The 922,746-nt window shown below is 61.8% G+C and carries 775 protein-coding genes, 78 pseudogenes and 1 riboswitch (1 of these 854 running past the window's edge); of the genes and pseudogenes, 403 read left to right on the plus strand and 450 right to left on the minus strand.

Features of this window, described 5'->3' with window-relative positions; translation table 11 throughout:
* Positions 1–66: 66 nt before the first annotated feature.
* Genes OKW35_RS13375 through OKW35_RS13400 form a run of 6 tightly spaced genes read right to left on the minus strand, consistent with a single transcriptional unit; the run spans position 67 to position 5,751 of the window.
* The gene (locus OKW35_RS13375; RefSeq protein ID WP_429332706.1) at positions 67–912 is read right to left on the minus strand and encodes an urea carboxylase-associated family protein; all 846 of its coding nucleotides are present in this window, start codon (positions 910–912) and stop codon (positions 67–69) included.
* The gene (locus OKW35_RS13380; protein WP_260321461.1) at positions 906–1,034 is read right to left on the minus strand and encodes a hypothetical protein; all 129 of its coding nucleotides are present in this window, start codon (positions 1,032–1,034) and stop codon (positions 906–908) included. Before OKW35_RS13380 ends, OKW35_RS13375 begins: the two co-directional genes overlap by 7 nt.
* A gap of 58 nt (positions 1,035–1,092) precedes the next feature.
* Positions 1,093–1,824, minus strand: coding sequence for an ABC transporter ATP-binding protein (locus OKW35_RS13385; protein ID WP_090810981.1), 732 nt, complete (start codon positions 1,822–1,824; stop codon positions 1,093–1,095).
* Positions 1,812–3,620 carry an ABC transporter permease subunit gene (locus OKW35_RS13390; protein WP_184068507.1) on the minus strand — a complete coding sequence of 603 codons (1,809 nt, stop codon included), beginning with the start codon at positions 3,618–3,620 and terminating at the stop codon, positions 1,812–1,814. The genes OKW35_RS13385 and OKW35_RS13390 overlap by 13 nt, the downstream gene beginning before the upstream one ends.
* Before the next feature lie 3 nt (positions 3,621–3,623).
* Entirely contained in the window at positions 3,624–4,523 is a 900-nt protein-coding gene (locus OKW35_RS13395) for a branched-chain amino acid ABC transporter permease (protein ID WP_018422469.1), read from the minus strand.
* Positions 4,524–4,548: 25 nt separating this feature from the next.
* Positions 4,549–5,751, minus strand: a complete 1,203-nt coding sequence (locus OKW35_RS13400; RefSeq protein ID WP_090810985.1) for a branched-chain amino acid ABC transporter substrate-binding protein — start codon at positions 5,749–5,751, stop codon at positions 4,549–4,551.
* Positions 5,752–6,061: 310 nt separating this feature from the next.
* On the opposite strand from OKW35_RS13400, the gene OKW35_RS13405 reads away from it, so the two are divergent.
* Positions 6,062–6,838, plus strand: coding sequence for a maleate cis-trans isomerase family protein (locus OKW35_RS13405; protein WP_429552270.1), 777 nt, complete (start codon positions 6,062–6,064; stop codon positions 6,836–6,838).
* 158 nt (positions 6,839–6,996) lie between these two features.
* Here the strand turns inward: OKW35_RS13405 and OKW35_RS13410 are convergent, their stop codons facing one another.
* The 7 genes from OKW35_RS13410 to OKW35_RS13440 all read right to left on the minus strand — a co-directional run bounded on the left by OKW35_RS13410 (position 6,997) and on the right by OKW35_RS13440 (position 14,375).
* The gene (locus OKW35_RS13410) at positions 6,997–7,446 is read right to left on the minus strand and encodes an SET domain-containing protein (protein ID WP_090811862.1); all 450 of its coding nucleotides are present in this window, start codon (positions 7,444–7,446) and stop codon (positions 6,997–6,999) included.
* 232 nt (positions 7,447–7,678) lie between these two features.
* Complete coding sequence (locus OKW35_RS13415; RefSeq protein WP_090810989.1) at positions 7,679–8,506, minus strand: ABC transporter permease; 828 nt, start codon at positions 8,504–8,506, stop codon at positions 7,679–7,681.
* Positions 8,507–8,572: 66 nt separating this feature from the next.
* A complete protein-coding gene (locus OKW35_RS13420) occupies positions 8,573–9,829 on the minus strand; it encodes an ABC transporter permease (protein WP_429552271.1) in 1,257 nt (418 codons plus the stop codon).
* A gap of 39 nt (positions 9,830–9,868) precedes the next feature.
* Positions 9,869–10,924 (minus strand): ABC transporter substrate-binding protein, encoded by a 1,056-nt coding sequence (locus OKW35_RS13425; RefSeq protein WP_429552272.1) that lies wholly within the window; start codon positions 10,922–10,924, stop codon positions 9,869–9,871.
* A 2-nt stretch (positions 10,925–10,926) separates the two neighbouring features.
* The gene (locus tag OKW35_RS13430; protein WP_429552273.1) at positions 10,927–12,132 is read right to left on the minus strand and encodes an ABC transporter ATP-binding protein; all 1,206 of its coding nucleotides are present in this window, start codon (positions 12,130–12,132) and stop codon (positions 10,927–10,929) included.
* A 43-nt stretch (positions 12,133–12,175) separates the two neighbouring features.
* Complete coding sequence (locus OKW35_RS13435; protein ID WP_429552274.1) at positions 12,176–13,327, minus strand: SRPBCC family protein; 1,152 nt, start codon at positions 13,325–13,327, stop codon at positions 12,176–12,178.
* Positions 13,328–13,451: 124 nt separating this feature from the next.
* Positions 13,452–14,375 carry a LysR family transcriptional regulator gene (locus OKW35_RS13440; RefSeq protein ID WP_429354369.1) on the minus strand — a complete coding sequence of 308 codons (924 nt, stop codon included), beginning with the start codon at positions 14,373–14,375 and terminating at the stop codon, positions 13,452–13,454.
* A gap of 178 nt (positions 14,376–14,553) precedes the next feature.
* Here OKW35_RS13440 and OKW35_RS13445 point away from each other — a divergent pair, with 178 nt between their 5' ends.
* From OKW35_RS13445 to OKW35_RS13460, 4 genes and pseudogenes are all read left to right on the plus strand, one after another.
* Entirely contained in the window at positions 14,554–15,912 is a 1,359-nt protein-coding gene (locus OKW35_RS13445) for a flavin-containing monooxygenase (RefSeq protein ID WP_429552275.1), read from the plus strand.
* Positions 15,912–16,343, plus strand: a complete 432-nt coding sequence (locus OKW35_RS13450) for a RidA family protein (RefSeq protein ID WP_184068482.1) — start codon at positions 15,912–15,914, stop codon at positions 16,341–16,343. Before OKW35_RS13445 ends, OKW35_RS13450 begins: the two co-directional genes overlap by 1 nt.
* A 10-nt stretch (positions 16,344–16,353) precedes the next feature.
* Positions 16,354–17,031 (plus strand): DUF1028 domain-containing protein, encoded by a 678-nt coding sequence (locus OKW35_RS13455; protein WP_429488429.1) that lies wholly within the window; start codon positions 16,354–16,356, stop codon positions 17,029–17,031.
* Positions 17,024–17,251: pseudogene (locus OKW35_RS13460) on the plus strand (acetylornithine deacetylase); the annotation flags it as partial. The gene OKW35_RS13455 and the pseudogene OKW35_RS13460, both read left to right, overlap by 8 nt.
* 83 nt (positions 17,252–17,334) lie before the next feature.
* On the opposite strand, the gene OKW35_RS13465 reads toward OKW35_RS13460, so the two are convergent.
* The gene (locus OKW35_RS13465; RefSeq protein WP_429552276.1) at positions 17,335–18,669 is read right to left on the minus strand and encodes an NRAMP family divalent metal transporter; all 1,335 of its coding nucleotides are present in this window, start codon (positions 18,667–18,669) and stop codon (positions 17,335–17,337) included.
* Positions 18,670–19,256: 587 nt separating this feature from the next.
* Between OKW35_RS13465 and OKW35_RS13470 the strand changes: the two genes are divergently transcribed.
* Positions 19,257–19,481 carry a hypothetical protein gene (locus tag OKW35_RS13470; protein WP_429552277.1) on the plus strand — a complete coding sequence of 75 codons (225 nt, stop codon included), beginning with the start codon at positions 19,257–19,259 and terminating at the stop codon, positions 19,479–19,481.
* A gap of 83 nt (positions 19,482–19,564) precedes the next feature.
* Here OKW35_RS13470 and OKW35_RS13475 read toward each other — a convergent pair whose 3' ends face one another.
* From OKW35_RS13475 to OKW35_RS13490, 4 genes are read right to left on the minus strand one after another with little or no spacing between them, the layout of a single operon-like run.
* The gene (locus tag OKW35_RS13475; protein ID WP_184044777.1) at positions 19,565–20,551 is read right to left on the minus strand and encodes an ABC transporter permease; all 987 of its coding nucleotides are present in this window, start codon (positions 20,549–20,551) and stop codon (positions 19,565–19,567) included.
* A complete protein-coding gene (locus OKW35_RS13480) occupies positions 20,548–21,528 on the minus strand; it encodes an ABC transporter permease (protein ID WP_184044775.1) in 981 nt (326 codons plus the stop codon). The genes OKW35_RS13475 and OKW35_RS13480 overlap by 4 nt, the downstream gene beginning before the upstream one ends.
* Positions 21,525–23,075 (minus strand): sugar ABC transporter ATP-binding protein, encoded by a 1,551-nt coding sequence (locus tag OKW35_RS13485; protein WP_429552278.1) that lies wholly within the window; start codon positions 23,073–23,075, stop codon positions 21,525–21,527. The genes OKW35_RS13480 and OKW35_RS13485 overlap by 4 nt, the downstream gene beginning before the upstream one ends.
* A 35-nt stretch (positions 23,076–23,110) precedes the next feature.
* Positions 23,111–24,238, minus strand: a complete 1,128-nt coding sequence (locus OKW35_RS13490; RefSeq protein ID WP_184024175.1) for a sugar ABC transporter substrate-binding protein — start codon at positions 24,236–24,238, stop codon at positions 23,111–23,113.
* 414 nt (positions 24,239–24,652) lie between these two features.
* Here OKW35_RS13490 and OKW35_RS13495 point away from each other — a divergent pair, with 414 nt between their 5' ends.
* Complete coding sequence (locus OKW35_RS13495) at positions 24,653–25,381, plus strand: FadR/GntR family transcriptional regulator (protein ID WP_184068465.1); 729 nt, start codon at positions 24,653–24,655, stop codon at positions 25,379–25,381.
* 71 nt (positions 25,382–25,452) lie between these two features.
* On the opposite strand, the gene OKW35_RS13500 is transcribed toward OKW35_RS13495, so the two are convergent.
* On the minus strand, positions 25,453–27,195 hold the full coding sequence (locus OKW35_RS13500) for an alpha/beta-hydrolase family protein (protein WP_429552279.1): 1,743 nt from the start codon (positions 27,193–27,195) through the stop codon (positions 25,453–25,455).
* Positions 27,196–27,774: 579 nt separating this feature from the next.
* On the minus strand, positions 27,775–28,242 hold the full coding sequence (locus OKW35_RS13505) for a hypothetical protein (protein WP_429401773.1): 468 nt from the start codon (positions 28,240–28,242) through the stop codon (positions 27,775–27,777).
* On the opposite strand from OKW35_RS13505, the gene OKW35_RS13510 reads away from it, so the two are divergent.
* The gene (locus tag OKW35_RS13510; RefSeq protein WP_429401771.1) at positions 28,241–28,570 is read left to right on the plus strand and encodes a hypothetical protein; all 330 of its coding nucleotides are present in this window, start codon (positions 28,241–28,243) and stop codon (positions 28,568–28,570) included. The two genes, OKW35_RS13505 and OKW35_RS13510, sit on opposite strands and share 2 nt — an antisense overlap.
* 67 nt (positions 28,571–28,637) lie before the next feature.
* Here OKW35_RS13510 and OKW35_RS13515 read toward each other — a convergent pair whose 3' ends face one another.
* Positions 28,638–29,408 (minus strand): DUF3047 domain-containing protein, encoded by a 771-nt coding sequence (locus tag OKW35_RS13515; RefSeq protein ID WP_429552280.1) that lies wholly within the window; start codon positions 29,406–29,408, stop codon positions 28,638–28,640.
* Between the two features lie 404 nt (positions 29,409–29,812).
* Between OKW35_RS13515 and OKW35_RS13520 the strand changes: the two genes are divergently transcribed.
* The 4 genes from OKW35_RS13520 (at position 29,813) to OKW35_RS13535 (ending at position 33,220) form a co-directional block, all read left to right on the plus strand.
* Complete coding sequence (locus OKW35_RS13520) at positions 29,813–30,355, plus strand: phasin family protein (protein WP_429401767.1); 543 nt, start codon at positions 29,813–29,815, stop codon at positions 30,353–30,355.
* A gap of 108 nt (positions 30,356–30,463) precedes the next feature.
* Positions 30,464–30,661: a hypothetical protein gene (locus OKW35_RS13525; RefSeq protein ID WP_184068456.1), complete on the plus strand. Its 198-nt coding sequence runs from the start codon at positions 30,464–30,466 to the stop codon at positions 30,659–30,661.
* 335 nt (positions 30,662–30,996) lie between these two features.
* On the plus strand, positions 30,997–32,022 hold the full coding sequence (locus OKW35_RS13530) for a lysylphosphatidylglycerol synthase domain-containing protein (protein WP_429552281.1): 1,026 nt from the start codon (positions 30,997–30,999) through the stop codon (positions 32,020–32,022).
* Positions 31,997–33,220: a polysaccharide pyruvyl transferase family protein gene (locus tag OKW35_RS13535; RefSeq protein ID WP_429552282.1), complete on the plus strand. Its 1,224-nt coding sequence runs from the start codon at positions 31,997–31,999 to the stop codon at positions 33,218–33,220. The genes OKW35_RS13530 and OKW35_RS13535 overlap by 26 nt, the downstream gene beginning before the upstream one ends.
* A 71-nt stretch (positions 33,221–33,291) precedes the next feature.
* Here OKW35_RS13535 and OKW35_RS13540 read toward each other — a convergent pair whose 3' ends face one another.
* Complete coding sequence (locus OKW35_RS13540; protein WP_184068447.1) at positions 33,292–34,008, minus strand: transposase; 717 nt, start codon at positions 34,006–34,008, stop codon at positions 33,292–33,294.
* A gap of 237 nt (positions 34,009–34,245) precedes the next feature.
* Positions 34,246–34,410 carry a hypothetical protein gene (locus OKW35_RS13545; RefSeq protein WP_167368794.1) on the minus strand — a complete coding sequence of 55 codons (165 nt, stop codon included), beginning with the start codon at positions 34,408–34,410 and terminating at the stop codon, positions 34,246–34,248.
* Between the two features lie 488 nt (positions 34,411–34,898).
* On the opposite strand from OKW35_RS13545, the gene OKW35_RS13550 reads away from it, so the two are divergent.
* Positions 34,899–35,942 (plus strand): AraC family transcriptional regulator, encoded by a 1,044-nt coding sequence (locus OKW35_RS13550; protein ID WP_429552283.1) that lies wholly within the window; start codon positions 34,899–34,901, stop codon positions 35,940–35,942.
* Between the two features lie 228 nt (positions 35,943–36,170).
* Positions 36,171–37,103, plus strand: coding sequence for a hypothetical protein (locus tag OKW35_RS13555; RefSeq protein ID WP_429552284.1), 933 nt, complete (start codon positions 36,171–36,173; stop codon positions 37,101–37,103).
* Between the two features lie 62 nt (positions 37,104–37,165).
* Here OKW35_RS13555 and OKW35_RS13560 read toward each other — a convergent pair whose 3' ends face one another.
* Positions 37,166–37,750: a glutathione binding-like protein gene (locus OKW35_RS13560; RefSeq protein ID WP_090811025.1), complete on the minus strand. Its 585-nt coding sequence runs from the start codon at positions 37,748–37,750 to the stop codon at positions 37,166–37,168.
* A gap of 294 nt (positions 37,751–38,044) precedes the next feature.
* Here OKW35_RS13560 and OKW35_RS13565 point away from each other — a divergent pair, with 294 nt between their 5' ends.
* Entirely contained in the window at positions 38,045–40,798 is a 2,754-nt protein-coding gene (locus OKW35_RS13565; RefSeq protein WP_429552285.1) for a UPF0182 family protein, read from the plus strand.
* Between the two features lie 12 nt (positions 40,799–40,810).
* Here the strand turns inward: OKW35_RS13565 and OKW35_RS13570 are convergent, their stop codons facing one another.
* Together OKW35_RS13570 and OKW35_RS13575 are read right to left on the minus strand one after the other, a co-directional pair.
* Positions 40,811–41,272 carry a hypothetical protein gene (locus OKW35_RS13570; RefSeq protein WP_429552286.1) on the minus strand — a complete coding sequence of 154 codons (462 nt, stop codon included), beginning with the start codon at positions 41,270–41,272 and terminating at the stop codon, positions 40,811–40,813.
* Positions 41,273–41,455: 183 nt separating this feature from the next.
* Positions 41,456–41,878: an ACT domain-containing protein gene (locus OKW35_RS13575; RefSeq protein WP_429552287.1), complete on the minus strand. Its 423-nt coding sequence runs from the start codon at positions 41,876–41,878 to the stop codon at positions 41,456–41,458.
* A gap of 163 nt (positions 41,879–42,041) precedes the next feature.
* Between OKW35_RS13575 and OKW35_RS13580 the strand changes: the two genes are divergently transcribed.
* From OKW35_RS13580 to OKW35_RS13590, 3 genes are all read left to right on the plus strand, one after another.
* Positions 42,042–42,251, plus strand: a complete 210-nt coding sequence (locus OKW35_RS13580) for a hypothetical protein (RefSeq protein ID WP_084754273.1) — start codon at positions 42,042–42,044, stop codon at positions 42,249–42,251.
* Positions 42,252–42,492: 241 nt separating this feature from the next.
* Positions 42,493–43,398 (plus strand): S1C family serine protease, encoded by a 906-nt coding sequence (locus tag OKW35_RS13585; RefSeq protein ID WP_184039521.1) that lies wholly within the window; start codon positions 42,493–42,495, stop codon positions 43,396–43,398.
* Positions 43,399–43,416: 18 nt separating this feature from the next.
* Positions 43,417–44,085: a DNA-binding response regulator gene (locus OKW35_RS13590; RefSeq protein WP_429552288.1), complete on the plus strand. Its 669-nt coding sequence runs from the start codon at positions 43,417–43,419 to the stop codon at positions 44,083–44,085.
* Positions 44,086–44,355: 270 nt separating this feature from the next.
* On the opposite strand, the gene OKW35_RS13595 is transcribed toward OKW35_RS13590, so the two are convergent.
* On the minus strand, positions 44,356–45,228 hold the full coding sequence (locus tag OKW35_RS13595; RefSeq protein WP_187613438.1) for a LysR family transcriptional regulator: 873 nt from the start codon (positions 45,226–45,228) through the stop codon (positions 44,356–44,358).
* Positions 45,229–45,340: 112 nt separating this feature from the next.
* On the opposite strand from OKW35_RS13595, the gene OKW35_RS13600 reads away from it, so the two are divergent.
* Positions 45,341–46,738, plus strand: coding sequence for an MFS transporter (locus OKW35_RS13600; protein WP_429552289.1), 1,398 nt, complete (start codon positions 45,341–45,343; stop codon positions 46,736–46,738).
* A gap of 199 nt (positions 46,739–46,937) precedes the next feature.
* Here the strand turns inward: OKW35_RS13600 and OKW35_RS13605 are convergent, their stop codons facing one another.
* The 3 genes from OKW35_RS13605 to OKW35_RS13615 form a co-directional block, all read right to left on the minus strand.
* Positions 46,938–47,615, minus strand: a complete 678-nt coding sequence (locus OKW35_RS13605) for a carbonic anhydrase (RefSeq protein ID WP_184068978.1) — start codon at positions 47,613–47,615, stop codon at positions 46,938–46,940.
* 10 nt (positions 47,616–47,625) lie between these two features.
* Positions 47,626–48,948 carry a DUF2254 domain-containing protein gene (locus tag OKW35_RS13610; protein ID WP_429402507.1) on the minus strand — a complete coding sequence of 441 codons (1,323 nt, stop codon included), beginning with the start codon at positions 48,946–48,948 and terminating at the stop codon, positions 47,626–47,628.
* A 170-nt stretch (positions 48,949–49,118) separates the two neighbouring features.
* Positions 49,119–51,884 carry an MGH1-like glycoside hydrolase domain-containing protein gene (locus OKW35_RS13615; protein ID WP_429552290.1) on the minus strand — a complete coding sequence of 922 codons (2,766 nt, stop codon included), beginning with the start codon at positions 51,882–51,884 and terminating at the stop codon, positions 49,119–49,121.
* Positions 51,885–52,090: 206 nt separating this feature from the next.
* On the opposite strand from OKW35_RS13615, the gene OKW35_RS13620 reads away from it, so the two are divergent.
* Positions 52,091–53,812: a dihydroxy-acid dehydratase gene (locus OKW35_RS13620; protein ID WP_429552291.1), complete on the plus strand. Its 1,722-nt coding sequence runs from the start codon at positions 52,091–52,093 to the stop codon at positions 53,810–53,812.
* 874 nt (positions 53,813–54,686) lie between these two features.
* Positions 54,687–56,254 (plus strand): IS3 family transposase gene (locus OKW35_RS13625; RefSeq protein ID WP_429552292.1). Its coding sequence is split into 2 segments (ribosomal slippage): positions 54,687–55,125 and positions 55,125–56,254, totalling 1,569 coding nucleotides; the frame shifts between segments, so codons are not numbered across the junction.
* Between the two features lie 438 nt (positions 56,255–56,692).
* Here OKW35_RS13625 and OKW35_RS13630 read toward each other — a convergent pair.
* Positions 56,693–57,616, minus strand: a complete 924-nt coding sequence (locus tag OKW35_RS13630) for a LysR family transcriptional regulator (RefSeq protein WP_429552293.1) — start codon at positions 57,614–57,616, stop codon at positions 56,693–56,695.
* Positions 57,617–57,731: 115 nt separating this feature from the next.
* Here OKW35_RS13630 and OKW35_RS13635 point away from each other — a divergent pair, with 115 nt between their 5' ends.
* Positions 57,732–58,610: an NmrA family NAD(P)-binding protein gene (locus tag OKW35_RS13635; RefSeq protein WP_429552294.1), complete on the plus strand. Its 879-nt coding sequence runs from the start codon at positions 57,732–57,734 to the stop codon at positions 58,608–58,610.
* Positions 58,611–58,819: 209 nt separating this feature from the next.
* Here OKW35_RS13635 and OKW35_RS13640 read toward each other — a convergent pair whose 3' ends face one another.
* The 3 genes from OKW35_RS13640 to OKW35_RS13650 all read right to left on the minus strand — a co-directional run bounded on the left by OKW35_RS13640 (position 58,820) and on the right by OKW35_RS13650 (position 62,546).
* Positions 58,820–59,623 carry a hypothetical protein gene (locus tag OKW35_RS13640; RefSeq protein ID WP_429552295.1) on the minus strand — a complete coding sequence of 268 codons (804 nt, stop codon included), beginning with the start codon at positions 59,621–59,623 and terminating at the stop codon, positions 58,820–58,822.
* 564 nt (positions 59,624–60,187) lie between these two features.
* Positions 60,188–61,495, minus strand: coding sequence for an MFS transporter (locus tag OKW35_RS13645; protein ID WP_090811874.1), 1,308 nt, complete (start codon positions 61,493–61,495; stop codon positions 60,188–60,190).
* A gap of 307 nt (positions 61,496–61,802) precedes the next feature.
* On the minus strand, positions 61,803–62,546 hold the full coding sequence (locus tag OKW35_RS13650) for a GntR family transcriptional regulator (protein WP_184068273.1): 744 nt from the start codon (positions 62,544–62,546) through the stop codon (positions 61,803–61,805).
* 143 nt (positions 62,547–62,689) lie between these two features.
* Between OKW35_RS13650 and OKW35_RS13655 the strand changes: the two genes are divergently transcribed.
* The 6 genes and pseudogenes from OKW35_RS13655 to OKW35_RS13680 form a co-directional block, all read left to right on the plus strand.
* On the plus strand, positions 62,690–63,994 hold the full coding sequence (locus OKW35_RS13655; protein WP_184068270.1) for an MFS transporter: 1,305 nt from the start codon (positions 62,690–62,692) through the stop codon (positions 63,992–63,994).
* Positions 63,991–64,878 (plus strand): amidohydrolase family protein, encoded by an 888-nt coding sequence (locus OKW35_RS13660; RefSeq protein WP_184068267.1) that lies wholly within the window; start codon positions 63,991–63,993, stop codon positions 64,876–64,878. Before OKW35_RS13655 ends, OKW35_RS13660 begins: the two co-directional genes overlap by 4 nt.
* A 7-nt stretch (positions 64,879–64,885) precedes the next feature.
* On the plus strand, positions 64,886–66,172 hold the full coding sequence (locus OKW35_RS13665; RefSeq protein ID WP_090811071.1) for an ATP citrate lyase citrate-binding domain-containing protein: 1,287 nt from the start codon (positions 64,886–64,888) through the stop codon (positions 66,170–66,172).
* Positions 66,173–66,199: 27 nt separating this feature from the next.
* Entirely contained in the window at positions 66,200–68,899 is a 2,700-nt protein-coding gene (locus OKW35_RS13670) for a CoA-binding protein (protein WP_429552296.1), read from the plus strand.
* 670 nt (positions 68,900–69,569) lie between these two features.
* Positions 69,570–72,002: a WD40 repeat domain-containing protein gene (locus OKW35_RS13675; protein ID WP_429552297.1), complete on the plus strand. Its 2,433-nt coding sequence runs from the start codon at positions 69,570–69,572 to the stop codon at positions 72,000–72,002.
* A 205-nt stretch (positions 72,003–72,207) separates the two neighbouring features.
* Positions 72,208–72,390: pseudogene (locus OKW35_RS13680) on the plus strand (NUDIX hydrolase); the annotation flags it as partial.
* Positions 72,391–72,465: 75 nt separating this feature from the next.
* On the opposite strand, the gene OKW35_RS13685 reads toward OKW35_RS13680, so the two are convergent.
* The 3 genes from OKW35_RS13685 to OKW35_RS13695 are packed head-to-tail and all read right to left on the minus strand — an operon-like array spanning position 72,466 to position 73,262.
* Entirely contained in the window at positions 72,466–72,741 is a 276-nt protein-coding gene (locus OKW35_RS13685; protein ID WP_429552298.1) for a hypothetical protein, read from the minus strand.
* Positions 72,742–72,780: 39 nt separating this feature from the next.
* The gene (locus tag OKW35_RS13690) at positions 72,781–72,990 is read right to left on the minus strand and encodes a hypothetical protein (RefSeq protein WP_090811076.1); all 210 of its coding nucleotides are present in this window, start codon (positions 72,988–72,990) and stop codon (positions 72,781–72,783) included.
* A gap of 26 nt (positions 72,991–73,016) precedes the next feature.
* Entirely contained in the window at positions 73,017–73,262 is a 246-nt protein-coding gene (locus OKW35_RS13695) for a hypothetical protein (protein ID WP_026226136.1), read from the minus strand.
* Positions 73,263–73,572: 310 nt separating this feature from the next.
* On the opposite strand from OKW35_RS13695, the gene OKW35_RS13700 reads away from it, so the two are divergent.
* From OKW35_RS13700 to OKW35_RS13710, 3 genes are all read left to right on the plus strand, one after another.
* Entirely contained in the window at positions 73,573–73,890 is a 318-nt protein-coding gene (locus OKW35_RS13700; RefSeq protein WP_184068255.1) for a hypothetical protein, read from the plus strand.
* A 255-nt stretch (positions 73,891–74,145) separates the two neighbouring features.
* On the plus strand, positions 74,146–75,771 hold the full coding sequence (locus OKW35_RS13705; RefSeq protein ID WP_429552299.1) for a response regulator: 1,626 nt from the start codon (positions 74,146–74,148) through the stop codon (positions 75,769–75,771).
* Positions 75,768–76,400, plus strand: a complete 633-nt coding sequence (locus tag OKW35_RS13710) for a response regulator (RefSeq protein ID WP_090811083.1) — start codon at positions 75,768–75,770, stop codon at positions 76,398–76,400. Before OKW35_RS13705 ends, OKW35_RS13710 begins: the two co-directional genes overlap by 4 nt.
* 39 nt (positions 76,401–76,439) lie before the next feature.
* On the opposite strand, the gene OKW35_RS13715 is transcribed toward OKW35_RS13710, so the two are convergent.
* The 9 genes from OKW35_RS13715 to OKW35_RS13755 all read right to left on the minus strand — a co-directional run bounded on the left by OKW35_RS13715 (position 76,440) and on the right by OKW35_RS13755 (position 88,063).
* Positions 76,440–79,271 carry an ATP-binding protein gene (locus OKW35_RS13715; protein ID WP_429552300.1) on the minus strand — a complete coding sequence of 944 codons (2,832 nt, stop codon included), beginning with the start codon at positions 79,269–79,271 and terminating at the stop codon, positions 76,440–76,442.
* A complete protein-coding gene (locus tag OKW35_RS13720) occupies positions 79,268–80,401 on the minus strand; it encodes a substrate-binding domain-containing protein (protein WP_429552301.1) in 1,134 nt (377 codons plus the stop codon). The genes OKW35_RS13715 and OKW35_RS13720 overlap by 4 nt, the downstream gene beginning before the upstream one ends.
* Positions 80,402–80,786: 385 nt before the next feature.
* Positions 80,787–82,115, minus strand: a complete 1,329-nt coding sequence (locus OKW35_RS13725; RefSeq protein WP_184068244.1) for an NAD(P)/FAD-dependent oxidoreductase — start codon at positions 82,113–82,115, stop codon at positions 80,787–80,789.
* Positions 82,116–82,167: 52 nt separating this feature from the next.
* A complete protein-coding gene (locus OKW35_RS13730) occupies positions 82,168–82,512 on the minus strand; it encodes a cupin domain-containing protein (protein ID WP_187613530.1) in 345 nt (114 codons plus the stop codon).
* Positions 82,509–83,501 carry a M14 family metallopeptidase gene (locus OKW35_RS13735; RefSeq protein WP_429402493.1) on the minus strand — a complete coding sequence of 331 codons (993 nt, stop codon included), beginning with the start codon at positions 83,499–83,501 and terminating at the stop codon, positions 82,509–82,511. The genes OKW35_RS13730 and OKW35_RS13735 overlap by 4 nt, the downstream gene beginning before the upstream one ends.
* Positions 83,502–83,503: 2 nt before the next feature.
* Complete coding sequence (locus OKW35_RS13740; RefSeq protein ID WP_429552302.1) at positions 83,504–84,982, minus strand: NAD-dependent succinate-semialdehyde dehydrogenase; 1,479 nt, start codon at positions 84,980–84,982, stop codon at positions 83,504–83,506.
* An 83-nt stretch (positions 84,983–85,065) separates the two neighbouring features.
* Positions 85,066–86,154 carry a tartrate dehydrogenase gene (locus tag OKW35_RS13745; RefSeq protein ID WP_429552303.1) on the minus strand — a complete coding sequence of 363 codons (1,089 nt, stop codon included), beginning with the start codon at positions 86,152–86,154 and terminating at the stop codon, positions 85,066–85,068.
* A 94-nt stretch (positions 86,155–86,248) separates the two neighbouring features.
* Positions 86,249–87,172 (minus strand): 2-hydroxyacid dehydrogenase, encoded by a 924-nt coding sequence (locus OKW35_RS13750; RefSeq protein WP_429552304.1) that lies wholly within the window; start codon positions 87,170–87,172, stop codon positions 86,249–86,251.
* Positions 87,173–87,178: 6 nt separating this feature from the next.
* Positions 87,179–88,063: a GNAT family N-acetyltransferase gene (locus tag OKW35_RS13755; protein WP_429552305.1), complete on the minus strand. Its 885-nt coding sequence runs from the start codon at positions 88,061–88,063 to the stop codon at positions 87,179–87,181.
* Positions 88,064–88,380: 317 nt separating this feature from the next.
* Here OKW35_RS13755 and OKW35_RS13760 point away from each other — a divergent pair, with 317 nt between their 5' ends.
* From OKW35_RS13760 to OKW35_RS13810, 11 genes are all read left to right on the plus strand, one after another.
* Positions 88,381–88,995, plus strand: a complete 615-nt coding sequence (locus OKW35_RS13760) for a cupin domain-containing protein (RefSeq protein WP_090811100.1) — start codon at positions 88,381–88,383, stop codon at positions 88,993–88,995.
* 464 nt (positions 88,996–89,459) lie between these two features.
* Positions 89,460–90,953, plus strand: a complete 1,494-nt coding sequence (locus OKW35_RS13765) for an aldehyde dehydrogenase family protein (protein ID WP_429552306.1) — start codon at positions 89,460–89,462, stop codon at positions 90,951–90,953.
* 106 nt (positions 90,954–91,059) lie between these two features.
* Complete coding sequence (locus tag OKW35_RS13770) at positions 91,060–91,728, plus strand: haloacid dehalogenase type II (RefSeq protein WP_090811879.1); 669 nt, start codon at positions 91,060–91,062, stop codon at positions 91,726–91,728.
* A gap of 81 nt (positions 91,729–91,809) precedes the next feature.
* Complete coding sequence (locus OKW35_RS13775) at positions 91,810–93,087, plus strand: NAD(P)/FAD-dependent oxidoreductase (protein WP_429552307.1); 1,278 nt, start codon at positions 91,810–91,812, stop codon at positions 93,085–93,087.
* A 77-nt stretch (positions 93,088–93,164) separates the two neighbouring features.
* Entirely contained in the window at positions 93,165–93,968 is an 804-nt protein-coding gene (locus tag OKW35_RS13780; RefSeq protein WP_429552308.1) for an ABC transporter substrate-binding protein, read from the plus strand.
* 114 nt (positions 93,969–94,082) lie between these two features.
* Positions 94,083–94,739 (plus strand): amino acid ABC transporter permease, encoded by a 657-nt coding sequence (locus OKW35_RS13785; RefSeq protein ID WP_018422365.1) that lies wholly within the window; start codon positions 94,083–94,085, stop codon positions 94,737–94,739.
* 18 nt (positions 94,740–94,757) lie between these two features.
* On the plus strand, positions 94,758–95,534 hold the full coding sequence (locus OKW35_RS13790) for an amino acid ABC transporter ATP-binding protein (RefSeq protein WP_184005824.1): 777 nt from the start codon (positions 94,758–94,760) through the stop codon (positions 95,532–95,534).
* A complete protein-coding gene (locus tag OKW35_RS13795) occupies positions 95,531–95,842 on the plus strand; it encodes a (2Fe-2S)-binding protein (RefSeq protein WP_184044624.1) in 312 nt (103 codons plus the stop codon). The genes OKW35_RS13790 and OKW35_RS13795 overlap by 4 nt, the downstream gene beginning before the upstream one ends.
* A complete protein-coding gene (locus OKW35_RS13800; protein ID WP_429402486.1) occupies positions 95,821–97,197 on the plus strand; it encodes an FAD-dependent oxidoreductase in 1,377 nt (458 codons plus the stop codon). Before OKW35_RS13795 ends, OKW35_RS13800 begins: the two co-directional genes overlap by 22 nt.
* Positions 97,194–98,366 carry an NAD(P)/FAD-dependent oxidoreductase gene (locus tag OKW35_RS13805; protein WP_187619284.1) on the plus strand — a complete coding sequence of 391 codons (1,173 nt, stop codon included), beginning with the start codon at positions 97,194–97,196 and terminating at the stop codon, positions 98,364–98,366. The genes OKW35_RS13800 and OKW35_RS13805 overlap by 4 nt, the downstream gene beginning before the upstream one ends.
* A gap of 11 nt (positions 98,367–98,377) precedes the next feature.
* Positions 98,378–98,779: a helix-turn-helix domain-containing protein gene (locus OKW35_RS13810; protein ID WP_429552309.1), complete on the plus strand. Its 402-nt coding sequence runs from the start codon at positions 98,378–98,380 to the stop codon at positions 98,777–98,779.
* Between the two features lie 92 nt (positions 98,780–98,871).
* Here the strand turns inward: OKW35_RS13810 and OKW35_RS13815 are convergent, their stop codons facing one another.
* The 3 genes from OKW35_RS13815 to OKW35_RS13825 all read right to left on the minus strand — a co-directional run bounded on the left by OKW35_RS13815 (position 98,872) and on the right by OKW35_RS13825 (position 102,015).
* A complete protein-coding gene (locus tag OKW35_RS13815; RefSeq protein WP_090811115.1) occupies positions 98,872–99,375 on the minus strand; it encodes an Lrp/AsnC family transcriptional regulator in 504 nt (167 codons plus the stop codon).
* A gap of 88 nt (positions 99,376–99,463) precedes the next feature.
* Positions 99,464–100,864: an aspartate aminotransferase family protein gene (locus tag OKW35_RS13820; protein WP_429552310.1), complete on the minus strand. Its 1,401-nt coding sequence runs from the start codon at positions 100,862–100,864 to the stop codon at positions 99,464–99,466.
* Between the two features lie 260 nt (positions 100,865–101,124).
* The gene (locus OKW35_RS13825; RefSeq protein ID WP_184068204.1) at positions 101,125–102,015 is read right to left on the minus strand and encodes a GNAT family N-acetyltransferase; all 891 of its coding nucleotides are present in this window, start codon (positions 102,013–102,015) and stop codon (positions 101,125–101,127) included.
* A gap of 314 nt (positions 102,016–102,329) precedes the next feature.
* Between OKW35_RS13825 and OKW35_RS13830 the strand changes: the two genes are divergently transcribed.
* The 6 genes from OKW35_RS13830 (at position 102,330) to OKW35_RS13855 (ending at position 108,847) form a co-directional block, all read left to right on the plus strand.
* Complete coding sequence (locus OKW35_RS13830; protein ID WP_429552311.1) at positions 102,330–103,910, plus strand: ABC transporter substrate-binding protein; 1,581 nt, start codon at positions 102,330–102,332, stop codon at positions 103,908–103,910.
* Positions 103,911–104,042: 132 nt separating this feature from the next.
* Positions 104,043–104,996 (plus strand): ABC transporter permease, encoded by a 954-nt coding sequence (locus tag OKW35_RS13835; RefSeq protein WP_026226132.1) that lies wholly within the window; start codon positions 104,043–104,045, stop codon positions 104,994–104,996.
* Entirely contained in the window at positions 104,993–105,985 is a 993-nt protein-coding gene (locus tag OKW35_RS13840) for an ABC transporter permease (protein WP_429552312.1), read from the plus strand. The genes OKW35_RS13835 and OKW35_RS13840 overlap by 4 nt, the downstream gene beginning before the upstream one ends.
* Positions 105,985–107,940 (plus strand): ABC transporter ATP-binding protein, encoded by a 1,956-nt coding sequence (locus tag OKW35_RS13845; protein ID WP_429552313.1) that lies wholly within the window; start codon positions 105,985–105,987, stop codon positions 107,938–107,940. The genes OKW35_RS13840 and OKW35_RS13845 overlap by 1 nt, the downstream gene beginning before the upstream one ends.
* 80 nt (positions 107,941–108,020) lie before the next feature.
* Complete coding sequence (locus tag OKW35_RS13850; RefSeq protein ID WP_409259726.1) at positions 108,021–108,356, plus strand: helix-turn-helix domain-containing protein; 336 nt, start codon at positions 108,021–108,023, stop codon at positions 108,354–108,356.
* A gap of 137 nt (positions 108,357–108,493) precedes the next feature.
* Complete coding sequence (locus OKW35_RS13855) at positions 108,494–108,847, plus strand: DUF1428 domain-containing protein (RefSeq protein ID WP_184033060.1); 354 nt, start codon at positions 108,494–108,496, stop codon at positions 108,845–108,847.
* Positions 108,848–108,930: 83 nt separating this feature from the next.
* Here OKW35_RS13855 and OKW35_RS13860 read toward each other — a convergent pair whose 3' ends face one another.
* The 3 genes from OKW35_RS13860 to OKW35_RS13870 all read right to left on the minus strand — a co-directional run bounded on the left by OKW35_RS13860 (position 108,931) and on the right by OKW35_RS13870 (position 114,871).
* Positions 108,931–112,563, minus strand: coding sequence for a hydantoinase B/oxoprolinase family protein (locus tag OKW35_RS13860; protein WP_429552314.1), 3,633 nt, complete (start codon positions 112,561–112,563; stop codon positions 108,931–108,933).
* Positions 112,564–112,613: 50 nt separating this feature from the next.
* On the minus strand, positions 112,614–113,921 hold the full coding sequence (locus tag OKW35_RS13865; RefSeq protein ID WP_429552315.1) for an MFS transporter: 1,308 nt from the start codon (positions 113,919–113,921) through the stop codon (positions 112,614–112,616).
* Between the two features lie 149 nt (positions 113,922–114,070).
* On the minus strand, positions 114,071–114,871 hold the full coding sequence (locus OKW35_RS13870) for a putative hydro-lyase (RefSeq protein WP_260321448.1): 801 nt from the start codon (positions 114,869–114,871) through the stop codon (positions 114,071–114,073).
* Between the two features lie 189 nt (positions 114,872–115,060).
* Here OKW35_RS13870 and OKW35_RS13875 point away from each other — a divergent pair, with 189 nt between their 5' ends.
* Positions 115,061–115,993: a LysR family transcriptional regulator gene (locus OKW35_RS13875; RefSeq protein ID WP_429552316.1), complete on the plus strand. Its 933-nt coding sequence runs from the start codon at positions 115,061–115,063 to the stop codon at positions 115,991–115,993.
* Between the two features lie 180 nt (positions 115,994–116,173).
* Here the strand turns inward: OKW35_RS13875 and OKW35_RS13880 are convergent, their stop codons facing one another.
* Together OKW35_RS13880 and OKW35_RS13885 are read right to left on the minus strand one after the other, a co-directional pair.
* Positions 116,174–117,031 carry an MBL fold metallo-hydrolase gene (locus OKW35_RS13880; RefSeq protein WP_429552317.1) on the minus strand — a complete coding sequence of 286 codons (858 nt, stop codon included), beginning with the start codon at positions 117,029–117,031 and terminating at the stop codon, positions 116,174–116,176.
* 199 nt (positions 117,032–117,230) lie between these two features.
* Complete coding sequence (locus tag OKW35_RS13885) at positions 117,231–118,205, minus strand: LysR family transcriptional regulator (protein ID WP_429552318.1); 975 nt, start codon at positions 118,203–118,205, stop codon at positions 117,231–117,233.
* Positions 118,206–118,320: 115 nt separating this feature from the next.
* On the opposite strand from OKW35_RS13885, the gene OKW35_RS13890 reads away from it, so the two are divergent.
* Both OKW35_RS13890 and OKW35_RS13895 read left to right on the plus strand, forming a co-directional pair.
* Positions 118,321–119,178 (plus strand): oxidoreductase, encoded by an 858-nt coding sequence (locus OKW35_RS13890; protein WP_429552319.1) that lies wholly within the window; start codon positions 118,321–118,323, stop codon positions 119,176–119,178.
* A gap of 91 nt (positions 119,179–119,269) precedes the next feature.
* Complete coding sequence (locus OKW35_RS13895) at positions 119,270–119,533, plus strand: DUF1348 family protein (protein ID WP_429552320.1); 264 nt, start codon at positions 119,270–119,272, stop codon at positions 119,531–119,533.
* Positions 119,534–119,800: 267 nt separating this feature from the next.
* Here OKW35_RS13895 and OKW35_RS13900 read toward each other — a convergent pair whose 3' ends face one another.
* The 7 genes and pseudogenes from OKW35_RS13900 to OKW35_RS13930 form a co-directional block, all read right to left on the minus strand.
* The gene (locus tag OKW35_RS13900; RefSeq protein ID WP_429354424.1) at positions 119,801–119,941 is read right to left on the minus strand and encodes a hypothetical protein; all 141 of its coding nucleotides are present in this window, start codon (positions 119,939–119,941) and stop codon (positions 119,801–119,803) included.
* A gap of 130 nt (positions 119,942–120,071) precedes the next feature.
* A complete protein-coding gene (locus OKW35_RS13905; protein WP_429355232.1) occupies positions 120,072–120,338 on the minus strand; it encodes a hypothetical protein in 267 nt (88 codons plus the stop codon).
* A gap of 13 nt (positions 120,339–120,351) precedes the next feature.
* Positions 120,352–120,618 carry a hypothetical protein gene (locus OKW35_RS13910; RefSeq protein WP_184071891.1) on the minus strand — a complete coding sequence of 89 codons (267 nt, stop codon included), beginning with the start codon at positions 120,616–120,618 and terminating at the stop codon, positions 120,352–120,354.
* A pseudogene (locus tag OKW35_RS13915) lies at positions 120,599–121,116 on the minus strand (DUF2778 domain-containing protein). The gene OKW35_RS13910 and the pseudogene OKW35_RS13915 overlap by 20 nt, the downstream one beginning before the upstream one ends.
* Positions 121,117–121,128: 12 nt before the next feature.
* Positions 121,129–121,614 carry an Hcp family type VI secretion system effector gene (locus tag OKW35_RS13920; RefSeq protein ID WP_429402474.1) on the minus strand — a complete coding sequence of 162 codons (486 nt, stop codon included), beginning with the start codon at positions 121,612–121,614 and terminating at the stop codon, positions 121,129–121,131.
* A 149-nt stretch (positions 121,615–121,763) separates the two neighbouring features.
* Positions 121,764–122,015 (minus strand): helix-turn-helix transcriptional regulator, encoded by a 252-nt coding sequence (locus OKW35_RS13925; protein ID WP_429552321.1) that lies wholly within the window; start codon positions 122,013–122,015, stop codon positions 121,764–121,766.
* Positions 122,008–122,331: pseudogene (locus tag OKW35_RS13930) on the minus strand (hypothetical protein); the annotation flags it as partial. The gene OKW35_RS13925 and the pseudogene OKW35_RS13930, both read right to left, overlap by 8 nt.
* Positions 122,332–122,770: 439 nt before the next feature.
* On the opposite strand from OKW35_RS13930, the gene OKW35_RS13935 reads away from it, so the two are divergent.
* Entirely contained in the window at positions 122,771–123,688 is a 918-nt protein-coding gene (locus OKW35_RS13935) for a mechanosensitive ion channel family protein (RefSeq protein ID WP_429552322.1), read from the plus strand.
* An 83-nt stretch (positions 123,689–123,771) separates the two neighbouring features.
* On the opposite strand, the gene OKW35_RS13940 is transcribed toward OKW35_RS13935, so the two are convergent.
* From OKW35_RS13940 to OKW35_RS13950, 3 genes are all read right to left on the minus strand, one after another.
* Positions 123,772–125,721 (minus strand): M48 family metallopeptidase, encoded by a 1,950-nt coding sequence (locus OKW35_RS13940; protein WP_429552323.1) that lies wholly within the window; start codon positions 125,719–125,721, stop codon positions 123,772–123,774.
* 52 nt (positions 125,722–125,773) lie between these two features.
* Positions 125,774–126,373 carry a LemA family protein gene (locus tag OKW35_RS13945; RefSeq protein WP_184044562.1) on the minus strand — a complete coding sequence of 200 codons (600 nt, stop codon included), beginning with the start codon at positions 126,371–126,373 and terminating at the stop codon, positions 125,774–125,776.
* Between the two features lie 541 nt (positions 126,374–126,914).
* A complete protein-coding gene (locus tag OKW35_RS13950) occupies positions 126,915–127,241 on the minus strand; it encodes a LysR substrate-binding domain-containing protein (protein ID WP_429355234.1) in 327 nt (108 codons plus the stop codon).
* A gap of 155 nt (positions 127,242–127,396) precedes the next feature.
* On the opposite strand from OKW35_RS13950, the gene OKW35_RS13955 reads away from it, so the two are divergent.
* The 6 genes and pseudogenes from OKW35_RS13955 to OKW35_RS13980 form a co-directional block, all read left to right on the plus strand.
* Positions 127,397–128,257: a transporter substrate-binding domain-containing protein gene (locus OKW35_RS13955; protein ID WP_429552324.1), complete on the plus strand. Its 861-nt coding sequence runs from the start codon at positions 127,397–127,399 to the stop codon at positions 128,255–128,257.
* A 94-nt stretch (positions 128,258–128,351) separates the two neighbouring features.
* Entirely contained in the window at positions 128,352–129,074 is a 723-nt protein-coding gene (locus OKW35_RS13960) for an ABC transporter permease (protein WP_018422333.1), read from the plus strand.
* 18 nt (positions 129,075–129,092) lie between these two features.
* Entirely contained in the window at positions 129,093–129,839 is a 747-nt protein-coding gene (locus OKW35_RS13965) for an ABC transporter permease (protein ID WP_184012210.1), read from the plus strand.
* A 25-nt stretch (positions 129,840–129,864) separates the two neighbouring features.
* Positions 129,865–130,659, plus strand: coding sequence for an ABC transporter ATP-binding protein (locus OKW35_RS13970; RefSeq protein WP_184058645.1), 795 nt, complete (start codon positions 129,865–129,867; stop codon positions 130,657–130,659).
* A 19-nt stretch (positions 130,660–130,678) separates the two neighbouring features.
* Complete coding sequence (locus tag OKW35_RS13975; protein WP_429552325.1) at positions 130,679–132,289, plus strand: HAL/PAL/TAL family ammonia-lyase; 1,611 nt, start codon at positions 130,679–130,681, stop codon at positions 132,287–132,289.
* Between the two features lie 53 nt (positions 132,290–132,342).
* Positions 132,343–132,576, plus strand: a pseudogene (locus tag OKW35_RS13980) (GntR family transcriptional regulator); the annotation flags it as partial.
* Here OKW35_RS13980 and OKW35_RS13985 read toward each other — a convergent pair.
* Positions 132,569–132,712 (minus strand): annotated as a pseudogene (locus tag OKW35_RS13985) (IS6 family transposase); the annotation flags it as partial. The pseudogenes OKW35_RS13980 and OKW35_RS13985 overlap by 8 nt on opposite strands.
* A gap of 154 nt (positions 132,713–132,866) precedes the next feature.
* Between OKW35_RS13985 and OKW35_RS13990 the strand changes: the two are divergent.
* On the plus strand, positions 132,867–133,934 hold the full coding sequence (locus OKW35_RS13990; RefSeq protein ID WP_429552326.1) for a purine-nucleoside phosphorylase: 1,068 nt from the start codon (positions 132,867–132,869) through the stop codon (positions 133,932–133,934).
* Between the two features lie 149 nt (positions 133,935–134,083).
* On the opposite strand, the gene OKW35_RS13995 is transcribed toward OKW35_RS13990, so the two are convergent.
* The 4 genes from OKW35_RS13995 to OKW35_RS14010 form a co-directional block, all read right to left on the minus strand.
* Positions 134,084–134,620: a nucleoside deaminase gene (locus OKW35_RS13995; protein WP_429552327.1), complete on the minus strand. Its 537-nt coding sequence runs from the start codon at positions 134,618–134,620 to the stop codon at positions 134,084–134,086.
* A 26-nt stretch (positions 134,621–134,646) separates the two neighbouring features.
* Positions 134,647–135,759 carry a BMP family ABC transporter substrate-binding protein gene (locus OKW35_RS14000; RefSeq protein WP_184033114.1) on the minus strand — a complete coding sequence of 371 codons (1,113 nt, stop codon included), beginning with the start codon at positions 135,757–135,759 and terminating at the stop codon, positions 134,647–134,649.
* Positions 135,760–135,991: 232 nt separating this feature from the next.
* On the minus strand, positions 135,992–136,999 hold the full coding sequence (locus tag OKW35_RS14005; protein WP_429552328.1) for an ATP-binding protein: 1,008 nt from the start codon (positions 136,997–136,999) through the stop codon (positions 135,992–135,994).
* 63 nt (positions 137,000–137,062) lie between these two features.
* The gene (locus tag OKW35_RS14010) at positions 137,063–137,431 is read right to left on the minus strand and encodes a winged helix-turn-helix domain-containing protein (protein WP_429552329.1); all 369 of its coding nucleotides are present in this window, start codon (positions 137,429–137,431) and stop codon (positions 137,063–137,065) included.
* Between the two features lie 327 nt (positions 137,432–137,758).
* Here OKW35_RS14010 and OKW35_RS14015 point away from each other — a divergent pair, with 327 nt between their 5' ends.
* Positions 137,759–138,688: a LysR substrate-binding domain-containing protein gene (locus OKW35_RS14015; RefSeq protein WP_429552330.1), complete on the plus strand. Its 930-nt coding sequence runs from the start codon at positions 137,759–137,761 to the stop codon at positions 138,686–138,688.
* 388 nt (positions 138,689–139,076) lie between these two features.
* Here OKW35_RS14015 and OKW35_RS14020 read toward each other — a convergent pair.
* A pseudogene (locus OKW35_RS14020) lies at positions 139,077–139,661 on the minus strand (MBL fold metallo-hydrolase); the annotation flags it as partial.
* On the opposite strand from OKW35_RS14020, the pseudogene OKW35_RS14025 reads away from it, so the two are divergent.
* A pseudogene (locus OKW35_RS14025) lies at positions 139,630–139,989 on the plus strand (hypothetical protein); the annotation flags it as partial. The pseudogenes OKW35_RS14020 and OKW35_RS14025 sit on opposite strands and share 32 nt — an antisense overlap.
* A gap of 182 nt (positions 139,990–140,171) precedes the next feature.
* Positions 140,172–142,169 carry a PhoX family protein gene (locus tag OKW35_RS14030; protein WP_429552331.1) on the plus strand — a complete coding sequence of 666 codons (1,998 nt, stop codon included), beginning with the start codon at positions 140,172–140,174 and terminating at the stop codon, positions 142,167–142,169.
* A 223-nt stretch (positions 142,170–142,392) separates the two neighbouring features.
* Here OKW35_RS14030 and OKW35_RS14035 read toward each other — a convergent pair.
* Positions 142,393–142,812 (minus strand): annotated as a pseudogene (locus tag OKW35_RS14035) (tyrosine-type recombinase/integrase); the annotation flags it as partial.
* On the opposite strand from OKW35_RS14035, the gene OKW35_RS14040 reads away from it, so the two are divergent.
* The 5 genes from OKW35_RS14040 to OKW35_RS14060 all read left to right on the plus strand — a co-directional run bounded on the left by OKW35_RS14040 (position 142,697) and on the right by OKW35_RS14060 (position 146,410).
* Positions 142,697–143,830, plus strand: a complete 1,134-nt coding sequence (locus OKW35_RS14040) for a DNA-binding protein (protein WP_409259256.1) — start codon at positions 142,697–142,699, stop codon at positions 143,828–143,830. The pseudogene OKW35_RS14035 and the gene OKW35_RS14040 sit on opposite strands and share 116 nt — an antisense overlap.
* A 24-nt stretch (positions 143,831–143,854) precedes the next feature.
* The gene (locus OKW35_RS14045) at positions 143,855–144,067 is read left to right on the plus strand and encodes a hypothetical protein (protein ID WP_429552332.1); all 213 of its coding nucleotides are present in this window, start codon (positions 143,855–143,857) and stop codon (positions 144,065–144,067) included.
* 5 nt (positions 144,068–144,072) lie between these two features.
* Complete coding sequence (locus OKW35_RS14050; RefSeq protein ID WP_184056614.1) at positions 144,073–144,984, plus strand: hypothetical protein; 912 nt, start codon at positions 144,073–144,075, stop codon at positions 144,982–144,984.
* Positions 144,985–145,238: 254 nt separating this feature from the next.
* Complete coding sequence (locus tag OKW35_RS14055) at positions 145,239–145,601, plus strand: DUF1016 N-terminal domain-containing protein (RefSeq protein WP_429552333.1); 363 nt, start codon at positions 145,239–145,241, stop codon at positions 145,599–145,601.
* A gap of 206 nt (positions 145,602–145,807) precedes the next feature.
* Positions 145,808–146,410, plus strand: coding sequence for an SCO family protein (locus tag OKW35_RS14060; RefSeq protein WP_090811184.1), 603 nt, complete (start codon positions 145,808–145,810; stop codon positions 146,408–146,410).
* 332 nt (positions 146,411–146,742) lie between these two features.
* Here OKW35_RS14060 and OKW35_RS14065 read toward each other — a convergent pair.
* A pseudogene (locus tag OKW35_RS14065) lies at positions 146,743–147,285 on the minus strand (cation diffusion facilitator family transporter); the annotation flags it as partial.
* An 8-nt stretch (positions 147,286–147,293) separates the two neighbouring features.
* Positions 147,294–147,569 (minus strand): metal/formaldehyde-sensitive transcriptional repressor, encoded by a 276-nt coding sequence (locus OKW35_RS14070; RefSeq protein WP_429552334.1) that lies wholly within the window; start codon positions 147,567–147,569, stop codon positions 147,294–147,296.
* Positions 147,570–148,231: 662 nt separating this feature from the next.
* On the opposite strand from OKW35_RS14070, the gene OKW35_RS14075 reads away from it, so the two are divergent.
* Positions 148,232–148,567 carry an ArsR/SmtB family transcription factor gene (locus OKW35_RS14075; RefSeq protein ID WP_429552335.1) on the plus strand — a complete coding sequence of 112 codons (336 nt, stop codon included), beginning with the start codon at positions 148,232–148,234 and terminating at the stop codon, positions 148,565–148,567.
* Positions 148,568–148,799: 232 nt separating this feature from the next.
* Here OKW35_RS14075 and OKW35_RS14080 read toward each other — a convergent pair whose 3' ends face one another.
* The 3 genes from OKW35_RS14080 to OKW35_RS14090 all read right to left on the minus strand — a co-directional run bounded on the left by OKW35_RS14080 (position 148,800) and on the right by OKW35_RS14090 (position 151,553).
* Positions 148,800–149,138, minus strand: a complete 339-nt coding sequence (locus tag OKW35_RS14080) for a hypothetical protein (RefSeq protein ID WP_429552336.1) — start codon at positions 149,136–149,138, stop codon at positions 148,800–148,802.
* Positions 149,139–149,251: 113 nt separating this feature from the next.
* Complete coding sequence (zigA, locus tag OKW35_RS14085; RefSeq protein WP_090811193.1) at positions 149,252–150,442, minus strand: zinc metallochaperone GTPase ZigA; 1,191 nt, start codon at positions 150,440–150,442, stop codon at positions 149,252–149,254.
* A gap of 103 nt (positions 150,443–150,545) precedes the next feature.
* The gene (locus OKW35_RS14090; protein ID WP_429552337.1) at positions 150,546–151,553 is read right to left on the minus strand and encodes a CobW family GTP-binding protein; all 1,008 of its coding nucleotides are present in this window, start codon (positions 151,551–151,553) and stop codon (positions 150,546–150,548) included.
* Between the two features lie 227 nt (positions 151,554–151,780).
* Between OKW35_RS14090 and OKW35_RS14095 the strand changes: the two genes are divergently transcribed.
* From OKW35_RS14095 to OKW35_RS14110, 4 genes are read left to right on the plus strand one after another with little or no spacing between them, the layout of a single operon-like run.
* Positions 151,781–152,797, plus strand: a complete 1,017-nt coding sequence (locus OKW35_RS14095; RefSeq protein ID WP_429552338.1) for a metal ABC transporter solute-binding protein, Zn/Mn family — start codon at positions 151,781–151,783, stop codon at positions 152,795–152,797.
* A 5-nt stretch (positions 152,798–152,802) separates the two neighbouring features.
* Positions 152,803–153,624 carry a metal ABC transporter ATP-binding protein gene (locus OKW35_RS14100; RefSeq protein ID WP_429552780.1) on the plus strand — a complete coding sequence of 274 codons (822 nt, stop codon included), beginning with the start codon at positions 152,803–152,805 and terminating at the stop codon, positions 153,622–153,624.
* 6 nt (positions 153,625–153,630) lie between these two features.
* The gene (locus OKW35_RS14105; protein WP_429552339.1) at positions 153,631–154,542 is read left to right on the plus strand and encodes a metal ABC transporter permease; all 912 of its coding nucleotides are present in this window, start codon (positions 153,631–153,633) and stop codon (positions 154,540–154,542) included.
* Between the two features lie 2 nt (positions 154,543–154,544).
* Positions 154,545–155,417: a metal ABC transporter permease gene (locus tag OKW35_RS14110; RefSeq protein WP_429552340.1), complete on the plus strand. Its 873-nt coding sequence runs from the start codon at positions 154,545–154,547 to the stop codon at positions 155,415–155,417.
* A gap of 44 nt (positions 155,418–155,461) precedes the next feature.
* Here OKW35_RS14110 and OKW35_RS14115 read toward each other — a convergent pair.
* Positions 155,462–155,629 (minus strand): annotated as a pseudogene (locus OKW35_RS14115) (cation transporter); the annotation flags it as partial.
* A 50-nt stretch (positions 155,630–155,679) separates the two neighbouring features.
* Here OKW35_RS14115 and OKW35_RS14120 point away from each other — a divergent pair.
* Positions 155,680–155,952: a MerR family DNA-binding protein gene (locus OKW35_RS14120; protein WP_429552341.1), complete on the plus strand. Its 273-nt coding sequence runs from the start codon at positions 155,680–155,682 to the stop codon at positions 155,950–155,952.
* Between the two features lie 191 nt (positions 155,953–156,143).
* On the opposite strand, the gene OKW35_RS14125 is transcribed toward OKW35_RS14120, so the two are convergent.
* A protein-coding gene (locus OKW35_RS14125; protein WP_429552342.1) for an IS3 family transposase occupies positions 156,144–157,366 on the minus strand; the annotation gives its coding sequence in 2 pieces (ribosomal slippage) (positions 156,144–157,033 and positions 157,033–157,366; 1,224 coding nt in all).
* 109 nt (positions 157,367–157,475) lie between these two features.
* Entirely contained in the window at positions 157,476–158,132 is a 657-nt protein-coding gene (locus tag OKW35_RS14130; protein ID WP_429552343.1) for a tyrosine-type recombinase/integrase, read from the minus strand.
* Between the two features lie 401 nt (positions 158,133–158,533).
* On the opposite strand from OKW35_RS14130, the gene OKW35_RS14135 reads away from it, so the two are divergent.
* The gene (locus OKW35_RS14135; RefSeq protein WP_429552344.1) at positions 158,534–160,333 is read left to right on the plus strand and encodes an FAD/NAD(P)-binding protein; all 1,800 of its coding nucleotides are present in this window, start codon (positions 158,534–158,536) and stop codon (positions 160,331–160,333) included.
* A gap of 24 nt (positions 160,334–160,357) precedes the next feature.
* Here the strand turns inward: OKW35_RS14135 and OKW35_RS14140 are convergent, their stop codons facing one another.
* Entirely contained in the window at positions 160,358–160,834 is a 477-nt protein-coding gene (locus OKW35_RS14140) for a hypothetical protein (RefSeq protein WP_429552345.1), read from the minus strand.
* 184 nt (positions 160,835–161,018) lie between these two features.
* Here OKW35_RS14140 and OKW35_RS14145 point away from each other — a divergent pair, with 184 nt between their 5' ends.
* From OKW35_RS14145 to OKW35_RS14155, 3 genes are all read left to right on the plus strand, one after another.
* Complete coding sequence (locus OKW35_RS14145; RefSeq protein ID WP_429552346.1) at positions 161,019–161,825, plus strand: alpha/beta fold hydrolase; 807 nt, start codon at positions 161,019–161,021, stop codon at positions 161,823–161,825.
* Between the two features lie 25 nt (positions 161,826–161,850).
* Positions 161,851–163,179, plus strand: coding sequence for a hypothetical protein (locus tag OKW35_RS14150; protein WP_429552347.1), 1,329 nt, complete (start codon positions 161,851–161,853; stop codon positions 163,177–163,179).
* A gap of 512 nt (positions 163,180–163,691) precedes the next feature.
* On the plus strand, positions 163,692–164,552 hold the full coding sequence (locus OKW35_RS14155; protein WP_429552348.1) for a LysR substrate-binding domain-containing protein: 861 nt from the start codon (positions 163,692–163,694) through the stop codon (positions 164,550–164,552).
* Between the two features lie 47 nt (positions 164,553–164,599).
* On the opposite strand, the gene OKW35_RS14160 is transcribed toward OKW35_RS14155, so the two are convergent.
* Positions 164,600–165,508 carry a LysR family transcriptional regulator gene (locus OKW35_RS14160; protein ID WP_429552349.1) on the minus strand — a complete coding sequence of 303 codons (909 nt, stop codon included), beginning with the start codon at positions 165,506–165,508 and terminating at the stop codon, positions 164,600–164,602.
* A 390-nt stretch (positions 165,509–165,898) separates the two neighbouring features.
* Here OKW35_RS14160 and OKW35_RS14165 point away from each other — a divergent pair, with 390 nt between their 5' ends.
* The 8 genes from OKW35_RS14165 to purU all read left to right on the plus strand — a co-directional run bounded on the left by OKW35_RS14165 (position 165,899) and on the right by purU (position 177,490).
* Positions 165,899–167,764, plus strand: coding sequence for an FAD/NAD(P)-binding protein (locus OKW35_RS14165; RefSeq protein WP_429552350.1), 1,866 nt, complete (start codon positions 165,899–165,901; stop codon positions 167,762–167,764).
* Between the two features lie 13 nt (positions 167,765–167,777).
* Positions 167,778–168,584, plus strand: coding sequence for an alpha/beta fold hydrolase (locus OKW35_RS14170; protein ID WP_429552351.1), 807 nt, complete (start codon positions 167,778–167,780; stop codon positions 168,582–168,584).
* A 25-nt stretch (positions 168,585–168,609) separates the two neighbouring features.
* Positions 168,610–169,938 carry a hypothetical protein gene (locus OKW35_RS14175; RefSeq protein ID WP_429552352.1) on the plus strand — a complete coding sequence of 443 codons (1,329 nt, stop codon included), beginning with the start codon at positions 168,610–168,612 and terminating at the stop codon, positions 169,936–169,938.
* A gap of 44 nt (positions 169,939–169,982) precedes the next feature.
* Positions 169,983–171,419 carry a PLP-dependent aminotransferase family protein gene (locus tag OKW35_RS14180; protein WP_429552353.1) on the plus strand — a complete coding sequence of 479 codons (1,437 nt, stop codon included), beginning with the start codon at positions 169,983–169,985 and terminating at the stop codon, positions 171,417–171,419.
* 244 nt (positions 171,420–171,663) lie between these two features.
* Complete coding sequence (locus tag OKW35_RS14185) at positions 171,664–173,577, plus strand: NAD(P)/FAD-dependent oxidoreductase (RefSeq protein WP_429552354.1); 1,914 nt, start codon at positions 171,664–171,666, stop codon at positions 173,575–173,577.
* Positions 173,578–173,671: 94 nt separating this feature from the next.
* Positions 173,672–175,396, plus strand: a complete 1,725-nt coding sequence (ggt, locus tag OKW35_RS14190; RefSeq protein ID WP_429552355.1) for a gamma-glutamyltransferase — start codon at positions 173,672–173,674, stop codon at positions 175,394–175,396.
* A 24-nt stretch (positions 175,397–175,420) separates the two neighbouring features.
* On the plus strand, positions 175,421–176,536 hold the full coding sequence (locus OKW35_RS14195; protein ID WP_429552356.1) for a PLP-dependent aminotransferase family protein: 1,116 nt from the start codon (positions 175,421–175,423) through the stop codon (positions 176,534–176,536).
* Positions 176,537–176,599: 63 nt separating this feature from the next.
* Complete coding sequence (purU, locus tag OKW35_RS14200) at positions 176,600–177,490, plus strand: formyltetrahydrofolate deformylase (RefSeq protein ID WP_429552357.1); 891 nt, start codon at positions 176,600–176,602, stop codon at positions 177,488–177,490.
* Positions 177,491–177,622: 132 nt separating this feature from the next.
* Here the strand turns inward: purU and OKW35_RS14205 are convergent, their stop codons facing one another.
* Positions 177,623–178,699 carry an NAD(P)H-dependent flavin oxidoreductase gene (locus OKW35_RS14205; RefSeq protein WP_429552358.1) on the minus strand — a complete coding sequence of 359 codons (1,077 nt, stop codon included), beginning with the start codon at positions 178,697–178,699 and terminating at the stop codon, positions 177,623–177,625.
* 1,039 nt (positions 178,700–179,738) lie between these two features.
* Between OKW35_RS14205 and OKW35_RS14210 the strand changes: the two are divergent.
* The 4 genes and pseudogenes from OKW35_RS14210 to OKW35_RS14225 form a co-directional block, all read left to right on the plus strand.
* Positions 179,739–179,996: pseudogene (locus OKW35_RS14210) on the plus strand (transposase); the annotation flags it as partial.
* A 232-nt stretch (positions 179,997–180,228) separates the two neighbouring features.
* Positions 180,229–181,587, plus strand: a complete 1,359-nt coding sequence (locus OKW35_RS14215; RefSeq protein WP_429552359.1) for an IS110 family transposase — start codon at positions 180,229–180,231, stop codon at positions 181,585–181,587.
* A 24-nt stretch (positions 181,588–181,611) separates the two neighbouring features.
* A pseudogene (locus OKW35_RS14220) lies at positions 181,612–182,529 on the plus strand (IS3 family transposase); the annotation flags it as partial.
* Positions 182,530–182,768: 239 nt separating this feature from the next.
* The gene (locus tag OKW35_RS14225) at positions 182,769–183,002 is read left to right on the plus strand and encodes a hypothetical protein (protein WP_429552360.1); all 234 of its coding nucleotides are present in this window, start codon (positions 182,769–182,771) and stop codon (positions 183,000–183,002) included.
* 529 nt (positions 183,003–183,531) lie between these two features.
* Here OKW35_RS14225 and OKW35_RS14230 read toward each other — a convergent pair.
* Positions 183,532–183,825, minus strand: a complete 294-nt coding sequence (locus OKW35_RS14230; protein WP_429552361.1) for a hypothetical protein — start codon at positions 183,823–183,825, stop codon at positions 183,532–183,534.
* Positions 183,826–183,872: 47 nt separating this feature from the next.
* Between OKW35_RS14230 and OKW35_RS14235 the strand changes: the two genes are divergently transcribed.
* A complete protein-coding gene (locus OKW35_RS14235) occupies positions 183,873–184,958 on the plus strand; it encodes an IS630 family transposase (protein ID WP_429550962.1) in 1,086 nt (361 codons plus the stop codon).
* Positions 184,959–185,137: 179 nt separating this feature from the next.
* Here the strand turns inward: OKW35_RS14235 and OKW35_RS14240 are convergent, their stop codons facing one another.
* The 6 genes from OKW35_RS14240 to OKW35_RS14265 form a co-directional block, all read right to left on the minus strand.
* On the minus strand, positions 185,138–186,274 hold the full coding sequence (locus tag OKW35_RS14240; RefSeq protein ID WP_429552362.1) for a hypothetical protein: 1,137 nt from the start codon (positions 186,272–186,274) through the stop codon (positions 185,138–185,140).
* Positions 186,275–186,292: 18 nt separating this feature from the next.
* On the minus strand, positions 186,293–188,971 hold the full coding sequence (locus OKW35_RS14245) for a DEAD/DEAH box helicase (RefSeq protein ID WP_429552363.1): 2,679 nt from the start codon (positions 188,969–188,971) through the stop codon (positions 186,293–186,295).
* Between the two features lie 20 nt (positions 188,972–188,991).
* Positions 188,992–190,713, minus strand: coding sequence for a phage integrase family protein (locus OKW35_RS14250; protein WP_429552364.1), 1,722 nt, complete (start codon positions 190,711–190,713; stop codon positions 188,992–188,994).
* Between the two features lie 50 nt (positions 190,714–190,763).
* Positions 190,764–190,964 carry a hypothetical protein gene (locus tag OKW35_RS14255; protein ID WP_429552365.1) on the minus strand — a complete coding sequence of 67 codons (201 nt, stop codon included), beginning with the start codon at positions 190,962–190,964 and terminating at the stop codon, positions 190,764–190,766.
* 90 nt (positions 190,965–191,054) lie between these two features.
* A complete protein-coding gene (locus tag OKW35_RS14260) occupies positions 191,055–191,360 on the minus strand; it encodes a hypothetical protein (protein ID WP_429552366.1) in 306 nt (101 codons plus the stop codon).
* Positions 191,361–191,382: 22 nt separating this feature from the next.
* Positions 191,383–192,516, minus strand: coding sequence for a hypothetical protein (locus OKW35_RS14265; RefSeq protein WP_429552367.1), 1,134 nt, complete (start codon positions 192,514–192,516; stop codon positions 191,383–191,385).
* A 318-nt stretch (positions 192,517–192,834) separates the two neighbouring features.
* Between OKW35_RS14265 and OKW35_RS14270 the strand changes: the two genes are divergently transcribed.
* Positions 192,835–195,513, plus strand: coding sequence for a LuxR C-terminal-related transcriptional regulator (locus OKW35_RS14270; protein WP_429552368.1), 2,679 nt, complete (start codon positions 192,835–192,837; stop codon positions 195,511–195,513).
* A 55-nt stretch (positions 195,514–195,568) separates the two neighbouring features.
* Here OKW35_RS14270 and OKW35_RS14275 read toward each other — a convergent pair.
* Positions 195,569–195,667: pseudogene (locus OKW35_RS14275) on the minus strand (transposase); the annotation flags it as partial.
* 51 nt (positions 195,668–195,718) lie between these two features.
* On the minus strand, positions 195,719–196,189 hold the full coding sequence (locus tag OKW35_RS14280) for a YbhB/YbcL family Raf kinase inhibitor-like protein (RefSeq protein ID WP_429354451.1): 471 nt from the start codon (positions 196,187–196,189) through the stop codon (positions 195,719–195,721).
* A gap of 538 nt (positions 196,190–196,727) precedes the next feature.
* Here OKW35_RS14280 and OKW35_RS14285 point away from each other — a divergent pair.
* On the plus strand, positions 196,728–196,922 hold the full coding sequence (locus OKW35_RS14285; RefSeq protein ID WP_184054110.1) for a hypothetical protein: 195 nt from the start codon (positions 196,728–196,730) through the stop codon (positions 196,920–196,922).
* 241 nt (positions 196,923–197,163) lie between these two features.
* Here OKW35_RS14285 and OKW35_RS14290 read toward each other — a convergent pair whose 3' ends face one another.
* From OKW35_RS14290 to OKW35_RS14335, 10 genes are all read right to left on the minus strand, one after another.
* Positions 197,164–197,901, minus strand: a complete 738-nt coding sequence (locus tag OKW35_RS14290) for a GntR family transcriptional regulator (RefSeq protein WP_260335150.1) — start codon at positions 197,899–197,901, stop codon at positions 197,164–197,166.
* An 84-nt stretch (positions 197,902–197,985) separates the two neighbouring features.
* Complete coding sequence (hpxZ, locus tag OKW35_RS14295; RefSeq protein WP_429552781.1) at positions 197,986–198,384, minus strand: oxalurate catabolism protein HpxZ; 399 nt, start codon at positions 198,382–198,384, stop codon at positions 197,986–197,988.
* 5 nt (positions 198,385–198,389) lie between these two features.
* On the minus strand, positions 198,390–199,052 hold the full coding sequence (locus tag OKW35_RS14300) for a cysteine hydrolase family protein (RefSeq protein ID WP_429552369.1): 663 nt from the start codon (positions 199,050–199,052) through the stop codon (positions 198,390–198,392).
* Between the two features lie 43 nt (positions 199,053–199,095).
* Entirely contained in the window at positions 199,096–200,709 is a 1,614-nt protein-coding gene (locus tag OKW35_RS14305; protein WP_429552370.1) for an ABC transporter ATP-binding protein, read from the minus strand.
* 2 nt (positions 200,710–200,711) lie between these two features.
* Positions 200,712–201,404 (minus strand): biuret amidohydrolase, encoded by a 693-nt coding sequence (gene biuH, locus OKW35_RS14310; RefSeq protein ID WP_090811211.1) that lies wholly within the window; start codon positions 201,402–201,404, stop codon positions 200,712–200,714.
* Positions 201,405–201,482: 78 nt separating this feature from the next.
* Complete coding sequence (locus OKW35_RS14315) at positions 201,483–202,409, minus strand: ABC transporter permease (protein ID WP_429552371.1); 927 nt, start codon at positions 202,407–202,409, stop codon at positions 201,483–201,485.
* Positions 202,402–203,556, minus strand: coding sequence for an ABC transporter permease (locus OKW35_RS14320; protein WP_429552372.1), 1,155 nt, complete (start codon positions 203,554–203,556; stop codon positions 202,402–202,404). The genes OKW35_RS14315 and OKW35_RS14320 overlap by 8 nt, the downstream gene beginning before the upstream one ends.
* A gap of 30 nt (positions 203,557–203,586) precedes the next feature.
* The gene (locus OKW35_RS14325; protein ID WP_184058694.1) at positions 203,587–204,684 is read right to left on the minus strand and encodes a BMP family ABC transporter substrate-binding protein; all 1,098 of its coding nucleotides are present in this window, start codon (positions 204,682–204,684) and stop codon (positions 203,587–203,589) included.
* 32 nt (positions 204,685–204,716) lie between these two features.
* Positions 204,717–206,567: an allophanate hydrolase gene (gene atzF / locus OKW35_RS14330; RefSeq protein WP_429552373.1), complete on the minus strand. Its 1,851-nt coding sequence runs from the start codon at positions 206,565–206,567 to the stop codon at positions 204,717–204,719.
* 955 nt (positions 206,568–207,522) lie between these two features.
* Positions 207,523–208,242 (minus strand): TetR/AcrR family transcriptional regulator, encoded by a 720-nt coding sequence (locus tag OKW35_RS14335; RefSeq protein ID WP_090811902.1) that lies wholly within the window; start codon positions 208,240–208,242, stop codon positions 207,523–207,525.
* 345 nt (positions 208,243–208,587) lie between these two features.
* Here OKW35_RS14335 and OKW35_RS14340 point away from each other — a divergent pair, with 345 nt between their 5' ends.
* From OKW35_RS14340 to hydA, 5 genes and pseudogenes are all read left to right on the plus strand, one after another.
* The gene (locus tag OKW35_RS14340; RefSeq protein WP_090811222.1) at positions 208,588–209,853 is read left to right on the plus strand and encodes a Zn-dependent hydrolase; all 1,266 of its coding nucleotides are present in this window, start codon (positions 208,588–208,590) and stop codon (positions 209,851–209,853) included.
* Between the two features lie 127 nt (positions 209,854–209,980).
* Positions 209,981–211,375 carry an NAD(P)-dependent oxidoreductase gene (locus OKW35_RS14345; RefSeq protein ID WP_429552374.1) on the plus strand — a complete coding sequence of 465 codons (1,395 nt, stop codon included), beginning with the start codon at positions 209,981–209,983 and terminating at the stop codon, positions 211,373–211,375.
* A 39-nt stretch (positions 211,376–211,414) separates the two neighbouring features.
* Positions 211,415–212,695 (plus strand): NAD-dependent dihydropyrimidine dehydrogenase subunit PreA, encoded by a 1,281-nt coding sequence (gene preA / locus OKW35_RS14350; protein WP_187613982.1) that lies wholly within the window; start codon positions 211,415–211,417, stop codon positions 212,693–212,695.
* Between the two features lie 53 nt (positions 212,696–212,748).
* Positions 212,749–214,252: pseudogene (locus tag OKW35_RS14355) on the plus strand (NCS1 family nucleobase:cation symporter-1).
* 42 nt (positions 214,253–214,294) lie between these two features.
* Positions 214,295–215,752 (plus strand): dihydropyrimidinase, encoded by a 1,458-nt coding sequence (gene hydA / locus OKW35_RS14360; RefSeq protein ID WP_429359920.1) that lies wholly within the window; start codon positions 214,295–214,297, stop codon positions 215,750–215,752.
* Between the two features lie 227 nt (positions 215,753–215,979).
* Here the strand turns inward: hydA and OKW35_RS14365 are convergent, their stop codons facing one another.
* From OKW35_RS14365 to OKW35_RS14385, 5 genes are all read right to left on the minus strand, one after another.
* Complete coding sequence (locus tag OKW35_RS14365; protein WP_184071838.1) at positions 215,980–216,930, minus strand: oxidoreductase; 951 nt, start codon at positions 216,928–216,930, stop codon at positions 215,980–215,982.
* 177 nt (positions 216,931–217,107) lie between these two features.
* Positions 217,108–217,446, minus strand: a complete 339-nt coding sequence (locus OKW35_RS14370) for a type II toxin-antitoxin system RelE/ParE family toxin (protein WP_429552375.1) — start codon at positions 217,444–217,446, stop codon at positions 217,108–217,110.
* Positions 217,446–217,730, minus strand: coding sequence for a type II toxin-antitoxin system Phd/YefM family antitoxin (locus OKW35_RS14375; protein ID WP_429402426.1), 285 nt, complete (start codon positions 217,728–217,730; stop codon positions 217,446–217,448). Before OKW35_RS14375 ends, OKW35_RS14370 begins: the two co-directional genes overlap by 1 nt.
* 219 nt (positions 217,731–217,949) lie before the next feature.
* Entirely contained in the window at positions 217,950–218,477 is a 528-nt protein-coding gene (locus OKW35_RS14380; RefSeq protein WP_429551210.1) for a hypothetical protein, read from the minus strand.
* Between the two features lie 179 nt (positions 218,478–218,656).
* Positions 218,657–218,953, minus strand: coding sequence for a hypothetical protein (locus OKW35_RS14385; RefSeq protein ID WP_429354593.1), 297 nt, complete (start codon positions 218,951–218,953; stop codon positions 218,657–218,659).
* Between the two features lie 337 nt (positions 218,954–219,290).
* Here OKW35_RS14385 and OKW35_RS14390 point away from each other — a divergent pair, with 337 nt between their 5' ends.
* The gene (locus tag OKW35_RS14390; RefSeq protein ID WP_090812573.1) at positions 219,291–219,584 is read left to right on the plus strand and encodes a toxin-antitoxin system TumE family protein; all 294 of its coding nucleotides are present in this window, start codon (positions 219,291–219,293) and stop codon (positions 219,582–219,584) included.
* The gene (locus tag OKW35_RS14395; RefSeq protein WP_165576812.1) at positions 219,581–219,925 is read left to right on the plus strand and encodes a helix-turn-helix domain-containing protein; all 345 of its coding nucleotides are present in this window, start codon (positions 219,581–219,583) and stop codon (positions 219,923–219,925) included. The genes OKW35_RS14390 and OKW35_RS14395 overlap by 4 nt, the downstream gene beginning before the upstream one ends.
* A gap of 27 nt (positions 219,926–219,952) precedes the next feature.
* Here OKW35_RS14395 and OKW35_RS14400 read toward each other — a convergent pair whose 3' ends face one another.
* Positions 219,953–220,540, minus strand: a complete 588-nt coding sequence (locus OKW35_RS14400) for a DUF7713 domain-containing protein (RefSeq protein WP_429354594.1) — start codon at positions 220,538–220,540, stop codon at positions 219,953–219,955.
* 550 nt (positions 220,541–221,090) lie between these two features.
* Between OKW35_RS14400 and OKW35_RS14405 the strand changes: the two genes are divergently transcribed.
* The gene (locus tag OKW35_RS14405; protein WP_429552376.1) at positions 221,091–221,525 is read left to right on the plus strand and encodes a hypothetical protein; all 435 of its coding nucleotides are present in this window, start codon (positions 221,091–221,093) and stop codon (positions 221,523–221,525) included.
* An 809-nt stretch (positions 221,526–222,334) separates the two neighbouring features.
* Here the strand turns inward: OKW35_RS14405 and OKW35_RS14410 are convergent.
* Positions 222,335–223,192: a hypothetical protein gene (locus tag OKW35_RS14410; protein WP_429552377.1), complete on the minus strand. Its 858-nt coding sequence runs from the start codon at positions 223,190–223,192 to the stop codon at positions 222,335–222,337.
* Positions 223,193–223,320: 128 nt separating this feature from the next.
* Positions 223,321–223,629 (minus strand): hypothetical protein, encoded by a 309-nt coding sequence (locus tag OKW35_RS14415; protein ID WP_429552378.1) that lies wholly within the window; start codon positions 223,627–223,629, stop codon positions 223,321–223,323.
* A 76-nt stretch (positions 223,630–223,705) separates the two neighbouring features.
* Here OKW35_RS14415 and OKW35_RS14420 point away from each other — a divergent pair, with 76 nt between their 5' ends.
* The 8 genes from OKW35_RS14420 (at position 223,706) to OKW35_RS14455 (ending at position 230,547) form a co-directional block, all read left to right on the plus strand.
* Positions 223,706–224,074, plus strand: a complete 369-nt coding sequence (locus OKW35_RS14420) for a DUF2946 domain-containing protein (RefSeq protein ID WP_429552379.1) — start codon at positions 223,706–223,708, stop codon at positions 224,072–224,074.
* Positions 224,075–224,165: 91 nt separating this feature from the next.
* The gene (locus tag OKW35_RS14425; protein ID WP_429552380.1) at positions 224,166–226,349 is read left to right on the plus strand and encodes a TonB-dependent receptor; all 2,184 of its coding nucleotides are present in this window, start codon (positions 224,166–224,168) and stop codon (positions 226,347–226,349) included.
* A gap of 25 nt (positions 226,350–226,374) precedes the next feature.
* Positions 226,375–227,613, plus strand: a complete 1,239-nt coding sequence (locus OKW35_RS14430) for a sialidase family protein (RefSeq protein WP_429353497.1) — start codon at positions 226,375–226,377, stop codon at positions 227,611–227,613.
* The gene (locus OKW35_RS14435) at positions 227,610–228,083 is read left to right on the plus strand and encodes a TlpA family protein disulfide reductase (RefSeq protein ID WP_429552381.1); all 474 of its coding nucleotides are present in this window, start codon (positions 227,610–227,612) and stop codon (positions 228,081–228,083) included. The genes OKW35_RS14430 and OKW35_RS14435 overlap by 4 nt, the downstream gene beginning before the upstream one ends.
* Before the next feature lie 29 nt (positions 228,084–228,112).
* The gene (locus OKW35_RS14440; RefSeq protein ID WP_429552782.1) at positions 228,113–228,841 is read left to right on the plus strand and encodes a TonB family protein; all 729 of its coding nucleotides are present in this window, start codon (positions 228,113–228,115) and stop codon (positions 228,839–228,841) included.
* Between the two features lie 31 nt (positions 228,842–228,872).
* The gene (locus tag OKW35_RS14445) at positions 228,873–229,592 is read left to right on the plus strand and encodes a MotA/TolQ/ExbB proton channel family protein (RefSeq protein WP_429552382.1); all 720 of its coding nucleotides are present in this window, start codon (positions 228,873–228,875) and stop codon (positions 229,590–229,592) included.
* 21 nt (positions 229,593–229,613) lie between these two features.
* Positions 229,614–230,033 carry an ExbD/TolR family protein gene (locus OKW35_RS14450; RefSeq protein ID WP_429552383.1) on the plus strand — a complete coding sequence of 140 codons (420 nt, stop codon included), beginning with the start codon at positions 229,614–229,616 and terminating at the stop codon, positions 230,031–230,033.
* Positions 230,034–230,151: 118 nt separating this feature from the next.
* Positions 230,152–230,547, plus strand: a complete 396-nt coding sequence (locus OKW35_RS14455; protein WP_429552384.1) for a copper chaperone PCu(A)C — start codon at positions 230,152–230,154, stop codon at positions 230,545–230,547.
* Positions 230,548–230,786: 239 nt separating this feature from the next.
* Here the strand turns inward: OKW35_RS14455 and OKW35_RS14460 are convergent.
* The 6 genes and pseudogenes from OKW35_RS14460 to OKW35_RS14485 all read right to left on the minus strand — a co-directional run.
* Positions 230,787–231,831 (minus strand): annotated as a pseudogene (locus OKW35_RS14460) (transposase); the annotation flags it as partial.
* 56 nt (positions 231,832–231,887) lie between these two features.
* Positions 231,888–232,620 (minus strand): annotated as a pseudogene (locus OKW35_RS14465) (IS6 family transposase).
* Positions 232,621–232,761: 141 nt separating this feature from the next.
* On the minus strand, positions 232,762–233,820 hold the full coding sequence (locus OKW35_RS14470; RefSeq protein WP_429552783.1) for a FecCD family ABC transporter permease: 1,059 nt from the start codon (positions 233,818–233,820) through the stop codon (positions 232,762–232,764).
* Complete coding sequence (locus OKW35_RS14475) at positions 233,817–234,824, minus strand: ABC transporter substrate-binding protein (RefSeq protein WP_429552385.1); 1,008 nt, start codon at positions 234,822–234,824, stop codon at positions 233,817–233,819. Before OKW35_RS14475 ends, OKW35_RS14470 begins: the two co-directional genes overlap by 4 nt.
* Positions 234,821–235,630, minus strand: coding sequence for an ABC transporter ATP-binding protein (locus OKW35_RS14480; RefSeq protein ID WP_429552386.1), 810 nt, complete (start codon positions 235,628–235,630; stop codon positions 234,821–234,823). Before OKW35_RS14480 ends, OKW35_RS14475 begins: the two co-directional genes overlap by 4 nt.
* A gap of 20 nt (positions 235,631–235,650) precedes the next feature.
* Positions 235,651–237,797 (minus strand): annotated as a pseudogene (locus tag OKW35_RS14485) (TonB-dependent receptor).
* A gap of 313 nt (positions 237,798–238,110) precedes the next feature.
* A riboswitch (adenosylcobalamin (AdoCbl) riboswitch) is annotated at positions 238,111–238,255 on the minus strand.
* A gap of 218 nt (positions 238,256–238,473) precedes the next feature.
* Here OKW35_RS14485 and OKW35_RS14490 point away from each other — a divergent pair.
* The 5 genes from OKW35_RS14490 to OKW35_RS14510 all read left to right on the plus strand — a co-directional run bounded on the left by OKW35_RS14490 (position 238,474) and on the right by OKW35_RS14510 (position 241,183).
* Complete coding sequence (locus OKW35_RS14490) at positions 238,474–238,974, plus strand: SET domain-containing protein (RefSeq protein WP_429552387.1); 501 nt, start codon at positions 238,474–238,476, stop codon at positions 238,972–238,974.
* The gene (locus OKW35_RS14495; RefSeq protein ID WP_429552388.1) at positions 238,971–239,873 is read left to right on the plus strand and encodes a PIG-L deacetylase family protein; all 903 of its coding nucleotides are present in this window, start codon (positions 238,971–238,973) and stop codon (positions 239,871–239,873) included. Before OKW35_RS14490 ends, OKW35_RS14495 begins: the two co-directional genes overlap by 4 nt.
* 41 nt (positions 239,874–239,914) lie before the next feature.
* Positions 239,915–240,442, plus strand: a complete 528-nt coding sequence (locus OKW35_RS14500; RefSeq protein WP_429353485.1) for a Fur family transcriptional regulator — start codon at positions 239,915–239,917, stop codon at positions 240,440–240,442.
* Between the two features lie 118 nt (positions 240,443–240,560).
* The gene (locus tag OKW35_RS14505) at positions 240,561–240,785 is read left to right on the plus strand and encodes a hypothetical protein (protein ID WP_429552389.1); all 225 of its coding nucleotides are present in this window, start codon (positions 240,561–240,563) and stop codon (positions 240,783–240,785) included.
* A gap of 62 nt (positions 240,786–240,847) precedes the next feature.
* Positions 240,848–241,183 carry a phosphoribosyl-AMP cyclohydrolase gene (locus tag OKW35_RS14510; protein WP_429552390.1) on the plus strand — a complete coding sequence of 112 codons (336 nt, stop codon included), beginning with the start codon at positions 240,848–240,850 and terminating at the stop codon, positions 241,181–241,183.
* A gap of 174 nt (positions 241,184–241,357) precedes the next feature.
* Here OKW35_RS14510 and OKW35_RS14515 read toward each other — a convergent pair.
* The 14 genes and pseudogenes from OKW35_RS14515 to OKW35_RS14580 all read right to left on the minus strand — a co-directional run.
* Positions 241,358–242,692 (minus strand): annotated as a pseudogene (locus tag OKW35_RS14515) (dihydroorotase); the annotation flags it as partial.
* Positions 242,686–243,258 (minus strand): 6-pyruvoyl trahydropterin synthase family protein, encoded by a 573-nt coding sequence (locus tag OKW35_RS14520; RefSeq protein ID WP_093633851.1) that lies wholly within the window; start codon positions 243,256–243,258, stop codon positions 242,686–242,688. The gene OKW35_RS14520 and the pseudogene OKW35_RS14515, both read right to left, overlap by 7 nt.
* Positions 243,259–243,274: 16 nt before the next feature.
* Positions 243,275–243,835, minus strand: a complete 561-nt coding sequence (locus OKW35_RS14525; protein ID WP_429552391.1) for a carbonate dehydratase — start codon at positions 243,833–243,835, stop codon at positions 243,275–243,277.
* Positions 243,832–245,244 (minus strand): cysteine--tRNA ligase, encoded by a 1,413-nt coding sequence (gene cysS / locus OKW35_RS14530; protein WP_429552392.1) that lies wholly within the window; start codon positions 245,242–245,244, stop codon positions 243,832–243,834. Before cysS ends, OKW35_RS14525 begins: the two co-directional genes overlap by 4 nt.
* On the minus strand, positions 245,241–246,461 hold the full coding sequence (locus tag OKW35_RS14535; RefSeq protein ID WP_429552393.1) for a CobW family GTP-binding protein: 1,221 nt from the start codon (positions 246,459–246,461) through the stop codon (positions 245,241–245,243). The genes cysS and OKW35_RS14535 overlap by 4 nt, the downstream gene beginning before the upstream one ends.
* Before the next feature lie 134 nt (positions 246,462–246,595).
* Positions 246,596–247,816, minus strand: coding sequence for a zinc metallochaperone GTPase ZigA (zigA, locus tag OKW35_RS14540; protein ID WP_429552394.1), 1,221 nt, complete (start codon positions 247,814–247,816; stop codon positions 246,596–246,598).
* Positions 247,817–247,847: 31 nt separating this feature from the next.
* A pseudogene (locus OKW35_RS14545) lies at positions 247,848–247,928 on the minus strand (hypothetical protein); the annotation flags it as partial.
* 73 nt (positions 247,929–248,001) lie between these two features.
* Positions 248,002–248,325, minus strand: a pseudogene (locus OKW35_RS14550) (DUF1826 domain-containing protein); the annotation flags it as partial.
* Positions 248,238–248,510 carry a hypothetical protein gene (locus OKW35_RS14555; RefSeq protein ID WP_429552808.1) on the minus strand — a complete coding sequence of 91 codons (273 nt, stop codon included), beginning with the start codon at positions 248,508–248,510 and terminating at the stop codon, positions 248,238–248,240. The gene OKW35_RS14555 and the pseudogene OKW35_RS14550, both read right to left, overlap by 88 nt.
* A 248-nt stretch (positions 248,511–248,758) precedes the next feature.
* The gene (locus tag OKW35_RS14560) at positions 248,759–249,208 is read right to left on the minus strand and encodes a transcriptional repressor (protein WP_429552784.1); all 450 of its coding nucleotides are present in this window, start codon (positions 249,206–249,208) and stop codon (positions 248,759–248,761) included.
* A gap of 58 nt (positions 249,209–249,266) precedes the next feature.
* Positions 249,267–250,088 carry a metal ABC transporter permease gene (locus OKW35_RS14565; protein WP_429552785.1) on the minus strand — a complete coding sequence of 274 codons (822 nt, stop codon included), beginning with the start codon at positions 250,086–250,088 and terminating at the stop codon, positions 249,267–249,269.
* Positions 250,089–250,090: 2 nt separating this feature from the next.
* Positions 250,091–250,981 carry a metal ABC transporter permease gene (locus tag OKW35_RS14570; RefSeq protein WP_429552395.1) on the minus strand — a complete coding sequence of 297 codons (891 nt, stop codon included), beginning with the start codon at positions 250,979–250,981 and terminating at the stop codon, positions 250,091–250,093.
* Between the two features lie 7 nt (positions 250,982–250,988).
* A complete protein-coding gene (locus OKW35_RS14575; protein WP_429552396.1) occupies positions 250,989–251,810 on the minus strand; it encodes a metal ABC transporter ATP-binding protein in 822 nt (273 codons plus the stop codon).
* Between the two features lie 5 nt (positions 251,811–251,815).
* Positions 251,816–252,805 carry a metal ABC transporter solute-binding protein, Zn/Mn family gene (locus OKW35_RS14580; protein ID WP_429552397.1) on the minus strand — a complete coding sequence of 330 codons (990 nt, stop codon included), beginning with the start codon at positions 252,803–252,805 and terminating at the stop codon, positions 251,816–251,818.
* Positions 252,806–253,068: 263 nt separating this feature from the next.
* Between OKW35_RS14580 and OKW35_RS14585 the strand changes: the two genes are divergently transcribed.
* Genes OKW35_RS14585 through OKW35_RS14595 form a run of 3 tightly spaced genes read left to right on the plus strand, consistent with a single transcriptional unit; the run spans position 253,069 to position 256,243 of the window.
* On the plus strand, positions 253,069–253,344 hold the full coding sequence (locus OKW35_RS14585; RefSeq protein ID WP_429552398.1) for a metal/formaldehyde-sensitive transcriptional repressor: 276 nt from the start codon (positions 253,069–253,071) through the stop codon (positions 253,342–253,344).
* Between the two features lie 11 nt (positions 253,345–253,355).
* A complete protein-coding gene (locus tag OKW35_RS14590; RefSeq protein ID WP_429552399.1) occupies positions 253,356–255,347 on the plus strand; it encodes a heavy metal translocating P-type ATPase in 1,992 nt (663 codons plus the stop codon).
* A 14-nt stretch (positions 255,348–255,361) separates the two neighbouring features.
* A complete protein-coding gene (locus tag OKW35_RS14595) occupies positions 255,362–256,243 on the plus strand; it encodes an alpha/beta fold hydrolase (RefSeq protein WP_429552400.1) in 882 nt (293 codons plus the stop codon).
* Between the two features lie 51 nt (positions 256,244–256,294).
* On the opposite strand, the gene OKW35_RS14600 is transcribed toward OKW35_RS14595, so the two are convergent.
* Together OKW35_RS14600 and OKW35_RS14605 are read right to left on the minus strand one after the other, a co-directional pair.
* Positions 256,295–257,320: a WD40 repeat domain-containing protein gene (locus OKW35_RS14600; protein WP_429552401.1), complete on the minus strand. Its 1,026-nt coding sequence runs from the start codon at positions 257,318–257,320 to the stop codon at positions 256,295–256,297.
* The gene (locus tag OKW35_RS14605) at positions 257,317–258,666 is read right to left on the minus strand and encodes a CobW family GTP-binding protein (RefSeq protein WP_429552402.1); all 1,350 of its coding nucleotides are present in this window, start codon (positions 258,664–258,666) and stop codon (positions 257,317–257,319) included. The genes OKW35_RS14600 and OKW35_RS14605 overlap by 4 nt, the downstream gene beginning before the upstream one ends.
* Before the next feature lie 576 nt (positions 258,667–259,242).
* Between OKW35_RS14605 and OKW35_RS14610 the strand changes: the two genes are divergently transcribed.
* Positions 259,243–259,512, plus strand: a complete 270-nt coding sequence (locus OKW35_RS14610; RefSeq protein ID WP_429552403.1) for an ArsR/SmtB family transcription factor — start codon at positions 259,243–259,245, stop codon at positions 259,510–259,512.
* A gap of 14 nt (positions 259,513–259,526) precedes the next feature.
* Entirely contained in the window at positions 259,527–259,883 is a 357-nt protein-coding gene (locus tag OKW35_RS14615; protein ID WP_429552404.1) for a hypothetical protein, read from the plus strand.
* A 296-nt stretch (positions 259,884–260,179) separates the two neighbouring features.
* Here the strand turns inward: OKW35_RS14615 and OKW35_RS14620 are convergent.
* A pseudogene (locus OKW35_RS14620) lies at positions 260,180–261,381 on the minus strand (IS110 family transposase).
* A 282-nt stretch (positions 261,382–261,663) separates the two neighbouring features.
* Here OKW35_RS14620 and OKW35_RS14625 point away from each other — a divergent pair.
* Both OKW35_RS14625 and OKW35_RS14630 read left to right on the plus strand, forming a co-directional pair.
* A pseudogene (locus OKW35_RS14625) lies at positions 261,664–261,884 on the plus strand (tyrosine-type recombinase/integrase); the annotation flags it as partial.
* Between the two features lie 59 nt (positions 261,885–261,943).
* Positions 261,944–262,135, plus strand: coding sequence for a hypothetical protein (locus tag OKW35_RS14630; protein ID WP_429552405.1), 192 nt, complete (start codon positions 261,944–261,946; stop codon positions 262,133–262,135).
* A 964-nt stretch (positions 262,136–263,099) separates the two neighbouring features.
* Here OKW35_RS14630 and OKW35_RS14635 read toward each other — a convergent pair.
* Positions 263,100–263,336 (minus strand): hypothetical protein, encoded by a 237-nt coding sequence (locus OKW35_RS14635; RefSeq protein ID WP_429552406.1) that lies wholly within the window; start codon positions 263,334–263,336, stop codon positions 263,100–263,102.
* Between the two features lie 235 nt (positions 263,337–263,571).
* Here OKW35_RS14635 and OKW35_RS14640 point away from each other — a divergent pair, with 235 nt between their 5' ends.
* The 9 genes from OKW35_RS14640 to OKW35_RS14680 all read left to right on the plus strand — a co-directional run bounded on the left by OKW35_RS14640 (position 263,572) and on the right by OKW35_RS14680 (position 273,296).
* A complete protein-coding gene (locus OKW35_RS14640) occupies positions 263,572–264,915 on the plus strand; it encodes a flavin reductase (RefSeq protein ID WP_429552407.1) in 1,344 nt (447 codons plus the stop codon).
* A gap of 34 nt (positions 264,916–264,949) precedes the next feature.
* Positions 264,950–265,936 (plus strand): peptidyl-alpha-hydroxyglycine alpha-amidating lyase family protein, encoded by a 987-nt coding sequence (locus OKW35_RS14645; protein ID WP_429552408.1) that lies wholly within the window; start codon positions 264,950–264,952, stop codon positions 265,934–265,936.
* A gap of 9 nt (positions 265,937–265,945) precedes the next feature.
* On the plus strand, positions 265,946–267,241 hold the full coding sequence (locus OKW35_RS14650) for an NtaA/DmoA family FMN-dependent monooxygenase (RefSeq protein ID WP_429552409.1): 1,296 nt from the start codon (positions 265,946–265,948) through the stop codon (positions 267,239–267,241).
* A gap of 36 nt (positions 267,242–267,277) precedes the next feature.
* The gene (locus tag OKW35_RS14655) at positions 267,278–268,159 is read left to right on the plus strand and encodes an amidohydrolase family protein (protein ID WP_429552410.1); all 882 of its coding nucleotides are present in this window, start codon (positions 267,278–267,280) and stop codon (positions 268,157–268,159) included.
* 43 nt (positions 268,160–268,202) lie between these two features.
* The gene (locus OKW35_RS14660; RefSeq protein WP_429552411.1) at positions 268,203–268,385 is read left to right on the plus strand and encodes a hypothetical protein; all 183 of its coding nucleotides are present in this window, start codon (positions 268,203–268,205) and stop codon (positions 268,383–268,385) included.
* 50 nt (positions 268,386–268,435) lie between these two features.
* Positions 268,436–269,809, plus strand: a complete 1,374-nt coding sequence (locus tag OKW35_RS14665) for an MFS transporter (protein WP_429552412.1) — start codon at positions 268,436–268,438, stop codon at positions 269,807–269,809.
* Positions 269,810–270,141: 332 nt separating this feature from the next.
* Positions 270,142–270,816 (plus strand): RraA family protein, encoded by a 675-nt coding sequence (locus tag OKW35_RS14670; protein WP_429552413.1) that lies wholly within the window; start codon positions 270,142–270,144, stop codon positions 270,814–270,816.
* A 102-nt stretch (positions 270,817–270,918) separates the two neighbouring features.
* Positions 270,919–271,719, plus strand: a complete 801-nt coding sequence (locus OKW35_RS14675; RefSeq protein WP_429552414.1) for an SDR family NAD(P)-dependent oxidoreductase — start codon at positions 270,919–270,921, stop codon at positions 271,717–271,719.
* A 92-nt stretch (positions 271,720–271,811) separates the two neighbouring features.
* Positions 271,812–273,296: an FAD-binding oxidoreductase gene (locus OKW35_RS14680; RefSeq protein ID WP_429552415.1), complete on the plus strand. Its 1,485-nt coding sequence runs from the start codon at positions 271,812–271,814 to the stop codon at positions 273,294–273,296.
* A 593-nt stretch (positions 273,297–273,889) separates the two neighbouring features.
* Here OKW35_RS14680 and OKW35_RS14685 read toward each other — a convergent pair.
* Together OKW35_RS14685 and OKW35_RS14690 are read right to left on the minus strand one after the other, a co-directional pair.
* A complete protein-coding gene (locus tag OKW35_RS14685; RefSeq protein ID WP_429552416.1) occupies positions 273,890–274,921 on the minus strand; it encodes an ABC transporter substrate-binding protein in 1,032 nt (343 codons plus the stop codon).
* A 219-nt stretch (positions 274,922–275,140) separates the two neighbouring features.
* Complete coding sequence (locus tag OKW35_RS14690; RefSeq protein WP_429552417.1) at positions 275,141–276,748, minus strand: GMC family oxidoreductase; 1,608 nt, start codon at positions 276,746–276,748, stop codon at positions 275,141–275,143.
* Between the two features lie 761 nt (positions 276,749–277,509).
* Here OKW35_RS14690 and OKW35_RS14695 point away from each other — a divergent pair.
* The 3 genes from OKW35_RS14695 to OKW35_RS14705 all read left to right on the plus strand — a co-directional run bounded on the left by OKW35_RS14695 (position 277,510) and on the right by OKW35_RS14705 (position 281,116).
* Positions 277,510–278,586, plus strand: a complete 1,077-nt coding sequence (locus OKW35_RS14695) for an aldo/keto reductase (protein WP_429552418.1) — start codon at positions 277,510–277,512, stop codon at positions 278,584–278,586.
* Positions 278,587–278,751: 165 nt separating this feature from the next.
* The gene (locus OKW35_RS14700; protein WP_429552419.1) at positions 278,752–280,047 is read left to right on the plus strand and encodes an alpha-hydroxy acid oxidase; all 1,296 of its coding nucleotides are present in this window, start codon (positions 278,752–278,754) and stop codon (positions 280,045–280,047) included.
* A gap of 274 nt (positions 280,048–280,321) precedes the next feature.
* The gene (locus tag OKW35_RS14705; RefSeq protein ID WP_429552420.1) at positions 280,322–281,116 is read left to right on the plus strand and encodes an NAD-dependent epimerase/dehydratase family protein; all 795 of its coding nucleotides are present in this window, start codon (positions 280,322–280,324) and stop codon (positions 281,114–281,116) included.
* A 185-nt stretch (positions 281,117–281,301) separates the two neighbouring features.
* Here the strand turns inward: OKW35_RS14705 and OKW35_RS14710 are convergent, their stop codons facing one another.
* Complete coding sequence (locus tag OKW35_RS14710) at positions 281,302–281,763, minus strand: hypothetical protein (RefSeq protein ID WP_429552421.1); 462 nt, start codon at positions 281,761–281,763, stop codon at positions 281,302–281,304.
* Between the two features lie 128 nt (positions 281,764–281,891).
* On the opposite strand from OKW35_RS14710, the gene OKW35_RS14715 reads away from it, so the two are divergent.
* From OKW35_RS14715 to tnpC (OKW35_RS14725), 3 genes are read left to right on the plus strand one after another with little or no spacing between them, the layout of a single operon-like run.
* A complete protein-coding gene (locus OKW35_RS14715) occupies positions 281,892–282,503 on the plus strand; it encodes a transposase (protein ID WP_429551974.1) in 612 nt (203 codons plus the stop codon).
* On the plus strand, positions 282,479–282,835 hold the full coding sequence (tnpB, locus tag OKW35_RS14720) for an IS66 family insertion sequence element accessory protein TnpB (RefSeq protein ID WP_090812353.1): 357 nt from the start codon (positions 282,479–282,481) through the stop codon (positions 282,833–282,835). Before OKW35_RS14715 ends, tnpB (OKW35_RS14720) begins: the two co-directional genes overlap by 25 nt.
* Before the next feature lie 30 nt (positions 282,836–282,865).
* Complete coding sequence (gene tnpC, locus OKW35_RS14725; protein ID WP_429488555.1) at positions 282,866–284,446, plus strand: IS66 family transposase; 1,581 nt, start codon at positions 282,866–282,868, stop codon at positions 284,444–284,446.
* Here tnpC (OKW35_RS14725) and OKW35_RS14730 read toward each other — a convergent pair.
* From OKW35_RS14730 to OKW35_RS14760, 7 genes are all read right to left on the minus strand, one after another.
* On the minus strand, positions 284,401–285,210 hold the full coding sequence (locus OKW35_RS14730) for an MFS transporter (RefSeq protein WP_429552422.1): 810 nt from the start codon (positions 285,208–285,210) through the stop codon (positions 284,401–284,403). The two genes, tnpC (OKW35_RS14725) and OKW35_RS14730, sit on opposite strands and share 46 nt — an antisense overlap.
* 206 nt (positions 285,211–285,416) lie before the next feature.
* Positions 285,417–286,304 carry an amidohydrolase family protein gene (locus OKW35_RS14735; RefSeq protein WP_429552423.1) on the minus strand — a complete coding sequence of 296 codons (888 nt, stop codon included), beginning with the start codon at positions 286,302–286,304 and terminating at the stop codon, positions 285,417–285,419.
* A gap of 78 nt (positions 286,305–286,382) precedes the next feature.
* Positions 286,383–287,507: a porin gene (locus OKW35_RS14740; protein ID WP_429552424.1), complete on the minus strand. Its 1,125-nt coding sequence runs from the start codon at positions 287,505–287,507 to the stop codon at positions 286,383–286,385.
* A 126-nt stretch (positions 287,508–287,633) separates the two neighbouring features.
* The gene (locus tag OKW35_RS14745) at positions 287,634–288,653 is read right to left on the minus strand and encodes an ABC transporter substrate-binding protein (RefSeq protein ID WP_429552425.1); all 1,020 of its coding nucleotides are present in this window, start codon (positions 288,651–288,653) and stop codon (positions 287,634–287,636) included.
* A 108-nt stretch (positions 288,654–288,761) separates the two neighbouring features.
* Positions 288,762–289,856: an ABC transporter ATP-binding protein gene (locus OKW35_RS14750; RefSeq protein ID WP_429552426.1), complete on the minus strand. Its 1,095-nt coding sequence runs from the start codon at positions 289,854–289,856 to the stop codon at positions 288,762–288,764.
* 14 nt (positions 289,857–289,870) lie between these two features.
* Positions 289,871–291,502, minus strand: coding sequence for an ABC transporter permease (locus tag OKW35_RS14755; RefSeq protein ID WP_429552427.1), 1,632 nt, complete (start codon positions 291,500–291,502; stop codon positions 289,871–289,873).
* An 813-nt stretch (positions 291,503–292,315) separates the two neighbouring features.
* Entirely contained in the window at positions 292,316–293,290 is a 975-nt protein-coding gene (locus OKW35_RS14760; RefSeq protein WP_429552428.1) for a LysR family transcriptional regulator, read from the minus strand.
* A gap of 885 nt (positions 293,291–294,175) precedes the next feature.
* Here OKW35_RS14760 and OKW35_RS14765 point away from each other — a divergent pair.
* The 5 genes and pseudogenes from OKW35_RS14765 (at position 294,176) to OKW35_RS14785 (ending at position 299,394) form a co-directional block, all read left to right on the plus strand.
* Positions 294,176–294,982 carry an HpcH/HpaI aldolase family protein gene (locus OKW35_RS14765; protein WP_429552429.1) on the plus strand — a complete coding sequence of 269 codons (807 nt, stop codon included), beginning with the start codon at positions 294,176–294,178 and terminating at the stop codon, positions 294,980–294,982.
* A 249-nt stretch (positions 294,983–295,231) separates the two neighbouring features.
* Positions 295,232–295,984 (plus strand): electron transfer flavoprotein subunit beta/FixA family protein, encoded by a 753-nt coding sequence (locus tag OKW35_RS14770; protein ID WP_429552430.1) that lies wholly within the window; start codon positions 295,232–295,234, stop codon positions 295,982–295,984.
* A 23-nt stretch (positions 295,985–296,007) separates the two neighbouring features.
* Positions 296,008–296,943 (plus strand): electron transfer flavoprotein subunit alpha/FixB family protein, encoded by a 936-nt coding sequence (locus OKW35_RS14775; RefSeq protein WP_429552431.1) that lies wholly within the window; start codon positions 296,008–296,010, stop codon positions 296,941–296,943.
* A 95-nt stretch (positions 296,944–297,038) separates the two neighbouring features.
* Positions 297,039–298,119, plus strand: a pseudogene (hppD, locus tag OKW35_RS14780) (4-hydroxyphenylpyruvate dioxygenase).
* A gap of 291 nt (positions 298,120–298,410) precedes the next feature.
* Positions 298,411–299,394 carry a D-2-hydroxyacid dehydrogenase gene (locus OKW35_RS14785; RefSeq protein ID WP_429552432.1) on the plus strand — a complete coding sequence of 328 codons (984 nt, stop codon included), beginning with the start codon at positions 298,411–298,413 and terminating at the stop codon, positions 299,392–299,394.
* 91 nt (positions 299,395–299,485) lie between these two features.
* Here the strand turns inward: OKW35_RS14785 and OKW35_RS14790 are convergent.
* A pseudogene (locus OKW35_RS14790) lies at positions 299,486–299,661 on the minus strand (IS5/IS1182 family transposase); the annotation flags it as partial.
* A pseudogene (locus OKW35_RS14795) lies at positions 299,651–300,822 on the minus strand (IS3 family transposase); the annotation flags it as partial. The pseudogenes OKW35_RS14790 and OKW35_RS14795, both read right to left, overlap by 11 nt.
* Positions 300,823–300,960: 138 nt before the next feature.
* Here OKW35_RS14795 and OKW35_RS14800 point away from each other — a divergent pair.
* Entirely contained in the window at positions 300,961–302,226 is a 1,266-nt protein-coding gene (locus OKW35_RS14800; RefSeq protein WP_090812446.1) for an IS256 family transposase, read from the plus strand.
* Positions 302,227–302,343: 117 nt separating this feature from the next.
* Here the strand turns inward: OKW35_RS14800 and OKW35_RS14805 are convergent.
* Positions 302,344–302,631: pseudogene (locus OKW35_RS14805) on the minus strand (IS3 family transposase); the annotation flags it as partial.
* Positions 302,632–303,069: 438 nt separating this feature from the next.
* Here OKW35_RS14805 and OKW35_RS14810 point away from each other — a divergent pair.
* Both OKW35_RS14810 and OKW35_RS14815 read left to right on the plus strand, forming a co-directional pair.
* Positions 303,070–304,365, plus strand: a complete 1,296-nt coding sequence (locus OKW35_RS14810; RefSeq protein WP_429552433.1) for an MFS transporter — start codon at positions 303,070–303,072, stop codon at positions 304,363–304,365.
* Positions 304,366–304,386: 21 nt separating this feature from the next.
* The gene (locus OKW35_RS14815; protein WP_429552434.1) at positions 304,387–305,340 is read left to right on the plus strand and encodes a LysR substrate-binding domain-containing protein; all 954 of its coding nucleotides are present in this window, start codon (positions 304,387–304,389) and stop codon (positions 305,338–305,340) included.
* Between the two features lie 153 nt (positions 305,341–305,493).
* On the opposite strand, the gene OKW35_RS14820 is transcribed toward OKW35_RS14815, so the two are convergent.
* Positions 305,494–307,061, minus strand: a protein-coding gene (locus OKW35_RS14820) for an IS3 family transposase (protein WP_429552435.1) whose coding sequence is annotated in 2 segments (ribosomal slippage) — positions 305,494–306,623 and positions 306,623–307,061 — 1,569 coding nt in all. Because the reading frame shifts where the segments join, the coding sequence is not laid out codon by codon here.
* A gap of 400 nt (positions 307,062–307,461) precedes the next feature.
* Here OKW35_RS14820 and OKW35_RS14825 point away from each other — a divergent pair.
* From OKW35_RS14825 to OKW35_RS14840, 4 genes are all read left to right on the plus strand, one after another.
* Entirely contained in the window at positions 307,462–308,562 is a 1,101-nt protein-coding gene (locus OKW35_RS14825) for a porin (protein WP_429552436.1), read from the plus strand.
* A 244-nt stretch (positions 308,563–308,806) separates the two neighbouring features.
* Positions 308,807–309,988, plus strand: a complete 1,182-nt coding sequence (locus OKW35_RS14830; RefSeq protein WP_429552437.1) for a lactonase family protein — start codon at positions 308,807–308,809, stop codon at positions 309,986–309,988.
* Entirely contained in the window at positions 309,958–310,509 is a 552-nt protein-coding gene (locus OKW35_RS14835; RefSeq protein WP_429552438.1) for a hypothetical protein, read from the plus strand. The genes OKW35_RS14830 and OKW35_RS14835 overlap by 31 nt, the downstream gene beginning before the upstream one ends.
* A 149-nt stretch (positions 310,510–310,658) precedes the next feature.
* The gene (locus OKW35_RS14840; protein WP_429552439.1) at positions 310,659–311,939 is read left to right on the plus strand and encodes an MFS transporter; all 1,281 of its coding nucleotides are present in this window, start codon (positions 310,659–310,661) and stop codon (positions 311,937–311,939) included.
* Between the two features lie 576 nt (positions 311,940–312,515).
* Here OKW35_RS14840 and OKW35_RS14845 read toward each other — a convergent pair.
* Complete coding sequence (locus tag OKW35_RS14845; RefSeq protein ID WP_429552440.1) at positions 312,516–313,994, minus strand: hypothetical protein; 1,479 nt, start codon at positions 313,992–313,994, stop codon at positions 312,516–312,518.
* Positions 313,995–314,336: 342 nt separating this feature from the next.
* On the opposite strand from OKW35_RS14845, the gene OKW35_RS14850 reads away from it, so the two are divergent.
* The gene (locus OKW35_RS14850; RefSeq protein WP_429552441.1) at positions 314,337–314,675 is read left to right on the plus strand and encodes a LysR substrate-binding domain-containing protein; all 339 of its coding nucleotides are present in this window, start codon (positions 314,337–314,339) and stop codon (positions 314,673–314,675) included.
* A gap of 61 nt (positions 314,676–314,736) precedes the next feature.
* Here OKW35_RS14850 and OKW35_RS14855 read toward each other — a convergent pair whose 3' ends face one another.
* The 8 genes from OKW35_RS14855 to OKW35_RS14890 form a co-directional block, all read right to left on the minus strand.
* Positions 314,737–315,825 carry an ABC transporter ATP-binding protein gene (locus tag OKW35_RS14855; RefSeq protein ID WP_429552786.1) on the minus strand — a complete coding sequence of 363 codons (1,089 nt, stop codon included), beginning with the start codon at positions 315,823–315,825 and terminating at the stop codon, positions 314,737–314,739.
* Between the two features lie 44 nt (positions 315,826–315,869).
* Positions 315,870–316,634, minus strand: a complete 765-nt coding sequence (locus tag OKW35_RS14860) for an SDR family NAD(P)-dependent oxidoreductase (RefSeq protein WP_429552787.1) — start codon at positions 316,632–316,634, stop codon at positions 315,870–315,872.
* A gap of 22 nt (positions 316,635–316,656) precedes the next feature.
* Positions 316,657–317,448, minus strand: a complete 792-nt coding sequence (locus tag OKW35_RS14865; protein ID WP_429552442.1) for an alpha/beta fold hydrolase — start codon at positions 317,446–317,448, stop codon at positions 316,657–316,659.
* The gene (locus OKW35_RS14870) at positions 317,448–318,794 is read right to left on the minus strand and encodes an extracellular solute-binding protein (protein ID WP_429552443.1); all 1,347 of its coding nucleotides are present in this window, start codon (positions 318,792–318,794) and stop codon (positions 317,448–317,450) included. Before OKW35_RS14870 ends, OKW35_RS14865 begins: the two co-directional genes overlap by 1 nt.
* A gap of 48 nt (positions 318,795–318,842) precedes the next feature.
* A complete protein-coding gene (locus OKW35_RS14875) occupies positions 318,843–319,742 on the minus strand; it encodes a carbohydrate ABC transporter permease (RefSeq protein ID WP_429552444.1) in 900 nt (299 codons plus the stop codon).
* Positions 319,739–320,407 (minus strand): carbohydrate ABC transporter permease, encoded by a 669-nt coding sequence (locus OKW35_RS14880; RefSeq protein ID WP_429552445.1) that lies wholly within the window; start codon positions 320,405–320,407, stop codon positions 319,739–319,741. Before OKW35_RS14880 ends, OKW35_RS14875 begins: the two co-directional genes overlap by 4 nt.
* Positions 320,408–320,674: 267 nt before the next feature.
* The gene (locus OKW35_RS14885; protein ID WP_429552446.1) at positions 320,675–322,138 is read right to left on the minus strand and encodes an N-acyl-D-amino-acid deacylase family protein; all 1,464 of its coding nucleotides are present in this window, start codon (positions 322,136–322,138) and stop codon (positions 320,675–320,677) included.
* 392 nt (positions 322,139–322,530) lie between these two features.
* Positions 322,531–323,472 carry an SIS domain-containing protein gene (locus OKW35_RS14890; RefSeq protein WP_429552447.1) on the minus strand — a complete coding sequence of 314 codons (942 nt, stop codon included), beginning with the start codon at positions 323,470–323,472 and terminating at the stop codon, positions 322,531–322,533.
* A 1,075-nt stretch (positions 323,473–324,547) separates the two neighbouring features.
* On the opposite strand from OKW35_RS14890, the gene ltrA (OKW35_RS14895) reads away from it, so the two are divergent.
* The 8 genes from ltrA (OKW35_RS14895) to OKW35_RS14930 all read left to right on the plus strand — a co-directional run bounded on the left by ltrA (OKW35_RS14895) (position 324,548) and on the right by OKW35_RS14930 (position 332,792).
* Positions 324,548–326,251 carry a group II intron reverse transcriptase/maturase gene (ltrA, locus tag OKW35_RS14895; RefSeq protein ID WP_429552448.1) on the plus strand — a complete coding sequence of 568 codons (1,704 nt, stop codon included), beginning with the start codon at positions 324,548–324,550 and terminating at the stop codon, positions 326,249–326,251.
* Between the two features lie 135 nt (positions 326,252–326,386).
* On the plus strand, positions 326,387–328,084 hold the full coding sequence (locus OKW35_RS14900) for a phage integrase family protein (RefSeq protein ID WP_429552788.1): 1,698 nt from the start codon (positions 326,387–326,389) through the stop codon (positions 328,082–328,084).
* A 172-nt stretch (positions 328,085–328,256) separates the two neighbouring features.
* Entirely contained in the window at positions 328,257–328,526 is a 270-nt protein-coding gene (locus tag OKW35_RS14905; RefSeq protein WP_090812210.1) for a DUF1488 family protein, read from the plus strand.
* Between the two features lie 968 nt (positions 328,527–329,494).
* Positions 329,495–330,460, plus strand: a complete 966-nt coding sequence (locus tag OKW35_RS14910; protein WP_221307816.1) for an AraC family transcriptional regulator — start codon at positions 329,495–329,497, stop codon at positions 330,458–330,460.
* A 188-nt stretch (positions 330,461–330,648) separates the two neighbouring features.
* Complete coding sequence (locus OKW35_RS14915) at positions 330,649–331,185, plus strand: carboxymuconolactone decarboxylase family protein (RefSeq protein WP_429355224.1); 537 nt, start codon at positions 330,649–330,651, stop codon at positions 331,183–331,185.
* A 49-nt stretch (positions 331,186–331,234) separates the two neighbouring features.
* On the plus strand, positions 331,235–332,059 hold the full coding sequence (locus tag OKW35_RS14920; RefSeq protein ID WP_429355223.1) for an isocitrate lyase/PEP mutase family protein: 825 nt from the start codon (positions 331,235–331,237) through the stop codon (positions 332,057–332,059).
* A 42-nt stretch (positions 332,060–332,101) separates the two neighbouring features.
* On the plus strand, positions 332,102–332,494 hold the full coding sequence (locus OKW35_RS14925) for a RidA family protein (protein WP_429355222.1): 393 nt from the start codon (positions 332,102–332,104) through the stop codon (positions 332,492–332,494).
* Between the two features lie 115 nt (positions 332,495–332,609).
* A complete protein-coding gene (locus OKW35_RS14930; protein WP_184070394.1) occupies positions 332,610–332,792 on the plus strand; it encodes a hypothetical protein in 183 nt (60 codons plus the stop codon).
* Positions 332,793–333,493: 701 nt separating this feature from the next.
* On the opposite strand, the gene OKW35_RS14935 is transcribed toward OKW35_RS14930, so the two are convergent.
* The gene (locus OKW35_RS14935; RefSeq protein ID WP_090812208.1) at positions 333,494–336,673 is read right to left on the minus strand and encodes a bifunctional diguanylate cyclase/phosphodiesterase; all 3,180 of its coding nucleotides are present in this window, start codon (positions 336,671–336,673) and stop codon (positions 333,494–333,496) included.
* Between the two features lie 788 nt (positions 336,674–337,461).
* On the opposite strand from OKW35_RS14935, the gene OKW35_RS14940 reads away from it, so the two are divergent.
* Positions 337,462–338,733, plus strand: coding sequence for an IS110 family transposase (locus OKW35_RS14940; RefSeq protein WP_429488491.1), 1,272 nt, complete (start codon positions 337,462–337,464; stop codon positions 338,731–338,733).
* Positions 338,734–338,969: 236 nt separating this feature from the next.
* Here OKW35_RS14940 and OKW35_RS14945 read toward each other — a convergent pair whose 3' ends face one another.
* Complete coding sequence (locus OKW35_RS14945; RefSeq protein ID WP_187630461.1) at positions 338,970–340,538, minus strand: tetratricopeptide repeat protein; 1,569 nt, start codon at positions 340,536–340,538, stop codon at positions 338,970–338,972.
* An 845-nt stretch (positions 340,539–341,383) separates the two neighbouring features.
* Between OKW35_RS14945 and OKW35_RS14950 the strand changes: the two genes are divergently transcribed.
* Complete coding sequence (locus tag OKW35_RS14950; protein WP_090812594.1) at positions 341,384–346,807, plus strand: AAA family ATPase; 5,424 nt, start codon at positions 341,384–341,386, stop codon at positions 346,805–346,807.
* A gap of 324 nt (positions 346,808–347,131) precedes the next feature.
* On the opposite strand, the gene OKW35_RS14955 is transcribed toward OKW35_RS14950, so the two are convergent.
* Positions 347,132–348,952, minus strand: coding sequence for an ABC transporter transmembrane domain-containing protein (locus OKW35_RS14955; RefSeq protein WP_429552449.1), 1,821 nt, complete (start codon positions 348,950–348,952; stop codon positions 347,132–347,134).
* Between the two features lie 134 nt (positions 348,953–349,086).
* Here OKW35_RS14955 and OKW35_RS14960 point away from each other — a divergent pair, with 134 nt between their 5' ends.
* Positions 349,087–349,278 carry a hypothetical protein gene (locus OKW35_RS14960; RefSeq protein ID WP_090812205.1) on the plus strand — a complete coding sequence of 64 codons (192 nt, stop codon included), beginning with the start codon at positions 349,087–349,089 and terminating at the stop codon, positions 349,276–349,278.
* A 214-nt stretch (positions 349,279–349,492) separates the two neighbouring features.
* On the opposite strand, the gene OKW35_RS14965 is transcribed toward OKW35_RS14960, so the two are convergent.
* The 3 genes from OKW35_RS14965 to OKW35_RS14975 all read right to left on the minus strand — a co-directional run bounded on the left by OKW35_RS14965 (position 349,493) and on the right by OKW35_RS14975 (position 352,171).
* Complete coding sequence (locus OKW35_RS14965; protein WP_429355218.1) at positions 349,493–350,929, minus strand: IS1182 family transposase; 1,437 nt, start codon at positions 350,927–350,929, stop codon at positions 349,493–349,495.
* Positions 350,930–351,175: 246 nt separating this feature from the next.
* Positions 351,176–351,574, minus strand: coding sequence for a GFA family protein (locus OKW35_RS14970; protein ID WP_429552450.1), 399 nt, complete (start codon positions 351,572–351,574; stop codon positions 351,176–351,178).
* A gap of 222 nt (positions 351,575–351,796) precedes the next feature.
* The gene (locus OKW35_RS14975) at positions 351,797–352,171 is read right to left on the minus strand and encodes a hypothetical protein (RefSeq protein WP_090812592.1); all 375 of its coding nucleotides are present in this window, start codon (positions 352,169–352,171) and stop codon (positions 351,797–351,799) included.
* Positions 352,172–352,494: 323 nt separating this feature from the next.
* Between OKW35_RS14975 and OKW35_RS14980 the strand changes: the two genes are divergently transcribed.
* Positions 352,495–354,114, plus strand: coding sequence for a methyl-accepting chemotaxis protein (locus OKW35_RS14980; RefSeq protein WP_429355217.1), 1,620 nt, complete (start codon positions 352,495–352,497; stop codon positions 354,112–354,114).
* Between the two features lie 147 nt (positions 354,115–354,261).
* Here OKW35_RS14980 and OKW35_RS14985 read toward each other — a convergent pair whose 3' ends face one another.
* Together OKW35_RS14985 and OKW35_RS14990 are read right to left on the minus strand one after the other, a co-directional pair.
* Entirely contained in the window at positions 354,262–354,546 is a 285-nt protein-coding gene (locus OKW35_RS14985; RefSeq protein WP_429552451.1) for a hypothetical protein, read from the minus strand.
* 115 nt (positions 354,547–354,661) lie between these two features.
* Positions 354,662–355,426, minus strand: a complete 765-nt coding sequence (locus tag OKW35_RS14990) for an SDR family NAD(P)-dependent oxidoreductase (RefSeq protein ID WP_090812201.1) — start codon at positions 355,424–355,426, stop codon at positions 354,662–354,664.
* A gap of 152 nt (positions 355,427–355,578) precedes the next feature.
* Here OKW35_RS14990 and OKW35_RS14995 point away from each other — a divergent pair, with 152 nt between their 5' ends.
* The 4 genes from OKW35_RS14995 (at position 355,579) to OKW35_RS15010 (ending at position 358,418) form a co-directional block, all read left to right on the plus strand.
* A complete protein-coding gene (locus OKW35_RS14995) occupies positions 355,579–356,496 on the plus strand; it encodes a LysR family transcriptional regulator (RefSeq protein ID WP_429552452.1) in 918 nt (305 codons plus the stop codon).
* A 381-nt stretch (positions 356,497–356,877) separates the two neighbouring features.
* Positions 356,878–357,903, plus strand: coding sequence for an IS630 family transposase (locus tag OKW35_RS15000; protein WP_429355214.1), 1,026 nt, complete (start codon positions 356,878–356,880; stop codon positions 357,901–357,903).
* Between the two features lie 37 nt (positions 357,904–357,940).
* A complete protein-coding gene (locus tag OKW35_RS15005) occupies positions 357,941–358,273 on the plus strand; it encodes a GGDEF domain-containing protein (protein WP_429355213.1) in 333 nt (110 codons plus the stop codon).
* A 4-nt stretch (positions 358,274–358,277) separates the two neighbouring features.
* The gene (locus OKW35_RS15010; protein WP_143037333.1) at positions 358,278–358,418 is read left to right on the plus strand and encodes a diguanylate cyclase; all 141 of its coding nucleotides are present in this window, start codon (positions 358,278–358,280) and stop codon (positions 358,416–358,418) included.
* 173 nt (positions 358,419–358,591) lie between these two features.
* Here the strand turns inward: OKW35_RS15010 and OKW35_RS15015 are convergent, their stop codons facing one another.
* Positions 358,592–361,126 carry a mechanosensitive ion channel family protein gene (locus tag OKW35_RS15015; protein ID WP_429552453.1) on the minus strand — a complete coding sequence of 845 codons (2,535 nt, stop codon included), beginning with the start codon at positions 361,124–361,126 and terminating at the stop codon, positions 358,592–358,594.
* A 300-nt stretch (positions 361,127–361,426) separates the two neighbouring features.
* Positions 361,427–361,912: pseudogene (locus tag OKW35_RS15020) on the minus strand (BamA/TamA family outer membrane protein); the annotation flags it as partial.
* A 35-nt stretch (positions 361,913–361,947) separates the two neighbouring features.
* On the opposite strand from OKW35_RS15020, the gene OKW35_RS15025 reads away from it, so the two are divergent.
* Positions 361,948–362,928 (plus strand): tyrosine-type recombinase/integrase, encoded by a 981-nt coding sequence (locus OKW35_RS15025; protein WP_429332935.1) that lies wholly within the window; start codon positions 361,948–361,950, stop codon positions 362,926–362,928.
* Positions 362,929–362,936: 8 nt separating this feature from the next.
* Positions 362,937–363,131 (plus strand): annotated as a pseudogene (locus tag OKW35_RS15030) (transposase zinc-binding domain-containing protein); the annotation flags it as partial.
* An 81-nt stretch (positions 363,132–363,212) separates the two neighbouring features.
* On the opposite strand, the gene OKW35_RS15035 reads toward OKW35_RS15030, so the two are convergent.
* The 3 genes from OKW35_RS15035 to OKW35_RS15045 are packed head-to-tail and all read right to left on the minus strand — an operon-like array spanning position 363,213 to position 366,351.
* A complete protein-coding gene (locus tag OKW35_RS15035; RefSeq protein ID WP_429355211.1) occupies positions 363,213–364,202 on the minus strand; it encodes a tyrosine-type recombinase/integrase in 990 nt (329 codons plus the stop codon).
* The gene (locus OKW35_RS15040) at positions 364,199–365,107 is read right to left on the minus strand and encodes a tyrosine-type recombinase/integrase (protein ID WP_429355210.1); all 909 of its coding nucleotides are present in this window, start codon (positions 365,105–365,107) and stop codon (positions 364,199–364,201) included. The genes OKW35_RS15035 and OKW35_RS15040 overlap by 4 nt, the downstream gene beginning before the upstream one ends.
* The gene (locus OKW35_RS15045) at positions 365,104–366,351 is read right to left on the minus strand and encodes a site-specific integrase (RefSeq protein ID WP_429551165.1); all 1,248 of its coding nucleotides are present in this window, start codon (positions 366,349–366,351) and stop codon (positions 365,104–365,106) included. Before OKW35_RS15045 ends, OKW35_RS15040 begins: the two co-directional genes overlap by 4 nt.
* A gap of 181 nt (positions 366,352–366,532) precedes the next feature.
* Between OKW35_RS15045 and OKW35_RS15050 the strand changes: the two are divergent.
* The 3 genes and pseudogenes from OKW35_RS15050 to OKW35_RS15060 form a co-directional block, all read left to right on the plus strand.
* Positions 366,533–366,889, plus strand: a pseudogene (locus OKW35_RS15050) (IS91 family transposase); the annotation flags it as partial.
* A gap of 127 nt (positions 366,890–367,016) precedes the next feature.
* The gene (locus OKW35_RS15055; protein ID WP_090812607.1) at positions 367,017–368,147 is read left to right on the plus strand and encodes an IS110 family transposase; all 1,131 of its coding nucleotides are present in this window, start codon (positions 367,017–367,019) and stop codon (positions 368,145–368,147) included.
* Positions 368,148–368,434: 287 nt separating this feature from the next.
* Positions 368,435–369,100, plus strand: a pseudogene (locus tag OKW35_RS15060) (IS91 family transposase); the annotation flags it as partial.
* 330 nt (positions 369,101–369,430) lie between these two features.
* On the opposite strand, the gene OKW35_RS15065 reads toward OKW35_RS15060, so the two are convergent.
* The 3 genes and pseudogenes from OKW35_RS15065 to OKW35_RS15075 form a co-directional block, all read right to left on the minus strand.
* Complete coding sequence (locus OKW35_RS15065; protein ID WP_429355208.1) at positions 369,431–370,078, minus strand: hypothetical protein; 648 nt, start codon at positions 370,076–370,078, stop codon at positions 369,431–369,433.
* Positions 370,079–370,316: 238 nt separating this feature from the next.
* Positions 370,317–370,609, minus strand: a pseudogene (locus OKW35_RS15070) (OB-fold nucleic acid binding domain-containing protein); the annotation flags it as partial.
* Between the two features lie 378 nt (positions 370,610–370,987).
* On the minus strand, positions 370,988–371,209 hold the full coding sequence (locus OKW35_RS15075) for a hypothetical protein (RefSeq protein WP_429355207.1): 222 nt from the start codon (positions 371,207–371,209) through the stop codon (positions 370,988–370,990).
* A 381-nt stretch (positions 371,210–371,590) separates the two neighbouring features.
* Here OKW35_RS15075 and OKW35_RS15080 point away from each other — a divergent pair, with 381 nt between their 5' ends.
* Positions 371,591–371,863 (plus strand): hypothetical protein, encoded by a 273-nt coding sequence (locus OKW35_RS15080; protein WP_090812195.1) that lies wholly within the window; start codon positions 371,591–371,593, stop codon positions 371,861–371,863.
* A 79-nt stretch (positions 371,864–371,942) separates the two neighbouring features.
* Here OKW35_RS15080 and OKW35_RS15085 read toward each other — a convergent pair whose 3' ends face one another.
* Together OKW35_RS15085 and OKW35_RS15090 are read right to left on the minus strand one after the other, a co-directional pair.
* Entirely contained in the window at positions 371,943–372,656 is a 714-nt protein-coding gene (locus OKW35_RS15085) for an IS6 family transposase (protein ID WP_429355206.1), read from the minus strand.
* Between the two features lie 304 nt (positions 372,657–372,960).
* Positions 372,961–373,257, minus strand: coding sequence for a hypothetical protein (locus OKW35_RS15090; protein WP_429552454.1), 297 nt, complete (start codon positions 373,255–373,257; stop codon positions 372,961–372,963).
* Here OKW35_RS15090 and OKW35_RS15095 point away from each other — a divergent pair.
* Together OKW35_RS15095 and OKW35_RS15100 are read left to right on the plus strand one after the other, a co-directional pair.
* Positions 373,247–373,549 (plus strand): dihydrofolate reductase family protein, encoded by a 303-nt coding sequence (locus tag OKW35_RS15095; RefSeq protein WP_208524332.1) that lies wholly within the window; start codon positions 373,247–373,249, stop codon positions 373,547–373,549. The genes OKW35_RS15090 and OKW35_RS15095 overlap by 11 nt on opposite strands.
* Positions 373,550–373,647: 98 nt before the next feature.
* Positions 373,648–374,085 (plus strand): VOC family protein, encoded by a 438-nt coding sequence (locus OKW35_RS15100; protein WP_176078972.1) that lies wholly within the window; start codon positions 373,648–373,650, stop codon positions 374,083–374,085.
* 414 nt (positions 374,086–374,499) lie between these two features.
* On the opposite strand, the gene OKW35_RS15105 is transcribed toward OKW35_RS15100, so the two are convergent.
* Positions 374,500–375,476 (minus strand): IS5 family transposase gene (locus OKW35_RS15105; RefSeq protein WP_429552455.1). Its coding sequence is split into 2 segments (ribosomal slippage): positions 374,500–374,960 and positions 374,960–375,476, totalling 978 coding nucleotides; the frame shifts between segments, so codons are not numbered across the junction.
* Between the two features lie 324 nt (positions 375,477–375,800).
* Here OKW35_RS15105 and OKW35_RS15110 point away from each other — a divergent pair.
* Positions 375,801–376,793 (plus strand): IS5 family transposase, encoded by a 993-nt coding sequence (locus OKW35_RS15110; protein ID WP_090812378.1) that lies wholly within the window; start codon positions 375,801–375,803, stop codon positions 376,791–376,793.
* A gap of 217 nt (positions 376,794–377,010) precedes the next feature.
* On the opposite strand, the gene OKW35_RS15115 is transcribed toward OKW35_RS15110, so the two are convergent.
* A complete protein-coding gene (locus tag OKW35_RS15115; RefSeq protein WP_429552456.1) occupies positions 377,011–377,436 on the minus strand; it encodes a hypothetical protein in 426 nt (141 codons plus the stop codon).
* Positions 377,437–378,138: 702 nt separating this feature from the next.
* Between OKW35_RS15115 and OKW35_RS15120 the strand changes: the two genes are divergently transcribed.
* Positions 378,139–379,227, plus strand: coding sequence for a mandelate racemase/muconate lactonizing enzyme family protein (locus tag OKW35_RS15120; protein ID WP_429552789.1), 1,089 nt, complete (start codon positions 378,139–378,141; stop codon positions 379,225–379,227).
* Positions 379,228–379,280: 53 nt separating this feature from the next.
* Positions 379,281–380,570 (plus strand): MFS transporter, encoded by a 1,290-nt coding sequence (locus OKW35_RS15125; RefSeq protein ID WP_429552457.1) that lies wholly within the window; start codon positions 379,281–379,283, stop codon positions 380,568–380,570.
* A gap of 1,050 nt (positions 380,571–381,620) precedes the next feature.
* On the opposite strand, the gene OKW35_RS15130 is transcribed toward OKW35_RS15125, so the two are convergent.
* From OKW35_RS15130 to OKW35_RS15165, 8 genes are all read right to left on the minus strand, one after another.
* Positions 381,621–381,962: a hypothetical protein gene (locus tag OKW35_RS15130; protein WP_429354944.1), complete on the minus strand. Its 342-nt coding sequence runs from the start codon at positions 381,960–381,962 to the stop codon at positions 381,621–381,623.
* Between the two features lie 584 nt (positions 381,963–382,546).
* Entirely contained in the window at positions 382,547–382,960 is a 414-nt protein-coding gene (locus OKW35_RS15135) for a hypothetical protein (protein WP_090812188.1), read from the minus strand.
* A gap of 225 nt (positions 382,961–383,185) precedes the next feature.
* Positions 383,186–383,581 (minus strand): hypothetical protein, encoded by a 396-nt coding sequence (locus tag OKW35_RS15140; RefSeq protein WP_090812187.1) that lies wholly within the window; start codon positions 383,579–383,581, stop codon positions 383,186–383,188.
* A gap of 27 nt (positions 383,582–383,608) precedes the next feature.
* Positions 383,609–384,187 carry a hypothetical protein gene (locus OKW35_RS15145; RefSeq protein ID WP_090812186.1) on the minus strand — a complete coding sequence of 193 codons (579 nt, stop codon included), beginning with the start codon at positions 384,185–384,187 and terminating at the stop codon, positions 383,609–383,611.
* The gene (locus OKW35_RS15150; RefSeq protein WP_090812185.1) at positions 384,160–384,951 is read right to left on the minus strand and encodes an amino acid ABC transporter ATP-binding protein; all 792 of its coding nucleotides are present in this window, start codon (positions 384,949–384,951) and stop codon (positions 384,160–384,162) included. Before OKW35_RS15150 ends, OKW35_RS15145 begins: the two co-directional genes overlap by 28 nt.
* The gene (locus tag OKW35_RS15155; RefSeq protein WP_090812184.1) at positions 384,948–385,883 is read right to left on the minus strand and encodes a dihydrodipicolinate synthase family protein; all 936 of its coding nucleotides are present in this window, start codon (positions 385,881–385,883) and stop codon (positions 384,948–384,950) included. Before OKW35_RS15155 ends, OKW35_RS15150 begins: the two co-directional genes overlap by 4 nt.
* A 24-nt stretch (positions 385,884–385,907) precedes the next feature.
* Positions 385,908–386,585: an amino acid ABC transporter permease gene (locus OKW35_RS15160; protein WP_090812183.1), complete on the minus strand. Its 678-nt coding sequence runs from the start codon at positions 386,583–386,585 to the stop codon at positions 385,908–385,910.
* Between the two features lie 16 nt (positions 386,586–386,601).
* On the minus strand, positions 386,602–387,450 hold the full coding sequence (locus OKW35_RS15165; protein WP_429552458.1) for an ABC transporter substrate-binding protein: 849 nt from the start codon (positions 387,448–387,450) through the stop codon (positions 386,602–386,604).
* 266 nt (positions 387,451–387,716) lie between these two features.
* Between OKW35_RS15165 and OKW35_RS15170 the strand changes: the two genes are divergently transcribed.
* The 6 genes from OKW35_RS15170 (at position 387,717) to OKW35_RS15195 (ending at position 392,522) form a co-directional block, all read left to right on the plus strand.
* Positions 387,717–388,724 (plus strand): LysR family transcriptional regulator, encoded by a 1,008-nt coding sequence (locus OKW35_RS15170; RefSeq protein WP_429552459.1) that lies wholly within the window; start codon positions 387,717–387,719, stop codon positions 388,722–388,724.
* Positions 388,725–388,907: 183 nt separating this feature from the next.
* Positions 388,908–390,122 carry a CaiB/BaiF CoA transferase family protein gene (locus OKW35_RS15175; RefSeq protein WP_429552460.1) on the plus strand — a complete coding sequence of 405 codons (1,215 nt, stop codon included), beginning with the start codon at positions 388,908–388,910 and terminating at the stop codon, positions 390,120–390,122.
* 13 nt (positions 390,123–390,135) lie between these two features.
* Positions 390,136–391,299, plus strand: coding sequence for an acyl-CoA dehydrogenase family protein (locus tag OKW35_RS15180; protein WP_090812179.1), 1,164 nt, complete (start codon positions 390,136–390,138; stop codon positions 391,297–391,299).
* Positions 391,300–391,321: 22 nt separating this feature from the next.
* Entirely contained in the window at positions 391,322–391,741 is a 420-nt protein-coding gene (locus OKW35_RS15185; RefSeq protein ID WP_090812178.1) for a MaoC/PaaZ C-terminal domain-containing protein, read from the plus strand.
* 12 nt (positions 391,742–391,753) lie between these two features.
* Complete coding sequence (locus OKW35_RS15190; protein WP_090812177.1) at positions 391,754–392,191, plus strand: MaoC family dehydratase; 438 nt, start codon at positions 391,754–391,756, stop codon at positions 392,189–392,191.
* 10 nt (positions 392,192–392,201) lie between these two features.
* On the plus strand, positions 392,202–392,522 hold the full coding sequence (locus OKW35_RS15195; RefSeq protein WP_090812590.1) for a DUF4286 family protein: 321 nt from the start codon (positions 392,202–392,204) through the stop codon (positions 392,520–392,522).
* Positions 392,523–392,570: 48 nt separating this feature from the next.
* On the opposite strand, the gene OKW35_RS15200 is transcribed toward OKW35_RS15195, so the two are convergent.
* The 4 genes from OKW35_RS15200 to OKW35_RS15215 all read right to left on the minus strand — a co-directional run bounded on the left by OKW35_RS15200 (position 392,571) and on the right by OKW35_RS15215 (position 396,690).
* Positions 392,571–393,416: an ABC transporter substrate-binding protein gene (locus OKW35_RS15200; RefSeq protein WP_429354949.1), complete on the minus strand. Its 846-nt coding sequence runs from the start codon at positions 393,414–393,416 to the stop codon at positions 392,571–392,573.
* Between the two features lie 90 nt (positions 393,417–393,506).
* Positions 393,507–393,959 carry a MaoC family dehydratase gene (locus tag OKW35_RS15205; RefSeq protein WP_429354950.1) on the minus strand — a complete coding sequence of 151 codons (453 nt, stop codon included), beginning with the start codon at positions 393,957–393,959 and terminating at the stop codon, positions 393,507–393,509.
* On the minus strand, positions 393,956–395,530 hold the full coding sequence (locus OKW35_RS15210; protein ID WP_429354951.1) for an acyl CoA:acetate/3-ketoacid CoA transferase: 1,575 nt from the start codon (positions 395,528–395,530) through the stop codon (positions 393,956–393,958). Before OKW35_RS15210 ends, OKW35_RS15205 begins: the two co-directional genes overlap by 4 nt.
* Positions 395,531–395,538: 8 nt before the next feature.
* Positions 395,539–396,690 (minus strand): acyl-CoA dehydrogenase family protein, encoded by a 1,152-nt coding sequence (locus OKW35_RS15215; RefSeq protein WP_090812173.1) that lies wholly within the window; start codon positions 396,688–396,690, stop codon positions 395,539–395,541.
* A 994-nt stretch (positions 396,691–397,684) separates the two neighbouring features.
* Here OKW35_RS15215 and OKW35_RS15220 point away from each other — a divergent pair.
* The 3 genes and pseudogenes from OKW35_RS15220 (at position 397,685) to OKW35_RS15230 (ending at position 401,878) form a co-directional block, all read left to right on the plus strand.
* Positions 397,685–399,487: a cytochrome P450 gene (locus OKW35_RS15220; protein ID WP_429552461.1), complete on the plus strand. Its 1,803-nt coding sequence runs from the start codon at positions 397,685–397,687 to the stop codon at positions 399,485–399,487.
* Between the two features lie 40 nt (positions 399,488–399,527).
* A pseudogene (locus OKW35_RS15225) lies at positions 399,528–400,495 on the plus strand (pyridoxal-phosphate dependent enzyme).
* A 1,080-nt stretch (positions 400,496–401,575) separates the two neighbouring features.
* A complete protein-coding gene (locus OKW35_RS15230) occupies positions 401,576–401,878 on the plus strand; it encodes a hypothetical protein (RefSeq protein WP_429552462.1) in 303 nt (100 codons plus the stop codon).
* A 1,888-nt stretch (positions 401,879–403,766) separates the two neighbouring features.
* On the opposite strand, the gene OKW35_RS15235 is transcribed toward OKW35_RS15230, so the two are convergent.
* The 4 genes from OKW35_RS15235 to OKW35_RS15250 form a co-directional block, all read right to left on the minus strand.
* Positions 403,767–404,516: a response regulator transcription factor gene (locus tag OKW35_RS15235; RefSeq protein ID WP_184061688.1), complete on the minus strand. Its 750-nt coding sequence runs from the start codon at positions 404,514–404,516 to the stop codon at positions 403,767–403,769.
* Positions 404,517–404,821: 305 nt separating this feature from the next.
* Complete coding sequence (locus OKW35_RS15240) at positions 404,822–406,684, minus strand: hybrid sensor histidine kinase/response regulator (RefSeq protein ID WP_429552463.1); 1,863 nt, start codon at positions 406,682–406,684, stop codon at positions 404,822–404,824.
* 1,541 nt (positions 406,685–408,225) lie between these two features.
* The gene (locus OKW35_RS15245) at positions 408,226–408,504 is read right to left on the minus strand and encodes a hypothetical protein (RefSeq protein ID WP_429354953.1); all 279 of its coding nucleotides are present in this window, start codon (positions 408,502–408,504) and stop codon (positions 408,226–408,228) included.
* A 58-nt stretch (positions 408,505–408,562) separates the two neighbouring features.
* Positions 408,563–408,910 (minus strand): hypothetical protein, encoded by a 348-nt coding sequence (locus OKW35_RS15250; protein ID WP_090812171.1) that lies wholly within the window; start codon positions 408,908–408,910, stop codon positions 408,563–408,565.
* A 353-nt stretch (positions 408,911–409,263) separates the two neighbouring features.
* Between OKW35_RS15250 and OKW35_RS15255 the strand changes: the two genes are divergently transcribed.
* Entirely contained in the window at positions 409,264–409,713 is a 450-nt protein-coding gene (locus OKW35_RS15255) for a hypothetical protein (RefSeq protein WP_429552464.1), read from the plus strand.
* A gap of 465 nt (positions 409,714–410,178) precedes the next feature.
* On the opposite strand, the gene OKW35_RS15260 is transcribed toward OKW35_RS15255, so the two are convergent.
* Both OKW35_RS15260 and OKW35_RS15265 read right to left on the minus strand, forming a co-directional pair.
* Positions 410,179–410,448, minus strand: a complete 270-nt coding sequence (locus tag OKW35_RS15260) for a hypothetical protein (protein WP_429354955.1) — start codon at positions 410,446–410,448, stop codon at positions 410,179–410,181.
* A 160-nt stretch (positions 410,449–410,608) separates the two neighbouring features.
* Positions 410,609–410,800, minus strand: coding sequence for a hypothetical protein (locus OKW35_RS15265; RefSeq protein WP_143037330.1), 192 nt, complete (start codon positions 410,798–410,800; stop codon positions 410,609–410,611).
* Between the two features lie 54 nt (positions 410,801–410,854).
* On the opposite strand from OKW35_RS15265, the gene OKW35_RS15270 reads away from it, so the two are divergent.
* Positions 410,855–412,234: a hypothetical protein gene (locus OKW35_RS15270; RefSeq protein ID WP_429552465.1), complete on the plus strand. Its 1,380-nt coding sequence runs from the start codon at positions 410,855–410,857 to the stop codon at positions 412,232–412,234.
* Between the two features lie 297 nt (positions 412,235–412,531).
* Here the strand turns inward: OKW35_RS15270 and OKW35_RS15275 are convergent, their stop codons facing one another.
* A complete protein-coding gene (locus OKW35_RS15275) occupies positions 412,532–412,927 on the minus strand; it encodes a hypothetical protein (protein WP_429354957.1) in 396 nt (131 codons plus the stop codon).
* Positions 412,928–413,304: 377 nt separating this feature from the next.
* Here OKW35_RS15275 and OKW35_RS15280 point away from each other — a divergent pair, with 377 nt between their 5' ends.
* From OKW35_RS15280 to OKW35_RS15290, 3 genes are all read left to right on the plus strand, one after another.
* A complete protein-coding gene (locus OKW35_RS15280) occupies positions 413,305–413,676 on the plus strand; it encodes a helix-turn-helix domain-containing protein (protein WP_429354958.1) in 372 nt (123 codons plus the stop codon).
* A 76-nt stretch (positions 413,677–413,752) separates the two neighbouring features.
* The gene (locus tag OKW35_RS15285) at positions 413,753–413,995 is read left to right on the plus strand and encodes a DUF6429 family protein (RefSeq protein WP_429354959.1); all 243 of its coding nucleotides are present in this window, start codon (positions 413,753–413,755) and stop codon (positions 413,993–413,995) included.
* A gap of 526 nt (positions 413,996–414,521) precedes the next feature.
* Positions 414,522–414,740 carry a hypothetical protein gene (locus OKW35_RS15290; RefSeq protein ID WP_429552466.1) on the plus strand — a complete coding sequence of 73 codons (219 nt, stop codon included), beginning with the start codon at positions 414,522–414,524 and terminating at the stop codon, positions 414,738–414,740.
* A gap of 218 nt (positions 414,741–414,958) precedes the next feature.
* On the opposite strand, the gene OKW35_RS15295 is transcribed toward OKW35_RS15290, so the two are convergent.
* On the minus strand, positions 414,959–416,059 hold the full coding sequence (locus OKW35_RS15295; protein ID WP_429552790.1) for an IS5 family transposase: 1,101 nt from the start codon (positions 416,057–416,059) through the stop codon (positions 414,959–414,961).
* A gap of 134 nt (positions 416,060–416,193) precedes the next feature.
* Here OKW35_RS15295 and OKW35_RS15300 point away from each other — a divergent pair, with 134 nt between their 5' ends.
* From OKW35_RS15300 to OKW35_RS15330, 7 genes and pseudogenes are all read left to right on the plus strand, one after another.
* Complete coding sequence (locus OKW35_RS15300; RefSeq protein ID WP_429552467.1) at positions 416,194–416,781, plus strand: ketopantoate reductase family protein; 588 nt, start codon at positions 416,194–416,196, stop codon at positions 416,779–416,781.
* Between the two features lie 70 nt (positions 416,782–416,851).
* Positions 416,852–418,117, plus strand: coding sequence for an IS256 family transposase (locus OKW35_RS15305; protein WP_090812446.1), 1,266 nt, complete (start codon positions 416,852–416,854; stop codon positions 418,115–418,117).
* Between the two features lie 62 nt (positions 418,118–418,179).
* Positions 418,180–418,707 carry an NAD/NADP octopine/nopaline dehydrogenase family protein gene (locus OKW35_RS15310; RefSeq protein ID WP_429552791.1) on the plus strand — a complete coding sequence of 176 codons (528 nt, stop codon included), beginning with the start codon at positions 418,180–418,182 and terminating at the stop codon, positions 418,705–418,707.
* Between the two features lie 114 nt (positions 418,708–418,821).
* The gene (locus OKW35_RS15315) at positions 418,822–419,211 is read left to right on the plus strand and encodes a transporter substrate-binding domain-containing protein (RefSeq protein ID WP_429354962.1); all 390 of its coding nucleotides are present in this window, start codon (positions 418,822–418,824) and stop codon (positions 419,209–419,211) included.
* On the plus strand, positions 419,174–419,485 hold the full coding sequence (locus OKW35_RS15320) for a transporter substrate-binding domain-containing protein (RefSeq protein WP_429552468.1): 312 nt from the start codon (positions 419,174–419,176) through the stop codon (positions 419,483–419,485). Before OKW35_RS15315 ends, OKW35_RS15320 begins: the two co-directional genes overlap by 38 nt.
* A gap of 96 nt (positions 419,486–419,581) precedes the next feature.
* Positions 419,582–420,733 carry a porin gene (locus tag OKW35_RS15325; RefSeq protein ID WP_429552469.1) on the plus strand — a complete coding sequence of 384 codons (1,152 nt, stop codon included), beginning with the start codon at positions 419,582–419,584 and terminating at the stop codon, positions 420,731–420,733.
* Positions 420,734–421,234: 501 nt separating this feature from the next.
* Positions 421,235–421,695, plus strand: a pseudogene (locus OKW35_RS15330) (transposase); the annotation flags it as partial.
* 347 nt (positions 421,696–422,042) lie between these two features.
* Here OKW35_RS15330 and OKW35_RS15335 read toward each other — a convergent pair.
* Positions 422,043–422,499 (minus strand): annotated as a pseudogene (locus OKW35_RS15335) (IS66 family transposase); the annotation flags it as partial.
* Positions 422,500–423,017: 518 nt separating this feature from the next.
* On the opposite strand from OKW35_RS15335, the gene ltrA (OKW35_RS15340) reads away from it, so the two are divergent.
* Positions 423,018–424,328, plus strand: coding sequence for a group II intron reverse transcriptase/maturase (gene ltrA / locus OKW35_RS15340; RefSeq protein ID WP_429552470.1), 1,311 nt, complete (start codon positions 423,018–423,020; stop codon positions 424,326–424,328).
* Between the two features lie 252 nt (positions 424,329–424,580).
* A pseudogene (locus OKW35_RS15345) lies at positions 424,581–424,790 on the plus strand (helix-turn-helix domain-containing protein); the annotation flags it as partial.
* A 340-nt stretch (positions 424,791–425,130) separates the two neighbouring features.
* Here OKW35_RS15345 and OKW35_RS15350 read toward each other — a convergent pair.
* Together OKW35_RS15350 and OKW35_RS15355 are read right to left on the minus strand one after the other, a co-directional pair.
* Positions 425,131–425,448: a CcdB family protein gene (locus OKW35_RS15350; RefSeq protein ID WP_429354965.1), complete on the minus strand. Its 318-nt coding sequence runs from the start codon at positions 425,446–425,448 to the stop codon at positions 425,131–425,133.
* Complete coding sequence (locus OKW35_RS15355) at positions 425,448–425,870, minus strand: type II toxin-antitoxin system CcdA family antitoxin (RefSeq protein ID WP_429488103.1); 423 nt, start codon at positions 425,868–425,870, stop codon at positions 425,448–425,450. The genes OKW35_RS15350 and OKW35_RS15355 overlap by 1 nt, the downstream gene beginning before the upstream one ends.
* 742 nt (positions 425,871–426,612) lie before the next feature.
* On the opposite strand from OKW35_RS15355, the gene OKW35_RS15360 reads away from it, so the two are divergent.
* The 4 genes from OKW35_RS15360 to OKW35_RS15375 all read left to right on the plus strand — a co-directional run bounded on the left by OKW35_RS15360 (position 426,613) and on the right by OKW35_RS15375 (position 430,806).
* Positions 426,613–427,086: a TOTE conflict system archaeo-eukaryotic primase domain-containing protein gene (locus OKW35_RS15360; RefSeq protein ID WP_429552471.1), complete on the plus strand. Its 474-nt coding sequence runs from the start codon at positions 426,613–426,615 to the stop codon at positions 427,084–427,086.
* Positions 427,070–427,870: a hypothetical protein gene (locus OKW35_RS15365; RefSeq protein WP_429552472.1), complete on the plus strand. Its 801-nt coding sequence runs from the start codon at positions 427,070–427,072 to the stop codon at positions 427,868–427,870. Before OKW35_RS15360 ends, OKW35_RS15365 begins: the two co-directional genes overlap by 17 nt.
* A 63-nt stretch (positions 427,871–427,933) precedes the next feature.
* Positions 427,934–429,108, plus strand: a protein-coding gene (locus tag OKW35_RS15370) for an IS3 family transposase (RefSeq protein ID WP_429550849.1) whose coding sequence is annotated in 2 segments (ribosomal slippage) — positions 427,934–428,189 and positions 428,189–429,108 — 1,176 coding nt in all. Because the reading frame shifts where the segments join, the coding sequence is not laid out codon by codon here.
* Positions 429,109–429,279: 171 nt separating this feature from the next.
* Positions 429,280–430,806, plus strand: a complete 1,527-nt coding sequence (locus OKW35_RS15375; protein ID WP_429552473.1) for a glycoside hydrolase family 15 protein — start codon at positions 429,280–429,282, stop codon at positions 430,804–430,806.
* Here OKW35_RS15375 and OKW35_RS15380 read toward each other — a convergent pair.
* The 6 genes and pseudogenes from OKW35_RS15380 to OKW35_RS15405 form a co-directional block, all read right to left on the minus strand.
* The gene (locus OKW35_RS15380) at positions 430,803–431,051 is read right to left on the minus strand and encodes a hypothetical protein (protein ID WP_429552474.1); all 249 of its coding nucleotides are present in this window, start codon (positions 431,049–431,051) and stop codon (positions 430,803–430,805) included. The genes OKW35_RS15375 and OKW35_RS15380 overlap by 4 nt on opposite strands.
* A 270-nt stretch (positions 431,052–431,321) precedes the next feature.
* Positions 431,322–432,125 carry a transglutaminase-like domain-containing protein gene (locus OKW35_RS15385; RefSeq protein ID WP_090811454.1) on the minus strand — a complete coding sequence of 268 codons (804 nt, stop codon included), beginning with the start codon at positions 432,123–432,125 and terminating at the stop codon, positions 431,322–431,324.
* 310 nt (positions 432,126–432,435) lie between these two features.
* A complete protein-coding gene (locus tag OKW35_RS15390; protein ID WP_429552475.1) occupies positions 432,436–432,672 on the minus strand; it encodes a hypothetical protein in 237 nt (78 codons plus the stop codon).
* Between the two features lie 469 nt (positions 432,673–433,141).
* Positions 433,142–433,324 (minus strand): annotated as a pseudogene (locus tag OKW35_RS15395) (LysR family transcriptional regulator); the annotation flags it as partial.
* Between the two features lie 94 nt (positions 433,325–433,418).
* The gene (locus OKW35_RS15400; RefSeq protein ID WP_429552476.1) at positions 433,419–436,445 is read right to left on the minus strand and encodes an ankyrin repeat domain-containing protein; all 3,027 of its coding nucleotides are present in this window, start codon (positions 436,443–436,445) and stop codon (positions 433,419–433,421) included.
* A gap of 427 nt (positions 436,446–436,872) precedes the next feature.
* A complete protein-coding gene (locus OKW35_RS15405; protein ID WP_184058721.1) occupies positions 436,873–437,646 on the minus strand; it encodes a helix-turn-helix transcriptional regulator in 774 nt (257 codons plus the stop codon).
* 116 nt (positions 437,647–437,762) lie between these two features.
* Between OKW35_RS15405 and OKW35_RS15410 the strand changes: the two genes are divergently transcribed.
* Positions 437,763–438,842: an alcohol dehydrogenase catalytic domain-containing protein gene (locus OKW35_RS15410; RefSeq protein ID WP_429552477.1), complete on the plus strand. Its 1,080-nt coding sequence runs from the start codon at positions 437,763–437,765 to the stop codon at positions 438,840–438,842.
* 231 nt (positions 438,843–439,073) lie between these two features.
* Here OKW35_RS15410 and OKW35_RS15415 read toward each other — a convergent pair.
* Positions 439,074–439,199 (minus strand): annotated as a pseudogene (locus tag OKW35_RS15415) (IS30 family transposase); the annotation flags it as partial.
* 75 nt (positions 439,200–439,274) lie between these two features.
* On the opposite strand from OKW35_RS15415, the gene OKW35_RS15420 reads away from it, so the two are divergent.
* From OKW35_RS15420 to OKW35_RS15445, 6 genes and pseudogenes are all read left to right on the plus strand, one after another.
* Complete coding sequence (locus tag OKW35_RS15420) at positions 439,275–439,493, plus strand: hypothetical protein (RefSeq protein WP_090811471.1); 219 nt, start codon at positions 439,275–439,277, stop codon at positions 439,491–439,493.
* A gap of 196 nt (positions 439,494–439,689) precedes the next feature.
* Complete coding sequence (locus OKW35_RS15425; RefSeq protein ID WP_184058723.1) at positions 439,690–439,998, plus strand: hypothetical protein; 309 nt, start codon at positions 439,690–439,692, stop codon at positions 439,996–439,998.
* A 753-nt stretch (positions 439,999–440,751) separates the two neighbouring features.
* The gene (locus OKW35_RS15430; RefSeq protein WP_429552478.1) at positions 440,752–441,549 is read left to right on the plus strand and encodes an alpha/beta hydrolase; all 798 of its coding nucleotides are present in this window, start codon (positions 440,752–440,754) and stop codon (positions 441,547–441,549) included.
* A gap of 3 nt (positions 441,550–441,552) precedes the next feature.
* Complete coding sequence (locus OKW35_RS15435; RefSeq protein WP_184058727.1) at positions 441,553–441,894, plus strand: hypothetical protein; 342 nt, start codon at positions 441,553–441,555, stop codon at positions 441,892–441,894.
* A gap of 163 nt (positions 441,895–442,057) precedes the next feature.
* Positions 442,058–442,172: pseudogene (locus OKW35_RS15440) on the plus strand (DDE-type integrase/transposase/recombinase); the annotation flags it as partial.
* 323 nt (positions 442,173–442,495) lie between these two features.
* Positions 442,496–443,004 (plus strand): annotated as a pseudogene (locus OKW35_RS15445) (IS66 family transposase); the annotation flags it as partial.
* Between the two features lie 100 nt (positions 443,005–443,104).
* On the opposite strand, the gene nirD reads toward OKW35_RS15445, so the two are convergent.
* The 9 genes and pseudogenes from nirD to OKW35_RS15490 all read right to left on the minus strand — a co-directional run.
* Positions 443,105–443,425 carry a nitrite reductase small subunit NirD gene (gene nirD, locus OKW35_RS15450; protein ID WP_090811477.1) on the minus strand — a complete coding sequence of 107 codons (321 nt, stop codon included), beginning with the start codon at positions 443,423–443,425 and terminating at the stop codon, positions 443,105–443,107.
* A 1-nt stretch (position 443,426) separates the two neighbouring features.
* Positions 443,427–443,795: an SUF system Fe-S cluster assembly protein gene (locus OKW35_RS15455; protein WP_090811480.1), complete on the minus strand. Its 369-nt coding sequence runs from the start codon at positions 443,793–443,795 to the stop codon at positions 443,427–443,429.
* Between the two features lie 8 nt (positions 443,796–443,803).
* Positions 443,804–444,259, minus strand: a complete 456-nt coding sequence (gene sufU, locus OKW35_RS15460) for a Fe-S cluster assembly sulfur transfer protein SufU (protein WP_184058729.1) — start codon at positions 444,257–444,259, stop codon at positions 443,804–443,806.
* Complete coding sequence (locus OKW35_RS15465) at positions 444,256–445,509, minus strand: cysteine desulfurase (RefSeq protein WP_316251658.1); 1,254 nt, start codon at positions 445,507–445,509, stop codon at positions 444,256–444,258. Before OKW35_RS15465 ends, sufU begins: the two co-directional genes overlap by 4 nt.
* Positions 445,506–446,828 (minus strand): Fe-S cluster assembly protein SufD, encoded by a 1,323-nt coding sequence (gene sufD, locus OKW35_RS15470; RefSeq protein ID WP_429552479.1) that lies wholly within the window; start codon positions 446,826–446,828, stop codon positions 445,506–445,508. Before sufD ends, OKW35_RS15465 begins: the two co-directional genes overlap by 4 nt.
* Complete coding sequence (sufC, locus tag OKW35_RS15475) at positions 446,825–447,616, minus strand: Fe-S cluster assembly ATPase SufC (protein ID WP_429552480.1); 792 nt, start codon at positions 447,614–447,616, stop codon at positions 446,825–446,827. Before sufC ends, sufD begins: the two co-directional genes overlap by 4 nt.
* Positions 447,617–447,645: 29 nt before the next feature.
* The gene (sufB, locus tag OKW35_RS15480) at positions 447,646–449,094 is read right to left on the minus strand and encodes a Fe-S cluster assembly protein SufB (protein WP_184058734.1); all 1,449 of its coding nucleotides are present in this window, start codon (positions 449,092–449,094) and stop codon (positions 447,646–447,648) included.
* On the minus strand, positions 449,066–449,551 hold the full coding sequence (locus OKW35_RS15485; RefSeq protein WP_429552481.1) for an SUF system Fe-S cluster assembly regulator: 486 nt from the start codon (positions 449,549–449,551) through the stop codon (positions 449,066–449,068). Before OKW35_RS15485 ends, sufB begins: the two co-directional genes overlap by 29 nt.
* A gap of 940 nt (positions 449,552–450,491) precedes the next feature.
* Positions 450,492–450,913, minus strand: a pseudogene (locus tag OKW35_RS15490) (AraC family transcriptional regulator); the annotation flags it as partial.
* Positions 450,914–451,282: 369 nt separating this feature from the next.
* Between OKW35_RS15490 and OKW35_RS15495 the strand changes: the two are divergent.
* Positions 451,283–452,425, plus strand: coding sequence for a porin (locus OKW35_RS15495; RefSeq protein WP_184058736.1), 1,143 nt, complete (start codon positions 451,283–451,285; stop codon positions 452,423–452,425).
* Positions 452,426–452,437: 12 nt separating this feature from the next.
* On the plus strand, positions 452,438–454,165 hold the full coding sequence (locus tag OKW35_RS15500; RefSeq protein WP_429552482.1) for a tannase/feruloyl esterase family alpha/beta hydrolase: 1,728 nt from the start codon (positions 452,438–452,440) through the stop codon (positions 454,163–454,165).
* Positions 454,166–454,366: 201 nt separating this feature from the next.
* On the opposite strand, the pseudogene OKW35_RS15505 reads toward OKW35_RS15500, so the two are convergent.
* Positions 454,367–454,474 (minus strand): annotated as a pseudogene (locus OKW35_RS15505) (hypothetical protein); the annotation flags it as partial.
* Here OKW35_RS15505 and OKW35_RS15510 point away from each other — a divergent pair.
* The 5 genes and pseudogenes from OKW35_RS15510 to OKW35_RS15530 all read left to right on the plus strand — a co-directional run.
* Positions 454,448–454,900 (plus strand): annotated as a pseudogene (locus OKW35_RS15510) (TSUP family transporter); the annotation flags it as partial. The pseudogenes OKW35_RS15505 and OKW35_RS15510 overlap by 27 nt on opposite strands.
* A 44-nt stretch (positions 454,901–454,944) precedes the next feature.
* Complete coding sequence (locus OKW35_RS15515) at positions 454,945–455,376, plus strand: YeeE/YedE family protein (protein WP_184058740.1); 432 nt, start codon at positions 454,945–454,947, stop codon at positions 455,374–455,376.
* A 1-nt stretch (position 455,377) separates the two neighbouring features.
* Positions 455,378–455,815 (plus strand): YeeE/YedE family protein, encoded by a 438-nt coding sequence (locus OKW35_RS15520; protein ID WP_184058742.1) that lies wholly within the window; start codon positions 455,378–455,380, stop codon positions 455,813–455,815.
* 63 nt (positions 455,816–455,878) lie between these two features.
* Positions 455,879–456,409: a cytochrome b gene (locus tag OKW35_RS15525; protein ID WP_429552483.1), complete on the plus strand. Its 531-nt coding sequence runs from the start codon at positions 455,879–455,881 to the stop codon at positions 456,407–456,409.
* Positions 456,410–456,510: 101 nt separating this feature from the next.
* Positions 456,511–456,705 (plus strand): hypothetical protein, encoded by a 195-nt coding sequence (locus OKW35_RS15530; RefSeq protein ID WP_260321064.1) that lies wholly within the window; start codon positions 456,511–456,513, stop codon positions 456,703–456,705.
* 140 nt (positions 456,706–456,845) lie between these two features.
* Here the strand turns inward: OKW35_RS15530 and OKW35_RS15535 are convergent, their stop codons facing one another.
* Complete coding sequence (locus OKW35_RS15535) at positions 456,846–457,415, minus strand: cytochrome b (protein WP_311734856.1); 570 nt, start codon at positions 457,413–457,415, stop codon at positions 456,846–456,848.
* Positions 457,416–457,951: 536 nt separating this feature from the next.
* On the opposite strand from OKW35_RS15535, the pseudogene OKW35_RS15540 reads away from it, so the two are divergent.
* Positions 457,952–459,201 (plus strand): annotated as a pseudogene (locus OKW35_RS15540) (putative bifunctional diguanylate cyclase/phosphodiesterase).
* A gap of 78 nt (positions 459,202–459,279) precedes the next feature.
* Here OKW35_RS15540 and OKW35_RS15545 read toward each other — a convergent pair.
* Positions 459,280–461,313, minus strand: coding sequence for a glycoside hydrolase family 28 protein (locus tag OKW35_RS15545; protein ID WP_429552484.1), 2,034 nt, complete (start codon positions 461,311–461,313; stop codon positions 459,280–459,282).
* Positions 461,314–461,728: 415 nt separating this feature from the next.
* On the opposite strand from OKW35_RS15545, the gene OKW35_RS15550 reads away from it, so the two are divergent.
* Positions 461,729–463,450 carry a ShlB/FhaC/HecB family hemolysin secretion/activation protein gene (locus tag OKW35_RS15550; RefSeq protein ID WP_429552792.1) on the plus strand — a complete coding sequence of 574 codons (1,722 nt, stop codon included), beginning with the start codon at positions 461,729–461,731 and terminating at the stop codon, positions 463,448–463,450.
* A 61-nt stretch (positions 463,451–463,511) separates the two neighbouring features.
* On the opposite strand, the gene OKW35_RS15555 is transcribed toward OKW35_RS15550, so the two are convergent.
* Both OKW35_RS15555 and OKW35_RS15560 read right to left on the minus strand, forming a co-directional pair.
* A complete protein-coding gene (locus OKW35_RS15555) occupies positions 463,512–464,189 on the minus strand; it encodes a phosphoribosyltransferase (RefSeq protein ID WP_429552793.1) in 678 nt (225 codons plus the stop codon).
* Between the two features lie 231 nt (positions 464,190–464,420).
* Positions 464,421–465,371: an acetyltransferase gene (locus tag OKW35_RS15560; protein ID WP_429552485.1), complete on the minus strand. Its 951-nt coding sequence runs from the start codon at positions 465,369–465,371 to the stop codon at positions 464,421–464,423.
* 174 nt (positions 465,372–465,545) lie between these two features.
* Between OKW35_RS15560 and OKW35_RS15565 the strand changes: the two genes are divergently transcribed.
* Both OKW35_RS15565 and OKW35_RS15570 read left to right on the plus strand, forming a co-directional pair.
* The gene (locus OKW35_RS15565) at positions 465,546–465,854 is read left to right on the plus strand and encodes a hypothetical protein (protein ID WP_429552486.1); all 309 of its coding nucleotides are present in this window, start codon (positions 465,546–465,548) and stop codon (positions 465,852–465,854) included.
* Positions 465,851–467,512: an AAA family ATPase gene (locus OKW35_RS15570; protein ID WP_429552487.1), complete on the plus strand. Its 1,662-nt coding sequence runs from the start codon at positions 465,851–465,853 to the stop codon at positions 467,510–467,512. The genes OKW35_RS15565 and OKW35_RS15570 overlap by 4 nt, the downstream gene beginning before the upstream one ends.
* A gap of 111 nt (positions 467,513–467,623) precedes the next feature.
* Here OKW35_RS15570 and OKW35_RS15575 read toward each other — a convergent pair whose 3' ends face one another.
* The 4 genes from OKW35_RS15575 to OKW35_RS15590 form a co-directional block, all read right to left on the minus strand.
* Positions 467,624–467,866: a hypothetical protein gene (locus OKW35_RS15575; protein WP_184058754.1), complete on the minus strand. Its 243-nt coding sequence runs from the start codon at positions 467,864–467,866 to the stop codon at positions 467,624–467,626.
* 248 nt (positions 467,867–468,114) lie between these two features.
* Positions 468,115–468,996: a F0F1 ATP synthase subunit gamma gene (locus tag OKW35_RS15580; RefSeq protein ID WP_429552488.1), complete on the minus strand. Its 882-nt coding sequence runs from the start codon at positions 468,994–468,996 to the stop codon at positions 468,115–468,117.
* Positions 468,977–469,267, minus strand: coding sequence for a hypothetical protein (locus OKW35_RS15585; protein ID WP_429552489.1), 291 nt, complete (start codon positions 469,265–469,267; stop codon positions 468,977–468,979). Before OKW35_RS15585 ends, OKW35_RS15580 begins: the two co-directional genes overlap by 20 nt.
* 171 nt (positions 469,268–469,438) lie before the next feature.
* A complete protein-coding gene (locus OKW35_RS15590; protein ID WP_429552490.1) occupies positions 469,439–469,966 on the minus strand; it encodes a flavodoxin family protein in 528 nt (175 codons plus the stop codon).
* A 368-nt stretch (positions 469,967–470,334) separates the two neighbouring features.
* Here OKW35_RS15590 and OKW35_RS15595 point away from each other — a divergent pair.
* Together OKW35_RS15595 and OKW35_RS15600 are read left to right on the plus strand one after the other, a co-directional pair.
* A pseudogene (locus tag OKW35_RS15595) lies at positions 470,335–470,589 on the plus strand (universal stress protein); the annotation flags it as partial.
* Positions 470,586–471,413 (plus strand): universal stress protein, encoded by an 828-nt coding sequence (locus tag OKW35_RS15600; protein ID WP_429552491.1) that lies wholly within the window; start codon positions 470,586–470,588, stop codon positions 471,411–471,413. The pseudogene OKW35_RS15595 and the gene OKW35_RS15600, both read left to right, overlap by 4 nt.
* A 112-nt stretch (positions 471,414–471,525) precedes the next feature.
* Here OKW35_RS15600 and OKW35_RS15605 read toward each other — a convergent pair whose 3' ends face one another.
* Positions 471,526–471,753 carry a hypothetical protein gene (locus OKW35_RS15605; RefSeq protein WP_429552492.1) on the minus strand — a complete coding sequence of 76 codons (228 nt, stop codon included), beginning with the start codon at positions 471,751–471,753 and terminating at the stop codon, positions 471,526–471,528.
* Between the two features lie 99 nt (positions 471,754–471,852).
* Here OKW35_RS15605 and OKW35_RS15610 point away from each other — a divergent pair, with 99 nt between their 5' ends.
* Together OKW35_RS15610 and OKW35_RS15615 are read left to right on the plus strand one after the other, a co-directional pair.
* Complete coding sequence (locus OKW35_RS15610; protein ID WP_090811511.1) at positions 471,853–472,500, plus strand: response regulator; 648 nt, start codon at positions 471,853–471,855, stop codon at positions 472,498–472,500.
* A gap of 142 nt (positions 472,501–472,642) precedes the next feature.
* Positions 472,643–473,674 (plus strand): Acg family FMN-binding oxidoreductase, encoded by a 1,032-nt coding sequence (locus OKW35_RS15615; protein WP_429402403.1) that lies wholly within the window; start codon positions 472,643–472,645, stop codon positions 473,672–473,674.
* 250 nt (positions 473,675–473,924) lie between these two features.
* Here the strand turns inward: OKW35_RS15615 and OKW35_RS15620 are convergent, their stop codons facing one another.
* On the minus strand, positions 473,925–474,914 hold the full coding sequence (locus OKW35_RS15620) for a zinc-dependent alcohol dehydrogenase family protein (RefSeq protein WP_429552493.1): 990 nt from the start codon (positions 474,912–474,914) through the stop codon (positions 473,925–473,927).
* Between the two features lie 151 nt (positions 474,915–475,065).
* On the minus strand, positions 475,066–477,099 hold the full coding sequence (locus OKW35_RS15625; RefSeq protein WP_429552494.1) for an ATP-binding protein: 2,034 nt from the start codon (positions 477,097–477,099) through the stop codon (positions 475,066–475,068).
* A gap of 259 nt (positions 477,100–477,358) precedes the next feature.
* On the opposite strand from OKW35_RS15625, the gene OKW35_RS15630 reads away from it, so the two are divergent.
* Positions 477,359–478,477 carry a patatin-like phospholipase family protein gene (locus OKW35_RS15630; RefSeq protein ID WP_184058783.1) on the plus strand — a complete coding sequence of 373 codons (1,119 nt, stop codon included), beginning with the start codon at positions 477,359–477,361 and terminating at the stop codon, positions 478,475–478,477.
* Between the two features lie 142 nt (positions 478,478–478,619).
* Here the strand turns inward: OKW35_RS15630 and OKW35_RS15635 are convergent, their stop codons facing one another.
* The 3 genes from OKW35_RS15635 to hppD (OKW35_RS15645) form a co-directional block, all read right to left on the minus strand.
* Positions 478,620–479,825 (minus strand): amino acid aminotransferase, encoded by a 1,206-nt coding sequence (locus OKW35_RS15635; RefSeq protein WP_429552495.1) that lies wholly within the window; start codon positions 479,823–479,825, stop codon positions 478,620–478,622.
* Positions 479,826–479,869: 44 nt separating this feature from the next.
* A complete protein-coding gene (locus OKW35_RS15640) occupies positions 479,870–481,252 on the minus strand; it encodes an amino acid permease (RefSeq protein WP_429552496.1) in 1,383 nt (460 codons plus the stop codon).
* A gap of 94 nt (positions 481,253–481,346) precedes the next feature.
* The gene (gene hppD, locus OKW35_RS15645; RefSeq protein ID WP_184011854.1) at positions 481,347–482,420 is read right to left on the minus strand and encodes a 4-hydroxyphenylpyruvate dioxygenase; all 1,074 of its coding nucleotides are present in this window, start codon (positions 482,418–482,420) and stop codon (positions 481,347–481,349) included.
* 242 nt (positions 482,421–482,662) lie between these two features.
* Between hppD (OKW35_RS15645) and OKW35_RS15650 the strand changes: the two genes are divergently transcribed.
* Complete coding sequence (locus OKW35_RS15650; protein WP_090811524.1) at positions 482,663–483,136, plus strand: Lrp/AsnC family transcriptional regulator; 474 nt, start codon at positions 482,663–482,665, stop codon at positions 483,134–483,136.
* Positions 483,137–483,262: 126 nt separating this feature from the next.
* On the opposite strand, the gene OKW35_RS15655 is transcribed toward OKW35_RS15650, so the two are convergent.
* From OKW35_RS15655 to OKW35_RS15675, 5 genes are all read right to left on the minus strand, one after another.
* Positions 483,263–483,460, minus strand: a complete 198-nt coding sequence (locus OKW35_RS15655) for a hypothetical protein (RefSeq protein ID WP_429290725.1) — start codon at positions 483,458–483,460, stop codon at positions 483,263–483,265.
* A gap of 136 nt (positions 483,461–483,596) precedes the next feature.
* On the minus strand, positions 483,597–484,349 hold the full coding sequence (locus OKW35_RS15660) for a dTMP kinase (RefSeq protein ID WP_429552497.1): 753 nt from the start codon (positions 484,347–484,349) through the stop codon (positions 483,597–483,599).
* Positions 484,350–484,358: 9 nt separating this feature from the next.
* A complete protein-coding gene (locus OKW35_RS15665) occupies positions 484,359–485,786 on the minus strand; it encodes a tryptophanase (RefSeq protein ID WP_429552498.1) in 1,428 nt (475 codons plus the stop codon).
* 68 nt (positions 485,787–485,854) lie between these two features.
* The gene (locus OKW35_RS15670; RefSeq protein WP_429552499.1) at positions 485,855–487,387 is read right to left on the minus strand and encodes a B12-binding domain-containing radical SAM protein; all 1,533 of its coding nucleotides are present in this window, start codon (positions 487,385–487,387) and stop codon (positions 485,855–485,857) included.
* Between the two features lie 49 nt (positions 487,388–487,436).
* Positions 487,437–488,546, minus strand: coding sequence for a hypothetical protein (locus OKW35_RS15675; protein WP_429552500.1), 1,110 nt, complete (start codon positions 488,544–488,546; stop codon positions 487,437–487,439).
* Positions 488,547–489,137: 591 nt separating this feature from the next.
* On the opposite strand from OKW35_RS15675, the gene OKW35_RS15680 reads away from it, so the two are divergent.
* From OKW35_RS15680 to OKW35_RS15730, 11 genes are read left to right on the plus strand one after another with little or no spacing between them, the layout of a single operon-like run.
* Positions 489,138–489,908, plus strand: coding sequence for a Coq4 family protein (locus tag OKW35_RS15680; protein WP_429552501.1), 771 nt, complete (start codon positions 489,138–489,140; stop codon positions 489,906–489,908).
* 17 nt (positions 489,909–489,925) lie between these two features.
* On the plus strand, positions 489,926–490,255 hold the full coding sequence (locus OKW35_RS15685; protein WP_429552502.1) for an acyl carrier protein: 330 nt from the start codon (positions 489,926–489,928) through the stop codon (positions 490,253–490,255).
* Positions 490,252–491,157: a hypothetical protein gene (locus OKW35_RS15690; RefSeq protein ID WP_429552503.1), complete on the plus strand. Its 906-nt coding sequence runs from the start codon at positions 490,252–490,254 to the stop codon at positions 491,155–491,157. Before OKW35_RS15685 ends, OKW35_RS15690 begins: the two co-directional genes overlap by 4 nt.
* 26 nt (positions 491,158–491,183) lie before the next feature.
* Complete coding sequence (locus OKW35_RS15695; RefSeq protein ID WP_187615755.1) at positions 491,184–492,266, plus strand: SDR family oxidoreductase; 1,083 nt, start codon at positions 491,184–491,186, stop codon at positions 492,264–492,266.
* An 18-nt stretch (positions 492,267–492,284) separates the two neighbouring features.
* A complete protein-coding gene (locus OKW35_RS15700; RefSeq protein ID WP_429552504.1) occupies positions 492,285–493,946 on the plus strand; it encodes a nucleotidyltransferase domain-containing protein in 1,662 nt (553 codons plus the stop codon).
* 15 nt (positions 493,947–493,961) lie between these two features.
* On the plus strand, positions 493,962–496,706 hold the full coding sequence (locus OKW35_RS15705) for a phosphoenolpyruvate synthase (protein WP_429552505.1): 2,745 nt from the start codon (positions 493,962–493,964) through the stop codon (positions 496,704–496,706).
* Positions 496,707–496,757: 51 nt separating this feature from the next.
* Positions 496,758–497,747, plus strand: coding sequence for a fatty acid desaturase (locus OKW35_RS15710; RefSeq protein ID WP_429552506.1), 990 nt, complete (start codon positions 496,758–496,760; stop codon positions 497,745–497,747).
* Between the two features lie 32 nt (positions 497,748–497,779).
* The gene (locus OKW35_RS15715) at positions 497,780–499,450 is read left to right on the plus strand and encodes a fatty acyl-AMP ligase (protein WP_429402391.1); all 1,671 of its coding nucleotides are present in this window, start codon (positions 497,780–497,782) and stop codon (positions 499,448–499,450) included.
* 2 nt (positions 499,451–499,452) lie between these two features.
* A complete protein-coding gene (locus OKW35_RS15720) occupies positions 499,453–500,556 on the plus strand; it encodes an efflux RND transporter periplasmic adaptor subunit (protein WP_429552794.1) in 1,104 nt (367 codons plus the stop codon).
* Positions 500,553–503,804 carry an efflux RND transporter permease subunit gene (locus OKW35_RS15725; protein WP_429552507.1) on the plus strand — a complete coding sequence of 1,084 codons (3,252 nt, stop codon included), beginning with the start codon at positions 500,553–500,555 and terminating at the stop codon, positions 503,802–503,804. The genes OKW35_RS15720 and OKW35_RS15725 overlap by 4 nt, the downstream gene beginning before the upstream one ends.
* A 2-nt stretch (positions 503,805–503,806) precedes the next feature.
* Positions 503,807–505,366 carry an efflux transporter outer membrane subunit gene (locus OKW35_RS15730; RefSeq protein WP_429552508.1) on the plus strand — a complete coding sequence of 520 codons (1,560 nt, stop codon included), beginning with the start codon at positions 503,807–503,809 and terminating at the stop codon, positions 505,364–505,366.
* 34 nt (positions 505,367–505,400) lie between these two features.
* On the opposite strand, the gene OKW35_RS15735 is transcribed toward OKW35_RS15730, so the two are convergent.
* Positions 505,401–506,189 carry a class I SAM-dependent methyltransferase gene (locus OKW35_RS15735; protein WP_429552509.1) on the minus strand — a complete coding sequence of 263 codons (789 nt, stop codon included), beginning with the start codon at positions 506,187–506,189 and terminating at the stop codon, positions 505,401–505,403.
* 285 nt (positions 506,190–506,474) lie between these two features.
* On the opposite strand from OKW35_RS15735, the gene OKW35_RS15740 reads away from it, so the two are divergent.
* Positions 506,475–506,777: a hypothetical protein gene (locus OKW35_RS15740; protein WP_429355009.1), complete on the plus strand. Its 303-nt coding sequence runs from the start codon at positions 506,475–506,477 to the stop codon at positions 506,775–506,777.
* 20 nt (positions 506,778–506,797) lie between these two features.
* Here the strand turns inward: OKW35_RS15740 and OKW35_RS15745 are convergent, their stop codons facing one another.
* On the minus strand, positions 506,798–510,091 hold the full coding sequence (locus tag OKW35_RS15745; RefSeq protein ID WP_429552510.1) for an adenylate/guanylate cyclase domain-containing protein: 3,294 nt from the start codon (positions 510,089–510,091) through the stop codon (positions 506,798–506,800).
* 250 nt (positions 510,092–510,341) lie between these two features.
* Between OKW35_RS15745 and OKW35_RS15750 the strand changes: the two genes are divergently transcribed.
* On the plus strand, positions 510,342–512,570 hold the full coding sequence (locus OKW35_RS15750; protein WP_429552511.1) for an SLC26A/SulP transporter family protein: 2,229 nt from the start codon (positions 510,342–510,344) through the stop codon (positions 512,568–512,570).
* Between the two features lie 20 nt (positions 512,571–512,590).
* Here the strand turns inward: OKW35_RS15750 and OKW35_RS15755 are convergent, their stop codons facing one another.
* The 5 genes from OKW35_RS15755 to OKW35_RS15775 form a co-directional block, all read right to left on the minus strand.
* Positions 512,591–513,712 (minus strand): asparaginase, encoded by a 1,122-nt coding sequence (locus OKW35_RS15755; RefSeq protein WP_184058814.1) that lies wholly within the window; start codon positions 513,710–513,712, stop codon positions 512,591–512,593.
* A gap of 73 nt (positions 513,713–513,785) precedes the next feature.
* On the minus strand, positions 513,786–515,204 hold the full coding sequence (gene aspA, locus OKW35_RS15760; RefSeq protein WP_429552512.1) for an aspartate ammonia-lyase: 1,419 nt from the start codon (positions 515,202–515,204) through the stop codon (positions 513,786–513,788).
* Positions 515,205–515,298: 94 nt separating this feature from the next.
* Complete coding sequence (locus OKW35_RS15765; protein WP_429552513.1) at positions 515,299–516,765, minus strand: aspartate/glutamate racemase family protein; 1,467 nt, start codon at positions 516,763–516,765, stop codon at positions 515,299–515,301.
* The gene (locus OKW35_RS15770) at positions 516,762–518,057 is read right to left on the minus strand and encodes a dicarboxylate/amino acid:cation symporter (protein WP_090811568.1); all 1,296 of its coding nucleotides are present in this window, start codon (positions 518,055–518,057) and stop codon (positions 516,762–516,764) included. The genes OKW35_RS15765 and OKW35_RS15770 overlap by 4 nt, the downstream gene beginning before the upstream one ends.
* A gap of 122 nt (positions 518,058–518,179) precedes the next feature.
* Entirely contained in the window at positions 518,180–519,094 is a 915-nt protein-coding gene (locus tag OKW35_RS15775) for a LysR substrate-binding domain-containing protein (RefSeq protein ID WP_429552514.1), read from the minus strand.
* Between the two features lie 160 nt (positions 519,095–519,254).
* Between OKW35_RS15775 and OKW35_RS15780 the strand changes: the two are divergent.
* Positions 519,255–519,577, plus strand: a pseudogene (locus tag OKW35_RS15780) (transposase); the annotation flags it as partial.
* Between the two features lie 67 nt (positions 519,578–519,644).
* Here OKW35_RS15780 and OKW35_RS15785 read toward each other — a convergent pair.
* From OKW35_RS15785 to OKW35_RS15840, 12 genes are read right to left on the minus strand one after another with little or no spacing between them, the layout of a single operon-like run.
* Positions 519,645–520,349 (minus strand): maleate cis-trans isomerase family protein, encoded by a 705-nt coding sequence (locus OKW35_RS15785; RefSeq protein ID WP_184058822.1) that lies wholly within the window; start codon positions 520,347–520,349, stop codon positions 519,645–519,647.
* Between the two features lie 21 nt (positions 520,350–520,370).
* Entirely contained in the window at positions 520,371–521,072 is a 702-nt protein-coding gene (locus OKW35_RS15790) for a hypothetical protein (RefSeq protein WP_429552515.1), read from the minus strand.
* Positions 521,073–521,104: 32 nt separating this feature from the next.
* Complete coding sequence (locus OKW35_RS15795; protein WP_429402380.1) at positions 521,105–522,181, minus strand: asparaginase; 1,077 nt, start codon at positions 522,179–522,181, stop codon at positions 521,105–521,107.
* Between the two features lie 4 nt (positions 522,182–522,185).
* Positions 522,186–522,611, minus strand: a complete 426-nt coding sequence (locus OKW35_RS15800) for a non-heme iron oxygenase ferredoxin subunit (RefSeq protein WP_429552516.1) — start codon at positions 522,609–522,611, stop codon at positions 522,186–522,188.
* Positions 522,608–523,546: a dihydroorotate dehydrogenase gene (locus OKW35_RS15805; RefSeq protein ID WP_018422043.1), complete on the minus strand. Its 939-nt coding sequence runs from the start codon at positions 523,544–523,546 to the stop codon at positions 522,608–522,610. The genes OKW35_RS15800 and OKW35_RS15805 overlap by 4 nt, the downstream gene beginning before the upstream one ends.
* Positions 523,540–524,409 carry a dihydroorotate dehydrogenase electron transfer subunit gene (locus tag OKW35_RS15810; protein ID WP_429402377.1) on the minus strand — a complete coding sequence of 290 codons (870 nt, stop codon included), beginning with the start codon at positions 524,407–524,409 and terminating at the stop codon, positions 523,540–523,542. Before OKW35_RS15810 ends, OKW35_RS15805 begins: the two co-directional genes overlap by 7 nt.
* On the minus strand, positions 524,406–525,050 hold the full coding sequence (locus tag OKW35_RS15815) for a nuclear transport factor 2 family protein (RefSeq protein WP_429552517.1): 645 nt from the start codon (positions 525,048–525,050) through the stop codon (positions 524,406–524,408). The genes OKW35_RS15810 and OKW35_RS15815 overlap by 4 nt, the downstream gene beginning before the upstream one ends.
* Positions 525,047–526,378: an NAD(P)/FAD-dependent oxidoreductase gene (locus OKW35_RS15820; RefSeq protein WP_429552518.1), complete on the minus strand. Its 1,332-nt coding sequence runs from the start codon at positions 526,376–526,378 to the stop codon at positions 525,047–525,049. The genes OKW35_RS15815 and OKW35_RS15820 overlap by 4 nt, the downstream gene beginning before the upstream one ends.
* 9 nt (positions 526,379–526,387) lie before the next feature.
* Complete coding sequence (locus tag OKW35_RS15825) at positions 526,388–526,738, minus strand: cupin domain-containing protein (protein WP_187611878.1); 351 nt, start codon at positions 526,736–526,738, stop codon at positions 526,388–526,390.
* Between the two features lie 12 nt (positions 526,739–526,750).
* Entirely contained in the window at positions 526,751–527,155 is a 405-nt protein-coding gene (locus tag OKW35_RS15830) for a cupin domain-containing protein (RefSeq protein ID WP_018422048.1), read from the minus strand.
* 52 nt (positions 527,156–527,207) lie between these two features.
* Positions 527,208–527,615, minus strand: coding sequence for a hypothetical protein (locus OKW35_RS15835; RefSeq protein ID WP_184058835.1), 408 nt, complete (start codon positions 527,613–527,615; stop codon positions 527,208–527,210).
* A 13-nt stretch (positions 527,616–527,628) separates the two neighbouring features.
* Complete coding sequence (locus OKW35_RS15840; RefSeq protein WP_429552519.1) at positions 527,629–528,942, minus strand: aromatic ring-hydroxylating oxygenase subunit alpha; 1,314 nt, start codon at positions 528,940–528,942, stop codon at positions 527,629–527,631.
* A 313-nt stretch (positions 528,943–529,255) separates the two neighbouring features.
* Between OKW35_RS15840 and OKW35_RS15845 the strand changes: the two genes are divergently transcribed.
* The 3 genes from OKW35_RS15845 to OKW35_RS15855 all read left to right on the plus strand — a co-directional run bounded on the left by OKW35_RS15845 (position 529,256) and on the right by OKW35_RS15855 (position 532,602).
* Positions 529,256–529,849: a TetR/AcrR family transcriptional regulator gene (locus tag OKW35_RS15845; protein WP_018422052.1), complete on the plus strand. Its 594-nt coding sequence runs from the start codon at positions 529,256–529,258 to the stop codon at positions 529,847–529,849.
* Positions 529,850–530,101: 252 nt separating this feature from the next.
* A complete protein-coding gene (locus OKW35_RS15850) occupies positions 530,102–531,409 on the plus strand; it encodes an MFS transporter (protein WP_187611877.1) in 1,308 nt (435 codons plus the stop codon).
* A gap of 149 nt (positions 531,410–531,558) precedes the next feature.
* On the plus strand, positions 531,559–532,602 hold the full coding sequence (locus tag OKW35_RS15855; protein WP_429552520.1) for a porin: 1,044 nt from the start codon (positions 531,559–531,561) through the stop codon (positions 532,600–532,602).
* 157 nt (positions 532,603–532,759) lie between these two features.
* On the opposite strand, the gene OKW35_RS15860 is transcribed toward OKW35_RS15855, so the two are convergent.
* The 6 genes from OKW35_RS15860 to OKW35_RS15885 all read right to left on the minus strand — a co-directional run bounded on the left by OKW35_RS15860 (position 532,760) and on the right by OKW35_RS15885 (position 539,701).
* Entirely contained in the window at positions 532,760–534,163 is a 1,404-nt protein-coding gene (locus tag OKW35_RS15860; RefSeq protein ID WP_429552521.1) for a DNA-binding protein, read from the minus strand.
* Positions 534,164–534,351: 188 nt separating this feature from the next.
* Positions 534,352–535,320 (minus strand): lipoyl synthase, encoded by a 969-nt coding sequence (gene lipA / locus OKW35_RS15865; protein ID WP_429552522.1) that lies wholly within the window; start codon positions 535,318–535,320, stop codon positions 534,352–534,354.
* Between the two features lie 5 nt (positions 535,321–535,325).
* Complete coding sequence (locus tag OKW35_RS15870) at positions 535,326–536,435, minus strand: acetoin dehydrogenase dihydrolipoyllysine-residue acetyltransferase subunit (RefSeq protein WP_429552523.1); 1,110 nt, start codon at positions 536,433–536,435, stop codon at positions 535,326–535,328.
* A 3-nt stretch (positions 536,436–536,438) separates the two neighbouring features.
* Entirely contained in the window at positions 536,439–537,443 is a 1,005-nt protein-coding gene (locus OKW35_RS15875; protein ID WP_184058847.1) for an alpha-ketoacid dehydrogenase subunit beta, read from the minus strand.
* Between the two features lie 136 nt (positions 537,444–537,579).
* Positions 537,580–538,563, minus strand: a complete 984-nt coding sequence (locus OKW35_RS15880) for a thiamine pyrophosphate-dependent dehydrogenase E1 component subunit alpha (RefSeq protein ID WP_184058848.1) — start codon at positions 538,561–538,563, stop codon at positions 537,580–537,582.
* A gap of 82 nt (positions 538,564–538,645) precedes the next feature.
* On the minus strand, positions 538,646–539,701 hold the full coding sequence (locus OKW35_RS15885; RefSeq protein WP_429552524.1) for an ATP-NAD kinase family protein: 1,056 nt from the start codon (positions 539,699–539,701) through the stop codon (positions 538,646–538,648).
* Between the two features lie 439 nt (positions 539,702–540,140).
* On the opposite strand from OKW35_RS15885, the gene OKW35_RS15890 reads away from it, so the two are divergent.
* Complete coding sequence (locus OKW35_RS15890) at positions 540,141–542,081, plus strand: sigma-54-dependent Fis family transcriptional regulator (RefSeq protein WP_187611871.1); 1,941 nt, start codon at positions 540,141–540,143, stop codon at positions 542,079–542,081.
* Positions 542,082–542,408: 327 nt separating this feature from the next.
* Positions 542,409–544,199 (plus strand): hypothetical protein, encoded by a 1,791-nt coding sequence (locus OKW35_RS15895; protein WP_429552525.1) that lies wholly within the window; start codon positions 542,409–542,411, stop codon positions 544,197–544,199.
* 217 nt (positions 544,200–544,416) lie between these two features.
* Here OKW35_RS15895 and OKW35_RS15900 read toward each other — a convergent pair whose 3' ends face one another.
* From OKW35_RS15900 to OKW35_RS15935, 8 genes are all read right to left on the minus strand, one after another.
* On the minus strand, positions 544,417–545,583 hold the full coding sequence (locus tag OKW35_RS15900; RefSeq protein ID WP_184058858.1) for a porin: 1,167 nt from the start codon (positions 545,581–545,583) through the stop codon (positions 544,417–544,419).
* A 135-nt stretch (positions 545,584–545,718) separates the two neighbouring features.
* Entirely contained in the window at positions 545,719–546,090 is a 372-nt protein-coding gene (locus OKW35_RS15905) for a hypothetical protein (RefSeq protein ID WP_260321070.1), read from the minus strand.
* 51 nt (positions 546,091–546,141) lie between these two features.
* Entirely contained in the window at positions 546,142–547,536 is a 1,395-nt protein-coding gene (locus OKW35_RS15910) for an ammonium transporter (RefSeq protein ID WP_429402368.1), read from the minus strand.
* A gap of 28 nt (positions 547,537–547,564) precedes the next feature.
* Positions 547,565–547,903 carry a P-II family nitrogen regulator gene (locus tag OKW35_RS15915; RefSeq protein ID WP_429552526.1) on the minus strand — a complete coding sequence of 113 codons (339 nt, stop codon included), beginning with the start codon at positions 547,901–547,903 and terminating at the stop codon, positions 547,565–547,567.
* A gap of 692 nt (positions 547,904–548,595) precedes the next feature.
* Entirely contained in the window at positions 548,596–548,856 is a 261-nt protein-coding gene (locus tag OKW35_RS15920) for a hypothetical protein (RefSeq protein ID WP_187613074.1), read from the minus strand.
* Positions 548,857–549,216, minus strand: a complete 360-nt coding sequence (locus OKW35_RS15925; RefSeq protein WP_429552527.1) for a hypothetical protein — start codon at positions 549,214–549,216, stop codon at positions 548,857–548,859. It lies immediately after the preceding gene.
* A gap of 149 nt (positions 549,217–549,365) precedes the next feature.
* Entirely contained in the window at positions 549,366–550,493 is a 1,128-nt protein-coding gene (locus tag OKW35_RS15930; RefSeq protein WP_429552528.1) for an alanine--glyoxylate aminotransferase family protein, read from the minus strand.
* Between the two features lie 146 nt (positions 550,494–550,639).
* Positions 550,640–551,149, minus strand: a complete 510-nt coding sequence (locus tag OKW35_RS15935; protein ID WP_429552529.1) for a DUF1269 domain-containing protein — start codon at positions 551,147–551,149, stop codon at positions 550,640–550,642.
* A gap of 264 nt (positions 551,150–551,413) precedes the next feature.
* Between OKW35_RS15935 and OKW35_RS15940 the strand changes: the two genes are divergently transcribed.
* The 6 genes from OKW35_RS15940 (at position 551,414) to OKW35_RS15965 (ending at position 558,896) form a co-directional block, all read left to right on the plus strand.
* Positions 551,414–552,076 (plus strand): dihydrofolate reductase family protein, encoded by a 663-nt coding sequence (locus OKW35_RS15940; RefSeq protein WP_429552530.1) that lies wholly within the window; start codon positions 551,414–551,416, stop codon positions 552,074–552,076.
* 62 nt (positions 552,077–552,138) lie between these two features.
* Entirely contained in the window at positions 552,139–553,086 is a 948-nt protein-coding gene (locus OKW35_RS15945) for a pseudouridine-5'-phosphate glycosidase (RefSeq protein ID WP_429552795.1), read from the plus strand.
* Positions 553,087–553,389: 303 nt separating this feature from the next.
* Complete coding sequence (locus OKW35_RS15950; RefSeq protein WP_429552531.1) at positions 553,390–556,695, plus strand: adenylate/guanylate cyclase domain-containing protein; 3,306 nt, start codon at positions 553,390–553,392, stop codon at positions 556,693–556,695.
* Between the two features lie 118 nt (positions 556,696–556,813).
* Positions 556,814–558,259, plus strand: coding sequence for a DUF5939 domain-containing protein (locus OKW35_RS15955; RefSeq protein WP_429552532.1), 1,446 nt, complete (start codon positions 556,814–556,816; stop codon positions 558,257–558,259).
* Between the two features lie 75 nt (positions 558,260–558,334).
* Complete coding sequence (locus tag OKW35_RS15960) at positions 558,335–558,664, plus strand: hypothetical protein (protein WP_429552533.1); 330 nt, start codon at positions 558,335–558,337, stop codon at positions 558,662–558,664.
* 31 nt (positions 558,665–558,695) lie between these two features.
* Positions 558,696–558,896, plus strand: coding sequence for a BON domain-containing protein (locus tag OKW35_RS15965; protein WP_311540538.1), 201 nt, complete (start codon positions 558,696–558,698; stop codon positions 558,894–558,896).
* A 105-nt stretch (positions 558,897–559,001) separates the two neighbouring features.
* Here the strand turns inward: OKW35_RS15965 and OKW35_RS15970 are convergent.
* A pseudogene (locus tag OKW35_RS15970) lies at positions 559,002–559,433 on the minus strand (glycine cleavage T C-terminal barrel domain-containing protein); the annotation flags it as partial.
* 8 nt (positions 559,434–559,441) lie between these two features.
* Positions 559,442–560,356, minus strand: coding sequence for an AraC family transcriptional regulator (locus OKW35_RS15975; protein ID WP_184010480.1), 915 nt, complete (start codon positions 560,354–560,356; stop codon positions 559,442–559,444).
* Between the two features lie 99 nt (positions 560,357–560,455).
* Between OKW35_RS15975 and OKW35_RS15980 the strand changes: the two genes are divergently transcribed.
* On the plus strand, positions 560,456–561,205 hold the full coding sequence (locus OKW35_RS15980) for an SDR family oxidoreductase (protein ID WP_429552534.1): 750 nt from the start codon (positions 560,456–560,458) through the stop codon (positions 561,203–561,205).
* A 36-nt stretch (positions 561,206–561,241) separates the two neighbouring features.
* On the opposite strand, the gene OKW35_RS15985 is transcribed toward OKW35_RS15980, so the two are convergent.
* On the minus strand, positions 561,242–561,982 hold the full coding sequence (locus OKW35_RS15985) for an SDR family NAD(P)-dependent oxidoreductase (RefSeq protein WP_429552535.1): 741 nt from the start codon (positions 561,980–561,982) through the stop codon (positions 561,242–561,244).
* 121 nt (positions 561,983–562,103) lie between these two features.
* Here OKW35_RS15985 and OKW35_RS15990 point away from each other — a divergent pair, with 121 nt between their 5' ends.
* Positions 562,104–562,994 (plus strand): LysR family transcriptional regulator, encoded by an 891-nt coding sequence (locus OKW35_RS15990; RefSeq protein ID WP_187613060.1) that lies wholly within the window; start codon positions 562,104–562,106, stop codon positions 562,992–562,994.
* 87 nt (positions 562,995–563,081) lie between these two features.
* Here OKW35_RS15990 and OKW35_RS15995 read toward each other — a convergent pair whose 3' ends face one another.
* A complete protein-coding gene (locus OKW35_RS15995; protein ID WP_429552536.1) occupies positions 563,082–563,972 on the minus strand; it encodes a LysR substrate-binding domain-containing protein in 891 nt (296 codons plus the stop codon).
* Positions 563,973–564,072: 100 nt separating this feature from the next.
* On the opposite strand from OKW35_RS15995, the gene OKW35_RS16000 reads away from it, so the two are divergent.
* The gene (locus tag OKW35_RS16000; protein ID WP_184058905.1) at positions 564,073–564,663 is read left to right on the plus strand and encodes a LysE family translocator; all 591 of its coding nucleotides are present in this window, start codon (positions 564,073–564,075) and stop codon (positions 564,661–564,663) included.
* Positions 564,664–564,665: 2 nt separating this feature from the next.
* A pseudogene (locus OKW35_RS16005) lies at positions 564,666–564,827 on the plus strand (cupin domain-containing protein); the annotation flags it as partial.
* 144 nt (positions 564,828–564,971) lie between these two features.
* On the opposite strand, the gene OKW35_RS16010 reads toward OKW35_RS16005, so the two are convergent.
* A complete protein-coding gene (locus OKW35_RS16010; protein ID WP_429552537.1) occupies positions 564,972–566,321 on the minus strand; it encodes an NAD(P)/FAD-dependent oxidoreductase in 1,350 nt (449 codons plus the stop codon).
* 580 nt (positions 566,322–566,901) lie between these two features.
* The gene (locus OKW35_RS16015) at positions 566,902–567,372 is read right to left on the minus strand and encodes a ribonuclease (RefSeq protein WP_429552538.1); all 471 of its coding nucleotides are present in this window, start codon (positions 567,370–567,372) and stop codon (positions 566,902–566,904) included.
* A gap of 160 nt (positions 567,373–567,532) precedes the next feature.
* On the opposite strand from OKW35_RS16015, the gene OKW35_RS16020 reads away from it, so the two are divergent.
* Positions 567,533–567,952 (plus strand): DUF1810 domain-containing protein, encoded by a 420-nt coding sequence (locus OKW35_RS16020; RefSeq protein WP_090811630.1) that lies wholly within the window; start codon positions 567,533–567,535, stop codon positions 567,950–567,952.
* 73 nt (positions 567,953–568,025) lie between these two features.
* Here OKW35_RS16020 and OKW35_RS16025 read toward each other — a convergent pair whose 3' ends face one another.
* Positions 568,026–569,012, minus strand: coding sequence for a virginiamycin B lyase family protein (locus tag OKW35_RS16025; RefSeq protein WP_429552796.1), 987 nt, complete (start codon positions 569,010–569,012; stop codon positions 568,026–568,028).
* A gap of 238 nt (positions 569,013–569,250) precedes the next feature.
* Between OKW35_RS16025 and OKW35_RS16030 the strand changes: the two genes are divergently transcribed.
* The 4 genes and pseudogenes from OKW35_RS16030 to OKW35_RS16045 form a co-directional block, all read left to right on the plus strand.
* Entirely contained in the window at positions 569,251–569,457 is a 207-nt protein-coding gene (locus OKW35_RS16030) for a hypothetical protein (RefSeq protein WP_429552539.1), read from the plus strand.
* A 9-nt stretch (positions 569,458–569,466) separates the two neighbouring features.
* Positions 569,467–570,198 (plus strand): annotated as a pseudogene (locus OKW35_RS16035) (IS6 family transposase).
* Positions 570,199–570,929: 731 nt separating this feature from the next.
* Positions 570,930–572,489 carry a hypothetical protein gene (locus OKW35_RS16040; RefSeq protein WP_429402351.1) on the plus strand — a complete coding sequence of 520 codons (1,560 nt, stop codon included), beginning with the start codon at positions 570,930–570,932 and terminating at the stop codon, positions 572,487–572,489.
* Positions 572,490–572,910: 421 nt separating this feature from the next.
* Positions 572,911–573,223, plus strand: a pseudogene (locus OKW35_RS16045) (transposase); the annotation flags it as partial.
* 289 nt (positions 573,224–573,512) lie between these two features.
* Here OKW35_RS16045 and OKW35_RS16050 read toward each other — a convergent pair.
* Positions 573,513–575,171, minus strand: a complete 1,659-nt coding sequence (locus OKW35_RS16050) for a hypothetical protein (RefSeq protein WP_429402350.1) — start codon at positions 575,169–575,171, stop codon at positions 573,513–573,515.
* 200 nt (positions 575,172–575,371) lie between these two features.
* Entirely contained in the window at positions 575,372–575,794 is a 423-nt protein-coding gene (locus tag OKW35_RS16055; RefSeq protein WP_429402349.1) for a hypothetical protein, read from the minus strand.
* Between OKW35_RS16055 and OKW35_RS16060 the strand changes: the two are divergent.
* Positions 575,702–576,376: pseudogene (locus OKW35_RS16060) on the plus strand (IS6 family transposase); the annotation flags it as partial. The gene OKW35_RS16055 and the pseudogene OKW35_RS16060 sit on opposite strands and share 93 nt — an antisense overlap.
* 304 nt (positions 576,377–576,680) lie before the next feature.
* Entirely contained in the window at positions 576,681–577,466 is a 786-nt protein-coding gene (locus OKW35_RS16065) for an FkbM family methyltransferase (RefSeq protein ID WP_429402348.1), read from the plus strand.
* An 84-nt stretch (positions 577,467–577,550) separates the two neighbouring features.
* Here the strand turns inward: OKW35_RS16065 and OKW35_RS16070 are convergent, their stop codons facing one another.
* A complete protein-coding gene (locus OKW35_RS16070; RefSeq protein WP_429552540.1) occupies positions 577,551–578,669 on the minus strand; it encodes a glycosyltransferase in 1,119 nt (372 codons plus the stop codon).
* A gap of 427 nt (positions 578,670–579,096) precedes the next feature.
* Between OKW35_RS16070 and OKW35_RS16075 the strand changes: the two are divergent.
* From OKW35_RS16075 to OKW35_RS16085, 3 genes and pseudogenes are all read left to right on the plus strand, one after another.
* Positions 579,097–579,827, plus strand: a pseudogene (locus tag OKW35_RS16075) (IS6 family transposase).
* Positions 579,828–580,001: 174 nt separating this feature from the next.
* Positions 580,002–581,687, plus strand: coding sequence for an FAD-dependent oxidoreductase (locus tag OKW35_RS16080; RefSeq protein ID WP_187618597.1), 1,686 nt, complete (start codon positions 580,002–580,004; stop codon positions 581,685–581,687).
* Between the two features lie 5 nt (positions 581,688–581,692).
* Positions 581,693–581,884, plus strand: a complete 192-nt coding sequence (locus OKW35_RS16085) for a DUF2783 domain-containing protein (RefSeq protein ID WP_013094246.1) — start codon at positions 581,693–581,695, stop codon at positions 581,882–581,884.
* Between the two features lie 10 nt (positions 581,885–581,894).
* Here the strand turns inward: OKW35_RS16085 and OKW35_RS16090 are convergent, their stop codons facing one another.
* Both OKW35_RS16090 and OKW35_RS16095 read right to left on the minus strand, forming a co-directional pair.
* The gene (locus OKW35_RS16090) at positions 581,895–582,749 is read right to left on the minus strand and encodes an IclR family transcriptional regulator (protein ID WP_429552541.1); all 855 of its coding nucleotides are present in this window, start codon (positions 582,747–582,749) and stop codon (positions 581,895–581,897) included.
* Positions 582,750–582,810: 61 nt separating this feature from the next.
* A pseudogene (locus OKW35_RS16095) lies at positions 582,811–583,558 on the minus strand (IclR family transcriptional regulator); the annotation flags it as partial.
* 205 nt (positions 583,559–583,763) lie between these two features.
* Between OKW35_RS16095 and OKW35_RS16100 the strand changes: the two are divergent.
* Both OKW35_RS16100 and OKW35_RS16105 read left to right on the plus strand, forming a co-directional pair.
* Positions 583,764–584,723 (plus strand): MBL fold metallo-hydrolase, encoded by a 960-nt coding sequence (locus OKW35_RS16100; RefSeq protein WP_429402345.1) that lies wholly within the window; start codon positions 583,764–583,766, stop codon positions 584,721–584,723.
* 124 nt (positions 584,724–584,847) lie between these two features.
* Positions 584,848–586,161, plus strand: coding sequence for an MFS transporter (locus OKW35_RS16105; protein WP_429552542.1), 1,314 nt, complete (start codon positions 584,848–584,850; stop codon positions 586,159–586,161).
* Between the two features lie 100 nt (positions 586,162–586,261).
* On the opposite strand, the gene OKW35_RS16110 is transcribed toward OKW35_RS16105, so the two are convergent.
* The gene (locus OKW35_RS16110; protein WP_429552543.1) at positions 586,262–586,672 is read right to left on the minus strand and encodes a hypothetical protein; all 411 of its coding nucleotides are present in this window, start codon (positions 586,670–586,672) and stop codon (positions 586,262–586,264) included.
* Positions 586,659–586,982: a glycoside hydrolase family protein gene (locus OKW35_RS16115; RefSeq protein ID WP_429552544.1), complete on the minus strand. Its 324-nt coding sequence runs from the start codon at positions 586,980–586,982 to the stop codon at positions 586,659–586,661. The genes OKW35_RS16110 and OKW35_RS16115 overlap by 14 nt, the downstream gene beginning before the upstream one ends.
* A gap of 394 nt (positions 586,983–587,376) precedes the next feature.
* Between OKW35_RS16115 and OKW35_RS16120 the strand changes: the two genes are divergently transcribed.
* Entirely contained in the window at positions 587,377–587,562 is a 186-nt protein-coding gene (locus OKW35_RS16120; protein ID WP_429552545.1) for a hypothetical protein, read from the plus strand.
* Between the two features lie 137 nt (positions 587,563–587,699).
* Here the strand turns inward: OKW35_RS16120 and OKW35_RS16125 are convergent, their stop codons facing one another.
* Both OKW35_RS16125 and OKW35_RS16130 read right to left on the minus strand, forming a co-directional pair.
* Positions 587,700–588,164: a DUF2846 domain-containing protein gene (locus tag OKW35_RS16125; RefSeq protein WP_429402340.1), complete on the minus strand. Its 465-nt coding sequence runs from the start codon at positions 588,162–588,164 to the stop codon at positions 587,700–587,702.
* A gap of 307 nt (positions 588,165–588,471) precedes the next feature.
* Positions 588,472–590,748, minus strand: coding sequence for a LysM peptidoglycan-binding domain-containing protein (locus OKW35_RS16130; RefSeq protein ID WP_429552546.1), 2,277 nt, complete (start codon positions 590,746–590,748; stop codon positions 588,472–588,474).
* A gap of 308 nt (positions 590,749–591,056) precedes the next feature.
* Here OKW35_RS16130 and OKW35_RS16135 point away from each other — a divergent pair.
* A pseudogene (locus OKW35_RS16135) lies at positions 591,057–591,704 on the plus strand (IS30 family transposase); the annotation flags it as partial.
* A gap of 57 nt (positions 591,705–591,761) precedes the next feature.
* Here OKW35_RS16135 and OKW35_RS16140 read toward each other — a convergent pair.
* Complete coding sequence (locus tag OKW35_RS16140; RefSeq protein ID WP_429354294.1) at positions 591,762–592,493, minus strand: IS6 family transposase; 732 nt, start codon at positions 592,491–592,493, stop codon at positions 591,762–591,764.
* A gap of 34 nt (positions 592,494–592,527) precedes the next feature.
* Here OKW35_RS16140 and OKW35_RS16145 point away from each other — a divergent pair.
* The 4 genes and pseudogenes from OKW35_RS16145 to OKW35_RS16160 form a co-directional block, all read left to right on the plus strand.
* Positions 592,528–593,490 (plus strand): annotated as a pseudogene (locus tag OKW35_RS16145) (enolase C-terminal domain-like protein); the annotation flags it as partial.
* Between the two features lie 71 nt (positions 593,491–593,561).
* On the plus strand, positions 593,562–594,890 hold the full coding sequence (locus OKW35_RS16150) for an MFS transporter (protein WP_429552547.1): 1,329 nt from the start codon (positions 593,562–593,564) through the stop codon (positions 594,888–594,890).
* A 52-nt stretch (positions 594,891–594,942) separates the two neighbouring features.
* Positions 594,943–596,232, plus strand: coding sequence for an MFS transporter (locus OKW35_RS16155; RefSeq protein ID WP_429552548.1), 1,290 nt, complete (start codon positions 594,943–594,945; stop codon positions 596,230–596,232).
* A gap of 228 nt (positions 596,233–596,460) precedes the next feature.
* Positions 596,461–597,195 carry an ABC transporter substrate-binding protein gene (locus tag OKW35_RS16160; protein WP_429552549.1) on the plus strand — a complete coding sequence of 245 codons (735 nt, stop codon included), beginning with the start codon at positions 596,461–596,463 and terminating at the stop codon, positions 597,193–597,195.
* 106 nt (positions 597,196–597,301) lie between these two features.
* On the opposite strand, the gene OKW35_RS16165 is transcribed toward OKW35_RS16160, so the two are convergent.
* From OKW35_RS16165 to OKW35_RS16175, 3 genes are all read right to left on the minus strand, one after another.
* Positions 597,302–597,718: an organic hydroperoxide resistance protein gene (locus OKW35_RS16165; RefSeq protein ID WP_184059065.1), complete on the minus strand. Its 417-nt coding sequence runs from the start codon at positions 597,716–597,718 to the stop codon at positions 597,302–597,304.
* Positions 597,719–597,951: 233 nt separating this feature from the next.
* Positions 597,952–599,256: a cation:proton antiporter gene (locus tag OKW35_RS16170; protein ID WP_429360377.1), complete on the minus strand. Its 1,305-nt coding sequence runs from the start codon at positions 599,254–599,256 to the stop codon at positions 597,952–597,954.
* Positions 599,257–599,586: 330 nt separating this feature from the next.
* The gene (locus OKW35_RS16175; protein WP_429552550.1) at positions 599,587–601,608 is read right to left on the minus strand and encodes a protein-L-isoaspartate(D-aspartate) O-methyltransferase; all 2,022 of its coding nucleotides are present in this window, start codon (positions 601,606–601,608) and stop codon (positions 599,587–599,589) included.
* 230 nt (positions 601,609–601,838) lie between these two features.
* Here OKW35_RS16175 and OKW35_RS16180 point away from each other — a divergent pair, with 230 nt between their 5' ends.
* Entirely contained in the window at positions 601,839–602,363 is a 525-nt protein-coding gene (locus OKW35_RS16180; protein ID WP_429552551.1) for a CinA family protein, read from the plus strand.
* 84 nt (positions 602,364–602,447) lie between these two features.
* On the opposite strand, the gene OKW35_RS16185 is transcribed toward OKW35_RS16180, so the two are convergent.
* From OKW35_RS16185 to OKW35_RS16195, 3 genes are all read right to left on the minus strand, one after another.
* Entirely contained in the window at positions 602,448–602,726 is a 279-nt protein-coding gene (locus OKW35_RS16185) for a DUF2934 domain-containing protein (protein ID WP_184059073.1), read from the minus strand.
* A 299-nt stretch (positions 602,727–603,025) separates the two neighbouring features.
* Positions 603,026–603,298 (minus strand): DUF6723 family protein, encoded by a 273-nt coding sequence (locus tag OKW35_RS16190; protein WP_184059249.1) that lies wholly within the window; start codon positions 603,296–603,298, stop codon positions 603,026–603,028.
* 168 nt (positions 603,299–603,466) lie between these two features.
* The gene (locus OKW35_RS16195; RefSeq protein ID WP_429552552.1) at positions 603,467–604,027 is read right to left on the minus strand and encodes a hemerythrin domain-containing protein; all 561 of its coding nucleotides are present in this window, start codon (positions 604,025–604,027) and stop codon (positions 603,467–603,469) included.
* A gap of 142 nt (positions 604,028–604,169) precedes the next feature.
* Here OKW35_RS16195 and OKW35_RS16200 point away from each other — a divergent pair, with 142 nt between their 5' ends.
* From OKW35_RS16200 to OKW35_RS16210, 3 genes are all read left to right on the plus strand, one after another.
* On the plus strand, positions 604,170–605,249 hold the full coding sequence (locus OKW35_RS16200; RefSeq protein ID WP_429552553.1) for a glycosyltransferase family 4 protein: 1,080 nt from the start codon (positions 604,170–604,172) through the stop codon (positions 605,247–605,249).
* Positions 605,250–605,602: 353 nt separating this feature from the next.
* A complete protein-coding gene (locus OKW35_RS16205) occupies positions 605,603–606,592 on the plus strand; it encodes a chemotaxis protein CheB (protein WP_429552554.1) in 990 nt (329 codons plus the stop codon).
* Between the two features lie 104 nt (positions 606,593–606,696).
* Entirely contained in the window at positions 606,697–610,779 is a 4,083-nt protein-coding gene (locus OKW35_RS16210; protein ID WP_429552555.1) for a CheR family methyltransferase, read from the plus strand.
* A 56-nt stretch (positions 610,780–610,835) separates the two neighbouring features.
* Here the strand turns inward: OKW35_RS16210 and OKW35_RS16215 are convergent.
* Positions 610,836–611,231 (minus strand): annotated as a pseudogene (locus tag OKW35_RS16215) (phophatidylserine decarboxylase associated domain-containing protein); the annotation flags it as partial.
* Positions 611,232–611,334: 103 nt separating this feature from the next.
* Here OKW35_RS16215 and OKW35_RS16220 point away from each other — a divergent pair.
* Entirely contained in the window at positions 611,335–612,042 is a 708-nt protein-coding gene (locus tag OKW35_RS16220; RefSeq protein ID WP_429552797.1) for a PIG-L deacetylase family protein, read from the plus strand.
* Between the two features lie 55 nt (positions 612,043–612,097).
* Positions 612,098–613,030 (plus strand): glycosyltransferase family 2 protein, encoded by a 933-nt coding sequence (locus OKW35_RS16225; protein WP_429552556.1) that lies wholly within the window; start codon positions 612,098–612,100, stop codon positions 613,028–613,030.
* A gap of 31 nt (positions 613,031–613,061) precedes the next feature.
* Here the strand turns inward: OKW35_RS16225 and OKW35_RS16230 are convergent, their stop codons facing one another.
* Complete coding sequence (locus tag OKW35_RS16230) at positions 613,062–615,755, minus strand: ATP-binding cassette domain-containing protein (protein ID WP_429552557.1); 2,694 nt, start codon at positions 615,753–615,755, stop codon at positions 613,062–613,064.
* 378 nt (positions 615,756–616,133) lie between these two features.
* Here OKW35_RS16230 and OKW35_RS16235 point away from each other — a divergent pair, with 378 nt between their 5' ends.
* From OKW35_RS16235 to OKW35_RS16270, 8 genes are all read left to right on the plus strand, one after another.
* A complete protein-coding gene (locus OKW35_RS16235) occupies positions 616,134–617,441 on the plus strand; it encodes a glycosyltransferase family 4 protein (RefSeq protein WP_429552558.1) in 1,308 nt (435 codons plus the stop codon).
* 124 nt (positions 617,442–617,565) lie between these two features.
* Positions 617,566–618,168, plus strand: coding sequence for a D-glycero-alpha-D-manno-heptose-1,7-bisphosphate 7-phosphatase (locus OKW35_RS16240; RefSeq protein WP_429552559.1), 603 nt, complete (start codon positions 617,566–617,568; stop codon positions 618,166–618,168).
* Positions 618,165–619,406: a lipopolysaccharide heptosyltransferase II gene (waaF, locus tag OKW35_RS16245; protein ID WP_429552560.1), complete on the plus strand. Its 1,242-nt coding sequence runs from the start codon at positions 618,165–618,167 to the stop codon at positions 619,404–619,406. Before OKW35_RS16240 ends, waaF begins: the two co-directional genes overlap by 4 nt.
* A 22-nt stretch (positions 619,407–619,428) precedes the next feature.
* Positions 619,429–621,174: a carbamoyltransferase family protein gene (locus tag OKW35_RS16250; RefSeq protein ID WP_429552561.1), complete on the plus strand. Its 1,746-nt coding sequence runs from the start codon at positions 619,429–619,431 to the stop codon at positions 621,172–621,174.
* Positions 621,171–622,259: a glycosyltransferase gene (locus OKW35_RS16255; protein WP_429552562.1), complete on the plus strand. Its 1,089-nt coding sequence runs from the start codon at positions 621,171–621,173 to the stop codon at positions 622,257–622,259. The genes OKW35_RS16250 and OKW35_RS16255 overlap by 4 nt, the downstream gene beginning before the upstream one ends.
* A complete protein-coding gene (locus tag OKW35_RS16260) occupies positions 622,256–623,395 on the plus strand; it encodes a glycosyltransferase family 9 protein (protein WP_429552563.1) in 1,140 nt (379 codons plus the stop codon). The genes OKW35_RS16255 and OKW35_RS16260 overlap by 4 nt, the downstream gene beginning before the upstream one ends.
* Positions 623,385–624,341 carry a glycosyltransferase family 4 protein gene (locus OKW35_RS16265; protein WP_429552564.1) on the plus strand — a complete coding sequence of 319 codons (957 nt, stop codon included), beginning with the start codon at positions 623,385–623,387 and terminating at the stop codon, positions 624,339–624,341. The genes OKW35_RS16260 and OKW35_RS16265 overlap by 11 nt, the downstream gene beginning before the upstream one ends.
* Positions 624,342–624,392: 51 nt before the next feature.
* Positions 624,393–625,409, plus strand: a complete 1,017-nt coding sequence (locus OKW35_RS16270) for a UDP-glucuronic acid decarboxylase family protein (RefSeq protein WP_429552565.1) — start codon at positions 624,393–624,395, stop codon at positions 625,407–625,409.
* A gap of 1,019 nt (positions 625,410–626,428) precedes the next feature.
* Here the strand turns inward: OKW35_RS16270 and OKW35_RS16275 are convergent.
* The 5 genes from OKW35_RS16275 to OKW35_RS16295 form a co-directional block, all read right to left on the minus strand.
* Positions 626,429–626,686, minus strand: a complete 258-nt coding sequence (locus tag OKW35_RS16275; protein WP_429332528.1) for a hypothetical protein — start codon at positions 626,684–626,686, stop codon at positions 626,429–626,431.
* 261 nt (positions 626,687–626,947) lie between these two features.
* Positions 626,948–627,559, minus strand: coding sequence for a helix-turn-helix domain-containing protein (locus OKW35_RS16280; protein WP_187613648.1), 612 nt, complete (start codon positions 627,557–627,559; stop codon positions 626,948–626,950).
* Between the two features lie 71 nt (positions 627,560–627,630).
* Complete coding sequence (locus tag OKW35_RS16285) at positions 627,631–627,753, minus strand: hypothetical protein (protein ID WP_429552566.1); 123 nt, start codon at positions 627,751–627,753, stop codon at positions 627,631–627,633.
* A 949-nt stretch (positions 627,754–628,702) separates the two neighbouring features.
* Positions 628,703–629,263 (minus strand): YMGG-like glycine zipper-containing protein, encoded by a 561-nt coding sequence (locus OKW35_RS16290; RefSeq protein WP_260321080.1) that lies wholly within the window; start codon positions 629,261–629,263, stop codon positions 628,703–628,705.
* Between the two features lie 636 nt (positions 629,264–629,899).
* Entirely contained in the window at positions 629,900–630,214 is a 315-nt protein-coding gene (locus OKW35_RS16295) for a DUF4148 domain-containing protein (protein WP_143037312.1), read from the minus strand.
* Between the two features lie 487 nt (positions 630,215–630,701).
* On the opposite strand from OKW35_RS16295, the gene OKW35_RS16300 reads away from it, so the two are divergent.
* Positions 630,702–631,079 (plus strand): hypothetical protein, encoded by a 378-nt coding sequence (locus OKW35_RS16300; protein WP_221309069.1) that lies wholly within the window; start codon positions 630,702–630,704, stop codon positions 631,077–631,079.
* Positions 631,080–631,146: 67 nt separating this feature from the next.
* On the opposite strand, the gene OKW35_RS16305 is transcribed toward OKW35_RS16300, so the two are convergent.
* Positions 631,147–633,699, minus strand: a complete 2,553-nt coding sequence (locus OKW35_RS16305) for a DUF3772 domain-containing protein (RefSeq protein WP_429552567.1) — start codon at positions 633,697–633,699, stop codon at positions 631,147–631,149.
* A gap of 390 nt (positions 633,700–634,089) precedes the next feature.
* On the opposite strand from OKW35_RS16305, the gene OKW35_RS16310 reads away from it, so the two are divergent.
* Positions 634,090–634,839 carry a hypothetical protein gene (locus tag OKW35_RS16310; RefSeq protein ID WP_429552568.1) on the plus strand — a complete coding sequence of 250 codons (750 nt, stop codon included), beginning with the start codon at positions 634,090–634,092 and terminating at the stop codon, positions 634,837–634,839.
* A gap of 276 nt (positions 634,840–635,115) precedes the next feature.
* Here OKW35_RS16310 and OKW35_RS16315 read toward each other — a convergent pair whose 3' ends face one another.
* Positions 635,116–637,467 (minus strand): DUF3141 domain-containing protein, encoded by a 2,352-nt coding sequence (locus tag OKW35_RS16315; RefSeq protein WP_429354767.1) that lies wholly within the window; start codon positions 637,465–637,467, stop codon positions 635,116–635,118.
* Between the two features lie 95 nt (positions 637,468–637,562).
* Between OKW35_RS16315 and OKW35_RS16320 the strand changes: the two genes are divergently transcribed.
* Positions 637,563–637,820 carry a hypothetical protein gene (locus tag OKW35_RS16320; RefSeq protein ID WP_429552569.1) on the plus strand — a complete coding sequence of 86 codons (258 nt, stop codon included), beginning with the start codon at positions 637,563–637,565 and terminating at the stop codon, positions 637,818–637,820.
* On the opposite strand, the gene OKW35_RS16325 is transcribed toward OKW35_RS16320, so the two are convergent.
* The 11 genes from OKW35_RS16325 to OKW35_RS16375 form a co-directional block, all read right to left on the minus strand.
* The gene (locus OKW35_RS16325) at positions 637,762–638,679 is read right to left on the minus strand and encodes a LysR family transcriptional regulator (protein WP_187613643.1); all 918 of its coding nucleotides are present in this window, start codon (positions 638,677–638,679) and stop codon (positions 637,762–637,764) included. The genes OKW35_RS16320 and OKW35_RS16325 overlap by 59 nt on opposite strands.
* A gap of 229 nt (positions 638,680–638,908) precedes the next feature.
* Complete coding sequence (locus OKW35_RS16330; RefSeq protein ID WP_429552570.1) at positions 638,909–639,358, minus strand: DUF3331 domain-containing protein; 450 nt, start codon at positions 639,356–639,358, stop codon at positions 638,909–638,911.
* A 165-nt stretch (positions 639,359–639,523) separates the two neighbouring features.
* Positions 639,524–640,411 (minus strand): MinD/ParA family protein, encoded by an 888-nt coding sequence (locus OKW35_RS16335; protein WP_429552571.1) that lies wholly within the window; start codon positions 640,409–640,411, stop codon positions 639,524–639,526.
* Between the two features lie 468 nt (positions 640,412–640,879).
* The gene (locus tag OKW35_RS16340; RefSeq protein ID WP_429552572.1) at positions 640,880–641,545 is read right to left on the minus strand and encodes a TetR/AcrR family transcriptional regulator; all 666 of its coding nucleotides are present in this window, start codon (positions 641,543–641,545) and stop codon (positions 640,880–640,882) included.
* A 254-nt stretch (positions 641,546–641,799) separates the two neighbouring features.
* Positions 641,800–642,663 (minus strand): 4Fe-4S dicluster domain-containing protein, encoded by an 864-nt coding sequence (locus tag OKW35_RS16345; protein WP_429354772.1) that lies wholly within the window; start codon positions 642,661–642,663, stop codon positions 641,800–641,802.
* A gap of 10 nt (positions 642,664–642,673) precedes the next feature.
* Positions 642,674–645,652, minus strand: a complete 2,979-nt coding sequence (locus OKW35_RS16350) for a molybdopterin-dependent oxidoreductase (RefSeq protein WP_429552573.1) — start codon at positions 645,650–645,652, stop codon at positions 642,674–642,676.
* Between the two features lie 145 nt (positions 645,653–645,797).
* The gene (locus tag OKW35_RS16355; protein ID WP_429402178.1) at positions 645,798–646,520 is read right to left on the minus strand and encodes an OmpW/AlkL family protein; all 723 of its coding nucleotides are present in this window, start codon (positions 646,518–646,520) and stop codon (positions 645,798–645,800) included.
* A gap of 388 nt (positions 646,521–646,908) precedes the next feature.
* Positions 646,909–648,885: an acyl-CoA synthetase gene (locus OKW35_RS16360; RefSeq protein WP_429552574.1), complete on the minus strand. Its 1,977-nt coding sequence runs from the start codon at positions 648,883–648,885 to the stop codon at positions 646,909–646,911.
* Complete coding sequence (locus tag OKW35_RS16365; RefSeq protein ID WP_090811777.1) at positions 648,882–649,838, minus strand: fumarylacetoacetate hydrolase family protein; 957 nt, start codon at positions 649,836–649,838, stop codon at positions 648,882–648,884. Before OKW35_RS16365 ends, OKW35_RS16360 begins: the two co-directional genes overlap by 4 nt.
* 36 nt (positions 649,839–649,874) lie before the next feature.
* Positions 649,875–650,945 (minus strand): VOC family protein, encoded by a 1,071-nt coding sequence (locus OKW35_RS16370; RefSeq protein WP_429552575.1) that lies wholly within the window; start codon positions 650,943–650,945, stop codon positions 649,875–649,877.
* Positions 650,946–651,002: 57 nt separating this feature from the next.
* Positions 651,003–651,743, minus strand: coding sequence for an FAD-dependent monooxygenase (locus OKW35_RS16375; protein ID WP_429402172.1), 741 nt, complete (start codon positions 651,741–651,743; stop codon positions 651,003–651,005).
* A 142-nt stretch (positions 651,744–651,885) separates the two neighbouring features.
* Between OKW35_RS16375 and OKW35_RS16380 the strand changes: the two genes are divergently transcribed.
* On the plus strand, positions 651,886–652,629 hold the full coding sequence (locus OKW35_RS16380; RefSeq protein WP_184059133.1) for a TetR/AcrR family transcriptional regulator: 744 nt from the start codon (positions 651,886–651,888) through the stop codon (positions 652,627–652,629).
* Between the two features lie 275 nt (positions 652,630–652,904).
* Here OKW35_RS16380 and OKW35_RS16385 read toward each other — a convergent pair whose 3' ends face one another.
* From OKW35_RS16385 to OKW35_RS16410, 6 genes are all read right to left on the minus strand, one after another.
* A complete protein-coding gene (locus OKW35_RS16385; protein WP_429552576.1) occupies positions 652,905–653,594 on the minus strand; it encodes a PqiC family protein in 690 nt (229 codons plus the stop codon).
* Entirely contained in the window at positions 653,591–655,186 is a 1,596-nt protein-coding gene (locus OKW35_RS16390; protein ID WP_184059137.1) for an intermembrane transport protein PqiB, read from the minus strand. The genes OKW35_RS16385 and OKW35_RS16390 overlap by 4 nt, the downstream gene beginning before the upstream one ends.
* A gap of 67 nt (positions 655,187–655,253) precedes the next feature.
* Complete coding sequence (locus OKW35_RS16395) at positions 655,254–656,594, minus strand: paraquat-inducible protein A (protein ID WP_429552577.1); 1,341 nt, start codon at positions 656,592–656,594, stop codon at positions 655,254–655,256.
* Between the two features lie 182 nt (positions 656,595–656,776).
* Positions 656,777–658,240, minus strand: coding sequence for an efflux transporter outer membrane subunit (locus OKW35_RS16400; protein WP_429552798.1), 1,464 nt, complete (start codon positions 658,238–658,240; stop codon positions 656,777–656,779).
* 2 nt (positions 658,241–658,242) lie between these two features.
* Complete coding sequence (locus OKW35_RS16405) at positions 658,243–661,416, minus strand: efflux RND transporter permease subunit (protein WP_429552578.1); 3,174 nt, start codon at positions 661,414–661,416, stop codon at positions 658,243–658,245.
* A complete protein-coding gene (locus OKW35_RS16410) occupies positions 661,413–662,501 on the minus strand; it encodes an efflux RND transporter periplasmic adaptor subunit (protein ID WP_429552579.1) in 1,089 nt (362 codons plus the stop codon). The genes OKW35_RS16405 and OKW35_RS16410 overlap by 4 nt, the downstream gene beginning before the upstream one ends.
* 503 nt (positions 662,502–663,004) lie before the next feature.
* Between OKW35_RS16410 and OKW35_RS16415 the strand changes: the two genes are divergently transcribed.
* A complete protein-coding gene (locus tag OKW35_RS16415) occupies positions 663,005–663,760 on the plus strand; it encodes a TetR/AcrR family transcriptional regulator (protein ID WP_429552580.1) in 756 nt (251 codons plus the stop codon).
* 118 nt (positions 663,761–663,878) lie between these two features.
* On the opposite strand, the gene OKW35_RS16420 is transcribed toward OKW35_RS16415, so the two are convergent.
* The 3 genes from OKW35_RS16420 to OKW35_RS16430 form a co-directional block, all read right to left on the minus strand.
* The gene (locus tag OKW35_RS16420; RefSeq protein WP_429552581.1) at positions 663,879–664,934 is read right to left on the minus strand and encodes an AI-2E family transporter; all 1,056 of its coding nucleotides are present in this window, start codon (positions 664,932–664,934) and stop codon (positions 663,879–663,881) included.
* 117 nt (positions 664,935–665,051) lie between these two features.
* Positions 665,052–665,363, minus strand: a complete 312-nt coding sequence (locus tag OKW35_RS16425) for a hypothetical protein (protein WP_429552582.1) — start codon at positions 665,361–665,363, stop codon at positions 665,052–665,054.
* Positions 665,364–665,628: 265 nt separating this feature from the next.
* Entirely contained in the window at positions 665,629–665,811 is a 183-nt protein-coding gene (locus OKW35_RS16430) for a hypothetical protein (RefSeq protein ID WP_090811799.1), read from the minus strand.
* Between the two features lie 927 nt (positions 665,812–666,738).
* On the opposite strand from OKW35_RS16430, the gene OKW35_RS16435 reads away from it, so the two are divergent.
* Positions 666,739–666,969 carry a hypothetical protein gene (locus tag OKW35_RS16435; protein WP_429552583.1) on the plus strand — a complete coding sequence of 77 codons (231 nt, stop codon included), beginning with the start codon at positions 666,739–666,741 and terminating at the stop codon, positions 666,967–666,969.
* Between the two features lie 690 nt (positions 666,970–667,659).
* Here the strand turns inward: OKW35_RS16435 and OKW35_RS16440 are convergent.
* Positions 667,660–669,951 carry an FdhF/YdeP family oxidoreductase gene (locus OKW35_RS16440; RefSeq protein WP_429552584.1) on the minus strand — a complete coding sequence of 764 codons (2,292 nt, stop codon included), beginning with the start codon at positions 669,949–669,951 and terminating at the stop codon, positions 667,660–667,662.
* Positions 669,952–670,088: 137 nt separating this feature from the next.
* Between OKW35_RS16440 and OKW35_RS16445 the strand changes: the two genes are divergently transcribed.
* Together OKW35_RS16445 and OKW35_RS16450 are read left to right on the plus strand one after the other, a co-directional pair.
* Positions 670,089–670,259, plus strand: a complete 171-nt coding sequence (locus OKW35_RS16445) for a hypothetical protein (RefSeq protein WP_409259280.1) — start codon at positions 670,089–670,091, stop codon at positions 670,257–670,259.
* A 146-nt stretch (positions 670,260–670,405) separates the two neighbouring features.
* Positions 670,406–670,921 (plus strand): hypothetical protein, encoded by a 516-nt coding sequence (locus tag OKW35_RS16450; protein WP_429552585.1) that lies wholly within the window; start codon positions 670,406–670,408, stop codon positions 670,919–670,921.
* 199 nt (positions 670,922–671,120) lie between these two features.
* Here OKW35_RS16450 and OKW35_RS16455 read toward each other — a convergent pair whose 3' ends face one another.
* Positions 671,121–671,984 (minus strand): MBL fold metallo-hydrolase, encoded by an 864-nt coding sequence (locus OKW35_RS16455; RefSeq protein ID WP_090811807.1) that lies wholly within the window; start codon positions 671,982–671,984, stop codon positions 671,121–671,123.
* 77 nt (positions 671,985–672,061) lie between these two features.
* On the minus strand, positions 672,062–672,769 hold the full coding sequence (locus tag OKW35_RS16460; RefSeq protein ID WP_429552586.1) for a globin domain-containing protein: 708 nt from the start codon (positions 672,767–672,769) through the stop codon (positions 672,062–672,064).
* Positions 672,770–673,649: 880 nt separating this feature from the next.
* Here OKW35_RS16460 and OKW35_RS16465 point away from each other — a divergent pair.
* The 3 genes from OKW35_RS16465 (at position 673,650) to OKW35_RS16475 (ending at position 674,979) form a co-directional block, all read left to right on the plus strand.
* A complete protein-coding gene (locus OKW35_RS16465) occupies positions 673,650–673,901 on the plus strand; it encodes a hypothetical protein (RefSeq protein ID WP_090810553.1) in 252 nt (83 codons plus the stop codon).
* A 64-nt stretch (positions 673,902–673,965) separates the two neighbouring features.
* The gene (locus OKW35_RS16470) at positions 673,966–674,313 is read left to right on the plus strand and encodes a hypothetical protein (RefSeq protein WP_429402156.1); all 348 of its coding nucleotides are present in this window, start codon (positions 673,966–673,968) and stop codon (positions 674,311–674,313) included.
* Between the two features lie 66 nt (positions 674,314–674,379).
* Positions 674,380–674,979, plus strand: coding sequence for a hemerythrin domain-containing protein (locus OKW35_RS16475; RefSeq protein WP_429552587.1), 600 nt, complete (start codon positions 674,380–674,382; stop codon positions 674,977–674,979).
* Positions 674,980–675,021: 42 nt separating this feature from the next.
* Here OKW35_RS16475 and OKW35_RS16480 read toward each other — a convergent pair whose 3' ends face one another.
* Both OKW35_RS16480 and OKW35_RS16485 read right to left on the minus strand, forming a co-directional pair.
* Entirely contained in the window at positions 675,022–675,363 is a 342-nt protein-coding gene (locus OKW35_RS16480; RefSeq protein WP_244144713.1) for a hypothetical protein, read from the minus strand.
* A gap of 244 nt (positions 675,364–675,607) precedes the next feature.
* Complete coding sequence (locus tag OKW35_RS16485) at positions 675,608–676,594, minus strand: hypothetical protein (RefSeq protein WP_184059269.1); 987 nt, start codon at positions 676,592–676,594, stop codon at positions 675,608–675,610.
* A gap of 348 nt (positions 676,595–676,942) precedes the next feature.
* Between OKW35_RS16485 and OKW35_RS16490 the strand changes: the two genes are divergently transcribed.
* The 4 genes and pseudogenes from OKW35_RS16490 to OKW35_RS16505 form a co-directional block, all read left to right on the plus strand.
* On the plus strand, positions 676,943–677,347 hold the full coding sequence (locus tag OKW35_RS16490; RefSeq protein ID WP_184059155.1) for a DUF427 domain-containing protein: 405 nt from the start codon (positions 676,943–676,945) through the stop codon (positions 677,345–677,347).
* A gap of 17 nt (positions 677,348–677,364) precedes the next feature.
* Positions 677,365–677,982, plus strand: a complete 618-nt coding sequence (locus tag OKW35_RS16495; protein ID WP_429402153.1) for a hypothetical protein — start codon at positions 677,365–677,367, stop codon at positions 677,980–677,982.
* Positions 677,979–679,643 carry an alkaline phosphatase family protein gene (locus OKW35_RS16500; protein WP_429552588.1) on the plus strand — a complete coding sequence of 555 codons (1,665 nt, stop codon included), beginning with the start codon at positions 677,979–677,981 and terminating at the stop codon, positions 679,641–679,643. The genes OKW35_RS16495 and OKW35_RS16500 overlap by 4 nt, the downstream gene beginning before the upstream one ends.
* 185 nt (positions 679,644–679,828) lie before the next feature.
* A pseudogene (locus tag OKW35_RS16505) lies at positions 679,829–679,996 on the plus strand (MAPEG family protein); the annotation flags it as partial.
* Between the two features lie 111 nt (positions 679,997–680,107).
* Here the strand turns inward: OKW35_RS16505 and OKW35_RS16510 are convergent.
* Entirely contained in the window at positions 680,108–682,756 is a 2,649-nt protein-coding gene (locus OKW35_RS16510) for a glycosyl hydrolase family 28 protein (protein ID WP_429552589.1), read from the minus strand.
* Positions 682,757–683,274: 518 nt separating this feature from the next.
* Here OKW35_RS16510 and OKW35_RS16515 point away from each other — a divergent pair.
* On the plus strand, positions 683,275–683,682 hold the full coding sequence (locus OKW35_RS16515; protein ID WP_429487780.1) for a LysE family translocator: 408 nt from the start codon (positions 683,275–683,277) through the stop codon (positions 683,680–683,682).
* Positions 683,683–683,721: 39 nt separating this feature from the next.
* Here the strand turns inward: OKW35_RS16515 and OKW35_RS16520 are convergent, their stop codons facing one another.
* A complete protein-coding gene (locus tag OKW35_RS16520; RefSeq protein WP_184023491.1) occupies positions 683,722–684,141 on the minus strand; it encodes a PPC domain-containing DNA-binding protein in 420 nt (139 codons plus the stop codon).
* A 156-nt stretch (positions 684,142–684,297) separates the two neighbouring features.
* On the opposite strand from OKW35_RS16520, the gene OKW35_RS16525 reads away from it, so the two are divergent.
* The 5 genes from OKW35_RS16525 (at position 684,298) to OKW35_RS16545 (ending at position 686,667) form a co-directional block, all read left to right on the plus strand.
* Entirely contained in the window at positions 684,298–684,750 is a 453-nt protein-coding gene (locus OKW35_RS16525; protein WP_090810567.1) for a MarR family winged helix-turn-helix transcriptional regulator, read from the plus strand.
* Positions 684,751–684,837: 87 nt separating this feature from the next.
* Complete coding sequence (locus OKW35_RS16530) at positions 684,838–685,167, plus strand: hypothetical protein (RefSeq protein WP_429354796.1); 330 nt, start codon at positions 684,838–684,840, stop codon at positions 685,165–685,167.
* Between the two features lie 122 nt (positions 685,168–685,289).
* The gene (locus OKW35_RS16535) at positions 685,290–685,625 is read left to right on the plus strand and encodes an ArsR/SmtB family transcription factor (protein WP_018422741.1); all 336 of its coding nucleotides are present in this window, start codon (positions 685,290–685,292) and stop codon (positions 685,623–685,625) included.
* Positions 685,618–686,097: an SRPBCC family protein gene (locus OKW35_RS16540; RefSeq protein WP_090810571.1), complete on the plus strand. Its 480-nt coding sequence runs from the start codon at positions 685,618–685,620 to the stop codon at positions 686,095–686,097. The genes OKW35_RS16535 and OKW35_RS16540 overlap by 8 nt, the downstream gene beginning before the upstream one ends.
* 141 nt (positions 686,098–686,238) lie before the next feature.
* Positions 686,239–686,667: a VOC family protein gene (locus tag OKW35_RS16545; RefSeq protein ID WP_429402144.1), complete on the plus strand. Its 429-nt coding sequence runs from the start codon at positions 686,239–686,241 to the stop codon at positions 686,665–686,667.
* 205 nt (positions 686,668–686,872) lie between these two features.
* Here the strand turns inward: OKW35_RS16545 and OKW35_RS16550 are convergent, their stop codons facing one another.
* The 3 genes from OKW35_RS16550 to OKW35_RS16560 form a co-directional block, all read right to left on the minus strand.
* Positions 686,873–687,157: a hypothetical protein gene (locus OKW35_RS16550; RefSeq protein ID WP_184059165.1), complete on the minus strand. Its 285-nt coding sequence runs from the start codon at positions 687,155–687,157 to the stop codon at positions 686,873–686,875.
* A gap of 236 nt (positions 687,158–687,393) precedes the next feature.
* Positions 687,394–687,720: a DUF190 domain-containing protein gene (locus tag OKW35_RS16555; RefSeq protein ID WP_090811812.1), complete on the minus strand. Its 327-nt coding sequence runs from the start codon at positions 687,718–687,720 to the stop codon at positions 687,394–687,396.
* Between the two features lie 253 nt (positions 687,721–687,973).
* Complete coding sequence (locus tag OKW35_RS16560) at positions 687,974–688,756, minus strand: ABC transporter substrate-binding protein (RefSeq protein ID WP_184059167.1); 783 nt, start codon at positions 688,754–688,756, stop codon at positions 687,974–687,976.
* Positions 688,757–689,191: 435 nt separating this feature from the next.
* Between OKW35_RS16560 and OKW35_RS16565 the strand changes: the two genes are divergently transcribed.
* From OKW35_RS16565 to OKW35_RS16595, 7 genes are read left to right on the plus strand one after another with little or no spacing between them, the layout of a single operon-like run.
* On the plus strand, positions 689,192–689,719 hold the full coding sequence (locus OKW35_RS16565; RefSeq protein ID WP_429354799.1) for a Na+/H+ antiporter subunit E: 528 nt from the start codon (positions 689,192–689,194) through the stop codon (positions 689,717–689,719).
* Positions 689,712–689,972, plus strand: coding sequence for a monovalent cation/H+ antiporter complex subunit F (locus OKW35_RS16570; RefSeq protein ID WP_018422733.1), 261 nt, complete (start codon positions 689,712–689,714; stop codon positions 689,970–689,972). The genes OKW35_RS16565 and OKW35_RS16570 overlap by 8 nt, the downstream gene beginning before the upstream one ends.
* Positions 689,973–689,975: 3 nt before the next feature.
* Positions 689,976–690,218: a hydrogenase subunit MbhD domain-containing protein gene (locus OKW35_RS16575; protein ID WP_018422732.1), complete on the plus strand. Its 243-nt coding sequence runs from the start codon at positions 689,976–689,978 to the stop codon at positions 690,216–690,218.
* A 3-nt stretch (positions 690,219–690,221) separates the two neighbouring features.
* Positions 690,222–690,566: a monovalent cation/H(+) antiporter subunit G gene (mnhG, locus tag OKW35_RS16580; RefSeq protein WP_429354800.1), complete on the plus strand. Its 345-nt coding sequence runs from the start codon at positions 690,222–690,224 to the stop codon at positions 690,564–690,566.
* Positions 690,563–691,267: a Na(+)/H(+) antiporter subunit B gene (locus tag OKW35_RS16585; RefSeq protein WP_184059171.1), complete on the plus strand. Its 705-nt coding sequence runs from the start codon at positions 690,563–690,565 to the stop codon at positions 691,265–691,267. Before mnhG ends, OKW35_RS16585 begins: the two co-directional genes overlap by 4 nt.
* A gap of 16 nt (positions 691,268–691,283) precedes the next feature.
* Positions 691,284–691,658, plus strand: a complete 375-nt coding sequence (locus tag OKW35_RS16590; protein ID WP_184023510.1) for a sodium:proton antiporter — start codon at positions 691,284–691,286, stop codon at positions 691,656–691,658.
* Positions 691,652–694,747, plus strand: coding sequence for a complex I subunit 5 family protein (locus OKW35_RS16595; RefSeq protein ID WP_429552590.1), 3,096 nt, complete (start codon positions 691,652–691,654; stop codon positions 694,745–694,747). Before OKW35_RS16590 ends, OKW35_RS16595 begins: the two co-directional genes overlap by 7 nt.
* 89 nt (positions 694,748–694,836) lie before the next feature.
* On the opposite strand, the gene OKW35_RS16600 is transcribed toward OKW35_RS16595, so the two are convergent.
* The 5 genes and pseudogenes from OKW35_RS16600 to OKW35_RS16620 all read right to left on the minus strand — a co-directional run bounded on the left by OKW35_RS16600 (position 694,837) and on the right by OKW35_RS16620 (position 702,096).
* Positions 694,837–695,508 (minus strand): hypothetical protein, encoded by a 672-nt coding sequence (locus OKW35_RS16600; RefSeq protein WP_184059175.1) that lies wholly within the window; start codon positions 695,506–695,508, stop codon positions 694,837–694,839.
* Between the two features lie 27 nt (positions 695,509–695,535).
* Positions 695,536–697,026, minus strand: coding sequence for a cytochrome-c peroxidase (locus tag OKW35_RS16605; RefSeq protein ID WP_429552591.1), 1,491 nt, complete (start codon positions 697,024–697,026; stop codon positions 695,536–695,538).
* A gap of 123 nt (positions 697,027–697,149) precedes the next feature.
* Entirely contained in the window at positions 697,150–699,543 is a 2,394-nt protein-coding gene (locus tag OKW35_RS16610; RefSeq protein ID WP_429552592.1) for an alkaline phosphatase family protein, read from the minus strand.
* A 632-nt stretch (positions 699,544–700,175) separates the two neighbouring features.
* Positions 700,176–700,850, minus strand: a complete 675-nt coding sequence (locus OKW35_RS16615; protein ID WP_429552593.1) for a glutamine cyclotransferase — start codon at positions 700,848–700,850, stop codon at positions 700,176–700,178.
* 14 nt (positions 700,851–700,864) lie between these two features.
* A pseudogene (locus OKW35_RS16620) lies at positions 700,865–702,096 on the minus strand (helix-turn-helix domain-containing protein).
* A gap of 167 nt (positions 702,097–702,263) precedes the next feature.
* Here OKW35_RS16620 and OKW35_RS16625 point away from each other — a divergent pair.
* From OKW35_RS16625 to OKW35_RS16635, 3 genes are all read left to right on the plus strand, one after another.
* The gene (locus OKW35_RS16625; protein WP_429552594.1) at positions 702,264–703,028 is read left to right on the plus strand and encodes a DUF899 domain-containing protein; all 765 of its coding nucleotides are present in this window, start codon (positions 702,264–702,266) and stop codon (positions 703,026–703,028) included.
* Positions 703,025–703,822, plus strand: coding sequence for a DUF2182 domain-containing protein (locus OKW35_RS16630; RefSeq protein ID WP_429552595.1), 798 nt, complete (start codon positions 703,025–703,027; stop codon positions 703,820–703,822). The genes OKW35_RS16625 and OKW35_RS16630 overlap by 4 nt, the downstream gene beginning before the upstream one ends.
* A 198-nt stretch (positions 703,823–704,020) precedes the next feature.
* On the plus strand, positions 704,021–704,287 hold the full coding sequence (locus OKW35_RS16635) for a DUF4148 domain-containing protein (protein ID WP_090810603.1): 267 nt from the start codon (positions 704,021–704,023) through the stop codon (positions 704,285–704,287).
* Positions 704,288–704,440: 153 nt separating this feature from the next.
* Here OKW35_RS16635 and OKW35_RS16640 read toward each other — a convergent pair whose 3' ends face one another.
* The 13 genes and pseudogenes from OKW35_RS16640 to OKW35_RS16700 form a co-directional block, all read right to left on the minus strand.
* On the minus strand, positions 704,441–705,883 hold the full coding sequence (locus OKW35_RS16640) for an aldehyde dehydrogenase family protein (protein ID WP_429552596.1): 1,443 nt from the start codon (positions 705,881–705,883) through the stop codon (positions 704,441–704,443).
* Between the two features lie 39 nt (positions 705,884–705,922).
* Complete coding sequence (locus tag OKW35_RS16645; RefSeq protein ID WP_429552597.1) at positions 705,923–707,110, minus strand: fumarylacetoacetate hydrolase family protein; 1,188 nt, start codon at positions 707,108–707,110, stop codon at positions 705,923–705,925.
* Positions 707,111–707,194: 84 nt separating this feature from the next.
* Positions 707,195–708,979 carry an IlvD/Edd family dehydratase gene (locus OKW35_RS16650; protein ID WP_184023534.1) on the minus strand — a complete coding sequence of 595 codons (1,785 nt, stop codon included), beginning with the start codon at positions 708,977–708,979 and terminating at the stop codon, positions 707,195–707,197.
* A 32-nt stretch (positions 708,980–709,011) separates the two neighbouring features.
* Positions 709,012–710,418 carry an MFS transporter gene (locus tag OKW35_RS16655; RefSeq protein WP_184059190.1) on the minus strand — a complete coding sequence of 469 codons (1,407 nt, stop codon included), beginning with the start codon at positions 710,416–710,418 and terminating at the stop codon, positions 709,012–709,014.
* Positions 710,419–710,599: 181 nt separating this feature from the next.
* A complete protein-coding gene (locus OKW35_RS16660) occupies positions 710,600–711,595 on the minus strand; it encodes a LacI family DNA-binding transcriptional regulator (RefSeq protein ID WP_429402118.1) in 996 nt (331 codons plus the stop codon).
* A 156-nt stretch (positions 711,596–711,751) separates the two neighbouring features.
* Positions 711,752–712,636, minus strand: coding sequence for an SMP-30/gluconolactonase/LRE family protein (locus OKW35_RS16665; protein ID WP_429552598.1), 885 nt, complete (start codon positions 712,634–712,636; stop codon positions 711,752–711,754).
* Positions 712,633–713,268 (minus strand): annotated as a pseudogene (locus OKW35_RS16670) (SDR family NAD(P)-dependent oxidoreductase); the annotation flags it as partial. The gene OKW35_RS16665 and the pseudogene OKW35_RS16670, both read right to left, overlap by 4 nt.
* Positions 713,269–713,323: 55 nt before the next feature.
* Positions 713,324–713,728, minus strand: a pseudogene (locus tag OKW35_RS16675) (SDR family NAD(P)-dependent oxidoreductase); the annotation flags it as partial.
* A 65-nt stretch (positions 713,729–713,793) separates the two neighbouring features.
* On the minus strand, positions 713,794–716,199 hold the full coding sequence (locus OKW35_RS16680) for a glycoside hydrolase family 3 N-terminal domain-containing protein (protein WP_429552599.1): 2,406 nt from the start codon (positions 716,197–716,199) through the stop codon (positions 713,794–713,796).
* Between the two features lie 253 nt (positions 716,200–716,452).
* On the minus strand, positions 716,453–717,583 hold the full coding sequence (locus tag OKW35_RS16685; protein WP_184005355.1) for an ABC transporter ATP-binding protein: 1,131 nt from the start codon (positions 717,581–717,583) through the stop codon (positions 716,453–716,455).
* A 69-nt stretch (positions 717,584–717,652) separates the two neighbouring features.
* Positions 717,653–718,483, minus strand: coding sequence for a carbohydrate ABC transporter permease (locus OKW35_RS16690; protein WP_429552600.1), 831 nt, complete (start codon positions 718,481–718,483; stop codon positions 717,653–717,655).
* Between the two features lie 3 nt (positions 718,484–718,486).
* Entirely contained in the window at positions 718,487–719,404 is a 918-nt protein-coding gene (locus OKW35_RS16695) for a carbohydrate ABC transporter permease (protein WP_239499173.1), read from the minus strand.
* A 60-nt stretch (positions 719,405–719,464) separates the two neighbouring features.
* A complete protein-coding gene (locus OKW35_RS16700; RefSeq protein WP_429552601.1) occupies positions 719,465–720,760 on the minus strand; it encodes an extracellular solute-binding protein in 1,296 nt (431 codons plus the stop codon).
* A 272-nt stretch (positions 720,761–721,032) separates the two neighbouring features.
* Between OKW35_RS16700 and OKW35_RS16705 the strand changes: the two genes are divergently transcribed.
* Positions 721,033–722,082 carry a LacI family DNA-binding transcriptional regulator gene (locus OKW35_RS16705; RefSeq protein WP_026226194.1) on the plus strand — a complete coding sequence of 350 codons (1,050 nt, stop codon included), beginning with the start codon at positions 721,033–721,035 and terminating at the stop codon, positions 722,080–722,082.
* Here OKW35_RS16705 and OKW35_RS16710 read toward each other — a convergent pair.
* The 9 genes from OKW35_RS16710 to OKW35_RS16750 form a co-directional block, all read right to left on the minus strand.
* On the minus strand, positions 722,061–722,450 hold the full coding sequence (locus OKW35_RS16710; RefSeq protein ID WP_018422706.1) for a type II toxin-antitoxin system VapC family toxin: 390 nt from the start codon (positions 722,448–722,450) through the stop codon (positions 722,061–722,063). The two genes, OKW35_RS16705 and OKW35_RS16710, sit on opposite strands and share 22 nt — an antisense overlap.
* Positions 722,450–722,779 (minus strand): type II toxin-antitoxin system Phd/YefM family antitoxin, encoded by a 330-nt coding sequence (locus OKW35_RS16715; RefSeq protein WP_409259442.1) that lies wholly within the window; start codon positions 722,777–722,779, stop codon positions 722,450–722,452. Before OKW35_RS16715 ends, OKW35_RS16710 begins: the two co-directional genes overlap by 1 nt.
* A gap of 584 nt (positions 722,780–723,363) precedes the next feature.
* Complete coding sequence (locus tag OKW35_RS16720; protein WP_429552602.1) at positions 723,364–724,494, minus strand: ABC transporter ATP-binding protein; 1,131 nt, start codon at positions 724,492–724,494, stop codon at positions 723,364–723,366.
* A 112-nt stretch (positions 724,495–724,606) separates the two neighbouring features.
* A complete protein-coding gene (locus OKW35_RS16725) occupies positions 724,607–725,944 on the minus strand; it encodes a GH1 family beta-glucosidase (protein WP_429552603.1) in 1,338 nt (445 codons plus the stop codon).
* 59 nt (positions 725,945–726,003) lie between these two features.
* The gene (locus tag OKW35_RS16730) at positions 726,004–726,834 is read right to left on the minus strand and encodes a carbohydrate ABC transporter permease (protein WP_429402100.1); all 831 of its coding nucleotides are present in this window, start codon (positions 726,832–726,834) and stop codon (positions 726,004–726,006) included.
* Positions 726,831–727,865 carry a carbohydrate ABC transporter permease gene (locus OKW35_RS16735; RefSeq protein WP_429552604.1) on the minus strand — a complete coding sequence of 345 codons (1,035 nt, stop codon included), beginning with the start codon at positions 727,863–727,865 and terminating at the stop codon, positions 726,831–726,833. Before OKW35_RS16735 ends, OKW35_RS16730 begins: the two co-directional genes overlap by 4 nt.
* Positions 727,866–727,994: 129 nt before the next feature.
* Entirely contained in the window at positions 727,995–729,242 is a 1,248-nt protein-coding gene (locus OKW35_RS16740; protein ID WP_184068263.1) for an ABC transporter substrate-binding protein, read from the minus strand.
* A 189-nt stretch (positions 729,243–729,431) separates the two neighbouring features.
* Positions 729,432–730,523: a LacI family DNA-binding transcriptional regulator gene (locus OKW35_RS16745; protein WP_429552605.1), complete on the minus strand. Its 1,092-nt coding sequence runs from the start codon at positions 730,521–730,523 to the stop codon at positions 729,432–729,434.
* Between the two features lie 199 nt (positions 730,524–730,722).
* Positions 730,723–731,877, minus strand: a complete 1,155-nt coding sequence (locus OKW35_RS16750) for a porin (protein ID WP_429552606.1) — start codon at positions 731,875–731,877, stop codon at positions 730,723–730,725.
* A 282-nt stretch (positions 731,878–732,159) separates the two neighbouring features.
* On the opposite strand from OKW35_RS16750, the gene OKW35_RS16755 reads away from it, so the two are divergent.
* From OKW35_RS16755 to OKW35_RS16765, 3 genes are all read left to right on the plus strand, one after another.
* Positions 732,160–732,294 (plus strand): hypothetical protein, encoded by a 135-nt coding sequence (locus tag OKW35_RS16755; protein WP_429552607.1) that lies wholly within the window; start codon positions 732,160–732,162, stop codon positions 732,292–732,294.
* 429 nt (positions 732,295–732,723) lie between these two features.
* On the plus strand, positions 732,724–733,032 hold the full coding sequence (locus OKW35_RS16760) for a BON domain-containing protein (protein WP_429402091.1): 309 nt from the start codon (positions 732,724–732,726) through the stop codon (positions 733,030–733,032).
* A 365-nt stretch (positions 733,033–733,397) separates the two neighbouring features.
* The gene (locus OKW35_RS16765) at positions 733,398–734,558 is read left to right on the plus strand and encodes an endo-1,4-beta-xylanase (RefSeq protein ID WP_429552608.1); all 1,161 of its coding nucleotides are present in this window, start codon (positions 733,398–733,400) and stop codon (positions 734,556–734,558) included.
* Positions 734,559–734,671: 113 nt separating this feature from the next.
* On the opposite strand, the gene OKW35_RS16770 is transcribed toward OKW35_RS16765, so the two are convergent.
* The 3 genes from OKW35_RS16770 to OKW35_RS16780 all read right to left on the minus strand — a co-directional run bounded on the left by OKW35_RS16770 (position 734,672) and on the right by OKW35_RS16780 (position 737,312).
* Complete coding sequence (locus OKW35_RS16770) at positions 734,672–736,237, minus strand: alpha/beta hydrolase (protein WP_429552609.1); 1,566 nt, start codon at positions 736,235–736,237, stop codon at positions 734,672–734,674.
* Positions 736,238–736,704: 467 nt separating this feature from the next.
* Complete coding sequence (locus OKW35_RS16775; protein ID WP_018422694.1) at positions 736,705–736,923, minus strand: YMGG-like glycine zipper-containing protein; 219 nt, start codon at positions 736,921–736,923, stop codon at positions 736,705–736,707.
* An 11-nt stretch (positions 736,924–736,934) separates the two neighbouring features.
* The gene (locus tag OKW35_RS16780) at positions 736,935–737,312 is read right to left on the minus strand and encodes a hypothetical protein (protein ID WP_429487728.1); all 378 of its coding nucleotides are present in this window, start codon (positions 737,310–737,312) and stop codon (positions 736,935–736,937) included.
* An 898-nt stretch (positions 737,313–738,210) separates the two neighbouring features.
* On the opposite strand from OKW35_RS16780, the gene OKW35_RS16785 reads away from it, so the two are divergent.
* Positions 738,211–738,654, plus strand: coding sequence for a helix-turn-helix domain-containing protein (locus OKW35_RS16785; protein WP_429402084.1), 444 nt, complete (start codon positions 738,211–738,213; stop codon positions 738,652–738,654).
* A gap of 2 nt (positions 738,655–738,656) precedes the next feature.
* Positions 738,657–739,982, plus strand: coding sequence for a type II toxin-antitoxin system HipA family toxin (locus tag OKW35_RS16790; RefSeq protein ID WP_429552610.1), 1,326 nt, complete (start codon positions 738,657–738,659; stop codon positions 739,980–739,982).
* A 264-nt stretch (positions 739,983–740,246) separates the two neighbouring features.
* Here OKW35_RS16790 and OKW35_RS16795 read toward each other — a convergent pair whose 3' ends face one another.
* Positions 740,247–740,441 (minus strand): transposase, encoded by a 195-nt coding sequence (locus OKW35_RS16795; protein WP_429355256.1) that lies wholly within the window; start codon positions 740,439–740,441, stop codon positions 740,247–740,249.
* A 108-nt stretch (positions 740,442–740,549) separates the two neighbouring features.
* The gene (locus OKW35_RS16800; protein WP_429552611.1) at positions 740,550–740,819 is read right to left on the minus strand and encodes a hypothetical protein; all 270 of its coding nucleotides are present in this window, start codon (positions 740,817–740,819) and stop codon (positions 740,550–740,552) included.
* A 524-nt stretch (positions 740,820–741,343) separates the two neighbouring features.
* Between OKW35_RS16800 and OKW35_RS16805 the strand changes: the two genes are divergently transcribed.
* The 7 genes from OKW35_RS16805 (at position 741,344) to OKW35_RS16835 (ending at position 749,945) form a co-directional block, all read left to right on the plus strand.
* Positions 741,344–741,802 carry a YybH family protein gene (locus tag OKW35_RS16805; protein WP_429401110.1) on the plus strand — a complete coding sequence of 153 codons (459 nt, stop codon included), beginning with the start codon at positions 741,344–741,346 and terminating at the stop codon, positions 741,800–741,802.
* A 1,162-nt stretch (positions 741,803–742,964) separates the two neighbouring features.
* Complete coding sequence (locus tag OKW35_RS16810) at positions 742,965–745,184, plus strand: bifunctional diguanylate cyclase/phosphodiesterase (protein WP_429552799.1); 2,220 nt, start codon at positions 742,965–742,967, stop codon at positions 745,182–745,184.
* A gap of 41 nt (positions 745,185–745,225) precedes the next feature.
* Positions 745,226–745,384, plus strand: coding sequence for a hypothetical protein (locus OKW35_RS16815; protein WP_429552612.1), 159 nt, complete (start codon positions 745,226–745,228; stop codon positions 745,382–745,384).
* Between the two features lie 366 nt (positions 745,385–745,750).
* Entirely contained in the window at positions 745,751–746,833 is a 1,083-nt protein-coding gene (locus tag OKW35_RS16820; protein ID WP_429552613.1) for a porin, read from the plus strand.
* 14 nt (positions 746,834–746,847) lie between these two features.
* On the plus strand, positions 746,848–748,035 hold the full coding sequence (locus tag OKW35_RS16825; RefSeq protein ID WP_429552614.1) for an amidohydrolase: 1,188 nt from the start codon (positions 746,848–746,850) through the stop codon (positions 748,033–748,035).
* A 2-nt stretch (positions 748,036–748,037) separates the two neighbouring features.
* Complete coding sequence (locus OKW35_RS16830) at positions 748,038–749,354, plus strand: MFS transporter (RefSeq protein ID WP_429552615.1); 1,317 nt, start codon at positions 748,038–748,040, stop codon at positions 749,352–749,354.
* Between the two features lie 45 nt (positions 749,355–749,399).
* Positions 749,400–749,945, plus strand: a complete 546-nt coding sequence (locus OKW35_RS16835; RefSeq protein ID WP_429552616.1) for a MarR family winged helix-turn-helix transcriptional regulator — start codon at positions 749,400–749,402, stop codon at positions 749,943–749,945.
* A 94-nt stretch (positions 749,946–750,039) separates the two neighbouring features.
* On the opposite strand, the gene tnpC (OKW35_RS16840) is transcribed toward OKW35_RS16835, so the two are convergent.
* The 5 genes and pseudogenes from tnpC (OKW35_RS16840) to OKW35_RS16860 all read right to left on the minus strand — a co-directional run.
* Positions 750,040–751,620, minus strand: coding sequence for an IS66 family transposase (gene tnpC, locus OKW35_RS16840; protein WP_429552617.1), 1,581 nt, complete (start codon positions 751,618–751,620; stop codon positions 750,040–750,042).
* A 30-nt stretch (positions 751,621–751,650) separates the two neighbouring features.
* Entirely contained in the window at positions 751,651–752,007 is a 357-nt protein-coding gene (gene tnpB, locus OKW35_RS16845) for an IS66 family insertion sequence element accessory protein TnpB (protein WP_167368694.1), read from the minus strand.
* A complete protein-coding gene (locus OKW35_RS16850) occupies positions 751,983–752,516 on the minus strand; it encodes a transposase (protein WP_429551151.1) in 534 nt (177 codons plus the stop codon). Before OKW35_RS16850 ends, tnpB (OKW35_RS16845) begins: the two co-directional genes overlap by 25 nt.
* A gap of 41 nt (positions 752,517–752,557) precedes the next feature.
* A complete protein-coding gene (locus tag OKW35_RS16855; RefSeq protein WP_429552618.1) occupies positions 752,558–752,695 on the minus strand; it encodes a hypothetical protein in 138 nt (45 codons plus the stop codon).
* Positions 752,692–753,001, minus strand: a pseudogene (locus tag OKW35_RS16860) (ATP-binding protein); the annotation flags it as partial. The pseudogene OKW35_RS16860 and the gene OKW35_RS16855, both read right to left, overlap by 4 nt.
* A 236-nt stretch (positions 753,002–753,237) precedes the next feature.
* Between OKW35_RS16860 and OKW35_RS16865 the strand changes: the two are divergent.
* The 3 genes from OKW35_RS16865 to OKW35_RS16875 are packed head-to-tail and all read left to right on the plus strand — an operon-like array spanning position 753,238 to position 756,405.
* Positions 753,238–754,479: a tyrosine-type recombinase/integrase gene (locus OKW35_RS16865; RefSeq protein WP_429552619.1), complete on the plus strand. Its 1,242-nt coding sequence runs from the start codon at positions 753,238–753,240 to the stop codon at positions 754,477–754,479.
* Positions 754,476–755,417: a tyrosine-type recombinase/integrase gene (locus tag OKW35_RS16870; RefSeq protein ID WP_429552620.1), complete on the plus strand. Its 942-nt coding sequence runs from the start codon at positions 754,476–754,478 to the stop codon at positions 755,415–755,417. Before OKW35_RS16865 ends, OKW35_RS16870 begins: the two co-directional genes overlap by 4 nt.
* Positions 755,410–756,405 carry a tyrosine-type recombinase/integrase gene (locus OKW35_RS16875; protein WP_429552621.1) on the plus strand — a complete coding sequence of 332 codons (996 nt, stop codon included), beginning with the start codon at positions 755,410–755,412 and terminating at the stop codon, positions 756,403–756,405. The genes OKW35_RS16870 and OKW35_RS16875 overlap by 8 nt, the downstream gene beginning before the upstream one ends.
* On the opposite strand, the gene istA (OKW35_RS16880) is transcribed toward OKW35_RS16875, so the two are convergent.
* Positions 756,290–757,180, minus strand: a complete 891-nt coding sequence (gene istA, locus OKW35_RS16880) for an IS21 family transposase (protein ID WP_429552622.1) — start codon at positions 757,178–757,180, stop codon at positions 756,290–756,292. The genes OKW35_RS16875 and istA (OKW35_RS16880) overlap by 116 nt on opposite strands.
* Before the next feature lie 212 nt (positions 757,181–757,392).
* Here istA (OKW35_RS16880) and OKW35_RS16885 point away from each other — a divergent pair, with 212 nt between their 5' ends.
* The 8 genes and pseudogenes from OKW35_RS16885 (at position 757,393) to OKW35_RS16920 (ending at position 762,322) form a co-directional block, all read left to right on the plus strand.
* Positions 757,393–757,662 (plus strand): hypothetical protein, encoded by a 270-nt coding sequence (locus OKW35_RS16885; RefSeq protein ID WP_065851693.1) that lies wholly within the window; start codon positions 757,393–757,395, stop codon positions 757,660–757,662.
* A 315-nt stretch (positions 757,663–757,977) separates the two neighbouring features.
* A pseudogene (locus OKW35_RS16890) lies at positions 757,978–758,493 on the plus strand (IS91 family transposase); the annotation flags it as partial.
* Between the two features lie 339 nt (positions 758,494–758,832).
* Positions 758,833–758,946 (plus strand): annotated as a pseudogene (locus OKW35_RS16895) (integrase); the annotation flags it as partial.
* Positions 758,912–759,409, plus strand: coding sequence for a GNAT family N-acetyltransferase (locus tag OKW35_RS16900; protein ID WP_429552623.1), 498 nt, complete (start codon positions 758,912–758,914; stop codon positions 759,407–759,409). The pseudogene OKW35_RS16895 and the gene OKW35_RS16900, both read left to right, overlap by 35 nt.
* 407 nt (positions 759,410–759,816) lie before the next feature.
* Positions 759,817–759,942: pseudogene (locus OKW35_RS16905) on the plus strand (phosphopantetheine-binding protein); the annotation flags it as partial.
* Between the two features lie 725 nt (positions 759,943–760,667).
* On the plus strand, positions 760,668–760,937 hold the full coding sequence (locus OKW35_RS16910) for a hypothetical protein (protein WP_429552624.1): 270 nt from the start codon (positions 760,668–760,670) through the stop codon (positions 760,935–760,937).
* A gap of 32 nt (positions 760,938–760,969) precedes the next feature.
* The gene (locus OKW35_RS16915; protein ID WP_429552625.1) at positions 760,970–761,443 is read left to right on the plus strand and encodes an N-acetyltransferase family protein; all 474 of its coding nucleotides are present in this window, start codon (positions 760,970–760,972) and stop codon (positions 761,441–761,443) included.
* Positions 761,440–762,322, plus strand: a pseudogene (locus tag OKW35_RS16920) (site-specific integrase). Before OKW35_RS16915 ends, OKW35_RS16920 begins: the two are co-directional and overlap by 4 nt.
* Positions 762,323–762,915: 593 nt before the next feature.
* On the opposite strand, the gene OKW35_RS16925 reads toward OKW35_RS16920, so the two are convergent.
* Positions 762,916–763,608: a CBS domain-containing protein gene (locus tag OKW35_RS16925; protein WP_429552626.1), complete on the minus strand. Its 693-nt coding sequence runs from the start codon at positions 763,606–763,608 to the stop codon at positions 762,916–762,918.
* A 574-nt stretch (positions 763,609–764,182) separates the two neighbouring features.
* Here OKW35_RS16925 and galU point away from each other — a divergent pair.
* A complete protein-coding gene (gene galU / locus OKW35_RS16930) occupies positions 764,183–765,070 on the plus strand; it encodes a UTP--glucose-1-phosphate uridylyltransferase GalU (RefSeq protein WP_429354901.1) in 888 nt (295 codons plus the stop codon).
* A 239-nt stretch (positions 765,071–765,309) separates the two neighbouring features.
* Positions 765,310–766,884: a diguanylate cyclase gene (locus tag OKW35_RS16935; protein ID WP_429354902.1), complete on the plus strand. Its 1,575-nt coding sequence runs from the start codon at positions 765,310–765,312 to the stop codon at positions 766,882–766,884.
* A gap of 295 nt (positions 766,885–767,179) precedes the next feature.
* Here OKW35_RS16935 and OKW35_RS16940 read toward each other — a convergent pair.
* Positions 767,180–767,641, minus strand: a pseudogene (locus tag OKW35_RS16940) (IS6 family transposase); the annotation flags it as partial.
* Between the two features lie 82 nt (positions 767,642–767,723).
* Positions 767,724–768,749, minus strand: a complete 1,026-nt coding sequence (gene ltrA, locus OKW35_RS16945) for a group II intron reverse transcriptase/maturase (RefSeq protein ID WP_429552627.1) — start codon at positions 768,747–768,749, stop codon at positions 767,724–767,726.
* Between the two features lie 2 nt (positions 768,750–768,751).
* On the opposite strand from ltrA (OKW35_RS16945), the gene OKW35_RS16950 reads away from it, so the two are divergent.
* The 3 genes from OKW35_RS16950 (at position 768,752) to OKW35_RS16960 (ending at position 771,642) form a co-directional block, all read left to right on the plus strand.
* Positions 768,752–769,048, plus strand: a complete 297-nt coding sequence (locus tag OKW35_RS16950; protein ID WP_429551032.1) for a Y4bD/Y4pK family protein — start codon at positions 768,752–768,754, stop codon at positions 769,046–769,048.
* 52 nt (positions 769,049–769,100) lie between these two features.
* On the plus strand, positions 769,101–769,433 hold the full coding sequence (locus OKW35_RS16955; protein ID WP_429551033.1) for a DUF6788 family protein: 333 nt from the start codon (positions 769,101–769,103) through the stop codon (positions 769,431–769,433).
* Between the two features lie 136 nt (positions 769,434–769,569).
* Positions 769,570–771,642 carry a recombinase family protein gene (locus tag OKW35_RS16960; RefSeq protein ID WP_429551034.1) on the plus strand — a complete coding sequence of 691 codons (2,073 nt, stop codon included), beginning with the start codon at positions 769,570–769,572 and terminating at the stop codon, positions 771,640–771,642.
* Positions 771,643–771,650: 8 nt separating this feature from the next.
* Here the strand turns inward: OKW35_RS16960 and OKW35_RS16965 are convergent, their stop codons facing one another.
* On the minus strand, positions 771,651–771,908 hold the full coding sequence (locus tag OKW35_RS16965; RefSeq protein ID WP_429552628.1) for a hypothetical protein: 258 nt from the start codon (positions 771,906–771,908) through the stop codon (positions 771,651–771,653).
* Between the two features lie 530 nt (positions 771,909–772,438).
* Positions 772,439–772,693 (minus strand): annotated as a pseudogene (locus OKW35_RS16970) (IS6 family transposase); the annotation flags it as partial.
* Between the two features lie 9 nt (positions 772,694–772,702).
* Between OKW35_RS16970 and OKW35_RS16975 the strand changes: the two are divergent.
* Positions 772,703–772,969, plus strand: a complete 267-nt coding sequence (locus OKW35_RS16975; protein WP_429354903.1) for an ISAzo13-like element transposase-related protein — start codon at positions 772,703–772,705, stop codon at positions 772,967–772,969.
* 37 nt (positions 772,970–773,006) lie between these two features.
* On the opposite strand, the gene OKW35_RS16980 is transcribed toward OKW35_RS16975, so the two are convergent.
* The 5 genes from OKW35_RS16980 to OKW35_RS17000 form a co-directional block, all read right to left on the minus strand.
* A complete protein-coding gene (locus OKW35_RS16980) occupies positions 773,007–774,215 on the minus strand; it encodes a CaiB/BaiF CoA transferase family protein (RefSeq protein WP_429552800.1) in 1,209 nt (402 codons plus the stop codon).
* Between the two features lie 108 nt (positions 774,216–774,323).
* The gene (locus tag OKW35_RS16985; protein ID WP_429552629.1) at positions 774,324–775,457 is read right to left on the minus strand and encodes an acyl-CoA dehydrogenase family protein; all 1,134 of its coding nucleotides are present in this window, start codon (positions 775,455–775,457) and stop codon (positions 774,324–774,326) included.
* A gap of 10 nt (positions 775,458–775,467) precedes the next feature.
* Positions 775,468–776,676: an acyl-CoA dehydrogenase family protein gene (locus OKW35_RS16990; protein WP_429552630.1), complete on the minus strand. Its 1,209-nt coding sequence runs from the start codon at positions 776,674–776,676 to the stop codon at positions 775,468–775,470.
* 12 nt (positions 776,677–776,688) lie between these two features.
* Entirely contained in the window at positions 776,689–777,870 is a 1,182-nt protein-coding gene (locus OKW35_RS16995; protein ID WP_429355259.1) for an acetyl-CoA C-acyltransferase, read from the minus strand.
* Between the two features lie 42 nt (positions 777,871–777,912).
* Positions 777,913–780,033, minus strand: coding sequence for a 3-hydroxyacyl-CoA dehydrogenase NAD-binding domain-containing protein (locus OKW35_RS17000; protein WP_429552631.1), 2,121 nt, complete (start codon positions 780,031–780,033; stop codon positions 777,913–777,915).
* 749 nt (positions 780,034–780,782) lie between these two features.
* Between OKW35_RS17000 and OKW35_RS17005 the strand changes: the two genes are divergently transcribed.
* The 14 genes and pseudogenes from OKW35_RS17005 to OKW35_RS17070 all read left to right on the plus strand — a co-directional run bounded on the left by OKW35_RS17005 (position 780,783) and on the right by OKW35_RS17070 (position 794,724).
* Positions 780,783–781,115 carry an acyl-CoA dehydrogenase N-terminal domain-containing protein gene (locus OKW35_RS17005; RefSeq protein WP_429552632.1) on the plus strand — a complete coding sequence of 111 codons (333 nt, stop codon included), beginning with the start codon at positions 780,783–780,785 and terminating at the stop codon, positions 781,113–781,115.
* Positions 781,115–781,708: pseudogene (locus OKW35_RS17010) on the plus strand (acyl-CoA dehydrogenase C-terminal domain-containing protein); the annotation flags it as partial. The gene OKW35_RS17005 and the pseudogene OKW35_RS17010, both read left to right, overlap by 1 nt.
* A gap of 16 nt (positions 781,709–781,724) precedes the next feature.
* Entirely contained in the window at positions 781,725–783,422 is a 1,698-nt protein-coding gene (locus OKW35_RS17015; RefSeq protein WP_429354909.1) for an electron transfer flavoprotein-ubiquinone oxidoreductase, read from the plus strand.
* Positions 783,423–783,600: 178 nt separating this feature from the next.
* A complete protein-coding gene (locus OKW35_RS17020) occupies positions 783,601–784,512 on the plus strand; it encodes a LysR family transcriptional regulator (RefSeq protein WP_429552633.1) in 912 nt (303 codons plus the stop codon).
* Between the two features lie 312 nt (positions 784,513–784,824).
* Positions 784,825–786,472, plus strand: a pseudogene (locus tag OKW35_RS17025) (fatty acid--CoA ligase).
* A 22-nt stretch (positions 786,473–786,494) separates the two neighbouring features.
* A complete protein-coding gene (locus OKW35_RS17030; RefSeq protein ID WP_429552634.1) occupies positions 786,495–786,959 on the plus strand; it encodes a MaoC family dehydratase in 465 nt (154 codons plus the stop codon).
* Positions 786,960–787,001: 42 nt separating this feature from the next.
* Positions 787,002–788,708: an alpha/beta fold hydrolase gene (locus tag OKW35_RS17035; protein ID WP_429552635.1), complete on the plus strand. Its 1,707-nt coding sequence runs from the start codon at positions 787,002–787,004 to the stop codon at positions 788,706–788,708.
* A gap of 62 nt (positions 788,709–788,770) precedes the next feature.
* A complete protein-coding gene (locus OKW35_RS17040) occupies positions 788,771–789,193 on the plus strand; it encodes a phasin family protein (protein WP_429552636.1) in 423 nt (140 codons plus the stop codon).
* Between the two features lie 58 nt (positions 789,194–789,251).
* The gene (gene phaZ / locus OKW35_RS17045) at positions 789,252–790,094 is read left to right on the plus strand and encodes a poly(3-hydroxyalkanoate) depolymerase (protein ID WP_429552637.1); all 843 of its coding nucleotides are present in this window, start codon (positions 789,252–789,254) and stop codon (positions 790,092–790,094) included.
* A gap of 83 nt (positions 790,095–790,177) precedes the next feature.
* Positions 790,178–791,380, plus strand: a complete 1,203-nt coding sequence (locus tag OKW35_RS17050) for a DUF445 domain-containing protein (protein WP_429552801.1) — start codon at positions 790,178–790,180, stop codon at positions 791,378–791,380.
* Between the two features lie 876 nt (positions 791,381–792,256).
* Positions 792,257–792,973 (plus strand): AraC family transcriptional regulator, encoded by a 717-nt coding sequence (locus OKW35_RS17055; protein WP_429552638.1) that lies wholly within the window; start codon positions 792,257–792,259, stop codon positions 792,971–792,973.
* Positions 792,936–793,307, plus strand: a complete 372-nt coding sequence (locus OKW35_RS17060) for a helix-turn-helix transcriptional regulator (protein WP_429552639.1) — start codon at positions 792,936–792,938, stop codon at positions 793,305–793,307. The genes OKW35_RS17055 and OKW35_RS17060 overlap by 38 nt, the downstream gene beginning before the upstream one ends.
* Positions 793,308–793,342: 35 nt before the next feature.
* Positions 793,343–794,420, plus strand: a pseudogene (locus tag OKW35_RS17065) (IS630 family transposase).
* Positions 794,421–794,433: 13 nt separating this feature from the next.
* Positions 794,434–794,724 carry a hypothetical protein gene (locus OKW35_RS17070; RefSeq protein WP_429354917.1) on the plus strand — a complete coding sequence of 97 codons (291 nt, stop codon included), beginning with the start codon at positions 794,434–794,436 and terminating at the stop codon, positions 794,722–794,724.
* Between the two features lie 115 nt (positions 794,725–794,839).
* Here OKW35_RS17070 and OKW35_RS17075 read toward each other — a convergent pair whose 3' ends face one another.
* The 6 genes from OKW35_RS17075 to OKW35_RS17100 form a co-directional block, all read right to left on the minus strand.
* The gene (locus tag OKW35_RS17075) at positions 794,840–796,072 is read right to left on the minus strand and encodes a porin (protein ID WP_429552640.1); all 1,233 of its coding nucleotides are present in this window, start codon (positions 796,070–796,072) and stop codon (positions 794,840–794,842) included.
* A gap of 284 nt (positions 796,073–796,356) precedes the next feature.
* Positions 796,357–797,691, minus strand: coding sequence for an MFS transporter (locus OKW35_RS17080; RefSeq protein ID WP_429354919.1), 1,335 nt, complete (start codon positions 797,689–797,691; stop codon positions 796,357–796,359).
* Between the two features lie 109 nt (positions 797,692–797,800).
* Entirely contained in the window at positions 797,801–798,571 is a 771-nt protein-coding gene (locus OKW35_RS17085) for a carboxymuconolactone decarboxylase family protein (RefSeq protein ID WP_429354920.1), read from the minus strand.
* A gap of 31 nt (positions 798,572–798,602) precedes the next feature.
* Positions 798,603–799,424 carry an SDR family NAD(P)-dependent oxidoreductase gene (locus tag OKW35_RS17090; protein WP_429354921.1) on the minus strand — a complete coding sequence of 274 codons (822 nt, stop codon included), beginning with the start codon at positions 799,422–799,424 and terminating at the stop codon, positions 798,603–798,605.
* A 38-nt stretch (positions 799,425–799,462) separates the two neighbouring features.
* Positions 799,463–800,518: a 3-keto-5-aminohexanoate cleavage protein gene (locus tag OKW35_RS17095; RefSeq protein WP_429354922.1), complete on the minus strand. Its 1,056-nt coding sequence runs from the start codon at positions 800,516–800,518 to the stop codon at positions 799,463–799,465.
* 129 nt (positions 800,519–800,647) lie between these two features.
* Positions 800,648–801,067, minus strand: coding sequence for a hypothetical protein (locus OKW35_RS17100; RefSeq protein WP_429552641.1), 420 nt, complete (start codon positions 801,065–801,067; stop codon positions 800,648–800,650).
* 81 nt (positions 801,068–801,148) lie between these two features.
* Between OKW35_RS17100 and OKW35_RS17105 the strand changes: the two are divergent.
* The 5 genes and pseudogenes from OKW35_RS17105 to OKW35_RS17125 all read left to right on the plus strand — a co-directional run.
* Positions 801,149–801,319 (plus strand): annotated as a pseudogene (locus tag OKW35_RS17105) (IS110 family transposase); the annotation flags it as partial.
* A 157-nt stretch (positions 801,320–801,476) separates the two neighbouring features.
* On the plus strand, positions 801,477–802,736 hold the full coding sequence (locus OKW35_RS17110; RefSeq protein WP_429552642.1) for a site-specific integrase: 1,260 nt from the start codon (positions 801,477–801,479) through the stop codon (positions 802,734–802,736).
* Positions 802,733–803,683: a tyrosine-type recombinase/integrase gene (locus tag OKW35_RS17115; protein WP_429552643.1), complete on the plus strand. Its 951-nt coding sequence runs from the start codon at positions 802,733–802,735 to the stop codon at positions 803,681–803,683. The genes OKW35_RS17110 and OKW35_RS17115 overlap by 4 nt, the downstream gene beginning before the upstream one ends.
* On the plus strand, positions 803,676–804,683 hold the full coding sequence (locus tag OKW35_RS17120; RefSeq protein WP_429552644.1) for a tyrosine-type recombinase/integrase: 1,008 nt from the start codon (positions 803,676–803,678) through the stop codon (positions 804,681–804,683). The genes OKW35_RS17115 and OKW35_RS17120 overlap by 8 nt, the downstream gene beginning before the upstream one ends.
* Positions 804,684–804,873: 190 nt before the next feature.
* Positions 804,874–805,722, plus strand: a pseudogene (locus OKW35_RS17125) (IS110 family transposase); the annotation flags it as partial.
* Between the two features lie 397 nt (positions 805,723–806,119).
* On the opposite strand, the gene OKW35_RS17130 reads toward OKW35_RS17125, so the two are convergent.
* Complete coding sequence (locus OKW35_RS17130) at positions 806,120–806,848, minus strand: transposase (RefSeq protein ID WP_429552645.1); 729 nt, start codon at positions 806,846–806,848, stop codon at positions 806,120–806,122.
* A gap of 563 nt (positions 806,849–807,411) precedes the next feature.
* On the opposite strand from OKW35_RS17130, the gene OKW35_RS17135 reads away from it, so the two are divergent.
* Both OKW35_RS17135 and OKW35_RS17140 read left to right on the plus strand, forming a co-directional pair.
* Positions 807,412–808,290 carry a tyrosine-type recombinase/integrase gene (locus tag OKW35_RS17135; protein ID WP_429552646.1) on the plus strand — a complete coding sequence of 293 codons (879 nt, stop codon included), beginning with the start codon at positions 807,412–807,414 and terminating at the stop codon, positions 808,288–808,290.
* 8 nt (positions 808,291–808,298) lie between these two features.
* Positions 808,299–809,504, plus strand: a complete 1,206-nt coding sequence (locus OKW35_RS17140; protein ID WP_429452279.1) for an IS91 family transposase — start codon at positions 808,299–808,301, stop codon at positions 809,502–809,504.
* Positions 809,505–810,255: 751 nt separating this feature from the next.
* Here the strand turns inward: OKW35_RS17140 and OKW35_RS17145 are convergent.
* From OKW35_RS17145 to OKW35_RS17245, 21 genes are all read right to left on the minus strand, one after another.
* Positions 810,256–811,449 (minus strand): conjugal transfer protein TraB, encoded by a 1,194-nt coding sequence (locus tag OKW35_RS17145; RefSeq protein WP_429354924.1) that lies wholly within the window; start codon positions 811,447–811,449, stop codon positions 810,256–810,258.
* A 327-nt stretch (positions 811,450–811,776) separates the two neighbouring features.
* On the minus strand, positions 811,777–812,037 hold the full coding sequence (locus OKW35_RS17150) for a hypothetical protein (RefSeq protein ID WP_429354925.1): 261 nt from the start codon (positions 812,035–812,037) through the stop codon (positions 811,777–811,779).
* A 158-nt stretch (positions 812,038–812,195) separates the two neighbouring features.
* Complete coding sequence (locus OKW35_RS17155) at positions 812,196–812,693, minus strand: single-stranded DNA-binding protein (RefSeq protein WP_429552647.1); 498 nt, start codon at positions 812,691–812,693, stop codon at positions 812,196–812,198.
* A 180-nt stretch (positions 812,694–812,873) separates the two neighbouring features.
* Complete coding sequence (locus OKW35_RS17160) at positions 812,874–813,347, minus strand: hypothetical protein (protein ID WP_429354927.1); 474 nt, start codon at positions 813,345–813,347, stop codon at positions 812,874–812,876.
* 364 nt (positions 813,348–813,711) lie between these two features.
* Positions 813,712–814,140: a Rha family transcriptional regulator gene (locus tag OKW35_RS17165; protein ID WP_429552648.1), complete on the minus strand. Its 429-nt coding sequence runs from the start codon at positions 814,138–814,140 to the stop codon at positions 813,712–813,714.
* A gap of 255 nt (positions 814,141–814,395) precedes the next feature.
* Positions 814,396–815,283 carry a PFL_4669 family integrating conjugative element protein gene (locus OKW35_RS17170; protein WP_429552649.1) on the minus strand — a complete coding sequence of 296 codons (888 nt, stop codon included), beginning with the start codon at positions 815,281–815,283 and terminating at the stop codon, positions 814,396–814,398.
* Positions 815,284–815,616: 333 nt separating this feature from the next.
* The gene (locus OKW35_RS17175) at positions 815,617–817,680 is read right to left on the minus strand and encodes a hypothetical protein (protein WP_429552650.1); all 2,064 of its coding nucleotides are present in this window, start codon (positions 817,678–817,680) and stop codon (positions 815,617–815,619) included.
* Between the two features lie 31 nt (positions 817,681–817,711).
* Positions 817,712–818,146 carry a hypothetical protein gene (locus OKW35_RS17180; protein WP_429354932.1) on the minus strand — a complete coding sequence of 145 codons (435 nt, stop codon included), beginning with the start codon at positions 818,144–818,146 and terminating at the stop codon, positions 817,712–817,714.
* Positions 818,143–818,406, minus strand: coding sequence for a hypothetical protein (locus OKW35_RS17185; protein WP_429354933.1), 264 nt, complete (start codon positions 818,404–818,406; stop codon positions 818,143–818,145). The genes OKW35_RS17180 and OKW35_RS17185 overlap by 4 nt, the downstream gene beginning before the upstream one ends.
* A 29-nt stretch (positions 818,407–818,435) precedes the next feature.
* On the minus strand, positions 818,436–819,089 hold the full coding sequence (locus OKW35_RS17190) for a hypothetical protein (protein ID WP_429552651.1): 654 nt from the start codon (positions 819,087–819,089) through the stop codon (positions 818,436–818,438).
* The gene (locus OKW35_RS17195) at positions 819,090–820,892 is read right to left on the minus strand and encodes a chromosome partitioning protein ParB (RefSeq protein WP_429552652.1); all 1,803 of its coding nucleotides are present in this window, start codon (positions 820,890–820,892) and stop codon (positions 819,090–819,092) included.
* Positions 820,889–821,767 carry a ParA family protein gene (locus tag OKW35_RS17200; protein WP_429552653.1) on the minus strand — a complete coding sequence of 293 codons (879 nt, stop codon included), beginning with the start codon at positions 821,765–821,767 and terminating at the stop codon, positions 820,889–820,891. The genes OKW35_RS17195 and OKW35_RS17200 overlap by 4 nt, the downstream gene beginning before the upstream one ends.
* 169 nt (positions 821,768–821,936) lie before the next feature.
* Positions 821,937–822,293, minus strand: coding sequence for a hypothetical protein (locus OKW35_RS17205; RefSeq protein WP_429354937.1), 357 nt, complete (start codon positions 822,291–822,293; stop codon positions 821,937–821,939).
* Between the two features lie 294 nt (positions 822,294–822,587).
* Positions 822,588–822,854, minus strand: coding sequence for a hypothetical protein (locus tag OKW35_RS17210; protein WP_429354938.1), 267 nt, complete (start codon positions 822,852–822,854; stop codon positions 822,588–822,590).
* Between the two features lie 11 nt (positions 822,855–822,865).
* Positions 822,866–823,909, minus strand: a complete 1,044-nt coding sequence (gene dctP / locus OKW35_RS17215; protein ID WP_429552654.1) for a TRAP transporter substrate-binding protein DctP — start codon at positions 823,907–823,909, stop codon at positions 822,866–822,868.
* Between the two features lie 398 nt (positions 823,910–824,307).
* Complete coding sequence (locus OKW35_RS17220) at positions 824,308–825,381, minus strand: autoinducer binding domain-containing protein (RefSeq protein WP_429552655.1); 1,074 nt, start codon at positions 825,379–825,381, stop codon at positions 824,308–824,310.
* 6 nt (positions 825,382–825,387) lie between these two features.
* Positions 825,388–827,688 carry a putative bifunctional diguanylate cyclase/phosphodiesterase gene (locus OKW35_RS17225; protein ID WP_429552656.1) on the minus strand — a complete coding sequence of 767 codons (2,301 nt, stop codon included), beginning with the start codon at positions 827,686–827,688 and terminating at the stop codon, positions 825,388–825,390.
* 92 nt (positions 827,689–827,780) lie between these two features.
* Entirely contained in the window at positions 827,781–828,515 is a 735-nt protein-coding gene (locus OKW35_RS17230; protein WP_429552657.1) for a DUF4400 domain-containing protein, read from the minus strand.
* Positions 828,515–830,308, minus strand: coding sequence for a type IV conjugative transfer system coupling protein TraD (gene traD / locus OKW35_RS17235; RefSeq protein WP_429552658.1), 1,794 nt, complete (start codon positions 830,306–830,308; stop codon positions 828,515–828,517). Before traD ends, OKW35_RS17230 begins: the two co-directional genes overlap by 1 nt.
* Positions 830,309–830,714: 406 nt before the next feature.
* Entirely contained in the window at positions 830,715–832,721 is a 2,007-nt protein-coding gene (gene mobH / locus OKW35_RS17240; RefSeq protein WP_429552659.1) for a MobH family relaxase, read from the minus strand.
* A 122-nt stretch (positions 832,722–832,843) separates the two neighbouring features.
* On the minus strand, positions 832,844–833,305 hold the full coding sequence (locus OKW35_RS17245; protein WP_429552660.1) for a hypothetical protein: 462 nt from the start codon (positions 833,303–833,305) through the stop codon (positions 832,844–832,846).
* A 659-nt stretch (positions 833,306–833,964) separates the two neighbouring features.
* On the opposite strand from OKW35_RS17245, the gene OKW35_RS17250 reads away from it, so the two are divergent.
* The 9 genes from OKW35_RS17250 to OKW35_RS17290 all read left to right on the plus strand — a co-directional run bounded on the left by OKW35_RS17250 (position 833,965) and on the right by OKW35_RS17290 (position 841,427).
* On the plus strand, positions 833,965–834,501 hold the full coding sequence (locus tag OKW35_RS17250) for a lytic transglycosylase domain-containing protein (protein ID WP_429552661.1): 537 nt from the start codon (positions 833,965–833,967) through the stop codon (positions 834,499–834,501).
* Positions 834,498–835,553, plus strand: coding sequence for a CpaF family protein (locus tag OKW35_RS17255; protein WP_429552662.1), 1,056 nt, complete (start codon positions 834,498–834,500; stop codon positions 835,551–835,553). Before OKW35_RS17250 ends, OKW35_RS17255 begins: the two co-directional genes overlap by 4 nt.
* Complete coding sequence (locus OKW35_RS17260; protein ID WP_429552663.1) at positions 835,546–835,974, plus strand: hypothetical protein; 429 nt, start codon at positions 835,546–835,548, stop codon at positions 835,972–835,974. Before OKW35_RS17255 ends, OKW35_RS17260 begins: the two co-directional genes overlap by 8 nt.
* A 13-nt stretch (positions 835,975–835,987) precedes the next feature.
* On the plus strand, positions 835,988–836,344 hold the full coding sequence (locus OKW35_RS17265) for a VirB3 family type IV secretion system protein (protein ID WP_429552664.1): 357 nt from the start codon (positions 835,988–835,990) through the stop codon (positions 836,342–836,344).
* Complete coding sequence (locus OKW35_RS17270; RefSeq protein WP_429552665.1) at positions 836,338–837,318, plus strand: hypothetical protein; 981 nt, start codon at positions 836,338–836,340, stop codon at positions 837,316–837,318. Before OKW35_RS17265 ends, OKW35_RS17270 begins: the two co-directional genes overlap by 7 nt.
* Before the next feature lie 46 nt (positions 837,319–837,364).
* Complete coding sequence (locus tag OKW35_RS17275) at positions 837,365–839,041, plus strand: VirB4 family type IV secretion system protein (RefSeq protein WP_429552666.1); 1,677 nt, start codon at positions 837,365–837,367, stop codon at positions 839,039–839,041.
* Positions 839,042–839,246: 205 nt separating this feature from the next.
* Positions 839,247–839,831 carry a conjugal transfer protein TrbJ gene (locus OKW35_RS17280; protein WP_429552667.1) on the plus strand — a complete coding sequence of 195 codons (585 nt, stop codon included), beginning with the start codon at positions 839,247–839,249 and terminating at the stop codon, positions 839,829–839,831.
* Between the two features lie 28 nt (positions 839,832–839,859).
* Positions 839,860–840,096: a hypothetical protein gene (locus tag OKW35_RS17285; RefSeq protein ID WP_429552668.1), complete on the plus strand. Its 237-nt coding sequence runs from the start codon at positions 839,860–839,862 to the stop codon at positions 840,094–840,096.
* Between the two features lie 302 nt (positions 840,097–840,398).
* Positions 840,399–841,427, plus strand: a complete 1,029-nt coding sequence (locus OKW35_RS17290) for a type IV secretion system protein (RefSeq protein ID WP_429552669.1) — start codon at positions 840,399–840,401, stop codon at positions 841,425–841,427.
* Position 841,428: 1 nt separating this feature from the next.
* Here the strand turns inward: OKW35_RS17290 and OKW35_RS17295 are convergent, their stop codons facing one another.
* Complete coding sequence (locus OKW35_RS17295; protein ID WP_429552670.1) at positions 841,429–841,659, minus strand: hypothetical protein; 231 nt, start codon at positions 841,657–841,659, stop codon at positions 841,429–841,431.
* 71 nt (positions 841,660–841,730) lie between these two features.
* Between OKW35_RS17295 and OKW35_RS17300 the strand changes: the two genes are divergently transcribed.
* The 3 genes from OKW35_RS17300 to OKW35_RS17310 are packed head-to-tail and all read left to right on the plus strand — an operon-like array spanning position 841,731 to position 844,881.
* Positions 841,731–842,480 (plus strand): VirB8/TrbF family protein, encoded by a 750-nt coding sequence (locus OKW35_RS17300; RefSeq protein ID WP_429552671.1) that lies wholly within the window; start codon positions 841,731–841,733, stop codon positions 842,478–842,480.
* Positions 842,477–843,478, plus strand: a complete 1,002-nt coding sequence (locus tag OKW35_RS17305) for a TrbG/VirB9 family P-type conjugative transfer protein (RefSeq protein ID WP_429552672.1) — start codon at positions 842,477–842,479, stop codon at positions 843,476–843,478. The genes OKW35_RS17300 and OKW35_RS17305 overlap by 4 nt, the downstream gene beginning before the upstream one ends.
* Positions 843,479–843,486: 8 nt before the next feature.
* Positions 843,487–844,881, plus strand: coding sequence for a TrbI/VirB10 family protein (locus OKW35_RS17310; RefSeq protein WP_429552802.1), 1,395 nt, complete (start codon positions 843,487–843,489; stop codon positions 844,879–844,881).
* Positions 844,882–845,364: 483 nt separating this feature from the next.
* Here OKW35_RS17310 and OKW35_RS17315 read toward each other — a convergent pair whose 3' ends face one another.
* The 13 genes from OKW35_RS17315 to OKW35_RS17375 form a co-directional block, all read right to left on the minus strand.
* Positions 845,365–845,850, minus strand: a complete 486-nt coding sequence (locus OKW35_RS17315) for a hypothetical protein (protein ID WP_429552673.1) — start codon at positions 845,848–845,850, stop codon at positions 845,365–845,367.
* Positions 845,851–846,634: 784 nt separating this feature from the next.
* The gene (locus tag OKW35_RS17320; protein ID WP_090812121.1) at positions 846,635–847,882 is read right to left on the minus strand and encodes an enolase C-terminal domain-like protein; all 1,248 of its coding nucleotides are present in this window, start codon (positions 847,880–847,882) and stop codon (positions 846,635–846,637) included.
* 45 nt (positions 847,883–847,927) lie between these two features.
* Complete coding sequence (locus tag OKW35_RS17325) at positions 847,928–849,217, minus strand: MFS transporter (protein ID WP_090812120.1); 1,290 nt, start codon at positions 849,215–849,217, stop codon at positions 847,928–847,930.
* A 98-nt stretch (positions 849,218–849,315) separates the two neighbouring features.
* Positions 849,316–850,083, minus strand: a complete 768-nt coding sequence (locus OKW35_RS17330; RefSeq protein ID WP_090812119.1) for an SDR family oxidoreductase — start codon at positions 850,081–850,083, stop codon at positions 849,316–849,318.
* 91 nt (positions 850,084–850,174) lie between these two features.
* A complete protein-coding gene (locus OKW35_RS17335) occupies positions 850,175–850,894 on the minus strand; it encodes a FadR/GntR family transcriptional regulator (RefSeq protein WP_429552674.1) in 720 nt (239 codons plus the stop codon).
* A 391-nt stretch (positions 850,895–851,285) separates the two neighbouring features.
* Positions 851,286–851,867 (minus strand): group II intron maturase-specific domain-containing protein, encoded by a 582-nt coding sequence (locus OKW35_RS17340; protein ID WP_429552675.1) that lies wholly within the window; start codon positions 851,865–851,867, stop codon positions 851,286–851,288.
* 106 nt (positions 851,868–851,973) lie between these two features.
* Positions 851,974–853,554, minus strand: a complete 1,581-nt coding sequence (locus OKW35_RS17345) for an aldehyde dehydrogenase (NADP(+)) (protein ID WP_429552803.1) — start codon at positions 853,552–853,554, stop codon at positions 851,974–851,976.
* Positions 853,554–854,552: an amidohydrolase family protein gene (locus OKW35_RS17350; RefSeq protein WP_429552676.1), complete on the minus strand. Its 999-nt coding sequence runs from the start codon at positions 854,550–854,552 to the stop codon at positions 853,554–853,556. The genes OKW35_RS17345 and OKW35_RS17350 overlap by 1 nt, the downstream gene beginning before the upstream one ends.
* On the minus strand, positions 854,530–855,477 hold the full coding sequence (locus OKW35_RS17355; RefSeq protein ID WP_429552677.1) for a YncE family protein: 948 nt from the start codon (positions 855,475–855,477) through the stop codon (positions 854,530–854,532). The genes OKW35_RS17350 and OKW35_RS17355 overlap by 23 nt, the downstream gene beginning before the upstream one ends.
* A 93-nt stretch (positions 855,478–855,570) precedes the next feature.
* Positions 855,571–856,863 (minus strand): MFS transporter, encoded by a 1,293-nt coding sequence (locus OKW35_RS17360; protein WP_090812115.1) that lies wholly within the window; start codon positions 856,861–856,863, stop codon positions 855,571–855,573.
* A gap of 193 nt (positions 856,864–857,056) precedes the next feature.
* Positions 857,057–857,974, minus strand: coding sequence for a dihydrodipicolinate synthase family protein (locus OKW35_RS17365; RefSeq protein WP_090812114.1), 918 nt, complete (start codon positions 857,972–857,974; stop codon positions 857,057–857,059).
* Between the two features lie 2 nt (positions 857,975–857,976).
* Positions 857,977–859,149 carry an L-rhamnonate dehydratase gene (locus OKW35_RS17370; RefSeq protein WP_090812113.1) on the minus strand — a complete coding sequence of 391 codons (1,173 nt, stop codon included), beginning with the start codon at positions 859,147–859,149 and terminating at the stop codon, positions 857,977–857,979.
* Between the two features lie 66 nt (positions 859,150–859,215).
* Positions 859,216–860,262 (minus strand): 4-hydroxythreonine-4-phosphate dehydrogenase PdxA, encoded by a 1,047-nt coding sequence (locus OKW35_RS17375; protein WP_090812112.1) that lies wholly within the window; start codon positions 860,260–860,262, stop codon positions 859,216–859,218.
* Between the two features lie 171 nt (positions 860,263–860,433).
* On the opposite strand from OKW35_RS17375, the gene OKW35_RS17380 reads away from it, so the two are divergent.
* A complete protein-coding gene (locus tag OKW35_RS17380) occupies positions 860,434–861,411 on the plus strand; it encodes a LysR family transcriptional regulator (RefSeq protein ID WP_090812111.1) in 978 nt (325 codons plus the stop codon).
* On the opposite strand, the gene OKW35_RS17385 is transcribed toward OKW35_RS17380, so the two are convergent.
* On the minus strand, positions 861,378–861,680 hold the full coding sequence (locus tag OKW35_RS17385; RefSeq protein ID WP_429552678.1) for a hypothetical protein: 303 nt from the start codon (positions 861,678–861,680) through the stop codon (positions 861,378–861,380). The two genes, OKW35_RS17380 and OKW35_RS17385, sit on opposite strands and share 34 nt — an antisense overlap.
* A gap of 277 nt (positions 861,681–861,957) precedes the next feature.
* Between OKW35_RS17385 and OKW35_RS17390 the strand changes: the two genes are divergently transcribed.
* The 3 genes from OKW35_RS17390 (at position 861,958) to OKW35_RS17400 (ending at position 866,303) form a co-directional block, all read left to right on the plus strand.
* Complete coding sequence (locus OKW35_RS17390) at positions 861,958–863,127, plus strand: aldose epimerase family protein (protein ID WP_429401022.1); 1,170 nt, start codon at positions 861,958–861,960, stop codon at positions 863,125–863,127.
* Positions 863,124–863,885: a transporter substrate-binding domain-containing protein gene (locus OKW35_RS17395; RefSeq protein WP_090812108.1), complete on the plus strand. Its 762-nt coding sequence runs from the start codon at positions 863,124–863,126 to the stop codon at positions 863,883–863,885. The genes OKW35_RS17390 and OKW35_RS17395 overlap by 4 nt, the downstream gene beginning before the upstream one ends.
* Before the next feature lie 850 nt (positions 863,886–864,735).
* Positions 864,736–866,303, plus strand: a protein-coding gene (locus OKW35_RS17400) for an IS3 family transposase (protein WP_429552679.1) whose coding sequence is annotated in 2 segments (ribosomal slippage) — positions 864,736–865,174 and positions 865,174–866,303 — 1,569 coding nt in all. Because the reading frame shifts where the segments join, the coding sequence is not laid out codon by codon here.
* A 237-nt stretch (positions 866,304–866,540) separates the two neighbouring features.
* Here OKW35_RS17400 and OKW35_RS17405 read toward each other — a convergent pair.
* Positions 866,541–868,487, minus strand: coding sequence for an SIR2 family protein (locus OKW35_RS17405; protein WP_429552680.1), 1,947 nt, complete (start codon positions 868,485–868,487; stop codon positions 866,541–866,543).
* A 1,013-nt stretch (positions 868,488–869,500) separates the two neighbouring features.
* Here OKW35_RS17405 and OKW35_RS17410 point away from each other — a divergent pair.
* A complete protein-coding gene (locus OKW35_RS17410; protein ID WP_429552681.1) occupies positions 869,501–870,685 on the plus strand; it encodes a PIN-like domain-containing protein in 1,185 nt (394 codons plus the stop codon).
* Between the two features lie 389 nt (positions 870,686–871,074).
* Here OKW35_RS17410 and OKW35_RS17415 read toward each other — a convergent pair whose 3' ends face one another.
* From OKW35_RS17415 to OKW35_RS17430, 4 genes are all read right to left on the minus strand, one after another.
* The gene (locus tag OKW35_RS17415; RefSeq protein ID WP_429445220.1) at positions 871,075–871,209 is read right to left on the minus strand and encodes a hypothetical protein; all 135 of its coding nucleotides are present in this window, start codon (positions 871,207–871,209) and stop codon (positions 871,075–871,077) included.
* Positions 871,210–872,651: 1,442 nt separating this feature from the next.
* Complete coding sequence (locus tag OKW35_RS17420; RefSeq protein WP_429552682.1) at positions 872,652–872,852, minus strand: hypothetical protein; 201 nt, start codon at positions 872,850–872,852, stop codon at positions 872,652–872,654.
* A gap of 80 nt (positions 872,853–872,932) precedes the next feature.
* Positions 872,933–875,419 (minus strand): hypothetical protein, encoded by a 2,487-nt coding sequence (locus OKW35_RS17425; RefSeq protein WP_429552683.1) that lies wholly within the window; start codon positions 875,417–875,419, stop codon positions 872,933–872,935.
* 660 nt (positions 875,420–876,079) lie between these two features.
* The gene (locus OKW35_RS17430) at positions 876,080–876,694 is read right to left on the minus strand and encodes a tyrosine-type recombinase/integrase (protein WP_429552684.1); all 615 of its coding nucleotides are present in this window, start codon (positions 876,692–876,694) and stop codon (positions 876,080–876,082) included.
* Between the two features lie 54 nt (positions 876,695–876,748).
* Here OKW35_RS17430 and OKW35_RS17435 point away from each other — a divergent pair.
* The 6 genes and pseudogenes from OKW35_RS17435 to OKW35_RS17460 all read left to right on the plus strand — a co-directional run.
* A protein-coding gene (locus tag OKW35_RS17435; protein ID WP_429552685.1) for an IS3 family transposase occupies positions 876,749–878,316 on the plus strand; the annotation gives its coding sequence in 2 pieces (ribosomal slippage) (positions 876,749–877,187 and positions 877,187–878,316; 1,569 coding nt in all).
* A gap of 957 nt (positions 878,317–879,273) precedes the next feature.
* Positions 879,274–879,471, plus strand: a complete 198-nt coding sequence (locus OKW35_RS17440; protein WP_090812124.1) for a hypothetical protein — start codon at positions 879,274–879,276, stop codon at positions 879,469–879,471.
* 257 nt (positions 879,472–879,728) lie between these two features.
* Positions 879,729–880,295, plus strand: a complete 567-nt coding sequence (gene phaP / locus OKW35_RS17445; protein ID WP_429552686.1) for a TIGR01841 family phasin — start codon at positions 879,729–879,731, stop codon at positions 880,293–880,295.
* 154 nt (positions 880,296–880,449) lie between these two features.
* Positions 880,450–881,195, plus strand: a pseudogene (gene phbB, locus OKW35_RS17450) (acetoacetyl-CoA reductase).
* A 149-nt stretch (positions 881,196–881,344) separates the two neighbouring features.
* A complete protein-coding gene (locus OKW35_RS17455) occupies positions 881,345–881,497 on the plus strand; it encodes a hypothetical protein (RefSeq protein ID WP_167368824.1) in 153 nt (50 codons plus the stop codon).
* Between the two features lie 666 nt (positions 881,498–882,163).
* Positions 882,164–882,282: pseudogene (locus OKW35_RS17460) on the plus strand (VOC family protein); the annotation flags it as partial.
* 201 nt (positions 882,283–882,483) lie between these two features.
* Here OKW35_RS17460 and OKW35_RS17465 read toward each other — a convergent pair.
* The 15 genes and pseudogenes from OKW35_RS17465 to OKW35_RS17535 form a co-directional block, all read right to left on the minus strand.
* Positions 882,484–882,920, minus strand: a pseudogene (locus tag OKW35_RS17465) (IS6 family transposase); the annotation flags it as partial.
* A gap of 81 nt (positions 882,921–883,001) precedes the next feature.
* Positions 883,002–883,382 carry a BON domain-containing protein gene (locus OKW35_RS17470; RefSeq protein ID WP_429552687.1) on the minus strand — a complete coding sequence of 127 codons (381 nt, stop codon included), beginning with the start codon at positions 883,380–883,382 and terminating at the stop codon, positions 883,002–883,004.
* A gap of 30 nt (positions 883,383–883,412) precedes the next feature.
* Positions 883,413–884,546, minus strand: coding sequence for a porin (locus OKW35_RS17475; RefSeq protein ID WP_429552688.1), 1,134 nt, complete (start codon positions 884,544–884,546; stop codon positions 883,413–883,415).
* 201 nt (positions 884,547–884,747) lie between these two features.
* A complete protein-coding gene (locus OKW35_RS17480) occupies positions 884,748–885,239 on the minus strand; it encodes a YbhB/YbcL family Raf kinase inhibitor-like protein (protein WP_429552689.1) in 492 nt (163 codons plus the stop codon).
* Between the two features lie 178 nt (positions 885,240–885,417).
* On the minus strand, positions 885,418–885,702 hold the full coding sequence (locus tag OKW35_RS17485; RefSeq protein ID WP_429552690.1) for an SDR family oxidoreductase: 285 nt from the start codon (positions 885,700–885,702) through the stop codon (positions 885,418–885,420).
* 140 nt (positions 885,703–885,842) lie between these two features.
* Positions 885,843–887,003, minus strand: coding sequence for an acyl-CoA dehydrogenase family protein (locus OKW35_RS17490; protein ID WP_429552691.1), 1,161 nt, complete (start codon positions 887,001–887,003; stop codon positions 885,843–885,845).
* Complete coding sequence (locus OKW35_RS17495; RefSeq protein WP_429552692.1) at positions 887,000–888,808, minus strand: acyclic terpene utilization AtuA family protein; 1,809 nt, start codon at positions 888,806–888,808, stop codon at positions 887,000–887,002. Before OKW35_RS17495 ends, OKW35_RS17490 begins: the two co-directional genes overlap by 4 nt.
* Positions 888,793–889,557: an enoyl-CoA hydratase-related protein gene (locus OKW35_RS17500; RefSeq protein WP_429552693.1), complete on the minus strand. Its 765-nt coding sequence runs from the start codon at positions 889,555–889,557 to the stop codon at positions 888,793–888,795. The genes OKW35_RS17495 and OKW35_RS17500 overlap by 16 nt, the downstream gene beginning before the upstream one ends.
* Positions 889,554–890,801: a CaiB/BaiF CoA transferase family protein gene (locus OKW35_RS17505; RefSeq protein ID WP_429552694.1), complete on the minus strand. Its 1,248-nt coding sequence runs from the start codon at positions 890,799–890,801 to the stop codon at positions 889,554–889,556. Before OKW35_RS17505 ends, OKW35_RS17500 begins: the two co-directional genes overlap by 4 nt.
* A 24-nt stretch (positions 890,802–890,825) precedes the next feature.
* On the minus strand, positions 890,826–891,374 hold the full coding sequence (locus OKW35_RS17510; RefSeq protein ID WP_429552695.1) for a 2,4'-dihydroxyacetophenone dioxygenase family protein: 549 nt from the start codon (positions 891,372–891,374) through the stop codon (positions 890,826–890,828).
* A complete protein-coding gene (locus OKW35_RS17515; protein WP_429552696.1) occupies positions 891,371–892,141 on the minus strand; it encodes a cupin domain-containing protein in 771 nt (256 codons plus the stop codon). Before OKW35_RS17515 ends, OKW35_RS17510 begins: the two co-directional genes overlap by 4 nt.
* A complete protein-coding gene (locus OKW35_RS17520; RefSeq protein WP_429552697.1) occupies positions 892,138–892,404 on the minus strand; it encodes a hypothetical protein in 267 nt (88 codons plus the stop codon). Before OKW35_RS17520 ends, OKW35_RS17515 begins: the two co-directional genes overlap by 4 nt.
* A 98-nt stretch (positions 892,405–892,502) precedes the next feature.
* The gene (locus OKW35_RS17525; protein WP_429552698.1) at positions 892,503–893,315 is read right to left on the minus strand and encodes a GntR family transcriptional regulator; all 813 of its coding nucleotides are present in this window, start codon (positions 893,313–893,315) and stop codon (positions 892,503–892,505) included.
* 628 nt (positions 893,316–893,943) lie between these two features.
* On the minus strand, positions 893,944–894,522 hold the full coding sequence (locus OKW35_RS17530; protein ID WP_429552699.1) for a hypothetical protein: 579 nt from the start codon (positions 894,520–894,522) through the stop codon (positions 893,944–893,946).
* Positions 894,523–894,557: 35 nt separating this feature from the next.
* On the minus strand, positions 894,558–894,890 hold the full coding sequence (locus tag OKW35_RS17535) for a hypothetical protein (RefSeq protein WP_429552700.1): 333 nt from the start codon (positions 894,888–894,890) through the stop codon (positions 894,558–894,560).
* Between the two features lie 654 nt (positions 894,891–895,544).
* Between OKW35_RS17535 and OKW35_RS17540 the strand changes: the two genes are divergently transcribed.
* Both OKW35_RS17540 and OKW35_RS17545 read left to right on the plus strand, forming a co-directional pair.
* Positions 895,545–897,998 (plus strand): SIR2 family NAD-dependent protein deacylase, encoded by a 2,454-nt coding sequence (locus OKW35_RS17540; protein ID WP_429552701.1) that lies wholly within the window; start codon positions 895,545–895,547, stop codon positions 897,996–897,998.
* A gap of 321 nt (positions 897,999–898,319) precedes the next feature.
* Positions 898,320–899,686 (plus strand): annotated as a pseudogene (locus tag OKW35_RS17545) (IS1182 family transposase); the annotation flags it as partial.
* A 54-nt stretch (positions 899,687–899,740) separates the two neighbouring features.
* Here OKW35_RS17545 and OKW35_RS17550 read toward each other — a convergent pair.
* Positions 899,741–900,439, minus strand: coding sequence for an IS6 family transposase (locus OKW35_RS17550; protein ID WP_429552064.1), 699 nt, complete (start codon positions 900,437–900,439; stop codon positions 899,741–899,743).
* Positions 900,440–900,500: 61 nt separating this feature from the next.
* Between OKW35_RS17550 and OKW35_RS17555 the strand changes: the two are divergent.
* A pseudogene (locus OKW35_RS17555) lies at positions 900,501–901,442 on the plus strand (amidohydrolase); the annotation flags it as partial.
* A gap of 54 nt (positions 901,443–901,496) precedes the next feature.
* Here the strand turns inward: OKW35_RS17555 and OKW35_RS17560 are convergent.
* Both OKW35_RS17560 and OKW35_RS17565 read right to left on the minus strand, forming a co-directional pair.
* Positions 901,497–901,714: pseudogene (locus tag OKW35_RS17560) on the minus strand (hypothetical protein); the annotation flags it as partial.
* Between the two features lie 1,060 nt (positions 901,715–902,774).
* Complete coding sequence (locus OKW35_RS17565) at positions 902,775–903,761, minus strand: response regulator transcription factor (RefSeq protein ID WP_429552702.1); 987 nt, start codon at positions 903,759–903,761, stop codon at positions 902,775–902,777.
* 384 nt (positions 903,762–904,145) lie between these two features.
* On the opposite strand from OKW35_RS17565, the gene OKW35_RS17570 reads away from it, so the two are divergent.
* Complete coding sequence (locus OKW35_RS17570; RefSeq protein ID WP_429552703.1) at positions 904,146–904,559, plus strand: GIY-YIG nuclease family protein; 414 nt, start codon at positions 904,146–904,148, stop codon at positions 904,557–904,559.
* 420 nt (positions 904,560–904,979) lie between these two features.
* On the opposite strand, the gene OKW35_RS17575 is transcribed toward OKW35_RS17570, so the two are convergent.
* Positions 904,980–906,410, minus strand: coding sequence for an IS1182 family transposase (locus OKW35_RS17575; protein ID WP_429552804.1), 1,431 nt, complete (start codon positions 906,408–906,410; stop codon positions 904,980–904,982).
* A gap of 210 nt (positions 906,411–906,620) precedes the next feature.
* Here OKW35_RS17575 and OKW35_RS17580 point away from each other — a divergent pair, with 210 nt between their 5' ends.
* Both OKW35_RS17580 and OKW35_RS17585 read left to right on the plus strand, forming a co-directional pair.
* Positions 906,621–908,492: a caspase family protein gene (locus tag OKW35_RS17580; RefSeq protein ID WP_429552704.1), complete on the plus strand. Its 1,872-nt coding sequence runs from the start codon at positions 906,621–906,623 to the stop codon at positions 908,490–908,492.
* Entirely contained in the window at positions 908,489–909,376 is an 888-nt protein-coding gene (locus OKW35_RS17585; protein ID WP_429552705.1) for a hypothetical protein, read from the plus strand. Before OKW35_RS17580 ends, OKW35_RS17585 begins: the two co-directional genes overlap by 4 nt.
* Positions 909,377–909,980: 604 nt before the next feature.
* Here OKW35_RS17585 and OKW35_RS17590 read toward each other — a convergent pair.
* Positions 909,981–911,003 (minus strand): hypothetical protein, encoded by a 1,023-nt coding sequence (locus tag OKW35_RS17590; RefSeq protein ID WP_429552706.1) that lies wholly within the window; start codon positions 911,001–911,003, stop codon positions 909,981–909,983.
* Between the two features lie 362 nt (positions 911,004–911,365).
* Here OKW35_RS17590 and OKW35_RS17595 point away from each other — a divergent pair, with 362 nt between their 5' ends.
* On the plus strand, positions 911,366–912,796 hold the full coding sequence (locus OKW35_RS17595; protein WP_429552804.1) for an IS1182 family transposase: 1,431 nt from the start codon (positions 911,366–911,368) through the stop codon (positions 912,794–912,796).
* Positions 912,797–913,256: 460 nt separating this feature from the next.
* Positions 913,257–915,605 carry a hybrid sensor histidine kinase/response regulator gene (locus OKW35_RS17600; protein WP_090812589.1) on the plus strand — a complete coding sequence of 783 codons (2,349 nt, stop codon included), beginning with the start codon at positions 913,257–913,259 and terminating at the stop codon, positions 915,603–915,605.
* Positions 915,606–916,308: 703 nt separating this feature from the next.
* Here the strand turns inward: OKW35_RS17600 and OKW35_RS17605 are convergent.
* From OKW35_RS17605 to istA (OKW35_RS17615), 3 genes are read right to left on the minus strand one after another with little or no spacing between them, the layout of a single operon-like run.
* Complete coding sequence (locus OKW35_RS17605) at positions 916,309–916,926, minus strand: hypothetical protein (RefSeq protein WP_429552707.1); 618 nt, start codon at positions 916,924–916,926, stop codon at positions 916,309–916,311.
* Between the two features lie 60 nt (positions 916,927–916,986).
* Entirely contained in the window at positions 916,987–917,808 is an 822-nt protein-coding gene (istB, locus tag OKW35_RS17610) for an IS21-like element helper ATPase IstB (RefSeq protein WP_429552708.1), read from the minus strand.
* The gene (gene istA / locus OKW35_RS17615) at positions 917,805–919,304 is read right to left on the minus strand and encodes an IS21 family transposase (protein ID WP_429552709.1); all 1,500 of its coding nucleotides are present in this window, start codon (positions 919,302–919,304) and stop codon (positions 917,805–917,807) included. The genes istB and istA (OKW35_RS17615) overlap by 4 nt, the downstream gene beginning before the upstream one ends.
* Positions 919,305–919,530: 226 nt before the next feature.
* Between istA (OKW35_RS17615) and OKW35_RS17620 the strand changes: the two genes are divergently transcribed.
* Positions 919,531–919,686 (plus strand): hypothetical protein, encoded by a 156-nt coding sequence (locus OKW35_RS17620; RefSeq protein WP_429552710.1) that lies wholly within the window; start codon positions 919,531–919,533, stop codon positions 919,684–919,686.
* 809 nt (positions 919,687–920,495) lie between these two features.
* Here the strand turns inward: OKW35_RS17620 and OKW35_RS17625 are convergent.
* The gene (locus OKW35_RS17625; protein WP_429355126.1) at positions 920,496–921,041 is read right to left on the minus strand and encodes a hypothetical protein; all 546 of its coding nucleotides are present in this window, start codon (positions 921,039–921,041) and stop codon (positions 920,496–920,498) included.
* Between the two features lie 219 nt (positions 921,042–921,260).
* Between OKW35_RS17625 and OKW35_RS17630 the strand changes: the two genes are divergently transcribed.
* Together OKW35_RS17630 and OKW35_RS17635 are read left to right on the plus strand one after the other, a co-directional pair.
* Positions 921,261–921,974: a DUF3577 domain-containing protein gene (locus OKW35_RS17630; protein WP_429552711.1), complete on the plus strand. Its 714-nt coding sequence runs from the start codon at positions 921,261–921,263 to the stop codon at positions 921,972–921,974.
* A gap of 729 nt (positions 921,975–922,703) precedes the next feature.
* A protein-coding gene (locus tag OKW35_RS17635; protein ID WP_429552712.1) for a hypothetical protein crosses the window boundary here: on the plus strand, positions 922,704–922,746 show its 5' portion. Its footprint extends 557 nt past the window's final position; only the first 43 of its 600 coding nucleotides appear in the window; the start codon lies at positions 922,704–922,706; the stop codon falls past the right edge of the window.

Consider the following 922,746-nt stretch of genomic DNA (forward strand, 5'->3'; position numbering starts at 1 on the left):
GCGCGGTCTCGCTCCGGCTTTTGTGCTGCGCCACCATCGATTCCTGCTGGACAGGAGGCACCAGTCTCACTTCCATTGCGGCTGATTCAGCACCATTCCGTGCTGCCCTTTGTAGGCAGCCACAGCCGGCGGCGTCCACCCATCCAGCATCCGTGGCGCGAGTTGCCAGACCTCGACGCCAAGCGGCCGGCACACTTCCAGCGGATCGCGCGCGTCGGGTCCCCACATCGGCACTGACAGATCGCCGCCCGGACAGGTCGACAGCGCGCACAGCAGGTCGATCTCCGCGAAGAATTCGAGGTAATCGCCTTTCTTTGCCGGACACGCCTTCATGAAGTATTTGTCTTCGAGATTCAGGCCGGTGCACTGGAACACGTTGAGCACGTCGTGGACGTCGTACTCAGTCAATCCATACGGGGCGATGGCGCGCGTCAGGTTGGAGTGGCAGTGAAAATGAAAATCCTCGCCGGTCAGCATGCGGTTGACGTAGGGGTCGCAGCGCGTGCCGAGCAGATCGTGGACACGGCCGCCGTGCTCGTCGACGCCGTAGCCTGCGAGACTGTCATCCGTGATGGTCACCATCGGACGCAGGAATGGCAGCGTCGACCACAGACGGTCGAACGTGCTCACGTGCGCCTGCTGCAACTGGCGCGTGCGCGATGCCCACATGCGCTCGCGCGGGTTGTGCCGGTTCCACATGTTCAGGTCGGCAACCTGCGGGCCTTCGATCGTGACAATGCGAAACACGTGGCCGGCCGGCACGGTCCACGCTTGCCCCGAGCGGATCGGCACGACGATCGATTCGACCAGCGTGCGGGTGTCGTGCTGTGAGGCGATGCGCTGATAGAACGTCTTGTCGACGTCGAGCGCTGAGCCTTTGGTGGACTGATAGGCAGCAGGATAATTCAGCATGATGCATTCTCCGTCGAACTCAGGCCGGCGCCGTGCCGCGACGAGGCGGCGTCGTCATCGCTCGGGCGACGCAGCACTGCAACGACCTTTTCCTTATCTTTTTCCTTATCTATCTCTGACATGTTTTGCCTCCTTTACGTCTGACCCGTTTCAGCCAAGGTCGATTGCCCAGTTGGCGGGTTACTCTGCCGAGCTGGCACTGCCGCCCAGATAGGCAGCGCGGACCCGGCTATCCTGAGCCAGCTCGCGGGCGGACCCCGCGAGCGCAATGTGCCCGCTTTCCAGCACGTAAGCCCGATGAGCGATCCGCAGCGCCTGGCGGGCGTTCTGCTCGACGAGGAGAATCGAGGTGCCTTCGCGGCAGATGTCGGCGATCATGCCGAAGATCGCGCGGACCAGCTTCGGCGCGAGTCCCATCGACGGTTCGTCCAGCACCACGATACGCGGGCGCAGCATCAGGGCTCGGGCAATCGCCAGCATCTGCTGTTCGCCGCCGCTGAGCGTGCCAGCCAGCTGGCTGCGTCGCTCGCCGAGCCGGGGGAAAGTCGCATAGAGCTGATCCCTTCGCTGTTGCAATGCCGCACTGTCGCGCCGGATCAGATAGCCGCCGAGATGCAGATTTTCCTCCACCGTCAGCGCCCCGAAAATGCGCCGCCCCTCTGGCACATGACCGAGACCCAGCGCCACGATCTGGTGTGCGCGCAAGCCCGTCAGGCGCTGGCCAGCCATCGCAATGTCGCCCGCGCGCGGCCGGATCAATCCGGAAATCGCCCGCAGCGTGGTCGTTTTTCCCGCGCCGTTGCTGCCGAGCAACGCGACGATCTCGCCCTCCGCGACGTCCAGCGAGATGCCGTGCAGCACCTCGACAGTCCCATAGCTCACGCGCAGATCGCGGATTTCTAGGAGTCCCACAGCGATTTCTCCCCGGCAGTATCGTCGCTCGCCTCGTCCTTTCCGGCTGTGCCGAGATAGGCATCGATCACCCGCGGGTCCGCCTGGATCGCGGCGGGCTGGCCCTCGGCGATGATGACGCCGTGGTCCATCACGATGATCCGGTCCGACACGCCCATCACCAGCATCATGTCGTGCTCGATCAGCAGCACCGTCACGCCATGGTCCCGGATCCGCCGGATCAGTTCCATCAGCGCGCGTTTCTCGGTCGGGTTCATGCCTGCAGCCGGCTCATCGAGCAGCAGCAGGCGAGGGCTGCTGGCGAGCGCACGGGCGATCTCCAGCCTGCGTTGGTCGCCGTAGGGCAGATCGGCGGCGCGCTCGCCCGCCCTGCCGGCAAGACCGACGAAGGCAAGCCAGCGCAGGCCCTCGGTGGAATGGTCCGCCGCCTCGGCGCGCGCGGACGGCAACGCTAGAAGCTCGGCTGCGAGCGGTGTCCGAAGCCGATGGTCCATGCCAGTCAGGACGTTTTCGAAGGCCGTCATGTGGCCGAACAGGCGGATGCCCTGGAAGGTGCGCGCCATGCCTTGATGGACGATGCGATGAGGCGCGCCGCCGGCAAGCCGTTCCCCGCACCAGACGATCTGGCCGCCAGTCGGGCGGATGACGCCAGTCAGGCAGTTGAACACGGTGGTCTTGCCGGCGCCGTTCGGACCGATCAGGCTCACGATCTCGCCGCTTCGCACCATGAAGCTGACACCGCCGACCGCCAGCACGCCACCGAAGCGGCGCTGCATGTCGCGCACCTCCAGCAGAACCTCATCGGTGACGGCGTGATCGGGCACAGCGACGCGATCGGCGTCAGCGCCCTTGCGCGCCGGCGCGACGCGGCGCAACGGCGCTGGCCACAATCCCTGTGGCCTTAACAGCATCAGGATCACGAGCCCGATCGCGAAAGCGAAGATGCGCCAGAGGTTGAGAAAACGCAGAATCTCCGGCAGGCCGGCGACGATGATGGCGCCGAGGAGCACACCGGGAATGCTGCCCCGGCCGCCGAGCACGACGACAATCAGGATCGTGACGGACTGCAGATAGGTGAAGCCGGTCGGATCGATGGTGCCGAAGCGGGCGGCGAACAGGCTGCCGCCCAGCCCGCCGATCAGCGCGCCCATCACATAGGCGAGCAGCTTGACGCGCAGCGTCGGCACGCCGACGGCCTCGGCAGCTGCCTCGTCCTCGCGGATGCTGGTCCATGCGCGGCCCAGCCGCGACTGGCCGAGCCGGATGGCGAACACGAGCACCAGCACGAGGAACGCCATGCCCAGTTCGTAGAGCGCTAGCGGCGAACTGATCTCGAAACCGAACAGGCTCGGACTCGCGATGCCGAAGATGCCGTTCGGGCCGCCCGTGATGTCGAGGTTGGTGGCGACGATACGCGTGATTTCGCCGAACCCCAGCGTGACGATCGCCAGATAGTCGCTGCGCAGGCGCAGGGTGGGATAGCCGATGACGATGCCCGATACCCCGGCGAACGCCAGACTGAACGGCAGCGTCTCCCAGAACGAGAAGTGCAGCAGGGTTTCCAGCAATGCCGTCGTGTATGCGCCGATCGCGAAGAAGGCCGCGTAGCCCAGATCGAGCAACCCGGCATAACCGACTACGATGTTCAGCCCAAGACCCAGGATCGAATAGGTGACGATGGTCAGGCCGACATCGACGACATAGTTGCTGACGACAGCGGGCAGCGCCACGGCGGCGGCCAGCAGCGCACCGCCGAGAGGCTTGGCCCAACGCGCGGAAGCCTGACTGGCGCTCATGGACTACATTCTCTCGACAACGCGTTCGCCGAACAGCCCGGTCGGCTTGATCACGAGCACGGCGATCAGCACGCCGAAGACGAACACGTCGGTCCATTGCGAAGAGACATAGCCCGCGCCGAAGGCTTCGAGCAGGCCGATCAGGATGCCGCCCGCCATCGCGCCCGGGATGTTGCCGATGCCGCCGAGCACGGCGGCGGTGAACGCGCGCAGGCCTAGCACGAAGCCCATGAAGAAATTGATCTGCGTGTAGTAAAGACCTTCCATGACGCCCGCCACGGCGGCCAGCACCGAGCCGAGCAGAAAGGTGAGCTGGATCAGGCGTTCGACGTCGATGCCCATCAGACGCGCGGCGTCCTGATCGATTGCCAGCGCGCGCATCGCGGTGCCGAGGAAAGTGTGGTGAACGAAGAAATACAGTGCCAGCATCAGGGCCAGGCTCGTCACGATGATGCCGATCTGCGCGAAGGTGATCTGCACGCCGTGGAGTTCGAAGCCGGCCTGGCTCAGCACGTGCGGATAGGTGCGAAAGCCCGCGCCGTAGATCAGCAGCACCCCATTTTGCAGCGCCAGCGAGACGCCTAGCGCCGTGATCAGAATCGACAGCCGTGGCGCGCGCAGCAACGGCTGATACGCGAGCCGCTCGATCAGGAGGCCCAGCGCGCCGGTGACCGTCATCGCGGCGACGAGGGCGATCAGGAGCGCCAGCGCGAGCGGCAGATGCGCGGACGCAAGAACCATCAGACCGGTCCAGCCGATGAACGCGCCGACCATGAACAGATCGCCATGAGCGAAGTTGATCAGCCGGATGATGCCGTAGACCATCGTGTAGCCGAGGGCGACGAGGGCATAGAACGAGCCGGTCGTCAGCCCTTCGATGACGAACTGGAAGAAGTCGCTCATGACGGGGCGGCGCGCGCAATGACGCCTACTTCATCGCCACCCAATGCCCGTTCGCTTCCTGCCGCTGGTAGGGCTCGAACTTGTCGTTGTGCACGATGATGGTGATGTACACCGCTTTACTGCGGTCCCCCTTCGCATTGAAGGAGATCGTTCCGGTCGCGCCCGGGTAGTTCGAGATCTTGTGCAGAGCCGCGGTGATCGCGGCAGGCTGGGCCGATTTTGCGTCCGCGATGGCTTTGGCCGTGACTCCGACAGCGTCGTATTCATAGACCGAGTACGGTCCCGGCGCTTGCCCGTAAGCCTTCATATAGTCGTCGACGTACGCGTGCGCGCCGCTCAGGAACTGCGCGAGCGGTGCCGTCGTGATGATCATGCCGTCGGCGGCGGGACCGGCCGTCTTCATCAGGGTGGGGTCATTGGTGGCGTCGCCGCCCATGAAGGTCATTTTCAGACCCAGTTGCCGCGCCTCCTTGACCAGCAGGCCGGCTTCGGAGAAATAGCCTGTGTAGTAGATCACGTCAGGCTTCAGTGAGGAGACCCGCGTGAGCGTCGGTGAATAGTCCATCTGTCCGGGGGTGATCGAATTGGCGTACACGACATCGACACCGTCCTTCTTCAGGGCTTGCACGGTGTTCTGGGCGAGGCCTTTGGAATAGGTCGTGTTGTCGTCGATCACCGCCACGCGCTTCGCGTGCAGAACGTCTTTCATGAAGCTTGCCGCGAATGGGCCCTGCTGGTCGTCACGGCCGATCGTGCGGAACACGTTGTCGTACCCCATCTCGGTCAGTTGCGGATTCGTCGACGCATCCAGCACGTAGGGAATCCCGGCGCGATGAAAAGTTGTCGATTCCGGCAGCGCCGCGCTTGAGCAATATCCGCCCGCTACCGCGACAACGCCCGCATCGACGAGTTTCTGCGCCGCCTGCACCGCGGTCTGCGCATCACAGGCGTCGTCCTCGGGCACCAGCTCGATCTGCTTGCCGAGCACGCCGCCGGCCGCGTTGATTCTGGCGGCGGCGAGCTTCGCGCCATTGACAATATCCGTGCCGGCATTGGCACTGCTGCCCGACAGCGGAACGGGCACGCCGATCTTGATGGTGGCGCCCTGGCTTAGCGCCGAACCGGGAGCCATGCCGACAAGCAGGGCCACGGCGGCCGCCATGCCCGCAAAGGCCGTTTGCCGCGAGCCCCGCTTTGCACCGGACCAGCCAATCGTCTGAGCAAACATGTTAGAGACTCCTTATTGTGAGAGGGATCGGACGATCCGCCACACGGGTATACCGGTGACATCGGAAAGCGGACGGAAATGGGGCAATTGCGTGTGATTCATACCCACCAGGTCAACGGCGTGACTGCTGGTTTCACCGGAGCGCTGACACTAAAGCGCTTCTTTCATGATAGAAGCCGGTGTGCGTTGGACGGTATAGGGTATTTGCGTATAAACCATTACACAAAGGCGCCGGCAATCCCCTACCTTTAAGAGGCAGTGACGACAGAGACTCGCGAGCCCGAACGCGACATGACAGGACGACTCCGAAATGAGTGCGATTGCACCGCATGACGACGTGTACACGAAGCTCGATTTCACGCTGGACGACGGCGTCTGCCGTCGTGCCGCGATTGGGCTCGTGGTGCTCGCCACCGATCATACGATCGAGCATGAGTGGCGGGGCTTGCTGACGCAGGACGGCGTGGCGTTCTACGAAAGCCGTGTGTATAACTCGGCGGACATCACGCCCGAACGGCTAGCGGAAATGGAGGACCGTATTGCACCGGCGGTCGCGCTGATCCGTCCGGCCGAGCGTATCGATGTGGTGGCGTTTGGCTGCACGTCCGCGTCGATGGTGATTGGGGAGGAACAGGTGTTCGCGCGGATTCGCGAAGCGCGTGCGGACGCCGCGTGCACTACGCCGATCACCGCGGCGCTGGCGGCGCTTCGCGCACTTGGCGTCCAACGTACGGCCCTGCTTACTCCCTATGTGCGTTCGATCAACGAATACATGCGCGACTATATCGAGTCGCGCGGTCACGGCATTACGCGCGTGGCGTCGTTCGAGCATGCGAACGATAACGAAGTGGCGCGGATCGATGCGGCGTCATTGCGAACTGGTGTTGAGCGACTTGCGCGCAATCGTGACGTGGAGGCGATTTTCGTATCGTGCACGAGCTTGCGCATCGCCGGGTTGATTCCGGAGCTAGAGGCGGCGATCGGCAAGCCGGTGATATCGAGCAACTACGCGATGGCGTGGCACGCGTTGCGGCTCGCCGGCGTGGGAGATTGCGAGCCTCAGCTTGGGCGGCTGTTTGCGCTGTGACGTTGTACCTTGAAACGCGACGCAGCGCGACGGGGCGACCATGCGGCGATCGACGCCGAGGCCATGTTCCAGACATCGACGCGCACCACGGACGCGGCAGGCGCGTCGGATGAACCGCCGCAGGAATCGCTCATCGAAGCGTCTGCGCGGCGGCAGGACTACGACGACTGTCCGTCATTTCCCAGCATGGTTCGACGACATGCCGGCGCGCCGCAATGACACGCGTACTGGGCGCGAATGTCGTCGGTGACCGCGCCGTCCACTGACAGACCGTAATTGATGAAAAGCTCCTCCCCGGGTGCGATCGTGGCGAGCGCATGAATGAACACCCGGTCGCCCGTCTCGATGGCCTCGCAGTTGGGGGCGCACGCATGGTTCAGAAAGCGGGCGCTGTTGCCGCCGCGGCTGCCGTCGATCACTCGTCCGCTGGACAGCCCAAACACGAACGTGTGGCCCGCGTCGGCTCGCTGACGGGCGGCGGCGCGCCGCCAGCTGGTCACTTCCCCCTTGTACTCGATCACCCGTTCGCCCGGGGCGATCGGCTGCAGGGCAAACAGTCCCATGCCATGCACTGGTGAGCGTCGTGCGGTGATGCGTCGCAATCGCATGTTGTCGTTTCCTTCGCGACCCTCGGTCGTTGCATGTGGTTGAGCGGCGATGCGAAGCATATCGCCACACAGTCAGGCGCTCAATATTTTTCTTTTTAAAAGCGCAACTAACAGCCAAGGACGGACCGCGCCAAGGGTTCCGGCTTTGCCGCAACGAGGCTGGCAACGGTCGACGGTTACAGGGAGGTCGTCAAGTCGCATGTCCACGCATCACGCTGGCACAACAGTCGGCTCAGCCAAACGAGCGGCTGGCCGCCGCTGCGCGCTTGCGCAACCAGTTCATGCAGGCGAACAAGGCGATGGCGAACGCCATCAGCAATGTGGCCACGGCAAGGATCGACGGGTCGATCTGGTCACGGATGCCACTCCACATCTGCCGCGGCACGGTGCGCTGCTCGGGGCCGCCAATGAACAGAATGACGATCACTTCGTCGAACGACGTCGCGAATGCGAACACACTGCCCGTTGCGACGGCGGGCGTGATCAGCGGGAGCGTGACGCGACGAAACGCGACCCACGGCTGCGCGCCCAGCCCCGACGCAGCGCGAAGCAGGCTTTGATCGAACGACAGCAGCGAAGCCGTCACGGTGATCACCACGAAGGGCGTACCGAGCGCGGCATGCGCAAGCACGACGCCGAGATACGAATTGACCAGGCCGAGCGGCGAAAAGACCAGATAAAACCCTGCCGCGACGACAACGATAGGCACGATCATCGGCGACACGATGATCGGCATGATGATCGAGCGGTAAGGAAACTGCGTGCGGCTCAAGCCGAGCGCGGCGAGTGTGCCGAGCACCGTTGCGATCAGCGTCGACGCCGCGCCGATGCCGATGCTGTTCGCCAACGCGCGTTGCCAGTCCGGCGAACTCAGCGCCTGCGCGTACCAGCGCAGCGAGAAGCCCTGCATCGGGTACGAGAAGAATGAGCCGGAGTTGAACGACAGCGGCACGATCGCGAGGATCGGCGCGACGAGGAAAAAGAAAATGAGCGCGCAATGCACGCGTAGTCCCGCGCCCGCGATGCGTTCCGAGAGTAGCCGGGTTCGTCCGTCTTTCATCTGAGTCTGCCTGTTGATCAACCATACGAAGGAGCGACAACCCATTAGCGTCGGTTGCGCGGCGCGTTAGCCGAAGCGCAAGCGGTCGATACCGACCAGCCGGTTGAAAATGAAATAGAACACCGCCGTGAATGCGATCAGATAACACGACAACGCACCCGCGAGTCCCCAGTTGAGCTGATCGTTGGTCTGCGACGCGATCAGTTGGCTGATCATTTCGTCGCCGGCGCCGCCTAGCAGGGCGGGGGTGATGTAATAGCCGAGCGCGAGCACGAACACGAGAAAACATCCCGCGCCGACACCCGGCAGCGTTTGCGGAACATACACTCGCACGAAGGCCACAGCCGGATGCGCGCCGAGGGATTTCGCCGCGCGCATGTACACGGGCGGGACACCTTTCATCACCGAAAAGATCGCGAGGATCATGTATGGCAGCAGGATGTGCGTCATGCCGATCAACACACCCGTGCGATTGAAAATCAGCGGTAACGGATGATTGATGAGCCCAAAGCGGAGCAACGCGCCGTTGACTACACCACCTGGTTGCAGCAGCACATACCACGCGGTGGTCCGCACCAGCAGCGAGGTCCAGAACGGTACGATCACGAAGAGGATCAGCCGGTTGCTCTGGTCCTCCGGCAATGTCGCGAGCAGATACGCCACGGGATAACCCAGCACCAGGCACAGCAGCGTGACCGTCGCACTGATCGTGACCGTGCGTCCGAAGGCCGCGCGGAAGATGGCGCTGTCCGCCGCGACGGACGTCACCGAGCCATCGGGCGCGACTTGCGCGTCGACGGCGTTCAGCAAATAGTCGGGCGTGGGCGAGATCGACGCACGCTTGAGGAGCCGCCAGGTTTCCGGTGTGTTCCAGCGTTCATCCAGATCGATCAGGGCGGGCTTCCATTGCGCGGGCGTTTGCGAACGTGTGGCACGCGCCGTCTTGAACAGCAGGCTGCGGAACTCTGGTTGAGAGAAGTTCATGCGTCGCGCGATATTGCCGAGCTGGCCGGATTCGCTGGCGTCCTTCAGGTCGTGCGCGAGTGCGGCAAAGGCCGGTTCGCCGGGTACGCCCGCACCGTCCCATCCGGCCAGCGCCGTGCTCAATTGCGGCATGCCGGTGCGCACTTCAGGGTTTCGCACGCTGCGCGCGAGCAGGCTCGCGATCGGCGCGACGAACGTCACCAGCAGAAAGATGAGCAACGGCAAAGCCAGCAGCAACGCGCGCATCGCGGCCTTGCGGCGCGCGGCGCGAAACGACTCGCGGTTCGCGGCCTGCGGGCCGCGGCCAAAAGGGGCGCTGGATGGCAGCTGCGTGTTCATCGTGCTCGATCTCCCGGGTGACGTTCGTTCGATCTGGCGCTACTGCGCCAGCCAGTTCTGGAACCGCTTGTTGATCGCATCCGCGTTGTCGGCCCAGAACGTCGCGTTGATTTGCAGCGGGCGTTTGAAGTTCTCCGGCGCTGTCGGCAGATCGTTCAGACGCGCCTTGTCGATCAGCGGAATGGCGTCCTTGCGCGGCGGCGCGTACGCGATGTACTTCGACAGGTCCGCATAGGCCTGCGGTGTCGAGGATGCGACGATGAACTTCCGCGCCGCGTCGGCATGCTTCGCGCCGTTGACCACGGCCCACCATTCGTAGTCGTATACCTGTGCATCCCAGACGATCTTGAAGGGCTTCTTGTCCTTGTGCACGGCGTCGTCGATGCGGCCGTTGTACGCCTGCGTCATCACGACCGCGCCGTCGGCGAGCAGTTGCGGCGCCTGCGCACCCGCCTCCCACCAGACGATGCTCGGCTTGATGGTGTCGAGCTTCTTGAACGCGCGATCGACGCCAGCCGGCGTGGAGAGGGTCTTGTACACGTCCTTGGGTGCAACGCCATCGGCGATTAAGGCCCATTCCATCGCGACCTTCGGCGACTTGCGCATGCCGCGCTTGCCCGGGTACTTGTTGAGGTCGAAGAAGTCGTTGATGGTAGTAGGCGCAGATTTCAGCTTGCTGGTGTCATACGCATAGACGGTGGACCATACCATCGCCGCGACGGCGCAATCACTGATCGAGCCCGGCAGGAAGTCACTGGTGTTGCCGAGCAACTTCTTGTCGAACTTGGCGATGAGGCCTTCGTCGCACGCGGTGATTGCGTCGTTGGTTTCGAGGTCGATCAGATCCCAGGTCGGGTTCTTCGACTGTTCCATCGCTTGCAGTTTGGCGAGGCCGCCATCGTAGGACTCGGTGGAGAACTGGTCGCCGGTTTTCGCAGTGAACGGTTCGAACCATGCCTTTTTCGCGGCAGCTTCATACGCACCGCCAAAGGTGACGACGGAAATCGTATCGGCCGCGTGAACCGTGGCCGTGGCAAACACCCCGAGCGCGCACGCCGCGAATGTGGTCCGGAATAACGAGAGTGTGGTCTTCATTTCTAGTTGGCTCCTGCGATAAGTGGCGAGGCGGACGAGGGAACGGCAACAGTGGAATAGTCGGCGCCGCCGGACGCGGCGGCGGATTGCGGCGCGGCCGCCATTGCTGGCAGCACCTTGCAGTCGTCGCGTCGCCAGGTCACGGCGGTCTGACGGCCGAGCGCGGGCAGGTCATGGTGCTGTGTGTTCGGCAGCTTGACGACCATGCTTTCGCCATGACCGAGCTTCAGATGCACGCGATGATGATCGCCGCAGTAGACGAGTTCCTCGACGAGCGCGTGCACGACGTTCATGTTCTGCCGGGTCGCTTCCTGCACGGCGTCCGGCGTCGCCGCGATGTGCGCGCGCTCGGGACGCAGCGCCAGCACCGCCGTGTCGCCCGACGCGAGCCCCGCGCCTGGGCGTCCGCGCACAGTGCTGCCGTCGGCCAGCTGCATCGCAGCCCATTCCCCGCCGTCGGAATCGACGCGACCGGTCAGTCCATTGTTCTCGCCGACGAAATTGGCAACGAACGCATTCGCTGCGTTTTCGTAGAGTTCGGTCGGTGCGGCGGCCTGCTGGATGCGTCCATCGGAAAACACGGCGACGCGGTCCGACATCGTCAACGCTTCGTTCTGGTCGTGGGTCACGTAGACGATCGTCAGCGACAGTTCGCGATGCAGCCGCATGATTTCGTATTGCATGGTTTCACGCAGGCGCTTGTCGAGCGCGCCAAGCGGCTCGTCCATCAGCACCACGCTCGGCTCGAAAACCAGCGCGCGGGCAAGCGCAACGCGCTGCTGCTGACCACCCGACAGTTGCGACGGACGCCGCCCCGCCAGATGCGATAACTCCACCATGTCCAGCACGCGCGTCACGCGCGTTTTCTGTTCGCTACGGCTTATCTTGCGCACCGACAGCGGAAACGCGACGTTCTCGGCAATCGTCATGTGCGGGAACAGCGCATAGTTCTGAAACACCATGCCGATATCGCGCCGATGCGGCGGCTTGTCGTCCAGACGCTTGCCGCCGAGGCGGATCTCGCCGCGCGTCGGCGCTTCGAATCCCGCGAGCATCATCAGTGTCGTGGTCTTGCCGGAACCGGACGGACCGAGCAGCGAAACGAATTCACCGTGCGCGACATCGAGATCGAGTCCCTCGACGACGCTATGCACGCCGTCGTATGACTTGCTGACGCCGTCGAACGAAATAAATGGTTGGCTTGACATGAGTAACTCGGCAGAGTGTTGGCGGTCCACGTGGGGCGGCGAATCACTTCGCGCCCAGGCGTCCCGCCAGATAGCGGGCGAAGTCGTAATTCGGCCGTTCCAGAGGGCTCAGATGGCCAGGCTTCGCGAGTGGCGCGTGCACGCCGCGAAACACGGCCTCGACGCCGCGCCGGTCCTCGGCGTTGACTTCGTCGAGCAGCGTCTTCAGCGTAGCCATGTAATCGGCGGCCCGCGGATCGTCGACGAAATCCGGTGCGAGGCCGCCGCCGAAGCGGATATGCACGCGGCCGACGCCCCGCGGCTGCAGGATCAGATACCAGAAGTAGCCGGGCGTCAGCGTGATCAGGTGTGTCGGGTAGATCGCCAGCAGCGCGGTGGTACGGCGCCAGTGTCCTTGCAGACGTGTATTGCTGGGATGCGCGTTGCCGATCGGCAGCGACGCTTCCTTGGTGATCCAGTGATAGTTGAACGCGGGCAAGCCCGGCGGACATTCCATTTCTTCGAGCTTCGAGTGCGGCCCGACCGTTGCGCGATGCAGCATCGGCAAGTGGTAGCTCTCCATGAAATTTTCCGCGAGGATCTTCCAGTTGGTGTCCCACACGTGCTCTTCGTGGAAGGTCTCGACGTAGTTGCTCATGCCGTACGGCTCGATCAGCTTCGTCAGCCCGGACAAATGTGATTCCACCGAAGGCGCGTGCGCGTTGAGCGTTACGTAGATCCAGCCTTGCCACGTCTCGCAGCGCACGGCAGGCAGCTTGTATTGTTCCTTGCAAAAGCCCGGCTGCCGATCCATCAACGGCGCGCCCGCGAGCGAACCATCGAGCGTGTAGTTCCATGCGTGATAGGGGCACACGATCCGGCGCACGTTGCCGCGCCCTTCAAGCAATACCGACATCCGGTGCAGGCAAACATTCGAGAATGCGCGCAACGCACCGCTCGCATCGCGCAGCACGAACACCGGCTGGTCGTCGATTTGCGCGGTCAGATAGTCGCCGCTCTGTGCGAGCGCGCTCGCGCGGCCCACGCACAACCACTCCTTGCGAAACACGTCGCGCCGTTCGAGCGCGAGAAACGCCTCCGACGTGTAGACGGCCGGCGGCATTGCGTGTGCATCCCCGAACGGACGCTCGCAGTTCTCGCGCAGGGCGCGAACGATGTCGAGCTCAGCGTCCGTCGACTGAAGAATGGCTGACATAGGGGGCCCCCCATCAGTGTGTGCATCCGATGAGCACCAATCTAACAATCCAAATTGCTAGGTAAAATATTGTTTTTGCATGCAGTGCATAGCTCAAGCCTATGCCGAGAGGCTTTCCGGGCCGCTAACCGATGTGGAGGCGCCGAATATACGTTTCACAGAATGCCGAGAAGCGCTTCACAACCTCGCGCGGCTTGACGGCGCCCGATAGTGCGATGCCAAGCGTCGTCGCATTGACGCTTTCCTTGAAATGTTTAATCACGAAGTCTTCGCCGTCCACTGTTCGGGTCGACTTCAGCGGGAAGTTGAGTATGCTGTAACCCAAGCCGTTGGCAACCATGCCACGCACCACTTCAGGCTGTGACGACCGGAAAGCCGCGGTAGGGCGGCTGCCGACTGCGTCGAACAGCGCGGAGAAGTACTCGCGGCTATGCGGAAGGTCCAGCATCACATAGGGCTCGGGCAGCAGATCGGCCAGCGACACTTTGCGGGCCCGTGCAAGCCTGTGTGTTTTAGGCAGGATGACATACGGTGGCAGCGAAAGCAGCGGGGTAAACGCGATTCCATCGGCGATATCGAGGCTGTAGGTCAGCGCGATATCGAGCGAACCGTCGCGCAGGCCGCTCAAAAGCGTGTCCTGATGCGCTTCCGTCGTACGGAAGGTGATCGCCGGATAGTCCCGCACGAAGCGGCTGATGATGCCTGGCATCAGCGGCGGGGCCAGCGACACCATACAGCCCAGCGAGATGGAGCCCGACATGCCGCCGTCGATTTCCTTCGCGGTCAGCTGCAATTCTTCGGCGTTCTGAAGCAGATTGCGAGCGTGGCCGAGCAGATCGCGGCCCGGTTGCGTGAGCGACAGCCCGCTGGCGTGATGGCGGATGAACAGTTGGACGCCGAACGATTCCTCCAGATCCGCGAGCGACGTCGAGATAGACGGCTGCGAAATGTGCAGGCGCTTTGCCGCGGCGGTGAACGAAAGCGTCTCGGCCGTGACGACAAAATACCTGAGCTGACGCAACGAGTAGCGTATCGAGTTGCCGTCCATCAGTTGCTCCGTGTTCGGTCGAACCGATTGTCGCTTGCCAATTGTCGATTGCATAGCGAAAAACGATGCAAAGCATTTTTAAAATATAGTTTTTGTTGCCCGCCGCGCGGCGTACATTCTGTCCGACCGAAGAGAGAGAGTGACCTGAATCCAGAGCGCTTTTCAGAAGGAGAAGGCCATGTCGGCTGAAAAATTGTCGATCGACACGCTGGTCATAGGCGCGGGTCAGGCTGGCGTGGCAATGAGCGAACACCTGAGCAAACTCGGCGTACCCCATCTCGTGCTGGAGCGCGACCGCATTGCCGAACGCTGGCGTACCTGCCGCTGGGATTCACTGGTCGCCAATGGTCCCGCCTGGCACGACCGCTTCCCTAATATGGAGTTCGAAGGACTCGATCCTGATGGGTTCGCCGCCAAGGATCAGGTCGCCGATTACTTCGAGGCCTATGCGCGCAAGTTCGATGCGCCGATCCGCACGGGCGTCGAAGTCACGAGCGTCGAGCGTCTGAAGGGCCAGGCAGGATTTACGGTCGCAACGTCCGATGGCACGATCGAAGCCCGTCGTGTGGTCGTTGCGACGGGGCCGTTCCAGCGGCCCGTCATTCCCCCCATCGCGCCACAGGACGTCGAGCTCACGCAGCTTCATTCGGCCCACTATCGGAACCCGGCGCAGCTGCCCGAAGGGGCGGTGCTCGTGGTTGGCGCGGGTTCGTCCGGCGTGCAGATCGCGGACGAACTGCAACGCGCGGGCCGCAAGGTTTATCTGTCCGTCGGTGCGCATGACCGTCCGCCGCGCGCCTATCGCGGTCGCGATTTCTGCTGGTGGCTGGGTGTACTCGGCGAATGGGACAAGGAAGTCGCCGTGCCGGGACGCGAGCATGTGACCATTGCCGTCAGCGGCGCGTACGGCGGCCAGACCATCGATTTTCGCAGGCTCGCTCATCAGGGCATGACGCTGGTCGGCACGACGAAATCGTTCGCGAATGGCGTTGCGACCTTCGAACAGGACCTCGCCGCCAATCTGAAGCGTGGCGACGAAAACCTGATGTCGCTACTGGACGCGGCCGACGACTACGTCGAGCGCAACGGCGTGGACCTGCCGCAAGACCCCGACGCACGCCTGATTCCACCCGACCCGGAGTGCGTGACGCATCCGCTCCCGGAACTGGATCTTAAGAAGGCGGGTGTGAGCACGATCATTTGGGCCACCGGCTATGCCGTCGATTTCAGCTGGCTGCACGTGAACGCATTCGACGATAAGGGCAAGCCGCAGCATCAGCGCGGTGTATCGAAGGAACCGGGCGTGTATTTCCTCGGCTTGCCGTGGTTGTCGCGGCGCGCGTCGTCGTTTATCTGGGGCGTCTGGCACGACGCAAAGCACATCGCCGATCACATCGTCACGCAGCGCAAATACCTCGCGTATCGCGACGCGTCGCAGCGTCGGCAGGACGCGCGCGGCGTGCACGGCGCGAATCCAACCGATACCGCGTGCGACGAATCGCACGCGCCGAACACCAAAGAAGTGGGAGTGAACTGATGCCTACGCATACCCGCATCCGTATGTTCAATACGAAGGATACGTACCCGAACCAGTCGCTCGATAACGATCTTTGCCAGGCGGTTCGCGCGGGCAATACGGTCTACGTGCGCGGCCAGGTCGGTACGGATTTCGACGGCAACCTGGTCGGTCTCGGCGATCCGGGCGCGCAGGCCGAGCAGGCGATGAAGAACGTCAAGCAACTTCTCGAGGAAGCCGGCAGCGACCTGTCGCATATCGTCAAGACGACGACTTACATCACTGATCCTCGTTATCGCGAGCCGGTGTACCAGGAAGTCGGCAAGTGGCTGAAGGGCGTGTATCCGATTTCGACGGGGCTGTGCGTCAGCGCGCTCGGCCAGCCGCAATGGCTGATGGAAATCGACGTGATCGCCGTGATTCCGGACAACTGGAAACCATCTCAGGCGTGAGGAGCTACCCATGACATTCTCGATCGTCGGACGTTGTGGCAAGACCGGTCAGCTCGGTATCGCGATCAGTTCGTCGAGCATTGCGGTGGGTGCGAGGTGTCCGTGGGCGCGCGCGGGCGTCGGTGCGGTGGCGACGCAGAACGTGACGCTGCCCGCGCTCGGGCCGCAGATTCTCGATCTGCTGGAAAGTGGGCGTATCGCGGCGGATACGGCGCTCGAACGGGCGCTAGGCGCGAGCGAATGGAGCGAATACCGGCAGGTGACGGTGGTCGACAGTGAGGGGCGGACCGCGATGTTCACCGGCAAGGAAGCACTCGGCGTGCATCACGCCGTCGCGGGAAATCAGTGTGTGGCAGCGGGCAATCTGCTCGCCGGCAAGCCGGTGATCGACGCGATGGTGAAAGCGTTCGAGAGCGCACAAGGCGCGCTCGCCGATCGCCTGCTGCACGCGATGCATGCGGCCGTCGAAGCTGGCGGAGAAGCAGGGCCCGTGCATTCGGCGGCTCTGAAGATCGTCGATACACACGTCTGGCCGAGCGTCGATCTGCGTGTCGATTGGGCCGACGACGATCCGATCGGCAAACTTGCCGCGCTTTGGCAAGCGTATCGGCCGCAGATGCGGGACTACATCGCACGCGCGTTGAATCCAACCGCGGCGCCGAGCTACGGAGTGCCCGGCGATGAGTGAGTTGTCGAGCCGTGCGCTGCTCGAACGGCTGATCGGTTTTGCGACTGTCAGCCGCGACTCCAATCTGGAACTGATCGGCTTCGTGCAGCAATACCTCGCGGATCCAGGTGTGGACAGCGAGCTGTTCCATAACGCCGAGCGTACCAAGGCCAACCTGTTCGCCACGATCGGTCCGCGAGAGCGTGGTGGCATCGTGCTGTCCGGGCATACCGATGGTGTGACGCGATGTTCGCTCGCCTCGCTGAACATCTCAAAAGCGTGAGGTAGCCTGCACGTCTGCGGTGCAAATCGGGCGTGAGGGGTTCACCAGGACACGCGCTCCGCCACTTCGAGCACGAAGTGCGCGACCACGACCACACCGGTGATCAGGGTCGCGAGCCAGCAGAGCGCGCGTAACGACCAGTGCGCGACGATTTCGCCGACCGCTTCTCGTTTCGCACTCAGCAGCACCAGAAGCACCAGCACGGGCGTAATCGTCATACCGTTGACGATGGCGCTCCAGTACAGCGCCTTGACAGGGTCGACGTGCCATAGGCCGAGCGCAACGCCAAGCAGCGTCCCGAGCCCCGCGAGCGCAACGAGCAGAACAGCAATGCGCCGATCACGCCGTTGGCCGTGGGGCCAGTCGAACGAACTCGCGACCGCTTGCGCAGCGGAACCCCCAAGCGAAGGCAGGGCGAGCAGCGCTGAGCCTATCAGTGCAAGCCCAAGCAGTGTGCCGGCGTAGCCATCCACTAGCGGTTCGAGCACCCTGGAAAGCTCCATGGGCTCGCCGGGCCGCGTCTGTGCACCATGCAGCGTCGCCGCAGCCGCAATCATGATGCACAATGCGGCCACGCTCGATAGCGCGGTGCGCGTCAAGGTCTGCATGCGCGCCCGGCGAAGCTGCTCTGACGAACGTCGATCGCCTCGCGCCGCGTGCTGTTCGTGCTGTCGATGTTCTTCCTGTGCTTCCTGCTCGGCCTGCGAAAAAAGCAGATAGGGACTCATCGTCGTACCGAGTACGGCCATCAGCATCGTGACGAAATCTTCTTTCCACTCGACGTGCGGCAGGAGCGAGCGCAGCACGACCGTGTGCCACGGCACATCGACGATCAGCAGCACGCCGGCATACGCGAGCATCGGCAGCATCAACCATTTGAGCACCTGCGCATAGCGCGCATAGGGAATGAACCACTGCAACGCAATCGAGGTGCAACCGCATGCGAGGGCAAGCAACCAAAGCGGCCCATGAGTGAAGCGTTGCACGACCGCGGCCATCGCCATCACATTGACGGCGATATTCAGCGTATTGGCAATCACGAACCGCGCCACCGCCAAATAGAAGAACACCGGCGAATAGTGCGCGCGCATGTTCGCGGTCAGGCCATGTCCAGTGACGGCGGCGACACGCGTCGAGACCAGCTGCAACGCGACCATCGACGGATACGACAGCACGCAGGTCCACAGCAGGTCGTAGCCGTACCACGCGCCCGCGAGTGAATATGTGGCGATACCGCTGGGATCGTTATCGCAGCCGAGACTTGCCAGCCCCGGCCCGAGATCGGCGGCCCACGAGCGGGCGGGCTGCGACGAGGCAGCGTGCGTACTACCTTGTGCGGCGCGGGGCGCGGTGCCCCTGTCGGGGGAAGAGTGCATTCGCCTGACCGTCGGGAAACCAGGGATGCTGTAGCGCTCGCACGAAACGTTCCTTCGTCGACTCGTTTCGCGGCTTACATATACAGCGGATGTGACGCTATCGGGGGCGACTATCAGGACTCCCTCAGGCTGACGATACAATGTCACATCTTCAACCCGCGCCGACCAGCGCGAAACGCTCGTCGACCGCGGCGAGCGAACGACCAGTCTCCGCGATAGCTCCCCGCAAGTGAGGTCTCAATGCCCAGGCGTCTTTTCCGCGCTGCGGCAATCGAAACGGATTCAAAGCGGTGAATGACACACTCGGCCATACTGCACCGCAGCTGACTCGCTGCGTTTGCCTGAATTCCCGACCTGCTTCGGCAGGGATGCTGGATGTGCCGGACAAAGTGACAGTTGCGACGAGCCGCTGAAGAAAATCGCTGGAAAGGAGAAATCTTGAAAAAGACAGGATTCACGGTTCTGATCATGACGCCTTGCACGGGCGCGCACGCATCGGACTACGCTGAGGTCTGGAATCCACCAGAGGCACGCGCGAACACGCTTCGAGTGACGACTCGCGCCGCATCCATCAGGGTCGTGCGCTAATGGAAACGATCGACTACAACGGGTACACGTTGTGGGGGCATGCCATCCTTCAGCAGGAAGGCGAAGGCATCCTGCAACCGGAGCGCTATGCGGCGAGCGGAACCATTACGCGAGGCGGAAAGCTGATCGAAGCATCAGGCATTCTGGGACTATTCGATAGCGAGGAGGAAGCCCACCATGCAGGCCTGGATTGGGCGCGCGCGTGGGTGGATGCTCATGGATGAGCTTGCGCTTGGCAGGGTAGTCGAGAGGCTCGGAGCCGTTGCCGTTGGTGGGCCGGGAGGACGCGCCAGCGGATCGACTCAAACTACGCTTCCCGCTTGCTGCGCCCATACAGCAGCAACATTGCCGCTATCACCGCGCCATAGATGATCTGACGTCCCGCCTCGGGCATCTGCGCGACTGAAAGGATCGACTGCAGCAGCGTGATGAGGATCGCGCCAGCCACGGTGCCGAGGTATGAACCTCGTCCACCCAGAATCGATGTGCCGCCGAGCACGACTGCCGCGATCGCCGGCAACAGGTAGGCATCGCCCATCGACTGCGCTGCCTTCGACGCATAACCGGCGAGCAATACGCCGCCGAACGCCGCGAAGGCGCTGCACACAGCGAATGCGGCCACGGTCACGAGCCGCGTATTGATGCCGGACAGATACGCCGCGCGTTCGGTATTGCCGATCGCGTACAGCGTGCGGCCGAAGGTCGTACGCGACAACAGGAACACCGTGGCGCCGCCGATCACGAGCCATAGCGCGACGGCATTCGGCACGCCCGGTACGAGCCAGCCCGCCGCGAGCCATCGCATCACCTGTGGCGCGGAATCCTGCGGCGACGATCCGCCGGTATAGACGATCATGATGCCCTGTGCGACCGCATTGGTCGCGAGCGTTGCGATCATCGACGGAATGCGCAGCAGCGCAACGAGGATGCCGTTGACGACGCCGATCAGCACGCCGCAACCAATCCCGACCGGTATCGCGAGGATCCGTCCGAGTTCGCCGTGCCCCGCTACCGCGCACGCCATCATTGCGCCGACGGTGATGGTCCACGGCAGCGACAGGTCGATGTGGCCGAGCAGGATCACCATCATCAGGCCGGTCGCGATGATGCCGAGGAACGCGCCGACCTTCAGTTGCAGCAGGATGTACTCCGGCGACGTGAAGTTGCGCGAATACATCCCGCCGACGAGCAGCAGCGCGACGATGCACGCGAACGCGATCACGATCGGTTTGTCGATTCTGCGCGTGAGCCTCGACACGAACGTGGTCCGGCCGGTCGCTGAAACGTGGCTCATTGAAACCACTCCAGACGATTGCGTACCCTGAACAGCCCGCATGCGCCGATCGCGACAGCGAGCAGAAGAATCACACCCTGGAATAGCGGCTGCCACAGCGCATCGACGTTGAACACGAACAGCAGGTCACCGATCGAGCGGAACGCGAATGCGCCGAAGATCGCGCCAATCGCGCTGCCCTTGCCGCCCAGCAGCGACACGCCGCCTATCACCACCGCGGCGATCGAAAACAGCGTGTACGAGTTGGCGCTGCCGAGGCTCGCTTCGCCGGTGTCGGTGAAGAACGTCAGGAATAGGCCGCCGATCGCAGTGAGCAGGCCGGCCAGCGTATAGCTGGCGAACTTCGCGCGGCGGATCGGCATGCCGGACAGAAAAGCCGCGGGTTCGGACGAGCCGGTCGCGTACGCCGCGCGCCCGACCGCCGAGCGTTTGAAAGGAATCCAGACGATCAGCGTCGCCGCGAGCAGAATCAGCAAGCTCGCCGGCAGGACGCCGGCGACCTTGCCGGTCAGTGCGTCGGCGAGGTCCTCGTTGATCGAGCCGCCGGGCACGGGGCGCAGCAGCAGCGCCAGGCCGTAGTAGACGGCGCCCGTCGCGATCGTCGTCACGATCGGCTGCAGCCGGCCGAAAATGATGATCACGGCATTCAGCGCGCCGCACAGCGCGCCCGCCGCGAGCACGCCGGCGATGCCGAGCGCGCTGTGCAGCGTGCCGCCCGTGACGATCCACGAGCCGATGCAATTCGTCAGCACCAGTGTCATGCCGATCGACAGGTCGATGCCGGCCGTCAGCACGACGAGCGCTTGGCCCATCGAGACGAGCGCGAGCAGCACCGCCTTGTTCGCTGCCGTCTGAAACACGTTGGCCGACAACGCCGACGGATAGTTGACCAGGTAGATCGCGAACATCAGCACGAACAGGCCGAACGCGAATACGGCCCCGCGATTTTCCGCATACCAGTAACGCAGCCCGCTCATAGCGCGACTCCCGTGGAAGGCGAAATCTGTCCGACGGGCAGGTCCAGTGCGCTGGCAATCAGGTTCTGCTCGGTGATCGCCGAGCCGACGAGTTCCTTCTTGATCCTGCCTTCGTACAGCACGAGCACGCGGTCACAGCAGCCGATCAGCTCGTCGTAGTCGGTCGAATAGAACAAGATCGAGGCGCCTTCGTCGGCGAGGCGCCTGAGCAGCTGATAGAGCTCCTGCTTGGTGCCGACGTCGATACCGCGCGTCGGGTCGCTGAGCAGCAGGATCCTCGGCTGCCGGATCAGCCACTTCGCGATGACCACCTTCTGCTGGTTGCCGCCCGACAGCGAGCTCACGGGCGCGTCGACGCTGAACGACTTGATCGCAAGCAGCTCCATCATCCGGTCGACGAGCGACTGCTGGCGGTCGCGATCGATTACGCCGGCGGTGGACATGCGATCGAGCGCGGCAAACGACAGGTTCTCGCGTACCGACATCGGCAGCATCAGGCCTTCGGTCTTGCGGTCCTCCGGTATCAGCGCCATACCGATGCCGTTGGCGCGCGCGGCCAACGGACTGCCGATCGACACGGCTTTGCCGTCGATCTCGATCCTGCCGGCGCACCCGCGCAACACGCCGAACAGCGCCAGCAGCAGTTCGCGCTGGCCTTGTCCGTCGAGGCCGCCCAGTCCGAGGATTTCGCCGGGCTGCAATGAAAAGCTGATGCCTTGCAGCGTGTCGTTCCACGCGAGATCACGGCAGGCGAGAACCGGAGCGGCACTGCGGTCGCCGGCGGGTTTGGCCGGAAACGCATGCTGGTACTTGCGGCCGATCATCATTTCGACGACCTCGTTGTCGGAGCGCGTGCCCGCCTCGAAGCTCATCACATGACGACCGTTCCGGTAGACCGTGCATTCGTCCGCGAGCGCCTTCACCTCGTGCATCCGGTGCGAGATGAACAGCAGCGCGAGCCCCTCTTCGCGCAGGCGCTTGAGCACCTCGATCACGCGCGCGACGTCGGCCGCGGTCAGCGCCGAGGTGGCTTCGTCGAGGATCAGAATGCGCGGCGCGTGTGCCAGCCCCTTCGCGAGCTCGACCATCTGCTGGCGCGACAGCGGCAGGTCACGGACCTTCGCAAGCGGATTGATGTCGGCGGCGCCCGCCCGGGCGAGCGCCTCCTCGGCCTCGCGGCGCTGGGCCCGGCGGTCGATCATGCCGAAACGTCGCGGCGGGTGCGAAGCGAAGATGTTGTCCGCCACGCTCAAGTCGGGGATCAGCGACAGCTCCTGATAGACGCAGACGATGCCGGCCGCGTTCGCCTCGGCCGGCGACGCGAAGGAGACCTGCCGGCCATCGAAGTGCATCGTGCCCTCGTCCGGCTGTACGACGCCGGACATCACCTTCAGCAACGTGGACTTGCCCGCGCCGTTCTCGCCGAGGATCGCGTGAATGCGGCCCCTGCGCACCGTGAGCTCAGCGTGATCCAGCGCGACGGCGCCGCCGTAGCTTTTCGACACGCCAGACATCTGAAAGAACGGCTGCTCTGCATCCTGCAGCATGCTTCGTCTCCGGTCACATCCCGGCCATCATCCGATCACTGGTTGCCCTGGCTCTGCTTCATGATTTCCTGCGCAGAGAAATTGATGCCGCAAGTCGGAAACGAGTTGCCGACGAAAAAGTTGTCGGAGTCGTTCGGGAAATAGTTGACTCCCGCCTTCAGCTTCGAATCGTCGGTGACGTCGAGCGGCAGCTTGATCGAGACCGGGATCGTCTGGCCGTCCAGCGCGGCGAGCGCCGTCTTGATCGCCACGGCCACCTGCGCGGGACCGGTGCCTGCCGACGTACACTTCAGGCCCTGGCTCCCATACTGCGCGCAGAACTTGCGAAAGCCGTTCTCCGTCTCGCCGCCGAAAGGCACGAACGGATGTTTCGCATCGATCATCGCGCGCACGACTCCCGTGTCGCCGCCTTGCGCCGAAATTCCATCGAAATGGCCCTGCACGGCAATCGCGTCGGCGGTGGCCTTTTGCGCGACCCCGTCGTCCCACTTGCCGTAGACCTGGACGACGTTCCACTTCTTGCCGGTGTCGTCCAAGGTTTTCAGGAAACCATTGTGCCGGTCCGTGTCGACCGACGTGCCCGCCACCCCGCGAACCTCGAGCACCTTGCCTCCGTTCGACAGGTGGCTCGCGAGCCACTTGGCCCACAGCACGCCGAGCCCGTACTGGTCGACGTTGACGTTGATCGCGTCTTCGCTGTCGAGGATGTTGTCGAACGCGATCAGCACGACGCCGGCCTTCTTCGCGCGGCGGATCGCGGGGCCGAATGAGGCGGGATTTTGCGCGTCCACGATGACCGCGTCATAGCCGGCATCGATGAAGTTGTTGACGGCCGAGATTTGCGCCGGCACGTCCTCGCCGGTCGAGACGACCTTGAATTCCTTGAGCTTGGCGGCGACGGCCGGCTGCGCCGTATAGGCCTTGGCCGTCTTGATCATCTGGATACGCCAGGTGTTCGCGATATAGCCGTTCACGAGTGCGATCCGGTAGGGCCCGTTCTTCTTCGGATACTTGATGAACTTCGTGTCGCTCTTCCAGGGGACCATGCAGGTTGGATCGCTGGACGGTCCTGAAACGAACGATGCCTGCGCGAAAGCCGCGCTTGCACACAGCGTGAATGCCGCGGTCGCCGCCGCTCGAAGCACCTGGATTCCTGAAAGCATGTCGTCTCCTTTTTGTTGGATTGAACTTGCCGATTGCCGGCGAACATGGCGGCCATGGATCGCCGCCGAATTCTGTGCGTGAAGCAGGGAATCTTGCGGAATGTGCTGCAGCGGGGCTGACTCGGACTCGCCGAAGCAGCGCGACGACCTCTTCAACGGCGCCGCCTCGAAGCAAAACGAAGGGCCGGCGCGAACGCAGTCACGTCTGACAGTACTGGCATACCAATCCGCGCGCGATAGTGGTTTACCACGGCGTCGCGGGAAGATTCGAGTAGTCTGAAACTCCTGCTGTACCGGTTCGATGGGCGGCAAACGCGGGGTCAGGCCGATGCAGGCTGACGCCGGCAATTGGTGTACCATTTTGGCGAACTCGAGCCAATCCTTGGGCGGCTTCGAAGCTTTCGGGAATCCTGAATGGCCGATCTTTCGCACACGCCAACCGGCCGCGCCGCCGATGAGGACGCGACCGACCGTTCCTATGTCGGGCTCGCGAAGCAGATCTACGATCTGATCGTCGCCGGCGACGTCGGGCCGCGTGCGCGCCTGCCTTCCGAGCGCACGCTGGCCGAGCGTTTTGGCGTGAGCCGCACGCAGGTGAGGGAAGCGATCATCGCGCTGGAAGTGCAGGGCGTGGTCGAGGTCCGTGTCGGCTCGGGTATCTATGTGGCAGAAGCGCCGCAGGCGCGCTCCGCCATGTTTAAACTGCCGCGCGGACTGGGCCCGATCGAGACGCTGCGCGCGCGGGCGGTCATCGAAAGCGGGATCGCGGCCTTAGCCGCTACCGAGCGCAAAGATTCAGACCTCGACCGGCTCTTCGCCGCGTTGCGCGCGATGCGCGAAAACATGGACGACAAGGCTGCGAACGAGGCCGCCGACCGTGATTTCCATCTGGCGATCGCGCGGGCGACGGGAAACGAAATGCTCCGGCTCGTGGTGACAGCGATGTGGGACAACTCCCGTGCCGACCCGTTGTGGAAAAAGATCGAGGAGCACTTTCATACGCCCGCATTGCGGGCGGCGTCACAGGATGACCATCAGCGCATCTTTGCGGCCATCATGGCGCGAGATGCGACCGCCGCGCGCACGGCGATGCAGGCGCATCTGGCGCGCGTGGTCGGCGAGTTCACACGAGCCTGGCGTTAGCCAGACCATGTTCTGCGGTGCGCGCCGCAAGCTGCAACGGCACTGCCCCAATCCGTTCGCCTTCCGCTCGGTCACGGCTCTGATTCATCGCCGGCAATCTGGTCGAGGAACCGGGCCAGTCGTTCGGTATCGGCGTGCGTCCAGCCCTCGGGAGGCACCACGCTGGCCCAACCGTTGACGTAGTCCTCCGACGAGTAGTTGTGACCAAAACCCGCCGGCACGCCGAGTTGGTGAATCAGATCGCCCACCGCCTGCACGCCCGAGACGATGGGAAACCAATGCATGGCGTCAGGCACGTCGAAGCCACGTGGCCGAGCCAGCCATTCGGGCGGCCACCAGAACGCGTTGGCACTCCAGAACACGGCCGGATCGGCCGGATGCTGAAGGTACACGATTCGCGGGGCCGGCCAGTCGGTGTCCAATGCCACCTGATGCGGATCGCGGTTCAAGAACCGTACCGAACGCCCCTCATCGAAGATCGGCTGCCAGAAGGGCGACCCGCTATCGCGCTCACGAGTGAGTTGCGAATGGATTGGGTTGCTTTGTTTGGCGCCGACGATCAGCACGCCATCCGTTCGGGCCATCATGTTGGCCACCGAGGCAGAGGCGTCTTTCCCGACGAAAGGCGCTTCCACCCCCGCGGCGCCAAGACTCTTGCCGAACAGAACGAGCTTTGGCCGTCGTTTCGGCGGGAGCATCGACCATCGGGCGCGAACCGCGTTGAAGAGCGTGATACCCGCCTCGTTCGCGAGACCCGCATCCATGAAAATGGCGAGTCGGCTAGGCAGGAAAGAGTATTGGATCGCCACGATCGCTGTGTCGCCACGGTGCAGTTGCTCCAGCGAAGCCGCGGCTTTGGGGACTATCCAGCCCGTGCCGGTGGGTATCCACACGACCAGCACTTTCCGCTCGAACCCGCCCGCGCGCTCGAGCTCGCGGACCGCAATCTGCGCACGCTGCTCGAGGGAGTCCGCGGAACGCACTCCCACGTAGACCCTCACCGGATCGACCAGTCTCGCATCAGTCCCGTGGAACTTCGCGAGCTCTTGCTTGTTTGTCGCTGTCGCCACGAAGCCGCGCCCCATGCGGCCCAAGGTGTCCCATGCGACGAACGACGTGCTGCTGCCCGACACCGCCGGCGACGTCGGGGCCACGATTCCTTCAGCGGTGTCTTCGTTCGCCCGCCCGTGGACGAAGTTGGCGGCCGTGTTGAGGGCGGGAAGCGCCACTCCGCGAGCGAGCGCCATGCCAATCACGATGACGAGCAGCGCTGTTGCCGGCACCGAAACGATCGGGGGCACGTGGCCCTGGATGACCTGCTTGACTGCGGCGATACCGCGCGCCGTCAATCGCCCGATGACTACCAGCAACACCGCGCTCAACGGCGATAGGACGATCACCAGCACGGCGTCGAACCAGGCGATCGGCGCCATCCCCATGAAACTACGCTGCTCGTTCTGCCAGCCGAGCCATAGCTTCGAGCCAACGAATAGTGCAATGAGCCACGCCGCTGCCAGAGCGATCCAGCTGCGTCGTCGGATCTCGCTGCCGGGCACGCGCCCCCATCGCTCCAGCAGCCGATGCGCGCCGCGGCCGACCAATGTGCCTATCCCATAGCCGATGGCCAGACAGAACGCGCCGACCACGGTTTGCGTTCCCCACGACCGCGGAATCAGTGTCGGCGTCAGTGACTGCCACCAGAACACGAGCGCGAGCAGCGAGCCGCTGAGCGTCGGCGTCCAGGACGTGCTTCGAAGCCCGGCGGCTACCGGCTCATGGGAGTCCCGCATGCGCGCTCGCTCGGATTGGCACAACTCGCACCTCGTTTCCGCGGGTCACCCGCAAGGGAGTTGATGACGCGACCAGCCTTGATTCAGACTCCGCCAGGAGGGCAGTAATGGAAGATGCCGCCGCATGATCAGCCACGACGATGTTTTCCTGATTACCGCGCGCAGCGCGACACATGGGGGCAGCGGGACGGACGGGGCTGCTCCGATCTCGTGCGATGTTTCTCCTGCGTCGAAAAAACGTCAACGATAAACCGGCCATGCGTCGCATTGTATTTACCTTTCTGTCCCCCGAACAACATCGTCGCTCTGCGCGCATCGTGTTCAAACATCGATGAACCGGCCTGTCGGTGGCAAGCGGTTCGAAACCCGCTGGTTGAATTGACCGTCGCAAACCAAGCCGAATATCTGGAGCATTGCCGACGCTGCGCAGTTGACCGGCAAGGCAAACAGGCCAGATAGCGAGATGGTGTTGCGATTGTCGCAAGACTTCAAGGAAGACCCGGTAGCGCCGGTCGCTTCTGTCTGCCGCACGAAGCTCAAGGGATCATAGGCAAACGCGGCGACGCGCCATACCGCTCCGAAAGGGCGCGCCGGCGCGAGCCATTAAACCTGCTGGCGCGTTGCGGGCCGAGCGACCGCGTCGCGGAACCTGCGCCTTTGAGAAGGCGTCGACAACATCGAATCGACAAAGGTGTGCGCCCGATTTTCTCCATACTTGAACGCTTCATGCTCGGTCAGAAAATCGAACTGTTCCGGAAAACTCAGCAGTTCCTGTTCCGGATTGCCGGGCAACGTCACGGTCCATGACACGCGATAACGGCGATATTTGCCACCGAGCCAATGCGTCTTCGATAGCGTAACGTTCACCTCGATATTGCAGCCGCGATACGGCGCATATTCCTGAATGGACATCGCTTTTCTCCCACAACTGAACGCTTGCCACGTACGTCTGCGTTGCCGGCGGTTGCGCGCGGCCTCCAGATCGGCGGGATAGTCGATCTCGTCCGCGACCGGGACATAGACGCTCGCCCCGCTGGTCGCGCCTTCGGCCGCGAAAAACGCGCAGCCCATGGGTGTCTCCGTTATGCATTCCGTGTTGGCGATGCACATCGAGCAACGCGCGTTCCCGCGCGGCAACCATCGTCTCGGCCCGCAGCGCGGCTGCGCTCGTGGCCATTCCCCCGATCTTCGTGACGCGGCGCTCGCGCACCGGCTGAACATCAAGGCGATTCAGGTGGTGGAACGGGACTTCCAGGTCGCCAAACGCCGCAAGGCGCGAAACGAGTTCGTCGATACGTGGTCCGTCGACGCGTTCGTGGAAGAGGGCATGCAGCCGGCGGAACCACGATGGGGTACGCATGAACGGCATTGGCCTGCGGACGCGCATCGGCACGGGTAAAGCGCGCGGGACGCTCAGCCGGCCACGCCGCGCCGACGGGCTCGATCAACTCGATGGCACCCGGTGATCAAGGCCCGGGAAGGAACTGGACGTCTCCGTACCAGGCGCGTGTCGTGGCACCGGTATTGTCGGTATCGGTCAGCAGCCCGTAGCCTGTGATTCGTCCTGGCGGTTCGTGAAAGACCCGCTCATAGTCTTGCACGATATTGCGGCGCAGGCTTTGCCACTGACCCGCATCGCCAGGCAGACCGGAGACCACAATCATCTGTACGCGGTTCGTGTGAGGGTTGGCAATGACGGTACCCGGCGCGGCGGTGGTCGACCACACGTACATCAACGTGGCATAGGGCAGATCTTCGCCACTCAGTTCCTTGGCCAGCCCCATCTTCGCCCGGTCGAAAAGCGACAGCTTGCTCTTGTCTCCGGCAAACATGAACACCAGCCGCGCTGGCGCGTCTTCCTTCGACGCCACGCGGTTATCGGCGCCTTCGATCGGTCTATCCGCTTTCCAGCGCCATGCCACGACGGGAGTGCGAGCGAGGTCGATATCACCGTCGTGCATCAGCGCGGAAGCAGAGCGGTTCGCGTCCGCCTGCAGCACAGTGGTGTGGTCGTCGTGAACGAGCGTGTATTGCGTGATGGGCTTGCCGCGCACGACCGGCAGGTTTTTCCAGCCCGCGGGCAGCGATGCGCCGGGCTCGATCAAGGAAAAGGCGACACCGGGCTTTTCGTCCTGGGCAAGGATGGGTGGCGACAACAAAAGAAGCGCGACGCATGCGGCGATCCAGGCTGACGGGGCTGTTCGTTTTTGCGCTCGACGGCGCGAGGGAAGATGCACGGCAGGTCGCATTCGTATGTTGGATAGCGTCCATTGTAATGGGCTCCTCGGGCGACGTTTCAGCGGAGCTTTCACGCCGGCGGTTGAGGTTCTGTTTGCTGCGTCGTAGCGGCTGCATGACGAGGCTCGCAACGCGCCGCGCGGTATTCCCGTCGCATCGTGCGGCGCGCGAGGGGTTTGCTATCAATGACCGTGATCGCCGCCACTCATCACAGGCGTCAATTTCCCACATATTGGGGAAACTCCCTGGCTCGTAAAAATCGTAACTCGACTTAACAAAGTTAGAATGGCTGCTCTAAGACGGCTTCAGACCGTGTGCCTGGCCAACGGCCCGGTATGGGAACGACCTTCACGAATCGCAGTGGCAGCGATCGCCGTGTCCGCGAGAACCTGAGAGATATTCCGTGAGCAGCCCAAAACAGATGCCATTTACCCTATCCGTTCCGACCGACGTGTCGCAACTGCCCAACCAGTTCCTCGCCGGTTATTGCGCGCTGATACGGCTGAACGTGGATACATACAGGTCCGCGGTCACGGGTGCCGCGCTGCACTGGGAAAGCGTATTGCGCGCCCAGACACCTGAACAGTTCCTCAGACGTCAAGCGGATGTGATGCCTTGGCTCACCCTGCAGTTCGCCGGATACACCCGCGGCTGGATGGATATCGCGTCTGAAACAATCAGACCGTGCCACGCCGGCGGCGATCACGACGACGAGCGTGAGCTCCACGAGGACACCAGGCCCGCTGGCCCGCCGGCCTGCGCAACGGGCGTCGACGCGATGATGCGCGCGGCCGTGCCGCCGGAAGTGCAGCCGGACCGCGTGTCCGTCGCCGAGGCACAGGTCGGGGAAATGGTCCGCGCCTTTCTCGATCGCGTCGAAAAGGCGACGCCTGACACGGCGGAACGACGAGGTCCGCCTCGCACACGTCGCTCGTCAACCCGATAGGCGACGAGCTTCCACCAATCCTGCCGGGTCCGGTATTCGCGTGCTGCCGATGCAGCCGTGGCCGGATCTGGTCACCCGTTCCTTCGCTCCCGCCGTGAGGTAAACGACATGTTGAGCCCGCACGAAGTGGCCACGTTGCTGCTGTTGAAGGATGCGCCTGAACGAATTGATTCGGATCGGGCAGAGCTTGGCGCGCTCCGCGAACTGCAGTTGATTGCGAATGAGCCAACTGGGCCGGGCTTCCGGTTACCTCGCGTGACGCCGCGCGGCGACGCCGTGCTGCGAGCATTCGCACGGGTCCGCTGACCGGTGCGCAGACAACGTATCTGACGACCTACATACGTTGGGTGGCCGCCTGCGCCGCCGCTCGGCAATCGTGTGTACGAACAGCTTCGCCAGTGACTGTCGCTGAGCACCGCAGCGCGCAGCGGGGACTTCGTCACGGTCGCTAATCACACCACCATTCTCCCCGCGCGGGGAACGAGTTATGCGACAGCCCGAATAGGGGCCCGAGGTGCGATCTGCCAGATTCTCGGTGAAAAGTTATCGGGAGAGTCGCAGCTGCGCCTCGATGTCCGAAGTGGATGCAAAAGTCTATTGCTGCCGCTTCAAAGCGACTGACACTACGCTCGCGCCAGCTTATGAAATATCTCGCCCGGGCTGCCGCACTTGCTGGCCTGGCCATCGCGGTCTGGCTCGTCTGGCACGCCGACGCGCAGAAGGTGCTCGGTTTGATGCGCGCGGCCGGCGCCGGGCTCGCGCTTGCAGGGATGGTCCACATTCTGCCGATGCTCGCCAACGCAAGGAATTGGCAAATGCTGATGCGCGGCGCGGCACGCCCGAAGCTGTTCGCCGTACTGCGTCTCGTCTGGATTCGGGAGTCCGTGAACGGCATGTTGCCCGTTGCCCGTGTGGGCGGTGAAGTCGTGACGTTTCGCATGATGCGCAAATGGGGCATGGAGCCTGCCCCAGCCATGGCGAGCCTCGTCGTCGACCTCCAGCTCACGCTCATCAGCGAAATGCTGTTCGCCATCGCGGCCATCGGCTATCTGATCGCCCATGCCGGCTCCAGGGCGTTGCACCTCGCAGCCAGGCTCGGAGGCGGCATCGCCATTCTGGCGGTTCTGCTCCTGGCGTTTTCGTTCGTGCAGCGAGCGAGTCCGTTCGCGCGGCTCACGAAACTTTTCAATCGCATCACGAGCGGCAAGTTCCGCTCGCTCGTCGGCGAGTCGGTGCGCATCGATCAATCGATCAGTGAGCTCTGGCATCAGCCCGGCGTCATCATCCGTTACCTGCTCATCTGGCAATCACTCCAATGCATCGCGACGGCGCTCGAGCTATGGCTCGCGCTCTATTTTCTGTCGGCAAAAGCAGGTTTCCTGCAGGCAGTCGTACTCGAGTCGCTCATCCAGGCGCTCAGTAGCGTCGCGTTCTTTGTGCCTGGCGCACTCGGCGTTCAGGAAGGTGGATTTCTGCTGATCGGCACGGTGCTTGGTTTCCATCCGCAGCTTTGCCTCGCGCTCGCGGGTGCGCGCCGTATTCGTGACATCATCGTCTTCCTGCCTGGACTCATCGCCTGGCAGGTGGAGGAGTGGCGCGACAAGCGGCGACTTCGTACCGAGGGAGGTCGGGGCCCGAATCATGATGCGAGACACAGGAAAACATGATGCGGTCGTGGTGTTCGGCGCCTTCGATCGCCACAACCTGGGTGACCTGCTGTTCCCTCACGTCGTCGCAAAACTGCTTGCGTGCGACGACGTGATCTTCGCCGGGCTCGCGGAGCGTGACCTGCGCGTCCACGGCGGCCACGCTGTTCAGGCGCTCGCGCAACTGGCCGCAGAACGCGGCAAGGACCGTGTGCATATCGTGCACGCGGGCGGCGAGATCCTGACTTGCGGCGACTGGGAGGCGGCGGTGATGCTGCTGCCGTGGGACCAGGCACAGAAGGTCATCGCGCGACTGGAAACGCACAACGACGAGCGACGCGCGTGGGCACGTGCGCTGACGGGTCTCGATGCGCTTGCCCCCTACATGGCGTCTCGCGAGATGTTTCCCTGTGCGTCGAGCGTCACTTATCAAGCGGCCGGCGGCGTCGATGTGGAGCGACTCGATCCCGGGATGCGAGCAGAAGTCCTGTCGAAGCTCGCGCAAGCCGACGACGTCAGCGTGCGTGACATCCACACCCAGAACGGGCTCGCCGCAGCAGGCATTCTCGCGCGGCTCGTGCCGGATCCGGCGGTGATGGTGACGGAGTTGTTCGGCGCGAACATTCGCGCGTGCAAGGAACGAAGCGGCGTGGCGGATTTGCCAAGGGCGTTTCCCGAGGGGTATGTCGCCGTGCAGTTCAGTGCGGATTTCGGCGACGACGGAACGCTCGATGTGCTTGCGCGCGAGCTCGATCGCGTGTCGAACGAGAGCGGGCTTGGTATTGTGTTCTTTCGAGCGGGTGCGGCGCCCTGGCATGACGATATGGCCTGCTACGAGCGGATTGCGGCACGGATGAAGGTCTCACGTACGCAACTCTTCCGTTCGCTGGAAATATGGGACATCTGCGCACTGATCGCAGACGCCACGGCCTACGCGGGAAGCAGCCTGCACGGACGGATCGTCGCGCTGGCGTTCGGCTTGCCGCGGGTGAACTTCTTCCATCCGGCGCGCGCGAACGACACGACCAAACAGTCCGCGTTTGCCGCGACGTGGGAGCCAGCGTGCATGCCGGGCAGCGTCGGGATCGAGGCACTTTCGCAAGCAATGCTCCATGCCCTGACGATCGACCGGACGTTGCTGCGGCGCACGGCCACACACCTCACCGCTCGCTATCGCGAGGGATTCGCGCAGACGCGAGCGGCAATGTCTTGTGCGTGAAATGCAGGGCCTCGCGCGACGGGCGGTGTCGGCGCGGTCGTGTAATCTCGCGAAGCTCGATCGTTCTTTGCTTAGCCCACGTGTACGAGCGAGCGTGTGGTGCGAACCGTGGACGGCCGGTCGCGCAGCAGCAGTGGCATCAAGCGCCGATTGGCTGTCTGCGCCGCCCATTCGCAATACGCGGGGCTGCCGAGCACCCAGCCGTTGAGCGTCGACTGCATCAGGTTATTGATCTCGCGTTCGTCAACAGGCTGTGCGCCCAGATCGCGATAAGCCTGGTGGCGCTCGAACGGCGTATTGCCGAGCGCCCGGTACAGTGGATGGTCCTTGATGAACCTATCGACACGCAGCCCGATGTGGTGCGCGCAGCTCGACCACGGGTAGTTTCCCGGCTCGGCCGCCAGGCCATTGCGCACCGGCGCCTGATCGATGACCTGGCTCGCGAGCAGGAAATACCGGTCGGGCTCAATCACTGTCGACCGGTACTCGCCACGCCATACCGCACCGCGGCGTCCATGGCGGCGGTTGAAGGTCTCGGCATAGCGACGGCCAACCGCCTGCATTGCCATGGCGACGCTCGACTCGTACGAAGGCGTGACGAGGAACTGTACCGCATCAGGCATGAGCACCCACGCATGGACCGCCAGATCGGCGACGCGCGCTGCGTCTGCCACGCAGGCGAGGAAGTACAGGTAGTCTCCTTCGTCCATGAAAGCGGGCCCCGCGAGTCCCTGCAAGATAACGTGCTGCGGTTGATCGGGGACGTAGTGCCGTGCAAGCCGTGCCATGCTGAATTAACCGGAGATCCGATGTGAGAAAGCGGTCCGACAGATATCGGACGCGGGACCGTGTGTAACGTGCTAGAGGAAATTCTAGCGATCATGTTCGTGCATCTGCATCACGAACAGGCCTTTTTTATGGCCTCTGTTCGTTGATTTGCCGATCGCAACCAGTGTCTCTTATGCCAATGCTGAATTGCAGCGCCGCGCTCGGACGTTGATCGACGAACGCTTCGCATCGCAGCTCTATCCCTTGTCGAACAGACTTGAAACCCGCGAGATCGTTTTCGCGGTCAGAACCAGCAATGCACCAGCGATGCTGTAATCGACGTGATGCATAACGTCGGCCAGATAGAAAACGGATAGCGCAATGATCGGGTGGTACATCGCACGGCTTATCAGGCGTTTCATCGGTGTCTCACGCTACTGTGTTTGCGCGAAGCGGTCAGTTGCTGTGCTTGAACCGATTCGTGCAAGTTGGGTGACGCGCCAGGTTTCCAGAGTCCGAGGAAGGCTTGTTGGCGAAGTACGGATGACGCCGATCCGTGATGTTCCTTCCTGTCATGAACTCTGCCCGCGGCAAGCCATTGCCGTCCTGCCCGTGCGTCGATCTTTCTTGTCCGATCGTCCACTTCTTGCCGATGCATCGCGTGCGCAGTGCGGGCGTCCACAAAGATCGTCCTGTCATCCTGGCGAAGCGCACGTTCCGCGGTGCGCTTTTTGCCAGGCGCGAGTCTTCAACGGACCCGCAAAGCGCTTCATAAGCCTCGCGAAAAACACCAGTAAGGGAATTGTCATCAAGTGAGGTTGCGGGTATAACATGGAGCCCTTGGCCATCCTGACGAATGAACGGCGGCCAGGTTTCTCGCCCGGGAAATCGCATTTCACGCGAGCTATCCATGGATGCAGTCTCTGAGGTTCTGCGCGCTGTTCGTCTGAGCGGCGCCGTGTTTCTGAACGGGACACTCACCGCGCCGTGGTGTCTGATCGGTCGCACCGATGCATCGCTCTGCGGCGCTTACTTGCCGCCTTCGGAGCGCGTCGTTTCTTATCATCTGATCATAGAGGGGAGTTGCTGGGCGACGCTGGCCGACGATCCCGGTTCGGCGATTCACGTCCATGCCGGCGAACTGATCGTGGTGCCTCAGGGTGAAACGCACATCATCGGCAGCGCGATCGATATCTCCCCTGTGCCGTCGGACTCGCTACTGGCCGGGCAGATGGCGACAGCACCCGGTGAAGTGATGACGCTGTCCTATGGCGGCGGGGGCGCTGTGACGCGCATCGTGTGCGGCTTTCTGGCCTGCGACGATACTTTGAGCAATCCGCTGCTCTCATCGCTGCCGCGACTGTTCAAGATCGACATGCGCCAGGATCCGCGTGCGGCATGGCTCGAGTCGTCTCTCAAACTTGCTGCCGCAGAAGCGGCCGACTCGCGCGCGGGCGGCATGATCGTGCTTGCCAGGCTATCGGAACTGCTGTTTGTCGAAGCAATCCGTAGCTGTATTGAAGCGCTACCTGATAACCAGACCGGGTGGCTCGCCGGCGTGCGTGACCGCTACGTTGGACGCGCGCTCTCGCTGCTTCACGCGCAGGCGGCGCATGCGTGGACCGTCGAGGAACTTGCGCGCAAAGTGGGCCTGTCGCGTTCCGCGTTGGCGCAACGCTTTACCGATCTTCTGGGGCAGCCGCCCATGCAATACCTCGCGAGATGGCGCATGCAGATTGCGGCGCACGAACTTCTGATCGGTAGCAAGCCGCTCAACGCCGTTGCGGAACAGATTGGCTATGAGTCGGAAGCCGCATTCAGTCGCGCGTTCAGACGCGAATTCGGCATGCCGCCGGCCGGCTGGCGCAAGAGCAAAGGAAACACGAACGGCGTGGCCACATCAGCGCAGCACGCGCAACCTACGCGTGGCGTTGCCGCACTGCGGGATCAGTGACGCCTGCGTCGACGCGCCGTGCTGTCTCTACCCACTCAATTGTCGACCTGTGCGACCAACGTGACGAAACGGCGTTTCAGTCATATCGTCCGGCGACTCGATCATAGAACTTCAAGACTCCCAATCGTAAATTGAGCGTGCCGGAAAGCCAGATCATCCGACTGGCTCTGCCCGGTGAATCGACACTCAACGCCAGACCGCATCGCGGTCCATATTGGGAGAACTTCAATGAACGCAATTTTGCGGCTGTCCGATCGCGATCGCTACGCCCGATGCATTCGCGCTTCGAAGATGGTCAGTTGGGACATCGACCGTGACGTGATTGGAGGCCGTACCTTCGACATGTCCCAGAAGTATTTGCCGGACGGGCTGTCGCTGGTGCCGGATTTCATCATGCTCTCGGAGGCTGAGAAGCGGTTCGTCAGCCAGATTCAGGGGCGCACATACGCGAACGTGTTCGGGCTCGTCGAGCGCTTCATTAACGCCAAGGTGCTGGAAGTGAGCCGGGACTACTGGCTCGGCGATCAGGTGGCACTCGAAGCGCTCGTGCGTTTCAGCGACGAAGAGCTTAAACACCAGGCGCTGTTTCGCCGCATCGAAAAAATGATCGGCGAAACGCTGCCAGTGGGTTATCGCTTCGACGTCGATCCCGATGCGCTTGCCGCCGTGGTCCTCGGCAAGAGCACGTGGGCGGTGCTGGCCATGACGCTGCATATTGAACTGTTCTCGCAAATTCACTACCGCCAGAGCATTCATCCTGACGATCAGTTATCCGAGCTGTTCAAGGATGTATTTCTGTACCACTGGAAGGAAGAAAGTCAGCACGCCATTCTCGATGAGCTGGAATGGAAGCGGCACGACGCTACGCTGACAGATGCGGCGCGCGACAACGCGGTCAACGAGTTCATCGACCTGATGATTGCGATCGATGGCATTTTGCGCGGGCAGGCGACAGCGGACTCGCGGTATTTCATCGCGAACTGCGGGCGTGCCGTCGTCGAGGCAGAAGCCATGTCGATCGAAGCGAATTTCCATCATGCCTACCGGTGGCAGTACCTCCATTCCGGTATGCATCACCCCCATTTCGCGGAAGTGCTCGATCGGCTCGTCTCCGAAGAGCAGGGGATGCGTATCCGGGCCGCACTCGCCACACTGCATTGAGCGAGCCCGAACGCACACGAATCATCCAGCTAAAGGTGCGCGCGGCGAGGATCTGCGTTTCATCAGTCGAGTCCCTCGTGCTTCATGGCAAGCTGGACGGCCGGACGCGCGCGCATCAGTTCGGCAAAGTTTCGCAATTTCTCCGGCACTTCGATGCCTACCTTTTTGGCCCAGAGCAGCATCGTGAACAGATAGGCGTCCGCCACACTCGCTTCGCTGCCGAACAGGTATTCGCCCTTGAACATGGTGGCGATCAACTGGAAGCGTTGACCGAGCTTCTCGCGCGCTGCCGTTGCTTCAGCATCCGAAGTGGGCTTGAAAACACGGCTGAACTGCTTGTGGATTTCCGTCGAAATGAACGCGAGCATCTCGAGCAGGCGCAGGCTGCCGGGTTCGCTATTCGGCGCAAGGGCAGGCTTGCGCTGTGCGACCCACGAAAGAATCGCGATATTCTCGGTAAGCCGTTGACCATCATCCATTTCGAGGGTTGGGACGTAACTCTTTGGATTGATCCGATTGAACTGCTCCCCAGTCTCGGTCTCCTTGGACTTCAGGTCGACGCGAATCCTTTCGAAAGTGAGATCGGCCTCATGCATTGCGATATGGTCGGCGAGGCTGCAGGCACCAGGCGAATAGTAGAGCTTCATGATAGGGTCCATTTTCGTGAGATGAAGTGAACCGTTTCAACGCAGCAAAGGGCGTGCCGCCGCCGTCGACACCTGCAACGAGAGTTCGACGTCGAGCGCCGATTGCGATGGATGAACTTTGGCATAATTGCCGCATCGCTGCGCCGGGCACTGTCCGTTTTGACTCGCGCCACGTCCACAAGGGTCTTTCGTCATGGTTCGTGGAGCGGCTTCAGATAGCTTGAATTAATGTAGCCATCCGAACCCGGATCGCAATCGCAGCAGGGCAGGGCGACGGCCAGCACAGGAGAGACCATGCGGTCGGAAGTGAAGTCCGGCGTGCGCCTGAGACGTTATGCAATCACGGTGACGGCCGTCATCGTTGGCCTGCTTGTCGTCGGACGCATCACCGGCATCCTGGTCAACTGGCTGTGGTTCTCTTCGATCGGCTATGGTGGCGTTTTCTGGACCATCCTCTGCGCGAGAGCGCTGCTGTTTGCCGCGGTGTTCGCAGTCTCGGCGTGCGCGATATGGCTGTCTGGGATTTTGGCGCATCGTTACGCGAGGCGCATCGATATCTTGCGAGCGCAAACAGCTGATCCATCGGGTCCGACGGAAGTTGCCGTTGAATTGTCTGAACTGATCGCGCCGCACATTCCCTGGCGCTCCAGTATTGCCTGCGCCGCGGTCGTCCTGGGGTTGGTTATTGCCGCTAGCGAAGTCTCGAGCTGGGACCTCGCGCTTCGCTTCATTTATCAGGTCCCTGCTGGCGAACGCGATCCGATCTTTGACAGGGATATCGGCTTTTATCTGTTCTCGCTCCCCGCGTATGTCGCACTCAAGAACTGGCTGCTGCAGCTAATCTTCTGGAGCGCGATCGTGGCAGGTGTTGTCTACGGGTTGCGCGGTGACATCGCGCTGGAGCGGCCACCACGCACGCTCTCGGCCGCCCCCCTCACTCATGGTTCGGCACTGCTCGGTTTGTTCTTTGCGGTGAAGGCCTGGTCGTGGTGGCTCGACCGCTTTCTGCTGCTCTATGGCGACAACGGCGTCGTGGTCGGCGCCAGCTATACCGATGTCCACGTCGAGTTGCCGGTCCTGTGGATGCTTGTCGGCCTTGCCGCGGCCTCATCCGTTGCCCTTTGCATCAACATGCGCCGGCGGAGCCATCTGCAACCCGTCGTTCTCGCGCTGCTCGTATTCGGCAGTTCGTTTGTATTCGCTGTGATCTATCCATCGCTGTTTCAGCGCTTCTATGTCAAACCGAGCGAGCTGAAACTGGAAACACCCTATATCGAGCACGCTATCGCGCTAACGCGACAGGCTTACGGCCTCGCCAAGATCGAGGTTAAACCGTTTGAGGCCGAGCAGGGACTGACTCTCGACTCGCTGCAGGCCAATCGGGCGACCATCGACAACATCCGGCTATGGGATGTGCAACCGCTGATGGATACCTATGCACAGTTGCAGGAGATCAGGACTTATTACAAATTTATTTCGGTGGACATCGACCGCTATCAGCTTGACGCCGGATACAGACAGGTAATGCTGTCGGCGCGTGAACTGGAACCGGCGATGCTTCCGACCAACGCCCAAACCTGGGTGAACCTGCACCTTATCTTTACTCACGGCATCGGCGTCGTGATGTCGCCAGTCACCGAGAAATCCACCGAAGGCTTACCGTTTTTCTATCTGCACGATATTCCGCCAGTCTCCAGCGGGGGCCCGGCCATTCGCGAACCACGTCTTTATTTCAGCGAAGGCCGCCAGGACTACGTCATCGTGAACGGCAACGTAGCGGAGTTCGACTTTCCCCAACGGCCGACTAATGCCTACACGACGTATAGCGGGCGCGATGGCGTCAGCATGGGCAGTGTGGCACGCCGCAGTCTGTTCGCCTGGCAGCTCGACGATCCGAACATCCTGCTGAGCGGCTATATCACAGACAAGAGCCGGATCCTGCTTCATCGCAACATTCAGGACCGCGTGCGTACGATCGCGCCATTCCTGACTCTCGATCATGACCCCTATGTCGTCGCAAGCAATGGGCGCCTGTTCTGGATCCAGGACGCCTACACCGTCAGCCGGTGGTTTCCTTACTCCCGGCCGGGTTTCGGCGACGGCGCCAATTACATCCGAAACGCCGTCAAGGTCGTGGTCGATGCATATAACGGCACGGTCGATTTCTACGTCAGCGATCCCGCCGATCCGCTCCTGCGCACATACGAGGGCATCTTCCCGGGTTTGTTCAAGCCTTTGGACGTGATGCCACCGGAACTGCGAAAGCATATCCGCTATCCCGAAGATCTGTTCCTGATCCAGGCGCAGCTCTACCGCGCCTATCATATGGATGCGCCGGAGATCTTCTACAACCGCGAGGATCTGTGGCAGTTTCCCCAGGAGCTGGTCGGAATGGATGGCGGAAGCACCGCCAGCACGATGCCGCCGTATTACACGATCATGCGACTCCCCGGCGACGCACGCGCCGAGTTCATCCTCATGCTGCCGATGGTGCCGAGCCAGCGCGAGAACATGATTGCCTGGCTGGCGGCGCGTTGCGATGCGCCCGGGTACGGCAAGCTCATCGTGTACACCTTTCCCAAGGACAAGCTGATCTATGGGCCGTTTCAGATCGAAGCGCGGATTCAGCAGAATACCGAGATCTCGCAGCAGATATCGCTGTGGAACCAGATGGGCTCACGCGTCATTCGCGGTCATCTCGTGGTCGTGCCGATCGAGAACTCGATCCTCTACGTTTCGCCGCTCTATTTGCGCGCGGCGTCCGGTCAGTTGCCGGAGTTGAAGCGGGTGATTGCCGCGTATGGGGACCGTGTGGTGATGGAGAACACTCTGGATGAGGCGCTGGCGGCGCTTTTCAGTGAGACCGCACAAGCGGCATCGCCAGCCCGAGGCACAGTGGACGCTCGCGCGAGAGAGGCACTTGTTCACTATGACCGCGCCATCGAGAGACTGAAGGCGGGAGACTGGAGCGGCTTCGGCGCGGAACTGGATGCCCTCCGGCCGTTGCTCGAGGCACTCGGCGCTGGCCGTTCCGATGACCGGAAGTGACCAACGGGACGATCAATGCGGCTCGCCGAGGCAAGCGTCGGCAACATCGACGATCGGCTCGCTGTCGGCGTGAGCTTGAGGAAACCGATCAACGCACTTGATCTGAACGTAGGTCCACCACGTTCCCGGTGGATCGTGACCCAGCCACAACACAGTGGCTGCGACCTTGGTTCGCAGTCCCCATTGGCGCCAGTCAGCACCCGTTGGCGAAAAGTTTCCGTGAATGTCCTTGTATAGGTTACGGTCCAACCCGTATCGCTTCAGATAGGGCGGGTTGATGCGCTCCTCGGACGTAGCCGGCTCGCCACGTGCGATGCCCGCTTGCGCCAGGGCCGCGTCCCGGCGGAAATCGCTCACGGCACGGCCGACCACCGACAGCTCGAACAGCAATGCCCCGCCAACTGCCATGCAAGTCGCGACAATGCAAAGCGAGAGCGCCCAAAGCACCCGCCTTCGGGTCGTCGGTGTCTTCATCACTGTCGACCTCCTACCGGCATCGGGATTCGCCGCCATGCCCGGCGCTTCGTTCGCCATTCAAATGGCCGCTCGGCTTTGTCGCAACGGATTTGAGATGGTCGACGGCAGTCGTGTCAGACAGAGTGGCCCCCTTGCCTCGTCAGCAAGAGCCAAGCCGGTTTGCAGTCCGGTACGGGTACTTCAGGCCCTTTGTAGAAGGTCAATCGCCTTTTCGGCATCGTCCAACGAGTCGACCGCGAGATACGCAATGAACTGCGTGCCAAGTACAGCGGCCGAGACGCCGCGAAGGTTGATCCCCCCATCCGCCAACGTCTGGGTCAATTGCGCGATGATGCCCATCTGGTCCAGACCCATTACACGGACGGAGTGAAGGCTCGGGCTGACGCTGAACCCCGCCTGTGTGGCGGCACGGATCGCACTTTCTCCCTCTAGCGGAGCGACAAACACGACTCCCTTACCCGCTGCCTCTGGCGTTCGACGTGCCACGACGAACTGCAAGTCGACACCAGCATCCCGCAAGACGCTTAAGACCTTCGCAAGGCCTCCCGGTTTATCGTCGATGGTAGCTGCCCAAACCTCGACCCGTTCCACGCTCAGTTCCATGGCCGTCCCTCCCGGCTCGAACCTCATTAGAAAAATCTACTTCACGAACGGCACGCGGGCAAGGACTGTCGGAGTACGCGCCGGTCGGCGAGCCGCGTCCAACTTGCTGCTACCGAGCATCTGTATCAAGATCAAGTCGCCTCATCACAAACAGGCGACTCTCATGACAGACGATCCCGATGGCGATCCTGCTACCGATCCCGACAAACTGAAAGGCCCAGGCGGCATGAGTTTGAGGCAGATCCACGAACAGGTTCAGAAGTCCGTCCAGCGCGACTGCGAAGCGCAGACTGCGCGCCACGCGCCCGCTCCACCGCAAAGCCGCTGGCAGCGGTGGGTTCGCTATGTATGGGGCCGTAGCGGGCGGCGCTAACCGCAGTGTGATCAGGGACGTGCTGGTCGCAGACCAGACTCGTTGCATCGTGAAGTCCGCGCTGCATCCACCCGGCTACCCATTTGGGTGGTGTGCGCCCCCCGTCGCTCTGTCATTGTGAACCCGTCGTCATAACGCTAGCTGGACAGGCGAGCAAACGTCGACGCGAAGCACTGGCAGGTCGCACGCAATTGACAGGGGGCTTGAAATGGAAACCACATCCTCGAGCGGAAATCCTTTAATGGATCTCTCGGACAATCTGGCAGACATCGTCGCGCGAGTCGGGCGGAGTGTCGTCGCAGTACACGGCCGACATCGCATGCCGTCGAGTGGCGTAATCTGGCGACGTGGCGTCGTCGTGACGGCTGCACACACGCTCAGGCGTGAGGACGGCATCGAAGTCACATTGACTGACGGCCGTACGGTCGCCGCAGTCCTCGCGGGCCTGGATCTGGGGTCCGACGTCGGCGTGCTGAAACTGGACGGCGTGGATCTCGACCCGATCGGTTCCGGCGACGCCCACTCACTGAAGCCGGGTCATCTTGCGCTCGCCGTCGCACGTGCGGACGATTCCGGCGTCAGCGCTGATTTTGGCGTGATCGGCAGCATAGGTGGTCCTTGGCGCACGTGGAAAGGCGGACAACTCGATGCGTTCGTGCGACTGGACGGCGGTCTGCGCCCGGGTTTCTCCGGGGCGGCCCTCGCGGACATGCGCGGGCAGGTCATCGGCATCTGCACCTCGGCACTGATGCGCGGCGCCGGCATCGTGATTCCGGGGATGACCGTGGAGCGCGTCACCGATGAACTGTTGGCTAAAGGGCGTGTCTCGCGGGGCTACCTTGGTGTCGGCACGCAGCGGGTCGGCCTGCTGGACGCCTGGGTCAATAAAATGAACCTGTCGTTCAGCAGTGGATTGCTGATCAATTCGCTTGCGCCGGGCGGCCCTGCGGAGCAGGCGGGCGTGCTGATAGGCGATGTACTGATCGAACTGGACGGCAAGCCTTGCCGCGACATGGGTGACGTGAGTGCGGCGCTGGGCTCCGCAAGCATTGGGCAGCAGTTGCACATCGCCTTGATCCGAGGCGGCGAACGCCACGCGTGTTCGGTAACGGTGGGCGAACGGCCCCAACGGAATTCGTGCAGGTGACGTCCGGGAAGCGACCAAATGTCGGATGGACAGACGATACGGAGGGCGCCTTTACGGGTCGTCGTGATTGCGGCATCGTGGCAAGAGCGCGCAAGCCTGCAAGCGCTTGTCGAGGCGAACCCGGCACTTGAGTTCCTGGGTAGCGCGCCCGACGCCGAAAAGCTCGTCGATTGCCTCGCCGGATCGGTGCCGGATGTGGTCGTCACCGACATCGCGCCGGAGGCGAGCGATGCGCTCAAGACGCTACTCGAACTCTCGCCCGGGTCACCGTCGCTCGTCCTGTTGAGCGACGACCCGGACAGCGACTGGATCTTCGATGCGTTGCCCGCCGATGCGGTGGCTATCCTGCCGCGCAACGCGATGCCAGCTGAAATCGTCGTGTCCATCGAAGCCGTCGCCGCAGGCCTTTGCGTGCTGACGCCCGACATCCTCGCAAGGCTGCTGGCCGAAACAAGACCGTCGCGCCAGAAGGGAGCCGGCGAACCGTTCGAAGCCTTGACGTTACGAGAGATCGAAGTGCTGGCGATGCTCGCCGACGGACTCGGCAACAAGGAGATCGCGCGGCACCTCGACATCTCGGACAACACGGTGAAATCCCACCTCTCGTCAATCTTCGGCAAACTCGGTGCGACCAACCGCACCGAAGCGGTGATGCTCGGCATGCGGCACGGATTCATCATGGTGTAGACAAGCTCGCGTTTCTCTACCCACGACACTAGACGACGTCCCCGCCGCTTTCCACGACGACCTCACTGTTATATCCGGGAAAGAATTCCTCGAGCACCGCGCTGCCGCGGGCAAGAAGCCCATGAGTGTGACGACCCTGCGGGACGCCTTTGCACCAGGTGTCCGCTGTCGGAAACGCATCGCGTTCGAGCACGGTCACGGTGGCATGGGCTATCTGCCGTGCCAGCCGTACTATTTCGATCGTAGGCGGCGGCCCTTGGCATCCGCCGTCTAACCGCTTATCGTAAAGGCGGAATGTTCCGCCACGATTTTCAGCAGAAAGTCCATCACTGCCCGTACTTGCGGCGAACGCCGCAAATCCCGATGCACAGCCATCCAGATATCACGCGAAAACCGTTCGCCGTCGTATGCGACGCGTTGTAGATTCGCATCGGTATCTGCCAGGAAGCACGGGAGGCCAGCCACGCCGGCGCCTGCTCGGGTCGCTGCAAGGTGGCCCGTGATATCGCTGATTTCGCAAGCAATAGGTCGCCCTCTTGCAACGCTCATCAACCACTTCTGCTGCGGCATGTCCGCGAATCCGGCATCGTAGACGATGAACTCCCATGCAGATGGATTGTGCAGGTGCGGATAGTCCCTGCTCGCGTATAGGTCGAACGGCATACGCCCTAGCTTGCGTACGACGCTGGTCGCTTCCTCCGGACGAACCAGCCTTAAGGCGATATCCGCCTCCCTTCGGCTAAGGGAAACCTGTCGTGCCTGGCCAGAAACAGACAACTGGACGCCGGGATTTGCAAGCCGGAATTCCGCCAGATGCTTCACCAGAAAACTGGCCACTAGTACCGGCGGTGCGCTCAGCGTGACTTTGCCGCTCAGCGGGGATAGGCTGGCATCAAGGAACCGTTCAATCGCGTACGCGTTCTCTTCCATTCCCTGCGCGAGTTCGAACACGCGCTGCCCAGCGAGAGTGAGTTTGCAGGCCCTGGGGAGCCGTTCGACAAGGCGCGTCTTGACCTCGTCCTCGAGTGCGCTCAAGCGTCGGCTCACCGTCGCGTGATCAACCTTCAGATCGCGCGCGGCCCCTGACAACGTACCGATGCGGGCGACAGCCAGGAAATGACGAATATTTTCCCAATCGAACATCTGTGCAATTTCTCAAGGATAGTGTGCGGTTTTGGGGAATATTCGCACAAAGGCGACATGCCTACCATGAGACTCGTTCAGTCGATAAGGGTCATTCCAGATGAGCATGTCTATGAGCCGCGATCAACGCGGCACTCTCGCCGCCGCAGGGCTGGGCTTTGTCGTTGTTTTGCTTGATGTCAGCGTTGTCAATGTCGCTCTTGACGCCTTGCGAGCCCGTTTCACCACGGACGTGACCGGCCTGCAATGGGTTGTCAACGCGTACACGCTGGCATTCGCGTCGCTGCTTCTCACCACGGGCGCCTTAGGTGATCGCTTCGGCGCAAAGCGAATCTTCACTGCGGGATTCGCCGTCTTTACTGTGGCATCGATTGCATGTGGGATCGCGTACTCGTTGCCGATTCTTGTGGCTGCACGCGTCGTACAGGGCATGGGCGCCGCGCTGTTGGTGCCCAATTCGCTGGCCATGCTGCGCCAGGCGTTCCCTGATACGGAGCAGAGAAGCCGAGCGGTGGGCTGGTGGGGTGCTGCAGGCGGAATTGCACTTGCAGCAGGACCTGTGCTAGGTGGGCTGCTGGTGACTCACGTGGGCTGGCGCAGCATTTTTCTGATTAACCTGCCGATCGGAATTGCAGGCGTGAGCCTTACTCTCCGTCATGCGGCGACAGCCGCACGGGCGCATAGCCGAGGCATTGACCTTGCCGGCCAGGTGGCGGCCATTCTGGCGCTCGTCGCTCTGACCGTGTGCCTCACGGAAGCGGCCCGGTTTGGATGGCATCATCCGTTGGTCTATGGTGCGCTACTGTTCTCAATTGTTGCCACCTTGGCGTTTCTGTGGCTTGAGTCACGCCGTACGGAACCCATGCTCCCATTGGCTCTTTTTCGAACGACTACGTTCTCTGCGGCCTCGGCCGCCGGCGTCATCGTGAACTTTGCCTACTACGGTTTGATCTTTGTTTTTAGTCTCTTCTTTCAGATAGAGCAGCAGTTATCAGCTCAGTGGACCGGCCTCGCGTTTTTGCCCATGACCGTCGTTCTGATGGCAGTGAATATCCTGGCGGGTCGGCTGCTCAACCGCGTCGGCGCAAAGAAACTCATGATTGCCGGCATGCTGATTGCCGCGTCGGGTTATCTGCTGCTGTTGCCGGTTCGCATAGACGGCTCGTACTGGATGCTGGTCGTGCCAATGCTCATAGCCGCAAGCGGCATTGCCTTAATGGTGCCGACCATGACAAACGTCACGCTGTCATCCGTGGATGCTTCCCGCTCGGGTATCGCGTCAGGAGTGCTCAACTCGGCGAGGCAGGTAGGCGGCATGCTCGGGGTGGCGGTGTTCGGGTTTTTCGTACGCGATACCCGTCCTGATGCATTTATGCAAGGTATGCATCTTTCCATCATGACCGCTGCGGTGCTCCTGCTGTGCGGCAGCGTGATGTGCCTGTACGGAATCAGAACGCCACGGCCCGTGCACATTGAGAACACTTCCAGGATTCTGGCCTCTGACAGATAAGACCCGATTCTTCAGGTGTGCAGTCGCGCGTTAACCGCAATGGCTCATGTATGCCTGTAAGCAGACACGCTGGATCTTAGCTGAATGCCCGTTGACGGCCGGAGCGAACATTGAAACAGAACTTGCCGTCTGCATCGCGACGCAGGGATTGCATTGGTCGCTAGCGACATGCCGGTCCCGTCGCGGGCTTCGCAACCCGTCACCTCGCCCGTGCGGCAAGGCGCGCAATCATCCGATCAGCCATTGTGCGATCGATGACTGCGAATGAGCGGCTCGTGCGCTCATAGGCATACATGGCGCCCGTCGCGATGTCGAACCACCAGCCGCTCAATACGAGCGCCCCGGCAGTGACTTGCTGGCGGACGATCGGGTAGGTCATCAGGTGCTCGAGTTGCACGAGTACGTTGAGTTGCGACAATTGATCGTGCGCTTTCAAACTGTCGTCGAGCGGACCTTCCTGTTCGAGGCGAAACGCTGCGTTGTTGGCGTGGCATAGCCATTTATCGAGGTTTGGCGATTTCATCTTGGCGTTCCTGGAGAACACGGCCTTCATCGCGCCGCACTCCGAATGTCCACACACGACAATATTCGCGACTTTCAACACCAGCACGGCATATTCGATCGCGCTTGCCTCGGAAAGATCTCCGGTAGAGACGCCCTCCGCAGTCGCCGGTGGTATCAGATTGCCCACGTTGCGCATCGTAAAGAGATCGCCGGGATGGGTCGATGCAAGCAGATCCGGCACGACCCGGCTGTCCGAGCACGTTATGAAAAGCGCATCAGGTGTCTGCGCGAGCGCGAGTTTGCTGAACTGCTGCGCGTATTGCGGCAGCATTTTCTCCCGGAATTCAACGATGCCCATGATGAGTTTTCGCATGGTTTGCCTCTCAAAGGACGGGTTGCCTTGCTGTCGAGCTTTCCGAGCCTCCAAGCCCTTGCGAGTCGGGGATACGGGCCAGCGCCAGGTCCTCCGGAAATGGATGCTTCGAGCCGATCGCACGGTCCAGCAGGGTCAGCTCGACACGCAAGGCGTCGTGACGATGCTCCGGCAAGCACTGAAGGAGATTCTCTATCGCCGCGCGCTGACGCCGCGCGATCTGAAGGCTGCCCGCGCCGTACTGACGTATCTCGCGGAAACTGATATGCACGAAATCTTCCCAGTTCGGCGTTCGATAGATAACGCGCACAAGTCCGGACTTATCCGTCATCTCTTCGGAGTACAAAGACCGTTTTCCGACGACACGCAATAGCCGCTGCAACTGATCGATGGCCAACACGGCCGTTGTTGGATCGTTGATCGCAGCCGACAACGCTTTCAGCGCAATATCAACAAGGATGCGAAACGCGAACATAGGATCCTGTTCCATCGTGCGTTCAGTCCCGAAAGCAACGAGTGTACGCAGCCGGTTTTCATCGATTGCGTCAGAGTCTCCGTACAAATAAAACAAGGGTTCGTCCACCGCGACAAAGTCGCCGACTTGCGGCACGAATTCGATAACCGAGTTAGTGCGCCTCGCCTTGGCGACAAGTCTTTCGAGATTCACGGCCAGAACGATGCCGGATGTACCGCTATGGCGAACAATGCGGCCAGGGACGCCTCGCTCGTGGTCAAGTCTCTGCGGGGTGATTCGGCCCGTCGCTGGGTCGGGATAGACGCTTTCGATGACCGCGATCCCGTGCTCCCCAACCCGAGCCACGAGGCTTACTGGACGCAGGCATTTCGCCGCATAATCAATCAGGAAAAGGAATGCGACGACAGAAGCGAATCCGAATAGCGCTGCAATGAATACCTGAAGCTGGTGCACCTCGCTGTCACCCATCCAGCCCAGGGTTCTGTTGGCGAACAGAAGCGTGAATACGAACAATCCCGAGATGCTGCGGATCACGTTATCGCGCAGCAAGGTCGTCGCGATGATCCGCGGGGTATATTGACCGCCAGCGACCTGGATTGCGACGAGCAGCGAACCGAAGGTAAACACCAGAAACGCCAGGTCTGCGGAAACGATGTCGCCGACAAGTGACCGCGCTCCAGTCATGGACAGCGCAAAAAGGCCTGTTTTCGGATCGAGGATGTCGTGTCCGATCAGCCACCTTCCCAGCATTTCAGTGAGCGGCTTTACCACGGCATAGATCGCCACCGCGACGAGCGGTACCGTCCACAGGGAAGATCTGAGGTAACTCTTCAAGCTGTACCAGCGGTTCCAGTCCATGTTTGCGCTCTTCCTACGATTCATGCGGCAGCGGAGGCCGAAACGTTCGCGGTTCGCCTTTGACGATGCACGTGACCTTCAGGTCGGTCAATCAGACTTTGGTCCGATAGGTCGAGGACATAGAGTTTCGGGAATCGCGTCTCGACCGATTGCGGATTTTCGATGCCCGTCTATCGCGCCATCGCGGGCAGCGCGTCTTCGGCGACGGGGGCGCCTGCCGGCGCGTTTTCGGCAGTGACATCGGCCGCCACGTGGGCCAGCTTCATCAGACGCGGCTGAAGCAGCAGCGCGACGAGACCGCTCCAGCCGGTCTGGTGCGAAGCGCCGACGCCACGTCCGCTGTCGCCGTGAAAGTACTCGTGGAACAGCACGAGATCAGACGAGCGCGGGTCGGCCTGCAACTGCGGATAAGCCGCCATCACGGGCCGCACGCCGTGCTCGTCCTTGAGAAAGAGGGTAGTGACACGCCGCGCGAGACCGTCGGCGATCTCGCTGAGCGAGCACCGGTTGCCCGATCCAGTTGGATATTCGATGCGGAACTCGTCGCCGTAGTAGCGATGGAATTCATACAGCGATTCGATCAGCAGATAGTTGACGGGCATCCACACAGGCCCGCGCCAGTTCGAATTGCCGCCGAATACGCGCGAATCCGATTCGGCCGGCTGATACGCGATGCAGACATGCGCGCCGCCATGATCGAACTCGTACGGTGTATCGCGATGCACGCGTGACAGCGCGCGCACGCCGTGATCGGACAGAAATTCGTCTTCGTCGAGCGCGCGGCGCAGCAGTGCCGTCATCCGGTATCCGCGCAGTAGCGAGAGCAGCGTGGTGTTGCCTTTGCCGGGTTCGGTCCAACGCGATACGAGTTTGGCCAGATTGGGCCGGTGATCGAGAAACCACGCGAGCCGTTCTCGCAGGCCGGGCAGGTGGCCGTATATGCGTTCTTCGAGCACATGCACGGCGAACAACGGAATCAGGCCGACGATCGAGCGAACGCGCATCGGCACACGGGTTCCGTCTGGAAGATGCAGTACGTCATAAAAGAATTCGTCGTGACCGTCCCATAGCCCCGTTCTGCAACCTTCGCTGCAACCGACGGCTTCTGCGATATACAGGAAATGCTCGAAAAACTTCACCGCGATTTCGACGTACGCGTTGTTCGTCATCGCGAGTTCGAGTCCGATCTGCATCAGGTCGAGCGCATACGAGGCCATCCAGGCGGTGCCGTCCGCCTGGTCGATGCGGCCGCCCGTCGGCAGCGGGGAAGAGCGGTCGAAGATGCCGACGTTGTCTAGCCCGAGAAAGCCGCCCTGGAAGATGTTGCGGTCCTCTGCATCCTTGCGGTTGACCCACCACGAAAAGTTTAGCAGCAACTTGTGGAACATCACCTCGAGAAACTTGTGGTCACCGACGCCCGTGACTTCACGATCGAGTTCGTACACGCGCCACGTCGCCCATGCATGAACGGGCGGATTCGCGTCGCCGAATGCCCATTCGTAGGCGGGCAACTGCCCGTTCGGATGCATGTACCGTTCCTTCACGAGCAACAGCAGCTGTTTCTTCGCGAAGTCGGGGTCCACCATCGCGAACGCGGCCGCATGAAACGCGAGATCCCAGGACGCGTACCACGGGTACTCCCACTTGTCCGGCATCGAAACGACGTCGCCGTTGCACATATGCCGCCAGTCGGCATTGCGCCCGTGCCGGCGTCCTTTCGGCGGCTTCGGCTGACCGGGGTCGCCGTCGTGCCAGCGCGTCACGTCGAACTGGTAATACTGCTTCGTCCATAACATGCCGGCGAGCGCCTGGCGTTGCACGAGCCGCGCGTCGGCGTCGCTGATGTCGTGCTGGAGCGCGGCGTAGAACTCATCGGCCTCCGCGATCCGGCGCGCGAACAGCGCTTCGAAGTCGAGCGGCACGTCGTCGCGCGTGATGCCCGGTAGTGCCGCCGGACGCCAGCGCAGATACAGCACCGCGCGCTCGTGCGGCGCGAGCGACAGGGCCACATGCGCGGCGGCGCGGGTGCCTGCGTCGCGGCGTACTGCGTGCTCCTCGCCATCGACGAGGTAATCGTTGAAGCCATCCTTGAACGGGCCTGCGCCGGCGATGCCGAAAAGGCGGCGGACGTTGGTTTCGTTTTCGCAGAACAGCCATTCGATCGGCTGCGGCGCCGAGGCCGTGACGATCATCGTGCCCAGCGCGGGATTGTGCGCGATCACGCGCGCGCCCTCGGCGGACTCCGGCTCGAGCGTGAGCGACGGCTTGCCGGGCTTGCCTGACCACGCCCAGCGGTTGCGCGCCCAAAAGAGCGGCAGCAGATGGAGTGGCGCGTGCTGATCCGCGCGATTTTCGACGGTTACGCGCATCACGATGTCGTCGGGTGTGTGCTTCGCGTATTCGATCCAGACGTCGAAATAGCGATCGTTGTCGAACACGCCCGTATCGAGGATTTCGTATTCAGGCTGATCGGCGCCGCGCCGGCCGTTTTCCTCGATCAGGTCCTGATACGGGTACGCATCATGGGGGTATTTGTACAGCATCTTCATGTACGAGTGCGTCGGCGTGCCATCGACGTAGAAGTAAAGCTCCTTCACGTCCTCGCCGTGATTGCCTTGCGCATTGGTCAAGCCAAACAGCCGCTCCTTCAGGATGGGGTCGCGCCCGTTCCAGAGCGCGAGCGACACGCACCAGTCGAGTGGGTCGTTGCCGAATCCGGCAATGCCGTCCTCGCCCCAGCGGTACATGCGGCTGCGCGCATGCTCGTGGGGGAAATACTCCCATGCGGTTCCGTAGTCGCTGTAGTCTTCGCGAACGGTGCCCCACTGCCGGTCGCTCAGATAAGGCCCCCAGCGGCGCCAGCAGTCGAAGTCCTGGCCATGCAGACGGAACCCTTCCTTCGAATGGAGCAGATCGTTTGCGCGTAGCGATGACATGTGACCTCCCAAACCGGGATCGACCCGTCGAACACGTTCAGTGCGTGAGTCCCCGCCCATCCCGTCACGCGTGCGGCGCCGGGCGGTATCTGGATGATAGGCGTCGTTTAGACTTATCGAGGTCGGAGGCCGCCTCGCTCCTAGTTTCATCTGACGTTTTCTTTCGCTATATTCGCGCTGCATCGCCCGATCGTAAGGAACTGGACATGAATCAAAAACCGCGTGGCCTCGACAATGGCCTGACGAACTACGGTGATCCCGACTTCGCGCGCTATCTGCGCCGGTCGTTTGCCAAATCGATGGGCTACACCGGCGAATCGCTCGACAAGCCGATCGTCGGGATCTGCACCTCGGAGAGCGGTTTCAATAACTGCCATCGCCACTTTCCCGAAATGATCAAGGCGGTCGAACGCGGCGTGCTCGCGGCGGGCGCATTGCCGGTCGTATTTCCGGTGATGTCGCTTGGCGAGGTCTTCCTTTCGCCGACTTCGCTGGTCTATCGCAATCTGATGGCGATGGCCGTCGAGGAAATGATTCGTGCCCAGCCGATGGATGCGGTGGTGATGCTCGGCGGATGCGACAAAACCGTACCGGCGATGTTGATGGGCGCGATCTCCGCGGAGCGGCCCGCCGCAATGGTGGTGGCCGGTCCGATGATGACCGGGCGACATCGCGGCGAGCGGCTTGGCGCGTGCACGGACTGCCGGCGCTTCTGGTCGAATTTCCGCGCGGGGAAAGTCTCGGCGCAGGAGATCAGGCAAGTGGAGGGGCGTCTGGCGGTCACGGCGGGAACGTGTGCGGTCATGGGCACGGCGTCGACCATGGCGCTGATCGCGGAAACGCTGGGCATGATGCTGCCCGGTTCGGCGGCGATTCCGGCCGTGCACGCGGATCGTCTGCGCAATTGCGAAGAAACCGGAGCGCTGGTTGCGCGCATGGCCCTCAATGGCGGACCGAAACCGGCCGAGATCGTGACGCCCGCGTCGGTGCGCAATGCCTTGCGCGTGCTGCTCGCGGTCTCCGGTTCGACCAACGCCGTGATTCATCTGGCGGCGATTGCTGGTCGTATCGGACTGAAGATCGATTACGACGAGTTCAACCGGCTGTCTGATGAAACGCCCGTACTCGTGGATCTCAAGCCGGTAGGCAACGGTTACATGGAGGATTTCCATGCAGCCGGCGGGCTGGAGGGCGTTCTGCGCGGACTGATGCCCCGACTCGATCTGACTTGTTGCGATATCGCCGGGCAGAGTCTCGAGGAGCGTTTGAACAAGCCGCTTGCCGATCCGATCGATACGGCCGTGATCCGCTCGACGGAGAAACCGGTCAGTCCCGATGGCGGGCTGATTGTTCTAAACGGGAGTCTGGCGCCCGGCGGTGCGGTTCTGAAGCGCGCCGCCGCTACTCCCGAACTGCTCGAACACGAAGGGCGTGCCGTGGTATTTACCTCGCTCGAAGATCTGGCCGCGCGCATCGACGACCCGGGTCTGGACGTTCGCGCGGACGACATTCTCGTATTGCAGAACGCGGGGCCGCGCAGTGCTTCAGGCATGCCCGAGGCCGGCTATCTGCCGATCCCGCAGAAACTTGCACGGGCGGGGGTGAAGGACATGGTGAGGATTTCAGATGCGCGCATGTCGGGCACGGCGTACGGGACCATCGTGCTTCACGTGACGCCAGAAGCGGCGCTCGGTGGCCCGCTGGCGCTGGTGCGCAATGGTGATCGGATCCGGCTCTCGGCGCGGGACAAGCGGATCGATCTACTGGTCGACGAGGTCGAACTGGCGCGTCGTGCCGCTGAGATTCGTCCGGCGGAAGGGATGTATGCGCGCGGTTACCAGCGGCTCTATCACGATCACGTGCTCTCTGCCGCGGCAGGGTGCGACTTTGATTTTCTCACCGCGTTTCCTTCCGAAGAGCTTAAGTAGCGGGTGCTTTTTCTACTCCCTGACCGAAGCGCCCGCGCGACTCGATCTGTTCTGCGCCTGATCAAGCGCAATCGACGAAGAGTTCGTCCCTCGCCGGAGGTGTCGTCGAAGATTGCGGATTGCCTGGGCCACAGTGTTTCGAGGCGACCCAGCAGATCACCGGGGAAAAGAAGCGAAATGTAGGGGGTATCGGGTCCCGCTGGGTTGCGGACTACGAGCCGGTTCAACCGACCATCCGCCGCAGCCTGTTCGATGGCGGCGCCATCGTCGGGTGTCGACCCCGAGCGGTCTGTCGTTCCGTCGCTGCAACCGTCCGCTAAGGAACCTCAAACGAATGTTCTTGGCCAGTGACTGGCCTTTCCGCTAGGCCGCTCCCGTTCAACTGATAGTCATCCGAACCCGGCCCCATGTTCCATGACTACATATTCGTGACCATGGGCTGTCGTTCGAATTCAACAAACCAGCCATTCATACAGTTCACCTTTCTGCGACATCCTGCAAGAGAGCGGCGACTCTTGGGATTGCCCGAGCTAAACTTGGTGCTCGATCAACGGCCCGACCGATGTTCCAATGGTTTTTCACGAAGTCCGTCATGTGAACGTTGTAGCCTAGGCCAACGGGTGATGTAGCCCCTTTCCCGGGCAGCATCTCGTCACGCAACTCTCGCCGTTTGCTCTTCTTGATGAGGGCGAGTAGCGTTTGTTTTGGGTCGGACTCCGCCTCTGGGTTCCCCGGAAACAAGTCTTTGCTAACGACAGCAAATTTTGAGAACCCAATATGGTCCGCAAGGACCCATGCCTCTGCTTCCCCCCCGCGTCACAATGGTTGTCGCCTGGATAAAATTGGAATCTGGGGGCGATAAAGAGAGAACAAGTTGGCGCGTTACGGAAAGACATTCAAGGACAGGGCAGTGGCGCGGTTGCTGCCGCCGGAGAGCGCATCAGTGGAAGAGGTTGCGCGAGAGATCGGTGTGGGCGCGCAGACGCTGGAGCGCTGGCGCAGTGATGCGCTGTCCATGCCCGCTCGCGAGCGGGCATGGACAGCGGCCGCGCGTTTCGAAGCGGTGTTGAGCACGGCAGCGATGGACGAGACGGCCCGCAATGCGTGGTGCCGCGAGCATGGCGTGTATCCGCAGGAACTGGCGCAGTGGCGGCAAGCGGCCACGCAGGCGCTGGCCGAGCCCGAAGAGGCCCGTGCGAGTCCACAGCAGACGAAGCAGGACCAGCGTCGCATCAAGGAACTGGAACGCGAACTGCGGCGCAAGGAGAAAGCACTGGCCGAGGCAGCCGCATTGCTGGTTCTTTCAAAAAAACTCGGGGCGATCTTCAACACGGACAAGGGCGAGGACGAATGATCGGCCTCGAAGATCGCCAGCTCCTGGCCCGGGAAATCGATTCGGCAAGACTGGCTGGCGCACGGTTGCGCCTGGCCTGCGAGGTGGCCGGAATCGACGTGCGTACCCTGCAGCGCTGGAGGGCCAATCAAGGGCTCGTCACTGGCGACGCCAGGCCCGGCGCGATGCGCCTGCTGCCCGCGCACACCTTGAGCCCGGAGGAGCGGGAAAACGTGCTGCGCGTAGCCAGCGAGCCGCGCTTTGCCGACATGCCACCGGCGCGCATCGTGCCGATGCTGGCTGACGAAGGCGTGTATATCGCCAGCGAATCGACCTTTGCACGCGTGCTGCGCGAGCATGGGCAGATGAGGCGCCGTGGCCGTGCCAGAACTCCTTCGAGCGGCCGGCCGCCGACCACGCACGTTGCAACCGCGCCGCGCCAGGTGTGGTGCTGGGACATGACCTATTTGCCGGCAACGGTCACAGGGCGATGGTTCCACCTGTACCTGATTCTGGACCTGTACAGCCGCAAGATTGTCGGCTGGGAGGTGCACGACAGCGACGCGGCCGAACACGCTGCTCATCTCGTACGTCGTACGGCGCTCTCCGAAGGCATTGCCGCCCTTGAGGCCCGGCCGGTGCTGCACGGCGATAACGGGGCGACGCTGAAGGCCACTACCGTGCTGGCGATGCTGCACTGGCTGGGCATCAAGCCGTCGTACTCGCGTCCCCGGCTCAGCGACGACAACGCCTATGCCGAGGCGCTGTTCCGAACCGCGAAGTACCGGCCGGAGTTTCCGGTCACAGGCTTCGAGGACCTGAACGCTGCTCGCACCTGGGCTGCCGGCTTCGTGCAGTGGTACAACTTCGAGCATCGTCATAGTGGCATCCGCTACGTGACGCCTGCGCAGCGTCACGCCGGTGACGATCGTGCGCTTCTCGCCGCTCGGCATGCACTGTACGAGAGGGCCCGCGAGCGCAATCCGGCCCGCTGGTCGCGCCACACGCGCAACTGGACACCGGTTGGTGCCGTGACGCTTAACCCCGAACGCGACTCAGTCGTCGAGATGGCGTCGATCAGCGCAAATAAACAGCCTCTGGCTGCATGAGTGAGGCGACAACTTGCTTGACGCGCGCCGCGGCGCATAGGGCGATCTGAGAGGCCGACTTTTCGGGTGCCGGTCCGGTTGCGCAGGAAAGGGAGTTTTTCAACACATTACGAGTGGATCTGTCATACGCTGGGCGCATCCATCGACAGCATGTCGACTTTGCTGACGTTCAGTGAACGACAGTGGTGATGCGCTATGGGTTGGCCATGCGATACCAAACAATTTCATCACCTCCCGGGCTGAGAAATCGATGCAGGCGTAGGGCGCCAGAGTCAGTGCAACCGTGCACGCCGAAATTAAGACTTACCTCCAGTCGCGCCAGACTTGTAGCGTTTCGCCGGACGCAATTGGCTGTAGCCGACCCGTTAGAGACACTCAATGTCGCCGAAAGCAGCCGCTCGACGGCTCGACCACGTCGCCGCGCTACCACAGAGAAAGCTAGCGGCGCGGAGAATCATTGGAGCTGCTAGCGCCACCCGATTTGCGCTCCCGACCCGGCAACTCCTGCAGCATAGTCATGAACGCTCGCACCTTCGCGCTCAGAAGCCGGCGCGAATTGTAAAGGGCCCAGATTTCCACGGGCGAGCCCGCCTTTCCCCAACAGGCGAGTCTTCCTGTCGACACATCATGCTCAACCAGCAATCTGGGCAAGAGCGCCGCGCCTACGCCCTCGAGCACCGCGTCACGCACCATCAGCAACGATGACAGCCGCAACACCGGCATCGGCCTGATCGCTATCGCACCACCGTCTTCCGTTCGCATGTGCCATAACGCGCCTGATGGTGCCGCGGCCGACATAACGGCCGGCACCTCCAACGCGGTTGCATCGGGTGCCGGTCTCGAAGGTATCGACATGCCCGGCGCCGCGACCACGAGGCGCTCGTCACCGAGGATGCGCCGTCCCACGAGCTGCTCGCCATGCGCCGGGTCGATACGGATAACGAGGTCGTAGCCGTCCTCCACCGGATCCACGATGCGGTCTTCTGCAATGACCTCAAGTTCGACCTGCGGATAGGCGAGCGCAAAGCGCGCAGCGATCCGGCACAGCACGACATGCGCGAAAACGACAGGCGCGCTGATGCGCAGCCGCCCGCGCGCCACCGGGGCGCGTGAGGCGAGCGCTTCACCCGCCTCCTGAATCTCAGCCATGAGCCCCCGCGTGCGTTCATGGAGTGCAACGCCCTCTTCTGTCAGACGCAGCCTGCGTGAGCCTCGCTCGATCAGCCTGACGCCGAGGCTTTCCTCGAGCTCGGCCACGCGCCGCGAGAGGGTGGCCTTGGGGCGGTCGAGCGCCCGGCTGGCGGGCCCAAAGCCACCGTGCAGTGCAACTGCATTGAAATCGCCGAGCGACGTCAAATCCATGATCGTTCCGTTTACGAGACGAAGTGTATGAATTCTGGCACTTTCGACTATTGAGCGAAACGACTATTGTTTGTCTCACGGGCGGACCCAGCCCATCCACTTCAAGGAGATACCTATGGCAGTCCTCGTTACAGGCAGCACGGGCGTGATCGGTAAGCAGGTTATCGAGCATCTGGGCGGCAGCGGTGCCGAGGTACGCGCGCTGACCCGCACACCGGAGAAAGCGCGATTTTCTGGTGGCGTCACCGCAGTGAAGGGCGACCTGTCCGACATCGACGCGGTGCGGCAGGCGATGATCGGCGTCAGCACGTTGTTCCTGCTTGCGCCCAACGTCGCGGACGAGCTGACTCAGGCGGTACAGACCCTGAGCGTCGCACGGGAAGCGGGTGTGAAAGGCGTGGTTTATCTGTCGGTGTTCAAGGGCGCCGAATACGTCGACGTGCCGCACTTCACCGCCAAACATACGGTCGAGCGCATGATCGAACACCTCGACCTGCCGGTGACGGTGCTGCGCCCCGCGTATTTCATCCAGAACGACGTCCGGCAGAAAGACCCGCTGCTTTCGCACGGCGTCTACGGCATGCCAATTGGCGCGAAAGGCATTTCCATGGTCGACGTCCGTGATATCGGCGAGGCTGCCGCGCGCGAACTGCTGCGCCGCGAGCGTGGCTCAAACCCGCTGCCGCGCGAGACGTACGAACTCGTCGGTCCTGACGTGATCAATGCGCAGACCGTGGTTTCGACCTGGGCCGAGGCGCTGGGACGTCCCGTCCGCTACGGTGGCGACGATCTCAACGTCCTTGAGCAGCGCCTCAAGTCGGTTGCTCCTGCCTGGCTCGCATACGACATGCGACTCATGATGGGCCGGTATCAGCAGGACGGCGCGGTCGCGTCCAGCGCGGACGTCGAGCGTCTGGCGACGCTGCTGGGACGGCAACCGAGATCCTATCGGGACTTTGCCGTCGCCATGGCTGCGGCGTGGGCTAAGGACTGACCTGCCAGGATACGCGATCGCGACTTTCAGAGGCTGGCACGCGCGACGGGGGGCTTGACGGGGCCGACCCCTGCTCTCGGGTGTATTCCGCTGCTTATGAAGGCCGCGCGGATATCGACCCAGCGTGACACTCGTGGCTTCAGGGAGCGGACGTCCGTAAATCGTCTCCAGAAGCACGAACGATTCAACGCGTTTCCCGCCGACTTCAGTCAGGGCCTCGCATCCTCTGGCTTGGGGCTCCTGGCATCAGCAAAGCGGCTTTGTACCGCGACGAGTTGGTCGTCAGTGGTCGCCACCAGCCACAACCGTGCGTGCTCCGCGATTTGGCGGTTGTGGTCCTTCAATGGGCCCATTGCCGCGGCGGACTTCCAGACCACGGGGCCAATTCGGCTGCTCCTGCCCGACGGCGCACCCACCAGCAGGCAGTATGGCCCAAGAGGAAGCGAGACAAACGGAAGGGCCGGACTAGCGCGCACGCGCCAGTCGATGAACGGCGCCTCGCTGATGAGCAGGGGCGTGGGCAAGCCGTAAAGCACACTGAAATCGTACAGCGCCAATTGCTCGCGCATGCCCGCGTAGATACGTCGGATATCGTCGACAACCGCAGCGCGGATTTCATCCTCGAACATGGGTTCTTGCGCATAGCGTGCGGCGGCCTGCTGGGCGCTCAACTGATATGCGCTGAACAGGCCGAGTTCCATGCAGTCCTGCACTGCGCGCTGGACCTCCACGATAGTGCCTGCCTCCTCGGGCCTGCCTAACTGCGCTGCCCTCAAAAACCGGGCGAGCCCCGCCTCCTGGATCGCAGGACCTTCCACAGGCGCATCGTCGTCAGCATCCTTGTCGAGCGGCACGTAAATGTATTCTTCGGCCGCGAAGCGCGACTTCTTGCCTTCGTCAAACTTGATTTCGCCATCGGTGCAGTCCAGATATCGGGTACCGATTCGGCCATGCTCCCAAACCCAATTCTTCAGGAGCGGACGTAGCGGATGCAGTCTGTCTTGATTAGCCATCGAAGCCTCCAGGTGCCCCAGTATAGATCCACATGACCGCTTGCTACGTTGGGGAGGGACATGGCATCAAATCTAACCAGTGGATCGGCCTTTTCAAATCAGGCTTTGGGTCTCGCTGGCTAGGCACAGACTGGCCAGATCGGGCCGCCCTCGAAATACTTGACGGGGACGGACTCAGGGCTTGTGACAGCCGCTCAGCGACCTCGCAGAGCCGTTCGCGACCGTCTCAAATTGGCCGAACCTTGCCAATCGTTGTGTGATCGACAAGTGTCGGGTCATGACCGGCAGCACGCGACCCTGAAGAGACATCCGGCTTTCTCGTCAGCGGCCATTCGCCGCGTACAACCGATGGGGTTGCACGCAAATAACCCGTCTTATTTGATGCGCAAAGGGCTATGAGCGGTCGATTCGAGCCTTGCTCCGGAACGGCACTCCCAAGCCGGGCCGGATGGCTTCAAACCATCGCGAAGTTGAACCGCGCTCAGTCTGCAATCAATCGAACATGCGGCTCAAATGAGGGTACATTGCGTCTGTGCAAATAGCTTGGGGGTGTCATGGCCCGCATCAAAGCGGAACCGTTGATGACGCAAGCGCCGCCTTGCGATGCCCACCGACTGTCCACGCAATGATGGTACCGATTGCGAGAGCTAACAGGCATGCAGTCGGAACGAGCATGGGTGCAACATGACTGTTGGTTACCTTGCCAACGTACGGCATGAGGTTCTGTCCGAAGAACCCTCCAAGGTTTCCAATGCAGTTGATGGCAGCGACACTTGCGGCGGCTCGAGCGCCAGAAAAGAAGCGTGGGGGAAGCGACCAGAAGCAAGGGTATAGCAGTGGAATACAGGCGCCGCCCAGACACAGAGCAATGAAGCGCAACGACACTGTCGGCAACACGAGGCTCGATGCAAAGCATACGACGCCGATGCCGGCGACTATGGCCATTGCTTTTAACACCACCTGTTCACGTTTGAGCTTCCCGGGAAGCCAAAGCAGGAGAAGAGCCGCGAGTGCCCACGGAATCATGTTAAGCAGGCCATTGACGCTCGACGAAACGCCCCAGCTCTTAACCAACGTGGGCAGCCAGTACGTAACGCCGTAGAGCGACGTCGACATCAGCATGTAGGTTGCTGCGAACATGAGAACCTTCGGGTCAAGCAATGCCGCCCATGGCCGGGACTCCTTTGCTTCCGGGGACGCTTCGCGCACAAGCGCTGCGACCACAATGTCCTTCTCATCCTGAGAAAGGAAGTTCGCTTCCTCGACGGAGCTCGGTAGATATTTAAGCGCTACGAAGGCAATCAGTATTGCCGGAAGACCGGTGGCAAGGAAGACCCATTGCCAACCCGCCAGTCCCAGTGTTCCGCCCAAGGAAAGGAGCAGCCCTCCGACCAGCGCGCCAAGCATGTTTGCCAGCGAACTGCCGAGGGTAAAAAGGCCAAGCACACGTGTCCGGTAGCTTTGAGGAAACCACTGCGTCAGGTAGTAAATGACGCCTGGATAAAACCCGGCTTCAGCAACACCCAGCGCAAACCGAAACGAGTAAAAAGCTGGCAGGGACCTGGTGAACGCCATTAGCACTGTAACGACGCCCCACGTAATCATGATGCGAGCGAGCCACGTCCGGGCCCCAAACCGATGTAGCGCCAGTGTGCTGGGCACCTCGAACAGCAGGTAGCCAATGAAAAACAGCGATGCTCCAAGGCCATACGCGGCTTCCGTCATGCCGAGTGCCTGAACCATTTCCAGTTTCGCGAAGCCGACGTTCTGCCGGTCGATGAATGCGATGAGAAACATGACAATCAGCAGCGGCATCAGCCGCCATGCCATTTTCTTCATTACCTGCTGCTCACGTGTTACGGACGTAGACATGTTCGCTCCAAGTTCCATGCCCGCTGCCGCTCGACTGGCGTTTCGAAAACGGTCAGTCAGACGAAAACAAGCAGATTGATATAGTCATGTATATGTTTGTATGTTTGAGGTCGGGCTGCAATGAGGTATAACCCGGACGAGCGCACGCAAGCGAGCTGCGGCCGCAACTGGCGACCAGTGATGTATTCGGCGAACGAGGTGTAGAGCCTGAAAGTCGCAGGAAAAATGCGACCTGCCGGGTGACAGAAAGTCAGTTCGCGTTGTCGGTCCCTATGACAGCACCAAACGCGGCGAGGAAGTCGCGTTGTCAGCGAATATCGACCTGATACTGGAACGCTGCAGCAGCACCACGCGTGGTGCGCCATTCAATAGGCGTCCCGGCGAAATCGGATGCCACACGGTGCACAAGGATTACCGGGCTGCCAACGTCGATATGCAGGAGCGCCGCATCAGCGTCCGTCGCCTGTTCGACGTTCAGAATCTCGGTTGCGGATGCGACGATTTGGCGGCAAAGCCGCTCGTAAAGCGGATAAAGCAAATCCTCGAAGCCACCAAGGGGCAGAGTCGCCAGCGCTTCGAAACGGCTTCGAGGTAGCCATATTTCTTCCGACAAAACGGGTTGTCCGTCAATCAATCGTACCCGCGAGAGATGAACAGCCTTCTCCGTCGCCTTCATCTGCAAGGTTGAGCGAATCGTCTCGTTTGGCTTGACGACCTCGCGGCTGAGCACCTTCGCCGTCGGTCGGACCGGCTTCCCGTCAGCTGACTTGAATCGGAAGAAGCGGAACAACGACGAATCAAAGCGCGGGCGCCGGACAAAGGTCCCCTTTCCCTGGGTGCGGGTGAGCACCCCGTCGGCCACCAGCAAATCAATGGCTTTCCGAAGTGTGCCGGTCGACACGTTATAAAACAGGCTGAGCTCCGCCTCTGTGTCGATTGCCTTTTCTGGCGCCCACTCGCCCTCCGCGATGCGGCGCACCAGGTCATCGCGTAGCTGCTGGTATCGCGGCAAACGACTGTCTGGCCTGGCCGAGAACGACTGCATATCCATGATTCATATAGTTGTTCACAGGAATAGTCACTGTACAACATCTGCCGGAACAAGGGTAAATCCCCAATGACTTCTTCGTCGAAGCGCCTAAACTAAACATATAGTCATATACATGAATATATGAATTTACCCTGGAGACGGCGATGTTCACCTGGTACAAGCAAGGCACACCTCTCGAACGAAACACCTTCTGGGGATGTTTCGCGGGTTGGGGCCTCGATGCCCTTGATGTGCAGATGTTTACCCTGGCAATCCCCGCAATCATCGCAGCGTACGGCATCGACCACACGCAGGCGGGCGCGATCAGCGGCGTGACACTGGTGTCATCGGCGATGGGCGGCTGGCTGGCGGGCGCCTTGTCCGACAGGATTGGTCGGGTGCGGACGCTGCAGATTACGATTCTCTGGTTTGCAGGATTCACTTTCCTTTGTGCCTTCGCCCAGAGTTTTCCTCAACTACTGGTCCTGAAGGCCCTGCAAGGGTTCGGGTTCGGCGGAGAGTGGGCTGCAGGCGCCGTGTTGATGGCTGAGACCATCCGGACGGAACACCGCGGCAAGGCCATGGGCGCGGTACAGAGCGCCTGGGCTGTCGGCTGGGCCGGCGCAGTGCTGTTGTATGCCGCAGCTTTTTCGTGGTTGCCGTCAGACACGGCGTGGCGTGTCATGTTCGGTGCTGGCCTGCTGCCCGCGCTTCTCGTCCTTTACGTCCGCCGCAATCTCCGCGAACCTGTGCGCGTTGAGCCGTCTCGCGCTGAACCAGTGGTTTCTGTGTGGGGGCAAATCGCGCAAGTATTCCAGCCGCGCGTCATCAAGACCACCGTTATCGGGGCGATTCTGGGCACAGGCGCACACGGCGGGTACTACGCCATCATGACCTGGCTGCCGACCTTCCTCTCCAAGGAAAGACATCTGTCGGTCCTCAACACCGGTGGGTATCTTGCGGTTGTTATCGTGGCTTTCTGGTGCGGCTGTATGGCGAGCGCTTACCTGCTCGACCGTATCGGACGGCGTCGCAACATCGCATTCTTTGCATTTTCTTGCATCGTCACCGTGCTCGCCTACGTGATGCTTCCATTGAGCAACACGCAGATGCTTGTTCTGGGCTTCCCGCTAGGCTTTTTCGCCGCCGGCATCCCGGCCAGCCTGGGCGCACTTTTCAACGAACTCTATCCTGCGGACATGCGCGGGACAGGCGTCGGCTTTTGCTACAACTTCGGTCGCATCGCCTCGGCGGGTTTCCCGGTGCTGGTCGGGTACATGAGTCATTCGATGTCGCTGGGAGCAGCGATTGGTATCGATGCCGCAATTGCGTACGGGCTGGCGATGGTTGCCGTGTTGTTGCTTCCCGAAACGCGCGGCAAGCGCTTGCGGCCGTCCGGCGTCGAGCAGGCTTCACAACTGGTCGCCGACGCCGAATTAGCGCTTGACCATCACCGGAGCCAGCGATGACTCAGGCCCCATCCATCGCGCGGCCACGGCTGCCGCGCGTTGACACGCACGCGCACGTGTTTGCCAGGACTCTGCCGCTGGCGGACGGACGGCGCTACGCACCCGACTATGACGCAACGCTGGACGCCTACCGGAAGCTTCTGGACGAGAACGATATTGGCAATGCCGTCCTTGTCCAGCCCAGCTTTCTCGGCACCGATAACAGCCATCTTTTACAGGCGCTGACCAGCGACATTAGCCGGCTGCGAGGTGTAGCAGTCGTGTCCCCCGAAATTTCAGAAGACGACCTGCAGCGACTGAACTGTCAGGGTGTGACGGGCGTGCGTCTCAACCTTGTCGGACAGACGCTCCCCAAGCTGGGCTCGGCGCCATATGTAACGCTTTGGCGGCAGTTATCAAAACTAGGCTGGCATGTTGAGTTGCACAGGGAGGCGTCGGACCTGGCGCCGCTCGTCAACACTTTGCTGGATGTGGGCTTGCCAGTCGTCGTTGACCATTTTGGCCGCCCTGACCCGGACAGCGGCACACGCGACCCGGGCTTCAACGACCTGTTGGAGTTTGGCCCATCTGGCCGCGTGTGGGTCAAGATTTCGGGCGCCTATCGGTGCTCGGAGCCGGACTCGAGTTTCATGCGCGATGCCACGGACCAACTCATAGACGCATTTGGCGCCGAACGTCTGATGTGGGGTAGCGACTGGCCACATACGCAGTTTGAACATGCGACGGCCTACAGCCAGACGCTTACCGCGTTGCTGGACTTACATCTTGCGCCCGCGATTGTCGAGGCAATCCTGTGCTCAACCCCGCACTCGTTTTACGGGTTCGACAAAGACCCCGTGAGGGATATTGTCCCGACGACACCGACTTCCCAACTCACTTCCTGAGGTCATCATGCAAGTCACCGGTATGTTGCACGGCGCCAGATTGCTGCAGTTCGTGGGCTTTCCGACGCCCGAGATTCTGGGTCCGGACGCTAGCGAAGAACAGATTCGAGCGATGCTGAAAAAGCACGGCATGATTTTCATCAAGCCGGTTTTCAAGGGCGGTGTTGGCAAGAAGGGCAAGGCCGGTCTGATTGGCCGCGCGACTGACCTGACGACCGCCTTGAAGGAGAAGGAGCGTCTTTACTTCGTCGAACATCACGTTGCCAATACTGTGTCGAAAGCCAATGGTGTGACCTTTGAGGCGGGTGTGCCGGCCGAGTACGAGGTCTATTTCTCGATTACCGACTCGACACACTTCCGCGCACCGACGATGACGCTCACACATCACGGTGGCGTCGACATCGAGGAACTGGACAAGTCGCAAGTCGTGCAGATTCCGTTTGACCCGCTCACCGGGCTCAAGGCGTTCGTCGTGGCGAACGCGCTTTCGACGCTGGGCGCACCCAAACAGATTATCTCGCCGCTTGTACAGCACCTCCCCAAGTTATGGGAGCTCTACCACGGGTTCGGAATGACGACCCTCGAACTGAATCCAATCCGGATGCGCGAGGATAGCAAGGGACGGCTGACACCCGTCGCCTGTGACTTCAAATGCGGCTTCGACCGTGATGACCCGCGCTGGCAGCGCCTTGACCTGCCCGCGCATCTCTTCGCAGTCGACTATTCAGACTTCGAACAGGAAATCAACCAGCTTCGCACGTATCAGGGGCAGAGCGACGTCTACGTCATTAACGCGAAGGGCAGCATTCTCGCTCCGACGTTCGGTGGCGGCGCGAACTCCCTTGTCACGCAAATGCTCGGAGACGACGCCATCATCTCGTCAGACTTCGGCGGCAACCCACCCTACGAAAAAATGAAGGAAGTTGCCCGCATCTGCTTCAAGCACTGGATTGAGCAGAGCAATGTGCTGTTCATCATTGGTGGAAAGTCGAACAACACGGATATTTTCGAAACATTTCGCGCAATGGCCGACGCGTTACGCGAGCACTTCAGTCAGCACGGCCCGACGCCGCTCTATGTGGTGGTCGGCCGTGGCGGTCCGAATCTGGTTCGCGGAATGGGAGCATTGCGCGACACGCTCGATTCGCTGGGATTGCCGTACACCTTCTTCGGCTTTGACTCGGACATGAGCGAGGTGGTCCTGTACGCGAAGCAGGTTGACCAATGGATGAAAGCAGGCGGCCGTGAGCAGATTGCCGCGAAGCTGGGAATTGCGGTCAAACAGGCTGCCTGAGCATCTCATCGACTGAGGAGAATCATTATGTACAAGCAGGGAATTGGCGATTTTAAATACTTCGTAGGAATTAGTTCGTTATCCCAAGTTGCCACAAAGGACGACCGCGTTTGCGTGCTCAACATTCTGGGCGGCGAGTCGAGCGATGTCACGCCCGTCGGTCATGCCTATTCCGGTGGCAACGTGGTGTTTGGTACGGCTCCGGGAAAGCGCGGACAGGTACTGGAAACGGCACTTGGAAGCGTGCCGGTCTACAACAATGTCCTTGAAGGCCTGAACGATGGTCACCGGTTCAACTGCGGCGTCATCTATCTGCCGCCTTCCGCTGCACGGGACGGCGTGGCTGAGCTAATCCGTGTCAATCCGGAACTGAAGAAGATTTTCATCGTTACCGAAAAGCTGGCCGTCAGTGACTCGCGCGAAATCCGCGCGATGGGTCAGTCCAACGGGGTCGACATTTTTGGCGGCAACAGCCTCGGCGTGGCTGACGCCTGGAACCAGGTGCGTATCGGGGGAGCGCTGGGCGGCGACCACCCTGAAGAGGCATTGCGGCGTGGCTCGATTGCCTTGTTTTCCAACTCGGGCAACTTCACGACTACCATCGCAACCTACCTGCGGATGGCCGGATGGGGCACGACTACAGCCATCTCAAGTGGCAAAGACGTCTACATTCAATTCGCGGCGCCCGAGTTCGCTGCGGCCTTGGCAAACGACGCGCGAAGCAAGGCGGCCGTTCTTTATGTCGAACCGGGCGGCTACTACGAGCTCGACGCCAACTTTACGAAGCCGGTGGTTGCGTGCGTCGTGGGTCGCTGGAAGTCAAAGCTGACCCGTGCTGTCGGACACGCGGGTGCTATGTCCGGAGGCGCGGACGACGCCGCATCGAAAGAACAATGGTTTCTCGATAAATTCGGGGTGTCAAGTGTGTTCACGCCGGACAATCCGGCCGTGTCGGCAAAGGGTGCGCTTGTCACGAACATCGCGCACATACCCGCAGCACTCACGGCTGTGATGCGTGAAAACGCCTGCAGGCCAGATTTCGAGCCGGAAGGTAACCTCGCATTAAAACCGTGGTTTAGCAGTCACCGCGGATTGAGCCTGCCGCAGGCGCTGGATTTGCCTGTCGTGCAGGCCACGGCCCCATACGATGCCCAGATTGCCGCGCTCGACAAACAGGTTGGAGCTGTACCACCGCGACAGTCGATGAAGGATGCTTCTGGCGCGTCGCAGATGGACCCAAAGTCGCAGGTGACCAGTCTCTACGGCGTTTCGATGCTTGATGCGGCGCAGTACCCCCTTGAGACAAACGTAAGCCTCGCGCTGCTCCACGAACCCGGCGGGATGAACGACCGCGCGCTAATCAATGTCGCTGTGAGTGCGTTCCTGAACCTGTATGGACATCCCGCACTTGGGGCTGCCCAGGCGGCACGGGATGCCGGTAATGCACCAAACACTGTCCTTGCAGCGGCGGCGAGTATCATCGGGCCCCGAGGGCAAGCCGGGCCTCGCCAGGCGGTCCGCGCTCTAATCGACGCCTTTGCCCCGGTGAAGCTCGAGAACGCGATGGATGAGAGTTTCGACTTTTCGCGCGCCGAAGTCACCGACCTCAACCTGTTCGTCGGCAGTGAACCGGATTTTCGGGCCCGCGCAATCCTGGCGGGACTCAAAGCTCGCGACGTGAAGTCGACATTCGTGCAATATGTTGAAAGCCTGCCCGGCGAGCCGACTACCGATGGCGTATTGGCAGCCATTTGCGCGACGCTCGCATGGGGACCGCTCATGCGCAAACGCATTTCACGCCTTTCGGCTGAGAGCCTTCCGTGGTGGATACAACTTTTCGGCTCCCTGATAGGCGCTTCAGTGCCCTCGGACCAGCATGGTCCGGACAGCTTCTGCGGCGTCGAAACGAAGACAGTCCTGGAGGAGCGTTCGCTTGGTGAAACCGCCTTCGGCGCGTTGTTTGGATTGTGGCCAGGCACGAGCGACTTGTTTTCCTTCCAATTGCTGGTCGGTCTGCTGCTGTCAAATGGACCCGGAACGATTTCCGCGCAGGGTGCAAAAGGTGCGGTCTCTGCCGATGGTCCCGAAGACCCCGAGCGCGTCCAACTCAACAAGGCGTTAATCGGCTTCCTTACGCACAGTGGTTACACACACGGTGGCAATGGATTTGAGGGAATTGCGTTTCTGCTGGACCAGTTCGCGCATAGCGGACTGACTGACCCGGGCAATCCTGCGCACGGGCTGGATTTGAAAGCACTAGCGATGACGTACGTCGAAAGTTACGCCAAATACAAATCGAGCAAGAAAACGAGCGGCAGCCTGGACATCCAGAAAATCCCTGGCGTGAATCATCCGGTGTTTAAAGATAAACCCGTCAATCACGACCCGCGTGAAATGTTCGTGCGGCGATTGTTCGCCGAGCGCGACGAATACAACATCTTCCACGACTTTTACCGGACGTTGGTCCAAAGCCTGTTCGACGCGGGGGTTTCGCGAAACGTTTACTGCGTCAACATCGATGCGGTGATTGCCGCGTTACTGCTCAAGATGCTCTGGCAGCCGTATCGTGACGGAACGTATTCGCGCAACGCTTTGGAGACGGCCGCCTTTACCATCTTTCTTTACCCTCGCATGCTCGGTTGCGCGGCTGAAATCGATGACCATATGAACCGCGGAAGGAACATGGATACACGTACACCAGCGTCGGAGTGTCGTTTCGTTGCGTAGCGGAATGACCCGGAAGCGCACGAAGTCTTTCCGCGCTGCCGGGTTCATGCCCACAACTATCAGTTGTCTCCGCACGGGATTGGGGGTGCGAGTCGTGCACGCTTTTCCGAACAACCCGAGCCTATGTGGCGATTATTCGTTGGCCTTGCTCAACTACGACGCGTTTCGCTTCGCGAGGCTTCTCCTCTTTGGGTTGCGGTGATCATAGACGTTCGCTGTCTCGGAAGTGTGCTTTACCCGGACCTGAAACATGCGCGATACCGAACATATGGTTTAACGCGATCATTTAGCAATTTCATCAGTGACGTCTCCTGCAAGGCGGAACGAGCGCCCAAGGAAGACCCTGGATTACGAAACACCGGCTGAACGATTTCATCGAACTATTGCATCGACCGGTTGAATCCGCCCCTGTCAGCGGACACTGGTGCGCACTGATGTGCTGTTTCCTGGAATCGAGTGCGTGGTGTGGCGTGAGACGATGCGACCGGGAGCCCCCAGACGTCTGGGCGACGGTGTGGGGCGAGCGATTTCTTTGCGAATTGGACATGTGCGAATTGCTTTCGGCTGGGCGCGGACGACCTTTCCTATCGATGGACTTGCTGCGGGCGCGAGGAGATTGCACGCGCGGAGCGCGAGTCGCCGTTGCAACAAATCGTTGAGGGTCAAGCCCATGTCAACGAAGAGCGAGCACGGACAGGGCGCGCAGCGACGCATCCAGGTACTGATTGGCGCAATCGTATTCATTCTAATTGTGACTGCCGGGTGGATCATTCACCAGACTCGGACGGTCGCACGCCAGACTTCCCTGGCGTTGGCGTCGGCCGCGACAACGGCGAACGACGCCGGAAATTATGACCGCGCAATGCGCTTCGCGATGCTGGCGTTGGGCAACGGTTGGCTCTCGCCGGGATCGGCAGAAGCAGAGCTTGAGCTTATGCGTGGCGCGCAAGCATCAGTGCAGATTGCGTTGCTCGGTGGCCATCAGAATGCGGTTGATTCCGCCGTCTTCAGCCCGGACGGTAAGCGGGTGGTGACCGCGTCCTGGGATGGGACAGCGCGGGTGTGGGACCTGGCCACGGGTAAACAGATTGTGCAGCTCAGTGGCCATCAGAATCTGGTCTATTCTGCCGCCTTCAGCCCGGACGGCCAGCGGGTGGTGACTGCGTCCGCAGACAGGACCGCGCGGGTATGGGACGCGGCTACGGGCAACCAGATTGCGCAGCTCAGCGGGCATCAGGATCTGGTTTATTCCGCCGCCTTCAGCCCGCACGGCCGGCGCTTGGTGACTGCGTCCGCAGACAGGACCGCGCGGGTGTGGGACGCGGCTACGGGCAAACAGATCGCGCAGCTCAGTGGGCATCAGAAACCGGTTTTCTCCGCCGCCTTCAGCCCGGACGGCCGGCGCGTGGTGACCGCGTCCGCGGACAGGACCGCGCGGGTGTGGAATGCGGCGACCGGCCACGTGATCGCACAGCTCACCGGGCATCGGGAACCGGTAAGCTCCGCGGTCTTCAGCCCGGACGGCCGGCGCGTGGTGACAGCGTCCGATGACAAGACGGCGCGGGTGTGGGATGCGGCGACCGGCCAGGTGATCGCGCAGCTCATAGGGCATCGGGGACCGGTTTTCTCCGCCGCCTTCAGCCCGGACGGCCAGCGCGTGGCGACAGCGTCCGATGACAACACCGCGCGGGTGTGGAACGCGGCGACCGGCCAGGCGATCGTGCAGCTCACTGGGCATCGCGGACCGGTGAGCGCCGCCGCCTTCAGCCCGGACAGCCAGCGCGTGGTGACCGTGTCCGATGACAAGACCGCGCGGGTGTGGGATGCGGCGACCGGCCAGGTGATCGTGCAGTTCACCGGACACGAGGGGCCGGTGAATTCCGCCGCCTTCAGCCCGGACGGTGAGCGGGTGGTGACCGCGTCCCGTGATAGGACCGCGCGCGCATGGGACGCGGCGATGGGCATCTTGCTGCTCAGAGGGCATCAAGGGTCAGTTATTTCCGCCGCCTTCAGCCCGGACGGCCAGCGGGTGGTGACCGCGTCCCGTGATCGGACCGCGCGGGTGTGGGACGCGGCCACCGGCAAACAGATCGCGCAGCTCAGCGGGCACCAGGATCTGGTTTATTCCGCCGCCTTCAGCCCGGACGGTCGGCGCGCGGTGACCGCGTCCGCGGATGGGACCGCGCGGGTGTGGGACGCGGCCACCGGCAAACAGATCTTGCTCCTCAGCGGTCATCAGGGCCCGGTTGATTCCGTCGCCTTCAGCCCGGACGGTCGGCGCGCAGTGACCGCGTCCGCGGATGGGACCGCGCGGGTGTGGGACGCAGCCACCGGCAAACAGATCTTGTTCCTCAGCGGGCATCAGGGCCCGGTTGATTCCGTCGCCTACAGCCCGGACGGCCAGCGGGTGGTGACCGCGTCCAGGGACAGGACCGCGCGGGTGTGGGACGCGAGCACGGGCAAACAGATCGCGCAGCTCAGCGGGCACCAGGATCTGGTTTATTGCGCCGCCTTCAGCCCGGACGGTCGGCGCGCGGTGACCGCGTCCGCGGACAGGACCGCGCGGGTGTGGGACGCGGCCACCGGCAAACAGATCGCCCAGCTCGGTGGGCATCAGGGACCGGTTTTCTCTGCCGCCTTCAGCCCGGACGGCCAGCGCGTGGTGACCGCGTCCGCGGACGGGACCGCGCGGGTGTGGGACGCAGCGACCGGCGAGGTGATCGCGAAGCTCACCGGACATCAGGGACCGGTTTTCTCCGCCGCCTTCAGCCCGGACGGCCAGCGCGTGGTGACCGCGTCCGCGGACGGGACCGCGCGGGTGTGGGACGCGGCGACCGGCGAGGTGATCGCGAAGCTCACCGGACATCAGGGACCGGTAAGCTCCGCCACCTTCAGCCCGGACGGCCAGCGGGTGGTAACTGCGTCCGCGGATCAGACCGCGCGGGTGTGGCCTATCCGATGGCTCATGCAGAAGCGAGGTCAGAGCCTGGCTAAAGCCGTGTGTAGGGAAAGGCTCGTGGGAGCAAACCTGCTCACAACCGATGATGAAGCTGCTCTTTCTCTCGTACGCGGGCGCCGGGGCGAAAACGTATGTGGATCGTAACTCGCCGACCGGTCGGAGCGAGCAGCAACGATACGTTTGGCCAGCGCGACCAATTGCTTTCCAATCTTCCTGACTAGCTTCACATCGAAGTCCGCGGACGTGAGCAGGTCCATCGCCTACTCGTAGGTCCGCTCATGTTTTCCTCTGCACCGAGAGTCGCTCATCCGGCGTTCATTGCGTTGCATCGACCGGTTGAATCCGCCCAATCTACGTCGGTCAGTCGCTGTTGCTGCTGAAGTCGTCGTACCGCGCCGAATGGGGGTTTCCGGGCCTGCGGCTCGATAATCGCGAGATCGTCGCCGCGCATCTGGCGTCGCCGGAGCAATTGCCTGGCTTCGCCGTGACAGGCGCGGTCGCTGCGTATCTCGGCAGGGATGTCCGCGGCTAGTCGAGCCGTTTTTCTTGCATGGCCGTTCGAGTCCGCGTGACGCTGCGCGAGGCGCGGGCCTTCCAGGCATCGGGGTTACAGCCCCACGGTTTTTAACGCTTCCTGATTCGCCAGCATGGCATCGATAAGAGCGCGAGCCTTGCGGTCGACGCACGTGAGAGCAACACTTTCCGACTCGTAGGTAACGGCATCGGCTAAGTTACCGGTGACGTGCTGTTTTCGTGTCCTTCTACGCAATGACCACGTGACGCGATATGTCAGCGCGATTCCAACGGACAAACGGGCCGTCCGCGGCTCCATGTGCGCTTCGATGACGAATCCGCGATAACGCCCGACGATGTGATGTTTCATTGATTGACTTCACCGTCTTTCGCCTTCATCGCTCGCCTCTCAATGCACGACGCCAAAGAACAAGATTGCGCCTTCGGCCGGCGTCAGGCCCGCCTTGAAGTAGCCTTCGAGCCGGTCGGCTGTCGCTTCATCGAGCGTGAAGGGCGGATGGACGTAGCCTACGGCGAATGCATGGTCGTACCAGTCGTTGAGCCAAGCGCGCAGCTCTATCACGTCCTGCGGCAGTGTGTTCGAAGCATCGTCGTGCATGTGCGTTTCCCCGGCTGGCTGAACGATCAGGCCGCCATGCGGCCTATCCCCATTTCCGGACGGCGCTGGCCCGGCGGAAACACGTGCCATGCGCCGTCGGCATGGCGAAAGAAGAAGAGTGAAAACGCCCCGGTCGGCAGATCGATTTGAATGCACACCCGGCATGTTCCACCCGAGCGCGAGCGGTTCAGCAGACGCACGCGCGCCCCTCGGCCCCCCGTCGGGCCAACGAGTTTTTCGACCTGAGAACGCAGCGATCTGTTGCCCGCCATGATTTTCCCCGCGATGCACGATGATTCGATGCTATGGCGATCGGTGCGTGCGTCCAATCGGCGCCGGCCGGAATGTCGTTTCAGGAATCGCTGGTTTCAGCCGTCAGGACTTCCTGAACCGGAACAGCATATAGAACGGCATTTAAGGGTCCTTGCCCATCTGCGGGGGCTTTCGCCATGAATGACACTAAGGATTTCCTGACACGCGAATCAGGAAGTCACACCCTGATTTTCCAGCTTGCGCTGAATGCGACACACATTCTGCTCGTAGATGATGAGCCATCGAAATGCAATGTCGAATTGATGCAACATGATCGGCTATCTATCGGAACGGGAAAACGTCATCGAGCAAATCGACGCGATATGTCTGCGACTGTTCGACACCTGGTGCGAGACGCGCAGCGTGACATCGCTTGCGTATTTGATGCACTGCTGGCCGTTGATAGACAGCACGACCAACGCGCTCAGGCGCCTGGGCGAAGCCATGCGCGAGTTGCGGCGCAATCACGCGGAGCAGATCGACGAGTATGATTTTCGCGCGCTGTGCGAGGTGGCCGACCTCATCGACGAACTGACCTTGCCGCGCACGGTCCGACTGACCGCGGTGGCGGGCGAGGTGTCGCACTAGCGAACGGCAACGCCGGCCAGGCGCGCAACTGCTTACAGGCACGCATGCGGCGGCTGTGAGGCCACGGGGCGCGCCGTTTCATCGGACGTTTGAAACCCGGAGCGGGCGTGATGGACCAGGCGCCGGCATCGAGTGCAGAATAGGACAACTACAACGGCGGCACTCGCGGGGATATATGGCGCTCGACATTTTCGACGCATGGTGGAGCGGGCTCCTGCAACCCGCTGAGCGGTATCTCGAAGGGAACACCGCATCATGAGCCATCTCGCCGCTCCGGTCGCGTTTACGGGCACGATTCTGATCGTCGACGATACGCCGGGGAATCTCGGCGTGGTTGTCGACAGTCTCGAGGCGCGCGGCATTCGCGTGCTGGTGGCGCTCGACGGTATCGAAGCGTTGGAGCGCGCAGCCTTCTCGCAGCCCGATGTGATCCTGCTCGACGTGAAGATGCCGGGCATCGACGGCTTCGAGACCTGTCGGCGCCTCAAGCGCGATGAGCGCACGCGCGATATCGCCGTCATATTCATGACCTCGCTGATGGACAACGAGGACCGCGTCGAAGGCTTTCTGGTGGGCGGTGTCGATTATGTGACCAAGCCATTGCGCGTCGATGAGATGGTCGCGCGCGTTGGCGTGCACCTCGAGCTGCGGGTGATGCACAAGCAGGTTCTCGCGCAGAACCGGCAACTGCTGGCGGAAGTCGCCGTGCGCAAGGAAACGGAGGCCGCGCTATCGCAAGCGCGCGACGATCTGGAGCGACGTGTCGCATTGCGCACCGAAGAGCTGGCGCGCGCCAACGCCAACTTGCGGGCGCAGATCGACGAGCGGCGGCGCGCGGACGCGCGCCTGCAGGCAAGCGAGGCTCGCTTTCGCGCGATTGTCGAAACGAGTCCCGTGCCGCTATGCATCACCTCGATGCCGGATGGGCACATCCTGTACACGAACCCGCCGCTGCGCGAACTCTTCGGCATGGACGAAGGCTTGTCCGCCAATATCGCGGATTTCTACGCCGAGCGGGGCGAGCGCGAGCGTCTGATCGAACATCTGCGGACCAAGGGTGGCTTGCGCAACACGGAGATACAGTTCCGGCGCCAGGACGGTACCCGGTTCTGGGCGATGGCGACGGCGCGCGCCGCAACTTACGACGATTCTCCCGCGATCTATGTGGGCCTGAATGACATTACGGGGCGCAAGCAGATGGAACAGGAACTCGTCGAATCGCGCGAGCAGCAGCGCGAACTGTCCGCGTACATGGAGGCGATTCGCGAGGAGGAGAGAAAGCGCATTGCGATGGAAATTCACGACGAGCTGGGGCAATTGCTGACCGCGCTCAAGATGGACGTGTCTCTGCTCAAAATGCGCATCGCGCACGACGCGGAAGCGACAAAAAAAGCCGACGATATGCGCCAACTGGTCGAAGGCACGATCTCGATGGTGCGTAATGTCGCGAGCCACCTGCGGCCCGCGGCGCTTAACTTCGGCATCGTGTCTGCGCTCGAATGGCTTGTCGACGAGTTCAACCGCCGCAATGCGATCGCGTGTGAATTGCGCATCGAAGGCGGCGAGCCCGCGCTGTCCGACGCCCATGCGACGGCCCTGTTCCGCATTGCACAGGCTTCGCTGACGAACGTCGCGCGTCATGCCGCCGCCACACGTGTCGAGGTGACGCTTGTTTCGACGGCTGCACAGCTCTTGCTGCAGGTGCGTGACGACGGATGCGGCTTCGATCAGCAAGTGGTGAGTCGCAACTATTCATATGGCCTGCTCGGCATGAACGAGCGCGCGCGGCTGATCGGCGGATCGCTTTCGATCGACAGCTCGCCGGGCGCGGGCACCATGGTTTCGATTCATATTCCGCTCGATGGCGGAGTTCGAACATGATCAGGATACTCATTGCGGACGATCATGCGATAGTCCGTGGCGGACTCAGACAGATCATCGCGACCACGAGCGATATCGTCGTTGCGGCGGAAGCGGCGCAAGGAGCGGAAGTGATCGACAAGCTGCGCTCGTGCGCGCTCGATCTTCTATTGCTCGACATGACGATGCCCGGCATCAGCGGCGTCGCTCTGATCCGCAGGGTACGGGCGGAACATCCTTCGTTGCCGGTGCTGGTGCTGAGCATTCACGACGAGGCTCAGGTCGCGTCGCGCGCGCTGCGCGCGGGAGCAACGGGATATCTGACCAAGGACAGTGACCCGGAGGTGCTGCTCGCGGCAATCCGCAAGCTCGCGGACGGCGGCCGTTTCATCGATCCGAAGCTCGTCGATGCGATGGTGTTCGATACACAGCGCGGCGACGTCCCGCCACATGAAGTCCTGTCGGACCGCGAATTCCAGGTCCTGCAGATGCTCGCGGCAGGCAGGAGCATCAATGAAATTGCCCAGGCATGTGCCCTCAGCGCGAAAACGATCAGCACACACAAGATGCGGTTGATGCAGAAACTCGGGCTTTCCAACAACGCTGAGGTGATCCGGTACGCGATCCGGCACGGAATGATCGTCGAGTAGAAAACGAAGGATGATGCGGTTCGCGTTCTGAGGCGCGAATCACCGCAGTAGTCTCTTTTCCAGATATTGCTCGACGAAGCTGAGGATCGCCTTGGACCGGTAAGCCTTCGCCAACCGGCAAAGGTGGTCTGCGAAGGGTCGATAGCGCTCGTCGAGCTCGCTCAAGTGTTGGGCGTGTTGCACGATGGCACGCATGTCGCCGAGTCGCGCCAGGTAGTGCAGCGTTTCGATCTCCCCCTGCGGCGGTGCCATCAAGGGCGCGGTAAAAGGAGCGGCAGCGGGTACAGCCGTGTGGTCCGCGCCAGTGACTTGCGCCTTGCTCGCTTCGTCGATCCACTCGACATTCATGAGCGACGCGACATGGGACAATAGCCGGCCGAAATCGATCGGTTTGGCAAGAAAAGCGTTTGCGCCGGCCGCGAGACTGTGCGCCGCATCGGTCCCCGAGGCGCTTGCGGAGACTGCGACGATGGGCAGATCCCGGAACTCGGGCATCTGGCGCAGGCGACGCGTGGCTTCGAGCCCGTCCATCCCGGGCATGACCACATCCATCAGGACAAGCGCAGGATGCAGGGTGCGGGTTTTCTCCAGAGCTTCGGATCCGTTGCCAGCCTCCGCCATGTCGAATCCGAGCGGACCCAGCATATCGACCATCACGGCACGGTTCTCCGCCACGTCATCTGCGACCAGGATAGCCTTGCGCGGCCCCTTGTAACCGCTCACGATCCGTCCGGACGCGGCGACAGCCGCCGGGGGCGCCACCACCTGGACATCCAGCTCGATCGAGAAGACGCTGCCAATATCGCGGCGACTCTCGATATGGATGTCGCCGCCCATCAGGCGTACGAGTTGCCGGCTGATGGCGAGCCCGAGCCCCGTGCCGCCAAAGCGGTGCCGGTCGTCGCTCACTTGCTCGAAAGGCCTGAAGATTTCCTCCAGGCGCCCTTCATCTATCCCAATGCCGGTGTCCTGCACTTTGAAACATAGTCGCGCGGGCGGCATAAAAGCGACGCTCAGATGCACGCTCCCCTGCTCGGTAAATCTGATCGCATTGGAAAGCAGGTTGAGCAGCGCCTGACGCAGCCGTATTTCGTCCACCCGGACAGCCGCGGGCAGATCGGGCGGCATGTCGCAATCGAAGGCGAGTCCCTTTTCCGTTGCCTTGACCCGCATCGTCTCGGCAACAAAACAGACGAACTGTTCGAGCGGAACGTCGGAAAGATTGAGTTCCATTCGTCCAGCTTCGATCTTGGCTATATCCAGGATGTCGTCGATGAGCGTCAGCAGGTGTTCGCCGCTGCGCTGGATGACCGCGAGTCCGTCGATCTGGCGTTGATCGAGTGTCGTGTCGCGTGTGAGGATCTGCGCGTAACCAAGAATCGCGTTCAGCGGCGTACGCAGTTCGTGGCTCATGTGCGCGAGAAAGTCACTTTTTGCCTGGTTGGCCGTATCTGCATGTTCCTTGGCCACGGCGAGTTCCGCTGTCCGTTCGCGGATCATGTCTTCGAGGTGCTCGCGGTAGCGCCGCAATTCCGCTTCGGCATGCTTGTGCTCCGTGATGTCGCGTGAGATGCCGAGCAGGAACTGCGGCACGCCGCGCACATCGGCGATCGGGATCTTCATCGTGTGCACCAGGCGCACGCCATGTCGCGTATGAACCGGCTCTTCCGGTATGTCGATCATGTGTCGCGACTCCAGCACGGCCCGGTCCTTGAGCGCGAAGAATTCAGCCTCCTCGGTGGGAAACAGGTCGTGGACGGACCGGCCGAGGATCTCCTCGCGCCGGTAACCGAGAAGTTGCTCTGTCGCCTTGTTGCAGCGCACGAAGCGCAAGGTCGCGGCCTCCCTGACGAAGATCATGTCCGGGATGTTTTCGACGATGCTGTTAAGAAAGTTCTCGCTTTCCCGGACGGCGTCTTCGGCGTGCTGACGTTCGGCGATCTCGGCCGCCTGACCCGCAAGCGCCGTACTGAGTTCGGCCGTGCGCTGTGCGACGCGCGCCTCGAGTCCGGCGTTGAGCTCCTTCAACGCATCCTCGGCCTGGCGGCGCCGGCGCCGGTCTTCAAGGAACTGCTCGACTGCGCGCGCCATATCGGCAATCTCGTCGCCGCCGTGCACAGGGACTACGGCTTGCGTGCTCCCGGCATCGCCGTGCCGCAGAAAGTGACTGACGCGGCGCAGGCGCGCCACGACATGGCGCCCGAGGAATTCGCGGGCGATTAGCCAGGTGAGCAGCAGGCTCACCGCGACTCCACCTGCCACCCATTTGCGTGTGCGATCTGCGCGAACGGCCAGATCCTGGACTGCTTCGCGGTAGTCGCGCGTCAAATAATCGGACTGCCGTTGCGCCGCGACGGCCAGAGCCTCGGCCGCGCCGCGCAGATCCTTGTCGAGGCTGGTCAGCGACACGCCCGGCCGTTGCCCATCCGCCGGCGCACCCCGAGTGCCGAGCGCGGTCTCGCGCACCTGCGCCTCGATGTTGACGATGTTGCGAAAGCGTTGGCTCGACCGATAAAGCGTCAGCGCGTCGACCTCTGGGTCGTCGCTTGCGGCCGCGGAGGCCAGGCGGTCAACCAGGCGGTCGAAGGATGCCAGCTGTTCGAGCACATGCCGATGGGTCTCGCGCACGGCATCGATCGTATCGTCGCGAGACAACTGCAATGCGAGGCGTTCAATGGTCAGCGTGTGCTGTACCAGATCCTGCGCATCCGCGAGGCGCGTGAGCCGCTCTTCGGCCAGCTGGCGGATCGAGTGGGCCGAACCGGTCAACGAGTAAATCGTCGTGGCTCCGACGACGACCACCAGCGCGGCCAGGCACGAAACAACGAGCGCAAATTGAGCGGTGAGCGATTGTGGGAAAGGCAGTTTCACGGTCGTTGCCAGATCTGACGATAAATGTCGCGATAGCCGTTGTCAGGGTCGTAGAGTAGACGATCGCCGCCGTCCGCGGCGACGTTGTCCGCCGTCACCAGATGCACCGGCGTCACGTAACCCGTGACGCCGACGCCCGCGAAGAGTCGGTTCATTTCGTCGACCAGTTGCCAGCCGTGCAGATTCAGGGGTTCGGCCACGGTGCCGGTCTGGAACGTGCCGGTGCGGATGCGCAGGAAGGCGGACTCGCTGCCGTCGCCAGCCGACAGCATGATCATTGCAGCGTTCGGCATTCCCGCCTGAGTCAACACCGGGGCGGCGTAGTCGAAGTAGATGTCGTTGATCGCCAGCGCACAGTTCCAGCGCGGGCCGTAACGCGCGAGCAGGGCGCGTGTCGTCCCCGGCACCAGTTCCCGGCTGCGCGAAATCGCCACGTCGCGCACTTCAAGCAGGGTACAGCCACTGCACGCGCGAACGACGGCAGCCATTTCATCCGCCTTGCCTTGCGCAATTCGGAAATTGGAATCGGTGAAGATGACGACACCCGCATGCCCGCCGGACTGCACGATGGCCGCCAGCGCGGTCACGCGCGCGACCTCGAGCGGATCCGTCGCCACGTTCATCGCCACGGGCGTGCCGGGCACCGGTCCGGCCCGGGCCGCGACATGCCAGCCGACGATCGGGATGTTGTTCTCGGCAAACGGCCGCAGTGCGGGGAGCAGCGCGCGTGCGTCGCCGCCGGCGAGGATCAGACCGTCGGGGTGGCTTGCCAGCGCATTCGCGAGCATCTTCAGACGCAGGTCGGCCGCACCCGCGGAATCGAAGATCCTCACGCGCCAGCCGATCACCTTGGCCGCCTCCAGTACACCATCGACCACACCGAGGATGCCGCCGTTGCGCAAATCCTCGGTGACGACCGCGATGTGTTTTCCAGATTGCGCGGGTGGCCCCTTGCGTGGCCCGTTCCAGGGTGCAGCGGGTCGCGAAGCGGCGTCGACCACTCGCCTGGCCAAGGCCAGGAAGTCCGCCGCGGCGACCGGGGCTCCGGGCGCAGGGCCAGGCAATAAATCCTGCGCGGCGGCGGCCGGCAGCACACACGCGCAAGCCAACGCCAGAAGGAAGCCCTTCATGCTGTTCCCCCCATGGGCTCCGTCGAGGTCGATTGGGGTTGCCCAAAGCCGCTCGCGGATGACCTTTTTAGCAGGATATTACAAGCCGATTCCCGCGTGTCATCGGTCATGCGCTGGCGCAGATTGGATCAAGCGTGGTCGGCACTCAACTGCAATGGTCTGATGGTCAGTGTTCGCCACGATTGCGCAATCAATCGTTCATCGATCGCAAGCCATGGAGTTTCTCGACTGCAAGCAGGTACGACAGCATGACGACTGGCAGTGTCGTTTGGCACGGAAGCCGCTTCGCCGTATCCGGGGTTGAGGAATGGCGGTGAAACGGTCGAAACTGCATCTTCCCGCGATCGGGCTGGGAACATGAGATTTCGCGGGGCGACGTCGGGTGTTACATCATCTCGGGTTTCGCCAGCCGGGTGCCATCGCTAAAGCGCGTCAATCGATATGGCTGTGTCTCGATCCCAGTCGCGTCGTCTGTCACGATGCGGCTAACCAGCATGCCGGCTCCCGGTCCCAGCCCGAATCCATGACCGCTGAACCCCGAAGCGATCACAAGGCCCGGCTTGCTCTCCACGTGTGACATCACCGGCACCAGATCGGGCATCGTGTCGATCGCGCCTGCCCACGCATGAGCGATACGCAATCCCGACAGTTCGGGAAAGACCGTCGCAACGTTTTGCAGTGCACGCGTCGGCCACTCGGCATCGGGCACGGGATTGAGAACCCGCGTCACCTCGAACGGAGAGATGTCGTCGTGGCCCCAGTCCGCACTTCCTTCGGGGCCGCCGAAGAAAGGTTGCGCGATCCGGAATTTGAGCTTCTTGTTGAGTTTGCTGCGGAACATCTGGCGAAACTTGACCGCGTGCCGCAGGTTCTGTGGCGCGATCTCCATGCGTCCATAGCCCGGCACCGCGATCGTGTAGCCGCCGTCCAGCCGCCGCCGCATCGCGAAGTTCGGGCCGGAGAAGCACCCGTCTATCACGGCCGGCGCTTCCGCCGTGCGCAACGCGGTGCCGATCACATTGACCGCCGGCAGATCGATCCCATGGTGCCGGCAGAACAGGGCGCTCCACGCGCCGCCGGCCAGCACGACGCTGCTCGCGCCAATCCGGCCGCGCTCGGTCCATACGCCGGAGATTCGACCCGCGCTGCTATCGAGTCCGCGAACCGCACAGGTCTGATGCACGCGCGCGCCGAGTCGTTGCGCGCCTCTTGCGATGGCGGGCGCTGCTCGCGACGGCTCCGCGCGTCCATCGGAATGCGACCACACGCCGCCCGCCCACTTCGCCCGACTATGCGGAACGCGCGCGGCCAGTTCTCGAGCCGACAGCAGCTGACTGTCGAAGCCGAGCGCGCGCGCCTTGCCGAGCCATGTTTCCCACTGGGCGACATCGGCAGACTGCTCGCTTGCGTACAGAATGCCGCTGCGCCGAAAACCGATGTCCTCGCCGAGTTCGTCGCTCAACTCGCCCCAACGCTTCAGGCTCTGCATCGCGAGCGGCAACTCGTAAAGGTCGCGGTTCTGCTGACGCACCCAACCCCAGTTGCGCCCCGACTGCTCCGCGCCAATGATGCCTTTTTCGAGCAGCACGACCGATACGCCGCGCCGTGCCAGCTCGTAAGCGGTGCTGACGCCGATAATGCCGCCGCCGATCACGGCTACGTCGCAGCGATCGGGGAACCCCTCGCTATTCGGGACTTCGTCGATTCTTAGCATGTTTGAGCAACCATGATTGACATGAGCAGCCGGGTACCGGGTGCGTACGCTGTCAGAAGATCACATAGATCTTCCGCAGCGTTTCATCGATGTTCCAGAGTCCTTCCGTGTTGGCTTGGAAAAATAGCGTGTCGCCGGCGGCGAAGCGGACCGTGTCTTCTCCGTCGGGCGTGAAGCTGCCGCTGCCCTTGATGAAATGCATCACCTCCGCCTGCTTGACGGAGCGCCGATAGGTGCCGGGCGAGCACTCGAACACGCCGGTATCGATTGCTTCGTGACCGGGAATGACGTACTGGCGTCCCGATACACGCGACGGTTCGGTACCGGGCAGGCCCGCGGTTCCCCAATCCTCCAGTGCGGAGACTTCCGCGGCTTGCCTGATCTGCTGAACTTTCATTGCGCTGTTTCCTGTTGTCGTGAGCGGAGGTCGATACGTCGTTCGATCCGGCCTAGCCGGACCACGGTGACGCCGGCGCGCAACTGGCGCAGTGAGGGCATCACCAGCATGCAGTCATCGTACGGAGTCGAGACTGGCTGACCGTCGGACCATGCGATCACGGTGCCGGCCTTGTCGAACGTCTCGAGGCCGGTGTAAGGACCCGCGAAACGGAAATCCATGCTCCTGGCGACGACCGGTTCGGTCACGCGCACGATGCGCATTTCGTCGGGCAATGGCGCGATCCAGCCGGGCGGCAGGTCGGCTGCGTCGACGATGCCCGACAGCAACAGAAAGCGCGCGGTGCAGTCGCGCGCAACCGTCACCGCGCTGGCTTCCCAGTGCTGGCCGCATTCGATCAACAGGGCATTCTTCGGACTCGTGTCGTCGCCGAAGCCCTCGTAGTCGCGCATCCGGCGGCCTTCGGGATGGCCTTCGTCCTGAATCACGGTGGCGGGCGTGCCGAGCCGCTCGGCCAGTTCGGCTCCCTTGCGCAGCGGCCCCGCGACGATCAGCGGCGCGCTTTTTTCATGCATCGAATGCAGGTCGAGCAGCAGATCCACTGTGTCGATCACCGGCCGCATCGCGCGCGCACGATCGAGTTCCGACGAGCGGGTCGCCAGATCGTCGAGCTTCGCGGCGGTCCAGACACGGTTGAAGTCCTGATCGACGAAACGCGCTTTGTCTGGTGTCGCGGGATCGAACCGCGCATACGCGGCGACGTTCGCGAACGACAGCGTGAGCTTGCCGCGGCGCGGGCGCAGGCCGCTGCGCAACAACGCGTCGACGGTGATCGCGCCGCACACTTCGTTGCCATGCGTGAGCGCATTGATCATCACGTGCGGCCCGGCTTGGCCGGAGTCGAACGAGTGCACGTATGCAATGCCGGTATTGCCGTCGGCGTGCGCCGAGAGGTCCGGAAATTCGACTTCGATCGGATAGGCTTCCATGTTTACTCCAGACCTCCCTGACACAGATACTTGATCGACAGATAGTCATCGAGACCATACTTCGATCCTTCGCGACCGTAGCCGGATTCCTTCACACCGCCGAACGGCGCCGATTCTGAAGCGAGCGCGCCTTCGTTGATACCGACGATGCCAGCTTCCAGCGCGCGCGAGACACGCTCGATACGGCGCATGTTCTCGCTGTAGAAGTACGAGGCGAGCCCGAACGGCGTGTCGTTGGCGGCCTGCACCGCTTCCTGCTCGCTGTCGAATGGGAACAGCGGCACGACCGGGCCGAAGGTTTCCTCGCCGCACAGCACCATCGACGACGTGGCGTTACCCAGCACCGTGGGCGCGTAGTAGTGCGGTCCCAGCTCGGTGAGCCGTCGTCCGCCCGTCAGCACGAGTGCGCCGTTCTCGAGCGCGTCCTCGACATGACGAGCGATCTTGTCCACAGCGCGCTCATTGATCATGGGCCCGATCTGCGAGGCGGGGTCGCTGGCGGGTCCGACCCGCAGTTCGGCCACCTTCGCGCACAGCAGCGCGGAGAAACGTTCGTATACGCCGCGCTGCACGAAGACGCGGTTCGGACACACGCAGGTCTGCCCGCCATTGCGGAATTTCGCGGCCAGCAGGCCATTGACCGCGGCATCGAGGTCGGCGTCGTCGAATACGATGAACGGCGCATTGCCGCCGAGCTCCAGCGAGAGCTTCTTCAGCGTGCCCGCCGATTCGCGCGCGAGATGCTTGCCGACGGGCGTCGATCCGGTGAACGTGATCTTGCGGACACGGCTGTCGGCGAGCCAGTCGCCGACCGTCTCGGCCGCCGCCGCACGCGAAGCCGAGATCAGGTTGAGCACGCCGTTCGGCACGCCCGCCTCGTGCGCCAGCATCACCAGTGCGATCGCCGTAAGCGGCGTGTCTTCCGCGGGTTTCGCGACCACCGTGCAGCCCGCCGCGAGCGCGGGTGCGATCTTGCGCGCGATCATCGCAAGCGGAAAATTCCAGGGCGTGATGGCCGCGACGACCCCAATCGGTTCCTTGACCGCGCTCATCCGTTTGCCGCGCTGCTGCTGCGGAATCAGGTCGCCGTAGATGCGGGTGGCTTCGTCGGCGAACCACGCGACGTACGACGCGCCATAGTTCACCTCGGCGCGTCCTTCGGCGAGCGGCTTGCCTTGTTCGAGTGAGATCAACGCACCGAGTGCGTCGCGATTCGCGACGATCAACGCGTGCCAGCGGTGCAGTACCGCCGCGCGTTCGCTGGCCAGCCTCGCGCGCCACGCGGGCAGCGCTTTAGCGGCGGCGTCCGTGGCCGCTCGCGCGTCGCTGGGGCCGCTGTCGGCAACTTCCGCGATCAGCTTGCCGGTTGCCGGATCGGTGACCGCGAAACGCCGACCGCTCGCGGCGGCGACCCACTCGCCGTTGATGAAGTTCTCCGTGCGGATCAGCGCGCGGGCCTGTTGTTCGAGATTCGTGCTCATATGAGGTCTCCGTGCCGGTTGGCATGCGATGGCAGAGCGCCCGACGCGCGCCGGGCAGTCAGTGCTGCCTGCTCTGTGAGTGATCAGGACGGGTTGGCGACCCGAGCCGCGATCGCCGCGCCGACCTCCGTGGTCGATGCGCTGCCGCCCAGGTCGCCCGTGCGCGGGCCTTCCTTCAGCACCCGCGTGATCGCGGCGACGATGCTGTCGTGCGCATCGCGCTCGACACCCGCGCCGTGGCCGAGAAAGTCGAGCATCATCGCGGCCGACCAGATCATCGCGACCGGATTGGCAATGCCCTTGCCGGCGATGTCGGGCGCCGAGCCATGCACCGGCTCGAACAGCGACGGAAAGCGCCGATCGGGATTCAGGTTGCCCGACGGCGCGATGCCGATCGTCCCCGTGCACGCCGGCCCGAGATCGGAAAGGATGTCGCCGAACAGGTTCGATGCGACCACCACGTCGAAGCGATCCGGGTTCAGCACGAAGCGCGCGCACAGGATGTCGATGTGATGACGGTCCATCTTCACATCCGGGTAGCGGGCGGCCATTTCATCGGCGCGGGCGTCCCACCACGGCATGCTGATCGCGATACCGTTGCTCTTCGTTGCAACCGTGAGTTTTTTCGCTCGACGCCGTGCAAGGTCGAACGCGAACTTCATCACGCGCTCGGTGCCGTGGCGCGTGAAGATCGACTGCTGCATCACGACTTCGCGCTCGGTGCCCTCGAACATCGTGCCGCCCACCGACGAATACTCGCCTTCGGTGTTTTCGCGCACGATCATGAAGTCGATATCGCCCGGCTTGCGGTTGGCGAGCGGACAGGGCACGCCTTCGAACAGCCGCGCGGGGCGCAGGTTCACGTACTGGTCGAATTCGCGGCGGAACTTCAGGAGCGAACCCCACAGCGAAATATGGTCGGGCACCTTGTCGGGCCAGCCGACCGCGCCGAACAGAATCGCATCGCAGTCCTGCAGTTGCGCCTTCCAGTTGTCGGGCATCATCTGGCCGTGTTGCGCGTAGTAGTCGCACGACGCCCATTCGATATGGCGGTAGTCGATGCCGATGTCGAAGCGTTTGCATGCGGCGTCCAGCACGCGCAGGCCTTCGGGCATCACTTCGGTGCCGATGCCGTCGCCGGGAATCACGGCAATGCGGTATTTGCGGGTCATACGTCTCTCTCCTTGCCGTGATCGCGCGCCGTCTGCCGACGCCGCGCGGATGGCGAAATGGGGTTGCGTTCGGGGGCCGGGCCGCGCATGGGTATCAGTAGCCGCGTGTCCGGTCGATCAAGCCGTTCATCCGCTCGCCGCTGCGATAGCGGCGCAGGTTTTCCAGTATCGCATCGACGGCCGATTCGGGCCGCGTCGCGCTCGCGATATGCGGCGTGATGCGCACGCGCGGTTGCGCCCACAGCGGATGGTCGGCGGGCAACGGCTCCGGGTCGGTGACATCGAGCACCGCGCTGTGAATCTGCCCGCGTTGCAGCGCGTCGAGCAGATCGGCGCTGACGAGTTGCGGTCCGCGGCCGACGTGAACCAGCGACGCGCCTCGCGGCAGCATGTCGAATACCCGCCGGCAGAGCAGGCCGCGCGTGGCGTCCGTGAGCGGCAGCAAACAGATCAGGATGTCGGCACGGGCAAGCAACTCATCGAGCCCGGCCTCGCCCGCATAGCAGTCGATCCCTTCGAGCTCATGCTTCGAGCGGCTCCAGCCCGCGCAGGCGAAGCCGAACAGCCGCAAACGTTCCAGTACCGCGCGGCCAAGCATGCCGAGGCCGAGCACGCCGATCCGACGCGACGCGGCGGCGCGCAACGGCATCGGCTGCCAGACGCGCGCCCGCTGCTGCAACCCGTAATCGAACAGATCGCGGTGAATCGCCAGCACCGCCTCGGTGACATATTCGACCATGCCTTCGACGATGCCCGGCTCGAGCATCCGCACCACCGGCAGATGCGCCGGAATCTGCGACAGATCCAGTTGATCGACTCCCGCGCCGACCGAAAACACCACTTCGAGATTCGGCAGCGTGAGCGCGAGGTCTCCCGGTTGCCACGCGACCAGATAGCGCACGGCCGTAGGATCGCCGATGTCCGGCCACACCTGGAACGGCACGTCGGGCGCTAGCTGCGCGAAGCGCTCGGCCCATAGCGCTCCACGCACCGGATCGGCCTTGTAGAGGACGGTCATTGGCGGTTACGCCATCGCCTGATTGATGATGCCGAACGCGCGCCAGCCCGGGTCCGGGGCCACCTCGCACAAGTCGGCGGGCGCGTTGCGCACCATCTTTTCGACCGAGTCGACGCGCGGCATGCCGACATGGGTCAACCAGTCGTTGATGCCGGCGTCGTCCGGCACGTCGATCCGCACGAAGTCGCCGGCGTGCTGCGCGAGCCAGTACGAAATCAGTGCGCGGGCACGCAGATCGTCGGACCCATGCTGCGCGACCACCGGTCCAACCGAGTAGCCGCGTCCGAACGGACGGAACAGCGAGAAACCGACCACTTCGCCGTCACGTTCGAGAACCACGGCTTGCGCGAACCCGAGCAGCGCCGGTATCGTCGCGCTGCGGTCGAAGCCGCTCGCGCGCGACGCGAGTTCGATCAGCTTCGGCGTGTCGTCCGGCCTCGCGGCACGCAACTGTTCGCCGGGCGGCGGCGCGACAGCGGCCACGCTGCCGAGCGTGCCCTGATGCTGGGTGAGTCCGCCGCAGCTGACGAAGCCGAGCTTTTCATAAAGCGGCTTGCCCGCGACCGTTGCGTGCAGGAAGGTCACGCGGTTGCCAAGTTCTTCGAGCACCAGTTCCATCAGCTTGCGGCCAATGCCACGGCCCTGTTCGTCCGGCGAGACGATCACGAGGCCGAGCGTGCCGCGGTCCGCGCCGAATTTCCAGCAGAGCGCGGTGCCGATCACGGCGCCATTGTCTTCGGCGACGAAGCCGGTGCCGGCGTCGTACATGAAGCGCCAGTCATCGGCGCGGTGCGGCCAGCGCACCGCAACCGAGAGGCCGTGCGCGGCGGCGATGTCATCGGAAGTGAAGCGGCGATAGGTCAGTGATTTCTTCACGGTTGATTCGGACACTGCAAACTCCTGCTGGCGGCATGAACAGCCTAGACTGTGGCATTCCCGGTGCCTGCTTCATAGGACGATCTTTTTGTTATTCGGGCCGGTGTGTGCTCGGGTCTGCTTCACGGCGGCAGCGACGCGCAACGCAATTGCACAGGTATTTTTGGCGTTCACCCCGCGGGTGCTATATTCAATATAATGCTGAAAATTGAACGGGCGTTCATTGTAACGAGGCGGCTGGCGTCTCGTCGGATGCGACCGTGCGCGCCCAGCACAACAACCGCACCGGCGGCACATGGGCAGCCGGCCGCAGCGTCATCAACGGGAGACACATGCAGCGAACCGAGCTCAGCAAGAAGCGCACGGCCGACCCCGGTCCCGGCGACGTCGGCGCTCGTCTGCGCGCGCTGCGCGTCGCGCAGGGTTTGTCGATCAACGAACTGGCGATGCGCGCGGGCGTGTCGGTCGGCACCGTCAGTCAGGTCGAGCGCAACAAGGCCAATCCGTCGGTGCGTATTCTCGAGCGCCTGCGCCTGGCGTTGGAGGTTCCGCTGACCGCGCTGCTCGAAGAAGACGACGCGGTCTCGGACCCGATCACCGGCGATTTCGTGCGCAAGGCGGCCGAGCGGCCGCTGTTCGAAGTCGGCAAGAACGGCATGCAGAAAGAATTGCTGTCGCCGCATGGCGATCACGATTTGCAGATGATGATCATCATGCTGCCGGCCGGCTCCGGTTCCGAAGAGGTGCTGGTGGGCATCGGCGAGAAGGCGGGCCTGGTGCTGGAAGGCACGGTCGTGCTGAATGTCGGAGACCGGCGCTCCGAACTGCGCGCGGGAGACAGCTTCCAGTTCAAGAGCACGGTGCCGCATAGCGTGCGTAACGAAAGCAGGAAGACTGCCCGTTTGCTGTGGATCATGAACACGCAGCCGCCCGTCATTCATCTTTGATCTGTTTGTTGTACCGGAGCCGCATGTCGTGTGGCAAGCGGCGCTGTCTTCCCTCTCTTTTCCCCGCTCGCTCTGACGCGTCGCGTCCGGTTCGCACGGACGGCGGCTGACGTCAACGCCTTTCTCTCATTCACTTTTCGGTTTTGCATTGCACGACGGAACGGGCGTGTCGCGTCGCCTCGCCTCGCTCGTGCGCGCCCCAGCCGTGTGGGCTTGCGGCCCGTGCCCACCAGTGCGGCGGTGTGCTCTCCGAGGCAGGCAATGTATTGCAGCGCACAACGAACTTTTCACACAGTTTATTTTTGACCACTAGTATTTCATTTCGTGTTCATTAAAATGAACTTCATCCGATGTTCGTTCATTCGGCGGTCGCGATGGCGAACAGCAGTGCCGAGTGGTGCCGCAGTCATCAGTGCGTATGCGCACGCGGCACCACACACTTGAACCTACTGATCAGGCCGGACATGTCCACTCCGTCACTCGATTTCGATCCTTCAGCCGTGCCGTTGCCGCAGGGGCATTTCATTGGCGGTGCGTACTATTCGGCGGGCGAAGCGCAGATCGCCGTTCACCGGCCATCGGACGGCGCGCTGCTTGGCCATGTGCCGGACGCGTCGGACGCCACCGTCGATCACGCAGTCAGCAATGCGCTAGCGGCATGGAAGACGAGCGGCTGGGGCACCCGCTCTCCGCGCGAGCGCGCGAAGGTGCTGAGCCGCTGGGCCGATCTGATCGATCGCGATGCGGTGAGCCTCGCCCAACTCGAAACGGTCAGCTCGACGCGTCCGGTGACGGAAAGCTATACATCAGATGTGCCGTTCACCGCGGAGGCGATCCGCTTCTTCGCGGAGCTGGCCGACAAGCTCGGTGGCGATATCGCGGCCACGCGCCGCGACAGTCTCGGTTTTGTTGCATCGGAGCCGTACGGTGTGATCGGTGCGATTACACCGTGGAATTTTCCGCTGTCGATGTGTTCATGGAAGTGCGGTCCCGCGCTCGCGGCGGGCAACGCGGTCGTGATGAAACCGTCGGAAATGACGCCGTTCTCGACGCTGCGTCTCGCGGAACTTGCCATCGAAGCCGGCATTCCGCCCGGCATCTTCAACGTGGTGAATGGCCGTGGAGCGACGGCGGGCGCCGCGCTGACGCGTCACCCAGGCATCTCGAAGATGAGCTTCACCGGTTCGACACGCACGGGCGCCGCGATCATGAGCGACGCCGCGATGCACGGCACCAAGCCCGTCACGCTGGAACTCGGCGGCAAGAGCCCGCAACTGGTGTTCGAACATGTGCGGGACCTCGAGCATACGGCGCGCTGCGTCGCCCGCGGCTTTACGGCCAACGGCGGCCAGGCCTGCGTGGCCGGCACGCGGCTGATCGTGCACGAGCGCATTGCCGAGCCGCTGATCGCCGCCATTCAACGGCAACTGCAGCCGATCGAGCCCGGCCCGCTGTGGGACAGCCGCACCGCTTATTCGCCGATCATCAATGCCGCCCAGGCGCGACGCATCGAAGCGCTGATCGGGCAGAGCCGCGAGAGCGGCGCGGAAGTGATCTTCGGCGGCGGTTTTTTCGAAGGCACCGACGCAGGCTATTTCCACCGCCCGACGCTGCTCGCCAATGTGACTTCAGAGACGCCCGCCGTGCGCGAGGAACTATTCGGCCCGGTGCTGACGGTACAGACATTCGCCGACGAGGAAGAGGGCATCGCGCTCGCCGCGCATCCGATCTACGGTCTCGCGGCGGGGGTCCATAGCAGCGACATCGGTCAGGCGCTGCGGGCGATGCGCCGCATCGCCGCGGGCACCATCTGGATCAACCGTTACGGCCGCAGCGGCGACATGATCATTCCGACGGGCGGCTTCGGCCAGTCCGGTATCGGCAAGGATCTCGGCCGCGAAGCGATGGTGGCGAGCATGCGGCACAAGAGTGTGCTGATCGATTTCGAAACGCTGTGAAGCACGGCTTTACACCTGATATACGCAAGCATCAACCGCACTGATTCAACCCGAAACTGAACCCCGAGCCTGCAACCAGGTTCGCCACGACGACAGGATGTTGACCATGATCGATTTCGAGCCGAAGTACATCACTTTCGACTGCTATGGCACGCTGACCAACTTCCAGATGGGCCAGACCGCGCGCGAGCTTTACGGCGACAAGCTGGACAAGGCGAAGATGGATGAGTTTGTCGAGTTCTTCCGTGGCTACCGCCTCGACGAAGTGCTGGGCGCATGGAAGCCCTATCGCGACGTGGTCGTGAACTCGGTGCGCCGCACCTGCGAACGCACCGGCGTGCCGTTCGACGAAGCGACCGCACTGAAGATCTACGAGGCCGTGCCGAGCTGGGGCCCGCACGCGGACGTGCCGGAAGGGCTGTCGCGACTGGCCTCGAAGTACAAGCTCGTGATCCTGTCGAATGCGTCGAACGACCAGATCCACAGCAACGTCGACAAGCTCGGCGCGCCGTTCCACAAGGTCTACACCGCCCAGCAGGCACAGGCGTACAAGCCGCTGCAGAAAGCCTTCGAGTACATGTTCTCGCAACTGGACTGCAATCCGGAAGACGTGCTGCATGTGTCGTCGAGCTTCCGCTATGACCTGATGACCGCGTACGACATGGGCATCAAACACAAGGCGTTCGTCAACCGCGGTCACGAGCCGCTGAACCCGTATTACGGCGTCAACGAAGTGTCGGGCATTCCGCAACTGGCATCGCTGCTCGGCCTCTGATTCGCACGTCCGGCCTTCTCACGACATCGCTTCCCGCGCGCCGCTGAAAGCGGCGCAACCAACCGACAGGAACGCATCACGATGAAGCTCGACTCCTACTGGCTCGACACTGCGCCACGCTTTACCAGCGGCGCCCAGGGTCCGCTACCGCAGCGGGTGGACGTTGCGGTGGTCGGCGGCGGCTTCACCGGGCTGTCGGCTGCGTTGGAGCTGGCCAAACGTGGCATGTCGGTGATCGTGTTCGAGGCGGGCCGACTCGCGGCGCAGGCATCGGGCCGGAACGGCGGCCACTGCAATACGGGCGTCGCGCAGGACTACGCGGCGTTGTCCGCGCGCATCGGCAGCGAACGCGCGTCGGAGTTCTACCGTGCGTATGCCGGCGCCGTCGAAACGGTGAAAACGATCATCGGGGAGGAGCAGATCGATTGTGATCTGCGCCACTCCGGGAAGATCAAACTCGCCGCTAAACCGCAGCATTTCGCGTCGCTCGCGAAGTCGTACGAGGTGTTGCGGCGCGAAGTCGATTCCGATGTCGAACTCGTGCCGCCCGAGCAGATTCGCAACGAGGTCGGGTCGGACAGCTTTTTCGGCGGCCTCGTGCAACGCAACGGCATGCAGATGCACATGGGCAAATTCGGCGTGGGTCTCGGCACGGCAGCGGCACGGCGTGGGGCGCAGATCTACGAGAACACGCCGGTGACGAACCTCAAGCCGCTCGGCGGCAACGCGTTCGACGTGCAGTGTCCGCTCGGGACGGTACGCGCCGAGCGCGTGCTGATTGCCACCGGCGCGTCGCAGGTCGGTCCGCTGCAATGGTTCCGGCGCCGCATCGCGCCCGTCGGCAGCTTCATCGTCGCAACCGAGCCGCTTGGCAAGGCGCGCCTCGATGCGGTGTTGCCGACGCGCCGCTCGTATGTGACGACGCTGAACATCGGCAACTATTTTCGTGCCACGCCGGACGAGCGTCTGCTGTTCGGCGGCCGCGCGCGCTTCGCGATGTCGAATCCGCGTTCGGACGAGAAAAGCGGGCGGATTCTGCGTGATGGGCTCGCGGGCTATTTCCCGCAACTGGCCGACGTGCGCATCGATTATTGCTGGGGCGGCCTCGTCGACATGACGGCCGACCGGCTGCCGCGCGCGGGCCAGCATGAAGGACTGTTCTATTCAATGGGCTACAGCGGCCACGGTGTGCAGATGTCCGTGCACATGGGTCGTCTGATGGCCGACGTGATGTTCGGCGCCGCCTCGCGCAATCCGTGGCGAACGCTCGAATGGCCCGCGATTCCAGGACATTTTGGACGCGCGTGGTTTCTGCCGCTCGTCGGCGCGTATTACAGGTTGCAGGATGTACTGCATTGAATGGATCGACTGATCGCTACCGTTAGATGGTCGGGCAGCGCGTAGATTGAAAATCACTATTCCCAGAGGAAATCCCCATGTTGCGTTTCATGTTCCAGCCTGCAGCCGCCGTCCGCTTCAACACTGTGCAGCGCTTTGCCGCCGGCGCGGGCTTCGCGATGACGATGATGTTCGGCGCCGCCCACGCTGCCGAAACGGCGACGCTCACCGCCGGCTCGCCGCCGTCGAGCGCGCCGACCACGTTCATGAACGTGAAGACGCAGCAGATCGAAGGCCTGATGCCGGATGTCGTCAAGGAGATCGGCAAGCGCGAAAACTTTAACGTGTCGTACGACGCGGTGCCGTTCTCGGCGCTGATCCAGTCGGTGGTATCGGGCAAGATCGACATCATCGTTGCCGGCATGACGCCGACGCCGAAGCGCGCCGAAGTGGTCGATTTCTCGCAGCCGGTGACGGCGTTTGGCGAAGGCATCATCGTGAAGGACACGAACAAGGCGGTCTATCACTCGGTGCAGGACCTGAAGGGCATGACGATCGGGGCGCCGACCGGTACCGACTACGGCGATCAGTTGAAGAAACTCGGCATCTTCACCGAAGTGAAGATGTATGACAGCCCCGCCGACATGACGCGCGATGTCGCGCTAGGCCGCATCGTCGCGGGCTTCAACGACTATCCGATCCTGAAGGCCCAGGAAGCAGCGGGCGCGATGGCGGGGACGCGGGTCGACGACGCGTATGTGCCGATGGAAAAGTTCGACATCGCGATCGCGGTGAAGAAGGGCAACAGCGCGCTGATGGCGAAGATCAACGACGCGCTGACGAAGATGAAGGCCGACGGCACGCTCGACGCGATCCTCAAAAAGTGGCACCTCGTGAGCTGATTGGCTTCGCGTGAAAGGAGCCGTGCCCGCGGCGACGCGGGACTCGTCCTGCCAGGTCCGTCGCGCAGCGGCGCGGCGGACTGAACGAATACGAAGAGCAATGGAAGGCACGACATGCACTGGCAAGATATAGCCGACTTTGTACCGATTTTGCTGCAAGGCGCGGTGATGAGCATCGTCATCACGCTGGGTTGTCTGGTGTTGAGCACCGTGCTCGGCCTGACCTGGGCATTGCTGAAGATGTCGCGCTATCCCCTCGTCGTACGCGGTGTGAGCACGATGATCAACGTCGTGCGCGGCCTGCCGATGATCGTGCTGCTGTTCTACATCTACTTCGTGCTGCCGGAAATCCACATCCAGGTGTCGGCGCTGCAAGCCAGCATCATTGGGCTTGGTTTCGGTTACTCGACTTACGTCGCGGAAATTTTCCGGGCGGGTATCGAGGCAGTCGATCCGGGCCAGTACGAAGCCGCGCAGTCGATCGGCATGGGCCGCGTGAAGACGATGATACGGGTGATCCTGCCGCAGGCGATCAAGGTCGCGCTGCCGCCGTACAGCAACACGCTCGTGATGATGCTGAAGGATTCATCGCTCGCGTCGACCATCACGGTCGCCGAAATGACGCGCGAAGGCCAACTGATCGCGTCGTCGACGTTTCAGAATCTGACGGTATATACGCTCGTCGCGCTCGGCTATCTCGCGATGAGCTTGCCGCTGATGAGCATGACCCGCACGCTTGAACGACGTTTCGGTCGGCACAGGGCGAGATAAGTGCGAAGTGAGGATGCGATGATCGAAATCACGAATGTGCACAAGAGCTTTGGCACCGTACCCGTTCTCAAGGGCATTTCGCTCAACGTCCGCCAGGGCGAAGTGGTCTGCCTGATCGGTGCGTCGGGCTCGGGAAAGTCAACCCTGCTGCGCTGCATTAACGCGCTGGAGTCATACGACGAAGGCGAAATTCGTCTGCTCGGCGAGCGCGTCGAACAGCGCGCGCGTAACATCAACCAGTTGCGCACCCAGGTCGGCATGGTGTTTCAGCGCTTCAACCTGTTCCCGCACCGTACGGCGCTCGAGAACGTGATGGAAGGGCCGGTGCACGTCAAGCGCCTCGCGCGCGCGGACGCGCAACGCGAAGCGTCTGAACTGCTCGACAAGGTAGGGCTCGGCCACAAGCTGCACGCCTATCCTCATCAGCTTTCGGGCGGGCAGCAGCAACGGGTGGCGATTGCGCGCTCGCTCGCGATGAAGCCGAAGGCGATCCTGTTCGACGAGCCGACCTCGGCGCTCGATCCAGAACTGGTCGGCGAAGTGCTCGGCGTGATGCGCACCCTTGCACGGGAAGGCATGACGATGCTGGTGGTCACCCACGAAATGGGCTTTGCGCGTGAGGTGGCAGACCGGGTGTGTTTTCTGCACGCGGGACTCATCATCGAGGAGGGCACGGCGCAGCAGGTGCTGGGCTCGCCGCGCGAGGCGCGCACCCGCGAGTTCCTGCGCCACGTGCTGACCAATCGCAGCGACGCTCATGTCGCGCCCGACGGTATGGCAGGAGCCGCGGCATGAACGGCAGATTCGTACGCGTAGGCGAGACGGTTCGCGCCAAAGTCGAACTGACGATCAACGGCGCGCCGGTCGAAGCGCTGGCCGGCGACACGCTGCTCACTGCGATGCTGTGCTCGGTGCGGCATGTGCGGCAGTCCGAGTTCGGCGCGGAACAACGCGCGGGTTTTTGCCTGATGGGCGCGTGTCAGGACTGCTGGGTATGGACCGCGGACGGCGAGCGGCTGCGCGCCTGCACCACGGTGGTCGAAGCAGGCATGCGCGTCGTCACGACGCAACCGGAGGCGCAATGGCCGAACCTCGCATCGTAATCGTCGGCGCAGGGCCTGCAGGGGTGCGCTGCGCGCAAACGCTGCTGGCGGCCGGCATCCGCCCGATCGTCGTCGACGAAGGCAGGCGCGATGGCGGCCAGATCTACCGGCGTCAGCCCGATGGCTTCACGCGGCCGTATTCGAAGCTGTACGGCACGGAAGCCGCGCGCGCGGAGAACCTCCATCAAACGTTCGAGCGACTGCGCCCGCAGATCGATTACCGTCCGCAGACGCTGGCGTGGAACGTCGCGCAAGGCAAGCTGCATATCGTGCATGAAGGACACGCGAGCGTGTTGCGCTACGACGCGCTGATCCTGTGCCCCGGCGCGACCGACCGGTTGATGCCGGTCAAAGGCTGGCAGTTCGCCGGTACCTACAGCCTCGGTGCCGCGCAGATCGCGCTGAAGTCGCAGGCCTGCGCGATTGGCCGTCAGGTCGTTTTCATGGGTACCGGCCCATTGCTGTATCTGGTCGCGAACCAGTATGTGCAGGCGGGCGCCAGGGTAGCGGCAGTACTCGACACGTCGAAGACCGGTGCGCGCTTGCGCGCGCTGCCCAAATTGCTGGCGCGCGTCGACGTATTGCGCAAGGGCCGCGCGCTCGTGAGCGCGTTGAAGCGCTCAGGCGTGCGGGTGGAAAACGGCATCGAGCCGCTCGAAATTCTCGGCACTCCGGACGACGGCGTGCTAGGCGTACGCTTTCGCGATGCGCGCGGCAACGTCGCGCAGGTCGAATGCGACGCGGTCGGTCTCGGCTATCACCTGCGGCCGGAAACCCAGCTTGCCGATCTCGCGCGCTGTGCGTTCCGGTTCGACGCGATCACGCGGCAATGGGTGCCGCAACTCGACGAACTCGGTCGCAGTAGCGAAAAGGGCGTCTATATCGCGGGCGATGGCGCGCGCGTGCTCGGCGCGGACGGCGCCGAGGTCGCCGGACGGCTCGCGGCCCACGCTGCGCTGAGCGATCTCGGGCGGCCCGTTGCGGCGACCACGCTCGACGCGTTGACGCGCGAACAGCGCAAAATGGATCGCTTCCGGCTGGGTCTGGCAGAGGCGTTTGCGTGGCCTGCCGCGCAGGCGGCGCGTCTGTCCGACGATACGATCGTTTGCCGGTGCGAAGGCATCACCGCGGGCGAACTGCGCCGCGTGGTGCGCGATGAAGGCGCGCAGGAAGCGAACCGTGCCAAGGCCTTTAGCCGTGTCGGTATGGGGCGCTGTCAGGGACGTTACTGCGGCCATGCGGGTGCGGAGGTGATCGCGGCGGCGGCGAACGTGCCGCTCGAGCAGGTTGGCAGACTTCGTGGACAGGCGCCGGTAAAGCCGCTGGCCATCGCGACCGTGGAGGATACCGAGTGAACCGTGCACAAGCCGATGTTCTGATCGTGGGCGGCGGGTTCATGGGTGCGTCCGCCGCATTTTTTCTGAGGCAGCGGGGCCGCTCGGTGATCCTGCTCGAGCGCCAGCTCGTCGGGCAGCAGGCGAGCGGCACCAACTTCGGTAACGTGCGCCGTCAAGGGCGCTTTCTGCCGCAGTTGCCGCTGGCGAACCGTTCGCGCGAAATCTGGGGGCGTCTGCCGGAATTGATCCAGCACGACGCCGAGTTTCTGATGTCGGGCCATGTCCGCGTCTGTTATCGCGAAGAGCAGGCCGACCAGTTCGAAACCTATGCGAAGGAGGCCGCGCACTACGGTCTCAAGCTCGACCTGTTGCGCGGCGACGCGCTGCGCGCGCGGTTTCCGTTTCTCGGTGCGGAGGTGCTGGCGGGCTCCTATTCGCAGATGGACGGGCACGCGAATCCGCGCCTCGCGGCGCCCGCGTTCGCCCGCGCCGCGGCTCGGCTCGGTGCGCAGATCGTCGAAAACTGCGATGTCGTGACGGTGGAAAAAGAGGGCGCCGAGTTTCGCGCCACGAGCGCCGACGGCCGCACGTTCCATGCGCCCGTGCTGCTGATCACGGCGGGTGCGTGGGGCAACCTGCTGTCGGAGCAATTTGGCGAAGCGGTGCCGATCGCCGTCAACGGTCCACAGATGGCCGTTACCGAACCCGTGCCGTATGCGATCCAGCCGGTGGTCGGCGTGTCGTCGCCGCAGATCGAAGAGGTGGTGTATTTCCGACAGGTCGCGCGCGGCAATATCGTGATCGGCGGCTGCGCGCGTGCGCCTGCGTATCTCGACGAACGCCGCGCGAAGGTTCTCCCGTCAAGCACGTTGCTGCAGTTCAGACAGCTGCAGCGGGTCGCGCCGATGCTGCGCAAGCTGAGCATCATCCGGGTGTGGAGCGGCGTGGAGGGCTATATGCCCGATGACAAACCGATCATGGGTGCAAGCGGGACGACCAGCGGACTGTTCTATGCGTTCGGTTTTTGTGGCCACGGTTTTCAGCTTGGTCCGGGCGTAGGCGACACGATGGCCGAACTGATCGACACCGGCGCCACCAGCACGCCGCTCGAGCCGTTCGACATCCGCCGCTTCGCGGCCAGTCGGGAGACGGCACCGACAGTGCCGCCCACCTCGCGCGTTGCGTGAGCGGAGCGTCGATGCTGAGCCTGAGCCCAACCTCATCATCATCCGCGCCTGAGCTTGCGGGCGCGAGCCGTCATCCGACGCGCGCGCCGAATCGCGTGAGCCGCGCCGTGCAGCGTGCGCTCGACTTCATCGATGCCTGTTTCGCCGAGCCAATCAGCCTGTCCGAACTGGCGGCCGTCGCGCAGTTGAGCATTTCGAGGTTTGCGGTGCGCTTCAGCGCGGAGATTGGCGTGTCGCCGCAGCAATATGTGCGGCTAGTGCGCGTACGGCATGCGCAGTGCCTGTTGCGACGAGGCGTGCCGCCGTCGATCGTCGCGACCGAGGTGGGCTTCTTCGATCAAAGCCATCTATGCCGGCACTTCAAACGTGTGCTTGGCAGAACGCCGGGGGAATGGCTGAGCGCGAATGGTTGACTGCAAGTCGACAGGCCACCGGCGTCGCGCCGGTGGCCTCGAACGCATTCGACCCGATCGGGCCGGCGCGCGCAGCCGAAACCATCACCGCTTCATTGATGCTGCTGCGAGAAGAGCGTTTCCAGCGGGTATTCGGATTTCACGAATGGCGTCTTGATGATGACGTAGCTGAAATACTTCTCGATGCCGATGTCGCGCTCCAGCAGCCCTTCGATCACGCTCTGATAATGATTGACGCTGCGCGTGACGAACTTCAGCAGGTAATCGTAGCCGCCGCTCGCCAGATGGCATTCAATGATCTCGTCCACAGGACGGATCGCCGCCTCGAACTTGGCGAAGTCTTCGCGACGATGGTCGGCGAGCGTGACCTCGGTGAACACGATCTGCACGTCACCGAGTTTCTGCAGTTGGATATGTGCGCCGTAGCCGACGATATAGCCGGCTTTTTCAAGCCTTTTCACGCGAATCAGACAGGGGCTCGGCGAGAGCCCCACGGCGTCCGCAAGCTCGACGTTCGTGATACGGCCTTTCTTCTGGAGTTGCGAAAGAATACGCAGGTCGATCCGGTCCAGCTTCGTGTCGCCGCTTGTCGTCATGTATCGGTCTGCCCGTCGAAGGTTCTGCTTTTCGCTTCGTTGCGCTTCGCCTTGGTCAAGCAACGCGCAGGCCGATGTTATCACGCGCTCAGGCGGCCGCGCGGCTCGCGCCGCGCAATGCGGCACGCACCTCCGCCTGCTCGAGCACGTCGTCGAGCGTGCGCCGCAGACGGCCGAACAGTTGTTCGAACTCGGCCTCGCCGAAGCACAGCGCGGGCGCGAAACCGAGAATGCTGTCGCCGAATGCGCGGAACACGAGGCGGTTGCGGTAGGCTGCGGCCGTGATCCGGTCCGGCAGCTTCAGCGACGGATCGAAGCGTGCCCGCGAGTTCTTGTCCGCGACCAGTTCCAGCGCGCCGAGCAGCCCGCGATGACGCGAGTCGCCCACCAGCGGATGAGCGAGTAGCGCGTCGAGCCCGGCGGCAAAGCGCGGTGCCTGCGCGATGCCGTTCGCGAGCAGACCGCCCTCCTGATAGAGCCGCAGTACTTCGAGCCCGATGGCGGCGCTTACCGGATGCGCGGAGTAGGTCTGACCGTGACCGACGACCGCGGTATCGCGGGCATCGCCTGCAATGCCCTGGTAGATTTCGTCGGACATCAGCACCGCGCCCATCGGCGCATAACCGGAGGTCAGCCCCTTCGCCACCGTCATCAGATCCGGCTCGACCTGTTCGGCCTCGCACGCGAAGAGCGGGCCGGTACGACCGAAGCCCGTGATGACCTCGTCGGCGACGAACAGGATGTCGAGGCGGCGGCACGCGTCGCGCATCGCCTTTAACCAGCCGACCGGCGGCACGATCACGCCGCCCGAACCCTGGATCGGCTCGCAGAAGAACGCGGCGACGTTCTCCGCCCCGAGTGACGCGACTTTCGCTTCGAGCGCGGCGACGGATGCGGCGATCAGCGTTTGCGCGTCACCGCCTTGCGGCTGACGGTACGCATACGGCGACGGCAGATGGTGCTGGTGCGGCAGCGGCAGGTCGAAGTTGCGGTGGAACGCGGGTAGCCCAGTGAGCCCCGCGCCGACCGACGACGATCCGTGATAGCCACGTTCGAGCGCGATCATCTGCTTTTTCGCCGGACGCCCCGTTGCATTGAAGTAATGCGTGATGAAGCGTATCGCGGAGTCGATCGCATCGGAGCCGCCGAGCGTGAAATAGACGTGCTGCAGCGAAGCGGGCGCAAGCGACACCAGTTTTTCGGCCAGTTCGATCGCGGGTTCCGACGAGAAGTGGAAGTAGGTGGTCGCGTAGGGCAGCTTCGTCATCTGGCGCGTCGCCGCTTCGACGATGCTCTGCTGGCCGTAACCCACGTTCACGCACCACAGGCCCGCAAATGCGTCGAGCAGTTCGTTGCCGTCGATATCGCGCAGATACGCGCCCTGGCCGGATTCGAGTACGGTGGTGCCGCGCGCTTCGTGCGCGCGATAGTTGATGACCGGGTGAATCAGGTGCTTGCGGTCGGCGTCGATCAGCGATGAGTTTGACATGATGGTGGTTCCCCGCACGTGGCGATCAGGTAAGAGTCACCCCTCGATAGTAGCGACAGCCGTATGCGTGCCGTTCAGCCAAAAAAAAGCCTAAAGAGCGTCGACGCAGCGTTTTTCACCCCGCAGACAGCATTTTCTGCTGGGCGTGCTTAATAGCAGGGCGAACCCCAACGCTGCCGTGCATGAGCGACCGTGTTTGCGTGTGGAAGAGAGAGGCGCCGCGGTGCAGCGGGTTCCGGTTCAGCGTGGCTTCACCTGGCTCAGGTGAGCGACTGCGCGATCACCGCATACTGATGCAGCCCCGGGTCGGCGCGGCTCGACTCGCCATCGGCTGGCGCGGATGCAAGCCGGCGCATCTTCACGACCGTCTCCGAGCGTGCGAGACCGAGGCCGGTTAGCCACTCGCGCAGGCCGTGCCCGTGCGGCACGTCGATGCGCAACAGCGCGCCTTCGTTCAGCGCGAGCCAATGGCTGATCAGCGCCTTGGCCCGCACGGCGTCGGGAAACGCGCTGGCGACGACGGGGCCGATCACGAAGCCGCGTCCGAAGCGGCGGAACAGCGAGAAGCCGAGTAGTTCACCGTCGCGATCGAGCGCGATACCGTCGGCCAGATCGAGCAGCGGCGGCAGTACGTGGCTGCGATCGAGGCCGCTAGCGCGTGATTCGAGCGCGACGAGTTGCTGCGTGTCGCTCGCCCCGAGCGGGCGCAGCCGCTCGTTGGCGGGCAGTGCAACGAGCGGCGGCCGGAACGCCGCACCCTGCATCTGGTCGAGCGCGCCGCAGCGCTCGAAGCCGAGCGCGTCGCACAACGGCAGGCCAGCCTCGGTCGCATAGAGCGTGATGTCACGCTTGCCAAGCTCGTCGAGCGCGTGCGCGAGCAACGTGCGGCCGATACCCACGCCGCGATGCTCCGGCGCGACGATCAGCATGCCCAGCGTCGCCTGATCCGCGCCGAACTTCCAGCACACCACGGTGCCGACCAGCGCGCCCGCCGTCTCGGCGACGAAGCCGATCCCGGTGCGCGCCGAGAACCGCCAATCTTCACGGCGATGCGGCCAGCCGATCGCGGCGGACAGGCGTTGAGCGGCAGGGATGTCGTCGGCTGTCAGGCGTCTGTAGGTGAAACGTGCGTGAGGCGTTGGATCGGACACGGGGCGCTCCGTGAATAGTCGGCCGTGCCGCGACTGTTGCACGTTGCCCGGTGATTGACTAGTACGAACTTCTCATCGTGGGGGGCGTCCTGTCCAGAACATCAGGGTCAACGCCAGGAGCGGCAAATCATGCTGTTTTGACCACTCAAAACCATGTTTTCGAATGGTCGAATCCACCGATACGCGATCAACGCCATTTTTTGCAGTGCTTAAATCGATTCATGCAATGCCACCGCGCCGCGACCAGCACGCGGAGCGCCGTCGAACACCAATGCTGGATACCCCGCGTTCAATCCCGAGTGAGGAGCAGTTGCATGTACGACGACCCAATCAAAACGGGCGGCTTCAGCCGCCGTGACATGATGCGTTTGCTGGCCGCCGGCGGCATCCTTGCCACCGGCGCGGGAGGTCTGCTGGCGGGGGCTCGCCCGGCATTCGCGGCACCCACGCCGAAGAAAGGCGGCAAGATCCGGGTGGCCTACGACGCATCCTCGACCGCGGATACGCTCGACCCGGCCAAGGGTTCGGCAGGCTCCGATTACATCCGCTTCTTCATGTTCTATAGCAGCCTGACGCAGCTCGATTCGTCGCTGACGCCGAGGATGAATCTCGCCGAATCGATCGACACCAGCGACGCGAAAGTGTGGGTGATCAAACTGCGCAAAGGCGTCACGTTCCACGACGGCAAGCCACTCGCGCCCGCCGATGTCGTCTACTCGCTGATGCGTCACAAGAATCCGGCAACGGCGTCGAAGGTGAAGACGCTGGCCGATCAGTTCGTGGAGGCGAAGCAGACCGGTCCCAACGAAGTCACGCTGACGCTCGCGTCCGCCAACGCGGACCTGCCGGTGATTCTCGCCACGCCGCAATTCGTGATCATCAAGGACGGCACGGCGGACTTCACGACGGCCGTCGGCACCGGCCCGTACAAGCTGAAGACGTTCAAGCCCGGCGTTTCGACCGTCGGCATCCGTAACGACAGTTTCTGGAAGACCGGCGGCGGCCCTTACCTCGACCAGATCGAGCTGATCGGTATCGGCGATAACTCGGCACGGGTGAATGCGCTGCTGTCCGGCGATGTTCACCTGATCAATTCCGTCGATCCGCGCGCGACGCAGCGCATTGCCGCGACGCCGGGCTACGAGGTGCGCGAGACCAAGTCGGGCCTCTATACCGATCTGATCATGCGCCGCGACAACCCGCTGACGGGCAACCCCGATTTCGTGCAGGGCATGAAGTATCTGTTCGACCGTGAGCAGATCCGCTCGGCGGTGTTTCGCGGTTATGCGGTGATCGGCAACGATCAACCGATTCCGCCCGGACACCGCTACTTCAATGCGTCGCTGCCGCAGCGCCCGCACGATCCGGACAAGGCGAAGTTCCACTTCCAGAAAGCCGGAGCAATCGGTACGGCGCTGCCGCCGATCTATGCGACGACCGACGCGAACGGCTCGATCGAGATGGGTGTGCTGCTGCAGCAGTCCGCCGCGAAGATCGGCGTGAACCTGGAGATCAACCGCGTGCCGGCGGATGGTTACTGGTCGACGCACTGGATGAAGCATCCGCTCGGGTTCGGCAACGTCAATCCGCGCTCGAGCGCCGATGTGCTGTTCACGCAGTTCTTCAAGTCGGACGCCCCGTGGAACGAGTCGGGCTGGAACAACCCGAAGTTCGACCAGTTGCTGGCCGCGGCCCGCTCGGAAACCGACGATGCGAAACGCAAGCAGATGTACGGCGACATGCAGGTGCTGGTATCGGAGCAGGGCGGCATTGGCATCCCGACCTTCCTGAGCCTGCTCGATGCGAACGACAAGCACTTGCAAGGGCTCCAGCCCGTGCCTACCGGCGCGATGATGGGCTTCAACTTCGCCGAGTACGTGTGGTGGAACGCCTGACCCGCTGAAGCGCCCGGACGCGGCGGGTGGCCCCCGCCGCGCCGCTCGCGGCAGGCAGCCGCGGCGCACCCGAGCGGCACGGCTCATGTATGACTCGCCGTGTCGCGCAGCCTAACCGAGGAGCTCATGCCCATGAACGGGAATATCGCCCAGTTGATCGGCCGGCGCGTCGCCGTCACTGCGCTGACGCTGCTGATTGTCTCGATCATCATCTTCGTGATCACCAACCTGTTGCCGGGCGATGCCGCGCAGGCCGCACTCGGCCAGTCGGCGACGGCGGATACGGTCGCGGCGCTGCGGCTGCAGTTCGGCCTCGACCAGCCGGCATACCTGCGGTACTTCCATTGGCTCGTCGGTCTGCTGCACGCGAACTTTGGCGTGTCGCTGTCGAGCAATCTGCCGGTGTCCGAGATGATCGAAGGGCGCCTGCCGAAGTCGCTGACCCTCGCGGCGATCACCACCGGGGTGTCGGTGCCGATCGCGGTGTCGGCGGGCATTCTCGCGGCAGTCAAGCGCGACTCGCTGATCGATCGGATCGTGAGCCTCGGTACGCTGTCGCTGGTCGCCACGCCCGAGTTCCTGATCGCGACGCTGGCGGTGCTGGTGCTGGCCGTCAAGCTGCACTGGCTGTCGGCGCTGTCGTACAGCGGTGAGATCGAGAGCCTGCACGACTTTCTGCGCGCGTATGCGATGCCGGTCGTCACGCTGTGCGCGGTCGTGATCGCGCAGATGGCCCGCATGACACGCGCCGCGGTGATCGAGCAACTCAGTTCTTCGTATGTGGAAATGGCGATGCTCAAGGGCGCGAGCCCCGCCCGCGTGGTACTGCGCCACGCACTGCCGAATGCGATCGGCCCGATCGCCAATGCAATCGCGCTGAGCCTGTCTTATCTGCTTGGCGGCGTGATCGTCGTCGAGACCATCTTCAACTACCCGGGCCTCGCCAGCCTGATGGTCGACGCGGTCAGCAACCGCGACTTCCCGCTCGTACAGGCCTGCACGCTGCTGTTCTGCCTCGGCTATCTGCTGCTCGTGCTGCTAGCCGACCTGTGCGCCATCATCTCGAACCCGAGGCTGCGGACATGACGATTCTTCGACCTTCTTCCGATGCGACTCACCGGCTCGGCGCGCTCGAACCGGTGCAACGCAGCAGCATGATGCCGGAGGGCGCCGATCCCGCGCGGTCCTGGGGCGGCGGCGGAGGCCCGGCGCCTCGACCGGTGCGCCGCCGCAGCCTCGCGCAACGCATGAACCTGTCGACCGGCGGCTGGATCGGCCTGGCGATGGTCGGTTGCGCGTTGTTCGTCGCGGCGTTCGCACCGTGGCTCGCGCCGCATTCGATCGGCGCGATCCTCACGCCTGACGTATTCGCGGGCTTCAGCGCGAAGCTGCCGTTCGGCTCCGACTACCTGGGTCGCGACATGTTGACCCGCATCATCTACGGGATGCGCCTGACGGTCGTGCTCGCGCTGGCGGCGGCGCTGCTCGCGGCGCTCACGGGGACCATGCTGGGACTGCTGGCGGCCGTGGCCGGCCGCCGGATCGACGAAACCATGAGCCGGCTGCTCGATGCGGTGACGTCGATCCCGTCGAAGATGTTCGCGCTGATGATCGTCGCCGCGTTCGGCTCGTCACTGCCGTTGCTGATCGTGACCGCGGCGATCAGCTACATGCCGGGCTCGTACCGGATCGCCCGCTCGCTGGCGGTCAATATCGGCACGCTCGAATACGTGCAGGTCGCGCGGGCGCGCGGCGAAAGCGCGCTCTACATCGCGTGCTTCGAGATGCTGCCGAACATGATTCATCCGATCCTCGCCGACACCGGACTGCGCTTCACTTTCGTCGTGCTGCTATTGAGCAGCCTGAGCTTTCTCGGTCTCGGCGTGCAGCCGCCGTATGCCGATCTCGGTTCGCTGGTACGCGAGAACATCGCCGGCCTCGGTGAAGGCGTGCCGGTCGTGATCCTGCCCGCGATCGCAATCGCGATCCTCACGGTCGGCGTGAACCTGCTGATCGACGGACTGCCGCATCATGGCCGCCGCAAGGGCATGCCTGATGCCGATGGAGGCCACTGATGAAGGCACCCTTTTTCAGACGTGCTCACGCGGCCTTTGAGGCCATCTCGAGGACCGCGCCGCTACCCCCGTCGAATCTGGTCGAGGTACGGGGGCTGCGCGTGGTGGGAAGCCGGCCCGGCGAGCCGGATACGACGATCGTGCATGACATCGACTTCGAGATTGCGCGCGGCGAGGTGCTCGCATTGATCGGCGAGTCGGGCTCGGGCAAGACCACGATCGCACTGTCGCTGATGGGCCATGCACGCAGCGGCTGCCGCATCGCGGGCGGCGCGATCCGGGTGGGCGACACCGACGTGCTCGGGCTCTCGCCGAAAGCGCTCGCGGGATTGCGTGGCCGCAAGGTTGCCTACATCGCGCAAAGCGCGGCCGCTGCGTTCAACCCGGCGCGCCCGCTCATGGACCAGGTGATCGAAAGCGCGCTGATTCACGGCACGCTCAGCAAGCGCGCCGCGCGGGCCAAAGCGGTCGAACTGTTCCGCGCGCTCGCGCTGCCGGAGCCGGAGACGATCGGCCGGCGCTACCCGCACCAGGTGTCGGGCGGCCAGTTGCAGCGGCTGATGGCGGCGATGGCGCTGATCACCGACCCCGAACTCGTGATCCTCGATGAACCGACCACGGCGCTCGACGTCACCACGCAGATCGACGTGCTGCAAGCGTTTCGCAGCGTGATCCGCCAATGCGGAATGACGGCCGTCTACGTATCGCACGATCTGGCGGTGGTCGCGCAGATGGCGGATCGCATCGTCGTGCTAAGCAATGGTGAAATCCGCGAAACGGGCCGCACTGAACAGATTCTGCATGCGCCGGCGCACCCGTACACGCAAAGCCTGATTGCTGCCGTGACGCCCGTCGCCCCGGCTGCCTGCACCTCGGCGGCTCCCGACGCAGCCCAGCCGAACACGCCGCTGCTCGAACTGCGCGGTCTGACGGCCGGCTACGGCCGCACCGACGCGAAGGGCTGGCCGCACAAGGTCATTCTGCGCGACGTGGACCTCGTGATCGATCGTGGTCAGACGGTAGGCGTGATCGGCGAATCCGGTTCGGGCAAGACGACGCTCGCGAAGGTGATCGCCGGGCTCGTGCCGATGGCGCGCGGCAATCTGCTGCTCGACGGTGAGCCGCTCGCCGCCAACCTCAGCCGCCGCAGCCGCGAACAGTTTCGCTGTATCCAGATCGTGTTCCAGAACGCCGACACCGCGCTGAATCCGACGCACACCGTCGAGCGCACGCTGGCGCGTCCGCTGAAGTTCTATCACGGCATGAAGGGCGAGGCCGCGCGGCGCCGCGTCGCCGAACTGCTCGGCCTGGTGCGCCTGCCTGCCGAGCTGGCGCAGCGGCGCACCGGAGAGCTGTCGGGCGGGCAGAAACAGCGCGTGAATCTCGCGCGGGCGCTGGCCGCCGAACCCAAGTTGATCCTGTGCGACGAAGTCACGTCCGCGCTCGATACGGTGGTCGGCGCTGCCATTCTCGAGCTGCTGCGCGATCTGCAAAAGAAGCTCGGCGTGTCATATCTGTTTATCACGCATGACATCGCCAAGGTGCGTGCGATCAGCGACGACATCGTCGTGCTGTACGCGGGGCACCGCGTCGAGACGGGCAACCGCGACGCGTTGTCGGCGCCGCCGTATCATCCGTATTCGCATCTGCTCGTGTCGTCGGCGCCGGAGCTTCGCGCCGGCTGGCTCGAAGAAGCGGGCGAGCGTTGTCATCAGACGTTGCCGCCGATCGGTGAGTCGACTCATGAGCCGGAGCTTTGCACATTTCTCGCGCGATGCCCGATGCGCATCGACGGTGTCTGCAATCGCACGTCGCCGAGCGTGCGCACGCTCGCGAGCGGCGCGCAGGTGCTGTGCCATCGCAGCGAAGCGGAACTGGAGCGGTACCAGAGCGGGCCGCCCGACGGTGCTGCTACGGCGAGCGTGCTCGCGCAGTCCGGCACGGTGCGGGTCTGATGCCGCTACGAAAACGTAGCGCGAGGGGATAGAACATGACCGGAGTCTTCTACGACTGCGCAGGCGACAGGACCGTGGCGATGTCGCGCGCGATCAGGCGGGCCGTGGCTTTTATCGAGAGTTCGTTCGCGCAGCCCGTCAGCCTCGCGACGCTCGCCGGCACCGCCGGGTTGAGTGTTTCGCGCTTCGCCACCCTGTTTCGCAAAGAGGTGGGTATTTCGCCTCATCGCTATGTGTGTCTGGTGCGAATCCAGCACGCTAAACGGCTATTGCGTGACGGCGTCCCGCCCTGTGAGGTCGCTGCCGAAGTCGGATTTTTCGATCAAAGTCACCTTGGCCGACACTTTCGGCGCGCGGTCGGCGTGACGCCGGGGCATTTCGTTGCTTCGCCAGAATCGGGCAGCGCATTCAGATAGAGCCGCAGGCTATCAGAGCAAAGGGACGCGACTATTGTCGATTTGTTGACTCCCCGCTCGTCGTGCGTATGGGCGGCCGTGTTGCGATGCGCTGCCAACCGGCACCTACTGTGCGTGTGCAAACAAGGAGATTGCAAATGAATTACATCGATGGATTTGTTGTCCCCGTACCTACGGCCAACCGCGAAATTTACAGGCAGTTCGCCGAAAGAGCGGCGGCCGTCTTCAAGGAGTACGGCGCGTTGAAGGTGGTCGAGTGCTGGGGAGATGACGTGCCAGAGGGCAAGGTGACGTCGTTCCCAATGGCGATCAAGCGCAAGGATGATGAGACGGTGGTGTTCTCCTGGGTTGTCTGGCCGTCGCGTCAGTCGCGAGACGAAGGGATGAAAGCGGTGATGGCCGACCAACGGCTGCAACCGGGAAAAGATCCAATGCCTTTTGACGGTCAGCGGCTAATCTATGGCGGTTTCGAAGTGATCGTCGACGCGTGATGGCGTAAAAATATGGCGCCGGTTCGAGTGAGACGCGAGCCGACGCCGCTGTCTGGCATTGAACATCCGCAGTCCATGAAGCATTACGCTTCCCCGAAACCCCCGCCACCCGGCGTTTCCACCACGAACACGTCGCCCGCGGCCATCTCGACGCTGGCGATATGGTCCAATGCGACGATCTCGCCGTCCGCGCGCTCGACGCGATTGCTGCCTCGCCTTCCCGCGCGTCCACCTGCCGCGCCGAAAGGCGCGTGAATGCGGTTGTTCGAGAGAATCGACGCGGTCATCGGCGCGAGAAAGCGGATGCGCCGGATCGCGCCGTTACCGCCGCGCCAGCGTCCCGCGCCGCCCGACTCCGCGCGGATCAGGTGCGACTCGAGCCGCACGGGATAGCGCCATTCGAGCACTTCGGGATCGGTCAGGCGCGAGTTGGTCATGTGCGTCTGTACCGCGTCGACGCCGCAGAAGCCATCGCCCGCGCCGCTGCCGCCTGCGATCGTCTCGTAGTACTGGTAGCGCGCGTCGCCGAACGTGAAGTTGTTCATCGTGCCCTGACTGGACGCGACGATGCCCAGCGCACCATAGAGCGCATTCGTAATCGCGGACGATGTCTCCACGTTGCCCGAGACCACCGCTGCCGGATAAACCGGATTGAGCATCGAGCGGTCCGGGACGATCACCGAGAGGGGCTTCAGGCAACCCGCGTTGAGCGGGATGTCGTCGCCGACGAGCGTGCGGAACACGTACAGCACGGCTGCCATGCAGACCGCCTTCGGCGCGTTGAAGTTGTTCGGCAGTTGCACGGACGTTCCGCTGAAGTCCACGGTCGCACTGCGCGTCGCAGCATCGACGCGAATCGCGACGTCGATCACCGCGCCGTTATCGAGTTCGTAACGGTACGCGCCGTCCTTGAGGGCGCCGATCACGCGGCGCACCGCTTCTTCGGCATTGTCCTGCACGTGCTGCATGAAGGCGAGCACCACGTCGCGGCCGAATTGCGCGACCATGCGGCGCAGCTCGTCCACGCCCTTCTGGTTCGCTGCGATCTGCGCGCGCAGATCGGCCATGTTCTGTGCGACGTTGCGTGCCGGATAGCGGCCCGATGCGAGCAGCGCGCGTGTTTCGGCGTCGCGCAGCACGCCCGCTGAAACAAGCTGCCAGTTATCGACCAATACGCCTTCTTCTTCGATATGCGACGAAGCGGCCGGCATCGAACCGGGTGTGATTCCGCCGATATCCGCATGGTGGCCGCGCGAGCCGACGTAGAAGAGCGGCTCGGCCGAACCGTCCGCGAACACGGGCGTGATGACGGTCACGTCGGGCAAATGTGTGCCGCCGTGATACGGGTCGTTGAGCATGAACACATCGCCGTCGCGCATCGCGCCGCGATTTCGCTCGATGACGGTCTTGATGCTCTCGCCCATCGATCCCAGATGCACGGGCATGTGCGGCGCGTTCGCAATCAGATTGCCCGCAGCATCGAAGATCGCGCACGAGAAGTCGAGGCGCTCCTTGATGTTCACCGAATACGCCGTGTTTTGCAGACGCAATCCCATCTGCTCGGCAATCGACATGAACAGATTGTTGAATATTTCGAGGCGCACGGGGTCGGCCTCGGTGCCGATCGAGCGGCGCGTGGGCAGCGGTTGCACGCGGGTCATCACCACGTTGCCTTGAACGGTCAGCACCGCCTGCCATCCCGGCTCGACCACGGTTGTGCCGTTCTTTTCGGCGATGATCGCCGGGCCGTCGAGCGTGTCGCCTGCGCACAGCGTTTCGCGCTGGTAGAGCGATGCGTCGTGCCAGCTACCGCTCGAATACATGCGCACAACCGACTGCGCATGGGGCGCGTCGCCTGCCGCGCGCTGCGGCAGGCTGCCGGCATCGACTGGCGCGTCGGCATGGCCGATCGCTTCGACGCAAGCGAGTTCCGCGATGAGCGGCGTATCTGCCATCAGGAACGCATAGCGTTGACGATACGCGGCTTCGAAAGCGGCGCACATCGCATCGACGCTGCCCGCTGGCACTGCGAGCGATGAATCGGTGCTCTGATAGCGCAGATGGACACGTCGCTCAGTCGTGATACGCGCGGCGTCCACGCCCTGTTCGAGCAGTGCGCCGGTTGCATCGGCCGCGAGCGCATCGAGCGCGGCTTCCAGCGTCGCAAGCGATGAGTCGTCGAGCGAGATTTCGAGCGCTCGCTCGCGCATCGCCGTCTGATCCGCGAGGCCCATGCCGTAAGCGGAGAGCACACCGGCAAGCGGATGCGCGAACACCCGCGTCATGCCGAGCGCGTCGGCCACACCGCACGCATGCTGGCCGCCCGCGCCGCCGAAAGTCGTCAGCACATACTGCGAGACGTCGTGGCCGCGTTGCACTGAAATTTTCTTGATCGCGTTAGCCATGCTGCCAATGGCGATCTCCAGGAAACCTTCGGCGAGCTCTTCCGGTGTGCGACGCTGACCCGTAGCCGCGAAGATTTCATCGGCGAGTGCCCGAAAGCGTTCAGCGACGACCTCGCGATCGAGCGACTCGTTCGCGTTCGGACCGAAGACGCGCGGGAAATAGTCGGGCTGAATCTTGCCGAGCATCACGTTGCAGTCGGTGACCGCGAGCGGGCCGCCGCGCCGGTACGCCGCCGGACCCGGATTGGCGCCCGCCGAGTCGGGGCCGACACGCAGCCGGGCGCCGTCGAAGCCGAGCACCGAGCCGCCACCTGCCGCCACGGTATGGATGCTCATCATCGGCGCGCGCATCCGCACGCCTGCCACCTGCGTTTCGAATACGCGCTCGAACTCGCCGTTGAAGTGCGAGACGTCCGTCGACGTGCCGCCCATGTCGAAGCCGATCACGCGCTCGAAGCCCGCTGCCTGTGCCGCGCGCACCATGCCGACGATACCGCCCGCCGGGCCGGAGAGAATCGCATCTTTGCCCTGAAATACATCGGCGCGTGTCAGTCCGCCGCTGCTTTGCATGAACTGCAGGTTCACGCCCGGCATTTCGCTGGCGACCTGATCCACATATCGGCGCAGGATGGGCGACAGATAGGCATCCACCACGGTCGTATCGCCGCGCGAGACCATCTTCATCAGCGGCGAGACTTCGTGGGACACCGAGATCTGCGTGAAGCCGATTCGGCGCGCCAGATCCGCAAGCTCGCTTTCATGCGACGTGTGGCGATAACCGTGGATCAGCACGATTGCGAGTGCGCGGATGCCCCTGTGGTAGACCTCGCGCAGTGCGCGCTCCGCTGCCGCGTGATCGAGCGTCGCGACCACTTCGCCTTGCGCGCTCACGCGTTCGTCGATTTCCACCACGCTCTCATAGAGCGCTTCCGGCAACGCGATGTCGAGATCGAACAGGCGGGGGCGGTTCTGATACGCGATCCGCAACACATCGCGCAAGCCTCGCGTGGTGACGAGCGCTACCGGCTCGCCCTTGCGTTCGAGCAGCGCGTTGGTCGCGACCGTCGTGCCCATTTTGACCATCTCGACGTCGCGCGACGTAATGGGTTCTCCGGCTCGCAGGCCAAGCACATGGCGAATCCCGGCGACAGCCGCATCGCGATACTGCTCCGGGTGTTCGGAAAGCAGCTTGTGCGTGGTGAGCGTGCCATCCGGGCGGCGCGCGACGATATCGGTGAACGTGCCGCCGCGGTCGATCCAGAACTGCCAGCGGGACGGCGTGCAATCATCGGAGGCGTGATCGTGCTTCATGGTGTCGTGGTCGTGATGCGAAAGTGGTAGTGGTGTGCGCAAGGTGAAAATCAGGCCGATTCGAGTTCGCGACCGCGCGTCTCGGGCAGCGTAAGCGCGGCGATGATCAGAACGCCATACGCGGCCACGGCGAAAATCCCGATGCTCGTGCCCAGGCCGAAGCGGCTCGACAGCACGCCGATCAGCACCGGAAACAGCGCCCCGATCGCGCGGCCGACGTTGTAGCAAAACCCCTGGCCCGAGCCGCGCACACGGGTCGGAAACAGTTCGGTGAGAAACGCGCCCATGCCGGAAAAAATGCCCGACGCGAAAAAGCCGAGCGGAAAGCCGAGCCACAGCATCGATGCATTCGTGAGCGGCAACGAGGTATACGCGAAGGCAATCGCCATCGAGCCCAGCGCGAACAAAATGAAGTTCGGCTTGCGGCCGATGCGGTCCGTGAGCCACGCGCTGCACAGATAGCCCGCGTACGAGCCCGCGATGATCGTCGCCAGATAGCCGCCCGTGCCCATCACCGTGAGATGACGTTCGGTCTTGAGGAAAGTCGGCAGCCACGTCGTGATCGCGTAGTAGCCGCCCTGTGCGCCCGTCGTAAGCAGTGCGGCGCGCAATGTCGTCGAAAGCAGCTTGGGAGAGAAGATCTCAGTGAAGCGCGGCGTGTCCTGAGTGTCGTACTGCTGAACCCTGGCCTGTTCGAATACTTCAGGTTCCTTCACATAGCGGCGGATCGCGAGCACGAGCAGGGCAGGCACGAGTCCGATCAGGAACAATGCGCGCCACGCGATTTCAGGCGCCATCACGGAGAACAGCACCGCGTAGAGCAGGGCCGCCATGCCCCAGCCGAGCGCCCAGCCCGACTGCACGAGACCGACCGCCTTGCCGCGGTCGCGCGCGCGGATCACCTCGCCGATCAGCACCGCGCCCGCCGTCCACTCGCCGCCGAAGCCGAAGCCCATCAACGCGCGAGCCGCGAGCAACTGGCCGTAGTTCTGCGCGAGGCCGCATAGGCCGGTGAACACGGCGAACCACAAGACGGTGAGCTGCAACGTGCGCACACGGCCGATGCGATCGGAAAGAATGCCGGCAATCCAGCCGCCGAGCGCAGAGGACAGCAGCGTCAACGTGCCGATGAAGCCGGCGTCCGCGAGCGAGATGCCCCAGGTAGCGACGAGCGTCGGGATGACGAAGGAAAGCATCTGCGTGTCCATGCCGTCGAGCATGTAGCCGACCTTGCAACTCCAGAACGCGCGACGCGCGTGCGGACCGGCTTCGGCATACCAGGAAAGCTGCGGGCTTCCCGTTCCTGACTTCATGTCGGCGGCATCGTCGACGCTCGCCGTGAGTGTCTTGCTGTCCATCTGCTGCTCCTATGGATAGACGCATGGGAAACGATCGAAGCCACGCACCAACGTAGGGATGCGTCATTCCCTCCGGGCCGCGCGGCCCGATGGCTTCAAGGTGCTGTGAATCGCTTGTTGCACGACGGCGCGGCGCGCCGCCGGGACGGTCAGAAAATAGCCAGCGACGCGTTAGTGATATCCGTCATCAGCATGTGGCCCGGCGCGTGCGCAACCGCGAGCGGCAGCTTTGCGGCCATCAGTGCCGTTTGCGGCGTCACGCCGCAAGCCCAGTAGACAGGCAGTTCGCCCGCGCGGATCGTCACCGGGTCGCCGAACTCGGGGCGCGCGAGATCGACGATGCCGAGTTCCGCTGGATCGCCAATATGTACGGGCGCGCCATGCACGCCCGGAAAGCGGCTCGTGATCTGCACGGCACGGATCGCGTCGGCGCCGCGCAGCGGCCGCATCGACACGACGAGTTCGCCGCCGAACACGCCCGCTCGCTGGTTGGCGATGCTGGTGCGGTACATCGGCACGTTGCGGCCTTCTTCGACGTGGCGCAGGCCGATGCCTTCCTTCGCGAGCATGTGCTCGAACGAGAACGAACAGCCAATTGCAAATACGACGAAATCGTCCTGCCAGAGCGCTTCGATCGATTCGACGCGCTCGCTCAGGTTGCCGTCGCGATATACGTTGTACGCGGGCACGTCGGTGCGGATGTCGATGTCGCGCCCGAGCATCGGCACGCGGAACTCGCCAGGCTCGCCCACGCCGAGCAGCGGACATGGCTTCGGATTCGCATGGCAAAAGCGCAGGAAATCGTGCGCGTGCGCAGCGGGCAGGATCGCGAGATTGGCTTGCGCGTAGTCGCCGCAATGGCCGGCCGTCGGGCCACGGAAGTCGCGGTGACGGACGGCCTGGCGGAATTCGGATGGAGTCATGGTGTTAGCGTGCTCTGGCGGTTGCATCGGATTGTCTGCGGTGGGCGATGCGCCTTGCCTACCGTCAGGCGAAGCATAGAAAAGAAGAAAATTTGACGCCAGCTAGTTTTCTTTGCGCCAGGTGAATAGAATTTCTTAACGGAATCGCGGGTTTTCCCGAGTCACGTTGAGATTTTTGGAGCGGTTTGCTTCCATTGCACTGCCCACCTTTGACTGATGAATACGCGCTTCCTCGAAACCTTCGTCACGCTTGCCAAGCTGCGCAGTTTCCGCACTACGGCGACCGCGCTTCACGCCACGCCGGCGGCGATCTCGCAGCGCCTGAAGGCACTGGAAGACGAATTGCATACCGTGCTCGTCGATCGCGAGAGCCGGGAATTTCGGCTCACGCCGAACGGCGAATATCTGCTCGGCTACGCGAAGGCCGTGGTCGAGGCGACGCGCCAGTTGCAGGCCGCCGCGTCAAATGAAGGCGCGATGCGCGGCAAGTTGCGACTCGGCGTGATCGAGACGGTCGTGCATAGCTGGCTTGCCGACTATCTGCGGCGGCTCTCGAAGGACTATCCGCAGCTCGAAGTGGAGCTTGCGGTGGACGTGAGCGTGGTGCTGCAGCGGCGTCTGATGGCGGGCGAACTCGATCTCATCGTTCGCGTGGAAGGCAGCGACGAGGAATCGATCGTCTGCGATGCGCTCGCGAACTATCCGGTGCACTGGATCGCGCGCGCGGGGCTGCTACCGCCTTCGCGCAGCGGACTCGCGAAACGCGTGCTGCGTCATCCGATCCTCACATTCGGGCGCGGGACGGCGCCTCATCGCGCGCTGGAGGACATCGTCAGCAAGCTCGCACTCGCCAACGGCGTGCCGCTCGCGGATACGCGCATTACGGGTTCGCCATCGATTTCGGTGATCGTGCAACTCGTGCGCGATGGCTTCGGCGTGGCGGCAATTCCGCGTCTGTTCGTCGATGATCTGATCGCGCGAGGCGAGGTGGTCGAACTGCCGCTGCAGCCCTCGCCGCCGTCCATCGTGGTGTCGATGTCCCGACGCGCGGATGCGCCGCTTTTCGTGCATGGCGCAGCGAACGCGGCACGTGCGGCGTGTCATGAATACTGCGAGCAGGGAGACCGACGCCTGATCGAGCGGCTATAGAGCCCGGCTCTTGCGGACTCTGGAGGCGGCAAGCGACCCAGGAAGAGTCATTCGACCCCGCGCTCCAGATCGTTGACGACTTCGTCGATCCTGGTCGAGGCGATTGTTTGGCACGTGCGGTTCGAGTTCAAGCGTTTCCACAGGGGCAAGGACGACGCGTTTTAGCGAAAAACAGCGAATTCAGTCCTTTCGCATGCGTGCAACCAATGCGAGCAAGCGGGCATTCATTTCCGCAGCCTGCAAATGCGCGTGCCAACCGTGACCAGGAAGCAGCCATTCGAAGCGATACGCGGCCAACTTGCCGAGCGATTCGGTGAGCGCTGTCCACGAGTACCAGCACGCGTCCCTGAACGCGACGAGGTCCTGCTGGCGTGGGCTCCAGGCAAGCGAATCCCCCGAGAACAGCACGCGATCATCGAGCTGGTACACGACGCTACCCCGAGTGTGCCCGGGTACAGGGATCGCGCGCACGCCGGCCGCAATGTTCAGTGCTGAACCGTCGTCGAGCAGATCCGTCGCGTATGGGGCGGCCGACACGTCCTCGCGGTGAATCCAGACGCGCGCGCCGAATTGACGCGCGTATTTGTCCGCGTCTGCGACGTCGTCACGATGCGACAGCAGAATGTGCGCAATACCGCCAGCGCCGTCAAACCATTTCACGAGTTCCGCCGCATAGCGCGGAGAGTCGATGAGCAGATTGCCTTCCGGACGCGCGGCAAAATAAGAATGTGCGCCAAACGACGACCGTGAGTTGAATCCACAGCGCCACACATCCGAGGTGATCTGCTGCGGAAAGATCGCTGCGTTAGGACGAGGCTGTTTCGTTTCGCTGCGTACCGACGCCGTAGGGCAGACGAGCACCGCACGCCAGGCATCAAGCTGCTCTTCCGGTGTGGCCGGCTGCCGAACGAAGACACTCTTGTCGTTGCGCTCGACAATCAGCCCAGGCGCGACGTGACGAGATGCACCGCAATTGATGCATGCAGTGTCGATGTACCACTCTCCTGAAGCAGAGTCGGTATTACGTATGGGCTTCATTTGATGCTCCCGGGCTGACGTGCGCATCCGCCGGCTCGACGCTCGCTGGCGTCTCGCGGTCGTTGGAGGGATTGTTACACGATCATTGACGTACAGGCGCAAACGGCTCGTTCGCCACGCCCTTGTCCCGCTACGAAGCCTTGTTTGCGTTTGGCGCGTGATTTACCACGGCTGGCTACGCTTGCCGCAACAGACACCCCTACGCGGCACTTCGTCTGCTCCTGGCGCGGCCGCTTCTGCTCGTCGAAGTAACCAACTCCTCTGCTGTGAGGAAAAATTGACTGTTGTCCGCGAGGCGCGCAACGATGAAGTCGATGAAGGTTCTCACGCGCAGCGGTTGTTCCGTCCGACGACGGTAGTAGACGTAAATCGACTCGCGCTGGGTCAAATGCTGAGTGAGCAAAGGCACGAGCCGTCCAGCCCGGATGTGTGAGACGGCCGAGAAGCTTCCAGGCTGCCCAATTGCCACGCCGGCCAGTACCGCTTCGGTTTCAGCGTCGATATCGTTCGAACAGACCGAAGCAGCCATCTCCCGATACACAATCTCCCCGCCCACCATAAATTCCCACGGCGCCTGCTTGCCGGTGTTCGCACGCCGGTATCCAGAACAACGATGCGCATCGAGCTCGTCCACGGTTTTCGGCGTGCCGTACCGTTCGAGATAGGCTGGCGACGCGCATACGATCAACTGAATCGGTAGCAGTCGCCTGGCAATCGCCCCCTCGGAAGGCGGGGACCCGCCGCGGAAGCCGACGTCGGCGCGATCGCTGACGAGGTCCGTGAAATGATCGTCGAAGCGAATATCGATCTGCACGTCAGGGTATAGCGCCGCAAACTCAAGGATCGATGGCCACAGTGCCGTTCGCCCGAGCGCCGTCGGAGCGCTTAGCCGTAGGGGCCCCGCAACTTCTTCCCCTGAACGGCGAGCATCGTCAATCGCGGACGACAACATAGCGAGCGCTGGCTCGACACCTTGCAATAGTCTTTGCCCCTCTTCGGTCAGACTCAACTTTCGCGTTGTCCGATGAAACAGCCGGACGCCAAGCGACTTTTCGAGCTGCATGACCGCGTGGCTCGCGGCCTGCGGCGAGATGCCCAGGTCCGCAGCTGCCCGACGGAAGCTGCCGAGCGTTGCTGCGCGGACGAACACCGAAATCGCCCGGACCTCATTCATGGCTGAGTCCATTCGCAAATATTGGTTGATTATGAGTCTAGCATTCGATGCCTAGTAGCTGTTAATCGCGCGCCCTATGCTTCTCTTCACGTTCACCACGAAACGGGAGCAAATCATGAGCAACGCTACGAAGCACGAGTTCAAGCGCGTCTGGTTCGTTACGGGCGCCTCACGCGGGTTAGGCGCACTGATCGCACAAGCGGCCCTGGCGGACGGAAATGCAGTGGTTGCGGCGGGACGCAACGTTCGGGCGATCATTGAGCGTCTCGGCGAATCATCTGCGCTGTTGCCGGTCGCGCTCGACGTAACTGACGAGGAGCAGGCCAAAAGAGCCGCGCAGGCAGCTTTGGCAAAGTTTGGCAGGATCGACGCGTTGGTCAACAACGCCGGCTTCGGACTGCTCGCAGCCGTAGAGGAATCGGCCGACGCAGACGTGCGTCGCATATACGACACCAACGTTTTTGGACTGCTCAATGTCACGCGTGCGGTGCTGCCAGTGATGCGGGGACAGCGCTCGGGCCATGTGATCAACGTGTCCTCGATCGGCGGCTATCGCTCGGCGGCGGGATTCGGGGTGTATTGCTCGACGAAATTCGCCGTCGAAGGCATTACGGAAGCGCTCCACGCGGAGTTGAAGCCACTCGGCATTCACGCGACCGTCGTTGAGCCCGGCTATTTCCGTACCGATTTCCTCGATGCGTCGTCGCTCGTCGTCGGCAAGGAGGTCATCGACGACTACGACGAGACGTCGGGCAACGTGCGTCGATTCGCTGAAGGAATGAATCACAATCAGCCGGGCGACCCGCAGAAGCTTGCGAAGGCCCTCGTCACGCTTGTCGATGTACCGAGACCGCCACTGCGTCTGCCGCTCGGAACCGACACGCTGAAGGCGATAGCCGAAAAGAACGCCTATGTGGCTACGGAAACTGAAACATGGAAGGCACTGTCGGCGTCAACCGATTTCTCAGACTGAGTTCTCTCGAGATGACGACCGTGTAGCGCGGTTGCGCTGCTGAGTAGTGCCCATTTTTGTCTCAATCCCGCCTGGATAAGGGGAGTTTGTGATGTCCATAAACGCTGAAGTGCGCCCGCACATCCCACCGTTCACCCTTGAATCGGCAATCGAGAAGGTTCGACTTGCGGAAGACGCTGGTAATTGGTTTCGCTCCTACGGAAACGAGAACTGGGAGTTTGGACCTGATGGTCTGATGCACCACCTGTATGCCTGTATCAACGACATGCCGATCAAGGCAAGCGATCGCAAGTTCCATTCGCCGCTGGGTCGCCGCCCCGACGATCACCCAGGTCTGAGCGAGCTGGGTCTTTGAAAAATTGCGCTGAGCACCGTCGTTGGTCGATACGATGAGCGAGATCAGGACGAGTTCCACCAGAATCGCGGATATCACCGGGATCATCGAAGGGATCGCCTTCCAGACCAAATTCGCGCGCGCCGTGCAAAGCCTTGTCCCGCCTGGCTCTGAGCAAACGCGCACTTTCTGACCCACCAGTTAACCCCCGCAACGCGATCATCACGCGCCGGACTGGACGGGACCGCGCAGGAATGAATTCTGCCTGATCGCTGCTCATCGACCCTGTTAGTTTTTGCGTTGATAGCGCCGCCATAGCCTCATGATTGCGATATAAGCCACTACAGCGACGACCAACCAAACCGTCAGCATCACCGGGACATAAACATCATCGGCTTCACGCAGGCCAAGGCCGTTGGCGATGCTCAACCACCTAAGCGCCTCACTCTCTGGCATCGGCCCATTCCGGCCAATGTAGCGCGCGGATAGAAGGAATAGGCCGATAAAGAGCGCGACCTTGAAAAGCCTACGGACAAGTGCGGCCGTCACTCGCTATTTCTCAATGTGGCTTTTTGCCGCGATAGCGCCGCCATAGCCTCATGATCACCACATAGGCAAGCGTCGCCACGATTAGATCAATAGTCACCCAGACCACGAAATACAAATCTTCGGGATCGCGGATGCCACGCCAGCGCGAAGCACGCCACCATACCACCGACTGGCTTTCAGGCATTGGCCGGGGGTACGTGTGGACATGCGGCACGGAAAGGCAGAACAGGCCGATGAACAGCGCGACCTCGAACAGCCTACGGACAAGTGCGGACATCATTCGCTATTTCTCAACGTTGCCTTTTGCCGCGACAGTGCCGCCATAGCCTCATGATCACCACATAGGCAAGCGTCGCCACAAGCAGATCAGCCAGCAGCATGACCGGGATGTATAAATCATCCGGGTCGCGAATGCCAAGCCGATTTGCAGCGTGTAACCACGCAAGCGCCTGCCTTTCCGGCATCGGTATAGGGTATGTGTGGACGTAGGGCACGGAAAGGCAGAACAGGCCGACAAATAGCGCCACCTTGAACAGCCTACGGACAAGTGTTGCCATACGTGATGACCTCAATTGTTCCGTAGGCGCGAAGCCCCGAATTGCCGGCAGGAATGGTCATGGTGTGCAGCAGCGCGTTACGGATTCTCAGAAAATCCGTGCGGCTCGGAAGCGTAATACAGCCGAGTGAAATACCTTCGCCGCCTGCCGGATGCAACCGGAATTGTCCGCGCTTGGCACCATCAATCCATGTCACGTCGTCAATGAGTCCATCATCCCGATACAGTGCGAACCATTCGCGATGAGGTACCGCACTCCCAATCGCTGAATTAACTGTGTCCTTTATCGAAGCCCAAGCTTGAGACCCGATACCGCCAGTGGGCCGGTCTACGATCCAGTATTTTCCGGCAGGGATCGGACCGTTACTTGGCACAGCCGTGCAGCCACCGCGATTGCGGTATTGATCGTTTCCAGAATACGCGTCGAACGTGCCGACACCGAAAATTGTGAGCGGTGAAAACTGCTCGTTGTTCACCAAAACTTACCCTGATAGGCCATTGTCACGCCCCCTTATCCGCGCTCATTCCACGAATCGGTGTATTTGATATTGCCATCAAGGTAATGCCACGTGATGCGGTCGTACATCATGGAGACCGCTTCAACGTGATTGAGTGCGGTTGCCTGCGCCAGCCTGGTATTAGCCATGCCGGGGTTGATGCCACACACTTTCACACCTTCGATCGTGATCACGAAATAGACTTCCTCTTTGCCTGCATCGTTGATGCGATACCACATGATCTCGGCGGACTGCAGCGTTTGCCCCTTCGCCACGGCCTTGTAAAGATAAGGCGTCGCCGCATCGAACTCCTTTTCGAACGCAATCGGCGAGTGCGCACGCGCGCCGGTGATTTTGCCGTTGGCCGCATCGACCGGCAAATTCACGCCGTGGCTGAAGCCGATAATTTCGATACTTCCCTCGCGATCCTGAACGGTTGACGAGCCTTTGATGTCTGCGCCGCCATCATCTTTCAGCCACATATGGGCAGGAATCGGCATCTTGAATTTTTCCTTGAATGGTCAAATGAGCGCTGCATGGTTACGACCTCATTTTTAATAAGGTATGCGCTACGAACGGACAATTTTTTACCCGGCTACGCAAACATTTGCAACGGGGATGCTATGCACTATCAATACCTTGACGTGATTTAACAAACATCGGAAGTGTGACTGCGATCTGATCGAGCGCAGCGCGCAGGCAAAAAAAGACCCGCGCGATGCGGGTCGGGTGGATGTCCTGCGATCCATTGATTGACCCCGCTTTCACGCCAGCGCACCGCCGCCACGCCGACCTTGATGGGTTTGGGGAACTTGCCTTGCGCGATCTTCAGATAGATCGTCGATCCGGTCAGGCCAATACGCTGCTCGACCTCGGCGCGGCGTAGCAGGCGCTCATTCATGCGCTGCGTGACCTCTTATCGCCGCGAGCCACCGGAAGGCTTGCCAGACCACGGCGATGCCCGCGCCACGAAAGAGTATGGCCTGGCCGAGCTCGACGAAATGCGTGGTGGGCGCGGCGAGCATGACGTTCTGCACGAACTGCGGCATGCTGCGCGCGAGCATGGCCATGAAAATGCCCATCGAAGTGGTGGCGAACAGGTGCAGCGCCGCGCAAGCGAGAAAGAGCGCGACCGATCCTTCAATCGGTACGTGCAGCGCGCCGCGCACGATGTAGGTGAGCGAGAGCGCCGCCGCGGCGACGGCGGCTCGTCCGACATGCGCGTGGCCGCGACGCAGCCGACTTATCGGAAGCATGCGAGTGAAAACCAATGCGCTCAATGAGTTGAGCGAGTCATAAGCCTGTTGTCCACAGGCTTGTGCCCAGCTTCTGTGGGTATCTTGAGTGGTTATCGAATCGCCTGCAGAGAAGGTCGAACGGGGCGTGAGGACATCGTTTCCGTCTCCTCAAAGTCACGCCGGCGGGGCCGTTCACGGAACTCGGGGCAGGCAGCCGCTAGCTCGGGCGGCTGCCGTTACGACAGAAGCGATCTGGATAACAGGCTCAGAAAAAACACGCAGCTTTAACCGCTGATAATGCCCAAAACGGAAGTTATCTGGTTAAATTCCCGGAAGCCAGTCGAGTTCGTCCACATATACCGTCGATGCTCGCGCGCGGCAATCTACCCGCTGTCCAATATAGGGATCGTCAAGACACATGGAGAATCTTCTCGTCGAAATCAGTCCGGGCAGATGGGCCTTCCTGCTGGATATGCTCACCGCGTTCTCGATTCATCTGGGCGCCGCTGCGGGCATACTGGTGATCGGATGGTGGGTCGCGCGCCGCGCTTCGATGTCGCTGAGCCGGCTCCTTGCGCGTCAGTCACGCATGGACGCCACGCTGCGACCGATCCTCTGCGACATCGGCCTGTGGGGCATTCGCATTGTCGCGATCGTCGGTGCGCTGTCGCAGTTAGGCATCCAGACGGCCAGCATCATTGCCGTGCTTGGCGCAGCCGGTCTTGCGGTCGGTCTCGCGCTGCAAGGCACGATGCAGAACATCGCGGCCGGCATCATGCTGCTAGTGTTGCGGCCGTTCAAGGTCGGCGAGTATATCGAGGGCGGAGCCGGCAGTGTCGCGGGCACGGTCGACGAAGTCAATCTGTTCACGACGCGTCTCACCAAACCCGACGGCATCTGCGAATACGTCCCGAACAGCGCGTTGTGGAGCAATTCGATCCGCAACTTCAGCCGTAATCCGATGCGCCGGCTCGATCTCGAAGTGGAGATCTCGATCGGTGACGATGTGGATCGCGCGATTGAGGCGCTGCGCACGCTCGCCGCTGCCGACCCGCGTGCGCTCCACGATCCCGCGCCGCAGGTGATGGTCATCCGCTTCGACGACAGCACCGCGGTGCTGAATATCCGCGTCTGGTCGAACACGGACATGTTCTGGACCATGCGCTGGGAACTCGCGCGCCGGGTGCGTCAAACACTGACCGACGCGCAATGTTCGCTGCCGTTGCGCACCCGTGAATTGCACATCGTGCCGAGCGCGACGGCCGCGTCGGTCACCGACGCAGCCGCCGGTCAGGCAGGGTCATCCGCGATCAGAAAACCGGAGCAGGGGGTGTAGCCCCCGGTTCTTCGATCCCGCGGCATAGCGATCGCAGTTGTTCTGCGTTCCTTGCCGCGACAAAGCCCTGCATGCAATGTCGTTCATCGTCTTTCCGATTCGCTCGCGACGAGCGGCGGTAGCGGGCAGTCGAGCGTGTCGCAAACGGCGCGGAGCAGCTCCGCTCCACGGACGGTGACCTGCTGGTTCGCCACGATGCAGCCCGCGCAGGCGGCGACAATCCGCTGCTTGATGGCCGGGATGGATTGATCGAGCGTTTGCAGGGCCGCGTCGAACCCGGCGAGGGTGCATTTCTCGCGGGGCGGCAAGCGGTGGGTGTGGTCGCCGCCAATGTAGCCGCGCATGCCGGTATCGAAAGCCCGGGCGGCCTGGTCGGGTTCCGGCTGGCCTTCCCAGGCCAACAGCGCTAACACCGTCGCCACCGGCTGCGCCAGTTTTTGCGGCGAACTGTGCATTGGACGCGTCTGACGCTGCGGCAGGAACTGGGCGTCGAGATGGCGATGCAGCACACAGCGGAGCGTGTACTCGAACAGGCTCAGCCGCTGGTCGGCGATCACTAGCATCTCGACCTGGGCGCGGAAAGCCCGGTGCTGGCGCGGCGACATCTGCCGCAGGGCTGGCAAGGTCAGGTCCAGCAGCGGCAACCGATGCGTGTCCGGCAGTACCTGGACAGGGACAACCAGCCGCAAGGCTTCCGCGAAGTCCTGGGGCTCAGCGTCGGCTTTCAGCTGGGTCAGCTGGAGTTCCCGCAGGTCCGCCCGCGGGTCCATGAGAAGAGCATAGACCAGGGCGCGAGCACTGAACGGCTCCTGTGCGGCGACCCGGAGCACCTCGGGCATGCTGTCGTGCAGCTCGTGGGCGTAGTCAATCACTTGTGGATCAATGTGGCCGACGCGGGACGCCGCATCGGCGGCGAAGCCCAATACCGGCACCGGCACCTGCGGCGGCCCCGGTAACGTGGGAACCCCGGCGAACGGCGGGACGCGGCTGGGGCGGGTGCCCTCGAGTTGTTCCCGATCGACATCGACCGGTCGCACTTCCGGGAACTGGCCGTCGAACTGGGGATGGAGCCGGCGGATGCGCTCGACGAGGGGCGGGTGGGTGGCCAGCAGTCCGGCGAGCCCCTCGCCGGCGAAAGCGTTGGCGAAAAACATGTGACCAGCCTCGGCGGCCCGGGGGGTGTCGATGCGCGACCCCTCGGCCAGCCCGCCGATCTTCTTGAGCGCCCCGCCAATCCCGTCGGGGTTGCGCGTGAATTGGACGGCGCTAGCGTCGGCCAGGTACTCGCGCTGCCGGGACACCGCTGCCATGATCAGCCGACCGAAGAACGCTCCCACCAGTCCCAGCACAAACACGCCCAGTCCTAGTAGCACCATGCCGCCGCGGGAATCCTGTCTTCCCGACGAGCGTGCGCGGGAAGCGAACATGAGGCTGCGGCCGATGATCGACAACGCCATGATCCCAAAGATCAGGCCGATCAGCCGGATGTTGAGCCGCATGTCGCCGTTGAGGATATGGCTGAACTCGTGCGCCACCACGCCCTGCAGCTCGTCACGGGTCAAGTAGTCGAGGCAGCCCTGGGAGACGGCGACCACAGCATCGCCCGGGGCGTAGCCGGCCGCGAAGGCATTGATGCCGGTCTCCGGCAGAACATATACGGGGGGCACCGGCACTCCCGCAGCGAGGGCCATCTCCTCGACGACGTTGAGCAGCCGCTTCTGCCGCGCGTCGGTGGTCGTGCCGGGCACCTCCTTACCGCCCAACATCAAGGCGACGGCCTGCCCGCCAGAAGCGAGCTGGGTCACCTTGAGCGCGCTGGCACCACCGACCAGGATGCCCACCGCCGGCGCCGCGAGCAGGAGCATGTCAGGTTGCCACCAGGACACTGGCTCGTGAGCGCCATACATGCTGAGCGCCACCAACAGACCGTACACGAGGGCGATCAGAATCAGGATCGCGAGGACGAAATAGACCACCAGCTGGAAGGTCTTGCGCCGTGCCGAATCCTGCTGCTGAAAGAAATTGGTGGCCATGGTCGGCGCGGTTTTGAGAGCGTGAAGCGCACGGAGCCGTGGCGGTTCCGTGTTACCCGAACGACACCTTGGGCGCTGCGCGCTCGGCCTCTGTGGTTTCGAGCAGTGACGCTTCCTTGAAACCAAACATGCCGGCCACCATGACGGCTGGGAAGACCTCGCGCTGGTTGTTGTAGTCGGTGGCGGCGTCGTTGAAGGCTTGCCTCGCGAAGCCGATCTTGTTCTCGGTCGAGCTCAGTTCCTCCTGCAGGGCGAGCATGTTCTGGTTGGCCTTGAGGTCCGGGTACGCTTCGGATAGCGCAAAGAGCCGGCCCAGAATGCCGCCGAGCTGGGCCTCGGCCTCGTTAAACCCCCTGATGGCCGCCGGGTCGCTGGGGTTGGCGGCGACTTTCTGCTCGGCTGCCATCGCGCTGTTGCGGGCCTTGATGACGGCGTCGAGCGTCTCCCTTTCGTGACCCATGTAGCCCTTGACCGCTTCGACTAAGTTCGGAATCAGCTCGTAGCGGCGTTTGAGCTGCACGTCGATTTGGGCGAAGGCGTTCGCGAAGCGGTTCCGGGCGACCACTAGCCCGTTGTAGATGCCCATGAGCCGGAGCGCGAGCAGTAGCCCGACGCCCAGCAGCACGAGCAGGGTGACGACGACGGGACTCATTGGCCGTGACCTCCGACGAGAGGACTGCTGGTTTGGACCATCGCGCGACTATGGAAACAGGATAAGTGAAATGACATTTAATTCAATCAATTCGTGAAACTGTTATAAGACAAAGGGTACGTATTAAGCGTGCTCCATCAATTGCCGGGTACTGGAGTAAAGAGGGCGCAGTCCGCGTGTGTGCGACGTTTTTTCGAAGACGCTTTTCCACGATGGCGATCTGTGCGGAGAGCGTCGTAATGACCGCGACGTTCGCGCGGACCTCGGGTGCAACGTCGTCGGCGAGATGCAGCTGGTCGACAGGACGCGATCGACGAGCGGCAACTCGTGCTGCCGTTTAAAACCGCCGTTGGAAGTGGTGACGCGTATTACCTCACCAGACCGGAAGATTCCGACCAAGCGGCGCAGGTGCCGGAACTCCGCACCTGCCTGGAAAGCAGGCTGCCAAAACTCACCTGGCCGGGTATCCAGTTCAAGACACTGAGCTAGCGCCTGAGCCTTCGGTCGACTCATTGAGACGATCAGGAAAGGGCGAACTTCGTTACGCAGAGCGGGAGCCTCCCGAGGGGTAGCTCGCCAGCAATGCAGAGCAGCGCTCGCGCAGGAAGGCATTCAACGCGCTGATCGTCGGTGTCAGTTGCGCACGGTGAGCACAAATCAAGTGCAGCGGCGAAGGCTCGCAATACGCCGGCGGAAACAACTCCACCAGTCGACCTGCCTTCAGATCGTCGATGAGGTCCAGTCGCGACTTGTAGACAAGGCCTTCCCCGGCTATCGCCCAGCGACGAACTGCATCGGCATCGTCGCTGATGCGATTACCCGTGACTGCCACTGTGCGTTCGCCGCCAGGCGGGGTAAAGCGCCAGATCCGAGACCCTGACCTGGTGGATACCCTGAATCGGCGACATTTTCAGAAATTGCGCTTGCGCCAAAATTCGACTTCCCGCATCTTGTCTAGACAAGACGAAACCGCGATTGGCGCGCTACCGTAATGAAGTTTTCGGCAATCCAAGGAGTGTGGACATGCAGGCGAAGTGCAGATGGTTGGTCAAGAGTTTGATCGGTGTCGCGTTTGGAGCGGCGGCGCTTGCGGGCAACACCGCCGAGGCGAAGGACTGGACGACAGTGACGATCGCCCTCGAAGGCGGCTACGCGCCCTGGAACATGACGCTGCCCGGCGGCAAGCTGGGCGGCTTCGAACCCGAACTCGCCGCTAACCTGTGCGCGCGGGCGCAACTCAAGTGCAATCTCGTGGCGCAGGACTGGGACGGCATGATTCCCGGCTTGCAAGCCGGAAAGTTCGATGTTCTGATGGATGCGATCTCGATCACGCCAGAGCGCGAGAAGATCATTGCCTTCTCGAAGCCGTATGCGTCCACGCCGGCGACCTTCGCGGTCACCGACACGAAGATCCTGCCGAAGGCAACCGACACCCCGGCGCCGCTGAAGCTCGACACCGACGCCAAGTCGAACGCGCCCGCCGTCCAGGCGCTGCGCACGGCGCTCAAGGGCAAGACCATCGGCATTCAGTCGGGCACGGTCTATACGCGCTTCATCAACGAGAACTTCAAGGATGTCGCGTCGATCCGCGTCTACAAGACCTCGCCGGAACGCGATCTCGATCTGTCCAATGGCCGCATCGACGCGTCGTTCGACGATGTGACGTACTACGCCGCAAATGCCGACAAGAAGGAAGCGGTGCCGACGGTGACGGCCGGCCCGAAGATCGGCGGCCTGATCTGGGGGCCGGGCGAAGGCCTCGCGTTCCGCAAGCAGGACGCGGACCTGAAGGCGAAGTTCGACGCGGCGATAACGTCGGCGATTACCGACGGGACCGTGAAGAAGCTTTCGGAGAAGTGGTTCAAGACCGATGTGACGCCCTGAGCGTCGCTCACAACGTGACCGCGCGCTTCGGCCTGATCCGGCTCGAAAGGCTGATGCCGCGCGGCTTGTTTCGCAGGCTTGGTGAGGTGGCTTGATGGCTCTTTTCGAAATGCTCGGCTTCGGGACCGATGGCTGGGGCGGCCTGCTCCTGCTCGGTGCGTTCATGACGGTGGTGCTGACGCTTGCGGCGCTCGCGATCGGCGCGGTATTCGGCGCGCTCGTCGCAGCGGCAAAGCTCTCGCGTTTTCGCACGGCGCGCGTGATCGGCGACTTCTACACGACCGTCTTCCGCGGCGTGCCGGAACTGCTTGTCATCTATCTGTTCTACTTTGGCGGCTCGACGCTGGTGTCCTCGATCGGGCAGTGGTTCGGTGCCGACGGCTTCATCGGCGTGCCGCCGTTCGTGATTGGCGCGTTCGCGGTGGGCATGATTTCCGGCGCGTATCAGACGGAGGTCTATCGCGCCGCCGTGCTAGCTGTCTCGCGCGGCGAACTCGAAGCTGCGCGCGCGATCGGCATGCCGACGCTCACTATGGCGCGCCGCATCCTGATTCCCCAGGTGCTGCGATTCGCACTGCCGGGTATCGGCAATGTGTGGCAGTTGAGCCTCAAGGACTCGGCGCTGATCTCGGTCACCGGTCTCGTCGAATTGCTGCGTGCCAGCCAGGTCGCGGCGGGATCGACACACCAGTACTTCCTGTTCTTCGTCGTTGGCGGAGCGCTCTATCTCGCGATGACGGGCGTTTCGAACCGTGTGTTCGGCCGGGCGGAGACGATCGTCGGCCGCTCCTTCAAGCGCAACTTCGCGCGCAACTGACGCAAGGGCGGCCTCATCATGCATATCGATTTCGATTTTCTTCTCGACACGACGCGCCAGCTCGTTGCCGCCGTGCCGACCACGCTGAGCCTCTTTTTCACCTCGCTCGTGCTCGGCGGCCTGCTTTCGCTCGTGATCGTCACGATGCGCGTCTCGCCGCACTGGCTGCCTAACCGCTTCGCGCGCGCCTATATTCTCGTGTTCCGCGGCTCGCCGCTGCTGATCCAGATGTTTCTCGTCTACTACGGGCTCGGACAGTTCGGCGTGATCCGCGAAAGCTTCCTGTGGCCCGTGCTGCGCGAGCCCTACGTGTGCGCCGTGCTCTCGCTCGCGCTGTGCACGGCGGGCTACACCGCCGAGATCATCCGCGGCGGCCTGATGGCCGTGCCGGTCGGGCAGATCGAGGCAGGTCATGCAATCGGCCTGTCGGGCTTCGCGCTGCTGCGCCGCGTGATCGGCCCCATCGCGTTGCGGCAGTGCCTGCCCGCCTATTCGACTGAAGCCGTGCTGCTCGTCAAGTCGACGGCGCTCGCAAGCCTTGTCACCGTCTGGGAAGTGACAGGTGTCGCGCAACAGATCATTCAGCAGACCTATCGCACGACGGAGGTGTTCACGTGCGCTGCGCTGATCTATCTATGCCTGAATTTCCTCGTGGTGCGCCTCATCGGCCTCGTCGAGCGGCGCCTCTCGCGCCATCTGCGCGCCGCGCCCACCGTCGTGCGCCGCCCCGCCACGCAACTCGAAACCCGCCGCGTCGCGTCTTGATCGGCCCATCTTTCCGGAGAATCGTATGAACGCAGTCGCACCGGTCGCCGCCCTGTCCGTGAGGAACATCCACAAGTCGTTCGGCGATCATCACGTGCTCAAGGGCATTTCGCTCGACGCCCACGAAGGCGACGTGATTTCGATCCTGGGTGCGAGCGGCTCGGGCAAGAGCACGTTCCTGCGCTGCCTGAACCTACTTGAGATGCCCGACGACGGCACCGTCGCGCTTGCCGGCGAAGCGCTGAAGATGAAGCGCCGCCGTGACGGCAAGCTGCAACCGGGCGACCGCCGCCAGGTGGACCGCGTGCGCTCGCAACTCGGCATGGTGTTCCAGAACTTCAACCTGTGGTCGCACATGACGGTGCTGCAGAACCTGATCGAAGGCCCGATGCGCGTGCAAAAGCGCAGCCGCGCCGAAGCGGTCGAGGAAGCCGAGGCGCTGCTCGCGAAGGTCGGCCTCGCCGACAAGCGCGGCCACTATCCCGCACATCTCTCGGGCGGCCAGCAGCAGCGCGTGGCAATCGCGCGCGCACTCGCGATGCATCCGAAGGTGATGCTGTTCGACGAGCCAACTTCGGCGCTCGATCCCGAACTCGTGGGCGAAGTGCTGCGCGTCATGCGCACGCTTGCCGACGAGGGCCGCACGATGCTCGTCGTCACGCACGAGATGGGCTTCGCGAAACACGTTTCCAATCGCGTGATGTTCCTGGATCAGGGCCAGGTCGATTCGGACGGCACGCCCGCGGAGGTATTCGGCGAACTGAAGTCGGAGCGCTTCCGCCAGTTCGTGTCGAGCCATCAGGACCGCAACGCACATTGATCCATCGTCGGGGTTCATCATGACCGTCATCCGTACCGGAAACCCGCTGGACTGGCGCGAAGTCTGCGCCGTCGCGGCAGGCGCACCGCTCGAGCTTTCCGCGCAAGCGCGCGAGCGCATTGGCGCCGCGCGCGCGCTCGTTGAGCAGATCATCGCGCGCGGCATGCGCGCCTACGGCGTGAACACCGGGGTCGGCGCGTTGTGCGACGTGGTGGTGTCGCCGGCCGAACAGCACACGCTTTCGCACAACATTTTGATGAGCCACGCGGTGGGCGTCGGCGCGTCGCTCGGCGCGCAGGAGACGCGCGCGATCATGGCCGCAGCCATCAACAATTACGCGCACGGGCATTCGGGCGTGCGCGTCGAACTCGTCGAGCGGCTCGTCGCGCTGCTCCAGGCCGATTGCCTGCCCGAAGTGCCCGCGCTCGGTTCGGTCGGCTATCTGAGCCACATGGCGCATATCGCACTCGTGTGCGTCGGCGCGGGGCACGTGAACTGGCGTGGTGAGCGCATCAGCGGCGCCGAGGCGCTGCGCCGGCTGGGGCTCGAACCCTTGTCGCTCGAAGCGAAAGAAGGCTTGAGCCTCGTGAACGGCACGCCGTGCGTGACCGGGCTCGCGGCGCTCGCGCTGCAACGCGCGCACCGGCTGCTCGACTGGGCCGACGCCGTGGCGGCGATGAGCTTCGAGAATCTCGGCGGCCAGATGGTGGCGTTCGACGCGGGCTCGCTCGCGTATCGCGTCTCACCGGGCCTTGCGCAGGTCGGCGCGCGCATGCGCGCGGCGCTGCTGGGCAGCGGTCTGCTGGCGGCGGCACTCGGACGGCGTACGCAGGATCCGCTCAGCATGCGCACGATTCCGCATGTGCACGGTGCGGCGCGCGATGTGCTGGCTGCGACGGCCGAAGTCGTGAACCGCGAACTCGCCTCGACGACTGACAATCCGATCATCGCCGGCACGCCCGAGGAGCCGCGCGTGTTCTCGCAGGCGCACGCCGTCGGCGCGTCGATCGCGCTCGCCATGGACAGCCTCGCGGTTGCGGTCGCGCAGGTGGCCGCGATGGCGGAGCGGCGTCTCGATCGTCTCGTCAATCCGCTCGTGAGCGGGTTGCCCGCGTTTCTCGCGCAAGCGAGCGGCACGCGCTCGGGCTTCATGATCGCGCAATACACGGCGGCGGCGCTGGTCGCGCAGAACCGCCGCGAGGCCGCGCCCGCGAGCCTCGACGGCGGTGTGACGTCCGGCTTGCAGGAAGATCACCTTTGCCACGCCACGCCGGCCGCGCTCAAGGCGCTGGCCGTCATCGACAACAGCGGCCGCATATTTGGCATTGAACTGCTTGCCGCGGTTCAGGCATACGACCTGCAGCCTATCGCGGCCGAGCGCGCGCCGTATACGCAGGCGTTGTATAGCCAGGTTCGCGCTGTCTTGCCGACCTACCGTGACGACCGTCCGCTTGCGGACGACATGACACGCGCATTCCACATGATCATGGATGATGGTCCGCCGCCGTTGCCCGGCCCGCTGACGGTCCGGCCCTCACGGGATTTCTGCATTCCGGCACCAACGGACTGCGTGGCGGGCAGCGCGGCGGCCTCGGCGAACGATGCTTTGCCCGGGGCGGTGGGTACTTGAGGCTGGCGTCGCGCGGCGCCGCGCAAATCGTTCACGGTGCAACCAGGACAGTCATGACTGAGGCGGCGCAGGCGGGTGGAGAGGCGAAGCGGTTGAAGCTGCAGCGCAAGCTTGCGCCAGCATACGAACAGATCAAGCGCTATGTAATCGAGCGCATAGCCGATGGCACCTGGAAGCCTGGAGACGCAATCCCTTCGGAAACCGAGTTGGTCAAGGAGTCCGGAGTCGCACGCATGACCGTTTCGCGCGTGTTGCGCGAGTTGAGCGCACGACGTGTGCTCACGCGGCGGTATCTTTGAGGCCGAGCTTCGCCAGGTTGAATTGGCCTTTGCGAATGCGATGCGTCAACTCAATGCCTGCCAGAGTGATCGCGGCGTTCCTGAAACGGTTGAAGCCGAGCATGACATTCGTCCGCCTGGCAATACAGATTTTTCTCTGCTTATACTCACTGTCACCTGAACGGCTCACGCCCAGGTCCCACGCTGCACGCCGACAAAAAACCACGACGTCAGTCGACACCACGGCACGCGACTCACTTTTCGCAACCGCAGTTCTTACATATCAGGTGGGACCTCTTATGCTAAATCGTGCTTTTGGTGCAGCGATTTCATCGTTGCTCGTGGCAGGCGCCGCAGTTGCACCGGCCATCTCGCATGCCGACGACAGCTTCGCGCAGGACGACGGCGCGTCGCATGGCCGGCCGGTCAAGGTGATGATCATTTCGATGTTCGGTCCGGAAGGCCAGGTGTGGCTCGATCATCTCGGCCCGTGGCAGGACATCACCGTCGCGGGCCTGTCTCCTGACTACCCTGCCGTACACTGCAATCGCCAGGAGGTCTGCGTGATGACGACGGGCATGGGGCACGCGAATGCCGCCGCGTCGATCATGGCGCTGACGTTCTCGCCGCGTTTCGACTTGCGTCATACGTACTTCATGGTGGCGGGCATCGCTGGTATTGATCCGCTTCAGGGCACCGTCGGTTCCGCTGCGTGGGCGAACTGGCTCGTCGACTTCGGGATTCAATGGGAAATCGACGGACGCGAAATTCCGCCGGGCTGGAATACCGGCTATCTCGGCATCAACACGACGGGCCCGACGCAGAAGCCGCCGCTCGACTATCGCACCGAAGTGTTCCAGCTCAATCCGGCGCTTTCGAACGCGGCATTCGCGCTGTCGCGCAACGTGACGCTGACCGACGACGCACAGGCGCAGGCTGCCCGCGCCAAATACAACTATGCGCCCGCGAACCGTCCGCCGACCGTGATCCAGTGCGACACGCTGGCGGGCGATACCTGGTGGTCGGGCACCGATCTCGGCGAGCGTGCGCGGCAATGGACGAAGATCCTGACCGACGGCAAGGGCACCTATTGCACGACCCAGCAGGAAGACAACGCCACTTTCGAGGCGCTGACGCGCGCGGCGACCGTGCATCGCGTTGACCTGAACCGTGTCGCGGTGCTGCGCGCTGGTTCGGACTTCGACCGGCCGTACGCGGGCCAGTCGAGCGCGGACAATCTGCTCAACTACTCGTCGCAGGGGGGCTTCACGATCGCGATCGACAATCTGTTCCTGACGGGCAATCCGCTCGTGCAGGACATCGTCACGCATTGGGGCGAGTGGCGCGACGGCGTACCGCAGCGGTAGCGCGTTTGCGGCGTGGTGGAGGGTACCGCGTGCCGGTCTGCACAGCGCTCGTGTCCACCGTTGTCGTCAGTTGCCGCGGCGGCCGCTGCGCGGGCGGTGGCGGCTCCGCGCGCGGCATGATGCGAACATAAGGCCGCGATGCGCCATGCTCATCGGCGTCCCCAGAACCTGCGCTGCACCTGCATCACTTCTTCCTCGACCTCGGCCACGGGCCCAACCAGTTCAATGCGCTTCTGGCAATGGTCGAAGACATACCGCGACGACACACTCATCGTGGGATTCTCTGCATGATTGCCCGTGGCTTGCAGCAGGCGCTCTTCCGTCATTGCAAAAACCACCCGCCCAATGTTGGCCCAATATGCCGTGCCTGCGCACATGCAACATGGCTCAACCGTCGTATAGAGCGTGCAACCCCACAAGAATTGCGGCGTAAAGTTGAGCGCGGCGATACGCGCGAGCACCGCTTCCGCATGATTGACGGAATCGACATTGCCCTGTTCTATTAGAACCGACTCCTGATCGGGCCCGACGAGTATGGCGCCAAACGGGTGACGGCCCAACAGCATCGCACGTTCTGCGATAACGCTTGCATGACGCAGATGGCGGACGATCTGCTCGCGTGTCGGCGCGAGCTCCTGCTCAGGGAACGCCGACGCGTTCTGTTTCGGGGAAATGACAAGGCTCAAAGTGTGTCTCCTCCACGTTGGCTGAGTTACTTCGGCAACGTGCCCTCGACCCCCTGCACGAACCAGTTGAGCCGCAGCAACTCGGCGTCGGGCAGCGACGTGCCGGCTGCCACCTTGATCGCGCCATTCTGATCCCTGATCGGTCCGGAGAACGGATCGAATCTGCCCGCGATAATGTCGTCGCGCTTTTGCGCCAGCGCCTTTTGCGCGGCAGGCGATACGGCTGCAGTGTTGATGTCAGCGAGGTCGATTGCTTTTTCCTTGAGACCCCACCACGTCGGCGCGTTGGTCCACGTGCCGGATTGCACCTGTTCGATCAGGTGAGAGTAGTAGACGCCCCAGTAGCTCACGCATGCGCCCAGTTGGGCATTCGGGCCGAACTTCTTCATGTCCGAGTCCCAACCGAACGCGTGCACATTTTTCTGCTCGGCAGTCTGCATTGTCGCCGTCGAATCGGTGTTCTGGATCAGCACGTCGGCTCCCTGGCCAATCAGCGTTTCGGCCGCCTGTTTCTCCTTGCCTGGATCGAACCAGCTATTGATCCATATGACCTTTACCTTCGCATTCGGATTGATCGAACGCGCACCCATTGTGAAAGCGTTAATGTTGCGCACCACTTCCGGGACCGGCACCGAGGCGACGAAGCCGAGCGTATTCGTCTTCGTCGTATAGCCGGCGACGAGCCCAGCCAGATAGGCGCTCTGGTACGTGCGCACGTCATAGGTCGCAAAGTTCGTGGCCTTCTTGTATCCGGTCGCATGCTCGAAGACGACGTCGGGATAATCCTTTGCAGTCTTCAGTTCGAAGTCCTGGAATCCGAAGCTCGAGCCCACGATAATCTTGTTGCCCTTGTTCGCGAGGTCGCGAAACACGCGCTCCGAGTCAGCGGATTCGGGTACGTTCTCGACGCGCGTGACCTTGATCTTGTCACCGAACCTCGCTTCGATCGCCTTCACGCCCTGTTCGTGTGCGTAGGTCCAGCCAGCGTCACCGGGGTTGCCGAGGTAGACGAACGCGACGCCCATCGGCACTGCGGCGGTGGCAGTGGGGCTCAACGCGACATAGATGCCAAGCGCGGCTAAAAGCGTAACCGCAGGGCGCAGTGAGCGCACCACCGCGCGAGCGAAGTTTGTTCTCATGGAGTCTCCGAAGATGGGGAACGGGAAGGAGACGACGCCAGTCGTCCAGCCGACTGGCTGCGTCGCGTCAGCGATGATGGTGGTGAGTCAATATCAAGGCCGAAATATTGATTCGTTATGTGTCGTATAACGGAATGGATATGAAGCCATTGGGAAATTGGCCTGCGGATCGCGGAGTTCGAATAGGAGACCGCGATCGTCGTGTGGGCCAGCGACAGGCCGCGCTCGGACATCATTGTCGGATGATGAGATCGGGGGGCAACACCTTAACCGATTCACCTTCACTATTTGCACCAGAACCGTCGCCTGTATCGCCAGCAAGAGCCAGCACTTCCCTCCACGATTGTGCCGACTTTGACACGGGCCCATGAGCATAGATCAATGCCGAGGCGAGAGTGGCACGTACGCGCATTTCGGTGTCCGAGTCCACCGAGGCATGGGGCAGTTCTTCAAGCGCATCGATGGCCTGCTCGGCACGCGTGCAGCATTCGTGAATCAGGCCCGCATCGAGCAGCGCCTCTGTGAAACCTGCCGCGAGCTCGACTCCAATCCGCGTATCGCCATGCTGCGAGAACGCCCAATAGCCGCCCGTCAGCAAACTGAAACGGTCGTGCAGATAGCGATGAACACCCCCAATGCCGAGGCCAGCGACGCGCGTCGCTGCCAGCTCGATCGCCAAAGGAATGCCGTCCAGCCGGCGGCAGATCTCGCCGATGAGATGAATTTCCTCGCAGCCGGCGTATGCATACCGTTGGATTGAATTGACGCGCAGCAAAAACAACTTTACCGCTGAAAACTGGACGATCTCCGCATGGGTTGAATGCGAAGGCGGCACGTCGAATGGCTCGACCCGGTACACCGTCTCTTGCATCAGGCGAAGCGGTTCACGACTCGTTACCATCACACGCAGAATTTCGCTTGCCGCTACGAGTGCGTCGACGATCCGCGCGACGGCGTCGATCACATGCTCGGCGTTATCCAGCACGAGGAGCAGACGTTTGCCGGAAACCGCCGCAGCCAGTTGCGCAACGTCGACTGCAGCATCGAGCGTGGACAGCCCGCATGCTTCGGCGACCTCGCATAGGACCGCATCTTCGGTTGTTGCCGTGGCAAGTTCGACAAAACACACAGCGCGGGAAGAATCGTTCGATGCCTGCCGTGCTACCTCTATAGCCAGGCTCGTCTTCCCTATACCGCCGGCTCCAGTGAGCGTCAATACCTGCGTAGTCTGGAGCAACATGCTGATCTGCCGAACGGCTGCGTCGCGGCCTGTGAGCCGGGTTTCGCGTAGCGGCAGGCTACGTCAGAAGGCTCGGGACTCGACCGCAGGAGCCCGGCTCTCAACGGGTCGTTGTCGCAACTGATACCCGCGACCAGGGATCGTGACAATCAGGTTGCGATCCTCACCAAGTATTTTGCGTAACGCGGACAGATGGACCTGGATATTGTTTTCTTCGACGACGGTTTTCGGCCAGACACTATCCAACAATTCGTCTTTCGTAACGAGTCGTCCAGCGGCCGACACGAGCACGGCAAGAATATCGAAGGCGCGAGATCCGACAGGTACGAGCGTGCCGCTTTGGTGCAGCGTCCGCATCTCCAAATCGATCTGAAACCGGCCCAGGTCGATCATGCTGGTGCCGTAATTCGCGGGTCGCTCGGTAACCGTCATGTTTGTGCTCGCATTGATCGAGGTGAGTTGCGCGCCGGCTTTATGCCGATGTCAGTCGCATTCCGGCTAAGCAGAGTTAGTTGCCCGCCTGGTCTGCGCAAGCCTGAACGTCGCGGTGTATGTCTCCAGAAATAGCCTGTTTGATTGATTAAATCTCCGTGACATTGGAGAAAGTTTTGTCTCACCAGACTCGACAGCGCGCCTGCGCCCTCCGGCGGCTGTATTCCCTCGCGAAGGAATTGAGGATTCTGACGGACCGAGTCTGCCAGCTTTACTTTTGTTCACAAACCGGTCTATAAACAAAATTCTTTTGAAAAGAAATCAAGAATGAATATCACCCTCGACGAATTGGCGACTTTCATGGCCGTGGTCGATACCGGCTCGATGACGGCAGTTGCCCAACATCTCGACCTGACAGTGTCGGCGGCCAGCCGGACGCTGGGGCGCCTCGAGGAAAAGCTGAAAACGACCTTGATGCGCCGGACCACGCGCAGGATGGAGCTGACCGAGGAAGGGCGCGCGTTCCTTCAACGCGCGCGCGCCATCATCGATTCCGTGGAAAGCGCGGAGGAACAGATGGTCGCGCGGCGGGAAAACCCATCGGGGCTCCTGGGGATCAATGCAGCGTCGCCTTTCATGCTGCACGTGATCGCACCGCTTGTGCAAGGCTACCGCGTGCGCTATCCGCACGTTCACCTGGAGCTGAACACGAACGACGGCATCATCGATCTACTCGAGAGCCGCACCGATGTCGCTATTCGAATTGGCCGGCTCAAGGATTCGACGCTGCATAGCCGGCTTGTTGGCAGTAGCCGCATGCGTGTTCTTGCGAGTCCCGACTATCTTGAGGCGCACGGACATCCGCGCGAGGTCGCTGACCTTGGCAAGCACGTACTGCTGGGCTTTACACAACCGGAGTCGCTCAATGTCTGGCCGTTGCTCGGTGCCGACGGTGAGCCGTACCGTATCGAGCCGGTGGCAAGTTCATCGAGCGGCGAGACGCTTCGTCAACTGGCGCTCGAAGGCGTGGGCGTTGTCTGCCTGTCGGATTTCATGACCGACCGGGACCGCGAAACAGGGCGTCTCGTGCAGATCCTCGCCCGTCAGACCAAGGACGTCCGTCAGCCAATCCATGCTGTCTATTACCGCAATACAGCCGTTTCTTCGCGAATAGCGTCGTTCATCGATTATCTGATGGGCGAGATTGGAGGCAACGGGGCGACTCAGCATCAGACTGCGTGGGCGCGTCAAGCTTAGCCCGGATCGACTACAGCCCGTGCCTGGCTATTTGCGAGGTTTAACGTTTCCAGTCGCTTGAACGTCCGTTATGGAGAAATCCAACTGTCCCTCGTGGGTCGGGATGGGCCGATCAGCGTCGGGCAGAGGTCGGCCAGGAGCCGCCGTTCACATGCGTTGTCGGTCGGACGTTCACGCGTCGGCTGCGCCCCCGTAACCGGCCATCCGATTGGCAAAGACAAGCACCCCTTCCATCCGCCGAAGCGGCTGCTCCGTTAGTGCTGCAGTGAGAACGTTCCTTAAAAAGCACGAAGCGGCCAATGCCGTTGTCACGGCATCGTAGTGTTCGTCGTTGGTCCAGTGCAGAGTGCCGGACCGGTATCAGTCATGGTTGCTTCTGTTCGCGGCCTCATGCTTCGGTCTCGTAAAGCAGACCGTAGCTTCCGCTCGTTCGCTTTGTTCGCGCGAAGCCGAGTTCCCCCAAATGCATACCGGCGATCAAAAGTCCCTCCGAGCTGACCAGGTCCAGAAGCCGTGAACGTGTGGTGGCTGCCAGGGAAGGGTCTTCATCGAATGCAATCGATACGTCTGGCCGTTTAATCTGGATGTGAGGAAAATGAACAATATCTCCCCAAACAAGCAGGCCCTGATCATGGGATTCGAGAAGATATCCGGAGTGTCCATCTGTGTGTCCCGGTAGCGGCATCGCTCTGATACCGGGCAGCACTTCGCCCTCGTCGAAAGTACGGAGCTTGTCGCGGTAGCCATCGAACACTTGACGGGCTATCAGGAAATTACCGCGGGCACGCTCGCTGGCACGGCTTAGATTTCCGTCATCCTGCCAAAATTCGACCTCTCGCTGATGAGCAACAAGTTCCGCATTCGGAAAGGTAACTTGTCCGGCTGTGTCCACTAGTCCTCCGACACGGTCGGGATGGGCGTGTGTGAGCAGGATTGTGTCGATCTCCGATGGTTCGACGCCAGCAAGCGATAAGATGGGCCGCAACAAGAAGGATCCGAAACCCCTCGACACGTCGGCGTTCAACACGCTGGTGAAGACCGCCTCAGAAGTCCTGCGCCGCCATGAGCAGCAACTGCGTGCGCAACTCCATAAAGAAGTGCGGGTGGCGAGCGCGGACGGTAACGACGAGCTCGACATCACGCTGGACATCGTTGCGGACGACATCGAACCGTACGCGCTGCTGACCGCGCTCGACACCTTCGGCGAGCAGTTGGCGCAAGTGCAGGTCGCGCCCAGCTTCAAGCTCAGCGAGGCGAGCGCCGTGGCCTGGGTCGAAAACGAATTTCGCCGCCCGGGCTAGAGGCGGGGCAGGCCGGCTGACCAGGGTGATTCAAAAATTACTAAAGCCTGTCAATATACTTTCATATTCACTTCATAGAATCCTCGCGTCATAGCGGCGCGAGCGTGAACCATGTGGTTTCGGGCTGACTGCGTGCCGGCTGTGCATTCACCCACGCTACCCGAACCCTGGATCACGACAACATGGCAGAGCCGTTCGACATTTCCCGCCGCAAGGCCCTGAAACTACTTGCCGGTGCGCCGATGCTGCCGCTAGGCGGCATCGCCACGGCGTCGATGCTGACCGCTTGCGGCGGCGATCTGGCGACTCCGTCGGCCAATTCCGCCACGCCTACTACGCCTGCCACCCCGGTCGCGAACTTCACTTCGGCGTCTTTCACCAGCATGCCGGCGCCGTCGCTCGCCAATCCGTCGCTGATGGCAACCACCACGGTCGGCTCAGGCCTGACGGTTTCGTATTCCGACGGCTCCCAAAAGACTTACAAACTCGCGTACCGGCCGTTCTTCATGACCGGCGATCTGGTCCCGGACGGCAACGGCGGCACCGTGCTGGCAGGCGGGTACTTCGACATCAACAACCAGCCGATCGACGACGATTCGGTGCCCGCGCAACGGCGCCAGTTCTTTTCGGACTCGCCGGACGGTACGTCGCTGCTGAAGATCGATGGCGCGAAGGTCGCCGGCGTAAAGGGCAACACGGTGTTCGCTGTGGTCCAGTTCGAATACACGACGCGCTCGCAGTCCGGCAGTGACATGTATGGCCGCCTCCCGTCGCCGATCGCGGTGCTGACGCTTGATCAGGATCCGGCCACCGGCAAGTTGACGCTCGTCAAGTATCACAACGTCGACACGTCGCCCGCGAATGGACTGTGGATCACTTGCGGCGCGAGCCTGTCGCCGTGGAACACGCATCTGTCGAGCGAGGAATACGAGCCGGATGCGTTCACGGCCAGCTCGAGCAATCTGGCGCAGTACAAGGCGTTCAACGATAACCTGTACGGCAACACGAACATTGCTTTCAACCCGTATCTCTATGGTCATCTGCCGGAAATCACGGTCAAGGCGGATGGCACCGGCTCGGTCAGAAAGCACTATTGCCTCGGGCGCATTTCGCACGAACTGGTGCAGGTGATGCCGGACAACCGCACGGTCCTGATGGGCGACGACGCGACCAACAGCGGCCTCTTCATGTTCGTGGCGGACAACGAGAAGGACCTGTCGGCCGGCACGTTGTATGTGGCGAAAGTGGGCGCGGGCTTCTCGGTCGATCCGGCCGCGGCGGGCGCGGACCTGACGTGGATCAGGCTGGGTCACGCGACGAGCGCGGAAGTCGAGGCCATGGCGAAGTCGAATCGGCCGCAGGACGTCATCGACGTCAAGTGGACCGATCCTGCCGACGCTAACTACCGGAAGATCTTCGCCGGTGGCACCGCGCAGTGGGTCAGGATCATGCCGGGCAAGGAGAAGGTTGCGGCTTTCCTCGAAACCCATCGCTACGCTTACCTGGCGGGCGGCAGCATGGGCTTCACGAAGATGGAAGGGACGACGGTCAACATCAAGGACAAGATCGCGTACTCCGCTTTGCAGAACATCGTCGACTCGATGGTGAAGGGCAACGCGAAGGGCTGGAACGCGGAGAGCAACATTTCCGTCGACGCCGCGATCAACGCCGGCGGCGTGCTTCAGCACAAGCTCGCGGGCGGCCAGAAGGATAACCAGGGTGCCGCGATCAACAGCGAGTGGGTGCCGGTGCACACCAGCGCGCTGCTGGTCGGCAGGGACATCGCCGCCGACGCGCTCGGCAACAAGGCCGACCCGGAGTTGGTCGCCAACCCGGACAACCTGAAATTCTCGGAGAAGCTGCGCACGCTCTTTATCGGCGAGGACAGCGGCTACCACGTGAACAATTTCCTGTGGGCGTACAACGTCGACACGAAGCAGCTCACGCGTCTGCTGTCGACACCCGCCGGCGCCGAATCGACCGGTCTGCATGCGGTCGACGAACTCAACGGCTGGACCTACATCATGAGCAACTTCCAGCATGCCGGCGACTGGGGCAGCCAGCATACGCAGGCGCTCAGGGACACGCTCGATCCGCTTGTGCGCGTGAATTACAGGGATCGCTTCGGCGCGTCGGTCGGCTATCTGACAGCAGACCCGACATCGATCAAGCTGGTGTGACGGCAAGGCTCGCAGAGATCCTCGCAAGTCTCATTGTGGGGAAATTGATGGCGCGTTGATCCGATACGAAAAGCACGGTTCGCGAGCGGTTCATCGCCCCCTCTCTGGAGGGGGTTTTTTATTGGAGCCGGGAGGCAAAGTTGTGTGTTCGCAAGACACTCTTCGAACTGTGACATAGCCCTGCATTCAGGCAACTGCGTGGTGATAGTCAGCGACTACGGGGCGGATTGCCAGCCAGATAGCCGGCTTCGACGAGCCACGCGAACAGCGCGTTGATGATCACCATCGCCTGGTACTGGCTACTCGGCCGGAGCGTCCTGTAGAACGGCCGCCAGCGCGGATCATGGCGCGGGTATTTGCGCCCGCCGTCGGCGACCCAGCGCGCGTGCGGCAACGGGTCTTTCAGGAATTGCCGGAAGAGTTGCAGGTCTTCGTGCGTGAGCCACGACAGCGGCTTGCCCAGTTGCACGATCGCCCATAGCAGCAGCCGTTCGGCTTCCTTGCGGTAATTCTCGAAGGTGGTCTTTTTGTCGGCGACCCGCGCGAGCCATGCGCGGACCGCATTCAGGTCGTCGTGGGCGGCGATCTGTGAATGCCCGCGCGCCCGGTTGCTGCCATCGCGGCCGTCGAGATCGGCGGACAGTTCAAGCGCATCGAGGGGCGTCCTGCCCGACGAAACCCGCCTCTCGGCTGAAATCGACCGCCTGAAAGGCGAATTCCCGAAGACCCGCGAGCTGTACCGCGAAGTCTGCGCGCTACTGTTCTTCCGCTTCGGGATCACGCCGACCGCGAACCGGCTTTACCAGCTGGTCAAGCGCGGCAGCATGAGCACGCCGACCCAGGTGCTCGGTGAATTCTGGGCCGAACTGCGCGAAAAGAGCCGGGTGCGCATCGAACACCCCGACCTGCCCGCCGATCTGGGGCCGGCTGCCGGCGAACTGGTCGCGGCGCTCTGGACCCGCGCAACCGCCTCTGCCGAAGCCGCGCTCGACGCGCTGCGCGACGAGGTCGAGGCGCAACGGTCGGTCGTTGCTGCCCGCGACGAACTGGGTCGCGTCGAGACCGCGCTCGAACAGCGCACGGCGACGCTCCTTGCCGCGCAGGTCGAGGTGCGCGAACTGGAAAAGGCGCAGACCGAGGGCCACGCGGCGCGGCAGGCGTGCGAGGCCGAGGTCGTCCGGCTCAAGGCCGAGGCGCTCGTGCGCGACCGTGAACTGGACAAGGTGCGCGAAGGTTTCTCGCGGGATCTCGAGAAGCTGCGCGAGAGCGCGGAACGCGCCGAAGAGCGCCTGCGAGCATCGGAAAAGCGCGCGCTGCTGGAGATCGACCGCGAGCGGGGTGCGGCCGCGAAGCTGCGGAAGGACCTCGATGCCGCGGTGAAGCGGGCCGACAGTCGCGGGGCGGACCATCACCGGGCGGTCGAGGCGCTGCAGGCGCAGCTCGGGGACGTGCGTCACCAGGCGGGCGTGCTGCAGGGACGGCTCGATGCCGTGCTGGCCACGAACGTCACGCTGCAGCAACAGCTGGCGGCACTGCGGCAGGCGGATACACGCGACGCCCGTCCAGCCCGTGCGAAGTCCGCCTCCACCCGGCGCGCCCGGTGGCGACACGCCCTTCACGCGCGCCGCGCGTCACGCCCGCGCCAGCCAGCAAGACCGTAGTGCACCGCAAGAGGGGAAAGAGGGATGGAAAATAGAACCCGCCCGCGCAAGAGACGGAAGGCCCCGGTCTGTCCGCCGATCGGCGCGCTGTTGCGCCATGGCGAGCGGACCGTGCGCGTGATCGCCGAAGCGAGCGGCCAGCGCGCGATCATCGAGTCGGTGCACGAAGACGGAAGCACCTTCCGCAGCACGATGAAGTGGGCTAATCTGGCCGCTCTTCACGATCAGCTCTTCTGAGCGGGATGAACATGCAGCAGCCCACCATTCAGCAGCTCGACATTTTCGCCGACAGCCGTGATGTCATGTTGCGTAACGACGTGCTGGAGCCGCTGCAGCGGCGCGATGCGGTGGCGGCGCGAACGGCACTGGAGCTGCTCGCCGGCGAATATCCGGACGATGGCGCGCTCCCAGCGATGAGCGTGCTGGTTCGTGAGCTGGAACGCGGATCGCCCACGCCCTTTTCAGATCACGAGACGCTGGCCAGCGCACGCCGGCATCTCGAGGACGAGGTCGTACCTGCCGCCCGGCGGGTGCTGCCCGCGCAGAATGTTCAGTCGTGGCTCACGCCGTGCTGGCGAGCGCTTGCTCAGCGGGCTGAATCGCTACCGTTTCGTACCGCCGACGCAGACAGTCACGCCGTGCCGCTGTGGCTTTTGGCGGGCGACGGGGCGGCTGCGATTGAAGCAGTCGAAGCCATCGAGTCCTGGTCGCGCATCCCGGCACCGCTTGCGTGGATGACCGAGGCACGCTACCGGGCGGCCGGCCTGGATGCGGCGTGGCCGCTGCTCGCGCAACTGGCGTGGCTGGCGCCGGCGAGGTTCGTGGCGTTGTTGCCCACCTTGGGTGATGCTTCGCTGGACGCGCTGCGCCGGCGCTTCGATGCCGAATTCCCTGGCACCGGCGAGGTCGACGACTATTCCTGGTTCCCGGCATGGCTACTGTTGGTGAAGCCGGCGCTCGCCGGCAGGTTAGGTGAGGTGCGCGTGCAGCGTGACCAGGCGGCATCGCGCGCGACGGCCCTGCTCGGAGAGATCCGGCGCCGGGAGCACGAAGGCGACCAGCATGAACTCATCGGGCTGCGCCAGGAGCTCAGCCGGCTGCATGCGGGCCTGTTCGACACCTACATGGCGACACGGAAAGTGCAGCACCGTTGATCGGTGAGCGAGGCCGCGAATGGTCACATCGGGCAGTCGTCCTGCAATCATTCGCGAGATGCGACCCGGGGGCGGACGGTTCGCCCGGGCGAGGAGACGGCCGCGAGGCCGAACAGGTATCCGTAATTGTCTCCGCACTGCGGAGACAATTCGGACGCTCGCCGGCGCAAGCCCCGGTGACGGGTTTGAAGACAGATTGGGCCGTCCGCGGGCAGTTTTAACGCGGCGGTAGCCGCACACCTGAGCATGAAAGTATGAACGACCTTACGCCTTCCTCCTTGCTTGACGAAGTCCGACAGCTGATCGATTCGGCGCGCGAACGGGCCGCCGTTGCGATCAATGCAGAACTGACACTGCTGTACTGGCAGGTGGGGCATCGTATTGAGGCAGAGGTATTGCGGGGCGCCCGCGCGGAGTACGGGCAACAGGTGATCGGATCGTTGGCGCGTCAGCTTACCGCCGAATACGGGCGCGGCTGGAGCGACAAGCAGTTGCGCCACTGCATGCGTCTTGCGGAGGTTTTTGCCGACGAAGCGATTGTCTCCGCAGTGCGGAGAGAATTGAGCTGGACGCACCTGAAGACGCTGATCTACATCGACGACCCGGTGAAGCCTTAAGCATTCCCTCTTCGCTTCCCGCCTTACGCGCGACATTTCGGCGCTCTCGGGTGACGCGGCCTGTGGCGCAACGGCCCTCGAATGGAGACTTGTCGTTGAGAGTTGTAAAGCGGATGAGGCACTACGCGGGCAGACGAATGAAAGCTCTCCGCAATAGACTGTACTTCCCAATCCTGATCTTTGCGACGGCAATGCCGCACCAATCCATGCCCCCATTCTTTGATCGCTGTGTGCGTCTCGTTGTCGGCGCAACGCTCTCTGTTTCACTTGCCGCCTGCCACCATGAAGAGCCGTGGAAGCTCACGGATGTCCAGGGGCATTTGCCCGATCTGGATTTCGCGCTGACCTCCGACGCCGGCAAGCAGATTAGCCAGGCGAACCTGGCAGGTGATGTCACACTCGTCTACTTCGGCTACACGCATTGCCCGGACGTATGCCCGGAGACGCTGGCCAAACTGGCCCAAGTGACGCATCAACTGGGCGGCGCCGCACAGCATGTGAAGGTCCTGTTCGTGAGTGTCGACCCGGCGCGGGACACGCCCGCAGTGATGCATGCGTATGTCGATGCGTTTGACGCAAAGCACGACGTCGGCCTGACCGGTTCCGACAGCGCGATCAAGGCGCTCGCGCAACGCTATCGCGTCGCGTACCAGGCTGACAAGCCCCGCGCGAACGGTGGATACGAGGTAACCCATAGCTCGGCGATCTACATATTCGATGCGAAAGGGCACGCGCGCCTGATCGGTGCGGACGACGATCCGGTCGACGCATTTGTGCACGATCTGCGTCAATTGGCCGACGAGACCTGACGACAGGCGCCCGCGACGGTGCTGAAGAGGCCGCGAACGAGCCCGCGCACCCACGGTGTTTTCAACAGATAGAGTCGGACGTACGTCGGAGATTCCGGCCAGATTCGCCCGGAGGAGCGCTTGTTGTCGCCGCCCGAAGTTCCACGCATACCACCGCGTTCAGCTGGTCAATAACCGGCTACGACCAGAATCCCTATGCACGCTCAACGCAAGGTTTCCTGGCATACAAGTGTGTGGCGCCGGTAGCATCGTGGATCACGCCACCGCTTGAGCAGGCTGGACCTCGACCGTGACATGGGACAACCCCTTAAAGCGCTGGAGCACCGCATGATGCCATCTTCGAAGATGGAAACGGCAAACACACCGGACCGAGCGAAGATCTTCTGCGCCTCGTCTTCGTAACCATGCCCGTGATGGTCGCCGAGCAGCTACCCGCTCGCCAGGTTGACCGACAGGCCTACCACCGGGATGAGAATCGCTTCGCCGAAATGAATCGATACTGGCGACAGAAAGCGCGACACGGCCTCGTACCCAATCAGCACTGCGATCATGGCAAGTACGATGGCACTCGTGAAGCCCACGGGATCGCCAAGCTTGCCAGTACCGAAAACGAAGCGGGGGTCGGCAGCATGCTTACGCGCGTATGTGTACGCGAGGGCTGCAATCAGCATTGCTCCAGCGTGCGTCGACAGGTGCAGACCGTCTGCAACAAGCGCCAGTGAGCCAAACACATTGCCGCCGATGATTTCAATCAGCGTCATCGCGCTGCACAGCGCAACGACCGCCGAGGTCCTGCGCTCGTTCTGCTCGTGAGCCGCGCCCAGAAAGAGGTGGTCGTGTCCTGCGCCGAACGCCGAGTCTTTGAAATCACTCATGTGCTGCTCTACTTGAAATAGCTGTGAACGACTTCGATGAGCTGGTCAGTCGCGCTGCCGGCCGGCTCTTTGTGGATTTCGGCATCGACGAGATGCGTGCGGATATGCTCCTCGAGCACTACCGCCAGCAGGCCATTCATCGCGCCGCGACAACTGGTTATCTGCTGCAGGACGTCGATGCATCCACGCTCTGCCTCAAGCGCCCGCTCGATGGCTTCCACTTGCCCCTTGATGCGGCGGACCCGGTTGAGAAGCTTCTGTTTCTCACGAATGGTGTGGCTCATGAATGACCTCCGATATACCGCAGGAGCGTATATGCCAGATAGGGTGGAGGGATATGCTAATTCTCCCCCGGTGAACGAAGGCGAATTGAAAGAATTTGACTGCATTAGACCCGGCTTCGCCTTTCGGGCAGCGGCCTTTATGGATGGACTTTGTTTGCGCGAGGACGGCACGTGCAAGCGAATCCACGATACGCGATAGGGCGTCACCGTCCCACCGGGACGCGCCAGGCGCGCGATCATTGCGATTGGCTCGTGCCGCTTTGGCGTCCGGTCACCAGGAAGAAGCAGGCATACGTTTTCCTGACGTGATCGGCTGCTTCTGGCCGGACACAGCATCGTGTGATAAGAATATGCGCCGCGTGCTTCAGATGCTGCGAGCGACGCTACGCGAACCCGTCGCGGTCGTTCGACCTGGCTCCGATCGAAAGGGCTACCTTGAAGGTGCAGCCGCCATCGCTCGGTTGCGGATAGCTAATCGCCCAATTCGACCCTTCGTACATAGCCTTTTCGTCGCGCCTGGGTGCCGTCCACGTTAATGTGTCGAGAACTATTGGTCGACTTCGATATCCCGCTGGCCCCTGGCAGGAGACGGGCAACCGTGGTATTTCCGTGCATGCGGCGGTGCGTCATCTATTGGCGACGCGACTCTTTGGAATGCAAAAATGCAGGCATCCGAGTTGACCGACGACCAGGTCGCGGAACCGGTAGAGATGTTCCGGCAGATCGGCGATCCGACCCGCCTGAAAATAATTGCAGCATGCCTTCGCGTGCCGATGTGCGTTTCCTACATCGCGGCAAGATATGGCCTGGCGCAAACGCTCGTCAGCCATCACCTGCGGCTTTTGCGAGCAGCCCGGGTGCTGCGCGCCGATCGGTGCGGAAAACAGATTTTCTGTGTAGCAACTGACGAGCACGTAAAGCTTGTCATCAGCGACATGGCTGAACACGAGTGTGAGCATCCGCCGTCCGAATTTGATGAGTCACCGAAGGAGGAATGACGCGTTTTGCGGCTGACCTGCAAGGCAAGCCCCGATGTTTTCCGGCTATCGAACCCACCGCGCCGGTTAATTAAAGCACAGACGCGTTTACTTCATCGGGGGGTATGGCATCATCTAGACGGAAACAAAGGGCGTTGACTTCGGCGTGCGTAAGGAGGATCGCTTAACATCTGCCCGGATTAACCCTTGCCCATTGGGGGCACGCCGCGAAGCCCACGTCATGCGTTCACTATCACGTGAGTCGAGGAGCACTGCTATGAGCACCTGCAACGAACCGCATCATGCCCATCATGACCATCAGCATGGTCCGAACTGCGGACACACTGCGATCAGGCATGGCGATCACACTGACTATCTGCACGATGGTCACCTGCACCATCCCCATGGCGATCACGTGGACGAACACCGGCTGGAGGTGAGCGCAAAAAATCCGGATCAATGTACTTCCAACTGCGGCGGTCATGAGTCGGGACATGTCCACGGGCCGGCATGCGGCCACGAAGCGGTACCGCATGGCGATCACGTCGACTACCTGGTCAACGGCCACCTGCACCATCCGCACGGCGATCATTGCGACGACCACGGCCCGGTTGAGCTCGCCTGAGTGCCCGGCGCCAGGCAGGCGAAGTACCTCAATACGATTGAGTATGCCTGGTGCCAGGTTACTGCCTGGGTGGACACACCTTACTGCGTCCACTCAGGGAACGGGTCGGTAAATTTGTGCCACTCGACTTCATCACGGGCCAGTTCGTCCTCGCTTAGTAGGCAGGCATCAAAGGACGCGCGCAAGGCTGCCTCGTCCATTCCGGTGCCGATCAGGACCAGCTCCTGTTGACGATCCCCGAAACGCTCATGCCAGCGGCTTCGGATGATAGCCTGTGCTTCGGGCTCCTGCGGCCAGGCGTGCCTGGGCACGGCCGCCCACCAGGTCCCGGCGCGTCCGTGACGCGAGACCGCGCCGGCTTGCGACCATTCGCCGACCGCATGGTTGCGTGAGGCCAGCCAGAAGTACCCCTTCGAGCGCACGACGCCCGGCCACTCGCTCTGAATCCAGTCGAAGAAACGCTGCGGATGAAACGGACGGCGCGCGCGGTAGACGAAGCTGGTGATGCCATATTGTTCGCTTTCGGGAATGTGTTCGCCGCGCATCTCCTTGAGCCACCCAGGCGCTTGCGCAGCGGCTTCGAAGTCGAACAGGCCGGTATCGAGGACCTGCCCGATCGGCACCTGGCCAAAGCGGCTTTCGACGATCTTCGCGCGGGCGTTCAGCACCCGCAGCACGCCTTTGAGCAACTCCAACTCGCTTGCGCTCACAAGGTCCGTCTTGTTCAGCACGATCACGTCGCAGAACTCGATCTGCTCGGTCAGCAGATCGACCACGGTGCGGCGGTCTTCCCCGCCCATCGTTTCGCCGCGATCCGCCAGGAAGTCGTGGGAACCGTAGTCGCGCACAAAGTTATAGGCGTCGACGACCGTCACCATCGTGTCCAGGCGAGAGATATCCGAGAGGCTGTGACCTTGTTCGTCGCGAAACGTGAAGGTTTCCGCCACCGGCAAGGGCTCGGATATGCCCGTGGATTCGATCAGCAGATAGTCGAAGCGCTTCTCCCGCGCGAGCCGCTGGATCTCGATCAGCAGGTCCTCGCGCAATGTGCAGCAAATGCAACCGTTGCTCATTTCGACGAGCTTTTCGTCGATGTGCGAGAGCTGGCTGCCGCCGTCACGAATCAGCTGAGCGTCGATGTTGACTTCCGACATATCGTTCACGATTACGGCCACCCGCTTGCCTTCGCGGTTATTCAGGACGTGGTTCAGGAGCGAGGTCTTGCCTGCGCCGAGAAAGCCGGACAGTACGGTGACGGGGAGCTTGTGCATGGGAAAAGTGGAGCCTCAAACGTGGTGAAGAAGATCGCATGAATCGACACGGCCAGCCTGCTGGCCGAGGCGGGTGCGCGGCAAGCAGGCGCGATCCTTCGTGTCAGTTCTGCAGGACTTCGCCAACCATACAGTTGTCGAGGCCCGCCTTGAAAAGATCATGTGGCAACTGTTTGCCGATGAAAACAATCCGGGTTTCGCGCGTTTCATTCGCGCCCCAGGACTTACCGATATCCGCGCCAAAAATCATATGTACGCCCTGGAACACTGCGCGACGGTCGACACCCGCCAGGTTCAGCACACCCTTGTAGCGCAGCATCGCGGCACCATGGATCGCCACCGTGGCGCTGAAGAACGCCTCGAGCTTGTCCCGATCCAGAGGCGCAGTAGTGCGGTAGACGAAGGACGTCACGTCGTCGTCATGCTCGTGCGAAACGTCTTCAAGGAAATCGGGCTCGATGTCGACAATGGCATCCAGACTGAAGCTGCGGATGTCGAGCAGTTGCTTCAGGTCCGTCTCGCCAAAATGTGCCGGCCTGATCGTCGCGCGCGGGTTCATCTGCCGCAACCGGCGCATCAGTTGCTGCGCCTGCTCTTCGCCAACGAGGTCCACCTTGGATACGAGGATACGGTCCGCGAATCCGACCTGCTCCTGCGCTTCGTGATGTTCGTCGAGCTGCTCGCCGCCATGCCGTGCGTCGACCACCGTCACGATGGCGTCGAGCAGGTATTTCTCCTGCACGACATCGTCAACAAAGAACGTTTGCGCGACGGGCGCCGGATCGGCAAGTCCCGTTGTCTCGATGATGACCCGCTCGAACGCGAGTTCTCCTGTCTCCCGTCGCGCGGCGAGCGTCGAAAGAATGCGCACCAGGTCGCCACGCACCGTACAACAGATACAGCCATTGTTCATTTCGACAATCTGCTCGTTACCGTCCTGCACCAGCAATTCGTTGTCGATGCCCGCTTCGCCGAACTCGTTTTCGATGACCGCAACGCGTCCGCCGTGATGCTCGGTCAGGATGCGGTTGAGCAAGGTCGTTTTTCCGGCGCCGAGGAAGCCGGTCAGGATGGTCGTCGGGATACGCTGGAAGCCGGTTGCATCTTGCATTGCATTCTCCTGTGAGCGGCACGCGCTCAAGCATGTTCGCCCGTCGAGGTGCCCGGGCGCTGAACAAATGGTTACGGTCGAGATGCCCCCATGCGGTGACAGCCCGCTTCGCTGATGCCACGGTCCGGGACGGCCAGTCTGTCTGCCGGGAACGCTGGACACCACATATGTTATGTTATAACGTACCTAATCCTATCGGATTGTTATTTTTCGTGCCAGGAACGCCAATGAAAAAAATCGCCGCCAGGCTTTGCAACTCCGTTCAGCACCGCGCATCCTGGAGTTCAGGACAGCCAGACCGGTTTGTTTGGCGCGCCGCACTAAAGCCCATCGGTAGCCTTTCGGCTGCATTGGTACTGCTTGCCGTGCATCAGGGAAGCGCCATGGCGGCATCAGCAGCGGCTGGCGTAATCAACGCCATCGGTGTCGAAAACGAGTACGCCGACGTCATCGCCCAGATCGGCGGCAAGTACGTTCAGGTGAGCGCGATCGAAACGGATCCCAATACGGATCCACACACGTTCGAGGTCAACCCGAAGGTGGCAGCGCAGCTTGCTTCCGCCGATCTGATCGTCAAGAACGGCGTGGGATACGACGCCTGGGCCGACAAGATCATCGCAGCCGCGCCCAACAACAAACGCAAGGTCATTGACGCCCAACACCTGCTCGGCCTGCCCGACAGCACGCCGAACCCGCATCTCTGGTACGACCCGAAAACCATGCCGGCGGTTGCGAAGGCAGTGGCAGCGGACCTTTCCGCATTGAACCCTGCGCAGGCAGCCTACTTTCAAGCCAACGTGAAGAAGTTCGACGCATCACTCAAGCCCTGGCTGGCTGCAATTGCATCGTTCAAGGCGCACTACGCGAAAACGCCTGTCGCGGTGACGGAGCCGGTCGCCAACTACATGCTCGAAGCGGTCCGCACCGATATCGCCACACCCTTCAGCCTGCAGGCGGCGATCATGAACGGCACCGATCCCTCTCCGCAGGACGTGACGAAACAGAACAGCCTGTTCACGGACCACAAGGTCAAGGTGTTCGTCTACAACCAGCAGGTCACGGATGCGCTCACACAGTCGTTCCTCAATCTGGCCAGGAAAAATGGTATTCCGGTGGTCGGCGTCTACGAGACCATGCCAACCCCCGGCTTTACTTACCAGTCGTGGATGCTGGCGGAAGTCAATGCGCTGGAAAAGGCAGTGACTTCCAAAGTGTCCACTGAAACCTTGCAGGCTGTGCAGTGAGCGGCATGTGCCCTGGCAACGAGGTCCTTGCGGTCGACCGGGTGAGCGTTTCTTTCCCGGGGCACAGCGTGCTACATGAGGTGAGTTTCAGTCTGGAAGCGGGAGAGTTCTGCGGCCTTATCGGTTCGAACGGTTCGGGCAAGACCACGCTGCTGCGTACGATCCTCGGCTTCCAGGTAGCGAGTGCAGGTAGCATCAGGATCAATGGTGCGCGCAGCCTGACCTCGGTGGGTTACGTCCCGCAGAAGATCGCGCTCGACCCCTACCTCCCGATGCGTGCGCGGGATCTGGTGTCGCTCGGCCTCGAGGGCCACAGGCTCGGCTTGCCGTTACCGTCGAAACAACGCCGCGAGGCGGTCGACGGGATGCTCAAAGCCGTGGATGCAGAGCCTTTCGCGGACCAGCGCATCGGGGAACTGTCCGGAGGCCAGCAGCAGCGGGTACTGATCGCACACGCTCTGGTTCGCCGTCCGCGGCTGCTGTTGCTGGACGAACCTCTGGCCAACCTCGACATGCGCAGCGTCGCCGAAATTGTCGCGCTGTTGCGCCGCCTGAGCGTCGAGCACGGGCTTGCGGTCCTGCTTTCGGCGCATGACATGAATCCCTTGCTGCCGGTGATGGACCGGATCGTCTACCTCGCCAATGGCCGCGCAGCGAGCGGGGCGACGGACGAAGTGGTGCGTACCGAGGTCCTGAGCAGACTGTACGGCTATCACATCGATGTCGTCCGCGTGCACGGCCGCGTGCTGGTGATTGCCGCCGGCACCGAGGCCGAAATGCTTGCCGCCGTTCGGCGAGACCCCGCCCACATTGTGCAGGTTCCCTGATTCAAGATGGATTCCCTGCTCACCCTCATCTTTGAACCGGGCTTCTTTAGCAGCGAACCGGTGCATACCGCGATGGTAGTCGGCGGCGGCGCCGCAGTCGTGTCCGGCGTAATTGGCGTATTCACCGTCATGAGGAGCCAGTCCTTCGCCGGCCACGCGCTGGCCGATGTGAGCAGCGCGGGCGGTGCTGCGTCGTTCCTGCTCGGCATCAACCCGTTGCTGGGATTTCTCGTCATGGCGGTCATGGCAGCGGGCGGCATCGAACTGGTGCGGGTGCGCCGCGCCCGTGAGCGCGATCTTGTGACCGGCGTCGTGCTGGGCGCGGGGCTTGGCCTTGCCGCGCTGTTTCTTTACCTCGACGTGACATCGAAAAGCACGACTGGAGCGGCGATCACCGTCATGTTCGGATCAATGTTCGCCATTCCGGCATCGATCATTCCGCTCGCACTGGCGGTGGGCACGGGGGCGTTGATTGCCGCGGGCGTGCTTTATCGTCCCTTGCTGCTCAGCTCCGTTGACCCAGAGCTGGCTGCGGTCATGGGCGTGCGGGTACGGACGGTCGGACTCCTGCACCTGCTGGTATTGGCGCTGGCCGTTTCCCTATCAGCTATTACGGTCGGCGCCATCCTGTCGACCGCACTCCTGATAGGTCCGGCGGCGATCGCCTTGAGGGTGGCAAAGCGGCCAGGCTGGGCCACGGGTCTGTCCGCGTTAATCGGCCTGGGCACGACCTGGGGTGGCATCCTCCTCGCGTACGACAGCTACTACTGGACCCCCGGGCACGGCTGGCCAGTGAGCTTCTTCGTGGTGACGCTTATCTTCGCCCTGTATGTCATCACAGGTCGCGCCGGACCTGCACGGAAGCCCCCAACGGGCGCGCGGATCGCCCTGAACGCCCGTGAACCGGGTGAGGCCTGACCATGTTCTCCAGCTTCATGACCAACACGTGGATCGTGGCGAGCATCGTGGCAGCGGTCGCCGGATTCATCGGTTTCTTCGTGGTGATTCGAGGCGCCTCGTTCGCCGCGCACGCCTTGCCGCTCGGCACCTTTCCGGGTGCTGCAGCGGCAAGCCTGCTCGGTATCAATCCGCTCTTCGGCCTGATCGTCTTCGCTGGTCTCGGCGTGATCGGAATCAGTTGGCTGAGCCGGCGCGGAAGACACGAAGTCGCAACCGCCCTGTGCCTCGTCACGCTGCTAGGCTTCGGGGCGCTGTTCCTGAGCATGACGAGCGAGTATTCACAAGCGGTCTATGCCCTTCTCTTCGGCGAAGTACTGGGCGTGAGCAACACCGATCTCGCGCCGGTTGCCGCGATCAGCGGGTTCTCGATTGCGGTTGGGGTTGTGCTCTTCCGGCCACTCCTGCTCAGTTCGGTATCGCCCGATCTGGCGAAGGCGAGAGGCGTATCGAGCCGCGCGATGGAACTTGCGTTCATGAGCATCCTGGCGCTTGCGACGGCAATGGCGCTCCCGGTAGTGGGCGCGCTGCTAGTGTTCAGCCTGATGATTGGACCCGCGGCTGCGGCCCGCTCGCTGACTGACCGGCCGATTCTTGCGATATGCGTGTCGGTTGGAATTTCGCTCGTCACGGTGTGGACATCGATCGCCCTCTCCTATGTCTCCAACTGGCCAGTCGGTTTCTTCGTTGGCATGCTTGGGGCCGCCTGTTACGGAGTGGGGCAGGTGTGGACCCGGGCACGAGCCTTCGCGCGCCACCACGACGAACGGCCGGCCTCGGAGGCACCAATCGGCTCACTGACGGGACCGCCAACCGGCGTGAAGCCGAGCGCATGAGACTTGGCCTCAATCGCGGCAAGCGACGTGCGGTCCTCGTCGAATGTGAGGGTCAGGCTTTCCTGGCCGTAGCTAACGTTGATGTCGGACACGACTGGCAGCCGCTTCATCGCGTTCTCGATCTTCAATGCACAAGACGCGCAGTCCGTGCCCCCGATGCGCAGTTTCAGCGGCAGAGAAGAGTTCACCGTTTCGACCTCGACACGTTTCATCACGGTGACTACGATAGACGCTGTAGCTACTACAAAGGTCAAGTAGATGGATGAATCCGCCACGCTTTCGATCGGCCAGCTCGCCCGCGCGAGACCTCGGTTTTTCGCTTGACCAGGTGCGCGAACTGCTCGAACTTGCCGACGACCGCACGCAGCCGTGCGGCGCGATCGACGCAATTGCGTCCGCGCGCCGCGCCGAAATTGAACGGAAGATTCTCGACCTGCAGGCGCTGAAAGCGGAACTCGACAGCCTGATTGATCAGTGCAGCTGCAGCACGATAGCGGAGTGCCGGATCGTCGAGTCGCTGTCGCCCGCCGGGTGATTCAACCCAGATCCTTCGCGCAGCGACGATGTATCCACAACCCGACTGCCAAACGATTGCTGTTTGAAGCTCCGCAAATGACCGCGTACACGATTTCCTCGCAACGCTGGCCGATTGCGATGGGAAGCTACCGAGAGGAGCGGGTCCGACAACGTGGACTTGCCCCTGCATGAGCGGACATGCGGTCACGCTTAGGTTGGTGAATTTGCTCGCTGGCGAAACTCGCGTGGTGAGCGGTATTTCAGGGCGCTGTGCGGATGCAACTCGTTGTAATGGTCAAACGCGATGGCCAGATTCTGCAACGCCGTTCCCGCGTCCGGCTTCGGCATCCACGAGACGTAGTCTCTCTTTATCGTTTTGACGAAGCTTTCGGCCATCCCGTTGCTCTGCGGACTTCTGACCGGCGTCGTGATGGCTTTCAGGCCCACGTTTTTTGAGAACGCCAGCGTCTCCCCGGCAATGTAGCAGGAACCGTTGTCGCTGAGCCACTCGATTTCGCTGTCGGTTTTCAGCGCACCATCGAAACGGCTTTCTACAGCCTGAAGCATGACATCACGCACCATGTCTCCGGTATAGCCTCCAGTGGTCGCAGCCCAGCTCATAACCTCCCGGTCGCAACAGTCCAGCGCAAAGATGACGCGCAGCGGCGAGCCGTCACCACAACGGAATTCGAAGCCGTCCGAGCACCAGCGCGCATTGCTCCGGTCCACCGCGACCCTGCCATCGTGCCGGCGCGTGGATTCGGGATGTCGAGCGCGGCGCTCGAGCAGCAGGCCGTGGGTATGCATGACCCGATAAACCCGTTTTGCATTAACGCGAGGCTGCCCCTGTGCGTCCCGGTTTCGCCGTAGGAGGGCCCAGGCGCGCCGGTAGCCGTAAGTGGGCAAATCAGCAATCAGCCCCTGGAGCTCCGCAACGAGCGGCATGTCGTCACGGGCCGGCGTCTTGCGCTTGTCGACCCATTCAGCGTCGCGCTTTGATTTCACCGCGAGATTAGAGCGCGACACACCCAGGACTTCACAGACCGTCTTCATCGGTCGTCCCCCGGCAGCAATGGTGAGCGCGCAATCAATTTTTTTGCCCGGCCGTACGCCACTGCTTCGCGGAGGATTTCCACTTCCATCGTCTTCTTGCCCAGCAGTCGCTGGAGTTCACGAATCTGCTTCATCGCTTCGGCCAGGTCGGATGCCGGCACCACCTGCTCGCCGGCACTGACTGCTGACAGGCTTCCGTCCTGATAGAGCTTGCGCCAGCCGAACACCTGGTTTGCATTCACCTGATGACGACGCGCAACTCCGGAAACGGTTGCTCCGGGCTCGAAGGTCTCGCGCACTATCACGAGCTTCTCTTCAACAGAGCGCCGGCGGCGCTGCTCAGGCTGGGTCAGAACCTCGACGGGTTCCACATTAGACATAGGCTTAAACATGGGCGGAAGACTACCTCATAATTTAAGCGTTGCCACATGTCCGGTTTTTGCGGGGGCCGGCCCACAATACTCGACGATGTGATACAGGTTAGCGGTCTCACAGAAAGGTAGGGAAAGGCGCATTCAATGTGAGGAACACTTCTCGACGATCCGATTGAGGACGACCCGATCTCAGATAGTCAATCAGCGCTTCGCCAACTTCTTCCGTTAATGGCAAACAAAGAGGTGCAAGCGTCTTCGACTGCTTAACCTCTATCGTAGCCGTGTCCCACTTCAGATCGTCGATAGATAGTGTCCGAATGTCACTCACTCGCAATCCGAGGCGACAGGCCAGCAGAAGGATCGCGTAATCGCGTTTGCCTTTAGGCGAGGTGCGATCAACGACTTCGAGCAGCCTGACCAGGAGTTCCGGGTCCCAGACCGATGGAACAGACGAATCGCGGGGAACATGGACCGCCGGCAATACATGGCTGAGATCCCGCTGCAGAATTCCTCGCAGCAGAAGAAACTGCGGAAAACCACGCACATCGGAAACGATTCGCGAAACTGACTTCGCAGCCTGGCGATGTTGCGAGGTCACGAATGCGCAGAGATCGGCCGGCTGTATCTGATCAAAAGACGTGATGTTCCTTGAACCGAGGAAGTCCGCAAATATCACGATCTCCCGCATCCGCACGCGAATGCTCGATGGGCGAAGATGACGGCGATCCCGACAGTACCGATGGCCATGATATAGCGAATTCGCATTCTTCATCTTCCGATTTTACGCGACCACCTCGGCAACGTGACAATGTCTTCGACAACGCAGTGCGCGAACGCTTTAGCGTACGCAGTTTTCCGATTTTTGAGACAACCCCATGTAGCCGCGCTGCCTTCAAATTGACAAAGCCGTAGTTTTCACTACGAAGAACCTCTTGCAGCATCCTAAATACCACGTTGTATATCTCAAAACAACTGTCTATCCAGATAGGTTTTTGAGATGCAAATCGATAGTCAAATCGATAGTTCATTTATATCGATGTGCTCGCTTTTTTGAAGGCGTGATTGTGGCAGTAAATCTCAAGCTGGCATCGAAATGTTGCGCACACCTCGAAACAGATCGAAGATTTGGAAAAGCAGGCGAAGTTTCGCAGTCCATTAAAATTTTAGAAAATAATGAAAAAGTCTGTTGTAGTTATCGGAGTAGGGCCTCGCGGGCTTGGAGTCCTTGAACGACTCCACGCCCATTGCATTTCTGGCTCGCTACCGGAGGAATTATCAATTCATCTAATCGATGCTGTAGGCGAAGGACAGGGGGTTCACGAGACAGCCCAACCCGACTATCTCTTGGTCAATACGGTCGCCGGGCAAATCACGGTTTTCGCCGATCCGACGGTTGCGGACGCGGGCCCAGTGGTGTTCGGCCCAAGTCTTGCGCAGTGGGCAAACGTTGATTCCAATATTTATCTTCCACGCGCGACGTTGGGGAAATATCTGCGTTTCGCTTATCGATATTTCGTCGATCTCCTGTCTGCATCCATACCTCTCCACGAACACAAGACCAGTGCTAGCCGTGTGAGCCGGAACGACGATGGGTCGTATTGTGTCAGCTTGGACAATGGTGAGAAAATCCATGCAGACTTTCTGTTCCTATGCACCGGTCACGGAAGTAATCGGCTAAATGAGGAGGAGGAGGAAATCCAGCGTTGGGTTTCATCGATGGCGTATAAGAACCCTTCCGCACGGTACATTCCTCGTTGCTATCCGCTGTCCATATTGGATGGGATTCCATCGGATGTCCGCGTGGGCATCCGCGGAATCGGTCTTAGTGCCAATGACGTTGTTGCAGCACTTACTGCAGGTCGTGGCGGGATATTCTTCCGAACTAAACACGGAGAGCTGCGCTACGCCGTTAGCGGACGAGAACCGTCGCTCTACATTTTTTCGCGCCAGTCAATTCCGTTTTCAGCTCGCGCGATCAATCAAAAGGGTGTAGCTGGACAGCACAAAGCCGCTTTCCTTACACGCGACGCAATTGACCTCGCACGCGCTAGGCGCGGACGGTACCAGCTCAATTTCCGCCAAGATCTGCTGCCTCTCCTAATCAGTGAAATGTGCCTTGCAATGCGTCGGGCGCAGTCTATCAATACAGCGTCACTGTTCATAGATGGGCCTACCACCGAAGAGAAAGAACTCGTCTACCGCTTGCTTTGTCCGAACGACGACCGGCAGTTTTCCGATATCGCTACATATCAAACATATATCGTCGGGCTGATGCAGGCCGATTTACAGCAGGCAAATCGCGGAAACGTCGACGACCCAATAAAAGCCGCCACCGACGTTATCCGGGATGTACGCGATAATCTCCGATATGCCATCGAGCAGCGAGGATTGACCGCTGAATCTCACCGTGAATTCTTTGAGCAATTCGTGCCGGCGATGAATCGGATTGCTGTTGGCCCCCCGAAGGAACGAGTCGAAGAGTGGCTCGCATTGATCGATGCCGGTGTCCTAAAGCTCGCGGGCGGGCCAGGTGCAACCATGGAGCGTTCAGATAGCGACGGCTGCTTTCTAGTGAAGACTCAATTTGCTGCACAGGTTCACGTTGCGAAAGTAGATGTAGTCGTGGATGCTCGCATCGAGCCGATTTCCCTTGCATACGATAACTCCCCCTTACTTCTCGCTTTGCAAGATGATGGCTTGGTCCGACCATTTTTTAATGGAGAATTTGGGGCCGGTGGTATTGACGTCGACTCGAACAACCATCCTCGAAATGCAGAAGGCGTATTGGCACCCAACATGTGGGCGCTCGGCAATCTCGCTGAGGGAGCGAACTTCTATACATATATTTTGCCGCGCCCGATGGTCAGTTCGCGCTTCATTCATGACGCCGGTCGTGCGGTCCTAGAGATGTTGGCTGCAATGCGCAAACCCGAACCCGCACGTGAATTCGAGCTTTCAAACGACACTTCATGAATTCAATCGATTTGCCGGTAGAGGTTAGACCGATAGGTGCTCGGCGTAAACGATTGATTCTGGTGGGTCAAACGGGCACAGCAGCGGCACTGCCTGCTTGAACCGCGGCGAGTAGGCGCTCTCGGGCGCCATAGGTGGCTCAGAGTCCGGTGGGTGGAGTTGGGGAGGCTTGGGAATTTCAAACGAAGTGCCAAAGGGAGTAGCGAGTTGTCCTCGATGGAGCGATGCATGCGGTGTTGCCCCCTTGAGCGCGAGGTGCTGCTGGTTCGGTTCAGTGCACGAGAGGAATAGCTCGGTGCGTTTCGGGTAACGAAGGCGACTCTCGCGGTTGCGCGTCGGTTCAGGGCTATTCTCGGTCTCGTTGTTGACGCGGATGGTCATTTTGACAAAAACGAGCTTTACGTTCGCCAGTTCAAGGATCCCCACTTTCCCGGCCGGATAGTTGCGGAACCGATCGGCAATAACGTTGCGCAGCGCTGGGCACGAACGAAGGAGAGCCATCAAGATGGCACTGTCGAACTAGCAATCGGATCGTCTCGTAGCCACGACCGGCCCCGTTCATTGTTCCAATTCGTGCGGCTTGCAAAAATGCGGTACGCACCGTTGTCGCGATGGTAGACGACCTCTTGGGACGAGGGGAACTGGCCGCCCGTTGAATCGTGCGGCTGTAAAAAAGGATATTGAGATGAATCGACGCAATTTCAACAAAACCGCGTTGGGGATTGCCGTAGGCGCGTTTGCGGCAAAACAGGCATCTGCACAGGACAAGCCAACGACATCCAAATCCAAGACTTTCGTCCTCGTGCACGGCGCATGGTACGGCGGCTGGTGTTGGAAAAGGGTCGCGACCGATCTGCGCGCGGCAGGGCACTATGTGTCCACGCCGACCTGCCCTGGCGTGGGCGAAGCCAAGCATCTGCTATCGAAGGACATCGACCTCACGACACACATCACGGGCATCACCAACCACATCCAGTTTGAAGGACTGAGCGATGTGATTCTGGTAGGCAGCGGCTTTTCCGGCTTGATCATTAGTGGTGTGGCCGATCGCATTCCACATACGCTCAACAAGCTTGTCTATCTGGACGGGCTTGTCGTTCCAAATGGCACCTCCGCGTTCGATGCACAACCCGCGGAGATCACGAAGAAGCGGCTGGAGCAAGTCGAAAGAAAAGGTATGGGCATTGCGATTCCGCCACCGCCACTCAGTAGCTATGAATTCGCTACCGACGAACAAAGGGCTTGGGTTGGCCCTCGGCTGACACCGCATCCGGTTGGCCCGTACATGGAGAAGTTCGTTATCAACAATCCGCTCGGCAACGGCGTGCCGCGCATTTACGTTGATTGCGTTGCCACCTCATTCGCTCCGCTCGCAAAGCTCAAGAAGGACATCCGGACCCAGCCCGGCTGGACGTGGAAGGAATTGAACGCGCGGCATGAAGTGATGGTGACGGAGCCGCACCTTCTCAACGAATTCCTGCAATCGATCTAATTTGGCCGGGCGATAGGAGACAAGTATGTTGAATGGATGGCAGAAGATCGGTGCGCTCATGCTCAGTTCGATACTGCTGCTTGCCGTAACGTCCTATTCGGCAGCGATGCCGAAGCCAGCTTCGATGCTAGGCGTAGTCGGGTGTATTCTCATCGCAATCCTGTGCCTGTCGAAAGAGAGCCGCAAGAAGCAAACGCTATGGTATGCAGTGGGGATATTCGCGATCTGCATTCCGTTTCTCGCCAATTCAGTCGATGCGCCGCAACTCCTTGGCGCAATGGGGCGCTTCGTGCCCGTGATGTGCCTGCTCATCGGCATCTCCTTCTTTCGACACAGTCTGACACGTTCGGGGCTTTCCGCTGTGGTCAGCAGCCAGTTGATTAAACAGGCGGGTGACCCCTTGAATTCGATTCGGATTTCGCTTGCGACGATGGCCCTGACGCTATTCGCGAGCTTGGGCGCGATCTCAATGATGGGTGCTGTTTGCGGTCCGCAAGTGAAAAATCGACTCGGGATTTCTCGTATCGCCATGCGCTCGCTCTGCGCGTCGATGTTCATCCTGCCGACCACCATAGCCTCTGCTTCGATCGCTGCAGCGATTCCCCACCTTGATAGCGGTGCGGTGCTCCTGTTCGGCATGCCGCTCACGCTTTTCGTCGCAGCGGGAGCGATGATGCCACAACTCGAAATCGAAGAGACAGGACGAAAATTGCTCGCGCTCAATAAATCCATGCCGATAATTTTCGCTGGCGTGGTCGCAGCGTCCGGTGGCATTTTCTATGCGGTGACCCATAAATTAACGTTCGCCTTCGCGTTCGCCATGGTGTTTGGGTACTGTGTCGAATTGCTTGCATTTTCGAAAAGTAACACCTCGCAAGCAATCCTGAAAGAAGGATCTAAAAGTCTCGACGGGATTGCGCCCGAGTTACTTCTGCTAGCGGCTTCCAGCCTGCTGATCTTTACTATCCAACATTTCGATCTCGGTACCTATCTGCCCGAGGTAATCAAGGCATGGCTGCACAATCCTTACATTGTCGGAGTTTTGCTAGTGTTTGTGTTGCCCGCAGTGACTATCGCAGGTGTTCACCCGATGATCCTGTTCGGAATTTTCTTTCCTATAACAGATGCTGGCGTACTAGGGCCGACCTATATCCAGTATCTGGCATGGACGTCGATGTTCGTAATGGCCAATCTTCTTTCGCCAGTGTCCATTTGTGCGATCCTCGCGGCGACAAGTTTGCAAACATCAAGCCGCGAGACTAGCTACGTTTCGAACTGGAAGTTCTGCGTGCTTAGCATGGTGATCGCCTACGTTTATTTGCTTTCGCTACAGAGCATTCGCTTGCATGGCTAGAGGAACGGAAGCCGACGCAGCTCGTAACTTTTCTCCGGGAAGAGTCGTGTTTCAACCACATTATCTTTCGGCGTAGTTCAAAAGCCATGTTGTTGCATTACACACACTGTCTAACTCTTCTTGAATTTCGAGGATGACTTAGTATAGAGAGGAAATTTTAGGTCTCCGACCTCAGGCGATCAACTTTAACGAGGCCGCAGCTGACCGAGTCTGGGTCGCGTCAGCACGTACGGATGATCTTCTCCCGTCATCGCTTCGCTCGGACTTTTGCCACGCCACTTGCGCACCGGCTGTGCAAGGTCCACAGCAGTCTAGTGCGAGCGTGCTTCGAGGCACGGCAGGCTGAACAGTAAGCTCTGCCCCTACAGCGCCGAGGGAGGGCTTCACGTGCTTGGCGATGTCGCGATGAAAATTGGGCGCTACTATCTCGCGCCGCGCTATTCGCCACATCGTGCGCAACGGAAGTTCGCACTTCCCCAAAAATCACGAAACATTTCCTACACTGAGCAGAGATGGATTTGCAGTCACTTAAAATATTCAAGGCGGTAGCTGAGGAAGGCGGCATCGCTCGCGCTGCCAAAGTGCTGAATTGTGTGCAATCCAATGTTTCAACAAGGCTTAAGCAGCTCGAAAGCCGCTTGGGTATCCAACTGTTTTATCGCCTGAGCGGCCGACTTGTCATTTCGAATGAAGGATCGCTGCTACTCGGATATGCAGATCGCATGCTTCAGTTAGCCGAAGAAGTGCAATCCATTCTCAAGAGCAGGGGAGAGCTCGCCGGCAAGCTTCGGATCGGGGCGACAGAGATCATCGCTGCTGCCCGTCTGCCGCCCATCCTCGCCGATTTTCACAGGCGCTATCCGAAGGTGGACATGACGATCGAGACGAGTCCCATCGAGCACGTGATTCGCGCTGTCATCGGCCATCGTCTAGATATCGCGTTGGTTCCGGCGCCGGTCGCCTCGGACGACCTGGATCAGGACGACGCTTTCGAAGAAGAACTGGTACTGGTCACGGATCACAGCCGCAGCGACATCACCTCGGTCGAGGATGTCAGCGGATCGACTTATCTGGCGCTTAGCGCCGGATGCTCGTACCGCGCGCGGTACGAGCGCTGGCTTGGCGACGCGGGCTTCATGCCCGGCAATGTGGTGGAACTGGGTACTAGCGAGCTGATCATCGCCTGCGCCAGCGCGGGAATGGGAATCTCGTTGATGCCGAAATCGTTGGTTGAGCGTTGGGAACTCTCCGGTGCCATAAAGTCCCACGCTATTGAGTCCGACGTGACGAGAGTCCGCACCCTGTTTGTCTGGCCTAAGGATATCGCCCAGCATGCTGCGCGAGACGCCTTTGTTCAGTCCATCCGGGACTAAGGCGTTCGAATGCACTAGGGCCAACCTCGAAGTTGCGCTTCCGATGTCTAGCAGGCGGTGATGAACGAATCCGCCTGCGGACTTTTGAATCCCCGAAGGGAGAGAAGCCTTCTTGTGACCGCCAGTTGTGACGCATGGTGAGGATTACCTCTGTGCCAGATCATCACCGTTTTTGTGTGCGAGAGCTTTTCTGGCAGCGGATGGCATCGTACTTGGTTCGCGAATCCCCACTTTTCTACGAGCGTGTGCGGCATGATCGCAATGCCCAACCCGGCGCTGACGCAGCTCATTACGGCTTGCGCCGTATCGAGCTCGAGTGAGCGCGATACGGATAAGTGGGCTTCCTCCATCCAGCGCAGCATTCGCTCCCGGTATGTGCGGTCGTTGCGCAAGCCGATCACCGTCATGTTGCGCATGTCACGCGCGGAGCGAACGTCCAAGACAGTCATGTCGGTAAGCAAGACAAGCTCGTCGTCGGAAAATTCCGTTTGCAGAAGCTCGGCATGGCGGATGGGGCCCACGACGATACCCAAATCAAGCTTTTGGGCGATCACATCCCGCACAATGCAGTCCGTCGTGGCCGCCACGACGCGCAGTTGAACATCCCGATGGTCACGATGGAAATCCGCTAGCGCGTGAGAAAGCGGGCCCGCAGCCGTTGGTGAATTGACACCGATACGGAGTTCTCCGTGCATCGTTCCGGATCCCCTGACGGCCTGCTTCGCCTCATTTGCCAATTCCAGCAGGCGTTCGGCGTAGCTATGCAACATGACGCCGCGCGGCGTCACGGTCAAACGGTTGCCGACGCGCTCGAACAGGCGCGTATCCAGCGTGTCTTCCAACTGCCTGATCCGTGTAGAGACATTCGACTGAACGCAGTGTAAGCGCTCTGCGGCGCGCGAGACGCCGCCCTCGTCGACCACTGCCTTGAATATTTGTAGCACTCGAAGATCCATCTCCCCTGCCTTCGTATTCTGTAACGCGTTTTACCAAAAAGCCAGAATTTCATTTGATGAACATCACTGCCTTGAACCGGAAGTTTCTTTTGTTTGACAAGAACAATCAATTCATTCTTAAAAAAAGAAATGGTAATCAAAAAATTTAATTATTAGTTTTCGAAAAGGTGGTTAAGATTTATCCCGCGACGCAATTTTATATGTGCGCTGTAAATGCGAGGTATTTTTAATCAAATTAAGATAGGTTATTAAAATCGGTCCTCGCATAACAATCCTTATTTGGATATGCCATCCGCCAGAGATCGGGTGGAAGGTGTGCGCATCAGAGTGTCTTCTTTTGAGATTCTATTTACTTAATCGTCTCCAGCCATAAACCTAAGGAATGTATATATGAATAACGTTAGTGTCGTCATCGTCGGTATGGGGCAGCGCGGGCTGACTCTGCTCGAAAGATTGCACGCGGTGCTCTCCGAGCGGGACATAAAGGTCGGCATCGACCTGCACCTGATCGATCCGTCGACCCCCGGACAAGGTATTCACGAATGGACCCAGCCTGAGCATCTGCTGGTGAACACCATCGCCGCGCAGGTCACGTTGTACTGCGACGAATCGGTGATGGATTCAGGTCCGATCCTCCCGGGACCTTCGTTGTTGGAATGGGTGCTGGAACAGGGATACAAGAAGCTCGACGGCCGCTATGTCATCTCTGACGTGGGCGAGCCCATCGACGAGAACACCTATCTGCCGCGCGCCGTGATGGGCAAGTACCTGACGTGGGTCTACGACAAGCTGATCGAGGGCTTGCCGGATTATGTCACCGTCTTCAATCACCGCAGGGATGCGGTGAACATCGTCCCGCTTGACAACGACCGGATCGAAGTCCAACTGGACGGTGGCTTCCGAATCGGTGCGGACTATGTATTCATGACGATGGGGCATAGCCTCGGCGGTAAGGACAGATTCGACAGAGAAATGGACGAACTGGTCAACAAGGGTAAAACCGGCAATAGTCACTTGGCGTATTTCCGGATGCCCTATCCAATCACGTCGCTTAATTCGATTAGTTCGCATGCGAAGGTCGCAATTTGCGGAACGGGACTAACCGCGACGGACGCTATTTCGGCATTGACGCTCGGCGTTGGCGGAAAATTCGAAAAAATATCGTCCGCTCGCTATCAATACATTCCCTGCGGACGCGAACCTAAAATCACAGTGTTTTCTCGTCAGGGCTTACCTGCCGGCGGCCGCGCGATAAATCAGAAAGGCACCTACGGTCAATATAAGGCGAAATTTTTCACGCGAGACTTCGTGGATATGCGTCGCCAAAACAGTCTGCGCGAGCGCGGCAGCGAACAGCTCGATTTCGATCGAGATTTATGGCCGACACTTAAAAAGGAAATGGCTTATGTATATTCGAGTTCGCTGAAAGGAGAGTTTGGCGATCCGGCCATATATCAGGTCGAACCGGAAATCGCCGCCGCGATCGATACGCTGATGGTGCCGATGGCCAATATCACCTTTACCGATCAGAAGGACTACCGCGAATACGTGCGTCAGCACCTAGAGGACGACATCGCGGACTGCTTCGGCGGCAATGTCAACAACCCGCGCAAGGCGGCGGCCGACATTCTGCGCGACATCCGCGACAACATTCGGCACGCGGTCGACTACGGCCGTCTCACGCCGGAGTCACATCGCCGCTTCCTGTCGTACTGGTGTTCCATCAGCAATCGAGTCGCGAGCGGCCCGCCCAAGGAGCGGAACATGGAAATGGCGGCGTTGGTCGACGCCGGAGTGGTGTCCTTCTTCAGTCCGAAGCCGGATATCGGCTATGACAAAGCGCGCTGCCGCTTCACGCTGTCGACCGACCGATTCGCCGAACCAGTTACCGAAGAATTTGACGTGCTGATTCGCGCCAAGGTAGATCTGTTCGAGCCTGAATTGAGTCCAGCTCCACTGATCAGAAATATGCTTGCGGCCGGCGTGATCAGGTCGTTCAGAAACGGCGACTTCAAGCCGAGCGGAATCGATGTGGACGGCGCGGTGAACGTGATCGACCTCAACGGCAAGGTGATCCGGAATCTGTGGGCGTTAGGGTACGTCGTGGAGGGCGCGCATTTCTATACGTACGTGCTGCCTCGACCGTACTCCAATTCTCGCGGCTTGCAAGACGCGGGGGGGGCGATCGTGACGATGGTACGCGACATCGCACAGCGCAGCGAAGTAGGCCAGCTGCTTGATTGCGCCGCGGTTTAACGGGGAGATGAGAATGGATCGACGCAATTTCAGCAAGGGCGCACTTGGCCTCGCCATGGGTGCGCTCTCGGTGACAAAGGGCCGTGCGCAAAACCAACCGACGAAAGCGAAGCAGAAGACCTTCGTGCTCGTTCACGGAGCATGGTATGGCGGCTGGTGCTGGAAAAAAGTTGCCAAACAGCTTCGCGAAGCGGGGCACTACGTGTCCACGCCGACCTGTCCGGGACTGGGCGAGTCGAAGCATCTGCTATCGAAGAACATTGATCTCACGACACATATCACGAGCATCACCAATCACATCCACTACGAAGGCCTGACCGATGTGATCCTTGTTGGCAGCGGCTTCTCCGGTCTGATCATCAGTGGCGTAGCAGACCGGATTCCCCGTTCGCTCGCAAAGCTCGTCTACCTGGACGCGCTCGTGGTGCCAAATGGCATGTCCGCGTTTGACGCGCAACCTGCAGAAATCACGAAGCAGCGGCTCGAACAGGCTGCTCGGGAAGGAAACGGTATTGCAATTCCCCCGCCCCCCCTCAGTAGTTACGACCTCGTGACCGACGAAGACAAGGCGTGGGTCGGTGCACTGTTGACACCGCATCCGGTGGGACCTTACGAGGAGAAGTTCAGGCTCGAGCATCCGCTCGGCAACGGTGTGCCGCGCATTTACGTCGATTGCGTTGCCACCGCTTACCCGCCGCTCGCGGAGCTCAAGAAAGACATCAGGACCCAACCCGGCTGGACCTGGATGGAATTGAATGTACGGCATGACGTGATGGTGACGGAGCCACACGTTCTCAACACTTTCCTGCAATCCATCTGATGCACCCACATGGGGAGAAACGATTATGTTGAAAGGATGGCAGAAGATCAGTGTGCTCATGTTCAGTTCGATGTTGCTGATCGCGGCGACGTCGTTGCCTGCCGCGATGCCAAAGCCGGCGTCCGTGCTGAGCGTGATCGTGTGCATTCCAGCGGTGATCCTGTGTCTGTCGAAGGAGAGCCGCAAGAAGCAGACGCTGCGGTACGCAGGAGGAATCTTTGCGATCTGCATCCCGCTTCTGGGCACGTCGGTCGACGCGCTGCAGTTGCTCGGCGCGATGGGGCGCTTTCTGACCGTTATGTGCCTGCTGGTCGGCGTCTCGCTATTCCGGCACAGCCTGACACGGTCCGGGCTTTCCGCAGTCGTGAGCAACCAGTTGATCAAGCAGCCGGGCGACCCGTTGAATACGATTCGCGTGTCGCTCGCAACGATGGCGCTCACGCTGTTTACGAGCCTCGGCGCAATTTCAATGATGGGCGCCGTGTGCGGGCCGCAGGTGAAGAACCGCCTGGGCATTTCCCGGGTCACGATGCGCTCGCTGTGCGCGTCGATGTTCATCCTACCCACCACGGTAGCCTCCGCGTCTATTGCGGCTGCGATTCCGCATCTGGACAGCGGCGCGGTTCTTCTACTCGGCATGCCGCTCGCGCTGTTCGTCGTAGTAGGCGCGATGACTCCCCGGCTCGATATCGAGGAAGGCAGCCGCAAGGGGCTCGGCGTCAACAAGGTCAAGCCGATCGTCCTTGCGGTGCTGGTCGCGCTGTCGGGCGGGATCTTCTATGCGGCGACTTCCGCCCTGACGCTCGCCTTCGCGTTCGCAATGGTCTTGGGTTATGGCCTTGAACTGGTGGCGCTGTCGGACGGCAAAGCGTCGCAGGCTATCGTCAAGGAACTGCCGACAAGCATTGACGGGATCATGCCGGAATTGCTGCTGCTGGCCGCGTCGAGCCTGTTGATATTCACGATCCAGCATTTCGACCTCGCCACGTACCTACCGGACGTGATCCGCTTGGCGCTGCGCAATCCGTATGCCGTTGGCGTTCTGCTGGTGTTCGTGCTCCCCGCAGTGACCGTACTCGGCGTTCATCCGATGATTTTGTTCGGTCTCTTCTTTCCGCTGGTGGATGCTGTCGTGCTGGGACCGACGTATGTCCAGTATCTCGCGTGGACGACCATGTTCGTGATGGCCAATCTGCTCTCGCCGGTTTCCATCTGCGCGATTCTGGCCGCGACGAGCCTGCAGGTATCGAGTCGGGAGACAAGCTATGTGTCGAACTGGAAGTTCTGTGCGCTGGGCATGGTGATCGCCTATGTCTACCTGCTCACGCTGCTCAGCTTACATTCGTCCCACTAACGCGGCCGGCACCGGCGTATCCTTCCTTTTCCCCGAGAAGAGTGATGTTTGAAATCGACCCTCTGTTACCGGTAGCGCTGACCGAGCAAATCGTTCGACGCGTCGGTACGCTCGTCCAACAAGGAAAGTTGCACGCCGGCTCTAGGCTGCCGTCGATTCGGCAACTGGCGAAGAAGCTGGGCGTGAGCCCTAACACGGTCGTGACCGCGTACGATCAGTTGATCGCCCTCGGCGCCATCGTCGCGCATGCGTCCAGCGGATTCTTCGTGGCCGAATCGAACGGTGGCGCGCCGCTGGCAGTCGCGCGCCGGGCAACTGCCAGCGGCCCGATCGACGCCGCGTGGCTGGCACGCAGCAATCTGGAGATCGATTCGGGCTGGATTGCGGCAGGCGGCGAAGCGCTGCGCGGCAGCTGGCTGGAGGATGTAGGCACGACCTGCCTGGCGAGGAAGACCGTGCGCAGCTTCGGCGACGGCATGCACGTGCCGCACAGCGCGCAAGGCGCGTCGGCGCTGCGCGAAGTGCTGGCGCTGCATCTAAGGTTCGACGGCATCTTCGTTGATCCCAACTGTCTGATCACGACGGACTGCGCGGTACAGGCGGTCGATCTCATCTGCCGCGTGATGCTGCAACCAGGCGATCTGGCACTGATTGAAGAGCCGACTACGCCGCTATTGGTCAGCCGCCTGCGTCATCACGGCGTGCGGCTCGCCTCGGTAGGCCGGGGTCCGGACGGAATCGATCTCGACAGGCTGGAATCGATCTGCAGGCGCGAGCCGCCCGCGTTGGTCTTCACGCAATCGGCCGTACACAATCCGACCGGCTTGAGCAGCAGCATCGTGAATCTGCATCGGCTGCTGAGCCTCGCGGAGCAATATGGATTCACGATCGCGGAAGACGACGTGTACGGAAACCTATCGAAAAGGCCGGCCGCGCGCCTTGCGCAACTCTCCGACATGAGCCATGTTATCTACTACAGTTCGTTTGCAAAAGTGATGGGGCCACTCGTCCGACTGGGATTCGTCGCGCTCAGACCGGCGCTGATAGACGCGTTCATTCACGCGAAACTACATCTCGTGTCGGAGTATTCCATTTTGACGGAGCGCGTGGCGTTCGGCATGCTGCAGTCTGGCAAATATCGGAAGCATCTCGAGCAGCTGCGGCGCCACCTAGGTTTCGCGCGCGCCGGCGCGTTGTCCAGTCTGAGCGCGGCTGGCGTGCGTTTCGATCATGGTGGTGACGGACTTTTCCTGTGGGGAGAGCTCCCACCTTGCATCGACACGGAGTCGCTCGCCCGGAGAGCGTTCGCCGAGCACATCCTGCTCGCACCTGGAAGCCTGTTTCAGGCACGTGACGCCTGCGGCGGGGCCACGTCCTCGCGCATGCGATTCAATGCGGCCGCAAGCGGGGATCCGAGACTCGCAAGTTTTCTCCATCGATCTCTCGCGGTTAGCGAGCCGTCATACAACGCGTGCGCCTGATGCGGCGTTGACATCTGGCCCGCTTGTATCAGACGACATAATCCAATATTACTAAAGAGTCGCAAATAATGGTACGTATTGAAACTAACGACCACACAGTTTGCCGTGGCGAATGAAATCTGTACCTTTGCAGTGGCGTGTAATTTTCATAAATTGACCGGACTGCTCGTCATGAAAATCATCGCTTGCGTCAAAGCAGACCTACACATTACTGCTTTTCATAAAAGAAAGACGCGAAATATCGATGAAAAATGTGACTGACGCAGCACTCATCACTCACCTATCGGACATCGCCATGAAGATACTGCTGCTTGATTTGCTTGACCGGTCCCTTCAGGATGCACTGCTTGCGGACAATGTGATTTATCGACCGGATTTGCTGCACAAGAGTCACGACATATTCACTCGGACGATCGTGGAGAATAACATCGACGCACTCGTCTCCCGTAGTCCGATCCCCGCGAACGTGATCGCCAATTGGGCGGCAGCTCGTACTCTGGCTGCTTTTGTTGTCCGCGTGGTGATTCCGGATCCGAATGCTTTGGATCTGCTGGACTATACGCCCGACGGAAAGATTCAGAACGGCAACAGCATCGCGTTGCAGGCATTCGGCAAATCGCTGGAGGACGCCTATGTCAACGCGTTCGACCAGTTGGAAGCCCACTCGATCAAAAGCGCGCTGCACGAGCGGCGTGCGCAGGACGACGAGGCCTGTTCATCGGCTAGCGAGATGCAGAACGAGAAGGTACTAATGGTCGGTGCGGGCCTAGTCAATCTTGTGACGGCTTATCGGCTGCAGCAGGCTGGATACGCGATTCATTTCGTCGATGCGCGGCCCGAGCCGGCGAAGTCTTCGCCATGGGCGGCTTTCGGCTGCAGCCATGGCGGCGATGACGCCCGGATGTTCACATTGTCCGAGATGGACAATTACAACGACCGGCAAGTGTCGCTAACCATGAACAATCTATTCCGGCGCAGCGTGACGGAGCTGGGCTGGAATGTGCATTGGAAGCAGACACTGTCGGAGCGCGAACTCGACTGGGTCCGGGAATTCGAGGGCATTCCGGTCTGGTTGGCCAATAAATACAACGAGGATATTTTCTCGTTCACCCGCGCGAGCTTGGCGAAGTGGACCGAATGGATCGAGCACGATCCGGAATTGTTCACCGCATCATTGCTGCGCGAGGGCATCTTGCGCCTCTACTCCGATGAAACGCAATTCGTCAACGCCGTCAGGCGGCAGAATCGCATCGGCGCGACCCGCAATGTGCTGACGCCCGCAGAAGTGGCGCATGACCATCCTGCACTGGCGGAGGCGGTGCGAGGCGGCCACATTGCCGGCGCGGTCTATGTTGAGGGCTTCACGATCAATTCGCACAAGTTTGTCCGGCAACTGCTGCAACGGCTCAGCGCAGGCGGCGCTGAGTTCAGCTGGGGAGAAAGCGCGAAACAGATCATCTTTGATGAAAGACGGCGCGTCACGGGCATCCAGTTCAGCGACGAAGTAATCGAGGCCGATCACTACGTGCTCTCACCTGGTGCATATGGCAACGACCTGCTGGACGGAACCGAGTCGAAGGGAAAGATTCACGGAGTACTCGGCGCGTGGCTGCGCATTCCCAATCTCGAGCCGGAACTCCGGCATTCGCTGAAGCTCGCCCGCAAAGGCCACATCACCGAGGACGCGAACATTACCGTCGCTACCGACGAGGTGGGTAAGCCAATCCTGATCATTGGGTCGGGCTACGGTCATACCGGCATAGATCCGCGCAATATCGACCAAGCCCAGTTGCAGCAGATCTACTTGGGCCTTGTCGACACGGCGGCGAAGTATTTCCCGACGTCTTATGCCGCGGCGCTCGCCGCCGGCAATATGGCGGGTAGCTTTAAATATTGCGTCAGGCCCTGGACTTCGTCGGGTCTCGGCATCTTCGAGATGTTGCCGGCTAGTGATGGCGGGCGTTGCGTGATCACGGGCGGCCATAACACGGGCGGCTTCGCGCAATCGCCCGAGATCGCACAGGCCGTGTTCGACGCTATCGAGTACCGAGAGCATCCCATGCATTTCGCCTACCACCCCAATCGCCCGAGTACATTCCTTTCGGCTACCGTGGCGCAGTCCCGCAACACCGAAACGGCTGAGGTCGCGCTGGGCTAGCACCCCGTCGCGACACAGCACGCCGCGCGGGCCATGTTGCGCGTTCAGTGCCGCCGGCTCGTCTCGATATCCATTCACTTTCAAATATCAAACAATGAATATCTCCAACAATACACCGGTTGAAAGCGCAAGTACGCCTGTAATTCTAGAGCACGACGCAGCCAAGGAGACGTGGCATTTCATTGAACGGGCCAAGCGCGAGACAGGCTACGGCGGGAAGCCCAAACTCAAGGCTGGCGCCGTTGCCGCGCCCGACCGCTACAGCGCGGATGCAGCGGAAGCTGTGCTGAAGGAGGGCGGCAATGCGATCGACGCCGCGATCGCCGTGGCTTTCGTGCTGGCGGTCACCTACCCCGAGGCCGGCAACATCGGCGGCGGCGGTTTCATGAACATTCACTTCGACGGCCAGCCGTACTTTCTCGACTATCGCGAATGCGCGTCCGCGCAGGCGACGCGCGACATGTATCTGGACGACGCAGGTGAAGTGGTGCCCGGAAAGAGCGTGATGGGCCATCATTCGGTCGCCATTCCAGGAACGGTGAGAGGGCTCTGGGACGCGCATCAGCGCTTTGGGACGATGCCGTGGCGACGGCTTCTGGAGCCGGCGATCCGCTATGCGAAGCAGGGCTTCGTCGTGCATCGCCAGCTCATCGAACGGCGGAACGTAATGCTGGCCGATTTCCAGGGCAAGACGAATTTTGCGCGGTTCTTCGGCGCGATGGCGCAAGACACGGTATTCCGTCAGCCGGATCTCGGCAATACGCTGGCGCGCATCGCGAAATACGGCATGAGTGAATTCTATCTGGGCGCGACGGCGGAATTGCTCGTCAGGCAATTGACGACACACGACGTGCCGGTCACCCGCGACGATCTGCGGAACTACTCCACCGTGTGGCGCAAACCGCTCGTTGACAGCTGGAATGGCTACCAGTTAGTGACCGCACCGCCGCCCAGTTCTGGCGGCATTGGACTGATCCAGCTATTGAAGATGAAGGAGGTGTTGAAGGGCGCGTTCGTGGGCGTCGCGCACAACTCGACGCAGTACGTACACCTTCTTTCGGAGATCGCGAAGCGGGTGTTCGCGGATCGCGCCGAATACTTGGGCGATCCCGATTTCCAGACGATGCCGGTGGATCGCCTGCTCCATCCCGCCTACCTCCATTCCCGCGCGATGGAGATCGACCTCGCCGTGCCGTCGAAGATCAGCGCAGTCAAGCCGGGTCTGCAGGAAAGCGACGAGACCACGCACTTTTCGATCGTCGATAAGGCCGGCAACGCGGTGTCGAACACTTATACGTTGAACTCAAAGTTCGGTAGCGGGGTGGTTGTCGAAGGCGCTGGCTTCCTGCTCAACAACGACATGGACGATTTTTCGTGCAAACCCGGCGTAGCCAATCGTTTCGGCTTGGTGGGCACAGAAATCAATGCGATTGCGCCGAACAAACGCATGCTGTCGTCGATGACGCCGACGATCCTCACCAAAGATGGGCAGGTGTCGCTTGTGATCGGCACGCCGGGTGGGTCACGCATTTTCGGGTCCATCTTTCAGGTGATTAACAACGTGCACGACTTCGGCATGTCGCTCTCTCAGGCGGTGGCGGAGATGCGTGTGCATCATCAGCTTTTGCCGGTCAACACGGTCTATTGGGAGCCGTATGCCCCGATCGAAGGCCCGCTGGCGGAAGAACTGATCGCACGGGGCTACAACCTGCAATCGCGCTTCACCAACGGTGACATCCAGGTGATCCGTGTCAACGACGACGTTCCGGAAGCGGCGGCGGATCCGCGCGCGCGCGGCACCGTCCGTCTGATTAACTAACCGGCAACGTCGGAGGTTCCGAATATGAAAGTAATCGATTTGTCCAGAGGCATGCCTGATCCGCAATCGTTTCCTATCGACAAGCTGCAGGCACTGACAGTCAGTGCCCTCGCGAGAGATGCAAACCGGATGCTGCAGTACGGTCCAGCGTTCGGCTATACGCCGTTGCGTGAGTTCATCGCGTCATGGTTCGACTGTGCTGCGTCGAACGTGCTGGTCGGTAACGGTTCGCTCGAAATTTTCGGCTTCCTCTGCGAGGTTTATCTGAAGCCGGGCGATGTGGTGTTCGTCGAGCGGCCGACTTACGACCGTGCCCTCACGATGCTGAGGCAGCATGGAGTGACGATCGTCGGCATCGACGTCCATGGGGGCGGCATCTGTCTCGACGTTTTTGAGCGGGAATTGCAGCGGCACAAGCCGAAGCTGGTGTATCTGATTCCCGATTTTCAGAATCCTACGGGGGTGTGCATGGCGCTCGACGCGAGGCGAACGATGATCCGCCTTGCGCGCCAGCATCACTTCCTGATCGTCGAGGATGGGCCTTACGGATTCCTCCGCTATACCGGAAATCCGATCCCGTCGATTCACAGCATGGCGCGGGATATCGTGCTGCACCTCAGTTCGTTTACGAAACTCATCAGTCCGGGCGTCAGAGCCGGCTTTCTGGTCGCGCCCGCGGACGTGGTCCAGCGGGTGGCGAGGGTGGCTGAGCGTCACTACATTACACCCGGCGTGTTTGCGCAAGGCGTGGTGGCGGCCTGGTGCGAGGACGGGCAGTTGCCCTTGCAACTCGACCGGCTGCGGCGGCTTTACGGGCCGCGTCTCGACGTCTGCGTGCGGGCGATTGAGCGCTATCTGCCCGGACGGCTCTTCGTGCGTCCTGAGGGTGGCTTCTTCGCGTCGGTGCAGTTGGGTGCGCATATCGACGAAAGCTCGCTGCTAGCGGCCGCCGGGGAAGCTGGGCTGGCGCTGTCGTCGGGCAACGCGTTCTTCAATGCCCATCCCGGCTATCAGTTCCTACGCCTGCCGTTTTGCGCGCTGACCGAGGCGGAAATTGTCGACGGCATCCAGCGTCTGGGCGACGTCGTGAGTCACCTCAACATGTCGGCGCGGCTAAAAAAGACGCGCGTCGTAATCTGATAGCGGAGGCGTATTGTGTTGACACGAATCGAAGACGATACGCCTTCCTGCGGAGGTGAGGCGGTGCTGCGGCAGGAGCCGCCAGTCGCGCGTGCGCAGTTCGTGCTGGTGATGAAGTGTCCTGCGGACAGAGGGATGACCCATCGCCTAAGCGGCCTGCTGAGCGACCTACGCTGCGATATTCTGGATTCCTCGCAGTTCTCCGATCCTGAGTCGCAGGTTGTCTTCCTGCGCATTCTCTTCTCGGTGGAGGATCAGGCGATCACCGAAGGAGTGCTGCGCCGGGATATCGGCTTGCTTTACCCGTCGCCCGGGGTAGACTGGCAACTTTTCGATAGGCGTAAGCGTATTCGGGTCTTGCTGATGGTCTCGAAGGCTGGCCATTGCCTGAACGACCTGCTGTTCCGCTACGCGAGCGGCACGTTGCCTGTCGAGATCTGCGGCGTGGTGTCGAATCACCGCGACCTAGCGCCGCTGGTGGACAACTACAATCTGCCGTTTCATCATTTCCCGCTGCCTTCGCAGGCGGCGGTTGCAGTCAAAGCGGCGCAGGAGCAGCGCGTGCTCGATCTTGTGGAAGCATACGACATCGATCTGGTGGTTCTCGCGCGCTACATGCAGATCCTGTCGGCTGCCACGTGCGACTCGCTGAGCGGGCGCGTAATCAACATTCACCACTCGTTCCTGCCGAGCTTCAAGGGCTCGAAACCATATGAGCAGGCGCATGAGCGAGGCGTCAAGCTGATTGGCGCCACCGCGCATTTCGTGACCGGGTATCTTGATGAAGGGCCGATCATCGAACAGGACGTGGAGCGGATCGACCATGCAATGTCGCCGGATGCGCTGGCAGCGATCGGCCGGGACGCCGAGTGTGTCGTGCTGGCGCGTGCGGTGAAGTGGTTCGCGGAACGCCGGGTCTTGCTGAACGGCAACAAGACGGTGGTATTCAAGTAACGGCCGGGCAGCTTCGAAGCAGGCGGTCCCGACGGCAGGGACCGCCTGCTGTGCGCACGCCTGGAATAGGCGCATTGCGGGAGGAGGCCGACCGCCACGCATGCATCCTTTATCGCACGCGTTCGCGAACCATCAACGCAGCAGGACAGCCGTTTCTTCGGCCAGCAGCCGGACGAGCGCGGCGGCCCGAATACCCTCGTCACGCAGGCGGCTCAGGCCTGCCGCTTGCCCTGCCCATAGTGAAATGAAGTCGGGGCGATTTGCGGCGCCGGCGGCTTTGCGAATTTCCGTCGTCAACGCATTTTGAACGGGATAGGCGGGGAATTGCTGCTCGCACCCAGACATACGTCGCATGTACTCGTTGACGATACCGCGTGCGGGGCGGCCCGTGAAGGCGCGGCTAGTACGCGTCGACGTATCGGCTGCTTGCCGAATCTTTTCCTTCCACGCCGGATGAATCGGTGACTCGACGCAGGAGAGGAACGCCGTGCCCAATTGTGCGGCTTGGGCGCCCAACATCAAGGCGGCGGCTATGCCGCGGCCGTCCATGATACCGCCCGCTGCGATAACCGGCAGCGAGACTGCATCCACGATCTGCGGAACGAGTGCGAGCGTCCCGATCATGCTGTCGTCGGGATGCCCAAGGAAGGTGCCACGATGGCCGCCCGCTTCGGCGCCTTGGGCGCAAATAATGTCTGCGCCGTTGGCTTCCCATACGCGTGCTTCGGCAACGCTCGTCGCCGTGCCGATAACGAGGCTCCCGGCCTGATGCAGACGTTTGACCGATGGCGCGTCGAGCAGGCCGAACGTGAAGCTGGCGACCGGCACCTTGAGTTCGACGACCGCGTCGAGCTGTTGACGAAAATCTTCGCAATATTGAGCGAGTGGCTGGGCGTCCGCGAGGCCGAGCTCCGCACGCACAGGATGCAGCAGCGCGATCGAGCGTTCTAGTTCATCTCTGGTCGGGGCGGGCGTGTCGAGCACGAACAGATTTATGTTGAACGGCTTTGACGTCTGCGCGCGGATCGAGGCGACCTGTGCATGGATCGCAACAGGGGGAAGCCCAGCTGCGGCAAGCGACCCGAGGCCGCCAGCGTTCGATACTGCCGCGACCATGTCGGGGGTCGAAGCGCCATTCATCGGACCTTGAACGATGGGCAGCGAGATGCCTATGTGGCTAGTCAGGGGAGTGGAAAACGAGTGGGGCATGAAGTATTTCCGCAAGTGAGAGGAACAGCCGGAATGAAGGTAAGGGGAGGGTATGACGACGTGGGCGTCATGTGTTGGGTATCCGCACCTGATGAAGGGTGGAGGCGAGGCGCCTCGCTTGAACGGTCATTGTCACATGACGGAGCGACTGGTAGGCTGCCGAAATACTGTTCTCCGGGGGCTACCCCTAGCGCAAGTCGCGCGAGCGGTCCGTAAGGCTTCCTAAGCGGTCGGCAATTTCCCCCCTTGCCGGAAGTATTTCAGAAACCTGCTAGATGTCTTCCATGTGAAGTTGCGACGGGCGCTGACTAGACCAATAAAGGATGAGGAGGAAGTTGTAGAAGAGACTGAATGAAACACCCCCAATGCCAAGGGTGATGAGAATCCCATCAAGCATAGAACCATTCCCCGTGTGATTTTGTTAAAGCACTTTCGGAAGGCAAATAGCATCCAAATTATATGCATGTTGGGCGCGTGACGATAATGAATAAATAAGAATCAAACTTCTCAAAACAAGAATGTGTTGGTGAGGATCATCCTACGATGGTCTGCTGCAAAACGACTGGACAGTCCCTGGTCAAGCTCTCCGGCTGGTTCACAACGCGCACCAATTCATGCTCTCGGGCGAAGCGATGCGAAACCGCCGAAAGGGTTTATCCACCGAAGTCGGAAGGATCCCAATCTTGACGGCACGCCGAACTCGCGGAGCACACCAATCGGCTCGCCGCTAAGTTGCTCGAGCAAATGCATCAGCGCTGAAGCGCGTCGCTGGCGCAGTTGCCCGGCCTGTTGCAGGCGGCCAATGTACCCTAAGTCTCACGCGGAACGATGCGAGGGATCTTTGAGCCCATGGCACAAGGGATTGAAGATCTTCTTGCCCAGGTCAAGCACCCGCAGACCTGACACATCGTCGTCAGAGCCCTGCCTGGCATGCGTTTCGGGATGACTTTACGTTTATGAGCGGCGGGCGCTTTTTGAGCTTGCCCCCGAAAAACGTATCCCTTGCTGAGTATTAGACTGCTGCAAGGAGAAACGAACGATGAGCGAATTGAAGCGTGCGCGGTACACCCTGGAATTCAAGCTGGAGGCGGTACGGCTGGTGAAGTCGGGCCAGAGCCTGGCGGCGGTGTCGGCTATTCTGGGGGTGTCGAGCCAGACGATTTCGAACTGGGTACAGGCGGACCGCAAAGGGACGCTTGCCGGTCCAGGTACGAAGCCGGTGACCGAGGAACAGATGGAACTGGCCCGCCTGCGTGCGGAGAATGCGCGGCTGAAGATGGAGCGCGACATTCTAAAAAACATCCGAAGGGCCATGCCCTCCCCAAGGAGCAGAAACTCCGGGCAAGTCCTACACTGGCCACGCTGAAGGGAGCGGCCGTCCGCTTACTGGTGACTGATCCCGTTAAAAAACATGGTCCAGGGACCGATGCGGACCCGGCATTGGTGACACCGTGAGGTGATCCCGTTCAGGAAAGTGATAGATACCGCAGTCCCGCCCTTTGGCACTTCCATGACCAGGAGGGTCAGACATGGCACAGCCCAAACCGAGGCGAACCGTCGCTCGCCGCACCGATATGTCCGTTGTCAATCCGCACGCCGCAGGCATCGATGTCGGCGCACAGTTTCACGTTGTCGCGGTCGGACCCGAATGCGCCGAGGAACCGGTGCGTTCGTTCCGCAGCTTCACCGCCGATCTTCACGAACTTGCCAGGTGGCTCAGGCAGGTCAAGGTCACGACTGTCGTGATGGAGTCGACCGGGATTTACTGGCTTCCCGTGTTCGAAATCCTCGAGTCTTATGGTTTCGAGGTGTTGCTGGTCAACGCCCGGGAGGCAAAGAGCGTGCCGGGACGCAAGAGCGATGTGAACGATGCCCAGTGGCTGCAGAAGCTGCACCGGTACGGACTGCTGCGCGCCAGCTTCCGCCCCCGACAGGAGGTGGCCACGCTACGATCCTATCTGCGGCAGCGGGAGCGCCTGCTGGAATATGCGGCGTCCCATATCCAGCATATGCAGAAGGCAATGATGCAGATGAATGTACAGTTGCATCACGTCGTTGAGGACATCACAGGCGTCACCGGCATGAAGATCATCCGGGCGATCGTCGCGGGTGAGCGCGATACCGATGTCCTCGCACAGCATCGCGACAGGCGCTGCAAAGCCTCCATCGAGACAATCCGTGAAGCGCTGGGCGGTCATTACCAGCCCGAACACGTGTTCGAGCTCACCCAGGCCGTGGCCCTGTACGACTTCTACCAGACCCAGGTGACGCAATGCGATCAGCGGATCGAAATCGCGCTCAAGCAGTTGCAGGCTGGCATCGAACCCGTCGCCGCGCCACTGCCGGCAGCGCGACATCGAGGCAAGCAGTCAAACGACTTCTCATTCGACGTGCGTGCTGCGCTGTACGGGATGCTCGGTGTCGACCTGACGCAGATTCACGGCCTGGGACCCTACGTGGCGCTCAAGCTCATTGCCGAATGCGGCAACGACATGTCCCGCTGGCCGAGCGTGAAGCACTTCACGTCATGGCTGTGCCTCGCACCTGGCAACAAGATCTCGGGCGGCAAGATCCTGTCTTCGAAAACGCGCCGCTCCTCCAGCAAGGCCGCTGCCGCGTTGCGGCTCGCCGCCGTCACGGTCGGTAGGACCGACACCGCTCTGGGCGGCTTCTACCGACGGCTGTCAGCCCGCATCGGCAAGGCGAAGGCCGTCACTGCCACCGCACGCAAGATCGCGGCGCTCTTCTACAACACACTGCGCTACGGCATGGAATATGTCGATCCAGGCGCAGCCTATTATGAGGAACGTTATCGGCAGCGGGTCCTGAACAACCTGACGCGCCGGGCCGAGTCCCTGGGCTATGTCCTTCGGGCCAAAGCGACCTGACTCAGGGGAGTTTCTCAGGAAAGCGGCGGCGTACTTTGCGAAAGAGTCGACGTGAAGTACGCCTTTATCGAACGGGAGCGAAAACGCTGGCCGGTGTCGATGCTGTGCGAGTTGCTGGATGTCAGCCCGAGTGGGTATCACCAGCGGCGTCAGCGGTCTGCCGCGGGCCGGGAGAGGCACCGTCCGGTACGAATCGGCAATGACGCTTTGCTGGCCAACATACGTGCGATTCACGCACAGGTGAAAGGCGAGTATGGCTGGCCGCGCATGACCAAAGAACTGGTTGCACGCGGCGTCCGCGTGGGCAAGGAGCGAGTTCGCATGCTGATGGTGCGACATTGCATCCGCGCGCGGCACAAGCGCAAGTTCATCGCGACGACGAATTCGAACCACGACCTGCCGGTCGCGCCAAACCTGCTGAAGCGCGACTTCACGGCGAGCGCACCGAATCAGGTCTGGACGAGTGACATCACCTATGTCGCGACGGCGCAGGGATGGCTGTATCTGGCGGTCATCATTGACCTGTTCAGCCGGCAGGTAGTGGGCTGGTCGATGCAGCCGCACATGAAAGCCGAACTGGTCACGGATGCGTTGCGTATGGCGTGGTTCCGTCGGCACCCGCCGCCCGGCCTGACCATGCATAGCGACAGGGGCAGTCAGTATTGCAGCGGACTCTTCCAGGACGCGCTCAAGGCGTACGGTATGCGTTCGTCAATGAGCCGGCGTGGCGATTGTTGGGATAATGCGCCGACCGAAAGTCTGTGGGGTTCGCTGAAGGTCGCACGACTGCACGGTCGGCACTTCGCGACGCGGCGTGCCGCGATGGATGAAATCATTGATTGGCTGGGTTTCTACAATGCCCATCGGCTACACTCGACGCTCGGCTACGTTAGGCCCATGGCGTTCGAAAAGAACTGGCTCGCTGCCCAGCGAGCCGCCTAAATCCCCTTGGCTATGGGATACGTCAAACAGGGGCAAGGTCATTTAGCCTATTTCCGCCGGTCACCACACCATCCCGCGACGAACTGGCGAAGGGAAATCCGGGAAGCTCGCCGGATTCGATCCAGCCTGAGCTACCGTTGGATTTCGACGACGGGTGACGTCGCGTCGCCGTGATAAAGTGCCCTCGATCAGTCGCTCCGCCACGGGAGGCAGGGTTAATGAATCACGACCATCGGCAAATGGCAGCATCCTCGAGACTTTCGATGCTGCTCGATGAACTCGAACAAGCACTGCCCGCACTGGCCGGCGCAACATCGGCGGGACCAGCATTCCTTTCGGAACTCGACGGCCGACTGAACGGCTTGCGCTCGCTGCTCGCCAATCCGTCGCACCGCGGGCGTCCGCGTCATGCGCGATCGCCGGCGAGGCGGTCAGCCCAGAGGGACGGCACGCTGCTCGCATCACTGTTCTGACGCCTCGTGCACTGAAGCACCTGGGCGAGAAAAGCCGTGACGCCAGCCCGCCAATAATCGGGTCATTCGTCATCGGACGCGGGTTCGCCCACACCGCTCAAGCCCATTTCGAGGGTCTTGCGCGCCATATCCGACCGAGGCCCGCCATATCGCAGAGTATCGCCCACGCGATATAGGGTACGGGCGTTTCTCCGCTCATCCAGCGTCTGACCTGGCGGCCGCCATGCTCACTCAGCCCAAGTATCCTGGCAAGAGCCCGACCCGACGGGCCGATGCGTCGCACCACCTCCTGAACTTCAGTGCCCCGAGGCCGCTCCCAGCCCTCTTCCGCCGGCAAGAGACACTCGGCCCGAATGTGTCAAACGAACTATCGTTGATACGAATTTCTACAAAAGTTGGTGCTTTTTCAGTTCTGTGACGAATTCCGGGCTGAAGAGCCTTGTGTAGCAAGGGTTTCCGGCTGATTGACGTAAAGATGGTACGCCGTGTAGCGAGAGACTTTGGCCTGTCTCACCCGACGCGTCGCGTCTCAATCAAGAACCTCGAGCCCGTTTTCAGCGCCCCATTGCCTCAGTGCCTTTTCGACAGAGTCGGCTTCAAACGCATACCAGCGTTCCAGAGCACCTTCGCGCGCGAGTAAATCCTTGAAGCGCGCGTATCCCCCTCGCGGCTGGAAAAACCCTTCAATCTGGTCATAACGCGCAGGCAGCTGCTGTGCGGCAAAGCGCAGGGCGAGACTGCTTCCGAGATCAAGTTCGTTCTTGTGCGGTATCGCGAGGTAGCGATCCGAGTCTTCTAGTGTAGTGCGTCGTAAATAATGCAACTTAATCGCGATTTGCGAGTCTCCTTCTAGGTGATGAGGGAGAACCCATGAGAATCGCGGCAAAAGTTGAGCTGAGCGAAGGCCAGCGCAAACAATTGGAAACGTGGGCGGCTGGGCGGAGGGTTCCGGTACGACTGGCCGAGCGTGCCAAGATGATATTGCTCGCGGCACTGGGCCACACAGACAAAGAGATCGGTGTGCAGTTGGGTATCTGGCGAGGCACGGTGGCGCGCTGGCGAGCGCGCTTCATCGCGGACGGTGTGGCGGGGATCGAGCGGGACGAGACGCGACCCGGGCGCAAGCCGAAGATCTCTGCGCGCAAGGTCAAGGCCATCGTGGCGATGACCACGCAGCAGCGTCCCGATAACGCGACGCATTGGAGTACGCGCAGCATGGCGGCAGTGGCCGGCGTCAGCGAGGCGAGCGTGAGGCGCATCTGGCAGGCGCATGGACTCAAGCCGCATCGGATAGAAACCTTCAAAGTCTCGAACGACAAGCACTTTGCCGAGAAGCTGGAGGACATCGTCGGCCTTTATCTCGATCCACCTGAGCACGCACTGGTGTTCAGTTGTGACGAGAAGTCCCAGATCCAGGCTCTGGACCGGACCCAGCCTGGCTTGCCGATGAAGCGAGGTCGAGGTCAGACGATGACGCACGATTACAAGCGCAATGGTGTGACGACGTTGTTCGCCGCGATGAACACGCTCGATGGCAGCATCATTGGTCAGTGCCAGACGAAGCATCGTCATCAAGAATGGCTGGGCTTCCTGCGCAAGATCGATCGCAGCACCCCCAAGGGTAGGGAACTACATTTGATTGCCGACAACTACGCCACTCATAAGCATCCCGAGGTGAAGGCGTGGCTGGCCAAGCACCCACGATTTCACATGCATTTCACGCCCACCAGCGCTTCCTGGCTCAATATGGTCGAACGCTTCTTTCGTGATCTGTCCGAGAACCAGCTACGGCGGTCAGCCTTTCGCTCGGTACCCGAGTTGGTCAGCACGATCGAGCAGTACATTGAAAAGCACAATGGTGATCCAAAACCCTTCATCTGGACCGCTAAAGCTTCCGACATTCTGGCGAAAGTAACGCGTGCCCGCACCAAGCTGAATAAGATGCAATCCGTTTGACGCAGACCACTAGATCCTCGGGAATCTCCTCCTCGATCGTGTCGATGGCATCGGAAATCCAGTAGATTTTTCCCGTATCGAGCGAGATATACGCCTGGTGTTCCATCGGCGCTGCATAGCTGACGAAGTCGAAGGCCGAGGAAAGATCATCGAATTTGACGGCGACCATGACGTTGACCTCATCGGGATGTTTTTGCTTTCTGTGGGGATCGTGGTGTCGCCGGCGAACGTGTGGGTGGTTTTTGCGTGGCGGTTGAACGGGGCGCCTTTGGAGCCCCCGCGCGAAGCTTGCCAGCAGGTTTTGCGGCAACGACGGGTTTGACTACCGCTTTAGGCGCCGCCGTTTTGCCTTTCGAGGTCGATTTCGCGCTCGCTGAACGGGTCGCCTCTGGTGCGTCCGCACGCGCCTTGCCAGCAGGTTTTGCGGCAACGACGGATTTGACCACCGTTTTGGGTGCCGCCGTTTTGCCTTTCGAGGTCGATTTCGCACTCGCTGCCGGTTTAGCTGGGATCGATGGCGTGGGAACCCGGCTCGATTGCGAAGCGGATTGCCTGCCTGCCCGTTTGCGCGCCGCAGGCGGTGTGGCGAGCGGCTCGCTGCCGGTGTCGATCTCGATACCGAATACGTCGCCCAGGGCCGCGTTGTCGAGGACCTTGCCCGACACGGGCGCGGGTCCCGCTGCGGACAATCCGGCACCCGTGCTGCTGACGAGATCGGCGGCGTCCACACCCCGCAGCGTGAAGAGCAGTTCGGGCTGCTGGTCGAACCGGGCGCCGATACCGTACAGCACCGCGGCCACATGCTTGCACATCGACGCCCAGTCCAGGCAGCTGCAACCGAACCGGATATCCTTCGGCGAGGGAAAGAGCCCCGTGCCCGGCTTGCAGATCCGTTCCATGACGGCGCCCGATAGCTTGCCCTGCAGCAGCTCGACCATGGAATCGATCGATGACGCGCAGTCGGCGACCAACGTGCGCCAGTGTTGATTAGCAGACGCACTGACGTCGATCTTGACCGTGTAGAGGCTCGATCCCATGACCTGTGCGTGTATTTTGCCCGCCGTGATCTGCAGATCGATCACCGAACCGTTACGGACGTAGGTGCGCCCGCGCGGCAGGCGATTACCGTAGTCGCTGTAGCGCTCCAGATTATCGCACCACGCCTTGCCCCAGAAGGTTTTCGCGATGGCGCCGCGATACGGCGCGATCGGCGACAGCATCCTGCCGGTCTTGATTGCTTTCGCGACCTGCTGTTCGGCTTTTCTCCGGCGTTCAGCCACCGGGACATAAGGTTTCCATCCACCGTAGTAACCCATCACATTCCCTTTGCGTAGTCAGGTTCCCTGCGCACGATGTATATCGAGCCTGACGAGATCGAGCAACTCCCGATCGGTCATTTCAGTCAGCAGCAGCTCCGCTCCGCCTTCGAGCACATCCTTCACCAGTTGCTGCTTCGTTTCGATTAGCTGGTCGATCCGATCCTCGACTGTGCCCCGGCAGACGAACTTGTGCACCAGCACGTTCCTGCGCTGGCCGATGCGAAAGGCCCGGTCCGTCGCCTGATTCTCCACGGCCGGATTCCACCAGCGATCGAAATGAATCACGTGGGAGGCAGCAGTGAGATTCAACCCCGATCCCCCTGCCTTGAGCGACAGCACGAAGAAGGGGGTCAATTCGTCCTCCTGAAAAAGCCTGACCAGCTCGCGCCGCTTTCCGACCGGGGTGCCGCCATGCAGGATCAATCCCTCGCGGCCAAACAGTGATCCCAGAAACGCCGCCAGGGGCTCGGTGGTTTCGCGAAACTGCGTGAATACGAGTACCTTTTCCTGCTTCGCGGCAATCACGTCGACCAGTTCCCGCAGACGCGCAAATTTGCCGCTGGCCTCAGGCTTCCATGCCGCGTCGCCGAGCCACTGGGACGGATGGTTGCATATCTGCTTCAAACGCATTAAGTAGCTCAGCACGATGCCCTTGCGCTCGATGCCTTCTGCACCGTCGAGCGCGGCGGCTAGGTCCTGGACCGCGCGCTCGTACAGTGCGGCCTGGACGGGACTCAGGTGACACCAAGCCTTGAGCTGAGTCTTTTCCGGGAGATCGGCAATGACATTCCTGTCCGTCTTCAGGCGGCGCAGAATGTACGGTCGCACGAGCGAGCGAAGCGGACCGAAGTGCCCGGCTTTCGCGAGACGCCTGCTGAATCCGGCGAAATCCTTCGCCGAGCCCAGCAGGCCCGGATGCGTGAAATCGAAGATGGACCACAGGTCCGCCAGGCCGTTTTCCACGGGGGTACCTGTCAGGGCGATGCGCGACTGCGCCTGAAGCTTCTTGACCTGCCGGGTCTGCCTGGCTCCGGGGTTCTTGATTGCCTGCGCTTCGTCGACGATCGCCAGGCGCCAGCGGATCGTCTCCAGCGCGGGTTGGCGAAGCAGCGCGCCAAAACTGGTGATGACGAGGTCGGTCTGGGCGAGCCGCACCTCATCGAGGCCGCGCAGGGTCTCGGCCGACGTGACGGAGGGGTGGGCAACCAGGACGCGCAGACCGGGCGCAAAGCGTTCGGCTTCCGAGGCCCAGTTGGCCAGCAAGGAGGCCGGCGCAACGAGGAGGCTGGGACGTGGATCACGCTGTTCGCGCTTCAGGATGAGGAGCAGCGCGAGGATCTGGATCGTTTTGCCGAGCCCCATGTCGTCGGCCAGACACGCGCCCAGTTCGAGCCGGCTGAGCAGGTAGAGCCACTGCACGCCCGCGTGCTGGTACGGTCGAAGCTGCGCATGCAACCCGGGGCCCGGCTCGACGCGCGCCAGGCCTTGCGGTTGACGCAGGTTCTGAAGGGTATCGGCCAGCCACGGACCGGCCACGACCTGCGCCCAGTTGTGTTCTTCAGGCACTTCGGCATCATTGCCCGGCACGCCTGCCAGCAGGCGTAGCGCGTCGTTGAGTGGGAGCCCCGATTGCGCGGCCTGCCCGAGATCTTCGAAGCGTTGCAGAAGACGGCCGAGCTTCCGGGTATCCACCTCGATCCAGCGCCCGCGGATCCACTGCAGGCCGTCGGCGCCCTTGAGCAGCTTTCGGACTTCGGCGGGGCTTAATGGTTCGCCCTCGAGCGAGACTGCCAGGTTGAAATCGAGCAAGGCATCCTTGCCGACGAGCGACGGCGGTTTCGTGCCCACACTGGCCGTGACGCTCGGCCGCGCGGGACGACCCGTCGTCCACGTACCGGGCAGCCGGACGATGATGCCGGCGGCCTCGAGTGCCGGCAGATCCTGGAGCAGGTGCCAGGCCTCGGTGGGCGTCCAGCGCAGCGGATGGTAGATCTCGCGCGACTCAAGCATGGAGTGCACCCAGTCGCAACACTCGGCCGCCCGCTGAACGGGGAGCAGCAGCGAAAGAAGCTGCGCCTTGTTGCGCGTGCCGGAAAATTCCTCGAGCGAGCGCGACAGGGGCTGATGCTGGGTCTTGCCATGCGCAGAGACGCGCGCCGTATAAGTGGCCAGAAAAGCGAAGGGGGCCTCAGGGTCTTTCCGGTTCTCGGCAAGATTGAAGTGGACCCGGCCCACCAGATTCCAGGTGGGGTGACGCGACCTGAGAAATGCCTGAAGCGAGCCGCCCGTGCTGGCCAGCTCCTGGCGCAGGGCGCTGCCGATCTCGCCCCACAGTGTCGCGAGCACTTGCGGCGTGAGATATTCGACGCCCGTCATGGGTGGGGCATCGTCGATCAGCCTCCCGATGTCCCGGGCGTCCGGTTCGGCGACTGCGATGTCCCCGTCTGTGGCCGTCGTGCATAACGCGGTGACGTAACGCATGGCGAAGTCGCGCCACCAGCCCCAGGCGGGGGGCAGTGCCCGTCCGATTACCGTGCTGCCGAGATAGAGCAGGCCGTGGCCTGCGCCGGCCTGGAAAGCGCGGTCGAGCGCGATGTCTTCCGGCACAGGGGGAGCATCGGTTTTCGGCACCGCAAGAAGATGACCCGTCGGCGTGATGTTGGGCGCAAGATGATCCGTATTGATCGAAGGCATGATGGTCGAAGGCGCTGATTTCACTGCAAGTCAGACGGTGTACGCTGTTTCCTGATGCGACGTCCAAAGGCCTCAGCGAACTGCCGGGCGCGCTTGAGGTCGTCTCCGCGCAGGTACATCGAGGTCGTTGAGATGGACGAGTGGCGCAGGTTGTCGCGTACGCTCGTCAGTTCCGCGCCGCGCGCGAGTGCATGATTGGCGTGGGAGTGCCGCATCCAGTGCGGGCTCGCGCGGCACAGTTTTTCCGCCAGCAGCGGATGATCACCCTCCAGCACGCCAGCGGCTTCCACGAAGAACCGGCGCATGACGCGCCACAGGTGCGCGCCCGTAATACCCGCGCCCTCATTCTCGCCGAGGCTGGCGAGGATTGGCGTCGCCGGGCTCCAGCGCTCCCGTGAGACCGGCAGCCGTCGTTCAAGCAGATATTGATCAAGCGCATCGGTTGCCAGCGGCGGTAACGCCACCCTGCCGGGTTTGCTGCCTTTGCCAATGAGGTGAAGCCACGACTCGCCGTGCCCGTCAGCACGGATGTCGCGCAGCACGGCCCCCACGAGTTCGCTCGCGCGCAGGCCCGTCGCGTAGCCGAAGTCGAGCAGGAAGCGCAGCCGCTGTGCGGCCGGTGCGGACCAGCCGTACGACCACTCGAGACCGTCCGCAAAGGCCCGCAGCAGCAGCCACTCGCCCTCGGTGAAGCCGCGCGTCGTGTCGAGTTCGGGGCGCAGCGCCGCGCCGCGAACCTTGACGCCGGCAAAGGGGTTGGCCAGCACGTAGCGCTGCTCGATGAGCCATCGATACAGCGCCGAGAGGACCGTCAATGCGTAGGCAGTCGAGCGCGCCGACAGGCCGCCTGTGAAGGGGCGCCATTCGACAGAATCACGCGGTCGCGGGGGACCGACCCAGCGTTCACGGGGCGAGGGACTGCGTACAAACGTCCGGTATGCAATCGCGTCGTCGGTTGTCAGCGACGAGAACGCGCGTCCTCGCTCGACGATGGCCCAGAGGATCAGCCGCTCGGCTTCCTTGCGGTAGGCGCGCTGCGTCGTGACTGTTTCGTGCAGCGCGAGCCACGCCTGCACGGCCTCGTAGTCGTTCGTGGCATTGAGCGTGCAGGTCTCGCGCGGGGCGCGCAACGTACCCTGCGAACCGTCGACTTCATGCGGCAGCCGTAGCTGCTCCCACGGCACGATACCGGCCGGCTGCGTGAGCGTGATCAAGGCACGGGCACTCTTGGTCAAGGCAGGGTGCGCGGCGAAGAACGCTTCGATGGCGTGCGCGCCGGTCGCCCCGAGCCCCTTGATCCGGGTCCACCACTGGCGCCGGCGCGGAATGCGTACCGTCAGATCCGTGAGCGTACGAATGCCGTGCGCATGCAGCGCCCGCACTGTGCGCGGCGCGAACCACAGCGCGACGTCGTCGGTCACTTGCGGTTGTGGTACGGGCAACGATCCAAGCGTCCTGATCGTGCGCTCGACCGTGCCCGCCCGTGCGTGCCGTTGCGTGGGTGTATGTTCGAAGACTGCCGCCAGATCGGGCCGATGCCGGCTATGCGCAAAGGCGATCAGTTGCCTGCGGATGTCTCCGATGAGACCCCGCGAGGAAACGCCTGCCGCCCTGCGCCCGCCCAGGTAGCGGGCCACGGCTGCGCGCGAGGACAGGCCCGCATACCAGCCGCGCAGGGCGGCAAGCGAGTCGGCATTGGGGAAACCCTGCCCAGCGGGCTCCTGGGTCTGACGCGTTTCCATGGTGCCAACTTTTCATAAAAGAAGTGAGTGACGCGATAATATAAATTATCTCACTGCTTCGAATTTTTAAAATTTTTCTCGAGCGCAAAAGACTGTGTGCCGCCTTGAAAAGGCGGGTGCAGGCGTGCCAGTTCAGCGGGCCGCACGAGTAGGGCGTGAAACAGATATTTTTCTCTGGCACGCATGAACCGCACAATGCGCGCCCATGCGCAGGCTGACCTCGCCAGATCTTGCGCCAGCCACGCGAACATCTGCTCCCGCCAGCGATCAGGAGGAAACTCAGCGGGACGGTGTGGTGCGTGGGCAAGCCATCCGGTCAGGCCCACGGCTGGCATGCAAGGCTAGTGTTCTGCCGCGCATGTGCGCGAGAAACCGTACCAGCTGATTGACCAGCCGAGAGCAGTCGCCTGATCGGCACTCATGTCCTGGGTGTGGGCGACAATCGCATCGCAGCGATTTGGCACGAACAGATACATCGGAGCAATTCGACGGAGATCACCAAAGAGGTCGCACCCGACATGCTTCAGAACCTGTTCGTATTCCAGAAAATCGTCGTCGAAATGCGGCCAGTCGTCACGAGCCGAGGCAATGACGCCAGTTTCCCAATCTTCGTCTGGTGACGGAACAATTCGGCCTTGATTCACCATGGCGAGCTTAACGCTACACCGGTCAGTGAGCTCCGCAAGTGAAGGTGGCGGTACTTCGTAAAGCCGGTTCAACAGCTGGATGCAGCGGGCCCAGCATAGCATCCGGATTTCGATGTCTGCGGCACATTGAGGCGCGAATCTTCCCGTGACCGGGGCGCGCGGCGGAAACCGGCATGGCGGCGACCGCCATCATCGCATCGGCGACATGGATCTGCCAGCGTTTGAAGATTCGGGCCAGCCGGCCATTGGCGGGTACGCAGCGGCCGGCGGAACGATTGAGTCCTGGCACCCATGGCGTGCCGCAGTAGGCGCACGCCAACGGATGCTTTGCCAGATTGCTGTTGAGCGTATACGGTATAGCCGCAGCGCATTTGTGGCAACCACCGCGCAAGCGAGATCCATGTACTGGGCATCGTTCGATAAATCGCCACTGAAACCACGCCGCGTGAAACCCCCGTTCAAGGCACTTGGGGCAATAACGCAATTCGATGGCCGCCCATGCCAGAGCGGGATGGCCAGAGGGCAGACAGAATCCGTCGAGCGCTGCCGCCTCCGCAATCTCAAGCAGGCTGCAGAGTCGGGAGGACACGAAACGGTCAGCGCGCCGAAGGTCCACGCCTGCACAACAGGTTTCATCGGCGCGTACGGCAACGAGGCTTGCCAGCGCGTGCAGCGACAGCCGGTTGAGCGCCGAGAATTTCGACAGTCGCATCCACATGGATTCGCCGTCGCTGCTCCATTCGGGACGGGTTGTGTAGCGTGCCGGGACGATGCGCGTTGGCAACACCAGCGGCTGCCAGGAGTGATCGCTCCAGTCAGGCGGTATGGCAGCGGTAATATTCATGACGGGGCGCGATGCCTGGCGCGGCGTGATGGTGGACCACATGGGTCGACTTGCTTTCTGCCCCAGCACATAACGACTTCGTTCGACCATCTCGTTCCAGAAGAGGGCGTCGAACTTCAAGGTTTCACTGTCTGGGGCTGAACCGAACAGCAGTGCGGCTTCGACCGCGGCAGTGAAGTATTTCATGCCGATCTCCACCGGCCCATCCAGATTCGCCTTGATGTGTGCGTCTTCGAATGCATCCCACAACCGGGCCGCGGATTCCGCGAGACGCAGCCCCGCCGCATACGCCTTTGGCACGAAGAATCGCACGTACGACTCGACAACATGCCTCTTGTGGCATGGCTCGAATGCATCACTAGCGGCAATCCAAGCATTTGGAGCGCGGACCGTCGGTGCGGCGGGGTCGCGGGTCTGATGTCCGTCTGCTGAGTGACCTGGACGGAGCGGCGTGCAATGGGTCGCAGCAATAGCGCTGGCATAATTTCGCGCTATTATTTCTGGATTGGGGGCCAGTAGAGGACAAACATGCATGCGTCTTCAGACAGTACCGATCGCCCATGGAGCGTGTCGCTGATTCAGACCAAGATGCTCCCGCCCCGTCTTCCGTCTGGCTGCGTGCAACGATCCGTGTTGCTTAAGTGGTTGCGTAAGCAGCCGGTTCGCAGCATCACCGTCGTGACCGCCCCGGCGGGGTTCGGCAAGACGACATTGCTTGCTGGTTGGTGTGAAGCGCTGTCGCAGCGAAAGCATGTTGTTGCATGGCTCAGCCTCGACGCAGAAGACGATGATCCGCAGCAGTTGTGCGCTTACCTGGTGGCCGCATTCGCCAGGGCCTCGGCGGAAATTGCCTCGCAAGCGCAACAGATCCTTAATAACGATCCGCTGACTCCTATCAGAACGGTCATTTCACTTCTCCTGAACGGGATCGCTGCATCCGGCAGGCGCGTTTTCCTCGTGCTGGATGACGCCGACCGTCTGACTGCGAAACCAGTTCTTGCGATTACTTCCCGTCTGCTTCGCTATGCCCCCGAGAACATGCATATCCTGCTCGGGGTGCGAGGTGAACCGGCCTTGATAGTTGGTCAGTTTCGAGCTCCAGAGGAACTAGTTCGTATTGATGTCGACGATCTCCGTTTTTCGATCGCCGATGCGCAGGCATTTTTTGACCGGACAGGCACCGTGCCGCTTGACCGGACCAGTGTTGAGTTGCTGAACGAGGCAACGGAGGGGTGGGTCGCTGGCTTGCAACTTGCTGCTCTTGCGCTACGCGATGTGGGCGATGCGGCCAAGGTCGCCGGTGCGCTGGTCGGAGTCAGCTCCGGAATCGATTCGTACCTGAACGATACCGTGCTCGCACATCTGCCGCTCCATATGCTGAAGTTTCTGCTGTATACGTCGATTCTTGAACGACTCGCCCCTGAGTTGTGCGATGCCATCATGGGCAAGGGAAGTGGAAGCGGGGGCGAGCTCGACTGGCTCGAGCGGCACAGCGTGTTCATCCGGCCGCTGGATGAAACACGGCACTGGTACCGCTATCATGCGCTCCTGTCCGACGCACTTCGTCGGCGCCTTCTTCGCCAGATGCCGCAACACGTCCCGTTGCTGCACCGTCGTGCGTCCCAATGGTTTGCAGGAGCACGTCTTTGGCCCGAGGCAGTCAGACATGCCTTGGCTGCAGGCGAACTCGAGCAGGCGGCACAGTGGGTTGAAAACTGTGCGACGGAGATGCTCGAGCGCGGTGAGTTGAACACGTTGCTAGGATGGATCGGAAAACTGCCACCGGATGTCATCCAGAAACGGCTTCGTTTGCGCCTGACGAAAGCATGGGCGCTCGTGTTCTCGATTCAGCCGGACGCCGCCTCAAGGGAGGTTGCTGCTGTTAACAACGAATTCTTTCGCGGGCGTCGCAAGGATACCAGCATGGTAGAGGAAGCGGCATTGGCGGAGATCAACGCGGTCAGCGCACTGATCGCCACCATGGTGGAGGAAAGCGAGCGGGCGCTCGAACTAGGGCGTGCTGCTCAAGCCTCAATGGCGCCTACAGCGCCGTGGGTGCAGCGCTGTGCGCAATTCGCGCAGCTCTTCGGCTTGATGCACAGGGGTAGGTTCGACCAGATACGTGAAATACGCGACGCCGTCGGCGAGCGAGTTGAACAGGGTCAGGAGCCCGACTACTCGGATATGTTTCGACGCTCGTCGTTCGGTGTTGCTGCATTTATGCATGGCGAGCTGTCTGAATCAAGGCGAATTTTTGAGGCGATGTTCCACCGCATCGAAAAAGCATGGGGCCACTCGTCATCCTGCGCAACCTGGGCGGCCAGTTGCCTTGCTGCGATCTACTATGAGTGCAACGAACTGCCTGAAGCGCGGAGGATGATCGCGGGCCGCACGACCGCTGCACTGGAAACCTCGCCGCTAACTGGTTTGATGCGCCATATACTGTCTGCAGCACGCTTGCTGTGGCGCGACGGGGAGATGGGTTCGGCGCTGGCTATTCTCGAAGACGGTCGACAGGCCGCCGTAACCCGACACTGGCTACGTCTGAAGTTGGCGCTGGATGCCGAAACGGTAAGATTGCTCCTTGTAGAAGGCAACGTTGCTCAAGCGAGACAGATCGCCGACGAGCTGAGCAAGAGCGTGCCAATGATGTGCGAAGGGCGGACTGGGTGCGCGGTAGACACCTGGACGAGCTATTGTCTCCTGCAGGCTCGCGTACTGATCGCCGGGAATCGTGCAGATGAAGCCGTCACGCTTCTCACACCTTTGCTCGATACTCTGGCTGCTACGGGCAGGCGCTATTCGGAGGCTGTGGTTTCCTTGCTGTTCTCATGCGCGCTCGCGCAATGTGGAGCGTCCGAAAAGGCGCTTGGTGCGCTCGAACGAGCGCTACGGCTCGGAAGGCAGAGCGGCATGATTAACAGCTTCGTTGATGAGGGGCCACCCGTGCGCGCGTTGCTACAGCAATTTCGCTTGGCTTCAGCGAATGTTTCCACGGCAGAAACGGCGTATGTCGACAGGCTGCTTACAGCTTTTGATGCCTTCGGCAACTCACCGGCTGTGTCGCCCGCGCATGTTGAGGCCGTGCCGCTGTCACCGGATGCTCTTAGTGCGAGGGAGTTTGAGGTACTCGAGTGCGTTGCCCGCGGTCTTTCGAACAAGGAAATCGGCCGGTCGTTGAAACTGGCACCCGAGACGGTCAAGTGGCATTTGAAAAATATCTTCGAAAAGCTCGACGTAAATTCGCGAATTGACGCCGTACAGAGAGTTTTTGGACTTGGGGTCGGAGAGGGCCGCGCGGCCATGTAGTGACGAGCCATATGCAATAGCCCTCACCAGATTCGGCGCGGACATCCCCAGATCGCCTGGACTTTTTTCTCAGAATCACAAGCGCAGCCGCTTCCGCCAGCGCCTTCTCCTTGCGCTGCAATTCCTTCTCAAGCTGCTGGATGCGCTTCTTGTCATCGACGCGGAATCGACAATCCCGGACAAGTAGCGTCCAGGGGTCTGCGTGTTACTTCTTGAATGTGCCGAGCAGTTCGGTGTGCTCCACGACATGGCCTTGCATCGCCTTTTCCAACGCCGCCTTTGTGGGCTTGTGAAGATCGGGCAGCACGGTGTCGAGCGCGTAGAGCTTATGGAAATACCGATGACGGCCAGTGGGCGGGCATGGGCCGCCATACGTGGTGCGATGGAAGTCGTTGGTGCCTTCAAGTGTGCCTGCCGGAAGCGCGCCCGCAGTGACGCCCTCCTGAACACCAGGAGCCGTCGTCGGGATGTTGTAAAGCACCCAGTGGACCCATGTCATCCGTGGCGCGGCCGGGTCGGGCGCGTCGGGGTCGTCGACGATCAGCACGAGGCTTTTCGCGTTGGCGGGTACCCCGGACCACGAGAGCGGCGGGGAGACGTCCGCGCCCGTGCAGGTGTAGCGCCGAGGAATCTCGCTTCCTTCGTGGAAAGCTTGTGAGGTGAGGGTGAAGGCCATGGTGCGCTCCTCGGCGTCAGCCCGCGCCGCCAGCTAGTGCTTGCGATGCATCCAGCTCATATGATGTGTATCGAGCCACTGACTCAGGCTCTCTCCCGGGTGATCGTGCCTGTAGCGCCTGGACAAGGCCGATGCAACGACAACGAGAACCACAAGGCCAACCCAAAAACTGATCATTGATTGAGCCATGGCAGCCTCCTTGGGGAATGCGACTATCCCTAAATTGTAGTCATTGGCGGCCGAACTGGCTCAACTCGAGAAGGCGGCTTACAGCCCGAACGGCTACGTCGACGATCCTCCCAATCTCCAGCGTGCCGAAACCCGTTTTTGCGTGATCGCCACCGCATCTGTTGCAGTGCGGCACTTCCCAATCGACCCAATATGCGGGACGACCCTGGATTGCCCCGCCGCTGCGCTGCCCCTACCATCAACTCCCCGCGCCATTGCAGCGAGCGCGCCATCGGCAGGCGACGTCAAAAGCGAGCGCCTCAGCCAACACAATCCATACAGCACCTACTCAAGCTATCAGGAGGCAAGCATGCTCAGCGCCCATGAATTTGCGACATTGATGCTGGTCAGGGACTCGGCTGACCACATTGCCGAGCGGGAAGAACTCGATACGCTGCTTGAACGTCAGCTCGTCACCATGGAGAGGCTTGCCGGCGGGGCAGTGCGACCTCGCGTGACGCAGGACGGCGATTCGCTCCTTCGTAACCTCGCGCGCATACACTGAGAAGTCGAAACCTGCCGCGTGTCGGCTGGGACTCGAGCGAGCAGCTAGCCTCAACCGGCGAACCGCGAAGTACCGACGAGCCCTCGGATCTTCGACTTCCTCGTAGTCGCCGGGGTGGAATGCCAAATTCTGCATGGAAAGTACGATTACCCCTTGAAGGGCGTCTCGAAGACATGAAGGCTGAAGGCTGTGTCCGGAGACCGCGCCAGATAGTTGCACCAAAGCCCCGGAAAGGCACTCTCTAGCTGACGAAGGGCAGCTTCTCGTCGCGCGCAGTCGCGAGCATCGACAGCGTGATCTTTCGCACCTCGAGCTTGCTTTGCGTAATGTGAGCGCGCAGCAGGATGGCAGCCTCGCCAAACTTGCCGCGATCGATGAGATGGAGCATCGCCGAATGCTCGTCGTACGTCGCGCTCGTGCGATGCGCCTTGAGAAAATCGAGCCGCCGCACGATGCGGATGCGCTCGGTCACTTCGTTGTGCACGCGCAGCATCTCATTGTTGCCGGCAGCACTCACGAGGCCGCGGTGAAAGCCCTCGTCGAGCACGAACATCGTGGCCGGACGGCTTTCGCGTTCCCGTTCGTCAATGCACCATACGGCTCGCAACGCATCCATCGCATCGTGTGGCGCTCCCGAGAGCCGCTCGAGCGCCGCCAGTTCGAGAACGATGCGCAGGTCATACAACTGGTCGAGTTGATTGAAGTCGATATCGCAGACTTTCCAGCCGCGCCGGAACCCCACCTCAAGATAGCCTTCGCGCGCGAGACGGAACAGCGCATCGCGCATCGGCGTGCGCGACACGCCGTGGTGTTGGGCAATGTCGTTTTCGGAAAAGCGGTCGCCGGGAAACAGTCGAAAACTGAAGATGTCCTGCTTGATGAGCTGATACACCTGCTCGGCAAGGGGGTTTGCGCTATAGGTCACCTTCGTGCCAGATGCTGCGGGGGCTTCGGCGGCGGCTTCGGTCAAGTCGTCCATGAGTCAGGTATCGATAACGTCGAGAGTGGTGCGGCGCGTCGGTGCAATGGTGGGCGACGGGGGCCGGCTCCCTATTATCCGCCCTTAAACGGGCTCGATGAGGCTCACGTGCGCCGCCACGATCGTCCAGCCGCCGAACATATCGTTCGCCTCCTGCAGCCGCGCCCAGGTCTGCATCTGGCGGCCCGTCAAAGGCGTGGTGTCGCTCGTGAACTCAGTGCTCACCGTCGCGTAGTCGCCGCCAAACGTCGTCACCACGGTGCGGTGCAACCGCCGCGAGCGGGGCACCGGCACGCAGGTTTCCCGCCAGCGGAGGATCGCGTCGCCACCATGCTGGATTTCGGCGATGCCATAGCGCACCGTTTCGGGTGCGTCCCAGAACAGGGCGTTCATCGTCTCGACGTCGTTGTCGACGAGCGCTCGCTCGTAAGCCTCGAAAGCTGCCGCGACCTGCGCGACGATCTCGGGCCGGTTCACTTCCATCGTCATCAGTCTGCCCCCAGCAGGGCGTCGAGCGAAGCGGTCCAGCCGACGATGCCGCCCTGCGAATGAATCATTGCAATCGTCGCTTCGCGAAACGCCGGTATGTAGCTTGCCGTCGCGTCCTCGACCAGCAGACACTCGTAGCCCCGATCGTTGGCCTCGCGCATCGAAGTCTGCACGCAGACCTCGGTCGTCACGCCCGCGAACACGAGATGCGTGATGCCTCGTATCGAGAGTTCCTCGCCGAGCTGCGTTGCGTAGAAAGCGCCTTTGCCGGGCTTGTCGATGACGAGTTCTCCGTCGATCGGCGCGAGCGTGTCGATGATCGCGTTGCCGGGCTCGCCGCGCACGAGGATGCGGCCCATCGGTCCTGCGTCGCCAATGCGCGCATCTGGCATGCCGCGCATGCGTTTGGCCGGGGGGCAGTCGGAGAGGTCGGGTGTATGCGATTCGCGGGTGTGCACGACCTGCCATCCCGCCGAGCGCGCATGCGCGAGCAGCCGCGCGACGGTCGGCACGATGCCTGAAAGCAGCGATACGTCGTTGCCGAGCGCCTCGCCAAAGCCACCCGGCTCGATGAAGTCGCGCTGCATGTCGATCACGATGAGCGCCGTATGACGCGCGTCGAACGTGAACGGCGCGGGCTTTGCGCTGGCGATGGTTGTCATCGCGACATTTCTCCGTTTGGGTTGTGTATCGTTCGCGCGCCGCTCAGGCGCTTGCGTGCAGCTCGGCCGGCTCAGCCGTCTGCGGCCTGCCTTCGTCGCCATGGCCCGCCATGTAACGCCCAAGCACCACTCGATCCGCCTCGTTTGCTGCAGTCTCGTAGACGAGACGTCCCTCGGCCATCACCACGATCCGGTCGGCAAGCTCCAGCAGTTCGTCGAGATCTTCGCTGACGAGCAGCACGGCCGCACCGGCATCGCGCGCCGCGAGAATGCGGGCGTGGATGTCCGCGACGGAGGCAAAGTCGAGTCCGAACACAGGATTCGCGACGATCAGCACGTTCACTGCGTGCCCAAGCTCGCGAGCCAGCACGGCGCGCTGTACGTTGCCGCCCGACAGCGAGCCGATGGCGCGCTCGGGCAGCGCAGGCCGCACGTCGAATTCGGCGATCAGCCGCTCGGCGCGCGAGCGCATGGCGCGACGATCGAGCCACCATCCGCCGCGCCGCAGCGGCGCGCGGTCGAAATCCCGCAGCGCCATATTCTCGGCCACGCTCATGCCTGCCACGCAAGCATTGCGCAGCGGCTCCTCGGGAAGGGCGAACACGCGCATGCGTGTCATCTCTTCGCGCGTCGCGGCATAGGGCGAACCTTCCACGGCCATCGCGCCCGACTGGGCCTTGCGCTGCCCGACGAGCGCTTCGATCAGTTCCTTCTGACCGTTGCCGGAGACGCCCGCAAGCCCGAGGATCTCGCCCGCGCGCACGCTCAGCGACGCCTCGCGCACGGCAGCGTGCCCACGCTCGTCGACGACCGAAAGGCTCGATAGCGAGAGCCGCACCGGAGCGTCGGGCGAGTTCGGCCGGCGCGCAGGCCGGAACTCATCGGTGTCTTCAGCGGCGCCCTCACGCGTTTGCGCGCTTGCGTCGCTGCCCATCATCCAGGCGGCCAGCCGGTCGCGGTCGGTGTCGGCCACCGCGCAGGTGCCGACGAAGCGGCCCTTGCGCAATACCGTGACGTTGTCCGAATAGGCCATTACCTCGCGGAACTTGTGAGTGATCATCAGCACCGTGAGGTCACCGCGCGAGGCAAGCGTGCGCATGAGGCCGAGCACTTCGTCGGCTTCCTGCGGGGTGAGCACGGAGGTGGGCTCGTCGAGAATCAGGAAGCGCTGCTCCAGATACAACTGCTTGAGAATTTCCAGCTTCTGCTTTTCTCCCGCCGCGAGTGACGAGACCGGCGCATCGAGTTCGAGGCGAAACGGCATGCGGCGCATGAAGGCGTCGAGCGCGTTGCGCTCGGCCGCCCAGTCGATCTTCCATGACAGGTTGCCGCGCGCAAGGAGCAGGTTCTCCTCGACGCTGAGCCCCGCCGCGAGTGTGAAATGCTGATAGACCATGCCGATGCCGAGCGCTTGCGCATCGCGCGGGGATGCGATGCGCACCTCGCTTCCATCGGCCACAATCGTGCCGTGATCGAGCGGGCCGTAGCCCACGAGCCCCTTCACGAGCGTGCTCTTGCCTGCTCCATTTTCGCCGAGCAGCGCGTGAACCGTCCCGGGCGCAACCCTGATCGAAACGTCATCGAGTGCGCGGAACGTCCCGAAACTCTTGCTCGCGCCGATCACCTCGACGCCGAGCGCGCGTGTCGCGGTGATCATGGTCACTGCTCCAGGGCAGCGACGAGCGCCGCCGAACTGGACACCGTGCCGAACACGCCGCCCTGCATCAGGACCATGTTCAGCGCAGCGTCATGGTTGCCCTTATCGGTCGCGCCGCAGCAGTCCGCGAGCAACGTGCATTCGAAGCCGCGGTCGTTTGCTTCGCGCATCGTCGTGTGGACGCAGACATCCGTCGTGATGCCCGTGAGCACGAGATTCGCAATGCCGCGCGTGCGCAGGATCAGTTCGAGGTCCGTCGCGCAGAATGAGCCTTTGCCAGGCTTGTCGATGATGATTTCGCCCGGCAGCGGGGCGAGTTCGTCGATGATTTCCCAGCCCGGCTCGCCGCGCACGAGTATCCGGCCGCATGGCCCCATGTCACCGATGCCGAGACCGTTCGTGCCCGCCTGGCGGCTGCGCCAGCGCTTGTTCGCCGGCAGATCGGACAGATCCGGCCGATGCCCTTCACGGGTGTGGATGATCGTGAAGCCGAGTTCGCGCATCGGCCCCAAAACGCGCTTGATCGGCTCGATCGGGGCGCGCGTGAGCGAGAGGTCGTAGCCCATTTTGTCGACGTAGCCGCCGTAACCGCAGAAGTCGGTCTGCATGTCGATGATGACGAGCGCCGTGTTGTCGGGGCGCAGATTCCCGTCGTAGGGCCAGGAATAGGGACGGGCTTCGATGGTACGGGTCATGTTGATCTCCGGTCGCGCGCTACGCGAGCGCGGGCGATTCTGGATTCGGTCGGTCGGTCGGTCGGAAGCTGTCCGCGCTCAGCGCGTCAGGCTCAGCTCGCCGGGTGCGCCCGCCAGCGTGCGGTCCGGCCTGCAGTTGATGATCATGAGCGCGAGCGTCAGCACGTAAGGGGCGGCGTTGAAGAGGTAATAGCCGCTGGTCACGCCGATTGCCTGCAGGGCGGGGCCAAGCGCTCCGGCAGCGCCAAACAGCAGCGCGGCCCAAAGACAGCGCAGCGGCTGCCAGCGTGCGAAGATCACGAGGGCGACGGCCATCAGGCCTTGCCCGCTCGACAGTCCCTCGTTCCAGCTGCCGGGATAGACGAGCGAGAGATAGGCACCGCCCACGCCCGCGAAGAAACCACCCACCGCCGTCGCGATGACGCGTATCCGCGTAACGGGATAGCCCAATGCACGCGCGCTCTCGGCGTTCTCGCCGACGAGCCGCAGCGTCATGCCCCAGCGCATCGAGCGCAGTCCCCACTGCAAAGCGACGGCAAGCACGACGCCAATCACGAAGAGCAGATTGATATGCAACGCGTTGTGCACTTGCTGCGAGGCGGCCCACGCGCCGAGATCGATCGACGGGAGCATCGCTGCCTGCGGCTCGATGAACGGCTTGCCGAGATAGAACGCCAGGCCGGTGCCGAACAGCATGAGCGCGATGCCGAACGCGATATCGGAAACACGCGGCAGCGAGCAGACCAGCCCATGCAGGCAGCCGAGCACCAGACCGGCCGCCGCCGCCGCGAGCACGCCGATCCACGGCGAACCCGAGAGATACGAGCCCGCATAGCCGCACATCGCGCCGGAGACCAGGATGCCTTCGAGACCGAGATTCACGCGGCCGCCTTTCTCGGTGAGGCACTCGCCGAGGCTCACGAACAGATAGGGCGTACTCACGCGAATGGCCCCCGCAAAGAGCGAAATCAGCAGTACCGCAGCGGGCGAATGAAGGTCAGGCATGGCGGGTACGCTCCAGTGAAGCAGACGAGGTGTCGAGCGCGACGACCTGAAGTTTCACGCGCCAGGCGGCAAGACGGGGAGCAAGTGCCTCCCAGGCCAACAGGTTCGCGAAAAGCAGCCCTTGCAGCACGAGCGTGGCGGCGTCGGGCAACTCGAGGTGACGTTGCAGCAGACTGCCGCTCGCCTCGATGCCGCCGACCATCAGCGCGCACACGATCACGGCGAACGGATTCTGGCGTGCCGCGAACGCGACAAGGATGCCCGCATAGCCGTAGCCCGAGAGCAGCGACGCATTCGCGCTGCCTTGCACGGCCGCAACTTCGAACATTCCGGCAAGTCCCGCCGATGCGCCGCCTAGCGCGCAGGCGGTGAGCGCGAGCCCGCCCACGGGCAGGCCAACGAGGCGCGCCGTGTGCACGTTGCCACCCGTTACGCGCATGGCGAAGCCGAGCGTGCTTTGGCGCACGAGCACCCAGGCAGCGAGACACGCGAGCACGCCCCAGAAGAGGCCCCAGTGCACGTCGAGTCCCGGCAGCGAGCCGATGGTCATGGCGTCGGGGAGGGGCAGCGTCGACGGTTTGTTGAGACTGGCGGGATCGCGCAGCGGCCCTTCGACGAGAAACTTGAAAACGGCGATGGCGATATACGACATCAGCAGGCTGCTGATGGTCTCGTTGACACCACGCCATTGACGCATCGCGCCCACTGCGCTGATCCACAGGCCCCCCGCGAGCATGCCTGCAATCGCCATCAGCGGCGTCGCGACGATCCACGGCGTAGCCTGCGGCAGGCACTGCGGCACGACGGCGGCCGCGAGCCCGCCCAGCGCGAGCGCGCCTTCGCCGCCAATCACGATCAGGCCGACCTGGGCAGGCAGCGCGACGCACAGAGCCGTAAGCATGAGCGGTGCGGCGCGCAGCAAGGTGTTCTGCCATGCGAACGACGAGCCGAACGCACCTTCACCAATGAGACCAAGGGCCTGGATGGCCGGCTGTCCCTGCACGAGCAGGAAGATGCCGAAGATCGCCAGAGTTGCCACGATTGCACATACTGTCGGCAACGCAGGCAACAGCGCAAGCAGCAGGCGCGCGAGACTTGCAGGCAGCCTTCGCGACGGCCCGTGAGCGGGAGAAAGGGATGCGGGCATCAGGACTCCTGGCGAGGACGCTTACGGCCGTCAGATCTGGCCAACCACACCGGCAACCAGATAATTCATGCTTTCGAGCGCGAGATCGGTCTGTGCGTAGCTCGTGCCGGCCGCAATGGCGCTGCCGCCCTTGTTGTCCTTCATCGGTCCCTTGAAGATGACGTAGTCGCCCGCGACCATCTTCGCCTTCACGGTGTCGGCTTGCGTGCGGGCATCGGGTGTCACCTTCGCGCCATACGGAGACATCTTCACGAAGCCTTCGCGCAGACCGCCGCGAAGAATGTTCGGCTGCGGCTTGCCCGTCTGCGCGTTTGTGACGAGCAGCTTGTAGGGCGTCGCCCAGTCCCATTCGGCGCCCGTCAGATAGCCCTTCGGCGCCAGCGCCGCCTGGCTTGCGTGGTAACCGCAGCTCATCGCGCCGCGTTTCTCGGCTGTCTCGATTACGACCTTGGGTCCGTCCACGTGACACGTGAGCACGTCGCAGCCCTGATCGACGAGGCTGTTGGCGGCCTCCGCCTCCTTCACCGGCATCGACCAGTCGCCCGTGAAAATCACGTGCGTGGCGATCGACGGATCCACCGACTGCGCGCCCAGCGTGAATGAGTTGATGTTGCGCAGCACCTGCGGAATAGGCTTGGCCGCGACGAAGCCGAGCTTCTTCGTCTTGCTCGCATGGCCCGCCACGACGCCGTTCAGATACTGGCATTCGTCGATATAGCCGAAGTAGCTGGAGATGTTGGCCGGATTGCCGCTCTTCCAGAGACCGCCGCAGTGGGCGAAGCGAACCTTCGGATATTTGGCTGCCATTTTCAGCACATGGGGATCGAAGTAGCCGAACGAGGTCGCGAAAATGAGCGTCGCACCGTCCTGCTCGATCATCGCCTCCATGGTCTTTTGGGCGGCGACGGTCTCGGGCACGTTTTCTTCCTCGACGACCTTCACGTTCGGCAGCTTCTTGATGACAGCCGCAGCTTGCGCTTGTGCCTGGTTGTAGCCGTAATCGCCGCGCGAACCGACGTAGATGACGCCGACCGTAAGCGGCTCGGCACCGAAAGCGAGGTCGAATGGGAGCGTGCTGCCAAGGGCGAGGGCGCCAGCGCCCTTGAGAAAATCGCGACGGTTTGTCATGGTTGGACTCCTCGTGAGTTCAATGCATATATTCAGAATTGCCGATCGGATTGGGCTTGCGTTCCGGCCGCCGTTGCGAGCCATGCACGCCAGCCGCCGAATGCAGTGATGTCGTGTGCGCCGCTGCCTGGTGCGACCGCCGAGGGCTCGCTGATAAAGCCCTTGACGATGAGTCCATCGGCTGTCTGCACGCTGCCGATGCCGAGCGGCGCCGGCACGTGGGCAACGAATGCGCCGAAGCTGCGCAGCGGCACTTCCCAGAGCTCGATTTCGATGGGCTGGCCGGCCTCGTGCGGCGTACGCACCAGAGCGGGCTTGGCCGGCTTCGTACCGGCGAGCGCGTAAAGGCGGTAGTGCGAAGACGTGGTGGTGGTCTCGACGAAACGCGCACCAGCCTCGAGCAGTTGCCAGCAGAGGGGCTGCCCGCGCAGATGAGCGCCGACCACGGCGAGTGTCACCGTCGGCTCTTCGAAGGGCAGCGGTCGCGCGGCAATCCTGGCAGCGTCGTCGGGTGTAGCGTTCGCGATGAAGAGCGCCTGGATGCGTGCGCCGAGCACTGCCAGGCGCTGGTCGGCGCCCGCTGGCGCGATCAGCGTCACGCCGGCTGGCAGGCCGTCCGCGCGGCGAACGCCCGGCACCGCCAGAGCGCACAGATCGAGCAGATTCACGAAGTTGGTATAGACGCCAAGCTGGCTGTTCGCCCCGATCGGGTCCGCACGTACTTCGTCGAAGGTTGGATGCGTGGGCGTGGTCGGCACGATGAGGACGTCGATCGCCTCGAACAGCGTTTCCACTTCGCGGCGCAGTGCGGCGAGTGCATACTGCCCGTCGAACGCATCGACAGCGCTGTAGCCGTCCGCTTTGGCAATCACCTCGGCGACAACCGGATCGATGTCGGCGCGATTCGTCTCGAAGAAGGAACCGAGCGCGGCACGGCGCTCCGCTACCCACGGGCCGTCGTAAAGCAGCGCGGCAGTTCGCTGCATGGGTTCGAACGGCACGCTTGTTGGCGAAAGCGCAAGGCGCGAAGCGATCGTGTCGAGCGTGGCGGCAAAGGCCTGATGCGCCTGAGCGTCATCCTGGAAGGTCAACTGATCCGGCACGGCGAGGCGCAGTGGTGCATGGGGCAGTCCGAGTGCCGGCACTCGGCGCGCATAGCTGTCGTCTCCATCGTACTTCGCCATCTGCAGCAGGACCTCCCAGGCGTCGCCCACGTCATGCGCGAAGATCGACACGCAGTCCAGGCTCCGGCACGCCGGTACCACGCCGCGCTTGCTTACGATGCCAGGCGTTGGCTTGACACCCACGAGGTCGTTGAAGCCTGCCGGAACACGCCCCGAGCCAGCGGTATCCGTGCCGAGTGAGAACGCAACCAGCCCAGCCGCAACAACGACTGCCGAGCCGGAGCTTGATCCGCCGGAGATGTGCGCATCGGATTCGAACTGTCGCACGCCGCCATAGGGCGAGCGTGTGCCGACCAGGCCTGTGGCGAACTGGTCGAGATTCGTCTTGCCGATGAGGATGGCGCCGGCGTCGAGCAGACGATCGACGGCGAATGCCGAGGCTGCGGGCGTGTACGCGAAGGCGTCGCAGGCTGCGGTGGTTGGCATGCCGGCGACGTCGATGTTGTCCTTCACCGCGAACGGTACGCCGAACAGCGGCATCCGCTCAAAGATCGCGGCGCCCAGGCGCGCGCGCGCTTCTTCGAGCGCGGCAGCCCGGCTGCCGAGATCGGCGGCACTCACGCGCGATATCCAGACTTCGGGGCGACAGGAGGCTTCGATCCGGGCGAACACCGTGTCGACGATGTCGCGAGGCGTCGTGCTTTTGGTGGCGTAGGATTCGAGCAGCGCTCGAACCTTGAAGAAGGCGTCGGGAAGCATGAGTTCAATCTTGAATACAAGTTTGAGCTCATGCTTGCAGCAACTGTGCCAGGCAGGGGAGGTTGGCAGGAAGTCCTTGCTCGGCAACGATTTTTACATTGGCGTAGACGCTGGTACTTGTCTACCCGTGATCCAGTGTGGGTCGCGATTGGTTTGGGTTGGTGCACGTGTCCCGCTCATCGTGCACCAACCAGAGGGAAGGGCGCGAGCGGTGGTTCGCTCGGCTATCGCCCCATCGTTGGCACCCACCGGATCCTGACGCTCGCAGGACTGAGCGAGCGGTAGTTAAGGCACTCCTGGCCGAAGCGAGGAAGCCTGGCGAAGAGCATTACCACCGGCTCGGAGAGGAACTGGACGAGCATGACGGCCCGCCGCCCCGCGAAGTTCACAAGTGGGTGTGTTTGGGCGGGCGATACGAAATCCATCTCGAAATAAGACCCGCATATGCCCAGCCCGTGCCACCATCTTCGTGCTCCGGGTTTGGGACACAAGGCAAGACCGCTGATCAACGGGCGTGACCAGCCGGTCACTTTCCAAAGCTGCACGATCGGGGCACAAAAAAGAAAACGCCCGTGTTATTCACACGGGCGTTTCCGTGGCCCCGCTACCGCGCCCCAATGAACGATTTCTCGTCCGCTTCTGCATCAGGGGCCGGCTTCCGCGCGGCTCTCTTCAAGTATAGGGCGCTTGGCGGGATATCCAAGTCGGCGAGACCAGCTTTTTGCACGGAACGTGCGCGGATGATTCAGACGTTTGAATACTCGCGCCGCCTCTGGACTCAACGCCGTCATTGAGCTTTCAGCCGTTCATGCGTTCGGTACATGAAAGCGACAACCTTACTGCAAAGCCGGCTGGGTATTGCCGCTTGTTGGACATGTTAGCGCTTACATTAACGCGGAAAACAGCGACCGCGGCAACGAGACAATGACGTCATCAGGGAAACTCCCTAAACGATTCATCGGACCGGCGATCGCGCTCCGCTCGCCCGCAGGATCATGCTCACCACTTCTTCCGTCGTAGCCTCGAAGCGCTTCGTCGAGAGCGCGCGTTTGCCCGAGAGCGCGCATATTTGAGCCTCGAAATCGGCGTAGTGCTGCGTGGTCGCCCAGATCATGAAGAGGAGCGTCCGAGGGTCGACGGGCGCGAGCAACCCTTTGGCTATCCATCGCTCGATCAGCTTCACGCGTGTGTCCATCCACGGCTTCACGCGTTCGAGCAGGATCTCTTGCATGTGCAGCGCCCCGCTGATTATTTCGTTGGCCCACACCTTCGATCCAAGTGGGCGGCGCCGTGACAGGGCCATCTTGGCGCGCACGTAGCCGCCAATCGCCTCGACCGGATCGTCGCTTGCATCGAACAGGTTGGCGGCGGCGTTCCATTCCTCGAACACATCGTCGAGTACGCGCCAGTACAGCGCCAGCTTGGTCGGGAAGTAATAGTGCAGATTCGCCTTCGGTAAACCCGCGCGCTCGGCGATCAGCGCCGTGCTCGCGCCTTCGAAGCCGCGTTCGGCGAACACGGCTTCGGCACAGGCGAGAAGATGGGATTCATTCGACGCACGAATGGAGGCTTTGCGCCGCTGTGGCTTGTGCGATGTGTCGGCGGCTCGTTGCGCCTGCACGGTGCCGCGCGTCGCGAGGGGCGCGGCTCGCGTGGTGGGTTCGTCGTCGCGCATGTTCGGTCCATTCGGAAGAGAAAAGGAGCGCGGCGGCCGCGCGCATGCCGGAATCATTGTAGCCACGATGCAAGTGCGCCGCGAATTCACCGACATCAGGAGAAACGCGCAGCACGGACGCCTGGTTTTTTTCACGCACTGCAGCATCAATGGCACGCTTCTCGCTCGTAACTCCGCATTGAATTCGCGAAGTTTCTCGTCTAAAACCTGTCCAATCGGACAGGATTCGAAGGGCTGGGTTTCAGGGGCAGCGCAGTGCCATCGAGACGTGCACCGTCGTGATCCTTCGCGCCCCAACACGGTGGCATGCATGCACGTTTGACAAGCACGGACAGGAGAACACGCATGAACGCAGTAAGCGAAGCCGCGCTGACGACCGCGATCCACGTGAACGGTCAGCGATTGTGGGACAGCCTGATGGAGATGGCCAGGATTGGCGCCACGCCCAAAGGCGGCGTGTGCCGTCTGGCGCTGACCGACCTCGACAAGCAGGGCCGCGATCTCATCGTGCAATGGGCGAAAGAGGCGCGCTGCACGATCAGTGTCGATCAGATGGGCAATGTGTTTATGCGCCGCGCGGGGCGCAACAACGACCTGCCGCCCGTGATGACCGGCTCGCACGCCGACTCGCAGCCAACGGGTGGGCGCTTCGACGGTATCTATGGGGTGCTCGGCGGCCTCGAAGTGATTCGCTCGCTCAACGATTACGGCATCGAAACCGAGCGCCCTATTGAAACGGTGATCTGGACCAACGAAGAAGGCTCGCGCTTCGCGCCGGCGATGGTCGCCTCGGGCGTATTTGCGGGTGTGTTTGCGCTCGAGTACGGACTGTCGCGCAAGGACGTCGACGGCAAGACCATTGGCGAGGAATTGCAGCGCATCGGCTACGCGGGCGCGTTGCCGTGCGGCGGCCGCAAGATTCACGCGGCGTTCGAACTGCACATCGAACAGGGGCCGATACTCGAGGCCGAAAACAGGACGATCGGCGTGGTCACCGACGCGCAAGGTCAGCGCTGGTACGAAGTCGTGCTCACGGGCCAGGAGGCGCACGCGGGGCCTACGCCCATGCCGCGCCGCCGCGACGCGTTGCTGGGCGCCTCGCGCGTCGTGCAGCTCGTCAACGAAATCGGCCTGCGTCATGCGCCGCTCGCGTGCGCGACGGTCGGCATGATGCAGGTGCATCCGAATTCGCGCAACGTGATTCCGGGCCGCGTGTTCTTCACCATCGATTTTCGCCATCCGCAGGACGAGGTGCTGGCGCAGATGAACGCCGAGCTGCGCGAAGGCATCGCGAAGATAGCGGAACAGGGCAAGCTCGAAGCCGACGTCGAGCAGATTTTCTACTACGCGCCCGTGCCGTTCGACGAGGCGTGCGTGAAGTCCGTGCGCGCGGCGGCCGAGCGCTTCGGCTATTCGAATCGCGACATCGTTTCGGGCGCAGGTCACGACGCGTGCTATCTCGCGACGGTCGCGCCGACCTCGATGGTGTTCGTACCGTGCATCGACGGCATCAGCCACAACGAAGTCGAGGACGCCACCATCGAATGGATCGAAGCCGGCGCGAACGTGTTGCTGCACGCCATGCTCGAACGCGCGAGCGAGCCCGGCTGACGCAATTTCGATCGAACGCAAGCGGTCCCAGCGCCGCGCTGTCTTTCCAACGATTCCCCACGTACCGGCCGCGCACGTCACGCACGCGGCCGGCGGACCCGTGTCTTGCCGCGCAAGGAGCATCCGGATGTCCCAGACCACCTCGAATGCCGCCAACGGCATCGCGCCAGGCCGTCTCAGTGCCGAGCAACTGGGCTGCAATTTCGCCGACGTCGCGCCGCCGCTTTCCGCGAATGCGGCCGTGATCGCCGCCGACCGCTGTCATTACTGTTACGACGCGCCTTGCGTGAACGCGTGCCCCACGGGCATCGACATTCCCGGGTTCATCCGCAAGATCGGCAACGGCAATCTCAAGGGCGCGGCGCGCGATATCCTCAGCGCGAATCCGCTGGGCGGCATGTGCGCACGCGTGTGCCCGACCGAGATTCTCTGCGAAGGCGCCTGCGTGAGAAATCATCAGGATGGCGAGCCCGTTCAGATCGGCGCGCTGCAACGTCATGCCACCGACTTCCAGATGGCCCGCGAAGCCGCCGGTGCCCCTGCGCTCTTCAAGCGCGCCAGCGAGACAGGCCGCCATGTTGCCGTGGTCGGCGCGGGTCCCGCGGGTCTCGCCTGCGCGCACACGCTCGCGCTTGCCGGGCATCGCGTGAGCGTCTTCGACGCGCGCGAACAGCCGGGCGGCCTGAACGAGTACGGCATAGCGGCGTACAAGACCGTCGACGACTACGCGCAGCGCGAAGTGCGGTGGCTTCTTTCCGTTGGCGGGATAGAACTACGCCAAGGCCAGCGACTGGGGCATGACGTGACGCTTGCGGAGTTACGCGCGGCGTATGACGCGGTGTTCATCGGCGTGGGCCTTGGCGGCACGCATACGCTCTCCATCGAAGGCGAACTGCTCGACGGCGTGCTCGATGCCGTGAATTTCATCGCGCGCGTGCGCGAGGCCGACGATCTAGCCAGCGTGCCCGTCGGTCGCAAGGTGGTGGTGCTCGGAGGCGGCAATACGGCAATCGACGCCGCCGTGCAAAGCCGCAAGCTGGGCGCGGAGCAAGTGACGCTCGCCTATCGTCGCGGCGCGGCGCAGATGAGCGCCACCTGGGCCGAACTGGAATTCGCGCGTAGCCAGGGTGTGACGTTGGCCGAGTGGATGAAGCCGCTGCGGATCGTCGGCGACACGCAGGTGCGGGCCGTGGAATTCGAGCGCACCGGGCTCGATATGAGCGGCGCATTGCGCGGCACTGGGGAGATCGTGCGCGTGGAGGCCGATATGGTGCTGAAGGCAATCGGCCAGACGCTGTTACCCGAAGGCCTCGACGGGTTGCAACTCACCGAGGAAGGCGGGCGCGTCGCGGTGGATGCGAACGGCGCCACGTCCCTTGCGGGCGTTTTCGCAGGCGGCGACTGTGCCGGCCACGGCGCCACCGATCTGACCGTCCAGGCCGTGCAGGACGGCAAGCTTGCCGCGCATGCGATCGACCGCTTCCTTGCGAGTCAGTCCGCCAGGGCCGCCCGAGCCGCGTGATAGCTACACCGAATCCAGATAAAACGAAGGAGTCGCATCATGGCCGACTTGCGCTGCACGATTGCCGGCATTCAATCGCCTAATCCGTTCTGGCTCGCTTCCGCGCCGCCCACCGACAAGGCCTACAACGTCAATCGCGCCTTCGAGGCGGGTTGGGGCGGCGTGGTCTGGAAGACGCTCGGGCTCGACCCGCACGTGGTGAACGTAAGCTCGCGCTATGGCGCCACCACCTGGCGCGGCCAGCGCATGGCGGGCCTGAACAACATCGAGCTCATCACCGACCGGCCGCTCGACGTGAACCTAAAGGAAATCGCGCAGGTGAAGCGGGACTGGCCCGACCGGGCGCTCATCGTCTCGCTGATGGTCCCTTGCAACGAGCACGACTGGAAGTGGATTCTGCCTCAGGTGGAAGACACTGGCGCGGACGCTGTGGAGCTGAACTTCGGCTGTCCGCACGGCATGAGCGAGCGCGGCATGGGCGCGGCGGTGGGTCAGGTGCCCGAGTACATCGAAATGGTCACCCGCTGGGTGAAGGAAGGCACGCGCTTGCCTTGCCTCGTGAAACTCACACCGAACGTCACCGACATTCGTCACGGCGCGCGCGCGGCGATGAAGGGTGGTGCGGACGGCGTCTCGCTGATCAACACCATCAATTCGATCGTCGGTGTCGATCTCGACGTGATGGCGCCGCTGCCCACCGTGGACGGCAAGGGCACGCATGGCGGCTATTGCGGTCCTGCCGCGAAGCCCATTGCACTGCACATGGTCGCGGAGATTGCGCGCGACCCGCAAACGCAAGGCTTACCCATCTCTGGCATCGGGGGCATTTCCGACTGGCGCGACGCCGCGGAATTCATCGTGCTGGGAGCGGGCAGCGTGCAAGTGTGCACCGCGGCGATGCACTACGGTTTCCGGATCGTCAGCGACATGATCGACGGCCTTTCCAACTGGATGGACGACAAAGGGTACGCCAGCCTCGACGCGATTCGCGGCCGCGCCGTGCCGAACGTCACCGACTGGCAATACCTGAACCTCAACTACGACATCAAGGCGCGTATCGATCAGGACCGCTGCATCGAGTGCGGGCTCTGCCATATCGCCTGCGAAGACACCTCGCATCAGGCGATCACCGCCACGCGCGACGGCAAGCGCCACTTCGAGGTGGTCGATGCGAACTGCGTCGGGTGCAATCTATGCATGCATGTTTGCCCGGTCGATCAATGCATCACGATGGAGCGTGTCGATTCGGGCGAGCGCTACGAGAACTGGACCACGCACCCGAACAACCCGGCGCGTGTCGCCGACCCGAAAGCCGCCTGACATTTCGAAGCCGGATCGAGCCGGACCCACGACAAGCACGGAGAACCCACCTCATGAGCCAGCCCTTTGCAGTCGACGCCAATGCGCGCCGCGCCGAAAGCGAGCTATACAACGATGATCTCGCGCCCACCGGCGTTGCGCAGCGCACATGGCGCTGGTATCACTTCGCGGCACTATGGGTAGGCATGGTGATGAACATTGCCTCCTACATGCTCGCCGCCGGCCTTACCGAGCAGGGCATGGCGCCATGGCAGGCCGTGCTAACCGTGCTGCTCGGCAATCTGATCGTGCTCATGCCGATGCTGCTGATCGGTCATGCGGGTACGAAGTACGGCATTCCTTATGCGGTGCTCGTGCGAGCGTCGTTCGGCACCCAGGGCGCGAAGCTGCCAGCCATGCTGCGCGCCATCGTGGCGTGCGGCTGGTACGGCATTCAATCATGGCTTGGCGGCAGCGCCATCTACACGCTCGTCAACATCCTCACGCACAACGCGCTGGTGGGCGACGCACTGCCGTGGCTCGGCATTTCGATCGGACAGGCTAGCTGCTTCCTCGTCTTCTGGGTGTTCCAGCTGTACTTCATCCTGCACGGCACCGATTCGATCCGCTGGCTCGAAAGCTGGTCCGCGCCCATCAAGGTGGTGATGTGCGCAGTGCTCGTGTGGTGGGCATGTTCGAAGGCAGGCGGCGTGGGCTCGATGCTGTCTCAACCGTCGCAGTTCGCTGCCGGCGGTAAGAAGGCGGGCCTCTTCTGGGCGACGTTCTGGCCGAGCCTCACGGCCATGGTGGGTTTTCTGGGCCACGCTCGCGCTCAACATTCCCGACTTCACGCGTTTCGCAAAAACGCAAAAAGACCAGTTCGTGGGCCAGGCCATCGGCCTGCCCATTCCGATGGCGTTGCTCTCGGTGGTCTCCGTGGTCGTGACCTCGGCAACGGTTGTGATTTACGGAAGGGCGATCTGGGACCCGATCGACCTCACGAGTCGCATGGAGGGCGTCGGTGTGGGCATCGCGCTCATCATCCTCACACTGGACACGATGTGCTGCAATCTCGCCGCGAATCTCGTCGGGCCAGCTTACGACTTCTCGAGCCTCTGGCCCAAGGGCATCTCGTACAAGACGGGCGGTCTCATCACCGCGGGTATCGCCATCGTGATGATGCCGTGGAAGATCCTTGCCACCACCCAGGGCTACATCTTCACGTGGCTCGTCGGTTATTCGGCGCTGCTTGGGCCGGTGGCCGGCATCCTGATGGTCGACTACTTTCTCGTTCGCAGCACACGCCTCGACACGGCCCAGCTGTTCGAGGAAAACGGCGAATACGCCTACTCGAACGGCTGGAATCCGGCTGCCGTGATCGCGCTGATCGCAGGCGTGCTGCCGAACCTGCCGGGCTTTCTCAATGTCGCGTTCCCGAATGCGTTTGCCGCCGTGCCCGATGTGTTCAAAAGCATTTACACCTATGCGTGGTTCGTGGGGCTCGCCATTGCGGCGCTCGTCTATGGCGTGATGATGAAGCTCGGCAAGAGCCGGCGCCCACGTGTTGCGAGCGCGTGAGCGTTTCAAGCGTGAATGTTCAACTGAAGGAGACTTGGCATCATGGCGATCCTGATTCGAGGCGGCACCGTCGTCAATGCAGACAAGAGCTGGCGTGCGGACGTGCTCTGCGAACACGGCGTGATCCAGAGCGTTGGCGAGAACCTCGACGCGCCTGCGGGCGCGACCGTGGTCGACGCCGGCGGCCAATATGTGATGCCTGGCGGCATCGATCCGCACACGCATATGGAGCTGCCCTTCATGGGCACGACCGCCAGCGACGACTTCTACACGGGCACGGCGGCGGGGCTTGCGGGCGGCACGACATCGATCATCGACTTCGTCATCCCCAACCCGAAGCAACCGCTGATGGACGCCTTTCGCGAGTGGCGCGGCTGGGCAGAGAAAGCCGCTTCCGACTATGGCTTTCACGTGGCGGTGACGTGGTGGGATGAAAGCGTGTATCGGGACATGGGACTCCTCGTGAACGAGCATGGCGTATCGAGCTTCAAGCACTTCATGGCCTACAAGAACGCCATCATGGCCGACGACGAGATTCTCGTGAACAGCTTTGCGCGCTCACTCGAACTGGGCGCGCTGCCTACCGTGCATGCGGAAAACGGCGAGCTCGTATTCCAGTTGCAACGCCAGTTGCTTGCGCGCGGTTTCACGGGGCCCGAGGCGCATCCGCTTTCACGGCCACCCGAAGTCGAAGGCGAGGCAGCGAATCGCGCCATCCGCATCGCGCAGGTGCTCGGCGTGCCGGTGTACATCGTGCATGTCTCGGCGAAAGACGCGCTCGAGGCGATCGCGCGCGCACGCGGCGAAGGGCAGCGCGTATTCGGCGAAGTGCTCGCGGGGCATCTCGTGATCGATGAGTCGGTCTATCGCGACCCGGACTGGACGCGCGCCGCCGCCCACGTGATGAGTCCGCCGTTCCGTACCCAGGAGCATCGCGACGCGCTCTGGCGCGGGCTTCAGGGCGGCCTGCTGCACACCACCGCAACCGACCACTGCGTGTTCTGCGCTTCGCAGAAAGCCATGGGCCGCCATGATTTCACGAGAATTCCGAATGGTTGCGGCGGCGTGGAAGATCGCATGGCGGTGTTGTGGGATCAAGGTGTGAACACCGGCCGGCTCACGCCGAACGAATTTGTGCGCGTCACCTCCACCAATGCGGCGCAAATCTTCAACCTGTACCCGCGCAAGGGCACGGTGGCCGTGGGTGCCGACGCCGATCTCGTCGTCTGGGATCCCGAGGCCACGCGCGCGATATCGGTCAAGACGCATCATCAGAACGTGGACTTCAACGTGTTCGAAGGGATGACGGTTCGCGGCGTGCCGACACACACCGTCTCACAAGGCGAACTCGTGTGGGCGGACGGCGACCTGCGCGCGCGGCGCGGAGCCGGGCGTTATCTGAAGCGGCCCGCGAATCCCGGCTATCTGCAGGCCTCGCGCCTCGCGAAGAGCCTGAAGCAGACGCAGCCGGTGCATCGCGAAGGTGACGCACCACAATAAACACGGCAACGCGTGGAGGCATTGCAGGGGATATCGGGGGCTCGACGCGACAGGATTCGCGTTGCGCCCCGGTAGTTCGAGTGCAAACCGGTCGGCGCTTTTTATCTGCGTCGGAGTTCGCCATTGAGCGATCAGATACAAGAACAGCGCGAGCCGGGGTGCGGTCATGGTTGAATGAGTAATCCGTATCTCGCGGTTAGTGTTTCCCGCGTTCCGCGATCCATGCGCTATCCGGTCGCTGTTCCAGTCAGCGATTCACAGGCCTGCCAGAGGCGTCTTGCATCGGTTCCGTTTCTTGCCTGACTGGCGACGTTCGCTGGTCCCACGTCTCGCCCACGTGTTTCGAACAATCCGAGCGGACCATAATAGCCGCCGTCGACGACATCGGCCGCGGTTGCGGCATAGAGCGTGGAAAGCGCGCCGGTCTGGTCACTGTTGAACAAGATATCGATTAGTCCGCCTAGCGCAGAGCGGACGATCGGGCTTGCGGCAAAATGGTCGGCACGGAACAGATTCGTATTGGCGACGCCGGGATGCGCGGCAACGGACATCACGCGCGATCGTGCGGCGCGCAACCGGCGATCGAGTTCGAACGCGAACATGAGGTTGGCGAGCTTCGACTGTCGATAGGCGGTCATCGGACGGTAACGACGGGTTGCCTGAAGGTCGTCGAAGTCGAGCCGCCCGGTCTTGTGTGCGATAGAGGCAACCGTGACCACGCGCGGCCGCTCGGCAGACGCTCCTGCCGCCATCTCGAGCGCAGGCAACAGCAGGCGCGTCAGGGCGAAATGCCCGAGTACATTGGTGCCGAACTGCAATTCGAAGCCGTCGACCGTTTCGAGGCGTCGGCGGGGCGCCATGACGCCCGCATTGTTGATGAGGATGTCGAGCGGCCGGCATTGCGCGAGTTCGCGATCGCAAAAGGCGCGCACCGAAGCAAGGCTTGCGAGATCCAGTCGTTCAAGCCGCAATCGGGCGGCGGGCAGTTCCCTCTGCAGACGGGACAGGGCATCGGCGCCGCGCTGTTCGTCACGGCAGGCGAGTACGACTTCCGCGCCTGTGCGAGCCAGTATTGCAGCGACGTGATAGCCGATGCCGCTGTTAGCCCCCGTGATGATGACGCGTCTGCCGTGCTGAGGCGTGATGTCGTCGATGCTCCATTGTTTGTTCTGGTTCATTGGCGATTGTCGAGGGAAGGCCGTTAGCGGGAGAGAATGCTGATTAGCATACCCGTTGCACGCGCGCCGCATGTGCTGGACATTTTCGGGTTTCGCACGGGTCCGGCGGCTTCCTGAGTCGGGCGCGCAGCGCGCGCATGCAATGCGTGTGAAACGCAAGGCGGCCGTCCTGACCCGTTACATCAGCCGAAGCACGATTCTCTGAAGGAGGGAGGGCAGGTCGCGTCGAGCGTCGACCATGAGATGAACGAAAACGGTCTCGTCGCGGACCTGATAAATGATCCGGTTCTTGCCGGAAAGGCCTTGCCGGAAACCGTCCACGAAGAAGCCCTCAAGCTCGGCAGGCGCATGACCGTTAGCGGGGAACTGGCCAATGTGCGTGATCGTCTCCTGCAGTTGCGTCGATGTCTGACGCCACATTTCCCATCCGAATGTACGGACAACATAGCTTCTGAGTTCGTCAATGCCGATCCGCGCCGTCGGGAGGATGCGGTATTTCAGCAGCGGTGCCGCCATCAGCGGAGCTTTTCCTGACGATCGAGCTCGTTGAGTTCCGCAAAGAACTCGTCGCCATCGACGTGATCCCCGCGCTCGATGTGCTTCTGGCCGATAGCCAGGATTTTCAGGAGCGCGAGGGTCTGCTGCGTCGATTCGTAGCTTCGCACATCCTGGACGACGAGCTTCGCTTCACCGTTCTGCGTGATGATGAGCGGCTCTCCCGAATCAGTCAGGTCCTTGACGATTCGCGCCGCTTCGCTTTTGAGGTAGCTGATTGGCTTCACATGATCGGCGAGATGCATCAAGCGCTCCGGTGAGGTTCACATAGGAACAAATTTAAACCATTAACGGTCCGGCGGCGATCTGCGGTGCGTCCATGTGCAGTTGCATTTGACATAATATAAATTATCGATTTTTATGTATGTAGTTTATTCATAAATTTGGGCGGATGCCCGATCAGCCACGTCTGTAGTTTCATCCGTTGGCCCGCTCAGACGGCATAGTCGATCTCGCTACGCCTTTTACAATTTCCTGGCTCGATTGCGGATGGCAGCCGGCGTGGACAGGGTGAGCGCGCGAAACCCGCTTTCCTCCAGCTCCGCCCATTCGTTCGTGAACGGTAGATAGAGCCTAATGATCCAGGAGCGACCATCACTTCGTCCATCTCGACGCGCGGCGTACGGATGCAGGATCTCGCCATCGGCTCGCACGCGGTCGAACTGCAATAAACGCTTGTGCGGGTACGGACCACTGTCGAGCTTCTCGTCCATCATCCGGCATAGCGCCGCATGAGAAAAGCCGGGATGGCCTGGCAGGCGCGCCTCATCGATGCTCGCGCGAATCTTTTCGGCTTCGCTTCGATGCGCGTCTTCCAGTTCGGCCTCGTCGAGAACTACTTCATTGACCATGTACGGCGGACCTTCGTACCAGACTGGATCATCCTCGACGAGCCGGATGGCGGTCACTGTACGCGTACCGGTGTCTGTGCAGCGCCACCAAAACGGGCCGCACGTGAATTCGAGACCAATGTGAAATTCAGAAGGCTTCATGGACATGCTCAGTCCTTCGGACAGTTCCGGTTCAAGTCAAGAGCATCGAATCTGGAATCTGCTCTCGTCGAAGAGATGAACGAGACCACACTTGCAGAGATCGTCCGCATCCGGACGATCAGCCGTTTCCCGGCCAGACGCAGCCGGGCCCTTCGTACTCTGAGATCATTCAGCTCAGTTTAGCCTTTGCCGACGGTTGACCGGCACGGCGTCGTGGTGCACACAAAGTCGTAGCCGGACGGCAACGGCCGTAGTGCGAGGAACGCGGGCGCGGTCGCCGCTGCCGCATGCGCGCCGTGCACATGGGATCGACGTTCGCGAGACTCGCCTTTACACAATGGCGATAGTTTTCTTTCCATAGCAGCCAGTTGCAAAATCAGAACCATCGGACCCTCATTCGATCGCGATGTCACGTCGATCGTCCACTTCAGCACATACCGCCGCTGCGGCACGATGATGGATGGATTGGCCAGCAATCACACTTCGCAAGTATCTCTGATTTTATGCGCGTCCTATCCTGGATGGGAGCCGCGCGGAAGCCGGCCGCGAAGGAGTACGGACGGGAAGACCGTTGATTGGGGGCGCGGTAGCGGGGCCACGGAAACGCCTGCATGAACAACGTGGGCGTTTTCTTTTGGCGGGTTTACATCGAGCGTCACATTAACCTTGAAGCCACAATCCTGCGCCGGACGTTCTCGCGGACTTCTTCAGTCAATCCGCTGTGGCGACCGCTGCATCGATTTCGGAACCCCGAAGAGCCGCGCCCTGTTATGGCGCTTGACGCCATAATCGTCGTATGGCATCCTGCGCCATATGAAGAAGAAAGCCACACTCCTGTTCGAGGATCGAACCATCTACCCGGATGGAGCCATTCTCGAAATGCGCATCTGGCGATTACCCGAGAGCGACGGCGAACGACCGCACGGCCTCAAGTACAGCCTGTTTTATGGTCGTGCAGGTCAGCGAATCATCGGCTACGACAACGAACGGGGCAAAGGCGATCACCGGCACTACCGCGACCGGGAAGAGCCGTACGCATTCTCGACGCCCGAGCAGATGGTGGCTGATTTTCTGGATGATGTAGAACGTGAGCGAGGTGAATCATGAACAAACTTAATGTGCATGTTGGTGGCGCGCGGGATATGGGTCGTCGGTTCGCGGCGGCATTCAACCGTGCGCAGGCAGGCGAGCATGTCGAAGAGCGGCACGTGACGTTTCTGTCGCTCGAGGAGATGCTGGCTGCGCTGTCGCCGAAGCGCCTTGAGATGCTTCGTCACCTACATCGCGAAGGCGCAGAAAGCGTGAAGGCGTTGGCAACTGCGCTGGATCGGGACTACAAGCGTGTCTACGAGGACGTGGTGATCCTGGAGAACGCTGGCCTTATCGTGCGCGAAGAAGGTCGTCTGACTGCGCCGTGGGACGCGGTAACCGCCGAGGTTTCCTTGTGACCGAATCGTGGACGGCCATACGTGAGGTCATGCCTCATCGCTCGGATCCACCAGTTCAATCCGGAACTGCCACCCTTCGAACGCCATTAACATCGCCCCAAAATCGGACCAGTCGACCCGCCTGCCATCAATGACCACACATGGCAGCCGGTAGTTCTCGTTGCCGTCCCACTCGATTCGTCCACGAACCGTCGTTTCGGCTACCACGAGATGGCCTGCATCCTCGACCAGGTGTTTGACTGCCAGGGCACGCTTCATCTTCTGGAGCAGGTCGCCCAACAGCTCAAACGGGTCCGACCGCGGATCACCGAGAAGCTGGAAACGGAAGCCTGCGCGGTCCTCGTCACCCGAAGCGAGCTCGAACGCCTCCAGTGAAAGCTGGTCACCGAACAGCAGGCTACGGAAATGGAACTCGTGTACGACGCCATCAGCATCGGGCAGACGCACGGACGTGAACTCCGGATGTTCGAAGGCTTGAACGTCCGCCAGATACGCCATCTCAGTGTTAAAACAGCGGCTACAGAGCAACCGGAAGCCGCCATCCGGCGAAGCAACGCTGACAACGTCGTGCGGTGGGGTGACTGTTCCGCACCGGACACAGGTGTTACCGGTCATCAACGCTCCTCTTCGGCTCCTGATGGATTCGACGGTAATTTTCGCACCTTTCCCGGCACGGTGTTGTTCGCCGACGGGCGCCCTCTCCTGCCGTCTGGTGCTCAAGCAATCAGGTCAGTATCCCGCGGTTTTTGGGCGCGACGACGGCTCGTTCGTGGTGTCGTTCCGAGATATCCCAGAGGCGATCACCAAAGGCGCACGCTTGAGGAAGCGCGCGTCATGGCTGCAGACGCGCTGTTGATGTATTTGGAGAACAAGCAGACCGTTCCCACTCCATCGGAACCGAAGGTAGGAGAAGAAATGACCACCCGACCCGTCAGCGCGTTACCAAAGGTGCTGCTGCCCAACGAGATGATCGCGCAAGAGGTGACGCAGTCGGAGCTGGCGCGACGACTCAACACCCGACCGCAGGACGTCAATCGGATCGTCGACTTGGCCCACACGCCGAAGTTCGACATCGTCGCGGCAGCACTCAGGGCGCCTCAGTTGCGCGACACGCCAGACCCTTGCCCCTCGCCGCGCTGTTCAGCAGGCAGCAGACAATCGTCTCGTGCTGAATGCACTGCAAGCCGCGCTGCGCACGCTCCAGCAACATGCGGCATTACCTGCCACGCAGAGGGCGAGGTGTTTCCTCGAGCCGGAAATTCACCTGGTGTCGTCTGCCGTCGAGCTGGTGACGAGCGACGTCGTTTCCGTCCCACCGCCGCCCGGGCTTGAAAAGACCATCGACCTCGAAGAGGACGGGCAGCCGAGCGACGAAGCTAGGGTTCTGCACGCATTGCATGTCGCCCGGTACGTGCTCTCGATACACAGCGATTTGGGAGGCGTGTTCGACTACGAAGAGCACATTCTCAATTTAAAGCTGCAGACCGATCTGCTGACGGACGCCATGAAGATGATGGGCATAGAAATGTCGAAGCCACTGCACGCGCCGAAACCGCGAGGCGCCCCCCCCCCCCCCGAGGACTACTATGACGACGCGTGAAAGCTTCTAAGAGCACCTTGCCCAGGATGGGCCCCTCCTGAAGATCCTGGCCATCGCGACCTGAGGTTCTTGTTCCCAACGTACGAACCCAGTTGACGTGTCCGCCAGTCATCGTTGGTTAGTCATACATTAAGGATTACTACATATATTCGCTAATTTCTTTTATGTCAAATTGGATGGCGAAGCATGCGCCATGCGATGCGAACAATCAAGACAGATTTTTTCGCGACAGCGCCCAAACGGTAGCAGCCTCACAAGTCCAAAACTCGCGATTTGAAACGCCTGCTACGAGCAGGCGTTTTTAAGTATTGGTTTGCGTCACGAAAGGCCGCAACTTTAGCTAGCCGCACGAACAATCGTGCCGCCAAGCGATGGCCGCAAAAAGCAGTTTTGCAACGAGGGGGGCTGCGTTTCGCCGTAGCGCCTAGTTTGGTACCCGTGCCGATACCCGCTACTCAGTCAGACGGGCCGCGCTGAGCCGCGCGACAACCGCCACACTCCGCAGATACGCCGATGTCATCCGCAGCCCCGATACGGTCTGACACTCCTGACACTAGACGCCGGGCCGTGGTACAAGCGCGCAAAATCAAAAAGGGCTCGCGCATGTACACCGTACGGCAGTGGCTTTACCTGACCACTATTGAACTACACGCCTGGATCGTCTACCTACGCCGGAAACGCATCCGCGTCGCCCGGCGTGACAGTCAGGTATCGTTTGTTCGATGCTGCGCGTTTGTGACCTTTGCAGGTCTCGCCCGATTTTCGACCAAAATCCTCGTAGTAGCGTTTGACGCGCTGCACATCACACATTAGATTTTCTGGACCTGAAGCACCAGCACGATCTCAGAGCGGGACCTCGACCTGTTGTGCCCATCCAGAAACCACGGCAGAAAGCGCTGCCCATCATTGGCCGTCGAGGTCTGATCTTGAATCAGCCCACCGAGCACGATGACCTCGCCGTCTTTCATGTCGGCCACCGTCCGAAGCGACCATATGGCCAGGTTCACGGCCGGAACGCTCAGCTTGAACGCATTCGCATCCGAATCCGTCGAACCGGAGCCAACGCCGACGGTCCCGCCGAATGCCTTCACCGCGATAGAAAACCCGGAGTTGGCCGAATCGGTACCGTCCACCTCATACGCCCGCCCGCGTACTACCCCCTCCCCCGTCGCCGTATACAGTTCCGCCAGAACCTTGCGAGCACGCTGCAACTCGTCAGCGGAGTCGGACAGCACTAGCTGATCCGTGGACTGATCGATCTGCCCGGCCGCCGACGCGGCAGGAACCGGAACAGAGACCTTCTCACCGACCGGCGCAGCCAACGGCTTGTCCGAGGTCATGCGAGCCGACAGCAGCGCCTGCAACAGCCGCGCAAGGTAATCGGCACGCCGATGCCTGTGCATGTACACCAGCGTCCGCACGTTGCGCTTCTCCGGTGCGTCCTTCGCCTTGCTCACGAACGACACACCATCACGCACATCGACGCGACACCCGAGCGACGCAAGGAACTGCGCCGCGAACTGCCGTATGTCGCCCTGATCGCGGTCAAACCGGAACGACACCGGGCGGTCATCCGTCAACACAGCCGGGTCCACGACATACGGAGCATCAAGCAGTTCGGCGTAGATCAAGTCAATCACCTGCGCGACCGGCACGAAACGCAACACGGATGGTAAGTGGCTCAAATTCGGCCTACCACAGTCATCTGAGTGCGCCGCCGATAGATAACCGCTTCATGAATTAATGGGGACGCTCGAGTGACACAGCGCGGGATTTGCTTACTGCGTCAACGTCATCAAAAAAAGTCTTCCGCCATCGGGGTGGGCACCATCGCCTTGATTTCGCGAAATACGGCTTTGGCTACCTCGCTGGTCGATCGGGATCCCTCGTCCTCATTGACGCCGCCCCCTGACGAACTTGAAGTTTGCGTGAATGGTGGAACAGTACCGAACAAAGACCTGGTTGCAAACTCGCTCACGATTCCGTTCATCGCCTCGTTCTCGTCGGTGAGCTGCGGAGCGCACGCACCAACAATATGCTCGGTTTCCGCCGCCAAATCGTTCAGGCTGGCAATTAGGTGTTCTGGTTGCGCGAGGCGCTTCACTCTATCCCGGACGGCCCCGCTGCACACGAAACCTAAAGATGCTAAAGTCGCACCGCAAAAAATTTATGTAAACCGGATGAATTCGCACGCACACCGTCGACTGACTGCCTGGCTCGGCATGATCGCCATATGGCTGATCGTGCTGGTGCCTGTCGCCAGCCAGTTGCTCGTTGCGGCCAGAAACGCTGAACCCGTCGCCGCAATGTGTACGGTGAGTACGCCGTCCGCCGAAACGCGGCCCGCTCATGGCAATGGAATGATCGCCTGCGGCTATTGCGATCTGTTGGCGGATCACGCCGCCTTGCCGACCATTGACCCGCCGCTGCCGGTTCTCGTCATGCTCGTGACGCTGGTTGCGCTGCCCGTTCTATCCACCCGCTTCACGCCTCCCGGCGGTTTTCCGTCCGGAAGACCACGCGCACCACCCGTCTTTTCCCGATCGTAATTCCCGGCCCACGCGACGCCCGACCGGCACGTCGTGGGCGCATCGAGCCACCATGCGGCGCGACCAGTCACGACTCGAGAAAACACAACAAATGAAGCGCCCTCTGCTCGCCACTTCGGTGGCGTTGATGTTGCCTGCCCAGCTGGCTTTCGCCGACAGTTCGGGCACACCCGTCGAACTGCCGCAGATCGTCGTCAGCGCCAGCCGCGACGAGGCAACCCTCGCGGAAATGCCCCAGAGCACGACCATCATCACCCGGCAGCAAATCGACAACAGCCCCGCGCAATCGCTTGACCAGTTGCTGCGCAACGTCCCCGGCGTCAACCTCAGTAGCGTCCCCACGGCCTCCAAAGATCCAACCGGGCAGTCGCTCGGCATGCGAGGACTCGGCAACTCGACCGTGCTCGTCCTGCTGGACGGCGTGCCGATCATGGACCCGTTCTATGGAACCGTGCAGTGGTTCAAGGTGCCGCTCGACAATATCGAACGCATCGAGATCGTGCGCGGCGGCTCGGTCGTGTGGGGCAATATGGCCGTCGGCGGCGTGATCAATATCATTACCCCGAAACCGACGGACAACCGCACGACGGTGTCGGCAAGTTACGGCAGTTTCGGCACGAAGAACGTATCGCTGAACCAGAACCTCAAGGTCAACGACGCACTGGCTTTCCACTTTTTCGTCAGCCAGTCCGACTCGCCGGGCTATCAGCTGACACCGTCGTCGTACCTCTGGCGCTATCCGGACAAGGGGCCGATCTGGACCCGCCAGACTAATGCCCAGTTGACGGCTTATCTGCATCCTTCGGCTGACCTGCAGGGTTACCTGCGTTTCGGCTACCACGTCAACAACGAAGAGATCTCGTATCAGTACGGCCAGAACAAGCAGACCAGCCCGGATTTCGCGGCAAGCCTCACCAAGACGCTCGACAAGCAAAGCTCGCTGACCGCGACCGCCTGGGCCCAGGAAGTGTCGTTTGACAAGCACAACGGAGCGACCTGTTACTGGAAAACCACGGGCGGCTGCCTGTCGTTGTCCTCCACGCTTACTGGCTTGCCGGCCTCGGCGGCGGACGACCCCATCGACCAGTACTACACCCAGTACGGTGACCAGAGCTACCACGAGAGCGGGTTTTCGACGACGTATTCGAGAACGATCGGCAAGATATGGCGGGATGTCCAGGTCGGGGTCGATTATCGGCGCCTGAGCGCGTCCGACAGCGAGTCGATCTACAACGCACCTACCGTTTATGGCCTGCCGACAGGGTCATTGGCGGCGTCAGTGTCCGGCAGTGGCGTGCAGAACTACGGCGGCCTGTTCCTGCAAACCCGGATCGCCCCGATTGACTCGCTCCTCATCACACTCGCCGGGCGGCTGGATCATTTCTCCAGCAGTATCACGTCCACGGAGGGTGACAATCCGCAACTCGGCGGCGGCACCACGGAAACGCGCTTCGATCCGAGTATTTCGGCACGCTACTTCGTCACCGACGACCTGTCGCTGCGCGCATCGGTGAACCAGACGTTTCGCGGCCCCGGTCTGAACAACACCTTGCGCTCCTACGGCAGCGCAGCGTCGACGCCGTCGATCGCAGATCCTTCGCTCGTTCCGCAGGACATGCTGGAGCGGGAGATCGGCCTCGACTACGAGCGCGGCGGCCTGGATCTGAGCGCGACCTACTTCCTCTACTCGATCCGCAACACGATCCTGTCGACGACCAGCCCCGCATCGGGCGCGCCGTCCGCTTACCAGCAGCAGTTGTGCGAAGACTTCCTCGCGGGCTCATCGAGCACATCCTGCAACTTCTACAGCAATGCGGGCAACGAGCGATCCCAGGGCGTTGAGCTGATCGGTTCGTACAAGGTCTCGCCTTGGCTGAGCTTCAACGGATCGTTCACGTTTACCGACGCCGTCCTCACCAGCACGTCGACGAACACGCCGACTGGCGTCCAGATTGCCGGAATTCCGAAACTGGTCGGCAACTTCGGCGTCACCTGGAGTCCGCTCCGCAACCTCACCCTCCAGGCTCAGGCGCATTACATCGGGCGGATGAACTACTACAGTTCGGTGACGGCCGGCACGCATTCGCAAGGCTCGAACACGGTCTTCGACATCGGCTGCCGCTATCAGATCACGCCTGCCATCGATCTGACGCTGGCCGTAAACAATCTGTTCAATCGCACCTATACGGACAGCACCTGGACGTATAACCAGCCGTACACGCAGACGCTGTCGCCTCCCCGTATGGCCTTCGTCGGCATGCGGGCCGCGTTCTGACCACACGCATAGCACGGAGAACACGATGTTTCTGCCACCAATCTTCCGGACCTTCATCGCGACGGCTGTCGCGCTCACGCTCGCACTGCTGCTGGCGAGCCGCGCCGACGCGCAGACGATGCCCGGCATGTCCATGATGCATCACATGGCGGCCCGCCCCTGCGAGTCGGCGCAGCCGCTCGGGTGTGCCGATGCGGCGACCCCGGCGTTGGCACCGGACGGCACGGTGCTGCTGACCTGGACGCAGAACCAGCAGGTCTGGTTCGCCCGCTCGAAAGATCTTGGGCAGAGCTGGACACTGCCCCTCCGAGTCGGCGATGTCAGCTCGGGCTTCGACGGCGGCGGCGACGCGCGGCCGCAACTGGTCGCCGACGCGGCGGGGCACGTGCTGATCGCGTACGACACCTTCAAGGACCAGCATTGGAACGCGCAGATCTGGCTCGCCTCATCGTCCGACGGCGGCGCGCATTTCGACGCGCCACGCGCGTTCGAGCCGGCGGCCGTGAGCCAGCGGATGCCGGTGCTCGATGTGGCGGCATCCGGCAAGATCCTGATGGTCTGGCAGGACAAGCGGCTGAGCGGGCCGCAAAAGCTTCCTGGCGCTTCCATCGCGTACGCGTGGTCCGACGACGGCGGCAGAACGTTTTCGCAGTCGGCCCTCGCGGCGGATGTCAGCTGCGAGTGCTGCCGCATCGGCGTGACGAACGGTCCCGACGGGGCGCCAATTCTGGCGTTCCGGACCATATTCCCCGGCGAGGTGCGCGACCATGTGGTCCTTCGTTTCCTGCCTTCTGGACTCCCAGGCAAGCCGCAGCGGGTATCGGTCGATGACTGGGTGACCGACGCTTGTCCGCATCAGGGACCGTCGATCGCGGTCTCGGGAAACGGGACGATACACGTCGTCTGGTACACCCAGGGCAAGGCGCGCCAGGGCTTGTTCTACGCAAGGTCGAACGGCGACGGATCGGCCTTCGGCGATCCGCAGCGTCTCGGCAAGCCGGACGACGTCACCTCGCGCCCGCTCGTGTTCGCGCACGGCGATCAGGTATGGCGAGTCTGGAAGGCATTCGATGGCCACGCTTCGCAGGTGCTGATCCAGCATTCGCGCAACAATGGCCGCGACTGGAGCGCGCCGTCCGTCATCGACAGCGCCGTGGGCCGCTCGGACCATCCGCTGCTGATCGGCAACAAGGATCATGTCTTCCTGTCGTGGCTCAGCAACGAGCACGGCTATCAACTCATCGAACTGAAGGACCTGCAATGAAGCGCCGTCAAGTCCTGCTCGCGCTGTTGTGCCTGTCGATCTGCAAATTCGCGGGAGCCACTGAGCTGCAGTGGTATGACGCGGACAGCTGGAACGCGCTGAAGCATGCGCATGCGTCGCGCCCCTGGATCGTCCATCTGTGGGGAATGAGCTGCGATCCGTGCCGCAAGGAAATGCCGGCCTGGGGCCGATTCGTGCATGACCATCCGGGAACCCAGGTCACGTTCATCGAAGTCGAGCAGGCCGCGCCGCCCGAGGTAGAGTCGGCGCTCGCTCAGGCCGGGCTCGCCGGCAGCGATCAGTGGCTAAGCGCGGACGGTTTCGACGCCGCCCAACGCTATGCGATCGATCGTCACTGGGGCGGGGAAATCCCATTTACAATGCTCGTTTCGCCGGCTGGCAAGTTGCAGACCATCACGGGAGCGGTGGACTTTCGCCGGCTTGCCGCCTGGGCTGGAACACGAAAGTGAACTCCGCATCGCAAGACGCGCTTCCTTCAATGGCGCCCAGCGCGCGTTATCGCGTGGCCTGTGCAACGGTCATTGTCGCGGCGCTGCATCTGGCGCTTGCGGCGTTCTTTCTGACGAAGCGCGAGCGAATCCCTGTCGTCGCACCGCAATCCCATGTGATCACCGCTGAGCTGCTGCAGTCGGCACCGGTTGCCCCCGCCACGCCGATTCAGTCGATGCCCGCCGTTGCGCCGAAGCCAGTGCCAGTCGTCACGCGTGTGAAACCGGAGAAACGAAGCGAACCGAAACCGGGTCCCGCCCCGGCCCCTGTATCGGCCACGCCGGTTCCACCGCACCAGCAGGTGCAAATTCAGACACCCGCCGCTTCGCCACTGTCGCCGGTGGCATCGGCGACAGCATCGGCGACAGCATCGGCGCCGTCGGTGGCGCCGGCATCCGCGACGCCGTCGACAGGCAAACCCGTGATGGCGCTGAGCACCCCCAGGAATGTGTCGCACCTCGACTGCCGGATCGTCGCCCCCGACTACCCGACCCGCTCGAAGCGACTCGGTGAAACCGGCACAGCATACGTTCGTTTCGTGGTCGGCCTCACCGGGCAGATCGAAGACATTGAACTGAAGAAGAGCAGTGGCTTCGACCGCCTCGACGCCGCCGCGCTCGATGCGATGCGCGCGAGCGCGTGCAAACCCTACCTGGAGAACGGCGTGCCTGTGCGCGCGGCCTATACCCAGCCCTTCGATTTCGCTTTAGGTGATTGAAGCCAACAGACCGTTGGCAAAAGGAGTTGCAATGCAAAGCTATGGAATTGCCCATGTGTGGGCACAAGGCGATCTCGTGACGCGCGCCATCGCGCTCGCGCTCCTGATCATGTCGATCCTTTCATGGAGCGTGATCGCCGTAAAAACATGGAATGTCGTCGCCCTGAAGCGACTGACAAGGAGCGCCGAACAATCGTTCTGGTATTCGGGCGACTTCGACGAAGGTATCGGGAAACTTGACGGCGACACGCGCGGCGACAATCCGTTCCTCACGCTGGCGCGCTCGGGCCAGGAAGCTGCGAGACATCATCGCCAGACGCAGCAGCAGTTGCGCGACCGCATGGACGTCTCGGACTGGATAACGCGCTGTCTCAAGGACAGCATGGACGATTCGGTTGCGAAAATGCAGAGCGGTCTCGCCGTCCTCGCCTCGATCGGCAGCACTGCCCAGTTCGTTGGCCTGTTCGGCACGGTATGGGGCATCTATCACGCGCTTCTGACCATCGGCGAGACAGGCCAGACCTCCATTGGCGCGGTCGCCGGACCGGTCGGAGAAGCGCTGATCATGACGGCATTCGGACTTTTCGTCGCCATTCCAGCGGTACTCGGCTATAACGCGCTCACGCGCGCAAACCGGAGCATCGTGACCCGGTTGAACCGGTTTGCGCATAGTCTGCATGCATTCTTCGTGACAGGCGAACGACTATCGCCGGCAAAGGGCGGCTTGCGTGTGGCCGCGCAGGGACAATGACAACGTAGACAGAGGTTTGCAATGGCAACGAATCCCTTTACCAACGATGAAGACGATGGCTTGATGAGTGAAATCAACATGACGCCGCTAGTCGACGTCATGCTGGTTCTGCTGATCGTGTTCATGGTGACGATACCCGTGATTCGTCATGCCGTGAGAATCGATCTGCCTCGTGCGGGCAGTCAGACGGAAGACACGAAACCCGCCCACGTTGATGTCTCGATCGAGGCGGACGGCACGGTGTTGTGGAACGGTACGCGCGTCGACGAAAACGCATTGCGTGGGAAGATCGCGATGGCTGCGCAGGCTCAGCCGCAGCCGGAACTGCATCTGCGCGCGGATCGCCGGGTCGCGTATGAAAAGGTCGCCCAGCTCATGTCGGCGGCCCAGCTTGGTGGGCTCACGAAGATCGGCTTCGTGACTGTTCCGGCGACACCATGAAATCTCGCGTGCGTCGGCGACAATGGATGTTGCCCTGATTCCCTCTCAAGTCCCAAACAGGAGATAAACCATGCACCGCATTCTTCGCCCGATCGCGATTGCCCTGCCTCTTTCCGCGATGTCGCTCGCCGCAGCGGCTGCACCCGACGCCATGATGGTCTCGGATTGCTGGATTCGCTCGATGCCCGGCGATGTGCCGTCGGGTTGCTATTTCAAGCTGATGAACATGAGCGACAAGCCTGTCGAACTCACGGGCGTCTCCACGGACGCCTTTGGAAAGTCGATGCTGCATGAGACGCAGACCAGCGGAAGCACATCGAAGATGATCATGGTGAATAAGGTCACTGTACCCGCCAACGGGACGCTTGCATTCGCGCCGGGCGGCTATCACGTCATGTTCGAAAAGGCCAGGAAGCCACTTGCGGTCGGCTCGACAATTCCCGTGACATTTGCGTTCAACAACGGCGAGAAAATTCAGGCGCAGAGCGCTGTGAAAAACGCGGCAGGACAATGAGCACATCAGCAGCCTGGTGGCGAGTTGGCCGCCAGACGTGGGCGCCAGGCGCAAACCCATGCCGGTTTTAGCGCTGGCACTCGATCTCAGTTCTGGCCTGGATTGGGCGGCCGGTTATCCTCAGACTGTGTTGAAAAAGTCCTGTTTTGGTCGGAGACGCCGCAGTTGGCGGCATGTTTTCGAGTGGTGGCGATCGGCGAAGCGGCAAACTTGAACGAGGCAACGGTCCCCGTTGCTCGTCATGCAACTGCCTGGTTCATCTGCTTGCTTCCTGGCATGAACCGCTTGGCCATTCTTCGCAGGTTTTTGCGCAGTCGCTGCCATCAGGAATTCGTCGTGGGCGCCACGTGGACCCCGCAGTCGCAGACGGTCCAGCTTCAAAATGCGTTTAAGATGGGCAAAGAGCATTCCCACCTTCTTTCGCTCACGGCAAGATCGCTTGTATTCAGGCGTCTTCGCAATACGCCTCGCTTCGTCACGCGCAGCTCCATGGATGCTGCGGACGATCTTGCGGAATGGTGTATCCGGACAGCAGCTATCCTTCATCGAACAGCTTTCGCAGTCGAACTGGCTTGCCCGATAGATGATCGTGTCAGCCTTCGTGACGCGTGAGCGCGGATTTCTGGACTTGCACCGATCACTGCGTAGTGCGTGACCGGTGGGACAGCGATATTCATTGGCCAGTTCATCCCATTGGAACTCGCTGCTGGACAATGTATTGTCCTTGCGCGTCGTTTTGTCCCAGACGGGAACATGTGCTGCAATTTCCTTCTCGTCGATCATCCAGGCAAGCATAGCTGCCGAGCCATACGCGGTGTCGCCTGCAAGACGTCGAGGTTTGAGATCATGCCGCCGCTCAACGCGGTCAATCATCGTCCTGGTTGATTCCACTTCGTGCGAGCGGTTCGCGGGCGTCGCCTCGACGTCAACGATGATTCCTGCCTGCAGGTCAATCAGATAATTGGTCGAGTAGGCGAAGAACGCTGGACTACCCTTGGCGGCTGTCCAGCTCGCAGCAGGATCAGTCAGGGATATCTTCTTTGGAGGTGTCGATGTCTCTGCCTCCTCGACCGCGTCTGTGCCGGCCGGATTCGCTTCCTCCAATGCTTTTAGATATTCCCGTACTGCACGGCTTTGGCCCTTGACGCAACCCCAGTTGATGGACTCAGTACCTGGGACACCGCGTGCAGGGCTTGCATCGGCCCTGATGATGCTTGCGTCAATCGCGAAACCTTCGCCCTTTGCGAGACCTTCGGACATGCAGCGACCCAGCACCGACTCGAACGGCGTTGTCACATTAAAGTGTTCGCGTCGCAGTAGTGCGATGAACGGAGCTTTTCTCAAAAAGCGGACGGATTTTGGCTAAGCTCGGTGAAACGATGCCGTGCGGCAAAGCGATCGCCGAGTTGTTTGCGGTGGAGCGAGGCACGTAGTAGGTGTCGCTTCAGTGCGAAGTGCTGCCGGATCGGTCCAAAATTCGACAGGAATGCTTGCGTGCGTTCAGGATCGCGGAAACCACGCATGCGGCGCTCGCGTTCTCGCGTGGGTTGATGACTATTTTCGGCCAGGGTGTTCACTCGGGCGCTGGCTTTGACGAAAACGTGCTTCACGTTTGCCAGTTCAGGGATCTCGGCCTTCGCCGCCGGATAGCTGCGCAACTGGTCAGTGACAATCTTGCGCGGCACCTCAGGACAAGCCGCCGGGACACATTTGAAGAATCGTTTCGCCGCAGCTTTGTCGCGCCGCTTCTGCGGCAGGATATCAAGTTCGGCGCCATGCTGATCGACTGCCCGCCAAAGTAGATAAGGCTCACCGCGTAGCGTCACAAACACCTCATCCAGATGTCACGGTGCCGGGCTTGCGACGAGCAGCCTTGACGCGATGCGAGAAGCCAGCGCTGAATTTGTCGCACCAGCGCCGCACTGTTTCATAGCTGACGATTACGCCGCGCTCGAACAGCAACTCTTCAATGTCGCGCAGGCTCAATTGAAACCGAAAATACCAGCGAACGGCGCAACTGATAACGGCGCCCGGGAATCGATGGCGATGGTACAGCGACATGATTGTCTTCATCGCATCACTCTACCAGCCCGACCAGTTACCGTGACAACGCCCCCCGCAGACGTCTTCAGGGCGGGGCTGGACGGTTGCCTGTAGGCTGGCCGGCTGCGAGGTAACCAGCGGTTCCACACTGGCGACATCGGCGAACGGGAGCTACGCCCGTTCGCCCCGTATCAGCCACACAAGGCACGCACCGCCAAAGAGCGAAGTAACGACGCCGATGGGCAGATCGTCGGGCGCGGCGAGCATGCGCGCGGCCACGTCCGACCAGACCAGCAGCACCGCGCCGAAGAGCGCCGACGCGGGCAACAGCCGAGCGTGGCCGGCACCGAGCAGCCGTCGGCACACATGCGGCGCAACCAGCCCGACGAATCCAATTGCACCGCTCACCGCGACCATCGCGGCCGTGACGAGTGAACTCACGACGAACACTTCGCGACGCACCCGCGCGACATCCACGCCGAGCGTTGCGGCGGCGACATCGCCACTCATCAGCGCGTCGAGCTCACGCCGGCGTGCGGCCAGCAGCACCATGCCGCCGCCGGCGAACGCGGCTGGCGCGCCCAGCAGGTCCCATCGCGCCAGTCCAAGACCACCCAGCATCCAGAACAGTATCGACGACGCGGCGCGCTGGTCGCCGAGATAGAGCAGCAGGTTCGCCAGCGCCATCATCACGAACGAGACGGAGATACCCGACAACAGCAGGCGTTGCGAATCGAGCCGGCCGGCGCGCGCACCCAGCGCGACGGCGAGCGCCATCGCCGCGAGCGCGCCGGCGAACGCGGTGGCCGGCAGCGTCAGCGGGCCGAACACGGCGCCGAGCCACAGCGTTGCGGTCACCGCGCCGAGCGTCGCGCCCGAACTCACGCCGAGCAGATGCGGATCGGCCAGCCGGTTAGCCGTGGCAGCCTGCAGTGCCACGCCGACCACCGCAAGCGCCGCGCCGACGACCACACCGAGCAATACGCGCGGCAGTCGGATCATCCAGACGATCGCATCCTGCGCGTCAGCCGTCACGGCTCCGGCTACATCGCCCGACAGATGATGGAGGAGAATGCGGACGGTCATGCCCGGCGAAACCGGCACCGGTCCGAGCCCTGTTGCGACCATGATCGACCCGGCGAGCACCAGACCCAGCAAGGTGAAGGGAATGAGCGCGCCACGACGTGTTCGCAACGCCGGCCTGCCGCTCGCTAGCGTATCCATGCTCAGCGCGCCTCCCCGGTAACGGCACCGGCCAGTGCGCCGAACAGCTCCGGATGCAGCCCCCGCGCGAGGGTCTCGACGGCCCCGGCGTTACGCACGCCCGGCGTCGCCGCATCGTAAGGCACGACGATGAAACGGCGTGAGCGCACTGCGTCGACTTTTGCGAGCACCGGATTGCCGGTGAGAAAGCGGATTTTCTGTGTGGCGGTCACGGCGCCATAGTCGACGATGACGATGGCCTGCGGATTGCGTGCGACGACGCTCTCCCAGTTGACCTGCGTCCAGCTCTGCTGAACGTCGTCCATCACATTGCGACCGCCTGCCGCGTCGATCAGGGCGGTCGGCATCGCCAGCGCCCCGGCCGTAAACGGCTTGTCCTCGCCGCTGTCGTAGACGAACACGCGCGGGCGCACCGGGTCCGGTCCCAAGGCACGCGACACCGTCGCGATACGCGCCTGCATCGACGCGACAACGCTCGCCGCACGCGCGTCTACATTGAAGATCGCGCCGAGGTTGCGCAGGTCGCGATAAACGTCGTCGAGCGACGCCGCCGGCATCGGCATGACGTGCGCGCAGGACTCCGTGAGCTCGTAAGACGCGATGCCGAAGCGTCCAAGCGCCTCAGGCGTGACGGGACCGCCGACGCGCATGCCATAGTTCCAGCCGGCCAGATAGAAATCCGCACCGGCGCCGACGAGCGTCTCGATGGACGGATAGCGGCGCGCCAGTTCCGGGATCCCCGCAAGGCGTACGCGCAGAGACGGATCGTCCGTCTTCCAGCCGCCGATTCCCGTGAACCCCGCCATCCGTGTCCTGAGCCCCAGTGCAAGCATCATCTCCGTCAGGTTCGAATCGTTGCTGACCGCCCTGGCCGGCGCACGCGCGAACGTCACATCGCGGTTGCAGCTGCGCACGGTAACCGGATAATGGCCAGCCTGTGCATACGATGCGGCTGCGCAGAGAATGGTGGCCGCCGTTGCGCGCCAGAGGGAAGGTTTCATTTTCGTCATGTCCCGGACTCCGGTCCTGTAATCAGCGTGATGCGCGGACGTCCCGTCACCGGGTGCCGGTCGACAAGCGCATCGACGCCATACACCGTCTTCAGCAAGGGCTCGGTTAGTACCGCCTGCGGCGTGCCGCACGCGACGATCTCACCCGAGGCAATCACGTACAGCCGGTCGCAGAACGCAGCGGCGAGATTCAGGTCATGAATCGTGGCCAGCGTGGTGATCCGCTGCCGCCGCACGAGGCCGAGCAGTTCGATCTGATGCCGCGGATCGAGATGATTGGTCGGCTCGTCGAGCATCAGCACACGCGGCTGCTGCACCAGTGCACGGGCCAGCAGCGCGCGTTGCCGTTCGCCGCCCGACAGCGAAGCGAACGGCCGCTGCCGGTGCGCATCGAGTTCGACATCGTGCAGCGCGGCGTCGACGAGCGCGGTGTCCACGGCGGTGTCGCGGTCGAGCAGCCCCTTGTGCGGCGTACGGCCCATCGCGACGACCTCTTCCACCGTCAGGCCGAAGTCGTCGGGCGGGTCCTGCTGTACCACCGCGATGCGTTGCGCCGCCCAGCGCCCGGACTTGACCCAGACGTCGTCGCCGTCCAGCCTGACGGCGCCGCTGTGCGGCCTTGCGTAACGGAACGCACACCGCAGCAGGCTCGTCTTGCCGCTGCCGTTGGGTCCGATCAGGCCGACGAATTCGCCCGGCTGCACTTCGAGCACGATCCGCCGCAGCAGGCTCTCGCCGTCGTCCGGGCGTCTCGCATCCCGCGACGGCGGCGACCAGCCTAGTCCTTCGATATGCAGTGAGGTCATGGCTTTGCCGATCAATGAGGCTAGAAAGTCATCGTCGCGGTGACCCACCCCGAGCGCGGCGCGCCGAGCAGCCATTCGGTGCCGTCGTTCTGCGTGGAGACCGCATAGGTCCGGTTGGTCAGGTTGCGCAGATAGAGCGCGAGCGTCAGGTTGCGCGTTGCGCGCCACGATGCGGACGCATCGACCAGTGTGTACGACGGAATCGACACGCTGTTCGCGTTGTCGCCGAAGCGCCGTCCGACATACTGCACCCCGGCTCCCGCGCGCCAGCCAGGCGCGAACGCCCAGTCGAGCCACACGTTCGCGGTCTGCTCGGGGATGTTGTAGGGCACGTTGCCCGCGCGCGACACGCTCTGACCATCGACCGCCTCGTCGAAATCGTCGTACCGCGCGCGCAGCAGCGCCGCATTCGCCTCGACCGACCAGCCGCCGCCCAGCCGCAGCGCGCCCGACCATTCGACGCCGCGCGACGACTGCCGGCCGACCTGCTCGCTCAGATCCGGGTTCAGCGGATCGGTGCTCACGAGGTTACGTTTCACGATCTGGTACACCGCGAAGGTCCAGGAGCCGCGGCCGCCGAGCACTTCCTGCTTGACACCCGCCTCCCACTGCTGACCGGTCGACAGCGTGAACTGACTGTTCGATTGCGACAGCGTGATCAGCGAACTGACACCGTCGGTGCCGGTGGTGTACTGTCCATACACGGACAGCGTCGGCGTAAGCGCGAACACAAGGCCCGTGCGCCATCCGGTATGGGCGAACGTCCTGTCGAACGACGCCGCCGCAGTCGTGGCAGTCGCGAACGTGTCGCGATGGAAGTCGATATGGTCGTAACGCAGGCCACTCACCCACGCGAGCCGGTCGGTCAGCTCGAACCGGTCCTCTGCAAAAAGGGACGCCTGATGCGTGACGGTGCGAAACGCGGGCACGGTCGAATCGGGACTGTCGAACACGCCCGGATCGAAACCGGATGCCGGCACGATCGACGAGCCGCCGTATGGTGAATTGCTTGTATCGACAAACGAGATCACATTGAAGTCCGCGCCGACGACCAGCCGGTTCTGATGGCCCCATGCATGCCCGTCGATCGTCGTGTCGAGCTGGTCACCGATCTGCCGCTGATGATGGAGGATCTCGATGTAATCGCTGCGCAACACATCGCCATCCGGTTGCAGGGCGTAGCTCTCGCTATCGTGCCAATGGCGGTTTGTCAGCAAATAATAGAGCTGGTTGCGCACCGTGATGCCAGGCATGGCGTGCCACTTCGCGTTCAGCCGCGTCCACTGGTCGTAATAGGAGATCGCGGAATCGGCGACGTTGTAGTTCTGGTACCGGAACGCCGGATTGAGCGCACCGTCGAGCACCGGAATCCCGAAATAGCGTGCCGGCTTCTGGCGCCCGTAGTCGTAGTCGAGTGTGAATGACAAGGTCGGATCGACGTCGAGGCGCAATGCGCCACCGAGCGCCGTGGTATGCGAATCGCCGCGCGGTACCCAGCCGTTCGAGCGGTCATCGCTCACGTAAAAGCGGTATGACAGCATGGGCCCGAGCGCGCCCGTCGTATCGAGCGCCACGCGCTTCTCGCCATAGGCGCCCGCGCCGAGCTGGACCGTGGTCGCGTAGTCGCGCTGCGGCGCCTTTGGCACGACGTTGATCACGCCGCCGATGCCACCCTCGCCATAGAGCACCGACGCCGGACCGCGCAGCACCTCAATCCGGTCGACCGACCACGTATCGAACGGAAAGGTCACCGTGCCTGCGCCAGGATACATGCGCGTGCCGTCATAGAGCGTCGTGATCGACTCCGGCCCGCTGAAGCCGCGCACCGACACCGAAGTGCCGCCATTGCCGGGTGCCGCGCGTCGGTGGCAAAGCCGGCCGCACGCGTAATGGCCTCGTTGACCGTGGTGTCGCCGCGCACCTGAATCTGCTCACCGGTGAGCGTCTCGACGCTCGCCGGCGTATCGAGGCTCGACAGTCCAAGCCGGCTGCCGGTACGGATCGGCGTGCTCAGGTCCGGTGTATCCGTATGGCCCGATGCCTGGACCTTAACAGCCGGCAGCGTCTGTGCCGGCTCCTGCGCAGATTGCCTGCTCTCTGCCGCCGGGCCGCTGCCGTCATCAGCAAACGCGGATGACGCGCCGATCAGCCACGCGCAGCCGAGCATCCCCGCTGTGAGCTGACGTCTGCGGCGTCGCTGCGCTCGCGACGGCGAAAGGATCGAGGTTTTCTTCATTGTCCTGCTCTCTTTTCTTTTTTCTCTGGCGCTACCGTATCCGGTGCGCCTGTTTTTTATGCGCTCGACACACGTGCCGATCCACCGTGTCATCGACGCAGTGAAACACCCGCACGATTGCCGGAAACACGAACCAGGCATGCCGTGCTGACCGGCGACACTTACCGGGTCAACACAGACGACCGGAGAAAAAGAGGAAGCAACGGGCAGCCGATGCCCGGTGGACACTGAGGATGCAGGTCATGACGGTTCTCCTGGGGTTTCGCGCCCCATGACAGGTGAAGGAAGACAAGGCCCAGGTCTGACTCCCGGTTTCAGGAAACCGGTCACAGTGGCGCGACCGCGCTGGATTTGCACCAGCTTCCGGGCTTTGCGTGCGCAATTCTAATCGATCGCACACTCAATTCCCCCGCGCCCCGGCCTGGCTACCGCATGCCTGCACGTGCAGGCTGCCCGCTTTATGTCGGGGTCATCGCGCCAGCGGTCGGATCGCCCGCGATTCCGGCAGAACGATACCTAACCCGCATCGTAAACGCAACATAGTTGCGATAATTAGAAAAGGGAACGCTATACTTGAGTCTGCTTCACCGCATACATTCCTGCATTCATGCCCCGCCTGATCCAGATCCGACGCAGTCCCATCCATGGCAAGGGTGTCTTTGCCCTTGCCGACATTCCGCGCGGCTTGCGCATCATCGAATACAGGGGGGCGCGCATTACCCACGCGGCAGCACGACGCCAGCATCCCGTCAACGCCGAAGACCCGTTCCACACCTTTCTGTTTGCGCTGAGTGACGGACGCTACTGCATTGATGCGGGCACCGGCGGGAACGCCGCCCGCTGGATCAATCATCGTTGCGCACCGAACTGCGAGGCGGTTGAAGACTACGACCGCCAGGGGATCCTGCGCGTGTACCTCCATGCGAAACGCCTGATCCGCGCAGGCGAGGAACTGAGCTTCGACTACAGCCTTCAGTTCGATCATCCCGCCACTGAGGAAGACCGTCGCAACTACCTGTGCCGCTGCCGCTCATGGAACTGCCGCCGTACGATGCTGGCGACGGTTGAGGTGGACGGCATCGCCACGCCCCGGAAACTTTGTCGATGAACAGGAGCGCAAACCGGGACCCTACACGACGGCAGGTCATCACGTCGTACGTCGATACGTTCGCCGCACTGCTGCGCGAGCCGATAACACTTCCGGACATCTCACAGAGCACAGCGACGCCGAGGAGCGTGGACCGCACGCGGCCGCTTGCGCTGATTGTTTCGCCCCACCCCGATGATGAATGCCTGACCGGCGGACTTGCGCTCAGACTGCAGCAGGAAGCAGGCTTTGAGGTACTGAACATCGCCGCTACACTAGGCAGTAATCCGGGCCGCCGCAGTGAACGATGGAACGAGCTGTGCCATGCCTGTACCCGGCTTGATTTTGCGCTGCTCGATCCAGCCTTCGACGGTCGCCAGCCGGTCACGCCGGCGCGACGCCGCGCCGACCCGGCAGGCTGGGCCCGTGACGTCGATCGCCTCGCCGCGCTGTTCGACGACTACCGGCCCCGCGTGGTCTTCTGCCCGCATGAGCGCGATGGCTCTGCGACGCACATCGGTGTCCACCGGCTCGTGCATGACGCCCTTCAGCACCATGCCCACGCCGTCTGGCTTGCGCAGACAGAATTCTGGGGTACCCTGGAGCAGCCCAACACACTCGTCGAACTCGACAGCTCAAGCGTCGTGACCATCATCGAGGCGCTGACCTTCCACCGTGGTGAAATTGCCCGCAACCCCTATCACCTGCGCCTGATGTCATGGCTCGCGGACAGCGTGCGACGCGGTGGCGAGGCTGTGTTCGGTGCCGGAATGCAACCGCCGTCCTTCGCCTTCGGCGCGTTGTACCGGCTCGAGCGCTGGGCGGGCGGCCGGCAGACGGCAGTCGGGCGTCCGATGGCCATCGCTGCGGAGGATGGCCTGCAACCGCTGTTCGACCAGGGCATGCCGCCAGGTCCATGACGACGACCATACGACACGCGTGGCCTTGCCCGCGCGGGACGATGTATCATTCCATTATTGGACAGTTGCATCCACGGTCATCCATGCCTACCCGCCACTCTCCGCGCAAACATCCACCACACGCTCCTACCGACTGGCCATCGCGCCTGCGCGAGGCGGGGCTGCGCTCCACTGCGCTTACCGTTGCCGTGCTCGAACGCCTGGAGGGCGCCGATCAGCCCCGTTCGCATGAAGAACTCGCCCGCGATCTGGGCGCCGCTACAGGTGCGGGAAAAGTGGATCGCGTGACCCTCTACCGGATCCTCGACCGGCTGACTGCCGTTGGCCTGCTCACCCGAATCCAGGGATCTGACCGCGCCTGGCGCCATGCAATCGCAAAGCACGAGACCTCCACTGGTTATTTCGAGTGCGATCATTGCCACAACATTTCTGCGCTTCCGGAAGATCCGGAACTGGCCGGTGTGCTCGCCCGGATCGAGCGCAAGCTTAGCCGCCGCGGCGTTCATAGCACGAACTCTGCCGTCACGATTCACGGTACCTGCCACGACTGCTCGACCCACGGCGTGTGAGCACGCAGGATCATTGCACCTGATTTGGCGGGTCCGAAAGCAGGTTGTTAACGCCACTTTGTTGCATTAATAACCAACCCTGTTACCATGGGATTTTCTGCTGGCGTCCGCCGTACCCATGACTTCGCCGATTCCCCAGAGCTTCGATGACTGGCAGCACTGCATTGAGCACGAGTGCGGCATCACGCTGACACCGGCGTTCATCCAGGCACGGCTGGCCGTACTCGGCGACCCCGACAATGCCGGGACGCAGCGGTTTTCGCGGCTCTACGGCGAAGTGCACCTGCAACGGGTACTGGACTGGTTTGCTGCCGCGCTGGAAAACACGCCACTTCGGGCATGACGCATCGGGTGTGAACCAGGGTCCCTCGCCTGCTGACCGCCCCCCAGGAGAATCTTCCCATCATGACTGCCTCGCTCCAATTCGCTCCTCGCACAACCGTCGCCGAAGTCGAGGAAGGTCGCTCGTTCTCGCCCAGATTTGGCCCTGATGGACTGATTCCCTGCGTCGTCAGTGATGCGGGCCGGGACGACGTCCTGATGGTCGGCTACATGAACCGGGAAGCCCTTGCGCGGACGATCGAGACCGGTATCGCCCACTACTGGAGCCGCAGCCGCCAGACGCTCTGGTCCAAGGGTGCGACGAGCGGACCGACCCAGCGCGTAGTCGAGATGCGCATCGACGACGACCAGGACGCGCTGTGGATCCGCGTCGAGGTGGCGGGCAGCGGCGCGAGTTGACACGTCGGTTATCGCAGCTGTTTTTACCGCGCGGTCGACCTGCCCAAGCAACCTTGCGGTTCACGGCAGGTGCGAAGACGTTTGACCCCGTCGCCGTGTACGGCGACGCGCCCAATCCCACGCAGCTCTGATAGCTTCCGGGCGTCGTGCCGGCGTGATCGCCATCGCCCTGTCGAAGCGGACCGGCTGTCCCACCGGGCATCCCTGCACGGCGTCATCGCGCATCACCACATGGCCACGAATGATTGTGGCGACCGGCCACCCCGTCACCCGCATGCCATCGTAGGGCGTCCAGCCACAGACGCTTGCAATCCGGCGGTTCGTGATTTCGCGCCTTGCCTTGAGATCGACGAGCGTCAGGTCGGCGTCGTAGCCCACGGTGATGCATCCCTTTTCCGCTATCCCGAACACCCGCGCCGGACCCGCGCTCGTTAGTTCCACCAGACGCTGCAGCGACAGCCGTCCCTCGCTGACGTGATCGAGCATGACCGGCAATAACGTCTGCACGCCCGGCATGCCGCTGGGTGACTGCGGGTACGGGCGGCCCTTCTCTTCCAGCGTATGCGGAGCGTGATCACTGCCCCAGCGTGTCCACGCGCCCCTCCCGAAGCGCGCGCCACAGCGCCTCCAGGTGCCGGGCCTCACGGACCGGCGGGTTCATCTGCGCAAGCGTGCCCAACCGCTCATAACATTCGGGCGCACACAGGGTCAGGTGGTGCGGCAGTACCTCGACTGTCACCCGGCTGCGGTGCGACGCCAGCAACGCGATTTCTTCCGCCGTCGAAACGTGCAGGATATGCAGCGGCCGTCCTGTTTTGCGCGCCATGCCGACGATCCTGCGCGTCGCATTGAGCGCGCTATCCACGTCACGCCAGCGTGGATGGTCGCGCACGTCGCCCGATGCTTCTGCGATTGACCGGCGCTCGCGCAGTCTCGCCTCGTCCTCCGCATGCACGGCCACCCGCCGCCGGCCGTGCTCGAGGATGCGCCGTAGTACAACGTCGTCATCCGCGAGCAGATCGCCGAACGAGCTGCCCATAAAAACCTTGATGCCGGCGCAGCCCGGCAACGCTTCCAGGTAGCCCAGCTCACCAGCGTTGACGGACGAGCCACCGATGTAGAACGCGATATCACACCACGCGCGTCCTGACGCTGCCGCGAGCTTCCTTCGAGGTCGTCGCGGCGCAGCGTCAACGGACTGGTGTTGGGCATCTCGAAAACGGCCGTCACGCCACCGAGCACCGCGCCTCGCGTGCCCGCTTCGAGATTCTCCTTGTGCTCGAGGCCCGGTTCGCGGAAATGGACCTGTGAGTCGATCACGCCAGGCAGCACGTGCAGGCCGTGTGCATCCACGACCTGGTCAGCGCTTCAGCCGCCCGCGTCGATCGAAACGATCCGGCCGTCAACGCAGGCAATGTCCGCCTGCTCACTTCCTTCCAATCTGACCACGGTACCGCCGCGCACGAGCAGGTCGGCATGACGGCTGGCGGCGCCCTTCGACGTCAGCATGCCGGTGCGCACGCCACAGCGCTGGTCAGTTCATCCAGGATACCGGTCGTCGCCTCCCGGCGCACGGCATCCGAGAATCCGATCAGGGCGGGACTGACCAGCCCCATGCGCGGATTGTAGGCATCGCGCCGGAAGCACTGTGCGTAGCCGGTCGCCGTCTCATGCACGATCACCGACTGGACCCTGACATCCGCCTCGCCGTTACGCATCGGCATCGCACGCATCACCACATCGACCAGCACGAAGAACACGCGCGAGAGCTGCTCCGCGCTGGGCGACACCGGCAGGGCAATCCAGCGCTGCGAATGGCTGCGGCACATCTCCATGTACGCCGGGTCGTCGCAGTTCCAGAACACGAGCGTATGGTCGAACGCGTCCACGATCTCCCGGACCTCCCCCTTGAGGAGGCCGAAGTCATAAACCATCTGGCCGTGATCGAGCGCATCGGCCTCGAGAATGATCTCCACGCGATAGGAATGGCCGTGGATCGACCATGCACAACGATGCGATGACGCATGCCGCACGACATGCGCACCTTCAAACGAAAACAGCTTGCGGATCAACATCAGTCACCCCCTACGGTCACAATTCGTTCGCGATGCGGCGGTATCCCTGAACGAGCCTCACATTGGTCTGGGCGACGTCCTCGGAGAACTCCGACGCACTGGCGGTCACCTTCGGGATCGTCGACAGGTCCGTGCCCGGCCCGATGCGCTGCGTCGACGGCACGTAAAAGCCTGCGGGCAGATCGCATCCGTCCACCACCGCGTTGTGACGGACCACACAGCGCTCGCCGACCGTGCAGTTGAAGAGCACGCTGTTGAAGCCGATGAACACGCGATCGCCGACCTCGCACGGACCATGCACGATGGCGCGGTGCGCGATCGACGTATGGCGGCCGATCGCGACCGCAGCGCCCGACTTCGAATGGATCACAACGCCATCCTGGATGTTCGAATGCGCGCCGATATGGATCGGCTCGATGCCGCCCTGCGCATCCGTCTCGTCGGCACGGATCACCGCGTACGGGCCGATGAATACATTCTCGCCGACGATGACCCGTCCACACAGGATGGCGGTCGGATCAACAAACGCGCTTTCGTGGACCACAGGCAGGTCCCCACGTGGATTTTTGCGGATCATGCCAGGACTCCGTGACTTCGATGCCAGACTGTCCCTTCCAGCGTGTCCTCGATCTGGATACCGGCGCGCAGCAGTTCGTCACGCAGCGCATCGGCCTCCCCAAACGCCTGCTGCCAGCGTGCCTCGCCGCGGCGGGCCACGATTGATTCCACCCACGCGTCGTCCGTGACGGATGTCGCGTCGATACGGCCGCGCAGTGCGACCAGTGCCTGAGCAGGATCCTGCTGCAACAGGCCGAGCAGTTGTGCGGACGCCAGCAGGCGCGCCTTCGCCCATTGCTGCGACGGTCCCTGGGAAGCCTGCTCAAGATCCTCCAGCAGCCGATACAGACGGGCGAGCGCGCGCGGTACGTTCAGGTCGTTCGAGAGGGCCGCCTCCACCTCGTTGTCGGGTCGGGTCCCCAGATGCGGAAGTCCCGACACGGCTTCGAGCGCCATATAGGCCCGCTGCAGTGTCCGGCATGCCACCTGTAGCCGCTGCACGCTCCAGTCGAGCGGATGACGGTAGTGGGTCGAAAGCAGCGCCAGCCTGACCGCCTCGCCGGGCGCGTGCGCGAGCAGATCGCGCACCAGCAGCACGTTGCCGAGCGACTTCGACATCTTCTGCCCGTCCACGGTGACGAAGCTGTTATGTACCCACATCCGGCAGTACGGCTCACCATCGTGCGCGCAGACGCCCTGCGCGATCTCGTTCTCGTGATGCAGGAAGATCAGGTCCTGGCCGCCACCGTGGACGTCGATGGTACGTCCCAGATGTCGCCCGATCATCGCTGAACATTCGATGTGCCATCCCGGGCGGCCGCGCCCCCATGGGCTGTCCCAGCCAGAGATGTCGTCGGTCGAAGGTTTCCAGAGCACGAAGTCGAGCGGATCGCGCTTGTATGGCGCCACTTCCACCCGCGCCCCGGCAATCATGTCCTGGGTGCGGCGCCCCGACAGCCGGCCGTATGCCGGAAAGGATGGCACGTGGAACAGTACGTGTCCTTGCGCAACATACGCGTGATTCCGCTCGATCAGGGCACCGATGAGTTCGACGATGTCCGGGATATGCTCCGTCACCCGCGGTTCGATATCCGGTGGAAGGACGCCGAGCGACTGCATGTCCTGGTGGTATGCGTCGATATACCGCGACGTGACGTCACCGATCGGCACGCCCTCGCGGCGCGCCATTTCATTGATCCGGTCGTCGACATCGGTGAGGTTGCGCGCATAGAGCACGATCCGGTAACGTCGGCGCAGCAGACGGACGAGCACGTCAAACACGACGGCTGGCCGTGCGTTGCCGATGTGCGCGTAGTTGTACACGGTGGGACCGCACACGTACAGCGTGACCGCATCCGGCACGCCCGTCTGCAGCGGCTCCCTGCGGCGGGTCAGCGTGTTGTAGAGCGCAATGGGAGGCATCGTCATCCGGAATGCGCCTCCTGCGCACGGATCGCGCGCACGTCGCTGAACAGCCGGAAAGTGGATTCGACCGTTTCACGTTCGACCCCGCGGGTAATGAACACAATCCGCGAGCGGCGATCGTCACCCGGCCATGCATCGAGCGGCACTGGCGGATGGAACACGTGCTGCACGCCGTGAATGACGATCGGCCTGTCCTCGCCTTCCACGTTCAGGATACCCTTGATGCGCAACATCGACGGGCCCATCAGCGACAGCAGCACGTCGAGCCAGTCGGTCAGCACCTGTTCCGGAATGGGGTCGTCGACCGTGAAGCAGAACGCGCGGATCTGGTCGTCGTGACGGTTGACGTCGTGCAAATGGTCACGATGGTCGTCGTGGCCGTGATGCGCCTGCGCCTCTCCATGGTCATGCTCCTCACCGGCATGACCATCATGCGCATGATGATGAACGTGTCCTTGCGCGTCGCCATGCCGATGCGCATGCTGTTCGTCATGGTCATGATCGTCGCCGTGACCCGCTTCTCCATGATGATGGCCGTGGTCGTCGGAACGATACTGCTCCTCGGCGAGCCAACGTTCGACGTCCGCGATCTTGCCGTCCGCCCTGAACAGGCCCAGCTCCAGTATCCGGCTCGCTGCCAGTTCGCCGTGACTGACGCGGATGACGCCAGCGGCCGGATTGATTGCATGCAGCCGGCCGGCGAGCCGTTCCAGCGCATCCACGTCCGCAAGATCCGTCTTCGTCACCAGCAGCCTGTCTGCCATCGCCGCCTGCTTGACCGCCTCGACGTGCGCGTCGAGTGTTGCTTCGCCGTTGCGGGCATCGATCGTCGCGACCAGTCCATCCAGCCGGTAGCGGTCCTTCAAGTCGCGGTGCGTCGCAAGCGTATGCACGATCGGCGCAGGATCGGCCAGTCCTGTCGTCTCGATCAAGACCCTGTTGAACTGCCGTTGGCCTTCGCGCGCGAACCGCCAGTGAATGTCCTTGAGCGTGCGGACCAGATCGCCGCGGATCGTGCAGCACAGGCAACCGCTGCTCATCTCCACCACGATATCCTCGCGGCTGTGGGCGACCAGCATGTGGTCGAGCCCGATTTCGCCGAACTCGTTGATGAGCACCAGCGCATCCGCCAATTCCGGCTGCTGCACCAGCCGGTTCAGTACCGTCGTCTTGCCGCTGCCGAGAAAACCCGTCAGCAGGGTTACCGGAATCAGGTCCATTGCGCCCTCACCGTGTCGTTTGTCCAGCTTTCCGAAAGCCAGCGGTGGTGCCGGCTTACCGGCACGGGACCCGCGCCCGCGTCGTGGCGGGCGTTGCCCGCCACGCTGCGAACGGTGTGTCGCCGCGCGCGGGCTCATGCCGCGCCTTCTTCCTCGGGCACCCGGCCGCCCCACGCCGGGAACGGATCGTCATACTGCGTCCACGCCTGCGGGCCTTCCGCCATTTCCGCATCGGCGAGCAGGCAGACATCCAGGCGTTGGCGCAGTGCCGGCTCGTCCATGTCGACACCGATCAGCACCAGTTCCTGGCGTGCATCGCCGACATTCGGCTCCCAGCTACGGTTGATGAATTCGAGCGATTCCGGATCGGTCGGCCAGTGCGACTTCGGCACTGCAGCCCACCAGAGGCCCGCCATGCCGTGGCGACACACGGCGCCCGCCTGCGACCACGAACCGGCGTGGCTCGGACGGCTCGCGAGCCAGAAGAACCCCTTCGAGCGCACGATGCCCGGCCATTCGCTGTTCACGAGATCCCAGAAACGCTTCGGATGCATCGGGCGGCGCGCGCGCCACACGAAGCTGCGGATGCCATACTCCTCGGTTTCGGGCGTGTGTTCGCCGCGCAGTTCCTGCAACCAGCCCGGCGCCTTCGAGGCCTCCTCGAAATCGAAGAGCTTCGTGTCCAGTACACGATCGAGCGGCACGCGACCGAATTCGGAGATTTCGGTCCGGGCCCGGGGATTCAGGCTGTGCAGGATCGCCATCAGGCGCTCGCGGTCCGCTTTGTCGATCAAATCGACCTTGTTAAGCACGATGACGTCGCAGAACTCGATCTGCTCGATCAGCAGGTCGACCACCGTGCGGTTGTCTTCATCGCCAAGCGATTCGCCGCGCGACTGCAGGCTGTCCTGCGAGCTGTAATCGCGCAGGAAGTTGAACGCATCGACGACCGTCACCATCGTGTCGAGCCGTGCGACGTCGGCGAGGCTTTGACCGCTTTCGTCCGCGAACGTGAACGTTTCCGCGACGGGCAGCGGCTCGGAGATGCCGGTCGATTCGATCACGAGCTGATCGAAGCGGCCCGCCTTCGCCAGGCGGTTGACCTCCAGCAGCAGGTCCTCCCGCAGCGTGCAGCAGATGCAACCGTTGCTCATTTCGACGAGCTTCTCGTCGGTGCGGGAGAGCTGCGCGCCACCGTCGCGCACCAGCGCCGCGTCGATGTTCACCTCGCTCATGTCGTTGACGATGACGGCCACGCGCCGCCCCTCGCGGTTGTTCAGGATGTGGTTCAGCAGTGTGGTCTTGCCCGCGCCGAGAAAGCCTGAAAGGACCGTGACCGGCAGTCGTGCATCCATGGAATGACTCCTTGTGTGTATCGGGGGATATTCAGGGGAGATCGATGGCGACCATCACGCGCACGCCCGTGCCGGGCGACATTGCCGGCGAGCGATGAATCGCCCCCTGCGGGCCAGAACCTGGCCAGCGTCCTGCCCTTCAGTAGTGCAATGGCCCGCGTGGGAATACATTGGAGCCCCGCTTCGTCGCGAATGAGGCCGGACGATTCATCCGGGAGGCCGCCGCTACCCGGCCCGACCCGGGTGCGATCGGCGTACCGGACGTCGAGATACTGCGTGCCAGGTCCACGGTAGGTGCAAAGCAGGCGCGCCTGAACGTTGTCCACATGAAACCGCGGACACATTCTCCGTGTCATGACATCGACACGAATCCTGGCGAACCGGGTGTCCATCACCTTGCAGAAGACCCCTGCGAGCAGATTCAGGTCGGAAACGAATCTTTCGCGGCCAGGCAACGGCGGCAACGCGGCGCGAATCTGGCCGTCAGTTGCTCCCCCTGCGCTGTCCATTGGGAACCCGTAATTCCGGACGCGGCGATCGCCTCAACATATCTGAGGGGCGCGGACTCGTCGGAGCGCAGTACAAACGCGAGGGCCTGGCCGGGATCCCGGATCGTGGAGAGTTCACGGACAAGCGTGCGCACCATCGCCGCGGGTTCCACAGCCGGATTTTCCGCTGTCGTCGATTTGTTCATGTCGATCGGGCCGCCTCGATTATCGCAACATAGTTGCAATATACCAGTTAAAGCAACCTTGTTGCATCAGACCGACAGTCGGCGAGCGACTCCTCGCCGATAGCACCTGTCACCCTGCGCGACGCGGCGCGGTCACCCCGCAGAGGGCACGGATGCTGGACGTACAACAGGACCTCGCAGAGCGTCGATCCTGCGGGGCTGCACCGCCATTCCTTGCGAAGACGGGGGCGGTGCAATCCGCAGACACGCTAAGAAGGACAGGTGCCGCAGACGACCCGTAACTCGACACACTCGCCATCCAGCCTGAAGCCAGCCGCCGTGATCCGCGACTCCAGTTGCGCGCTCATGCCCGCTTCCTGGACTTCCAACACCCTGCCGCAACGCGTGCAGACGGCCAGCGCATAACGTCCCTCGTGCGAGACATGACGACAGGCGACATATCCGTTCACACTATCGAGCCGGTGGGCGAGTCCCTGCCCGATCAGGAAATCCAGCGTCCGATAGACCGTTGTCGGAGTAGGACTGCGGCGAACCTCCCGCATCCGCTCCAGCAGTTCATAGGCCGTGAAGAACCGGTCCTGCTGCAGAAGCAGCCTCAGCACGAGGGCACGCACGGGCGTGAACCGCACGCCCCGCGTTTCGCAGAACGAGCGGGCCCGTGCAAGCCGCACTTCGATCTCGGCCGCATCCGCCTGCATCACGCTCACGATCGACCTCTCCTGAAACGCACGCTGCTGCATCCCGGCCTTTGCCACGTCAGTTACGGACAACGGCCACCGTATGCGACCGCTGTCGGGCGCGCATACGCGTCCACAAGCGTCCGAAGCCATACCACGCGGCGCCGAGCCCGCCGACGAAGAAGCCCACCGGCCAGTCCGATATCCAGGACAGCGCGATCGCCGTCCACACGGTAACGACAGAGAGGCATACCGAGAGCAGTATCGCGGGCACGGGCCGGTCACTGAGCAGACGGGCAGCAGAAGCCGGTCCGATCATCAGGCTGAACACCAGCAGCGCGCCCACGACGGGAAGCGCCATGGCGGTCGCAAGCGCGAGGATGGCGAGGAAGCCGAGTTCCATCCGGCCGCACGCAACACCTCTTGCCGTCGCAAGGTCGGATGAGAGCGAACTGAGCAGCAGTGGACGGAAATTCAATGAGATAAGTGCGACGACGACGATGCTGATCACCGCGACCGGCACGATATCGGCGCTGCTGACGCCCAGCACTTCGCCGAAGAGTAGCGCATAGACCGCCTGCGAGTACTCGGTCGTCATGCTCAGGAAAAGGGCCCCCAGACCGAGCAGCATCACGAGACTGAGGGCCGTCGCGACTTCGCGGCGGCCCTGTCGCCCGAGCCAGCTGACACCAAGCACGCCGATGCCGGCGAACACGATCAGGCCAACAAGCGGATCAACCCCGACCAGACCCGCTGCGGCCGCGCCCGGGAAGGCGCCCAGCGGCAGCGCATGCGCGGCGAACGAGGCGCCCCGGATCACGACGAAGAAGCCAACGACTCCCGCGACGACCGCGACCAGGCTGGCGACGATCCATGTGTTGACCATGAAACTGGAGAACATGCTCACACGCTCTCCCCGACCGCGCGCGAACTGCCTGCACGCGCCGGCTTGCGCCCCACACTGCCAGCCGCGACGTACAGCACGAAAATGAGCGTAACCACGAAGAAACTGACCGGCCACCCGTGTCCGGGTGTCCAGTAATAGCTCGCGTAAGCCAGGGCAACGCTGAGCCACGTAACACCGGTACCGGTCAATGCAGCCACGGCGAGCGCGCGGGCCGGGCGGGCCGTCACCCGTAACGCAATGGCGGGCGGTCCGACCAGCAATGCGGTCGAAAGGATCGCGCCCACGGTCATCGCCGACAACGACACGGCCATCGCAAGCGTCAGCAGATACGCAAGCCCCGTCAGCCGGACCCGAACGCCGCGCACAGCGGCCAGCTCCGGATCGAGCGACACAAGAAGCAGCGGCCGGTAAAGCACGGCGACGATCGTCAATGCGGCCGCCCCGACCGCCAGCGCGGGCAGGATGATCGATGGCGAAATCGCGAACATCGAGCCGAACATCACCGTCACCGCTGCACCGGTCGTGCTATGCGAGCTCACATCGAGATAGAGAAACAGCGCCGCGGAGCCCAGCCCCGCCCCCATCACCACGCCGGTGACGAGATCGCGCTCGCGCGCACGATGAACCTTCACCAGTTCCATGGCACCCGCAGCGATTGCAGCCATGACCAGAAAGCCGGTCAGCGGATTGATGCCGAGCAGGAACGACGCGGCTCCGCCCGCGCTGCTCACGTCGGCCAGTGCGTGGCCGGCGAAGGACTGCCCCCGCATGACGATGAACACGCCGGTCACGGCCGACACCAGCGCCGCGCCACCGCCCACGATGAGCGCGGTGCGCACGGGTTCACTGGCGAAGAATCCGGCCACGGCAACGGCGGTTATGGACATGGTCTGCTCAGGGTATCTGCGCCACGTGAGCGGGGTCCCGCCCGATCGCCGTGCGGATTTCGTCCTGGCTGCCGGCGGCGACAACCAGTATCCGGCCGTGAACACGGACAACATCGATGTGGTAGCCGTACAAGCGGCTCAATACCTCCGAGCGCACCACCTCGTCCGTCGATCCGCTGGCTGCGTGCCCATTCGCCAGGTACACGATCCGGTCCATGACCGGCAGCAGCGGATTCATGTCATGAGCCGAAAGCAGGACCGCAATGCGATGCTCGACGCACAGCCGGCGCAACAGCGCGACGATGCCGGCCGCGCTGCGCATGTCGAGGTTCGCGAGCGGTTCGTCCAGCAGCAGCAGTTGCGGATCGCGCACGAGCGCATGGGCGATCAATACCCGCTGCTGCTGGCCGCCGGACAGCTCGCCAACGCGCTGGTCGGCAAAGCCTTCTGCTTCGACCGCCTTCAGCACCCTGTCCACCGTGTGCCGCTGTCTTCCGGAAAAGAGCGGCAGGCCCAGCCGGTGGCCGTCCAGTCCGAGCGACACCACGTCCCGCGCGCGCAGGGGCAGGTACGGGTCGAGCAGAATCTTCTGGGGCACGTAGCCCACGAGGGCCTTCTTTCCTGCGCCGCTGATGCGGATACTGCCGGCGACAGTCGTCTGGAATCCGAGGATCGTCCGTAGAAGCGTCGTCTTGCCCGAGCCGTTCGAGCCGATCAGCCCGTAGAACTCACCGGCCCGCACACCGAAGCTCACGCCGTCGAGAACCGGGCGACCGGAGAACGATACGCACACGCCGTCAACGACCAGGACTTGCTCGCCCTCGCCCATGCCGCCTACTTCCCGGCCCGCAGGACTTCAGTCGAAACCCCGCCGGTCACCGCGCTGTCCAGCGCCTTCACTTCGGCAAGCATCCATGACTGGTACGTGAATCCCGGCGTCGGCATGGTCTCGTAGACACCCACGACGGGGATACCATTCTTCTTCGCGAGCGCGAGGAAGGACTGGGTCAGGGCGTCCGTGACCTGCTGGTTGTAGACGAACACTTTCACCCGGTGATCCGCAAACAGGCTGTTCTGTTTCGTCACGTCCTGCGGCGAAGGGTCGGTGCCATTCATGATGGCTGCCTGCAGGCTGTACGGCGTGGCAATGTCGGTGCCGGCGGCTTCCAGCATGTAGTCAGCCACCGGCTCGGTCACGGCAACCGGCGTGCCGTAATGATGGGCCCTGAACGACGCGATCGCGGCGAGCCATGGCTTGAGCGACGCATCGAACTTCGTCGCATTGGCCTGAAAGTAGGCGGCATGGGCCGGGTCCAGGGCGGAGAGATTGGCCGCCACCGCCTTCGCCACAGCAGGCATCGTCTTCGGGTCGTACCAGAGATGCGGATTCGGGGTGTTGTCGGGTAGCCCCAGCAGATGCTGGACGTCAATGACCTTGCGCGCGGCGTTTGGTGCGGCCGCAATGATCTTGTCCGCCCACGTGTCGTAGCCGATGCCGTTCTTGACCACGAGGTCGGCGCCGGCAAGCTCGCTTGCCACCTTTGGATTCACCTCGAAGGTGTGCGGATCGGTATTGGGATCGGTTTGGATCGCGCCGACCTGCACATACTGTCCGCCAATCTGCGAGATGACGTCCGCGTACTCGTTCTGGACACCGATGGCATGGATCACGCCCGGCGACGCGGCCATCGCACTGCCCGCTGTCGTTGCCAGCGCCAGCATTGCGAGAAGGGAGCGACAGGGGTGCTTTGCACGGTTCCTCGCGACGAACGCTCCGGAACCAGAATGCAACCGGGCGGGAGTAACGACATCGTTTTTGTTCATGTGGATTCCCAGGTCAAGGACGACATAAGCTCGGCCGTACAAGATACGATATAACATTACATAAATAGCGTCCAGCAAATTTCATCGGCGCACCCGGGGCAAAGCAGGCGCCGGAACCGTCCGGCAAAAACTTGGCCCCTCCCCCTCGCCCGCTGCTGACAAACGCCTGACGACCCACGCTACAACGATGCTTTCGACAGATCCATCACCTGTCATTTAATATAGGGGGATATACTATTCCCATATCAACGACGGAGATAAATATGGCACACACGATCCGTGAGAAAACCAAGCTCCTGAACCGTGTCCGTCGCATTCGAGGACAGATGGAAGCCGTCGAGCGCGCGCTCGAAGAAGAACAAGGCTGTGCCGCCGTGCTTCAGCTCATCGCGGGCGCTCGTGGGGCGATGAACGGACTGATGGCCGAGATCATCGAAGACCACATCCACATGCATGTCGCTGCCGACAAACTCTCTGCGCAACAGCGCCAGGAAGGCGCCAGCGAGCTGATCGACGTTGTTCGCGCGTACCTCAAGTAACGGCATCGACCATGACGGATGACAGCACTACCCGCGCGGACGACCTGGCAGACGAGGCACAACTGCGCACGACCGTCCCTGCAGCGGAAGCGCATCGCCATGAACACCATCGCGACCACGATCCTGAGCACCATGATGGACATCACCACCACGACCACGCTTTCGACTGGGTCGAGGGCGTTCGCATCGCCGTGGTGGCCGTCGCTGCCGTTGCCGTCTGGTTCCGGCTCTGGGAGCCATTCGCCAGGGTCAGCGTGATCGGCATCGCCGGACTGCTGACCGGCGGCTGGCCGATCTTCAGGGAAGCCTTCGGGAATCTGGCTGCGCGCCGCATGACGATGGAGCTGTCCATGTCCATTGCGATCGTGGCGGCCGCTGCCATCTCCGAGTTCTTCACGGCGCTGGTCATCACGTTGTTCGTGCTGGTTGCCGAAGTGCTCGAAGGCATGACCGTGTCGCGCGGACGGCGGGCGATCCGCGATCTGCTCGACTTCCTGCCTCATGCCGTTTCCGTGCGCCGCACCGGTACCGTGTCGGAGGTCGACACCGACGCGCTCTCGGTCGGAGACGCGGTGCTGGTCAATCCGGGTGGCCGTATCCCCGTAGACGGTTCCGTGCTCGCAGGCCACTCCTTCGTGGATCAGTCGCGCATCACGGGCGAATCGCTGCCCGTGGAAAAAACTGCCGGGTCGGCCGTCTTCGCAGGGTCCATCAACCAGTCGGGTGCCCTCGAAATCCGCGCCGAGCGCATCGGCCGCGATACCAGCTTCGGCAAGATCATCGAGGCCGTCGAACGGGCCGAGCGTTCCCGTGCGCCGGTTCAGCGCCTGGCTGACCGGCTGGCCGGTTACCTCGTCTATTTCGCCCTGGCTGCGGCAGTCCTGACCTACCTCATCACGCGCGACATCCGGGCGACCATTTCGGTCGTGATCGTCGCCGGCGCATGCGGTATCGCGGCAGGCACGCCCCTCGCCATCCTCGGGGCCATCGGCCGTGCCGCGCGTGCCGGGGCCATTATCAAGGGGGGCCTATTTCTGGAGCAGCTCGGCAAGGTCGATACCGTCGTGCTGGACAAGACCGGCACATTGACGCTGGGTCAACCCCAAGTGTGTGCGGTTCACCCTGTTGCCGGCGTCGAAGCGACGACACTGCTTTACCTCGCGGCCTCAGCCGAGCTGCGCAGCGAACATCCATTGGGAAAAACCATCGTCGCCTACGCCCGTTCCCAGGGCGCCACGCCCCGGGAGCCTGAGCACTTCGGCTACACGCCCGGTCGCGGTATCGAGGCCGTCATCGCCGGCGATCGCGTCGTGGTCGGCAACCTGGCGCTGATGCGCGAAACCGGCATTGCCATTCCGGAGAACCGTGCCACGCATCCGGAAGCATCGGAGGTCTATGTTGCCCAGGGCAACGAACTGCTTGGTTCGATCGTGATTGCCGATACGGTGCGTGCCGAAGCCCGACAAGCCATCGCGGACATTCAGGCAATGGGTATTCGCACCATGCTGCTGACCGGTGATGGTGAGCCCGTCGCCGAGGCGATTGCCAGAGAGTTGGGCATCCGGGAGGTTGCAGGGGATCTCATGCCAGAAGACAAGCAGGCGCGTGTCAAGGTACTGGTCAGCCAGGGGCTCACCGTTGCCATGATCGGTGATGGCGTAAACGATGCGCCCGCACTTATCGAAGCGAGCGTCGGTGTGGCGATGGGATCGGGAACCGACGTGGCGCGCGAAAGCGCCGACGTCGTCCTGCTTGGTAATGACCTGGCGAAATTTGCCCAGACACTGTCCATCGCACGCCGCACGCGCCGCATCATCTGGGCCAATTTCGCCGGCACCATCGGGGTCGACCTGCTGGGTATCGTCCTGGCGGCAGCAGGGCTACTGCACCCGCTCGTTGCGGCGTTCATCCATGTGATCTCGGAGCTGGCCTTCATGCTCAACTCGGCGCGTCTGCTGCCTTCGCGGGCGAGTGAACAGGCGTCCAGTACGCCGACACCTTGAGCGACATAAGCCGCATGACCAGCAGAATCCTGCGCTACCGGCACGAAGGCACCGAAGTCGCGCTCGGCCTGGACGAAGCGGGTCACGGCCGCCCGGTCGTTCTGCTGCCCGCCCTGAGTTCGATTTCCACGCGCGCCGAGATGCGTCCGCTTTTCCGCACGCTGGCATCCCTTGCGCACGTCACGACTGTCGACTGGCCAGGATTCGGCGATTTACCCAGGCCACGTATCGACTGGTCGCCGACGATCCTTTCGGCATTCCTCGACTGGTTTCTGCGCGAAATCGTGCCTGGCCCGCACATCGTGGTTGCCGCTGGCCATGCGGCTACCTACGCGCTCCATCATGCCGCGCATCACCCCGGGACGATCGAACGCCTGGTACTGATTGCGCCGACCTGGCGCGGGCCGTTTCCGACCATGATGGGCGGAGTGCGGCCCTGGTTCGGTCGCGTCCGCGCCGCGGTCGACAATGCGATGGCCGGCCCGTTGCTCTACCACTTGAACGTCAGTGCGCCAGTCGTGCGCAGGATGGCGCGCGAGCACGTCTACAGCGATCCCCGCTGGCTTACCGGAGATTGCCTGCAGGAAAAGCTCGCGGTTACCCGCGCGGCCGGGGCCCGGCACGCGTCGGTACGCTTTGTCACTGGTGCGCTCGACCGCGTGGAAAGCCGAGCCTGTTTTCTCGACCTCGCCCGCCGTGCGAACGTACCGATCCTGGTTGTCTATGGCGACCAGACGCCGCCAAAATCGCGCGGCGAAATGGAGGCACTGGCCGCATTGCCGGATGTCGAGGCGGCGCGGCTTGCGCAGGGGAAGCTGGCCGTTCATGAGGAATACGCGCAGGACGTCGGTACGACGATCGCAACGTTCCTGGACGGGGGCATGCCGAAGGCGTGACTGAAAAGACCGGGCAGAACGAGGCTCTGCCGATCCGCCGCTACGGTTGCTTCATTCCGTCGTCGGTGCCACGCACACGCGTACACCGCCCTCTGCATCCCCCAGCGCCAGCAACGCATCGCCCGGCTGCCAGGCCAAAGCGCTGATCGCCGGTTCGCCGGTCAGGCCGCCCAGCTGCGCGCGCGCCCTTGCATCGTAGACGAAGACCCGGCCGTCCTCGCCGCCGCTGGCGACACGCCCGTCGCCGTGGCTGAAGGCGATGGCACTGACCGGTGCGCGATGGACGGCCTGATAGTCGGGTTCCGTGTTCTGCGGACCAGCACCGGCGCAGTCCCAGATGATCAGGGCTTCACCACCGCCGGTTGCGAAGTAGCGGCTGTCCACGCTCCACGCCGTATGGAGAACCTTGGTCGGATAGCCGCTCATCTGGAAGTCGTCGCCTGTGTTCGCATACCAGAGATGGATGGCGCCTTCCTGGCAGCCCGCCGTGATGATCCGTTCATCCGGACTCACCGCCAGATTCAGCAATGACGCCTTCCACGGATAACGCCGCACCGGCTCGTCGCGGCCGGGTTGCCAGCGGGCAACCACACCGTAACAGGCGGTCAGCAACTGCCCGTCGGCGAGCCACTGAAGCCCCGTCAGCGTGCTGTCGGCTGCCCCGAACGACTGCTGCAGCCGTCCCTGTTCATCCCACAGCTTCAACTCCCGACCCGCGATGCTGGCCAGTGCGCCGCCGGCCGACCATGCCAACGCCGCAACCCAGCCGCGGCCCGCTGGCTGCCGTTGCAGTTCCCTGCCATCGGCCGACCACAGGCACAGGCGGTTATCCTGCCCGCCGCTGGCCAGCGTCTTGCCATCCGGCGACCATGCCAGTGCGGTGGTCCCAAGACCGTGGACGTCGCGTCGCCAGTGCTGTCGTGCGTCGCTGGCGTCATGGACCGCGACAGCGCCATCGGCGGTTGCCACGGCCAGTAGCCGGCCATCGGGCGACCAGCACAGCTGGTTCACATAGTCGCCCGCAGTGGCCGTCCACACAGTGGCAAGGGCCGGAAGCTCGCGCAGCGGACGGTTCATGCGAGACATCCTTGCAGGCCTTTGGTGAGCGCCTGCCGGTCGAGATTGCGGCCGATGAAAACAATTTCGCTTTGCCGGGCTTCGCCCGGCTTCCACGGCCGGTCGGCGTTGACGTCGATCAGCATGTGGACGCCCTGAAACACCACCCGGCGCGGCTCACCGGCGAGGTGAAGGATACCCTTGGAGCGAAAGATGTCCTGCCCTCGCTCAGCCAGCAGAGGCTGCAGCCAGTTCTGGAACTTGCGCTCGGACAACGCGCCGGTCAACGTGATGCCCACCGACGTGATCTCCTCGTCGTGGGTGTGTGCGGCACTGAACGCGCGCGCAGCCAGCGGCTCCAGCGTTACCCCATCGCGGCTCAGTTGCAGGTCGAATTCCTCCGGGCCGTGTTCCGTGACCAGGGCGTAATCGCCCTCGGCCGGGATCAGCAGGCTAACCGTGGCCTTGCCCGACTCGGGCACGCGCAGGGCCACCGCCTGAGGACCGGGCGTCAGTTTGCTGCTGGCCCGGCCACGCTTGCGGTCTCGCGCGAAGGCTTTGTCCGCATGCCCGATCAAGCGCTCGAAGGCTGCATCGTCACTGCCTTGAACCTGAGTCAACAAAGCCCCGATCTCCGGGTCCGGTCCGTTGCCATAACGAAGCTCCACGATACCGGGCTTGAGGTGGTAGACACCCGCCCACTCGAACGGGTACTCGGGTTCGAGGAATTGCGGCCGCTCCTGCAGCACGCGCTGGAGGTCGAAGCCGCCGACGTCGAGCACAGTCGGAATATCGATTTCGGCGTTGACCGTGCGATGGATGCGTGCCAGTGCGTTCATGCTGCGCAGGCGGTGTTCGAGTTCATCGAGTTGCGCCTGCTCGACGAGATCACACTTGTTGAGCAAGACCACGTCGGCAAAGGCGATCTGCTCGCGCACCTCGTTGCTGTCCTCCAGGTGTTGCCAGACATGCTTGGCATCCACCACAGTGACGATGCCGTCGAGGCGCAGGGAGGACTGCACTTCGTCGTCGACGAAGAAGGTCTGTGACACGGGACCGGGATCGGCCATGCCGGTGGTTTCCACGAGGATATGATCGAACTTGTCGCGCCGGCGCATCAGGTTGCCCAGGATGCGGATCAGGTCGCCGCGCACCGTGCAGCAGATACAGCCGTTGTTCATCTCGAACACTTCTTCGTCGGCATTGATGACAAGCGCATTGTCGATGCCGATCTCGCCGAACTCGTTTTCAATGACGGCCACACGCATGCCGTGCTGCCGGCTCAGGATGTGGTTGAGCAAGGTGGTCTTGCCCGAGCCGAGGAAGCCGGTCAGGACAGTGACGGGAATGCGGGTGTCGGTACTCATGGAAGGACCTCCGAAAAAGATACGGCCGGCTCTGGCACCGACGCCGGGGCAAGGAATGTTCTGTTTCGATTCGCCTGCGCCGCTACCCGAAACGTGACCCTGCGTTTACTGCGAACGAGGCGGCACCGCTGGCAGGGCGTCTCGATCGGGCTGGCCCTGAGCACTGGACCGGGCGATCGACGTACGCCGAATTTGAAACGTTATATTATTACACCAAGAGTGAGGAGAACACCGCAAAGCCATATCGCTCGGCAGGATTACGTCCCCCACCGAGCCGTTCTTGAGGCAGGAGCTGGCGCGACGCGGCAACAACGGGTCAGCGGCCGCCGGTGTGCCGTTAACCGACGCATCACGATTGCGCTAGTGGTCGAACGGAACCTGTTTTTGCGGGGCCAGGACGTCCACGTCAGTGGCGCTGCGCCGCAGATTTCACAAGGGCGTTGACCAGTGAGGAACAAGCCCCTATCATTCAATCAAACAATAGAATGACAGATGATGAAACCGGCCTGCACTCACGCTCCGCTAAACCTGCCCGCCGTAACCGTGTCCGCCTCCCAGCTGGAGGCAGCAGGAGAAATGTTCCATGCCCTGCGCGACCCGGGACGGCTACGGCTGCTGATCCTGCTATCGCAAGGCGAACGCTGCGTGACCGAACTGGTGGACGCCGAGCAGGCGAAGCTCGGTAGCATCTCGGCCCGGCTGAAGGTCCTGCATGGGGCGCGGCTGGTCAAGCGTCGGCGTGCGGCGAAACATGTCTTCTATGCCATCTCGGACGACCATGTCCTGACGCTGCTCAACAGCGTCCTGGCGCATGCGGCCGAACCGATCCAGCCCGCCTCATCCTGACGGAGAAAAGCACCATGAGCACCTGCAACGAACCTCACCACGCCCATCACGATCACCAGCACGGTCCCGCCTGCGGCCACACGGCAATCCGCCATGATGGCCATATCGACTATCTGCATGACGGCCACCTGCATCATCCGCATGCCGACCACGTGGATGAACATCGGTTGGAAGTCAACGCCACCAACCCCGATCGCTGCACGCCCGATCACCAATGCGGCGGGCACGAGCCCGGGCACGTGCATGGCCCGGGTTGCGGACATGAAGCCGTCCCGCACGGGGATCACGTGGACTATCTCGTCAACGGTCACCTGCATCATCCGCATGGTGGTCACTGCGACGACCACGGGCCTGTAGAAACGGTCCAATAAGTCCCCGGAGCCACGCCAAGGAAACGGCTCGGCCTGACCGCTTCAGGCTGGGCCTGACCGCTTCAGGCTGGGCCTGACCGCTTCAGGCTGGGCCTGATCGCTTTATAGTCTTGCCTAGCGGCGATCTGAGTCTATGCACGTTGCATCCATAAGAAAAAAGTCTCTGCTCGCCAGATACAAGTTGCCCAGTAGATCCGACAAGTCACGAAGTCTCTGCGCCACCAAATGATGAACCTCATCCTCGCGCTGCCACACGCATAGACACCCACTAGAGGGGGGTGCCCCTATGTGTTTCGTCAAGCATTAGGGGCGGATTTGGGTTGGTAAAGAGTGCCGTCGCGCAGCATGGCAAACAGTACGTCGCAGCGTCGTCTGGCAAGAGCGATGAGCGCCTGATTGTGGCGCTTGCCCTGCTGGACCTTGCGGGCGTAGTAGTCCCTCGAAACCGGGTCCCGCAAGGCGGCAAAGGCGGAGAGGAAGAGTGCTCTCTTGAGTACCTTGTTGCCGCGTCTGGAGGGGTGTTCGCCACGGATAGACGAGCCTGAGCGTCGGGTGACCGGGGCGAGGCCGGCGTAGGCGGCGAGATGCGCAGCGGAAGCGAAGGCTTTGTGGGCGACTTCAGTGAGGAGTCTGGCGGCGGTCCTGACGCCGACTCCCGGCATGCTGGTCAGGACCGGCCAAAGAGGGTGTGCGTGCACTAGGTGTTCAACTTCGCTGGCAACCTCGTCGCGTTGCGCAAGGATGCGAGCTGCTGGGCAAGACGCGGCATGACGATGGTTGCTGCCTGAGTACCGGGTACGACCACAGCCTGTTCGCTGAGCGCCCGAACGATTTCGGCAGCAAGGTTTTTGCCCATGCGAGGCGCAAGTTTCGTGAGGCGGTTGGCGAGTGATTTCTCGCTTGTCGCGGCGAGCTCGGCGGGTGACGGGTATCGCTCAAGCAGATCGAGCACGGCCGGATGGTCGAGGCGCGGTCCCAGAACCCGTTCCAGCGCGGGATGGATCTGGGTGAGCAGGCCGCGAATGCGGTTGCTGGTCTGTGTGATCTGCGCGGCGAGATCGTCATCGAAACCGCATAGCATGGTGAGTTCGGCAAGTTGCTCATCAGCCACTCGAAGCGAGCGCAGCGTATGCGGCATCGAGCGCGCGGCTTCTGCAATGATGGCGGCATCACGGGCATCTGTCTTGGCTTCGCCTGCGTGCAGATCGGCGATGCGGCGCATGGCCAGACCCGGCAGATAGGCGACCAGGACTCCTTCATCACGGGCGACTGCCACGGGCAGCGCGCCAATCGTGGCGGGCTGGTCGACGACGAACAGGAGTTGGCCGTGCGTCTTGAGTTCGGTGATCAGGGCACGCAGTTTGGCCTCATCGTTGGGCAGCGCTTTGTTGTACAGGCGTTTTCCGGTCCGATCGAGAGCGACCGCGTGATGGTGGCCTTTGCCGACATCGACGCCGACGAATACGTCGACTGAGCTATGTTGTTGGTTTTCTTGCATCGAAGGCTTTGCAGGTTGAACGGTTTGGCCTGCAACATCGGTGGCAAGTCTCGGCATCCACGTTACGGACGGCCTCAAGATATCCTGGCCGAGCCCCTATTAGCGATCACCAGCCACCCACCAGGCCCGGTGACAACACCCCCCGGATCATGACTGCGACTGGGGGCGAGAATCATGCCGGGCCTGGCTGGCCAAATCCTCAATTATCGAGGAGTGAAGATAGTAACGGGGCGAACAAGGTAAGCGCTTATGCGCTGCAGCGCATAAGCGCTTACCTTGCCGCTACCCCGTCACCACACGCTCGAGACGTACCTGCACGCGTATCTGAAGCACCTGAGCGGCACCGGCATCGGCGCCGATCCAAAGGGACCCTGTTCCGCACGATCGCGCGTGGCACCGGGCAACTGAGCGTCACGCCGCTGCCGCAGGCCAACGCGTACGCGATGGTGCAGCGCCGTGCCACCGCAGCCGGCATTGATACGCTGATCGGCAATCACACGCTGTGAACGGCAGGTAGCGCCCCATCCATTTGGCGAGTCCATCTGTTAGATTCGGACTACTTATGATTGTTGTTCATTTGATTTATGTAAAGTCAGTAACCGAGAAGCGCCTTCAGCACGCAGCCAACCCGCGCCCCCATACACGCATCACCAATGAATTAGCACGGCTGTTCGCACTTATTCCGATGACCGCGTCGCGCATTCGAACAGATCAAAATCTGGGCGCGCGCCCTGCCGTTTTAACAAAATCTTGAGTTCATGGCTATAGCGCAATTCGCATGCCGACCCACCTGACGAGCCATTGGCATCGGCAGGTACGGTCGATTCCCACGTCATTCGTAAGCGACCAAGCGCATATGTGATCCAACCCGGATCGCGACCATTCGCCTGCAGGCATCGCTCCAGAGCTTGAAAGGTTCACGACGATAGTTATGCGAGGTGAAAAGTGCTGCAGATCTCGGCAATCGTCTGTGCCGCTCTGATCGCAGGCCAAAGCACGAGCGAATGATGATCCCGCAACGTTTGGGTGTATCACGTGCATCATCAGGGAATCATACTGACCCGAGGTCGAATTGGACCACCCCCGCTCATTGTCGAGGCATAGGTGATGATTGGCTTGCATTCGACCGCAAGTACAAGGTTCACAATCCGTTGCGGGAGGTTGATACCAGACACCACTTGCGCGTCGGAGGACGCCTCGCCGAGATCGAAGTCGCTCGCGTGACTGCTTTATAGCCGCACTTCCTTCCTGACCAGGCCGGCAACCGAATCGATAAGATCCTGGTGCGATGCCCCGAAGTTATTCCCTCCGTTGAACCACCAACCGACTTGCCACCCGTCAAAAGGGCGGTGAGGTCGCGGGGATCCAGAACGTCGGATTTAGGCTTCACGATCACTCACTATTTGCTGGATATTTTCGCCTACTCGCCACCGATATCGATCGGAAGAGCGCGACTTCGTACCCCATATAATACGATATGCTATCCTAATTAATGTGTTTGAAAATATCGATTTTTGTCAAATCACGGGATCAAGCGTGCGGGAGACCCCCATCTGCGCCAAGCAGAAGTAGCCACGCTAGGCACTCCCAATCGCGATCTCCATCAGCGACAATCAACTCATCGGCACCGTGGCGACGTCAATTCTCTGTGTCCGGTCCTAATATGAAATTTCGGGTGCGCTTGCGCAGAACAGTACCTGTCGGAACGCGCAGCGGGGTCACGAAATACCCATCGTTGGTCGTTTAACGTTTGGCGGAAACACACCCCACGTTCCGTCATCGTGAAGGAAGAAATACATAAAAAACGCGCCGGGTGGCCTTGATGCTTCAATGCAGACGTATCGCCGGTGACTTGTGCGCATCCGGCCGAAACCCGCCACGCGCATCGGCGCGGCCGGAGCCGAGCCCAGCCATTTATCGACCAACGCGCGCAAAGACCTATCCATCGTACCCATGATGCCTCCTTCTGCGCCGTCTCTCTTTGGGACCTCTACCCGTCGCCGAGGTCTGTCTATTGCAATAAACGGTGCTTGTTCGAAGTCTACTAAAAGCAAACCAGATGGAAATGGGCATTGTTTCGATAGGAAGTATCGATGGGGTCGATAGATGGCCGATTGTTCACCGCATCCGATGGTCCGTAGCATCTGGGGCAGGGTTACCTACTTATTGATTTGATAAGTGCCAACGGGATTGGCCAATTTCAAAAAATCGATGTCCGTTGCCCGCCGGCCGGGCGACCCTCTCGAGTTTCCACTACTAAAATTACTGACGTCAAAAATACGCTCGCGAATTAGCGACCCTTATCGAACACGTTTTTACCAGGTTGGCACCTTCTCGCCGCGCAATGACAGCGCCGCAGTTGCGCCTGTCTGTGCGAGATCTCCGCAGCTTCTACGCCGCCGTGCGGCCTCAAACGACCCCTGCGCCACCTATCGTTCCATCTGGAAACCAGCTAGAACGCATCGAAATATTGCCGATATCCATCGCGATAGCTTTGATAACGTATACCCATCGCAGCGAACAAACAGCAGCATAGGCGCGACGCCGAACGCAAAGTCTGCAATGGAGACGATCAAGATGGATGCTCAAATTACCACTCCCGAGTCGGGACTGCCGGCCGATGACCTGCGCGCATACCGGCGCTGCTTGGGTCAATTCGCAACTGGAATTACGGTCGTAACCGCTGAAACATCTACCGGCCGCGTGGGCAACACCGCAAACTCCTTTTCTTCTATTTCCCTCGATCCGCCATTAATTTCGTGGGCCCTCGCTAAATCGTCACGCAGTTTCTCCGCGTTCAAAATGGCTGAGCACTTTGCCGTCAACGTGCTCGGGGGCCACCAGATACCCATATCACAAAGGTTCTCCAGTACAGAGGACGACAAATTTAAATCCGTATCGTGGTCTGCTGGTAGAAACGGCGCACCAGTCATTGATACAGCGATTGCCGTGCTCGAATGTCGAACCGAAAACGTGTACGAGTGCGGCGATCACATACTTATCGTGGGCCAGGTGACTCGTTTCACACGGGGCGACGGAAAGCCACTTCTTTACGTGCAAGGTTACTACGGGTTGCCAGAGCAACACCCTGACTTGAAACCGGCACGGGATGCCAACGCTGCCGTTGAAACCGGCGTATCGGAATCTCATTCCCTGGCGACTTTGCTGTTTAAGGCACACCACTTGTTATCTGCAAGATTCGAAGAACATCGCCAAGCGGAAGGAATCTCCGTTTCGCATGCTCGAGTTCTGGTGAGCTTGCGCGGACGGGACATCAAGTCCGCTGAAACGATTATCCGGGAGATGTACCTGCCGCGGCCAGACGCAATGGATGCAATTTCCGACCTACTCGACCGCGGCTACGTAGAGCGCGTCGCAACCAATGAGCTGCGGCTTACTGACAAGGGCCAAAAACTGCAAGAAACTTTGCAATCTCGGCTGCGAGAATTCGAGGCCGTTCAAACAAAGGGTATCCCCGACGACGAGCTCCACTGCGCTCGCCAGGTGCTCACCAAGTTGCTCGCCGCCAAGTAGTCGGATGCACAGGCAAATAGTAGGGAGACGATAAGTGTTTGCATATGAGCATGACCAAGAGTGGGCCAAGTTGCCAAAACATGTCGCTTTAGGTGAGGTCGGCGGCGTTGCGGTCGACAACGAAGACCGGGTTTATGTCTTTAATCGCGGAGAGCACCCCATCATCGTTTTTGATCGAAGTGGAGAATTTCGGATGAGCTGGGGCCACGGGGTTTTTAAAAGGCCTCACGGGATCCATATTGGACCTGACAACTCCGTTTACTGTACCGACGAAGGCGATCACACGGTTCGCAAGTTCAGCCCAGACGGAAGATTACTGCTTGAAATTGGGACACCACACCGCCCGTCGACGTTTATGAGCGGTCTGGCCTTTAATCGCTGCACTCACACCGCCCTGTCTCCCGAAGGGAACATCTATGTGTCGGACGGTTACGGCAACGCCCGGATCCATATCTACTCACCCGACGGAAAACCACTCAAATCCTGGGGCGGACCCGGCACCGATCCCGGCCAATTCAACGTTCCACACAACATATGCGCCGATCCCGACGGTTGGGTTTACGTTGCCGACCGTGAGAATCATCGGATTCAGGTCTTTGATCGTCACGGGAAATACGAAACTCAATGGAACAACCTGCACCGTCCCTGCGCGCTCTGCATGGACCGAAACTCAACGCCCACTTTTTTCATCGGTGAGGCAGCCACATCCCTTGCAGTTAATCGCGAATACCCGAACCTCGGGCCGCGAATCAGCATCATGAATCGTGCGGGGCAACTGGTGGGTCGATATGGCGACGACAGGCCGGGATTTGGCCCCAACCAGTTCATAGCGCCGCATGGTATGGCAGTCGATTCGGCCGGCGACCTGTATGTCGGTGAGGTCTCTCACACTGCATGGCTACAAATGTTTCCCGGCAAAGAGATGCCGGCCGATATCAGGACATTTAGAAAATTAGTAAGGGTCCCAGTAGACAACGATCTACAGACATCTGCCTCCCCAGCGCGAACGGTCTCTAATTGAGGTGAAAATATGATGCACTTTTTAAGCTTTCTCACGCACAGCCCGATCAATCATGCGAATCTGAGTTGGGCGGACGAGCGGGACCAACGACTCGATGGGATGGCCGGTTTCAAGTACTGGCAGGATCTTGCGCGAACTCTCGAACGTGGCTGCTTCGACGGCGTATTTTTCGCCGACACGATGGGCGGGTTTGACCAGTACAAACAGCGCACGGACGAGGCAGTCAAATACGGTGTCTGGTGGCCGATTCATGACCCGGCGCCCGTCCTCGCAGCCATGGGCGCCGCTACGAGCAGGTTGGGACTGGGGTTCACGCTTTCGACATCGGCTATTCATCCGTATCAGGCGGTTCGAACGATCTCTACGCTCGATTACCTAACTGGCGGGCGCGTAGCATGGAACGTGGTGACCGGTGCCTCGCGTGGTGAATACCGCGCCCTCGGTGTCGAACAAGTCGAGCATGACGAACGTTACGATCGAGCCGACGAGTTTATGGATATGTGCAACGCGTTCTGGGCTGGCGTCGACCCGTCTGCGATCCTCATGGACAAACAGAATCTGGTACTTGCCGATCCCAGCAAAGTTCGCCGAGTTGAGCGTGCGGGGAAATACTATAAGACGAGCGCCGTGCCGCCGACGTTTCCGTCACCTCAGGGCCGACCGGTGATCTTTCAAGCTGGCAGCTCCGGCCGCGGCCAGGCATTTGCAATGAAGCATGCAGATGTGATCTTTGCGGTACAGCCACATAAGCAGGGCGCAAAGAAGCTAATCGACGATCTGTCAGTCGCAGCACGGGAGGCAGGAAGAAAAGACAGCAAGGTACTGTTTGGTGCTCAGGTCATTCTGGGCGGTACCGAAGAAGAAGCGATGAGAAACAGAAAAGAACTCGTCGAGCGCATTCCCCTTGATGCAGCGTTGAGCCGGGTTTCAGGGGTAATGGGCGTCGACTTCAGCACGCTAGACCTGGATAAGCCGCTTGAACAGATGGAAACGCAGGCGGCACGGGGATTGATGGCTGCAGCATTGGCGACTGGCAGCAGCAACAAGATCACCGTAAGAGAGGCCGCTGTGCTTTGGGGCGCATCAGCTGGAAATCCCCAGTTCGTCGGGACGCCTGAGCAGGTCGCCGACCAACTTGAGGCTTACTGGCGCGAGACGGGGTGCCACGGGTTTAATATCACGCCGACGATCACGCCTGCTGGGATCGACGACTTCGTAGACAACGTCATCCCGATCCTTCAGCAACGTGGCGTATTTCGCAAGGAATATGAAGGCAATACTTTCCGTGAGAACCTGCTTTCCTGACAAAAGCAGCCGTCGTCAGGCCTTGGAGCTCGAAAATTGTCGCTAGCAGACATCGCCCAGTGGCGCCCCGGTCCGATCGACCGGCCTCAAGCCACGCCGCCGTCAGGCACCACCGATTGCCACGCCCACATCTTCGGACCAGCGATCGAGTACCCGTACGCGCTCGAGCGGCGGTTCACGCCGCACGACGCATCGTGCGACGACTACCGCTCTGTTTGCAACACACTGGGCATTGGCCGCGCCGTGCTCGTCCAACCCAGCGTATATGGTTTCGACAATCGACGGCTGATCGATGCGTCAGTCAAGCTTCAAATGCCAACTCGACTGGTGGTCATGGTTCCTCCCGACGTCAGCGAGACTGAGCTAGACGAACTGGATGGAAAAGGTGCTCGTGGTGTACGAGTGATCGGTACACTTCCGATTGGGGCACCACTCTCCTCTCTCGCACAGCTGGCGGAAAAGCTTCATGATCGCAACTGGCATATCCAGTTGCTGCTCAACCCCGAACTCCTCGTTGGGATGGAGCAGATATTGCGCGAAATTCCGTGCAGATTCGTCATCGATCATATGGCTCACATTTCAGCCGACCTCGGTGTTGATCAGCCCGCGTTCCAGGCACTTCTGCGGCTTCTGGAGACCGGTCGGTTCTGGGTTAAGCTTTCTGCCCCATATCACCTTTCTAACCTTGGGCCCGTCTACCCCGATGTCATTCCGTTCGCACACCTGCTCGTGCACAGCCACATTGAGCGTCTTGTCTGGGGCAGTGATTGGCCCTGCGTGAATCACAAGAACGCATTTCCCGAGCCGGCCGATCTTATCGATTCCGCCCTCTCCTGGCTACCCGACGACAATCTGCGACAGCGCGTCCTCGTGCAGAACCCTGAGGTTCTCTACGGGTTCCACGCGCTAGCTGGCTGAAAAGTCGACAATCGGTAAATTTTGCTCAACCAAGGAGTCAACAATGGATACCGCAGACATAGAAGTCGTCCTCCTTGACGCAGTGACGCTTCCATCTCGAATCGACTTCGATATGGGCAGATCGATTGTCTACCATTCATTCGAAACTACGGATTCATCTGGCGTCGAGCAGCGCATCCGCAAGCAATCTGCGTTAGCGCTAACCAGCCGTTTGGTAGCAACATGAGGGTAACAAACTGGGCAATGATCTGACCAAGAAAAAATTTGGAGGATGACTTGACAACCTACAGTGCTGCTCGGCGCCCGGCCACTGGAACATCCAGTGTAGACGACGAAGGAACTGCGGCAGCTGCAATGCAGAAATCCTTCTGGCGACTGCTACCGGTGATCTTGCTGTGCTACATGACGATGAACATTGACCGTATCAATGTTAGTTTTGCTGCGCTCGAGATGAACCGGGAGCTTGGTTTCTCCCCCAACGTATTTGCGTTCGGTGCCGGGCTGTTTTTCATAGGCTACGCGGTTTGCGAGATACCTAGCAACATGATGCTGAGGCGAATCGGCGCACGCATCTGGATTTCCCGGATCATGGTTACCTGGGGTCTTTTGTCGGCCGCGTCGGCGGCTGTATCCAATCCCACGCAATTTTATCTCGCGCGCGTTTGCCTTGGCGTTGCGGAGGCGGGATTTGTCCCTGGCATGATTCTGTACTTCACGTATTGGTTCCCCGCCAAGATGCGAGCTCGCGTAGTCGCATGCATGGTCATCGGATCGCCCATTGGATCGATGATTGCTGCCCCGCTCTCCGCATGGCTTCTCGGCCTGAATGGGCTGGGCTTGTCAGGATGGCAGTGGATGTTCATTCTGGAAGCGGCGCCCGCCGTTCTTCTTGGTTTCATCGTTCTGCTACTGCTCCCCAGCAGTCCCTTGGCTGCCGGTTGGCTGTCTGACAACGAAAGGCGATGTTTGACCCAACTGCTCGAACAAGAGAGAGCGCTCCTCGGGACCGCTGTGAAACACACCTTTCTGGAAGGTATCCTAGATCCGAAGGTCATTATTTTTGTTCTCGCCAACCTGTTTTGGAGTTGTGGGTTATATGGCTCGCTTATCTGGTTGCCGCTGATCTTAAAATCCTTCGGCTTTTCCAATATCCAAGTTGGCTGGCTCGCTTCGGTCCCGCCTGCAGTTTCCATTCTTGCCATGCTCGCATGGTCATGGAATTCGGACAGGACAGGCGAGCGGGTCTGGCACCTCGTTGCCGGGGCGCTCATTGGCGGCGTCGCATTTTCTCTGAGCGCCTATTTCACGACGCGGCCCATGATCTCCTTGCTGGCGATTCTTGTCGCAACCATTGGACTTTACGGATGGGCGGCGGTCTTCTGGTCACTTCCTCAAACGTTTCTTTCCGGATCTGCCGCCGCGAGCGGTTTTGCGCTAATTTCTTCTGTTGGTAGCTTAGGTGGATTTTTCGGACCGAATCTTGTGGCAGGCCTTAAGGTGCTACTTGGAAGTTTCCAGTATTCGCTGTTCGCGCTCTCTTGCTGTCTGGTAGCCGCAGCATTGACGGTGACGTATTTCGGAATACGCTATCGAGATGAAATTCGCAAACTTCGCTTGACGCACTCCCAACGGCCGACGCCCGCTTCGTAAGCCATAAAACCGCCCCTCACACGCCTACGAGCGGCCGACAAAGCGCTGCCGTGCGGGGCCTGGTGTTTCGGCTCGAGCAAGCATCTATGGGACATCACGCGAAGTGGAGCGACGGTTCACCGACGACTGACTCCATCACCCTGGGTCGTGTCTCCCCTTGAAGCCATGCGCGATAGTCACTCGAGTTGCGAAACGCGGACACTACAGTACATCAATCTGTTTACCAGATAGCAGCCAGCAGAATTTTGCCGAGTCGGTAGTGACTGTTGACGCCCATAATATAGGGGAATGCCGATTCCAGTTTGCCAAGGTAACTTATCAAGGACGAGCTCATGTTAGGTTTTCGCATCTTATCCAGGACGCAAGCCGTTAGCCTCGATCTTGCGGCACAGTTCATCAAATTACCGGTGGCGAATGTTAGCGACTGCATGTCGAGAATGACGGCTGCGGGTCCTGCCGTTCGGCCAATGCATGACGGTTCAAAAATGGCGGGGCCCGCAATAACCGTCAAGACACGCCCTGGCGACAATCTGATGTTGCATAAGGCGATTGAGGTGGCCTCCCCGGGTGACGTGATCGTGGTCGATGCTGGCGGAGACTGTACGAACGCGCTGATAGGCGAAATCATGATCAGTTATTCAATGCGCCGAGGTATTGCCGGCATTGTGATCAATGGTGCGGTACGCGACTTACGCTTTATCAAATGGAATAACTTCCCGGTGTACGCAGCGGGTGTAACGCATCGCGGGCCGTATAAAGATGGACCGGGAGAGATCAATGTGCCCGTTTCAATCCATGGGATGGTTGTCGAACCCGGAGATCTTGTCCTTGGCGATGACGACGGGCTGCTTTGCGTTCCATTTAGCGAAGCTGAAGCCGTGCTCAAGGCCGCCAAAGACGTCAGTGCAAAGGAACGGATGATTATGTCTGCCATCGCAGACGGCACACACGACGGGGAATGGCTGAACCAGGCGCTTTCGCGTGCGGGATACGTGTCGGACACTTAAGGGCATATGCGTTCTTGATACCTAGTCCGACGTAGTGCTGGACTGACCGAAAACAAGAGCGTCGCCACTCAATTCAATTGTGCTTGTAAGGGAGATGAGACCGTGAACAACAAATTTACACTTGCGGGGAAGGCCATTCTGGTGACTGGCGGTGGGAGCGGTATTGGCGCAGGAGTTGCGTTGGAGACGGCCCGCGCGGGCGCCAACGTCATGATCACGGGCCGCAACGCGAGCCGGTTATCGGAAACCGTCGCGAACGCTGAGCGTGAAGGACTAGCTATCTTCGCGACCGCTGGCGATATCACAAGTCGTGACGACATCGAGCGTGTAATTGATTCCACGATCGAAAAGTTCGGCGCTCTTCATGGATTGGTCAATAATGCAGGAGGTGCTTCCCAGGAGCAAGCCGCCCCACTGCTTGAAATGAGCGAAAGCCTCTGGGACGAAGTCATTGACCTAAACCTAAAAGCAACATTCGTTTGCGCCCAAGCGGCTGCCCGCAAAATGAAAGAAGGCGGCTCGATTATCAACATCTCCTCATGGTTGACCGCGACACCCTGCCCGCTCATGGGTCATTACACCGCTGCGAAAGCCGGAGTCAACAGTCTCACCGCGAGTATGGCCATAGAATGGGGGTTTCTCGGCATTCGCGTAAATGCGATCTCGCCGGGCGTGATTGATACACCCGAAAAGCGCAATAGCCGCTCCGACGATTGGCGGAGCCGCCAAGCAGCAAATTCTCCTTTATGTCGACTTGGCACGCCCGACGACATTGGCGCCGCATGCGTATTCCTCGCAAGCGACGCCGCGTCTTGGATCACCGGGACAGTCATGCCTGTCACGGGCTCCAACTACATCCCGTTCGGACAAACCGAGTACTTCGCAGCGCATCCTAAGAAATAGTTATTTCGGCATCAAGGGTTGGTAGAAGAAAAATCAGACCACTGGCCCTTCCGAGCGTCTCTGACGCGGACCAATGAACTGATGGAGACGCCATGTTGAAGGCCGATAGCACTGTTACCGCAAATATGAACGAAGACTCTTTCTCCTCATTGCCGGACTCTGAAAAAGACGCGTGGCTTCGTGAGCGTATCCTGGAAATCGTCGGCCCCTTGGGCATGATCACAGAGGAACAGGACGTGGCGCCCTACGTGCAGGACGCTCGAGGTCGATACCGCGGCGAAACAAGTCTGGTCGTTCGACCGTCGTCTACACAGCAAGTCGCAGACGTTGTAAAGCTCTGCGCGCAGACCGGCACGCCCGTTATTCCACAAGGAGGCAACACGGGACTCGTTGGTGGCGGAATTCCCCTGTGCGGCAAGCAAAACGTATTGCTAAGCCTGCAGCGCATGGACCGCGTGCTCGATATTGATCCAGTGGGCCACACAATCACCGTCGAGGCGGGGTGCATTCTCGCGAATGTACAGGAGGCCGCGCGCACTGTCGGACGCTTGTTTCCGTTGAGTCTCGCGTCGGAGGGCAGTTGCCGGATTGGCGGGAATCTCTCCACAAATGCCGGCGGCATCGCGGTCCTCCACTACGGCAATACAAGGGATCTTGCACTCGGGCTTGAGGTTGTTCTCCCCGATGGGCGCGTTTGGAACGGTCTACGTGGTCTTCGAAAAGACAACAGCGGCTACGACTTGAAACAGCTTTTCATCGGCGGTGAAGGCACGCTTGGTATCATCACTGCGGCAACATTAAAGGTTTTTCCGCTGCCTGTGCAAATCGAAACTGCCTTTCTCGGCGTACGCGATATTGATCACGTCATGCAGCTGTACTCTCAAGCGCGCAGTGCGTCAGGCGACAGGCTTACTGCTTTTGAACTCATCCCCCGTGCCGGAATGGAGTTCGGGCTTAAACACGTCCCGGGGATCACCGATCCGTTCGATCGCACTTATCCTTTTTACGTGTTGATGGATATCTCGTCCAGTGAGGCGGGGAACAATCTTCGAACGTTAAGCGAGCAAGTTCTGACCGCAATCCTCGAAGAGAATCTAGCGGAAGACGTCGTGTTGGCCGAGAGCATTGCTCAAGCAAAGAACCTTTGGGCCATTCGCGAAGGCGTGGTTGAAGGCCACAAGTTTGAAGGAGCTGTAGTGACACACGACGTATCGGTCCCCATTGCGCGCATCGCCGAATTCGTGCGGACCGCCACCGCTGCAGCTGAGGCGATGCATCCGGGAATTCGCGTAATCGCATTCGGCCACGTTGGCGACGGCAACATTCATTTCAATTTTCATCAGCCAGTTGGGGAAGATCCCGGCACGTTCATCGCACGCGCACCGGAGTTCAACGAAACCGTTTATGACATTGCCGTTGGCCTCGGTGGATCGATAAGCGCTGAACATGGGATCGGTTATGTCAAGAAGTCTCATCTTAAAAAGTATCGCACCGACATTGAAATCGAACTCATGAGACGGATCAAGCGCGCGATCGACGAAAAGAACATCATGAACCCCGGCAAGATATTTGACTGACATTCTGGCAGCGAACTTCCTTATCGTATTGCGTCTTTTTTGCCAAGGTCGCCAGCTCGCTGCCATTCGATGCCTGGTGTCCCCTTCGATCAAAGAACAGCACGCCGTCGCGTCTGCAAATCCTGATTTCTCATGCGGGCGGGCGCGTGCCGCCACCCGGAAAATTTGCAACCGCATATGGTTCTCGAACGCATAGAGTCGCAACCTCTGTCAAACGCGTAGGGTTTGCAACACGCCCCATCGCGGCGACATTCACCTTCGGATCGGCGGGTAGTGCCCAGCGATGACGAATTGGCTCGTAAGGGATGCGGGCTTGCGCGGATACCGGATTCAATCTGGGGAAGAGCGATAGGCGACTTCTCTCTCTCTTGTGAGACCATCGCCTGTCCGCCCACACATCGTCCATTCCGGCGCGCGCTGTGTACGTGTCGCAGCGCGAGGACGGAAGACAGGCCGCCAAAAGCTAAGCAGAACATCTGCTGTTCCGTTTTGCTAATGGCGAGCCATGCAACTCCTACCGGAAAGGAGTTTCAAAGGATGGGAGTTCACGCCGAACTCTATTTCAATCGGCGCACGAACGTTTACCCAAAGAGTCATTTCTTATAGATCGTTTTTGCTGCTTCGATCGCCGAACCTATCACGGCGGGGTCAGGACTTTGCTCTCCAAGATTCTTTACTTCGATAAAATGCCGCACTGACGGGTCCACTTTCTCAACAACGCCATTCACCACGGGCGACATTCCTTCGGCTGCACACGCCAATTGAGATTTGGTATCTAGAAGGTGATTTATGAACAGCCTCGCCGCGTTCGGGTGGGGCGCATTCTTTAAAACGGCTGCCTTTGCATAGTAAAATGGTGCGCCTTCTTGCGGCACTACCCAGCGTACTGGCAACCCCTTCGCCGCAAATGCATCTGCTGCGTCCTGGTTAATGTAAATCAAACGTTCACCAGTCGCGACACTACGCTGTACGACGCCTAGGTCACGCGCCATCAAGGGATTGTTATTCGCAATACCTTGATGAAACGTATCACCAAAAGCCTTTCGCGTGACATCAAACCAGATGTTACCGTTACTCATTACATCCAGCTGATCGGACACCAGCTTTCCCTTCCATTTTGGATCTGTAAGATTTTTCCAGCTTTTAACGTCTTCGTCTTTTACTAACCTACCATTGACCAGCACACCCACGTAGTTTGCAAATACCGGGACGGCATACTGCTCGGCACTCACGCCCTGTCGCAAATTGGCAAGGTTCGGTAGCTTACCCAGGGGCTCGAGAGCCCCCGCCTTACTCTGAATAAAGATAGGTGGAGGTCCGTTCCATTCAACATCGGCAACAAACCGGCTGGTTGACTGTTCGACGCGGATACGCTCGAGCAACTCTCCACCACGTGCTTTAAGCGACTGGACATCGATACCGTATTTATTTCTGAAATCGTTGATGATGGCGTCGACGCACTTATTTGCGACCGCCCCTGTGTAGAACACGACGGTTTTCTCATTCTTAGCCGCCGTAACTACGTCCGTCCAGCTTTTTTCCTGTGCACTCGCTTGATAGCTTAAGGGGGAAAGGATCGATGCTGAAAGGATGATCGCGGCCGTATCTCTCCTGACGATTTTCACTGTTCGGTCTCCTCGAACGATTTGACTATAGGGTATCTTACAAGTGCGGAATACGTGAACGGGTAGGCATATAGTGATCCGTTACGCCGCATGCACAACAACATCGCAATCCTCTACACAGTCGTCTATGACCGAATCTATCCATAGAGATTTCCGCATTTGTCATCTACAAGTCCTTGACCTTATGTGCGTGATCTGTGCTCTACGGATTCGTCGTTATCAAGTCCTCCGTGCAGACGTTGTAATGAGATCTGCCGCCCGGTCACCGATCATGATCGCCGTTGCATTGATGTTTCCGCTGATCTGGGTTGGGAAAACCGAGGCGTCCGCTACCCAGAGTGCTTCACAACCCCTCACTGCAAGGGACGGAGTGACCACTGCTTCTGCATCGATCCCCATGCGGCAGGTTCCTGCGGGGTGGAAGAACGGGTGGCTCTCCCGGCGCACAAATTCTGCGTCCGCGTCATATCCACGCGGTTCCGGAATATTCAGGGTGCGCACAATATTCGAAGCGAGTGGTTGGGTGCCCAAGATCCGCCTAACCCAGTTCATCCCCGCGACGAGTCGACGAATATCGGACTCTGCGCCCAAAAGGTTTGGATGAATCGCCAACGGGGTTCCTGCATTAGCGGAACGAAGTTCGAGGTGCCCGCGACTTTCCGGATAGCTCAGGTTAAGAGCCATTGTGATCAGATTCCTGTTTTCCAGTTTCAGACTCTTTGTAGAGCCTCCCTTTGGGAAGGTCCGGGCGTAGCAGTTGAATTGCAGCTGCAAATCAGGCCGCGTCAAATCTTCCTGTGACCTGAAGAACGCGAGCGCCTGGGACGACGGAACGCTCACCGGACCGTTACCGTGTAACACCCATCGCATGAGGTGAAACGGCGCGCGCCACGCTTGCGCTTCCCGGTTCATCGTCGGCACCGTAACCTCGATCGGAAAGTGCATGCCCGGATGCTCCATCAAATTACGACCGACCGCTTTCCGGGCAACGACAACCGGAATTCCACATCTCTGAAGATCGTCTTCGGGCCCGATTCCCGAACGCATCAGGATGTGCGGGGAACCCAAGGCACCAGCACATAAAACAACCCCGCGGCGCGCTCGTACCCGAATGTCTTGCTCACGTCTGCGGCCGGCTACCCCGGTTGCCTTCCGACCATCAAACTCCACGCGTTGGACCTGAACAGCGTCCAACACCGTCAGATTGGTTCGTTTCAGATTGGGTTCAATATAGGCAGCGTAGGCACTTTGCCGCCGGCCGGCCCGGATACTACCCTGCACATAGCCCACACCGGCGGGCTCTCGGCCGTTGAGGTCATCTGAAAACGGGATTCCAGCTGCTTGTGCGGTTGCAATGAACTTCGGGGTGAGCGGGTGGACGTATCGCAACCTGGAGACTGTCTGCGGGCCGGCAAGCCCACGAAATTCGTTTTCCTCTACGACGCTATCCTCCATCCGACGAAAGTACGGAAGCACATCTGACCATTTCCATCCCGACGCCCCCCGTTCGGCCCACAGATCGTAGTCTTCAGGAAAGCCGCGAACGAAGATCATTCCGTTGATCGCCGACGAACCGCCCAGAGTCTTGCCGCGGGGCCACAACTCACGTACGCCCTCGCGACTCGGGTCGGGTTCTGATTCGAAATTCCAATCAAATGACCGGTTTCCAATGGTCTTAAGCACCGCAGCGGGCAGCTTGCTGATATCGATGTACTTTCGCTCACCAGCGTCAAGCAGAGCGACCGTCACACCGCGGTCCTCGCTGAGCCTTGAAGCCACGGCCGAGCCGGCGCTTCCTGCTCCGACCACCACGTAATCGAATTCCATGTTGTCATATCCTCGATGCGCTGGCACCCTCGGAACGGGTGCTTCCCTATGGGGTTCGACGGTAAGGCGCAAGCGCGCGGTGGATGCGGACTCTAACCGTCACGCGAGCTAGCTCCCCCGAACTTGCATTACGTGGCCTAAGCTCACACCTTGAAGAATTAAAAGTTGACGCATTACTCGCGCATAACCATGTCGGCCGGCAACCACACCGCCGGATTATTCGTCGCCGCACGCACGAATCGACACGGCGAAGTCAGACCATGCGGAACGCGGATTAACACGTCGGTTCGAATCGATCGACCTACCCGCGATCGATACGCGGCATAGGAATGTGAACACCAGAACGGGCGGGAATGCGCGCGAGAATTCCATCGTCTCACTCAACCTTGTCTTGCCACGACACCGTGGGCGCCATTAGCCGAATACGAGCTCGCCTCCATCTATCTCCTCATTCCATGTTGCATTTTGCGGTAGTTGATTCCGAGCAACATAGGGAGCAAGCTTACTAGATGAATTGCTGATAGAAATCCGCCATCTTTCGATAGTTCACATCGACAAAACCGATACGTGGTGCGGATGGTTAATGAAATCCGGGGGTTTTCCCTGGTTTTTGCGGCATTCGTCCTGATTAATATCGCCAACCCTGCCCAGTCAGCTACGATCGAGTCCCGGCAAGTCAGGGAAAGTCCTAAGCAATTGAGCTTTCGTAGACAACACAATGCGATTTACCGGAATGACATGTGACAGTCGACAGGATTAGGATGCTCCATAGCGGCTATGGTTTCCATTTTCGTCCAACCGGATGTTTTTCTACAGGCCTTCATCTTACTATGCAATCCTATTTTAATTTAGGGGCCAGTGGCCTCAAGGTTTCGCGACTCTGGCTCGGCACTATGATGTTCGGCGACCAGACCGGCGAAGCGGAGGCGACGGACATCGTCGCAATGACGCGAGATGCCGGCATTAATGCAATCGACACTGCGGATAACTATGCCAATGGAGAATCAGAACGGTACGTCGGAAGACTAATCGCTCCCGACAGGGACCGATGGGTTCTCGCCACAAAGTTGGCAAATCCAGGAAGCCCTTCGCCGAATGACCGTGGGCTTTCCCGACGCTGGATATTGAAGGCCATAGACGCAAGTTTGGGGCGACTACGGAGCGATTGGATTGATGTCTGCTACATGCACAGAGACGACGAGGAAACGCCCCTTGAGGAGACGTTGTCGACCTTCGCCCGGCTCATCGAACTAGGAAAGATCAGATACTACGGAATATCAAACTTCAGAGCATGGCGGGTGGCGCGTATTGTCGAGACTGCACGGCGTATGGGACTTCCTCTGCCTATCGTCTGCCAGCCTGCGTACAACGCGGTTACGCGTGGCCCCGAAGCCGAACTGCTTCCTTGTTGCGCCAGTTATGGCGTTGGCGTGGTTACCTATAGCCCGCTCGCGCGAGGGGTGCTGACAGGTAAGTACGATCCGAATGTCAGCCCCAGCCCAGAATCGCGAGCCGGAAGAGGGAACAAGCGAATTTTCGAAACGGATTTCCGTCCGGAATCTCTAGCCGTAGCCGACGCGATAAAACGGCGGGCGCTGGAGCGGGAACTAAGCGCAACGCAGTTTGCCATCGCCTGGGTATTAAATAATAAGCTCGTGAATGGCGTTGTCGGCGGCCCGCGAACAACCGCACAATGGCAGGAATATCTATCAGCGATGCACACACGCATCGACGCGGACGATGAATCCTTCATCGATGCTCTAGTACCGTCAGGGTATGCCGCGGCATACGGTTATAACGATCCGTTGTTCCCCTTATCCGGACGGGTTCAACGGTGAATGCCACACCTCGCCTGGCGCACCGCGTCACACGACGCATACCGCCCACATCCATCCATCTTCTGACGCGATAGAAACTATCAGTATTTTGCCAATTCAAATATCAACGCAAACCAGATACCTTGTTGTCAGTAGTTGGCTCTGCGCCTGAAAGAGGACGACCCCTTGCGTACATCTCAAGCAAACAGTATCAGCGATCTGAAAAAAATCGCCCGTGACTATCTTCCCCGTATTGCATTTGATTTCATAGAGGGAGGGGTGGAGGACGAAATATGTCTGCGTCGCAACCACGATGCTTTCGACCGATATCAACTGCTTCCGCAGTGCCTGATAGATGTATCGCAGCGCGATCAATCGACTGACATTTTCGGACGCACATATAGCTGCCCGTTCGGAATCGCCCCTACAGGAGGGGCCGGAATGTGGCGTAAGGGCGCCGACCTGATGCTCGCGCAGGCGGCTGCGAAAGCAAACGTTCCGTTCATTCTTTCGTGCGCGAGTATCAGCTCTGTGGAGTCAATTGTCGACATTGCGGGAAAGAACGTCTGGTTCCAGAGCTACGCAACCCACGACACCAACATCAGCGAAGCATTGATCCGGCGAGCTCAAATGAGCGAGGTTGAAACGCTTGTAGTGACTGTAGACGTACCGGTCACCGGTAAGCGTGAAAGAAATCTCCGCAACGGCTTTAGCCGGCCTTTAAAGCTACGGCCATCGATAGTACTAGACGGGATTCTTCACCCTCGTTGGCTTGCGCGATACCTCGCAGCGGGGGCGACGATGCCAAATATGGAAAACTGGACCTCGTTCGTTCCACCGAACGCTACTGCCGACGAAATTCTCGCTTTTTATGGCTCACAGACACCATCTGCAACCCAAACATGGGCCAAGATTGCCCAGATCCGGGCTCGGTGGAACGGGCGGCTCGTGTTGAAAGGCATCCTCAATCCGATGGACGCCGTAAAGGCTTTCGAGGTGGGTGCCGATGGGATCATTGTGTCCAATCACGGCGGCCGCCAACTCGACCTCGCTCCCTCTCCTGTCGATGTACTTCCGCTTATCCGAGCAATGCTTGGTAACGAAAAGACCGTTATGCTTGATAGCGGGATACAACGCGGCACAAACATTCTAAAGGCGCTTGCACTTGGAGCCGACTTCACTTTTGTCGGCAGAGCTACGCTCTATGGCGTGATCGCGGGCGGGCGGGAAGGCGCCGCACGGGCCTTAGATATTTTAAAGCGAGAGGTTGACATTAATATGGGTCTGTTAGGGCGCACGTCGACGCTTGACGTCGGGCAGGATATCCTCATGCGGAGGAATGATTACGCGCCAGACCCGGCGACCGCTATCACTGCAAACATGCCGTCCGGAGATCGACCGGCCGAATCGCGAACCGCCAAGGAATTCGACAGCGCGGCCCTGCGCAGCCTCGGCATTTCTAACGGCGCAATCAGCACTTAAATCGCAGATCCGTTTGGAGCACGCGACGCATCAACCGTTGTACGGCGATGCGACTTACCGACAGTTCAGGAAGCCGCCTTCCTTTTCTGGAGCAAGCAGATCCGGAGGCTTCGGAAGCTTTCATTTGACAGCGCGGAGTCGATGCCGGTGGTCGCGGTCGGACAACGTGGACCCGGTCTAGAAACAATTTTTTGATTTTCCTGAGCGCAGCGAGGCAGCAACCCTTAGTTCGTTCGGCTGCCGGGATCAAGTCAAACGACTAACAGGAGGAAATGTGAGCGAGAAACAGCTTAAGGCGCTTGTCACTGGCGCATCTGGGAAACTTGGCCGGGAACTGGTAGCGGCGTTGGCAAAACATGGCTGGGCGCTACGGCTCACCGACATCCGGCAATTTCCTGACGCGTTGCCAAACGACGCATTATTTCGGCAGGTAGCATTGGAAGATGGTGCCGCGATCATGGAGATGGCCGATGGAGCTGACATCATCGTGCACTTTGGTGGCCAAGCGTCGAACCGTCCATTCCCGGAGATTATTGGACCGAACATCCAGGGTGTATTCAACATTTTCGAGGCCGCACGGAAGAATGGGTGTCGTGTTATCTATGCCTCATCTAGTCACTGTTTCGGGTTTTACCGCCAAGACGAAAAGATCAACTACGACGCCCCTTACAGGCCGGATTCACACTACGGGCTGTCAAAAGCTTACGGGGAACTCATGGCAAGACTGTACTGGGACAAATTTGGTGTCGAAACGGTCGTAGTGAGGGTGGGATCCGCAGAACCTTCCGAACCGCTCGATGAGCGAATGCTTGCAACATGGCTTTCGAGAAAGGACCTACACGACCTGGTTATTCGTGCGGGTGAAGCGAGCGACGTCGGATGGGCAGTCGTTTGGGCGACTTCGTCGAATAAACTCTCCTTTTGGGGGAAGGATATGCGCGATGCTGTTCAATGGACACCGACTGACAGCGCTGACAATTATATCGACCAATTGACCGGTGTCAAACCGTCCAACGAAAAGGAAGGCACATATCAAGGAGCAGGCTTTTGCGCTGACCCGAATGGATAGACGTGGCACGATAGTCGGATTCGAAGCGCCGGGCAGCGCCAAACTCGAGGATGGCGCTGCCGAATTTCTCGATGATTTAACTCGGAAATCCGCCTCCCTCATCCCTGCGGCGGGCCAGCGAACGTGCCGCTTCTTCTACGCGTCAGGGAAGCCGCGAATTCTGCGCAACGACGTTTTTCGTGTGTCTAGCCCGTTCTGCGGCCAAAGTCGCTTCTCATGGCTAGACGAAATGCCACCTGCGCGAAAGCGCTCGTGACCGTCACGATAATGCCGGCAGAAAGCGCAGGATCCGCGAAGGTGCCAACCAGCCATATACATGCCGCACCAACCGCCATCTGAATGAAACCTGCTAGTCCGGCAGCTGACCCAGTTATCGACGTGTCCACACTGATTGCCCGAGTCAGCGCGATCGGACTCGCCATTCCTGCGCCCAGCGCGTACAGAAACTCCAAACCAGCGACTGATGCGACATTTTCTTTTCCCAGAAACGCGACAAGAAGAAATGAGGTGGCGGACGTCAGTGCCAAAGAGTTTGCGGCAAATAATAGGCGCCCCACCGCCCAGAACCCTGCAAGTCGACTTGTTATGGCGCTGCCAAGGGAAATACCGAGCGCGAGGAAACCCAGCAGCAATCCGACGTCGTGCATGCTCCTGTGCAACCTGTCGAAAATGAAGGGCGCGGTAGAAATAAACGTAAGCGATCCATTTTCGGCGTCTAGCCGCTGGGGACAGGAGCGAGGAGCATAGGTGTCCACCTATTCGGAGGTGGACACCTATGGCTGACAAAGATCCAGAGTTAAGAGTAGTTCGACGCAGCAGCGACGGTCGCCGTCGTTACGACGATAAAGGCAAGCGTGCGCTCGTTGAGGAAGCGCTGCGTTCTGGTGTGTCGGTTGCCCGCCTGGCGCAGGAGCACGGGATCAACGCCAACCTGCTACGCAAGTGGATCACGAAGTACCTGCTGGAGCGCGAGAAAGGCATCTCGCCGGCATCGCAGGATGATGCTACCGGCGAACAGGAACGTCCGCATGCCCCGGAGGAAATCGTACTGGAGGGCACGCTCGCGGTGATTGATGGCGCGCCCATTGACATCCCAGGTTCGCGCAAACGCTCCCCACCTGTCGCCTCGCCCACGGCATTCGTGCCTGTCGTTGCAGCACCACCAGCACGGCCAACCGCACCGCCGTCGCCGTCGCCGTCGCCGTCGCCGTCGCCGTCGCCGTCGCCGTCACCGTCACCGTCACCATCGCCATCGCTGACGCTCGCACTGCATGTGCGACTGTCCAACGGCGTCGAGTTTGATCTCGGCGAGGCGAGCATCGACGAACTGACCACCGTGGTCCAGATGCTGGGGAGGATGCCGTGTTCCGGTTCGACGAAGGCCTGAAGGTCTACCTGCATCGGGAACCCGTCGACTTCCGGTATGGCATGAACAGCCTGTCGATTCTCGTGGAGCAGGCCATGCATTTGAACCCGATGGATTCCTCGCTCTATGTGTTTACCAACCGGAGATGCGATCGCATCAAGATCCTGGGCTGGCAAGGCAACGGTTTCTGGCTCATGCTCAAGAGACTCGAGGCAAACGATCGCTTCGTGTGGCCTGACAGCGCGAACCGGGTCGCGACACTGAGCGTCGAGCAGCTGCACTGGCTTATCGAGGGCATCGACATTGCCGCAGTCCAGCGACATCCCAGTCGAGATTACGCACGCGTGAGCTGAACACGTCACCGGCTTGCCGGTCTAAGCGGTATGCCGATCAACGTGATCATCGACGCCGACGAACTCAAGGCACTGCTCGCGATGCGAGAGGCCTATGGTTCGCTTCAGCGCGATCATGAGGAGGTTCGCAGCGCACTGCGCCTCGTGACAGCTGAGCGCGATCTCGCCGAGGAACGACTGCGCGCTTACCGTCGCGAACTGTTTGGCGCGAAAAGCGAAGCGCGCGCCTCGGACCAGTTCGGCCTGTTCAACGAAGCCGAAGCGCTCGGCGCGAACGCCACTCCCGCGCAGGAAGATACCCCCGGAACCGAGGTCGCGGCCCACAAGCGCAAGAAGCGCGGCCACCGCAAGCCTCTCGATCCCAATCTGCCGCGTGATGTCGTGCGACACGAACTCCCTGAGGCAGAGCGCTTCTGCGATCACGACGGACACGCGCTCGTCGAGATCGGCGTCGAGATCAGTGAGCAGCTCAATGTCATTCCCGAGCAGTTGCGAGTCACCCAGCATCAGCGTATCAAGTACGCCTGCCCATGTTGCGATCTCGGCATCAAGGTTACGCCGGCACCGCCCCGTATCATCCCGCGTGGGCTGCTGAGTGAATCGGCGCTCGCGTGGATCGCCACCGGCAAGTACCAGTTCGGCATGCCGCTCTATCGCCTGGCCGGTCTGCTGCGTCGCTTCGGCGGCGACATCTCGTCGAACACGATTGCCGCGAGCATGGTCCGCGTCGGTCTTGCGACGCAACCCGTCATCAACCTGATGCGCGATGCGCTGCTCGATGCCGAACTGATCTACGGCGACGAGACGACGTTCCAGGTCCTGAAGGAGCAAGGGCGAAAGCCGCAAACGAAAAGCTATCTGTGGGCGCAGATGACCGGTTCGGGCATCCCCATCCGTTGCTTCACCTATACGCCTGGTCGTGGCGCCAGGCTGGCTGACAGGCTGTTTGCCGGTGTCCGTAAAGGTGCCGCCCTGATGACCGATGGATACGAACCCTACAACGGCATCGCTGAACAGTACCAGCTCGTGCACCTCGGATGCTGGACGCACGCAAGACGGTACTTTGTGAAGGCGGAAGACAATGTCCCCAAAGCAGCGCGCCCGCCCGATCTGCTCGCGACACGCTTCATCAGCCTGATCGGAAAACTGTTCGCGGCCGAAGCGCGAAGCCAGACGTGGACGGCTGGGCGACGACAGCGATTGCGGCGACGATACAGCGCGTGCGTACTCGATGTTATCGAAAAGCTGATGCTTGAGCACTCGCCTGGCGTCGTCCCCAACAGTCTGCTCGGCAAGGCGCTGACCTATCTGCACGGGCAGTGGCCGAAGCTGATCCGTTACGTTGAAGACGGCAACTGGCCCATATCGAACAACCCTTGCGAAAATTCCATTCGCCCGTTCTGCCTGGGACGCCGCGGCTGGTTGTTTGCTGACACCGTCGATGGCGCAAACGCGAGCGCCAATCTCTACTCACTGGTCGAAACCTGCAAGGCGAACAGCATTGATCCGTATCGCTATCTCACCTGGCTGTTACAGCGTCTCCCGCTGGCACAGACCGTCGACGACTACGACGCGCTCTTGCCCTGGAAGATGCCCATCGATCTCCGCTGACTGAGCCCTGTACCACATCTCATGAGAACCGCGCCCTTACTCTGAGGGGTGTCGTCAATGGATCGCGTACAAATAAACGCATATGTGGAGCTGGTCGCACATCCCCCGCCAACTGCATATCCGAGGAAAGCCGGCGATCGCAGCAAGCGAGCGTAGTCTCTCTTCAGAACGCCGCGATTCATGACATAGGTGGGCCTCGCAGTTTCCGGCAAGAGGAATCTCACCAAAACAATATTGACGAAGCCTAAAATTCCCAGTCCAACGAAAATCATTCGCCACCCGAGCGTCGTTGCAAGCAACCCGCCCAAAGAAGGAGCGAGGCCTGGCCCGGCCACGGCGATAAGGTTGAGCAGGGCGAGCCTGCGAACGGCGATATCGCCTGCAGCTGTGTCGCGCACGATCACCCGCCCCAGCACCATGCCCGCGCATCCTCCTAGCGCCTGGACCAATCGTGTGGCGATAAGCACCTCAGATCGAGTTGATAACGCAGCCGCGATTCCGGCCGCAGCATACATAGTCAATCCGATGATAAGCATCGGGCGTCGTCCAAATGAATCCGACAACGGTCCATAGATCAGTTGCCCAACAGCGAGGCCAAAAACGTAAAGACTAATCGTGAGCTGCATTGCGCCCATACTCGCGCCCAGCTCGCGCCCCGCCTCCGATAACGCCGGCACAAACATGTGCATTGCCATCGTTCCGCTCAGAACAAGCATCACGAGCAACCACAGCGGCGGCGACCTGTCTTTCACTAAAAGAGCCAAAGGGATTGCCTTCAGGATAGGTTTCAGAGTGCAGTTCTGCAGACGGACCGGATCGTACTACGCCCCGTTACAGTCCGATGCCACTGGACATCTCGCATAACCGGTACCACGCAACTCGAACGTATCCGGCAGAGAACGACTGACGCCGTCCTCTTCATTTCTTGGTTCAGAAAAAGTGGCTACCCAACGCAGATCAAAAAAAGGAGCTACCGATCCTCGAACCGGAACAAGCGCGCCGGATTGCTCACGAGGATGAGTTCTCTATCCGATGCCACCGGCGCGATCTCTTCGAGAGCTTCAACCAGGCCAGCGTCGTCTGGGATGTGGTCATTGCCCAGGTGTGGCCAATCTGAACCCCAAATGCAACGGTCCGCGAACTGGTCTGTCAGCGTACGCGCAATCACAATCCCGTCCCGGTAGTCACCGCCCGCGGTGATGCGATCTATTCCACTTACCTTGACGTAGAACAGATCATTCTTAAGGAGCGCTCGAAGGGTTCGCATGTCTTCGTGATCCGGTCCGGACACAGCGGGAACGCGTCCCATATGATCTATTACTACCGTAACCGCGCTTTTCTTCAGAACCGGCCCCAGCTGTGAAAGAAGGCAACTGTCCACTTGAACCTGGAGATGCATCCCGTGCTTCGCGAGCCGCGCACTGAGCGCAACTACATCAGCTACTGGGGCCGCAATTTGCTTTGTCGAGAATGTGAAACGTACAGCGCGAAAACCGGCAAGCGCCAGGCGTTCCAGTTCCGTCTCGCTTACCTCAGGCTTTACCAGAGCGACCCCAAGATAATTCCCGTTAGCAGAGCGGATAGCATCCTCGACGGCACTATTATCGAAGCCGTGAATCCCCGACTGCACTATCACACAACGGTCAAATCCAAGAGCACGATGAAGCGCAAATAGGGTATCCTTCGGAGCGTCGGTTGGGGTAAACGGACGCTCATCAACAAACGGGTAACGGCTTTGCGGCCCTATGACGTGAACATGCGTATCGCAAGCGCCCGATGGCAACCGCATCCGCGGACTTCGTGGATGCGGATCATAACAGTGCGCCGGGATCTCGGACGCAGGGGATGGAACATTCATGTTGGCATTCTCCGATGACGACAAAACCTCGGGACGGTTCAACCGGTCGAACTGACCGGTTCGCTCCCCGGCCAGCTATTAAAACCTGTGACGCATGCCGACTCGCAGCAGGAACTGCCGATTTGTCGTGGATTGACCGGTGAACACCTGATAGATGTCCGCTTTGGCACCATTCGCCGCCTGCTGGAATACTCCTAGCACATAAACATCTGTACGCTTGGACAGGAAGTAGTCTGCGACAGCGTTGACCTGATGATATTCCGGACGATCGCCAGTGCTGTGAACGTGCCCGTTCGTGAAGTTGTAACCAAGCCCCGCAATAATTGTAGGTGTAAAGAAATATTGCCCCCAGACCTCGTAACTGTTAAACCATACCGTATTCCCACTCACGCCGTTCGCGTCGTCATAACGTGCGTTTGTGAATGCTCCCCCGACCTCTGCGGATTGAAAATGATACACCGCACTGGCACCGACGGTTTGCATATTGGACGGGTTACCGACGTATCCAAAGATCCCGGTAGTAGAGGCATGCAAGTTTGCCGTATTCGGCTGGAAATTCCCGTCAGGAAACTGCGTCGCCGGATTACGGGCGTAGAAATACGCGGCAGCTAACGAGAGTGCGCCGCCTGAGTAGCTGGCACCACCAGAAACAGTACTGTTTTGACGGAACTGCCCAGCAACACCCCCGAACGCATACATGCCCTCTACAACGAAACCGTTCCATTTCGGTGAAACATATTTCACTGCATTGCTTACGCGGAACGCATCATCCGAGTTGTCGATGTCATTTACGTGTGAAAACAACGCGCCGTAATGTTGATTGAAGGTGAGCGGCCCAACCAAATCGACTAAGGGATCGTACTGCCGCCCAAAAGTAAGTGAGCCAAAGGTCTCGTTTGTAAGGCCCACATATGCCTGCCGCCCGAAGAGCAAGCCGCCTTGACCGGATTTCCCGGTGAACGGACTAAACCCGCTCTCCAGCTGGAAGATGGCACTGGTCCCGCCGCCGAGATCTTCCTTGCCCTTAATCCCCCAGCGAGATCCCGATACCGCGCTCTGAAATTGATACAACTGCTTTCCGCCATCGTTGTTCACGAAATTCAATCCCGCATCGATTATTCCGTACAGCGTGACGCTACCTTGCGCATATACGTGCCCCGCGAAGCAACCAGCAATCGCCAGCCCAACAACCGACTTTTTCATTTCTGATCTCCAAGCTAATTATGCTTCTCAAGAACCCGGTACGCGACAAGCGGACCATTTCTTTATGCTTCGTAGTACTATTTAGACGATACGACGGAAAATGAACACTAAAAATCTCACCCACTGCTAACGTGTTAAGTATATCTGCCGAGCGACATCGACAGCCTTACTTGCGACTGCCGGGTCAGGACTCTGTTCACCCATCTTTTTGACGTCAACATAGGGTCGCATAGACGGATCAACCTTCTCCAGTACTCCTTTCACAACCGGCCCCATCGCCTCATTTGCACATAGCAATTGCGAATCAGTGCCCAGCAGAAAGTTTACAAACACTCGTGCCGCATTTGGATGTGGTGCATTCTTCAGAATAGCCAGTTTTGCAGTGTATGCGGGCGCCCCTTCCTCCGGCACCATCCACCGCACAGGCAGGCCCTTAGCGACAAGACCGTTGAACGACTCGATGCCAACGTACGCAAGGTATTCCCCACTTGCAACACGACGCTCCATCGCTCCCCAATCGCGGGTTATCAGCGGTTTATTCTTTGCGAATGCTTCCTGGAAGCCTTGACCGAACTTTTGATAGGTGACGTCGAACCACATGTTTCCTACTCCCAAGACATCCATCTGATCAACCGCGATCTTGCCTCGCCACTTCTCATCAGTCAGGTCTTTCCAGCTCTTAACGTCGCCTGGCTTGACGAGTCGATCATTGATAATCATCCCAATGGAGCTACGGGTAACGGGAACCGCATATTTTTCTGCGTGGTAGTCTGGTAAAAGATTTGAGACGTTCGGCAGCGGGCCGAGCGGTTCTAGTGCTCCTTTTTCACCCTGCAAGAAAATCACCGGCGGACCATTCCATTCGACATCGCCAATGAAGCGGTTGGACGCCTGCTCCACTCGAATTCGCTCCAACAACTCGCCTCCGCGTGCGCGGAACGTCTGGACTGTGATTCCGTATTCCTTTCCAAAACGGTCAATGTTGCGGTCCAGACATTTGCTGGACAGCAAGCCAGTATAGAAAACCAGCGTCTTCTCCTTCTTTGCTGCCGCGACAACGGAATCCCACTGTGCATCCTGGGCACAAACTGTCCCTGCGAGACACCCGATGATGGCCGCCATCGTCAGTTTTCGTACGCACTTCATGTAGTTCTCCTTACATATCTCTTGTCACATCTTTCTCGATGCGATACTGAGTCACTCACAGGAACCTGAGCCTTTCACCTGATTTCACGGAATGTGCGCGCTGACTTCTTACGCCTTAACGATCCATGCGACTTCAGGTTTCACATACAGATTTATCTCAGATCCTATGGTCGGATTAGCCAGGGATGAAGTCTCAACGCGAATCCGCTGCTCGCCATTCACGACCGATAGTGATCGCGTCGGCCCACGGAATACCGACTCCTTAACCGTACCTGACCACCGAATTGATTCCCCACTCGTTGGGAGCGAATGGAGGCTCATATCCTCGGACCGGATCATCACGGTAACCTGCGCATCAACTGAAACGTCAGTGGCTGCAGTGCAAGCGCCCTCCCAGCCGGACCCTCTCACCTGTACGGTGAATAGCCCGTCTTGTCTTCGCGAACACGCCAGCGCGGTGGCTTCCAGCATGTTGGGCGAACCGAAGAACGCCGCAACCTGTTTGCTAGTCGGACGATGATATATATCGGTTGGTGGACTTATCTGCAGGATTTTTCCCGAACTCATTACCGCAACACGGTCAGATAGCGACATCGCTTCTGACTGGTCGTGTGTGACGTATAAGGTTGTGATTTTCAATCGCTGTTGTAACTCTCGAAAATCGTCACCCATTTGCATTCTCAGCCGGGTGTCGAGGTTACTCATCGGCTCGTCCAGAAGCAGCACCTGGGGCTCGAAAACCAAAGCGCGCGCGATTGCAATACGCTGCTGCTGTCCTCCAGACAACGCCGGTGCGGGCCGATCGGAAAATCTCTCCATCTCTACGATTCGAAGTGCCTTAGCAACCTTTTCGCGAACCTCGGGAGTTGGCCGTCTGCGGATCTTTAACGGATATGCCACGTTATCGAACACAGTCATATGAGGCCATATCGCGTATGACTGGAAGACCATCCCAATCGAGCGCTTTTCCGGAGGCACGAAAATCTTCCGATCCGCATCGCTCGCGACCATTTTACCGATGCGGATTACGCCTCCACTATTACGCTCAAGGCCAGCTACCATACGCAGGGTCGTGGTTTTCCCACAGCCCGATGGCCCAAGTAAGGTCACGAACTCGCCGGGTTCAACCCGAAGAGTCACATTATCGACGACGGTATTGTTGCCGAAGGTACGGCTAACGTTTTCAAGGGTGATATTTGACATGTCGTTCTAACCAGTCAGACTTTCGATCGGCCGCCGATTTGCGGCAATAGCAAGCGAAATACGATAACAAGCACGATCATCAACAAGCCTATGACGCACACTTCCTCCGCGTTTCCGCTAAGCCAAAGTTTCAACAGCATTACCGACATCACCTCGTTGCCCACGGAGTACAGGAGAATGGAGGCACTCAGCTCCCGCATGATGCCGAAAAACACGAGAACCCAACCAACCACGAAAGACGGCCACGCCAACGCGATCATGATACGTACGAGCGTCTGGGCCCATGTTGCGCCATGCACACGGGAACACTCCTCGAGATCCACGGACAACTGCCGGTAAGCCTCTGTCATACGACGCACTGCAACGGGTGTTCCCAACGACAGGTAGGCAAGGAAAAGAGCCCAGATCGTTCCGTAAATCGGAATCCAAGCCGGCAACATTGCAAAGGCCCACAGGAAGCCCGCACCGAGCACGATACCCGGCAACATCCATGGTATCCATGCAATGACGTCAACTACCTGACGACCCGGCCAACGGGTCCGAACTGTTATATATCCGATAACCGATCCAAGGAACATCGTTGCCGTGGCGCCGCCAAGTCCCAGATACATCGTGTTCCGGAATGACCGCCAAAAGTCTGCGTTGTCGAAGACACTGCGATAGTGATCGAGAGTCAGGGAATCGAGGCTATAGAATCCCAGGAACTGAAAAAACGATCCGATAAACAATTGTCCGATTGGAAGGACCACGGCAACCAGGAAGTATATTGCGCAGATCGCGAACGTCAGCCACTTCCAACGTCCCAAACTAATGGTCGCCGGTCGGAACCCTTTGCCAGTCACGGTTTGAAAGTTCTTGCCACGCAGTACCTTCCATTGCAGCAGCACTACGCACATCATCAATGCAAGCATGACGAAGCCAATCGCTGACGCGTACTGGTAGTCTGGAGGAGTCCGACCAGTGATCGAGTCGTAAATCTCGGTCGTAATGACCTTAACGCCAGCGGGCGTACCGAAAAATACCGGGGACTCGAAAGCCTCGATACCGCGTATGAAGGCAAGGATGGCAGAGCTGGTTATCACTGGCAGCAGCACACCCAAAGTAATCCGCCAGAAGGTGCTTCGATGACCGCCTCCGCACATGCGACTCGCCTCCTCCAGAGACGGATCCATGACGCGAAACGCATCAACGAGAAATAGAAACAGAAAGGCGGTCGAGTATTGCATCAGGTGCCAAACGACACCGCCGTATGAGTAGACGTTGACAAGTGGACTCGACGAGCCCGTCAGCCATCGCCAAGCCTCGTTGATTAGACCCGTCTGCGGATTGCCAAGCATGCCCCACGCCATGGCGGTCAGGATCGGAGGCAGGAAGAACGGGAGAGTAATCAACACTTCCAGCGTTCGGCCCCCAGGGGTATCGGTCCTTGCAATGATCCATGCAAGGAGAATCGCCATGAAGACTGACGGCAACGTTTGGGCTACTGCAATGCCAACGCTATTCGCAAGTATTAGCAGATTGGATTGCTTCAACGCAGCCGCATAACCATCAAGGTTAAAGCTGCCGGCCATACCCGGAGGTGTTGAATGCAGGCTCCCGTAGAGGAGCATAATCATCGGGTAGACGGTAATAAAGGCGAGAAGCACTACGATTAGTCCAACACTCAGGGACTGGACCGACGTCGCACGTCGCAGTGTAAGCCGCACGTGTGCCGACCAACCTGGCGATGTCATTGCGTCATGCTCGCCTTGTGGCACGAGATGTCCGTCAGCGAGATGGGGTTCGCTATCCTGCAATGGCTGCATGGATACTGTCTCCGTACGGGTCAAGTAAGCGCCCGAGTCGTTCTAAGGAATGTGTCGAATCTCGACGCTTCCCAGCTTACTAAAGGTCCCGTCGATGGCTATGCGCATAATTTCGATGAGATTCATCTGCGAAGTCGATAGGTCGCCAAACAGAGGGCAAAATTAGGCATTTACCCTGCCCTTCTGCGCCGATAAAACGCTCGGACTCGTCCCAAACTTTGTAGTCTGCCGAATCAGCATCAGGGAAAATACGTAGGCAAATAAGCGGCACCAGCAGCGCTTGCGGTATCCAGTTTGCGAATGGTAGGGAAAGCGGAACGACTGATTGCCCTTTGACGCGGGAGGACTCGCTCGTTGATTCGAGAGTGCGCTTCGGGTGGCCGCACGATGACCAACGCTCGCCAATAGCGTGGCAAGACGGTCAGAGGGCGGCCTGCGAGACCGTACGAACGATTCGCACCGGGGGGGCGTCTGTTTTGCGCATGCGCACAGGCAAGCTCCCGCTAGCTGTAGTAGCTTCCGATCTGCGAGACCCGTTCAATGGTCCGCGCGCGGTGCCGGCCCATCGATTGGAAAACGAAGACGTGTCACAGACGTTTTGGCCATATACAAGGGTGCCGGCTCGCTCGACTGGCATCGCGCGCGCAATATCATTCATCCCGCAGATCCGCGGGGCGCCATGCCGACCGGGATGGCCGTGCCTAGCTCATCTATTGCCTTGGCCGGATGTCTCGCGAGTCGCGCCCGCAAGTCGTCGATAAGCCATCGCGCGACACGTCCCAATCGATAATTTCGCCGATGAATTACATGCAGACCAATGCTTAGATGACCTCCAGCGAGCCGCTGTAGCGCTATGCGTTTGAGCTGGCCTGACTCGAGATATTCCTCGACAAAATGAAGCGGCACATGGCACCAACCAAAGCCGCCAAGGAGATAATCGAGGCGTGTGCGCTGGTCTGCGAATTGCCAGTAGCGCGATCCTAGCGGCGCACCGGGTGCAACCGTCTGCATGCGCTGCTCTGGGTCTGTCAACACCAGTTGCAAGTGTTGATTGAGCTGCGCATTTGAGATGGCGCCCTCGACTGCCGCCAGGGGGTGTGTGGCGGCAACGACGGGAACAATTGGTATTGCCGCTAGAAATTCACTTTCGAATTCGCCGCGACCTACGTTATAAGGCGGGTAAATACCTATCTGCGCAACACCAGCTTCAAGGCGCTTTTCGGGCGATCCGAGGGCTTCGGCGTAAATAGTGACGCGCACGGATGGGAATTCCTCGCCCAACCCGCGCAAGGTCTCCATCAGGAACTTGCTCGGAAACATCTGCTCGACCGCGAGCGCGATTTCAGGTTCGATGTCTGATGCGAAAACGGCGGCTCGTGCACGCAGGGCTTCGGCGCCCTCGAGCACTATTCTGGCGTCGTCTATCAGCGCGCGACCTGCGTCTGACAAAACAGGAAACTTTCCGGAACGGTCGAAAAGTTGGACCTGCAGTTCGTCCTCCAACGTCTGTACGGATTGGCTGACGGCAGATTGCGCGCGAAGCAGTTTCCTCCCGGCGCCCGAGAAACTACCCTCTTCCGCTGAGGCAACGAGCGCCCGAAGCTGATCGAGCGTCAGGCGGTCAAGCATCGTTCCATCTCCATTTCAGTGAGTTATTCATTCTCCCACTGATAAGGCCGATTGAGGAATGACTGGCAAACCCTTACGGAGTTGCGCGCGAAGCGCTCTCATCTGAACGTAGGCGTAGGCAGAAAGTATCTGTTTTACCGATAGAAAGGTACCGAAGCCTTTGTCGAGCCGTTGAGAAGCCGCTCGCTTCGCAGGCAGTGGGCGCGGGTCTGTCCGGGTCTGCTGACCGCGAGGTGCCGATGAGTTCGCCGAGGGTTGGAGTGAAAGGCGCGTCCAAAAGGCCGACCGCTGCTAACGGAATTTCGGCTCGCCGAGCAGCCAATCGAGCACTTGAATCGCCGAAGACTTTCCTCGACACGATCCCCTACGAGGGGGCAGGTCAAGAACACGCCCCTCTCAAGGTCGCAAATGAATCCGCCGGATCGAAAGTCGTTGACCCATCGGTTCTGACGATAGGACATATCGAAATTTGGCCAATTCCCATCGAGCGCTGAAAGAGATACCTTGTAATCAGTAGTTCACCTGCTGTGGGACGCGGTTGGCTTACCCGACGATCGGTATCAAGACGCCATGTGTGTCAGACGCCCTCAGCGCGGGAGCATCGGCAGAAAAGTTTCAGGAGAAGCGACATTTCGCGGCCCCTCGCGGCTGAAAAACATTCATCCCATGATCCGAGCGCAAGGTTTTACCGAGCTCCTGGATCAGCGGATTCTCATGAATTTGGATCAATGCTTAGGCCGCGTTTTCGCAGCATTAGGTATGGCTATGCGGCCATGATCTTCTTACCTCGTACGCATCCGTTCCGACTCGCCCTCCCGGCTTCGGCCGGCCGCCGTGTCAATCTTGGTGACACTCGAGGCAACGTTACTGCACAGGAGTATTGCCATGGATAACGAAGTTAAGAATCGGCTGCAGCGGGGAGAGTACTGCCTTAATGGATGGCTGGCTATCCCTTCCGGATTCTCAGCCGAAGTGATGGCGCAATGCGGCTGGCATAGCATCACCGTCGATATGCAACACGGCGTCCAGGACTATCAGTCGCTGGTTGCGTGCTTTCAGGCCATTGGCGCACACCCGGTGACTCCTATGGTGCGCGTCCCATGGAATGAGCCGGGCATTATCGGGAAGGTGCTTGACGCAGGCGCATGGGGTGTGATCTGCCCAATGATCAACACCGAAAATAATGCGAAAGCCCTCGCTGCCGCGTGCCTGTATCCGCCCATGGGCAAGCGAAGTAACGGCCCGATCCGAGCGGCGGCATACGGGGTTGCCAGCAGATATCAAACCATCGCGAACGATCAATTGCTGGTGCTTCCAATGATCGAGACCCGTGAGGCGGTCGACAACATTGAGGCCATTCTCGATACGCCAGGAATCGGAGGTATTTATGTTGGTCCAGGTGACCTTGCGTTTTCACTGGGCAAACTACCGGCACTAGATCGCGAGGAGGATGAGTTCCTTTCAATCTACGAGAATCTTGTGAGTCAGACGAGAAAGCGTGGAAAGTTTGCTGGAATCCACACTGGTTCCGCTCAGTACTCAGCCCGCATGATTGAAATGGGATTCCAGTTCATCAGCATCGCGAATGATAGTGGGTTGATGGCGCAAGCTGCGCGTGAGGTCGTTTCCGGCACGCACGATACGGTAGCTGGCCTGAAGGCCCGGCGAGCCGGCGAAACCCCGTCGCTATGAAAATCTTAAGGTCGGGAGTAGACGACATGCGCATGCATGGGAAGTCGGTCAGGCACGGCTCGTCGACCGACGCTCCGCGTGTTGAGGATAGACAGTTTGGACCCTTCGATAAGGATCGCGAAGCGGCAGGCGTCCCGCGGATTTGAGCAAATTCTCGCATCGGCAGCGGTGCGCTCGTATGCCGGACGTCGCATCGCTGAAGTTAATATGTGTGCGACTTCGAGCGTCTCCCGCAATGAGTGGAGTGACATGTCAAAGATACTTGTGGCCGTGAAGAGAGTGGTTGATTACAACGTGACGGTCCGCGTGAAGTCGGACAACACGGATGTCGACATTGCGAATGTGAAGATGTCGATGAACCCGTTCGACGAGATTTCGGTTGAAGAAGCCGTGCGCCTGAAGGAAGCAGGCGTGGCGACGGAAGTGATCGCGGTGTCGGCGGGTGTCACGCAATGTCAGGAAACGCTGCGCACGGCGCTAGCGATCGGCGCGGATCGCGCCATCCTGATCGAGTCTTCTGAGGACTTGCAGCCGCTGGCGGTCGCGAAGCTGCTGAAGGCGCTGGTCGACAAGGAACAGCCTCAGCTGGTGATCCTCGGCAAGCAGGCCATCGACGACGATTCGAACCAGACCGGCCAGATGCTGGCTGCTTTGACGGGTCTGCCGCAGGCGACGTTTGCGTCGAAGATTGTTATTGCCGACGGCCGTGCGACGGTGTCGCGTGAAGTGGATGGCGGGGCTGAAACGCTGTCGCTCAACCTACCCGCGGTCATCACGACCGATCTGCGCCTGAACGAGCCGCGCTATGTGACGCTGCCCAACATCATGAAGGCGAAGAAGAAGCCGCTTGAAATCGTGAAGCCTGAAGACCTGGGCGTCGATGTCACGCCGCGTCTGAAGACGCTGAAAGTAAGTGAGCCGCCCAGGCGCAGCGCAGGCGTGAAGGTCGCCGACGTGAAGACGCTGGTCGAGAAGCTCAAGACCGAAGCCAAGGTGATCTAAGGACAACGCAGGAGACGGACGAAATGACGATTCTGGTAATTGCCGAACACGACAATGCATCGCTGAAGGCGGAGACGCTGAACACCGTGGCTGCCGCGCAGAAGATCGGTGGCGATATTCATGTGCTGATCGCCGGTCACAACGCGCAGGCTGCAGCGGAAGCGGCGGCCAAGGTTGCGGGCGTTTCGAAGGTTCTGTTGGCCGATGCGCCGCAACTTGAAGCGGGTCTCGCGGAAAACGTCGAAGCGACGGTGCTGAACATCGCCAAGGACTACTCGCACATCCTGGCGCCGGCGACGGCCTACGGCAAGAACATCGCCCCGCGCGTCGCGGCGAAGCTGGACGTTGCGCAGATCAGCGACATCACGGCAGCCGATTCCGCCGACACGTTTGAGCGCCCGATCTACGCGGGCAACGCGATCGCGATCGTGCTGTCGGCTGATCCGATCAAGGTGGTCACGGTGCGCTCGACGGGTTTCGACCCGGTCGCGGCAGAAGGCGGTAGCGCATCGGTCGAAAAGATCGAAGCAGCGGCAGATCAAGGCATCTCGCAGTTCGTGAGCCGTGAAGTGACGAAGCTGGACCGTCCGGAACTGACGTCGGCATCGATCATCGTGTCGGGTGGCCGCGGTCTGGGCAGCGGCGAGAACTACACGAAGATGCTGGAGCCGCTTGCCGACAAGCTCAACGCAGCGATGGGCGCGTCGCGCGCCGCCGTCGACGCCGGCTACGTGCCGAACGACTATCAGGTCGGTCAGACGGGCAAGATCGTCGCGCCGCAACTGTATGTGGCTGTCGGCATCTCGGGCGCGATCCAGCATCTGGCCGGGATGAAGGACTCGAAGGTCATCGTTGCAATCAACAAAGACCCGGAAGCGCCGATTTTCAGCGTCGCGGATTACGGTCTGGTCGGCGATCTGTTCGAATTGGTCCCCAGTCTCGTTGACGCGCTTGAATAGGATACGCGGGGAAATGCTGGAGCACGGCGGCGGCGACTGCCGGCTTCGTGGATTCTTCGCGTAACGTCGTTTTCCTCAACTGATTGAGATATTCCATGAGCGATCTTTTTGAAAACCCGATGGGGCTAATGGGCTTTGAGTTTGTAGAATTCGCGTCGCCCGAACCTGGAGTATTGGAGCCGCTATTTGAAGCAATGGGATTTACGCTGTTCGCGAAACATCGCTCTAAGGACGTTGTGCTGTACCGGCAGGGTGAGATCAACTTCATTATCAACCGCGAACCCAACAGTCACGCCGCATATTTTGCTGCAGAGCATGGACCCAGTGCGTGTGGATTGGCGTTTCGCGTCAAGGATTCGCACGCCGCATATGCCCGCGCGCTTTCGCTTGGGGCCGAGCCGATCGAGATTGCGACCGGCCCCATGGAGCTCAAATTGCCGGCCATCAAGGGGATTGCGGGCGCACCGATCTACCTTATTGATCGGTTCGAAAGCGGCAAGGCAATTTACGATATTGATTTTGAGCTCGTCGATGGCGTGGACGAACATCCCACGGGACTTGGGCTTCGTTTGGTGGATCATCTTACGCATAACGTCTACCGCGGGAGAATGGCGCACTGGGCGGCCTTTTACGAAAAATTGTTTAATTTCCGCGAAATTCGCTACTTTGACATTTCGGGCGAATACACCGGCCTCACATCGCGCGCGATGACGGCACCGGATGGAAAGATCCGAATTCCTCTTAACGAAGAATCGGCGAAGGGCGGTGGCCAGATCGAAGAGTTCCTGATGGCATTTAACGGCGAGGGGATTCAGCATATCGCGCTGCTGGCCGACGACCTGTTGTCAGTTATCGATCGCCTTAAAGCATCCGGCGTCTCGCTTATGGACGCGCCAAACAAGTTCTACTACGAGGCGCTCGACGATCGAATTCCCGATCACGGTGAACCGGTCACGGAACTTCGGGCGCGCGGGATTCTGTTGGATGGCAAGGTCGAAAATGGCCACCCCGCGTCTTCTGTTGCAGATTTTCTCCAAGCCGGTTCTTGGCCCCGTCTTCTTCGAATTCATCCAGCGTAAAGGGGACGATGGTTTCGGCGAGGGTAACTTTAAGGCGCTGTTCAAGTCTATTGAAACCGATCAGGTCAGGCGCGGCGTCATCAAGGTGGAAAGCTGAGGGTGAAAATTGATCGCGCCGTCGCGGACGATCGTCGAGGATTCGGCGTATGTTGCGCGGTCCAAACACGGCGAAACCAGTTCGAGAAAAGCGAACGCGGAACACGACAATTACGTGTACTTTCACAGCAACGCTGCCTACAAGTGGCGTGAGAGATGTCGAAGGTTGTGAGCCCCTAACTGTGTACCGTGTTCGGGGGCATAGGCGAGCTTTGGGGCAATCGCGATGCCGATACCCGCTCGTTGGTGCATCTGATCCTTAGTCAATGACGACAACATCAAGGAATTGCCAATGTCGAACCCGACATCCCCATTAAAGATTGTGTTCCTCGATCGCGCGACCATTCCGCCATCCATCAGGCTGAAAGAGCTTCCGTTTGCGCACGAACTACAGCTGTTCGACCGGACATCGGGCGATGAGATCGGTCAAAGAATTCGTGATGCCGATATCGTGATAACGAACAAGGTGAAACTGAGCGCGGCCGACCTTTCCGCAGCCGAAAAGCTCAAGCTTGTGGCGATTGCGGCCACTGGGTCAGACAATGTCGATTTGCAGACATGTACCGATCGCAATATTGCCGTGTGCAACGTTCGAAACTACGCGACACATACCGTCCCTGAACATACCTTCGCCTTGATTTTTGCGCTACGCCGCAGCCTCGTGGCCTATCGCGACGCAGTGCGTGTCGGTCGCTGGGCCAAATCCGGACAGTTCTGTTTTTTTGATTTTCCGATCCGCAATCTCGCCGCGTCGACCATCGGTATCGTAGGCGATGGTGCACTCGGTCTTGCTACAGCGAGTATCGCCCGTGCATTGGGCCTACGCGTTCTGTTTTCTGCATACAAGGGTCGAACTGACATGGGGCCCCTCTACACACCTTTTGAGCAGGTGCTGCAGGATTCCGACATCATCACGCTGCATTGCCCACTTATCGACTCGACCCGCGATCTGATCGCGGATGAGGAGTTCGCGCAGATGAAACGCAGACCCATTCTTATCAATACTGCGCGCGGCGGACTTGTCAACGAGCCATCATTGGTCCGCGCCTTGTTGTCGAACCAGATTTCGGGGGCCGGTTTCGACGTCGTCACTGAAGAACCACTGCCTGAAGACCACCCCTTTACGGCAGTTCTCGATCGTCCCAACTTCATCTTGACCCCTCACGTTGCGTGGGCAAGTGAGGAGGCCATTCAGACGCTCGCGGACCAGTTGATCGACAACATCGCTGAATTTATCAAGGGTAACCCTCGAAACATGATCAACAAAACGCCCTAGTTCTCCCCGGCTATCTAACAATCCGCCCGACGAACGTTTTCCAAGGCGTGCGAGTGCGTCTTGGACCATGGCCTTTTCAACGCGATCAACCTTGCAGCATCGTTGCAATCGGAACGGCGGCCGACCGGTGTCGCCCATGGGATAGTGCCGCTCAATCAGCGCAATCAGCTTCAATCAGGGCACAACACGTCGCATCTCATTGAGAAATTCCCGTTTGCGCGTGCGCTTGGGGGTGCGGCTAAAATCTTGGACTGGTTTATGCCGCAATTCCGAGACTTTGCCGGTATTCGAGGGGGCTGAGAGAGCTGAGCGAGACCTTGATCCGCGTTGCGTTGTACCAGCGGATGTAAGAGTCGAGGACCTCAATGAAGTGTTCAACGGTCGTCGCCCGCCAGTCACGAGGATAAAACAGCTCCGTCTTGAGCCGCCCGAAGAAGCCTTCGCAGGCTGCATTGTCAGGCGAGCATCCTTTGCGTGACATAGAGCGCGTGAGCCTGGCATCGTGCATCCTGGATAGCCATCCCGGCCAACGATAGTGCGCACCGCGGTCGGAGTGGACCACAGGCCGCTCATCACAATCAGCCACCGACTCGATGGCTGAATCCAGCATGATATTGACGAGTTCAGCATCTGGCCGCGTGCCGATTGACCAGCTCACGACGAGACCGTCGAAGCAGTCGATCACCGGCGACAGATATACCTTGCCAGCCGGGATCTGGAATTCGGTAATGTCGGTCAGCCATTTCTGATTCGGGGCGGCTGCACGGAAATCACGATTGATGAGATTCTCCGGCGCGGGACTTATTTCTCCACGATAGGTGCCGTAGCGACGTCGTCTGGCCGTGGCAGCGGTCAGACCTTCCTGTCGCATCAAACGTCGCACCACCTTCTCCGAGATGAAGACCTGTTGCCTGATCAATGCCGCGCGGATTCGACGGCAGCCGTAGCAGCGGTGATTGCGCTCGAAGATGTCTGCCATGACGCGACGCGCAGCCGCATACCTGTCAGCGACAAGCAGACGTGCACGGTGATAGAAGTAGGAGCTGCGCGCAAGCCCCAGGACGGCTAGCAATTCCGGCAACGCATAGGTTTGCTTCAGGGCATCAACCAGCATCGTCTTCTCCTGGTTGCTCAGGAGTTGCGGGTCGATGCCCATTCCTTTTTTTACCAGTTCGTTCGCCTTCTTGAGGATGTCGCGCTCGAGCTCCAACTTCCGTATGTCGCGTCGAAGCGATTCGACCTGCTGCTCCAGCTCCGCACGCTCATGGTCTGGTGCTGGCTTCTTCTTGCGCTTCATGGATGCAGGACCTCCCGGCCGAGTAGCTGGTTCTTCCAGTTGTATAGCATCGGCCTGCTCACGCCAGCTTTCTGGGCAACTACGCGTGCGCTTTCCTCTCTGGTGCAGAGTTCGATGACCGCCGCCTGCTTGGCCTCCCGCGATCTCGCAAGAGCTAAAGTCGAATCTGGTGTACGGGGGAGTTGAGGCGGGAAGTTGAAGGCGGTGGAGGTTTCAGCTGAGAATCTGATTGTCGAAGTCGGAAACCAGCAAACAACAAACCATCCACCATGAGCAAGGATACGGAAAAAGCAGTTGTCGGTCTATTGGGCGCCGGCCTGGGGCTGGACGATTTGGTTCGTCAAGGGGCACGGCAAGTGATTCAACAAGCGATTGAAGCGGAGCTGGCAGAGCTGATGGAGCGGTTCGCGAACGTCAAGACCATGCATGGACAGCGCGCGGTGGTCCGCAACGGCTACTTGCCGGAACGCGATGTGTTGACGGCGGCCGGGCCGATTCAGGTGAAGGTACCGAAGGTGCGTGATCGATCAGGATTCGGCGTGAAGTTCAACTCGACGATCGTGCCGCCGTACGTGAGGAAGTCGCCCCGCGTAAGCGCAGCCCTGCCGTGGCTGTATCTGAAGGGTATTTCGACGGGCGACATGGGCGAAGCGTTAAAGGTGCTCGTGGGCGATGACGCCAAGGGCTTGTCGGCCAACGTGGTGAGTCGGCTGAAGGCGCAATGGGCTGAAGATCATGCGGCCTGGAGCAAGCGGGACTTGTCGGAATCACACTATGTGTACTGGTGGGTGGACGGCATTCACACCGGGCTGCGCAGCGAGAACTCGGACGGTCAATGCTTGCTCGTGATCATCGGCGTGAGGCCGGATGGGAGCAAAGAGCGCGTGGCGATCGGCGATGGGTATCGCGAGACGAAAGCATCGTGGCTGGAACTGTTGCTCGACCTGAAAAAGCGCGGTCTGAAGGCGGGTCCACGGCTGGCGGTCGGCGACGGCGCGATGGGCTTCTGGGCGGCGCTGGAGGAAGTGTTTCCGACAACGCGTGGTCAGCGCTGTTGGTTTCACAAGATGGGCAACGTGCTCAACGCGCTGCCCAAGTCGCAGCAGGCGCGCGCGAAGGCCGACATGCAATCGATCTGGATGGCCGCGACGCGTGCCGAAGCCCATGCCGCGTTCGATCGTTTCGTGTCGATCTATGCGGCCAAATATCCGAAGGCGGCGGAGACGCTGAAGAAGGACCGAGAGAGCTTGCTGGCCTTCTACGAGTTCCCCGCCGAACATTGGCAGCATCTGCGTACCACCAACGCGATTGAATCGACGTTCGCGACGGTGCGCCACCGTACGACACGTACGCGTAACTGCGTGTCGCGACCTACCTTCCTCGGCCTGGCATTCAAGCTGATTGAGGAAGCCGAGAAAACTTGGCGCCGTATCAACGGCCCGGAAAAGATCAAGCTGTTGCTCGAGGGTGTGGCCTTCAAGGACGGCGAACCGGTGCAAGACGATCGACCGGTTCAGCAGAAACTCGCCGCTTGAAATCGACCGCCATCAAAATGTTCATACACCACTCTTGACGTTAGCTCATCTCGCAACGCTGCCAGCCACTCTACCAACAATACGCTTTCCGATCTGGGGGCACAGTTCTTCGATCTAGGCGGCAAGCGTCCCACGACTCGGATAGCCCAGAGCTCTCAGGGTTGCGGCAGCACATCGGTCATGGTTCAGATAGTGATCGACGGCAGCCTGCTTCTGTTCGGCCGAATACCTCTGCGCGGCACGAACATAGCCGATCCGCAAATCATGACACTGTTCGTATTCGCGATGCCAGCCTTTCAGAGAATTCTTGGTCGGGTAACCCAGCTGTCTGATAGTCGCCCTGATGCGTTTTCCCAACTTCAGATAAAGCCGAACCGCTTGAATGCGGTCTTCGTACGAGTACATGGACTACCTCCGGTAGTCCATGATTTTGTCCGCACCCCCCTTGTAACACTGTCATTTTTCTTACATCAAGAAGCGCTCGCACGTCACTTTGCGGGACGCGTCCCGCGTCGCGACTGCCAAGTTTTTCGCCTACTCACAATTGTCGTCAACTTCAGAATAATGACGTCCCGCGAACTGGTAAATTGGGGTCACCTGGTCAAATGACCACCCACGGCTAAGTGCTTTCCCTCATTTGAGCCCCCGAGGCCCGGTTGTGTGTCGCCTGCGTCCTCTTGGGGATAGACATCTGCTGCGGGACAACCGCACCTATCGGTGTGCGCGATGGATCGTATCGAAATTTCGCCACTTCCCATAATAGAAGTAAGGGGCTACCTTGGCTGAAAAATGTTCGCTCGTGGAGGCGCATCCACGACGACCTAATACCTTCCGGAGACGTTGATGACCATTGAATCCCGCACGATTCGAAAACTGATGTGGTGGGTAGTCCCAATCCTGGCGCTGGGTTCGGTGTTACAGGCGTTCAGTCAGATGAATGTGGCCTATGCCGGTCTCGAAATGACTCGCGAACTCAAGTTTACCGGCGCCCAGTTCGGATTTGGCTCCGGAATTTTCTTCCTAACCTATATGTTGATGGGTGCCCCGTCCAACCTGGCCCTCGTTAAGCTGGGTGCCCGTTTTTGGATCGCGCTGACGATGTTCATTTGGGGCGTCCTTGGCGCATCACTTGCCCTCGTGAAAACGCCCGGCACCTTCTACGTCATCCGCTTGGCCATGGGTGCCGCAGAAGCCGGATTCGCGCCGACCGTCGTCTTCATCGCAGGGACATGGTTTCCGGAGAAGTATCGCGGCCGTGTACTCAGCCTACTGCTTGTGACTCACCCACTTGCGGCATTGATCGCGGCGCAGATTTCGGCGTTTCTTTTACACATGCATGGACTCCTCGGCCTAACAGGTTGGCAGAACATATTCGTGTTTGAAGCACTGCCCTCGTGCCTTCTTGCCATGGTTGTTCTCTTCGCCCTCCCTGCGCGAGTGGAAGAGAGCCGCTGGCTCAGTCCAGAGGAGCAGCGTTGGATTAGGCGCCAGTTGGATGAGGAGAACAATCAGCGTCAGCCGCGCATTCAAACTCAAAGGCGATCGTGGATGAGCCCGCGCATCGCACTCTTTACGGCTGTCTATTTTGGCGTGTCGTGCCTCCCATTTGGGCTCATCTTCTTCCTACCTAAAATTATTCAAGGCTTTGGTCTTAGCGGAACCGTCGCCGCAATGTTGGCAGGTGTACCTTTCGCAGTCGGAGCAATTTTCATGCTGCTGTGGGGATATAGCTCCGATAAGTCAGGTGAGCGCCTTTTCCACGCCGTCACGGCGGTGTTCGTCGCTCTCATTGGCTGCGCTTGCTACCTCACCAGTCATCACCCTGTCGCAGGCTTGCTCGGTCTTAGTTTGACTTTTGGTGGCGTCTACGCCTTCTCACCGGTCTTCTGGGCTATTCCTACACAGATGCTGTCTGGAACGGAAGCAGCGGCAGGGCTGGGCATAATCAATGGAGTCGGCTCCATCTCTGGAATTCTTGCACCCACTCTAATGGGTACAGTCAAAGATTGGACGGGGTCCTACACCGTTGGTCTCTTAATTATCATGTCGGTCGCATTTCTGAGTTCCATTCTCCTGCTCTTCTGCGGCAAGTTTCGCTCCCGTGAGGATCAGATGGCTCGCCCGACAGCGCTCCAATGACTAACTACCGGCGTGACTACAATGAAGCTTCGCCAGATGCAATGCTTTATAACCACGGTGGACTGCGACTTCAATGTGGCGCGCGCGGCAGCTACACTCCATGCCACTCCTCCGGCAATAAGCAAACAATTGCGGCTTTTTGAAGCAGAACTGGGATTTGCCCTCTTCTTGAGAGCCGGTGCGAAGTTCGTTGGTCTCACACGAAGTGGAGAGAAGGTTCTTCGGTGGTCTCGGACCGCATTGAATGCAGCCAAAAATATTCGAAAAATCTCGGAGGACGCTCGTACTGAAGGACGAGGCAAGGTCGTAATCGCCACGACCTACACTCATGCGCGATACGTACTTTTGGAAGCTATCGCCGAGTTTAGAAAGCGTTTCCCGCTGGCCCAATTTAATCTTCTTCAGGGAACTGTTTCCTCGGTCAGAAAGTCCGTACTCGCTGGGAAAGCAGATTTCGGAATCTCCCTGGAATCGTCGGTTCCGTGCGACGTCGACATCGTTTCCCAACCGTTTCTCGAACTTAGTCAAGTTGTGGTGGCGAAGCCGGGACACGCCATCCTTACTGCGGACTGCGTCACGCTAGAAGAACTGGCTAAGTATCCGATCATTGCGAATGCCGCGAGTATGGAGGAAGTTGATCGAAAGTTCCGTGACGCAGGCCTATCCGTCGACTATGTTCTCGAGGCTCGTGACGCAGAGGTCATGAAGAGCTATGCATCTGCGGGACTGGGCGTAGCTATCATTCCCGCCATTGCCTATTCCGAAACGACCGACACCTTGCTACGCGCGCGCGACTTACGGCAACTGTTCAGCCCTCTAGTAAGCAGCCTTTTACTCAGGCGGGAATCGTACCTTACGAGATCTGCTCTCGACTTTCTGGAGTTGATTTCGCCACGCTTCAACTATGACACAATCCGTAGTCTATTGGATGAGCGCTCATCTGCTAACGATTGTCATTCGCTTCAATCTGCCTAGCCGCCATTAGTCACTTGAGCCTTCAAGGCGTGGGAAAATCCGTTTTCCGCGCAAAATTTCACACGACCTGGTCGCGGCCGGGTCTTATCGAACCCCATTGAGTAAGAATGTCCGCCGATAATCCGGCGCGCGTCAAGCAAGTTGTCGCCTCACTCATGCAGCCAGAGGCTGTTTATTTGCGCTGATCGACGCCATCTCGACGACTGAGTCGCGTTCGGGGTTAAGCGTCACGGCACCAACCGGTGTCCAGTTGCGCGTGTGGCGCGACCAGCGGGCCGGATTGCGCTCGCGGGCCCTCTCGTACAGTGCATGCCGAGCGGCGAGAAGCGCACGATCGTCACCGGCGTGACGCTGCGCAGGCGTCACGTAGCGGATGCCACTATGACGATGCTCGAAGTTGTACCACTGCACGAAGCCGGCAGCCCAGGTGCGAGCAGCGTTCAGGTCCTCGAAGCCTGTGACCGGAAACTCCGGCCGGTACTTCGCGGTTCGGAACAGCGCCTCGGCATAGGCGTTGTCGTCGCTGACCCGGGGGCGCGAGTACGACGGCTTGATGCCCAGCCAGTGCAGCATCGCCAGCACGGTCGTGGCCTTCAGCGTCGCCCCGTTATCGCCGTGCAGCACCGGCCGGGCCTCAAGGGCGGCAATGCCTTCGGAGAGCGCCGTACGACGTACGAGATGAGCAGCGTGTTCGGCCGCGTCGCTGTCGTGCACCTCCCAGCCGACAATCTTGCGGCTGTACAGGTCCAGAATCAGGTACAGGTGGAACCATCGCCCTGTGACCGTTGCCGGCAAATAGGTCATGTCCCAGCACCACACCTGGCGCGGCGCGGTTGCAACGTGCGTGGTCGGCGGCCGGCCGCTCGAAGGAGTTCTGGCACGGCCACGGCGCCTCATCTGCCCATGCTCGCGCAGCACGCGTGCAAAGGTCGATTCGCTGGCGATATACACGCCTTCGTCAGCCAGCATCGGCACGATGCGCGCCGGTGGCATGTCGGCAAAGCGCGGCTCGCTGGCTACGCGCAGCACGTTTTCCCGCTCCTGCGGGCTCAGGGTGTGCGCGGGCAGCAGGCGCATCGCGCCGGGCCTGGCGTCGCCAGTGACGAGCCCTTGATTGGCCCTCCAGCGCTGCAGGGTACGCACGTCGATTCCGGCCACCTCGCAGGCCAGGCGCAACCGTGCGCCAGCCAGTCTTGCCGAATCGATTTCCCGGGCCAGGAACTGGCGATCTTCGAGGCCGATCATTCGTCCTCGCCCTTGTCCGTGTTGAAGATCGCCCCGAGTTTTTTTGAAAGAACCAGCAATGCGGCTGCCTCGGCCAGTGCTTTCTCCTTGCGCCGCAGTTCGCGTTCCAGTTCCTTGATGCGACGCTGGTCCTGCTTCGTCTGCTGTGGACTCGCACGGGCCCCTTCGGGCTCGGCCAGCGCCTGCGTGGCCGCTTGCCGCCACTGCGCCAGAACCTGCGGATACACGCCATGCTCGCGGCACCACGCATTGCGGGCCGTCTCGTCCATCGCTGCCGTGCTCAACACCGCTTCGAAACGCGCGGCCGCTGTCCAGGCCCGCTCGCGAGCGGGCCTGGACAGCGCATCACTGCGCCAGCGCTCCAGCGTCTGCGCGCCCACACCGATCTCTCGCGCAACCTCTTCCACTGATGCGCTCTCCGGCGGCAGCAACCGCGCCACTGCCCTGTCCTTGAATGTCTTTCCGTAACGCGCCAACTTGTTCTCTCTTTATCGCCCCCAGATTCCAATTTTATCCAGGCGACAACCATTGTGACGCGGGGGGAATCCGAGGTGGGATTATGGCGCGCTTCGCTTTTTTGCCCACCGATTCAACTGAAGGCGGAGCCGCCTGGTTTGGATGAACCACTTCCCGAGAAATCCGCCAAGCGAACGTTTTTCCTGTTCTATTTGGTTTCGAGTCGAAAACAAACAGTAGCTGTACATCGAATAAATTCATTGCAATACTGGCCTTCAATACCGGGCAACCGTCCACCTTCGCACCACCACCAACCTTCACTTTAATAGTTGTACATACCAAATACATATGACACGAGACATTCATACTTCCCGGCGACGCCCTTGCCGACGAAAGTTCCGACACCTCGCGACTGCTTCAGTGACGCTGCTTGTGCTTGCAAGCACGCCCGCCAAAGCTGAATCATACGTCCTTCTCTACGGAATGCTCGACGCCGGGCTAGCGTATATTGACAATGGCGGTGGTGCGCATTCATTTTCACAGACCTCGGGGTTGGACGGACCGAACTTCTTCGGCTTTAAAGGAAGGGAAGACCTTGGTGGCGGCCTTGCAGCGATCTTCGACCTGCAGTCGAGCTTTGCTATTAACACAGGTGCCGCCTCCTCTTACTCTGGGAACTACTCGAGCGCTACTCCAGCGGCTCCTAATGGATTACCTGGCACCGGCTTCGATCGACGAGCAATCGTTGGGCTTAATAGCAACACATTTGGAACGTTGGTCGTCGGACGCGACTTCTCACCCTCCTACTATGCGTGGGTGAAAGCTGATATCTTTCAATTGCAATCGCTCGGTAACGCCAACACAGTGATTGGTCTTGGCGGCGTTGAGCATTTCGGTCGGGTCAGTAACGCTGTTTTTTACATCAGCCCAAATCTGTACGGATTAACCGTACACTTGACCTACAGTCTCGGAGACCAAAGTCCGGGAGGCATAGGCAACCCTCCGACGAATGCGGGGCGTCTGTTCGGGGTAAGCGGCGTCTTTGAAAAGCAAAACCTGACGCTCGCCGCGTCATATCAGCGAGCGACGTTCGCCAATATCGCGGGCTCCCCACCTGCATTTACCGGTTCAACCTCTGATCGCTGGGACTATCTGTTTGGCGGAAGATACAAGTTTGGCATCTTTGAAGCGTCTGGAGGATATTGGAAAGAAGGCACGCCTGTAAGCGCCTGGGACGCCTGGCTGGGTGCTGGTGTACAGATTGGAATAGACACCTTGCAAGTTCAGGTGCAGCGCCTCGCTCAAGACAATCCAACGGGCGAAGTGGGGCGAGGGACGGTGTTTGGCATCTCGTACAAACATCCACTTTCAAAGAGCACATTCGTGTATGCTGACTACGGTCGTGTCTGGAACAACTCTACCGGTAACTTCTCTCTCTTCGGCGGTGCAATTGCCATTGCACCTTCGACCGTCGGCGCAGATCCGAATGCGTTCGGGATCGGGATTCGTCACTTTTTCTAGCACGACGTTCCAATGCCCTTTTCATCAGTGACTAGCCGAGCTGCACCGACTCCGATTACCAATCATCGCATTGGGTAGCTCTATCAGGTGCCTCGAATGGACGCGAACCGATATTTTTCCGTCGATACGCAAAGGAATATAGAAAGTCTTCTAGAGGTACACGTTGATGAACACTCAGTCTTCTCATGAACGCATCCGGTAACCAAGTCGCGAGGAAGTTTGAATATTTACAAAACAGGTCAATATGGCTCAATATTTATACGTCGGTGGTTGGAACTACGTCGCCGCGAGAGGAACGCTCGGATTCTCTCGCGGCATATATGCGTGGCGAGTCGAGGGCGATGCCCGGTCTTTTACTCCATTGGGCTTGGTCGCAGAGACGGTATGTTCAGCGACTGATTTGGCCACAACGCCCGACGGGCGATACCTATATGCGACTGAGTTCAACGGCGGCATAAGTACCCGGAGCTGGCCCTTCCCTGGGGCACCGCGAGCGGGCCTCACGTCCTATTCAATTTGCCCTGAGACGGGCGCGCTGAAAAAGCTCAACAGCGTAGATTCCCTCGGCGATATGCCCACGGAAATAGGCACCGATGCTACAGGTAACACTCTCGCGCTCGTCAATTTTTACGAGGGAAATGTCGTCACATATCGAATCCGAGAAGACGGGGCGATTGGCGATGTTATTAGTAACATCAAGCATGGCGTTCCGGAATCAGATTTTGGCTCGTCAAAGTCACGTGCACATGGCCTCGCGTTTTCTGCCGACAACAAAAGCCTTTACGTGGCAGACCGTGGCTTAAATAGGATATATGTCTATGACTTCGATCCGTCGACGTCTCGCATTATCCCTGCTGCAACCCCTTTTCTGCAATTTGAGGGAGACCATGGACCCCGACATCTAACCGCACATCCGTTCAACGATTGTGTGTACGTGGTCTCAGAAGAAAGCGGGCTGGTTCACGTATTAACTCGAGCTGTTTCAGGGTCACTTCATCTCCAACAGTCCATTTCGTTGCTTCCCAGTGACTCAACGATCAAAATCGGCGCCGCACATCTTCACGTGAGCCCCGATGGACTATTTTTGTATGCAAACCATCGCACGTCCGAAAGCGTCGCGGCGTTTTCGATTGACCAACAGGACGGCCACTTGACATTTCTGGGGTCCTCCGAGACTAGCGCTCGTTCCGTTCTCGAAAACGACTACGTCATTGACTGGAATGACAAGACATTGTGGCAAAAGGTCCAAACGGGTGCGCGCGTCTTTGCTATGAATGACGATGCTTCCTGGTTGGCCTTTCCAAATATGGGAGAAGACGCGGTGCTCGTCTTAGCGAGAGATCGTTCGAGCGGCATCCTTTCTTCGACGGATAACGTTCTCCCGACTCCTCAACCATGCTCAATCTTGATCGTGAGGCCAAAATGACACCGCAGTGCGCAAAACAACCCGAAACTGCGACAGCTTACCTCGCAATCAAGAATGAAGCTTCAATATCGGCGGAAGAGCAAGCTGTATTGTCCGCATTTTCAGAACCCGCAGTCTTGCCGGGTGGTCCACTTTGGGTCACCCTGCTCTCGGACCGGACTATTGAAGCGCTATGGCGCGAAGATCCGGCTCGTCAGGCGCTTCAAATTGAAGCTGCGCTAACGGGCACCTGTTTCTACATGATGGGGCTAGCGACGCGCACACTCACGATTGATCCCCACGCCGCGATTGTTCAAGACGGCCATCGTTACACCGGCCGCATCGTGAACATAGCGTATCTGAACGGGCAGCAAGTTCCAAAAGGCAATACGATGCTCGGCCTGCTTGAGTTTACCGAGCGCGTCGACATCGCTCGTCCCTTCGAGATCGAATTCAGCACAGTCACGATCAAATTTTCGATCAACCCTCGCACCGCTGAGCAGTGGGGAAACGTCTCACATCCAGGCGGCAGAGGATTCTAAACCTTGATAAGTCGCAGGCGTTTGACGGAGACGCCCCGTCGCCGTGGATCGCAGTATTCGATCTTCAAACAAGGATCGAATACTGCCTCCGTCACCATCGCTTATCGCGAAGCAGATAAATCTGCAATAACAGAGATTTGGAGACAGTGATGCACATCAATCGGTGGTCCGACAAGCGGTGGTGGATTCTCACCCCACTCTTTTTCTTTACTTACAGCCTTGCTTTCCTCGATCGGGCAAACTACGGCTTCGCGGCCGCGGCCGGAATTAACGTCGATCTGGGCATTACACAGGCCACTTCATCACTCATCGGATCACTATTTTTTCTAGGTTACTTCATCTTTCAGATCCCTATCGGCGTCTCTATCCAACGATACAGCGTCAGGAGAGTCTTATCTGTATGTCTTGTGGCGTGGGGAGTGCTGGCCGCGCTAACCGGTGCTGTATCGAACGTCACGACTCTGATGCTGATCCGATTCTCACTTGGAGTCGTTGAATGTGCGGTTATGCCGTCAATTCTCATTCTGGTATCGAATTGGTTCACCAAGCGCGAGCGGTCCCGTGTCAACGCTGCATTATTTCTCGGCAACCCGGTAACCGTGCTGTGGATGTCGATCGGTTCGGGCTATCTCGTCCAAGCATATGGATGGCGCATTATGTTCGTGGCGCAAGGTCTTCCTGCCGTACTTTGGGGCGTGGTTTGGTTTCTTGTTGTTCGCGATCGTCCGGAGCAAGTCAGCTGGTTGAGCGAGAAGGAAAAGGCGACCCTTCAAACCACTCTCGCTGAAGAGCAAAAGCTGTTGAATCCGATAAAGAACTATCGGGAAGCGTACAGAACATCCGCGGTTTGGATACTTGGCGGCATGATGTTTTTTATGTCCATCGGCTTCACGGGGTTTCTGATCTGGCTACCGTCCATACTTCGATCGGCGTCTTCGTTGAGCATGGTCAGTACGGGCTGGCTGGCTTCGGTTCCCTACTTCTGTGCAGTGTTCGTCATGTTGCCAACAGCATGGCTCTCTGATCGCCTGCAAAACCGAAAGATATTCATCACGACATCCCTGTCGCTCGCATCAGCGACCTTCTTTGGACTTTGGCTACTTGGCTCTTCGCACTTCTGGAGTTCGTTCCTCTTACTTACAATTGCAGGGGTATCAATGTACGTTCCAGGCGGCCCTTACTTCGCCCTCATCCCGGAAATTTTGCCGAAGAACGTCATCGGCGGTGCCGTTGCACTCATAAACAGCCTTAGCGCTTTGGGCGCTTTTTGTGGTAGCTATCTTGTGGGGCTACTGACCGGTCCAACGGGCTCCCCTCACGCATCTTACCTGTTGATGGGCGTCTCCCTCTTCATTGCGGTGCTGTTCGCTGCGGCTATTCGACAACGCACACAACGCGCCTCAATTGACTTTGCACATGTGAGATCGTGAATTCTCGTGAACGCTATGGTCTCAGCATATCCCGCCCGGCGTTCGCCGTTGATCGTACCTCACTGGCGTGACAAGTTCCGGCTCACGGCCAGCAACTAGCGCGGCGGGGTCGGAAAGGGCAGCACTCACTGGCACACCGACATGTGCGGGATGACGTGATCCACTCGATGCCCCACGGTCAGCAACGCGACTCGAGCCGCCCGGGCCTTGTGGCCCCGGGGACTCGACAAGATCGTCCAGGCTGCGCGTACAGAGGAGGCCGACCCGCAGCCTTCAGCAGGCTGGAGGGATCGATGAAGACCTCGGGTCCAGTCTCCGGTCGTCTTGAGCTTGCCGGTCCACTTGCCCGACTTCACCGTGGGCTCGCACTTGGGCGTGGCCGCGAACGTCTGCTTCACGCCGCCGACGTCGTCGCCGGTGGCGACATAGGAAACGCCGCCGACCGGGCGTGGTTCGAAAAGCGCCGATTTTGGGTAACACGGACGAGCTGAGCCGCACCGCTCGTGGAGGGCGGTGTTTTGATTTTTGATTAGTATCCCGATGGATTTGGAGGTCTTGGGTATCGACCTCCCGCGCTCAGGCTTGCCGCGGTTGAAGTGGTCCGAGTCCCAGCATCGTGAGCCAGTGCGGGTGGTCCCGCCCCGTCATCAACTCACACGGACTTTTGCCTTGACGCTCGGCCCGGCGGCTGCGCACGAAGCGCCGATGATTCAGGAAGAAGCGCAGCAGGTCGAGGTAAGGGGCGCCCAGATGGCGACGCAGCGTGAAAAAGTTGCGCAAGCGCGAGTTCAGATTTTCGACGAGCGCACTGCTGCGCGGCGTGTGGGCCATGGCCTCGGACACCGCGGCGAACACGGCGTGGAACTGGCCGCCCAGTCTGGCGCGTAGCCGGCCCCATCCCTGCCAGTACGCGGGTGAGGTGCGCGGCTTGCGATGCAGCACACACGCGGCGCGCACGAGCTCATCCGAGACGTTGGCGCGCTGCGCGATCGCGGCGAGCTTCTCATCGAGCACGCCGGCGAACGCGAGCAGGTCATCGCGCTGGTTCTGCAGCGCGATGCGCACCGGGCGGATGCGGCGCGCATCCAGCGCTTCGCGCACGCCCAATTCCTCGACGATGAAGTCGAACAGCGCTTGCCGCGTGGCGAGTTGCGGACCCGCCAGCGACACGATGTCATGACTGAGCCACTGGGTCAGCGTGCGGATGTCGCAGGCTAGCTGATGCGCCTGCGCCTCTGTCCGACGTGCCCGCCTCAGCTGGGCAGCGAAGCCGCCGGCGCGCCCCCGCGAGCGCGGCTGGTTGAGCCTGGCTTGCAGCTTCTCGCGCCGCGACCGGGCGCCCCTGGCGAGGTTGCCCAGCGTGTTGGCCAGTCCTTCGCACTGGCGCTGGATGTGGAACACATCGCCATGGCACGGCGTGTCGCCCCAGGCGGCCTTCTGCCCGGCGCGCAGGCCCTGGCCGGCATCGGCAATCGTGTAGTCGGGCGCCAGTCCCTGCTGCGCCGCGTCCAGCAGGTGCACGCCCCAGGCGTCGCCGTCGCGATGGGCCTCGGCCGCCAGCAAGTAGCAGTAGGTCGACTCGGCATCGACGCCGGCCAGCACCGGCCGCGAGCCCTGGAAGATCTCGTCGTGCAAGCCCACGCGAATGCCGGACAGGTCTTGCTCGCGGTTGAGCGCGGCCGCTTGCTGCGCGGCCCATTGCTGCACGTCGTGAACGTTGCCCACACTGGTGGACACGCCCAGCAAGTCGCGCATGAACTCCACCACGCCGCGATACGAGCTGCGGCAGATCAGCGTCAGCGCGACCATCACCTGGCGTAGCCACCTCTGGCTGACCGGCAACTCGAACAGCACTTCATCCTCCGGTACCGCTGACGCAAACGCGTCCGCCAGCGCGACGCCGGCCTTGCGCGTTTGCGCGTAGACGAATTTGCGGCTCACGCCGTGCCGCGCGGCCAGCGCGCTGATCGTCTCGGATCCCGCCAATGCCCGAACCGCCAGGTCCTGACGCTCATGTTCAGGCAGCTTCGCTGCCGCGCTAGCGGATCGATTCATGCACGCACCACGACTGAAAAAAATGGGCGGCCATTATCGACCATCGCGGCCTCATCAGGCACCTCGCGTGTAACCCACGATTGAACCTCGCCGTGAACGGCATACCGGCCTGACGAAGAACCTGAGTGCCAAACAGGCTTTTCGAAGCCGACCCACTGTTAAGGATCGTCAGGTGCGAATCTCATCGTGGCGCGGGGAGCAATCCCCACAACGACGCCGAATAGATTTATGCAAGCCAACTCGCCATCGAAGATCAAGGTTGCAAAAATGGGGTGGACCATAGGCACATCACGATGCCGTTACGGGTGGGGGCGTCCATCCCATTAGTTGGAGCTTGCGTCGGTGCCGATCATCACCGTCTCACAACCGTCATCGAACCATTCGCTGGTGATGAACTGGTTCCGCAGTGCCGGTTGCAATCCAGACAACATCAGCTCATGCAATTCCGTGTCGATGATGTCGCGGCTGGTCGCGGCCGGACATGCGGCGGCCGTGTTGTCGCCCGCGATCATGCGAGCGGAGATCGATTCCCGGCTGATTCACGTGCTGAACACTGAACGGCCAATCACTCAGCAAGGGTTCTTTGTCGCCTATCAGGAAGAGTGTCTTAGCGGCGCGGATACCATCGTGGAGCTGGCAAAAGAGGTGCTCACGCGCACTCGCGTGCTGATTCCGGGGTAGTCGGCGGGAGGGCGCGGACTATATGCGCCGTACAGAGCAAGACCGGTGTACGGCGTGTTCATCAGGAAAGGGAGCGGTCAAGTCCGGTCAGACGTCGGCCGGTTTCGGCGTCGAACAGGTGTATGGCGTCCGGTAGCGGAGCGATGCACAGACGCTCTCCCGGTCGCGCGAGAACGCGTTCGCGAAACTCGCAGACGAGCTCGTCGCTGCCGTAACGGACATTGACCTGAGTGGCCGATCCGGTCGTCTCGACGACTACGACTTCGGTCTGCGTGCCATCCGCCGTCGTGACGAAATGCTCGGGACGAATTCCGAGAATCACCGGTCTTGAACGGTCTGCCGTGAGTTGGCGGCCGAGGCGAACCGTCATGCCACTATCGGAACGGAACACGGTTTCCTTGTCGCCATCGACAAGCGCGCCTCGCAGGAAATTCATGGCCGGCGAGCCGATGAAACCTGCGACAAACACGTTGCGCGGCTGATCGTAGACTTCGAGCGGCGCACCCACCTGTTCCACGACACCGTCGCGCATCACCACGATCCTGTCGGCCAGCGTCATCGCCTCGACCTGATCGTGAGTGACGTAGACGGTCGTCGTCCGCAGGCGGTGATGGAGCTGCTTGATCTCGGTGCGCATGGCGACGCGCAGTTTGGCATCGAGGTTCGACAGCGGCTCGTCGAACAGAAAAACTTGCGGATCGCGCACGATCGCCCGTCCCATCGCGACGCGCTGGCGTTGCCCGCCGGAGAGCTGGCGAGGATAGCGCTCAAGAAGCGGATCGAGTGCGAGAATCTCAGCCGCACGCCTGACGCGCTGCTCGATTTCAGCCTTCGGGACGTTGCTGATCTTGAGCGAGAACCCCATGTTCTGCCCAACCGTCATGTGCGGGTAAAGCGCGTAGTTCTGAAACACCATCGCCATGTCGCGGTTTTTGGGCGACACGTCGTTCACTACCTGCCCCGCCACGCGGATCTGTCCCGACGTGATGTCCTCGAGGCCCGCGATCATCCGCAGCAGCGTCGACTTGCCGCAGCCGGAAGGACCCACGAGCACCGCAAATTCTCCATCAGGGATATCCACGCTGATATCTTGAATGACGGAGTGAGAGCCATAGGACTTTTTAACGTTGTGGATGCTGAGGTTTGCCAAAGCGATGCTCCGGGAATGAGTAGTTGAATGGCGGGACGCTCGCGTCAAGGCATCAGCAGACCGCCGTTGACCTCGACGACCTGGCCGGTCACGTAGCCGCTCAACTGATCCGAGCACAGGTAAAGGAAGGTTCCGACGCAGTCCTGCGGATCGCCTATACGACCCATCGGGATCTGCGTTGCGGTGGCCTTCAGTTGTTCTGGTGAGGTGACGCGCTCTTGCAAGTCGGTCATGATCACCCCCGGCGAGACGACATTCACCCTGATGCCTTCGGGTGCGACTTCCTTTGCGATCGAACGTGAAAATGTCGACATGAACGCCTTCGCGCCGGCATAGACCGCCGAGCCTGCGCCACCGCCGGTCCGTGCCGCGACGGAACTGACGTTGATGATGTTGCCGCCGCTCTTCTGACTGCGAAACTGGCGCACGGCCGCGCGGCATGCGGCGAACACAGGCCGCACGTTGATCGCCAGATGGCGCTCGAAGAGCTCGTCGGGAAACTCTGCAATGCCGACGCGCGAGATCTGGTCGCCGGCATTGTTGATCAGCACGTCCAGCCGCCCGAAGGTCTCGACCGTTTCCCGGATCAGCCGCTCGGCGGTGTCGGGCTGCGCGATGTCGCCCTCTACGATGCGGACAATGCCGCCATGCTGCTCGATGTCGGCGGCCACGGCCTCGGCTTGCGCGCGGCCGCTGCGGTAATGAACCATCACTTTCGCACCACGGGCGCCGAGGCCACGTGCCACCGCCGCGCCAATCCCCCGGCTCGCACCGGTCACAAGGCAGACCTTGCCCGCGATTTCATTCAGAATCATCTACGTTCTCCGTGGTTCAGGATGGGGTCCGGCCGGCGACCGGTTGATCGACGCGTTCAGCGAGCAGGAAAGGCAGCGCAACGTCATGAAATTGGTCCGGCTGCTCGAGTTGCGGCGTGTGGCCTGCGTGCTCGATGACGGCCAACGCGGCGCCTGCAATCCTTGCCTGCATCTCTGCGCCATGCTCGGGCGTGCGCGCGCGGTCGTGCCGACCCTGGATGATCAGCGTCGGAGCCCGGATGGCGGCGAGCTGGTCGAGCGTGTTATTCAATGCATTGGAGCGTGCTGCATCGATGGCGGCGGCTTGCGTCGCGCTCAGCGCGATGCTGCGGAACCTCGCCAGATCAGGAGCCGATGGAGGGCGAAGAAAGAACCCGTTCACGACGGGCTCGATCGCGGCTTCGTCCCAGGGTGCGGCCGCCATGGCATCGGCCTTCGCGAGCGCCGCGGCGGGGTCCCCGGCCATCGCGCCAGTCGCGACGAGCAGCAGGCGCGCGACGCGTTCCGGGTAGCGCAAGACGAACTGCTGCGCGACGACGCCGCCCATGGACCCGCCGATCAACGTGATGCGGGACAGGCCGCGTGCATCGAGCAGACGCGCGACCGAGTCCGCCAGCGCAGCCATCGTGTACGGACCGCGTTCGCCGGCCGATGCGCCGAAGCCCGGCAGATCGGGCGCGAGACACGCAATGCCGGCAGCGGCGAGCCGATCGGCAGTCGGCTCCCAGTAGGCCGACGACTGACAGAACCCATGCAGGAAAACCGCCGGGGGACAGTCCCCGTCGCGCTCAAGCGTGAAAATGCTCATTAACTCGCCTCCTTCTTCAGTTGTTGCGCTTTTTGCGCCGACGCGGTCAATGCCGCGATCGACGTGATCTGCCGCATTAACACAGCCTGAATCTGCTGCTGCGTAAAGCGGTCCCATTCGCTGTACCAGGTCGTGCCGATGTTCTCGCGAGTACGCGCATTCGCCATTTGCTGCTGAATGATCGCCGGCTCGTAGCCCAACTGTTTCTGCGAGGCCATGATCTGTGGATCACTATCGAGCGGCTTGAACGGATACCCTACCCCGTACTTGAGATACCACGTCTCGGCGGATGAGTACTGGCCCTTGGCATCCTTGCCGCCAAGGAAATACATCAGGCGCCAGGCCGCGTCGCGCGCTTTGGTTTGGGAACTCATGCCATACAGGCGTGCCCATCCCATCGGTCCCTTGCCGACATCCTTCACGCCTGGAAAGCGCGTCATGCGAATGTTGCCGGCGCGCTTGCTGTACTGCGGATTGTTGGAGCGAGGAAAGACGTTGCCGACATTGGACGTGAAAATGCCCTGGCCGCCCAGGTAGGCGTCGCGCACCTGGGTGTCGTCGAGTTCGAGGCCACGCGGGTCCAGGATCTGCCAGCTATGCATCGCGTCGACCATCCACTGCAGCACCGTCAGCGCCGTCTTGTCTTCATTGGGAAACACGGGGTCCATCGCGGGATTGAACAGATGGCCGCCGGAGGCGAGCACCATGGACCAGAATTCGCTCAGCCCGTCCACGTTCGTTTTGTAGCCCTTCAGGATCGGGTACTGGGCGATGCCTGCTTTCTTGACTTCCAGGGCCGCGTTCTTGAGCTGGTCGAGCGTTACCGGCGCCGCTTTGACGCCGGCCTTGTCGAGCGCGGTACGGTCGTAGATGTAGACGTAGATGTCGCCGTAGTAGGGTGTGCCGTATTGCTTGCCCTTGTAGAAGAGCGCCTGACGGTCGAAAGGAAAGATGTCACGGTTCAATTCGTCGAGCTGCGGCAAGCCGTCGATCGGCTGCAGCCAGCCCGCGTCAACCCACGCGCCCAGGTCCGTGTCACGTACATAGAACGTGTCCGGCTGGGAGCCGGCATTGAACAGGGCGATCATCTTCTCGCTATACAACTGCATGTCGAGCGGCGAGTAGTTCACCTTGATGTCGGGATTTTCGGCCATGAACTGCCGCAATCGCTGTTCGACCACCTGCGGCTCGAAGGCCCAGCCCGCGAAGCGCACCGACACTTCAGCCGCGCGCGCTGGGGACATCAGCCCGAGGCCGCCGAGCGCCGCGCCGGTGCCAGCGAGCGCGGACATCGTGAGAAAGCGACGGCGGGACAACGCATGATAGGAATCTTCACTGGACGACATCGTGGTCCTCCTTGAGGCCATGAGATTGCATTGAATGGATCGCCATAATCAGTCCTTCACGGCACCGCTTGTCAGTCCCTGGACGATCAGGCGCTGGAACAGGAACGCCAGCAACAGCGGCGGGATGATGGCCAGTACGCCGCCCGTCGCCATCAGCGTGCGCTGGGTCGTCACGTCGGTGGCAAAGCCCGCGACGACCACCGGCAATGTCTTCGACGCTGTCGTGCTAGTCAGGATCACGGCGAACAGGTAGTCGTTCCACGCGGTCATGAAGGCAAACATCGCCGAAGAGACGAGGCCGGGCATGGCGACGGGCAGCAGGACCTTGACGAGCATCTGAAACCAGCTGCATCCGTCCATCAGCGCGGCTTCTTCGAGCGAGCGCGGGATAGTCTGAAAGTAGTTCTTCAGCAGCCAGATCGTGAATGGCAGCGTGAAGGTCACATACGTGATGATCAGCGCGGACCGGTGGTCCAGCATGCCGAGATTCTTGAGCGTCAGATACAGCGGCACGATCAGCGCGATACCCGGGACCATGCGCGAGCCGAGATAAACACCGAGAAGCGCGCCCTGCCCGCGAAAACGCAGACGAGCGAGGCTATAGCCGGCGAGCGTGCCGAGCACCAGGTTGACCGCGGCCGTGCCGAGCGCGGCGATCAGCGAGTTCAGCATGCCCGGAAGCATTTCTTCGGCAGCACGGCCGCCAACGATCGCGCTCGTTCCTGTGGGATGAAAGAACATCTCATAGTGCTCGAGCGTGGGATGCCGGGGAATCCACTGCGTCGGCACAGTCAGCGCGTCACGCTCGTGCATGAAACTCGTCAGCAGCAGCCAGCAGAACGGCGCGAGGATATAGATCGCGACGGCGATACCCGCCACGATCAGGAACACCTTGCGCCGCGATTGGCGGCCGGCGGGTGTGAACAACGGGTTTAGAAGAGTGCTCATGCTTCAAAGTCCCCACGTCCGTACAGCACTCGGAAATAGGCCAGGGCGAGCCCCAGCGTAATCAGGCTTACCAGCCAGGCGTAGGCGTTCCCGTGGCCGAAATCGAGGTTATCGAACGTGGTGAGGTAGGTCTGCCACGTGAGCGTGGTGGTGGCCGTGCCGGGGCCGCCCGCTGTCAGTACATAAATGACGTCGAACGCCCTGAGCGCGGACATCGTCTGCAGGATCAATACGACGAGCAGCGACTGCGAAAGCCAGGGCAAGGTGATGTACCGGAACAGTTGGAACCTGCTGGCGCCGTCCATGCCCGCCGCCTCGTAAAGCTCCGCGGGAACGCGCTGCAGCGCGGAGAGCAACAGGATCACCGCGAGCGGCAACAGGCTCCAGACTTCCGAGAACACGAGCGCGAGCAAAGCCGAGGTGGGCGTCGACAGCCAGCCGCGATACTGGTCGATCAAGCCGAGGCTGACCAGCAGGCCATTGAGCGCGCCCACCTTGGCGTCATAGATCCATTGCCACATCAGGCCGTTCACTACGGGCGGAATGGCCCACGGTAGCAGGACAAGCGTGCGCACCAGCGCGCGGCCGGGAAACTCGCGGTTGAGCAGAAGCGCAATCAGGATGCCGAACACCACCACCAGCAGAACCACCAGCACCGTGTACACGACGGTGATCCGCAGGGCAGTCCAGAACTCGGGTGACTGAAGTATGTCGCTGTAGTTCGACAGACCGACGAACTTGAAAGCGTGCGGACGCTGGAGGTTGTACCGGTGCAGGCTGATCCACGCCGAGTAGGCGATCGGGAACGCGGAAAGCAGGACGATCGCGAGGAGCGCTGGTGTATTGAGCAGCCAGGCGAACGCGCGGCGATCGTAACCGATACGTTTGCTGCGAAGGCAGCTGGTTGGCGGACGATAACGATAGTGACTGTCTCATGTGCGGGCCCCGAGACGCAGGAACCGGCCGGCCCGAATGCCGGTAGGACCTTGTGCGTGGTAGGTCATCGAGCCGCTCACCATGACGCTGTCGATGCCCGCAGCCGGCGTGGTCGGCTGCGCGTAGGTAGCGCGGTCAATCACGAAATCCGGATCGAACACGACCAGATCCGCGTGCTTGCCAACCGCGATCTCGCCGCGATCGAGCAGATTGAAACGGCGTGCGGACAGGCCGGTCATGCGATGCACGGCGTCCTCCAGCGGGAACAAACCCAGTTCGCGGGAGTAATGGCCTAACACGCGCGGAAAGGTCCCCCACAGGCGGGGATGCGGATGACGGTCGTGCGGCAGGCCATCTGAGCCTATCATCGTCGCCTCGTGTTGCAGCACACGGCGCACGTCGTCCTCACGCATCTGGAAGTAACTCGCGCCGCCCGGCTGCAGGCGCTCGCAGGCTTCTTTCTGGCTGCATTGCCACTCCTGCGCGATGTCGGCCAGTGAGCGCCCGCTCATTGCGGGGTAAGGCTCGGACCACGTCACCATGATTTCGATGATGTCGTCCACCAGGTCCGGGCGCAAAATGGTCGAACCGGCGACGTAAGGGTACGCATCGAGGCCGATCGGCTGCGTGCGCCGCGCGGCGTCGATGTGTGCGAGTGTTTCGACTGACCGTCCCCAGTTGGTCGGCCCCGCGCACTTGTGATGTGAGATCACCACGGGCAGAGCGGCATCTCGCGCGGCCGTGAACGCTTCGTCCAGTGACGCGATCACGTCCTCGGCTTCGTTGCGGATATGCGCGGTATAAATGCCGCCGGCTTCGGCGGCGATACGCGCCAGCAACGTGACCTCGGCAACGTCTGCTGCCGCGTTGGTGTCGTAGAAGAGACCCGTGCTGAGACCCGTCGCGCCCGCGGCCATCGCTTCGCGCATCAGGTCCGCCATCCTGGTCTGTTCCGCGGGCGTCGCGGCGCGGTAAGGATCGTCCATAGTCGCGACGCGCAATGTCGAGTGACCGACGAGCGCCGCGACGTTGACCGCCGGACGTGCGGCATCGACGGCTTGCGCGTAGGCCTTCATCGTTGGAAAGACGTGCTTGTCGGAACCGCCCAGCAAGGTCAGCGGCGGCGGCACGTTCGCGTGCACCAGCGGCGCGAGACTGATCCCGCAATTGCCCACCACGACGGTGGTCACGCCCTGGCTTATCTTGGACAGCATCTGCGGCGCCGACAGGACGCTTTCGTCGTCGTGGGTGTGCACATCAATAAAGCCGGGCGCGACGACGCGCCCGGACGCGTCGATGCACGTCGCCCCGCGCAGCCCGAGATCCGCGCCGATTTCACTGATGCGGCCGTTTTCGACGCGCACGTCGGCGCGAAACCGGGACGCTCCGCTACCGTCGATCACGAAGCCGCCCTGAAACAGCCAATGCGTGGAGCTGTGCGCTTCCGGTGTTCCGTTCATAGGTCCAATTTCGTCAAGGCAAATGATGCTGTGGATGAGATGTAAGTAAATTTCACTTTCAAGGCCCGGTATCGTCCGCTATGCGCTGCCAAAAGAGAACCACATCTGCTAGGCCGGCTACCCAGCATTTCAACAGAACCCGCATATACTCACTGCAATTTAGCTGTTTACAGCGCTAAATTAATTTGTATTCCTATTGAAATAGAGTGGACCCGTATCAGTCCGCCGTCACCCGTTCCGAATGGCGATTCGGCTTGTGTGTAACTAAATTTCAGAACCAAGCGTAAAGCTTTGATCCTTTGATGTCAAAAAGGAAAAAAATAAACTTTTGGGGGCGCTGGCCGATCCCGGCCGAGGGACCCGCGCGGAGCCGTTCCGCCAGGTAGACGTACTTATGTGCCGCCGAGCGCGTCGCGCTCCGCTTCCGACCAGGCGCGCTGCAACGCCGGGTGGACGTCGCTATCGACCCCCCTCTCGCGCAGCACGGACCGGACTCGCTTGAGCCGCTCGAGCGCCGATGGGCCGAGTCGCAAGCCCACCCCGACCATCAGAACCTCGATGAGTATCTGGCCGGCAAGGTATGCCTCCGTGCCCACACGCGCAGCGGCGTCCTCTGGCACGATCATGCCGATCGGAATCGTGCACTGCTTCGCCAGCGGTGTATCGGGCCGCGTAATGCCGATTACCGTCGCGCCCTGCTCGCGCGCGAGCGCCACGGCTTCCAGCAAGGTCGACATGCGTCCGACGTGTGAAATCGCGAGCACGACGTCGCGAGGCGACAGCGCTGCTGCCGAGATAACCTGCATGTGCGGATCGAAATAGGCGTTCGATGTGAGACCGAGGCGCGCGAAGCGCGACTGGGCGTCGTTGGCGAGAAAAGTCGACACGCTGCCCACGCTATAACAGTCGATCCGGTTGGCCGCGGCAAGCTTCTCGATGGCGTGACCGATCGTGTCGGCATCGAGCTGCCTCTCAAGATCGGTCAGCACGGCGGCGGCTCCGTACAGGATTTTGTGGACGATGCTTGCTACGTCATCTTTGGCGTTGACCGCTCGATGAAGGTACGGCGTGCCTACCGCCAGGCTCTGCGCAAGTTGCAGCTTGAAGTCGCTCAACCCTTCGAACCCCACGGCGCGGCAGAATCGAACGACGGTTGGTGCGCTGACCCCGGCGCGGTGCGCAATCTCCGCGACATTGGCTCGCACCGACCACTCCGGCTCGGCGAGTATCGCGTTTCCCACCTGTCGCTGCGCGTCGGGCAGGGAGTCTGAAATCGCCCGGATTCGCGCCAGAGTGTCGGTCGTGGAGCGAGGTACTACCTGTAGGTTATCCATGCTTCAGTTCGCTGATTTTGCGCGCACGTGTGATGCCTCGCACGCAGTTTTCCGGGCAACGTTTTTGCAAGAACCAGTGTAAACATATTTCACGCGCACCAGAAAAAATACTTTGGCGCCGGCTTTACAAGCGGTTCCGGTTGAGAGTTGCAACGTTCGGAGAAACTAGATTACACGTTATCGTGTAACGAACTTACGGGGCCGCTCGCTACCAGCGTTCTGGCAATTGGCTTTGTGGCGAATTCGAGGCGCCCCCTGCCGCCGAACAAGGCATGGTTAGTGCGCTTGCGTGGTCAAGCAGGGACGGGTGAAAGTCGGAACTGTCAGTCTGTGAATGACCGCCGTGCTTTGTGACCTGAGCTGCTCGCCGTCGCCGGAAGCGCCCGTTCGCCATCTCGGACAACCGGCGTCGCCGTTGAAGACGGTCGCAGGACGTAGCCATTAAGATAAGTTTTCTTATGTGCGACGTGAGGTCGCTTCGTTCGTTGTTTTACCGTCGATGTCTGGCGGGAGGAAACCGGGCGTTCCGTCGCCCGTAGTCTATTGGTGCATGCGGGGCTGGTAACGGCGCCGTGTGAAGCCACCGAGACAATGTAGCCCGGCGCAAGCTAAGCCGTGGTCGTGAGACGACGGTGCCCCTGCGAGTGTCAATGCGGAGGGGGCGCTAGACTGGATGGCATGGTTAAAGTATTTGAACTGCTGATAAACATCGTTAACTTAGACGGGCCAAAGACACTGATAGGCCCCACCCAAAACGGGAACGTAGCAGGTCTGCCCTTTATAAGATGGGGCAGCGCGGACATGGTGCTACCGGTGGAGAAGCAGAGCCTAAACCATTCCTGCGAACGATGCGGAACACGGAAACCCCGTATCTCTGCCCAGTCGGGCAAGCCGACCGTGAGGAAAGCTGTTGGAGGTGCGGGAACAGGAGTGCGGAGAAAGCGAACGCCGTCCTGTAATCAGACGGATAGGGATTGCGCCGCAAGGCAACATCATCCTACGCGAAAGCGGGCAGACTTCCGCATGGTCTTTCGTCACGAAAGAGTCTGACGAACCTTCAAAGGAGGAGAAGCAAATGACAGTGCAGCAAGCCGGCACCGGTGCGTCCTCCGATCGCGCAATGCATTGGAACGATGTCGATTGGGCCCGATGCTATCGTGAGATTCGAAGGCTGCAGGCTCGCATCGTGAAGGCGACACAGGACGGCAAGTACGGCACGGTGAAGGCTTTGCAGTGGTTGCTGACCCACTCGTTCAGCGGCAAGGCACTCGCCGTCAGACGGGTGACTGAGAATCAGGGTAGACGGACTCCCGGCGTAGACGGCCTCACATGGTCTACGCCGAGGTCCCGACTCCAGGCAGTGAAGTCTCTAAAGCGGCGGGGCTACCGCCCTCTGCCGCTGAGACGAATATATATCCCGAAAGCCGACGGGAAACGGCTGAGACCTCTTGGAATTCCCTGCATGGTCGACAGAGCGCAACAGGCGCTTCATCTGCTTGCACTCGAACCTGTTGCAGAAACCATGGCGGATCCGAACTCTTATGGGTTCAGAGCCGCCCGCTCCACGGCCGACGCGATAGAACAGTGCTTTATCTCACTGGCCAGCAGCAATCGCGCGCAGTGGATTCTGGAGGCCGACATCCGGAGCTGCTTTGATGAAATTTCGCATGATTGGTTGGTCGCCCACATCCCAACGGACAAAGCGATACTGCGAAAGTGGTTGAAGGCTGGCTACCTTCACAACAGTGTCTTTCACTCGACGGAAGCGGGTACGCCTCAGGGCGGTATTATCTCGCCCACGTTGATGAACATGACTCTCGATGGGTTAGAACGAACACTTCTTGCGAAGTTCTGCAGAGGCGGCCGGAATCCGTCGAAGGTTAACGTCGTTCGATATGCAGATGACTTTGTTATCACTGGCGCGACGCGAGAAGTGCTGGAGGATGAAGTCATGCCGCTGGTCGTGCAGTTTCTTGCACAGCGGGGATTATCGCTGTCACGGGAGAAGACCCGGATCACGCATATCAACGATGGGTTCGATTTCCTGGGCATGAACGTTCGCAAGTACGACGGCAAGTTGTTGATCAAGCCGGCCAAAACGAGCGTTCAGCGCTTCATGCGGAAGCTTCGGGACGTCGTGAAAGGCAATGCAACGCTAAGACACGATCGTCTGATCCGCCTGCTCAACCCAAAGATTCGCGGTTGGGCGGATTATTATCGGCATGTCGTGGCGAAGCGCACCTTTAACAAGGTTGCTCATGCGATTTGGCAATGTCTATGGCGTTGGGCGAAGCGCCGACACCCGCAGAAGAACTCGCACTGGGTACGTCGGAAGTACTTTCGAACCGTTGGCGCCCGCCAATGGGTCTTTGGTACGGCGACGGACAAAGTGCTCAGCAATGGAAAGCGTGAACTTCTGACGCTGTACGACATTGTCGGCACGCCGATCCGGCGGCACCGCAAGATCAAGGGTGCCGCAAACCCGTTCGACCCGCAGTGGGAAAGTTATTTCGAAGAGCGGTTGGGCTTCGCGATGATGGACTCGCTCAAGGGCCGGATGCGGCTGATCCGGTTGTGGCTCGATCAGCAGAGGTCCTGTCCGGTCTGTCGTCAAATGATCACGAAATCCAGTGGCTGGCGGCTGTACCACCTGGAGCGAAAGATCGATGGCGGTAAGGACACGATCAGCAACCTGACGATGCTTCACCCGGATTGCCATCGGGCCGCGCGTGCCCTCGGACTCTCAGTAGTGAAACCGGCCTCGGCAATGGGGCTTTGAAAGGCTTGAGCCGTGTGCTGGGAAACTCGCATGCACGGTTCTTAGGGGGCAGCGGTGCAGTAATGCACCGCTGCTACCCGACCTAAAGGCACCTGTTTTCAGGCTAAACTCCGGGGTATGAAAAGGCGCCTCACCCTGCCCTCCGCGCCCGCTGCTGACGCTGAATCTTCCGGATCCGGTTTTCCCGATGCCGACGAGCTTGCCGTGCTGCGCGCGTGGTACGCCGGCGTGTCCGTGCGGCAGGCCGTGGCGCGTTACCTGCCCGCCGCACTCGGTGACGGGAAATCGGCGCGCGGCGTCCTCGGGCGCATCCGCGGCAAGCTGCTGGACGTTGCGCGCGCGGCCCATCGCGACGATCTCGTCGCACTCCTCACTCATCCTGTAGCGGGACGCGAGCAGCAAGCGAAAGGCGTGGCGCAGGCAATCGATGCGCTGCGCACGGCGCGCTCTCCGGAACCGCAGATCGCCGACGACATCGCGCAGTGGTTTTCCCCGCGCGCGGTGCGCGTACTGCACGCGTACGGCATCACGACGCTCGCCGATCTCACCGTGCGCATTCCGCGCCGGCGCCAGTGGTGGAAGGCCGTGCCGGGGCTCGGCACGGCGAGCGCCCGTTCGATCGAGGCGTTCTTCGCCGCCTGGCCCGCGCTCACGGACAGGGCGCGTGGGCTGGTGGTCGCGAGCCAGCGCGGCGACATCGTGCCGTGGGAAACCCTCAAATTGCCGCACGAGGTCGACGGCTCCGCCGGCACGTTCCGCGCACCGCCCGCCACCTGCACGCTCGACGCGTCCAACGACTACGAGGCCGTGCAAACGTGGCTGTCCCTGCACGAGTCGCCCGCCACGCAGCGGACCTACCGCAAGGAAGCCGAGCGGCTGATCCTCTGGGCCATCGTCGAACGCGACCGCGCGCTGTCGTCGCTCACGACCGAAGATGCGATCGCGTACCGGACGTTCCTGCGCCATCCGGCGCCGCGGGGACGCTGGATCGGCCCGGTGCGCCCCCGCACGTCACCGGACTGGCGGCCGTTTAACGGCACCCTCTCGGCGCGCTCGGTCGCGCACGCGCTGTCGATTCTCAGCGCCCTGTTCCGCTGGCTGGTCGAACAGCGCTACGTGCTGGCCAATCCGTTTGCCGGCATCAAGGTGCGCGGCGGCAGGACGGCATCGGCGCTCGACGCGTCGCGCGCCTTTACCGACGGCGAATGGGCACTGCTTCGTACGATGGCCGAGGGGCTGGAATGGTCTCACGGCTGGACGGTTCCGGCCGCGCAGCGCTTGCGGTTCCTGCTCGATTTCGGCTTAGCGACGGGTTTGCGCGCGAGTGAGCTGGTCGGCGCGACGCTCGGCCACGTCGAGACGGACGCACGCGGCGAGCACTGGCTGCGCGTCACCGGCAAAGGCGGCAAGATCGCACGGGTGGCGCTGCCGCCGCTCGCGTGGGACGCCCTCGCCCGCTATCTGGCCGGGCGCCAGTTGCCGACTACTACGGCGCGCTGGCGGCCGGACACACCGATCATCGGCAGCCTGGAAGCAGACAGTGACACGGCCATCAGCAGTGTGCGGCTGTGGAGCGTGCTTGAGCGCTTTCTCGTCCTTGCCGCCAGTGCCATCGAAACCGATCACCCACCGCTCGCGGAGAAGCTGCGCCGCGCGAGCCCCCACTGGTTGCGGCACACCCACGCTACCCACGCGCTCGGCCACGGCGCCGAACTCACCACGGTGCGCGACAACCTGCGGCACGCTTCCGTCTCCACGACCTCGATTTACCTGCACAGCGACGAAGTGAAGCGCGCGCGGCAGATCGGCGAGGCTTTTACAACCCGGAACTGAGAGTACCACCTCGCTTCGCGAACGCGCCTGCCAGGAGCCGCCCGTTATGCCCGCCTGCGCGCGTCACGATGCCCCGCAGCCTGTACCCTGATGCCGGCGGCAATCGCCAACCTCATCAGACCGATACGCATACCGCTTTACCCGCATAAACGACAACGCCCTGAAACCCGTCATGGAAAAACCTGAATTCGAGCCGCAGATTCTGGCAAGCCGCCAAGGCGTGTCATTCCGCCTCGTCAGAGGGCAAACCCTCGTCGAATGCGTCATCACGACCGCAGCGCTCGAGGCTCATTTCTGGCTTGAAGACCGGGCCGACGACCTGCGGATCCTCAGGACCTTCCGCGACGGATATAGCCGCATCCGCGCGATCGCTGAACGCAAGCTGCTCGCGCACCCGGGCGCACGCGTCGAACTGACACCTGACGATTTCGGGCGCCACTGATCAAAGCGAGCACGGCAGGTGACGCCACATCGTTGTCCGCCAGGAAATCACGGGTTGCTCAACCCGCATGCCCTTTTCGGACGGACCAGGGTCGTGGCCCGCTATCCCATCCTGCTGCCAGACGGGGTGGCGGCGAAGCCAGGCCGGAGGGCGCCAGCGCTTGACAGTTAGTTGCGTCACGAGCATCGGACGTGAGTACGCGCGGGCTGCTGCGCCGTCTCTGGCGCGTAGCCGAAACGGAAAAGCCGACGGACGTTGCGACTGGGCCTTGTACTGAGCCATTCGCCTGCGACGATAGGCTGCCGGGAAAAGGTCCCTTGCGGGGCCTATGAGCCTGGGAGCGACGCGCGGCGATGCGTCGCGTTCGCATGGCGTCGACTGGAGATCTGCGTCTGCCCGTCAGCAGTCTGAGGCGGAGCACACTCCGGTTTTTCTGAAGGACGGTCATCGAGGCCGTGACGGTTTTGCGCGTGAGACCGACGCGCAGACGAACCACCTATTCCTCCCTGAACGATAGCTCTATGCCAATCCCGCTCTCTGCCGACGATCGCGTTTCTCGCGATTCGGAGGGCGGGTGACGGAGCAGTCCGGTCCGTGGCGCCAGCTTCCCGAGTGCGGCATTTCGGCCATTGCCGACGTTGGAGAGGACTGGATTCTACGTCGGCAGTGGACGGATTGCCGACGGTGGCGGTATCGAGGGGCCGGGCGGCAGCTTCCTGCATCAGCGAACTCACACTCCCGACCCACTGCGGCCGGTCGCCCGTGCTTCAACCGTACGGCCGTTGTCTGTGCAAAAGCGACGGAGAGTGATGAGTATGTGCTGCTACAGCTAGTTCTCTCCGTCTTCCCTAGGGAGGTCGCCGACACGCGACCTGGCCTGCCGTGGCAAGTCCGCAGCCCGCTGCAGTCGTGCGACAATCCGTCATCGCGTTCCAGCTTGGCCGGCATTGCCGCGTTCTTTCGAACGAATGTCCATCTCAACGCCCTTGTCGTCGTTTGCGCGCATCTCCGCAGCACACCTCGATGAACTCATCGCGCTGCTCGAGATCCGCGTCCTAGGCCTGTCCGAGTGTCTCGTCAGCGAGGGGTTCGTGCTCGAACTCGACGGCAACGACGCGCCCGGCATCCACTACATTCTTTCCGGCAGCGGGCTTCTACACATCGGAGGCGCCGATTCGGTACCCCTTACACCGCACACGCTGCTGATCGTCCCACCGCGACATCCGCTGAAGCTCGAGGTGCCCGCAAACCAGGCGGGCATCGCACCGGTCGTCGTATCCGGCCGCGAGCATAAGCGTGTCGTCGATTCCATCAACCGGTTCCGCGCCGGATCGACTGAGCCCATGACCGTGATGATCTGCGGTTACTTCACCGCAGCTTTCGGCGCCTCGATTAATCTCTTCGAAATGCTCTCGATGCCGATCGTCGAGCAATTCGATCCGTCCGACCGGCTCGACGTCTATCTGCGCACTGCCTTCGAGGAGCTGATGGCACAGGAAATCGGCGCCGGTGCGATGTCGGGCGCGCTGCTCAAGCAGGTGATCGTTGCGCTCGTGCGCCGCTCGCTTAAAACCAGCGCGCTGTGGATGGAACGTTTCGCATTGCTCGGTGATCCCCAGATCGCGCGCGCGTTCGCCGACATGACCGCGAGGCCTTCCGCGCCGCACACCGTCGAAAGTCTTGCCCAGATCGCCTGTCTGAGCCGCTCCGCGTTCATGGCGCGCTTCTCGGCGGCCTTCGGCCAGGCGCCGATGCAGGTGCTTCGCGACATCCGAATGCGCCAGGCCGCCGCCCAGTTGCGCGCCGGGGATCTCGCGCTCGACCAGGTGGCGCACAACGCCGGCTACGCGAGCCGCGGAGCTTTCATACGCGCCTTCCGCGAAATTTATGGCGCGGCGCCCGCCGAGTATCGAGCAACACCATCCTCATCCTGATCCGCACCGCGCGGATTGACTCGCCCGCTCGACGCCCGAAGCGCCGAGTGGCGACCCACGAGCCGGACTTTTGCGCACATTTGCCGGATCCTGTGCGCGGTGATCGCTCCTAGACTGCTTCTCAATGCAGGAACACCTGTTCCCGCAGCCATCATCCGCAGTTCGAACCGAACCCAAGGAGCAGTACTATGAGCCGCATCGCTATTCCGCAGAATATTCCCGCCGAGTCCAAGGCCGTCGTCGACGCCGTGTCGCGGCAACTCAAGCTCACGCCCAACCTGTTCCGCATCATGGCACAAAGCCCCCAGGCGCTGAACGGGTGGGCCGGCCTGCAGGGCGCTCTCTCCAAAACACTCGACATCAAGACGCGCGACGGCATTGCACTGGCCGTGTCGCAGGTCAACGGCTGCCAGTACTGCCTCAGCGCCCACACCTACGCAGCCACCGAGTTTGCCGGCCTTTCCAGCGATGAGATTCGCCGCAACAGACTCGGGGACTCGGACGTGCCCCGCGTGGCGGCCGCGGTAGCGTTCGCGCGCAAGCTGATGCAAACGCGCGGCAAAGTAGCGACGGGGGACCTCGACGTGATGCGAGCCGCCGGGTACAGCGATGCCAATATCGTCGAGATCATCGCGCTGAGTGCGCAGTTCATGCTGACGAATTTCGTCAATAATGTGTTCGACACGGAGATCGACTTCCCGGTGGTCGAAACGGAAATCGCCTGAACGCGTTCGGAAGCCCGCAAGGGCTTCCCCCTCTTCCGGGAGTTCTGCCATGCCACGCACCACTGCCGAAAAGCGCGCCACATTCCGGGCGCTACACGAATCCGGTTGTTTCACGCTGCCGAACCCTTGGGACGCCGGCAGCGCACGTTATCTCACGAGCCTCGGCTTCCAGGCTATCGCGACCACGAGTTCCGGCTATGCGTGGTCGACCGGCCGCGCCGACAACCAGGCGAGCCGCGACGACATCCTCGCGCACTTGCGCGCGATGGTCGAGGCCACCGATCTGCCGGTCAATGCAGATTTCGAAAGCGGCTTTGCCGACGATGCGGCCGGCGTTGCCGAGAGCGTGAAACTCGCGGTCGCCACCGGCGTGGCTGGCCTGTCGATCGAAGATGCGACCGGCGATGCCGCCGCGCCTCTGTTGCCGATAGAGATCGCCGTGGCGCGGCTCGCAGCGGCGCGGCAAGCGATCGACGATAGCGGTGGCGATACGCTGCTGATCGGCCGCGCGGAGAATTTTTTCGTTGGTGTGCCCGACCTGAACGACACGCTCGAGCGTCTGAAGGCTTACGCAGCGGCCGGCGCGGACTGCCTGTACGCGCCGGGTATCCGGACGCGCGAAGAGATCGAGGCCGTCGTCGCGGCGGTCTCGCCCAAACCGGTGAACGTACTGATTGGCGCGAACCCGGTCCTGACATTGCCAGAACTGGCAGCGCTGGGCGTGCGGCGCGTCAGCGTGGGCGGCGCACTCGCGCGGAGCGCCTGGGGCGGCCTCATGCGCTCCGCCCAGGCGCTTTCGGACGGACGCTTCGACGGCTTCGCAGATGCCCCACCGGCTTCGGATCTCAATGCACTGTTCGCTGGCGACGCTTGACGCGCGCCATTAACATCGATCCCGTCACTCAAGGAGAAACACATGGCTCGCGAAATCATCCGTGTCGAACCATTGTCCAACTGGCTCGAGCGTTGGAAGGCACCCACCTCCGTTGCCACGCGTCACGGCGACACGCTTTACGTGTCGGGCTTGCCGCCATTCGATCCGCAGACCGGCGAAGTGCTGGATGCGCCGATCGAACAGCAAACTCGACGCGTGCTGGAGCAACTGAAGCTCTGCGTCGAGACCGGCGGATCGTCGCTCGACCAGGTGCTCAAGTGCAACGTCTACTGCACATCCGTCGAGATGTTCCCGATCGTCAATGAAATCTATGCACGATTCTTTGGCCCCCGGCCACCGGCACGGATCTTCGTGAACGTGCCCGCATGGCCCGGACGTTTCGATATCGAGATAGATTGCATTGCAGCGGTTTGAGCCGTGTTGCGCACGACCATGGCACGCTCGACCGACGCACAGATCGAAGCGGCACTCACCGATAACACACGGCCTCACCGCGATCGCGCCCGCGACGGGCGAGATCGCGTCGCCGATGTGCTTCGCTTCATCGACATCGGGCCAGGCGATCTTTCTGCCGTATCGCGGATATTTCACTCGCTTGTTCGCGTCACTGGCCGGAGACCACGGACGCGTATTCGCCGCGATTCCCGCCGAGCTGACAAAGATCGAGCGCATCGAGGCGGGACAGTCGGAGGTCGAACAGTTCGCGCGGTAGCGGCACAATGCCGTGCTGCTGACAGGGATTGCCGAAAAAGCGGGCGCCCGACGGAACAGATCTACGCGTTTTGCATCGCGCGGAACTACCACGATCTCCACACGCCAAAGATGGTCCCCGTCGACGTTCATGCATTCAACGACGCCGTTTTTCGCGTGTTGATGCCGGGCGGCCATTACGTAATCGTCGATCATCGGGCGCAGCCGGGTTCGAATACGCGGGTGAGCACGACGTGCTGCATAGTCACCGCGATCCGCGGACGTCTCCTGCATCTTCGCGCGTGGAATCCGATACGACACCGATGGGTTTATCGTGAAATTCGGAGGCCTGCTGAGCTTACGTGTCGTGTTCGTCAATGACCGTTATCTGAATGGAACCGCCGTCTGAATGTCTTCGCGACGCTTAGGAAGAAGGTCTCTTCCTGGCCGACTGTACGCGTTCACCCGTCAGCACCATAAGCCGACGTTCAGAAGCATTCGCTGCGCCTAAGGCAGTTTAGCGGCGTCGCAGCCTTGTGAGTGCAACCGGCCACAGAAGGACGGTCGACGGTATCCAATGAATGACGGTTCATCCGTTAATTTCCGCCGTTGGTCGAGGTTTTTCGGAGGTCGCTTGAGGGTCCGAGTGCAGCCAGTTGTGATCATGCTCGGCCGCTCCAGCCCCGGAGAATACTATCGCGCGAAAGAAAGCTACTGCGGCGCTCAAGCCACCTTGCGTACGCTACTCCAGGACCGCAATTCGGTAGGCGACAATGCTTTCGAGAAGAGGAAACCTTGCAGTTCGTCGCAACCAATGTTTCGCAGGATCTGAGCCTGATGCTCGCTCTCGACTCCTTCGGCGACCACTCGGAGGCCCAGTTCGTGGCCGAGCTCGATGATTGCCCGAATAATTGCGAGGTCGGCCGGCGCATCGAGCATGTCTTGCACGAACGCGCGGTCGATCTTGAGGCGATCAAGCGGAAATCGGTTCAGATAGCTGAGGCTTGAGTAACCGATACCGAAATCGTCGAGGGATAGCTTTACTCCAAGCTTGCGGATCGCCTGGATCGTGGTGAGATAGTTCTCCGCGTTGTCCATCAACACCGTCTCAGTGATCTCGAGTTCGAGCCGATCGGGAGCCACGCCGTACCGCTCGAGACTGTCTGCGAGCGAGCTTATCAAGTCTGGATCGCGCAGCTGGATCGCAGACACGTTGATCGAGACGCGCAAATGCATCAGCCCGCCAGCGTCCCACGCGGCGACCTGTCGGCATGCTTCGTCGATTACCCAGGCACCGATCGGAATGATGAGTCGTGTGTCTTCGGCGACCGGAATAAACTGCGCAGGCGACACCGTGCCGATCTGCGGGCTGTTCCAGCGCAAGAGCCCCTCAACGGCAACCGGTTCGCCCGTGCGGGCATCGACACACGGCTGGTACGCAAGCCGGAACTCCTGCCTGGTGATCGCCGTGCGCAGGCACGCTTCGAGCGTCAACCGGTAGCGCGCGCGTTCGGCCATATCAGGTGCGAAGAACTTGACGAGGTTACGTCCCGCGGCCTTCGCCTGGTACATCGCGGCGTCGGCGTTCTGCATCAGGGTATCGATGTCCTCGCCATCGTCCGGGAAAAGTGCCACGCCGACACTGCATGACACCGGCAATGCGGCGCCGCCTAGTTCATGCGGCTGACGAACGAGCGGCAACAGACGATCCTCGATCGCACGGGTAACATCCGCCACATTGCTGACACCGTTGAGGATTACCGTGAACTCGTCGCCACCGAGGCGGCTGACGGTGTCATTGCTGCGCACGGCTTGCAGAAGGCGCCGCGCGACCGAGCGCAACAGGTTGTCGCCGATGTGATGGCCAAGCGAATCATTGATGTTCTTGAACCGGTCCAGATCAATGAAGAGCACGCCGACGCGTTGGCCGGAGTGGCGCGCATTGCCGAGTGCGACGCCAAGGCGCTTGATGAACAGCTCGCGGTTCGGCAGTTCCGTTAGCACGTCATGTTCGGCGAGAAACTGAATGCGCGCCTCGCTCTTCTTGCGGTCCGTGATGTCGATCAACGTGCAGATATAGTGCGACAGGTTCGCCCGCCGGTCGCGCACCGCGCTCACCATTAGCCATGCCGGATAGTCGTTGCCGGCCCGCCTTCGCACCTGCGCTTCGCCATGCCACGCGCTGAGGCGATCGACAGAATCGATAACGGCCGGAAAAATGTCATCTTGCTCCTGCGTTCCAAAGAGGAAAGCAGGCTTCTTGCCCGCCACGTCGTCAGCGCAATATCCAGTCGCTCGATAGAACGATGCATTGGCAGTGACGAGCCGTCGTTGCTCATCCAGAATCAGAATCGCCTCGGATGATGCCTCGAACACCTTGCCCCACAATTCGAGGCGTTGCTCCATCAGCTTGATCTGGTTGATTGGAGTGAATGCAGTCAATACTGCGTCGCGCCCCTGGAAGTCGAGGCGTCGCGCCGACAGCATGGCCCACGTAGGTTCGCTGCCGGCCTTCCAGCGCACCTCGAATTCGTCTACGGCATCTCGGTCCGAGAGTTGCTGGAAAAACCGCGCGCGTACCTCCGAGTCGAGACCGAAGCCCCAGGGGTCTACCGTGCAGCCGTTGAGCCAGGCAAGCGCTGGCCGGTTTGCGTGCAGGATCTCATGCCCCGGGATTGACGTGACGACCATCGGCACTGGAGTCGCCTCTACAAGAGCGTATTGCGCGGCCGACGCACGCGCTGTCGCGGCAAGCTCCTTCTGCACGACGCGCTCGCGGTCAAGCTGCGCGAGCATGTCGTTGAAGCCGCTCACGAGCTGGCCGATCTCGTCCTGACTATGCCACCTGGCGCGCAGCGAGTGGTCTCCTGTGCGGCGCACGGTATCCATCACGCGCGCCAGCTGGCGCAAGGGGCGGGAAATCTGCTGCGCGACGAAGTACACCATGCTCAGGATCGCGCATAGCAGAAAGAATGCCGTTCCAAGGTGCAGCCACATTCGCTCAAAGAGGCCGCGCACGCGCTTATGCAGAAGACTTTCGAGTTGGCTGCCGGTGTTACTCCACGCGTCGCTTACGCTCGTTACCAGGCGCTGCTGTGCGGAATCGAGCCGGTTCAGCGCGGCCGCATCCGCGCCAGCGTCAACTGCGGCTCCAGCCATGCGGCGATACGTTTCGACGGCGGCGAGCATGCGTTCGACCGACGGTCCAATCGTGCCGGTCAGTGTGCCGTTCGCGGCCGAAGCTTCCGCATAGTCCGAGCGCAGCCCCTGCAATACTGCGTCAAGCTGTCCCTCCAGCACGAGGTAGCGGGTACGCATCTCATCGTGGCTCATCGATGCGGCGTGAGGGTTCGCGCCGGCATCGTGCAGATGGCGGCCGATCCGGTTGACGTCGCCGAGCAGCTCCGGGTAGCGCAGAATCGACAGTGACATTGAATAGTAGCTGTCCAGGTCCGGATCCAGAATCAGGTTCGACTGGTTACCGACCCGTGTCACCAGTGCGCGCGTCGCGTCGAGGCCGAGGTCCACCGTCGATGCGCTCGCATGCGGCGCCGAACTTGCTTCGAGTGCATCGCGGACCCGTTCGTTAATAACTGCGCTTTGCATGTTCGCGCCAAAGCGGCGCTCTGCGTCGTCGAGTCTGCTAGCAGTGCTCTTCAATTGGACCGCAGTCTGCGGCTGCCCAGCCCCCGCGAGTGCGAAGTCGATAAGCGCGTCATGCACGGCCGCGACGTAGGCATTCCCGATCAGCTCCTTGTCGGAGAAGTCAATTGCGATGTACTTTTCGCGGATCAAGATGCCGCTGATGTAAAGGACTGCGCTCAAGTCGAGCAGATAAATCAGCAGCAGCTTTCGGCCGACGCGGAGACGTCCGAGAAACCGGAAGAACAGGTTGCGTTTCATGGGCGTGGTCGCTCTATCGCAAAGTTTTCGTCCCACGTGCGGCAAGCCAGGCGTTTCACTGAGTTTCTCCGTGCAGGGAACGTCGGACCTCTGGTTCAGGTCCCACGGCGGGAAGAGCCCCTGATCAAGCTATCGACCGGTTGAAGAACTTCTTTAGTCTTTGCTTAAAACGCCCCATAACGGTGCTAGAAAAGCGACAACACGGTGCGAACATTTCGAAGGAGGGTGCCTTTTTGGGCAGTCGTACAATGGTGCCAGGACTTTGTCATGGCGAGCGCCTTTGGCAGGCCAGCAGTCAATATGCGAATTTTTTCGCTTCCGCGGCCAAGGGGGCGACCATTCGGACGTTGAATCCGCCTCTGCTTCCGGACGTTCGATTGTGAAAGACGGACGGTCCTTCATCGGCCAATGCCGTCATTCGAGGATCGGTGCTGGTCAGACGGGTATGGGGCGCTTTCCTGTCATTCACAGGTCGGTGGTCGCGAATGACTCGTCCCACGGAAAGCGAACGAGTACTTGCGACCCTGTATAGATAGTCCGTTCCGCTTTCACTGATACTGGTAGCACTGGCAGCTTGCTGCCAGTGCAAGCGGAACATGCACCCGCGGGCTACGAATATCTCGACCCAAACGCCTGGACGTTTGCGGCTTTAGCTTCGAGTCCGCGGGTGCGCTTGCGCTCGTCAACGAATACTCAGGGTTCGCCGTCGCACCGGCTCACTATATTGGCTTCGCTGAACGCAAGCATGCATGTCCCTGCCAGACAATCTATCACTTGCAGAGGTTCACATGTCGCCTCTATCGGATCAGCAGTTTGCAGCGTATGTTGGCATCGACTGGGCGGATGCGAAACACGATATCTGCCTGCAGGCTGCCGACGACACCAGGCGAGAGTTCAGTTGTGTTCCTCATCAGGTCGCATGCATTGATGAGTGGGCAAAGGGATTACATCAGCGCTTTGATGGGATGATCGCGGTTGCCCTCGAGCTGGCAAGGGGACCAATAGTTTCCGCGCTTCAGAAGTATGATTTCCTGGTCCTCTTTCCGATTAATCCATCGACGCTCGCAAAATACCGCGAGGCGTTCAAACCGAGTCGGGCCAAAGACGATCCCACCGATGCCGAACTGGCACTCGATCTGCTGCTTCGCCATCCCGAACGGTTCGCTCCACTGAGACCGCAAGGTGCGGGCATGCGTTGTCTGACGAGCTTGATCGAGCAGCGCCGTGAAATGGTCGGCGACAAGACGCGATTCACTAACCGCTTATGCAATACGCTCAAGCAGTATTATCCGCAGGCACTGGAATGGTTCGCGCACATCGACACGGTACTGTTCTGCGACTTCATTACGCGCTGGCCGACGCTTTCATCCGTCAAACGCGCCCACCGCAGTACCCTTGAGGCGTTCTTCCACGCGCACAACTGCCGCCGCCCCAGGCTGATCGAGACGCGTCTGGAGTCCATCCGCTCGGCCACCCCTCTGACTGAGGATCCCGGCATCCTCTCACCCTGCCGGCTGCACGCGTTGGCGCTGGTGGCACAACTGCGAACGGCTCTCGCTGGGATCGATGTGTTCGACAGGGAGATTGCGATGGTCGCGCGAACGCTACCTGACTTCGCCCTGTTTGAATGCCTGCCGGGAGCGGGCCCACATCTGACACCGCGGCTGCTTGCCGCATTCGGCGAGCAGCGTGAACGCTTCAGGCACGCTGCTGAACTGCAGAAGTATTCCGGCATTGCGCCGGTCACTGAGCGCAGTGGCAAGAAATGCTGGGTGCACTGGCGCTGGCAATGTCCGACGTTCCTGCGCCAGACATTCGTGGAATGGGCCGGCCAGACAATTAACAAGTCATTCTGGGCGGGCGCTTACTACCGGCAACAGCGAGCGAAGGGCAGTTCGTATCAGGCCGCCGTCAGAGCTTTGGCGTTCAAGTGGATACGGATCCTCTACCGCTGCTGGCAAACTCGGACACTGTACGACGAGAGCGTCTATCTGAATGCATTGAGGAAGCGCGGCTCGCCTCTCCTTGGAAGCCTCGCACTTCCCCCTCGAAATACTTGACGGACGGACTCAGGGCGTGAAGCCGCCTGTCGAGTCACCATAGCGAATGTCCGTAAGAGAGCTGCGATCGGACACTCGACACGACGGACAATCTTTCCCGGTGTCTTCACCCGGCCATTCGACGCGCTTTGCTCGCTCAAAGCGGGTAATCGACCCGACGGAGATGACACGATCACATTTGCGGCTCAAACCCCCGCGAGCACATGAGCGGGCACTCGCTGTACGTAGGGCGTCGCTCAGGCACCCCGCAATGCGTCCAGCTCTGCGCGAAGCGCAGCCACTACGCCAGTCCAATCACCTCGCGTCGTTTGTCGAAACAAGTGCGCCTGTGCGTACCATGGACTATCGCTTCTGTCGAGTTGCCATCTCCAGTCCGGCATGAACGGCAAAGCAATCCATACGGGCTTGCCGAGCGCCCCCGACAGATGCGCTACAGCCGTGTCGACGCTGATGACGAGGTCGAGGCGAGCGATCAGCGCAGCCGTCTCAGCGAACGTAGTGAGCCGCGTGGAAACATCACGCAGCACCGCGCGCTGCTCAAGCTGCGCGAGGCACGTACGATCACTGTCGCGTACATCCTGTTGCAGCGCGAAGAAGTCCGCGTCGGCATCTAACAACGGCTTCAGTTGCTTGAGCGACATAGACCGGTTGCAGTCATTTACATGCGTCAGGCTTCCCGACCATACGATCCCAACTCTCGGCCGTCGAGCAGAGCCTGCAAAAAGATCGTCCCATTGACGTACAAGCGCGTCGTCTGCGTGAATATATGGACCGGTCACCGCGAGATCGGGTGCACGAACCTTGAGCGCAAACGGTAGACTCAGGGTCGGAACGTGATAATCGAAATGCGGCACCTGTCCTGTCTCGCCGATGACTTCGGCCGCACCCTGATAATTCTTGAGAAGCGGCAGCAGTGCATCCTGAACACGCAACACGACCCGAGCTCCAACTGCACTGAGTCGATCCACGAAACGCACGAATTGCAGCGTGTCGCCGAACCCCTGCTCGTGATGAACGAGTATTGTCTTGTCACGTATCGGTTGGGTGCCGGTCCATAGGGTGTTCTGCGGAAATCCGTGGCTATCGGTGCCATCGCGCCAACGCCATTCATATTCGCGCCAGCCGTGTTCGAATTCGCCGAGCAGCAAATTCGTCTGAGCCCGATTGGTGCGGGCGCCGACGTCGTTCGGATCGAGCGAAAGCGCCTTCTTGAATTGAAGCAACGCCTCATCAAAGCGTCGCAGATCTCGCAACGCGACACCGAGATTGACGTATGCGCGCACGAAACGCGGCTTGAGCGCGATCGCCTGCCGGTAGGCATCCAGTTCGTCCTCATAGCGCTCCAACTTGCCGAGCAGCGCGCCCCGGTTGTAATGCGCTTCGGCTGAATGTGCCTGGATTTTGCACAGATGCACCAGGATTTCGAGTGCACGCTGCGGTTCGCCAAGCTGTATCAGCGACATTGCGACGCCATGCAATGAAGCGGCATGGTTTGGAAACTGGGCCAGGCAGCGCTCGAACAGCGCTATCGCATCATCGTGACGTTGCGCCAACTGACACACCTGCGCGGCGAAATTCAGGTGTTCCGCCGACATGGACATGTGCGCCGATGCCTGTATCAGATACGCCGCTGCACGTGCATGATCGCCCTGTTTGGCCGCGATGTAACCGAGGCCCGCAAGAGCTTCACCGTGGTCGGGGACGCTTGCCAGAATACCGCTCAGCAGACGCGTTGCATCGTCGAATTGACCGGCCATGAGGTTCTTTTGCGCGGCAGCGAGAGCGTGTTCAGTGTCGTGATTCATGGCGATGTAGGGCGGCGCAGAATGCGATCTGTCGACGGGTGGGGAAACGCCTCATTGTACGGCGTCGCGTAACGCGGGCCTCCAGATCGAAGCAATGGCAGCCGTCGGTTCTCTGCGTATGGAAATAGCGACGATTCCGGCGACGCGGAGCCCTGCAATCCTCCTTTCCGATTGCTACGCAAGACAGGTCAACCCTAGTGGCTGTCGTATGTTGAATGGGGAACGGACGGTCGCAGGTTGGGTTCCGGCGGCTGCTTTTGGCCGGGTGCCGACCCATGCAATTTGCATATGCAGGTTCAACCTCGCCAGCCAACGATCGACAGCACACGACCCATTTCTGCCGTCGGACACCTGGTCAAGCTAACGGCAGCTTCGCGAGCACAACGGTCATCCGTGCCGCGACTCCCGGTACGCTCTCGGGCCTTGCTTACGGTCGCGGATCGTTGGCCGAGGTCGGCCAAGACCGTGCCGCGGAAGTTCGCTCCAAACAGGCGCCCGTGTCTGTGACCCTCCGCCTTTTCATCAGGCTTCATGCGCGTATCCTTTCGGCGAAGCCACGTCGATGGCGCCTGGTCATCCCATTTGGACGGTACAGTCCGAGTAGCGTGTGCAGGGCTTCACCGCCGGCATTCCGACCGAATCCCAATGGCGCCGCGGTCGTCGAGGTGTATCCTGACGAGACAGCTTTCTGCTGTACGCGTTGCTGGCCGTGGCGATGCCGTCTTTTCAGCGCACCCGGCGCAGTTGGGGCAGACGAATGATGGCGTCCCCTTCTTAACCGCATGACCGGCAGGAGCCTGACGGCAGCGTGCGGCAGATGAACCCTACCTATGGTTGCGGCGCCGATGGGTAACAGCCTCCAGATCTTGTGGGACGATGGCGAGTGCGTCTTCTGTCGAGGGCGGCGCCAGGGCGATGGCGGCGACGACAACGTACTGATCGCGCGGCCCGCTGCCGAACATCCGCCACCCGCCAGCCTCGCTCGCCTCGCGCACGAATTCGGACTGAAGGACGACCTCGACGGCGCGTGGGCGGTGCGGCCGCGGGACCTGGTGCGCGAAGGCGGCCGGACTCTGCTGGTGCTCGACGATCCGGGCGGTGAGCCGCTCGCGCGGCTGCTTGGCGCGCCCATGGAGGTGGGCAGTGTCTTGCGCCTTGCCGTCGGCATCGCCGCGGCGCTGGGCAAACTCCACCAGCGCGGCCTCGTCCATAAGAACCTCAAGCCCGCCAATATCCTCGTGAACTGCGCGGATGGACAGGCGCGGTTCACCGGCTTTGGCATCGCCTCGCGGCTGCCGCGCGAGCGACAGGCGCTCGCGCCGCCCGAAACCATCGCAGGCACCCTCGCCTACATGGCACCCGAGCAGACCGGACGGATGAACCGCTCAGTCGACTCCCGCAGCGACCTCTATTCGTTCGGCGTCACGCTCTATCAGATGCTCACCGGCACGCTGCCGTTTACGGCCGCAGACCCCATGGAATGGGTGCACTGCCATATCGCCCGAAAGCCGGTGCCGCCACGCGAGCGCCTGGAGACGGTCCCTGCTCCGGTCTCCCAGATCGTCATGAAGTTGCTCGCCAAGACCGCCGAAGAGCGCTATCAGACTGCCTCCGGTGTTGAGCGCGACCTGCAGCGCTGCCTGGCCGGGTGGGAGCGTAAGCACCTCATCGATGCGTTCCCACTGGGCGAACACGACACGCCCGACCGGCTGCTGATCCCCGAGAAACTGTACGGGCGGCAGCGCGAGGTCGATACCCTGGTCGCCGCGTTCGACCGCGTGGTCAGGAGCGGCACGCCAGAACTGGTGCTGGTCTCCGGGTATTCGGGCATCGGCAAATCCTCGGTCGTCAACGAACTGCACAAGGTGCTGGTGCCATCGCGGGGGTTATTCGCCTCGGGCAAGTTCGACCAGTACAAGCGCGACATTCCCTATTCGACGCTGGTGCAGGCTTTTCAAGGCCTGGTGCAGCCGCTTCTCGGCAAGCGCGAGACCGAGCTGGCGAGCTGGCGCGGCGCATTGCTGGAGGCGCTGGGCCCGAATGCACGGCTCATGACCGACCTCATCCCCGAACTGAAGCTCATCATCGGGGACCCGCCGCCGGTCCTGGAACTTGAGCCGCAGCAGGCGCAAAGCCGTTTCCAGCTCGTGTTCCGGCGCTTCATCGGCGTCTTTGCCCGGCCGGTGCATCCGCTGGCACTGTTTCTCGACGATCTGCAGTGGCTCGACGCGGCGACGCTCGACCTGCTGGAGGATCTCCTGACCCGGTCGGATCTGCAACACCTGATGCTGATCGGCGCCTATCGCGACAACGAGGTCGATGCCGCGCATCCGCTGATGCGCAAAATTGAAGCGATTAAGGACGCCGGCGCGAAGATCGAGGGCATCAGGCTTGCGCCGCTCGCCCGTGAGCACATAGAGCTGTTGATTGCGGAGGCCCTTCACGGCGAGCCGGGACGCGCCGCCCGCCTGGCGCAGCTCGTGCAGGAGAAGACCGCCGGCAACCCGTTCTTCGTGATTCAGTTTCTGCACGCGCTAGCCGAAGAGGATTTACTCGCTTTCGATCATGACGCTGGGTGCTGGTCCTGGGATCTCGATCGCATCCATGCGAAGGGTTACACCGACAATGTGGTCGATCTGATGGTCGGCAAGCTGACCCGCCTGCCGGCTGAAACGCAGCAGGCGTTACAGCAGCTCGCCTGCCTGGGGAACGTCGCGGAGATCGCATCGCTGTCGATCGTTCTCGGCATCTCAGAGGCGCATGTCCACGCGGCGCTGTGGGAGGCGATGCGTCAGGAACTTCTTGAGCGGGCGGAGGGCTCGTACAAATTCATCCACGACCGGGTGCAGGAGGCCGCCTATTCGCTGATCCCGCAAGCACTGCGCGCCGAGGTCCATCTGCGGATTGGACGGCTGCTCGCCGCGCAGACGCCCCCCGGGAAACGGGACGAGGCGATCTTCGAGATCGTGGGTCAGCTAAATCGGGGCGCCGAGCTGATTACCGCACAAGAGGAACGGGAGCAACTGGCCGGGCTCAACCTGATCGCGGGCCAGCGCGCCAAGGGGTCGACAGCCTACGCCTCGGCGCTCACCTATCTCATCATCGGTGCGGAACTATTGAACGACGATTGCTGGGAGCGCAGGCATGAGTTGATCTTTGCGCTGGAGCTGAACCGGGACGAATGCGAGTTTTTGACCAGCCAGTTATCGGTTGCAGAGGAGCGGTTAGCTGGGCTGTCAAAGCGCGCCACGACCACGGTCGAACAAGCTACCGTCGCGTGCCTGCAAATGGATGTCTACACGACGCTCGATCAAAGCGCGCGCGCGGTCGCTGTGTGTCTCGACTACCTCCGCCATGTCGGTATCGAGTGGTCGCCCCATCCGCAAGATGACGAGGTGCGACGCGAATATGAGCGCATCTGGTCACGGCTTGGGAGCCGGACAATCGAGGAACTTATCGGTGGGCCCCTGATGGAGAACCCGGCTTCCCTCGCGACCGTCGATGTTCTGACTAAACTCTGGACGCCGGCCTTGTTTACGGATGAGAACCTGGCTTGCCTGACGATCTGCAAGGCCGTCAGTCTCAGCCTTGAGCGGGGCCATTGCGATGCTTCATGCGTCCCGTATGCCCTGCTCGCGAGGATCGCCGGACCGCGTTTCGGCGACTACGAGGCTGGATTTCGATTCGGCCAGCTCGGCTACGAACTCGTCGAACGACACGGGCGCTTCGAGGCGAGGACATATCTTGCCTTCTCGATTTTCGTGGTGCGCTGGAAGAAACACGTGCGAGCCTGCCCTGACCTGCTGCGCCGCGCGTTCGAAGCGGCGAACCGGATCGGGGACCTCACGTACGGGGCCTACGCGTGCAACAACCTCAACTCGGACCTGCTCTTCGCCGGCGAGCCGCTGCCAGAAGTGCAAGGCGAAGCCGAACATGGCCTTGCTTTCGCCGGGAAGGCGCGGTTCGGCCTTGTCATTGACATCATCACTGCGCAACTCGCGCTGATCCGGATGCTCCGCGGCCTGACGCTGAAATTCGGTTGCTTTGACGACGGACAGCTCAATGAGCTTCGCACCGAAGACCATTTGTCCAGCAACCCGGCCCTGGCGATCGCTGCATGTTGGTACTGGATCCGGAAATTGCAGGCACGCTGTATCGCTGGCGACTATGCGGCGGCTTTGGACGCCGCATCGAAGGCGCAACGGTTGCTCTGGACCTCAGTTTCTTTCAGTGAGGAAGCCGAATATCACTTTTACGGCGCGCTGACGCATGCCGCCTCGTGCGACTGTGAACCGGCGGGTGAGCGGCCGCAGCACCTGGAGGCGCTGCGTGCGCATCACAGGCAACTGCAGGTCTGGGCGAAGAATTGCCCGGAGAACTTTGAGAACCGTGCTGCGCTGGTCGGTGCTGAAATCGCTCGCCTGGAGGGCCGCGGGCTCGATGCCGAGCTGCTCTACGAGAAGGCCATCCGCTCGGCCCAGGCAAACGGCTTTGTTCACAATGAGGCACTCGCCAATGAACTCGCGTCCCGCTTTTATGCGGCGCGGGGTCTTGAGAAGATTGCCCGCCTGTATCGGCAGGACGCCCGCTACGGCTACCAGCGATGGGGCGCCGAAGGGAAGGTGCGGCAACTCGACGAGAAGTATCCGCACCTTGGGACGGAAGCGTCCGCGCCCAGCGGGACGGGCACGATCGGGACACCGGTCGACCGCCTCGACCTCGCGACCGTGATCAAGGTGTCGCAGGCCGTCTCGGGTGAGATCGTTCTTGAAAAGCTGATCGATACGCTCATGCGCACGGCGATTGAACAGGCCGGCGCCGAGCGCGGCCTGTTGATTCTGCCACGCTGCGGTGAGCAGCACATTGCCGCAGAAGCCACGACCCGCGTCGACTCGACTCATGTGGAACTGTGCGACGTACCAGTGAGCACCGCAGTGTTGCCGGAGTCGGTCCTCTATCACGTCCTGCGCACCCGGGAGAGCCTCGTTCTTGACGATGCCGCGCTCGAGCCATCGTTTGCCGGGGACCCCTACATCGGTCAGCGGAGGGCTCGTTCCGTTCTCTGCCTGCCCCTGATGAATCAGGCCAGGCTCATAGGCGCGCTTTACCTCGAAAACAATCTGACCACGCGGGTGTTCGCGCCGGCCCGGATTACGGTGCTCCGGCTCCTCGCTTCTCAGGCGGCGACTTCGCTTGAGAATACCCGCTTGTACCGCGACCTCGAACAACGCGAAGCCAAAATCCGGCGCCTTGTAGAGGCCAACATCATCGGGATCATGATCTACGATCTCGATGGCAAAATCATCGAGGCCAACGACGCGTTTCTGCGCATCGTGGGTTACGACCGCGAGGACCTCATGGCGGGCCGGCTACGCTGGATGGACCTCACGCCACCGGAATGGCTAGCCCGTGACCTGAGTCAATGGATACCACAACAGAAAGTGACTGGGCGCCTGGAACCGTTCGAAAAGGAGTACGTCCGGAAAGACGGCAGTCGCGTGCCCGTGCTGATCGGCGTCGCCACGTTCGAGGAGGGCGGAAACGAGGGTGTCGCTTTCGTGCTCGATCTGACGGACCGCAAGGAAGCGGAGCACCGCTTGCACGAGTCCTACGAGATGCTGCGGGAACTCACTTCCCATCGAGAGACGGCTCGGGAGGAAGAGCGCAAGCACATTGCGCGGGAAATGCACGACGAACTGGGACAACACCTCACCGCGCTTCGTATGGGAGCATCGGTACTAGCTATGCAGCTTGGCGACGGTCACTCTGAGCTCGTCGAACAGGCCCGGGCATTGACCGCCCTGGTAGACACCACCATGCAGGTGGTCCGGGGCGTCATCGCGTCGCTACGCCCTGCAGCACTAGACGCGGGCATTGTGGCTGCGCTCGAGTGGCTCGCTGCCGAATTCAACCGCAATCCGTGCACGGTGTGTCGCCTCCGCTTGCAGGACGAGACTCTCGTGCTGGGCGAGGACCGCGCTATCGTGCTGTTTCGCGTCGCCCAGGAGGCGCTGACCAACGTTGCCCGTCACGCTGCGGCCATGCAGGTGACCATCACGCTCGAGCGAACGCCCGATGCCTGTCTGCTGGAAGTACGGGATGACGGAAAAGGATTCGATCCTCTGGCGACCAGAAAAAGATCGTTCGGGCTGGCGGGGATGAAGGAGCGCGTGCTGATGCTGGGTGGTCAAATCGATCTTGTCAGTTCACCGGGAAACGGCACCACGATCAAGGTATGTCTTCCCGTTCATAAGGGTGTGCCAACGTAGCCGCCCAGAACGAAAAGGCTCCCGAGGGGGCTACAAAAAAGCGCCCACGGGGTGTGCGGTTATGAAATGAACCGTTGCGACCAATCCGGCTCCTGGGTTTGGGTTACCTCGTTGATACCGCACCACGCAATGAATCTTGCCGCGAGATACGCGACGGACATGCTCTGCATATGAAGGTCCGGTGTCGAGGCCGAGCCGACGTTTGAACGTCCGTATGAGAGCTCGAGCGAGCGGCCGCAGTTGGCCGCTTATTGCGTTACGCTACCGCGTCATGTCGATCCGTTGGGAGCCCTGCGGTTGCCCGTGCCGACCTGGATCGTGTCTTCACGCCGAGTCGACGCGATCGCACTCAGCGTCGCGCTGTCCCGTATGCGCAACCTGCTCGCCAAACTGCAGGGCGGCAAGCTGGGCATAAAGCGGCGAACTCAAAAGCAAGTCGGCGTGGCGGCCCTGCGCGACGATGCGGCCTTGCTCCAGCACGACGATGCTATCCGCTTGCTGTACGGTCGCGAGGCGGTGCGCGATGACCAGCGTGGTGCGGTTCTGCGCGGCATTGTCCAGCGCCTTTTGGACGAGGCGTTCGCTGGCAGCGTCGAGTGCGCTGGTGGCCTCGTCCAGCAGCAGGATGGGCGGATTCTTCAGGATCGCGCGGGCGATCGCAATGCGTTGGCGCTGTCCGCCAGACAGCCGTACTCCGCGCTCGCCTAGAAACGTGTCGTAGCCTTGCGGCAGTGCTTCGATAAAGCCGGCCGCAGCGGCCATTTCGGCAGCCCGCTGCACTTGCGGGAGTGTGGCCTCGGGCGCGCCGTAGCGGATGTTGTCGAGCACGCTGCCCGAAAAGATCACCGATTCCTGCAGCACTGCCCCGATTCCCCTGCGCAACTCGAGGAGCGGCACCTGTCGCGTCGGGACACCGTTGATCAGAATGCTGCCGGCCTGCGGGTCGTAAAAGCGCAGCAGCAGTTGGAACAGCGTGGTTTTGCCGGCGCCGGACGGTCCAACCAGCGCGACATGTTCGCCCGCGCGGACGTCGAGCGAGAGCCCGGCGAGTGCAGCGATGCCGGGGCGGGACGGATACGAAAAGCTAACATTGTCGAAGCGGATGCCGTCCCCGCGCGCCGGCAGCGTGACCGTGGCCTCGGCCTGCGCCACCGGCGAGCGTGCCGCCAGCAGTTGCAATAAACGTTCGGTAGCGCCGGCAGCCCGCTGCAGATCGCCCCACACTTCGGCGACAGCGCCCACGGCCCCGGCGGTGAACACCGCATAGAGGATGAACTGGGACAACTGGCCAGCCGTCATCCGCCCGGCTAGCACAGCCTGCGCCCCAAGCCAGAGGACGAACACGACGGCGGCGAATACCAGCACGATAACCACGGCGGTCAACCAGGCACGCGCCCGAATGCGCTTGAGCGCGGTCTCAAAGGCCACCTCCACCGCGCCGGCAAACCGCCGCGCCTCAAAGGACTCCTGCGTGTACGACTGGACGGTCGGCATGGCATTGAGGACCTCGCCCGCCAGCGCGCTCGCGTTCGCTACCTTGTCCTGGCTGGCGCGCGAGAGGCGGCGCACGCGCCGACCGAAGACAACGATGGGAGCGACCACCACCGCCAGCGTGGCGATGATGTAGCCTGACAGCACAGGGCTGGTCACTGCCAGCATCGCCACGCCACCGGTAAGCAGGAAGAAGTTGCGTAACCCCAGCGACAGGCTGGTGCCCACCACCGTCTGAATCAAGGTGGTGTCGGTGGTGAGCCGCGACAGCACCTCTCCGGTCTGCGTGGTTTCGAAGAACTGCGGGCTCATCTCCAGCACGTGGTCGTAGACCGCACTTCGCAAATCGGCCGTGACCCGCTCGCCCAGCCACGACACGAGGTAGAAGCGCAGTGCCGTGGCGCCGGCCAGTACCAGCGAAACGGCGAATAACGCGAGGAAATAGCGATCGATATGCGTACGGTCACCCGCAGCAAAGCCACGGTCAATCAGGTATTTGAACGCCACCGGCAACGCCAGTGTGGCGCCCGCCGACGTCACCAGCGCCAGGAACGCGAGCGCCCAGCGCCCGGCATACGGGCGCATGAAGGGAAACAGGGCAAACAGGGGGCCTATAGTCCGCGAAGGCGGCGAAGGCGGGACAGCGTCTGGCATGAGGATTCCCGAGCGGGTAGAAGTTCATCTCGATTGTGCCAGTCCTACAGATTCGAAGGCAGCGGTCGCGTGCTTGCCGCGACTCCCCATATGTATCAAGATCAAATCGATCTTCTCAGGAATGAGCCATTGCCATGACAGACAAATCCGATTCGGACGAACTGAAAGGACCCGGTGGCTTGACGTTGCGCCAGATCCACGAACAGGTACAGAAGAGCGTCGAGCGCGACCGCGAAGAGCAGGTAAAGCGTAATACTACCGCTGCGCAACAGGGTCGATGGCAACGTTGGGTACGCTACGTGTGGGCCCGCAGTGGCCGTCGCTAAGATGGCTTGATACGAAATGCGCCGGTCGCGATTGCCGAGTCGGGAGCAAACGTTAATCGCCGAGCCGGGCCGGTCATAGCGTGTCTGCGAGCGGCACGACCCGACCGAGGCTGTGTGAAAACGTTCCGCGGGTAGCAGCGAGAAGTTGGGGTAAAACGCGATCGAAGGAAAGAACTTCGCAGCTTTTCAATTGGTAGCGCGGCGATGGGCGTTCTCACGCCCTCATCGCCTCCATCAATGCCTTCGTACCCAGGATATTCATCGCTCGCTTGAGGTTGTAGGCTAATACGTGAAGGCTCATCTCGGTTCGAACACGTGACAGCGTCTTTGTCAGAAAGTGCACAGAGCCCATCCAGAACTTGAGCGTTCCGAACGGATGCTCGACCGTCTGTCGTCTCAGCCTCGCGGCGTCCGGCGTCTGATCGAGTCGGCGCTGCATTTCTTCAAGTACGTTCTCATGTTCCCACCGCGTGACTCTTCGGTACGGACTCGGCGTGCACTGCGGTTTCAGTTGGCATTTCGGACACGCTGACGGCCAGTATTTATGGATCGTCAGGCCGGCCTCAACGGTCGTGAAGCGCCAAATGGCCCGCTCTCCCGCCGGGCAACGATACGCGTCGTCGGATTCGATATAGACGAAGTCCCGTTTATCAAAGCGACCCTCGGCCTTGCTGTTTGAGGTCAGCGGCTTCGGGACCAGCGTCTTGATTCCGTCCTGCTCGCATCGCAGAATTTCCTCACTCTTGTAGTAACCACGATCAGCAAATGCGGTTAGCTGATTTTCACCAATCGCATCTCGCGCCAGTTTGGCCATCGCGGCTAGCTGGGAACGGTCGTGGCCGACATTGACGACCTCATGCGCAACGATCATGTGGTTCTTGAGATCTACAGCGGTCTGCACGTTATAGCCGACCATTCCTGTGCCACGACCGCTGGTTGCCATTGAGCGCGCATCCGGATCAGTTAGCGAGATCTGGCCGTCTGGAGCTGCACGCATGCGCGTTTCGATCTCGCCGCGTTTCTGCATCTGCGCCTTGATCTTAAATATCTTTTCTTTCAGGTGCGGGACGCGTCCCTCCGGTAGGCTCGCTGGCTCACGATCGGCCCGATCCAGTTTATCCATGTAACGGCCGATACTTTGCTCGAGTTGTTCCATGCGAGCCTTGAGCTTGTGGTCCGTGAAGTTCTTGTCGCGGTTGTTGACCGCTTTGAACTTGCTTCCATCGATGGCAACGGTGGCATCTGAGAACAGCTTCAGTTGCCGGCAAAGCATCACAAACTCCCGGCAGACTTTGCGGATCGCGTTGCCGTTGTCTTTGCGGAAGTCAGCGATGGTTTTGAAGTCCGGCGTCAACTGGCCCGTCAGCCAGATCAGTTCAAGATTGCGCTGTGTTTCGCGCTCAAGACGACGACTCGATTGAAGCCGGTTCAGGTACCCATAGATGTACAGCTTAAGCAAGGTCGATGGGTGATATGCAGGTCGACCGGTTAAAGCTGGTGCAGCACGTTCGAAGCCAAGACTCACCAGATCAAGCTCGTCGACAAAGACGTCAATCACGCGGACAGGGTTCTCGGCGTCGACGTAATCGTCGAGAGACTCAGGCAGCAACGCGACTTGCTCTCGCGCCGCGCTTTCGATGTATCGCTTCATGGGCCACCATTGGAAAACGTGTTGACTAACCATAGGCGATCAACGTGTTTCCACACAGCCTCGACCCAGAGCTGACGTTACCCATTGCCGAAAGCGGCCGTTCAACGTTCGAGGATAAAAGCCACGAAGAACCGTCTTCCTGCGAGCCTTGTGTGTCTGAGCATGAGCCAACCACTAGGTGGCGGCCCGGGCCGCGCGCAACTCGTTTCGGTAACCATCACAAAGGTGCAGCCCTGCCATTTGAATTCAGCCCTTGGAGTAGCTGCCCTCGTGTTTCGGCAGGGCGTCAGGTACATGAACCCACGGTAACTTGCTCGATGTCCAAGTGTGATGCTCAGGAGGAACCAGGTCCGGCACGTCGAGACTGCATGTCGTAATGTCAATCTCGTCGGGGAAATCGTCGTGTTGATAGGTCAATTGCGTGTCACAGTCCGGGCAGAAAGTTCGCAAAACCGCTTTACTGCATGCGAAGCTCCTTGGTTCGCCATGGACGAACCGAAACTCGGATCGCTTGACGCTAAACCAGGCGACGAACGGGGCCGCAGATGCGCGGCGACAGTCTGCGCAGTGACAAACTGTGGAGTTGAAGGGTGTATCCAACACTTCATAACGGACTTCTCCGCAAAAACAGCGACCTTTGAGCATTGCTCCCTCCGTGGCGTGACAGTCGCCCGCAGCGCAACGATCGTATGCGCCCGCCCAATTGTAGAGGTCCGGGCTGAAGATCTCGCAGGGTCGATAGCGCAGGTGGCGCTCGAACTAGGGGATAGCGCCTCGGTCGGCTGTTTCCTTTCCGAGTGTAACGGCGACTGACCGCTTTCGGCTACCAGTTCGAATGGCCGTTCCTGGCCGAGCGGTGACGACTAACTAACCAATAACGCGGCCATCTGCGCCGTAGACTTCACACTCGTCGCCTTGTACCTTTGCTTCGAGCTTCCGTGCTAACTGCCACATCTTGCCGAGAATCGCGACGTCAGGATTCTTGACTACTACATTGCCTTGCCGGAAATCAAACCATGCCATGTTCCCACTTACAGCGGTTCCGGCATGGGCTGTCCAGACGGCCAATCCCTCGCTATCTATCCGCAGGACGTTGGCGTCGCCAACGATCGCACTCGCATAACCGTCGAGACGCATATCTGGGTCGGACTGAACGAGTGCCTTCCACTCGTCGATACCAATTTTGAGTCCGCTTTCGTCAAACCAATTTTCCTTGCGGGTGATGTGGACGTCGTATCCCATATCTATGTCCCCGAACTCGCAGTTAGTCTGCAAAGCAGCATCGTCAGCGATCTGGCAGCCTCGGTCGAGTGCCCGCTTCTGGCCGGCTGGTGCCTGATGACGCTCCGTGGGAGCCGACGCACAAGGGCCCTCCGATACGCCTTGGCAAGGTGGTAACCGAGGGTTTCACGGGATGAAACTTTCGCTCGTATCCGCCGATAACTCGAGCAGGAACCACCGGATGGCCGCCGGACAGTCCGCCGGCGCCACACGGCGCGCCCATACACATGCCACTTCGCACGGCAGCCCTGCGCGGTTTCCATTCATTTGCACGAGGACTCAGGATGCACAAGCTCAGTTTTACGCAGAAGCTTTGGCTGCCGTTGATCATCAGCCTCGTCGCGTTGCTCGCTGTCTCCGTATCGGCGGCGTGGCAGTCGCGCGAGACGCGCATCGAAGAACGTAAGCACGACCTCACGAACATCGCGCACGTCGGACTCAGCATCGTGACGGAGTATGCGGCGCTGGCGCAAAGCGGCGCGTTGCCGGAGGCGGATGCCCGCAAGGAGGCACTCGAACGCCTGCGCGGCGTCCGCTACGGCGAAGACGGCTACTTCCTCGTGATCAATTCGAAGCCGCAGATGGTAATGCATCCGATCAAGCCGGCACTCGAAAGCAAGGATCTCGCGGGCAGCGCCGATGCCGACGGCCGTCACCATTACGTGACGTTCGCGTCGACCGCACAGGCGCCGGACGGCGGCTTCGTCGACTACGTGTTCCCGCATTCAGGCGCGGCGTCGACACAGGCGGTCGGCAAGATCGGCTACGTGGTGCGCTATGCGCCGTGGGATTGGATCATCGCAACCGGCGCCTATGTTGACGACATCGACGCTGCGTTCATGGCGTCGTTGTGGCTGATCGGCGCGATCTTCGTGGCCGTGTCCGCGGTCCTCGTGACGCTCGTCGCGGTGACGAACCGCAGCATCGCGCGCATGGTCGGCGGCGATCCGGCCTACGCGGCGAACGTGGCGGACGCGATCGCATCGGGCGACCTGACAGTGGCGATCCGCACGCGCAACGGCGACACGTCGAGCCTCCTACACGTAATGCAGCGGATGCGCGACGCGTTGACGGATACCATCTGCCAGATCAAGCATGCGTCCGACAACGTCGCGTGCGGCGCGAACGAGATCGCGAACGGCAACGCGGACCTGTCGTCGCGCACCGAGAGCCAGGCGGCGTCGTTGCAGGAAACGGCGTCGAGCATGGAGCAGATGACGGCGATGGTCCGCCAGACTGCAGACAACGCGCGCACTGCCAGCGAGCTTGCGGCCGGCGCCGCGAAAATCGCGAACCGCGGCGGCGACATGGTCACGCAGGCCGTCGCGGCGATGAAGGGGGTCTCGAACGAATCGGGTCGCATGGTCGAGATCATCGCGACGATCGAGGGCATCGCATTCCAGACCAACATCCTCGCGCTGAATGCTGCGGTTGAGGCAGCACGCGCGGGCGAGCAAGGCCGCGGCTTCGCAGTCGTCGCGAGCGAGGTGCGCAGCCTCGCGCAGCGTAGCGCGACCGCGGCGAAGGAAATTCGCGAGCTGATCAGTCATGCGGTGGGCAGCGTCGGCAGTGGTGCAACGCTGGTCGAAAACACCGGCTCGACGATTGACGAAGCGCGCGACGCGATCATGCGTGTGACCGGTGTCGTGCAGGAAATCGCTGCGGCCGCGGCGGAACAGAGCGCCGGCATCGACCAAGTGAATCTCGCGGTCACGCAGATGGACAGCATGACGCAGCAGAACGCGGCGCTCGTCGAGCAGGCGGCGGCCGCGGCACAGTCGCTGAAGGAGCAGGCGATGAGTCTGCAACGCGCGGCCGCGGCGTTTCAGGTGGGCGACGCTGACGCTAACGGCGGTGCACAGCTCGCGCCGGCTTCGGCGCAGCACCGCGCAGTGTTCGCGTAAGGACGCGCACCGCAATCTCGCGGCGAACCTCGCGTTTCATGGCACGTCTGCGCGTTTTTTTGGACCGTCACCTTGCGACCCGGTTCAGCCATTCGATCCAGCAGTACGGAAGTCGGCTTCCCTTTTCAAAGCGGTCATGCAAGCCCGTCAGCGCTTCCGCAAAAGTTCGACCAACAGGACATCGGTGTCATCCCGTGCGCGTATCGAGACGGATGGCTCGCCGCTGACGGCCACTCCATCTTCCACGTCGATCCGGCCGTGATCGGTGACGAGATAGGCCTTATGCCGCGACAGCAACCTTTGATGCACGGTGACGCCGTCCCGCAGCGCCGCGATGCAAACACGCGCGTCGGCGTTGAGCGGTAAGCGCCCGCCGACGCAGCCAGATCTGATACAGCTGCAACGGCGCGCTTTCCTCATTGCGCTCGGCATGATTTACGGATGCGCCAGCACTCATCGCCTGAACCATGATGTTGCTTCCGTTCCAACGCGTGGATGCGGTCATCGAAGACCGCGTCCACGCGCCTGACGCGCGCTCAATGCACGTTCAAATCTGCTGCTGGCCACCGTCGACGAACAGTTCGACGCCGTTCACGAAACTCGCGTCGTCCGATGCGAGGAACAACGCTGCACTCGCGATTTCTTCAGGCTCACCGAGGCGCGCCATTGGAATCTGGGCAGCAAGGTAATCGGCGAGGCCTTGCCGTTGCGACGCGTCCGGGCCTGCCAGGTCGAGCAGGCCTGGCGTGCGCGTCGCGCCAGGGCTGATGGTGTTGACGCGGATGCGGCGGTCCTTCAGGTCCAGAATCCAGCTGCGTGCAAAGGAGCGTACTGCCGCCTTCGAAGCCGAATACACGCTGAATGCGGCCGTGCCCGCGCTACCTGCCGTCGAGCCGGTGAGAATCACCGATGCGCCTTCAGCGAGCAGCGGCAGCGCCTTTTGCACGGTGAACAGCACACCCTTCACGTTGCGGCTGAATGTGTCGTCGTAGTGTTCTTCCGTGATGTTGCCGAGTGCCAGCATCGAACCGCCGCCGGCGTTCGCGAACAGCACGTCCAGACGGCCCTGCTCCTCCTTGATCTGCGCATACAGCGCATCGAGTTCGCCGAGCTTAGTCGAGTCGACGCGTACGGCCGTCGCATTGTGGCCTGCTGCGCGAATCCCCTTCACGGCGGCGTCGAGTTCGGCCTGACGGCGGCCGGTGATGTACACATGCGCGCCTTCGGCGGCGAAGCGTTGCGCGGTCGCAAGACCAATGCCGCTGGTTGCGCCGGTGACGAGTGCGATCTTGTTGTCGAGTTTGCGTGCCATGGTGTTGCTCCTTCGATCAGTAGTTGGATGACATGGTTGGGTCGCGGCGTTTCGTGTTGCGTGCTGCGATGTAAGGAGAATATCGACGCGCTTATCTTTTCGAAATAGAATGAATCGCAAACCAACGTTGCAAAATTGAAAAGATGGCAGATATGGCCAGGCTGCCCGATTTCGAAGGACTAGCGATGTTTGCCAAGGTGGCGGAGGAAGGATCGTTCGCGGCCGCGGCGCGCGCGATGGGGGTGTCGGTGGCGACGGTGTCGCGGGGCGTTGCCCGCCTGGAAGACCGGCTGGGCGCGCGGCTTTTCAACCGCACCTCGCGCCAGCTGTCTCTCACGGAGTTCGGCCAGACGATCTGCGAGAAAGCCGGCGAGATCTATCGTCAGGCTGAGGAAGCGGAGAGCGCCGCTCGCGAAATGTCAGTGCAGCCGCGCGGGCTGGTGCGCCTCGCCGTGCCGATGTCGTTTGGCCTGCGCTGGGTCGCGCCGCTGCTGCCGGGCTTCTTTCGCGCGTATTCCGAGGTGTCGATCGATCTGCATCTGTCGGATGCCTCGGTCGATCTGGTCGCCAATGGCTTCGACGCGGCGCTTCGCATCGCGGCGCTGCCGGATTCGTCGCTGGTGGCGCGGCGGCTATGCGCGGTGACGCAATACGTGGTTGCGTCGCCGGACTATCTGAAGCGCGAGGGGCGGCCCACGCATCCACGCGAACTTATGGACCGGCCGTGTCTGTCATACGCGTATCGCGCGCGCAGCGATGTGTGGCGCTTCACGAACGACGCCGGTGACGAAGAGTCGGTCATGCCGACCGGTCCGCTGCGCGTGACCAACTCCGATGCGCTGTTGCCCACATTACTCGACGGCCTCGCAATCGCCGAATTGCCCGAGTTCATCGCCGGCGAATATCTCGCCGATGGCCGCCTCGAAGCGATTCTCACCGACTGGTCACTCACGAAGGGCGGCCTCTATTTCGTCACGCCGTCTGCGCGAGCGCGGCCCGCGAAAGTAAGCGCGCTGTCCGATTACTTCGCGCAACACCTCTCCGATCCCTCGTGGCGATGGCCACGGTAATGCGCGAGCGCCGTCGACGCCGGCTGTCCGAGTGAATGACTGTCATCGCAATTATGCAATGATAGATATCAGATACTTGCTCCGGGATGGAAGGCCGCGCGAAGGGACTCGAAGCGATAGGAGGCGCCATCGCCTTCTCTCGCGAAGGCCGCTTTGCGGATCGAAGCGGCCTGCCGAAATCTCGCGTCGATTGATCACTTATGGCCGGGTCCCGCCTCATCGATTGGCAGAATTGCTTTGGTCTTGCACAACTACGACCGGCAGCACGCGACCGATGCGTCCAACGCTTTCTCGCTGAATGCACTTACTAACCGGTGCATAAATAAGCGAACATAAATCGACGCCATGGTCTAAGCTTTAAAGGGCTTAGGGAGAGGCGAGATGCGCGAGGACGACGGCCGGCAGCTTTCACATGCAACGCTTGAAGAGATCCGTATCCGGGCGGTCAAGCGCGTCGAAGCTGGCGAGTCGCCGGAGGACGTGATCCGCACGCTCGGATTCTCGAGGGCGCGTATTTACGAGTGGCTGGCGGCATGGCGTGAAGGGGGGATCGAGGCGTTGCGAGCCAAGGCAATCCCTGGTCGACCGATGAAGCTGTCGTCCGAGGCTATCCGCTTCGTCTATCAGACGGTCACAACGAAGAACCCCATCCAGATGAAGTTCGAGTTTGCATTGTGGACGCGAGACATGGTGCGGGAGTTGATTCGCGAACATTTCAACGTCAGGCTCTCCGAGGTGTCGGTCGGTCGACTGCTGCGCAAGCTCGGGCTTTCACCCCAGCGTCCGCTTGCGCGTGCGTACCAACGCGACCCTGAACTGGTCGAGTCGTGGATGCGCGACGAATACCCGGCCATTGCCGGGCAGGCCAAACGCTGCGGGGCACAGATCTTCTTCGTCGACGAATCGACGGTGCGATCGGACTATCACAGCGGCACGACCTGGGCACCGGTCGGTCAAACCCCGGTAGTCGAAGTCACTGGCGCGCGCTTCAAGATGAACCTGATCTCCGCGATCAGCCCGCGTGGCCAACTTCGATTCATGTGTTTCGAAGGCAGCTTCAAGATCTCCGTGTACGTCGACTTCGTCAAACGGCTGATGCTCACCGCCGATGCGCCTGTCTTCCTGATTGCCGATGGTCATCCGGTACATCGTTGCAAAGCGATCCGGCAGCTTGCCGCGGAATCGAATGGGCGCCTTTGTCTGTTCTTCCTTCCTGCTTACTTGCCAGACCTGAACCCGGACGAGCTGGTATGGGGTTATCTCAAACATCACAGGATCGGCAAGCTTGCCATCAAAGGTCCCGGGCATCTCAAGCAGCGAGTTCGAGCGGTTCTGCGCTCGTTGCAGAAGATTCCAGCCTTGGTCCGATCCATGTTTCAACATCCGTCAGTCCGCTACGCGGCTTGACCCATGTCCGGTTACTTTGTTTCGGCTTAGTAACAGCATGGTTGGCGTCCTGTATGAAGACGCCCGCAATGACAAGCTCACCGGACTCATGCGCCGCGCCGCCTTTGAATCCGAGTACGGCCGCTTCCAGGATGGGTGGCTCAACAGACTGCTGGTCATCGATTGCGACAGGTTCAAAAGCGTGAACGGCACGCTCGGGCACTGCACCGCGGAGCTTGTCCTTCAACGGGTTGCCGCCGCGATCAGAGGCAGCGTCCGTGGATGGGATCTTGCGTGCCGGTGGGGCGGTGACGAATTCGTTGTGCTTCTCCCCCATACGAAACCGGAGGACGGAATGCGCGTTTGCGGAGCGCATACGCACCGCCGCTGAGACGATGGAACGGCATGGAGTCACGCTGTCAACGGGCGTGGCCACCAATACCAAGGCAGAGCCGCTGGCATCGGTCATCGAGCGCGCCGACGCGGCGATCGACGACGCAAAGCAAGCGGGCAGAAATACGGTCGTGTTCGCCTAATCCGGATTGCCGTATGCCCAGGCCCCCGGCGCCGCAGATCGCGCAATTGCCGCTCGATGCGCACCGCCAGCTTGTCCGGCTGGGCACCGATAAAAGCGGTAGCGACCCAGCCGCCTGCCGTTCGCTCAGGCTTGCGGAAATTCGCGCAAAAGAAGTCCTGACGACTGAAGCGATCAGAGACGGTCAGTATCGGTTCCGGGGGAGTTGGGCGAGGATTTTGAGCCTTTCTGATCCTCAGTTGGCCGCCTCGCGGGCGGCTCTTTGAGCACGCCCAGTTCCAATGGCGTGGTGGTGGCAGCCGGCCTGCGTCGGGGCTCACTGTTCCCATCGATCGCCTGTTCGCGCTCGTCCTCGCCACCATCGTCAGGCTGCGACCGTGCGTTGGGTCCGCTCGGCGGGGTGTGAAGCCGCATGTGCGGTACCGGCATCTCAATGCCCGCCTCGTCCATCTTGCGCTTAAGCCGTGCGTTAAACGCCCGCGCCACGCTCCACTGTTGCAGCGGCCGCGTCTTGATCTGCCCTTTCACCACCATCCAGTTCGATTCAAAGCGGTCGAGCCCCCACACTTCAACAGGCGCGAGTATTTCGTTGCGCAGACGATAATCTGCCTGCAGATCGGCGCCCACTTGCACAATCATGCGCGACACTTCGTCGAGATCAACGGTGAACGGCACCCGCACCTCGAATACCGCATTGGCGAAATCGCGCGACAGGTTCTTCACGATCTTGATCTGCGAGAAGGGGATAGTGTGAACCGCGCCTTGTCCGTCACGTAAGCGAACCGTGCGGATCGTCAGGTCCATGACGATGCCGGAATGACTGCCGTCAATCTCAATCCAGTCGCCGGCCGAGATCGTCTCCTCGACAATGATGAAGAGCCCCGTGATCAGGTCGGTGACAAGCGCCTTCGCACCGAAGCCGACCGCAAGACCGATTACGCCCGCACCGGCCAGGAGAGGCGTCAGATTGACGCCTAGCGTGGCGGCCGCGACGATCGCGGCGAGGGTCGCCACCGTCGTGAAAACCGCGTTGCGCACGAGCGGCAACATCGTGCGTGCGCGCACACCGGGATCGAGTGCCTTGCTACGCGAACTGCTCGGGCCCAGCGCGTTGAGAATCGCGGTATCGCACAGTATCCATATGAACCAGGCGCCGAAGACCGTCGCGATGACTGTTACGAGCGCATGCTTGAAACTGGGTGTCATCGCACTGTGCTTGATCATTCGAGCGATCGGGCCGCTCCACAGGTCCAGTTCGAATTTAATGAACGCGAGCCACATCAGGAGAGTGAGCAGCGTGATCGCGAAGCGCAACAGTCGCATCAGGTGCGGCGCGCGGCGGTGTGCGCGCGTGTCCCTTCTACGCGTCACGTGCATGAGCAGCGCTGACACGAACAGCGTGAGCACGAGTAACAGCGCACTGAGCAGCGACGGCTGTAATACGTTCTCTTCCGAACCGCGCGCATCGATGATCGCCACGACCGAGGCGATCGCGATTAAAAGGATCGGGATGTGCCATAGCGATGCGAGGATATCGAGCGCTTCCGTTGCGAGTTTGTGATCACGCCTTCGTTTATACGGGCGATTGCGTATCAGATGCGTGACGGGCCGCCGGTAAGCGAGTGCGAAATAACCGATCAGGACCGCCGCCGCCACGTTTGCCGATGCGGACACGAGCCCGGCGAGATTCACGCCGAGCAGGCCTGTGACGACCGGATTGGCCGTCGCGTCACCGAGCGCACCACACGCACCGATCGCGAAAAGCGGCCAACGACTTTGCGCGAGCAGTTGGTGAACGGCGACACGCCGGTGTGCCGTGTTAAACGCCGAGAAGACGATTAGGCAGATCGCCGAGAAAAGCAAGCCCGCGACTATGGCATAGACGATCACAAGCCCCAGCGTGCTGCCGAGCGCGTCGGGCATTCCCCGCATGAACAGCGCCACCGTCACGAATGCAATGACCCATGGCGCCGTACGCCAAAATGCGAAGCTCAATAGTTCGAACGACGTTGGATTCGGTTCGAGCGCGGCCTTCCAGCCATATCGTGCACTGACGCGCCGGCGCAGATAGACCAACAGGCCAGCGCACGCGCCCCAGCCCGCAAGCGTCGCGATCAGGCCAAGCAGGACCTGGCCGAACGGCTCCCGGCTCCCGCCACCAAGAATGGTCCACAACTCGTTAGCCGCTGCGCTCGAACGGGCCGCCCAGTAGTGCAAGGGGGTGCGGCCCTCACTCAGATCCGTCTCGACAGACGCAATGCTTGACGCAATCGTGCCGAGCAGGTCGCTGTTGCCCTGTCCGGACGACACCGGCGCCGTAGGTACCGTGGGTGATGCACTTTGGGTACCTGCACGCAGTCCCTTCAACTGGGCGACCAATTCTTTGCGTTTCGGATCGCTCTCGAGCGTGCCGATCAGGCTGTCCAGCGAACGCGCAAGTTCGGCCTGACTTGCGGGCGTTGGTGCCGATGCAGCCTGCGCCGCCGAGGCTGGCGGCGCGGGACCTCCCGTCGCACTGTTGATTAGGTTTTGCAGCCCGGCGGGCAAGGCGGCGGTCGCCGGATTGAAGGCCACCGTCGCCAGAACGAGGAAGCAGGTCGCGGCCAGCCGAAAGCAGGCGCACTCTATGGCGCGCCACACGCCGGGGCGAGCCCGCCGTCTGACGAAGACCATGGCATGGCTGAATTCTCCCCGCATGCATGCGTGCATGGAGCCCCCTTCCGAAAGGTCACCCCTGTGAGAGCTGGGTCGTCCGGCTAACGCTTTGCGAAAGGCCCTGAGGCGCCCGAACTGTACATTGTGCGGATAACGGGTAAAAGCTTACATCACCACGAAGCCCCGCCCCTTCCATGCCCCTTCGGCCCTCTCAAATGAAGGACGCAGCGCGTAGGCGGCGAAAGTCTCACCGCGCCACCGACGAGCGGTGGCGAGCCGAGCCCCTGCCGGTCCGCTTGCGGCTTGTGTGCAGGCGCAGACTCGCGCTCCTTTCGAACGTGAGTGTCACGCATATCAACGCCACGCGCTGCCAACCTGAATATAAAACGCGTTCTGGTCCTTGCTATGGGCGACGTCGATCCCGATCGAGACGCCCAGCTTGCGTGCGATCAGGTAACGGAAACCCGCCCCGACACTTTGGACGTTCTGCGCCTGAGAAAAGCTCTGCAACCGTCCATAGGCCTTACCCACGCCACTGAAGCCCAGCAGCGACCACCTGGGCGTCACGTCCCAGCGCAGCTCCGCTTCAGCCGCAAGCGCATTGCGGTCCTGGTATCGACCCTTCTGGACGCCACGCAGATCAACATACGGTTGCGCATAGAACGGGATATCACCGGTCGAAAACTTTGTGTCCAGCCGTAGCCCAAGGATTAACGTATGCGTGAGTGGAATCCACGTGAAGCCCCGCGCAGCGTACACGTTGTAATTCTCGGTGCCCCCGAACCCTGGGCGCGCGAATTGTGTCTCGAACTCGGCAAAACTGCCCGAGGCCGGATAAAAATGTTGAACTAAACCGCTGACGCGGTAGCAGGTGGTTGGCCAACGGAGTCGGCTTCGGCATCGTTGACGGCGAGCATTTCTTCGAATGCGACGATGGCAGTGCAGTTTCTGCCCTGTCCATTTCGAAGGAGTCCGCCATGACGGCATTACGTCGACGCATGATCGAGGATATGCGCGTGCGCAACCTCGCGGCCAATACCCAGCGCGCCTACCTGCAGCAGGTCCGCGGCTTCGCCCAATACTTCGGACGTTCGCCTGCGCTGCTGGGCCCGGAGGAGATTCGCGCTTACCAGGTGCACCTCGCTGAATTCCAGCAGCGTTCCCGGAGCACGCTGGTGGTGGCCACGGCGGCGCTGCGCTTCCTGTACACCATCACGCTCAAACGCGACTGGCCGATCGACGAGATCCCCATGTCGAAGGTACCGCGCAGACTTCCGGTGATTCTTAGCCCCGACGAGGTGACGCGGTTTCTCGAATCGATCAGAAGCGTCAAGCATCGCAGCCTGCTAATGGTGGCGTACGCGGCTGGCCTGCGCATCTCGGAAGCAACCCGCCTGAAGGTCAGCGACATCGACAGCCAACGCATGGTACTGCGTGTCGAACAGGGCAAGGGCGACACCGACCGCTACGTCATGCTTTCGCCGCGACTGCTGGAGATCCTGCGCAGCTACTGGCGTATCGGCCGGCCACAGTACTGGCTGTTCCCCGGGCGGTTTCCTGACCAGCCCATCGATCCAGCAACGATACGCCTGGCGTGCCAGCAAGCGCGTCGCCGTGCCGGCATCAGCAAATCCATCACTCCGCACTCCTTGCGTCACGCGTTTGCGACGCACCTGCTCGAATCAGGTACCGATGTGCGGACCATCCAGTTACTGCTCGGCCATCGCAGCCTCGCCACCACGTCGCGCTATCTGAAGGTCGCAACCAGCACCGTCTGCGCGACGACCAGTCCGTTCGACCGACTGCCTCAACAATCTCCTACATCGATCTGCTCCGCGCCGCCGTCCGTAAGCTGAGCGCGATCATGCGCGCCGCGCTGGAGTTGGCGGACGTTCTGCGTCGCCACGGGCCAACGTATCGGGAAGTCCATGTCGACTCGCTCAGCCGGGAGCAGCGTCGCGTCATGAGCGCGATCGAGCAGTGTCGTACCGCAGCGCTCGGTGGCCACGTCGAACAGTGCGACACATGCGGACATCAGCGCATCGCCTATAACTCCTGCGTTATGGGAAGTTCTGTCTAACGGGGAGAGGATGGCCCGGAGCTAGCGCGAAGCGGACTCACCACCCCCATTGACTCTCCATTAAAGCTTGGCCCTGAGCATCGCGATTACCTTATCGGATGGCCGAAACGAACCCCTGCGCAGATGCGGTGGGACGATCGCGTTGAGGGCTTCGAGCTTCTCAGTTGGATCAGCGCGAGTGTAGATTTCAGTGGTCGCCAGATCGCTATGCCCGAGCCATAAGGACACTTTCCGAATATCCTGAGTGCTTCGTAGTACTATCATTGCGCAGGTGTGCCTCAACACGTGTGGTGATACCTGCTTCTTCGATAGCGAGGGACACGTATGACGAGCTGTCTCAGCGTGGTATCTAAGGATATACGCGAAACCCCAGCGACTCATTGCTTCACCGCGAGCATTGACGAACAATTCCGGTACTGCAGCAGTTCCCCGTACCGCCATCCAGGCACGCAACGCGTTAGTGGTCGTTTTCCACAGGGGCAACGCGCGCTCCCGCCGACCCTTGCCGTGAACACGAATGCTCATCGACGGGAACACAACATCGGCGACTTGCAAACCCGTCAGTTCCGATACACGCAGTCCGGCGCAGATGGCCAGATGCAGCATCGCCCGGTCCCGGATCCCCTCGCGCGTTGATGGATCGGGCGCATCGAGCAGGGCCTGAACCTCTTCCTCGACCAGATAAGGCACTAACCGGGAATCAGTTTTCTTGTAGGGAATGCCCAGGATTCGTCGCGCCTGCTCGAGTATCGCGGGCTCGCGATACTCAAGGAAGTGGAAGAATGACCTGATTGCAGCCAGCCGGACATTGCGAGTCCCAGGCGAGTTCTGGCGCGTATCTTCCAGATATTCCAGGAAGTCGCTGATCAGTCTCGCATCGAGCTGCTCCAGCGCTAGCGACGACGGCGTCATCCTGAGTCGCCCGGCGGCGAACTCGAACAGGAGCTGAAAGGTGCAAGCATAGGAGTCGCAGGTGTGTTGGCTGGCGCCTCTCTCATGAGCAAGGTTTTGACGAAGAAATGCCACAATGTGCGGTGCGATCGGGATCATTTCTGTTCTCCAGTGAGAAACCCCTCTGCGGCGACAGCAATGTCATGCAGAAGCTCGGGAGTGGCCTCCAGATACCAATAGGTGGCGTTGATGTTGACGTGACCCATGTAGGTCGCAAGGGCCAACATGTGCCGCCCAACGCGGTCCCGGCCTTCCGGGCTCACCTCCAGTGCCCTGACGGCGAACGTGTGCCTGAGCTCATGCAGGCGGGGACGGTGGCCGTTGTGGGTGGTGCCGATGCCGGCAATCTTCAACAGCTTCTGGAACGTCCAGTAAGCGACCGTATATCTGAGTGGTCGACCATCGTCATCAACGAACACATGGTCGTCACCCGGACGGGCCTGCAGCCGCAGGGTCAAGTACCCCTGCAAACCCTCCGCCGCCGTCTCGTGAAGTGGAACCAGACGGGTCTTCTGGAATTTACTCTTTCGAATGAGTAATCCTTCGGGTGTAATGTCGGCACGCCGCAGGTTCAGGGCCTCAGAGATCCGCATGCCCGTGACTGACAGCAGGGCGATTAATGTCGCATACGTTTGTGGTTGCAACATATCGCGAGGACCCGATTGCAAGGCTGCGTTGACCAGGCGCTTGATGTCGGCGCGCGAGTAGATGAACGGGACGCGGCGTGTCTTTCGGTAGCCAAAGTACCGGGCGGGCGGCAGCTCATGGCTTTGATCTTCGGTACGCAGATACCGGGCGAACCGACACACGGTCTTTAGCCTCGCGTCACGCTGGGCCACCGACGCAGCCTCAGCGGCCCAGTTGATTGCGGTTTGCGCGCGAACGTGCGTTTCACCGCGCTTGACGGCAAAGCACGCGAAGCTGTGCAACAGATAGTCTGCGTTCAGTAGTTTGAAGCCGGCCGCACGCCGCGCGGCAAGATAGGACTCCACGGCCGGCATCATTTCGTCACCTCCGGCCATGGCTGCGCGACTTGCCTGAGCAGCGCGACGTCGACCTTGGCGTAATAGGCCGTGGTGTCGATGCCGCGATGCCTCAGGACCTGGCCAATCTGGTCGAGGGGAAGCCCATGACGTAACATCTCGGTCGCCGCTGTGTGGCGCAGCAGATGGGCGCCTTTGGCGGGCGAACTCACCCCGGCACGTTTTAGTGCGCGCTTCACTACCGACGATATGCAATCGCCTGAGATAAACGGCTTGAAAGGGGCGATGTTTCGAACAAAGACGTGGTCGCTGCAGGCAACTCGAGGTCGCGACTCGATGTACCGCAGAAGTGCCTCACCGGCATCCTGCGGCAGCGGCAGACGAACTTCATAGCGCCCCTTTCCCGAGACGCGCGGTGTCCCGGTTTCCCACTCGATATCGCTCATGCGAAGGTTCGCCAGGTCACCAGCGCGAACCCCGAGTCGCACCAGCAACAGGACAATCGCGCGATCGCGAAGGCGCCCGTGTAAATTGCCATCGCATGCGGCAATCAGACGGTCAACTTCGTCAGCGCTCAGACACCGTGGCAGTGTCGCCAGGCGCCAGTGCGCCAACGCCGGAACCGCTTGATCGAGTCCGGCGCGACATAAACCCTCAACACCGAGATAACGCAGGAAGGCCCGCGCGCTGGTGACCAGCTTTTCTGCGGTACCGATGCCACAGTTGCAGGCACTGTTCAACAGGAACGTGCGCATGTGCTTTGCGTCCCACTGGGTCGCGTCGCTACCAAGCACCTCCACCATCACTGCGGCATCGCGACAGTAGAGCCGAATGGTCGACGCTTTCGCGCCTCGGTGCGTGTGCAACCATCGCCGGAAACCGCTCACGATTGCCGGCTCTCGAATCTCGGCAATCGAGGGCTTGTTGTCCTGGCAGACGCCGATCTCAATCAGGTATTCGCGAAAGCGCTTGGCACCGAAATACAGATGGTGGTTGGCTTTACCTCCTTTTGCTTCCGGACAGGTGCAGGTAGGCAGATGACGATAGAAGATTTCTGGAGTCTGTGGATCCGCATCGGCCAGGGTGCCGCCGTGCGCCAGCATGAAGCGGCCCAGATGGTCGGCGGCTCGCAGATAACGTACGGCGCTGGCCGCGGAGTATCCGTCCCGTTCGAGCGCATCAGCAAAGTCATCAATGAAGGCTCCGCTGGGCCCCGAGCGCAGGCGTTTCAGGGTTTTGGGTGCTACCAGGTAGGTGTCTAGCATCACGTCCTCCTATGAGGGTTGCCGGGGAAGGCCAGACGACCATAGCAAAGGAGAACCGAGATTTTATGGGGAGTTGACCGACGACCAACCAGACACCAAACCGACGCGGCCAGCCGCATTCGTGTCGAATCTGATCTGCAACTCCCCGTTAGACAGAACTTCCCATAAGGCACGTAACGGAGTGCACTCCGTTACCTGCGGTAACCGGCACTGTCCGAAGTGCCAGTCGCTCGCCCGCGCGCAATGGCTCGAGGACCGCCAGGCCGACCTGCTGCCCGTACCGTACTTCCATGTTGTCTTCACCATCCCCGAGGAGATCGCGTCGGTCGCCTTCCAGAACAAGCGCGTGGTCTACGACATCCTGTTTCAGGCCACGGCCGAAACGCTACAGACGATCGCTTCCGATCCACGCCATCTCGGCGCGACCATCGGCTTCATCGCGATCCTGCACACGTGGGGGCAGAATCTTGTGCATCATCCCCACCTGCACTGCGTCGTCCCGGGCGGTGGCCTCGCACCCGACGGCAGCCGCTGGGTAGGCAGTATGACTTCCTGCGGGACAGAGGCTGGCCTGCCGCAATGGAATCAAACGCGGGTTAGCATTGCTGTCAGAGCCGCACGGTGCGGACGTGCCGCACCGGGCGATTTCCGACGCGGAGGCCAGCATGGAGCACGATAGCACTCTTTACGTGGGTCTTGATGTTCATAAGGATTCGATCACGGTCGCCTATGCCATTGGTTCGGGCGAGGTTGAACTGCTCGGCAAGATCGGTACTACGCAGGCCGACGTGGAACGGTTGTGCAAGAGACTGCAATCTAAAGCGCGATGCGTCAGCATCGTCTACGAAGCCGGTCCGTGCGGATATGGGCTTTACCGGCAGCTTGTCCAGAAAGAATTCCAGTGCATGGTCTGCGCGCCCTCGCTGATTCCCCGCAAGCCAGGTGAGCACATCAAGACTGACAGACGTGATGCCGTCAAGCTCGTCCGATCGCTGCGTGCCGGCGACCTGTCGGCCGTATACGTCCCCAGCATCGACGATGAAGCATTCCGGGATCTGGCCCGCGCATGGGTGATTGCCAAGGACGACCTCAAGCGTGCACGGCAACGGGTAAAAGCCTTTCTGCTGTCGCACGGCGTGCGCTACACCGGCTCTGCCGACTGGGGGCCGGCGCACCGACGCTGGCTGAGCGCATACAGCTTCGACAGTGCGTGGCAGCAGTTTGCGTTTGAAGAGCTACGTCGCGCGATCGAAGACCGGCTCGCCCAATGTGACCGGCTGGAGTCCGCGCTGCGTGAGGCAGTCGTCAACTGGCGCTTCTATCCCGCCGTCCTGGGCCTGCAGGCAATGCGCGGTGTCCAGTTCACCACGGCAGTGGGCATGCTCGCCGAGCTGGGCGATCTCTCACGCTTCGTGCACCCACGCCAGTTGATGGCGTGGCTCGGGGTGACGCCGTCCGAGCACTCATCGGGCGGCAAGCGTCGTCAGGGCAGCATCACTAAAAGCGGCAACAGTTATGCAAGAAAGCTGCTAGTTGAAGCTGCATGGAGCTATCGCCACCCTGCGCGTGTGAGCCCCGATATTCAGCGTCGTCACGAAGGTCTGCCTAAACCGATTGTAGATCGAGCCTGGGACGCACAGGTGCGCTTGTGCCGACGCTATCGCAAACTCGTCGCGCGCGGCAAGCAGAAGAATATCGCCGTAGTCGCAGTTGCCCGTGAACTCAGCGGATTCATCTGGGACATCTGCCGGCTCTCCTTGTCGCTGGCCATACCGCGCGAGACACAGATGCCATGATGTACAGCAATGCCCTGCGTCTGCATCCACCGTAACGACACGTGCAGGAGTTTCCTGAAGGCGGCGTAGCCCGGCACACGAGTAACCCGCGACCAGGGTAGGCAACGGATCTCATCCGAATTGCGGTGGTAGGTAGCGGAAGGCTCATTGGGCGGACATCTGTAATGCGGTAGCCAATCCGCGGATATCAGCTTGATCCACCGTCGAGATTTACTGCTACGTCGCCCTCAGGAAATTCAAACATCGAAAACACAGAACCGATCATATTGACACGAGAAGTCATATCAGCCTGCAAGCCTGGTTTCTTCCTGCCCGTGCGGGTGCTTTCGCGTCTGTTCCGGCGACTGTTCCTCGAACGGTTGCAGCACGCCTTCGACGTGGGCGAACTGCGGTTCTTCTCCTCGCTGGCGCACCTGGCCGAACGACGCGAATTTGCCCGCTACCTGGCCGGTTCGCGGCACACCGAGTGGGTGGTCTATGCAAAGGAGCCGTTCGGCGGCCCGCAGCAGGTCCTCGACTACCTCGGCCGCTACACACACCGCGTCGCGATCTCCAACAACCGCCTCGTCGGCCTGAGCGCCGACCACGTCACGTTCCGCTGGAAGGACTATCGTCATCCGGGCCGGCCGCGCGTGATGCACCTGGACGCCCACGAATTCATCCGGCGCTTCCTGCTGCATGTGTTGCCGCGTGGGCTACAACGCATCCGCCACTACGGGTTGCTCAGCAATCGCCTGCGTGAGCCCCGGCTGACCGTATGCCGTCATCTGCTCAACGTCGAACCCACCGCCATGGCCTGCAGCGTTCCCGAACCTGACTATCGCGACCGCTACGCGAAACTCACAGGCCGCTCGCTCCGCGACTGTCCGGTGTGCTCGCGCGGGCGCATGCTGTGCATCGACCGGCTGTTACCCTGTGCGCCGCCGCGAGCACCACCGGCGAATTCCCGATGAATCTCGACCCCTTCTCCTGCAACACCGGTTCCAGCGCGTCCCGCAGGCACCGTTGGACACGCTTGGCCAGACGGCGCCGACCGTCCACGCACGCACCCCGCGTCGATTGTTCATCGTCTGCGTTGCGCGGACATTCCTTGCTCAACCCGGACCGCCAACCGTTCATCCCGGACGCTGCGAATACTGTCGTCGTGAACATCGCAAGCGCGCTTCGATTCAATGCCCATAGCCCAACCGTCTGCGGAGCGGTTTAGCTCAAAGAATTTTTAGCGAAGCACAGACGGCCCGCACGTTGTGCCAACGCGCGCCTCGTGCGCCGTCTGCGCTTCGCTAAAAATCCTCTGCCTTATCGCGCGAATCGTAGTCCACGATAAGGCTTCCGGCGCCGATTCGCTGGTCCTTCTGGAAATGGCCCAGTTCACCGGGAACGCTCCCGCCCGTGAAGGTGGAGGAAGAATCGAAGAAAACGTAACGTACGCCCCCATACCAGCGGGTGTTGCCCATGCGCACAAGAAACTGCTGGAGCAACGCGTTGCCCTGCAGCGTATAGGCCCTCGGCTGGCTCGAGAGGCCGAAGTAGTCCAGGTGCGCATCGACTTTTGCCAGCGCACCGAGGTAGCGGTACCGGTCATCGTCCCAGGTGTGAAAGTGGGCGGCCGCCGCTGCCCACGTTCCGTTTGCCGTATACAGACCGCCCAGCGCGGTGACGTTCGGAGGAACGCGGTCGGGATGATCGGCCGTTGTATCCGTGGCGGCGTCGGCAATCGGCCCTGAAAAGAAGAGCAGTCCGAGTCCAAGACCATAACCGACGGCCGGCTCAGTGATCACGATCGGCACTGGTAACGCGCCTTTGTGTTTGAGAAGGAAGTCGCTCATGTCCAGTTGGCCATCTTCTGGATCGAAAAAGCTGAGCGGCTGCTCATCGGCGTGCACGTCAACGGCCACGGCCGTGCTTGCCACAACAATAGCAGCGGTCAAACGGGCTAGCTTCGACGCAGGATCACGATGCAATGCCGGGCCTTAACAAATGTTCGTAATCTCGTAAGCGTTGGCTTTAAGGCCACAAACACGACGTTCGATGCCAGGATGCGTGGCGAGATACCGTGGCTAACGGGACGGGTGTCGGAATCTATAGGCTACCGAATGCACGAGGACAACTCAAGGACGCGGCGGCGGAGTCGCGGGATCGTGCCACGCTTCGAGCATGATCGTCCCTTTAGTGAGAGTCGCGGCTCGCCGTGGGCAACTTACCGAGCAGATACGAAGCGTCGATGAGTTTCTGAGCCACGAGATGGCGAACTCACCCTCGCGATGCCAGACGCCGTACGCAGCAAGCAGTGGTTCGCCGCGTACCTCGCGTCGCTGCGCCTCGAGCACGGATGGCCAGACGATCACGCTCACATGGCCGGTTTCATCCTCCAGCGTCATGAACATCACGCCATTGACCGTGCCCGGCCGCTGACGCACGCAGACAAGGCCACACGCGCGCGCGAACTGGTTGTTGCGGTACCGCTTCGATGAACCGCCCATGCCCAATCTCCACGTGCGTTGCTGGGCGAGTGGCTGGTTGCTCGCCGGAACAGACGTCTGAATGTCCGAACCGCGGCGGGTGCGAATGACGGCTCATGGCCGGTCACTGCCTCATGCAATCTGCAGCGATCGGAAGGCTGCGATCGGCAGCAAGCGACCCCAGTCGGCCATAGCAGCTCGCACGCTGGTCGTCGTCCGTTACCGGATGGGGAGCGGCCACGCATACGGGCGAGCCGAACATCGTATTCAACGAGCGGCAGGGCCCGGTCACTTCAAGGGTGAGGGGAAGCATTCCTGAATTCCATCCGTGGAGCGGCGGGCGGGCGTCCGGCCGCCAGGCTCGACAACTTACGGAGTTCAGTCGTCCTGCTGTTCAGCCATTTCTGCCGCCACATGAAGTCCATTGTCCATGGCGGCCTCTTCTGTCGCGTAAGCGATCCCCGGTTCGTGCCGCACCTCTTTGATCGCGTCTCCAGTATGGTCAATATGGACGATCTCAAATGTGTACCCTCCTTCAGCCAGTCGGATCGGTTCAATACGGTAGGTGTGTTTGCCCTTGCTAATCGTTCTTGTCGGCACCGATTTTCTCCTTTGCGTCATCTTTCACCGCCACCGATATTCCACGCCTGTTGCTTCTGAACTGTCGCTAATGGCAGGTTAGCCCGCTGCCAGTCCGCCGGCTGACAAGTCACGGCTCAATCTGCCGAAACCAAGCGTTTGCACAGTCGCGCAAGGACCATGCCGCGAGAGTGGCTGCGCATCGCCTTTGACGTGAGCGTTGTCCGCCGCTCGCTGCGCATATGGTTTCAATGGGGCTGGGCTCCAGCGCGGTGGGAATACGGAGTTTCGGGGCCGCTATCGGACTTTGGTCTCATTGGTCTCACCCGCCTGGCCGAGTAGGGTGAAAACTCCGTCGGCGTTTGGACGGCGACATATCCGCAATATCCCCGGGAGTTCATCATGAAATTTCTTGTGGTTACCGCTTCGGCCATTTTCGTTGCAGTGCTTTCAAACACGTCCGTTTGGGCTCAAGACAATTCCGCAACCGGTGCGCCGGCGGCTGCAGAGCATCCCGACGAAATCGTGAGGATGCACCAACAGGTGGCCGCAGCCAATCGTGTCTATAACAAGCACGTAGCCGCTGCACAAAAAGTTTTCGATGAGAAAAAGGCAGCAGCCAAAAAAGAGCGTGATGCTGCCATAGCGGCAGCACATCAGGGTGTGGGCCAATAGGACGGCTTTGTCAACTCGACGAGCACAGGCTATGTTTTTGGCTAAACGTAGGTATCCTGATCAGATAGCATGCTCGATTTCAGCATCCACGGTCCAACCATGCCAGACGGCGAGGCGTTTCTTGAGTATGGCGCGATGACATCGCTGCGTTCATCTGATGTCTGGGCAAGGCGAAGTGCTGCCGGATCGGGCCAAAGCATGAGAGAAATGCCTGGGTGCGACGTGCATCGCGAAAGCCGCACATGTGCCGTTCGCGCCTGCGGGTCGGCTGATGGCTGTTCTCGGCGCGATTGTTCACGCGTGCAGCCGCTTTGACGAATACGTGCTTCACCTGAGCGAGTTCGGGAATATCAGCCTTTGCTGCCGGGTAACTGCGCAACTGGTCCGTAACAATCCTGCGCGGCACCGGGTTCGAACGCAGCACCCGCAGGAAAAAGCGCTTTGCCGCAGCCTTGTCGCGCCGCTTTTGCACCAGCACATCCAGTTCGGCGCCATGTTCGTCGACCGCACGCCACAACAGATACGGCTCCCCCTGCAGCGTCACGAACATTTCGTCGAGGTGCCATGTACTGCCCGGCTTGCGCCGCACCGCCCTGGCGCGCCGAGAAAATCCAGCGCCGAATTTGTCGCACCAGCAACGGATCGTTTCGTATGTGACTACGACACCACGCTCGAGCAACAACTCCTCGATGTCGCGCAGGCTCAGGCTGAACCGGAAATACCAGCGAACAGCACAGCTGATGACGACAGCGGGGAACCGATGACCGTGATAAAGCGATTTCGTCTTTTTCATTGCTTCATTTTACCGCGGCAGGTCCTCTAACCTGACAGCGCCCAACCAGCCATTGGCCCGCGCGGACGAGTCGCTCGATAGCGGCCGTTGACGGACGCTTTCTTGGTGGCATCGTCCCATGACGGTCACTCCTGTTGGTGGGAAAAGCACCAAGGTAGCTAAATTCGTGCGTCCGCTGCGTCCGGCTGTACTCCTTCGTGATAGCCAGACCGGGCGCGGCGAAGTTGGTCAGGAATCAGGGGCTTACGCTACCCATGGTGGCACGTGGCGCAAGATGTATAACCGGACCCACGGGTCCGTATATTCAATAGTTAGACCGCTTCAGGAGCACGTAATGCGACCCCTTCGGTATTCCATCAACGTCACATTGGACGGTTGCTGCGATCATCGTGAAGTGATCGCGGACGAAGACTTGCATCATCACGCGGCCGAGAACCTCGCGCAGGCCGATGCCCTCCTCTTTGGCCGGTTGACCCACGAAATGATGGAGGCGGCGTGGCGGCCACCGGCGCAGACGGGAGTGATGCCTGATTGGATGGCCGATTGGATGAAGCTTCGCCCGGACGATCGACGCGGCAAAGAAGTACGTCGTGTCAAGCACCCTGGAGCGGGTCGATTGGAACGCAGAACTCGTGCGCGGGGATCTGGGCAAGGCAGTCCAGCAACTCAAGCGGGAGTCGGGCAAGGGGCTGTTCGTGGGAGGCGTGAAGCTTCCGCTGGCGTTGGCGGAGCTGGGATTGATCGATGAGTACGAGTTCGTAGTGCAACCCAGGCTAGTAGGCCACGGGCCGACGTTGTTTGCGGGGCTATCGAAGCGTGTCGACTTGAAGCTCGTAAGCCGACTGGAGTTCGACTCTGGGGTGGTGGCAATTCGGTATGAGCCAAGAAGGTAGCCATTGGCACATTCGCAAAAGCGGGCTAACAATTAATTAACGCCGAACCCACTTCGCGGGTCGGCTTAATTCAGGCATTAGGCGCCAAAGGAGACATCGTGGCAGTCAAGCGGATGGACAACGTCGGCATCGTGGTGAACGACCTCGATGCCGCCATTGAGTTCTTTATCGAACTTGGCCTTACCCTCGAAGGCCGCATGCCCATTGAAGGCGAATGGGCCGGCCGCGTCACCGGAGTGCATGGTCAGCGCGTTGAAGTCGCAATGATGCGCACCCCCGACGGCCACAGCCGCCTCGAGCTCTCGCGCTTCGACTCACCTGCCATTTCGTCCGATCACCGCAGAGCTCCAGTTAACTCGTTGGGATACCTCCGCGTCATGTTCACCGTCGAGGACATCGACGACACCCTCGCCCGGCTCAGAAAGCTCGGTGCGTCGGTGGTCGATGAAGTTGTCAATTACGAAAACATCTACCGTCTCTGCTACATTCGTGATGCCGAAGGAATTCTCATCGGGCTTGCCCAAGAACTCCGGTAGCCGACTACCTGATGAGCATGGTCACATTGGCGCCTAATAATTCATTCATTCAAGCGGACGTGCCTTCGGCACGCCGCTTAATTCAGGCGTTGGTGGCCAGCCTACCTGATAGCGGACGCTCGCCACTGGCCGGTTTGGGTCGCGCAGAGACGTTCGAGACGCCCAGCGTAGCGCGCTTAGCGTACGAAAAGTCCGTTTAGGTGATGAACCGCTGCCCCGCGATCGAAATCCCCCGCCTGGGGTTGCCGCCGATCCAGGTTGCGGGCGGGTGAGCTTAGGGCTTAGCTGAACAAGCCACTAAGTCGGCGACGGGTCAGCGACTTGAACGTCGCCAAGTGATGAGGCCGAGCCGAAGCCATTGCTTTTCGGCCCTCGCAGGCCTGTTTGGCGGGCACTTTGCCCGCCTTTCGCCCACTATGGGCGTACCGGTGCCATCAGTTTCTTTCGTGAGAGGTAGACGTTCGCCAGCGCGAGCGCGACGAACGCCCGGTTGGCGTTCTTTGCGAGCCCGCGATAGCGCACCTTCGTAAATCCCCACAGTCGCTTCACCACCGCGAAGACATGTTCCACCCGGGCGCGAATCTTCGACTTGTTGCGGTTCTTGCTACGCTGCACCTCGCCAACTTCGCCGCCCGCACGGCGCGTGCGCTGATTGGTAAAGTCGCGCGCCCTGGACGCCTTGCTGCGGATCAGTTCCTTCTGGCTCGCATAGGCGCTATCGCCGTAGACGCGCCGCTCGTTCCCGTGCAGCAATTGCGGTAGCGGGTGTTTGTCATGCACGTTGGCCGGCGTGAGCACCGCGCTGTGCGCCAGGCCGCTCTGGCTGTCCACACCGATGTGCAGCTCGGCACCGAAGTACCATTGCTTGCCCTTGCGGTCTGATGCATCTCGGGGTCGCGCGCCTTCTGCTCGTTCTTCGTCGAGCTCGGCGCGCCGATGATCGTCGCGTCCACGATGGTGCCGCTTTTGAGCTTCATGCCGCTGGCCTGCAGCACCCGACCGACTTCGGCAAACAATTGCTCGCCCAGTTTGTGCGTCTCCAGCAGGCGCCGGAATTTGAGCAGCGTCGTCGCGTCCGGTACGGCTTCACAACCCAGGTCAATTCCGGCAAAGCGACGCAGGTTCGCGCTGTCGTAGAGCGCCTCTTCGCAAGCAAAGTCGGCCAGATTGAACCAGTGCTGCACGAAATGAATCCTCAGCATGCGCTCCAGACCAATTGGCGGGCGGCCATTGCCGCGCTTCGGATAATGCGGCTCGATCACCGCGCACAACTGCGGCCATGGCACGATCGCATTCATCGTGTCGAGAAACTCGTCGCGCCGCGTGCGTTTGCGGTGCGTCTCGAAACCCGCACCTTGATCGGCTGCCATCGCCAGCGTCTGCTGCTTCATCCTGTTTCGCCTTCTTCGTTCAATCCGAGCTCTATAATGCTTGAGGTGCCGGATCGGTGGACTTAATCAGCGCTGCCTTAGGCTCAGAATGATCCACCGAGGGCGCCCGCCGCCGGGCGACCCGGCAACCGTCAGGGAGGTAAGTCATGCGTGTTATGGTGAAGTTCTCGTTTTCCGCTGATGCCGGCAACTCCGCCATCCGCGCCGGCAAATTAGAAAAAGTCTTCCAACAGCTAAGGAAGCGCTGATTTATTCAGCTCGGTGGTCATCGTTGGCGTAGCTGAGGACGTTATAGAAGGCAACTCACGGAACAGACTCACACTGATGAAGAGGCAGATCGGCTTCGCCGAAGCGGAAATTGCAGGCAAGAAGCGAGTGACGAGGCGCCAACGCTTCCTCGCCGAGATGGAGAAGGTCGTTCCGTGGCAGCGCTTGCTGTCGGCAATCGAGCCGCACTATCCGAAGGGCACGCGAGGCCGCCCGCCGATTGGCCTGGAGCGAATGCTGCGAATCTACTTCCTGCAACAGTGGTACGGGCTGTCGGACGAAGGACTGGAAGACGCGCTGTATGACAGCATCGCGCTGCGAGCCTTCGCCGGCATCGATCTGGCAGTTGAGAACGTGCCTGATGCGACCACGCTGTTGAAATTCCGGCGCCTGCTGATCGAACACGAACTGACACGGAAGTTGTTCGACGAGATTGGCATCTCGCTGTGCGAGCGTGGGCTGATGATGAAGGAAGGCACGCTGGTTGACGCAACGATCATTGAAGCGCCGCCGTCGACCAAGAACGCCGGGAAGAGTCGTGACCCGGAAATGCATCAGACGAAGAAGGGAAACGAATGGCACTTTGGAATGAAAGCCCACATTGGCGTCGATGCCGATTCGGGCCTGATCCACAGTGTGGTTGGCACATCGGCCAACGTGTCGGATGTATCGCAAGCGCATGCCCTGCTGCACGGACATGAAGAGCAGGCGTTCGCCGACGCGGGCTACATTGGCGTAGACAAGCGCGAGGAAATGGCGGGCAAGACCGTGAAGTGGCACGTCGCTGCCAAGCGGGGAAAGATCAAGGCGATGCAGGACGGGGCGCTGAAGAACCTGGTGATCGCGGTCGAGCGAACCAAGGCGCAGATCCGGTCGCGGGTTGAGCATCCATTCCATATCGTCAAGAACCTGTTTCACCATCGCAAGACGCGATACAAGGGCTTGGCCAAGAACACCGCGCAACTGTTCAGCCTGTTCGCTCTTGCGAATCTGGTGATTGCGCGAAATCTGTCGCGATCGGTCCATGGGAGCAATCCGTCATGCGTATAAAAAATGCGAGCAGGGAGCCTCGTTTGCGCGTCCAATTCACCGAGTTGAGCATCGATTCGCTTCGTCATCCGGAAAATTCGACGGCATCTCGTCTGCAACTTGGGCAGTTGGTCCATTGATCAGCGCTTCCCTAACCGAGGATCTGAAGCCCGAAGCCGCTTATTTCCACGCCGAGAATGGCGACCGGGGCGGCTTCTTCATCGTGAACATGGCGGAATCATCGCAGATTGCCGATACCGCCGAGCGGCTCTTCTTTGGTTTGAACGCCAAGATCGAACTCGTGCCGGTCATGAATGCCGATGACCTGCGCAAAGGTCTGGCGGGCGTGCAGGAAACGATCCGCCGCTACGGCTGAGTCCCCCTGGACGATGACCTCGCCCTTGCCGGCCGCCGCGTCGTAGTCGCGCTCGAGCCATAAGCGGGCATAGCACCGGAAAGGAGCCAGCTTCTGATGGTCGCCGCGCAAGATCGAGTCGGCCTCGACGATCTCGGGCACGACGTCGGGTCGTAGTTGAGGTTCATGGCGAAGACGCACGGCCTCCTTGGCGCGTTCTAGGCGCTTCTCGAGCTGGCCGAGGATCTGCCGGCCGCGCTCCACCATCCCCCGCACCATGGCGATGCCGTCATAGCCCGATGCCGTCATAGCCGCGCCGATCGGCAAAGGCGGCCGTTTCGTAATCGGGGTACCGTCAAGATTCGGACGTTTGCGTACGTCAACGGCGAAACTGTCAGATTTGGTCCTGAGACTTTGCAGCGAGGGTGTCAATTTACGTTGGAAATACCCTTAATCTGACGCGTTCCCCGCCGGACTCTGACGTCCGGCTGAAGTACGCTTCAACTGGACGACACGCAGGCTTATGAGTCAGCAGTCGGCCAGAAAGGCACGTTGGCCATTCGCTCGCGCAGGACATTCAGACGGCATGACTGCCTCGTCAGGAGACGTTGGCTCGCAAGGTGCCGAATGGCTAAGTGATTCCTGATGACCCATTCGCCGTACGTCAACGTCTGTGACAAAAAGTGTCCCTGTCGCAAGGCCGCAGCGACGGGTTTGAACTGGCAAATGCCCGCGCCCGTTTTCACCGCCTTGAAAGTAACTGTCATACGACGTGCTACTTTCACAGTGCCTCCTACTAATCCCGTGATGCCTCGGTGCCTCACATCGCAGGCGCTTTGGCGCGTAATGTAAGGGAAACTCCGGAGGTGGCAAGCGGCGCAATGTCATATGATAACTGACGTTGCCATCGGCGGTTTGCATTGGAAGCGGGCAACGAACATTAGAGGCGACGACATGCGAATCAGCCGTATCGAAGTCATCAGAGTGGCCATGCCGTTCAGCGCGGGACGCATGGCATCCCCACAGAGGGCCGATGGACCTGCCGATGCGTACAACGCCGCGTCGCGGACGTTACAGAAAATGGAGACGCTGCTCGTCAAAGTCATTGCCGATGACGGCTCGGTAGGTTGGGGCGAGGCGTTTGGACATCTCTGCAATCCTGCGACTTTTGCCGCGCTAGCAGGGCCGGTCGCCCGCTTCTTCATCGGGGCGGAGATCGGCGGGAATCCCGATAGTTTCGCGGGACGCGTCGAAGCGGCGCATCAGGCGTTTCACGCTTTTGGGCGCACCGGACCAATGCTCTACGCGCTATCTGCGATCGACATTGCGATGTGGGATCTTTGCGCCCAGGCGGCAGGAAAGCCGTTGCACCGGTTGCTTGGCGCTATGCGCGATACAGTCGATGTTTATGCAAGCCTTGTTTGCTACGACAACGATCCCGAGGAAGTGGCGTTGCAGGTGCGGCGCGCACATCAGGCGGGCTTCAGGGCGATGAAGCTGCACGAGACGCAGCGCGCCGCAATCGAGGCCGCTCGCGGCGCATTGCCCGACGAAGTCGCTTTGATGGTAGACGTCAATTGTCCTTGGTCGGTGGAAGAGGCGAAGAAGCGGGTGAGCGCGCTGAAGGCAACTGGGCTCGGCTGGATTGAAGAGCCGGTGTGGCCACCTGATGATGCCGCTGGGCTTGCCCAGGTACGTAGCGCCGGTGTTCCGATCGCCGCGGGCGAGAACGCCTCCGGCGTGGCGGGCTTTCGGCAGTATTTCGAGCACCGCGCGATCGACATCGCGCAGCCGAGCGTCGCCAAGATCGGCGGCATCAGCGGAATGCGCGATGTCATTCGGCTCGCGGCCGACAACGGAGTCCGCGTCATACCGCATTGTTTCTACTATGGAGCCGGCCTGCTCGCGACGGCGCACATTGTCGCGACTCTGCCCGGGGATGTCGCGCTCGAAGTCCCGTGGCTTCAGTGGTCCACCCGCCTTTATCCGCAACACGACTTCGGACCATCTTTCACGCTGCCGGCTGTGCCTGGCTTGGGCTTCCAGCCGGACACGGACGTCCTGAACCGACATGCCGTCGATACGGCCACGGTCGCGTAACCGTATGCGTCGCGGACTTTCTGAATAGACAACGAGCTGTAGCCGGAGGAAATATGCGTTTTCAGTACCGCTGGGCAGTTGCTGCTTTATTGTTTTTCGCGGGCATGTTGAACTATCTCGATCGAGCAGCGCTGTCGATCGTCGCGCCGCTCGTCAAGGCAGAGCTGCATATCAACGATGCACAGCTGGGCATCCTGTTCAGCAGCTTCTTTATCGGCTACTGCGTGTTCTGTTTCGTCGGCGGATGGGCGGCGGACAAGTACGGGCCGCGCAAGGTCTTCGCGCTGGCGGCGGGTTTCTGGTCGGTCTTTTGCGGCGCGACGGCTTTCGTCGGCAGCTTCGCGAGCTTGATGGTAGCGCGCGTCGCATTCGGCGTGGCCGAAGGACCGATGGGCACCACCACGAACAAATCGATATCGAACTGGTTTCCGCGTAGTGAGGCGGGGAGGGCCGTCGGATTGACAAACGCGGGGCAGCCGCTCGGCGCCGCGATCGCCGCGCCCATCGTCGGTCTTGTCGCTCTCCGGTTTGGCTGGCGAATCTCCTTCATTGCCATTGCCATCATGGGTTTTGCGTGGATCGCGGTGTGGTGGCGTTGCTTCCGCGATCATCCGAAGGACCACCCGGCGGTCTCGCGCCAGGAAGTGGCGCATATTCTCGCCGATCGACAGGCGAGCGTGCAGGTCGACGGTGAGACCGCTGCATCGAACGCGGGAGGCGTCATGCACTACCTGGTATCGCTGCCGGTGCTTGGCGTGGCCGTCGCGTTCTTCGCCTTCAACTACGTACTGTACTTCTTCCTCTCGTGGCTGCCGAGTTACTTTACGGACTATCAGCATCTCGACATTAAGCACATGAGCATCGTCGGCATTCTGCCCTGGCTAGCCGCTACCGCAGGCTTCGTGCTGGGCGGGATGCTCTCTGACGGTCTTTACAAAAAAACCGGCGACGTGCTGTTTGCTCGGAAGACCGTCATCATGCTGGGTCTTGGCGTTGCGGCGCTCAGCGTGCTGCTCGTCTCGCGAGTGAGTTCGCTCGTGCCCGCTGTGACCCTCATCGCGATTGCGAGCCTCTTCGTTTTCATGACGCCGCAGGCGTGCTGGTCGCTACTTCAGGATATCGTGCCGAGCGAGCGTATCGGTGCGACCGGCGGCTTTGTTCACTTACTGGCGAACTTGGCCGGCGTGCTGTCGCCCAGCATCACCGGTTTCCTGATTCAGTATGGCGCAGGCTACTCGTCAGCGTTCGTGCTCGCGAGTGCACTCGGTTGCGTCGGAATGATCGTGCTGTGGCTCTGCGTACGGCAGACGCAAGTCGCACGCTTGCGCGGCGCACCGGTCTAGACGTAGCTCGCCGCACGTCTAACCGCGGTGCACGTGGCCGCAACAATAAATCGCCGAGGGAGCCGCCGGCATCAGCTGCAATCCCCGGCGTGCCGGATGCAGATGCCTGTCGCGTACAGACGCCCAGTCAGTCATACCGCTCTTAACCAATACAAGAACAGATCCACTTGGGCATTCGCCGTCAGTTCGTCACCAGGGCGCTTGTCGGCACCCGCTGTCGGAACGTTAGCTTCGTCCGCTGCAACATCTGCTGCGCCTACGAGCAGACCAATTCCGTCCGTGGATCTTGACATTCGATCGACTGCTTAACCCTTGATGAACGGACATTCGGGTAGAGAGACGGTGGACGTCGTCAGGGTCGGGAGTGTGAGTTCGCGATGCCGGAATCTGCAGCCCAGCTGCTCGACGCCGCGACCGTCGGCAATCCTTCACATTGCCGACGTAGAACCCAGCCCGCCCGAATGGCGGCAAAGGCCGAACTGCTGTCTCTGAGGCGCCGTCATGAACGATCGGACCATCTTGTTATCTGCGCTTGAACTCCCAACTGCGCGACCGGCGGCAATGCGGTCAAGAAGACCCATTCAGCGATAGCGATAACTTGTTCAACCGAAGGCAGCCAGCCGCCCCGGTGTGTCTACGGTGAGTTCGGGATGCGGCGCGACATGCGCCGAGCCATGATCGGCAGTCTGAGCGACGCGCAGACCCGCATCGGGAGTCGCTCTCGTGGAAACCACAGAGGTTCATCCTGTCGACAGATATCGGCGCTTCGAGTCCGGGCACGACAGCCTTCAGGGCTTGATTGAGCCATCCGGTGCGGACGGCGGATCGACACGCAGCCATGGCCCCGGCGTATTGCGGGCGCACTGCTGGCAAACGTCAACGCTCATATGGGCGCTGTCGCCGAAAATCGAGCCAAAGCCGCCACGCCAGTCGAGCGACACGTTTTGTACCACTTCCACTGGTCGTCATCGGCGTCATGCGCCGGCCGCAGCGGTCGCATGTGCAGGCCGCGACCTACCGCACTGTCCTGCCCCGGTATTTGCGCATGACCTACCCTTTTCCCCAGTCCGAGTTTTCCCAGTCCGGCGGCACGAGACCAAGCTGCTTCGCAGTGTCGACCGGCAGGCGCAACAGCACCGTGCCCGGGCCGCGCTCCATGTTCCCGAGCATCGTGACTTCAGCGGCTACACCGTCGAGCTCGAGATACACGACGTCGTCCGGCTCAAGAATCTCGGTGTAGAGATCCCAGCCGGGCTGATCACCCTCTTTCGCCTGATACCTGATGTGGTTCCTGGTACTCGTGAATCCCTGTCCCTTTTGCGAGCGTTTCGCCGATGCCCTGATTGTCGGCGGCCAATCGCTGCAGATACTGGATGCAGTCCGCGGCGTCACTGACAGCCGCCTCTCATTTCACTGTTCATCATGCGATCCCGGTTGGCCAGACAGGTTCGCGAGGTGCTCCGGCCTTATTCCTTCTTCCCGATGGAGCAGCCGATCTGAATGCGGCCATGACAGACTCGAGTCGATAACCGCAATATGCTCCAGGGAGCGCCATTGTCGCAATCTCCGATGCCCGGCGTATAGGGTGTCTGGCGAGAAGCAGGTTGGCCGAGCGGCCGTGCTGCTTGACGCTTATAAAATTTACAGCGCATTCCAGAACGCCACCATCACTCATCACTGACCGTGCACCGCACTCGGGTTCCGGAGAGCCTTTCACTATGGGACAATCGATCCCGTTGCTGCAATGGCGGTACAGGAATGGGAGCGAGAGAACGGTGCGTGAGGAACTGTCAGGCATCCTGCGGGCAAAATACCCGCTCATCTTCGACGTCAACCCGACAGTCGCTGATGATCTGGATACCGTCCCAACGGTTTTCTCCCTGTCGGGTTTCGAGTGCGGCGACGGCTGGTTCGATCTGATCGACATGTTGTGCGAGGCTGCAACTTGCTACAAAGCACGGCGCACCGCTCTGGCATCAGCGCTGGCCGTTGAGAAAGTCGAACCAGTCGTGCGCGAAAGCACAGCCGTGGTCAGGAATGCCCGAACCGGCCAGTTTCCTGTCGAAGTACGTTCTGGCCGGCTCCGGAATCTCATCCAGACGCACGTAACGGTAGCCTGCGCCATTCACGTGAACCGTCACCTGCGGTGACGCGGGTCGCGGCGGTAATGCTTCGCGTCCCGGGTTCAGCGCAGCGGCAACACAGCGCGCAACGAGATCCCATACGCTGCCCGCCCATCTCGGATAGCCGCGCACCGTGGCCCGCTCGCCGACCTGCCGGAGCACCGCATCGTCCAGGGCCACCCTGTAGTCCGCGAGTGCGCCGCCACTCACGCGCGCGATGTTCGCCGTCGCGATGACCCGCTGCACGTTCGGCGAGCCAGCTTTCAAGCAGTTCGCTTACGCGAAGAGCGCGCTGGACGGTCGACCCTTATCGCATCAAACGGAACGGAATTTCTGTCATCGGCAACGCGGCGGCGGCAGATTGGTCCATGTGATGTCGCAGTAGTCGCCGAAGGTTTTGCAGCTGATGCAGAACGGCGCAGAGCTAGCCGGCGCTGACCAGCCTGCGTTCGTTCACGAAGTGCAAGTGGTACGCTTTCTTCGGCCGGGCGATCAGCTGTCGGCGGACAATTTGCCGCCGTGCGCAACTTCATCGGCGCTGCGCTCGAAGAAGTACACGGCCACGCGCTTCAGAGGTACATCGAAGTAAGCTGCGAGTAGCGGCGTCAAGGCCGCCGCGAGCGCGCGTCGCAGCTCGACCGATCGCGCATACGCATGCACCTTGACGAACACCCGTTGAGCCCGACCATCGCCAGGAGGCAGATCCGTGGCGAGAGCACCATCGTGCGCATAGGCGTCGTCATCCAACCGTAAGAAAAACAGCGTGATTGCGGTGCTATCTACGTCGAAGATCAATGAGACGCACCGCGTCACCTCGCTGACGAAGGCGCTCAGTCGCGCATCGTTCGATGCACGCTCGCGGCGCGCGAAAATTTCCAGATAAGGCATGGCGGGTTCGATACCGATTCAGGGATGTCACCGCGAGCGAGAAGGCCGCGGCGTAACGATGAGCGCATCGACGCAAAAGCCGAAGCGCGCGTGAAAGAACGCACGCAAACGCGCGGCCGAACCGAAGCCCGCGTGATTCATCGACGCAAGCGCGGACATGCGTCCCGCCGCGATCTCGACGAACGCGCGCATCAGACGCTGCGTGCGCACGATCTCCGTCAGCGCGCTGCCTTCGCGAAACAGCTTCACGCTCAGTTCGTGCGGATCGATGTCCAGCGCCCGCGCTGCCTGCACGCGATTCCATTCCGCATCCGGCCGCCCGAACACTTCGAGCGCGAGCAGTTGCGCGATGCTCGCGGCGGTGGCATCGGCGGGAAGTATGCGGCACAGCGCCTGACGCGCGCCGGTGCGCTGCTGCATCAGATAGTCGAAGCGGCGCAGCGCGGGCACGTAGCGCATGCCGCGGATCGGCATCGGCACCGGCGCTTCGCCGGGACGGCACGCGAGCGCATGCATGCGGTCGATGACGTGCGCCTCGATGGCGAACGGAAACTGCAAGCCGCGCACGCATCGGCCGATCAGCACGCCTTCGCCGATTCGGCCCATTCCGGCGATCGGGCCACTTGCTGAAGAAAACTCTGCGCGCGAGCACATTGCGGACGATGAAAGAACGTCTCCGGCGGCGCGATCTCCGCAATTTGCCCGCGATCCATGAACACGATGCGATCCGCCACCGTGCGCGCGAAGGCCATCTCGTGCGTCACGCAGATCATCGTCATGCCGTCCTGCGCAAGGCTCACCATCACGTCGAGGACTTCCTTGATCATCTCGGGATCGAGCGCGGAGGTCGGCTCGTCGAACAGCATCAGGCGCGGCTTCATGCACAGCGCCCGCGCAATGGCCACGCGCTGCTGCTGGCCGCCCGACAATTGCGCCGGATACTTATGCGCGTGCTCGGGAATCTTCACACGCCCCAGATAGTGCATCGCGAGTTCGGTAGCATCGTGCTTCGAGAGCTTGCGCAGCCACATCGGCGCGAGAATCAGGTTGTCGAGCACCGACATGTGCGGAAACAGGTTGAACTGCTGAAACACCATGCCGACTTCGCGCCGAATCGCAGCGAGGTTGCGCGTATCGGACGTGAGTTCGATGCCATCGACGATCAAGGTGCCTTCCTGATGCTTCTCCAGCTGGTTGATGCAGCGGATAAGCGTCGATTTGCCCGACCCGGAAGGCCCGCAAATCACAATGCGCTCGCCGCGTGCCACTTGCAGGTTGATGTCGTTCAACGCGTGATACGTGCCGTAGTACGTGTGCACGCCGCGGAATTCGACCATGTGGTCGTTGAGTTGAATGACGGCATCGCTCATGGCGTTGCTCCTTTGATCAGGCCCGATTGCACCAGCGCGTTTCGAATGACGTCGCGCATCTCCGCCGAGACGGGCAGAAACGGCTCGCGCGCGCGTTCGCATTCGATGACGTTCATCATCGCCAGTGCGACCTTGATGCGCGCATACATTTCGTTGCGCGGCGCGGCATAGATTGCGCGCACGAGTGGCAGCATGCGCTCGCCGGCGCGGCGCATCGCGGCGAGGTCTTCGGCTTCGCCCGCGCGCCACAACGCGACGAGGTCCTGCGGAACGAGACTCGCGAGTCCGGACAGAATGCCGTCGCTGCCCACCGCAATCTGCGCGAGAAACCAGTCGAAATTCGATGCGAGTATCTTCAGGTCGGCACGCACCGCCTTCACCGCCGCGCGAGTTTCTTCGTAGGCGCGCATCGAATCGCTGCCTTCCTTGATCGCGACGACGAACGGCAGACGCGCCAGCTCGACGAGCGTCGCGGTCGAATAGCCGTAGCCCGACGCCAGCGGATACTGAAAGATCGCAAGCGGCAGCCCCGATGCCTCGCCAATTGCGCGAACGTACGCGACGACCATTGCCGTGCTCGCGTTCACGAACGTCGCGGGCGGGAAAACGGTCAGCATGCTCGCGCCGGCATTGCGGGCGGCGAGCGCTTCGTCGATCGCCTCGCGCGTCGAAGTCGCGATGATGCCCGCGACCAGCGGACGCCCATCGCCGAGCATTTCGCGTGTGAAGCGCAGCACGTCGATGCGCTCCTTGCGGTCGAGCGCGCCGCCTTCGCCCGCGTGACCGTTCACGAACACCGCGGAAATGCCGTCGGCGAGGCCGCAGTAGCGCAGCACGCGCTCATAGCTCTTCCAGTCGATCGACTGGTCCTCGTGGAACGGCAGCACGGTTGCGACCACCACGTCGCCGGGAGAATGCATCGTCTTCGTCATCTGTGGGTCCTCATGCGTGCGGTGTCATCGGCTGGTCTCATGGCCAGCGCCGAAATGCTTTTCGAGGCCGCGCTGAATCAAACCCCAGCCGGTCGTCATCAGCAGATAGAAGATCGCCGCCGCGCCGAACACTTCGAGCACTTCGAATTTCTCCTGCATCAGCATCTGGCTGCGGCGCATGAGTTCTTCCATCGAAATGACAGAGGTGATCGATGTCGATTTCAGCAACCCGTTCACCGAATTGCCGAACGACGGGATCATCAGGCGGAACGCCTGCGGCAGCGTGACTTTCCACATCACGAGCCAGCGCGGCAGTCCGAGCGCCTGCGCCGCTTCGTACTGGCCGCGCGCAACGCCCATGAAACCGCTGCGGATAATCTCGGCGAGATAGGCCGCTTCATTAAGAATCAGCGCCAGCAGCGACGACTCGATCACCGACAGTCGCACGCCCAACTGCGGCAAACCCGTATAGATGATCACGAGCTGAATCAGCAACGGCGTGCCGCGAAACACCCAGATATAGAAGCGCGCAATGCCGATCAAAGGCTTGCTCGCCGACATGCGCAGCATCGCGATCAGCATGCCGAGCACCATGCCGCCGATCACCGTCGCCACCGTCAGCCCGAGCGTGACGAACACGCCGCGCAGAAGGAAGCCGTTGACGAGATAGCCGAAGAAGTCGTGTACGTTGAACAGGTTCATCGCTCAGTCAGCCCGCTCATGCCGGTCCGGTTCCGCGCACCGTGATGTGCGCATCGGGCAGCCTGGTCATGCCGTAGCTGTCGAGCAGACGGGCGTAGCTGCCGTCGGCGCGCATGTCGTCGAGCGCATGTGCGACGGCTTCGGCCACCGCGCGCTGGCGGAACGCGAGCGTGGTCTGCGCATCCCCGAGGCCGGGCAGCGCCATGCGGGCCTGCTTGCGCTTGACGATGGCGCCCGCCGCGTAGCTCGGCAGCGCGGCGGCATCGAACTGACCGGCGCGCAATGCCGCGATCACTTCGCTCGCCGTCGCGAACGCGCGAATGGTGATGGGCTTGCCGCCTTCCTTCTCGCTTTCCTTCGACCGCTCGCGCAGCCAGCGCTCCTGATACGAATCCGCCTCGACGCCGATCGCGAGTCCGCGCAGGTCCTTCGCATCCTTGAGCGTAAGCTTGCTGTCCGGATTCGCGACGATATCGATGGTCGAAAGCGCATACGGCACCGTGTACATCGTGCGCGAACGCTCTTCGGTCCAGAACATGCCCGTGTTGATGCCATCGAAGCGGCCTGCCTTGAGCGCGGGAATCATCGCAGGGAAATCCATGCGCATGAAGTCGACCTGCACGCACAGACGCCTGGCGAGCTCACGGCCAAGTTCGATGTTCATGCCTTTCAGCTCGCCGTCGCCATCGACGAATTGCAAGGGCGGCAGCGTCGGGTTCGTCGAGAGCAGTATGTGTCCCGGGTTCACCAGCGTCCCCGAGGGAATCGTGGAAGTGCATGCATGGGCGGATCCGGTCGCGGCGAACCACGCCGCGCAGAGGGTCGTGACGGCGGCGAGCACCTTCGCCGGGCGGCTTGTAAACATGGAACCTCCGAAATGACGGAACGACGATGAACACGGCGTAAGCAGCACGATGCGGCTCCCGGTAACGAGACATTACGGTGGCCGCAATGGGACGCGCCAGTGAAAAAAAATGGCCAACTATAACGGCGCGTTATACGGCGAAGGCTCCGCGACGGCCGCTTGCGGCGTCGCAGAAACGTTTTTTTTACGCGCGTGCGCGCATTAATATGGCGACTTAAGATGGAGACGTCGCCCGGCGGACTCACACGATCGGGACGATCGGAACGATGGCGAACATACGAGACGAGACGAGACGAAACGGGACGATCATGAACAGGGGCGGCACCGCGCGGGTCTTGATCAACCTGCGTCAGCTTGAAGTCTTGCGCGCCGTGATGCGCTACCGGACCACGACGGGCGCCGCCGACGAGCTGGGCATGTCGCAGCCCGCCGTCAGCAACGCCATCCGCTTGGCCGAAGCCAAGCTGGGCTTCGCGCTGTTCGATCGCATCAGCAACCGGCTCATTCCCACGTCCGAAGCGAAGATGCTGTTCGACGACGCCGAACCGCTCTTCCTCGTGCATCAGGCCATTCAGCAGAAAGCGTGGGATTTGCGTACTGGCCGCGCGGGCGTGATCCGCATTTTCGCCACGGCGGAACTGTCCGAATGGCTCGTGCCCAAAGTGCTCGCGCGCTTTTGCGCCGATCATCCGCGCGTGAAGATTCACCTCGAAACCATGCGCATGGACGCGCTGCTCGAAAGCCTCGACTCCGGCATGGCCGATGTCGGCCTCTCGATGATGCCGCCCACACGCCCGAGCCTCGTCAGCGAGTTGTTGGCCGAATTCTCGGTGATGTGCGCCGCGCCGCCCGGCGATGCCATCGACATGCTCGATGTCGTCGCGCCATCCGACCTCAAGGGCCGGCGGGTGATCGGCCCGCCCGCGCGGAGTCCGCTCGGGCTGATCGTCGAGCGCGCCTTCGAGGCGGCGGGCGACTACTTCGTGCCCGAGATCGAAGTGCGCTTTGCCAACATCGCGTGCAGGCTCGTCAGCGAAGGGCTGGGCGTTGCCGTCGTCGATGAACTGTCGGCGCTCGCGCAGCCGCCCGGCAGCGTCGTCGTGCGTCCGCTGAAGACGAGCATGCCCGTCACGCTTTGCGCGCTGACGCCGAAGGACCGCCCGCGTCAGCGTCTCACGCAGAGCTTCGTCGATCATGCGCGCGAGGCCGTCAAGGCGCAACGCGCGGCCGCCGCGTTCACCGCGGTGCGTCAAGGGACGCGCGAAGCGTCTTAGCGGCCACGCGAAGCATCGTAGATCAAGACAATGAGACCGGCTTATAGTCGGTCGCATCCATTTAATAGCGCCGCGCGCGCAGCGAACGTTTCTCGATTGTTATTCTGAATGTGACCTCGATCGTTGCATCGGATGCCTGCTCAAAGGACTCCGATGCAACGGTTCATTTCCTTCGGAATAGCCATGCTCAAACTTCTCGACGGCGTTCGCGTCATCAGCTTCAATCACTTTCATGCGGGACCGATGGCCGCGCAGATGCTTGCCGATCTCGGAGCGGACGTCATCGCCGTGGAGCCGATCGATGGCGCGTTTCATCGCAATTGGGCGGTCGCGAATCGCTTCGTCGGCGGACAAAGCGTCAATCACCTGACGACGGGACGCAACAAGCGCAGCCTGTCCATCGACATGAAAAGCGAAGCGGGACGCGCGCTTGCGCGTCAACTCGTCGCGCGCGCCGATGTGGTAATGGAGAACTTCCGCCCCGGCGCGATGGCGCGGCTCGGTCTGGGCTACGAGCAAGTGCGCGACGCGAATCCGCGCGTGATCTATGCGAGCGCGAGCGGCTACGGCGGCTCGGGTCCGTATGCCGCACGCCCTGGGCAGGATCTGCTGCTACAGGCGCTGTCGGGACTGGCTGCGCGGACTGGCCGCGCCGATGGTCCACCCACGCCGGTCGGCCCGGTCATCGTCGATCAACACGCGGCCACGATCTATGTGATGAGCATCCTCGCCGCGCTGTTCAACCGCGAACGCACGGGCGATGGGCGTCTCGTCGAAGTGAGTCTGTTGCAGGCGGCGATCGATCTGCAAACGGAATCGCTGACCGCGTGGCTCAACGGCGCGCGCAGCGATTCGCCGCGCGGCGCGGAAGGACTCGCGAGCTGGTTCAGCCAGGGCGCGTACGGCATCCACGCGACCGCCGACGGTCACATGGCCATTTCGATGGCAACGCCCGACGCGCTCAAACGCGTACTCGACGATCCCGCGCTGGATGCGTTCACGAACGACATGGGCTTCTCGCATCGAGAGGAGATCACGCGTGCGGTTGCGCGCCGCATCGCGCAGAAGACGACTGCCGAATGGCTCGACATCCTGCGCGACAGCGACGTGTGGCACGCGCCCGTTCAGGACTATGACGACCTTCAGGCCGATCCGCAGCTTCAACATCTCGGCACGTTCCAGAACGCCGAGAGCGGGACGGGCGAAGCGGTCACGTTCGTCATGCATCCCGCGCGTTACGACGGACAGGCGCCGGGCGTCGCGCGCGTGCCGCAGGCACTAGGCGCGCAGACCGACGAAATCCTCGACGAACTCGGCTATACGCGCGAACAGATCGACTCCTTCAAGGCGAAAGGCGTCGTGCGTTCCGTCGACACGCCCTCTTCAACCGCTCACTAAAAGCACGCACGTCATGATCGATTTCTCCATTCCCTCCGAAACGCAGTTACTCGTCGATACGGTGCGCAAGTTCGTGACCAACGAAGTGCAGCCGCTCGAAGCCGAAACCGAGGCGACCGGGATCGTGCCCCCCGAGAAGCTGCGCATCGTGCGCCACAAGGCGCAGACACTCGGCCTCTTCGCGATGAACATGCCCGACGAAGTCGGCGGCGGCGGTCTGTCGAACGTCGATATGTGCCTGGTCGAGGAAGAGTTGGGCAGGACGTCGGACGCGTTGATCCGCCGCATCTTCGGACAGGTGTATCCGATGCTGATGGCCTGCCAGGGCGATCAGCGCGACAAGTATCTGCTGCCCACGGTGCGCGGCGAAAAGATCTGCGCGATGGCGATCACCGAGCCCGGCGCGGGATCGGACGCGGCGGCGATTTCCACCACCGCACGGCTCGACGGCGACGAGTGGGTGATCGACGGGCGCAAGCATTTCATCAGCGACGGCGATATCGCCGATTACGTGATCGTGATGGCCGTCACCGACAAGGAGAAACGCGCGCGCGGCGGCATCACGCTGCTTCTCGTGGACAAGGGCACGCCGGGCTTCGAAGTCACCGGCAAGCAGCCGATGATGGGGCATCGCGGCTATGGTCACGCCGAACTCGTGTTCGAGAACTGCCGCATTCCGCGCGCGAACGTGCTGGGCGAAATCGGCGGCGGGTTCAAGCTCATCATGGAGAGCGTGTCGTCGATCCGTCTCGCGCATATCGGCGCGCGCGCGTGCGGCATGGCGCAGCGCGTGCTCGAACTCATGCGCAATCACGCTGCGGAGCGGAGGCAGTTTGGTCAGCCCATCGGCGACTTCCAGATGGTGCAGCAGATGATCGCCGACAGCGCAACTGAAATCTTCGCGACCCGCATGATGGTGATGAACACCGCGTGGGAACTCGATCAGGGCCACGACGTGCGCGACAAGCTTTCGATGGTCAAGCTCTATGCATCGGAGATGATCGGACGGGTTGCGGATCGCGGCATTCAGGTATTCGGCGGCATGGGCTACACGAAGGAAATGCCGCTCGAACGCATCTATCGCGACAGCCGTGTCACGCGCATCTACGACGGCACGTCGGAGATTCATCGCATGCTCATCGCGCGCAGCGTCATCAAGCGCGGCCTCACGCTTTAAGCCCTTATTTTAGGACCTTTTCATGCAGACCGAGACCATTCCCGAACGCGGCGCCAGCCTATCGTTTCGCAAGACCATGACCGTCGCGGAGCAGGCGATGTTTACCGGCATCAGCGGCAATCTCGCGCCGCTTCATGTCGATGCCGCCGCCGCGCGCGCGGCAGGCTTTCCCAACATGCTGAGCTTCGAACTGGCCGTGCTGTCACTCGCGACCTCGGCATTGAACCGGCTGGCGGGACCGGCGTGGCGCATCGGCGCGCTCGACATGCGCTTCGATGCACCCGTTGCGGTCGGCAGCACGATCGAGGCGTCCGCGACCGTCACCGAAGCCGATCCGCAGGCGATCCGCTTCGACGTGACCTGCACGCTCGACGGCGGCGCACGCGCCATTCGCGGCCACGCGACCATGGTGCCGCTGGTGGCATCGGCTGCATTGGTCTGAGCGGAGCGCGCCATGTACGACATCAAGCCATTCGATTCGCTTTCCGTCGGCGACGAAGTGAGCATCTGCAAGACCATCACCGAAGCCGATGGCGCCATGTACATCGCCGCGACGGGCGACTTCGGGCCGGTTCACGTCGACGAAGGTTATGCGGGCAAGACGCGCTTCGGCCAGCGGCTCGCGCCGGGCATTCTGGTGGCGGGCATCTGCACGAGCGTGCTGACGGCGGAACTGGTCGGCACGCTGGGCGTGTCGATCGAAGACCGCTTCTGGTTCACGGGTCCGGTCTTTTACGGCGATACGCTGCGCTTTCGCATCTGGATCGATGCAATGCAGCCCGACACGCGCACCGCCGTCTGGAAAGCGAGCGCCACAAACGAAGAAGGCAACGAAGTGCTGAAGGCCGAAGCGACGCTGAAATTTCCGCGCCCGAAACCCGTCGCCGCTTGAGATGAACTCGATGAAATTTTCCGCCGACCGTTTGCCCGTGAATTCAAGCGGGCCGTTCATTCATATCGTGCGCATCGATGTGGCGCCCGAGCACGACGAAGCGTTCAACCGCTGGTACGTCGACGTGCATCTTCCGGCGATTCTCGGCTGTCCCGGCTGGCTGACGGGCGCGCGCTACATCGCCATCGACGATGGTCCGCGTTATGCCGCCGTCTATACGATCGCGGGCGACTGGGCGTACGAAACGCCCGAGTTTCTCGCGGTGAAGGGCTTCATGGAGTTCGAAGCGCACGTGAGCAATTTCATGCGCCTGCGTCTCGCGCCGATCTAAAGCAGAAAGGGCCGTTCGCTTTCGAGAACGGCCCTGACTCATGCAGCTTTATTGCGGACCCGGCCCGCGAATCCCGAAGCTCGCGGCCTTCAAGGGCGTCATGTGAAACTTGCTGAAGAGCTTGTCGTAGGTGCCATCGCTTTTGAGTTCCGCAAGCGCCCGCGCGACGGCTTCGGCGGTCGCCTTGTCGCGCATCGCGAACGTGATGTCGGTGCCTTCGAGTCCATGGGTCCAGATTTTCACAATACCGCGATCCGCGAGCGATGTCGCCGTCTCGTCGATATTGATGCCCGCTTCGAGCTGACGCGCGCGCAGTGCCGCCGATGTATCGGTGACGGTCATGAAGGTGCGGAAATCGATGCTCTTCTTGCCGTCCGCGACGAGCTTCGCGTTGACCTCGCGCGCCTTGCGCTCCTGATACGTCGACAATTCCACGCCCACAGAATGTCCCGACAGGTCCGCGAAACTCTTTGGCTGGAACGTGCTGCCGGGCAGCGTGTAGATGCTTAGCGCCTGTTGTCCGTATGGCACCATGTACAGCATCTTGGAACGCTCTTCGGTCCAGAACAGACCGGTGTTAATCGCATCGAACTGGCCGGTGCGCAGGCCGGGAATCATCGGCGGCATGTCCATGCGCACGAACACCGGTTCGAGACAGAGCTTCTCCGCAATCGCGCGGCCGAGTTCGACGTTCAGGCCCTGAAGCTGGCCTTTGTCGTCGACGTATTGCTGCGGCGGCAAGGTCGGATTGATCGCCATCTGAAACTTGCCCGAGGCGACGAGATGCGACGCCGCGAGCTTCGGCGTGCAGGCGGCCGATGCCGCGTTCGCCGTGTTCATCGAACACGAAAGCACGCCTAGCATGGCCGTGCCTAGTAAGAGTTGCCTGATCATTTTTCGTATCCCTGTTTGCGATCGTTTGAATGCGTCATTCCGCGCGTGTCTTCGTGTCGCGCGCGGGAGAAGGCGTCGGGGCGCGCGTGCTTACGCATCGCGCGAGAGAACCAGCGCGGCGTGCCGTGCATCGATCACGACTTCATCGCACTGATTGAGGAGCCGCACGGCTTCGGTCAGCACGCCGCGCCCCGGCTTCGAACTGAGCCGCTTGTCGATGACGTTGAAGCTCACGCGCACCGTGTCGCCCGCGAGTACCGGTTGCCTGAAGCGCACCGCGTCCCAGCCGAGCGACGCGATCGACGTGTTCTCGTAGAGCTTCATCGATGTCTTGAGCCCTTCCATCAACGCAAGGCCATAAAGCCCGTGCGCGATCAGCCCGGAGAAGCCGCGGCTTTTCGCATACTCTGCGTCCGTGTGCAGCGGGTGAAAATCCTCGGTCAGCGCGCAGAACGCCGCGATATCGTCGGGCGTGATGGTGCGCGCGGGGCTGGTCATCACTTCGTCAATCACGACGTCTTCGAAATAGAGATCGGTTTTCATCGTGGCGATGCCTCGCGTGCGATCAGCGTGTCGCGCAGATTCATCGGGCCGGGACGGAAGATGCGTGCGTCCATCCGTTTGAGGTCTTCGCTCACGCGCACATCGAACGCGATGCGATCGAGCACGTCTTCCTTCAGCCGCGCACCCGGCGCGATTTCCTTCAGCACGAGTCCGTCCGCTTCGAGATCGAAGACCGCGCGGTCCGTCACGAACTTGACGTGCTGGCCGCGTTCGCGCGCGAGTTCGCCGGAGAAGCTGACCTGATCGACGCGCGGCAAGAACTTGTCGAAGGCGCCGTCGCGGCGAATTTGCAGCTCGCCATCGCTCACGCCGATATCAAGCTCGCCGCCCGTCAGGGAGCCGTTGAACACAAGCCGCTTGCTGTTCTGCGTGATGTCGATGAAACCGCCCGAGCCGTCCGCGCGCTCGCCGAAGCGTGTGACGTTGACATTGCCGCGCGCATCGACCTGTGCAAACGACAGGAACGCGCACGTGAGGCCGCCGCCATCGTAGAAATCGAACTGATAGGCCTGGTCAAGGATCATGCGCGGATTCACCGCCGTGCCGAACTCACGCGTATGGCCCGGCACTCCGCCGACGACACCCGATTCGACCGTCAGCGTCATCATGTCGGAGATGCCTTCTTCGGCGGCGACGTTGGGGATCATCGCGGAGACGCCGACGCCGAGATTCACGACATCGTTCAGCCGCAGCTCGAAGGCGGCACGCCGCGCGATCACGCGTCGCGCGGTTAGTGCATCAGGCACGATGCGCGATGCCGGCAGACGCGTCTCACCACTTCGCGCGGGGTCGTAACGCGTCGTGTAGGTCTGCAGCTGCTCCGGCTCGACGACGAAGTAATCAATCAGGAAGCCGGGGATCTTGATCATGTGCGGATTGACGCTGCCGCGCTGCACGATGCGCTTCACCTGACAGATGACGATGCCGCCCGCGTTATGCACCGCCTGCGCGATCGACAGGTCTTCGCGCGTCGTGGCTTCGTGCTCCATGCTGACGTAGCCGTCTTCATCCGCAGAGGTGCCGCGAATGATCGCGACATTCGGCACGCCCGGCGCGCGATAGAACAGATACTCGCCGCCCGCGACATGCAGCAGGTCGACGAGCGGTTCCGTCGTGCAATCATTCATGCGTCCACCGTCCTGGCGCGGATCGACATACGTACGCAGGCCGACGTGCGACACGAGACCCGGCTGACGGCCCGCCATCGCGCGGCACATCTGCGCCATCACGCCTTGCGGAAAGTTGTACGCCTCGATGCGGTTCGCGCGGATCAGCCGCATGAACGGCATCTGCATGCCATAGTTGCCGCCGATCACGCGCCTGACCAGCTCCGGATACGCCAGCCGGCACAAGCCTTTCTCGTGCACCGCGCCGACGCCCGTCACATGAAAGAGCGTGAGATCGCGCGGACCGTCGCCCGACAGATGACGCGCCTCGATCGCTTCGAAGATCGCTTCGGGCACGCCCGATCCGCCGTTGCCGCCCGTCATCAGCATGTCGCCGTCGCGGATCAGCGCGGCGGCTTCCTTTGCCGTTATGCACTTGATCATAATGCGCCTTATGTCCGTTCTTTCTCGATCTGCCGCGCGATGATGAGGCGCTGGATCTGATTCGTGCCTTCGAAAATCTGCGCGAGGCGCACGTCGCGGAACAGACGCTCGACGCGATATTCGCGCGAGTAGCCGTTGCCGCCGTGGATTTGCAGCGCGTTGGAGACGTGGCGCATGGCCATGTCGGTGGTGAAGAGCTTCGCGTGCGCCGCTTCCTTCGCGATGGCCAAGCCCGCGTCATGCACGCGCGCCGCGTGATGGATCAGGAGACGCGACGCCGCAATATCCGTAGACATATCGGCGAGCATGAACTGGATCGCCTGAAACGATGCGATCGGGCTGCCGAACTGACGCCGCGTCGATGCGTACGCCTGCGCGTCTTCGAACGCGGCCTGCGCCATGCCGAGCGCCATCGCGGACATCAGTAGGCGGCTGAAGTTGAAGTTCGCCATCGCCATTTTGAACGCGCGATGTTCTACGCCGACGAGCGCATCGGCTGCGAGCTTCACGTTATCGAACGCGATCTGGCAGTCTTCCAGACCGTGCATGCCGAGCAGTTCCTCAGACTTACCGCGCCTGATGCCGGGCAGGTTCATATCGACGAGAAAGCAACTGATCGCATGATGCCCGTCCTGGCCTTTTTCGATCGGCGTGCGCGCGAACACCAGGACGAAATCCGCGGCGCCGCCGAGCGTGACCCACGCCTTGACCCCGTTGAGCACGTAGCCGTCCGCCGTGCGACGCGCGGTCGTCTTGAGACTGGCGACATCGGAACCGTGGTCGGGTTCCGACACGGCGGTCGCCGCGACGATGCTGCCGTCAAGCAATCCCGCGATGCGTTCCTTCTGAGCCTCGCTGCCGTGCTGATACAGGAAGAGCGCCGCTTCCACGGGAATGGCGAACGCGTTGCCGATGCTGCCGGAGCAGCGCGCCAGCTCTTCCATTGCGATGCAGACGGACACGGTATCGAGACCCGCGCCGCCGCCCGCTTCGGGCAGGCTGATGCCGAACAGGCCGAGTTCGGCCATTTGCCGATACAAGGTGCGATCGAAGCGGTCTTCTCGATCGATCGCGGCGGCGCGTTTCAGCACTTCGCGCTCGGCGAAACGGCGCGTGGTATCGCGCAGCGAAGTCTGCTCTTCGGAAAGAAATAGTTGCATGGGTCCCGTCGTTGCTTTGCGACCTCGTCGTGATGACGAGCATTCGATAGCAGTATGGGTGGAGCAAAAAACGACGGTTATCGCAAACGTGACGTTGAGTATTCACTGCTCTTATAGACTTGAAATAATGCGAATCCGAACTTGTTTCGTCTCCTGGCGCCTCCGTTGCAATCCGTCGCGCCGTGGGACTGCCAAGGGCCGCTGCTAGCGGTAACGCCGTCGTCTGAACGACACTTCTCAGTGACCGCGAACGGCTGGAATTGGCCGACTGTACTCGCTCGCCGACGTCTCCGTAAGTCACCGTTCAAACCCATCGGTCAACGCCAGCGTCAGCTTTGTGATGTCATTGTCGAACGGGTCAAACCGGCCAGTTTGAGACGTTCAAACAAGCGTTTTGACCGTCCGCTTTACGTTCTGAACCGGTCCGTCAACCGTGTCGCTGCGAAGCGCGCGACCCGTAGAGTCATGCAGAGCAAACTCCCGACACGATGCAGCTCTGACCCGCGCCTTTGCCTTTCCTTGCCCACATTCTATTTCTACGCCGCCTGATGAGTCGCTAGCGCGGCCAAATGAGAACGCAACACCGCCACATCTATCATCTGACCATAGTGTCCAGTAGCATTGCCATCAGACCGGACGTCTCGATCGATACGAACGAGGCCTCTGAAAAAGGGGCTTGTCGGCCACGCTATAGCATCTATCATTCTTGATTAGATCTCGTCGCGCAGTGACACACCACGCGGAACGTACGGCGTCCACGCTGCGAGGCGCTACGCAGGGTCGGACCTACTGTTCGTACGCACCCGGGTGACGGTTGCGTCTTTCCCTGCCATCCCCCATTGGTATGTTCGCGCCAACTCCCTTCCACGATAGATCGCTCTCAGTTAACAAGCGGATGCTGCACGCAATTGTGTCTGGCCGTACTGCAGTTCCTGAACGGACTTTTTTTGGCCTAACGTCTGTAGTTCGAGGCGCTCGCGCGAAGGAGCGGGCAATGGATATAAGCACTGATATAGGTGAACCGCGTCACCAGGAAAGAATTGTCGCGGCGCAGAAGCCTGAACTTGTCGAGGATAGCGTCACCGCGGCACAAGTTGAAGGCGTCGAACTCGTCGTGATTAAGCATTCGGATGCGATTACGATTTTCGAAGGCCGGTGTCCACACCAAGGCACGCTGCTGTCGGAAGGCTCGGTAAAGGACGGCGTTCTGACCTGTCGAGGACATGGCTGGCAGTTTGAATGTGCATCGGGTTGCGCCCTCAGCCACGTGGGTGTCCGTCTGAAGCAGTTTAGCGCGCTGGTCGATGGCGCTCACGTGCTCGTTTATAGGGATGAGGTGCAGAAGTGGAAAGCATTGCACGTAAATGCTGGTCAACCATCGTCGCCGGCCTCTCCGCGCCCAGTCCGCTCGCTAGCACAACTTCCAGGCCCCAAGGGGCTCCCCATTTTGGGTAACTTACTCCAGTTACATCCCACGAGGCTGCATCTCACCTTGGAGGAGTGGTGCCGCGACTTTGGGCCCATCTATACGTACAGGCTGATGCATCGACCGTTCGTCGCTATTGCGGATCCTAACCTGATCAATCAGATCCTGCGCGATCGGCCGAGAACCTATCGTCGCTGGGATGCAATTGAAGACGTCTCCAGGGAGCTTGGGATGAACGGCGTGTTCTCCGCTGAAGGAGAGGCATGGAGAAGGCAACGCCAGTTGGTCGCGCAAGCGTTGGACCCAGCGCATTTGCGAACGTTTTTCCCGACGCTGTGCAAAGTGACCGAGCGCCTGAGGCGCCGCCTGGACAAAGCGGCTCGCGAACAGCGATCTGTTGATATTCAGAAGGACCTGATGCGCTATACGGTAGACGTGACGACGAACCTCACGCTTGGGTACGACATGAACACCCTTGAGTGCGAGGGTGACGTCATCCAGCAACATCTCGAGCGGATATTTCCGATGCTCAATCATCGGATCAACACCCCGTTTCCCTATTGGCACTACCTCAAACTGCCCGACGACAGAGCGCTAGATCGTGCTGTAAAGGCGCTTCGCGAGATCGTCAGTGAATTTATCAGCGACAGTCGCGCACGCCTTGCGCAGTCACAGGATCTTGCGTCACATCCGACCAACTTCTTGGAGGCATTGGTAGTTGCTCAAGAAGACGGCTTGGCTTCATTAACAGATGACGAGGTGTTTGCGAATGTATTTACGATACTTTTGGCCGGCGAGGATACCACGGCAAACACGATCGCCTGGATGACCTATTTCATGTGTCGTCACCCCGACGTTCAGCGCAGGATGCAAGAGGAAGTCGACTCCGTCGTTGGACAGGCGGTCATACTTGAAGACCTTGGCGATACTGATCGGCTTGCGTTTCTCGATGCTGTGGCCAACGAGACCATGCGACTCAAACCGGTCGCACCCGTTCTAGGCCTCGAAGCCAATCGCGACGTCCTGATAGGTGACGTTGACATCCCGAAGGGAACCGTCATCGCGCTGCTAACACGTTACCAGGGCTTAGAGGACAGAAGTGCTTCAGAGGCTGACGCATTCGCCCCCGACCGCTGGCTCTCTGGCGCCGATGCCGCCAGCCGTCATCGCGCTGGTTTCGTGCCCTTTGGGTCCGGGCCCCGCCTTTGCCCGGGGCGGAGTCTCGCCTTGCTCGAAATACGATCCGCGATCGCAATGATGTGCCGCAACTTCCGCTTGTCAGCATCCGAAGGTATGGCTCCGGTGGAAGAGGTGTTTGCATTCTCGATGATGCCCCGCAATTTGCGTATCGATTTCAGCGTACGCCACTGATCATTGCCGCACTGACCAATAATGAAAGGAGGAACGAAAAATGGAGCTTCCCGACATCTTGCACAATCGTCGGGCACCCATAGCCCACTGCGGAACCGAAGCGGATTTTCTGTCAGGTGTAACTCGCGAGGATATCCAGCAAACATCGCGCGCGCTCGGGAAGAACATCGTCCGCACGCCCCTACTTCCGCATGCGGCCCCGGGTAACGATCGCTCAATATTTCTCAAGCCAGAGAATTTGCAGCCGCGCGGATCGTTCAAGGTACGTTGTTCACTCAATGCGGTTTCCAACCTTACGCCCACTCAGTTATCGAAGGGGGTGTACACGGCAAGCACTGGGAATTTCGCACTGGGCTTGACGCAGGCGGCGCGTGCACGCCAGGCAGACGTGAGGGTCTATGTCACGAAAACCGCCTCGCAATGCAAAATTGCGGCGCTTCGCGAGTTGGGTGCGAAAGTCGTCGCAATCAGTTTCGAAAAATGTGGGCCATCCTCTGCGGTGAAAAGCCGGTGGAGGAAAACGGAACGTTCCTTCATCCGTGCTCGGGTCGCGATGTCATCGTTGGCAACGCAACCATCGGGCAGGAAATTCTTGAAGATCTACCAGACGTGGATGCAATTTTGGTGCCTTTCGGCGGCGGAGGACTGGTCTTGGGCATCGCGCTGGCGTGCGCGCGTTGGAGCTCTCTCGCGGATGTGTACGCATGCGAGACCGAAGCTGCGACGCCGCTGCGTTCCGCTTTGGCAGCAGGCGGCCCTGTCACGGTGCCTGTCGACGCCAATTCCTTCGTCACGAGCATTGGGGTTTCGACTGTACTGGAATCAAATTGGCCACTCCTCAACGCGATGGTGGACGGCGTCGCTGTATCGACGCTCGACGCAACTGCCGATTGCATTCGTCAGTTAGCAAAACACAATCATCTCGTGGTGGAGGGCGCGGGTGCAGCGGCGCTTGCGGCCGCCTACCATCCATTCTTTGCTGGCAGACGCGTCGCCGTGGTCCTTTGAGGGGGCGGCATTGATATTGACGTTTTCGCTTCAATCCTGGCTGCAGACCGGTCTGTCTAGTGAACTTCGTCAGGACTGGGCGTCTTTGCGACCGATCGGTGAGGCGATTGTCGGCCCGTTACGACGCCTGCGGAGTGGGCCGCGCTTCGATGGCTCGGATGAGGACGGCCCCTGAATAATCTTGGTTGTCAGCATACGTTGCTTCACTTTCTCACCATCCGCAATGGTCTGGTGTCGCCCGACAAGCGGACTGTCGTGAATGTTCTCCGACTGCCTCCAATGGGTCGGTACGCGTCAGCTGGTTGAGGCGCGCGTCGGCGAGCAGCGCATGAACGCCGACAATCGCGGGAGGAGGGTCTCTTGTCGGCATGCGGAGAAAATCGGTTCCCCGGTTTTCCCTTCGATGTCCGTGGGCTTGGTCCATCTGAGCAAACAACGTGAAGCTTCCGCCGACGTATTCCCGCCGACGTTAAATCGGTGCTCGCCGCCACGGGTTCTTCGAAAAGAGTTCGCAGCCAGACTCAACAGAGAGTAGACGGGCCTGGAACATGGCTAAGGATTGCACGTTCAGCGTCCCCATACTCCTCGTTAAATGTCGGGTACTGCCGCTCAGTGCGTATCCTGCCTCACATACCGTAGATTGTCGCGCACACGTCTGGTCAAAAGGGAGGTTAGGTAAATAGGTACGACTGTGCGGATTTGAGGTGAACCGCACCGGGTGAGGCGCAGTTGGGGAGCCGTTGCGGTCCGGACAATGTCGAAAAAGACATATTGTGTTTGTGTGCGCTGCAGCAGTCTCATTTTTGATTCAACATTGTGAACCGGTATGCGGGTAAGTCCTTGAATGTTGATCAGAAAGCGTTCTTCAACTGGGTGCGACCCGGCATGAAAATGATATTTGCTGCTCTGCACAAATGCGCCATACTATGCACCAACGGAACAGATACGCAGCACGCATGCGCTCGGGCGGCAGCACGGTGGAGACCTCTGCGGCCGCTTCCGATCGTCAATGGCGAGCTATGCAGGCGGTATGCGCGAAGAAGCTTCGAACCATTTTCGTCGATCAACCGGGAGGTGGACATGCTGACTTTGGCCGAATTGCAAAGCACGCTGCAAATCGAGTACGAACTGCAGCTCGAAGCGATGGACGAGCAGACATTGCGTGGGCTGCTCGCGGATCCGATTGCACTCAACGCGCTGGTGCCGGCTTTTATGGGCTTTGCGGAGGGGCGCCGGATAGCGGAAGCAACACTTGTACAACTGCTCGCTCGCGAGCCGTCGAACGCCGAACGGGGCATTCCGCATGAGGCCGCGCCCCTTTGGGCGCAGTGGCTCAAACCATTCTGGATGCTGCCGCTCTTCGGTGCACGCAAGGGCGAGTAAAGGCGCTCGGCCGACCTGATCAACGCCGAATGGAATTGCGCTGGACCAAGCATACCGATATCGCGACCGCCCAAGCGGCAGAGGCCGGCCAGGAAGCGTCATTCGCCCGTCGCGTCGCTCGGACGTTCAGACGTCGGGTCCGCCCAGTAAACAGTCATTCGACTGGCGAAGGCGAATGTTGCTTCGTCGGCCATAGCCGACGTGGGACCGGGGTTCGGTTCTGCGTCAGCTAGGGGCATTGCCGTCAGCGGCGGCGTTGAGCAGTCCGACGGCAGCTTCCGCGACCGGTGCCCTCGCACTTTCGACCCATTCGGCATCTCTTTTATCAATCGTATCGGTCGTCCCGGTCGTTTCAGAGAGCGAGTTGGCTTATCGCGACACAGCCGCCAAGTTAACTACCCTGATAGATATCGCACGACAGGCCGACCACGCACGGTTGACCGTCTCGGGCTTTGCCGTAACCATCTCGTCCGCCAGGTTGGGCTCCATGGTCCCACGGACTGTCGCCGTCCGTCGGCATCGCCCGCTGCGATGAATTTATTGCTTGCTGGCTGGAGGAGTGGCTAGTGGCGTCTAACGGTTGCATTTCCTGAGAGTAGGCAGCGCCGGCCGCGGTGAGCAGGAATAGCACGATGGTTACAGCCGAGGGTTTCACTTTCATTTCTTCACCTTTCGTCATCAATGGATTGCGTTAGCGACGCCGAACTCGCGGCCGGGGAAGGAATTCCAGAAATGCGCGGCCCAGACGTCGTCTTAAGTGAGCGTTCCCGCGAAGGTTGAATTGACGCGAAGAAGAGTTGGCCGTGGCCCGCACCACGCTGACGTCCTGCCAGCTGCAACTGGCGCGGCGATTTCGAACTCAAGCTTCGCGACCGCCCAAATGCTCGTTATGACGCCCCTTCCACTTGCTCCTGAAGCGCCGTCGGGCCTCTCGCGTGTCGTGGCGCCTCCCCTCTCAGGAGGCGCCACCTGAAAGAGTGACAGCGAACTCGGTAAGCCGGACCACTTTCCAGTCATGGCTCGCGCGCCGTCAGATCGGTGTTAGCTCCCTCCAAAAAAAACGTTGCATTGTGGATCCATCCGGCACGGTCTGGCATGTTTTGCACCGGCTTGTACCCGTGTGTCGGGCGTACCGCCGTATGCTTCCATCCCCGCACTCGGGTCAGCGGCTTGTGTTGCGGCGCTTTCTTGCGGGGCGGGTTGAGACGCTTCCGGTGTGCCTTGCGAATGGGCAACACCGGCCACGGCAAACAGCACGACGGCGGATGCGACTATCAGTGGTGATTTCATGCTGGTTCCTTTGTGTACGTTGAATTTTCCATTCATGCGATTCGTTATTTGCGTGCCCCGAGCTCGAAGTCCACGCGCATCGAGCGTGTCGCGCACGAGCCGCAACACCGGTGGTGATTGATTGATAAGGTTTCGTGAGAGGGCTCGTTGGAGTTAAAGCAATCAGCCTGTTCACTTCATGTCGACCTGCAGCAGTCGTCGCACGAGCCAAGGCCGGTTCAGCTCTTCACGACGACCAACCGCTCTGGGTACACTCGCCGAATGCACCCTCTGCGCTGCTGTCATACTCATTCTTGGTCAGGCGAAACGCCGTCGCAACGCACATGCGTAGGCGGTCGACAGCAATCGTCGGCGGAAGATGTATGCACTGTTATCGTCCGATCCCGGTGACATGTCGGATACTCGCCTCCCGACGCAGCTCGTTCCTGAAGTGGTCAGGCGCTGGGCGAGCGCGCGTCACCTGGCTGATACATTTGTGGCTGTTAGTAGGGATAGCGACTTGTTATTTTGCTTTTTTTTCGCGCTGCGGCCACGCACGAGGCGTTGTGCATCGTGCTGTTAAGCAAGTCTTCCACTCCAGAAAGCACGCTGCCTGAAGTCAGTCGGTTGATTGTCCCCCAGCAGCCGGTAGTCTTCGGTCAAGCGCCGGATCCGTGACCGGCGGGACGCCGAGCTTGATCCCGCTATTCGCCAGCATGACGATGAGTTCCGTACGGCGCCGGAGATTGAAATGCGCAAGCAGATGACTGATGTATTTCCGTACCGTAATGTCCTCGAGGCCCATTCTCAGGGCAATGGCCTTGGACGGAAGTCCGCGCACCAGCCACGCCAACGTTTCGAACTCTCTCGGTGTGAGTCCCAGCTCGGATGCATTGCTCGTTTCCGATTTAACGCGCGGCTCACGATCCTCAGGTCCATTTGCCGGAGTCTCATCAGTGTCCATCTCACGACTGAGGCTGGCGATGCTGGAGGCTGGTAGGAATACGCCCCCCGCAAGCACCGCGCTTATCGCCGCACGAAGCGCTTCAGGCGGCGACGATTTGGGCACGTATCCCATGGCGCGAAGTTGGATGCATCGACTGATGGTTTCCACTCGCTCATCGGCCGATATCACGATCACCGGTAAGGACGGTCGCGATTCCTTCAATTCGGCAAGCGCGTTGCAACCGTTGCCATCGGGCAGGTCGAGATCGAGAAAAACGATGTTCAGGAGGTCACAAAGCGCATGATTCAAACCCTGCGACAACGTGCTCGCGTGCAGCAACTCGATGTTCGGAAAGAGTTCCGTCAGTAGAAGCGCCAATCCGGCTCTGAACAGCTCATGGTCGTCGACGATCAGTACGCGCATTCCATCGTCTCCCGGAATCGTATTCGAGCCAGGCTGCGATTACACACATCGGAGGAGGGTTCAATCGACAGTGATCGTCCGATGTCCCAGGTCAGATAGTACACACTAGCGGTGGATCTACATGGCGCCGCCTGAAAAGTGGCGGTTTTCATCCACCATTAGACGAATCGAGCGTATCAAGGGGACCACCGGGCCTTGCATGGGCCAATACATCAGTCATCTGTTCGCATACTTCAAGTTGCGGCGCCGCGCAGCACTCACCGTGATGCTGGCAGAGAAGGGCGTTACGCTCGGGACGCTTTCAGTCACTGATCGTTCGCGAGATCGAGATTCACCTTCCGTCGAGCGGTCACGAACCGGCTGATCTCGGCCAGCAGGTCTTTCGGGGCGGAGGACTTGCGCAATAGCACGAACGGTTCGGGAAAGTCGCGAAGGATGTGATCGGACAGCAGCTCGCCGGTGATAAATGCGACGGGAATCACGCCGGCCCACGCGAAATGACGCCTGAGCCGATCAGCAACCTCCTTGCCGGTTACTCCCTCGCGCAGACGAATATCGGCGACGATGAGATCGGGAATGCGGCTGTCATCGGCAAGGACGGCTTCGAATCCAGCCATCGACTCGGCGGCGTGCACGAGCGCGCCCGCGCTCGAGAAAAGACGCCTCAGGCCTTCGAGCACGGTAGGTTCATCGTCGCACAGGAGCATGAACGTGCCAGCGAGATCGGGCATGCAGACGTCGCCATCCTGAGCATTTTCGCCGACTGTCGGGGCGGATGCCGAAACCGTCGCGTAAAGCGAAAATCGGGATCCGCGCCCTTCCACGGACGCGAGACTCATGCCATGTCCCGGCAGGATATGGATCGCACGCTGCACGATCGACAGCCCCAGTCCCAGTCCTTTCGAACGGTCGCGCCCCGGATTGTTGATCTGATAGTACTCGGAGAAGATCGCGTCGCGATGTGCGGGCGCAATGCCGATGCCGGTATCCCATACATCGATGCGCAGCCGTTCATTCAGTTGCACCCAGCCAAGCACAACGCCACCCGATGATGTGTTCTTGATCGCGTTCGATACGAGATTCGATACAGCCCGCTTGAAGAGCGACCGGTCGGTCGCGATAGACGGGGGGTAGCCTCGCCGTCCCGCGATCCTTAGATCGATGCCACGCAATCGGGCCGTCTCCCGGTACTGCTCGAAGACCTCGGTCAATAGGCCGTGGGTGTCGACCGGTACGACATGGGGAACATATGAGCCCAGCTCGCTGTAGTCCTGAATGTCCTTGAACATGTCGAGGATGTCGGACGCGGTCTCCTCGACGACATCGAGCTCGCGATCCACGGCGTATCCGTCCCTGATCCTCGTCCGGGCGCTTCGGATGAAAAGGTTGATTGCGGCCAGAGGCTGCTGGATGTCGTGATACGCCGATGAAAAGAATCGCTCTTTCTCCATGACGAGCTCTTGCATGCGTCGGTTCTGCTCGTTGACCACGCGCGAAGCCGCTTCGACGCGCGCCTTGGCCGCGCGCAAGGTGCGCCGGTACATGAATTCGCGCCTCGCGGCACGTTCCAGCGGGATACTGACGAGCAAACCGACGATATACATCATCGGCACCATCGTGGCGTGCGCGATCACCGACTCCATGCGCGCGCCGACGCTCTGGCCATCGGGCTTGAGATAGAGCATCACCAGATAACTGACGACGCATAGGCCGACCAGCCACGCCGCCGTAATCACTCGAAGCCGGAAGGCCATGAATATCATGAAAAGGGCAAACGTGAGGATCGGATAGGCCTCCCGCCAGGCCAGGTCGCCCGGATAGATCTGTACCATTCTCAGGACCGCGAACCAGCAACTGAGCGTCCAGACACTGAGCAGCCCGACGCTCCAGCGCTCGTCGAGTGCGTGTCGGCTCCACAACAGAACGGGCACCGTCATGCCGATCGTCCCGGCGATTCTCAGGACACAGAGTTCTTTGTGGTGCAAGTGGGCGGGATCGAGTATGTCTAATCGCCCGAGGTCGTGGACGGAAAACACGACCCACAGCACGGTGAAGATTGTGATGGCGAGCCTGCGCTGTCCGAAGAAGCGCCGCGCATAGTCCATCCGGAACGCGCGTTCCTGAGCCGCCGATCTGAACCTGCGCACCGTGAGGCCTGACGATCTCATGACGACGCTCGATCAGGAAATTCGCCGTCCGCGGATAGGGCAGCGTGCAATTCAAACAGAATAGCAGGCCGCCATCCAGAGTCATACACACAAATGTAGCGGTCTCGATGCGCCTGCCCGCCCAGGAACGCCTACGTTTCCAGACTCGGTTCCGGGCCGGCAAACGAGAAATGCGCTTTCTTCGTAACTGTCATCGCCTCGGTACGGCCTCTTCTTCCGGACTTTCATTCGCATTATTTTTGTTCTTGAGGCGGTTCGGGCGTTTGCCTCGCCTCATCGCAACCGGACGTTACGGCAACGCTCGTTAAAGGAGATTCTCGTGAAAACAGGGGCTCAATACCACCACCGTCAGCAATCTGCCACGTTGCTGACGTAGAGCCCAACGGTCCCAGTGGCAGCAATGCCGATCGACCTGCCGTGCGACCCGCGAGATTGAGCGGCCGTTGCACCTCGCAAACGGCCATTGGGGGCGTGTCGAGCCGACAGGCAGTTGTGGGTCGCAAGTACGCATTCGGTTGCAGTGGCAGCAGACGCTGGCCGCCGCCGAAGTGCGAACGTCGGCAAAGCGACTCGTAGCTGCCTGACAGATGCGATACCTGAATGTCGGGAATGGCCGACAACACGACGTCGGTGTCCTCGGCACCGACGCCTTATCATAGCGACTCGACAGCGCGCGGAAACGGGACACTCATCCTCAGCCTCGCGCCATGCGGCTACATCGTCGGGATGCAGTTCGCCAACGTTTGCCTTGCCGCAGAGCTGAGACCACGCGCGACAGACCCTCGGCATCCAACACCGGCAGCACGCTGGAGTGCGCTTCTAACGGACGTGTCCACTTACCGGCCGAACTGGTCCCCCAGGTAGATGCGAGCTGGCCTATCCGTTGCGAAGCCGATGTCATCACCTGGCCAGGTGTCATAAGCTGCACACCGCACAGAATGGGATAGAAACGTCGTCCGCTGCAATCAATGCGATCAACACGGCTAATGAAAAGCGCGGTGCGCTCTCGTGGGTATCGAATGAACCGTAGCTTCCGCTGCGCGAGGTAGTGAGGCGCCAACGCGTTGGATGCCACTCGCCGGATCGAAATTTGCCAGCGACTCCGTAGCATCATCTGCAGTGCTGACTTAACATCTGGTTGATGGTCGCTCCTCGATTACTTGTTGTTCGACCGACTAGCCGGGAGGTGGCGCGCACTTCGAGAGATCTGAGAGACCAGAACCGTTGTCAATCGGCGTGCGCACCCCTGTTGCCGGGGACCGTCCGTGAGAGGACGTGCACACGCTGCTGACAAAGAGTTACGGCCATCCGGCGGTCTTCCGTCACCGGCTTTGCCACCCTTACCCGGGTGCGTTTGTTTGCGTAACCGATGAAGCATGGAAAGGTCCGCTACCGTGCACCAACGAGGTTGCTCGGTTTCGTGGCTGGGCGAATAGTCGACGCATTCCCCGCGGCAATATCGAAGCCGCGGGGCCGCGCTCTTCTCCTCGCTACCCCGATCACGCCTGTTGTTTCGTGACGTGTGAAAGAATACGCCCATGCTAGAACCCGCTTTTACGCAAACAGACGGGCAAAAGAGCCTCTTTTCGTGAAGACAGGATGAAGCTTGAAACAGGGGTCATCCGCATGGGGAGTGTGGAGCCAGGGTGATCCTCCCGACTAGCGTCGAATCCCGGCAACCAATTGTCTTCCGACAAGTTGCGGACGGCGTCCCCAGTCTGATCGTCGACGTGCCTCGCCGCCAGCGGCACGCGACCGTGCGCGGCATCGCGCAGAAGCCCGCCGTAGATTTTTTGCGTCGTGGCCTCGATCGTGCTCATGAACTCGCGCACCTGCGTGGCACCCCATTCGATGAAGGTCGTCGAGTTCGGCGCCCTTTCAGAACAGCGACGTCTGACGCGGATCGCGCGCGGGCGGTCGCGAGGCGGTGGCCGCGTTGCGATTGCGTGCGGATGCGCGCCGCTGTGCGACGCGGCGTAAATGCGCGATCAGGGACACGGTCTGCGCGCCCGCCATAAGTGTGAGCGCAAAGTGTCCGATGTCTCCCGGCGCGCTCGGGCGATAGGCGCGCAGCGACGGCCGCAGCGCAAGGCGCCGGGCGCGGGCGATCAACTGGCTGCGGCTCATCCAGCAATCCGCGACGAACTGGCGGACGATGGCGGGCAGTGACTCGGGGGCGACGTCGCCGGGCAACGCCAGGGCAACGAGTTCAAATGCATCAGCCATCGTGGGACAGTCTCCTTCTCCAACGTCGTGCGAAGCAGGCTGGCAAACAGACTTGCCTATGGGCTCGCGAACCCGTCTCTGCCATCCGGTTCGGATCTTGCCACAAGTCGCGATATGAATACCGTCGCCATCCATGCCTGGTAATCCACTACGGTCTGCGCCACCGCCTTGATGTTGCAGGAGGCACCAGTGCCTGCCAACGCTTCGTAACTCTGTGCACGACTCACCGCCCCGCTGGATCACAGCACAAAGATTGAAGCTTTGCTCAGAATCGTCATCTGACTGAGACGGGGAAACGGTGGCAACCCTCCATCTGGCGAACGCATGCAAACGGGACGCACGAACTCAGAAAGTTGCATTCCACGAAAGGTGAGCTAGAATCAGGTGCATTCCTCACCAACGTGTTGCTCACCATGCAAATGCAAAGCTGGGTAGGAACGATCGAGCGTGAATGGCATCAGTTGCGCCTCGCTGACCCTACTCTGGATGTCGAGAAGTTTTCCCGTCACGTCATTGCGGCAAACAAGACCGGGTTTCTGTCGCCCGAGTCGCTCGCCGCGATCGCCAATGCTCTTCTCACCAGCACGCTCAGTCGTGCGCCGCATCTCGGCCGCTGGTTGCTTGAGTGCATTGGTGCTAACCGGCATCCCGCCTGGCGGATGGCAATGGCCATTTCTCTCGTCACACCAACCGGAGGCGAGGCGGACCTTGAGAGAGGTAATGCGATCTTCGAAGACGTGATGAAGGATGAGACCCGCGGACGGCCATCTTCGCGGCATGGCCGCTGCAGCGCTGGCCGATAGCGCACGCCTTGGGCGGGGCATGCCGGTCGATACGAGCCGCGCGCTCACGCTCTACGAGCAGGCCATCACGCTGGGCCACAAGGCCTCAGGATACAATCTCGGGCTTTACTGGGAGGGCGCCGTGGGGTGCCGAAGAGAAGAGCGTTACCCAGGACCGCACGAAGGCTATACAGAGCTATCGGCGCGGCGGGGGTGACATGCGTTGCCAACGCCGTCTGGCAGCGCTACGGTGAAGGTGCCCTACCGCCCGCCGGACGACTCGGAGGACGAGGTTAAGAGGTGAAGCCGCGTTGAGCTGGCCGCAGATACGCCGGCAGGCAAAGTGGTGCCGCGTGTGTCAGTCCCCGGATCGAAGCGGTCAGATCCATACGTAGTCAGCACCTCACGTTCTGTCGGGCGCATTCGTGATGACGCAGGCAGCGTCACTAAGTGTCACTATCGCGACCTCTTCCCTTGGGACTTGCGTCAGGCATTGGCGACATCCGCCACTCGATGGACGCTGTCATCAATGGCTAGCGCCGACATTGCAGCACAGAAACTCTCCGTTCTTCGTGATACGAGGACCCGCATTGTCTGAATGCAGGTCCTCGCGAAATGCAAAGCGAGAAAATAACCGCGCCGACCGGCGAGCAGGCTTTCCCGATTGATCGATTGATCGATACCGGCGATGCGAATCGGCAAGGTGGTGTATGCGCTGCCCCGGTGCTTCGGAGATCGGCAGATCTCGTGCATCACTGATGGCACGTTCGCGAGAAATGCCTGGCAAACCGAATCATTCTGGCCAGCAGATGTTCGGCCGGACTTTCGAGGGGCAGACTGACCAGCCCCGGTTCGCTAACCACCGACGCATCAACCGCCGGCCGCGCTTTGCGTTGAACGAGAGAGAGCCGGCGCATCAGTCTTCCATCGCCTGCCTGATATCTGACGATTTCGTGTGACCGGCAAAAGGCTGACTGTGCATTGCTTCGCAGGCCAGCATCACCGGATCGCGACCGGAGAGCGCGGACGTTAACCAGTACCACACTATGGCCGGATTCCCCCCGTCTGTTTTCGCGCTATCGCGTCGTTCGGCATCCAATGCCAGCATCACGTCATCTATAATCGCACTCAGCACACCAGTGATCGCATGGAGCCCTACTATATGAGTCAAACCCGCGGACGATATGCGGGATCTCGGGACAGCGGCCAGCGCCAACCTCGTCACGTCAAACAGTCCCAGCCGAACCGGCCGAAACCGCCGTACGTCAATGCACCTCCCCGGGACTCTGCCCACACTGCCTCCATTTTCAAGACACGATCGTTCCAGTTTCTGGTGGATACGGTAGGCGCGGAGAATATCGCGCTGGGACTGGGATCGAACATGGCGCGAGTGGCCGAGCTGACGAAGGGTGAAAGGTTCACGCCCGAGACCGCCTTTCACATGGAAACCACGCTTGGATTGCCTCACGGTTTCTTTGACCAGCCCAATCCTGCGCTTGCGCCCGAAACCATCGCCCGCCTGAAATCACCGCTCGATTTCGTCCGGACCGACGACGAACCCGAGGCAGTGTCGCAAACACCCATGCCGCCTTCCGCCGTTCACGGCGGCCAGCAACCATATCCTGAAGACAGTTTGTCGGGGAAAGCGCAGATGCCGAAAAAAGCAACGGGCGACTCGCCCAGGGCCGTCAGAAACAGTCGAAGCCAGATGGCCGAATCGCCTGCCCCACGTGCGCCGCGAAAAGGTTTACCTTCGAAACCCAGGACATCTGTCGGGGGAAACCAACAGCGACCACTGGCGTTAGACGACAGCGGTGACGTAGAGAAAATTCGACGCGCGAACCTCCTTGTTTTGACGGCTCGTAACGGATCGAAAGCAAGACTCGGTGTGGTCATGAAGATGAGCGGATCCAACATGGCCCACCGGCTGTATGGCAAAAAACGGCTCGACAGTGTTGAAGCAAACCGTTTCACCGAACGACTTGGTTTGCCAGCTGGCTGGCTGGACACGCCGCGTTCGGAAGCCGACATCCCGCAGTCGGTGTCGCGTTTGCTCACGCCCGCCGCGCGCGGCCGTGCATCCGTTGAACAGAAGGAGCCACTCGCGGCCGCAACGGAAGATCGCGCATCGGCGAACCCCGCCGATGCGACGGCGAACGCGAGGCGCTCGCGGGCGGACGTTCGGACCGGGGCGAAAGACCGCGCGTCCGGTTCTGCCGATGCCTCAGAGAAAGCGACGATCGTCGTCAGCCAGCCGCATCATGTCGCTGATGCTCCTGACGAGCCTGCCGGTCGCAAATCTGGCGAAAGTGATGGTGAACCGGCGGCAGCCACGGCGGCAACCGCTGAGTCGCTCGCGGCCCCCGCAACACCTCCGCAATTGCGCGAGTCGCTATCCCCGTCCGTGACGAGCCTGGACCATCTTCACGGCATTGCACCGATCGCGGAGGCATTGCTCAAGACGCTGGCAGGCAAGGCACGCACGGGCCGATTGGACGAACTCAAAGCGCTGGAGCTTTTGCAGCAGGCAGTGCTGTTATGAGGCGGTAGTAGCGTGCCATGAGCTGATCTGCAATGACGCAGGAAGCACATCGGCCGAGCCCGGCAACGGTGCGGGCGAATGATCGCCCCGGTTCCTGAGCTACGGTGCACCGTAGCTCAATGGTCGAAAAATTGCCGTAGCTTGTCGACCGGACCCTGTTTTCTATCTGCAGGGTCCGCACGCCAGGTCGGAACTTTGTGCCCTCTCCTCGACCGCACTCCGGGATGAAGACGACCATTAACGATCAGTTATCCTGAATTTATACCTACAATCTTTTGGTGCCGCCGCCAAAGGCTATTATGAGGTTGGATCTACGTCTGGAACAGGCGAACTAGTAGTGCCGGCGAGGAATTGCCTGAGGCGGCGCTCTGCGCTGATTATTTTGTGCAGGGAAACGGTGGCGAGCTGCGCATCGTGCAAAGCCAGCAGGCCCTCAAAAACGGGAACAGCATCTTCAGGGAGCACCCACTCGTTTGCCGCATGGGCCAGTTCCAGTGCGGCCTCCACGGCATGTTCCGCGGTCTTGAAACGCCGGACCGGTTCGTTTCCGTAACCGTCCTGCTGGAGAAACCATGCGAGGTACACGGTTCGCATTAGCTCATTGAACAGGTGGCCGTTGACATGACCGTCGCGGCAGGCAACAAGCGCAAGATGGGAGACCAACGATTGCTCCCGAACCGACGCCTGGTCCATCGGCAATAACATCGCTTTTGTGAGGTGTTTTCGTGGGCGCGAAACCCCTGCTCCGCCTCGCCTTGAACTCATGTCGTCTGGAAACGTATGTGTGACAGTGCGACTGTTCTAACGAGGTCTTCTCCGCGATCGGCGATTCTGGCGTCGCGAACCCCTCACCTTCCGTCGTCTATGCGCGATACTCCGTGCTACCGGAGCAGATCTCATCCGGGCGACGACGCTGGCGTAATGTGGTGATTTACAAATTCATTGAATTATTTTCGCCGCGTACTAACGTGCTATGTGTGGCACGGATACGGGGAGGCGGCGATGAGCGGCCGGCCCAGAAGCGGAACTCGTGCTGAGCAAATCGGAATTCGAGCAACAAGGCGCTGATGATGCGGCGCAGGACAGCACACGCGTTGGGGTTGCGCGCGTGCATTGTGCTGGCCTGTGCTGAAGGGGTGGACAACAGCACGGTCGCGGCGAAACCGCAACTTGCCCAGAAAACCGTCTCTAGATGGCGTGCGCGATTTGTCGCTGACCGTGTGGACGGACTGCTTCACGCGTCCAGCCCCGGTGCACCCAGGACAATGGAAACACGGGTGTCGACGGGGTTATTGCGGTGGCTCAACGAGGTCGAACGCTGGTTCGCTACGCTTACCGAAAGGTACCTTCGTCGCGCCACGCATGGTTCGACGCGCCAGCTCCAAGATGCAATCCGCCACTACCTTGACGTCTACAACGCTCACCCCCAACCGTTCATCTGAGCAAGTCGGCCGACGAGATCCTGGGTAGTCCCGAGCGGTTTCGTGTGCGGGTTCAGAAGGCCGCGGGATGTATGTCATGAACATCGATACCGACGCAATCGACGAAGTCGCCTTGGCACTTCTATACCTGACGCTGCACGATCAGTGCCGCGCCTGGAAGGGCTTCGACTGGGACGTGCTGAATCGCCTTTACGAAAAGGGCCTCATCTGCGACCCGGTCAACAAGACGAAGTCAGTGGTCTTTACCGAGGAAGGGTTATGTGAGTCCGAGCGCCTGTTCCGGCAGCATTTCGTTATCCCGGAGCGCCCGAACGGCTAATGTAACGAACTTCAAACTAATGACAGTGGCGACTGAACGGGAATTGCGACGCAGGAGCGCAGCCGTGTAATCCAGCCGTGAGAAAATTGGCGGACATCGGAACGGGTTCCCCGTGGGCCTGCGTGGGCGAGCACGCACTACGTGTCCAATGGCAGCGTCTTAGAATCGGAGAAGGAATGACCACGGTAGTAATCAGGTACGGCATGGTCCTTCTGGCAATCGCTTTTCCCGCGTTTGCCGGCGCCCGGTACATTGAAGTTTGGAATCCGCCTGAGCCACAAGGCGATACGCGGCGGGTCCAACCGGTCCGCAAGGCGCCGAAGCATCGGGGCGCGAGCATGCGCACCGGACGTAGCCAGCTGCAGCACCGCATCGTTGCGGCAGCGCCCGGCCCAAAGGCATCTGTCGCCGCGGTCGGGCACCGTACGGGGGAGCCACGCTATGACCACATTCCGCGTCAGGTTACGCCTGAGGGTAACGTACTTCGCGTGGATGGGCGTCGCGCATACGTCGAGATCGAACGCTGATGCAAAGCGAACAACATCAGGGATACATGCTATGGGGTCGTGCCATTCTGCAGCAGAAGGAAATCCTGCACCCCGAACGCTACGCCGCAAGCGCCGCCATCACGAAAGACAACAAGGTCCTTGAAGCGTCCGGTGTACTCGGCGAATTCGACACAGAGGAAGAGGCGGAACTGGCGGGTATTCAATGGGCACGCGCGTGGGTGGATAGTGTCGATTGAATCGAAGCCGTCCCGATCGGTCGGGGTCTGAGAGCGGTTTGGAGTCGCGGTCTTTGGCGGATCGGTCCTAGCAGGCTGTTGAAATATCCGTCGTTGATGCACTCAGGTGCATTGCGACGGATGCTGAGTTCGCACTTCTGAAACGCGGAACGCGTTTCCGGGCGTTCGAGGCTGCTAACGGTTTCACCATATCGATGTTATCCACTGCATCCCGGCCCTCAACGGGCAAGTGTGCGCATACGCGTCAGGTTGTAGCCGACCTGCGTCAGCACGAAGAGCTGGTCCACGCGTTCAAGTCCTCGATACATCGCCTGTCGAATTCGTCCGACTGTCTTGCCCCATCCGAACACCTGCTCAATCCGCTTACGTTTTTGCTGGCTGACCGCGTAACCCGGCCAACGCGTGGTTCGCTCGTCAATCGCTGAGCCTCCTGGACGCCCATCGTTTTGCGCGACATGAGGCGTGACGCGATTTGCTCGACAGGTGGCAACAAAGCCGGCCGTGTCGTAGTTCTTGTCTGCCCCGACCGTAATGCCGCCCGGGGCCACCTTCGCGGCGTCAGCAAGCATTTGCGCGGCGCAGTCGCGCTCGGCGGTGCCCGTCGCCAGCGTCACCTGCGTGTTGACTACCAGGCCGTGCCGATTGTCAGTCAGTACATGGCCCATGTAGCAAAGCATCGCACCGGTTCCTTTGCTCTTGCGAAACAGGCGCGCCTGCTCGTCGGTCGTGGACTGATGCGTCGCGTTACTGCGCTTCTGACCGTGCCAGTTGTCATCGGGCGCCGGCGGTTCGTCGGGCGGCGTATCGTCTTCGTCCGGACTTGCCTTCGGCACAAAGCTCTTGTGTCCCGCCCATGCCTGAATCAGCGTGCCGTCAACGCTAAAGTGCTCACCCGACAGATGCCCACGCTCGCGCGCAGTCTCAACCGTCTCGTTGAAGAGCAATACCAGCACATCGTGTTCAAGCAGTCGGTCGCGGTTCTTGCTGAATGTCGAGTGGTCCCACACCGTCCCATCCATCGACAAGCCGACGAACCAGCGAAAGAGCATGTTGTAGGAAATCTGTTCCATCAACATGCGCTCGCTGCGAATCGAGTACAGCACCTGAAGCAGTAACGCTCGCACCAGCTTCTCCGGTGCAATGCTCGGCCGCCCACCTTTCGCATCAGCCTCGTACATCCGGGCAAACACGTCGTCCATGCGTTTGAGCGCATCGTTGAGCCACGTGCGAATCGGACGCAACGGATGGTCTTTCGGCACAAAATCATCCAGCTTCAACACCGTGAACATCGACTCCGTAAAACCATCGGCACCGCGCATCCGTTTCATCCCGCTCACATTCACGACATTACCTTCAACGTTTGCCCCTTGGTCCCGGATGACGGAGAAACGAGGTATTTCAACAGCCTGCTAGGTCGTGCAGGGCCAGTAAACTATTCCAAGGTAGAAGGTACATGCAAGTGACAATCGTGGGAGCCGGCGCAATCGCTTTGGGTTATGCGGCGTATCTCATACAGAATGGACATAAACCGAAAGTTTGGTCTCCATCGGGAGCCCGGACTGCAGACTTCGTTGCTGGACTCCCCCTTCACGTGAAGGGAGCGGTCGAGGGGCAGTTCTACTTGGAAGTCTGCGGGAAAGCGGAAGATGTTGGCGACGCCGATGTCATTATTTTGGCATTGCCGGCCTACGGATACCGATTCGTCCTCGACAGCATCATCCCTTATATCCGCGCACACCATAGCGTAATCATCAGCGCTCATCTTTCATTCGCGGCTCTCTACATTTCCCAGCGCCTTGCGGCGCGGGGGCTCGTCATCCCCATAGCAGCTTGGAGCACCACGGTGCTAACGTGCAAGACTCAGTCTGCGAGAGCTATCACGGTAGGCACGATCCGCGCCAAGGTCGACATGGCCGCATTTCCAACCCGCCACATCCACCGGATTCATACCACTTGCGTTTCACTCTTCGGAGACCGGTTCGCACTGAAGGACGAGCTAAAGTCGAATCTGGTGTACGGGGGAGTTGAGGCGGGAAGTTGAAGGCGGTGGAGGTTTCAGCTGAGAATCTGATTGTCGAAGTCGGAAACCAGCAAACAACAAACCATCCACCATGAGCAAGGATACGGAAAAAGCAGTTGTCGGTCTATTGGGCGCCGGCCTGGGGCTGGACGATTTGGTTCGTCAAGGGGCACGGCAAGTGATTCAACAAGCGATTGAAGCGGAGCTGGCAGAGCTGATGGAGCGGTTCGCGAACGTCAAGACCATGCATGGACAGCGCGCGGTGGTCCGCAACGGCTACTTGCCGGAACGCGATGTGTTGACGGCGGCCGGGCCGATTCAGGTGAAGGTACCGAAGGTGCGTGATCGATCAGGATTCGGCGTGAAGTTCAACTCGACGATCGTGCCGCCGTACGTGAGGAAGTCGCCCCGCGTAAGCGCAGCCCTGCCGTGGCTGTATCTGAAGGGTATTTCGACGGGCGACATGGGCGAAGCGTTAAAGGTGCTCGTGGGCGATGACGCCAAGGGCTTGTCGGCCAACGTGGTGAGTCGGCTGAAGGCGCAATGGGCTGAAGATCATGCGGCCTGGAGCAAGCGGGACTTGTCGGAATCACACTATGTGTACTGGTGGGTGGACGGCATTCACACCGGGCTGCGCAGCGAGAACTCGGACGGTCAATGCTTGCTCGTGATCATCGGCGTGAGGCCGGATGGGAGCAAAGAGCGCGTGGCGATCGGCGATGGGTATCGCGAGACGAAAGCATCGTGGCTGGAACTGTTGCTCGACCTGAAAAAGCGCGGTCTGAAGGCGGGTCCACGGCTGGCGGTCGGCGACGGCGCGATGGGCTTCTGGGCGGCGCTGGAGGAAGTGTTTCCGACAACGCGTGGTCAGCGCTGTTGGTTTCACAAGATGGGCAACGTGCTCAACGCGCTGCCCAAGTCGCAGCAGGCGCGCGCGAAGGCCGACATGCAATCGATCTGGATGGCCGCGACGCGTGCCGAAGCCCATGCCGCGTTCGATCGTTTCGTGTCGATCTATGCGGCCAAATATCCGAAGGCGGCGGAGACGCTGAAGAAGGACCGAGAGAGCTTGCTGGCCTTCTACGAGTTCCCCGCCGAACATTGGCAGCATCTGCGTACCACCAACGCGATTGAATCGACGTTCGCGACGGTGCGCCACCGTACGACACGTACGCGTAACTGCGTGTCGCGACCTACCTTCCTCGGCCTGGCATTCAAGCTGATTGAGGAAGCCGAGAAAACTTGGCGCCGTATCAACGGCCCGGAAAAGATCAAGCTGTTGCTCGAGGGTGTGGCCTTCAAGGACGGCGAACCGGTGCAAGACGATCGACCGGTTCAGCAGAAACTCGCCGCTTGAAATCGACCGCCATCAAAATGTTCATACACCACTCTTGACGTTAGCTCCTGAAGGACGACCTGCTGACGCTGACGCTCAGCAACGTTAATCCGCAAGATCACATGGGTATTGCGCTAGCCAACTTGACCCGTATTGAGAAGGGCGAAAGCTGGAGCCAAAACTCCAATCTGACACCAACAGTCGGGAGGCTCCTTGAGGCTCTAGACCAAGAGAGACTTACCATTGCAGCAGCATTCGGAAAGTCAGTGAGAACGACCTTTGATCATTGCAGGCTGTCTTTTGGCGTGGTTGGTGACTCACTTTCGGCAATATCGGAGCAACTGGTCCGGCAAGGGAGTGATCCGCTCGGCCCGAGAGACATCGCCACACGCTACGTGCTCGAAGACGTGCCGTTCGGATTGGTACCGACGCTTCGACTCGCCGAACTGGCTGGGGTGAGAGCACCCTTGCACGAGGGCGGCGTGGTAATTCTCGGCGCTTGTTACGGTCGGGACTTTGTGGCGGACGACGACATTCTTCCCGAGATTGGACCGCTTCAAATCGACACCCTCAAGAGGCTTGTAGTCGACGGCTATGCCGTTCCAACCTAGATGCCATTACATCCGGCGATGCGCTCGATGGGCGTCCGAGTCCGACGCCACCGACGCAATAAAAGCAGAAGTACTATGCCGCAAATCCAGACCTGGAGTTTATGAGAAACCAAAATGAAGATTAAAACGCTACTGGTCGCCTTGTGGGCAACGTCCATTCCATTTGCGGCATTCGCGTACGATGGAAAGGAACTTAAGTTCGGAGTCGACAGCGCTTACCCGCCATTTGAGTCGAAAACCCCGAGTGGCGAGCTCGTTGGATTTGACATCGATCTGGGTAATGCAATTTTCGCGAAGGCAGTCGGTTTCAGCCACAAGATATACGCCAACTTCGAAGCGCTGGTTGTAAGGGGCGGCTCGGCTCTGGTGGCAATGCCCGAATCGCTCAACGAAAAGCATATCGGAGTCTTGCAGGGAAGCACACAGGAAACCTATGCACGGAAGCATTGGACGAATGGAGTTGACATTGCGCCCTACCCTTCGCAAGCCCCAGGTGTGGAATGACCTCGCGGGTGGGCGGCTCGATGCGGCACTGGTTTCGGGGCCGACGGCTGAGTCGGGATTCCTGAATACTGCGCAGGGTCGTGATTTCGGTTTCGCGCGAGGTCCGGCCATCCACGACGCCGCCATCTTCGGTCCCGGCGTCAGCATCGGTGTGAGAAAGGGTGACAGAGCCCTGCTCGAAGCAATCAACGGTGCGATCGACAGTCTCCGCAAGGACGGGACGTATGACCGAATTGCAAAGAAGTACTTCACGTTCGACATTTACGGCGGTTAATCGACGTCAACTGCCCAGCAAAACAGACCGCGTGCCCGACCCAGGGTTGCGCATAAAAAAGCATCGAGACACACAATATAAGGTTTGGAGACCTCAATGAAAATGAAACTTCTTGCAGCTTTCGTGATGTCAGCCGCCGCAGCTCCCGCAATGGCCCAAAGTACGGTGACACTCTACGGTCTGATCGATGAAGGGATCAACTATACGAATAACGTCGGTGGCAACAAGCTGTTCGAGCTCCAGAGCGGTACGGTCCAAGGGAGTCGTTGGGGCTTGAAGGGAGCGGAGGATCTCGGCGGCGGTCTCAAGGCAGTTTTCCAGCTGGAGAGCGGCTTTAATGTCAATAATGGCAAGCTCGGTCAGGGCGGCCTGATGTTTGGGCGACAGGCGTGGGTCGGCGTCGCATCCAACCAATACGGAACGGTTACTCTCGGTCGACAGTACGACTCCGTCGTCAACTATCTGGCTCAAACGACGGCGAATGGCACATGGGGCGGGGGCATGTTCTCCCATCCGTACGACAACGACAACACGGACAACACCTTCCGTGTCAACAATACTGTCAAGTACACAAGCCCCGAGATTGCTGGCTTTAAATTTGGCGGCACGTACAGCTTTAGCAACGACACCAACTTCGCCAACAATCGCGCGTACAGCATGGGCGTCCAATACGTCATAGGCGGCTTGCTGCTGGAAGCCGCCTATCTGCAGGCGAACAAGCAGTCGTCCACCGCCGGTGGTGCAATCGGGAACAATCCCGCTGCGGATGAAAATTTTCTGGGGAACAAACTGCGCATCTTCGGCGCGGGGGCAACCTACACGTTTGGTTCGGCCAACGTGGGCATCTCGTATTCGAATACCTTCGTCGCCAATCCGGTGTCTTCGGGATACGTCGGCAAGATTACGCCAGCCTCGGGCACGCTTTCCAACCTGCGTTACCAGAATTTCGAAATCAACGGCAAGTACCAGTTCACGCCAGCCTTCTTCGTCGGGGCGATGTATACGTACACCCTGAGCGGTTTCAACGCCACCACTGGAAAGTTAAAGCCGAATTACGAAACTGCGGGGCTGATGGCTGATTACTCACTGTCAAAGCGCACGGACGTCTATGTACAGAGTGCGTATCAGCACGTCGGTGGTGACCGTACTGGCAGCGCCCTCGACTTCGCCTTTGTGCCGGTGGCCGATGACGTATCGTCGAATCGCAATCAGGTGGTTGCACGCGTCGGCCTGCGTCATAAATTCTAAACCGGGCCAGATATCGCTCGATTGACGTTCGTCCACGTTCCGAGCGAACCTGTTGGGCGGCGCCTTAGTTCCTACAGAAGCGGAGAGCGTCCTCACAAGCGCACCCACATGCCGGCCCTCCGCGGTGATCTCCTGCGAGTGATGTTTGCACTTGCACATGTAGGCGCGCGCTCGTCGCATCAGCGCGTTGATGTGGGGCGCCAGAAAGAGGGTGATGTCCTTCGAATATTTCTGCAGGCCCCCAAGGTGCAGGCGCTGTTCGACGCGTCGCCCTACGGCGCCGGCTGCAAGGGCGCCCTCAGCGTCGGTCTGGGGACGATCACGCAGTATCTTCAGCTTGCCACAGCGGCAGGACTGGGCTGGGCGTCGGTCGAACATCTGGAAGAAGACGAGCTTGAGCGGCGCGTCCTGTCGCTCGCGTCGTCACCTTTGCGGTACTCGACTGCGAAAGTCATATCAGTATCTGGTCGTGGTCATGCGCAGATTGCTCTGTCACAAAGGATCATTTGCTACATGGGCCATGTACTGACTGACAACCGGCACGGCCTGGTAGTCAACGCGCAGGTGACGCTGGTGACGGGCACCGCCGAGCGCGACTGCGCCGCGCAAATGCTTGCTGACGCCGCGAAGGTGGCCCCGGGCGGCATTACGGTCGGGGCAGATAAGAACTACGACACGGCCGGCTTTGTCGCCACCTGTCGAGCAAATCGCGTCACGCCTCATGTGGCGCAAAACGATGGGCGTCCAGGAGGCTCAGCGATTGACGAGCGAACCACCCGCGTTGGTCGGGTTACGCGGTCAGCCAGCAAAAACGTAAGCGGATTGAGCAGGTGTTCGGATGGGGCAAGACAGTCGGACGAATTCGACAGGCGATGTATCGAGGACTTGAACGCGTGGACCAGCTCTTCGTGCTGACGCAGGTCGGCTACAACTTGACGCGTATGCGCACACTTGCCCGTTGAGGGCCCGGATGCAATGGATAACATCGATATGGTGAAACCGTTAGCAGCCTCGAACGCCCGGAAACGTGTTCCGCGTTTCAGAAGTGCGAACTCAGCGTCCGTCGCAATGCACCTGAGTGCATCAACGACGGATATTTCAACAGCCTGCTAGAGAATGCCAAGTACTACGGATAGTCGGTGCGAGATGATCAGCACGTCATCGCTCTGCAGCGATATCAACATCAAGACCTACCCGATGTAAACGGTATGGGATTCCGACCAAAATCGAAACAGGAGAGCAAGTGAAAAAACTGCTGATCGTGTCGATCGCGGTCGTGCTGATAGGCGATCTCTGCATCAGCGGTATCGCGATTCAACGAGTACTGGATCGCTTTGGTGGTGTCCGATTTCGCTGAGAGTGTGAGAAGCGTCGCCTCGAACCCACCGCTTCATTTCATCAAGCAGCGCAACGGCGTGTGCCTGGCGGATGCGCCGTCGCTCTTCTGGCGGCTTGCCTCGAATGTGCTCTTCGATGCGATAGAGTGCGCCAATACGCTTTAGTGCTTCGCCGGTGATCGACGATGGCCGGACAGCGTGCAGATCGTGCAGCTTTCGACGTGCGTGCGCCATGCATGCTGCCTCCTGAATCTGACCGCCCACGTACAGCTCCGCGTATCCCGCGAACGCGTCTGCCTGTAGCACGCCCTTGAAGTTGGCAAGATGCCGCTGCGGATGTTCGCCGCGACGATCCGGTGTATAGGCAAACCAGACCGCCGGAGCTTCGACGGAACCACTGGGCCGATCATCGCGCACATACACCCAGAGCCAGTAATGTCCGATTCTGGCGTGCGCCGTGCAAAGGCGGCGCTTTCCCAGTGGGTGCAAGCCCCACCCGGCAACCGCTCCAGCCGGAAGCAACCGGAGCAGCTATGGAGGTAACGAAGTGGCTGAAGCCTTCGGTGTAGCGTGTCACGAAATACGGTGACAGCGCGAGTGTGCAGGCCGTAACACGTGTGAACGCCGAGCAAGCCTCGAAAAGGTCGATGCGCAGGCCGACCCGACTGCCATTACGGGGAAGGCTGATACGGCTGGGCGAAATGAGCAGGCAGGACGCCCAGCCGCTGCGCCGGGGTAGTGGCGACAGCATGCACACAAGGGAAGCGCACGCAACACGGGAAGCCCCTTGGCGTGGTCAGGGATGACCAACCGGACGCCCGTGAGGGACAGGCCGGACGCCTTGGGGTGACGGAGAGGCCCGTAGTACCGTTGAAGCCGGGTAATGCCGGTGGAGGAAAGGGGCCTCAGTTCAAGACAAACGCAACACGTAGTGAGGGACCTGGAGATTGGGCAACCTATCAACTCCGATCAGTGTTCAGAAGCTGCAGATGGCGTTACACGCGAAAGCGAAGGCCGAAGCCGGGTACCGCTTCTATGCTCTGTACGACAAGATCCATCGTGAGGATGTGCTGGCGCATGCGTACGCCCAGTGCCGCTCGAACAAGGGCGCGCCGGGTGTCGATCGGCAAGACTTCGCGCAGGTCGAGGCGTATGGGGTGTCGAAGTGGCTCGGCGAACTGGCGCTGGCGCTCAGGCAGGAGACTTACCGGCCGGACCCTATCAGACGAGTGTTTATCCCGAAGGCCAATGGCAAGCTGAGGCCACTGGGCATCTCGACCTTGCGAGATCGGGTGTGCATGACAGCAGCGATGCTGGTGCTCGAACCGATCTTCGAAGCCGATCTTCCACCCGAGCAGTACGCCTACCGGCCGGGCCGCAATGCCCAGCAAGCGGTAGTCGAGGTGGAAGAACTGCTGTTTCGCGGGCACACGGACGTCGTGGACGCCGACCTCGCGGACTACTTCGGAAGTATTCCCCACGCCGACTTGATGTTGTCGCTCGCGCGACGCATCGTGGATCGGCGCGTGCTGCATCTGATCAAGATGTGGTTGGAGTGCTCCGTTGAAGAAACCGATAACCGAGGCCGAAAGACACGTACGACCGAGGCCAAGGACAGTAGGCGTGGCATTCCGCAAGGCTCACCCATCTCACCCTTACTGGCGAATATTTACATGCGCCGGTTTGTGCTGGCGTGGAAGAAGCTCGGGCTTGAGCGAAGTCTCGGCAGTCGAATCGTGACCTACGCGGACGATCTGGTGATCCTGTGCAGGCGAGGCAAAGCTGAAGAAGCGTTGTCGCGACTACGCGAGATCATGAGCAAGCTGAAGCTGACGGTCAACGAGGAGAAGACACAAATCTGTGCGGTTCCGGAAGGGGAATTCGACTTCCTGGGTTACACGTTTGGGCGGATGTACTCCGCAACGACTGGCAAGGCCCGTATGGGCATGCGCCCGTCGAAGAAGAGCATCCGACGCATGGTCGAGAAGATCCATGCGTTGACCGCCATCTCCATGACGTGGCTCGATACCACGGAGTTGGTAGGCAAGTTGAATCGCACGCTACGCGGCTGGGCTAACTACTTCAAGGTAGGGACGTTCCGACGCGCGTACCGGGCGCTCGACAGCTATACCGCTGCGCGGTTGCGCCGGTGGTTACGGAACAAGCATAAGGTTAGGCGTCGCAGGGGCGGGAGCTATCCACTCCAGCACCTCTACGGGCACTTCGGTCTCGTACGCCTGACGGGTCCTTGGCTGTAACTTGCCGTGTACGAAGGCGTGATGTCTTGTCCGAGAGCCGGATGCGGGAGATCTGCATGTCCGGTTCGATGAGCGGGGTGTGAAAAACGGAACCATGGTCAGGTTATTGGGGCACCGCCAGACGAAAGAGGCGGCAACAGACAAACCCAGCCTAAAGTCACCGCGTCACATCTCGACTCTACCAGGTTCAAATGTCCGCTTCCGTGGCGCGTAAGCTGACCAGCGGCCCGTACCTCGGCGCTGGAGCCTGCGATGGCTGCGACCGAACGGATCACGATGACGATGCGCGAACTGGACAGGTACAAAGTGATTCAGGATGTTGCCGATGGCGTGCTCAGACCGTGGCGGGCTGCGAAGCGACTTGGGCTGACGACGCGGCAAATCCGTCGTCTTGTCGGCCGGCTGCGTGAACACGGACCGCAAGGACTCGTGTCAGGTCGGCGCGCCATGGCCAGCGCAAACGGTGAGCTGGTCACACTGTACAGGGAGATCAGACGGGACATCCTCGACCTGCAGAAGGAACCAGGCTGAGGGTGCCAGTGCCGTCGAGCGGCTCGCGCGCGATCTCGAGGCAGTGTTTCCCAACATGCGCGGGTTCTCGCCCGGCGGCCTCAAATACATGCGTACATGCGCGCGCAAGCCTTTCGCCGTTGGGCATTTGTGCAACAGCCCGTTGCATAAATACCGTGGTCGCACGCTGCCACACTTCTCGACAAGCTAGACGGCGCAGCTCGGCGACTCTGGTATGCCCGCCTGAGATAGCGGGAATGTCCTGCCCCGGCGTGTCTACCGTCCAGAATAATTAGTAAGCGCCCAGGAGGCGATCCAGCGCGGCCGTGATCCGCTCACGGTGTTCGACAAGCGAACCGGTCTTCGGCCCCAGTTCGCTTAAGGGCACGGCCGCGACAAACGCCGGATGCAGGATGCACCGGATGCCGCCGATATCGAATGATGGCGTGAAGTCCGCCGGGAGCTTCCCGGGCGGAAAAGCATCAGCCTGAATCAGCGGTACGACGACGCGGATCGACAGACCTTCTAGAAAGTCGCTTTGCACGTCGACAAGATACGGTGTACTGGCGCGGCCTCTACCGCTATTGGCATAGACGTCGAATCGCGCCATCAGAACATCCGGTATTGCGCCAAGGGAAGTCCGTTCTCTTCGACCCACTGGTTCGTGTGCCTGATGAACTCGGCGTGTTCCTCAGCCCAGCGCCGGCCTTCTTCGGCCTGAATCGCCTCGCGCAAGGCCTGCTCGCAGGTGCGGGAAAAGTTGATGCCGAGACTTCTCGCCCGTTCATACACGTCCACGGGCAGCGTGACATTCGTCGCCTTGCGCGCCCCGCCTGTTGCTGCATGTGCCATGGTGAATTCTCCGCGCGAACAATGCGCATGTTTATCCACATAATAACCCGCATCTGGCAGTTGGTGCCGTCGCGTCGAGAAGGCTGCGGTCATATGCGCAGGCAAGCCCTCCCTTTCGTGCGCAACGCCTGTCGGCACAAGGTGCAGGCTTAATCCTATAGGAATGTGAAGCGCCGCCATGCGAACCACCCGGCAAATGAGCATCACGCTTCCGAACGAAATGGCCGAGGAAATCCGCAGGCGCGTCCGGAGCGGTGAAACGCGACGGAGTCAGAAGTCATCCACGACGGCCTGCCCGAACTCGCTTTACGTGAACGTGCTATCGAGGCCCGGTTGCGCGATTCGGTCGGGCTGGTCGCTGCCGCACTTGAAGCTGTGTGGTCTTTGCGCCGGACGCATGCGATCAACTGGCGAGTTGGAGGCAGCAATCGCGACCGCAGGCGCCCCACGGAAGGCGGCCGAATACGTCGACGCCATCGTCACACTCTGCGAGCTCGATACCCTCCCCGCGGCCGTGCTGTGATCGCATACCGCGTTTTGGGCGAGACGGTCGCGATGCTCGGCGTCTACTATGGCGGGCAGGGACTACGCGGCCAGGTCTCAGCCGAATCTTGATGACCCCGCCTGGCCGCGCGGCTGACACGGCCAAGAGCCCGGTCGCCCATGTCTTACCCCTCGGACAGCAACGGACGAGGCGACGAACGACGGCAACCTGTCACGCCCAGAGTGGGACGATCTCACGCGCGAAGAGTTGCGGGCAGAACTCGCCCGTCTGCAGGCCGAAAACAGCCGGCTCGCTGCCATGCTGCGAGCCATCGTGCCCGGTACCAGGCAACCCGGGGCAAGCGATCCCGCGTAATGCCTCGCCGGCTGTGCAAAATGCAGGCACTTCCTCGCTTTCCCCACTTCCCCACTACAGAAAGTGCAACTTTTCCGGAGGCTTTTCCGCGGCCGAACTGACGTCTATCCGCTTCGGTGGGAAAGCCGCAATTCCGGAAAATCCGGTTACGCGCCGGTGTGCGCGAACGAGTGGCGCGCGGGCATCTGCGAAAAGCCCCGCATCCGCTGCGCGGACTGCACGCATCGGGTGCTGCTGTCACCGGACGATCAGGTCTTCGATGCGCATCTTTCCGGCGATCGTACCGTGGGCCTTTACCCGCTAATGGCGGACGGTACCTGTTACCTGCTCGCCGTCGACTTCGACGAGGAGAGTTGGCGGGACGATGCGATGGCGTTCCGGCAGTTGAGCGGCCTCACGTGTGCCTCTCTACGCACGTCAAAAGCGCTATCCTCGATAGCTACAATGCGTAGCATGCCCGCTCTTCTGCTCATCACGTGGATTTCTGATCGATCTAAGCAAAGATATGGAGTGAGATGCGATGGCAAATCTGCTTGAATCGAATCCGGCTCCGGGCGCACCTGGCAATCCGCTGAACTGGAGCCGCGCGGACAAAGACGCCGTCGGAACGGCGTACTCGCTGTCGAGCCAGGTCTGGTACACGACAGCAGGCGGCATCCTCACGGAAATCTACTTCCCGGATGTCGACACCCCTCAGGTACGAGACTTCCAGCTGATCATTACCGACGGGTCGACCTTCTATCACGACGCGCAGAAGGACTTCGACCATCGATGCGAATGGCCGGAGCCGCCCGCCTTATCCTGCCGGCTCACATCCCAGGCGAAAGGGCAACCCTACACCGTCGTGCAGGACGTGATCGCCGAGAAGGGTTCGGCCTGCGTGCTGGTTCGCACGACACTGCAGGGGGACCAGGATTTCCTTAACACACTGCACGTCTATGCCTTGTTGACGCCTCACATGGCGGGATACGGCGCTGGCAACACCGCGCATCGCGTCAGCACCGCAAATGGCGATCGCCTGGTCGCGACGCGTGACCATTACTGGCTCGCGCTGGGCGCCGACTGCGGCTTCGGCACGACGAGTTGCGGCTTCGTGGGAGTGAACGATGGCTGGACCGACATCATCGCAAACAAGCGCTTGCCGGTCTGGAACTACGACGCAGCAAAGGACGGATACGTCGCCGTGACGGCAGAGATCAACCGCGCAGGGCAGAATCAATTCGTTCTGGCACTGGCGTTTTGCGTCGACGAACCGACGCCGATTACGCAGAGCACGCCCAACAAGGCGCTGACCGCCGTATCCGAGGCGCTGGCCTACTGAGCTTGCCCGTAAAAAATGGATCCCTTGCTGAGTGTGTAAAACTCACGCGAGGAGGAAGGAAAGATGGGTAATCCGAGAGCACGGTACACGCAGGAATTCATGATAGAAGCCGTGCGCATGGTCCGCAACGGCCAGAGCATGGCGGCGGTGGCAAAGATACTAGCCATTAGCCCGAAGACGCTGCACAACTGGGTTAAGGCCGATGCCGCTGGCAAGCTGAACGGCGCAGGCAAGCAGGTTTCTCCCGAACAGATGGAGATTGCCCGGCTGCGCGCGGAGTTGGCACGCGTGAAGATGGAGCGCGACATATTGGAAAAAGCCACGGCGTACTTCGCAAAGGTGTCGGATTGAAGTACGCCTGGATTGAACTTCACAGCCGACAATGGCCGGTTTCCCTGACCTGCCAGGTGCTGGGTGTCAGCCCCAGCGGTTACCATGCCCGCAAGGCCCGGGACGTCGATACGGAGCGTCCGCGCCGACGTATCAGCAACGACGCCCTGCTGGTCCACATCAAGGCCGTGCACGCTGAATCCAAAGGCGAGTACGGCTGGCCGCGGGTGTGGAAGAAGCTGCTTGCCCAGGGCATTCGCGTCAGCAAGGATCGTGTCCAGCGGCTCATGAAGCTGCATGGCATCAAGGCGAAGACCAAACGCCGCTTCAAGGCCACCACCGACAGCAACCACAACCTGCCGGTCGCGCCGAACCTGCTGCAACGCGATTTCTCGCCTGCTCGCCCCGATCAGGCCTGGAGTACGGACATCACGTACCTCTGGACTGACGAGGGCTGGCTGTACCTGACGGTCATCCTCGACCTGTTCAGCCGTCAGGTGGTGGGTTGGTCGATGCAGCCACACATGCGCACGGAGCTGGTGTCTGACGCGCTGCGTATGGCGTGGTTTCGCCGCCGGCCGGAAGCGGGCCTGATCGTCCATAGCGACAGGGGTAGCCAGTATTGCAGTCATGACTTCCAGGACCTGCTTAAGGGCTACGGCATGCGCAGCTCGATGAGCCGTCGAGGAAATTGTTGGGACAACGCGCCGACCGAAAGCCTGTGGGGATCGCTCAAGCGAGCACGCATCCTTGGCCAGCGCTTTGCAACGCGTCGCGAAGCGATGGACGAGGTAATCGACTGGTTGAGCTTCTACAATCATTCGCGCTTGCACTCGACGTTGGGCTACGTCAGCCCGATGCAATTCGAGCAGGACTGGCACGCCGCCCAGAACCAACGGGTGGCATAATCTCCGCTCAGTTAAGGGATCCGAAATTCGCGGGCAACGTCATACCCCTTCGACGGACCCGCCGACCCATACAGCCATAAGCAAGCGTTCATCCAGGGCTGGAACGACGCTGTTCGCGACCCGTTCCAGCCCAAGGCGAACATTACGGGCGATGGCAATGCGCTTTTCAACATGAGCCGCAACGTGTTGCTCGCGCATGAGGACAAGACGGCCGACGGCGCACTGGTGGCTTCATTGAGCATCCCGTGGGGACAGACGGTGCAGGACCTCGCTGCCGGCTACCACATGGTCTGGCCGCGTGACATGTGCCAAAGCGCACTCGCGCTGCTGGCCGCGGGCGCGCAGGATGCGCCCCTACGCGGGCTGATGTTTCTCGCTGCGTCGCAATTGGCGGATGGTAGCTTTCCGCAAAAGTTTTTCATTGACGGCGAGCCTTGGCGGGACAATGCCTCGCAGCTCGACGAATATTCCTTTCCAATCATTCTGGCCTATCACTTGAGCGAAGCCGGTCTGCTGCGTCAGTTCGATCCCACCGGCATGGTGCTGGCCGCAGCAGGCGCATTGATCAAGAACGGCCCCATGACTCAGCAGGAACGATGGGAAGAACTCGAAGGATACTCCCCTTCGACACTGGCATCGAACATCGCGGCGCTAGTCTGTGCGGCTACTAAATGGGCGGACGCCAGCACCGCCCAGTTCCTGCTCGAATACGCGGATTTTCTGGAATCGCATCTAGAGACATGGTGCGTCGCTGCGGAAGGCTCACCGGTTCCGGGCGTGACGCAGCACTACATTCGAATCTTGCCGACGCACGTCAATGGCGTCTTTAATTTTCCAGAAGATCCAGATACCGCCCAAGTAACCGTCTGGAACAAAGACTACAACGCAAACACCATCGTGGACGCGGGTTTTCTCGAACTGGTGCGCTATGGCATTCGGGCCGCGAACGATCCGATCATCGTCAACTCGGTCAAGGTAGTCGATGCAGTAATCAGAAAAATTCTGCCGCAGGGGCCTGCCTTTTACCGATACAACCACGACGGTTATGGTCAAGGCAATCTTGGCGAGGACTGGTACGACGGCGCTACCTTCGGCGTTGGTCGACCGTGGCCGCTGCTCACTGGCGAACGCGGCCATTACGAATTGGCCGCCGGTGGCGACCCCACCCCCTACATCCGCGCTCTCGAGGCGTTCGCCGGAACGCGCGGTCTGCTTCCCGAGCAAGTGTGGGATCTGCCCGATCTGGCAGACCCGCCCTTCGTCACTGGCGGGCCGACTGGCTCTGCCATGCCGCTCGCGTGGGCCCACGCCGAATACATCAAGCTCGTTCGCTCCGCTTCGGACGGTCAGGTCTTTAACCACCTGAAAGTCGTCGCCGACCGTTATCAGTCTCAGCCCGGCCAGGCGCCGCGCGCTCGCAGCAATATCGAAATCTGGAACTTCAACCGCCCGCTGCCGTCGATTCCGGCCGCCACGACAATTCGGATCCCTTTGGCTGCGCCTTTCCGCCTGCGCTGGACGATCGACGACTGGGCCACGTCGGAGGACAGCGAAGCCACCGCAACGGCGCTCGGCATCTACTACGTCGATCTGGTCACGCAAGAAGCCCAGGCCGGTTCATCGCTTGCATTCACCTTCTTCTGGACCTCGAGTCAGACGTGGCAAGGGCAGAATTTTTCCGTCGCCCTCCAATCCTAAGCGATGCGTCGCCAACGGCAGACAATTGCTTCTGTCATGGAGAAACACACGACTTCATCTAAGCCGTCCATGATCTCCATGACGCTGGAGAACCGCACGTAGGTACGTGGGTCATCGAACTGTTTGATATTCCCTTTGACGAGCAGCAGGTCCCAAGCGGGCTCGGTGGTGTCGAGGGCCAGATAGAACGCGCCGATGTGCGCGATGAAGTTTCGGGCGCTGGCCAGCCGGTTAAACCACTTCACGCCCTGAGTCAGTCCGTCAAGCGTTTCGAGGGGGCCTCGCCGTCTCCGTCCAGGAGCACAGCGCTCATTCGCCGAGTAACTTTGCTGGACATACTCCGCCGCGCATCCGGTCGCCCATAGTCCACCGAACGACTGACGCGTGGAACGGGTGAACGACGCGGTGACGCTCAGGCGCGCAATCAATTAGGCCAGCGCGGTCCAAAATGCTTACGTTACCGGGAGGGGATCCAAAAATTCCCCGTCGGCTCAGCAATGGCCAATTGCGCGCGGTTATTCCTGATCGCAATGCACCTTGAAGTGCGTTAGCACGGCGGCCCCAAACGCATTGCTTATCGCAACATCGGCGGCGTCGCGACCGTATGCCATCAAAACGCGCCCGATGCGTGGTGCGTTGTTACGCGGATCGAAGGTTTGCCAGCTACCCCCTACGTAGGCCTCAAACCACGCCGCGAAATCCATTGGCGCTGCGACGGGGGGCAAACCGACATCGCTGATATAACCGGTGCAGTAGCGAGCCGGAATATTCATGGCGCGGCATAGCGTGATGCCCAGATGGGCGAAGTCCCGGCAGACGCCTCTTCGTTCGCGGTAAACGTCCGCTGCGGTTTTGGTCGGCCGCGCGTGCCGGTAATCAAATGCGATATGCCGGTGCACGAAGTCGCAGATTGCGAGAACAGTCTCGCGGCCCGGCGCGCACTGTCCAAAAACCTTCCACGCGACGTCGACCATCAAATCGGTTTCACAATAGCGGCTACCCAATAGGAAAACGAGCGTATCGTCGGGCAACTGCTCGACTGGATGGCCCCGACCGTCTTTCGGACGCGTTTCCATCGCATTTGGCACATTCAGAAGCGCGGTCGTGCTCAAGCCAACCCGCCCGGCGGGCGCGATTATCCGCGTGCACAGGTTGCCGAACAAGTCGCGGTACTGCCTCGTCGCCACCGGCGGATCGGTAACGAGGAGATCTGCCTCGACAATATCCTTTGCATGCGAAAAGTGCGTGTTCAGCATCAGCATCATCGGCGTCGGTTGTGAGCACTCGTACGACAGTTCGTATCCGACGCGAAGCTTCATATATTTATCCTGTTCGTCTGATCCCGGAGGTTGGGGCTGGCAACTCAAAGGCGTGCGGCCCGAGACAGCCACAACAGATGATCCCACGACGCCGGGCGTCACGCTCGCATTCAAAAACAATCGCCGCTACCTGGCCTGAGCGGCCCTATGGTCTGTTGAAATGAAATGAACGCCGTCTCCCGGTGAGAGATTGGGCCTGACGCCAATGCTCTCAACGGCGACGACCGTCGTGCGTGCGACGTCGAACGCAGCTAGTGACCGTACTCGGCGGGACGAGTGAGTGTGTCGAGGCGGCGAAACAGGAATGGAATCAGCTAGTCGGGCCAAGCAGCAGGTCGATTGCGGCTTGACCGGCGACTTCCCCAACCAGGTAGGCCCATCGTTCAGTAAAAGGGCCGTTGCGCAGCGCGATCCGGCCCCCCCGCGCGCCGAGCACTTCGAGGTTGGTACCGCCTTTGATCTGGACAGTCACGTTGAACGTGTCCTCCGCAGCCGGAGTCAACTCGACGTGAATCTCGAAGCCACGATAGGTGATCACTCGTTGCATGAAAGCCTCCATGTCGTTATCGGAGACTAACACGCGAACGTTGCATGGTTCATCCGGCTACAGGCGCTGATCCCGTACGAGGTCGGTAACCGGCGTCGTAATTCTGCTTGCAGAGGCGTTCGAGACGGCAATTGCCTATTGGTTGAACTGCGCCCCGAGTACTGATGGTCCTGACAGACGTGCCGAGCGTCGGGAAGGGACCGGGTGCCACGAGATGCGTTCTTTCCGGCTGCACCAGATGCTTCAAGATTCCCCGACCCTTCGACCGTGAGCCGCTGGTACCTGAATTCGCAATTCGCGACTTTCGCTTGCCCCGTGAAGGGCGGCTTGTGGCCGACTTGTGCCCGATGGCCCGGTCCTGGGAAGCCCATGCCTTGCCGCGCGCTTCCCGATGACACGAGATGGTCATACGCGGTGGCACGCAGCCGTTAGCACTCAACGTAAGAGCGACCTGTGGTCCGCACCGGTCTCACGGTTCCAATCCTATGAATCCTGCCAATTCCTCGGGTCTTCCCAAGGGGAATGCTTCCTTAATGTGATCGAGAAAGGCGGAAACGCGAGGGCTTAGCAAGCGCCGCGAAGGATAAAGCGCCCATAGTGCGATGTCAGGGCCATCCAGGTCACCCCAATGCGTAAGCCTGCCGGCTGCGATAACTGAGCGAAGCGGATCTTCGAATGTCCGCCCGGATCGCTGAGCGAACGACAGTTGATGGGCCGAAAGCCTCCCCAAAAGAAATATCGGCAAGTCACTCCTTCTTTCGTCTTTCGATTTCTTGTTTCACACGTTCGATTTCAAGCCGTTTAGCTTCCTTTGTTCCCCATCGTGGCGCTCTGTTCTGGGTGGCTTCGGCGGCTGCACGAATGCGTGCTTTGGCAGCAAGTTGATTGGCTCTGCGTTCGTCCAGCTCCCTCATTTTGGCCGCTTGCCGTTCGGCGAAGCGTTCAGCCGCGATGGGTGTGGTTCGTTCAGGTAGTCCAGCAAGGACCACAAGCTTGTCGATATTGTCCCAGGTGCTGATCCAGCCGTCGTTGTAGGCAAACTCGCTAATCAACGGGAGGTTGAGTGCCGTGTAGATCGGGACCCAGTTTTCTTCTTCGCCCTGGCGGCGACGCACAGCGAGTTTGGGATTGAACTGGTACCGCCCGGTGGATACGCGCAGGAACAGGGATCTATTGTAGGCATAGTCTCTGTCGATTTCGTTCCTCGCCAGCACGCCAGAAAGATGCTGGCGCTTGTTGCGCTCTGGCCGCGCGATGTTAGCGGGTAAGTGTTGCCAGGCATCGAGGATGATTTGGGTCTGGAACGCGCTGTCTGTATTGCCTCGTATCTTGCTGAATCGTGCTTTGAACAATACCCACAGGGTCTGGAACAGAAAGTATTCAGACAGATGCCGGTCGATGCGGACCAAGCGATCGCCCGCTCTGACATCAATGCAGGGCGGAGCCAGGCATTCATAGATTGCCGCCAGCGGGCCAGCAGCGAACTTTGCATCGCCAAATGCCTGACGCAAAGCCCAGTGCAGGGCATTGTGACCATAGTGATCGACGGCATCGCGGTCGGCACCGCGCTCCAGCAGGGCTTCCACCAGCGCCACATTTCCTGCAGCAGCTGCGGCCATCAGCGGCGTCTGGTTCATTGGCAGACGATGATCGACGCCATGCTGGTCACACTGCCTGAGGATGTCCTTGAAACGGTTGGCGAAGAAAGGGACGTAGCTCTTGCGGGCGAACACCGCGCGCTGCTGATCAAAGGTTCGTGCCTGCTCGAATTTCGCCTCGACTGCCAGCCACTCGGCGAGCTGCGGTTCATCGAAGCAGGTGGCATAGTCAAAGAGTTGCTGCTTGCCCTTGTTGCCCGGAGACTGCTCGCGGAAGACCTTGATCAGCAATTCCCTGACCTTGGCCTCATCGAACACCGGCCACGGCACCGGGGCCTGCTTCAAGATGGTGCGGCGGATGGCCTCCGCCTGCTCCTGCTTGCCCTGCAGTTCAAGTTTGCGTGCTTCCTTCTGCCAGTCTTCGAGCGTGGATTGCCTGGCCTCGATCCTGGTCTGGCCGACGATCAGATCCAGCAACCCGAACAGATCATGCCCTGTGTCCGACTCGATCATGTAGATGTTCTTGATGGCGCGCGTCAGCGCTACATACAGGGCATTGACGAAGAATTTATAGACTTCGAGCGACTTGTCACTCTTGTCTTTAGCGCGTTTGTAATCCGGTGTCTCGACCGCCAGATCGGTCTTGGCGATGCCCTCGACAATGTCGTTGAACTCGCCCCGGTGATCCGAGATGAAACGGTAGAGCACGATGTTCTCGTATTCGAGACCCTTGGCTTCGTGGATCGAGAACAACAGCGGCGTGGCAAAGTGCTTGCGGGCGTCGGCCTTGTCCTCATCGCGCATTACCAGGACGGCGAACTGGGCGGATTGGCGAATCTTCTGGTCCAGTTCGCGCTTGGTGGCGTCCTTGTCGGGTATCAGCGTAACCTGGCCGGTCTCGCCGCCGACGGCCTGGACCAGGAAGTTGCTCTCCCGGTCGATGGAGCCGAAGCGCCGCTGCTTGATCTTGAGCAACTGATTGGCGACGCGAGTGGCCTCCAGCCCGTTGCGAAAGTTGGCCATTAGCACGCGTAATTCCTGCCGCTCGGCCAGTTTCGGGTCCTTCCAGAACAGGCTCTTGACTTGGCTCCAGGAAAAGAAATTGGGATGGACAATCTGGTTGGAATCCCCGCAGAGCATGAAATGGCCAGGCTTCTTCATGGTTTTCAGCACGAGCGCGAGTTGCACGGTGGTGATGTCCTGCACCTCGTCAATAACCACGAAGTCGTAGCGCGGCGCAGCCAGCGCTTGCCAGTCCTGGGCGACCAGATTGAGGTCGTAGAGCTTTGCCTCGGCCAGCCAGGCGCGATACTTCTCAAACAGATTGTAGAGTTGGTCGCGCCGTTCTACGGGAAAGATCGATTGACGCACCCCCAGTGCTTGATACTCGTCGCGCGACAGGACACCGCCCGACCCGGCGGCAATCACGCCGCGAATCTCCTCGAAAGCCTGGTGGGCATCGACATCCTTGAAGTTCTGCCGTATACGCGAGTACCAGCCCGCAAAGTCGCGCCAGCTAGCCTCGCGTCCTGCCGGAACGCGGATCGACTCGACAAACTCCCGGTAGGACAGAAATACGGCATCCTGAGCGCCATGCTCGAAACCGTTGGCGTAATAAAGGTCGCGGGCGCTCTGCGCCAGGAAGGCGGAGTGAGTGACGTAGAGGACCTCACCTTCGGCATGCTTGAGCTTTTCAAGCGTCAGTGCGGTCTTGCCGCTGCCAGCGCTGCCGACGACAACCAGGGGAGGTGGCTGTCGGTAAATGGTCTCCTGCGTGTCATCAAACGAGATCGGTTTGTCGAGCAGGTGAATGCCGGTACGCTCGGGATGAAGGTAGCGTAGAGCTTGCGCCTCCCTGATCGCGTCATCAGCGCTGATGTCTGGAATTTTGCTCTCGTCAATCGCCGCGCCGCGCAGGAAACGTGACTTATCGTAGGCGTGATTGGCGATCACTTCCAGCATCAGTGCGCAGACTTCATCCCCGTGGCGCACCAGCGAGAACAGCAGCCGGTCGGCGTCATCCAGCTTCGCCCGGTAGAACTTGCCGTGGCTCAGATTGGCAAGCTTCTTGACTTGGGCAGCACGGAAGTCGTGGCGGGCGATGGCCGCGGACACCTTGTCGTAGCTGGCCTTGACGCGTGAAGTGTCGAGGCCTGTGTATTCGAGAATCTTCATGAGGCGATGAGGACAAGTGCAAGAGCAAGAAAGAATTCTCTCATGGCCGTCTGGCCTGCCAACCTCTCTAGCAAGTTTTCCGGTCATTCCTGAACGGCAGTTATCCGACCTGGACCGGACGCCCTACGACAGGGTATTTCCTCATGCTGAATGACCGGTTCGGGCCGTCTCCTGACCGATACGCTTTGGCTCATGTCGACCCACAAGGGCCGGTCCCCTTTCTCCATAACGGTCGTCCAAGCTATGTGCGGAACTGTTTAGCTGGTACGCGACCAGCTTTCAGATATCGCGACGACCTGGCAACAAATTCGCATTCGCCCATGGGCTTGCCTGGCGCCAGGCGCAGTGGCGTCACAGGAAGGAGCAAGGCGGACGCATCTCGCTGAGCCATCCCCGGAATGCACCAAGCTTCCCGCCACACGACCGCTCAGACGGGCGTGTAGATCGCCAACTTTAGTGCAGGGTCATCGTTCGCCTGAAACGTCGTGTATTCGTAGCGCTGCGTGCCTCGCTGCGGGTGCGCGAGCACTTTCTGGCCGGCCACGCTGCTGCGGATGTCATGCGCGTCCCACCACCGCGCGAACTCCCGGCTACGGGCACGCACGCGCTCGACCAGTTCGATAAACGCCGGATCGTCGGCATGGAGATCGTGGGTCGCGCGAAAGAGCGCAATCATTCGACGGGCTTCATCGGACCAGGTGACCCCGAAGAGCCGCCGCGATTCCGGCTCGATAAACATGAAGACCAGGATGTTGCGGTCCGCTTCGGCGAAACGGTCGAAGCCCAGGAGGTCCGCAGCGGCGGTGTTCCACGTCAGGATGTCCCAGCGCCTGCCGGTTACGTACGCCGGCACATCAAGGCGCGCGACCAGACGTTCGATCGCCGGAGTGACGCTCTCGCGCGTGAACGCGACCCGATCGCCGTTGCCCGCGAGCGCCCGCAAATGTGCTGTTTCGACCTTGCCGAGGCGCAGGGCGCGAGCGAGCGCGTCGAGGGTGGTATCGGACGGCCTGACGGTTCGGCCCTGCTCGAGCCGCACATACCAGTCCACGCCGATGCCCGCCAGTTCCGCCACTTCCTCCCGTCGCAGGCCCGGTGTGCGGCGGCGCCGATCGTCGTTGAGTCCGACCGCGTCCGGACTCAGTTTTTCCCTGCGTGAGCGCAGGAAATCGCCAAATTCGTTTCGACTCGATGTCGTCATGATTGTCGTTTTCGCCTTGGGAGGCACGCTGAAGTCCTAGGATAGTGCTAGGCCTTGTTACGAATGCTACGCCTGCCAGAATGGTCTCGTCCAATTACCCTGACCGGAGACCGACAATGAAAGCTGCGATTCTGAAGACGCTCGGCATGCCACTCGAGATCGAACACATGCCGGCCCCCTTGATCGGCACAGGCGAGGTCATTGTCGATGTCGCCGCCGCCCCCGTGCTGCCCTACGCGAACGAAGTCTTCAGCGGCGAACGCCGATACCCAATTGACCTGCCGATGGTTCCCGGCTGCGGCGCGATTGGTCGCGTGCGTGCTATTGGCCCGGACGCCACGCACCTGAAGCCGGGTGACTGGGTGTTCTGCGATCCGACCGTGCGCTCGCGCGACGACGCCCTGATCCCCGACATCGCACTACAGGGCTGGAGCGCGCGCGGGGACGGCGGCAAACGTCTGCAACGGCATTTTCACGATGGCCCCTTCGCCGAACAGGTGCGAGTGCCGACGGAAAACGCCGTTCGCATCGGGGAGATCGATCCGGCCGATGTCGCCCGGTGGTGTGCGCTCAATGTCATGCTGGTGCCCTACGGCGGACTGCTCGCAGCTGGTTTGCAGGCAGGTGAGACGTTGCTCGTGAGCGGCGCGACAGGCAACTTCGGCAGCGCGTGCGTCGCCGTCGCCCTCGCGATGGGCGCGCGCTGCGTGGTCGCGCCGGGACGCAACGAACAGGCCCTCGCGGATCTGGAACGCCGCTTCGGCGAGCGCATCCGGACCGTGAAGCTTTCGGGTCGTGAAGAAGAGGACCGCGAACGGATGCGGCTGGCGGCGCCCTGTCCGATCGATTGCGTGATTGATCTGATGCCGCCGTCGGTTAGCACGACCACGGTGCGCGCGGCGGTCACGACCGTCCGCGCTTATGGACGAGTCGTGCTGATGGGTGGCGTCGGCATGCTCGGCGGCGAAGGGCTTGACCTGCCTTATGCGTGGATCATGCGCAACGACATCACGATACGCGGCAAATGGATGTATCCGCCCGCAGCAGTGACGCGCATGACGGGCTTGATCTGTGCCGGGCTGCTGGATCTCGGCCACTTTGACGTCACAACCTTCCCCCTTGATGACGCTAACGACGCGGTGGCTCACGCAGCTGCGAACGGCGGCCCATACAGGATGACGGTGATCCGTCCTTAGACGGCGGACTCTCGCCTCACGCCGGACATACTTTGTCGACGATTCAGCCCCCAATGTCGAGTGACCGGTCATGGCCGATAGCACCAGTTCGATGAACGTTTTACAGAGGTGACGTTGGAATTCTCAACGGCAGCTTTCCCGTGGTTGGTGTGAACGCGTACTGCCGGCCATCAAGCGTCATTCGTCCGTTCCGTCGCGCAGACATTCAGACGGCGGGTCCGCCCGGCGGATTCAACCGGTGGATGCAATAGTTTGCTGGAATCGTTCGGCGGGCGTCTCGTAGTCCAGTGTCTTTCTTGGACGCTCGTTCAGTCGTCTTGCCACAGCGTTGAGTTTGGCCTGCGAATACACTGACAGAGCGACCTTGGCGGTGACAACGAGGTCCACCTCGTCCAACGCGACGACGATTAGGGCAATCGTTTGGAGACAGCCATGCATTTCGACTACCAACAATTCCACATCGACGCGTCACCTCTTGATGAAGGCGGCCGCTATTACGCTCGCGCAAAGATCTACCGGCGCGCCTCGGCGAGTGGCGATGCCGTCGAGGTAAAGTATTCGGGCGACCTCGGCGATTACCCCTCCGACGCGGATGCCATTGAGGCGGCGCAGCGTTGGGCGATTCAGTGGTGCGACGAGAACTCCGCTTAGGCTTCACTATCCAGGTCCGGGCTGTCCCGGAGTATTCGCCGCACGCACCAGACATCCAGTTCGGGGGCACGCGTCAGGCGAGAGCGATACGTGCAGCAAGGGCTGACAACGGCCCTCACGACCGATCCTGCTGATCCCCGGCAAAAGAAGCGGCGCATAATGCACACATCCCTTTGTCAGGATGATGGAGGTAGATGTGACAACTTTTGCTATCGACGCCGTTCGCATCAACCCGACGAACGACAGGTTTACCCATGTGCGTTGGGCTCCCGTCGATCCGGCGACGCGTGAATGGCTGTCCCCCCCGGCGATTGTGGAGGTGGTCGAAGTCGTCGCCGCGATCCGTCGGGGAGATGTTGTTTGGTCCCTTTTTACGCTTGGTGGCACACGGTATCTCGGGCCAAAAATTGTGTCTGTCTCTCACACCGACGGAACCGCCGGGATCGACACGGATGTCCCTGGCGATCATGTCGAAAAATGCATTGACGATTTGCCGCACCTTTGACGGCATACCTTTGAGGCCGTCGGCGATCGGACTGTGAAAGGTCTGGACGGGTCGGTAAGACTCGTTGATGGACAGAGAGCTGACATTCGCCGACGCCAGTTTGTAAAAGTCAGCAACGCGATACGCGACAGCCGCACCAATTTGATCGGCGAACGTCGGCTCAGGCCGATGACCCACCAGCAGCCTTTCCGCGACGAAAGTCCGCTTCACTCTTCAAAGAGCCATTGATGCTTCGACATGCCGGAAGTCGGCTCTGGGTCGGCAAGACTCATCCATCCATGACTTAGCAGACATTCATCGGCACCGGCTTGCGAAGGTCAGCAAAGCGACCTGCTGCCGCCGCACGCTGCCCGATCGGCAACCGACCGCTATGGCCGAAGTGTACGCGACGGTTATCAGGCAGGTCTTCTGGAGAACCAGCCATGCGGATGACGGCTTTGAGGATAAGGGGTCCGGATTCGTCCGATGCGAGGTGCGCCAAAAAGCGGGCGCACGAGCCGGGACGTAGCATTGTTTCGCACGGCTAGCGTCGGTCGCGCTCGATTTCAGTCTGTTCTGGGCTGCTTCGTACGGACCAACCCCGCGCCTGGTCGCGTCGCTCGGAAAATATCGAGGATACAAGGCAGGGAGATACACTCCGTACCATAACTTAGACGCCCACATCCTGACGACACGCCTGAATATGAGCGGTGGCGACCGCGCGCTAAACTGGGTGTGTGCTATCGAAAAGTTCGGTGGGTCGAGCGCAAGACGATGAAATTCACCCGAATGATGGTCGGCCTCGCCGTCGCGTACATGATCGTGTTAGCCGGAGTCGCCATCTTGCAGGATCGTTTTCTCTACTTCCCTCAGAAAGCCGCAATCGAGGAGGTCACCTCCGGCGGACTGCGCGCCTGGCCGACACCTGAGGCGTACCGGGGTCTCGTGGCGGAGCCGGCCGGGTCCGCGCGCGCCACGGTCATCGTCTTCCATGGCAATGCGGGGCATGCCGGCCACCGCTCGTTCTATGCGGCAGCGCTCACCCGGCTCGGGCTGCGCGTGATTCTCGCCGAATATCCAGGCTACGGGCCGCGCACCGGTGCATTAGGCGAAGCGAGTCTGGTCGACGATGCTCAACAAACCATCGCGCTCGCACATCGCCTCTATGGAGCGCCGCTGCTGCTCATCGGCGAATCGCTTGGGGCCGGCGTGGTCGCTGCGGCCGGCTCGCGTGAACGCGACAAGATCGCAGGCATGATGCTCATCACGCCATGGGATCGGCTCGAGCACGTCGCCGCTTACCACTATCCGTGGCTGCCCGTGAAGTGGCTGCTGCGCGACCAATACGACAGCGTGACCCATCTGGCGTCGTTCAACCGCCCGATTCTCGTCGTGGTTGCGGAACGCGACAGCATCGTCCCTACGCGCTACGGCGAGGCGCTTTACAACTCGCTGTCCGCACCGAGAAAACTCGTGGTGGTGAAGGCGGCTGACCATAACGACTGGATTGGCCACGTCGACGAAACCTGGTGGCGGGAGGCGACCGACTTCCTGCTTACGCCTTTGCATTGAAATATGAAGACGCCACCGGTCCCGTCCAACTCGGAGCGCATCTATGTTCTCGACGCGAAGAACAGGCCTGTCGAGGTGTTCGACCACGGCGCGTGGTCGCGCTGGATGACGGAAAACGAACTGATCTTCCGCCGCACACTGCTGGACGACTACGGTGTAACGGTCACGACCCGCTTCCGTGGTGTGTCCAAACCGAAAACCGGGGAGGCTTTGCTGTTCGTGACGCGCGTCGCCGGAATGCAGGCGCAAGATAACAGGAGCTACGGAGCAAGTACGCTCGATGAGGCGCTGGAGCAGCATGAGCGCATCGTGCAGAAAATCCTCCGGATAATGACAGGGCGGTGACCATCACAGCACGACGAGTCTGCGGAGCCGTAACCCCGGGGAATCGTCCATACATGGTGCAAACGGCGCAAGCGAATCGGTTAGAGTGTCCTGCTGAACGAATAGAGAGCCGTCGTGGCGTGTCGATGAAACGTAGCTGAAGATCCGCGGCAGGCGGGTGTAGCTCTGCCGGGCGGTGAATCGGGCCGGCCAGACAGTTGACTTCATGCTACGTGCAAAGCGCGACGTGAAGGCGGCCAAAGCCTTTTTCAGGAAAGCTCTCAAACATCACGGGAAGTCGCCGAAGGCCATCTCACGGGCATGGCTATGCCGCCCCACAACGCGCGGTGCGTGAGATGAAGGTTCGATCCTCGAAATATCTCAATAACCTGATTGAACAGGACCTACCTGTCTAGCCGTGAGGAAACTGATGAGCCGCGAATGATCTGTGGGCTTTACGAACCCTCATTGTCCGATGACGTCGAAACGCTCCTCGGCGAAATGAACCTGGGGAAACTTCAAGAAGGTCTTGTACATAACCGCTGCAGGAAAAGCAGTCGATCACACGACCCCGGGCTTCGATCGCGCTTATTCGGCCGCGATGGACATTTCCCGACAACATGCCCACACGAGAAGAAAGTTCTACGACATCCACGTGCGCACGCCGTCCGACACAACGCAAAAGGCGCTCGAATATATTGGCGGGCTCTATGACATCGAGGCCTCCATTCGCGGCAAGCCAGCGGCCGAACGGCTGCGAATACGGCAGGAGAGAGCCAGGCCACTGCTTCAAATCTACGAAGCGTGGCTCAGGGCAAAGCTCGAAACGCTTTCGTCAAAGTCCGATGCAGCCAGGGCAATCAACTACTCGCTGAACCAGTGGAGCGCACCGACGCTGTATTGCGAAGACGGTACGCTCGAGATCGACAACAACATCGCGGCGAACGGGCAGCCGCGATGTACGCACTGATCGGAACTTGCGCACTGAATGACATCGATCCGCGCGCCTACCTGGACTACGAGCTAACCCACATCGCCGACCACAAAATCAATTGCATCGACGAGCTCCTGCCTTGGTGTGTGGCCAACAAACTGCACACGCGAGCCAGTCCGCCGAATCCCGCCACCTGACCGCCAGCTCCAGTTCGCCATCATGCCTCACGCGCGCGCGAACGGACGAACGGCCCAGCTGAGCCGCTTACTGAGAACGAGAGCCGGTCGACAGCGCACCTCAATCCCACCGCTCGTCACGCACCTGAACGACGCCCGCCTCGATCCGCACCGGAAACGCCACCACATCCTCATATGCCGGCGGCGCCAGCACCTTTCCGGTCCTGATGCAAAATCGTGCACCGTGGCGCGGACAGACGACCACGTCGCCTTCGACCACACCGCCAGTCAGGATGCCGCCGTCGTGCGGGCAGACATCCTCGATTGCATAACAGGTGCCGTCGACGTTGAACACAGCAACCTGCGCGCCGTCGACCTCGACGCTGCGAACAGACCCGGCCGGAAAATCCCCGATCGCAGCGACGTCGACCCAGTCTGACATGTCAAAGCATCCCCAATTGCAGGCGCGCCGCATCCGACATCCGGTCTCTCGACCACGGCGGATCCCACACCAGTTCAACGTGCACGTCGTTCACTCCGCTCGCCGAGAACACCGCATCCTCCACCGTCGCCGGGAAGGTCTGCGCGACCGGGCAGCCGGGCGCGGTCAGCGTCATGCGGATCCCAACGCGGCCTTCGGCTTCGTCCACGTCAAGACCATAAACAAGCCCCAAATCGTAGATGTTGACCGGAATCTCCGGGTCGAACACGGTGCGCAGTGCATCGATCACGCGTTCTTCAAGACCTTCTGTTGTCGTGCCACTGCCGGGTTGTGCGGCCTCGGCGCGCTTCAGCCAGTCGAATGTGCTCATCGTCTGCCTCACTCTGTCGAAACGGGGCGATCCTCGTCGTGCAGCGCGGCGTGGAGCGTATGCCAGGCCAGCGTCGCGCACTTCACACGCTCGGGAAATTCACGTACACCGGACAGCACCGCCAGCTTGCCCATCTCCGGCGCGGCTGTCGCCTGCCCTGCAGCGGGCGTCGTCACCATGTCGTGAAAGCGCCCGAACAGCGCTTCGGCCTCTGCTTCCGTTTTGCCTTTCAGCGCCTCGGTCATCAGCGACGCTGATGCTGTCGCAATTGCACAGCCCGCGCCTTCGAAACTCGCTTCTTTGACGATGCCGTCCTCGATTCGCAGATAAAGCGTAATCCGGTCGCCGCACAGCGGGTTATAGCCCTCAGCCGTGTGATTGGCACCGGACAGTCCATGACAGTTACGCGGCCGCCGGTAGTGGTCGAAGATGACTTCCTGATACAGATCGCGCAGATCGCTCATTTTCCGAATATCTCCCTGACCTTTCCGAGACCTTCGATCAGCGCGTCGATATCCTGGTGGGTGTTGTAGAGGGCGAGCGACGCGCGCACGGTCGCCGGTACGCCGAAGCGCTGCATCACCGGCATCGCGCAATGATGGCCCGCACGCACCGCGATGCCGTGATGATCGAGAATCGTGCCGACATCATGGGCATGCACGCCGTCGAGCACGAACGACAGAATGCCTGCCTTGTCGCGTGCGCTACCGATAAAACGCAAGCCCGGTATCACCCGCAGGGCGGCCGTCGCATAGGCGAGCAGTTCGTTCTCGTGCGCGGCGATGACTTCCATGCCGATGCTGTCGACATAGTCGAGCGCCGCGCCCAGCGCAATCGCGCCGGCAATGTTCGGCGTACCCGCCTCGAACTTCCACGGAATCGCGTTGTATTCCGTTTTCTCGAACGTTACCGATCGGATCATGTCGCCGCCGCCCTGCCATGGCGGCATCGCTTCAAGCAGTGCGGCCTTGGCGTATAGCACGCCAATGCCAGTCGGTCCGTACACCTTATGCCCGGACAACGCATAGAAATCGCAATCTATCGCGCGGACGTCGACCGGCAGATGCGTGATTGCCTGTGCACCATCCAGCAGCACCGGCACGCCCCGCGCGTGTGCCGCTGCAACGATGCGCTCCACCGGATTGATGCTGCCGAGCGCGTTGGCCAAGTGCGTCATCGCGACCAGCCGCGTACGTTCGCTTAACAAGCGCTCGTACGCGCCGGCATCGAGTGCGCCCGTATCGTCGATCGGCACGACTTTCAGCGCCGCGCCCGTCTGCTCGCAGACGAGCTGCCACGGCACAATGTTCGAATGGTGCTCCATCGCGCTAATCAGGATTTCGTCGCCGGGCTTGATCTGCGGGCGAGCATAGCTCTGGGCGACGAGATTGATCGCTTCGGTCGTGCCACGCACGAACACGATCTCCTCCGGACGCTGCGCATTGATGAAGCGTGCAATCTTCGCGCGTGCGGCCTCGAATGAATCGGTCGCGCGCTGAGACAGCAGATGCACGCCGCGGTGCACATTGGCGTTGCTATGCCGGTAGTAAGCGTTTTCCGCGTAGATGACCGAGGCAGGCTTTTGCGTCGTGGCGCCATTGTCGAGATAGACCAATGGACGGCCATGCACGCGCTCGCCCAGAATCGGAAAATCGGCTCGCCAGTGCTCGACATTGCGCGGATCGGGCGTCTGCATCTGTTCGATCGGCTTCATAGCAACTCCCTGATGCGCTCGCCTTCCGGGGTGCGCGCGAACAGCAGGTTTTCGAGCCGGCCACGCAGCGAATCGATGCGCACACCTTCGACAATGTCGCGCGCAAATGCGTATGTCAGTAGCGCCCGTGCCATCCGCTCTTCGACACCTCGTGCACGTAAATAGAACAGCTGGTTGTCGTCCAGTTGACCGACCGTCGCGCCGTGTGTGCATTTCACGTCGTCGGCGTAGATCTCGAGTTGCGGCTTCGTGTCGATTTCCGCATCGCGTGACAGCAGCAGGTTGTGATTCGCCTGATGCGTGTCCGTTTGCTGTGCATCGCGATGCACGATGACGCGCCCGTTGAACACGCCGCGCGCCGCGCCGTCGAGCACCCCGCGGTAATGTTCGCGACTCGTGCCATGCGGCTCTGTGTGATCGATGCGCGTGTGGTGATCGACGTGCTGCCGGCCCCCGACAAAATAGAGACCGTTCAACATCGCTTGCGCGTTCGCGGCGTTCAGGCTTGTGCCGATACCAGTGCGCGACAACGCGGCGCCGAACGCGAACGCATGTGAGGTAAAACAGCTGCCCCGTTGCTGCGCAGCGGCGACCGACGCGATATGAAAAGCCTTCGGGCCCTCTTGCTGCAACCGGTAGTGCTGCACGTCCGCCTGCTCGTCTGCGACGATGCGGGTAACCGCATTGGTCCAGTACGCGTCGCCGCTCAGCCCTACAAAATGCTCGACGATCGTGCAGCCCGAGCGTGCTCCTGCAAGCACGACATTGAACGGCTGCACCGCAAGACCCGCTTCGTCGGTCAGGAACAGGATCTGCAGCGGTTGTTCGATGACCTCGCCAGGGGGCAGCACGATGGCAAACCCATCCGTCATAAACGCCGTATTTAGCGCGGCAAAGCCATCTGAATACGCCTGCGAGGCGAATGCCGATTCCAGTTGTTGCGGCATTTCTCTCAACGCCCGGGTGAGCGAGCCCACAAATACCCCGCGTGGCAAACCATTCAGTTTCGACGGCCGCGGCACATGCCGACCGTTGACAAAGACCAGTCGATGCGCGGCAGGGTCCAGCTTGAGTTCATCGATGACGTGCCGCACGTCGCTATCGTCCGTGCGTTGTGCCTTGAAATGCCAGGGACGCTTGCCAATCGCCGACACGTTCGTGTATTTCCAGTCCTCGTGCCGCGTGGTCGGCAAACCCAGCGCGTCGAACTGGTCGAACGCGCTTCGGCGCGCGGCACGCAGCCATGGAAACTCAACGCCGGGCAACGTCTTCGCGAGTTGCCCAAACTGATGGAAATAGTCGAGAGATTCGTTTTTCATGGATGCCCCGCACTTTCCTGGCTTGCTGTATTTTCTGGTTGCACCGCTTCATCGTCGATCCAACCATAGCCTTTACGCTCCAGCTCCAGCGCCAGTTCACGGGACCCCGACTTCACGATCCGGCCATTCGCCAGCACATGCACGCGATCCGGCACGACGTAGTCCAATAGCCGCTGATAGTGCGTCACGAGCACGATCGCCCGTTCTGGACTGCGCATGCTGTTGACGCCCTGCGCGACAATCTGCAATGCGTCGATGTCGAGTCCGGAATCCGTTTCGTCGAGAATGGCGAGCCGGGGCTCCAGCACGACCATCTGCAGAATCTCGTTGCGTTTCTTCTCTCCGCCGGAAAACCCTTCGTTCACGGCGCGATACAGCAGACTCTCGTCCATCCGCATCAGCGTCATCCTCTCCTTGACCCGTTGCAGAAACTCCATCGCATCGAACTCCGGCTCGCCACGATACCGCCGCTGCGCATTCAGCGCCGCCTTCAGCAGATAAACGTTGCTCACGCCGGGTATCTCGACGGGATACTGGAACGCGAGAAACAGTCCTTCGTGTGCGCGCTCCTCGGGTGCGAGCGCCAGCAGGTCGCGGCCGAGATACGAGACCTCGCCGCCCGTGACAGCAAAGTCCTCGCGCCCGGCCAGCACCTGGGCAAGCGTGCTCTTGCCCGAGCCGTTTGGACCCATGATCGCGTGCACCTCGCCGGCCCTTACATCCAGATCGATGCCACGCAGAATTTTCTTGCCGTCGACTTCGACCTGCAGATTGCTGATTTCAAGCATGGTCCGAATCCCTCGCGAATCGCTGTGGGTTATCCCACGGCGCCTTCCAGGCTGACGCCGAGCAGCTTTTGTGCCTCGACTGCAAACTCCATCGGCAGCTCCTTGAAGACCTCCTTGCAGAAGCCGTTCACGATCATCGACACCGCATCTTCCGGCGACAACCCACGCTGCCGGCAATAGAACAACTGGTCTTCGCCTATGCGTGATGTCGATGCTTCGTGTTCGACCTTCGCGGTCGGGTTCTTGACCTCGATGTAGGGGAATGTGTGAGCGCTGCAACGGTTTCCGAGCAAAAGCGAATCGCACTGCGTGTAGTTGCGCGCGCCTTCCGCCGCACGGCCGACCTTCACGAGGCCGCGATACGCGTTCTTTCCGCGGCCCGCCGAAATGCCTTTCGACAGAATCGTGCTGCGCGTATTGCGGCCGAGGTGAACCATCTTCGTCCCGGTATCGGCCTGTTGATAGTGGTTGGTCAGTGCCACCGAATAGAATTCACCGACCGAGTTATCGCCCTGCAGGATCACGCTCGGATACTTCCACGTAATCGCCGAACCGGTTTCCACCTGAGTCCATGAAATCTTCGAATTGGCCTCGCGGCAGTCGCCACGTTTGGTCACGAAGTTGTAGATGCCGCCCTTGCCCGACGCATCGCCCGGATACCAGTTCTGCACGGTCGAATAGCGGATCTGCGCCCCTTCCAGCGCGACCAGCTCGACCACAGCGGCATGCAGCTGGTTTTCGTCGCGCATCGGCGCGGTGCAGCCTTCCAGATAACTCACGTACGCGCCTTTGTCCGCGACGATCAGCGTGCGCTCGAACTGCCCGGTGTTCTGGGCGTTGATACGAAAGTAGGTCGACAGTTCCATCGGGCAGCGCACGCCCGGCGGGATATAGCAGAACGAGCCATCGCTGAACACGGCGGAATTAAGCGCGGCGAAGAAATTATCGGTGTGCGGCACGACCGAGCCGAGATACTTTCGCACCAGTTCGGGATGATGCTGTATGGCATCCGAGAATGAACAGAACACAATGCCGAGTTCCGCCAGCTTTTCGCGGAACGTAGTTGCTACCGACACGCTGTCGAATACCGCATCCACCGCTACGCCCGCCAGCAGTTCGCGCTCCCTCAGCGGCACACCCAGCTTTTCGTAGGTACGCAGCAGTTCCGGATCGACTTCATCGAGACTCTTCGGACGATTCTTCTGCGTCATCGGCGCGGAATAATAGATGATGTTCTGGTAATCGATCGCCGGGTGTTCGACCGTCGCCCAATGCGGCTCGGTCATCGTGAGCCAGTGGCGATAGGCCGCGAGTCGCCATTCGAGCATGAACGCCGGCTCGTCTTTCTTCACCGAAATGAGCCGGACCACATCCTCGCTCAGCCCGCGCGGAAGCGCATCGGCCTGCAGATCAGTCACGAACCCGTGCTGGTATTCGCGGCTGATCAGTTCATCGAAACCGGTTGTGGATGCGCTCATGCGTGGCCTCCGTCAATCGACTTGGCGCGGGCGTCGCGCCCGCGCGATGGTTGGGGATACTACGCGCGCGGATCGCGCTGATATCGACTGCGCGCAAGGTGGGGCCCGCCATGTCCGCCAGCGTGACCTGCTGCAACGCTTCGTAAATCAGGCGATTGACCTTCTGCCAGTTGGCGCGCACCGCGCACGCCGCCTCCTGGATACACAGGCCTGGCGTAGTGCTGCATTCGGTCATCCCGATCGGGCCGTCGACGACGGCGATCACCTCCGCCAGCGTGATCCGCGCGGGCGGCCGCGGCAGCAGGTAGCCGCCGTTTGTGCCGCGCAGCGACTCCACGACACCACCGCGCGTCAGCACTTTCAGCACCTTTGACACCGTAGGCATCGCGACCCCGGTCGCCGCCGCAATACTGCTTGCGCTGTGGACGGCATCGGGATCGCGCGCCATCGCAGTCATGATCACCGTGCCGTAATCGGCAAGTTTGCTCATGCGCAACATCGGAACATCTCCCGTTTTAATCAGGACCCTTTTGGTCCAGATTACATCGAAACGAAAACCGCACGTTTGGAGTGAGCGACACTGTCCTGTGTGGGGATTCCTGGCCACGTCGCGAATCGCTTTCCGTTTCGGGAGAAGTATTTCGCGAACGGCCCAACGCCAATTTCATTCTAGACCTGTATATATAACCTTGTCAGTGTATTGGTCTTCGTGACGGACCGCTCTGGCGAGCCACGCTCCATCGACTGCGAATACCCACTCGCCCGACGAGACATCAATTGTTTGATATCCAGAATATCGAAAACTGATTTAAAAGCCGGAATCCGCGTGAAGGATGCGCGATGTGCATCGCCTATCTCGGGAGAGGCCCGCCGCATGGTACTTTGGGCTGTTGTGGCATCCGGACCCAGTGGGGCTACTGCCCGATCTTTCTGGTGATTGTGGTTGTGTGGAGTGTTGAGCAGGTGTGCGGACTGAATGTCGAACGCGCCCATTGCCCTCGGCCTACGTGTTCAGCGCATACATGAAAGCCCGGAATCCACGGTCACCGTTGCCAGTTGTCGCTGTCGGATGAATAATCCCCCGTCAAGATTCGGACGTTTACGTGCGCTAACGATGACGGCCCCTTTCGTCCGTGCCTGCATGAGATTGCCCTTCAATGCGTACAGGCAATTAACAATTTTGCGCCGATAAATTCTGATTATTTCATTTTCAGAAAAAGTATTTTACAAAGTAGGCGTTTACCCATGATGGACACCTCCTGTTCCAAAGGATAGGTGTCCACGAAAGCGGGTCAACTCCAGAAGGTCACATTCGGGTAGGTTTGGGTGCGACTTCTGTCCTTGCAATACACGATCTTTGACTTTTCAGGATGCATCGTCAGCCCACACTCCGTCAGCGCGAGCCGCTCGATCGTTAGCGGCTCCTGCAAATGCGCACGGATGTATTCCTCCACCCGTCGTACATAAAACGGCGCAAGCGGTCTGCGCTCGCGCGTCATGCCGCTTCGTACGCTGTTCGGTTGACCGTAGATAAGCGCGTTCAGCAGTGTCGACTCGAACTGCTCAAATGCGAGTGGATAGCGCAGCGGATGCGCTTCCGTACTCATGATTTCCGCGAGCATCGGCAGCAACTGCATCAGGCACACCCCTGTGCCGACGTTAGTGCGAATTCTGGCTCGAATTCGATTGCCCCACCCGCCGCGTCGCCGAAATGACGCTGTGCATGACGCTCGAGCACATCGCGCTCGATACGCAAGATGGCCTGCGGGCAAGCTTCGCCCCACCGCATGCGCAGCGCCAGCGTGGGCGACACCAGCGAGCCGGCGAGCGTCCATATTGAAGTGGACCTGCGCGTAGGCGAGCTCGTACAGTTTGCGCTGCACGTCGGAAGGGCGGCCGTCACCAATCAATGCTCGCCTCGCATCCATCCCGCTGCATAGGGTATCTACCGAACATTTCATGCTTGCGTTGTCAGGATACCTGATATCAAATATGGAACTATCGCGACGGACAGGCGCGTCTTCCAGGACGCGCCTTATTTTGTTCTTTATATCAGCCTGCCTGATATTGCATCAACGGTGATCGGCGCCAGCATCCCCGTCACGCTCATCGCCGCAATCGCCTGAAACCGAAGATCCCTCAATCGCAGTTCAACAAAAAAACATACAACTGGTCTGGAGACATCACCATGCAATTGAAGTCGACTCACGTTCTCATGTTCGGTGCGCTATGCGCGCTGAGCACTGGAGCCTTTGCGCAATCGAGCGTCACGTTGTATGGCATCGTGGACACGGGGATCGAGTATGTCTCGCACGCGAACGCGAAGGGCGACAGCGTCTTTCGCATGCCATCCGTTACCGGAGAGTTCCCGTCACGCTGGGGGCTGCGCGGCAACGAAGATCTAGGCGGCGGCTACAGCGCTGTCTTCACGCTCGAAAGCGGCTTTAACGTGCGCGACGGCAGTTCTGGACAGGGCGGGAGGCTGTTCGGACGCCAGGCATTCGTCGGCATGAAAAGCCCGTACGGAACGCTCGCGTTCGGCCGTCAGTACACGATGACCTATCTTGCGGTTCAGGGCGCCGACATCATCGGTCCGGACATTTACGGCATGGGCTCCCTGGATGCCTATGTGCCCAACGCACGCGCCGACAACTCCATCACCTATCTTGGCTCGTACAAGGGCTTTACGCTGGGCGCGGGCTATTCATTCGGACGGGACGCGGCGGGTACCGGCAACTCGCCGGGACAAGGAACCTGTACCGGCTCGGTTCCAGGCCACGCCACGGAATGCCGCGACTGGTCCGCAATGCTCAAGTACGACTCTCAATATTTCGGCGCGGCTGCGTCGTACGAGGAGCAACGCGGCGGCGCGACCGCAGCCGCCAACTTCTTCGACGGAATTGCGCCGACACCTCTCATCAACGCCGCGGACAAGGACGCCCGTACCCAACTGAGCGCCTATGCGCAGTACGCAGGCGCGAAGATCGGCGCAGGTTGGATTGGACGCCGCGTAGTGACCCAGTCGCCGACAGTACCGAATATCCGTTCGGATCTGTTCTTCCTCGGCGCTTCGTACATGGTCACGCCTGCATTCCTCCTCGATGGCGAAGTGTTTCGGATCATCAATAGCGACCACGATACCCGCGCCACGATGGGAACGTTACGCACCACCTATCTTCTGAGCAAGCGTTCGTCGGTCTATGCGCAGGCTGCGTATCTCGCGAACAGCGCGAAGGCGCGCTATTCGGTCAGCGGTGGCGGCGGTGGGACCACGCCAGGCGCGGGCATGGGTCAAACGGGCGTGATGGTCGGCATTAAACACATGTTCTGATAGGGGGCGAGAATGAAACGAACTTCAATTGCTATGTGCGTATCGGCAGTGTCCGCGATGCTGGCGGCCTGCGGCGGCGGTTCCGACTCGCTCTCCACCAGTGCGACACAATTGCCTCAGCTTTCCGCAGCACAACCCGCGACGCTGTCAGGAAACTGCAGCGCGCTCGCCGCCAGGTTGACGTTTGCGGCCACGACGTTCACGTCCGTTACCGACGTGCCGGCCGGAACGCTCACGGTGGCGGGAAAGTCCGTGCCCGAACATTGCGTGATCGAAGGGAAAATGAATCAACGCACGAGCGCCGTTGACGGCCAAACTTATGCGATTGGTTTTGAAATGCGGCTACCTATCGCGTGGAATGGTCGCTTTTTCTATCAGGCCAACGGTGGTCTCGACGGTAATGTGACACCGGCGACGGGGGTGCTCAGTGGCGGGGGCCCGCTGAACAACGCTCTAAACATGGGCTTCGCCGTGATCAGTTCGGATGCAGGTCATTCCGGGTCGCAAAACCCGCTGTTTGGTCTCGATCCCCAGGCGCGCCTCGATTATGGCTATAACGCCGTTGCTACGCTCACGCCAATGGCCAGGCAGGTGATCAAGTTGGCCTATGGCAAGGGCCCCGACCGCAGCTACTTCGAAGGTTGCTCGAACGGCGGCCGTCATGCGATGGTGGCGGCAGCCAGGTCTTTCGCGGATTACGACGGCATCATTGCCGGCGATCCCGGCTTTCATTTGCCAAAGGCGGCGATCGGGCAGATGTGGAGCGCACAACAGCTAGCTACCGTCGCGACCGCCAAAACGTCGTCCGGAATTGCCGATATCACCACCGGCTTGACGACTGCTGAAAGGCAGCTCATCGCGTCGAAGATCATCGCGAAGTGCGATTCGCTGGATGGTGTAGCGGACGGGATGGTGCAAGACATCAAAGCGTGCCAGGCGAACTTCGACCTGGCCACGGACGTACCGACATGTTCGAGCAATGGGCGCGACGGCACCTGTCTTACGGCGGCTCAAAAGCAAGCCGTTGGGAATATTTTTTCTGGGGCGAAAAATAGCGCTGGCACTGCGCTCTATGCGAGCTTTCCGTATGACGTCGGTGTCAACGGATCAGGCTGGGCCGCGTGGAAGCAAGGCAATTCGATCAGCCTTGACCCGGCCGCGGCGGCCTTCGTATTTACGTCGCCGCCGCAGAGCGCTTCGCTGCTCAGCTCCATCGGCGCCTACGCTCTGAACTTCAACATGGACAGTGACGCGCCGAAGATCTTCGCAACGAGCGGTGTCTATTCCGAGTCTTCGTGGTCATTCATGACCCCGCCGAACGAGACTGATTTGAGCGGTCTGAGGAGCCGGGGCGCGAAGTTGATCGTCTATCACGGGACGAGCGATCCAGTGTTCTCGTCGAACGATACGACCGACTGGTATCAGCGCTTGTCCACGGCTAGTGGCGGTGACGCGAGCAATTTCGCCCGGCTCTTCACGGTAGCAGGGATGAACCACTGCAGCGGCGGTCCGACTGCCGATCAGTTCGACATGCTGACGCCTATGGTGGCATGGGTCGAGCAAGGGCAAGCGCCGAACCGGGTCATCGCAACGGCTCGCGACACGACCAACGCGATACCGAATAGCGAGGTGCCGACTAGCTGGGGTGCCGGGCGCACGCGTCCGCTCTGCGCGTATCCGAAGGTGGCCCGCTATACCAGCGGAGACGTGAACTCGGCAAGCAGTTTCACTTGCAGCTAAGCCACTGACCGTGTGAGGGGGGAGCGCCATCGCATCCGTGGAAATCGACGCTTTATGCGACGATCCGGCGCGCGCCGACGCAATGCGCCGCAGGATCGAATCCGCGAGCAGCGCGATGTCGTCGACACGCTCGCGCCCCGCGGGCAAATGAATCGGAAACGCACTGATCCGGAAATACAGATCGGCACGGAACTGGCCGTCAGCGACCCTCCGCTCGAGCGGCTTGTGCGTGGCCGCGACGAGCCGGACAGGCGCCTGAAGGTGCCAGTTTCGATCAGCCGCCGCCGGCGCGCGTCGCGCGAGGCACAATCGTCAATCTGCGTCGCGCATGTCGACCCGGCGACCGGCCACTTTCGCTGGACCTGGCCGACCGCAGCCGCGCTCGCGGCCACCGGTTCGCTGACGGGATTGATGACGGGGATGCTCGGTGTCGGCGGCGGCGTCATCATCGTGCCGATGATGCGCAAGCTGACGGACCTGTCGATGCACGGTATCGTCGCGACTTCGCTGATGGTGATCGCACTCGTCGACAGTGGCGGCGTTCTCGCGACGGCCACGCACGGCGCAACGCTTCCACTCGAAGTCGCGTTGTGGTTCACTGGCGCCACCGCCGCCGGTATGCTCAGCGGACGGCTTGCATCGCATCACATCGCCGCGCGTCAGGTGCAACTGGGCTTTGCGAGCATCCTCGTCTGCGTGGCGCTCGGCCTGCTGGTCAAAGCGGCGCTGATTTGAGCGCTGCCGCTTCCCTCCAACCCACACGACAGTCAACCTGAACGATGATCGATCTCGACCATTTCACCCCGCTCGCGTCCCTGTGCGGAGGCCTGCTGATCGGCGCCGTGGCTGCGGCGATGGTGCTTTTGCTGGGCCGCATCGCCGGAATCAGCGGGATAGTCGGCGGCCTGCTGCGCTGGACCAGGCGAGACGGCGCATGGCGCGTCGCCTTCGTTGCCGGGCTGGTCGCTGCCGCGGTAATCGCGCGCGCGGTCGGTGCGCCCGTCGCGATCACCGTCGACGCGTCGTGGCCGGCCGTGATCGCGGCCGGCTTTCTGGTCGGCATCGGCACCCGCTATGGCAGCGGTTGCACGAGCGGACACGGCGTGTGCGGGATTTCACGCGGCGCCATGCGCTCGCTCGTAGCGACGGCGACGTTCATGGCGGCCGGTTTCGTCACCGTCTATATCACGCGACATCTTCTCGGAGCATAGGATGGCAACAGTCGTTTCATTCGTATGCGGGCTGCTGTTCGGCTTCGGCCTGCTGTTGTCGGGCATGGCCAACCCCGCCAAAGTGCTGGGCTTCCTCGATTTCGCAGGACGCTGGGACCCGTCGCTCGCGTTCGTGATGATCGGCGCGGTGGCTGTCGCAGCAATCGGCTTCGCGATCGCGAAGCGCCGCGGCAAGTCGCTGCTCGGATTGCCGATGCAGATTCCCGCGTCAACGCACGTCACGCGAAGGCTGATGGTGGGCAGCCTCGCGTTCGGCGTCGGTTGGGGAATTGCAGGGTTCTGTCCCGGCCCGGCGCTCGTTGCGCTCGGACTCGGGTCGGTGAAAGCGTGGGTGTTCGTGGCGGCGATGATTGCGGGGATGGCGGTCTTCGAGTGGTTGGAGCGGCGCAGACAGGCGGCCTTGGCGACTGCCCCTTAACCTGGCCTTAAGGCGCGGCCGTGTACGATCTGTTTCGACTGAATCCAACTCACAGGCTCCCCTATGCAAGTCTCCACTGAACACCGCTATGACATCGTCGCACGTTTGCTCCATTGGCTCGTCGTCGGGCTGGTTGCCGCGCAGTTCGTGATCGGCTGGACGATGCCGGACGTGCACCGCGATACCGTGCCGGACGGCGAAATCGCCTGGCACCTTGGCGTCGGCACCGCACTGCTCGCAGCGATGGTGTTGCGGGTGCTGTGGCGCGTGACTCATCGGTCGCCGCCGGACAACCTGCCGCCGCTGTTTCGCGCCGCTTCGAAGCTCACGCACCTCGCGCTGTATGTGCTGCTCGTGCTGGTGCCGCTGCTCGGCTGGATCAACGCTTCGTCGCGCACGTGGACGGTCCGCCTCGCCGGACTTGCTTCGTTGCCCTCACTGTCGGCACCGGGTTCGTCATTCGGACATGCGATGGGCGATGTTCACGGCGTCCTCGCTTGGGTGCTGTTCGGCGTGATCTGCCTGCATATCGCAGCGGTGATGTTTCATCAGTTCGTCGCCGGCGACCGCGTTCTGCAGCGCATGAAGATCTAGCGGTAGTTCGAGCGCTGCCTATATTTGCCCGTCAAACAGGGCAAAGCTGCGTGGCATGTCACGCGGGCGGACAGTTTCCCGAACTGATGCCGTACGGTCGAATGTTCAAGCTGAACGGATATACCTTCGGCGAACGTACGATTCCAGTGGCCGTGATGGCGATGCTCGACGTGACCAGGACGAGGCTCAACCATGATGCTAGCGGCAATATCGTCTCTCCCAAAGACGGTCTGCCGATTTTCGATTCAGCCAGCATCTTCCTCGCCGGCAAGATCACCGACAGGATCGGCCACTGAGCATCGGACAACATTGATTTCCGTTGTGTCGACAGGATCATTGGGGAACGCAAGCGACCTGATTCTCGGTGAAGCTGGCGGGCCAACCACGGGTGTTCAAGGACCATCGTCGCCCAATCTCGCCTCGTGGCATTCGGGGCTTATCGGCCAGTACGTGCCCGTCCCGCCGGAAACCAGCGTGGAAGCATCGCGATCAGGACGTCGTCTTTAAGGAAGGCATGATGAAAAATAGCCGCGAATGCGTGCAACCCCGCAAGCCACATAATGGCGTCGCCGAGCCACGCGTGCAGCGATGCGAGGGCTGAGCCTGCTCCATGCGAACTACTGAGTAAAGGCGGAATATCGTAACCGCCGATCAGCGTCAACGGATGCCCTTCGAGCCACGCGCCCGAGATGGCGGTAAGCGGAAGCGCGAGGAGAAGCAGATACAGCATCCATCGAACGGTTGTTGCCATCACAGCTATCCAGCGAGAAATTGGAGGTGTCTCGGGACGCGCGTCGTATGCTCGCCACAGCAGGCGGACGAGGGTGAGCGCGAACACGCACAAACCCAAAGTCTCGTGCAGTCGCCGGTCGAACTCGTGCACCGAAGAGTAGACGCGCTGTTCAGATCCGCCGGGCCCATACATGAACGTCACGAGCACGACAATTGCCGTGCACCAGTGGAGGAATTGGGCAATTGAACCGTAGCGTGTGGCAGAGCTTTTCACTATAGCGCTCCCGATGTGTGCCCATCGACGAACGGTAGGCACGACCGCGACAACGGCAAGCCAGTGGATAACACACGCAGCTGCATCGTATCGTGACGTGGCATACATGGCTGGCCGGACGCTGGCGTATTGGATTCGTGAATGGATTCTACGCGCAAACTCTTGGTGAAATCTCAAGCTGTTGGCGGCTCACGTTTCAAATCTTCTCCGTCCAGCCAGGCGGCGCGGTGTGCAGCCGGTCGCGTGGCGAGCGCCCGCAGATCGCAGATCATTCCGCGCGGCCGGAAACACCTGGATTGTGGAAACAGATCAGTACCGCTGTTGCCGAGAAACGCGAGGCAACCACGCTGACGAACAGCCGGCGCGCGAGCGGAACAGAGTTCTGGTATCAGCTGTACGTGGCACCGGTGAGCGACGAGGCGGAAAAGGTTACGCATCACATCAGCGTGGTGAGCGACCTCACGGAACTCATTGAGTCGCGCGATCTACTGGTCAGGCAGGCACGTCGCGATGGGCTGACGGATTTGCCGAACCGCGTGACGCTGCGTGAGCTGATTGACACGGCGATTCTCGATGGTCACGAATTCGCGCTGCTGTTCATCGACCTCGATCATTTCAAGGATATCAACGACAGCCTGGGCCATGGCGCAGGCGATCGCCTGTTGCAAGAAGTTGCGCGGCGGTTGTCGACATCGGTCGGAACGGATGGCGTGGTGAAGCGATATGGCGGCGACGAGTTCGTGACGATGTTGAAGGGTTCAACCGACGATGACGAACTCTCCGCGCTGTTGACGCGCGTGCGCAAGCGCTGGACAAGCCAGTGCAAATCGACGACATGCAACTGCGGGTCCGGATGAGCATCGGGGTCAGCTGCTATCCGCAAGACGGCACTGAGTGCGAAACTTTGCTGAAACATGCAGACCTTGCGATGTATCGCGTCAAGGCAGGCGGGCGTAACGGCGTCGAGCGATTTGCCCCTTCGCTCGCGCATGCGGCGACTCAGCGTATCGCGCTATCGCACAAGCTACGCAACGCCGTCGAGCAGAACGGCTTTGAACTGGCGTACCAGCCGCAAGTGGACATACGCAGCTACCGGCTGACTGGAGTCGAGGCGCTCATCCGATGGCACGACGCGGACTTCGGCACGGTCAGCCCAACGACGTTTATACCCTTGGCCGAAGACATCGGTTTGATTGCGTCAATCGGAGAATGGGTACTGCAAACTGCCTGTGCACAGGCAAAGCGCTGGGAGGAAGTGCTGCCGGGGCTGCGCATGTCGGTCAACGTGTCGCCCAGCCAGCTTACTTCGAGTGATTTCGGCGCCGTCGTGCGTCGTGCTCTTGCGGCGTCACAATTGGCCGCGGACCGGCTCGAACTGGAGATTACCGAAGGAGGCCTGGTTGCACCGGGCGCCCTGCCCACCCTGCGCGCCCTGCACGACATTGGCGTGTCCATAGCGATCGACAACTTCGGCGCCGGTTACTCGAGCCTGGCTTACCTGCGCAGCTTTCACGCGGACCGTCTGAAGATCGACATGCCGTTCAGCCGCGGCATTGGCAGCAGTCTCGTGGATGAGACGATTATCGGTGCGATCATCGCACTCGCCCGCAATCTGCGTTTCTAAGTCGTCGCGGAAGGCGTCGAACGAGCGGAACAATTGGCTTTTCTTGCCGAGGCCGGCTGCGAGATCGTTCAGGGATACTACTTCGCCGCGCCACAGCCAGCGGCGAATCTTCCGGCCTACGCGGCAAGCCTAATGAGCGAGCTGCAATGTGGCTCGTCTTGAGAGCCCCCCGCGCGACGACTTCACTTTAGCTGTGCGACGCCAAAGAGCGGCGCCTCGCCGCTCTTTGGTGCGTCGTGTTTAACGCGGATCCGACAGCGTCTGATTGAGCGTCTGCCCAGCGATGATCACGTTCTGCAACGTAATGTCGTGCACGTTGTAGAGGTAGATCGGACCCGGCGTGCTGGCGCTCGCGGGGCCTGCGGCCACAGGCGTGCCGAAGTCGCAGTTGGAAATCGTCACTCCCGTGATTGCCGGTACGCTCGGCGCAGGCGCCGGACCGTTGTAGTCGAACGCAACTGGACCTTGTGCAACGATGGCCTGGAAACAGGAGCCGGTTGTACTGCCCAAAGTCACGTTCGAAGCATTGACGTTCGTGATGTTGACGTTGTCAATGAGCGCGGGGCGTGTGCGAATCGCATCGGCGGCAGGCTGGTAATCGCAATCGAACGTGATCAGGCCGCCTTGAGACGCGGACGGGTTGGCGGCGGTTGCGGTGGCCACACCGATGGGCACGGTGCCGTTGATCGGACTGCCCGTCAGCATCTTGCTGCCGTAGCCTCCACCTGTCAGGCTCACGCCGTGCGGGAGCGTGACGCCGTTCACGTAGAAGTTCTTGACGTAGCCTCCACGGTTCATGTTCGTCTTGATACGGATCGCAATGTTCAGCGAATTCGTTGCCCAGAACTGATTGAGCATGGTCAGATTGCGCGCGTAGATGTTCTGCACGCCGCCACCCATCTCGCTGCCGAGCGTAATGCCGCCGTGACCGCTATTCATCATGCAGTTCTGGATCACATGGTTCTGCGCGGGTCCGTACTCCGTGTCGAGATCCTTGCCTGACTTGATCGCGATGCAGTCGTCGCCGGTGTTGAACGTTACGCTGTCGCACAGCACCGTGTTGCAGGCGTCGGGGTCGAAGCCGTCGTTGTTCGGTCCGATACTGTCGGCTGTCACGCCACGGATCACGACGTTCGTGCAGTCCGTCGGATGATGCTGCCAGAACGGCGTGTTGTTGGTTCGGTAGTTTTCCATCAGCACGTTCGTGCAACCGATGAACTCAACCATACACGGCCGCAGATAGTGGCCGAGACCAAAGACTCGCTGCGCGACCGGCACGCCCGCTTCGGAGAGCGCCGGCAGGTAGTTCTGGTCTTGCTGCCACGGCGTAGCCGGATTGGTCAATAGCGTGTAGAGCGAGGCCGAAATGGTGGGGGCGACCACCATCAGATCGACGTTGTTCGGGTTCGTATAGGCCTGGGACGGCGTGGTCGACCCCGCGCAGCCGTATGCGCCGCTGGAACCCTTGTAGGTCCACCAGCAAGTGCTGGTGTTTCCGCTTCCGGCGAACGACGTCATCGCCTGACCGTTCAGCACCGAGGTCGGGCCTTCGCCAGTCACCGCGATGTTGTTCGCATTTCGCGCGTACACGGGCGAGCCGAAGTTCAGGCAGTCGTTCGCCTGCCAGCGGCTGTAGTAAAGATTGCCGTTGGCGCCGCAGTTGACCGGACCGTCCTTCGCATAGTCGGCGGGATTCGGGCTGAAATAGATCGTGCAGTTCGCACTCAGATGGAAGTTGACGTTGCTCTGCAGCACGATGGGACCCGCGCAATACCACGTGCCCGCCGGCACCACGACCCGGCCGCCACCGGCTGCACTGCAGGCCGCGATTGCCGCGAGGAAAGCGGGACGTGAATCGAACGATCCCGGTGCGTTGGTCGCGCCGGCCCCCGTACTCAGGGGCGATGAACTGCCGGTGTAGGGGTTGGCCTGGGCAATGACCGCGCACGGTTGCGCACCGTACTGCTCGACCTGGAAATCGACGGCCGGGAACGCGCTCTGCGTGATCTTCTGCAGCGCATTAATGATGTTCGTCGCTGAGCCGTTGGGACCCCAGATCGGGTCGGCCGCAGCCGTTGACGGCGTGCTTCCCGTCGCTGGCGTGGAACTACTGCTTCCGCCTGCCGCGGAAGCGGAAACTCCGCCGCCGCAAGCCTGCAGGAGTGCGCTGCCGGCGAGCGCGCCTCCGAGGCCAATGAAGCCACGGCGCGAAATGCGCAAGGTGTCGCCCGTTGCGGGCGCATTTTTATCAAGATCGCACGACAGCTTGGACATGGAGTCCCCTCCGGACAAATAGTTGTAGGCGCACGAGAGAATCGTCATCGCGCATGTTGTATGACAAGTCTAGAAGAGTAAAGACAAGACGCGGGTCAGTACATATAGTGGAAACCCTTACTAAATGTTTCCTCGATAGCATTCGCGAGGTGTAAAGAGGGTTCGGATCGCTTTTGGAAACTGGCGCGGGCGCTTCGACTAGAATAATTTCGACGTGCGGCTCCGGATTCGATGCACCACACCCGTTAATAGGTATCGCCATGAACGACGGAAGGCTCGTATTGCATGCGCGACATCGGGTTGAGGGCGGCGGCCTGCTGGTCGCCGCAGCCTGCGGCCAGCCTGCCAATAGGCACAGCGCTTTGCATATAAGCGATCGATGAAATCGCGATCCGCCGCCTGCACTGCTGTCCTGATGATCGCAACGTGCATTGCGGGCATCATGCAGACCTCACCAGTAGCGGCACAGGCATGGCGCGACCTCGCGCCGCAACCCGCACCGCAGGCGCCGCGAAGCGCGTCGTCACCCTCCTCCCCGGAAGCGCAGGCCGAGTCCGCACGGATCGCTGTCGAGCGGCTTGCCGGGCTCGTCTTCGAACCAGCCGGCGCGTCCGCGGCGGCATCGCCGAGGCAGCAAGGTCGTATCGTCGCGCAAGGATTGCCCGTACTCGACGCCGCCTTCCTGCGGAGCTTCGCCACGGACCTCGACAAGCCGCTGACCTTCGGCCGCCTCGCCGAGATACGCCGCGCCGTGGTCGCGCGTTATCGGGCGGCGGGAAAGCCGCTCGTCGACGTCTACGTGCCGGAACAGGACGTGAGCTCGGGTGTCGTGCGTATCGCCATTGCCGAATTCAAACTGGGTCGGGTTCACGCCAGCGGCAACACCTACTTTTCGAGCAGGCTTCTCGAACGTGAAATGCCGCTCGAGCCCGGCGGACCGATCCTGCAATCGGCGGTCTCGAAGGGACTTGCGGTGCTCAACGCGAATCCTTACCGACGGGTCGATGCTGTTTTTGCGCCCGGTGAGGCCGCCGACACGACCGACGTCGTGTTGCAAACCGAAGACCGGCTGCCGCTTCGCGTAAGCGCGGGTTATGACAATGAAGGCGTGCCGGAGCTCGGCCGTGATCGGTTCTTTGCAGGCATAGGCTACGGCAACCTGCTTGGTCTCGATCAGCAGATCGCCTATCAATTCACGGCCAGCAACGATTTTTTCAGCGGCAATCCGAATATCGAAGGCCGCCCGAACCGCGCCCGCTTCACCGCGCACGCGCTGAACTATACGGCGCCGCTGCCTTGGCTCGACAGTATCGAGTTGTTCGGCGTCTACGCGCAGAGCACGCCACGGTTGCCCGACACGTATGGGCAAACGGGCATTTCTGCGCAGCTCAGCTTTCGCTACGACTTGCGTCTGCCGACCATCACGGACACGACACAGTTGATCCAGATCGGATACGACTTCAAGCGCAGCAACAACGATCTGGAATTTGGCGGCTCCCAGGTTTTCAACTCGAATACGCACATACATCAGTTCGTGTTGTCTTACGACATCAGCAAACCGACCGAGGCTGGCACGGCGCACGCCGCGGCGACACTCGTCGCCAGTCCGGGCGGACTGGATGGCAACAATCAGGATTCGGCATTTAACGCCGCGCGGCAGGGCGCGACGGCCCGCTACGTCTATATGCAGTTGACAGCGTCTCGTGCCACCGCGCTTGGGGCTGGCTTCACGCTGATCACGAACGGAACGTTCCAGTGGACGCCGAACACGTTATTACCGAGCGAGGAGATGGGGCTCGGCGGGGAGTCCAGTGTGCGAGGCTACGACCCATACGTCACGCTCGGCGATCGCGGCTGGAACATTCAGACCGAGGTGCGCACGCCTGCGATCTCGCTCGGCGCGAGCAACGCAGTCGTGCAACCCTTTGTGTTTTTCGATGCGGGCCGCGTATGGAGCACGATCGACCAGCCGGCCGAAACTAACCCCGGTCTGCTCGCGGGCGTCGGCGCGGGCGTGCGCGTCCAATGGTCGAGATTCGTGGATTTGCGCTGCACCTATGGCGCGCCATTACGCTCGGCGACACCAAACGGTTCGAAGGCGCCGATCGTGCTCTTGTACGTGTCGGTCGGAACGTGAGCCGTCGATAGATGCCCCATGTTCGACACGGCCCGCCGCCGTGTCTGCCTTCGTTGCGCCGTCATCCGGCCGAGTCCGAGCCCTGCTCGGGCTCCCAATCGCGCGCGGCGGCGAGACAGGCGCGGACTTCTTCATCGGTCGTCTGGTCGAAATTCACATAGAACCCGCCGATCCCCATCAACCAATCCGGCTGCAGCACGCTCACGAACGCGTGCGCGATTCCTTCGAATGCCGTGCACGCATCGGATTGCGACACCGGGACCGCCACCACGATCCGAGCGGGATGTCTGCTGCGGAGTGCGTCGAGCGCCGCATGCATCGACGCCCCCGTCGCGATGCCGTCGTCGACCACGATCACCGTCTTGCCCTGTACTGGCACCGGCGGGCATTCCCCACGGTACGCCAGTTCCCTGCGCGCGAGTTCGGCTGTTTCGCGCGCGATCACGTCGGCCAATTCGGCGTCACTGATTTGCAGTTCGCGAAGCACCGACCTTTCCAGATGAAGGGCGCCCCCCGTCGCGATGGCGCCCATCGCCAGTTCCTCGTCTTGCGGCGCCCCAAGCTTTCTGACGACGAGAACGTCGAGCTTCGCATGCAATGCCCGTGCAACTTCGAACGCGACAGGAACGCCGCCGCGCGGCAGAGCCAGCACCACCAGATCGCCGCGACCCTGATAGTCGCGCAGTGCGTGGGCCAGTTGTCTGCCAGCGTCGGCGCGGTCGCGAAACAGGTTGCCCATCGCTTTTCCTCCCGCAACGTTGGTGCGCGTTGCCAGACCCACTATGCCATCAATCGGCCGCATCAAGCGTCCTCCTGAACGGAGAAGTTTTCACGGGTCTCGCCGGCGATGCCGGTACAGGGGCATGCTTCCATGGCCGCTACCTCGCGCTCGATGCGTCACCTGGCGAATTCGCACTGCCGACTGCGATGCGGCGGTGAATTACCGGTCACCCGCTCCACGAACGTCGCGTCAAAACGCAACGCTGAACGCTGTCACGAATTCGTCGAGCCGCGCGCGATCGAGCCCGTCGATACCGGCGGCAGCGACCCTGCCGTTTCCTCCGAACTTCCTGCAAAGGACGTCGGCGCCTCGCGGACAATCGAGCGGAGCCCGTACGCTCGCCGTGTATCGGCCATCGGCGCCGGCCGTCAGCACCGCGTGCGCTCGCGCCGGGTCGCGTCGCGCGACGAGATTGGCGAAATCGCCTCGCACGCGCCGCGCCCACGCCGCGTCGGGAAGAATGTGCAGCGTTCCATTGGCGAGCCGCCGCGTTACCGCGAGTCCCAAGGCCAGTTCGAGGTCTTCCGTTCGTCGCGCCTGCAGTTCGGGCAGCACGCCGGTCGACGCAATGAACTCGAGGGGGTCCGAATAGGGTTGAATGGCGCGATACATCTCGACAGGATCGACGGCAAGATCGACGACGCTGTCCCCGTAGGCGTTGTAGTTGATCGCTTCGCCGAGTTCGCGCAGTTTGTGCTCATCGGACGAGTTCACCGCGCACGCACTGGCGGCCCGATGCGCTGCCCGATGCAGGTTGTCGCCATAGGCCGCGACCACCGCCCATCGCGTGTACCGGCCTTGAAGATGGCGGTCCACGATCAGTGCAGTGCACCTATCCGGTGACGTATCGATATGCGTCGTCAGCAGCGCGTGTGCGGGGATGGGACCGGGGAAATGATGATCGAAATAGTCGATCTTTACACCAAGATCCAGCAACGCGATGAGTGGCTCGCGGTTCGAGTCGAGCGAAATATCCAGCACGGTCACGCTGTCGCCCGGCTGCGCGTTCGCGCGTTGCAGAAGCGTTATCTCGCGCTTGGCTCCCGTGATCAGGATGGTGTCGGCAGGCTCGGCGAGCCGCAACTGATGCAGCGCGCAGATGCCGTCGGCATCGCCATTGAAAATATCGAATCGCTTCATCCGCTGCTCCACCGGCGCGTTGCTGCCACGATCGCACGCGGCTTGACTGCGGTCAATCGGTGACCCACGCTCCATTTCGTATGGAAGCGTGCAGGCAGTTGCCGAGCGACTGGCGATGCCCGGCTACCGCCTCGTTGATACAGATCAAGCCGGTTACCATACCCGATGGCTTAAATGAGTAGACGATTCCGGCTCGCGCGCAAGGCGGGCGCCGGCCGTCCCACCACGCTGAGGTCAACCGTGCCGAATGAGACGCTCGTGCTTCACCATGACGCCCGGCAATGGCTGCTCGATGGCATCAATGCGCTCGCCGAGGCCGTCAAGGTCATGCCTGGTTTCGGCGGCCGCAGCGTGATCGTCGAACGCGCGCCCGGCGTGCCGCTCTTCGCGAATTCCGGTCTGGTTGTCGCGGGCTCGGTCGACTTGAGCGGTCGCCACGAAGAAATGGGCGCGCAGCTGCCCGCGAGGTGGAGTCCGGCATGAGTTCGCCACGGAGCCGCAAGCTTTCTTCACCACGCGCCAATGCAGGCATGCGCGGCATCCAGCATCTCGCCAACCGGGTCCGCGCCGCGCGCCGCAGCGTGCGCGGACTCGACGCGACGCTGCGCAGGCCGGGCACGTACCGTCATCCGGCGGGCAGGATCGTCCGGGTCGAAACGCACATATCCGTCGTGTATCTCGCCGGGCGCTTCGCGTACAAGATCATCAAACCCGTCGCCCCGGGTTTCGCGGACTTTACCGCCACCGCGACCCGCAAGCGCTGCTGCGAAGCCCAGCTCCGTCTGAACCGGCCACTCGCGCAAGGTATTTACGCCGGCGTGCTGCCGATTGCGCGCCACGCCGGCGTGCTGACACCCGGGGACGTCGGCGTGACAGTCGATCACGCGGTCAAGATGCGCCGCTTCGACGAGGCGATGCTCTTTTCGAGTCTCGCGGCGAAGGGAGCACTGACGCCGCGCGACATCGACGGCGCGGCGAAGCGGCTCGCCGACTATCACCTGAGGGCGCCCCGCAACGCGCCGTCGTCGCGCTACGGCAGCGCCACGCTGGTGCGAACGCAGATCGAAACGATCAACGCGGCGCTGCTGGCCAATTGCAGCCATCCCGCGCTGCCCGGCATTGCCGCGTGGTGCGCGCGACAGCTCGACCAACTCGCGCCGCTGATCGGGCGGCGCCGCGCCGAGGGTTTCGTGCGGGGCTGCCATGGCGATCTGCATCTGGACAACGTGGTTCGCTGGCGCGGCGCAATCGCGATGTTCGACTGTATCGACTTCGACGATGCGCTACGCTGGATCGACGTCGCAGCGGACGTCGCGTTTCTCGTGATGGACCTGTGCGCGCGAGCGGAGCCCCGTCTGGCCAATCGACTGTTGAACCGTTGGCTGGAAACGTCGGGCGATTATGCGGCGCTGTCGCTGATGCCTTTGTACGTCGCCTATCGCGCGCTGGTGCGGGCGTGGGTCGCGTGCCTGAAAGCGGGATACGTAGCGGGCCGCAGCGTCGCCATCCCGGATCCGGCCCTGCGCTACCTCGAGGTGGCACGGGCGCAAACGCAGAAGCCGGGACCCGTTTTGCTGCTGTGTCATGGCTACTCCGGTTCGGGAAAATCGGTCGCGAGCCGGGCCCTTGCGGACCTGTGCGGCGCGGTGCGAGTGTCGAGCGATGCCGAACGCAAGCGTCCGCGGCCGGCGCCCGACGCGCAAACCTCGCCTGGCGCCGAACACTACACGCCAGCCGCACGTCACGCGATCTACGACCACCTTCTTCGACTCGCGCACCGCGTGCTGCAAAGCGGCCACAGCGCGATCGTCGACGCGACCTTTCTCGAGTTCCGTCACCGCGACACGTTTTTCGCGCTCGCCCAACGGCTTGGCGTACCGGCTCGCATTCTCGACTTTCGTGCCGAACCAACGGTGCTCGCGCAACGCATCGAAGCGCGCCGGCATGGTCCGCGCGATCTGTCCGACGCCGACACCGCGACGCTCGCGCGTCAACTCGCGAGCGCCGACGCACTGACGCCGGCGGAACAGGCGTCGACCTTGTCATTCGACACCGCGGTACCGATGGCGGCGTTCGACTCCCCCGCGTTCTGGCGACCCGTGCTTGCACTGATGCAGTCAGCGCCGTTTGCGACCCGCTGATCGTGTTCCGACGCGAAGCGGGGTCATTGATCTGCGCGCGTGATCGAGGTCGCGTCCGCGTCGATCACGGCTGACCGATGCTTCACCAGATCCGTTGATACCGGTGGGCGCTTAGAAGTAGCGCGCGCTCATTGCCGGTGCCTGTTCAACGGGCGGAAACACGTCCCACGAACCCTTGCCGTGCCGGAAAAATACGATCGTCAGCGGTCTCGAAGAAATCGCGCCTTCGAGCCAGACATACCGCGCCCGGGTGATCGCCAGGCGGCCCGTGCGCACCACGTGCGCCGGTGTCGTGCCGGTCGGCGCAAGCCATTTCTCGACCAGTGCGCGCAGCGGGATGATGGTGTCGTTCATTGCCGCCTCCCTGAACTCGCCGACCTTGGCGCCGGACATCGCGGCGTGTCGTCGAATCTATTATCGGCAACGGCTGGCGTTATCTAAATCAGCGACGGCGGAAATGGGGTTAGTCCGTCGTCGCCGGTCGTAGGAATCGGCTGACCCCAGTTGAACGATCGGACGACACGGTCCGTGCTCCACCGCCGAGGCTCAAACGCACGTCACCGAACCGGGCAGCGACACGCAGAGCCAGCACGCGGCGCGCTTCACGACTGCCCCCGTGCCGACGTAGCCGGCGGCACGCAGGCGCCCGTCGCGGCCAGTTCGGCGATTTCGGCGGTGATCTCGTCCTGCCGGACGATCCGATAGTCGCGCGTGAGTTCCTGCAGCCGGTCCTTCACATGACGGCTCGCCGCCAGCATCGCCCCGACGCGCGCCGCGCTTTCCGCCGCGAATGACTGCATCAGGCCTTCGCACAGTTCGAGGTACACGTAGCGCTCGGTGAGGCCTCTCAGCAAGCCGTCGAGCGGCAGGTTCAAAAGCGGCGCCTGCCCGCGCGACGCCACCCTGAAGCGCGTGAAATCGAACGGCACCAGCCGCCGCGTCACGATGCGCCCGTCGAGTCCGGGGCCGGGCGTCGCGTGCACGAGCCACACCTGCGACGACGCCTGATCGCGAAAGCGCGCGAACACCGCGTCCGCGAGCTGACTGGCCACGCGCATCACGTCCTCCGCGTGCGAGGCCATTCCCACGGACCAGCCGTAATGCAATGCGCGTTCCTGGGCGAGCATCACGCCGCGCGTGCCGACGATGAAAATCTCGCCCGGCTCGTCCGCCTTCAATCGTTCGACGCGCGCCAGCAGATGCTCGTTGAAGCCGCCGACGAAACCCTGCTCGGTGCATAGCACGATCAGAATGCGCGCGGTGCCTTCCGGTGGCGCGTATTGCGCCGCATGTGCCGACGATGCGGCAGCCAGCACCATCCCGATCGCCTCGCCGACGGTCGCCGCCGTCGAGCGGATGCCCGCGAGCCGCGCCTGCGCCTCGCGCTCGCGCGCGGCGGCGATGCCGCGCATCGCGCCAATCACCGTTTCGAGTTGCCTCGCCGAAGCGGTGCGGCTTTCGATCTCACTGAGCTTGCTGCTCATCGGGACTCCCTGCTGCTTGCGCCGCGCGCGCACGTTCGTGCATCGCGCGCTCGACGAGCGGCTCCGCAACTCCCTCACGATAGCGGCCCGCCCAGCATGCAAGCTGATCCGGATCAAACCTTGCGAGCGACGCGTAGCCACGGCCTCCGAGGACAAGCTTGAGAGCGGCCCTGATCGTTTCGATTCTGTTCGCGCTGGCCTGCATGGCCGCATCGCCTTCGCGCGCGACCGCGATGACGAAGCGGCACGGCGCTACGACGCGGCGCGTCACCGTTTCCCTTTCGACCTCGCGAATGTCATTCGTCCGGAGCTCGACAAGCCGGCTTTCACGGTACCGGACGCAACGCCGGTGCACCGTCATCCACGCACCGACTTCGGCGCGTTGCGCGGTTCGCTGCGGGTTTGGTTGCATCCTTCCCGACCGCGCGTGCGACCGCCCGCGCTACACCAGCCACTCCGTCTCCCGCCGCGCTGCCATTCTTTGCCTGATCTTCTGCGCGAACGCGTCGCGTTTGTCGGCGTCCCTGCGGCGGTACAGATCGCTGCCGCTGATCACGCAGGCCGCAAGCGGCGTCTTGCCCGCCGCCTCCGACATCTGCTTCAGCGCCGATCCGCTGCCGCGCGCGCCCTCGCAGCAGAAAAGCGCCAGGTGACGGATCTGTCCTCCGTTCGATTCCAGCCACGCCCGAACCGGCGCGCACGCGCCGCCTGCCCAGACGGGCGCGCCGACGATGACCAGGTCGTACGCGGCGACGTCGAGCAGCGCCGGCATCACGGCGGCGCGCGGATGGCACAGCGCATCGATCACCGATCTGACGTAGCCGCGTGCGCCATCACGCGATCGTGGCCCGGCGCGTTCGCGGATCGGTTCGATGTCGGCGTCGAGTTCGGACGCGAGCAGTTCGGCAACACGTCGCGTGGTGCCGGTTCGCGAGTAGTAAACGATCAGAATCCTGCAACGCTCGGTCATGTTCCTTCTCCAGCAGCAGACACTGGGCGCTCCGTCCGCCAATTGGGCGTCACTCGTTGCGTGCGCGAAGCGCGCACGCCGAGCCGGGGTATGGACTCAGCCCGGATTAACCGGAACATTCCCTGGCCGTGATCGTTGCCCTCCACAGACGGCACGCAACTGCAGGCACCGCTACGGCGCGACGTCCGCTGCCATCACTGTATTTGCGCGCAGCCGGCAGCGCTTGACCTACATCAACTGGCGTGCGGCATCGGCGCGCTTGATCTGCGTCAATAGTCGCGCCGGGCCGGCCCATAGACTCCATTTGACAACGGGCTTACGCCGGTGTCCCCACGTTCTGTCACGGCGCTTTGGCGATGAGCTACAAGCCACGCACGGTGGAAGCCTCGACACCTGGCGAAGACGTCGCGAAGCGCATCGTCGCGGCGGCGCTCGAATGGCACGCCGACGCGATTGTGATGGGCGCGCACGGCCGCCGTCGTGTTCAACGACTGATGCTCGGCAGCGTCGCCGAGCGCGTGCTGCGCAGTGCCCGCTGCCCGGTTCTGACGATCCCGGCCCATGCAGGCGTCGAACCAGCCGACCATTCCGTCCCGGCCTCAGCCGAAAAGGAACTGACATGAGCTATAAGACCCTGCTCGTTCACATCGACGACAGCCGCCGCTGCGACACTCGCGTCGCGCTCGCGCTCGATCTTGCGCAGCGTTGGGATGCACACCTGATCGGTCTGTATGTCGTGTGCGAGGGCCTCGCGAAACCGCTGTTCGGCACCGACGACGGTTTCGTTGCCCAACGCGCCGCACTGACGACCGATCGCCGCGAGACGGCGCGGCATGCATTTCTCGCCCCGGCCGAGCGCGCCGGCCGCGCAGCGCAATGGCGCGCGGCGGAGGGCTCCCCCGTCGCCGTGACGACGCTTCACGCGCGGCACGCCGACCTGCTGGTGCTCGGCCAGCCCGACCCGCGAGATCCCGCCAGCTACGTCGACCGGCATTTCGTCGGCGAGGTCGTGCTCGGCGCGGGGCGTCCCGCGCTCGTGATCCCGCGCGCGGGCGCCGTGCCGACGCTCGGCGAGAACGTGCTGATCGCGTGGGACGGCAGCCGCGAAGCCTCGCGAGCGATCGCCGACGCGATGCCGCTGCTCGAACGGGCGCGCTTCGTTGGCGTCGCCGTCGTCGAGCCCACGCACGACCATGAAGCGGGACCCAGCGCGATCGACGTCGCGGCATGGCTCGAAGCGCACGGCGTGCGCGCGTCGTTCTCGACGACGCCGCGCCTCGGCATCGCCGGCACGGGCGCGACGCTGCTGAACCGGGTGTCGGATCTACATGCCGATCTGCTCGTGATGGGCGCGTATGGCCATTCGCGTGCGCGTGAGCGCGTGTGGGGCGGCGTTACGCGGACGATGCTCGAATCGATGACGGTGCCCGTGCTAATGGCGCATTGACAGGACGCCGTGCCGAACGAACGCTGCTGCGCGGCGTGGGGCGGTACACGCCGCGCGCCTGCGCGCCGCGCATCAACTCCCGCGCCGTCTCGGTCCGCTCAATGCGAACCATTCACGGCGAAACGCGACACCGTCCTTCCGCCTCGTTCAGGAAGCGCTGAATAAGGTCGCCGCCATGCGAAGGCGAAACACGGCCGAAGTGACATCTCACACAAACGGCCCGACTGCCCGCCACGGATAGCGGATAATGGATCGTGAACGAGACGCCGATCGCGAGACGGTTGGAACCAGCGGTCACGAAATGCCGTTCGGATTGATCGGCGTGCGCGAACACGCCCATGCTCGGCGACTCCATGCGGATCGATACAGCGCAAAACGCCGATTTCGCGATTGCGGTCAGGTTTCCCTGGCAATGGATGCAACCGGGAGAGATCACCCCATGATCAAGGTGTTGCTGGCCGACGACCACACGCTCGTGCGCGACGGACTGCGCCATATCCTGCAGCAGGCAAGCGGCTTCGAAGTGGCCGGCGAAGCTTGCGACAGCGCGACGACGATCGCGCTGATTCGCGCGACGCAGGCCCACGTGCTCGTGCTCGACCTGTCGATGCCGGGGCGCAATGGCATTGAACTGATCAAGCAGATCAAGGAGGAAAAACCCGGCCTGCGGATTCTGGTGCTGACGATGCACGCCGAGCAGCAATACGCGGTGCGAGCGTTCAAGGCGGGCGCGTCCGGCTATCTGACCAAGGAAAGCGCGAGCGCGGAACTGGTCGGCGCGGTGACGAAAGTCGCGTCAGGGGGCGTTTATGTCAGCCTCGCGATGGCCGAACGCTTTGCCCAGAACCTGAACGAGCCTGCCGACGCGCTGCCGCACCAGCGGCTGTCCGATCGCGAATTCGACGTGTTCCGGCGCCTGGTCGAAGGCGAGAGCATCACCGAGATCGCCAACGAACTATGCGTCAGCGTGAAGACGATCAGCACGCACAAGACGCGCATCCTCGAAAAAATGCAGATGCCGAACGAGAACGGGCTGGTTCGCTATGCGATCCGCCATAAGCTGTTCGACGACGGAAACGACCTGTAGCGCTTCTCCGCTGAGAGACCCGCGCAAAGCGTACGCGAGACATCTGAAACGTCGACCTGCCGCAAACCTGCCACGGTACCCGGCGACACGATGACGACACGAACCGCGTGCTCGCGGGAACGATCCGAAAGGAGACTTCGAGATGAACGATGCCGCCCAACATGACGCGTGGGAAATCGGCGAACCGCACTTCCACGCCTCCACGCCACTGGAACAGCAGCTGCGCTTTGCGCTGCATTATGCGGTGCTCGCGCCGTCGAATCACAACACGCAACCGTGGCGGTTCATCGTCGACGGCGAGACCGTACAGATCTGCGCCGACCGCATGCGCGCGCTTCCCGTGGTCGATCCTTTCGATCGCGAACTTCTGATGAGCTGCGGCGCGGCGTTGCTCAATCTTCGCGTGGCGCTGTGCCGTCTCGGTCTCGCTTATGCGATCACGCTGTTTCCATCGGAAGCCGACCCCGACATCGTGGCGCTCGTGCGCGTGTCGCGCGACGGGCTCCGCGATCCCCACCTGTGCGAACTCTTCGACGCGCTGACGGCGCGCGTGACCACGCGTGCGCCGTTCGTCGACGAAGCCGTTCCGGCGGCACTGCAACGCAAGCTCAGCGACGCCTGCGACGACGAGGGCGCGATTGCCTGTTGCGTGGAGCAAACGACCGCGCGCGAGGCGCTTGCGCAACTGATCGCCGACGCCGATCACGCGCAATTCGCGGACCCACGCTTCCGTCGCGAGCTCGCCAGTTGGATCCACCCGCGCCGGCGCGACGATGGCATGCCGGCCTACGGTACCGCTCTCGGAGCATTGCTCGACTTCGCGGCGCCGCTCGTCGGCCTGGCCGTCCGCGTATTCGATGTGGGCGCGGGACAGCCCGCCACGCATCAGCACCTCGTGCAAGGCTCGCCGCTGATGGTCGGCATCGCCACGATGCGCGACGACCGCGAGGCATGGCTCGCGGCGGGACAGGCGCTCGAGCGGATGCTGCTGGTCGCGGCGTCCGCGGGACTGACCGCTTCCTACCTGAACCAGCCGATCGAAGTGGACCCGCTGCGTGAGCGGCTCCGGACGCTGCTGGGAACGGAGGCGATTCCGCAGCTTCTGCTCCGCGTCGGCCGCGGCCCGCGCGTCAGTCACGCGCCGAGGCGGCCGCTGGCCGATGTGGTGTCCTGACACGCGTGGGTCCGGGCACGCGTGGAAACGGTACCGATGGGCCCTGATGAAGGTCGCGCGACAGCCAGACCAACGCCGGCATGCGCGATCCGACCGAAGGATCGCCATGTCATGCGCTACCTCAATGCCGCCACATGCTGCATGAACTGGACCTCAGCACTTCGCGATGGCCGCGCCTGAGCAAACGCGGCCAGCGACAATATCAAGCGGAAAAGCAGCGCGTTGCCTCACCTCAATGTCGGTTCGCGGGCTACACCGTTACCACGATCTTTCCGAACTGCCCGTTGGTTTCGAGGTAGCGGTGCGCGTCGACGATCTCGTCGAACCCAAAGGTGCGATCGATGACCGGCTTCAGCGAGCCGCTTTCGAGCCCCTTGAGCACGAACTCCACCGCAGCCTTTCGGCGCGTCGGGTCGCCACTCGTCAGCCAGATGTTGTGCGCCTTCACGGAAATCATTTTGGCGATCATCTGCAGCACGGGCAGCGTCGTGGCACGTTCGTCTAGCGCGCCGTACAGATACGCGATCCCCTGGAAGGACAGCGCCGAGACCAGTTTCGCGAAGTTCGGGCCGCCGACCGGATCGAAAGCGACGCGAGCCCCCTTGCCATTCGTGATCCGCATGATCGCTTCGACAAGGTCCGACTCGTCCGTGACGACCACGTGTGCGGCACCCGCGTCGAGCAACTGCTGTCGCTTGCCAGCATGGCGCGTGACCGCGATCGACGTCGCCCCAGCGTAATTCGCTAGCTGGATCGCTGCCAGTCCAACGCTGCTCGAAGCGGCCGGTATGACGACATAGTCGCCGGCGCCCACCTTCGCATCTTCGATCAGCGCGCCATATGCGGTGACGAACATCATCCACACCGACGCGGCCTCGGCGAAGGAAAGAGATTTCGGATGCCTGACGACTGCATGGTCCGGCACGATGATGACTTCGCCGTAGGTGAAGTACTGATTCATCGAGAACGACGGGATCACATTGACCTCGTCTCCGGGCGCGAAACCGCCGACGCCCTCGCCCACCGCGTCGACGATGCCGGCCGCCTCGTACCCGAGCCCGGCCGGAAAGCGGACTGGTTCGATGTACTGGTCGGTGCGCCACATCGATTCCGCGCGATTGAGACCGATCGCTTTCACGTTGATGCGAACTTCACCGCGGCCGGGGCCGCGGACCGATTCGTCGACGAATCGAAGCACTTCCGGCCCACCGGCCTCGGCAAACCTGACAGTCCGTGACATCACTACCTCCTGGATGGATTGATGGTAGAGCATTGCGAAAATTGCCACGTCGTTCCCGCGAGGGAATTCGACTGATAAGCGGGGAAATCCGAACAGTGCTTTTCGTCGTCGCCCCAGAACGCCGCCTCGCACAAAGAGGGTCGATCGAAAACTACGCGGTGGACGGATTTTCGCTGGTCATTCGCCTGATGATCGCAAGCAGTTCTTCGATATCGACGGGTTTGACGAGATGACTATCACACCCCGCTCCCGCTGAGCGAGTCACGTCCTCAGGCTGTCCGTATCCGGACACGGCGACGATTTCAAGGCGCTTGCCGGCCGCCTGACGGTCCCTCAGCCGACGCGCAACCTCATAGCCGCTGATTCCCGGCAGACCAAGATCAAGGAAAACGATCTGCGGCTCGAAGGCAGCGGCAATCTGAAGCGCTTCTTCCCCGCTGTGTGCGGTGCGCACATCGTGCGCGTCGAGAATCATTGCGAGCGACAGCGCGGCATCGCTGTTATCGTCGACGATCAGAACACGCAATGGATCGGACGGCGGTCGACCTGCTTCGGCACCGTCCTTCGCCCGCTGGTTGCTGCCCTGGCAAACGGGTAGACGTATTTCGAATTCACTGCCTCTGTTCTTGCCTTCGCTCCTGGCGACAATGGTCCCGCCGTGCATCTCGGTCAGCGTCTTGCACACCGAGAGCCCGATCCCAAGACCGCCCCTGGACGGCTCGCCGTGGCAGGAACCCTGTACGAACAGATCGAACACGTGAGGCAGTGCGTCGCCCGAAATACCCGTGCCCGTGTCCGACACGGTAACGGATACCTCCTGACCGACGAGCGTCGCGCATACGACGATCCGGCCGCCCTCGTCGGTGTATTTGATCGCGTTATCCAGCAGATTGGAAAATGTCTGGGTGATCCGCGCCGGGTCACCGTGGACGTACACTGGGTGCGCGAGCGGCAGACGCACGATGTCGTGATGCCGCTGCAACGCAGCCGGCATCGTGATCTCGAGAGCGTGGTCGAGTGCCAGCCTGATATCGAAGACCTCGCGCTTCAACTCGATCTTGCCGGTGGTGATCCTCGATACATCGAGCAGGTCGTCGATCAGATGCGACAGGTGGCCGGTCTGGCGTTCGATCACATTGCGCAGCCATTCACGTTTGGCGGGATCGGCTCCCGCGCCGTGGCCCAGCAGATGCGCGGCGTTACGCACGGGCGCCAACGGGTTGCGCAGCTCGTGCGCGAGCGTGGCCAGAAAGATGTCCTTGCGGCGATCGGCGTCCTGCAATTTCGCCTCTGCGTCGGTCCGCTCCGTCACGTCGCACAAGCTGCCAATGAACGTGTAATCGTCCTGCTGAACGGGCGGACGCAGATACCCGAACATTTCGACGGTTCTGAGCGCGCGGTCGGTTACGCGGTGCAGCCGGAACGCGACATGCACCGGCTCGCCGGAGACCAGCCGGGACTGAAAATGGCATTTCAGCAGTTCGACATCGTCGGGATGAACGACCGACGTCATGAACTCGGTTTCCGTCAACGGCCCCCTCTCCTCGGGCTGCCCGGTGATGTCGTACATCTGGCGGTTTTCCCACACGCCTTGTCGCGAGGCGCCACACCACTCGAAGATGCCGATGCCGGCCGCGCTCGTGGCGACACGCAGCCGCTCCTCGGTGAGCTTCAGCGCGGTCAGCGCCGTGTGCAGGCTGTCCTGCGCCGCCGCCACCTCGGCCGCCTGACGTTGCATTTGCGCCTCGATGGCGTTTTCGATCATCGCGCGAAACGTGCGCTCGACGATGTCGTGTGCCCGTATGTGAACGTCGACGGAAGCCGCAACCGGACCGAAATACGCGCGGATCTCGTCTTTCAGAAAGCGCTGCATCAGATCGATGTTGCGAAACAGATCCGTGACCCGCCAGCTCTCTGGCCAGAACCTGCCGGGGTACGCGACAGCCACATGCGCGGATAGTGACGCGTCGCTCTCGGCGACCAGCAGGGCGGCGCATACTTCGGCCAGCATATAGGCGAAACAGCCAATGAGTTCCTGCCCGCTGTCCGCATCGGTGTGCGCGGCCTGCTCCGAGGTCTCGGCGATCCAGCGATGCATCAGTTGCTCACGGGCACGCCCCAGCCTGTGCGCCAGCCCGTTTAGCGTGATCGCGCCTCGGGAATCCAGATCGAGATGCCGTTTCATCCAGGTACCCCCGGACAAAAGCTGTGAGCTCGCGATGCCGTCCCGGCACACCGGTTTGTGTCAGTCAACCTCTTTGTCATGGACCGTTTTAGTAGGTTACGCAGCGCGCGCTTATAAATAGTATCGCAGCATCCAGGGCGATCCGCCATGGCATGCGGGACAGGACGAAGCATTAAAAGCTCGACGTTTCCGACGCAAGTATCCTCGCGTGCGCGTAAGATTGCCGGGAACGCGATGAAGACGCGAAGGAGCCATGGCGATGGAGGAACCCCGGAACCCGACGCGACAGAACGGCCCCAAGGTCGCGTTTGCCCTGCAAGGCGGCGGTTCGCACGGCGCCTTCACGTGGGGTGTGCTCGACCGTCTGCTGGAGGCTTCGTCGCAGGCAACCCCGCTCGATATCGCGGCGATCAGCGGCGCAAGCGCGGGCGGAATCAATGCGACGCTGTGCGCGGCGGGTCTCGCAACCAGCGGCGCACCGAAAGCACGCGAGATGCTGCGCGCCTTCTGGGAAGCGGTATCGCGAGCCGGTGCGCTGGCGGGCAACGCGCTCCTCGGCTTTTCCGAACCCGGCCCATTCGGCGGCTGGAATATCGACTGGAATCCCGCCGCCATCATGCTGGAGGCCGTGGGACTCGTCGCTTCGCCTTACGGCAATCCGTTTTACCGCGATCCGCTCGGGCCGGTGATTCGTTCCGCCCTCCCCGAACAGGATCTCGCCGCGCTCAATACCACGCGCGATGGCCCGCAACTGTTCATTTGCGCAACCGACGTACGAACCAACCAACGCGCAATCTTCACCCGCCCCGAGATTTCCATTGACGTATTGCGCGCTTCCGCATGCCTGCCTAGCGAGTTTCGCACCATCAGCGTGGGCGGCATACCGTACTGGGATGGCGGCTATCTGGGCAACCCACCATTGGCACCGTTGATCGCCCATGCCCAGGACCTGATTCTCGTTCTCGCGAATCCGTTCGTGCGCCACGACATGCCGCCTAAAGACGCGCGCGGCATTCTCGACCGGCTCAATGAAATCGGTTTCAACGCGTCCGTCGTACTGGAGATCAACGCGATCGAAGCGGTCAACCGTGTGCTCGACTCGGTCGGCGAGGAAGCGGCGCGCAAAAGCCGCTTCAAGCCCGTCAGGTTTCACCTGATTCGCGACGACGATTTTCTCGCGAAGTTCGGTTTTGTTTCCAAGAGCAGCACGTCCTGGTCATTGCTCAAAACGCTCTTCGAGCGTGGCCGCGAAGTGGCGAACGTATGGCTCGAGAACGACTACGCGAAACTCGGGCAAGCGTCTTCGCTCGACGTCAAGGGTTCGTTGCTCGATCCGACGCTCAAGCACAGCGGCAACGCGAGCGCGCGACGAAACTGAAAAGGACGATTTCCATGCCGTGCACCGCATCGAGAGCGTTAGCGACGGCTTCGACGCCGGTCTGGAACCGATCCGCCATCGCGCGCACCTTAGCCGGACTGATCGCGTGTCCAGCCGCGGCTCCACGCTTGCGGCAGTAGTCTCAATCGCCTGCCCGCGAGATGACCCTCGCGATGGCCTCCGCAGCCGTCGCAACGTTGTTGTCATTGAGCGCGGCGACGCACATGCGCCCGGACCGGATCAAGTAGACGCCGTGCCGTTCGCGCAGCGTGTCGACCTGGTCTGCCGACAACCCGGTGTACGTGAACATACCGCGCTGCTCGAGGTAGCGCGCGAGCATCGTGTCCGGCACCTTGCCGCGCAGGCGTTCATGGATCTCCGCACGCATACGCATGATGCGCCGGCACATCGATGCAAGCTCTCGTTGCCATGATTGCCGCATTGCCGGTGTCGTCAGCACGCGCGCTACGATCTTTGCGCCGTGCGTCGGCGGATTGCTGTAGTTCGCGCGCACAGCGCTCGTCAATTGACCCAATACGCGCCCGGCAACGTCCGGCGACTCGCAAATCACCGACAGTCCGCCGCACCGCTCGCCATACAGCGAGAAGTTCTTCGAGAATGAATTGGCCACCAGCGCCGGCACGTTCTGGCGCACGAGTTCGCGAATCGCAAATGCGTCCGCGTCGATGCCCGCGCCGAAGCCCTGATACGCCATGTCGATGAATGGCAGCAGGGTCCGCTTCCTGATGACCTCGATCAGTTGCACCCATTGCGCGTCGTTCAGATCGACGCCCGTCGGGTTGTGACAGCACGCGTGCAACAGGACGACGCTGCGCGCCGGCAGCGCGTCGATGGCCGATAGCATCTCTTCGAACTTGAGCCCGCCGCTCGATTCGTCGTAGTACGGGTACGTGTCGACTTCGAATCCCGCGCGCTCGAAGATGAAACGGTGGTTTTCCCACGTCGGATCGCTGACCCATACCCGTGAGCCCGCAAAATAGCGCTTGATGAAATCCGCACCGACCTTGAGCGCGCCCGAGCCGCCCAAGGTCTGCACAGTCGCGATGCGCCCCTCGGTACGTGCCGGCGAGTCGTCGCCGAACACCAACGATTGCACGACATCGCGGTAGTGGGCGAAGCCCGCCATCGGCAGGTACGGCTTTGGACCGAGCTCGGCGAGCAGTTGTCCTTCAGCCTCGCGTACGGCTTGCATCACCGGTAAGCGGCCTTGATCGTCGTAATAGATGCCGATGCTCAGATTGACCTTATGGTCGCGCGAATCCTTCGCGAAGTTCTCGTTCAAGGTGAGGATCGGGTCGCCCGCATAGGCATCGATGTGTTCAAACATGCTGATTCCCTGGATTAGGCCAAATGGTTGCAGAAACGGGGTGTCTAGCGCATCGGCACACCAACCGGTACCGAGGCGTCCGCGCGTCGATTGCGCAAGCGATAGCCGACGCCCAGCGCAACGAGCCAAACGGGGATCAGGTAGACCGACATGCGCAGATCCGGTATCAGCCACATCACCACCAGGATGCCGCCAAGGAACACCAGACACAGATAGTTGGTAAGCGGATAGCCCAGGCTGCGGAATACGGTCGTCTCACCGGCTCGCGCTTTAGCCCTGCGAAAGCGCAAATGAATGATGCTGATCATCGCCCAGTTGATGATGAGCGCCGAGACGACGAGCCCCATCAGCAGTTCAAATGCCTTGCCGGGCATCAGGTAGTTGATCACCACGCAGGTGGCCGTCGCCACGGCGGAAACACCCAGCGCGACGAGCGGAATCCCGCGGGCGTTCACCTTCAGCAGAGCGCGCGGCGCATTGCCCTGGCCTGCGAGGCCGTAAAGCATGCGACTGTTGCAGTAGACGCCGCTGTTGTACACCGACAGCGCGGCGGTGAGCACCACCGCATTCAGCACGTTGGCGACGAAGTTACTATTCATCGCGTGAAAGATCAGCACGAACGGACTACCGCCCGTAACGACTTTTTCCCACGGATACAGCGACAGCAGCACGCCGAGTGCGCCGACGTAGAAAATCAGGATCCGGTAGATCACCTGGTTGGTCGCGCGCGGGATGGTGTGCGAAGGATCTTCCGCCTCGGCGGCCGTAATGCCGACGAGTTCCAGTCCACCGAACGAGAACATGATGACAGCCATCGCCATCACGAGGCCCGACACGCCGTTCGGAAAGAAGCCGCCGTGGCGCCAGAGATTGGCCACGCCCGCGTCAGGGCCTGCGTGGCCCGAAATCAACAGGTAGCCGCCGAAGCCGATCATGCCGACGATCGCCGCGACCTTGACGATCGAGAACCAGAACTCGAGCTCGCCGTACGACTTCACGCTGGTGAGGTTGATCGCGTTGATGACGCAAAAGCAGACGAGCGCGGAGACCCACGTGGGCAGACCGGGCCACCAGTACTGCATGTAGATGCCAACGGCCGACAGTTCTGCCATTGACACGAGAACGTACAGCACCCAGTAGTTCCAGCCGGACACGAAGCCGGAGAATTGGCCGCAGTATTTGCCTGCGAAGTAGCTGAAGGATCCCGCAACCGGCTCGTCGACGACCATTTCGCCGAGCTGCCGCATGATGAAGAAGGCGACGATGCCCGCGATCGCGTACCCGAGCAACACGGACGGCCCTGCCGTCTTGATGGTCTGCGCGATGCCGAGAAAGAGGCCGGTGCCGATTGCGCCTCCTAGCGCGATCAACTGAATGTGACGATTCTTCAGGCCGCGCTGTAGCGTGCCCTGTTGCTGGTGTGCCACGATGTTGTCTCCTCTGTCCTGCGGTTGGTTCTGGACGCCACGCCTCGCTTTTCGCCTGCTCTGGTCGAGAGCTATCAACGGGGTTGTACGCGCGTCAAACCTTCAGCGTGCCCCGCTCGATCTGATCGCGTTCGAGCGACTCGAACAGCGCCTTGAAATTGCCTTCGCCGAAACCTTCATCACCCTTGCGCTGGATGAATTCGAAAAAGACAGGGCCAAGCAGCGGCTTGGAAAAAATCTGCAGCAGCAGGCGCGGCGACCCGTCTGCCGTCGTTCCGTCGAGAAGGATGCCGCGCGATTGCAATTCGCCCACCGGTTGACCGTGGCCCGGCAAGCGCGTCTCGAGCGCATCGTAGTAGTAGCTGTTGGGCCCCGTCATCAGCGGCACGCCTGCCATCTGCAGGTTGTCGATAACCGTTATCAGATCGTCCGTCAGGAACGCGATGTGTTGAATGCCCTCGCCATTGAAGGCCATCAGGAATTCCTCGATCTGCCCGCTCCCCTTGCCAGATTCCTCGTTCAATGGAATGCGGATCTTGCCGTCCGGCGCCGTCATCGCCTTCGACGTGAGACCCGTGTATTCGCCCTCGATGTCGAAGTAGCGTAGCTCACGGAAGTTGAACAGCGTCTCGTAGAAGTTGGCCCAATACGTCATGCGGCCGCGATAGACGTTGTGCGTGAGGTGGTCGACGAGGCGCAAGCCATGACCGGCCGGCCGCCGCTCGACACCTTCGATGAACTCGAAATCGATGTCGTAGATCGACTTGCCGTCCTCGAAGCGGTCGATCAGATAAAGCGGTGCGCCGCCAATGCCTTTGATTGCCGGCAATCTCAGCTCCATTGGACCGGTTGCGATTTCGATCGGCTGAGCGCCCAACGACAGCGCTCGGGCGTAGGCCTTGTGCGAATCCTTCACGCGAAATGCCATGCCGCACGCACTCGGGCCATGCTCGGCGGCAAAGTAAGCGGCCGCACTGTTGCGCTCGCGATTGACGATGAAGTTGATTTCGCCCTGGCGGTAAAGCAGCACGTCCTTCGAACGGTGGCGAGCCACCAGTGTGAAGCCCATCTGCTCGAACAGCGGTTCAAGGACATTGGGTACGGGCGAGGCAAATTCAACGAATTCGAAGCCCATCAGTTGCATTGGATTGTCAAACAGGTCGGCCATGATCTCTCAGGTTCAGCAGAGGGTGAATGATTTGTGGCGAGCAACCGGCACCGAGTGGTGCCGGCAATCGCCACGCAGGCAGCGTCCTCGGACCACTCTCTCAACGCATTTTCCGGCGTCGTCGCAGCGCCATTTGGATTCAGTGTAAGTTTTTATCGACGCAATTGGATTTCCTTGCAGACGCAGACAAACCCTGATTTGTGCATTAATATTTCATTTCACTGGAGAACGAGGAAATAAAAGTGCAGGCAATCGACATCGACCGTATCGACGTGCGTCTACTGGAGATTCTTCAGTCCCAGGGGCGCATCTCCAATCTCGAACTTGCGGAGGCGATCAAACTGTCGCCCGCGCAAACGCTGAGGCGGCATCGCCGGCTCGAGGAAATGGGTGTGATCAAACGCTACGAGACGCGGCTCGACGCGCAGCTGCTGGGCTTTGGCGTAGTGGCCTTCATCCAGGTGACGATGGAGCGAGGCCATGTCCGCGACCTGTCGAAGTTCAAGCGAATGATCTCGGAACTCACCCAGGTTCAGGAATGCTTCGTCGTAACGGGTGATATCGATTACATGCTCAAGGTCGTGGCGCAAGACCTGAAAGCGCTGTCGGAGTTTCTGCTGGATACGCTGATGCGCATTCCGGGCGTGAGCGGAGTCAAGTCCAGCGTTTGCCTCGATGAAATCAAATGTACGGGCGCTGTCCCGTTGGCGGCCTAGCCCGCTGAGCGCGAGCGTCGTCCGTCACATTCCGGTGCTGCCCACTATTCCCCGCATGCGTGCGTGCGCTTCAACGATCATTTTGCTCCTGAAGGTCAAAGCTCCCAGGCGATCCAGAGCGAGGCACTAGTTCACCCTCCCGACCGACCGCAATACCGAGCGTCCTTGCGCAGTCAGACGCCCTCGCGCGTATCCAGACGCGAGCTTTTCCAGAAATACAAGTTGGCGCTCGCACAACGCGTCGAGATCGCCGGGATCGAAATTTTCTGGACGGGGGTTTGTCTCGAGAAGCATGAGCGTTGCGATCTCATGTGGGCTAAGCATCGTCGTCTCCCTGGCTCTGATGTTCCATGCATCATGGTCCTTCCTCGAAGGATAGATGCTCATCAAAACGTGTCGACGCGCATTTTGTCGCATACCTCGATGCCCGAATCCGGCTTCCCGGGCGCAGGTCGAAGCCTCAGCATGCCGCCACGCTTCGTGCAGGAGGTTCCGCCCCGATAGAGCCCAACCGCCCCGCAACACGGTCGATCGCCACGAGATGACTGAGTGCCTGACAGAACGTCTCGTCGAGACTGCGCTCCGCATCCAGCGCGACAACGCCGTTGACCTCGAACACGGCGCGATAGGCCGCCACCTGACGCGTCAGAAAGCTCATCGGCGGCGGCTGGTCGTTCTCGTCGTTCCTTGCCCGTACGCGACGGTGTGAAGTCGCGCCGGAAACGTTCAGACCAAAGGCGACATCGGGACGCAGCAAGTGACCGGCGATGCTGCGGAGCACAGGCGCAGTCTCAGCGGGATCGGAACGCGTGCCGATTTCAGCCTGAGAGGTGAACACGTAGCGGTCGCAGAAAACGACGTCGCCGCGTTCCAGTGCCGGTATGACAGTGTCGGTCAGATGCTGGACGAGGTCTCCCATGATGGACAGCAGAATGCCCAGCATGTCGACGCGCCGTCGGTTTACGTCGAGTCCGGAACCGGCGCTCGATGTATGCCAGTGGCTGTCCACCATGTCCCGGAACAGCGCATCTTTGCGGATCCGACGGGTCGGCGTAAACGTCGTCACGCAGTTGAACCCCGCACGCGTGCACGCGCTTTCGAGCCTTTCCATCAGTGACGACTTCCCCGCCCCATCCACACCGCACAACGTGACCAGAACCCCCGGATAAGCATGCGGTTTGAGCTCGAGCGTTTCGAAAACACCATTCGACATGAAATCACCTCAGACCATAACTTCCCGAGACTCCGCCAGCATCTCGTCACGGGCCTCGATCGGCGCGAGGACCGCGGTGAAGTGCTTGAGCATCGACGGTGCCGAGACGATGCGCATTCCCCGGATCGCATCGCGTCGTTGGTAGACCCGGATCAACGCGGCGGCAACCGCCGCGAGGTGGCTATCGGTGTAGACGCGGCGAGGAATGGCCAGCCTCAGCAGTTCCAGCCTCGGGGCGCTGACAGTGCCCGTCGACGGATCTTCTTTCAGGAACGCCAACGAGCCCAGACCGACGGCGCGCACGCCGCCCTCCAGATAAAGCTCGGCAGCCAGCGCCTCGGCCGGGAACTGCGAGCGCGGCAGGTGCGGCAGGAAGGCGGCCGCATGGACGTACACCGCGTGTCCACCGGTCGGCCTCAGTATCGGAACGCCGCCGGCAAGCAGTGTGTCCCCTAGCCGTTCGACCTGACCTACGCGGTGTTGCAGGTATCGGTCGTCGACCATCTCGCGCAGACCGATCGCGAGTGCCTCGAGATCGCGGCCCGCCATCCCTCCGTAGGTGACGAAACCTTCGTACAGCACGAGCAGCGGCACGACCTGCTCATAGAGCGTGCGCGACCGTGTCGCGAGCAAGCCGCCGATGTTGACCAGCGCGTCCTTTTTGCAGCTGAACGTGCAGCCCTCGGCATAGGAAAACTGCTCCTTCAGAATTTCCGCCACGGACCGGTTCGCATACCCGCTCTCGCGCTGCTGGATGAAGTAAGCATTCTCCGCGCAGCGCGCCGCATCGAAGTAGACCGGAATCGCAAACTCATCGGCCAACGCCCTCACCGCGCGCAGGTTCGCCATCGACACCGGCTGGCCGCCGCCCGCGTTGTTCGTCAGCGAGACCATGATCAGCGGAATATTGTCGCGCCCTTCGCTTTCGATCACGTTGCGCAGCTTCTGCACATCCACGTCGCCCTTGAACGGGTGCTCGACAGCGGGTTGGTAGCCGATTTCGGCGACGCACGGTATCGCGGTCCCGCCGGCAATCGATACGTGTGCCTCGGTCGAATCGAACGGCGCGTTGAATGGCACCACCTGGCCTGGGCGCACGAGGGTCCGAAACAGGAAGTGCTCGGCCGGCCGGCCCTGATGGGTTGGCAATACGTAGTCGAAGCCGAGCATGTCCCGCACGGCCTGCGTCAACTTCGTGAAACTGCGGGAACCGGCATATGATTCGTCGCCGGTCATGATGCCGGCCCACTGGTTCGCGCTCATCGCGGAGGTGCCGCTGTCCGTCATCAGATCGATGTAGACGTCGTCTGCTTCGAGGCGAAAGACGTTGTACCCGGCGGCGACCAGCCGCGCCTGCCGTTGCTCGCGGTCGATCAGCCTGATCGGCTCGACCATCTTGATCCTGTACGGCTCAGGCTGGCTGTTTTCTAAAAGCATGCACTCCTCCTGGGTTGAAAGTACGCAGGCCACTGGATGACTGGCCGCTTCGGGCATCGCACACCGCATCAGGCACTTTGCTCGATCGTCACAACCTCGATCGGTGCCCAATCCGCATCGCCGCCGGCCGCGGACGTGCGGTGACATCCGCGAGCGTCGTGGGCCGCTTCGAAGCGTTTCTCGATCCGGTTCAGGATCGACCAATACGCGCCCCGTTCGCCTTGCGCGATCGCTTCGACCAGCGCGTCGTTCGCGTTGTAGTTGAACAGACTCGCGTTGGTCCCGAAGAACCGCCGATCATTGCCGATCAGATCGGCAATGAATTGCTGCGGGTCCGGGCCCAATGCGGTCGGCAGATAGAACACCGGATGCAGCAGATCGTCGTTGCCTTCGATATGGCCGTGAAGATTCGGATTTCCGACGTGCAGCCCTTCGCGGCGAATCATCTGCTCGAGTTCGGTGCCGGGGAAAATCCTCAGCCCGACCGTCACCGAAACGCGCTCCGGATCGACCCGCTTGATGAACTCGATCGTCTCGCGCGCGGTTTCCTGCGTCTCGCCGGGGGCGCCGAACAGCAGCTCGATGATGTGCTCGAGGCCGTGGCGCTTCGCCGTATTGACCGCATGCTCTATGTCGTGGGCGCTAAAGGTGCGGCGCAGTATCTTCAGCATCGTTTCGCTGGCGGTGTCGACGCCGAAGTTCATGCCGACGCAACCGGCTGCTTTCATCGCAGCCGCGAGTTCATCGGGAAACGGCCGCGGCATACCGTACGCATACCACTGGATTTTGCCGGCGAGCCCGTGCCGGATGATGGCCGCGCACAGCGCAAGAGGATGCGCGACGCTCAGATTGAATTCCGAGTCGTTGATGTGAAAGACGTTGACCCCGCGTTCTTCGAGCGATGCCATCTCGGCGACGACATCATCGGGTTCGCGCATGCGCACCGTGCGGCCTTTGATCAGCGGCTCGACGCAATAGATGCAGGAGCGATTGCAACCTCGCTTCGTTTCGATGCCGATCTGGCCGCCTTTGGCGAAGTAGTGGGGGTTGTCGACCAGCTCGCGTTTGTGAGGCCCGATGCTGGCCAGCGGTCCGCATGCGTTCGGGGCGAGCGGCGTAGCGCGCACCCCGGCCGTATCGCGGTAGACCACGCCGGGTATGTGCGTGAAACTCCTGCCTTCTTCGAGGCAGGTCAGCAGCTCGGGAAAGCTGAATTCGCCTTCCCGGACGATGCCGAAGTCGGCGTCGAGGTAAGCAAGCAGCTTTTCCGGCATCACCGAGTAGCCCGCGCCGCCCATCACGACCGGAACCGCGCGCGCGCGCCGAAGCAACGCGACGATGTCCCTGATTCTGTCGAGAAAGCTGTAGCCGCTGGAAAAATAGACGTCGTCGGTATTTCGCAGCGTCACCCCCCAGTAATCCGGCGCGGCGGTGCGGCAGTGCGCGGCAATGGCCGCCTCGCAATCGTCGGAGAAGCACAGGTCGAGCAAATCGAGCTCGAACCCGGCTCGCTCCATCGGCGCCGACAGGTAGTCGAACGCAATCGGCGCAATCGCCGGTTTGATCTGGTTCGTGTTGACGAAGGTGACGCGCTTGGCCATGTTCGATCGGTCTCGGTGGAAAGGTTCGCGAGGGCTCGCAGGAATGCGCCTAGACGGCGACGTCGATGGACAGCTTCTGGCCCGCGCGGGCCACCGTCATCTCACTCATGAATTCACCGAACCGATGCATCATCACCGCCGCGAGGTGCTTCGCCTTGTCCTCGCAGTCGGAGAATGCATAGAAGCCCGGACCCGCGCTGCTCATCCCCGCGTACACCGCGCCCTCGCGTTGCATCGTCTCGTCGAACTCACGCATCACGTCGGTCCGGAAAATGCCTTCGAGCACCTTCATGTTGCTCATGCTGTTGAGTTCCCAGCCGTGCTTCAGAAACGCGAACAGGTCGTTGCGATGCAGTGCTGGCCGCAACTTCTGCTCGATGAAGTTGCGCCACGCGATGCCGTAGCGCTTCTGCCACTCGACAAAATGCGTCGGCACGAAGCCTGCCTCGGTGGTACCGGACATGTCCGCGCCTTCGCCATGGGCGCGCAGCGCTTCGGTCGATAGCGTGTCGTAGTTGCCAACGGCGGTGGTCACCCACAGGTTTTCCGAACTCAGGTTGCCGAGAAAACGGCCGTTGCCGTGCTTCTCGTCGACCCAGACCAGACCGCCGAAGAACAGGCACGCTTCGCCAACGCCGGTCTCCAGTCCGAAATACACGTGCTCGTCATCCTTCGCGGTCTCGACGTAGTTGCGGGTGATCATTTCCCACATGTCGTGCGGCGAAAACGGAGAGCCGAACAACGCGTTCAAGCCGGCGAGCGTCGCGGTATTGAACGAGACATTCGAGCCGAAGCCGCTGTGCTGGTGCTGGATGCTGCGCACCCGATCGACGCGGATGTCGTCACGTTCGTAGCCGACGGCTCGCTTGAACAACTCGAGCATGTGCCGCCCGCTCGGCACGTCGCAGCCGCCCTCGCCGTTGGTCGTCTTCGTGACGGTGATCCGGTGTCCGACCGTGCTCGTCGATACGCCGAGTCCGCCGCCGCCGAAGCCGGGCGCCATTTGCATAAAGTCGAATACCGCGAAGTGAAGGCGCCCTGGCACCGAGACCTCGGCACGATCGTAGCTCGGTACCGCGTCGCGCTCCCAGTGCGGCAGCACAGTCAGATTCGCACCCGGCAGGAACTGCCCCGCTTTCGCCTTCCATGCCTGATTCATTGCTCTACCTCCATCCTCGTGAGTATTCCCAAGCGATACGTTTCGCGACCATCAATACGCACCACTCACTGTTCGCGCTCCTGGCGCACGGTTCGTGCCAGGCACGCTCTTGCAGCGCGACGTGAGTCCTCGTCAGAAGCAATGACGCAAGCGGGCAGCCAGATTTCAAAGGGCAGCGCGATACATGCGCACGTTTAGATGTTTGGACGTCGGCATGCGTACCGGGCCGGTATCGAACGTCCCGCAGTCGATCTCAACCAACAGATGCGCTTCACCTGTTGGCCCGGCACCGACAACCAGCAGGCTGCGACGGGCTCGCCCCGAACGGGCGTCGGCAAATCGCAGACTCCGCTTCAATCGGCGCGAAACCCGCGCGGCCTTTTGAGATCTGGGCACCTCGGTCCGTTCTTGCAGGGAATGAGGAGGACCTTCGTGCTGCCGACGCACGACTGGCATGAACCCTGCAAAAAGCATCCACAGTTGGTGGCCGGCCTGCCTCGATTCCTTCTTGCCGTAGCCGAACCCGAATCGCGAGGCACCGGTCGATTGCCACTCGTGACTCGCCCTCTTGATCTTTGCCGGGAGCCGCAGATGACAGCAACCTTGAAGGACGACGCGCTGGCGCGACGCCACATCGATTGGCCGCGCGCCTTGCGGGCGATCAAGGCGTTGAGGGCGAACGTAGACGATATTCAGCATGCCTACGAAGTGATGATCGCGCTCGACGGCGGCCAGATGGAGGCGATGTACCAGCGTTTTCTCGGCGAGCCCGGCGCCGGCGCGCTGCTTGCCGAGCAGCCGTCACTGCTCGGCACGCTCGCGGATTCCGACACGCTGCTGCGCTTGCCGCCGGGCTCGTTCGGCTGCGCTTACATGGCGATGATGGAGCACAGCGGCTACAGCGCCGATGGTCTGCTGCAGGCGAGCCGGCTGGCCGCGGGCCTCGAAGAAATCCTCCCCGGCCCGGACCGTCAGTGGTTCATCGAGCGCACCGGCTGCATTCATGACCTGCTGCACGTGTTGACGGGCTATGGCCAGGACTGGGCCGGCGAGACCTCGCTTCTCGCGTTCGACTGCGGGCTCGAACCGATGCGCGCGCGCATCGTCGGGCTGCTCGGCACCGCGTTGACTGCGCCGTGGTGGCCGAACTTCTGGGTCCATCGTTTTCTGCGCCGCGCGTGGCTGCGTGGCAAGCGCGCGCGCATTCCCCTTTCCTACCGCTGGGAAGAAGCGTTGCAGCGGCCACTCGAAGCCGTCCGCCTGGAGCTGGCGATCGAGCCTGTCGCGCTCGCGCATCCACAGGGCATCCTGGCCGGCGGCCAGACACTGCCGTGGCGCTACGCCGCGTCGAGCAACGCGTGAACGGAAAGGGATCCAGCATGGCCAGCACATCGAAAAATGCGTCGACGCGCAACACCGTATTCGGAGTCGTACGCACGCAGTTACTGCGCGTCTGCCGCGAGCATCAGCGTGACTTCAACACGGAGATTCGCCTCGACAGTTCGCTGATCGCCGATCTTGGCCTCGACTCGCTGTCGCTCGTCGAAGCCGTGGTCGCAATCGAGCAGGCGTTTGGCATCGAGCGTCTGCCTCTGGAAGCGTTGAACGAAGAACGCGCCGAAACGTATTTCACGGTCGGCTCGCTAGTGGACCTGTGCATCCGGCACGCGGCGGTCCGTATAGACGCCAATGAGGGGTTGCGCACATGAGCCCGCGCCTTTCGCTGGTCACCCCGCATGCGAGACGTGGCCGGCTTGCCGCCGCGGCAGTCGCGTTCGGTCACACGCTCGGCCGCTTGCCTCTGGCGGCCGACGCGGTGCCGATCGCCGGCGCGTTCGTCTGCTCGCTGCTGCTATACGGACGGATAGCCGGCGTCGCCATTGAACCGGGCTGGCGCTTGCTGGCCGGTCTTGCGTCGTTTTTTTTGCTGTTCGTCCAGCTTCGCCTGATCGACGACCTCGACGACCTCGAACGCGACTACCCCACCGGGCACGCGCTGTCGGCGCGACGCGCACGCCTCATCGCCAGCCTCGCGGCAAGCGCGATCCTGCTCGTTGCGCTGAACGCCGGCATGGGGCACGCGCGAACGGCCGCCGCTGCCGCCACCGCACTGGCCTTCGCTGCGCCGTTCGTCTTCAAGCGGCTGCTCCCGACCAACGCGCTGCTGTGCCTACCCGTTTTCGAGGGCGCGCCCTTCGCCATCTTCATATACGGCTTTTTCTTGTGGCGCGACGTTGCTGGGCGCGAACTGAGCTTCTACGTCGTGGTGTGCGTAGCGGGTTCGATGTGGACCGGCTACGAATTCTGGAAGTTCTCGCGCAAGGTCGGCACCACCGCACTGCAGCCCTATCTCCTGTCGGCGCGCGCCATTCGGGTCGCGCTGAATGCCCTGCTGATTCTGGCGCTCGGCATCAACGTGTCGCTCTCGCGCCTGGCAAGCCTGTCGCAAACGTACGCGATCTACGCCGCGACGTTGCCGCTCGTATGGCTCGTGTGGCTGAACGCGAGCTGGCCGGGCCCCGCGAGCAGACCGGGCCGGCCACGCTGGGCTGGCACCCGCTTCATCGTCGCCGTCGAGCTCGGACTGCTGGCAGGGCTTCTCCTCAAATGACACGCAACCCTGGATGGTCACCCACGATGGATAAGCACGTTCTCGTCACCGGTGCGCGAGGTCTGTTGGGCGCCGAAGTGATCGCCCGGCTGACGGCAATGGGGTACCCGGTCGTCGCATTCTTGCGCTCCGATGGACCGGTTGTCCGCAACGACGGCACACCGCTCGCGGCAACACCGTACGGCGGCCACACACCCGCTGCCGGAACCTTCGCATGTGTGCGGGGCGACGTCGCCGAGCCCAGGCTCGGGCTCGATCCGCACACCTACGAGGCACTGCGCGCGGCAACGGGCGCGATCGTCCACTGTGCCGCGCTAACCAGCTTCGGGCGCAAGCCCGAGGTCTACGACGCGATCAACTTTCGCGGCACCGAGCGCATCGTCGAGTTCGCGCAAGGTAGCGGCGACGCGCCGATTCCGCTGCTCTACGTGAGCACCGCCTATGTCTGCGGCGAGCGCCCCGGCGTGTTCAGCGAGGACGACCTCGAACTCGGTCAGCGTCTGGGCAACCCGTATGAGCAGAGCAAGTACCGCGCGGAACAGTCGGTGCGAGCGGCGATGCGCAGCGGTCTGCCGGCGGCGGTGCTGCGCCCGTCGATCATCGTCGGCGACTCGGCGAGCGGCGTGATCCGCAAGTTCGACACGCTGTACACCGTCGTGCGCCTGACGGCCGCGGGACTCGTGCGCACGATGCCGGGCGACTACGGCGCGACGCTGAACATCGTGCCGATCGACTGGGTCGCGGACTGCGTCGTCGAAGCGCTGGCGAAGTTTCCGCTCGTGCGCGGACGCACGCTGCATCTGACCTCGGGCACGCCGACGACGCTGCGCGAAATCAATGACGTCTGCGCGGAGTTTCCCTCGTTTCACGTGCCTCGCTATGTGCCGCGGCATGTCTTCGACGCCGCCGCGATGAAACCGCTCGAGCGGCGTTACTACGACGAGGTCGTGAAACTGTACGAGTCGTACCTGACGCGCCAGGTGCGCTTTGCACGCGACGCGACCGCCGCGATCCTGCCGGCCCTGCCTCGCGCGACGGGCAAAACGCTGCTGCGCAGGATCTTTCGTTACGGGATCGCGGCGGGCTACTTCGTGCCGCGCACGGCTTGACGCTCAGGGAGCCTAACCATGTTGATGACTGATCCGATGCTCGCCGAGCTCTGGCAAAAAGCGCGGGCCGCGCTCGGCGCCCAGTTCGAACAGCGGGCACCGAGCGCCGTATTTCTCGAAGGTTCGATCGCCGAAGGCTTTGGCAACGAGCGCTCCGACGTCGACTTCGTCGCGATCGTCGATAGCGGACTAGAGCCAGCCACGATGCCGTACATCCTGTTCATCGACGGCCACCGCGTCGAGGTCAGGTTGCTGAGTCCGGCGCGGCTGCGCCGCGAACTCGCGCAGGTTCGCGCAGCGCTCGGCAAAGGCCGGCGCGCGGTCGCGCGTCTGTCGTGGAATCTGCTCGAACGGTGCCAGCGCTTTATCGGCGCGCTGCCGATCGACAACCCGGCGTTGATCGAGACGCTGCAAGCGGAGCTTGGCCGCGAGGCGCTATGCGAGGCGGTGGCGCTGTGGTTCGAGGATTTCGCGCGTCAGACCGGCCGTTATGCGGTGGCGATGTTCGCGCTCGGCGAGCCCGACTACGCACGCGCCTGGATCAGGACCGCCGCGTTTCATGCGGCGAAGAGTCACGTGGCGCGCCTCGGCGAGTGCTACATGAGCCCGAAATGGCTGTCGCTGCAACTCGAACGCGCGACCGTCGACGCCGGCCGCGTCGGCCGTCTGTGGAGCCTGCTGCACGCGCCGCGCGAGCATGGCGCCGAAAGCGGGTTCCTCGCGGCGGGGGTCGCGCTGATCCGCGAGTTCGGCGTCAACGGTGTGAGCCTCATGGCCGACAACGTGCTGATCGGCCCCGGCAAGGACACGACGACCTGGCAGATCGGCGAACGGGTCCACGTGCTGCGAGGTAGCGACGTCTTCGCGCTCGACGACGAAGCGGCCGAGGCCTGGCGAGCGATCACCTTCGACACGCCATGCACGGCCATCGCCAGCCGTGGCGACGCGCAAGCGGCGAGCCGGCAGCGCGCGCTGATCGCGGACTTCAGCCGGCTGGGTCTCGTCAGCCTGCGCTGGAAGGGCAGCGGAGAAATCCACGCACGTCAGCAGGCGACGTCGATGCCGGTGTCGCGCGCGCCGTTGATTTCGATCGACGGCGCGCGCCTCGCGGGCGGCCGCGCGAGCGGTGCCCAGTTGCTGCCGATGCCCGCCGGGCGCTTCGCCGAAGCGGGTCTCGAGATGATCTGGGCCAACATCGGTCTCGAGAACGCGCGCGAGGATGCCCAGGGCGCACTCCAGCGCGGCCAATGGAAGGTGCTCGAGTACGCGCTGCAACGGATGATGCAGACCGCCTGCATGGTCACGCTCGGCGCGCATGGCGTGACGCCGCAGTCGACGATGGAAGAAGCGACGCTCGACGCGATCCGGCTGCTACCTCTCGATGCGGCGCTGATCGACGGCATCCGCGAACTCGAACAGTGCTCGATCGGATCGGCTCGCGATGCACAGCGCTACGTCGCGCTCGCCGATGAACTCGCGCAGCGTCTGCGCGACCTCGGCGGCGACCCGCAGTTTCCGGCGAGCTTCGATACGGCGTCGGGCTGGCGCGGAACGATCCACGCCGCCTACGACTGGATCAACCTCGGCGCGCATCTGCACGCGCGCTTCCCGCAGACCGCTCACGGCGGGCGCGGTACAGCCGAGGAAGCAAGAGACCTGCTCGCTTCGTCGAGCACCTGAGCAACGGGGACCTCAATGACTTTCGACACCATTACGCGCGCACGCGGCGAATTCGAATCGGCCGAAAGCTGCGCCGCCCCGACAACATCGCCACGCGTGATCCTGACCGCGACGAGTCCGGCCGAAACCATCGAGCGGCTCGCCGGCAACAAGGGACGATCGCTCCATCGGCTTGCGAACCTCGGCGTGGCGGTGCCGCACTGGGCGATTCTCGGCACCGACTGCTTCGCGGAGTTCCGCCGCGACGGCGGCCTCGATCAGACCATCGCCGCGCTATTGCGCGACTTCACGCCTGCGAACGCCGCCGCGATCGCGAGCGCGATCCGCGAGGCCATGCTGACGTGCGACATCAGCGCCGCGTTGCGCACCGACATCGTACGCGCGCACGACATCATTGGAGACGGACCGCTCGCGGTGCGCTCGTCCGGCATCGAAGAAGACAGCGCCAGCTTCTCGTTCGCAGGCCAGTTCGACACGTTCCTCGACGTCCGCGGGCTCGACTCGACGCTCGAACACGTACGCCGGTGCTGGGCTTCCGCGTATTCCGAGCGCTCGCTGCGCTACCGGCATCAGCACGGACTCGATATCGCCGGCGCCGGTATGGCCGTGATCCTGCAGCGCCTCGTTCAGGCGGACACGAGCGGCGTCGTGTTCACGATCAACCCGGCCAACGGCAACCGCGACGAGCTCGTGCTGAGCGCCGTCTACGGGCTCGGCGAGGGACTCGTGTCGGGCGCGGTCGACGCCGACACGATCACCGTGGACCGCCACACCGGACAGCCCAGGCAGGTGGTGATCGGTGAAAAACGCGAGCGTCATGACGGACGCCACATCCGCGAGGTGCCGGCCGCGCTGCGCGACGCAGCGGCCCTCTCTAACGACGAGATCGAGCGCGTCGTGGCGGCGGCCCGCACGCTCGAAAGCGAGCTCGGCGAGCCGCTCGATATCGAATGGTGTATCGCGGAGCACCAGCTGTGGATTCTGCAGGCGCGCCCCGTGACCACGCCGATCGCACCGGCCCCGTCGCGGACCGGCGAATTTCAGCTGTGGGACAACTCCAACATCGTCGAGAACTATCCCGGCGTGACGACGCAACTGACCTTCACCTTCGCGCAGCACGTCTATGCGCAGGTGTTCGGCGAGTTCTGCCGGCTGCTCGCGATTCCGCACAAGCAGCGGCGCGAGATGGATGGCTTCCTCGGCTCGACGCTCGCGTTCCTGAACGGGCGCGTGTACTACAACCTGCTGCACTGGTACAAGCTTTCCGGGCTCGCGCCGTTCCAAAACCTCGGGCGCAAGATGATGGAAGTCCAGATGGGCGTCGACGAGCCGCTCGATCTGGCGAGCTTCGCCGCGCTGATCGCGCCGTACAAGACCGGCTCGCGCGCCGGACTCGCCTACATCCGGGCCTTGAGCGGCACGAAGTTCGCGTGGCACTTCGCGCGTCTCGAGCGCAACGTCGAGCGCTTCCGCGCGTTTTTCTATCCGGTCTACGACGAGTTCAACGCGCTCGACTATCGCTCGCTTCCCGCCGACGCGGTCTATGCGCACTACTGCCGCTTCGAGCAGGCGCTGCTAGCACGCTGGGGCATGATGATCGTGCTCGAATCGGCGATCGGTCTAAGTTACGGCGTCGTCCGGCGGCTGATCAAGCGGTGGATGCCCGGTGCGCCCGACTGGCTCGAAGTGGCGGTGATCGGCGGCATGGACGACATCGAGTCGATCGAGCCGGTCCGCAGGCTGAGCGCAATTGCGCAAGCCGTGCGGGCGAAGCCTCAGGTCGAAGCGCTGATCCGCAACACGCCGTCTGCTGTTGCGTATGCGGCGCTGCGCGGATGCGGCGCGCCCGAGATCGTCGCCGACATCGAGCGCTACCTCGCCGACTTCGCGTACCGCAGCAACAACGAACTGAAGCTCGAAGAGCCCGACCTGCGCGAAGACCCGGGCGTGCTGTTCGATATGTTGAAGGCCACGCTCGCGCATGGTGGCGCGTCGATCGATCGCAGCGCCACCGAAGCGCACATCGACGCGTTGTTGCGTGAGCGGCTCAATCCGCTGCAGCGCTGGATTTTTGCACGCGCGCGCGGCCGCGTGCGCGCCGCGATCCGGGCGCGCGAGACCGTGCGCTTTTGCCGTTCGCGCGCGTTCGGGGTCGCGCGCCGGATGTTCCGCGCAATCGGCGAGGGTCTCGCCGCCGACGGCGTGCTGGCGACGGGCCGCGACATCTTCCATCTGCGCCTCGAGGAAATTCGCGGGTGCTTCGAAGGCACCGTCTCCCACCGCGAACTGCGCCCGCTCATCGAGCAGCGCAAGCGCGACGATGCCAGCTATCGCGACATGGCTGACCTGCCGCCACGCTTCGTCACGCATGGCCCGGTAGCGGCCTGGCTCAGCAACCCGGCGAACCTCGCCGCGTTGCGCGCGGCGCCTGCCCACGCGGCCGGCGCGACGCTGCGCGGCACGCCCTGCTCGCCGGGCTTCGCCGAAGGACGGGCGAAGGTCGTGCGCGAAGCGAACGAGTTCGACGGCGGCATCCTCGTCACCTATCGGACCGACCCCGGCTGGGTGCCCGTATTCGCGTCGGCGACCGGACTGCTGATCGAGCGTGGCAGTCCGTTGACCCACGCCGCGATCGTCGCCCGCGAAATCGGCATCCCGACCGTCGTCCAGATTCCGGGCCTCACCACGCGCGTGCAGTCGGGCATGCAGCTCAAGGTCGATGGCCATAGCGGCGTGATCGAGCTGCCCGAGCCGACCTGACATGAATTGACCGCCCGTTGACCACTGAAACCGCCCCTGAAGGAAGCCACCATGTACCGCCTGCTCAACGATCGTCGCGACCTGCCGCATCTGCGGCTCTACCTCCAGTGCGCGCTGATATTCATTCCCGCCGCAGCCGTGCTGTTTGGGCTCGGCCGCTTTCCCTGGTGGCCAGACGTTGCATACGTGCTCGTCTGGAACGCGTTCGGCGACCGTTTCACGATGAGCTACCACTGCACGCTGCATCGGCGGCTCTTCAGGAAGCAGTACCGGGCGCTCGAGATCCTGCTCGACTGGGTGCTGTGTCCGTTCTTCGGTCAGACGCCGGGCACGTTCTATGTCCATCACATGGGCATGCATCACATCGACGACAACCTGCCACGCGACCTGAGCTCCACGATGCGGTTTCAGCGCGATAGCGTCATCGGCTTTCTGCACTACTACCTGCGCTTCGCCGCGCTGGTGCCGCTCGATCTGTCCGTCTATCTGTGGCGCTCGCGCAATACGAAGCTGATCAGGCAACTGCTCGTGGGTGAGGTCGCGTTCTACGCGGCGGTTGCCGCCGCCGCGTACTGGAACCTGCGGGCGACGCTCGTCGTGTTCGTGTTTCCGTTCGTGTTCGTGCGGCTGATGATGATGATCGGCAACTGGGTCCAGCACGCGTTCATCGACCCCGATCAGCCTGACAACCCGTACACGAGCAGCACCAATACGATCGACTCGCGTTTCAATGCGCGCGTCTTCAACGCCGGTTATCACATCTACCACCACGTCCGCAAAGGCACGCACTTCAGCGAGCTCACGAAGGAATTCGCGGCGAATCTCGAGAAGTACGGTCGCGAGGACGCGGTCGTGTTCGATCGCATCGACATCGCGCAGATCTGGCTGCTGCTCGTCACGCGCCAGCACCGCAAGCTCGCCACGCATTTCGTGCGCTTGCCGGGCGCGCCGGTGCGCAGCGACGACGAGGTGATCGCGCTGCTGCGTCGCCGTCTGCAGCCGATGCGCGACTGGACGCCCGCTGCTTCGCTCGATCACTGAATCTCGATTACCTGACAGGGGACCCCGTCACCATGAACCAGACGCTAGTCGATGCCGTTGCAGCGCTGCCGCGCGGCGACGCTCGAGGCCTTCGCTTCGTCTCCACGCACGGTGACGAGCACTACTATCCTTACGAGGCGCTCGAACGCGAGGCGCGCAACCACGCGAAAAAGCTCGTGGCACTGGGGCTGAACAAGGGCGAGCGCGTCGCGCTCGTGGTCCTCGACCCGGAAGCTTTCATCCTGAGCTTCCTCGGCGCCTCGTTCGCCGGTCTCGTCCCGGTACCGATATTTCCGCGCGGAAGCCTGAACTTCAGGACCCGCACACGTTACGCCGAAACCGTCAGTCACATCGTGCGCTCGGCAGGCGCCCGGATGCTGCTCACGTCGAACTCGACAAGAGAGACCATCGAGGACGTGCTCGCCGTCGACACCGGTCTCGAACGTATCGTGACCATTGAAGCGCTGCTCGACGGCGAGCCTCCCGCGTGCGATTTGCCCACGCTGCATCCCGATGACCTGTGCTTCCTGCAATACACGTCGGGCAGCACGTCGCTGCCGAAAGGCGTGATGGTCACGCATCGCAATCTGGTCGCGAATGCGACGGCGTTCCTCGGACCCCGCGGCATCGATCTGCGCGAGCAGGACGTCTATGTCAGCTGGCTGCCGCTGCACCACGACATGGGGCTCATCAGCGTGCTCGGCGCGCTGATCTGCGACTTGCCGTGCGTGCTGCTGGCAACCGAAGCGTTCGTGCGCCGGCCCGGCCTCTGGATGGAGGCGATCACGAAATACCGCGGCACCATCAGCTTCGCCCCGAACTTCGCGTACGCGCTCGCCGCTCGCCGTAGCCGCGACCAGGACCTCGAAGGCCTCGATCTGCGGCGGCTGCGCGTCGCCGGCTGCGGTGCCGAGCCGATCAACGCGCAAGCGCTGCGCCAGTTCTGCGCGCGCTTCGAGCCGGCCGGTTTTCGTGCCGAAGCGCTGCTGCCGTGCTACGGGATGGCCGAAGCAACACTCGCGATCACGTTTCACGACCACGGCCAGCCGCTCGTCACCGACGTCGTCTATGCGGCCGCGCTGGGGCTTGGTCGAGCGATACCGGCTGCGCGTGACAACGGCTTACGGACGATCGAACTGGTCGGCTGCGGCCATTGCTTTCCCGGCCACGAGTTGCGGATCGTCGACGAATCCGGGCGCGCGTTGCCCGAACGCTGTGTCGGCGAAATCGTCACGCGCGGGCCCAGCATCACCGTGGGCTATTACGGCCAGGCCGACGCGAGCGCCGACGCGTACCGCGACGGCTGGCTGCAGACCGGCGATCTCGGCTACCTCGCCGGCGACCAGCTGTATATCTGCGGCCGCAGCAAGGACCTGATCGTCATTCACGGCTCGAACCTCTATCCGCAGGACATCGAATGGGCGGTGGCCGAGTTGCCGAGCGTGCAAAGCCGCGGTGTCATCGCGTTCAGCGTGATGCGCGACGGCGACGAGACACTGGTCGTCTGTGCCGAGGGCAAGCCGGCGGAGGCCACGGCGCTGCGGCGTGCGATCGCGCAGAAGGTCGCCGAATGCGCGGGCCTGCAGGTCGGTCACGTTGCGATCGTGCAGGCGGGCAGCTTGCCGCGGACCTCGAGCGGCAAGGTACAGCGCCGCCGGACCAAGGCACAGTTCGAAGCCGGCGAGTTGGAGGAACACTCGTGAGCATGCGCTGGCGCGAGATCATGCTGACGCTGTCGGGCGCGCTCACGCTCGCCGCCTGTCACGCGAAAGAAGCCGAGGTGACGCTGCCGCGCCCGGTCGTCGCCGTGGTCGTGCATCGGGACAGCAAGCCCGTGCTCGCGACGCTGCCGGGCGAAGTCAACGCGCGCTATGCGACGCCGCTGTCGTTTCGCATCGCGGGCAAGCTGATCGAGCGGAAGGTGCGGCTCGGCGATACGGTCACGGCCGGCCAGGCGATCGCGCGGCTCGATGCCGACGACGCGCAACGCAGCCTCGCGGGCGCGCAGGCCCAATTGATGGCGGCGCAGCATCGGCTCACTTTCGCCGAGCAGCAACTCGATCGCGACCGTGCGCAGGCGCAGGAACAGCTGATCTCGACAGCGCAGCTCGAGCAGACCCAGGATGCGTATGTGGCGGCCGCCGCGCAGCGCGATCAGGCGCTACAACAGTTCGCGCTGCTGAAGAATCAGACGCAGTACACGGTCCTCACGGCGGACCATGCCGGCGTCATCACCGCCGAAGACGCCGATACCGGGCAGAACGTCGCGGCGGGACAAGCGGTCTACCATCTCGCCTGGTCCGGCGAGCTCGATATTCTCTGCGACGTGCCCGAGAGTCTGCTGAACGCGCTGGCGATCGGCAGCGCGGCCAGCGTCTCGCTGCCGGCCGCCACGGGCAGACGCTTCACGGCACACGTGCGGGAGCTGTCGCCGGCCGCGGACCCCGGCAGCCGCACCTATCGCGCGAAACTGACGCTCGATGCGCCAGGCCCCGAGGTCCGCCTCGGCATGACGGCCACCGTCACGTTCGCCGCGGCCGGCGAGGCGCAAGCGGACGACCCGATCACGCTGCCCGCGAGCGCGCTCTTTCACGACGGCAACGCGCCGGCCGTCTGGGTCGTTCGGCCGGGCGACCAGGCGCTGGAACTGCGCCGGGTCCAGGTTGGCCGCTACGACGACCGCACGATCTCGGTCGCGCGAGGCCTCAACGACGGCGAGCGCGTCGTGCTGCAAGGGGTGCATACCGTCAGCGCCGGCGAAACCGTGCGCGCGGTAGCGCCGTTGCATCCCGAGGACTTCGCATCATGAGAGCGCCGTTCGGCCAGGGGCCCGACGGAGCGGGTGGACCCGGCGGACCCGGTGGAGCGGGCGGACCGCGGCGGCCGGCAGCGGACGATACCGGCCGCTTCAATCTGTCCGCGTGGGCGATCCGTAACCAGGCGCTGGTCATCTTCGCCGTCGTGCTCGCGACGCTGTTCGGCGGGCTCGCCTATGCCCGGCTTGGACAATCCGAGGACCCGCCGTTCACGTTCCGCGCAATGGTGATCCGGACCTTCTGGCCCGGCGCGACCGCACGCCAGGTCGAGGAGCAGGTGACCGACCGGATCGGCCGCAAGCTGCAGGAAACGCCTCATCTCGACTATCTGCGCAGTTACTCGCGTCCCGGCGAATCGCTGATCGTCTTCACGATGAAAGACTCCGCGCCGGTGAACGAAGTGCGCGAGACGTGGTACCAGGTACGCAAGAAAATGGCCGACATCGCGGATACGCTTCCGCCCGGCGTGCGGGGGCCGTACTTCGACGACGAGTTCGGCGACGTCTACACGAACATCTATACGCTCGCCGGCGACGGGTTCTCGCCGGCGCAATTGCACGACTATGCCGACGAACTGCGCGGCGTGCTGCTGCGCGTGCCCGGGGTCGCGAAAGTCGATTATTTCGGCGACCCCGACGAGCACATCACGATCGAGATTCCCAACGCGCAATTGACGCGGCTCAGTATCACGCCGCAACAGCTCGCGCGGGGGATCAACGCGCAAAACGCGGTCACGCCGAGCGGCACGCTGACCACCGCGTTCGACCGCGTGTACGTGCGTCCAAGCGGCCAGTTCACCGACCTGAAGGCGATGGCCGACACGCTGATCGACATCAATCACCGCCTGGTTCGTCTCGGTGACATTGCCACGATCAGGCGCGGCTACGACGATCCGCCGGTCTCGCAGGTTCGCACCGGCGGCCGCGCGGTGCTCGCCATCGGCATCACGATGCAGGCTGGCGGCGATGTGATTCAGCTCGGCAAGCGGCTCGATGCGCAGACAGCGGAATTGCGTGCGCGTCTGCCCGCGGGGCTCGAACTCGTCGAGGTGTCGAGCATGCCGCACGCGGTCTCGCATTCGGTCAACGGTTTTCTGCGGGCCGCCGCCGAAGCGATCGTCATCGTGCTGGCCGTGAGCCTCATCTCACTGGGCTGGCGCGCCGGCGTGGTGGTGGCGATCTCGATCCCGGTCGTGCTCGCGGTGACCGCGCTATGCATGAACGGCTTCGACATCGGCCTGCACAAGATCTCGCTCGGCACGCTGGTCCTCGCGCTGGGCCTGCTCGTCGACGATGCGATCATCGCGGTCGAGATGATGGCCGTGAAGCTCGAGCAGGGCTGGGGCCGCGCGAGGGCCGCGGCGTTCGCCTACAGCAGTACCGCATTTCCGATGCTGACGGGAACCCTCGTCACGGTGGCGGGATTCCTGCCGATCGCGCTGGCGAAATCGGCCACCGGCGAATACACGCGCTCGATCTTTCAGGTGTCCGCGATTGCGCTGATCGCTTCGTGGTTCGCGGCGGTCATGCTGATTCCGTTGCTCGGCTATCACCTGCTACCCGAACGCAAGGACGCCGCACGCGAGACGCCTCGGCGCGCGCTTCGCAAGCTCCGCCGGCGCGACGACGCGCAGACGCGCCGGACCCCGGTGGCGGCGCCGCGCGCCAGCCGCTTTCATGACCGCCTGCGCGACTGCATCGCGTGGTGCGTGAAGCGGCGCCTCGTCGTGCTCGGCGTCACGGCCGCCTTGTTCGTTGCCGCGTTGGCCGGCTTCGCGTTCGTGCCGCAACAGTTCTTCCCGAGCTCCGAACGGCCCGAACTGCTCGTCGACATGCGGCTGCCCGAAGGCGCGTCGTTCGAAGCGACGCTGCGCGAAGCCGCGCGCCTCGAAAAGACGCTGGCCGGCCGGCCCGAGATCGATCATCTGGTCGACTTCGTCGGCGCGGGCGCACCGCGCTTCTACCTGCCGCTCGACGTGCAGTTGCCCCAGCCCAACTTCGCGCAGCTCGTGATCACCGCGAAGTCCGTCGACGACCGCGCAAAGCTCGAACGCTGGCTCGCGAGCACGCTGCCAAACAGCTTTCCCGCCGTGCGCGCGCGCGTTTCGCCGCTCCAGACGGGCCCCTCGGTCGGCTATCCGGTGCAGTTTCGTGTCAGCGGAAGCGACCTCGCCACCGTGCGGGAGATCGCGGAAAAGGTCGCGGCGACGATGAAAGCCGATGCCCGCACAACGGGCGTCCATTTCGACTGGGACGAACCCGGCGAACGCTCGGTGCGCTTCGAGATCGACCAGCAGAAGGCGCGCGAGCTCGGCGTCACGTCGGAAGACGTGGCGAGCTTCCTCGCAATGACGCTGTCGGGCTATACGTTCACGCAGTACCGGGTCCGCGACCGCTTGATCAGTGTCGATCTGCGTGCGCCCCAGCGCGAGCGGGTCGACCCCGACGAGATCGTGAACCTCGCGATGCCGACGCCGAACGGCCCGGTGCCGCTCGGCGCGCTCGCCCACCTCAACAACGAGCTCGAATACGGGGTGATCTGGGACCGCGACCGAAAACCGACGATTACGGTCCAGGCCGACGTGCGCGGCAACGCGTTGGATATCGACGTGACCCAGGCGATCGATCGGACGCTCGCGCCGCTACGCGCATCGCTGCCGATCGGCTACCGGATCGAGACCGGCGGCGCGGGCGAGATCAGCGGCAAGGCGCAGGCGTCGGTGATCGCGCAGCTTCCGCTGATGCTCGTCGTGGTGCTGACGCTGCTGATGATTCAACTGCGCAGCTTCGCGCGCGTGCTGATGGTCGTGCTCACCGCGCCGCTGGGGCTCATCGGCGTGGTCGCCGCACTGCTGCTGTTCGGCAAGCCGTTCGGCTTCGTGGCGATGCTCGGCGTCATTGCGATGTCCGGCATCATCATGCGCAACTCGGTGATTCTGGTCGATCAGATCGAACGCAATATCGCCGCGGGCCAGGGGCGCTTCGATGCGATCGTCGGTGCCACGGTCCGGCGCTTCCGCCCGATCATGCTGACCGCCGCGGCAGCCGTGCTCGCGCTGATCCCGCTGCTGCAATCGGCCTTCTTCGGACCGATGGCGACCGCACTGATGGGCGGCATCACGGGCGCCACGGTGTTGACGCTGTTCTTCGTTCCCGCGCTGTACGCGACCGCGTTCAAGGTGCGGCACTTCGAACGCGGTGTGCGAACCGCGACCCCGACAATCGAATATACGTGGAGCTGATCGTGGGCACAGACTGCAACCCCGTCGACGGGCCGGCGCTCGCGAGCGCGCCGCATTCGGCTGGCGCGCCGGGTCGAGCGCGGGCAGCGGCGATCCATGGTTGGCGCGCGGCGTTCGGCGCGGCCGCGACGATCGCGCTTGGCGCATGCTCGTTCGGTCCGAACGGCGAGCCGCCCGCGATGCCCTCTCCCGCCCATTACGGCGTCGAGCCTCAGCCCGCGCAAACGGTCGCCGCGCTCGGTGTCGCGCAGCACTTCACCACCGGCGCGCAGCCTGTGCCGCAATGGTGGCGGCTGTTCGAATCGACAGCGTTGAATGACCTCGTCGAAGAAGGTTTGCGCAACAGCCCGACCCTCGCTGCCGCCGACAGGCACCTTGCCGCCGCGCACGAACAACTGCGGGCGCAGATCGGCGCCTCGCTGCTGCCGTCGGTCGATCTGGTGGGGCAGGCCTCGCGCGGGCGCGATCTCGGCATTCCGGTCCCCGGCGGCCCGAACACGCTGCTTTACAACGAGTTCATCGGCGTAGTCCAGGCGCAATATACGTTCGACCTGTTCGGCGCGGTGCGTAAAGCCAACGCGGCCCGATCAGCGCGTGTCGAGATCGACGCGTATCAACGCGAAGCCGCGCGCCGCGCACTGGCCACCAACATCGTCACGGCGACGATCGCGGCGGCGATGTTGCGCGCCGAGATCGACGCGACCGAGCGATTGATCGCGCTTGCGGGCGATCAGGCTCACGATACCGAACGGCATTACGAACTCGGATCGCTGACGCGCGGCGACGTGTCGACTGCGCGGCAAAGCATCGCCGCGCTCGAGGTCAGCGTGGCCGATCTGCGGCAACGGCTGACGGTGACGAGACATGCGCTTGCGGTGCTGCTCGGCCGCACGCCCGACGCGGCGCCGCCCGAGCCCGAGCTGGCGAGCCTGCACTTGCCGCAGGACCTGCCCGTCGTGCTGCCATCGGACCTGTTGCGCGCGCGGCCCGATATCGCGGCCGCCGAGTCGGCGCTGAAGGCCGCCGCAGACGACGTCGGCGTCGCGACGGCACAGCTGTTTCCGAGCCTGACGCTGAACGCTTCGATGGGACAAGGCGGCTTCAACTGGCCGCTCGCGCTGTCGGGCGCAGGCGCGATCTGGAGCATCGCCGCGACGATGTCGCAGGCGCTTTTTCATGGCGGCGCGCTCGTCGCACAGCGGCGCGCGGCAATCGACACCTACGAGGCCGCCGTGTTCGAGTACAAGCAGACTGTGCTGGCGGCGTTCGAAAACGTCGCGGACACGCTTGCGTCGCTCGAACACGACGCGCAGGCGCTCGACGCCGCGAGCGGCGCTGCCCGTGAGGCACGCGAGGCGTTCGACGATGCCACGTCACGTCACCGGCTCGGCGCGCTGCCCGCTGCATCCGCCCGCGGCGGCGAGCAGCAGTACGAAGCAGCGAGGCTCGAAGAAATCCGCCTGATCGGCCGGCGCCTGGCCGATACGGCGACGCTGTTTCAGGCGATGGGCGAGCTGCCGGCGGGCAGCAGCCAGACACCTGACCATCTGGCCGGCAAGTGATCGGGCCGCCGCTGCCGACGGCGCCCGCTTGCGTTCAGCCGGCGCGTCGGCGCGGAACGCCCACAAGGTAAGTCAGACCGATCGGCGAGCCCTGCACCGGCAGTGTGCCGATGTCCCATTCGAAGCTCTGCTGGTCCGGGATACGCGCCACCATCTCACGCAATTCGTCGGGGTTGTAGATGCGCAGCATCGACACGATGCCGTCGAACAGACACAGCAGCGGGATAGCCGGCAGCACATAGGTGAGCGCTAGTCGCGACCAGCGAAACGGTCGGATCAGCGGAGTCAGCGCGAGCATCATCAGCGGCATCGCCAGGATGAACACGACGCCGAGCAGCCGGTGGTCGGCACCCTCGACGATGACGATCGCGCGACGCTTCGTCACCGCGTCGGCGAGGATCGCCCGCGCATCGTCCGGCCGAAAATGGTGGAAAGCGTTGAACATCGTGCGCACACCGTCGAATCCCGATGGCACGTCCATCGCGTCCACCGGTTCGCTCACATAGGTGACGCGGCCGGCTGCTCCGGCGGATACGCGCTCGTACGCGGCGCGATTGGGATAGAAGTCGGTCAGCTGCACCGTCACGCGTCCGGACTGCGCGAGCAACGGTGCAAGCGTCTGCCACGGGCCGCCGCCGCCCGAGCACAGATCGACGATCCGGTCGTTGCCGACCCGCCGCATCGCTTCGCGCAGCTTGCCCGCGATGACGTTGAAGCCCTTGAGGGTATTCGCCAGGAAATGCAGCCAGTCCGTCCCGCCGTCACGGATCGCCCGTGGGCACCACGGCTGGTCTTCGATTTCGAGCAGATGCAGGCGTCGCATGATCACGCGGGCAACCGAGGTAACTGAAAACCGGCGGATTTCATAACGTGCCCTGGCAGGGGTGCAACCGGGTAGACAGAGAAGGCCTGCACGCTAGGGCCTGTCAGCCTTGGCGAGCGGCAACTTACTACCGAACTTAAACGAGCCAACGCGTGGGCTTCTTAACGACGTCAGTCGACTATACGCTGAGCCGCGCCGGCGACGTTAGCGGTTCGCATCCTGCATAATGACCACGCATGAGGATTTACCCGCATCATCCGCCGGACGGCGGCCGGGAGACGAGCGATGCAAAACGACAGACCGCCGCCGCGGCGGGTGACATATGAGAAAGGGATCCGGATCGGCGGCCCCGGCTGGTTCGGCCGGTTGCTGGCCGTCGCCCTGAGCGCGATCTTGTTCGTGGTGGCCGCGATGCTGTCGATCGTGCTGTTCGCCGTGCTGTTCGCGGTCGGCACGATCGTCGTCGGGTATCTGTGGTGGAAGATGCGCGCGTTGCGCCGGCAGACGGTCGCGTATGGCGACGACCGCACCATCGACATGGAGGTCGTCCACAAGGACCCGCCCGACGACGATTCCGCGCCACGCTGAGGATCGGCTACGCGCGTGCCTCAAGCCGCAAGGGCCGCTTCGACCGCGCTTACGTAATTGCGAAAGCCGGCCTGCTGCAGCGCCTCTCGCAGCCGCAGGAGTTCATGTCGCGTGGCTTCGCTGAGCGGCGCCTGAAGCGCGAGTGCAAGCGCACGGCCACGCGCCGCGAAAAGCTCGGACCACGGCAACGGTTCGCGCTGTGTATAGGCCTCGAGTGCGTCCACGTAGTGCAGCATGCCAGCAGGATCGCCCGCCCCCAGCATCGCTTCGACGGCGTCGCGATAAAACCACAGGTGATTGTGGCCGACCGCGCCGAGGCGCAACAGCGCCTCGCCTTCAGCCAGTAGCCGCGTACGCTCGCCGTTATCGTCAACCGCACGGCTCAGTGCGCTCAAGGCCTTTGGCCCGGAAAACTGAGTCCCTACCTCGCGTGAGATGGCGAGTGCTTCGCGCAGCGCCACCACTGCTTCACTACGGCATCCTTCGTCCAGTAACAGGCGACCCTGCATCTCCAGATTCTGCGCTTCGAAACGGCGCGCACCCAATTGCCGGATCACACGCATTTCCTGCACCAGATGCTTGCCGGCCGCCTGCGCATCGCCCAGTTCCTGGCAGGCGAACACCCCCAGCGTCTCCCCCAGCAATTGCGCGCGAGGCTGCCCGATCAACTCGGCGGCGCGGGCGGCGGCGCTTGCGTCCTCGCGAGCCTGACTTGCGTCGTTCAGGTAAATGCGGCTGAAGCCCTGCATCGACAGATTGGCAACCTCGATGCGGCCGAACCCGTGTTCGCGGCTCATCGCGACGCATTCGCTGAAATGATGGAACGCGGTCCGCATGCGCCCCTGCGCATACGCCGCATCCGCCAGGCCGCCGAGCGCGCGAGCCTCTGCCTCGGGCAGACCGAGGCGCCGCGCGTAGTCAAGACCGCGCTCATGCTCGGCGCTGCAGGCGTCGATCTTGCCGAGCGGAAAGAGAATGTTGCCGCGCAGGTAGTGGAGGCTTGCAAGCTCGGCCAGCCGGTTGTCTCGCTCCGCGATCTTTTGCGCTTGCGCGAGTAAGCCGAGTGCTTCGTCGAGACCCTCGCTGACACGCAGACCTTCCGCGAGCCCGAGTTGGCAGTCGCAACGGGCGGCGTCGTCAGTGGCGGCGACGAGTGCAGTGCGGTACGTCACGATCGATCCTGCGATGTCGCCCAGGTCGCGCTGAAGTTCGCCCTTGCAGCAGCTCAGTGCATGGCGGTCCGCGTCCGACTGCGCGATTTCGATGCCGCGCTCGGCCAGCCGCAGCGCGGCTTCGAAACGATGGGCGGCACGCTGTGCGGCCGCCGCGCCCAGGTAGGCGTGCGGCGCGTGCTCGTCTTCGGCGCGGTCGAGGTGCTGGGCGTGCAGCGTGACATCGCTCTGTGCGAACCATTCGGCCGCGCGCAGATGAAGTTCACGGCGGCGCGCACGCAACAACGTCGAGTAGGCGCTCTCCTGGATCAATGCGTGGGCGAACAGGAAGTCCTCGCCTTCCGGCAGCACGAGTGCATTGACGAGCAGGCCGTCGCAGACGTAGCCAGGATCGTCCACCAGCTCTCGCAGCAGCGCGAGGTCGAAACGCTGGCCGATCACGGCGGCCGCCTGGAACGCCAGGCGGTCACGGGGCGCGAGCCGGTCCATCCGCGCGAGCACGAGACTGCGGATCGACGCGGGCACGTTGCCGCCGCTGCCTTCTTCAGCGTTGCGCAGCAGTTGTTCGAGAAACAACGGATTGCCGCCCGCGCGCTCGATGCAGGCGAGCGCGACGCGCTGGGTCGCATCGATGAAATTGCCCGCCAGGCTCAGGGCCTCGTCCTTGCGAAGCGGTCCGAGATCGATCGTGGCGAACGGGGTGTCGCGGCAACGTGCGCGCCAGCCTGCATCGATCGGATCGCCTTCCACGCGCGAAGTCGTGACCAGCAGGCCCGTGCCGTTGGCAATGCCTGACGCGAACGCCGACAGGTAGCCGATGACTTCGGCATCGGCCCAATGCAGGTCTTCGACGACGATGAGCGTCGCCGCATGGGCGCAAGCGTCCTCGGTCAGCCTCACGGCGAGCGCCTGCTTGCCGCGCTTGCGCGCGCCGTGGTCCATGGCCTCGTAGATGGTTTGCCATTCGGCGGCCTGCGGGAGATCGAGGAAGTCGTGCAGAAACACGATCTGCTCGGCCTTGACGACACCTTGGGTCGCGACCTGCGCGGCGGCGGCCTGCCGCGCTTCACTCGATGCACCGGCCGGTAAGCCGAGCAGGCTTCCAATGATGGTCCGCACCGGATCCTGGCCCTTGCCGACACCGAAATCGAGCACGAGGCTTCGATGGAGCGTGAAGCCCTGTGCCTGCGCATGGCGGCGCATCTCGTCGACGAGCCGTGTCTTGCCGATCCCGGCTTCGCCCCGCACATGAACGACATGCCCTGCGCGCCTTGCCATGCACGCATGAAGGATGCCGTGAAACTGTTCGAGCTCGGCTTCGCGTCCGACGAAGCGGCTGCGGCTCGTCCTGACGGGCTCGCTGCCAAGCGCGACGAGCCGCCATGCCCGCACCGGCGTGTCGATGCCCTTGAAGCGCCGCTCGCCGATTGCTTCGCAACTGGCGGCGTCGCCGAGCGTGCGCGCCGCGTCGTCGGATATCCAGGTTTCGCCGGCGGCCGCGGCTGCCACGAGCCGAGCGGCCAGGTTCACCGGATCACCATGCACGGTGTAGTCCTGCGCGTCGGCGCGGCCCAGCGCGCCCGCGATGACCTCGCCACTCGCCATGCCGATATGCGCCTGCAACGGCCGCCCGGTCTGCGCGGCCAGCCGCGCCAGGCCGTCGTGAATGTCGAGAGCGGCACGGGCGGCGCGCAGCGTGTCCGTCTCGTGCGAGCGGGGCGCGCCGAACAGCGCCATCACCGCGTCGCCGATGTGCTTGTCGATCGTGCCGCCATAGGCGAGCACGATCCCGTCGACCAGCGCCGTGTAGCGTCCGATCAGCGCGCGCAAGTCTTCGGGATCGAGCGAGCGGGACAGCATCGTGTAGCCGCAGAGATCGGCGAACAGAATCGTGACCTGCCTGCGCTCGTCCGCGGGCACCTCGTTGTCGGCGGAGGTCTGGGACGGTAGCGGCGCGGCCGCCGTTAGGGCGCCTGCCGCCGCGGCCAGAATGCGCTTACGGTGGCCGAGCGACTGTACCCCCAGCTCTTTCAGGTCCACGTCGGTCAGTTGCCCGAGCAGCGACATGTCGATGTCGTTTGCCGCGAACGCGTGGGCGTACTGCTCGAGCCCGAGGTCCCGCAGCCATTTCTCGATATCCATGTTCGTCGCCCCGCCTCCGATGCGTGGCCCCGCGGGCAAAAGCTCAGACGAATAGCGCGCCTGCCGACCGCCGGTGTGAACGGCTCCGGAACTGCACGGCCTTTGCGTGGAGCTCGCCAGGTACGGGGCCGATGAATAACCAGTGTAGGTGTCCGATAAGCACGCTGCATCGCGTTTGACAGCCGTTCGAGCCGCGCAGGATACTGGCTGGCGCGCCTCACGGCGCCCTTGCATTCGACCGGGAATCCACGTGAAGCCGGGCAAGACCGTTTCCGTCTCCGAGATTCCGCTGCGCTCGCGTTTGGCGGGTCTGCCAGGCGACGTGGCGGCGGGCGCCGTTTCGACGCTCGTCATGCTGTGCTATGCGATGAGCCTCGGCACGATGATCTTTAGCGCCGATCTTGCCCGCTACGCGATGCTGGGCGTGCCCACCGCGCTCGTGAGCTGCGTCGTCACGGCGCTCGTGATCGCCTTGACGAGTTCGATGCGCGTCAACATTGGCGGCCCCGACAGCAACGCCGCCGCCTTTCTCGCCGGCGTGGCGGCGGGGGTGGCCAGCAGCGTGCGCGCGGACGGCGGTTCACCGCAGACGCTGATCCTCACTGTGCTGATCGCCATCGCGCTCTGTTCGCTCATGACGGGCGTCGTGCTCTATGCGATCGGCTCGTCGAAGCGCAGCCGCTCCTTGCAGTTCCTGCCCTATCCGGTGCTCGGCGGATTTCTCGCGGGCACGGGCTACCTGCTGCTCGCCGGGGCGTTCCGCGTGCTGACGGGCCAGCCGCTGCAGTGGCACACGCTCGCGTTGCTCGCGCACCTTCACTGGCTCACATGGGTTCCGGCGCTGGTCGTCGGCGTGCTGGCCACGGTATTGATGCGCACGTGGCAGCACATCGCCGCGCTGCCGCTCACGCTGGCCTTCGGCGTCGTGCTTTTCTACGTTCTGCTGCAGGTTGCCGGAGTTTCGATCGACGACGCGCGCGGCATGGGTCTGCTGCTGCCGCGCGTCAAGCTGCACCTTGCCGGGCTGCCGGAGTTGCACCTGGCCGCGAGGCTCGGACGGGGCGGCATCGACTGGTCGGCGGTCGGCGCGCATCTTCCGGAGAGTCTGGTGGTGACCTCGGTGTCGGCCGTGACGATCCTGATGAATTCAACGGCGATTGGCGCGGCCACCGGGGAGGACGTCGACCTCAATCGCGAGATGCGCGCCGCCGGCCTCGCCAATCTCGCGAGCGGACTGCTGGGCGGCATGGTCGGCTACCAGTCGTTCAATCGCTCGATGCTCAACGCGCGGGTGGGCGCGACGAGCCGGGTGGCGGGCGTGTTCGCCTCGCTCGCGTGCGTGGTCGTGCTCGCCACTTCGCCGGACGTCGTGGCGCTCTTTCCGGTGCCGGTGCTGGTCGGCCTTCAGCTCTTCATGGGGCTGCGCTTGCTCGTGCATTGGCTCGCGGGCGCCTGGACCAAGCTCAACTGGTATGAGTATCTGCTCGTGCCCGTGATTCTCGGCACTATCGCGGCGTACGGCGTGATCGTCGGCGTAGGGGTGGGCGTCGTTGCAGCGTGTGTGATGTTCACGCTGCTCTACGGTCGGGTCGGCTGCATACGCATGGAGTTCGACCTGCGCGCGCGGACCTCGAATGTCGAGCGCAGCATCGAAGACACCCAGGCTCTGCGCGCAATCGGCCCCCAGGTATGCGGAATGTGCCTGCAAGGGTTTCTCTTCTTCGGCACGGCCAATTCGATTCTGCAGCGCCTTCGCGAGCGATTCGGCGCCGGGAATCCGTCGCAGGTCCGCTTCGTCGTGCTCGACTTTGCGGCGACACATGGCATGGATGCATCCGTATCGATCAGCTTCGTCAAACTCAGGCAGCTCTGCGCAGCAAGAAGCGTGGACCTCGTGTTGACCGCGCTGCCGCCGCGCTCGCGCGATCTGCTCGTGAAGACCGGCACGCTCAATCTGAAGATCCATGAATTCGATACGCTCGATGCGGGTCTCGAATGGATCGAAGACAAACTGCTCGCGTCGAACTCGCTCGCGATCGCGCATGGCGGCGATCTGCGGGCGATGCTCGAGCCGCATTTCACGGCCGGCGCGTTGAACGGCTTGATCGCGTGTCTGGAGGTGCAGGATCTGCTTTCGGGGCAGGCGCTGTTTCGTCATCGCGAGCCGGGCGACGCGCTGTATTTCGTCGAGCAAGGACGTGTCGCGATCTCGCTGCCCCTCGGCGATGGCCGCTCGGCGCGTCTGCGCTCGTTCGGCCCGGGCACGGTCGTGGGGGAAATGGCGGTGTACACGCAGCAACAGCGCAGCGCGGATGTGATTGCCGAGGCACCGACGCGCGTGTACCGCCTGTCGATCTCCCGGCTGCTCGAACTCGAACAGCAGGATCCGGCGACGGCGCAACAGTTGCATCGGTTTCTCGTGAAGACCATTGCGTTGCGTCTTGCCGTTGCCGACGAGGCATTACGCGCGGCTTTGTAAGCGGCAGCGCCCCCAACCCGTCACCACGTCCCGCTGAATGCCTGCTGTACCTTGACGGGATCGGTCACGCCGTTGGCCACCAGCAATTGCGTCAGCAATCGCGCCTTCTGCGGATTCAGATCGAGCGATGCGACGAAACCGCGCTTGTCGTCGTCCACCTCGACGTTGCGGTTCACGAACCCCGACACCAGGCGCGTCGAGCGAACCACCACGATGCCTTTTGCCGCCGCGCGGTCGAGCGCCGCGAGGGCTTCCTTCGACATGTCACCATCGCCTTCGCCGGCGACGACGATGCCCTTCGCGCCATCGGCGATCGCATGATCGATCTGGCGGCCATCCATGTTGCTATGCGCGTAGACGATATCGACGCGCGGCAATTGCCCGCTCGCGGGCAGGCTCAGCGCAGCGCGCGTCGATTGCACCGCCGGCATCACGAAGCGCACGCTGGCCGGATCGACATAACCGATCGCGCCGGCATTCGGCGACGCGAACGCCTGTACCGCCGTGGTATTGGTCTTGGTGATCCAGCGCGGCGCGTGAATCTGGTCGTTCATCACGACCATCACGCCTCGGCCACGCGACTGCGGGCTCGCCGCCACTTCGACGGCTTCGTACAGATTGCCGGGACCGTCGGCGCTCGCGGAACCGCCCGGTCGCATCGAGCCGACCAGCACCACCGGCTTGTCGGAGCGCAGCACGTTGCTCAGGAAGAACGCCGTTTCCTCGATCGTATCGGTGCCGTGCGTAATCACGATGGCGTCGGCCTCGTTCCGCTCGAAGACCTCGTCGATCCGCCGCGCAAGCTGCAACCAGATCTTGTCGTTCATGTCCTGCGAGCCGACGTTCGAGATCTGCTCCGCGCTGATGCTCGCGAGCTTCTCGATGCCCGGCACGCCGCGCACCAGTTCCTGCCCCTTCACGTTGCCCGAGTTGTAGCCGATCGCCGAACGGGGATCGGCGGTTCCCGAGATCGTGCCGCCGGTGGCCAGCACCAGAACACGCGGCGTTGCCGTGACGGCGCTTGCCTGTTGCGATGGCGCGCCGGCAGCCTGTGCGCAGGTACCCGCGGCAAGTGCCGCGATCAGCAGTGCCGCCGAACCGCACAGCCGCTTTGCTTTTCGATCGATCGTGTTGCCGTTCATCTTTCTCTCCTCCATCGTTTAAAAGAGTCGCGTGCGTATGCACGCGACCTGTGAGCGGAACAACCTTCGTCGCTCACGCCGCCGACGACATCTTTCTTGGTTGCGTCAGCATGGCGGGTTGAAGGATCTCGTCGAGCTGCGCCTGACTCAACAGCCCTTTGTCGATCACGATCTGCGCGACGCTTTTGCCCGACGCAAGCGCTTCCTTCGCGACTTCGGTCGAGTGCGTATAGCCGATGTACGGGTTCAGCGCGGTCACGATGCCGATCGAGCTCTCGACGATCGCGCGCAGCCGCTCGTGATTCGCGGTAATGCCGTCGACGCATTTCGACGCGAGCGTGAGGCACCCTGCGCGTAAATGGGCGACGCTCTTGAACAGGCTGTGCGCGATGATCGGCTCGAACGCGTTGAGCTGGAGCTGCCCCGCTTCGGCGGCGAAGCTCACCGTCACATCGTTGCCGATGACTTCGAACGCGATCTGGTTGACGACCTCCGGAATCACCGGATTCACCTTGCCCGGCATGATGCTCGAACCCGCCTGCACCGGCGGCAGGTTGATTTCGCCAAGGCCCGCGCGAGGACCGCTCGAAAGCAGGCGAAGATCGTTGCAGGTCTTGGAGAGTTTTACGGCGACGCGCTTCAGTACGCCAGAGAGCTGCACGAACGAACCGACATCCTGCGTCGCTTCGATCAGATTCGGCGACGTGGTCAACGCGATACCGGTTATTTCGCCCAAGTGCCTGCATGCAAGCTGCGCGTATTCCGGATGTGTATTGATGCCGGTGCCGATCGCCGTCGCGCCGAGATTGATCTCGCAGATGAGCTGGGCCGCTTCCTTCAGCCGCTCTTCGTCTTCGCCGAGCATCACAGCGAAGGTGCTGAACTCCTGGCCGAGCGTCATAGGTACGGCGTCCTGAAGCTGCGTGCGGCCCATCTTCAGGTCGTTGCCGAATTCCACCGCCTTACGTTCGAACGATGCGCGCAACACGCCCATCGCGTCGACCAGTTGCATGATGCCCGCGTACGTGGCGATCTTGAGCGCGGTCGGATAGACGTCGTTGGTGCTCTGGCCGAGATTCACGTCCTCGTTCGGATGGAGAACCGCGTATTCGCCGCGCTGTTGCCCGAGATGTTCGAGCGCGAGATTGGCGATGACCTCGTTCGCGTTCATGTTGGTCGACGTGCCCGCGCCGCCCTGAATCACGTCGACGACGAAATGCTCGTGCGCGGTGCCTGAGCGCACTTGCCTGCATGCGTGCACGATGGCCTGCATCTTCACCGCGCTCAATAGGCCGAGATCGTAATTCGCGAGCGCGGCGGCTTGTTTCACGCTCGCCAGCGCGTTGACGAGGTTCGGATACACGGAGATCGGAATACCCGTGATGGGAAAGTTTTGCAGCGCGCGCAGCGTGTGTACGCCGTAGTACGCGGTCGCGGGCACGGCGAGATCGCCGAGAAGGTCGTGTTCGATACGTTCGGTCGGTGCAAGCATGATTGCCTCTCAGGTTCTGAAATCGACAGGCGAGCGGGTCATCCGGCACACCTCGTGTGCAGGTCCGTCGCATTGACTGGGTGATGCGGTTGGGTTATCGAGGCGGCGCTGTCGCGCAGGCAACACACTGCTTCGCGAGCACGTCGGTCGGATCGACCACGCTCACGCGCGCGCCGTTCGCGCCGATCACATACGGCTCGCGAATCAGCAGCGGCAGTTCCGTGCAGCCGAGAACGATTACTTCGACGCCGTCGGCGATAAGCCCGTCGATCGCCGCGGCGAGGTCTTGCTGGCACTGCCCCGCCGTGAATCCGGCCTTCACGCCTTCCTTGCCGTAGATCGCGTCCATCACGCGCGCCTGCAGCGCGGGTGCCGGGACGACCTGCCGCAAGCCGTGCGATTCGAGCGCCTTTTCGTAGACGCCGCTCGCGAGCGTGCCGCAAGTCGCGAGCACGCCGACCGAGCGCAGCGCGGGAAACGACTCGCGCAGATAACGCACCGTCACCGTCAGCATATTGACGATCGGCACGCCGAGATAAGGCTGTATCCGCTCGACGAAGGCATGCGCCGTATTGCACGGGATCGCGATCAGATCCGCGCCGCCCGTTTCGAGTTTCTTGCAGGTCGCATAGAGCGAGATGGTCGGGTCGGGTCCATCGCCGATCAGATTCTCCGTGCGATCCGGGATCTGCGGGTTCTGCTCGACGAGCAGCTTGAGGTGGTCCTGATCGCGCCGCGCGGGCGTCGCGCGCACGATCTTGTGAATGAAATCGACGGTGGCCGCCGGACCCACGCCGCCCACCACGCCGACCTTGAAGATCGTCTCGGGCGTGTGGTACTGGCCGGACACCACGTACTGCGCATAAGCCAGGTTCGAATCGACGAGCGGCACGCGCAACGCACCGAGTTCGTCCGCGACCAGCGCGATCTCGGTGAGCCCCGGCACGATGACGTTGGCGCCCTGTTCGATCAGGTCCTCGCACGCCGCCCGCAGCAACTCGGCCGGACGGCCACGCAGATTGCCGCTCTTCACGCCATCCTCGCCATAAACGGCCTCGGTGACGAAATCGATGCCGTCGCCGATGCGCGGGTGGATCACTTCGAACTCGGGCGCCGCGAAGTACTTCTCGAACAGGCGCCTGCGCCGCGTATGCGCCGACGCGAGCACGCCCACGCGGCGCACCGCGGGAAATCTTCTGCGCACGTGGCTGCGCACCGCATCGATCATGTCGACGATCTGCAGCGGCGAATTGGCTTTCAGTTCGTCGATGAACGTGTGACTCAGGAAGCACGGCAGCACGACCGTCGTCACGCCGCGCTTCTCGAAGCTGCTGATCAGATCGAAGATGTACAGCTTGCGCTGCGTCAACGTCTCGCTGTCGGCATCGGCGCTGCGAAACGGCTGCTGCTCGAAGATCGCATCGAAGTGCTCGGCGTCGCGCGTGGCCGGCGTCGATTTGATCAGTTTGAAGAACACGTCCGCGCTCGCGAGCGGGCCGAGCCCGCCCACCACGCCGAACTTGCGCGCGCTCGTGGCAGACGTTGCGTCGATGCCGCTCATTTCGTCTCGCCTTCGAGCTGGCCGAACGAAGCCGTCGCCATCGCCGTGCGGCGTTCCTGCCGCGTCACGCGCTGGCCCTCCCACTTCGCGATGGCTGCCGTCGCGATGCTGTTGCCGATCACGTTGGTCGCCGTGCGCCCCATGTCGAGAATCTGGTCGATCGCGAGCACCAGCACGACGCCCGATGGCGGCAAATGGAACATCGGCGCCACGGCCGCGACGACCACCACCGAGCCGCGTGCGACACCCGCCATGCCTTTGCTGCTCACCATCAGCACGAGCAGCATCACGATCTGCGTGCCGATCGGCATGTCGATGCCGAACGCCTGCGCGATGAAGATCGCCGCGAAGGCCTGATACATCATCGAGCCGTCGAGATTGAACGCATAGCCGAGCGGCAACGTGAAGCCCACCACTTTCTTGTCGACGCCGAATTCCTCCAGCTTCTCCGTCAGGCGCGGATACGCCGCCTCGCTGCTCGCGGTGGAGAACGCCAGCATCGCGGGTTCGCGGATCGCCTTGAGCAAAGCCCAGACCGGCTTGCCGAGAAACGCGTAGCCGGCGAGGATCAGCGCCGCCCACAGCAGCGCGAGCCCCGTATAGAAGCTGGCGACGAGCTTGCCGTACGTCGTCAGCACGTCGAGGCCATGCACCGTGATCGCCGATGCCAGCGCGCCGAACACACCGACGGGCGCGAGACGCATCACATAATCGGTCAGTTTCAGCATGGTGGGCACGAGCCCTTCGACGCCCGCGATCAGCGGCGCGACGCGCGGGTCCGATTTGATCACGCTGAGCACGATGCCGAACATCACCGAGAAGACGAGGATCTGCAGGATATCGTTGCGCGCCATCGCATCGACGATGCTGGTGGGGAACGCGTGTGTGACGAAGTCCTTGAAGTTCAGGCTCGACGTGTTGAGGCCGGTGGCCACGTCAGCGCTCGTCTGGGACATGTGCAAGCCCGCGCCCGGTTGCAGCAGGTTCGCGAGCACGAGGCCGAGCGCGAGCGAGAACAGCGACGCGCACAGGAACCACGCGATCGAGCGCAGACCGATGCGGCGCACGTCGCTCGTGCCTTCCATGCCGGCGAGACCTGACACGAGCGTGGCGAACACCAGCGGCGCAATGATCATCTTCACGAGCCGCAGGAAGATATCGGTGACGATGGAAAAGTAGCCGGCGATCTCCTTCGCCTGCGCGGCATCGGCCGCCGTGCGATGGCAGACATAACCGACGGCCACGCCGAGCAGCATGCCGGCGAGGATGTAGAGGGTAAGCCGATTCTTCATGTGTCTCCGTCCTGAGATTATTTGTGACTGGACGGAATTCTAGAGACGGCAGAAAAGACGTGAATGCTAGTGTTGCATACGGCTATGCAAGTTTCGCATAACGCGGGATAACCCTAGCGGCGCTATCCGGCTGACCCCGACGAGGCCCGCAGATGCCGCCACAGCGTATCGAGCAGTTCAGTGCGGTTCGTGAGGTCGCGATACACGCGCAACTCCAGCTCCAGTTGCCATTCGGAGCGGCCGGCGGCGACAAGCTGGCCACTGTCGAGTTCGGCGGCGATCGAACTCTTCGGCAGCCAGGCGACACCCTCGCCTTCCAGCACGAGCTTCTTCACGACCTCGGCCATGTCGGATTCATAGTGAAGTTGCAAGGCGGGCGACGCTTTGCTCTGCTCCATCAGCAACGCGAAGCAGCGCCCAAAGTAGCTCGTCTCCGTATAGGCGATGAACGGCATCGGATGTTCGATCACGCCGGGCAGACGGTACACGTGCGCAAGCCGCTGATTGGGCCTGCATACCGGCATGAAAGTATCGACGCCCACGGTCACGCATTCATACCTGGTCGGATCGAGATGCAACGGCAGCTGCGGATGGTGATAAGCGAACATCAGCTCGCAGTTGCCGTTGACCAGCATCAGTATCGAATCGTGCACGTTCGCCGGAATCACGCGCGCGCGCACTTCGCCGACATGCTTGGACAGCGTGCGCAGCCACGCGGGCAGGAAGTTGAGCGCGATCGTGTGGCCGGCTGCGATCTGCAGGCTCGTGCCGGCGATGCGCTGTTCGGTGCGAATGATGGCGCGCGTGTCGAACAGCTTGTCGAGGATGTCTTCGGCCGCGTCACGAAACAGTTGCCCTGCCGGGGTCAGGGTCGGCGGAAAGCCGCTGCGATCGACGAGATCGGCGCCGACCCATTGTTCGAGCGACTGGATCCGTCTGCTGAAACCCGACTGCGTGACGTTGCGGAACTCCGCCGCCCGGGAAAAGCTCTGATAGCGGGCGAGCGCGATGAAGTCTTCGATCCACTTGATTTCCATCAGCCATCGGTCTCCGGTCCGGCGACGAATGGACTCGCCGCTGCGCCCGCAATTCTACGCCTGGCCGTGCCGCACGCTGACTATCGGACCTGGGTCAAACCGCCATGCACAGGTACTTCGAGTTGCTCCGCCACGCGCCAGATGCGGCCGATATCGCGCCCTGGCGCGCCAGGTGCAGCAGGCAACGGGAGAAACCGTGAAAGTGGCCTTTGCCGATCAGGGTTACCCGGGCGAAGCTCCTGCGCAGGCCGCGCGCGCTCAGGGAATTGATCTCCAGGTGGTCAAGCTCGATGAAGCGAAAAAGGGTTTCGTGCTGTTGCCACGTCGATGGGTAGTCGAGCGCAGCTTCGGATGGAGCTCAACCGCTTTCGACGCCTCGCACGGGACTACGAACGCTTGCCCGAAACACTCGCAGGTCTGCCTTTTGTCGTCTTCGCCATGCTTAGGCTTGTCCATGCAATCCCAGTACTTCGAAGTTCCTGACACCGTCTAGCAAGTTTTATAGAACGGCGGTGCGTTTGGCAAGCCTGCGGCCAGGAAAGGGACCGTCTCAATCGCTTAACAGAACGCCATATCCCGGCGACTTCGCAGAGATGTTCAGCTTCCTCAAGCAGTACCACAACAGCGCGGAATTGCTGCTGATCACCGGGCGTCCGACTTCCGTCTCGATCGAAGCGATCACGCTGCTCACCCGAATGCCCGCGCAACTGATCAGCAACGCGTCAAAATCGCCCGGTAGTCGCGTCGCGATGTCGGACCAGACCTCGGGCTGCACCGTGCCCTGCTCGAAAGGCGTGCGGCACGCGCGGCTCGCTTCGGCGACGACACTCAGCCCGCGTTGCTCGAAAAATGCCTGCTCCGCCGCGACGACGCGTTCGCCGTAAGCCGTCACGAGTCCCAGCTTCTTCGCGCCCAGCGCGTCGCACGCGGCGAGCACGGCCTCGATCGTCGTGACCGCCGCGATGTTCGTCGCTGCCGTTACCCGTGCATTGATCGCGTCAGGTCCGTTCACGACGCCCGCCGCCGTGCAATTGGTCGCGATCAGGTCGACCTTCGCGTCGGCGAGCAGTTGCGCGTGCTGTTCGATGTCGTCGATCAACGTGCGATCGGATTCGATCGACGTGTCGCGAAACGGCAAACGCGTCGTGACGAATTGCACGCCGTCGGGCGCCATCGCCTGAATCTCGAAGTCGCACAGTCCACCCGACGGGTACAGATGCCCGATACGCGCGAGATGACCGAACCCGATGCTCATGCTTGCCCCTTGCGAATTGCGTTAGTCGAAGAAGGTCGTGCGCGCCGCCATCGGATGATGGATGTTGCTGCCCTCGAACGGCGGAAATCGTTCGAAGTCCTGCCGCATCGCGTGGCGCACCGGCGAGTGCATCGCCTCGGTGATCGCCCGTGCGCTGTCGAACATCAGCTTGTTGCGCTGCATGTAGTGCACGCGTGTCCATGGCATCGCGTCGAGCCAGTCGATGCGCGTGAAAATCTCGATCTCGCGCACGCCCGGAAAGTCGAACATGATCTGCGGATGATGCGTGAGGTAGTAGTTGATCCATTCGTCGAAGTCGAGCGCGCGGCCCGGGTAGTGCACGAGGAACTGGCATGGCAGGCTGCCTGCTGGCACGCGCGCGTCGGCATCGGCCACCGGAAACGGACGGCGCAGCATCGCCTGCTGCTCCACGCGGCATCCGGCGAGGCTCGCGAGATTGGCCGCGGCGAGCGCCTGCAAATGGCCGCCTGCCGCGATCGGCGCTTCGAGATCGAACACCGAGTCGTAGTCGAGTTGCATCGCGAAGATCGGCGACGCGCCGTCCCGCGTGTAGTAATCGTCGGCGGATTCCGGCGTGTAAAGGCGGGAGCGGCGCAGCGCGGGCGTCGAGTTGACGATCGCGGCGATGCGTTCGAGGTCGTCGGCGCTGATGCATGCCGCCGGGTCCGGATGCACCCAGGTCACGAGGTAAGAGAACTGCATGATTCGAAATGCCTCCTTGCGTGCCGAAGCGTTCACAACGCGAGCAGAATGGTTTGAATGCGTTCGCGCCGTTGCGCGAAATCGGCTCGCGAATCGCCATCGAACGTGAGTGCGAGCATCAACGCAATGCGCAACTTGTGCGGCGCGAGATCGCCGCCCGCGACTACGCCGTCGCGTGCCAGAAACGCCTGAGGCGGCACCACGCCACGCGCCGCGCGGCTCGACTGCACGACCACGACACCGGCCTCAACCGCCTTGCGATATGCCGCCGCCTCCGCTGCCGCCGGCCGTCCCGGCACCAGTCCCGCACTGATGATGCCGGCGCTGCCTGCCGCGACCAGCGCGTCGATCGCCACACCGTCGGCACCCGCATACGAGATCGCGATATCGACGCGCGGCAGCGCGAATGGCGCATCCGCTTCCAGCAGCGCTCGTGAGAACCATGCGGATTCGCTACCGCGACGCGTTGCAATCGCACCGCGCCGCCACGCAACACGCGCGTCGGGCTCGATGCGCGCGAGCGGACCGTAGCCCGGCGACTCGAACGCGTTCAGTTCGAAACTGGCCGCCTTGGTCACGTCGCGCGGCGAGAACAGCCAGCCGTCCATCGCGACCAGCACGCCGTGTGCCGCGCTCAGCGGATCGCGCGCTGCCGCAATCGCGCCGCGCAGGTTCGCGAGCACGTCGCTGCCCGCGGTGTTTGCGGGCCTCTGCGCTCCCGTGACGATCACCGGCCGCGCGATGTCGAGCACGAGTTGCAGGAACCACGCGGTTTCTTCGAGCGTCGCCGTTCCGTGGGTCACGATGAACCCTGTGATGGACGGATCGGCGAGCGCCGTGTGCCGTATCAGCCGAGCGAGTTCCACCCAGTCCGCCGGCTGGATCGCCACGCTGCCGAGGCTGCGAAACGTGACGGGTAGCAGTTCGACGTCGGGCGCGAGCTCGCCGAGCGTCGCGAGCAGGGTGTCGAGCGGATGCACGACGCCGCTTTCCGAATACTCGACCCAGTCGAACGGGCCACGCGCGTGCATCGCAAATGTGCCGCCCGTACCGATCACGGCGATTTTCGGCCCGCGCGCGGTTTTGGTTGCAGTCGATAAAAAGCTCATCGTCTCAGCGGCGCAGCCGAACGTAGAGATTGCCGCCGTCGATCCGGACCTCATGGCGCCGCGTATCGCGCACGATCGGCGCGGTCGTGCCCTTGCCCGTGCGCACGTCGACGAGGCCGGCGTGCAACGGACATTCGATCTCGTGACCGTCGAGCAGGCCCTCGCTCAGCAACGCGTTGCCGTGCGTGCAGATATCGTCGAGCGCATGGATTGCGCCGGCGACGCGAAACAAGCCGACCTTCACGGTGTCGATCGTCACGCCCAGACAATCGTTACCGTCAAAACACCGATCGAGCTCGCCGACCAGATGCCACGCGTCGGCGGCCATCGATAGCGCCGGCGCCCCGCCGCTCGCGAGCGCCGCCTCAGCCGCGTGCGCAGGCGCGCGAACCGTGCGCCCGCATACCGAGGCAATAGGAATGACCTTCATAGCGCATAGTCCTTTTGCAGATTGATCACGTCATGACGCTGCATCGCGCCGATCAGGTCCGCGACGCGCGCGAGACCGCGCTGCTCGCAGAACGCACGCAGCCCGTCGATCACGCGCGGCATCGCGTTCGGCGTAATGAAGTTGGCGGTGCCGACCTGGACCGCTGCGCAGCCCGCGAGCATGAACTCGATCGCGTCTTCCGCCGTGCTGATGCCGCCGCAGCCGATCACGGGAATCTCGACGGCCTCGGCGCACTGGTGGGCCATGCGCAGCAGAATCGGCCTGGTCGCGGCGCCGGTCAGGCCACCCATCACGTTCGCGACGCGCGGCCTGAAGGTCCGCACGTCGATCGCCATCGCCAGAATCGCGTTGCAGCACACCAGTGCATCGGCGCCGGCGGCTTGCGCGGCGAGCGCGACTTCGACCAGGTTGCCGGCGTTCGGCGTCATCTTGACCCACACGGGGACGCGGGTGCTCGACTTCATCGCGCGCACGACCTGATACGTCGCCTCGGGGTCCATGCCGAACGCCTTGCCGTTCTTTTTCAGGTTCGGACACGACACGTTCGCCTCGATCGCCGCAATGCCGCTCGTACCGATGCGCCCCGCCAGCTCGCCGAACTCGGCCGCCGAATTCGCGGAGATGCTGCCCACGATCGGCGGCGTATAACGCTGGTAGAACGGCACCGTCGTATTGATGTAATAGTCGGCGCCCTTGCTCGGAATACCGATCGAAAACAGCGTCGCGTCCTTGAACTCGGCGACCCGCGGCGGCGGTACGCCTTCGCGAATGTCGGCGGTGATCGTCTTGGTGACGATCGCGCCGAGGCAATTGAGATCGAACACGCGCGCGTTGCCGTCCGCGAAAGTGCCGGACGCGGGCATGACGGGATTGGCGAGCGTGAGTCCGCCCACCTTGACGCTCAGATCTACCATGATGTCGTTTCCTGCAAATCGAACACGGGGCCCTCCCAGCACACGCGCCGGAAGGTCAGACGGTCGGAATCGGCATGCGCGCGGAATGGACGCACGCACGCATAGCACGAGCCGATTCCGCAACCCATGTGCTGCTCGATCGCGGTTTGTCCCGCCACGCCCCACGACTTGCCGAGCTTCTGGAGCAGCATCAGAAGCCGGTTCGAGCCGCAGGTGGACAGGAAGTCGAACGGCGCTTCGGCGTGCAGCGCTTCGAGTTGCGCTGCGACGCGCGCGGGATCGCTGCTGCCGTCTTCGTCGGTGACGATATGAACCGTCGCGCCCGCCACGCGCAAACGCTCGGCGGACATCACCACGGCCTGGCTGCGCGCGCTTAGCACGGCGCTCACGCACGCGCCCCGCGCGGTGGCATGCGCCGCGAGTGGCGCGAGCGTCGCAAGGCCTACCCCGCGCGCCAGCAGCAAGACATGGCGCGTCTCTTCAGGCAATTCGAAGCCACGACCGAGCGGTCCGAGCGCATCGAGCGTGTCGCCTGGCCGCAACGTCGCCAGCCCTTGCGTGCCGATACCCTGCACCTTGTAGAGAAACTCGACGGTGTGCCGCAGCGGATCGGCGCCGTAGACGCTCATCGGCCGGCGCAGAAACGACGTGCCCGCGGCGCCCGGCGGGCACGCGAGATGGAAGAACTGGCCCGGTTGCGCGAGCGCGGCCCCGATCGGCGCGGCGACGATCATGTGACGATACTCCGCGTTGACGGGTATGTTCTGCAGCACGCGGCACGCGTGCTCGGCGATATCGAGCGCGACAGTACCGCGGCAAGAATCCGTATGGGTCGCGCAGGGCGACGCAATGACTTCTGTCATGACTGATTGTCCTCGGTGCGGTCGACGCGCAGCGCGTCGAGGTCCGCGAAATTGCTGGCGATCGGCAGCGGCCCATCCGCCAGGGTCATCATGTGGAGCGCTTCGAATTTCATGTAACTGATCAACCAGAGGTCGCTCGCCGCGTCGCGCCGGTAGTGTTCGGTCGTGACCGCGCCCAGCCACACCGCGCCTGCGCGCGTGTCCGCGTCCTCGCGCAGCGCCACCTGCATCAGCCGCCAGTTCGCCTGTGCCACGCCGCGCGCGACATCCACCTTGAGCGTCTCGCTGACGTAGTAGTGCATCGCGAAGCGCCACGGCGAATCGAGAAACCAGCGCTCGATCGCTTCACGTCCGACGAGGTCGCCGCCGAAACCGTTGCCGCCCGCCCAGACGGCATCGCCGGTGAAGCAGGCCGCTTGCTGGCGTGCGATGTCCGCGAGCGCTTCGCGGTCGAGCTTGCGGTAGTCGCCACCGTACTTCGCGTCGGCGAGCGCGCCGTAGTGCGCCTTGAGTGCGCGAATCGCTTCGATCGCTTCGAGCCGTTCGACGCGTTCCGCAAGCGCTGCCATCTGCGCGCCGCTGTATGTGGGCGTGTCGTTGCGGGTACGTGCGTCGGCCATTCCCATCGAAATCGCGCTCATCCGGCAAGCTCCTTGAGCGACGTGCCGGGGTCCGCGAGGCGCGCGACGTCCACGGGCATCGCGCTGGCGACAAGCTTTTCGAGGAAGCGCCGCTCACGGCCCGCGTTGACGAGCACACCCGCGACGATGCGACCGTCGCGCATGCTCAGCGCCGCGCAGGGTCCAGCGCCCGGTTCGCCGCGCAGCACGACCTCGTCGCGCGGATCGGGCTGGCCGACGACCTGGATGTTGTTGCCGAGCTGATCGGTCCACATCCATGGCGTTTCGCGATACGCCTGCGCGCGGCCGATCAGGGTCTGCGCGACCGCGAGCGCCTGGTTCTCGGCATTGCGCCACGTTTCCTGACGCAGACCACCGCGCTCGCTCTCGCCATCGAGCACATGCGCGACGTCGCCGACCGCGTAAAGCCACGGCGCATGCGGACTGCGGCAGGTTTCGTCGACGTCGACGCCCTGGCGTCCCGCGAGCCCCGTGCCCGCGAGAAACGCCGGCGCGCAATCGACGCCGATCGCGATCAGGATCGTGTCGGCGGCGACGTCGAAGGCTTCGCGTGATCGCGTTTGCGCGGTGTCGACGAGTTTGCAACGCACGACATAGCGCGTGCCGTCGGTGGCAAGTTGCGCCGCTTGCGCTGCGTCCGCGATCGACTCGACGGCGACCCCCAGTTCCACCCGCACGCCGCGCGCACGATGCTCGCGCAGCAGCCATTCGGACATCACGGGGGACAGGCAGCGGGCGAGCACGCGCTCGCCCGCTTCGAGCACCGTCACCGGCACGCCGAGCTCGAGCGCCGACGACGCCACTTCCATGCCGATCACGCCTGCCCCGATGATGGCGAGGCCACGGCTCTCGCGCAGCCCGCGGCGCAGCGCGAGGCTATCGTCGACCGTGCGCAGCAGGTGTACGCCGGGCCGGTTCGCGCCGGGAATCGCGCCGTCGCGCGGCGCGCCGCCCGTCGCCACGACCAGGCGATCGAACCGCACCTGGGTGCCGCTCGCGAGTGTCAGCACGCGCTCAGTCGCATCGAGCGCGACCGCACGTTCGTGCAGGCGGTCGATGCGCGCATCGCGCAACGCCGACGGCTCCCAGAACGCTGCGGGCGCCAGAACGAGCGGCGACGCCGCGAGCGTCGGCTCGGTTTCGCTCGTCAGCCATTCCTTCGAGAGCGCGGGCCGCTCGTAGGGCGGATGACGCTCGTCGCCTACGAGCGTGATGCGCCCCGCGAAGCCCACCGACACGAGATGCTGCACGACGCGTCCGCCAGCATGGCCCGCGCCGACGACGACGACGTGCTTCACATCATCCGGTTCAAATGGATCGTGCTTCATGATTGGATCTCACACACTGGTCCCGGCGCGATACAGCACGCCCTTGGCGCCGATGCACGTAAAGCGACGCGGCTCGCGCGGCGGAATCAGGATCGCCTCGCCCGCGACGAGCCGGTAATGCTCGCCGGCCGCATCGATATCGAACTGGCCTTCGAGAATCGCGACGACTTCCTCGCCGCGCGCTCCCGCTACCTCGTCGCGCACTTCGCTCGGCTCGAACACCGCGAACTCCGTGCTCAACAGCGCGCCTTGCGCGCGCACCGTTTGGCTCTCCGCGTGCGGATCGCGCCAGCGCTCACCTGCCTGAACTGCCGTGCATTGCGCGATGTCGCCGGCCAGATTGTCAGCGCGATTATTCATTTGCATCCCTCATCATCGATTGGCGAGCGGGTAATACGGCGTGTCGTCCTGCGCGCCATATTCCGCGCGCGGCGGCGACACCACGTTCAAGCGCATGCTCACGCCTTGCGCGCCGTAGCAGTTCTTGCCGTAGTGACTGAGGCCTGCGGGAATGATCATCGCGTCGCCTTGCGCGAGCGTGCGCTCGACGTCGGGCGTGTCCGGCCGCACCTCGAAGATCGAGCACGAACCGAGCACCTGCAGCGACGCTTCCTCGCCGTGATCGTGCGCCTTCGCGGGCAGATTCGTACCCTCCTGCTCGACGAACTTGATCACCGCAACACTCATCGTCGCGCCGATCATCGTCTTCATGTACAGGCCGTTTTCGACCACGGTCTTCAGGCCGTGATCGATGCCAAACACGCGGCATTTCGCCATTTGCTGTCTCCTTCAGGTTCAGACCGGACGCACCGGCCGATCGCGTCAACGCTCAGGGCAGCGGACGCATGACAAAAGTCTCGTCGGCGCGAAAACGCGCGGACTCGTATCCGTCGATGACGGCCGGCTGGTTATAGAACTCGATTGCAGGCGCGATCTCGGCCAGCGACAGCAGCAGGTACATCAAGGTCATCGCTTCGGGATGCTCATCGAGCGTCGCGAGCGCGTAGCCGTTCAGATATGCGACGACGTCGTCGACCTGCGGCAGGATCGCGTCGCGAAACGCAAGAATGGCTTCCATGCCGACCGCGTGGCGTTGCGCGTTGCGTGCGGTTTCGGTCTCGAGCGCCCAGATGTCGACGAACGGCGCGAGCGACTCGAAACCCGCGGGCAACGTGCGGGCGACGGGCGCTTTTCTGCTGACGAAATTGACCGGCTGGGTAGGCATTGCGGTGCTCATGTTCGATTCCTGGTTAAACCGTCGCACCGGCCGCGACGCCTTGCGCCAGCATCCGTTCGACGACGTGATACGCGTGGCGCACCAGCAGTTCGTTGTCCTGCAACACCATCACTTTTTTCGCGCCCGTTTCGGCCGCGCGTTGCGTGCGTTCGAGCGTGCTGAAGTCTTCGAGCAGCACGTCGCGCAGCGCGACTTTCATGTATTCGAGGAAGAAGCGGCCGCCGGGCGTCGTCATTTCGGGGTAGTACACGCGTGCGTCGACGAGCGTCTGGTTGTGCGAGATCGGACGGAAGTTGTACGCCTGGCAATAGTTCGGACGCAGCGAAACGTAAAAGTCCGGGAACACGATGTTCATGTCGAACAGCCAGTTCGGGCTCCTGGTCCAGTTCACGCCTGACGGCAGCGCGTCGAGCGCAAACGCGTGCTTCGCGCTGCCGATGCCCGCGCGCAATGCCGCCGCCGCGATCGGGCGTTTATGTCCCTGCTCGGACAACGCGTTCTGCGCGGCGGCGCCGCCCTCGGTCACCGCCTTCGGGTTGCCATAGACGGACTTCTGGTTGCCCGCCAGCGAGAGCCGCCGATGAAATTCGCCGCACAGCGCGTCGAGCGGCGGCATGCTTTCGTTGTCGCTTTTGTCGATCGCGTCCGCGATCGAATTGCCGTGCACGTAGGCGACGTGATACGCCTCCTGGAACGCGTCGAGCGCGAGCTTCCAGTTGCAGTTGACGACCGTTTGCCAGCCGAAGCCAGCGGTGAGCTTATCGAACGGATAGCCCTCGATGTCGCCGAACATCGGCCTCATGTAATCCGCGAGCGAGACCGGCGGATTCGGGTCCATGTTCACGAAGATGAAGCCTTGCCACACTTCGCACGCCACACGCGAGAGGCCGAACTGCTCGCGATCGAGACCGAAGAAGCACTTCTCGTCGGGCACACCCGTGAGTTTGCCGTCGAGGTCGTAGGCCCAGCCATGAAACTTGCAGAAGAATTTGCGGGTGTTGCCGCACTTGTCGTAGACGATTTCGTTCATGCGGTGCGCGCACACGTTGTGCATGGCGCGGATCTCGCCCTGACGATTGCGCACCACGATGATCGACGTGTCGCACGCGGCAAGGTCCTTCACGAAGTAGTCGCCCGGCTTCGGAATCTCCTCCACCCGACCGACCTGCAGCCACGTCTTCTTGAAGATGTGTTGCTTCTCGCGCTCGTAGTACTGCGGCGAAATGTACGGCTCGACCGGGATCGGACCGGAGCCGAGTTCGGGATACCGGCCGGTCAGCGTGCCTGCCGGCGCGGGGACTTCGGGGGACAGCAAGGTCGTGGACACGATAGCTTCACCTCAAAAACGAATGTCATTTATTAATGAATGGTATTCTGTTTTGAAAAATTTTGATCGTCAAGTGTCTTTTGTTGATTTCGCGAAACGCGGGGGCATGTCCGCGCGAATCCGAACAGGTGCGATGTAATGAAACACGGGAAGCATGAGTTGATCGCGCAAGCCGCACGCAGGCTCTTTCAGCAGCAAGGCTGTATCGAAATGGAAGTCGCGGTCGGCAGCGTCCGACACGCACCGGCGTGGGCGTGGCGGCTTGATAGAATGCCCCGAACCGACCACCGCCCTTCCGATAGAGAGCCCTCAAGTGCCGCAAATCAAAAAAGCCGTCAAGCGGGAAGCCATTTTGACGGCCGCGTTCAACGCCTTCAGTGAAAAGGGTTATTCGGCCACGACGATGACCGAAATCGCCCGTCTCGCGGGCACCACGGTCGCCAATCTGTATGTCTACTTCGACTCCAAGCTCGTCATCCTTTATGAAATCTACGAGCCCTGGCTGATCGAGCAATTGCATCGGCTGCGCAGCGAAGTGGCGTTGCTCAACGGTCCGCGCAGAAAGATCGAGCGCATCCTGGCGGGCATCTGGGACGACATCCCGGCCGCCGACAACGCCTTCGCGAACTCGTTGATCGACGCACTCGCGAGCGCGCCCGCGGGTCTCGCGAAACCGAACAATCTGCTCGTATCGGTCGAGAATTTCCTCACGCAGCTCCTTAAAGACGCGCTGCCCGCCGAGCGCGTCGCGGCCCTCGGCGGCGACCTGTTCGCTCACGTGATCTGGATGGCGTTCGACGGCTTCGTGATCAATCAGCGTATCGGCGATCACCGCGACATCCAGCGCATCACCGCGCTCATGACCACGCTGCTATTGGGCGAGGCGCCGCGACATGACGTAAGCTGAGCAGGCGACGCGGCCTCGACCCAGGATTTTCCCGAACCACGCCTAAATTTATTTTGAAATCTTTGACGCCTCGAAAATAGAATGTCATTCTGTATTCGAGCGCAGACAACAGCTTCCGCCTGCGCCGGGCGGGCAAGCCGCACAAAGCGCGGATAGACACGTGATCCGCGCTTTCGGCCACGAGGTCATCCACGAGGGACTGGCATCGTGCTTGCCTGATCTTTCCGGTAGTTCGTTCGAAAAAGTCATCCCATGGCGGCCATCTCCGAAAGTCCTCTCGCACTCGCACTCGACCCGCCCGCGCGCACCACCCGCCGCGTGCTGGCCCTTTGTTTCCTTACGATCGTGACCGAAGGCTATGACATCGGCGTCATGGGCACTATCGTTCCGTCGATGCTCGCCGACCCGGTGTGGAAGCTCACGCCGATCGAAGTCGGCGCGATGAGTAGCGCGGCGCTGTTCGGCACGCTGTTCGGCTCGTATTTCATCAGCGTTCTGACCGACCTGATGGGCCGCAAACGTCTGCTGATTGCGTGCGTGGCGCTGTTCTCGCTGTCGATGCTGGGCGCGGCCGTTGCGCCCACGCCGTTCATTTTCAGCGTGATGCGCTTCATCGGTGGACTCGGCCTCGGCGGCGTCATTTCCGCGGCGGCGGCGCTCACGGTCGAATACTCGCCGGCGCCCAGGCGCAACCTCAATTTCGCCATCATGTATTCAGGCTACGCGATCGGAGCATTGGTTTCCGCTGTGATCGGGATGGCGTTTCTCGCGTCGCATGGCTGGCGCTTCGTCGTCGCAGTAGGCGCGTTGCCGCTGCTCGCCCTTCCCGTGCTGATCAAGCTGCTGCCCGAGTCGCTCGCCTATCTGATGGCGAGCGGCAAGCGACGCGAGGCCGATGAGCTCGCGCAACGGCTCGGCCTGTCGATCGCGTCGCTCGACAGCATTCCTGTCGAGGCGGTGGCCAAGCCTTCGCTGCGCGTCGTGTTCGGCGAGGTGTTCTCGCACGGCAACTGGTGGTCGACGCTTTGTCTGTGGCTCGCGCAAGTCGCCGCGGTACTCGTGATCTACGGGCTCGGCACCTGGCTGCCGCAACTGATGCGCAAGCTCGGCTACGACCTCGGCTCGAGCCTGTCGTTTCTGGCGGTCTTCATGCTCTCCTCGGCGATCGGCGGCATTCTGATCGGCCGCGTCGGTGATCGGCTCGGCCCGCGCAAGACGATCGTCGGCGGCTACGTGATCGGCGCGCTCGCGATCTGCGGACTGACGGTGAGGGGCGGCGTGTTCACGAACTACGCGCTGGTGGCGCTCGCCGGGCTGGGCAGTATCGGGGTGGCGATGGTGCAGCTCGGCTATATCGCAAGCTTCTACCGGCCGTTCGCACGAGCGAGCGCGACGGGCTGGGCAGTCGGCATAGGCCGGATCGGCGCGATGGCGGGGCCGATGCTCGGCGCGTGGTTCGCCGCGTCGCATCTCGACGTGCGCCTGAATTTCATCGCCTTCGCCGCATCGGCCCTCGTCGCCGCGCTCGCCATCGCTCTGTGCAGGCCGCGCCACGCATGACACGCCGCAGAGCCGGTGCAAACCGGCCTGCGACCTGATCTCCTCCTCCTTCTTTTCCCCTACCTGCCATCGGCATGAGACCGTTACCTAATCCTTTCGCATCCGCAATCAGTACCCCTTACGTTTCGTTGAGTTGTCTGATGTTGTGCATGGGTGTGACAGCATCGTCCGCACATGCGCAAAGCAGCGTCACGCTGTACGGCAGCATCGATGAAGGCGTTGGCTACGTGACCAATGCGAAGGGAAGCTCGCAAGTCGTCATGGGGCCGATCAGCGTGCCCGACCAGTTCGGCTTCAAAGGCTCGGAAGATCTAGGGGGTGGATCGAAAGCCGTATTCCAGCTGGAGAACGGTTTCTTCTCGAATACGGGCGCTTTCGCGACTTCGGGCGTACTGTTCAGCCGCAAGGCCTTCGTCGGGCTTTCCGACAACCGTTGGGGCACGCTCACACTCGGCAGGCAGTGGGATCTGACCGACGATGTGCTTCTGCCCAACGCGAACGGCGCTGTCCAGTACAACTACTTGCTGTACCGCCCCGCCAACATCGACAACGATGCGGTCACCCCCGTGAACAACACTGTGAAGTACGCAAGCAATCCGTGGCATGGAGTGTCGGCGCGCGCGATGTACGGCTTCACCGATCCTTCGACGGGACAGGGCCGCTATGTAGGCGGCGCGCTCCTCTACAAGTCCTCGGCGCTGCAACTGGGCGCGGTATATAGCGACACCCGCGACAAGTCGTACGCCTTCAATACGTCGCTTGGCTACGCCAGTTTCCTCGGACAGGACCTTACCGGCGGCACGCCATTCAAGGCGCGCAATACCGAGATCTTCGGTGTGGCCGGCACGTATATACCCAATCGCCAATGGGCGTTTCACGCTGTCGTCGATACGGTGAAAATCGCCAGCGATACGGATTCGACGCGTGCTACAACAACTGAGTTAGGCGTGGACTGGAACGTCACGCCATTCGACACCGTGCTGCTCGGCGGCTACCGCACGTGGTTCGGCGGAAAGCCCTACACGACCGCCGGTCTCTCGAACCTGTATCACCTTTCGGTGCGCACCATGCTCTACGCCGAGCTGACCTATCAGCACACGGGTGGCGGCGCGCAAGCGGCGCTGCTCTCGTTGTCGCCGTCGTCGCCCAGCGATCAGGCGTCGGTGCGCATTGGCGTGCAGCACTTCTTCTGACTGAGCTTGCGACCGGTGCTTCGATCGACGACAGCAAGTCGCATATGGGTGCACCGGTAACGACCTGGGAGAACGGTTGCATCGCGATGCGACGGCACCGGCTTCCCGCGCACAGAGAAAATCGATCGGCGCTGCCGCCATCCCATCAACGATCCCGTCACGCTGGCGAGGTTTCGGTGTTCAGCTTCGACACGGCACCCGTCTTCTCGTCGTAGCGGTAGCCTTGTTTCTCGAGTTGAGCGCTGATCGTTTCGACGAGCACCTGCTGCTGAATCTCCTTGCGCAGCAATTCATGCTCCGGCTTGATCTGGCCCAGTTCAGCGGCAAGCCGGCGGCTCAATGTCGCTTCACCCGCGCCACGGGCAAGGACGACCACCATTTTTTCATTCGCCTGAGCCAGTTGCTGCTTCAGTGCGTTCGAGTAGTCGGACCATTTCCTGACGGTCTCCCGCGCTTCGGCAATTGCGGCGGCATGCGCGTCCGCGTCGCGCGTCATCTGCGCCTTCAATGCCTCGAGCTGCTGAGAGTCGGCAGTCACCGGCGACGCCGACTCCAGGCCCGCGACGTTCTCGCTCGCCACCGTGCTTTCGGCCAGCTCGGCCGCGCGCTGCTGCTCCGCGTCGGCACGCTCCTGCGCTTCGGATAAGCTGGCCGACAGTCTCGCGATTTCGGAGGCGCCCGCGTCACGCTCATCGGTCAGGCTGGCGATCTGCGTCTGGACATTCTGCAATTCAAGTGCGGCGGCATTGCGTTCAGCCTGCGCGCCCGCGACCTCTTCCCGGCGGGCCGCGTGCGCTTCCTGCTCGGCCTGCAGCTCCGCGCGAATCGCTTCGAGCTCGCTTTGAAGACGAGCGACCGCTTCGGAATGCGCCGCTTCCAGCGCCGCACGCTCCGTTTCGTCGGCCGGCGTTGCGACGACTGACCCAGCCGACTCGTTCGCCACCTCGCCCTCGCCCGCGGCGTCGGTCTCCTCGTGCGAAAGCGCTCGGCGCTCCGCGGCCAGTTCCGCGCTCTGCAGTTCCGCTTCGAGGAGCGAAACGCGCTCAGCAAGTTCCTGCGCGCGCTTCTCCGCCGCGTCGGTCCGTTGCACGGCGAGCGCAATGTCCTCTTCGAGCCCGGCTACTGCGTCGACTTTCTCGTCGTAGGCGCTCGTCATCTTATCCAGTTCGACTTGCAGCGCATCGAGTTCCTGGACGGTGGTTTGCAGCTCGGCGAGCGCGTCGTCGCGCTCGTTGCTGGCGTCCTCGACACGCTGGCGCATCGCGGCGAGGCGTCGCGCCACCGCGCGTTCAGCTTCGTCCTGCGCTGAGCTCCACAGCCGGTCGAGCGCATCGCGCATGGTGTCGGTCACGGTTTCCGGCAAAGCCGGACGTTCGACGACCTGCGGCACCCGCGGGGCGCGCGTTTCACGCCACTTGCGCAATGCCGCGGCCACCGCGACCACCGAGCCTGTATGGACTTCGGACCAGATGGCTACCGGAGACACCTTCTCGCCTTCTTCGGCCAACCGGTTTGCGATTTCAGCGACGAGTTCGTCCGTGATCGTAATGTTGCTTGACATGCCTGCCTCGACAAAGTGCACGTGGTGACGAATACCGTTTCGTCGTTCGGGAGGCGGCCCCGCGCTGGGACTCGCCTCGCATACCTACGAATTGTCGAGTACTTCCCCGGCGGTCAATCGCTCGAAAAGCCGAGGTTACGGGGAGGTATTCATCGGATTGCGCCACCAAAGGTCCGGCACACATGCATTCAGAGCTTTCCGGCGATCCGATCCGCGTGATACGACGAACGCACGAGCGGCCCCGACACCACTTCCATGAACCCCATCTTCAAACCTTCGTCGCGTAGCATGTCGAACGTCGCGGGCGGCACGTATCGCCGCACCGCCATGTGAAACCGCGACGGCGCGAGATACTGGCCGATCGTCAGCACGTCGACGTCATGGGCACGCAGATCACGCATCGTCGCGAGCAGTTCGCTGTCGGTCTCGCCGAGCCCGGCCATCAGGCCGGATTTGGTCAACACCGCCGCGTTCTGGCGTTTCGCGCGCGATAGCAGTTCGAGCGAGCCGAGGTAGTCCGCGCCTGCCCGCGCCGCCCGGTACAGCGACGGCACCGTCTCGAGGTTGTGATTAAAAACGTCTGGCCACGCCACGGACAGAGCATCGAGCGCGCGGTCGATTCGCCCGCGAAAATCCGGCGTCAGGATTTCCACGCGAATGCCCGGCACGCGCTCGCGCACGAGCGCAATACAACGCGCGAAGTGCGCGGCGCCGCCGTCGCGCAGATCGTCGCGGTCCACCGATGTAATCACGACGTAACGCAGCCCGAGCGCCGCGACGGCGTCGGCAAGCCGCGCGGGCTCGTCGTCGTCGAGCGCTTGCGGCCGTCCGTGCGCGACGTCGCAGAACGCACAGCGCCGCGTGCAGACCCCTCCCATGATCATGAATGTCGCCGTGCGCTGCGCGAAACACTCGCCGATGTTCGGACACATCGCCTCCTCGCAGACCGAATGCAAGCTGTGCTCGCGCAGCACCGCCGCCATGCCCGCGACGGTTTCGCTCATCATCGGCCGCGCGTGCAGCCAGGGCGGCTTCGGCAATACGGTCGAATGGTCCGCCGGCACGATCTTCACCGGAATGCGGGCGAGCTTGTCGCGGTTGCGCTTGCCATGCTGGCCAAGCGCCGTGAGGCTGTCGGTATGAGGAGCGGCGTCCATCGCGGTTATCCGAAGAACTCGTTGAGCAGGCGGTTCACCTCCGATGCAGCCTCCATCTGCACCATGTGTCCTTTGCCGTCGATCACGTGCACACGCACCTGAGCGGGCAGCCCCTGCGCGTGCGCGGCCGGAATGATCTGGTCCTGCGCGCCCCAGATCACCAGCGTGCGCGGCGCAAGCGTGTCGAGCCGCTCGCGATAGACGCGGCTTTGCACGCCACCTTCGAACGCGGACGCGGCAATCTTGCGCAGCGCGTCGTTCACGCCTTCGAGCCGCTTGTACTTGACGATGTCTTCGATCAGTTGCCGCGTGACCAGCGACCCGTCGGCAAAAAGCTTCGCCAGATGCGGCTTCAGCGCGTTGCGGCTGCTGCCCTCGACGAATCCTTCGATGTACTCGCGATTGATCTCGTCGCCGAGCCCCGCGCCCGCGATCAATGCCAGCGAGGCGACGCGTTCGGGCGCCTTCGCGGCGAGCGTCATCGACACGGCGCCGCCCATCGAATGGCCGACGAGATGCGCGCGCTCGATGCCCCGGTCGTCGAGAAACGCGATTACGCTGTCGGCCAGTTCGTCGAGGCTGCCCGTGTCGACCGCCTTGCCCGACTCGCCATGCCCCGGCAGATCGAGCGCCCACACGGCGCGGTGCGCGGCGAGATCCATGTGATTGAAGAGCCAGTTGTTCAGATCGCCGCCGAAACCATGGATCAGCACCGCGGGCGTGCCGCCGTCGCCGATCTTCAGGTAACGCACGGTGCGCCCGCCGATCTGCGCCTTTTGCGGCTGCGGTCCGGCCTCCGCCGTGTCCGCGGTGGCCGGCACGAAGTCGCGCTGGAACGCCTCGACCGCCGCATCGATATCGGCCTCGGAGCTCGCTTCGTCGGCGACGACGCCGAGCAGCGCGCCGATCGGCAGCGTGTCGCCCGGCTGCGCGATCTGCCTGCGCAGCGTGCCGTCGAAAGCGCACTCGACGCCCGACGAAATCTTGTCGGTCTCGACATCGAGTATCTCGTCGCCCTTCGCGACTTTTTCGCCGACCTCCTTCAGCCAGCCGTTGACCTGTCCCTGCTCCATCGACAGCCCCCACTTGGGCATCGTGATCATGTGAATCGGCATTGCTCAGCTCCTTACTTTCCGCACGGCCACGGCGATGTTCTCCGCGGACGGGATATACAGATCTTCGAGCACGCCTGCGAAAGGCGCGGGCGTATGCGGCGCGGTCACGAGTTCGATCGGCGCCTTCAGCGAATGGAACGCGCGCTGCGCGACCAGCGCGGCGATATCGGTCGCGATCGAGCAGCGCGGATTCGCCTCGTCGACCACGACGACGCGCCCGGTGCGCTCGGCGCTTTCCAGGATCGTTTCCTCGTCGAGCGGGGAGGTCGTGCGCAAATCGATCACCTCGACCTGGATGCCCTCTTTCGCGAGCTTTTCGGCGGCATCGGTCGCGTGGTGAACCATCCGGCCATAGGTCACGATGGTCGCGTCGTCGCCTTCGCGCACCACGTTCGCTTCGCCGAACGGAATCGCATACGACTCTTCCGGCACGTCGCCCTCGCGGCCATACAGCAGCTTGTGCTCGCAGAAGATGACCGGGTCGTTGTCGCGAATCGCCTGGATCAACAGGCCCTTCGCGTCGTACGGCGTCGACGGGCACACCACTTTCAGGCCGGGGATATGGGTGAACATCGACGTCAGCATCTGCGAGTGCTGCGCGGCCGCGCGCAGGCCAGCGCCCTGCATCGTGCGGATCACGACTGGCGTCAGCGCCTTGCCGCCGAACATATAGCGAAACTTCGCGGCCTGATTGAAGATCTGGTCGAAGCACACGCCCATGAAATCGATGAACATCAGCTCGGCGACGGGCCGCATGCCGCATGCGGCCGCGCCGACCGCGGCGCCGATGAAGCCGCCTTCGGACAGCGGCGTGTCGAGCACGCGCCCCGGATACTTGTGAAAGAGTCCTTTCGTCACGCCGAGCACACCGCCCCACGCATCCTGTTCGCCCGGGGACCCAGCGCCACCCGCGTTGTCCTCGCCCATCACGATGACGGTTTCGTCGCGCGCCATCTCCTGGCTCAGCGCTTCGTTGATCGCCTGAGAAAACGTGATCTTCCTTGCCATGACTGTCTCCTGTCGATCGGAGTTAGCGCTTTAGCTGTCGAACAGAGTTGGCGCTTTAGCGCTTACTCTGGTCCCATGCAACGCACTTATTCCGATCCCATGTAAAGCTGAAGATTGAATGGTTTTGCGCCGCGGGTTACGGATAGGACACGTAGACGTCGGTCAGCAGGTCGGCGGCCGTCGGCAGAGGCGCGGCCTTCGCTTCGGTCACCGCGCCGTCGATCAACTGCTTCACCGTGGCATCGATGCCGCGCAGTTCGTCGGTGCTGAGCATTTCGGCGCGCACCACGCGCTCCTCGAAACGCTTCAGGCAGTCTTTTTCGTCGCGCAGCTTCTGCACTTCGCCGGGCGCGCGATACGTTTGCGCATCGCCCTCGAAGTGACCGAAATAGCGCGACAGCTTCACTTCGACGAGCGTCGGGCCACCGCCGCCGCGCGCCCGCTCGATCGCGGCGCCGAGCGCCTCGTGCACCGCGAAGAAATCGAAGCCGTCGACGATCACGCCGGGCATGCCAAAGCCGCTCGCGCGGTCGGCGATGTTGTCGGCCGCGACCGACCACGTCGACGAGGTCGCCTCCGCATAGCCGTTGTTCTCCGCGACGAAGATCGCCGGCAGGCGCCAGACGGAAGCGAGATTCATCGATTCGAAGATCACGCCCTGGTTCGACGCACCGTCGCCGAAGAAGCACACGCCGACGCCGCCGGTCTTCCTGAGCTTCGCGGCGAGTGCGGCGCCGCACACGAGCGGACCGCCCGCGCCGACGATCCCGTTGGCGCCGAGCATCCCTTTCGACAGATCGGCGATATGCATCGAGCCGCCCTTGCCGCGGCACACGCCGGTGCTACGGCCGTAGATTTCGGCCATCATGCCGGGCACGTCGACGCCCTTCGCGATGCAGTGGCCATGACCACGGTGCGTGGTGGCGACATAGTCCGCGTCGTTCAGATGCATCATCGTGCCGACCGCCGACGCTTCCTCGCCGGCATACAGATGCACGAAGCCGGGTATCTCGCCGGTGGCGAATTCGACGTGCAGGCGCTCCTCGAACTCGCGGATCGTGCGCATCATCCGGTACGCTTCCAGCAGCTTTTCCTTGCTCAACTGCGTCGATACAGACATGGTGTGTCTCCAGGGAATGATCTCGATGGTCACTGCTACTTCAGCCAGCTGTGCTTCAGGCGTTCGCTTCCTCCTGAGTTGATTACCTCCGACGCGCCGCCGCTTCACGCATCAACTGCCGCGACGCGCAATAGCGCAGCGTGCGGCCGACATCGACGGTGAGCGGTCCCGCCCAGTCGAGCGCGATCTCGTAGCGGTCGTCGCGTTCGAGCTCGATCTCGCGCTCGCCGTCGAAGGCGAGCGTCCCTCGTTCGGTATGCAGCGGCGTCCAGCAGCCCGCTTCGAAGCGCTCGCAGGTGCGCATCGTCACCCGATCGACACGGCCCGGCGCGAGCGGCGCGAAGATCGGCACGCCGGATTCGCCCGCGCGCGCGAACGTCAGATGCAGCCCGTACGGCGCGCCCCGCTCGACCGGCGCCCACGCGCCGCCGATCGACGACAGGCCGATACCATCCGGCGCCGCGAAGGTCAGAAACAGCGCTTCGATATCAGCCGGCTCGCAGACGGCTCGCGCACCGACGAAACGCTGCCGGCTCACGCACACATCGACCAGCGCGATTTCCTCGCGCCCCTTGTTCGGGCCCGCGACGCAACGGACCACGAGACGCTTGTTGCGCGTCAGCGCGACCTCGGGCGGCACGAGCCCCGAAGCGGCGAGCGCGCCCGCGAGGCCCGCCACCGTCGCTTCACGCAGTTCCGGAAACGCGTTGTTGGTACCCGTCGACAGCGTCAGCAGCGGCACCTCGCCGCAATGCGCGGCAACCGCGCGATGCGTGCCGTCGCCGCCGAGCACCGCGATCAGATCGACACCCAACCCGACCATCCGCGCGACACCCGCATGGGTGTCGGCCGCGCTGTCCGTGATCGGCAGTTCGAGAAATTCGACGGTCGGCCAAGGCTGCGGCTCGGCCACGGCCGCGTGCGTTTCAAGCGCACGCAGTACCAGTGCAGCGACACCGGTCCGGTCGCGCAAGGTCAGCACGCGAGCGACGCCGAGCATGCCGAGGCCCGCGAGCAGGCGCACGACCATGTTCGCCTTCTCGGCGGTCGGAAACACCGAAGCGTGCGTGGTGAGGCGTCGAATATCACGGCCCGATGCCGGGTTCGCGATCACGCCGACGGTGATGGGTGATGACACGGGCTTGTCTCCTGTGCGCGAGTAGCGAAGCGGACTTGCTGTGATGAAGCGCGCTTGCTTTCGCGTTTGCTTGTCTGCCAGCGATACTGCAAAGGTCGGGCCAGTTGCTTGTGCGTCGTGCGCACGCGCCGAAAGCGCCCTATTCACGGGGTGGACGCGGAGGTCGGACGGTCGCGGCCGCTTTCATCAGACCTGCGCCGCGCAGTTCACTGTGTCTCACGGGCCCGTCCCGCGACGTGGTGCGAGACTCACAGCACGTCGCGACGCTTGCGCGGTACCGCGCCAGACAAGGGTTTGCTCGATGCGACCAGCGTCTCGCTCATCGCTGAGACGTTCGTCTCACGCCCCTGACGTGCTGCGCCGCAATGTGATCGCTCAGTGTGGATGTGCTACAAGACAGGGACGCGCCCTACTCGGTGTCGCTCGCCTGGAGCCGGCCATGCCCTATGTTTCTCAAACGCAGCACGTCGATCGCGTACGCGGGGCCATCGAAGGACGCTTGCCGGCTCCTGCCAATTCGTCGCGCCTCGTGTCGTCGTGGCAGCGTTCGTACGAGCAGTACCGGCTCGACCCCAGTTCGGTGATCGGCCCGCGCGTGCTGACGTCCGCCGAACTGCGCGAAGTCCAGGGCAAGGAGGAAGCCTTTCTGCGCGCCTCGGGCCAGTGCCTGACGCGGCTGCACGAAATGATTCGTGTCGCCGACTATTGCGTGATGCTGTCCGACGCGCACGGCGTCACGATCGACTATCGGATCGACCGCGACCGGCGCAACGATTTCAAGCATGCGGGGCTGTATATCGGCTCGTGCTGGTCCGAGCGCGAAGAAGGCACCTGCGGCATCGCGAACGTACTCACCGATCTCGCGCCGATCACCGTGCACAAGACCGATCACTTCCGGGCCGCGTTCACGACGCTCACGTGCAGCGCTTCGCCGATCTTCGCGCCGACCGGCGAATTGATCGGCGTGCTCGATGCATCGGCGATTCGATCGCCCGACAACCGCGACAGCCAAGGGCTGGTTTTTCAGCTGGTGCGGCAAAGCGCGAGCTTGATCGAGGATGGCTACTTTCTGAATCAGACCGCGCAGCACTGGATCCTGTTCGGCCATCAAAGCCGCCATTTCGTCGAAGCACAGCCCGAAGCACTGATCGCATTCGACGAATGCGGCAACATCGCCGCCGCGAACCGCAAGGCGCACGAGAGCATCGCGGGGCTCGACGGGCCGCGTCACATCGACGAGATATTCGACACGTCCGAGGTCCGTCTGCACGACGTCGCGCGCACCGACATGATCGTGGCGCTGCGGCTGCGCGCGACCGGCGCGATGCTGTATGCCCGCATTCGCGCGCCGATGAGACGCGCGGCTCGCCCGCTCCTCGCGACACGGCCGGCCGATCCGCATGCGGACAGCAGCATCGGCGCGATGAGCCGCTTTTTGCACAGCTCGGACGAACGGATCGCGCGCAACGCGCAAGTCGCATTGCGGATCGCCGGCAAGCGGCTCCCGGTTCTGCTGCTCGGCGAAACCGGTGTCGGCAAGGAGGTGTTCGCGCGCGCGGTGCACGACTCGGGTTCGCGGCGCACGCGGCCGTTCGTCGCCGTGAATTGTGGCGCGATTCCGGAGCCGCTGATCGAGAGCGAGCTGTTCGGTTATGCGCCTGGCGCGTTCACCGGCGCGCGCAGTCGCGGCGCGCGCGGCAAGATCGCCCTCGCGCATGGCGGCACGCTGTTTCTCGACGAAATCGGCGACATGCCGCTCGGCCTGCAAACACGCCTGCTGCGTGTACTCGCCGAGGGCGAAGTGGTGCCGCTTGGCGGCGATACGCCGGTGCGCGTCGATATCGACGTGATCTGCGCGACGCACCGCGATCCGATGCAGATGGTCGAAGCTGGATCGTTCCGCGAAGATCTCTACTATCGCCTGAGCGGCGCAACGCTGCGCATACCGCCGCTGCGCGAGCGCACCGATATCCGCGATGTGATCGATACGGTGTTCAACGAGGAAGCCCAGGCGGCCACGCATGTGCTGATGCTCGATCCGCAATTCGCCGGGCGTCTTGCCGCTTTTTCGTGGCCCGGCAACATCCGGCAACTGCGCAACGTGCTGCGATATGCGTGCGCGGTCTGCGATTCGGCTCGCGTCGAGTTGCGGCACGTATCGCCGGACTTCGCGGCGCAACTCGCGCCCGCCGTCACGCCGGCGCTCGCGGCGAACTCAACGTCGCCGGCCAGCGCCGACGACGAGCGGGCACGGATCGTCGCGGCACTCACGCGTTGCCAGTGGCGGCCTAACGCCGCCGCGCTGGCATTAGGCATATCGCGCGCGACGCTGTACCGGCGCATCGCGCGGCTGGGCATCGTCGGGCCGCATCGCACATAAGCGGCATTGCGATCGCCCGTCTGAGTCTGCCGCTGTGCAGACAGCGTCCGATTCCCACGCCCTCACCCGCAGAGTGAAATCTTTTCGCGGTTCGTCCATCGCGAGCGAAAAGATTTTATTTCGGCACAACCCTGCTCCCATGCGCAGTTTGTGCCGACAGACAGGCATGACTTGCCGGACTCAGTGATCGGTCGCAACGCGAGACCACCCACGACCGCGCATCGAATGTCCTGAACGGCTCACGCGACGCACTCGCGACCCGAAGGACTCCCCAACTTCTCTCCGGATTCCTTGCGGGCCGCCCTCGCGGCAGCTCGCGCTATTGTCATGATTGCGCGACGTCAATTTCTTGGTTGTCTCACTGCGCTCGGCGGAAGCGTCGTATTGAGCGCGTGCGGCGGTGGTGGTGGTGGTGATAGCGGTACTGCGGATGCCGGCGGCTCTTCCACGGGCAATTCCACGAACCCGTCGAGCACGACGGCGGCACCCTCTACGGGCACGGCAACCTCCGGTATCGCGACCTCGACGGGCACGACCAGTTCCGGCATTACGACTTCGACTGGCGGCACGACGACGGTGGCGAACGGCTCGTCGCCGACCGCCTCGACTGGAACGGCGTCCACCGGTACCTCCGGCTCGACCTCGGGCGACAGTTCTGGCGCACCATCGGACCCGAACTCGGGGTCACCCGGCAACGCTTCGAACGCTTCGCCACAGAACACGACCATCCCCCCGGCGACGGTGATTATCGACAGTCAGAACGCGTCGTGGACCCTGGTCGGCGGATCTGTCTACAGGAACGGTGTCGCGGCGGGCAACACCTACAACGTCTCGTTGATACTCTGGTACGGGGGTACGATCTATCACGAGGGAACCGGCGGCCAATTTTACGGATGGAATGGTTCGGGATGGCAGTCGTGCAATGACCCACGTTTGGGCGGCACCTCCGCCGACGGCACCATGATCCCGCCCGCGTCGTATCTGATCGACAAGGTCGGCACGATATGGACCGTCGTGAACGGTGTCGTGTACCGCAATCGGAGTGCCGTCGGCACGATGTCGAATGCTGCGCTTCTGCTGTGGTACGGCGGCAAGTTCTGGGCACAATCGACCGGCGGTCAGTTCTACGTGTGCGCCGATGCGGATGAATGGTTGCCGTGCAACGATCCGCGCATCGCGACCGCGGCGCCGGCCGGCTCGTTTCACGGTATCAACGGGCATTACGATTATTTGTATTCCACGTCGCAGCTCGTGTCGATCATGCAAGCCCTGGGCTGCTCGACGTACCGGCTCAGCTGTACCGACTACGCACCGCAACTCGCCGCGGTCGTGGCGTTGGCACAAGCATTCCAGCCAGCGGGCTTGACCCTTTTCGTGCTGATCGATGCCGGCATCTACGACGGTAACGGCAACCTGTTCACGAGCGAATCGGCCGCCTACACACGCGGCTTCAATTGCGCGGTAACTGTCGCGACGGCGTTGCAACCCTACGGCGTGACCCTGTATGAATGCGGCAACGAACTGACGCGCGCGAACGGGATCATTCTCGACTCCACCAACGCAGGAACGAGTGTCGTCGACTTCAACAATGCGAACTGGCCGCTGATGCGCGGCGTGATGCGCGGCATGATCGACGGGGTCAAGTCGGTGCAGGCGGATGCTAAATGCGGCGTCAACTTTTGCGTCGCGGACACCGGCGCATCCGACGCTCTGTGGGATGGCAAGCAGCCCGATGGCACGAGCGGCCATCCGACCGTCAGGTGGGACTTGACTACGTGGCACAACTACGAGGTGTACGGCGACATCTTCGATATCGGCTCCGACGGGTCCGGCCCGGGCTTCGATTTGCCCACCTATTGCAAGGCCCGATATGGCGTCCCCTTCGTGATCTCGGAATGGAACACAGGACCGGAGAAGACCGAGGCGTACCGGGCCAACTACATCACGTCGCGCCTGCTCACTTACTATCAGGCGAGAAAGACGAAGAACATTCAATCGGCGATGTATTACGAGCTCGATAGCGGGGACGCAACTTACGGTCTGATGATCAACGGCACGGCGCTTGGGCTTCCGTACAATGCGTTCGCCAGTTTTGTCGCGAGCCATCCCGATAGCTGAGCGTCCGCACTCGCTGAGTCCGCGCGCTGCCTACGGTCGATTCGACCGGCGCGAGACGTTGACGGATAACCCGTCCCGGCCGAGACCGCGATAGGTCTCCTAGCCCGGGGCGACGAGTTGCGAGTCAGGCGACCTCTGTTGCAACGCGGCTGTGTCCGTGCACCACATTACGCCCACAGCCGCATCGCTACAGCGCACGATTCGTGCAATCAGAAGATCAGAACTGGTGTCGCAGGCCCACGGTGACCGCGACCTGCGTGCCCGTCGACGATGGCGAGAGGGTATTGATCATCGCATCTGCGAGCACGGAATCCGCCGGCGCGCCATGAACATGCTGATAGACGCCTTCCAGGTACACGTCGGTACGCTTGCTCAACGAATAGTCGGTCTGCAGCATGACCGAATTCCATTTTGGAGAGGCCTTCGTGGCCCCCTGGTTGTAAGCACCGTCAGTGAACGTATAGGCACCGGATACGCTCCACGCAGACGTCACCGAGTAGTGTGCGTTCACCTCGTAATTGTCCAATCGCAGATTACCGCCAAGCGGCAGATAGCTGCCGAGGCCCAGCGAGATGACGCCCGCCATGTTGTCGATCTGAGTATGGCTCCACACGAATCCGACAGTTGCGGGGCCGAACGTGTAATTGCCGCCGGCGCCCCAGATACGCTGGCGCTCCGCGATGAAGTTCGCGCTGCCGTCGCCCTGCGCGATTGCCCCATTCGGATTCGTGGCCGATACGCCACCACCTGCGTTATTGAACTGCAGGTACCCGCCAGCAAGATTCACCGGGCCCTGCGCATAACCTACGCTAAAGCCGTACGCGCGATTGTCAGCGAATCCTCCCGCCTTGTTGCTGAACGAATACATGCCTTCGAACGTCACGCCGGCATAGGTCGGGCTCACATACTTGACCGAGTTGTTGACGACCACCGAATCAGCCGCCAGGTTGTCGTTCTCGAACGGGTGTGCGGCGAGGTTGCCACCCCACGTGTTGCTCCCCGCGGTGATCGGTCCGAGCTGGTCGTTCAGCACATCGAACTGGCGGCCCAACGTCACGGTGCCGAGATTGTCGCTTTGCAACCCGACCCAGGCCTGAGAACCGAAGGCGTCACCCGGAAACGCCTGGCTACCGTTGTTTAGATTGAAGCCCTGCTCGAGTTTGAAGATCGTACGAACACCACCTCCCAGATCTTCGGTACCCTTGAGGCCAAACACCGTATTCTGCGTGGAGCTGGTCGCCATTTGCCAATTGCTATGACCGGCCTGGTTGTTGGTATAGATGAGTCCCGTGTCGATAAGACCGTACAGGGTCACGCTGTTTTGCGCATACGCGGAAACCGAAAATGCGCCGAGGACCCCAATTGCCAGCAAGGTTTTTTTCATGTCTTATGCCCCATTTGCGACTACAGAAAAATAGAACAGCTTTTTCTTAATTGGAGTTCCATCCCGGGACATTCCACCTGGGATGGTCAGCTCGCGCCGAGCTGCTTCTAAATCGAAATGTGCTTTCCAAGCGCATCAAACAAGCAGAATGGCCACTAGCTGACCGGCGGTCGCAATCACGATCGCCAGATCAACCGGATTGGCCAGAAGAAATCCGAGAAAATCTGAATCGACGGCGCGCGTGCGCCACATCCCGACAAAGCCGACCGACAGAATCAGCCCGAATAAAAAGTCGAATCCGAATCCTGCGGCGAGCCATCTGTTATGCCTGACGACAGGTTCGGCGAATGCGAACATTGCCAAAAAGGCGATTTGCGATATGAGAACGACCAGTACGACAACATGCTGCTGATTATTCTTTTTCATCGGCTGGCGGAAATCCGGTTGCTCGAACCCGGCACGACCTCCTCGCTCGTCCGGGCGAGCTTCGGCAGTACCGGCGGCCACCCCCGCGAACGGAAAGTGACCGTCGTACCCGCTCCATCCGCGGCGCAACCGTTATTCGACCGCCTCGCCATGCAGCACCAGGTCCAGTCCTTCGCGCTCTTCTTCCTCGGCGACACGCAACCCCATCACTGCGTCGATTGCCTTGAGCAGAACAAACGAGACCACCCCGCTGTAGATCAGCGTCGTCGCGACACCCTTGAGTTGCAGCATCACGTCACCGTCCGCGCCGCCGATGTCCTTGACCGCGAACACGCCGGTCAGCAGCGCACCGACGATCCCGCCCACGCAGTGCACGCCGAACGCGTCGAGCGAATCGTCGTAACCGAGCTTGTGCTTGAGCCACGTGGCCGCCCAGAAGCAGACCACACCCGCGACGATACCGATCACGAGCGCCCCGAGCGTGCCGACGAAGCCCGACGCCGGCGTAATCGCCACCAGACCCGCGACCGCGCCCGACACGATACCGAGCACCGACGGCTTGCCCTTGGCTGCCCATTCGGCGAACATCCACGCGAGCGCCGCCGCGGCGGTCGCCACCTGCGTCGCGAACATCGCGAAGCCGGCACGGCCATCCGCTGCCACGGCCGAACCCGCGTTGAAGCCGAACCAGCCGACCCACAGCATCGCGCCACCGATCAGCGTGAGCGTCAGGTTGTGCGGCGCCATCGCTTCCTTGCCATAGCCGACGCGCTTGCCGAGCACCAGACAGCAGACCAGGCCCGCGATACCGGCGTTGATGTGCACCACCGTGCCGCCCGCGAAGTCGAGGATGCCCGCGCTAGCCAGCCAGCCGCTCGGCTCCCACACCATGTGCGCGATCGGCGAGTAGACGATGATCGACCACAGCGTCATGAACACCAGCATCGCCGAGAACTTCATGCGATCCGCGAACGCACCGGTGATCAGCGCCGGCGTGATGATCGCGAAGGTCATCTGGTAGACGAAGTAGACCGTCTCGGGGATCGTCGGCGCGAGATGGCTGACGGTCAGCGTCGTGGCCTTGTCGCCCTTGATGTAGTTCATGCCCGTCATGAACACGCGCGAGAAGCCGCCGATGAACGAGCTGCCCGGCGTGAACGCGAGGCTGTAGCCGACCACGGTCCAGACGATCGTCACGACACAGGTGATCGCGAAGCTTTGCATCAGCGTCGCGAGCACGTTCTTCTTGCGGACCATGCCGCCGTAGAACAGCGCGAGACCCGGGATAGTCATGAACAGCACCAGCGCGGTGGAGGTCAGCATCCACGCGGTGTCGCCGGAGTTGATCTTCGATGAATCGACCGAGAACGGTGCGGTCGGGGCGGCCGGTGCCGCTGGAGCCGCGGACGCTTGCGCGACCGGCACGGAGGCGGCCGCGGGCGCCGAGGCGTCTTGCGCGAATGCGGAGCCCAGCCCGCCGGCGAGCAATGAGCCGGCCATCAACAACGTCATCAACAGTTTGCGCATCTTTCTTTCCTCTTATCCCAGTGTTTTTTTATAGGGCGTCGGCGCCGGTCTCGCCGGTGCGGATCCGAATCACCTGTTCGATCGGCGTCACGAAGATCTTCCCGTCACCAATCTTTCCGGTACGCGCCGCACGCTCGATCGCCTCGATAGCCTGATCGACCATGTCGTCCGGGACGGCGACCTCGATCTTCACTTTCGGCAGGAAATCGACGACGTACTCCGCGCCCCGATACAGTTCGGTGTGCCCTTTCTGACGCCCAAAACCCTTCACCTCCGTAACCGTGATTCCAGAGACGCCAAGCGATGACAAGGCTTCTCGAGCCTCATCAAGCTTGAATGGCTTGATGACCGCACTGATTAGTTTCAATTTGCCTCTCCGTTGACCGTCGATCCCGATGTTGGCCGCGAATGACCGTGGCTCAGCGCGGAGACGTTCAAAGCAACTGTCATGCCATTTGCACTGCGGGTACTGGAGCGGGGAGTTATCGGAGGAGCCGCGCTTCGGGTCCTATGGCGCTCGGATGGATATTGTGAGGAACGGAGCGGGATTGGGCAGTTGACCTGTCAGAAGGCTTCTTAGCGGAATTCGGCGTACGGACTGGATGTACCCAGGCACCATGTGCGAGCGCGTTTTCCCGTCGTCCGTCCAATCGGGGGCATGCGTGCACGGTTCTGCCGCTTGTCATTACATATTCATTAATCGAAGCTTCCAGGTTTCCACTCGCACGCCCGACGCTCGCGGAGCGTTCAAGAGGTCGAGCGCAACTCCGCCGTAATAACGTGCAAAGTACGGGGGCGTACTTCCGCGACCCGGAGGGAAACAGGATTTGCGTTTGTTGTCACGATCCCGTGACTCCGTAGCATTCGCAAAGCCCCGAACACGCTATACACCGGCCTATTTTCGAAGCGGTACCCGCTTCGACTTGAAAATTGCCGTCGAGGCGGCGCGAGCGGTCGAGGGAATCGGGTCGGCTACTGTTCAGTGAACCTAACATTCGGTTGACTTCCTGAGGCATTCGTCACCCCCGATGATCCCGTCGAGGGCTTCCATTCAGCAAGTCAGTCGTTAGCCGAGGTAATCTTGATGAACGGCCTGAGTTCAGGATTTGAGAGAGCGAGAAGATTGAGCGTCGCCCCGCCGAACCGACGCGCGAACTCATCGTCCAGCGTATTGTTGTAGTCGGCCACCGGCAGTTCTAAAGGAAACTGTCGCGTGGTAACCGCCAGCACCTTTTCAACCTCAAGCGTATAGGAGACCAGTGCCTGCTTTTCCTCCGACCACATGACCACGACACATCGCTTTTGGGGGTGAGTTGCCATTCAATATCTTCTGCATCGTTGATGGTTCTGAAATGCTCTCTGCGAGCACACATCCATGAATCTCTGCCCACCCATTGCCATCCGATAGGCAGTGCATTCGTCCATGTCTCGTTCGTACTGCGCGTGGCATTCTGCCTCGTGCGCTTCGCTCACTCCGCGCGCCGCGATGCTCTGCACATCGTCGCTTATCGCGTCCGGTGTGTACTTGAACGGCTGCGCATTGTCGAAGTTCTGCGGCACGCGTGGGGTGTCGCGGTAGAGCGACCTTGGCATGTCCGCGTTGGCCGGTTTCTGCGCGCGCACGGCTGAGCGGGAAGCCTTTTCCCGCTGCTGCCGTATCGCCTGCACGCAGCCCATCATTCTTCTTTGGAACGGTTTCTGTATCGCGCGGGAGACCTGTCGCACAGCCACTTGCAACCGGATGGTGCGCAGCCAGTCGCACCATCCGCGGCGCCGTGCGGCGGTCGGTCGCGAAAGCGAGCCACGCGCACGTGCTTTGGAAAAACGCTCTAAAGAATACTGTCCAACGCCTTGGCGAGCCTGGCGACCACACCTTCGACGTCATGCAGTTTGTCCAGCCCAAATAATCCGACGCGGAAGGTTTTAAAGTCTTCTGGCTCGTCGCATTGAAGGGGAACACCGGCCGCGATCTGCAAGCCGGCATCGGCGAATTTCTTGCCGGATCGTATGCCGTCATCGTCCGTATAGCAGACCACGACGCCAGGAGCCTGAAAACCTTCAGCCGCCACGCTTTTGAAACCTTTGTCACTCATGAGCGAGCGAATGCGCTTGCCGAGTTCAAGCTGCTCGGCTCTGACTTTCTCGAAGCCATATGCCTCGGTTTCCTTCATGACGTCGCGCAGCGTCGCGAGACTGTCCGTGGGCATCGTGGCGTGATAGGCGAACCCGCCGTTCTCGTAGGCTTCCATGATCTGCAGCCATTTCCCAAGATCACAAGCGAAACTGGTGCTGGTCGTTGCGTCGATTCTTTCGCGGGCGAGAGGGCTGAGCATGACCATTGCGCAGCAAGGTGACGCGCTCCATCCTTTTTGCGGTGCGCTGATCAGGACATCGATGCCGCTGGCCTGCATGTCCAACCAGATCGTACCGGAGGCGATGCAATCCAGTACAAACATGCCGCCGACGGCATGCACCGCGTCGGACACCGCGCGCAAGTAGGCATCAGGCAGCATCATCCCGGATGCGGTTTCGACATGCGGCGCAAAGACCAGATCCGGCTTGTTTTCCTTGATCGCAGCGACGACTTCTTCGATCGGAGCCGGTGCATATGCGGCCTGCCTACCTCGTTCGACCGGACGCGCCTTCAACACCACCGATTCAGACGGAATGTCGCCCATGTCGAAAATCTGCGACCAGCGGAAACTGAACCAGCCATTGCGGATGACCAGACACTTCCTGTTCGTCGCGAACTGCCGGGCGACGGCTTCCATGCCGAAAGTCCCGCTGCCCGGCACGATAACGGCCGACTTCGCGTTGTAGACTTTTTTCAGGGCGCCGGAAATATCGCGTACGACTCCTTGAAAGAGCTGCGACATGTGATTGATTGATCGGTCGGTGTAGACGACCGAATATTCGAGGAGTCCATCGCGGTCGACATCGGGAAGTAGACCTGGCACGTTCGCCTCCGGTAATTGACGAGTAAAAGAATCGAAGACAGATTCTAACGAAAGCTGCCTGCAACGGTATCGGCCGAGACGTCCCCGCCCTTCTTCGATCGCAGTCGCGCCAAAGGTGGCGCCGCTCGCCTCGTCCCGACTGCTTCTCAGGGGAAGATCGGTGTCGTGGGCTCCGCGCCCTCGATATCGGCCTTCGGAAAATGCTGCGCGACCATCTGCTCGATCTCCTGTTCGCGCGATCCAGGCACGTCGGCCATGATCAGGAGCTGGCCGTCACGGATGGCGTTTCGAAAGCGCTCGAGTCGTGCATTCGGTTCGGCGACGCCGATCATCGCGGCCGTCCAGGCCCCGAAGCCGGCACCCGCCAACGTCAATGCGATGACGGCTCCGCCCGCAATAGCGAGCTCCGCGGGAGGAAACGCCAGCGCTACGAGGCCGACAAGCGCTCCGGTCGCACCGCCGAGCGCCACGCCGCGTTCGAGCGAGTGCACGACGTCGCTGCTCTGCAGCAAAGTTGCCTCGGGTAACTGTTCGAGTGCGACGCTGTGATTCGCGAGAACATGGAGATGTCGCCATGTGATCCGCGTCCGCAGCAAGTCATCTACGATCGCCTTCGCCGTCGACGTGTCAGATGCGAGGAAATAAAGACGTCTCATCTCGACCCTCCATCAATCAAGCCGTCCTCAAACGGGACTATGCCGTTCATCGTACGCCTGCGGCAGGCAAAAGTTGGCTCTTAGCAGGTGCGTGCCGTGTTTGGATGGATGGTCGCCGCTGTATGCCAGCTTACAAATTCGGAAAACTTCTCCTGGAGACGTATGGTTGAGCAAAAATCTGCTGCCAGACTATTTCGCGTAGTTCCGGCAAACCATGCAGGTTTGCGGTCCACATTACGTTAGGCGTCTAAACGGAGGCAAACGATGACACGCGTTCGCATTGCGGGCTTCACTATTTCGCTCGACGGATACGGTGCAGGCCCGAATCAAGACATCAACAATCCGCTCGGCGTTGGCGGGACGGAACTGCATCAGTGGCTAGTCCCAACACACACGTTCCAGCAAGCCTTGTTCGGCAAGGACGGCGGTACGACCGGGGTTGACGATGATTTCGCCGCCCGTGGCTTTCGGAATGTCGGGGCCTGGATTCTTGGGCGGAACATGTTCGGACCCATTCGTGGGGACTGGCCGGACACAAACTGGAAAGGCTGGTGGGGAGACAATCCACCGTATCACGTTCCAGTCTTCATCTTGACCCATCACGCTCGTCCCCCCATCGAGATGGCAGGCGGCACGACGTTCCACTTCATAACAGGAGGCATTCGCGAGGCGCTCGACCGTGCACGCGAGGCCGCTGCCGGAATGGACGTGCGGATTGGCGGTGGGCCGGACACAATTCAGCAGTATCTTCGCGAGGGCCTCATCGATGATCTGCACATTGCCGTCGCGCCGGTCCTGCTCGGCCGGGGAGAATCGCTGTTCGAAGGGGTCGACTTGCGGGCTCTGGGATACGAATGCGTTGAATTCGTAGCGTCGGAGAAGGCCACGCATGTCGTCCTAAGGCGCCAGGGGCACACGGACGCCTAAGCACTCGCTGAAGGCCTCTTGTACCGCATACTTCAGTGAATCACACCACCGAAAGGATCGACATGGTTGCTGACCTTGCACGCTCCTGGTTGACCTGGAGCGCGCCTGCAGCCGCTGCGCAGGCCTCCGGTCGCCCGCTCGTGGCGCTGGAATCGACCATCATCGCCCACGGCATGCCCTACCCGGAGAACGTTCGCACCGCGCGCGAAGTGGAAGCCTTGATCCGTGACGCGGGTGCCGAGCCGGCGACTATTGCGCTGATCGATGGGCGAATCCACATCGGCCTTTCGGATGACGAGCTGGAAACGATCGGCCGATCGGACCACGTCCATAAGGTCAGCCGCCGCGACCTGCCGGCCGTGCTGGCCGGCGGCGGGCTGGGCGCCACGACCGTGGCTGGCACGATGATATGTGCGGCGTTGGCCGGCATCGAGGTCTTCGTCACCGGAGGCATTGGCGGCGTACACCGAGGCGCGCATGAAACCTTTGACATCTCGGCCGACCTGCAGGAACTGGCGAAGACCTCGGTGGCGGTGATCTGTGCCGGTGCGAAGTCCATCCTGGACATCGGGCTCACATTGGAATACCTGGAAACCCACGGCGTGCCGGTGCTCAGTTGCGAACAGGACAATTTTGCGGCGTTCTACACGCGTGACAGCGGCTTTCGCGCGGACTTCAGGCTGGACGACGCGGAGGAACAGGCACGGTTCATTCGCACCAAGTGGGACCTGGGCCTCGACGGCGGTGTGGTGTTGAGCACTCCGGTGCCGGAAGCCGCAGCGATGTCGTTCGAAGAGATCGACGCCCTGACCCAGCAGGCGCTCGACGAGGCCGCTGCACAAGGAATCACCGGCAAGGCCGTCACCCCCTTCCTGCTGGCGCGCATCAAGGCGTTGACAGGCGGGCGCAGCCTGGCCACAAACATCGCGCTCATGAAACACAACGCCGAGGTCGGCGCAAGGCTGGCGCTAGCGTTGGCACGCTCAAAGCCCAGCACAGGCGCGGTGTAGCCTCACTGCCGTTTCGCGCGGCTGGTGATTTCCTTGACGGCCACCGCGCTGATTTCGAGCCAGTGCCGAAGCTGTTCGCCCGGCCGCTATTTGAGGCGCTGGCTCGTCGATATCTGCCTCGCGGAAGTCCCAGTCGTCCAATCGGCAACGCGCGAGACGCACCTTCTCCGCTGCTTTCCACCGGTCGACAACCGCGCCGATGGGCGGCAGCGATGCGTCGGCCGCCGCCCGGGGCGCAGGGCTCCACGAAGCCAGCCCCGTGCTATCTTTGACGGATTCGACACCTTCCTCTCGGGAGGGCGCGTGGACGTCGCCGTGTGGCTGCACAGCCTCGGAATGGAGCGGTATGAACCGGTGTTTCGCGAGAACGCCATCGACGCCGACGTGCTCCGCGATCTCACCGCGGACGATCTGAAAGAACTGGGTATTGCGTCGGTCGGTCATCGCCGCAAACTGCTCGATGCCTTGACTGAATTGCGGGCGCGAACCGGGCCCCGGCACAGCGCCGCGAGCCCTGGCGAGGCGAAAGGCGAACGACGGCAGGTCGCCGTCCTGTTCGCCGATCTGTGTGGCTTCACGCGGATGAGCCGTGAAGTCGACGCGGAGGAAGTACTCGCCGTGCTCGATCGCTACTTCGAGCAGGTTGACCGCACCATCGAGCAGCATGGCGGGCACGTCGACAAGCACGTCGGCGACTGCGTCATGGCAGTATTCGGCGCGCCGGTCTCGCATGGCAATGATGTCGAACGCGCCGTGCGGGCGGCACTCGCGATCAGGGACGGGATGCCCGACCTGTCGCGTGCGCTCGGCCGCCCGGTCTGGGTGCATATCGGCATAGCCGGCGGCGAAGTCGTCGCAAGCGGCACCGGTAGCGCGACTCACAGGGAATACACCGTCACCGGCGACACGGTCAACCTCGCCTCGCGTCTCACCGATGCGGCTGAGCCGGGGACGATCCTGATCTCGGAAAGCGTGCGACGCCCGCTGGCTGACCGCCTGGACTGTGTCGAACGCGGCGCGCTGTCGGTCAAAGGCTTCGCGCAAGCGGTCACGGCGTGGTGTATTGCCGGCCTTCGGCGCGCACGCCCGGGCCGGCCGTTCGTCGGCCGGCATCATGAGATGCGGCAGTTTCGATCCGTGCTCCATTCCTGCCGCGACACCGGAGGCGGACGCACCGTTCTGCTGCGCGGTGAGGCCGGGATCGGCAAAACACGCCTGGTCGAGGAATTCGAACGCGAGGCACGGGAGTCAGGATTCCTTTCTCATACTGGCCTCGTGCTCGACTTCGGTGCGTCAACCGGACGTGGCGCAATCCAGTCTCTCGTGCGCGGCCTGTTGGCAGCCGACGGCTCAACTGACGGAGCTGCGAGTGCCACTGGCGTCGAGCACGCGCTCGCCAGCGGTTTGATCGACGCTGGCGACGCACTCTTTCTCGAAGATCTGGTCGATTTACCGATGGGGTTCGAGGACCGGGCGGTCTACGACGCCATGGACAATGAAATGCGCGTTCGCGGCCGACGCAACGCCCTGACCCGGCTCGTCCAACGCGCGAGCCGCCAGCAACCTCGGGTACTGGTCGTCGAGGATATTCACTGGTCGGACGAATCGACGCTTCGCGACCTCGCCGGACTATCGGAAACGATGGCGGGATGTCCGGCCGTACTCGTCCTGACAGTGCGGACGCACGGCGATTCGAGTGAAGAGCCGTGGCGCGTGGCGACCGGCGGACCGTATTCGCTGATCGATCTGGGTCCGCTGAGCGCCGGCGACGCGCATGCGATGGCCAGATCGTTTCCCGGGGCGCAGGCAGGTCTGGCGGGACGCTGCATCGAACGGGCGGCGGGCAATCCGCTGTTTCTCGAGCAGTTGCTGAACGATGCGCAGGACGGCGAAGGGACCGGCGTGCCGGGGTCGGTGCGAAGCCTCGTACAGGCGCGGCTGGATCGGCTTGATCCCGCCGATAAGACAGTGCTGCAGGCTGCCTCGGTGCTCGGCCAGTTGTTCGAGAAGGAGGCGGTCGATTTTCTCGTCGATGGCGCCGGCGCCGATGCGGATGCCGGCGTTGCGCTGGAACCGCTTGTGATCGGTCTGCTGTTACGACGTCAGGGCACCGGATTCATCTTCCATCACGCACTGATTCGCGACGCCATTTATGACGGGCTGCTGAAAAGCCGGCGCCGCGATTTGCATCGTCGCGCCGCACAGTGGTACGGCGAGCGCGACCTCGTCCTGCGAGCCGAACATCTCGATCGCGCGGGAGAACCCGGGGCAGCGCTCGCCTATTGCGAAGCAGCGCGCTCGCAGGCGTCGGGGCACCGCCATGAAGCCGCGCTCCGGCTTGTCGAACGAGGTCTCGATCTCGCGGATCAACGTAGCGACCGCGCCGCGCTCGAGTGTCTACATGGCAACGTCCTGCATGACCTCGGCGACATGAAGTCGGCACTTCATGCCTTCGAAATCGCCCTCGAATATGCGACGACGGACGCGGAGCGTTGCCGCGCATGGATCGGGCGGGCCACGGTGAAGCGGATCATCGACGATCTCGACGGTGCATGGGCCGACCTCGACTACGCCGCTGAAGCTTCCCAAGGCCTGTGGCGCGAAAAGGCGCGCATTCACTTCCTGCGCGGCAATCTGTGTTTTCCCCGCGGCGATATCGACGGCTGCGTGCGTGAGCACGGGCGCAGCCTTGCCCTCGCGCGCGACGCGTGCGATCCCGAACAGGAGGCGGCCGCACTCGGCGGCCTTGGCGATGGCGAGTACATGCGCGGCCGGATGATCAGCGCCCACGCGGCCTTCAGCCGCTGCATCGAACTCTGCCAATGCCATGGCTTCGGACGGATCGAGGTCGCCAACCTTCCGATGCGGGCGATCACGACGTGGTTTACCGGCGAAGCCGCGCGCGCACTCGACGCCGCGCTTGCCAGCGTCGCCGCAGCGCAGAAGGTGGGGCATCCCCGCGCACTCGCCGTCGCCCATCACGCTGCCTGGCACTGCCTGCACGATCGCGCGGAGTGGGATCGCGCGTGGGAGCACGTCGCTCCTGCGCTACAGTGCGCGCGCGAGCTGAAATCAAGGCGCTTCGAAGGTGAAGCGCTCGCGTTTCGCGCGGAATTGCATCGGGTCGCCGGCCGTCCGCGCGAAGCGCGCGCCGATATCGAAGCGGCGCTGTCGATCAGCCGGGAGACCGGCATGAACTACCTGGGCCCCGCTTATCTCGGCGTGCTCGCGCGCACGACGGACGACCCCGTTGTCTTCGCACAGGCGCTCGCGGAGGGCGAAGCTTTGCTCGCGGCCGGAGCGGTGAGCCACAACCACTTTCTGTTTCGACGTGATGCGATAGATGCATGCATCGACCGCAAACGCTGGGAGGCGGCCGCGCACCATGCTGCGGCCCTTGAAGACTACGCACGCCGCGAGCCATCGCCCTTTTCCGGATTTTTCGTGGCGCGCGCACGGGCGCTTGTCTCGTATGGAACCGGCAATCGCGATCCGGCGTCGCTAAAGGAACTCCAGCGGCTACGGCAGGAGGGCAGCAGCCTGGGTTTCCTTTATGCGCTCCAGGCGATCGAGGCCGCGCTTTCGGGCGAGGCCGATAGAGGAGGATAGGGTCGCCGCGCTCACTCCTGTTGACGCCGTCCAACCATCACCGTATCTTGCAATCCAAGGTAAAGCGACATGACACGGCAGTTGTGTCTGACTGTTTTCCGTTGACCTGGCCACGACGATGAACATTGACGATCGGCTTCTCGATAGCAAAATGATCGCGATCGAGCAGGCGAGATCATGGAGTCCGCGCGTCATTTCCAAGCTCGAGACTCTGATCAGGAGCGGCGACGAGCTGTCCGTTTACCGGGTCAATCCGCTGGCGTTTGCGCGAGATCGCGGCATAAGCGAGGCTGAATGCATTGACCTCTTTCTTCATGCGGCGCGATACGGATTGTTCGAGATGAACTGGGACGTTCTTTGTCCGCAGTCGGGAATGGTCCTCCACAGCTTCGGATCATTGCGTACTCTCAAGACCCATTACGTCTGTGGGCTATGCGACGTTACGGGCGAAACCGACCTCGACGATTTCATCCAGGTCACGTTTTCAATATCGCCCGAACTTCGACGGCTGACGTTCCACGATCCCGAGTCGCTTTCCGTGGAAGATTTCCACTGGAAACTGCGATTTAACGGTGACGGTCGGTTCGCCGGCCAGCAAGTCCGGTTTCTCGACTTCTTGCGGGGGCTAGTGCGCGGCCTCACGTTCCTGCCGCCAGGTTCGACGACGACCCTGCAGGCTGTTCTTGGCCCCGGTGCCTTGACGGGTGTGAATGTCGAGACACAAGCCGCTCTCATTGTTCCGGTCGCTGGTGAGCCCGCCACCTCGCCGACACTGTTGCAGGTCGGTTATGACGGTCAACGGTTTGCCCCGGCGCTCTCCGTTGTGCCGCCTGGTCCTGTCGTCATTCAAGTAAGGAATACCGGGAGCACGCGCGGGTCGCTGCTCTTGATCAATTGGCCTCCAGAGGTCGTCGCTCAGGCCATCAAGCCGCCGCTCGAATTCGAACCGTATCTCTCCGGAGGGGCGCTGGTGGCGCGACAGACCTTCCGGCGCCTGTTCCGCTCGGAGAACGTTGACGAGAAGGAAGGCCTTGGGATTCGGCAAGTGACGTTCGTTTTCACGGATCTCAAGGGTTCGACGGCCATGTATGAACGCATCGGTGATCTGAATGCGTACGGCCTCGTCAGACAGCATTTCGCCTTGCTCGAGATGATCGCACAACGGTATTCCGGCGCTATCGTAAAGACGATTGGCGACGCTGTGATGGCCGTCTTTTGTCGACCGACGGACGCGGTTTCCGCGTCGTTGAGTATCGTGGAGGAAATCGGGCGCTTCAATCGCGAACGTGGAGAACCGGCGATCATCCTGAAGATCGGGGCACATTGCGGGCCGTCGATTGCGGTGACACTGAACGACAATCTCGATTATTTCGGCCAGGCCGTCAACGTCGCCGCGCGCGTGCAGTCTCTCGCCGACGCCGGGGAGATTTGCATTTCGGAAGCGCTCTATAGTGCGCCTGGGGTCCGCGACCTCCTTGGTGGCCGCACTGTCGTCGAATTTGAGGCTCCGCTTCGCGGCCTCCAGGGCAGGGCAAGCGTGTATCGCATCGTGTCCGAGTGGTGACGGCTTACGGCGCCGATCTTGCCTCCTCTTGAGGCTATTCCTGTTTGCTCAACGTCGAACCCGACAGGTGCCGAGATGGAGAAGAACGACGCAGCCGGTTTGCTCCCTATGCGCGGCGTTCAGCCGCGTTCCGAGGAAACGCTCGCGACCTGGATCTGCTGGTCAAAGAAATCGTTCGACAATGACAGCGGATTTTGCAAGGTTGGCAGAACCCAAAGGAGCCAGCATGAACATAAGCAATGCGAGCAGAATAATCGGCGCAATGATAATTGCGGCCATCGCGAGCGGCGCGGCCTATGCGAACGCGCAACAAGGTATGAGCGCGACGGCCGGCGCGGTCGCACAAAGGGTGGCGGCCTCGGGCTCGCCGCCTCGACCCAGGCCGGATACTTCGATAGTTCGTGACGTTCGCCGCGCCCTCAGGCGGGTACCGGATATGGATGATTCAGAGATTCACATCAGGGCGAGCCACGGCGTCGTCACGCTCACCGGATCGGTGCCGGAAAGCTGGCAGATCTCGCGCGCTGGCAATGCATCAAGATCAGTGCTGGGAGTCAAGTCGGTGACGAACAGATTGACAGTGCGAAAGAGCGATGCAGCAAGCATTGAGCAACGTCTCGCGGCATCGGCCGGATAGGCTCGATGTTGATCTCATCACTTCGGGAAGCTCCACGAAGACGCAACGCGCGACTGTTGCGCGAAAACCTGATTTCGGGGTCGTTCTCGCCTCAGCTCGCTGCATTTAGCCCGTCACGCGTTCCGATCGCGGATCGTACGGCGCCCTAAGATGCACGATTGCCCTCACCTGTTCGCCCGCCACGTCGATCGTATAGCGGCCTTGCGTGAGCCACGCGGCATCGGCGGCACCATCGGCACGGTTCACGAAACCCATTGCAACCGGACATCGCAATGTATGCCCAAACGCGGCTGAGGTTACCGCCCCTACCGGCTTGCCGTCGCGCAAGATTGCTTCGCCACCCCACAGCATCAGATGTTCGGCGCCGTCGACCGTCAGGATCGCGAGACGCCGGCGCAGCGGCGCCTCGCGCAGACGCAGAAGGGCGTCGCGACCGCGGAAGGCGATGTCCTGGTCGAGCTTGCAGGCGAACGCCAGGCCTGCCTCGAACGGATTGCAATCCGGCGAAAGCTCGCGGCCCCAGGCCCGATAGCCTTTTTATGACGCTATCGAGCGACGACATTCGCTGCGTCTCGAGCATACTGCGTGGGCGGCAGACCGACATGACGCGTGAACGCGACGCTGAATGCGCTCGCCGAGCCGTAACCGACACGTTCCGCGATCACTGCGATGCTGACTTCGTTCCGGCGCAGCAGGCTCCTCGCGACGGCCATGCGCCACGACAACAGATACTCCATCGGTGCCACGCCGACTGCGCGGCTGAATCGATCGAAGAAAGAGGACCGTGAAAGCGCGGCGGTTTTTGCGAGTTGTGCGATCGTCCAGGGCTTGTGCGGACTCTCGTGCATATGACGGATGGCGAGCGCGAGACGGGCGTCGGCGAGGCCGCGGACGAGTCCGGGCGACGCCCCCGTCCCCGTGGCTCGCAACGCTTCAATGAAGAGCACCTCGAGCAGTCGCGCCAGCACGACCTCGCGCGCGGGCCGCTGCGCGCGCGATTCTTCCCTCACGAGCTTGACGAGCGTCGCCAGCCTGGGTTCACCGCGCACGTGCGCGAGCTTGGGCAAGAGCGAGACAAGCAAGGCCGCATCCGGCGAACCGAACGCGCAGAGGCCCGCAAGCCATTGGGCTTCTGGCGCGACCGACGCATCGCCGAAACGAAAGCTGCCGTCGGGCAGTGCCGCGGGCGCGATATCGGAGACGTCGTCATCGTCGGGCGGGTTGATGCTCGTCATCGTGAAGCTAAAAACTTCGGGCACGAGCACGAAGTCATCGGCCTGAAGAATGAGCGGCTCGCAACCATTGACGGATAGACGGAAGGAACCTTCGAGCACCACGCAATAGAACGGCTGGCCGACTTCCGTGCGGCTCGCGCGCCAGCGCCCGGCGCCGCTCAGCACTTTCGAGAACGTGGGCGTCGGCTTCAGCAATGTGACGATTTCGGCGAGCGGGTCGATCATGATCGGACGATTTCGAATGAAACCTGGACGCTCAATTGTAGCGAGTCCGGGTGGTCAGGACTTATTGTGTTGGGACTGTCACCAACCACAGGATTCGATATGAAGACCGTCTTGATTACCGGTTGCTCGTCCGGCTTTGGCCTCGAAATCGCGCGTTATTTTCTGGATCGCGACTGGCGCGTTATCGCCACGATGCGCGCGCCACGCGAAGACCTCTTGCCGCGCTCCGATCGTCTTTCGATTCTCGCCCTCGACGTGAAGGACCCGCAAAGCATTCGCGCCGTCATCGATGCCGCCGGTCGGATGGACGTGCTCGTCAACAATGCGGGTATCGGTTTTCTGAACGCGCTCGAAGGAACGCCGATGGACACCGTGCGCGATATCTTCGAGACCAATACGCTCGGTACCATTGCGATGGCGCAGGCCGTGTTGCCGCAGTTCCGCGAGCGCCGCGAAGGTGTGATCATCAATGTGACGTCGACCGTCACCTGCAGACCGCTGCATTTGCTGTCGGTCTACACCGCGAGCAAGTCCGCGGTCAACGCATTCAGCGAATCGCTCGCGCTCGAACTGGAGCAGTTCAATGTGCGCGTGCGTGTCGTGCTGCCGGGACGCGCGCCTTCCACCCGCTTCGGCGAGAACGCGCAGGCACGTATGAAAGACGGATTCGCCGAGCCGTACGGCGCGCTCGTGGAGCAGATTTTCTCAAACTGGCAGAAAGAAACGGCCGTCACGCACGCATCGGATGTCGCCGAAGCGGTTTGGCTCGCAGCGACCGATTCATCGAGCCCGTTCGACATCCCCGCCGGCGAGGACGCTGTCGAGTGGTACAACGCGGCCGCTAAATAGCACGAGTAAAAATCGCGGAGGTGAGAGCCTCGGGCCTCAGACCTGGCCGATGCCGCCGTCATTCATCAAATCCGCGCCCGTCATATAGGAACTCTGTTCGGAGGCGAGAAAGAGCGCCGCGCTGGCCATCTCCTCGGCGCGGGCGAGTCGACCAATCGGGGCCATGCTCTTGTACATGCTGACCAGATCCTCGCGTGTCGCCGACTGGGCGTCGAGAATCGGGGTGTCGGTGACACCAGGGCTAAGCATGTTGACGCGAATGCCGCGATCCTTGAATTCGGCGGCCCAGGTGCGGGCATAGGAACGCAACGCGGCCTTGGTCGCCGCGTAGGCGGTGTGACCAGGGATGCCCATGACGTGCATGGCCGACGAAACCAGGATGATCGACCCACCACCTGTCATCATCGGCAGCAGCTTCTGCACCAGGAATACCGGGCCGCGCGCCATGAGGTTGAATGCCTTGTCGAAATGCTCAGGCGTGATGGTGTCGATCGAAGCCTGCTCGGTAAAGCCCGCGTTCGACACGATGATGTCGACGACACCTTTTTCGTCCCTGACTGCCGCAGCGACACGGTCGAGGTCATCGAGATTCGCGGCGTCGGCCTGAAGCGCGGTAACGTTGCGTCCGAGCAGTTTGACGGCCTCGTCGAGCTGGCCTTGGCGCCGACCGAAGATAAAGACGTGAGCACCTTCGGCGACGAATCGCCTGGCAATCGCCAGGCCGATACCGGTCGTTCCGCCGCTAATGACGGCGATCTTGCCTGCGAGAGTAGTCATTGAACTTGCTGCCAGTTGGTGGATGGAATTGACATCGTAATTGCCACCCCAGTCAATGATAATCGGCGGATTTATCATAAGATCCATTCACCGAGAGAATAGATCGCACGAGAGAAATACAATGGATCGGTTTCACGAATTGAACGCCTTCTTCGCCGTCGTTGAAGCGGGTGGCTTTTCCGCCGCGGCGCGCAGAACCGGCGAGTCACAGTCCGCGATCAGTAAGTCGATCGGCGCGCTGGAAAAGCGCCTGGGCGTGCTGCTATTCAACCGAAGCACACGCAGCGTGACCCTGACGGATCAGGGGCAGAAATACTACGAACGCACCAAGCCGTTGCTGGACGAGATTGAGGTGGCCGACAGCGAACTGACCAGCAGCACGCTGGATGTCTCGGGGCTTGTCCGGATCGCCTCTGCCTCTACGTTCGGTCGCCTGCACGTTGTTCCGCTCATTCCCGAGCTGCTGTCGCGCTATCCTGGTCTGCGGGTCGATCTCGTGTTGTCGGATTTCGTACGCGATATGGTCGAGGATCGAATCGATCTCGCGATTCGAGTGGGCTCCGTCAACGATCCGGATTCGGTCGTGAAGCGGATTGCCAGCACCCCGCTGGTCTGCGTCGGATCGCGTCGCTATTTCGAGCAATACGGTGTACCGAAGGATCCTACCGAACTCGCCAATCACAATTGCCTGCTCTACGGCGGTCTGATGGAGTCGGCAAACTGGCCGTTTCATGGGCCGCGAGGCCGATTCAGCGTACCGGTGCGAGGTAACCTGTCGTCGAATAGCGTCGAGACAATACGATCGGCCGTGCTCGCGGGCGTGGGAATCGGCCTCTTCGCGAAGCTCTCGCTCGCCGACGAACTCAAGCATCCCGACATTGTGACCGTGCTGGACGACTTCATTCGCGACGCCCGTGATGTAAGCATCATCTGGCCGAGGCGTCGTTTCGTGCCTGCGCGCGTGCGCAGGGTGACTGACTATTTTGCGGCTGCGCTGCCGCAGCGCTTGTAGGAGCGACGTCCGTGAACTAAAAGCTGGCTGGCGGCACTGCGTGCGTCTGAATCAGTCGATTCCGGCGTGCACTTCAAACGCCGTCCGTCACGCAATGTTCGCGAGCGGCGCGCGTCGAGTGCCTGCGTCGCTCGACATCGAATCCCGCACATGGCGCGCGAATTCCTGTGCCGCTGGCTGAACCGTCGCGGGCAATCGCAGACAGATCGCGAACGGAGGCAGTACAGGCAAGCCGCTGACTCGAAACGTGAGCGTCTCCAGATCGGCCGGCACCGTGGAGGCGAGCCAGGCCGTAATCGCGAGGCCCGCGCGCACCGTTGCGGCGGTCGCCTCGATGTTTCCGCTCTCGAACACCGTGCGCCACGCAATGCCCTCGTCCGCGAGCGCGCCGAGCACCACCGGACGGAAAGCACAACGCTCGTCTACCATCGACAGCGGCAACGGCCGCTTCTGCCATGCATCACTGCCGCGCCCCTTGACCCACACCAACGGCTCGATGCAGACCACTTCACCTTCGGCTTCGCTTGCGACATATTCGACCAACGACACGTCAACGCGACCGCTATTCACCGCTTCGCTCAGCTCTGGCGACGCCGCGCACACCAACGAAATTTCGACGTGCGGATGCGCCTCGGCGAATGCCTTCATCGCGGGCGCGAGCCGCGTCACGAGATCGTAAGGCACGCCCACACGCAAGGCGCCGCGCAACGGCTGGCCGGTCATGTCGGCCCAGATTTCATCGTTCAGCCGCAGCAGCTTGCGCGCCTTCACGAGAAACTGCTCGCCCTGGTGCGACAGTTCCAGCCGGCGCGTCTTGCGAACGAACAGAAGGCAATCCAGCACATCTTCGAGGCGCTTCACCTGTTGGCTCACGGCGCCTTGCGTCATGTGCAGCAGATTCGCGGCGACCGTCATGCTGCCGCTATCGGCGACGGCAACGAAGGTGCGGATAAGATCGAGGTCGAGGTTTCGGCTCATCTATGCATTATGCGACGTAATGTACCGCATCAATATTATTAGCTTTCACGATGCCTTGACGATCCGTACAGTGCGAATTCACTGATCCGAATGTGCACCGATGACCTCGATTCTGCCGCTTCTGCTCTTCGTCGCCGTCGCGACCGTGACGCCCGGCGGCGCGACCACGCTCGCCGCCGCCTCAGGCGCACGCTTCGGCTTCGTACGCTCGATACCGCTGATGCTCGGCATCGCGATGGGCCTCGCCTTGCTCGCCGCGGTCGCCGCGCTCGGGCTTGGCGGCCTGCTTCTGACGCTGCCGTCGCTGCAAACGGCGGTGAGGGCGCTCGGCTCGGCGTATCTGCTGTGGCTCGCGTGGCGCATCGCGCGCAGCGGGCCGCCAAACGCGAGCAACGGCCCCGTGCGCCCGGTTTCGCTCGTCAACGGTTTCCTGCTGCTCTGGCTCAACCCGAAAGGCTGGGCGATGACGGTTGGCGCGGCGGCGTCTTTCGCGCTGCTCGCAAACAATCCGAACCGCCTCGCGATGCTGCTCGGTGCAGCGTTCGGGGTGACTGCGTGCGCGTCGCTCGCGCTGTGGTGTGCGCTCGGCGTGCTATTCGCCCGGCTGTTTCGGACGCCGCGCCACTGGCGCATTCTCAATCTCGCGATGGGTGTGCTACTCGCCGCATCCCTCATTCCGACCTGGAGATAAGCATGTCTTCCCATCCGTTCGCCGAATCGTTCGACCTTGAAGCCGCGTTCGCCGATGTGTCGGATCATTGGTCGCCGAAAGTTGTCGCACAGGTCAACGATCAGTACGTGAAGGTCGCGAAAGTGCGCGGGCAGCTCGTGTGGCACGACCATGAGCACGAGGAGCTTGCCGAAGAACACGAGCACCCCGATATCGAGACCTTGCTGGATGAAGCCATTCGAGACGCCGGAGACGTCGGCATCGTCTGGCCGAGGTGCCGTTTCGAGCGTGCATGGCGCCTCCGCTCGAGTCGACGCTGAAAGGCGTGCTCAGTGCAGTTTGACGTGCGGCGCGGTGCTTCGACGGAGCCGATGCGCGAGGGTATTGACGATCATGCGTGCATAGCCATGCAGCGCTGCAACGTGCATCCGATACAGCGACAAATACATGAAGCGAGCAAGCAGTCCGTCCACGAGCATGCTGCCGCCGATAAGACCTCCCATCAGACTCCCTACCGCATTCGCGTGCCCGAGCGACACTAGCGAGCCGAGATCGCGATAGGCAAACTCCGAAAGCTTTTGCCCCTCGATGCGTCGCGCAAGTGCCTTGACTAAAAACGATGCCTGCTGATGAGCCGCCTGGGCGCGCGGTGGAACATTGCGCTCGAAACCCAACCATGGACAGGCCGCGCAATCGCCGAACGCGAATATATGGTCGTCGAGATCCGTTTGAAGCGTGCGACGCACACTGAGTTGCCCCAGATGATTGACGGTCAGCCCATCGAGCGTTGAAAGCACCGCGGGTGCCTTGATGCCCGCGGCCCACACCGTGAGATCCGCACGTATCGTCTTGCCGTTTTTCGTGCGGATGAGTCCGGGCGCGACCTCCGCGACCCGCTCGTCGACCATCAACTTGACATTGAGTTTGCCCAGCAGTCCGGCAGCTGCGGTGGACACGCGTTCTTTCAACGCTGGCAGAATCCGCGGCCCAGCTTCAATGAGCACGATCCCGACGTCGTGTGTGGGGTCGAGCCGATGCAAGCCGCATGATGAAAGTACCTTCGCCGTATTGCGCAATTCGGCGGACAATTCCACGCCCGTAGCGCCCCCGCCAACGATCGCGACCTGAACACGAGGCGCGTGATCGACGGGCACTCCACATGCACTCCGCTCACCGGCGTCTCGTTGTTGTTCGGCGCGAATGCAAGCTGAAATCAGGCGCTTTCTGAAGCGTTCCGCTTGAGCGACGTTGTCAAGCGCGAGCGAATTTTCCGCCGCGCCCAGCACGCCGAAGTAGTGCGTTGTACTACCGATGGCAACAATCAACGAGTCGTACCCGATTCGGCGCGGCGGTACCAGTTCGGTTCCGTCGTCATCGAGCAGTGGCGCAAGCAGGACCTGCCTCGAGCCACGATCCAGTCCGACAAGTTCGCCCTGGATGAACTGGAAGCCGTGCCACTGGGCTTGCGCGGCGTACGCCAGTTCCTGTGCGAATGGGTCCAGACTTCCTGCTGCGACCTCGTGCAACAGGGGCTTCCAGATATGCGTCGGGTTGCGGTCGATCAACGTAACGGAGGCACGTTGCCCCCCGCTTCTTCGCCGACCACCATAACTATCGCCTAGCCTCGTTGCGAGTTCGATGCCACCCGCCCCTCCTCCCACGATCACAAAACGATGCATGCAGATTCTCCCTGGACGACGACGCGCGGTACGGAAATCCAACACAACGGTTCAGAACAACTATCGCAGAAGCCCGACGGCAGGAAAATCTCATAGTTCTGATGGTTGCCTTCAGGTTTTCTGATTGAGAGATCTCCTACTGACCTCGCCCTCAACGGCGTACTCGCACTGTCTGGAAACCCCTCCAGGTTCACACGCACGATGCCCGAGACCCGACGCGCGACTTCATTTCGGCGCAGTCGGCTCGCCGCGATGGCCAGGCGCTCGAACGTACTGCTGAACGCAGTTCGGCGCCCTTCCACTCGGCGTGGTCGTCAAAGGGGTGATCGTAGGTGCCGCGCTGATGGCTGGGGGTCGTTCTTCGCCAGATCTTTGGTGATCAGGATGAAGCCATCAACGTTCACACTTTTGGTCGATGGATTGATGCCGTCGGCAGGTATCTCATCGTTGTGGGCCTCAATGGCACCATGACTGCGTCGCCGAACTCGCTGAAACAGGCGCCATCGCAGCTAGCGAAAAGATGCCTTGCGACGCCGCCGCCAGTTCGCAGATAGCGTCGCTGATGCAGTTCATTCCGTCTTTATTCTCCAATGCGCTTGAAGCTGGCGTAGTAATCGTCGGTGTAATAGCACTCGCCGGTTTGCTTGCGCGGCCCACCACATACGATCCGACGCTGCCCCCGATCCGTCGCGCCTGGTGTGCGAACCGTATAGGTGTGGTAGTAACCGCGCGGATGCTTCGGCAGCAAAGCCGCACTGTTACGAAACAAGACGCCGTCATCGCTAAACGGGAAGTGGCCGCCCGCTTTGATCAGTCGCAGAGTTTCGGCCGCCTCCGCCGGCAACTGCGCCTTGGTGACGGTGACCAGCGCGCCCGTTCCTTGGGCGCCTGATGCAGCGGTTGCATTGCTCGCACCCTGTGCTGGCTGAACCGGCGCCGAGCTCGCGGATGCGCCCGATGCCTCAGTGGCGCTTTGCGGTCCCTGCTTGCCGCATCCGCCGAAGATCGCGCTCAATGCGACGATGCAGGAGACAGCCCACGCTCTCTTCACGAAACGGTTCTCCCTTCGTTGACCAGCACCCGACGACCTGGATAGACGTAAAGGTATCGCTAATGACGGAGCGAATCAACGATCCATCGTAGACCCGTGCCTGCATGCGCGCGAGAATCGTGGTTTAACGATGGTTTCCACGCCTGCAGCGGAGTACGAAATGGACGATCCCTATGATCTTCAGCGCTTCCTCGATGCACAAGAGCCGGTCTACGACCAGGTATGCGATGAACTGAGGCACGGACGCAAGCGAAGCCACTGGATGTGGTTCGTGTTTCCTCAAATCGAGGGGCTCGGAACCAGCGCAATGGCTCAGCGATTCGCGCTTTCGTCGCTGGACGAAGCGCAAGCCTATCTGCGCCACCCGATACTCGGCCCACGGCTGCGCGAAACGACGCACCTGGTCAACCTCGTCAGCGACCGCTCCGTCGAGGAAATATTCGGGTATCCGGATGACCTGAAGTTTCGCTCGTCGGTCACCTTGTTCGCGCGCGCCACGAACGACAACGACGTATTCATCGAAGCTTTGCGCAAGTATTTCGGCGGAGAAGCCGATCCGCGGACCCTCCAGCTGCTCTAGACCATTTTGGTAGCGGTCCCGCGCACGCGGGGCGCAGCGGACCGCGCAATTCCGCTCCCGGTGCAGTGCGTGGTCACTGCCCGCTCACATCGGCTGCACGGGATCGAAAGAGCAGCAGGTGATCCGTGCCGGATTCGGACAGCCAGACCTCGCCCGGACGACCCATCATCTGACGGACGTTCGCGTGGTCACGCGGCAGCGGCAACACGTCGAACCGCTCGGCACGCGGATCGAAGCGCACTAGCGCATTAGCACTCCATTCGCTGAGCCAGACGATGTCCTGGTCGTCGACGAATATTGCATACGCGTGCGGATCGTTGCCGGGCAGTCGCCATTCGCGCCAATGATGCGTGCCAGGATCGTACACGCCGACTTTTCCGGCGTTCCACTCGCTGACCCAGATGCGCCCCCTGGAATCGGCCCAGACGCGGCGCGCGCCCTGATTCGACGTTGGTGGCTCGATGACCTGTGCCGCGCCCGTCGTCGGGTCGATGCGACCTACGTAATTTCCCGCCAGCGAAGCGAAATACAGATCCCCGGAGCGGGTCACGCAGATACCGTAGGGCCCGGCGCCGCGTGGGGCATCAAAGACGCGCATGCGCGATCGCTGCGGATCGAGTTCACCGTAGATACCACTTTGCCCCGTAAACCACAGATGCCCCTGTTTGTCGAACACGGCGGTATTCAGATTGGCGTCTGGCCGGTCCTTGGGTAGCGGAAAACGCGTGACGGCGAGCGTCTTCGGATCGATACGCACGATTGCGTTCTGGCCGCCGTCAGTGACCCACGCCGCACGATCGGGGCCGACGATCACGCCATGTGGCGCCGATCCGGCGCCGAGCGCGATCGTGTCGGTTTTGCCGCTGCGCGGGTCCAGCCGCCCGACCGCTCCCCGCGCCTGCGCGGTGTACCACACGGTGCCGTCATGCGCCGGTGCGACGTCATGCGGTGCGCTGCCGGCCGGGATGGCGAAGCTCTCGAGCGACGGCGGCTGTGCTTGAGCCTGCGCGAGGCCAAGGTTGTCTGTGCTGATCGCGAAAGCGATGGCGTAAAGAGCCAGGGCAATCGCAGACCGGGCAGTCGATTGCGGAGCAAGTTTCGGAAAATGTTTGAAGTCCAAGCGGGCAAATTGAAGTTGACCCGCAAAAACGGACATCTATCCTTTGGAGAAGGAGGTGCCGATTATGGCCAAGCATCGTACCCCGTACCCGAATTGGTAAGGAGCGTCGCCTGCCGCTGATGGCATGATCCCGTGCCATCATGGACTGACATGCCACCATCGTCGTACGGAGAAAGTCATGAACGCCATTGCCCGCATCGGTGTAGATCTTTCCAAAAACGTGATGCAAATCCATGCTGTCGATCATATGGGCCGCGTTGTGGTCCGCAAGGCCGTCACGCGCGCAAGCTTCCTCAACTGGTTCGTCAACGTCCCGCCGTGCCTCGTCGCCATGGAAGCATGTAGTGGCGCCGGCTTTGTCACGTTTGGCGCTGCGGTCAGTTAAGACGAAGTGATGAAGAAAACGAAATCGCTGTATCACGGTCACCGGTTCCCGGCGTCAGTCATCAGTCACGCTGGTATTTCAGGTTCCAGCTCAGCCTGCGCGATATCGAGGAGTTGCTGTTCGAGCGTGGCGTGATCGTCAGCCACGAATCGATCCGGCGGTGGATAGACAAGTTTGGGGCTGGTTTCGCGCATCGCGTGAAGGCTGCCCGCCGCCAGCCGGGCAGCACGTGGCATCTTGATGAGGTATTCGTGTCATTGCGCGGTGAACCTTATGTGCTGTGGCGTGCCGTCGACCAGCACGGCATCGAGCTCGACATCCTGCTACAGAAGCGGCGCGACAAGGCCGCCCCGAAACGTTTCTTCAAACGTGTACTGGCGGCCTGTCCCGAGGTGGCCGAAGAAGATCGTCACTGACCAGTTGCGCAGTTACCCCGCAGCAAAGACCGAAATCCCAGAGCTGGCGAACGTGAAGCATGTGTTCGTCAAGGCGGCCGCCCGCGTCAACAACCGTGCAGAGAACAGCCATCAGCCCACGCGTGAACGCGAGCGACGTATGCGTGGTTTCCGCCTGCCCGGGCGCACGCAGGCGTTCCTGTCGTGCTTCGGTCCGATCCGGCAACACTTCGCGCTCAAGCGTCATTTGCTGCGCGCGTCGCTTTATCGAAAGCAGCTCGCGACCCGGTTTGAAGCCTGGCGTCTTTTCACCGGTCTCACCCAGAATCCGTCTGCTGTTTTCTGAGCGACTGTTTCGCCTGAACACGATTCGTCCGGTGATCGGCAACGTGACAAAGCCGCCGCGCTTTCACGCCGCCTAGGGAACGAAAACTTAATTCGACCCTTATTTCAGCGAGGTGTCGAGCAGGTTGACTTTTAAATAAAAATAATCGTGCGGCAATATCGAGCGCGCCTTGATAGGGTCGAAACGGCAAAAATACAGGGCGTCCAATCCTCTGATCCGTGGAGAAGGCCACAATTTTTTCAATGCAGCAGACTATTCGCAAAGATCCTCCTTTTTGGCGGAAATCTGCTGCCTACTCTTTTAATTTTGCTCCTTTACCGGTAGGGTTTACCCCGTTCGAAGCACTAGTGCGAAGAATTTGCCGAGCGACTCGGGGGAACGCTTTCCGGTAGGAAAACTTTGCGTTGCGAGTGCCGCGCGTGTTCGGCGGTACCGTAACGCGGTCACGGTTGTTTCCACCGTTGGTTCTGAATCTCACGATCGCGCGAAATAGCACGCCCGCTTTGATCGGCTTGCGCACGTCAGTTGTACTCGCACGCTCAATGGAACGGCATTTTTATCAGGCTGATAAATCTCGCAGAAGAATGCGTGCATAGGACATAAATTTTCCAGTCGATAAGGACCGCGAATAAACGGTTAGTCGGTGTTAATCGCATTTACTAATTCGGAAATTAGAAAACCAAATTTTTTAACTTTTTTCGGGAATTTTCCCGATAGTGGAATAATTCGTAATGTTAAAACGACGACAATTTCTTGGTAGCCTGACGGCGCTAGGTGGAAGTGTTATTTTGAGCGCGTGCGGCGGTGGTGGCACGGAAGATAGCGGCATTGCCTCCAGCGCGGCAGCCCAGAAAGCAAGCGCAACGGCAAAGAGTGCTTCACCGAACGGTTCGGCAATGCCGCCGGCTAGCTCGCTGATTGACGGCGCGGGCGCCACCTGGACGCTTTCGGGCGGCTCGGTTTACCAAAACGGAGCAAAGGCCGGAAACAACTACAATGTGATCGTCGCGCTGTGTTACAACGGCAACATCTATGTTGAAAACACAAGCGGACAGTTCTCCACATGGACTGGCTCGGGGTGGCAGGGTTGCAGCGATCCGCGCTTGGGCACTACGTCTCCAGACGGAACCACGATGCCTTCCGCGGCGAGCATTATCGACAAGACCGGCGCTGTCTGGACCCTGACCAACGGTGTCATCTACAAAAACGGCGTTGTCGTAGGAATCAACTACAACGTGACGCTCGTGCTCTGGTACGGCGGCAAGGTCTATTGCTGCAACACAAGCGGACAGTTTTACGCGAATGCCGAGGTCGCCTCCCAATGGTTGCCGTGCACCGATCCGCGCATTGCCGTAGCTGCGGCTGCGGGTAGTTTCTACGGTATCAACGGTCACTTCGATTACACGTACACGCCCGCGCAAGTCGTCTCGATCCTAAAGGGTTTGGGGTGCACGAGCTACCGCGTCGGCTGCACGTCGGATCCGAGTGAACTGAATGCCGTGGTCAAACTCGCGCAGGCGTTCCAGTCGGCTGGGATGACGCTGCTCGTAACGATTGCACAGGGTTTCTACGACACCAGCGGCACGCTTTTCGCGAGCGAATCGGCCTCTTACAACGCCGGTTACGCGTCCGCCTCGACGATCGCCAATGCGCTGAAGCCGTATGGGGTGGCCCTTTATGAATGTGGAAATGAGCTGACCCGCGACAAGGCCATCATCATTGACTCAACCAACGCAGGTACGAAGGCGATCGATTTCAACAATGCGAACTGGCCTCTCATGCGCGGCGCCATGCGCGGCATGATCGACGGAGTAAAGTCGGTTCTGCCTTCCGCGAAGTGTGGTATCAACTTCTGCGTTGCGGATGTCGGCGCGTCGGACGCGCTGTGGGACGGCATCCAACCGGACGGCAGCGGCGGCCATCCGAAAGTGCGCTGGGACATCACGACCTGGCACAACTACGAAGTGTACGGCGACATTTTCAACATTGGCACGGATGGCGCTGGGCCCGGCATCGATCTGCCGACGTACTGCAAGGCCAGATACGGTGTGCCGTTCATCATCACGGAGTGGAACACCGGTCCGGAACAAACGCAGGCGTATCGGGCAAATTACATTACGTCGCAATTCGGTTCGTTCTATGCGGCACGAAAGACGCACAACATTCAGTCCGTCATGTATTACGTGCTCGATAGCGGCAACAACACTTTTGGCATTATGACTAACGGTGTGCCGTTGAACCCGCCGTACGGTGCGTTCACGGGCTTTACGTCGAGCCACGCGGACATCTGATCCTGGCGAATACTCGCGTCTGACGCGCCGATCTGGCCTCCCGTTGCTTCCGCGCGCGAGGCCAGTTCTTTTGTCGGTGGCCGTTTGCTTCCTGACGCGTCGGTGCGAGTCAATCGACCTCGCTTGCCATCGGTCTGGATTGTTTGCCCCACTCGAAGTCGACCTGTAAAGTGGACCCAGAAATTGAGACAAGCATTTAAGCTGTCGTCGTAGATGACAGGAAACTAGTAATGAGCGCAGGAAACAAGAAAGGTGTTCGCGCACTCGGATTTCTGTTTCGAAGAACGGCGGACAAGAAGAGCCGTATGAATCGAGAGATTCACGTACGGATCTGTGAGAGCCTGAGGGGCCAGTTCCATCGGGCCACTCGACCGTTGTTTGATTCTTATAGACATGGTCCGGCGGGGTAGAATCAGAGTGAATGAAAGCCTACTCAGCAGAAAGAAAATGAAGCGCTGGTGCGCCGCATGATACCGCCGGAAAACGCGCTGGTTTCGGCGCTGGCCAGAGAAACGGGGATTAATGAACAGACGCTGTACACCTGGCGCCGACAGGCGAAAAGACAAGGACTGGCCGTGCCGGGCGATGGGAAGAATCCCGAAGGATGGAGTCTTCGGAAGACAAGTCTGCCGTAGTGCTGGAATTCGCCCCGCTCAATGCAGTGGAGCTGGCGGAGTACTGCCGCCGCAAAGTTCTTTATCCCAAACAGATCGCGGCGTGGCGATCGTCCTGTCAGGCAGATGAAAACGGCGAAAGGAACCCATCCGCGCGTCGCCGAACAATTCTACTCCCTGGTTATCTAAGGTGTCCTTGTCATATCACCTTCCTTCGTCATTCTCTCCTTACTGCGACAGAACCGATCTGCGAACTGGCAAACAGCGGGTCGTCGTACAGCCTTGCTCCTTCGCCCGGCCAGACCGACTGGCCCATTGCACCTATCGAATAACATGGGTTCGGTCAGGGTTGGGCCACCGCAGTACGTGCCTCATCACGACGAAAAGCCCCTGCTTGTGCGAACCGGAATCAAAATGAGCACGCAACGTAGCGGCCAGGCTGGAACTTCGCCAGCAAAAGAGACCGCATTGAAGGATCAAGTGTCCCTCGCTGGTCGACTTGTGGACCATGCGGGAAAGAACGGAAGCTGAATCCGACAGGAAACGACCCGTCGACAAATCGCTCCAAGTCGTGTCTATTCCTGAACGGTGTGAAATCGAAAACGCAGGACTGCCTCCGTGCATTCTCGATCTTTTTCTTCAGGTTAGAGACGGTATCGGGCACTGAATAGGGCGCCGCCTCGACCTCGATAATCGACGCGCGTTTCGGATAATAAAGCTGAGGAAACGCGTCCATGGTCGGGCCGACATCCGGGATACGTAACGAGACGATTATGTCCGCATTTGTGCCCGAATTGCGATAGCGCTCAAGTGCATCGACAGGCGAGACGTATCGATGATGGACAATGTTACCTGCCAACGTCGTAATAAATTCCGCCTGCGCAGTAAGCAGGCAAAAGGCCCCATAAATAATGACGGGTATCGCCGGATAATAGTTCGTTCTTGTACGGGTAACCAGCCCGACAAGCGCAGCGATCACAAAAACTAGACCGTAGCTCACAGTGCGCGGCGAATAGATATCGTATTGAGTCAAAGTGCGCAGATAGAATGCGAGCAAAAGGTAGCCTGCGCCACTTAGCGCCAGCAGGCGACAAGGCTGTGCATCGACGCGTGCCCGGCTACCCGACGCAGAAGCCCACCCTCGAGTTCGCTTCAAACCCCATAGCAATATCAGCAGCAACGCCCCCGTGAGAATAAACTCCTTGCCCACCTGACGGATGAACCTAAACAACAGAAAAACGAAGGTTTCTGGCGCTGGGATACGCGGCGTACCGGTAGGAAAACCCGTCGCGACCACATTGAATTTTTGATACCCGAGGAAAAAGATTGCGGCGGCCACGAATGCGGGCAATGCTCTAATGGCCGTCGTTCTGCCGTACGAGATCCATGCCGCAGCGAAAATTACCACGGAGAACGGCGCAAAGAAATATCTCGACGAACATCCGACAATGAGCGTGCACGCGAGCAATACCGCGTACCAGCGTGATGAACCGTTGTGCGCAATTCTGGAGATTGCATAGATAGACGCGCAAAATGCAAGCAAAAAAAGATTTTCAGACCATGTGTACTGGTAAAGCTCGATGGTGAACGGATTGACGACGATTAGAACCGGAACCAGCACATTCCTGAAGGTCTTCATCAGGAAGAAAAAGCCGACGAACAGCAGGATAAGGTTAGTGACCTTGCTGCTTACGATCAAGGCGCCTATCTCGGTCGAAGGCGCAGTCAAGGCAATCACCAGCGGATAGCCACAAGGAAATGTTGCAAAGTAGGCGCCCCGCACCGAACAGCCCTGCCCGTCTCTGATCGATTGAGCAAGATGCAGGTAATTCCAGGAGTCGATGGTCAGGTAACCAAACGTGCTCGCCCAACCGGCACTGATGCCCAACACCAGGAAAATCGCGGCAGCATAAGCCCACTTCGTCGAATACCAGCGTATGGCGACGGAATCCGTACCCGGTGGTAGCCGATCCTGAGTCCGGTACTCCGGACTGGAGGAACTCCCGCTCTGGCCGTATTGCGGCCGTAGTAAGTCAGCAAGCCGCTCAAGATAACTGACTATTCGCATCCCTATAGTTCCTCCAATGCCGCTCCCGTCGATTCAACCCCTATGCGGCCGCGCGGTACGCGGCGCACACGTTGCCGTGGCGAGAGCATCGGCACGACCGACGTAACTGGAGCATAGGCAGATTGATCCGATTGTGTCGCTTGTCCACCAAATGGGGAGGCCTGCGTCGCGATCTTTTGAACGCGCACACTCGCCGGAACTCACCGAGCAGCCAGCCGAGGACAACACCGCGTCGAACGGCGCGAACGCCATTGGAAGACCGAAGGACAATCTCGTTCTCGAAGCACCGTCTTCTGTCGCAACGCAGATACGGCGGGGTTACATTGCAAACAAGCCATCGCGCCTTTGCGAACGCGTTCAATGTTGCAACGAAGCATAGAACCGTCGAGGACAATGCGCGCGGAACGGGCCGGAAAGCACGCGGTAATGTCCGATATGGCTTTGTCACGTTTGGCGCTGCGGTCAGTTAAGATGAAGTGATGAAGAAAACGAAATCGCTGTATCACGGTCACCGGTTCCCGGCGTGAGTCATCAGTCACGCGGTACGCTGGTATTTCAGGTTCCAGCTCAGCCTGCGCGATATCGAGGAGTTGCTGTTCGAGCGTGGCGTGATCGTCAGCCACGAATCGATCCGGCGGTGGATAGACAAGTTTGGGGCTGGTTTCGCGCATCGCGTGAAGGCTGCCCGCCGCCAGCCGGGCAGCACGTGGCATCTTGATGAAGTATTCGTGTCATTGCGCGGTGAACCTTATGTGCTGTGGCGTGCCGTCGACCAGCACGGCATCGAGCTCGACATCCTGCTACAGAAGCGGCGCGACAAGGCCGCCGCGAAACGTTTCTTCAAACGTGTACTGGCGGCCTGTCCCGAGGTGCCGAAGAAGATCGTCACTGACCAGTTGCGCAGTTACCCCGCAGCAAAGACCGAAATCCCAGAGCTGGCGAACGTGAAGCACGTGTTCGTCAAGGCGGCCGCCCGCGTCAACAACCGTGCAGAGAACAGCCATCAGCCCACGCGTGAACGCGAGCGACGTATGCGTGGTTTCCGCCTGCCCGGGCGCACGCAGGCGTTCCTGTCGTGCTTCGGTCCGATCCGGCAACACTTCGCGCTCAAGCGTCATCTGCTGCGCGCTTCGCTTTATCGAAAGCAGCTCGCGACCCGGTTTGAAGCCTGGCGTCTTTTCACCGGTCTCACCCAGAATTCGTCTGCTGTTTTCTGGGCGACTGTTTCGCCTGAACACGATTCGTCCGGTGATCGGCAACGTGACAAAGCCCTGAGACGAAAAGCTGTTCTACAGACAACATTGTTTGTATTCTACTTTCATGAAAAAGTTTATACTCTCGGCTACTGGCGCTGTAACGGCGTTGCTTCCTTTGAGGTTTCGGCATGCTATCGCGAAGTCGCTTATCGAGGACCGTGCGCTTGCACAGGAATACGGGTATTTTTACCTCTCCAGCCTCGCCCGAAAGCTCAATGTCGTGCAGCTTGCAGCAAGCGGACAATACGGCATAATGGCCAGCAGTTCAAACGACCTGAGCATACTGAAGAAATACGCTGAGACCGGTCGTTGGGCACCCGAGCTGGCCGAAAGATTGAAAGCATTTTTCGCCGGTTCCGGCGGAACCTACCTCGACATCGGCGCAAATATCGGAATGACGACCATTCCGATTGCGCAGTACAACGACAGTGTGAAGTGTTACGCGTTCGAACCTGAACCAGTCAACTACCGGAATCTGTTGCGCAATATCGCCGAGAACTGCCCTTCATCCGACATAGAGACCTACCAGCTGGCATTGCACGAACACGACGACGTGTTGCCGTTTGAAATTGCCGACGGCAATCTCGGGGACCATCGTCTGCACATAGAAACAGGCCTGCCCGCGAAACAAAATGAGGCGGGTCGCAAGATCATTGATGTGCAATGTGTCAGGCTGGATGACCTGCCCATCAAGCTGACTTCGCCTGTTTTTGCCAAAATCGATACGCAGGGCGCTGAGCCCTTCGTGTTCGCCGGCGGCAGGCAAACGCTCGCTAGGGCCGATGCAATTTTGGTGGAATGGTCGCCCTATCACATGGCCCGCTTAGGGGGAGGTCCCGAAATCGTGCTCCGTTTCCTCGAAGAGCACTTCAGCTACGGTCAAATCGAGGAGACCGACGCGAAGTCCGGTCAATGGGGGGAAAGCGGACCTATTGGGGAAATAACACGCCGTCTGCAAAGTACCATCACCGAATGGCGCGACGATCCGATGAGCTACGTCGATCTCGTCGCGACGAAAATTCCGTCAATCGCTCGATAGAGGCGGGCATCTACGGTCTTCGTTCCGCTGGAGCAATCCAGAGGCCTCGTTTCCTAACGGACCCGTTGCCCGCACGCGTCGCCCTCATCCGGTAACGGCGCTTCCCGCCGCACTCGCGTGCCCCACGACCGTTTCGAAGAACTGCTCGTAGCGCCGGCAGCACACGTTCCAACCGAACTCATCAACAGCCAAGCGATTGCTTGCAGTGCAGACGATCGTTGGCCATGAACTGTTGATCAAACCAATGATTTCAGGGAGCTGAGCAACGTCATCGAAGAGAATGACATTGTCGAACTTGCTGGCCGCCCAGATCATAAACGGCGTCGAGCGAGAGATAACCAGCGGCACGCGCCCAATGGCCTCAAAAAACGCGCCGCTCACCAGCATTGAATCGACCGCATGCGGGAGGATCAGCACATCGCTATCGGCAATCCTCTGCGCGAATTCCGCGTCAGACAGGAATTTTGCGTCGAGGCGCACCGTATCGCGCAACGATCGCCTGTCGATGATTCCGTTCAGCGTGGCAACATAAGCTTCCGTACCGTGCCCGGCTATATCCAGCTTGCATTCGCTCGGCCAGACGTCAAGAACCGCATCGATCTGCTTGTACGGGCGAATCACACCGAGCATCGAATAGAGCGGTGTCGCGCTACCCGCCCTCGGCGTAGTCGGCGGCTGGCCGGGCGCGTCCCAATAGAGTGGGTGGGGTAAATAGCGCGCGCTGAACTGAACCTGAAAATCCGGTGCGTGGACCACGCGAAAGTCTGCCAGACGGCGTATGAAGGCAATAAGCCGAATCGAGAGGCGCCTGTTGAATCCTACTGTGTCGTGGACTGCCTGATCGTGGACGAAATACACAACCTTTGCTCGACCGATCAGCATCAAGGAGCAGTAAAAAGCGAAGAGCAACGAGCCGAGCAAGCTCAACTGCGCAGTCCCTTTCTGCCGCCTGAACGGCCGATATTCAAGCCAATGAAAAACGAGAATATTGTCTGGCTTGAACAGCTGAAAGAATCCTCCCTTCAGCAGGCCTTTGATGGAGAGCGGCGCGACGTCATAACCGACCGACCTATACAGATCTTTTTGAATCTCGATATAGCGATTTGTCGGGTTGGTGAATGGACACATCAGCACGCGCGGCCGCAGTCCGTTTACTTCTTGATTCCTGGTGCGACCAACAGAATCATTGGTAACCTGCCCCATTTATACATCTCCCGTTGAGCCGTACGCCGCAAAGGCAGACGCCGAAGCGCGCGCGACGAGGGTAAAGGCCGCTAGCTTTTTGAATGCCGAGCACAAGTAAGCGGTTCACATACCGCGCTCTCATCTTCACAAATCAGATTAGCACGCGACAGAAACAATGCGCGACAATTAATCGCATCGATTTAGATTATGGCCGATTTTGTGGAGCATGGCGTTAAAGGTTGAGTGCGTGACTGGATTTTACGCAACCACGTATGCCGCGCTCTTGCTTACAGCGGACGGACGTCGAGTGAACCCATTGCGGCGCGCTGCAATTTTTACCGCCGGACGTCATTCATATTGAACTTGGGGGTAGCGGGAGCCGTTCGGCATCATCTGAAGATAGGGCTTTGTCACGTTTGGCGCTGCGGTCAGTTAAGATGAAGTGATGAAGAAAACGAAATCGCTGTATCACGGTCACCGGTTCCCGGCGTCAGTCATCAGTCACGCTGGTATTTCAGGTTCCAGCTCAGCCTGCGCGATATCGAGGAGTTGCTGTTCGAGCGTGGCGTGATCGTCAGCCACGAATCGATCCGGCGGTGGATAGACAAGTTTGGGGCTGGTTTCGCGCATCGCGTGAAGGCTGCCCGCCGCCAGCCGGGCAGCACGTGGCATCTTGATGAAGTATTCGTGTCATTGCGCGGTGAACCTTATGTGCTGTGGCGTGCCGTCGACCAGCACGGCATCGAGCTCGACATCCTGCTACAGAAGCGGCGCGACAAGGCCGCCGCGAAACGTTTCTTCAAACGTGTACTGGCGGCCTGTCCCGAGGTGCCGAAGAAGATCGTCACTGACCAGTTGCGCAGTTACCCCGCAGCAAAGACCGAAATCCCAGAGCTGGCGAACGTGAAGCACGTGTTCGTCAAGGCGGCCGCCCGCGTCAACAACCGTGCAGAGAACAGCCATCAGCCCACGCGTGAACGCGAGCGACGTATGCGTGGTTTCCGCCTGCCCGGGCGCACGCAGGCGTTCCTGTCGTGCTTCGGTCCGATCCGGCAACACTTCGCGCTCAAGCGTCATTTGCTGCGCGCGTCGCTTTATCGAAAGCAGCTCGCGACCCGGTTTGAAGCCTGGCGTCCTTTCACCGGTCTCACCCAGAATCCGTCTGCTGTTTTCTGAGCGACTGTTTCGCCTGAACACGATTCGTCCGGTGATCGGCAACGTGACAAAGCCGCACCAGGGTAAATACAGATTCGATCGCTCAAAAAGCTTTATAGAATGGCCAATATTAGCAAGGAGCAATACTGCTTGCTATAGATTAATCAAAGATACCCCGCAGAACCCGGAGACGCCATGCAGATCGACTACCAAACGATGCGGTTCGACTACGAGCGAGCCGCCGACCACGATGCCGGTGCACCGCTCACCTATCCGGTCGTGGTGATCGGCGCTGGCCCGGTCGGGTTGTCAGCGGCCATCGATCTGGCCCAGCAGGGCGTTCGCACCGTACTGCTCGACAATGACGACACGCTGTCGAGCGGTTCGCGCGCAATCTGTTTTGCGAAGCGGACGCTGGAAATTTTCGATCGGCTCGGCTGCGGCAAGCAGATGGTCGACAAAGGCGTGAGCTGGAACGTCGGCAAGGTGTTCCTGCAGGATGAACTGATCTATACGTTCAACCTGCTGCCCGAGACAGGCCACGCGCGCCCAGCATTCATCAATCTGCAGCAGTACTACGTCGAGGGCTATCTGGTAGATGAGGCGAAGCGAACCGCGAATCTGCAGATGCGCTGGAAAAGCAATGTGATCGGTGTGACCCAGCAAGACGACCATGTCGAGTTGCGGGTCGAAACGCCCGACGGCATTTATCCGATGCGCGCGCAATACGTGGTCGCCGCCGACGGCGCGCGCAGCGCGGTGCGCAAGGCGCTCGGTCTCGACAGTCATGGCCGCACCTTCAAGGACCGCTTCCTGATCGCGGATGTGAAAATGAAGGCGCCGTTTCCGACCGAACGCTGGTTCTGGTTCGATCCGCCCTTCCATCGCAATCAATCCGTACTGCTGCACAGGCAGCCCGACAACGTCTGGCGCATCGATTTCCAGCTCGGCTGGGACGCCGATCCTGTCGCCGAAAAACAGCCTGAAAAAGTGATTCCGCGCGTGAAAGCGCTGCTCGGAGACGATGCCGGGTTCGAGCTCGAATGGGTCAGCGTCTACACCTTTTCGTGTTTGCGGATGGACAGTTTCCGGCATGGCCGCGTGCTGTTCGCGGGCGATTCGGCGCATGGCGTGTCGCCGTTCGGCGCGCGCGGCGCGAATAGCGGCGTGCAGGATGCCGACAATCTCGCCTGGAAACTGCGGCTCGTCGTCAACGGCGACGCGCCGCCGGCGCTGCTCGATACCTATGCATCCGAGCGCGAGTATGCGGCGGACGAAAACATCCTGAACTCATCGCGCGCCACCGACTTCATCACGCCGAAAAGCGCGGTTTCGCGGATGTTCCGCGATGCCACGCTTAAGCTCGCGAAAGAGTGTCCGTTCGCGCGGCGCATCGTCAACAGCGGCCGTCTGTCGGTGCCGGCGGTGCTGCGCGACTCGCCCCTGAACACGCCCGACGCCGACGCGTTCACCGGTGCGATGGTGCCCGGCGCGGCCAGCACCGACGCGCCGGTCAGGCTCGCTGGCGAAGACGCCTGGTTCCTGAATCAGACCGGACATGGCGGCTTCACGGGTGTGCAATTCTGCGGCCCGGGAGACGACCTGACGAAATGCGCCGAACGGCTTCGCGCGCTCGCATGCCTCGCGGTGCCGGTTCACTCGTTGATCGTCGTGCCGCGTGGCGCGGCCGTGACCGCTCTTCCGGAGATGCCTCACGTCACGGTGATCGAGGACGTCGAAGGCATCGTCACGCATCGCTTCGATGCGCGGCCCGGCACCTTTTATCTGCTGCGTCCGGACCAGCATGTCTGCGCGCGCTGGCGCGCCCTCGACACCGCCTCGGTCGCCAAGGCCGTGGATCGCGCAACCTGCAACGGATAACCATCATGACCAAGCTGAACATCGAAACGAATATGGCCGATCCGGATGCGTTCTATGAAAAGCTCATCGACGCGCACAATGGACTGACCGACGAGCAAAGCCATTTCATGAACGCAAAGCTCGTGCTGCTGCTCGCGAACCACATCGGCGATGCCGACGTGCTGCTCGAAGCGCTGGCGCTGGCGCGCGCGGATTGACGACCGAGGCTCAGCGCCCGATCCAGCCGAACCGCCACGACAGCCGTCGTGTCGTGGCGAGCAGCCTCTGTGCGGTCGTGCCGTGCGTGCTGAAATCAAAGCCGCCCGACGGACCGATCACCGCGACCACCAGACTGACGCTGCCCGTATGATCGAACACGGGCGCGGCCAACGCGCCGATGCCCGGCACCGGCGCATCGAGTGCGTCATCGATGCCGTCGCTCACAACCTTCGCGCGACGTGCCAGATAGGCCGGAGCCAACGACGGCGGGCCCTTTTTCGGCGCCACGAGCACTTCCGCAACCGGCGCGCCCGCGAGTCTGATCGATTCCTGCGACAACAGCCCGACCAATACGTCGTCCGCAAGATGCGCGGCGAACACGCGCCCTATCGCCGTGTTGACGAGCGACATCACGGTGCCCACGCGCAGGCTCACGTGTTGTGGTCTCGCCGATTCTTCGAAACGGATTACCGTGGGACCCAAAGGTCCAAGAATCGCCACCGCGACGCTCATGCCGGACTCCGCCGCAAGCGTGACGATCTCCGGTTCGGCATCGCGAATCGGCGACATGCGCTGCAATGCGATCAGGCCGAGCTCCATGCCGAGCGGTCCCGCACTGAAAAGACCGGCGTCGTCGCGGCTCAGCAAGCCGACCTTGAGCAGACTCACCAGATGCGGAAACGCCTTGGCGGCGGGCATATCGGCGGTCGCGGCCAGATCGCGCAACGACAGCGGACGGCCGGCGGCAACGAGTGCCAGCAGGAGGTCGCCTGTGTTGTCAAGCGCGCTGATTCCGCGCTGAGCTTTCGTGTCGTTGAGTTGGGGCGTGTTCGCGTCGGACGCGTCCGGGGTTTCGATCTGCATGATTCTCAGCTGGGTGTGACCAGCGCTTCGGTGATACGTCGGGAAGTTTCGAGCAACTGACGCGCGACCACACCATCCCACGCGACTTCGATCGAGCCCGACGAGCCGATCGCCGTCAACGCGAGTTGCATCCGTTGATCGCCATCGAACACCGGCACGCTCAGACTGCTGATGCCCGGACTCGGCGCATCGATTCCTCGCTCGATGCCGCGCGCGCGGATCTCATCGAAGCGTTTGCGCCACTCCGCGCTAGTCGGTGCTTTGGCGGCGCGGCCGCGCGCCGGCGTCGGGTCCGCCGAATGCGCCTGGCTTCGCGCCATTTGCGCGACCTGCTCGGGCGCGCAGAACGCGCAGAATACGCGGCCCGTCGATGTCGCTTCGAGCGACATCACCGTGCCGATGTGCAGATTGACATGCAGCGGCGCACCGCTGCGCTCGTATCGGACGATGGTCGGGCCCTGCACGCCCGCCACGCAGATCGCCACGCTAAGACCGATCCGCTCCGCGAGCGACGCCGCGTGGGCAGCCGCGATGCGATAGACCGGCTGCTGTTCGATATGCATGAGGCCAAGCCGCAACGACAGCGGCCCCGGCTCGTAGTTGCCGGTCAGGGCATCGCGCTTGACGAGGCCGAGGCGCGTCAGGCTCACGAGATAGGTATGCGCCTGCGCCGACGACAGTTGCGCCTCGCCGGCCAGTTCGGTCAGCCCGAGCGGTTCGCGCTGTCGCGCCAGCGCCTGCAGCAGACGTCCGCCGACCTCGACGCTCTGAATCCCCCGCTGTTTCTTTTCGCTTGTCGTATCAGCCATCGTGTTATCCGCCCTTGACCCGAAGGAGATTCGGCCCGTCCGCTGTCGCCCGTGGAAGGCCTAGATGGTATCCGATCGGACCGTGCGGACCAACCAACGGAGTTTACCCTGGCTTAGTGAATGACAAGGTATTTTGTCATTGACAAATATAAGCGCGACGACGACTATTAGTCATCCCCCAACGAGTCGTGAGACGGAGACAGACATGGCGAAGGCTTTCGCATCCCAGGCCGATCTGGAAGAGAAGAAGATCACGTGGACCCAATTGTCGGAAAACGCGTATGCGTATACGGCCGAGGGCGACCCCAACTCCGGCGTGATCATCGGCGACGACGGCGTGCTGATCGTCGACACCACCGCCACGCCGGCCATGGCGCAAGACCTGATCGCGAAGATCCGCAGCGTCACCGACAAGCCGATCAAATACGTCGTGCTGTCGCACTATCACGCGGTGCGCGTGCTGGGTGCGTCGGCGTACTTCAAGGAAGGGGCACAGCAGGTGATCGCCAGCCGCGGCACCTACGAAATGATCGTCGAGCGCGGCGAAGCCGATATGAAGTCGGAGATCGAACGCTTCCCGCGCCTTTTTGCGGGCGTCGAAACGGTGCCCGGCCTGACGTGGCCGACGCTGGTTTTCGAAAAGGAAATGACGCTCTTTCTCGGCAAGCTCGAAGTGCGCATCGCGCATCTCGGCTCCGGCCACACGAAGGGCGACACGGTCGTCTGGCTGCCGTCGCAGAAGGTGTTGTTCTCCGGCGACCTGGTCGAGTACGACGCGGCCTGCTATTGCGGCGACGCGCAACTCGAACAATGGCCGACGACGCTCGAAGCATTGCGCGCCCTGAACGCGGAGAAGCTGGTGCCGGGTCGCGGCCCCGCGCTGCTGTCGCCGGCGGAAGTGAACAAGGGCCTCGATTACACGAAAGACTTCGTCACCATGCTGTTGCAGGCGGGCCGTGACGCATTCAAGGACAAGCTCGATCTGAAGGGCGCGATGGCGCTCACGCGCAAGTCCATGGACCCGAAGTTCGGCAACGTCTTCATCTACGAGCATTGCCTGCCGTTCGACGTGTCGCGAGCCTACGACGAAGCAAGCGGCATCAGCCATCCGCGCATCTGGACCGCGCAGCGCGACAAGGAAATGTGGGACGCGCTGCAGAACTGATCGCACCACGCACTCGGGAAAGGCCGTCCGGTCTTTCCTCTTTTCCGTTCAAACCATGAAGGCGCGCTAGACGCCTCGGGCGCGCTCGTCTTCGCACAGGCGCGCTCCGCACCAGGAGCGAGACATGCAGCATTCCCTCGATGGCAACGCCATTGGCCACGCCGCGCCCGTCGCGAGCGACGATTCGATGTTCAGGAAGGTCGCGTGGCGCATCGTGCCGTTTCTGTTTCTTTGCTATGTCGTGTCGTTTCTGGACCGGATCAACATCGGCTTTGCGCAATTGCAGATGAAGCATGATCTCGGCTTCAGCGACGCGATGTACGGACTCGGCGCAGCCGTGTTCTACGTCGGCTACGTGCTGTGCGAGGTGCCGAGCAACATCCTGTTGGCCAAATACGGCGCGCGTAAAACCTTCATGCGGATCATGCTGCTGTGGGGCATCGCGTCGATGTGCATGATGTTCGTGTCGAAGCCCGCGCACTTTTACGTTCTGCGCTTTATGCTGGGCGTTTTCGAGGCGGGGTTTTTCCCGGGCATCGTGCTGTATCTGACGTATTGGTTTCCCGCCAGCCGGCGCGCCGCCGTGATCTCGGTGTTTTTCGCGGGCGTGGCGGTCGCGGGCGTGCTCGGCGGACTTTTCTCCGGCTGGATCATGCGCGACATGAGCGGCGTGCTGAACCTGTTCGGATGGCAGTGGATGTTTGCGATCGAAGGCGCACCCGCTGTGATTCTCGGATTGCTCTCGTGGCGCTATCTGGTCGACAAGCCGCACGAGGCAAGCTGGCTCACGCAGGACGAAAAAGAGCGACTCGTCGCGCTTTGCGCGCAAGGCCAGTCGAAAGACCACCGGCATGACAGTCACAGCTTCGCCGCCGCGTTGCTCAATCCGCACGTCTATCTGTTCGCGTTCATCTATTTTTCGCTGACCTGTGCGTCGCTGACGCTCAATTTCTGGATGCCGTTGATGATCCGCGATTTTGGGGTTCAGGATGTCGTGGCGGTGAGTCTTTATACCGTGGTGCCGAATGCGATCGGTGCGGTGGGTCTGATTCTGATTGCGCGCCGCTCGGATCGAACTGGGGAACGGCGTAAGCATTTTGCTTTCTGCACGGTGGGCGGGGGTCTCGCGCTCGCGGCGCTTACGCTGCATCTGAGCAGCTTTCCTGCGATGCTGGCTATCTTGTCGCTCGCTGCCGTGTTGATTTTCGCGGCGCTGCCGATCTTTTGGGCGGTGCCTACCAGCTATCTGTCCGGGAAAGCGGCTGCGTCGGGGATCGCGTTTATTAGCAGTATTGGGATTACGAGCGGGATCGTCAGTCCGTGGGTGATCGGTCAGATTCGCACGACGACGGGGAGTATGGATCTCGCCGTGTATCTGCTTGCGAGTCTGCTTGTGGTTAGTGGGGTCGCTTTGATGGTCGGCGTTAAGGGGGCGTGACGCGACGGTGATGTCGCCTATGCCGAGTCGTGGTGGTGCCGCTTGCCCGCGTAATCTGCCTTTAAATGGCCTCGCCGAAGCGGGGCTGGGATTTCACGCTCTACCAATTTGCCATATCAAGCAAATCCTTTAAAAACTGATTTTGCGCTTTGCGAAGATTGTAGATGCACTCCTCTTGCAAAGCTGAAAACATCGATCCATCGTGTTCCGTTTTCCACTTTGCCCCGGCATTACGTGGTAATTCGCAGTACCTCACGGATGCATCTTGCGTTTCCATGTACTCGTCGAGCAACTTCGCATGGACGTTGCCGTTCCGCATGGTCGCACGCAACTTGTTATAGATAAATTTGCTCTCGACCATCAGGTCCTTCTGTAACTCGGAATAGCATTCGGCGTCACCGTAACCGCCCCCCAAATGCTGCAGGCAATCCGAGTTCGACTTCGCGACCGCAAGGCTAGAAAATAACACACCCGAGATAAAAAAAACTACCATGATCCTAATGAGATGCATCGTAAACTCCTGAGACAAATAAACGAGCTTCGGCAATCCGGCGATTCTTGACGCCCCGATTCGTTCCTACCCGATACGTCAATATAAAATCATGCATATCATCATAATGGCCAGAATTAACTTTTCTAATAATTTCGCTGGCGCCGTCTCCTGAGCCACAGTTATATACGATACTCATAAGGGCATCGTATTCGAACTGAAACAACGGGACCTTCACGTCAGCATTCAGACGTCTTTCTACCCATGTCGTTATACACAACGTCGCCGCCGGTCCGCGGCGGCGAGAAAGGCCGTTTACTTTCAATGACATAGCGCCGCGCTTGTAAACTGTCGGCGTTTGCCGTTTACTCTCCGCTTTTGAGCGGATGCCTTGGTCACCGAATCGACACCCTGGACGCAAACGGAATTCGCGCAACTGGACCTGGGTTGCTGACGTCGCTGTGCCAGACCTCGGCGAGTCCGCCGCGTGGCCGCGCTCCGGACACAGGTGGTGCAAATCGCACCACCCGCAAACCCTTGCCTCATCCGGGGTTCCATGCGATTCGATATTTTCGGCGCAACCCGTTGCACTCTTTTCTGTACCGCCGCAAATCCAATGCTGGCGTCGGTTAGCGGCGGTTTTGCACGCGTTTTGGTACGTGCGTAATGTGTGTTCTACTTTCAGGGGAATTCTTGTGCCAGACGACAACGTCCGATCCGCCCAGATGCCGCTGGTCAGCAACGCGCCGGCCGATCACGGAAATGAACAAATCACGCGAACGATGCAGCGCCGGACGTGCGACATCCGTCAGGCAATTGTCACCGAGTGGCTGCAACGCGCGATCGTCGGAATTCGCGATATGCATCAGGATGAGAACCTGCGCCGGCGTGTCGCGCTTCGGCTTTTCTAACGTCCACGGGCTCCGGTCATCAATCGCGCAATCTGCGCAATTCGCGCCCCGCCACAGCTGCTCGCCTCAATGCGATAACGCCCGCACCAAGCGGGCGTCGGTGGCGGCAATCGGTGGTAACGGCTAGCGGCTAATCGTCACTCCGCTTTCGCACTTTGCGCCGGCGGCAGAACCGCCAATTTAGACTCTTTCACACCGTCCTGACCAGTCTTGTCGTCAACCAGTTGCAGCTTGCTGCGCGCATACAGGACGCCCATCTTGACCTCCTGCCAGACGTAATAGACCTTGCCGGCAACCGCGTCGACATCCAGCTTTGAATCGTTCTCAGCCTTCGACACCAGCTCATGCGGTCCCGGCTCGACTTCCGTGTACAGGTAGGTCCTGGCGGCCGTGTCGCCCAGAATCTGACCATCCAGGGTCACCGGCATCTTGACGCCCCCACCCATGCTTTCGTTGCGATACACATAGATCGCCGCCTTCTCCTGCGGCGCACTGAAGGTCTTCAGCGCCGCATCCTTCTGCGGATCGCCCATCGGCACCGATGCACAGCCCGCCATCACCAGCAGCACAACGCCAAGCGGGATCAATTTCTTCAACTGCATTTCTTGTTTTCCTTTTCAAGTTTGTGGAACATGAATCTGGAGACTGAGCCCCGGCCTAACATAGGCCAGAGGTTGTTTCGCTATGCACGCCTCCTAAACCACGCAATGCCCGTGAATGCAATTGCCAGTAGCGTACCCCTTGCAAACACGCCTCTAAAATTAACTGCAGAGAGCACATCGTGGACCGTCAGGTGACTAAAGCATCCTGGTGCAAACAGACAGTTCAGGCACAAAGCGATCACCCAAATGACGTACATTCCTGCTAGGCAAATACCCCACGCACCCAAAAACGCAATCAACCACCTGATCATTTTTGGCCGCTCCCGTAGGGAAATGGTGGAACAAGTGGACCAACTGCACTCTGGCCGACCCCTCCTCCAATCGTCCCGGCAATCACGCCACCTGTATTAGGGCTAAACAGTTTCCATCCGCCACCGGACCAAACATCCGTCGAGGCCCAATTCCTTGAGTTGCCGAGAGTTGGTTTGAGTGTTGCATCGAACCATGACCCGACGGACTTCCCGAGGCCATAGCCCAAGCCAGATAGAGCCGCACTTGTAAATCCAGCGTTGACCAAGCTGTCACTTTTCCCATACACAACGTTGTTGATCGCCGTATCGGCAACTCCACCTGCCGCATTCAGAACCATATTGCCGGCTAGGTTGTAACGCGTACCTATCGCACCGACCCCAAAGCTCACGCCGACATCAACCGGATTGATCGCTCCTTTCTGGTAATACTCAGAGCCCGCAGTAATCCCCGCGCTAATCGCTCCGGTGCCCACTGACGAGGCCCACATGCGCGAACCCAGCAAGCCACCGGAACTGAAGATCGGCGCTCCGCCGCCGAGTATTTCGCTCGCGAGCAAGGCGCGCCCTCTGTTGACGACCGCCGTGATTCCTGTCTTGATCGGCGCAGCCGCTCCCAAGGTAAAAGCAGTCATGCCCGCTTCCAGAAACGACTGGGCACCCTTCGTTACAGCCGTGCCGTAATTCCCCGCATCCCAGTTCGCCCGTGCGGCATCCATGCTGGTCGCGCCGACCATGTCGTGCGCGAACTGCTTGGTCGCATTCCAGCCATCAGCCCCGTACTGTTTCGCACGATCCCACGCGTAAAGAAGATTATCGGAGCCGCCGCTGTTATCGGCCAGCACTGCAGGACGCGGATCGATTTGTGAGGTTGCCAGCCCAGAAGACGGGCCGAAGAGCGCTGCAGCACCGGCGTACGGCGTCTGGCTGCTGTCAACGAGCCCGCCATACACGCCGAACAGTGCAGTGCTATTGCTGTATGACGCCTCCGGAGCTACAAACCCGCTGCCGACGCCACCAAGCCCGCCCGGCAGTACCTGCGCATTCATGCCGCCGATCGCTTCCTGCACACGCTGCGCGGTCGTATCGGTTTTCCCAACGGAGCCGGCCTGCACCTGGTCGACGACGAGATTGCCAATGGTGCTCGCCACCGCATCCATCGAGATCGCCCCAACATTGCGCCCAAGGCTCCCACCGCGCACGATTGTACTAGCCGCACCTGCAGCAACCCCCGCGCTCACGCCCGTCACAAATCGACCGCTGTCGGACTGCATATTGAAGCCAAAGTCCGCCCCGACGCTACGCACTGCGGCGCCCACGCCATACGCGACTCCCGACGCGATCGCGGAAGCAGCTACCCCCTTCCAGTCGAAGCTGTGCTGTGCGCCAGTCAGCACGCCAATACCCTGCGTAGTTACCGACCGGATTGCTCCTTGCGCGGCGGCACCGGCAAACTGGCTGGCGGTACTTCCGCCGAACGCGCTACCGACCGCCGAGCCAACTCCCGTTACGCCAAGAACGCTCGAGCCGACCGCTGCGCCGACAGCGCCCATCGCCACCCCCTTCCAGTTGAAGCCGCTCTGCTCGCCAGCCGCGATCATGACGCCCTGGGCCGCTGCCGCTCCTACGGCACCACCGATCACAGACGCCGCTACCGCAGTACCGAAGCCCATCGCCGCACCGCCGCCTACCAGCGCGGCGGCGCCGGCCGTCATCGCGCCACTCACGGTCAAGCTCGACAGCGTCCCGGCCAGCGCCATCGATGCCGCCCCTGCAGTGAACACCGTTGCCACCGCCGCAACCACGACGGCAATGATCGCCGCCACCGGACCACATCCCCCATCCTTCGCCGGCCGCGGCGGCGGATCCGGCAAGGTCGGCTGCGTATTGCCGATCGCCTTGCCCGGGTCATACGGCTTGAACGTCGTCGCCGTGTTGTGCACGTTCGTGACCTGGTTGGGCACCGTCAGCATCTGCCCGGCCTTCAGCACGTCATCGCCCTTCAGCCCGTTCGCGTCCGCCAGGATGTACCAAAGCGTCGCATCCCCCCACAGCGACGACGCGACCGACTGCAGCGTGTCCCCATCGCGCACCGTCCAGGTACCCGGGCTCACGCCCGGATACACCCCGTTGATCGCCATGAAGTTCTCGTCGAAGTCCGCGCTGCCCACCGGCGTGAACACCTTGTACTGACTCTCGCTGCCCTTCGCGAGCCTGCCCGCCAGCTCCTGCACGTAGTCGACCGTCTCGACCCCGTCGTTGCCCTGGTTGCCCACCCGGTTGCCGTTCAGGTAGTAGTAGTTGTGTTTCCTGTCCCCCCCGTCGCGCCCCGGATCGTGCCGTCATCCCCAACCGTCACGCCCACCAGTTCGTCGCGCCGCTGCACCTGGCCGCGCAGATCCGTGTAGTACGTGAACGCGCGTGCGCTGCCCGCCTGGCCGCCACCATCGTCGTAGGTGGCCTTCAGGTTGCCGTTGACGTCGTAGTTGAAATAGCTCGATGCCGGTCTCCAGCCCGGCGCGTCCGGGTTGCTCCTTAGTCTCTAGTTCCAAGTGCAACACCTTGAATGAGGTAGGGTGTTGCGATGAAGAACTACAAGCATTTGAGTGCGGAAGAACGCGCGGCGATCATGATCGAACATCAAAAGGGCGGCAGCATAAGAACTATTGCGGGGCTGCTGGGGCGCAGCGCTTCGACGGTGTCGCGCGAACTGGCGCGTAATTGCAGCGTGGACGCGCCGCGCTACTGTGCGACGCAGGCGGCCTCGGCCTATCGGCTGCGTCGTCGGCGCTGCGTACGGCCGCGCAAGTTGATCGAAGGCAGCGCGCTTTATCGGCATGTGCATGATCACCTGGTCTACTGGCGCTGGTCGCCGCAGCAAATCGCTGCCAAACTGCGGGCCATGTATCCAGACGACCCAAGTCAGCACGTCAGCCACGAGACGGTCTACGCTGCCATTTACACCTATGCACGTGGCTCGCTGAAACCGGCCATGATCGCAGCATTGCGCCAAGAAAAACCGGCGCGCGGAAATCGGCGCACGACGCTTGCTGGCGGCAGCTATGTTCCCGAGGATTTGCGCATCCAATATCGCCCCGAGCAGTTCGAGCAACGGCTGTTGCCGGGGCACTGGGAGGGCGACTTCATCAAGGGTGCGTTCAATCGTTCCGCCGTGGGCACGCTGGTCGAACGCAAGACGCGCTTCGTGATTCTGTGCCGCATGGATGGCTGTAGGTTCTGTCGCGCTAACGATTACAGCTTGAGCAAAGCGTGATATCGGTAGTACTACTCACGCTACCAACGAGTAGAATTGTTCGGCTGCAGTCGGGGCGACGCCATCGTCACACATCTGCCCCTTGCGGATCATGTGTGCGATTTCTATGCCAGACAGGATGATGCGCGCACAGCGGAAATCCTTGAACCCCAGCATCGGTTTGATGATGCGTTTGATGGCACGGTGATCCTGCTCGACGACGTTGTTCAGGTATTTGTTTTGACGGACCTTGATCGGTGTTAAACGCTCGGCATTGAGCGCTTCAAGCGCAGCCAGATTCGCGCCACTCCTGTCCACGGTGATTGTCTCGGGCTCGCCGTTCTGTTCAATCGCCTTCTCGAAGTAGCGGCGCGCCGCGGCCTTGTCCCGATGGGCGCGCAGCAGGAAATCCACCGTATTACCTGTCTTGTCGACGGCACGGTACAAGTATTTCCATTGGCCTTTGACCTTGACGTAGGTCTCATCGACCCGCCAGCTCTTGCCCACAGGCCGTTTGCGTTTGCGGAATGCTTTTTCAAGCACCGGCAGCAGCTTAATAACCCACCGGTGCACGCTCGAATGATCCACCTCGATACCCCGCTCGGCCATCATTTCCTCGAGGTTACGTAGGCTCAGTGAGTACGCCACGTACCACCGCACGCACAGCAGGATCACGTCCAACGGGTAGTGCAGCCGCTTCAGTACCTTGCCAATGCCAGCGGGCAGCGTCTTGCGCGGCGTTTGCGTCTTTGCCATGATGCTTATCATGCGTTGCGGTCCACGGATTTTACTTGACCGCGTTAATGCGACAAAACCGCCGAAAGTCATCAGCACGCTCGAAGTCGCGATGCTCGATCTGCAAGGGCAGATCGTCGGCGCGCCGGTCGTCGACCTGCTCGGCGGCAAGGTGCGCGACGCCGTGCCCTACAGCGCCTATCTGTTCTTCAAGTACGCCGAGCACGTCGACAAGCCCTATGCGCCCGATGCCTGGGGCGAAGGCCTGAGCCCCGGGCAGATCGTCGCGCAGGCGCGTCGAATGATCGAGCTGTATGGCTTCCAGAGCATCAAGCTGAAGGGCGGCGTGTTCGAACCGGCACACGAAATCGCGTGCATGCGCGCGCTGCATCAGGCGTTCCCCGGCGTGCCGCTGCGCCTCGACCCGAACGCCAACTGGACGCTCGAAACGAGCATCGCCGCTGCCCCCGAACTCGACGAGCTGCTCGAGTACTACGAAGACCCGTGCCCGGGTCTCGAAGGAATGGCCGAACTGGCGAAGCACACGCGCCTGCCGCTCGCGACCAACATGGTCATCACGACGATGGAAGATTTCCGGCGCGGCGCCGAGATGGGTTCGGTCAAGGTCCTGCTGTCGGATCACCACTACTGGGGCGGCCTGCGCGCGACGCAGACGCTCGCGCGCATGTGCAAGCTGTGGGATCTCGGCATGTCGATGCACTCGAACTCGCACCTCGGCATCAGCCTGATGGCGATGACGCACGTCGCGGCAAGCATCCCCAACCTGACCTATGCGTGCGACACGCATTATCCGTGGCAGGAGGAAGAAGTCATCAAGGGCGGCCGCGTGACGTTCGACGACGGCTCGGTGCGCGTGCCCACCACGCCGGGCCTCGGCGTCGAGCTCGACCGCGAGCGGCTCGCCGAACTGCATGCGCAGTATCTGTCGTGCGGCGTGCGCAATCGCGATGACCTCTCGCAGATGCGCAAGTACGAGCCGGGCTTCACCGGCAAGAATCCGCGCTTTTAACTCCCGCTTCCAATCCGCGCCTACGAGCCCTGCGACGCGCAACGCGCGTCGCCATCGAAGGAGACAACTCCATGAGTAGCCCGATTGCCGACACGGCGCGGCCCGAGCGCGCCGGCGCGCTGGCGAGCGCGGTGCGCAAGATCAAATTGCGCGTGCTGCCGCTGTTCGTCGTGATGTTCATCGTCAATTACATCGACCGCGTGAACATCGGCTTCGTGCGCCAGCATCTGAGCGCCGATCTGGGCATCGGGGCGGCGGCCTATGGGCTCGGCGCGGGGCTCTTCTTCATCAGCTACGCGATCTTCGAAGTGCCGTCGAACATCCTGCTGCAGCGCTACGGCGCGAAGCTGTGGCTCGCGCGCATCATGCTCACGTGGGGGCTGGCCGCGGCCGGCATGGCGTTCGTGCGCGGCGAGACGTCGTTCTACGCGATGCGGCTCCTGCTCGGCGCGGCCGAAGCGGGCTTCTTTCCCGGCGTCATCTACTACTTCACGCAATGGCTGCCGAGCAACGAGCGCGGCAAGGCGATGGCGATCTTCCTGAGCGGCTCGGCGCTCGCGTCGGTGCTGTCCGGGCCGATCTCCGGCGGGCTGATGCTGATCGAAGGCGCGGGGCTGCGCGGCTGGCAGTGGATGTTCATCATCGAAGGCATGTTCTCGGTCGTGCTCGCGGGCTTCATCCTGCTGTGGCTCGACTCGAAGCCGCGCGACGCGGCCTGGCTCACCCGCGCCGAGCAGGACACCTTGCTCTATGCGGTCGACGAAGAGCAACGCCAGCGCGCCGCCGCGCACCCGGTCAAGCCATCGATAGGAGCGCTGCTGCGCGATCCGCAAATCCTGATCTTTTGCCTGATCTACTTCGCGGTATCGCTGACCATCTACGGCGCGACCTTCTGGCTGCCCAGCATCATCCGCAAGATGGGCCATTTCAACGATTTCCAGGTCGGCCTGTACAACTCGATTCCATGGCTGATCTCGATCGCGGCGATGTATCTGTTCGCGATGCTCGCGGCGCGCTTCAAGTTCCAGCAGGCGTGGGTCGCGTGCGTGCTGCTGATCGCCGCGCTCGGCATGTATGCGGCCGGCCAGGGCGGCCCGGCGTTTTCGTTCGTCGCGATCTGCTTTGCGGCGATCGGCTTCAAGGCCGCCTCGTCATTGTTCTGGGTGATCCCGCAGGGCTATCTCGACGCGCGGATTTCCGCCGCGGTGCTGGCGCTGATCAACTCGATCGGCAACCTCGGCGGCTTCGTCGCGCCAGCGGCCTTCGGCTTCCTCGAACAGAAGACCGGCTCGATCGAGGGCGGCCTCACTGGACTCGCGGTGATGTCGGTGGTGGCCGCCGGGGTCGTGTTCTTCTCCCGTATGAGCCCGCGCGAAGGAATGCCCACCTCCGCGCATTGACTGCATCGAACAACCGTATAGACACCATTTGCAGAAACCTTAAGGAGACACGATGAAAACGATAGAAGCCACGACGGCCGCCGCACGCACGGCCGTCGGACGATACCGATGGACCATCTGCGCGATGATCTTCGCCGCGACGACGATCAACTACATGGATCGTCAGATGCTCGGGCTGCTCGCGCCGCTGCTGCAAAAGGATATCGGCTGGAGCCAGGTGCAGTACGCGCAGACCGTGATGGTGTTTACGGTCGCCTATGCGGTGGGTCTCGCGATCTTCGGCCGCATCGCGGATCGCGTCAGCACGAAGAAGGTCTACGGCAGCGCGATGGCGCTGTGGAGTCTCGCGGCGATGCTCCACGCGGTGGCATCGACCGTGCCGGGCTTCGCGGCCGTGCGCGGTCTGCTCGGCTTCAGCGAGGCGGCCAATTTTCCGGTTGCGATCCGCACTACCGCCACGTGGTTTCCGAAGAAGGAACGCGCACTAGCGACGGGCTTCTGGAACATGGGCGCGACGATCGGCGGCATCGTGGCGCCGGCCTTCGTGCCGATCGCTGCCGTGATGTGGGGCTGGCGCGCGACGTTCATCGCGGGCGGCGCGACCGGTTTCATCTGGCTGGCGGTGTGGATGCTGGTTTATCGGCAGCCTTCGGAGCATCCGTCGGTGTCGAAGGAAGAACTCGACTACATCAATGCCGATCGCGAGGAAGTCGTCGAGCAGAAAGTCGGCTGGTTGTCGGTGCTCAAGTACCGCGAAACGTGGGCGTTTGTGTTCGGCAAGCTGCTGACCGATCCGGTGTGGTGGTTCTATCTGTTCTGGCTGCTCAAGTGGCTCAATGAGTCGCGCCATATCGACATCGGCAACATGGGCCTGCCGCTGATCGCTATCTATACGATGTCATCGGTCGGCAGCGTGGCGGGTGGCTGGCTGTCGTCGCGTTTGATGGCCCGCACCAACAGGCCGAATTTCGCGCGCAAGCTCACGATGCTCATTTGTGCATTGTGCGTGGTGCCGATCGCAACGTTGTCGTATTTCCAGAGCCTGTGGTGGGCGGTCTTCGCCGTTGGTCTCGCGGCAGCGGCGCACCAGGGCTGGTCGGCGAACCTCGTCACGACCGTCGGCGACGTGTTTCCGAAGCGGCTGGTCGGCACGGTGGTCGGTATCGGCGGCGTGGCGGGGATGGTCGGTTCGTTCTTCTTTTCCGGCGTGATCGGCGAGACCTTGCAGCGCACCGGGCAGTATTGGGCGCTCTTTACGGTCGGCGCGTCGGCGTATCTGGTTGCGCTGGGCATCATTCATCTGTTGATGCCGCGGATGACGGCGGTGAAGTTGCGCGATTGAAGTGCCGCTGGCGGGTGAAAGGGCGAGGGGACGTGGCACGGATAACTGGCGTCCCCCGCCCTTGCAACGATGCTTCCTGCCGAACTTTTGGAGCGCGAGCGCAACGAAGAAGTGTCAGAAGCAACGGGCGAGCATCTGTTGCATACTCTCAACGCGCTATCCCGCATCAGCGAAATCCTCGGACCCTGAGACTTCGCTCGCCCCAACGCCATCGCCACGAGAGCCGTTATGACCATCGATCCCTCCGTCGTCGCCGCATTCACGCCCACGGGCAAGCTGCGCGCGTCGATCAATCTCGGCAATCCAATCCTCGCCAATCGTCACGCCGACTCCGGCGAGCCGTTCGGCGTATCGATCGATCTCGCGCGCGCGTTCGCCGCGAAACTGGGCGTCGAACTGGAGCTGGTCGTCTTCGATACGGCCGGCAAATCGGTGCAGGCCGTCGGCGAGGAGCGCGCGGATTTCGGCTTCTTCGCGATCGATCCGTTGCGCGGCGAGACGATCGCGTTCACAGCGCCGTATGTGTTGATCGAAGGCTTCTACCTGGTGCGCGACGACTCGCCGGTGCGCTCGAATCAGGATGTGGATCAGGCGCACAACCGAATCGTCGTTGGCAAAGGCAGTGCATACGATCTGTTTCTGACGCGCGAGCTGAAATCCGCGCAAATCGTGCGCGCGCCGAGCTCGCCGAGCGTCGTGCCGACGTTTATCGAGCAGCATCTGGAAGTGGCGGCAGGCGTGAAGCAGCAACTCGAGGCCGATGCGAAGCAAACTCCCGGTCTGCGGTTGCTAGACGAGCGCTTCATGGTGATCCGGCAGGCGATGGGTGTGCCGAAGAGCCGCGGCGAAGCGGCGGCTCACGCGCTGCGTTCGTTTGTCGAAGAGATGAAGGCCTCGGGCTTGGTGGCGCAATCGCTCGCGCGGCACAAGATCGCGGGAGCGTCGGTTGCGCCTGCGGCGTAGCGGGCCGCACGAACCGACACCGCGTAGCTTTCGAAGCTGCTGGCATGGCAGATACGCGGGGCCGCGCGATGCTTCGGCGCGGCCCCGCCACCACCCTCAGCGACGCTCAAACGAGCGTAGTCTGCACATCCACATTACCGCGCAACGCCTTCGAATACGGGCAGGTCAGATGCGCTCGCTCGATCAACCCGTGCGCCACGTCACGCTCGACACCGGGAAGACTGACGAACAGACGCGCCTGAAGAAAGTAAGCGCCATTGGTGGTGCCGAGATCGATCTCCGCATCGACGCTGGTATCGGCCGGCAACGACAGGTGCAACGCGCGCGCCGCCAGCCCGAGTGCGCCGATGAAACACGCCGACCAGCCCGCGCCGAGCAACTGCTCGGGATTCGTTCCACCCCCCGAGGTGCCGGGCGGCGACAGCTTGATGTCGAGACGGCCGTCCGAGCTGCGCGCGGCGCCTTCGCGGCCGCCGGTCGTATGGGTTTTGCCGGTGTACAGCACTTCTTCGATGCGGGTCATGGTGGCTTACTCCTGCTGATCCAGTGATATTCAGGTCTGCAAATCCGGGCTCGAACTTGCGGTGCACGTATTTGAACGCGCCGACGTATCTCGCATGTGTCTGGGTCAACGGGTTTGGTAAGCGCACGTATCCCCGGGCCGCGCGGATACATTGCGATACAAGGAGCGGCAAACGGGAGCCAGGCGGAGCGCGGCGCGACAACTCACGCGCGCCATCGCGCCCGTCGCTTCATTCAGCGACGCCGGTCGAAATACCGCCGCAACAGATAGTTCGCGGTCGAGCCATGCAGCAGCACCGACAACACGATCGCATCGAGCACGGCGGGCAGCAGCGGCGTCATCGCGCCACGCACGTATTCGAGGCCGAACATCAGGTAGTAAAACGCGCCGACGCCGCGAATCCCCATCCACGCCATCAGATGCCGCTGGCTATTGTCGATGCGCGCACCCATCATCGCGACGACGACGGACAGCGGCCGCGCAACGAAAAAGAGAAACACCGCGGGCAACACGGCGCGCAGATCGAACATCTCGCGCCAGTGCGCGGACACGACGCAGCCGATGATCAGCATCAGCGACAACTCCGCGAGTCGCTCCATTTCGCGCATGAAGCCCATCATCGATTCGGCGAGGACCGCATGCGCCATTTCTGGATCCTGGGCGACATCGACCTGTTCGCCGTGCTGCACCTCGTCGAGCACTTCCGAGGGATTCTTGTCGCCCGTCGCGCGCAGTTCCTCGTGACGGACGGCGACGCCGGCCACGAACACCGCGACGAACGCATACGCGTGCAGCAGCAGCGACGCGCCGTACGACGTCGACATCAGGCCTAGCGCGAGAAACCCGTCGAGACCGATCGCTTCGCCGTAGCGGGTGCGCAGAAAGAAGATCGCGCGCGCGAACACGATCGCAAACACGCAACCGATCACGAGCGCACTGACGATCCCCCACAGCACCGAGCCGACGAAATGCACGCCACTGCCCGAGCCGAACAGCCTCGCGCCGGCAAGCGTCAGTCCCAGCACCGCAAACGGATAGGCGGCACCGTCGTTCAGGCCGCCTTCACCCGACAACGCGAACCGCACGGGCTCGTCGTCGCCAGCTTGCGTCACGCGCAGCTCGTTGGCGAGCACCGGGTCGGTCGGCGCGAGCGCGGCCGCGAGGAACAACGCCGCGCCGTCCGCGCGTCCGGTCACCAAAGCGGTGAAGCCGAACATCAAGGCGACGGTGAAGAGCATCGCCGGGCCGCCGAGCCGCAGCGGCAACAACCACAGCGGATTGCGCAGCCGCACGCGCAGATGCATGCCGATCGAAAACAACGACACGACGAGCCCGACTTCAGCCAGCGTCGCGAGCAACGCGGTATTGCGGAGCAGATCGACCCCGACGAGCCCGGACACGGCCGGCCCGACCGCCACGCCGACCAGCAGATAGATCATCGCGCCGGTCAGCGGCAAGCGGCGGATCGGCCCGCGCGCGACGGCCATGAACGTGAGCAGCGCGCCGATCAGCAGGAACCAGACCGGTTCGTCCTTCATGGCGGAATCGCGAGCACGCGCGGCGGTGGCGGCAGCCAGGCCGCGTCGCCGCTAGCGCGCACTGCTCGCGCCATGCTGGCGGCGCTGTCCGTGCTGAACCGCGGCCTGGTTCGCGCGCCCCGCATGTTCACGGTTCGCCTGGTCGCGGCTCAGCTCGCCGGGCGCCTTGCGCGCAGACGACGCCACTGGCAACACCCGACATCGCGGCGATGGCAAGGCGCTGTACAACCTTGTTCATGAGCGACCCCTCGGTTCGGACCAGCTGGAATGCACTGTCCGTTCCGTTGCAAGCCGCGTTCCTCGCCTGAGGCGTGAGCGTGCCGATCGCCCTCACACACCGAATGGAAAAGTCTCCGCCGCGTGGTTCTTTTCGTCGGCGGAAACGGGCAGCGCGCTCACCGCGCTCGTGCGATCGAACCACACGAACGCATCGAACTGCTCGGCCAGCGACGCTTGCGCGTAATGGCTATACCGCTCGGTCCCGGGACGGTAGATGACGCCGATGAAGCGCTCCAATAGCGGCGCGCGCAGCCGTTCGCGCAGCGTGTCGTGCATGCCGGGCCGCAGGTCGAGCAGGAAGCGCGGGAGACCCGTGCCGTGCATGCTGAATTCGACGCTGCCCTCGAGCGATGGCTGCACGGTTTTGACCTCCATCGGTCCGCCCCAATCGCTCGCTGCGGCGACCGTGCCGCTGTGCGTGCCAAACCCGATCAGCGCCGCCGCGTCGCCGAACTGCGCGCGACACAGCTGGCCGAGATTGATCTCGTCCTGCATGCGGCCCATCTGCGTGGCGCTCGCGTCGCCGATATGCGAGTTGTGCGCCCACACGACCAGACGCGCCTGCGGCCCGCGGCTGTCGAGCGTATGACGCAGCGTGTCGAACATATGCGTGTCGCGCAGATTCCAGCTTTGCGGCCCGCCGTAGTACATCGCGCGATAGTAGTGCTCGGCGACCGCCACGAGCCGCGCGTTCTGCGCCGCGTCGAGGAAGCGCTCGCCGTCTTCGCGCGCATAGTCGAGCCGGCTTTTCAGCAGATCGCCGAGTTGCGCGACCACGTGTTCTTCGCACTGCGCGTAGCCGCCGCTCAACGCGGCGCGTCCATATACGGCCGGATCTTTCTGCCACGGACTGAGGCACCCATAACGCTCGCGAGCGATGCGCGCCGCGGCAGGGTCGACGCTGTCGAGATAGCGCAATACCGCGTCGATCGATTCGGAAAGGCTGTAGATATCGAGCCCGTAAAAGCGCGTTTCGCGCTCGGGGTGCGCGGCGTTGTGCGAGCGCAGCCACGCGACCAAGCCCATGAAGTCGGTGTTGCGCCACATCCAGGTCGGAAAGCGGCGAAACGGGCGGGACCGCCCGCCGGGCATCGGCCGATCGCGCACATGCCGGTCGATGATCGCGGCGTCGGGCCAGTCGGCCTCGACCGCGATCATCGAAAAGCCGTGCTGCTCGACGAGGCGCCGCGTGATCGCCGCGCGCGCACGGTAGAACTCCGACGTGCCGTGACTGGCCTCGCCGAGCAGCACGACGCGATGCCCGGCGAAGCGGTCGAAAAATGCCGCGAATTCCGCGGAATCGATGTCGGGCAACGGTTCGGCCGCGTCGCGAATCGCGAGTTCGAGCGCGGCCGGCATAGGCGTGAGCGGGATCGGCGTGGACGTGGACGCGGGCCGCAAATCCGCGCGCGCCGCGCCGCTTGGCTCCGGCCAGCCATCGTCGCCGACGAGCGGCACGAAGCGCACGTCGCCGAACGCATCTTCGTCGTAGTCGTGTTCGTCGCGCCGCACGATCTTCACGAGCCGCTGACGGCTCTGACTGCTGCCGACCGGCATCACGAGCCGTCCGCCCACGGCGAGTTGCATGCGCAGCGCTCGCGGCACACGCGGCCCGCCCGCCGCCGCGATGATCGCGTTATAGGGCGCATGCGCGGCAAGACCTGCGGTGCCGTCGCCGACATGCACTTCGACGTTCTCGTAGCCGAGCCGCTGCAAGCGCTCGCGCGCGCCCTCGGCGAGGCTCGCGTCGCGTTCTATGGAATCCACCCGGCCCGCGATCTCCGCGGCGATCGCGGCCGCATAGCCGGAGCCCGTGCCGATGTCGAGCACGCGATCGCCGGGCTGCAACTCGGCGGCCGCGAGCATCTTCGCGACGATGTACGGCTGCGAGATCGACTGCTCGCCGCCGATCGGCAGCGGCGTATCGTCATACGCGAATTCGCGCAGATCGGATGGCACGAATGCCTCGCGCGGCACACGCCGCATCGCTTCGATCACGTAGTCGTCGCGCACGCCGCGTTGCACGATCTGCCGTTCGACCATCCATGCGCGCGCTTCGTCGAAATCGCTCATCGCCGCCTCCTCGCGAATGCGCAGCGCTGCGCGCGCCACGCATTGCGACGGGGCGGCGCGCGAGTCCGCTGCTCTTTCACGCTTCAGCAATGAGCATACCGCCGGCAGGTACTCGTGGCGATGCGCGAAACGTGAAGCGCGCCCGGACCGATCTTTGCTGCGCGCTTCTCGAGAGCGATTGCACGAACCAAATGCCGGTCCGAATCCGTCGCGCAACAAAAGCGAAAATCATGAACATTCCCATCCAGGTCGTGTCCTTCCTCAGCTCGCGAGGTCTGAAGCTCGCGACCGCCGAATCCTGCACCGGCGGTCAGATCGCGTCGTATCTGGCGAGCGTGCCGGGTAGCGGCGCGTGTCTCGATGTCGGCTTCGTCAGCTACTCGCCATCGGGCAAAGCAGGCTTTCTCGGCGTGCGGCAAAGCACGATGAAGCAGTACGGGCTTACCAGCGAAGCGGTCGCGCGCGAAATGGCCGAGGGCGCGCTGCGCCAGGAAGGCTGCTGCGCGGACATCGCGGTATCGAACACGGGGCTCGCCGATAGCGGCGCGCATGGCGGCTCCGATGACGATCCGCCACCAGGCACGCAATGCTTCGCGTGGTCGTTCCGACGGCGCGGCAATGAGTTCACCACGTTCGCCGAGACGCGGCGCTTTTCGGGCGACCGCAACGACGTGCGTTCGGCCGCCGCGCTGTATGCGCTGTCGCGCGTCGAGCATTACTTCGATCAACTCCCGCGCGTCGAGCGCGACCACTGATGAGAGAGCGCGACGCGCCACCAACGCGCATTGCCGGTGGCACCGACGCCATTGCCGGCGTCGGTGTAAAGGGGCGGCGCTCGCTTATCCGGCGCGCGGCCGCGTGGCGCGCTTCGGCGGTTCGATGTCATCGCCCGACATTTCCTGCAGTTGCTCTTCGGGCGCGATGCGCGAGCCGCGCTCGCGCTCCGCGGACTGATCGGTCGGCTCCTGCGGCACGGCAGCGTCGTCGGCCGCGCCTTCCGCCTCGATCTGCCGGCGCGCTTCTTCCCAATGGTCGTCGGCTTTCCCTTCCGGCGACGGATCGTTTTCCCAGATCTGGTACGCCCGCGTGCGAATGCGGGCTTCGAGTTCCTTGTCCATATGTGCTTCTCCGTGAACGTGAGCGATGCCGCGGTACGGCGCCACATGCACCGTGCCCGAATGACGGCGAGCCACAGGCTAGCAAGCGTTGTTCCGCGCGTCGCACGTTCGTTCGATGGCACCCCGCTATTCGACGTGCGAATCAAATCAGCGCGCCGCCGGACTGGTGCTCGAGGAAGTCGACGTCGACGACGTCAGGATGAAAACGGCGGTCGCACAGATCCACCACGTGCCGGTCGTGAACCAGGGCAAGCGTTTGACAGGGGTGTCGCCAGGCGATATCGCGGCGGGCCGCGCGCTCACGCCTCGGGACAGGCAAGGTCGGCCGCGACGATTCGCGCACCGTACTCCTCGGCGGCGAGCCGCGCTTCCTCGATACTGTTGAACGGACCGACTTCGGGCGCGCCATCGAACGGGAACAGACGGCGGCCATCCACTTTACGGCTCACCAGTAGATCGGCATAGAATCGCCCATCGGCGCTGCGGCGCGCGGTGACGTAGATGGAAAAGTCGTCGCGCGAGGCGACCCCTGCCGCCAGATACGGCGTCAGTTTCAGCTTTCTCCTTGACATGGCTCTCCCCTGCTGCATTAGGCGATCCTGTTCTACCCTCCTGAAATCGATGGTAATGGACATGTAACAGGGTGCGCACGTCCGTAAGTGTCGACTTATAGACATGACTGTCGCAGCGACGTCTTAAACGAATCAGTGCGAGCGCCGCGCGCAAATTCAAGACTCCCATCAGGTCTTGTCACCGACCGCGCGACTGCCCGCCTGATCCAGCCTGGCTTGCAGCGTTTGCTTGCGCGCCGCGATCTTTTCACCGAGCGCGGCGAGATCGCAGCCGGTGCGCCGCAAGGCCGGAAAGAGTTCGCCTTCCTCTTCCTCGACGTGATGCCGCACGAGCTCGGACATGACCTTGAACGTCGCGTCGAAGCCTTTGTCGCCCGGCTTCAGCGTCTCGAACTTCGCGATCAGCGTTTTCACCAGAAAATGCTCGACGTAGGCTTCATCGACATCGAGCTTGTCGTCGTCGGGCAGCGCCTGTTGCGCGGCCGGATACAACAGCTCTTCCTCGATGATCGTGTGCATCGTCAGCTCTTCGCACGCGCGCTGCGTCAGCGCGGCTTTGGCTTCTAGCGTGTCGCGCTCGTCGCCGCGCGATTTGCCGAAGGCGTCGAACAGCTTTTCCACGGCGCGGTGATCGGCCTCGAGCAGCGCGAGCGCATCGGGCGTGCTCGCGGTTTCGCGTCGAGCGGTGGGCTGCGTGTCGTCGGTAGCGGATCGCGTTGCGCGGTTCATGGCGGCTCCTTCAATCGGTCAAGTGCCCGCATCGAGCAAACGCCATACCGCGCCAACGGTCCCGCGTCGGTACGTCACTTGCTGCTGGTGGTCCGGCGCGGCATGTCGCGCGCTAACCTCTCCTTCCTCTTTTCAACGACTGATGAGAATCGCCCAGATCGCTCCGCTTTACGAAAGCGTGCCGCCGTTCGCGTACGGCGCCACCGAACGCGTCGTGTCGTATCTGACCGAAGAGCTGGTCGCGCGCGGCCACGACGTGACGCTCTATGCGAGCGCCGATTCGAAGAGCGCCGCGCGGCTCGTGCCGATCTGCCCGCGCGGTCTTTGGCGCGACGCGAACGTGTGGGACACGCAAACCCATCACATCAGGCAGCTCGCGCGCGTGATTCGCGACGCAGACCGCTTCGACATCGTTCATTTTCACGGCGAGCCGCTGCATTTCGCGTGGGCCGAGCGCCTGCCGTGCCGTACGCTGACGACGCTGCACGGCCGTCTGCTGCTGAACGATCATGGCCCGCTGTTTCGCGAATTCGCGCGCGTGCCGGTGGTGTCGATTTCCGCGAGTCAGCGCCGGCCCGTGTCGTGGGCGAACTGGCAGGGCACGGTCCATCACGGACTGCCGCTCGACCAGTTCGAATTTCAACCGATGGCCGGTTCCTACCTGCTTTTTCTCGGCCGCATGATGCCGGAAAAACGTCCCGATCTCGCAATCGAAATCGCCCGGCGCAGCGGCTTGCCATTGAAGATCGCCGCGAAGATTCATCCCGGCGAACGCGACTATTTCCGCGAACGCATCGATCCGCTCTTGCGCCGCTCGGGCGCGTTCACCGAATACCTTGGCGAAGTCGGCGGCCTCGCGCGCCGACAATTGATCGAGAACGCGCGCGCGTTGCTGCTGCCGATCGAATGGGACGAGCCGTTCGGCATGGTGATGATCGAGGCGATGGCATGCGGCACGCCGGCTATCGCGTTTCGCCGCGGCGCGGTGCCCGAATTGATCGAAGACGGCGTGAGCGGCCTGATCGTCGATAACATGGACGAGGCCGTGCAAGCGGTTGCGCGCATCGACAGCATCGAGCGCGGCGCGTGCCGCCGCGCGTTCGAGCGCCGCTTCACGGCCGCGCGCATGACCGACGACTATCTGACGATCTACGACGCGCTGCTCGCGCACGACACGAGCGGCCGCCCGCGAGCAACGGGCAGTCAGCCCGCGCCAGTGTAATTGCATTAACCGGACCGCCCGCGCGGCGCACCTCGGCTTCGCGGGGCGTCCGGCTCTGCATCACCGCGAGCACTGCCGCAGCGATGTCCACTTGCGGACCAGATTCACGAACTGGGTCGATTCGCGCGGCAGCTGATCTTGAACGACATTCGTCATATGCATTGTGCGAGCTTCGCGCGGCGCTTTCGGCCCGCGTGCCTGGATTGTGGCGGAGGCTGAAAACCGCCGTCGCCAAAAGAACGTTTTTACCGGCAACGCCCCAAAAAATGCAGCGACGGCATATGGCTTGCTAGTTTGTTTGACTAACAGGAAAGGTCCGCTTGCACGCCCCGCTTCCACGTCCCGGAGCCCACTTGACCCACCGCGACTTCATCGTAATCGGCACGTCCTCGGGAGGGGTCGATGCGCTTCGTTCGCTTGCCTCGCAGCTTCCCGTCGATATGCCCGCCAGCATCGCCGTCGTGCTGCATATCGGCGCGCATGGCAGCATGCTGCCCGCGCTTCTGAACCAGGCCGGACCGCTACCCGCCAAGCACGCACAGGATGGCGAACATTACGCGCCCGGCAGAATTTACGTGGCGCCGCCCGATCGGCACCTCGTCGTCGAGGATGGGCTACTGCGGCTTCTGCACGGCGCGAAAGAGAACTTCGCGCGCCCGGCGATCGACCCCCTCTTTCGCACTGCGGCCACGCAGATAGGGCCACGCGCGATCGGCGTGATCCTGACCGGCCTGCTCGACGACGGCACCGCGGGCCTCGAAGCAATCCAGGCGTGCGGCGGCGCGACGCTCGTCCAGGACCCTGCCGACGCGTTCGCGAGCGAGATGCCGCGACATGCATCGCCGTTTGCCGACCACGTGCTGCCGCTCGATCAAATGGGGCAATGTTTGGTAAAACTGACCGGCGGCAACGCCGGCGCGCTGGGAAAAAACGGCCGTGCGCGGCGCGAGGCGACCGATCGCATCGTTCTCGAACAGGACGCGTGGCTGGCCGGCACCACGGCATTCGAAGCAATCAGGGGACTCGCGACGCCCTCGACTTTCACATGCCCCGAATGCAACGGCACGCTGTGGCGCATGACCGGATCGCGGGTGATGCGTTATCGCTGTCATACCGGTCATGCGTATTCGGCCGCGTCGCTCGGCGACGGCCGCATGACGGATGCCGAGGACTCATTGCGCAAAGCGCTGCGTGCGCTGCGCGAGCGCGAAATGTTCAGCCGCGAGTTGCGCGACCATTTCGCCAAAACCGGAGATACCGCCGCCCAACAGCGCGAGGAGGATAATGCGCTGCGTGCGAGGCACGCGGCCGAACTGCTGCAGTCGATGCTGATGGAAAAATGAGTGCAATGCGGGATAATAGCCGTCCGAGCCAGCAAGAAATGGGCTCGTCGCCCTATAAAAATCCACCGCTGAACACTATCCTTTCCAAGAAGGGACACGCAGCCATGTCAAAGAAGCGAGGGCAAACTCTGCCTAGCCAGGCACTCTATCCGATCGTCGGTATCGGCGCATCGGCGGGGGGGCTTAACGCGCTGACGGAATTCTTCGAGGCGCTGCCCGCGCGCACGTCGATGGCCTTCGTCGTGGTCGTTCACCTGTTGCCGGATCACGAAAGCAATCTGGCCTCACTGCTGCAGAAAGTCACCAGCATGTCCGTGCAGCAGGTCACAGGCCCCACGCCGATCGAATCGGACCACGTCTATCTGGTCGCGCCCTCGTTCGAGATGATCATGGTCGACGGCTACCTGCGCGTCACGCGGAAGCTGCCCGAGGAAGGACGCCGCGCGAGCATCGATCTGTTTTTCCGCACGCTCGCCGAGGCGCACCGCGAACGCGCGATAGGCATCGTGATGTCGGGAGCGGGCTCGGACGGCTCGGTCGGCTTGTCGCGCATCAAGGAAATGGGCGGCATCACGCTCGTGCAGGACCCTTCCGAGGCCGAATACGACAGCATGCCGCGCAGCGCAATCGCGACCGGCATGGCCGACTTCGTTATGACCGCGGCCGAGATGCCGCAACGGCTGCTCGATCTGTGGTCCACCGCGCGGGAAATCCATCTGCCGGCCGCGGAGACGGACGAGCCCGAGGAAGACACGGTCAACGAGTCGGCCGAGCGCGCGCTGCGCGAAATCATGGTGATTCTGCGCACCCGCACCGCACACGATTTCCGACATTACAAACGGGCTACGGTTCTGCGGCGTATCGAACGCCGGCTGCAAGTCAACGGCATTACCGACCTGCAGGTGTATCGCGATTATCTGCATCTGCACCCTGAAGAAACCCAGGCGCTGTTGCAGGACATGCTGATCAGCGTCACCAATTTCTTCCGCGACAAGGAAGCGTTCGACGTGCTCGAACGTGAAGTATTGCCGCCCCTGTTCGAAAGCCGCGGCGAACAGGACCGCATCCGCGTGTGGTCGGTGGGCTGCGCGACGGGCGAAGAAGCCTATTCGCTGGCGATGCTGCTGCAGGAACGCTCGCTGAAATCGCCCGAGGGCGTGTCTTTTCAGGTATTCGCGACCGACATCGACGAGCGCGCCATTTCCCTCGCGCGCGCCGGTGTGTACCCGGACTCGATCTCCGCCGACCTGACGCCGGCGCGCATCCGCCAGTTCTTCACGAGGGACGCCGCGCATTTCCGGATCAAGAAAGAGCTGCGCGAGCACATGCTGTTCGCCCACCATAACGTGCTGAGCGACCCGCCGTTCTCGCGGCTCGACATGATCTGCTGCCGCAACCTGCTGATCTACCTCGACCGCGAAGCGCAGATCGAAATCCTGAAGATGTTCCACTTCGCGCTGCGTCCCGGCGGCATGCTGTTCCTCGGCAGCTCGGAGTCGGCCGACGGCGTGAGCTCGATGTTCACCGTGGTCGACAAGCGCAACCGCATCTATCGCGCGAACATGGCGGTACGCAGTGACACGCCGCTGCCGATCGCGATTTCCGGCACCATGAGCTCGCGGCCTGTCGTGACCACGGTGCAGCCGCCGGGGCGCCGGCGCTTTTCGTTCGGCGATCTGCATCAGCGGCTCGTCGAGCAATATGCGCCGCCCAGCGTGCTGGTGAGCCGCGAATCCGAAATCGTTCATCTGTCCGATCGCGCCGGGCGTTTTCTGCAGTATTCCGGCGGCGAGCCGTCGCACAACATCGTGGCCGTCGTGCGTCCGGAACTGCGGCTGGAACTGCGCACCGCGATCTATCAGGCCTTGCACACGAACCGCAGCGTCGAAGCGCGCCGCGTGCGCATCGAGCGCGATGGCCGGTCGTACTTCGTCAACATGACCGCGCGGCCCGTGCACGATCCGGAAGCGAACGCGGACTTCGTGCTGGTGCTGTTCGACGAGGTCGAGGACAGCGTGGCGAACGCCGAAACGGCGCCGGCCGACGTGCAGAAAGACCCGATCATCAGTCAGCTCGAACGGGAACTGCAACGCACGAAGGAACAGTTGCAGTCCACGATCGAGCAGTCGGAAACCTCAACCGAGGAGCTGAAGGCATCGAACGAGGAATTGCAGGCGATCAACGAGGAACTGCGCTCGGCGACCGAGGAACTCGAAACCAGCAAGGAAGAGCTGCAATCGATCAACGAGGAGTTGACCACGGTCAACGCGGAGCTGAAGTCGAAGGTCGAGGAAACCGGCAAGATCAACGACGACTTGCACAACCTGATCGCCGCGAACGACATCGGCACGATCTTCGTCGACCGCAACATCTGCATCAAGCGCTATACGCCGCGCGCAACCGACGTCTTCAGCATCATTCCGTCGGACATCGGCCGCTCGCTGCTCGACATCACGCACCGCCTCGAATACGACAAGCTCGCCGACGACGCGGCCGAGGCATTCGACTCGTTGCGCCTGATCGAACGCGAGCTGAAGAGCAACGACGGGCGCTGGTATCTCGCGCGCTTCGTGCCTTACCGCACGACCGAAGACCGCATCGACGGCGCGGTGCTGTCGTTCATCGACATCACCGGGCGGCGTCAGGCGGAAGACCGGCTGCGCGAAGGCGAGCGGCGCATGCGCATCGTCGCGGAAAGCACGCGCGACTACGCGATCATCACGTTCGACGACAACGGCGTGATCAACAGCTGGAACGCGGGCGCGGAACGGATTTTCGGCTATACGGAAGCCGATATGATCGGCCAGTCCGCCGACATCCTGTACACCGAAGAGGACCGCGCCGACAACGTCGCGCAACGCGAGTTCGCCGAAGCGCGTCTGAATGGCCGCGCCGAAGAGGAGCGCTGGCATTTGCGCAAGGACGGCACGCGCTTTTTCGCGAGCGGCGTGCTGTCCCGTCTCGACGAACCGGGCATCAGCGGCTTTGCGCAGATCACGCGCGATCTCGGCGAATATGTGAATGAACCGACCTCGGGACGCGGCACCCATGTCGAATCGCTGCGCGCGGCAAGCGAGCGCGACGCGCAGCGGCGCCGCGACGAATTTCTCGCGGTCGTGTCGCACGAGCTCAAGCATCCGCTGAACCTGATTTCGGCCAGCGCCGAGCTGATCGCGCGCGCGCCGGAAACGCGGCAGAACCTGAACGTGTCGCGCGCGACCGATACGATCCGCCGCACCGTGATGGGCCAGGCGCAAATCATCGACGATCTGCTCGACATTTCGCGCGTGCGCACGGGCAAGCTGTCGGTCGTGCGCACCGTGGTCGACATGCGCGAGATCGTGCAGCGCGTGTGCAGCGCGGTGCAGGACGATACGGCGCAGCGCGGCGTCGCGTTGAGGGTCGACATCACCGATGCGCCCGTGATCATTCACGCGGACCTCACGCGGATCGAGCAGATCGTGTGGAATCTGATCAGCAATGCGCTGAAGTTCACGCAGCGCGGTTCGATTCAGGTGTCGTTGCAGGTCAACGATCACGCCGAGGCAGTGCTGCGCGTCAGCGATACCGGCATCGGCATCGAGGCGTCGCTGCTGCCGCATATCTTCGAGATGTTCCAGCAGAGCCGCGATCCGGGCTTGCGCCGCGGGGGCCTCGGCATCGGCCTCGCGCTGGTGCGTGATCTGGTCAACCTGCACGGCGGCGCGGTGCGTGCGGAGTCGGACGGCGTCGGCCGCGGCGCGACTTTCACGGTGACCCTGCCCATCCACCGGCTCGCCACCCGCACGAGCGCGGATATCGAAGTCACCGCCGAGCCGTTGAAAGGCACGCGCATCCTGATGGTCGACGACGACGCCGCGACCGTCGAAACCTTCAAGCTGCTGCTGGAAAGCGAGGGCGCCGAAGTGCGGACCGCGACGAGCGGCGAGGAAGCGTTGACGATCATCAACGGCAACGCGCCCGATATCATCCTGTCCGACATCGGCATGCCGGGCATGGATGGTATGGAGTTCATCGGCAAGCTGCGCGGTATGCCGGCGATGAGGTCCGTGATCTGTATCGCGGTCAGCGGCTTCGGCCAGCAGGCGGACGTCAGCGCGGCCGAACACGCGGGCTTCGACGCGCACCTGAAAAAACCGGTGGTTCTCGAAGACCTGATGAGTATTTTCGCGCGGCTGCGCGGCTGAACTAGCGGCTTGACGGGGCGCAACGCATCTATCCGTTGCTTTGCGACGACGACGCGTTGTGCGAGGCCGATCCGTTTGTCGGCCTCAGGGCTGAACCAGCCGTCGGGCGACGACGTATTTAAATGCGCGCGTGAATGCGGGCCGCTCAGGAAGCCACACCAGCAGTTCAGCACGTGCTTGAGTTGCGCGTTGAGCGCCGGGTCGCGAAACAGCGCGTAGCCGGACGGCATGCACATCGGCTAGTCGAGCACCGCGTTCAGCGGACAGTGAATCACATCGGATTCGCTGAACGGCGGTGCGTAGGTCATCAGGTAGTCGACGATCGTCATCAGCTCGTCGATCGATGCATAGCTGAGCACGTAGCCCGCCTCTTGCGCCTGAATGATGGCCCGCGTCATATCCATGCGCAGCACCGGATCGCCTTCGATCAGCGCGCGTGCGTGGCGCCGTGCGCGCACGTTCGCGTAGTAGTAGAACCGCAAGGGGAGCAAGTGCTATTCCCGCACCGACCCTTCGCGCACCGCGCCGGCGGAATGCAGCTTGCTACTCGCCGGTATGGAATCGGACCAGCGCTTGCTCGTCATCTCACCGCATCTCGACGATGCGGTCCTCAGCTGCGGACTGCTGATCGCCGCGCATCCCGGCGCGGTCGTCTGCACGGTTTTCACCGCGCCGCCCGCCGAGAACATGACGACCGAGTGGGACCGCGCGGCCGGTTTCGCCGACGCGTTCGAAGCGATGCGGGCGCGTCAGGCGGAAGACCGGGAGGCGCTGGGGTTGTTGTCGGCGATTCCGGTACATCTGCTGTTTCGCGACGCGCAATACCACGCATCGCCTGATGCGGACGGGCTGATCACCGCGTTGAACCACGCTGTTTCCGAAACAAAACCCACACTGATCGTCATGCCGTTGGGTCTGTTCCATTCGGATCACGTTCTCGTGTCCAATGCCTGTCTCGCTCTGATGCGGCGTCAGCCAGCCACTCCGTTCATCGCCTATGAAGATGTGCCCTACCGGCGCATGTCCGGCGTCGTGCAAGCGCGCCTGTCCGACCTCGCGAAACGCGGCTATGCCGCCAACACACCGCATGCGTTGGACGTGCCCGGCACTACGCAACACGAGCGCATGAAGCGCGCGGCACTCGACGCCTATCGCAGCCAATTGCGCGCATTCGGTCCCGAAGGACAGGCAAGCCTTTTTTCGTCCGAACGCTATTGGCAGCTTGGCCGCGACGAATCGAGTCGATCTACGCAAAACGCGTGACGCACGGCACGAGGTTTGCGTCGTCGCAGTCCAACCGTCGAAGCGATTGCACAGCATGCAAACCAAAGCCCCCCACCCGCGTATTTCGGTCGTCGTTCTCACGTATAACCGTGCGGGCGAATTGCTCACCACCCTGGAACGTCTGCTCGCGTTACCCGAAAACCCGCCGATCATCGTCGCCGACAACAGTTCCACCGACAACACGGTCGCACTCGTCGAAGCGCGCTATCCGAGCGTTCGCGTCGTCGAATGCAACGGCAATCTCGGCGCGGCAGGGCGCAACCACGCGGTCGCGTGCGTCGAGACCGACTATGTCGCGTTCTGCGATGACGACACCTGGTGGGGCCCGGGCTCGCTCGAACGCGCGGTGCAATTGCTCGATGCATGGCCGCGCGTCGGCGTGCTGAATGCGCGTGTCGCGGTCGGCGCGGACAACACGACCGATCCGACCTGTGCGTTGATGCGCGCAAGCCCGCTCGGCCGTGTCGGTCTCCCGGGGCCCTCCTTGATCGGCTTGATGGCGGGCGCGTGCGTGTTTCGCGCGGCGCTGTATCGCGAGATCGGCGGCTATGAGCCGCGTCTTTTCATCGGCGGTGAGGAAGCACTCGTTTCGCTCGACGTGCTCGCGTCGGGACATGCGATCGTCTACTGCGAGCAGTTGACGCTCCATCACCATCCGTCGCCGGTGCGCGATAGCGCGTTGCGCCGTCGCATGCTCGCGCGCAACGCCGCGTGGGTCGCGTGGCTGCGTCTACCGTTGGGCGAAGCGTTGAGCGCGACTGTGCGCGCCCTCGACGTATTCGCGCGGGAAGGCACGCTGATGCGCGACGGCACCGAATTGCTGGCCGGGCTGGCGTGGACCGTGCGAGAACGCCGGGTGGTCCCCCGGTCGATCCTCGCGATGCGCGACCGCGTGCGCGCGGCCGAGCGCAATCTCGACGCGTCCGCAACTACGACTGTTGGTGGCAAGTTCGACGCGCCGACCTGAGACCTCGCTCAGACCTGAATCGCGCGCATCATTATCGCGGCAACGCCGTGTCCGTGCGCGACGGCGCCTGCGCGAGCCGCCGGATCGCGGCGATCAGTTCTGCGGGCGCCACGGGCTTGTGCAAGTGCGCGTCGAAACCCGCGGTGCGCGCACGCTGTTCGTCGAGCGCGTCCGCGTAGCCGGTCAGCGCGATCGCGGGCAGTGGCCCGCCGCGTATCGACGGTCGGCCGCCTTCCAGTGCGCGCAAACGGCTCAGCACGTCATAGCCATCTTCGCCGGCCAGCATCAGATCGCAGAGCAGCACGTGCGGCCATTGCGCCGGGTCCGTCGCGCGCAGCCAGTCCAGCGCTTCGGTGCCCGCTGCACATAGCCGTACCCGTGCGCCGCTCGTGCTCAGCACCGCATCGAGTGCGTCGCGCGCTTCTTCCTGGTCGTCGATCGCGAGCACGAACAGGCCATCGAGCGGAGCGGGCTCCGCCGAATCCGGCGCCGTGGGCGCCGACGCCAGTGGCGGTTGCGCATCCGCGACCGGCCGCAGCGGCAGCATCGCCACATAGGCGAGCCGCCCGTTCAGCGGCGTCAGCGTGAAGCTGCCACCCGCGGCCGCCAGCGCGCTTTCCATCTGCCGCGCCGCCGCCTGCGATAGCTCGGCCGGCTTGTCGCCCATGCCGAGCACGCTGAACCACACATGATTGCCGTGCCGCTGTGCGCGCAACGCGATGCGCTGCCCCGGGCTCGCCTGCGCGATCTCATTGCGGCACAACTCGGCGATCAACGGTTGCAGCACGCTCGGATCGCCGGTCACCCGCAGCTCGTGGTCGGACGGCTCCGCGTAGACGACGACGCGCTGCCCGGCGATCTCGTCGTGCAATGCATCGATCACACCCGCCGTCAATGCGCTGACGCTGACCGATCGCGCGGTCAGCCGGCGCTGCGCGTGTTCGAGTTCGCCCTGCTGCCATTGCAGCGACCACATCTTCGCGTACACGCCCTCGCGCGCGAGCAGTTCCCGATGCGTGCCCTGCTCGACCACCTGGCCGTGCTCCATCACCAGAATCCAGTCCGCGTCGACGACGGTGGAAAGTCGATGCGCGATCACGATCGACGTGCGGCCTTGCGCGAGGCGCGTCAGCTCGGTCTGGATCGCGCGCTCGGAGCGCGTGTCGAGCGCCGAGGTCGCCTCGTCGAACACGATGATGCGCGGGTCCTTCAGAATCGCGCGCGCAATCGCGATGCGCTGCCGCTCGCCGCCCGATAGCCGCACGCCCCGCTCGCCGACGCGCGTGTCGTAATGGTCGGGCAAGCGCTCGATGAACTCGTCGAGCTGCGCCGCCCGCGCCGCCCGCACGACGTCCGCGCGCGTCGCCGACGGACGTCCATAGGCAATGTTGTAGGCGATCGTTTCATTGAACAGCACGGTGTCCTGCGGCACGATGCCGATGGCCTCGCGCAGACTGCGCTGCGTGAGCATGCTGATGTCTTGCCCGTCGATGCGGATCATGCCGCGCTCGGGCCGATAGAGGCGAAACAGCAGCTTCACGAGCGTCGATTTGCCCGAGCCGCTGCCGCCGACCACCGCGAGCGTCTTGCCCGGATACGCGTGAAAGTCGACATCGCGCAGCACCTGCCGCGCCGTGTCGTAGCCGAAATCGACGTGTTCGAACTCGATCAGCCCCGCGCCGACCTTCAGCGGCTGCGCGTCGCGCGCATCGATATCCTCGCCGACGCGGCCGCGCGCCGCCAGAATCACGAACATGCGCTCGACGTTGACGAGCGCGTCGTTGGTCTCGCGAAACACGAAGCCGAGCGTGTTCAGCGGCATGCAGATCTGGATCAGGTAGGCGTTCACCAGAATCAGATCGCCGACGCTCATGCTGCCGGCCACCACGTGCTGCGCGGCGAGCAACATGACCGCCGCTACCCCGAGCGCGATCATCGCGCTCTGTCCCACGTGCAAGGCGGTCAACGCGTTCTGGTTAGCGATGCGCGCGTGCACCCACTTCTCCAGCACGTTGCCGAGCCGTTGCGTCTCGCTTTCTTCGGTCGCGAAGTATTTGACCGTGTCGTAGTTCAGCAGACTGTCGACGAGCCGCCCGTCCGATTGCGCTTCGAGCAGATTGACCGCGCGCTGGAATGCGACGCGCCGCCGCGTGAACACGAACGTATAGCCCGCATACAGCACGAAGGTCACGACGATCGCGAGCATGAATTCGCGCGCATAGCTATGCACCATGATCCCGACGATCACCGCGATCTCGAAGAAGGTCGGCACGATCGTGAACAGCGCGGTGCCGAGCAGAAAGCCGATGCCGTCGGCGCCTTTCTGCACGTCGCGCACGATCGCGCCAGTCTCGCGCCGCGCATGAAAGCGCGCGCTCAACCGATGCAGATGCGCGAAGGTCCGCTCGGTCAGCGCCGCGACCGTGCGTTGCACGACGATGCTGAACACGACGTCGCGCGCCTCGTTCAGCGCGTCGCCGAAAAATCGTAGCAGCGCATAGGCGAGCACGAGAAACACTGGAAACGCCACCTGCGCGAGCGGATGGCTCAGTTCGTCGACGATGTGCTTCAGCGTGAGCGGCATCAGCACAGTCGCGAGCCGCGCGGCGATCATCAGCGCGAGCGCCCCGCTGGTCTGCCAGCGATAACGCCATACCGCATGCGCGAGATCGCCGACGATTCGGCGCGTCAGTTCGGAGCGAGGCGGCGGGGCGGAATTCGGCATGAGGTCGTGGTGGGGGCACCCGGAAGAAACGTCGCACAAGTGTGGCGTCGCGCAAGCGGCGCGCCCGGGCGCAAGCAAAAAAGGCGCTGGCTCCAGCCCTTTTCCGCGCACTTCTTACTTGTTAATTGGGCGGGATCCTTCGCCCATCCTAGTACCGGTGCGGCGCAAGCGGTTCGAAGTTACATGACCGTATGTAGAAACAGGGGACGCCACAGCGCTTCTCTACCCACGACAAAGGGCACGCTACAGCGCTTCGTACGGATCCGCGCGACGTTTGCGTCGTTTGTCCGCACCGCAGGATGCGAATGGCACAGCACATGCTGTGCGCCGCTTACGAAAGTCAACATCAATAGCCGCTCATCGCAGGAAGGAATGCCAATGAAGATCGCCCTGATCAGCGAACACGCGTCGCCACTTGCTGTCGCCGGTGGCGTCGACAGCGGCGGACAGAACATCTACGTCGCGAACGTCGCGCGTCAACTGGTGGAAATGGGCCATCAGGTCGACGTGTTTACGCGCCGCGATCGCGCACTGCTGCCCGAGCGCGTCGACATGGACGGCGTGCGCGTGATTCATGTGCCCGCGGGACCGCCGCGGCAATTGCCAAAGGAACGACTGCTGCCGTTCATGGACGAGTTCGCCGCGTTTCTGAGCGCGTTCTTTCGCCGCGAACCGCAGTCCTACGACGTGATGCACGCGAACTTCTTCATGTCCGGCCTCGCCGCGCTGCAAGTGAAGGCTGCGCTCGGCGTGCCGCTGGTCACGACCTTTCACGCGCTCGGCCGCGTGCGACGTATCCATCAGGGAACGGATGACGGCTTCCCCGACGAGCGCTTCGCGATCGAAGACGAACTGGTCGCAGGTTCGGACGTGCTCGTCGCCGAATGTCCGCAGGACCAAGCCGATCTGCTCGAACACTATCGCGCCGATCCGGCGCGCATCCAGATCGTGCCGTGCGGTTTCGATGCCGAGGAGTTCATGCCCGTCGAGCGCGAAGCCGCCCGCGAAGCGCTCGGCTGGCGCCAGCACGACTTCATCGTGCTGCAACTGGGCCGGCTCGTGCCGCGCAAAGGCATCGACAACGTGGTGCGCGGCGTCGGCGTGCTGAAGCACACGTTCAACGCGGCGGCGCGGCTGTACGTAGTCGGCGGCAATTCGGACGCGCCCAACGAAATCGCGACGCCGGAGATCGCGCGCCTGCGCGAGATCGCCCGCGAATGCGGCGTCGCGGAGCAGACGAGCTTCGTCGGCCGGCGTGGTCGCACGCGGCTGCGCTACTTCTATAGCGCCGCCGACGTGTTCGTGACGACGCCCTGGTACGAGCCGTTCGGCATCACGCCGATCGAGGCGATGGCCTGCGCGACGCCGGTGATCGGCGCCGATGTCGGCGGCATCCGCTATTCGATCCTCGATGGCGTGACCGGCTTTCTCGTGCCGCCGCGCGATCCGCACGCGCTCGCCGCGCGTCTCGACCGCTTGCGGCGCGACCCCGCGCTCGCGCGCCGGATGGGCGAAGCGGGTCTCGACCGGGCGCGGACCGGCTTCACCTGGCGCGGCGTCAGCGATGCGCTCGCGCAAATCTATGCACGCGCGGCAAGGCTCGCACCGACCAAAACATCGCTCGACACCGCGTCCGAGCCGGCGCAGCTACCGCTGCGAGCAGCAGCCGGAGCGTCGTCCCGTTGACGACGGCGCACGCCGCGCGATCCCGCACGGTGTGCGCATCTGGAACACGCCGCGGCCGGTCCAGCGGCTGCGGCGCGCCTTTTTCCGACTTTTTGACCGAAGCTCGCGCATACCACGAACCATCATGACGCTACCCGCCGTGTTCATCGACAAGGACGGCACGCTGCTCGAAGACGTGCCCTACAACGCCGATCCCGCGCTGATGCGTTTCGCGCCGGGCGCGCGCGAAGCGCTCGCGCTGCTCGCCGCGTACCCGTACACGCTGTTCGTGATCAGCAATCAGTCCGGCATCGCGCTCGGCAAGTTCGAAGACAGAGCGCTGTTCGACGTAGAACGCCGGCTGCGGCAGATGTTCGCCGAGTGCGGCGCCACGCTCGCCGGCGCGTACTGGTGTCCGCATCATCCCGAGGGCAGCGTCGCGCGTTACGCGATCGTCTGCGACTGCCGCAAGCCCGCGCCCGGCATGCTGCTGCGCGCGGCCGAAGAGCATGAGCTCGATCTCACCAACAGCTGGTTCATCGGCGACATTCTCGACGACGTCGAAGCGGGCAATCGCGCCGGCTGCCGCACGATCCTGCTCGACAACGGCCACGAAACCGAATGGCGAACCGGCCCGCAGCGCACGCCGAGCGCGCGCGCCGCCGGTCTGCACGAGGCCGCGCAACGCGTCGTATTGCACGGCCTGCCGCCGGGCACCGCGGCGCGCCGCAAGGAGGCGCCGCGGTGAACGCACCTCTGCCACTTGCGCCGCCCGAGCTGGCTCACGCGCGCGCGCCCGATACGTCGCAGCCGGTGTGCTGGGGCGGCGAGGTCAAACGGATTCTGTGCGTGCGCCTCGACAATCTCGGCGACGTGCTGATGACCACGCCCGCGCTGCACGCGCTGCGCGAGTCCGCCGAAGACCGCCATCTCACGCTGCTGGCGTCGCGCAGCGGCGTCGCGCTCGCGCCGTTTCTCGACGACGTCGACGATGTGATCGAATACGACGCGCCGTGGGTCGCGCCCGCGTCGACCGTGACGCGCGATCTGCTCGACGATCACCGCATGCAGCAGCGGCTGCGGCGCGGCGGCTTCGACGCGGCGGTGATTTTCACCGTCTATAGCCAGAGCCCGTTGCCGGCCGCGATGCTGTGCTATCTCGCGGGGATTCCGCGCCGCCTCGCGCATTGCCGTGAGAATCCGTACGCGCTGTTGACCGACTGGCTGCGCGAGCCGGAGCCGCAGCAGCGCACCCGGCACGAGGTGCAACGCCAGCTCGATCTGGTGCATCACGTCGGCGCGCAGACGGGCGACACCGGCATGCGCTTTCGCGTGCCGCCGGCCGCGCGCCAGTCGCTCGACGCGAAACTGAGGACGCTCGGCATCTGCCGCCACACCGAGTGCATCGTGCTGCATCCAGGTGCGACCGCTGCGTCGCGCCGCTATCCGCCCGAGCGCTTCGGCGAGGTCGCCTCGCAGCTTGCGCGCGAGACCGGCGCCTCGGTGCTCGTGACCGGCGGCGCGAGCGAGCGGGCGCTCGTCGAGACCGTGATGCGCACGGCCGCGCCCGGCGCGCGCGCGCAGCTATACGACCTGAGCGGTGCGCTGACGCTCGCCGAACTCGCCGCGCTGCTCGAACGCGCGAGCGTGCTCGTGTCCAACAACAGCGGCCCCGTGCATGTCGCGTCCGCGCTCGGCACGCCGGTCGTCGATCTTTACGCGCTGACCAACCCGCAGCACACGCCGTGGCAAACGCCGCAACGCGTGCTGTATCGCGACGTCGAATGCCGCTGGTGCTATCGCAGCGTGTGTCCGCACGGGCATCACGCCTGCCTGCTCGGCGTTCCGACCGACGAGGTCGTGCACGCGGCACTCGAATTGCGGCAAGCGCATGCGCATGCGCCGCGTCGTGGTGTATCGGAGCGCGCCGGTCGCGCCGATGACACGAGCACGCCGTCGCTGATCGATCAGCCAACCGTCCCCTGAACCCACTTCCACTGCCAATGCCATGTACACACTCGGAATCAATGCGGTCTATCACGACAGCGCCGCCGCGCTGCTGCGCGACGGTGTGGTGCTCGCCGCCGCCGAAGACGAACGCTTCACGCACGTCAAGCACGCGAAACGTCCGGTGCCGTTCTCGACCTGGCAGCTCCCGTTCGATGCGATCGACTACTGCCTGAAGGCCGCCGGCATTACGCTCGCCGCGATCGATCACGTCGCTTACTCGTACGACCCCACGCTATTCGGCGGCATGCCGAAGAGGCCGGGCGCGACGATCGAGCTGCCGTTCGATCCGGCCGGCACGCGCCCGGACAACCCGTCCGCGTCGGCGTGGGACCCGCTGTTCCTCAGCTATGTCGCCAACGCGAAGGGCCAGCTGCTCGACGGCGCGCCGCATCATCTGCGCAAGCGCTTCCAGGGCGTGGATCGCGAGCACGGCTTCGCATGGCACTTCGTCGAGCACCATCTCGCGCACGAGGCGAGCGCGTTTCTCGCCGCGCCGTTCGACGACACCGCCGTGCTGACGATGGACGGCCGCGGCGAGGGCGTGACGACCAGCATGGGGCAATTCGTCGGCGGCGAGTACCAGCGTCTGAAACAGGTCGAGCTGCCGCACTCGCTCGGGCTGCTCTACGAAGCGGTCACCGACTGGCTCGGCTTCCTGCACTCGTCGGACGAGTACAAGGTGATGGCGCTCGCGTCGTACGGCAAGCCGGCTTATGTCGAGGTGTTCCGCGAGATCGTCCGCTATCGGCACGACGGCAGCTATACCGTCGACGCTCCGCGGCTGACCGAACGCTTCGGTCCCGCGCGCGAACGCGGCGGGCCCCTCGAACAACGCCACTTCGATATCGCCAATTCGTTGCAGCGCGTGCTCGAGGAGACCGTGCTGGAACTCGCGCACTGGCTGCATCGGCGGACCGGCTTGAGCCGGCTCTGCATGGCGGGCGGCGTCGCGCTGAACTGCGTGATGAACTCGAAGGTGCGCGACGCCGGGCCATTCAGCGAAGTGTGGGTGCAACCGGCGGCCGGCGACGCTGGCACCGCGCTTGGCGCGGCACTGTGGACCGACTATCGCGAGCGTGCCGCGCGCGGCGACCGCGAGCGTCACTGGAGAATGGATCATGCGTATCTCGGGCCCGAATACAGCGAAGCGGAAATCGAGCAGTTCCTGCGCTGGTCGAAAGTACCGTACCGGCGACTCGCCGATATCGCCGGCGAGACCGCCGATCTGCTCGCGCAAGGCAAGGTGATCGGCTGGTATCAGGGGCGCACCGAATTCGGGCCGCGCGCGCTCGGCGCGCGCTCGATCCTCGCGTCGCCGGTCGATCCGCGGATGCAGGCGAAGCTCAACGAGATCAAGGATCGCGAGGACTTTCGCCCGGTTGCGCCGGTCGTGATGGAAGAGGAAACCAACGAATGGTTCGTGAACGGCCAAACCGCGCCGTTCATGCTGTTCGTGTTCGACGTGCGCGCCGACAAGGCCGCGAGTATTCCGGCCGTGCGGCATGTGGACGGCACCGCGCGCGTGCAGACCATCAACCGCGCGCAGCACCCGCTGTACTACGACTTGCTGGCGGCGTTCAAGCAGCGCACGGGCGTGCCGATTCTCGTCAATACGTCGTTCAACACGCGCGGCGAGCCGATGGTGAATTCGCCGCGCGACGCGGTCGAGTCGTTCTGGACCTCGCCGCTCGACGCGCTCGTGATCGGCCCGTTCCTCGTCGACAAGGCGGGGGGCCGCGCATGAACGCCTCGGTCATGTGTCCGTCGCCCCTGCATGGCGGCGTGGCCGCGCGCTACAGCAGCGAAGCTGCCGACGAAACCGGCCGCACGTTGCGCACGCAGTCGTGGCCCGACGTGTCGGTGGTGGTGCCCACCTACCGCCGTCCCGCGATGCTCGCGAACTGCCTTGCCGCGCTATGCGCGCAGCAGTTCGCGCCGCACCGCTACGAGATCGTGGTCTGCGACGACGGTCCCGACGAGGCCACGCGCGCCTGCGTCGAACGATTCGCGCGCGAGATGGCGCCGCGCGGGCTGGAACTGCACTACCTCCCGGTCACGCGCACCCAGGGGCCGGCCGGCGCGCGCAACGCGGGCTGGCAGTATGCGCGCGCTTCGCTGATCGCCTTCACCGACGACGACACGCTGCCCGATCCGCACTGGCTGACGGCTGGCGTCGCGGCGCTCGCGCAAGGCGCGACGGCGGCCGCCGGCACGATCGTCGTGCCGCTGCCCCCGCCGCCTGATCTGCCGACCGATTACGAAGCCGACGCGAGCGGCCTCGCGCGCGCCGAATTCGCGACCGCGAACGTGTTCGTCACGCGTGCGGCGCTCGTCGCGACCGGCGGCTTCGACGAACGGTTCACGTCGGCGTGGCGCGAGGATTCGGACCTGCAGTTCACGCTGCTTACCGCGGGCGGCCAGATCGTGCGCGCCCGCGACGCGGTGGTCGTGCATCCGGTGCGGCCCGCGCGCTGGGGCGTCAGCATCGCGCAGCAGAAAAAGAGCCAGTTCGATGCGCTGCTTTATCGCAAGCATCCCGAACTGTTTCGAACGCGGATCCGCTCGCGGCCGCCGCTGCTGTACTACGCGATTCTCTGCGCCGCGTTGCTGGCGATCGGCGCTTCGTTCGCGGATCAGCCGATGCTCGCGGGCGCGGGTTTGAGCGCGTGGTGCGGGTTGACCGGCTATTTCTGCGCGCGGCGGCTGCGCGGGCGCAACCACGGCTGGCGCCACGTCGCCGAAATGCTCTGGACGTCGATCCCCATTCCGTTTTTATCGATCTACTGGCGGCTCTATGGCGCCATCCGTTTCAAGGTGTTCTTTCCATGAGCCCACCCTCGCTGCTGGCGGCGCTCGCGCCGCGCCGTATCGCCGTATTTCGCGCGCTGCAGCTCGGCGACATGCTGTGCGCGGTGCCTGCCTTGCGCGCACTGCGCGCGGCCGTGCCGGATGCGCATATCGCGCTGATCGGACTGCCGTGGGCACGCGCGTTCGTCGAGCGCTATGCGGCGCTCGTCGACGAGCTGATCGTGTTTCCGGGCGCGGTCGGTTTTCCCGAGCAGCCCGAATCGAACCATGGCTTGCCCGCGTTCTTCGCGCGGATGCGCGAGCGGCGTTTCGATCTGGCGATCCAGCTGCACGGCAGCGGCGGCATCGCCAACGATCTGCTGCATCAACTCGGCGCGTGTGCCGACGTCGGCTTCGTGCAGCCCGACGAGGTACCGCGCGAGGGTTGCTTCATCGATTGGCCCGATGCGCTGCCGGAGCCCGAGCGCTATCTCGCGCTGATGAGCGCGCTCGGCGCGCCGGCGCACGACCGGCGTCTGACGTTCCCGCTCACCGAGCTCGACCTCGACGAGTACACCGCACTGCGCACGTATCACGGCATCGAAGACGAGCGGCTCGTGCTGGTTCACCCCGGTTCGCAATTGCCGTCGCGCCGCTGGCCCGCCGAGCGCTTCGCGGCCGTCGCCGACCACCTCGCCGCCGACGGCTGGCAGATCGCGATCACCGGCACGGCCGCCGAAGCGCCGCTGACCTGCGCGGTGCTCGGCGCGATGAGCGCGCCCGCGCTGCATCTGGCGGGTGCGACGTCGCTCGGCGGACTCGCCGCGCTGGTCGCGCATGCGCGGCTCGTGGTCTGCAACGACACCGGCATCTCGCACATCGCCGCGGCGATGGCGAGCGCGTCGGTCGTGATCGCATGCGGCAGCGACACGCGGCGCTGGGCGCCGCTCGATCATGCGCGGCATCGCGTGCTGGCCGACTATCCGGCGTGCCGGCCGTGCATGTTCCGCGACTGCCCGTATGGTCATCCGTGCGCGCTGAACGTGCAGGTCGAACAGGTGGTCGAGACCGCCCGCGAGCAGCTTGCACGCGCGCCCGGCGCGCAACCAGGCGCGCCAGGCAGCCTGCATGAGGGAACCGTTTTGCTGTCTTTCGAGGATCTGCACCATGTTGCGTAATTGCCGCCGGCTGCGCGTGCTGACCTGGCACGTGCACGGCAACTACATGTATTACCTGAGCCAGACGCCGCACGATTTCTATCTGGTGACGAAACCCGGTCATCCGCCCGGCTATGCCGGCAAGGTCGGCGTATTGCCGTGGGGCGACAACGTGCACGAGATCGCAATCGAGGACGTGCCCAACCGCGAGTTCGACGTGGTGCTGTACCAGCATCGCACCCACTGGGACCACGACCGCGAGCGCGTGCTGAGCGCAGCGCAGCAACGTCTGCCACGCGTCTATGTCGAGCACGACCCGCCGCAGGAGAACCCGTTCGAGCAATGGCATTGGGTCGACGATCCCGGCACGCTGCTGGTCCACGTCACGCACTTCAACCGGCTGATGTGGGACAGCGGCGTCACGCCGACGCGCGTGATCGAACATGGCGTCGTGGTGCCCGACGGCGTGCGCTACAGCGGCGAACTGCAGCGCGGCATCGTGGTCGTCAATCATCTCGCGCAGCGCGGCCGGCGGCTCGGCGCGGATGTCTTCAGCGAAACGCGCACGCGCGTGCCGCTCGATCTCGTCGGGATGGACGCACAGCGGCTAGACGGCATCGGTGAAATCGGCAACCTCGATCTGGCCGCATTCAGCGCGCACTACCGCTTCTTTTTCAATCCGATCCGCTGGACCAGCCTCGGCCTCGCGATCGTCGAGGCGATGACGATCGGCATGCCGATCGTCGGTCTCGCGACGGCCGAGCTCGCCACTGTGATCCGTAACGGCGAAAACGGCTTCGTGCATACCGACGTCGACGTGCTCGTCGACGCCATGCTCGGGCTGCTGCGCGATCCCGGCGAAGCGCGGCGGCTCGGCGACGGCGCGCGGCGCACGGCGCTCGAACGCTTTCATATCGACCGTTTCGCGCAGGACTGGCACGACGCGCTGCTGCACGTCACGGCGTGATGCCACGCTGATTTTCAACGTTCATGCGGTCCAACCACAGGATCACGCACCATGAAAGAACTTACCCGCAAGCGCATTCTGGTCACCGGCGGCGCCGGCTTTCTCGGCTCGCACCTGTGCGAACGGCTCGTCGCGCAGGGACACGACGTGCTATGCGTCGACAACTTCTATACCGGTACGAAGGACAACATCGCGCATCTACTCGACTGCGCGAACTTCGAACTGATGCGTCACGACGTGACGTTCCCGTTGTATGTGGAAGTCGATGAAATTTATAACCTCGCGTGCCCCGCGTCACCAATCCACTACCAGCACGATCCGGTGCAGACTACGAAGACCAGCGTGCACGGCGCGATCAATATGCTCGGGCTCGCCAAACGCGTGAAAGCGCGGATTTTCCAGGCGTCGACGAGCGAGGTGTATGGCGACGCGCTCGTCCATCCGCAGAAAGAAGACTACTGGGGCCACGTGAATCCCATCGGTCCGCGCTCGTGCTACGACGAAGGCAAGCGCTGCGCGGAAACGCTGTTCATGGACTATCACCGCCAGCATGGTCTGTCGATCCGCATCGCGCGCATCTTCAACACCTACGGCCCGCGCATGCATCCGGCCGATGGCCGGGTGGTGTCGAACTTCATGATGCAGGCGTTGCGCGGCGAGCCGCTGACCGTCTATGGCGACGGCTCGCAGACGCGTTCGTTCTGCTATGTCGACGACATGATCGACGCCTTCATCCTGCTGATGAACAGCGCCGACGATCCAGACGGCCCGGTCAACCTCGGCAATCCGCACGAAGTGTCGATGCGCGAGATCGCGCAGCGCATCGTCGCGGTGACCGGCTCCGCGTCGCCGCTCGAATCACGGCCGCTGCCGGCCGACGATCCATGGCATCGACAGCCGGACATCTCGTTGGCGACAAAACTGCTCGGCTGGCAGCCGGGCACGTCGCTTGACGAAGGGCTGCCGCGCACCGCGCGTTATTTCCGCGCGCGCATCGAGGCGAGTCAGCACACGCCGCCGCCTGCGGGCATGGACGGCGCCGGAGCCACGTCCGCTCGCCTTCATTGAGCCAGCGGCGCAGCACTGCCGACGTCGCGGCACCGTTCTTCACGCGATCACGGCGGCCCCTTGGACATCGGCTTCTCCTTCATCGAGGTGCCGACGACCGAGCAAGGCATCTACCCTTCAACGCATTTCATTTCCGACGCTTGCGTAAGCAGACGTGGCGCGCCCCATACCGTTGAAAGCGGGCGGCCTTGCAAATCTCGCGACGCGATCGGGTAGGAGGCGGGGTTGCCCCCGCCGTCCTCCCACAACACCGGACGTACGGTTCACGTATCCGGCGTTTCCCGTCGGCCTCGGACCGGATCGGTCGTCGGCGTGAGCTTGTTTCGTGCGTCGTGTCGCCTGGCATCCGATGGACACCTCAGCCTCTCTCGGGGCTTCCGGCCCCTCCAGCATGGCTGCAGGCCCCCGGCATGGCCGAGGCTTCTGCCCAGATACGCAGAGATCACGCGTGACTTGCCACTCGTGACAGGTTTGGCCCTTCGCCGCTCCGGTTTCAACGGCTACTACGACCTCTGCTGACTTCTGCCACCCCATTCCGACACCTCTCGATGCCAGTAGCACAAGGCAGGATGGCAGATCTCCCAGGGTAATACGCGCGACCTTCACGCTTAGGCCTGTCGGATCTACGTCATGGCGTTCCGTGCAAGTATCGGGCTTTACAGATTTTGGCCTGCTCACCCCGCCATACCGCCTAATATCCGCTTCCTGTTCGTCAGGCCAGCGCTTTGCCTTCGGCTTCCTTCAGATTCCACCTCACGATGGACACCCTTGCCGTCCGCTAACACTTCCCCTTGCCGGGTGTGTAGGGGACTCTCACCCCCAAGTCATCCAGTTCGCCACCACAGCGATCCAGATAGCGCCTTTCACGGCGCTGCGCGCCATGCCTGGCGCACCAAAAAAAGAAGCGGCCACAAGGGCCGCTTAGAGAGCAGTGCCACGGAGGCCGCTCAAAAGCCGTGCCGCGAAGGGCGAGCGCGCTATGGCATAGGGTAAAGCTCTGGCGCAGCGGTCTTGCGCATTCAGGAGGAACGGATGGTCGACTCAGTGTCGGTCGCCAGCACGGTCATCGGTCCCGAGCTCAACGCGGCCGAGATAATCGCGAGGCGATCCGCAGGGCAATCGACCAGATCGACGCTCAGCGACTCGCGTCCGCCCTCGTTGTTCACGTGGGCGGACCAGCCGCACACTTGCGCACGATGTTCGATCAGGCTTTTCCAGACCTCGACGACTCGCAGTGATCCCGGGCTTGCATAAACAGTCAGACGTTTTACGTTCATGGCTTTCACACGGCAGCGCGCCGCGCCTCGGGTTCGGATCTCGGGCATTGATATGGTTGTTGTACATTGAGGTTAGACGTATGAACTTTCAAAGCAAAGCAGATGCCCCTGACCGTAACAATTTTACGGACAGGGGCATCTGCGCACATGTCAGAACGGAGTGGCGCGTTTCACGCGATTAGTCGTGCGAAACGCGCCGCGCGGGCTGCACGATGAGAGATCCGGTAAGAAGGTGACGCAAACGGCTCCGGCACGCAATTTCTACACGGCTGGCGTGTCCGCGCGAATGCGCATCACGGTCTGACGCGACGTGCCGAAGCGCCGCGCGACCTCGCTGACCGACTGTCCTCTGCCGAGCGATTGCAGCACGCGTTGACGCTGCTGCTCGGAAAGCGACGGTGGCCTGCCCGTGTGCTTGCCGCTCGCGCGAACGGCCGCGAGACTGTCGCGGCTGCGCAGGCTGCGGCACGCGGCGTCGAGCCGCACCAGCGCGCGCAATGCCTTCACCGCCGAGGGCTCGGGGCGCCCGGCCAGATCGGTATGGCCGACTTCGACGCAACGCAGCGCCACGCCGGCCTTCCGGCACTGCATCACGGTGGCGAGGATGTCGCGCGCGTTGCAGCCGAGCGCGGCCAGCTCGAGCACGACGAGCGTGTCGCGCGGCGCGATTCGTCGGATCAGACTCTGCAGCTCGCAGCGGTCGCGCGCCTGCGCATAGGTCGGCAGATCTTCGACCACGACCCGCGCGAGCGTGACCATGTAGCCGGCCTTGTCGAGCCGGATCAGCGCCTGCTCGTGCCGAACCGCATCGTGCGCGCCGAACAGATAGATGTGTAGTTTTTCCACTTCGCCTTCGTAGTCACGATCCGCCATTAGCGGCGCTATTACGTCGGGGTTCCGGTTTTTCGAGCGACGACGCCTGGTCACGCCGTCACTCATCGCGCTCAGGGCTGCCGCTGGCCGCCTTGATGCGTCGGAGGAGTCTGGTTCTGTTGCTGCTGTCCGCTGTCGCGGCCGGGCTGCGCCGGATTCGACGGCTGACGATTCAAATTCTTGTCCAAAGTCATGACGCTCTCCTATGTGAGATTGCGGGTGACCGTGGCTAACCGCGGCCATCGTGATCAAGCCGCAACCAGTGTTCCCGGTCCTGCCCGCGCCAGAGCGTTGCGGCGCGGGCATGCAAGCGCCTGGCTATGACGCTTCCGCTGGCGATGCAAGCAGCCCGGTGGAGGAATTTTCAAAGTGTATCAACCGCATTGAACGTCCAATACGGTTGGCGTCGGTATTGGCGCGATTGAACTGTCATTACGTGGGCGGTGGAGGCGCGGCAAGTGACGGCCGCCCATCGCGGAACCGCAATCGGGGACGACCGCGGAATCCGTCTGACGGGAAGGCAGGTAGCGCCCTGCTCAAAGCTCGGCGCCAGAGCGGCCATGCAGATACGAGCCGACGCGAAGAACGCGACGGCTCGCTCGCCTCTTTACTGAAGCCCGCCATGATCTTCTCCTTACCGGCCACCACGGCCGGTAGGAAAAGTGCAGGATTATGCGAACCGTTGCAACCTAGTTCGTCTCGCGCGATCCCGCCTGCAAAATGGCGGTAGCGCCGTCGTCGGCATGGCGCTTCGCCTGATTTCCCGTTGAGGGTAATCTTGAATATCTTAAGCTTCAGATATTAACGAATCCCGGCCGACCCTCTATACCTCTTCTCTCAAATCCCCTGCAACGCGATATCGCCCAATACACCGAGAAGCAGCCCGGCCAGACGCCCACACCGTGCCGCGTAATCCGTGCCCTCACGCCGTTTGTCTCAAACCACAACAGGCGACCGCGGCGTGAACTGCCCTGCCCTTCTGCCGTGTCAGACCGACTCTGGTTGAGCGGAAAGCTCGTACTGCAAGAGTCGTCGTACAGGATGAGAGAACAACTGTCGGCTTTTCCACAGGCCACCTGACGGGAGTAAGCGCTCAAGCGCTCGCTCCCCGTCGACAACGCGAGCGTGGTCGGCGTGCCTGGTTCAGTAACCTGGCGGAGGCGCCGTATCGTAGGCCGGCGGCGGAGGCGTCGCTTCGTCGTGCGTCCGGTACGCATCGGCGGCGCTGCGCGGCACAGGCACCCGGTGGCCATTGCCATACATGCACTGAACGTACGCCTGGTCGTAGCGGTGTTGAAGGCTGGCGGCCGAGCTTTGCGCCATGCCGGCGCCGATCATGCTGCCGCCGAGCAGACCTGCGCCTGCGCCGACCGCTGCGCCGCGGCGGCCGTTGAACGCCGCACCGGCCGCCGCGCCGAGCGCGGTACCGACGGCCATACCGCCCAGGGCGCCCGTCGCTGTGGCCTGTTGGGTGCTCACGCCGCCGGTCTGCTGGGAAGCAAATTGCTGGCATGTCGCGTCGTCGGCGCGGAATTGATCGAAGGACTTGCCGGTGCCGGGCAGGGCCATCACTGTGGGACCCATCGGCATGCTTGCACAGCCGTCGAGCGCGATGATGCAGCTCAGGCTGACCGCGGCGGTGACTAGCGCGGATACGCCCCGTTTCGTTCGCATTGCCAGAGAAAGAGAATTCATTTTGCTCATGTCATTTCGGCCCGGTTGGCCTCACCGGCACTTCCACCCAGCCGCTCGAACACCCCTTCACGTACGGGTAATACTTTTTTGTCACCGGGCAATACCACCAGGTACCCGACGGCGGACTCGTCTGCGTTTTTTCGACGTAGACGGTGGTCGGGGTTGGCTGGACCGACTGGACGACGAGTGGGGCGGGCGCAGCGTAGACGACGGCGGGGGGCGCCATGATTATGGGGGGCGGGATGCCCACAAGGACACCGACTCTCACATGCGCTTGCGCGGTGCTATTCAGGCATACGGCCGTAGTCGCGATCAGCGCAAGCAAAACTATCCTGGATCTCACAAACTTTCTCCTATTCGATGAAGCGGGCCTGCCGCGACCCGGCGCAAAACGGTAAGGCCATGGCGCAAAAAACCGAACGGGTTCAACCGGGCGAATTCCGCTGCGCGACAAAAAAGGGATCTCGTTGGTGCTGGTTGAAGTGAATCCCGCGTGGCCGAACCTGGTGATTCCGGGGCCGGCCGACCCCGAATGCAGATTCCCGAGATCTACGCCTTGCGCTGAACCTCGCGTCCGGAGGGGGTACGCCGACGTCGCCATGGAAAGCCAGACAAGGCTGCGGCTTGCCCCGCCGTGATGTCCAATCAACTTTCGTTGTAGATAGAACGATACGAGGCCAACTGAGCCATTGCCGGTACCCCCGAAACTGCGGAGCCCAATTTCACGCCACCGTGCCCACTGAACGCCTGCTGTTGAGCCGCCACGCTCGCCAGAGCCGCGTGGATGTTCGCCGGATAGTGTGCGTCACCGTTGGGATGGTCAGAGCCCGCTAGCTGCAGTCGGATGACTTCTTCGTGCACTAGCTCACGCGTCAGAGGACCGTTGCCCTGAGCAGAGGTGCCCGTGGGGAGAGCGATGACTGACACGACAGTGAGAACGGGCATGAACGCTTTAGCCATGATGAAGCTTCCAGTCTCGGGCGCCAGGAACAACAGGCGCCGGGTTAGCGAAACAACGACCAGGCAAGGTCCTTGAAGCCCGTGTGCCCGTTCCGTTGAGGTCCGTCATCTTCTTATCGTTTAATTAGAAATAGCTCTCTTCAATACATTGTTTCCGTGCTTGCAACGTCGAGAGGCATCTATCCGCGCGCAGCGGTCGCGAAACGACAGGGCAGGTCAACGATTCGCGAGCCACCCAACCTCCATGTTCATGAAATGGCAACTCACAATTGCGCGCGTCGAATAACGACGCGCTGTCGTTATACTGCAACCCACATCTGACACAGCATGTGCTCGGTTTTGCGGTGGATACCGGCTCCGTTATTTACACTGATGCACTGATTGGTATAGGTCCGGCAGCAATCGACACTCACGCTCCCGGTCGCGCCACCGATGCCGTCGGCGCAAAAGCAGCCGCTATTCTTCCTTTAACCCATAGGAGTCTTTAATGCAAAAGTGGTTTGCCGCGCTGCTGATTTCATTCGCAGCGAGTTCGCATGCAGCCGGCGATTCCTCGATGAACGCAACGGTTGAAAACGTCGCAGGTACGAATCAGGTCGGCGGCTTCGTCGTGCTACGGTCAGCGGACAGCAAGTGCCGTTATTACGGTGTACTGCAGCAGACCGCTCGTGCGCCGCGTGGCATGGCAGAGCGCATCGCTGCACTGACCCAGGACGGAAAAGTCTATGACTGGATGACAGTTATCAGTTACTCGGAATGCCTGCAAGCGAACGGAACCTATACCAAGGAACGCGTTTCGCTGGATTCGCCCGGCGGAAAGCGGTTCCGCGTGGGCGATAGCGTAGAGCTGCGATCACCGGTGTAACGAGGGCCAGCAAGCCACCGATAACGGCTTTTACCAGTCCCACGACCGCGAGAAATCACTTCGACGACTATCTATTCTCGCTGATTGCAGACAGGACACGGAGCTCTACCGGACCGGAATTGCGATCGGTGGGTTCCTGGTTCGAGATGATATCGCTCATACTTCGGACTACGACGGTTCGAGAGATCGACAGCGGTATTTCTGCAGCACGTAGTCGCTTCAGGATTGCAAATAGCAGATCGCTTCTGGTATCCCCGGCGATTCTCGGGCTACCGACATAGCCGGTAACAGTCAATGTCATACCGTCAGGCGTCAACTGGCTAAAGATCACCGATGGCGCGGGACGATCGAGAACCGATGGGTGATCCAGGTAAGCTTGCAGAAGAACATCGCGCACCTGCTCCGGATCGACGTCCAGCGCAAAGGTAAGGGCCAGTGTGACAACCCCCTGCGTTTTGTTTCCCATTGTCACGTTGCGCACATTCTGAGAAATCAGGTGCGAATTCGGCACGATCACCGTTGATCTGTCTGCGAGCTGTATTTCGGTCGCACGTACACTGATGCGCCGGATATCGCCTTCGATGCCGGTGATACTGATCATGTCGCCTACTTTGACCGGCCGTTCAGCAAGCAATATCAGCCCGGAAATGAAGTTTTTAACGATTTCCTGCAGACCAAAGCCGATGCCTACCGACAATGCGCTGACGATCCACGCCAGGTTATGCCATTTCACGCCGAGTACGGACAAGGTTTGCAGCGCGACGAGGACATAGCAGACGTTGGCGAAGACCGTCACCAGCGACGCGCGCATACCCGAACTCATTTGCGTCTTGGGCAGAAACTCGGCGTCCAGCCATTTGCGCATGAGCCCAACCAGATACAGGCACACTGCACAGGTAAAGATAGCGCTGAAGATATGGGCGGGAACGATATTGAGCGCATGTAATCGCTCGCCACCGAGTACGTCGAGAATGCTATCGACCAGATCTCGGGGCGTTGTCCCGAGGCCGCCCGTTAGCAGTGCGATGACTGCGGCGAGCATCAATGCGCTGCGAAGAATGGCGGAGAGTACCGTTGCCACCTGTTCGAGATGAACATCTTGCAGCCCGAATAGATGCCTGATTGTTTTGCCGCTGGCGTGGCATGGCGAAAATACGGTTTCGCAAACGTCATGAGCGAGCTTCGTCAGCAGATAAACGCTGCTCAGTACGAGATCGAACCAGACCAGTTCGTAAGTCAGGAACCGCGCGAACGAAACATAACCACAGAGCAATGCAATCAGAGAAGCTCCGACGGCAAGGCTGACGGCGGCATGAATAATGCCAGCGAGGGTAGAACGCGCCTCAGGCGATTCTCCGGCAGCGGCGATCGCAGTGAGTACCCGGTTTGCGCGTAAAAGCGATATCCCGATGGTCAGAGCGACCACCAACGCCACCACGCCGCGAGTAAAGAGCGTAAGTTGCACGCTGGTATCGACGGCCCGGTTGATCTGCTCGATGGCTCCTGAAAACAGCAGCAGTGCGGCCAGTATCCGTGGGAAAGGGCGTAGCGCGCGAGCGACGGGATCCGCGATGGCCGGCAACCGCCATGACGGATGTCGTGTGCAAAGCAATGCCCGGCCGAGAGCAGCGACCAGCGCGCAGGTCACAACATGTTTGATGATTTCGCTGGCGAAGCCTTGCAGCGCAGGAGGCAGCGCCTGCTGACGGGTCAACGCGAAGTAGAGCAGATCAACGGCACATATGGTGGTCACCAAAGACGCGAACACGGTCGAGATCGCCATCGCGCTGCGCCGTATCCGGCCTTCCGGAAGGCGGCGTAGGCAGAACCGTTCTGATGCTCTGTCAAGAAGCCGCGTTCCAATCGTTGCAACGGCCAGGGCGAGCAGCACAAGCAGGGCGGTTGCAACCCGCTGCCCCGGTTGCCATGTCGTTTGAATCTGCCTGTCGATCTGCGCCTTGAAGTCTCGCAGACGTTGATAGTCAGCCGTGTCCGGGTGGAGCGCCGACGCCCAGAACGCGGCGCTGACTATGCTGTCGGAACGAAGGGCCAGTTGATCTTTCAGATGGTTTTGCAGCAGTCGCGTGATCTGGGCGCTCAGGTTGGCAAGGTTCTCCTTGATCGTTGCCGCCTGCTTGAGTTCGGCATCGAGTTGCAATTGCTGAGCGGCGAGAACGCTGCGCTGTTCGGCGACCGCGGGAGTTTCCGCGGCGGATTCGGAAGCGGGTGCTGTTCCGAGTACGTCGAGCTGGGCATGCGTTTTCGCGCGATCGGGCTCCAGCGACGTGGTTATCAGCCTGTCGACGTCTTCGGCAACGCGCCGGCTCAATGCGTCCAGCCCGGACAGCTGCGCGTCGCTTGTTGCCGTCGAAGCACGCTGCCGGATCTGGTCCTGTTTTTCCTGAAGCGCACCGAGCCTTTGTAATGCCTCGGAGCCCGCGCCCATGGATGGCGAAGAATCAGCAGGAGCATCTATGCTAAGGGGCGGCAGTGTCGCTGCGTTGGAGGCAACCGGAATCAGGCCGAACATCGTCAGCGCGATAAGGTGAAAAATGACTGCAACTATTTGTCGCGCGGCGCAAGCGCGGCGAAGAGTATGCATTTGAGAGATCTGGCTCATGCACGCGATACCTATGTAAGCGGTGTTGCATTCGGTCGCGGCCGGGCGTGAAATGAGGGAGCCGCACTGCGATAGGAGAGCAAGCTTAATGAATCATACATGATTATAATATCATATATGATAGGAAAGGCAAATATGAAAGGTGGGTGCACGGTCAGCGCCTGGCCCGCTGATGTGCGATGGGGGCCGCTTGAGCACCGGCGTGCGCTATCCAGTTTGGGCGAGAAACGTTCGGTATAGCGGGACGTTGAAAGATGGAAGCTGATCTTGGATGCTTTTTACAAGGCTTCCCGCGATATCGGGCTCCCGACTAATTGGCATCTATCAAACCATCGTTTCCTGGACTCACCGGTAGGCGCGCAGGCAACGCGGTAATGGAGGAGCATCGACATGGAACAGAGCAACGCATTGCCGGATTCGATCCGAGCAGCGATTGAGGCGCACGGCGGTGCAGCGCGATGGGCCGAACTGGCGGAGATCGAGGCGACGGTTTCCGCCTGCGGCCTTCTGTTCACCGCAAAGCGACGGCCGATACTGCGACAGGTGCAGGTTCGCGCGTCGACACACGAGCCTCGTTTCGCTTTCCACGATTTTCCGCAGGTTGGCGAAACGAGTGAACTTCAAGGAGAAGAACTTGTTCGCGTCGTCGGGCGAGACGGGGCTATCCTGGCTCGCCGCGACGGACCGCGAACAGCATTTCGTGGCTGGCGACGGCAAATCTACTGGGACGACCTCGACTTTGTCTATTTCGGCGCCTACGCGTTCTGGAACTATCTGACAGCACCTTTCTTATTCTTGCGCGGCGGCTTTACGTTCAAAGAACTTCCGCCACTGGCGACTTCGGCCGGGATATGGCCAAGAATCCGGGCGACCTTTCCCAGCGACATTCCAACGCACAGCCGGGTCCAGGATTTCTATTTCGATAGGCAACATCGCCTTTGCAGGATCGATTACACCGCCATGGTTATCGGACGCTGGGCGCGGGCCGCTCACATCTGCGAGGACTTTCGCGAATTCGATGGATTCCTGGTACCGACTCGCAGGACGGTAAAGCCGCTGCCGGTTGGCAATGCTCCATTGCCAGCTCCGACTCTCGTCGCGATCGAGGTCCACGATTTTCGACCAAGGCCTTCCGATTGACGCCAGTTCAATCGGCCGCTGCGACTGACGAAGCAAGGCGGCCGCGGTCAGTTGTTCGAGGTTGTGAAGGCACTTGCATGCTGACTTCGACTCGACATCGAGGTTGCCCTCGCCAGGCGCCCGGCGCGTCCGCCGTCGTGACGGGAATGACGGTTTTCGGAAACTCGCGATGGTAGCTTTGGGGCGGCGCCGCCTGAACGCGAAAGGGATCTGCCTCGTGGTACTTGACGTGTCTGGATTCCATGGCGGGTTCCCTCACTGACGGGGTGGCGGCACTCACGATGCCGTGGCCCGAACGCGCGGTGCGTGGGCCTTTTGGGGCTGCGACTCGAGCGCGGTTGTCGCGCCGAGCACTGACCGGATGGCGCGCAGCGCCTCTTCCTGCGCGGGTGTCGGCGGGATGCGCAGCACCCGCCGGTCGGCCAGCAGCTTGTCGAGCAAGGTCAGGAGCCGGTTTCGGTCTTCCGGGCTGGCGAGCAGATCGGGCAACGTCTGGATAGCCTGTTGCGGCTCAAAAGTCGCGATGAGTTCCTGCTCCCCGCGAATGCGCCGCCAATCGGCAGGAGGCAAATGCGGCAGGTCGTCGGCATATTCATCGACCAGTTGCTTGACTGTCTCGATGCGCGATAGCGGCAGCGGCTCGCCCTTTGGCGCGAGCAGGAACGCGGTGCGCGCGACCGCCTCGTTGTAGCCGCCCTGCCTCAGCGAGGCGAGCGCCGCCTGGACGAACGGCAGGCTGCGAGGATCGGCGGCGGCGGACGTGCCGGCCCCATGCTCGCCGAGGCGGTCCGGGTCGTACATTGCGAAAAGATTCGCGTAGATGGAGAAGAACAGTGCTTCGATGCTGGCGTCTCTTACCGCCCGGAACTGGTCGAGCGAGGCGCTGATCAGTTCTGAGCCGCGCTGCTCCACCTTGCGCCAGGGTTCGAGGTCGCTCGAGGGCTGCCGGCTGGCTCTGACAGCATCGGCCATCGGACGCAGCGCGGCCACCCACGGATTCAGGTCCGAGAATGCCCAGCGCTGCAGACGCAACGGATGAAAATCGCGCAGCAACCGCGCGGTCATCTCGTTCGACGCATGCTGCACAAAGGGTTGAACGAACAGCTCGTAGGCTCGCTGGTTGAACTCCGACACCACCGCCACGGCCTTGAACGGCTTTTCGTCCTCGCGCCGCAACTCGTTGAAATGCTCGACGGCTTCTTCCAGCCGGTGTTCGGTGAGCGAGACCTCGTATTCCGTTTTGCCGTCTGCGCCCTTTCCCTCCTTGATCGACATGCCGTAGAGGCCCGGCGCGAGCGTCTCGATTGTCTCCAGCACGTTGAAGATTTGCGTGTATTCCTTCTTCGCTACCTTGCCGGAAACAAAGATGCCGAGATGGCCGACGTCCTCGTGCATCAGGGCGACGATGACCTGGCCGCGCGCCTTGATCTCCTCGGTGCTGCTGTATATGTCAGCGACCCAGTTGAACGCCTGTTGCGGCGGCGTGATGTTGTCGCCCATCGATGCGAAAAGGATGATGGGCGAGCGGATGGCACGCAGATCGAAGGATTTGCCCGACGGGCCCGACACTTCGCCGGACCACAGTTTGTTGCCGATGAAGAGGTTACGGGTGATCCACTCGATCTCCTCCCGGTTCATCAGGTAGTAGCTGCCCCACCACCGCTCGAACTCGATAAAGCGCGCCGGTTCCGTATCGATGTTGGCGAACACGTTGTAGTACTTGTCCCAGAACGTGTTGGCGGGGTTCAAATACTCGAAGTTGTTCACGAGATGCGCGCCGTCGAACTTGCCGTTGCCAAGATCGGCCGCCAGGGACGAGAGCCACGTGCCGCCCAGAATGCCTCCGGCATAACGCATTGGATTGGGCACCTCGCTCTCGCTCCACGCCCCGCTCCAGTAAGACATGGGCGCACCGTTGACCAGGATGGGACCGGTGTCTTCCGGCGACGAACTGGCAAGCATCATCGCGGCCCAGCCGCCCTGGCAATTTCCGACGATCGCGGGCTTTGGGCTGTCTGAATGCAGTTCGCGCACCTTCCGTACGAACTGCTGCTCGGCCGCGCACACGTCGAGCAGGGTCTGGCCGGGCTCTGGCTCCTGGGAGAACACGACGAAGTAGACGGGATGACCGGCGCGCAGGGCAACGCCGACCTGCGAATCGTCCTTGAAGCCCCCGATGCCGGGACCGTGCCCGGCGCGCGGATCGATGATCAGATACGGGCGCTTCTTCACGTCGACCACGACACCCTCCGGCGGCCGTATCGACAGCAGAGCGTAGTTGACGGGCCGCTCAAAGTGCCTCGCGTCGAGCACTGTGTCATAGTCGAAATGCAACGCCGGCTTGATCCCGGCCTTGTTGCGCTCGATGAACTCGTTGCCGCGTTGACGCAAGGCATCCCAGAACAGGACGGAGCGCTGCGCGAAATCGGCCGTATAGTGCCAGGCACCCCATGGTGTGAACTGCGCCAGGTTGGGAATGGTGAGCTCGGACGTGCCGTCGCCCCCCTTGATTGCGTCGCTCGTCCTCTGCCCGAACCGTTGCCGGGCCTCTTCCAGGCGATTGTGCAACAGGCGCAGGATTTTCAATGCGATCTCGTGATTGCGTGTCAGCTGGGTAACCTGGTCCATCTCATGAATCTCCTTAAGCGAAGCGACTGAACCCGGCACAACTGCTCATTCCGTTGCCTGGTTGCAGAGAAGCTTGCATCGTCGAGGAATTGGGCGTGCGCGAAGCGCTGGATGCGCGCCGCATCCGCCCGGTGCGCATCGCGCTGCAGAACCAGCGCGATGACCTGCTCGCGTTCGCCGGCGTGCTCGATGAGAAGCTCGCCGCGATCGCGCAGCGCGCCAACGTCTCGGATGAGCTCGTGCGCGCCGCGTGTGTGCTGCGTCGCAAGCCGCGGACTCACCCGCGTGCGCCACCTAACCAGCAGTGGAAGGTCCCATGCCCTGCTCGAAGAACTCCGCGGTATGGTCGATAAACGCCCTGACTTTCGCGGGCAACAGTGCGCGTCCGATGTATGCCAGGCGGACCTCGGCCAAAGTATCGGCGATCTCGAAGTCTTCCAGCAGACGAACGAGCCGTCCGGCCTTTATGTCCTGCTCAACAAGGGCGATTGGAAGCAGACCAATACCGAATCCTTCGAGTACGATGTCGCGATTGAATATGGGATTGTTCGACGCAATTTCGTAGCTGATCGGGACCGCGATGTTTTCCTGTTCCATTCGAAAGGTGACGCAGGGTTTGTGCATCGAAGGAGGGACCGTGACGAACACATGGTCGGCCAGCTCAGCCGGATGCCGGGGCCGAGGACGCCTGCCCAGATAAGCTTCCGTTGTGACAACGACCAGCGGCAACCGCTGCAGCAGCCGCGTCACAGCCAGATCCGTCGCCAGCATGAAAGGCAGGACGATACCCAGATCGTAACCGTCGGCCGTCAGGTCCACGGGCCGCTCGGTCAATGTGATATCCAGGGTGACGTTCGGATGCTTGCGTTTAAAGGACGCAATCAGCGGTGCGAGCCACGTCAATGCGGTGGTCGTATGTGCGACCAGTCGCAGCATGCCCGCCGGCACTCGACCGTGGCCCGCCGCACTGGCTTCCAGGCAATCGAGGTCATCCAGGATGCGACAACATCCATCGTAAAAACGCTCCGCGGCTTCCGTCAGCGAAAACTGTCGGGTCGAGCGATGGAAGAGTCGCGTGCCCAGGCGCTCTTCCAGCGATGCGATCGCCCGCGAAACGACCGATGGCGAGAGATCCATCATTTCCCCGGCACGTCTGAAGTGTTTGACTTCGACGATACTCCGGAACAGGCGCAAGCTTTCAATGTATTCCATGGTTCACGTCCCATCTGCTATCTGACGACTTGTGTAGATATCCTTTGGATATCAGTCCTGTTCGTGGACCTGTACCGCACCGCACGCTGTGGAACATAGTCCAATGCCGTGCAACCGCGACCAGGGGTACTGTCCGGTCACGCCTCGCGCGCGTGGATGCGCCTGGTTCACCGCCGCACGTGAAAGCGCTGAGCATTCTGCCGTAGAGACACCAGAGAACCGAATCACATCAGATCGGCTGTTCTATCAGGCTAACGCTTCTCGCACAGATCATTGCGTGAGCATTAGCCGGTGTGGGCCCAGTGAGGCGCGGCCTGTAGATGGCATCTCCGACTTCGATTAGCCGACCGGTCAGCGCACAGATGCCTGGCACCCGCGCGGCGCCTCCGCACCATGTCTGGTATCCATAGTGTCCGGAGCGCGCATCGCACCATGAAACGATCAGTGTTTGCGCGGTCGGTTGGTCGAGTACCCGTATGATTGGCTTACCGGTCGAAGCGATCGACTGTCGAACAGAGGAACCGTTCAAGGCAGATCCGTGCGCAGTGGCTCGTTCGTTAAGTCTCCAATCGCCAAGCCTTCTGACGGTCATACTCCACGGATCAACAACGCGATTCATCACCTGGCTCCCTCTGTGCAAGCTCGAACGCTTGCGCTTCGCGTGAGCGCTGCCCACCATAGCTGCTCTCTTCCGTCGATAATTACCGGTCCGATTGCGTCGGCAAAGAGCTTTTTGATGTCTTTGCCCCTGCGAACATAGTCACGTTTTCATGAACGGCGCCTACCCGAAAAACACCGTGGTTCCGGCAAGTCCCCTGGGTCGGGGAGATCGTTCTTCGAGGCTTTACCGGTATGCTGCTGCCGGGCCCAAAGCCCTATGCGTGCGCTGCCCCCGTGCCGCCATGTGCGTTGTCGCAGGTAGCAGCCGGGACGCTGCGGGCCGTCTCGACCAGGACTGCATATCGGCAGCAACGCGTGCAAAATCGCTCGCCGCCGGGGACCCAGGAAATGCATCGACGACGCAGCGCGAAAGCTCTGCCGCTTGCGCGATACACGGATCGATCGAGATGCAGCCTGCCTTGAGAACCGAGACAGCCAGATAATCGCGGGCGATGGCTCCGAGACTTTCCAGCAGCGCGTGGGTGTCCGCTTCACCATCGAACAGATTCACAATGATGCGGAATTCCTCGATGCCCTGTGCGAGACGCAGGCGCTTCATGCAAACGTAAGTGTCTGCTACTGCAGCGGCCGACAGGTGCATGACGACGATGACGTGGTGGGCTTGCAACGCAAGTGGTGAAAACGCGCCGTTGCCAGCAAGCGCGGCATCAATCAGCACGAAGTTCGGCGGGCTCGTGAGCACCGCGTCGTACTGCAGGCCAGCGAAGTTTTCGTGATCCGTATGGCCGGTGCCAGTCGAGTGGAACTGACGTCGACCACGGTCAACGGCCAGCACGCGCGGCAAGTTGCGATGTACCGCGGGAGCGAACACGCCTGCGGCGTGAATATCTTGAAGCATTGTGCTCGCCGACCGCGCGCCAGGACATTCGTCCACCACCAGCACGTCCATACCCTGTCTGGTCAGCGCCATCGCCAGGTTGACAACGGCAGCCGTACGGCCGACTCCTTTCGAGCCGCCTGTGACAGCGACCACACGCGTAGCACTTTTGGCGAACATCTGGCGCAACCCGAGCGCCTGTCCGGAGACTATATCCTTCACTGATTCACCCACGTATCGAGACCTCCGCGCCCATCACGAGTAGCGTTGACGACCCGCGCGCCGTCAGTCATAACGACTTTCGGATCGCACGTTTCATCGACGCGTGGATTGTACGCCTTCTCGTCACTACTGACAATGCAATCATATATGGTTTGCATGTCAGATATGAGTGACAGATGCAAAAAGCGCGAACGGCGGGTTGGCCCCGAACTCATCCGGTTCTTTCTTGCACGTCGGGAATTGAAATGCTGCGCGCTGGTCGTCTCGATCAACAGCCGAAGGCGCGTGGCGTGCGGCCAATGTGCTGTTGTGGCGAGCGGGGGTGGAGTGGCACCTGTCGATGCCTCCGACTGATGCCCGCGGTAACTTATCGAGCGGTTGCGTCGCCTTGGCGACAGCTCGGCGCCGCCATGCCGCGTTCACCCGGAAGGGGCTGCCGCGGGAATTGGGCTGTGCCAGTCCATTCAGTCATATGAGTCGCTATGGTGCGCCCATGGGTACGTCCGGGCGATGACTGTCGTAGACTGTTTCTTCCGGCTGTCGCGACAACACGCACGAAAAAAATCCGGCAAGCACTGTCTGAAGCACCTTGTCGCTCACCGTTTGCGGACTGCACATCCTGAAGAACTGCACGCCCTCGCACAGGCTCACCAGGCCAACCGCGAGAGCCTCGGCCTGCAGGGGCAACGGCCTGCCGTTGCGCTCCGAAAGCATGCAGATGTGCGCGCTGATCTGTTCCAGCTTCTCCTGCCGGAAGGCGTTAATGCGCTCCCGAAACGGAGTGTCCCGGCACGCGAGCAACTGGGCCTCGACCCAAAGTGGAAAGCAATCGTGTTCAACAAAAGATTGGCTGTAGTACGCGATGGCGCGGTCCTTCATTTCATCGGGCGTGCCGCCCTTCTCCACCATCGCCAGGAGATTCGTCCGCGCCCTATCGTCATCGCGGCGCAACAACCTGATCAGCAGATCCGGCTTGCCGCCGAAGTTTGAGTAGAACGCGCCGCGCGTATAGCCAGCCGCCTCAGCGATGTCCTCCACGCTTGTCGCGGCGAATCCCTTTTTAACGAACATCTTCCGCGCAGCCTCGAGCAGGCATTCGCGCGTCTGCTCTCTGCGCTGTGCCCGTGTCAGGCGTTCCCGCTTCATGGCATAAAGTACCGGTCAGGCCGACATCTGCGGTGCCGCCAGATCGGCATGCTTGTCAGATGACGGGTTTCGCAATGATCCGTCGACGCCCGATCAGGCCGTCTCGCGGTTTATTTGACATTAGACTCATATATGATTTTGTTGTCAATAAAGTCAACGAAATCTGGCACACGTGAGAGGAAAACGGAACCGTCATACCGAAGCGTGAGCGGTCCGCCTGTCTCATGCAAGCAGCTTCGTTGCGGTGCCCATGATCACGCGACTTCCATACCGTTTATCGACTGTGCGAGGCTGAGCTCCCCAAGGTAAACGCTTTCGCCCAATTCGCATTTGCGCCAGGCGCTGCCGAGGGCATGACGGATTTCGACTCTGTAAAGACCGCTTCCCTTGGTGAGACCACCGAAGCGGAAATCGCCGAAGCAGTCAGAGACAGTCTCCGCCACCTTCTGATTGCCGAGGTAAAGGGCTACGACCGCATCCGTGACGCACTCGACCACATCTCCCATCCGCGCGCTGACGCTTCCGCCGATGAAGCAGGTTTCCCAGCGCTCGAGGTCGCTGTACCACACGCGCGGTTTCGTGCCCAGGTTAGGCCGCAAGACCTTGAGCCCCTCGCGCTGGGCCTTCTCGGCCATCGCAGCGTCATCGAGCTTGACCGTCTCGAAGACGTCGGTGGGGCACGACTGCTGGCAACGCGGCTGGGGCCAGCCCTGGTCGAGTAGATGGGCATCGAAAATCCAGGTCTGCGGCAGTTGCAGCTCATCGTTCCAGACGATCGCCTTGTACGGGCAGGACTTCACGATGTCCTTGCGGCCTCGAGCCTTGTCCGGATCGATGATGACGACGCCGTCGGCGCGCTTGCGAATGGCGTCGCCGCCCACCCGCAAGCAAGGCGCTTCGTCGCAGTGGTTGCACATGACCGGCAGATACGTGGTTTCGACCATATGCGAGTCGCCCTGGACGCGGCGCAGGATCTGGATCGGGCTGTCGGCATTGGCGGCGGCGGGCGCGGCATAACCGGGGAAGTCGTTGCCGACATGCTCGTCCCGCGCGGCGATCACGCAGTTCTGGCAGTTCTCGCAACGCCCCACTTTGATAATCAGGTTCCACTTGCTCATTCGAAATTCCTCACGCGGCGCGACCGAGCATGAACGCTTCGGTGCCTTGCCACTTCTCGACCTGCACCAGGCAGGAATTTGGGCTCATGCTGCTCGTGCCGGCGGTTTGAGGCCGGTCAGGGGTGAGCATGTTCATGCAACCGCCAATCTCGACGCACTCGCCGTCTATTTCGACCAGCTGAAATTCGGCGCTCGCCTCATACGACTTGACCACTCCCGCGCTAACCAGCGGCGAGACGTCGGCTGCGCAAATCACCGCGCCGCGGTCGTTGTACACCTTGACGAGGTCGCGATGGGCAATGCCTCGAATAGCCGCGTCGGCCGGACCAAGCCTCAGCAGCCAGAAGCGGTGCCCGCCAATCAGCGCGCGATGGTCATCGATGCTGTTGACCGAGGAGTTCTTGCCATCACAATGGGTATGGAAGCTGTAACGGCTGTGAGTGGCGATCAACTGCAGCGGATAACGCTGGGCCAGGTCCGAACGCAGCCCCTCCCAGGACGGGATGTATCGGTTGAGCGGTGGTCGCTCGGGATTGTCCGCAGTGTGCCGCTTCAGCAACTCGGGCACGAACTCCAGCTTGCCGCTCGGCGTCTGCAGGCCCATGCCGAATTTTTCGGCGAACTGGGACGGCAGCGGATGGGGTTCCTGCAGGTCCTTGCGCCGGCCTTCCGCGAACCAGCGCATGTCCACCGGATGGCGCAACTCGGGCTTCTCGGGCGGCACGACGAAATAGCCCTTGCGGCAGAACTCGCGCCACGAAACGTGATCAGGCAGGTCCGACGAGTCGAAGACCCGCTTGACCCAGTCCAGCTCGCTGCATCCCTCGGTGAACACCCCGCCAAGGCCCAGCCGGGTCAGGATGGCAGTGAAGATGTCGTAGTCGGAACGGGACTCGCCCAAAGGCTCGATGCACTTGTGCTGCAGCGTCATCACGCGATGATTGACCGTGCTAAACCCATGATGGGCGTAGCCGCCTGAATTCGCCCATTCGCCGATGTCCCAGCGCTCCAGCGCGGTGCACGCCGGCAGGATGATGTCGGCGAACTGGGCCTCGCCCTCCATCCAGATCGACTGGTTGACCACGAACTCGATGCTCGGGTGCCGGTAGGCTTCAGCCCAGCGTCCGGAATTCGTCACCGTGCTGAAGGCGGACCCACCGTAGCGGTAGATCATGTGGATCGGCGAATATCCGGGCATGGGGTAGCTGAACGGCGCGAACTGGGCTTCCTGGGACATGCCGTCCCAAAGGTAGCCCGTCGCATGGCCGTTGATGATGGCGTCGGGCAGTTGCTGCCGCGGGACCATTTGCTTGACCGGATTCATGGACAGAATGTGCGGCATGCGCTGGTAATTGTTCACCGCATTGGCGGTCCACGCCAGGTCGCCGGATATGCCGCCGTCCGCGTAGCCGGGGAAATAGAAATGGAGGTCGTGGGGCACACCGGCTTCAAGGCAGCCGAAATTGACCCCCGGTTTGCCCCAGCCCTGCATCGCCATCATCATGATCATGCAGCGCGCCCATTGCGCTCCGGTCGCACCGCGGCCCGCGCCGCCGAATCCCGCGCCGGTCATCCCGACCGCGAGATGGACCTTCCTGTTCCCCCATCGGCGCGCAAGCGCACGGACGTCCTTGGCGGGCACGCCCGTTTCGCCCTCCTGCCACTCGGGCGTCTTGGGAACGCCGTCGGATTCGCCCAGAAGATAGGCCCTCCACTCGTCGAAACCGGTCGTGCGGGTGGCGATGTAATCCTCGTCGTACAGGCCCTCCACGGCCCACACGTACATGATGGCGGTGGCGAGAGCAGCATCGGTTTGCGGTCGGACCGGAATCCAGCGCCCGCCCAGCAACTGCGCGGTGGGGTTGCAGTGCGGGTCGATATGAACGAACTCAATGCCGAGTTCCTTGGCCCACAGGCGCCGCGGAGTCCCCTCGAATCCCGCATAGGCCCCGTTGGTACTTTCGGGGTCGCAGGACCAGAACACGATCATGTCGGCTTCCTTCAGGCAGTCCTCGACGCCACCATAGCCGGATGGCACGCCGACGCGCATCGAGTTGCCGAAATGATGCATGGCACCCCAGTACCAGCCTTCCCAGCTATCCGGATTGGCCGCAACCCGGGTAAAGCCGATCAGGTTGGCAAAGCGCGTCAGCGCGCTGAGGTAGTAACCCACGTTGCCCCACTGGTGATGGGACGACATCGGGAAGGTGATGGAACCGGGACCGTGAACGCGCTTCTGCCGGTTGATTTCCCTGGCGACAATGTCCAGGGCCTCGTCCCAACTGATACGCACATAGCCGGATTTGCCCCGGTTCTGGGGATTGCGTTCGCCGTCAGGGTCGAAGTCGACCCGCTTCATGGGATGAAGGATGCGCTTGTCGGAATAGACCAGCGACTTGAGCGTCAACGCGTGGGGCGCGACCAGGCCACGCCGTGGCGGGCTGAAACGGCGGCCGCGCGCCTCGATCACATAACTTGGCGCATCCGTGCTGTCCAGCTCGATGGGCGTCACCCGAACGACGCGGCCATCCTTGACGTAGACGAACAGAGGCCCGCCGTTGGTGCAGGTGGTGTAGCGGCGGGTGCCGTCGCGCAAAGGCGTGCCCATCGGCAGGCCGACGGTCCGCATCATGCTCAGGGTCTGCATGAGCCAAACCAGCAGTTCGTCCTCGCCCTCGGTGACCACCTTGAAGTTCTTGGCAGCGTGGATGATTTCGCCCTGGTCCTGATTGGGAGAAAGGAACTTCAGGGCGGTGGCGACGTCCTTGAAGACCATGCTCACGTCGGGCCGCGGATGTCTGCCGGCGCTAGAACGGACGCGTCCGTTCCTGAACTTGATGACGCGACCGATGCTTTGATCCGCGAGTCCGATCCAGGCCACGAGATCGCGCTCCTTCAGGCGATCACGATAAGCGGGAAAGCGGCGTGCCGTCAGGTCAAGAACCTTGGGCAAAGCAAAAAGAATAGTCTTGAGGACCTGTCGTTTCATTATTCGATCCAAAGGGAAGCGGGGTGCGCTAGCGGTGGCATGACGTCGCGGACCGCAGCCAGGCCCGGGGCGCGAAAAATAACGTAGTCGATGTCTTCGATGGGCATTCAAATCTCTCGATCGGTGCATTAACAAGTCGTACGCGCTAGAACGTGTAGGCGACGTTCAGGAAGACGCTCAGGGGATCGAGCCGGAGCGTCGATTTGGAAACGATCTGCGTTCCAGTCGCGGTGTGTCCGTCTAACGTAAGGTTGGTCTTCACCGGCATATAGTTCACAGAGGTTCCGACAGACCAGTGTTTTGTAATGGCGTAACTTGCCCCGATCTCGAATACCGGACTCCACGATGAACTGAGTGTTGCGTGTGCCGAACCACCTGGACCAACGCTATCAGTGACAAACTGGCTATTGGTTGTCCGAACCTGGGTGAACCACGTATAGTTCACACCCAAACCGATGAATGGACGGAATTTCGAGCCGGCCGAAAACAGGTGGTATCGAAGTTCGATGGCGGGCGGCATTGGCCTCGTCGAGCCGAGGTTGCCATACTTCTCCAGCGTCCCATCGCCAACCAGATTTACTGTCAATGGCAGTCCCAGAAGCATCGCGACGCCAATGTTGTCCGTGACGTAGTACTCGGTGGTAATTCCCACCGTATTCGTTGACGTCGCATGCGCCCCACTACCGGCTAGCTGGCGATTCACCGTTTCGCCGCCAATACTCTCCACGGTGAGTGGCGTTGCGTCGCCCTGTGGCGCGATGTGAAGCCATCCTGTGGACAGCGTAATGCTTCCCGCCGACTGGGCGTTTGCATTGTCGGTCAGCGCAGCCGAGCAGAGGCAAGCCGCCATACCGGCAGAGCTGATCATTTGTCTGTAATTCCTCACGTGTCTTCTCCTGTCTCGTTGCCCGGGCATTTTTGTGAACCCGTGGTGCTTCCTGTGGAACCGATGCGGCGCTCCGTCTGGGGTCGTTGCGTCGTTCCTCATAGGCTTCGACCGCTTATCAGGTCCGCCGGTTATGTCTGATTAGGTAGTTTTACTAAATGACATGAAACAGGCACGAATGTTTAGAACACCGCTACTGCCTCGTACACGTTATGTGGAAATACGCTTTCGCGTTATCCTTACCACGCAGTCGCCGATATTGGCCCGAGCCATTTTTCAACAAGCGAACGCAAGGACCTTTCTGAAGCAGTATTCATCCTCTTTCCTCTAAACCGACGCGAGCGTTTAACTCTCTATCGCCGCTGGTACATCAACATTGCTCGCTCCGCGATGGCCTCGCGGCAACCGAAAGCGAAAATGCGAACGGAAAGCGCCCGAGCGCGGAAGTCGCCACTGCTTCGAGCGCGGGGTCGGGAAGTTCGACGTGAAGCGAAAGCCCGCGCGAAGTATCTTCAATGATCCTAACGGTTGCTCCCTCGACGCCAGCCTCCACGAGTGCCGACTGTAACGCGTCTACCGTTTCGCGCTGTTTCAGCCCCGGCTTGAAAATCTTGCCCACGCCTGTCAACGGCATCGCATCCAGGATTCTGATCCGTTTAGGCAGTGCCGCGCGCTCGCCTATCTCGAGTCGCACGAACTCGGCGAGTTCGTCCTCAGTCGCGGTTGCACCCGGTTTGAGCTGGACATAGGCAATCGGCAACTCCCCGGCGTGTGCATCGGGACGACCGACCGCCGCCGCGATCTTGACGGCGGGATGGCGATAGAGCGGTTCCTCGATCGCTGCCGGATCGATGTTGTGACCGCCACGAATGATCACTTCCTTTTTGCGACCAGTAAGCCAGAAATAACCATCGACATCGCATCGACCGAGGTCGCCGGTATTGAGCCAGCACCTGCCATCGCCGAGGTCCAGCCAGAGCCCCTTGTTCTGCTCGGGCACGATATACCCGAGGAAAATGTTCGGGCCGGAAATAGTCAGCAGGCCGACCTCATCGATCTCGCAATCCCGTACATATCGCCCGTCAGCGTCGACGATGACGGCTTTCATCGCCTGGCCCGGAATGCGGAGCCCGATTGAGCCCAGCCTGCGCTCCCCCAGCGGCGGGTTGGCGCTGCTCACGCAGGTCCCCTCGGTCAGGCCATAGCCCTCGAGAATCCGGATGCGCGTCCTTTCCTGAAAAGTCCGGAAAACTTCGACCGGCATGGGAGCCGCACCGCACAGTCCGTACTCCAGCGAACTCACATCGTGCTCGCCGACTGGAATATCGAGTAACGCCGCATAAAGCGTCGGGACACCGCTGAAGAAATTGATGCGGTGATGCTCGACGATTTCCCAGAAACGTTTGACAACGCCATCGCCGCGATAGCCTTGTGGCGTGCCGAGCACGACCTGGGCGCCTTTGGAAAAAGGCAGGAGACCCGTTGCCATGACGGCATTCACGTGGAAGAGTGGCAGTCCGCAGAAAAGCGTCTTGCCTGGCCCGACGCTGTCGCCGAAGAATTGACCCGTGCTCCAGGCATTCGCCACCTCATTGCCGTGGCGGCGCATCGCAATTTTCGGCAGGCCGGTCGTCCCGCCCGTACAGAAGTACGACGACACGTCGTCGGCGCCAAAGTGCCGCGCGCCTTGAAGTACCGTTCCCGACTCCTGCGCGATGGCAACGCCGAAGTCGTGGATCTCGATATGCGCAGGAACCGCGCCTCGCACGCCGCCCTCGCCGTGCAGCCTTGAGCACTCGTTACGCTGCAGCATCCGCGTCGCGGACTGTTTTGAACCCGTCACACGTTCGGCCGGATTCACGAGCACCAGATCCTTCAGCGAAGAAACCTTGTGCAGCACCGCTTGTACCTTTTGCCAAAGATCAGTTCCGGGAAACGGCGCCAGCGTTACCAGCACGCTGGCGCCTGCAGCGTTGAGGAGTTGGCCGATGGCTTCCTGCTCAAGCAATGGATTGATCGCGCAGACAATTCCGGCGGCCTCCCCACCCCAGATCACGAAGTGCGTTTCAGGGAGGTTGGGCAGAACATATGCGACGACTGAGTCGCGTTGTACTCCGAGGCGCGAGAACATGTTCGCGGTGCGCGTGATATCTCGGACGAGTTCACTATATGTCCAGCACTCGGCGTTCCGATAGTCGTCGGCCGTTGCAAAGAACGAAAGTGCCGGTGCCGATGGATTAATCGCCGCGCCCCGGCAGATCATCTCGTAGGTGCTCGACGGGAGATCCGCCGGCAGCCCTTGCGTTTCGATGGCAAGGACTTCGTCTACGTTTGCGATGCCTTTCATGCTGCCTCTTCCACAACGACGTTATGCTGCACGCCCAGATTGATCGAGCGATCGTGGCTGACGATATGCGCCTCCACGACGTCCCCCACCTTCAGGTACTGCGGCCTGTCCGCCTGCATCTTCAGGAAAAGACGCCATTTTTCCGCTTCAGGCAGCTGCGCCGCGGCGCGTTGCTTTTCGGGCGATGGAATGCTCAGTGCACAGCCAGATGGCGTGCCCGTCGCGAGCAGGTCACCGATGCGCAGATCATGCACGCCGGAAAGCTCCGTCAAGGTCTCTGCCGGTCCATAGACGAGACCCGCAGTCGTGTCATTCTGGCGGACGGTTCCATTGACCGTCAGTGTCAGCACGAGCTCTTTCAACTTCGGAATATCATGTTTCTCAAGGAGGCAAAGGTAAGGGCCGACAGGGCCAAACGTGCGGTAGCTCTTGCCCTTGTAGAACTGCATCTGCGGAATCTGGATATCGCGCGCGGAGTAGTCGTTGACGATCACGGCGCCAGCAATGTACTCATGCAGGTTCTCGTCGGTGACCGTTTCGCGGGAGGTGACGTCGCGTTTGAGCACAAGACCGAGTTCGATCTCGTAGTCGAGGAACTGCACCTCCCTGGGCTTCACGAGGGGCGAGTCGGCAGGAACGATGCAGCTCGTCGCCTTCGTGAAGATCATGTTGAATTTCTTCACGTCCGGGTCCATGCCCGAGTCGATCATATGCTGGCGATAATTCGCGCCCTGGCAGATGAACTGCTGGTTGGCCGTCACGGGCGACAGCCATTGCACATCCGATTCGGGAATCGGAGAACCGTCCAGTACCGCCAGCCGTTCGACGGGATTGGCTTCAATAAACTCGGCCGTCGACTTGAATTCGCCATGAATCGGCGTGATGGCGCCATTGGCGACTACGCCCCACTGGGCGCGGCCATCATGAAGGTAATGCAGAACGTGAAGTGCCATTTATCGATCTCCGGATTCTGTGAAAGTGGGGGTGGTTCAGGCGAAAAGCTTCGCCAACGTGCGCAGCTTGCTCAACGTCAGGTCGGGGCTGCGGCGCAGGTTTCTGAAAAGTGCCACGACGCTCGCGGGTGTGAACCTGGGCTTCGTGAAGCTGCGTGGCATCGTCGGTCCCCATTGGGCCATCGCCTCGCGGCTCACCGCATGGACACCCGTCGGCGCGTCCGCCGTAAAGAGGTCGCCGTCGCAATAGTGCTCGTGCTTGTCGCCCCATGGGTCTTGCCAGTAATCGAAGATCTGGCTGCCCAGCTTATGCCGGCCGATCCCCCACGCGTGCGTCCAACCTTCGTCGCGCAGAATGCGTTGGCCCATGCCAACCGCGTCGGCGTCAACGAGTTCGTACGCGCTATGGCTGTAGGTGGGCACGAAGCCTTGTGCAAGCGCGAGCGTATGGTGATCGGCTGGCTTGTCGCCGAGATCGAGCCGCATGAACGCGACGGCGGGCGAACCATCGGGAAGCACCTGCACATCGCTGGGGATGAAGCCGAAATGCCGCGTATACCACGCGCAGGTTTCCTGATAGTCAACGAGTTCGAGCACGACGTGTCCGAGCCGGATAATTTCCGGCGCGCCTTCGGGCGGTCGCTGCGTGCCGTTGATCCGGACCGTCGCATCCACGGAGTTGAACGGCAAGGGTGGCCGATGAAACAACGTCGAAGCTGGCTGCTGGCCCCATATCGCGTCGACGCGAAAGCCTGAAGGATCGGTCAGCCGTACCGTATAGCCGCCGCCGGGCAGGGGCGAGCGTTCGACGTCCGAGGCGCCCGGCAGTTTTGCAAGTGCATCAAGCTCGGCCCTGTTGTCGACCTGTAGCCCAAAACCAACGAACCGGGATTTCGAGGCCTTCCGGACGAGATAGCAGAAGTGTGAAGCACCCGTTCCCCGCAGCAGCAGGAGCGCTTCACCGCGCGATACCGTTCGGAGCCCGAAGTCACTGAGAAATTGCTCGGCTTTCTCGAGATCTGGCCGGTCGAATATCAGATAGGCCAATGCCGACGCTTTCGTCGTAGGATCGGGGTGACGGGCTGGTTGTACAGTGGTCAGGTTCATGGCGATAAGAAATCACACGGTGTGAATGGGGTTTCGAGACGGCATGCGGCTTCGCGATCACTGCATGACCCAGCAGTGCTGACCGAGCAAGGAAAGACTCTCGCGCACGAGCCGCGATGCATCGGTCGCCGGGCCATCGTGAACGACGGTCTTGTCGGGCCGCACCACGGCGGCCCAACCAACCGGTACGAGACGCGGAAGGAACACACCGTCGAGGTCCTCCCAGCTGTCATGCCGAGCGAGATGCGGCCGCTCTCCACGGTGTGCGATCTGCACAGTACTTCCGCCGGCACGCGCGAAAGCTGCTGCCTCAGAAAAATCGAGCGAGGCTCGGGCATCTGTGCCAAATCCAATCAGCGCCAGGCCCTGCCCGAACACCTCGTCGCTCGGACGCGCCTTGCCATCCGAACCACGTACCCGCCCCTGTCCAATGACTGCGCCGCGCACAAGCTTCGTCGGCGAGCGGCCTTTGACAAACACACCTCTTCTAGTTGTTTTTTTCGGCTGGATCTGCGATTCCTCGGGCTGCGCACGGTGCTCCCGAATGCCCGCAAGCTGAAGGATGCGCAGCGCGTCGTTATCCAGCTCGATTGCCTGGCGCGCGATGGAAACCTCGGTTGACTTGTCGACAATCAATACATGCACGCCGTAGCGCGCCAGTAGATTGACAATCGTTGCACCGACGGGTCCGCAACCCACCAGTAAGACGTCAACCACCGACGGTAATGCGCCAATCGGCGGACGAACCTGTTCATGCCGGCTCGACGGCGCGGCGCCGTCCTTTGCTGCTGTCTCCACAGTCACTCCAGATGTTGTCTGTTGTACTTGTATGTAAGGCCGGCCTTCGGGTCGCCTTTAATGACATTAAAATCATTCGTGAGCGTTTTGTCAACCTAGACATTACGATCTATACTTGGGCATAACCAAGCTTGGATCCATCATGCCGAACACTACAAAGCGTCCTACCCGTGCGGCCCCAATCGCCCCGGTTGCCATTCCCGAACAACGCGAGCCGCGCGGTGCGCGTCGCAAGCGCGAGACGCGTGCCCGTCTGCTCGACGCCGCCCTCAGGCTGATGGCCGAAAAAGGCATGGAGGGCGTGGCGATCAATGAAATCACCGAAGCCGCTGATGTCGGCTTTGGCTCGTTCTACAACCACTTTGAATCGAAGGAGGCGATTTACGCGACGCTTGTCGACGAGGTGTTTGAGGATTTCGCTAACATGATGGATCGCCTCGCCGCTGGCCTTTCCGACCCGGCCGAGGTGATCGCTGTCTCCGTGCGTCATACGGTCCTGCGTGCGCAGCAAGACCCCGTGTGGGGACGTTTCCTGGTACGTGAAGGGTTTATTCCGACGCATGCGATGAGCCGCGGACTGGGCCAGCGGCTGCTGCGCGACATTGTGAATGGCATTGCCGCGAAGCGCTTTGTGGTCGCCGACCCGTTCATCGGATTTCTTGCGGTAGCCGGTACGGTCCTCTGTGCAATCGCCGCCGAGCTGAACTTCGTCGCACCGGGCGCGCCCGCGGCAAGCGTACTCAAGGAGCTTGGCTTTAGCGGGGAGCACTTCCCTGAGCGTACTGCAGCAATGCTGCTGCAGACACTCGGACTCAAGCGCGCGGAGGCGGAGAAGATTGCAGCGCGTCCGCTGCCGGTCGTGGAGGAGACTGTCGACGCCGATTGAATCAAGAGGTCCGGCGCCATCGGTCTGATCGGCCTGAAGTCAGCCGGGTGCGGCCCGGCGGAGAAGCCCGGTCGGGCCGCTAGCGATGAAACTCAATCACCTGCTAAAGCCTCGACGCTAGCAATCAGCTCGCGCTCCTTGCGCGAGCAGGAATCGTCGTTCCCGCTGCAGTTGCAAGCATCGGTCCCGACGATCTTGAATGTTCCCACATAGTTGCGGTGGCGGTTTCGTTCCATTTCCCTCCCGGTGCGTGATGCACCAATTCCAGTATCGGTTCAACCTGCTAGAGCCGGGCATAACAACGCCGAACTTCTCGTACTCGCAGGGATGCGCGCCGGTGCAACGGCGGACTCGAACGGCGCCGCCGAAAATTCCCGGACGACTTCGCCAATTTGAGTGCCTATCCTTCTCACTGCGATTCGATGGCCGTTGACGAGTGCATCGTAGCCGGCCGATACGGGCTGGCTGACTATGCTGCGGCAGGTCAATGTTCGTGAGTCGTTCGACTTGCGTACACTCCAGGTGACGTCCAGCAGCGCGTGTGAGCCCGGCCACGATTCAAAACGCTGCACGTCGACGGAGACCTGATACGTGCGAGCGTCCTCGGCGTGACCAGGCTGGTACGTGCCGGGGCCGCCCGCCTGTCGAGTCGCGGCCGCGAGCAGCGCATTGCGGATCTCGTCTGCAAGCGGCGATGCCCAGCGCTCGTCTTCCAGAATCCTGACGCGCGCCGCATCGACCTGTACGACGAACTGGCTCCTTGCGACTGAAACCGGCACCTTCACTGTGCGCATGTCGATCCGGAAGGCCGGACTGACCGTAACGTTTGCATGCGTCGGTTCGCTGTCAGTGCCGAGGGTATAGAAGCGGGCCGGCGGGGAAGCACAGGCGCTCAGCGCGGCCAGACCCATGACGGTCGCAATACGGGCGATCGCGCGCCGCGCGCGGGATTGGATCAGTTTCACCGTTGGTCTCCTTTCTTGCCGAACAGGAGCGCCTGGGGATGACGTTCCAGATAATCGGCGAGCGCATTGAGGGATTGCAGGGTGCGTGTCATTTCCTGCATCGCATCCTGGATGTCCGACTGCAGGGGCGCGGTCTGCCGGAGCGTCGTTTCGGCGGTACTGAAGGTTTTCTGCGCGGCCGCCAGTGTGTCGCGGGCTTGCGGAACGATCTCTGTGTCCATGTGCCCGAACAGCTTGTTGGCGTTTTCAAGTGCGCCGTTAAGGTTGGCTCCGATCTTGTCGAACGGCACCTGATTCAGCTTCCTCGCAATATCGGCAATCTGCACCTGAAGTTCGTCGAGGGTGTTAGGCACAGTCGGCAGTTCAATAGGATTGCGATGAACATCGACGCTCGCCCGAGGCGCTTTCGGAAACATGTCGAGCGCCACGAATAGCTGGCCTGTCAGCAGGTTGCCGGTTCGCAACTGACCGCGCATTCCCTCCATGACGAGGTTTTCCAGCAACTCATGACCACCCTGCGAGTTCGGAGCCGGTAGCGCTTCGTTGGAGCGCCGGCTGAGCCGGTCGGGATACAGCGCCATCGATACCTTCATGCTGAAACTCTTCTCCTTTTCGTTATATTCGATACCGATGTCCGTCACCTGCCCCAGCGCGATGCCTCGAAGGTCGACGGGAGCGCCGACAGACAGGCCGCGCAGCGACTGGTTGAACCGCATCACGACATTGAGCGGCGCGCCGTCGGGCTCGCGCATCGCGTCCGACTCGTCCGATGCGAGTCGGAACGCCGCCTTGTCAGCGGCCGGTTGTCCGGCGTCCTGACCCGGCGGCGACTGGAACGCCAGGCCTCCGACGACCACCGTCGCCAGAGATTGTGTATTGAGCTTCAATCCATTCGAATCGAGACGGAGGTCAACACCGCTTGCGTGCCACCACCGTGTATTGGTGCCGACATACCGGTCAAACGGGGCATTGACGAAAACATTGACAACCACGCCCGCGCCGGTCGGATCGAGCGAGAAGCCGACCACCTGGCCCACCTGGATGCGACGGTAGAAGATCGGCGCGCCGATATCGACGGAGCCCAGGGAGTCGCCCCTCAACGTATATTGATGCCCCGGCTGCCCGGACGTGACGATCGGCGGACTTTCGAGGCCGACAAATGCGGTTTGCCTTTCCGAAGACTGCCCGACGTCGACACCGATATACGCGCCGGAGAGCAGCGTACCGAGACCCGAGATTCCGTTAGCGCCCACGCGCGGGCGAACCACCCAGAAGCGCGTGCCGCGGCTTGCGAATTTTTCTGCCTGTTTGGTCAGCTCAATCGTGACGATGACGTGCTGCAGGTCCTTTGACAGCGCGACCGCCTGTACCGAACCGATCTCCACGTCCTTGTATTTGACCTTCGTTTTGCCCGCCTCCATGCCCTCAGCGTTGCTGAACGTGACCGTCACTGTCGGTCCCTTGTCGGTGACGGATTTGACTACCAGCGCCACACCGATCAGCGCACAGATGAGCGGCACTAACCAGATGAGGGAGGGAATCCAGCGTTTTCGCGGCTTGATGTCAGGTCTGGGTGGCGTGGGAAGATGCATCGCTCGGAGAGTAGTTCGCAAATATGAGGTTATTTAGGAGTGCGGACGCCGCTAGCACGGTATTCGTTCATCGCCGTGAACCACGCGCTGGCCCGCAGCGGACGTTGTCCCAGATCAGCCGCGGATCGAATTGATGCGACGCGAGCATGGTGAGAATCACCACCGCGCCGAAAGCCAGCGCGCCCGGACCGGCAGTGACAACCGCAAACGAACCGAAATGCACCAGCGCGACCGTCAGAGCGACAACGAAGACATCGAGCATCGACCACCGGCCCACGCACTCGACGAGCCGATGCAGCCTCGCGCGTTCGAGCGGCTGCCAGTCCGGACTGCGACGGGCCGCTACGATCTGCAGCGTGAGAATGGCGAGTTTGAGCATCGGCACCACGACGCTGGCTACGAACACGACGACGGCGAGTGGCCAGTCGCCTGAAGTCCAGAAGTACGCCACGCCGCCGAGGATCGTGTCGTCCTCCGAGTGGCCGAGGGATGACGCGTGCATGATCGGCAACAGATTCGCGGGTATGTAGGCGAGCGCGGCGGCAAGAACCAGACTCGACGTGCGCGTCACGCTATCGGGATGGCGCGTGTGCAGCACCGATTCGCACCGCGAGCAGCGCTGCTCTGACGACGCCGCGATGTGCTTCTGCACCAGTCCACAGGTATGACAGGCTATGAGCCCGGCGCTGCGCGCCGTCATATGCGCCGCCGGCGCGGGCTTCAGGCCGAAGAACGTCGCGGCTCGCGGGGCGCACCTGCGCTTCACTCTGGTCCAGCGGATCTCAGCGGGTTGTCGAAACTTTATTTCGTCCCGCGTCGACCAGAGCACGCGCGGGTCGAAAGTGGCGAGAAACGCCAACATCAACGTGAGTGCACCGAATGCAAACAGTCCTGGCCCAGGGATCACCTGCGCCATGCTGACCATTTTCACGATCGTGATGACCACGCCGAGCATGAACACTTCGATCATGCCCCATGGACGGATGAGCTGCACGACGCGAAGCATTCGATTGAAATGAGGTACTACCTTGCCAAGGCGCAGCGGAACGAGCACATAGAGAAGGGCGAGGAGTTCGATCAGCGGAAACAGGATCGCCGAGCAAAAGACCATCGTTGCGACGATGCGCATGTGCCCCGTCCACAACGAGCGCACCGCGCCGAATAGCGTCGCCTCCGACGTCATACCGTTGGTCTGCAGTTGTATGACCGGGAAAGCCTGCGCAATACAGAATGTGATCAAAGCTGCAACGGTGAGCGCACCAATCCGGTCGAGCGGCACGCTCGCTCCCTGCGTTCCTTCCAGGCCCGCACGGCAGCGCGAGCAGCTCGCAGTCTGCCCGCCCCGCAGCAGAGGCTTGCGAAACAGCAGATCGCACTCGTGACAGGCGATCAGTTTCTTATATTCCATACAGGGAACTGGACAACCTGAAGTTCTGGCGCGTTCGATGCACGTGAAGTCCGGCTTGACCTTCCCGTGCGTGGGCGCATTCTTATTTCGGATAGCAAACGACTGCTCCGATACCCGCCGGTACAGTCGAGGAAGAGCGGCCTGATCGGCAGGTCGCTCTTCCCGTCTTCACCGACACGCGATCATTGCGACGACGCTGTTTGCGGCTGGCCCGGCGGCAGTTCGCCCATCGCCTGGAACAGTGCGACGGTATCGTTCATGCGCTGGCTTGCCGCACGCACGGCGCCGATCCGTGCGTTGAGAAAGCGCTGCTCGCTGGCATGCTCCGCCGTTGACGGCAGCGAACCCATGCGGCGGCGCGACGCGGTATCGTCGAATCCCGCCTGCGCTGCCTGTGCCGCTGCTTCAGTCGACGCGAGTGTCTGTGCGTCGTTATCCAGCGCGGCAAGCGAATCCGCGACATTCTGGAACGCCGACAGAACGGTGGACTTGTAGTTCAGCACCGCCGCATCGTAAGCATCGATCGACGCCTTGCGGTGCGCGAACAGCGCGCCGCCATGGAAGATCGGCTGCGACAGGCTCGCACCAATGGCCCAGAGTCCGCCCGCTCCTGAGAGCACCGCCGGCCAGCTAAAGCCGCCGCGGCCCATCGAGGCCGTCAGCGACAGGCTCGGAAAGAGCTGCGCGGTCGCAGCGCCGACATCGGCGGCAGCGGCCTTCACGGCGGCGTCGGCTGCCTGAACGTCGGGGCGCGAACGCAGCAGGTCCGACGGCACCACGACGGGCACGTGTTCGGGCAACGTCAGGCTGTCGAGATCGGGAACGGCCGGGGCGTTGTCCGGCGTGCGGCCCATCAGCACCGCGAGCGCATGGATGGCTGTGGCACGCTGCTGGCGTAATGCAGGAAGACTCGCCGCAGCCGAAGCCGCATCCTGCGTCGATGCGAGCGCCTGCGCACGGGAAACTGACCCGAGTGCGTACCGCTGCTGGTCCTCGTTCGCGACCGTCCTGGCCACGGCGACGAGCCGTTCGGTGAGGGCGATCTGGCGATCGAGTGCCGCCACGCTGATCGTCGTACCGACGATGTTTGCCGCCAGCGCGCGCCGCGCCGCCTCCAGTTGATACGCCTGTACGTCTACGCGAGCGGCGCTGGCCGCATTCGCCGAACGCGTCGCACCGAACAGGTCAAAGGTGTAGGACGCGAGAACCTGTCCGGCAAAAAAGTTATAGCGAACCTCGCTGGGGCCAATGCCGGGCACAAGCGGTGAACGCCCGCGATCGACTTGTGCGGCAGCATCGATTGAAGGCAGCGTCGATGCGCCGACCTGGGCGCGCAGCTCCTGCTGCGCGGCTGCGAGCGTCCGCTGTGCAGCCCCGAGCGTGGGGCTGTTGCGCAAGCCTTCCTCGACCAGTGCACTCAGCGCGTCCGACCGGTAAAGCTGCCACCATTGCGGAACGCCCACTGCGCCGATATCGAACTGCTGCGCCACGCCGCCCGCTGCGACGGTCTTCGCCGGCTGTGCCTCGGCACCGTAGTGCGCAGGCGAAGGCATCGCCGGGGGCGCGCCGTTCGGGCCGAAAGTGCAGGCCGTCAGTGCGATGGCCACAGCCACGGCCGTCACGGATGTCTTGTAGGCGAAGCTCATCATCAAACCTCCATCTGCTCGGCGACGACCGGTTGCGTTCCGCGCTCGTCGTGCCGGACCCTGAAGCACGCCGCGTACAGCGCGGGCAGGAAGAACACGGTCAGTACCGTCGCAATCGTGATACCGCCCATCAGTGCGGTCGCCATCGGACCGAAGAAGCCCGAGCGCAGCAGCGGAATCAGCGCGAGGACGGCGGCGGCGGCGGTCAGCATGATCGGCCTGAAACGCCTTATCGTTGCGCCGATAATCGCGTCGAAGCGCGGTTGCCCTGCCGCGATATCCTGATCGATCTGGTCGACCAGAATCACGGAGTTGCGCATGATGATGCCGAACATGGCAATCACGCCCAGCAGCGCGACGAAGCCGAAGGGCTTGCCGAACAGCAGCAGCGCGGCCACGACGCCAATCAGGCCGAGCGGCGCCGTCAGCACGACGATGAAGGTCCGCGCGAAGTTCTTGAGCTGGATCATCAGCAACAACAGCACGGCGATGATCATCAACGGCATTTCGGCATTGATCGACGTCTGGCCCTTCACGCTTTCTTCGACCGCGCCGCCCACCTGAATGCGATAGCCGACCGGCAGCCTGGCGGTTTCCGCCGCGAGCGCACGTTCGATGTCGTGGGTCACGTCGATGCCCTGCGCGTCGCCGCGCACGTCCGCCTGCACCGTGATAGTCGGCTGGCGGTCACGTTGCCAGATGACGCCGTACTCGAGCGTATTGCGCACGTGTCCGAGCGAACCGAGCGGCACCGGGCCGTTGGGCGTCGGAATCGCGAGACTGGTCAGCTGCGCCGGATTGACACGTTCGCTCTTTGGCGCACGCAGATCGACGTTGATCAGCTTGTCGCGCTCGCGGTACTGCGTCACCGTGTAGCCCGATAGCGTCATCGCGAGGAAGTTCGACACGTCTTCCGACGTGACACCAAGCTGGCGCGCGCGGTTCTGATCGATCTCGAACGAGATCGAGCGCTCCGCCGGCTCGTCCCAGTCGAACTGGACGTTGCGCGTGCGGGGATCGGCGCGGACCTTGTCCGACACCGTCTGCGCAATCGATCGGACGGTCGCGATATCGTCGCCGCTCACGCGGAACTTGATCGGGAAGCCGACCGGCGGACCATTCTCGAGCCGGGAGACGCGCGCTCGCACGCCGGAGAAATCCTTCTCGAGCTTGCCGTCGAGCCAACGCATCAGTTCCTCGCGGTTTTCCACGCTTTTTGCGGTAATCACGAACTGCGCGAAATTCGGTTGTTGAAGCTGCTGGTCGAGCGTCAGGTAAAAACGCGGCGCGCCGGTGCCGACGAAGTCGACGAAGTGGTCGATCCCGGCTTTGCCGTCGAGCACCTTTTCCAGGCGCTTCGCTTCACGCAGCGTCGCCTCGAACGAGGCGCCTTCCGGCAATCGCAGATCGACCAGCAGTTCCGGCCGTTCCGAGTTCGGGAAGAACTGCTGCGGCACGCGCGTGAAGGCCAGCATGGAAATCGCGAAGAGCACGACGGTGACGCCGAGCACGACCCAGCGACGCTCGACGCACCACGCAACCCATCCCGACAGGTGCCGGTAGAAGCCGGTGTTGCCGATTTCATGCGGATCATGGTGTGCACCGCCGGGTTGAGGCTTGCGTTCCGGCAGCAGGTGATAACCCAGCAACGGCACCAGCACGACGGCCGCGAACCACGAAACGATCAGCGCGATGGCCGACACTTCGAAGATCGAACGCGTGTATTCGCCCGTGCTCGATTTGGCGAGCGCAATCGGCAGGAAGCCGCATACGGTGACGAGCGTGCCTGTGAGCATCGGGAATGCCGTGCTGGTATACGCGAACGCTGCCGAGCGCGCCCGGCTCCAGCCTTGCTCCAGCTTCACCGCCATCATTTCCACGGCAATGATCGCGTCGTCGACGAGCAGCCCCAGCGCGAGCACGAGTGTGCCGAGCGAGACCTTGTCCAGGCCGATATTGAAGATGTGCATGCACAGCGCGGTTGCCGCCAGCACGATCGGAATCGTGATCACGACGACCATGCCGGTGCGCAGACCGAGCGAGACGAGGCTCACGACCAGCACGATCGCCACCGCTTCGCCAACCGATTTCACGAACTCATCCACCGAGTGCTTCACCGCGTGCGGCATGCTCGACACCGGCGCGAGTTTCAGACCCGCCGGCAGCGTGGCCTGCAGTTCGGCGGCTTTTGCGTCGAGCGCCTTGCCGAGGTCGATCACGTCGCCGCCCTTTTGCATCGTCACGCCGATGCCGAGCACCGCCTGGCCGCCGACGCGCATCTGGGTCGCCGGCGGGTCGTCATAACCGCGTGTGATCTTCGCAATGTCGCCCAGCCGGAACGTGCGCTTGTTGATGGTGATCAGCATGTCGGAGAGCGCCTGCACATCCTTGAGCGCGCCGCTCGGCCGCACGAACACGCGGTCGTCCGCGGTCGTGATGGTGCCGACGGGCGCCACGGTGTTCTGCGCGTCGATGGCCTGCGCGAGCTGTTGCGGCGTGATCGAAAGCCGCGTGAGCTGCGCATTCGATATCTCGACGAAGATGTGCTGATCGGGGTCGCCAAAATAATCGACCTTCGCCACACCGGGTATGCGCAACAGGACTGTGCGCAGCTTGTCAGCGTAGTCGTGCAGTTGCGCCGGCGAAAAGCCGTCGCCTTCAAGCGCATAGATGTTGGTGTAGACGTCACCGAATTCGTCGTTGAAAAACGGGCCGACGGTTCCCTTCGGCAGCGTCGCGGCAATGTCGCCGACCTTCTTGCGCACCTGATACCAGGTTTCCGGCACTTCCTTGACGGGCGCGGAGTCCTTCATGGCGAAGAAGATCATCGACTCGCCAGGCCGCGAGTAGCTCTTGATGTTGTCGATGTTCGGCGCGGCCTGTAGCTGGCGGCCGATCCGGTCCGTGATCTGTTCCTGCACCTCGCGCGCAGTCGCACCAGGCCAATAGGTCTTGATCACCATCGTGCGGAAGGTGAACGGCGGGTCCTCCGACTGCGCGAGTTTCGTATAGCCGATCACGCCGAACAGCGTGGCGAGCCCGATCAGAAAGATCACGAGCTGCTGGTGACGCAGCGCCCAGGCGGAAAGATTGAAGCTGCCCTCGCCAGATTTCTCTGCCCCGGAAGACGGGACAGGCGCGCTCTCGCGCACGGGTTCTTGGTCACGGGAGTTCATGACGGGAAATCCTCCCGATGCAGGGGCGCCACCACCTGCACGTGCTGGCCCGTGCTAACGGCGTGTACGCCCTGCACCACGACGCGGTCGCCGTCGCGGAGGCCCGATGCGATGGAGACCGTGCGCTCGTCGTATCGCTGCACCGTCACAGGACGCAGCTCGAGTGTGTCGGTGCCGGTACGCACCACCCAGACAGCGGGGTGCTCGCCCTGATGAAAGAGCGCCGTCACCGGCACAGTGAACGGCTGTGCGCCCGACGCGTCACCGACGACGTCGAACGCAACGGTGGCCGTCATGCCGAGGCGCACTGCAGGGCTGGGCGCGTTCAGGGTGAGCTTGACGCGCCAGGTGCGGCTTTGCGGATCAGCACTAGGCGACACCTCGCGCACGCGGGCCTCGAAGGTCTTGCCGGGTAGCGCCGGCAGCGTTACGCGCGCCATGCTGCCGACTGTCAGCGAGCTCAGCGTGCGCTCGGGCGCGTCGCAGACGATGTCTACGTCGCCTGTCCAGTCGAGGTGATAGATGGATTGGGTTGCCTGAACGTTCTGGCCCGTGTCGGCGTCCTCCGAGGTAATCACGCCGTCGTGATCCGCAGTCAGCGTCGCATAGCGCAGATTGTCCGAGGCGAGCGCCATCTGGGCGAGCGCCGAGTCGCGCTGCGCAACAGCGGATGCGTACGCGTCCTGTGTCTGTTCGAGCTGCGCCGGTGCAATCAGGTTTGCCTGCGCCTGCGCCTGATCGCGATCGAGCTGCTGCTTCGCGTAGACGAACCGGTGTTCGGCGGCATCGAGCTGCGCTCGCGCGTTGGCCAGGTTACTGCGCAGATCGGTCGGGTCGAGCAGCGCAACAACCTGTCCCGCCTTGACGGCGTCGCCGAGGCGAACGCGCCGTTCGATGATCTTGCCGCCCACTCTGAACGAAAGCGCCGTGGAGTAGCGCGCCTGCACCTGAGCCGGCAGCGACGCACTTGCCGTGCGCCCGTCAGCGTGGACGGCCAGGGCGACCACGGGCTTCGGCTCTGGAGCGGCGGCTTCGCGCTGGTGGCATGCCGCGAGCATGACCGCGCAGCAAGCCGCAAGCACCATGCGTGCGCACTGCGGAGATTGGACGAGGGAAGGTAAGAAGCGACGCGCAGGCGCCTGCGCGATAGGGCCGGAATGTTTCACGATGTTCACAAGACGGGTGATAACCCAGGTAAGAAAGTTTCCCGATGCCGTGCAAACCCGAGTGCCAGCAAGCACGGTTCGCTATCAGCGCGGACGCATAAAACAAGCTTCGTTGATACGTTAGTGCTACTTATCGACGTGCATGTCGGTACTTGCCATCTCGATGTGCCTCCACGCAACCAGTACGTGGGGCAGCGCCCGTTCATGCGTACCGCCCGGTGATCTGCTGGTCTGTCAGTTCCGGCCGAGGACTTGGGATCGACCGCTAACGGAATTTTTTCGCTCCGTCGGCATCGTTGGGTCCTTCGTACGTCCGGTTGTCGGCGGCTCGGATGAGATTAGACCCAATACTGAGCATATTGTCAACTATGACATAAAAATCTAGAATCCAGACATCGAATAACCACGACTACGGAGCCGACATGCCACAAGCCCCCAAACCGCGCGCGAGCCGCGGACGCTCTCTCAAGGCGCCAAGTGCGTCCCGCGACCCGATCAATCGAAGCTATCCGCGCGGTGCCCGTCGCAAACGCGAGACGCGCGCGCGCCTGCTCGACGCTGCGCTGAAACTGGTCGCGGCCAAGGGTTTGAGCTCCGTCACGATTAACGAAATCACCGAGGCAGCCGACGTCGGGTTCGGCTCCTTCTATAACCACTTCGAATCCAAGGAAGGCATCTTCACGGCGCTCATCGAATGGCTGTTCGAGGAATTTGCGGATACGCTCGATCGCCTCGCCGCGGGGTTGTCCGATCCAGCGGAAGTGATCGCCGTCTCAGTCCGTCACACGCTCCTGCGGGCCTACCGCGAGCCAGTTTGGGGGCAACTTCTCATTCGCGAAGGTTTGTCGCCGCGCCTGCTCAGCAGGGGTCTCGGCCTGCGCCTGCTGCGCGATAGCGAGAAGGGCATTTCAGAAAGGCGTTTTGTGATCGCGGACCGGTTCATGTCCGTTATCACCGTGATTGGCACGGTGCTCGCGGGAATTGCCGCCGAACTGCAACTGGCCATCTCGTCGAAGCGGACCGTTCGTGCGCGAAAGGTGCTTCGCACGAAGGAGGAGAAGTTTGCCCAGCGAACCGCCGCCATTGTGTTGCAGGCGTTCGGTCTCACACGTGTAGAGGCCGAGCGGATCGCGCGACGTCCACTGCCCACCGTTCCCGATGCTCCGACCTTGCCGTGACAGTGCAACTAGCGCGGCGTTTCCGCGCCATCGCAGGTGCGGCCGCCCGGTGCGGTGTCGGGTTGGTGGGTAGGCGGGGCAGGTGCCCGGACATCGAATCGGGCGATCGCGATGCCGGTCAGCCCTGGTAAAGCGCACTCGCGAGATAGCGGTGGCGCAGTTCCCGCAATGCCGATGCGAGGATGGCGCTGACCGGCAACGCGAGCAGCACGCCGAAGAATCCGAACAGCCGCCCAAACGCCAGCAACGCAAAGATGACCGCGAGCGGATGAAGGCCGATGCGCTCGCCAACCAGTCTCGGCGTCAGCACAAAGCTTTCAAGAATCTGGCCGACGCCATACACCGCGACCACCACGGCCAGGCCATACCAGTCACCGAATTGCAGCAGCGCCGCGAGGAGCGCGAACGCGAGGCCGGTCGCAAAGCCGATGTAGGGAACGAATACGGCAAGCGCGCTAAACAGGCCGACGGGCACCGCCAGATCCAACCCTGCAATCGTCAGCACAGCCGGGTAGAACACCGCGAGCACTGCAATCACCAGCAGTTGCCCGCGAAGGTACTGCGACATCATGCAATCGATCTCTCCGACGAATTCCCGTGTCTTGCCGAGCCAGCGCCGCGGCACGAAGCTCGCCATGCGCGCGAACGCCTCGTGCCTGTCATAGAGCAGATAGAACAGGACGAGTGGCAGCAGCACCGCATTGCTCACGACATTGATCATCACGTTGCTGCTGGTGCGCAGGTACTGCCATACGGCAAGCATCGCGCCCTGCCCGTCCGCTTTGAGACGGGCCGCCAGCACCTCGCGGATATTCGTCACATCGAGCGAATAATCCAGTCCCAGAAAAGCCAGACGCGGCTTCAGCCATCCATCGAGTTTTGCGACGATAACTGGAATTTGCCTGATGAGTTCCGGCCCTTCCTTCTGGACAACTACGCACATGAGCAGCATGACGAGTGCGACGGACAGAGCAAACAAAGACATCATCACCAGCGCCGCAAGGCCGCGCGGAACGCGATGGCGTACCAGCCACTCCACGCCCGGCTGCAAAATGTATGCGACGAGCGCACCGAGCAGAAACGGCGTGAGAACGGCACGCAGGTTCCATAGCAACACGCCGGCCGCTAACGCAACGGCGCCCCAAAACAGAGATTGACGATGGTATACAGTCATAAGCGCCCCCACTGGGCGAGTGATCGAGTGGCTTTCGTCGTTGAGCCGAAGCATCGGCGGAAGTGTTTGTCTTAACCGCAGGAGCCGGCGATGCCGGGTCGCCGCGCGGCGCATCCGTCAGATCGGCGTCGCGCCGCTAGCCGCGCTGTGGGTACGCCTGTCGTCACCGTGCTGGCGCGACGGGTCTTGCGGCGTCGCCGGTTTGCTGGTGCCTGTCTGCGATTGGCCGCCGGGTTGCCCGGTGACTTCGATCCACAATGGACGCGCCATCGGATCGGGCGGCGACATCATTGCCGGTGCTGGCATCGCGGGAACGACAATCGCGATGACGCGCGGCGTGGGCATCACGGTCGTGGAACAACCGCAGACCGTCGCAACAAGCGGGAACGAGCACAGCAAGGCGAAAAAGAAGCGCGATCGGCGCGTCATTCCTGCCGCCGATGCAGCGAATCGTTCAGGTCTGGTTGAGCAGTCATGGGTGACATCTCCACGGTTGATTCAGCGTGCGCTGGCATTGCGGCGACTCGCCTACAGCAACTTCGGGGACGGGCCACTATGTGATAATATTATCACATTCGCGCGATCAGTCAATATTGATCCTAAAAATCGAGCCGCGCTGCATCCGCCATCGGCGGTACGCCGTACGCTGCGCTGCCGGTCCGACTCCCGGCCAGTTCGCAGACGCGCAGCGGGCTCAGTGCGTCAGGACGCTCGGGTGCGCGGCGAGGCGCTCGACCTCGAGTAGCGCCTGACCCAGCACATCGATAGCTCCATTCGTGGTGGAGGCCGTAGCAGCGCTGCGCAACGCGTGCTGAACGATGTCGTGAATGACGTCCGTGTTCGATGAACCGGCGTGGAGCGTAAGTTGGTGTGCCATAAGTATTCCTGCGTAAAAACGAAGCCTGTTTCGTGTGGACGCAGTATAAGCAAAGCGCGCCGCCATTCGACGCGCGCAATTATGAGTTGCGAGATCTTCAATACACGGTTTGCGTGAATCGCGAATCGCTGACATAAGAACAGCAAGCGGACGTATTCCGATACCCACGTAGCGTCTTGTCGACGAACGGCGATGGAAACGCGCATGCTCGACGGCTGATCTCGTTTGTGCAACGACCAGCGGATACCGTCGAAGCGAATTGCTGCGTGTCATTCAGACAGTCCGCACCGCCCTTGCCTCCGGACACACTAAAGAAGCACACACTGCTTCAGCGCAATCGGCTACAAGCTTGCAGCGACGGCAACTATCCGTTGCCCCGTAGATGCTTGTAAGCCGACCGTAAATGACTAGACTGGCACCAACGAACTGGCAAACAGCACTCATGCCTCGCCAGACCGTTGTTCCCCAAACGCCGCGTCTCCTGAATCCGACGCTCGATATTGAGTCTGATCATGCCAAAGTCGAAGACCTTCATCCCCGTCCCTGTTGTCGCGTCGATCTTGTCCTTCTCGACCGCCGCATTCGCTAGCAGCAGCGGTCCCCAAACCTATGAGCAAGCGGCTGTGCAACCGGTTCAGCGTCAAACGGTCGGCTACCATGACCACACGGGCGCCACTACACAACATGCAATGGACTTTCAGGCGGTGTTAGCCCGCGTGGAAGCCCAGCGGCAAGCGTTCAACAACTACGGCGGGGTGACTAGTTCGTCGGCTTTCCTCCCGTCAGACAACGTAGCGTCGGGTAGCCCCGTCGACTTCAGTACCGCGACAGCGTCCTGGCGTTACAAGGCAACCTTGGCCGCGCGTTGATACGGCTCGCGGCTGCTATTCGCGTCAAAACCAAGACAACCAACTGTAGAGAATTGAAATGAAAAAGACCTTCCTTGTACTGTTCGCCTTCCTTACCAGCACATCCGTGCTTGCGCAAAGCAATCTGCCGCAGCAATTGCCGTCGCAGCAGCCAGCGTCCGCCGGGCAACCGTCCACGAACCAGCTTTCACAGGGTGGACCGCAGCTTCCGCAACCTCCACAGCTTCCACAGATTCCGCAACTTCCGACACAAGTGTCGACGCAAGTCCCGACCCAGCTTTCGAAATAACCCCGTATGGCTGCGCAACCCGCGCAGCCATACCTGGGAGACCGGCGATTGTCGCGGCTACCCGGATTCTGTTCATCGCCGTAGGCGCATGTGATGCACGACGGCGTTTGCCGGCGATTCGTTCATGACGTCGGCAAATCGCTGGCCGCGAGACCCTGGTTGGTTGAGCAATAGACTGCTCTCAACCCTTCCTCAGCAATTCGATGAGGCGCGCGCACAGGTCGCGGACATCACGCATGGACTGCGTGTCGCGTGCGAGGGCTGCCGACGCGATGAAACGGACGATGCCGGGTTGCCGGCAAATCGAACCACAGCCCGGAGGCAGCGATGGAATGCCATGAGCGCTTCTGGAGAAACGCTGTCCCCGAAATCCGTAGGGGACGTCGCAGTATCCGAACACTATGTGGCGTCGTGCGCTGTCCTTCAATGCCGGGTAACGGACATCACGGATAGCGCTGCGCGCGCCACAGCCGGTGCGAAACTTTAGGCTCTCGTCCTTTGCCAGCTTGCTGGTTCGGCTCCGTACGCAACTCATGCATTACCAACACCCTGCGCGCCCGTTAAGGGCCCCTGGCCCGACTATGATGGAGACGGGCACGCGCTTATCATGCCCTTCACGCGCTGCCCGGGTGTAATTCAGTGGCCGGCGCAGGTAACGATGCCGGCCTCTTTGTATCCACGAAGCACTGATCACCGCGTGGCCGCCAGTACGCGCACCGGAATCGACTTCGCGCCCGGCACCTTGCTCTCTTTCGCGTAGTGCCATAGCGGCAGCAGCGGATTGCATTCCGGGTAATAGCCGCCGATGCATCCCTGCGGCACGTCGAACGGCACGACGGTCAGTCCGTCGACGTGCCGCTCGACGCCGTCGTCCGCGATCGTCTCGAGGCAGATGCGGTCGCCGTGCGCGAGTCCGCGCTTCTCCATGTCGGCCCGATTCATCAGAATCACCATGCGCGAACCCTTGATGCCTCTGAAGCGGTCGTCGAGGCCATAGATGGTCGTGTTGAACTGGCTGTCGCTGCGCAAGGTCATCAACCGCAGCGAATCGGGCTCACGCGCGGGCATGTCCGGATCTTCGCCGATCGAAGTCGGCACCATGAATTCGGCCTTGCCGCTTTTGGTCTTCCACTTGCGCTCCCGCGCCGGCAGCGGCCGGATCACGCCGCCGGGTGTCCACATACGCGCCTCGAAATCACCGAACATCTCGGGCCATGTCTTCGACATCTCCAGACGCACGCGCGAATAGTCGTCGCGCCATGCATCCCAGTCGACGCTCGAACGCTCGCCGAGCGTCGCCTTCGCCATGCCCGCGACGATGAACGGCTCCGAGCGGATCGTCGGCGCGGCCGGTTCGGCCATGCCACGCGAGCCATGAAAGTGCGCCGTGCTGTCTTCCATCGACACCGCCTGCGCGCCGCCCGCCTGCCGGTCGATCTCGATGCGGCTCAGACACGGCAGCAGATACGAGCGCTGGCCGTGCACCAGGTGGCTGCGATTGAGCTTGGTCGCCACGTTGACGGTCAACCCGAGCGCGGCCCACGCCGGTTCGGTGCGCACCCGGTCGGGCACCGAGCGCACGAGGTTGCCGCCGAGGTTGATCATCGCGTTGACCTTGCCGTCGAGCATCGCCTCGAAGGCCTCGACGATGTTCATGCCTTTCTCGCGCGGCGGCTCGAACGAAAACTGTCTGGCCAATTGATCGAGCGGCGCGAGCTCCGGCTTTTCGGTAATGCCGACCGTGCGCTGCCCCTGCACGTTCGAATGCCCGCGCACCGGCGACGGCCCCGCGCCCGGCTTGCCGATATTGCCGCGCAGCAGCAGCAGATTGCACAGCATGCGCACGTTCTGCACGCCCATCCGATGCTGCGTGAGACCCATGCCGTAATGGATGATCACCGCGTTTGCCTTCATGTACTCGTCGGCGGCTGCCTGGAGCGCGTCGCGCGGCAATCCGCTCACTCGCTCGATGTCGTCCCAGTTCGCGTCGCGCGCGTACTGAGCGAATTGCTCGTAGCCGTTCGTATGCTCGCGGATGAAATCGACGTCGACGACGCGCGCATCGCCCGTGCTCACCGCGCGATCGTCCGCTTCGATGACGAGCTTGCAGATGCCGAGGATCGCGGCGGTATCGCCACCCGTCTTCACCTGGTGGTATTGCGTGCTGATCTGCGTATCGCTGGGTGTGAGCATCTCCAACGCTGACTGCGGGTTTGCGAAATGCAGCAGCCCCGGCTCGCGTAGCGGATTGAACGTGATGATCGGCACGCCGCGTTTGCGCGCGTCCTGCAACTGATGCAGCATGCGCGGGCTATTGGTGCCGACGTTCTGGCCGAAGAAAAACATCAGGTCGGTCTTCTCGAAGTCGTCGAGCGAGACTGTACCGACGCCCACGCCAATCGCTTCCTTGAGGCCGACGCTGGTGCTTTCGTGGCACATGTTCGAGCTGTCGGGCAGATTGTTGGTGCCGTACATGCGCGCGAAAAGCTGCAGCATGTACGAGGTTTCCAGCGAAGCGCGGCCCGACGTGTAGAACACCACGCTGGCCGGGTCCAGCGTGCGCAGCTCGGCGCCGATCGCATCGAATGCTTGCTGCCACGGCACCGGCACGTAGCGGTCGGTAGCCGGGTCGTAGCGCAGCGGCTCGGTCAACCGCCCCGCTTCCTCGAGATCGTGGTCGTGCCATTTGGCGAGCTCGCTGACCGTGTGGACCTCGAAGAAATCGGGCGTTACACGTTTGGCCGTCAGATCCCACGCGGTCGCTTTCGCACCGCTTTCGCAAAACTCGAACGTATGCGGATCGGCCGGCTTCGCCCACGAGCAGCTGACACACATGAAACCGTCGGGCTTATTCTGATGCATCAGAACCTGGCTATCCTTCAGCGGTGCTTTTTCCTGCAGCAGGATTGTCGCCACCGCCTTGACCGACCCCCATCCGCCCGACGCGTAGGGATACGCGTCGCTTTTGTCTTCCTTGTTCATGAGTCCACCCGTTTGGCCATAAATGTCACGTCATGACGTATTAGCACATCGCGTTCCCGCCTGCGGCGCCGCGTCGCGGTACGATGTTTGCTGCGTCGCAGGCTGACTCGCCGTGCCGCAAGCCAACCGCCAACTTCATGACCGACACCTCCATCCCGCGCGACACGTCCGACCGTCTGAACGCGATGCGCAGGACGTTGCGCGAAGTGTTCGGGATCAGCCGGCTGCGCCCCGGCCAACGGGACATCATCCGCAGCGTCATTGCGGGCGCGTTCCCGGCAACGCATCGAACTCGTCGTCGTCGATGAAGCGCACTACGTATCGCAGTAGGGCCACGATTTTCGGCCGGCATTCCTGCGCATCGTCCGCGCGGAACGCGCCAAGCTGCTCCTCGCGCGTACCGCTGTCCGCGATCATGGGGCGTGCGTTTGCGCGCCCGAACCGGAGCCCTGCCATGAAAACGCTCGAGTACAAAATCGGTTCTCCGTGGTATCAGGCCACCCGTGCGACGCTACGCCGAGCCGTCCCATCGGGGCTGTTGGCCGGCTGCATGTCGGCGGCAACAGCCGCGGCGGCATCCACGGACGCATCGGGCAGCCCGCTCGCGCCGATCAATGCCGTCACCCACTGCCTGTGGCCGCAACGCGCGCTGCGTGAACGCGGCTTCAGCATCCGGCATACGGTGACCGGCTTCGCGATCCATCAGGCAGCCGCGATCTTCTGGGCAATGATGTTCGAGCAACTGGTTGACCGGATGGTCGGCCCCGACCCGTCGCGACGGCCCGGCGCGACCGCGGTGGCCGCGGCCACGACCGTGGCGAGCGCGTATGTGGTCGACTACAAGGTGGTGCCCAACAGGCTTACCCCTGGATTCGAGGCGCACCTGTCGTGCCGCTCGCTCGGGAACGTCTACGTGGCGCTCGGCGCGGGCCTGCTCGCGGCCGCGCTGCTGCGGCGGCCGGATCGATGAAATGCGCTCGCGCAAAAAAGAGCCACCAGCCTTCAACCGGCATGGTCGCCGCAAGCGCATTTGAGAACGATGTCCCCTGGAATCCAAACGGAGGACAAAGGCAGTATAGGAAACGCGCCCCGCCGCGCACGGTGCCTGGGCGAGGCGCAAGACGTGAGCGATCCGCGAAGCACCGGGCGCGCGCGCAAGCCTGCGAGCATCACGCCATCTGCTCCGCCGGCACCGCCACCGAACGTCCCGCGAGCCGCTCGAATTCGTCGACGTCGTGGCTGCAAAAAATCGTCAACGCGGGGCTCGCCCGCTTCGCCAGATCACGCAGGCGGCGCTGGTTGTACAGTCGCGCCGCGCGATCCTTTTCGAGCATCCACTGATAGAAGCGCAAACCGGGTGCGCAATGCGGGCGCACCGGGTCGAGCTCGCCGCTGTCGAAATAGGCGTCGCCCGCGAGCAGCAACCAGCCGCCATCGCCGTGTACCGCGACGCCCGCGTGACCATAGGTATGGCCTCGCAACGGCACGAGCGCGATCTCGCTCGCGAGTTCTTCGATCGGATGGACCTTGGCGAAGCCCTCCCAACGCTCGGTGTACTGCGGCGAATGCACGCGCCACATGTTCTGATACGACCACTGCTGCGGCCTGAAGCGCTGCCGGTCCAGCCACGTCTTCTGCTGCGCCGCGTATTGGCGCTCGCTCGCGAGCATGTGCACCGTCGCGTGCGGAAAGTCGTCGAGCCCGCCCGCATGGTCGGAATCGAGGTGCGTCATCACGATGTGGCGCACGTCGGCCGGGTCGAAACCGAGCCGCTCGATCTGCCTGATCGCCGTCATTTCATTTCGGAACTCAGGCTTCAGCAGCCTCAGGAAGAATTTGCCGAGGCGCGAATAGGGATCGGCGACATCGCGCAAACCGAAACCGGTATCGACGAGCACGAGCCCCGCCGGACTTTCGACGAGCAGACAATGGCAGGTCAGATGCCCGCGGCGGATCAACGAATCGGGGTGGCCGTTGAACAGCTTGCCGCACAGCGGGCAAGTCGAAATGCAGTTCAGATGGTGCACTTTCATGCCGCACTCCCGGTCACGGTGACTGCATTCCTGCTTGTCGCTTCCGGGGCAGCCGTCGCGCGGCACGACCGTATGCGTCATTCAGCGAACAGATCCGGTCCGAACACCTCGACGTGATCGTGCAACAGCGACGACACATAGCCCGGCGGCCGCCCGGCCTCGCCGCTCTCGCGCTTGACCGAAATTCGATAGCTATGGCCGTTCGGCACGTCGGACAAGCTGTATTGCCGGATCTGCTGCAGGCCGAGCGCGGGCACATCGACGGCAATGCCGATGTACTGGCCCGGCTCGAAGTTCGCGACCGGCTGTTCGTCCTTCGGTTCGAGAATGAACGACGTGATGACGCTGCTCTCGGGCCGCTTCTCCTTGACGACGAACGTGCGCCATCCGGTCCAGCCGCCTGGCTGCGATGCGCGCGTTTCGCGCAATTCGGCTTCCATGCCCGTCAGCACGTCCGCGAGGTTGCCGTATGTCTGCGCCCACGCGGAGATGATGTCGTCGGTCGCGGCGTCACCGAGCACGTCCTTGATCGCGCCAGGCAAATGTTCGCCGACGATCGGATAGTGCTCCGCCTTCACGTCGAGGCTCGCGTGCTTGTTGGCGCCTCGAAGAGCCGTCTGCAGAAACGTTGAATGATCGTATAGCCGTGCGCGGCCAGAACCGGGGCCGTGGCCTTGACGATGTCCTTGGTTTTCTGCGTCAGCATTTCTTTCCTCCTGCAATAGGACGACTGGTTGCCTCGCTCGTGCGCGTAAATGGTGGGGTGGAATTGTCCGAGCGCGCATACCCCTTCAAGCGTATCCAGGCGACCATGCTCCTCCAACCGATGCTCGCTGTCCACAAGCTGAAAGCCATGGACACGCCCGAGCAAACGCGCGCGCCGCGACACGTCCAACATCGGTCGTCCGATTGCAGACGAACGCGGGCCGGTCAGGAAACGTGCCGTGCGCGCCCACACGCGCTGGGAGCGTTTCCGTCAAGGTCCGAAAAACGTGTTGCAGAATTTGCCGGCCACATTGCACGTCTGTTGACCCGAAGGCTGCACATTGGTGCGCTCGGCCGACGTCGCGCACCCACCCATCATGGCGACGGCAAATGTCATCACGAGCGTCCCGCGCAGCGCTGCCGCGCGCCGATTCTTCGCTGCGTGAGTCGCGTTGCGATCACCATCGCAACGCGCGGATGCGCCGCGCTTGCGTGCATCGGTAGCGCACGAGCCTTGTCCGACATCAGGCATTTCGCCCTCCCTCGCGATAGTCACCACGTTCATCGTGCCACGCACAAAGGGATTTCCAACGAGGGTACCCGAGCGCTGACGCGATCACCACACCGCCTTTTGCTATTTTGATCCAGATCAGAACTTGACCGACTAACCGACGACGGCGCGAACTTCATTTGCACATGCTGTCATCACGACGTCACACCAACAGTCGAGCGTAGAAGCAATCCGGCGCGTCGGTTCGTCGAATGTGGGTCCCGCAAACTGCGGCGCGAGAGTGGACGGGGCTGTCCACAATGCGGCTGTCTCCGACAACTCACTGCGATGTACTTTTTTTTTTGCAAATGCGAGCATGCTGAATCCGGCGTTTTCGACATGTCATCAAGCCGGTATGACTTACTGTGAACGACGAGTAAGCTGGAGATAACAAAACGGGGAGAGAACCTGTGAAAGCCGCGCGTAATCACAACGACGTCACAAGGAAATTGACGCATATCAGCGCGATTGTCCAGCGCCTCGAACAACTCGTTCAATCCGACCGCGTCGACTGGCAGGGCACGGGAATTGCGACGCTGGCTTACTGGCGCGCGCGCATCGAGGCCAACGCCGAACTGCCGCCGGCGCTGCAGCCGCAAGCGCGGCTCGCTACGCTCGAAGCACGGAGCCAGCGCCGCTCGAGCGCGCAGGGCGGCAATTAACGCCGCGCCCGTCGCGCATGATCATCGCGCACCGGCACGATCACACACTCACGCGACGAAGGACATGATGATGAGGCGGACCTACGAATACCACGGGTTCACGATCGAGGTGACCGTCGAGGCGGATTTCACGTTGCGCCCCGCCGGGCGCGCGGCGGTACGCACACGCTACGCGGCGGTGGTTCACATCTATCAGGCGGGCGCTGCGGTCGCAACGTTCTCGCCGCTGCGCGTCGACATTGGAGGCAGCCGGCCGTTCGACACCGAGGCCGATGCGTTGATGGGCGGATATAGCGCGGCGCGGCGAATCGTCGACGACCTGTTCGCCCGTGCGGCGGATGCCGCGGACTCCGCGTTGAGCGCCCTCACGAGCAGCAACGCACTCCGCTCGCGGCAGCCGGCACCGCGTTGATCGATTGCTGGGCAGCGGGAATGGCGCATGCGGTATCCGCCGGCACCCTTTCCCTGGAGAAACGCCATGTCCAATGACGCCTCATCGCTGTCGCCGTCGATTACGTCGATGATCCGCCTCGACCATATGCACGTGCTCGCCGCTTCGCACCGATACCACGCGTCCACGCCGTGGTGGCGCAAACGCGCGATCGTCAACGGCGTGTGCGACGCGCTCGATATCCACGCGCAGCTCGAGGAGGAAATTTTCTACCCGGCGCTCGACCGCGCGCTCGGCAATGACGAGACACTGAGAAAAAGCCGTCCCGAGCACGACGAGATGCGCGCAACGATCGCGAAGCTGCGCGGGATGGGCCCCGAAAACGCCGCCTACGACGGGCTCTTTTATCAACTGATCCGCGAAGTCGCTCATCATGTCGCCGACGAGGAAACCATCCTGCTGCCCGACGCCGAGCGCGTGCTGAAGAACGAACTGCAGTCGCTCGGCGCCGCGATGACGCGCCGCCGGATGCAGTTGCTCGGAGAGCGCCCGATGGACATTGCGGTGAATGCCGCGGGCACGTTTCCGATCGCCACGCTGCTGCTGGGATCGACTGTATTGCTCGCGTTGCGGCATTGGCTGCCGAGGTCGCGTCGCGCGGCACAGACGCGGCGTCAATGGAACTAGCACACACTACTGACACCACGGGGCGCCGCCCGCGATCGCGCATCAACGATTAGGGCGCGATGCACCCGGCGTGCGCCCGCGCCGCTGTTTCGTCTTCGCCGGTTCACCCGGCTCGACGAGCCCGGCCGCAACGCGGCGCGCGGTTTCGGCCGCGATGTCGAGCGCGTCGTCCCATGACACGTGGCCGCACGTCCCGCGTCGCTCGAAGATCGTGTGATGCTCGCCGCCACGCTCCGTCACGACCACGACCCACTGGAAGGCGCCTTCCGAATCCCGGATGACGGTCCAGCTTACGAGGAAGTCGGCAATCTCTATCTTCTGCAGGCGCATGTCCGGCTCGCTGTCGATCCGCTTCGTCGACCGGCTCTGTCCGAGTGTACGCATGGCAGGAGGTCCTTCGTTTTGGCCCTTCGTTTTGGCCCTTCGTTCAGGGCCTGGTTCTGCTACAACGTGCCCGGCAGATTGCCGCCGGCATCGGGCTGTTTCGGTTTGTCGTTCATCACGGCTCCCTTGATCGATTCATGTCTGGGCCGAGCAAGCGCTATACCGCATGGCCGCGCGAGAACGAGAAGCATTGGATCGCGCGCATGGGTTCGAGCCTCGTTGCTGGACCGGCAAGCTGGCCCGGCTAGAAACTCATCGCGAATCCGAACGACACCCCGTGCACGTTGCGACCGAACACATAGCGCACCATCGCCCGCGTACGGGTGACGATGACGGGATACCTGCTGCTGTCGAGTTCGAGGCCGACTCCCAGCGACGTGAGGTCGTTGAAACCCAGCACGCCGGCACTATCGCCGAAATAATGCGAGTAAGCGGCTTCCAGCACATAGCGGACCGGCCGGTCCAGCGCGTGCCAGCCGGTGGGCGCGCGCCAGCGCGTCCATAGGCTCACCTGCTGCGCCATGGCCGAGCCCTGAACGGCCTCCGACGAACCGCCGAAGCTGCGCAGGTAAATATCGGTTGCCCGCAGTTCGGCGTCGATTTCGTAGTTTTCGCGGTAATGCTCGTAGTCGAGCATCAGGGAGCCACCATAGCCGTAGGCGTTCAGCGAGCCGTTTTCGAGGAACTGCAGGTTGCTGTCGGTGACACGATTGAAGAGGGTCTGCCCTACCTTCAGGTCACTCGAGACACGCCCAATCGTGCCGTTCAAGATCGGACGGAATACCAGTTCGTCCGTGATGCGGAAATCCCACCCCAGGCCGACCGTGCCACTGAAGGTGTTCCACTTCGTCGGCACCGCACGCTGCTGGGCGCCATCCGTGGCAATGAAGATCGGATCGTAGCGGCTGTAGGCGAGCGTGCCCTCCATGTACAACGGAAACGACCTGCTGAGGGTGAAGCCGCCGCCAAATTGCGTCTGCCCAAAGCCGGGATTACCCGTCAGGCCGTTGTTGACCGACAGGTTACTGGTCGTAACGTCCGGGACTGTCGTGTAGGTCATGATCGCGAGCACAGCGTCTGCGTGCTGCTTTACATTGCCGCCAATCACGGTATTGCTCGACAATTGCCTCGGCGCGACCTGTGCGTGCGAAGGGCAGGACAACAGGTTCAAGGTTAGAGCGGCACACGCCCCAAATGCGCGAAGTGACCAACACTTCCGAAGCGCCGGCATAGTCAAACAACCTCGCCATTTGTCGACGAGATTGCAGGCTCACTTGCAGGGTCATACACGGCATATCCAACGAGCATGACGCGCTCCTGTCAGTCGGCTGATCGTGTTCGTCTTCCGCGAAGTCGCCATCCCGTTGCACAAAAGCACGCGCACGCAACTGATGCAATTCCGACGGGCATTGCGCCGCTCACAGCACCTGGAAGGTCTGCGTTAGTATGTGATAGAAATACCTGAAAGGAAGTAGTACGGCAATACGGGCGATCTTCAGTCGCTTGCGTGGCGTTCGGCGACGAACATCGCCGTCGACTCACGAAACCTCGCAGCCCCACTTTCGCAGGGAGCCTCGTTATGTCCACTCATTCGGTCCCGAACGACAAACCCGTCAAGATCCCCGGCCCGGATCATCCAATCATGATCGAGCACCACCACGCGCGCGTGATCGTCATGGCAGGCGGTCACGTGATTGCCGATACGCACGACGCATTGACGCTGCTCGAAGCCCGCTATCTGGCCGTGCTGTACATCCCGCGCAAGGACGTCGACATGACCCGGCTCGAACGCACGGCGCACGCCACTTATTGTCCGTACAAGGGCGAATGCGCATACTTCTCGATTCCTTCGGCCGGCGAGCGCGGCACCAACGCGGTGTGGACCTACGAGCACCCATACGACGCTGTCGCGCCGATCCGCGAGCACCTTGCGTTCTATCCCGACCGCGTGGATTCCATCACGCAGGAGCCGGCCGCGCACTAGGCGAACGCGCGCGCGTCATGCCGCGTGCGGGCGCGGCGATCGCGGCGACCGGCATGGCGCGAGCGGCACGGACGGCGGCGCCGCCGCGCGGCGGCCGCTGCTTCCACCAATACTGCACGTTCGTGATGGCGCTCGGCCCCGACAGCGGTTCGCAAGGCCTGCTTGAACTCGGCGCGTACGGTTCGACGATGGAAAGTCCACTGCCCCACGTAAACCCGTCGCCTTTGCAATACGTTAAGCCCGGCATGCCACAAGGAGACCTCGACGAGTTTTGCTCGACGCTGCCGCCGCTTTATAGTCAATCGATCAAGGTCAGGCCCGGTGCAGGTGACGGATCAGGCCTTGATTCATTCACTGGGATGACGCCTGGCGGTATTCGACTACCCGACCGGCGAAACGGCAGGGTCTGCAATAGCCCGTGCCATTTTTATGCTTGCCGACTCGCGAAAAATCACGCGCGGAATCGAATCAGGTTCACAGCGCATGCGCGTCGAATGGATCACCCCAAGCTTAACAAGACCTTAACACCTCAGTATTGCCAAATATTAATTTCAGGTCACGCAAATGACTTTTTTACGGTTCAAATTCGTCCCGCACTACCCAAATTCGTTGTCAAACAAAAGGACGAGACATGAAACCGATCACGAAATGGAAGCGTAAGCAAAGCGCAATGTGCGCCGCCGTCGCACTACTCGCCGGGTTGTACTCGGCAGTCGCAACAGCCGGCGACGATCACGATCGCGATCGCGCGTCCGTCAAGCATGTGCTGCTGATCAGCTTCGACGGTCTGCATGAGCAGGACGTCGCGCGTTGCATCGGCGCGAATACGTGCCCTAACCTGGCGCTGCTCGCAAAGTCAGGCACCACCTATACGAACGCGCATACACCGGGACTGTCGGATTCGTTTCCGGGCCTCGCCGCGCTCGTGACCGGCGGCTCGCCGAAGTCCGCGGGGCTGTTCTACGACGTCTCCTACGACCGCACGCTCTATGCGCCTTCCGATACCCATTGCACGGGCCCGACCGGCTGGAATGTCGTCTTCGATGAAACGACCGGCATCGACGGCGAGAACGGCGGCGCGCTGATCCATCTCGACGGCGGCGGCGCGTTCAATCCGCAGGCGATTCCGCATGCGCTCGTCAATGGCGTCTGTACTCCCGTCTATCCGCACAACTATCTGAAGACCAACACGGTTTTCGAAGTGATCAAGGGCAACGTCAACGGCGCGCGCACCGCGTGGGCGGACAAGCACGCGTGGGGCTACGACTGGCTCAACGGACCGTCGGGCGCGGGCGTCGACGACCTTTCGCGTACCGAAATAAATTCGATCGATCCAGATACCAATACCTACTACCTCGACACGTACACGCACACGGAGAAGTTCGACAACTACCACGTGCAATCGCTGATCAATGAAATCGATGGCCAGGATTCGACAGGTCAAAAGAACGTCGCGGTGCCGACCGTGTTCGGCGCCAACTTCCAGACGCTGAGCGTCGCGCAGAAGGCCACGGTCGCGTCGGGCGGCGGCTATCTGGATGCGAGCTTCACGCCGGGTCCGCAAGTCGCCGGCGCGATCGCGTATATCGACGACGCGTTGGGACGCGTCGTGTCCGAACTGAAGCAACGCAATCTCTATTCGTCGACGGCGATCATCGTGACCGCGAAGCATGGCCAGTCGCCGACCGATCATTCGAAGCTCGTGAAGAACGGCGATACGCTGACCAAGTTGCTCGAAGCCAACAACTACCTGGATTCGGGCGGCAATTTCGGGCAGGCCGCTACGAAGAGCGGCAACCTCAACGACGGCACCGGACTTGTCGGCACGGGTTTCGTGCAGACCGACGACGTCGGCCTGATCTGGCTGCGCGATCAAAGCCAGGTGTCTTCGGTCGTGAAGACGCTGAAAGCCAATCTGAGCTGCAACGCACCCGGCATTTGCGCGGACGGCCCTCAGGCGTACATCCTGTCCGGCCCGCAACTGGCTAACCGGTTCGGCGACCCGTCGCGCGGCCGTACGCCCGACATCATCGTTCAACCGAACCCGGGCGTCATCTATACGTCGAGCACGTCCAAGGACGAAGAGCATGGCGGCAACGCGCCCGACGACAGCCATCTCGGCCTCGTGATGTACGTGCCTCACACGCATCACGCCGGGCAGGTCAATGACGAGCCGGTGCTGACCACGCAGGTCGCGCCGACGATCTTGCGTCTGCTCGATCTGAAGCCTGAGCTGCTGCATTCGGTCGCGATTGAAGGAACGCGTGCGCTGCCGGAATTCGATCACAAAGACTAAGCATGGCCGTAGTCCACGTATTTGAGTAGTAAGCTGCGCCGCGATCGGTGTTGGAACGATCGCGGCGCCGTCGTTTTTGCGGGGTCCAGCCGCGCGGACCTCGCGTGCCGGCCCGTGCGAGAATGGGGGCCGCCTGATTCTCGCCAAACAGGCGTGCGTCGATTGCCTGACAAGGAGCCGCTGCCATGAACAACATTGCTCTCGGATGCGTCGCGGTGTTGGGGCTGCTGTTATTCTGCCTCGGCTTGTCGGTATCGATGACGCGTTTTCGCGAACGCACCAATGCGGGCTGCGCCGACGATCCGGCCAACCCGCTGCACAAGCTGGTTCGAGCGCATGGCAATACCGCGGAATGATGACTTCCCGCGCTAGCCCAAAAGAAAATAAGCCCCACAGTCACCCGTGAGGCTTCAAAAAGACCCGCAGCCTGACAGCGTGGGTCCTGGTCTTTCAAGCAACCACGCTTACTTCACATTCGGGAAAACCGGCCAGGACGAAGCCTGATCGCACAGCGACAGCTTCGCATTCTGCGAGACGATCGTGGCCGCCGGATTCGTGTCGCCCGCGGCGCCGGCGTCGTCGCTGCCATTGACGGTCAGGTTCAACGTGTTCGTCGGGGTCGTGTACTTGCCCGCGCCGCTCGACGTGTTCGTCAGGATACCGCCCGTGCCGTGAGCCATCGACGAGCCAATCAGGCTCACGTTCGCGCCCAGGTTCAGCGTGGCGTTGGCGGCCTTCGATTGCGTCGAGCCATCGAGCGCGCCAATGTTCACGACAGGCTTGCTCAGGTTCGCAATCGACATCGTGACATCCTTGTCCGCGACCACGTTATCCAGGTTCAGCTGGATCACGCTCTGCGTATTGGCGTATGCCGTGTCGGCATGCAGACCGCGGAAGGTCAGGCCGCCGCCGCCGTTCTTGCCCGCAGTCTTGTTGGCCGGGATGTTCATCATGCGGATGTTGCTGAGGTTGATGTCGTGGAAGCTCGGCACCAGCCACCCCAACCCCGTGTACGAGATCGGATCGGCACTCGGGCCCGTGTAGTACATGTCGAACACGAGGAAATCCTTCACGCCACGCATACATGCGCCGTCATAGTAGATGTTGCTGACGTCGCCGCCGCGTGCCTGACCGCTTTTGATACGCAGCCCCACGACGCCCATATCCGTCGACGAATTGGTGCCGTCGTAGATATTGTCGAAGTAGTTGTCGTAGAAGTGAATGTTTCGGACACCTGTATTCGTCGGGCTGCCGATCGACAGACCATGGCCGTTGTAGTTGTGGTTGTGCGCCACCGTGATGCCGTACGTGCGGTTCGACGAAACGTCGCGGTTACCGTCGATGGCCCACAGCATGTTGGCCGGCGTCGTCGCGCCCTGTGCCGCCGCCGGACGCGGATCCTGCAGACCGCCCTTGAACGCGACGTTGTCGTCGGACGGGCTCAGGAAGTTGTACACGATCGCGACGTTCTTCACGTAGCCGTCGAAGTACACCTGGCCTGCTGACGTCGTCTTGCTGCCCGTGCCGAGAGCCGCGTGTTCCGGACCCGCTGCAACGCTCGGGTCGACACCGTCGGTGTTCTTCACGCCCGTCGAGCTGGCATCGATCGTCGCGCCCGTATAGAGGTGCGAGTACGAACCGCTGACGCCGTCGAAGCCGTCGTTGTTCATGCCGACGCTCGCCTGGTTCGCCGCATCCGGCAGCAACGGCGTGATGATCTTGATGCCCCACACGGTGAGGCCGTCCACGCCGTCGGCTTCGACGGTGAAGAACGTGCTGTTGCGCAACGTGATCTGATACAGCGACAGGTTCTTCGACTGCTGCATCCACAGCATGCCGGGGTTGCCCTGGAAGCTGTACGGGCCGCCCCCGATGTCCTTGTTGCCGTGGTACGAGATATCCCACCAGCTTGCCGGCACCCAGCGTGCGCAACCGCCCGTGCCAGCGGTACAGCCGCCGCCCGTAACCGTGTAGCCGCCTGGGATGCTGGTTGCCTGGCGGTTCACCACATAGGTGACGGCCGGCGTGGTCAGCGTCGTCTTGCCCATCGCGGTGACCACATCGCAAGCGGTGCCTTCCGGCGCGAGCGTGCCCGCACGGTAAGCGGCGATCGTGTTCGTGCAGCTGAACTTCGGCGTCGTCACGCCCGTGATGTTGTTGCCCGAATACGTGAACGCCTCGGTGACGCCGGTGGCCCAGCGGATCGTCGGATATTGCGGCGACGAGCTGATCAGCGGCATGTAGCCACGCGCATCGATCGAGCCCGTGCCCATGATCGACGCGTTGACCGTATGCGTGCCGCGGATCAGCGGATAGCAGTTCTGCATGCCGCTCGTGCCCGCGATGGTCGCCGCGCCCGCGTTGGCGGTGCCGACAGGCGCGGGAAGCCCGGCCGGGTTGTTGATCGCGGCGCCGCAGGTGATCGCGTTCGGCCGATCCTGCGCGGTTTTGTCGTAGACGACCACGTCGCGGCTCGCGAACAGCGTGACGCCGTCGTCGATCCACAGCGTGACGCCCGACGGCAGAACGAGCGGACCGCTCAGGAATGCATTGCCGGCGCCGCCGCTGTTCTTGACGAGACGCACCGCGAACTTGGTGGCCTTGTAGGTCGGGTTCGACAGCGTTTCGCTCGATGCGCCCGCGATGTTGACGTTCGGATTATTGGCCGCCTGTTGCGTAGCGGCTGCCTGCTGATCGGCCTGCGTAATCTTCGCGCCGACTTCCGCGTCCACGGCGGCGCCGCACGCGTCGAGCGCGGCCTGGATACGCGCCTGGTCGGGGTTGTTCAGCGCCGTGGTTGCGCCGCCGTAGGTGACCGGCGTCGGATCCGAGGTGAGCGGCAGCGAGCCGTCCGCGTTCTTCACCAGGTTATTGCTTGCCTGAAGCGTCGAGCAAACCTGGGTGTCCGCCGGCAAAGACGGCGAATCCGGCAGGTTCGTGTCGCCAGCGTAGCGGCCGGGCGTCCAGACCGGGGAGGTCGGCGAAGTCGGGTTGGTGGGTGGCGTGGTCGAGCTCGTACCTGGACCTGAAATGTTATTACCCTCACCGCAACCGGCGACGGTCAGAACAAACAGGCCGAGGACCGCAAGCTCTCGGACTGAGCGCATCTTCATAAGTTATCTCCTTGGGAGTGGATCCACTGCGTGTTCCTGGCAGGCCTCGCCCTTCGCGCGGATGCGGCGGGGAAAGCGTCAGGGCATGTGGACCATCAATATTTGTTATAAGACATCGTATAAGGTACAACCTGAAATCGGGAGCTTCCACTGCCGACGCGCGAGGGCGGAAAACCAAAGATCACCCAACTTATTTCGACGCAACCATCCGGCTCCCGGCCGGATCTCGAGAACGCATTGCAAGAGAAATGCCTTGCCCAGCATGGGACTGCGTCTCGAAGGTTATTTTCTGGCTGCGAGCCGACCATGCGGCAGCCTCGCCGGCAACCGACTCCGCGAGCTCGCGAACCAAGTTGTCGGGCAACATTGAAATTCATCGTACAACGTACGACGAATCATGCTTCGAAAGGGCACACTCTTTCAATTACAGTAAACCCGACCTCCCCATATCAGGGACACGGTCAGCCGGGCCGAAGCGCGCCGGTATGATGAAAGCGTCGGAGCGATCGCTCGGACCCATGTCGGCCCGCCACGGGGGATTCATCTTGCATTCCGCCAACATCCTGCTTGCGCTTGCGGGCGTCCTGTTGCTAAGCGCCGGCATGATGACCGGCCTTGGGCTCGCCGCCGCGTCCGGCTGGGCTGCGACGAAGAAAGGCTATTTCGTCAGCATGACGAACCCGAAGTCGATCGCGTTCTACGGCAGCATCTTTGCGTTGATGGTGCCCGCGCATGCGCCGTTGTGGCTCGATATCGCGGTCGTGGCGCTGTCGATCGGCATTTCGTGCGCGTGGTACTGCGCGATGGCGTTGCTTGCCTCGCATCCGTCGGTTCGGCGCGCGCTGGTTCGGCGCAAGGCCGGGCTGGATACGGCAGCGGGTGTGCTGTTGGTGGGGCTCGGCGGGCGGATGTTGGCGGGGCGTTGAGCGACTACCGGCGCGCGAAGCGATAGCGCCTTTGCGTGATCAGGCGGAGCCGGACTGCGGAGCGCCGCCGCCACGAATCACGAGTTCCATAAAACCCGTCTGCGGATCAGGCTCCCGCGCGAACGAATAGCCCGGAACCGACACGAGCAACAACTCGACGGTCGTGCGTACCGTGCAGCCGCGCGCCACATGACCGCCGAACACCTGCCCGCGCGCATCCGCGATCGACATGTGCAGATGAGCGCCATCGGGCGAGACGGAGCCTGCGAGGGTCAATATTTCGAGGTCGCCGCGAATTTCCGTCGGCGCTTGGGCGCCAGCGAACCTCAATGCCGCAACGTGGAGGCTGCCGATGCCCTGGACGACGAAGGCCGCTTGCAGGTCGCGTTGACGAAGCGCGTCTTCGACGGCGACGCGAAGGTCGTCGCCGGGCGCGAGTCGGAGGGGATGGGCTTGCATGCCTGGGCCGGTTGAGACGCGGTGGACTCGGGGATTATGCGTGAATGAGGAAGTATCTCACAGGCGCTTGTTTATGCTGGGTTCGTGCGGACTCGACGGCGAAAGTATCTTCAGTTTACTTGTACAGTTAAACTGTATATCTGCTATGTTCTCGGCATGTCACGACAATCACCGTCTTCCCAATCTACCGATCTAGCCGCCCTTGCGGGCGAACTGCGCATTGCCGTGAGCAAACTGGTTCGCCGCGCGCGAGAACATTCGCAATCGAGCGACTTTACGTCGGCGCAGAAGTCGGTGCTGTTTCATCTGGAGCGCGACGGCCCAGCCACAGTTTCCGCGCTAGCGCGAGCGCAGCGCGTAAAACCACAGTCCATGCGCATTACCGTTGCCGGTCTGGAGACGCTGGGCGTCGTCAAAGGCGAAGCGGATCCAACCGACGGACGCAAAACCCTTATCCATCTCACCCCCACGTTCAGACGAACGCTCAAGGCAAGTCGGGCGGCCAAAGAGGACTGGCTGATCGGTGCCTTGCAAGCGCAGCTATCGCCGCGAGAACAGGCCACGCTCGCCGCCGCGGTGGAACTGCTGCAGCGGCTCGCTGACTCCTGAACGTTTGCAGGTACTTCATCCGAACCGGCATCGAAACGGGCACAGCCCGCGACCTCATCGATTTACTCGATTCAAGGAGCAACTGAAATGGATTGGCCGCATGTCGTCTCTTATTTTTTCGGCGGTGTTCTGTTCGCGAATGCCGTGCCGCATTTCGTCTGCGGTGTGATGGGCGAGCCGTTTCAGAGCCCGTTCGCGAAGCCGTCCGGAAAAGGGCTGTCGTCATCGACTGTCAATGTACTGTGGGGCTTCTTCAATATGGTCGTCGGCTATCTTCTGGTTTTTCGTGTTGGCGACTTTCGGATCGAGGCAACCGGTGATGCCGTGCCATTCGGCCTCGGTATCCTGGCGATGGGCATGCTCTGTGCGCGGCTGTTCGGTCCTTTGCATGGCGGCAACATTCCGAAACGTACTTGAGCACCTCGTAAACGGTAGTCGGCGCTTGTGTCGAACCTGCGGAGCGTCCCTCACGTCGCCTTGACATGCAAGCAATTTCTTGCCTATAGTAAATGCAACAAATTACTTGCCTGTAGCCGTTCATGGCCGAGCGCCCCGACGACACCGACGTGCTATTCAAAGCCCTCGCCGATCCGAGCCGGCGCAAGCTGCTGGATGTGCTGCACGCGCACGACGGCCAGACTCTGAACGACCTGTGCGACCACCTCGACATGACGCGGCAAGGCGTGACCCAGCATCTGGGCCTGCTGGAAGCGGCTAACCTCGTCGTTACCGTACGCAGCGGGCGCGAAAAGTTGCACTTCCTCAATCCGGTGCCGCTGCAGCAGATCTACGAGCGCTGGATTGCCAAGTTCGAAAAGCCGCGCCTGAAGGCGCTCTCGACCCTGAAACGACGCCTGGAGAAAGGCAATGACTAGATCGACGTTCGTCTATGTGACCTATATCCGCACTACGCCGGAACAGTTGTGGTCGGCGCTCACCGACGCGGAGTTCATCAAGCAGTACTGGTTCGGCATGCACTGCGAAAGCGAATGGACGGCGGGCTCGTCGTGGAAACTCGTGTCGAGCGGCGGCCAGATTTTCGACGCGGGCGAGATCGTCGAGGCCGATCCGCCGCGGCGTCTGGTGATCCGCTGGCAGCACCAGATTCGTCCCGAGTTGCAGGCCGAAGGCGATTCGCGCTGCACGATGGAGCTCGAACCGAGCGGAACGGCGGTCAAGTTGACGCTCACGCATACGATCGAGCGTGATCCATCGAAATTCATCGAGGCGGTGTCGGGTGGCTGGCCGAAGATCATGTCCAACCTCAAATCGCTGCTGGAGACAGGCTCGATCGCGTTGCAGGAGGCTTATCCGGCCAATGGCGGGAGTCATGCCGGGAAGGCCTGATGCGGGGACAAGCTGTAGAGCATCAGGTGTGTGGCTTCATCGTGGGGCCGATCGATGCATCGCAGGTTCGACAGCCGTCCATCCGCGAGATCACGCTGATAGAATCGTCCGCCCGACCCTCCCCCGTCTCAGGAAATCAGCATGGAAATCCAGCCCTATCTGTTCTTCAATGGCCGTTGTGAGGAAGCCATTGAGTTCTATCGTTCGGCGCTCGGCGCGCAGGAGTTGCTGAAGCTGCGCGCGAAAGACGCGCCGCCCGATCCCGCTCGCCCGGTGGAGCCCGAACACGCCGACAAGATCCTGCACGCGACGCTCGTCATCGGTAACACGCACGTGCTGATGTCGGATGGCGATTGCCGCGGCGGCAACGCCGTGCATGCGGGCTTCAGCCTGTCGGTCACCGCCGACGACCAGACGTCCGGAGAAAAATACTTCAACGCGCTGGCGGACGGCGGACAGATCACGATGCCATTCCAGCAGACCTTCTGGACCAGCGGCTTCGGCACGTTGATCGACCGCTTCGGCGTGCCATGGATGGTCAATGTGCGGCACGAGGAGCCCACGGCATAGCATTGAAGCGGGCTGGCGTTCCATATCACACGCACGCGCGAGCGCCGCTTCGCCGCGGCGCAACTACCTGGCCGTTCCGTCTTTCCATGAGTCATGTCTGCCAGGAAGGCGGCGCCTGCTGCGCGCGGCGTCGCCATGCGCAGGACCGAGAGCAAGCCTGCGCGCATGGAACGGCGACCAATGCGCCGTCGCACCTAAGCGACGCTTACTGCGTCGCGGACGCCGTGCTCGCCGGCGTGCTGTGGACCGACGCGGCGTCGCTCGCGGCGGGCGCTGCGCTCGCCGCCGCGCCCGCCTCGGCGTTCGCACGATTTGCCGCGTCGCTATCGCCCGGTGTGCCGCGCGGGCTCGCCGAATTGCTCATGACACCGCTGCTCACCTGGCCCGTCGAGATACCGCCATTCCCGGCCGTCCGCTTGCAGCCGGACGCGCCCGCCAGCAACGCAACGGCCGACAGCGCGATCAGCATGTTTGCCGAAACCTGCCGCATGATTCGCTCTCCCTGGGATGACTCGCCTCTTGCAGCGGAGCATGCGCCATGCCCAATAGCCACACCGGGCGCGCGTCTACTCGCGCGCGTACGCGGACCAGGTCGAGAAGGACTACGAGGTGTTCCGCCACGCGTGCCGCAGCGGCAAGCTGGAAGCACGCACCGATTCCGACATGGCGGCCGACTTCGTCGCCTGGACGAGCGAGGCGTGGGGCTTGCCATCGAGGCCCGGTCGTTCAAGCCCCGTCGGCCTCGCCGACGACGCCGAACTCGGCGGTCGTCTTCACGTAGAACAGATGCAAACCTTCCGCGCGCAGTCGATCGAACAGCCGATCGGCTTCGTCGCTCGTCACCGCCATCACGACGGACAACGGCTGATCGGCAAGCTCGAAGAAGTGCGCGGAGTGAATGCGATGATGATGGCCGATGCCTTCGCTAGCCGGGATCAGGGTCGCGCCGCGCAGGCCGAGTTCGCTCGCGAGACGCACGAGCCAGTCGGCAAGCGGCTTGCCATGATGGCTGCGCCCCTGCTGGGTGAAGAACGTGATCTGAAAGCCGTGCATGTCGGTGCCCCCCAATGCGGATCGCGCCGTGTGCGCGAGGCGATCCGCACGCGAGCCGGTGGCCGCATTGCGCCGTCCCCTGCCCGCTGACTTTTGTAAGCGGAAACCTGCCGCGCCGCGTGAGGCGCCGGTTGCAACCGATTCGGGCATCCCCGCTTGCCGCAGCACGGCTCGGGACGGTCATGACACAAGTTTAGGTGTCGGGCCGCGCGAGTGCCAAGTCGAAACTGGTCACGTGCGGCGCGGCCCCGGCTCACTGACCGTACACGTCGAAATCGAAATACTTTTTCGCAATGCGGTCGTAAGTGCCATCGGCGCGGATCTCGGCAATGGCTTTGTCGATCTTTTCCTGCAGATCGGTATCTTCTTTACGCAAACCAATCGCTGTGCCGCTGCCGAGCGTTTTCGCGTCGTAAAGCGGATTGCCGGCAAATCCGAAGTCCTTGCCGCGCGCGGTGCGCAAAAAGCCGATATCGGCTTGCACCGCGTTTTGCAGTGACGCGTCGATACGGCCGGCAAGCAGATCCGAATAAACCAGATCCTGATCCTGATACGACACGATCGCGGCGCCGGCCGGCTCCCAATACGTCTTCGCGTAGGTTTCCTGAATCGAGCCCTGCTCGACGCCGATGCGCTTGCCCTTCAGCGCTTCCGGCGTCGGCTCGATCGGCGAGCCCTTCTTCGCGACCAGACGCGTCGGAATGCGGAACACCTTCGACGAGAACGCGATCTGCGCCTGACGCGCGGGCGTCATCGACATCGTCGACAGCACGCCGTCGAATTTGCGGCCTTTCAGCGCGGGAATCATGCCGTCGAACGAATTCTCGATCCACACGCATTTCGCGTTGAGCCGGCGGCAGATCTCATTGCCGAGATCGATATCGAAGCCGACGAGCTTGCCGTCGGCGGCTTTCGATTCGAACGGTGGGTAGCTCGCGTCGACCCCGAACCGCACGGTCGACCAATCCTTGGCGATTGCGCTTCCGGACGAGACGGCCAGCAGCGCAATCGTCAGGGTTGCCAGCATGGCTTTCATTGTTGCTCCTTATTGGTCATTTGAAGAATTCAAACCGCGCGAAACCCGACATTCGACCGGGATCTGGTCGCCGGCGCAAATTCATTAAAAAAATCAATTTATGCAGCACACGCATAGATTGGCGACTAGACTTCCAGATTCCGATCAGTCACAGGTGATTAAAAAACGGTACGGCGCCGCTTAGAGATACAACGTCGTGTCTTATCGCGGCAACGCAGTCTGTTTCAAAATAAATGCGCGCCGATCGGCGTCGGCTTTTCGCGCGCCATTTTATTGAAAAGATCGCAATGACACTAATTCACTCGATGAGCAGCCGATAAGCGCCGCGCGGATTGACGCACACAAAACGACCACCAACGGACAACCGTGCGCCGGTTGCTTTGCCATAAGTTGTCACTTAGAATTTTCCGCAAGGCCTCCTGAGGAACCGATGACATGGCTTCGAACAACGGAAAACCGGTGTCGTCGTTCGTTCCTCGCGGAATGCCTGGCCTCTGGGTCGTCCTGTTCGTCATCTGGATGATCGCCAATGCATCGCTCGCCGTCGAACCCGCACTCGTCGGTCTCGTCATTACCTTCGTCATCGCGCGTGTCTTCGTATCATCGGGCGAAGCATGGCAGCGCCTACGTCTAACGCCAGGCGCACCGTATCACTTCGCCGCGTATAGCGCGACCTTCGTCGTCGAGCTCGTACGCGCCAATCTGAACGTGATGGCGCTGGTGTACTCGCCGCGTATCGACATCAAGCCCGGCATCGTCAAGGTTCGCACGCGCCTCCAAACACCGCTTGGCCGTCTCGCGCTCGCCAATTCGATTGCGCTCACGCCGGGCTCGCTCGTCATGGATATTCGGGACGACATACTATTCATTCACTTGCTCGACGTGAAGACGACCGATATCGACGCAGCGACCGAGGCACTCGTCGCACCGTTCGAAAAGCATCTGGAGAAAGTCTTTGGCTGAGATCATGCTCCGGATCGCCGCCGTGCTGATCTTCTTCGCGATCCTGTTCGGCGTGATCCGTCTCGTGATCGGCAAGACCCTCGTCGACCGCATCGTCGCGATCGACATGCTGACGGTCGTCTCGCTGTCGCTGATCGCGCTGTACGCGCAAGTCTCCGGTCGTTTCGTCTATATCGACGTCGCACTTGTCTATGCACTGCTGAGCTTTCTCGCGGTGCTCGCGATTGCGCGCTTTCTCGAAAGGGGGCTGTGAGCCATGCTCGAACTGCTCCTGCTGCTGATGTGCGCGAGCATCCTCGTGAGCGGCGTACTGGCCGTCTGCCTGAAGAATCTGCTGGCCGCGATGGTGAGCTCGGGGCTCGCGAGCCTGTTCGCCGCGATAGCCTTCCTGCTGCTCGCCGCGCCCGACGTCGCGATGGCCGAAGCCGCGATCGGTTCCGGACTCGCGACCTTCATCTTTCTGTACGCGATCCGCAAAACCGGTTATCAGAAGGGCTAGCGCATGTTCGAACTGATCGGCAGCGTGTTCATCCTGGTGGGCGCCGTCTTTCTGTTCTCTGCCGGCCTCGGGCTGCTGCGCATGCCGGATGCGTATACGCGCATTCAGGCCGGCACCAAGGCGTCGACGCTCGGCAACATGCTCGTGCTGATCGGCCTCGCGTTCTATCACCCGAACTGGACCTTCCGTCTGATCCTGCTGATCTACTTCGTGCTCGTGACCAACCCGGTGTCCTCGCATGCGCTATCGCGCGCCGCCTGGCTGATCCGCACGCCGATGACCCCGTCCACGATCACCGACGCACTCGCCGACGAAGGCGGGCGCACCGCGGGGGAGGCCGAATCATGATGCGTCGCGCGTTTGCGCTGCTGACGGTGCTGCTGTTCGCGGTCGTGTTCTGGCGGCTGGTCGGCGGCTACACGGAGTTGCAGGCGCTGCGCCCGCTCGCCTGGTACTACGTGGTCAGAGGGCCGCTCGAACTCGGCGCGCCGAACATCGTGACCGGCATTCTGATCACCTTTCGCGGCTTCGACACACTCGGCGAAGTCGCGGTGCTGTTCATGGTCGCGGCGAGCGTCGGGGTGCTGCTGAAAGAGGAAAGCAACGCGACCTCCGCCGCTGCGGCAGACGAATCCGCGCCCGCGCGCCGCCCAGCCGGCGAGATCGTACATACCGGCAAGCAGGTGCTGCTGCCGATGATCCTCACCTTCGGCGGCTACGTGATCGTCAACGGACATCTGTCGGCGGGCGGCGGTTTCCAGGGCGGCGCGATCGTCGCGTCCGCCGTGATGCTGATGCTGCTCGCGCGGCCCCGTTCGACGCTGAACGTCGCGCTGCTGAGCGTCGTCGAGTCGCTTGCGGGCGTGATCTACGTGTGCATCGGCATTCTCGGCCTCGTGCTCGCGGGCGGTTTTCTCGACCCGCGCTTTCTGCCGCGCGGCGAATTCGGCGCGTTCTTCAGCGCCGGCGCGATCCCGCTGATTTCCACGCTGCTCGGCGTCAAGGTCGGCGCGGAGTTGAGTGTCATCATCGACCGGTTCAGAAGCTGAACGAGAAGGAGAGCGCATGAGCACGGGCATCCCGGTTTCGAAGATCCTGCTGATCACGGGCTTCTGCCTTTCCTTGATCGGCCTGTGGGGCATGCTGACCCACCGCAACATCCTGCGCATCATCATCGGCTTCGCGGTGATCGACACGGGCCTGCACATCGTGATGGTCGCGACCGGTTACGTCACGGGCGGCACCGCGCCGATCATCGACGCAGCGCTCAGCAAATCCGCCGCCGCGCACCGCGCGATCGATCCGATTCCGTCGGCACTCGTCGTCACGGCGATCGTGATCGGGCTATCGGTCACCGCCATCATGCTGTCGTTCGCGATCCGTCTTCATGCCGCCAAAAAGACGCTTTCCATCGACGCCTTCACCGAGTCGAAATGGTAGCCGCGCTGTTTCATCCGCTGCACATCTTCATTCTCGGGCTCGGCGGCGGCTTCGCCATTCCGCTGCTGTACCGGCTCGGCAAGCCATGGCTCACGCTCGGCTTTTTCATCGCGCTGTGCGGCATCGTGCTCGTCTCCGGCGTGTCGTTCTACGGCCTGCTCGACGGCGGCGACACGATCGAGGTGCTGACCGCGGGCGCGCTGCCGCCGGTGTCGATCAATCTGCGCTTCGGCTTGTGGGAAGGCTTCTTCACGTTCAGCGTCAATGTGGTCGCGCTGCTCGGCGCATTGCATCTGTGGGACCGTCTGCGCGGCAACTACGCGGCGTTGCTGCTGTACCTGATTCTGGTGATGGGCATCGACGGCATGGTGATGACTCGCGACCTGTTCAACCTGTTCGTGTTTCTCGAGATCGTGTCGATCGCGACATACGGCCTGTTCGGGCTCGAGCGCACGCCCGCCGCGCTCGCCGCCGCGTTCAAGTACATCTTTGCGACCGTGATCGCGTCGACGCTCTTTCTGCTCGGCGCGGTGCTGCTCTACTACGTGAGCGGCACGCTCAACATCGACGAACTGCTGTCGCTGCGCGACCAGCTCGGCGGCCCGATCGGCACGACCGCGATCCTGCTCGTGTTCGCGAGTCTCGTGATCGAGCTGAAGCCGTTTCCGGCCAACGGCTGGGGGCTCGATGTCTACGAGACCGCGTCGAGCGGCGTCGGCGCGATGGTATCGGTCGGCGTATCGGCGGGCGTGTTTTTCGCGCTGCTGAAATTGCTGCCGCTGTTCGACGGCCTGCTGACGCTGCTTGCCGTCTCGGGCGGCGTCACGTTCCTGTTCTCGAACCTGCTCGCGATCAAGCAGACGAAGCCGCAACGCTTGCTCGGCTATTCGTCGATCGGGCAGATGGCGCTGTTGATGCTGTCGCTCGCGTTGTTGCGCCAGATCGGCGCGGACGCATCGATCCCGCTCGTCGTCGGCGGGCTCTTCATCAACCATCTGTTCGCGAAGGCGGGGCTGTTCTGGCTGATCGGCGTGCTGCGGCGGCACGGCGACGATGCACGCGCGATCCTGTCGCGCAGCCCGTTGCTGATCGGCCTGCTCGGTCTCTTCCTGGTCGCGATCGCGGGACTGCCGCCATTCCCCGGCTTCTGGGCGAAGTGGGAACTCGTGATGCGCCTGACCGCCGCCGGCAAGCCGTACTGGATCGTGTTGATCCTGACCGGCTCGCTGCTCGAAGCGGGTTATATGTTCCACTGGTTCGTGCGCGGGCTGGCTCCGTCCGAGCTCGAGGCCAAAGCCCGGCCGAACATCGCCGCGCTGTTGCCGCTGTTCGGCGTCGCCGTGCTGCTGATCGCGGCGGCCTATATGGCAGCCGTGTTCTCGGGCGTCGTGTCGGCGTGGATCTTCTCGCCGCTCGCGGCGGGTGCGCTGTTCTATGCGGCCGATCGTCTGCCGGGGCGCGTGAAAGGCGTGCTCGCGGTGATCGCGATTGGATTGGTCGGCAGTCTGCTCTGCGAGGGCTCGCGCGGTATCGCCGGACTGTTCGCCTGGCTGCTGCTCGCGGGCAGCGTCGTGATCGCAGCGGCGAGTCTCTATCGCGACGACGTGCGCGCCGGCTTCTATCCGATGCTCGTCGTGCTGTCGCTGTCGATTCCGGCGCTGCTGCGCTCATCCACCTCGCTCGAGTTCTTCTATAGCTGGGAAATCATCACGCTGTCGTCGTGCTTCCTGGTCGCGAAGTGCCGGCGCGCGGGACCGCACGTGCTGACCTTCCTGCTGTTTTCGCTGCTGGCCGCGTTCTTCCTGCTGGCGGGCTTCGCCAACGTCGCGGCGATCGACGACAGCATCGCGCTGTCGGCGCTGATCCATTCGGGACCGGAGGCGAACCGCGCGTTCGTGCTGCTCGCGGCAGGCTTCCTGATCAAGGCCGGCGCGATCGGCGTACACGTATGGCTGCCGGGCGCCTACACCGAAGCGGAAGACGACGTGACCGCGATGCTGTCGGCGGTGGTCAGCAAGGTCGCGATGTTCGGCCTGTTGATCGGCACCTATCTGACGATACGCTCGGAGGTCGGCCTCGAACTCGCGCACGCGATGACCTGGATAGGCATGCTGACGGCCCTGTTCGGCGCGCTGATGGCGTTGCGGCAGAACGACTTCAAACGGATGCTCGCGCTGTCGAGCATGAGCCAGACCGGCTATATCGTCGCCGCGATCGGCCTGATGAGCCATCTCGGCTGGGTCACCGCGCTGTATCTGGTCGCCAATCACATGTTCGTGAAGGGCATCCTGTTCCTCGCGCTCGCAGGCGTGATCTCGCGCACCGGCACGCGCAACTTCGCCGATGTGGGCGGCCTCGCGCGCGAGATGCCGCTCACGTTCGCGATGGTCGTGATCGCGCTGGTGTCGATGTCGGGCCTGCCGCCGCTGATGGGCTTCGGCGGCAAATGGCTGCTGCTGAGCGCAATGACCGACAAGGGTTGGTACGGGCTCGCCGTGTGCGGGCTGATCGCGACCTGCGCCGGCTTTCTGTACATGTTGCGCCTGCTGAACGGCGTCTTCCTCAAACCGCGCCCGCCGCAGCGGCCGCAGGTGCGCGAAGCGCCTGTGATGCTGCTGGTGCCGCAGTTGCTGTTCGTGGTCGGTATCGTGGTCCTGTCGTTCTTTCCGAAGGTGTTGCTCGAACCGGTGTCGGCCGCGATCGATCCGCAGTTCGCGGCGACACTGGTGTGGGGCGGCATGTCGCTCGAAAGCATCTACGGGTTCTGGAATCCGACGCCGGTCGTGATCGTCGTGCTGATCGTCACGGCGATCGTGTTCGGGCTCGGCGTGCTGTACTACCGCAGCCGCCGCGGCAATGCGCGCAACGCCCCGGATTTTTACCACTTCTACCGGCCGATCCTGAGCCGCACGGTGCCGCCGGTCGCGCAGATGTTCTGGCGTGGCATATCGCACTTCGCGCTCGTGGCGGCGGCTCGGATACGCCGCGTCTATACCGGCAACGGGCAGACCTATGCGCTCTATGTGCTGCTGTATTTTCTCGCGATCTATTTTGCGAGCACGGGGCTGAGTCCAGCGAGGACGCCGTAAGGGTGCACCTGGGGTCCTGGCGCAGCGGCATGGACCGGCCCACGTGCGGGAACGATCGCCTTGGAGCACGGCGTCGGCGAACTCAACGATCATCGAACGAGATATTCTTCCGCTACCCAGCCGTCCTTGGTCAAGCGCACGCCTTCGCGCAGTTGCATGGTGCCCGCGCCTTCGATCACGCGCGCCACCATGGGAAACACTCGCTGGAACTCAGGAGTCCTGGCAAAAGGCGCCGGGTCGATCTTATAGGTGTAGAGCACCGAGGTCCTGGTCTCCCCGTCGTGAGTCTGGGGCGGCTCCCAGCCCACCACCTTGTCCAGGGTCAGCGTGGCTACGCAAAAATCGGCGTCGTGCGTGACCGTCTTGCCGGGCGTCGCCACCACCACCGGCTTGTGCAGGTAGAACTTCTTGCCTTCGTCGGTCAGCGCATACTCGCGTCCCGGCGCCTCGATCCTGGCCCCGTCCTCGCCAGTGCGCTCGACCGTCATGACGGTGCTCTTGACGAGGCCCAGCTTTTCCATCACCGGCAATTGCAGCGCATCGCGGGAATGCGTGACCACGATGTCCTGATCGGCCACGTGGATGGGCCAATCGTATTTCGCCACGCACAGGTGGCCGCGATCGGCCAGGTAGTGCGTGATGGTGTTGGTAAAGTTCTCCGCGGTAGGCTCGGCCTTGTTCTGGCAACCGCCCAGCAGGAACGACGCCGTCAGGGAAACCGCAATGGCAGTGCCGCGCACCGGATTCGAAAAATGCATCATCGTGGATAGTTCAAGTATTCAAAGAGATCAATTTACGCAGCTACCGCTCGTGGGCTGGGTCGCGGGAGGCTGGTAGCCGTCGCTCAAAGTATTCAGGAAGCAGATCACGTCCTGCACGTCCTGATCCGATAGTTGCGGCGCCGAATGGACAGCACGCGGCTGCGCACCGTTCAACGCGGTGGTGCCGCCCGCGTCGGTCTGGCCCTGCCCCAGCGGCAGTTCCTCGTCGATATTGCCCTGGTAGGCGGCCGGCAGATCGTTGAACATGTTCACCGTCGCGCCCGCTGCATAGGTGGGTTGCAGCGCATAGCTCGGGTTGCTGGTCAGCTTGGTCGAATCGCCACCCGTGGACGGATACCAGTACTCGGGGTTGGTGTCGCGCGTGTTGTAGAAGCGCACCACCTGCTCCAGCGAGTGGAACACGCCGTTGTGGAAGAAGGCGCTGCGCGCGGCGACGTTGCGCAGCGTCGGCACCTTGAAGCGACCGCAATACGGATCCGGGTTGTTCACGCCCGTAAAGGGGTCCGGGCCGGCGCCGCTGGTGGCCGAAAGCGGCGTGTGGCTGTCATAGCTGCCGTTATTGATCGGGCCGCACAGCCCCATGTCGTAGTAGCTCGCGTTCAGGTTGGCCGCGATGGGGTTCGGATTGTCCGGGATCGACGTGTCGTTGCGCGGCGCACCGATCGCCTGATAGGTGAAGTCGGTCCCCAGCGCGTTCGAGCCGTTGAAGTTGGCGCCCATGAAATGGCAGGCCACGCAGCCGGCCCCGCGATCGGTATCGTTGAACAGGTTCATCCCGCGCAATTCGGCCGGCGTCAACGTGCCGCCGATCTTGTTGTTCGCATACAGGTCGAACTTGCTGGAATACGGCGCAAAGCTCGGGTCCTCATTCTGGTAGGCCTGCAGCGCGAGTCCGATGTCCTGGAACGCCGTATCCGTATCGCCGAACACGGCCGGGCCGTACACCGCCGTGAACTGTGCGGCATACGAGGAGCTCTTCACCGCCTGCACCACCGCGTCCTTGGAGGCGTTGTTCATCTCGATGGGATTGAGCAGGGGCAGCGCCACCTGGTCGGCCAGCGTCTTGCCGCGGCCGTCCCACATGAATCCGCCGCCCGGCGCGTTCGCCGTGATGCCGTCGGGGTTCGAGGCGTTGTCGTCGTAGGCGGGCGTCATGGCCTTGTAGCGCAGCGAGGGAACCGCGCGCTGGCCTTCCGATACGCCATCGGAACCCAGCTGCACCGCCAGGCTGTTGGGCGGGCCGTAGGCATACGCCGGATCGTGGCAGCTCGCGCATGCCTGGTTCTTGCCGCCGGACAGGTTCTTGTCGAAGAACATTTGCTGACCGATCTGGGCCGCAGCGCTCAGCTTGCTCGTGGGCGCCGACCCCGTGGAGCCTGAGGAGCCCGTGGAGCCCGTGCCTGCGTCCGTCGAAGCAGACTGTGACGAGCCCCCGCCCCCACAAGCGGCCAGTGTCGACAAGATGACATAAAGCGCCCCCGCATAAACCTTGCGCATCGCTACTCCCCCCGGCTTTGTTCGATAAGACAGCTGGCGGGGGAGCGGCCGAACCGCTCCCCCGCGCAGGCTACTGCTTGATGAATGGCACGCTTGCGCGTGCTTACCGTTTAGTGCTTTTTATTACTTCGTCGCCCACAGGTTCTTCTGGGTCGCGTCCGGACCAACTTGCGCCGGATCGCTCACGTCACCCGTCTGGAACTTCTGCGTGTAACCGGCCGGAATCACGTAGGCGTGGTTCATCGGACGAACCGCGTCGTAGTGCGTGTCGGCGCTGCCAGCGTACTCAGGCAGGTTGGCGATGTTCTGCGCAATGTACGACTCCGTGTACTTCGAACGGTTGGCGTACGAGGTCGGAACAGTCGGGTCGGCCAGCTGGAACATGTCCTGCACCGTGCGCACGAACGAGAAGTGGCTGTACGTATCGCTGTCGGCGACGCCCTTCGGCGCGGAGCCCACGTCTTGCTGGTTGGTCATCAGGACGAAGATCGAGTTGCCATGGCCCTTGTTGCCGTTGCCGTACTTCGTCTGAACCGGAGTCCAGCTGCCGTCCGCGTTCTGCATCTGCGTAGCCTTGCCACCCACGTCCCAGCCGCAGCACGAGCTGCCGGCACCGTTGGACGTGCCATTGCCTTCGTCGAACATGACCACGATGGCAACGTTGCGCTGCTTGTTCTGCCACAGTGGCGAGGCCTTGATCTTCTGCACCACGGCGTTGGTGTAGTAGTCGGCGCGGGTCAGCAGCGCGTGAGCCGGAACGGTACCCGAGGCGGTCGCGCTGTCCTTACAGGTGCCGTCGCTGCCGGTGCCGTGCAGGTCATCACACTGGTCAGGCATGATGAAGTTCAGGGTGCCGATGTCGCCCTTGGCCAGGTCGGTGCTGAACTGGTCGACGTTGTAGCCGGTCGGAACCTTGTAGAGCGTGGTGTTGGTCAGGTCGGCCGCGTTCGTGTAGTACTGGGTACCGAAGATCGTGCGGTTGTTCGCGAAGAACTCCGGCTGGTTACGCACGTTCTGGTAGGCCATGCCCGGATGGTGCTTGGTCTTGTAGAGCGAACCGGGCATGGCGAACGGCGTGCCCGTCACGGTGATGCTACCGTCCGTCTGGTTGTAGGCCTGCGATACACCCGTGTCACCGAGGCTGTCGGCGCGCGGATCCTGACCCGGGTTCATGGATTCGCTGTAGGTACGCCACGTCAGGCCCGCGCTCGAAATCTGCGTGAACAGGTTCGGCGCGGTCATGATGTTGTGGTTGGCGACGGAACCGGTGCCGTCCGTCGAGCACGCCTGGTTGCTGGCCGCCGTGTAATTGGACAGCAGCGATCCAACGGCCACGGTGGCGCCGCCGGCGGTGGTACCGATGATCGGGTCGTTCGGCGTCAGCGCGACGTGGGACGGCAGGGGCTGGCCGTCGGAAGCCGTGCCGCCGGTGAAAGCCTTGTCCGTCGGGGCGTTGGCGCCGGTCGCGGCGCAACCCCACCAGTTGTCGTCGCCGATACCGAAGTCGTCGGCGCCGCCCAGGGCGGTGTAGTTCGGCTCGGACGGGCTGCCGGTCGCGAAGTAGGTCGAGAAGTAGTTGCCGTTGGTGATCATCGAGTTGACCGCCGGCATGTACGCCGAACCCTTGACGCGGTTCGTGCTGCTGTTCTCCAGCATGATCACGAAGACGTTGTCGTAACGCGGAATCGCTTCGACGTTGAACGCAGCCTGCTGGGCTTGTGCGAAGGTGATCGCCTTACGCGTATCCGTCGGGATGGTTTCGCCGGCGGTGATGCCGGAAACGCCGGTCAGGGTGGGGTCGCCACCGGCAACGGCCAGCGCATCGGGGTACTTGTCGCCACGATCGAGCTTCGTGGTGGCGTACGTGTAGCGGTTCGTCAGTGCGTTTTCTTCGAACAGCACCGCGTACTGCTCGGCGCCGGACAGGGTGTTGGCGTCAGCCAGGACGTCGCCGGCGGGAACCGTCACGGAGGCGTCGTTGAATGCCGGGCCGGACAGACGGGTCGACAGATTAGCCTTCTCGGTCGCGTACTTGCTGCCGTTGGCTTCGACGAGGCGCTGCACTTCGCTCGACATCGGGCTGATCACGACTTTGGTGGCGCCCTGGTCGGCAATCTGGTCGGCCGAAGCGCGCAGGATCAGGTGGCTGGCGACCTTGGCGGCCGATGCCGTGTTGGTGGCCGAGGTCGTGATGTCAGCGACGAGCGGACCCGTGGCGGTCGTGGTCAACGAGAAATGGCCGCTGCTGTCGGTCTTCGCGGAGGCTTCGCCGCTGTCGAGCACACCGTTGCCATTGGCATCGACGAACACGGTGGCGCCGGAGTAGTAGCCGGCCTTCAAGGTCGGGTTGCCGCTCGAGCTGCCCGGGACGAAGGCAGCTGCGGCGACCACGCCCGAGTAAGTCGTGCCGGCGGTCGTGCCACCGTTGTTGCTGGCAGAGGGGCTATCCGAATTTCCGCCGCAAGCTGCGAGCACGCAGGCAGCGGCAACGGACGTTAGACAAAGCGCTGGGCGCATTTTGTGATGCGATGACATTTGGGGACCCTTTGTTAGTTGTATCGGCAACCGCTTGTGTGGGGCAAGACTTGGTAAAACCAGCGAATAATATGAAGGGATTGTGTAAACGGTATGTCTGCACGCGATAAGGATTGGAGTGAGAACCTGGCTTGGTTCTGATCACATCTTCTCGAAAAGCCGCAATGCACGGGCAAGCAACGAAGACGAAAATAAAGTTGAGAACCAATCGTCGTACTTGTTGCGGTTGCAGCGAAAATGCTCTCTCAATGCCCTGCTACGATTGATACACACTCGGAATACTTCGCGTGTGCGGTGCAGCATCCGAGTGTGTTGCGGTTTGGACTTTCGAGTACCGGGTGGTGGCGCATGCGCCGCGTCGGTGGGTCCGATGCGAGCACGGGTGGGGCGAGGCTGAAGAAGCGAGATGACGGGACCGCTATCCGGCGGTGGCTGAGTGCTTTGCCACGGCCTGCTAGAAGTCGCTGCAGCCGGCCCGCATATGGGGAGTAGTCTCGCGATAAGAGTAACGCAATGGAATACTTCGTTTACCAACGATGACTTACGTTATCGGCGAGTACAAGTAAGCCAAATACCAGCGCCGGATAACGAGGACGCGCTGCTTGCATGACGAATCACTCGTTCGTCGAATCGACCGGCAATTGCGAGTCGCTCTCTCGCAAGGGACGCTGCACGGCGCGAACGAGCCCGCTGCCGCCGCCTCCGCAGAAGAACAGATCCGCGCCGTTCGATTCGAGTCCGGAAATGCCCGCGCCGGCCGGCATCTCGACGCGCTCGAGCACCTCGCCGCTACGCGGATCGAGATGCCGCAGCTCGCTCTCGTCACCTTCCCACGTGCCATGCCATAGCTCGCCGTCGACCCACGTGATCCCGGTCACGAAGCGATTCGATTCGATCGTGCGCAGCACCGCGCCAGTGTCCGGATCGACCTGATAGATTTTTCGTTCGGGATACTGACCGACCCATAGCGAACCTTCGGCCCATGTCAGCCCCGACTGGCCGCCGTCGCCGGGCGCCGCGATCGTCGACAGCACGCGGCCGCTCCGCGGGTCGGTCTTCTGGATGCGGCCGTGCGCGATCTGGAACAGGTGTTCGCCGTCGAACGCCGTGCCCGCGTCGGCGGGCACCGCGATCGAGCGCAGCGTCTCGCCGCTCGCCGGATCGAACGCGTCGAGCCGTTCGCCGGTCGCGATCCACACCTGTCGGCCGTCGTAGGTGACGCCATGCACTTTGTCGACGCCCGTAAAGGGCCCATATTCACGGACGATTCTGGCGGCAGAGCGGTTCATGGTGGCCATCCTAATCATGAAGGGAACGGGGAAGGGAGTAACAAAGCCGTCGCGAATCCGGCCAGGGGCGGCGTCATCCAGCGGCGCGCGCGCGCCCCTCGCCCACCGGCTGCACCTTGCCGGCCGCGGCGAGCGAGTCGAGTGAGCGCTGCACGGTGCGCTGACTCGCGCCGAGCACGAGGGCAAGCGCGGAACTCGACCACGCTTGGCCATCCGACAGAAACGCGAGCAGCGCCGCATGCTCGCCTTCGACCGGCGGCGCCAGCACGACGACCTCGCGAGCGTGACGCGGCGCGAGCGCGAAGCCGCGCGTCGTCGCGCTGACGCTCGCGAGCGTGCCGAGCGCCGTGCGCAGCCGGCCGATCTCGACGCGCAGCCGCGCGCGGTGCGATTCGTCGGCGCGTTTGGCGCGGAACGCCCGTGCGACGAGCGCGTCGCGCGGCACGTCATTGGGCCATGCCTCGCCGAGCATGCGGGCGAGCGCAAACAGCACCGGTCGGCTCGCGAGCGCAACCGCCGCGTTCGCATCGCGGATCGCGTAGCGGCAAGCGTCGACGATCAACGCGCCGCCAGCGCGATTCGAGGTCAACAGCTTCTCGACTTCATCGAGCAGGATCGGTTCTTCTTCGCCATGCGCGATCATGCGCGCCGCCGGTTTGCCCAGTGCCACCGACGCGCTTTCGACTTCCGCGATCAACGCCGGAATGCCGGCCTCGCGTGCCGCGCGTCCGGCCCGCGCCAGCGCGGCACGGGCGGCGCCGCTGCGCAAACGCCGCAGCGCGACTCCCGCGACCACCAGTTCATGCGCGGCACGCAGTGCGGGCGGAAACGGCCGGGGATCGAGCGCGGCAAGCTTGCGCTCCGCTTCGTCGAGACGGCCGATCAGCAGCAGACGCCGCGCCGCGAGATACCGCGCATGCGCGGCATTGACGCGATCGCCGTACGCGTCGAGCGTGGCGGTCGCGGCGTCGAGTGTTTTGGCGGGCCACGCGAGATCGCGCGACGCCAGCGCGATCTCCGCTTCGGCGACCACGCATCTCGCGCGCGCCACCGCATGCTGCGCGCCGAACGCGCGCGCGGCGTCGCGCACCAGCGCCTTTGCGCGGCCGAAATCGCCGAGCTGCGCCATCGCGATGCCGCGCAGCGCGAGCGCCGGCGCGTCGTCGCGTAACGCGACGTGGTCGAGCGCGCCAAGTGGATCGCCGGCCGCGAGCGCGCGCGCCGCCGCCGAAATCAGCGCGTCCACGGCGTGCGAGTCCGCGCGTAGCACGTCAATGCATCAAGTGAATCCCGCCACACTTGTCACTCCCACCCGATCGATGCCCGGCCCTAATCTAGCACGACCATCAACCGTCACCGACGCCGTCGGGCAAGGGTTCGCGCGGCGCGGCACGACTCACGGAGGTACCCACGATGACTACGCATCCGATCGGAACACGCGAACAGTGGCTCGCCGCGCGACGCGCGCTGCTCGACGCGGAAAAAGCCCACACGCGACAAGGCGACGAGCTCGCGCGGCAACGCCAGGCGCTGCCGTGGGTCAGGGTCGACAAGGCCTACCGCTTCGATACCGACCAAGGCAGCGCGTCGCTCGCCGATCTGTTCAAAGGACGTTCGCAGCTGCTCGTCTACCACTTCATGTTCGGCCCCGACTACAAGGCGGGCTGCCCGTCATGCTCGTCGATCGCGGACGGCTTCGCCGGCTTCGCCGTGCATCTCGCGCATCACGACGTGATGCTGACGGCGGTGTCGCGCGCGCCGCTCGACAAGCTGCAGACGTACAAGCGGCGCATGGGCTGGACGTTTCCATGGGCGTCGTCGGCCGGCGGCGATTTCAATTTCGACTTCAACGTCTCGTTCACCGAGACACAGCAGTGCGATGGCGATATCGAGTACAACTACGCGCGCAACAGTCACGCGATGGACGTGAGTCCCGCGCCCGAACCGGTCGCGCAGTTCGCGGCGACCTGCGGCACCGACGCGGCCACCTATTCGCGCGACCGGCCAGGCATGAGCGCGTTCGTGCTCGAAGACGGCGTCGTCTATCACACGTACTCGACTTACGCGCGCGGTGTCGATGCGCTGTGGGGCATGTACCAGTGGCTCGATCGCGCGCCGAAGGGGCGCAACGAGACGGGCATCTGGTGGCGCCGTCACGACGAGTACGAGCGGTCATGAGCCCGCTCGTGCGCGCTGTCTGCTTGAGCGGGCAGCGCGTGTTCGTCGGCGTCTGCGCACTGGTGTTCGGCGCGAGCGTCGCGGCGACATTGGCCCACGGCGCGTCGATGTCCGCGATGGGCGCGTTGCCGATGCCCGGCGGCTGGTCGATGTCGACGCTGTGGATGCCGACCTGCGGGCGCACGTGGGCCCGCGCCGCGGCATCGTTCATCGGCATGTGGATCGTGATGATGGCGGCGATGATGCTGCCGTCGTTGATGCCGACGCTGCTGCGCTATCGCGACGCGATCGGCTCGCGCGCAAGTGCGCAGCGACTGGCCCTGCTGACGATGCTCGTGAGTGGCGCGTATGCGGTCGTATGGACGGTGCTCGGCGTGGCCGTGTTCGTACTGGGCGCGTCGCTCGCGGCGCTCGAGTTGCGGTGGCCAGCGCTCGCGCGTTCGATGCCGCTGGCGGTCAGCGTGGTCGTATTGCTCGCGGGCGCGTTGCAGTTCAGCACATGGAAAGCCCGCCGCCTCGCCTGCAGCCGCACGACACCCAGCCTTCCCGCCGATGCGCCGAGCGCGTGGAGATACGGTCTGCGCATCGGCATCGATTGCGCCGGTTGCTGCGGGGGTCTCACGGCAATTCTGCTGGTCGTCGGCATGACGGATTTGCGCTTGATGGCCGCCGTGACGGCCGCCATTACGGCCGAGCGACTTGCGCCGGACGGCGCACTCGTCGCCCGGGCGAGCGGCGCCATAGCCGTCGCCGGCGCGGGCTTGCTGCTCATCCAGGCCCTATCAGCCGGCTGACCCATGCGCGCCAGCTGTCGCGGATCGCTTCGCAAATCGACGCTCGCCGGCCTTGCTGTCTCATTATTGTTTTGGTTTCGGAAACAGTGAGTTCAGAAATTAGGTATTTACCCTAGTTTCCGCTCCCCCTAGACTGTCATCACTGCTGCAAACAAATGGTTTCGCAGCCTAACAAGACAAAATCTGGAGGTAGTAAAAATGAAATCGCTCGTTCAAGCTGTCGTTATCGCCGCTACCCTCGCTGCTCCGGTTGCCGTTTTCGCTCAATCGAACCAGCCGCTGACCCGCGCGCAAGTCCGTGAAGAGCTGGCTCAGATCGAAAAAGCCGGCTACAACCCGGCACGTTCGAACCCGAACGAATATCCGTCGAACATTCAGGCTGCCGAAGCCCGCGTCGCGGCGCAGAACGCCGCGGTCGGCGGCGTGACCAGCGGTTCGTCGCAGCAAGGTCACGCAGCGCAGTAAGGCGTTGCAGGTTGGAAAGTTGCTGTTGATGTAGTTGTACCTGCCGGAGCGCTCTGCCTTAGCGCTTTAGCAGCTTCCCCTACTGGCCCGCCATCGCGACTGAATGCGATGCCGGGCCAGTTCCGTTTTGGGAGCTCTGTTGTTAATTCTGCGTCAGACCGCGCCCGGGTTGATATACGCGGTCTTCACCGACGTATAGAACTCGCGGGCGTAGGCACCCTGCTCGCGCGGACCGTAGCTCGACCCCTTCCGCCCGCCAAACGGCACGTGATAATCGACCCCCGCCGTCGCGGTGTTGACCATCACCATGCCGGCCTGCACATGGCGGCGGAAATGACTCGCGTACTTCAGCGATGTCGTGCAGATGCCGGCCGACAACCCGAACTCGGTGCCGTTGGCAACCGCGAGCGCTTCCTGGTAGTCCTTGACCTTGATGACCGACGCCACCGGCCCGAATACCTCTTCACGGTTGATGCGCATAGCCGGGGTCGTCTCCGTGACCAGCGCCGGCGCGAGGAAATAGCCGCGCGTCGAGCCTTCGACGCGCTCGCCGCCGAACACCGTGCCGCCCTCGTCGCGCGCGATCGCCAGATAGCGCTCGTCCTGTGCCAACTGCTTGTCGTCGACGACCGGGCCGATGTGCGTGCCGTCCGCGAGCGCATCGCCGACCTTCAGCGCGCGCATGCGCGCCTTCATGCCGTCGATGAAGCGGTCATAGATCCCCGCGGTCACGATCAGCCGGCTCGATGCCGTGCAACGCTGGCCCGTCGAATAGAACGCGCCGTTGATGCACGCTTCGATCGCGACATTGAGATCGGCGTCGTCGAGCACGACCATCGGGTTCTTGCCGCCCATTTCCAGCTGGAATTTCTTGCCCGAATCGAAGCACTTCGCGCCGATCGCGCGGCCCGTCGAAACGGAACCGGTGAAGCTGATCGCATCGACATCCGGCGACGACACGAGCGCCTCGCCAACCACCGAACCGCGCCCCATCACGAGATTGATCACACCCGCCGGCGCGCCCGCCTCGGCGATGATCTTGACCAGCTCCCACGTGCTGCCCGGCACCAGATCGGCCGGCTTGATCACGACCGTGTTGCCGTACGCAAGCGCCGGCGCGATCTTCCACGCCGGAATCGCAATCGGAAAATTCCACGGCGTAATCAGGCTGACCACGCCAACCGGCTCACGCGTCATTTCGACCGTCATGCCCGGCCGCACCGACGGCATCACTTCGCCGCCGACGCGCAGCGCTTCGCCCGCGAAGAACTTGAAGATCTGCCCGGCGCGGCCCACTTCGCCGATCGCCTCGGGCAGCGTCTTGCCCTCTTCACGCGCGAGCACCTTGCCGAGCTCCGCCTTGCGCGCGAGGATCGCGCTGCCCGCCTGGTCGAGCACGTCGAAGCGCTGCTGCGGCGTGGACAACGACCACTGCGCGAAGGCCTTGCGCGCGGCGCTGATCGCGCGATGCGTCTGCTCGGCGTCGGCTTGCGCGAATTCGCCGATCACGTCGTCGAGATTCGACGGATTGACGTTGCGCGACACGCTCGCGCCGTCGACCCACTGTCCGTCGATGTAGTTTGCGAACTGACTCATGTCCTGATCCTCCTTTCGAAAATTGCAGCGACAATCCGGTTATTCAGCAACGAGCAGGCCACGGGCCGCGAGATTGCGATAGAGCGCGCGCACGCCGAACGTCCACGGCTCGATTTCGGTGGACAGGCGCACCGTGTTGGTCAGCGCGCCGAGCTGCGGCGTCGAAATCGTCACGCGATCGCCGAGGTGGTGGGTGAAGCCGCCGCCGGGCGCGTCGCGGTCCTTGATCGGCGAGAACATCGTGCCGAGGAACAGCATGAAGCCGTCCGGGTACTGGTGGTGGCGGCCGCAGGTCTGCGCGACGAGGTCGGCCGGGTCGCGGCTGATCTCGCTCATGTGGCTCACGCCGTCGAGCACGAAGTCGTCGTCGGCGCCTTCGACGCGCAGCGACACGCTCGCCGCGCGCACCGAGTCGAGCGAAAAGGTGTCGTCGAACAGACGCACGAACGGACCGATCGCGCACGAGCCGTTGTTGTCCTTACACTTGCCGAGCAACAGCGCCGAGCGGCCTTCGATGTCGCGCAGGTTCACGTCGTTGCCGAGCGTCGCGCCGACGATGCCGCCGCGGCTGTTCACCGCGAGCACGATCTCCGGCTCCGGGTTGTTCCACACCGACGCGGCGAGCAGACCGACGTCCGCGCCGAAGCCGACAGCCGACATCGGCTGCGATTTCGAAAATACTTCGGCGTCCGGACCGATGCCGACTTCCATATATTGCGACCACGCATCGCGACGCTCGAGCTCGGCCTTCAGCTTCATCGCCGCTTCCGATCCCGGCTTGATCTTCGACAGATCGGTGCCGATCGTCGACGCGATCGTCTCGCGCACTTCCTTCGCCTTCGCCGGATCGCCGCCGGCCTGTTCCTCGATCACGCGCTCGATCAGGCTCACCGCGAACGTGACGCCGCAGGCCTTGATCGCCTGCACGTCGCACGGCGCGAGCACGCGCACGGCCGGCGCGCTCGCGCCCGGCAGGTTCGCCTCGATCAGCTGCGCGACCGGCCCGAGCGGCACACCCGGCGCGCGGCGAGCAAATTGCGCGGCATCGTCGCGCTCGAACAGGTCGGCGGTAGTCGGCACGGCCGCGGTGATGTCGAACACCTCGCCGCCGCGCACGACGACCACGCACGGTCCTTCATGTTGCTCGGTCTTGCGCCACACGCGGCCGATCAGCAGTGCGTCGTTCAGATCGCCGGGAAGAAAGCTGGAGGGGGAAATTGCGGACATGGGATGGGCTCTTTCGGATAAGTGGGAAAACGGGCAAGGCCGGGCGTCGCGTTGCGTGCGAAGCCCGGCCTTGTCACCCGCGGGTCAATGCGAATGCCGTGGGTTGCCGCGCTCGGCAATCACCTTCAGATACAGCGTCGCCGGTTCGAGGCAGCCGCCGGTCGAAAGCTGGCCGACCGTCTTGCGATACAGCTCCTGCCACGGCGTTTGCGCGGGCGGAATCTCGAAGTGCACGGTTTCGCGACGTCGCGCGAGTTCTGCTTCGTCGACCAGCACTTTGACGCTACGCGAATTCAGATCCACGCGGATGCGGTCGTTCGTGCGCAACAGCGCAAGGCCGCCGCCCACCGCCGCTTCCGGCGACATGTTCAGAATCGACGGGCTCGCCGACGTGCCGCTCTGACGGCCGTCGCCGAGCGTCGGCAGCGACGTGATGCCCTGGCGCACGAGCGCCGCCGGCGGCGCCATGTTGACGACCTCGGCGCTGCCCGGATAGCCGACCGTACCCGTGCCGCGAATCACGAGGATGCAATGCTCGTCGATTTCAAGCGACGGGTCGTTGATGCGCGCGTGATAATCCTCGGGGCCGTCGAACACGATGGCGCGCGCTTCGAAGCTGTTTTCCGCGCCTGGCTCGCTCAGGTAGGTCTTGCGGAACGCATCGCCGACCACCGACATCTTCATGATCGCGCTGTCGAAGAAGTTGCCGGACAGCACCATGAAGCCCGCGCCGTGCTTCAGCGGATCGTCGGTCGTCTTGATGACCTCGCGATCCGGCGCGGGTGCGGCGGCCGCGATTTCGCCCATCGTGCGGCCCGACACGGTCAGGCAATCCTCGTGCACGAGACCGCCTTTCGCGAGCTCGCGCATCACGGCCGGTACGCCGCCCGCGCGATGGAAGCTCTCGCCGAGATATTCGCCGGCGGGCATGCAGTTGACGATCAGCGGCACCTGCTCGCCGACGCGCTGCCAGTCTTCGAGACTCAGCTCGACGCCCATGTGCCGCGCAATCGCGATCAGATGTGGCGGGCAGTTGGTCGACGCGCCGAGCGCCGATGCGACGACGATCGCGTTTTCGAACGCTTCTTTCGTCATGATCTTCGACGGCCGCAGGTCCTCGCGCACGAGGTCGACGATGCGCTTGCCGGTCGCGTAGGCCATCTGGCCGCGCTCGCGGTAAGCGGCCGGAATGCTCGCGCAGCCGGGCAGCGACATGCCGAGCGCTTCGGCGAGGCTGTTCATCGACAGCGCGGTGCCCATCGTGTTGCAGTGACCGATCGACGGCGACGACGCGGTAGTCAGCTCCATGAAGCCTTCGTAGTCGATCTCGCCGGCCGCCAGCAGATTGCGTGCATGCCAGATCACGGTGCCCGACCCGACGCGCTTGCCGTCGTGCCAGCCGTCGAGCATGGGACCGCCTGACAGCACGATCGCCGGCATATCGACGGTGGCCGCCGCCATCAGGCACGCGGGCGTGGTCTTGTCGCAGCCGGTGGTCAGCACGACGCCGTCGAGCGGGAAGCCGTGCAGAATTTCGACGAGGCCCAGATACGCGAGATTGCGATCGAGCGCGGCGGTCGGCCGGCGGCTCTGCTCGGCGAGCGGATGCACCGGAAACTCCATCGGAATGCCGCCCGCGTCGCGAATACCGGCCTTCGTGCGCGCCGCGAGCTCGATGTGATGCCGGTTGCACGGCGCGAGATCGCTGCCGGTCTGCGCGATGCCGATGATCGGCCGGCCCGACTGCAGCTCTTCGCGCGTCAGACCATAGTTCATGAAACGCTCGACGTACAGTGCCGTCATATCCGCGTGCGAGGGATCGTCGAACCATTCCTGGCTGCGCAGCCGGCGCGGGGTGGATGCTGACATGATGCTTGTCTCTCTGTCTGGGTAAGGGTTTCTTATGCGTGCTCTGCGTGTTTCTGTGCCCGCGCTGTCTCGCGGCCGGGGCCGCTGCCTTCATTCGAGGCGGCCCGCGTCAGCATCGTGCGCGGCACGAGCAGGATCAGCACGCAACTGACCAGCAGACACGCACCGAGTGCGTAAGTGCCGTTGTTGATGTCGCCGGTCAAATCTTTCGCCACGGCGGTGATCATCGAACCGGTAAAGCCGGACAGATTGCCGATCGCGTTGATCATCGCGATGCCGGCCGCCGCGGCGGCGCCCGACAGCAGCTGTCCCGGGAACGTCCAGTAAATCGGCATCAGCGCAAGGATGCCGGCGGTGGCGATCGTCAGAAACGTGATCGCCCACACCACATGATGCGCCAAAGCCGCGCTCATGATCAGACCGATTCCGCCGATCAGCGCGGGAATCGCCGCATGCAGGCGCCGCTCGCCGGTTTTCTTTGAATGCGCGGCGTTCGCGAGCGTCGCAATGATGGCCACGCCGTACGGAATCGCGGTCAACAGGCCGATATGCAGCGGATCCTGCACGCCGGTCGCCTTGATGATCGACGGCAGCCAGAACGCGAGGCCGTAGAAGCCGGTATTGAACGTGAGCAAAATCGCGACCAGCAGCCAGACGCGCGGATCGCGCACCGCCGAGCCGAAGCGCGCTGTCTTGTGCGCGCTTTCGCGCTGCAGATTCGCCGCGAGCAGGCTCTTCTCCTGCGGCGTGAGCCAGCGCGCGCGGTCAATGCCGTCGTCGAGCGAGAAGTACACCACGAACGCGGTCAGCAGCGACGGCACGCCTTCGATCAGCAGCATCCATTGCCAGCCCTGATAGCCGAGCAGGCCGGCCGTATGGTCCATCAGCCAGCCCGACACGATGCCGCCGAGCATCAGGCTGACCGGCATTGCGATCAGAAAGCCTGACATCACGCGACTTTGGCGCTGCGACGGAAACCAGAAGTTCAGGTACAGAATCACGCCGGGGAAGAAGCCGGCCTCGCAGAGCCCGAGCAGAAAGCGCAGGATGTAGAACATCGTCGCGGTTTCGACGTGCGCGACGCGCGCGAGCGGCGCGACGAACGCGAGCGCCATCGACACGAGTCCCCACGTGAACATGATCCGCGCGATCCAGAAGCGCGCGCCGTAGCGATGCAGGAACACGTTGCTGGGCACTTCGAAGATGAAATAGCCCCAGAAGAACACGCTCGCGCCGATCGCGTACATCGTGTCGGACAGGCCGAGATCGTCGAGCATCTGCAGCTTCGCGAAGCCGACGTTCACGCGATCCAGATACGCAACCACATAGCACAGCAACAGTACCGGCAGCAGCCGGCGCACGACCTTGCGATAGGTCCTTTCCTCGAACTCGTCGACGCGCGCGGCGGGCGCGACGATGGCGGGCGGTACGGCGGTCATTCGTATCTCCATCAGCGTATTTTTGGTCGGAAATGCCGTTGCCTCGCGGTTCGTGCGATTTGGCACCGCCAGTTAAGTTACCGGTAACATTTCTAGCTGTGGATGTTACGCCCGGCTTACCAGCCGGACAACCGAGGGATATCCCTGATCTGTTTAATTAAGGGGAGTGCTAGTGCGCCATCTACGCGCTATCGCGTGCAATCACCGTGAAATCGATCTTCACCGCTTTCCTGCGCTGCACCTCACCCGCTTCGCGACCGGCGAGCGCCGCGAGCAGCGTTTCGCCAGCGCGCAGGCCGATGCCGTACGCGTCGACCGACACCGTCGTGATGCTCGGCTGACAGCACCACGACACCTCGAAGTTGCCGAACCCGGCGACCGCGATGTCGCCCGGCACCGACAGCCCGCGCCGGTGACACTCCATGATCGCGCCGAACGCCGACATGTCGCTCACGCACATCACGGCCTCGGTATCGGGCCACGCGTCGAGCAATGCGCCGATCGCCGGTGCGCCGTGGCTCATCGTGATCGGCGAGTCGCCGAGCCGGATCACGCGCGGCTCGCCGAGGCCGAGCGCCTTGATTTCGGCGACGTAGCCGCGCATCCGGTCGTGCCCGCGCCGGTCGCGCTCGCTGGCACCCGCGATGAAGCCGATCCGCCGATAACCGCGCTCGTGCAGATGCCGGACCATCGCGCGCGCCGCCGCCGAGTTCGAAAAGCCGACGACCGTATCGATTGGATCGCTGGGCAGATCCCACATTTCGACGACCGGAATGCCGGCGCGCTGCAACAACATGCGCGTCGCCTCGGTGTGCCGGCCGCCCGTCAACGCGACGCAGCGCGGCTGGTGACGCAGCATCGAGCGCACCAGCAGTTCTTCCTGTTCCAGACGGTAGTCCGTGTCGCCGAGCAGCAGTTGCAGACCGTGCGGGCCCAGCGCGGCATTCAGTCCGCGCACGGTGTCGGAGAAGTTCGAGCTGGACAGCGACGGCACCAGCACCGCGACGAACGCCGAGCGTCCCGACGACAGCGCGCCTGCCGCCGCATCGGCGACGTAGCCGAGTTCGTCGATGACCTTCTGCACGCGTTCGCGAGTCGCCTGCGACACGTTGCGGCCGGCGAGCACGCGCGACACGGTCATCTTCGAGACGCCCGCGCGTTCGGCAACATCGGACATGCGGGGCGGGACTGGCGGCCTGGACGTCATGATAGGTATCGGGGCGAATGCGCGAAAGTCATGGAACGCACATGATAGCGGGCCGCTCCTTGCGGAGCGACCAGGCAACGTCAGGGTTGCGTTTTGCGGCCTGTCCTGTCGCTGTGTTTTTGTCGTCTAGCGCTCGAAGCCCACCGTGCAGCGCGCCTGAGCCTGCCCCGCCGCCGGCGCGCGGAACGAGAACAGCCCGCCCGCCTGCGGTTGATGCCGGCGCTCGACCGCCGTCAGTCCCTTCCATGCGGTGGACACATAGACGGTTTGCAGATCGTCGCCGCCGAACGCGAGCTTCGTCACGTTCGCGCACGGCAACGGCACCTGATCGACCAGCTCGCCCACCGCCGAGTAACGCTCGATCCGCCAGCCGCCGAACAGCGCGATCCACACGAAGCCGTCGGCATCGACTGCCATGCCGTCGGGATGGCCGTCGCCGGAGATCGCGGCGAAGATGCGCTTGCCCGACAGCGTGCCGTCCGCGGCGACGTCGAAGGCATAAACTACGCGCCGCATCGTGTCGTTGTGATACAGCGTGCGGCCGTCCGGGCTCATCGCCGGGCCGTTCGTGATCACGTAGTCGTCGTCCTGCGCGATTGCCGCGCCTTGCTCGTTCACGCGATACAGCGTGCCGCTCGGCGCCTCTTCCGCATCGTCCATCGAGCCGAACCACAGGCGTCCCCGTGCATCGACGAAACCGTCGTTGAGGCGGTTGCCCGGCAGATGCGGTTCGACCTCGGCGAGCTTGCTGAACTCGCCGCTCGCCGGATCGAAGCGATGCAAGCCGGATGGCAGCCCGCATACGAACGTGCCGTCCGCGAGCGGCGCCAGAAAACCGGGCTGATCGGGCGCCTGCCACGTCCGCTGCTCGTCGGTCGCGACGGACAGCCGATGAATCCGGCGCCCCTTGATATCGACGAAATACACCGCGTTTTCGGCGGCCTGCCATAGCGGCCCTTCGGCCAGCTCGGCGCCGACCGCCCATACGCACACTGCGACCGGCATGCTCATTCTCCGTACCACCCTGCGTCGACGAAGTAATCGCGGCCGGAGCAGCGTGATGCGTCGTCGGACGCGAGGAACAGCGCCATACGCGCGACGTGCTCGGGCTCGATGCGCAGTTGCAGACACTGACTCGCGACGACCTTCGCTTCGCTTTCCGCCGATTGCCACAACTGCATCTGCCGCGGCGTCTTCACCGCCCCCGGGATGACGCAATTCACGCGGATGCCCGCGCTGCCGAGATCACGCGCGAGACCACGCGTGAGGCCTTCGATGCCGGCCTTGGCAGTCATATAGATCGCGAGGTTCGGCAGCGCGACATGCCACGACACCGAGCCCATATTCAGGATCACGCCGCGCCCCGCGCGACGCATACTGTTCGCGGCGGCCTGCGCGCAGAAGAACTGGTGGCGCAGATTCACCGCGATACGGTCGTCCCAGTAGCTCGCGGTGAGCTCGCCGATTTCGTGCCGGTCGTCGTTGCCGGCGTTGTTGACGAGCACGTCGATCGGGCCCGCCGCATCGACGATTGCGGCGAAGGTGTGTTCGATCGCTTCGACATTTTTCAGGTCGCAGCGGCGGAACAGCGGCGGATGCTTCGCGTGGCGAAGCGTTTCCTGCAGCGCGAGCGAATCGTGCTCGCGCGACATGCCACGACACCGAGCCCATATTCAGGATCACGCCGCGCCCCGCGCGACGCATACTGTTCGCGGCGGCCTGCGCGCAGAAGAACTGGTGGCGCAGATTCACCGCGATACGGTCGTCCCAGTAGCTCGCGGTGAGCTCGCCGATTTCGTGCCGGTCGTCGTTGCCGGCGTTGTTGACGAGCACGTCGATCGGGCCCGCCGCATCGACGATTGCGGCGAAGGTGTGTTCGATCGCTTCGACATTTTTCAGGTCGCAGCGGCGGAACAGCGGCGGATGCTTCGCGTGGCGAAGCGTTTCCTGCAGCGCGAGCGAATCGTGCTCGGCGACGTCGAGGAAGAACACGCGCGCGCCTTGCTGCGCGAACGCCTCGACGATCGCGGCGCCGATCCCGCTGCCGCCGCCGGTCACGACGATGGTTTTGTCCGACAGACTTGGATAGGTTGCGTACGACATCAGATTTTCCACTTGTTACGAGTAGGACCACACACAGGTAGGCGCTCGCCGCCCTGACCCGCCGCTCAGGCCACGATCTCGACCTCGCTCAGCATGCGCCAGTTGCGTTCGAGCGTTCTCGTCGCGGAGCCCGCGACGGCGACCGTGCCGCTCAGATGAATGTCGCGGCTCGAGCTGCCGACCAGCAGATCGAAGTCACCAGGCTCGACGATACGCTCGCCGCACGCGTCGGTGAAGTTCAGCATGTCGACCGGCAGTTTCACGCGCACACGCACCGACGCACCGGCCGCGAGCGGCACGCGCGCAAACGCCTTCAGCTCGCGAACCGGCCGCGCGACCGACGCGTGCCGGTCGCGCACGTAGATCTGCACGATCTCGGTGCCGTCGCGCGCGCCGATGTTGTCGACCGTGAAGCTCAACTCGATCGTACCGCTTTCGATCGGCACTTCGCTGTGCGCGAGCGCGAGATCGCCGTAACGGAACTGCGTATAGCCGAGACCGAAACCGAACGGATAGCGGCAGCCGAAATGGTATGCAATCGGCGTTCCCGCGCTCTTCAGACGATGGTTATACACGTACGGCACGGCGCCCGCGCTCTTCGGCACCGACAGCGGCAGACGGCCGCTGAAATTGGCGCGGCCCACCAGTAGATCGGCCAGCGCCTCGGCGCCACGCTCGCCCGGCGCGAATGCCATGATCTGCGCGGCGATGCGGTCTTCGAGGCCGCCGAGATTGTACGGACGGCCGCCCGTCATCACGACGACCGTCGGCGTGCCGCTGTCGACCACCGCCTGCAGCAACGCCTGCTGCACACCCGGCAGGTCGAGGCTGTCGGTATCGGACCCTTCGCCGACCGTGCCGGACTGGAACAGCCCCGCCAGATCGCCGACGAACACCAGCGCGACGCCCGCTTGCCGCGCAGCTTCGAGCGCGGCCGCGATGCCGTCGGTGTCCTTGCTGATCAGCTCGTCGCAATGCGCGTCGCCGGTCAGATCGAGCGACACGTCGCCCGGGAACACCGGCGCGCCCGCGCGGCGCTCCTTGATGATGTCGCAACCCTGCGCGTGAATGACGCGCTCGTCGCCGAGCAACGCGCGCAGCGAACGCAGCGGCGTCGCGATCGAAGCAGTGGACTGCTCGCCGCTGTTGATCAGGTGCACCGGGAAGCTGTAGCCGGCGAGCAGCGCGAGCGGATCGTCGGCGGTCGGGCCGATCACCGCGATCTTTTCCGAGCCGTGCGCGTCGAGCGGCAGCACGTCGCCTTGATTGCGCAGAAGCACCGCCGATTCGAGCGCGACCTGATACGCGGTATCGCCCGCGGTCGCGCTTTTCACGTCGACGCGTTCGGGATCGACGTACGGATTCTCGAACAGGCCGAGCTGGAATTTCACACGCAGCACGCGCGAGACGGCGGTGTCGATCGTCGCTTCGCTGATCTCGTTGCGCTCGAGCGCTTCCTTCAGATGCACCGCGCACTCGTGACCCGGCAGCTCGACGTCGAGACCGGAGTTGAACGCGAGGGCCGCGGCCGACGCGCTGTCGCGCGCCACCGCATGATGGCTGAACAGCAGGTCGACGCCCGCGTAATCGGCGACGACGAGACCGTCGAAGCCCCATTTCTCTCGCAGCCTGTCGTGCAGCAGCGCGCGATCGCCGTGACAGGGTACGCCGTCGACGTCGTGATAGGCGGGCATCACCGAGCCCGCGTTCGCGAGCTTCACGGCCATTTCGAAAGGCAGCATGAACACGTCGTTGAGCTCACGCGGACCGACATGCACCGGCGCATGATTGCGGCCGCCTTCGCTCGCCGAATGACCGACGAAATGCTTGAGCGTCGCGAGCAGATCGCGCTGTTCGCCCTGCAGGCCCTTCACGTAATGACACGCGAGCACGCCAACCAGATACGGGTCTTCGCCGAGCGTCTCCTCGGTGCGGCCCCAACGCGGGTCGCGCGACACGTCGAGCACCGGCGCGAGCCCCTGATGACAGCCGATCGAGCGTGCCTGCTCGCCGATGATCGTGCCCACTTCGCCGACCAGTCGCGCATTCCACGTCGCCGCATAGTTCAACGGCGACGGGAACAGCGTCGCGTCCTTGATCATGAGCCCGACGAGGCATTCCTCGTGTGACATCACCGGAATGCCGAGGCGCGTGTCTTCGACCATCTTGCGCTGCAGCTCGTTGAGCGCGCGTACGCCTTCTTTCGGATCGACCGTATGCGTGCCTAGCGGACGCGTGATCTGGCCGAGGCCATGCTGCAGGATCTCGTCGACCGTTATCTGGTTGGCGCTCTGCGCGAAATCGATGCTACGCGCCTTGTGATTGCCATCGGCCGACAGCTTCAGCCACGCGGCGTGAAGCTGCGCGATCTTTTCGTCGAGTGTCATGCGCGCGAGCAGATCGGCCACGCGCTCTTCCACGGCTGCCGCTGGATTGCGGTAGAGCGGGACCTCACTTTGGCGAAGCAACATCGAAAACTCCTTTTTTTATCGTGGTGTACGAAGCGCATGAAGCGCCGACAAATCCGTTGTTCCTGACAAGCGTGCGGCATGGCGTTGCTTCAGCCCGGATGCCATTGCCTTCTATTTCAGATACCTTTCCAGACTTCGCAGTCCTGCTAATCGATCGAACGCAGCCGCGACTCGAATTCGCCGTGTTTGATCGACTACGGGTCGTTCGTCGCGTCTAGCGACGCGATGCAATGGGACCGCGATCGCAAGCGGATCAGTGCAGACGCGGCAGCGCGAAATCCTTGTCGTCGAACACGTGGCACGCGTGCGGTGCGAACGCCAGTTCGACGCGTTCGTCGTGCGTCACGCCACCGTCGCCGGGCAGCTTGGCGATCATCGTGTTGCCGTCGCGCACGCCACCGTCCACATGCACGTAGCTGTGCTCGCCCATCCGCTCGACCAGGCGCACGGCGCAGCGGATTGTCTGCACGCCGGGCTGCGCCGACGGCAGGGCAAGATGCTCCGGCCGGATGCCGAGCGTGACCTGCGAACCGACGCGCTGCCTGCGGCCGTCGACCTCGGCGCGCACGCGCTCGCCAGTGGTCAGCTCGACCTGAATGCCCTTGTCGTCGACCGCGAGCACCGTGGCCGGCATGAAGTTCATCTTCGGCGAACCGATGAAGCCAGCGACGAAGCGGCTCTTCGGCCGGTGGTACAGATCGAGCGGCGCGCCGATCTGCGCGATGCTGCCGTGTTTTTCCATGTCCGCGCCGGCGTGCAGCAGCACGATCTTGTCGGCGAGCGCCATCGCTTCGATCTGGTCGTGCGTGACGTACACCGCGCTCGCGCGGTTGAACTCGCGATGCAAACGGGCGATTTCGGTACGCGTCTGCACGCGCAGCGCGGCGTCGAGATTCGACAGCGGCTCGTCGAACAGGAACACGCCCGGCTCGCGCACGATTGCGCGCCCGATCGCCACGCGCTGGCGCTGGCCGCCGGACAGCGCAGCGGGGCGGCGTTCGAGGTAGCTGTCGAGTTGCAGCGCGGCAGCGGCACTGCGCACCTTCTTGTCGATGGTGGCCTTATCGACCTTCGCCTGACGCAGCCCGAATGCCATGTTCTCGTACACGCTCATATGCGGATAGAGCGCATAGTTCTGGAACACCATCGCGACCTGGCGCTTCGCGGGTTCGACGTTGTTCATCAGTTGACCGTCGATGCGCAGTTCGCCGTCGGTGATCGATTCGAGACCGGCGATCATGCGCAGCAGCGTGGACTTGCCGCAGCCCGACGGCCCGAGGAACACGCAGAATTCGTCCTTGCCGACTTCGAGGTTGGCGTCGCGGATCACCGAGTTACCGCTCGTATAGGACTTCTGTACGTTAGTGAGAGAGATGCTTGCCATATCGTTTATGCGAAGTTCGGTGTGCGGGCCACTTTAGCCCGCACGATTCGAGGTGGTGTGCGATGCGGATCAGCCCTTGAGCGAGCCAGCCATCATCCCCTTGATCACGCGCTCCTGACCGAACGCGTAGGCAACGATCAGCGGCAGCGACGTGAGCACGAGGACGGCCAGCATCGAGGGTATGTTCGACGCGTATTGCCCCATGAAGTCCCAAATCGCGAGCGGCAGCGTACGGTGCTCGGCCGTCGACGTGAGCATGTACGCGAAGATGAACTCGTTCCACAGACCAATGCCGTTGAAGATCGTCACAGTGGCGAGCCCCGGTGCCGAAAGCGGGAAGAAAATACGCCAGAAGATGCGGAACGGACTGCAGCCGTCGAGCTGCGCCGCTTCTTCGAGTTCGCGCGGAATCTGGCGCATGAACTCGGTCAGGATGAAGATGGACACCGGCAGACTGAGGGCCACATAAGGGCCGAGCAGCGCGAACGCGGTGTCGTAAAGGCCGAGGTTGCGCGTGAGTAGATAGATCGGCACGAGCGTCGCATGCAGCGGCACGATCATGCCGGCGACCACCAGACCGAACAGCGTCTTGTTCAGCGAGAAGCGCAAGCGCGCAAACACGTAGGCCGCCATCGCACTGATGATGACGATCAGCAGCACCGACACGCCCACCGTGAACACGCTGTTACGGACATAAGTGAAAAACGGCCCCTGCAGCACTGCCGCGTAGTTACCCCAATACAGGTGGCCCGGCGGCGCCCACACCGACGTCGCGAAGGTCTCTTCCTGGCTCTTGAAACTCGATGCGACCATGAAGAGAAACGGAATCGTCGTGACGGCCAGCCAGATCAGCGCCAGCAGAGGAACCCCCACGCGGGGGAAGCGTAGTTTCTTGTTCATGGTTCAGACCTCGGTTGCATAACGGCGGGTGAAGTACATCGACACCGCCGCCACCGTGATGACGATAAGGAACATCGCCGAGCCGATGGTGCTGCCGTAGCCGAGTTGGAACGAACTGAACACCGTGCGATACATGTAGGTGGCCATCACCTCGGACGAGCCTTCGGGGCCGCCACCGGTCATGACGAAGACGAGATCGAAGTAACGCAGCGAGCCGAGCACGGACAGCAGCACAGCGGTGCGCACCGTGCCTTGCAGGTGCGGCAGCTTGATGCGCCAGAAAATGGTCCACTCGGATGCGCCGTCGAGGAGCGCAGCCTCGTTGACCTCGGCCGGCATCGACGAGAGGCCGGCGAGGAACAGGATCATGTAGAAAGGCGCGTTCTGCCAGATGATCACGGCGATGGTCGCACCTAGCGAAAAATGCGGATCGCCCAGCCAGTCCTTCGCGAGGCCATCAAGCCCGAATGCCTGCAGCGCGACGTTGACCGGACCGAAATTCGGATCGTAGATTTGCTTGAACAGCACGCCGATCGCCACGCTCGACATCAGCAGCGGCAGGAAATAGAGAACCTTGAGCAAGCGCGAGCCACGACCGGCCTTCTCCAGCAGCACGGCGAGCGCGAGCGCGATCGGAAGCTGGACGACGATCGACGCGACAGCAAGAATCACGTTGTTCTTCAGCGATTGCCAGAACACCATGTCGTGCGCGAGCCGCGCCCAGTTCGCGAGCCCGATATAACGGGCAGTGTTGCCGAGACCGTTCCAGTCGAGCAGCGACAGCCGCAGGCTGGAGACGAGCGGATAAAGCAGGAACACGGCCAGCAGCAGCAGCGACGGCGCAAGAAACACAACCGTGACGAGCGTTTGCGATGAAAATCTCAGCCGGCGTTCGGGTGTAGCGGAAAGTGCGATATTCACGGGCTTGTATGCCGACCGGCACCTCGCGGTGCCGGTCGGACTTTTCTTTAAGACTGGAGATCAGCCGCCCTTCTTCGAAGCGGCTTCCATTTGCTGCGCAGCAGCCTCAGGCGTCAGCGACAGACCGAACAGTGCTTGCGTCGTGTCCTTGTGCATTTCACCGAGGGCCGGCGGCAGTGCCTGGTCGTACCAGAGCTGCACGCTCGGGGCCGCGGCAAGCATTTGCTGCAGACGCTGCGTGAACGGATCGTCGATCTTGACGTTATTGACCGGCGGAAGCTTGTGGTCATCCGACGCGCGAGCCTGCATCGCCTGCTCGTCGGTCAGTGCCTGGATCAGCTTGAACGCTGCGTCCGGCGTCTTGCACTCGGCCGAGATGCTGAGGAAGCCATCGCCGACCGTGCCGATCAGGTCGCGCGGATCACCCTTGCCACCCGGCACGCTCGGGAACGCGAAGAAGTCCAGATCCTTCGAGAAGGTCGGATTTTCGTTCGCGATCGTCGAAGCTTCCCAGGCGCCCATCAGCTCCATGGCAGCCTTGCCCGTGTACAGCAGGCGGCGCGAGGCGCCCGAGTCGTAATCGAGACCGTTGATGCCCGGTGCGAACGCGCCAGCCTTCACGAGTTCCTGAATGCGCTTGCCGGCTTCGACGAACGCCGGATCTTCGAAGCCCTTGCCCTTGCCTTCGATCGCGTCCTTCACGACTTGCGGACCGCCGATACGGTCGACGAGGTACATGTAGTACATCGAACCGGTCCACTTGTTCTTGTTCGCGAGCGAGAACGCTGCAACGTTGTGCGACTTCAGCACTTCAACGACGTGCATCAGTTCATCCCACGTCTTCGGCGGCGTGATGCCGTACTTCTTGAAGACTTCCTTGTTGTAGAAGATCACCGCGGTCGCCGCGTTTTCGGCGGCGACACCGTAGGTCTTGCCGTCGAACGTCGTGACATTCCAAGACGATTGCATGAAGCGGCTGCGGTACGCCGGATCTTTCTCCAGGTACGGCGTGAGGTCGGCGATCTGGCCGGATTTCACGTACTCGTGCAGCCCGCCGCCGCCCCAGTTCTCGAACACGCACGGCGGCTGGTTCGCGCCGAAAGCGACCTTCAGCTTGGTCTTGTACGCCTCGTTCAGGACGTGCGAATTCTCGACCTTGTAGCCCGGAACCGCCTTTTCGAATCGATCCGACGCGTCGCGAATAATCTTGCTCGACGACGCATTGGTCTGCTGGTCCCATACCGTGATCGTTTTGGAGTCCGCCGCTACGGCGTTCGAAACAACTGCAGACAACGAAAACAGCAGCGCCGTCGCGCCGATGATGGGCCGCGCTTTAAACAAAGCCGGGTACGCCATGGGTGTGTCCCCTCTTCTGGATTTATAAGAAATCGCCGAAACGTTAACGTTAGCCTTAACGTTAGTCAATGTTAGATCGATGCGTGAAGGAAGGCTATGCGGGATTTTACCTGGTCCCGGCGGACTGCGACGCAACTGCCGCATAAGATTGACCGATCGTGGGAAAGCTGAAATATATAGGGTTCTGCTAGAATAACGACTACATAAACGGTATCGCTAACGCGATTAGCGAGTCGACCCATCCAATGACCTCTCGCACACCTTCGACCCGCATGGCAAGACAGACCCCAACGCTCGAGCACGTTGCCAAGCTTGCCGGGGTGTCGCAGATGACCGCGTCGCGCGCTCTCAACGGCCGTCCCGGCGTGTCGCGCGAAACCCGCGACGAAGTACTGAGAATCGCGTCGGATATCGGTTACGTCGTCAACCGCACCGCGCAGAAACTGTCGGGCGGCCGCAACGGCATCATCGGCATCATCACGCCGACACTCGACACGCAGTTCTCCAGCGAACTGATTCTCGGCGCGGGCCGCGCGGCGCGTGGCGCGGGCTGCGAGATGCTGGTCTACACGGTGTTCGACGAAGATCGTCATACGCATCACGACCTGCTCGGGCTCATTCAGCAATTCTCCGACGGTATCCTCGCCATTCTTCCGCGCGAGTCGCTGTGCCTCGAGGCGCTCGCCACCGCGAAGGTACCGGTCGTCGTCGTTGATCAGCGCGGCACGCTGACGGGCTTCCCGTCGGTGTCGGTCGACAACTACGGCGGCGCCTGTCTCGCGGTCGAGCACCTCGCCGAGCTCGGTCACAAGCGCATCGCGTTTCTGGCCGGCGACGAAACGATCGAAGGCGTGCGCGACCGGCAACGCGGCTATCACGACACGCTGGCTCGCCTCGGCCTGCCGCGCGAAGACGCGCTGGTCGCCGCGGGCGACCTCTCGCAAATGATGGCGTTCGACGTCACGTTCGACCTGCTGAACCTCGCCGAGCCGCCCACCGCGATCTTCACGGCCAACGACCAGAGCGCGTTCGGCGTGATCGCCGCCATCCGCGAAGCGGGACTGCGCGTGCCGGACGACATCTCGGTGATCGGCTTCGACGACATCCCGATGTCCGAGCAGTTTCACCCGGCGCTCACCACGATCCGCCAACCGTTCCAGCAAATGGCGCGCTCGGCGGTCAACACGCTGCTCGCGCAGATCGCCGGGATCGACGCCGCTTCGCAACGCATCACGCTTCCGGCGGAACTGGTGGTGCGCGATTCCACCGGCCCAGTCCGCACCAGGCAGCGCCGCGTCCGTCACCAGATCGTTTCGACGTAAGTCGACGCGCGCACTTTCGCATCCGAAGTCACGAGCGCGCCGCCATGCGTGCGCGCGGTCGCGACGATCAGGCGTTGATGCAAGGCGAGCGTGGGCGGTAGCGTGGCCGCGCGAAACGCGATCTCGGTGTTGACCGGAATCATCCGCACGCCGTCGAGCGACAGAAACGTCGACATCCAGCTGCGCGCGTCCATCGACAGTCCGAGACTGCCGACCTTCACGAACTCCGCGATTTCGAACGCACTGATTGCCGAAATCAGGATCTCGCCGCCGGCGAGCTCCCGATCGATCGCATCGTGCGCGGCCTGGCTCAGCGCTTTCTGCCTGCCGAGCCAGCACACGAGCGCAAGCGTGTCGAGCGTGATCATTACTCGTCCTGCTCGGCAGTGACAGGCTGCAACGCGTGCTTCAGGTTGAAATGCGTAATCGACGCGCGCAGCAGCTCCAGCGGATTTTCCTGCTTGCTGCGATACGGCCGGATTTCGATGGTGGGTTGCCCGCGGTCGGTGACGACCACGGTTTCGCCCAATGCCTCGACCTGACGGAACAGCTCGCAGGCCCGGGACTTGAAAATGGCTTTAGATACTCGCTTTTCCATGACGCTCTCCACCCAGCAAAAATCCAACGGTATTTTTTGTATCGGGCCGGTGCGCCCGCAGGCGAACACCCGCGATGCGTGCCCGACATTCTTTATCAACCTTGCTCTCAGTCGTTGCTTCCCAGCCTACTGCCAGGAGCTCCCTCAAGCTCCAATCCAACTCGCGGCGACAACTACCGTAACCGCGACACAGCCTGCAACGGTCGCGCCAATTCCTGCGCGCAACCGATGCACGTTCATTTAATCAATTGGTTTTACACAGACCGCTCTTGCCATACCGGGTCGCGCCGGATAGCGGCGCGGCGCGTCTTGGCTTGCAATGTTTTGCCCCGTGTTATAGATCTTCGAATAGATGCAAACTTGCCAGAACGTTACCCTTAACGTTAGCGGATGTTAATGGCGCATGTTCGCGGCCGCCATGCGGAGTTTACCTAAGCTCCGAACCACTATCCGACCCCTCGACTGGACCCTCTAAATCAAGCCCGGCAAGGAGAAAGCTCGATGCAAGGCGTCGAAAGTACTGCGTAATATTTAATGCGAACTGGCTAACGTCATCGCTGCTTGCGTCAGTCTTCCTCGTTCGATGCAGGGGGTCCTGATGAAGGCTCCGCATCGAAATGCAGGATCCACGCATGCAACGATTCGCGCGGCTTTACCGTTGCTCACTCGCCGACATCGGCCTGTCAAACCACCGCGCCGACGTCCTCGCCGACTTCGGGTCGCGCGAGGCTCACCGCGGCGCCGTTCGCATCGAACAGCGTGACCGACGACGACGCCACCTTGATCCCGACACGCGCGCCGACCGCGTGCTGCGCGTCCTTCTTGTCGAGCTTCAGCGCGATCGCGTGCGCCATGCCATCGAGTCGAGCATGCAGGATCGAGACGTCGCCGAGATGCTCGACCAGTTCGACACGCGCGGCGAGACCTTCGTCGAGCGAGCCGATGCCCAGATGCTCGGCGCGCACCCCGAGCGTCAATTCGCCACTGACCGGCTGCGCCAGCCGGCCGGGCAGCACGATGCGCTGGCTCGCGCCGGCAAGCGCCACGACGGTTTGCGCATCGCTTCGCGACACCAGCGTCGCGGCCAGCATGTTCATCTGCGGCGAGCCGATGAAGCCGCCGACGAAGCGGTTCGACGGCCGCTCATACAGGTCGAGCGGCGCGCCGGTCTGCTCGATGCGGCCTTTGTTGAACACGACGATCTGCTGGCCCAGCGTCATCGCCTCGACCTGATCGTGCGTGACGTAGATCATCGTCGTGCCGAGTTCGCGATGCAGCTTCGCGAGCTCGATACGCATCTGCACGCGCAGCGCCGCATCGAGATTCGACAGCGGTTCGTCGAACAGGAACACGCGCGGCTTGCGCACGATCGCCCGTCCGATCGCGACGCGCTGGCGTTGGCCGCCCGACAGCGCCTTCGGTTTGCGCTCCAGCAGATGTGTGATCTGCAGGATCTCGGCGGCACGGCCCGCCGCCTCGCGCACTTCCTTTTTCGACTTGCCCGACAGCTTCAGCGAAAAGCCCATGTTTTCCGCGACCGTCATGTGCGGGTAGAGCGCGTAGCTCTGGAACACCATCGAGATGCCGCGGCCCGTGGGCTGCAGATCGTTGACGCGTACGCCGTCGATCAGAATGTCGCCGCCCGTCACCGACTCGAGCCCCGCGATCATGCGCAGCATCGTCGACTTGCCGCAGCCCGACGGTCCCACGAACACCGTGAACTGGCCGTCCGGGATGCGCAAGTCGATGCCCTGGATCACCTGCGGTCCTTCGCCATACGTCTTCGTGACGTTGCGCAATACGAGTTCGCCCATTTGATGCCTCCTCCTCGATCCTTGTACTTGCAGACCCCGCGTGACGCTATCCCACTGCCGCACTACTGTCGCGCCACGCGAGGTTCGATGCGCCCGTCGCCGGGCGTGCGCCTCAGCGCACGGCCGCGACGCCGGCGTGTTGCGCGATCACGTCGCGATACCACAACGCGCTGTCCTTCAGCGTGCGCTCCTGGCTCGCGTAGTCGACGTAGACCATGCCGAAGCGCTTGTCGTAGCCCGACGCCCATTCGAAGTTGTCCATCAGGCTCCAGGCGAAATAGCCCGCCACGTCGACGCCCTGTTTCACCGCGTCCGACAAGGCGGCGAGATGCAGGTCGTAGAAGCGCACGCGCTCGGCGTCGTGCACGCGGCCGTTATCGAGCACGTCTTTCGCCGCGCAGCCGTTCTCGGTGATGTAGATCGGCGGCAACTTGTAGTCGGCGTTGATGCGCGTCAGCAATTCGGTGAGACCTTGCGGATAGACTTCCCAATCCATGTCGGTGAAGCCGAGCGCGCCCGGCGGACGCTTCTCGCCCGATGCGCTCGCGAAGATCCGCGTGTAGTAGTTGACGCCGAGGAAGTCCATCGGCGTGCCGATCACGTCGAAATCGCCGCTCCGGATCACGTCTTGCGGACCGTTCGCGCCATACCATTCCAGCGCCTCGGCCGGATACTCGCCCTTGAACAACGGGTCCATGTACCAGCGCACGAACTTCGCGTATTCGAGCGACGCGGCGGCCTGATCGTCGGGCGCATCCGTCGCGCCATGCGCCGGCGACTGGTTCAGCACGATGCCGAGCGGCGCCTTCACGCCATCGGCGCGCAGTGCCTGCAACGCGAGACCGTGCGACAGCAGCAGATGGTGCGCGACATGCGCGGCCTTCTTCAGATCGGCGTTGCCCGGCGCGAAATAGCCGGTTGCGTTGCCGAGCCACGCGGTGCACCACGGTTCGTTGTGCGTCGCGATCGATGCAACGCGATCGCCGAGCACGCTGCCGATCTTGCGCGCGTAGTCCGCGAAGCGATAAGCGGTGTCGCGGCTTTCCCAGCCGTTTTGCGTATGCTGCAGCGACAACGGCAGGTCCCAGTGATACAGCGTTGCGAACGGCTGGATGTCGCGCTCAAGCAAACCGTCGACGAGGCGCTCGTAAAACGCGAGGCCCTTGTCGTTGAATGCGCCGCGGCCAGTCGGCTGCACGCGCGGCCAGGCGATCGAAAAGCGATAAGCCTTGACCCCGAGTTCGGCCATCAGGTCGAGGTCTTCCTCGACCAGGTGATAGTGATCGCATGCGACATCGCCGTTCTCGCCGTTCACGACCTTGCCCGGCACGTTGCAGAACGCGTCCCAGATCGACGGGCCGCGGCCGTCCTCATGCGCTGCGCCTTCGATCTGGTAGGAACTGGTGGCGACGCCCCAGACGAAGTCTCCGTTGAATCGATACGTCGACATAGATGATGTTGTCCTGAATCGTCACGCCTGCTAGGGCGTGAAAAATGAAAGAGAGAATCTCAAGCCTTGACCGCGCCGGTCGTCAGACCGTCGATCAGACGCCGCGAGGTGAATGCAAACAGCACCAGCAACGGCAGCACCGCGACCGCGGAGCCCGCCATCACCGCGCCCCAATCCGAATTGGTCGGACTTTGCAGAATGCGCAGAGCGAGCGGCAGCGTGTACATCGACGGCGAACGCAGCACGACGAGCGCCGACAGAAAGTTGTTCCACGCCTGAATGAAGCTGATCAGTCCAAGCGTACCCAGCGCCGGTCCCAGCAGCGGCATCACGATGCTCCAGTAGATGCGGAATTCACCGCAGCCGTCGATGCGCGCCGCCTCGATCAGCTCGGACGGAATCGCCGCCGCGACGTACTGGCGCATCAGGAACACGCCGAGCGCGGCGGCCGCGCCAGGTACGTACAGCGCGCGCGGCTGATCGATCCAGCCGAGCAGGTTCATCGTCATGAAGGTCGGAATCATGCCGAGGAACGGCGGCACCAGCATTGCGGTCAGCGCGATCGCGAACAGCGTCTTCTTGAAGCGGAATTCGTACATCGCGAACGCGTAGCCGGCCATCGACGTGACGAGCAGCGTCAGCACGGTTTGCATCGTGGCCGTATAGAAGCTCCAGCCGAGATTGCGCCAGAACGGAATGTGCCGCATCAGCGAGGCCATGTTGTCGAGAAACGCGCTGCCGAACCACAGCGGGGGCGGCATCGAGAAAATCTCGGAACTCGTGTGCGTCGCGAACACGAACATGAAGTAGAACGGCGAGAACATCAGCAGCGCACCGGCCACCACGATCGCGTAGCCGATATAACGGCCCTTGTTGCTCGACGATTTCATCGCTGTGTCTCCTCGTTCATGCCGCTGCGGTGAAAGATCCGCGTGTTCAACCACATCAACGCGCCGATCGAAATGAACAGCAGCCATGCGATCGAACTCGCAGTGCCGAAATCGCCGTCGTGGAACGCGGTGCGATACATATAGACGGCCGTCGTCAGACCGGACTGGCTGGTACCCATGCCTTCGTTCGGCAGCAGGATGAACGGCTCTTCGAACAGTTGCAGCCCACCGATGATCGACAGCGTGACCGCGAAGAAAATCATCGGCTTGATCAGCGGAATCGTGATGCGGGTGAACTGTTGCCAGCCGTTCGCGCCGTCGATGCGCGCGGCCTCGTAAAGGTCCTTCGGAATGGTTTGCAGCGCCGACAGATACAGCACCGTGTTCCAGCCGACATAGCGCCAGAAGATCACCACCGACACCGCCGGCTTGACGTTCTTCGGGTTATAGAGCCACTCGATCGGATGCGCGGGCACGATCCAGTGCAAACCGGGCAGCTTGCCGAGATCGGCGATCGCGAGGTTGATCATGCCGAAGTCGGTCGAATACAGCGACGAGAAGATCAGCGCGATCGCGACGCTCGACGTGATGAACGGCAGGAAGTACAGGCCGACCACCAGGTTGCGCCAGCGGCGAAACGCGGTTTGCAGAAAGAATGCGAGCGGCAGCGCCACCAGATGCTGCGGCACGCCGGACATGATCGCCATCGACGCGGTGTTGTACAGCGACTTCCAGTACCACGGGTCGGTCAGCGTGAACGTGAAGTTCGACAGACCCACCCACTTCATGCTCGCGAGCCCCGCCGTCGCGTCCCAGCTCTGGAACGACAGGTACAGCGAAAACAGCAGCGGGAACGCCATGAATAGCGCGAACAGCAGGAAAAATGGCCCGAGAAACAGGTAGGGTGCGACTTTCACCGGATCGAGCCGCGAAGTTCTGCGCGGCGCGGCGAACGGCGCGGGCGAGCTCAGCACGTCGCTCGCGCGCGCATCGCGGGCGACCTCTGGGGTCGTGGGCAGCGGGGTGTTCATCAATGGTTCCGTCCAGTCGGGCGTAGCCGGGATCGATGACCGGCCACGCTGTTTGCAGCAGACTTGCAGCGCACTGCGACACACGTCGGTCGCGGCACGCAGCGTGCCGCGACCTTGCATCGATACCGCTTAACGGCGCACCCGATGCGCGATCTGGTCCTGCGCTTCCTGGAGCGCCGTATGCACGTCTGCGCCGTCGTCGACGACCTTGTCGAGCGCCGAGTGCACCGCTTCCTCGGCGACCTGGTCGTACTTGCTACGCTGGATCGCCGGGATGTGGGAGGCTGCGTCACGCCAGATCAGACGCGCTTTCTCGTTGCCGAGGAATGCGACCGGCTCCGCGAAGAACGTATCGTTCTGCGCGGCGAGCAGCGCGGGGAATGCGTCGATCGAACGGAACGATGCGAGCTGCGTGTCCTGGCGCGTCGTCAGGAACTTGATGAATTCCCACGACATCGGCTTTTGCGTCGCCTTCGCCGGGATCGAGTAGAACGTGCCGCCGAACGATGCGTACGCGTTGTTCGGCAGATTGGCCGCGCGCCACAGACCCTTCGTGTCCGGGGCGATCCACGACGACAGGTGGCCACCGAGCCACGCGCCCATCATCTGCGTCGAGACGGTCCCGCGCTTGAAGCTTTCGGCCCATTCGTTCGACCAGGGCGTGATCTTCGCGTCGAGACCGAGGTCGCGTGCTTTCTTCGCGAGCTCGAACGCCTTCACGAAACGCGGCGACGTGACGACCGGATTGCCGGCCTTGTCGAAGTACACGCCATCGCCTTCCTTCAGGTCGGCGCGAATGTAGATGTCCTCGATATCGCGCGACGATGCCATCAGGTACGCACCCGTCGCCTTCTTGATCTTCACGCCCGCCGCCAGGTACGAGTCCCACGACTTCGTCAGGTCGGCTTCGGTCACGCCCGCCTTGTCGAGAAGGTCCTTGCGATAGAACAGCGTGCCCGGACCGATATCGGCCGGCATGCCGACGATCGTGCCGTCCTGCGTGGTCGCCTGCGCGAACGTGTAGTTGATGAACTGGCTTTTGTACTGGCCCGCGTTATACGGCGCCTTCGACAGATCTTCGAGACCGCCGCCCGAGGCGAAGCGGCCGATAAAGCCGACCTCGACCGCCATCACGTCGGGCAGATTGGAGCTCGTCGCGAGTGCGGTGGTCATTGCGTTGTGGTGATCGGCGATCGCGAGCGACGAGACCTTGATGTCGACGTCCGGATGCAGCTTCTTCCACGCCGGAAGCGCGTCCTTGATTTCCTGATCCAGCTTCGGAAAGACCGCGACCGTCAACGTGGTGTTGGCGTGCGCGCCGACTGCGGCCAGGCTGAGCAGAACGGCGGCGGCAGAGCCTGAAAAGCGGAATTTCATTACTCGTCTCCTGAAGAACCCTGTTTGAATTGCATTCGATGAATACCCGGTTGCTGCGACCTACTTCCCCTGTTGTCTTTGTTGCTGCTTTGCTCGGTGCTGCTTTGCCTGGCGCTGAATGCGCTGCTGAATTTCTGCTTGACTGCCGATACCTGAAAGCGCTTTCACGTTGAGGCGAAAAAACAGCCGCTACGTAGGCGTATCCCCCCGTTTTACCGGCGGCGTGATTCGCCGCGTGGTTTCACGCGTCACGAGCGTGAGCGGAATCGGGCTTAGCGCGATCGACTGCTTGCGGATCATCTGCACGATGCCCTGTGCGGCGAGGCGGCCGATTTCGTAAGTCGGCTGGCGGACCGTCGTCAAAGGCGGCGTCATGTACGACGATGTCGGCAAATCGTCGAAGCCGACCAGCGACACGTCGTCCGGCACCCGCACGCCGCGGCGGAACATCGCGAGGCGCGCGCCGTACGCGGTTTGATCGTTTGCGCAGAACACCGCGCTGAACGATGGATGGCGCGCCATCAGGCGCTCCATCGCGGCGACGCCGCCCGTTTCGAGGTAATCGCCCTGCTCGACGAGATCGGCATCGAAGCCGATGCCCGCTTCCTCGAGCGCGGTCCGGTAGCCGACGAGGCGCTCGATCGCATCTTCGTGACTCGCCGGCCCGGCGATGAAGGCGATCTCGCGATGGCCTTGCTCGATCAGATGATGGGTCGCGTCGCGTGCGCCCTGCATGTTGTCGATCGGCAGGCCAGCGAGCGTCGCGCTGTTTTGTACCGCGCGGCCGAGTACGAGCATTGGCGCGTGCCGCGAGTAGTCGGTCAACGTCGACTCATCGAGTTGCGCGTGCAGCAAGATGATTCCATCGACGCGCCGCGCGATGAACTGCTCGAGGCGCGCCTTTTCGTCGTCGATGTTCCAGCGGCTGCTCACGAAGATCGGCGTAAAGCCCGGTTCGTACAACGACTCCTCGATGCCGCGCAGCCACTCGGCGTAAAACGGGCTCGACACCGCCTGCGTCAATACGCCGATCGTTTCGGTCCGCCCGCTCGCGAGACTGCGCGCGAGCACGTTCGGCCGATAGTTGAAACGCGCGATCGCCGCTTCCACCGCCTGCTGCTTGGCGGGAAGTACGCGCGCAGAACCGTTCAGGATCCGCGATACGGTGCTCGGAGAAACACCGGCCGCGCGCGCGATGGCTTCGAGCGTCACGTTGGGCGCAGCGGGTACGTTGGATACCTTGGGCGCGCCGGGTTTATCGTCGGAGCCGTCGTGGGTCATGAGTTCTGCCTGAATCCTGTGATGAAAGCGCTTTCGGATATGAAGAGGCGCACTACGTCCGGTGATGAATTCGAAAAAAAGAAAAAGCAGCCGATGCGACGAGGGTGGAGGAGGCGTCGCACCGGCCTCTCTATGAAAGAGAAATAAACAGTCCTTGAAACAAAGAGATCACTGCGATTGCTGATCAGGCAACCTCAACTCAGAACGAGGTCATGATCCCGGCGAACACGCCGGTCTGGCTATGACCATAGTTCGGGTTGCTGTTCGACGACGTGCCCGTCACCGCATCGAAGTTGTTGTTGCCGTACGGCCCGTTGCCGAGGTTCAGGTTCGACGTCGAGCTGTTGTGCACGTAGCCGGCTTCCGTGTACAGGAACGTGCGCTTCGACAGCGCGTACGTCGCGGCGAGCGTGAACAGCGTTGCATTGCCGTTGCCGTTGTTCGCGTTCGCGTGGTAGACCGCAGCCGTCAACAGCGTGGGCGACGTGACCTGCCATGCAGCGCCGACCCATTCGTGGTTCACACCGGTCGGCGCGCTCACGCCGAGAGGCTGCGACGCATCGGTTACGCCCACGCTCGCGTTGGTCGCGTCAGGCGCGCTCAGGTGCTGGTAGCCCGCGTACAGCTTGACCGGACCTAGCACGTACGTGCCGCCGACAAGGGCCATCCGCGAAGCAGAGTAGACGTTGTTGAACGAGCCGTTGGCGCCGCGCACTTCGTCATAGATCACCCGGACGTCGCCGTTGCCCCACGTGTACACACCTTCGACCGCGTTCGTACGACCCTGGCCGGTCGGCACGCCAGCCGAGTTGACAGGCGCCGAGTTCCAGCTCGTGTTGTTGGTCAGCGAATACTGGCCCTTCAGCACGAGGCCGCCGAACAGCACCGGCGAGTTGTACTCCGCGCCGTTGCTGGTGCTCGCCCAGTTGCGACCGCGCACCAGTGTCGAGATCGCGTAGCGCTGCATCACCTGCGGGTCGGTGCCCCAGCTGTCCTGCGAAAGTTCGCCGGCGCCGAGGTTACCGATCTTGAACAAACCCCAGTGGTCGTTCGTCAGGCCCACCGTCGCGTGGCGGCCGAACAGATTGCCGGCCGATGCACCGGTCATCGTGTTGAGCTGTCCTTCGAGCTGGAAGACCGTCTTCGTGCCGCCGCCGATATCTTCGGCGCCCTGCAGGCCGAACCACGAGCAACCCCAATCGCCGCTTTGCGCTGACCACGCGTGGCCGCCCGGGAGGCCGGTTTCAAACTGGATGCCGTTGTCGATACGGCCGTACAACGTGACGCTGCTCTGCGCATGGGCCACCGTCGTCGCGGCTGCCATCACCGACACAGCAATAAGCTTCTTCTTCATTTAGATATCCTTATATATGTATTTTGGCGTCTCCAAGCCGCACAGGACGCACGCGTTCTCACACGTTTTCCCTCTTGCCGAAATGTTCGCTACTTATTCGCTTCACATTTCGAGGCGATTATAGGGATGGCCTTGCGCCGCGCATCAAACTAACTGCTCAGGGAAAACGCTGTTATCGATAACAGTTGCGCGCCGGACGATCCCGCAGTAGCGCCCTGCTTTGTGACCATTACGTGATGGTCACAAGCGTCGGAAATCCGTTTGAACTCATGCACCGAAACGATGGGCGAATCCGTCTCGCGCGTCGCTCAGCGCTTGCTTAACAAGGAAAACACGCTCGAACGCAAGCAAAATTTCGCGCTTGATGTTGCGAAGATGCAACGAGCCGTCTTGCTTGCATTGCCGGTTTGGGCTTGACGAACTGGCGCAGGAGCCGCCAGCAGTGGTGGACATTAGCGACTATCATCAATGCATACGATCTCGGGCAACGAGCCGGGCTCAGCCGCGTAGCAGGCTGAGTGCGGGATTGTCAGCGCATCCGTCTGGCTCTCGCGCTCCAATACGAACGCTCCAACCAGCTTCCATCCCCGGCTCTCGCTGTTCCCCCGCCACGCCGCACGTGCGACGTCCCGCTCGAACACGCTGCCCTTGCAACTTTTCTGCGGGCGACGGCACGACCGCCCATCGCCCCGACTGGCAAAACCTCGGCGCGCAACCGCGATAACCGCGACGCATGCAGTGGAATGAGGATTTTGTCCAGTGCACTTCCGACGCCTCGCATCGAGTCGAACCGGAAGATTTGCCGGCGGATTTTGCCGGCACACCTTGGCACTCTAAGGAGGTATCGTGAAAACAGCCCTTGTTTCTACACTCGCGCTGCTGATTTCAAGCGCAATAGCGCCGGCGGCCCATGCCCAGGATTCGCAAGCCACCGACCAACAACTCGCCCATAGCGTGCGGATCGCGGAGGCGCACAGCGGAGTCGGGATGTCACATGTGTTCGTCTTTGCCCACTCGGGGCGGATCACGCTGGTCGGATGGGTGCCAGAGCGGGACCATGTCGCGCGTGCCGAGCAGAGTGCGATGTCGGTACCGGGTGTCACCTCGGTGGACAACCGGCTCTCGCCCGACGCTGGCTCGCTGAACGGACATTGAAATCAAACTGAATCGCGGCGCGGACGACGATTGAAGCAGACCCGCGCGTTGAACGGATTCGGTTTTCCTGTCTCGCCAGTTGGGATTCAGTGACTGGCGCCCTGTTTCGCGCCGTTAGCCGCGCGTCGGTTCCGTGCAATCCCCATCTGAAAGCGCTTTCAACCCACGCCGTGTCAAGCCGGTCGACTCGACGCTGATTCACCATCCATGTCTCGTCGATATGTCAGGTAAATCCCTCATAGCGGGGCTGACAGAGGCTGCTTAACATCTTCGCTGTTACCGGTAACGGTAAACATAGTCAGAGAAGACATCCGAACCGGCATTCCGTCACAAGGAGACCAGGAGTGCGTCCTTTGAGGACTTCAATGCGCATGCTCTGCGCAGCCGTCGCCGTTTGCGCGCTCGCAACCGCAGGCTGCGCGCACAACCAGGCCGCCGTCGCTCATGACGGCCAGCCGCTCGCCGCGGCGCCCGCTGAGGCGCTGCCGTCATTGCGCAGTGTGATGGCCGCGCACTTCAAGGTCGGCGCGGCGATTGAACCTGATTCAATCGACAGTCCCGCCGACGCGGCGCTGGTCGCCGCCCAGTTCTCGAGCCTGACCGCCGAGAACAAGATGAAGCCGGGCACGATCGGCGTCGCGGAAGGCAAGTACAACTTCGAACCGGCCGACAGGATCGTCGCGTTCGCGCAAGCGCACGGCATTGCGGTGCGCGGGCACACGCTCGTGTGGCACTTCAAGGCCGGCGACTGGACCGAGGCGCCGGACTGGTTCTTCGCCGGCGATCCGAAAGATCCGCTCTATCACGACATCGTCGCGAAGCGGCTCGATCGATATGTAACCGACGTCATCACACACTTCCGAGGCAAGGTCTACGCGTGGGACGTAGTCAACGAAGTGATCAGCGACGATCCGCATCAGGTGTATCGCGAAGACAGTCCGTGGTATCGGACGCTCGGCAAGGACTACATCGCGATCGCCTTCCGCGCGGCGCGCGCGGCGGACCCGAACGTGAAGCTCTATATCAACGAGTACAACACCGACGATCCGCGCAAGCGCGCAAAGCTGCTCGCGGTGATTCGCGATTTGCGCGCGCAGGGCGTGCCGATCGACGGTGTCGGGCATCAGATGCATATCAGCGTAACTTGGCCGCCGCTGCCGAACATCAAGCAGGCGTTCGACGACGTCGCCGCGCTCGGCCTCGAAAACCAGGTGACCGAGCTCGACGTGAGTCTCTATGCCGATCCCGGTGAATGCTGGAGCGATCCGCATGCATGTCTGCCGGACCTCGGGCATCCAGTGCCGAACGACATCATGCGCGCGCAGGCCGAGCGTTATCGCGCCGTGTTCGCTCTGTTCGAGCAGGAGCCGAGCATCAAGGCGGTCACGTTCTGGGGCTATTCGGACAAGCACACGTGGCTGACGTCGACGCCGGTGCCGCGCAACAACCTGCCGCTACCGTTCGATGCGAACCTGCAGCCGAAAGCGGCGCTGTGGACGATCGTCGATTCGTCGTATCAGCCGTAACGTCGATCTTCGAGCCGAAAAGCAGGCGGCACGCGGTAGCTGCGCGCCGTCTGGTCACATCTCGCGAGGGTGGCAGTGCAATTGCCGTCAGCTTGATTCAAAGCATCGAGATTTCAAGGCTCGTCCGAGCCGACCTGCTCGAGCGCATTCAGATTTTCGGGGAAATCGTCGGGCGGACCGTCGGCGGTTTCATGCGTGCGCGGCGGTGACTTGACGACCGGCGGCGGCATCTTGCCGATGCCTTCGTCGATACGCTGCAGCAGATACGGGAAGAACGGATTCGACGCGATGCGGAACATCGAATCGAGTGTCAGAATCAGTGTGCCGCGTTCGCCGCGCGGCGCGAGCGTGCCGAGGTTCTCGTTGAAGTTCTCCGAATCGTCCGGCGCGATGCCGTACAGCGCGTCGGTGATCGGGAATGGAATCGCGACGTGCGACAACGAGAAAATATCCTGCGGATAGTCGATATCCAGCGGCTTGACACGCGTTTGCACTTCGCCCGCATAAACGCTGCGCTCGACAGTATGCGCTGAATCCGGCGACACGTTGGCGATCACCGTCGTGCGATAGTTCTGCGGACCGATGCGCAGTAGGCGCGAGAGCGCCGTGTACGACGCGGAGCGCAGGAAGGTCCTGAAGCGCACGCTGCGGTTCACGTCGAACAGCACGACCTCGCTGCCGTTCTCAGGCAGCTTGTCGTAGAGCGCCGACATCACCGCTGGCGTGCTGACCGTGAAATCCGTCACCGACTGGAACGTCAGGATAGGCGGCAACTTATCGAGCCGGTTCTCGCGCTCGAGCCGCGCAATCTGTTCCTGAATCACGCTCGTGAGGAGAAAGGACTGTCGCGCGCCATTCACAGGAAACGAGTTGTACTTGAACGGGTTGAACTCCGGCACGATGCCGAGCCACGCGGCGCGCGCGAAGGCCGGCAGCACCGCGGGTAATCCGGCGAGACCGGCAAAGCGTGCGTAACGCGTGACGCCGATCATCGGCGAGATCAGCACGACGCGCGTCGGACGCGCGAGCGCGGGATTCTCGATCGCGTCGAGCGCATATTGCAGTGCGAGCGCGCCGCCGTTCGAAAACCCGACCAGCTCGATCGGCTTGTCCGGCCCCACGCGACGGCGCGCTTCACGCACCGCGAGCCGAGTGGCCGCGGTCCAGTCCTGCCAGTGCACGTCGACGAGCCCCGCCGGCACCGTGCCATGTCCGGGTAAGCGGATGCCGATCGCGACGAAACCGCGATCACGATATCGACGCGCAATATGCCGCATGCTGTACGGCGCATCCGTCATGCCGTGCAGCAGCACGACCGCGCCGACGGGTGGCCCCGACGGCTCGAGAATGTACGAGTGATTCCAGTTTTCGGCGAAATGCCACGGAAAAATCGGCGAAGCCTCGTAATAGCGGTTCGCCGGAATGCGCTCGGACGGCCGCAGCTTTTCAACGACATTGACGCGCACGTCGTCGAAAATCCGATTTTCCGCTTTGATGTATGCGTTCCAGTCGGCGGTGTCCATTTCCTCGACGGTCATTTCGCGCGGCACATAGGTGTGCCATACCGACAGCTCCGGCCCGCGCTGCGAATTCCACGCGCGTAGCCCCAATGCGAGCACCGCCAGCAGCACCAGAATCCATGCACTTATCTTTATTACCTTCAGTGACGTGCGCAGCATTCGTGTTCTCTTGATGAGATGAAGGTTGCACCGCGCGCAGGCTGCTCTCTGCGTGGTGTGCGCATGCCGCCATCGCGGCGGCTTCCGATGTGGATATCCTAAGGGCTTTTAATCATCGGTTCAAACTTTGTCGGCCGGGCGGGCAACGCGACGTCGACAGCGGCTCGAGTATGAACGGATTATTTTCATGACGAACTGGGGATGCGCGATGTCGCGAGCGCGAATGAATTCGCCCCATTCGCTTCGCTACTTGACATTCGACGTGAGGAAAATGGCACGGAATGCATACGGCGTCGCGGGGAAGGGAGAGGTGCCTCATGGAAGAACGGTCCTTCAGCGACGCCTCGGAAATCGCTTCACTCGACGGCCGTGGAATGCCTGATCAAGGCCTAATCGGGCCGTGCGCTTCAGTAACGAAACCGGGACGTGACCCAGGTCGCGCCCCAGCCTTGCCTGCTCGCCGGTAATTACTGACGGCCGCGGATATTGCCGGCCACGCCGCCCGCCGCGCCGCCGATGATCGCGCCGGTCCACGCATCGCCGCCGGAGATCGCCGCGATGCCCGCACCGGCGCCCGCGCCAAGTGCCGCGCCGCTCACCGTGCCCTGCGTCTGCGGGCTCATGTCCGTGCAACCGATCATCGCAGCCAGTGCGCCAATACTGACGATCCACCCAAGTCGTTTCATGATCGTTCTCCTTACTGATTTTTCTTCATGCCGGGCACGACCATCTGGAACCAGAGGGTCTCGATCACCGGGTGTTGGATCATCGTGGGATTGGCGGCGTAGTAGCCGTCGAGGCCTTGACGCACGCTGTCCAGTGTCTGGCCTTGCATGCCCTTGCCGAAGCGCTGTGCGATGTCATTGCTGTTCGCCGTGTTGCCGGCATAGGCGCGCTCAACGTCGATCAAATTCGAGATGCCGACCAGATACGCTTTCTTCTGCTCATCGGTCGACTGCATCCATTGCTGGCCTGTGACAATTGGAATGCTCTCCGCACGCGCCACGTTGCCCATCATTGCCAGCGATAGAAAAGTCAGAGATAACAGCGTTCGCCATTGTGGTTTGCTTGCCATCACATACTCCAAAGAAGTTATGTTCTCCAGCGGCCCGCCGGGCGACCGCATCCGGCGGCGTCGATCGCGTTATTTGGAAGAATGGTCTGTGTGTCTCGTCGAATCTCCTTTCAGGTTCACCGGTCGGCGTGGTTCGCCGGTTCGGCTTCTATTGGCGTTGGGTCGTATCAGCGAATAGACACCTTGATGGCAGAAAATCTCATGGCGGATTGGAGTGATTTGCACACATGCCGTATGCGCGCATACGATTGGACTCGTGTCGGCCTCGCCGCGTAATACACGCTATAGAGTCTACAGCCTTTTCCGTAATTTCCAAGCCCGTTTCCTCTCGATGCGCGGCGCGTGACATTTGTGTCAAATTTCATTCGGCAAGCGAAAGGATACGATGCAATGCGCGTCGACACTCGTCAGCTATCCTGCGCTCGATTTGAGCGCCCGTGATATTGCTAGCGATTCGTTATCGACGGCCATTCAGTGTTCTGGCCACGCAATGCGAAAACAGCTTTTGTTTTGCCTGAATGTTCGGCTTCCTGATTAGATCGTCAATCGAAAACGATTCGGATTTATCTATTTCCGGTCGAGGCGTTGCTTCTTCTGATGGCAGCACCAACCAGCAGTGAAACAGATGCGATTTTATGGTTGCGTTTGTCGATCATCTTTATTTTCGGTGGATCACATGTTGCCTGCGGCGGAGGGGCTGCGCAGCAGCGAAGGGGGTGGCGGTGCGCGGTTGACCGTTAGTTGCGTGAGAGTAGCGTGACGGGACGCCGTTTCAAATGCGTCCGTGCTCGTCATTAACAGTCTCTAGCTTGTATTTGCTAAATACAGAGTATAGACTGTATCTGTTATTTACAGGTTTTGGGCTGTTACGCCGCCGCAGCCGAACCGGAGATCGACCGTGGACTACGCCATCAAGACACTGAGCCAGCTCAGACCGATCCTGCAGGGCTTCAGGAAGGCCGCCGGCCTCACTCAGGCCGCGATGGCCGCGCATCTCGGGGTCACGCAACAGACCTACGCGCAACTCGAAGCGAATCCGGCGACCGTCAGCGTCGAACGGCTCTTCAGGGTGTTGCGGGTCTTGCAGGTCGATCTGAAGCTCGCGCAGAGCGGATCGACGCAAAGCATGGCCGTGGAAGACGCCGCGCCGGCGCCGAACCGCTCCCGCCGCGCCGGGAGCGGAACGCCGGCCGCCGGAGCGCCGGTCGACGCAAAAAGCAACGCTAAACGCGCCACGCGCGTGCCGCTCAAACCGGGACCGTCGGCGCAAAAGCCCAAAGCGGTCAAACCCGCCAAGGCAACCAAAGCGGCCAGCACCAGCAAGAAACGGGAGGACTGGTAAGCATGGCGCGCAGCACACCGAACCGTCTGAATCTGTGGATGAACGGCCTGCGGGTCGGCGCCTGGGAAACGACACGCAGCGGCGAACGTCTGAGCTATGCCGACGAATGGATCGACGATCCGCAAGGACGACCGCTATCGCTGTCGCTGCCGTTCACACCGGGCAATCAGGCGTATCGCGGCCAGATCGTCGCCGACTATTTCGACAACCTGCTGCCCGACAGCGAACCGATCCGGCGCCGCATCGCCGCGCGCTACCGGACCGGCAGCGCCGCGCCGTTTGCGTTGCTCACCGCGCTCGGACGCGACTGCGTCGGCGCATTGCAACTGCTGTCGCCGGACGAAGAGCCGAGCGATCTGACGAGCATCCACGGTCGCGAACTCAGCGACAGCGACATCGCGGCGTTGCTACGCGGCACGACGACAGCGCCGCCGCTCGGGCAGCACGATCCGCTCGAAGACCTGCGTCTGTCGATCGCCGGCGCGCAGGAAAAAACCGCGCTGCTCCGTCATCGCAATCGCTGGCTGCTGCCCGAAGGCAGCACGCCGACCACGCACATCTTCAAGCTGCCGCTCGGGCTCGTGGGCAACATGCGCGCCGATATGCGCACGTCGGTGGAAAACGAATGGCTGTGCTCGCAGATCGTCGCGGCCTACGGGCTGCCCGTCGCGCGTTGCGAAATCGCGCGATTCGATGAGCAGAAGGTATTGATCGTCGAGCGCTTCGATCGCCGTTTGTCGAGCGACGCCACGTGGATCGTGCGTCTGCCGCAAGAGGACATGTGCCAGGCCACTGGCACGTCGGCGCTGCACAAGTACGAGTCCGACGGCGGTCCGGGCATCGAGGCGATCATGGAGATACTCGCGAGGTCCACACGCGCGACGACGGACCGGCGCAACTTCTTCGCGACGCAGCTGGTTTTCTGGCTGCTCGCCGCGACCGATGGCCACGCGAAGAACTTCAGCATTGCGCATCTGCCCGGCAATCGCTACGAATCCACGCCGCTTTATGACGTGCTGTCCGCACATCCGATCATCGGCAGCGGCGCGGGGCGCCTCGCGGCGCAAAAAGTGAAACTGGCGATGGCGGTTCGCGGCAAGAACGTCCACTACCTGCTCAATCAGATCCAGCGCCGGCATTGGCTGGCCGAAGGACAGCGCGTCGGTTTTTCCGCCGCGGACGTCGATACGCTGATCGATCAGTTGACCGCGCAAACGGAGACGGTGATCGACGCAGTCTCGTCGCAACTGCCCGCCGCCTTTCCGCTGGACGTGGCCGATGCGGTCTTCGACGGCATGCGCCGGCTGAACCGGAAGCTCGCGCAGTAAAGCGCCGCCATCCTGACCGACGCGCGGCACCACGGCAACCTCACGCCCGCCGCGCCGCCGCACCATCGGTCTTCGCCGACGCACGCCACTGCACGCTCATTACCCACATTTCACCGTCAATTCAATGGCTTGCGCTCTTCTGTCTAACTTTTTGCCGTGGAAACAGGCCAGTTCTGGTGCGGCTTTCCGGCCGTTCATGTTTGCAAGTTAGACGTCGGGATCACGGCCAGATGAGGCCGTGCCATGTACGCGCCAACGAGCCATTCACCGATCGGAGCGCAGACGCACACGGCGGTCCTGAACTATACCGATCGCTTCGGTCGGGAACAGGACTGTTCCGCCGCTCGCCTTGCACCCTGGCGACAGGGTCAGCCAGGAGCTGAAATGCCTGGCGGTCCGCCATGGGTCGAGATCGGTGCCGCATACGGCGACGAGACGCACAGCCCGGCAGGAGCCGATTCAATGAATCTGGGTGAGGTCGACGCCAGCAAGCTGGTGCATGAGGGTACGCACGGCGAAGCTCAGCGCGTTGGGCTGCTGGATCCGACTGCGCATCTTTCCCAATGGCTATTGCGGCACGGCCTTACAGGCGGAAAGCATGGCCAATGTGCACTCGATCCAGGCATCGCATTCGTCAACGCGCGCCTGGTAGAAGTCATTGAATGCCAGGGCCGGTTGCAGCGCGAAGACGTGTTCGGGAAGATAGTTGCCCACCAGGGCGGCCCGGATCGGCTCGACGCGGGACCCGCAGTTGCGATCACGCATCGCAGCCAGCGCGCCGGGATCCCGGCTGCCGGAGTGTTTCCTGCTGGTCAGACACGTTACCGTAGCGAGCATACACACACTATCCAACCCGGCTGTCTCGCCGCAGCGCAGCCACTGCGCCCGCCTGCCCTCACCCGATCGTGCGTCCGCCCGGGTCCCATCGCTCACCTTTAACTTTCCCGACTTTGATCAGTCTGCCTTCGTCTGACTCATGACGACCCTGAACCGCCGTTCGGACTCGGGCCACCGCAACGACCGCTTCCGAAGTACAGCCGCCGCCGCGCCCCATCGAGTTGATCGGCGAGTAACCGATCCGCTGGAACGGTCGAATCGGCTAGCCGGCTGGAACGGAAAGCTTCGGTATGAGTGTTTGGGTGCTTACCCAGTAGCACTCCTATTGCACTTTCTGGATCGATCTTTACGGCCAAGCGACGTTCATAATGGTCAGCAGCATCGATCTCCGTTACTTGATTACGGCGATGCCCATTCCTATACTGCACGCACTGACAAGCGACCGAAAGTCAAGCGCGAATGTACGTCCGGTCGCGCGATAAGCTTACATATCGCTTGCCGCCGTTCGCTACTGGAGGCATGCAATGAACAAGACCTTGAGGCACCTCAGTGCGTGCGGGCTTTGCGCTCTGTTCACGCTCGTCGCGCCGCATCCCGCCCTCGCTCAGGACAAGCTCGTCGAAGAAGCGAATGCGACCTGGAACAAGGATTTCAACAAAGGCGACGCTCACGGGCTCGCCGCGCTATACGACGAGAAGGCGGTCGTATCGCCGGGCAACGGCAAGACTGTTCAGGGGCGCGAGGAAATAGAAAAGCTTTTCAAGAGCTACTTCGATGCGGGCGTTCACGATCACACGATCGACGTGGTGCACGCGACCCGGGTCGGCAACGTGATGTACGAAACGGCCAACTGGTCCGCCGTGCAGGAGAAGGACGGCAAGAAGACGCAATTCAAAGGCGTATTGCTGAAGGTGATGACCAAGAGCGCGGACGGCAAGTGGCGCACGACTGCGCACACTTGGAACGCGGAAGAAAACAAGTGAAGCCGCGTTCACCGCGCTCTGGTCTACTCTAGTCGGGAAGCGCGAGCACCGGCGCCCGCCGACCACAAAAGATCAACTCCGCGCGATCGAAGTGCCGTCGACCGACCGGTACATCTTCGGGCGAGGCGATCGTCGCGCACCGAAGAGCAGGCCGCACGACTTTTCCTTTCGATCGAGCGCTGTTCATCTGTCCGGATGCGACATCGGGCGACGTCCTATGACGGGCAGGTGCCTTCATATGCGATAGGGGCGAGTCCGAAGTTCGCGAAGTTTTGACGGAAAATGACATCCTCGGCGAACGAAGGTCCGTGCCTGGTGCGGAGCCAACGTTCGAGTGTCCGTACGGCAGCGCGGCCAACCGGCCGCTGATGGCCTCCGCCCTGATGCGACCGGCCGTGCCCGACCCACTACCGCCGCTAAAATCGGCGTAACCGAGAGGCTGCTTCCAAGGTGGAGCTGACGTTGAGTGTCCGCCCGAGCGCGCAGCCGAATGGCCGCAGATGGCCGATTTGGGACCCGCAGGCAAGATTCGACGCGGTCGGTCAAGTTTTACAAAACGATGTTCGTGATCACCATCTTGGCTAACCATTCCAAACCGAACGGTTGTCACGAGACTCCTGCCTCGCTGCGCGCCACTGGCCGAAAAATACAGCGGGTCGTCCAGACATGTCCGTCTGGAACGGTGACGGCCAATTGGACAGGAAGAAGGGATCCGATCGAAAGGAATGGCTCGGGCGGCCTCCCGGACCGCCAGCCTTCGTCCTGTTCCCGTCGTGCCAGCCCGGTCGCTCACCACGAAACCATCGAACAGGCAAGGGGTAAAGATTTTGCCAAACGTGTCGATATAACGCGGAAGGTGTCGCCCGATCACGAAACTATCGCTTCATTCATCTGCAGGGACGTTCGTCCTCCGCCTATACCTGCAGTATCGGGCTCGCCAGTTCAAGGTGTCATTCCGTCGAACTGGAGAGCGCGTGCTAACGAAGCGCTTGTTTGTCTTTGCACTTAAGCCAGGCTTTCCCGAGCATTTCTGAAGACAATGATTCGAGTCGCAAGCTCCTTTCTCACAAGACCGGCCCTGTTCATTTTCGCTGGGATTGCAATCACGCTCGCGACCACCGGCGTCACGGTAGTCTCGCTGTACGAAATGAGATTGGACGCGATGGCACAGGCGCGCGATGCCGCACAAAACCTCGTGATCTCCCTGCAGAAGGAGACGGAGCGTAATCTCGACATCTATCAACTCGCCATGCGCGATGTCGTGACAAGTATCGAGACGCCCAGCATTTACCGTCTTCCCCCAGAAGTCCGGCAGCTCGTCGCTTTCAGCACGGCTAGCAATGCGAAAGAACTGGGCGCATTGTTCGCGACAGATGCAGCAGGCAATTTGATTCTCGACTCCCGCTCCGTTCCGCCGCGCAAGATCAATGTGAGCGAGCGGGATTACTTTCAGGTTCAGCGACAGAAAAAAGATGCTGGCTTGTACCTCAGCAAGCCTTTCCTACCGCGCGCAGGCGATCGGGAACAACCGCAGATCGCGTTGAGCCGGCGACTTGAGGATAAGGACGGCCAGTTCGCGGGCATTGTCGCCGGTACACTTCGGCTAAGCTATTTCCGCCGGTTGTTCGAAGACTCAATACTCGGTCAGCATGGGACCATTACGCTGCTGCGCACAGACGGGACGATCCTGATGCGGCAACCGTATCACAAGGACGATATCGGCAGTTCGCTCGCTGGCGGCCATTCGTTTCCACCACTCGTGCAATCGGATGACGGAACCTACGTCGACATTGCGGTACTTGACCACGTTGAGCGGCTGTACAGCTTCAGGCGGATCGGCAGCTACCCACTGGTCGTCGTCGTCGGCTTCGCGACTGGGGATATCTACGCAGGATGGCGCAAACGAGCGATTGCCATTGGCATCGTCACTTTCATTCTCGATGTGCTCTTCATCATGTTGTCGCTGATGTTCAGCGGACAATTGCGCAAGAGACTGGCAATGGAACGCCAATTGCAGAGACTGGCGTGGTTCGATTCGTTAACGGGCTTGCCTAACCGGGCGCAACTCCAGAGAGACGCACTCCGCGTTCTGACGGACGCCGGCCGGAATTCGTCGAGTTTTGCGACGCTGTTTATCGATCTGGACCGTTTCAAGCGCATCAACGACACACAGGGGCATGCCGCCGGCGACGAAGTGTTGAGTGAGATCGCGTGTCGTCTCCGGGATCATGTCCGGGGTGAGGACGTGATCGGCCGCCTCGGCGGAGACGAGTTTCTCGCCATATTGCAAAACTGCGACGCACTCAGGGCCACCCACATAGCCGGACGCATTCTGCAAGCGGTAGATCAGCCTATCGTCATCAACTCGAAGCATGACACTAGCATCACGATCAGTGCCAGCATCGGCATCTCACTCTATCCGCACGACGGACAGGACAGCGATACCCTGCTGCGAAACGCGGACATGGCGATGTACCAGGCAAAGAGCGCGGGACGTAACCAGGTGCATTTCTACGCTCCCGAGTATGAGCGCCAGGCCAAAGAACATCTCGAGCTGGAAATCGCGCTGCAACGAGCCTTGAAAGCAAGTGCACTGAGTGTCGTCTACCAGCCCAAGGTCGATGTGACTGGAGGGCTGCGCGGTGCCGAAGCCCTGGTGCGCTGGTACAGCGATAAGCAAGGGTTCATTCCGCCGGATCGCATCATCGCCGTCGCGGAAGAAATCGGCCTGATCGCAGAGGTGGATGCATGGGTGCTCGGCGAGGCCTGCCGCCAACTTGCCGAGTGGCGGTCAGGTGGCATCGATGTGCCGAACATATCCGTGAATGTCTGTGCCGCCGACTTCAAGCGGCCAGATTACCCCGCCTTTATCGCGCGCACTCTGCAGGCTCATGGCCTGGATCCTGAAGACCTGATCCTGGAAATGACCGAGCGAGTCATGTTTGATGAGTCGGCCGATGACATTCGCACGTCGCTCGATGCGATACATGCGCTGGGAATAGCGCTGTCGATAGACGACTTCGGTACGGGCTACTCGTCCCTGAGCTACCTCCACCGGTTCCCCGTCAAAGAACTGAAGATTGACAAAAGCTTCGTGCGGGATATCGGGGGCGACGCAATGGCAGAGTCTCTGGCACAGACTGTAATGAACATTGGCAACGTGCTAAAGCTGACTGTGGTCGCTGAAGGCGTGGAAACGCAAACGCAGCGCGACTTTCTGAGCGACCATGGCTGCCATTTGTATCAAGGACACCTTTTCTCGCCGCCGTTGCCGCCGGAGGGTTTTGTGCTCTGGATACAAGCGCATCGGCAGCGAACGTACACACGCGGACCAACCCGTGCTCACATTTTGATGGAAAGCCTAAGCGCGCAGGTAAGCTAATTCGACGACCGCCGTTATGACGGTTTAGCGGCTATCCTACTGTGATCCGATCCGACCTGCTGACGGACACGCTGATCCTGATCAGCGATGCGGATGACTGGACGCCCCTCTCGAGGTGGGAGCGCTGGCGCGATATCGTCGAAAAGCACGGGCATACGGTGCGGTTGATCGCGTCCCATGCGCGCTGCGCATGGTTTTGACGCGAAGCGTCCGTTGCCGACCCGTTGGCGTCATTCGACTCGCCGGCAAGACAACGACCGCTGTCAAAGTCAAACAGCCGTTCAAGCGCACCCGGTCGCCTGCCGCTTCCCGGCCCTTGCCGACTTCAGGTAACGGCGTCGGAGAGGCGGCTACGGGTCGCAAATAGTGCAAGCCGAACCGACGTACATCGTGCTGTTCACACGGCTGTCGGCTCCCCGTCTTGTGCGCCTCCCCAACGTCCTGTTTTTCATACTTAGGGTAAACATACAATTCAAAGTAAATAGTTTACTTTACAGCCTATATTGATGTGCCCAAACTTCCCTCACCCTGAAGTTGTCCCCTTCAACCTTTTTGGCACGCATCCAATGAAACGTTTTGTCCTTGCCGGCGCAGTTGCCGCCGCGTTTGCCGTTCCTTCCGCTCAGGCGCAGAGCAGCGTCACCATCTACGGTCTTCTCGACGCCGGTATCACGATGCTCAGTAACGTCGGCGGATCCCGGGCATGGGTATTCGACAGCGGCATCCAGCAAGCCAACCGGTTCGGTTTTCAGGGTTCGGAGGACCTCGGCGGCGGGACCAAGGCGATTTTCACGCTCGAAAACGGGTTCTCGCTGAACAATGGATCTGCGCAACAAGGCGGCCTGCTGTTCGGCCGCCAGGCATACGTAGGGCTGTCGAACCCGTACGGCACGCTGACGCTCGGCCGGCAGTACGACTTCATGGCGGAAGAACTGGCCTTGACCGCGGCGGCCGCCTATATCGGCGGGTTGTACGGGTGGCATCTTGGCGATCAGGACCGGATCGCGGGAGAGCGGCTCAATAACGCCGTCAAATACGAATCCCCCAAGATTGGCGGTCTGACGTTTGGCGCGATGTACTCGTTCGGCGGTGTCCCAGGCGATTTCAACAAGAACAGCGCATGGAGCGCCGGGGTCAGTTATGCCTTCGGCCCGCTGAACATCGGGGCCGCGTACACCAACACCCAGGATACTCAGCTGCCGGTTTACAGTTTTCTCGGCCTGACCCGGTTCGGAGGTGTACGGGTGCAGCCCAATACGGTCGTGTCACTGGACAGGACAACGAATGTTGGCTTCGGCGCGAGTTACGCGATTGGGTCTGCCATGCTTCACGCACTCTATACGTGGACTCAATTCGCGAGTCCCTCCGGATCGCTCGCCTTGAGGATCTACGAAGGAGGCGCGAACTACTGGATCACCCCTGCACTGACTGTCGGCGCTGCCTATACGTATTCATCGATGTCCCCCAATCATTGGGGCCAGGCGATCACGGGCGTGGACTACTTCCTGTCCAAGCGCACCGACGTCTACCTCTCGCTCAATACGATTCGCGCGTCCGGCCCTGATGTGGTCGCCTTGCTGGCCGCTCAGTCGCCGTCAGACAGCAAGACACAGACGGCCGTGCGTATCGGCATGCGAACGAAATTCTGAGGACGGAGAGAAACGTGAAGCTTGTGAGTGAACTTGAATCGAAACTGCCCGGCCTCAGATCGTTACGCCAGGACATCCACGCGAACCCGGAGGCGTCGTTCGAAGAAGTACGCACCTCGGCAATCGTGGCGCAACGGCTGCGTGCCGCGGGTATCGAAACACATGAAGGCATTGGCGGCACTGGCGTCGTCGGGGTATTGCGCGGGCAATTGCCTGACGACGGCAGGTGCATAGGGCTGCGCGCCGACATGGACGCGCTGCGTATGGCGGAAGACACCGGGCTGCACTACGCCTCCCGCCGGCCAGGCGTCTTTCACGGCTGCGGCCATGACGGACATACAACCATGCTCGTGGGTGCAGCGGAGTACCTCGCGCGCACCCGTCGTTTCGCCGGAACGGTCGTCTTTATTTTCCAACCCGCGGAGGAAGCCATTGCGGGCGCCAAGGCGATGATCGACGATGGCCTCTTCGAGCGTTTTCCGTGCAGCGAAGTGTATGCGGTTCACAATGCGCCGCATCTGAAACCCGGAGAGATCGCCGTCAAGCCTGGCGTGATGCTGGCGGCCGGCGACCTGTTCGAGATCACAGTGAAAGGCGTAGGCGGACACGGCGCACGGCCCCATGAGACGCGCGACACAATTGCCGCACTGGGCCAGTTCGTCGTGTCGGCACAGACGATCGTCAGTCGCGGCGTGGATCCGATGGATGTGGCGGTCGTCAGTTTCGGCACCCTTTCGGCGGGGCAGGCTCCGAACGTGTTGCCCGACAACGCTTTCGCCGCGGGCACGCTCCGGTCCTATAGCGAGCAAACGCGGACCTTCCTCAAGACACGTCTGGCCGAACTGTGCGAGGGAATCGGGCGGGCGACTGGCACCCGGATCGAAGTCGCGTTTCCAATTGGCTGCCCCGCTACGATCAATCATACCGAGCAGGCGGAGTTCGCGGCCAGGGTCGCGCGAGACATTGTTTCTCCGGCAAATGTGCTGAGCGAATTCCCGACAATTATGGCTTCGGAAGATTTCGCGGTGATGCTGCAGCATCGGCCCGGCGCCTATCTGCTGCTCGGACAGGACGGCTTCGGGTGCCACCACCCGAAATTCGATTTCAACGACGACATCCTGCCGATCGGCGTTTCCCTCTTCATTCGTCTGGTTGAAGAACGACTGAGCGGCATTGCCGGCCACGGACACGGAGACAGATGACTATGAACGGTAATGTTCTCAACACGGCAGGATCGGGAAAACGAGTGGCGCGCAACATCGTGATTGCATCCTTTGGCAACGCGCTCGAATGGTTCGACTTCATCGTGTATGGCTTTCTTGCAGGCACCATTGCCAAAGTGTTCTTTCCGACCGGCGACGAGTTTTCGTCAATGCTGCTCGCTACCGCCAGCTTCGGTGTGCCGTTCATCGTGCGCCCGATCGGCGCCGTGCTGATCGGGCGCTACGGCGACAGGAAGGGACGAAAGCCTGCGTTGACGGCAACTGTAGCGATGATGCTCGTAGGCACGTTGATCATCGCGGTGACGCCGTCGTACCAGACGATCGGACTGTACGCACCGGCGCTGATTGTCGTCGCCCGGGTGATTCAGGGCTTTGCGGCAGGGGGCGAATTCGGCAGCGCCACGGCTTTTCTGGCCGAGCAGAATCCCGGCCGGCGGGGCTTCTATGGCAGTTGGCAGTTCGCGAGTCAGGGCGTATCGTCGATACTTGCCGCGGGTGTGGCGTGGCTCATCTTCTCGATGCTTCCAGCGCAGGCGATCGTGGCGTGGGCATGGCGCATTCCGTTTTTCCTCGGCCTCGCCATCGGTCCGGTTGGCCTGATCATGCGCAGATCCATGCACGAAACCGAAGAGTTCACCGCCACGCAAAGCGAGGCTCGTCATGGAGAGCGGCAACAGACCGGGACACGCGAGCTCCTCGGCGCAATCCTCACATGCGTGGGACTCGTCATGGGCGGCACCGTGTCCTCCTATGTGCTCGTGCTGTATCTGCCGATCTTTGCAATAAGACAACTGCATCTGCCACCCGCGACTGCCTTTGCATCTGCGGCCGCGATGGGCTTGGTGTCTTTCGTCGTCAGCCCGCTTGCGGGCGCGTTGTCGGATCGGTTCGGCCGCAGCCGGGTGATGGGTTTTGGGCTTGTCGGGGCGACGTTGTCGATCATTCCAACGTTCGGTATCTTGTTGTCGCATCCGACTCTGACGACGCTGCTCGTCTGCCAGGTTGCTGCGGGCTTCCTGCTGGCGTTTTATAGCGGACCACTGGCCGCGCTGATGGCGGAGATCTTTCCCACGCGTGAGCGGACCTTTGGGATTTCGGTCGGCTACAATATTTCGGTTACCGTGTTCGGTGGCTTCGCACCCGCGATCCTCACGCTGCTGATCCATGTCACGAAATCCGACATGGCACCAGGCTGGTATGTCCTGCTGGCGATGCTGGTTTCCCTCGCAAGCCTGGCAGCCGTAACAGCGCGTTTTCGCCAGGCGCGAAGCGGGCGTGTCCTGTCGGTGGACGGATAAGCTGCGCGGGCAAACTGCGGCTCTCTACAACTGGTTTTGCGGGCGATGGCAAAAATTAAAAAGAAAGAGGCTGAATTTCTGGACCAGGTTCTCGGAGGCCTGTCGGCACCGTTTCACCTTTCGTATCGTTTCGTTGCCCTCGGCGAACTGGTGACGAACGCCAACGATACGATATTCCAGCAGCAGATTGGACTCGGTCTCAAGGAACTGCGCATACTTCGCATCGCCTTCCAGTTTCCAGGCCAACCCGTTTCGGTCATCGCCCGCTGGACCTTTTCCGAGAAGGCCATGATGTCAAAACTTGTGTCCCGCCTCTGCAACCTGGGCTATCTGGAGCGCCGTATTGACGACGCCGACGCGCGTTCGACGCAACTCTTCGTGACCGAATCCGGCGCCGCACTGGTCAAGACCGCAGACGCGCTGAGCAACGATCTGTTTCGTCGGCAGTTCCCCACTCTTTCGCGCGATGCGTGCGTGTCGTTGATGAACACGCTCGACGATGTTCTGCGAGATTTCGTCGCCGCACAGCTGACGCCGGTTACAGATCGCCCCAAGCTGCCTCGCTCAAAAGGTCGACGCGCGGCAGGCTGATTTGCAAGCGTCTCTGGCGAACGATCGTATGCGGTCCACGAACGACGCCACTCAGAGGTGCTCTGAAGCGTAAATTGTGTGGCAGGGAGAAGGGTCAGCGGAGATTGGCGGGCATCTTCCACGGCAACAGCGCGTCGTAGTCGTCGACGGTCTTCGCCAGTGGCAGACGTTGGAACAGCCAGGTGAGGTAGCAGTACGGGTCGATGCCGTTGGCTTTTGCCGACTCGATCAGCGAATAAAGATTCGCACTCGCATGTGCGCCAGCAACTGTATCGGCAAACAGGAAGCTTTTGCGTGCGACGACAAACGGGCGAATGGAATTTTCGCAGGGATTGTTCGATATGGGCCAGTTGCCGTTCTCGACGTAACGGATCAGCTTGGGCCACTGCCCATGCAGATAGGTCAGCGCCTTGCCGAGTAAACTTTGCGGCACGACGCCGGGCGACTGTTCGAGCATCAGCTTTTCGATGGTATCGAGTACGCGCGCACTGTATCGTCGTCGCAATCGCTGTCGTCGTTCAGCCGGCCACGTTTCACTGCGCGCCTCCGCTGCGAACAGCTTGCCGATCAGTTTGATGAAGCGTGTGGCGAGCAGATCGGGGGAGCGGGCCGCCTTGGGCACGTTATCTTCGGCCTTGACCAGATACCGTCTCGCATGAGCCCAGCATCCGAGATGCACGAGCTGATACTGTTGCGCGATGCCGTTGTAGGGCTCGTATCCGTCGGTCATCAGAACCGCACCCTTGCGAATGCCGGCGAACAGTTTGTCGGCCAGCTTCGCGCCGCGACCAGCCGTATAGGCGAAACAGCGGATAGGCGTTCCCGATCCGGTCATTTGCGCCCAGAGATAGCTTTTCGTTTGCGGCTTGCGCCCTTCTTCCTTCAGGACCTGGAACGTCGTCTCGTCGCAGTAGATCACGTCAGCATCGAGCAACGCGTCGCGCATCAGATTGATAACGGGCTGCGTCGCGTGACCGACGCGGACCATGCTCGCGGCGAGCGTGTTCGACGAGATGTCGCCACCGAAGCGTCGCAGCAGACCAGCCTGGCGATAGATCGGCATGCCGAACTGATACTTGCCGGTGGCGACCCACGCGAGTGCCGATTCCGTCAGCAGCCCACGCGGGATGATGCGCGCCGGCGCCGGCGTAACCTTGATGCCGAGGTCGCAGCACGGACAGGCATATTTGACGCGCTGGTGCTGGATGACTCGAACCTGCTCGGGGATCACGTCGAGCTGCTCGCTCGTTTCGACGCCGATCTCGACGAGCGCGTGTCCGTCGTGGTTGCAGAAGCGTTCGGCTTCGGGAAGTTCGTGCCGAACGACTTCGCGCGGCAGACTGGGATCGAGCGGTTTGCGATGACCGCGCTTCTTGCGCGTGTGCGCTGCGATCGTGGTTTCGCGAGTATCTTCCTGCGCGGGTGTTGCGTTCGTGCCGAGCACTTCGGCTTCATTGAACAGACCGGGCTGATCCGATGCGCGGGCTTCGCTCTTCGCGCCGAACAGCTCGCGCCGGTAAGCGCGCAGTCGTTCCTCGGCCAGGTCGCGCTCCGCAGTCACGAGACGCAGTGCGCTGCGTAACCCGTCACGCTCTGACTGAAGGGCGTCGTGCTCCTCACGTATCGCGAGGAGCGCCCTGAGTTCGTCAGCGTCGATGGTCACGTTGATCGGCATGCCACTTAGACCGGCACGCCGATGCCGTGTTCAACTCACGCGAGCATAGTGGCGTTTCGGATGCCGCTGAAGAGCAGCAATGTCGGCACCTTCGAGAAGCCAGTGCAGCAGATCGACGGTCAACGTCACGACTTCGGTTTTGCTGTCAGGCCAGACGAAGCGATCATTGGCCTCGAGTCTCTTGAGCATCAGCCAGAAACCGTTGTGCTGCCAACCCAGGATCTTGACGCGATCGCATCGCCGGTTGGTAAAAACGTAGAGCGAGGAATCCATCGGATTCAGGCGCATCGCCTGTTCGACGAGAATCGACAGACTGTTCATTCCGTACCGGAAGTCGACGGGATCGCGGTGCAGGTATACCGTCAGCTTTTCGTCGAACCGGAACACGGCATCCTCCCGAACATCTGGACCACGGTGCTCAGCTCGTCGATGCTCGCTGCACTGAGATCGAGCTCCACGCCGTTCGACAGACATACATGCAGTGAGAGCGTCATCGGCGGTGCCGGAGATACGGGTGGTGGCGGCAGTGCCGGTGGTAGTGGCACGACAGGAATAAATGCAGAGGAGGATTCTGCCGGCGCGGGCCGCTTACGTGAATCCGGCATATCGATGGCTTTGCCATCCATTACTTCGACTGCGGGTGGTGATGGGGCGCGCTCGTCGGCGTCGTCCTTCAGCGATGCCAATGAGATGCCTTTCTCACGCTCCATCAGGTACTTCGTAGTCCATTTGCGCAGCAGGTTGGCGTTGATCCCATGCTCCTGTGCCAGACGGGCTACCGACACGCCCGGGCGCAATGCAGCCTCGACCAGCGCGCGCTTACCGTTTTCGTCATAGCGACGGCGCCCGTCGCGGCTTAGACGAACTACTCTTAACTCTGAGTCATTGCCAGCCATTGGTGTCCACCTCCACGTAGGTGGACACCAATGCTCCTCGCTCATGCCGCCAGCCGATAGACGTCGAAGATGGACCGCTTACGTTCGACGACGGCCAGCGCCTGATCGGCGGACCAGTTGTCTGGGATCAGGAAGTCGAGCCCGTGAGTGATGCCCGAAGGCAGGTGAAGGCGCTTCATGACTTCTTCTTCTCCATGCGTGCCGCGCTGCGTTTCTTTGCGCGCTGCTCGGCCCGTTCACGTGCCTCCTTCACCCGGTAGGACTCGCCTTCGATCGCGACGACTTCGGCGCGATGCACCAGCCGGTCAACCAGCGAGACGACGCAGGCGGCATTCGGAAATACCTCCGACCATTCTGCGAACGGCCGGTTTGTGGTGACCACGGTGCTCGCTGCGCCATACCGGCGGCTGATCAGCTCGAACAGGAGGTCGGCGTGGCGATTCGAGTAGGACAGACAGGTATCCGACCTCGTCAATTAACGTTATGCAAAACGTTAGGCAGAGGGTTTTTTGGTTAGCGATTGCGGCTACAGACGTATAAACGAGTCCGTACAGGTCGGAGCGCAATCGGTAACTAAAAAACCCTCTGCCGTATGGTGCGGTAAAAAATATGTCACAGTGGTTCTCAACAACCCCGTATCGTCTAGCGCGTTGACGTTTCCATGACGACATAATTTTCAGGCTGATACTGATATCCCACTGATCAATGATGGGGGAATATCATGTTCGAGACTCTCTTTACGCGTCCGCATGTTCTTGCTGCCCACAATCTCGCGCCCTGCGTGGAATCCAGGAAGCGCTTCCTCGTACATTGTCAGGAACAGGGTTATCCGCTCAGGTCGATTCGGAAGATCGCGTGGATCCTGCTGGTGTTTTCACAGAGCATTGATCTGTCTCGCCTGCGGTTAATAACGCACGAGGAAATCGCGTTTGCCGTTGACCGTCGGATTCGACTTCTCCGAAGTGAGCGCACGAACGAGTCCCGCAGCTCGCGGCTTCTGTTCATCCATACCGCCACGGCCTGGCTGCGCTTCCTGGGGCGTCTGGAGGAACGGCATCCTATAGAAGAACCATTTGTTCGCTATGTCGAGCACTACGTCGATTTCATGCGCGACCAGCGAGGACTTTCCTCTGCCACGATTTCAACCTGTCGTGATGAGATCGGCCATTTTCTGGCAATGGTCTGTCGCCGTGACAAGGCACTCGATGCTCTCACTATCCACGATGTCGACACCTACCTCGCCTATCAAGGCAACCGCGGCTGGAGCAGAGTCTCATTGCACGCGCTTGCGAGCACGCTGCGCAATTTCTTCCGGTACGCAGAAGGACAAGGGTGGGCTACCAACGTTGCGTCGGGCATTGAAGCACCTGTGGTGTATAGAGAGGAGGGGCTGCCGCTCGGGCTGAACTGGGATGACGTGCAAAGGTTTGTCGCCAGTTTTGTCGGTGAGAGCACGATCGATCTACGCAACCGTGCGATGATCATGCTGCTGGTTGTTTACGGACTGAGGCGCGGCGAGGTGGTGCGGCTCCGTCTGGAGGACATCGACTGGTGCGGCGAGATCCTTCATGTCAATCGTCCGAAGCAACGCTGCACACAGCAATACCCGCTGGTGGCAACCGTTGGAAACGCCATTCTGCGCTACCTGAAGGAAGCGCGTCCACGAAGCGCCCATCGAGAGCTCTTCCTGTCGGTCGAGGCACCGATCCGACCGCTAACACCCGGACGCGTAAGTGGCATTGTCCGCTCGCATCTCGCGACGCTTGGTATCGATATCCCGCGACGTGGCGCACATTGCCTGAGGCACGCCAACGCCCGGCATTTACTCGACGCCGGTTTTGCGCTGAAGGAGATCGGTGACCACCTCGGCCATCGCAGCGCGTCGTCGACGAGAATCTATGCAAAGGTCGACCTGACCGGACTGCGGTGTGTGGCCGAAATCGATCTGGGGAGTCTGCTATGACGCTCTCCGAACTCGTCGCCCAATACGTGAGCCACAAACGGGCGTTGGGCATGCGCTTCAATTCCGAGGCGGCCACGCTTGCCTCATTCTGCCACCGGGTTGATGGCAACATTGATGTGGAATCGGTCACGGTCGAGCAGGTACAGGACTTTCTGACCGGCAACAGGCCGCTGACTAACCATTGCCGGAAGAGAAGGTCTGTACTTGACTGCCTGTTTCGTTTTGCCCTCTCGCGTGGATATGTCAAGGCCTCGCCGCTTCCTCGCTACAGTCCGAGATTGCCACCACCGCTGACACCCTATATTTATTCGCAGCAGGAATTAAAGCGCCTGCTCGACGTGGCGTCGGCGGCATGCAGTCCACGCGGTCTGCTGGATGCATATGTTTTGCGTGCACTCATTCTGATTCTGTACGGCGCTTGCCTCCGCCATGGCGAAGCATTGCGGCTAGCCATGCAGGACGTCAATCTCGACGAAGCCGTCCTGCACGTGCGCGAGAGCAAATTCTATAGATCGAGGCTGGTCCCGCTAGGCGCAGATCTGAATAGAGCGATGCAAACTTATGCCCGGCAACGAAACCAGAGATTTGGGCAGGCACCGGATGCACCGTTCTTCTGTTTACGCGATGGTCGCGCCCTGAACCAGAGAGCTGTATGCAAAGCCTTTCAGCGACAGCGTACCCTGGCAAATATCCAACGCGAAGGCGGGGCGTCCTGCCAGCCGAGGCTGCATGATTTGCGACACTCAGGCGCAGTGCACCGGCTAATCGCCTGGTATCGCTGCGGCGCCGATTTGCAACTGTTGTTGCCGCAGCTCGCGACCTATCTCGGCCACATCGATCTCGCGGGCACCCAACGCTACCTTACCTTGACGCCCGAGTTGCTGAATGCAGCGAGCACGCGCTTTGAAACGTACGTCCTTGAGGTGCAACATGAATAACTCATCCCTGTTGGGTCCGTGGATCCGACGTTTCCTGATTGAGTATCTGGTGGGCGAACGTAACCTTGCCGTCAATACGCAAAGAAGTTACCGCGACATGCTCATGCTGTTGCTTCCGTATCTGGCCACCAAGGTCGACAAGCGGATTGACCGCCTGACCGTTGATGATCTCTCCGCGCAAATGGTCCGCCTGTTCCTGACGCACATGGAAGAACAACGCCACTGTAGTGTCAGCACACGAAATCAGCGGCTCGGCGGCATCCATGCGCTGGCTCGTTTCATCGGCGAACATGCGCCTGAATACGTCGACTGGTGGGCACAGATTCATCTGATTCCGGTTAAGAGAACCAGTCGGCCGGAGATCAGCTACCTTAGCAGGCAGGAAATGGACGCCCTGCTCGCTGCCTCTGACGTCAATACAGCGCAGGGGCAGCGCGAACATGCGTTACTGCTCTTCATGTTTAACTCAGGAGCGCGTGCAAGCGAAGCTGCGCAGCTCAAGATTGGCGACGTTGACTGGCACACGCGCTCGGTCAGCATCGTCGGCAAGGGGAACAGACATCGCCGCTGCCCGCTCTGGAAATCCACGCTTGATGCGTTGCGCTCACAGTCCGGGGGGAGGGCCGCAGACGCGCCGGTGTTTCTCAATCGATTCCACCAGACGATGACGCGCTCCGGCATTCATGCATTGGTCAAGCGCTGTGCTATCCGTGCTGCCGCCAACGCGCCGTCGCTTGCCGGCAAGAATGTGCACCCACATGTGATTCGGCATACAACCGCCTCGTTGTTACTCCAGGCCGGTGTCGACATCAATACGATACGCGGCTGGCTTGGACACGTTTCGTTGGAGACGACCAATATCTATGCCGAGATCAATCTGGAGACAAAGGCGCGGGCGCTGGCGACGTGCGAAGTGGGAGGCGGTGCCGAAGGACATAAGCAATGGCGCAATCAGCCCGACCTGATGGCCTTCCTGCGTACACTGTAGCCGAATAATATGTGCTGTTCGATCTCCGCAAAGGCGCTGCCTTGGCCTCGTTGGCATTCGAGCAGCACATATTTTTTACCGCACCATACTCGTTTCCTCTGGCCACTGCCACTGGACGGGGCTCGAAGCGATGATGAGCGGCGAACGCAAGAAGCGTCGGGTTGAAGCGGATCGCATCACCCTGACGCTCGAGCACAGCGCTCCTGAGATTGTCGTAGAGGAGGATCCTTGGCAATCCGGACCACGCCGCGAACGCGCCGGCGTGGCCCGCCAGGAAGCTGTCCATGCGGGCATCGAGGAAGAAGCGCAGATAGATCTGCCGCGACCACGACAGCACCATGACGAAGGCCATGAGCGGCCGGCGCGCGCGCCCGATCTGCAGATGATCGAAATGGGCCCAGTCAACCTGGCCCTGCTCTCCAGGCAAGGTGCGCAGCCGCAGATAAGCCTCTGGTGTAGGACGCGGACGGTGTACCGCGATCAGGTGCCGGAAATGATGAGGGTTGCCACGGTAGCCGCGCTCGGTGACCATCGCATACAGCCGGCTGGCCGTGAGCGACGGAAACCTCTTGAGCGTGTCATGAATAAACGGCAGGTAGGCATCGATCTGCGAAGGTCTGAGCATCCCGCCGACGCGGGGCAGACCGGCCTGCGCCAGCACGCGCTGGACCGTGCCACGGTGCACGTGCAACTGCCGTGCGATGGTGCCGCAGCGCCACTTCTCGACGTGGTAGTAGCGCAGGATCTGCGCCTCGAGTTCAACTCCAATGGTCATGGGTCACTTCCTGTGTAGTAGGTAGTAGTACGAACATCACGGAAGACCCGACGGCGTAGTGGCCCGAGGCGCACGGAGTCCGGACAGACGCAGTGGCAGAAATGGCAACGCTCAGGCACAGCTGGGGCGGTGGCGGACACCGCTGCTGTTGCCGCCGACGTCGTCGAAGTCGGTGCCAGTAGAGCATCGGCGGCAGGTACAGCGGAACCCTGATGCGTCACTTTATTCTGGCGGTTGCGATAGCGGCGCATCCGTTCGGCATGCGCGAAGCGGCCGTGACGACTGCGCTGATAGCGCTGGCCGGCCACGCGCATGCTGGCCTGGCGTGCGACCTCAGAACAGTCACCGTCGCAGTAGATCTGGCCGCGGTCGCAACGGCGGCAAACGACGACCTGCGCCCGGCAACGGGCGCACACGAACAGACGGCCTGTGTCCGGCATCGGCAATCCCCGTCAATGCCGAAACGGTATCGACGGGAATAATGGGTCGTGCCATACTGGCCCGGCACCCGTGCCCCGTGCGCGTGTGGGGCTCGACATCGGAGTGAACTTGGCGGTTTGAGCCGGTGTCGAGCCTGTTTCTTCGGCGGTAAGCCTTCTTCTACCGCATCCCGACTTCAGCGTCACCTCTTCCTGAAGCAAGCCGAATCGGCTGCGTCTGCACTCGCCCTACGGGCTCCTTCCGACGCAGCCGGTGCCGCCTCCTGCACCTCACACAAACCATTACCAAACCGCTCAACAGACCCGGACCATTCGGTATCTCTGATCGACGCCGCCGTCTAGTGTCGGTTTCCCACAGCCGTTCACACTGCTCACGCGGAGTGGGTCGTCTACGCGAAACCACCGTTTGGCGGCGCTGCACAGGTGCTCGATTACCTGGGCCGCTACACGCATCGCGTCGCCATCTCGAACAACCGGTTGCTGCGCTTTGATGGCGATTCGGTGTTGTTCCGGTGGAAGGACTACCGTCACGAAGCCCGCCACAGGACCATGACCCTGACGGCCGACGAGTTCATCCGCCGCTTCGTGCTGCACGTGCTGCCCGACGGCTTCAAGCGTATCCGCAGCTACGGGTGGCTCGCCAATTGTCATCGGGCAGCGCGGCTGGCGACCTGCCGGCGGCTGCTCGGCATCGAGCCTCCCGCCGCTGCGTTACCCGCCATCGCGGAAGACTACCGTGACCGTTACCAACGGCTCACCGGCAGGTCACTGCGCGATTGCCCCGTGTGCGGCAAGGGCCACATGGTCCGTATCGAAGGCGGTGTGCCTGGCATCCTGCCGCGGGCTCCGCCTGACCCGAGCCATGTGCACTGACCGGCATCAGCACACCCGCGCGTACGTTGGTCTTCCCCCATGCGGCCAACGCGAACCCACTCGTGCTTTAGCGTCGTCGCACCATCACAATGCCGCGAAACTCCGCATTCCCTGCCCATTGATGTCCGCATTTCCGCTGTCTTTGCGCGACGGGCCCCGCCAACCGCCCGGCTCCGGCGTGCGCCAACCGTGCGCCGGGCATCACAAATCACCGCGACGATCATTCAACGCCCATAAACGCCAGCGCCTGCGGAGCGGTTTAGCACAAACATTTTTTTGATTACCGATCGCGGACTGGCCCCGACCAGCCTGTACACGCGTCAGTAGCCGCGATCGCCAACCAAAAAAATCTCTGCTCTATTGACTGCAGTCAATAGACTTGAAAGCACAGTGCGGTACCTGGGCATCGAGGTCGACGATGCGCTTGAGATGGCCGAGCAGACTGAAGTTTGAACCGAGGTACCTCCGGACGGTGGTCTGCATCGGGCGCTGTCCGGCCATCAACGGACTTCTGTCCACAGGGACCGAAGAAGAAGCCCGCGCGCGCGACGACGACTTCTGGAAGACTTTTGCCAGCAAGTTGACGCCGCCGGAGAGGTCGCGGATGTTCATCGTTGAGCATCACCAACGCGTGGCTGCTTTCGTTTTTGGCGTGAGAAAGGAGACTGACGAATATCGCATCGGCGGCCTCTGGGTCGATCCGGTTCATCGGCGCGAAGGATTTGGAAGCGTCCTCTTGCAGCAGGTGGTTACCTGGGCGCGGGCGGACTCGCCTTCAGCGGTAGTCCAGCTCTGGTGTCATACAGGTCCAGCCCTATCGTTCTATAGAAAAAACGGCTTTCATTCTCTAGCCAGGTTCCGGACTCACGAATCTGATGGCCGGCAGATCGTCGAGATGGAATGGCGCGACACGTGACGGTTATGCGCGCGCCGAACCGTGGGAGTGCATCGGCACCGCCAAGATCGTCATCGCCCACCAACATGCGCAGTCTTTCCCCTTCCAGAGCGACGCGGCGCGCAGTCTACGGGCGGGAAAATAAAATTGATGCGCGGCTGGGGGCGGCATACGATCTCTGCGCCGGTGATAGCCCTGCTGGCCGGCTGCCGCCCGACGCGGTCGGCCGAACCCGACCCCTTTGAGCCGTTCGGAAACGACTCGTGAGCTGCAGCTTCCGACCCGACATGAGCCGATCGACGACAGACCCCCATGTTTGGGCTTTGACGATTCTTAAATACGAGGCAACCGGACACGGCATCGCGTCGCAAACAAAAACGACAACATGCATTCGTTCCATGCCGGCGAACACAGGGGGACACCCCACCATGAAAACCGCATTGCGACGCATCCTTTCCGAATCGGCCCGTCTCGATGTCGCGCCCGAAAGCCTGGCGGACGACACCGATTTGTACGCCGCGGGCCTCTCCTCGCTCGCGACCGTGCATCTGATTCCTCCTTGTTGACGCCGGCGCGGCAGAACTCCGCTTGCAGCTCACTGCGCAGACGTTCCAGCGCGACCAGCTTATCGCCCGTCTCTTCGTGCCAGCAGCGCTTGGATGACCTCACGCAACGCCTCAACGTCACGAATGAATCCGCGTAGGTGCCGAATTTCGAGAATCAACCGTTGGACAACACCATTGCCACAAGCGACGCCACAGCTCGCGCAGTTCGTAGATTAGTTACGGGGCGGTGTCAGAAACCAACGCCGACACCAACGCCCACACCACCGCCGAAGCTTCCGCCGCCAACGCCCACGCCGATGCTGGTACTAGGCGCGTAATAGCCGGGGCCATATCCATACGGAGGATAGCTGGAATCGTACGGCTGGGTGGCAACGCATCCCGCGACGCCAGCCGCTAAGGCCAATATGCCGAAAAGCCTCATCATGATCGTCTCCCGTGCACGAATTAGGCAGCAAGATTTGGTCCCCTGTGCGGCCGAATCAGCTACTCCTTGTCGCAGGGATGTTCTTTGCGAAAGCGTGATAGAACTGTGAAATCCTTGGTCAAAAAACGTAAGCTTTTGCGCGAGGTGAATGCTTCGAGGAGGTGCAGTTGCCAGGCACGGATATCTTCGGGTACCAGCGTTGCTGGGGAGCAAGGAACAGCTCCACGACAGGCCGCATACCTGCATCGCGCGTAATAGGCAACGCTGTACTGAGCTTCCGGAGGGAAACATGGCAGATGTCGAACAGTTCAAGGACGACCTCGAAAACAGCGCTGACGGCCTAGTGGGTGGAAGCCGGGGCGACTTTATGGAAGCATTGGGGGAGGCCGTGTATGCGCGCGTCGCGGGTGACCAGCTGGACCGCATCATTGCCGCGTACCTGACGCTGCAGGCGGTGCTGGATGCAAACGTCGACAACCTCGACGACGAGGCCGACGATGCGATTGACAACGCGACCGGCGAGTTCCACGAGACCGTCGGCCGGATCCTCGGGGTGTAGCCCGGGCACATCAACCTCACCGGAGCCGGCCCGTGGACACGCCTGACGATAGACCCATTTTCTCGGTTGGGCTGGGCTCGGTGTTCGAAGAAAGCCAGCTGCTGGCGATCGATCATCCTGCACAGGCCGGCACGCGGCACGCGAAGATGATCCGCGAGGCACTGCGCGATGGCACCTGCTGGATCGCGGCGCAGGACGAGGCCCTTCTCGGGTATGCAATCCGGGGCGCGTTCTTTGACTATCACTTTCTGCAGCTTGTGTATGTCGCCGTTGCACACCGGCGCCAGGGTGTCGGCGACGCGCTGGTCCAGGCGCTTGAACGCGCGTGCCACGGCGACCGCCTTTTCGCCTCGGCAAGCGGGACCAATGCTGCGATGCGCGGCCTGCTGGCCCGGCGCGGGTACAGGGCCAGTGGCGAGGTACATAACGTTGGACCGGACGGCCCCGAGCTGATCTTTATGAAGCCCCTTGGTGCGTCAGCCGGCCTGGCCGGGCCGCCCGCATGAGCGCGTTGATTGCCCCGGCCGTGCGCCCGGATCGCGTCACGTCCGCGGCGCTGCCTGCGCTGATCGCTCACAGCAGCGCGTCCGTGCAGACCCGTTTTCTGGAATTCTTCGCGTCGGCAATCCGCAACCCGCACATGCGCCGTGCGTACGCACGCGCGGCCGGCGACTTCCTTGCGTGGTGCACCGGCGCCGGCGTGCCGTCGATTACCGCGGTGCAGCCGCTGCACGTCGCCGCCTGGATCGAGCGGCAGACACAGACCCACGCTGCACCGACCGCCAGGCAGCGCCTCGCGGCGATCCGCCACCTGTTCGACTGGCTCGTGACCGGCCAGATCGTGCCGCACAATCCCGCCGCGTCGGTGAGGGGGCCCAGTCACATCACGAAGCAGGGGAAAACGCCGGTGCTCGACGCGACCGAGGCGCGGCAGCTGCTCGACAGTATCGATGTGACGACCCCCGTTGGTCTGCGCGACCGCGCGCTGATTGCGTTAATGGTGTTTTCGTTCGCGCGGGTCGGCGCAGCGCTCGCGATGCGGGTCGACGATGTCTATGTGCAGCCGCGGCGCCTGTGGGTCCGTCTCCGCGAAAAGGGCGGCAAGGGGCACGGTTGCGCGCGGCACCGGCCAGCTCAGCGACACGCCGCTGCCGCAGGCGAACGCGTATGCGATGGTGCGGCGCCGTGCGCTGGCCGCTGGCATTGATACAAAGATCGGCAACCATACGTTCCGCGCGACCGGCATCACCGCGTACCTGAAGAATGGCGGGACGCTGGAGAACGCCGCGGCGATGGCCAATCACGCGTCGACCCGCACCACCCAGCTCCACAACCGGCGCCACGACGACATCAGCCTGGACGAGGTGGCGCGGATCCGCGTGTAAGACACGGTGGCTCCTTTCCCGACTCGCTTGGTGGTCCATAGTAAATAGGTTGTCTCCAACCGACCCGGAGCTGTCGTTCCAAACGGGAACAAAATTTCGACTGCTCCCGGAGTACAACGGACGTTCCCTTCATCGTCCGTACTGGTCTACGCACGCAGTAGTTAATGGGCCAACTTAGCGCTCCGATGAACGATCGAAACAGGCCGGCCTCTGTCGACCATGGAAGGCGCAGTCCATCGCGCGCGCCACGAATACACTCGCTGTCGGTGACGGCCGCCCAATTCGCACGGTTCATCTCGTCGGCAATTCCAGTGCACTGACTCCGCGCGCCTTCGGCGCCGACGAGCGGGCGCAGCTCCTGGTCAAGCAGCCCGCCGGTCAGATGCACGGCGATACCATAGCCGCCGAGCCGCGCGACATTGACGGCGCCAGTGCCGACATGCTTAAGCGCGGGGCCGCACCGCGGCTTGCGCATGTCGGCCACCTGCTTGACGCCAGTTGACAATTCGACCGCCGCACTGAATGTGACCGTCGCGATCGCCGTCATCGTTCACCCCGGACGAATCTGCACGCGTCTCGCGTCCGTGTGCGGACTACAGCGTCGGAATCACGCTCGGAATCTCCAGGTGGTACTCCACGCGCTTGACGCCCGGCACGCCCTCGGCCGCAATGCGGATGGCGCGCTTTTCCTCTTCGGATTCGATCACGCCCCATAGATGCGCGACACCGTCCTTGACGAGCACGGCCTGTTTCGGCAACCCCCAGCCCTGCCCGTGCATTTCCAGGACTATCGCGTCGCGTAGGCTAGCGTCGTCGTGCGACGCCGAGTCCACGGCCGGTGCGACGCTAGCGAGTGCGCGGATCAGGTTCGAGCGGCTCACGATTCCGACCAACTTGCCGTCCTTCAGTACCGGCGCGCGTTTGAGATGCCGGCGCTCCATGAGGTCTGCGATCTGATCGAGCGGCATGTCCTCGGAGATCGAAATTACCTGGTCGCACATCACGTCGCCGACGACATGCCCGTGCTCCTTCACATACCTCGCAGCTTGCTCGCGAGGCGACGACAACAGGAATTCAAGCCACCACGGGCGCTTCTGGTGGCAGGTATCGTTCTCCACACGATGCAGCAGGTCGCTGTGGCTGATGATGCCGACGACCTGTCCGTCCGCGTCGACGACCGGCATGCCGCCGATATGGTTGTCGACGAACAGTCTTGCCGCGTCGTAGATCGTCATGTCCGGTGTGGCGGTGACGACGGACGGAGTCATGATGTCGAGTGCGCGCATGGTCACTCCCCCAGCGTGTCGCGACGGGTCCCCTTTGTTGCACCCGTCGCGCGATTTCGGCAAACGCACCGGCGGCAGACACCGCGCGGTGCTGAGGCGCCTGAATCCGGTGCTCAACGAACGGCCGCTCGCGCCGCCAACGCTTCACGCACATGGCGGGCGATGCACCTGATCGTGCCGCGCGCGTGCTTTACGTGGGGTTGGAAGGGTGATTCAGTATTGATTTAATTTTGAAATCGGTCAGTTGTCAAGGCAGGAAGCGACGTTCAACTGGCCGGTTTTCACGGCAGACGAACGACTGGTGATGGCCGCCTGCCGCCCGACAGCGATTGGCGGCACGCGACCCGTTGCCGTCGTTCAACGCCGTGGCTCTGGCGGCCGCTTCCAAGGTGAAGCAGACGATTGCCCAAGGTGACCCCCTTGTAGCTTTCTGTGCTATTCGGTCGAAGGCTGGACCGCCGAACGAAGCGCGTGAACCATTCATACCTGACAAAACGTCCCGAGTCAGACCCGAGATTTGCACCGATACACTACACTTTGAAAGCCACCATCATTTCGTCGGACAGGTGCGAACATGCTCAGCGTGCACAAGGCTGTGTTTCCTGTCGCGGGCCTCGGCACACACTTTCTTCCTGCCACGAAAGCCGCTCCAACGGAGATGCTGTCGGTCGTCGACAAACCGCTGATCCAGTATGCGGTCGAGGAAGCGATCGCAGCTGGCATCACCCAACTGATTTTCGTGACCGGCCGCGGTAAGCGGGTCATCGAAGATCATTTCGATAAATCATACGAAATTGAACACGTGCTAAAGGCAAGGGGCGAACAGTCCTTGCTCGATCTCGTGCAAGGCATCAAGCCGAGTCACGTGGAATGTGTTTATGTGCGGCAACCGGAGCCGCTCGGACTCGGTCACGCGGTCCTTTGTGCTGAGAAGCTGGTGGGAGACGAGCCGTTTGCGGTTGTACTTGCCGATGATCTGCTTGATGGCGAGCCGCCGGTCCTCACGCAAATGGTGCGACTCTTCAGTCACTACGACTGCTCGATCGTCGCGGTCGAGGAGATCGAGGCGCGCGATTCGATGGCTTACGGCGTGGTCGCTGGCCGGTATTGGGACGATCGGGTCATCAGCGTGTCCGGAATTGTGGAGAAGCCTTCACCAGACACGGCATCTTCAAGCCTCGGCGTGGCGGGTCGCTATGTACTCATGCCGGGCATCTTCGAGAATTTGCGGTCGCAACAGCCGGGCGCGAACGGCGAGATTCAGCTAACCGATGCAATCCAGTCGATGCTCAGGGACGAGCAGGTGCTCGCCTATCAGTTCCACGGCACCCGCTTCGACTGTGGCAGCAAGCTTGGCTACGTGAAGGCAACGGTTGAACTTGCGTTGCGCCATCGGGAAGTGAAAGAGGACTTCGGTGCATGGCTGCGCGAACGGGTCTGCGGCGCGAATCGGGCGCTTTAGGCAATGAAAGAAAGCCTTGTCTGGACAGTGGACGTTCGCCCGCAGTTCGGATGACTGGCAACCTGAGGAGTGCCTCATGAATGTCGGTTCGACGCGAAAATTGAGTGTCGAAACGGTCGGATCGACGCAGTAGGCATGAGCCTGTATTTTTGCCTGTCCGTTGAGTCTGGCGAGCCGGCGCAATGGCCCCAAGGGGCCCGCTACGAACTTGGCGATAAATCGACATAGAGGGGGCGCACGTGCCGCATCAGGTTTTTTCCTTGCGCCGACGTGTGCGCAAGGCGCTGCGCGCTTTCGGAGCGGCTATTTCGTTCGCTGTCGGCAATCATCCGATTCTCGTGGGCATGGCGGGGACGATCGTCGCCACGGCCATGGCCACTGTGACTTTTCTGACATTGTACGGCGGCCGAGGCGATACGCTCCGTCCTGCGCACGAAACGTCAGCTAATCTGGTGTCGGTTATCTCTGACGATCTGAAAAGGAATGTCGAAAGCTATAACCTTTCCTTGGGCGCCATGGCGGACGGCGCCCAACGGGCTAACACCTGGAAGCTTCCGCCCGACTTGAGGCAGAGGGTGTTGTTTGACCGTGCGACTGAGGCGGCATATCTGAACGGCGCCTACGTGCTGGATTCAAACGGGCATGTGATCGCGTCGCAGCGCGGTGGCGTCGACCCATCCATCTGGCTTGGCGATCGGGACTATTTTGTCGCTCATAAGCGCAGTCCGACAGCGGGCCTGTTCATTTCTCATCCGTACCGCTCCCGGCTGAGTGGCGGAGTACCGGTAATTGGCCTGTCACGGCGCATCGATTCGCCAGACGGCTCTTTTGCTGGCGTCGCGCTCCTGGCGATTCAAATCGGATACTTCCAACAGGTGCTCGACAGGATCGATACAGGAGAGTCGGGTTCGGCCTATATTGTCCTCGGCGACGGAACGTCGCTCGCCAGAAAGCCGATTCCCGGGAACGAGATCGAGGCCACCGCCCCACAGCTGCCGATAGCCCGGGCAATGGCCGCGCGCATGACCGGTTCGTACGTTGCCACGTCTGGGGTAGATGGCGTCACGCGCCTGTATACCTTTGCACATGTGCCAGGCACCCCGCTCATTGCTATCGTCGCGCCAGCGGTAGATTCTGTGCTCGCAGACTGGCGAAGGCGCACTATCGTGGCCGGTGCGCTGACCATGGCGTTTGGGGCCATTGTGGTCATCATTTCGTGGTTGTTCGCGTTCGTGTTACGCGACAAGGTGAGGGCGCAGAGTGAACTGGTTCGACTTGCTTCCACGGACCCATTGACCGGGCTGAGCAACCGCCGCACGCTGGACACCCGGCTCGACCAGGAGTGGCGACGCGCATTGCGTAAAGGCCATCTCATGTCGGCGCTCTTTATTGACATCGACTACTTCAAGCGATTTAACGACCTGTACGGCCATGCCGCCGGTGATGAAGTGCTCGCCGCAGTCGCTGAGTGCATCGCGTCGGTCGCCCGGCGGTCAATCGATGTGGTCGCACGATACGGCGGTGAGGAGTTTGCGGTGGTGCTGCCCGACACATCTGCAGATGAGGCAGTCAAGGTGGCAGAGAAGATCCGGCGAAAGGTCCAGGGCATGCGTCTCGCGCACGGGCAAAGCGAGCATGGAGCCGTCACCGTAAGTGTCGGCTGTGCGACATGCATCTCTGCAGAAGGCCGGGATTGGGCTGACCTGGTCGCCGCCGCGGATGAACAAATGTACGTCGCCAAGTCGGCCGGTCGAAACCAGGTAAAGGCGTCAGCGTTGCCGGACATATCATCGTCCTTGAGTTCCCTTCCGTAGTCCGCGATGGGGGGCGCTGGTAAGACCGACGACATGACTCGCGCGGCCGACGCGTGAAAGACCGCTCTCCGGGCCAAGCGACGCTCGAACGTCCGCATCGAGGCACGGGCGACCGGCTGGAGTTGGCCGATTGCACCAGTTCGCTGAACTTCTATAGACCGGACCTTGGAATCGTCGACGGCAACTTTCCGGCGGATTGTGTGAACGCGTACTGCCGGCCATCACCGGCCAATTATCGGAGGCTCTGGTGCAAATAATTGGTCAGACCGACATTTTTCCTATTGATATGGATACCTTATCGATAGGACAGGACAGCATTCCAGGCAGCGAGGGCAGAGGTATCTTTGAGCCCGAGTATGGAGACGTGGAACTGTCCCTTGCGAATGCGATGCATCAGTTCGATGCCTGAAATTGTGGTCACGGCATTCCTGAATCGTTTGAAGCCGAGCATTACGTTCGTTCTGGACTTGATGTTTCGATGGTCCTGCTCGATCAGATTGTTCAGGTACTTTGAGGACCGGATCTTCGTGTCACCTGGCAGCAGGCCATCGGTCTTCATCTCACGCACCGCCCGGTGTGAGGCGGCATACCCATCGAGCGTGATCGTCTCCGGCGGCTGGCCCTGATGTTTGATTGCCTTGCTGAAAAAGGCTTTGGCCGAGGCCACGTCGCGCTTCGCTCTGAGCATGAAGTCCACCGTCTGGCCGGCTCGATCTACCGCACGGTACAGATAAACCCATTTGCCACGAACCTTCAGGTAGGGGTAAGTAGGCCCGGGGAATTGCACCCCGAGCCTCTCGCAGAACCGTGCGTAAATCTCTCGATTTACACGGCTCCCGTTATCCGACCTTTAGCCCCAGAAACTGCCAGTGTACAAACTGTCGCGGGTACGCCTTCCTCATCTTGTGCAACCACTCGTCGCTACGCCGTTTATGCCGTCGTAGGGTTTTGTACTTGCGCCGGGCCCAGCGTGCGAGCTTGCGGTCTAGATACCGACCGAGCCCCTGCATGGCCGTCCGATAGAAAGCCCCGTAATAGTTCCACCAGCCACGTATCGTGGGATTGCATTGATCGGCCAGTTCGACCAGTGACCTGAACGTCTGACGAGGTAGCCGCCACCCCCGCACTGTCTGTCTCATCCGTTTCAGGGCGTCACGACTTACCCCGGGCAGAAAGCTCGTTGAGAGCTGCCCGGACTTGGTCATCACCCTTCGCGGACGAAACAGGAAACCCAGAAATGTGAAGGTAACATTCGGGTAGGCTTGAGTACGGCTTCGGTCCCTGCAATACACGATGCCTGACTTTTCAGGATGCATCTCCAACCCGCATTCCGCCAGCCGCGAGGCAATGGCATGCATGACCTCCTGCGCCTGCGCCTCACTGCGGCAGTGGACCACCGCATCATCGGCATAACGCGCAAAGGGACATTGCGGGAAGTGCCGCTGCATCCATGTGTCAAGCGCATAGTGCATGAACAGATTCATCAGCATCGGGCTGACCACTCCGCCCTGGGGTGTACCGCGCACCCGCGGCAGTCTCGCTCCGTCCGCAGTCTCAAACGGCGCAGTCAGCCACCGCTCGATATACAGCAGGATCCAGTCCGCCTTGATGTGCCTGCGCACCGCCTTGAGCATGAGGCCATGATCAATCTGATCGAATGCCGCCTTGATGTCAAACTCAACAACCCAGTCGTATTTCCAGCAACGCTCACGCGTTACCGCAACCGCCTGTTTCGCCGACCTCCCGGGCCGGTACCCATAAGAATCTTTATGGAATATCGGCTCGAGTATCGGCTCGATCATGAGCTTGACAACCGTCTGGGCCACTCGATCTGACACGGTGGGGACGGTCAACGCGAACTGCACAAGTGCTCAACGAGCATTTGGGATGGGCTGAGATCCGTCATCCGTTTCATCCCCTTAGGGGCCAACGCTTTTCCGTGCTGAAGGCCCGCCGCGTCGCAGGCACCGAGACACTGATTCTGCGCGATATAGATCGCGGCAGCTTTAGCATTGCGCGCGAATGGACCGACTGGGGCACACCGTCTGTCCACGACGACGCCATCGCACCCGTATGCTGCTTCGATCTTGGCATGTTGGTGGAACTGGTCACGTTGATCGACCAGCTTGCCCGATCCAGGAAGTCATCGAACAAAGGAGCTTGATCAATGCATCTCCTTGTCCTATTATCAGACCAGTTTTTAACGTGGTCCGCCCATGGAAGATATTCCGTCGTCCATTTTGCGCAGACGCCGAGCGCAATTGCTGAAGCAAATGCCAGCGTTAGAGACGCTCTTGCGCGGCTCGCTCATCGAGCGCTACAAGCGCTGCGGCAAACCGGGCTGCAAGTGTGCAGACGGCCCCGGTCACGGTCCCAAGTACTACCTGTCCGTGAGCTTTCCCGGCCGCCGGCCGCAAATGGACTACGTGCCGCAAGCCGATTACACCGACGTCGCCGATCACCTGGCGAACTATCACCGCGTTCGCGAGATCATCGAGGAGATCTGCGAGATCAACCGCGAACTATTGCGCCGCCGCGAGGCGCTCTGAGGGGCGCCGGTGAGCCAGTCGTCGCTGTCGCTCGCCAACTTCATCGATCCGCAATCGGCCGGCGTACTCGTCGCCAACATGCTCGAGGCCTGGCTCACCGCCGAGCCCGCGCTGGAGCTGACCGAGGAGGCCTTCGATGAACACCAAGATCACCCCCCAACATCAGAGCAAACCGGCGTACATCTATATCCGCCAAAGTACGCTGGCCCAGGTACGGCACCATCAGGAGAGCACCGAGCGTCAATACGCGTTGCGCGACAAGGCGCTGGCACTGGGTTGGCCGGAGACGGCGATCCGGGTCCTGGACCGCGATCTCGGCCAGTCGGGGGCGCAGATGACGGGCCGCGAAGACTTCAAGACCCTCGTAGCGGACGTCTCGATGGGGAACGTGGGTGCTGTATTCGCACTGGAGGTTTCTCGCCTGGCACGCTCGAATCTGGACTGGCATCGCCTGCTCGAGCTGTGCGCGCTCACCCATACGCTCGTGATCGACGCCGATGGCTGCTACGACGCGGGCGACTTCAACGACGGCCTGATACTTGGTCTCAAAGGTACGATGGCACAGGCCGAACTGCACTTCTTGCGCGGCCGCCTCCAGGGCGGCAAACTCAACAAGGCGAAGAAGGGTGAGTTGCGCTTTCCACTGCCCGTCGGCTTGTGCTACGGCGATGACGGCCGCATCGTCCTGGATCCCGATGACGAGGTACGCGGTGCCGTGCAGCTCGCATTCCGTCTGTTTCAGGAGACCGGCAGCGCGTACGCGGTTGTCAAGCGCTTTGCCGAAGAGGGCCTGCGCTTTCCCAAGCGTGCCTATGGAGGTGCCTGGGCAGGTCGACTCATCTGGGGGCGCTTGAGTCACGGACGCGTTCTCGGTTTGATACGGAATCCTTCCTATGCCGGCATCTATGTTTTTGGACGATACCAGTATCGTCAGCGCATCACACCACAGGGAGAGGTCCATAAGCACGTACAGCCGGTTCCAAAGGCAGAGTGGCGCGTTCATCTGCCAGACCATCATGATGGATATATCACCCCGGAGGAATTTGAGCGCAACCAGGAACACCTGGCGCACAACAGGACCAACGGCGAAGGTACCGTGCTCAGTGGTGCGGCGCGTGAAGGATTGGCGCTGCTTCAGGGGCTGCTGATATGCGGCGGCTGTGGTCGGGCGTTGACCGTTCGCTACCAGGGTAACGGCGGCCTTTATCCATTGTACTTATGCAGTGCCCGTCGCCGCGAGGGGCTGGCGACCACAGATTGCATGAGCATGCGCAGCGAACTACTTGACAACGCAATTGGCGAGGCTATATTCACCGCCCTGCAACCAGCCGAACTCGAGCTCGCCGTGACCGCCCTGAGCGAACTCGAGCAACGCGATCATGCCATCATGCGCCAGTGGCACATGCGCATCGAACGCGCCGAGTATGAGGTCGCACTCGCTGAACGTCGCTATCAGGAATGCGATCCGGCCAATCGTCTGGTCGCGGGTACCCTCGAACGGCGCTGGAATGACGCGATGCTTCACCTTGAGGCGATCAGGACGGAATCCGCCCGGTTCCAGAGCCAGAAGGCACTCGTCGCGACGTCCGAACAGAAAGCCCAGGTTCTCGCGCTGGCGCGCAATCTGCCGCGCCTCTGGCGGGCGCCGACCACATCAGCGAAGGATCGCAAGCGCATGTTGCGACTGCTCATCCGGGACATCACGGTCGAGAGACGGTCCGCCACGAGACAAGCGGTGCTGCATATCCGCTGGCAGGGCAGCGCGTGTACTGATATCACCGTGGACTTGCCCACGCCGGCTGCCGACGCGATGCGTTACCCCGCCGCGTTCGTCGAACAGGTACGCGAACTATCGCAGCATCTGCCTGACCGGCAAATCGTGGCGCACCTCAATCAGGAAGGCTTGCGCAGTTCCACTGGCAAATCGTTCACGCTTGAGATGGTCAAATGGATCCGCTACCGGTATCGAATTGAAGTAACCTGCTTCAAGCGGCCGGACGAGCTCACGGTACAGCAACTCGCTCATCGGCTGCATGTCAGTCCACACGTCGTCTATTACTGGATTGAGCGCCAGGTAGTCCCGGCCCGCAAGCTCGATGGGCGGGGGCCGTGGTGGATCACGCTCGATACCGCCAAGGAGCAACAACTGCGGGATTGGGTGCGCACTTCAGGGCATCTGCAGCCGCATCATTCCAACACTCAACTGTGAGAGGTGCATTATGAAATCACCGTCGGCACGCCCAGCTTTCTGGTACCACCCTTGGCTTTCGGTATCTCAACCTGCTTCACCGGTGGCGGGAAATACGAGCCTGACGACATCCGGTTCCACAACTTGTACAGATTGCCAGACAGGTTCTGCTCGAACATGGCGATCGTTTCATCGTCCACGCCTGCAGCACCCCGGTTGGCCCTCACCAGCTGATACGCTTCCCACACCGTGCGCTTCGCAACGCAATACGGTTTCGTTGAGGTCATGTCACTCATCCCCACCATGCAGGTTGGTGACCTTCATCAACAGGATAACGCCGCCCCTTCGCTCCACCCTCATTACAAGGGCTTCAACACTACTACGGGCAGCTCCGCCCCTCGTTGCGGCATCGGTATTCTTTCTCATGGTGTTGGCCACTTGTCATTTCCCTTGGCATCCGCAACAAGGTTCTCACGTTCCATACTGAAGCCTGTGTTGAGCTCATGCCGCCTCTACGCCGGCTGCCGTCAGGTCCGTAGGCAGGTATCGTCCTGACTGATCCTGGAGTGACGAAATGACCCCAGTTTTGACAGCGCTTTAACGTGTTAACGACGCATCATCGAACGGTTTGCTTTCGCTCATCTTCCCAACACGTACCTGCCATCCTGATGGATGACTTTTCCTCGGTCGCTCACCACCACGCCTTTTGAACGCAGCAGCACCGGGCGGTTTGAAGCCTGCTCCTGCAAGCCGGCTTCGGGAGGCCTGCTCCCATCTTCAGTACAGCACCACAAGCTCTCGCTTGTGTTCGTGACACACTTTCGTCAACACGCCATGACCGCCCTGCGGGCATGCCAAAACGATTCCAGCGCTTGATGAACTCCGGCGTGAAGCGCTTCACCCAACGCATAATCGTGGTGTGCACCAACGACAAACCGCGCTCGGCCATCATCTCAACCAGATCACGCAGGCTGAGCTTGTAGCGCAGGTACCAGCGCACGCACTGAATGATCACCTCGCGGTTGAAGTGACGACCCGAGAACAGATCGTCCACGCTTTTCAGCTTGCGCATTATCGAAGGATGAGGTTGCGAAGGCCCCAGTCTAACCGAGTCAACTTCACTACTTGCACCAGAACCATCGCCAGCACGACCACGAGTAAGGCGCTGCACGTGCGCGCGGCACTCGACACGCGGCAGTACCCAACGGGCATCAAGATCGACGACGCAGCGTTGGCTGCCGTGCGACTGACACCAGACAAATTCCACGGCGACTGGAACTACTCCATCGCCCCGACCAGCACTTTCACGCCGCGGAAGCAGCCCAGAGCATTGCGCGCCAGGTTGTAAAAGTAATTCTTTGACAGATTCTTACTGCGACAAAACCTCAAATTATGCCTCCGGCCTTCAACTTCGAGAGTTGCTCCTCGGACAACCCCAGCAACGTCCGAAAAACGTCGTTCGTGCCTTCGCCCAGTGTCGGCGGTGCCCTTCGCACCGGCAAACGTGCACCATCGAAGCGGTAGAGCGGCGCGAGCACATGCGTACTGCCAACCTCCGAATGCGCCTGCATCGTCACGAGACCGGCATCTGTCGCTCGCTTCGAGTTCAGCGCCTCGTGAAGGCCGAGCACTTCGCCACATGGAATACCGGCCTGGATCAGACGCTCAAGCAGCTCCTGACGCTTTCTTCGTCCGATCTCACTGTTCAGCTCGGGCACCAGCACCGCCCGATTCGCGGCGCGACCAATGTTCGTCTGGAACCTGTTGTCCTCGGCCAGGTCGGGCCGATCAATCACCTCGCGGCAAAAGCGCACAAACTGGCTGTTATTGCCGACCGTGATGACGAGCGGCCCGTCGTAAGCGTCGAACACGCCATATGGAACGATCGACGGATGCGCGTTACCATAACGCGGTGGGTCTTCGCCCATAATCAACGCTTCCAGTCCGTAGTACGCCGTGATCATCAGGCCACAATCGAAGAGCGCCATTTCGATGTGGCGCCCGTTGCCGGTCTTCTGGCGCTCGAATAGCGCCGCTAGCACCGCCTGTGCGGAGTACATGCCAGTGAACATGTCGACGGCGGCCACGCCGAACTTGAGCGGCGGCTGCTGCGCTTCACCGTTGAGCGCCATCAGTCCTGCCTCGCCCTGAACAACCAAATCGTAGCCGGGACGCGCGGCCTCAGGACCCGCGCGGTCGTAACCCGAGATTGAGCAGTAGATCAGATCCGCGCGGTCCTGTTTCAATTGCTCATAGCCAAGGCCAAGCTTTTCCGCTCCACCGAACTTAAAGTTCTGGATCACGACGTCGCATTGCTGTGCCAGGTCGCGTGCGATCTGCTGGCCCTCGACGGTCTGCAGGTCAAGGCTAACCGAACGCTTATTGCGGTTGACGCTATTGAAATAGGCCGTCTCCGTCGAGCCGACGCGCAATCCCCAATCGCGCGTGTCGTCGCCGCGCTCAGGATGCTCGACCTTGATCACTTCTGCGCCGAGATCGCCGAGCACCATGGCGCACCATGGACCCGCCAGAATCCGGGAAAGATCAAGGACACGAACGCCCGCAAGCGGCAGTGAGGGGCTTAGCTTTGACATGGCAGTTCCAGATTGTCGGGCGGGTTGCACGCACCCGCGTGGTTGATCGACAGCAACAGCACTGCTTCCTTGCAAACGCAATGGGTGAGAATCGCTTCGTTCATTGCATCAGCTCCGGCCGAGCGCGATATAGCGTTCGAGGTGGTGGTCTTCGTCGCCGAACTGATGGTCGATCATCACGAGCCGCTTCGCGTAGTGCGCGAGCGGCAATTCCCACGTCATGCCGATGCCGCCGTGTAACTGGATGCACTCTTCCGCGACCCGCGCGCCGATGCGTCCGATGCTGGCTTTCGCTGCCGACAGCGCGCGCTCGCGCGCGATGCGGTCCGAGCCGAGCGCGGTGGCCGCGTTGATGAGCGCCGAGCGCGCCTGTTCGATCTCGAGCAGCAGGTCCGCCATGCGATGCTGCAGGGCCTGGAAGCTGCCGATCGCGACGCCGAACTGCTTGCGCGTGCGCAGGTATTCGAGCGTGAAGTCCTTTGCGACGTCCATCGCGCCGAGCGCTTCCGCGCAGAGCGCGAGCACGCCGCACCCGATGCTGCGTTCGAGCGTAGCGAACCCGGCGTCCTGCTTGCCGAGAAGGGCTTCGCCTTCGAGGCGTACTTCGTTCAGGACGACTTCGGCCGCGCGGCCTCCGTCGATGTTGCGATAGCCGCGCAAGGAGAGGCCCGCAGCCTCGCGCGGAACGAGGAAGAGCGAGATGCCGTCGTCGGTGTCGTCGTCGCCGCTTGTGCGCGCGGAGACGAGGAAGACGCTGGCGGCTTCCCCCTGCTGTACGACGGCCTTAGCACCGGTCAAGGTCCAGCCGCCGTCCGCACGGCGCACGGCGCGCGTCGCTACCTGCGCGAGTTCGTAATGCGAACCCGGCTCGTCATGCGCGAGCGCCGTGACGGCGCCCCCTTCGATCAGCTGCGCAATGAGCTCTTTCTGCGTGTCGCTGCCTGCGAGCGCCACCGCCCGGCCGACCACCAGCGCGCCGAGAAACGGCTCGACCACGAGTCCGCGTCCGAGACTTTCGAACACGACGGCGATATCGAAAGCCTCGCCGCCAAAGCCGCCGTCCGCCTCGCCGAATAGCGCGCCGATGATGCCCAGTTCGGCGAAGCGGCCCCACATCTCTCGGCTGAAACCGTCGGTGGAGCGCGCGAGACGGTCGCGGGTCTCGAAACCATACTGCTCGCTGACGAAGCGGTTCAGCGTATCCGCCAGCATGCGGCGGTCTTCGGTGTGCTGGAAGTTCATGTGATCCCCCTTACAGTCCCAGGATCATCTTGGAGATGATGTTCTTCTGGATTTCGTTGGAGCCGCCGAAGATCGACAGCTTGCGGTTGTTGAAATACGTCGCGGCGGCACTCGCGGCTTCTTCGGGGCCGACTGGCGCCTCGTCATGGCCTTCGATCAGCGCTTCTTCGATGAATGGCTGCGCGTACGGTCCCATCGCGCGGCGCATCAGCGACGAGATCTCCTGGCGGATCTCCGTGCCGCGAATCTTGAGCATCGAGCTTTCCGCCCCCGGCACGCCGCCGCCCACGACCGCCGCGATCACGCGCAGGTTGGTCGTCTTCATGTTCTCCAGGTCGATCTCGACGCGAGCGAGCCGCGCCGCGAAGAGCGGATCGTCGGCGAGCGGACGGCCGTTGCGCGTGACCTTCGCCGCGACACGCTGCAAGCGCGCGAGCGCCGCGACCGAGAACCCGACGCCCGCGATGTTGGTGCGCTCGTATGTCAGCAAATACTTCGCGTAAGTCCAGCCCTTGTTCTCCTCACCCACCAGATTGGCCGCCGGCACGCGCACGTCGGTGAAGAACACTTCGTTGATCTCGTGCTCGCCTTCGAGCGTAATGATCGGGCGCACTTCGACGCCCGGCGTGTCCATGTCCACGAGCAGGAAGCTGATGCCCTCTTGCTTGCGCACGTCGGAGGCGGTGCGCACGAGGCAGAAGATCATGTTCGCGTGCTGGCCGAGCGTCGTCCAGGTCTTCTGGCCGTTGACGATGTAGTAGGCACCGTTTTCATCCGAACCGCGCACGGCGGTGGTCTTCACCGCCGCCAGGTCCGACCCGGCGCCCGGCTCGGAGTAACCCTGGCACCACCAGTCGGAACCGTCGAGAATGCGCGGCAACCAGTAGCGCTTCTGCGCCTCGCTGCCGTACTTGATGAGCACCGGCCCGAGCATGTTCACGCCGAACGGCACGATGCGCGGCGCGGCGGCGAGCGCGCATTCGTTTTCGAAGATGAACTTCTGCACGGCGTTCCAGCCCGGGCCGCCGTGCTGCTCCGGCCAGTGGTTCGCGAGCCAGCCCTGTTCGTTCAGGATCGCGTGCCACTCGGCCATGTCGGCGCGGGTCAGCTGGTGGCCGTGGTTGACCTTGTCCGACAGGCGCTGAGGGAGTTTTTCTTGCAGGAAGCGCATGACGCGCTCGCGAAACGCTTCTTCTTCGGGGGTGAAGTTGAGATCCATGACTTAGCTTCTTTAGTAGATTTCGAAGAGACCCGCGGCACCCATGCCGCCGGCGATACACATCGTGACGACGGCGTACCTCACCCCGCGTCGACGGCCTTCGATCAGGACGTGTCCAGCCAGGCGCGAGCCGGTCATGCCGAACGGATGGCCGATCGAAATCGCGCCGCCGTTCACGTTCAGACGCTCGGACGGAATGCCGAGCCTCTGCTGGCAGTAGATCGCCTGCGAGGCGAACGCTTCGTTCAGTTCCCACAGGCCGATATCGTCCATCGTCAGCCCGTGGCGGGCGAGCAGCTTCGGCACTGCGAAAACCGGGCCGATGCCCATCTCGTCCGGCTCGCAGCCTGCCAGCGCGAGGCCGCGGAACGCGCCGAGCGGCGTGAGGTTGGCGCGCTCGGCGTCCTTCGCTTCCATCATCACGCAGGCGGAGGCGCCGTCGGAGAGTTGCGACGCGTTGCCCGCCGTCACGAACTTCTCCGGCCCCTTCACCGCGGCGAGCTTCGCGAGGGCATCGTAAGTCGTGCCCCGCCGGTTGCAGGTGTCGGCAGCGATTGTCGCCTCGCGCTGGCTAACCGCGCCCGTTTCCTTGTCGGTGACGGCCATCGTCGTCCTGACGGACACGATCTCGTCGGCGAAACGTCCGGCAAGCTGCGCCTCTTCCGTGCGGCGCTGGCTTTCCGCCGAGAAGCGGTCCTGGGCCTCTCGGCTGATGCCGTAGCGTTGCGCGACGATATCGGCGGTGTCGATCATCGCGAGATAGAGCGCGGGCTTGTGCTCGACGATCCACGGGTCCAGCCCGCTCGCGCCGTCATCACGCGAGCGGATGCCGGAGATGCTTTCCACGCCGCCCGCGATCATCGCCGGCGCACCGTCGACCACAATGCGGCCGGCGGCGAACGAGATCGCTTGCAGGCCCGACGCGCAGAACCGGTTGACGGTGGTGCCGGCGATTCCGAGCGGCAATCCCGCGCGGACCACCGCCTGGCGCGCGACATTGCGGCCGGTGATGCCTTCCGGATAGCCGCACCCGAGGATCGCGTCCTCGATCAGTTGCGGGTCGATGCCCGAGCGCTCCACGGCGGCGCGCACCGCAAACGACGCGAGCGTCGGACCGGGGGTGATGTTGAATTCGCCGCGATGCGCCTTGGTCATGGGCGTACGGGCGGTTGAGACGATGACGGCTTCGCGCATGGTCATGGGTTCCTCGATTCCCGAAACGGGAGAGATGTGGATTCAGGCGGAGTAATTCAGGCTGGCAAAATCGGCGCCGCGTTCGACCAGATCGACGATCAGCGGCGACGGCTGCCAGAACTGCGGATCTTCCTTCGCGAACGCGCGGATGTCGGCGAGCACGTTCGCGAGGCCTTCGGTATCGGCATATTTCATCGGGCCGCCGCGATGGCGCGGGAAGCCGTAGCCGTAGAGAAACACGACGTCCACATCGAGCGGCCGCAGCGCGATGCCTTCGTGCACGACGTTCGCGCCTTCGTTGATCATCGCGGCCATGTAGCGTCGGATGATTTCGCCGTCGGTGAATTCGCGCGGCGTGACGCCCGCGCGCTCGCGCTCCGCGTCGACGATCGCCTCGACTTCCGGGTCCGGCGTGCCGCTTCTCGCGCCGTCCGGATACAGATAAAAGCCGCGCCCGGTCTTCTGCCCGAACCAGCCGCGCTCGCAGAGCCGGTCGGCGATCTGCACGTAGCGCGCGTTCGGATCGCGCGTGGCGGCGCGGCGCTTGCGGGTTGCCCAGCCGATGTCGCCGCCCGCGAGGTCCACGACCTGCAACGGCCCCATCGGGAAGCCGAACTCGCGCACCGCGCGGTCGATCTGATACGGCGACGCGCCGTCTTCCATCATGTGATCGGCAGCCGTGCGGTACACCGCGAGCACGCGATTGCCGATGAAACCGTCGCACACGCCCGCGTGCACCGGCACCTTGTGCAGCTTCTTCGCGAACTCGAACGCGCTCGCGACGACATCCGCGCCAACCTTCTCCGGCACGACGACTTCGAGCAGCTTCATCAGGTTCGCGGGCGAGAAGAAGTGCAGGCCGATCACGTCGGCGGGACGCGAGACGCTGGCGGCGATCGCGTCGATATCGAGATACGAGGTGTTGGTTGCGAGCACCGCGCCCGGCTTGCAGACGCGATCGAGTTCCGCGAATACGGCCTTTTTCACGTCGAGATCTTCGAAAACCGCTTCGATCGCCACGTCGACGCTGACGAGCGCGTCGTAGGACGTGCCGCCGGAAAGGCGGCTCATCACGGTTGCTTTCCCGTCCGGCGTCATGCGGCCCTTCGCGATCTGTCCGTCATAGATCTTCTCGATATGCGCGCGGCCGCGCGCGAGCGACGCGTCGTCGCGCTCGATCATTGTCACCGGCAGGCCGGCGTCGAGCGTGGCCACCGCGATGCCCGCGCCCATCGTGCCGCCGCCGATCACGCCGACGCTCGCGATTGCGCGCGGCTTCGCCGTGCGGATTTCCGGCGCCTTCAGCACTTCGCGCTCGGCAAAGAACGCGTGGATCAGGCCGGCGTGCTGCGGGCTGTCTATGCATTGCAAGAAAAGCTGGTGCTCGTGGCCCAGGCCGTCGTCGAAGGAAAGTTCGAGCGCGGCCTGTACCGCGTCGACGATTTTCAGCGGCGCGAAGAGCCCGCGCGATTTCTTCGACGTCTGCTCCCGTGCCGCTTCGATGGCGGCACGGCTTGCCTTGCGGTCGCCGAGACCGGCGGCGTCGCGTGTGCGGCGCACCGGCGCGTGCGCGGCGAGCAGTTCGCGTGCGTAGGCGAGGCCGTCGGCGAGCGCGTCACCCGATGCGCCGACGCGGTCGACGAGGCCGAGCTTGGTCGCTTCGTCGGCGCCAACGTGGCGGCCGCTCAGGAGCAGATCGAGCGCGGCGGCGGCGCCGATAAGGCGCGGCGCGCGTTGCGTGCCGCCCGCCCCGGGCAACAGGCCGAGCGTCACTTCGGGCAGCCCGAGCTTCGCGCCGGAGACGGCCAGCCGGTAATGCGCCGCGAGCGCGACTTCGAGCCCGCCGCCGAGTGCCGCGCCGCGAATTGAGGCAACGACCGGTTTGGAGCACGATTCGATGAGGTTGCAGACATTGGTCAGTGAAGGCGGCATAGGCAGCTTGCCGAATTCACGAATATCGGCGCCGCCGATGAAGTTGCGTCCCGCGCCGACAATCAGGACGGCCGCAATGGCAGTATCAACCTCGGCAGCTTTGATCGCGGCGAGCAGGCCACGCCGGACGTGCACGCCCAGAGCGTTGACCGGCGGGTTGTCGAGGGTCACGACAAGAATATCGCCACGCAATTCGCGCGTGACAACGTCAACGGACACTTCGGGATTCACTGTCTTGTCTCCGGGTATTAAGCCGAATGGCTTTTTGCATGGGGCCGATTGTCGAGCCCAACTACCTCGTTGACAATCCCAGTGAGAGTTGACGAACTGTTAATCGAAATTTGACTGAGCTCTCGAGGACGCCCGTAGCGGTTGGTTTGCTATGCGAAATAGGCGTGTCTTGCGCTCATGCTCAACGGCGCCGCATTGTCGGGGCGGCGCATCGCGCGCACCCTCAAATCGCGTGCTGTTATCCAACTGCGGACTCGTCTTGAGCGAGCATCTGTTGCTTGTTGCCTGAGATCGGTCGCTCGTTTGCCGATTGCGTTGACTTCGATGTGGCCTTTACCAGGTGTTCAGAGGTCGATTAGGTGCGCCTTGTCGCAAGCCCCCCCAGGGGGACGCAATAGCACAAGCTCGGTCGCGTGCCGCTGCGCCCTTCGTGGGACTGCGTGAGTCGCTTCAGCCTGACCTCCGAGCATTCGCCGAATTCGAGATCGCGGGCGGTGATCTGTCGCCCTTCCGGCGTCATGATCCACACCGAAAACCATTGTCCGAACGAGGGTGACATCGAACCGTACCCGCCGAGCCAATCGGGTAATCCCCAGTGCATCGAGTGCCGAAATGATAAACATCGGTGACACGATGATCAATTCGTATGGGGCAATTTCTCTAAAGTTGGACTGCAGCAGAGCAAATCGTCGGCAGCAATGCGGCCCGAAAGCTCTAAACATCCATTGCAGATCAATTTTCGTGGCGAAATGAGTTATACCGCACCGCTTAAGGACATGCTGTTCGTAATCAACGAACTCGCTGACATTGCAGAAATTGCCAAACTACCCGGTTTCGAGGAAGCAAGCATCGACACTGCGCAGGCCGTGCTCGGTGAAGCCGCGAAGTTCAACAGCGAGGTGCTCGCCCCACGGAACTTCGAGGGCGACAGGAACCCGAGCGCATGGTTGGGGGGCGTTGTCACGACCACGCCCGGCTTCAAGGAAGCGTTCCGCCAGTTCGGCGAGGGCGGCTGGCAAGGCGTTGTGCATCCAGCTGAATTCGGTGGCCAGGGCTTGCGAAAGCTGATCGCCGCACCGTGACGGAGATGTCGATCGACGTCACGAGCCTCGGCGTGCAGGTACATGGCGGCATGGGCTTCATCGAGGAAACGGGCGCTGCGCAGCATTACCGCGACGCACGCATTCTGACGATCTACGAAGGCACGACCGCGATACAGGCTAACGACCTGATCGGCCGCAAGACGCTGCGCGACGGCGGCGCGGCCGCGCGCGCGATCCTCGCGCAGGTCGACGCGACGCTCGCCGAACTCGAACAGCACGATGGCGCTGCGTTCGACGCGATGCATCGCCGCCTAAAAGCGGGACGCGCGGCGCTGGCGCGCGTCGTCGAGTTCATCCTGCAGAACGCGAAGCGCGATCCGAATGCTGTATTCGCGGGCAGCGTGCCATATCTGAAGGTCGCAGGCATCGTGCTAACGGGCTGGCAGCTGGCACGCGCGTTGATCGCCGCAAAGCAACTGCGCGCCGACGATCCGTTGTTCTACGGCGCCAAGATCGCAACCGCACACTTCTTCGCCGATCACGTTTTGTCGCAGGCACCGGGCATTGAAGCGTCGATTACCAGCGCAAGCGGTGAGGAAGGCATCCTCGCGTTGAGCGAATCGCAGTTCTGAAGGAACGATTGTAGACATGGACGTAACCAACCAATGCATTAACCTCGACGAGTCATCCGCGAGTCCGTATGGTCCCCGCGAATCGATGGAATATGACGTCGTGATTGTTGGCGGCGGCCCGGCTGGCCTGTCAGCGGCGATCCGACTCACGCAGCTTGCTAATGAAAAAGGAACCGAGATCGCTGTCTGCGTGCTGGAAAAGGGCTCTGAGATCGGTGCGCACGTGCTCTCCGGCGCCGTGATGGATCCGCGCGCGCTCAACGAGCTGATTCCCGACTGGAAAGAGCAAGGCGCGCCGCTTGACGTGCCCGTCACCGAGGACCGCTTCCTGTTCCTGTCCGAAACTGGCGCCACGGCCGTGCCGAACTGGGCGCTGCCGAAGAATTTCAAGAACCACGGCAACTACGTGATCAGCCTCGCGAAGGTCACCCGCTGGCTCGGCCAGCAGGCGGAAGCGCTCGGCGTCGAGATTTTCCCGGGCTTTGCGGCCGCGGAAGTGCTCTACCACGACGATGGCTCGGTCAAGGGCGTCGCCACCGGCAACATGGGTGTCGGCCGCGACGGACAGCCGACCGAGAATTTCCAGCTCGGCATGGAACTGCACGCGAAATATACGCTCTTCTGCGAAGGCGCACGCGGGCATCTGGGGCGCCAGCTTTCCGACCGATTCAAGCTTCGCGAAAACACCGATCCGCAGGTCTACGGACTTGGCATCAAGGAGCTGTGGGAAATCGACCCCGCCAAGCACAAGCCTGGCCTGGTGATCCACACGGCTGGATGGCCGTTGCAAAACGACACCTACGGCGGCTCGTTCCTCTATCACATCGACAACAACCAGGTGATGGTCGGCTTCGTAGTCGGCCTTGGCTACACTAACCCGTACTTGTCGCCATTTGAGGAGTTCCAACGTTACAAGACGCATCCGTCGGTCCGCGCTTTCCTCGAAGGCGGAAAGCGACTTTCATACGGCGCACGTGCGATCATCGCCGGGGGCCTTATGTCGCTGCCGAAACTGGTGTTTCCGGGCGGAGCGCTCGTCGGCGACGACGCGGGTTTTCTGAACGCCTCGCGGATCAAGGGCAGCCACGCGGCAATCAAGACCGGCATGCTCGCCGCTGACGCCGCGTTCGATGCGTTGAACTCTGGGCGCCAATCCGACGAACTCACGGCATATCCGCAAGCGTTCAAACAATCGTGGCTGCACGCCGAGCTTCATCGCGCCCGCAACTTCAAGCAGTGGATGAGCAAGGGCCTGTACCTGGGCACGGTGATGGTCGGCATCGAGCAAAAGCTGCTCGGCGGCAACGTGCCATGGTCGCTGCATCACCGGCACTGGGACCACGAGATGCTCAAGCCCGCATCGCAATGCAAGCCGATCGTGTACCCGAAGCCGGACGGGAAGCTGACGTTCGACAGGTTGTCGTCGGTCTTCATCTCGAACACGAATCACGAAGAGAATCAGCCCGTGCACCTGACGCTGAAAGACCCGTCGGTGCCGGTAAATGTGAATCTCTCAACGTATGCCGGCCCAGAGAGCCGCTACTGCCCGGCTGGCGTGTACGAGTTCGTGTCAACGGACGAGGGCGGCAATCGCCTACAGATCAACGCTCAGAACTGCGTGCACTGCAAGACTTGCGACATCAAGGACCCAACGCAGAACGTCGTTTGGGTGGCGCCCGAAGGTGGTGGTGGTCCGAATTATCCGAACATGTAATCGGAGTCCCCATATCCGCGAAACCTATTCTTCCGGTTTCTTGCAACGGTTGAGTTTTGCTTGACCACGGCCGTCCGTCCATCGAGATCGTCGACACTGATGAAACGCATTCAGTACGAGTGACACAAATCAGCGGCCGCCATAGCAATCCCCACAATTCCGAGTCGACAATCGCCCAATGGATCTGAATCTCATTAGTCTCTTCGTCGAGATCGTCGATTCGCACAGCCTTAGCGCAGCCGCGCGCAAGCTCGGCATGACACGTTCGAATATCAGCCAGCGACTGAAAGTTCTCGAATCCAAAACTGGCACGCAGCTGCTGCGCCGTTCCACACGCAGCCTTGAACTGACGCAAGCCGGACAGACCTTGTACGAGTGCGGCCAGCGCATGCTCGACGACTTGGCCGCCGCGCGCGCATCAATGGACGGCCTCGGACACACCCTTCAGGGACGGGTGCGAATAAGCATACCGACCGGCTTCGGAAGAATCTTCGTTGGCGCGATGTTGCTTGAATTTGCTCGCGCGCAGCCCAAGATCGCGCTCACCGTCAGCTTCAACAACCGCGTCGATAATTTGATCTCTTCTGAAGTTGACGTGGCGGTACGAATCACCTCCACTCCGCCGCTCGATTATGTGGCGCGGCATATATGCACGATCGACTGGAGGCTGTATGCGTCGGTCGGGTATCTTGAGAAGCACGGTCCGATCAACTGCCCCGCCGACCTCGAACGACACACCCTCATTGCGTCGCCTTATCCGGGCCGCCGTGTCGCGCTCAAGCTCACGCACAAGTTGGATGCCACCGATAGCCAAACGGTCACGCTTCAACCGGCTTTACAGTCATCGGACTATTCATTTTTAGCCGACGCAGTGTCTCACGGCATCGGGGTTGGGCTTATGCCGGCCTACGTATCGCATGCACCAACCAATCACACAACGCTGTCCGTTTTGCCTGACTACCATGTGGTTGGCCAGCAAGACTCGTTGTACATCATGACGCTGCCAAATCGATATCCGGCACCAGCGACGCAAGCCGTGGTCGACTACCTGCGCGACGCCATCGGCTCGCTATCCCAAGCATGGATGTGACGATCATATTCAGGATACCTGTCAATCGTCGTTCAACAGTTCGTCAATTCCCAGTGGAATTGTCAAAACGGTTTGGGTGCTCGACAATGAGTCCACGCGAAGACCGGATGGCTACAAATTTGGCTGAGACAGTCAACCCAGTGAGGTCCGCTGACGTCGTCATGCTCTAACCGCGCGGCACCGCTACGTCACCGGGGGAAGACCTCCGTGTGGTCAACAAGCCACCACGGCTGCCAGAACCCTACCGACAGTGGTCGAGGATCGATTGTGCACGCCGGCAGGTATCAAGTAACGCAGTTGAAGGAACAAGCCATGCAAAACCATGTAACGGATACGACGCGTTCGGCCTATGCCTACCCGTTGTTGATCAAACACTTGCTGCACACCCCGCTCGCGCATGCGCCCGATCAGGAAATCGTCTATCGCGGCAGGCAAAGGCTAACTTACTCGATGCTGCGCGAACGCATTGCGCAGCTTGCGAACGGTCTGAGCGCGCTGGGGGTGAAGCACGGCAGCACGGTAGCGATGATGGACTGGGACAGCCATCGCTACCTCGAATGTTACTTTGCCGTGCCGATGATGGGAGCGGTGTTGCAGACGGTCAATGTACGGTTGTCGCAAGCGGAGATTCTGTACACGATCAACCATGCGGGCGCGCAGGTGCTGCTGGTCCATACGGATTTCTTGCCGGTGATCGATGCGATCAAGGACCAGTTCGAAACAGTGCACACGTTTATCTGGATCAACGATGACGGGCGCGCCATGCGCGCACACGATTCCGATCTCGGCTGAATACGAGACCATGCTCGCCGCGAGCCCTACCGGTTTCGATTTCCCGGACTTCGATGAGAACACCCGCGCCACCACGTTCTACACGACGGGTACCACCGGACTGCCGAAGGGCGTCTACTTCACCCATCGGCAGTTGGTCCTGCACACCATCACGATGATGGGTGCGCTGGCGAGCCCCGTGAGCGGTCAGCGTTTTCATCGCGGCGACGTCTACATGCCGCTCACGCCGATGTTTCACGTGCACGCTTGGGGTATGCCCTACATCGCCACCATGCTCGGAGTGAAGCAGGTCTATCCGGGCCGCTACGTACCCGACCGGCTCCTGGAACTGATGCGCGATGAAAGCGTTACGTTCTCGCATTGCGTCGGCACTATCCTTCACATGTTGCTCAGTTCGCCCTCGGCCAAATCCATCGATCTAAGCAGTTGGAAGGTTGTGATCGGCGGGGGTGCCTTGCCGCACGGATTGGCGCGAGCAGCGCTCGACCGGGGCATCGATATTTTCGCGGGTTACGGTATGTCCGAGACCTGCCCAGCTCTCAGCCTCGCGCAACTCAAACCTGGCGGCGCTCCACGCGATGCCGCAGAAGAGCTGCGCTTACGCTGCACAACTGGCCTGCCGCTACCGCTGGTTGAACTGCGCGTGGTCGACGAGCATATGAACGACCTGCCGCACGACGGCCATGCAGCGGGCGAGATCGTCGCGCGTGCGCCCTGGCTGACTCAGGGTTATCTGAAAAACCCGGAGGCCTCAGCGCAACTGTGGGATGGCGGCTATCTACATACCCAGGACATTGCCAACATCGACGCTGCGGGCTATCTGCAAATCACCGATCGTCTCAAGGACGTAATCAAGTCTGGCGGCGAGTGGGTCTCCTCCCTCGAAATCGAAAGCCTGATCTCTCAGCACCCGGGCGTAGCCGAGGTGGCAGTGATAGGGATCAAGGATGCGAAGTGGGGCGAACGCCCAGCGGCGCTCGTGGTGCTTGCAGAAGACCACACCCCCCCTCTCGCCGAGGACGAAATTACGAAGCACGTTCTCGCGTTCAGTGACCAAGGGGTGATCTCCAAGTATGCGGTACCACAGATCGTCAGGATCGTCGATTCGCTGGAGAAAACGAGCGTCGGCAAGATCAACAAAAAGCGACTGCGCGAACAGTTCGTCTGATTGATAACCAGGAGGTGACACTATGAAGATCCCGGGATATAGCGTGGCAACACTCGGCGATTTTGTCGGCCGTGAGCTCGGCGTTTCGGAATGGGTCGTTGTCGACCAGGCGCGCATCAACGCGTTCGCGCACTGCACGGGCGACAACCAATGGATCCACGTCGACGAGGAGCGCGCGGGGCGTGAGAGTCCGTACGGCGGCACGGTCGCGCACGGATATCTGAGCTTGTCGTTGCTGGCGGCGCTGACCATCGAGATGGGACTGATTCCCGTGGATGCCAAGGCCGGGGTGAACTACGGACTGGACAAGACGCGCTTTGTCGCGCCGGTGAAAGCCGGAGCACGGGTTCGCAACCGCGTGGTGTTGCTGTCGGCAGAAAACAAAGGCGGTGGTCGGGTACTCCTGAAAACCGAAAACACGCTGGAGATCGACGGCGAGAATAAGCCGGCGCTGATCGCGGAAACCCTGGCGATGCTGGTGGCGTGAACCACCGAACCTCATTGAAGAAGTTGCGTTGGGAACAGTACGATGGTTATAACCAAACAGGACACGTCAACGAATAGCACGCCCGAGGACCTTTCGGCAGTCGCCGCTGAAACGGTGCTGGGGCCCAACCCGTTCGTCGGGCTGCGTGCGCAGGACATTCTCGCCACCGCTCAGCAGATCGGCGTGCAGGCGTTTCAGCATCCCGCGCTTCTGCTCGAGCAGAAAGCGTCGCTGGCAAGCGCGTTGTTCTCGGTGCTCTCTGGCACGGCGGCATCTGCGCCGCCCAAGGGCGACAAGCGCTTTACCGATTCTGCCTGGCGTGACAACCCGTTGTATCGCATGTCGCTGCAAAGCTATCTCGCCTGGCGCAACGCGTTGACGGGCTTCGTCGACCGCTCAGCCCTGGACCACCGGAGCAAAGAGCGCGCACAGTTTGTCATCTCGGCCTTCACCGACGCAATGGCGCCGACGAACTCGCTCCTCGGGAACCCGGCGGCACTCAGGAAGGTCTCCGACTCCGGCGGGACAAGCCTGTTGGCAGGCTTCCAGAACCTTTTAGCGGACACGTGGAGCAACCAAGGCATGCCCGCTCAAGTTGACAAGAGTGCGTTCGAAGTCGGTAGGAATTTGGCAACCTCCGCGGGCGCGGTGGTGTTCCGCAACGAGGTGCTGGAACTTATCCAGTACACGCCAGCCACGCGAAAGGTCTATGCACGCCCGCAACTGATCGTGCCGCCACAGATCAACAAGTTCTACATCTTCGATCTATCCAAAGGCAAGAGCTTCGTCGAGTATCTGGTCAACAACGAGTTTCAGGTGTTTGCGGTGAGTTGGCGCAATCCTACTTCTGAGCAACGTGACTGGGATCTGGACACTTATGTCGCCGCGCTGATCGATGCCATTCAGGCAGTCCGGGACATTACGGGCTGCGAGGACGTGAATCTGCACGGCGCATGTTCTGGGGCGATGACGATCTCGGCCCTGCTCGGCCATCTGGCGAGTCGCGGAGAGAGTTGGGTGAACGCTGCAACGCTGATGGTCTCGGTCTTCGGCATTACGGACGAGTCGCAGCTCGGTCTCTTTGCCACGCCGGAAACAATTTCGGCAGCCAAGCACAACAGTATGACCAAGGGCGTGCTGGCAGGCGACGAAATGGGCCGTGTTTTCGCGTGGATGCGGCCCAACGACCTGGTATGGAACTATTGGGTCAACAATTACCTGATGGGCAATCCGCCTCCGGTCTTCGACATCCTCTACTGGAATAACGACACGACCCGGTTGCCGGCCAGGCTCCACGGCCAGTTGATCGACGTCTTTTCCGGGAACCTGTTCGCGAAACCGCGCGCACTCACTGTCCTGGGTACGCCCATCGACCTGACTGAGGTGACATGCGACAAGTACGTGGTGGCCGGCGTCACCGATCACATCACGCCCTGGAAGGCCGTCTACGAGTCGGCGCGGTGTTTCGGCGGCAACACGCAGTTCGTCCTCAGTTCGAGCGGCCACATCCAGAGCCTGATCAACCCGCCCGGCAATCCAAAGGCGAAGTTCTTTCTCAACCCCGAACTGCCGCCGAACCCTGACGAATGGCTGGCCGGCGCGCAAACGGCACCGGATTCCTGGTGGACCCACTGGCGAGAGTGGCTCGCGGAGCGTTCCGGTAAAAGCCGAGCGGCACCGAAGTCACTCGGCAGTGAGCGACTGCAGGTATGCGGCAGCGCGCCCGGAATGTATGTCACTGAAGCATGAGCTCGCGTCTCGCAAGCTGAAGGTGCCACTGTTTTCTTTAACGCAGTTTGTTTGGAGATTTTATGGAATCAATCACTTCCAATAGCTTTTTCTCGCAATACGCCAAGGTGATCGACCTGCTCAAGCCTCCCCACGTTGACCTGGCTGCGATTCTAGAATCTCGCCGCAAGGACATCGAGGCGCTGACGGCCGCCAACATGAAGGCGCTCGGGTGCTTTCAGTCGCTCGGGGAGAAACAGGCCGCCATTCTGAGCACGACGACGACCGGATTGCAATCGCTTATGGCGCGATCGACAGCGACACAGAGCAAGCCTGTTGCGGACACCCATGAACTCGTTCCGCCAGCCTTGCGCCTCACCCTGACGAACTTCCTTGAGATGGCAGACACCCTTTATAAGGCTCACTCCGATAGCCTTGCCATCGTTAGCAGGCGCGTCGCGGAAAACGTCGAGGAGATGAAAGCACTCTTGCAAGTCAAAAAATAGCTTTGTATTCCGTTGGGCGATACAGCCTTTGTAGGGTAACTGTCTCGAGGACACGTTGATGAAAGTAACCGATACACGCGCTGAGTCTGGTCACAGAATGCACATCCGCACCGTCGACGTCGATGGTCAGACTTTGCGTGTCGGCGTTCGGCCAGGCAACAGCGCAACCCCGCCGCTGCTTATGTTTAATGGTATCGGTGCCAATCTCGAACTTGTCGAGCCGTTCGCGGACGCCCTCGGGGATGTGGAGGTCATTATTTTCGACATCCCCGGTGTGGGCGGCTCGCCCGCGCCGGTCGTGCCCTACCGCTTCTCAACCCTTGCGGTGCTTGCCGACAAGCTTCTCTCGCAGCTAGGTTATGTCGAGCAAGTCGATGTGCTGGGTATTTCCTGGGGCGGCGCCCTCGCGCAGCAGTTCGCCCACCTGTATCCAGATCGTTGCCGCCGTCTAGTGCTGGCGGCCACCTCGCCGGGCGTCATCATGGTGCCAGCCAAGCTCTCCGTGCTGTCAAAGCTGATCCGGCCACGCCGATACACCGATCCGACGTATCTTCAGAGGATCGGTGCCGAAATTTACGGCGGAGCCTACCGGCACGATCCCACCTTGCTCGCGGAACACAGCCGCCATATTCGGCCGCCGCGAGGCCGTGGGTACGTCTATCAGTTGCTGGCTGCGTGGGGCTGGAGTAGCCTCCCCTGGCTCGGAACCCTGCGCCAGCAAACTCTCGTCATGCACGGTAACGACGACCCGATCGTGCCGCTGAGTAACGCTAAAATCCTCGCCGCTCGCATTCGTAATGCGACACTCCATGTGATCGACGACGGTCACCTGTTTCTGGTCGCACGCGTTAAAGACGTCGCGCCAACGGTGCGGGCATTTCTGCGACAGGAATCGTCCTGATGCCCTTGGAGGACGACTGGGCCAGTAACCGACGAGCAACGTCCGCTTTCCGAGCTAATGCGAGGCATGCGGCATTGAACCGCATGCGTACCACAGCGACCTGTCTGCTCGCCGTCATGCTGGTGCTGTTGTTAGCGTGCGCTGCCTGCCAGGCCGCCTACCCCTGGTTACACTGGGTGCGGGCATTTGCCGAGGCCGGAACAGTTGGCGCGATAGCTGACTGGTACGCGGTGGTGGTGCTGTTTCGCCATCCGCTTGGCCTTCGAATCCCGCATACGGCAATTATCCCGCGCAGCCATGAGCGAATCGGCGAGGGACTTGGCAACTTCGTCCAAGAGCATTTTCTGACGCCAGAGGTCGTGATCGGCAAGCTGCGGGCGTGCAACACGGCGAAGGCAATAGCCGCGTGGCTGGCCAATTCGGACAATAGCCAAAGCATCGCTGAATCTGTCTCCGACACTCTCCCCGGCTTGCTGAAGGAGCTCGACGACAGGAAAGTGGCGCGATTCTTAGAACGCGTACTCGTCCCGCAACTGCGCACGCTTGATGCGTCTAGCCTCGCTGGCAATGTTCTGAAGATCGTCACCGAAAATAATCGTCATCAGCCGCTACTGGACCGGGCACTGCGGGCGCTGAAACAGTGGCTTCTGGTCAACGAAGGCGTGCTCAAGGCGAGATTCAGCGCGGCATCGAGATATACGCCCGCGCGCCTGGACAGCTACATCGTCGATAAATTCGTTGAAGGTATTGTCGCCTTACTTCATGAAGTCGTTGCAAATCCTCAGCATGAACTTCGTCGTCAGTTCGATGGCGCGATTAGAGACCTGGCGGTCAAATTGGAAACATCCGGCAGGTACCAGCGCGTCGGCCGGACATTGATGCGTGACTGCGTCCGGCATCTCAAGAATGAGGGCTGCTACCGTGTGCTGTGGAACCAACTTCGCACGCGCGTGACGGCAGACGTCGATCGCGAACGTTCGTTTGTCCGGCGCGCGATCGCGGGTGCTCTCATATCACTCGCCGAAGCCTTGAAGGACGACGCCACGGTTCAGCTTAAGCTGAACGCATGGTTGCTGAATCTCGCCCAAACATTGGTACCGCGCGCTCAACACCAGGTCGCGGCGCTGATTACCGAAGTAGTGAAAAGCTGGGGCGCCGGAGAAGTCAGTCGAAAGATCGAAGCGGAAATCGGGCGCGACCTGCAATACATTCGGATAAACGGCACATTTGTCGGTGGCACGGTCGGCGTCTTGCTTCACGCTGCGGTCCTTCTCGTGGCCCGGTGATCCCTCCCTTGTGTTGACCATGCGCACATAGCGTCGATCTGCCTCCCGATCAAGAAACGCTGCACCGCTATCAGTCTATCTCCGTTGACGCAACCTGGTACGACGTCCCTTCGAATAGATTTAATAATTATCGAGCTGCAAGTAAGGCTGCAAGAGTGTCACGACGACCTCGGGCATTCCATCAAGACAACCTGTGCCCGGCAGCGGCTCCCATCGGCCGGTACCCGTACACCAGCAAACCCAGTAGCACCTCGGGTTGGTGCGCCGCCATGCCTCGACCCGCGTACTTCCCACTCACCTCCGAGACGTCCATCTGCTCGATGACTTCCGCGACGAATCACGCCAGATGGTCTTCCGGCCACCGGTCCTCCACCGACGGCTCCAACAGATAGTCGGTACACAGATAGTCCGTCTGACGATCAACGGGCATAAAGCGACTCATCTATGGGCTCTCTCAGTGGACTGGCTCATCCATTCACGCCAAACGCGATGCCCGGATGAGCAACAATAGATGTCGGCCGATTGCGCACACTCGGGTTTTGAGGAAGCCGCCCCTCCTTAACTTCGATTCGCGCCAAGGTCCCGGCTTTCACGCGTGCGTTACTCTGGAGGACGGGGGCTGTTCATACCGGATGACCGTGATTTGCCAGCGTAATCTCCGTTCGCAGGCATGAGAGGCTTGCCAGGCGCTTCGATCGCAACGATCCTGCGCTCGAACACATTCCAAAGCCGACGGCTTGCAAAAAAACACCGCTGCTTCGCCGACGGAAATCATCAACGAACCGCCAAATAGCTGGCTAAGTGGAGGTAAAATATCTGGACTTCAAAAAGATCGCATACCCGTCCGTGAAAGGATTTTTTGCTAGAGCCAGAAACATGAAGCGCGCATCAACAGCGGAAAAGTCGATCCCGGTCGGTGCGCTCGGTTCGTTGCCGTTTGTCATGATCGAGCACGGCGCCGACCCGTGGCAACTTCTGGAATCTTTCGGCGTGACCCGCGAAGCATTGGCTTCACGCTTGAGTCCCCTATCTACCGTAACGCATGGCCGCATCCTCGAAGCCGCAGCGAAAAAGATTCACTGCGAACACGTAGGATTGCTCCTCGGGCAAAGGGCAACACTCGACAACGCGGGGCCGTTGCGCTTTCTTGTCCTCAATGCGCCAACGGTACGGGAGGCGATCGAAAGCCTCATTCGTTTCTGCGGGCTCTGGTATCGCGGCCTGCATGTGCGCATGACGGAAGACGAAGGCTACGCCTGCATGTCAGTTTCGATCGACTCGAACATTCCTGGCGCGCAGCATTTGCTCACAGCTTACCTGGCGGCCAATGTCCGGATTCTAGAAATCATCCTCGGCCGGTCGTGGCGGCCGACGCTCGTTCGGGTCGCGTTTCGAAAGCCGAAAACGAGCGCCTTGTACGAGCAATATTTCCAGGCGCCGGTCTGGTTTGGGCAGGCTCAATACGAGGTCCTGTTTCCACAGTCGTTGCTCGATCTGGTTTGGGCAGCCGAGGTCGAGTCACGACCAGCAACTGGGACGCTTCCTTCACCAGCACATGAGCGAGTTGCAAGCTCGCCAGGGCGAGGATTTTAGTTCGCGTGTGAGAGAAGTAATCGAAAAGTTGTTGCCGCACGGCTGCACGTCGCAGAAAGTAGCTGAGTTCTTTGCGATACACCGCTTTACCCTGTATCGCCATCTTGACAAACAGGGCACGAGCTACGAGTCATTGCTCGAAGCTGCTAGACGCAATCTGGCGAACCAGTTGCTGGCACAAACCGATCTGCAGATCGCCGATATCGCGACGCGCCTGGGGTACGAGAATCAGGGTAACTTCACCCGTGCCTTCCGGCGTTGGCATGGCCGAACACCCAGCGAATGGCGCAAGACCGAGGCCCGCGCAGAGACTAGTACAACATCCCGTAAATAGCTTTATTAAATAATTGTCTCGGCTATCATTTCGGGATGAGCCAAGGTCGTCATGCAACGCCAGTGAAGTTGGCGAAGGAAGAACGAGAAGAACTCCTGTCGCTAATCGATCGGAAGGCCGCGACTCAGTGCGAGGTGAGGCGGGCACGCATCGCGCTGTGGGCGCACGAAGGACACCCGAATACGGTGATTGCTCGAGAGCTGCGCGTATCGGTGCGGACGGTCTGCACGTGGCGCAAGCGCATCGCACAGCACGGTGCGCAGGGCCTGCGCGAGGGTGAGCGTAGCGGCCGTCCGCCACGCATCACGCAAGAAACGCGACTGCAGTTGATTGCGTTGGCTTGTGAAGCACACGAACCCGTGGGAGGGGTTATGCCGACACTGGACGAGACAGTGGCGCGCGCGATCGAGCGTGGCATTGTCGAGCAGATCAGCCGCAGCCATGTGCAGCGCATTCGGCAGGCTGGCGACGTTCGACCGCACCGGGTCCAGCAATGGCTACACACTCCCGACCCGGTCTTTCGCGAGAAGGTCAATGTGATTTGCAAGCTGTACCGCAAGGCGCCCAAAAACGCGGTGGTGCTCAGCATCGACGAGAAGACGGGCTGCCGTCGAGCGCAAGCATCCGGGGTGCACGCCGGCACCGGGACGGCTGCGTCGTCGGAAGTCTGAATATATCCGGCACGGCACTCAGGCGCTGATTGCCGCGCTTGATGTGCATACCGGTCAGGTGCTGGCAGACCGCCACGAGCGGCGCAGCCAGGACGACCTGGTCGCCTTCATGAAGCGCGTGGCGGCTGCGCACCCGGGCAAACAGGTGCACGTGATTTGGGACAACCTCAATACGCATCGCGCTCAGGCCGTCTGGCAGCCGTTCAACGAGCGGCATGATGAGCGGTTTCACTTCCACTTCACCCCGCTGCACGCGAGCTGGGTCAATCAGATCGAACTGCGGTTTGCCCGCTACACGCGCCGAGTGCTATGCCACGCCAGCCATGCCAGCACGGCGCATCTGCGCGAGCGCACCGCGCAGTTTATGCACGAGCATAATCAGGCAGCACGCCCCTTCAAATGGACTTTCCGGGGCTATCCGTTGCAAACGGGCACATCGTAATCGAGCGACAGACATGCCAGCCATACCCACTAAACATTACGCGACTGAACTTCAGCGTCAACTGCGCAGCTTGCTCGGCCATGAGCAGATCGTCACACAAGCCTACGGGCGGCACCTGCTCATCAAACGTCTCGATGATGAGGAACCGACTGTTGTGGCGCGCCTTACCGAGCTCGCCCGCAATCGTTACAGTGCCGCCTTTCGCAGCCGCACCGGCCGATGGGAACCGCTGCCGGGCACAGGCTCACTCGACGAAATGGCCGAGGTCGTCGTCACTCCTACGGCCTTATTTGCAGCACGATAATTATTAAAGACATTTACAGGATGCTGTACTAGCTCTGTCGAAGACGCGCACTGACGCCTCGGTCAGAAAGCCGGCTCGCCCGGGACTGTCACACGAGCCACAGTTTCTCAGTCGATCAGAAGTTGTGACGCAGACCGATATTGACCGCCGCCGTACCCATGCCAGGCGCAACCAGCGCCCCGTAGGTAATGCCTTGAGTCATATCTCCGTGGTTGTTGACCCAACCCACCTGAGCATAGACCAGGGTGGCCTTGGAAAGGCTGTATTCGACGCCGCCCGCCGCCTCAAGTGAGGTGTTTTTCGAATTGTTTCTGTCCTTGATGTAATAAAGGCCGCTCGAGATCTTGAACGCAGGCGTAAACCGGTAACCGAGGCCGACCGAATACAGGTCCAGACTGATGCCGCCATTCGGATTCGTCGCGCTTCTGGGAGCGGGATTCGCGCCGTTGCTGTACGACGCCGAAACGGTGAAGTCCTTTATTGTGTAGAGGGCGCCCAGGTACCAGTAGCGGTTGTTGTTCAGGCCGGTAGCTGGCACGGCTGTCGTCGACGTGACTGTTGTGAAGGGATTCGTATCGTGCGCGTTGTAGTAAACCGCGGAGAGCCGCAAACCGTAACCCGAATATTTCAGCACCGCCGACTCGCGCGTGCCCCCTTGAAAATGCCCCGCGACGCCGCCCGGCGCGTATTCCAGATCGGCGCTCACACCGTAAAACTTTGGAGACCTGTAGACAATTGCGTTGCTGTCGTACAGTGCGCCAACTGGCCCGTTAGTGCTGGTTCCAGGCCAGCCCGCTGCTGAGTTCAGGCCGATCCAGGCACCGAGGATACTGCCGAAATACTGTGCGTGGCGAGCGTCCGTCTCCCCCATCGCGTAGATCATCGGCGCTAGCTGGCGACCCGCGTCGATCGAGCCGAACGGTCCGCTCACGCCAACTGTCGAGATCTGGTTGAAGAAGCCTGGAACGCCAGCCGTATCGGACTGGCCAGACTTTCCGGTGCCGGTGTCGAACGTGCCTTGCAGCCTGAAGTTTGCGGCGTAGCCACCACCGAGATCCTCGGTTCCCTTCATGCCCCAGATACTTGAGTAGATGCCGCCGTCCTTGAAGCGATAGACTGCTCCAAGATTCTTCAGGGCGTTTGCCACCGATGCCGCCGCAGCCGGAGGCAATTTCGTACCCGCCGGAAGCCCCGTCAACGTCGATGGGTTGGCACTGACGACTGCCGCCGAGGTGCTCTGATACAGAAGGCCCGAGTCAAGGACGCCGTACAGCGTCACTGACGAGTCCGCATACGCAGCATTCCCGATTACGGCCACCGCGGCTGCGGCTACCAGTTTCAACTTCATACCGTCTCCTTGTTGTCAATTTTTTTGCTAAACCTACAACTGCCTCGGGAACGCTCGCGTCGCGTTCTTCGGCCACACGACGTCGCGATCCTTCTCTTTTGATCACGTTCTTTAATCAACAAATCTGCAGTACTAATCCTGTGACGTCGCGTCATATCAGGCGATGTGGAGCATAGTCCCGACCTGCTACCCTGGTTACAGATCGGCCGCCGCCCTGCCCGTGCGAGACGGACAGAGGCGGTCACAGTGCGTCGTGGTATCGCGGGTCTTGTTGGTGCGCGGCTTTACGTTTGGCGTTCGTGAAGCCGGGTCGCCGGTATGCCAACCAGCAGGATGACGGTGCCGATCAGCAACATACCGCCGATCACGTCGAACGCGACATACAGGCTGCCCGTATGCGCCTTCACGGCGCCGACAGTGACCGGGCTGAGCACCGCGGCCAGGGAGCCGATGCTACTGACGAACGCGATGCCCCCCGCTGCCGCGCTCGCGCTGAAAAACGCGGGTGGAATCGTCCAGAAGAGCGGTACCGCCGCCAGGCACGCAGCCGCGCCGATGGTCATGAACACCGTCGAGAGCAGGACGTTGGCTTGCAGTACATGCATCATCCAGAACGAGGCCGCGGCTGTCAGCATGGTCGCCGCCAGGTGCCAGCGGCGCTCGAGGTGTCTGTCCGAACTGCGCCCGAGCAGATACATCGCCGCCATGGCGAGCATGTACGGGCAACTCGCGATCACGCCAATGCGGCGCAAGTCTGTGATTCCCACGCTTTGCAGCAACGAGGGCATCCAGTACGCCACCGTGTTGGTCCCGGAATAGAGCGTGAAGAACACAATGCCGGGGAGATAGGCGCGCGGGTCTCGTATGACTTGTCTAAATGACTTGCTTTCGGTAACTCGTGAGGACTGATCCAGGCGAAGATTCTCGACAACGATGGCCTTTTGTCGATCGGTGAGCCACGTGACGCGCGCAGGGCTATCGTCGAGCCAGAACCAGGCGAATGCGCCAAGCGCGACAGCGGGAAGACCTTCGAGTACGAAAAGCATCTGCCAGCCCTTCATGCCCTGCCAGCCTTCAAGACCGGTCATGATTGCACCCGCAAGCGGCCCGCTGACCATCCCCGCGACAAATCCCGCCATGAAAAAGATCGCAGTCACACGGCCGCGTTTCCATGACGGAAACCAGTATGTAAGGTAAAGGATGACGCCGGGGAAAAAGCCTGCCTCGGCGACGCCGAGCGCAAAGCGGGCGATATACAGTTGCGTTGGTGTATTAACGAAGCTCGTCAGCGCGGTGACCACGCCCCACAGGACCATGATGCGGGTCAGCGTGGCGCGCGCACCCACGCGTTGCATGTACAGGTTGCCCGGAATCTCGAACAGGATGTAGCCGATGAAAAACGCGGTCGCACCGAACGCGTACGCTCCATCGCTCAGGCCAAGGTCGTGCGCCATGCGTAATTTGGCAAACGAGATATTGATCCGGTCGATCGAGTTGACGGCATACGCCAGAAACAGGAACGGCAGCAGGTGCCAGGCAATTTTGCGGTACGTCTGCCGGACCTCGGGCGACGCGCGTGTGTCGATGATGACCTCTGCCTGCGATACGGCGTGACTCATGGTGTCTCCACGTACTGCATTCGATGCCGCAACGCTCGGGCGCTGGGCATCAGGTTGTTACAGGTTCTGCGCGCGTGCCTTATACGACACGTCGGCAGACAGTGCACGGCTATGTGGTCGAAGAAGATTTCGTTCGAGCCCGTTCGAACTCTTCGCATTCGGCTTGCAGCAGCGGAACGCCGAGTTCACAGGCTTCGATGCCCTGCAGACTGACGATCTTCAGCACCTCGAGAATCTGCTCGCGGGTCGCGCCCAGTTCGAGCGCTGCCCTGATGTGCCGGCGGGTGCCGTGCGCATACAGATGAGTAATGGCGGCATCCCCCGCGATACAGAGAAATTCGATCCACAGCGGCGGCAGGATGTTGTCGGTCCACAACCCCAACCCCATCGCGAGGAAATTCTCCAGATACTGTGGATCCCAGCGATAGATGGTCTCCCATAGCGGATTGAACATGCCGCTCGCGCGGACCTTGTCGCATACGGGCGTGGCCGGGGCGGGCGTGGCATCGTCGGCAATACCTGCATGGGCCAGTTCTTCGGCGAGGATCGGTACCCCCAGCGCGCAGGCGTGAATGCCGACCACGCTTGCGAGCTTGAACACCTCCATGATTTGCGCACGCTTCACCCCAAGGCGCAGCGCGGCGCGCACGTGGCGGCGAACACCGGGACCGTACAGATGCGTCGCCGTCACGTCGATGTTCAGGCGAATTAGCGCGACCAGCTTCGGATCGAGGACGTCGCTCGTCTGTGCGCTCTGGCTAAGCGCCATAAAGGACTCGGTCCATGCCGGGTCCCACTGCGCGAGCGGATCGAGCTTGGAGTCAGCGAGGCCCGCTGCACGCATCGTGTCGAAATTGGGTGTAGGTTGTCTTGCGTTCATTTGGACTGTTGTACTGGAAGGTATTTGGGCCTTAGATTACCGTGCCGCCGTTGGGGCTGATGATCTGGCCAACCAGGTAATGCTCGCCCGCCAGATAGACGACCGTCGATGCATACTCTTCCACCGTGCCGAAGCGGCCCAGCGGACAGCCCTGCCACAGACGATTTCGGCCGTCTTCGCCAATTCTGTCGAGGTATTCATTAAATGCCGGGGTAGCCACGCCGCCGGGTGCCATGGCGTTAACGAAGATATTGGCGCCGGCCACTTCGAATGCGACAGACCTGGTGAAGGCGATCACCGCGCCCTTGGTGGCGCAGTAGTGCGGGCTATGTGCGCTTCTGGTCGAGATCCCGGCAATCGACGCGATGTTGATGATTTTCCCGTCGCGTTGCGGTTCCATCAGCTTTAATGCTTCGCGCGTGCAATAGAACACGCCGTGCACGTTCACGCCCCAGTAGCGATGCCACTCTTCATCGCTGATCTCGCTGGTGAAGCCCAGTGACTGGCGCGGCATGGGCGTCTGCATGTACGCGTACAGTTTGTTGCGGCGCTCGGTATCAATGGCGCGATTAGGAGTCAGCGCGGCGTTGTTGACCAGGATATGCAAGGTGCCGAAACGCGCGACTATCTGCGCGAACATGCTCTTGACGTCCGCACTGGAGGATACGTCGCACCGCACCGCAAGACATTCAGCACCGAATGCCTCGACGGCGGCGCGGGCTGTCGCCAGCGCCTTCTCGTCCACGTCGCATACGACGACCGTCGCGCCCTCGGCGGCGAGTGCTACCGCACACCCGAGTCCGAGACCGGGGCCTACGCCCGTTACCAAGGCAATTCTGTTACGTAGTTTCATGTTCATTTCGATCAGACTGATGAGGAAACGCGCGCCCGTCAGGCGTGGCCAGGCACCGTAAAGCCGCGCTGCGCGGATTTGCGATTCGGTGCCATACCGAGGGCGGCGATCGTTTCGTCGGCGCTCTTGTACTGCTCCCCGATCTGATAGATGCGCTTCGCGTCCGTCCCGGTCGCGATATCGCGGCCCAGTTCGCGCGCGATCCGCACGGTCTGCTCGATCTGCTGTACCGACGTCATGCGCTCGCCCTTGCGGCCCCACAGGTTGTCCTCGATCCCCACACGCACGTGCAGGCCCATCGCGATGGCCATCGCGTTCATCGGCAGCACCGCGCGCATCGCGCTTTCGATCGTCAGCACCGCGCCGTCGGGGGTCCGGCGAACGAATTCAATCAGATCGGCCGGGTGTAGACCCGCTGCGCCGCCGCCGATCGCGACATAATTGAGCACCAGCGGACCGGTGTAGAGACCACGGCGGATCAGGCGCTCGACGCTCTCGAGTTGGTGCACGTGACCCAGCATGAAGTGAGGCTGAATGCCGGCCGCCTGCAGGCGGCGCAGGTGTTCGATGAAGAACGACGGCTTCGCATCGACGACCATTTCCGAATAGGCATTGAAGTATTCAGGCTTCTCGAGAATGGTGCCCATCACGTCGTCCGGCGTGAGCAACTCACAGATGTTCATCTGGCTGGTGTTGATCGCGATCGTGACCTGATCAGGCTTCGGATCGAGCTCCGCCAGCATGTGCCGCGTGTCGTAGTCGAGCCACTGGGCTTCCTGCCCCTCGCCTTCCGGCGCGAAGGAAATCGAGCCGCCCACCTGTAGGACCATATCGGGCACCGCCTCGCGCAGCCGGGCGAGACTCTCGTTGAACTTGGACATGCGCTTGGAGCCCTTACCGTCTTCCTCGCGCACATGCACGTGCAGCACCGTGGCGCCGGCGTTGTAGCAGTCCACCGCCTTCTGGATCTGGGCGTCCATGTTCACGGGGATGTCGTCCGAGTCGCTCGGAATCCACTGAGGGCCGAACGGCGCCACCTGAATCACGAGTTTTTCTTGAACTTCGGGGAAAAGGCTATCGTCGAGAAAATTCACAAGGCATCTCCGGCAAGGTAGGGATGACCGGCCGTGATTAGGCTGGTCCGTCCATTGAACTTTAAGGAAACGCGCAACTGTCGATTTATCATATTGTCACCAAAACTTGTCATTTTGTTACTATTGCCATCAGGATTTACCCTTCCGGAGACCGGGCCTTCGGGGTCCGCAGAGACGGCGATTGCTGCTTGGGGGCAGGCGCAGAGGTTCTGTCGCAGTAAGGCAAGCGGGACAAGCAAACAACTGGTTGCGCGTTTCAAGCAGGCTCGGCGCAGCGCGGTTGGACAAGCCCATGGGATGGGAAGGAATCGCGGCGGCTAGGCCTGCGATGCGACCATGTGTGTTGTTGTGCGAAGGTATCGGCATGGTGCGGGCGAGCGTGACCACGGCGCGATGGCCGGCGATGAAAACAAAGGTCTCGAAGCAAGTGATCAATCTTCGGCAGTAGTGCCGAAGATTGATCATCGTGTACGCGAGGGTTTTCAATGCGTAGTGTAGGTGGCTGAGTCGCTCGAAGCGCAGCAGCAGGCGCCGGAACTTGAAAATCATCTAGCGGGCCTTCCGCCGCCCTTCGGAGCGGCCGGGGTTAAAGTGAGTTTGCCAAGCACTTTGACCGGAAGGAGGTTCACCATGAACTATAGTGGCATTGACCTGCATTCGAACAACAGCATGGTTACCGTGATCGATGAAACGGACCGGATCGTGGCTCAAAGGCGCCCGCCCAACGACCTGACGAAGATCCTGGATTTCCTTGCGCCGTGGAAAGACGGGCTTGCTGGCGTCGTGGTCGAGTCGACCTTTTATGGACGCCCCGGAATTATGCACGGTTTGTCGGTCATGCTGAGGTGCGACGCCCAATTCCTCTGGGTGCCAGGTAGCGCCTCACCATCGGCCAACCTTGCATAACAGATACTGCTCTTCCCAGATGGCTTCATCGCCATCTCTCAGGAGAGCGATCATGATCACGCCAGTCGTTTCTGAAGTTGTCGTGTGCAATCGCGCACGGTACGGCGCACTTGGACCCGTCGTTGGAAATTTCACCGACTACTTGGGGCGTCACGGATATGCGGGTATTACTAAAGAGAACTACCTGCAATGCGCCTCCCACTTCGGACGGTGGTTGACTGCGCGACGCATCGCTATCAATAACATCGACGAGACAGTGCTGCATCGCTTTCTCACGGAGCACCTTCCCGTCTGCCACTGCAGCAAGCCAAGTCCCCGCACCCCCGCAAACCTTCGCCGCGCGCTGCGTCATCTGCTTCGCATGCTGCGCTCGGAGGGAATCATTCCCTCAAGATCAGCGCCGGTTTCCAGTTTCATAAGTGAAGAACTTCGGCTCTTTGACGCTTATCTTCAGGATGTGCAGGGGCTAGCACCGGCAACGCGTCTCTACCGTCTGCGCTACGTCCGTGAATTCCTCATTGCCCGATTTGGCTGGGGGCCGATTGCGCTTGAATGCCTCAAGCCAGATGAGATCTGTCGATTCGTGACTGATCGCGCCGCGGGCTGCCAACCTCGGACAGCAGGAATCATTGGCGACTGTCTGCGGAGTTATTTGCGTTTCCGTCGCATACACGGACAACCTACCGAACCCCTGATTGCCGCAGTCCCAAGAGTCGCTTACTGGCGTCTAGCGGCGTTACCGGATTCTCTTACCGATTCAGAACTGGCGGGGCTTGTGAATTCCTTCGATCATACGTGTCCAACCGGCCGACGTGACTACGCGATCATTCGCTGTCTGGTGGACCTGGGCCTGCGGGCGAGCGAAGTGGCTTTTATCCAGCTCGATGACTTGAATTGGCGAGAAGGGACGCTCCGGATTGCCAAAGCGAAGGCAAAGCGCACAACACTTCTGCCGTTGCCTTTGGAGACGGGGCGCGCGATCGCTGACTATTTGCGCTTCGGGCGCCCGCGAACGGAAAGCCGCGCACTGTTTGTGCGGCACCGCGCTCCGCGCGATGAACCGGTGGGGCCCAGCCTGGTGCGTAATGCCGTACGCTGTGCCTACGCCCGGTGCGGCCTCGCTCAGCGGTGGACCGGAACCCATGTGCTACGCCATTCGGTCGCATCAAGGCTACTCAGGGAAGGGGCAAGTCTCAAAGACATCGCCGATCTACTGCGCCACCGCAACGTCAACACGACGACCATCTATGTCAAAGTCGATCTACCCAGGCTCAACACCGTTGCCTTGCCATGGCCGGGGAGACGCACATGAAGCCCGCCACTACCATGGTGTCCCTGGTCGAGGACTATCTCGAATGCCGGCGGCGACTCGGCTTCGCTTTGGAGAGTGAGGAAAGGCGGCTGCTGTGCTTTGCACGCTTCGCCGATCAAATCGGTCACCGCGGTCCGATCACGGAAGAACTGGCATTGCGTTGGGCCTGTTCGTCCAGCCGCGCGACAGCCATCACGAGAGCAGGTCGGCTAAAAATCTTGAGCCCGTTCGCCAAGTATCGCCTGCAGTTTGATCCCGCCACCGAAATTGCATCGCCCGGACTCTGTGGACCAGGACATCGACGGTTGACCCCGCATATCTACTCGGAGGAGGAGATCGACGCGTTGGTGGATACTGCGCGACGACTTCCGCCCGCCGGCAGCCTGCGTCCAGTTACCTGTGAAACCGTCTTCGGTCTGCTTGCGGCCACGGGTTTGCGTATCTCGGAGGCGTTGGCCTTTCGGCGCTCGGACGTGGACTTGGAACGCGGCCTGCTCACGATCCGTCAGAGCAAGTTTCGGAAAGCCCGCCACGTTCCTCTACATCCGACCACCACCGAAGCCCTCCGTGCCTATGCCTGTATTCGGGATAAAAGGCTGCCCGCGTCGACGACCGACGCGTTCTTCGTGTCAGACCGCGGGAGGCCAGTGAACTATCGTCAGATCGCATATGCCTTCGCCCGTCTTCGAGCACAGCTCGGATGGCAGGCCCGAGGGGGTCACCCGCACCCGCGCATCCACGATCTGAGGCACAGCTTTATCTGCCGCCGTCTTATCGGCTGGTATCAGGAGGGGATCGATGTCGGTAATGCGATGCTGGTGCTTTCCACCTATGTCGGACATACCCAGGTCACCGATACGTTCTGGTACATAACGGCAATACCTGAGCTGATGACCATCGCAGGCGATCGCTTCGAGCACTTCGTTCAAGGAGGCAATCATGCTTGACCTGAACTCATCACCGACGTTTGCGCAATTGCTGCAGCAGTTCTTTATGGAGCGCCTGATACAGCAGAGTAACGCCAGCCCGCGAACGGTGGCTGCTTACCGCGACACTATGAGGCTGCTTCTCGAATTCACCGAACAGCGATTGCATCGGAAGCCTGAACGCCTGGAACTCAGCGATATTGATGCACAACTGGTTCTCGACTTCCTCAATCATCTCGAAGTGGTTCGCCAAAACAGCATCCGCAGCCGCAACCTCCGGCTTGCCGCCATTCGCTCGTTTCTGCACTATGCTGCGTCCCGAGTACCAGAATCGCTCGGCACGATTCAACAGGTGCTCGCGATCCCGATGAAGCGTTATGAGCGCCCGCTAGTCCGCTTCCTCTCCCGAGAAGAAATATGCGCCTTGCTCGATGCACCCAACCCCAACACATGGTGCGGTCAGCGCGATCGCGTGATGTTGGCGACCCTCTATAACACCGGCGCTCGGGTATCCGAACTCATCGGCATACGCGTTGGCGACGTCGATCTGGATCGAAGCCCTTCTGTACGTCTTCACGGTAAGGGCCGCAAAGAACGTGTGGTCCCGCTCTGGCGCAGCACCGCAAGCCAGATCCGGCTCTGGCTTCGGCAAATTGGCGCTTCATCCGGACAGTGGCTCTTTCCAAATCGTTCAGGCGGACCGATGACGCGAACCGGAATAACCGATCGCCTTAACCTCGCCTACCAGGCTGTGGAAACTGATTGCGCGGGACTCAAGGGCCAACGCATCTCACCGCACCTGGTCCGGCACGCGACTGCCATGCACCTGCTTCAGGCTGGAGTTGACCTCACGGTCATTGCGCTGTGGCTGGGTCACGAGAACCCAGCGACCACGCACATGTACATAGAGGCAGACCTGGCAATGAAGGAAAGAGCCCTCAGTACGCTTCAATTGCCCCACAGCAGGCAACGGCGCTACCGGCCCACCGACCGCGTGCTGCAGTTTCTCGAGGGCTTGTGATTATGCTCGGCCGCGTGAACTGATCCGATCGGTTAGCCCAGCAATGCTCAGGAATTCAAAAGCTCGCGCGGCACGGTCCCGTACTTCGATTCATATCGGCACCCACGCTGCGCGCTCCGTTGTCCTCAACGACAAACCGTGCATAATTCCGGGGCGTCCATAAAAGGTCCTATAGAAACATTTCTATAGGACGTTCAACTGGTACTGGCTCGTCGATGGCCTGCAGGCAACGGGCTTCACCGTGCATCTGGCCCACACCACGGCGATCAGGCAATACAACGGGCTCAAGTACAGTGGCGACGAGACGGATGCACGTTACCTGGCCCGGCTGCTGCGGCTGGGGATCCTGCCCACGGGTACGATCCTGCCACCCGAAGCGCGCAGTGTGCGTGATCTTGCCCGCAAGCGCATGCAGCTGGTACGCAGTCGCACCAGCCACATACTCGCGATCGAAAACATCACGGCTCGTCACTGCGGTACCGGAATATCATGCGCACAGGTCCTGCGGCTGACGACCGAAGACGTTGACCAGATGGCGCTACCGGCCGAGGTCGCGCTGGCAATGCAGGCCGGTCTGGCGGTCGTCAGCACGCTTTCCACCCAGATCGGGCTGGTAGAAAAGCGGCTGGCCGAAAAAGTCAGGCCACGCGAAGAGTATGCACTGCTGACCAGCGTGCCCGGCATTGGCCAGATCCTGGCAAGCGTCATATTGCTGGAGACCGGCCCGATTGAGCGTTTTGCAAGCGCCGGCAACTTCGCTTCCTATGCGCGTTGCGTGGACAGCCGGCACACCAGCAACGGCAAGAAGAAGGGAGAAGGCAACATCCGTAACGGCAACCGGTACCTGTGCTGGGCGTTCGTCGAGGCAGCCAATTTCGCCCAGCGCTACTGCACCGAGGCCAGGCGCTTTTATGAACGCAAGAAAGCCAGGACAAATCCGATCGTCGCACGCAAGGCGCTCGCACATAAACTGGCGCGCGCGTGCTTTCATATTCTGAAGGAGCACAAACCTTTTGATGTGACGCGCTGCTTCACGTAGGGCTTTCGACGGCGACCGGCAAGCCCCGTGGGAGGATTGGGCCCCAGCCCAGGAATTTGAATGGGATGCCGTGTCGCCGTCGCCGACATGCAGTCATGGCGGATCGCCTGCGACGCGAACCATCGATGGATTGGCGCCCTGATGGGGGCAGCCCTTGAATTTGTACGGATTCCCTGGACGCGTTGCGGTACCAATGTTCTTCCGGGGCGGCATGGCCGCCAGGGCGAAAGGCACCGGCAGTATTGCCATTCGCTTGATCCAGATGGGTGTCTGGCGCGATCCGTCGCAGCCAGAAATGAAGAAACGGACGCGGTTGGCTGCTGCATGCGGGTGCTGGAACTGGGTAACGGCTGCTCGTGCAGCCGGGGATGTGGATTGTTTACTTGACGCGGGCCCGCTAATGGGTATCTTCCCACGCGAACACCCGCTCGATTGTCCTGAACCGTTCTTCAAAGATGGCCGGATCGAACAGCGGCTTGCGCCCGCGCTTCGGTCCTTTTCTGGCGCGCGAATTAGCGTTGATGTTAGGCACCATGCCGCGATTGAAAATGGCTTTGCGGTTGGGCCGGCAATCGTACACGCCATCCAGGCTCATGACCGTGCCCCGCAGATCCAGCCCCACCGCACGGGCGATGCTCGTGAGCCGCGGCAGCGCTTCTCGTAACAGCGGCGATTCATTCCGATTGCCCGGTGTTCTGACGAACGGCGCGATGACGTTGCAATTCCGGTCACACAGGGCAACGACCTTGCAGCCCTTGAGCTTCTTGTGGCCGCTGAAGCCGAGATTGTCGCCGCCTTTCTTCGCGGCGGTTGTGGTGCCATCGCCATGGATGATGCGCGTGTCCAGGCGGTGATCGCCATGAAGCCTGAACACCGAAGCCTCGAAAATGGCATCAAGGCATCCGTCCGATTCCCAGCGCCGGAAGGCGCGATAAATGCGGGTGTAATGAATCTCGGGACGGCCATGCCAATCCTTCTCGATGGGCAACTCCTTCCACTGGCAGCCGAGATAGAGCGCCTTCAGAAGGTAGTTGAAAATCGCATGCGCGCTGAGCTTTCGCGCGGGTCCGCGACGGCCCTTGCTCAGATGCAGCCAGACAAATTGCTCGAACTTGTCGACGCTCAATTTCGTTGGAATCTCTTGCTACGACTGACTTTCGGCCATTTCGACCTTCAAAGCATCGGGATTCTAGCCGATTCGTGCCAGGCGGGTAGAACCCAAGCCCGGGTGGCCTTTCAACCGATTCCGCCGGCTTGAAAAAACCCGCAACCAGTTGTAAGAAACGGTGTTGCACTTCAGATTTGATATCGCCATCGGATTCCGTTGCCAAGTTGATTAATGTCCGCAAATGACAGGGAAAGTGGTCACTATCAACCTTCTGATTTCGACTTCCGCTCCGGGCCATTTGATTGCAAGGCCGAGCAACGCAGCGCTTGCGAATGACGTTCCCCTTGGGCGGTTTCACGAAACCTCGGCTGCTCCAAAATCAGGCAGACATCGCGCGCTATTAAGATAAGTTTTCTTGCACTAAACCGCTGACGCGGTAGGGGTGGAGAGCCAGAGCTTATAGCCGACGTTCATCAGAGGTGGTAGTCGGGCGCTGGATCGTGACCGAGGAGAAGTGGACACCTCCAGGAGCAATATATGGATGCCCAGCCGGGCTTCAACATTGTTTCCAGGAGGTTCCCATGACGCCATTGCGTCAACGCATGTTAACCGACATGCAGATCAGAAATCTCGCTGAGAATACTCAGCGATCCTATCTTCTTCAGGTTTCAAGCTTCGCCCGGCACTTCCGCCGTTCGCCCGAGTTACTGGGTCCCGAGGAGATACGGGCCTGGCTCATCTATCTTCGGGAAGAGCGCAAGCTAGCGCCCGCCAGTCTCCACCCAACGATCGGTGCACTGCGCTTCCTCTACCGCGTGACGCTCAAACGCGACTGGAGCGACGAGGACTTTCCATTGCCGAAGAAGCCGTTGAGACTCCCCGTCATCCTGAGCCTCGATGAGGTAACAACCTTTTTCGACGCTATTCCCAGCCTGAGGTACCGTGCCATTCTGATGACCGCATATGCCGCCGGTCTTCGAATTTCAGAAGTGGCGCACCTGAAGACCACCGATATTGACAGCCGGCGCATGGTCATCCGCGTGAACCAGGGGAAAAACCGTAGGGATCGATTCGTGATGCTCTCACCACGGCTGCTCGAGATCCTGCGAACGTACTGGCTCAATGCTCACCCTCGCGACTGGCTTTTTCCCGGCGACATCCCCGGACACCCGATTACCACTGCCGCGATCTGGCAGGCATGCAACAAGGCACGGCAGCGCAGCGGCATCCAGAAGCCGATTACGCCGCATGTGCTGAGGCACGCGTTCGCCACTCATCTGCTCGAAGCCGGTACTGACGTGCGCAAGATCCAACTGCTCATGGGCCATAGGTCCCTTGCCACCACTTCGCGGTACCTTACCGTGGCCACGAGCACCGTGTGCTCCACAACCAGCCCCTTCGACCTGCTTCCGCACCCCGCACCCATTCCGTCTGCGCCCGCTGTGCCAGAGGACGTCTGAACGCAGTCATGCGACCGGCGATCGAAGTGGCGGACATCTTCCGCCGCTGCGGCCCTCAGCATCGGCAAACCCATGCCGAAGGGCTCAGTCGTGCCCAGCGTCGCGTGATGAGCGCCATCGAACTGTGTCGTACCGCCGCGCTCGGCGCCCATCTCGAGCAGTGCAATACGTGCTCACATCAGCGCATCACCTACAACTCGTGCCGGCATCGCGCCTGCCCGAAGTGCCAGTCGCTCGCCCGTGCGCAATGGCTCGAACGTCGGCGCGCGGAACTCCTCTCATCGGTCGAGTACTTCCATGTCGTCTTCACGCTTCCCGAATCCATCGCTGCGCTCGCCTTGCAGAACAAGAAGACGCTCTACGATCTGCTGTTTCGCGCCAGCGCCGAGACGCTGCGCACGATCGCCGCCGATCCGAAGCACCTGGGCGCCGAGATCGGCTTCATCACAATCCTGCATACGTGGGGCCAGAATCTGCTGCATCATCCCCATGTGCATTGCGTTGTGCCAGGCGGTGGCATCGCCCCGGACGGCGAGCGCTGGATCGCCTGCCGTCCGGGCTTCTTCCTGCCCGTGCGGGTGCTCTCACGGCTCTTTCGCCGATTGTTTCTCGAACAGCTGGGCCGCGCGTTTGACGCCGGCGCGCTGCGCTTTCATGGCCAGCTTGAGTCGTTGCGTGACCCGCGAGCGTTCGCCGCCTGGCTCGCGCCCGCTGCTCACGTGGATTGGGTCGTCTACGCGAAACCACCGTTTGGTGGCGCCGAACACGTGCTCGACTACCTGGGCCGCTACACCCATCGCGTCGCCATCTCCAATAACCGGCTGCTTGCCTTCGACGAGCGCACCGTGCAGTTTCGCTGGAAGGACTACCGGCACGAGGCCAGGCAAAGGACCATGACGCTCACGGCCGACGAGTTCATTCGCCGCTTCCTGCTGCATGTGCTACCAGAGGGCTTCAAGCGCATCCGCAGCTACGGATGGATGGCCAACTGCCACCGGTCTGACAGGCTCGCTACGTGCCGGCAACTGCTCGGCGTCGAGGCTCCCGCCGCCGCGTCAGCCGAGCCCAGCGAAGACTACCGTGACTGCTACCAGCGACTGACCGGCAAGTCGCTGCGCGACTGTCCCGTGTGCGGCACGGGACACATGCTCCGTATTGAAAGTATGCCCGGTAGCCTCCCACGAGCCCCGCCAGGTTCCGTCCATGCCCACTAGTTGCCAATGCACCTGTTTCTGGACACGTTTGCCTATCCCGACGAGGCAAGCGCGGCTGCACTCGTACCTTCGATTCGTCGCAGCACCCGAATGGCACAAAACGTCAAAGCCTTTGCCTGCGGCTCACTACATTCGTGCGTCTCTCGCCACGCAGGCGTCACGCGATTGTGTCGAGCACAGGTGCGATAGCCCACCACGGGCCTCGCAAATTACCGCAGCAGTCATTCAATGCCCATAGCGGTCACCGCCTGCGGAGCGGTTTAGCGCAAACGGTTTTTTAGTTACCGACCGCGGACTGATCTCAATCGGCCTAGTGATGCGCCTGTAGCCGCGATCGCTAACGAAAAAACGCTCTGCATTTTCGCAAGAGCAAGATTTGGCTGCATAACTTGGTCCCGCCGCTAGTGATCAGTGAGCCAAGCTGCCGCGCCGTCTCAAATACCATTATCGCGAGGACACCATCTGCGACCTAAGCTGTGCCCTTCAAACCTGCCTCCTTGTCGTCTTGTCGGGCAGGGGAACAGTACGCTGCCGTGCCCGACGTCGCGTCGCTCGCCGCGCTACGCGCCTGACACGCGGGGCTCGCGGCGCGCGGCGCAGTCGAGCACTACCTCTCGCACAGGAAAACGGACGGCCAGTCGGTAGGCGGCCTCCTCCGACGCATCTGCCGCCGGCAAGCGTTACGGCCTTACGTGAGGTCACACCAAAAGCGTCGGCATCGACGTGTTGACGTACCGCGACATGCTCAGGGTCATCGATTCACGGCTCTTAGCAAGGGCACGCCGGCAAGCTTCACAATCGACTGCACACTTTGCCATTGAATGTTCGCTAGTGCGAGATCAGCACTGAACCAGTCGTTGGACATCCCGACGAGGACATCGGGTCTGTCAACCAGCAGACGCCAATGCGGCCACCACAGGAAGTCTTCATAGCAGATCGAGAAAGACGCCCGCCGGCCTCCGATATCCAGGTATCGCTGCGTCACACCGCCCCGGCTCGCACTCACCTGCTCCCATGGGCGCCACAATCCGGCTGGTACTGGCTGACGGCTATCAAACCGCCCGCCTTCCACACCGACAATTACAGCGCTGTCGGTGTATCTCAGGAAACGATCTTCATTTCGCGGGAGTTCGCGTGCGGAATCATGATCCGCCAGGTCCACCCCCAAGATCAGAGTCCGGTTGGTCCTGACCAGCTGATTCAGATAACCGTCCCACCAGTATTGCATGGCGGGTCGCCATATCCCGATCACTTCCTCCGGCAAGACAACCACCGTTGCACCATCCTCGAATTGCCGCCTGGCCGCTTCCTGCGCTGCCTCAGTACGGGCGTAGAGTGCAGCATAGTCTTTCTGGTCGAGCCGTCCGAAGAACGTATTGACCGACATCCATCCAGCCGGCACCTCGGTATCTTGAACCATGACATGGGCAACGACGGCAGCTGCCGCCAACAGAATCGCGACAGCCAACGCAACTTTTGACTGTCGGACACACGCGGCCGAGGCCAGCGCGCACAATCCCATCGTGACACCCGCTAGTTGCCAGCCTGGGTACAGGGCACTGGCCACATGGACGGGCGAAAGCCAGCCGATGATACCCAGCGGCGGAACCGACACGAGCAAGGTGGCGAGTACAGCCCTCCATGCGCGCCGTGCCGCATCAGTCGTCGGCGTCAACGTAACCCATGGTGCAGACAACAGAAGCGCCTGCGCCAGCCAGAACGCAACGCCAAGCGCAAGCGCCGCATGCGCTGGCAGCTCGCCGTAACCCACAAAGAAGCGCTGACACACGAGAGGAATATCGCGCGCACCGGTCAGATAGTAGCCCGCCCACAGTGACAATGCCGACCACCGGCTACACGTAGAAGACCAGATGATAGGCAGGACAAGCAGCGCGATCAGCCAGTGACCGGGATACCAGACGAGCAACGCGACGACGACGCCCATTGCGCCGTAGAGGCCACACCACAAACCGTTGCGCCACCGGGACCGGAAATCATCACCAGATCGACAACCGGAGCACAAGCGTTTGCTCAGTGGGAGGGTGGCGACTTCAGGCGGCCGCGCGCATCTGTCACTGTCGAGATCGTCGCCAACTTCACCGTGACCCCGGAGCTTTGTCATGAGAGAAGACGTGCCCTCACCGGACAGTTCAACGTCGACGCAGCGCCTCGGAGAGCGGTCCAGCTCCAGCCTTCGGGCCGGAACCCGTTCCCGGAACCGCTCATCAGGACGCGCGGGACGCGCCGTAGACGAGCAGTCCATGGAAACGCCTCAATGCACGGTTGCGTTCGGTCTGGGCCAATCGAGAATCCAGTCCGACTGCTGCCACAACGCATTGCGATAGAGGATGCGTAGGTGGGCGCGCCGCACGAGCCGACTTTCGCTGGTCCACGCTTGCACTTCCCAGCCGTGAAACTGTTCGTGCGACCGACCCGTGACAACCGCTGCCGACACCGTATCGGCCACCAGACCCTCGAGCATCTTGAGTTCGCCCGCATCCGGGTATCTGAAACATGAGGTGATCTGCTGCATGGTGCGCTCCAAATCGTGGTGCGCGCTAATTAACGCGCCCCTGTGACGTCGTGCGTGTTCCGCCTGCCGGTTAGACAAAACTCTGCCGCCGGTCATCGATGTCGGCTTAGGAGACGTCGATGACCCGTTGTGCATGCCAGTAACAGCGCGTGGATTTATTAGCCTGCTGAGCCGGATGTCGTGTCCTTCTTCTCTCCAGGCCGATCGAATTCAGTGGGTACGACGGGTTCGTCCGGGGGCGGGTCGGCGTCCGCGCTGTCACCTTCATCACCGCTACGCCGTTGCCGCGCCTGAAAGATCACCTGATCGACGCGCACGAGGTTGAGCGCTATCGACTCCGCGTCGATATGCACGCCGGCCGATGCTTCGCTCTCGCGCGTGATCCACGGATTGACGTACAGGTCGCCCTTGACGACGACACTGGCACCCGTCCTGATGTGCTCCATCACTCGGTCGGTGTGGCGCTCATTCCAGATCGTCACGTCCACCGGAAATGTCCTCCCGGCTTTCTGTTCCAGAGAACCGTCTTCGAGGCGCCGGTACGACGCCGACATGACGCGAAGCTCGACGATGCGCTTTGCGCCGTTCGGCGTATTGACCTTTTTCATGATCGGCGACGACAGGACGTTACCGACCAGCTCTGCGTAGATACCCATTGCGGACTCCGTTCGTAAACAAGCTGAGATCAGTCGACAGATGCCGGCCGATTGATGCTCGACCTTGCCTGACGACGGGATACCCCGGTGCTACAAACGCGCTGTCCTGCTATCTTGTGATTTCAGAGGCTTCCGACGAGGCCCCCTTCGGTACTGCGTTCACCGGCTTATGGCGATCCTCTACCTTCCGGCTCGACGTCGTCCCGGTGCGCCGCCGGCAAGCTTCACGGTGCCATGTTTCAGGTACATCTCGATCTGGCATGCCGAATAACGGAAGACGGCTTCAATCGCATTCAATTCCTGTGCACGGACGTGGCACTGTTCCAGGTAGAGGTGCAGGGGCGCTGGAACCTTCGGGAATTGCAGCCTCACCCGCTCGAACCGGGCAATGCCTGGATCACCCCGGATATGCCAGAACAGACGCTGCCGTGTTGCCCCGCTCCTGAGTCGGTCCGAAAAGAATTTCAGGGTCACAGGCAGGTTGGCTGCGGCAGTCTCCCGGGCCAGTAAACGCATTTCCAACGCCGTCAGTTCCACGATCTGCCGGTGGTGATGTATCAGGCGGCGGAATGCTGCCCGGCCGCTGAGTTCTTTCAGCTCCGACGCTCGCAGTCCGGTAATGCGCTCTGCAACGCTCAAGTCTCGACTGTCCATTCAATCGACTCGCACCTGGACAATTTAATGCAACAGAAACGGCCGATGGTCATCGCTCTCTGCCAGGCCGACGTGCGGATGGGCTCGCGAATCGGCCAGTCGTTGACTCAACGTATCGAGCAATAGCAGGAACTGACCCGGCTCGCCCATGGGTTGACCAGGCTCGTGGCACAGCAGTTATTGGGCCGCCAGGCGACGCCGAATCTCTCACTCTCCCGCGGCTCAATGCCCTGTCCAGCGCCTTACTGATCTCGCGGTAACTGGCGCGCAACACACGCTGATGCGCTTTCATCGAAAGGAGATAGGTCGCAAATAACCTCGATCCATAGGCTTTTCCCAACGCGTAATATACTTCCGGAAATGGTCACGGGGACAGCGGCGGCTGCCCGCGTTGGATTGGATTGCTGATGGTCCCGTGTTCGCGTTGCGCGGTATTGCCGTTTTCGGTACAGGTGGACGACTGTCGCAGCCGTGCCTCCATCGCGTTGAAGGTGTCGAGGTAGGCGACCTTCCAGCGTGCGGCGCCCTTGCCAGTGAAACTCATCGCGCTGTAGGCGAAGCCGTCGCGGGTCAGTCGATACATCGGTCTGAGCCGATTCGAACGATCCCGATACGAGGTCTCCGCAAAATTGCGGGCACCGAGAGCGCGCGGTACTTCCCGCAACGCGTTGCGAATCGCCTTGAGCACATCGCCATGTCGTTTGCCAAAATGTTCAGTGATCACTAGCGAGGTCGTCATGACCTGACCATCGATTAGCGTGACGCGTGGTTTGAGAACCTGAGCCTGTTCCATTTTGCGTTCCGTCCTAGAATATGCCGCATTCACCGCGTCCCCTTACCCTTAAAGGCTTTATGCAACGATCAAGGTTGCGCTCAGATCATCCACTCAATCAGACTGGTTGCTGCAGTGACCACCCTCTTGCGCCAGGAGCGATGCCGCAGTCGGCGCGTCGCTGAACCGGAAGGACTGCCGCAGTATCCGCGTTATTGCCTCAGTGGATTGCCGCATCGATCGCGATGTTGAAAAGACGTTGTCGCATGGACCACCTCATTGGAGCAGCGGCTTTGCCACAGAGTTCGCTTCTTCCGCATCGTCGGACAGCGGCACGCTGTCGAGCAGTCGCAGTTCCGCGTCCGAGAGCTGTTTCACACGCCGCCTGCTATGTCTCGGCTGGACCTGCCCGATGAAGACGTCTTTCGGCACCGGCCCAAGCAGCGCCCTGACCGCCTCGACACGCTGCTTAGCTGTATTGTCACCGACCGGCAGGAAGTCGATGCGTGACAGCTTGATCAGTTCGGGTCGCGTCAGGATCTGCTGACAGGTGACGGCGAAGTGGAACACCGACAGACACTTATGTTTGGCCAGTGAGACCCGATGAAAACCGCTGTGCGATGTAATCAGGTCGCGCAATACGGCGGACTTGACGACCCGCACCAGGTAATCGAGTTCGACCAGCAGTGTCGCGATCATGTAGCCGTAGGGTGACGCAAAGCCGAGTACAAGGCTGGCCGGCTCGCGCGATTGCAGGATCGTGTAGTCGAGTCCCTTCTGTTTCATCGCATCAAGTCTTGCAAGGATATTGCGTTGCTCGAGAGCGATCGCATGGCGCAGGCCAGTGATACGCTCGCTGATTTCTATGAGTTTCCAGTCGGCGTACGGATTGTCGTTTGCTGACAGCGACCACAGTGCACGTAAGGCGGCGGCGACGCGTTTGCCGCCCGCCATCGAATAACCCTGTTCACCCGGTTTGACGGAGCGACCAAGGAACATACGCATCGCATCGCGCGTATGCAGGTTCATCCGGTCGCCGCCATCGCTCGACAGGCCGCCGATCTGCCTGATTTTGAGGGCATTCGAGACGGTAACAAGCGCATCGGCCTCTTGGCGCATCGTGTGCAGGTCCTGCATGTTTTGCAGCGACTGCTCGCGCTCCATGTACAACTGGTAGCGGGCGAACAGTGGATCGGCGGGATCGGGATCGCCATCGGAGATGAGGTCCACCAGGATCGTACGTTCGCCATCAAGGTCGTAGCCGTCGGCGAACGGCGAGGAGGATGTCCTGGCAAATGCATCGATCGCAGCATCGACCTGGGTTCGGCGTAGGATGACCATCAGCTACTCCTAGGAGTGAAAAGGTTGAACGGTTGCGGCATTGACCAGCAACAGTCGACCGTGCCGCCCCCGTAATCGCTCTGGGATCGATGGTTCTGTCGCGGTAGCGGCAGACTCCGCCAGGGCGGATTTTCCTGACGCTGTGTTTGAAGCAGGCTAGTCATGTTTCCCTCCTGATTGCCCCCATTGCCGGCGCAGTGCATCGCGAAGCGCGGCCAGGTTGTGTCGGGCAGTTTCAGGCGAGGACGCGGGTGGCAGCTGGCCGGTGAACTGCTCTTCCCGCTCCCGAAGCGCCAGTTGTCGGGCGGCCGCGAGTCGGCGATATTCGCGTTCGAGATGCGCCTTGGCCGGAATGAAATCACCCGCCTGATAGCGCTTGACCAGGCTACCGACGTAGGCGACCGGCCACTTCACGGGGTGCTGCCGGTGGCAGGCAGCCATCTCGTCGAGCATGATCTGGCGAGCTTCCTGGGGAACACGGGCCAGATGCTGCGAAATGGGCTGTCGTTCGGCGGCATGCACGCAACCGGGCCATATCAGACTCGGGGGTTCGAAAGTGATAACCGGGCTATCACGTTCGTCGCGGTCATCGGCTTGGCGCAAGGGTTGCCGTTCGGCAATCGCATTCTTTTCTCGCCCCACCACCACAGCGGGTTCGGCGTCACCGGCGAAGTCGATGGGTAACAGAGGTTCGCCGCCCGTTCTGCCAGCGTGATGCGTTGTAGTCGTAGGTGTATTCGTACTTGTAGTCGTATACGCGCGCGCGTTGGCAATGTACGTTTCCCGCCGACTACCATGTACGAAACCCGCCGACTGCAATGTGCGTTTCTCCCCGTCCAATTTCTGCGGTTGGGAGAAATTGGTGAGGGGCTTTTGTACATCGATCCGGTCGTGAATCGGGATTGCCCGCACACGATTTTGCCTGTCCAGCGTCTGGACAGGAGCGTTGAACGAGTCGTGAACCGGGGACGGCAGCGTGCAGTAGTGCGTGTCAAGCGTCTTGACAGAATCGCTGCTGCCTTCGTGAACCGGGATTGGCCATCCACCATATTGCGTGTCCAGCGTCTGGACAACATCACGGACATGGTCATGAGCCGGACACGGCGGCACACCATTCTGCCTTTCCGGTGTCTGGACAGCACCGCTGCAATTGTCGAATATCGCACATGTTCGCAGTCCATATTGTCTGTCCAGCGTCTGGACAGAATCATGGATGTGTTCCAGAGTCCGAGACGGCCATACACTTTCCTGCCGGGTCAGCTTCCGAACGGGATTGCGGCTGGCTTCGTGCACTGCAACCATTCGCACAAACTTCCGCGTGTCCAGCGTCCGGACAGAATCGTCGATGTGTTCCAGAGTCCGGGAAAGCCGCACATCATTCCGCCTGTCCAGCGTCTGGACAATACTCGCCGCATTATGGGTTGAGGCGGTCTGTCCGCTGCCAGAAGCGGACGTGGTTACGTTAGCGGCAGACGACAGGCGCGGGATGATCGGCCGCAGCAGTTCGAGCAGGCGCACAGGGTGGACGCGACTGAATACCCGCCTGTGCCGCTCATGTGAGACAAACTCCTCAACCAGCCCGAGTTGGCGCAGTTTGTGCTTTGCATTCTCGAACTGCCTGCGTTTCAGCCCACAATCCCGTGCCCAATCACTTGCAGTAAGACTGAACCACTGACCATCTGTATCGAGGATGTGGCGTTGCAACTGGATCATGCGCGAAAGCATCAGCGCCGCGTTGACGCTCCCGGTCACCTCGGCGAGCACCCGATGAAACGCGACGCTTGGTCCGAACAGCGCGTGCATTGCGTGTTCGTTGCCCCGCATGAAGTCGAGCGACAGATGCACTGGCTGCTCGAGCCGATGCGCATGGGACAGCACAGCCGACAGCGTGCCTGTGTGAATCCGGAAATACAGACGTGCCGGACGACCGCCCCGCCATTCCTGCGCGAGGTTGAGTCGGCGCAAGCGACGGCGCGCGTTCTCCTGTTCTTCGCGCGACAGACCCGTTTCCTCGAACCACTGTTCGCGCGTCTTGTGAATCCAGCCCTGGCGGGCCACCACGTCGCGCCCATGCCGCGTCCAGTAGACAAGTTGTGAAAGCAGCACCGCGTCCTTCGGATGTCCTGTGATCTGCGCCAGACGCATCGAGAACGCAATCGGACATCGCTCCTTCAGGAGCGCACAGAGGCGATCGAAGTCCCGATGATAGGTGGTGGTCATGGCGATGGATGGAGGACGTCAGGTGCTTCCCTTAGTGACCTATACGCTGTGTCGTACGACGCACCGCCTGCTCCCTGAGCGCTGCCTCAAGAGCCGGCCATACGATGCGAAAATGCAGGCGCGGCGGAACTCCGACAAGCCGCTCATCCAGCAGGCCCCTCGCGACCAGATGTCTGCGCGCGGTCGCCTGCTGTTTGCGGGATAGACCCAGGCGCTGAATCCAGTCTTGCTGCGGCACTTCGATCCATTCGCGGCCGGATTCATGCCCGAGCGTCGACAGGTCGGTAAGGAGCGCGGCTGCGCCGAGGTTCCCGCACACTTCGACAAAAGAACGGTGAATCGTGATCGGCGTGTCGAACATCGAGAGCAGGAATTCCTGCTCGGCCGGATCCATGCCCGGCGAGTCATCGTAGGATGCCCCGGGCAGCAGGTTGCCAAATGGATCGAGGCGCATGTCCCAGGTCATGGCAGTCTCCCTGCTGTATCACCCGGCTGTTCTTCGAGCAGGCTGCGAATTGCGGTTGCGACGTCATGACCATGACCCCGCTCACACAACTCGGCCCATCGTTGTAGCGTTGCGCGATCAAGTGTTGGGGTCCAGCACGCTGCGGCAAAACGCTCCAGCGCGTCGCAGGAGCCCGTCACACTGTGAAACTGCTTCTGTCCGATGCATGCGTCAAGAAACACGGCCATGCCGGCCTCCCGCGCCTTGTCGAGAACGTTCATATCACCGCCCTCCTCATGATTCAAAAAGCTCAGTCAGAAGCGTGGTTCGCACCGGCGTGACGAGGCCCGGTTCGGTCGCGGGCCCTGTTCCGTCCGGCTGGTACTTCGCCGAGGTTCAGCGCAGCAAAAAGCGTCGCAAGGGTGTAGCGGCCCGCACAGCGCTGATGCAATTCGACATATCGTTCGCGCAGATCCAGTGACGCGCCCAACAGATCCCTCCAGATATCAAAAACCCGGGTGGCCTCATCGACGCTTAGCGCGCATGGCTTGGTCGGCGGTGGGGCGTTGAGATCGCGCCGCATGCGTTCGATCCGCGAACGCGTGACACCTTTGAACAGCGCCTGGATCATCGTCGTGCTGGCCTGAGACCCGACGAAATAGTGCAGCAACGCCTCTTCCCACCACTGGCGCTCGATCTGCTCACATGCGTGCGCAAGAGTATTCATCTCGAACCTCAGGCGCATTGCGTTGGATGCGATCAGCCGCGGGATCAACTGCTCGGCGCGATGGTCACTCAACACGCTTCGTACCGACGGCGGCAGCATACTCATGTCATCCCAGAGCTGGATGCGCAGCGAATCGGGATCGCTGGCTTTGTCCGCACGGGTCCGCGCGATCAGCTCGAGCAGCGCCATGCGCTGCACATTCGAAGCGGAAATAGGAGTCAAATGTTCATCCATCATTCACCCCACTTGCACGACGCGTTCATCGACGCCCTGCGCCAGCCAGAACCGGCGTACAAAGCGCTCGGGGTGCGACTCGCGAAAGGCCCGCGCCGCCACCATCAGGTCGAGGTACAGGCCACCCGCTTCATTGCCGGGGTCGAGAATCGCGAAGAACATCAGGTAGAAGCGATCGGTCAGTAGCTGCTCACCGATCCACATATCACAGGCCTCCTGCCAGGTATCATCGGTTTCGATCATTCTGCTGAATGCACCGTCGGGAACGACGGCCACGCCGGCAGGAGAATTCTGCTGTGAAAGGCTCACCAGCCACCACCAGCCGTGATAGCGGCAACGGCCAGCCACGCTCTCGATCGCCTGGCGATCCAGCGCAGGTTCATGAGGCTCTAGCGAAGGTGGCTCGACCATGAAGCCATAGGGCAGCGCGGACGTCTCGCGCAGACATCCGTCCAGGCCGCAAATTTCGGCGAAACGCGTGAGCGCCTGCCAGAAGCACCCGGATGCCATCCCGGTTTCGATCCGTGGCGGGATGTCCGACACCGATGCCGGATTTTCCATTGACCCCTGGGTCATGCCTTCGCGGAGTTCGCCGGCGTCTGCTTTTGGCGCCCCCATTGCCCTCAGCAATGTCGACCTCAGGCGGCTTACCTCAGGAAAAGCTAGTGATCCCTCAGGCGGCCCCGAGTCACTGTCATCGCCGCCGTCGGATTCTTCATTGCTGTCGTGACCTGTGTTCCTGGCCTCGGGCGTGCCCGCGGCCTCGCCGCCTCCGCTCCTGTCGCTCGGAGCATCGTCATTGCTCATCGAAGACCGGGATGCACCGGCCGCTCGCGGCGGCTTCGATTGCCGCGCCTGAATGTCCGACGCACGCAACACATCGGCGCTCGCGTCGGGGACCTTGTCCAGCAGAAGCAGCATCGAGTCGAGGCCCGTGCGCGATACATCAAGTCGCTCGGCGCATCGCACATGGAGTGCCTCGACCATGCGGTCGACATCAAGGACCCCGGATTGCTCGAAATCCACGCGGACAGCCTCGAGTTCCGGATCAAGCACCTGATGCTGAATCCAGCTTTCGTCGTGACCGAACTTCTGGACCAGCCGTGTAATGGCACCGATCCTGGGCTGGATACGGCCGGAAACATCGCGACCGCTGAGAGATGCAGTTGCCGGTCCCAATCCGCTTAGCCGTTCCACCGCGAATCTGAACAGCGCGAGTAGCGTGTGACCAATCTGCGTTCCATCATCGGCGAGCATCTTCGAAAACTCGCGCAGCGACAGCGTTCTGCCGAACTCGCCTTCCAAGTCAAGCTTGAGCGCAAGATAGCCATTCGCCTTGTCCCAGAAACACAGATCGGCTCGCTGATCGTTTTCACGCAGATGCGCGGCGAGGAGCCTGGCCTCGCCCGGATACTCCATGTACAGAAAATCGCGATACAGGAACTCGGGGGCGTGCGTCTCTTCATAGAGCGCCTGAGCAGCCAGAAGACGGGTGTTGCCGCCTTTCGCGACGACATACTTTTCCTGTTTCGGTCGACGGGTGACGGTGACGATCTGTTCGATGCCATTGACGCGGATCGAGTCCTTCAGTTCGATGATCCGTTCATGGCTTGCCTGACGTGGATTACGTTCGTAGACCGCCACATCGGTCACCTTGAGCCGGATGGTCGAGACCAGTGTGGGGCCCGACGTACCGGCAACCGGCGCCTTCACATCAAGCCGCTGCGCCGCTGCCCGCTCGCGGTTCATTTGCGCCAGTTGCTGGATTTCAGCCGCTGTCATTGTCGGACGCACCAGGGTAGTCATGTGAGACCTTCCTCGGCGGAACTGAGCGCGGCCCCGTCGTCGTCATCGGCGATTACGTCATCGACATAAATATCCTTCAGGCTCGGAAACAACTCCCACACGAGTTGATGCATGACGTGCCACGCTGAATTTGCAAATGACGGCCGGCGATCGTAACGGTGGACCGGCCGCTGTGCGGTCGCCGCGGCCGCATAGGCAGCGGCAGATGGCACCACCGTATCGAGCACCCGAACCTTTCTGTGGCCTGCAAATTTCTGGCGGATGACCGTGGTCAGCACGCGGGCGTTGTTGTTACGTTCCTGAGCGTTGATCAACGCGTACAGGTCACCAGAGCGGAATTTTTCGTCAAAGTCGGCGAGACGGTTCAGGTCGTCCAGCATCCCCAGCGTGCCGCTCGAGAACTCCCCCGCGCTGAGCGTATCGGGCTTGATCGGCGAGATCATGTAATCGGCGGCCATCGCCGCCGTCTTCTGGAGCTCGCCGACGGCGCCCTGGGTATCGATGACCACGACGTTGTATGGCTGGACCAGCGGGCCCGCCATCGCACGACGCATGATCATCAGCCGGTCTTCCCGGTCCTTGAGCCAGTTCTGCAGCGATCCGTCGGGCGCGTCTGAATAGATCAGATCGAGGTTGGCAATTGCCGTCCGACTGATGCTGTCGGCGTGAACGCTACCGCCGCGCGTGATGACCGCGCTCAGGCCGCAGGACGCCGGCTCGATCAGTGGATAAAATTTCGAGAGGCTTGGCTGGATGTCACCATCGATCGCCAGCACGCGCATCCCGTAGTCCGCGAGGATGCCCGCAAGATTGGCAGCGAGAGTAGTCTTACCTACCCCACCCTTGGTCGAAACGAACGATATGACAGTCGGCATTGCGCTTTTCTCTCTGAGCACAGGTGCTGGCATCGCACAAATTTCATACTCGCCAGCACCGTTGAATCCGCGGCATCAGGAATCCACTTATCCACTCCAAATTAAATTTTGCAGTACGAAATTAATACAACAGAGACCCGCTTTCACGGGATCCAGCCTGCCCTAAGAGTTACGGAGATGCCTTGGCAAGTACAACATGGAACATTTCTGCTTGCGGACAAGTCTCCTTGATGAACGAGACCGCACTATTCAGGTGCTTCCATGTTTTGAATTGACCGCGGAACGTCTGAACCCGATAGACCTTGTCCTGCCCCGGTAACTTCACCTCCATCTCCCACTGTGACTCTGCCCCCGTAACCATCTCGACCAGATAAATTTCGCATTCACGCTGGGCATCAAACAGGACCGCCAACTCCCGCGTCGACAACGTGAGCATTTCTTCCTCTTCTCGCTGTTCAAAGAGCGAAGTAATGCCACGGCAACAAACAGTTTCCAAGACCCAAGCGCCTTTTGTTTGCAATTTCATGCAAATGCAACTCTATACCAAGAATTCGCATTGCACAATCAATATTTTGCAATATGAGAGTTGGAATTTGCTATGCAATATCCCAGCCACACGTTGCGAATGTACTGGTCTCCCGTGCCGCTACGCGTGTCTTGCGCTGGCGGCGGATGAGGGCGGCCAACGCACCCTGTTTCCACCCCAAACGGCAAGCCGCGCTTCGATGATGGCAACTCGACGCGCTGGAATCATGGCTCCGAACAACACCGTCCTGGAACAATGGGTCCGGAGTGGCACTCACGCGATAGGCGTTCTTCGTCATGGCTTCCCTCCGTTGCCCATGACCTTGGTGCAGCTCGCTGCAACCCGGGTCGCCCCGTCGCCCACAAAAACGTTCGTAAACATGCACACCTCGTCGCGGAAGATGACGCGCAGTTTGATCGCCTCGACAAACCCGTTTTGCATAAAACCCCAACCTTCACCGGGTGCAGCAGCCGCACGCTCACCTACAACAACCGCCAGCACATACGCAGCGACAAGCACCAGTCGCTCGAACATTCCGCTACGGGGGCGCTGGATGAACATGACACGCTCTCCTACAAACCCCGCCGCTCCGCGGAAACGGCCCCGGAATCCGTCTCACGCAACTGCCTGACAATGCCGGCGTATTCGGGCGACGCCCGTGCCTGCCATGCCGCAACCCATGCCTCACCGCGCCTTCGCAGCCCCTCACTCAGTTCACCAGCACCCGACATTGCGACGGCCACGCCGCTGCGTTGCATGTCATCACGGTTGCGCGCGATCCGCGCTGGCATCGAAAGCCACTGCTGCTGTTCGGTCTCCGCCGCAGCCGCGTCGATCCTCTCGTGCACGCTTCGCGGAAGCGCGTCATAACGGGCCTCGCTCATCAGCGCGAAGGACAGCGGAAACGCATAGTCGATGGCCACGAAGTGCTGTAGCGTTCTGCGCAGCAACCTGCCCACCTCGCCATCGCCCGATGACAGGACTCCATCGAGTGACCCGGCTTGAAGCCGTGGAATGATTTCGCTGACGGAGAGCGATACCGCCCGTGATCCAATCGACGACAGGAAAGCCGCCGACGCATCGTCGTACGTACGGATCCGCAAACCTGACAGGTCGCCGAACGTATTGACGGGCTTGCGTGACCACAGTCCCGACGGCGGCCACGGCGAAACGTACAGCAGATGCAGACCGTGTTGCATCAAGGCATTTTGATAGGCAGGCCGCGCGAGAAATGCGAGCCGCTTCGCCTCATCAAGCGAACGCACCTCGAATGGCAGCATGGAAAGTTCAAAGGCCGGATCGAGCGCGACGAGCGAGCTGGCGAGTGTGTCGCCCACAGCAAGCCGGCCAGACTTGATCGAGTGCACCACGTCGGACGACCGACCCGAGAGAAACTCGGAGCGCATCTGTATCCGCCCGCCGTCCAGCTGCCCGACGCGCTCCGCGAAGCGTTCAATCCCGCAGCCGGAAACGGTATCGCGCGGGTAAGGCGTCGCGATGTACCAGACCTGCACCGCTTGCACGCCTGTCGGGTCACCGGGAAGCAAAAAGACGACACAGCCCGCCAGTACGCAAGACCAGACTGCACGAAAAACAGGATATCGAACGTAAAACATGTCCTGCCCACCGATTCATCCAACAGCGGAAAAGCCGTACAACCTCACGTAACCTGCCCCTGATCTGATGCGATTCGCATAGAAGGCTGGAGAAGGTTCAAAGGGTCGACGAAGCACATGGACATAGTCTAGGTCGAAGGGGGGGAGACAAATCAAGGGGGCGGTTTGTCGTTCCCGCCAAAAAGAATTTCTGCTACGCTTACTAGTTGTCTCCGACCGAGCGAGAACCATTCGTTCCCGGAATAAGCCCGCCTGATTGCGACTTGTCGTCGAGGACGATAACCATCACCGGGCCGTCGACCAGCCGGTAGAAAATGTGTTGGCGAGCCGATCCAGACCTGGTCAATGTACGCATCATGTCCGGTCGCAAGAGCGATCGATTGATGGTCGGAACGACGCTATCGTGAGAAGTCACCGTCGCCCTGCCTGAGTTCGATCAGGCCGTACGTGATGGCAAGTTTCCTGGCGTCATCAATACGCGAGACGCTCATCTTGCCGCAGATGCGGGGATAGACGACGCGATGTACCTGGCGCACCGACGTGCGCAGCATTTCGGCCACATTGTGTGCATAGCCGCCCGCACACAGCACCCGTAGCACATCCAGTTCGGACGGGTCGAGTTCGAATGTATCGACCGCGATCCTACGGACAGTCGTCCACTGCCAGCCAAGCAGACGATTGGCCAATGCACCAAAAAGAACCTGATTGCTCCACAGCAGGGTCTCCCCGCCCTGTTGTGGATCGCGCCGGTCACTCACGCGCAACAAGCCGATGACTTCACTTGCGGGCGCGTGGACAGGCGCGACCATCTGGCTGTTCACTCCATAGCGCCTCGCATCGGCCGCCAGTCTCGGTGCTCCGTCGGCAAGCCCGATCATTGATCCCGTGACCGGTGTGACGTTGCGTCGTGCATATTCCACAAACGGGTCCGCCATGAAACGCTTATCGCGGAGATAGCGTTGCATCCACCCTGGAGCGCAACCAATCAGGTAGCGGTGTTCGACTGCCCCTGCCCGATCATTGCTCGAAATCCACTCATAGGTCCACTGGTCGGCGCCCATCGCTCGGGTGATTTTTCGCACACGCTCGGTGAGCTCTCCCTCATCGCGGCATTGGGCGATATCGCCGACTGCGTCAATGAGTCGTCCAGATTCTCCGTCGGAGGATGCCCGTTTGCCACCCTCACTCGGTGCCACCGGGTGGCGCGCCTGAATGGCTTCGTAGGCGACTTCCAGCGTCTCGTAATACGGGTCTGCGGTTGCGAAATCATGCAGTTCGCCTGCGCTGTCGAGTGCATAGACCAGAACCAGCCGCATGCCGTCATCCTGCTCAAGGGTCCGCTCCAGTACACTGATCCCGCTCGGGTACTGCAGCAGCCGCACGGCGACGCGCTCATGCAGTATCGTCGCGCCGTCCTCAAACAGAACGGCACCCTTTCCCTGATCGGCGGACGGGCTGGCAGGCGTCTTCATGGCGGATCACTGCACCATGCCTGCGCCCAGACTGGCTGGGGCCAACGGTTTCGAGAAATAGAAACCCTGGACCTGGACGCGCTCAAAGCGGGCAAGCCAGTCTGCCTGACGCTGCGACTCGACGCCTTTCACGCCCAGCGTCAGATCCAGTGCATCCGCGAGTTCGGCGAGGCTCCGCAGGGTCGCCATCGCCACCTTGTCGTCGGGGATACCTTTCGTCAGACTCTGGTGCACCTTCACGCCGTCGACCGTAAATCGCCACAGATGTGCCAGTGACGAGCGCCCTTCCCCGAAATCATCGAGCACGATCCTTACATCCAGCTCGCGCAGGGATTCCAGTCGACGGCCCATGAGCGCCGGATCGTCGAACAGGGCAGCTTCAGTCACTTCAAGCTGCAATGACCCGGGCTCGATCATGTAGTTCGTCAGCAAATGCCGCATCGAGCCCACCAGGTGTTCGCTCGCCAGCTGTACCGGCGAGATGTTCACCGACACGATCACGGGTCGGGCACGCGTCTCCTGCCACTCGCACAGCTGCCGGCACACCTGTTCCAGCACGAAGTCACCGATGGGCACTATCAGTCCCGTGGCTTCCGCAAATGGCAGGAAGTCCGTCGCCGGTATGACGCCTCGCTGCGGGTGATTCCAGCGTACCAGCGCCTCCACGCTAGCGATCTCGCCGGTGGCCAGTTGCATCACGGGCTGGTAGGCGACCTGCAGTTCTCCGTGATTCAGCGCGTACTGCAGCTCCTGATAACGCTCGGTTTCGCGCTTCGCCCGTTCCGACAGATCGGGCGTGTAGAGGCACTGACGGCTGATTCCAGCCAACTTGCCGTCGGCCTTGGCTTCGTACATCGCCAGATCCGCATGGGTGAGCAGGTCGAATTCCGTGTCGCCCCGATCGGTATGCACGGCAATACCGATGCTCACGCGAACGATCCAGGAATTGCCCCGCAGGCCGAAAGCCAGCTCAAATGCGTCGATCACGTCGCACCCGACCGCGCGTGCCCGTGCGGCGGCATCATTGCCTTCCACCAGGATCACAAACTCATCCCCGCCGATCCGCGCAACCGCATGTCCATCGCCGGCCGCAGTGGCGAGGCGGTTTGCGACCTTCTGCAATAGCTGGTCACCCGTCTTGTGACCGAGGGAGTCATTGATCTTCTTGAAATTGTCGAGATCGATATACACAATCGCGAGGCGGTCAATGCCCGCGTCTTCCGCCAGGCGCTGGCGCAGCGCGAGCATCAGCCAGTGCCGGTTCGGCAGCCCGGTGAGCGACTCGGTTTCTGAGAGACGCTGCATCTGTGCGCGACTTCGTATGAGCTCGCGCATGAATAACATCGCGGCAACGGTCCCGAGCAACAGCAGGACCGTCACCACACTACCCATGGCAAGATAGATCGTTCTCGTGCGTCGCCAGTTAGCAAACACATCCTGCTCAGCCAGCCCCGCGATCACGGCAACCGGGTACTGCTGCAGACGCCGGTAAGCGACGATCCGCGGCACGTGATCAACGGGGTCCGCAAACGCGCCCTGTCCCGCGCGCGCCACCTCCCCGTATGCTGAGGCAGGCGGCCCTGTGGGAGACGCCGGCTCGTCGCCGGCCCGACGTGACAGCAGATAGCCGTTCTCCGAGAGAACCGCGACCATGCCCCCCGCTCCAAGCGCAGTAGCCAGGCTGAAGCCATCTGTCAGATATCCCGGATCCTCGGACACCACCACGACGCCGGCAAATGAACCATCAGGATGATTGAGGCGTCGTGTGAACTGCAGGGTCCAGCGCTGCGAAATGCGGCCGACCACCGGCTGGCTGATGTACAGCCCGGCATCAGGATCACGCTGATGGATCAGGAAATGGAGGCGGTCGCGCAAATTGGCCGTCCTCGCATGGGGTGTCGTCGTTTGCGCGATGTCGCCATTCGCGTCGACGATGGTGATCTGAAGTGCAGTATCGGCCGTCAGCAAGCCATTGCGCTGGTACGCGACCAGATCAAAGGTTGAGGGTGAACGCTCGTACTCATACTTGACCACCCGCACCACCAGATCCGCATCGTGTATGGTCTTCGCGATGTGCTGGGCCAGCGACGTTGCCAGCACGCCAGACGTCGATGCGGCCGCGTCCCAGGTTGCCTTGCGCTCGTTGCGGATCAAACCCAGCATGGTGCTCCAGAGCACCAGCAGAATCAGTCCCGATACGACCGAAATCAGAATGAGTGAGCGGCGACGCACCGGCAAAACCGGTCTGTCATGCCACCTGCTCGCTGCGATCAGGGTGTCGGCCCACTTCTTGCGTGTCCCGTTCATCGCTACTCCGCTGCAAGCTGACGCTGGTAATCTGGCCAGACGCGCCCGTCATATCCGTGCATCAAGTCCGTGCATCCATCCAGCCGGTTTCCTCAGAAATATTTTTTATAGAACCGCGCCATCGTCCATAGCGCCATGACCACAGCAAGGGAGACTGGCCAGAACAGCGCATCGATCGGCAACTTAACCGGTGAGACCAGCCATACGATCGCCAGCACGGGAATCAGCCCGAATATCAGGAGCCTTTTTGCATGGTGATAGCGCGTCGCCGATTCATGGGCGCCTTGCGCCCGCCGGACGTATCGCGCAACCAGCCCGTCGACGACCGCGACCACCATCGCCAGCGTGAATTGCGGCACCGTCATTGCCAGCATGGCGGCTCGGATCCCGAAAAGTCTCACCCCATACATCGCGACAATCAGGCCTGCGTGTGGGTCGCCAAAGAACATGGGCCGCCACACACTCGCCAGGCCCTGCGTGGGTTGTATGCCCGCCTGCCATGCACGTGCTGACGCGTCAATGCCGGTCCAGCCAAACCAGCTCCAGTACGCCGCGTCGGCGACCTGTTGGGCCAGTTCCGGATCAGTCGTCTGTTCGAGGTAGTACCGCACCAGCGCCTCGATACCGCCGACCGGATCGTCGCGCCACCAGAACCAGGCTGCCGCGAGATCGGCCAGTACCGCGAAGAACGTGATCAGCAGAAGCCACAGCCCCAGATGAATGAGCGTGTCAAAGAGCCAGAAGAACGACTTGACGCCGTCCGCATTACTGTCGCGCGGTGGGCCGGTCACGATGATCTGCCTGCGACCGGAAAACGCCTGTGGCATCAGAATCCACTGCCCTTGCCCTCCGTGGTCAGCCCAGGATCGAGCGCCGTCATGCGCGCAGCCGTGGCCTCAATTACGTCCTCAATTGTGTCCTCAATTTCCTTCCCAGTTGCATCGGCCGATGCTTCGCATAACGGAATAAAGCTTCCTTTATTCATGGTCGGGCACCGATCACCACCGGTCGCATTGAACCGGTCAACCGCGAATATGTATCGCGCATAGTTCGCCCGCATGTCCGCAACGACATGGTCAAGACCGGGCAGCCGCATCGGGTCCTGCTCCTCCAGCAGCGGCAGTCTCAGCTTGACCAGCTGCCCTCCTTCGATCAGCGCGAACGCCTGTCCCTTCGGCAGCTGGGTGAGATCCGCCGGTTGCAACAGTGGCACCTCACGAACCGAGATCCTGTCCTGCGTTTGCGCGGTGAAGGCAATCTGCTCACCGCGTTTCACTGCGTCGGTGGCGCTCGAGGACAATGTCAGCGAGCGGATCTCCGCCATGGGTAGTTGCCTCGTCAGGATTTCAGCGGTCGCCTGGTACTTCACCCGCATCATGATCAACGTGTTGAAGTTCCCAAAGATCTGCTCTGCCTTCGCCTTCGAACCCACACTGGCTTCAAGATCCGCGCTCGTCTGTGTGTAGGCGGTCACCTGATAGCCCGCACCACCCGCCTTGTTCACCAGCGGGATGAATTCGTCGCCGACCAGCTCGTTGAACTCGTCGGCATGAATCGACACCCGGCGGCGCGAACCTGGTGCACGCTGGCCATAACCATAGCCATATTTATAGATCCGGCCCGCGGTCGAAGTCAGATCCGCAAACATCGCGTTGCCCACCACGCCAGCCACTTCGAAATCGGACAAGGCATCGAGACCAATATAGACGATGCCACCGCGATCGATCACACGGTTCCAGTCAAAAACCGGTCGCGGGTCGCGCGGATCGTCGTAATCGGGTGACAGCAACCCGGCCATCTTTCCAGTGGTGAGCTTTTCCAGGAGAGGATAAAGTGAGGACACCAGCTTTTCGAAATAGGTGCGATCGTTATTGAGTACGGATGCGAGTCCATCGGCGACCGGCTCGTGCCAGTATTGCTCCTGCATCAGCGCAAGGATCTGCATCGCATAGGTCGTGCGCCCGGTTTTCCTCGCGCGCTCGACGATGTTTTTGCCGGCTTCGGGCAGACCGTCACGCCATTGCGGATGATCGCGATCGAGCCAGAACTCCAGATACCTTAGCGCCAGACCATCGATATTCACCGCATTCTGGTAGATCAGCTCATAAGTGGGACGCATCCCGAGCGCAGTCATCGCACGCGCCATCACGTTGACGAAACGCCACACAAAGTCACGGAATGCCGCTGATTGCCCCTGATCGGGCAGATTGCCCGCGATGCGCGTAGCGACCTCCGTGATGCGCGAGAACGTCCCGATCGGGCTGTATCGGGCGGACTGATCCGGGTAGCCGAGGTGAAAGAGATAGAACTCCTGCGCCCGTCCGCAGCGACACGCTTCGGCGTAGAGACGCAACAGCAGATCGACATCGCCCTTGGGGTCGAACACGATGACCACGTCGCCACGATGGATGTCCTGTGACACCAGGAGTTCACACAATCGTGTCTTCCCCACACGGGTCGTGCCCAGCACCACCGTATGGCCAACACGCTCGCCCAGATCGAAGTAGATGTCACGCTCGTCGGGCTCAACGCCGTGCAGTGCCGGATCGCCTCCCACAGGCGGTAAAGGCGCGACTGGATTCCACCACGCGCCGTCTGCATCGTGAGCTTCGTCAGCCACCAGCCGGGATGCCGACGTTCAATATCCCGAGCCTGGTCATAGCGTTCATTACGTGCACGCAGATGCCGGTTCTCCGGCAGACGTGCCTGATACAGACGCTGTGTGTGCAGCGCGGTCCAGCGAAACCCTCTCCCCAGAAACACTTCCGTGTCCGGACACGGGATCTCCGAGGCGGCGATCGTGTATTGAGGCAACCGCCTCAGGTTGCGCTGGAAGCGCAGCAACTGGTACCCCTGTCTGCCGCGCCAGACAGCGAGCGCGATCAGGATGAGTGTGGTGACGCTACCCGTGACCGGAGTGACGAGGAACAGGCGTGGGTGCGACCAGAGAACGCCTGCCGCCAACAGCGCGACGACAGATGAAACCAGTTCAACCGGTTTACGGAATCTGTTTTCGATCGGGTAGCTCATGGATCACCTGTCCGGGCCGTCACTTCTACCGTCTTCAGGCGCGATTGAATCAATGCATTGGGCGGTGGTACCGGATTGAAGAACCTTTCCGGCTCAGGAATGCGCATGACCGACAGCTGTCGTCCACCCGCGCCCTTGATGTTGTAATGAAGCAGGAACGACTTCCCCGCGGAGCCGGGCTCGCCAGCAACCGGATAGCCCGACTTCTGGAAGTCCCGCTGCACGACTTTCCACGACTCCAGGGTCTTGCCATCTGCCACCTGCTCGACATCGATCGCGCCGGCATGCGCCTCGGCAAAGTCACGAAAGATCGCGGGCGTGACGAGCAGCATGCCTTCTGCAACGAAATGCACCCGCGCCATCGACTCGTTGTACGGTAGTGCCCCGCTTGCAACGCCCTCCTGCAACCACGCCATGAACCGCTCTGCGTTGGGACGGGGTCGGCGCGCGCCATCGCGTTGCGCAATCGACTCCTTTGGCCTCGTCCCTTTCTGTTTAGGGCGCATGGGCTCACGCAGTTGCGCCGGCGGGTCAGCGCCAGTCGATGGCCTGGCGGCTGATTCAATCACGTCATCAAGCAGCGCCGCCGCCGCGCTCTCCCTGTCCTGCAGAAAAACCGCTTCGTACCCAGCAGGAGACGGCTCACCTGCTGCATCAGGTTTCGCGCCATGTATGTGGTCCCGCGTCATGAGGTGAGCTGAGTCCGTTACCCCTTCGTTGACGATCACCCCAGGCGCCGACTGCGTCATCGGCTCATTGTTTCCGCCACCTGTGTCCGGCGACTGCGTCGTATTGGCATCGGGGTCGTCGCGCACGCTAATCGCACCTGCTGGCAACGCACGCGGATAGCGCGCAGGATCCGCGTAGAGCATTGCAAGTGCGAAGCGCAGTACGGTGAAATGCTGATGCCAGGCACCGATTGTTACGTCGATGGTCCATATCGCGCCGCCGTCGCTTGCGGGAATCAGCGCGCCGTATTCCTGCCAGCTATCGAACAGCCGATTGTTGTCGGCCGGTATGCCCGCTGCATCGCTTTCCTGCTGTTCATGCTGCGCGAGCCAGGTGCGCACCGCTTCAGCCACCGTCCCCGCGACACACCATAGCGAGTCGCCGTCACAATAACCCGTTGCACCCGCGCGATTCAGCGGCAGGCCGCCTTCAGCAAGCAGTCTGCGCAGACCTTCCATCAGGCGCTCGATCAAAGGCACCGCGCGCGCGGTCGCGAAACGCGTGCGCGGTCCGTTCAGCAGATTGTCGGCGACCGATTTGCGGTCTGCCTGCCCGACGATCCGGCCAATCGCCCCTTCCTTCTCGTTGGCGCCCCCCGACAGATAGTCGGTCAGCTCCATGAGCACCGGCGGATACTGTCCCAGCCAGACGAGGGTCGCAGCCGGCACCAGACGCTGCAGCAGCACCATGGGCAGGCGCGCGTGCGCGCAGTAATCGCGCTCACCTGCACCCGGGAATTCGACCCGGTACCACGTACCACCCTGGTCGTTCATGCTGCCCGCGAGCGCCACCCACGGCCGCGTTTGATGCCCCACCACGAGTTCCACGCGCAGATCCGTCACCGGCTTGCCAATGTCGTGCAGGAGCGCCGCAACGAGCACCGCATAGCTGTATCTTGCGGCGTGCTGCAGTTGATCTTCGGAACTCGCACCCAGCGGCAGCCGCCATGCATCGCGGAAATGCAGCGCGTACTGGGCGACCTCGAGCAGATGAACCAGCAGACCGCCCGGCTGCGCGTGATGATGTGATTCCGAGGCGGGCAACAGTTGCACGAATTCGACAAGACGTTGCAAAAGCGGCTCGACATCTCCACGGAAGCTCATGGGCGTGAATCCCAGACTCTCCCGGATGCGGGTAAGCGCGCCCTGCATCCCCGTCATCGCAATCAGGGTTGTGTAATCGAGCACGGCGAGGTGGTAGGCCGATGGCGCAGCATCACCTGCGCCCTCGGCCACATGGCCGCTGCCCGTCCGGCGCGCACAGGTCATCGCCATTGGCATTGGCATTGGCGCGCGAGGCCGTCCCGCCCGACGTCGGAATCGTGGCGTAAATTGCACGACACCGAACGCGACGCCGCACGCGGCCGCGCCCATCATGAGCCATCCATCCGGGATCATCATTGGAGGCCATGTTGGGAAACATGTTGGCAACCACGGGGCATGCGTTTCGCATACTCGCCGAGCCACGTTGCCCACAGCCACTTCACGGTTTCGGTCGAACGCAGCGTCTCGAAGTCTGGCGCCACAAAGGTCACCACTCCCTCGGGCATGACCCGGGCCGTAAATGGCGCAAAGGACTCGTGGAGCGGATTCCACCGTCGCCCGTTGGGTGTCGCCGCATGCCATCGGTTGAACGGCAGCATTGCCAGGAAATGGGCAGCACGATGGGCGTCAGCCAGCAGGGGATCCCGACGCAACGCCTGACAGGCGATGGCCCACGCGGGGTCCCGCGACTCGTCGTGCTCATGCGCCCACCAGCCCCCAAAGCGGGAAACCCACTGGTCCAGTACGGGCCACCATAGCGGTTGCTGTTCCAGCACCAGCGCCCTGAGTGCAACCTGATAGTTCTGTTGGGTCATATCGCATTGGTTTGAGTCGTTGCGGATCGCCGCAGGTCGCTGGGGCTCATTACCTGCAAGCCCACAGAAACGCCATTGCGTTATCCGTACTGTAGGCAGCGCAACGCCCGATCACCCCAAAATGGTTGCACGATCGACGCGCACGCCGTGCAGTCATTTTGCGGACAAGTCCGAAGAGCTTTGGTATCCTTATCAGCTTTGCCGCACTTTCCCCTTTCAGGCAGCTGCCGGCCTTTCTCCAGGCCCTTGTTCGAGCGAGGCCTTTTTCCCGTTCATGGCGTTTGCCGCATTTAGCGCGTGGAGCGATAGCTGCACGCTTCACGCGCGGCCTTTGGATCGGTCCTTTTCCGTTCGTACATCGTTGATTCGATTGCCGTTCTGGCCTTTGTGCATGCCCTTGAACCGGCCCATCGAATTACCTGTCGTAATAACGGAAGGCCCTTACTACCTAAAAATAGCGCTTAAACCTGCGTTCGCGACGTGCAACCATTTCCGCGACTTTCCTGCGCTCTGCCTGTTAAATCAGTTCCGTCGGCTCACCCTTGACCGACACGCGCTGTTGCCTGCCGGGCTGTCTTTCCCCGGCATTCCTGGCAGGCCCTTTTTGACCACGTGGCACGGGCGACGAAGGCAGGAAGAAAGTGGAACCGAAAACCGTCATGACATTGCTCGCCGGCGCACTGCTATGGTCCACGGCGCGCGCTGATTGCCTCGATGAGGCGGCCGCCTTCCACCACGTCAACGTCCATCTTGTGCGCGCCATCGCGGCGGTTGAATCAGGCCTGCGGCCCACTGTCACCCACGCCAACGCAGATGGCAGCATCGACATCGGCCTCATGCAGATCAATTCCAGCTGGCTGACGCGGCTCTCCCGCTACGGCGTGACACGTGCAGCGCTTTACGATGGATGCACCAGCGCCTACGTTGGCACCTGGATCCTGGCCAGGAACATTGCCCGTCTCGGTCTTACCTGGAACGCCATCGGCGCCTATAACGCGACGACGCCCGCACTGCGCCTCACCTATGCACGCAAGGTCTATCGACAACTGATAACCGATGCATCGGCAGCATCCGTGTCACGACTACTTCGCACGCCAGCGGCGGCTCCAACACGCTTCGACGACACCCGGAGCGTCGAATCCATCCCTCGCCCGCGCTCCGGTGCAACGCTCGCCGACTGGGAGGCCAGCGAATGAACAAGCTGACCTACGACTACGCGATCGAAGTCCTCAACGACTACCTCGGCGAACTGCAGCCACTGATGAATGACCCGCATGTTCAGGAAATCATGGTCAATCGCGCGGACGACATCTGGTACGAGCGCCTTGGCGTCATTACCCATGTCGACGACTGTTCCATCGATCCGGACGCGCTGGACCGCTCGATCACCATTCTTGCCAATGTCAATGCCAAGGCCCAGACACCGCTGCTCGATGCGCGGCTGCCCGGCCTGCGGATCGCTGCTGCGCGTGCACCAGTCGCGCTGCATGGGGACATGATGTCGATCCGCAAGCACGCGCGTCACCGAATCGATCTGACCGACTACGAGCTTTCCGGCGCGTTCGACGCACTGCCCGCGTCGGCCAGCCGCTTTGGCGCCCGCCATAACGACAGGCTGCTCCTGCACCTGTGCGCCGGTGGCGCGGCCGTCCGCGCGTTCTTCGAGTGGGTCATGCGCGAGCGGATCAACGTCGCGTTTTCGGGGGGCACCTCGTCGGGCAAGACCACCCTGCTGAACGCGCTCATCGACGTCATTCCTGAAGGCGACCGGATCGTCACCATTGAGGACACCGCCGAACTGCAGGTGTGTGCGCCCAACGTCGTGGCGTTCGAGACCAACCTGGGCGTGACGATCCGCGATCTGGTGCGCTTCGCACTGCGTATCCGGCCCGACCGCATCATCGTTGGCGAGGTCCGCGGCGCCGAAGCGTTCGACCTGATGGAAGCGCTCAATACCGGACACCCGGGTTCGATCGTCTCGTTTCATGCCGACTCGTCCGATACCGCGCCGGCGCGCCTCGAATCACTGATCCGCATGAGTGACGAAGGACGGTTGCTCACGATCGAGGATCTGCGCATGAAGATCGCGTCCACCTTCCGTTTCTTCGTGCACGCCGAGCGTCAGGGCGCGCTGCGCGGCCCCGTCGAGATCCGCGAAGTGCTCGGCGTCAATAACGGCCGGTACCAGACGCGCCTGCTGTTTTCCCGGTATGCCGCCGCTCCGATCGAGGAACTACGCCATGCCTGAGCCTGTGTCCATACGCCCGATCAGGCGCCGGTTCGAACTTCCGTCCGCCCGCGCGCTTCTGCATGCCATCACCGCCCTGGCCGCGCACCCCGGCGATGCCCATTTCAATCCGCACCGCGAGCCGCTGCGCTTCACGCTGCTGGTGCTCTGGCTGTCGTTGATTCCCACCTTCGCCCATGCCGGCATGTGGAACGGCGGCCTGTGCACGGTTTATCAGCAGGTGCTGGACAACGAACTGCTCGAAGTCGTGTCGCTCTCGGCACTCGTCGGCTCGATCGTGCTGTGGCTGCTGGATGACGGACGCAGCAACATCAAGACACATGTGCTGCGCGGCGTGATGGGCACACTGGCCATCCTCAACATGCCGTTGTTGTGGGCGCAGGTCTTCAATCACGGCGCCGCCTGCAGCGCCTCGCTCTGAGGAAGCATCGATCATGACCGGACCTGCCCTCACGACATCACGCGAGAGTGACGAACCCGACGACCCGCTCGTCGCCCGTATCCGCAAGACCCTGCTCGAGCAGTTTCTGCTGTTCGGCATTGATCGCCGGTGGTGTGTCGCTGAAGTGCTGATCGTCATCACCGTGGCGGCGGGCCTGCGCAACCCATGGGTGCTGCTGACAATGCTCGTTACGCACCCCGTCCTGTGGATGGCAGTCAGGCGCGATCCTGACCAGATCAGCTGCTACACGAAGTACAGCCGGCAGGGCGACTTCTACGAGCCCCGCCAGATGTTGCACCAGAAACTCAACGCTCGCCCGAAGGGCTTTGGCAGGGGGACCCTGTGTTGAACCCCGATCACGCTCAGCGCCCGCTCTCACCGTACGACTCCGAGTCGCTCGCTGCCATCGGCCAGCGGCTGGACGGTCAGCGCCGGTCGACCGCTGAAATGGTGCCGTGGTTGTTCAAGTACCACGACTCGCTGATCGTCAACAAGGACTCGGCGCTGATGGCCACCTATGAGTTCACCGGCCCCGATACCGACAGCATGTCGGCGAGCCAGATGCTCGAACTGATGGACAACCTGATGGACGCGATGCGCGACCTGACGCGACGGCCGGTCACGCTCTGGTGGACGGTGCACCGGCGCCACACCGACCGGTATGTAACCGTGCCCTTGCCCGACGCCGTCGCCCAGACCATCGACGATGAACGCCGCCGCACCTTCGAGCAGGCGGCCAACTATGTCAACCGCCACTATGTCACGCTCACGCTGCTGCCCGACGTGGGCATCGACCGGTTCGCCGGCCGCGTGATGCACGGCATGACGCACGACAATCTGTCGGTAATTGGCTCGCTTGCACAGGCGGTGCGCGGCACGTTTTCGGATCAGTACCTGTTCGCCTATACCGCGTCCGAACTCGCCGCGGTTGTCGACGCGTTCGAGAACACCCTCTTCGGCTTCACCGCAGCCAATCCCCACCTCGCGTGCCGGCGTCTCACGGGTGAAATGTTCGGCGCCTTCATGCACGCATGCTGCTCACCGCCAAGTGATCATGTGAGGGCGCTCACGATTCCCGAGACCCCCGCGCTCGATCTCGAGATGTGTGACACTGAGGTCACACCGGGCCACGACTACCTGCACTTCTATTCCAACGGCCGGTGCCGCTTCGGCATCGCGACGGGCATTCCAGCCCGACGCGATTTCTGGCCGGACAACGTCTCGCCGACCAGCCTTGACGGGCTGCTCAAGATTCCCGGTGAACTGACGATAAGTCACGTGTTCCCGCCTTGCAACCCCAGGTGCCGCGAAGCGCTTCATTGACAGCATCCGCAAGTATCACGAAGGCCGCAGGCTGGACGCCCGTGCGGTGCTCGCGGCGGCACTCAAGGGTGGCGACACCGCTGGCGCCCGTCAGAACGAGGCACGCTCGAGCGCCGCCCAGGAGGCCAACCGGCGGGCCGGCAAGGTCGAAATGGCTGAGGAACTGTATGGGTTCTACAACCTCTCCATCGTTGCCTGGTCGCCCGTCTATGAAGAGACCCCCGCCAATGTTCAGGTCGCCGCCGAATCCGCCTATGCTCAGGCGGTTGCCACCTACAAGGCCGTTGAGGAAGTGCTGCGCGGCGCCCACTTTGTGCCGGTGCGCGAAACCCTGCACGCGTTCTCGTCGTTCGCCACGACGATTCCCGGCATGTGGCGCGAGTGCGCGCGCTGGGCGTTTCTCGACACCCGCGCCCTCGCCCGCATGCTGCCGCTGCGTGGTGTCTCGCGCGGACACGCCGTCAATCATCACCTGACCCGCGAAACCGGCCAGCTGTGTCCGGCACTGGCAGCGTTTCCGACTGATTACGGCACGCCTTTCTGGTTCACCGGGTTTCTCGCCGACGTGGGCCATATGCTGATCTGTGGGCGCACCGGGTTCGGCAAGACGATCTTCATGCTGCTCTGCGCGACGCTGTTCAGGAAATATCCGCATGCGTGGCTCTATGGCTTCGACAAGGACCTGTCGATGCGAATCCCGACCATCCTGCAGGGCGGCCGCTACATGCAGTTCGACCCGGATGCGCCCGGGGTCTCAAGTGATGAGCTCGCGCAGGCCAATCCCCTGGTGTTGCTCGCCGATCCACGTCATATGGAATTCCTCGTCGACTGGATCAGGATGCTCATTGAACAGCGCGGCACCTATCAGGTGCAGGCGACGGATCTGCAGGAAATCCAGAAAGCGCTGGCGGCCACGCGCAGCCGCAGGGACCCGCGCTTCTGGCGCCTGCACACCATCCACGTGTCGCTTCCGCAGGGAGCGCTCGCTGACGAGCTGGCGCTCTGGGTTGGCGACGCGGTGCACGCTCACTACTTCGACAACGTCGAAGACAGTTTCGATGAGGCGCGCTGGGTGTCGATGGAGACGAAACGGATTCTCAGGAATCCGGTGATCGCGCGTCCGTTCCTTTCGTACGTGACCTACCGGATCCAGGATGCGCTACGGGAGCGGCGCTCGCGCGGCGTCATCGGCCCGACCCTAGTCCTGTTGCCCGAGATCTGGAACCTCCTCGATGACGATGCGTTCGCGAAACAGATCGGGGACTGGATCGTCACGATGCGCAAGGAGCTCGGCTGCGTGTGGATGGATGCCCAGTCACCCGAACAGGTCGCCACCTCAAAGATCTGGCCACAGATCCGCGACAACGTCCTGATCCGCGTGTTCGTGCCGGTCGAAAACTTCACCCCGTCGGCGAAGGCAGCTTACCAGCGGGATTTTGGTCTCTCCGATGGACAGATCCAGACGATCCAGAAGCTCGTCGCAAAGCGCGATTACTTCGTCACCGAACAGGGCGGTGCATCACGCCGTATCTCGGTGCCGCTCGATCCACGCTCGATCGCGATCCTGCGCTCCGAGATGAGCGCCCAGATCCTGTTCGACCGCCACCTCCGCTCGGGCCAGCCGGACTGGAAGGAAGCCTATCTGCGTGACGCTGTTGGAAGCATCGAAAGAAGCCAGTTTGCGCAATCCAGTGATGATGAGGTGATGTATGCGCGAATATAGACATAGGTTAGCCACAGCGACGGTGATCGTCACTTTCCTTCTCGACCCGACCGCCCGCGCGGGCGGCGGCGGAGTAACGGGAGGCTCAACCGAGATCACGCAGTTGATGAACCATGCCGAGCTCGCCGCGTCAGTCGGCAAGCAGGCGGAGATGGTCGAACAGAATGTTCAGGCGCAGATCACGCGACTGCAGCAGTATGTGACGATGGTGCAGAACCTGAAACAGGTTCCGGAATCGATGGTCAGTCAGACGTTCGGACCGTACCGCACCCAGATCACCAACTACCAGTCCCTCTATAGCGCCGTGTCGAAACTCGGTCAGGCAGCTAACGCCACAAGTTCGCTTTTCGGGCGCAGCGTGTCCGAGATGAACGCGACCGGCATGTCTCCGTCGCAGTGGCTCTCGGCCTATACAAATCTCGCGACAACGCGCGGCGGCCTTTATCAGCAGCAGCTGGATCAGGATATGGGCAATCTCGGCACGCTTGCTGACAGGGCCCGAAACCTGCAGCAAATCCAGTCACAGATCCCGAACGTAACCGGCAATGTGCAGGGTCTGCAGATGCTCAACCAGCAATCAAGCGTGCTCGCCGGCGAGATGGTCGATCTGCACGCGCTGTTGCAGCGCCAAGTCGCACAGCAAATGCAGGATCGTGTCGAGCAAGCGAAATCGCAAGCTTCAGCTTCAGCCTTGATGCAAGCGCGGCAGGCTCGCGCGCAACAACTCGACTCGACCGAAAAGAGCCAGATTCAGAACGGGCAGTTCGACCTCCTGAACGACGCCCAATGACAACACCAACAGAGCAAAGGACGATGAAATGAAGGATTTCCTCGGACTCTCCGCCACAACATGGATTGTGATCGGTGTGTTGACGCTGATTGCATCCGGTGTGCTCGGCATTCTCTGGCTGCAACTTGACACAGCCGCGCAGCAAGCCGCGGCACGTCGGGCTTACGCAGAACAGATGCAGGCCCGTCAGGAAGCCGCCAAACGTCTCGACCAGCAGGAAAAAGACACGATCAAACGTGGTCACTTTGACTTGCTGCGCAACTGAAGAGCGCGGGTAATCGGCAATGCTTAAGCGCTGGCTTTTCCAACGATTGTGCCGCTCCCGCACAGAAATGCGGGTCGTGGCACGTCACTGGAACCAGGCTTGTGCGAGGGTCACGCCAGAAAACGATGACTGGCTTGACCCGACCGACAGGCGCATCACCCGCAGTTGGCGACTCAACACACTCTGGGGGGCGCTCGTCATCCTGAATACCCGCGCCCATCTTGTAGCCGGAGCACTTGCGGCGCTTGCAGGCCTGCTAGTTGTTCTCACGCTCCATCTCACGGGAATCTGGCACTGACTTTATGGATCCGATCACCGTAACAAACCAGCTCTTCCAGCAAATGCAAAGCGCCGGCGTGAACATGTACAGCCTGTTCGTGAACGACGGTATCGACCTGCTCATGGCGCTTGGGTTGATCGTGGCGTCGTGGCGAACGTTGCTGTGGGTGCTTGAGGGTCATACAGCACGTTACGTGGCATCGCTTCTGAACCTGCTGATGCGCACCGCAATCATATTGTTTATGTTGACCACATGGACAGGCGTCACCCGCGACTTCTTCGTTGGCAACATGCAGAAGATGGCCGATCACGCGATCGGTGGCAGCGCCAACGCAACGATGGTGTTGCAAACGCTGTGGGGTGGCGTACAGGAGATATTTTCGTCGGCTCGTCAGCAAGCCTCCCAAAACTGCCAGCAGGTACCAAACATGACATCCGATGGTCAGATCTTGTCTGGTACCCATCAGGAGTGCAGCGCCCCTTCGAGCAACGCATCCACGTCGGGTGGAGTCTCTCTCGATCTACAGAACATGATGGCCACGCTGGCTTATACGCTGCTCGCCTTCGCAGCAAAGGTGATCGCGGCGGCTGCGCTTCTCTTCATGGGGTTGGCGTTTGTTTTGGTGATCCAGTTGGGCTCGTTTCTGATGGCTTTCGCATTCTGTCTCGGACCTGTACTGATACCGTGGTTCCTCTTGCCGCCTACGGAATTTTTGTTCAATGGTTGGCTGCGCTTTACGATCGTCGCCGGCCTGTACAAGGTAGTGGCATGGCTGATGATGACCCTGGTGGTCAATGGCGCACTGCCATCTCTCAAAGGCCTGATCGACCAGATCGCACTGTCCAATGGGCTCGCCGGAGCCGACTACTTCGCGAGCAACATCCTGCCAATACTGGCACTGGCCTTCGTGGCGTGCGTCGGAGCGTATTTGATGTGGCTCGCACCTGGCATCGCAACAGCCCTCGTGTCAGGCGGGAACCCTGCACCTGCAGGAGGTTTCGGTAGCGGATCCGTAGGTCAGGCGATGCGCCGCTTCGGACAATTCCAATGAATCAGCGATTGTGTTCTGCCAACTCGCGACCGCGCAGAGCGTTCGTCGAATCTGCCGATTCTTGTGCAGCGTCACGGATTTTCCGCGTCTCAGCGGTACTGCTTCGAACGAAACACCACGTAGCAAATGCAACAGCGGAAAACAGCCCGGCAATTGCAGAACCTCGGAGTGCATATAACAGCACTGCGATCAAACTGATTGCTAAAAGAAGAACCAGTTTAAGGCTTTTCACGGATTACCTCCGCAGACTGACACGACCGTTCGGAGCAGTCTACCACTCTGAACGTGGATGAGGAGCACCACATGTTTGCCCCAGGAACGCACAGGAGGCCCGCTGCTAAGGCGGACGCGCCCGCTGTGGAACAGCCATCGCCCCCAAACACGGGCCTGGGCGTTCCCGGCTGGTTCGCCGCGTTCCAGAAACCTGTCTGGGAAAAGCGGGTCGCGATCAAGGTCGCCGCGCTCTTTGCGTTGATCGCGCTCGGTCAGACCGTTGCGCTCGTCGTTCAGAGCGGCAACAGCGGTCCGAAGCCCTACTTTGTTGAGCATGATGGGAAATCCGGAGCCGTGTGGGTCTCGGACCGCTATGCCGAACAGTACAACGCGACCGCCGCGAACAAACGCTATTTTCTGGTGAAGTGGGCGACGCGCGTGTTCACCATCGAAGCCGACAGCCAGGACACGCTTACCCGGCAAATTCCGGCCGCTTCCGGCTGGACCTCAGGCGCAGCCACAAAGGAACTTGAAACCTACATCACGCAGACGGACCCGGTCGCCCAGCGCGTAGTAACTACACCCGGTCTCACCCGCGAATTTATCGAAAACTCCACGTCGTTTTCACCTGACGGCCAGCTCGCCTATGTGATCTTTACGTTGATCGAAAGCCTCAACGGCAAGCCATCGGCGCCGCAACAGAAACTGCTCACACTCACCTTCCTCCTCGCGCCTGAAGCCTTGCGTCCCGGTGAAGAGAAAGACAATCCGCTCGGGCTGCGGATCACCCACATGACCTTGACACCATACGTCGGTGTGAATCCTGGAGCTGCACAATGAAGTCGCCCACCCTGCTCTTCTTCGTGCTGTCCCTTGTCGCGACTGCCACGCTCGCGACCGGCGCTGGTCACGCGGATGCACAGACTCCCGGACAATTGTCCCCGTCCTCAGGGCCTCTACCCGCAAACACGCCGACGTCGGCCCTCCCCTCAGCGATGCCGGGCATTCGATCCGTTCGCGGGCATCCGGCTTCCCGGCCACGTGCCGGTATCAACGGCCCTTACCGGGCCCCCGACGACGCCTCGCTCGTTATCTACGACTATGACAAGGACTATACGTACCCGATTCACACGCTGGCCAACCAGGAAACGCACATCCAGTTCGCCGACGACGAAAAGGTAATCGGCGTCTACATGTCCGACACGAAGCGCTGGATCCTGCATACCGCGATCACCCGGCAGGATGTGATGATTGAACCCCGGCAGTCCGGCTTGCGCAATCCGACCACCATCATCACCACACAACGCCGCTATGAACTCGAGATCCGCTCGTCCGACTCAGGCGAGTTTTATCACCGTGTGTCGTGGCATTACGCCGATCAGGATGCCGTCGCCCCCGGAGGCCAACCGTCGGCGTTTGGGGTCGAATATGCGCGCTCCACCTCGACGGGATTGCCTGGATCGGGGCCACCTGGTGTCACTGGAAACGGTCCGCGGGTCGACCTGACGCGCGCAAATTTCAATTACCGCGTGAGCGGCAGCGCGCCATTCACGCCAACGATGGTGTTCGACGACGGTCGCTTCACCTATTTCCAGTTGCCTCATAACGTCGAACTGCCCGCGGTGTTCGTAATGGACAGGGACGGCAAGGCCGAAATTGCGAACTTCATCCCGATCGGCAACGACTTCTACGAAGTGCAACAGATGACCACATACGGAGTCCTGCTGAAACGCGACAAGGATGAGGTCCGGATTTTCAATGGCAATAGCAACAGCAACGACTGCCGGTTGACGGACTGCGACCCGGCTCGCATGCGCAGCATCTACGGGAAGTCCTGATCATGACGATGCCCGACGAGCCTCGGGAAGTCCCAAACCCGGCAGACCGTCCCTATCAGGGCGTGCAGAACACCGGGACACCACCCATCACACCGGAACCGCGGCGGCAAACCCGTATCCGCCGCAACCTTGCCAGGACGCTGCTCGCCGCGATGTGCTCAGTCCTGCTGGCAATTGTCCTGATCCGCCACTTCTCCCATCCGCACGAGACCGCAGCAGAACGCCAGCAACGCGAAGAACTCGAGGCCGCGGCACGTGATCCCGAAGCCCAGCCGGATGCACTGCGCAAGCGTCTCGAGCAGCAACACGCACTCGCCGAAACACGCAGGAATGCGCAGCAGCCACCTGCAAGTAGCCCTGTCGCTAGCGGCACTCCGACCGAAGAAGCCGGAATTCCCAAAGGCCGGCCGGGCGATGACGCAGGTCCGGTGCCGCCCGGCTACCACCCGCCTGGCGCGGGTGCTGGCAGATCGACCGACGCCGATCGCCTCGCCCGGCAGCGGCAGGCCGAGCTGATGGAGAATCAGTCGCTGGTTGCCTACGAGGATACGGGTGGTGCGACACGTGAGAATCGCGAGCGTAGCGAGAATTCGCTCGACGCAATGCAAAATGATTTGCCGCGCGCTATCTCGCAGGCACGTGACGTAGCACCCGAAGGTATGCAGTCTCAGCTGTCGGCCGCCGCCTCGGGGCTGACGCATCTCAGCGAAAGCAGCGCGACGGCGCAACGCAACGCGAACTGGCTGGAGACCCGGGGCAATGACCAGCAGGACGCGCCGTTAATACCAGTGCCAGCCGAATCGCCCTACATGGTGATGGGAGGCACGGCAATACAGACGGTCGCCCTCCAGGGAGCAAACAGCGACATGCCAGGCGCCTTTCGCGCGATGGTTGATCGCGATATATATGACAGCATCAACGGCACCTGCAGGCTAATTCCCAGGGGCACCCGGATTATCGGGGTCACCAGCAACGACGTCGCGGTGGGTCAGGAACGCATGCTGATCGCAGCGACCCGCATGATATTCCCGAATGGCGCGAGCATGCGACTGGATGGATTGAGCGGCGCCGACCCCAACGGTGAAGCCGGCGTCACTGCAGACGTCAACAATCACTTCTTCCGGATCTTTGGTTCGACCTTCCTGATCGCTGGCGTTGCTGCATGGATTGGACACAACCAGGCTCAACCTACCGGCACGACGATCAACATCAACGGCGGAACATCCGATACGTTGACGTCGGCAGCCGCGCAGTCGCTATCGCAAACCACGCAGACCATTCTCCAGCGCAACATGAATATCCAGCCGACGCTAAGACTGGAACCTGGCCAGCGCATCACGATGATCACAAAGCGCGACATGAAATTGCCCCCTGCGCTCGTCGAGGGAAATTGCCTGCAGTGAAACCAGTTCATCGCAGTCCGCTGCCGCAGTCTCCCCCGTCGGGAAACTGATTGCCCAGTTGTCGGCCATTGCAGACGCTCAGCTACCGACCCTCATCGGGCGGCTGCACGGTACTAACCGGCCGTTCGCCCGAGCCGGCTCCGGAGCGACGACTCTCACATCGGCGAATGCGTACTTACGACCCACTGCAGCCGGTCGCGCGGTCAGGGTTCAACGGCAGGTAACAGAGTGGTCCGGCCATCCGAGCCGGTTTCTCGGGGGCAGCAGCTCGGCCAATGCGGACGTCCAGTGGGCGACGTCGGTGAGGCGGCTGTAGGTCGCTTTCCTGCCGCTCGCGCATCGGTGGGCGCGAATGTCAGGTGTCAACGTCAACGAACGCGTACTCACGACCCACTGCACGCCGTTCGTGGATTCAGCGGTTAAACGTCAGTGATGCGACGCACATCGGACATCGCGCTTCTGACCTGTGGATGCGAAAAACCGCTACTTGATTTTCCAATTCACCTTGTGGTCCAACATCACAGCAAACGTGCCGGGTGCTGGTGGCCGCAAGGGATGTCCTGAGAATGTGCCGTCACCGGTGATGCCCTTGTACTTTCCCGTGCCCCCGGTCAATGTCTGCGCGTCCGTCGAGACCGTAAGGTAGATCATGTCACCGTCGGTATCCGTCTCGGTGCAGGAACCTGTCTCCGAATACTGGCCGGCACGGGCTCCTTCAAAAAACAGACAGTGCACTGAAAGTTTGTCGAAAGGCTTTTGCCCGCTGGGGTTGCGAGTAATTCCGAATCCCTCAATCACCGTGCCCGAGCCCTGGTCACCCATTTCCATGGTCGATAACACGTGATTGAGGTAGTAGCCCACATATGTCGCGCTACCCTGCTGAGGCATGTCGTTCTTTTGAGCCCATGTGAGCCCAGTACAAACAGAAAAAAACGCACCGACGATCATCGAGTTAATGATTCTGCTCATTATCACGTCTCCTTTTCGTTCGTACTTCACACGTTGCATAACCTATGCTTTCCCTCTCGATAAATGTCAAAGTCATGGAGACCTCCGTAAGCGTTGAGCCCCCATCCGACAGCATCTATTTCAGTGCGTTACTGAGCATCTGTCCAGACAAGTGTCCTGCACCTTCGGCCCATAGCTGGCACATACAAGCGTCGCGGAAAGAGCTTTTCCGTGGTCACGTCAGCCAGTCGCGGCGCGCGGCGCCAAGCTAATTAGGTTCGGACTTGGCACTGGCTCGCGAAGCGGTCGCGGCCGGCGCCGATTCAATCGTCGCGCAGGGCGCGGCTGCAGGAGGCGACAGAGCCGTACGAGTGATGTCCACGTTGATTCCGGAAGCTATTGGCCTGATTCATGAGATAGCCCGGCAGGCGAGATACTCCATCGCATGCTCCGCGACGCCGAGAATTGACTGCAACACCAGGTAAAGATCCCGGAGAGCCTGCAGGAACCAACCCGCTCCTGCCGTGCAATCAGTTGAAGACGGCAACGAGATTGGCGGAACGGCCGCTTGTCCAAATGGAGCCGCCGTCCGGATGCCTATGCAGGTATGTGAGTGAATGACGCTCTCTGGCCGATGTCTGCCGAATCCGGAAGTCGACCAATGACCCGAACCGTATCGGTGGCCCCGATGCCTACTACGATTTCCCATTATCGGTATATCCGAGGCCACCAAGGATAGCCAGCTTGCGACGTAAAGCATGCCCAAGCCGTTCAGACAACGAATACGCCCGGCGCTTGCTCTCAATCAAGGCGTCTGCAAGGTGCCGTCTTTCAACCGGGTTTGGGTCCAGGTCGTCACGGTGTTTTCACACGGGTACTTTGTCGCTTCAGCTTCGTCGATATCGACTCCGAGACCGGGTTTGTCGTTCGCATACACGTGCCCGTTGCGGAACTCGGGCAAGCCTGGGAAGACGTCCAGCAATGCCGCCCGCGGACCCTTCAGGGCTTGGATGACAAAGTTGGGCGGCTCGGTGCCCGACCATTCCTGAACCCCGAAATTGCGCGCAGCGAGATCGATATGAATGTTCGCCGCGTGAGCCATCGGCGACATATCGCCCGGACCATGCCAGGCTGTCCTCACGCCAAATTGTTCGGCGAATATCTGCAGCTTGCGTCCGGCAGTAATCCCGCCGATCTGGCTCAGGTGAACGCGTATAAAGTCGATCAGGCGCTCAGTGATCATGAAGCGCCATTCATACGGGTTGTTGAAGAGTTCGCCCTGAGCGAGAGGTGTCGTCGTCTTTGTGCGCAGTTGCCGTATCCATTCGCCCTCTTCTAGCGCAATCGCATCTTCAAGGAAGAACAGCTCGTATTGCTCGAGCTCGCACGCGAAGCGGATCGCTTCGACAGGTTTGAGCCGCTCATGCACGTCGTGACACAACTCGACGTCGAAGCCGACCTTGCTGCGAATGCCGTCGAAGAGTTTGAGGGTCTCGCGCATGTACTTCCTGCTGTCGAGATACACGCCCTCAGGCGCGCGCGCCGGCGCGCCCAATGGCGCCTTGCCATAGCCGCCTCCGCCGTAGCCGCCGCTTTGACAGCGAATGTGCGTGATGCCCTGCTCCCGATACTTCTGGATGTTCTCGCACAACTCGTTGAGATCACGCCCGTCCGCATGGCGATAGATGGGCACCCCTTCCCTGCACTTGCCGCCGAAGAGTTGATAGAGCGGCATGCCCGCCATTTTGCCCTTGATGTCCCATAAGGCCATGTCGATGCCCGAGATCGCATTGTTCTCGATGGGGCCGTTGCGCCAGTACGCGTTCTGGTGCATCAGTTGCCACAGCTCCTCAATCGCCTCGGCGTCCCTGCCGATCAGAAGCGGTCGCAAATACTCCTCGACCAGACATTTGACCGCTACATGCCGATACGCAAACGTCGCGCAACCGAGCCCATACAGTCCAGCCTGATTGGTCTCCACCTTGACGACGATCAGGTTGATGCCTTCCGGCGCGGTCAGGATGACCTTTACATCGGTGATCAGCGTTGTCATGTTGTTCCTGCCATTGCAAATGTTGAGTCGTGGCGTGGCGGTTTATCAGCGGCTCACTGCGAGGCGCCCTTCCTGCTTCGAGCGCTGACCGGAGTGCTCAGGCACGGTGATCATCAGAATCACAGAGCAGAGCAGCGCGCCCGCCATGAACATGTACGACGCCGCCGGGCTACCCGTCGCACCGTTCAGATAGCCGACGATCCAGGAGCCGAGAAACGCGCCCATCGCGCCGCATGAGTTGATGAGTCCGATCGCGCCGCCCAGCACGTTGCTCGGGATGAGTTCGGGAACGAGCGCGAAGAAGGGTCCATACGGTGCATACATCGTTGCACCTGCCACGACCAGCAACGCAAACGAGGTCCAGAAGTGCGAGCTGCCGATCATGTACGAACCCACGAATGCAATCGTCCCGATCAGCAGCGGGGGCCAGACGAACAGCTTGCGGTTGCGGGTCTTGTCGGACAGCCATGATGCGAGCAGCATCAGGATGATCGCAGCGAGATACGGAACGGCGGCAAGCCAGCCGACCGACACGATATCGATCGTCGAAGCCGTCTTGAGAATCGACGGCAGCCACATGATGAAACCGTACACACCCACGCTCCACAGCGCGTGGATCGCACAGCATTTCAGCACGATCGATGAGCGGAATGCGGTCTTGTAGTCGCGCACCGGCGCAATGTCGGCCTGTTCGGCCTTCAGGCGCGCCTGCAGTTCGGTCTTTTCTGCTTCGCTCATCCAGGGCGCGTCAGCCGGCTTGTCCTTGACCGTGAACCACCACACGACGGCCCACGCCAGCGCAGGTATGCCTTCAATCACGAACATCTCGCGCCAGCCGAAGCTGTGCACCAGATAGCCGGACACCACCGACATCCACAGCACCGTCACAGGGTTGCCGAGAATCAGGAACGTGTTGGCGCGCGAACGTTCTGTTCGCGTGAACCACCGGCTGATATACATCAGCATCGACGGCATCACTGCGGCCTCCACGACGCCGAGCACAAAACGCAGCACCATCAGCATTGGAATGTTGCTGACCATGCCCGTCGCTGCGGCACAGAGGCCCCACAGGATCAGGCTGAAGAAAATCAGTTTCTTGACGCTGTTGCGCTGCGCGTAGATCGCGCCGGGCACCTGAAACAGACAGTAGCCGAGAAAAAACAGTGAGCCGATCAGCGACGACATGCCGTGCGTGATGCCGAGGTCCTTGTCGATTCCGGTGGCCGCGGCGAAACCGTAGTTCGCACGATCGAGATAGGCGAGGCTGTAAGTGATGAAGATGATAGGCATCAGATACCACCATCTCTGGGTTGCTACGGGTTTGACGCTTTCCATGATGTCTCCGATCGGTGCCGCGAAAGACGGCACACACTGTGTGATGAGCGGGGATCGTGCCGTTCTTCTAGTTGTGATAGACCCCTCGTGAGTTGCTTTCAAAGCACGGCCAGCCAGCCTCCGTCGACATAGATGATCTGGCCGTTGACGTAGCTCGATGCGGGCGACGCAAGAAACACCGCCGTGCCGACGAGTTCTTCCGGTCTGCCCCAGCGTTGCGACGGGTTGCTGTTCTTGACCCAGGCATCGAAGGCGGCGTTCTCGACGAGGGCCTGATTCATATCGGTCAGGATGTAGCCGGGACCGATCGCGTTCGCCTGGATGTTCGATGCGGCCCACTCGGCGCTCATCGCGCGGGTCAGCATCTTGATGCCGCCCTTCGCCGCGGTGTATGCGCCCACCGTCGCGCGAGCGGCCTCACTGGTGAGCGAGCCGATGTTGACGATCTTGCCGCCCGTGCCGCGCGCGATCATCCGTTGTGCCGCCTGCTTCGATACGATGAAGGCACTGGTCAGGTTGGTGTCGATCACGCGCTGCCAGTCCGACAGTTCGAGCTCGACGAGCGGCTTGCGAAACTGGATGCCGGCGTTATTGATGACGATGTCGATCTTCACGCCGTCTTTGTCCCATTGGGCGAACGCATCGGCTACGGCCTGTTCGTCCGTCACGTCGAAGGCTCGGCCTTGCGCGCTGAAGCCCTTCGCATCCAGCCGGCTGACCGCGTCGGCGACCGTATCGGCGCGTGTGCCGTTAAGGATCACGCGCGCGCCTGCGGTTGCGAGTCCCTCGGCAAGCGCAAAGCCGATGCCGCGGGCCGAACCCGTGACGAGCGCCGTGCGCCCGCTCAAATTGAATAGCTGATTCATGCGTTGTTCCTTTCCCAGTGTTCAAAAACGAGGCGTAATGGCGCCCCTCGCGACAGGGCTTGCGTCGCGATGATGGTGAAAACAGGAAGCGTCAGACGGGCCGGTCGTTGGCGGTTTGCCTGAGCTTGTCGCGGTCTTCGAAGTCCTTCTCCGCGCGCTCGATCAGCGTCAGTACCGCGGCCTCCGCGGCCGCTTCATCGCCCCTTTCGATCGCCACGCAAAGAGCTTCATGCATCGGCAGCGAACGCGCCGGACCACCGGCGATTTCGGAGCTGAGTTCAAAGCTCGTCCGCAGAATCGCCGACAGCGCGTTTTGCATCTGCTGGACAAACTGGTTATGGCAGGCGCTCAGGATTGCGCCGTGAAAGGCGAGATCGGCGGGAACATATTCGCCATGGCCAGCGACTGCGCGTTCCATCGCCTTGAAAGCGCGACGCACGGCAACGCGGTCTTCTTCGGTCGCGCGCCGGGCGGCGAGTTTGGCTGCGTTCGGTTCGATGATGAGGCGCAACTCCATCAGGTCCTGGATCAGGCCGGCGTCAACCGCCCCCGCCCGCGCGCGCCACGTGATCACGTCCGGGTCGAACAGTTGCCATTGCGAACGCGGCAGCACGATCGTGCCGTAACGGCGGCGCACCTGGAGCATGCCTTTCGCCGACAGCGACTTCATCGTCTCGCGAATCGTGATGCGACTGACCTGCATTTGCTCGGCGAGCACGGGCTCAGCCGGAAGGATGTCGCCCGGCGCGAACTTGCCTGAACAGATCTGTTCGCCCATCTGGTTCAGGATCTGCCGATGAAGCGTTTCCATGTTTTGCCTCTACATCATACGTATGATGTTCAAATACTAGGCAAATGACCGACCGGGTTCAACCAGGGATCTCCCTGTATCTGACCAATGGGATTAGCAGCCCTTTCGCGTGGGCGATTAACTATCGCTGAGTGGGTTTCCGCGTGCATGTCCCGCGTGCCCGTCGAAAGCAAGCAGCCGCGGTTCCCCGGGCGCGCCCGATGCCAGTTTCAATCCCGATTGTTGTTAGTAGGAGGGCGCTTAACGGCCTTGGGCTTGTGTGACGAGTAAGGTTAGCGCCGCAATCTGTTTGCGTTTGGCCGAGCCATCCGTCGCATGTCGGTATCGAGACGTGGCGCGGTAGCGGTAGGTTCGATTTGTCTGTTGCCGCCTCTTTCGTCTGGCGGCAGGTTCACAACCAGGGACCAGTCAGACGCACGAGAGCGAAGTGCCCGTAGCGGTGCTGGGATGGATAAGTCCCGCCCCTGCGACGTCGAACCTTGTACTTGTTGCGTAACCACCGACGCAGACGCAACCGCGCAGCGGTGTGGCTGTCGAGCGCGCGATACGCGCGTCTGTCCGTTCCTACGTTGAAGTAGTTCGCCCAGCCTCGTAACGAGCGGTTCAACCTGCCCACCAGTTCCGTGGTTTCTTGCCATACCGTCTTAAGAGCGGTCATTGCATGAATCTTTTCTAGCATACGCCGGATACTCTTCTTCGACGGACGCATGCCGATTGAACTGCGGTGGCGGTCGGCGATAGGACTGCGCCGACGTGGGCTACGCGACCATCCACCAAAGGCCACAGCCGACCCGACGCGGTCGGCCGAAGTCGACCCGGTGCGGACGGTCCCAGCCGTCGCAAGCATACGGCAGGTCTGGAGCGTACAGCGGTCAGTCAGGACGTGAAGCTCGGCGCCGGCACCAACGGAGTGGGCTTCGACGTCGGCATGGGCGGGAGGTTCGACGATGGTCGATTGGCAGGCACTCATCATAGTCGACGACGCGCGGGCGAGGCCGCAGGACAAAATCCCGCGCTCACGCCGCGACGCGCGGATCGCGCGCGCATGCGGCGCGATCCGCGATTCATCGTGTGCCAGGTTAGCCGTGGCCGAGCCGGCCGTCGCGCACCCGCCAGAGATCGAGCGGGTTGTCGTCTTGCAGCGCGGGCGGCAGCAGTTCCGCAGGTAGATCCTGATAGCAAACCGGCCGCAGAAAACGCTCGATCGCCATCGCGCCGACCGATGTCATGCGCGGATCGGACGTCGCCGGGAACGGCCCGCCATGCACCATCGCATGCGACACCTCGACGCCGGTCGGATAGCCGTTCGCGAGAATCCGTCCCGCCTTGCGTTCGAGCGTCGGCAGCAGGCGCCGCGCGAGCGCGACGTCGTCCGCCTCGACGTGCAGCGTCGCCGTGAGCTGCCCTCCGACGTGCTCCGCGAGCGCGATCATTTCGTCGACGTTCCTGCAGATCACGATCAGCGACGTCGGCCCGAAGATCTCGTCCTCGAGTTGCGGGTCCGACACGAACGCTTGCTGCGTCGTCGCGAACAACGCCGGGCACGCGGCGCTTTTCGCGTCCGTGTCGGCGCCGCGCGCGAGCGCACACACGTTCGCGCCCGCCGCACGCTCGGCGATGCCGTTCGCATACGCGGCTGCAATGCCGGCGGTCAGCATCGTCTGCGCGCCCTTCTGCCCGAGCGCCTGCGCAGCCGCATCGACGAACACCTGCGTATCTGGCCCGTCGAGCACGACAACGAGGCCCGGATTCGTGCAGAACTGCCCGACGCCGAGCGTCAGCGAATCGACGAACCCGCGCGCGATCTCCGCGCCGCGCTTCGCGAGCGCGCCCGGCAGCACAAAGAATGGATTGATGCTGCTCATCTCCGCATACACCGGAATCGGCTCACGACGCTTCGCGGCGATGTCCATCAGCGCGAGGCCACCGCCGCGCGAGCCGGTGAAGCCGACCGCCTTGATCGCCGGATGCGCGACGAGCGCCTCGCCGATCGCGTTGCCCGCGCCGATCACGAGCGAGAACGTGCCTTCCGGCAGCCCGCACGCGCGCACCGCCTGCTGGATCGCGCGCCCGACGAGCTCCGACGTGCCGAGATGCGCGGGATGCGCCTTCACGATGACCGGGCACCCGGCCGCGAACGCGGATGCGGTATCGCCGCCCGCGACCGAGAACGCAAGCGGGAAATTGCTCGCGCCGAACACCGCAACCGGCCCGACCGGAATCTTCTGCAGACGCAGATCGGCACGCGGCAGCGGCTTGCGCTCGGGCTGCGCGGAATCGATCGTCGCGGCGAGCCAGCGCCCGTCTCGTATGTGCGACGCAAAGAGCCGCAATTGCCCGACCGTCCGCCCGCGCTCGCCTTCGAGCCGCGCGGCCGGCAGTGCCGATTCCTGATGCGCGCGCTCGATCAGCGCGTCGCCGAGCGCGAGAATGTTCTCGGCGATCGTCTCGAGAAAGCGCGCGCGCGTTTCGAACGGCGCCGCCCGGAACGCATCGAACGCCGCGTGCGCGAGCCTGCACGCGCGATCGACGTCGTCCGCGCTGCTCGCGCCGAACGGCGGCTCGAGCGCCGTGCCGCGCGCCGGGTCGAACGCGAACATCGTCCCTTCAGCGCCGCGTACCGAGGCGCCGCCAATCAACATCTCTCCGGTGATCTGCATCATCGTCCTGTCTGTATGTCCAGTTTGCGAGGTTCGTCGAGATCGATCCGGTAGATCCGGATCGCGTTGTCATGCCAGATCGCGCGGCGTGCCGCGTCGCTCAGCTGCCGGTCCGCCATCGCGGCCGCGAACGTCTGCACCAGCGCCGGATACGCGATCCGCAATCCGGCGACCGGGAAGTTGCTCGCGAACATGCAGCGTTCGGCGCCGAAGATCGCGACCGCGTCGCCGATGATCCGGCGATTCTCCGCGTCGTTCCATGCGGCGTCGCGCAGCCCGAATTCGGACAGCTTCACCGACACGCGCGGCTGCTCGGCGAGCGCCTCCATCCCGCGCCGCCAGCGCGCGAGGCCTGTGTCCGAACGGTCCCACGGCAGCCCCGCGTGTTCGAGCACGACGTCGACGGCCGGCGCATCGGCGAGCCGCGCGGCCGTTTCGTCGAGATGCCAGAACGGCACGCGCAGATCCCAGCGCAGCTCATGCGCGGCGAGCCGTTCGAGCGCGCGCGGCCAGCGCGGGTCGCTCAGCGTGCCAGGGCCGTCGACCGTGGCGTCCGGCGTCGCCGACGTGCGCGGCTTGAAGCGCACGCCGCGCACGAGCGGATACGCGGCCTGCTCGGCGAGGCGCTCATCGGCATCGTCGGCGAGCAGGTCGACCCACGCGACGACTGCCGACGGAATCGGATGACGCACCACGACGTCATGCAGCCAGCGCGTTTCCGCGAGCGCGTCGTCGCGCAGGCACTCCGCCTCGACGTGCACGCTCGCGACGACCGGCGCGCCGCCGGCCGCGCGCCGGAATTCGTCGACGCCGAAGTCGTTGCGCAGGTCCGCGTAATCGCCGAGGATGAAGTGCTCGGGATCGTACGCGCCCTGCAACCATGGATAGCGGACGTCGCCGTTCAGGCGCCACAAGTGATGGTGCGCGTCGACGATCGCATCGGGCAGCGCGAGCGCCGCGTCGTCCGCGCGCGGATCAGCGACCGCCTGCGAGCACATAGGACGCGTCCGGCTCGCGCAGCGTCGGCATCTCGTTGACGAAGCGCCACGCAGTCAGGTCGAGTTCGCGCACGTGATCGTCCTGGAACGACACGTACGCGGCGGGCCGCGACGGATGGAACGACAGCGCGGTCGGATTCGCCGGCAACGCGATGCGCTCGATTTCCTCGAGCCGCTCCGCGTCGAACACCGAGATCGACTGCTCGCCCGAATTCGTCAGCAGCAGCAGGTCGCGGCCGTCGACCGAACTCGTCCGGTAAATGCGGTTCGGATCGCTGCGCGTCTTCACGCGGCGGCCGCAGGTCATCGTCGCGGTGTCGATCGGGACGAGCGTGTCGTCGCCGCGGTTTGCGACGAAAAGCGTCTTCTCGTCGCTCGACAGAGCGTTGCCTTCGGGGCGCGGCCCCGGCATCACCGCGCGCGGCGTCACCGTCGCATCGCGCGGATCGAACTGCGTGACCGTGTTCGACAGCAGATGCACGCCGTATGCGCGGCTCGCGTCGCGCGTCAATGTGACGAGGTGCGTCTTCACGCCGCCGGATGGCACCGCCATGTTCGGCACCGTCTGCTCGCGCGGACGATCGAACACGAGCAGCATGTCGCTCGCCTCGCTCATCGCATACAGGCGCCCGTCGGCGTCGCTCGCCATCCCGTGCGGCCGGTAGTACGGCCAAAGGTCGAGGATCCGCGTGAGTTTGCGCTCGTGCAGATCGATCTCGGCGATCCGGTGATCGCCGTCCTGGCCGCGCGTCCACGCGGTTTCGATCCCGAAGATGCCGACGTACGCGAAGCGGCGCTCCGCGTCGACAGTGAACTCGTGTGGGAAGCTCGGCAGCACGATGTGCTTGAGCGCCGCTTTCGTCTCGAGATCGTAGAAGCTGAAGGTATGGGCGCATTTCTGCACCAGCAGCAAAATGTCGTTCATCGTGAATCTCCGTCCTTCGAGGTTTCGCCGCGGCTCGCATATCGTGCCGCGGCGAGTGTGGGTTCGTTGCGTTCGCAACCGTCAGTCGGTTTCTCAGTCCTCGCAGAGCTTCGGCAGCGTCAGCGCGAGCAGGCCGGCCACCGCGAGCGTGACCGCGAGGCTGTACACGCCGGCCGCGGAGCTCACGTGCTGGGTCAGCACACCGACCGCGTACGGGCCGCAGAAGCCGCCGAGGTTGCCGAGCGCGTTAATCAGGCCGCGCGCACTGCCGGCGGTCTCAGGGCTGCAGAGCTTCGGCGGAATCGCCCAGAACACGCCGGCCGCCGCTTGCAGGAAGAAGCCGCAGCCGATCAGGAACGCGAACGACACGAGCATCGTTTCGTGCGTCAGCACCGACAGCGTGAGGCATGCGGCGAAGCCGACGAGCGGCAGCAGCACGAACAGGCGGCGCTTGCCGGTCCGGTCGGACAGATACGACGTCGCGAACATGCCGACCATCATCGCGATGTACGGCAGCATCGCGAGCAGGCCGATCTTGCCCATCCCGGTGTGCGTGAGGTTCTTCAGCAGCGTCGGCAACCACATCGTGTAGCCGTAGATGCCGACCTGGTAGCAGAAGTTGATCGCGATCAGCAGCCAGATCGTCGGGTTGCACATCATCGCGCCGAACGACGCCGCGTCCGGCTTGCCCGACGCGCGCTTGCGCTCCTGCTCTTCGCGCAGCGCGTCGAGGATGTACGCCTTCTCGCGCGGCGACACCCAGCGCGCGGTCCCGGGGCCGTCGTCGGCGAACAGCATCCAGACGATCAGGAACAGCAGCGACAGCACGCCCGTACTGAAGAACAGGTGGCGCCAGTCGTACGCGGCGAGAATGTAGCCGGACAGCGGCGCGGTGATCATCCCGGCGAGCGGCACGAACATGATGACCATCGCGTTCGCGCGCCCGCGTTCGCGATCGGGGAACCAGTTGCTGACCATCGTCAGCACGACGGGCAGCATCCCGCCTTCGGCGACGCCGAGCAGGAAGCGCAGCGTCAGCAGCTCCCACGTATGCGTGACGAGACCGGTCAGCCCCGACAGCGCGGCCCAACTGATGAGCGACCACGCGATGAATTTCTTGCCGCTGCCGAGCGCCGCGCGCTTGCCGCCGGGAATCTGGAGGAACAGGTAGCCGAAGAAGAAGATCCCGCCGGCCAGACCGGCCATCGTCGCGTCCATGCCGAGATCGGCGTTCATCCCGCCCGGCATCGCGAACGCGATGTTCACGCGATCCATGTAAGAGATGATGCACGTGAGCAGCAGCGGCGGAATCACGCGCAGCCAGCGGCGGCGTGGAATGGCTTCGCCGGTGTCGTAAGCCGGGTTGGCCGGGGTCAGCACAGTCATGGTGTCTCCAGTTTTGGTGGTCGGCAGCGACGGACTTCTGATGGACCGCCTGTCACGCCGTGACGAACCGGCACGGAGCCGGCCGCCAGCGCGGAACGCATGTGCGTTCCGCCTCTGCGCGGACGCCTGCCCGTCCGCGCGGCAAACGCGGTTCGCACATGGAACCGCGAAACGCGTGCCGCGCTAACGGACCTCAGCGGCCCCAGCGCAGCACGAGCGGATCGAGCCAGCGCGCGGCGTCGAGCAGCCCAGCGCGAACCTGCGGATGCAGCTCGGGCCACGGCGCGCGCGCCTTGTCGCACGCGATCACGCCGCCCTCCATCATCAGCGCCTTCGCGGTCAGGAAGCCTGCCTGGCGATTCTCGTAGTTGATCAGCGGCAGCCAGCGCGCGTACTGCGCGCACGCTTCGTCACGGTTGCCCGCAAAGTACGCGTCGGTGATCTGGCGAATCCCGTCCGGATAGCCGCCGCCCGTCATCGCGCCGGTCGCGCCCGCGTCGAGATCGGCGAGCAGCGTGATCCCCTCCTCGCCGTCCCACGGACCTTCGATCGCCTCGCCGCCGAGCGCGATAAGCTCGCGCAGTTTCGACGCGGCACCCGCGGTCTCGATCTTGAAGTACGACAAGGCCTCGATCTGGCGCGCGAGCTTTGCGAGGAACGGAGCGGACAGTGTCGTGCCGCTCGCGGGCGCGTCCTGGATCATCAGCGGGATGTCGAGGCCGCCGGTCACTTCCTCGAAGAACGCCTGGATCTGCGCTTCGGACACACGGAACGTCGCGCCGTGATATGGCGGCATCACCATCACCATCGCGGCGCCCAGCGCCTGCGCGTGACGATTGCGTTCCGCGCAGATCCGTGAGCTGAAGTGCGACGTCGTGACGATCACCGGCACGCGGCCGGCGACGTGCTCGAGCGTCGTGCGCGTGATCAGTCCGCGCTCATCGTCGCCTAGCGCGAACTGCTCCGAATAGTTCGCGTGGATGCAGATCCCCTGCGAGCCCGCGTCGATCATGAAATCGAGGCAGCGGCGCTGGCCGTCGAGGTCGAGCGCGCCGTCCTCGGTGAAGATCGTCGGCGCGACTGGGAACACGCCTTTGTAACGCGCTTTCATGATCACTCCACGATCTCGAACTGGTCGAGGAACTCGGTCTTCAGCGTGAGGCCGAGACCCGGCACGTCGTCGCGCAGCTGCAGGTAGCCGTTCTCGGCGACCGGCTCGCCGTCGAAGATGTAATAGAACAGCTCGTTGCCGACCTCGACGTCGAACATCGGGAAGTACTCGCTCATCGGCGACGCGAGCGTGCTCATCGTCAGGTGATAGTTGTGCATCTGGCCCGCATGCGGGATCACCGGCACGCTGTACGCTTCGCACAGCGCGTTGATCTTGTGCGCCATCGTGATGCCGCCGACGCGGTTCGTGTCGTACTGGACCACCGACACCGCCTTGCGGTCGAGCAGCTGCTTGAAGCCGTACAGCGTGAACTCGTGCTCGCCGCCCGAGATCGGGATGCTCGTCAGCTGGTTCAGCTCCGCGTAGCCGTCGATGTCGTCGGCGATCACCGGCTCTTCCAGCCAGCGCGGCTGATACTTCTCGAGCTTCGGCAGAATCCGTTTCGCGTACTCGAGGTTCCAGCCCATGTAGCACTCGAGCATCAGGTCGTTGTCGTAGCCGATCACTTCACGGACCGCGGCGACCGACTTCAGGTTCTCGACGACGCCCTGCTGCCCGTGCGCGGGCCCGTAGCCGAAGCGCATCTTGAACGCCCGGAAGCCCTGGTCGAGGAATTTCTGCGCCTCAGCCTGCATTTCCTTCAGGTCGGTGCGATAGAGCTTCGAGTAGTAGCACGGAATCTTCTCCTTCGTGCGGCCGCCGAGCAGCTTGAAGACCGGCTTGCCGACGCTCTTGCCGAGGATGTCCCAGATCGCGATGTCGACACCCGAGATCGCGGCCATCCCGATCCCCTTGCGGCCCCATGCGTGCGTCGCGCGGTACATCCGCTGGTTCAGGTATTCGTAGTCCCACGGGTCCTGGCCGATCACGAGCGGCGCGAGGTACTGGTCGATGATCACCTTCGCGACCTGCGGTGCGAGCGCGACGTTGCCGTAGCCAACGATCCCGTCGTCGGTCTCGACTTCGACGACCGTCCACGAATGGAAACGGAACGTGCTCATCGTTTCCTGCGGCGCGTACAGCAGGTCCATCGCGTTCGCGCAGAAATTGCCCTGCGGCGGCACGGTCTTGCCCTTCCATTGGAAGACTCGGGCGCGTACGGACTTGATCTTCATTACAGTGTCTCCTGAGATTCGATGTGTTTCGATGCGTCGTGAAGCGCGTGGGCAGCCGGGCGGCCGTTACGCGGAAATCGTCTGCTGCCGGCGCGCGGCGCCCATCCGGCAGGCGATCTGCAAGGCCTGCCAAGTCGCGCCGACGTCGGCGGTGCCGCGGCCTGCAATGTCATACGCGGTGCCGTGCGCGGGCGTCGTGATCGGCACCGGCAGCCCGCCCTGCACGGTCACGCCGCGCGAGAACCCGAGCAGCTTGATCGCGATCTGCCCCTGGTCGTGGTACATCGTGACGATCGCCTGGTAATCGCCGGCCTGCGCCTTCAGGAAGATCGTGTCGGCCGGGAACGGGCCGTGGAACGGCGCATCGGTCGGCCAGTCGCGCGCCTGCAGCTTCGTCACCGCGGGCTCGATGATGTCGATCTCTTCGCGGCCGCAGCTGCCGCCGTCGCCGCCGTGCGGATTGAACGCGGTGATCGCGACCTTCGGCGCCGCGATGCCGTTTGCGAGCAGCGACCGGTAGATCAGCTCCGACGCCTGCTCGATCCGCTCGATGCTCAGGTAGCCCGGCGCGTCCTTCAGCGGCACGTGCGACGAGATGCGCGACGTCCACAGCTCGCCGAGCGTGTTGAATTCGCAGAAGTAGCCGGTCACGCCGAGGTATTCGGCGAAGTGGTGGAGCTCGTCCTCGTGCTTCAGGCCGCCGAGCTTCATCGCGTGCTTGTTCAGCGGCGCGAAGCAGATCGCGTCGACCTCGCCGGCGAGCGTGGCGTCCATGCACAGGTTCAGCACGGTCAGCACCGAGCGGCCGCCGGCCGCGCAGACCTCGCCGACCTTCACTTGTGACGGGTCGATCGTGTCGACTTCGACAAGCGCGGGACACGCGATCGACGGCCGGTTGCGCGCGGCGGCGAGCGACGCGATCGGCTCGACGTCGACTTGCACGCCGGCCACGCGCTGGCCGGCTTCCCACAGCCAGCGGTCGCCGACCAGCACCAGGTTCGCGCGGGACGTCGCATCGGGGCGCGCGAGCAGCTTCGCGATCAGCTCGGCACCGATGCCGGCGGGATCGCCGAGCGTCAGCGCGATGACGGGCAAGGTCGACGGGGCCGTCATGCCAGTTCTCCCGCGTGCGCCACGCGGTGCGCGACCGTTGACTTCGTCTGCATAATGCGTCTCCTTTTCGCCGGAATCCGGCTGTTCCTGATATGGGGTTCATGCTAGGTAGACGGACCGTGCCCGTAAATTGAAAACTCTTGATGAATCGATAACCTGAGGTAATCAAACATGGGCTCGATCGACAAACGCGACTCGACGCCGCAGCTGCTGAACCGGTTGCGGATGCGTCAGATCGCGCTGTTGCTCGCGGTCGACGAATGCTCGACGCTGCACGCGGCGGCCGACCGGCTCGGCCTCACGCAGCCGGCCGCGACAAAGATGCTGCACGAACTCGAGAACGCGCTCGGTCAGCGGCTGTTCAATCGCGTCGGGCGCGGCCTCGTGTTGAATCCGGCCGGCGAGCGCGTGCTCGGCTACTTTCGCGGGATCCGGGGCAGCATGGAGGCGCTGAACCGCGAGCTCGCGGAGCTGCAGCTCGGCAGCGCCGGGCGGCTCGCGATCGGCAGCATCATGGCCGCGTCGCCGGGGCGGCTCACCGAGGCGCTCGTGCAGCTGAAGGCGCGCTATCCGCTGCTCGCGATCGACATCGCGGTCGACACCAGCGACCGGCTGATGCCGCAATTGCAGGAAGGCGTGCTCGAGGTCGTGATCGGCCGCGACGCCGGCAGCGACTGCGTGTTCCGCGCGGTCGACGACGAGGCGCTCGCGGTCGTCTCCGGCCGCAACCATCCGCTCGCGGGCGCGGGGCCGGTCGGGTTCGACGCGCTGCTCGAGTATCCGTGGATCCTGCAGCCGGGCGGCAGCCCGGCGCGCGAGGTCATCGAGGGCGAGTTCCGGATGCATCACCAGCCGATGCCGCGCGGGCTGATCGAGACCGGCTCGATGCTGACGACGATGAACCTCGTCGACCGCTCGCAGATGCTCGGCGTGATCCCGCTGACGGTCGCGCAGCGCAACGCGGAGCACGGGCTCGTCGCGATCGTCGACTACACGCTTGCGCAGAAGCTGCCGTCGTACGGCAGCCTCGTTCGGCGCGACCGGCCGCTCAGCATCCCCGCGCGGCAGTTCCTCACGCTGTTCCATCACGAGGACGACGGCGAGCAGCCAGGCGGTCAGTTGTCCGGCGTCGACACCAGCAGCACGTAAGCCGGCACGTCGGTCGTGCCGGCCAGCGGATGCACGACCGTCGCCTGCACCGACAGCGCGGCGGCGATGTCCGGCGCGCTGTCGATCGTCCCCGTGCGCGTGATCGTCACCAGGCGCGTGGGGCAGCGCAGCGTCTCGCGATACAGCGCTCCGTACCACAGCGGCCGCGTGCGGTACGCGTCCTCGAGCACGTCAGACGCCGCGCGCCATTGCAGCGGCAGGAACTCCTCGCGATCGCATATGGGGTCGGTCGCGAGCCTGAAGACCATGGCCGAGCAGATCGCGGAGAACGCGCGAAGGCTCGTGAAAGGCGAGCCGCTGCTGAACGTCGTCGACGTCGGTCGCGGTTACTGAGTGCCGTTGCGACGATTGATCCGCACCTCGGCGCAATGCCGATCGATAACATACGGATATCGATATATCGCGTAATTTCATTAGTCGGTTATCGACGATCTCCTGATACTAGGCGCTCACCGGAAGCCCGGAATGGCGCTGCCCCCGGACCGCCACGCCGGGCAAATCGACAGACAAAAAAGGAGACGAACGATGTTGAAGTTACGTGCGTGCGCAGCGCTGATCCTGCTCGCCGGCCTGCCGGCCCTGGCGACGGCCTCGGCGCCCTACGTCGACGTGAAGCCGGCAGGCTATCAGAGCGTGATCGACGGCAAGCAGACCGACCTCTACACGCTGAAGAACAAGCAGGGCATGGTCGTGAAGATCAGCAACTACGGAGGCAAGATCGTCGAGCTGCTGGTTCCGGACCGCAACGGCAATCTGGGCGACGTCGTGATGGGCTTCGACACGATCGAGGACGGAAACAGGTACAACCCGTCCACCGGCGCGATCATTGGCCGCTATGCGAACCGAATCGCGAAGGGCCAGTTTACGATGGACGGCAAGCTGTACCAGCTCAGCATCAACAACGGCCCGAACCACCTGCACGGCGGCAAGAAGGGCTCGCGCTTCCGTGTGTTCGACGCGAAGCAGCTCGACGATCACACGCTGCAGATCAACTACGTGTTCAAGGACGGCGAAGAAGGATATCCGGGCAACTGCAGCCTAAAGGTCGTCTATACGCTGACCGACGACAACGCGCTGAAGATCAGGTACGACTCGGTCACCGACAGGAAGACCATCGTCAACTTCTCGAATCACGCGGGCTTCAACCTGAGCGGAGACCCGAGCAACAGCATCGTGAATCACGTGGTGACGATCGACGCTGATACCTTCACACCGGTCGTCAAGCTGATCCCGACCGGCGAGCGTCGCAGCGTCAAAGGGACGCCGTTCGACTTCACGAAGCCGACGCGCATTGCCGACCTGATCTACACGCAGGACGATCAGCTGAAACAAGGCCAGCAGCTCGCGAACCCCCCTGCCGAAGGCGGCTACGACCACAACTGGTTTCTGAACAAGCGTCCGGGCGAATTAGGGCTCGCCGCGCGCGTGTACGAGCCGACGTCCGGCCGGGTGCTGGAGATCTACACGACCGAGCCGGCGATTCACTTCTACTCGGGCAACGCACTGCCCGGCACCGACGTCGGCAAGGGCGGCAGAATCTACGGATTTCGCAGCTTCTTCACGATGCTCGCCGAGCATCCGGACGATTCGCCGAACGAACCCAACTGGCCGACGACCGTGCTGAATCCCGGCGAGCGGTTCACGGCGACGACGATCTATAAATTCTCCACGGCGAAATCAGCGGGGACACCATGACGATGAAACGCATCTACGCGACGACGGGCGCCTGCGCGGCGGCCGTCGCGATCGCGTGCCACGCCTTGCCCGCGCACGCGGAAGAGATCCGGGTCGCGGACAACGCGCCATACACGATCGACCCCGTTCGCCATCCGGATGCCGACAGCGGCCACAACGGCTTCTTCCTCGACATCGTCAGGCAGATGGCCGCCGCGATGAAGCGGGACATTGCCGTGAAATTCGTCGGCTGGCAGGACGCGCAGGCCGAAGCGAGGGCCGGGCACGACATCCTCTTCTTCCCGTACTCGCGAACCGCCGAACGCGAGCCGAACTACATGTGGGTACAGAAGGTGTGGGATATCGAAGAGGTCTTCGTGTCGCAGCCGGGCGCCGCCGCCATCGATTCCTATGATGCGGGCAACGCGTTGCGGGCGATCGGCGTCGTGGGCGGGTCGACGGGCCACGCCGAACTGAAGAAGCGCGGCTTCTCGAATCTCAAGCTCTACAGCAACGCGGCCGCCGTCACCGAGGCCGTCGCCGCCCGCGAGGTGGATGCCGCATACAGCGCTGACATCGAACTGAAATTCGCGTGGCGTGCGGCGAAGCATCCGGGGAATCTCGTCGTCGGAAAGACGCTCGCAAGGCGCGCGCTGTACATCGCCGCGTCGAAGGATTCGCCGGAAATCGATCGCGACGCCTGGGCGAAGGCGTTCGACACGGTCAAGCGTGATGGCGTCGTCGATCGCGCCTACGCGTACTACTTCGGCCAGAAATAGCGAAGCACGGAGCGCAGGTGGCTAAATTGGCCGTCTTGCGCTTCCATCAACGCCACTAATACAAAGGATCAGGAGAGAAACTTTTACTACGAACTCCCCCGCCTTGATCGAGCAGCGAGGGCAAGGTCCGCATCCAACGCTGGTGCTTGATCTGCGCGAACACCGTTCAGCGGGCTCAATAGTCTTTATGAAACCGTCTGTTAAGCGGCCGGCATCAAGCGCAGCGGATCATACCAAGCATGCGACCTGCTTTGGCTATAGCGATGCAAGCCCGTTCGCACGGAAGACTCCATGCACGCCTTTCGCTAAAGCATCGTTCGGAATTGCGCCCAGAACGTTCAAGCGCCGAAGCTCGCATTGGTCGCGAGCGCGCCCGACCGGACGTGCCCCCTCAGGCTGACATTAAGACCCCGCGCCGTGGTAGACGCCTGGCGCGCAGAACCGCAAAGGCCGCTCATGGTGACGTTGCCGACGTTGGAAAGTCTTCACGACCCAGCAGGCAAGTGACCGCTCATGGCCGGTTGCACCCGTTCAGGGGCCGTCACCTTGAGCGGCCATTCGCCGGCTCGCTCGGTACCACCGGCAGCTTTATGGCTTGATAGCTGAGTGAGTGCAACCGGCCAACACCGGTCATTCGAATTCATCGTGGCTAGGGCATTCATATGTCTGCTTTGCACACCAACGCGGTCGATAGTTTAGCGATCGAGCCATGCGGATGCCTTGCACCTAATGCGAAGTCCGGGAGAGCGCCCGTCGCGGCTTTGACGAGTGCTGCCTGAAGTCCCCCCCGCGTCACAATGGTTGTCGCCTGGATAAAATTGGAATCTGGGGGCGATAAAGAGAGAACAAGTTGGCGCGTTACGGAAAGACATTCAAGGACAGAGCAGTGGCGCGGTTGCTGCCGCCGGAGAGCGCATCAGTGGAAGAGGTTGCGCGAGAGATCGGTGTGGGCGCGCAGACGCTGGAGCGCTGGCGCAGTGATGCGCTGTCCAGGCCCGCTCGCGAGCGGGCCTGGACAGCGGCCGCGCGTTTCGAAGCGGTGTTGAGCACGGCAGCGATGGACGAGACGGCCCGCAATGCGTGGTGCCGCGAGCATGGCGTGTATCCGCAGGTTCTGGCGCAGTGGCGGCAAGCGGCCACGCAGGCGCTGGCCGAGCCCGAAGAGGCCCGTGCGAGTCCACAGCAAACGAAGCAGGACCAGCGTCGCATCAAGGAACTGGAACGCGAACTGCGGCGCAAGGAGAAAGCACTGGCCGAGGCAGCCGCATTGCTGGTTCTTTCAAAAAAACTCGGGGCGATCTTCAACACGGACAAGGGCGAGGACGAATGATCGGCCTCGAAGATCGCCAGCTCCTGGCCCGGGAAATCGATTCGGCAAGACTGGCTGGCGCACGGTTGCGCCTGGCCTGCGAGGTGGCCGGGATCGACGTGCGTACCCTGCAGCGCTGGAAGGCCAATCAAGGGCTCGTCACTGGCGACGCCAGGCCCGGCGCGATGCGCCTGCTGCCCGCGCACACCCTGAGCCCGCAGGAGCGGGCAAACGTGCTGCGCGTAGCCAACGAGCCACGCTTTGCCGACATGCCACCGGCGCGTATCGTGCCGATGCTGGCTGACGAAGGCGTGTACATCGCCAGCGAATCGACCTTTGCGCGCGTGCTGCGCGAGCATGGGCAGATGACGCGCCGTGGTCGTGCCAGAACGCCTTCGAGCGCCCGGCCGCCGACCACGCACGTCGCAACGGCGCCGCGCCAGGTGTGGTGCTGGGACATGACCTATCTGCCGGCAACGGTAACAGGGCAATGGTTCCACCTGTACATGATCCTGGACCTGTACAGCCGCAAGATTGTCGGCTGGGAGGTGCACGACAGCGACGCGGCCGAACACGCTGCTCATCTCGTACGTCGTACGGCGCTCTCCGAAGGCATTGCCGCCCTTGAGGCCCGGCCGGTGCTGCACGGCGATAACGGGGCGACGCTGAAGGCCACTACCGTGCTGGCGATGCTGCACTGGCTGGGCATCAAGCCGTCGTACTCGCGCCCCCGGGTCAGCGACGACAACGCCTATGCCGAGGCGCTGTTCCGAACCGCGAAGTACCGGCCGGAGTTTCCGGTCACAGGCTTCGAGGACCTGAACGCTGCTCGCACCTGGGCTGCCGGCTTCGTGCAGTGGTACAACTTCGAGCATCGTCATAGTGGCATCCGCTACGTGACGCCTGCGCAGCGTCACGCCGGTGACGATCGTGCGCTTCTCGCCGCTCGGCATGCACTGTACGAGAGGGCCCGCGAGCGCAATCCGGCCCGCTGGTCGCGCCACACGCGCAACTGGACACCGGTTGGTGCCGTGACGCTTAACCCCGAACGCGACTCAGTCGTCGAGATGGCGTCGATCAGCGCAAATAAACAGCCTCTGGCTGCATGAGTGAGGCGACAACTTGCTTGACGCGCGCCGAGTCTACGGAACGGAGCTTACTGTGGTCGGCGGATCGCGAAGTCGCGCTTCTCCCACGCGACAACAGCAGTCGCGGTTTTCGGCAAACTCTCCGAGTCGACAGCGACGACATCGACAAATGCAAGGTTTGGCCGTTTTCATTCGACGTCCCCTTCGAATATCGGCTGCCCGTTACAAACGGCCCACTGCGGAGTACGGTAAGACATTTCAGGCTGGTCGGGGTGTTGATCCCACGCGGGCATCGCATTCCGTTGTTAGTTTTTCGAGAAATGCAGTTGCAACGGCGTGCGACCCTTCCCACAAAGGATATGGAATTACCCGAATATTGAAATCTTCGAACCAGTATTTCGATGCAATTTTACCTGGGCTTGGCAAAAGGGCGTAGTGAGGGCGGGTATTTCCAGCGTATGAAGTTACAATATCTTGAAGAAGAAAATCGACATTGGGGTCGCTAAAGCTATAGCCATAAAAGAAAACTGTTGAATCCAAGAACAATCGACGAAGGAAGTCCCTGTATCCTGGCATGGAGAAAAGGGCTTGCCGGAAATCACCTCGCGTGAGCACTATAGATTCTGTGTCAAGAATCGAGCCATGTATTTTTATCACTGGAAATGCCGATCTGTCGGCGAGTAAGGTTTCGACACCTGCCGCACCTAGACGGTCCATTAAGCTAGGCATTACCACTTGGGGCCGGTCGCGGTGGTGTTCAATGAAGGAGTCAAAATTCGTCGTTGCCGCCCCTCTAAACGGAATCCTCGCTAAAAGGCGATGTGTTTTAGAAGCGCGACTGTCAGTGAGCTGTTCCCTTAAATATGTTGCGAAATCGAATTTACCCAGCTTTTCCCTGCAAAAGGCAGCGACCACCATGTATGAGCGCGCGTCAAGAAGACTTTTGATTTCAGCTTTTTCCTCCTCCGAGAGAATGCCCGCATATTCGCATCGGTCCGCCATACCGTGCAGTAATTCCGGCCAGCCTGGCAATTTCGCGTCCATGGACGCCCCGGCCCCCGCAAAAAGCAGGCACCGGTGATTGACGATTGCCTCGACGAGCGCCGTCGGCGCCATCGGAACAGGCGGCACAGGCTCGGTTGGCGCGCTAAACGGCATTGTTTCGGAAACCACTGCCGAAAGTCGGTGGTTCAATGCAATCAAATCGGCTGTCTGTACTTTGCGAGTGATTCGCTCCGGAAGCATGAGTGTGAGCTTACCCTCGGGAGCTCCTTCATACATTGTCTTGTCCGGTGCCCAAAATTCACCGTCTCGATCGAAGTAGCGCCTAATGGAGATGTCTACAGTTCCCTGATGTAAGTCGATCTGCACGTAATTGTATGAACAGCTTCCTCGCGACCCGGCGGACTTTGCGCCTGCAGCCAGAGAAAAAGCTTCACTATCAGGCGAAACTATGTTCACGACTCCCGTCTCGTGAACATGGCCATGGAGCATGAAATCGCATCGCTTTGTTAGTAACTCGCGAACATCCGAAGCATCGAAATCTGCAAGCCACGATGTCGGATGGTGAACTAGACTGACGACGAGGTCCGCACCGGAAGCCCTCTCAAGAGCCTCTCTGACCTGCCGTTCTCCGATTACTAAGTGGCCATAGTCATCGGGCGAACCTGAAAGCCAAGAGGAATTTAACCCAAGAATCGCTAGATTTAGTCCATTAACTTCCATTCTTTGCGTATACCCCAAATCCGACGAGCCAATGTTACGCGCCCAAGGAAATTGCGCCTGTATAAAGGCGTGGTACGGCAGTAGACGTTTAGTAAAGAACGCGAGCTCATCTGGATCTCCGATGACTTCGGAAACAATATCTCGTGTGTTCAATGCAGATTTTGCTGAGCGGATCTGGTGCGGTGTTAGGGCAGTCCGATCGACGTCGTGGTTTCCCGGCACGCAGAAAATGCGATCCATTGGGACCGACACCACCATACCGAGATCGCGGAGAAATCGCGCAGCGAATTTATACTCGTCGACGTGTCCGGTCATAGCGACGTCACCCGTCACCAACACGATATCAAACAGTAGTCCTTCATTGCCTACAATACCGGCGATATCACCGAGTAACGATGCAAAAAAAGCCTCTTGATTTGACTGCTCCTCCGCCTGGATATGCAGATCAGACAGGTGAAGCCATGAAAGCTTCTTGTTCATCCTGAGGTCTCCAAACGCAATGCGACCAACCGACTTTACCTGCTACTAGCGCTCGAACTTACCGGAGTACGTTGCAAATTTCCTCCATTTACGATCAATTTAAATATACACGGTGTCGCCTAGAGCGCGCGGAACCTCCTCCATCGCTTCGCAGGTGGGTGCCACACTTGGTAATTATGCCTTGGAGGCGGACGTTAGTAGTCGTCGCGACGAGAGTCCAACGCCCGCTCGCCATGGCACTTGCGCGCGTCGTTACTAAACGACTCTACGACCGCAAATTGGAACGGCGCACGCTTGTGTAAGCGGCTAACGAAAAGTGGAATGGGTGCTTTGTTTGGCATGAATATTCCGCAGTTGCTGTTGAGTTCTCGTAACTTCGTCAACGACGCCTGTCCGTTTTAGACCGGACGTTGCAAGTCGAATGACGGGAACGGGTCGGCTACGGAAGTTCGACGCGGCGGTGCGGCCGACGATCACTGGAAGCCGCTCGATTTCCGGGATCGGCCAAGAAGCGCCGCTTGGGGGTGATGGGGAGCCGGCAGTCGAACGAACGACTTATTTGGCGCATCAATCGGCCCTTCGTACGCCTACGCCCCGCGCTCAACGCACGTAAGGCGAAACCGCCCTCCGAAGGCAGGGGTTGCTGGTTCGATCCCAGCCGGGCGCGCCAAGTCTGATAAGGGTTTGCGGGCAATTCGCTCATTCTGAAAACCGCCGTACGGCATCTGTACGGCAAGCCCCACGAACTTTGCCGTACAGATTCGGGCCGGTAATGACCCGCGTCGCCGTCAAGTATTTCACCACTCCATGATCTATTCGCCGGTGTAGCGGCGCGATAATGACGCACCCAGTCCCAATGCACGGAGTCGGGCAAGCGAACGCGCCAAGCTCAGGAAAGCTTCGAGGACAAGACCAGGGGGTTGGCAGGCGCGGCAAAAGGTAGCAAGGTGGCGCGACCCGCCAACCGAGTCAAGATCGGCAATTCATTTGCGGTCAGGAATAGGGAGTCAGGAATGAAACAGGCATTTTCTGGCCACTATCGGCCTGAACAAAAAGAAATTGAGCAGATGTGGGCACAAGGAACCTTCGTGTTCGATGCCAATGCACTGCTGAATCTTTATCGCTACACGGACGCAACGCGGGAAGAATTTATTCAGACGTTGGAGGCGCTGCAGGCTCGCGTCTGGATTCCCTATCAAGTCGGCCTGGAGTTCTTTGAAAACCGAGTTGAAGTCATGAACACGGCCCTCTTGGGCTACACGAAACTACGTACCGAACTGACCAAAAGCAGAGACGAATTAAACAAGGTTTTAAATGGATTTCGTCGACATCCTGGGATTGACGTCGAGGACATCTCGCAAAAACTAGACGGCACCTTTTCTGATTTGCAGTCCGCTTTGGAAGCTCAGGAAGCGCACCATCCCGACTGGCTAACAGGCGAAGACCCCGTGCTGCAGCGCCTGAGTGGCGTGTTCGACGGCAGAGTCGGACAGAAACCAGATGCCGCTGAGCACAAGAAGCTCCTCGACCACGCTAAAAGTCGTTTCGACAATTCCCAACCCCCGGGGCTTCGCGATAAAGCCAAAGGAGGCGATCATCAATACGGTGACGCTGTTTTGTGGCTAGAGGTTTTGCAAAAGGCTTCGGATATGAAGTCTGCAATCATTTTCGTCACGGATGATGTAAAGGACGATTGGTGGCAGAGAGTTGGAGGTAAAACAATCGGACCTCTACCGGAATTGAGGCAGGAGCTTTGGGACGTCGCGAACGTACCTCTGCACATGTACAAATGCGATCAATTCCTGAAATACGCGTCAAAGTTTCTGAATCGAAAATTGCCAGAGTCGTCAATCGAAGAGGCAAAGGAAATTCGAAACGAGTTGCGGCAATGGCATGAAGAACGTATCAGGCGCGGGAACGAAATTGCAGAATATGAACGAGACGCGAGACAGATCGATCCTTCAATAGGATTTTTTGGCGGGGCCGGTCAATATTCCGGTCATCGAATACGTACATCGTTACAACGCTACAGAGCGGCGATCGGTAATGCCGACAATATTACTGAAGACCAAAAGAGGCTGCTGACAAGAGTCGACGATATGATCGCGTGTTGGGAGGGCTGGCCTGAGACCAACGCCGAGACCCTTACTATTCTAAAGGCAATTCATGACCTTGCTCAGTCGCTGGGAAAAGCTTAATCGATAGGTAATATTGTCGGTTTGGCTCACCACATGATCCAACACCTATTCGGAAAAGATCGGCTACGACGTCACTCGACGAATGACCGCTCTGCATCCAAATGCCCCGCACAAATCGCAGGGCCGCGACTGGCAGCAACGGGTCGTGAGTACTCGTTCACTCGCATCGGCACCTGACATTCGAGGCTTCGACGGCGCGAACGGCGGCAAAGCGCCTATCAGCTGCCTCACAGTGGCCGACACGCCAACGTCAGCAATGGCCGACGACTTGTCGTCATGCCGAAAGCATTGACACCTTGGAAGCAGCCGCTAACCTCTCGTGAGTACCACAGGGTGTTGAGGGTCGCGAGGCGCCTGATAGATTGATATCCCTTTGTCCGGTCTAAGTTTCAGGCGCTTAGCGGTTGTTGTTTGAACGGCTGTGCGTCAGCTCGCCGACCAAGTGTGGATTCCGTTCGACGCTCGAGCGACGCCTTGCGCTTTTCTTCAGCGGTCGCGATGAAGTCGGACAGTTCGCGCTCCATGGCTGAATCTTTGGCACCCGGTTTCCACGTCGCGGCACTGTGCCGCCTACGCGTAGTTCTAGCCAGCGCGAGTGCTGACATCGCGGCCTTCGCACACTCATATTGGACCTGACCGCAAAGGTCTATCGGCTCGCCGAACTCCCGAAATGCCTCCAAGTACTCTCGGGCAGCGTGCACAGTAGCCGGGTATTCACGCAACTCGGAGATAACTCGGCGGCTCAGGACGTGCCACTGCAGCCTGTCCGGATAGGCAAAAGCAGGGATGGACACGCCCTTGCTGGCTTCGCTGCTGATAGGGCCGACCGGCTCCGCTGCCGCCCAAACAGCCTTATGCATCATTGTCCGACAGCTTCGAGCGTAGCTTTCCAGCGATAACGCCAACTCCAATGCAGTGTCGCGTCGCTGACGCCTGCGCTCCCGGGCATCTCGCGCCGAAATCCACGCTAGTGTCACGACAGAGCCGACTGCTGCCGACGCTAGTGCCAAAGTTATCGGAGCGTTCCAGCTAAGTCGCTGGAGAGATTCAAGCCATTCCTGCCGCATAGAGCGCGCCTCGGAGAAAGAGGTGCACAGAGTATACGCAATCGTTTGCGGGAGTATTCAGCGCAAAAAATGCGGTGTGCATTTTCGCCACAAACGGTTCGATCGGGCGACCCCATCTTGACAGATCGGACCGAACCCTGGTAATCGTCCGCCCAGCATCATCGGAGAGGCCGCCCAAATTTGGCGCTGCTTTACTTCTTTAAGCGGACGGGGCGTCGGCGTTGGTCCGAACGGTGGCAGCGGGTCCGCCTGTTGCCGCTCATGGGAAGTGCCGTTCGATTGCTGGACGATCGACAAGGTTCGGCCAACGACGGGCGATGGCCCACGGTTTCACGCGGACGTTCGGATGCCGGCTCCGCCCAGACAACGGACCTTCGCGCGCGGATCATGTCAGTCGCGTCGTCGGCCGTAGCCGACGTTCAAGTATCGCCCTCGGTCAGACAGCTACAAGTCACTTTCCTGCCGTTCGCGCATCAATGGCCCAAGGTCTGGATTCGACGTCAACGAAAACGTGCTACCGGCTCGTTGCTGCTGGTCGATCCGATGCATTTCAACCCTTTACTTTGAAGGACGGGTTTTCCACGAACTCTTGGCCGATCCGCCGCGGTCGAGTTCATCGAGTGGCTTGTTGACTATCGACCTGACCCGCGGAATCGCGTAGGTTCTGCCGCCAACAACCAAATTCCGAGTGCGCGGGCTCGAATGGCCGCCGGTGCCGAGATCGGCTGATCCGCATTTCGCGCACAGTGCGCGCTGAGCTACTGGCTGATGCAGATCCGCTACATCGATCGAGTGATTGCATATCGAGCACGGGCCGGAGATCCTAGTGCGATTGCCTATCTCTGAGCCAATTCTCTGTCACTTTGAATAGCGGCTCGTCTGTTTGACGGACTGCAACCTCAACTGTCAACGACAAAGTGGCCGCTTACTTGGATGAAAACACGCCGTTCAAGTTGCGGAATCAGCGCAAATAGCACTGATAGTGTTTTCATTTGCTCGGCTGAAATTCCGGACTTGGTCTCTTTGCGGTGTGTCGACATGGCAAATATCGTGGTCGACCTCACGACCATCACCCAGAACTTTTCTGGATATTGCGCCATCGCGTATCGCCTATGAGACGCAACTGATTAAACTAATCGCCGCTCTCCATGTTCCTACCCCGGCATCCCAAGTTCGCACGTCAAATGAAGTCCTGATCGTAGTGCCATCCGCGTATCCGGCTCATGAACGACGGGAAGTCGACGTGCGTTTCTAGCAACTCTCGCGTGGGCAACGATGTGGGCACAAAATGCCCGTCGATGAAACGCGACATCTGCACAATGGCTTCCATCGAGCGCGAGCCGTGAACATAATTATGGGCGTACAGGAACGCACGAATCAGATCCTCGTTGATATTGGCGAATGACACTTTTGAGTCGACCTTCCTGAATATCTCCCCAGCGTGCTGCACTAGCGCAGACCGCAACAAGGTTGCGCGGCGCATCAATATCATTCGGTTGTCTTCGGTGCTCTTGAGGCTTCCACCCTTCGGCGGATTGATGCCTGCGACATCGAGATGACCTCGAAGCCGGCTGATAAAATCCGGCAGCTTGGCCTGCTTCGCACGGTCGGAGGGCAAACTCTCGTAGCTCCGGTCCTCTACCTCGGCACCATGGGAATCGTTATTTTCGCCGAGCGACATCTTGAAATCGTCAAATCGTTGACTGGTTCCTCCAGCGAAGAGAAAGATCGCCCGTCCAACGCGGTAGTCTGCGTCCTTGCCCCTGAACTCACCATCCTGCATGGGAGCAAGAAAATACTTGAGCCATCCGAGCGGAGCACCATTGAGATCAGAGTCAAACTCGTCGAATACCACGAGCGGAACCTCTTGAGCCTTGAGCGCATTGTCCTGGACTTTGTGGAAAGCCTCGGTGAGCTGATCCGTCGATGCGAATTGGGCAAGATTGAAAATCAAGGGCTCGGTTTTTCGGTCAGGGCTGACGCGCTGAATGATCTGTTTCACCGCAAAGGATTTGCCCGCACCCGGCGCACCGAACACTGCGATCGACAAGGGCTTTGTCCATGATGGCGTTGAAAGATATTTGTCGATGAGTTTGGCCAAACTGCTGAAGCGCTCTATCTCGATTGGATCGACGAGCGTTAGCAGCCCGTACTGAGAGAATGGAACGCGTATCACGCTTGTGGGTTTGAAATTGGGCATCCATTCCGGTGTCCAGCTTTTTCTGAGCGGCACTTCGATTCCCTTTTGGACGATCTCGATCAACTTATTGACGAACTCATCTTGTTTGAACTCGTCTACTCTGTTCCATTTTGGCGGATTCTGTTGTTCGAGCTCGAATTTGACCGAAGCTAGCAAATACTCTTCCTTGCCCTTTTGGAATGCCTCGAATAGCTCCGCTCGGCGGCCGGCGCTCAGTATGTTCGCATAGTCCTCGAACGGAGAGCCTTTTGGCGCCTTCAGCAAAAATCCTGCGTCATAGTGATAGTTGTACGCCGCTACGGCCATGCGAATCGCTCCATCCACATCGAGCTTAGCGCCTGAATCCACCGCTGCCCAGCACAGCTCCCTCACGACACTGATTACGATCGTCGCGAATTTTCCGGGAACCCTGCCATACGCACCGGGATGCATTTGGGCGTGCCGATCGCAGTTTGGCCCATAGGTGACAAAACCGTGCTTTTCGTCGAAATCGATGTGAAGAGCACCCGTCTCACGAAACACGATGACCAGATGTCTGCATTTCTTGCGAAACTCCTTGAGGTGAAATCCCGTGCTTCGAATGAGCATCAACACATCATTGACGGAAGACTCGACGGCCCCGCGCTCCATGATTCTCTCGCCGCATTTGCGCAAAGCATCAGCCGCTACGATCACGACAGATTTGTTTCTCAACTCTTCATGGAAACATAGATCGACAGCGTCCCCGAACCAGCTGAGCGCGGAACCATCGGCGCTCTCGGGGGTGAACTGCTCGCGATTGGTCTCATGGTCGTTGATTGCGAGAATCACTCCTCCCTTGCAGGCGCTGCTGATTGTTCTAAACTTCTTTTTCTTCTTTTCGTCCTGTTGGATGCGACTCAGCAACCCCCTGAACCGCGAATCGTGATCATAGACAACCATGATCTGTCGACTGCTTACGGCGTCCTCCGCGCTACTCGCGTTGCCTTCCGCGCCCTCGGATTTCTCCTTAGCGCTTTTAGTACCCGGCCAACGTTCCTTGAAGAACCAGTTGTCGAGAAATGAATCATCGTCGGCGCTCTCGGCGGTATCGTCCGAGCCTCTTATCCTGTCTGACACATACTCGTGCCGCACGCGCAGTCGCTGTTCGCTCTGTAACTTCTTTGTGGCTCCCCGCGGAAAATAATCGAGCACGCTATGCAATTCCCCGAATCCTTTGACGGAAGACAGTGCCTTGTCCCTATAGTCAAGCACGAACTTCGCAGCAGGTCGCGGTGTTGGAGTGTGATTCTGCTTATTCTTTTTCCGTGGTGAGTCCTCGGTCAATGCCTCGTCGATCATCGCTTCAATGAGCGGCTCGTTGATTTCCCGAACATGAGCCGTGAAGTGCCCGCGCTCTTTCTCCGGAGTGAGCACCACATGCCGGACGAGACTGCCAAGCAGGATGATAGGCACTGCAACATCCACATAATACGCCTGAGAAATCATCGGTTCGCTCCTTGCTTCGGACTTGGTCCCCGCCCCGAATTTCGTATAAGGACCCGTTGACGCGCCGCACAACTCTATAGGCATCGAACGATTTGGTTAATCGTCTGATCTAAGCGCGTCTGAATGGGTCCCTCCTTCTTACGGATCTTGTTAGTTTAGTTAACCTTTTCATTTTTAAAAGTCTTCGCGAAAAGCGAGACGGTCTTCGTTCGCCACGAGTTAATAGCGTAAGTTACTGCTCAGCGTGCCAAGGGCGCGATGCAGGGCGTCGAACGCCGCTTCGATCTTCGCGACTGATAAAGTGGCGCGACAAGTTTTTTGACCGACGCCCAACCTCGCCGCATGGGTCGCCCACCGCAAGCCGGTCGAACTTCAATGCAAGTCAGATGATGATAACGAGGTGCTGGCACACATCCGCTTGAATGTCGGGAAAGCGGTCTTTAGTCGACCGATGGATGCTTCTGCTTAAACGCCGGCTCAGGCCGAGTCGAACGCATAGGCTGTCCGGCAGCTTTCCGGACCGAAGCGTTCTCGAGGATGGTGGTACTGCAGAAGCGACGCCGGCACAGGTGCGCCGGTTTTATCCCAGGAGACCCGCGCTGGAGCGCGGCCGCACGAATCCCGATGTAGCATCGTTTCGCGCGGCCAGAACCAGCTGCGCTAGATTTCAGTCTGCTCCGAAATCTCAAGCGCGTCGTCGACTTCGATGCCAAGGTACCTGATTGTGCTTTCAATCTTGCTATGGCCGAGCAGCAACTGCACTGCCCTGAGGTTCTTCGTGCGTTTGTAAATCAGCGTCGCTTTTGTACGGCGCATCGAATGCGTGCCGTACGCTGTCGGATCAAGCCCCGCTGCATCCGCCCATCGACGTATCATCCGGGCGTATTGCCGGGTTGAAAGATGCGGTGACGCCAATAGCCGACTTGGGAAGAGGTACTGGTCGGACCTCAGGGCAGCCTTCTCAAGCCACATGCCGACCGCCTTCCGGGTCGACTCGGTCAGTTCAAACTGGACGGGGCGCTGTGTCTTTCGCTGGATGACTTGCGCCCGCGACAGGACCTGATTGCCGTGCGTGACATCGCGGACTCGCAGACTGACAAGATCACAACCACGCAGTTTGCTGTCGATTGCAAGGTTGAACAGGGCCAGATCTCGGACAGCATGAGCGTTCTGAAGGTAGATCCGGATGGCCCAGACGTCTTTCGGCCTCAGCGGCGGCTTCTGCCCGACCAGCTTACCCTTGTTCCATGCCTCACGGGATTCCCCCCGCGTCACAATGGTTGTCGCCTGGATAAAATTGGAATCTGGGGGCGATAAAGAGAGAACAAGTTGGCGCGTTACGGAAAGACATTCAAGGACAGAGCAGTGGCGCGGTTGCTGCCGCCGGAGAGCGCATCAGTGGAAGAGGTTGCGCGAGAGATCGGTGTGGGCGCGCAGACGCTGGAGCGCTGGCGCAGTGATGCGCTGTCCAGGCCCGCTCGCGAGCGGGCCTGGACAGCGGCCGCGCGTTTCGAAGCGGTGTTGAGCACGGCAGCGATGGACGAGACGGCCCGCAATGCGTGGTGCCGCGAGCATGGCGTGTATCCGCAGGTTCTGGCGCAGTGGCGGCAAGCGGCCACGCAGGCGCTGGCCGAGCCCGAAGAGGCCCGTGCGAGTCCACAGCAAACGAAGCAGGACCAGCGTCGCATCAAGGAACTGGAACGCGAACTGCGGCGCAAGGAGAAAGCACTGGCCGAGGCAGCCGCATTGCTGGTTCTTTCAAAAAAACTCGGGGCGATCTTCAACACGGACAAGGGCGAGGACGAATGATCGGCCTCGAAGATCGCCAGCTCCTGGCCCGGGAAATCGATTCGGCAAGACTGGCTGGCGCACGGTTGCGCCTGGCCTGCGAGGTGGCCGGGATCGACGTGCGTACCCTGCAGCGCTGGAAGGCCAATCAAGGGCTCGTCACTGGCGACGCCAGGCCCGGCGCGATGCGCCTGCTGCCCGCGCACACCTTGAGCCCGCAGGAGCGGGAAAACGTGCTGCGCGTAGCCAGCGAGCCGCGCTTTGCCGACATGCCACCGGCGCGCATCGTGCCGATGCTGGCTGACGAAGGCGTGTACATCGCCAGCGAATCGACCTTTGCGCGCGTGCTGCGCGAGCATGGGCAGATGAGGCGCCGTGGCCGTGCCAGAACTCCTTCGAGCGGCCGGCCGCCGACCACGCACGTTGCAACCGCGCCGCGCCAGGTGTGGTGCTGGGACATGACCTATTTGCCGGCAACGGTCACAGGGCGATGGTTCCACCTGTACCTGATTCTGGACCTGTACAGCCGCAAGATTGTCGGCTGGGAGGTGCACGACAGCGACGCGGCCGAACACGCTGCTCATCTCGTACGTCGTACGGCGCTCTCCGAAGGCATTGCCGCCCTTGAGGCCCGGCCGGTGCTGCACGGCGATAACGGGGCGACGCTGAAGGCCACTACCGTGCTGGCGATGCTGCACTGGCTGGGCATCAAGCCGTCGTACTCGCGCCCCCGGGTCAGCGACGACAACGCCTATGCCGAGGCGCTGTTCCGAACCGCGAAGTACCGGCCGGAGTTTCCGGTCACAGGCTTCGAGGACCTGAACGCTGCTCGCACCTGGGCTGCCGGCTTCGTGCAGTGGTACAACTTCGAGCATCGTCATAGTGGCATCCGCTACGTGACGCCTGCGCAGCGTCACGCCGGTGACGATCGTGCGCTTCTCGCCGCTCGGCATGCACTGTACGAGAGGGCCCGCGAGCGCAATCCGGCCCGCTGGTCGCGCCACACGCGCAACTGGACACCGGTTGGTGCCGTGACGCTTAACCCCGAACGCGACTCAGTCGTCGAGATGGCGTCGATCAGCGCAAATAAACAGCCTCTGGCTGCATGAGTGAGGCGACAACTTGCTTGACGCGCGCCGGATTGTTCGGTTTTCATCTCAATCTCCCACAGGGATGATGGGAGTTCGATTGTGGTATCTGACCTCGACGTCCGCTCTGGCCGGATCTGCCGGGGTTCATACCCGGCCCGGCCAAGTATTGCCTTTCATGGATCTTACGAAGCGTTCACCCGGGCGGCTGGTCCGCAACCGAATGCTGCCCGATGACCTACCGGTAAATTTCGGCCAATGCCGACGTTGGAGAGGACGGGGTTCTACGTCGGCAGTGGGACGGATTGCCGACGGTGGCAGCATCGAGCGGCCGAGCGGCAGTTTTCTGCGTCAGCGAACTCACACTCCCGACCCACAAGGGCCATTCAGCTTGAGCTAATGGATGGCGGCTTTCGGCGCAAAATGAGACGCCGGTAGTCGACGCCGGGTTTGTCGATCGAGCCTCTCCGCGCATGCCTCTGGTCGCAATCATAACGTTCGTGTCGATGCTCCAGACGGGCGACTGGTGACGCCTGGGCGCTACAGCAACTTGCCCCACGAAATGCGGAAGCGCCTCGACACGGACGTACGTTATGCGGGAAACACGTTGCAATTCAGATTTGGGGTGCCTACTATTATCAGACAAACTGAGCTGTCGTTTACCCTCCTGAACGATCGTGCGACAAGCCGTCGAACCATACGTCTGAAAATCTTCGAACGCCTTTACCGGCGGGGGCGCACGCCCACATGCGTGCAGGTGGCGGCCCACCGTTCGAATGCAATTGTAAGAAAAATGTTAAATCCCACATATTGATCGTGCCGATGGGGACACATTAAGATGATCTCCCGGGCGCGCAGTCGGCATCCGGTTAGCGTGAATCATGCGTGAAAGTCGCATTTCGGGAGACACGATTCTGGTCGTCGCGCGAGAACGGTTGAGCTTTCCGGCAAATTGACACCTATCAACAGGAGACAAAGATGCTGAGCCCCCATGAGTTCGCAACCTTGATGCTGATCAAGGACGCGCCCGATCAACTCGGGCTGGATCGTGCGGAGCTGGATATTTTGCTCGAACACCAACTCGTCGCACTCGAAACACTTCCATCCGGCCAGCAACGCCCCCAGATAACCAGCGACGGCGTTTCCATACTCAAAGCTGTCACGCGGTTCGGCTAATGACTTTCGTTAGCGGATCATTGTCCGCCCTATAAAATCCAGCGCCCACCTCCACGGGGCAAGCAATGCAGTTCCTTATCATCGGAATAAGCGGGTCCTCAATAGTACGATAAGTACTACTATTAATTGTCCTGGCGCGTGCAAGGCGCAGTCCGCATTGCGCTCGTGTTTTCCGCCAGTCCGTCCACATGACCGCCGCGCACCTCATTGCTATCCGATTGATCGGAAAGGTGCCAGGTCGCCTCAGGAGTTTCGCGATGAACCTATCGACCCCGGAGCAGATTGCAGCATCCCGGAAGGCCAACCTTGATACCGCTTACGGGCTGGCCACAAAGGTAGTCGAGGGGATTGAAAAGCTGGCCGAACTGAATCTGAAAACGATCCAGTCGACGCTGGCCGAAACCCGGCAGAACGCGCTGAAAGTGTTCTCCGTCAAGGATCCGCAGGAGGGGCTCGCGCTGCAAGCCGCTCTCGTTGCGCCGACGGCGGAAAAAGTGCAGTCGTACAGCCGGCAGCTATTCGAGATCATGTCAGCCACCCAGGGCGAATTCGCGCAGGTCGCGCAGACGCAATACGAGGCGTACCACCGCCGGGTGCAAACGCTTGTCGAGGATGTTGCCAGAAGCGCACCGGCCGGTTCCGAAGCTGCCATCTCCGGATGGAAGTCGGCGATTGGCGCCACCCATGCGCTGGTCGAATCCCTGCAGAAAACCAGTCACCAGGCGGTGCAGGTCGCCGGAAGCAGCTTTGACGCCGTTGCGACCGCTGCATCGAAGACTGCCCGGCGCACTGCCGAGCAAGCGTCGGCGGGCACCAGGCGATAGTGTCCGAAGCGGGCCCGGCGCCCGCGTCAGTCAGTCCAATCAGTTGCGTCATACAAAGGAATCCTGTTGATGTTGGCGCATCTGGACGGCCATCAGGCGAGCATCGCCGTTCCGCGTGAGCGAAGAACGCCCCCTTTTACCGGAGACAGGTGAGATGACGAAACAGGTTGCCCTGGTCACAGGCGGAATGGGCGGACTCGGTGAAGCGATCAGCATCAGACTGCACGATGCCGGCTATGCAGTCGTGGTCACCTGCTCGCCGCAGAATACCGGTGCGGACAGCTGGCTGGCCCGCATGGAAGCCGACGGGCGGCAGTTCCGCGCGTATGCCGTCGATGTCGCCGACTACGACTCGTGCCAACGATGCGCCGAACGGATCAAGGCAGAAGTCGGCCCAGTCGACATCCTGATCAATAACGCCGGCATCACACGGGATGCGGGCTTCAGGAAACTCGACAAAGTCAATTGGGATGCGGTGATCCGCACACCAATCTCGACTCGGTGTTCAACATGACGAAGCCGTGGTGCGACAGCATGGTTGAACGAGGCTGGGGCCGCATCATCAACGTGTCGTCGATCATTGGCAACAAGGGCGGTTTCGGTCAGACGAACTATGCGGCCGCCAAAGCGGGCATGCACGGCTTCACGAAATCACTGGCGCTCGAAGTGGCGAAGAAAGGCGTCACGGTCAACACGATCTCGCCCGGCTATATCGCCACGAAAATGGTCACAGCAGTGCCCCAGGACATTCTGGACAGCAGGATCATTCCGCAGATTCCGGTCGGCCGCCTCGGGCAGCCGGATGAAGTGGCTGCGCTGGTTCTGTACCTGTGCTCGCGTGAGGCGGCTTTCGTGACCGGCGCCAACATCGCGATCAATGGCGGCCAGCACCTGCAGTGAACCACCCGGCTTGCAGCCGGGCGACGGAGGTGAACTGGTCTGCAGCCGGTTCACCGCACAACAGGGATGGCGATGGAAGCCTGCGGCCTGGATGGACGGGCTCCGGTAGATCGCCTGGGTCGGTAACGGCAACCGCGGAGGAGAGCGAAATGAGCGACTCATGGGTAGGCATTGTGATGGGTTCGTCTGTGCTGGTGATCGCATCAATGCTCGTGGCCGGCCACTATCGGCGCGAGCAGCGCCGGCGACAGCTCCTCCGGAACCTTGACCACCACGACTGGTGGGACTGGACCCGCCACTGACATTGAGGAGCCTCAGACCGGAGATGGCCTCGCGGCAACGGGCCGCATATAGCCTCGTGCACCCGTTATCGATCTGTGGCACGTCAACCGAATGGAGGTTGCGTGAGTCGAATCGCCGACAGTGCGCAAAATGGTGCGAGCGAAGTTGGACGGCAATCAACGAGTTCGACATTGAAGTGGCGGTTGAGACTGACTTCAGCTGGAAGATCAGGCGCGGCCTACCGACCAGCCTGGCATATGTGGCGATCATGCGAATCAAGCCCGTCGAGCAGTCCCGGAATATGGGTCACGAATGCAGCATGGCATGAAAAATCCCTTCGTGATACGCGTAGGCGGGACGCTGCGGTCGCAGTAAGTACTGGAACGCGAACGGCTGATCGTCGCCGCACTCCCGCCATCCCGCGCGGCATCTCGATCGGCCGTTCCTGGCCGATAGCGCCCGTTCGATGAACGTTTTATAGAGCGGCCGCTGGAATCTACGGCCGTTGGCTCGCGCTGTCACGCGGACATTCGAGCGTCGGCTGCGCGAGCTACAACGGTCGCTCAAAGTGACTGCGCGCCGACTGGAACTGCACCGGACGCAACGTCGCTCAAACGCGCCGCGATTTTCGTGCGCACTTTCTATTGGGCAGCAGCCGTCTGTTGGACCGCGCCGAGATCTGGCCCGCCCTCGGCGCGCCGCTAGGCGAGCAGGGGCGGCGATATGGCGCGGACGGCTACGGCCCTTCTCTGTATCTGTTCGATCCGAAGGCAATGTGGTGGAACTGAAAGGGCCGCCCGAAGCGGCGCGCGAGGCGCCGCTGCAAGTTGCGGTGTTGAGCCCAACTGAGCCCGCAAGACGCTCAAACGCTTGCCGGAGCCTTCAACACGGTCCACTCGATCGGCACTGGATCGGCCTGCCGAGCCACGCGGCGCCGTCCTGCACGTGCATTGCAGTCGCATGGTCCGTTCGCGAGGCTCCCAAGGTAGCCCATGAACTGGCGGGTGGCGCCGCTTTTGTCGACGGTCACCGTCTCGGGTACACCGTTCTGGGCGATCGATTTCTCAAAGTAACGCCGGGCCGCAGTCTTGTCCCGATGGGCGGCGGGTAGCAGAAAGTCAATGGTGCTGCCGTCCTTGTCAACGGCCCGGTAAAGATACCGCCATTCCCCCTTGACGCGGAGTACGTCTCGTCCATCCGCCAGCTCTTACCCACCGGACGCTTGCGGCGGCGAAACGCTTTCTCCAGCACCGGCAACAGCTTGATGGCCCAGCGGTGCACAGTCGAATGATCGACCCAAACGCCGCGCTCAGCCATCATGTCTTCAAGGTGCCGCAGGCCCAGCGGAGAGGACGCGTAGCAGCGCACGCAAGTCAGAATCACGTCGAGCGGATAATGCAGGCGTTTGAGCACTCGGGCCACCACGGGATTCATCGTCTTCATCGAGCTTTCAGTCGTTCATGTCGTTCATGTCGTTCCGCACGTCATAGCGGACCGGCCTTACTGCAACAGAACCGCCATAGCTTACTGGCCGCCGAACGGTTTCTCGACCGTCAGCTTGGTGGTCACGGAGATGACGCCCGGGACGCCCTTGGTGATTTCGGCCACCTTGTCGATCTGCGATGGGTCGACGACCGTCCCGTAGAGCGTGACTGCACCGCCCTTCGCGACGACACTGATGTTCCCGGCGTTGATCTCCTTGTGCTTCACGATGGCCGAATAGACCTTGCGGCGCAGTGCGCGATTGGCCGCCCGGTCCGATTTGGCCGCCGGTGCGGCCGACGCCGCCGTCGCGGCGCCATTCGACGCCGCGCTCGCTGCGCCTGACTGCGCCGAGACGTGAACCGATGCCAGCGCGAGCAATATGCCGCCGGCCATCCTGAGTGCCATGCTGGTTGTTCTCATTCGATGCTCCGCTTGTCGTAATTCACGGGATCAGAAAACGTGACGGATGCCGATCATCGCTGCGGTGCTCGACGTTCCTTCCGGAACCGGCGCGGCGTATATGATCGTCTGGCTCATGTTGCCCCGGTTGTTGACGTACCCGACCTGTGCGTAGGCGAGGGTGGTCCTGGACAGGTTATATTCGGCGCCCACCGCGAACAGATTCGACTGGTTGGACGAAAAGTTCCGGTCCCTCAGGTAATAGAAGCCCGACGAGACCTTGAAGAATGGGGTGAACTGGTAGCCGAGGCCGGCGGAGATCATCTCGAAGCTGTCTTGACTGCTTTTCGCCGGATTCTTGCCCATGGCGTATGACGTCGACACCGAAACATTGTAAAACGTGTATTGCGCGCCAACGTACCAGAACCGGTTGTTGTTCAGGCCTGTCGCCGGGGTCACGGCACCGTTGGGCGCAAACGGGTTGGCGTCGTGTCCGTTGTAGTACACCCCCGCCACGTTGAGGCCGTAGTTCGAATACTTGAGCACGGCCGACTCGCGCGTGCCGCCTTGAAACTTCCCGGCGACGCCGCCCGGCGCGTACTCGAGCGCAAGCGATGCGCCGTAGAATTTCGGCGACTGGTAGACGATCGCATTGTCGTCATACAGCGCGCCGATCGAGCCGTTCGTGCTGGTGCCCGGCCAGCCCGCGGCCTGGTTCAGGCCGAGCCACGCGGTCAGGATGCTGCCGAAGTATTGGGCGTTCCGTACGTCGGTGTCCGCCATCGCGTAGATCATCGGCAGGATCTGCCGGCCCAGGTCGAGCGTGCCGTACGGACTCGACACGCCCACCGTCGTCTGCTCGTTGAACATCGCGGTGGCGGTCGGCGTGCCGGCCAGTCCGGCCCTCCCGGTGGGCGTGTTGAACGACCCCTGCAGCTTGAAGTTGATCTTGTAGCCGCCCCCGATGTCCTCGGTGCCCTTCAAGCCCCAGAGGCTCGCATAGATGCCGCCGTCCTTGAGCTCGTAGACATGCCCGAGATTCACCTTCGACTGAAAGTTGCTCGCGTTCGCCCTCTGATACAGGAACCCGGTATCGAGTAGGCCGTACAGCGTCACCGACGATTGCGCATGTGCTGCGCTCGCGAACACCACAAGCGCTGCAGCGCCACTCCACTTCGATTTCATTTCGGTCTCCTACTTGTGTCGCGATCGCGGGACACTTCCGGCAGGCGTACGGCTAGTGGTGGAATGAAACTGGCCCGGGCGTTTCTACCGGCATCGGTTGGTCAGGAAGCACTCCCCATGCTTAGATCGTGCTCCTCCATTCGGGCTGATGGCCCTGGGACTGCTGGCGAGCGGTTCAAACAGTGACAGCAAGGCGCACCCTCAGCGGTTGTAGAGGCCGGTCAGGGTGGCCATGGCGAGCGTGTTCTGGTAGATCAAGAAGCGCACCACCGCGTTGGGCGCGTTGGCCGGCGGCTCCAGCTTCTGCACACCCAGCGCGTGCACGGTGAAAATATAGCGGTGCGCCGGCAAGCCCTTGGGCGGGCAGGGACCGCCGTAGCCGGTGGCGCCGTCGTTGGTGGCCTGAGTGCCGCTGGCGCCCAGGTCAGTGGCGCCGGGTGAGCCGAGGCCCGCGACGAGCTGGGTGACGGACAAATCGATATCAAACAGGATCCAGTGCCAGAAGCCGCTGCCGGTCGGTGCGTCCGGGTCGTACAGGGTCAACGCGAAGCTTTTGGTGCCTGCCGGCGCGCCGTGCCAATGCAGCGCGGGCGAACGGTTCTGGCCGGTCCCGTCGAAGCCATCGAACTCATGCACCAGTTGCAGCCGTTCCTGATCCTTGAATTCAGGCGATATAACTGTGAAGATGCTCACGCCATTTCCTTTGATTTACTTGATTTGAGAACCAGGAAAGCTGCATCGCCCGGATGTGCTCCAGAACCGATGCACCTATTTGTCATGGCGCCGCTTCCTCTAGCTGCGCCACGGCATCCCCTCACACGACACCTTCGGCCGCCGACGATTATTCAATCGTGTCTACCCATTGATTCCGTCATGCGGACAGGTCCGCGATAACCCGGGCATAGACGGCGCCCATTTCCGTCACTGTCGGATTGCGGCGCAGCGTCAGGCCGCCATTGACCTGCAAGTTCTGTCCCGTCATGAAGCACACGTCGCTTGCCAACCAGAGAGCCGCCTCGGCGACGTCGCGCACAGTGCCAATACGTCCGAGCGGATAGCCGGCCTCGAAGGCTCGCACTATTTCGGGGATGTTCAGGGCGTCACCCGACATCGGCGTGCGAGTGATGCCAGGAGAGATTGAATTGGCGCTCTTCATGAAACTGTCCTCCCCCAACGTTCATCCTCATTTCGCAGTCTCCAGGCTCGGGTTTATCGACCGTTGCGAATTGATCTGGTCGGTGTCGCCGGACGTGCCGTTGCCACGCCCTGGATGCGGTTTGTCTCGCGCCGCGCGGGTCAGTACGACTTCGGCAGCCCGAGCGCCTGCTCGGCGACGTAGCACAACGCGAGCTCCTGTGTCACCGGTGCGAGCAGCGGCAGCACGCTTTCGCGCAGGCCGCGCTCGACGTGGTACTCCGTCGCGTAGCCGTAGCCGCCGTGCGTGCGCACCGCACGCAACGACGTCTCGAAACCGGCCTCCGCCGCCAGGTACTTGGCCGCCGTAGCCTCGACACCGCAGGGCTTGCCGGCGTCGTAGAGCGCCGCCGCCTTCCACATCAGCAGTTCGGCCGATTGCAGGCGCATCCAGCATTCCGCCAGCGGATGCTGGATCGCCTGGTTCTTGCCGATCGGCCGGCCGAACACGACGCGTTCCCTGGCGTAGTCGGTTGCCCGCGCCAGCGCTGTCTCAGCGGCGCCGAGCGCCGCAGCCGCGACGAGGATTCGCTCCGGATTCAGGCCGTGCAGCAGGTACCTGAAGCCCTGGCCTTCGTCGCCGATGCGATCCTCGACGGGGATCTCCAGCCCGTCGATGAACAGTTCGTTCGAGTCCACTGCCTTGCGCGCCATCTTGTCGATCTCGCTGATGCGCACGCGCGATCGATCGAGGTCGGTGTAGAACAGCGTGACGCCCTCCATCGGCCGCGCGCATGCCTCGATCGCCGTCGTGCGGGCCACCAGCAGGATCTTGTTGGCGTGCTGCGCGGTCGAGGTCCAGACCTTCTGGCCGTGGACGATGTAGCGGTCGCCCGCGCGGCGGGCGAAGGTTCTCACGCGTGTGGTGTCGGAACCGACGCTGGGCTCGGTCACGCCGAAGCAGGCGCGATCCGAACCGTCGATCAACGGCGGCAGCATGCGGCGCTTTTGCGCCTCGCTGCCGAACACGACCACCGGCTGCGGGCCGAACAGGTTCAGGTGGACCGACGACACCGCCGCCGAGCCGAGCTTGCCGATCGTGCGCATCACCATCGCGGCCGCCGAGATGCCGAGGCCGGCGCCGCCATGTTCCTTGGGCATGGTCACGCCGAACCACCCGCCGCGGGCAACGGCGTCGCAAAACTCGCTGGGCCAGCGCCCATCGCGGTCCCGCTCGAGCCAGTAATCGGCGCCGAAGTCGGCGCAGCGGGCCTCGACGGCGTCGCGGATCGCAAGCTGGTCGTCAGAGAAGTCGAAATTCATGCGGGGAGCTTCTGCAACAGGCCTGCGGGGACGTCGACCGGCATGTCGAGCAGCATCTGCGCCATGCCCTTGCCGAGCGGGTCGTTGCGCAGCGACGCCATGCCGCCGCCGCCCAGCGCCCGCTCGCAGACGAGGTTGATGGCATGGATGCCGGGCAGCTCGTAACGGTGGACCGGCCCCTGCACCAGATGGCGGAGGTACTCCGCGACGCGTTCTGGCGTCACCTGGTCTATCAGCACCGGCAGCAGGGCCGGATGCCGCGCGATGAGGCCGATGTTGGAGGTGTCGCCCTTGTCGCCGCTGCGTCCGAACGCGATTCTCAAGAGCGGCACGCTCTGGCGTGGGCCGGGGGGCAGCGCACCCTCGATGGGCGCCAGCGGTCCAGGCGCGACCTGCGGTTGCGGTGGCGGCAACGTCACGGTGAACGTCGTCTCGCCGAGCGTGACCGTCGGCGTCATCTGCGCCTTCGGAATGAGCCAGGCGAACTGCCTCAGCACCGGCGACACCGAGGGACGGCCACTGGCACCGGTCGTACCGGGTGACCAGGAGGTGCCGGGTGCGGCTAACTCGCGGCTGAACATCTGCAGTGCGCGCCGGTCGGCATGCGTCACTGTCAGGCGCAACACGACTTCGCGCGTCGGCAAGGGCCGCGCATGCGGCCCGTAAGCCGACTCCGTGCCGAGCAGCTCGATATGGGTGGTCAGGAAAACCGCGAACCCGCTCTCGCGCAGCAGCCGGCGGCCGCGTTCGAGCAGCGCCTCGCCCGTGCGCCTGGCCTTCGCTGCGGCGTCGATCCCGACGATAGTGAGCTGCCCGGACACCTTGAAGCCCGCCGGCGCGGTGGCGCTGACCTTGTAGGTGCCGGTCGGCGGGCGGCCGCGCGCGCCGGTCACGAGCACGCGATGCGGCCCGGCCTGCTCCATGCGCACCTGGCGGAAGTCGCAGATCACGTCCGGCAGCAGATAGTTGGCCGGATCGCCTATCTCGTACAGCAGTTGCTCCCCGACGGTTGCGGGCGTGACGAGGCCGCCGGTGTCCGCGGGCTTGGTGACCACAAAGCTGCCGTCTTCGCGGCACTCGACGATCGGATAGCCGATGTTCGCCCAGTCCGGCACGCTGGCCCAGTCGGTGTGCAGGCCGCCTGTCGCCTGGCAGCCGCATTCGATGATGTGGCCGGCCAGGCTGCCGGCGGCGAGCCGGTCGAAGTCGTCGGCCGCCCAGCCGAACTCGTGCATCAGCACGCCGAGGGTGACCGCACTGTCGACGCAGCGGCCGGTGATGACGATGTCGGCGCCCGCGGCCAGGGCCCGCGCGATGGGCAGTGCACCGAGATAGGCATTGGCCGTCACCAGGCGCTCCGGCATGGGCTCGCCGCTGGTCATTTCGACCGTGCCGGCCGCTCGCATCGCGGCGGCAAGCGGGAGCACGTCGTCGCCTTCGACGATCGCGACCCGCACCGGTACGCCCAGTTCGTCGGCCAGAGCCCGCACCGCCGCGGCGCAGCCCCTCGGATTCACGCCGCCGGCGTTGCTGACGATGCGGATGCCCTGCTCGACGGTCTGCTTCAGCACCGAGCGCAGCGCCACCGTGACGAAGTCGATGGCGTAGCCTTCCTCCGGCCGCTTCATGCGCGCGCCCGCGAGGATCGACATGGTGAGCTCGGCGAGATAGTCGAACACGAGGTAATCGATGGCGCCGCAGCGCACCAGCTGCAGCGGTCCGAGGCTGCTGTCGCCCCAGAAGCCTGAAGCGCCACCTATGCGCACAACCTTGCCCGGCGTCGACGATGTCAGTTGCCCGTCCATTGCGGTTTCCTTTTTTCCTTGAATGCGGTCAGGCCCTCGCGCGCGTCCTGGGTCAGGGCCAGCAGGCCGATCTGTCCTTCGCCGAAGGCGATCGCCTCGTCGAAGGACATCGAGCGCATCGCCTTCATCGCATACATGCCGCGCCGCAGCGCGGTAGGTGAGTTGGCGAGCAGCCGTGACAGCAGGCGCTCGAGCGCAGCGTCGAGGTCGTCAGCCACCTCGTTCACCAGACCGATCTCGCGTGCCCGCGCCGCGTCGATGGGCTCGCCCGTCAGGCACAGCTGCGCGAGGCAGCGCAGCGGCAACTGGGCCTGCAGCACGGCGAGCACCTGCATCGGGAACACGCCCACCTTCACCTCGGGCAGGCCGAAGCTCGCGTGCCGGGCCGTGATGGCGAGATCGCACATCGCGAGCAGGCCCATGCCGCCGGCCATGCAGGCGCCGTTGACCCGCGCGACGAGCGGCACGTTCAGCGTGCGGGCCGTGCGCAGCAGGTCGGCATAGGCGCTGGTCGGCGTGGAATAGTCGAACGCGAACGCATCCCCGCCCAGGTCGGCGCCGGCGCAGAACGCTTCGTCGCCCGCACCGGTGAGCACCACCGCGCGAATCGTCTCGTCAGACCTTGCGCGATCCAGCGCTTCCTGCAAGGTGCCGATCACTTCCGCGTTGAGCGCGTTCCGGCGCTCCGGACGGTCGATGGTGAGAATCAGCCGCCCGTCCTGCCGGTTGGCGTGCACGACCTCGCTCATGCTTCGACTCCCGTTGACTCGCTGCACGCCGCGACTTGCGTCACACCCGCCTGCTCCATCTCGCGGATCTGCTGCGGCGAGTAGCCGGCCTCGGCCAGCACTTGCGCGCTGTGCTCGCCCAGCAACGGCGGCGGGCGCAGCGGCGGCAGCGGGGTTTGCGGCCATTCACTGGGCACCGCCATGGTTCGCAGCATGCCCTCGGTGGGATGCTCGAACTGCTGGAAGAACCCGATGTCCTGCAGGTGCGCGTCGTCCATCAGTGACTCGAAGGTTTGCGCCGCCATTACCGGGATGCCGAGCGGCTCCAGCAGCTCGCGCCATTGCTGCGTGGTCTGCGCTTTCAGCTTGTCGGCGAGGATCTCGTACAGCGCCTCGACATGCTGGGTGCGCGATTCGCCGTCGGCAAACCGCGGGTCACTGTTGAACCGCTCGGCCTCCCCGACCACGCCCATGAAGGCCTGCCACTGTTCGTCGGTGTAGACGACGAGGCACACCAGGCCGTCCTGCGTGGCGTACGGCCGCCGCTGCGGGTTGAGCAGCCGCGGATAGCCGAAGCCGCCGCGCGGCGGGATGAACGTGTGGCCGTACAGATGATCGCCCAGCATCATCTGCGCGGTGGTCTCGAACATCGGCACGTCCACCGCCTGCCCGCAGCCCGTGCGCTCGCGCGCGAGCAGGGCCGCGCAGATCACGCCGAACGCGTACAGGCCCGTGGCCCGGTCCGAGAGGTTCAGCGGGGCATAGCGCGGCACATCGGAACCGGCCCGCACGCTGGCCTCGGGGATCGCGACGGCCGCCTGGATCAGGTCGTCGAAGGCGCGCGAGTCCGCATAGCGGCCGCGCTGGCTGAAGCCGAAGGTGCCGACGTAGACGATGCGCGGGTTCACCAGCCGCAGCGCCTCGTAATCCAGCCCGAGGCGCTGCATCGCCTGCGGCCGCACGTTGTAGACCAGCGCGTCGGCCGTCTGCGCCAGCTTCAGCAGCGCTTCCTTGCCGGCAGGGCGCTTCAGGTCCAGCATGACGCTGCGCTTGTTGCGGTTCAGGTTGAGGAACAGCGGGCCGGCGCCCGAGCGCCCGCCAGGCCCGACGGCGCGCAGCATGTCGCCGCCGGGCGGCTCCACCTTGATCACGTCGGCCCCCAGGTCGGCCAGCATCTGCGTGGCCGAAGGTCCCATGACGACTTCGGTGATGTCGACGATGCGCAGGCCGGCCAGCGGCCCGCCCTGGTTCGAGTCGCTCTTCATTCTGTCCGTGCTCCTCTTTCCGGCTCAGGTACCGGCCACGTCGGCGCCATTGCCGCGGATGTAGGGCACCGGTCCGATGTCGCGCGCCGCGGCGAGGGCCTCGATCGCGTACCGGATCGAGACCGCGTCATTGAGCGAGTGGAACGTGCCGTCGTCGTTGAAGCTCACCTGCGCGCCTTCGATCCAGGCGAGGGTGATGGTGTCCTCGGTATTGTCCTCGGGGGTGTAGAAGGTGTGCACCGAGCCGCCCGGCTCGTACAGGTAGGAGCCTGCCGTCTGCCGCTGCTCGGGGTACTCGCGATACGCCCAGCAGCCCTGGATCGTCCACACCTGCGCCGTACCGGTGTGGTAGTGAATCGGCAGCGAGCAACCGGGTTCCAGGATGGCCAGGAAGACCCACTCGCCGCGCTCCAGGTCAAGGCGCAGCGGCTTGATGTGGATGCCCGGAAAGACATCCCTGATCAGCGGGATCTGCTCGATGTTGACGGTCAGAAGTTTGTCCTGGGGCAGGGCGGGCAGCGGCAGCGGGGCGCCGGTGGACGTGGTGGGCTGCGCGAGCATTCTTGCGTTCATGCGTTGTCTCCAGTTGCTAGTGGATGTAAAGCAGTCGATGGAAGCCGCCCTTTGATAAGGAAGCCGGACGCAGGCTGCTCCGGCAAGCAGCGCAGGGAGGCAGCGGCCCCGCGCGGAAGAAACAGGAAGTCACCCGGGGCGAGACCGAAGTCCTGCCCGTCGACACGTGCGTCGATCCCTCCGTCTTCGACGTAGAGAACCTGCTCGGCGTCAGGCTCCGTGGTGCAGACCGATGCGCTGCCGGCAGGCATGCGCAGCGCCGCAATGTCGACCCAGCGCGCGCCAGCGGTCTCGCGGTCGATGAGGGGAACCGTGCCGGTGGCGGCGTCGCCAGCGGCAAACACGCGCAGCTGGCCTTGGTCGGGCGCGGCGACAGCGCCGTGGGGTTCCGAGATCGTTTGTGCCGGGTTCTCGCCATACGGCGGCGTATAGACGACCAGCACACGCCCGGGCTGGTCGCTGGTCACGCGAAAGGAATGGAACACGCCTGCCGGCACGTAGGCCCAGGTCCCGGGCTCCATCGCTTCCACGCGGCCCTCCGCTCCCGACTCGCCGGTTCCCTCGATCATGTAGGCGCATTGCTCCAGGCGGGGATGCGCGTGCGGCCGCGCGCCGTGCGATTTCACGATGGTGCCGACCAGCACTTCGAGCGCCGTCGCGCCGACAGTCTCGGGGCCGATCACGCGCACGTTTGAGGTGCCGGTGTGGTTGGCCGGCGCGTAGGCGGCAAGGGCTGCCGCCCGGATCACGGCAGGTACGGGCTTCATTCGCGCTCGCTCCCTGCGGTCCTGACCGCCGGGGCGGCGGCCTGCGCCGCCATGAAGCCGGAGGCGGCGGGACGGTTTTCCACGATGACGGGCTGTGGCTTCCTGGCGGGCAGCGATTGGTCGGGCACGCGCGCCGCGGCATCCGTTCCGCTTCCGACCGGAAAAGGAACGATGATCTTGATGGGCTTGGCCGGATAAGGGGCCGCCGCCATCGCATGCAGCGCGGGTACGGGGGCAGCCAGGAGGACGAGAAGGTTCCGCATGCGCATCGAGCTCCAGTGAGGACTCAACTTCGGAGACTTAAACTTAAATGACTAATGTTAGTAGTTTAGGCATGCGCAAAGTGACGTCAAGTACGGGCTTACCCGACAGCCCGTCGCTGGGGCTCGGTGATGCCAGGCACGGTTTTCAGGGCGGATGCGGGGAGGTCGATCTCGGAGACGTAGCGGTCGCCCCGATACCAGGTAACACCGGCGTAGAGCACGTTGCCTTTGCCGTCAACCAGGCGCCGCGACATCTTCGCGACGGGCGAGGCAAACGGAATCTTCAGCATATCGCACAGAGGAAAATCAGCGGGTATCACGGTCACGCGCTGCCGCAAGCGTTTGCAGCGCGCGCCCAGTTCGTCGAGCACCGCGGCGAGCAGTTTCCGCTTCATGGCGATGTCCCGCGGCAGCGATTCGAAAACCGGCGTGGGCACATAGATCTCGGCGTAGCAGAACGGCTCGCCGGAATAGGTGTGCAGTTTGCGGACGCACACGTATTCGTCGGCCGACCGGTCATCCGGCCCGAGCAGCTCCTGCGGCATCAGGGTGCGGCGCCCCACTTCGAGTATCTCGAACGCAAGCGCCTGCGGCGCGGCGAAGGGGTTGTTGATCACCTGTTCGAGGTCGCCCGTGGCGGCGGGCAGCGCTGCAACGTGGGTCCCAACGCCCCGCTGGCTGCGGATCAGCCCTTCCTTGGAAAGCAGCTCGTATGCTTGCCGGACGGTGACGACGGCCACGCCCAGATCGTCCGCGAGTTGCGTGATCGGCGGCAACTGCGTGCCGAGCGGGTACTCGCCCTTCGCAATTCGGTGCCGCAGCAGGGACGCCAGCCGGTGATATTGCGCAACGCCGCGCTCGGCCGGCAGCTCCGGTCGCTCGGTCCCAACGGGTCGCTCATCCGCCATCATATAAATCCTAATTAACCAACATTCGAATTATATGTCAGCGATGGGCGAGCAGACGCTCGCGTTTCTGGCACACCCAAACAACGTCCCTTGCGGCTCATGCAAACCACGTGATGCCGCTTGCAGTCGTGCAGGACGTTCACTGACGCAAAGTTGTGGGCTGGTCCATGGCATCCATAGTGCTCGTTTCTTGATCGAAGGAGACGGTCATTCATTGCGTCCGTTCTGATGTGAGTCCAGAGTGCATTGGTGACTGGCCCAGCGCGCAAACGGCAAGTGTGTATATTCCCTTGCTTGACGGGCTGATATGGACGACCGTTCCACCTTGGAAGCGGCCCTTCAGTGGGCACACGCGTCAACGGCTGAAGAGGGTCGATCACGGTCTTCCGCGTCGGGCAGCGGTCGGCCAAGAACCGCCCTTCGCGGTCGGTTTGGCGAACGGCTGCTGAGCGACCAGCGGCCATTTCGGTCGTGGCGCCTTTCCTGCCTCGCGGGTCAGCGCTTCCGCAACGGGAGAATCGCGGCTGCCGGATAGTCGCCTACTGCGTGCCCTCCTCATGAAGACGCTCCGCACCGACACGTGGATCCTTCGGCTGGTACAGCAATCCATCGACCCTCACGAAAGCCCCTTTTAGATCAATCCAGGCCGCATCCCCATCACATAGAATCGACGGCCAGAACCGGTAGCCGTCCGGAGCGACATCCGCGGTCCGGTGAATGAAACCCCGTCTCCGACCCAGAGTTTGGGGAGAGAGGCAACCAACGACTGCATGAGAAACCCCTTACGGATGCGCGACAGCGTTTCGTGCCCGTCGGGATGGATATGAAATCCGTTCACCTGGTCTGGCATCACACCAGCGAGTTCTGCCACCAGCGCTTCCACAGTCCTGTCGTTGAAGAGGAGCCCGAAATCCGAACTGGCATAGAAATGCGCACGATATCCGGCTCGCCCGTTGAAGAAATGGTTAAAGAGCGCCCGGCGAGCCTGGAACTGGATGACCGCACGAAGTCCGCCGCGCGCGTCCGTGGCTTCTTCCTGACAGAAGCGCGCCTTGCCACCGACCGCGGCTTCGCGCAGCACTCCGGCGAGCGCTGCCACTAACGCATTCGGCTCCGGACAAGCCTCGATCTCCTTCGCCAATTCAAAGTCGCCGGCCTCTATGGTTTCGAGCTGCCAGCTAGGCGGCACAGGAATGAGTTCGTTTGACATTGTTTAAGGAGTATCAGTTGGTTTCGAGTCCACACTTAAAATAATTCTACGGAGAATTTACGTTTGCCTTCGCGGATTCCGGGCGTGGTGTGTCTATCGCACCGCTGCAGATCGAGCGTTTCCAGTGCTGCCCCCGCAAACCGCGAAAAGGCGGCATGGCCGGTGCCGCAATTAGTGAAAACTGGCTGTCTGATTTCGTTCGGCTTTTTCAGCCGCGTTGTCACGGTCGAGACGACGTGTGATGTAGAAAGCGAAAAGGCGCGCTGCCCGCGCAATTGAAAGTGCGCATTCTCGAACAAACGCGCCCGGTCGACCACGGCGAACGCGCGGACCGAGTTCGGCCACTTTCTGCCGCTCGCCTGAGTCATGCCGCGGTCGTTCGACCGGCTGGTTCACTTCAAAACGCGCCCGCTGCTCAATGCGCGGAGGCAGGTCACGCCGAGATCTATCCTCCCAGATCCACAATGGCGCACGCATACCCGCGTGACGGGCAGACCTGCGCGCCTAAGGATGAAATGGCCAAACGATCGCGATGGCTGTCTGGCCATCGCAGCAGGGAAGGACAATTCCAAAATCGCGAGCCGCAATAAGGGCGAGATGTTGCGCTGAACGTGTCCTTTTGTCGATGCAGCGCTTTCGCCCCATGCTACCGAGTCTGTAACCGAAAAAGATTGAGGCTACGAGCAGCTGCATTGGCGTTGCGAACGGGCATAGCTTCTACCGAGCTCGGAAGCCAAAACCATATAAGCAGTAGGCGGAAAGAGGTCACTTTTGCAACATTCATCCGATGGTTAGCCTGCCCATGTTGCCGCATCTCACTGAGCGGCCTGGAGATTTGTTCGATATTGGGTTTGCCCAGCAATGAAGTCGTGGTCAATTGAAGCAAGTTTTCGGGGGCGGATCAACAAGACGGCATGATTGCGGTGGAACTTGGCATTACGACCTAGTTTTCCTATGCTTCACGATCGTGCATTGCCGATCCTCTTCGGCTTGGCAGATAGTGTTCCCCATGGAGCGTTTCGATGTCCCACGAGCAGGGCGACAAAACAGCACGTGTCGACGAATCTTTTCCCGACCGCTTCGCGATTGACACTATTCGGGCGGCCCTCTGGCGGGGTCCTGCAAACACGCGCGCCTGCGTTATGATCGGCGCCGGGTTCAGTCGCAACGCGGATCCCGTGTCGAGTTCCGCGAGAGACTTTCCTACTTGGGGAAACATGGCGGCGGCGTTGACCAATGCGCTCTATCCGCCAGAAGAAACGCGCTGGCGACATCAAGCACTGAAAGATGCATCCGCGACCAGCGGGTTCCTCAGACTGGCCCAGGAGTACGAGACCGCGTTCGGACGCCTTGCGCTAAACGAGTGTATTCGTAGCCTTGTACCCGATCATGATTACCAACCCGGTGCGATGCATCGCAGACTACTGACGCTGCCATGGGGGGACATTTTCACAACAAACTGGGACACTCTTCTCGAAAGAGCGGGTCGGGATGTGTTCTCGAGAAACTACGACACAGTTCACACTTATGCGGAAATACCCGGTGCACAGCGTCCTCGTATTGTGCACTTGCACGGCAGTTTTCCCGCGTATGATCCGTTTGTTTTTACGGAAGAAGACTTCCGGCGCTATCCGGTCACGCATGCGCCGTTCGTTAATCTCGTCCAGCAAGCGTTGATGGAATCCACGCTTTGTTTGCTCGGATTTTCAGGCGATGACCCCAATTTCCTCCACTGGTCTGGTTGGGTACGAGATAACCTCGGGCCTCATTCCCCGAAGATTTTTCTTGTTGGCTGGCTGAACCTGTCTCCTCATAGGCGACGCATGTTGGAAAGTCGGAACGTGGTACCTGTCGACCTCTCAATGCTTCCGGGTGTCGCGCACTGGCCTCCGGAAGTTAGGCACAAGTATTCCCTCAGGTGGCTGTTGACCGAGCTTGAGTGTCCGCCCGTGCAAAATCCGCTTCAGTGGCCGCGCGTTGGCAAGGAGGTGACCTGCGGGGAACCTGCAAGAGAACTGTTCACACATCCGGCTGAGGCGAGCAGCGCTGCTTCGGCACAGGGCAAGAGTGACGGCGAGGACAAGCTGGGAGCGCTGCTTAAGTTGTGGGAGGAGGAGCGATCGGAATATCCAGATTGGTTTATCGCGCCCAAGCGCGTTCGTGACGCCGTATGGAAGCGGACTGTGCCGTGTCTTGACGATTTGGAGAAAGTCGCCCAAAAACCGCCTGACAGAAGGCTGGTCAAGCTGTTTCGCGAGGCAAGTTGGCGTTTGAATGTGGCGCTTGCACCGCCCACGCCGTTCACTGAGAGCTGCCATCAGCTATTGCAGGACATTCACTTCTTCGACGAGGGAGATACGCCGTCGCACACCGGATTCTGGGTGCAAACAATGGAGGACGAGTCGCTCGAAGCGGTGCAACACATCGCCATGTTCGTGTTGCGGGCAGCCGTACGAGAAGGAGATAAGGAACGTTTCGATAAAACGAGACACTCGCTCGCGAGGAGTCGCTTCCGACCATTGGACCTCAACAATGAATTGACGTATGCGAACGCGTTGTGGCTCAGGGACCACGCAAGATTCGCCGATCTGGGAGCGCTCCTATTCGAATGGAATGTCGATCTCGCTGATCATGGTTGGGCCATACGCAAAGCCGGTATGTTGTCCTACTTGGGTGCAGAGAACAGCAGCCGTGCTCTCGGCAGTGCAACAATCCGCAACATTCGTCAAAACCGACGACGGGACATCGTCGATCTGGCCGCATTCTCTCGCGAAGCCTGGGCGCTGTGGCATCTGCCGCGATCGGACGGATCGGCGACCGTCTCCGAGAAAAAATCGCGCGCAGGTACGGAAATACTCCGCGTAAGGCAAGCGGAGGAGGAGGGCGATGAGGCGTTCGATGAATGGGCCAACGACGCAAGCGTGAGATGGCGCGAGCTCGCGGTCTACGATTGCAATCCTATTGCCGACTGTTCCGAACTGTTCGCGAATTTATATGCCGGACGCGTAACTCACGATTCGGATGTTGCGTTTGTCGATTCGCATACGGGTCCCGACTCTATGACTCGTCGGAACCTGAAGCCTAGCAGGCGAGTCTACGAGATTAGCAGGCGGGTCTACGAGATGCTCCGCCTTGCTGATGAAGTTTCTCTTGGCTGCGTGAATGGGCAATCGAGGCAGTTCGAAGTGGCATTACGCGCGTCGATCGTGGAAAGCGCGGCTGATGCGCCGTATATGGCGAGCATATACGGCATCCGGCTCGCAAACGGCGCGAACGATCCCTTACTCAAGCAAGTGTTTTCGCCTAACCACGTGAAGGATCTTGAATCGCCGTTGTATGACATTCTCGTCAAAATCCTTGAAACAGAGCTCGAATTCCTTGAAAGCGCTGAGACGTCTCGATTTTGGAGAAAGAACACGCGAACGAAGCGCGGTGAGGTCGTGCCCGCGGTTCTTGCTATGTTGAAACGAGAATGAGCGTGATTCAGCGCGTGCACAAGTCGTTGCCTGTGTTCGCACAACTTTGAGCGTTTCACTTCATCCAAGAGACGACTGGCAGCGTTCAACACGGTGGAGATATGAATGCCCGGCGTCCTCAGTTCAACAGTCTTCTCAACGTGTATCGATGAACGTCAGCGAAGGCCAAACTTCCGTCTTTTATGCGGCTGAGCGAGCGTCCGTTGTGTCTTGAAAGCGGCCTTAACGCAGCGCTTGGTTGACCGGCGGCTCTGGGTCGAGCTTGTGTGAAAACACGCTGATCGCCTAGACTGGATTAACTCATTCAGCGAGGGTGACCGGATGAAGCGATTCATAGAAGGTGAAGATCGCAAGCAGCTGACGCTGCTTCCAGAGTGCCTCGATGACTTCGTTGCCGAGGACAATCCGGTCAGGATTATCGAGGCGTTCGTTGAGGAGCTTGACCTTGCATCACTGGGCTTCGATGGCGCGATGCCGTCGACTACAGGTCGCCCGTCCTATCATCCAGCCGTGCTGTTGAAAATCTATATCTACGGCTATCTGAACCGGGTTCAGTCGAGCCGCCGGCTGGAGCGTGAATGCCAACGCAATGTTGAATTGATGTGGCTCACCGGCCGCCTGGCGCCGGACTTCAAGACCATCGCCGACTTCCGTCGTGACAGTGGAACAGGCATCCGCAACGTATATCGCCGCTTCGTGCTGCTGTGCCGCGAGCTGAAGCTGTTCTCGCAGGCGCTGGTTGCCATTGGCGGCAGCAAGTTCAAGGCAGTCAATACGCGCGATCGCAACTTCGCAGAGGGTAAGGTCGACAAGCGTCAGAAGCAGATCGAGGAGAGCATCCAGCGGTATCTGAATGCTTGGAGACCGCCGATCGTACGCAACCCGCGGAGCTGGAAGCGAAGACAACTCGACTGCAGGACAAGATCGCGCGCTTGCGCGGGCAGATGCGAAACCTTGAGCAGATCAAGGAGCAACTCAAGACGGGTCCTGACGGTCAGCTCTCGACGACCGATCCTGATGCACGCTCCATGGCGACGAGCGGCAAAGGCTCAGGAATGGTGGGCTACAACGTACAGGTGGCAGTAGACGCCAAACACCACCTCATCGTCGCTCACGAGGTCACAAACTCTGGCAGCGACCGGGCACAGCTCAGTCCTGTTGCGAAAGCTGCCCGCGATGCGATGGGCAGGACCAGACTGCGGGCAGTCGCCGATCGCGGCTACTACAGCGGGCCTCAGATCAAGGCGTGCGCGGATGCCGGGATTGCGGTAATGCTCCCCAAACCCCCGACATCCAGCGCGAAATGCCATGGTCGATTTGATCGGGCCGACTTCATTTACATTGCACGGGATGACGAATACCGATGTCCTGCTGGCGAGCGGGCAATTTACCGCTCCACGCGGGAGGAACACGGTATGCAGCTGCGCCGTTACTGGAGCAGTGCCCGTGCTCAGTGCTCCATGAAATCACAGTGCACTCCAGGCACAGAGCGACGAATCACGCGATGGGAACATGAGTCGGTGCTGGAAGCAGTTCAACGTCGGCTCGACCGGACACCGGACGCGATGACGGTGCGCAGGCGAACCGTCGAACATGTCTTCGGCACGTTCAAGCACTGGATGGGCTACACGCATTTCCTGACACGCAGGCTGCCCAACGTGGGGACCGAGATGAGCCTGAACGTACTGGTTTTGTCGCGGTAAGGGCAAGACGCGGACGAACGGTGGTATAAGTAGGACTGCTTATGCTGCCAGTGAGTAAAACTGCTCGGCACGAGTGTATCCGATGCCACTGTCTTCCATTTGGCCCTTGGCGATCATGTGCATGAGTTCGATGCCGCTCAACAGGATGCGGGCACAACGAAAATTCTTGAAGCCGAGCATGGGCCGCGTGCGTCGCTTGATCGCCCGATGATCTTGTTCGACGACGTTGTTCAGATACTTGTTCTGGCGAATCTTGATCGGTGTTTCCCGCTCCGCGTTGAGGGCATCCAGCGCGGCCAGGTTCGCACCGCTTTTATCGATTGTCACCGTCTCGGGCTCGCCATTTTGGTCGATTGACTTTTCGAAGTAGCGCCGCGCCGCGGCCTTGTCACGATGGGCGCGCAGCAGAAAATCCACCGTGTTGCCCTCCTTGTCGACTGCGCGATACAAATACTTCCACTGGCCTCGGACCTTGATATAGGTTTCATCCATTCGCCAGCTCCGACCGACGGCTCGCTTTTGGCGGCGAAAAGCCTTCTCCAGAACCGGCAACACCTTGATGGCCCAGCGATGTACGGTTGAATGGTCGACCGAAATTCCGCGCTCGGCCATCATCTCTTCCAGATGTCGAAGGCTCAGCGGATACGCCACATACCAGCGCACACACGTCAGGATCACATCGAGCGGATAGTGCAAGCGCTTGAGCACCCGTGCCAAGGCTGGATTCAGAGTCGTCATCAAGCGTCCGATCGTTCGCATTGTCAGGGCACATGATACCCAACGCTTACTGCGACAAAACCACGCGCTGCCGATCGTCGAGCAGACCGGCAAGCCCTACGCCAGCGCGACCTACGGCAAGATGCACGCATGCGGCCACGACGGTCACACGACGATGCTCCTCGGTGCCGCGCGCCATCTCGCGCGCATGCAGCGTTTCAGCGGCACGGTGCATCTGTACTTCCAGCCGGCGGAGGAGCGCAGCGTGCCGAGCGGCGCGCAGAAGATGATCGCTGACGGCCTCTTCACGCGCTTTCCGTGCGACGCCGTGTTCGGCGCGCACAACCATCCGGGCATGCCGCCGGGTACGTTCCTGTTCCGCAAGGGTGCGTTCACGGCCGCGGGCGACAAAGTGACGATCACGATCGAAGGCGTCGGCGGGCACGCGGCGCGGCCGCATCTGACGGTCGATCCGGTCGTGGTGGCGTCGAGCGTCGTGATGGCGCTGCAGACCATCGTCGCGCGCAACGTTGATCCGTCGCAGCCGGCGGTCGTCACAGTCGGCTCGCTGCATGCAGGCACGGCGAACAACGTCATCTCGAATTCGGCGAAGCTGGAACTGAGCGTGCGCTCGTTCAGCGAGGAAGTGCGTGCGCTGCTCAAGCGCCGCATCGCCGAGTTGGTGCAGGCGCAGGCCGCGAGCTACGGCGCGACGGCGGTGGTGGCGTACGAGGAGGGCCATCCGGTCGTCGTGAACACCGACGCGGAGACGGATTTCGCCGCGCAGGTGGCGCGCGAACTCGTCGGGGAAGAAAACGTCGTCGGGAACGCGGACATCCTGATGGGTAGTGAAGACTTCGCGTTCATGCTGCACGAGCGCCCGGGCTCGTTTCTGTGCATCGGCAACGGCGCAGGCGAGGACGGCTGCATGGTCCACAACCCGCACTACGACTTCAACGATGCCAACCTTCCGGTCGGCGCGGCGTACTGGGCGCGCCTCGTCGAAAGGTTTCTCGCGCAATAACTTTTATCCAAATTTTATGCGCATGACGCTTGTCACGCATGGCCGAAGCGGCGGTCAAGCCGGCAGCGAGAATTCTCCGATCGCTTCGCGCAGCACGTCGACCTGAACCTTCAGCGAGTGGGCGGCCGCCGCCGCTTCCTCGACGAGCGCGGCGTTCGCTGCGTGACCGGGTCCATCTCGACCGCCGCGCGGTTCACCCGCACCGGACGTGCAGATCTCCCGCATCGCCTCTCGGACAAGACATCACGCCTTCGTTCACGGCTCGCAACAAGTACAAGCTTAGACCTCGAAGGGGCGGTAGCGGCTTTGTCAGGTTGATGGGAAGGCGCCGGTAGAACGCAGTGGCGAAGAAGACAAAATCTCGTCCGTGGGTGACCACACCAAGCGACTGCTCGGCTCGGCGGATTCAACCTGCCGTTGCAGCCCTGACGGCTCGACCGGCGGCAATGGGGTCGTGTGCCGCCGCCGTTCGCCGTCAGGCAGTGACCGGCCATGAGCGGGCGTTCACCAGTGCGCTCAGGCGGACACTCCAACGTCAAGTCCAATGAGATAGCGGACCTTTGTCCCTCAACAATCCACGTCGCGTTCATGCTATCGGGGATTGAAGCCCGAACCTACTGGGCCAAGAACGCCATTGAACATATCCCCGAAATCTGGCCGATCGCCAAGCGCACGCCCGGTTTGCTGACCGCATGATCGCAGGTTTGACTACAGCATATTCAGGAAGGCGGCATAACCGCCGTACCGCTTCAGCATAGAATCCCCTGAGGAGGTTCCAGTTTTGTCAGCTATCAAGCGCATCGATTCGGGCCATCCCGCCTATCAGGCAGCGCCGCACAGGACAACCTGCTACCCTGCGGAGCACGTTACATTGACGGCCGGCTCCAGGAAGAGGCTGCGCCCCTGTGTGCCTCATCTCAAGGTCTGGAGCGGCAAGGTCGGCGTCGGCGGCACGAGCAGCGATAAGTAGGCATTTGCAACCCCAATACGGCGTCGGGCTATAGAGAGGTGGCAACGGGACGTCTCGCCCTCATCGTGGCAGTTGTGCTTGCGGCACAGGTCGGCCGGTTTCGGCAGTCCGCCTGAGCTTGCAATTCGTCACTTGCCTGACGGTTCCGCCCTGAAACCCGCTCTTCCGATGCTGCTATCGACTGGACGAATCCATCGCACCCTCAGGTCCGCGGAACCATCGCGATAAGGCTTGGGCAGTCTCCTTTTCGTCAGGGCCGTCTTCCTTGGTTCGCCAAATCGGCACCAGCAAGCGGAACTCAAGGGCGACAGCCAGCAGGTATCTTCCAAAACACTAACGCTGTATCGCTCGATTGTGGAAAATCAAGGATGCAAGCGCTCAACGAGTCGCGACAGGGCAGTCTTGTCGGTCAGATCCAGTTCTTTGTAGATACTCCCTAGGTAGTTGTTAACTGTCGAAGGTGAGAGGTGAGCACGCTCCGCGACCTGCGTCTGCGATGCCCCTTCGGCAAACAACAGTGCAACCATCCGCTTTCTGGGGGCCAGGCGATCCCAAGGATGGCTCCGGCGCAACAATAGCAGTGTCGTCTCGTCAGGCTGCTTGCGTCGGTAAACGGATATCGCCTTCCCTGTCCACGGTGACGGATTCAGAGACATGAGCCAAGACTGGAGTTCCTTTGGAAGCCGCGGACCCTGCCATCCAGGCCACTCGAGATGCATCAAATGCCCAAAATTGTCTTGAGCCTCGGACAGGATCTGGTCTGGCATCGTCACGGCTAGGCAGAACTCGACCGGCGCGGGCCTGCTACTTGCCTTGCGAATCGCTTCGTTCAGCCAGTTTTCCCGCCAAGCATCAATAACATGCGGCGCGACCGTTTCTATGTTCGATACGTCCTCGTCGGAAAAAGAGCACCTCGTCTCGTTTCTATAAAGGGAGAAGCCGGCGACAATCTGGGGGACCTCCTGAAAGATACCAATCGTCATAACGTGCTCCTGGCGGTATCGCTTCAGGAAAGCCCGCATCCGCTCGGAGCTGTAATGCTGATATGACGCATGGACAGCTGTACCAGGTGGTGCAGCCAACGCCTTGTGATATACCACGTCTTCCTGCCAGAGCATTCCCGCCGCATATTCCTGGATCAAGCGTTCTGGCTGGCGGTAAAGGTACCAGGCGTGGATGCTGGAATTTTCTGAATTTTCATAGCTAATCGCCGCCCTGTACCAGAAGCCGGAATCAAGTTGGACGAGGCTCCCGAGTTCATCAAATACCCACTGTCTGAATTCTGAGTGTGGTAACCGTCGAGATACACGATACAGGTCCAGAAGAAACGCGCTAACACCGGGACTCATTTGACTCTCCACTTCTGGAGACGGGAAGGCCCAAAGTCTCCTTCGCAAGGGCTGTTTCCCCTGTGCAATTACATCGATACCTAGGCACGGGCCTGCAGCGGCGCGTTATACCTTGATAACTAGGCCGTGCGACAGCGCTGTCGCACGGCTGCTTCGTATCGCTCATGCCTGCAGCGTACCTAGTGAGGTCGCGCTCAAGAAAAGGGCAATTGCCCTCTTACCGCCGGCTCGACGTCTTCATAGTATTACATCAGCCCAGACCTCGAACAGCCTTTCAGCGGCGATACTGCCAGCAGCGCCTGACTACGTATCCTACGCTGTCGTCACTCTTTGAGGTCTGCGTGCACGGGAGATTGATTTCTCAAATTACGAAGGAGTACGATCATGGCCGTGAGTGATTCGTTTAGGAGAAAAGCGGTTGCAATGGGTGCCGCTTGCGTGTTGATCTTGAATGTGCAGCCTTGCTTTTCCGGTGACAGCTGGCAAAGCGGAGACTACGATCCGAGAGAGAGCCAACTCGGCGTAGATACTTCGCCGAGTTGCCGCGGGGTTTACATCATCACTGTCGGCGGAACGCCTTTCTACGTTGGCAAGTCTCGTGAGATTAGGAAGCGCTTGAGAGAGCATTTCACGGGTGCGGGTAGCACGGCAGTGGCTAGCATACTAAATCAAGGTCAGCCGATAAAATGGAATGCACTCTGTACCGATAGCGACGAGCAGGTAGAAGCTCAATTGATGGAGCGCTTACACACAACCAGTTTGGGAAATCTGCGGATAGAGAGGGATCCCGGCGATTAGGCGGCGGTATCAGAGAAAGGGGCCGTTCGCATGCATCAACCGAGTGGAGACCGTCCACGGTAATGATGTCACGGACGGCGCCCAGCCGAGTCTGCATTGATTGACGAACGGATGCCAAGGCTGGGGGCCAGCCACGAGATTATAAGTTGAATGACCGAACCACCTCCTTAGCTGTCCTTCGAGGTACGAGAGTGCGATCGGCTGCAGTGGGTCGAATTCTGACCGACGCGGCCGGCTCGACGACGCCCCGTCGCCTCCTCACGCGATCGGGCGGTAGTCGGCCCAGAGCGTGTCAAAACGCGCAGCGACTGGGAATTAGCGAAACCTGGCTTGACGCAGGTCTCGACTTTTCGATTGCGGCGATCCGAGCGTCAAATCACAGCGGAAGTATTGCGAAGGCGCAGCACCTCCCAACAGGGCTCACGCCCGCATCGCTGTGATCAACGCTTCTGAACCGAGTAGCTTGATCACTCGCTTCATGTTGTACGCAAGCACGTGCAAGCTCATTTCTGTGCTCACGCGCTCGATGGTCCGTGTCAGGAAATGAGTGGCGCCCATCCACGCCTTGATCGTCCCGAACGGATGCTCGACAGTCTGTCGCCGGATGCGCATCATCTCAGGCGCATGATCAAGTCGCGCCTGCATCTCGTCAAGAACAGCTTCGTGTTCCCAGCGTGCCACGCGACGTTGAGGGCCTGGCGTGCAATCCCCCTTTAGTGAGCATTGCTGGCAATTTGAACTCCAGTATTTACTGATCTTCAGACCGCGCTCAACAGTTGAGAATCGCCAGATTAGCCGCTGGCCCGCCGGGCACCGATATTCGTCCGTCTGTGCGTTGTAAATGAAGTCATCCTTGCCGAAGCGACCATTAGCCGTTGCGCTCGATGTCACCGACTTCGGAATGAACACGCTTATTCCGGCCTCATGGCATGCAAGTATCTCCTCGCTCTTGTAGTAGCCCCGATCCGCAACTGCAGTGAGCTTGTCGACGGCCATCTCTGTGCGGGCAAGCTTCGCCATCGACGCCAACTGATCACGATCGAGGCCATCATTGGTAACGACATGCGCGACAATCAAATGGTGCTTCGTGTCAACCGCAGTCTGGACGTTGTAGCCGACGACCCCCGTTCCTCGTGTCTTCATCGAACGGGCATCTGGATCCGTGAGCGATACCTGTTTGTCGGGTGCTGCGTTGAGTTGGACCTCGATCTCCTTGAGGCCTCGCATCTGTTCCTTCAAGGCCGCAATCTTGTCCTGCAGTCGCTCGGTCCTGACCTTTGCGATGGCAGGCTCCTGACGATCCGCTGTGTCCATCGAATCGAGATAGCGAGCGATACTTGACTCGATGTCGCGCATGCGTCGTTCAAGCTTCGCGCTCGTGAAGTTACGGTCACGGTGGTTCACCGCCTTGAACTTGCTGCCGTCAATCGCAACGATCGCTTCGGCGAAGAGGTCCAGACGCTGGCACAGCACGACGAACTGACGGCAGACGCTACGGATCGCTTTGCCGTTGTCCTTGCGGAACCGCGCGATGGTCTTGAAGTCCGGTGCCAGGCGGCCCGTGAGCCACATGAGTTCGACGTTACGCTGGGTCTCGCGTTCAAGGCGACGGCTCGATTGGATCCGGTTCAGGTAACCATAGATATAGATCTTGAGCATCACCTCGGGGTGATACGACGGCCGACCTGTCAACGCTGGTTCGACGCCTTCAAACCCAAGCTTATGAAGATCAAGCTCATCTACAAAGACATCAACTACGCGCACGGGATTTGTGTCCGTCACGTAGTCATCGAGCGCTTCAGGGAGGAGAAAGCTTTGCGTACGATTGTCGCCTTGAACGAACCGTTTCATCTTGCTCATCTCTCGCTATCGGATGGCAAATTTTAGCGCTCCAAAATGCGTTTTGACACAATCTGGGCCATGAAGCGTCGTTCACCTCGTGCGTAGATCCGACATTCGCGTGTTGGCGTCGCATCACTCGCGTTGCTGCCAAGATCTGTTGCGTGGCGCCACATTTCCGGCCAACATAACAGGCGTTGCGGCTTGCTGGGAGGCAATAAGATGGCAACGCGCATTGTCGGGCTGGTGGCGGTCGGGGTCGACAAAGTCGGCCTACTTGAAAAGCTCGATGGTGCGGCCTCGGGCGCAGCGAAGCTTGCCGGTTGGCTGCGCGGGCAATCGACCTTTGGCGTTACTGCCAAGATCAAGGAACTGACAGACGCTTCAGGCTGCAGGGTTTCGGCTCGTGACGTACAGGACGCCGTCCGATGCCTGATCGAGACCGGCGACCTAGATCTCCTCATTCTTTATTTCGCGGGGCACGGAATTGTCAAGTCGGGAGGCGACGAGCAAGTGCTTCTCACGGACGTCGAGCACTATAAGGACGAGGCGATTGCCATCGCGCCCACCGTGGCGAACGCCTGGCACTCGACGGTTCCTCATCTAGTCGTCATCTGCGATTCCTGCCGCAACGCGGTCGATCCCTTCGGTCCACTCGGCACCGTCGCCGGAAAGCCAGCGCTGGATCGACGGGCGGTCGTTGGCGCTCGCAAGTCGAAGGTAGACGTGTTCTATGCCACCGAGCCGTCACAAACCGCGAAGGAGTTCCGAGGAGAGGGATTCTTCACCAACGTGCTGCTCGATGCGCTCAACCGGCCGCCAGAGGATGTATGCGAAGAGTGGCCATGGCTTGTGCCGGGCCAGCCCGTGATTACGGCCTGGAGCCTAGAGGACTACCTTGGGGCCGAGGTCCCCCTCAGGGCTGCACAACAGACGCCACCGTTCTCCCAGACTCCCGACGGATTTGTCACGTCGCGAGTTCCGCAGTTCATCGGCTATGTGGTGCCCGAGCCTTCGTCCCTCGGAACATGGTGGACTCCGGACCTCGACAGGGTGGCAGACAGATTTCGGATGGGCGACAGACCAAAGCCACGGCCGATTCCGATCGACCGCGAAGTGGCAACGCGGGCCGCGCGTGAGCGCAACCTTGCCATCGACGAGGTTGCGGCGATGGTGACTGTGAATTTCCCGGTGCCCAATGCCGCGATCGGCGCTGGGCTTGCCGCGTATCTCGAGAACTACATCGGCAGTGAATATGGCAGGGCAGCCTTCGAGACGCGAACAGGCTACAGCGTCTTGGGCGGGGCCGTCGAGAAGGTGCTTCTGTCGGGAGGAAGTGCCGGCGAACTTGCGAACGCCGAGGGCGAGCCCTCGGTGGATGTCCGGCTCTACCCGCCGCCCTACTCGAGCCCTCCGCGCGAGCAGCGCGGGTCAGTGGCCCTCTTCTTTAAGGGCGGCACCGTGTGCATCCTCCCGATACTGCCTGGATATGTCGGTACGCTGCACCTCATCGACGGACGAGTCGCCTCTGTATCGTTCGAGGTGTCCGAGCAACTTCGGCAAGATCTGGGCGATACGTATGCGGACCGGCAGTTCCTCTCCGAGCGGCGCGCTTTGGCCGCGGCGCTCTCGTTCTCAGGAAAGCTCCAACGGCTGGCGCAAAATGAAGGGCGGTTGCTCGCCGACTACATACGCCAGAGCAAGCGAGCGGATCCCGCGCTTGGCATCTACGCTGCATATGCCTACGCGCTATCTGGTAATGACGACGGCTCGCGTTCCGTCTTCGACTGGATGAAGGGCTATGGCTCTCTAGACCTGCACAACATGCTGCCCCCTGCGCCGGTGCCCTTCGACGTGGCTATGCTTGCCGGCGTGCTTTCTCGTGAAACGGCTCTCGGCAGTCCGGGCTTTGCGCCCTTTCTGCCGATGATGACACTCGGCTGGAGTCTAATGGAATCGTATGTGAATGCCGATTCGCTGCACCCCACGATTATCGTCGCCGGTAAGCACCGGCTAAACGCCGAGTGGACGACGTTTCGCTACCGGGATGTACATCCCATGCTCGACGCATTTGAGCGAGGAGAGTTGAAATGAAGGTAGTTTTCGTACATGGCAGGGCTCAAGAGAACAAGGACGCAGCGGATCTCGCAGACTCATGGAAACGAGCAGCCGTCAACGGCTTTGCCGCCGCCGGATTACCGCCCCTCGCGCAGCTCGACGTGGCACTGCCCTATTACGGCGACCTGCTGTTTAATCTCACCGAAGAGGAGGGGCGCGAGGCCTTCAGAACTCTCGTCGACCGCGGCGCCGAAGCCTCTGCGCCCTCAGCCGAGGAGCAGCAGTTCACGCAAGACCTCGTGTTCGAGATCGCTCAAAGAAAGGGCATATCGCTTGAGTCAATCGCTCTCGAGGCGAAAGAGCCGATTGTCGATCGAGCAGTGCAGAACTGGAAAGCTGTGCTCGCCGCCCTCAGATTGCTGGACCGCGTTCCGGGTGTAGGCCAAACCTCAATCGAGCTCTTTACCCGCGATGTCTGGTACTACCTCACCAGGAAGGGCGTGCGGCTGCAGGTCAATGCCGCAGTCGACGGGGCGATTCCGCGCGACCAGCCGTGTGTCATCGTGTCCCATTCCCTCGGAACCATCGTCGCCTACAATTTATTGATAAATAGGCCGCAACGGGCGAACGTCAAGGCGTTCATCACGATCGGTTCACCACTTGGAATCAAGGCCATCTACTCTCGCCTTCCATCCGACGTCGGACCGCGCAGGGCACCCGAAGGCGTGGATCTCTGGTTCAATGCCCGTGACCCGGAGGATGCGATCGCCCTCTATGAGATTTCGCCTGAAGTCTATAAGGGCGCGCCCGTAGTGCGGAATTACAGCGGAGCCCAGAACACCAGCGACAACCAGCACGGCATCGTGGAGTACCTTGGCGATAAAGTCATCTCCCAGGCGATATACACCGCGGTTCGGTAACCTCGTGCCCGACCGCAGGTAAGCGCTGATCTTCTGTTCTCGGGCGGTCCATCCGTGGCGGGAACTGTCCGCTTTCGGGTCGAACTCTGACCGACGCGCCCGGCTCGACCATGTCCCCGTCGCCGCGTCACGCATCGGGCCGTGGTCGGCCATCTACGGCCATTGGCCCGCGGTTTCACAAGGACATTCGCATGTCGGCTCCGCCTCCGACACCGGACGTTCGTGCGTGGATCATGTCCGGTGGCGTCGTCGGCCATTATAGGTAGTCCGTCCCGCCTTTCATCGATAGATAGATACTGTCAGACTGGGAGCGTTCTGCCAGTCTGACAGTGGCGGGACATGCACCCGTTTCGCGCTGCCAAACACGTTCCACTTTTCCGGTTCAGGAAGAACCGTTCGGCAAACGCGACGACGCTCCTATGTCAAGCGACTCCGATCGATGTCGCTCGCCGCTCGGGAACCTGGATGGTGCGCGACGGTTTAGGTCGTCGGTTCGACGAACGGGCACCGCGATGCTCGAGCGTTTGCCGCTTCGCGGGACGGATCTGCCTTGTTTGAGGACGCCGTCCGGCATCGCCGCGCCCTGAGCCCTGAGCCCCGGAGATCAGTAGGCGTTGAAAGCCACCGTGCGCCAGCCGATGGTCTGCACGCGTTGCGACAGGATGGGCGAGCTCACGTACTTGGCGTCGAAGAAGAAGTCGCCAAGGATGTCTTGCAGCGATTTCGTGATAGCCGCATTGATGCCGAGCCATTCGGTCTGGATGACGAGCCAATATCCCTCGAGTTCGGACGACGGGGCGTTCTTCTTCAATCGCTTGCGCGCCTCGTCGGGCACGCTGTCGTAGGCGACGTTCGCCCTTTTGCTAGCGAGCTCGCTCTTGCCGGCTGGCGTGAGCTTGCGGTTGGAGTGCTCGCGATAGGCCTGATCGCGGTAGATGGGCTTGTTGTTCCGCGTGGGGTCCTCGCCGATCTTCTCGAGTTCAGCGCGCAGCGAGGCCTTGGACTCGACGAGCCCATTGAGCTTCTGCAAGCAGTTACGGATCTTCTCGGGCTGCCACGTGAGGCCAACGTCGTCGAAGAAGATGAGCATTCGCGCCACCTGGTGGCATATCGATACAAAGGCTGCGCAGGTGATGCCGCGGTTCTCGCTGAGCGGCGCGTTGTCGATCGCGCGCAGCGTCCATTTGAGCAGCCGCACGAGCGCCGGGAACTCGAACGGGATTTGGCCGAAGTCGGTCGTGCGCACCATGCCCGTGAAACGGCTCGCGTGGGGGCTCTCGACGAGGAGCTGCAAGCGCTGGAAGTCCGCCGACGAAGGGTAGTTGCCGTAGGGCGTGCGCTTGACGGTTTGCGCGAACATCTGCGCGATTTCGGCCGTGCGGGAGCGCAGCACGTTATCCGTCGGATGGGCGTGCCGGTATCCGCCGGCGCCCTTGTCATCCGCGTAGGTCGCGACGTCCGCGATCTCCAACTGCTGCGCGCCCGCGTGAACGTAGCTCCGGCCGAGGCCGTGGCGCGGCTCGAGGAACACGGTGACGTGGATCGGCTGCCGGGTGGTGGGCGGGTAGCGCGTAAACACCAGGTCGCCCGTCACAAAAGTGTTGATGCTGTCCGTCAGCTTGCTCATGCTGCCCCCGCACTGCCTGAATAATGTGGTGGTCAGACAAATGTGAAAAAACGATAGGTTGTTGAGTTGTAGTGGTCAAGTCATTTCGAACGCGACGATAGATTTTTTGCTGCCATCTTCGGCTCGACATTCGCCGACCAGATTTGCGCTAAATTACCGCTCAGGCCGCCGAGTCACTTGGCTGCCGACCCAACTGCCCTACGACCGTTGCTCGTTCGAAGCGGCCGTTAAAGTCGTGTGGGGTCGAGCGGCAGAGACGGGTCGGGTTCGGCCGACCGCGTCGGGCGGCAGTCGGCCCAGATTGTGTCAAAACGCATTTTGGAGCGCTAAAATTTGCCATCCGATAGCGAGAGATGAGCAAGATGAAACGGTTCGTTCAAGGCGACAATCGTACGCAAAGCTTTCTCCTCCCTGAAGCGCTCGATGACTACGTGACGGACACAAATCCCGTGCGCGTAGTTGATGTCTTTGTAGATGAGCTTGATCTTCATAAGCTTGGGTTTGAAGGCGTCGAACCAGCGTTGACAGGTCGGCCGTCGTATCACCCCGAGGTGATGCTCAAGATCTATATCTATGGTTACCTGAACCGGATCCAATCGAGCCGTCGCCTTGAACGCGAGACCCAGCGTAACGTCGAACTCATGTGGCTCACGGGCCGCCTGGCACCGGACTTCAAGACCATCGCGCGGTTCCGCAAGGACAACGGCAAAGCGATCCGTAGCGTCTGCCGTCAGTTCGTCGTGCTGTGCCAGCGTCTGGACCTCTTCGCCGAAGCGATCGTTGCGATTGACGGCAGCAAGTTCAAGGCGGTGAACCACCGTGACCGTAACTTCACGAGCGCGAAGCTTGAACGACGCATGCGCGACATCGAGTCAAGTATCGCTCGCTATCTCGATTCGATGGACACAGCGGATCGTCAGGAGCCTGCCATCGCAAAGGTCAGGACCGAGCGACTGCAGGACAAGATTGCGGCCTTGAAGGAACAGATGCGAGGCCTCAAGGAGATCGAGGTCCAACTCAACGCAGCACCCGACAAACAGGTATCGCTCACGGATCCAGATGCCCGTTCGATGAAGACACGAGGAACGGGGGTCGTCGGCTACAACGTCCAGACTGCGGTTGACACGAAGCACCATTTGATTGTCGCGCATGTCGTTACCAATGATGGCCTCGATCGTGATCAGTTGGCGTCGATGGCGAAGCTTGCCCGCACAGAGATGGCCGTCGACAAGCTCACTGCAGTTGCGGATCGGGGCTACTACAAGAGCGAGGAGATACTTGCATGCCATGAGGCCGGAATAAGCGTGTTCATTCCGAAGTCGGTGACATCGAGCGCAACGGCTAATGGTCGCTTCGGCAAGGATGACTTCATTTACAACGCACAGACGGACGAATATCGGTGCCCGGCGGGCCAGCGGCTAATCTGGCGATTCTCAACTGTTGAGCGCGGTCTGAAGATCAGTAAATACTGGAGTTCAAATTGCCAGCAATGCTCACTAAAGGGGGATTGCACGCCAGGCCCTCAACGTCGCGTGGCACGCTGGGAACACGAAGCTGTTCTTGACGAGATGCAGGCGCGACTTGATCATGCGCCTGAGATGATGCGCATCCGGCGACAGACTGTCGAGCATCCGTTCGGGACGATCAAGGCATGGATGGGCGCCACTCATTTCCTGACACGGACCATCGAGCGCGTGAGCACAGAAATGAGCTTGCACGTGCTTGCGTACAACATGAAGCGAGTGATCAAGCTACTCGGTTCAGAAGCGTTGATCACAGCGATGCGGGCGTGAGCCCTGTTGGGAGGTGCTGCGCCTTCGCAATACTTCCGCTGTGATTTGACGCTCGGATCGCCGCAATCGAAAAGTCGAGACCTGCGTCAAGCCAGGTTTCGCTAATTCCCAGTCGCTGCGCGTTTTGACACGCTCTGGGCCATAACGAGACACCCGCGGGAAACCGCCGAATGGCCGGTTACCGTTTCGCTGCGGTCAACCGACCATCGCAGCAGAGGCGGGCAACGCATCTTCAACGCTTTCTTCCCTTCGCCACGATTCTCCGATCTCGCCCGCCTGCGGGAGCGTCGTCTACGTTGAGCTGGCCGTCGGCTTGAGCCGCAGTAAAAGACCTTGATCGTTCGGTCGAGCCAGGAACGACAAGAGCGTGCCGGCCGCCTACCCTGATCGCATCGAATGACGAGGTAATATGTTGGTCGGCCATGTCAGCTGTCAAAGTCTGTCAAACCGGGAGTCCAATATGTCGAACAAACAGCAACCAGGCGATACGATCCAGAACTGGACGGACAAGTGGGTTGCATCTGTCTCTGACTATTCAATTTATGCGATTTCGGCGGACGGCCGGATTCTGACGTGGAATCCCGGCGGCATAGCTATCCACGGATACCAGCCCGCCGAGATCATCGGCCAAATGCTGGACACCCTCTACAGAGAGGATGACCGACAACAAAGGGCGCCCGCGGCTGGCCTCGAAATCGCCCGACGCACAGGACGCCGCGATACCGAAGGGTGGCGAATCCGTAAGGATGGCACAACGTTCTGGGCCAGCGACGTGATTACCGCATTGCATACGGAAGATGGGCAATTTGCCGGTTATGTGAACATCGTGCGCGATATCACGGAGAAAAAGGCCGCACACGACGCAGTGCTGGAAAGCGAGCGACGCTTCCGCATGCTGGTTAACGGTGTGACTGACTATGCAGTCTTTATGCTGTCGCCGGAAGGTGTCGTCACAAACTGGAACTCCGGCGCACGGCGAATCAAGGGCTACGCTGCAGAAGAAATCATCGGTTCGCATTTTTCGCGCTTTTACACGCCGGAAGACGCCGCGACAGGACTGCCGCAGCGCGGGCTGACCGCTGCTGCAAGGGAAGGGCGATTTGAAGCGGAAGGATGGCGGGTCAGGAAAGATGGCAGCCGTTTCTGGGCGCATGTCGTGATCGACGCAATCCGCGACGAAGATGGAACGCTTGCTGGATTTGCGAAGATCACCCGTGACATCACGGAACGGATGGAAGCGAACCGGGTGCTCGAAGAGACCAGGACCGCATTGTTCCAGTCGCAAAAGATGGAAGCCATCGGTAAGCTGACGGGCGGCGTCGCGCACGATTTCAACAATGTATTGCAGGTATTGCGCGGTAACCTGGAGCTGCTGGAGAACCATCATGCCAGCGACGGATGGACCCGGGAGCGGCTCGACAAGGCGATCGACGCGGTAGAGCGCGGCGCAAAACTAGCGTCCCAACTGCTCGCCTTTGGACGTCGGCAGCCCTTGCGACCGGTTGTGATCAACCTGGCTCCCGCGATACGGGGCATGGATGATCTGTTGCGGCGCGCACTTGGAGAGACCATTGAGGTGGAGACGGTCGTTGCTGGCGGGCTATGGAACACGATCGTGGACATTCATCAGCTGGAGAACGTCATCCTCAATCTGGCAATCAACGCGCGCGATGCGATGCCCGATGGCGGAAAGCTGACCATGGAACTGGCCAATGCGATGCTCGACGATCAGTATGTTGCCGGCTTGCCCGATGTGCCGGTAGGCCAGTACGTCATGCTAGCCATCACCGACACTGGCACTGGCATGCCGCCGGATGTGCTTGAGCGGGCGTTCGACCCATTCTTCACGACGAAACCTGAAGGGATGGGAACCGGGCTGGGTTTAAGCATGGCCTATGGTTTCGTCAAGCAGAGCGGCGGACATACCCGCATTTATAGCGAGGTCGGGCACGGCACGACCGTCAAGATCTACCTGCCGCGGTCCACCGAAACGGCAATCGAGCCTCCTGCGAGACCGAGCGTCAGGTTGCTGGGCGGAACGGAGACCATCCTCGTAGTGGAAGACGATCTGAAAGTGCAATCTACCGTTGTCGATACGCTGACGGGGCTTGGCTACAGCGTGCTGAAGGCAGACGGCGCAGAGCAGGCGTTGACCGTGATTCGAAGTGGCATCCATATTGACCTGCTTTTTACGGACGTCGTGATGCCCGGGTCCCTGCGCAGTCCCGACATGGCCGCGCAGGCGGTGCAGCTTCTGCCGCGTCTGAAGGTGCTGTTTACTTCCGGCTATACGCAGAACGCGGTTATTCACGGTGGACGGCTGGACCCGGGCGTTGAACTGTTGAGCAAGCCATACAGCCGGGAACAGCTCGCCTACAAGATCCGCCAGATACTCGGCGCTACCTGCGCGACCCGTGGAAACCAGGACGCAACGCTGTCAGCAGCAAATGCTGGCACGACATGTCTCCGGGTTCTTCTGGTCGACGACGATCCTGCGTTACTGGAAGCCACGAGCGAATTGGTAAAAATGCTCGGACACGCTCCGGATGCGACTGGCTCGCCGGAAGAGGCGCTGCGTTGGCTCAGGGACAAGGCGTTCGACGTAATGCTCGCCGATCTCACCATTCCTGGCATGTCGGGAATCGAACTCGCCGAAACAGCGGTTCAGTTACAGCCAGGGCTGCGCGTTATCTTTGCCTCGGGCAACGAGATGCCTGATGTCCCGGCGCTGACGTTCCGCTGGAAGGCGTTACGCAAACCCTATACCCTGGAGGAACTGGGCAGAGTGCTAGACAATTCCCAACTTTAGACACGCTCACCGATGTACTGCCGACAATTCACGCGAGATTAACGTCCTGTCCAAGACATTGCGTGCATAAAAGGCGGTTGCATCATTAGCGACCGTCTCAGATCGATCCGAAACCCGACGGACGAAAACTCGTCCTGAGTGACCGGACCGGGTCGCAAGTACTCGTTCGCTTTCCGCGGGACGAGTCATTCCCGACCACCGACCTGTGAATGACGGGAAAGCGCCCCATACCCGTCTGACCGGCACCGATGCTCGAATGACGGCTCAGGCCGATCAAGAGTCTGTCGTCGATGCGTGGCCAGGCCGCACCGAGGAGCTGGATCTAACGCAGCCTGGCCGTCAATCCACGGCCGGATAGCGATACGGAGCGACGGCAATTACATATTGAAGGCGGGCATTGCAGTGGCGCGAGTTCGAACGGCGCTCCGGGTCGATTGTTGCCCCTGGGGCGCGCCCCAACTCTCCCAAGTGAAGGTGACGACCCATGCGTATCGCACAAGCGATCCACATATGCATCCGTCAATGGACATGCAGGAAGTGGATAAGCTCATGCGCGCCTTACGTTTGCATGCGCGGGAAGCGCCACATACCCTGCGACAATTCATGCAGGCGGTAAAAGCATGAGATGTGGCTAGCACGCCATCGCAGCATCAATTCCAGGCAGATGCGCAGCGAGTCCCGAGGGCGAGAAACAGCGGCGATGTCAATCGTTCTCGGCCGAATCCCGATCCGGCTCGGGTATTGGCGAAGGAGCCGTTCCCGCGAGAAAGTGTCGGAGTTGTCGCTCAGCCTCAATCACCTTGTGAAGAGGCGCGGTTGCCAGTTGTGCGTCATGCAGCGCAAGCAGCCTCTCGAAGACCGGAATTGCGTCCTCAGCAAGCATCCATTCGTTTAACCTGTCGGCAAGTTCAAGCGCCACCTCGACCGCGTATTCCACCATCTTGTAGCATTCAACCCGTTCGTTCCCGTAGCCTGCCTGCTGAAGAAACCACGCGACGTAGACGACGCGAATGAGCTCATTAAAAAGATGGCCGTTTCCGTGGCCGCCTGGGCAGCAGCGGAGCCGACTCGCTCTATAAGCCGCGAAGCCACCCACACTGTTTCCGTCCCGGCTTTCGTCTATCCGGACAGTGTTCGCTGGAACGTCTTTAGCCGCAAGGTTATGTCCGGACTGCGTGAATATCCGGCTACGGTGCACGCCGCCCGCGAATATGTAGAGGCGTTCCAGGAGTTCGGTGAGCCGATCGACCTTTGCAGTCAGGTTGAGTACGAATGTGCGAAGACAGCGAAGGCCGCCTTGGCGCTGGCTGTAGATTGTCAATTACGATGGCCGCCCGAGCGACAACTATCTTGGCCGGTCGGCGGGGTTAGTTGTCGCTGCTCAGTTCGTCATAGTTGTCGCTCCTTCCGATTCGGGTTGGGGTAATTGACGCCGGCGCGTGCGCTTGTTGTCGTCGACGCTGCGACGCCGGTAGCTTTCCACGTTCAGCTCGAAGATCGTCGAGTGATGGACCAGTCGATCGATGGCGGCCACCGTCATCGACGGATCCGGGAACACGTCGCTCCAGCCGGAGAACGGCTGATTGGCCGTGATCAGCAGACTGCGCCGCTCATAGCGTTCGGCAATGAGTTCGAACAGCACACTCGTTTCCGCTTGATCCTTGCGCACGTATGACAGGTCGTCGAGGATGATCAAGTCGAAGTGATCGAGCTTGGCGAGCATCGATGGCAACTGCAGGCTTTGACGCGCCGCCTGCAGCTTCTGCACGATTTCGCCGGTGCGTGTGAACAGCACCCGGTATCCGGCGTCGATCAATGCATGGCCGATGCCGCAGCCTAAATGACTCTTGCCCGCACCCGGAGGCCCGAACAGCAGGATCGTGGCGCCTTTCTCGAGCCACGAGTCGCCGCTGACAAGCGCCATTACATGCGCCTTGGAGACCATCGGCACCAAGCCGAAGTCGAACGTCTCGAGTGTCTTGCTCGGATCCAGGTGCGATTCGACACGGTGCCGCTCGATGCGTCGTTTCGCGCGTTCGGCCAGTTCATGCTCGAGCAGCGCGCCGAGCAGACGCGTCGACGGCCAGCCTTCCTTGTCGGAGCGCTGCGTGAACTCAGGCCATAGCCGCGCGATCGTCGGCAAGCGCAGCTCGGTGAGCATCAGCCCCATACGGGCGGCGTCGTAGGTTGCAGGCGCGTTCATACCGATACCTCCTCGCCGATCAGCGTGTCGTAAAGGGCCGCCGCCGGCATGTCGACCACTACGTCCGGGCACTGCGCCTGGCGCGGCGCAAATTCATGCTGCAGTTGCTTGAGATCGGGCAACTTACCGGCGGTGAGCAACGCTTCGAGCCGCTCGGCAAGAACCGCCTCGACTCCATGATTGGCGGCCAACTCAAGCAGCCCGACCATGGCCTTGCAGGCATCGCGCTGAGTGAGTTGGGCCTCGAGCCGCTCCCACGTCCGGCGGTATGCCTCGCGCGGGAACAAGTCGTCGCGAAACGCCAGCCCCTTGAACGCCTGGGGCTTGCGTTTGAGCGCCTCGATGAAGTGCCGGTAGTCGAGCTTGCGACGGCGACTATTGGCGGCATGCGAGCCCCGCGCGGTGCTATGCACGAGTGCGCCGGACAGATAGCAGTCGAGGTGATCGGCGTAGACACGGACCTTCAGACGGTGGCTGATCAGGCGTGACGGCGCGCTGTAGAGAATGCCGCGCACGGTGAACGTGCCGCAGCGTGTCACGCGGGCTTCCTCTTCGATGAAGTCGGTCGTGCGATGCGCGGGCAGATCCTGCAAATGTTCGCGCTCGGCGTTGAACGCAGCCGCGTTGCGGCGGTTGCGTCGCATGACGACCTCGCGAACAAACGCTTCATAGGCAGCACGATCATCGAAGTCGCGATAGCCGCGCAGCATCAGCGCTTGATCGACCGCCTCCTTCAGATGACGGTGCGAGGATTCCACGCTGCCGTTCTTGTGGGCCACGCCAACGTTGTTGCGGGTGCCGGCCATGCCGTAATGCATCAGCAGCGCGTCATAGCGAGCCGTGAAGTCCTCTTCGGCCTGCAGATTCTTGAATGCTGCCGATAGGCTGTCAGTACGATGCTCGTGCGGGCAGCCGCCGGCCTGCCACAGCGCGTTCTGCAAACCCGAGGAGAGGGCCTCGAAGCTCTCGCCGCCTTCGACGACATAGGCGTATTCCCAGTGTGAGAACGCGAGCACGAAGTGATAGAGGCGGTGATCAAGTGGCGCGCCGGCGATCGTCACCCGCAGATCTCGCATATCGGTGAAGTCCGACAGCCCCTGCACGCCAGGCAAGTGCTGCTGTGGGAAAAAGATTTCCTTGCCGGGGCCCTCGAGTGCGCGCCATTGGCTGACGCGCCGCTCGAGCGTGCGCCGCATGCTGTCGGGAAACAGGCCGGGATGCGCTTCCTGCAGCTTGCACAGCAGCGTGATGGCCTTCAGCCGAGGAGCGTGGCGTAACAACGGCACGACCTCGCTGTCCCAAACGTCGGCGAACGGATCGGATCGTGTGCGCCAGGTGCGCGGCGGCTTCTGCGACGGCAGACGGCCGTCATGCTCGATGCGCCGGGCCGTGCGAACGCTCATACCCGCCATGGCCGCGGCGACTTCCTGAGTGTGATGTTTGCGCTTGCTCATAAAGAGTCGGACCTGCTGGTCCGTCACGTAGGTTCCGGGCATGGCTGTTCGCTTCTTGTTGGACGCGATCAGCCATCGTAAAACCCCGCTCTTCCGGCGCCGCCGGTAGTTCGTCGTCTTCGGCGGCTACGCCGCCTTCGACTCCTCACCACCGGCCAAGGTAACTGTCAAAGGACCGGCCAAGATAATTGTCGTTCTCTAGCTGGCTCGGGCCACGCGCCGCCGACACGGCGCTGCGACGTGGAAACCGGGCGTCAAGGATTCGGCGATGGAACGCGAACTGTCCGACTTCATTGCGAGCGCAGAAGAAAAGCGCAAGGTATCGCTCGATCGTCGGAAGGAGAGCATGATCGACCGGCGCGCGGACACACGACCGTTCGAAAGCCCTCTGAGCGCCTCAAAGGGAGCGGAGTTCGCTCCATGACGTGCAGTCGGCGTCCACGCGTGGAGCAACTGATCTGCCTGGGACCGTTGAAGCCTCCTGAACGGTAGTTTGCATGCGCCTGTGTACGGACACCACACTCCCGATTCACTTAAAGCTGTGGACGCGCGAGACATACATCAAGCCCTATGGTCCGAGCCCCGGGGCTCCCATTGATGAAATCGCGCGCTCAGAAGTTCCTGATCAACTGCTCGACATGGCAGGTCACGCCCGGCCCATTTGTCGCCTGCAGGAGTGACGGCGGTACGATCGTCTGCATGCCGGGAACACCCAACTCATTCGAAGATATCGCGCCGGATACGGTTGGCGAAGGGATCGCTACAGCTACATGTGGGAAATAGGCGTTGTACCGTATAGAAATGCGGCATCCCGTCATGGACGAGTCGGACCCAATGGAGTTCTACCTGGAGCGGGCCGAGATCATCAAGATCGACGGTGGACGCCCCCGGCCAGACACCAATTACGCGGCAATCATCCTCACGCGCCTATACTGTGATCGACACGTCGTCGTCTGCCCCGACACGCCAGACTTCAGACTTCTCTCCCGGTCACCGGCCGAGTGAAGCGACGAAACAGGGATGTCGTCTACACGTGAACGTCATACATCCCGCTGCAGTTCGGAGGATGACATGCTCAACTCGGACGATTGGCAGAAAGAGGTTGTCAAGGAAGGCGTGGTAATGTGCCGCGCATGCGGCGCTCCGCATCCGACTATGGGAGCGTGCGCCATCGGAGCGATGACGGTCCACCAGGAATATATCTGCGAGCAATGCGGGCACGCATTCACGGCGCTATATGCGCTCGTCGGGTGCTATGACGGAATTGGCGACACATGAGCGCGGGACTGGAACAAAGGGTCCATGTACTCGCGTAGCAAGATTGCCTTTTGCCTCGTCAGGCCAGGGGCGAAAGGTCGGGTTGACGCAGGCCGTGTTGTACACGGCCTGTACCAAAGCGTCGACAGCCTCAAGGCACGGCTCGTGCCGCGACAACGTGTCCGGAACAACTTCGCCACTCCTCCGCGCGAATTGAATCTCCATTCCCTCATCGAGAACACTCGGGTCGGGATAACGCAGTTTCTCGAATTCGTGGAGATTTTTAACCACGCCGTTGGAGTTGTCGAGCGACGCGCCAGGAAACACCCGCTTGAATCTCTTCCACACGCGCGTCATGTTATGTCCAAGGTTGCGCAACTGGCCGCGTGCCTCATCCAGAGACACTGGCCCCATCTTACGCACAGGAGCGCCCTTCAAATACATTTCGACTGCATGGTGAAAGAGATTTGCGCTGACAGGAGCCTGCCCGCAAAGCAATGCAAACCGCAGGGCCACGCGCATCGCTTGATTTCTCGCAAAGCCTGACTATCATAAAGAACTGATGTAGCCCGCTGGAGCTTGTCCAGCGCCCTTTGCAGTACACCCTTGCGGCTTTGCTCCGTCCCATGTCTGGATGGCCGCAGGTCTGATGTAGACCCGGAGTTTCCTGTCTGCCCGGTTGGGGAATCAACGATTCCCGCCCGGGGCTCGCGATTCCCCTTTTTCTTTAGGAGAATCGCCATGAACCAGACTGAGCAACCCAGAAAGTATTTCGACCTTCATCTGACCGGCCTCGGTTACCTTTCGCGCGTGCGCGAAGTCACCTCGGCTGGGCAGGGTCGCGCCCGGGCCAGGCCGTTTCTGGCCTGTTCGATTGCCGCGTTCCACGGAGATCCCGAGGTTCAGAACGGGATCGTCTACCTGAATCTCGATCTGATCGTCTCTGGCGAAAAGGCCAAAGATGCGATCCTGTCGGTGATGAATGACGCCAATGATCGCGACGTCAAGGTGCTGGTCGGCTTTCGGGCCGGTGATCACTACATCAGCACCTATGAGATCAGGCAGGGGGACCGTGCCGGCCAGATGGGCACAGTCCTGAAAGGCCGACTGCTCAAGGTGTTCTGGATCAAGGTCGATGGAGCGTTCGTGTATCAGGACGAACGGCAGGACGAGCGTCATGAAGACCAGACCGAAAACCCGTCCGAAGACCTGGCCGATCACCCTGACGACGTTGTCTTTCCTGACTGGCATCAGCAACTGGATCCGCCGGCGATGGGTGATGCTGGCTTCGACGACCCAGTCGCCCCTGCCACTCGCGACATGACACAGGTTCAGCGGTCGGATCGTCAGCACGACGACCTCCGCGATCGACGCCCGGCAGGAAACCCTGCCGGGTCTCGCCGCGGAGCCGGCTTCCTGCGACGTGCTGTCCGTCGGACAGGCACTGCAGCTTGAAGTCGGGTTGTCGTCAGCCCCCCTGCCTTGCGCGGGTCATTCCGTGTGTTGGTGCTCGGGTTTTCACATGCAACAGGAGGAAAGTTTTTGATTCGTTATCCTCTATATTGAGATGTAGGTGTCTTTCCAGCTTTTCGGGCGTTTGCGTGTTCGCCCTTCTAAAACACGCCTCGATCCCTGGTTCGTCCGCTTTAAAAAGGCCAGGTGCGATGCCGGTTCGCCGGCATCAACATGCGGTTTCTTGATCCCTGCCTCAGGCGCCTTTGCGCTTTTCTCTCCTGAGGAGTCACAGGACGCCCGTCGCAGCCGCGAAACCGGCTGCGACTTCTCCCTCCCCTGCCACCGCCCATCACGGGGCGATACGTGCTGAACTGCGTCGTCAGTCGGCTTGCTCCAGCGCGACCACCGGGTCACGCTGCGGCAAGCTGGCTTCCCGTGGCTTCCCTCTTCGTGTCCCGACTTCCCTGATCTCCCGGGCCAACGGCGGCCTCGAAACGCCGTGCCGTTTGCGCTCGCTGCGCTAAACGCCCCTGGTCGCGCGCCCGCGGCCAGGGGACATTGGCAGGCGCCCTGCTGTACGGACACCTGCCAATGGACATTTCACCGTTGATCCGCCGGCTGCGGATCCGTCAGGTTACGACGTCACTGTGACCAGACTTGCGGTATCCGCAGTTCATTTCCGGCGCGTTGTTTCTGCGCGGCTGCGTGCCAGATGGATCGGCATTCGGAATGTTCTCTGACCTGGCTGTTTCAGATCGTCACCGCATGTACC

It is taken from the genome of Paraburkholderia sp. MM5477-R1 (genome assembly GCF_050436385.1).
Classification (GTDB): Bacteria; Pseudomonadota; Gammaproteobacteria; order Burkholderiales; family Burkholderiaceae; genus Paraburkholderia; species Paraburkholderia tuberum.

Coding starts and splice junctions, on each gene's coding strand:
- OKW35_RS17330 (WP_090812119.1), bottom strand. CDS start 850,083: ATGAATCAGCTATTCAATTTGAGCGGGCGCACGGCGCTCGTCACGGGT.
- OKW35_RS13960 (WP_018422333.1), top strand. CDS start 128,352: ATGGCTCTTTTCGAAATGCTCGGCTTCGGGACCGATGGCTGGGGCGGC.
- OKW35_RS13670 (WP_429552296.1), top strand. CDS start 66,200: ATGTACAAGCAGGGAATTGGCGATTTTAAATACTTCGTAGGAATTAGT.
- OKW35_RS17485 (WP_429552690.1), bottom strand. CDS start 885,702: ATGAAGAGCGCCAATTCAATCTCTCCTGGCATCACTCGCACGCCGATG.
- OKW35_RS13630 (WP_429552293.1), bottom strand. CDS start 57,616: ATGGATTTGACGTCGCTCGGCGATTTCAATGCAGTTGCACTGCACGGT.
- OKW35_RS17035 (WP_429552635.1), top strand. CDS start 787,002: ATGGTTATAACCAAACAGGACACGTCAACGAATAGCACGCCCGAGGAC.
- OKW35_RS14610 (WP_429552403.1), top strand. CDS start 259,243: ATGTTCCATGCCCTGCGCGACCCGGGACGGCTACGGCTGCTGATCCTG.
- OKW35_RS16155 (WP_429552548.1), top strand. CDS start 594,943: ATGAAAACGATAGAAGCCACGACGGCCGCCGCACGCACGGCCGTCGGA.
- OKW35_RS15765 (WP_429552513.1), bottom strand. CDS start 516,765: ATGAGCGGCATCGACGCAACGTCTGCCACGAGCGCGCGCAAGTTCGGC.
- OKW35_RS17150 (WP_429354925.1), bottom strand. CDS start 812,037: ATGCAGCAGATCACCTCATGTTTCAGATACCCGGATGCGGGCGAACTC.
- OKW35_RS16110 (WP_429552543.1), bottom strand. CDS start 586,672: ATGCATCTCATTAGGATCATGGTAGTTTTTTTTATCTCGGGTGTGTTA.
- OKW35_RS13585 (WP_184039521.1), top strand. CDS start 42,493: ATGGATCTCTCGGACAATCTGGCAGACATCGTCGCGCGAGTCGGGCGG.
- OKW35_RS14615 (WP_429552404.1), top strand. CDS start 259,527: ATGAGCACCTGCAACGAACCTCACCACGCCCATCACGATCACCAGCAC.
- OKW35_RS16115 (WP_429552544.1), bottom strand. CDS start 586,982: ATGTCATTGAAAGTAAACGGCCTTTCTCGCCGCCGCGGACCGGCGGCG.
- OKW35_RS16460 (WP_429552586.1), bottom strand. CDS start 672,769: ATGCGCGCTCGGACAATTCCACCCCACCATTTACGCGCACGAGCGAGG.
- OKW35_RS14240 (WP_429552362.1), bottom strand. CDS start 186,274: ATGGGTTACTACGGTGGATGGAAACCTTATGTCCCGGTGGCTGAACGC.
- OKW35_RS13880 (WP_429552317.1), bottom strand. CDS start 117,031: ATGAAGCCCATACGTAATACCGACTCTGCTTCAGGAGAGTGGTACATC.
- OKW35_RS14435 (WP_429552381.1), top strand. CDS start 227,610: ATGAAGCGCCGTCAAGTCCTGCTCGCGCTGTTGTGCCTGTCGATCTGC.
- OKW35_RS14835 (WP_429552438.1), top strand. CDS start 309,958: ATGCTCAATCTTGATCGTGAGGCCAAAATGACACCGCAGTGCGCAAAA.
- OKW35_RS16390 (WP_184059137.1), bottom strand. CDS start 655,186: ATGCATCTTCCCACGCCACCCAGACCTGACATCAAGCCGCGAAAACGC.
- OKW35_RS15790 (WP_429552515.1), bottom strand. CDS start 521,072: ATGCAGTTCTCTTACCTCGTGACCTGGGTGCATCCGGACCCGGCGGCA.
- OKW35_RS17385 (WP_429552678.1), bottom strand. CDS start 861,680: ATGGTCTTCAGGCTCGCGACCGACCCCATATGCGATCGCGAGGAGTTC.
- OKW35_RS17250 (WP_429552661.1), top strand. CDS start 833,965: ATGACATTGCTCGCCGGCGCACTGCTATGGTCCACGGCGCGCGCTGAT.
- OKW35_RS16450 (WP_429552585.1), top strand. CDS start 670,406: ATGAAAACGCTCGAGTACAAAATCGGTTCTCCGTGGTATCAGGCCACC.
- OKW35_RS17090 (WP_429354921.1), bottom strand. CDS start 799,424: ATGAAACTACGTAACAGAATTGCCTTGGTAACGGGCGTAGGCCCCGGT.
- OKW35_RS16070 (WP_429552540.1), bottom strand. CDS start 578,669: ATGGGGCAGGTTACCAATGATTCTGTTGGTCGCACCAGGAATCAAGAA.
- OKW35_RS13480 (WP_184044775.1), bottom strand. CDS start 21,528: ATGAGCGGGCTGCGTTACTGGTATGCGGAAAATCGCGGGGCCGTATTC.
- OKW35_RS15315 (WP_429354962.1), top strand. CDS start 418,822: ATGAAGATTAAAACGCTACTGGTCGCCTTGTGGGCAACGTCCATTCCA.
- OKW35_RS17265 (WP_429552664.1), top strand. CDS start 835,988: ATGACCGGACCTGCCCTCACGACATCACGCGAGAGTGACGAACCCGAC.
- OKW35_RS14335 (WP_090811902.1), bottom strand. CDS start 208,242: ATGCGCGACGACGAACCCACCACGCGAGCCGCGCCCCTCGCGACGCGC.
- OKW35_RS13965 (WP_184012210.1), top strand. CDS start 129,093: ATGCATATCGATTTCGATTTTCTTCTCGACACGACGCGCCAGCTCGTT.
- OKW35_RS14445 (WP_429552382.1), top strand. CDS start 228,873: ATGCAAAGCTATGGAATTGCCCATGTGTGGGCACAAGGCGATCTCGTG.
- OKW35_RS15835 (WP_184058835.1), bottom strand. CDS start 527,615: ATGAGCACCGCAATGCCTACCCAGCCGGTCAATTTCGTCAGCAGAAAA.
- OKW35_RS17595 (WP_429552804.1), top strand. CDS start 911,366: ATGAAACGGTTCGTTCAAGGCGACAATCGTACGCAAAGCTTTCTCCTC.
- OKW35_RS16790 (WP_429552610.1), top strand. CDS start 738,657: ATGGCGCGCAGCACACCGAACCGTCTGAATCTGTGGATGAACGGCCTG.
- OKW35_RS14885 (WP_429552446.1), bottom strand. CDS start 322,138: ATGAACGGAACACCGGAAGCGCACAGCTCCACGCATTGGCTGTTTCAG.
- OKW35_RS16830 (WP_429552615.1), top strand. CDS start 748,038: ATGAACGGTAATGTTCTCAACACGGCAGGATCGGGAAAACGAGTGGCG.
- OKW35_RS16550 (WP_184059165.1), bottom strand. CDS start 687,157: ATGCGGCAGGTTTCGGCAAACATGCTGATCGCGCTGTCGGCCGTTGCG.
- OKW35_RS15635 (WP_429552495.1), bottom strand. CDS start 479,825: ATGTTTGAACACATCGATGCCTATGCGGGCGACCCGATCCTCACCTTG.
- OKW35_RS17600 (WP_090812589.1), top strand. CDS start 913,257: ATGTCGAACAAACAGCAACCAGGCGATACGATCCAGAACTGGACGGAC.
- OKW35_RS13660 (WP_184068267.1), top strand. CDS start 63,991: ATGACTCAGGCCCCATCCATCGCGCGGCCACGGCTGCCGCGCGTTGAC.
- OKW35_RS16990 (WP_429552630.1), bottom strand. CDS start 776,676: ATGGATCTCAACTTCACCCCCGAAGAAGAAGCGTTTCGCGAGCGCGTC.
- OKW35_RS13640 (WP_429552295.1), bottom strand. CDS start 59,623: ATGGCTAATCAAGACAGACTGCATCCGCTACGTCCGCTCCTGAAGAAT.
- OKW35_RS16855 (WP_429552618.1), bottom strand. CDS start 752,695: ATGAAGCGCCTTCACCTGCCTTCGGGCATCACTCACGGGCTCGACTTC.
- OKW35_RS14345 (WP_429552374.1), top strand. CDS start 209,981: ATGTCCCAGACCACCTCGAATGCCGCCAACGGCATCGCGCCAGGCCGT.
- OKW35_RS17030 (WP_429552634.1), top strand. CDS start 786,495: ATGAAGATCCCGGGATATAGCGTGGCAACACTCGGCGATTTTGTCGGC.
- OKW35_RS16105 (WP_429552542.1), top strand. CDS start 584,848: ATGCAGCATTCCCTCGATGGCAACGCCATTGGCCACGCCGCGCCCGTC.
- OKW35_RS13885 (WP_429552318.1), bottom strand. CDS start 118,205: ATGAATGAGGTCCGGGCGATTTCGGTGTTCGTCCGCGCAGCAACGCTC.
- OKW35_RS15825 (WP_187611878.1), bottom strand. CDS start 526,738: ATGAATAATCGCGCTGACAATCTGGCCGGCGACATCGCGCAATGCACG.
- OKW35_RS14005 (WP_429552328.1), bottom strand. CDS start 136,999: ATGTTGCTCCAGACTACGCAGGTATTGACGCTCACTGGAGCCGGCGGT.
- OKW35_RS14595 (WP_429552400.1), top strand. CDS start 255,362: ATGACCAGCAGAATCCTGCGCTACCGGCACGAAGGCACCGAAGTCGCG.
- OKW35_RS13690 (WP_090811076.1), bottom strand. CDS start 72,990: ATGCACGACGATGCTTCGAACACACTGCCGCAGGACGTGATAGAGCTG.
- OKW35_RS13530 (WP_429552281.1), top strand. CDS start 30,997: ATGAAATATCTCGCCCGGGCTGCCGCACTTGCTGGCCTGGCCATCGCG.
- OKW35_RS14815 (WP_429552434.1), top strand. CDS start 304,387: ATGAAGCTTCGCCAGATGCAATGCTTTATAACCACGGTGGACTGCGAC.
- OKW35_RS17165 (WP_429552648.1), bottom strand. CDS start 814,140: ATGGAACAGGCTCAGGTTCTCAAACCACGCGTCACGCTAATCGATGGT.
- OKW35_RS14075 (WP_429552335.1), top strand. CDS start 148,232: ATGCAGGCATCCGAGTTGACCGACGACCAGGTCGCGGAACCGGTAGAG.
- OKW35_RS15895 (WP_429552525.1), top strand. CDS start 542,409: ATGATTGCGCGACGTCAATTTCTTGGTTGTCTCACTGCGCTCGGCGGA.
- OKW35_RS15735 (WP_429552509.1), bottom strand. CDS start 506,189: ATGCGACGCCTGCATCTGCTCGAAATCGAAGACCAGCCGTGGTGCCCA.
- OKW35_RS15910 (WP_429402368.1), bottom strand. CDS start 547,536: ATGCGCAAACTGTTGATGACGTTGTTGATGGCCGGCTCATTGCTCGCC.
- OKW35_RS13795 (WP_184044624.1), top strand. CDS start 95,531: ATGAACGGCAGATTCGTACGCGTAGGCGAGACGGTTCGCGCCAAAGTC.
- OKW35_RS16645 (WP_429552597.1), bottom strand. CDS start 707,110: ATGTCCGCAATTTCCCCCTCCAGCTTTCTTCCCGGCGATCTGAACGAC.
- OKW35_RS15675 (WP_429552500.1), bottom strand. CDS start 488,546: ATGAATCAGGCATGGAAGGCGAAAGCGGGGCAGTTCCTGCCGGGTGCG.
- OKW35_RS13435 (WP_429552274.1), bottom strand. CDS start 13,327: ATGTCAGCCATTCTTCAGTCGACGGACGCTGAGCTCGACATCGTTCGC.
- OKW35_RS14750 (WP_429552426.1), bottom strand. CDS start 289,856: ATGTCAAATATCACCCTTGAAAACGTTAGCCGTACCTTCGGCAACAAT.
- OKW35_RS15990 (WP_187613060.1), top strand. CDS start 562,104: ATGGATCGGTTTCACGAATTGAACGCCTTCTTCGCCGTCGTTGAAGCG.
- OKW35_RS14400 (WP_429354594.1), bottom strand. CDS start 220,540: ATGACCGGTAACACCTGTGTCCGGTGCGGAACAGTCACCCCACCGCAC.
- OKW35_RS14690 (WP_429552417.1), bottom strand. CDS start 276,748: ATGGAATTCGATTACGTGGTGGTCGGAGCAGGAAGCGCCGGCTCGGCC.
- OKW35_RS14175 (WP_429552352.1), top strand. CDS start 168,610: ATGTTGAAAGGATGGCAGAAGATCAGTGTGCTCATGTTCAGTTCGATG.
- OKW35_RS15295 (WP_429552790.1), bottom strand. CDS start 416,059: ATGCGCGGTGCCGATGGTTTTACGGAGTCGATGTTCACGGTGTTGAAG.
- OKW35_RS15150 (WP_090812185.1), bottom strand. CDS start 384,951: ATGAGCGATGCCGTCATTCAACTCAACGACCACATGGTCGAATTCCGC.
- OKW35_RS14315 (WP_429552371.1), bottom strand. CDS start 202,409: ATGCCTGACCTTCATTCGCCCGCTGCGGTACTGCTGATTTCGCTCTTT.
- OKW35_RS14910 (WP_221307816.1), top strand. CDS start 329,495: ATGTCCATCTCAACGCCCTTGTCGTCGTTTGCGCGCATCTCCGCAGCA.
- OKW35_RS15280 (WP_429354958.1), top strand. CDS start 413,305: ATGCGGCGCAGGACAGCACACGCGTTGGGGTTGCGCGCGTGCATTGTG.
- OKW35_RS15560 (WP_429552485.1), bottom strand. CDS start 465,371: ATGAAGCGATTCGATATTTTCAATGGCGATGCCGACGGCATCTGCGCG.
- OKW35_RS16720 (WP_429552602.1), bottom strand. CDS start 724,494: ATGGGCGAACTCGTATTGCGCAACGTCACGAAGACGTATGGCGAAGGA.
- OKW35_RS13495 (WP_184068465.1), top strand. CDS start 24,653: ATGGCCGATCTTTCGCACACGCCAACCGGCCGCGCCGCCGATGAGGAC.
- OKW35_RS16805 (WP_429401110.1), top strand. CDS start 741,344: ATGAACAAGACCTTGAGGCACCTCAGTGCGTGCGGGCTTTGCGCTCTG.
- OKW35_RS15355 (WP_429488103.1), bottom strand. CDS start 425,870: ATGGCGGCGCTTCACATTCCTATAGGATTAAGCCTGCACCTTGTGCCG.
- OKW35_RS16495 (WP_429402153.1), top strand. CDS start 677,365: ATGCCGCGTGCGGGCGCGGCGATCGCGGCGACCGGCATGGCGCGAGCG.
- OKW35_RS15270 (WP_429552465.1), top strand. CDS start 410,855: ATGAGTCAAACCCGCGGACGATATGCGGGATCTCGGGACAGCGGCCAG.
- OKW35_RS17210 (WP_429354938.1), bottom strand. CDS start 822,854: ATGTTCATCCAGCGCCCCCGTAGCGGAATGTTCGAGCGACTGGTGCTT.
- OKW35_RS16800 (WP_429552611.1), bottom strand. CDS start 740,819: ATGCTCGCTACGGTAACGTGTCTGACCAGCAGGAAACACTCCGGCAGC.
- OKW35_RS14370 (WP_429552375.1), bottom strand. CDS start 217,446: ATGGCGGCACCGCTGCTGAAATACCGCATCCTCCCGACGGCGCGGATC.
- OKW35_RS14875 (WP_429552444.1), bottom strand. CDS start 319,742: ATGAGCACTCTTCTAAACCCGTTGTTCACACCCGCCGGCCGCCAATCG.
- OKW35_RS14980 (WP_429355217.1), top strand. CDS start 352,495: ATGCACAAGCTCAGTTTTACGCAGAAGCTTTGGCTGCCGTTGATCATC.
- OKW35_RS15575 (WP_184058754.1), bottom strand. CDS start 467,866: ATGAACGACACCATCATCCCGCTGCGCGCACTGGTCGAGAAATGGCTT.
- OKW35_RS15870 (WP_429552523.1), bottom strand. CDS start 536,435: ATGCCGATTCACATGATCACGATGCCCAAGTGGGGGCTGTCGATGGAG.
- OKW35_RS16225 (WP_429552556.1), top strand. CDS start 612,098: ATGCAAACCAAAGCCCCCCACCCGCGTATTTCGGTCGTCGTTCTCACG.
- OKW35_RS15820 (WP_429552518.1), bottom strand. CDS start 526,378: ATGAAGCACGATCCATTTGAACCGGATGATGTGAAGCACGTCGTCGTC.
- OKW35_RS17230 (WP_429552657.1), bottom strand. CDS start 828,515: ATGCCACAGGCGTTTTCCGGTCGCAGGCAGATCATCGTGACCGGCCCA.
- OKW35_RS15785 (WP_184058822.1), bottom strand. CDS start 520,349: ATGAGCATCGGGTTCGGTCATCTCGCGCGTATCGGGCATCTGTACCCG.
- OKW35_RS17495 (WP_429552692.1), bottom strand. CDS start 888,808: ATGGACGGGCAACTGACATCGTCGACGCCGGGCAAGGTTGTGCGCATA.
- OKW35_RS17140 (WP_429452279.1), top strand. CDS start 808,299: ATGCGACCGGCGATCGAAGTGGCGGACATCTTCCGCCGCTGCGGCCCT.
- tnpC (WP_429488555.1), top strand. CDS start 282,866: ATGCCGATCAACGTGATCATCGACGCCGACGAACTCAAGGCACTGCTC.
- OKW35_RS14055 (WP_429552333.1), top strand. CDS start 145,239: ATGAACGACCTTACGCCTTCCTCCTTGCTTGACGAAGTCCGACAGCTG.
- OKW35_RS16690 (WP_429552600.1), bottom strand. CDS start 718,483: ATGAACAAGAAACTACGCTTCCCCCGCGTGGGGGTTCCTCTGCTGGCG.
- OKW35_RS14170 (WP_429552351.1), top strand. CDS start 167,778: ATGGATCGACGCAATTTCAGCAAGGGCGCACTTGGCCTCGCCATGGGT.
- OKW35_RS17110 (WP_429552642.1), top strand. CDS start 801,477: ATGATCACGCCAGTCGTTTCTGAAGTTGTCGTGTGCAATCGCGCACGG.
- OKW35_RS13545 (WP_167368794.1), bottom strand. CDS start 34,410: ATGAAACGCCTGATAAGCCGTGCGATGTACCACCCGATCATTGCGCTA.
- OKW35_RS16575 (WP_018422732.1), top strand. CDS start 689,976: ATGCTCGAACTGCTCCTGCTGCTGATGTGCGCGAGCATCCTCGTGAGC.
- OKW35_RS16340 (WP_429552572.1), bottom strand. CDS start 641,545: ATGAAGCGGGAACGCCTGACACGGGCACAGCGCAGAGAGCAGACGCGC.
- OKW35_RS16515 (WP_429487780.1), top strand. CDS start 683,275: ATGTCGGCCCGCCACGGGGGATTCATCTTGCATTCCGCCAACATCCTG.
- OKW35_RS14290 (WP_260335150.1), bottom strand. CDS start 197,901: ATGGACGACTTGACCGAAGCCGCCGCCGAAGCCCCCGCAGCATCTGGC.
- OKW35_RS13910 (WP_184071891.1), bottom strand. CDS start 120,618: ATGGCAACACTTGTCCGTAGGCTGTTCAAGGTGGCGCTATTTGTCGGC.
- OKW35_RS16160 (WP_429552549.1), top strand. CDS start 596,461: ATGACCATCGATCCCTCCGTCGTCGCCGCATTCACGCCCACGGGCAAG.
- OKW35_RS17390 (WP_429401022.1), top strand. CDS start 861,958: ATGTTGAAGTTACGTGCGTGCGCAGCGCTGATCCTGCTCGCCGGCCTG.
- OKW35_RS14520 (WP_093633851.1), bottom strand. CDS start 243,258: ATGTTGATCCGCAAGCTGTTTTCGTTTGAAGGTGCGCATGTCGTGCGG.
- OKW35_RS15010 (WP_143037333.1), top strand. CDS start 358,278: ATGGAACGGCATGGAGTCACGCTGTCAACGGGCGTGGCCACCAATACC.
- OKW35_RS14975 (WP_090812592.1), bottom strand. CDS start 352,171: ATGGGATACGACGTCCACATCACCCGCAAGGAAAATTGGTTTGACGAA.
- OKW35_RS15565 (WP_429552486.1), top strand. CDS start 465,546: ATGAGTAGACGATTCCGGCTCGCGCGCAAGGCGGGCGCCGGCCGTCCC.
- OKW35_RS14600 (WP_429552401.1), bottom strand. CDS start 257,320: ATGAACCGTCCGCTGCGCGAGCTTCCGGCCCTTGCCACTGTGTGGACG.
- OKW35_RS17410 (WP_429552681.1), top strand. CDS start 869,501: ATGAAACAGGCATTTTCTGGCCACTATCGGCCTGAACAAAAAGAAATT.
- OKW35_RS15200 (WP_429354949.1), bottom strand. CDS start 393,416: ATGATCAGGCAACTCTTACTAGGCACGGCCATGCTAGGCGTGCTTTCG.
- OKW35_RS15125 (WP_429552457.1), top strand. CDS start 379,281: ATGCGTTTTCAGTACCGCTGGGCAGTTGCTGCTTTATTGTTTTTCGCG.
- OKW35_RS16955 (WP_429551033.1), top strand. CDS start 769,101: ATGGAAGATATTCCGTCGTCCATTTTGCGCAGACGCCGAGCGCAATTG.
- OKW35_RS16980 (WP_429552800.1), bottom strand. CDS start 774,215: ATGTCAAAGCTAAGCCCCTCACTGCCGCTTGCGGGCGTTCGTGTCCTT.
- OKW35_RS14890 (WP_429552447.1), bottom strand. CDS start 323,472: ATGGATAACCTACAGGTAGTACCTCGCTCCACGACCGACACTCTGGCG.
- OKW35_RS14810 (WP_429552433.1), top strand. CDS start 303,070: ATGACCATTGAATCCCGCACGATTCGAAAACTGATGTGGTGGGTAGTC.
- OKW35_RS13875 (WP_429552316.1), top strand. CDS start 115,061: ATGAATACGCGCTTCCTCGAAACCTTCGTCACGCTTGCCAAGCTGCGC.
- OKW35_RS15945 (WP_429552795.1), top strand. CDS start 552,139: ATGGTTGCTGACCTTGCACGCTCCTGGTTGACCTGGAGCGCGCCTGCA.
- OKW35_RS13905 (WP_429355232.1), bottom strand. CDS start 120,338: ATGTCCGCACTTGTCCGTAGGCTGTTCGAGGTCGCGCTGTTCATCGGC.
- OKW35_RS17565 (WP_429552702.1), bottom strand. CDS start 903,761: ATGAGTCCCGGTGTTAGCGCGTTTCTTCTGGACCTGTATCGTGTATCT.
- OKW35_RS16355 (WP_429402178.1), bottom strand. CDS start 646,520: ATGATCAGCTCTGCCGGTATGGCGGCTTGCCTCTGCTCGGCTGCGCTG.
- galU (WP_429354901.1), top strand. CDS start 764,183: ATGCTCAGCGTGCACAAGGCTGTGTTTCCTGTCGCGGGCCTCGGCACA.
- OKW35_RS14745 (WP_429552425.1), bottom strand. CDS start 288,653: ATGAAGTGCGTACGAAAACTGACGATGGCGGCCATCATCGGGTGTCTC.
- OKW35_RS16960 (WP_429551034.1), top strand. CDS start 769,570: ATGAACACCAAGATCACCCCCCAACATCAGAGCAAACCGGCGTACATC.
- OKW35_RS16400 (WP_429552798.1), bottom strand. CDS start 658,240: ATGAGCTTCGCCTACAAGACATCCGTGACGGCCGTGGCTGTGGCCATC.
- OKW35_RS14955 (WP_429552449.1), bottom strand. CDS start 348,952: ATGCCAGACGCTGTCCCGCCTTCGCCGCCTTCGCGGACTATAGGCCCC.
- OKW35_RS13705 (WP_429552299.1), top strand. CDS start 74,146: ATGAGCCATCTCGCCGCTCCGGTCGCGTTTACGGGCACGATTCTGATC.
- OKW35_RS14560 (WP_429552784.1), bottom strand. CDS start 249,208: ATGCAGGCGGATGCGGCCGAGATCGAAGTGCGGCTTGCACGGGCCCGC.
- OKW35_RS16685 (WP_184005355.1), bottom strand. CDS start 717,583: ATGGCAAGCATCTCTCTCACTAACGTACAGAAGTCCTATACGAGCGGT.
- OKW35_RS13650 (WP_184068273.1), bottom strand. CDS start 62,546: ATGGATATGCAGTCGTTCTCGGCCAGGCCAGACAGTCGTTTGCCGCGA.
- OKW35_RS13810 (WP_429552309.1), top strand. CDS start 98,378: ATGCTGAGCCTGAGCCCAACCTCATCATCATCCGCGCCTGAGCTTGCG.
- OKW35_RS16810 (WP_429552799.1), top strand. CDS start 742,965: ATGGCACAGGCGCGCGATGCCGCACAAAACCTCGTGATCTCCCTGCAG.
- OKW35_RS16780 (WP_429487728.1), bottom strand. CDS start 737,312: ATGGCAAGCAAACCACAATGGCGAACGCTGTTATCTCTGACTTTTCTA.
- OKW35_RS13375 (WP_429332706.1), bottom strand. CDS start 912: ATGCTGAATTATCCTGCTGCCTATCAGTCCACCAAAGGCTCAGCGCTC.
- OKW35_RS17310 (WP_429552802.1), top strand. CDS start 843,487: ATGCCCGACGAGCCTCGGGAAGTCCCAAACCCGGCAGACCGTCCCTAT.
- OKW35_RS15680 (WP_429552501.1), top strand. CDS start 489,138: ATGACAGCAACCTTGAAGGACGACGCGCTGGCGCGACGCCACATCGAT.
- OKW35_RS16120 (WP_429552545.1), top strand. CDS start 587,377: ATGCCGCTGGTCAGCAACGCGCCGGCCGATCACGGAAATGAACAAATC.
- OKW35_RS15375 (WP_429552473.1), top strand. CDS start 429,280: ATGAGCCGCAACGTGTTGCTCGCGCATGAGGACAAGACGGCCGACGGC.
- OKW35_RS15155 (WP_090812184.1), bottom strand. CDS start 385,883: ATGACGAAGACGATGCATTCTCCCGGCGACGTGGTGGTCGCAACCGTG.
- OKW35_RS15570 (WP_429552487.1), top strand. CDS start 465,851: ATGAGTTCGCCACGGAGCCGCAAGCTTTCTTCACCACGCGCCAATGCA.
- OKW35_RS17370 (WP_090812113.1), bottom strand. CDS start 859,149: ATGAAGATCAAGTCCGTACGCGCCCGAGTCTTCCAATGGAAGGGCAAG.
- OKW35_RS14235 (WP_429550962.1), top strand. CDS start 183,873: ATGAGAATCGCGGCAAAAGTTGAGCTGAGCGAAGGCCAGCGCAAACAA.
- OKW35_RS15940 (WP_429552530.1), top strand. CDS start 551,414: ATGACACGCGTTCGCATTGCGGGCTTCACTATTTCGCTCGACGGATAC.
- OKW35_RS14100 (WP_429552780.1), top strand. CDS start 152,803: ATGTGCCCTGGCAACGAGGTCCTTGCGGTCGACCGGGTGAGCGTTTCT.
- OKW35_RS16530 (WP_429354796.1), top strand. CDS start 684,838: ATGGATTGGCCGCATGTCGTCTCTTATTTTTTCGGCGGTGTTCTGTTC.
- OKW35_RS16475 (WP_429552587.1), top strand. CDS start 674,380: ATGTCCAATGACGCCTCATCGCTGTCGCCGTCGATTACGTCGATGATC.
- OKW35_RS15180 (WP_090812179.1), top strand. CDS start 390,136: ATGATCGATTTCTCCATTCCCTCCGAAACGCAGTTACTCGTCGATACG.
- OKW35_RS14205 (WP_429552358.1), bottom strand. CDS start 178,699: ATGCCCCACTCGTTTTCCACTCCCCTGACTAGCCACATAGGCATCTCG.
- OKW35_RS16610 (WP_429552592.1), bottom strand. CDS start 699,543: ATGCGCCCAGCGCTTTGTCTAACGTCCGTTGCCGCTGCCTGCGTGCTC.
- OKW35_RS15140 (WP_090812187.1), bottom strand. CDS start 383,581: ATGCCTTATCTGGAAATTTTCGCGCGCCGCGAGCGTGCATCGAACGAT.
- OKW35_RS16770 (WP_429552609.1), bottom strand. CDS start 736,237: ATGCTGCGCACGTCACTGAAGGTAATAAAGATAAGTGCATGGATTCTG.
- aspA (WP_429552512.1), bottom strand. CDS start 515,204: ATGCTTGCACCGACCGAACGTATCGAACACGACCTTCTCGGCGATCTC.
- OKW35_RS16555 (WP_090811812.1), bottom strand. CDS start 687,720: ATGCACGGCTTTCAGATCACGTTCTTCACCCAGCAGGGGCGCAGCCAT.
- OKW35_RS16255 (WP_429552562.1), top strand. CDS start 621,171: ATGAACGCCTCGGTCATGTGTCCGTCGCCCCTGCATGGCGGCGTGGCC.
- OKW35_RS13605 (WP_184068978.1), bottom strand. CDS start 47,615: ATGCGAAAACTCATCATGGGCATCGTTGAATTCCGGGAGAAAATGCTG.
- OKW35_RS13935 (WP_429552322.1), top strand. CDS start 122,771: ATGGAGAATCTTCTCGTCGAAATCAGTCCGGGCAGATGGGCCTTCCTG.
- istA (WP_429552622.1), bottom strand. CDS start 757,180: ATGACCATTGGAGTTGAACTCGAGGCGCAGATCCTGCGCTACTACCAC.
- OKW35_RS14630 (WP_429552405.1), top strand. CDS start 261,944: ATGATTGTTGTTCATTTGATTTATGTAAAGTCAGTAACCGAGAAGCGC.
- OKW35_RS17320 (WP_090812121.1), bottom strand. CDS start 847,882: ATGACAACGCTGATCACCGATGTAAAGGTCATCCTGACCGCGCCGGAA.
- OKW35_RS15670 (WP_429552499.1), bottom strand. CDS start 487,387: ATGGCCAAGCGCGTCACCTTCGTCAACACGAACCAGATCAAACCGGCG.
- OKW35_RS13785 (WP_018422365.1), top strand. CDS start 94,083: ATGCACTGGCAAGATATAGCCGACTTTGTACCGATTTTGCTGCAAGGC.
- OKW35_RS14590 (WP_429552399.1), top strand. CDS start 253,356: ATGACGGATGACAGCACTACCCGCGCGGACGACCTGGCAGACGAGGCA.
- OKW35_RS17160 (WP_429354927.1), bottom strand. CDS start 813,347: ATGGACAGTCGAGACTTGAGCGTTGCAGAGCGCATTACCGGACTGCGA.
- OKW35_RS14000 (WP_184033114.1), bottom strand. CDS start 135,759: ATGAGAACAAACTTCGCTCGCGCGGTGGTGCGCTCACTGCGCCCTGCG.
- OKW35_RS13590 (WP_429552288.1), top strand. CDS start 43,417: ATGTCGGATGGACAGACGATACGGAGGGCGCCTTTACGGGTCGTCGTG.
- OKW35_RS14030 (WP_429552331.1), top strand. CDS start 140,172: ATGGCAGAGCCGTTCGACATTTCCCGCCGCAAGGCCCTGAAACTACTT.
- OKW35_RS16520 (WP_184023491.1), bottom strand. CDS start 684,141: ATGCAAGCCCATCCCCTCCGACTCGCGCCCGGCGACGACCTTCGCGTC.
- OKW35_RS16405 (WP_429552578.1), bottom strand. CDS start 661,416: ATGAACTCCCGTGACCAAGAACCCGTGCGCGAGAGCGCGCCTGTCCCG.
- OKW35_RS15630 (WP_184058783.1), top strand. CDS start 477,359: ATGGAGGAACCCCGGAACCCGACGCGACAGAACGGCCCCAAGGTCGCG.
- OKW35_RS15420 (WP_090811471.1), top strand. CDS start 439,275: ATGCATTTCGACTACCAACAATTCCACATCGACGCGTCACCTCTTGAT.
- OKW35_RS14245 (WP_429552363.1), bottom strand. CDS start 188,971: ATGCCTTCGATCAATACGGATCATCTTGCGCCCAACATCACGCCGACG.
- OKW35_RS16030 (WP_429552539.1), top strand. CDS start 569,251: ATGAACGCCATTGCCCGCATCGGTGTAGATCTTTCCAAAAACGTGATG.
- OKW35_RS13870 (WP_260321448.1), bottom strand. CDS start 114,871: ATGCAACCGCCAGAGCACGCTAACACCATGACTCCATCCGAATTCCGC.
- OKW35_RS13770 (WP_090811879.1), top strand. CDS start 91,060: ATGATCGATTTCGAGCCGAAGTACATCACTTTCGACTGCTATGGCACG.
- OKW35_RS16640 (WP_429552596.1), bottom strand. CDS start 705,883: ATGAGTCAGTTCGCAAACTACATCGACGGACAGTGGGTCGACGGCGCG.
- OKW35_RS17570 (WP_429552703.1), top strand. CDS start 904,146: ATGGCCGTGAGTGATTCGTTTAGGAGAAAAGCGGTTGCAATGGGTGCC.
- OKW35_RS16655 (WP_184059190.1), bottom strand. CDS start 710,418: ATGACCGCCGTACCGCCCGCCATCGTCGCGCCCGCCGCGCGCGTCGAC.
- OKW35_RS14135 (WP_429552344.1), top strand. CDS start 158,534: ATGAAAAAGTCTGTTGTAGTTATCGGAGTAGGGCCTCGCGGGCTTGGA.
- OKW35_RS16595 (WP_429552590.1), top strand. CDS start 691,652: ATGGTAGCCGCGCTGTTTCATCCGCTGCACATCTTCATTCTCGGGCTC.
- OKW35_RS14940 (WP_429488491.1), top strand. CDS start 337,462: ATGTCGCCTCTATCGGATCAGCAGTTTGCAGCGTATGTTGGCATCGAC.
- OKW35_RS14505 (WP_429552389.1), top strand. CDS start 240,561: ATGACTTCGCCGATTCCCCAGAGCTTCGATGACTGGCAGCACTGCATT.
- OKW35_RS15455 (WP_090811480.1), bottom strand. CDS start 443,795: ATGAGCACATTCGACTGGCTGAAGCGCGCCGAGGCCGCACAACCCGGC.
- OKW35_RS16730 (WP_429402100.1), bottom strand. CDS start 726,834: ATGAAATCGTCGAGCAACAAGGGCCGTTATATCGGCTACGCGATCGTG.
- OKW35_RS13865 (WP_429552315.1), bottom strand. CDS start 113,921: ATGGACAGCAAGACACTCACGGCGAGCGTCGACGATGCCGCCGACATG.
- OKW35_RS14775 (WP_429552431.1), top strand. CDS start 296,008: ATGACGATTCTGGTAATTGCCGAACACGACAATGCATCGCTGAAGGCG.
- OKW35_RS13615 (WP_429552290.1), bottom strand. CDS start 51,884: ATGTCATCGCTACGCGCAAACGATCTGCTCCATTCGAAGGAAGGGTTC.
- OKW35_RS15080 (WP_090812195.1), top strand. CDS start 371,591: ATGAAATTTCTTGTGGTTACCGCTTCGGCCATTTTCGTTGCAGTGCTT.
- OKW35_RS16925 (WP_429552626.1), bottom strand. CDS start 763,608: ATGCGCGCACTCGACATCATGACTCCGTCCGTCGTCACCGCCACACCG.
- OKW35_RS15525 (WP_429552483.1), top strand. CDS start 455,879: ATGCAAGTCTCCACTGAACACCGCTATGACATCGTCGCACGTTTGCTC.
- OKW35_RS13450 (WP_184068482.1), top strand. CDS start 15,912: ATGCCTACGCATACCCGCATCCGTATGTTCAATACGAAGGATACGTAC.
- OKW35_RS14090 (WP_429552337.1), bottom strand. CDS start 151,553: ATGCAAGATGCAACCGGCTTCCAGCGTATCCCGACGACCATCCTGACC.
- OKW35_RS14160 (WP_429552349.1), bottom strand. CDS start 165,508: ATGGATCTTCGAGTGCTACAAATATTCAAGGCAGTGGTCGACGAGGGC.
- OKW35_RS14375 (WP_429402426.1), bottom strand. CDS start 217,730: ATGCATCTCGCCGATCATGTGAAGCCAATCAGCTACCTCAAAAGCGAA.
- OKW35_RS16750 (WP_429552606.1), bottom strand. CDS start 731,877: ATGAAGAAGAAGCTTATTGCTGTGTCGGTGATGGCAGCCGCGACGACG.
- tnpC (WP_429552617.1), bottom strand. CDS start 751,620: ATGCCGATCAACGTGACCATCGACGCTGACGAACTCAGGGCGCTCCTC.
- OKW35_RS14580 (WP_429552397.1), bottom strand. CDS start 252,805: ATGAACAAAAACGATGTCGTTACTCCCGCCCGGTTGCATTCTGGTTCC.
- OKW35_RS14960 (WP_090812205.1), top strand. CDS start 349,087: ATGACAGACAAATCCGATTCGGACGAACTGAAAGGACCCGGTGGCTTG.
- OKW35_RS15980 (WP_429552534.1), top strand. CDS start 560,456: ATGAAGACCGTCTTGATTACCGGTTGCTCGTCCGGCTTTGGCCTCGAA.
- OKW35_RS14180 (WP_429552353.1), top strand. CDS start 169,983: ATGTTTGAAATCGACCCTCTGTTACCGGTAGCGCTGACCGAGCAAATC.
- OKW35_RS17175 (WP_429552650.1), bottom strand. CDS start 817,680: ATGACCACCACCTATCATCGGGACTTCGATCGCCTCTGTGCGCTCCTG.
- OKW35_RS15175 (WP_429552460.1), top strand. CDS start 388,908: ATGCTCAAACTTCTCGACGGCGTTCGCGTCATCAGCTTCAATCACTTT.
- OKW35_RS15215 (WP_090812173.1), bottom strand. CDS start 396,690: ATGCAACTATTTCTTTCCGAAGAGCAGACTTCGCTGCGCGATACCACG.
- OKW35_RS16080 (WP_187618597.1), top strand. CDS start 580,002: ATGCAGATCGACTACCAAACGATGCGGTTCGACTACGAGCGAGCCGCC.
- OKW35_RS16985 (WP_429552629.1), bottom strand. CDS start 775,457: ATGAACTTCCAGCACACCGAAGACCGCCGCATGCTGGCGGATACGCTG.
- OKW35_RS16100 (WP_429402345.1), top strand. CDS start 583,764: ATGGCGAAGGCTTTCGCATCCCAGGCCGATCTGGAAGAGAAGAAGATC.
- OKW35_RS16420 (WP_429552581.1), bottom strand. CDS start 664,934: ATGACTGTATACCATCGTCAATCTCTGTTTTGGGGCGCCGTTGCGTTA.
- OKW35_RS13390 (WP_184068507.1), bottom strand. CDS start 3,620: ATGAGCGCCAGTCAGGCTTCCGCGCGTTGGGCCAAGCCTCTCGGCGGT.
- OKW35_RS13430 (WP_429552273.1), bottom strand. CDS start 12,132: ATGTCAAGCCAACCATTTATTTCGTTCGACGGCGTCAGCAAGTCATAC.
- OKW35_RS16090 (WP_429552541.1), bottom strand. CDS start 582,749: ATGCAGATCGAAACCCCGGACGCGTCCGACGCGAACACGCCCCAACTC.
- istA (WP_429552709.1), bottom strand. CDS start 919,304: ATGCCCGGAACCTACGTGACGGACCAGCAGGTCCGACTCTTTATGAGC.
- OKW35_RS16150 (WP_429552547.1), top strand. CDS start 593,562: ATGAGTAGCCCGATTGCCGACACGGCGCGGCCCGAGCGCGCCGGCGCG.
- OKW35_RS17405 (WP_429552680.1), bottom strand. CDS start 868,487: ATGAACAAGAAGCTTTCATGGCTTCACCTGTCTGATCTGCATATCCAG.
- OKW35_RS14045 (WP_429552332.1), top strand. CDS start 143,855: ATGGAAAATAGAACCCGCCCGCGCAAGAGACGGAAGGCCCCGGTCTGT.
- OKW35_RS15110 (WP_090812378.1), top strand. CDS start 375,801: ATGAAGAGGCAGATCGGCTTCGCCGAAGCGGAAATTGCAGGCAAGAAG.
- OKW35_RS13720 (WP_429552301.1), bottom strand. CDS start 80,401: ATGAAGGGCTTCCTTCTGGCGTTGGCTTGCGCGTGTGTGCTGCCGGCC.
- OKW35_RS13490 (WP_184024175.1), bottom strand. CDS start 24,238: ATGCTTTCAGGAATCCAGGTGCTTCGAGCGGCGGCGACCGCGGCATTC.
- OKW35_RS14010 (WP_429552329.1), bottom strand. CDS start 137,431: ATGACGGTTACCGAGCGACCCGCGAATTACGGCACCAGCATGATCGAC.
- OKW35_RS16210 (WP_429552555.1), top strand. CDS start 606,697: ATGTCAAAGAAGCGAGGGCAAACTCTGCCTAGCCAGGCACTCTATCCG.
- OKW35_RS15770 (WP_090811568.1), bottom strand. CDS start 518,057: ATGAAGAATCGGCTTACCCTCTACATCCTCGCCGGCATGCTGCTCGGC.
- OKW35_RS17180 (WP_429354932.1), bottom strand. CDS start 818,146: ATGACCTGGGACATGCGCCTCGATCCATTTGGCAACCTGCTGCCCGGG.
- ggt (WP_429552355.1), top strand. CDS start 173,672: ATGAATATCTCCAACAATACACCGGTTGAAAGCGCAAGTACGCCTGTA.
- OKW35_RS14715 (WP_429551974.1), top strand. CDS start 281,892: ATGGCTGACAAAGATCCAGAGTTAAGAGTAGTTCGACGCAGCAGCGAC.
- OKW35_RS17520 (WP_429552697.1), bottom strand. CDS start 892,404: ATGCGGAACCTTCTCGTCCTCCTGGCTGCCCCCGTACCCGCGCTGCAT.
- OKW35_RS17425 (WP_429552683.1), bottom strand. CDS start 875,419: ATGATTTCTCAGGCGTATTATGTGGATGTTGCAGTGCCTATCATCCTG.
- OKW35_RS13735 (WP_429402493.1), bottom strand. CDS start 83,501: ATGGAAGCCTATCCGATCGAAGTCGAATTTCCGGACCTCTCGGCGCAC.
- OKW35_RS15875 (WP_184058847.1), bottom strand. CDS start 537,443: ATGGCAAGGAAGATCACGTTTTCTCAGGCGATCAACGAAGCGCTGAGC.
- OKW35_RS16435 (WP_429552583.1), top strand. CDS start 666,739: ATGAAAAAGACCTTCCTTGTACTGTTCGCCTTCCTTACCAGCACATCC.
- OKW35_RS16885 (WP_065851693.1), top strand. CDS start 757,393: ATGCGTCACTTTATTCTGGCGGTTGCGATAGCGGCGCATCCGTTCGGC.
- OKW35_RS15285 (WP_429354959.1), top strand. CDS start 413,753: ATGAACATCGATACCGACGCAATCGACGAAGTCGCCTTGGCACTTCTA.
- OKW35_RS15430 (WP_429552478.1), top strand. CDS start 440,752: ATGAAATTCACCCGAATGATGGTCGGCCTCGCCGTCGCGTACATGATC.
- OKW35_RS14080 (WP_429552336.1), bottom strand. CDS start 149,138: ATGATCGCCGTGCGGATGGTGCAGGTGGCCGTTGACCAGGTAGTCGAC.
- OKW35_RS15520 (WP_184058742.1), top strand. CDS start 455,378: ATGGCAACAGTCGTTTCATTCGTATGCGGGCTGCTGTTCGGCTTCGGC.
- OKW35_RS17395 (WP_090812108.1), top strand. CDS start 863,124: ATGACGATGAAACGCATCTACGCGACGACGGGCGCCTGCGCGGCGGCC.
- OKW35_RS16195 (WP_429552552.1), bottom strand. CDS start 604,027: ATGAACCGCGCAACGCGATCCGCTACCGACGACACGCAGCCCACCGCT.
- OKW35_RS14165 (WP_429552350.1), top strand. CDS start 165,899: ATGAATAACGTTAGTGTCGTCATCGTCGGTATGGGGCAGCGCGGGCTG.
- OKW35_RS15890 (WP_187611871.1), top strand. CDS start 540,141: ATGCCCTATGTTTCTCAAACGCAGCACGTCGATCGCGTACGCGGGGCC.
- OKW35_RS16775 (WP_018422694.1), bottom strand. CDS start 736,923: ATGAAACGACTTGGGTGGATCGTCAGTATTGGCGCACTGGCTGCGATG.
- OKW35_RS17285 (WP_429552668.1), top strand. CDS start 839,860: ATGAAGGATTTCCTCGGACTCTCCGCCACAACATGGATTGTGATCGGT.
- OKW35_RS16260 (WP_429552563.1), top strand. CDS start 622,256: ATGAGCCCACCCTCGCTGCTGGCGGCGCTCGCGCCGCGCCGTATCGCC.
- biuH (WP_090811211.1), bottom strand. CDS start 201,404: ATGACCCGTACCATCGAAGCCCGTCCCTATTCCTGGCCCTACGACGGG.
- OKW35_RS15165 (WP_429552458.1), bottom strand. CDS start 387,450: ATGTTTACAAGCCGCCCGGCGAAGGTGCTCGCCGCCGTCACGACCCTC.
- OKW35_RS14930 (WP_184070394.1), top strand. CDS start 332,610: ATGTGCTTCGCTTCATCGACATCGGGCCAGGCGATCTTTCTGCCGTAT.
- OKW35_RS14285 (WP_184054110.1), top strand. CDS start 196,728: ATGCTCAGCGCCCATGAATTTGCGACATTGATGCTGGTCAGGGACTCG.
- OKW35_RS14710 (WP_429552421.1), bottom strand. CDS start 281,763: ATGCACGACGTCGGATTGCTGCTGGGTTTCCTCGCGCTCGGTATTTCC.
- OKW35_RS16630 (WP_429552595.1), top strand. CDS start 703,025: ATGAGCCCGCTCGTGCGCGCTGTCTGCTTGAGCGGGCAGCGCGTGTTC.
- OKW35_RS16660 (WP_429402118.1), bottom strand. CDS start 711,595: ATGTCCGATGTTGCCGAACGCGCGGGCGTCTCGAAGATGACCGTGTCG.
- OKW35_RS16725 (WP_429552603.1), bottom strand. CDS start 725,944: ATGTCGACGTATCGATTCAACGGAGACTTCGTCTGGGGCGTCGCCACC.
- OKW35_RS16325 (WP_187613643.1), bottom strand. CDS start 638,679: ATGGAATACATTGAAAGCTTGCGCCTGTTCCGGAGTATCGTCGAAGTC.
- OKW35_RS15860 (WP_429552521.1), bottom strand. CDS start 534,163: ATGTCAAGCAACATTACGATCACGGACGAACTCGTCGCTGAAATCGCA.
- OKW35_RS16535 (WP_018422741.1), top strand. CDS start 685,290: ATGGCCGAGCGCCCCGACGACACCGACGTGCTATTCAAAGCCCTCGCC.
- OKW35_RS13580 (WP_084754273.1), top strand. CDS start 42,042: ATGACAGACGATCCCGATGGCGATCCTGCTACCGATCCCGACAAACTG.
- OKW35_RS15935 (WP_429552529.1), bottom strand. CDS start 551,149: ATGAGACGTCTTTATTTCCTCGCATCTGACACGTCGACGGCGAAGGCG.
- OKW35_RS13445 (WP_429552275.1), top strand. CDS start 14,554: ATGTCGGCTGAAAAATTGTCGATCGACACGCTGGTCATAGGCGCGGGT.
- OKW35_RS14325 (WP_184058694.1), bottom strand. CDS start 204,684: ATGACAAACCGTCGCGATTTTCTCAAGGGCGCTGGCGCCCTCGCCCTT.
- OKW35_RS15955 (WP_429552532.1), top strand. CDS start 556,814: ATGAACATTGACGATCGGCTTCTCGATAGCAAAATGATCGCGATCGAG.
- OKW35_RS15690 (WP_429552503.1), top strand. CDS start 490,252: ATGAGCCCGCGCCTTTCGCTGGTCACCCCGCATGCGAGACGTGGCCGG.
- OKW35_RS13920 (WP_429402474.1), bottom strand. CDS start 121,614: ATGCCGATTCCTGCCCATATGTGGCTGAAAGATGATGGCGGCGCAGAC.
- OKW35_RS13665 (WP_090811071.1), top strand. CDS start 64,886: ATGCAAGTCACCGGTATGTTGCACGGCGCCAGATTGCTGCAGTTCGTG.
- OKW35_RS16665 (WP_429552598.1), bottom strand. CDS start 712,636: ATGAGCATGCCGGTCGCAGTGTGCGTATGGGCGGTCGGCGCCGAGCTG.
- OKW35_RS16625 (WP_429552594.1), top strand. CDS start 702,264: ATGACTACGCATCCGATCGGAACACGCGAACAGTGGCTCGCCGCGCGA.
- OKW35_RS16265 (WP_429552564.1), top strand. CDS start 623,385: ATGTTGCGTAATTGCCGCCGGCTGCGCGTGCTGACCTGGCACGTGCAC.
- OKW35_RS15085 (WP_429355206.1), bottom strand. CDS start 372,656: ATGAAAAAGACGAAATCGCTTTATCACGGTCATCGGTTCCCCGCTGTC.
- OKW35_RS16850 (WP_429551151.1), bottom strand. CDS start 752,516: ATGGCTGGCAATGACTCAGAGTTAAGAGTAGTTCGTCTAAGCCGCGAC.
- OKW35_RS14250 (WP_429552364.1), bottom strand. CDS start 190,713: ATGGAAACGCGTCAGACCCAGGAGCCCGCTGGGCAGGGTTTCCCCAAT.
- OKW35_RS14915 (WP_429355224.1), top strand. CDS start 330,649: ATGAGCCGCATCGCTATTCCGCAGAATATTCCCGCCGAGTCCAAGGCC.
- OKW35_RS16190 (WP_184059249.1), bottom strand. CDS start 603,298: ATGTCAAGGAGAAAGCTGAAACTGACGCCGTATCTGGCGGCAGGGGTC.
- OKW35_RS14050 (WP_184056614.1), top strand. CDS start 144,073: ATGAACATGCAGCAGCCCACCATTCAGCAGCTCGACATTTTCGCCGAC.
- OKW35_RS13860 (WP_429552314.1), bottom strand. CDS start 112,563: ATGAAGCACGATCACGCCTCCGATGATTGCACGCCGTCCCGCTGGCAG.
- OKW35_RS14500 (WP_429353485.1), top strand. CDS start 239,915: ATGTATCATTCCATTATTGGACAGTTGCATCCACGGTCATCCATGCCT.
- OKW35_RS13895 (WP_429552320.1), top strand. CDS start 119,270: ATGTCCATAAACGCTGAAGTGCGCCCGCACATCCCACCGTTCACCCTT.
- OKW35_RS14140 (WP_429552345.1), bottom strand. CDS start 160,834: ATGGCTCTCCTTCGTTCGTGCCCAGCGCTGCGCAACGTTATTGCCGAT.
- zigA (WP_090811193.1), bottom strand. CDS start 150,442: ATGCACAAGCTCCCCGTCACCGTACTGTCCGGCTTTCTCGGCGCAGGC.
- OKW35_RS13565 (WP_429552285.1), top strand. CDS start 38,045: ATGCGGTCGGAAGTGAAGTCCGGCGTGCGCCTGAGACGTTATGCAATC.
- OKW35_RS14060 (WP_090811184.1), top strand. CDS start 145,808: ATGCCCCCATTCTTTGATCGCTGTGTGCGTCTCGTTGTCGGCGCAACG.
- OKW35_RS16125 (WP_429402340.1), bottom strand. CDS start 588,164: ATGCAGTTGAAGAAATTGATCCCGCTTGGCGTTGTGCTGCTGGTGATG.
- OKW35_RS14740 (WP_429552424.1), bottom strand. CDS start 287,507: ATGAAAAAGTCGGTTGTTGGGCTGGCGATTGCTGGTTGCTTCGCGGGG.
- OKW35_RS15815 (WP_429552517.1), bottom strand. CDS start 525,050: ATGAGCGCGATTTCGATGGGAATGGCCGACGCACGTACCCGCAACGAC.
- OKW35_RS13595 (WP_187613438.1), bottom strand. CDS start 45,228: ATGTTCGATTGGGAAAATATTCGTCATTTCCTGGCTGTCGCCCGCATC.
- OKW35_RS14950 (WP_090812594.1), top strand. CDS start 341,384: ATGGGTAACAGCCTCCAGATCTTGTGGGACGATGGCGAGTGCGTCTTC.
- OKW35_RS17455 (WP_167368824.1), top strand. CDS start 881,345: ATGAGCGACTCATGGGTAGGCATTGTGATGGGTTCGTCTGTGCTGGTG.
- OKW35_RS14970 (WP_429552450.1), bottom strand. CDS start 351,574: ATGCTCAAAGGTCGCTGTTTTTGCGGAGAAGTCCGTTATGAAGTGTTG.
- OKW35_RS13975 (WP_429552325.1), top strand. CDS start 130,679: ATGACCGTCATCCGTACCGGAAACCCGCTGGACTGGCGCGAAGTCTGC.
- OKW35_RS14425 (WP_429552380.1), top strand. CDS start 224,166: ATGAAGCGCCCTCTGCTCGCCACTTCGGTGGCGTTGATGTTGCCTGCC.
- phaP (WP_429552686.1), top strand. CDS start 879,729: ATGAACCTATCGACCCCGGAGCAGATTGCAGCATCCCGGAAGGCCAAC.
- OKW35_RS15015 (WP_429552453.1), bottom strand. CDS start 361,126: ATGCACGCATGCATGCGGGGAGAATTCAGCCATGCCATGGTCTTCGTC.
- OKW35_RS17515 (WP_429552696.1), bottom strand. CDS start 892,141: ATGAAGCCCGTACCTGCCGTGATCCGGGCGGCAGCCCTTGCCGCCTAC.
- OKW35_RS15350 (WP_429354965.1), bottom strand. CDS start 425,448: ATGGCGCGATTCGACGTCTATGCCAATAGCGGTAGAGGCCGCGCCAGT.
- OKW35_RS13505 (WP_429401773.1), bottom strand. CDS start 28,242: ATGGGCTGCGCGTTTTTCGCGGCCGAAGGCGCGACCAGCGGGGCGAGC.
- OKW35_RS14395 (WP_165576812.1), top strand. CDS start 219,581: ATGAACAAACTTAATGTGCATGTTGGTGGCGCGCGGGATATGGGTCGT.
- OKW35_RS13775 (WP_429552307.1), top strand. CDS start 91,810: ATGAAGCTCGACTCCTACTGGCTCGACACTGCGCCACGCTTTACCAGC.
- OKW35_RS17415 (WP_429445220.1), bottom strand. CDS start 871,209: ATGGAGCGCGAACTGTCCGACTTCATCGCGACCGCTGAAGAAAAGCGC.
- OKW35_RS14430 (WP_429353497.1), top strand. CDS start 226,375: ATGTTTCTGCCACCAATCTTCCGGACCTTCATCGCGACGGCTGTCGCG.
- OKW35_RS15995 (WP_429552536.1), bottom strand. CDS start 563,972: ATGAGCCGAAACCTCGACCTCGATCTTATCCGCACCTTCGTTGCCGTC.
- OKW35_RS14145 (WP_429552346.1), top strand. CDS start 161,019: ATGAATCGACGCAATTTCAACAAAACCGCGTTGGGGATTGCCGTAGGC.
- OKW35_RS13760 (WP_090811100.1), top strand. CDS start 88,381: ATGCAGCGAACCGAGCTCAGCAAGAAGCGCACGGCCGACCCCGGTCCC.
- OKW35_RS16285 (WP_429552566.1), bottom strand. CDS start 627,753: ATGACTTTGGACAAGAATTTGAATCGTCAGCCGTCGAATCCGGCGCAG.
- OKW35_RS13710 (WP_090811083.1), top strand. CDS start 75,768: ATGATCAGGATACTCATTGCGGACGATCATGCGATAGTCCGTGGCGGA.
- OKW35_RS15220 (WP_429552461.1), top strand. CDS start 397,685: ATGGATATAAGCACTGATATAGGTGAACCGCGTCACCAGGAAAGAATT.
- OKW35_RS17190 (WP_429552651.1), bottom strand. CDS start 819,089: ATGATGGATGAACATTTGACTCCTATTTCCGCTTCGAATGTGCAGCGC.
- OKW35_RS17305 (WP_429552672.1), top strand. CDS start 842,477: ATGAAGTCGCCCACCCTGCTCTTCTTCGTGCTGTCCCTTGTCGCGACT.
- phaZ (WP_429552637.1), top strand. CDS start 789,252: ATGAAAGTAACCGATACACGCGCTGAGTCTGGTCACAGAATGCACATC.
- OKW35_RS16085 (WP_013094246.1), top strand. CDS start 581,693: ATGACCAAGCTGAACATCGAAACGAATATGGCCGATCCGGATGCGTTC.
- OKW35_RS17500 (WP_429552693.1), bottom strand. CDS start 889,557: ATGAGCGAGGTCGTGCACGCCAACCGGCAGGACGGGCGGCTGATTCTC.
- OKW35_RS15805 (WP_018422043.1), bottom strand. CDS start 523,546: ATGGTAGATCTGAGCGTCAAGGTGGGCGGACTCACGCTCGCCAATCCC.
- OKW35_RS17360 (WP_090812115.1), bottom strand. CDS start 856,863: ATGACTGTGCTGACCCCGGCCAACCCGGCTTACGACACCGGCGAAGCC.
- OKW35_RS16170 (WP_429360377.1), bottom strand. CDS start 599,256: ATGAAGGACGAACCGGTCTGGTTCCTGCTGATCGGCGCGCTGCTCACG.
- OKW35_RS17365 (WP_090812114.1), bottom strand. CDS start 857,974: ATGAAAGCGCGTTACAAAGGCGTGTTCCCAGTCGCGCCGACGATCTTC.
- OKW35_RS13405 (WP_429552270.1), top strand. CDS start 6,062: ATGAGTGCGATTGCACCGCATGACGACGTGTACACGAAGCTCGATTTC.
- OKW35_RS13850 (WP_409259726.1), top strand. CDS start 108,021: ATGTCGCGCGCGATCAGGCGGGCCGTGGCTTTTATCGAGAGTTCGTTC.
- OKW35_RS15185 (WP_090812178.1), top strand. CDS start 391,322: ATGCAGACCGAGACCATTCCCGAACGCGGCGCCAGCCTATCGTTTCGC.
- OKW35_RS14760 (WP_429552428.1), bottom strand. CDS start 293,290: ATGCTTGACCGCCTGACGCTCGATCAGCTTCGGGCGCTCGTTGCCTCA.
- OKW35_RS17350 (WP_429552676.1), bottom strand. CDS start 854,552: ATGTGCTCGCAGGCGGTCGCTGATCCGCGCGCGGACGACGCGGCGCTC.
- OKW35_RS17060 (WP_429552639.1), top strand. CDS start 792,936: ATGAGCGAGTTGCAAGCTCGCCAGGGCGAGGATTTTAGTTCGCGTGTG.
- OKW35_RS13695 (WP_026226136.1), bottom strand. CDS start 73,262: ATGGCGGGCAACAGATCGCTGCGTTCTCAGGTCGAAAAACTCGTTGGC.
- OKW35_RS16545 (WP_429402144.1), top strand. CDS start 686,239: ATGGAAATCCAGCCCTATCTGTTCTTCAATGGCCGTTGTGAGGAAGCC.
- OKW35_RS17280 (WP_429552667.1), top strand. CDS start 839,247: ATGGTGCAGAACCTGAAACAGGTTCCGGAATCGATGGTCAGTCAGACG.
- OKW35_RS13840 (WP_429552312.1), top strand. CDS start 104,993: ATGACGATTCTTCGACCTTCTTCCGATGCGACTCACCGGCTCGGCGCG.
- OKW35_RS17315 (WP_429552673.1), bottom strand. CDS start 845,850: ATGAGCAGAATCATTAACTCGATGATCGTCGGTGCGTTTTTTTCTGTT.
- nirD (WP_090811477.1), bottom strand. CDS start 443,425: ATGTCAGACTGGGTCGACGTCGCTGCGATCGGGGATTTTCCGGCCGGG.
- OKW35_RS13575 (WP_429552287.1), bottom strand. CDS start 41,878: ATGGAACTGAGCGTGGAACGGGTCGAGGTTTGGGCAGCTACCATCGAC.
- OKW35_RS13725 (WP_184068244.1), bottom strand. CDS start 82,115: ATGCTAAGAATCGACGAAGTCCCGAATAGCGAGGGGTTCCCCGATCGC.
- OKW35_RS13635 (WP_429552294.1), top strand. CDS start 57,732: ATGGCAGTCCTCGTTACAGGCAGCACGGGCGTGATCGGTAAGCAGGTT.
- OKW35_RS15290 (WP_429552466.1), top strand. CDS start 414,522: ATGCAAAGCGAACAACATCAGGGATACATGCTATGGGGTCGTGCCATT.
- OKW35_RS15410 (WP_429552477.1), top strand. CDS start 437,763: ATGAAAGCTGCGATTCTGAAGACGCTCGGCATGCCACTCGAGATCGAA.
- OKW35_RS16500 (WP_429552588.1), top strand. CDS start 677,979: ATGAAACCGATCACGAAATGGAAGCGTAAGCAAAGCGCAATGTGCGCC.
- OKW35_RS13685 (WP_429552298.1), bottom strand. CDS start 72,741: ATGAAACATCACATCGTCGGGCGTTATCGCGGATTCGTCATCGAAGCG.
- OKW35_RS16185 (WP_184059073.1), bottom strand. CDS start 602,726: ATGGACAAGGAACTCGAAGCCCGCATTCGCACGCGGGCGTACCAGATC.
- OKW35_RS16180 (WP_429552551.1), top strand. CDS start 601,839: ATGAACATTCCCATCCAGGTCGTGTCCTTCCTCAGCTCGCGAGGTCTG.
- OKW35_RS14765 (WP_429552429.1), top strand. CDS start 294,176: ATGGATAACGAAGTTAAGAATCGGCTGCAGCGGGGAGAGTACTGCCTT.
- OKW35_RS14110 (WP_429552340.1), top strand. CDS start 154,545: ATGTTCTCCAGCTTCATGACCAACACGTGGATCGTGGCGAGCATCGTG.
- OKW35_RS15605 (WP_429552492.1), bottom strand. CDS start 471,753: ATGGGCGTGTTCGCGCACGCCGATCAATCCGAACGGCATTTCGTGACC.
- OKW35_RS15900 (WP_184058858.1), bottom strand. CDS start 545,583: ATGAAAAAAACCTTGCTGGCAATTGGGGTCCTCGGCGCATTTTCGGTT.
- OKW35_RS16900 (WP_429552623.1), top strand. CDS start 758,912: ATGCGCTTGAGATGGCCGAGCAGACTGAAGTTTGAACCGAGGTACCTC.
- OKW35_RS13540 (WP_184068447.1), bottom strand. CDS start 34,008: ATGGCACGGCTTGCACGGCACTACGTCCCCGATCAACCGCAGCACGTT.
- OKW35_RS17040 (WP_429552636.1), top strand. CDS start 788,771: ATGGAATCAATCACTTCCAATAGCTTTTTCTCGCAATACGCCAAGGTG.
- OKW35_RS13990 (WP_429552326.1), top strand. CDS start 132,867: ATGCTAAATCGTGCTTTTGGTGCAGCGATTTCATCGTTGCTCGTGGCA.
- OKW35_RS14605 (WP_429552402.1), bottom strand. CDS start 258,666: ATGAGTACCGACACCCGCATTCCCGTCACTGTCCTGACCGGCTTCCTC.
- OKW35_RS15615 (WP_429402403.1), top strand. CDS start 472,643: ATGAACGATGCCGCCCAACATGACGCGTGGGAAATCGGCGAACCGCAC.
- OKW35_RS16485 (WP_184059269.1), bottom strand. CDS start 676,594: ATGCCGGCGCTTCGGAAGTGTTGGTCACTTCGCGCATTTGGGGCGTGT.
- OKW35_RS15240 (WP_429552463.1), bottom strand. CDS start 406,684: ATGAGATCGTCAGGCCTCACGGTGCGCAGGTTCAGATCGGCGGCTCAG.
- OKW35_RS16010 (WP_429552537.1), bottom strand. CDS start 566,321: ATGCATCGTTTTGTGATCGTGGGAGGAGGGGCGGGTGGCATCGAACTC.
- OKW35_RS16270 (WP_429552565.1), top strand. CDS start 624,393: ATGAAAGAACTTACCCGCAAGCGCATTCTGGTCACCGGCGGCGCCGGC.
- OKW35_RS16470 (WP_429402156.1), top strand. CDS start 673,966: ATGATGATGAGGCGGACCTACGAATACCACGGGTTCACGATCGAGGTG.
- hydA (WP_429359920.1), top strand. CDS start 214,295: ATGGCGATCCTGATTCGAGGCGGCACCGTCGTCAATGCAGACAAGAGC.
- OKW35_RS14585 (WP_429552398.1), top strand. CDS start 253,069: ATGGCACACACGATCCGTGAGAAAACCAAGCTCCTGAACCGTGTCCGT.
- OKW35_RS15045 (WP_429551165.1), bottom strand. CDS start 366,351: ATGCTAGACACCTACCTGGTAGCACCCAAAACCCTGAAACGCCTGCGC.
- OKW35_RS17020 (WP_429552633.1), top strand. CDS start 783,601: ATGGATCTGAATCTCATTAGTCTCTTCGTCGAGATCGTCGATTCGCAC.
- OKW35_RS16875 (WP_429552621.1), top strand. CDS start 755,410: ATGAATAACTCATCCCTGTTGGGTCCGTGGATCCGACGTTTCCTGATT.
- OKW35_RS16440 (WP_429552584.1), bottom strand. CDS start 669,951: ATGAACAAGGAAGACAAAAGCGACGCGTATCCCTACGCGTCGGGCGGA.
- OKW35_RS13400 (WP_090810985.1), bottom strand. CDS start 5,751: ATGTTTGCTCAGACGATTGGCTGGTCCGGTGCAAAGCGGGGCTCGCGG.
- OKW35_RS13830 (WP_429552311.1), top strand. CDS start 102,330: ATGTACGACGACCCAATCAAAACGGGCGGCTTCAGCCGCCGTGACATG.
- OKW35_RS15435 (WP_184058727.1), top strand. CDS start 441,553: ATGAAGACGCCACCGGTCCCGTCCAACTCGGAGCGCATCTATGTTCTC.
- OKW35_RS15625 (WP_429552494.1), bottom strand. CDS start 477,099: ATGAAACGGCATCTCGATCTGGATTCCCGAGGCGCGATCACGCTAAAC.
- OKW35_RS17585 (WP_429552705.1), top strand. CDS start 908,489: ATGAAGGTAGTTTTCGTACATGGCAGGGCTCAAGAGAACAAGGACGCA.
- OKW35_RS16585 (WP_184059171.1), top strand. CDS start 690,563: ATGATGCGTCGCGCGTTTGCGCTGCTGACGGTGCTGCTGTTCGCGGTC.
- OKW35_RS14070 (WP_429552334.1), bottom strand. CDS start 147,569: ATGAGCCACACCATTCGTGAGAAACAGAAGCTTCTCAACCGGGTCCGC.
- OKW35_RS15115 (WP_429552456.1), bottom strand. CDS start 377,436: ATGACGGCATCGGGCTATGACGGCATCGCCATGGTGCGGGGGATGGTG.
- OKW35_RS15495 (WP_184058736.1), top strand. CDS start 451,283: ATGCAATTGAAGTCGACTCACGTTCTCATGTTCGGTGCGCTATGCGCG.
- OKW35_RS15145 (WP_090812186.1), bottom strand. CDS start 384,187: ATGGGCCGAATCGGCGAAGGCGTGCTGATCGGCCGATGCGTGCGCGGC.
- OKW35_RS14120 (WP_429552341.1), top strand. CDS start 155,680: ATGAATCCGCCACGCTTTCGATCGGCCAGCTCGCCCGCGCGAGACCTC.
- OKW35_RS13560 (WP_090811025.1), bottom strand. CDS start 37,750: ATGAAGCTCTACTATTCGCCTGGTGCCTGCAGCCTCGCCGACCATATC.
- OKW35_RS15660 (WP_429552497.1), bottom strand. CDS start 484,349: ATGTCGAATGGTGTTTTCGAAACGCTCGAGCTCAAACCGCATGCTTAT.
- OKW35_RS15590 (WP_429552490.1), bottom strand. CDS start 469,966: ATGACCGAGCGTTGCAGGATTCTGATCGTTTACTACTCGCGAACCGGC.
- OKW35_RS14440 (WP_429552782.1), top strand. CDS start 228,113: ATGGCGCCCAGCGCGCGTTATCGCGTGGCCTGTGCAACGGTCATTGTC.
- OKW35_RS14650 (WP_429552409.1), top strand. CDS start 265,946: ATGATGCACTTTTTAAGCTTTCTCACGCACAGCCCGATCAATCATGCG.
- OKW35_RS13380 (WP_260321461.1), bottom strand. CDS start 1,034: ATGTCAGAGATAGATAAGGAAAAAGATAAGGAAAAGGTCGTTGCAGTG.
- OKW35_RS15715 (WP_429402391.1), top strand. CDS start 497,780: ATGAACCAGACGCTAGTCGATGCCGTTGCAGCGCTGCCGCGCGGCGAC.
- OKW35_RS17420 (WP_429552682.1), bottom strand. CDS start 872,852: ATGGCGCAATATCCAGAAAAGTTCTGGGTGATGGTCGTGAGGTCGACC.
- OKW35_RS14255 (WP_429552365.1), bottom strand. CDS start 190,964: ATGTTCGCGTGGCTGGCGCAAGATCTGGCGAGGTCAGCCTGCGCATGG.
- OKW35_RS14830 (WP_429552437.1), top strand. CDS start 308,807: ATGGCTCAATATTTATACGTCGGTGGTTGGAACTACGTCGCCGCGAGA.
- OKW35_RS14260 (WP_429552366.1), bottom strand. CDS start 191,360: ATGGTGAATCAAGGCCGAATTGTTCCGTCACCAGACGAAGATTGGGAA.
- OKW35_RS17195 (WP_429552652.1), bottom strand. CDS start 820,892: ATGACTACCCTGGTGCGTCCGACAATGACAGCGGCTGAAATCCAGCAA.
- OKW35_RS14995 (WP_429552452.1), top strand. CDS start 355,579: ATGGCCAGGCTGCCCGATTTCGAAGGACTAGCGATGTTTGCCAAGGTG.
- OKW35_RS15580 (WP_429552488.1), bottom strand. CDS start 468,996: ATGAGCAGCAAGCTCAGTGAGATCGAAAGCCGCACCGCTTCGGCGAGG.
- OKW35_RS13475 (WP_184044777.1), bottom strand. CDS start 20,551: ATGAGCCACGTTTCAGCGACCGGCCGGACCACGTTCGTGTCGAGGCTC.
- OKW35_RS16040 (WP_429402351.1), top strand. CDS start 570,930: ATGTTAAAACGACGACAATTTCTTGGTAGCCTGACGGCGCTAGGTGGA.
- OKW35_RS17300 (WP_429552671.1), top strand. CDS start 841,731: ATGTTTGCCCCAGGAACGCACAGGAGGCCCGCTGCTAAGGCGGACGCG.
- OKW35_RS16745 (WP_429552605.1), bottom strand. CDS start 730,523: ATGACCCACGACGGCTCCGACGATAAACCCGGCGCGCCCAAGGTATCC.
- OKW35_RS16590 (WP_184023510.1), top strand. CDS start 691,284: ATGAGCACGGGCATCCCGGTTTCGAAGATCCTGCTGATCACGGGCTTC.
- OKW35_RS13550 (WP_429552283.1), top strand. CDS start 34,899: ATGGATGCAGTCTCTGAGGTTCTGCGCGCTGTTCGTCTGAGCGGCGCC.
- OKW35_RS13750 (WP_429552304.1), bottom strand. CDS start 87,172: ATGACCGTCCTCTACAAGGCCGATCCGGTGCGTGGAGCGCTATGGGCC.
- OKW35_RS15000 (WP_429355214.1), top strand. CDS start 356,878: ATGCGCGAGGACGACGGCCGGCAGCTTTCACATGCAACGCTTGAAGAG.
- OKW35_RS15545 (WP_429552484.1), bottom strand. CDS start 461,313: ATGTCCAAGCTGTCGTGCGATCTTGATAAAAATGCGCCCGCAACGGGC.
- hppD (WP_184011854.1), bottom strand. CDS start 482,420: ATGGCCGACCTGTTTGACAATCCAATGCAACTGATGGGCTTCGAATTC.
- OKW35_RS16300 (WP_221309069.1), top strand. CDS start 630,702: ATGCAAAAGTGGTTTGCCGCGCTGCTGATTTCATTCGCAGCGAGTTCG.
- OKW35_RS14865 (WP_429552442.1), bottom strand. CDS start 317,448: ATGAGCATTTTCACGCTTGAGCGCGACGGGGACTGTCCCCCGGCGGTT.
- OKW35_RS17100 (WP_429552641.1), bottom strand. CDS start 801,067: ATGATTTTCAAGTTCCGGCGCCTGCTGCTGCGCTTCGAGCGACTCAGC.
- OKW35_RS17120 (WP_429552644.1), top strand. CDS start 803,676: ATGCTTGACCTGAACTCATCACCGACGTTTGCGCAATTGCTGCAGCAG.
- OKW35_RS17075 (WP_429552640.1), bottom strand. CDS start 796,072: ATGAAGTTGAAACTGGTAGCCGCAGCCGCGGTGGCCGTAATCGGGAAT.
- OKW35_RS16865 (WP_429552619.1), top strand. CDS start 753,238: ATGTTCGAGACTCTCTTTACGCGTCCGCATGTTCTTGCTGCCCACAAT.
- OKW35_RS14535 (WP_429552393.1), bottom strand. CDS start 246,461: ATGGACCTGATTCCGGTAACCCTGCTGACGGGTTTTCTCGGCAGCGGC.
- OKW35_RS15205 (WP_429354950.1), bottom strand. CDS start 393,959: ATGAAAACCGATCTCTATTTCGAAGACGTCGTGATTGACGAAGTGATG.
- OKW35_RS15390 (WP_429552475.1), bottom strand. CDS start 432,672: ATGCAACGAGTGATCACCTATCGTGGCTTCGAGATTCACGTCGAGTTG.
- OKW35_RS16370 (WP_429552575.1), bottom strand. CDS start 650,945: ATGAACCTGACCACTGTACAACCAGCCCGTCACCCCGATCCTACGACG.
- OKW35_RS17510 (WP_429552695.1), bottom strand. CDS start 891,374: ATGAACGCAAGAATGCTCGCGCAGCCCACCACGTCCACCGGCGCCCCG.
- OKW35_RS14965 (WP_429355218.1), bottom strand. CDS start 350,929: ATGAAGCGATACATCGAAAGCGCGGCGCGAGAGCAAGTCGCGTTGCTG.
- OKW35_RS17005 (WP_429552632.1), top strand. CDS start 780,783: ATGAGTTATACCGCACCGCTTAAGGACATGCTGTTCGTAATCAACGAA.
- OKW35_RS17220 (WP_429552655.1), bottom strand. CDS start 825,381: ATGAAGACGCCTGCCAGCCCGTCCGCCGATCAGGGAAAGGGTGCCGTT.
- OKW35_RS17050 (WP_429552801.1), top strand. CDS start 790,178: ATGCGTACCACAGCGACCTGTCTGCTCGCCGTCATGCTGGTGCTGTTG.
- OKW35_RS17380 (WP_090812111.1), top strand. CDS start 860,434: ATGGGCTCGATCGACAAACGCGACTCGACGCCGCAGCTGCTGAACCGG.
- OKW35_RS13740 (WP_429552302.1), bottom strand. CDS start 84,982: ATGAGCACGAATCTCGAACAACAGGCCCGCGCGCTGATCCGCACGGAG.
- OKW35_RS14945 (WP_187630461.1), bottom strand. CDS start 340,538: ATGAATCACGACACTGAACACGCTCTCGCTGCCGCGCAAAAGAACCTC.
- OKW35_RS15405 (WP_184058721.1), bottom strand. CDS start 437,646: ATGACGACATCGAGTCGAAACGAATTTGGCGATTTCCTGCGCTCACGC.
- OKW35_RS16350 (WP_429552573.1), bottom strand. CDS start 645,652: ATGAAACGACAGGTCCTCAAGACTATTCTTTTTGCTTTGCCCAAGGTT.
- OKW35_RS16050 (WP_429402350.1), bottom strand. CDS start 575,171: ATGCGAATAGTCAGTTATCTTGAGCGGCTTGCTGACTTACTACGGCCG.
- OKW35_RS16565 (WP_429354799.1), top strand. CDS start 689,192: ATGGCTTCGAACAACGGAAAACCGGTGTCGTCGTTCGTTCCTCGCGGA.
- OKW35_RS16740 (WP_184068263.1), bottom strand. CDS start 729,242: ATGAAATTCCGCTTTTCAGGCTCTGCCGCCGCCGTTCTGCTCAGCCTG.
- OKW35_RS17185 (WP_429354933.1), bottom strand. CDS start 818,406: ATGAACGTTCTCGACAAGGCGCGGGAGGCCGGCATGGCCGTGTTTCTT.
- OKW35_RS13970 (WP_184058645.1), top strand. CDS start 129,865: ATGAACGCAGTCGCACCGGTCGCCGCCCTGTCCGTGAGGAACATCCAC.
- OKW35_RS15170 (WP_429552459.1), top strand. CDS start 387,717: ATGGCGAACATACGAGACGAGACGAGACGAAACGGGACGATCATGAAC.
- OKW35_RS16910 (WP_429552624.1), top strand. CDS start 760,668: ATGGCAGATGTCGAACAGTTCAAGGACGACCTCGAAAACAGCGCTGAC.
- OKW35_RS13465 (WP_429552276.1), bottom strand. CDS start 18,669: ATGCACTCTTCCCCCGACAGGGGCACCGCGCCCCGCGCCGCACAAGGT.
- OKW35_RS16605 (WP_429552591.1), bottom strand. CDS start 697,026: ATGCGCAAGGTTTATGCGGGGGCGCTTTATGTCATCTTGTCGACACTG.
- OKW35_RS13945 (WP_184044562.1), bottom strand. CDS start 126,373: ATGAGTCCCGTCGTCGTCACCCTGCTCGTGCTGCTGGGCGTCGGGCTA.
- OKW35_RS13925 (WP_429552321.1), bottom strand. CDS start 122,015: ATGAATGAGCGCCTGCTACGCCGCGCCGAGGTCGAGCAGCGTATTGGC.
- OKW35_RS14785 (WP_429552432.1), top strand. CDS start 298,411: ATGTCGAACCCGACATCCCCATTAAAGATTGTGTTCCTCGATCGCGCG.
- OKW35_RS14420 (WP_429552379.1), top strand. CDS start 223,706: ATGAATTCGCACGCACACCGTCGACTGACTGCCTGGCTCGGCATGATC.
- OKW35_RS15055 (WP_090812607.1), top strand. CDS start 367,017: ATGGAGCACGATAGCACTCTTTACGTGGGTCTTGATGTTCATAAGGAT.
- OKW35_RS14280 (WP_429354451.1), bottom strand. CDS start 196,189: ATGGCCTTCACCCTCACCTCACAAGCTTTCCACGAAGGAAGCGAGATT.
- OKW35_RS13780 (WP_429552308.1), top strand. CDS start 93,165: ATGTTGCGTTTCATGTTCCAGCCTGCAGCCGCCGTCCGCTTCAACACT.
- OKW35_RS15190 (WP_090812177.1), top strand. CDS start 391,754: ATGTACGACATCAAGCCATTCGATTCGCTTTCCGTCGGCGACGAAGTG.
- OKW35_RS15040 (WP_429355210.1), bottom strand. CDS start 365,107: ATGATGCCGGCCGTGGAGTCCTATCTTGCCGCGCGGCGTGCGGCCGGC.
- OKW35_RS14455 (WP_429552384.1), top strand. CDS start 230,152: ATGTCGCTCGCCGCAGCGGCTGCACCCGACGCCATGATGGTCTCGGAT.
- OKW35_RS15700 (WP_429552504.1), top strand. CDS start 492,285: ATGTTGATGACTGATCCGATGCTCGCCGAGCTCTGGCAAAAAGCGCGG.
- OKW35_RS16510 (WP_429552589.1), bottom strand. CDS start 682,756: ATGAAGATGCGCTCAGTCCGAGAGCTTGCGGTCCTCGGCCTGTTTGTT.
- OKW35_RS13600 (WP_429552289.1), top strand. CDS start 45,341: ATGAGCCGCGATCAACGCGGCACTCTCGCCGCCGCAGGGCTGGGCTTT.
- OKW35_RS16870 (WP_429552620.1), top strand. CDS start 754,476: ATGACGCTCTCCGAACTCGTCGCCCAATACGTGAGCCACAAACGGGCG.
- OKW35_RS17245 (WP_429552660.1), bottom strand. CDS start 833,305: ATGACCCAACAGAACTATCAGGTTGCACTCAGGGCGCTGGTGCTGGAA.
- OKW35_RS17620 (WP_429552710.1), top strand. CDS start 919,531: ATGGAACGCGAACTGTCCGACTTCATTGCGAGCGCAGAAGAAAAGCGC.
- OKW35_RS15400 (WP_429552476.1), bottom strand. CDS start 436,445: ATGAAGATTCTCGAATACACAGGCCTCGACACTTCACGCGTCAAGGCC.
- OKW35_RS14450 (WP_429552383.1), top strand. CDS start 229,614: ATGGCAACGAATCCCTTTACCAACGATGAAGACGATGGCTTGATGAGT.
- OKW35_RS14490 (WP_429552387.1), top strand. CDS start 238,474: ATGCCCCGCCTGATCCAGATCCGACGCAGTCCCATCCATGGCAAGGGT.
- OKW35_RS14495 (WP_429552388.1), top strand. CDS start 238,971: ATGAACAGGAGCGCAAACCGGGACCCTACACGACGGCAGGTCATCACG.
- OKW35_RS15685 (WP_429552502.1), top strand. CDS start 489,926: ATGGCCAGCACATCGAAAAATGCGTCGACGCGCAACACCGTATTCGGA.
- OKW35_RS14570 (WP_429552395.1), bottom strand. CDS start 250,981: ATGTCCATAACCGCCGTTGCCGTGGCCGGATTCTTCGCCAGTGAACCC.
- OKW35_RS13765 (WP_429552306.1), top strand. CDS start 89,460: ATGTCCACTCCGTCACTCGATTTCGATCCTTCAGCCGTGCCGTTGCCG.
- OKW35_RS16140 (WP_429354294.1), bottom strand. CDS start 592,493: ATGATAAGCATCATGGCAAAGACGCAAACGCCGCGCAAGACGCTGCCC.
- OKW35_RS15740 (WP_429355009.1), top strand. CDS start 506,475: ATGCAAAACGACAGACCGCCGCCGCGGCGGGTGACATATGAGAAAGGG.
- OKW35_RS14845 (WP_429552440.1), bottom strand. CDS start 313,994: ATGAATCGATCCGCTAGCGCGGCAGCGAAGCTGCCTGAACATGAGCGT.
- OKW35_RS16710 (WP_018422706.1), bottom strand. CDS start 722,450: ATGATCACGCTCGACACGCTTGCGCTCGTGTGCTGGCTCGGCAGGCAG.
- OKW35_RS17580 (WP_429552704.1), top strand. CDS start 906,621: ATGGCAACGCGCATTGTCGGGCTGGTGGCGGTCGGGGTCGACAAAGTC.
- OKW35_RS15985 (WP_429552535.1), bottom strand. CDS start 561,982: ATGACTACTCTCGCAGGCAAGATCGCCGTCATTAGCGGCGGAACGACC.
- OKW35_RS17085 (WP_429354920.1), bottom strand. CDS start 798,571: ATGAACGCAAGACAACCTACACCCAATTTCGACACGATGCGTGCAGCG.
- OKW35_RS13620 (WP_429552291.1), top strand. CDS start 52,091: ATGAATCAAAAACCGCGTGGCCTCGACAATGGCCTGACGAACTACGGT.
- OKW35_RS16410 (WP_429552579.1), bottom strand. CDS start 662,501: ATGGTGCTTGCGGCTTGCTGCGCGGTCATGCTCGCGGCATGCCACCAG.
- OKW35_RS14215 (WP_429552359.1), top strand. CDS start 180,229: ATGGCACAGCCCAAACCGAGGCGAACCGTCGCTCGCCGCACCGATATG.
- OKW35_RS16230 (WP_429552557.1), bottom strand. CDS start 615,755: ATGCCGAATTCCGCCCCGCCGCCTCGCTCCGAACTGACGCGCCGAATC.
- OKW35_RS16680 (WP_429552599.1), bottom strand. CDS start 716,199: ATGTTGCTTCGCCAAAGTGAGGTCCCGCTCTACCGCAATCCAGCGGCA.
- OKW35_RS16380 (WP_184059133.1), top strand. CDS start 651,886: ATGCCGAACACTACAAAGCGTCCTACCCGTGCGGCCCCAATCGCCCCG.
- OKW35_RS14670 (WP_429552413.1), top strand. CDS start 270,142: ATGTTAGGTTTTCGCATCTTATCCAGGACGCAAGCCGTTAGCCTCGAT.
- OKW35_RS15855 (WP_429552520.1), top strand. CDS start 531,559: ATGGGTGTGACAGCATCGTCCGCACATGCGCAAAGCAGCGTCACGCTG.
- OKW35_RS16615 (WP_429552593.1), bottom strand. CDS start 700,850: ATGAACCGCTCTGCCGCCAGAATCGTCCGTGAATATGGGCCCTTTACG.
- OKW35_RS16735 (WP_429552604.1), bottom strand. CDS start 727,865: ATGAACACCCCGCTGCCCACGACCCCAGAGGTCGCCCGCGATGCGCGC.
- OKW35_RS13820 (WP_429552310.1), bottom strand. CDS start 100,864: ATGTCAAACTCATCGCTGATCGACGCCGACCGCAAGCACCTGATTCAC.
- OKW35_RS15925 (WP_429552527.1), bottom strand. CDS start 549,216: ATGATGGGCTGCGTGCAGGCGATACGGCAGCAGCGGGAAAAGGCTTCC.
- OKW35_RS17590 (WP_429552706.1), bottom strand. CDS start 911,003: ATGAGCAAGCTGACGGACAGCATCAACACTTTTGTGACGGGCGACCTG.
- OKW35_RS14195 (WP_429552356.1), top strand. CDS start 175,421: ATGAAAGTAATCGATTTGTCCAGAGGCATGCCTGATCCGCAATCGTTT.
- OKW35_RS16635 (WP_090810603.1), top strand. CDS start 704,021: ATGAAATCGCTCGTTCAAGCTGTCGTTATCGCCGCTACCCTCGCTGCT.
- OKW35_RS16360 (WP_429552574.1), bottom strand. CDS start 648,885: ATGAAAGGCATCGCAAACGTAGACGAAGTCCTTGCCATCGAAACGCAA.
- OKW35_RS16330 (WP_429552570.1), bottom strand. CDS start 639,358: ATGGTGGGCAGCGCTCACGCGAAGCGCAAGCGTTCGAGCTTGCACAGA.
- ltrA (WP_429552448.1), top strand. CDS start 324,548: ATGACAGTGCAGCAAGCCGGCACCGGTGCGTCCTCCGATCGCGCAATG.
- OKW35_RS15620 (WP_429552493.1), bottom strand. CDS start 474,914: ATGTCACGGACTGTCAGGTTTGCCGAGGCCGGTGGGCCGGAAGTGCTT.
- OKW35_RS14480 (WP_429552386.1), bottom strand. CDS start 235,630: ATGACCTCACTGCATATCGAAGGACTAGGCTGGTCGCCGCCGTCGCGG.
- OKW35_RS15005 (WP_429355213.1), top strand. CDS start 357,941: ATGGTTGGCGTCCTGTATGAAGACGCCCGCAATGACAAGCTCACCGGA.
- OKW35_RS16445 (WP_409259280.1), top strand. CDS start 670,089: ATGACCGACACCTCCATCCCGCGCGACACGTCCGACCGTCTGAACGCG.
- sufU (WP_184058729.1), bottom strand. CDS start 444,259: ATGAGCGATCTGCGCGATCTGTATCAGGAAGTCATCTTCGACCACTAC.
- OKW35_RS16820 (WP_429552613.1), top strand. CDS start 745,751: ATGAAACGTTTTGTCCTTGCCGGCGCAGTTGCCGCCGCGTTTGCCGTT.
- OKW35_RS14565 (WP_429552785.1), bottom strand. CDS start 250,088: ATGTTCTCCAGTTTCATGGTCAACACATGGATCGTCGCCAGCCTGGTC.
- OKW35_RS15500 (WP_429552482.1), top strand. CDS start 452,438: ATGAAACGAACTTCAATTGCTATGTGCGTATCGGCAGTGTCCGCGATG.
- OKW35_RS15265 (WP_143037330.1), bottom strand. CDS start 410,800: ATGCTGGCATTGGATGCCGAACGACGCGATAGCGCGAAAACAGACGGG.
- OKW35_RS17630 (WP_429552711.1), top strand. CDS start 921,261: ATGAACCAGACTGAGCAACCCAGAAAGTATTTCGACCTTCATCTGACC.
- OKW35_RS15465 (WP_316251658.1), bottom strand. CDS start 445,509: ATGAAGCCGATCGAACAGATGCAGACGCCCGATCCGCGCAATGTCGAG.
- OKW35_RS17255 (WP_429552662.1), top strand. CDS start 834,498: ATGAACAAGCTGACCTACGACTACGCGATCGAAGTCCTCAACGACTAC.
- OKW35_RS14390 (WP_090812573.1), top strand. CDS start 219,291: ATGAAGAAGAAAGCCACACTCCTGTTCGAGGATCGAACCATCTACCCG.
- OKW35_RS17155 (WP_429552647.1), bottom strand. CDS start 812,693: ATGGGTATCTACGCAGAGCTGGTCGGTAACGTCCTGTCGTCGCCGATC.
- istB (WP_429552708.1), bottom strand. CDS start 917,808: ATGAACGCGCCTGCAACCTACGACGCCGCCCGTATGGGGCTGATGCTC.
- OKW35_RS15960 (WP_429552533.1), top strand. CDS start 558,335: ATGGAGAAGAACGACGCAGCCGGTTTGCTCCCTATGCGCGGCGTTCAG.
- sufD (WP_429552479.1), bottom strand. CDS start 446,828: ATGAAAAACGAATCTCTCGACTATTTCCATCAGTTTGGGCAACTCGCG.
- OKW35_RS16280 (WP_187613648.1), bottom strand. CDS start 627,559: ATGGCGGATCGTGACTACGAAGGCGAAGTGGAAAAACTACACATCTAT.
- OKW35_RS16295 (WP_143037312.1), bottom strand. CDS start 630,214: ATGGCTAAAGCGTTCATGCCCGTTCTCACTGTCGTGTCAGTCATCGCT.
- OKW35_RS16480 (WP_244144713.1), bottom strand. CDS start 675,363: ATGCGTACACTCGGACAGAGCCGGTCGACGAAGCGGATCGACAGCGAG.
- OKW35_RS15550 (WP_429552792.1), top strand. CDS start 461,729: ATGATCGCAACGTGCATTGCGGGCATCATGCAGACCTCACCAGTAGCG.
- OKW35_RS16175 (WP_429552550.1), bottom strand. CDS start 601,608: ATGAGCGATTTCGACGAAGCGCGCGCATGGATGGTCGAACGGCAGATC.
- OKW35_RS17205 (WP_429354937.1), bottom strand. CDS start 822,293: ATGAAATTGCAAACAAAAGGCGCTTGGGTCTTGGAAACTGTTTGTTGC.
- OKW35_RS17530 (WP_429552699.1), bottom strand. CDS start 894,522: ATGTCAAACGAACTCATTCCTGTGCCGCCTAGCTGGCAGCTCGAAACC.
- OKW35_RS15710 (WP_429552506.1), top strand. CDS start 496,758: ATGTACCGCCTGCTCAACGATCGTCGCGACCTGCCGCATCTGCGGCTC.
- OKW35_RS17225 (WP_429552656.1), bottom strand. CDS start 827,688: ATGAACGGGACACGCAAGAAGTGGGCCGACACCCTGATCGCAGCGAGC.
- OKW35_RS16540 (WP_090810571.1), top strand. CDS start 685,618: ATGACTAGATCGACGTTCGTCTATGTGACCTATATCCGCACTACGCCG.
- OKW35_RS17535 (WP_429552700.1), bottom strand. CDS start 894,890: ATGACTCAGGCGAGCGGCAGAAAGTGGCCGAACTCGGTCCGCGCGTTC.
- OKW35_RS15810 (WP_429402377.1), bottom strand. CDS start 524,409: ATGACAGAAGTCATTGCGTCGCCCTGCGCGACCCATACGGATTCTTGC.
- OKW35_RS16525 (WP_090810567.1), top strand. CDS start 684,298: ATGTCACGACAATCACCGTCTTCCCAATCTACCGATCTAGCCGCCCTT.
- OKW35_RS13485 (WP_429552278.1), bottom strand. CDS start 23,075: ATGCTGCAGGATGCAGAGCAGCCGTTCTTTCAGATGTCTGGCGTGTCG.
- hpxZ (WP_429552781.1), bottom strand. CDS start 198,384: ATGGAAGTGAACCGGCCCGAGATCGTCGCGCAGGTCGCGGCAGCTTTC.
- OKW35_RS17115 (WP_429552643.1), top strand. CDS start 802,733: ATGAAGCCCGCCACTACCATGGTGTCCCTGGTCGAGGACTATCTCGAA.
- OKW35_RS14105 (WP_429552339.1), top strand. CDS start 153,631: ATGGATTCCCTGCTCACCCTCATCTTTGAACCGGGCTTCTTTAGCAGC.
- OKW35_RS16165 (WP_184059065.1), bottom strand. CDS start 597,718: ATGACCCGCATCGAAGAAGTGCTGTACACCGGCAAAACCCATACGACC.
- OKW35_RS13730 (WP_187613530.1), bottom strand. CDS start 82,512: ATGAAAGTTCAGCAGATCAGGCAAGCCGCGGAAGTCTCCGCACTGGAG.
- preA (WP_187613982.1), top strand. CDS start 211,415: ATGGCCGACTTGCGCTGCACGATTGCCGGCATTCAATCGCCTAATCCG.
- OKW35_RS15325 (WP_429552469.1), top strand. CDS start 419,582: ATGAAAATGAAACTTCTTGCAGCTTTCGTGATGTCAGCCGCCGCAGCT.
- mnhG (WP_429354800.1), top strand. CDS start 690,222: ATGTTCGAACTGATCGGCAGCGTGTTCATCCTGGTGGGCGCCGTCTTT.
- OKW35_RS15695 (WP_187615755.1), top strand. CDS start 491,184: ATGGATAAGCACGTTCTCGTCACCGGTGCGCGAGGTCTGTTGGGCGCC.
- OKW35_RS17145 (WP_429354924.1), bottom strand. CDS start 811,449: ATGGGCGTCGTCGTCGCGTTGCTCGTCTGGTATCCCGGTCACTGGCTG.
- OKW35_RS13955 (WP_429552324.1), top strand. CDS start 127,397: ATGCAGGCGAAGTGCAGATGGTTGGTCAAGAGTTTGATCGGTGTCGCG.
- OKW35_RS14320 (WP_429552372.1), bottom strand. CDS start 203,556: ATGCCCGCATCCCTTTCTCCCGCTCACGGGCCGTCGCGAAGGCTGCCT.
- OKW35_RS13645 (WP_090811874.1), bottom strand. CDS start 61,495: ATGTCTACGTCCGTAACACGTGAGCAGCAGGTAATGAAGAAAATGGCA.
- OKW35_RS13855 (WP_184033060.1), top strand. CDS start 108,494: ATGAATTACATCGATGGATTTGTTGTCCCCGTACCTACGGCCAACCGC.
- OKW35_RS16700 (WP_429552601.1), bottom strand. CDS start 720,760: ATGGCGTACCCGGCTTTGTTTAAAGCGCGGCCCATCATCGGCGCGACG.
- OKW35_RS15555 (WP_429552793.1), bottom strand. CDS start 464,189: ATGGGCAACCTGTTTCGCGACCGCGCCGACGCTGGCAGACAACTGGCC.
- OKW35_RS17505 (WP_429552694.1), bottom strand. CDS start 890,801: ATGAAGAGCGACTCGAACCAGGGCGGGCCGCTGGCCGGCCTGCGCATC.
- OKW35_RS15850 (WP_187611877.1), top strand. CDS start 530,102: ATGGCGGCCATCTCCGAAAGTCCTCTCGCACTCGCACTCGACCCGCCC.
- OKW35_RS13395 (WP_018422469.1), bottom strand. CDS start 4,523: ATGAGCGACTTCTTCCAGTTCGTCATCGAAGGGCTGACGACCGGCTCG.
- OKW35_RS15610 (WP_090811511.1), top strand. CDS start 471,853: ATGATCAAGGTGTTGCTGGCCGACGACCACACGCTCGTGCGCGACGGA.
- OKW35_RS14475 (WP_429552385.1), bottom strand. CDS start 234,824: ATGACGAAAATGAAACCTTCCCTCTGGCGCGCAACGGCGGCCACCATT.
- OKW35_RS15195 (WP_090812590.1), top strand. CDS start 392,202: ATGAAATTTTCCGCCGACCGTTTGCCCGTGAATTCAAGCGGGCCGTTC.
- OKW35_RS14920 (WP_429355223.1), top strand. CDS start 331,235: ATGCCACGCACCACTGCCGAAAAGCGCGCCACATTCCGGGCGCTACAC.
- OKW35_RS15230 (WP_429552462.1), top strand. CDS start 401,576: ATGCTGACTTTGGCCGAATTGCAAAGCACGCTGCAAATCGAGTACGAA.
- OKW35_RS15800 (WP_429552516.1), bottom strand. CDS start 522,611: ATGAAGGTCATTCCTATTGCCTCGGTATGCGGGCGCACGGTTCGCGCG.
- OKW35_RS14095 (WP_429552338.1), top strand. CDS start 151,781: ATGAAAAAAATCGCCGCCAGGCTTTGCAACTCCGTTCAGCACCGCGCA.
- OKW35_RS16975 (WP_429354903.1), top strand. CDS start 772,703: ATGAGGTTGCGAAGGCCCCAGTCTAACCGAGTCAACTTCACTACTTGC.
- OKW35_RS13790 (WP_184005824.1), top strand. CDS start 94,758: ATGATCGAAATCACGAATGTGCACAAGAGCTTTGGCACCGTACCCGTT.
- OKW35_RS14510 (WP_429552390.1), top strand. CDS start 240,848: ATGACTGCCTCGCTCCAATTCGCTCCTCGCACAACCGTCGCCGAAGTC.
- OKW35_RS14935 (WP_090812208.1), bottom strand. CDS start 336,673: ATGAAACGCAACCTGTTCTTCCGGTTTCTCGGACGTCTCCGCGTCGGC.
- OKW35_RS14870 (WP_429552443.1), bottom strand. CDS start 318,794: ATGTCGTCCAGTGAAGATTCCTATCATGCGTTGTCCCGCCGTCGCTTT.
- OKW35_RS17575 (WP_429552804.1), bottom strand. CDS start 906,410: ATGAAACGGTTCGTTCAAGGCGACAATCGTACGCAAAGCTTTCTCCTC.
- OKW35_RS14840 (WP_429552439.1), top strand. CDS start 310,659: ATGCACATCAATCGGTGGTCCGACAAGCGGTGGTGGATTCTCACCCCA.
- OKW35_RS17490 (WP_429552691.1), bottom strand. CDS start 887,003: ATGAATTTCGACTTCTCTGACGACCAGCTTGCGATCCGCGACGCCGTC.
- OKW35_RS16200 (WP_429552553.1), top strand. CDS start 604,170: ATGAGAATCGCCCAGATCGCTCCGCTTTACGAAAGCGTGCCGCCGTTC.
- OKW35_RS15655 (WP_429290725.1), bottom strand. CDS start 483,460: ATGCTTAGCCCACATGAGATCGCAACGCTCATGCTTCTCGAGACAAAC.
- OKW35_RS16305 (WP_429552567.1), bottom strand. CDS start 633,699: ATGAGCCAGATCTCTCAAATGCATACTCTTCGCCGCGCTTGCGCCGCG.
- OKW35_RS16395 (WP_429552577.1), bottom strand. CDS start 656,594: ATGGAATATAAGAAACTGATCGCCTGTCACGAGTGCGATCTGCTGTTT.
- OKW35_RS15275 (WP_429354957.1), bottom strand. CDS start 412,927: ATGGACCAGGCGTCGGTTCGGGAGCAATCGTTGGTCTCCCATCTTGCG.
- OKW35_RS16065 (WP_429402348.1), top strand. CDS start 576,681: ATGGCCAGCAGTTCAAACGACCTGAGCATACTGAAGAAATACGCTGAG.
- OKW35_RS16275 (WP_429332528.1), bottom strand. CDS start 626,686: ATGAACGTAAAACGTCTGACTGTTTATGCAAGCCCGGGATCACTGCGA.
- OKW35_RS17525 (WP_429552698.1), bottom strand. CDS start 893,315: ATGATGGCGGATGAGCGACCCGTTGGGACCGAGCGACCGGAGCTGCCG.
- OKW35_RS14660 (WP_429552411.1), top strand. CDS start 268,203: ATGGATACCGCAGACATAGAAGTCGTCCTCCTTGACGCAGTGACGCTT.
- OKW35_RS14990 (WP_090812201.1), bottom strand. CDS start 355,426: ATGGCACGCAAACTCGACAACAAGATCGCACTCGTCACCGGCGCAACC.
- OKW35_RS15210 (WP_429354951.1), bottom strand. CDS start 395,530: ATGATCAAGTGCATAACGGCAAAGGAAGCCGCCGCGCTGATCCGCGAC.
- OKW35_RS15965 (WP_311540538.1), top strand. CDS start 558,696: ATGGATGATTCAGAGATTCACATCAGGGCGAGCCACGGCGTCGTCACG.
- OKW35_RS14735 (WP_429552423.1), bottom strand. CDS start 286,304: ATGAATGTTCCATCCCCTGCGTCCGAGATCCCGGCGCACTGTTATGAT.
- OKW35_RS13655 (WP_184068270.1), top strand. CDS start 62,690: ATGTTCACCTGGTACAAGCAAGGCACACCTCTCGAACGAAACACCTTC.
- OKW35_RS15775 (WP_429552514.1), bottom strand. CDS start 519,094: ATGGAAATCAAGTGGATCGAAGACTTCATCGCGCTCGCCCGCTATCAG.
- OKW35_RS16430 (WP_090811799.1), bottom strand. CDS start 665,811: ATGGCACACCAACTTACGCTCCACGCCGGTTCATCGAACACGGACGTC.
- OKW35_RS13890 (WP_429552319.1), top strand. CDS start 118,321: ATGAGCAACGCTACGAAGCACGAGTTCAAGCGCGTCTGGTTCGTTACG.
- OKW35_RS17015 (WP_429354909.1), top strand. CDS start 781,725: ATGGACGTAACCAACCAATGCATTAACCTCGACGAGTCATCCGCGAGT.
- OKW35_RS16425 (WP_429552582.1), bottom strand. CDS start 665,363: ATGACGCGCCGATCGCGCTTCTTTTTCGCCTTGCTGTGCTCGTTCCCG.
- OKW35_RS15035 (WP_429355211.1), bottom strand. CDS start 364,202: ATGATCCCGATCGCACCGCACATTGTGGCATTTCTTCGTCAAAACCTT.
- OKW35_RS14525 (WP_429552391.1), bottom strand. CDS start 243,835: ATGATCCGCAAAAATCCACGTGGGGACCTGCCTGTGGTCCACGAAAGC.
- OKW35_RS13610 (WP_429402507.1), bottom strand. CDS start 48,948: ATGGACTGGAACCGCTGGTACAGCTTGAAGAGTTACCTCAGATCTTCC.
- OKW35_RS17170 (WP_429552649.1), bottom strand. CDS start 815,283: ATGGAGCGCGAGCAGTCGCTGCAAAACATGCAGGACCTGCACACGATG.
- OKW35_RS14635 (WP_429552406.1), bottom strand. CDS start 263,336: ATGGGTACGATGGATAGGTCTTTGCGCGCGTTGGTCGATAAATGGCTG.
- OKW35_RS13555 (WP_429552284.1), top strand. CDS start 36,171: ATGAACGCAATTTTGCGGCTGTCCGATCGCGATCGCTACGCCCGATGC.
- OKW35_RS16835 (WP_429552616.1), top strand. CDS start 749,400: ATGGCAAAAATTAAAAAGAAAGAGGCTGAATTTCTGGACCAGGTTCTC.
- OKW35_RS13745 (WP_429552303.1), bottom strand. CDS start 86,154: ATGACCCGCAAATACCGCATTGCCGTGATTCCCGGCGACGGCATCGGC.
- OKW35_RS16020 (WP_090811630.1), top strand. CDS start 567,533: ATGGACGATCCCTATGATCTTCAGCGCTTCCTCGATGCACAAGAGCCG.
- OKW35_RS17355 (WP_429552677.1), bottom strand. CDS start 855,477: ATGAACGACATTTTGCTGCTGGTGCAGAAATGCGCCCATACCTTCAGC.
- cysS (WP_429552392.1), bottom strand. CDS start 245,244: ATGACGATGCCTCCCATTGCGCTCTACAACACGCTGACCCGCCGCAGG.
- OKW35_RS15755 (WP_184058814.1), bottom strand. CDS start 513,712: ATGAACGGCAACACGATCGATCGAAAAGCAAAGCGGCTGTGCGGTTCG.
- OKW35_RS14985 (WP_429552451.1), bottom strand. CDS start 354,546: ATGCCGAGCGCAATGAGGAAAGCGCGCCGTTGCAGCTGTATCAGATCT.
- lipA (WP_429552522.1), bottom strand. CDS start 535,320: ATGGACGCCGCTCCTCATACCGACAGCCTCACGGCGCTTGGCCAGCAT.
- OKW35_RS17080 (WP_429354919.1), bottom strand. CDS start 797,691: ATGAGTCACGCCGTATCGCAGGCAGAGGTCATCATCGACACACGCGCG.
- sufB (WP_184058734.1), bottom strand. CDS start 449,094: ATGAGCGCATCCACAACCGGTTTCGATGAACTGATCAGCCGCGAATAC.
- OKW35_RS16315 (WP_429354767.1), bottom strand. CDS start 637,467: ATGGACCAGGTTACCCAGCTGACACGCAATCACGAGATCGCATTGAAA.
- OKW35_RS15975 (WP_184010480.1), bottom strand. CDS start 560,356: ATGATCGACCCGCTCGCCGAAATCGTCACATTGCTGAAGCCGACGCCC.
- OKW35_RS14225 (WP_429552360.1), top strand. CDS start 182,769: ATGGCAGCATCCTCGAGACTTTCGATGCTGCTCGATGAACTCGAACAA.
- OKW35_RS17325 (WP_090812120.1), bottom strand. CDS start 849,217: ATGGAAAGCGTCAAACCCGTAGCAACCCAGAGATGGTGGTATCTGATG.
- OKW35_RS16650 (WP_184023534.1), bottom strand. CDS start 708,979: ATGTCAGCATCCACCCCGCGCCGGCTGCGCAGCCAGGAATGGTTCGAC.
- OKW35_RS16995 (WP_429355259.1), bottom strand. CDS start 777,870: ATGCGCGAAGCCGTCATCGTCTCAACCGCCCGTACGCCCATGACCAAG.
- OKW35_RS17335 (WP_429552674.1), bottom strand. CDS start 850,894: ATGGAAACGCTTCATCGGCAGATCCTGAACCAGATGGGCGAACAGATC.
- OKW35_RS13570 (WP_429552286.1), bottom strand. CDS start 41,272: ATGAAGACACCGACGACCCGAAGGCGGGTGCTTTGGGCGCTCTCGCTT.
- OKW35_RS17470 (WP_429552687.1), bottom strand. CDS start 883,382: ATGAGAACAACCAGCATGGCACTCAGGATGGCCGGCGGCATATTGCTC.
- OKW35_RS17070 (WP_429354917.1), top strand. CDS start 794,434: ATGCCAGCCATACCCACTAAACATTACGCGACTGAACTTCAGCGTCAA.
- OKW35_RS14300 (WP_429552369.1), bottom strand. CDS start 199,052: ATGACAACCATCGCCAGCGCAAAGCCCGCGCCGTTCACGTTCGACGCG.
- OKW35_RS15300 (WP_429552467.1), top strand. CDS start 416,194: ATGCAAGTGACAATCGTGGGAGCCGGCGCAATCGCTTTGGGTTATGCG.
- OKW35_RS14340 (WP_090811222.1), top strand. CDS start 208,588: ATGAACGCAGTAAGCGAAGCCGCGCTGACGACCGCGATCCACGTGAAC.
- OKW35_RS13425 (WP_429552272.1), bottom strand. CDS start 10,924: ATGAAGACCACACTCTCGTTATTCCGGACCACATTCGCGGCGTGCGCG.
- OKW35_RS15920 (WP_187613074.1), bottom strand. CDS start 548,856: ATGGCAACTCACCCCCAAAAGCGATGTGTCGTGGTCATGTGGTCGGAG.
- OKW35_RS16705 (WP_026226194.1), top strand. CDS start 721,033: ATGGCAAGACAGACCCCAACGCTCGAGCACGTTGCCAAGCTTGCCGGG.
- zigA (WP_429552394.1), bottom strand. CDS start 247,816: ATGGATGCACGACTGCCGGTCACGGTCCTTTCAGGCTTTCTCGGCGCG.
- OKW35_RS17135 (WP_429552646.1), top strand. CDS start 807,412: ATGACGCCATTGCGTCAACGCATGTTAACCGACATGCAGATCAGAAAT.
- OKW35_RS14365 (WP_184071838.1), bottom strand. CDS start 216,930: ATGAACCAGAACAAACAATGGAGCATCGACGACATCACGCCTCAGCAC.
- sufC (WP_429552480.1), bottom strand. CDS start 447,616: ATGCTTGAAATCAGCAATCTGCAGGTCGAAGTCGACGGCAAGAAAATT.
- OKW35_RS13470 (WP_429552277.1), top strand. CDS start 19,257: ATGGAAACGATCGACTACAACGGGTACACGTTGTGGGGGCATGCCATC.
- OKW35_RS15600 (WP_429552491.1), top strand. CDS start 470,586: ATGAGCTATAAGACCCTGCTCGTTCACATCGACGACAGCCGCCGCTGC.
- OKW35_RS13410 (WP_090811862.1), bottom strand. CDS start 7,446: ATGCGATTGCGACGCATCACCGCACGACGCTCACCAGTGCATGGCATG.
- OKW35_RS13525 (WP_184068456.1), top strand. CDS start 30,464: ATGTTGAGCCCGCACGAAGTGGCCACGTTGCTGCTGTTGAAGGATGCG.
- OKW35_RS15160 (WP_090812183.1), bottom strand. CDS start 386,585: ATGAACCTGTTCAACGTACACGACTTCTTCGGCTATCTCGTCAACGGC.
- mobH (WP_429552659.1), bottom strand. CDS start 832,721: ATGGCGATGACCTGTGCGCGCCGGACGGGCAGCGGCCATGTGGCCGAG.
- OKW35_RS14925 (WP_429355222.1), top strand. CDS start 332,102: ATGGCTCGCGAAATCATCCGTGTCGAACCATTGTCCAACTGGCTCGAG.
- OKW35_RS16000 (WP_184058905.1), top strand. CDS start 564,073: ATGACCTCGATTCTGCCGCTTCTGCTCTTCGTCGCCGTCGCGACCGTG.
- OKW35_RS16490 (WP_184059155.1), top strand. CDS start 676,943: ATGTCCACTCATTCGGTCCCGAACGACAAACCCGTCAAGATCCCCGGC.
- OKW35_RS14380 (WP_429551210.1), bottom strand. CDS start 218,477: ATGAAGCCTTCTGAATTTCACATTGGTCTCGAATTCACGTGCGGCCCG.
- OKW35_RS13535 (WP_429552282.1), top strand. CDS start 31,997: ATGATGCGAGACACAGGAAAACATGATGCGGTCGTGGTGTTCGGCGCC.
- OKW35_RS14800 (WP_090812446.1), top strand. CDS start 300,961: ATGAGCAAGGATACGGAAAAAGCAGTTGTCGGTCTATTGGGCGCCGGC.
- OKW35_RS16310 (WP_429552568.1), top strand. CDS start 634,090: ATGGAACAGAGCAACGCATTGCCGGATTCGATCCGAGCAGCGATTGAG.
- OKW35_RS16765 (WP_429552608.1), top strand. CDS start 733,398: ATGCGCATGCTCTGCGCAGCCGTCGCCGTTTGCGCGCTCGCAACCGCA.
- OKW35_RS14680 (WP_429552415.1), top strand. CDS start 271,812: ATGTTGAAGGCCGATAGCACTGTTACCGCAAATATGAACGAAGACTCT.
- OKW35_RS14555 (WP_429552808.1), bottom strand. CDS start 248,510: ATGAACAAATCGACGACAGCGGAAAATCCGGCTGTGGAACCCGCGGCG.
- OKW35_RS16235 (WP_429552558.1), top strand. CDS start 616,134: ATGAAGATCGCCCTGATCAGCGAACACGCGTCGCCACTTGCTGTCGCC.
- OKW35_RS13700 (WP_184068255.1), top strand. CDS start 73,573: ATGATCGGCTATCTATCGGAACGGGAAAACGTCATCGAGCAAATCGAC.
- OKW35_RS17340 (WP_429552675.1), bottom strand. CDS start 851,867: ATGATGAGTGCCTGCCAATCGACCATCGTCGAACCTCCCGCCCATGCC.
- dctP (WP_429552654.1), bottom strand. CDS start 823,909: ATGTTTTACGTTCGATATCCTGTTTTTCGTGCAGTCTGGTCTTGCGTA.
- OKW35_RS16415 (WP_429552580.1), top strand. CDS start 663,005: ATGCCACAAGCCCCCAAACCGCGCGCGAGCCGCGGACGCTCTCTCAAG.
- OKW35_RS17055 (WP_429552638.1), top strand. CDS start 792,257: ATGAAGCGCGCATCAACAGCGGAAAAGTCGATCCCGGTCGGTGCGCTC.
- OKW35_RS13815 (WP_090811115.1), bottom strand. CDS start 99,375: ATGACGACAAGCGGCGACACGAAGCTGGACCGGATCGACCTGCGTATT.
- OKW35_RS16600 (WP_184059175.1), bottom strand. CDS start 695,508: ATGATGCATTTTTCGAATCCGGTGCGCGGCACTGCCATTGCGGTTTCC.
- OKW35_RS17625 (WP_429355126.1), bottom strand. CDS start 921,041: ATGCGCGTGGCCCTGCGGTTTGCATTGCTTTGCGGGCAGGCTCCTGTC.
- OKW35_RS13835 (WP_026226132.1), top strand. CDS start 104,043: ATGAACGGGAATATCGCCCAGTTGATCGGCCGGCGCGTCGCCGTCACT.
- OKW35_RS14695 (WP_429552418.1), top strand. CDS start 277,510: ATGCTCCATAGCGGCTATGGTTTCCATTTTCGTCCAACCGGATGTTTT.
- OKW35_RS15880 (WP_184058848.1), bottom strand. CDS start 538,563: ATGTCTGTATCGACGCAGTTGAGCAAGGAAAAGCTGCTGGAAGCGTAC.
- OKW35_RS17260 (WP_429552663.1), top strand. CDS start 835,546: ATGCCTGAGCCTGTGTCCATACGCCCGATCAGGCGCCGGTTCGAACTT.
- OKW35_RS13420 (WP_429552271.1), bottom strand. CDS start 9,829: ATGAACACGCAGCTGCCATCCAGCGCCCCTTTTGGCCGCGGCCCGCAG.
- OKW35_RS13415 (WP_090810989.1), bottom strand. CDS start 8,506: ATGAAAGACGGACGAACCCGGCTACTCTCGGAACGCATCGCGGGCGCG.
- OKW35_RS16455 (WP_090811807.1), bottom strand. CDS start 671,984: ATGAAAGTGCACCATCTGAACTGCATTTCGACTTGCCCGCTGTGCGGC.
- OKW35_RS15385 (WP_090811454.1), bottom strand. CDS start 432,125: ATGAAGCTTCGCGTCGGATACGAACTGTCGTACGAGTGCTCACAACCG.
- OKW35_RS15530 (WP_260321064.1), top strand. CDS start 456,511: ATGTTCAAGCTGAACGGATATACCTTCGGCGAACGTACGATTCCAGTG.
- OKW35_RS17475 (WP_429552688.1), bottom strand. CDS start 884,546: ATGAAATCGAAGTGGAGTGGCGCTGCAGCGCTTGTGGTGTTCGCGAGC.
- OKW35_RS13675 (WP_429552297.1), top strand. CDS start 69,570: ATGTCAACGAAGAGCGAGCACGGACAGGGCGCGCAGCGACGCATCCAG.
- OKW35_RS15720 (WP_429552794.1), top strand. CDS start 499,453: ATGCGCTGGCGCGAGATCATGCTGACGCTGTCGGGCGCGCTCACGCTC.
- OKW35_RS15745 (WP_429552510.1), bottom strand. CDS start 510,091: ATGGATATCGAGAAATGGCTGCGGGACCTCGGGCTCGAGCAGTACGCC.
- OKW35_RS16365 (WP_090811777.1), bottom strand. CDS start 649,838: ATGGCACTTCACGTTCTGCATTACCTTCATGATGGCCGCGCCCAGTGG.
- OKW35_RS16560 (WP_184059167.1), bottom strand. CDS start 688,756: ATGAAAGCCATGCTGGCAACCCTGACGATTGCGCTGCTGGCCGTCTCG.
- OKW35_RS13940 (WP_429552323.1), bottom strand. CDS start 125,721: ATGGCCACCAATTTCTTTCAGCAGCAGGATTCGGCACGGCGCAAGACC.
- OKW35_RS15725 (WP_429552507.1), top strand. CDS start 500,553: ATGAGAGCGCCGTTCGGCCAGGGGCCCGACGGAGCGGGTGGACCCGGC.
- OKW35_RS13455 (WP_429488429.1), top strand. CDS start 16,354: ATGACATTCTCGATCGTCGGACGTTGTGGCAAGACCGGTCAGCTCGGT.
- OKW35_RS16965 (WP_429552628.1), bottom strand. CDS start 771,908: ATGACCTCAACGAAACCGTATTGCGTTGCGAAGCGCACGGTGTGGGAA.
- OKW35_RS16345 (WP_429354772.1), bottom strand. CDS start 642,663: ATGAGCAAGTGGAACCTGATTATCAAAGTGGGGCGTTGCGAGAACTGC.
- OKW35_RS16755 (WP_429552607.1), top strand. CDS start 732,160: ATGGGCGAATCCGTCTCGCGCGTCGCTCAGCGCTTGCTTAACAAGGAA.
- OKW35_RS15795 (WP_429402380.1), bottom strand. CDS start 522,181: ATGAGCTTTTTATCGACTGCAACCAAAACCGCGCGCGGGCCGAAAATC.
- OKW35_RS16240 (WP_429552559.1), top strand. CDS start 617,566: ATGACGCTACCCGCCGTGTTCATCGACAAGGACGGCACGCTGCTCGAA.
- OKW35_RS13510 (WP_429401771.1), top strand. CDS start 28,241: ATGGGTGTCTCCGTTATGCATTCCGTGTTGGCGATGCACATCGAGCAA.
- OKW35_RS15120 (WP_429552789.1), top strand. CDS start 378,139: ATGGCATCCCCACAGAGGGCCGATGGACCTGCCGATGCGTACAACGCC.
- OKW35_RS17290 (WP_429552669.1), top strand. CDS start 840,399: ATGGATCCGATCACCGTAACAAACCAGCTCTTCCAGCAAATGCAAAGC.
- OKW35_RS13440 (WP_429354369.1), bottom strand. CDS start 14,375: ATGGACGGCAACTCGATACGCTACTCGTTGCGTCAGCTCAGGTATTTT.
- OKW35_RS14130 (WP_429552343.1), bottom strand. CDS start 158,132: ATGAAGAATGCGAATTCGCTATATCATGGCCATCGGTACTGTCGGGAT.
- OKW35_RS15305 (WP_090812446.1), top strand. CDS start 416,852: ATGAGCAAGGATACGGAAAAAGCAGTTGTCGGTCTATTGGGCGCCGGC.
- OKW35_RS17540 (WP_429552701.1), top strand. CDS start 895,545: ATGTCCCACGAGCAGGGCGACAAAACAGCACGTGTCGACGAATCTTTT.
- OKW35_RS15830 (WP_018422048.1), bottom strand. CDS start 527,155: ATGGCGAAATGCCGCGTGTTTGGCATCGATCACGGCCTGAAGACCGTG.
- OKW35_RS15665 (WP_429552498.1), bottom strand. CDS start 485,786: ATGCTTTTAGAAAACAGCCAGCCTGAGCCGTACAGGATCAAGATGGTC.
- OKW35_RS15245 (WP_429354953.1), bottom strand. CDS start 408,504: ATGAGCACGATCGAGGCCACGACGCAAAAAATCTACGGCGGGCTTCTG.
- OKW35_RS14150 (WP_429552347.1), top strand. CDS start 161,851: ATGTTGAATGGATGGCAGAAGATCGGTGCGCTCATGCTCAGTTCGATA.
- OKW35_RS13845 (WP_429552313.1), top strand. CDS start 105,985: ATGAAGGCACCCTTTTTCAGACGTGCTCACGCGGCCTTTGAGGCCATC.
- OKW35_RS14305 (WP_429552370.1), bottom strand. CDS start 200,709: ATGATCACCGCGACACGCGCGCTCGGCGTCGAGGTGATCGGCGCGAGC.
- OKW35_RS14155 (WP_429552348.1), top strand. CDS start 163,692: ATGGATTTGCAGTCACTTAAAATATTCAAGGCGGTAGCTGAGGAAGGC.
- OKW35_RS17440 (WP_090812124.1), top strand. CDS start 879,274: ATGCTGAGCCCCCATGAGTTCGCAACCTTGATGCTGATCAAGGACGCG.
- atzF (WP_429552373.1), bottom strand. CDS start 206,567: ATGCTTCCCGACGCCTTCTTCAAGGTTCGAGCGCTGCTCGAATCCTAC.
- OKW35_RS14575 (WP_429552396.1), bottom strand. CDS start 251,810: ATGGGCGAGGGCGAGCAAGTCCTGGTCGTTGACGGCGTGTGCGTATCG.
- OKW35_RS16220 (WP_429552797.1), top strand. CDS start 611,335: ATGGAATCGGACCAGCGCTTGCTCGTCATCTCACCGCATCTCGACGAT.
- OKW35_RS17200 (WP_429552653.1), bottom strand. CDS start 821,767: ATGCCGACTGTCATATCGTTCGTTTCGACCAAGGGTGGGGTAGGTAAG.
- OKW35_RS16290 (WP_260321080.1), bottom strand. CDS start 629,263: ATGAGCAAAATGAATTCTCTTTCTCTGGCAATGCGAACGAAACGGGGC.
- OKW35_RS14185 (WP_429552354.1), top strand. CDS start 171,664: ATGAAAAATGTGACTGACGCAGCACTCATCACTCACCTATCGGACATC.
- OKW35_RS17550 (WP_429552064.1), bottom strand. CDS start 900,439: ATGACGACTCTGAATCCAGCCTTGGCACGGGTGCTCAAGCGCTTGCAC.
- OKW35_RS17345 (WP_429552803.1), bottom strand. CDS start 853,554: ATGCAGATCACCGGAGAGATGTTGATTGGCGGCGCCTCGGTACGCGGC.
- OKW35_RS15235 (WP_184061688.1), bottom strand. CDS start 404,516: ATGCGCGTACTGATCGTCGACGACCATGAGCTGTTCAGAGCCGGATTG.
- OKW35_RS15705 (WP_429552505.1), top strand. CDS start 493,962: ATGACTTTCGACACCATTACGCGCGCACGCGGCGAATTCGAATCGGCC.
- OKW35_RS15250 (WP_090812171.1), bottom strand. CDS start 408,910: ATGGCTGATGCATTTGAACTCGTTGCCCTGGCGTTGCCCGGCGACGTC.
- OKW35_RS15365 (WP_429552472.1), top strand. CDS start 427,070: ATGGCAAATCTGCTTGAATCGAATCCGGCTCCGGGCGCACCTGGCAAT.
- OKW35_RS13800 (WP_429402486.1), top strand. CDS start 95,821: ATGGCCGAACCTCGCATCGTAATCGTCGGCGCAGGGCCTGCAGGGGTG.
- OKW35_RS14770 (WP_429552430.1), top strand. CDS start 295,232: ATGTCAAAGATACTTGTGGCCGTGAAGAGAGTGGTTGATTACAACGTG.
- OKW35_RS14905 (WP_090812210.1), top strand. CDS start 328,257: ATGGAAAAACCTGAATTCGAGCCGCAGATTCTGGCAAGCCGCCAAGGC.
- OKW35_RS17375 (WP_090812112.1), bottom strand. CDS start 860,262: ATGACGGCCCCGTCGACCTTGCCCGTCATCGCGCTGACGCTCGGCGAT.
- OKW35_RS15485 (WP_429552481.1), bottom strand. CDS start 449,551: ATGACTGCGATGGCGCGCGATCCCGATGCCGTCCACAGCGCAAGCAGT.
- OKW35_RS15515 (WP_184058740.1), top strand. CDS start 454,945: ATGATCGATCTCGACCATTTCACCCCGCTCGCGTCCCTGTGCGGAGGC.
- OKW35_RS16250 (WP_429552561.1), top strand. CDS start 619,429: ATGTACACACTCGGAATCAATGCGGTCTATCACGACAGCGCCGCCGCG.
- OKW35_RS14015 (WP_429552330.1), top strand. CDS start 137,759: ATGAATATCACCCTCGACGAATTGGCGACTTTCATGGCCGTGGTCGAT.